Origin of the sequence: Enterococcus sp. M190262 (assembly GCF_005843965.1) — a bacterium.
GTDB classification, from domain to species: domain Bacteria; phylum Bacillota; class Bacilli; order Lactobacillales; family Enterococcaceae; genus Enterococcus_D; species Enterococcus_D gallinarum.
In genome coordinates this window covers 461,371-1,175,000 of record NZ_CP040461.1, presented here as the reverse complement: position 1 = coordinate 1,175,000, position 713,630 = coordinate 461,371, and the positions used below count along the sequence as shown (strand labels likewise).

At 40.8% G+C, this 713,630-nt stretch carries 660 protein-coding genes, 8 tRNA genes, 4 rRNA genes, 1 pseudogene, 2 riboswitches and 6 other annotated features (2 of these 681 only partly in view); of the genes and pseudogenes, 439 read left to right on the top strand and 234 right to left on the bottom strand.

Annotated elements, in window-relative coordinates; all coding sequences use genetic code 11:
* The 13 genes from FE005_RS05430 to pth all read right to left on the bottom strand — a co-directional run.
* Positions 1-938, bottom strand: a 16S ribosomal RNA gene (locus FE005_RS05430); it reaches 622 nt to the left of the window's first position.
* A 675-nt stretch (positions 939-1,613) separates the two neighbouring features.
* Complete coding sequence (lysS, locus tag FE005_RS05425) at positions 1,614-3,107, bottom strand: lysine--tRNA ligase (protein ID WP_081131809.1); 1,494 nt, start codon at positions 3,105-3,107, stop codon at positions 1,614-1,616.
* A gap of 95 nt (positions 3,108-3,202) precedes the next feature.
* Positions 3,203-4,213, bottom strand: coding sequence for a tRNA dihydrouridine synthase DusB (dusB, locus tag FE005_RS05420; protein WP_003129136.1), 1,011 nt, complete (start codon positions 4,211-4,213; stop codon positions 3,203-3,205).
* A gap of 3 nt (positions 4,214-4,216) precedes the next feature.
* Positions 4,217-5,098: an Hsp33 family molecular chaperone HslO gene (gene hslO / locus FE005_RS05415; RefSeq protein ID WP_060815449.1), complete on the bottom strand. Its 882-nt coding sequence runs from the start codon at positions 5,096-5,098 to the stop codon at positions 4,217-4,219.
* A 257-nt stretch (positions 5,099-5,355) separates the two neighbouring features.
* The gene (gene ftsH, locus FE005_RS05410; RefSeq protein ID WP_003129133.1) at positions 5,356-7,449 is read right to left on the bottom strand and encodes an ATP-dependent zinc metalloprotease FtsH; all 2,094 of its coding nucleotides are present in this window, start codon (positions 7,447-7,449) and stop codon (positions 5,356-5,358) included.
* 73 nt (positions 7,450-7,522) lie between these two features.
* Positions 7,523-8,068: a hypoxanthine phosphoribosyltransferase gene (gene hpt, locus FE005_RS05405; RefSeq protein WP_003129132.1), complete on the bottom strand. Its 546-nt coding sequence runs from the start codon at positions 8,066-8,068 to the stop codon at positions 7,523-7,525.
* A 19-nt stretch (positions 8,069-8,087) separates the two neighbouring features.
* Positions 8,088-9,473 carry a tRNA lysidine(34) synthetase TilS gene (gene tilS, locus FE005_RS05400; RefSeq protein ID WP_138371430.1) on the bottom strand — a complete coding sequence of 462 codons (1,386 nt, stop codon included), beginning with the start codon at positions 9,471-9,473 and terminating at the stop codon, positions 8,088-8,090.
* Between the two features lie 217 nt (positions 9,474-9,690).
* Positions 9,691-10,134 carry a S1 domain-containing RNA-binding protein gene (locus tag FE005_RS05395; protein ID WP_005472931.1) on the bottom strand — a complete coding sequence of 148 codons (444 nt, stop codon included), beginning with the start codon at positions 10,132-10,134 and terminating at the stop codon, positions 9,691-9,693.
* 72 nt (positions 10,135-10,206) lie between these two features.
* Positions 10,207-10,650, bottom strand: coding sequence for a septum formation initiator family protein (locus FE005_RS05390; RefSeq protein WP_003129129.1), 444 nt, complete (start codon positions 10,648-10,650; stop codon positions 10,207-10,209).
* Positions 10,651-10,734: 84 nt separating this feature from the next.
* Positions 10,735-11,001 carry an RNA-binding S4 domain-containing protein gene (locus FE005_RS05385; RefSeq protein ID WP_005472932.1) on the bottom strand — a complete coding sequence of 89 codons (267 nt, stop codon included), beginning with the start codon at positions 10,999-11,001 and terminating at the stop codon, positions 10,735-10,737.
* Positions 10,988-12,592 carry a polysaccharide biosynthesis protein gene (locus FE005_RS05380; RefSeq protein ID WP_081131812.1) on the bottom strand — a complete coding sequence of 535 codons (1,605 nt, stop codon included), beginning with the start codon at positions 12,590-12,592 and terminating at the stop codon, positions 10,988-10,990. Before FE005_RS05380 ends, FE005_RS05385 begins: the two co-directional genes overlap by 14 nt.
* A 19-nt stretch (positions 12,593-12,611) precedes the next feature.
* The gene (mfd, locus tag FE005_RS05375; protein ID WP_138371429.1) at positions 12,612-16,133 is read right to left on the bottom strand and encodes a transcription-repair coupling factor; all 3,522 of its coding nucleotides are present in this window, start codon (positions 16,131-16,133) and stop codon (positions 12,612-12,614) included.
* 11 nt (positions 16,134-16,144) lie between these two features.
* The gene (gene pth, locus FE005_RS05370) at positions 16,145-16,705 is read right to left on the bottom strand and encodes an aminoacyl-tRNA hydrolase (RefSeq protein WP_003129124.1); all 561 of its coding nucleotides are present in this window, start codon (positions 16,703-16,705) and stop codon (positions 16,145-16,147) included.
* Between the two features lie 322 nt (positions 16,706-17,027).
* On the opposite strand from pth, the gene FE005_RS05365 reads away from it, so the two are divergent.
* Both FE005_RS05365 and FE005_RS05360 read left to right on the top strand, forming a co-directional pair.
* Entirely contained in the window at positions 17,028-18,011 is a 984-nt protein-coding gene (locus tag FE005_RS05365) for an L-lactate dehydrogenase (RefSeq protein ID WP_060815444.1), read from the top strand.
* Positions 18,012-18,317: 306 nt separating this feature from the next.
* Positions 18,318-19,715 carry a L,D-transpeptidase family protein gene (locus FE005_RS05360; RefSeq protein WP_138371428.1) on the top strand — a complete coding sequence of 466 codons (1,398 nt, stop codon included), beginning with the start codon at positions 18,318-18,320 and terminating at the stop codon, positions 19,713-19,715.
* 45 nt (positions 19,716-19,760) lie between these two features.
* Here FE005_RS05360 and FE005_RS05355 read toward each other — a convergent pair whose 3' ends face one another.
* Together FE005_RS05355 and FE005_RS05350 are read right to left on the bottom strand one after the other, a co-directional pair.
* Positions 19,761-20,471 (bottom strand): YoaK family protein, encoded by a 711-nt coding sequence (locus FE005_RS05355; protein ID WP_003129120.1) that lies wholly within the window; start codon positions 20,469-20,471, stop codon positions 19,761-19,763.
* A gap of 80 nt (positions 20,472-20,551) precedes the next feature.
* Complete coding sequence (locus tag FE005_RS05350) at positions 20,552-21,061, bottom strand: VanZ family protein (RefSeq protein ID WP_003129119.1); 510 nt, start codon at positions 21,059-21,061, stop codon at positions 20,552-20,554.
* 113 nt (positions 21,062-21,174) lie between these two features.
* Here FE005_RS05350 and FE005_RS05345 point away from each other — a divergent pair, with 113 nt between their 5' ends.
* The gene (locus FE005_RS05345) at positions 21,175-22,980 is read left to right on the top strand and encodes a M3 family oligoendopeptidase (RefSeq protein WP_138371427.1); all 1,806 of its coding nucleotides are present in this window, start codon (positions 21,175-21,177) and stop codon (positions 22,978-22,980) included.
* A gap of 42 nt (positions 22,981-23,022) precedes the next feature.
* On the opposite strand, the gene FE005_RS05340 is transcribed toward FE005_RS05345, so the two are convergent.
* The 5 genes from FE005_RS05340 to FE005_RS05320 all read right to left on the bottom strand — a co-directional run bounded on the left by FE005_RS05340 (position 23,023) and on the right by FE005_RS05320 (position 28,422).
* Complete coding sequence (locus FE005_RS05340; RefSeq protein ID WP_060815440.1) at positions 23,023-23,490, bottom strand: TspO/MBR family protein; 468 nt, start codon at positions 23,488-23,490, stop codon at positions 23,023-23,025.
* Between the two features lie 165 nt (positions 23,491-23,655).
* Complete coding sequence (locus FE005_RS05335) at positions 23,656-24,492, bottom strand: glycosyltransferase family 8 protein (RefSeq protein WP_113848969.1); 837 nt, start codon at positions 24,490-24,492, stop codon at positions 23,656-23,658.
* Positions 24,493-24,637: 145 nt separating this feature from the next.
* Positions 24,638-25,378: a GntR family transcriptional regulator gene (locus FE005_RS05330; protein WP_003129115.1), complete on the bottom strand. Its 741-nt coding sequence runs from the start codon at positions 25,376-25,378 to the stop codon at positions 24,638-24,640.
* A 175-nt stretch (positions 25,379-25,553) separates the two neighbouring features.
* Positions 25,554-26,834 (bottom strand): PTS sugar transporter subunit IIC, encoded by a 1,281-nt coding sequence (locus FE005_RS05325; protein WP_060815438.1) that lies wholly within the window; start codon positions 26,832-26,834, stop codon positions 25,554-25,556.
* A gap of 199 nt (positions 26,835-27,033) precedes the next feature.
* Positions 27,034-28,422, bottom strand: a complete 1,389-nt coding sequence (locus FE005_RS05320; protein WP_138371426.1) for a glycoside hydrolase family 1 protein — start codon at positions 28,420-28,422, stop codon at positions 27,034-27,036.
* Between the two features lie 157 nt (positions 28,423-28,579).
* Here FE005_RS05320 and celB point away from each other — a divergent pair, with 157 nt between their 5' ends.
* Together celB and FE005_RS05310 are read left to right on the top strand one after the other, a co-directional pair.
* Complete coding sequence (celB, locus tag FE005_RS05315) at positions 28,580-29,851, top strand: PTS cellobiose transporter subunit IIC (protein WP_138371425.1); 1,272 nt, start codon at positions 28,580-28,582, stop codon at positions 29,849-29,851.
* Between the two features lie 113 nt (positions 29,852-29,964).
* Entirely contained in the window at positions 29,965-30,681 is a 717-nt protein-coding gene (locus tag FE005_RS05310) for a GntR family transcriptional regulator (RefSeq protein WP_060813648.1), read from the top strand.
* Between the two features lie 157 nt (positions 30,682-30,838).
* Here FE005_RS05310 and FE005_RS05305 read toward each other — a convergent pair whose 3' ends face one another.
* The 50 genes from FE005_RS05305 to flgB all read right to left on the bottom strand — a co-directional run bounded on the left by FE005_RS05305 (position 30,839) and on the right by flgB (position 77,118).
* Positions 30,839-31,039 (bottom strand): heavy-metal-associated domain-containing protein, encoded by a 201-nt coding sequence (locus tag FE005_RS05305; protein ID WP_138371424.1) that lies wholly within the window; start codon positions 31,037-31,039, stop codon positions 30,839-30,841.
* 27 nt (positions 31,040-31,066) lie between these two features.
* Complete coding sequence (locus FE005_RS05300) at positions 31,067-33,529, bottom strand: heavy metal translocating P-type ATPase (RefSeq protein ID WP_138371423.1); 2,463 nt, start codon at positions 33,527-33,529, stop codon at positions 31,067-31,069.
* A 185-nt stretch (positions 33,530-33,714) separates the two neighbouring features.
* A complete protein-coding gene (locus FE005_RS05295) occupies positions 33,715-35,151 on the bottom strand; it encodes a glycoside hydrolase family 1 protein (protein ID WP_138371422.1) in 1,437 nt (478 codons plus the stop codon).
* A gap of 288 nt (positions 35,152-35,439) precedes the next feature.
* On the bottom strand, positions 35,440-37,209 hold the full coding sequence (locus FE005_RS05290; protein ID WP_138371421.1) for an ABC transporter ATP-binding protein: 1,770 nt from the start codon (positions 37,207-37,209) through the stop codon (positions 35,440-35,442).
* On the bottom strand, positions 37,202-38,917 hold the full coding sequence (locus FE005_RS05285) for an ABC transporter ATP-binding protein (protein WP_138371420.1): 1,716 nt from the start codon (positions 38,915-38,917) through the stop codon (positions 37,202-37,204). Before FE005_RS05285 ends, FE005_RS05290 begins: the two co-directional genes overlap by 8 nt.
* Positions 38,914-39,354: a MarR family winged helix-turn-helix transcriptional regulator gene (locus tag FE005_RS05280; RefSeq protein ID WP_138371419.1), complete on the bottom strand. Its 441-nt coding sequence runs from the start codon at positions 39,352-39,354 to the stop codon at positions 38,914-38,916. The genes FE005_RS05285 and FE005_RS05280 overlap by 4 nt, the downstream gene beginning before the upstream one ends.
* A 220-nt stretch (positions 39,355-39,574) precedes the next feature.
* A complete protein-coding gene (locus FE005_RS05275; RefSeq protein ID WP_138371418.1) occupies positions 39,575-41,293 on the bottom strand; it encodes a hypothetical protein in 1,719 nt (572 codons plus the stop codon).
* 334 nt (positions 41,294-41,627) lie between these two features.
* Positions 41,628-42,002, bottom strand: coding sequence for a flagellar export chaperone FliS (fliS, locus tag FE005_RS05270; protein WP_113848979.1), 375 nt, complete (start codon positions 42,000-42,002; stop codon positions 41,628-41,630).
* Between the two features lie 13 nt (positions 42,003-42,015).
* On the bottom strand, positions 42,016-42,345 hold the full coding sequence (locus FE005_RS05265) for a hypothetical protein (RefSeq protein ID WP_103300681.1): 330 nt from the start codon (positions 42,343-42,345) through the stop codon (positions 42,016-42,018).
* A gap of 34 nt (positions 42,346-42,379) precedes the next feature.
* Positions 42,380-43,795, bottom strand: coding sequence for a flagellar filament capping protein FliD (fliD, locus tag FE005_RS05260; RefSeq protein WP_138371417.1), 1,416 nt, complete (start codon positions 43,793-43,795; stop codon positions 42,380-42,382).
* 338 nt (positions 43,796-44,133) lie between these two features.
* On the bottom strand, positions 44,134-45,219 hold the full coding sequence (locus tag FE005_RS05255) for a flagellin (protein ID WP_138371416.1): 1,086 nt from the start codon (positions 45,217-45,219) through the stop codon (positions 44,134-44,136).
* A 399-nt stretch (positions 45,220-45,618) separates the two neighbouring features.
* Positions 45,619-46,539, bottom strand: coding sequence for a flagellar hook-associated protein FlgL (gene flgL, locus FE005_RS05250; protein WP_103300683.1), 921 nt, complete (start codon positions 46,537-46,539; stop codon positions 45,619-45,621).
* A 4-nt stretch (positions 46,540-46,543) separates the two neighbouring features.
* Positions 46,544-48,058 (bottom strand): flagellar hook-associated protein FlgK, encoded by a 1,515-nt coding sequence (gene flgK / locus FE005_RS05245; protein ID WP_081131822.1) that lies wholly within the window; start codon positions 48,056-48,058, stop codon positions 46,544-46,546.
* Between the two features lie 11 nt (positions 48,059-48,069).
* Positions 48,070-48,426, bottom strand: a complete 357-nt coding sequence (locus FE005_RS05240; RefSeq protein ID WP_081131823.1) for a hypothetical protein — start codon at positions 48,424-48,426, stop codon at positions 48,070-48,072.
* On the bottom strand, positions 48,427-48,702 hold the full coding sequence (gene flgM, locus FE005_RS05235; protein ID WP_060813663.1) for a flagellar biosynthesis anti-sigma factor FlgM: 276 nt from the start codon (positions 48,700-48,702) through the stop codon (positions 48,427-48,429).
* A gap of 99 nt (positions 48,703-48,801) precedes the next feature.
* Positions 48,802-49,845 carry a flagellar motor switch phosphatase FliY gene (fliY, locus tag FE005_RS05230; protein WP_081131824.1) on the bottom strand — a complete coding sequence of 348 codons (1,044 nt, stop codon included), beginning with the start codon at positions 49,843-49,845 and terminating at the stop codon, positions 48,802-48,804.
* Positions 49,842-50,852, bottom strand: coding sequence for a flagellar motor switch protein FliM (fliM, locus tag FE005_RS05225; RefSeq protein WP_081131825.1), 1,011 nt, complete (start codon positions 50,850-50,852; stop codon positions 49,842-49,844). Before fliM ends, fliY begins: the two co-directional genes overlap by 4 nt.
* 18 nt (positions 50,853-50,870) lie before the next feature.
* Positions 50,871-51,263 carry a chemotaxis protein CheW gene (locus FE005_RS05220; RefSeq protein WP_081131826.1) on the bottom strand — a complete coding sequence of 131 codons (393 nt, stop codon included), beginning with the start codon at positions 51,261-51,263 and terminating at the stop codon, positions 50,871-50,873.
* A 20-nt stretch (positions 51,264-51,283) separates the two neighbouring features.
* Positions 51,284-51,646 (bottom strand): response regulator, encoded by a 363-nt coding sequence (locus tag FE005_RS05215; protein ID WP_060813667.1) that lies wholly within the window; start codon positions 51,644-51,646, stop codon positions 51,284-51,286.
* Positions 51,647-51,660: 14 nt separating this feature from the next.
* Entirely contained in the window at positions 51,661-52,242 is a 582-nt protein-coding gene (locus tag FE005_RS05210; RefSeq protein WP_138371415.1) for a chemotaxis protein CheC, read from the bottom strand.
* Positions 52,239-54,257: a chemotaxis protein CheA gene (locus FE005_RS05205; RefSeq protein ID WP_138371414.1), complete on the bottom strand. Its 2,019-nt coding sequence runs from the start codon at positions 54,255-54,257 to the stop codon at positions 52,239-52,241. Before FE005_RS05205 ends, FE005_RS05210 begins: the two co-directional genes overlap by 4 nt.
* A 21-nt stretch (positions 54,258-54,278) precedes the next feature.
* Positions 54,279-55,052, bottom strand: coding sequence for a protein-glutamate O-methyltransferase CheR (locus tag FE005_RS05200; RefSeq protein WP_138371413.1), 774 nt, complete (start codon positions 55,050-55,052; stop codon positions 54,279-54,281).
* Positions 55,053-55,056: 4 nt separating this feature from the next.
* On the bottom strand, positions 55,057-56,061 hold the full coding sequence (cheB, locus tag FE005_RS05195) for a chemotaxis-specific protein-glutamate methyltransferase CheB (protein ID WP_060813671.1): 1,005 nt from the start codon (positions 56,059-56,061) through the stop codon (positions 55,057-55,059).
* Positions 56,062-56,076: 15 nt separating this feature from the next.
* Positions 56,077-56,610: a chemotaxis protein CheD gene (locus FE005_RS05190; protein WP_081131831.1), complete on the bottom strand. Its 534-nt coding sequence runs from the start codon at positions 56,608-56,610 to the stop codon at positions 56,077-56,079.
* Positions 56,580-57,032 carry a chemotaxis protein CheW gene (locus tag FE005_RS05185; protein ID WP_138371412.1) on the bottom strand — a complete coding sequence of 151 codons (453 nt, stop codon included), beginning with the start codon at positions 57,030-57,032 and terminating at the stop codon, positions 56,580-56,582. Before FE005_RS05185 ends, FE005_RS05190 begins: the two co-directional genes overlap by 31 nt.
* Before the next feature lie 18 nt (positions 57,033-57,050).
* A complete protein-coding gene (locus FE005_RS05180) occupies positions 57,051-58,343 on the bottom strand; it encodes a methyl-accepting chemotaxis protein (protein ID WP_081131832.1) in 1,293 nt (430 codons plus the stop codon).
* Positions 58,344-58,496: 153 nt separating this feature from the next.
* Positions 58,497-59,207, bottom strand: coding sequence for a cell division ATP-binding protein FtsE (locus FE005_RS05175; RefSeq protein ID WP_081131833.1), 711 nt, complete (start codon positions 59,205-59,207; stop codon positions 58,497-58,499).
* A gap of 11 nt (positions 59,208-59,218) precedes the next feature.
* Positions 59,219-60,001 carry a flagellar hook-basal body protein gene (locus FE005_RS05170; RefSeq protein WP_138371411.1) on the bottom strand — a complete coding sequence of 261 codons (783 nt, stop codon included), beginning with the start codon at positions 59,999-60,001 and terminating at the stop codon, positions 59,219-59,221.
* A 10-nt stretch (positions 60,002-60,011) separates the two neighbouring features.
* Positions 60,012-60,713 (bottom strand): flagellar hook-basal body protein, encoded by a 702-nt coding sequence (locus tag FE005_RS05165; protein ID WP_113848983.1) that lies wholly within the window; start codon positions 60,711-60,713, stop codon positions 60,012-60,014.
* Positions 60,710-61,420, bottom strand: a complete 711-nt coding sequence (locus tag FE005_RS05160) for a sigma-70 family RNA polymerase sigma factor (protein WP_081131836.1) — start codon at positions 61,418-61,420, stop codon at positions 60,710-60,712. The genes FE005_RS05165 and FE005_RS05160 overlap by 4 nt, the downstream gene beginning before the upstream one ends.
* 32 nt (positions 61,421-61,452) lie before the next feature.
* Positions 61,453-63,528 carry a flagellar biosynthesis protein FlhA gene (gene flhA / locus FE005_RS05155; RefSeq protein ID WP_103300692.1) on the bottom strand — a complete coding sequence of 692 codons (2,076 nt, stop codon included), beginning with the start codon at positions 63,526-63,528 and terminating at the stop codon, positions 61,453-61,455.
* Positions 63,529-63,543: 15 nt separating this feature from the next.
* Positions 63,544-64,611, bottom strand: coding sequence for a flagellar biosynthesis protein FlhB (gene flhB, locus FE005_RS05150; RefSeq protein WP_060813680.1), 1,068 nt, complete (start codon positions 64,609-64,611; stop codon positions 63,544-63,546).
* A gap of 13 nt (positions 64,612-64,624) precedes the next feature.
* On the bottom strand, positions 64,625-65,377 hold the full coding sequence (gene fliR / locus FE005_RS05145; RefSeq protein ID WP_103300694.1) for a flagellar biosynthetic protein FliR: 753 nt from the start codon (positions 65,375-65,377) through the stop codon (positions 64,625-64,627).
* Positions 65,378-65,388: 11 nt separating this feature from the next.
* A complete protein-coding gene (fliQ, locus tag FE005_RS05140; RefSeq protein WP_060813682.1) occupies positions 65,389-65,652 on the bottom strand; it encodes a flagellar biosynthesis protein FliQ in 264 nt (87 codons plus the stop codon).
* A gap of 25 nt (positions 65,653-65,677) precedes the next feature.
* Positions 65,678-66,439 carry a flagellar type III secretion system pore protein FliP gene (gene fliP / locus FE005_RS05135; protein ID WP_225585898.1) on the bottom strand — a complete coding sequence of 254 codons (762 nt, stop codon included), beginning with the start codon at positions 66,437-66,439 and terminating at the stop codon, positions 65,678-65,680.
* Positions 66,436-66,801 (bottom strand): flagellar biosynthetic protein FliO, encoded by a 366-nt coding sequence (locus tag FE005_RS05130; RefSeq protein ID WP_060813684.1) that lies wholly within the window; start codon positions 66,799-66,801, stop codon positions 66,436-66,438. Before FE005_RS05130 ends, fliP begins: the two co-directional genes overlap by 4 nt.
* 14 nt (positions 66,802-66,815) lie before the next feature.
* Positions 66,816-67,328: a flagellar basal body-associated protein FliL gene (gene fliL / locus FE005_RS05125; RefSeq protein WP_060813685.1), complete on the bottom strand. Its 513-nt coding sequence runs from the start codon at positions 67,326-67,328 to the stop codon at positions 66,816-66,818.
* 12 nt (positions 67,329-67,340) lie between these two features.
* Positions 67,341-67,538: a flagellar FlbD family protein gene (locus FE005_RS05120; RefSeq protein ID WP_060813686.1), complete on the bottom strand. Its 198-nt coding sequence runs from the start codon at positions 67,536-67,538 to the stop codon at positions 67,341-67,343.
* Positions 67,539-67,570: 32 nt separating this feature from the next.
* The gene (locus FE005_RS05115) at positions 67,571-68,467 is read right to left on the bottom strand and encodes a flagellar hook-basal body complex protein (RefSeq protein ID WP_060813687.1); all 897 of its coding nucleotides are present in this window, start codon (positions 68,465-68,467) and stop codon (positions 67,571-67,573) included.
* Between the two features lie 75 nt (positions 68,468-68,542).
* Positions 68,543-68,911: a flagellar protein gene (locus tag FE005_RS05110; RefSeq protein WP_071870112.1), complete on the bottom strand. Its 369-nt coding sequence runs from the start codon at positions 68,909-68,911 to the stop codon at positions 68,543-68,545.
* Complete coding sequence (locus FE005_RS05105; RefSeq protein WP_060813688.1) at positions 68,908-69,387, bottom strand: flagellar hook capping FlgD N-terminal domain-containing protein; 480 nt, start codon at positions 69,385-69,387, stop codon at positions 68,908-68,910. Before FE005_RS05105 ends, FE005_RS05110 begins: the two co-directional genes overlap by 4 nt.
* An 18-nt stretch (positions 69,388-69,405) precedes the next feature.
* Positions 69,406-70,731 (bottom strand): flagellar hook-length control protein FliK, encoded by a 1,326-nt coding sequence (locus FE005_RS05100; protein ID WP_138371410.1) that lies wholly within the window; start codon positions 70,729-70,731, stop codon positions 69,406-69,408.
* A 43-nt stretch (positions 70,732-70,774) separates the two neighbouring features.
* Positions 70,775-71,197, bottom strand: a complete 423-nt coding sequence (gene fliJ / locus FE005_RS05095) for a flagellar export protein FliJ (protein WP_060813690.1) — start codon at positions 71,195-71,197, stop codon at positions 70,775-70,777.
* 18 nt (positions 71,198-71,215) lie between these two features.
* Positions 71,216-72,571: a flagellar protein export ATPase FliI gene (gene fliI / locus FE005_RS05090; protein WP_081131841.1), complete on the bottom strand. Its 1,356-nt coding sequence runs from the start codon at positions 72,569-72,571 to the stop codon at positions 71,216-71,218.
* Between the two features lie 2 nt (positions 72,572-72,573).
* Positions 72,574-73,365, bottom strand: a complete 792-nt coding sequence (locus tag FE005_RS05085; protein WP_138371409.1) for a FliH/SctL family protein — start codon at positions 73,363-73,365, stop codon at positions 72,574-72,576.
* Entirely contained in the window at positions 73,349-74,353 is a 1,005-nt protein-coding gene (gene fliG / locus FE005_RS05080) for a flagellar motor switch protein FliG (protein ID WP_060813693.1), read from the bottom strand. The genes FE005_RS05085 and fliG overlap by 17 nt, the downstream gene beginning before the upstream one ends.
* Before the next feature lie 14 nt (positions 74,354-74,367).
* Entirely contained in the window at positions 74,368-75,966 is a 1,599-nt protein-coding gene (gene fliF, locus FE005_RS05075; protein ID WP_175413568.1) for a flagellar basal-body MS-ring/collar protein FliF, read from the bottom strand.
* A gap of 27 nt (positions 75,967-75,993) precedes the next feature.
* Positions 75,994-76,317: a flagellar hook-basal body complex protein FliE gene (fliE, locus tag FE005_RS05070; RefSeq protein WP_060813694.1), complete on the bottom strand. Its 324-nt coding sequence runs from the start codon at positions 76,315-76,317 to the stop codon at positions 75,994-75,996.
* Positions 76,318-76,323: 6 nt separating this feature from the next.
* Positions 76,324-76,740, bottom strand: a complete 417-nt coding sequence (flgC, locus tag FE005_RS05065; protein WP_081131844.1) for a flagellar basal body rod protein FlgC — start codon at positions 76,738-76,740, stop codon at positions 76,324-76,326.
* An 18-nt stretch (positions 76,741-76,758) separates the two neighbouring features.
* On the bottom strand, positions 76,759-77,118 hold the full coding sequence (gene flgB, locus FE005_RS05060; RefSeq protein WP_060813696.1) for a flagellar basal body rod protein FlgB: 360 nt from the start codon (positions 77,116-77,118) through the stop codon (positions 76,759-76,761).
* Between the two features lie 607 nt (positions 77,119-77,725).
* Between flgB and motA the strand changes: the two genes are divergently transcribed.
* Positions 77,726-78,490, top strand: coding sequence for a flagellar motor stator protein MotA (gene motA / locus FE005_RS05055; protein WP_060813697.1), 765 nt, complete (start codon positions 77,726-77,728; stop codon positions 78,488-78,490).
* 13 nt (positions 78,491-78,503) lie between these two features.
* Positions 78,504-79,274 (top strand): flagellar motor protein MotB, encoded by a 771-nt coding sequence (locus FE005_RS05050; RefSeq protein ID WP_138371407.1) that lies wholly within the window; start codon positions 78,504-78,506, stop codon positions 79,272-79,274.
* A gap of 183 nt (positions 79,275-79,457) precedes the next feature.
* On the opposite strand, the gene FE005_RS05045 is transcribed toward FE005_RS05050, so the two are convergent.
* Both FE005_RS05045 and ppdK read right to left on the bottom strand, forming a co-directional pair.
* Positions 79,458-81,500, bottom strand: coding sequence for a methyl-accepting chemotaxis protein (locus tag FE005_RS05045; RefSeq protein WP_138371406.1), 2,043 nt, complete (start codon positions 81,498-81,500; stop codon positions 79,458-79,460).
* 354 nt (positions 81,501-81,854) lie between these two features.
* The gene (gene ppdK, locus FE005_RS05040; protein ID WP_138371405.1) at positions 81,855-84,467 is read right to left on the bottom strand and encodes a pyruvate, phosphate dikinase; all 2,613 of its coding nucleotides are present in this window, start codon (positions 84,465-84,467) and stop codon (positions 81,855-81,857) included.
* Between the two features lie 180 nt (positions 84,468-84,647).
* Here ppdK and FE005_RS05035 point away from each other — a divergent pair, with 180 nt between their 5' ends.
* From FE005_RS05035 to FE005_RS05025, 3 genes are read left to right on the top strand one after another with little or no spacing between them, the layout of a single operon-like run.
* Positions 84,648-85,283 (top strand): helix-turn-helix transcriptional regulator, encoded by a 636-nt coding sequence (locus FE005_RS05035; protein WP_003129027.1) that lies wholly within the window; start codon positions 84,648-84,650, stop codon positions 85,281-85,283.
* 12 nt (positions 85,284-85,295) lie between these two features.
* On the top strand, positions 85,296-86,114 hold the full coding sequence (locus FE005_RS05030) for a pyruvate, water dikinase regulatory protein (RefSeq protein ID WP_003129026.1): 819 nt from the start codon (positions 85,296-85,298) through the stop codon (positions 86,112-86,114).
* Positions 86,098-87,972, top strand: coding sequence for a fructose-1,6-bisphosphatase (locus FE005_RS05025; protein ID WP_138371404.1), 1,875 nt, complete (start codon positions 86,098-86,100; stop codon positions 87,970-87,972). Before FE005_RS05030 ends, FE005_RS05025 begins: the two co-directional genes overlap by 17 nt.
* Positions 87,973-88,030: 58 nt before the next feature.
* Here FE005_RS05025 and FE005_RS05020 read toward each other — a convergent pair whose 3' ends face one another.
* The 12 genes from FE005_RS05020 to FE005_RS04965 all read right to left on the bottom strand — a co-directional run bounded on the left by FE005_RS05020 (position 88,031) and on the right by FE005_RS04965 (position 100,781).
* Positions 88,031-88,444 (bottom strand): phosphate-starvation-inducible PsiE family protein, encoded by a 414-nt coding sequence (locus FE005_RS05020; protein ID WP_081131849.1) that lies wholly within the window; start codon positions 88,442-88,444, stop codon positions 88,031-88,033.
* A gap of 172 nt (positions 88,445-88,616) precedes the next feature.
* Positions 88,617-89,234 carry a hypothetical protein gene (locus FE005_RS05015; protein WP_005473007.1) on the bottom strand — a complete coding sequence of 206 codons (618 nt, stop codon included), beginning with the start codon at positions 89,232-89,234 and terminating at the stop codon, positions 88,617-88,619.
* Between the two features lie 227 nt (positions 89,235-89,461).
* Complete coding sequence (locus FE005_RS05010) at positions 89,462-89,962, bottom strand: general stress protein (protein WP_138371403.1); 501 nt, start codon at positions 89,960-89,962, stop codon at positions 89,462-89,464.
* A gap of 158 nt (positions 89,963-90,120) precedes the next feature.
* Positions 90,121-91,275, bottom strand: coding sequence for a glycoside hydrolase family 105 protein (locus FE005_RS05005; protein WP_005473009.1), 1,155 nt, complete (start codon positions 91,273-91,275; stop codon positions 90,121-90,123).
* Positions 91,263-91,676, bottom strand: a complete 414-nt coding sequence (locus FE005_RS05000) for an RDD family protein (RefSeq protein WP_021148958.1) — start codon at positions 91,674-91,676, stop codon at positions 91,263-91,265. The genes FE005_RS05005 and FE005_RS05000 overlap by 13 nt, the downstream gene beginning before the upstream one ends.
* A 4-nt stretch (positions 91,677-91,680) precedes the next feature.
* Positions 91,681-92,538 carry a carbohydrate ABC transporter permease gene (locus FE005_RS04995; RefSeq protein ID WP_172461408.1) on the bottom strand — a complete coding sequence of 286 codons (858 nt, stop codon included), beginning with the start codon at positions 92,536-92,538 and terminating at the stop codon, positions 91,681-91,683.
* A 12-nt stretch (positions 92,539-92,550) separates the two neighbouring features.
* Positions 92,551-93,441: a carbohydrate ABC transporter permease gene (locus FE005_RS04990; protein WP_175413534.1), complete on the bottom strand. Its 891-nt coding sequence runs from the start codon at positions 93,439-93,441 to the stop codon at positions 92,551-92,553.
* Between the two features lie 141 nt (positions 93,442-93,582).
* Positions 93,583-94,914 (bottom strand): ABC transporter substrate-binding protein, encoded by a 1,332-nt coding sequence (locus tag FE005_RS04985; RefSeq protein ID WP_138371402.1) that lies wholly within the window; start codon positions 94,912-94,914, stop codon positions 93,583-93,585.
* 210 nt (positions 94,915-95,124) lie between these two features.
* The gene (locus FE005_RS04980) at positions 95,125-96,006 is read right to left on the bottom strand and encodes an AraC family transcriptional regulator (RefSeq protein ID WP_138371401.1); all 882 of its coding nucleotides are present in this window, start codon (positions 96,004-96,006) and stop codon (positions 95,125-95,127) included.
* Between the two features lie 254 nt (positions 96,007-96,260).
* Complete coding sequence (locus tag FE005_RS04975; protein ID WP_138371400.1) at positions 96,261-98,348, bottom strand: SH3 domain-containing protein; 2,088 nt, start codon at positions 98,346-98,348, stop codon at positions 96,261-96,263.
* A 290-nt stretch (positions 98,349-98,638) separates the two neighbouring features.
* Complete coding sequence (locus FE005_RS04970) at positions 98,639-99,847, bottom strand: NAD(P)/FAD-dependent oxidoreductase (RefSeq protein ID WP_103300706.1); 1,209 nt, start codon at positions 99,845-99,847, stop codon at positions 98,639-98,641.
* Positions 99,848-99,878: 31 nt separating this feature from the next.
* The gene (locus FE005_RS04965; protein ID WP_003129007.1) at positions 99,879-100,781 is read right to left on the bottom strand and encodes a prenyltransferase; all 903 of its coding nucleotides are present in this window, start codon (positions 100,779-100,781) and stop codon (positions 99,879-99,881) included.
* 94 nt (positions 100,782-100,875) lie between these two features.
* Between FE005_RS04965 and FE005_RS04960 the strand changes: the two genes are divergently transcribed.
* Positions 100,876-101,856 carry a polyprenyl synthetase family protein gene (locus FE005_RS04960; protein WP_003129005.1) on the top strand — a complete coding sequence of 327 codons (981 nt, stop codon included), beginning with the start codon at positions 100,876-100,878 and terminating at the stop codon, positions 101,854-101,856.
* A 168-nt stretch (positions 101,857-102,024) separates the two neighbouring features.
* Here the strand turns inward: FE005_RS04960 and cydC are convergent, their stop codons facing one another.
* The 7 genes from cydC to FE005_RS04925 all read right to left on the bottom strand — a co-directional run bounded on the left by cydC (position 102,025) and on the right by FE005_RS04925 (position 113,288).
* On the bottom strand, positions 102,025-103,770 hold the full coding sequence (gene cydC / locus FE005_RS04955) for a thiol reductant ABC exporter subunit CydC (RefSeq protein WP_029487346.1): 1,746 nt from the start codon (positions 103,768-103,770) through the stop codon (positions 102,025-102,027).
* Positions 103,763-105,484, bottom strand: a complete 1,722-nt coding sequence (cydD, locus tag FE005_RS04950) for a thiol reductant ABC exporter subunit CydD (protein ID WP_003129002.1) — start codon at positions 105,482-105,484, stop codon at positions 103,763-103,765. The genes cydC and cydD overlap by 8 nt, the downstream gene beginning before the upstream one ends.
* On the bottom strand, positions 105,484-106,500 hold the full coding sequence (cydB, locus tag FE005_RS04945) for a cytochrome d ubiquinol oxidase subunit II (protein WP_003129001.1): 1,017 nt from the start codon (positions 106,498-106,500) through the stop codon (positions 105,484-105,486). Before cydB ends, cydD begins: the two co-directional genes overlap by 1 nt.
* Positions 106,497-107,915 (bottom strand): cytochrome ubiquinol oxidase subunit I, encoded by a 1,419-nt coding sequence (locus tag FE005_RS04940; RefSeq protein ID WP_003129000.1) that lies wholly within the window; start codon positions 107,913-107,915, stop codon positions 106,497-106,499. The genes cydB and FE005_RS04940 overlap by 4 nt, the downstream gene beginning before the upstream one ends.
* 712 nt (positions 107,916-108,627) lie before the next feature.
* The gene (locus FE005_RS04935) at positions 108,628-110,070 is read right to left on the bottom strand and encodes a glycoside hydrolase family 1 protein (protein ID WP_138371399.1); all 1,443 of its coding nucleotides are present in this window, start codon (positions 110,068-110,070) and stop codon (positions 108,628-108,630) included.
* A gap of 409 nt (positions 110,071-110,479) precedes the next feature.
* A complete protein-coding gene (gene pulA, locus FE005_RS04930) occupies positions 110,480-112,489 on the bottom strand; it encodes a type I pullulanase (protein WP_138371398.1) in 2,010 nt (669 codons plus the stop codon).
* 199 nt (positions 112,490-112,688) lie between these two features.
* The gene (locus FE005_RS04925) at positions 112,689-113,288 is read right to left on the bottom strand and encodes a TetR/AcrR family transcriptional regulator (RefSeq protein WP_003128997.1); all 600 of its coding nucleotides are present in this window, start codon (positions 113,286-113,288) and stop codon (positions 112,689-112,691) included.
* A gap of 354 nt (positions 113,289-113,642) precedes the next feature.
* Between FE005_RS04925 and FE005_RS04920 the strand changes: the two genes are divergently transcribed.
* The 3 genes from FE005_RS04920 to FE005_RS16825 are packed head-to-tail and all read left to right on the top strand — an operon-like array spanning position 113,643 to position 114,707.
* Complete coding sequence (locus FE005_RS04920; RefSeq protein WP_003128996.1) at positions 113,643-113,954, top strand: PadR family transcriptional regulator; 312 nt, start codon at positions 113,643-113,645, stop codon at positions 113,952-113,954.
* A 1-nt stretch (position 113,955) separates the two neighbouring features.
* A complete protein-coding gene (locus FE005_RS04915; RefSeq protein WP_005473031.1) occupies positions 113,956-114,546 on the top strand; it encodes a DUF1700 domain-containing protein in 591 nt (196 codons plus the stop codon).
* Positions 114,543-114,707, top strand: a complete 165-nt coding sequence (locus FE005_RS16825; RefSeq protein ID WP_005473033.1) for a hypothetical protein — start codon at positions 114,543-114,545, stop codon at positions 114,705-114,707. Before FE005_RS04915 ends, FE005_RS16825 begins: the two co-directional genes overlap by 4 nt.
* Positions 114,708-114,927: 220 nt before the next feature.
* Here the strand turns inward: FE005_RS16825 and FE005_RS04910 are convergent, their stop codons facing one another.
* Positions 114,928-115,401, bottom strand: a complete 474-nt coding sequence (locus FE005_RS04910) for a DUF2798 domain-containing protein (protein ID WP_103300712.1) — start codon at positions 115,399-115,401, stop codon at positions 114,928-114,930.
* Positions 115,402-115,661: 260 nt separating this feature from the next.
* On the opposite strand from FE005_RS04910, the gene FE005_RS04905 reads away from it, so the two are divergent.
* Positions 115,662-117,032, top strand: coding sequence for an MFS transporter (locus tag FE005_RS04905; protein ID WP_113848997.1), 1,371 nt, complete (start codon positions 115,662-115,664; stop codon positions 117,030-117,032).
* Positions 117,033-117,112: 80 nt separating this feature from the next.
* On the opposite strand, the gene treP is transcribed toward FE005_RS04905, so the two are convergent.
* Positions 117,113-119,092 (bottom strand): PTS system trehalose-specific EIIBC component, encoded by a 1,980-nt coding sequence (gene treP / locus FE005_RS04900; RefSeq protein WP_103300714.1) that lies wholly within the window; start codon positions 119,090-119,092, stop codon positions 117,113-117,115.
* Between the two features lie 331 nt (positions 119,093-119,423).
* On the opposite strand from treP, the gene FE005_RS04895 reads away from it, so the two are divergent.
* The 3 genes from FE005_RS04895 to treR are packed head-to-tail and all read left to right on the top strand — an operon-like array spanning position 119,424 to position 123,486.
* On the top strand, positions 119,424-122,051 hold the full coding sequence (locus FE005_RS04895) for a glycoside hydrolase family 65 protein (protein WP_138371397.1): 2,628 nt from the start codon (positions 119,424-119,426) through the stop codon (positions 122,049-122,051).
* Positions 122,052-122,065: 14 nt separating this feature from the next.
* On the top strand, positions 122,066-122,716 hold the full coding sequence (gene pgmB, locus FE005_RS04890) for a beta-phosphoglucomutase (protein ID WP_003128987.1): 651 nt from the start codon (positions 122,066-122,068) through the stop codon (positions 122,714-122,716).
* A 53-nt stretch (positions 122,717-122,769) separates the two neighbouring features.
* Positions 122,770-123,486 carry a trehalose operon repressor gene (treR, locus tag FE005_RS04885; protein ID WP_003128986.1) on the top strand — a complete coding sequence of 239 codons (717 nt, stop codon included), beginning with the start codon at positions 122,770-122,772 and terminating at the stop codon, positions 123,484-123,486.
* Positions 123,487-123,594: 108 nt separating this feature from the next.
* Here treR and rny read toward each other — a convergent pair whose 3' ends face one another.
* From rny to FE005_RS04850, 7 genes are all read right to left on the bottom strand, one after another.
* The gene (gene rny, locus FE005_RS04880) at positions 123,595-125,169 is read right to left on the bottom strand and encodes a ribonuclease Y (protein ID WP_029487351.1); all 1,575 of its coding nucleotides are present in this window, start codon (positions 125,167-125,169) and stop codon (positions 123,595-123,597) included.
* A gap of 251 nt (positions 125,170-125,420) precedes the next feature.
* On the bottom strand, positions 125,421-126,467 hold the full coding sequence (gene recA / locus FE005_RS04875; RefSeq protein WP_003128984.1) for a recombinase RecA: 1,047 nt from the start codon (positions 126,465-126,467) through the stop codon (positions 125,421-125,423).
* A 103-nt stretch (positions 126,468-126,570) separates the two neighbouring features.
* Positions 126,571-127,809, bottom strand: coding sequence for a competence/damage-inducible protein A (locus FE005_RS04870; protein ID WP_138371396.1), 1,239 nt, complete (start codon positions 127,807-127,809; stop codon positions 126,571-126,573).
* Positions 127,810-127,891: 82 nt separating this feature from the next.
* Positions 127,892-128,473 (bottom strand): CDP-diacylglycerol--glycerol-3-phosphate 3-phosphatidyltransferase, encoded by a 582-nt coding sequence (pgsA, locus tag FE005_RS04865; protein WP_005473048.1) that lies wholly within the window; start codon positions 128,471-128,473, stop codon positions 127,892-127,894.
* Between the two features lie 111 nt (positions 128,474-128,584).
* On the bottom strand, positions 128,585-129,490 hold the full coding sequence (locus tag FE005_RS04860; protein WP_003128979.1) for a RodZ domain-containing protein: 906 nt from the start codon (positions 129,488-129,490) through the stop codon (positions 128,585-128,587).
* Positions 129,491-129,822: 332 nt separating this feature from the next.
* Entirely contained in the window at positions 129,823-131,121 is a 1,299-nt protein-coding gene (locus FE005_RS04855; protein WP_081131856.1) for a pitrilysin family protein, read from the bottom strand.
* Positions 131,114-132,382, bottom strand: coding sequence for a pitrilysin family protein (locus FE005_RS04850; protein WP_003128975.1), 1,269 nt, complete (start codon positions 132,380-132,382; stop codon positions 131,114-131,116). Before FE005_RS04850 ends, FE005_RS04855 begins: the two co-directional genes overlap by 8 nt.
* A gap of 149 nt (positions 132,383-132,531) precedes the next feature.
* Between FE005_RS04850 and mscL the strand changes: the two genes are divergently transcribed.
* On the top strand, positions 132,532-132,975 hold the full coding sequence (mscL, locus tag FE005_RS04845) for a large conductance mechanosensitive channel protein MscL (protein ID WP_005473052.1): 444 nt from the start codon (positions 132,532-132,534) through the stop codon (positions 132,973-132,975).
* Positions 132,976-133,103: 128 nt separating this feature from the next.
* On the opposite strand, the gene FE005_RS04840 is transcribed toward mscL, so the two are convergent.
* The 12 genes from FE005_RS04840 to FE005_RS04780 all read right to left on the bottom strand — a co-directional run bounded on the left by FE005_RS04840 (position 133,104) and on the right by FE005_RS04780 (position 143,425).
* Positions 133,104-133,541: a GNAT family N-acetyltransferase gene (locus FE005_RS04840; protein WP_003128973.1), complete on the bottom strand. Its 438-nt coding sequence runs from the start codon at positions 133,539-133,541 to the stop codon at positions 133,104-133,106.
* Between the two features lie 72 nt (positions 133,542-133,613).
* Positions 133,614-133,859 (bottom strand): Veg family protein, encoded by a 246-nt coding sequence (locus FE005_RS04835; protein WP_003128972.1) that lies wholly within the window; start codon positions 133,857-133,859, stop codon positions 133,614-133,616.
* Between the two features lie 87 nt (positions 133,860-133,946).
* Positions 133,947-134,507: a sigma-70 family RNA polymerase sigma factor gene (locus FE005_RS04830; RefSeq protein WP_003128971.1), complete on the bottom strand. Its 561-nt coding sequence runs from the start codon at positions 134,505-134,507 to the stop codon at positions 133,947-133,949.
* A gap of 94 nt (positions 134,508-134,601) precedes the next feature.
* A complete protein-coding gene (locus FE005_RS04825) occupies positions 134,602-135,120 on the bottom strand; it encodes an NYN domain-containing protein (protein WP_005473058.1) in 519 nt (172 codons plus the stop codon).
* Positions 135,117-135,944, bottom strand: a complete 828-nt coding sequence (gene rlmB / locus FE005_RS04820) for a 23S rRNA (guanosine(2251)-2'-O)-methyltransferase RlmB (RefSeq protein ID WP_003129276.1) — start codon at positions 135,942-135,944, stop codon at positions 135,117-135,119. Before rlmB ends, FE005_RS04825 begins: the two co-directional genes overlap by 4 nt.
* Positions 135,892-136,332 (bottom strand): Mini-ribonuclease 3, encoded by a 441-nt coding sequence (locus tag FE005_RS04815; RefSeq protein ID WP_003129275.1) that lies wholly within the window; start codon positions 136,330-136,332, stop codon positions 135,892-135,894. Before FE005_RS04815 ends, rlmB begins: the two co-directional genes overlap by 53 nt.
* Entirely contained in the window at positions 136,329-137,738 is a 1,410-nt protein-coding gene (gene cysS / locus FE005_RS04810) for a cysteine--tRNA ligase (RefSeq protein WP_103300717.1), read from the bottom strand. Before cysS ends, FE005_RS04815 begins: the two co-directional genes overlap by 4 nt.
* Positions 137,722-138,267, bottom strand: a complete 546-nt coding sequence (gene epsC, locus FE005_RS04805) for a serine O-acetyltransferase EpsC (protein WP_003129273.1) — start codon at positions 138,265-138,267, stop codon at positions 137,722-137,724. The genes cysS and epsC overlap by 17 nt, the downstream gene beginning before the upstream one ends.
* Positions 138,268-138,334: 67 nt before the next feature.
* Positions 138,335-138,530 (bottom strand) — a binding site (T-box leader).
* Positions 138,527-139,984, bottom strand: a complete 1,458-nt coding sequence (gltX, locus tag FE005_RS04795) for a glutamate--tRNA ligase (protein ID WP_103300718.1) — start codon at positions 139,982-139,984, stop codon at positions 138,527-138,529. Its footprint overlaps the feature before it by 4 nt.
* 177 nt (positions 139,985-140,161) lie before the next feature.
* Complete coding sequence (locus FE005_RS04790) at positions 140,162-141,289, bottom strand: PIN/TRAM domain-containing protein (RefSeq protein ID WP_103300719.1); 1,128 nt, start codon at positions 141,287-141,289, stop codon at positions 140,162-140,164.
* 203 nt (positions 141,290-141,492) lie between these two features.
* On the bottom strand, positions 141,493-142,863 hold the full coding sequence (gene radA / locus FE005_RS04785) for a DNA repair protein RadA (protein ID WP_003129268.1): 1,371 nt from the start codon (positions 142,861-142,863) through the stop codon (positions 141,493-141,495).
* Positions 142,864-142,915: 52 nt separating this feature from the next.
* Positions 142,916-143,425 (bottom strand): dUTP diphosphatase, encoded by a 510-nt coding sequence (locus FE005_RS04780; protein WP_005473067.1) that lies wholly within the window; start codon positions 143,423-143,425, stop codon positions 142,916-142,918.
* Positions 143,426-143,636: 211 nt separating this feature from the next.
* Here FE005_RS04780 and proB point away from each other — a divergent pair, with 211 nt between their 5' ends.
* Positions 143,637-144,446 carry a glutamate 5-kinase gene (proB, locus tag FE005_RS04775; protein ID WP_005473069.1) on the top strand — a complete coding sequence of 270 codons (810 nt, stop codon included), beginning with the start codon at positions 143,637-143,639 and terminating at the stop codon, positions 144,444-144,446.
* Positions 144,443-145,687, top strand: coding sequence for a glutamate-5-semialdehyde dehydrogenase (locus FE005_RS04770; protein ID WP_081131861.1), 1,245 nt, complete (start codon positions 144,443-144,445; stop codon positions 145,685-145,687). Before proB ends, FE005_RS04770 begins: the two co-directional genes overlap by 4 nt.
* Before the next feature lie 88 nt (positions 145,688-145,775).
* Here the strand turns inward: FE005_RS04770 and FE005_RS04765 are convergent, their stop codons facing one another.
* Positions 145,776-146,171: a DUF4809 family protein gene (locus FE005_RS04765; RefSeq protein ID WP_138371395.1), complete on the bottom strand. Its 396-nt coding sequence runs from the start codon at positions 146,169-146,171 to the stop codon at positions 145,776-145,778.
* A 144-nt stretch (positions 146,172-146,315) separates the two neighbouring features.
* On the opposite strand from FE005_RS04765, the gene FE005_RS04760 reads away from it, so the two are divergent.
* Entirely contained in the window at positions 146,316-146,519 is a 204-nt protein-coding gene (locus tag FE005_RS04760) for a hypothetical protein (RefSeq protein WP_003129262.1), read from the top strand.
* A 41-nt stretch (positions 146,520-146,560) separates the two neighbouring features.
* Here FE005_RS04760 and FE005_RS04755 read toward each other — a convergent pair whose 3' ends face one another.
* Positions 146,561-147,379, bottom strand: a complete 819-nt coding sequence (locus tag FE005_RS04755) for a ZIP family metal transporter (RefSeq protein ID WP_003129261.1) — start codon at positions 147,377-147,379, stop codon at positions 146,561-146,563.
* Positions 147,380-147,576: 197 nt separating this feature from the next.
* On the opposite strand from FE005_RS04755, the gene FE005_RS04750 reads away from it, so the two are divergent.
* On the top strand, positions 147,577-149,199 hold the full coding sequence (locus FE005_RS04750; protein WP_003129260.1) for an ABC-F family ATP-binding cassette domain-containing protein: 1,623 nt from the start codon (positions 147,577-147,579) through the stop codon (positions 149,197-149,199).
* 62 nt (positions 149,200-149,261) lie between these two features.
* Here the strand turns inward: FE005_RS04750 and FE005_RS04745 are convergent, their stop codons facing one another.
* The 14 genes from FE005_RS04745 to dnaA all read right to left on the bottom strand — a co-directional run bounded on the left by FE005_RS04745 (position 149,262) and on the right by dnaA (position 165,444).
* Complete coding sequence (locus FE005_RS04745; RefSeq protein ID WP_060813749.1) at positions 149,262-150,137, bottom strand: DegV family protein; 876 nt, start codon at positions 150,135-150,137, stop codon at positions 149,262-149,264.
* Positions 150,138-150,289: 152 nt separating this feature from the next.
* Positions 150,290-151,582 (bottom strand): adenylosuccinate synthase, encoded by a 1,293-nt coding sequence (locus FE005_RS04740; RefSeq protein ID WP_021148909.1) that lies wholly within the window; start codon positions 151,580-151,582, stop codon positions 150,290-150,292.
* Positions 151,583-151,784: 202 nt separating this feature from the next.
* On the bottom strand, positions 151,785-153,155 hold the full coding sequence (gene dnaB, locus FE005_RS04735) for a replicative DNA helicase (protein WP_138371394.1): 1,371 nt from the start codon (positions 153,153-153,155) through the stop codon (positions 151,785-151,787).
* Between the two features lie 121 nt (positions 153,156-153,276).
* Positions 153,277-153,729: a 50S ribosomal protein L9 gene (gene rplI, locus FE005_RS04730; protein WP_003129255.1), complete on the bottom strand. Its 453-nt coding sequence runs from the start codon at positions 153,727-153,729 to the stop codon at positions 153,277-153,279.
* Positions 153,730-153,742: 13 nt separating this feature from the next.
* Positions 153,743-155,194, bottom strand: a complete 1,452-nt coding sequence (locus tag FE005_RS04725; RefSeq protein ID WP_003129254.1) for a DHH family phosphoesterase — start codon at positions 155,192-155,194, stop codon at positions 153,743-153,745.
* A gap of 259 nt (positions 155,195-155,453) precedes the next feature.
* Positions 155,454-155,690 carry a 30S ribosomal protein S18 gene (gene rpsR / locus FE005_RS04720; protein WP_003129253.1) on the bottom strand — a complete coding sequence of 79 codons (237 nt, stop codon included), beginning with the start codon at positions 155,688-155,690 and terminating at the stop codon, positions 155,454-155,456.
* 23 nt (positions 155,691-155,713) lie between these two features.
* On the bottom strand, positions 155,714-156,232 hold the full coding sequence (gene ssb / locus FE005_RS04715) for a single-stranded DNA-binding protein (protein ID WP_003129252.1): 519 nt from the start codon (positions 156,230-156,232) through the stop codon (positions 155,714-155,716).
* 42 nt (positions 156,233-156,274) lie between these two features.
* A complete protein-coding gene (rpsF, locus tag FE005_RS04710; RefSeq protein ID WP_003129251.1) occupies positions 156,275-156,574 on the bottom strand; it encodes a 30S ribosomal protein S6 in 300 nt (99 codons plus the stop codon).
* 223 nt (positions 156,575-156,797) lie between these two features.
* Complete coding sequence (gyrA, locus tag FE005_RS04705) at positions 156,798-159,227, bottom strand: DNA gyrase subunit A (protein WP_230321100.1); 2,430 nt, start codon at positions 159,225-159,227, stop codon at positions 156,798-156,800.
* Positions 159,228-159,298: 71 nt separating this feature from the next.
* Entirely contained in the window at positions 159,299-161,248 is a 1,950-nt protein-coding gene (gyrB, locus tag FE005_RS04700; RefSeq protein WP_138371393.1) for a DNA topoisomerase (ATP-hydrolyzing) subunit B, read from the bottom strand.
* Positions 161,249-161,253: 5 nt separating this feature from the next.
* Positions 161,254-162,366: a DNA replication/repair protein RecF gene (recF, locus tag FE005_RS04695; RefSeq protein WP_003129248.1), complete on the bottom strand. Its 1,113-nt coding sequence runs from the start codon at positions 162,364-162,366 to the stop codon at positions 161,254-161,256.
* Entirely contained in the window at positions 162,353-162,592 is a 240-nt protein-coding gene (yaaA, locus tag FE005_RS04690) for a S4 domain-containing protein YaaA (protein ID WP_003129246.1), read from the bottom strand. The genes recF and yaaA overlap by 14 nt, the downstream gene beginning before the upstream one ends.
* A 224-nt stretch (positions 162,593-162,816) precedes the next feature.
* A complete protein-coding gene (gene dnaN / locus FE005_RS04685) occupies positions 162,817-163,947 on the bottom strand; it encodes a DNA polymerase III subunit beta (protein ID WP_003129245.1) in 1,131 nt (376 codons plus the stop codon).
* Between the two features lie 159 nt (positions 163,948-164,106).
* Entirely contained in the window at positions 164,107-165,444 is a 1,338-nt protein-coding gene (gene dnaA, locus FE005_RS04680) for a chromosomal replication initiator protein DnaA (protein WP_003129244.1), read from the bottom strand.
* A gap of 509 nt (positions 165,445-165,953) precedes the next feature.
* On the opposite strand from dnaA, the gene rpmH reads away from it, so the two are divergent.
* From rpmH to jag, 4 genes are all read left to right on the top strand, one after another.
* Positions 165,954-166,088 (top strand): 50S ribosomal protein L34, encoded by a 135-nt coding sequence (gene rpmH / locus FE005_RS04670; RefSeq protein WP_002356012.1) that lies wholly within the window; start codon positions 165,954-165,956, stop codon positions 166,086-166,088.
* Positions 166,089-166,210: 122 nt separating this feature from the next.
* Positions 166,211-166,546 carry a ribonuclease P protein component gene (rnpA, locus tag FE005_RS04665; RefSeq protein WP_003129188.1) on the top strand — a complete coding sequence of 112 codons (336 nt, stop codon included), beginning with the start codon at positions 166,211-166,213 and terminating at the stop codon, positions 166,544-166,546.
* Between the two features lie 18 nt (positions 166,547-166,564).
* Positions 166,565-167,389: a membrane protein insertase YidC gene (locus FE005_RS04660; protein WP_003129186.1), complete on the top strand. Its 825-nt coding sequence runs from the start codon at positions 166,565-166,567 to the stop codon at positions 167,387-167,389.
* A 16-nt stretch (positions 167,390-167,405) separates the two neighbouring features.
* Complete coding sequence (gene jag, locus FE005_RS04655) at positions 167,406-168,170, top strand: RNA-binding cell elongation regulator Jag/EloR (protein WP_003129185.1); 765 nt, start codon at positions 167,406-167,408, stop codon at positions 168,168-168,170.
* Positions 168,171-168,398: 228 nt separating this feature from the next.
* Here jag and FE005_RS04650 read toward each other — a convergent pair whose 3' ends face one another.
* On the bottom strand, positions 168,399-168,728 hold the full coding sequence (locus FE005_RS04650) for a heavy metal-binding domain-containing protein (RefSeq protein WP_003129184.1): 330 nt from the start codon (positions 168,726-168,728) through the stop codon (positions 168,399-168,401).
* Between the two features lie 223 nt (positions 168,729-168,951).
* On the opposite strand from FE005_RS04650, the gene mnmE reads away from it, so the two are divergent.
* The gene (gene mnmE, locus FE005_RS04645; RefSeq protein WP_003129182.1) at positions 168,952-170,349 is read left to right on the top strand and encodes a tRNA uridine-5-carboxymethylaminomethyl(34) synthesis GTPase MnmE; all 1,398 of its coding nucleotides are present in this window, start codon (positions 168,952-168,954) and stop codon (positions 170,347-170,349) included.
* A 20-nt stretch (positions 170,350-170,369) separates the two neighbouring features.
* A complete protein-coding gene (gene mnmG, locus FE005_RS04640) occupies positions 170,370-172,271 on the top strand; it encodes a tRNA uridine-5-carboxymethylaminomethyl(34) synthesis enzyme MnmG (protein WP_138371392.1) in 1,902 nt (633 codons plus the stop codon).
* A 14-nt stretch (positions 172,272-172,285) separates the two neighbouring features.
* Here the strand turns inward: mnmG and FE005_RS04635 are convergent, their stop codons facing one another.
* Positions 172,286-172,738, bottom strand: coding sequence for a DUF2188 domain-containing protein (locus tag FE005_RS04635; protein WP_005473095.1), 453 nt, complete (start codon positions 172,736-172,738; stop codon positions 172,286-172,288).
* A 248-nt stretch (positions 172,739-172,986) separates the two neighbouring features.
* On the opposite strand from FE005_RS04635, the gene FE005_RS04630 reads away from it, so the two are divergent.
* The 11 genes from FE005_RS04630 (at position 172,987) to guaB (ending at position 182,002) form a co-directional block, all read left to right on the top strand.
* On the top strand, positions 172,987-173,880 hold the full coding sequence (locus FE005_RS04630) for an SDR family oxidoreductase (protein ID WP_138371391.1): 894 nt from the start codon (positions 172,987-172,989) through the stop codon (positions 173,878-173,880).
* 28 nt (positions 173,881-173,908) lie between these two features.
* Positions 173,909-174,478 carry an alkaline shock response membrane anchor protein AmaP gene (amaP, locus tag FE005_RS04625; RefSeq protein WP_003129175.1) on the top strand — a complete coding sequence of 190 codons (570 nt, stop codon included), beginning with the start codon at positions 173,909-173,911 and terminating at the stop codon, positions 174,476-174,478.
* Positions 174,479-174,489: 11 nt separating this feature from the next.
* Positions 174,490-174,675: a DUF2273 domain-containing protein gene (locus FE005_RS04620; protein WP_003129173.1), complete on the top strand. Its 186-nt coding sequence runs from the start codon at positions 174,490-174,492 to the stop codon at positions 174,673-174,675.
* Positions 174,676-174,694: 19 nt separating this feature from the next.
* The gene (locus FE005_RS04615; RefSeq protein WP_138371390.1) at positions 174,695-175,423 is read left to right on the top strand and encodes an Asp23/Gls24 family envelope stress response protein; all 729 of its coding nucleotides are present in this window, start codon (positions 174,695-174,697) and stop codon (positions 175,421-175,423) included.
* Between the two features lie 443 nt (positions 175,424-175,866).
* Complete coding sequence (gene rsmG, locus FE005_RS04610; protein ID WP_003129171.1) at positions 175,867-176,580, top strand: 16S rRNA (guanine(527)-N(7))-methyltransferase RsmG; 714 nt, start codon at positions 175,867-175,869, stop codon at positions 176,578-176,580.
* Between the two features lie 11 nt (positions 176,581-176,591).
* The gene (locus FE005_RS04605; RefSeq protein ID WP_003129169.1) at positions 176,592-177,356 is read left to right on the top strand and encodes a ParA family protein; all 765 of its coding nucleotides are present in this window, start codon (positions 176,592-176,594) and stop codon (positions 177,354-177,356) included.
* Positions 177,346-178,236: a ParB/RepB/Spo0J family partition protein gene (locus FE005_RS04600; RefSeq protein ID WP_003129168.1), complete on the top strand. Its 891-nt coding sequence runs from the start codon at positions 177,346-177,348 to the stop codon at positions 178,234-178,236. Before FE005_RS04605 ends, FE005_RS04600 begins: the two co-directional genes overlap by 11 nt.
* Before the next feature lie 10 nt (positions 178,237-178,246).
* Positions 178,247-178,435 (top strand): DUF951 domain-containing protein, encoded by a 189-nt coding sequence (locus tag FE005_RS04595; RefSeq protein ID WP_021148890.1) that lies wholly within the window; start codon positions 178,247-178,249, stop codon positions 178,433-178,435.
* An 8-nt stretch (positions 178,436-178,443) separates the two neighbouring features.
* Positions 178,444-179,544 (top strand): redox-regulated ATPase YchF, encoded by a 1,101-nt coding sequence (gene ychF, locus FE005_RS04590; RefSeq protein WP_003129166.1) that lies wholly within the window; start codon positions 178,444-178,446, stop codon positions 179,542-179,544.
* Positions 179,545-179,617: 73 nt separating this feature from the next.
* Entirely contained in the window at positions 179,618-180,310 is a 693-nt protein-coding gene (locus tag FE005_RS04585; protein WP_003129165.1) for a DUF1129 domain-containing protein, read from the top strand.
* Positions 180,311-180,517: 207 nt separating this feature from the next.
* Positions 180,518-182,002, top strand: coding sequence for an IMP dehydrogenase (guaB, locus tag FE005_RS04580; protein ID WP_003129164.1), 1,485 nt, complete (start codon positions 180,518-180,520; stop codon positions 182,000-182,002).
* Between the two features lie 85 nt (positions 182,003-182,087).
* Here the strand turns inward: guaB and FE005_RS04575 are convergent, their stop codons facing one another.
* Entirely contained in the window at positions 182,088-184,790 is a 2,703-nt protein-coding gene (locus tag FE005_RS04575; RefSeq protein ID WP_138371389.1) for an ABC transporter permease, read from the bottom strand.
* Positions 184,791-184,800: 10 nt separating this feature from the next.
* Positions 184,801-185,502: an ABC transporter ATP-binding protein gene (locus FE005_RS04570; protein ID WP_005473109.1), complete on the bottom strand. Its 702-nt coding sequence runs from the start codon at positions 185,500-185,502 to the stop codon at positions 184,801-184,803.
* A 146-nt stretch (positions 185,503-185,648) separates the two neighbouring features.
* Between FE005_RS04570 and FE005_RS04565 the strand changes: the two genes are divergently transcribed.
* The gene (locus FE005_RS04565; protein ID WP_003129161.1) at positions 185,649-186,197 is read left to right on the top strand and encodes a TetR/AcrR family transcriptional regulator; all 549 of its coding nucleotides are present in this window, start codon (positions 185,649-185,651) and stop codon (positions 186,195-186,197) included.
* Positions 186,198-186,231: 34 nt separating this feature from the next.
* On the opposite strand, the gene FE005_RS04560 is transcribed toward FE005_RS04565, so the two are convergent.
* The 4 genes from FE005_RS04560 to FE005_RS04545 all read right to left on the bottom strand — a co-directional run bounded on the left by FE005_RS04560 (position 186,232) and on the right by FE005_RS04545 (position 191,346).
* Positions 186,232-187,782: a polysaccharide deacetylase family protein gene (locus tag FE005_RS04560; protein ID WP_103300728.1), complete on the bottom strand. Its 1,551-nt coding sequence runs from the start codon at positions 187,780-187,782 to the stop codon at positions 186,232-186,234.
* A 134-nt stretch (positions 187,783-187,916) separates the two neighbouring features.
* A complete protein-coding gene (gene serS / locus FE005_RS04555; protein WP_005473111.1) occupies positions 187,917-189,194 on the bottom strand; it encodes a serine--tRNA ligase in 1,278 nt (425 codons plus the stop codon).
* Between the two features lie 49 nt (positions 189,195-189,243).
* Positions 189,244-189,441, bottom strand: a binding site (T-box leader).
* Between the two features lie 41 nt (positions 189,442-189,482).
* Positions 189,483-190,667 carry a cell wall metabolism sensor histidine kinase WalK gene (locus FE005_RS04550; RefSeq protein ID WP_081132412.1) on the bottom strand — a complete coding sequence of 395 codons (1,185 nt, stop codon included), beginning with the start codon at positions 190,665-190,667 and terminating at the stop codon, positions 189,483-189,485.
* Positions 190,657-191,346, bottom strand: coding sequence for a response regulator transcription factor (locus tag FE005_RS04545; protein ID WP_003129151.1), 690 nt, complete (start codon positions 191,344-191,346; stop codon positions 190,657-190,659). The genes FE005_RS04550 and FE005_RS04545 overlap by 11 nt, the downstream gene beginning before the upstream one ends.
* Positions 191,347-192,063: 717 nt before the next feature.
* Here FE005_RS04545 and FE005_RS04540 point away from each other — a divergent pair.
* The 24 genes from FE005_RS04540 to FE005_RS04425 all read left to right on the top strand — a co-directional run bounded on the left by FE005_RS04540 (position 192,064) and on the right by FE005_RS04425 (position 211,215).
* Positions 192,064-193,623 (top strand): 16S ribosomal RNA (locus tag FE005_RS04540).
* Between the two features lie 222 nt (positions 193,624-193,845).
* A 23S ribosomal RNA gene (locus tag FE005_RS04535) occupies positions 193,846-196,760 on the top strand.
* Positions 196,761-196,842: 82 nt separating this feature from the next.
* Positions 196,843-196,958: ribosomal RNA gene (rrf, locus tag FE005_RS04530) — 5S ribosomal RNA — on the top strand.
* Between the two features lie 16 nt (positions 196,959-196,974).
* A tRNA-Val gene (locus FE005_RS04525) sits at positions 196,975-197,047 on the top strand.
* Positions 197,048-197,050: 3 nt separating this feature from the next.
* A tRNA-Lys gene (locus FE005_RS04520) sits at positions 197,051-197,123 on the top strand.
* A 14-nt stretch (positions 197,124-197,137) separates the two neighbouring features.
* Positions 197,138-197,219: transfer RNA gene (locus tag FE005_RS04515), tRNA-Leu, on the top strand.
* Between the two features lie 7 nt (positions 197,220-197,226).
* A tRNA-Thr gene (locus tag FE005_RS04510) sits at positions 197,227-197,299 on the top strand.
* A 10-nt stretch (positions 197,300-197,309) separates the two neighbouring features.
* Positions 197,310-197,381, top strand: a tRNA-Gly gene (locus FE005_RS04505).
* 16 nt (positions 197,382-197,397) lie between these two features.
* Positions 197,398-197,483, top strand: a tRNA-Leu gene (locus tag FE005_RS04500).
* Between the two features lie 11 nt (positions 197,484-197,494).
* Positions 197,495-197,568, top strand: a tRNA-Arg gene (locus FE005_RS04495).
* Positions 197,569-197,597: 29 nt separating this feature from the next.
* A tRNA-Pro gene (locus FE005_RS04490) sits at positions 197,598-197,671 on the top strand.
* A 102-nt stretch (positions 197,672-197,773) separates the two neighbouring features.
* Positions 197,774-198,658, top strand: coding sequence for a ribosome small subunit-dependent GTPase A (gene rsgA / locus FE005_RS04485; RefSeq protein ID WP_003128803.1), 885 nt, complete (start codon positions 197,774-197,776; stop codon positions 198,656-198,658).
* Positions 198,659-198,669: 11 nt separating this feature from the next.
* Positions 198,670-199,323, top strand: a complete 654-nt coding sequence (rpe, locus tag FE005_RS04480; protein WP_081131189.1) for a ribulose-phosphate 3-epimerase — start codon at positions 198,670-198,672, stop codon at positions 199,321-199,323.
* On the top strand, positions 199,324-199,956 hold the full coding sequence (locus tag FE005_RS04475; protein ID WP_138371388.1) for a thiamine diphosphokinase: 633 nt from the start codon (positions 199,324-199,326) through the stop codon (positions 199,954-199,956).
* Between the two features lie 146 nt (positions 199,957-200,102).
* The gene (gene mreC, locus FE005_RS04470; protein WP_005469711.1) at positions 200,103-200,960 is read left to right on the top strand and encodes a rod shape-determining protein MreC; all 858 of its coding nucleotides are present in this window, start codon (positions 200,103-200,105) and stop codon (positions 200,958-200,960) included.
* Between the two features lie 2 nt (positions 200,961-200,962).
* A complete protein-coding gene (gene mreD / locus FE005_RS04465) occupies positions 200,963-201,472 on the top strand; it encodes a rod shape-determining protein MreD (protein ID WP_060815004.1) in 510 nt (169 codons plus the stop codon).
* Between the two features lie 187 nt (positions 201,473-201,659).
* The gene (locus FE005_RS04460; protein WP_138371387.1) at positions 201,660-202,973 is read left to right on the top strand and encodes an NlpC/P60 family protein; all 1,314 of its coding nucleotides are present in this window, start codon (positions 201,660-201,662) and stop codon (positions 202,971-202,973) included.
* Between the two features lie 144 nt (positions 202,974-203,117).
* Positions 203,118-204,788: a PTS transporter subunit EIIC gene (locus FE005_RS04455; protein WP_138371386.1), complete on the top strand. Its 1,671-nt coding sequence runs from the start codon at positions 203,118-203,120 to the stop codon at positions 204,786-204,788.
* Positions 204,775-206,805, top strand: a complete 2,031-nt coding sequence (locus FE005_RS04450) for a BglG family transcription antiterminator (protein WP_003128812.1) — start codon at positions 204,775-204,777, stop codon at positions 206,803-206,805. Before FE005_RS04455 ends, FE005_RS04450 begins: the two co-directional genes overlap by 14 nt.
* 13 nt (positions 206,806-206,818) lie before the next feature.
* The gene (locus tag FE005_RS04445) at positions 206,819-207,256 is read left to right on the top strand and encodes a PTS sugar transporter subunit IIA (RefSeq protein WP_175413567.1); all 438 of its coding nucleotides are present in this window, start codon (positions 206,819-206,821) and stop codon (positions 207,254-207,256) included.
* Positions 207,257-207,414: 158 nt separating this feature from the next.
* Complete coding sequence (locus FE005_RS04440; protein ID WP_138371385.1) at positions 207,415-209,178, top strand: PTS mannitol transporter subunit IICBA; 1,764 nt, start codon at positions 207,415-207,417, stop codon at positions 209,176-209,178.
* Positions 209,179-209,190: 12 nt separating this feature from the next.
* The gene (locus FE005_RS04435) at positions 209,191-209,628 is read left to right on the top strand and encodes a PTS sugar transporter subunit IIA (protein WP_003128815.1); all 438 of its coding nucleotides are present in this window, start codon (positions 209,191-209,193) and stop codon (positions 209,626-209,628) included.
* 12 nt (positions 209,629-209,640) lie between these two features.
* The gene (locus FE005_RS04430) at positions 209,641-210,789 is read left to right on the top strand and encodes a mannitol-1-phosphate 5-dehydrogenase (RefSeq protein ID WP_003128816.1); all 1,149 of its coding nucleotides are present in this window, start codon (positions 209,641-209,643) and stop codon (positions 210,787-210,789) included.
* Positions 210,790-210,921: 132 nt separating this feature from the next.
* Positions 210,922-211,215 carry a hypothetical protein gene (locus FE005_RS04425; protein ID WP_005469722.1) on the top strand — a complete coding sequence of 98 codons (294 nt, stop codon included), beginning with the start codon at positions 210,922-210,924 and terminating at the stop codon, positions 211,213-211,215.
* A 120-nt stretch (positions 211,216-211,335) separates the two neighbouring features.
* Here the strand turns inward: FE005_RS04425 and FE005_RS04420 are convergent, their stop codons facing one another.
* Positions 211,336-211,857 (bottom strand): type 1 glutamine amidotransferase domain-containing protein, encoded by a 522-nt coding sequence (locus FE005_RS04420; RefSeq protein WP_113849007.1) that lies wholly within the window; start codon positions 211,855-211,857, stop codon positions 211,336-211,338.
* A 126-nt stretch (positions 211,858-211,983) separates the two neighbouring features.
* On the opposite strand from FE005_RS04420, the gene FE005_RS04415 reads away from it, so the two are divergent.
* The 3 genes from FE005_RS04415 to FE005_RS04405 all read left to right on the top strand — a co-directional run bounded on the left by FE005_RS04415 (position 211,984) and on the right by FE005_RS04405 (position 213,891).
* Positions 211,984-212,535, top strand: coding sequence for a hypothetical protein (locus FE005_RS04415; protein WP_005469738.1), 552 nt, complete (start codon positions 211,984-211,986; stop codon positions 212,533-212,535).
* A gap of 169 nt (positions 212,536-212,704) precedes the next feature.
* Positions 212,705-213,130: a hypothetical protein gene (locus FE005_RS04410; protein ID WP_003128822.1), complete on the top strand. Its 426-nt coding sequence runs from the start codon at positions 212,705-212,707 to the stop codon at positions 213,128-213,130.
* 8 nt (positions 213,131-213,138) lie between these two features.
* Entirely contained in the window at positions 213,139-213,891 is a 753-nt protein-coding gene (locus FE005_RS04405; protein ID WP_003128824.1) for a DUF6681 family protein, read from the top strand.
* Positions 213,892-213,958: 67 nt separating this feature from the next.
* Here the strand turns inward: FE005_RS04405 and FE005_RS04400 are convergent, their stop codons facing one another.
* A complete protein-coding gene (locus tag FE005_RS04400) occupies positions 213,959-214,366 on the bottom strand; it encodes an Hsp20/alpha crystallin family protein (protein WP_005469744.1) in 408 nt (135 codons plus the stop codon).
* 169 nt (positions 214,367-214,535) lie between these two features.
* Between FE005_RS04400 and ispE the strand changes: the two genes are divergently transcribed.
* From ispE to thiT, 8 genes are all read left to right on the top strand, one after another.
* On the top strand, positions 214,536-215,387 hold the full coding sequence (gene ispE, locus FE005_RS04395) for a 4-(cytidine 5'-diphospho)-2-C-methyl-D-erythritol kinase (protein ID WP_003128827.1): 852 nt from the start codon (positions 214,536-214,538) through the stop codon (positions 215,385-215,387).
* Between the two features lie 235 nt (positions 215,388-215,622).
* Positions 215,623-216,564 (top strand): metal ABC transporter substrate-binding protein, encoded by a 942-nt coding sequence (locus tag FE005_RS04390; RefSeq protein ID WP_138371384.1) that lies wholly within the window; start codon positions 215,623-215,625, stop codon positions 216,562-216,564.
* Positions 216,565-216,576: 12 nt separating this feature from the next.
* Positions 216,577-217,257 carry a metal ABC transporter ATP-binding protein gene (locus tag FE005_RS04385; protein WP_003128829.1) on the top strand — a complete coding sequence of 227 codons (681 nt, stop codon included), beginning with the start codon at positions 216,577-216,579 and terminating at the stop codon, positions 217,255-217,257.
* On the top strand, positions 217,230-218,063 hold the full coding sequence (locus tag FE005_RS04380) for a metal ABC transporter permease (RefSeq protein WP_003128830.1): 834 nt from the start codon (positions 217,230-217,232) through the stop codon (positions 218,061-218,063). Before FE005_RS04385 ends, FE005_RS04380 begins: the two co-directional genes overlap by 28 nt.
* A 136-nt stretch (positions 218,064-218,199) precedes the next feature.
* Positions 218,200-219,024, top strand: coding sequence for a pur operon repressor (purR, locus tag FE005_RS04375; protein WP_003128831.1), 825 nt, complete (start codon positions 218,200-218,202; stop codon positions 219,022-219,024).
* 125 nt (positions 219,025-219,149) lie between these two features.
* Complete coding sequence (glmU, locus tag FE005_RS04370) at positions 219,150-220,538, top strand: bifunctional UDP-N-acetylglucosamine diphosphorylase/glucosamine-1-phosphate N-acetyltransferase GlmU (protein ID WP_003128832.1); 1,389 nt, start codon at positions 219,150-219,152, stop codon at positions 220,536-220,538.
* 101 nt (positions 220,539-220,639) lie between these two features.
* Positions 220,640-221,614 (top strand): ribose-phosphate diphosphokinase, encoded by a 975-nt coding sequence (locus tag FE005_RS04365; protein WP_003128833.1) that lies wholly within the window; start codon positions 220,640-220,642, stop codon positions 221,612-221,614.
* A 142-nt stretch (positions 221,615-221,756) separates the two neighbouring features.
* Positions 221,757-221,858, top strand: a riboswitch (TPP riboswitch).
* Between the two features lie 92 nt (positions 221,859-221,950).
* Positions 221,951-222,493, top strand: a complete 543-nt coding sequence (gene thiT, locus FE005_RS04360; protein WP_042620412.1) for an energy-coupled thiamine transporter ThiT — start codon at positions 221,951-221,953, stop codon at positions 222,491-222,493.
* 39 nt (positions 222,494-222,532) lie between these two features.
* On the opposite strand, the gene FE005_RS04355 is transcribed toward thiT, so the two are convergent.
* Positions 222,533-223,315 (bottom strand): hypothetical protein, encoded by a 783-nt coding sequence (locus tag FE005_RS04355; RefSeq protein WP_003128835.1) that lies wholly within the window; start codon positions 223,313-223,315, stop codon positions 222,533-222,535.
* Between the two features lie 229 nt (positions 223,316-223,544).
* Here FE005_RS04355 and FE005_RS04350 point away from each other — a divergent pair, with 229 nt between their 5' ends.
* The 18 genes from FE005_RS04350 to gor all read left to right on the top strand — a co-directional run bounded on the left by FE005_RS04350 (position 223,545) and on the right by gor (position 243,732).
* A complete protein-coding gene (locus FE005_RS04350; RefSeq protein ID WP_003128837.1) occupies positions 223,545-224,258 on the top strand; it encodes a class A sortase in 714 nt (237 codons plus the stop codon).
* A gap of 80 nt (positions 224,259-224,338) precedes the next feature.
* Positions 224,339-225,997 (top strand): patatin-like phospholipase family protein, encoded by a 1,659-nt coding sequence (locus tag FE005_RS04345; protein WP_138371383.1) that lies wholly within the window; start codon positions 224,339-224,341, stop codon positions 225,995-225,997.
* Positions 225,990-226,205 carry a YdbC family protein gene (locus FE005_RS04340; protein ID WP_138371382.1) on the top strand — a complete coding sequence of 72 codons (216 nt, stop codon included), beginning with the start codon at positions 225,990-225,992 and terminating at the stop codon, positions 226,203-226,205. Before FE005_RS04345 ends, FE005_RS04340 begins: the two co-directional genes overlap by 8 nt.
* Positions 226,206-226,218: 13 nt before the next feature.
* Positions 226,219-227,103 carry a YicC/YloC family endoribonuclease gene (locus FE005_RS04335; protein ID WP_113849012.1) on the top strand — a complete coding sequence of 295 codons (885 nt, stop codon included), beginning with the start codon at positions 226,219-226,221 and terminating at the stop codon, positions 227,101-227,103.
* Between the two features lie 12 nt (positions 227,104-227,115).
* Positions 227,116-227,397 (top strand): hypothetical protein, encoded by a 282-nt coding sequence (locus FE005_RS04330; RefSeq protein WP_003128841.1) that lies wholly within the window; start codon positions 227,116-227,118, stop codon positions 227,395-227,397.
* Positions 227,398-227,516: 119 nt separating this feature from the next.
* Positions 227,517-228,131, top strand: coding sequence for a guanylate kinase (gene gmk / locus FE005_RS04325; RefSeq protein WP_003128842.1), 615 nt, complete (start codon positions 227,517-227,519; stop codon positions 228,129-228,131).
* A gap of 5 nt (positions 228,132-228,136) precedes the next feature.
* Entirely contained in the window at positions 228,137-228,442 is a 306-nt protein-coding gene (gene rpoZ, locus FE005_RS04320; RefSeq protein ID WP_005469752.1) for a DNA-directed RNA polymerase subunit omega, read from the top strand.
* 131 nt (positions 228,443-228,573) lie between these two features.
* Positions 228,574-230,973 (top strand): primosomal protein N', encoded by a 2,400-nt coding sequence (priA, locus tag FE005_RS04315; protein ID WP_003128844.1) that lies wholly within the window; start codon positions 228,574-228,576, stop codon positions 230,971-230,973.
* Positions 230,974-230,983: 10 nt separating this feature from the next.
* A complete protein-coding gene (gene def / locus FE005_RS04310; protein WP_113849013.1) occupies positions 230,984-231,475 on the top strand; it encodes a peptide deformylase in 492 nt (163 codons plus the stop codon).
* Positions 231,468-232,421, top strand: coding sequence for a methionyl-tRNA formyltransferase (fmt, locus tag FE005_RS04305; protein ID WP_138371381.1), 954 nt, complete (start codon positions 231,468-231,470; stop codon positions 232,419-232,421). Before def (FE005_RS04310) ends, fmt begins: the two co-directional genes overlap by 8 nt.
* Entirely contained in the window at positions 232,411-233,769 is a 1,359-nt protein-coding gene (gene rsmB, locus FE005_RS04300) for a 16S rRNA (cytosine(967)-C(5))-methyltransferase RsmB (protein WP_081131177.1), read from the top strand. Before fmt ends, rsmB begins: the two co-directional genes overlap by 11 nt.
* Positions 233,770-233,784: 15 nt before the next feature.
* The gene (locus FE005_RS04295) at positions 233,785-234,528 is read left to right on the top strand and encodes a Stp1/IreP family PP2C-type Ser/Thr phosphatase (RefSeq protein ID WP_005469755.1); all 744 of its coding nucleotides are present in this window, start codon (positions 233,785-233,787) and stop codon (positions 234,526-234,528) included.
* Complete coding sequence (gene pknB / locus FE005_RS04290) at positions 234,521-236,512, top strand: Stk1 family PASTA domain-containing Ser/Thr kinase (protein ID WP_005469756.1); 1,992 nt, start codon at positions 234,521-234,523, stop codon at positions 236,510-236,512. Before FE005_RS04295 ends, pknB begins: the two co-directional genes overlap by 8 nt.
* A 239-nt stretch (positions 236,513-236,751) precedes the next feature.
* On the top strand, positions 236,752-237,219 hold the full coding sequence (locus tag FE005_RS04285) for a CtsR family transcriptional regulator (RefSeq protein ID WP_003128852.1): 468 nt from the start codon (positions 236,752-236,754) through the stop codon (positions 237,217-237,219).
* Between the two features lie 5 nt (positions 237,220-237,224).
* Complete coding sequence (locus tag FE005_RS04280; protein ID WP_081131176.1) at positions 237,225-239,699, top strand: ATP-dependent Clp protease ATP-binding subunit; 2,475 nt, start codon at positions 237,225-237,227, stop codon at positions 239,697-239,699.
* A 299-nt stretch (positions 239,700-239,998) separates the two neighbouring features.
* Positions 239,999-240,919, top strand: a complete 921-nt coding sequence (locus FE005_RS04275) for a peptidase U32 family protein (RefSeq protein ID WP_003128854.1) — start codon at positions 239,999-240,001, stop codon at positions 240,917-240,919.
* Between the two features lie 12 nt (positions 240,920-240,931).
* Positions 240,932-242,173, top strand: coding sequence for a U32 family peptidase (locus tag FE005_RS04270; RefSeq protein ID WP_005469760.1), 1,242 nt, complete (start codon positions 240,932-240,934; stop codon positions 242,171-242,173).
* Between the two features lie 212 nt (positions 242,174-242,385).
* Positions 242,386-243,732 (top strand): glutathione-disulfide reductase, encoded by a 1,347-nt coding sequence (gor, locus tag FE005_RS04265; RefSeq protein ID WP_041120319.1) that lies wholly within the window; start codon positions 242,386-242,388, stop codon positions 243,730-243,732.
* Positions 243,733-243,892: 160 nt separating this feature from the next.
* Here gor and FE005_RS04260 read toward each other — a convergent pair whose 3' ends face one another.
* The 4 genes from FE005_RS04260 to FE005_RS04245 all read right to left on the bottom strand — a co-directional run bounded on the left by FE005_RS04260 (position 243,893) and on the right by FE005_RS04245 (position 247,987).
* Positions 243,893-244,879, bottom strand: coding sequence for a polyprenyl synthetase family protein (locus FE005_RS04260; RefSeq protein WP_138371380.1), 987 nt, complete (start codon positions 244,877-244,879; stop codon positions 243,893-243,895).
* Positions 244,880-244,890: 11 nt separating this feature from the next.
* The gene (locus FE005_RS04255) at positions 244,891-245,451 is read right to left on the bottom strand and encodes a Gx transporter family protein (protein WP_003128859.1); all 561 of its coding nucleotides are present in this window, start codon (positions 245,449-245,451) and stop codon (positions 244,891-244,893) included.
* Positions 245,452-245,461: 10 nt separating this feature from the next.
* On the bottom strand, positions 245,462-245,878 hold the full coding sequence (locus FE005_RS04250) for a NusG domain II-containing protein (RefSeq protein ID WP_003128860.1): 417 nt from the start codon (positions 245,876-245,878) through the stop codon (positions 245,462-245,464).
* 165 nt (positions 245,879-246,043) lie between these two features.
* Positions 246,044-247,987: an NAD(P)/FAD-dependent oxidoreductase gene (locus tag FE005_RS04245; RefSeq protein ID WP_005469767.1), complete on the bottom strand. Its 1,944-nt coding sequence runs from the start codon at positions 247,985-247,987 to the stop codon at positions 246,044-246,046.
* Between the two features lie 268 nt (positions 247,988-248,255).
* On the opposite strand from FE005_RS04245, the gene pplA reads away from it, so the two are divergent.
* The 3 genes from pplA to menA all read left to right on the top strand — a co-directional run bounded on the left by pplA (position 248,256) and on the right by menA (position 251,496).
* Positions 248,256-249,197 carry an extracellular electron transfer flavoprotein PplA gene (gene pplA / locus FE005_RS04235; protein ID WP_003128866.1) on the top strand — a complete coding sequence of 314 codons (942 nt, stop codon included), beginning with the start codon at positions 248,256-248,258 and terminating at the stop codon, positions 249,195-249,197.
* Between the two features lie 249 nt (positions 249,198-249,446).
* The gene (locus FE005_RS04230) at positions 249,447-250,523 is read left to right on the top strand and encodes an FAD:protein FMN transferase (protein WP_005469775.1); all 1,077 of its coding nucleotides are present in this window, start codon (positions 249,447-249,449) and stop codon (positions 250,521-250,523) included.
* Between the two features lie 13 nt (positions 250,524-250,536).
* Complete coding sequence (gene menA / locus FE005_RS04225; RefSeq protein ID WP_138371379.1) at positions 250,537-251,496, top strand: 1,4-dihydroxy-2-naphthoate polyprenyltransferase; 960 nt, start codon at positions 250,537-250,539, stop codon at positions 251,494-251,496.
* Between the two features lie 100 nt (positions 251,497-251,596).
* Here menA and FE005_RS04220 read toward each other — a convergent pair whose 3' ends face one another.
* Positions 251,597-252,556 carry a biotin--[acetyl-CoA-carboxylase] ligase gene (locus tag FE005_RS04220; RefSeq protein WP_138371378.1) on the bottom strand — a complete coding sequence of 320 codons (960 nt, stop codon included), beginning with the start codon at positions 252,554-252,556 and terminating at the stop codon, positions 251,597-251,599.
* Between the two features lie 439 nt (positions 252,557-252,995).
* On the opposite strand from FE005_RS04220, the gene rpoB reads away from it, so the two are divergent.
* Positions 252,996-256,613 carry a DNA-directed RNA polymerase subunit beta gene (gene rpoB, locus FE005_RS04215; RefSeq protein WP_005469779.1) on the top strand — a complete coding sequence of 1,206 codons (3,618 nt, stop codon included), beginning with the start codon at positions 252,996-252,998 and terminating at the stop codon, positions 256,611-256,613.
* A 93-nt stretch (positions 256,614-256,706) separates the two neighbouring features.
* Positions 256,707-260,357 carry a DNA-directed RNA polymerase subunit beta' gene (gene rpoC, locus FE005_RS04210; RefSeq protein ID WP_003128876.1) on the top strand — a complete coding sequence of 1,217 codons (3,651 nt, stop codon included), beginning with the start codon at positions 256,707-256,709 and terminating at the stop codon, positions 260,355-260,357.
* Positions 260,358-260,400: 43 nt separating this feature from the next.
* On the opposite strand, the gene FE005_RS04205 is transcribed toward rpoC, so the two are convergent.
* On the bottom strand, positions 260,401-261,054 hold the full coding sequence (locus FE005_RS04205) for a hypothetical protein (RefSeq protein ID WP_230321034.1): 654 nt from the start codon (positions 261,052-261,054) through the stop codon (positions 260,401-260,403).
* 137 nt (positions 261,055-261,191) lie between these two features.
* Here FE005_RS04205 and FE005_RS04200 point away from each other — a divergent pair, with 137 nt between their 5' ends.
* The 11 genes from FE005_RS04200 (at position 261,192) to FE005_RS04150 (ending at position 269,385) form a co-directional block, all read left to right on the top strand.
* Positions 261,192-261,680: a DNA starvation/stationary phase protection protein gene (locus FE005_RS04200; protein WP_003128880.1), complete on the top strand. Its 489-nt coding sequence runs from the start codon at positions 261,192-261,194 to the stop codon at positions 261,678-261,680.
* A 374-nt stretch (positions 261,681-262,054) separates the two neighbouring features.
* Positions 262,055-262,684: a ketohydroxyglutarate aldolase gene (locus FE005_RS04195; protein WP_138371377.1), complete on the top strand. Its 630-nt coding sequence runs from the start codon at positions 262,055-262,057 to the stop codon at positions 262,682-262,684.
* Between the two features lie 89 nt (positions 262,685-262,773).
* Positions 262,774-263,259, top strand: coding sequence for a PTS sugar transporter subunit IIB (locus tag FE005_RS04190; RefSeq protein WP_003128882.1), 486 nt, complete (start codon positions 262,774-262,776; stop codon positions 263,257-263,259).
* 18 nt (positions 263,260-263,277) lie between these two features.
* Positions 263,278-264,027, top strand: a complete 750-nt coding sequence (locus FE005_RS04185; RefSeq protein WP_005469783.1) for a PTS sugar transporter subunit IIC — start codon at positions 263,278-263,280, stop codon at positions 264,025-264,027.
* On the top strand, positions 264,024-264,863 hold the full coding sequence (locus FE005_RS04180) for a PTS system mannose/fructose/sorbose family transporter subunit IID (RefSeq protein ID WP_003128884.1): 840 nt from the start codon (positions 264,024-264,026) through the stop codon (positions 264,861-264,863). The genes FE005_RS04185 and FE005_RS04180 overlap by 4 nt, the downstream gene beginning before the upstream one ends.
* A gap of 21 nt (positions 264,864-264,884) precedes the next feature.
* Positions 264,885-265,832 carry a phosphoglycerate dehydrogenase gene (locus FE005_RS04175; protein ID WP_003128885.1) on the top strand — a complete coding sequence of 316 codons (948 nt, stop codon included), beginning with the start codon at positions 264,885-264,887 and terminating at the stop codon, positions 265,830-265,832.
* Positions 265,829-266,245: a PTS sugar transporter subunit IIA gene (locus tag FE005_RS04170; protein ID WP_003128886.1), complete on the top strand. Its 417-nt coding sequence runs from the start codon at positions 265,829-265,831 to the stop codon at positions 266,243-266,245. Before FE005_RS04175 ends, FE005_RS04170 begins: the two co-directional genes overlap by 4 nt.
* A 3-nt stretch (positions 266,246-266,248) precedes the next feature.
* Complete coding sequence (gene dapA / locus FE005_RS04165; RefSeq protein ID WP_003128887.1) at positions 266,249-267,139, top strand: 4-hydroxy-tetrahydrodipicolinate synthase; 891 nt, start codon at positions 266,249-266,251, stop codon at positions 267,137-267,139.
* Between the two features lie 82 nt (positions 267,140-267,221).
* Entirely contained in the window at positions 267,222-268,307 is a 1,086-nt protein-coding gene (locus FE005_RS04160) for a CdaR family transcriptional regulator (RefSeq protein WP_003128888.1), read from the top strand.
* A complete protein-coding gene (locus tag FE005_RS04155) occupies positions 268,300-268,773 on the top strand; it encodes a PTS sugar transporter subunit IIB (RefSeq protein WP_005469787.1) in 474 nt (157 codons plus the stop codon). The genes FE005_RS04160 and FE005_RS04155 overlap by 8 nt, the downstream gene beginning before the upstream one ends.
* Before the next feature lie 15 nt (positions 268,774-268,788).
* A complete protein-coding gene (locus tag FE005_RS04150) occupies positions 268,789-269,385 on the top strand; it encodes an SIS domain-containing protein (protein ID WP_138371376.1) in 597 nt (198 codons plus the stop codon).
* A 317-nt stretch (positions 269,386-269,702) separates the two neighbouring features.
* Here FE005_RS04150 and argH read toward each other — a convergent pair whose 3' ends face one another.
* Positions 269,703-271,082, bottom strand: a complete 1,380-nt coding sequence (gene argH / locus FE005_RS04145) for an argininosuccinate lyase (RefSeq protein ID WP_138371375.1) — start codon at positions 271,080-271,082, stop codon at positions 269,703-269,705.
* Positions 271,083-271,141: 59 nt separating this feature from the next.
* The gene (locus tag FE005_RS04140) at positions 271,142-272,356 is read right to left on the bottom strand and encodes an argininosuccinate synthase (protein ID WP_138371374.1); all 1,215 of its coding nucleotides are present in this window, start codon (positions 272,354-272,356) and stop codon (positions 271,142-271,144) included.
* A 399-nt stretch (positions 272,357-272,755) separates the two neighbouring features.
* On the opposite strand from FE005_RS04140, the gene rplM reads away from it, so the two are divergent.
* Together rplM and rpsI are read left to right on the top strand one after the other, a co-directional pair.
* Entirely contained in the window at positions 272,756-273,202 is a 447-nt protein-coding gene (rplM, locus tag FE005_RS04135; protein WP_301337271.1) for a 50S ribosomal protein L13, read from the top strand.
* A gap of 15 nt (positions 273,203-273,217) precedes the next feature.
* Positions 273,218-273,610, top strand: a complete 393-nt coding sequence (gene rpsI / locus FE005_RS04130; RefSeq protein ID WP_003128901.1) for a 30S ribosomal protein S9 — start codon at positions 273,218-273,220, stop codon at positions 273,608-273,610.
* A 57-nt stretch (positions 273,611-273,667) separates the two neighbouring features.
* On the opposite strand, the pseudogene FE005_RS17190 reads toward rpsI, so the two are convergent.
* A pseudogene (locus FE005_RS17190) lies at positions 273,668-273,930 on the bottom strand (hypothetical protein); the annotation flags it as partial.
* 887 nt (positions 273,931-274,817) lie between these two features.
* Here FE005_RS17190 and FE005_RS04110 point away from each other — a divergent pair.
* The 8 genes from FE005_RS04110 to FE005_RS04070 all read left to right on the top strand — a co-directional run bounded on the left by FE005_RS04110 (position 274,818) and on the right by FE005_RS04070 (position 281,418).
* Positions 274,818-275,675 carry a PRD domain-containing protein gene (locus FE005_RS04110; RefSeq protein WP_081131167.1) on the top strand — a complete coding sequence of 286 codons (858 nt, stop codon included), beginning with the start codon at positions 274,818-274,820 and terminating at the stop codon, positions 275,673-275,675.
* A complete protein-coding gene (locus FE005_RS04105) occupies positions 275,672-276,133 on the top strand; it encodes a PTS sugar transporter subunit IIA (protein WP_138371373.1) in 462 nt (153 codons plus the stop codon). The genes FE005_RS04110 and FE005_RS04105 overlap by 4 nt, the downstream gene beginning before the upstream one ends.
* A gap of 22 nt (positions 276,134-276,155) precedes the next feature.
* Complete coding sequence (locus FE005_RS04100) at positions 276,156-276,437, top strand: PTS sugar transporter subunit IIB (RefSeq protein WP_081131165.1); 282 nt, start codon at positions 276,156-276,158, stop codon at positions 276,435-276,437.
* A gap of 6 nt (positions 276,438-276,443) precedes the next feature.
* On the top strand, positions 276,444-277,796 hold the full coding sequence (locus FE005_RS04095) for a PTS galactitol transporter subunit IIC (RefSeq protein ID WP_081131164.1): 1,353 nt from the start codon (positions 276,444-276,446) through the stop codon (positions 277,794-277,796).
* Positions 277,768-278,028 (top strand): hypothetical protein, encoded by a 261-nt coding sequence (locus FE005_RS04090; protein ID WP_081131163.1) that lies wholly within the window; start codon positions 277,768-277,770, stop codon positions 278,026-278,028. The genes FE005_RS04095 and FE005_RS04090 overlap by 29 nt, the downstream gene beginning before the upstream one ends.
* Positions 278,021-278,827 carry a rhamnulose-1-phosphate aldolase gene (rhaD, locus tag FE005_RS04085; protein ID WP_113849020.1) on the top strand — a complete coding sequence of 269 codons (807 nt, stop codon included), beginning with the start codon at positions 278,021-278,023 and terminating at the stop codon, positions 278,825-278,827. Before FE005_RS04090 ends, rhaD begins: the two co-directional genes overlap by 8 nt.
* Before the next feature lie 96 nt (positions 278,828-278,923).
* Positions 278,924-280,075: a lactaldehyde reductase gene (gene fucO, locus FE005_RS04080; RefSeq protein ID WP_081131161.1), complete on the top strand. Its 1,152-nt coding sequence runs from the start codon at positions 278,924-278,926 to the stop codon at positions 280,073-280,075.
* A 1,037-nt stretch (positions 280,076-281,112) separates the two neighbouring features.
* A complete protein-coding gene (locus FE005_RS04070) occupies positions 281,113-281,418 on the top strand; it encodes an ABC transporter permease subunit (protein WP_225585894.1) in 306 nt (101 codons plus the stop codon).
* A 222-nt stretch (positions 281,419-281,640) separates the two neighbouring features.
* On the opposite strand, the gene FE005_RS04065 is transcribed toward FE005_RS04070, so the two are convergent.
* Positions 281,641-282,084, bottom strand: a complete 444-nt coding sequence (locus tag FE005_RS04065) for a helix-turn-helix transcriptional regulator (RefSeq protein WP_103300511.1) — start codon at positions 282,082-282,084, stop codon at positions 281,641-281,643.
* 546 nt (positions 282,085-282,630) lie between these two features.
* On the opposite strand from FE005_RS04065, the gene FE005_RS04060 reads away from it, so the two are divergent.
* The 7 genes from FE005_RS04060 (at position 282,631) to FE005_RS04035 (ending at position 288,785) form a co-directional block, all read left to right on the top strand.
* Positions 282,631-283,590: an ABC transporter substrate-binding protein gene (locus tag FE005_RS04060; protein WP_254696999.1), complete on the top strand. Its 960-nt coding sequence runs from the start codon at positions 282,631-282,633 to the stop codon at positions 283,588-283,590.
* The gene (locus tag FE005_RS16970; protein WP_254696998.1) at positions 283,491-283,937 is read left to right on the top strand and encodes an extracellular solute-binding protein; all 447 of its coding nucleotides are present in this window, start codon (positions 283,491-283,493) and stop codon (positions 283,935-283,937) included. Before FE005_RS04060 ends, FE005_RS16970 begins: the two co-directional genes overlap by 100 nt.
* 28 nt (positions 283,938-283,965) lie before the next feature.
* Positions 283,966-284,835: a carbohydrate ABC transporter permease gene (locus FE005_RS04055; RefSeq protein WP_005469817.1), complete on the top strand. Its 870-nt coding sequence runs from the start codon at positions 283,966-283,968 to the stop codon at positions 284,833-284,835.
* Positions 284,825-285,658 (top strand): carbohydrate ABC transporter permease, encoded by an 834-nt coding sequence (locus FE005_RS04050; RefSeq protein ID WP_005469818.1) that lies wholly within the window; start codon positions 284,825-284,827, stop codon positions 285,656-285,658. The genes FE005_RS04055 and FE005_RS04050 overlap by 11 nt, the downstream gene beginning before the upstream one ends.
* Positions 285,659-285,675: 17 nt before the next feature.
* A complete protein-coding gene (locus tag FE005_RS04045; RefSeq protein ID WP_113849022.1) occupies positions 285,676-286,278 on the top strand; it encodes a YesL family protein in 603 nt (200 codons plus the stop codon).
* An 81-nt stretch (positions 286,279-286,359) separates the two neighbouring features.
* On the top strand, positions 286,360-287,670 hold the full coding sequence (locus tag FE005_RS04040; RefSeq protein WP_138371372.1) for an alpha-glucosidase/alpha-galactosidase: 1,311 nt from the start codon (positions 286,360-286,362) through the stop codon (positions 287,668-287,670).
* 248 nt (positions 287,671-287,918) lie between these two features.
* Positions 287,919-288,785 carry a glycosyltransferase gene (locus FE005_RS04035; protein ID WP_138371371.1) on the top strand — a complete coding sequence of 289 codons (867 nt, stop codon included), beginning with the start codon at positions 287,919-287,921 and terminating at the stop codon, positions 288,783-288,785.
* Positions 288,786-289,252: 467 nt separating this feature from the next.
* On the opposite strand, the gene FE005_RS04030 is transcribed toward FE005_RS04035, so the two are convergent.
* The gene (locus FE005_RS04030; RefSeq protein ID WP_003128936.1) at positions 289,253-290,629 is read right to left on the bottom strand and encodes an MATE family efflux transporter; all 1,377 of its coding nucleotides are present in this window, start codon (positions 290,627-290,629) and stop codon (positions 289,253-289,255) included.
* Positions 290,630-291,037: 408 nt separating this feature from the next.
* Between FE005_RS04030 and FE005_RS04025 the strand changes: the two genes are divergently transcribed.
* The 13 genes from FE005_RS04025 to FE005_RS03965 all read left to right on the top strand — a co-directional run bounded on the left by FE005_RS04025 (position 291,038) and on the right by FE005_RS03965 (position 301,511).
* On the top strand, positions 291,038-291,241 hold the full coding sequence (locus FE005_RS04025; protein ID WP_003128937.1) for a helix-turn-helix transcriptional regulator: 204 nt from the start codon (positions 291,038-291,040) through the stop codon (positions 291,239-291,241).
* Positions 291,231-291,764, top strand: coding sequence for a DUF3278 domain-containing protein (locus FE005_RS04020; RefSeq protein WP_138371370.1), 534 nt, complete (start codon positions 291,231-291,233; stop codon positions 291,762-291,764). The genes FE005_RS04025 and FE005_RS04020 overlap by 11 nt, the downstream gene beginning before the upstream one ends.
* Before the next feature lie 139 nt (positions 291,765-291,903).
* Entirely contained in the window at positions 291,904-292,281 is a 378-nt protein-coding gene (locus FE005_RS04015) for a hypothetical protein (protein WP_230321029.1), read from the top strand.
* A gap of 550 nt (positions 292,282-292,831) precedes the next feature.
* Positions 292,832-294,691, top strand: coding sequence for an HTH domain-containing protein (locus FE005_RS04010; RefSeq protein ID WP_138371368.1), 1,860 nt, complete (start codon positions 292,832-292,834; stop codon positions 294,689-294,691).
* The gene (locus FE005_RS04005) at positions 294,691-295,023 is read left to right on the top strand and encodes a PRD domain-containing protein (RefSeq protein ID WP_113849028.1); all 333 of its coding nucleotides are present in this window, start codon (positions 294,691-294,693) and stop codon (positions 295,021-295,023) included. The genes FE005_RS04010 and FE005_RS04005 overlap by 1 nt, the downstream gene beginning before the upstream one ends.
* Before the next feature lie 19 nt (positions 295,024-295,042).
* Positions 295,043-295,399: a glycine-rich SFCGS family protein gene (locus FE005_RS04000; protein WP_081131151.1), complete on the top strand. Its 357-nt coding sequence runs from the start codon at positions 295,043-295,045 to the stop codon at positions 295,397-295,399.
* A 16-nt stretch (positions 295,400-295,415) separates the two neighbouring features.
* Positions 295,416-295,766, top strand: a complete 351-nt coding sequence (locus FE005_RS03995) for a DUF4312 family protein (protein ID WP_138371367.1) — start codon at positions 295,416-295,418, stop codon at positions 295,764-295,766.
* A 27-nt stretch (positions 295,767-295,793) separates the two neighbouring features.
* Positions 295,794-296,573, top strand: coding sequence for a DUF4311 domain-containing protein (locus FE005_RS03990; protein WP_003128944.1), 780 nt, complete (start codon positions 295,794-295,796; stop codon positions 296,571-296,573).
* Between the two features lie 10 nt (positions 296,574-296,583).
* Positions 296,584-297,261: a DUF4310 family protein gene (locus FE005_RS03985; protein ID WP_003128946.1), complete on the top strand. Its 678-nt coding sequence runs from the start codon at positions 296,584-296,586 to the stop codon at positions 297,259-297,261.
* Positions 297,262-297,276: 15 nt separating this feature from the next.
* Complete coding sequence (locus FE005_RS03980) at positions 297,277-298,383, top strand: amidohydrolase/deacetylase family metallohydrolase (protein WP_138371366.1); 1,107 nt, start codon at positions 297,277-297,279, stop codon at positions 298,381-298,383.
* The gene (locus FE005_RS03975) at positions 298,373-299,464 is read left to right on the top strand and encodes a DgaE family pyridoxal phosphate-dependent ammonia lyase (protein ID WP_138371365.1); all 1,092 of its coding nucleotides are present in this window, start codon (positions 298,373-298,375) and stop codon (positions 299,462-299,464) included. The genes FE005_RS03980 and FE005_RS03975 overlap by 11 nt, the downstream gene beginning before the upstream one ends.
* A 12-nt stretch (positions 299,465-299,476) precedes the next feature.
* Positions 299,477-300,217 (top strand): KDGP aldolase family protein, encoded by a 741-nt coding sequence (locus FE005_RS03970; RefSeq protein WP_138371364.1) that lies wholly within the window; start codon positions 299,477-299,479, stop codon positions 300,215-300,217.
* Positions 300,218-300,470: 253 nt separating this feature from the next.
* Positions 300,471-301,511 (top strand): helix-turn-helix domain-containing protein, encoded by a 1,041-nt coding sequence (locus FE005_RS03965; protein WP_138371363.1) that lies wholly within the window; start codon positions 300,471-300,473, stop codon positions 301,509-301,511.
* 396 nt (positions 301,512-301,907) lie between these two features.
* Here FE005_RS03965 and FE005_RS03960 read toward each other — a convergent pair whose 3' ends face one another.
* Positions 301,908-302,747 (bottom strand): LysR family transcriptional regulator, encoded by an 840-nt coding sequence (locus FE005_RS03960; RefSeq protein WP_021150732.1) that lies wholly within the window; start codon positions 302,745-302,747, stop codon positions 301,908-301,910.
* A 151-nt stretch (positions 302,748-302,898) separates the two neighbouring features.
* Between FE005_RS03960 and FE005_RS03955 the strand changes: the two genes are divergently transcribed.
* Complete coding sequence (locus tag FE005_RS03955) at positions 302,899-303,867, top strand: TDT family transporter (protein WP_113849034.1); 969 nt, start codon at positions 302,899-302,901, stop codon at positions 303,865-303,867.
* Between the two features lie 107 nt (positions 303,868-303,974).
* A complete protein-coding gene (locus tag FE005_RS03950) occupies positions 303,975-304,931 on the top strand; it encodes an L-lactate dehydrogenase (RefSeq protein ID WP_003128957.1) in 957 nt (318 codons plus the stop codon).
* A gap of 262 nt (positions 304,932-305,193) precedes the next feature.
* Here FE005_RS03950 and FE005_RS03945 read toward each other — a convergent pair whose 3' ends face one another.
* From FE005_RS03945 to FE005_RS03925, 5 genes are all read right to left on the bottom strand, one after another.
* A complete protein-coding gene (locus FE005_RS03945) occupies positions 305,194-306,294 on the bottom strand; it encodes an iron-containing alcohol dehydrogenase family protein (RefSeq protein WP_113849035.1) in 1,101 nt (366 codons plus the stop codon).
* Entirely contained in the window at positions 306,230-307,231 is a 1,002-nt protein-coding gene (locus FE005_RS03940) for a bile acid:sodium symporter family protein (protein ID WP_081131143.1), read from the bottom strand. The genes FE005_RS03945 and FE005_RS03940 overlap by 65 nt, the downstream gene beginning before the upstream one ends.
* Positions 307,232-307,676: 445 nt before the next feature.
* Positions 307,677-308,147, bottom strand: coding sequence for a MepB family protein (locus tag FE005_RS03935; RefSeq protein WP_113850266.1), 471 nt, complete (start codon positions 308,145-308,147; stop codon positions 307,677-307,679).
* A gap of 22 nt (positions 308,148-308,169) precedes the next feature.
* On the bottom strand, positions 308,170-308,682 hold the full coding sequence (locus FE005_RS03930) for a ClbS/DfsB family four-helix bundle protein (RefSeq protein WP_003128966.1): 513 nt from the start codon (positions 308,680-308,682) through the stop codon (positions 308,170-308,172).
* 11 nt (positions 308,683-308,693) lie between these two features.
* Positions 308,694-309,149 (bottom strand): VOC family protein, encoded by a 456-nt coding sequence (locus tag FE005_RS03925; RefSeq protein ID WP_060815327.1) that lies wholly within the window; start codon positions 309,147-309,149, stop codon positions 308,694-308,696.
* A 78-nt stretch (positions 309,150-309,227) separates the two neighbouring features.
* On the opposite strand from FE005_RS03925, the gene FE005_RS03920 reads away from it, so the two are divergent.
* On the top strand, positions 309,228-310,163 hold the full coding sequence (locus tag FE005_RS03920) for a YafY family protein (protein WP_138371362.1): 936 nt from the start codon (positions 309,228-309,230) through the stop codon (positions 310,161-310,163).
* Between the two features lie 118 nt (positions 310,164-310,281).
* Here FE005_RS03920 and FE005_RS03915 read toward each other — a convergent pair whose 3' ends face one another.
* A complete protein-coding gene (locus tag FE005_RS03915; protein ID WP_138371361.1) occupies positions 310,282-312,057 on the bottom strand; it encodes a sigma-54-dependent transcriptional regulator in 1,776 nt (591 codons plus the stop codon).
* A gap of 181 nt (positions 312,058-312,238) precedes the next feature.
* On the opposite strand from FE005_RS03915, the gene FE005_RS03910 reads away from it, so the two are divergent.
* The 33 genes from FE005_RS03910 to FE005_RS03750 all read left to right on the top strand — a co-directional run bounded on the left by FE005_RS03910 (position 312,239) and on the right by FE005_RS03750 (position 351,573).
* Positions 312,239-313,462: a four-carbon acid sugar kinase family protein gene (locus FE005_RS03910; RefSeq protein ID WP_096711085.1), complete on the top strand. Its 1,224-nt coding sequence runs from the start codon at positions 312,239-312,241 to the stop codon at positions 313,460-313,462.
* A gap of 20 nt (positions 313,463-313,482) precedes the next feature.
* Entirely contained in the window at positions 313,483-314,640 is a 1,158-nt protein-coding gene (locus tag FE005_RS03905; protein ID WP_081131140.1) for an iron-containing alcohol dehydrogenase, read from the top strand.
* A gap of 28 nt (positions 314,641-314,668) precedes the next feature.
* A complete protein-coding gene (gene pdxA / locus FE005_RS03900) occupies positions 314,669-315,697 on the top strand; it encodes a 4-hydroxythreonine-4-phosphate dehydrogenase PdxA (protein ID WP_081131139.1) in 1,029 nt (342 codons plus the stop codon).
* Positions 315,698-315,789: 92 nt separating this feature from the next.
* Positions 315,790-316,914, top strand: coding sequence for an exo-alpha-sialidase (locus FE005_RS03895; RefSeq protein WP_081131194.1), 1,125 nt, complete (start codon positions 315,790-315,792; stop codon positions 316,912-316,914).
* Positions 316,915-317,056: 142 nt separating this feature from the next.
* The gene (gene dapA, locus FE005_RS03890) at positions 317,057-317,965 is read left to right on the top strand and encodes a 4-hydroxy-tetrahydrodipicolinate synthase (protein ID WP_081131138.1); all 909 of its coding nucleotides are present in this window, start codon (positions 317,057-317,059) and stop codon (positions 317,963-317,965) included.
* Between the two features lie 252 nt (positions 317,966-318,217).
* Positions 318,218-319,501, top strand: coding sequence for an SLC13 family permease (locus tag FE005_RS03885; protein ID WP_081131137.1), 1,284 nt, complete (start codon positions 318,218-318,220; stop codon positions 319,499-319,501).
* A gap of 45 nt (positions 319,502-319,546) precedes the next feature.
* On the top strand, positions 319,547-319,894 hold the full coding sequence (locus FE005_RS03880; RefSeq protein WP_029486217.1) for a 2-dehydro-3-deoxy-phosphogluconate aldolase: 348 nt from the start codon (positions 319,547-319,549) through the stop codon (positions 319,892-319,894).
* 141 nt (positions 319,895-320,035) lie between these two features.
* Entirely contained in the window at positions 320,036-322,657 is a 2,622-nt protein-coding gene (locus FE005_RS03875) for a calcium-translocating P-type ATPase, PMCA-type (RefSeq protein ID WP_254696997.1), read from the top strand.
* Between the two features lie 319 nt (positions 322,658-322,976).
* Entirely contained in the window at positions 322,977-324,812 is a 1,836-nt protein-coding gene (locus tag FE005_RS03870; protein ID WP_138371359.1) for a beta-glucoside-specific PTS transporter subunit IIABC, read from the top strand.
* A 43-nt stretch (positions 324,813-324,855) separates the two neighbouring features.
* Positions 324,856-326,322, top strand: a complete 1,467-nt coding sequence (locus FE005_RS03865; RefSeq protein ID WP_005469874.1) for a glycoside hydrolase family 1 protein — start codon at positions 324,856-324,858, stop codon at positions 326,320-326,322.
* 17 nt (positions 326,323-326,339) lie between these two features.
* A complete protein-coding gene (locus FE005_RS03860; RefSeq protein WP_005469876.1) occupies positions 326,340-327,188 on the top strand; it encodes a PRD domain-containing protein in 849 nt (282 codons plus the stop codon).
* Between the two features lie 147 nt (positions 327,189-327,335).
* Positions 327,336-327,803, top strand: a complete 468-nt coding sequence (locus tag FE005_RS03855) for an N-acetyltransferase (RefSeq protein ID WP_138371358.1) — start codon at positions 327,336-327,338, stop codon at positions 327,801-327,803.
* A gap of 349 nt (positions 327,804-328,152) precedes the next feature.
* The gene (locus tag FE005_RS03850; protein ID WP_138371357.1) at positions 328,153-330,840 is read left to right on the top strand and encodes an HAD-IC family P-type ATPase; all 2,688 of its coding nucleotides are present in this window, start codon (positions 328,153-328,155) and stop codon (positions 330,838-330,840) included.
* A gap of 322 nt (positions 330,841-331,162) precedes the next feature.
* The gene (locus FE005_RS03845; RefSeq protein WP_138371356.1) at positions 331,163-333,241 is read left to right on the top strand and encodes a PTS sugar transporter subunit IIA; all 2,079 of its coding nucleotides are present in this window, start codon (positions 331,163-331,165) and stop codon (positions 333,239-333,241) included.
* Positions 333,242-333,269: 28 nt separating this feature from the next.
* On the top strand, positions 333,270-333,572 hold the full coding sequence (locus FE005_RS03840; RefSeq protein WP_081131130.1) for a PTS sugar transporter subunit IIB: 303 nt from the start codon (positions 333,270-333,272) through the stop codon (positions 333,570-333,572).
* Positions 333,573-333,593: 21 nt separating this feature from the next.
* The gene (locus FE005_RS03835) at positions 333,594-334,883 is read left to right on the top strand and encodes a PTS sugar transporter subunit IIC (protein ID WP_138371355.1); all 1,290 of its coding nucleotides are present in this window, start codon (positions 333,594-333,596) and stop codon (positions 334,881-334,883) included.
* A gap of 20 nt (positions 334,884-334,903) precedes the next feature.
* A complete protein-coding gene (locus FE005_RS03830; protein ID WP_138371354.1) occupies positions 334,904-335,293 on the top strand; it encodes a tetratricopeptide repeat protein in 390 nt (129 codons plus the stop codon).
* A gap of 21 nt (positions 335,294-335,314) precedes the next feature.
* On the top strand, positions 335,315-336,187 hold the full coding sequence (locus tag FE005_RS03825) for a class II fructose-bisphosphate aldolase (protein WP_081131127.1): 873 nt from the start codon (positions 335,315-335,317) through the stop codon (positions 336,185-336,187).
* Entirely contained in the window at positions 336,184-336,804 is a 621-nt protein-coding gene (locus tag FE005_RS03820) for an AAA family ATPase (RefSeq protein ID WP_138371353.1), read from the top strand. Before FE005_RS03825 ends, FE005_RS03820 begins: the two co-directional genes overlap by 4 nt.
* A 339-nt stretch (positions 336,805-337,143) precedes the next feature.
* Positions 337,144-338,319 (top strand): multidrug effflux MFS transporter, encoded by a 1,176-nt coding sequence (locus FE005_RS03815; RefSeq protein WP_138371352.1) that lies wholly within the window; start codon positions 337,144-337,146, stop codon positions 338,317-338,319.
* Between the two features lie 111 nt (positions 338,320-338,430).
* Entirely contained in the window at positions 338,431-339,444 is a 1,014-nt protein-coding gene (locus FE005_RS03810) for a tRNA-dihydrouridine synthase (protein ID WP_005469887.1), read from the top strand.
* A 149-nt stretch (positions 339,445-339,593) separates the two neighbouring features.
* Positions 339,594-340,049, top strand: coding sequence for a MarR family winged helix-turn-helix transcriptional regulator (locus FE005_RS03805; RefSeq protein ID WP_029486225.1), 456 nt, complete (start codon positions 339,594-339,596; stop codon positions 340,047-340,049).
* A gap of 64 nt (positions 340,050-340,113) precedes the next feature.
* Complete coding sequence (locus tag FE005_RS03800; RefSeq protein WP_368074415.1) at positions 340,114-341,454, top strand: DHA2 family efflux MFS transporter permease subunit; 1,341 nt, start codon at positions 340,114-340,116, stop codon at positions 341,452-341,454.
* A 180-nt stretch (positions 341,455-341,634) separates the two neighbouring features.
* A complete protein-coding gene (locus tag FE005_RS03795) occupies positions 341,635-343,071 on the top strand; it encodes a glycoside hydrolase family 1 protein (RefSeq protein ID WP_003129286.1) in 1,437 nt (478 codons plus the stop codon).
* Positions 343,072-343,076: 5 nt separating this feature from the next.
* Entirely contained in the window at positions 343,077-343,385 is a 309-nt protein-coding gene (locus FE005_RS03790; protein ID WP_003129287.1) for a PTS sugar transporter subunit IIB, read from the top strand.
* Positions 343,386-343,401: 16 nt separating this feature from the next.
* Positions 343,402-344,664 carry a PTS sugar transporter subunit IIC gene (locus FE005_RS03785; RefSeq protein WP_003129288.1) on the top strand — a complete coding sequence of 421 codons (1,263 nt, stop codon included), beginning with the start codon at positions 343,402-343,404 and terminating at the stop codon, positions 344,662-344,664.
* Positions 344,661-344,933, top strand: coding sequence for a hypothetical protein (locus FE005_RS03780; RefSeq protein WP_003129289.1), 273 nt, complete (start codon positions 344,661-344,663; stop codon positions 344,931-344,933). The genes FE005_RS03785 and FE005_RS03780 overlap by 4 nt, the downstream gene beginning before the upstream one ends.
* A 38-nt stretch (positions 344,934-344,971) precedes the next feature.
* Positions 344,972-345,292, top strand: coding sequence for a PTS lactose/cellobiose transporter subunit IIA (locus tag FE005_RS03775; RefSeq protein ID WP_003129290.1), 321 nt, complete (start codon positions 344,972-344,974; stop codon positions 345,290-345,292).
* 268 nt (positions 345,293-345,560) lie between these two features.
* Positions 345,561-346,442 (top strand): N-acetylglucosamine kinase, encoded by an 882-nt coding sequence (locus FE005_RS03770; RefSeq protein ID WP_103300475.1) that lies wholly within the window; start codon positions 345,561-345,563, stop codon positions 346,440-346,442.
* Positions 346,443-346,503: 61 nt separating this feature from the next.
* Entirely contained in the window at positions 346,504-347,310 is an 807-nt protein-coding gene (locus tag FE005_RS03765; RefSeq protein ID WP_003129292.1) for a MurR/RpiR family transcriptional regulator, read from the top strand.
* Between the two features lie 242 nt (positions 347,311-347,552).
* Entirely contained in the window at positions 347,553-348,449 is an 897-nt protein-coding gene (gene rarD, locus FE005_RS03760; RefSeq protein WP_021150690.1) for an EamA family transporter RarD, read from the top strand.
* Positions 348,450-348,730: 281 nt separating this feature from the next.
* On the top strand, positions 348,731-349,570 hold the full coding sequence (licT, locus tag FE005_RS03755) for a BglG family transcription antiterminator LicT (RefSeq protein WP_003129295.1): 840 nt from the start codon (positions 348,731-348,733) through the stop codon (positions 349,568-349,570).
* A 137-nt stretch (positions 349,571-349,707) separates the two neighbouring features.
* Entirely contained in the window at positions 349,708-351,573 is a 1,866-nt protein-coding gene (locus tag FE005_RS03750; RefSeq protein ID WP_138371351.1) for a beta-glucoside-specific PTS transporter subunit IIABC, read from the top strand.
* Positions 351,574-351,670: 97 nt separating this feature from the next.
* On the opposite strand, the gene FE005_RS03745 is transcribed toward FE005_RS03750, so the two are convergent.
* Both FE005_RS03745 and FE005_RS03740 read right to left on the bottom strand, forming a co-directional pair.
* Entirely contained in the window at positions 351,671-352,378 is a 708-nt protein-coding gene (locus FE005_RS03745; protein WP_138371350.1) for an ABC transporter ATP-binding protein, read from the bottom strand.
* 1 nt (position 352,379) lies between these two features.
* Complete coding sequence (locus FE005_RS03740) at positions 352,380-353,471, bottom strand: ABC transporter permease (RefSeq protein ID WP_138371349.1); 1,092 nt, start codon at positions 353,469-353,471, stop codon at positions 352,380-352,382.
* A gap of 114 nt (positions 353,472-353,585) precedes the next feature.
* On the opposite strand from FE005_RS03740, the gene FE005_RS03735 reads away from it, so the two are divergent.
* A complete protein-coding gene (locus FE005_RS03735; protein WP_005469905.1) occupies positions 353,586-354,170 on the top strand; it encodes a TetR/AcrR family transcriptional regulator in 585 nt (194 codons plus the stop codon).
* Between the two features lie 203 nt (positions 354,171-354,373).
* Here the strand turns inward: FE005_RS03735 and FE005_RS03730 are convergent, their stop codons facing one another.
* Positions 354,374-355,045 carry a cyclic nucleotide-binding domain-containing protein gene (locus tag FE005_RS03730; RefSeq protein ID WP_138371348.1) on the bottom strand — a complete coding sequence of 224 codons (672 nt, stop codon included), beginning with the start codon at positions 355,043-355,045 and terminating at the stop codon, positions 354,374-354,376.
* Between the two features lie 193 nt (positions 355,046-355,238).
* On the opposite strand from FE005_RS03730, the gene FE005_RS03725 reads away from it, so the two are divergent.
* The 5 genes from FE005_RS03725 to FE005_RS03705 all read left to right on the top strand — a co-directional run bounded on the left by FE005_RS03725 (position 355,239) and on the right by FE005_RS03705 (position 359,467).
* Entirely contained in the window at positions 355,239-356,162 is a 924-nt protein-coding gene (locus FE005_RS03725) for a phosphate/phosphite/phosphonate ABC transporter substrate-binding protein (RefSeq protein WP_081131118.1), read from the top strand.
* A 173-nt stretch (positions 356,163-356,335) separates the two neighbouring features.
* On the top strand, positions 356,336-357,127 hold the full coding sequence (gene phnC / locus FE005_RS03720; protein ID WP_138371347.1) for a phosphonate ABC transporter ATP-binding protein: 792 nt from the start codon (positions 356,336-356,338) through the stop codon (positions 357,125-357,127).
* Positions 357,099-357,878: a phosphonate ABC transporter, permease protein PhnE gene (gene phnE, locus FE005_RS03715; protein ID WP_005469909.1), complete on the top strand. Its 780-nt coding sequence runs from the start codon at positions 357,099-357,101 to the stop codon at positions 357,876-357,878. The genes phnC and phnE (FE005_RS03715) overlap by 29 nt, the downstream gene beginning before the upstream one ends.
* Positions 357,875-358,657 carry a phosphonate ABC transporter, permease protein PhnE gene (gene phnE / locus FE005_RS03710; protein WP_138371346.1) on the top strand — a complete coding sequence of 261 codons (783 nt, stop codon included), beginning with the start codon at positions 357,875-357,877 and terminating at the stop codon, positions 358,655-358,657. Before phnE (FE005_RS03715) ends, phnE (FE005_RS03710) begins: the two co-directional genes overlap by 4 nt.
* Before the next feature lie 3 nt (positions 358,658-358,660).
* Complete coding sequence (locus tag FE005_RS03705; protein WP_138371345.1) at positions 358,661-359,467, top strand: metallophosphoesterase; 807 nt, start codon at positions 358,661-358,663, stop codon at positions 359,465-359,467.
* A gap of 221 nt (positions 359,468-359,688) precedes the next feature.
* Here FE005_RS03705 and FE005_RS03700 read toward each other — a convergent pair whose 3' ends face one another.
* Together FE005_RS03700 and FE005_RS03695 are read right to left on the bottom strand one after the other, a co-directional pair.
* Positions 359,689-360,153: an ImmA/IrrE family metallo-endopeptidase gene (locus FE005_RS03700; RefSeq protein WP_081131115.1), complete on the bottom strand. Its 465-nt coding sequence runs from the start codon at positions 360,151-360,153 to the stop codon at positions 359,689-359,691.
* A gap of 5 nt (positions 360,154-360,158) precedes the next feature.
* Positions 360,159-360,491, bottom strand: a complete 333-nt coding sequence (locus FE005_RS03695; RefSeq protein WP_081131114.1) for a helix-turn-helix domain-containing protein — start codon at positions 360,489-360,491, stop codon at positions 360,159-360,161.
* 172 nt (positions 360,492-360,663) lie between these two features.
* Here FE005_RS03695 and FE005_RS03690 point away from each other — a divergent pair, with 172 nt between their 5' ends.
* From FE005_RS03690 to FE005_RS03650, 9 genes are all read left to right on the top strand, one after another.
* Positions 360,664-360,996: a hypothetical protein gene (locus FE005_RS03690; RefSeq protein ID WP_138371344.1), complete on the top strand. Its 333-nt coding sequence runs from the start codon at positions 360,664-360,666 to the stop codon at positions 360,994-360,996.
* A gap of 1,032 nt (positions 360,997-362,028) precedes the next feature.
* Entirely contained in the window at positions 362,029-362,766 is a 738-nt protein-coding gene (locus FE005_RS03685; protein ID WP_081131112.1) for a GntR family transcriptional regulator, read from the top strand.
* A gap of 526 nt (positions 362,767-363,292) precedes the next feature.
* Positions 363,293-363,781 carry a PTS sugar transporter subunit IIB gene (locus FE005_RS03680; RefSeq protein WP_113849054.1) on the top strand — a complete coding sequence of 163 codons (489 nt, stop codon included), beginning with the start codon at positions 363,293-363,295 and terminating at the stop codon, positions 363,779-363,781.
* A gap of 18 nt (positions 363,782-363,799) precedes the next feature.
* Positions 363,800-364,612, top strand: a complete 813-nt coding sequence (locus FE005_RS03675; RefSeq protein WP_081131110.1) for a PTS sugar transporter subunit IIC — start codon at positions 363,800-363,802, stop codon at positions 364,610-364,612.
* On the top strand, positions 364,612-365,454 hold the full coding sequence (locus FE005_RS03670) for a PTS system mannose/fructose/sorbose family transporter subunit IID (RefSeq protein ID WP_081131109.1): 843 nt from the start codon (positions 364,612-364,614) through the stop codon (positions 365,452-365,454). Before FE005_RS03675 ends, FE005_RS03670 begins: the two co-directional genes overlap by 1 nt.
* Positions 365,455-365,473: 19 nt before the next feature.
* A complete protein-coding gene (locus FE005_RS03665; protein ID WP_228073972.1) occupies positions 365,474-365,899 on the top strand; it encodes a PTS sugar transporter subunit IIA in 426 nt (141 codons plus the stop codon).
* A 34-nt stretch (positions 365,900-365,933) separates the two neighbouring features.
* Positions 365,934-367,667, top strand: a complete 1,734-nt coding sequence (locus tag FE005_RS03660; RefSeq protein ID WP_103300470.1) for a class I mannose-6-phosphate isomerase — start codon at positions 365,934-365,936, stop codon at positions 367,665-367,667.
* Between the two features lie 16 nt (positions 367,668-367,683).
* A complete protein-coding gene (locus FE005_RS03655; RefSeq protein WP_138371343.1) occupies positions 367,684-368,463 on the top strand; it encodes a glucose-6-phosphate isomerase family protein in 780 nt (259 codons plus the stop codon).
* Between the two features lie 23 nt (positions 368,464-368,486).
* Positions 368,487-369,044 (top strand): glucose-6-phosphate isomerase family protein, encoded by a 558-nt coding sequence (locus FE005_RS03650; protein ID WP_138371342.1) that lies wholly within the window; start codon positions 368,487-368,489, stop codon positions 369,042-369,044.
* A 1,409-nt stretch (positions 369,045-370,453) separates the two neighbouring features.
* Here FE005_RS03650 and FE005_RS03645 read toward each other — a convergent pair.
* The 5 genes from FE005_RS03645 to FE005_RS03625 all read right to left on the bottom strand — a co-directional run bounded on the left by FE005_RS03645 (position 370,454) and on the right by FE005_RS03625 (position 374,600).
* Complete coding sequence (locus tag FE005_RS03645; protein WP_138371341.1) at positions 370,454-372,100, bottom strand: ABC transporter ATP-binding protein; 1,647 nt, start codon at positions 372,098-372,100, stop codon at positions 370,454-370,456.
* On the bottom strand, positions 372,097-372,426 hold the full coding sequence (locus tag FE005_RS03640; protein WP_138371340.1) for an SdpI family protein: 330 nt from the start codon (positions 372,424-372,426) through the stop codon (positions 372,097-372,099). Before FE005_RS03640 ends, FE005_RS03645 begins: the two co-directional genes overlap by 4 nt.
* Positions 372,423-373,253: a PqqD family peptide modification chaperone gene (locus tag FE005_RS03635; RefSeq protein WP_138371339.1), complete on the bottom strand. Its 831-nt coding sequence runs from the start codon at positions 373,251-373,253 to the stop codon at positions 372,423-372,425. The genes FE005_RS03640 and FE005_RS03635 overlap by 4 nt, the downstream gene beginning before the upstream one ends.
* A 93-nt stretch (positions 373,254-373,346) precedes the next feature.
* On the bottom strand, positions 373,347-373,559 hold the full coding sequence (locus tag FE005_RS03630; RefSeq protein ID WP_138371338.1) for a hypothetical protein: 213 nt from the start codon (positions 373,557-373,559) through the stop codon (positions 373,347-373,349).
* Positions 373,560-374,600 (bottom strand): radical SAM/SPASM domain-containing protein, encoded by a 1,041-nt coding sequence (locus tag FE005_RS03625; protein WP_138371337.1) that lies wholly within the window; start codon positions 374,598-374,600, stop codon positions 373,560-373,562.
* Between the two features lie 264 nt (positions 374,601-374,864).
* On the opposite strand from FE005_RS03625, the gene FE005_RS03620 reads away from it, so the two are divergent.
* Positions 374,865-375,098 carry a helix-turn-helix transcriptional regulator gene (locus FE005_RS03620; RefSeq protein ID WP_175413531.1) on the top strand — a complete coding sequence of 78 codons (234 nt, stop codon included), beginning with the start codon at positions 374,865-374,867 and terminating at the stop codon, positions 375,096-375,098.
* Between the two features lie 498 nt (positions 375,099-375,596).
* On the opposite strand, the gene FE005_RS03615 is transcribed toward FE005_RS03620, so the two are convergent.
* Entirely contained in the window at positions 375,597-376,277 is a 681-nt protein-coding gene (locus FE005_RS03615) for a helix-turn-helix transcriptional regulator (protein WP_230320968.1), read from the bottom strand.
* 72 nt (positions 376,278-376,349) lie between these two features.
* Here FE005_RS03615 and FE005_RS03610 point away from each other — a divergent pair, with 72 nt between their 5' ends.
* From FE005_RS03610 to FE005_RS03600, 4 genes are read left to right on the top strand one after another with little or no spacing between them, the layout of a single operon-like run.
* Positions 376,350-376,949, top strand: a complete 600-nt coding sequence (locus FE005_RS03610) for a flavin reductase (RefSeq protein WP_138371335.1) — start codon at positions 376,350-376,352, stop codon at positions 376,947-376,949.
* A 34-nt stretch (positions 376,950-376,983) separates the two neighbouring features.
* Positions 376,984-377,625, top strand: a complete 642-nt coding sequence (locus tag FE005_RS17185; RefSeq protein WP_349497170.1) for a DDE-type integrase/transposase/recombinase — start codon at positions 376,984-376,986, stop codon at positions 377,623-377,625.
* Between the two features lie 14 nt (positions 377,626-377,639).
* Complete coding sequence (locus tag FE005_RS17180; RefSeq protein WP_349497169.1) at positions 377,640-378,011, top strand: Mu transposase C-terminal domain-containing protein; 372 nt, start codon at positions 377,640-377,642, stop codon at positions 378,009-378,011.
* 51 nt (positions 378,012-378,062) lie between these two features.
* Positions 378,063-378,806 carry an AAA family ATPase gene (locus FE005_RS03600; protein WP_138371334.1) on the top strand — a complete coding sequence of 248 codons (744 nt, stop codon included), beginning with the start codon at positions 378,063-378,065 and terminating at the stop codon, positions 378,804-378,806.
* Between the two features lie 514 nt (positions 378,807-379,320).
* Here FE005_RS03600 and FE005_RS03595 read toward each other — a convergent pair.
* The 10 genes from FE005_RS03595 to FE005_RS03555 form a co-directional block, all read right to left on the bottom strand.
* On the bottom strand, positions 379,321-380,142 hold the full coding sequence (locus tag FE005_RS03595; protein WP_113849059.1) for a sensor histidine kinase KdpD: 822 nt from the start codon (positions 380,140-380,142) through the stop codon (positions 379,321-379,323).
* Positions 380,143-380,241: 99 nt separating this feature from the next.
* Positions 380,242-380,988: a hypothetical protein gene (locus FE005_RS03590; RefSeq protein WP_138371333.1), complete on the bottom strand. Its 747-nt coding sequence runs from the start codon at positions 380,986-380,988 to the stop codon at positions 380,242-380,244.
* Positions 380,988-381,704 carry a hypothetical protein gene (locus FE005_RS03585; RefSeq protein ID WP_103300462.1) on the bottom strand — a complete coding sequence of 239 codons (717 nt, stop codon included), beginning with the start codon at positions 381,702-381,704 and terminating at the stop codon, positions 380,988-380,990. Before FE005_RS03585 ends, FE005_RS03590 begins: the two co-directional genes overlap by 1 nt.
* Positions 381,701-382,618 (bottom strand): ABC transporter ATP-binding protein, encoded by a 918-nt coding sequence (locus FE005_RS03580; RefSeq protein WP_103300461.1) that lies wholly within the window; start codon positions 382,616-382,618, stop codon positions 381,701-381,703. Before FE005_RS03580 ends, FE005_RS03585 begins: the two co-directional genes overlap by 4 nt.
* A 99-nt stretch (positions 382,619-382,717) precedes the next feature.
* On the bottom strand, positions 382,718-382,900 hold the full coding sequence (locus FE005_RS17175; protein ID WP_368074414.1) for a winged helix-turn-helix domain-containing protein: 183 nt from the start codon (positions 382,898-382,900) through the stop codon (positions 382,718-382,720).
* An 80-nt stretch (positions 382,901-382,980) separates the two neighbouring features.
* Positions 382,981-383,388, bottom strand: coding sequence for a response regulator transcription factor (locus FE005_RS16950; protein ID WP_217496823.1), 408 nt, complete (start codon positions 383,386-383,388; stop codon positions 382,981-382,983).
* 1,354 nt (positions 383,389-384,742) lie between these two features.
* Positions 384,743-385,402 carry an SdpI family protein gene (locus FE005_RS03570; RefSeq protein WP_103300459.1) on the bottom strand — a complete coding sequence of 220 codons (660 nt, stop codon included), beginning with the start codon at positions 385,400-385,402 and terminating at the stop codon, positions 384,743-384,745.
* Positions 385,386-385,676: an autorepressor SdpR family transcription factor gene (locus FE005_RS03565; RefSeq protein WP_103300458.1), complete on the bottom strand. Its 291-nt coding sequence runs from the start codon at positions 385,674-385,676 to the stop codon at positions 385,386-385,388. The genes FE005_RS03570 and FE005_RS03565 overlap by 17 nt, the downstream gene beginning before the upstream one ends.
* A gap of 237 nt (positions 385,677-385,913) precedes the next feature.
* Positions 385,914-387,680, bottom strand: coding sequence for an ABC transporter ATP-binding protein (locus tag FE005_RS03560; protein ID WP_138371332.1), 1,767 nt, complete (start codon positions 387,678-387,680; stop codon positions 385,914-385,916).
* Between the two features lie 63 nt (positions 387,681-387,743).
* The gene (locus FE005_RS03555; RefSeq protein ID WP_138371331.1) at positions 387,744-388,505 is read right to left on the bottom strand and encodes a MarR family winged helix-turn-helix transcriptional regulator; all 762 of its coding nucleotides are present in this window, start codon (positions 388,503-388,505) and stop codon (positions 387,744-387,746) included.
* A 361-nt stretch (positions 388,506-388,866) separates the two neighbouring features.
* On the opposite strand from FE005_RS03555, the gene deoC (FE005_RS03550) reads away from it, so the two are divergent.
* From deoC (FE005_RS03550) to FE005_RS03525, 6 genes are all read left to right on the top strand, one after another.
* Positions 388,867-389,541 carry a deoxyribose-phosphate aldolase gene (gene deoC / locus FE005_RS03550; protein ID WP_138371330.1) on the top strand — a complete coding sequence of 225 codons (675 nt, stop codon included), beginning with the start codon at positions 388,867-388,869 and terminating at the stop codon, positions 389,539-389,541.
* Positions 389,542-389,545: 4 nt separating this feature from the next.
* Positions 389,546-389,992, top strand: coding sequence for a PTS sugar transporter subunit IIA (locus FE005_RS03545; RefSeq protein WP_138371329.1), 447 nt, complete (start codon positions 389,546-389,548; stop codon positions 389,990-389,992).
* Between the two features lie 15 nt (positions 389,993-390,007).
* Positions 390,008-391,384: a PTS fructose transporter subunit IIC gene (locus tag FE005_RS03540; protein WP_138371328.1), complete on the top strand. Its 1,377-nt coding sequence runs from the start codon at positions 390,008-390,010 to the stop codon at positions 391,382-391,384.
* A 7-nt stretch (positions 391,385-391,391) separates the two neighbouring features.
* Positions 391,392-392,414 (top strand): Gfo/Idh/MocA family oxidoreductase, encoded by a 1,023-nt coding sequence (locus FE005_RS03535; RefSeq protein WP_138371327.1) that lies wholly within the window; start codon positions 391,392-391,394, stop codon positions 392,412-392,414.
* On the top strand, positions 392,415-393,467 hold the full coding sequence (locus FE005_RS03530) for an alcohol dehydrogenase catalytic domain-containing protein (protein ID WP_081131088.1): 1,053 nt from the start codon (positions 392,415-392,417) through the stop codon (positions 393,465-393,467).
* Between the two features lie 62 nt (positions 393,468-393,529).
* Positions 393,530-394,306, top strand: a complete 777-nt coding sequence (locus FE005_RS03525) for a DeoR/GlpR family DNA-binding transcription regulator (RefSeq protein ID WP_081131087.1) — start codon at positions 393,530-393,532, stop codon at positions 394,304-394,306.
* A gap of 170 nt (positions 394,307-394,476) precedes the next feature.
* Here the strand turns inward: FE005_RS03525 and uvrC are convergent, their stop codons facing one another.
* Together uvrC and FE005_RS03515 are read right to left on the bottom strand one after the other, a co-directional pair.
* Complete coding sequence (gene uvrC / locus FE005_RS03520) at positions 394,477-396,267, bottom strand: excinuclease ABC subunit UvrC (protein WP_138371326.1); 1,791 nt, start codon at positions 396,265-396,267, stop codon at positions 394,477-394,479.
* A 178-nt stretch (positions 396,268-396,445) separates the two neighbouring features.
* Positions 396,446-397,273 (bottom strand): LysR family transcriptional regulator, encoded by an 828-nt coding sequence (locus tag FE005_RS03515; protein WP_103300451.1) that lies wholly within the window; start codon positions 397,271-397,273, stop codon positions 396,446-396,448.
* Between the two features lie 91 nt (positions 397,274-397,364).
* On the opposite strand from FE005_RS03515, the gene FE005_RS03510 reads away from it, so the two are divergent.
* Positions 397,365-398,381 (top strand): YeiH family protein, encoded by a 1,017-nt coding sequence (locus FE005_RS03510; RefSeq protein ID WP_005469953.1) that lies wholly within the window; start codon positions 397,365-397,367, stop codon positions 398,379-398,381.
* A 201-nt stretch (positions 398,382-398,582) separates the two neighbouring features.
* On the opposite strand, the gene FE005_RS03505 is transcribed toward FE005_RS03510, so the two are convergent.
* Positions 398,583-399,206: a helix-turn-helix domain-containing protein gene (locus tag FE005_RS03505; protein WP_138371325.1), complete on the bottom strand. Its 624-nt coding sequence runs from the start codon at positions 399,204-399,206 to the stop codon at positions 398,583-398,585.
* A gap of 201 nt (positions 399,207-399,407) precedes the next feature.
* Here FE005_RS03505 and FE005_RS03500 point away from each other — a divergent pair, with 201 nt between their 5' ends.
* Positions 399,408-399,863 (top strand): hypothetical protein, encoded by a 456-nt coding sequence (locus FE005_RS03500; RefSeq protein WP_021150666.1) that lies wholly within the window; start codon positions 399,408-399,410, stop codon positions 399,861-399,863.
* 81 nt (positions 399,864-399,944) lie between these two features.
* On the opposite strand, the gene FE005_RS03495 is transcribed toward FE005_RS03500, so the two are convergent.
* The 5 genes from FE005_RS03495 to arr form a co-directional block, all read right to left on the bottom strand.
* Positions 399,945-401,384: a 6-phospho-beta-glucosidase gene (locus FE005_RS03495; protein ID WP_138371324.1), complete on the bottom strand. Its 1,440-nt coding sequence runs from the start codon at positions 401,382-401,384 to the stop codon at positions 399,945-399,947.
* A 21-nt stretch (positions 401,385-401,405) separates the two neighbouring features.
* Complete coding sequence (locus FE005_RS03490; protein WP_003127899.1) at positions 401,406-402,716, bottom strand: PTS sugar transporter subunit IIC; 1,311 nt, start codon at positions 402,714-402,716, stop codon at positions 401,406-401,408.
* 251 nt (positions 402,717-402,967) lie between these two features.
* Entirely contained in the window at positions 402,968-403,726 is a 759-nt protein-coding gene (locus tag FE005_RS03485; protein WP_003127900.1) for a MurR/RpiR family transcriptional regulator, read from the bottom strand.
* Between the two features lie 48 nt (positions 403,727-403,774).
* Positions 403,775-404,701, bottom strand: coding sequence for an ROK family protein (locus FE005_RS03480; RefSeq protein ID WP_138371323.1), 927 nt, complete (start codon positions 404,699-404,701; stop codon positions 403,775-403,777).
* A 121-nt stretch (positions 404,702-404,822) separates the two neighbouring features.
* Positions 404,823-405,263 (bottom strand): NAD(+)--rifampin ADP-ribosyltransferase, encoded by a 441-nt coding sequence (gene arr / locus FE005_RS03475; RefSeq protein ID WP_071870181.1) that lies wholly within the window; start codon positions 405,261-405,263, stop codon positions 404,823-404,825.
* 175 nt (positions 405,264-405,438) lie between these two features.
* On the opposite strand from arr, the gene FE005_RS03470 reads away from it, so the two are divergent.
* The 8 genes from FE005_RS03470 (at position 405,439) to FE005_RS03435 (ending at position 412,172) form a co-directional block, all read left to right on the top strand.
* Positions 405,439-407,394, top strand: coding sequence for a transcription antiterminator (locus FE005_RS03470; RefSeq protein WP_138371322.1), 1,956 nt, complete (start codon positions 405,439-405,441; stop codon positions 407,392-407,394).
* Positions 407,384-407,839, top strand: a complete 456-nt coding sequence (locus tag FE005_RS03465) for a PTS sugar transporter subunit IIA (RefSeq protein ID WP_003127904.1) — start codon at positions 407,384-407,386, stop codon at positions 407,837-407,839. Before FE005_RS03470 ends, FE005_RS03465 begins: the two co-directional genes overlap by 11 nt.
* Positions 407,840-407,851: 12 nt before the next feature.
* Positions 407,852-409,189: a PTS galactitol transporter subunit IIC gene (locus FE005_RS03460; protein ID WP_081131080.1), complete on the top strand. Its 1,338-nt coding sequence runs from the start codon at positions 407,852-407,854 to the stop codon at positions 409,187-409,189.
* A gap of 11 nt (positions 409,190-409,200) precedes the next feature.
* Positions 409,201-409,485, top strand: coding sequence for a PTS sugar transporter subunit IIB (locus FE005_RS03455; RefSeq protein WP_003127907.1), 285 nt, complete (start codon positions 409,201-409,203; stop codon positions 409,483-409,485).
* Between the two features lie 14 nt (positions 409,486-409,499).
* On the top strand, positions 409,500-410,333 hold the full coding sequence (locus FE005_RS03450) for a class II fructose-bisphosphate aldolase (protein WP_003127908.1): 834 nt from the start codon (positions 409,500-409,502) through the stop codon (positions 410,331-410,333).
* 10 nt (positions 410,334-410,343) lie between these two features.
* Positions 410,344-411,045 carry a triose-phosphate isomerase gene (locus tag FE005_RS03445; RefSeq protein WP_003127909.1) on the top strand — a complete coding sequence of 234 codons (702 nt, stop codon included), beginning with the start codon at positions 410,344-410,346 and terminating at the stop codon, positions 411,043-411,045.
* Positions 411,042-411,557, top strand: a complete 516-nt coding sequence (locus FE005_RS03440) for a YjbQ family protein (protein ID WP_003127911.1) — start codon at positions 411,042-411,044, stop codon at positions 411,555-411,557. Before FE005_RS03445 ends, FE005_RS03440 begins: the two co-directional genes overlap by 4 nt.
* Positions 411,558-411,689: 132 nt before the next feature.
* Entirely contained in the window at positions 411,690-412,172 is a 483-nt protein-coding gene (locus tag FE005_RS03435; RefSeq protein ID WP_138372190.1) for a GNAT family N-acetyltransferase, read from the top strand.
* Positions 412,173-412,419: 247 nt separating this feature from the next.
* Here FE005_RS03435 and FE005_RS03430 read toward each other — a convergent pair whose 3' ends face one another.
* Complete coding sequence (locus tag FE005_RS03430; protein ID WP_081131077.1) at positions 412,420-413,565, bottom strand: hypothetical protein; 1,146 nt, start codon at positions 413,563-413,565, stop codon at positions 412,420-412,422.
* A gap of 275 nt (positions 413,566-413,840) precedes the next feature.
* On the opposite strand from FE005_RS03430, the gene alsS reads away from it, so the two are divergent.
* The 10 genes from alsS to FE005_RS03380 all read left to right on the top strand — a co-directional run bounded on the left by alsS (position 413,841) and on the right by FE005_RS03380 (position 423,262).
* A complete protein-coding gene (alsS, locus tag FE005_RS03425) occupies positions 413,841-415,493 on the top strand; it encodes an acetolactate synthase AlsS (protein WP_005469970.1) in 1,653 nt (550 codons plus the stop codon).
* 34 nt (positions 415,494-415,527) lie between these two features.
* Positions 415,528-416,244 carry an acetolactate decarboxylase gene (gene budA / locus FE005_RS03420; RefSeq protein ID WP_003127915.1) on the top strand — a complete coding sequence of 239 codons (717 nt, stop codon included), beginning with the start codon at positions 415,528-415,530 and terminating at the stop codon, positions 416,242-416,244.
* A 395-nt stretch (positions 416,245-416,639) separates the two neighbouring features.
* Complete coding sequence (locus FE005_RS03415; protein WP_138371321.1) at positions 416,640-417,365, top strand: glucosamine-6-phosphate deaminase; 726 nt, start codon at positions 416,640-416,642, stop codon at positions 417,363-417,365.
* Positions 417,366-417,620: 255 nt separating this feature from the next.
* On the top strand, positions 417,621-418,049 hold the full coding sequence (locus tag FE005_RS03410) for a MarR family winged helix-turn-helix transcriptional regulator (protein ID WP_138371320.1): 429 nt from the start codon (positions 417,621-417,623) through the stop codon (positions 418,047-418,049).
* A gap of 10 nt (positions 418,050-418,059) precedes the next feature.
* Entirely contained in the window at positions 418,060-419,028 is a 969-nt protein-coding gene (locus FE005_RS03405) for a ring-cleaving dioxygenase (RefSeq protein ID WP_138371319.1), read from the top strand.
* 13 nt (positions 419,029-419,041) lie between these two features.
* On the top strand, positions 419,042-419,932 hold the full coding sequence (locus tag FE005_RS03400; protein ID WP_138372189.1) for a VOC family protein: 891 nt from the start codon (positions 419,042-419,044) through the stop codon (positions 419,930-419,932).
* 52 nt (positions 419,933-419,984) lie between these two features.
* Positions 419,985-420,629, top strand: coding sequence for a flavin reductase family protein (locus FE005_RS03395; protein WP_103300440.1), 645 nt, complete (start codon positions 419,985-419,987; stop codon positions 420,627-420,629).
* Entirely contained in the window at positions 420,626-421,225 is a 600-nt protein-coding gene (locus FE005_RS03390) for an alpha/beta hydrolase (protein ID WP_041120036.1), read from the top strand. Before FE005_RS03395 ends, FE005_RS03390 begins: the two co-directional genes overlap by 4 nt.
* A gap of 333 nt (positions 421,226-421,558) precedes the next feature.
* Positions 421,559-422,086, top strand: a complete 528-nt coding sequence (locus tag FE005_RS03385; RefSeq protein ID WP_081131070.1) for a GNAT family N-acetyltransferase — start codon at positions 421,559-421,561, stop codon at positions 422,084-422,086.
* Between the two features lie 336 nt (positions 422,087-422,422).
* Entirely contained in the window at positions 422,423-423,262 is an 840-nt protein-coding gene (locus FE005_RS03380) for a Cof-type HAD-IIB family hydrolase (RefSeq protein ID WP_060815412.1), read from the top strand.
* A gap of 129 nt (positions 423,263-423,391) precedes the next feature.
* Here the strand turns inward: FE005_RS03380 and FE005_RS03375 are convergent, their stop codons facing one another.
* Positions 423,392-424,042, bottom strand: a complete 651-nt coding sequence (locus FE005_RS03375) for an SDR family oxidoreductase (protein ID WP_060815413.1) — start codon at positions 424,040-424,042, stop codon at positions 423,392-423,394.
* Between the two features lie 495 nt (positions 424,043-424,537).
* Here FE005_RS03375 and FE005_RS03370 point away from each other — a divergent pair, with 495 nt between their 5' ends.
* The 6 genes from FE005_RS03370 to FE005_RS03345 all read left to right on the top strand — a co-directional run bounded on the left by FE005_RS03370 (position 424,538) and on the right by FE005_RS03345 (position 432,529).
* Complete coding sequence (locus tag FE005_RS03370; protein WP_138371318.1) at positions 424,538-425,020, top strand: phage tail protein; 483 nt, start codon at positions 424,538-424,540, stop codon at positions 425,018-425,020.
* A 180-nt stretch (positions 425,021-425,200) separates the two neighbouring features.
* Entirely contained in the window at positions 425,201-426,403 is a 1,203-nt protein-coding gene (locus FE005_RS03365) for an acyltransferase (RefSeq protein ID WP_230320965.1), read from the top strand.
* Positions 426,404-426,851: 448 nt separating this feature from the next.
* On the top strand, positions 426,852-428,588 hold the full coding sequence (locus tag FE005_RS03360; RefSeq protein WP_138371317.1) for a DUF2264 domain-containing protein: 1,737 nt from the start codon (positions 426,852-426,854) through the stop codon (positions 428,586-428,588).
* Between the two features lie 6 nt (positions 428,589-428,594).
* Positions 428,595-429,422 (top strand): hypothetical protein, encoded by an 828-nt coding sequence (locus tag FE005_RS03355; RefSeq protein WP_138371316.1) that lies wholly within the window; start codon positions 428,595-428,597, stop codon positions 429,420-429,422.
* 154 nt (positions 429,423-429,576) lie between these two features.
* A complete protein-coding gene (locus FE005_RS03350; protein ID WP_138371315.1) occupies positions 429,577-430,740 on the top strand; it encodes a glycoside hydrolase family 88 protein in 1,164 nt (387 codons plus the stop codon).
* Positions 430,741-430,753: 13 nt separating this feature from the next.
* Positions 430,754-432,529 carry a beta-galactosidase family protein gene (locus FE005_RS03345; protein ID WP_138371314.1) on the top strand — a complete coding sequence of 592 codons (1,776 nt, stop codon included), beginning with the start codon at positions 430,754-430,756 and terminating at the stop codon, positions 432,527-432,529.
* Between the two features lie 23 nt (positions 432,530-432,552).
* Here the strand turns inward: FE005_RS03345 and FE005_RS03340 are convergent, their stop codons facing one another.
* Positions 432,553-433,260 carry a GntR family transcriptional regulator gene (locus FE005_RS03340; protein ID WP_081131065.1) on the bottom strand — a complete coding sequence of 236 codons (708 nt, stop codon included), beginning with the start codon at positions 433,258-433,260 and terminating at the stop codon, positions 432,553-432,555.
* Positions 433,261-433,493: 233 nt separating this feature from the next.
* On the opposite strand from FE005_RS03340, the gene FE005_RS03335 reads away from it, so the two are divergent.
* The 4 genes from FE005_RS03335 (at position 433,494) to FE005_RS03320 (ending at position 439,378) form a co-directional block, all read left to right on the top strand.
* Entirely contained in the window at positions 433,494-434,417 is a 924-nt protein-coding gene (locus tag FE005_RS03335; RefSeq protein ID WP_103301309.1) for a PTS mannose/fructose/sorbose transporter subunit IIAB, read from the top strand.
* Between the two features lie 139 nt (positions 434,418-434,556).
* Positions 434,557-435,345 (top strand): PTS sugar transporter subunit IIC, encoded by a 789-nt coding sequence (locus FE005_RS03330; RefSeq protein WP_138371313.1) that lies wholly within the window; start codon positions 434,557-434,559, stop codon positions 435,343-435,345.
* Positions 435,329-436,138 (top strand): PTS system mannose/fructose/sorbose family transporter subunit IID, encoded by an 810-nt coding sequence (locus tag FE005_RS03325; RefSeq protein WP_081131062.1) that lies wholly within the window; start codon positions 435,329-435,331, stop codon positions 436,136-436,138. The genes FE005_RS03330 and FE005_RS03325 overlap by 17 nt, the downstream gene beginning before the upstream one ends.
* A gap of 222 nt (positions 436,139-436,360) precedes the next feature.
* Positions 436,361-439,378, top strand: a complete 3,018-nt coding sequence (locus FE005_RS03320) for a polysaccharide lyase 8 family protein (RefSeq protein WP_138371312.1) — start codon at positions 436,361-436,363, stop codon at positions 439,376-439,378.
* 239 nt (positions 439,379-439,617) lie between these two features.
* Here FE005_RS03320 and FE005_RS03315 read toward each other — a convergent pair whose 3' ends face one another.
* The 4 genes from FE005_RS03315 to coaA all read right to left on the bottom strand — a co-directional run bounded on the left by FE005_RS03315 (position 439,618) and on the right by coaA (position 443,852).
* The gene (locus FE005_RS03315) at positions 439,618-440,040 is read right to left on the bottom strand and encodes an NUDIX domain-containing protein (protein ID WP_103301311.1); all 423 of its coding nucleotides are present in this window, start codon (positions 440,038-440,040) and stop codon (positions 439,618-439,620) included.
* Positions 440,041-440,264: 224 nt separating this feature from the next.
* Complete coding sequence (locus tag FE005_RS03310) at positions 440,265-441,026, bottom strand: hypothetical protein (protein ID WP_138371311.1); 762 nt, start codon at positions 441,024-441,026, stop codon at positions 440,265-440,267.
* Positions 441,027-441,281: 255 nt separating this feature from the next.
* Positions 441,282-442,847, bottom strand: coding sequence for a glutamine-hydrolyzing GMP synthase (gene guaA, locus FE005_RS03305; RefSeq protein WP_003127931.1), 1,566 nt, complete (start codon positions 442,845-442,847; stop codon positions 441,282-441,284).
* 81 nt (positions 442,848-442,928) lie between these two features.
* Positions 442,929-443,852: a type I pantothenate kinase gene (coaA, locus tag FE005_RS03300; protein ID WP_003127932.1), complete on the bottom strand. Its 924-nt coding sequence runs from the start codon at positions 443,850-443,852 to the stop codon at positions 442,929-442,931.
* 316 nt (positions 443,853-444,168) lie between these two features.
* Here coaA and FE005_RS03295 point away from each other — a divergent pair, with 316 nt between their 5' ends.
* The 13 genes from FE005_RS03295 to FE005_RS03235 all read left to right on the top strand — a co-directional run bounded on the left by FE005_RS03295 (position 444,169) and on the right by FE005_RS03235 (position 457,957).
* Entirely contained in the window at positions 444,169-444,771 is a 603-nt protein-coding gene (locus FE005_RS03295) for a class I SAM-dependent methyltransferase (protein WP_103301335.1), read from the top strand.
* 244 nt (positions 444,772-445,015) lie between these two features.
* Complete coding sequence (locus FE005_RS03290; protein WP_003127935.1) at positions 445,016-446,035, top strand: LacI family DNA-binding transcriptional regulator; 1,020 nt, start codon at positions 445,016-445,018, stop codon at positions 446,033-446,035.
* Between the two features lie 123 nt (positions 446,036-446,158).
* Positions 446,159-447,460: a pyrimidine-nucleoside phosphorylase gene (locus tag FE005_RS03285; protein ID WP_003127936.1), complete on the top strand. Its 1,302-nt coding sequence runs from the start codon at positions 446,159-446,161 to the stop codon at positions 447,458-447,460.
* Between the two features lie 12 nt (positions 447,461-447,472).
* Positions 447,473-448,135, top strand: a complete 663-nt coding sequence (gene deoC, locus FE005_RS03280) for a deoxyribose-phosphate aldolase (RefSeq protein ID WP_005470021.1) — start codon at positions 447,473-447,475, stop codon at positions 448,133-448,135.
* 21 nt (positions 448,136-448,156) lie between these two features.
* Positions 448,157-448,555 carry a cytidine deaminase gene (locus FE005_RS03275; protein ID WP_003127939.1) on the top strand — a complete coding sequence of 133 codons (399 nt, stop codon included), beginning with the start codon at positions 448,157-448,159 and terminating at the stop codon, positions 448,553-448,555.
* A gap of 67 nt (positions 448,556-448,622) precedes the next feature.
* Positions 448,623-449,744, top strand: coding sequence for a BMP family protein (locus tag FE005_RS03270; protein ID WP_003127940.1), 1,122 nt, complete (start codon positions 448,623-448,625; stop codon positions 449,742-449,744).
* Between the two features lie 242 nt (positions 449,745-449,986).
* Entirely contained in the window at positions 449,987-451,555 is a 1,569-nt protein-coding gene (locus FE005_RS03265; protein ID WP_003127941.1) for an ABC transporter ATP-binding protein, read from the top strand.
* Positions 451,548-452,699 carry an ABC transporter permease gene (locus FE005_RS03260; RefSeq protein WP_156247658.1) on the top strand — a complete coding sequence of 384 codons (1,152 nt, stop codon included), beginning with the start codon at positions 451,548-451,550 and terminating at the stop codon, positions 452,697-452,699. Before FE005_RS03265 ends, FE005_RS03260 begins: the two co-directional genes overlap by 8 nt.
* On the top strand, positions 452,699-453,652 hold the full coding sequence (locus FE005_RS03255) for an ABC transporter permease (RefSeq protein WP_103301336.1): 954 nt from the start codon (positions 452,699-452,701) through the stop codon (positions 453,650-453,652). Before FE005_RS03260 ends, FE005_RS03255 begins: the two co-directional genes overlap by 1 nt.
* Before the next feature lie 172 nt (positions 453,653-453,824).
* Positions 453,825-454,991 carry a phosphopentomutase gene (gene deoB / locus FE005_RS03250; RefSeq protein ID WP_005470022.1) on the top strand — a complete coding sequence of 389 codons (1,167 nt, stop codon included), beginning with the start codon at positions 453,825-453,827 and terminating at the stop codon, positions 454,989-454,991.
* A gap of 10 nt (positions 454,992-455,001) precedes the next feature.
* Positions 455,002-455,820 carry a purine-nucleoside phosphorylase gene (locus FE005_RS03245; protein ID WP_138371310.1) on the top strand — a complete coding sequence of 273 codons (819 nt, stop codon included), beginning with the start codon at positions 455,002-455,004 and terminating at the stop codon, positions 455,818-455,820.
* A gap of 55 nt (positions 455,821-455,875) precedes the next feature.
* Positions 455,876-456,580: a purine-nucleoside phosphorylase gene (deoD, locus tag FE005_RS03240; RefSeq protein WP_003127946.1), complete on the top strand. Its 705-nt coding sequence runs from the start codon at positions 455,876-455,878 to the stop codon at positions 456,578-456,580.
* 189 nt (positions 456,581-456,769) lie between these two features.
* Positions 456,770-457,957: an iron-containing alcohol dehydrogenase gene (locus FE005_RS03235; RefSeq protein ID WP_003127948.1), complete on the top strand. Its 1,188-nt coding sequence runs from the start codon at positions 456,770-456,772 to the stop codon at positions 457,955-457,957.
* Between the two features lie 87 nt (positions 457,958-458,044).
* Here FE005_RS03235 and FE005_RS03230 read toward each other — a convergent pair whose 3' ends face one another.
* From FE005_RS03230 to rpiA, 4 genes are all read right to left on the bottom strand, one after another.
* Complete coding sequence (locus FE005_RS03230) at positions 458,045-458,689, bottom strand: SGNH/GDSL hydrolase family protein (RefSeq protein WP_138372188.1); 645 nt, start codon at positions 458,687-458,689, stop codon at positions 458,045-458,047.
* A gap of 134 nt (positions 458,690-458,823) precedes the next feature.
* Complete coding sequence (gene gpmA, locus FE005_RS03225) at positions 458,824-459,510, bottom strand: 2,3-diphosphoglycerate-dependent phosphoglycerate mutase (RefSeq protein ID WP_003127950.1); 687 nt, start codon at positions 459,508-459,510, stop codon at positions 458,824-458,826.
* A gap of 231 nt (positions 459,511-459,741) precedes the next feature.
* Positions 459,742-460,326 carry a recombinase family protein gene (locus FE005_RS03220; protein ID WP_003127951.1) on the bottom strand — a complete coding sequence of 195 codons (585 nt, stop codon included), beginning with the start codon at positions 460,324-460,326 and terminating at the stop codon, positions 459,742-459,744.
* A 159-nt stretch (positions 460,327-460,485) separates the two neighbouring features.
* A complete protein-coding gene (rpiA, locus tag FE005_RS03215; RefSeq protein ID WP_003127952.1) occupies positions 460,486-461,160 on the bottom strand; it encodes a ribose-5-phosphate isomerase RpiA in 675 nt (224 codons plus the stop codon).
* Between the two features lie 328 nt (positions 461,161-461,488).
* Between rpiA and rpsL the strand changes: the two genes are divergently transcribed.
* The 4 genes from rpsL to tuf all read left to right on the top strand — a co-directional run bounded on the left by rpsL (position 461,489) and on the right by tuf (position 465,941).
* Entirely contained in the window at positions 461,489-461,902 is a 414-nt protein-coding gene (gene rpsL, locus FE005_RS03210; RefSeq protein ID WP_003127956.1) for a 30S ribosomal protein S12, read from the top strand.
* A gap of 65 nt (positions 461,903-461,967) precedes the next feature.
* Positions 461,968-462,438: a 30S ribosomal protein S7 gene (rpsG, locus tag FE005_RS03205; RefSeq protein WP_003127957.1), complete on the top strand. Its 471-nt coding sequence runs from the start codon at positions 461,968-461,970 to the stop codon at positions 462,436-462,438.
* 81 nt (positions 462,439-462,519) lie between these two features.
* Positions 462,520-464,604, top strand: a complete 2,085-nt coding sequence (gene fusA, locus FE005_RS03200; RefSeq protein ID WP_003127958.1) for an elongation factor G — start codon at positions 462,520-462,522, stop codon at positions 464,602-464,604.
* A gap of 149 nt (positions 464,605-464,753) precedes the next feature.
* A complete protein-coding gene (gene tuf / locus FE005_RS03195) occupies positions 464,754-465,941 on the top strand; it encodes an elongation factor Tu (protein WP_003127959.1) in 1,188 nt (395 codons plus the stop codon).
* A gap of 62 nt (positions 465,942-466,003) precedes the next feature.
* Here the strand turns inward: tuf and FE005_RS03190 are convergent, their stop codons facing one another.
* Together FE005_RS03190 and FE005_RS03185 are read right to left on the bottom strand one after the other, a co-directional pair.
* Entirely contained in the window at positions 466,004-466,729 is a 726-nt protein-coding gene (locus FE005_RS03190; protein WP_005470027.1) for a nitroreductase family protein, read from the bottom strand.
* Entirely contained in the window at positions 466,722-468,158 is a 1,437-nt protein-coding gene (locus FE005_RS03185) for a PLP-dependent aminotransferase family protein (RefSeq protein WP_096710879.1), read from the bottom strand. Before FE005_RS03185 ends, FE005_RS03190 begins: the two co-directional genes overlap by 8 nt.
* A gap of 100 nt (positions 468,159-468,258) precedes the next feature.
* Here FE005_RS03185 and thiD point away from each other — a divergent pair, with 100 nt between their 5' ends.
* The 35 genes from thiD (at position 468,259) to truA (ending at position 487,598) form a co-directional block, all read left to right on the top strand.
* The gene (gene thiD / locus FE005_RS03180) at positions 468,259-469,083 is read left to right on the top strand and encodes a bifunctional hydroxymethylpyrimidine kinase/phosphomethylpyrimidine kinase (RefSeq protein WP_003127963.1); all 825 of its coding nucleotides are present in this window, start codon (positions 468,259-468,261) and stop codon (positions 469,081-469,083) included.
* Positions 469,076-469,621 carry an ECF transporter S component gene (locus FE005_RS03175; protein ID WP_138371309.1) on the top strand — a complete coding sequence of 182 codons (546 nt, stop codon included), beginning with the start codon at positions 469,076-469,078 and terminating at the stop codon, positions 469,619-469,621. The genes thiD and FE005_RS03175 overlap by 8 nt, the downstream gene beginning before the upstream one ends.
* 402 nt (positions 469,622-470,023) lie before the next feature.
* Positions 470,024-470,332, top strand: coding sequence for a 30S ribosomal protein S10 (gene rpsJ, locus FE005_RS03170; protein ID WP_003127966.1), 309 nt, complete (start codon positions 470,024-470,026; stop codon positions 470,330-470,332).
* A gap of 22 nt (positions 470,333-470,354) precedes the next feature.
* On the top strand, positions 470,355-470,984 hold the full coding sequence (gene rplC, locus FE005_RS03165) for a 50S ribosomal protein L3 (RefSeq protein WP_003127967.1): 630 nt from the start codon (positions 470,355-470,357) through the stop codon (positions 470,982-470,984).
* Positions 470,985-471,013: 29 nt separating this feature from the next.
* Positions 471,014-471,637 (top strand): 50S ribosomal protein L4, encoded by a 624-nt coding sequence (gene rplD / locus FE005_RS03160; RefSeq protein WP_003127968.1) that lies wholly within the window; start codon positions 471,014-471,016, stop codon positions 471,635-471,637.
* Positions 471,637-471,930, top strand: coding sequence for a 50S ribosomal protein L23 (locus tag FE005_RS03155; protein ID WP_003127969.1), 294 nt, complete (start codon positions 471,637-471,639; stop codon positions 471,928-471,930). Before rplD ends, FE005_RS03155 begins: the two co-directional genes overlap by 1 nt.
* A 39-nt stretch (positions 471,931-471,969) precedes the next feature.
* On the top strand, positions 471,970-472,803 hold the full coding sequence (gene rplB, locus FE005_RS03150; protein WP_003127970.1) for a 50S ribosomal protein L2: 834 nt from the start codon (positions 471,970-471,972) through the stop codon (positions 472,801-472,803).
* A 42-nt stretch (positions 472,804-472,845) separates the two neighbouring features.
* Positions 472,846-473,124, top strand: coding sequence for a 30S ribosomal protein S19 (gene rpsS / locus FE005_RS03145; protein WP_003127971.1), 279 nt, complete (start codon positions 472,846-472,848; stop codon positions 473,122-473,124).
* A gap of 23 nt (positions 473,125-473,147) precedes the next feature.
* Positions 473,148-473,495, top strand: coding sequence for a 50S ribosomal protein L22 (rplV, locus tag FE005_RS03140; RefSeq protein WP_003127973.1), 348 nt, complete (start codon positions 473,148-473,150; stop codon positions 473,493-473,495).
* Positions 473,496-473,508: 13 nt separating this feature from the next.
* Positions 473,509-474,165 carry a 30S ribosomal protein S3 gene (gene rpsC, locus FE005_RS03135; protein WP_003127974.1) on the top strand — a complete coding sequence of 219 codons (657 nt, stop codon included), beginning with the start codon at positions 473,509-473,511 and terminating at the stop codon, positions 474,163-474,165.
* Positions 474,166-474,167: 2 nt separating this feature from the next.
* Positions 474,168-474,602, top strand: a complete 435-nt coding sequence (gene rplP / locus FE005_RS03130) for a 50S ribosomal protein L16 (protein ID WP_003127975.1) — start codon at positions 474,168-474,170, stop codon at positions 474,600-474,602.
* Positions 474,592-474,780 carry a 50S ribosomal protein L29 gene (gene rpmC / locus FE005_RS03125; RefSeq protein ID WP_002288664.1) on the top strand — a complete coding sequence of 63 codons (189 nt, stop codon included), beginning with the start codon at positions 474,592-474,594 and terminating at the stop codon, positions 474,778-474,780. The genes rplP and rpmC overlap by 11 nt, the downstream gene beginning before the upstream one ends.
* A gap of 24 nt (positions 474,781-474,804) precedes the next feature.
* Positions 474,805-475,071 carry a 30S ribosomal protein S17 gene (gene rpsQ / locus FE005_RS03120; protein WP_003128005.1) on the top strand — a complete coding sequence of 89 codons (267 nt, stop codon included), beginning with the start codon at positions 474,805-474,807 and terminating at the stop codon, positions 475,069-475,071.
* A 60-nt stretch (positions 475,072-475,131) separates the two neighbouring features.
* Positions 475,132-475,500, top strand: a complete 369-nt coding sequence (gene rplN, locus FE005_RS03115; RefSeq protein WP_003128006.1) for a 50S ribosomal protein L14 — start codon at positions 475,132-475,134, stop codon at positions 475,498-475,500.
* A 35-nt stretch (positions 475,501-475,535) separates the two neighbouring features.
* Positions 475,536-475,847, top strand: coding sequence for a 50S ribosomal protein L24 (gene rplX, locus FE005_RS03110; RefSeq protein ID WP_003128007.1), 312 nt, complete (start codon positions 475,536-475,538; stop codon positions 475,845-475,847).
* A gap of 27 nt (positions 475,848-475,874) precedes the next feature.
* Entirely contained in the window at positions 475,875-476,414 is a 540-nt protein-coding gene (gene rplE / locus FE005_RS03105; protein ID WP_003128008.1) for a 50S ribosomal protein L5, read from the top strand.
* 18 nt (positions 476,415-476,432) lie between these two features.
* Positions 476,433-476,618 (top strand): type Z 30S ribosomal protein S14, encoded by a 186-nt coding sequence (locus FE005_RS03100; RefSeq protein WP_003128010.1) that lies wholly within the window; start codon positions 476,433-476,435, stop codon positions 476,616-476,618.
* A 32-nt stretch (positions 476,619-476,650) separates the two neighbouring features.
* Positions 476,651-477,049, top strand: coding sequence for a 30S ribosomal protein S8 (rpsH, locus tag FE005_RS03095; RefSeq protein WP_003128011.1), 399 nt, complete (start codon positions 476,651-476,653; stop codon positions 477,047-477,049).
* 31 nt (positions 477,050-477,080) lie between these two features.
* Positions 477,081-477,617, top strand: coding sequence for a 50S ribosomal protein L6 (rplF, locus tag FE005_RS03090; protein ID WP_003128012.1), 537 nt, complete (start codon positions 477,081-477,083; stop codon positions 477,615-477,617).
* A gap of 55 nt (positions 477,618-477,672) precedes the next feature.
* Positions 477,673-478,029, top strand: a complete 357-nt coding sequence (gene rplR, locus FE005_RS03085; RefSeq protein ID WP_003128013.1) for a 50S ribosomal protein L18 — start codon at positions 477,673-477,675, stop codon at positions 478,027-478,029.
* 20 nt (positions 478,030-478,049) lie between these two features.
* The gene (gene rpsE / locus FE005_RS03080; RefSeq protein ID WP_003128014.1) at positions 478,050-478,550 is read left to right on the top strand and encodes a 30S ribosomal protein S5; all 501 of its coding nucleotides are present in this window, start codon (positions 478,050-478,052) and stop codon (positions 478,548-478,550) included.
* A 13-nt stretch (positions 478,551-478,563) separates the two neighbouring features.
* Entirely contained in the window at positions 478,564-478,743 is a 180-nt protein-coding gene (gene rpmD, locus FE005_RS03075) for a 50S ribosomal protein L30 (RefSeq protein WP_003128015.1), read from the top strand.
* A gap of 40 nt (positions 478,744-478,783) precedes the next feature.
* The gene (gene rplO / locus FE005_RS03070) at positions 478,784-479,224 is read left to right on the top strand and encodes a 50S ribosomal protein L15 (protein WP_003128016.1); all 441 of its coding nucleotides are present in this window, start codon (positions 478,784-478,786) and stop codon (positions 479,222-479,224) included.
* On the top strand, positions 479,224-480,519 hold the full coding sequence (secY, locus tag FE005_RS03065) for a preprotein translocase subunit SecY (RefSeq protein ID WP_003128017.1): 1,296 nt from the start codon (positions 479,224-479,226) through the stop codon (positions 480,517-480,519). Before rplO ends, secY begins: the two co-directional genes overlap by 1 nt.
* A gap of 60 nt (positions 480,520-480,579) precedes the next feature.
* Complete coding sequence (locus FE005_RS03060; protein WP_003128018.1) at positions 480,580-481,224, top strand: adenylate kinase; 645 nt, start codon at positions 480,580-480,582, stop codon at positions 481,222-481,224.
* A gap of 188 nt (positions 481,225-481,412) precedes the next feature.
* Positions 481,413-481,631, top strand: a complete 219-nt coding sequence (gene infA, locus FE005_RS03055) for a translation initiation factor IF-1 (protein WP_002288695.1) — start codon at positions 481,413-481,415, stop codon at positions 481,629-481,631.
* Between the two features lie 32 nt (positions 481,632-481,663).
* Entirely contained in the window at positions 481,664-481,780 is a 117-nt protein-coding gene (rpmJ, locus tag FE005_RS03050) for a 50S ribosomal protein L36 (RefSeq protein ID WP_002288710.1), read from the top strand.
* A gap of 17 nt (positions 481,781-481,797) precedes the next feature.
* Positions 481,798-482,163: a 30S ribosomal protein S13 gene (gene rpsM / locus FE005_RS03045; protein ID WP_003128035.1), complete on the top strand. Its 366-nt coding sequence runs from the start codon at positions 481,798-481,800 to the stop codon at positions 482,161-482,163.
* Between the two features lie 27 nt (positions 482,164-482,190).
* A complete protein-coding gene (gene rpsK, locus FE005_RS03040; protein ID WP_003128036.1) occupies positions 482,191-482,580 on the top strand; it encodes a 30S ribosomal protein S11 in 390 nt (129 codons plus the stop codon).
* A gap of 79 nt (positions 482,581-482,659) precedes the next feature.
* Positions 482,660-483,598 (top strand): DNA-directed RNA polymerase subunit alpha, encoded by a 939-nt coding sequence (locus FE005_RS03035; protein ID WP_003128037.1) that lies wholly within the window; start codon positions 482,660-482,662, stop codon positions 483,596-483,598.
* A gap of 71 nt (positions 483,599-483,669) precedes the next feature.
* Complete coding sequence (gene rplQ, locus FE005_RS03030) at positions 483,670-484,050, top strand: 50S ribosomal protein L17 (protein WP_003128038.1); 381 nt, start codon at positions 483,670-483,672, stop codon at positions 484,048-484,050.
* 271 nt (positions 484,051-484,321) lie between these two features.
* Entirely contained in the window at positions 484,322-485,158 is an 837-nt protein-coding gene (locus tag FE005_RS03025) for an energy-coupling factor ABC transporter ATP-binding protein (RefSeq protein ID WP_003128039.1), read from the top strand.
* A complete protein-coding gene (locus FE005_RS03020) occupies positions 485,134-486,000 on the top strand; it encodes an energy-coupling factor ABC transporter ATP-binding protein (RefSeq protein WP_005470033.1) in 867 nt (288 codons plus the stop codon). The genes FE005_RS03025 and FE005_RS03020 overlap by 25 nt, the downstream gene beginning before the upstream one ends.
* Positions 485,990-486,787, top strand: coding sequence for an energy-coupling factor transporter transmembrane protein EcfT (locus FE005_RS03015; RefSeq protein WP_138371308.1), 798 nt, complete (start codon positions 485,990-485,992; stop codon positions 486,785-486,787). The genes FE005_RS03020 and FE005_RS03015 overlap by 11 nt, the downstream gene beginning before the upstream one ends.
* Before the next feature lie 67 nt (positions 486,788-486,854).
* Positions 486,855-487,598 (top strand): tRNA pseudouridine(38-40) synthase TruA, encoded by a 744-nt coding sequence (truA, locus tag FE005_RS03010; RefSeq protein WP_138371307.1) that lies wholly within the window; start codon positions 486,855-486,857, stop codon positions 487,596-487,598.
* Between the two features lie 116 nt (positions 487,599-487,714).
* On the opposite strand, the gene FE005_RS03005 is transcribed toward truA, so the two are convergent.
* Both FE005_RS03005 and rpmB read right to left on the bottom strand, forming a co-directional pair.
* On the bottom strand, positions 487,715-490,345 hold the full coding sequence (locus FE005_RS03005) for a YfhO family protein (RefSeq protein WP_138371306.1): 2,631 nt from the start codon (positions 490,343-490,345) through the stop codon (positions 487,715-487,717).
* A gap of 179 nt (positions 490,346-490,524) precedes the next feature.
* Positions 490,525-490,713 (bottom strand): 50S ribosomal protein L28, encoded by a 189-nt coding sequence (gene rpmB, locus FE005_RS03000; RefSeq protein ID WP_003128045.1) that lies wholly within the window; start codon positions 490,711-490,713, stop codon positions 490,525-490,527.
* A 266-nt stretch (positions 490,714-490,979) separates the two neighbouring features.
* Between rpmB and FE005_RS02995 the strand changes: the two genes are divergently transcribed.
* The 14 genes from FE005_RS02995 to ftsY all read left to right on the top strand — a co-directional run bounded on the left by FE005_RS02995 (position 490,980) and on the right by ftsY (position 509,273).
* A complete protein-coding gene (locus FE005_RS02995; protein ID WP_003128046.1) occupies positions 490,980-491,342 on the top strand; it encodes an Asp23/Gls24 family envelope stress response protein in 363 nt (120 codons plus the stop codon).
* 44 nt (positions 491,343-491,386) lie between these two features.
* Complete coding sequence (locus tag FE005_RS02990; RefSeq protein ID WP_113849099.1) at positions 491,387-493,060, top strand: DAK2 domain-containing protein; 1,674 nt, start codon at positions 491,387-491,389, stop codon at positions 493,058-493,060.
* A gap of 180 nt (positions 493,061-493,240) precedes the next feature.
* Positions 493,241-495,271 (top strand): ATP-dependent DNA helicase RecG, encoded by a 2,031-nt coding sequence (gene recG / locus FE005_RS02985; protein ID WP_230320963.1) that lies wholly within the window; start codon positions 493,241-493,243, stop codon positions 495,269-495,271.
* 47 nt (positions 495,272-495,318) lie between these two features.
* On the top strand, positions 495,319-496,335 hold the full coding sequence (gene plsX, locus FE005_RS02980) for a phosphate acyltransferase PlsX (RefSeq protein WP_103300740.1): 1,017 nt from the start codon (positions 495,319-495,321) through the stop codon (positions 496,333-496,335).
* Between the two features lie 114 nt (positions 496,336-496,449).
* Positions 496,450-496,692, top strand: coding sequence for an acyl carrier protein (gene acpP / locus FE005_RS02975; RefSeq protein WP_003128051.1), 243 nt, complete (start codon positions 496,450-496,452; stop codon positions 496,690-496,692).
* A 307-nt stretch (positions 496,693-496,999) separates the two neighbouring features.
* Positions 497,000-498,007, top strand: coding sequence for an ABC transporter ATP-binding protein (locus FE005_RS02970; protein ID WP_003128052.1), 1,008 nt, complete (start codon positions 497,000-497,002; stop codon positions 498,005-498,007).
* Positions 498,008-498,952 carry an ABC transporter ATP-binding protein gene (locus FE005_RS02965; protein WP_021150619.1) on the top strand — a complete coding sequence of 315 codons (945 nt, stop codon included), beginning with the start codon at positions 498,008-498,010 and terminating at the stop codon, positions 498,950-498,952.
* A complete protein-coding gene (opp4B, locus tag FE005_RS02960; protein WP_005470040.1) occupies positions 498,952-499,908 on the top strand; it encodes an oligopeptide ABC transporter permease in 957 nt (318 codons plus the stop codon). Before FE005_RS02965 ends, opp4B begins: the two co-directional genes overlap by 1 nt.
* A gap of 12 nt (positions 499,909-499,920) precedes the next feature.
* The gene (locus FE005_RS02955; protein WP_081131049.1) at positions 499,921-500,838 is read left to right on the top strand and encodes an ABC transporter permease; all 918 of its coding nucleotides are present in this window, start codon (positions 499,921-499,923) and stop codon (positions 500,836-500,838) included.
* 17 nt (positions 500,839-500,855) lie between these two features.
* Positions 500,856-502,640, top strand: coding sequence for an oligopeptide ABC transporter substrate-binding protein (locus FE005_RS02950; protein WP_081131048.1), 1,785 nt, complete (start codon positions 500,856-500,858; stop codon positions 502,638-502,640).
* Positions 502,641-502,856: 216 nt separating this feature from the next.
* Positions 502,857-503,549, top strand: a complete 693-nt coding sequence (gene rnc, locus FE005_RS02940; RefSeq protein ID WP_003128057.1) for a ribonuclease III — start codon at positions 502,857-502,859, stop codon at positions 503,547-503,549.
* A 15-nt stretch (positions 503,550-503,564) separates the two neighbouring features.
* Positions 503,565-507,155 (top strand): chromosome segregation protein SMC, encoded by a 3,591-nt coding sequence (gene smc / locus FE005_RS02935; RefSeq protein ID WP_138371304.1) that lies wholly within the window; start codon positions 503,565-503,567, stop codon positions 507,153-507,155.
* Complete coding sequence (locus FE005_RS02930) at positions 507,152-507,970, top strand: Cof-type HAD-IIB family hydrolase (protein ID WP_003128060.1); 819 nt, start codon at positions 507,152-507,154, stop codon at positions 507,968-507,970. Before smc ends, FE005_RS02930 begins: the two co-directional genes overlap by 4 nt.
* Before the next feature lies 1 nt (position 507,971).
* On the top strand, positions 507,972-509,273 hold the full coding sequence (gene ftsY / locus FE005_RS02925) for a signal recognition particle-docking protein FtsY (protein WP_103300744.1): 1,302 nt from the start codon (positions 507,972-507,974) through the stop codon (positions 509,271-509,273).
* A 381-nt stretch (positions 509,274-509,654) separates the two neighbouring features.
* Here ftsY and FE005_RS02920 read toward each other — a convergent pair whose 3' ends face one another.
* Complete coding sequence (locus FE005_RS02920; protein WP_003128064.1) at positions 509,655-510,023, bottom strand: BlaI/MecI/CopY family transcriptional regulator; 369 nt, start codon at positions 510,021-510,023, stop codon at positions 509,655-509,657.
* Positions 510,024-510,244: 221 nt separating this feature from the next.
* Here FE005_RS02920 and gshAB point away from each other — a divergent pair, with 221 nt between their 5' ends.
* Positions 510,245-512,500, top strand: coding sequence for a bifunctional glutamate--cysteine ligase GshA/glutathione synthetase GshB (gene gshAB, locus FE005_RS02915; RefSeq protein ID WP_138371303.1), 2,256 nt, complete (start codon positions 510,245-510,247; stop codon positions 512,498-512,500).
* 195 nt (positions 512,501-512,695) lie between these two features.
* Here gshAB and FE005_RS02910 read toward each other — a convergent pair whose 3' ends face one another.
* On the bottom strand, positions 512,696-513,148 hold the full coding sequence (locus FE005_RS02910; protein WP_041119905.1) for a YueI family protein: 453 nt from the start codon (positions 513,146-513,148) through the stop codon (positions 512,696-512,698).
* A gap of 135 nt (positions 513,149-513,283) precedes the next feature.
* Between FE005_RS02910 and FE005_RS02905 the strand changes: the two genes are divergently transcribed.
* Genes FE005_RS02905 through FE005_RS02895 form a run of 3 tightly spaced genes read left to right on the top strand, consistent with a single transcriptional unit; the run spans position 513,284 to position 515,141 of the window.
* Positions 513,284-513,853, top strand: coding sequence for a GNAT family N-acetyltransferase (locus FE005_RS02905; protein ID WP_060813266.1), 570 nt, complete (start codon positions 513,284-513,286; stop codon positions 513,851-513,853).
* 12 nt (positions 513,854-513,865) lie between these two features.
* Positions 513,866-514,249: an iron-sulfur cluster biosynthesis family protein gene (locus FE005_RS02900; protein WP_138371302.1), complete on the top strand. Its 384-nt coding sequence runs from the start codon at positions 513,866-513,868 to the stop codon at positions 514,247-514,249.
* Between the two features lies 1 nt (position 514,250).
* Complete coding sequence (locus tag FE005_RS02895; RefSeq protein WP_003128069.1) at positions 514,251-515,141, top strand: metallophosphoesterase; 891 nt, start codon at positions 514,251-514,253, stop codon at positions 515,139-515,141.
* Positions 515,142-515,458: 317 nt separating this feature from the next.
* Here FE005_RS02895 and FE005_RS02890 read toward each other — a convergent pair whose 3' ends face one another.
* The 4 genes from FE005_RS02890 to acnA form a co-directional block, all read right to left on the bottom strand.
* Complete coding sequence (locus FE005_RS02890) at positions 515,459-515,983, bottom strand: biotin transporter BioY (RefSeq protein WP_138371301.1); 525 nt, start codon at positions 515,981-515,983, stop codon at positions 515,459-515,461.
* Between the two features lie 82 nt (positions 515,984-516,065).
* Positions 516,066-516,893 carry a helix-turn-helix transcriptional regulator gene (locus FE005_RS02885; RefSeq protein WP_138371300.1) on the bottom strand — a complete coding sequence of 276 codons (828 nt, stop codon included), beginning with the start codon at positions 516,891-516,893 and terminating at the stop codon, positions 516,066-516,068.
* A gap of 138 nt (positions 516,894-517,031) precedes the next feature.
* Positions 517,032-518,282 carry an NADP-dependent isocitrate dehydrogenase gene (gene icd / locus FE005_RS02880; RefSeq protein ID WP_103300747.1) on the bottom strand — a complete coding sequence of 417 codons (1,251 nt, stop codon included), beginning with the start codon at positions 518,280-518,282 and terminating at the stop codon, positions 517,032-517,034.
* On the bottom strand, positions 518,272-520,971 hold the full coding sequence (gene acnA, locus FE005_RS02875) for an aconitate hydratase AcnA (RefSeq protein WP_138371299.1): 2,700 nt from the start codon (positions 520,969-520,971) through the stop codon (positions 518,272-518,274). The genes icd and acnA overlap by 11 nt, the downstream gene beginning before the upstream one ends.
* Positions 520,972-521,157: 186 nt before the next feature.
* Between acnA and FE005_RS02870 the strand changes: the two genes are divergently transcribed.
* The 3 genes from FE005_RS02870 to spx all read left to right on the top strand — a co-directional run bounded on the left by FE005_RS02870 (position 521,158) and on the right by spx (position 523,689).
* Positions 521,158-522,519 carry a citrate/2-methylcitrate synthase gene (locus FE005_RS02870; protein WP_113850270.1) on the top strand — a complete coding sequence of 454 codons (1,362 nt, stop codon included), beginning with the start codon at positions 521,158-521,160 and terminating at the stop codon, positions 522,517-522,519.
* 295 nt (positions 522,520-522,814) lie between these two features.
* Entirely contained in the window at positions 522,815-523,204 is a 390-nt protein-coding gene (locus tag FE005_RS02865) for an Asp23/Gls24 family envelope stress response protein (protein WP_060813260.1), read from the top strand.
* Between the two features lie 35 nt (positions 523,205-523,239).
* Positions 523,240-523,689 (top strand): transcriptional regulator Spx, encoded by a 450-nt coding sequence (spx, locus tag FE005_RS02860; protein ID WP_060813259.1) that lies wholly within the window; start codon positions 523,240-523,242, stop codon positions 523,687-523,689.
* A 247-nt stretch (positions 523,690-523,936) separates the two neighbouring features.
* On the opposite strand, the gene rpsD is transcribed toward spx, so the two are convergent.
* Positions 523,937-524,548, bottom strand: a complete 612-nt coding sequence (gene rpsD / locus FE005_RS02855; RefSeq protein ID WP_003128081.1) for a 30S ribosomal protein S4 — start codon at positions 524,546-524,548, stop codon at positions 523,937-523,939.
* A 372-nt stretch (positions 524,549-524,920) separates the two neighbouring features.
* On the opposite strand from rpsD, the gene FE005_RS02850 reads away from it, so the two are divergent.
* The 36 genes from FE005_RS02850 (at position 524,921) to FE005_RS02675 (ending at position 565,982) form a co-directional block, all read left to right on the top strand.
* Complete coding sequence (locus FE005_RS02850; protein ID WP_103300750.1) at positions 524,921-525,718, top strand: formate/nitrite transporter family protein; 798 nt, start codon at positions 524,921-524,923, stop codon at positions 525,716-525,718.
* 88 nt (positions 525,719-525,806) lie between these two features.
* Positions 525,807-526,064, top strand: a binding site (T-box leader).
* Between the two features lie 47 nt (positions 526,065-526,111).
* Positions 526,112-527,242 carry a 5-methyltetrahydropteroyltriglutamate--homocysteine S-methyltransferase gene (locus FE005_RS02845; protein ID WP_003128083.1) on the top strand — a complete coding sequence of 377 codons (1,131 nt, stop codon included), beginning with the start codon at positions 526,112-526,114 and terminating at the stop codon, positions 527,240-527,242.
* A gap of 228 nt (positions 527,243-527,470) precedes the next feature.
* Positions 527,471-528,247 carry a Cof-type HAD-IIB family hydrolase gene (locus FE005_RS02840; protein ID WP_003128084.1) on the top strand — a complete coding sequence of 259 codons (777 nt, stop codon included), beginning with the start codon at positions 527,471-527,473 and terminating at the stop codon, positions 528,245-528,247.
* A 257-nt stretch (positions 528,248-528,504) separates the two neighbouring features.
* A complete protein-coding gene (gene mgsA, locus FE005_RS02835; RefSeq protein WP_138371298.1) occupies positions 528,505-528,927 on the top strand; it encodes a methylglyoxal synthase in 423 nt (140 codons plus the stop codon).
* Positions 528,928-528,956: 29 nt separating this feature from the next.
* Positions 528,957-530,162: a peptidase T gene (pepT, locus tag FE005_RS02830; RefSeq protein ID WP_103300796.1), complete on the top strand. Its 1,206-nt coding sequence runs from the start codon at positions 528,957-528,959 to the stop codon at positions 530,160-530,162.
* 194 nt (positions 530,163-530,356) lie between these two features.
* Complete coding sequence (locus FE005_RS02825; RefSeq protein WP_138371297.1) at positions 530,357-531,154, top strand: TIGR00282 family metallophosphoesterase; 798 nt, start codon at positions 530,357-530,359, stop codon at positions 531,152-531,154.
* 4 nt (positions 531,155-531,158) lie between these two features.
* Positions 531,159-531,548: a YlbF family regulator gene (locus tag FE005_RS02820; RefSeq protein ID WP_081131192.1), complete on the top strand. Its 390-nt coding sequence runs from the start codon at positions 531,159-531,161 to the stop codon at positions 531,546-531,548.
* Positions 531,532-534,078: a DNA mismatch repair protein MutS gene (gene mutS / locus FE005_RS02815; RefSeq protein ID WP_060813256.1), complete on the top strand. Its 2,547-nt coding sequence runs from the start codon at positions 531,532-531,534 to the stop codon at positions 534,076-534,078. Before FE005_RS02820 ends, mutS begins: the two co-directional genes overlap by 17 nt.
* A gap of 15 nt (positions 534,079-534,093) precedes the next feature.
* The gene (gene mutL / locus FE005_RS02810; protein WP_138371296.1) at positions 534,094-536,226 is read left to right on the top strand and encodes a DNA mismatch repair endonuclease MutL; all 2,133 of its coding nucleotides are present in this window, start codon (positions 534,094-534,096) and stop codon (positions 536,224-536,226) included.
* Complete coding sequence (locus tag FE005_RS02805; RefSeq protein ID WP_096710885.1) at positions 536,223-536,789, top strand: nucleoside triphosphate pyrophosphatase; 567 nt, start codon at positions 536,223-536,225, stop codon at positions 536,787-536,789. The genes mutL and FE005_RS02805 overlap by 4 nt, the downstream gene beginning before the upstream one ends.
* Positions 536,786-537,184 (top strand): GFA family protein, encoded by a 399-nt coding sequence (locus FE005_RS02800; RefSeq protein ID WP_113849110.1) that lies wholly within the window; start codon positions 536,786-536,788, stop codon positions 537,182-537,184. Before FE005_RS02805 ends, FE005_RS02800 begins: the two co-directional genes overlap by 4 nt.
* A 70-nt stretch (positions 537,185-537,254) precedes the next feature.
* A complete protein-coding gene (gene msrB, locus FE005_RS02795; RefSeq protein ID WP_060813252.1) occupies positions 537,255-537,689 on the top strand; it encodes a peptide-methionine (R)-S-oxide reductase MsrB in 435 nt (144 codons plus the stop codon).
* A 94-nt stretch (positions 537,690-537,783) separates the two neighbouring features.
* The gene (ruvA, locus tag FE005_RS02790; RefSeq protein ID WP_003128096.1) at positions 537,784-538,374 is read left to right on the top strand and encodes a Holliday junction branch migration protein RuvA; all 591 of its coding nucleotides are present in this window, start codon (positions 537,784-537,786) and stop codon (positions 538,372-538,374) included.
* 12 nt (positions 538,375-538,386) lie between these two features.
* The gene (ruvB, locus tag FE005_RS02785) at positions 538,387-539,397 is read left to right on the top strand and encodes a Holliday junction branch migration DNA helicase RuvB (protein ID WP_003128097.1); all 1,011 of its coding nucleotides are present in this window, start codon (positions 538,387-538,389) and stop codon (positions 539,395-539,397) included.
* 350 nt (positions 539,398-539,747) lie between these two features.
* Entirely contained in the window at positions 539,748-540,659 is a 912-nt protein-coding gene (locus FE005_RS02780) for a sugar ABC transporter permease (RefSeq protein WP_138371295.1), read from the top strand.
* A gap of 13 nt (positions 540,660-540,672) precedes the next feature.
* Entirely contained in the window at positions 540,673-541,554 is an 882-nt protein-coding gene (locus FE005_RS02775) for a carbohydrate ABC transporter permease (protein WP_021150594.1), read from the top strand.
* A 14-nt stretch (positions 541,555-541,568) separates the two neighbouring features.
* Positions 541,569-543,170, top strand: coding sequence for a sugar ABC transporter substrate-binding protein (locus FE005_RS02770; protein WP_138371294.1), 1,602 nt, complete (start codon positions 541,569-541,571; stop codon positions 543,168-543,170).
* Between the two features lie 15 nt (positions 543,171-543,185).
* Positions 543,186-543,425, top strand: a complete 240-nt coding sequence (locus FE005_RS02765; RefSeq protein ID WP_138371293.1) for a hypothetical protein — start codon at positions 543,186-543,188, stop codon at positions 543,423-543,425.
* 106 nt (positions 543,426-543,531) lie between these two features.
* Positions 543,532-544,140, top strand: coding sequence for a hypothetical protein (locus FE005_RS02760; RefSeq protein ID WP_060813249.1), 609 nt, complete (start codon positions 543,532-543,534; stop codon positions 544,138-544,140).
* Positions 544,127-545,050, top strand: a complete 924-nt coding sequence (locus tag FE005_RS02755; protein ID WP_005470078.1) for an acetylxylan esterase — start codon at positions 544,127-544,129, stop codon at positions 545,048-545,050. Before FE005_RS02760 ends, FE005_RS02755 begins: the two co-directional genes overlap by 14 nt.
* A gap of 4 nt (positions 545,051-545,054) precedes the next feature.
* Positions 545,055-545,822 carry an endonuclease/exonuclease/phosphatase family protein gene (locus tag FE005_RS02750; RefSeq protein WP_138371292.1) on the top strand — a complete coding sequence of 256 codons (768 nt, stop codon included), beginning with the start codon at positions 545,055-545,057 and terminating at the stop codon, positions 545,820-545,822.
* Positions 545,823-545,835: 13 nt separating this feature from the next.
* Complete coding sequence (locus tag FE005_RS02745; RefSeq protein WP_029486280.1) at positions 545,836-547,986, top strand: glycoside hydrolase family 3 N-terminal domain-containing protein; 2,151 nt, start codon at positions 545,836-545,838, stop codon at positions 547,984-547,986.
* Between the two features lie 16 nt (positions 547,987-548,002).
* Positions 548,003-551,284 (top strand): cellobiose phosphorylase, encoded by a 3,282-nt coding sequence (locus FE005_RS02740; RefSeq protein ID WP_138371291.1) that lies wholly within the window; start codon positions 548,003-548,005, stop codon positions 551,282-551,284.
* Positions 551,285-551,296: 12 nt separating this feature from the next.
* A complete protein-coding gene (locus FE005_RS02735; protein ID WP_003128108.1) occupies positions 551,297-552,262 on the top strand; it encodes a LacI family DNA-binding transcriptional regulator in 966 nt (321 codons plus the stop codon).
* Positions 552,263-552,885: 623 nt separating this feature from the next.
* Positions 552,886-557,814, top strand: a complete 4,929-nt coding sequence (locus FE005_RS02730; protein ID WP_138371290.1) for a hypothetical protein — start codon at positions 552,886-552,888, stop codon at positions 557,812-557,814.
* A 17-nt stretch (positions 557,815-557,831) separates the two neighbouring features.
* Positions 557,832-558,170 (top strand): LPXTG cell wall anchor domain-containing protein, encoded by a 339-nt coding sequence (locus FE005_RS02725; RefSeq protein ID WP_138371289.1) that lies wholly within the window; start codon positions 557,832-557,834, stop codon positions 558,168-558,170.
* Positions 558,130-558,843 (top strand): WxL domain-containing protein, encoded by a 714-nt coding sequence (locus tag FE005_RS02720; RefSeq protein ID WP_060813241.1) that lies wholly within the window; start codon positions 558,130-558,132, stop codon positions 558,841-558,843. Before FE005_RS02725 ends, FE005_RS02720 begins: the two co-directional genes overlap by 41 nt.
* A 14-nt stretch (positions 558,844-558,857) precedes the next feature.
* Positions 558,858-559,655: a WxL domain-containing protein gene (locus tag FE005_RS02715; RefSeq protein WP_138371288.1), complete on the top strand. Its 798-nt coding sequence runs from the start codon at positions 558,858-558,860 to the stop codon at positions 559,653-559,655.
* A gap of 13 nt (positions 559,656-559,668) precedes the next feature.
* Positions 559,669-560,412 carry a WxL domain-containing protein gene (locus tag FE005_RS02710; protein ID WP_138371287.1) on the top strand — a complete coding sequence of 248 codons (744 nt, stop codon included), beginning with the start codon at positions 559,669-559,671 and terminating at the stop codon, positions 560,410-560,412.
* Between the two features lie 71 nt (positions 560,413-560,483).
* A complete protein-coding gene (locus FE005_RS02705; protein WP_138371286.1) occupies positions 560,484-561,548 on the top strand; it encodes a DUF916 and DUF3324 domain-containing protein in 1,065 nt (354 codons plus the stop codon).
* Positions 561,535-562,335 (top strand): class A sortase, encoded by an 801-nt coding sequence (locus FE005_RS02700; RefSeq protein WP_103300763.1) that lies wholly within the window; start codon positions 561,535-561,537, stop codon positions 562,333-562,335. Before FE005_RS02705 ends, FE005_RS02700 begins: the two co-directional genes overlap by 14 nt.
* 41 nt (positions 562,336-562,376) lie before the next feature.
* Positions 562,377-562,868, top strand: a complete 492-nt coding sequence (locus tag FE005_RS02695; protein ID WP_138371285.1) for a hypothetical protein — start codon at positions 562,377-562,379, stop codon at positions 562,866-562,868.
* A complete protein-coding gene (locus FE005_RS02690; RefSeq protein WP_060813235.1) occupies positions 562,846-564,303 on the top strand; it encodes a helix-turn-helix domain-containing protein in 1,458 nt (485 codons plus the stop codon). The genes FE005_RS02695 and FE005_RS02690 overlap by 23 nt, the downstream gene beginning before the upstream one ends.
* Before the next feature lie 174 nt (positions 564,304-564,477).
* The gene (locus tag FE005_RS02685) at positions 564,478-565,047 is read left to right on the top strand and encodes a TetR/AcrR family transcriptional regulator (RefSeq protein WP_005470091.1); all 570 of its coding nucleotides are present in this window, start codon (positions 564,478-564,480) and stop codon (positions 565,045-565,047) included.
* 2 nt (positions 565,048-565,049) lie between these two features.
* Complete coding sequence (locus tag FE005_RS02680) at positions 565,050-565,508, top strand: low molecular weight protein-tyrosine-phosphatase (RefSeq protein WP_138371284.1); 459 nt, start codon at positions 565,050-565,052, stop codon at positions 565,506-565,508.
* A gap of 111 nt (positions 565,509-565,619) precedes the next feature.
* Positions 565,620-565,982: a hypothetical protein gene (locus tag FE005_RS02675; protein ID WP_138371283.1), complete on the top strand. Its 363-nt coding sequence runs from the start codon at positions 565,620-565,622 to the stop codon at positions 565,980-565,982.
* 133 nt (positions 565,983-566,115) lie between these two features.
* Here FE005_RS02675 and FE005_RS02670 read toward each other — a convergent pair whose 3' ends face one another.
* The 6 genes from FE005_RS02670 to FE005_RS02640 all read right to left on the bottom strand — a co-directional run bounded on the left by FE005_RS02670 (position 566,116) and on the right by FE005_RS02640 (position 573,092).
* The gene (locus FE005_RS02670; RefSeq protein WP_138371282.1) at positions 566,116-566,478 is read right to left on the bottom strand and encodes an iron chaperone; all 363 of its coding nucleotides are present in this window, start codon (positions 566,476-566,478) and stop codon (positions 566,116-566,118) included.
* Positions 566,479-566,843: 365 nt separating this feature from the next.
* Positions 566,844-568,349: a helix-turn-helix domain-containing protein gene (locus FE005_RS02665; RefSeq protein ID WP_060813232.1), complete on the bottom strand. Its 1,506-nt coding sequence runs from the start codon at positions 568,347-568,349 to the stop codon at positions 566,844-566,846.
* A gap of 108 nt (positions 568,350-568,457) precedes the next feature.
* Complete coding sequence (brnQ, locus tag FE005_RS02660; RefSeq protein WP_103300766.1) at positions 568,458-569,819, bottom strand: branched-chain amino acid transport system II carrier protein; 1,362 nt, start codon at positions 569,817-569,819, stop codon at positions 568,458-568,460.
* A 218-nt stretch (positions 569,820-570,037) separates the two neighbouring features.
* Positions 570,038-570,772 carry an amino acid ABC transporter ATP-binding protein gene (locus FE005_RS02655; protein WP_003128125.1) on the bottom strand — a complete coding sequence of 245 codons (735 nt, stop codon included), beginning with the start codon at positions 570,770-570,772 and terminating at the stop codon, positions 570,038-570,040.
* Positions 570,773-570,784: 12 nt separating this feature from the next.
* Positions 570,785-572,371, bottom strand: a complete 1,587-nt coding sequence (locus FE005_RS02650; RefSeq protein WP_003128126.1) for an ABC transporter permease subunit — start codon at positions 572,369-572,371, stop codon at positions 570,785-570,787.
* A 109-nt stretch (positions 572,372-572,480) separates the two neighbouring features.
* Positions 572,481-572,653: riboswitch (Lysine riboswitch) on the bottom strand.
* A gap of 136 nt (positions 572,654-572,789) precedes the next feature.
* A complete protein-coding gene (locus FE005_RS02640) occupies positions 572,790-573,092 on the bottom strand; it encodes a hypothetical protein (protein WP_003128127.1) in 303 nt (100 codons plus the stop codon).
* A gap of 222 nt (positions 573,093-573,314) precedes the next feature.
* Here FE005_RS02640 and FE005_RS02635 point away from each other — a divergent pair, with 222 nt between their 5' ends.
* The 8 genes from FE005_RS02635 (at position 573,315) to FE005_RS02600 (ending at position 580,708) form a co-directional block, all read left to right on the top strand.
* Positions 573,315-574,013, top strand: a complete 699-nt coding sequence (locus FE005_RS02635; RefSeq protein WP_003128130.1) for an NAD-dependent protein deacylase — start codon at positions 573,315-573,317, stop codon at positions 574,011-574,013.
* A gap of 27 nt (positions 574,014-574,040) precedes the next feature.
* A complete protein-coding gene (locus FE005_RS02630; protein WP_103300767.1) occupies positions 574,041-574,934 on the top strand; it encodes a chorismate mutase in 894 nt (297 codons plus the stop codon).
* Positions 574,934-575,452 (top strand): transcription repressor NadR, encoded by a 519-nt coding sequence (locus tag FE005_RS02625; RefSeq protein WP_060813229.1) that lies wholly within the window; start codon positions 574,934-574,936, stop codon positions 575,450-575,452. Before FE005_RS02630 ends, FE005_RS02625 begins: the two co-directional genes overlap by 1 nt.
* A gap of 11 nt (positions 575,453-575,463) precedes the next feature.
* Positions 575,464-575,985 carry an isochorismatase family protein gene (locus FE005_RS02620; protein ID WP_003128133.1) on the top strand — a complete coding sequence of 174 codons (522 nt, stop codon included), beginning with the start codon at positions 575,464-575,466 and terminating at the stop codon, positions 575,983-575,985.
* Positions 575,986-576,038: 53 nt separating this feature from the next.
* Positions 576,039-576,287 (top strand) — a binding site (T-box leader).
* Positions 576,288-576,362: 75 nt separating this feature from the next.
* Positions 576,363-576,601 (top strand) — a binding site (T-box leader).
* A 164-nt stretch (positions 576,602-576,765) separates the two neighbouring features.
* Positions 576,766-577,842, top strand: coding sequence for a methionine ABC transporter ATP-binding protein (locus FE005_RS02615; protein ID WP_060813227.1), 1,077 nt, complete (start codon positions 576,766-576,768; stop codon positions 577,840-577,842).
* Complete coding sequence (locus tag FE005_RS02610; RefSeq protein WP_003128135.1) at positions 577,843-578,523, top strand: methionine ABC transporter permease; 681 nt, start codon at positions 577,843-577,845, stop codon at positions 578,521-578,523. It begins immediately after the preceding gene.
* A gap of 51 nt (positions 578,524-578,574) precedes the next feature.
* Positions 578,575-579,408: a MetQ/NlpA family ABC transporter substrate-binding protein gene (locus FE005_RS02605; protein ID WP_103300770.1), complete on the top strand. Its 834-nt coding sequence runs from the start codon at positions 578,575-578,577 to the stop codon at positions 579,406-579,408.
* Positions 579,409-579,505: 97 nt separating this feature from the next.
* On the top strand, positions 579,506-580,708 hold the full coding sequence (locus FE005_RS02600; RefSeq protein WP_113849123.1) for a M20 family metallopeptidase: 1,203 nt from the start codon (positions 579,506-579,508) through the stop codon (positions 580,706-580,708).
* A 71-nt stretch (positions 580,709-580,779) separates the two neighbouring features.
* Here the strand turns inward: FE005_RS02600 and def (FE005_RS02595) are convergent, their stop codons facing one another.
* Positions 580,780-581,343, bottom strand: a complete 564-nt coding sequence (gene def, locus FE005_RS02595) for a peptide deformylase (RefSeq protein WP_113849124.1) — start codon at positions 581,341-581,343, stop codon at positions 580,780-580,782.
* A 241-nt stretch (positions 581,344-581,584) separates the two neighbouring features.
* Here def (FE005_RS02595) and FE005_RS02590 point away from each other — a divergent pair, with 241 nt between their 5' ends.
* From FE005_RS02590 to FE005_RS02495, 20 genes are all read left to right on the top strand, one after another.
* Positions 581,585-582,658: a DUF871 domain-containing protein gene (locus FE005_RS02590; RefSeq protein ID WP_060813224.1), complete on the top strand. Its 1,074-nt coding sequence runs from the start codon at positions 581,585-581,587 to the stop codon at positions 582,656-582,658.
* On the top strand, positions 582,645-583,547 hold the full coding sequence (gene murQ / locus FE005_RS02585) for an N-acetylmuramic acid 6-phosphate etherase (protein WP_005470111.1): 903 nt from the start codon (positions 582,645-582,647) through the stop codon (positions 583,545-583,547). Before FE005_RS02590 ends, murQ begins: the two co-directional genes overlap by 14 nt.
* A gap of 13 nt (positions 583,548-583,560) precedes the next feature.
* A complete protein-coding gene (locus FE005_RS02580; RefSeq protein ID WP_113849125.1) occupies positions 583,561-585,528 on the top strand; it encodes a glucose PTS transporter subunit IIA in 1,968 nt (655 codons plus the stop codon).
* A 290-nt stretch (positions 585,529-585,818) separates the two neighbouring features.
* Entirely contained in the window at positions 585,819-586,799 is a 981-nt protein-coding gene (locus FE005_RS02575) for an LPXTG cell wall anchor domain-containing protein (RefSeq protein ID WP_138371281.1), read from the top strand.
* Between the two features lie 279 nt (positions 586,800-587,078).
* Positions 587,079-587,768 (top strand): TetR/AcrR family transcriptional regulator, encoded by a 690-nt coding sequence (locus FE005_RS02570; protein ID WP_003128144.1) that lies wholly within the window; start codon positions 587,079-587,081, stop codon positions 587,766-587,768.
* Entirely contained in the window at positions 587,752-589,479 is a 1,728-nt protein-coding gene (locus tag FE005_RS02565) for an ABC transporter ATP-binding protein (protein ID WP_003128145.1), read from the top strand. Before FE005_RS02570 ends, FE005_RS02565 begins: the two co-directional genes overlap by 17 nt.
* The gene (locus tag FE005_RS02560) at positions 589,476-591,356 is read left to right on the top strand and encodes an ABC transporter ATP-binding protein (protein WP_003128146.1); all 1,881 of its coding nucleotides are present in this window, start codon (positions 589,476-589,478) and stop codon (positions 591,354-591,356) included. Before FE005_RS02565 ends, FE005_RS02560 begins: the two co-directional genes overlap by 4 nt.
* Before the next feature lie 197 nt (positions 591,357-591,553).
* Positions 591,554-592,708: an acetylornithine transaminase gene (locus tag FE005_RS02555; protein WP_138371280.1), complete on the top strand. Its 1,155-nt coding sequence runs from the start codon at positions 591,554-591,556 to the stop codon at positions 592,706-592,708.
* A 75-nt stretch (positions 592,709-592,783) separates the two neighbouring features.
* Positions 592,784-593,806: an N-acetyl-gamma-glutamyl-phosphate reductase gene (argC, locus tag FE005_RS02550; RefSeq protein WP_138371279.1), complete on the top strand. Its 1,023-nt coding sequence runs from the start codon at positions 592,784-592,786 to the stop codon at positions 593,804-593,806.
* Positions 593,807-593,850: 44 nt separating this feature from the next.
* Positions 593,851-595,041, top strand: coding sequence for a bifunctional glutamate N-acetyltransferase/amino-acid acetyltransferase ArgJ (argJ, locus tag FE005_RS02545; protein WP_060813218.1), 1,191 nt, complete (start codon positions 593,851-593,853; stop codon positions 595,039-595,041).
* Positions 595,042-595,135: 94 nt separating this feature from the next.
* Positions 595,136-595,894: an acetylglutamate kinase gene (gene argB, locus FE005_RS02540; protein WP_103300778.1), complete on the top strand. Its 759-nt coding sequence runs from the start codon at positions 595,136-595,138 to the stop codon at positions 595,892-595,894.
* Between the two features lie 189 nt (positions 595,895-596,083).
* Positions 596,084-596,902 carry a VOC family protein gene (locus FE005_RS02535; protein ID WP_138371278.1) on the top strand — a complete coding sequence of 273 codons (819 nt, stop codon included), beginning with the start codon at positions 596,084-596,086 and terminating at the stop codon, positions 596,900-596,902.
* Positions 596,903-597,024: 122 nt separating this feature from the next.
* Positions 597,025-598,029, top strand: coding sequence for a serine hydrolase (locus tag FE005_RS02530; RefSeq protein WP_138371277.1), 1,005 nt, complete (start codon positions 597,025-597,027; stop codon positions 598,027-598,029).
* Between the two features lie 48 nt (positions 598,030-598,077).
* Entirely contained in the window at positions 598,078-599,031 is a 954-nt protein-coding gene (gene manA / locus FE005_RS02525) for a mannose-6-phosphate isomerase, class I (RefSeq protein ID WP_003128154.1), read from the top strand.
* Positions 599,032-599,205: 174 nt separating this feature from the next.
* Positions 599,206-600,345, top strand: coding sequence for a cysteine desulfurase family protein (locus FE005_RS02520; RefSeq protein ID WP_138371276.1), 1,140 nt, complete (start codon positions 599,206-599,208; stop codon positions 600,343-600,345).
* 219 nt (positions 600,346-600,564) lie between these two features.
* The gene (locus FE005_RS02515; protein WP_003128156.1) at positions 600,565-600,906 is read left to right on the top strand and encodes a DUF1831 domain-containing protein; all 342 of its coding nucleotides are present in this window, start codon (positions 600,565-600,567) and stop codon (positions 600,904-600,906) included.
* Positions 600,907-601,265: 359 nt separating this feature from the next.
* The gene (locus FE005_RS02510; protein ID WP_021150561.1) at positions 601,266-601,871 is read left to right on the top strand and encodes a metallophosphoesterase; all 606 of its coding nucleotides are present in this window, start codon (positions 601,266-601,268) and stop codon (positions 601,869-601,871) included.
* A 204-nt stretch (positions 601,872-602,075) separates the two neighbouring features.
* Positions 602,076-602,639: an alkaline shock response membrane anchor protein AmaP gene (gene amaP / locus FE005_RS02505; RefSeq protein ID WP_003128159.1), complete on the top strand. Its 564-nt coding sequence runs from the start codon at positions 602,076-602,078 to the stop codon at positions 602,637-602,639.
* An 11-nt stretch (positions 602,640-602,650) separates the two neighbouring features.
* Positions 602,651-602,845, top strand: coding sequence for a DUF2273 domain-containing protein (locus tag FE005_RS02500; RefSeq protein ID WP_029486300.1), 195 nt, complete (start codon positions 602,651-602,653; stop codon positions 602,843-602,845).
* 54 nt (positions 602,846-602,899) lie between these two features.
* Positions 602,900-603,424, top strand: coding sequence for an Asp23/Gls24 family envelope stress response protein (locus tag FE005_RS02495; RefSeq protein ID WP_003128162.1), 525 nt, complete (start codon positions 602,900-602,902; stop codon positions 603,422-603,424).
* Between the two features lie 97 nt (positions 603,425-603,521).
* On the opposite strand, the gene FE005_RS02490 is transcribed toward FE005_RS02495, so the two are convergent.
* Positions 603,522-604,244, bottom strand: a complete 723-nt coding sequence (locus FE005_RS02490) for a C39 family peptidase (RefSeq protein WP_138371275.1) — start codon at positions 604,242-604,244, stop codon at positions 603,522-603,524.
* A 344-nt stretch (positions 604,245-604,588) separates the two neighbouring features.
* On the opposite strand from FE005_RS02490, the gene mnmA reads away from it, so the two are divergent.
* Positions 604,589-605,707, top strand: a complete 1,119-nt coding sequence (gene mnmA / locus FE005_RS02485) for a tRNA 2-thiouridine(34) synthase MnmA (RefSeq protein WP_003128164.1) — start codon at positions 604,589-604,591, stop codon at positions 605,705-605,707.
* A gap of 115 nt (positions 605,708-605,822) precedes the next feature.
* Here mnmA and FE005_RS02480 read toward each other — a convergent pair whose 3' ends face one another.
* A complete protein-coding gene (locus FE005_RS02480; RefSeq protein WP_138371274.1) occupies positions 605,823-606,698 on the bottom strand; it encodes an AAA family ATPase in 876 nt (291 codons plus the stop codon).
* Positions 606,699-607,010: 312 nt separating this feature from the next.
* Between FE005_RS02480 and FE005_RS02475 the strand changes: the two genes are divergently transcribed.
* Positions 607,011-607,388, top strand: coding sequence for a DUF1033 family protein (locus FE005_RS02475; RefSeq protein WP_138371273.1), 378 nt, complete (start codon positions 607,011-607,013; stop codon positions 607,386-607,388).
* The gene (locus FE005_RS02470; protein ID WP_138371272.1) at positions 607,321-609,393 is read left to right on the top strand and encodes a DNA topoisomerase III; all 2,073 of its coding nucleotides are present in this window, start codon (positions 607,321-607,323) and stop codon (positions 609,391-609,393) included. Before FE005_RS02475 ends, FE005_RS02470 begins: the two co-directional genes overlap by 68 nt.
* A gap of 131 nt (positions 609,394-609,524) precedes the next feature.
* Here FE005_RS02470 and FE005_RS02465 read toward each other — a convergent pair whose 3' ends face one another.
* The 3 genes from FE005_RS02465 to FE005_RS02455 are packed head-to-tail and all read right to left on the bottom strand — an operon-like array spanning position 609,525 to position 613,481.
* The gene (locus FE005_RS02465) at positions 609,525-611,078 is read right to left on the bottom strand and encodes a response regulator (RefSeq protein ID WP_138371271.1); all 1,554 of its coding nucleotides are present in this window, start codon (positions 611,076-611,078) and stop codon (positions 609,525-609,527) included.
* Positions 611,078-612,505 (bottom strand): histidine kinase, encoded by a 1,428-nt coding sequence (locus FE005_RS02460; RefSeq protein ID WP_138371270.1) that lies wholly within the window; start codon positions 612,503-612,505, stop codon positions 611,078-611,080. Before FE005_RS02460 ends, FE005_RS02465 begins: the two co-directional genes overlap by 1 nt.
* A gap of 10 nt (positions 612,506-612,515) precedes the next feature.
* On the bottom strand, positions 612,516-613,481 hold the full coding sequence (locus tag FE005_RS02455) for an ABC transporter substrate-binding protein (protein ID WP_138372187.1): 966 nt from the start codon (positions 613,479-613,481) through the stop codon (positions 612,516-612,518).
* A 252-nt stretch (positions 613,482-613,733) separates the two neighbouring features.
* Between FE005_RS02455 and chvE the strand changes: the two genes are divergently transcribed.
* The 5 genes from chvE (at position 613,734) to FE005_RS02430 (ending at position 619,785) form a co-directional block, all read left to right on the top strand.
* Entirely contained in the window at positions 613,734-614,831 is a 1,098-nt protein-coding gene (gene chvE / locus FE005_RS02450) for a multiple monosaccharide ABC transporter substrate-binding protein (RefSeq protein ID WP_081131025.1), read from the top strand.
* 196 nt (positions 614,832-615,027) lie between these two features.
* Positions 615,028-616,557, top strand: coding sequence for a multiple monosaccharide ABC transporter ATP-binding protein (gene mmsA / locus FE005_RS02445; protein ID WP_060813205.1), 1,530 nt, complete (start codon positions 615,028-615,030; stop codon positions 616,555-616,557).
* A gap of 1 nt (position 616,558) precedes the next feature.
* The gene (mmsB, locus tag FE005_RS02440) at positions 616,559-617,758 is read left to right on the top strand and encodes a multiple monosaccharide ABC transporter permease (RefSeq protein ID WP_081131024.1); all 1,200 of its coding nucleotides are present in this window, start codon (positions 616,559-616,561) and stop codon (positions 617,756-617,758) included.
* A 12-nt stretch (positions 617,759-617,770) separates the two neighbouring features.
* Positions 617,771-618,103: a PTS sugar transporter subunit IIB gene (locus FE005_RS02435; protein ID WP_003128178.1), complete on the top strand. Its 333-nt coding sequence runs from the start codon at positions 617,771-617,773 to the stop codon at positions 618,101-618,103.
* A gap of 236 nt (positions 618,104-618,339) precedes the next feature.
* On the top strand, positions 618,340-619,785 hold the full coding sequence (locus tag FE005_RS02430) for an alpha-L-fucosidase (protein ID WP_103300786.1): 1,446 nt from the start codon (positions 618,340-618,342) through the stop codon (positions 619,783-619,785).
* Positions 619,786-619,931: 146 nt separating this feature from the next.
* On the opposite strand, the gene FE005_RS02425 is transcribed toward FE005_RS02430, so the two are convergent.
* Positions 619,932-621,041, bottom strand: coding sequence for an ABC transporter ATP-binding protein (locus FE005_RS02425; protein WP_003128181.1), 1,110 nt, complete (start codon positions 621,039-621,041; stop codon positions 619,932-619,934).
* 108 nt (positions 621,042-621,149) lie between these two features.
* Positions 621,150-622,055, bottom strand: a complete 906-nt coding sequence (locus FE005_RS02420) for a helix-turn-helix domain-containing protein (protein ID WP_138371269.1) — start codon at positions 622,053-622,055, stop codon at positions 621,150-621,152.
* A 154-nt stretch (positions 622,056-622,209) separates the two neighbouring features.
* Here FE005_RS02420 and FE005_RS02415 point away from each other — a divergent pair, with 154 nt between their 5' ends.
* From FE005_RS02415 to FE005_RS02395, 5 genes are all read left to right on the top strand, one after another.
* Positions 622,210-623,304 (top strand): GntR family transcriptional regulator, encoded by a 1,095-nt coding sequence (locus FE005_RS02415; protein ID WP_138371268.1) that lies wholly within the window; start codon positions 622,210-622,212, stop codon positions 623,302-623,304.
* Between the two features lie 36 nt (positions 623,305-623,340).
* Positions 623,341-624,933: a xylulokinase gene (locus FE005_RS02410; protein ID WP_138371267.1), complete on the top strand. Its 1,593-nt coding sequence runs from the start codon at positions 623,341-623,343 to the stop codon at positions 624,931-624,933.
* Positions 624,934-624,955: 22 nt separating this feature from the next.
* A complete protein-coding gene (locus FE005_RS02405; RefSeq protein ID WP_138371266.1) occupies positions 624,956-625,651 on the top strand; it encodes an L-ribulose-5-phosphate 4-epimerase in 696 nt (231 codons plus the stop codon).
* 19 nt (positions 625,652-625,670) lie between these two features.
* A complete protein-coding gene (gene araA, locus FE005_RS02400) occupies positions 625,671-627,095 on the top strand; it encodes an L-arabinose isomerase (protein WP_005470136.1) in 1,425 nt (474 codons plus the stop codon).
* A gap of 215 nt (positions 627,096-627,310) precedes the next feature.
* Positions 627,311-629,674 carry a phosphoketolase gene (locus tag FE005_RS02395; RefSeq protein WP_138371265.1) on the top strand — a complete coding sequence of 788 codons (2,364 nt, stop codon included), beginning with the start codon at positions 627,311-627,313 and terminating at the stop codon, positions 629,672-629,674.
* Between the two features lie 63 nt (positions 629,675-629,737).
* Here the strand turns inward: FE005_RS02395 and FE005_RS16820 are convergent, their stop codons facing one another.
* Positions 629,738-629,911, bottom strand: a complete 174-nt coding sequence (locus tag FE005_RS16820; RefSeq protein WP_005470142.1) for a hypothetical protein — start codon at positions 629,909-629,911, stop codon at positions 629,738-629,740.
* Positions 629,912-630,069: 158 nt separating this feature from the next.
* On the opposite strand from FE005_RS16820, the gene FE005_RS02390 reads away from it, so the two are divergent.
* The 7 genes from FE005_RS02390 (at position 630,070) to FE005_RS02355 (ending at position 643,461) form a co-directional block, all read left to right on the top strand.
* Complete coding sequence (locus FE005_RS02390; protein ID WP_005470143.1) at positions 630,070-630,366, top strand: hypothetical protein; 297 nt, start codon at positions 630,070-630,072, stop codon at positions 630,364-630,366.
* Positions 630,367-630,515: 149 nt separating this feature from the next.
* Positions 630,516-633,773 carry a MucBP domain-containing protein gene (locus FE005_RS02385; protein ID WP_175413530.1) on the top strand — a complete coding sequence of 1,086 codons (3,258 nt, stop codon included), beginning with the start codon at positions 630,516-630,518 and terminating at the stop codon, positions 633,771-633,773.
* A gap of 973 nt (positions 633,774-634,746) precedes the next feature.
* Complete coding sequence (locus tag FE005_RS02375; RefSeq protein WP_138371264.1) at positions 634,747-635,379, top strand: CatB-related O-acetyltransferase; 633 nt, start codon at positions 634,747-634,749, stop codon at positions 635,377-635,379.
* Positions 635,380-635,798: 419 nt separating this feature from the next.
* A complete protein-coding gene (locus FE005_RS02370; RefSeq protein ID WP_113849168.1) occupies positions 635,799-637,319 on the top strand; it encodes a helix-turn-helix domain-containing protein in 1,521 nt (506 codons plus the stop codon).
* A gap of 640 nt (positions 637,320-637,959) precedes the next feature.
* The gene (locus tag FE005_RS02365; protein WP_138371263.1) at positions 637,960-642,423 is read left to right on the top strand and encodes a MucBP domain-containing protein; all 4,464 of its coding nucleotides are present in this window, start codon (positions 637,960-637,962) and stop codon (positions 642,421-642,423) included.
* Between the two features lie 203 nt (positions 642,424-642,626).
* A complete protein-coding gene (locus FE005_RS02360) occupies positions 642,627-643,004 on the top strand; it encodes a hypothetical protein (protein ID WP_138371262.1) in 378 nt (125 codons plus the stop codon).
* A gap of 88 nt (positions 643,005-643,092) precedes the next feature.
* Positions 643,093-643,461 (top strand): hypothetical protein, encoded by a 369-nt coding sequence (locus FE005_RS02355; RefSeq protein ID WP_138371261.1) that lies wholly within the window; start codon positions 643,093-643,095, stop codon positions 643,459-643,461.
* 355 nt (positions 643,462-643,816) lie between these two features.
* Here the strand turns inward: FE005_RS02355 and FE005_RS02350 are convergent, their stop codons facing one another.
* Positions 643,817-644,707, bottom strand: coding sequence for an AraC family transcriptional regulator (locus tag FE005_RS02350; RefSeq protein ID WP_138371260.1), 891 nt, complete (start codon positions 644,705-644,707; stop codon positions 643,817-643,819).
* A 77-nt stretch (positions 644,708-644,784) separates the two neighbouring features.
* Positions 644,785-645,282 carry a GyrI-like domain-containing protein gene (locus FE005_RS02345; RefSeq protein WP_138371259.1) on the bottom strand — a complete coding sequence of 166 codons (498 nt, stop codon included), beginning with the start codon at positions 645,280-645,282 and terminating at the stop codon, positions 644,785-644,787.
* Between the two features lie 349 nt (positions 645,283-645,631).
* Between FE005_RS02345 and FE005_RS02340 the strand changes: the two genes are divergently transcribed.
* The 14 genes from FE005_RS02340 (at position 645,632) to FE005_RS02270 (ending at position 664,104) form a co-directional block, all read left to right on the top strand.
* Positions 645,632-646,543 carry an AraC family transcriptional regulator gene (locus FE005_RS02340; RefSeq protein WP_138371258.1) on the top strand — a complete coding sequence of 304 codons (912 nt, stop codon included), beginning with the start codon at positions 645,632-645,634 and terminating at the stop codon, positions 646,541-646,543.
* 33 nt (positions 646,544-646,576) lie between these two features.
* On the top strand, positions 646,577-647,104 hold the full coding sequence (locus FE005_RS02335; RefSeq protein ID WP_138371257.1) for a GNAT family N-acetyltransferase: 528 nt from the start codon (positions 646,577-646,579) through the stop codon (positions 647,102-647,104).
* A 1,005-nt stretch (positions 647,105-648,109) separates the two neighbouring features.
* Positions 648,110-649,486, top strand: a complete 1,377-nt coding sequence (locus tag FE005_RS02330; RefSeq protein WP_113849183.1) for a PTS transporter subunit EIIC — start codon at positions 648,110-648,112, stop codon at positions 649,484-649,486.
* 26 nt (positions 649,487-649,512) lie between these two features.
* On the top strand, positions 649,513-650,580 hold the full coding sequence (locus FE005_RS02325) for an ADP-ribosylglycohydrolase family protein (protein WP_029486318.1): 1,068 nt from the start codon (positions 649,513-649,515) through the stop codon (positions 650,578-650,580).
* The gene (locus tag FE005_RS02320; RefSeq protein WP_003128214.1) at positions 650,543-651,256 is read left to right on the top strand and encodes a GntR family transcriptional regulator; all 714 of its coding nucleotides are present in this window, start codon (positions 650,543-650,545) and stop codon (positions 651,254-651,256) included. The genes FE005_RS02325 and FE005_RS02320 overlap by 38 nt, the downstream gene beginning before the upstream one ends.
* Before the next feature lie 169 nt (positions 651,257-651,425).
* Positions 651,426-651,785: a binding site (T-box leader), on the top strand.
* Between the two features lie 138 nt (positions 651,786-651,923).
* Positions 651,924-652,568 (top strand): amino acid ABC transporter permease, encoded by a 645-nt coding sequence (locus FE005_RS02310; RefSeq protein WP_003128216.1) that lies wholly within the window; start codon positions 651,924-651,926, stop codon positions 652,566-652,568.
* Between the two features lie 13 nt (positions 652,569-652,581).
* On the top strand, positions 652,582-653,214 hold the full coding sequence (locus FE005_RS02305) for an amino acid ABC transporter ATP-binding protein (protein WP_021150538.1): 633 nt from the start codon (positions 652,582-652,584) through the stop codon (positions 653,212-653,214).
* 12 nt (positions 653,215-653,226) lie between these two features.
* Positions 653,227-654,030, top strand: a complete 804-nt coding sequence (locus tag FE005_RS02300) for an amino acid ABC transporter substrate-binding protein (RefSeq protein WP_003128218.1) — start codon at positions 653,227-653,229, stop codon at positions 654,028-654,030.
* A 295-nt stretch (positions 654,031-654,325) separates the two neighbouring features.
* Positions 654,326-656,722, top strand: a complete 2,397-nt coding sequence (locus tag FE005_RS02295; protein ID WP_003128219.1) for a DNA translocase FtsK — start codon at positions 654,326-654,328, stop codon at positions 656,720-656,722.
* 54 nt (positions 656,723-656,776) lie between these two features.
* The gene (locus FE005_RS02290) at positions 656,777-657,478 is read left to right on the top strand and encodes a GntR family transcriptional regulator (RefSeq protein ID WP_003128220.1); all 702 of its coding nucleotides are present in this window, start codon (positions 656,777-656,779) and stop codon (positions 657,476-657,478) included.
* A 70-nt stretch (positions 657,479-657,548) separates the two neighbouring features.
* Positions 657,549-658,346 carry a pyrroline-5-carboxylate reductase gene (proC, locus tag FE005_RS02285; RefSeq protein WP_103301060.1) on the top strand — a complete coding sequence of 266 codons (798 nt, stop codon included), beginning with the start codon at positions 657,549-657,551 and terminating at the stop codon, positions 658,344-658,346.
* Positions 658,347-658,403: 57 nt separating this feature from the next.
* Entirely contained in the window at positions 658,404-659,081 is a 678-nt protein-coding gene (locus tag FE005_RS02280) for an HAD family phosphatase (RefSeq protein WP_138371256.1), read from the top strand.
* A 272-nt stretch (positions 659,082-659,353) separates the two neighbouring features.
* Positions 659,354-662,059 carry a YhgE/Pip domain-containing protein gene (locus FE005_RS02275; RefSeq protein ID WP_138371255.1) on the top strand — a complete coding sequence of 902 codons (2,706 nt, stop codon included), beginning with the start codon at positions 659,354-659,356 and terminating at the stop codon, positions 662,057-662,059.
* Positions 662,060-662,280: 221 nt separating this feature from the next.
* Complete coding sequence (locus FE005_RS02270) at positions 662,281-664,104, top strand: APC family permease (RefSeq protein ID WP_003128226.1); 1,824 nt, start codon at positions 662,281-662,283, stop codon at positions 664,102-664,104.
* 138 nt (positions 664,105-664,242) lie between these two features.
* On the opposite strand, the gene FE005_RS02265 is transcribed toward FE005_RS02270, so the two are convergent.
* Positions 664,243-665,133: a transcriptional regulator gene (locus FE005_RS02265; RefSeq protein ID WP_003128227.1), complete on the bottom strand. Its 891-nt coding sequence runs from the start codon at positions 665,131-665,133 to the stop codon at positions 664,243-664,245.
* 417 nt (positions 665,134-665,550) lie between these two features.
* On the opposite strand from FE005_RS02265, the gene FE005_RS02260 reads away from it, so the two are divergent.
* The 10 genes from FE005_RS02260 to FE005_RS16815 all read left to right on the top strand — a co-directional run bounded on the left by FE005_RS02260 (position 665,551) and on the right by FE005_RS16815 (position 675,099).
* Positions 665,551-666,891: a sugar ABC transporter substrate-binding protein gene (locus tag FE005_RS02260; protein ID WP_005470172.1), complete on the top strand. Its 1,341-nt coding sequence runs from the start codon at positions 665,551-665,553 to the stop codon at positions 666,889-666,891.
* 105 nt (positions 666,892-666,996) lie between these two features.
* Positions 666,997-667,914, top strand: a complete 918-nt coding sequence (locus FE005_RS02255; RefSeq protein WP_113849191.1) for a carbohydrate ABC transporter permease — start codon at positions 666,997-666,999, stop codon at positions 667,912-667,914.
* A gap of 11 nt (positions 667,915-667,925) precedes the next feature.
* Positions 667,926-668,759 carry a carbohydrate ABC transporter permease gene (locus tag FE005_RS02250; RefSeq protein ID WP_005470175.1) on the top strand — a complete coding sequence of 278 codons (834 nt, stop codon included), beginning with the start codon at positions 667,926-667,928 and terminating at the stop codon, positions 668,757-668,759.
* Between the two features lie 4 nt (positions 668,760-668,763).
* The gene (locus FE005_RS02245) at positions 668,764-669,375 is read left to right on the top strand and encodes a DUF624 domain-containing protein (protein ID WP_113849192.1); all 612 of its coding nucleotides are present in this window, start codon (positions 668,764-668,766) and stop codon (positions 669,373-669,375) included.
* Positions 669,372-670,790, top strand: coding sequence for a glycoside hydrolase family 43 protein (locus FE005_RS02240; protein WP_138371254.1), 1,419 nt, complete (start codon positions 669,372-669,374; stop codon positions 670,788-670,790). Before FE005_RS02245 ends, FE005_RS02240 begins: the two co-directional genes overlap by 4 nt.
* Positions 670,791-670,793: 3 nt before the next feature.
* The gene (locus FE005_RS02235) at positions 670,794-671,777 is read left to right on the top strand and encodes a family 43 glycosylhydrolase (protein WP_138371253.1); all 984 of its coding nucleotides are present in this window, start codon (positions 670,794-670,796) and stop codon (positions 671,775-671,777) included.
* Entirely contained in the window at positions 671,778-673,223 is a 1,446-nt protein-coding gene (locus tag FE005_RS02230) for an alpha-N-arabinofuranosidase (RefSeq protein WP_034705107.1), read from the top strand.
* A gap of 4 nt (positions 673,224-673,227) precedes the next feature.
* A complete protein-coding gene (locus FE005_RS02225) occupies positions 673,228-673,488 on the top strand; it encodes a DUF6171 family protein (RefSeq protein WP_003128237.1) in 261 nt (86 codons plus the stop codon).
* Positions 673,489-673,695: 207 nt separating this feature from the next.
* Complete coding sequence (locus FE005_RS02220) at positions 673,696-674,913, top strand: arabinan endo-1,5-alpha-L-arabinosidase (RefSeq protein WP_138371252.1); 1,218 nt, start codon at positions 673,696-673,698, stop codon at positions 674,911-674,913.
* A gap of 45 nt (positions 674,914-674,958) precedes the next feature.
* Complete coding sequence (locus FE005_RS16815; protein WP_167757169.1) at positions 674,959-675,099, top strand: hypothetical protein; 141 nt, start codon at positions 674,959-674,961, stop codon at positions 675,097-675,099.
* 141 nt (positions 675,100-675,240) lie between these two features.
* Here the strand turns inward: FE005_RS16815 and FE005_RS02215 are convergent, their stop codons facing one another.
* The 4 genes from FE005_RS02215 to FE005_RS02200 are packed head-to-tail and all read right to left on the bottom strand — an operon-like array spanning position 675,241 to position 678,633.
* Positions 675,241-675,903 carry an ABC transporter permease gene (locus FE005_RS02215; RefSeq protein ID WP_003128239.1) on the bottom strand — a complete coding sequence of 221 codons (663 nt, stop codon included), beginning with the start codon at positions 675,901-675,903 and terminating at the stop codon, positions 675,241-675,243.
* 4 nt (positions 675,904-675,907) lie between these two features.
* Positions 675,908-676,828 (bottom strand): osmoprotectant ABC transporter substrate-binding protein, encoded by a 921-nt coding sequence (locus FE005_RS02210; protein WP_003128240.1) that lies wholly within the window; start codon positions 676,826-676,828, stop codon positions 675,908-675,910.
* Entirely contained in the window at positions 676,829-677,464 is a 636-nt protein-coding gene (locus FE005_RS02205; protein ID WP_003128241.1) for an ABC transporter permease, read from the bottom strand.
* Positions 677,465-677,466: 2 nt separating this feature from the next.
* On the bottom strand, positions 677,467-678,633 hold the full coding sequence (locus FE005_RS02200) for a betaine/proline/choline family ABC transporter ATP-binding protein (protein ID WP_005470181.1): 1,167 nt from the start codon (positions 678,631-678,633) through the stop codon (positions 677,467-677,469).
* A 375-nt stretch (positions 678,634-679,008) separates the two neighbouring features.
* Between FE005_RS02200 and FE005_RS02195 the strand changes: the two genes are divergently transcribed.
* The 9 genes from FE005_RS02195 to queA all read left to right on the top strand — a co-directional run bounded on the left by FE005_RS02195 (position 679,009) and on the right by queA (position 687,375).
* Positions 679,009-679,911 (top strand): LCP family protein, encoded by a 903-nt coding sequence (locus tag FE005_RS02195; protein ID WP_103301069.1) that lies wholly within the window; start codon positions 679,009-679,011, stop codon positions 679,909-679,911.
* The gene (locus FE005_RS02190) at positions 679,908-680,756 is read left to right on the top strand and encodes a polysaccharide deacetylase family protein (RefSeq protein ID WP_231609101.1); all 849 of its coding nucleotides are present in this window, start codon (positions 679,908-679,910) and stop codon (positions 680,754-680,756) included. The genes FE005_RS02195 and FE005_RS02190 overlap by 4 nt, the downstream gene beginning before the upstream one ends.
* Positions 680,757-680,758: 2 nt before the next feature.
* Positions 680,759-682,363, top strand: a complete 1,605-nt coding sequence (locus FE005_RS02180; protein ID WP_138371251.1) for an acyltransferase family protein — start codon at positions 680,759-680,761, stop codon at positions 682,361-682,363.
* Positions 682,364-682,404: 41 nt separating this feature from the next.
* Positions 682,405-683,130: a DUF1361 domain-containing protein gene (locus tag FE005_RS02175; protein WP_117474742.1), complete on the top strand. Its 726-nt coding sequence runs from the start codon at positions 682,405-682,407 to the stop codon at positions 683,128-683,130.
* A complete protein-coding gene (locus FE005_RS02170; protein ID WP_138371250.1) occupies positions 683,090-683,743 on the top strand; it encodes a response regulator transcription factor in 654 nt (217 codons plus the stop codon). The genes FE005_RS02175 and FE005_RS02170 overlap by 41 nt, the downstream gene beginning before the upstream one ends.
* Position 683,744: 1 nt before the next feature.
* Complete coding sequence (locus FE005_RS02165; RefSeq protein WP_081131872.1) at positions 683,745-685,127, top strand: HAMP domain-containing sensor histidine kinase; 1,383 nt, start codon at positions 683,745-683,747, stop codon at positions 685,125-685,127.
* Positions 685,128-685,129: 2 nt separating this feature from the next.
* Positions 685,130-685,735 (top strand): hypothetical protein, encoded by a 606-nt coding sequence (locus FE005_RS02160; RefSeq protein ID WP_138371249.1) that lies wholly within the window; start codon positions 685,130-685,132, stop codon positions 685,733-685,735.
* 176 nt (positions 685,736-685,911) lie between these two features.
* Positions 685,912-686,202, top strand: a complete 291-nt coding sequence (locus FE005_RS02155; protein WP_003128255.1) for a hypothetical protein — start codon at positions 685,912-685,914, stop codon at positions 686,200-686,202.
* Between the two features lie 141 nt (positions 686,203-686,343).
* On the top strand, positions 686,344-687,375 hold the full coding sequence (gene queA / locus FE005_RS02150) for a tRNA preQ1(34) S-adenosylmethionine ribosyltransferase-isomerase QueA (RefSeq protein ID WP_060813163.1): 1,032 nt from the start codon (positions 686,344-686,346) through the stop codon (positions 687,373-687,375).
* A gap of 529 nt (positions 687,376-687,904) precedes the next feature.
* Here the strand turns inward: queA and FE005_RS02145 are convergent.
* Both FE005_RS02145 and FE005_RS02140 read right to left on the bottom strand, forming a co-directional pair.
* Positions 687,905-688,582 carry a response regulator gene (locus FE005_RS02145; protein WP_138371248.1) on the bottom strand — a complete coding sequence of 226 codons (678 nt, stop codon included), beginning with the start codon at positions 688,580-688,582 and terminating at the stop codon, positions 687,905-687,907.
* Positions 688,579-690,117: a sensor histidine kinase gene (locus tag FE005_RS02140; protein ID WP_138371247.1), complete on the bottom strand. Its 1,539-nt coding sequence runs from the start codon at positions 690,115-690,117 to the stop codon at positions 688,579-688,581. The genes FE005_RS02145 and FE005_RS02140 overlap by 4 nt, the downstream gene beginning before the upstream one ends.
* A gap of 256 nt (positions 690,118-690,373) precedes the next feature.
* Between FE005_RS02140 and FE005_RS02135 the strand changes: the two genes are divergently transcribed.
* The gene (locus tag FE005_RS02135; protein WP_254697008.1) at positions 690,374-691,642 is read left to right on the top strand and encodes a 2-hydroxycarboxylate transporter family protein; all 1,269 of its coding nucleotides are present in this window, start codon (positions 690,374-690,376) and stop codon (positions 691,640-691,642) included.
* Between the two features lie 38 nt (positions 691,643-691,680).
* The gene (locus FE005_RS02130; protein ID WP_138372184.1) at positions 691,681-692,856 is read left to right on the top strand and encodes an NADP-dependent malic enzyme; all 1,176 of its coding nucleotides are present in this window, start codon (positions 691,681-691,683) and stop codon (positions 692,854-692,856) included.
* A gap of 82 nt (positions 692,857-692,938) precedes the next feature.
* On the opposite strand, the gene FE005_RS02125 is transcribed toward FE005_RS02130, so the two are convergent.
* Positions 692,939-693,646, bottom strand: a complete 708-nt coding sequence (locus FE005_RS02125; RefSeq protein ID WP_003128265.1) for a DUF975 family protein — start codon at positions 693,644-693,646, stop codon at positions 692,939-692,941.
* Positions 693,647-693,840: 194 nt separating this feature from the next.
* On the opposite strand from FE005_RS02125, the gene tgt reads away from it, so the two are divergent.
* On the top strand, positions 693,841-694,986 hold the full coding sequence (gene tgt, locus FE005_RS02120; protein ID WP_138371246.1) for a tRNA guanosine(34) transglycosylase Tgt: 1,146 nt from the start codon (positions 693,841-693,843) through the stop codon (positions 694,984-694,986).
* Positions 694,987-695,068: 82 nt separating this feature from the next.
* Positions 695,069-695,407, top strand: a complete 339-nt coding sequence (gene yajC / locus FE005_RS02115) for a preprotein translocase subunit YajC (RefSeq protein WP_138371245.1) — start codon at positions 695,069-695,071, stop codon at positions 695,405-695,407.
* A gap of 365 nt (positions 695,408-695,772) precedes the next feature.
* Here yajC and FE005_RS02110 read toward each other — a convergent pair whose 3' ends face one another.
* Positions 695,773-696,204 carry an Hsp20/alpha crystallin family protein gene (locus FE005_RS02110; protein ID WP_003128269.1) on the bottom strand — a complete coding sequence of 144 codons (432 nt, stop codon included), beginning with the start codon at positions 696,202-696,204 and terminating at the stop codon, positions 695,773-695,775.
* A gap of 231 nt (positions 696,205-696,435) precedes the next feature.
* Between FE005_RS02110 and FE005_RS02105 the strand changes: the two genes are divergently transcribed.
* The 13 genes from FE005_RS02105 to FE005_RS02045 all read left to right on the top strand — a co-directional run.
* Entirely contained in the window at positions 696,436-697,278 is an 843-nt protein-coding gene (locus tag FE005_RS02105; protein ID WP_138371244.1) for a YitT family protein, read from the top strand.
* 20 nt (positions 697,279-697,298) lie between these two features.
* Positions 697,299-698,027: a GntR family transcriptional regulator, LSA1692 subfamily gene (locus FE005_RS02100; protein WP_003128274.1), complete on the top strand. Its 729-nt coding sequence runs from the start codon at positions 697,299-697,301 to the stop codon at positions 698,025-698,027.
* A 12-nt stretch (positions 698,028-698,039) separates the two neighbouring features.
* Positions 698,040-699,341: a Sapep family Mn(2+)-dependent dipeptidase gene (locus FE005_RS02095; RefSeq protein ID WP_138371243.1), complete on the top strand. Its 1,302-nt coding sequence runs from the start codon at positions 698,040-698,042 to the stop codon at positions 699,339-699,341.
* Between the two features lie 158 nt (positions 699,342-699,499).
* Positions 699,500-700,447 carry a N(4)-(beta-N-acetylglucosaminyl)-L-asparaginase gene (locus tag FE005_RS02090; protein WP_138371242.1) on the top strand — a complete coding sequence of 316 codons (948 nt, stop codon included), beginning with the start codon at positions 699,500-699,502 and terminating at the stop codon, positions 700,445-700,447.
* Between the two features lie 50 nt (positions 700,448-700,497).
* Positions 700,498-701,844, top strand: a complete 1,347-nt coding sequence (locus tag FE005_RS02085) for a PTS sugar transporter subunit IIC (RefSeq protein ID WP_060813153.1) — start codon at positions 700,498-700,500, stop codon at positions 701,842-701,844.
* A 13-nt stretch (positions 701,845-701,857) separates the two neighbouring features.
* The gene (locus tag FE005_RS02080; RefSeq protein WP_138371241.1) at positions 701,858-702,379 is read left to right on the top strand and encodes a GrdB-related putative oxidoreductase; all 522 of its coding nucleotides are present in this window, start codon (positions 701,858-701,860) and stop codon (positions 702,377-702,379) included.
* Between the two features lie 15 nt (positions 702,380-702,394).
* Entirely contained in the window at positions 702,395-703,459 is a 1,065-nt protein-coding gene (locus FE005_RS02075; RefSeq protein WP_005470220.1) for a M42 family metallopeptidase, read from the top strand.
* Positions 703,460-703,471: 12 nt separating this feature from the next.
* The gene (locus tag FE005_RS02070; protein WP_081131884.1) at positions 703,472-704,551 is read left to right on the top strand and encodes a M42 family metallopeptidase; all 1,080 of its coding nucleotides are present in this window, start codon (positions 703,472-703,474) and stop codon (positions 704,549-704,551) included.
* 330 nt (positions 704,552-704,881) lie between these two features.
* Positions 704,882-707,473, top strand: coding sequence for a bifunctional acetaldehyde-CoA/alcohol dehydrogenase (gene adhE, locus FE005_RS02065; RefSeq protein WP_005470221.1), 2,592 nt, complete (start codon positions 704,882-704,884; stop codon positions 707,471-707,473).
* A 263-nt stretch (positions 707,474-707,736) separates the two neighbouring features.
* Positions 707,737-708,225, top strand: coding sequence for a hypothetical protein (locus tag FE005_RS02060; protein ID WP_138371240.1), 489 nt, complete (start codon positions 707,737-707,739; stop codon positions 708,223-708,225).
* 45 nt (positions 708,226-708,270) lie between these two features.
* Positions 708,271-708,819 (top strand): GNAT family N-acetyltransferase, encoded by a 549-nt coding sequence (locus FE005_RS02055; RefSeq protein ID WP_138371239.1) that lies wholly within the window; start codon positions 708,271-708,273, stop codon positions 708,817-708,819.
* Between the two features lie 547 nt (positions 708,820-709,366).
* A complete protein-coding gene (locus FE005_RS02050) occupies positions 709,367-712,483 on the top strand; it encodes a MucBP domain-containing protein (RefSeq protein ID WP_254696996.1) in 3,117 nt (1,038 codons plus the stop codon).
* 365 nt (positions 712,484-712,848) lie between these two features.
* Positions 712,849-713,630, top strand: partial view of an AraC family transcriptional regulator gene (locus tag FE005_RS02045; protein WP_005470224.1) — the 5' portion only. The gene runs 85 nt beyond the window's last position; the window shows 782 of its 867 coding nt (coding positions 1-782); its start codon is at positions 712,849-712,851; its stop codon lies beyond the right edge, outside the window.

The following is a 713,630-nucleotide window of genomic DNA, read 5'->3' as shown; positions in this document are numbered from 1 at the left end:
ATTCCTTTGAGTTTCAACCTTGCGGTCGTACTCCCCAGGCGGAGTGCTTAATGCGTTTGCTGCAGCACTGAAGGGCGGAAACCCTCCAACACTTAGCACTCATCGTTTACGGCGTGGACTACCAGGGTATCTAATCCTGTTCGCTCCCCACGCTTTCGAGCCTCAGCGTCAGTTACAGACCAGAGAGCCGCCTTCGCCACTGGTGTTCCTCCATATATCTACGCATTTCACCGCTACACATGGAATTCCACTCTCCTCTTCTGCACTCAAGTCTCCCAGTTTCCAATGACCCTCCCCGGTTGAGCCGGGGGCTTTCACATCAGACTTAAGAAACCGCCTGCGCTCGCTTTACGCCCAATAAATCCGGACAACGCTTGCCACCTACGTATTACCGCGGCTGCTGGCACGTAGTTAGCCGTGGCTTTCTGGTTAGATACCGTCAAGGGATGAACGTTCTACTCTCATCCTTGTTCTTCTCTAACAACAGAGTTTTACGATCCGAAAACCTTCTTCACTCACGCGGCGTTGCTCGGTCAGACTTTCGTCCATTGCCGAAGATTCCCTACTGCTGCCTCCCGTAGGAGTCTGGGCCGTGTCTCAGTCCCAGTGTGGCCGATCACCCTCTCAGGTCGGCTATGCATCGTGGCCTTGGTGAGCCGTTACCTCACCAACTAGCTAATGCACCGCGGGTCCATCCATCAGTGACGCAAAAGCGCCTTTCAACTTTCTTCCATGCGGAAAATAGTGTTATACGGTATTAGCACCTGTTTCCAAGTGTTATCCCCTTCTGATGGGCAGGTTACCCACGTGTTACTCACCCGTTCGCCACTCTTTTTCTTTCGGTGGAGCAAGCTCCGGTGAAAGAAAAAGCGTTCGACTTGCATGTATTAGGCACGCCGCCAGCGTTCGTCCTGAGCCAGGATCAAACTCTCATAATGATTTGTTTGAACGATCCATAGGATCGTTAAGCTCAAATAAAATTAACTTTGCTAGCTATTGCTTGCATGTATTTTGCTTCATAAATGAAGCGCCCTACACATTGGTTCGTTTGTTTGCTTTGTTCAGTTTTCAAAGGTCTACTGCGCTGCGTTAGCAACTTTTAAATCATATCAGATCAACAAGCGAATGTCAACTCTTTTTTTAAAAGTTTTTTTCGAAAGTGTTTATTCAACAACTTCCTGTGCGTCATCAGCGACTCCATTAGAATAACAAATGGATTGTTATTTGTCAACAACTTTTTTCAATCTTTTTTGTTGCTGCATCAGCATCAAATTGATTTCTTAAATTTGTGACTTCGTTATAATATCATCTGTTGGTTCTGGCGTCAATAACTTTTTTCATTTTCTTTTAGAAATGATTTTTGTCATTTGGCACATGTAATAATATACCAACTAAATGCTGTCAGGTCAATAACTTTCTCTCTTATTTTCGTAATTTCTCAAAGGCGTTCATTCTTACAATCCAATGAATTCATCGTTCGTTTTTAATTCGTTTTCGTTCCATTTAGCAGTGAGTTTCTCCCTTGTTTTTTTCTTGTTAGTCATTTTGGAGGGAACTACTGGTAAAAAAAGAAACACACAAGTAAACACCCGTGTGTCTCTCTTTATGAATTATCAACGCATTGTTGGGAATAACAGCACATCGCGAATCGATTGTGCATCTGTCAACAGCATGACTAGACGATCGATCCCGATCCCTAAACCACCGGTTGGCGGCATGCCGTATTCTAGCGCTTCAAGGAAGTCTTCATCGACTCCATGAGCTTCATCGTTTCCTTCTTGTCGTTCTTTTTCTTGTGCTTCAAACCGTTGTCTTTGATCAATTGGATCATTTAATTCGGTAAAAGCATTAGCAAACTCCCGGCCTACGATAAATAGTTCAAAACGATCTGTAAATCGAGGGTCCTCTGGATTCTTCTTCGCTAGAGGTGAGACTTCTACCGGATGTCCATAAACAAAGGTCGGTTGCTGTAAGGTTTCTTCAACAAACGTTTCAAAGAATTCATTGATAACATGTCCTACTGTCATCGTTGGAGTGACTTCCACTTGGTGTTCTTTTGCTAAAGCATGTGCTTCTTCGATTGTCATCTCTTTCCAAAAATCGACACCCGTTTGTTGTTTGATAGCATCGACCATATGCACACGGGCAAAATCACTCGCCAAGTCGACTTCTTGTCCATCATAAGTAATCACAGCAGAATCTAAAACTTTCTCTGCTGCATTGCGGATAATTCCCTCAGTTAGATCCATAACATCTTTGAAATCTGTATAGGCTGTATAAGCTTCTAACATAGTAAATTCTGGATTATGGGTAGTATCAATCCCCTCATTACGGAAGACCCGGCCGATTTCGTAGACTTTCTCCATACCACCTACGATCAATCGTTTCAAGTGCAACTCAAGCGCGATTCGCAAGTATAGATCAATATCTAACGCATTGTGATGAGTGATAAATGGACGAGCTGCTGCCCCACCCGCTTGATTATGCAAAACAGGCGTTTCCACTTCAATGTAGCCATGACCATCCAAATAGCGACGAATCTCACTGATGATCTGGCTGCGTTTCATGAATCGGTCAAAGCTATCTTTATTACTGATCAAATCCAGATAACGTTGACGGTAACGTTGCTCGATGTTGGTCAGACCATGGTATTTATCCGGAAGTGGGCGTAACGCTTTAGACAAAATAACGATTTCTTTTGCTTTGATCGTTACTTCCCCCGTATCAGTTTTCATGATCTCCCCTGAGACACCAAAGAAATCACCTAAGTCAGCATGCTTAAATCCTTCATATGGTTCGTCACCTACTTGATCTTTGCGGACATAAATTTGAATCTGACCATCACGATCTTGCAAATGTGCAAAGCCAGCTTTCCCTTTACCACGTTTCGTCACCATTCGTCCAGCAACACTTGCAGAAAGATTCATCTCTGTTAACTCTTCTTTTGTTCGTTGATCAAATAACTCATGCAACTCGGCAGAATTATGCGTACGTTCAAAGCGCTTGCCAAAGGGATCAATGCCTTCTTCCCGTAATTTTTCCATCTTTTCACGGCGAACCAACATTTGATCATTTAATTCTTCTTGTTTTTGTCGTTCCTCTGTCACGAGTTTTCCTCCATTCTTAACTTGGGTTTCCTTCTTATAATGCCAATGATGCCACAAAAAATCAAGCCGAAGTTCAAGATCGACTTGATTTTACTTTACTCAGGAGTATTTCCGACAGGTTGTTTTTCTGTCTTTTCTACAAATGCATCTAACAGATCAATAATCGCTTGCTTATTCTCTGTCTGGTTGATTGCCGCTTTGACTTTAGCTGCCCGTGAAATGCCTTTTAAATAGTAGGCAGCATGCTGCCGAAACTCTCGAGAAGCAACAAATTCACCTTTTAAATCAGCAAGTCTTTCCAAGTGAAGTTTGGCTGTAGCGATCTTCTCCCGTGGAGTAGGTTCGGCGATCAGCTCTCCCGTTTCAAGATAATGTTTTGTACGATGGATCATCCACGGATTCCCCAATGCTGCTCGTCCGATCATGACAGCATCTGCGCCGACTTCTTCCAGCATTCGTTTGGCATCTTCTGGTGTCCGAACATCTCCATTCCCCATAAAAGGGATCGAAATTGCTTGCTTCACCTCTCTTAATACCGACCAATTAGCCGCTCCTTCATACATTTGGACCCTCGTGCGGCCATGCATCCCAATCGCCGCTGCACCTGCCGCTTCAGCAGCTTGCGCATTTTGGACAGCGAAAATATGTTCATCATCCCAACCGATCCGCATTTTGACTGTGACCGGTTTATCAATTGCCGTAGCTACTGCATGCACCATTTCGTAGACTTTGTCTGGATCCAATAGCCACTTTGCACCAGCCTCCGCTTTAATGATTTTATTTACCGGACACCCCATATTGATGTCAATGATATCTGCTGCTGTATTTTCTGAGACAAATTGAGCCGCTTCGACCAAAGACTCTTTATTCCCACCAAAAATTTGCAAGCTTAAAGGATGTTCTGTTTCATCTATATAAAGCATTTCTAATGTTTTTTTGTTTCGTAGTTGGATTCCCCGATCACTGATCATTTCACAGACGACTAAGCCTGCGCCAAATTCTTTGACCGTTACGCGAAACGCCGCATTGGTTATTCCTGCCATAGGCGCAACGACAACTCGATTAGGGATTTCGACATTACCGATTTTCCAGCTGTGTATCGCCATCTTCTATGCCTCAGCTTCTTTCTTTAATCCAGCAAGTTCTTGTTCATCGAAATGGTATTTATTACCGCAGAACGAACAAACAGCTTCTGCACCATGATCTTCATCCATCATTTCTTGTATTTCATCCGCGCCTAATGTAATGATCGCTGTCGCAAATTTTTCTTTGCTACAATCACATCGAAATTGAACAGGCATTTTTTCTAACACTTCGACTTTGGTGTCATTCAACAATACCGTCAAAATTTCTTCAGGCGATTTCCCTTCATCCAGCAATGATGACACTCGTGGTAATTCTTGCAGGCGGTTCTCGATTGAATCAATAACCGTTTCATCTGCTCCCGGCATGATCTGCAGCAAGAAACCACCGGCTGTTCGAATAGAATCATCGGTATCAACTAACACACTCAATCCAACGGCCGAAGGGATTTGTTCAGAAACTGCTAAGTAATAAGTGAAGTCTTCTCCCAATTCTCCAGAGACAATAGGTGTTTGTCCAGAAAACGGTTCTTTCAACCCTAAATCTTTGATTACAGTAAAGATTCCTTGATCTCCTACTGCTCCTCGCACATCCAACTTTCCTTGTCCGTTTAGCGGCAAGCTGATATGCGGATTTTTTATGTACCCTTTGACATCTCCACGACCATTGCTATCAATAATGATTGCTCCAGCGGGTCCGTTCCCTTGGATTTTGACCGTTAATTTGTCATCACCCTTTAACGTGCTGCCCAAAAGCAGGCTTCCAACCATAGCGCGGCCTAGCGCTGCTGATGCTGTATTCCAAGTATCATGACGTTGTTGTGCTTCACTAACAGTTTTTGTTGCAGACACTGCATAGGCACGAACAAAACCATCATAAGCTAATGCTTTTACTAAGTAATCTTCCATTGTTTATGCTCCTTTATTTCGTTCATTAGTGAATCATACTAGGAACTTGTTTTTTTTTCAACTGAATGTCACCATTTTAGAGAAAAGCCAATGTTTTCTGTCGGTTTATTTCTCGATTTGTTAACAAGAAAGGACTGCGGCACAAGCCGTAAAACAAGCAACTGGTCCGAACCTCATTCGAATCTGTTCTCTTGTTTTGACTTATGACACAGTCCCTAGACTTTACGATAGCTAATCACCTATTGATAATTGAACGACTACTCTTGACCGTCCTCTGTTTTATCTTGAGATGAAGCTTCGTGGTTTTCATTATTGTGACGAAGTTCGTCTACTTGCTGATCAAAATCTTTTTTCTCAGCAGCTTGCTTTTCAGCATCCTTCTCTTCTAAAGCGCGTTTTGCTTCTTCAAAAGTTTGAGCTTTTTCGCTTGGATATTCTGAATTCTCAGTTCCAGCAGGCATTTTGCCTTCTTCAAACAATGACTTGATTGCTTTTGCATCCAATGTTTCATATTCAAGCAGTTTTTCGGCAATCAATTTATGTTGCGCACGATGTTCTTCGATGATCTCATGTGCTTTTTGATGTGCCTCCATCAAGATACGGCGTACTTCCTGATCGATCTCGAAAGCAACTTGTTCTGAGTAAGCTTTGGTTTGACCATAATCACGACCGACGAAGACCTGATGATTGCCTTCATACTGAACTGGACCTAGTTTGTCGCTCATACCATATTCTGTGACCATACTTCTAGCTAAAGCTGTTGCTTGTTCAAAGTCATTGGATGCTCCGGTTGATTGAACGCCGAAAATGATTTCTTCTGCTGTCCGTCCACCAAGCAATCCGACGATTTGTTCAAACATATCTTCTTTCGTCATTAAGAATTGATCTTCTTTAGGTAATGCGATCATGTAACCGCCAGCACGTCCCCGAGGGATGATCGTTACTTTGTGAACGACCCGGGCACGGCTTAAGACTAAACCGACGATCGTATGACCCGCTTCATGGTAAGCAACCATTTCGCGTTCTTTTTTATTGATGACACGATCTTTCTTCGCAGGTCCTGCGATTACCCGATCTTCTGCTTCATCAATATCAGAGGCATCGATTTTCTTTTTATTACGACGGGCAGCGACTAGCGCAGCTTCATTTAAGACATTCTCTAAATCAGCACCGGCAAAACCAGGTGTTTGTTGTGCTACGACTTTCAAATCCACATCATCCGACAACGGTTTGTTCCGTGCGTGAACTCGTAAAATAGCTTCACGGCCTTTAACATCCGGACGGCCAACAAGAATTTGTCGGTCAAAACGACCTGGACGTAACAAGGCTGGGTCTAACACGTCGGAACGGTTGGTTGCTGCAATAACAATAACTCCTTCGTTGCCATCAAATCCATCCATTTCAACTAATAACTGATTCAACGTTTGCTCACGTTCATCATGTCCACCACCCATGCCGGCACCGCGTTGGCGCCCAACCGCATCGATTTCATCGATAAAGATGATGGCCGGTGCGTTTTTCTTGGCTGTTTCAAATAGATCCCGGACACGGCTCGCTCCGACCCCGACAAACATTTCCACAAAGTCTGAGCCTGAGATAGAGTAAAACGGAACGCCAGCTTCTCCGGCAACCGCTTTTGCTAGCAATGTTTTCCCTGTCCCTGGAGGTCCTTCTAGCAGCACACCAGCTGGGATTCTCGCACCTAATTCGACAAAGCGTCGTGGATCTTTCAAAAATTCGACCACTTCGACTAATTCTTGTTTCTCTTCTTCAGCACCCGCTACATCAGAGAAACGAACGCGATTGGCTTTTTTGTCGGCCTCTTTCGCTTTGGATTTTCCAAAGTTCATGACACGGCCGCCACCGCCGCCACCGCCGCCTTGCTGGCTCATCATCATATAGAAGAAGAAAATGATGATTACGATTGGCAAGAAACTAATCAGCAACGATAACCAAACACCACTGTTCGATTCTTCTTCGATCGTTGTTTTAACCCCTTGATCCTTTGCTAATGTCGTAACCTCGCTCAATGTCGAGTCATTCGGCAAAATGATCGTTGTAAAACGTGTCGTACTTGCTTGCGTGCTTCCTAGTACGGAAAGCCCATTGTCATTGCTGACGGTTTGTTCGGCATTGTATTCACCGACGATCCGGTAAACACCGTTAGCAGGCTGAACAGTAAACTGTTTGACCTTTCCGTCTTTCAGCTGCTCCGTAAATGTTGAGTACTCGATTGTTGGCGTTTGCTGATTGCCATTTCCAAAAATGAAATAGACGACCATGACCATTGCTAACAAGACAAGTACATAATATAAGGTATTTTTGATCATACCGTTATTTTTCTTATTCATGCGTACCTCCTTGGCTATTTTGTTTTATCAATCCTGACCATTTAATTGTATCACAACTGATTTAGATCAGTCACTAATTTGATTGATAAACGCTTGGTTTTAAGACACCCACATAAGGGAGGTTACGGTATTGTTCCGCGTAATCCAATCCATAGCCGACCACAAATTCGTTCGGTACATCAAAGCCAATATAGTCGGCATCGATTTTCACCACACGTCCTTCTGGTTTGTCTAGCAATGTCACGATTTTAACCGACTTTGCTTTGCGATATTTAAATAGGTCTACTAGATAGGCTAATGTGCGACCGCTATCAATAATATCTTCTACGATCAGCATATCTCGGCCTTCGACATTTGTATCCAAATCTTTCAAAATCTTCACTTCGCCAGAAGAAATTGTCGCGTTCCCATAACTAGAAACATCCATAAAGTCCAATTCCAAATGACAATCCATTTCTCGGACGATGTCTGCCATAAAAGGAACAGCCCCTTTTAATACGCCAACAACCAATGGATTCTTATCTTTGTAGATTTCCGTCAGTTCTTTACCTAGTTCAGAACAACGATTTTGGATCTCTTCACGAGTAATCAAAATTTTCTCAATATCTTTGTCTAACATAAAGTTCTCCTTCCAACTCTTACTTCCGATATTTATAAAGAAGTATGTAGTGTATTTTATCAGTTTCTTGCTCAATACTCAAATAGGAAAATAGATAAGGCAAAAGTGCCAATACATTCTCTTGAGCGTCTGTCAGGACCCAACTAGCAGCACGCTTTTCATTCGAAATCTTCTCATCGATAAAGAAACGCCTGATTTTTTTCGTAAGACCTGGTTTCAGCTGTAACCGATCCCCTGGTTTTCGCTTCCGCAAAAAAACTGTCGCAGGATATTGTATCGGTAAAATTTGTGAAATCTCTGACCAATCCATGACTTTTTCTGGAACTTGGGCGTCACTTGGAATGTAGCCGATCCATTCATGGTCCGACAAAAAGAAACTTTCACCTTTTTTTAGAACAAAATGCGTCTCATCTACCTGCGTTTGGAGGTGAGAGCCTTTTTTAACAGCAGTGACTTTCAACTGATCATAAACTCGAACAATCTGCCAGTCTTGATTCAAATCGATTATCCACTGACTGGGATTATGTTCTAGCAGATACAGCAACTGCTCTCGTTGTTTAGTATTGTACGAGATTCCTTTATCATGGGAAACTTTCTGTAGCAAACCTTCAAAAAAGTAATAGCGTTCTGCTGCGGTAAACGCAGCCAATTCATCCAAGTTTAAAAAATAGCCTTCAGCTTCCTCATGAAGTATCGTGGCGAGCCAATCTGCTTGCTGCTTTTTGATCAATTGGTCAGCATAGATCATCTCTTGAGAAAGCTGCTGAAAATGATCAAGAGCTCTCGGGTTCTCTGCTTTCAGCAGAGGGACCGCTTGATGACGCAGGCGATTTCTTTGAAACAGCGTTTGCTGATTCGTTTCATCTTCGAAATAAGCGATCCCTCTCCTTCTTGCATAGTCTCTAATCTCCTCTTTGGCGATCGTTAGGAAGGGACGGATCAAATAACCGTTACCAAAAGGTTGCTTGCGCTTGATTCCCGAAGCGTTTTGCAAGCGTCCCTCTCGGACCATCTTCATCAGCATCGTTTCCATCTGGTCATCTGCATGATGAGCGGTTAATAACCAATCATAACTCTGAAGAGTCATCGTTTCTGCAAAAAAACGATAGCGGAACTCTCTAGCGGTCGCTTCGATGCCATTTTGGGGCGGATCTTGCCAAACTCGTTCATAATATGGAATCCCGCGCGTTTGACAATAGTCCTTCAGGAACGCTGCTTCGTCGTCTGAAGCTTCCCGCAGATTATGATTGACATGAGCCACGCCAAATGTTCCTTGCTGAAACAACTCTTCGATCACATGGAGTAAAACCATTGAATCCACGCCTGTCGAAACAGCAAGCAAACAAGTAGCATCCTCTACCCATCCATCGGCTTTGATTGCATGATAGACTTTTTGCTTAAGCATTCTATCCCTCCGTGTCTCTTGCTTCTATACTTAACTTCAAACTAAAAATGACTGTCTATTGCTAAGAAAGAGAAATATCCGAACTATGTCGATTCCAAAACGCCGTGCTCCACGGCGAAAGCCTACTACATGGTAGGAGTAATCGGATATAGTTCGGATATTTTTTGAAATACTTATCGTTACGTCACAAATTCTTTTGACAACTTGCTCATCCTGTTTAGTTACGTCGACCGCCACGGCCGCCGCGTTTACCTTCCGTATTACGTCGTAATGAAGATAAACGATCATCACTATCTTTTAGAAAAGAACTCATCAATGAATCGAAGTCTTGTTTATTTACGTTCGTCGGTTGATTGCGTGAAAAAGATTTCTTCGGACTTGACCGATTGAATTCTTTTTTAGGAAAATCACGTTTTTCTTCCGGCTTTGCTTCTGCTTTACGGATCGATAGCCCGATTTTTCCATCATTGCCGATTGCCGTCACAACAACGGTTACTTCATCGCCAATAGACAACACGTCATGAATGTCTTTCACAAACCCATTTGATACTTCGCTGATATGTACCAAACCAGTTTTCCCCTCACCAAGATCAATGAACGCACCAAAATTTGTAATACCAGACACTTTGCCCTTTAGTTTCGCTCCAACTTCGATTGACATATAAAAAATGTTCCTCCTAATTTTTACCCATTTAATCATTTCAACTACTGCGATGAGTAGGTATGACCTTGTTTATTCCGAATCACTTGTCTTTGTATCACTAGCATTTGCCTCATCACCGCTTGTTTCTGTTTTTGAATCAGAAGCATCCGGCAAGACAGGGTAGATCTTTTCATTTTTCTTTGAATAAAAGAATCTACTGCGAGCTAATTTTGCAACGTATTCGTCATCTTGCAACAGTGCCACATCTCGCTTAAGTTGTGTCACTTTTTTGTCCGCTGCTTCTTGTTTTGCTACTGTTTCTGCTTTATACTCTTGTAATTTTTGCAGACGCATTTGATCATTGAACATTTGAATACCTACGATTGCAAAAATCACTAGCGCTGCAACAAAAACAGCTACAAGTCGACGTCGACGAAAGACCACTTGTCGTCGTTCTTTTTCGAACTTGGCAAATTGCTCTTTGGCATACTCGGTCTGCAATAGTTCTATTTGTTTGTTTGGCTCTTTATCCACGCTGACCTCGCTCCTGTCACTGTGATTGTTTTTTCCATTATACCAACATCCACAAAAGTTGTCTAACTGAAAATGGGACAAAAATCAAGCATTTTCTGAGATACGTTCTTCTTTGAGGATCTCGTACATTTTAGCTGCATCTTCTTTTTTAGTTGATTCGTGCAATTCTTGTACTTTTATTTCTAATACTTTATTTCCAAACTGAATACGCACCGTATCGCCAACTTTGATATCACTGCTGGATTTTGCCAATTTGCCATTGATTTGGATACGCCCTTTATCTGCTACTTCTTTTGCAACAGATCTACGTTTGATAATCCGGGATATTTTTAAAAATTTATCTAATCTCATTTTTTCCACCTCTTAATTTCAACAATTTTTTTCCAAACGGAACGAGCAGCCATTCTCGAATCGTTAATAATTTAACTTTGAGAGCCATTATAATGAAAACTGTCCCGCCAAAAAAGACCCCTCCAAGGCAAAAAATCAGCGCTTGCAGTCTTTTCGTCACTGGACCTCCACTCAACAGAGTGATCACACCATAATATAAAAACAGTGCGCAAGCCATGATCCCTAAACAAAGCAGGAGTTTTTTGCCATACCCTTGCTCTGTCCAAAAGCTGTTCAATGCTTTTTTCTCAGAAAACACAAAATAGATTAAAGTACCGATCAAACCTAAAAGGGTACTCAAACTCGCACCAGTTGTTCCTAAAAGATAGGTCAAGGGCCACGTCAGCAAACCTTTAAGCAAAAGGCCGCATCCTGCTGCATAAATCCCTACACGGAATTGGTTCCGGCTTTGTTGGATGCTTTGATACGCTTGGATTGCAGCCATCAAAGCGACCGCAAAAACAAATAAGACCAACGCACTGTTACCGGCACCATCTTTAAAAAGAGCGAAGTTGATATAAGGAAGCAGGATAGCCAAGCCAACTGCAGAAGCACTGGCAATCCCTAAAGTCAACCGCAAGTACATCTTAGCTGATTTTTCAAACAAGTGCTGATTTTTGACTGTCAGATATTTCGTCAATGTTGGCAAGAAAGTCGAACTTAGAGCCATCGCTACCACGAGACCTAACTGAACCAATGGCTGTCCTCGGTCATAGATCCCTTTTGCAATGCGGGCACTTTGTTCCGTCAAACCGCTGGCTTCAAGTGAGTTCGTCATCAAAAAGGAATCTGCCAACTGAAACAAAATCAAAAAACCGCTGTAAATAGTCAACAGTCCCCCTTCAATCAAAAAACGGCGACGCAAGGAAGGAGCATGTGCGGTAGGCATAGTTTTTGTGGGGATCGCTAACGACCGACCGGTGATTTTCCGACTATAATAGCTTAAAATCCCCCACGCTGCCAGTCCGCCAATCAATGCGCCGGACATTGCCAAAGTCCCTGTCTGATAAACATCCCATGAGAAGAGATGAAAAAAACTGGCCGCTACTAAAATCACTCCGACTCGAAGGAGCTGTTCTACTACTTGAGAAACTGCCGTCGGTACCATCTGTAAATTTCCTTGGAAACTCCCACGATAAAAAGTCAGGGGTGGTACAAAGAGGAATGTAAAGGATACCACGCGGATCAAAGATGCCAGTCCTGCGTCTCCCATGACCCGAGCGATAACATCGGCAAAGAAAAACGTCGTTGCCCATAGTCCAATCGCTGTCCAAAAAACATACGGATAGATGACTTGGATCTGGGCACGCTGCTTCTGAGGATCAGGTTGTTCGGCGATCACGCGCGAAATAAATTGCGGCAACCCAGATAAAGCCAATGTCATAGCTAATCCATAGATTGGATAGACTTGCTGATAGACGTAAAACCCTTCGTCACCAACTAAGTTTTGGAAAGGGACGCGGTAAACCGCACTTAACACCTTGGCAATGAAAGAAGCAATCGTTAAAATAAATGCTCCTTCCATCGTCCGTTTTAATTGTGACTTTGGCATCTTCTCCGCCCCTTTATAACTAATTTTCTTGTAACACGTATTTTTGTTCCCGTAGCGCTTTGACAAAATCTTGAATCTCTAACAGCCAAGTGCTTTCTTTCATCACAGCAGGAATCTGAAGTTTGATTGTCATCTGCTCGTGATCGACACCCATCGTCGCTTTAAGCTTGGTCGCTTTCAACGCTTCAAACAGCTGTTCGACAGAATAGTTTTTGGTGCCAACTTTACTTAACGTTAGGATCACTGTTTGCTGCTGTTTACGGATCGTATCTAACAATGCCCGATCCCCATTCATTTTGATTTCTCCGACAGTTAATAGGTGAGCCACTTCGACCGGATATTCTCCAAAGCGATCAAGCAGATCATCCTGCAGCTCATCCACCGCTTCTTGAGAATCCAATTCACGGATGCGTTTATAAATTTCAATTTTTTGCCGTTCATCTTCTATATAAGAAGTTGGCAGATACGCATCGATGCCAAGATCGATCTCAACCGTTGTTTTCTCCGCTTGTGTATTTTTCCCTTGTTTACGCGCCACGGATTCTGACAGCATTTGAGAGTACATATCAAACCCAACAGCATCAATAAATCCGTGCTGTTGCGCCCCCAAGAGATTTCCTGCACCTCGAATCGAAAGATCACGCATCGCGATTTTAAATCCGGAACCTAATTCTGTAAAGTCTTTGATTGCCTGGAGCCGCTTTTCACTGACTTCGTTCAAAATTTTTTGCTGTTCGTACATAAAATAAGCATACGCAACACGATTGCTTCGACCGACACGACCTCGCAATTGATAAAGAGTAGACAAGCCCATGTAATCCGCATTTTCTACAAATAATGTATTGGCGTTCGGAATGTCGACCCCAGTTTCGATGATCGTGGTTGTCACCAACACATCGTATTGTCCTTCGATAAAATCAAACAATGTGTTTTCTAGCTGGATTTCTGTCATCTGCCCATGGGCATACCCAATACGCGCATCTGGAACTAACGCTTGGAGCTCTTCGACTTTACGTTCAATCGTATCCACTCGATTATAGAGATAAAAAACTTGTCCTCCCCGTGCCATTTCCCGCAAAATAGCTTCTCGAACCGCACCTGGATTCATTTCCATCACATAAGTTTGAATAGGATAGCGATTTTCCGGTGGCGTTTCAATCACAGAAAGATCCCGCACCCCCAACATGGACATATGCAGTGTCCGGGGAATCGGAGTAGCCGTCAATGTAAGAACATCGACTTGCGAGCGTAATTGTTTCAAGCGCTCTTTGTGTTTGACGCCAAAACGCTGTTCCTCATCGATCACCAATAATCCCAGATCTGCAAACTCTACATCTTTAGACAGCAGGCGATGCGTGCCAACTAAAATATCAATTTGGCCCTTCTTCACTTGCTCGATCGTTTCCGTCTGTTGTTTCTTCGTGCGAAAACGGCTTAACAAACCGACATTGACTGGAAACCCTTCAAAGCGATCCAGCATTGTTTCATAATGCTGTTGTGCTAAAATCGTTGTCGGCACCAGAAAGGCTACTTGCTTACTCTCTTTGATGGCCTTGAAAGCCGCCCGCAATGCCACTTCTGTCTTCCCAAAGCCAACATCTCCGACTAATAAGCGATCCATTGGTTTTTCTTTTTCCATATCACGTTTGATCTCCGCAGTGCTGCGTAATTGATCATCCGTCTCAGAGTAAGGAAAGGCATCTTCAAATTCTTTTTGATAGCCATCATCAGGCTGAAACGCGTAACCTTTCTCCGATTCGCGTTTTGCGTATAAAAGAATGAGATCATCTGCAATGTCCTCGATTTTTGCTGAAACTTTTCGTTTCGTTTTCGCCCACTCACTGCCGCCTAATTTATTGATCTTTGGCGTTTTAGATTCAGAGGCAACATATTTTTGAATCAGATTCAACTGGGTAACTGGAATAAACAGCTTATCATCATTTTGGTAGAGGATGGTCATGTAGTCTTGGTGTACACCATCTACTTCCAGCGTTTCCATACCAATGTATTTACCAATCCCGTGATTCGCATGGACGACATAGTCGCCGGCTTTTAATTCATTGTAACTCTTCAATCGCTCCGCATTGGTCACATTTTGACGCCGCGTACGTTTCTTGTTGATTTTTTGGAAGATTTCCTTTTCTGTGACAATGACCAACTTATCTTGGGGCATTTCAAACCCGCTTTGCAGTGTTTCTACAACGATTTGCGTTCGACCTGTAAAGAGTCGATCTGCTGTGGTTTGTACTGCGTAAATGGAGTGATCACGAAAATCTTGTTCCAATTTTTTTGCTCGTTCTGAATCACTTACTAAAAAGACAACCGTTTGTTGTTGTTTCTCCCAGCGATCTACTTCAACTTTCAGCAAACCCATTTGGCTGAAAAATTGTTGCATTGGTCGATATTGAAAATTGTGGATCGCTTGAAAACGAAGATTTCCCATCCCCTTTTGAAAAAGCGAGAAGAAACTTGTAGAAAATTGTTCTTTTTGAATCAGCTGCTGGACATCTTGCCCGAAAGATTGCTCAGAAAAAACGCGAAGTTCTGCAATTTTTTGTGTATGCCACTCAGCTTCTTCTCGTTCAATCTCGCGGTTTGTCTCCATAATACGAGCATAATCATCGATCATCAGCAGTGCATCTTTTGAAAAATAATCCAAAATGCTCGTCGGTTGCTGATACAAAAGATCCGCATAATAACGAGCATTCTCGTCAGGTATGCCACTTTGCCAAGCCGATGCTAATTGACCAAAATAATCTTCTAAAAAGTTTTTATCTGTGGTCTCTTTCACTACAGCGAGCCGTTTCTTCAGCAACTCTTGCAGAACTTTTTGTCCATGAGCTAAATCAGCTGGCGAAAACACTAATTCTGTTGTGGGAACAATCGTTACTTCTGACAACGTTTCTACTGAACGCTGTGTTTCCACGTCAAAAGAGCGCATCGAGTCGATCTCCACATCGAAAAGCTCGATCCGCACCGGATATTCAGCTTTCAAAGGATAAATATCCAAAATGCTTCCACGAATACTAAATTCACCAGGTTTGCCAATCATTGATTGCCGCTCATACCCCATCAATACCAATTGCTGCGGCAACTGATCTAAATTGATCTCATCCCCCACATGCCAAGAAAATTGGTAGTTCAGCCAAGTATCTTTAGCAGGCAGATATTTCCGCAATGCAGCGATCGGCATGACGTAAATTCCTTTTTTTCCGGTAGCGACAGCATTCAATGCTGTCACTCGCTCCGCTCGAGCTTCTGGTGAAGCAAACGCCATTTCGGCCGACAACACTTCATCCACCGGAAAGACATACACGTCGTCAATAATATTCCGCAAATCTTCGGCAACTTGATTGGTATAATAAAGATTTGGTGTAACAACAATGACTTGCCGATCAAATTTCTGATAAGCTCCGGCAAAAGCTAATGTTTTTGCGGAACCTGCTAAGCCAGTCAATAGCTGCCGAGATGCGTGATCCGTTAATTGTTGGTGCCAGGCAACGACTTGCGGCACCTTATTTATTAGTTCAATCAGATCCATACAGGTCCTCCTTAATTAAATCGATTCATTGTGGCAAGAAAATCACCGGTGGTCAAGTAATCGATACTTGCTGCTGCTGCTTTATCCAAGCTTTGCAGAATCATCGGCTGGTCTTCTTTAGCAAAAGGACTTAGAACGTGATCGACCACTGTCCGGCCTGGCTGTGGTCGATCGATCCCTACTTTGATGCGATCAAATACAGATGTACCAAGATGGGAAATCAAGCTTTTCATCCCGTTATGCCCCCCCGCACTGCCTTTTTGCCGCAAACGAATTTTGCCTAACGCTAAATCAAGATCATCATAGATAACCACGATCTCTTCAGGATAAACTCCATAATAAGTCATTAAAGGCCCTACTGCCCGGCCCGATTCATTCATGAAAGTCTGAGGTTTGACCAACATGATTTTTTCACCGTTCATAAAAAATTCAGCAATTTCTGCTTCAAAAGCTGATGATTTAAAAGTAGCTTGGTATTTCTCCGCTAACGCATCGACTACCATAAACCCAACATTGTGTTTTGTTTTTTCGTATTTTTTGCCTGGATTTCCCAGACCTATAATCATTTTCATTTTTTGATCCGCTCCATTTTTTCAAAAAAATTACCACCACAAAATACTGGGCACGACAATTCTGCCCAGTAAAAACGTTCACTACGATTATAACACATAACGGACTGTTACCGTGTCTTTCCTTTGCTCAGAATTTCTCTTTCTTAAAAAAATCATTAGAAACCTTGATTTATCCTAATTCCTACAGGATAACAAAGAAAGCATTTACAAATGAAACAGCAAAAATATCTGTAACATTGTTGAGCAAATCACATGACAAAATCGCTTGAAAGTGTTAGGATATTACCTAGTAAAACAAATATGCGGAAGGAATGATACACAAATGACTGCTAAGACAAATAAAAAAGATCACCAAAAGATAATCCTTGTTGGAGACGGTGCGGTTGGTTCCAGTTATGCATTTGCGTTAGTCACTCAAAATATTGCTCAAGAAATAGGGATCATTGATATAAATACAGCAAAAACAGAAGGAGATGCTATCGACTTATCTCATGCGTTAGCATTTACCTCACCCAAAAAAATCTATGCTGCCACTTATGCAGATGCACATGACGCCGATGTCGTGGTGATCACAGCTGGTGCGCCACAAAAACCTGGCGAAACTCGCTTGGATCTAGTCCACAAAAACTTAAAAATCAATCGTGAAGTAGTTACACAAATCGTTGATTCAGGATTTAACGGTATCTTCCTTGTCGCTGCAAATCCAGTAGATATTCTTACCTACTCAACATGGAAATTCTCAGGTTTTCCAAAAGAGCGCGTAATCGGTTCAGGAACTTCACTAGATTCTGCTCGTTTCCGTCAAGCATTAGCTGAGTTGATCGATGTTGATGCACGTAATGTCCATGCTTATATTTTAGGGGAACATGGCGATTCAGAATTCCCAGTTTGGTCTCATGCAAATGTTGCCGGATTGCAAATTTATGAATGGGTCAAAAACAACCCCGATATTGATGAAGAAGCAATGGTTAACTTGTTCTTCAGTGTTCGTGATGCAGCTTACACAATCATTGAGAAAAAAGGTGCTACTTTCTATGGTATCGCTGTTGCCTTGGCTCGTATTACTCGTGCCATTTTGGATGATGAAAATGCAGTACTGCCGCTTTCTGTCTTTATGAATGGCGAATACGGCTTAAAAGATATTTATATCGGTGCCCCTGCTATCATTAATGCCCAAGGAATCCAAAAAGTAATCGAAATTCCATTGACGGATGGAGAACAAGATCGAATGACTGCTTCTGCAAAACAATTGAAAGACATTCTAGATGAAGCTTTTGCGAAACTAGATGCGGAAGACAATCAATAAAACGATTGCTATAAGCCACTTACAAGAGTCTGTAACATAAGACCGAACAAGAAAGAGATCCTTTGAATCAAGATGCTTCGTGTACTTTGATCCAAAGAATATTGCGTAAAGCTGCTGTGCTTTTATCACACAGCAGCTTTCGTTGAATCACTTCTTGGTTGCTGTCCTATGAGCAGACTCTTTTTATAATTTAAGAATTCTCTATTTTTTCATGGAACTTTCACTTAATCAATTCGCTTTTCTTGTAGAATATGGTATGATTTAGCCGATCTATCATTTTTAAATCATCATAAAAGGAGCCTTTAAATGACACGATCCAACAAACACACACATACTCAGAGTAAGACGAAAAAGATCGTTCTGATCGCTATCGCTGCCGTTCTAGTCGTGATTGCGGGCGGATACACTTATCGAAGTACATATTATCAAGACCGTTTCTTGCCAAATACCTCGATCGATGATATTGACATCAGCAATAAAACGGTCGCTGAAGCCAATGATTTGTTGCATGACCGTTACAGCAAACAGGCTTTTACAATCAAAGAAGGCAATACGGATTGGAAAACCATCAATTTGGCTCAATTTGGTTTGCAAACGGATTTTACAAAAGAATTGGAAGATTTGAAAGATGAACAAAACCAGTGGACATGGGGAATGGCCTATGTATCTGCTGCAGAAGATAAAAAACTAGGTACCGTTTCTGTTGATCAACAAAAGTTGACAAGTGAAACAGCCACAATCAAAGAGGCTTTGGAAACCTTAAATGAAGGTCGGACCCCTTCTAAAGATGCCACATTGAAAAAAGGAGATGATGGCTTCTCGATTGAACCAGAAGTTGTTGGTGATGCCATTGACGTCGAACAAACTGTCGCGGATTTACAAAAAGCAATTACTAGCGGCGAAAGTGAATTGGATTTGACTGCGTATCAAAAGAAACCTAGCGTTACTTCTGATGACAAAGAACTAGCAAAAGAAATGGAATCATTGAATAAAATTGCTCAAGTAAATGCTAATTATTCCATCAATGGCTCAACTTTCCAGATTCCGACCGCAACAATCATGGATTGGCTCTCTTATAAAGATGGAAAAACCACGATTGATGAAGAAAAAGTACGGAATTATGTAGCAGACCTAGGGAACCAATACAACACAAGCACCAATGCTTCTACGTTCAAAAGCACGAAACAAGGCGAGGTATCCGTACCAGCTGGGACACTAAGTTGGACGATCCAAACTGATTCTGAAACAAGTGCATTGATCGAAGCCTTAAAGACTGGAGAAGACTTTACTCGTTCCCCAGTGGTCTTGGGTAGTGCAGATCCAAGTGGTCCACTGTTTGGAAACACTTATATCGAAGTTGATTTAAAAAATCAACATATGTGGTATTACAAAGACGGTGCAGTCGCTCTTGAAACAGACATCATTTCTGGAAAACCTAAATCACCCACTCCTACAGGTGTATTTTACGTTTGGAACAAAGAACGGAATGCTACATTGACCGGCGAAGATTATTCTTCTCCTGTTGACTACTGGATGCCTATTGATTGGACCGGCGTTGGGATTCATGATTCAGATTGGCAACCAGAATATGGTGGCGATTTATGGAAGACCCGCGGGTCTCACGGATGTGTCAATACTCCACCAGGTGTGATGAAAGAATTATTTGGTATGGTAGAAGTAGGAACGCCTGTTATCGTTATTTAATCTATATAATCCAAAAAGGACGGAGAATTATTTCTCCGTCCTTTTTTATACCCGATTCTGGTTTCTGATCGTAATCGTCAGTACAAAAAGTAATATGCCCGATACGACCCAAATCGTTCGGTGAAAAAGAAACATACCTAATAAACTGCTGCTGACTGCCCCGAAGAAAAATCCTCCGATGATCATCGCGATATACTTGATCTTATAATCTACAGTAGCATCTTTTTTGAAGAAACGCTGATAAAGATAATCCGCCATTGAACGCAAATTTCCGGTCGTCATCGTCGTTGCATAGGGCATTCCAGCTAATCTGCGATAAGAAGCATATTGGATGGCTGCAAAAAAAGAAAGTCCAGAATCCACAAAGACATTTGGCAATGTCTGAGCAAAAAATCCTAAAAGAAAAATACCGAGTGCTTCAAAGAAGAGGGCTACATTTTGCCAAACAATTCTACCACCTGTTGGGAAACGATGCTGCAAGCCATTAGTCACTATGATCCCTATCAAAAACAGCAAAATTGGCGGTAAATATCTGGCAGCCTGTCCAAACTCTCCAGATGCCAAATTGATTCCTAACAAAATGACATTTCCTGATTGCATACTGGCAAACACTTCTCCATGAAAGAGATAAGTATATGCGTCTAAGAATCCCCCTGCCATTGCTAAGGCAACTCCTACTGGTAGACTTTCATGCACCACGATATCCGGTTGTCGTCTATTCGGATCATTTATTTTACTGCTGTGATCTGCTTGCATCTTTTCCGCCTCTATCTTTACTTTACTATTTCTAGCTGATTGATTGCATTTTAGTTATGGTTGCTGTTAAAAAACTAATCTTATTTTCTTTTCTTGCCTCGCTTTTGCCAACTAAGAATCCCCCAACTAAGCAAGACAGCTGTCAGTGCTCCAGCTGAATCGAGCATGACATCTTGGAACAAAGGTGTACGGCCACCGGTCAACATTTGATGGTACTCATCCATCCCTGCATACCCTGTTGCTGCCAACCAGCCAAAGAAAGCTGACAGCCAATAGGGAATTTTTCGATAGCTCAATGATAGAAATAAGCTACCTCCTAATACAAAGTAAGTAAAGAAATGAGCCCCTTTACGAATAAAAAATTCCACAAAAGAAAAATAACCTTTTTCGGCAATACTGATTTCAGATCCTGCATAAGAGAAAGCGAATTTGCTCAACCATTCTTTCAATGGCTCTTCTTTTAACAGGCGAGAAAGCAAACCGACTTGTGATTGTTGTTCATAAGTTTGTGACGAACTAATAAATAAAATCACCATCACAGCTACCGCAATCGTGAAATAAAAATTTGGTTCTTTCCACATTTTTTTCATCATCTCAGCCCCTCATTTTCTAATCTTACCATTTTCAGTATTCTCTGCAACTACTTTTCGAAGGGTGTGCTATACTTATTACCATCTGATAAACGAAAGGAGCAACACCCAAGATGACTTATTCTCTCAACTGGGACCTTGATTCGATTTTTTCAGGCGGCAGCACGTCTACCCAACTGCAAGAACGAATGTCCCAACTAGATGCACAAATCAAAACTTATCGCACAAAAGTAGATGCGTGGCAACCCGACAATGCCTCTCAACCAGAGGAATTAGCTGAATTATTATCATTGTCCGAAACAATCAGTAAAGGATTTTCTCAGTGCAGCAGCTTTATCAATGCATTGCTATCTGCCAACGTTAATGACAATCAGGCAAAATTACTTTCGGGCGATCTCTATGCCAAATTACCAACGCTACAAGCAGCCGAAATAGTCTTTTCGAAAAAATTGACAGAACTTTCTGATGAAGACTGGGAGACACTATTGAAAGAAGAACCCTTTGCGACTATCGCCTTTCGTTTGAGCGAAATTCGTCGCGACGGCAAGGAGCTTTTGTCGGAAGCAGAAGAAACGATTATTAACACACTTTCTTTAGACGGACTAAATGCTTGGAGTCAGCATTATGATACGATTGTTGCTTCGATTGCGATTCCATTTACCCGGTCGGATGGAACAACGATTACTCTTTCAGCTGGTCAAGCTTTCAACAAAATGATGGGTGACCCAGATCCTGAAGTTCGTGCTCAACTATTTACGGAGTGGGAAAAAGCTTGGGGAGAAAAAGAAGATTTATTTGCCGATACATTGAATCATCTGGATGGATTCCGTCTCTCCAATTACAAACTGCACGGTGTAGATGACTATCTGAAGGAGCCTCTCGAGTATAATCGCCTGCAAAAAGCGACATTAGACGCAATGTGGGGAACGATCCAGAAGAACAAACAACCGATCGTGGACTTTTTGACACGAAAAGCCCAATTATTCGGAAAAGAAAAAATGGAGTGGCAGGATCAAGATGCTCCGATCATTTTAGGTGAAATGAAGGAACGTACCTATACATTCGATGAAGCAGCTGCTTTCATTTTAGAAAACTTTAAAAAATTCAGTCCCAAAATGGCTGATTTTGCGCAAGAAGCCTTTGAAAAAAGTTGGATCGAAGCAGAAGATCGTCCTGGCAAACGTCCTGGCGGTTATTGTACAAGTCTGCCTGAAACAAGAGAATCACGTATTTTCATGACTTATAGTAATTCCGTCAATGAGGTAGCCACTTTGGCGCATGAATTAGGTCATGCTTTCCATAGTAGTGTTCTTTGGGACTTGCCGCAGCTTAATCAGGATTATGCGATGAATGTGGCTGAAACTGCAAGTACCTTTGCCGAACTAATCGTTGCTGATGCAACATTGAAAGAAGCAAAAACAAAAGAAGAAAAAATCAATTTGTTAGATGCCAAAATGCAAAATGCCATTGCCATGTTCATGAATATCCATGCCCGCTTTATTTTTGAAAACAGTTTTTACCAAGCACGGCAAAAAGGGCTGGTTTCTGCTGAACAAATCACAGAAATGATGGTGGCTGCACAAAAAGAAAGTTACGCCGATGGATTAGCTAGCTATCACCCACATTTCTGGGCGGCAAAACTACATTTCTTTATTGATGATGTTCCTTTCTATAACTTTCCTTACACATTTGGCTATCTTTTCAGCATGGGAATCTATGCTTATGCCAACCAAAAAGGGACGAGTTTTGAAGAAGAATATATTGCTTTGTTACAAGACACAGCTTCTATGCCGACGGAAGAATTGGCCCAAAAACATTTAGGCGTTGATCTGACAAAACCTGATTTCTGGCAAGCCGGAATCGATCGGGTCTTACAAGATATCGATACCTTCATGGAGTTGACAGAAGAATATTTATAACAAAAAACAAGCGCAGATTTCTGCGCTTGTTTTTTGTTACTATCAACTATTTAATAGTGTTAATCCGATAGTTAAATACCCCGCATAGAGACACCAAATCAGATAAGGTACAAAAAGATAGGTGGCTCTTTTATCGATTCGGGCAAATAAAAACATACAGACGATGACTGTCAAAACCAATAAGACGATAACCACTGTTCCTACCCAATAAAGATTCCAGCCAAAAAAGACAATACTCCACAAAAAGTTCAACACTTGCTGGATACCAAAGAAGATATAGGCTTGTTTCTTAAATGCTGGATTTACTTTCGCAATGATGAGTAAAAACAAAGCTGTCCCCATAAAGGCATATAAAATCGTCCAAACGATACCAATAATCCCTCCTGGAGGTGCCAAAAACGGTTTGTCCATTTGGGCATACGTCGCAGCAATATCACCCGCGAACAAGCTGGAAATGATCCCAGTAATCTCGATTCCTACCACACAAACAAGCCAAAGCAAAAATTTCATTTCTATCGCTCCCTTTCGTTCTCCACTTTTCTTCCGCTACTCGGTTAAATGAATCTAGCAACGGTTTGCTGCTTTTGCTTTAGTTTCTAATATTATGGTATCATTCCTACCTTCATTTCAAAAAAGTAATGCTCGTCTCAAAGAGATCGTTGGTCGATTTCAGCTCTAGTTGTCTAATAACGACCTGCTATACTTGCTTTGTTGTTGGGCAACATATTTATAAAGCGAACCATAACGGCTCTTGTACCCTTTCTTCCAAGGCTTGTCTTTACCACAAAAATGCAGCAATACAGTATGATTGATGACCCAGTCTAAGTCCCAGTGTCCTAGGCTGATCGTTTCATATGTACGGTTTTTTCTTACATCATAATTATATAGTTGGTCTGGAATTCCCAAGATCCGATCCCCATACAGCCCATTTAGAATATCTTGATCCGGTAAAAATAAATTCAATTGATTCTTCTGAATAAATGCCGCAATTTCTTTTTCTTTTACTTCTTGACGTAACTGAGTCAGATTCATCAGCAAAACGCCCGAATTGAAATATCCTTCAGACTCATAATTTTTGAGACGCACTTTATTGATGACTGTCGTAACCTCTGTTAATTTTGAATGGCTTGCTGCCGCATAAAGATGATCTTCAAGCGGTAATTCATATAGCGGCTGCAAATCGTTGATACACAATATGTCTGCGTCTAAATATAAGACCTTATCTAGATCTTTCGGCAAATAATTTTGGGCCAATAACCGGTAATAGATCGACTCTGGATAACGATCACTGACAGGGGCTTGTTTAAAAATAGATCCTGTACCGATAATGACTGGATGGTAGACAATTCCCAGTCCATGACAAAATTGATTCAATTCCTCTGTCTGAGCAAGTTCCTTCTCTTGTAAAACAAATGCATCCAATCGGCTTGCCGATGTGTGCAACCAAATTGAATAGAGGGTTGTTTTTAATTGTTCTACAAACGTATCGTCAATCGCAAACAGCAGGTTCATACTTTTCTTCACTCCTTAAGCAATCATTGAAAACTGCTTGTATCTATCTTCGTACTATTAGTATACCTGATTCTCAGAATCTATACGAAAACAAACCATTCGGCCATCAAAAACAAAAAAACCAAAGCAGCTAGCACTTTGGTCGTTATGGTTTTCGATGATTTAAAAGATCTGGTTTCATGTCTAACATGGAATACCCGCGAACATCATACCGATTTCGGCTTCTTGAATAATCGATCGGTCTTCCCGATTCTAAATAAATAATCTGCTCTAATTCCAAAACTGGATCATCCGATTGACACTTCAAATATTGACGATCATACTCATCACTTTTCGCTGCTTGAAATGTCCGATAAGCACCGGCAAACTTATAATTCAACTCTTCTAACAAATAATCATATACCGATCGATGCAAGATTTCTTTCGTTAATCCCGTCACTAAATCTACTGGCATAAACGAATGTTCCAAAATATAAGGTTGCCCATCTAATATTCGCAAACGAATCACATGATATACCGGCTCTTCCGCAGCAACCTTCAACATCTCTTGTACTCTGCTATCTGGGAAACAGACTTCGAAGGTAATTACCTGACTTTGCAAATCTCTTTTTTGCATTTTCATCTGGTAACTAAGTCCTTTGTATTCGTTTACAGAAGACGTGTCACGATCCCAAAAAGAATGGTTCAACACTTTCGTCCCAGATCCTCGTTTCGAAAGCAACAGTCCCTCCATGATCAAAATATTGATGGCATTCTTAATGGTCATGCGACTGACACCAAATTCTTTTACTAACTCCGTTTGATGCGGCAGAAAGCTCTCTTTGGGATAAGTTCCATCTTTGATTCTTTTTCGAAGGACATCTGCTATCTCAACATACTTTGGCACAACATTCACCTCACATCCTATTAATTAAAAAAGACTGCGGCATAAGCAACAAAGACGACTACCCATCCTGTTGCTCTAGCCACCAACTGGTAACTAAAGCAACAGGATTGTCATTTTCATTCGTTCGGGTAGTTTCGTCTTGTTCTGACTTATGTCCCAGCCTAATTTTGATCGGTTAGATTTCTTTCAGACGACGATTTTCTTGGATCTGTGCCATCTTCACGAATGGAAGATAGATCACGATCGAGATAATCAAATTAACTGCAGCTAAGATTCCGCCAGCAATGCTTTGTGTTGACAAGATCCCACCAATGATCGGTGGTGTTGTCCAAGGCGCAATAACGGTACATGCTGGTACCAGTCCTGTTGCTGTGGCAAAATATGCAGTTGAAACTAATACAAGTGGTGTCAAAACATAAGGGATGAACAAAATTGGATTCAACACGACTGGCAATCCAAACATCACTGGTTCATTGATCATAAATACCCCTGGAGCCAATGATAATTTCGCTACAGTCATATAGGCTTTATGATGACGAGCAACCAAGAAAATTGCGATCAATAAGCCTAATGTTGCACCGGTACCACCTATATTAACAAATGAATCAAAAAACGGCTTATTTACAATATACGGCAATTTGTCTCCTGCTTCAAGCGCTTTCGTATTCGCTTCGATAGCTGGAATGTTAATCGTTTGCATAAATGGATCGATGATATTTGCACCATGCAAACCAAAGAACCAAAGGAAAGCAGAAATGAACCCTAGTAGCAATGCAGCTGGATAAGAGTTTGCCAATCCCATGAATGGTTGTTGCACAAGCTCATAGAAAGATAGAACCAAACTTGATACACCAAATGCTTGGAAGATTGCTGTGAACAATGCAAAAATCGAAATAGTGATCATTGCTGGGAACAGCGCTGCAAAAGAACGAGAAACTGCAGGTGGTACACCATCAGGCATGTTGATCACTAGACGAGGATTGCCTGCCAAACGACGGAAGATCTCAGTAGAAATAATAGCAACGATCAATGCCAAAAATAATCCTTGTGAACCAAGACCCGCAGCTGTCAGCAAACCATCAGCATCTGTGGCCATTGCACCTAATGCAAAAAAGCTGGCAACTGAAATTGCTCCTGCTCCTAATGCATCTTGGTCATAGCTCTTGGCCAAGTTATAAGAAACTGTGAATGCAATCAATAAAGCTAAAATAGAAAATGTACCTGCAGATAAATTATTGCCAAATGCTTGCCAGGTGCCTTCACCAAAAATACCGTTCATAAAATCAATATAAGCTGGAATAGGCAAATTATTGATCAATACCCCAAAAGATCCCAAGATCATCAATGGCATCGTTACGATAAAACCGTCACGAATCGCAACTAGATGACGTTGTGAACCGATTTTGGAAGCAATAGGAATAAAATGCTTCTCCATAAACGCGATAAACTTATTCATTTTTTTCTCCTTTCAAAAACCATCCTATAATTTAGTGAAACCGATTTCCTCTATAGAATACCACGCTTACATTTATAAGTCTAGTCTTTTTAGTTATAAAACTGATCATGGATTATACAGTCCTATTCTTTTGCTATAGACAGCACCATTTTTTGACAATAAAAAAAACACAGTGAAGCAATCTTCACTGTGTTTTGAATCAAAAGCCGTTATTGTCAGAAACCTCTTTGTACCAGCGACCAGATTTTTTAATTGTGCGCTTGGCATCATGATTCAAGTCAACTGAGATGAAGCCATAACGATTTTTATATGCGTTCGTCCAAGACCAGTTATCCATACATGTCCACATATGGTAGCCAACACAGTTGGTACCCTCTTGGATCGCTTGATGAACATACTTCAAGTGTTCTTTAACGAATTCGATTCGATAATCGTCCTCAATGATCCCTTCATCGTTGACAAAACGTTCTTCCCCTTCAACGCCCATGCCATTTTCAGAAATGTAGCATTTGATATTGCCATAATTCTCACGGGTATTGGTCAAGATATCATAAATCCCTTTTTCATAGATCTCCCATCCACGATAAGGGTTCATTTTTTTGTCAGGTTTATCATAATTATCAAAATAATCATCTGGTAATGGACCATTCGTGTGGTCGATCGGTGTTTCTTTTGCCATAATACGACGTGGCTGATAGTAATTGATGCCTAATAAGTCAATCGTGTTTTCTTGGATGATCACTAAATCTTCTGCTTCATGTTCCGGTATCATGTCTAATTCTTTGATGATTGTGACTAATTCTTCAGGAAATGTCCCTTTAACTGCTGGATCCAAAAAGGAACGGTTGAAGAAGGCATCGGCGATTTGGGCTGCTTTAACATCCTCCGGGTTTGCTTCATCTCTCGGATAGCTAGGTGTCAGATTCAAGATAATCCCTATCTCTCCACCCAATTCTAGCGCATGATATTCCTTGATTGCTTTCGCGCTCGCTAAGGTTTCATGGAAGCCGGCTTGAACAGCATGCTTCATGTTGATTTCGTTTGGATAGTGGAACTGATAGAGATAGCCACCTTCTATCGGAACGATTGGTTCATTATGAGTGAACCATTTTTTGACTTTTGTACCAAACAATTCAAAACAAGTTTTGGCAAAAACGACGTAAGCCTCAACTGTCTCACGACTTAACCAACCGCCTTTTTCCTGCAAGGCCATCGGCATATCAAAATGATACAAGTTGACGAAAGGTTCAATCCCATTTGCAATCAATTCATCGAAATAATCATGATAAAAAGCCACAGCTTCTTGATTAACTTCGCCAGTTCCTGCTGGAATCAAGCGACTCCACTGGATCGATGTCCGAAATGTATTGTGTCCTGTTTCTTTCATTAGTTGAACATCTTCTTTATACCGCTTATAGACTTGGGATGTTTTTTCGGGGCCTACACGGTCAAAGAATTTTTCTGGTTCTTGCTCATACCAGTAATCCCAAATACTGGGTCCTTTTTTGTCTCCTGGAAAAGTTCCTTCTGTCTGAGGACCGCTGGCAGCAGAACCCCACCAGAATCCTTCTGGAAATTGATACGTCATCTTTTTTACACTCCCTATTCATGCTTGATACCGTAATCATAAAGGAAGCACTACCAAAAATCAATCTTTTTATTGGATAATGTATAGACATTTAAAATAAAACATGATACATTATGAATTGTAATCGATTGCAAAAAGTTGTTAGGAGTGATTTTTAATGAACGGTTTTATGGATAAAATATCTGAAAAAATCTTGCCGCTAGCCAATGCGTTAGGGCAAAACCGCTACCTCACTGTATTACGAGATGCGTTCATGCTTTCTTTTCCCATTACGATGTTTGGTTCAATCGTAGTGGTTATCAACAATCTGCCTTTTTTCAATGATGCAACGAAAGGCACTCTAAGTACCCTGTTCGGTAATGGACAAAATGCAACAATGAGCATCATGACAGTTTTTGTTACTTTTGGTATCGGCTATTATTTGTCTAAGTCTTATAATGTTGAAGGGATCTTTGGAGGCGCTGTATCTTTTGCAAGCTTTTTGATTCTAACACCATTTTTCATGACTACAGAATCAGGTGAAACTATTACTGGCGTGCTATCTCTTGATCGCTTAGGTGCCAAAGGTATGTTCATCGGAATGATCGCTGCCTTCTTAGCTGCTGAGATTTATTGTCGCGTCACAAAACGCGGTTGGCAAATCAAAATGCCTGATGGGGTGCCACCTGCAGTAACGAAGTCATTTGCTGCTTTGATTCCAGCGATCGTTACGCTAACCATCTTTTTGATGATCAATGCGATCATGACCGGCGTCTTCCATGCGAACCTTCATGATGTAATCTATGAATTGATTCAAAAACCGTTAACAGGTCTTGGCAGCAGCTTACCTGCTACACTATTGGCACTGTTCTTGGTTCAGTTCTTATGGTTCTTTGGTCTTCATGGGCAAATCATTGTCAACTCTGTCATGGATCCTATCTGGAACACATTGATGTTGGATAATTTAGAAGCCTATCAAAATGGCGAAGCTTTACCCCATATCGTGACGAAACCATTCATGGAAACTTTCACGGTAGGTTTAGGGGGTTCTGGAATGACGCTAGCTGTTGTGATTTTGATGGCTTTTGTCCTAAAGAAAAAACAATACCGCGATGTTGGTCGTTTGGCTCTTGCTCCTGGTATCTTCAATGTAAATGAACCTGCTATTTTCGGAATGCCGATCGTACTGAATGCAACGATTTTGATTCCTTGGGTAGTAGCACCCCTAGTGGTGACAACTTTCAATTACCTTGTGATGGCAGCTGGTCTAGTTCCAGCACCAACTGGTGTGTCCGTACCTTGGACCGTGCCAGTGATCGCTAGCGGTGTGTTAGCAACCAACTCTTGGTTAGGTGGCTTGCTACAAGTCATTGATGTAGTACTTGTTGGTGTGATCTGGTATCCATTCTTGCGTATTTTGGATCGTCAACAAGAAGCTTCAATCAGTTAAAACAAAAAGACTGGCAGGTCAATCAACCTGTCAGTCTTTTATTTTAAAAAAAGGCTGCCGATTCGGATTGTCGAAATCGCTTTTTTCAGCTATACTCTTTGCGAGGTGAGGAGATGCCAAAATATCAAGAAATTGCCAATATTTTAAGAACAAGAATCAGAAATAAAACTTATCCTCCAGATAGTTTATTACCTAATCAAATAGATCTCGTTGAAGAGTTCCAAGTGAGCCGCATGACCATCAAAAAAGCGATCGGGATTCTCTCTATGGAAGGACTTGTCTATTCTCAGCGAGGAGCTGGAACTAAGATTTTGAATCATCCTTTCGTGGATCGAGATACGACAACATTAACGGAATATGTCGGCTTATCCACTGAAATGCGCAAAGCAAATCGGCCATTGACTAGTGAAGTCATTGATTTTCAAGTGGCTTTTCCGAACAAGGAGATCCAAGAAAAACTGATGCTGACAGAAGAACAACCCGTCTATAAGATCATTCGTCTGCGAATTTTAGAAGGCAAACCATTTATTCTGGAGCATACGTACATGCCGGTCCATTTAGTTCCTAATCTAAAACGTTCTCACTTGGAAACTTCTATCTATCAGTATGTAAAAGAAGAACTAGGCATTCAATTTGTCGGTGCTTATCGGACGATTTCTGCGGATAAAAGCTCGTTATATGATCAGAAATATCTGGCTTGCGATCCAACCGATCCAGTATTAGAAATTCAACAAATCGTTTACCAAAAAAATGGCTCACCGATCGAATACTCCCGCAGTCGCAACCGTTATGATACGCGGGTATATTCCTATTTAGACGTTCAACGATAATAAACAGCCAAAGCGGCGCAGTAAAACTAGACAAAAGAACAACCAAAATATAGAGAAGAGATTTTTCGGTTTTTGGGTGTATTAGTCTTGTTCACTGCTCGCTTTGACTGTTTTTATTTTTGATCCATTGCTTTACTTGCTCTCCTCTCGATGTTTATCAGATAGTAAGTAAACGATAAGGCATATCTTTTAACGCAGCTGTCACCGTTTGATCTGAGGCATCGCCTGTGACGGTCGCAGTTTTCTTGTTAAAATCAACTGTAACTTCGGTAACACCGACTACTTGAGCAAGTGTTTCTCGTACCGTTTTTGCACAGCCTTCGCATTTCATGCCGTCGACTTGATATGTTTTTTTCATAATGATCCTTCTTTCTTCTCTATTTTGTTATTGGTTTCTTGCTGCTCGTTTACTGACTGGAGTGAACCGTTTTAAACGTAGCGCATTCAATAAGACGGAAACTGAACTAAAACTCATGGCTGCCCCTGCAATCATCGGATTCAAAAGCGGTCCGCCAAAAAGATGCAGTAATCCCATGGCAACAGGGATTCCCAAAACATTATAAGCAAATGCCCAGAAAAGATTTTCTTTGATATTCTTGATGGTTGCTCGACTCAATTCCACTGCAGTCGGCACATCCATCAAGTCACTACGCATCAACACGATATCTGCAGATTCAATGGCGACATCCGTTCCTGAGCCAATGGCGATACCGACGTCTGCTTTGGCTAAAGCTGGTGCATCATTGATTCCGTCACCTACCATGGCAACTTTTTGTCCAGTTTGCTGCAGTTCTGCCACTTTAGCCGCCTTATCTTCTGGCAACACATCACTAATGACTTCATCGATACCTACTTGATCAGCAATGGCTTGTGCTGTTCGCGAATTATCCCCTGTGATCATCGCCACTTTGATGCCCATTTGATGCAGACGTTCAATGGCTTGTGCGCTGCTTGTTTTCACCGTATCGGCCACAGCAATCAACCCAATCAATGCGCCGTCCATGGCAACATACATTGGTGTTTTCCCTTGGTTTGCTAAGCCTTCGGCAGATGCAATTACAGATGAGACATCTATTTGTTTTTGATCCATCAACTTTTTATTTCCTAACAGCACGTCTTTTCCATCCAATCTTCCCGTGATTCCATGACCAGGGACGGCTTGGAAATGACTAACTGAAGAAAATGTTAATTTCTGTTGTTTGGCAGCGGCTACGATAGCTTCTCCCAGTGGATGCTCCGATCCATCTTCTGCAGAAGCTGCTAGCTGCAAGACCGTTTCTTTCGTATGTTCGCCATAAGGTAAAAGATCTGTCACAACTGGTTTCCCTTCTGTGATCGTCCCGGTTTTGTCAAAAACGATCGTTGTGATGTTGCGAGTCGTTTCTAATGCATCACCGCTTTTGATTAATACACCATTCTCGGCGCCTTTCCCAGTTCCCACCATGATTGCCGTTGGTGTTGCTAATCCTAAGGCACAGGGGCAGGCAATGACTAATACCGAAATAGTGATCGTCAGTGCAAAGATCCACGACTCTTGTCCGAAGAAAAACCATGCCAGTCCTGCTAGTAACGCTAAGCCAATCACGATCGGAACAAAAACACCCGAAACTTTGTCAGCTAATCGTGCAATTGGGGCTTTCGAACCTTGGGCATCTTCCACTAGCTGGATGATCTGTGCCAGAGTGGTATCCTTGCCAACTTTTGTCGCCTGATAGCGAAACGTACCCGTTTTATTGATACTCGCTCCAACAACTGAATCACCAGGTTGTTTCTCCACCGGAAGGCTCTCTCCAGTGATCATTGACTCATCCACTGCTGAATGTCCTACTATCAGTTGTCCGTCCACAGGAATTTTTTCACCGGGACGAACAATCACAATATCGCCAGCCACGACTTGCTCGACTGGCACTTCCATTTCTGAATCATTTTTTAAGATCCGAGCAGTTTTTGGTGCTAAATCCAATAATTTCTTGATAGCTTCAGAGGTCTTGCCTTTTGATACGGATTCAAGGTATTTGCCTAGTGTGATTAATGTGAGGATCACCGCAGCTGATTCATAGTATAAATGCATCGCGAAATGCGTCTCTCCTAAATAAACCATGACCGTTCCATACAAACTATATAAAAAAGCCGCACTGGTTCCTAACGCCACCAGAGAGTCCATATTAGGATGCCCTTTGAACAACGCTTTGAAGCCATTGCTAAAAAAAGCACCGCCAAAAATCATGACAGGGAGCACAAGGATCAATTGTGTACTAACAAATGCTACAGGCTGTGTCATAGGGTTCAAAAAGGAAGGGAGCGGCAGACCGATCATTTCGCCCATTGCTAAATAAAATAATGGCACGGTAAAAATGGCAGACAACCAAAATCGTTGCCATAACTTTTGAATTGGGTCTTTCTTTGCCGATTGCGGCTCCGCAGTTTTTTCGCCAAAAGCTTGATATCCTGCTTTAGCTACTGCCTCTTCAATGGTAGCTGTATTAAGTTGCTGCTTGTCGTAACGAACTGTCAATTTTTCCGTGGCTAAATTGACAGTAGCCGCTTGAACACCTGCAAGTTTGTTCACGGCTTTTTCAACTGTCTGGGCACAAGAAGCACAGGTCATCCCTTCAATCTGGAATGTTGCTTGCTGCTGATTTCCTATAAGAGAGTAGCCGGCATCGGCTACTGTTTTTGCTAAGAGTTGTTCATCTACCTGAGTTTCATCGTAGCGAACGTGAAGTTTTTCCGTCGCCAAATTGACGGAGGCTTCTTCGATACCTGTGACTTTGCTGACGGCCTTCTCGACCGTCTGAGCACAAGAGGCACAGGTCATTCCTTCGATTGCATAGTTTCCTTCAGCCATTTTTATTCCTCCTTAATGAAATATCGTACTGGGTTCCTCAAATAAGCGAAAGAGGCTACCTTTTGATTACAACTGTAATCTCTACTCTTCTACTTTACCTCCACCGTTTACATTTGTCAACGATTTTCATTCTACAAAAAAAGTACGCTTCTTTTTTAGAAACGTACTTTTTATTTTGCTATGAATTAACTATTTTGTCCATTGGTCTTGATCACTTCTTGATACCAATAGAAGCTGTCTTTTTTATAACGGGTCAAACTACCGTCTTGATTTTCGTCTTGATCGATATAAACGAAACCATAACGTTTTTGGTAGCCATTCAACCAGCTTAATAAATCAGTAAATGACCATGTACAGTAACCTAGCACCTCTGCACCATCACTGATTGCTTCTTTGATTGCATGAACATGGCTTGACAGATAATCGATGCGGTATTGATCATGAATCTGATGATCGTCTGTCAACTTGTCATATTCGCCAAGTCCATTTTCAGTGATCATCACCGGGATCCGATAGCGGCTAGTGATACGTCGTAACGCCACTCGCAACCCTTGAGGATCAATTTCCCAATCCCAATTGGTACGATCAACAAATGGATTTTCGACTTTTTTGAACATACCAGGTGTTCCTGTTTCTTCTGAACTGCCTTTTTCTCCAGTTGTATTCATTTTACCAGCGCCTACCCCATCTAACGGATTTGCTGCGTTAGTGGCAGTTTGGTAATAATTAATCCCTAAGAAATCCGGTTTTGCCGAACGCAACAGTTCCATATCTCCTGGCTCAATCGTTGGCGCGATCCCCTGTTCTTTCAAGAAGTTCATTGCTGCGATCGGATATTCGCCCCATAGGTAGACATCCATCCAATAATGCGCCATCAAATCTTCCGCATTTTCTGCTGCCAAAATATTTTTGGGATCACTGTCGATCGGGTAGTTTGGCGTGTAAGCAAAACTAGGTCCGATTTTACCCGGAATCTCCATCTCATGAAATGTATTGATTACAGAAGCATTGGCTAAGTTGGCAATGTGATTCACTTCATACATCCGCTTTGGATCAGTGACACCTGGCGGATGAGCAGCCAATAAATAACCTAATGAGGTAAACACATTTTGTTCATTCAGACTGACCCAGTATTTGACTTTGCCGCGAAATGCTTCGAAAAGTGTCACAGCATAATTTGTAAAGTCTTCAATGATTTGGCGAGATTCCCAACCACCGTAAGCTTCTTGCAACGCTTTAGGCAAGTCCCAATGATAGAGCGTAACCATTGGTTCAATTCCTGCTGCAAGCAATTCATCGATCAAAGCCAAATAGAAATCTAGCCCTGCTTGATTGACTTCTCCTCGGCCTTCTGGAAAAATCCGTGTCCAAGCGACAGAAAAGCGGTAGGTTTTCAACCCTTGTTCTTTCATCAATGCCACATCTTCTTTGAATCGATGGTAATGATCGACTGCGACATCCCCATTCGTTCCTTTAAATGTTTTTCCAGGAATGCGCACAAAATCATCCCATACTGATGTGCCTTTCCCATCTTCTTGCCAAGCCCCTTCGACTTGGTACGCTGCAGACGCAGAGCCCCATAAGAAATCTTTGGGGAAATCTTTTAATTGTTTATGAAACACACAGGTTCCCTTCTTTCTTTCGATAATTCAGAATGTTTCCTTTCTAAGTATACCGATAAAAAAGCGGTTTGTCATGGAAACGCTGCATAATTTTGTAACTGCTTGCTTGAAAAAGAAGCAGCTGTGACGAGAGGCCTGCAACAAACTGCCTATCCTAGTCATTGTGTAATTCTGAGATTCAATAAATCTTCGTTGCAACTAGATGCAATACCGATTGTTCTGCTACTATGCTTAGATCTCTAGTCCAGTTATTAAGCTGCTACTTCATAGATCCTAGCTATTCGTCGTTTATTCATCAAACTGTGCTTGGTAAAGGGCTGCATACGCACCTGCTCTAGCTAATAATTCATCATGAGTCCCTTGTTCGACGATATTACCGTTTTGGACCACTAAAATCACATCTGCGTGACGGATAGTGGAGAGACGATGAGCGATCACAAAGGACGTTTTGCCTTTCATCAGCTCAGTCATTGCCGTTTGGATCAACCCCTCGGTCTGGGTATCGACATTTGATGTGGCTTCATCTAAAATCAAGAGATCCGCATCCAAAAGCATCGCACGAGCAATGGTCAAAAGCTGCTTTTGTCCTTGCGAAATCCCGCCACCATCTTCTGTGATCAGTGTGTCATACCCTTTTGGCAATTGTTGAATGAACTCATGGACATGGGCTGCTTTAGCCGCTGCCTCTACCTCAGCAAGAGTCGCGGATGCTTTACCGTAAGCCAGGTTTTCAAAGACAGTTCCAGTAAATAACCAAGTATCCTGCAGCACCATCGCATAGCTTTTGCGCAAGCTGCTGCGCGTCGCTTTTTTGATGTCCTGTCCATCTAAACGAATCACTCCTTGATCCGGATCATAAAAACGCATCAAGAGATTCACGATCGTGGTCTTACCTGCCCCGGTTGGACCAACGATAGCGACTAAACTGCCTGGGGCAACGTCCAGCGATAGGTCCTTAATGATCATGCGATCCTTTTGATACCCAAAGGAGACATGATCCAATTGGATACACCCGGTTACTTCTGTAAACTCATAGGCATCAGGAACATCGGAGACTTCCGGTTCTTCATCCAACAAGCGAAAGATCCGTTCTGCTGCTGCCAATGCGGATTGCAAATCGCTAAAGATATTGGCCAGCTCATTGATCGGTCCAGAAAATTTACGAGAGTACAACACGAAGGAGGAGACGCTTCCTAAAGAGAGACGACCGAATAAAAATAGCAGTGCGCCAAAGACACTGATCAGTGACAACGAAACATTGTTGATAAAGTTGATGGACGGGCCCGTCATGCTACCATAATATTCTGCATTGTAATAAGAGGAAACTGCGGCCTGATTTTTTTCATCAAATCGTTCAATGATCGGTTCTTCTTGGTTATAGATCTTAATCGTTTGCTGACCCGAAAGAATTTCTTCTACAAATCCGTTCAATTCCCCTAGCTTTCGCGAACGACGCCGAAATAATGGCTGAAATTTCTTCATTAAATAACGAGTCAATAGAACCGAGGCAGGCACTGTCACTACAAAAATCAAAACGAGCACTGGAGAGATCAGCAACATCATAATAAACGAACCAATAATGGTGACTAAACTACTCAGCACTTGGATGGCATCACTAGCTAATGATGTATTGATCGTATCGACATCATAACTGATTCGACTAATGATATCGCCTGTTTGGACACGATCAAAGTAGCCGATCGGCAATTCAGAAATTTTGTCGAAAATCGCTTTGCGCATGGACTGGACGACACGTTGACTCAGACGGATCATCAATAATGAGATCAGATAACTTAACACCGCTGAACAAAGATAAAAAACAATCATCCATCCGCAATAAAAGAAGACCCGGTGAAAAATGACTTTTCCTGGTCCTGGCTGAATCGCATCGATGGCATAACCGGAAAGCAGTGGACCTACTAAGGAAAACAGATTGCTAGCCATCATTAAAACTGCTGATAATAGAAGAAGCCATTTCGTTTCATACAAATAGTGCCAGAGACGCTTCACAGTTTTTTTCGTCTCTTTTGGTTTTTCGGCGACTGTCTTGCTAGGCATTGATTTTCCCTCCTGTCTGTCCATGATAGATTTCCTGATAGATGGTATTCGTCGCCAGTAATGTGGCATGATCGCCGAATCCACTCATGCGGCCATTTTCCAACACAAGAATCTTATCTGCATGCTGGATCGAACTGATTCGTTGTGCAATCAAAATCGTCGTTGTGTCCGCAAATTGTTGTTTAAGTACTTGGCGTAGTTTGGCGTCTGTCTGATAATCCAATGCACTGGCTGAATCATCCAGGACTAAAATTTGTGGTTCACCAGCTAATGCACGGGATAGGAGGACTCGTTGCTTTTGACCACCGCTTAGATTGCTTCCTTTCGCATGAAGTTCATAGGCCAGTTGTTGTGGCAACTGCTGGATAAATTCCTTTGCTTGTGCCCTAGCGGCAGCTTCTTCGATTTGTTCTTTTGAAAAGCGGCGCCCAAAATCAATATTTTCTTCGATCGTATCAGCAAAAAGGATGTCTTTTTGCAAAACAATGCCAAAATATTGGTGCAGCTCTTCGGGATCCAGTGAGCGGATATCACGGCCATTGATGCGGATCTGTCCATTGGTCGGATCGTATAAACGCAGCAGTAAGCGTACAATCGTTGATTTACCACTGCCGGTAGCTCCGATGATTCCTAACGTCTGTCCCTTGACTAGAGAAAAATCGATTTCCTTCAGAACGGACGTACCATCAGGATAAGTAAAGGAAACGTGGTCAAATACAATGTGTGCTTCTTCATCTCTTGCCGGAAGGGGAACGACCTTCATATCCTGCGGCAGGCGCAGTACAGCTTGAATACGGTCTGCGGAAGCCAAACCTTTTGAGACGATCACGAAAATTCGCGTGATGCTTAACATCGCATTGAGAATAATCGTAAAGTAGGTGAGAAAAGCAATAATCACCCCTGGCTGCGTCAACCCGGCATTCACCCGATAAGCACTCACTAAAATCACCAATGTCAATCCCGCATTCAGAAAAAAATCCATTAAAGGTGGTGTGGCAGCCATCGTCCGGTTCGCCCTTGTTTCTGCCGCAACGACTGACTGATTGACTCGCTGAAATCGTTGTTTTTCATAGTCTGCTTTCGATAATGCTTTGATCACACGAGCACCCGTCACATTTTCCCGGACGGTGCGAACTAGCGTGTCTACTCGCTTTTGCAATTGGGCAAACAAAGGAATCCCTCGCTTAGAAATAATAACGGCGGCAACTAATGTGAATGGTAAAACCCCAACTAATACGAGTGTCAGCACCGGATCTAAGGTTGCTGTGATCAACACTCCTCCTAATAAGAGGATCGGCGCCCGAATGCCAAGTCGTTGGATCATGCCTACCGTTTGATGAATATTGTAAGTATCCGTAGTCAACCGCGAAACCATCGAAGGGATACCGACTTGTTCGATCTGCGGAATCGATAAATAGGCCACTTTGGCAAAAAGATCATGACGTATGCTGCCAGTAGCATCTCTGGCAACACTGGAAGCCATCCGATTGGCAAGAATATTGGTTACAACAGCAATCACCGAACACAGCAGCATCACACCGCCCCACAAGAAAATGGCGGAAACATTTTTTGTAGGAATGATCGTATCAATGATATAGGCTAGGATCCATGGCAACAGCAGATCCATCAAAGACCCAAAAAACTTGATACTGACCCCGAGAGACATACGCCCAATATACGGGTGCAAATATTTTTTTAGTAACTTCACTGAACCTCATCTTCTTTCTTTAAAGCACGCTGTGAGTTTTCTTTTACTAGTTGTAGATCTGCCAGCAATTTTTGCTGTTCTGCTTCAGAAAACCCTTCTAAGACTTGCTCGTTCCACTGCTTCAACAATTGTTGGAGGATAGGTTGCATCGCCAACGCTTTATCGGTTGGATAAACGAGCAGTCGCCGCCCATCCAAACTGCTCGTTTGCCGACAAACATACCCTTTTTCTTCTAAGACTGCTAACTGGCGAGCAACATTGCTTTTATTGACAAAAATCAACTGACCTAAAGCTTCTTGACTGATCCCAGGGTTACGACAGACATTTAAAATGTACGTATGATGCATGGGACCTAACCCATATTTTTTTAGTTCCCTTTCCCGGTACAATGCGGCTAAACGGGCAATGTGGTTGATTGAACGAATGATTGACTCCATAATTTTTCTCCTTTACATGCAGTAAGGTAAATACAGTAGGTTCAGTATAAAGATAATTAGTTGCGCACGCAACTAATTTTTCAAAAATTTTTTACTTAAAAAATCTTAAGCGAAAAAGAAGCAGCTAAAGTGTTGCACACCACAGCTGCTTCTTTTTCGTTTAAGTCCGTTAATCATTCATTGCTGTCTACAAAAAAGCCGCCGACAACCGTTCTCTTGATCATTTTTGGCGTCTAACTGCAGCAAACAGCTGCCGTTTTTTCCAAAGAAAACCGAGAGCCAATAAGACCCATGCAGCCATTGTCAACCACAGTCCCCAGTCAAAATACCACGGCGCATCATAATCCACGATCAGCTCGTTGAGCCCTGTCTGTTGCTTAACAGTCACTGCCCCTATCGTACTCACTTTGATGTCAGAACGCTTCAATGGCTGTCCGTTAAGCTGTAAGGTCGTTCGTTGGTAATTGATGACCGGCAACGCCTTCCAGCTAGAATCTTCTCCTTGCCAGCGCAAAATCAACTGTCCATTAACAACCGCTTTTTGCACTGTCGTATTCTGCTTGATGATTTGTTCCCCGTAAGCATCGTATTTATTTTCCTTTGTGTCACGATAGATGGGAACATAATCGGGGGTTGACCGTTGGAACAGCACCAGTGCCTTCGCTTTGTCTGGACTGAAATAAGCCTCTTTCAGCGTCTGCTGATCAGAAACAAACAGATAGGAGTGGTTTCTGATTTTCACCGCGGAATCGCTGGATTGCCACTCACTCATCTTAGTACTGGTTTGAAACATAATCTGGCCCACACTGACAACTAAAAGCAAAATCAGCCAAATCGGCCGATTCAGACGGCTATCCGCTAAATAGGGCCGCAAAAGACACAATCCTGCAAGAATCAGCACTGTCGCAGGGACAAAAAAGCGAAACGGAAATTGAATCAGTTCAATCAATGGATTTTCGAGACTAGATAACCATTGCCATGGCAAATAGTTAGACGATAACAGGAAAAAAATGCCGGCAACGACAGTCAACAGCTTCAATCCATTGGGGATCTCTTGCCATTTTTTTAAAGCTCCGGCAAAAAATAGCCCACAGACCAATGGGAAAAGGTAGGGCGATGTCCACCAGTAACTGCTGGTACCCGTAATCGTATTTCGCTCCATGTGGTGATTGACGAATGGTGGCAGTAACTGATTGCTTTGATAAAGATCAAGCATTGCCAGCCAAATATTGGCAGTCAACAGCAGAAAAATTCCAATGGCGGCGAATAAATGAAGCAAGAGCCGCTTTTTACCTTGGCTTTTCAAAAAAGTGCGCAAAAAGAAAGGGATATAGATCAAAACCAATAAAATACTCGAAAAAACATGGATTTGAAACAGCGCAGCTACTGACACGCCCACAGCAAACGGACGGATCCGTTGAAAGCGCGTCATATCAATCAATGGAATGAAACAAAAAGGCAATATTGCTGCTCCCCAAGCCGAAAACCCTTGTCGTTCGACCCAATATTGGATCGAATACGTGGTCATAAAAAGGATGCCCATGCCTAGAGATAACCAGCCCGAAACTTTCAATTTTCGCAGTAACGTGTACATTGATGTTCCTGCCAAAAGGTACAGCAATCCATTTGATAAGAGTTGGTATTGGAACCAAGAACGACTGATCAAAACTAATAATCCTTGAAAATAGGCAAAAAATGGTCCATACAATGCATTGACGATCCGACCAGATTGCTGAAAACCATAAATGGAAAGAAAGTATTGATAGTTTCCTTCTTTGATTTGCTGGCTCGTCTCATAAAAACGATTAAAATGAAAGACGGCGTCCGAACCTAAAATCAAGCCACGACCGAACAATTGCGGCAACAATAGCAGCATACTTACACAGAAAATAACGAGCAATTGCAGAACTGTCGGCTTGAATAAAACTTTTTTTTTCACTAAATGACCTCCTTGCAAAACAGTTCTTATTTTTTAGAATAACAGAATTGTCGGATAAGGTAAAAAATAAGCCTTTTTGAAAAGGGTATCATTGTAAAAATTTAATGAAGCATCTCCTAATGGGAGTTAAATTCAACTACACACAGAAAAATGACAGGTTCAATAACCTTTTATGATAATTTTTTTAGAAAGAGTAGTGATGTAGTGCTTCAACGCAATAAAAAAGTCGCAAACCCAATGTTTGCGACTTTGCCCGGCTGAAAACAGCATGTCGTTGTTTTTTCTATATACATACTTGCTTTTGCTACCGTCAGCAAGCTAGTGGTAGACTTGATCAAGCAGATTGGGTAATGGCCTGCCAACTTTCTAATAACTCGCTCAGCAGTTCCGCAACAGCTTGGGCAGGAGCCACTTCTTTTTTGATATTGGCTTCAATCAGCTGCTGATACATGTATTCATACAACGTTGCAAGACCTTCAGCAATCTCACCGCCTTGTTTTTCGTCTAACGACGTACGCAGCTCCAACAAAATATTTTGTGTTTTTATAAAGTATTCATGGGCTTTTGCTAGTTCTTGTTTTTCAATCGCTAACTGGGCCAACTTGATATTCTTGATTGCTGCCTGCAAAAGCATTTCGATCAATTTGTTAGGAGACGCGCTCATCACTTGATTCTTTAAATAATTTGATTGCATTTGCTGATAATTCATTTTCTTTCCCTCACTAATAGTCGAATTCGACAAATCCAGCAACATCTTCCTGCTGCAGATAGGTTTTTACCAAATTATTTTGTCGATTCAAACGTCCCAGTTCTTGTTTGATCAGTGTTTGTTGTGCTTGCACTTGTGTAAGAAATGTTTGATACGCAGCCACGACCTTTTCAACTAGGGCTTGTGTCTGTTTTGTGCGATTCGGACTATCTGTCAGAGTTGCTAAAAGCTCAGCATTGGTTGCCAGCAGTACTTCTGCTTGCTCCACTTCACCGTTCCAATCCGTCAACCCTTGTAAAATCCGTGTTAATCGTTCGTCCAGTGTAGGCAGGCTATTTTCCATTCCACTCTTCCTCTCTTACTCTGATTGTCCAGAATTATTTAGATGAGAATTGACTAGCTAAGTATTCTAACTGGCTCTCAGCTTGCATCATTGCTTCATCAAGTTTGGTAAACATCGTGATATACCGATCTCTTTTCATCTCTAAAATCTTGTCAAAACGTGTGATTTGCTTGTTCAGATCTTTGATGGTGGAATCATAGGTGGCTGATTTTGTAGCGATGACCCCTTTATTGGTAGAAGTATTAACAACATAACTGTTGACTAACTCCTTGATCGCTAATGTATAGCCAGATTCTGTCGTTGATGTGGTCCCGTCGCTGTCTTTGCTTTTGGTCTTTTCATAAAAGAAATCTTTGATCGCTGAAGGATCTTCTTCTAAAGCTTTCTTAAATTTCTCACTATCAAAGCCTAAAGTGCCGTTATTGTCGATTGTCGAAATTCCCAGATCATTCGGTTTTAGATCTGAACCTTTGACAGAAGGGATCGTGATCAAATTACGTAATTGGGTTTGAAGCCGAGTCAGCGCAGTATCCCCAACCAACGCACCCGTCTTGTTGTTTTCACTGCTAGGATCACCAACAGATAGATTTTCACCAATAAAGCTCATTAAGCTGTTGTATTGATCAACTAATCCTTGTACCGCATCTACCAATTTGGAAGTGTCGTTGGTCAAAGATACTTTTACGGATTCGTCGCTGACCTTGGATAGCGTCAGTGTTGCACCATCGATTACGTCGCTGACCGTGTTGCTGTCACGAGTGATCTCCATACCGTCTAACTCAAAAATAGCTGATTGTCCTTGCGTCGTTTTCGCAGTGGAACCGATCCCTAGACTTTCTGCAACATCACCAGAGATAGTAAAATTTTTGTCCCCCATTTTAGTATTGGTCAATACTAACTGGTTATCGATAATATTGGCACTCACAGAGGAATTTTTGCTTTGTTTATTGATTTTATCTGCAATGTCTTTTAGTGAGTCTTCACTAGTGATCTCAATGTCTACCGTGATAGGATTGCCGTCTTTATCTACTTCGGAACTTGTCAAAGAAAGCGTGCCTTCGACATTCAATGCAGCTTTGCTATTATCAGTAACTTTCGTTCCTGTTACTTTAGTAGCAGTAGCTAACTGCTTTACCTTTAGATCGTAGGAACCTTCCAATGCTTCGGCTGTTCCTGAGATAGACGCTATCCCACTGTTTGACGACGCTGCTTTCTTCGTTTGAAATGCCTCGTCTTTTTGCAGGGCATCGATTTTGTTCAAAAAGTTGGTCAAACGAGTGCTGATGTCGCTCCAGGCAGTCTTTTGCGAGTTGATGGTTTTGATTTGATTCTGGGCGCGGGTTTTATTAATGGCATCTGCTGCCAATAAACTTTCGATATCTTCTGCAGTGATCCCCGAATAACTCCCTAATGTCGTACTGATTCCTGAAGCACTTGTAATACTTGCCATTTCCTCATCCCTTTCTAGTGCGCAACCTTTCAAAGACTTCAGAGATCTATTCTCTAAAGTCTTCAATTACGCTGATCATCTGTTGCACCATAGTGGCGGGCTTTCCAACAAGTTGTTCACTTTTCCTGATTTGGACGATATTCTTCAAAAGCTGTGGTGCAGACAACAGCGACCATCCAGTCAACTAGCGTTTCACACTGGACCAGCTCTGTGAATTTGCTTGTTTGGTGCCTCTTGATTATGTGAGCGGTCATCCAGCGACCGATGTTCTTAGTGGTGCTATGTAAAGCCAAGGACCTTGCTTCCCCGTCTGGTCCTTGGCTGTGATTTCCCCAAAATTATTGAAGTAAGCTCAATACGCTGTTTGGCATTGAATTTGCTTGTGCCAACATAGAAGTTGCTGCTTGAGAAAGGATGTTGCTCTTAGTAAAGCTCATCATTTCTTGCGCCATGTCAACGTCACGGATACGTGAGTTTGCTTCAGAAAGGTTTTCTTGCGTTGTACCCAAGTTGTTGATTGTGTGTTCTAGACGGTTTTGAGCCGCACCTAGGTCCGCACGTTGTGCAGAAACAGTTTTGATGGCTTCATCGATTTTGCTGACTGTGCTGTTTTTAGAAGCTTCTTCAACTTCTGTCTTAGCCGTTGCGATAGCTGTTTGGCCATTAGTAGAAGCTTTAAAAGTTTCTAAAGCTGCATCATATGTTTTTTGTGCTGCTGCTTTTGCAGTATCATCAGCCGCATTTTCAATTGCATCTTTAAGTTCTGCAGCTGTTTTACCAGCTGTTGTATCAACTTTACCGTCAGCATCATACTTATCTGAATTAGCTGCATCTAAAAAGGCCGTTTCAACTTTTTTAGCAATTTCAGATTCAGCATCTTTTGCTTCCTCAAGTTTTAAAGCGTCTACGCCTAATGCCTTGGCACCCATATCACCGATTTTTACGCTCATTGTTTGGTTCGCATTGGCACCGATTTGGAAGATGAAAGAAGCTTTTTCACCACTTTCTCCACCTTTTAATAAGCTCTTAGTATTGAATTCTGTTGTTGTGCTGATACGATCGATTTCGTCAGACAAAGCAGAAAACTCTTTTGAGATTGCTTCGCGGTCATCTGTACTCAAAGTTCCGTTTGAACTTTGAACTGCTAAGTCACGCATACGGCCTAAGATGCTGTGGGTTTCATTTAGCGCACCTTCAGCTGTTTGGATCAATGAGATACCATCTTGTGCATTGCTTTTCGCTTGAGACAATCCACCGATTTGGCCTTTCATTTTTTCAGAGATTGCTAGTCCAGCAGCATCGTCGCCGGCTTTGTTGATACGCATACCTGAAGATAGTTTTGATAAAGAGTTGCTTTTAGAAGCATTTGCTGCTGTTAAACGAGAGTAAGTGTTTAACGCAGACACGTTTGTATTGATTCTCATTTGATTATTCCTCCTAATTTTTCGCTAAGGTTTCCCTCTGTTTATATGTATCGGAAGAAAAAACCGTTAGTTAAGATAGGGAAATAAAAAAAATCAAAAAAAATTTATGCTCCGTATAAACAGCTGCTCTTGAACAAGAGAAACCCACGTTCATTCTTGGTAAACGATAGGATCTAAGAAATCATCTTCTATTGCTCCAGCTATCGTGGGAGTGATTCTTATCCAATCTGGCAATAAAACTGCTATAGTCAACCATCAAAAAAACATCTTAAACAAAAAACTCTACTTAGCTATTCGTAAATTGCAGCGGAGCATAGCCGCCTGCAACTTCCTTTTCTAAGTAGAGTCCATAGAGTTTGTTGTTCCTCTCTTGCATCTTACGGTGACATCTATAAACGACTATCTAACGTAATCAAGGATCGTCAACTGCATGATTTTTGTTCCCATCGCCAGTGTACTTTGGTAAGCAGTCATTTGATTAGAAAACTCCATATATTTTTCCACAAAATCAATATCTTGTTTGTTGGAAAGCGTCTCTGTCAAATTCAGTTTCTCTGTTTCATTACGATCTGAGGCAGCTTCTAGCCGATTGTACAAAGCGCCGATTTGGGAACGCACATTCACAAAATGATTGGCATACTCATCATGGGCTTCCAGCAGTTTGCCCCCCAAAGCTTCTTTGTCATCAGTACGCAATGCAGACAATAAATCATTGAAATACGTACTTAAATTTTCCGGATCTGACTCTGTTCCGGTTTCCTTCATTAGACGACTGCCGTCGGATAATAAATCGACAGAAACACCATTCGCGATTTCTCGCGGCAAATCTTTGCTAGTCCCATTGTATTTGATCCCAACGATTTCGCCATCTTCTTTTACGATTTCAAATGGCGGGGTCGTCGTACTGGTACCGCCAAAGATATATCGGCCATCGTAATTGGTATTTAGCGCTTCTACGATCCCTTCGATTTCTTCTTCAATCTCTGCTTTATTGGCCTTTAACTCATCATCACCATTCGTACCATTGGCAGAAGATTGGATCAACGAACGGATTCGCAACATCGATTTGCTGACATTGTCTAATGTTGAATCTTGAACTTTTGACCAAGAAATACTGTCTTTGATCGTACTGCCAAATGTTGCGTTCTGATTGATGGATCCAGTTAGATTCATGATTTTAGAGATCAGCAATGGGTTCTCTGATGATTTGCTGACTTCTTTCAGACTAGATAACTGGTTAAGTGTCTTGTGAACATTCGAGGCGTTAGTGCCTAAATTACGAATAAAATCACTATAAGTAATATTATTTGAAATACGCATTTATCTATACTCCTGTCCGATTGATCAAGGTATCCAGCATCTCCGAAACCACAGAAATGATTCGTGCATTTGCCTGGAATCCTTGTTGAAACCTTATCACGTCAGACATTTCCTCATTGATCGAAACCCCTGAAACGGATTGATTTCTATATTCTAATTGATTTAGCAGTGATAGCTGAGCGCTAGCAGTATTATCTGCTTGCTGTTTTGAGATCCCGTTCTTCGTGACGATACTATTGAAGTAACTGTCACACGTCATACCTGAACCATCTGTTTTGAAGGTAAGTGTGTCGGGATCAAAAGAAGCCATCGTTTCATCTGACAGCGGAAAATCCAATTTTGCATTGCGAAGCTTCGCAATCGCTGCTGCTCTTGAACCATCTCCAGATTCACCTGTTTTACCGGCTTGCAATAAGCTAGGATTATCAATGATACTTTGAGAGACTTTGATCGTACCGGCAGTATCTTCTCCGAATTCAAAGAGACCGGAAGTACTGGATTTTCCATCTGTAAAGATCATATTGACTGCTTTGGCAATGGTTGTGGCAAAATTGTTCAATTCGCTTAAGCGACTGTCAATCTCAGTGACCGAAACTTGCAGACCCCCGATCGATCCTTCTTTGATCGGCAACTCCTCGTAGTTTGTTTGACCGTCTTCTGTTGGCTTATTGATCAAAATCGTCCCTGGAGGGTAATCCCCACTGATTGTCTCCCGTGGATTCAAGCTGTTACCGTCTTTGGAAACGATGGTTCCTTGCTCGTTTTTACCCATCACTACACTGATCGTATTGCGTTCGTCTGCATTTAGGATCGTTTGGCCGCCAATCGCTACATAGCCTCGGCCATATTGATCAAATGTCGTTTCGATCGGTGCCAAGCTTGAAATATCTTTGAGTAGATTGTCCCGCAGATCCAGTAAGTCATTGGAGGTTTGTCCGTCAGTTGCTAAGGCATAGATCTGTTCATTCAATGATTCTAGCTGTTTGATTTTTTCATTGAAATCCAATGCAGATTTTTCGATGTCATCTACCGTGTCACCTTGCAATTTTTTCATTTGCGAAGACATTTGGTTGATAATGTCAGCCAGGGTACTGCTGTTTTCGAGGACTAGACTTTTGGCCGTTTCTAATTCGGGATTGTTGGCTAGCGCAGTCCAAGAGTCAAACATCGTAGACAGCTGTTTCGATAAACCATTATCTGAAGGCTCATTTAAGATACCTTCCAATTGACCAAGGATATCTGCTTTTTGTTCATAGTATGTATATTTGGAATTGGCATTTCGTACTTGCCCAATCACAAAATCATCAACAACGCGCTGCACACTGCTAACCTTGACCCCTGTACCGATCGTACCTGCTCCTGGTAGATAGTAAGGTTGCTGAGTCTGTAGATTGACACGTTGCCGTGAATACCCGTCTGTATTCGTATTGGCGATATTATGGCTGCTCGTTTGTAGTGCTACTTGGTTTGCGCTCATACCGCCAGTAGCGGTCCCAAGTGATCCGAATAATCCTGTCATAAAAGTTCTCCTTAAATTTTTTGGTCAATGATCGCTGTCTGAACAGTGGCCTTTTCCGTATATTTCGAATACGTATTTGCTGCCGGCTGGATGTTGTCTTTAACGGCATCCATCAATGTTTTTTGGTAGCTGAGGGCTTGTTCAGTCAATAAGAGATTTTCTTGCTGTTGTCTTTGGATTTGTTGGATCAATTCACGACATTTGTCTGTCAGATTGCCTTCATAAGATTCGATGACTGGGACAAATCCTTCTTTTTTCTCTACCAGCTCGATCAGTTTTTCACCTTGGCCCTTGATCAAATACTCTTTCTCTTTGACCAAAAGTCGAAAAAAACGTTGTAATTGTCGTTCAAATTCACGTTCTGTCATCTAATCCGCCTTCTTTACATCGCTAGCAAGCATTTTAGTGGCAATTGCTTCTGCTGATACTTGATAAGTGCCATCTTTGATGGATTGTTTTAATGCAGCGACACGATCAGCACGGCTCGCTTCGTTACCGCCACTGTTTTTGATCGTTTGCGCTGTTTTTGACAATTGGACGTCAACCTTTTTTTCGGCAGCGGTTTGCTCTGCTTTGGTTGGCTTGATTGTTTCTCGTTGGATGGCTTTGTCGCTATACTCTGCATAACCTCTTGCGATTTTCATGAGAGTTCCTCCATTCTCGGTGCTTCTTCTATTTTATACTATCGGATAAAAAGAAAAAAAGTTAAACCTTTTTGTTTAACTTTTTCTAAGAAGATTCACTTAACTCAAGTTATGAATCCGTTGCTTTTGGGACAAGATATTGGTGATCCGGACACCAAAGTTCTCATTGATGACGACAACTTCTCCTTTAGCGATCAATTTCCCGTTCAACAATATTTCTAACGGTTCATCTGTCAGTTTGTCCAATTCGATGACCGATCCAGCATTGAAAGATAAAATTTCTTTGACTGTTTTTTTGCTGCGTCCCAAAACAACACTTAGATCCAATGGCACGTCTAAAATCAAATCCAGATTATCGCCATCTGTGGTTGGTGTTGCATTTAATGGCTGGAATGCTGGTTGACTGACTTCCACTTGCGGTTGGTTAACCGCAGGTTCTGGTTTTGCTTCTACAGCGGGCTGCGGTTTTGCCGGTGTTTCCCGTTCCACAACTGTTGCTTGATCTGCTAACATCGCGGCTACGATATCATTGACGACTGGATCGCTAAAAACTTGCATGATCTCACTCTCGATCGCACCTTCCACACTTAGTGAGAATGAAATACAGTAAATTTCTTCTTCCTTAACTGCCTCGTATTCCAGAGCTTCTGATTCGCTCCATAGTTTGACGATCGGTGGTAAAATATCCACTTTGCGATTGATCATCGTTGCCATCGAGGTAGATGCGGTACCGATCATTTGGTTCATTGCTTCGGCAACAGCACTTAGCTCTAGTTCTGTGAATTGAGTACTTGTTGTTTCACCTGTGCCTCCCATCATCAAATCTGCAATGATGATTGCATCTTTGACTTCCAAGAGCATCAAATTGCTGCCGACAAGTCCTTCTTTAAACTCAACAATCGTGGCCACTTTCGGTGCCACTAGATCATCTAAAATCGTTTGAAGTTTGACTCTGACAACTCTAGGCGTTGTAATGCTGACACGTCGATTCAAGATCGACGATAAGGTCGTTGCCGCTTGGGACATCGAAATATTCCCGACTTCTCCGATAATATCAACTTTTACTTGTTCATCTACATTTTGCTGAGAGGTATCGTGATTCATCAATGCATCGATCTCTGATTGGCTAAAACTTTCGCTCATTCTTCTTGCTCCTCTTCTAACTTGTCTAATAATTCAATGGCTAGCTTATCTCCCTGCTTGCCAGGTTTCGCGCGATAAAACGGTTTTCCATCAACAAAGGTCTCTAATGGTTCCGTGATCTTTTTATCTAATTTGATGACATCCCCGACTTCTAAATGAATGAAGTCTGACAAACTCATCTGGGCATATCCTAACAAAGCTTCCAGATTTAACGCGACTCCATTCAAACTTTTTTGCAGCTCGCGGCTATCCTCAGAACTGGCTGGTTGATTGCTGTCGAACCAATTACGAAAACTTAGTTTATCAATGATTCCTTCAAAGAAGACATAAGGAACACATAAGTTGATAAAACTCTTGGTTTCGAAAATTTTCAATGTGAAGGTCACCAACACAACAGGTTCATTGGGTGACATATTTTGCAGCAACTGCGGATTAGTATCCAACCCATCCAAGACTGAATCTAACTTGACGATATCTTGCCAGACACTTTCATAGACCCGTACGAATAGTTTGACTACTTCTTCCAGAATGGCTGTTTCAATATCCGTGAAATTCGTCTTGTCTTCTAAATCAATCTCTGATTGTTTGCTTTGATACGCATCCAATCCTCCACATAATAGTTCCACCATCAACATGCACAGTTGAGGGTTCATCTCGATGAATTGAATCCCATTTAGCGGTTGAGAACGAAAGAGTCCTAACAACGTAAACTTAGGGATCGAATGGATAAATTCATCGTAACTTACTTGTTCGATAGCAGCCAACTGCAAAGTTACGTTGGTACGCAATTGGGTAGACAGCATACTGCTGCTCATTTTAGAAAAGTCTTCAAAGATCATGTGCAGGGTATTGACGTACTCTTTGGATAACTTTGTTGGTCTGCGAAAGTCGTAGGCTTTTACTTTTGTCTGCTTGTCTTCTTCATTCATTACCTCTTTATCGATCTCTCCTGTGCTCATCGCATTCAGTAAGAGATCTATTTCTTGCTGCGTCAATACCTGATCCACACTAATCCCCCATTTTTCTTAAAAAATCAACTGATCAATTTTGATCACACTTGCTACTTTATCTGACAATGATACGACACCAATGGCATGACTGCTGCCTTCTTGATCACTCAATTGCAGATCTGACTCTTGTAATTCCAGCACTTCGATGACTTCTTCGACTAAAACGCCCTTGCGATCATCGCCTTGCTTCATGATCAAAACATTCCGATCCTCTGCAGAACTTGATACTGCGATCAATTTCGAGAGCCGAATCACTGTCAAAACGGTCCCTCGCAAGTTGATCAAGCCTTCGACCCATTCAGGCGCTAATGGGACTTTAGTGATTTCTGGTGCATCGATAACTTCCTCAACCGATTCAGCAGAAATCAGATAATGTTGCTGCGCCATTTTAAAAAGAATCATTTGCATCTCAACACATCCTCTGAAGTCTAAGCAAAAGCTTTATCAATAGACGCGATCACTCGATCGGTATCAAATGGTTTCACGATGAAATCCATTGCTCCTGCTCGAATAGCATCCATAACCATACCTTGTTGACCCATGGCACTACACATGATCACTTTCGCTGATGGATCAGACGAACGAATCATTTTCAACGCTTCTAAGCCATCTACTTCTGGCATTGTAATATCCATTGTTACTAGATCGGGTGCAGTGGCTTGGTATTTTTCATAAGCTTCTTTCCCATTTTGTGCTTCTCCGACTACTTCATAGCCGTTTTTTTCAAGAATATCTTTTAATTTCATGCGCATAAACACCGCATCATCGACGATTAATACTTTTTTTGACATAATTGTTACTCCCTTCAAATACCTAATGTACCAAATATTTCTTCTAGAACACCCTCTTCTGGAATAAAGAACAGCGAGGCGTCTAGTGTTTCTTGTTCATAAGAAAACTCATTGCGAATGACCAAAACGTGATCATCAAACTGATTTAATGCTAGATAAAGGCTACTAATTGCAGCACCAAAGAAATCATAACGAGCCATCGGTAGCGACGCCGCTAATTCAGCAGACAATAGTTGGCTGATCGCATTTAGAAACGAATTAAAAATGATATTCGTCACCTCACTAATGATCGACTGCTTCATTTCTTCAGTGGCATCTTCCATGACCAGATGGACCAGTCGATCGGCAGCAACATCTGAAAGTACAAAGAGAAACACGCCGCTGAATGTACCGCTGATTGAACTGATCACTGCATGGACCTCTTTGTCTTCTTCCATGATCTGTGTATAGAGAGTTTGATAATCCAAGACCGCTACTTCCGGTACACTCATTGAGATAGGTTGCGCGATCAGCTTAGAAATACTTGTGGCAGCATTTCCGCCTCCAATATTGATCAGTTCTTTTAATCCGTCTAATTGCAAGTCGGTGTATTTCATTGCCGCTCATCCTTTTTTTCTCCACAAATCGCATTGACATCTAAAATCAGTGCAATCGAGCCGTTTCCTAAAATCGTCGCCCCCTGATAGCGATCCAGCTGCTGGAGGAGCGGATCGATCTTTTTAATCACGATTTCTTGCTGACCAACTAACTCGTCTGCCAACAAGCCATAATATTGCTGTTCGCTGTTGACAATGATGGCGAATTTTTTTCCGACTGTGTTTCCCTCGATTCCTAAAAGCTGATCGGTCCGAATAATCGGAATCAAATCTTCCTGGAAACGATAAACTTCTTGAGAAACGGTCTGAATCACTTCTTCTTTAATGATCACTACACGTTCAACTAAATCAAGCGGAATCGCAAAGGTTTCGGTTCCTACACGCACCATTAGTGCTTGAATGATCGATAAGGTCAATGGTAGTTTGATCGTAAAGCGCGTCCCCTTATTGGGCCGACTCCATAATTCAATCGTGCCGCCTAAATTAGCGATCTTCGATTGTACCGCATCCATCCCTACACCTCGACCCGAGATATTCGTAACTTTTTCTGCTGTCGAAAATCCCGGATGGAAAATCAGTTGCTGGATCTCTTCATCAGATAAGCCTTCTGTGGCTAAGCCTTTTCTTTCCGCACTTGCTTTGATCACTTGTGGGTCTAATCCCTTGCCATCATCTTCTAGCGTGATGATGACTCGATTGCCTTCCTGGTATGCAGCTAACCGAATCGTTCCTTTACGGGATTTTCCTAATGCTTCCCGTTCTTCTGGACTTTCGATCCCATGATCGACAGAATTACGCAGGAGATGGACCAATGGCTCACTCAGTTCAGAAACAACCGTCTTATCCAACTCTGTTTCTTCTCCAATGATTACCAGATCCATTTCTTTTCCTAGTTCAGTCGATAAATCCCGCACCATTCGGGGAAAGCGGCTGAAAACGACATTGACCTGCTGCATACGAATCCGCAATACCAAGTCCTGCAATTCAGATGTCAGATGGGAGACTTGTTCCAGCGGATCTTTGATTGCTTCGATGTTTTCGCGATGGCTGACATCTTCCAGCTGGTTGCGATAGACGACTAATTCCGAAACTAGATCCAAAAAAGAATCGAGTCGCGATAGATCCACCCGGATCGATTGATTAGAAACAGACGCATGATGTGTCATTGTTTCTTTGGTTTTGGGTATTGGTTCTTTCGTGGTGTCTGTTTTTAGAGTCTCATTTGTTGCTTGAGACGGATTTGCTTGAAAAGGCTCAACTCGAAACTCTTCGATCTCACTATTACTAGCAATATTCTTTTGGACTTCCGCCAACTCATTCTGAGTGAGATACACTAGCCTAAAATCAGAATCAAAATCACCTTCTTCCAATTGTTCCGCACTCGGTTCCGTATGCAGGATATCACCAGATTGTTCCAGTTTTTCCATGATCAAAAAGGCTCTAGGCCCCTTGAGCATGGAATCTTTTTCTAAGCGGACCGCAATGCTGAAGGCGTGGTAATCCCCGGCTACCGCTTGTTCGATCACAAAAAGATCCGAAGAATCTAATTGCTCAAATGCCAGCGATAACTGCGCAAGCGGTGTATCGGAGGTTGTTGTTTCCGAATGTTGTTGATCGGATTGATTTTGGCTTTGCTGTTCTACTTGATCTAATTCCAGCAGCAAATCTGTGATTTGATTCGGCTGCAGTTCTTTTTCTTCCCGCAAGTCTTCCACCAATTCGGATAACCGATCCAAGCATTTAAAAATCAGCGAGATGGAATCACTCGTCACTGACAACGTTGCTGTTTTGAATAGCTCAAAAATATTTTCCATCTTGTGGGTCAACTGTGTCATCACATCGTACCCCATCGTCGCTGCCATCCCTTTCAGTGTATGAGCTGAGCGGAAAATATCATTTAAAAGTGCTGTGTCTTGCGGATTGCTTTCTAATGCCAATACATGGTCGTTCAGCTGTTGCAGATGGTCATCTGTCTCTTCGAAGAAAAGCGTACGGTATACGCTATTATCATCCAAATGAATCCCTCCTTTGCGAAATTATATTTTTTGATAAATAAAGGAATCGATTTTTTTCAACCCGAATTTTTCCGAAAAATTAATCGTTTCTGTTGCTCCAGTAAATAAAATCCCACCTGGTACTAAGGCATCACTAAACTTCTGATACACTTCGTCTCTGGCATCACTTTTGAAATAAATCGTTACATTGCGGCAGACGATCACGTGACAATTCTTTTCATAGGGATCTTTCAATAGATCATGTTTCTTGAAATGAACTTTCCGCTTGAGTTCTGGTTTGATCTGATAAGTGTTTCTCTCTTTGACCTCAAAATAATTCGCTAGTTCTTCAATAGGAACATTTCTTAGCTCGTGCTCGCGATACACCCCTTGTTTTGCCTTTGTCAAAATCTGCTGATCGATATCCGTTGCTAAAACAGCGGGCGCTGCCAAGCGATTTTTCTCTAACAGCATGGCGATCGTATAAGGCTCCGCACCTATCGAGCAAGCCGCACTCCAAATTTTCGGCAATGCAAACTGTGGCACGATCTTAGTCAGCAGCGTTTTTTCAAAGGCATCAAATAACTCTTTGTTACGATAAAATTCGGTAACATTGATCGTGATATGGGCTAGAAAAGCTTCTCTGGCAACCATATCTTTCTCCAAAAGCCGCTGGTATTCCTGCAAATTTTTAGCACCTGAATGTTCCATGATGGTCAAAATCCGTCTTTGCATTTGACTTTCTTTGTAGGCCGCTAGCTGTACCCCCAGCCGATCACTGACCCATTGATTAAAAACAACAAAATCTGTCTCCATGTTCTCACCCGACTATCTGTCCGATTTTTGTTTCAATCTTGCTTAGTGCTAGAACTTCATCGACTGCCTTTTGTTCGATGGCGTATCGCGGCATCCCGAAGACCACACAACTGTCTTTGTCCTGAGCGATGGTATAACCACCTTCTTGTTGGATCGCTTGCATTCCTTTGGCACCATCTTTACCCATTCCAGTCAATAAAACACCGACTAGCCCCTTTTGATAAGCGCTGGCTGCTGAAGTGAATAAATAATCAACCGCCGGCCTAGTTCCGTGAAGCTTCTCCCGTTGATTCAGGTGAAAACGCCCTTGTCCCACTGTCATATGGTAATCTCCTGGGCAAAGATAGACTTGGTTTTCAATCGGCATGCCGTCGGTCACTTCTTTGACTGGTACTGTTGTTTCCGAGTTCAGACGTTGAGCGAAAGATGCAGTGAATCCAGCCGGCATGTGTTGAACGATCATGACTGGGCAATGCAGTCGTTTAGGCAAGCCGCGGATGATTCCCAACAAAGCTCTGGGGCCACCGGTGGAAGAGCCAATCACGACTGCTTCAACTGTCCGTGGCAAATGGTGTGACGTTAATTTTATTTGTTCAGCTATACTATGGTTTATTTCCTTAGAATGGTTTTGATCAAGCGAATCGATTTTTTTGTAGAAATCATCGATCCAGTCTTGTTGAATCTGAGATAGATTAACAGGCTTTTCAACGAAGTCTGCCGCCCCGAGCTCTAATGACTCAATCGTTGTTTCTTGATTTGTCATTGAACTGAGCATGATTACCGGAACGGTGTACTGTTCTTTGATCATCCGCAATGTCTCTAATCCATCCAATACAGGCATTTCTACATCCATCACTACAAGGTCGAAAGATTCTTTCGCAAGATGATCTAGTGCTTGCTTGCCATTACGAGCAGCAGCAGCTACTTTGATGTGGGGCATCTGTTCCAACAGATCCGTCACCACTTTCCGCATAAAAGCAGAATCATCTACGATCAATACTCTTTTCATTTTTTTCAAACTCCTTTATAGATAGATGATTTCTTGATTTACGATCCGAACCATTGTTGTAAAATCGTCTAAGTCAACGATCATTGTTCTTCCAGCCGTACCACCAACGTGTTTGGCTACAATGGGAATTCCCAACTTGGCCAAAGATTGTTCAACTGCCTCAACATTGCGTTGTCCGATATTGCTCGTATTCGTGATTGTTTGGAATTGAAACATATTGGCACCACCAACGATTTTGGCTTTGAATCGCGGAGCACGTACTTTACGCTGCAATTCTGCAACCATGTTTGGCAATGCCAGATCAGCAAATTTTCCCGGCTTGATCTCCCGCTTGTGGGAAAATGGTTGACTATCTGGCAGCATAATATGGCTCAGTCCGCCAATTTTGCTTTTTTCATCATAAATGATCGTGCCAACGCAGGATCCCAGTCCAACGGTCATTAATTTGTCCGGATACTGGGCAATTTTATACTCTGAGATGCCTACATGAATCTCCTGTTTTGTTTTCAATAGACGGGTCAACTCGTTTCTCCGAACGTGTCCTGCCATTCCTCCGGTTCATAGTCAAATAAAAAGGAGAGCGCCAATAATAGTACGACGGATTCCTCGCTTTTCAAAAATTGCTCGATATAACTTTGTTTAAGTCCCGAACGATCAAGCTGAGCTTCATAATCCGTCTCTTCCAGCGTAGAGATCCCCACGATCTCATCGACATACAGCCCAAGATCTTGATCATTCCAATGACATAAGATGACATTGTTCCGTTCAGAAACCGTTGTGGGCTCTTTGAATAGTTTACGGCGAACATCAATAATCGGGATCATTTTTTCTTGAAATTCATAGACACCTAAAACGAAATCAGCCACTTCCGGTAACTGAATAAAGGATTGGGCTTCAATCACTCGTGTCACTTGCTGGACTCGGATTGCAAAGAGCTGGTCATGACTTCTAAATATTACATATTGCTCCATTAGCATCTTTTCCTCTCTCTAGAATTTAAAGCTATCTACTTGGAACTTCAGAATGCTCGCGATCGTTTCGATTTCTTGCGCATTCGATTCAAATTCTTCGATGACCAAATAGAAATCTTCCAAGTTGGCCGTCACTTCTTGGGTGCCGGCAGAGGTTTCTGAAACAGCAGAGGAAATATTGCTGACAGAGACTTGCACCATATCTTTTTTCTCCACGATGCCGGTAATATGTGACTCGACTGTTTGGATACTCATTACTAATTTTTCAACAATATCAGAGATTTCATTAGCTAAATCAATCACCTTATTGATATTGTCTGTTTGTTTTTTCCCGCCCTCATAAGAATTCATCGCTGCTGAAACAACTTTCTCAGATTTTTTGCGGATTGCTTCAATGATCGTCCGAATACTTTTAGTCGATTGACTGCTCTGTTCTGCCAAACTGCGAACTTCTTCTGCCACAATGGCAAATCCGCGGCCTGCTTCCCCTGCACGAGCTGCTTCGATCGAAGCATTTAATGCCAAAAGATTGGTTTGATCAGAAATATCATTAATCAACTGAACGATTTTGCCGATACTTTGAATGTCTTCATTCATATCATTCATACCATCCACCAAATCAGCTTGATTTTGACGTTCGACTTCCCAACTTTCTGAGACATACATCATCACTTCAGAATTTCGATAATTGCTATCTTGAGATTTTTGCACGTAGCCATTCATGAGGTCGATCTCTTTGTGGATTTCCTCGATGCTTGTTGCTAATTCGTCCATGTCAACAGAGGTCTGTTCTGCTTCAGAGGCTTGAGAACTGGCTGCGTTGGCGATAGCGTTCATCGTTTGGCGAACATTTTCGATAGATGTTTTGGCATTTTTGGACGTATTGGTCAAATTTCCAACCATTTCCGTCATGCGGGTGCTTTCTTCATGCATTCCCACGATTACTGCTTTAAATGTATTCAAGACACCTTTAAAACTATTTTTGACCTTTTCAAAGAGGGGATCATTTCCGTCATTCCCCATAGCATCAATGTGCGAGAGGTCTCCTCCACTAACAATTTCCAATTCTGCTAGTAATGTATCCATTCCTGGATCCTTATGTTTCACCACAAAAGAGAGTACGACAACTCCAATAAATTCCAATAAGAGAACGATTATTGAAAAAATAAAGAACACATGACTCAACTGATCGTCTCCGTGAGGCCGTAAAACAAAGAAATAGCACCCCAATAAAACGACAAACGTAATAATTAAGGGAAGCAGCGTAGCGAGGCGGATTTTTTTGATAATAGCTTGTAACTTCTTCTTCATGACAGTATCCTTTCCTATGCGATATGATCGTCAATGATTTTTATCAAGATTCGCTCTTCACTTGATAATCGCAGTGTCACTCCTTCTTTATCCGATTATGAAAACAATCTTCTAGTTCCCTAATCGGATAATTAACTAGAAATTTAAGGCTTGTCACCAGACATATGTATCTTTCGGGTCTGCATAACGGGTATAGCCGCCGTTGCGATCGTCCCGTATCAATCGTCCTTCTTTAAGCTCAAAAACACGATTCCGAACAGTATTGACCATGGTGCTGTCATGGGTAGCAAGAAGCACGGTGGCACCTAACTGGTTGATCTTTATGAATAATTTCATGATTTCTACTGCGGATTTAATATCTAAATTTGCTGTAGGTTCATCTGCGATCAAGACTGCCGGTTCAGTTACGATGGCACGGGCGATCGCGATCTTTTTGCATTGTCCTACCGACAATTCATGGGGATAGCAAGATTGATAAGCCGTCATGCCCACCATTTGCAATGCTTTATCGGTTTTTTCTTTGCGTATTTTCCGTGGCACGCCCAATACCTGTAATGCATATTCAATGTTTTTATAAGCCGTCATATGTGCCAACAGCAGGTCTTCCTGCTGGATAATGCCTACTTGTCGCCGAATCATATATAAGTGACGATCTTTCAGCCCTTCTAGCAGCACATTGCCAATTTGGATCGACCCTGCTGAAAGCTCTTCTTCTTTCAGCAGTAACTTGAACAGTGTCGATTTGCCAGAGCCGCTCGGTCCTACGACATAAATAAATTCGCCTTGCGAGATCTCAGCGGTAATATTTGCTAATGCTAGCGTGCCATTTTGGAATTGCTTGCTGACTTTGGTTAATCGGATCATTGGTCTCTCCTCTAATTAGTAAAACGATTGACAACAGCTAACATATCATCCGTTGTTTGCATTGCTTTTGTATTAAGGGCGTATGCTCTTTGTGTCGTCAGCAGTTCTGTCATTGAACCGGCCAAGTCTACATTCGATCCCTCCAAATAATGTTGATTGATCGTTCCAAAAGCGGTTGGGTCTGCTTGAGAACTTGTTAGCTGGGCATTTTGTGTTTGAAATAGCTGACTTCCCACAGGAACCAGATCATTCATATTGGTTGGGTTATAAAGTGTCAATTGCCCTAGTAGAACTGCCTGTCCATTTTGTTGGGTCATTAATCGGCCTGCAGAATCAATTTGGATGTTCTGGGCATTTGGCCATTGATTAGCGGGTACCATAGTAGTCATAGCGACAGGGTAGCCATCGCTGGTGACTAGTCCTTTTTCAGCATCTAACTGGAAATTACCAGCTCTTGTCAAAAGCAACTCATTGTTTCCATTGCGGACGCCAAAGAATCCCGTACCTTGGATCGCCACATCTAGCGGCTGACTGCTAGATGTCAACACGCCTTGACCAAAGCTAGTTCCAGTTGTAGCTGAAGAACCAACGTTCCAGCCGTATTGTGCCGCATTACCACTGAAATAGACTTCCTCAGTTGATACTGCATTGTTGATCAGTTCTTTGAAATGAGTCGTTTGCGTTTGATAACCATTGGTATTGACATTGGCAATGTTGTTAGCAACATTGTCCAAATTCTTTTGTAAACTGTTCATTCCTGAACGACTGATCCCTAATAAACCGTTCATATTCATTCTGCTATCCTCAAATCTTTCCTAATTCGTTCACTGCTTTTTGGAGTGTTTCATTGGTGGAGTTCAATACTTTTTGGTTTGCTTCAAATTCTCTTGATGTCTGGATCATTGCCACCATCTCGTCTGCCACGACCACATTGGCTTGTTCCAGATACCCTTGCTGCACCGTCGGCCGTGCAGCGATCGTCCCTGCATTGTCGCTGGTATAGTAAGTTTCCCCATTGGCCATCAACTGGTCTGGTTCAAACAAACGGACTTGGAATTGCGGATTATCTGCTGCGGTCACTGGCTGATTGCCATTGCCTAAAACAACGTATCCTTCTTGGGTCACGTATTGATTCTGCTGATTAAGGGTAAAGTCCCCTTTTCGCGTGTATAATGTTTCTCCTGCAGGTGTTCGGACAGTAAAGTAGCCATCAGAAAGCAGTGCGAAATCTGTTGCTTGATCCGTTTGTTTTATCGCCCCAGCTGCCTGTTCCAAACTGGTGCCGGCTAATTGATTCCCGAATGCCAGTCCACCAATATCATGACGAGTGTTTGCCTGAGCACCGCCTTGATAATTATGTAATGCTACTTCATCTAATGTCGATTGAAATAGTTTTTTTGCTTGATACCCAGTGGTTTTGACATTGGCGATGTTCCCACTAGTCGTTTCTTGCCGTTTCTGTAAGACATTGATGTTGCGGGAAAGAATATCTAATCCTCGAATCATGCTAGTTCCTCCTTGATCAATAATCGTAATTTAGCTACCATTTTGCCGTGGATCTGTGAAACCCTTGGAATTGAGATTTCTAAAATTTCTGCGATCTCTTTGAGTGTCAATTCTTCGGTGTAATACAAACTCAAAATCAACTGCTCTCTTTCCCCGAGCTTTTTGATACAGGTAGTCAATGCTTGCAGACGTTCTGTTTCTAATAACGCTTCTTCCACATCTACTGCTTCTTTATCGCTGATAGAATCTTTGATCGTCATACCTTCATCTTGAGCAGAAAACAATGTATCCTCTAATGACACACTAGCTAAATAATGTAGGCTTTCATAAATATCTGCCAACTGTCCGCGACTAATTCCCATCTGTTTAGAGATTTCTGTATCAGTCGCTTCTCGCTTCAAGGTTTGCTCTAACTCTTGTCGTGCTTGATAAAATTGGTTAACTGCCGCCATTTTATAACGTGAGATTTTTGCATGCTTGCGTACTTCGTCAATGATCGCTCCTTTGATACGAAGGACCGCATAACTTTCAAAAGGCACTTTTTTCGTCGGATCAAATTTGTTTAACGCATCCATCAATCCGATGACCCCAATGTTGAATAGATCTCCTTGTTCGTAATCTGTCGTTTTGATTGACATTCGCTGAACCACGCGTTCGACTAGAGGAAGGTATTTAATGATTTCTGCTTCTCTATCCACTTCGTACATCGGTTATTCTCCTTTCACTTCGCACTCTTTGCTCATATCTCAATACTGCCTACCGTCTCAATAGCGATTTCGTTAGGTATCTCATTCAATGACAAGATTGCCAAATCCGGAAAATTGAATGTGATCATTTTCTTGAACGGAAGACGAATCTTTGGTGAAGCTAGAATTACGAAGGAAACATTCTGAGCGATCGCTGCATGTTGGATCGTATTGATTGAATCCAAAATTTTCGTCACTGTCTCTGGCTTTAAGACTGGGTAAGAGCCGGTTGCTGTCTTCTGAATACTTTGAGCAATCATTTCTTCTAATTTTGGATGAATGACAGCGACCTTCAGTTCATGCTGCTCCCCAATATATTTCGCCACGATCGTTCGTTTCAGTGCTTGACGAACATATTCTGTCAAGACTTCTACATCTTTTGTTACAACGCCGTAATCGGCTAATGTTTCTAATATTGTTGCCAGATCATTGATTGGGATCTGTTCATCTAGAAGATTTTGTAATACTTTTTGTACTTCACCCAACCTTAGAATCTCAGGAATCAATTCATCAATGACTACGTTGTACTGTTCTTTGATTCCTTCCAACAATTTCTTCACTTCTTGTCGGCCTAGTAATTCTGGCGCATGGCTGTAAATGATTTCTTTGAGATGCGTGGCAATCACCGTTAATGGTTCAATAATCGTAAAGCCTTGCAATTCAGCCAATTCCTTGTCTTTCTCATCGATCCACATCGCATCTAAATGAAAGGCTGGTTCTTTGGTTGCGATTCCTTCAAATGGGAAAGGTTCTTCATTAGGACTGATGACCATTACTTTATTCGGATAAATATCGCCCCGTCCCACTTCATTCCCTCGAATTTTGATCACATAATCATTTGACTCAAGGTAGAGATTGTCTCGGATACGTACCGGACTGACTAGGATCCCTAACTCTCGGGCGCTTTGTTTACGAATCGCGACGATACGATTCATCAGACTATTATCGATGGAACTGTCGACGATTGGGATTAGTCCATAGCCGATTTCAACTGCAATCGGTTCTACTTGGAAGGAAGCGACAGAATCGTCTTCTTCTTGGGCTTCTTTTTTACGTTCCAAAGCGAGTTTCTGTTCCAATTTCTTTTGTTCTGTCCGTTGCTTTTCTTCTTGCTGTGTAATCATGAAACTAGCGGCAAATAAACCGCCACCAATCAGGAGAAAAGGAATCGGTGGAAACCCTGGCACGATCGCCAAAACAAAAAGAATCATACCGACGATTCGGAAGAGTTGCGGATTTCTTGTGATATCGGCTGCAATGTCTAAACCAAAGGAACTGTCATTGTCTGAACGAGTGACCATCACACCAGATGCGATGGAGATCAGCAGGGAGGGGATCGAACTAACCAAACCGTCTCCGATAGCTAATTTACCAAACTGGGAGAAAGCTTCCATGACTGTCATTTGCCCTCCCATGGAAAAGATGATCGCGCCGCCGACCAAGTTGATGACCGTGATCATGATCCCGGCAATCGCATCTCCTTTAACGAACTTGCTGGCACCATCCATCGAGCCAAAAAAGTCCGCTTCCCGCTGCAAGTCTTTTCGACGTTTCCGGGCATCGGCTTCCGTGATTAATCCGGCATTCAGATCCGAATCAATGGCCATTTGCTTTCCTGGCATCGCATCTAGTGTGAAACGAGCAGTAACCTCTGAAACTCGTCCCGCACCATTAGTCACGACAGCTAGTTGTACCACCATGATGATGACAAACAAAATGATTCCGACAATGTAATTACTTCCAGCTACGACATTCGCGAAGGCATCAATGACATGGCCACCATTCCCTTGTGTCAGAATCAAGCGGGTAGAAGACAGGTTCAATCCTAGCCGGAACATCGTCGTAATCAAAAGAAGTGTTGGAAAGGTGGTAAATTCCAAAACTGTTTTGGTAAACAGGGTGATCAGCAGAATGTTGATAGCAATCGTTAGATTGACAATGATCAAAAAGTCCAAAATAGTTGCTGGTAAAGGAATAATGATCAATCCAATAATCCCGATCACTAAAAAAGAAACTAGGACATCCGCATAACCGATTTTTTTCTTAGATTTTGCTACTGCCTCATTCATGCTGTTGCCTCCGTTTTAAATCTTTCCGCGTTCGTTTTCTTCCAATTGATAAACCAGTGCAATGATCTCAGCGATCGCTTCGTACATCTCTACTGGTATCAAATCTCCCGGCTCTACTTGTCTATAAAGAGCTCGAGCAATTTCCCGATTTTCGATCATCGGAATGTTTTCTTTTGCTGCTTCTGCTTTCATTCGCTGTGCCAACTGATCAGCACCTTTTGCTAAAACCCTCGGCACTCCTTCATTCTCCGCATCGTAGCGAATCGCAATGGCAAAGTGCGTCGGGTTAGTGATAACGACAGTGGCTTCCTTGACGTGAGCGATGGCGTTGCGTGTCATCTCTCGGTATTTTGCTTTCCGCTGAGATTTGACTTGCGGATCACCTTCCATTTGCTTGTATTCATCTTTGATTTCTTGCTTGCTCATCTTCAAGTTCTTGCGATGACTGTAGCGTTGATACACATAGTCTCCTACCGCTAAAACAATCAAAAAAAGTGAGATTTGAAAAAATAGATCCTTTGCCCGTTCAATCAGAAAATAGACTGTTTTTTCTAAACCGACCTCACTGACACCCAGTAATGTTGGGACAGCCGCCAAAAATTTCTGGTAACAAAGATAAACAATAATGCCAAATTTTGCTAACGTTTTAGCGAGATTGGCAAGCGCTCGAGTGCTGAATTGTTGCTTTAATCCAGCCAGCGGATTCAGCTTCTTGAAATTTGGTTTGATTGCTTTAGCAGAAAATAAGATTCCCACTTGAGCATAGTTAGTAATTAAACCAACCGCATAAGCAATCACAAAGACAGGTGCGCAAAGCAAAAAAAATAGCAAAATACTTTGAAGTCCTAAACGAGGTAAATCCGCAACGCTGGCTTCAAACAAATACAGATGCTCCAACGCTCGAGTGAGATAAGGTAAAAAGCGCTGCGCAAAAAAGTGCCAAAGGGGCAACAACATAAAAGAAAAGACCATCAGAGAGACCGCAGCCGCTAACTCTTGCGTTTTAGGAACTTCTCCGCGTTTACGGGCATCCCGTAAACGCTTGGCCGTGGGTTGTTCTGTTTTGCCGTCTTTTTCTGACACGTTTTTCACCTCTCTATGATTTCAGTGATGTCATGAACTCTTGTAAATACTTGATTGTATCTGGAAGCTGCTTACTCAAAAAAGTAATGGCGTTTGGCAGTAGTAGCAAAAAGATCATAAAACTGATTGCTGTTTTTAAGGAAAGACTCATCATTAAGATATTGATTTGCGGAATCGACCGCGAAATCACCCCTAATACCAGATCTACCATCAGTAGTGCTATGAGCATCGGCGCAGCTAAATTGAGTGCCATTTCCATCATCTGTCCAAATAGTTTCACGACACCTTCGATGGTGGTACCACTAATTTGAACTGTTCCTAAGGGAACAATCGTAAAAGATAAAAGCAGCGCTGAAATCAAGCGATGATGCAAATTCAAGGTGAAAAAGGTTCCTACGGCTAACCAATAATACGTTTTTCCATATTGAGAGACGTTCATTTGGATCGTCGGGTCATAGGCCTGAGCCATCGAAAACCCCACTTGAAAGTCGATCATTTGACCAGCAATTTGCACGCCAGTAAAAACTAACTGACTCAAATAACCCATCGCCATTCCCAGTAAAATCTCTTTGAGAGCCAAAATCGCAAACATAAACGTTGTCGCCTCTGGCAATGGTTCGACCGCAGGTAAACAAAGGAAGGTGAAGGCAACGCCTAGAACCACTTTCGCAAGCGAAGGAAAATTTTGTTGTGAAAATATGGGACACAAGATAACAAATGCCATCATGCGGCAAAAAATCAGGATACTTGCTTGGATCAGTGCCATGCTTTGCCTCCTTACAATGCCGCGATCATCTTAAAGATGGTTTTAGTGAAATTAAGCAAAAGATTCAGCATAAAATTGCCGGCAAGAATCAATGTTAAGAAAATAGCGATCAGTTTGGGCACAAAACTTAACGTCTGCTCTTGAATCTGGGTAGTGGCTTGAAAAATACTGATCACTAACCCCACAAGCATCCCGATAAGTAACGCCGGTCCAGAAATCAACAAGATCCGAATGAATGCTTCTCGCAATATGTCGAGTACCGTTGCAACAGACATTGGTTTTCTGCTCCTTTCCTGTGAATTATTGGAAACTCTTGATCAGTGATTCCACCACTAAATACCAACCGTCGACTAAGACGAATAGTAGGATCTTAAATGGCAGTGAGATCATGATCGGGGACAACATCATCATCCCCATCGACATCAAAATACTCGAAACAACTAAATCAATGATCAAGAAAGGAATAAAGATCAAAAATCCAATACTGAAGGCCGTCCGCAATTCACTAATGATAAATGCCGGGACCATTACGGTTAGCGGCACTTCATCTGAAGTTTCATATTTTTCTTTTGCCCCAGAAGCTTCGGCGAAAAGCTGAATATCTTTTTCTCGTGTTTGGAGCATCATAAATTCTTTGATTCGACGTTCTGAGCGATCAAAAACTTCGGATTGCGTGATTTCTTGCCGGTCAAAAGGTTCAATGGCTTGCTGATAAATATCCGTATAGACGGGCTTCATGATAAAGAAAGTAAGAAACAAAGCAAGACCGATCAATACTTGGTTGGGCGGATTCTGCTGGGTTCCTAATGAACTTCGTACAAAAGAAAGTACCATAATGATGCGGGTGAACGAGGTCATCATGATCAGTAAAACAGGAATCAAAGATAGCAAAGTCACCAGCAAAAAAGTATTGATCGTATCGTTTGATCCACTGCCGTTAGAGAGCAAATCACTAATCGTGGTACTCATATCCCCAATGTCTAAGGCAAACGCAGTTTGAGGCATCCATAAGTTGCTTAAAAGGATCGCTGCTACTAGCGTCCATTTTCGTTTTGCGCTCATTTTTGCTTGCCTCGTTTCGTTTCTAATTGGCTCTTTGCTTTCTTTACCCATTCAGAGAAATCTGTCACTCGTAATGATTCTGACGTTTCCCCAGTTCTGGACATCAAGATAGCTGCTTCTTCGGCACTAAGTTCTTTTAAGATCTGGTTCTGCTGTTCCGAAAAACTCATCACATAATATTTGTCCAGAATCTGAATGATCCCAATGGAGGAGGATTTGCTGACGGCGACTTTTTGTAGAATCCGCAGCTGATTATTCTGTTGGTTCGTGTAGCGATTCAAATACTTCAAACTGACATTGATCAGATACAAAATGATTAACAAAAAAGCGATCATTTTAATCAATGAAAAAAATGTTTCCATCAACGTTCCTCTTTCTATTGGATCACTAAATCAGTGACATATACTTCATTGACGATTGCTGATCCATACTCATGATTAATTGCTTCCTTCAAATTTTTTTTCAAATTCGGAACACTTTCTGCCGAACTTAAAATGTCACTGGCTTTCTTTTGGCGCAACAAGTTAACGATGCTATCCCGAATAACAGCAACATTCTTCGTCACTTCTTCGCTTTTTTCTTCATTATCAACGAGAATCGAAAGGTTGACCTTCATGTATTGCTGTTCCTGCCCTTCTTCTTTCTCAAGATTTACAAGAAATTCCTCTAAAGCAACAATCGATTCATCAGAAGCAATGCCTTTTGCTTTCGTTTTCGGCGCAACAGTTTTGTCTTCTACTAGGAAGTGATTGGTTACCAATGTCCCTCCAATCGTCCCGCCAATCACGATAACCAACAGAATCGGGATCAGTAAAAACAAATTGATTCCTTTCTCTTTGCTTTTTTCTTTCCCTTGTTCTTTTTCTTCCTTTTCTTTCACTTTAGCCATCTTAACCCACCCTTAGTTATTTATTTGTTTCGAATTGATCAAGAGTTTATAGTCAATGACACGCTGTGCCGTTTCTGCCGCAGACTCAGTTACAACCAGTGTCTTGCCATCGATTAGTGTAATCAACGTATCGGGCATTTCTTCGACCCGATAGATCAGTTCCGGATTTAGATAAAACTCTCTGCCATTCAGTGCCGTCAATAAAATCATCCGGTACCTCCTATTTTTTATGAGGGATTCTGTTAACGTTTCAAGTTCAACAATTCTTGCAGCATTTCATCAGAAGTGGTGATACTTCTTGAGTTTGCTTGATACGCTCTGCTGGCAATGATCATTTCTGTAAATTCCGTCGATAGATCGACATTCGACATTTCTAATGCGCCTGCTTGTAGACGACCTGAGCCATTTTGACCTGCACCCGCAACAATTGGGGCACCCGAGTTGTTCGATTGCATGTAGTTATTTCCGCCGACTTTTTCCAATCCTTCAGGGTTATTGAAAGTTGCAATAGAGACTTTCCCCATGACGAATGATTTGTCGCCGTATTTTGCAACGACTAGTCCATTGGCATCGATGGCCATTGAATTATAAGTAAGTTCTTTGCCATCAACAGTGATTGTTGCAGGAATTTCTAACGGTCCAATCTCTGTTTCGCCGCTAAGTCCTGCACCCTCTTCATATTTGTCATCGTAAACGAGTGGCGGATTTGTGCTGCCAGTACGTCCTAATACTTGCATTCCATCACTGTTAGTCAGCGTGCCGTTACTGTCTCGTACGAAAGATCCATCACGTGTGTAATAAGTTTCGCCATTTTCGCCAGAACCTTTGACCATGAAATACCCTTGCCCACTGATGTAAAAGTCCATTGCTCGCCCAGTAGATTGAGGTGCTCCGACTGTATTGATCATGTCGATCGAACCAGCTTGCACGCCTAAACCGACTTGTGTACCGTTGACACCACCTGAACCATTTCCTGGTGCGGTTGCATTTGATGTGGTTTGGCTCATCATGTCTTGGAAAAGTACCCGACTTGATTTGAAACCAATCGTATTGACGTTGGCAATATTATTTGATACCACGTCCATTTTCGTTTGAAGATTTTTCATTCCACTAACACCTGAATATAATGATCGTAACATTTGTTTTCCTCCTTCAATTTGACGTATTTTCCTCTGTCATTCAGAAAATACTACAGCCCCTTTTCAGTCCAGCTGTTATTTAATAAATGTTGCACTATCGATATTGGTGACTGTGTTCAATTCGTTCATTCCCATTGCTGTAATGATCGTACGGCTGTGAACATCTGCAATCAGACCCATATCTTTGTATACTAATAATGATTCTTTACTACCTTTAGCTGCTAATTCACTCATTGCAGTTGAAAGCGAATCATAATCGGTTTCTTGAAGTGTTAATTCTCGATCCGTCAGCCGCTTTTGTGCATGATGGGAAACTTTGATACTTCTTTGCTTGTCTTGCAGCATCTCCGAAAAATCGGTATTTCTTGCTTGATAGGGTGCGGTTCTAGGCGTTTTTTCAGAGGTGGCAGCTTGTAATGGTAAATTGCGGCCTATTTGATTCATACTGACTCACCTTTCGATTCGCTCTCTGATTCACTTTCTGATCCATCCGAAGTTTTAGGATCGCCGCCGATCTCTTCAATTGCACTCATGTTGTACTCTTTCCCATTGACAACGATCGTGGCATACCCATTCGAAAAGCGAACTTTCTCAATGACTCCTGTAACTTTTTCTTTTCCATCTAATACTGTGACCTCTTTGTTGATCAGACCAAAAGCCTGTTGTTGCTGCTGAAGGATCACTGACGTCATTACCGTCTCACTTAATTCATTCAATTGTTCCAATGTAGTAAACTGGACCAATTGAGAAATGTAATCCGTTCCGCCGCCTGAAGAGTCACCGCTAAAAGAAGGATTACTCATAGTAGCTGCTAAAATCTTAAGGAAATCATCCATTGAAATATCGGAAGCTCGGTGGGTTTGAGCTAAAGAAGTTGCATTTGCGATCCCCGCAGCCGATTGTGTAATTTCATTAGGCATCTTTCTTCTCCTTTTGCATTAAGCCAAAATACTAATGGCATGATTTGTTTGCTCTGCTGTCTCTTCTTCTTTAGGTAAAGGAACTTGATTGTAGCTTTTTTTTCCCGATTGTCTTTGAGGCTGTGAGAAGCCTTGTTGTGCTGTTTGTCCATCAGTCGTCGAAGTAAAACTAGCAAGTGAATCAGTCAAAGCAGCACGTTCAACCGCTGTGGCAGGATTTTCTTTCAAGACGCCTTCTTTCCCAGAAATCAGTTGATTTTCTTGTTTTTGAAGAACTTGCTCCAGTTCTGTCTTGATCGATGACAATAAGTGCTTGGTCTGTTGCTGCTCTACCGTAAATTCCAGACGGCTCCCTTGCGCAGTAACTTCCAATGCAATTCGGACTTTGCCAAGTTTTTCCGGCACTAATTGGAGTGTGATTTTTTTCTCTGGAGTCTGTACTAACTGTTCAATTTTCTGCGTCAATGGTTCTACGACTGTTTTGACTGCAGCTGGTGTCGGACGTTGATCGTTCTGCATCAACAACTTGGACAAGTCTAGTGTCGTTGTTTGCTGCAAACCGTTAGATCCATCGATTGGCTTCATTGAGTCGTCGATTGTGGAACTCTCGGAAATAGCGACTCTTTCAAGTGCTTGCTGTGGAATGAAAGACTGTGCACTCCCCTTTGAAGGTTCATCAACCAGAAGTGTCTTTTCACTGGTTGTATTTCCTTTTGCATCTACTGGGGCATCTGTTTGTGAGATACTCTCTGTTCCAGAATCCAAGTGGATTTTTTCTCCGTCCGCAGTCAGTTCTCCTACTGGCAGAATCGCTGCTACAGGTGTGTCTGGCTTGCTCAGAATTGATTCTGAAGCAGTGTCTTCTAACGGATTTCCTCCTGTTGACTGAAATACTTGATCGGTCGCTACTGAAGTGACAGATTGCTCACTGACCGAATCCATCACTAATGGGTCTTCCTTTGGCAGTTGCAATGGGTAGCCTCCCAAAATGCTTCCCTTCGATTCAGTCATTTGCGATCCGAAAAAACCTAGCCACCCCAAAGCTCCTTCATTTACGATTTCTGCCTGTTTCGTCATTTCTGAATTTGCTTCTGGTATACGTATGTCGGTTGCATTTTCAGAATCGGCGACTGATTCATCTTCTTTGTCGTCCACTAGCTGATTTCCCTGTTCTACACAAGAAAGAACCCCTTGCGGCACTCCATCTTCATTCGCTGAGTTATCCTCAAGATTTTGGGAAAACTGTTGCAGGAATTGAATGAAATTGCCTGGATCTTTGACAGCAGCAGGTTGTTGTTTGTCAGCAACTTTCATAAGTGCTGGCGTGATAGCCACTTGTTTCATTTTTCACCTCCTTTCACTGATTTTGTGAGTCCGCAGCTGCTGCTCAGCGCATTGCTAGACTACGGCTACCCATTTCATCTAATTGTTTTTGTTCTTCTTGAAGCAATTCATAATTGTATTCTTCTAGTTTCTTTTCTCTTAGCTTTTCAACGACTTTTCGTTCTTGCTGTGCTTGAACGACAGCTGTCAAAGCAACTTCAACTTCCTGATTCAGCTGACGCACTTGCTGATACATCTCATGAATGCCAGACTCTAAAGCAGTAAGATAGCGATGCTGAACTTGCATACGACCAAGAGTCATTTCATTGACGTCCATCAATGCGGTTTTTTCATTGATCATTTGAGTAAGAACTTGTTCTTTTTGGATCACTGCTTTTTGTTTCTCTGCGTAGGCTCGTTTTGCTTCTTGTTCTACACTCACACGGTGATCCAATACCTTTTCCAATGAAAAATGAAAAGCTTTCATCTTCAGTTACCTTCTTTCTTATTGCAGGGCATTTCGCTGTCGTTCAAGAGCTGCATCCTCATTGAACAAAGCAGCCAATGCAGCCCGTGTTTCTTCAAATGAATTTCGTTCATCTACTCTTTGTTGTAAAAAACTATTGATTGGATGATGCAATGCGATAGCATGATCGGTGATGGCATTTGCACCTGATTTGTATGCACCAATATCGATTAAATCTTTCGCTTCAGCGTAAGCAGCCATATTTTCTTTTAATTCACCAGCGTCATTGTAGTGTTCAGGCGTAACTAATGTCTTCATTAAACGGCTCAAGCTGTTTTGAACATCGATCGCCGGATAATGATTTTGAGCGGCAATTTTTCTAGATAAGATAATGTGACCATCGAGAATCCCCCTGACGGCATCCGCGATAGGTTCATTCATGTCATCCCCTTCAACCAGAACCGTATAAAAAGCAGTGATGGATCCTTGATCGGACATCCCGCTGCGTTCCAACAGTTTTGGCAACGCCGTAAATACCGAAGGCGTATACCCTTTAGTCGTCGGCGGCTCACCCGTGGATAGACCAATTTCTCGTTGCGCCATCGCAAAGCGAGTCACGGAGTCCATCATCAACACAACTTTCTTTCCTTGATCTCGGTAATACTCGGCAATAGCGGTTGCCACATGAGCCCCTTTCAAACGTACTAAAGGCGGCATATCGGAAGTTGCACAAACAACGACTGATTTGCGGTAGCCTTCTGGACCCAGATCGTTTTCAATAAATTCTTTTACTTCTCGGCCACGTTCGCCTACAAGTCCAATCACGATAATATCGGCTTCGCAATAGCGAGCCAACATCCCAAGCAACGTACTTTTCCCTACACCACTTCCGGCAAAAATACCAATCCGCTGTCCTTGGCCAACGGTCAACAAACCATCGATCACTCGTACACCTGTACTCATGATTTCAGAGATTTTTTTCCGCTGAAATGGATCAGGAGATTCTTGACTGACAGGGTACTCGTCAGCATCACTTAAATCGATCGCCATATCCATTGGACGTCCTAATCCATCTAATGTATGCCCTAGGAGCGAGTCACTGATTTTGACCGTCAGTGTTGTGCCGGTAGGCTTCACTAAACAGCCAGGTCCAATACCTTCTAATTGATCTAACGGCATCAATAGAACAGTCTTTTTAACAAAACCGACAACCTCGGCTAACGCAACGTGAGAACTGTTGCGGATCTTCACTTCGCAGATTTCTCCTACAAAAACGGCTAATCCTTCCACTTTGATCAATAGACCAACCACTTCGCTGACCTTCCCATAAATGGAGTAAAATCTACGTTTTTTTGCTTTTTGGACAATTGGTCCAACAGGTAATTCAAGCACCATTGCTATTCACTACTTTCTAAAAGATGCTGCAGATAAAGTTGAATTTCTTTTTCCAGCTCGAAGACAACGATCGAATCATCTGATTCAATCACAAAATCGTGAGCTGAAAGCTGATCATCCGGTAACAGCAAATAGCGAAAATTACTGATCGCCTGCTTTCGGCTTTCCAAGATATCTTTAAGGACATGCAGATGCTGTTCATGAATGCGGATCGTCAAGAACTGGTCCGGTTGTTCAAACTGCAGTAAAATAGGCTCCAAAAAAGCAAGCAAAGCAGCATTGCTTTGCTCGAAACGCTGGTTGATCAGTGCTTCGGCGATCTGTACACCAAAGGAAATCATCTCAGCTTTTTTCTCTGACCGAAAAGCATTAATCTCTTCTGCTGCCTGCTGTACATTCTGCTCGGCTTGTGCAATAAGCTTGGCAGCTGTCTCTTTACTTACAGACATGCCTTCTTGATACCCTTGCTCATAGCCTTCCTTTTGTCCAGTTGCAAATCCGTTAGCATAGCCTTCTTCTTGCGCAGATTGTTTGATTTGTTGGACTTCTGCTTGAGCCGCTTCTAGTGTTTGTTGTTTCAACCTTTCAATTTCTTTACGCTGACGCTCCATCTCAAGTTTCCACGCACGTTCCCGTTGCGCTGCTTGCCGCTTTTGACGCCCCGCTTCTGTCGAATCAGTAGTAGAAAGCAACGGAGAAGGCGTTTTAATTACAGCTTCAGTTAAAATTGATTTTTCGGTATCAAGGTTTTTGACCGTTTCATGTTTCAACAAGCTACTATTTGACCACTGCATCCTGGTTGCCCCTTCCAAGATAGATCTCACCATTTTCGTCTAAACGGCGAATCACAGCGACCACATTTTGCTGTGCTTCCTCAATAGCAGACAATCGAGTTGGTCCCATAAATTGAATCTCTTCTTGTAAATTCTCCACTGCACGAGATGAAAGATTTGAGAAAACGAAAGCTTTGATATCTTCTGGAGCACCTTTGAGAGCAAGGACAAGCACTTCATTTGGTACATCCCGCAGCACTTTTTGAACATCCAATCGGTCAAGTGTAACGATATCGTCAAATGTGAACAGACTTGATTTGACTTCATTTGAAAGCTCAGGCTGCCGCTTTTCCAGATCGGTCAAAATATTCTTCTCGGTGCTTCGACTCACTGAATTCAAGATCTCTACCAATGTGTGCACGCCGCCCACGTTTTCACTGTCATTCTCTACATAGTTAGAGAACTTGTTCTCGATCACTTTTTCGATTCGCTCAATGATCAATGGCGAGGTGCTGGAGATCGTACCGATCCGTTCTGCAATTTCTACTTGGAGATGATCTGGAAACTGCGATAACACATTGGCTGCTTTATCGGGCTGCATGTAACACAGAATCAAAGCGACCGTCTGAGGGTGCTCACCAATCAAGAGATTCGTCAACTGTTGCACATCCGCTTTACGTGCAATATTAAATGGGCGTTCTCGCAATTGGATCTGCGTCAACACATCAATCACTTCTTTTGCTTTGTGGGAACCTAATGCTTGATTCAATAAATTCTTTGCATAATCGATCCCACCATCAAGAACATATTTTCTAGCAGTGAATGTCGTTGAAAATTCTTCTAATACTTGATCGCGTTCTTCCGGACTGACAAAATCGATATTGGCGATTTCATAACTCACTTTTTGAATATAATTTTCCGGTAGAAGTTTCATGATCTTCGCAGAGGTTTCCGATCCCAATGAGATCAAGAGTATTGCTGCTTTTTTGACACCATCGAGTGTTTCCATCGTTTCTTTCCCCTCTATTTTTCCTTCATCCAAGCTTTAATCAATTCAGCAGCCACTTCCGGATTTGAATCGGCATGTTGTTTTGCTGAATGATTTAAAGAATTTTCCTCGACCGGCTCTTGTTCAGGCTCATTTGATTCTTCAACTGAAGTATCAACATTGTGCCCTAGACCGCCAAAGACAACTTCTTCGGATTCTTCCATAACTGGTGCTGGTTCTGAATCAGCTGGCTGTGCAACCGGCAATTCTTGTGTCACATCTACTGAAATTTGATCTTCTCGACGCTTTCGAACCAATCCAATCACGAATAGCACTAACAAAATCACGACCAATGCGATACCACCGAAAATGATATATTTCAGATAGCCTTTTGCCGCTGCTAATTGTTCCGTACCTTCCGTTTCTTCCACCTCTGCTGTTGCTTGGGCAAAGTCAAAGCCTTGGATAGCAATATCATCGCCGCGATCAGCATCATATCCTACAGCACTGGCAATCAGCAACTGCAGTTCCGCCTGATCATTTTGCGAAAGGTCTGCATTAACGACCACTGAACTTGTCATTCGTTGAATCATACCCGGTGCTGTAATTCTTTTGGTCGTTTCTGTGTTCAATTCATTTTCGACTGAGCGGCTGTATGAACTGCCTGCATCCCCATCATTTCCGGTCACATTAGAAACATTGTCATCGACTGTACCCGTTTGGGCCTCTTGGATCGCTTCGCCAGATCCAGCTGCTTGAACTGTTTCTTTTCTTATTTCCGGATCATCGTAAGTCACCTTGGTACTTTCAATCGAATCAAAGTTCAGATCTAAATTGATGGAGACTTGAAATTTATCTTCACCGTAGATTGGTGCCAACAATTTCGAGACTTTTTCTTCCAGAATTTTTTCATACTCATTTTTGATTGCAATGTACTTACTGTTCAAACTACTGAGTTGACTATTTTCATCTTTTTCGATCGTCAATGTATTTCCTGAGCTATCGACGACTTTGACATTCTCTGGCTCAAGCTTCTCAACGGCACCCGAAGTCAGCGTCACAATTCCTTGTACCGCTTCCTCAGAAATCTGTTGATTTTTTAGTGTTAGAATGATCGAAGCAGTAGGTTTGCTTTCTTCACTCGAAAAAACACTGTCTTCTGGCATCACTAGGAGAACTTTCGCTGTTTTGACAGAATCTAATGTCTCGATTGCCCGTTGCAACTCTCCGGTAACGGCACGCTGATACATGATTTTCCGATCTTCATCGGTAGTCATCATGCTAGCATCATCAAAAAGCTCAAATCCCGTTGTTGTGTTCGGTAATTTATTTTCGACTGCTAATTCAATCCGGTATTCATCGATTTGTTCTTTGGCAATCAAAATGGTCGTTCCATTATCTGTCAACTTGTAGTCGATTTTCTGATCTGTCAAATCATTGGTGATCGCTCCTGCATCAGCTTCGCTTAAATCTGTAAACAAAACACCGTATTCGACTCTTGTATTTAAGTAATACATTGTTGCCGCGACACCAATAACGCTGATAACGGAAAGAATTGCTATCAATTTTTTCAGTGAACTTTGAGCCTGCCATCGTTCTTTGATCAGGTCCGGCCATTCTTTCAATTTTTCCATCATTTCGCTTTATTCCCTCGCCAACTGCTAAAACTGCATATTTTTAACATCGTTATATGCCTCTAAGCATTTATTGCGCACGGTCACGGCTGTTTGGAGCGCTAACTGTGCTTCTGTCATTCGAATCATTATATTTCCTAGATCACTCTCATCTCCTGTGATCATTTTGATCGTGTCTTGATCCATTGTTGCAGTTTTTTGATTAAGATTTTCAAGCGCATCAGACAAATAATTACCGAATGCAGCACCTGATGAAGAATCAACTTCAGTTGCAGAAGTTCCTGAAGCACCAAGTGCCCGTAAGGAATTCTGATATTCGGTTAATCCTTGTGTTGATAATAATTCATTCATTTTTTTCTACCCCTTTGATATTTCTAGTGCTTTTTTGAGAATTGTTTTATTCATTTCGGAGGCAGAAACATTCGCTTCATATGTACGCACTGCTTGGATCATTGCCACCATTTCATCTGCGATGTCCACATTTGATTGTTCAAGATAGCCGTCTTCATCCGCAGCAGGGTTAGTCGGATCATAAGTCAATTTCAATGTTTCGTCCGTTTGGATTCCCGTCACTTTAACACCATAATTCTTTGTCTTTCCATCTTGAACCGTCTTAAGATTTTCAGAAAAAAGAATGCTTTTCTTTTGGTATGCTTCGCTATTTTCTGTTTGGTTGGTATTGACATTCGCAATATTGGTCGATATCGTATCCAGTTTTAATCGTTCCAACGCTAAACCACTTGCATTAATCGTCAGTCCATCAAAAACACCCACTACATTTTCCTACTTTCTTTAATTACTCAATACATAATTCATCATTTGCAAACGCCCATTGATTTGTGCAGTCAATGCACTGTAATATAATCCGTTTGCTGCTTGATCCAGCATTTCTACTTCTAAATCTACATTGTTGCCATTGTCCTTAAGACTTGTGTTCGCATTTTGAGTTACTCGGGGCTGTACTTGTGAAAGAATGTCTTCTTGTGAAGATTGATTCCCAGCAGCCTGTAACGCTTGTTTCAATTCGCTTTCAAATTCTACTCGCTTCGCTTTATAACCATCCGTGTTCACATTGGCTATGTTTGAAGAAATCAGCTCTGCTCTTTTAGCAGAAACAGCAAGCGTCGTTTTTAACAACTCATAACTATCCAATCTTTTCAGTACTCCTTTCAGTCTGTATCAGATGATCATCCGATAAGAATTTCAATCTTTTGTCAAAATAATCATTTTTTTTTGATATAATTAAAAAAACATCGCGCGGTATAATTATAGAGTAATTAAAATTATTTTACAATTTGATTTTTTAAATTTTACTGTTATTATCTTTTGATTATGGAGATAGTGTGTTATTTGATAGTCATTTTATAATAGCTGTTATCCTTTCTTTTAAATCATTTATTCACAAAGGAAACTGGAAGAAGCAGCAAACAAAATGATTAATGATATTTCTGAAAACATGATTAAAAAATCATCAACAAAATAAACTATTCTTTAAAATAAAGGATATTAAATAATTTAAATAACCTAAATGCTGTTTAAATAAAGCGGTTTATTAAAATAGTCAAGCCACTTTTAAATTAACTTTATTTTTGCGCATTTTTACACAAATAATCACCTAAAAAAAGGAAAAAACGAAAATAAGTTTCATAAATACGTTATATTAAAAATATTTTTTCCACATCTTAATTTCTCATTTTTTTATCCGATAATAAAATAAGGTACATATTTAGGTAATAGAAGTTATAGGAGGAAGCAACAAATGGATTTTTTCTTGCTGATCGGTATAGTATTAGGCGTTATTTCCGTCGTTGTCGGAATGATCGTAAAAGGGGCAAACGTAGCGGTTTTGATCAACCCAGCAGCAGCTATTATTATTTTCGTTGGAGTGATCGCAGCTGTTGTCAATTCGTTTCCGAGTAGTGACATCAAACGAATACCTAAAATTTTCGGTATTCTACTTAAAAACGAAGAGTACGATGTAAAAAAAACGATCAATAGTATCGTAGATATGGCCAACCAAGCACGGCGTGATGGATTACTGTCTTTAGAAAATGCCATTCAAAACTTGGAAGAACCATTCTTAAAAAAAGGATTGGAAATGGTAGTAGATGGAATTCCTGAAGATCAGATCAAAGAAATCATGGAAAATGAGATCTACGGTATCGAAGAGCGGCATCACGTTGGCGCTAATATTTTTAAAACAGCCGGAACAAGTGCACCGACACTAGGAGTTCTAGGGGCTGTTATTGGTCTGATTGGTGCTCTCGGCAACTTAGAAGATGTCGAAGCATTGGGGCATATGATTTCAGCTGCCTTTGTGGCAACACTGTACGGAATCTTTTTTGGCTATGTCTTGTTTATTCCTTTCAGTTCTCGACTGAATTTGAAATCGGAACAAGAAGTACAAGTGATGTCGATTATTGTTGAAGGTGTATTGGCGATCCAAGCAGGACAATCTCCTAAGAGTATTGAAAAGAAACTCTATAGTTTGATTGAACCAAACAAACGAGAAGAAAGATCCTAGAGGTTAACTCAACATGAAAAGAAAAAAGAAAAAGGAAGAACACGTTGATGAAGCATGGCTTCTGCCCTACTCTGATATGCTGACACTGCTTTTGGCCCTTTTTATCGTTATGTTTGCCATGGCGAAGGTCGATGATGAGAAGTTTCAGGAGATTCGTAGTGAATTTGGATCAATTCTTTCCAGTCATCATAGCGGCTCCCCAGTCATTGGTTCTGTCATCGATATGGGCGCCTCTGGCAAAACAGGCAGCAGCGCTGCAACCAATGCTTCTGAAGCACAGGCACAAGAAGAAGCAACTCGCATGCAACTAGAAAACCAACAACTGGAAAAGATCAGTGAACAATTACAAAAAGACTTAGCCGAATCTGCTTTAGACGGACAAAGCGAGGTCAGTTTAGAAGCGGATGGTCTTCACATCACATTAGACAGCAGTATCCTATTTGCTTCTGGTAGTGCTGGGATCACTTCCCAAACCAGCCAGTCTCTGGATACCCTTGCTTCTGCTTTAAAAAAGTTGAAAGCACATAAAATTATTATTGCTGGTCATACTGACAACGTACCGGAGAAAGGCACAGGTCTTTATGAATCTAACTGGGACTTGAGTGCGGCTCGTGCAATCACAGTGATGAACTATTTAATCAACAAGAAGATTATCTCCGAACAAAATGCTGCTATCCAAGCCTATGCTGATACGCAACCTAAAGCAAGCAATGACACCGCAGCCGGACGTTCTGAAAATCGACGGGTAGAAATGATCATCCAGCGCTCGCAAATAGATGAATAAGCCATGTTCAAACCAAAATAAATTGATAAGTGATTTACTACAAAAAAACGAAGACTGACTATCCTGGATCAATGAAAAACAGGAAAACAGGCTTCGTTTTTTGTCTTTCTATAAAAGCGATCCCTCGCCAAAAACACCGCACAGTCCTTCTGCTGACGAAGACTGTCGCGGTGTTTTTTTCATTTATTTCAATTCAAATTGATCGGTCAATTTTTTCAATACTTTTGAGATATCTCTAAGATCAGAAACATGGTTGGTAAATTCATCCATTGTCGCTAGAACTTCTTCTGAATTAGCGGAAACTTCTTGTGTACCAGCCGCATTTTCCTCTGTTGATGCAGAGATGTTCTCAAGATCAACTAAAACATTTCCTTGGATCTGTTCGATCCGCTTACTTGCTTCTTCTACATCACGAATGCCATCAATCATGAACATACTGCGTTTATAGACTTCTTTTGAAGAAGCAATGACCCGTTGAATCAAATTCGTTTGCCGCTCGCCGCCTTTTAGCGAATCAGATGTTTGTTCTACCATTTGAGCAGATTGTGTACGAATTTCTTCAATGATTGATTCGATTTCTTTCGTGGAAGCTTTGCTTTGTTCAGCCAGCTTTCGAATCTCTGCTGCTACTACCGCAAAGCCTTTGCCAGATTCCCCCGCACTTGCGGCTTCGATTGAAGCATTTAGGGCCAGTAAATTGGTTTGATAAGAAATGTCATTGATCACACGAATAATGGTATTGATATTCTGAATATTGTCATTCATATTCGTCATATTCGTCATCAATTTTTCCATCTGTTCCAGCTCATTTTGCCAGCTTGAACCAACTTCATCCATCAGATTTAAACTCTCTTGATTGATGTCTGTCGCTTCTTGCGACTTGCTGCTCATCTCATTGATGGTATTGCTTAGCTCTTTGATTACATGGGAAAGATTTTGTAATTGGACCACACTATGTTCTGTTTCCTGTGCTTGTGAGCCAGTCACTTCTGCGATTCCAGTAATTGTTTCTGAAACTTCTTCTGCTGCCACGCCGATTTGTTTGGCCAACTCTAATAAGGAATCAGACATTGAAGCGACATTGCCACTTTCTTTTTGAACATTTTTGATTAGTTTCCCAGTTTCTATAACCATTTGATTATAATTAGCCGCCATCTGATGGATCTCTGTGCCATCCTTATCTGGATAAACGATTCGTTCAGCGAACTGACCAAATCGCCATTTTTGGTTTGGATCTTTTTGATGTCGTTTTAACAACTCCAATTGACCGGCACCCATTTTAGAAAATTTCTCATTGAAAACGTTCATAATCGTGCTCACGATCCTCGTTGTATAAATAGACACGGCAACGATCAAAAGAATCATAAATCCGGCAACGACCACAGAAATCCAAATAATAGAATGTAGCTCTTTGTCCAGATCATTTGCTTCTACTTCTGAAAATGCCCAAACCGTTGACCCAGCAGGTTTATCGTATATCACATCATTGATTCCATTGGAATCTGCCGGCTTTACTCTCCCGATTGGTTGTTCTGCAGCAGCAATTCGTTTGAATACTGTTTTCTCTTGAATATTTGTTCCTATCAGTGATTTTTCCTTGGATGTAATCACTACACCAGACTCTGAAACCAATGAAACATTCCCGGTACGACCAACGTCAATAGACGACAAGATTTTTTGGATCGATTCATAAGAAACGTCGACACACAAGACACCGATCTGTTTTTTTGAATTTGTGATCATCACAGAAGCTGTCGTCACAAATTCATTCGTTACTGTATCTAGATAAGGATCTGTCCAATAAACTTCTCCCCCTGCTTCGATTGCTCCTTTATACCATGGTCGAGTGGTTGGATCATAGTCATCGGGTAATGGATTGAATGAGACAAATTCTTTCTCCTCAGTTCCGAAAGCAACTGCTCGAAAACTATCTGTACCAGCAATCGCTGTTGAGAGACTATCACGGATTCTCCCCATACTGTATTCTGTTTTCATTGGAGGAAGTTCTGCCATTGACTTCAATTTATCTTCTGTTGATTTTCGCAGCATATCTTCTTCCGCTATAATCAATCGTACAGCACTTTCTTTGTTGATGTCATTTCGTTCAATCAATGATTTTTTTGTTGTTAAATACGAACTCACAACTAAAAATAAAATTGGAATAACTGCAACTAAGATCATAACCAAACCAACATAAAGCCCAATACTCTTTTTCTTTTTTCTCAAACTTGAGACACTCCTTCATTTTTCAAATTCTCTCTAACTTCTGCAACGAAGAAACTTCTTCAAACAGACTTACTCTTTCGTAATCGGTCATTGTATTCCTTTTATTAAGAGTTCCTTGTTCTTTTAATCATCAAAATTTTTTTCGTATCTAAAAAATACACAACAATTAAAAAGTCATTAGAGTAAACAAAAAAGCCTCAACAATCAGCGCGACCACTAGCAGCAACGTTGAACGTTGGGGAAGGATCTCGCTGATTATTTAGGCTTATTGATTACTTTTGGAAAGTGTGAAACAGCTAAAACTTAAGGAGTGCTCTTTTTAATATCCGGAAAAAGCCGCTTTTTGTTCCATAGTTAAGAAAGAGTATCCGGAGCAGACTGGGCAATTGCTAACCAAGCCGCTGGAATTCGATATGGAGAACAAGAAACGTAATCAATACCGATTTCCCGCAAAAATGCAATGGATTGAGGATCTCCACCTACTTCGCCGCAAACACCGATCGCTTTTTCCTTTGTTAGCTGGCGAATGGATGTTACCGCTTGTTCCATTAGTTGTCCTACACCCGCTTTATCAAGGTGTTGATACGGATCCTCAGACAAGATACCTTGATCTAAATAGCGCTGAATAAATCCAGCAGCATCGTCCCGTGAAAAACCAAAAGTCATTTGTGTCAGGTCATTGGTCCCAAAACTGAAGAAATCAGCTAGCGGAGCTAATTCTTTCGTTAATAAACATGCTCTTGGTGTTTCTAACATCATCCCAATTTTGAAAGGTACTTCTTTCTGATAGTGAGCAAAAATTTGTCGGATGTACATTTCAAGACGTTCTTTCAAAACGCGCATTTCTTCCGGCATACTGATCAAAGGCAGCATAATCTCAGGATACACAACACTGCCTGTATCAGAAACTTGCAGTGCTGCTTCGATAATTGCAGCTGTCTGCATCTCATAAATCTCAGGATAAGTAATTCCTAGACGGCTTCCTCGATGCCCCATCATCGGATTTACTTCTTGTAGATCATGGACTCGTTGCTTGATTTTTTCTAGAGAATAGCCACTGCGCTCGGCCATTTCTTCGTATTCTTGTGGTCGTGGTAAAAACTCGTGCAACGGCGGATCCAACAAGCGAATGACACATTTCTGTTCTTTTGTCTGCAGTAATAACTCCTTAAAATCATTTAACTGAAACGTTTTTAGCTGAGACAAAGCTACCTGTCTTTCTTCAGTCGTTTCAGCTAAAATCACTTGCCGCATCGGCCAGATCCGAGATTCACCAAAAAACATATGCTCCGTTCGCGCTAGTCCAATACCTGCTGCTCCAAAAGAAGCTGCTGTCTTGATTTCTTCGATGGTTTCCGCATTTGCTCGTACTACTAGGTCTGCCCTTTCTTTAGACCAGTCTAAAATCGTCTGCAGCAAACTAAAATCCTGCGAGGCAACCAGTGATAGCGCACCTTGATACAGATTGCCTGTCGTCCCATCCACTGATAGATAGTCTCCTTCTTGAATGATTGCTTCACCACATCGAGCCTGTTTCAAAAATGAATCGACTGCTAACTGATCACAACCTGCCACACAACAAACTCCTAGTCCTCGGGCAACGACTGCCGCATGAGAAGTCATGCCGCCTCTAGAAGTCACGATTGCTTCACTAACAACCATCCCATCAATGTCTTCCGGTGAGGTTTCTTGTCGCAACAAAATAACTTTTTCTCCTGCTTGGTGGGCATTGACCGCTGCTTCTGCAGAAAAATAAACTCGACCTACCGCTGCACCGGGACTGGCAGGTAACCCTTGACTAAGAGGAGATGCTTTAGCAAGTGACTCCGGGGAAAAGATGGGATGCAGCAACTGATCAAGCATGTCTGGTGTCAATCGATGCAGTGCCGCTTTCTTCGTGATCTTTCCTTCAGAAACTAGATCTATAGCAATCTGTACAGCAGCTTTGGCTGTCCGTTTGCCATTACGAGTCTGTAAAACAAATAATCGCCCTTCTTCAATGGTAAATTCGATATCTTGCATGTCTTTGTAATGATTCTCTAATAACTCGGCAATCGCCGAAAACTGCGCGTGGATTTCTGGTTGTGTTTTGGCTAAATCACTAATCGGTCTTGGCGTACGAACCCCCGCGACAACATCTTCTCCTTGTGCACAAGCGAGAAATTCACCAAATAATCCTCTGTGTCCTGTCGTCGGATCGCGAGTAAAAGCAACGCCAGTTCCACTTGCAGCACCACTATTGCCAAAAACCATTTCCTGAACAGTCACGGCTGTTCCTAGATCATGAGCAATTTTGTGGATTTTACGGTAAGTGATAGCCCGAGGATTATTCCACGAACGAAACACAGCTTGAACGGCTGATAATAATTGTTCCAGCGGATCTTGAGGGAATCGTTCTTGCGTATGTTCCATATAAATACTTTTGAAAACCTCGCAAATCTCTTGCCAGTCTGGAGCGACCATTGATTGATCAGAAGGATATCCCTTTTTATGTTTATAGGTCGTTAAATAGGATTCAAAATGACTCTTATCGATCCCTTTAACAACATCCCCATACATTTGGATAAGGCGACGGTAGCAATCATAGGCAAATGTAGGATTCTTTGTATTCGCTGCCAGCGTCTGTACCGTTTGATCAGTTAACCCCAAGTTGAGAATCGTATCCATCATCCCCGGCATGGAATACTTTGCCCCACTGCGAACAGAAACCAGTAATGGCTGCTGGTTTCCGCCAAAAGACTTGTGGGTTCGTTCTTCCAATGTAGCTACTGCTCGAATAATTTCTTCTACCAACGGCTGTGTAAGTTGCTGGTTTTCTAAAAATTGTCGGCAAACATCTGTTGTAACAATAAATCCCGCAGGAACAGGCAACCCGATACTGGTCATTTCAGCTAAATTTGCTCCTTTCCCCCCTAATAGCTCTTTTTGATCTTTCGTACCTTCTGAGAACCAAACGATATTCTTCATTTTTTTCCGCCTTCCTAATGTGATATACTATTAAACTTAAAACGAAGTATATAGCGTACATCATTGATTCGTCAAGAAGAAATTTTTAAGAAAAATTCGCGCCAAAATCCTTTATTGCATTTTCCACGCGGAAAATATATAATAAATAGCATATCACATTTAATTAAAGAAGGTGACACATTGGAATTGACAAAGCGACAACTTAAAATCATTGAAATCGTAAAAGACAATCAACCTATCAGTGGTGAAACCATCGCAAAAAAACTAGGATTCAGCCGTGCTACTTTGCGCAATGATCTCTCTATCCTGACAATGACTGGATTACTCGATGCCCGGCCCAAGGTCGGTTATTTTTATACCGGACAGACCGTAGAACCGCTGTTGTTTGATAAGCTATACCATGCAAAAGTAGCAGAGATTATGATCCCACCGTTAATGATTGAGCAATCCGTTTCGGTATATGATGCTGTGACAACCCTATTCATGTATGATGTCGGGTCTCTTTATGTGAAAAATGCAGAAGAGGAACTAATTGGTGTTCTATCTCGCAAAGACCTTCTGCGCTTCGCTATCAGCAATTCAGCAGCAGAAAAAACACCGGTGGCAATGATCATGACGCGAATGCCGAATATCGTCACGATTACTGCCGACCAAACTATTTTGACTGCAGGTACCTTATTAGCTAGGCATGAAATAGATACACTCCCTGTTGTTGATGCCGAGAATCCGAAAAAAGTCATTGGTAAAATAACCAAGTCTAAAATTATGAACTACTATATCCAAGCAGGCAATGCGATCGAAAACAATCAATTCTAAGGAGCGAAAAAAATGAAGAATGTTCGACTATATTTGATTTCAGATTCCGTTGGTGAAACAGCACAAAAATTGATTAGTGCAGTTTCCGCACAATTTCCTACGATCGATCTATCCGATATTCAACTGTATCCTTTTACAAATGATGAAGAGAGCTTATTGGAAATCTTACAAGATGCTTTACTGGATAAATCGATTGTTGTGACGACGCTTGTTAACAAAGATTTAGTGAAATTTGTCGAAGCCTTTGCTAAACGCACCGGTCTTCAACATGTCGATTTCATGACGCCATTGATCTCAGTAATCGAAGCAACCGTCGGGCTACAAGCAGTTCAGGAACCTGGCGCAATCCATCGTTTAAATCAAGAATACTTCAGTCGTGTTGCTGCAATGGAGTTTGCAGTGAAGTATGATGACGGCAAGGATCCTCGTGGTTTTCTCGATGCTGACATCGTATTGCTCGGTGTTTCCCGTACTTCCAAGACACCGTTAAGTCTATATATGGCTAATCGTGGTTACAAAGTGGCTAATCTGCCTTTAATACCTGAGGTCGCTTTACCCAAAGAGATCAATCAAATCGATCCCAAAAAAATGATCGGGCTCACTACAAATTCTGACTCACTCGTCGAAATACGCCGTTCTCGACTGGCTTCATTAGGGTTGAAAGAAACTACTAACTATACAGAACCAAGCCGGATCGATGATGAACTAGCCTATGCGAATCAATTATTCCAACAGCTAGGAATCAATGTAATCGATGTCAGCAAACGGTCGATCGAAGAAAGTTCGATGTTGATCGAAGAATTTTACAAAAATAATGCCTATGCACACTGAAGATCAATTAAATGATTTCATTGAGATTATCAATTTAGAGGCGATCCAGCAGTTACCTAAAGCAACCGAACACTTTGTCAGTGATCTGCACGGTGAATATGAAGCTTTTGATCATATCTTGCGCAATGGTTCAGGCAGCATTCGGGAAAAAGTCGAAACATTGTTTCAATACTCACTGACAGCTGCTGAGAAGACCGAGCTATGTTTTTTGATTTACTATCCAAAAGAAGTATTGCAAGAAAAAGACTATCCGCATGAGGATTGGATCCAATTAATGACTCAACTGGTCAAAGTGGCTCGTTTTACTTCCAGCAAATATACGCGGTCCAAAGTTCGAAAAGCTTTACCAAAACAATTTGCTTATATTTTAGAAGAATTGCTGTATCAATATGACTCGGACTTCAACAAAGAAGCCTATTATAAAGCGATTTTTGATAAGATCATCGACTTATCCTTAGCGCCTCTATTTTGTGAACAGCTAGCATTTTTGATTCAGCGTTTTGTCGTTGATCACCTACATGTTATTGGGGATATTTATGACCGGGGACCCGCACCTGATAAAATCATCGACCGGCTCATGGCGCTTCCTTCTTTGGATATCCAATTAGGGAACCATGATATTTTGTGGATCGGGAGTTACTGCGGTTCTTTCCCTTGTTTGGCAAGTACCATACGGATCGCTGCACGGTATGGAAATTTAGCATTGTTGAAAGAAGGCTATGGCATCGACCTCTCTAAAGCCATAGCATTTAGTCGTAAACATTATCAAGAAAATAAGGGGTTTTATCCTAAGAAAACTGTTGATGATCTTTCCGAAGAGGAAATTCACGACGCAATGCTCCTCCAGCAAGCCTTTACAATCATTCAATTCAAGGTAGAGGCCGCTGTGATCAAACGACGCCCCGAATTTCAATTAGCGGATCGTTTGCTATTGGGTAAAATCACAAAGGATTTGCAGATTCAGCTAGAGGATCACTTTGAGCCTCTGATCCATGCTTGCTTTCAATTGGTTGATCCCGAAGCACCCTATCTTTTGACTGATGAAGAGCAAAAAGTACTGGAGGATCTTCTCAAACAATTTCAATCCTCCGAAAGGTTAGCAACCCATGTACGTTTTCTAGTAGAAAAAGGCACGATCTATCAAATTTATAATGGCAATCTACTGTACCACGGTTGCATCCCCTGTCATCCTGATGGTCGCTTCCTTTCAGTGTCCTTTGGAAAAACCTCTTATCAGGGCAAAGCATTGATGGATTTCTTTCAAGAATGTGTAAAACAGAGTTTCGCAACACCAGAAAGGACCGACGATCTGGCGACCGATGTCCTTTGGTATCTCTGGTGCGGAGAAGGGTCTTCTCTTTTCGGTAAAAAATCCATGAAAACCTTCGAGCGCTATTTCATCAGTAATAAACACACACATATTGAAGAAAAAAACGCCTACTATACCCTAAGAGAAAAAGAAGCATTTTGCCGTCGCTTATTCGCTGCGTTTGGATTAGACTCGACGGGACACATCATTAACGGCCACACACCAGTAAAAGTGAAAAAAGGAGAGACGCCAATCAAAGCCAATGGGCACCTACTGGTAATTGACGGTGGCTTATCCCGCTCCTATCAGGAAGTTACCGGTATCGCCGGTTACACGCTGCTATCTAATTCTTTTGGGATGACACTTGCTGCTCACCAACCATTTACAGATCGTCAGACAGCAATCAAGGAGCGGAAGGATCTAATGACGCAAAAGAAAATCGTTCTTCGTCAAACAGAACGAATCACTGTGCGTCAAACGGATATTGGGAAACAACTTCAAGCAGAGAGTGCTAGTTTATTCGCAAAAAATAATCCTATCAATAACTGAGTCATTCAGTTTACTGATAGGATTATTTTTATTTCTAAGCAACTTTCTGATTTGTTTTTCAGATGTCTTTGGAGCTATGAAAAGATTTCAACTTCTCTAGTGCTTGTAAAACAAAAATCAGTACTAAAATTGCCAGCGCCAGAAACAACGTCTCTAGTCCTTTTCCTTGTGCCAACAACAACTCCCGCAAAATCGCTGTGATACTGATCAGAATCAGATAACGAACAGGAATATGATGTCCTTCTTTTACATAACGCAGTAACATCAAAATGATTTCAAGTAAAATAAATAGCGTAGCAATCTCTTCGATCAAAAAGGATAGATCACTGACTTTTGTCAAAGGAATGACATAAGTAATGATTTTATAAATTGCTTCTGCCATCACAACCAATACCAATACAACTAAAATTGCTAACATAATATCAACAATAGCACTGATCAGCTTTTCAAAGCTTCTGAAATATTTGCCCATAGCGCGCCCCCTTTTCAACTCATTATAAGCGAATTTAATGAAATCACTTTGTGATATGCTTGAAAAAGGTGCACTTTTATTGCACAAAATAATCAGTCGCTACTTCAGCAAATAGATGAATAGTCGTAAGGGATTCGCTGGTTTAAAACTCTGACGATCTTTGCCGAAGCGCTTATCTAAAAAAGGCATCAAATGGTTCTTCTAAAAGAAGTTTTAATGGTTCTGATCCATCCGCAGCATTGGCCGGATCATTACTATCAATCGGTGTATCACCAGCTTCTGTGCTCTCTTCACTTTCGTCAGAAGTAGTTGTGTCTGTACTGCTTGAACTGCTAGATGAAGAGGTTGAACTACTCGTACTTGAGCTGCTGCTAGAGGAGCTCGTCGTTTCGGATGTACTAGTCGTAGTATCAGAATTTGCTGATCCATTATTGGAAGTGCTAGATGCTGTATCTGTCTCCTTCACTACTGCTTCACTACTGTCAGCTATACTTTCTGATTCTGTAGACGGAATGGCCGATGAATCTTCATTTGATTTTGTTCCACTGGTCTGTGCAGTTGTTTCGGAGTAGGAACTGACCCGTGCTTCATAAAAAGTTTCACTGGTTGTTTCCGTTTCAGACGTACTTGTTTCGGCAACCTGCACTGGTGCTTCAGAAGATGGCTCCGAAGAATTGCGCTGGAACGGGGCCGCAACAAAAGCATTTACGTCTTGATCAATTGCCATACTCAACATAATCGTGACAAAACAACTAACGAGTGCTGACTGCAAATTAAATTTCAACTTCATTGCTATCCCTCACCTTCTCTTTATATGAAGTACCGTGCATTTTTTTGAAGAAATGGTTTTCTCCATCTATTATACAAAAAAAAGAAACGAGCAACAAATTAAGAATTCGTTGCAGCAATTGTCCCGTATTTTACAAGCTTAACATCTGAAATACAAAGAAATAACAGCCATTGCAGGGCTGCTATTTCTTTGATTATAAGCCGACCATTTACTGGATGGGATCTTTTTTATAAATTACGCAAGTGATTTGGGTCATTAATTGGTGTTTCGATATCACTATCTCCCATTCGAGGGGTCGGATGAACCGATTCATCAGGCATTGCTGTCTCACCTCTAACAGGCTGATCAATGATCGCTGTATCTGTTTCTTCGATTCGATCGGTTGCGTGATAATCGTAGACTCCTACCACTAAACGATCCTGCTCAAGGTCGTCACGATAGGCAAATAAAGGATCACTCTCATCATCAATCTTCCGATGGTCATAGTCGCCAAATGAGAAAGCATCTTTGATTTTTTCCCACATTGAACGATCATCATCTGATCCTCCAGTCGCTTCTACTTCTGCACTACTTAACGTATCTAAGCCAAACTGCTCGATGATCGTTGCATTCGCAAACAAAACAATGTCGTCTTTGTTGTACCCTTCGTTTCGCAATTGATCAATTGCTGTCAATGCTTCAGCCCGAGTGTCGTAACTGCCAATAATCGTCAGGTTTCTTTTATCCATTTGAAAGCCTCCTTATTTTGTGTACGCATGAAATCGGTCTATCTTTCAGCACTTGCCTTTTCATTGAAGGAAGTTGCCTACCATTTCATTGTATCTTACTCTGCGAAGGAGACCAAATGGTTTGTTTGCGCTTACGAAAATGATAAGAATCACTGTCTTTATTGGTTCTGCAGTTGCAACCATTCACTGTAAGCATAAACGAACGGACCGATGCCTTTAGCATCATCGTTGACAACTGGCTCTGAAATATAATACTCATAGGAGCCATCTCTGATTTTGTAGTTGCCTTTTCCAGGCATCCCCCCTAAGCCAGCAACTAAACAGATATCTTTCAATGTAAATTCTCCGTTTTTAATAACCAATTTGTGCTTTACAAGAGCGCGTAGGATCGTCTCGCCGATTATTTTATATTGTGAAGGAAGAATAGCTAATCGACTGGCTTTTAGCATCACATAACTCAAAGCAGCAGATCCACTCGTCTCTAAATAATTGTCTTCACCGTCTGGTCTATCTGTTACTTGAAAAAAGAGACTCGTTTTTGGATCTTGATAAGCCATTACTGCACCTACAAGTTCTGTTAAATAGCGCTGCAACTGCTGCTTTTCTTGGAGATAGCCTTCATGGGACAGTAAAACTTCAAGTGTGTCAACTAATGCCATAGCATACCATCCAAGAGAACGAGTCCAAAAGTTTGCGCTACAACCTGTCTTTGGATGCGCCCAAAATGCAGTTCTCGTACAGTCGTATCCGTGATACAGCAATCCTGTTCGCGGATCTTTCATTGACTCCATGACATTTTTGAATTGCCCAATCACATCACTAACATCTGCGGAGTTGCCAAACGTTAGTTGGTATTGGATCGCAAATGGTTGAACCATGTATAAACCATCTAGCCAAACTTGTTGCGGGTAGACCAGCTTATGCCACATGCTTCCTTCCTTAGTGCGCGGTTGCAACAAAACTTGCCGATACAGATTATCTAGAGCCTTGCGGTATTTGCTTTTCTTAGTGATTGCATATAACTGAAACAATAGTTTTCCTTCATTGATTGCGTCACAGTTATATTCTTTTTCATCGTACCCCAATGGATTCCCTGCCTCATCAATGTAGTGATCAATAAAGGTTTCAACAAACGCAAGATAATTCTCGTCTTGTGTTGCATTAAACATGTATTGGATCGCCAGAATCATGCAGCCATCGATATAACTCCAACGGATTGGATGATTGGCTAATCGAGCCTCTTGATTCCAAATAGGTGCTTCTGGCGAAGAATGTGCGATTACTTGATCCAAAAATTGTCTTATTTCTTCCAACTATTTTCTCCTTTACCAATTCTTAACTTTGTATGTGTAGATGCCTCATGCCCTCCTTCTTTGCCAAACAGTAGCGGCAGGCAAATGAAGAAACAGCTGGCTAGTTTGCATAAAATCTCTCGTTGAAAAATGACTGCCACTGGAACATTTTTGCGATATTTATCTGTTGAAACGATCTGCAGCTGAAAGAATGCTTTTCCGATCGTCTGCTGATTTTGCATGAATGGATATTGCAGTGCAAAATACATAACACACATCAAACAAATCGCAGTCAAAACAGCAACAAAGTCATTATTGATGACCCGACCGATTAGCGGAATTCCTCCTACAAAGATAAGAAATATGGTTAAAATCCCTAAAACAAAATCAACGATTTGTGCGAGAATTCTTCTGATCAACATATGACTACTCTTTACTTCCTGTAGAAGCAACGCCATCAACAAAGTACCGTGATCCCATAAAGAAAATTGCGATCATAGGTAACAGCCCCAAACAAGAAGCAGCGAATACTCTCCCATAGGAGACCATTGCTTCACCGTCTAATAATTGTTTCAATGCTACTGATAGAACCGTTTTATCTGAACTATTCAAATAAATCAATGGTCCTTGGAAATCATTCATGCCCCACATAAAGCTTAGCAAGGCAACGGTAATCAGAATTGGTTTGATTACGGGAATGATGATTTTGAACAAAATCTGAAATTCATTACACCCGTCCATCACTGCCGCTTCATCTAACTCTCTAGGAATTGTTCGCATAAATTGAATGATCATAAATACAAAAAACGAAGAACTAGCAAAAATATCCGCTACATAAAGGCTGGCAAAACTATCCAAAAGTCCCACCTCACGGTACAACAGATACAGTGGAATGCGAAAAGCCAGTTCTGGCATCAATAATGTAACGATCACGGCACCAAAGACAAATTTTTTCCCTTTAAACGATTTTCGTGCAATCACATAGGCGGTAATCACGCAAGATAAAACTGTAAAAATCGTTTTTGGAATCAAAAATTTCAGTGTATTCCCAAAGAAAAACCAGATAGAATGGTCTCGCGTCAACTGCCAAGCATCGGAAAAATTCGTTGTAACCACACGGTCACTTGGCGGGAAAATACTCAAGCTACCAAAAATGTCCCGGTTCTCTTTAAACGCAGAACCAATCATCCAAAACAACGGATAAATCAAGATAATCCCCACACCAATCAATAATCCATAACGAATGATTTCATTCATCCGTCTTCGAGATTTACTCATTTCCATTATTCAGCCCCCTTAATCATTATAAAATACCCACCGATCAGATGACTTGAAAATAATAACCGTAAATATACCGATGATCACCAACAAAATCCATGTTAGTGCACTCGCATAGCCATAATTCCCATTTTGAAAGGCTTGATCATAAATATAAAGATTCAAGAAATAAGTCGTCTTATTCGGTCCACCTTTAGTGATTAAATACGCGGAGTTAAACTCTTGAAACGCTTTGACTAATACATTTACGGCGTTGAACAAAATTACGGGGGTAATAATCGGTACAGTGATATTGAACAGTTGTCTTATTTTTGAAGCCCCATCCATTTCTGCCGCTTCATAAACTGTTTTAGAAACACCTTGCAATGCCGATAAGAAAATCAACATGGTCGAACCGAATTGCCAAGTTTTTAAAATAATCAGGGTAAAAATCGCGAACTTTGGATCTTTTGTCCAGTTAATGGCGACATCGTTTCCGAGTGTAAAAACACTCAACACCATATTCACAGGTCCGTTGACATCAAAAAGCATGGTCCATAAAATTGAAACAGCTACATTTCCTCCTAAAATAGAAGGAATATAATAAGCGGTACGAAAGAAATTGACTCCCTTAAGCTTAAAATTCAAGATGGCTGCTACTACAAAAGAGACAATGATAACTGCTGGGGTACCAATCAACACATATTTGATTGTTGCAAAGAAACTCGCAGTAAACGTATCGTCTTTTGTAAAAATCTCAAGATAATTTTGTAATCCGACAAACTCCGGATCACCTAAAATCGGGTATTCTAACAAACTGTAGTAAAAAGAAATAATGATTGGGTAAACTTTAAAGACTAGGAAGCCAATGATCCATGGCATGAGCATGCAGTAGACCACCCAATTTGTTCTTTTCATTTTTTTCAACATCGCATTTGACTCCTTTACCTTCTAAATGAACGCCCAGATACTAATGGGTTACTTCCAGACATTCTCACTCATGTCCAATTTTATTTCGGAAAAAGAAGGGTACGGGACGTAGCTAAGTCTCGCATTCCTTCTTGTTGCTTCCTATTCTTGGTAATACTTATCAAGTGCTGCTTGCTGTTTCTCAATGAATTGCTTCGCAGCTTCCTCTGACGTGAACTTTCCTGTCCGAAATGCCTCGTAAACCGTATATCTTTCTCCCCGCACATTTTCGTCTTCAAAGTATGGATCTAACACCGTTTGTTCATAGTCATCCAATTTGGCGTACCCTTCAGCCACAGCACCTTCGACTAGTTGATTCGCTACTTGCAGATCGTAACAAACTGTGTTGCTTGAAATACCCAAAGAATCTCCGGCAGCCTTCACCGCTTGCTCATTGGTAAACAAGAACTCAATAAAAGTGGCTGCTGCTTCAGGATGTTTCGAATTTTTTGAAATTGCGTAGCCAAAGTTTGGTTTCACATAGATACTTGGTTTAGAGTCAGCATCGATTTGCAAGAAATCTCCTACAACTAACTCATCTAACCCGTCGCCGCCTTTGTATGAGTTTGTCCATTTCGCCAGTGAGTTTGCCCACTCATAAACAGAGCCTGCATTGCCTTCTACCCATTGAGGGTTTGATTCCGTATCGATTGGGCTTGTTTGCTCAAAAGTCGGCAGTGCACCAGCATCTTCCAATTCTTTATATCTTTCAAGCACTTCTTTCACTTCAGCCACACTATAGTTGACTGTCCCATCGGTCTGCATGATCTTCCCTGTATAGTTGTAAAGCATCTGAGCAATAAATAGATCTAATGAGAACTCTCCCACATTGAGATATGCGTACTGATTGTCTTCACCAGTTGGCGTATTCCCTTTCGCAATGACTTCTCCCGCTGCCAAAAGATCATCATAGGTCGTTGGCAGTTCCAACCCATTGGCTTCATAAAGTGCTTGGTTCATCAAAGGAACCCGACCGGTCATTCCGTGGGGAACCGCGGCTTGTTCACCACCCACTTGCATCGCTTCTAAATAAGAACTTTCCCAATTGTCTAGCGTCAAATAGTCACTGACCTCATTCAAGTCCATAAAGATATTCTTGCCCTTCCCGAATGAAAAAAGCCAATTGTAATTCACTTGCATCACGTCTGCTTCAGTTTTACCGGATAGCTGAGTCAATGTCTTTTCTTGCCATCCATCCCACGCACCATACTCTGTGTTAACAGTGATATGCGGATATTCCTCTTCAAAAAGAGCCACTACATCTTGCATCGCATCATGACGATTATCCGCTCCCCACCAAGCAAACTTAATCGTCACTGCTTCTGCATCTTTTGTTGAACCACTGCTGCCAGAACCAGTAGTGTCAGGCTGAGATCCACACGCTGCTAGAACTAAAGTGCTAAAAAGACTGGCAACCAATATCTTCTTTTTCATCTGATTATTTCCTCCTCCATAAAATGCACACGTTTACAATTTTTCATTTATGTATCCGCTTACTGATTTTATCGGACAAAAAATGTCGCAGCAATAGACAAGCAAAACTTGCACAAAAAAGTGACGTAATATCCGCGAACTTGTACAATATTGACTTTTTTAACAGGAAAATAATCCCCCTTTCATGCCTGTGCAAAGATGAGTGACTATTTAGAAATTATTTTTTTCTCGCAGACTTTCTTTGTATGCACTTTGTTTCTTGCGGTATTGCAAAGGGGATGTCTCTGTATATTTTTTGAACACACGGTTGTAGTAGGTAATGTTGCTGTATCCACTTTTTCTCGCTATTTCAGCAATATCCCAATCTGTATCTTCCAGTAATCGCTGAGACTGACGGATTCGTTGAATGTTGGTATATTCAGTGATGGTGTAGCCTGTTGCACGCTTGAAGATACGGCATAAATAGGATTTGTCGAGATAAAAAGACGAAGCGATTTGTTCCAATGAATGGATCGATGCATAGTTCCGACGAATAAAGGCTGCAATTTGATTAACTAGCTCGCTTTGTTTTCCCAAACTTTCTGCCGGTTCATCAGAAAGCCCCCTGAAGTTCTTGATCCGCTGAATAAAAATAAAAAGTTCGATTAATTTTGTTTCGACCATTACCTGGTAATTGTATTCTTTGTGGATCACTTCATCTGCGATTTTCGCTAAGAGCGTTTGTACGTAAGAGCGATCCGCTGGCGGAATCTGAATGATACCATGATGTTTTAAAAAAAAGGTCTCCAGATCTATTCCCATGGATTGAGCGATTCTTGGAAATTTGCTGGCTTCATAGAGAACGAGTACACGATCATGATAAATATACTTTCCTGAGAATGTATTGTGGACACAGTCGGGGTGAATCATAACCAATGTACCAGGTTGGATTTTATAGGTTTTTTCTCCAATCAAAAAATAGCGGTTCCCTTCTATAAAATATTGGATTTCGCATTCAGAATGCCAATGCTTCACCATATTGTAGATACTATCTCGTCGTGAGCGATCAATCGTCAATCCGTTCATCATCCCACTATAAACAATCGTCTTCATACTCTCCACTCCTTTCTTTGTTTTCTATTTTACCTAAAAAATAGGAAACTCCATAGGGGGGACGGAACCAAAATCTGCTTGGATTCTTTGACAGAGGTAAACAGAATGATTCTAAAAGACCATTCAAAAATAAATCTATCTTCAGCGATTTTTATTACGAACAAACCAGCAAAAAAGCATTACCCGATATCACGAATGTGTATCGGGTAATGCTGATTGATTTTCTTTTGAGTTGCATGAAATCAGGTGTCTCACTATTTCACGATCAATTTTTGACCAACATAAATGATATTATTGGACAAGCGATTCCATGAAGTGATTTGGTCAATACTACTACCATACTTTTGCGCAAGAGACCACAGACTGTCCCCAGATTTAACGGTATGATATTTAGTCGAAGAACTATTATTGGCAGAACTATTACTTGAAGAAGCATTTGTCGCGGTCTTGGTAAGATAGGCACCACTGACCCAGCCTTTGCCAGAAACATAGTACCATTTGTTATTCCCATTAACACTAGTACCATTTTTGACGGCTGTTGCTGTCACGGTACTGCCTTGGCTCAATGAACCAACGATGCTGCCACTTGTCGATGCTGTAGAACGAATATTCAATGTCGCGGTCGTTTTCATCTTTTGATTGATCGAATCACCTGTATTCGATGTATTCGACGATGAGCTAGAGTCACTCGTTAAATACGCGCCACTGACCCAGCCTTTGCCAGAAACATAGTACCATTTCGTATTGCCATTGACACTAGTACCATTTTTGACGGCTGTTACTGTTACGGTGCTGCCTTGGCTCAATGAGCCAACGATGCTGCCACTTGTCGATGCTGTAGAACGAATATTCAATGTCGCAGTCGTCTTCATCTTTTGGTTGATTCCAGTATTGGCAGTATTATCATTTGTATTGCCTGATGTTGAACCAGAATTTACTTCTGTTAAATACGCGCCGCTGACCCAGCCTTTGCCAGAAACATAGTACCATTTCGTATTACCATTGACGCTCGTTCCTGTTTTGACTGCCGTTGCTGTCACAGTGCTGCCTTGACTCAATGAGCCAACGATGCTGCCACTCGTCGATGCTGTAGAACGAATATTCAATGTCGCAGTCGTCTTCATCTTTTGGTTGATTCCAGTATTGACAGTATTATCATTTGCATTGCCTGATGTTGAACCAGAATTTACTTCTGTTAAATACGCACCACTGACCCAGCCTTTGCCAGAAACTTTATACCAATTTGTATTGCCATTGACGCTCGTTCCTGTTTTGACCGCAACTGCCGTAAAGGTTGTATTCGCAGTAAGTGAGCCGGTAACTGCTGCTGTAGTAGACGCATCTGAACGGATATTCATAGATGCAGTCGTTTTCATTTGCTTTTGAATCGCGTTTTCTCCTACAGGGGTCTCAACATTATTCATGTCACCGTTCCCAGCGGAACTGCCGCTATCGTATTGAGTTAAGTTATACGTTGCAATAAGATTGTTCAATTTGCTGGCATAGGAAGTATCAGTCGCATAGCGTCCTTGCAGCCATGCCGTTGCTTCTGTATATGATCTCGTATTGCTCTTCCAAGCACCGCTGTAATAATAGCTACCGGCAGCAAAACTGGTATTTCGTAAGACATACGCATTATCTTGGAAAGATTCTCTTAAAGATGGATATTTGCGGAACTTCGCTATAATTTGATAATAATTGCCCGAACCATTATCTTCCAATGTTGCCATTTCGACATACTGCCCATTATAACTTCCTTTGATTCCAAACATATTGTTCGCTTGGGTCGTCAAAGTCGAAGTACCCCAGCCGGATTCTAGGATAGCTTGTGCAATCATCACTGATGCATAGAGATCATTAGCGGCAGCTACTTCTGTTGCATAACCACTTGCTTTCGCAATAAATCCACTCGTATCAGCACGTGCTGAGAAGATCGAGGTTCTTGCTAACGCAGGTGCAGCAACAATTGGCGTCTCAACGACCGCTGTATCTTCCGTGATAGTTTCCTGTGGCGTTGCCGCTTCCTCAGGTGTTGTAACAGGCTGCTCTTCAATAGGAACAGTTGGTTCTGTTGTTTCCTCTGTCGAAATCGTCTCGTCAGCACTGCTTTGAATGCTGTCTCCAGTTGAATCAGTGGAGCTATTTCCTCCAGATACTTGATTTTCTGTGATCTCTGCTTGGTTTTTTGCATCATCTGAAGTCGCTGTTTCTGCAGCTAAAACCAAATTTGGTGCAATCGTTGAACCGGCTACCACAGTTGTAGCCATCGTCAACCCTTTTTTTGCTAATAATGAACGCTTCAATCGTTTTTCTAAACGGCGTCTTTCTTTACGAATCGTCATTTCATGCCTCCCAACAAACATAGTCTCTTTATTTTAACATTTTTTTAATAAAGGTACAAAAGGGGGTTTTTTCTCACCCTGTTTTCTCTTCAAAACCTGATCATTTATCTAGAGATTCAATAAAGGCCTTACGCCCTATGGTGTTAAAAACTGAAATAGTAGTAAATAGACAGAAACACCCAACATGAATCGGGCATCTCTGTCTATTTTACTTATAATTAAACTATCTCCATCGGTACATGTTCTCTTCTTGCTTCTGTTAATGTTAAGTCGAAAAAATAGCGCACGAATCAATGATAAAAATCAAAGCGGCCTTTTGCTAACACTTCTTTGACCCCACCAGTTAGGAACAGGGAGCGGTCCATGATGGCTTTTTTGACAAATGATGCTGGATAACCTTTTACAGGCATTTTACCCACCAAACCAAAGGCATGCGTGTTCCCAATAGAGGCTACAGATCCTAAAGATTCAAAATGAAAGTCTTCCGTTTTTTCACCTTTAATCAAGTGTAGACAGTTTTTGGCAGCTTGATACCCCATTTTCAAAGCAATCTGTGCTGTCGTTGGATAAGGGCGATTTGTTGCAGGATCCATCACAGCTGAAACATCCCCTACTACAAAAACATTACTGTGCTCTGGATCACTTAAATCTTGGTTGACCATCACACGTCCACGGCGAGCCGCATAATTTGAATCTGCCATGACATGGCTTCCACTGACACCTGTTGTCCAAATGATCGTTTTAGCAGACAATTCTTCTGTAGCACCCGTTTCAGCATCCGTTTGATAAACAACTACTCCAGGCTTGATTTCTTTGATTGGTTTTCCTGTTAGAAATTCAACACCCCATTTTACCAAGTTATTGATTCCATAGGCAGACAGATTTTCATCAAACATCGGTAATAATCGCGTAACTGCTTCTACACAAAAGAGTTTGATTTCTTCTGATTGGACACCTGCGATCTCAGCAAATTCCTTCCGATTTTCCACTAAAGAACCTAAGAGTTCTACTCCAGTGAATCCCGCCCCACATACGACGATTTTCAATAAATCTGGATCTTGTGTTTTTTTGTATTCTTTCATTTGTTTCAATAAATGATGATAAATAGTTTCTGCTGAATCAACATCTACCATTTCCAATGCGTTTTCATTAACACCTGGGATCCCAAATGACTCAGATTCAAATCCTAATGCTACGATCAAATAATCATAGGAAAGAGATGTTTGATCCGTAAACATGATCCGTTGACTTTGACGGTCAATCGTTGCAACTTCATTTTGTAGGAAAGTTGTTTTTTGTGGTCGTACCACATCAGCGATATCGTAACTAATTCGCTCTCTTGGCTGCGTTCCAGCAGCCACTTCATGCAAATCTGTCGCTTCATAATGGTAGTCATTCTTATCTACTAATGTAATATGAAAATCACCTTTTGCTCCTTGTAATACATGCAATGCTCGCAACCCTGCGTAGCCTGCTCCTAAAATGACAACTTCCTTCATTTCCTATTACTTCCTTTCTTCCTTCAAAAAATTATAAAATCAAACCGATCGCAAAACTAATGACCTGCGCACATGCACCGACCGCAAGGATTTTTACAGCGCAGACAAAGGTTTCGCGTTTGATTTGTTTATGCATAAATAGTTTTGTCTGTTTCCAGACAAATGGTAAAACGAGAAACGTCAACAACATCGTCCATGGTGCTAAATGCAGAACCACTGCTGTCAAGATCGCTACAAATGCAATAATGTTCAAAAGGACAAATAGCCGTAATCCTTGACTCTTTCCTAAATAATGCACCAATGTATAACGATTGTTGTTTTCATCTTCCTCCAAATCACAAATGTTGTTGGCCAGCATCAAGTTAGCAATCCACAATGTATTGGGTAGTGCGATTAGAAATATTCCACCCAAGGTCGCGCTATTCCATTGAAAGGTTTCATAAGTATTCAAATATACACAAATCAACGAAATCATGAAGCCCATCGTAAATCCTGAAAAAAACTCACCTAGCGGTAAACTCGATAAAGGCCGCGGACCTGATGAGTAAAAGATACCAATCAAGTAACAATAAAGTCCCATCCAAAACAAGGGCCAACCGACGAAATAGGCCAATACGATACCCATCACCGCCGAAACGACGATCATACCGATCATTAAGCGAAAAACGAATGGAAGCGAGAGCTGCTCGCGTCCGATAATATTTGTTTTTTCTTTGTAATCATGAACTTCTGTTGCGTGATGGTAATCGTTATAATTATCTAAAATATCTACTGCCATGTTGAAGATCAGCATAGCAATAAAGTATAACACCACATAACCTAAATGAATTGAGCCGTAGTTATACCAGCTGTAACAAATTCCGATAAAAAATGGGAGGACACTGGCTGTTTTCGCTTTAAATTCCACAAGCTCCAGAAATACTGGGAGTGTCAAATACTCATCTCCTTTTGATAAATGCACTTAACTAGTCAATAGACTCCCTTTAAGTTAGAATAAGGGCTGAATGACTGGTAGAAAGGGTTTTAATATGTTGAATTTTTGGATCGATTATCCTTCGATCGAGCAAAGACTAAAAACTGTCTGTTCGATCATTGAAGAACGCGTAACTGTTCGTAACAAAGAAATACAAGATGTATTAGTTGATTTTACTTATTCTGGAGGAAAAATGCTGCGTCCAGCATTATTTTTCTTATTCGCTGATCTAGGCGAACCCATTGATGAAAGAAATGATCAATTAACCAAAATTGCTGCTTCATTAGAAATCTTACATATGGCAACCTTGATTCACGATGACATCATTGATGATTCGCCATTGCGTCGCGGACGCATCACTGTCCAAGCAAAATATGGCAAAGATATCGCTGTTTACACAGGTGACCTGCTCTTCACCCAATTCTTTGAGTTATTGATCGAGAGCATGAATGGCTCTCATTTTTTGGCTACAAATGCCCAAGCAATGAAACGCCTTTTGCTGGGAGAATTAGATCAAATGCACACACGCTACAATATAGATGAATCAATTGCTGATTACTTACAAAGCATCAATGGTAAAACTGCCGAATTATTCTGGCTGGCCTGCATCGAAGGTGCTCATTTTGGCGGTCTCGACTTAGAAAACCAAGAACGGGCTGGTGAGATCGGACGAAACATCGGCATCGCTTTTCAAGTTTTTGATGATATTTTGGACTATACAGCAGATTCTGGAACGTTGAAAAAACCCGTTCTTGAAGACTTGGCACAAGGTGTCTATACATTACCTCTGCTCTTTGCTAAAGAACAAAATCCTGCCGCATTTGAAAGTTATCTGTCCAAAAAAAGCGAGTTGACCACCGAGGAGGCCACAGAGGTTGCTGAATTAGTGCGCCGTTATCATGGCGTCGAAAAAGCCACCGATTTTGCTGTTTCTTATACCGAAAAAGCACTAGCCGACATCGAACTGCTGCCGAACACCCCTAGCAAAGAAAAAATTCGCGAGCTAACGCAACTGCTTTTGCAACGAAATTATTGATCATTCTTTATTCTATCCTCCGCAACTGAAAGCTATTCTGAAAATAAACGAACCAATCGGGTAAACAGTGAAGTGTTTTGAGGAGCGAATGCTCCTCAAAAACTAAGCCGACATTCATGTCGATCACTAGCCGATTTTTTTGTTGTCTTGGCAAAGGTCCCAGTTTGATTACAGTCGCCCTTGATCAATAGCCAATAACTGTTGAAAGTGTTGGTTTTCGACAGCTAACTCAGCAGGCGTACCGCTCATCGTTAATTCTCCATCCTCAATAAAAATGACCTGATCCATCAGTGAGATTCCTTGCAGGTGGTGGGTGATCCAAATAATCGTCTTGTCTTCCAACTCATTGAAAAAAGTTTCCAAAACAGCTTGCTCAGTGATTGGATCTAGCCCAACAGTTGGCTCGTCTAATAAAATAATCGGTGTTTTCTTCAAAAGAATTCGCGCTAATGCCAACCGATGGCGTTCACCGCCGGAAAAACGTAACCCTGCTTCATCAACCATGGTTCGCAAACCTTCTGGCAGAGCTGTCACCATCTCTGATAAGCCTACTCGTTTCAGTACGTCCCAAACTTCTTCTTCTGACGCTTCTTCATTACCAATCCGCAAATTATTTAAAATCGTTGTATGGAACAAATAAGGACTCTGGTTGATGACTCCAATCCATTCGCTAATATCTTCACCAAAACTTGCTACCGGCTCACCATTTAAGGTAATACTACCTTGGGTCGGCAATAAATCTCCCCTGAGCAAAGAAGCAAAGGTACTTTTCCCAGAACCGCTACGTCCCAATATTGCCAGTTTTTGATGCGCAGGAATCGTTAAGCTAAGATTCTTTAGTACCTCTTTTTCAGATGGATAATGGAAACTAACCTGATTCACTTCTAAATTGAACGGTGCACTTATAGCTGATGCTGTCCGTTTTTGTTCCTCTTTTTCTGGTAATGCATTAAAACGATCAATCGAATCTTTGTATATATTGGTTTCTTGTGCCGCTGAAGGCAATGGTGCGAAAGCATCTACCAAAGGAAAGACACAAAGGACAAATGCTGCGATCCAATTAGCTAAGCCACCGTGCTCGCCAGGAAATCGCTGACTTGTCCAGACAATCAACGCAACCGTAATCACCCCGAAGATCACTTGTAAAAGGAAATCTCTTTTTCGATCAAAACGATTGATTTTCTCATCAACGCTTCGTAGATTTGCCGCCAATTGCTTGTGTTCATCGACGTATTCCGCTCCTCGCTGTGAAAATACCCAGTCAGAAACTCCTAGCACATTATCAGTCAATGTTGTATATAATTGATTCTTCATTTGTTTTTGCTTTTCTTGACGAGCGCCATTGATCACAACGGACCAGAGCGGCAGCACAAACACATTTATTCCCAACAACAGCAACATTACCAATGCAAATCCTAACGAAAAGTACCCTAATCCGATAATCAGAAAAGTATACAATAACCAAGCAATCACCGTAGGGAAAATCGTTCGCAGATATAAGTTTTGGATATGGTTGATATCTTCTGCTAATAATCCTAAAATATCGCCAGTTCGATGGGTCTGCTTAAAGAAAACGGCATCTTTTTCGACAACATTGTATAGTTTTAGGCGTAGGTTCGATGTCATTCGCAACACCCAATTATGACTTGTCAGTCGTTCAACATAACGAAAAACTGGTCGGCCGATCCCGAATGCTCGGGTCAGAACGATTGGAATGTATACTAACAAAATATTCTCTGGAATTGAGGCAGAGCGGCTAATCAGATAGCCAGAATTAAACATTAACGCGCCTCCGCAAAAGAATGTCATAAATCCTAAAAACAGCGCTGCTGCAAGAACCTTTTTGTACTTTGAAAGAAAGGGTTTGACCCAGGTATCTGTTTTTAGCGAACGCCAGAGACCGATTTTATTCAAGTTGTTCCCTCCTCATCCCATTGACTAACGCAACGAAAGCGCCATTCTTTGCTTGCAGTTCTGCCAATGTCCCTCGCTCAACAATTCTGCCTTGATCCATTACTAGGATTTGATCCATCTCTTCCATCCAGTGCAAGCGATGTGTCGCAAAGAAGACTAGATGGTTCTCCATCAACGGAAGCATCCGTTCTTTCAATTCTACTTCTGTTTCAATATCTAAATGGGCAGTTGGCTCATCAAATAATAAAATTTTTCGATGCTGGTCTAAGAAAGCACGAGCCAACGCAATTCGTTGCGCCTGTCCACCGCTTAGATGGCGTTCCCCTTCACCTAGCATTGTATCGATTCCTTGCGGCAATTCTTGAACTAATTTCGTTAAACCTGCAACTTCGATTGCTTGCCACACTTGTTCTTCAGTAGCATTTGGCTGATAGAAAGCCACATTTTCTCGCAAAGTCATCCGATAGATATAGGGGTTTTGGGGAATATAAACTAGTTGCTGCTGCCAATCCGACTGTCTTAATGCAGTCATTTTTTGGCCATCAAAAGTAATTTCGCCTTCTTTCGGAATCAAAAAGCCGCTTAAGTTATTGATCAGCGTTGATTTTCCAGAGCCACTCATCCCAATGATCCCAATTTTTTGAAATCCTTGGACCTCCAATGCAATATCTTTCAAAACAGACTTTTCTCCATAATCAAAAGATAACGAATGAATCGATAGTTCCGAATCAGCTTGCCATTGAGGTAAACTTACTGGATCAATGGCTGCTTCTGGCTCAGATAAAATCGTAGATACAGCGGTCATTGCATTTTTCCCATCTAAAGTCGCATGGTAATCACTTGAAAAATCGCGAATTGGTAAAAAATACTCCGGAGATAAAATCAAAATCGTTAGTGCTGGAAATAACAAGATTTCTTCATTGATCAAACGCAGCCCCAGTAAAACCGCAACCACAGCGATGGACAATGTTGTGAAAAAATCCAATGCAAAAGTGGAAAGAATTCCGACTCTCAACGATCCCATCGTTGCTTTACGAAAACGTTCGCTAGAAGCGAAGATACTTTTTCCATATTTTTTGCTGATCCCAAAAAGTTTCAAGGTGTCGATTCCACGTAATGAATCAATAAAGTGGTTGGACAATAATTGAAATGTGCGGTATTGTTTTTCAGCTTTACTTTGGGCGGCATAGCCTAGGATGATCATAAAAATAATGATCAGTGGAAAAACCAGCAATAAAACCAGACCTGAGATCCAATCCAAGTAAAATACTAAAGCCAAAATCACCCAAGGAATGATCGACATGTTCATAATTTTTGCCAATATTAGTTGTAAATAGTTTTCTACCTGACTAATGCCTTCCAATACCATCGTTGTAATGTTTCCGGTACCTTGTTGCTGAACGATTTGTGGTCCTACACGAAAAATCTTTTCTAGCAGTTGATTACGTAATTCAGTAGCTTGCTGGTAACTATAGCTGTCTAATTTCTTTGTCCGAAAATAAACAATGGCCTGGCGACCTAAAAACGAACAAAAGAACAGTAGAATCCAGCCCCACTGCTCTTCTAACGATTGTCCTTCCCATAATCCAGTGATCCCACTAGCAAGACCATAGGCTTGTCCAATGATGAAGAGAGCTTGCAGGAAAGAAAGTCCTGCAAGCAATCCCATTAACCGTTTCATTCCGGGAAGCTCTATGATTTGTTTGTCGATCATTAATAACCCTCCGTCAGCTCAGTATGACTAATTCGTTTACGGAAAATATAGTAGGTCCATGCTGTATAAGCCAAAACAAACGGCAAGATTGTCAGTGATAAATAACTCATGATCTTCAATGTGTAGTGACTAGAGGAAGCTTCTGCAATCAACAAATCATAACTAGGGTCGATTGAGCTAATCAATACTCGTGGGAACAAACCAGAGAACAACAATCCGACTAGCGCCACCATGGTCAAACCACTAGCAATAAATGCCACCATTTCTTTCCCTTTAAATACAGAGATATTCGCTATCAGCGTCAAAGCCACAATCACAATCAGCAAAAGAAGCGTCGAAGCAAAATGTTTTTCAAAGAAATCTGTTTTGAAATAAAGTAGCGCGGCAAACGCCACCAAACCAAAATATAGCACACCATAAAAGGCACTCGCATAATTTCGGGCACGGTCACGAATCGGACCAGTAGTTTTTAGTGCAATATAATTCAATCCATGTAAGTAGCAAAGCAAAGTTAGGGCAATCCCGCCAACTACAGAGAAGAGATTGACGTAGTCACCGAAGTGCGCGGACATATTTCCCTCTGCATCAATTGGCATGCCTTGGACCATACTTGTAAACAAGAGTCCGAACATAAAAGGCACCAATGTACTGCCAATGGTTAATGTCCAATTCCACATATTTTTACGGTCTTCAGGCATTTTTGCCCGAAACTCAAAGGAAACACCGCGTATAATCAATCCGACTAGTATCAATAACAAAATCAAATAATAACCACTGAACAAAGAGGCATACCAGTAAGGGAAAGAAGCAAACATCGCGCCACCTGCGGTAATCAACCAAACTTCATTCCCGTCCCACACTGGTCCGATCGTATGCACGATCTGATCTTTTTCCTGTTCATTATGGGTCAATGTCTGGACAGACATCCCCACACCAAAGTCAAATCCTTCTAAAAAGAAGAAGCCGGCAAACAAAATGCCAATCAATACATACCACATTAGTTGCAATCCGGTCATCCTTCAAACGCCTCCTTATCAAATGGATCTTCTTCTGCTTCGTGCAGCGTTCCTTCCATCTGATTGTTTTCAGGACCATGTCCTAACTCTCGCCGAATCAAATAAACCATTGTTAATGCCAAACCAGAGAAAAGAACAAAGTAAACAATATTTGAGATAACAAGCGAAGTTGCCGATACATTTGGCGAAACACTATCTTCAATCGTAAATAGACCATAGACTGTCCATGGGTAGCGACCCAATTCCGTAATCAGCCACCCTGCTGTATTTGCAATGAATGGGGTAAATAATGTTATAGCCACTACCCAAAGCATCCAACGTTTCTCAAATAGCGAAGGCTTCTTCTTACGCGTAAAGAATAACCCCAATGAAGAAACCAACAACATCAATGCACCGAAACCTGCCATGATCCGGAAGCTCCAAAACAATGTGTTGACCGGAGGAAAATAGTTCCGATCTCCGTAACGTTCGATCAAATCTTGATTCACTGTGTTCATTCCATCAATCGAACCAGATGGTTCGTTAAATGCAAGGATACTCAACATATAAGGAATCTCAACACCAAAAACCCGTTTGTGTTCTCGTTCATTTGCCCATGCAACTACAGTCCATGCCGCAGGATCTCCGGTATCTTCATACGTACCTTCCATTGCTGCAAATTTCATTGGTTGTTCTTCAACCAAATACTTCATTTGTTCGTCACCTGCGATCAACACCGTAATTGAACCAAACAAAGCTACTGCAAAACCGATCCGCATTGATTTTTTGAAAAAATCACGGTCAACTTTCTTGTCTTTTTTCAACAATTGGAAAGCTGACATTCCTGCAATCAGAATTCCTCCCATGGCAATTGCTGCAGTAATAACATGAAGGAACTCATACCAGACTTGTGGGTTAGCTAACAGGGCTCCGAAGTCAGTCATCTCAGCACGACCATTGTTCAATGTGTATCCAACTGGATGTTGCATAAAACTATTGGCAGCTAAAATCCAGAAAGCAGAGAGCATCGAGCCAATAGTAACTAACCAAAAGAACGTCATATGCAGTTTAGGGCTGACTTTATCCCATGTGAAAATCCACAATCCTAAGAAAGTTGATTCCAAAAAGAAGGCTAGCAATGCTTCTAACGCCAAAGGAGCACCAAAAATATCCCCAACAAAACGAGAATAATCAGACCAGTTCATTCCAAATTGAAATTCTTGAATGATCCCAGTTACCACTCCTACCACAAAACTTAATAGAAAAATATTTCCCCAGAACTTTGTCATTCGGCGATATTTTTCATCTTTTTTGATCACATAAAGTGTCTCCATGATTGCAACAACGACACCAGTTCCGATCGAAAACGGTACAAAGAAAAAGTGAAAAATCGTCGTCATCGCGAACTGGATTCGTGCTAATGTTACAATATCCATTTTACATCCCCCTATTTCTAAAAAAATACATTAAAATCATTCTAAATAAAGAAAAATTCCAAATACGAATATACTCCTCTCTTAAATAAAAAAGAAGCAACTTGCCTACTATTTTTATTTTTTAATCGCTTACTCTCCATTCTTTAAAATTGAAACGTTTTCACAAACAAAAGGCTCTACATTTCTATGTTTTAATCTTATCACCATCATATGGTAAAGACCAATTATTCGAATAGATGAGGGGAAACAATTTTTCATACTCCGTTCTCTTACTTCTTTAATCGGCTCGAAATAATTTTTATTAATCCAAACGTTCTAAGAGAAACTCATCCGCTTCACAAAATAGAGTCGCTATTTTCGAAAATATTGCATTTGATGTAACTATCTTCTGTAAAAATGCTTCACGTGAAACATTTCAGAAGAAAACCACAACGCCCTTCTAAATTTGCAAAATTTTCCATATCATCAAAAATATGTTGGTCCCCTTTTAGTTGGAAAGAAAGAGTCAGCCATTCTTGAAAAATTTATTTGAAAATTTAGTTTTATTCCGCTTACCAAGTGCAATTATTAAAGTTTTTCTGATTAAAATTTTTATGATGTGTTATCTATTATTTTTAGATTTTTTACTCTATTCAGACAATCTATTTTTTCAGCAAAATAACCGCACAACGATAATCCGTGTTGTGCGGCTATAAAAAAACGAGTATTAATCTTACGCTAAATCTTCTCCATTTGAAGCAATCACTTGTTTATACCAATCGAAGGATTTTTTCTTTGATCGATCCATTGTGCCATTGCCTTCATCATCAAAGTCCACGTAGATAAAGCCATAGCGTTTGCTCATTTCTCCGGTTGACGCGCTAACGAGGTCAATACATCCCCATGGTGTATATCCCATCAGGTCAACACCATCTTCAATCGCTTCACCCATTGCTTCGATATGACGACGTAAGTAATCAATGCGGTAATCGTCTTCGATTTTGCCATCTTCACTAATAGTATCGATAGCTCCTAAACCATTTTCTACGATAAATAATGGTTTCTGGTACCGATCATACAATTCATTCAACGCAATGCGCAGTCCTTCTGGATCGATTTGCCAGCCCCATTCACTTGCTTCCAAGAATGGATTGCGGACACCACCCAACAAGTTGCCTTGTACTTCATCAGCTTCTTCTGTTGTGATATCCACTGCAGAAGACATGTAATAGCTAAATCCAATATAATCGACGGTATACTTAGCAATCAATGCTAAATCTTCTTCGGTAATATCAAGATCTTCCTTCTTGACCCCATGCTCTTTATACAAGCGATCAGTAAATGCTGGATATTTCCCACGTACTTGCACGTCGGCACAGTAGTAGTTGAAGGCTTGGTTATCGATCATTGTTGCTACTTGGTTGACTGGGTTTGCATCAATGCTATAGGTCGTTGCATAAATGATCATGCAACCAATTTGTAACTCAGGATTCAATTCATGCCCAATTTTTACTGCTTTACTGCTGGCAACAAATTGGTTGTGCCACGCTTGGATCACGTTTGTAAAGTCGCTAGCACCCGTACTGTTGACCATTCCTTGACTCAATGCGGAGAAATGGAAAGCTGAATTGATTTCATTGAAAGTCATCCAGTATTTGACTTTACTATGGAAACGTTCCAAAACGACTTTTGCAAAACGCTCATAGAAATCGATCAATGCTCGATTTTTCCAGCCACCGTATTCTTTGGCTAAATGCAAGGGCATTTCATAGTGGGAGATCGTAACCACTGGCTCGATCCCGTATTTCAAACATTCATCAATCAACGCATCGTAAAATGCTAACCCAGCTTCGTTCGGTGTCGTTTCATCACCTTTTGGAAAAATACGTGTCCAAGCGATTGAAAAACGATAGCTCTTGAAGCCCATTTCCGCAAACAACGCAATGTCTTCTTTGAAACGGTCATAATGGTCGATCCCGCGATGATTTGGGTAGGTGTATTTGTCCTCATCGATCGTCCAATCAAACGTATCACTGCCTAAAATCGCTAAACGCTGTTTGCCGCCAGGCATTGCATCCGCCACTGACAAGCCTTTGCCATCGCGATCGAACGCCCCTTCTAATTGATTCGCTGCGGTCGCGCCGCCCCATAAGAAATTTTCTGGAAATTTTGCCATTTGCTCGTTCTCCTTTGCCTAATTTATTTTAACAAAGTCATATGTTTGCAAGTGACTGAAACAATAACTTTGCTGCTTAACATTCTAAGAAATACCCGAAAAAAATAAAAAACCTAAATAAGAGCCGCTACAAAGAGCGTTTTCTCATTTAGGTTTTGCCTGATCGAGTCAGTAACAATCCAACTTGGGTTTTTCTGTTTTTACTATAGCATTAAGCAGTCAGATTGTCATCATAAAATCGGTTTCTTTTAAACTGTTCATGTTATGGTCCACCTGTACTTCTCTCATAACAGAAAATTATTCCTATCGCTTTATAAACATTCGTAATGGTTGTATTAAAATCCATTAAATGTGGATTTTAATACAATTTAACTTTCTTCTTAATTTAAAAATTTTAAAAATAAAATAACTATTTAGCTAAAAGTAAAAGACTTTTGGCAGCGATGTTGATTTCACCCACGATCTCTCCACGTGGCTCTATACCTGCTCCAAAATTATCTGCAACGATCCACCATTTCTCTTGCTTGAATTCTTCCCTATTTACCAAAATGTCTTTATTGCTGCTGTTCACCAAAACAGCTAATGATTGCCATGTATCATTGTAACCATTATTCGGAATAATATATGCAAGGAAATTTTCATTGTTAGTCTCAATAAACTGAATACTTTCAGCTGTCCGAATCGTGGCATCTCTTAATGGAGGATAGAATTTACGGATCTGCCACATACCTTGATAAAATGACCGCAACTCATTAAAAGTTTGTGCGCGTTTCCAGTCTAGCTGATTAATTTCTATCGGTGAACGGAAAGAATTTTCGTCTCCTTGTTTGGTACGGCCAAACTCTTCGCCTGCTTGGGTCAATACTGCTCCTTGGCTAGTAAACAAAATGGCTGCTGCTAGTTTGTTGCGGGCTAAAAGCTCAAGATCAAAATCATAATTTCTTTCCTTCGCTGAAGCCTGCATGGTTGCCACCAGTTTGTCCCATAAGGTCAAATTATCATGGACTGAAGCATAGGCGATCACTTGGCGGGGAGATTTTGCCCAGCGCTCGGCGCCTTCTTGTCCAGCAACTTTCGTATTTCCTTGAATCGCCGTTGCCAAATTTGCCGCATAAAAGGTTTGCTTGACTTGCGGTTGACCATTCATTCCTTGAATAAAAGCTCCGTCTGTTTCTTCAAAGACATCACCTTTGATACTGTCTCTTAAATCATTGCTAAAAACCGCAACGCCTTCTGACAGTGCCCAGACATTACTTTTATTCGCTGGGATGTTTGGCTGGATGATACGATTGCTGCCGGCATCCCATGGTTCTCCGTATAGAATAACATGAGAGAAACCTTCCGAATCCAGGCTTGCACGCAGTTGATTCATCGTCTCCACATCGATCAGTCCCATCAAATCAAAACGAAATCCATCAATTTTGTACTCCTTAGCCCAATAAAGGATTGAATCAATAATAAACTTGCGCATCATTTTACGTTCTGAGGCAATTTCATTGCCACAGGCAGAGCCATCAGCGAAATTTCCTTCTTCATCCTGACGGTAGTAATAGTTTGGCACAGTCTTATTAAACCAAGAAGATTCTGTGACTGCAGTATGATTAAAAACGACGTCCATTACTACACCAATAGATTCCTCATGGAGAGACTGAATCATTTGTTTGCATTCCCGAATGCGGGCTTTGGGATCCTTCGGGTCTGAAGAATACTTTCCTTCCGGAACGTTATAATTCTTAGGATCATATCCCCAGTTGTAGGCTGTAGACAGCTCGTCATTATCAAAATCAAAGATTGGCAACAGATGAACATAGTTAATCCCCTGCTCTTTCAAATAGGCGAGACCTGTTGGCTGCCTTTCATCTCCTTCAAGATGCGTATTCTTTTCAGTAAACGCTAGATATTTTCCACGATTTTTTTCTGAGATGCCGCTAGTTTTAGAACTACTGAAATCTTCCACATGTAATTCCCAAATGTAAGCGTCTGTAATCGTATCTTGGCCAACACATTCTGTCTGCGACCATCCCTCAGGATCCGTTTCTTTTAAATCAACGATAGCCCCACGATCCCCATTGAGACCGACAGCTTTCGCATAAAGATCAACCACTTCAACCTTCTCTTGTCCTCGCTGGATTTCAAACGTATAGAACATTTCTTTGACTTCATCCGTAACTGTGACCTTCCAACAATTATTTTCTTGCTTCATTGGAACTGTCATCACACGATCCTTGTCTTTAACCTCTCCGCTTTGATAAATAATGACTGAAACTGCATCAGCCTCTGGCGTCCAGCATTTAAAGGTTACCGCATGCTCTTGAAAGGTTACACCAAGGTCGTTTCCTTGGTAAGTATGCTCTTCCAAAAAACAGATTCGCTGATCGATTTGAGCTTTTTTATCTGAATAATTATCTGTTTGACCCATCAAGATTCCTCCATCACTTGTTTCTTTTTAGTCATAAAACACCTTACTTTTTGCTAATTCTACCTTCTCATATTTCTTGAAAATTGCCAACAATAAACCCATACTATTCGTTTACAAGAAAATGAATGAGCCAAGAATTTTTATAAAGCAAGAAGCCTATCAAGTAATGAAAAAAATTAAAAAACAGTTTATTGTTATTTTAAAAACCAGCTTCGATGACTGATTGTGGTAATATTTCTCGATAAATATACATAGGATCAATCAGTGTACGATAAAAATAGTCTTTAATATCTTGTAAAAATTCTTCTATTGCTTGCATATTCTCTCCCCGTACATAAGTAAGAACGAGACCAGAAAAGAAAATCAAACTTTCATTATGCAATTTTTCAATGTCTTCGCAATTTGCTTTTTGATATACTTCGGATTCAGCCATTGTCTCTATAAACAATGACAATGATTGATCTCTTAAATAGGAACCACACCCTATATCATTCAAAAATAACGCAAAAAATAAGTTCCTATTTTGGCTGGCAAACAAATAATAGTTAAGCCAAAACGTATACAATGGATCATCCTCTATCTCCTTTTTCAAAGAAAGCTCGTGAATCTCTGCCAAAACATCATCAATCATTGCCTGTTTATAATTTTGCATATTCGAAAATTGCAAATAGATCGGTTGTGTAGAAATCTTTGCATATTTCGCAATTTTTCTAACAGTGATGGGAGTATACAAATATTCTTCTAAATGACTGCGTAACCTATTGATTAAATATTTCTTTGTGATTGTTTGTTTTCTCATTATTAACTCCTTTCCTGATAAACACACACTCTCTTACTAACTTCTTTCGTAGCTGGACTGAGTATCGTGTGTTTTTTATCAAGCAACTTTTCCAACAGCAATTACCTAACACAACAACTATACGTTTGTCTAAAATCCTAACAACTTTTTATTAGTAATACTTTACCAAAAGAATCTAATATAAAATAATCAATATTTTCACCGTACGATGAATTTTAAGTAAGGAAAAATGACTGGAAGCAAAAAAAATAGGCACAACCTGGAAGTTACTACGTCTTGAGACTGATTTCCACAAATCGACTTGCAAAACTATACTATGTTTTATATAGTATTATGTATAAGGTGGTGTAGTCATTGGATAGTCAACTGAAAAAAGGGATTATCGAATTCTGTGTGTTAGCTTTTTTACAAAGAGGAGACTCTTATGGATATGAAATCGTTAAAAATATTTCTCCTCTATTGCCAATCTCTGAATCAACTTTATACCCTATCTTGAAACGCTTAGAGGCAAATAAAAAAGTTTCGACTTATTCAAAAGAACATAATGGCCGGCTGAGAAAATATTATCAAATCACTGCTCATGGTCAAAATAGTATCCATGAATTTTTGACTATTGATTGGCCTCATTTAGAAAAAATTCATCATTATATTAAAGGAGACAACTGACATGGATCGCATAACATTTATTAAAAGTTTAGCAGCTGAATTAGCCTATAAGACCAAACCAAGTGAGATTCATCATCTTATTGATTATTATGATGAAATGATCCAAGATTTGATGGAAGAGGGACTCTCTGAAGTTGAAGCTGTAGCCAGATTAGGGACTCCTCAAAGTATTGCTCAAAGTGCATTAGGTGCCGAAGAAATTGTCGTAAAAGTTCCTAGGCGTTTTCATCCATTCTTATTAGTGATAATTTTTCTAGGATTTCCTCTATGGGGAAGCTTACTGTTAACCGTTCTATTGTTGATGCTTAGTGGTTTGATAGTTATTTGGTGCCTTCCATTCAGTACAAGTGTTATTGGCATAACTTCACTGATTGGCGGCATTGCAAGTGTTGTTTTAAGCCCTTTACTACTATCTCAAGGTCTTCACTTTTCTATCACCCAGCTAGGTCTAGGCGTCACGATGTTCGGAATAGGGTTAGTATGTATGATCTTTACTTATATGCTTAGTAAACCCATCTTAGGTTGGACGCAACAGTTTATTCATTTGCCTAAAGCGTTATACAAAAACTTTCAAAAGCAGGTGGTAAGATGATCAAAATAAATAAACGTTTGCTACTAATGATAGGCGGGGCATTCATTTTTCTAGGGCTATTCATTTGTTTTTTAGGGTATGCATCATCAGGGTTTTCTCCTGAAGCATACATCGTATCTGACCGTCCTTGGTACCAACTTTTCAATTTTTTTACAGATTAAAATATGTTCAAAGCAATGATTTCACCGAGCAATGAAATTGTTGAACTATACTTTTCTTCCTATGCATACTATTATATAAGTACATCCTGTATCCTATTTTATAGGGTAAACAAGAAACGCCATACCATCCTATGGTGTTTTTTGTTTGTTATTTAACAAATATATTTAGATAAAAAGCCACTTCTGAGTTCAACCTCAGAAGTGGCCCTTTGTATAAATTCTATTGAGTTTCTTGTACCGTACCTATGGGAAATAATTTTCTAAATAATCGTCGTACAATTGGTCCGGCAATCAATAATTGTAACGGCAAAGCAACAACTACATTCTTACCAATATTAGATAACCATGTCATTAATAGTCCTTGATTTACATTCGGATGCATTACAGCACCAAAAAGTGACATAAAGAAAACCATGCCGGCAATCATCATTGATGAGATTAGACCAATCTTTTTCCAAGCTGGGGTATCTTTTTCAATAAAACGGAAAGCAAATGCTTTCGCAGGACCTGAGACAATAAACCAATCTAAAATAAACGCAATACATATAGCAAATGGCAGTTCATTCCAAGCCAATTGAAAAGCTATTGCAGTAATTCCCACCTCATACATTAAATTGTAGACACTCATGAAGTACACCATAAAAAAACACATAAATGTCGTATAGATCAAACTTTCTTTTTTGTTAATCGGCATTTAAAACTTCCTTTCTTTTTTACATACTTGATTATTCTAACAAAATAAAAATTTTGGTGTAAGAATTTTTTTGAAAAGTTTCAAATAAAATTCAGTTTTATTTTTCAAACATTTCTATTGACTCTTCAAAAAAAAGTCAGTACAATAGCTTTTAGATTAAATCGTACAGATAACAAGCAGTAATGCTTGTCGAGAGAGAGGCGGTTTCTATTTATTTAGAAACTGGCTCTTTTTTTATGAATTTTTTTAGAGGTGATAATATGGAGAAAAAAATAAAATTGTTAGGCGCTATTATAGCAACCGGTATTATGTCATTTGCTGGGGTATTGATCGAAACAGCTATGAATGTAACATTTCCGACTTTGATTAATCAATTCAATCTTTCTACTTCAAATGTGCAATGGGTTACAACAATCTATTTGCTGGTGATATCGATCATCGTACCAATTTCTACTTTTCTTTTGAAACAATTTCAAATTCGAACATTATTTTTGGCTGCCAACGGGTTGTTTTTAGCAGGATTACTGATTGATTTCCTCTCCCCTTCCTTTGCTATCCTATTACTTGGCCGTTTACTTCAAGGGGCAAGTACAGGAATTGCTTTACCGTTGATGTTTCATATCATCCTTACGTACTCTCCTTTGGAAAAAAGAGGAACTATGATTGGAATCGGAAATTTAACTACTTCAATTGCACCGGCGATTGGTCCTACTTACGGAGGTTTATTGACTTCTCTCTTGAACTGGAACTACATTTTCCTCTTCTTAATACCCGTCTTATTGGTCTCATTGGTTTTAGGTCTTTATTCAATACCTAAAATTGCAATTGAAAAAACTGGTCGTCTGGATTTGTGGAGTGTTTTGGGTATCACTTTTATGTTTAGTGGCTTTTTGCTTTTCTTAAACCAAATTGGTTCTCTTACGAGCATATTTCCATTAGCACTTGGTATTTTAGGTGCAGCTCTTTTCTATAAACGTTCCTTGCAATCTGAGCCTTTGATTCGCTTATCTGTATTCAAAAATCGTTCTTTCCGATTATTCTTATTCGGATTTCTTGTCTGTCAGTTTCTTTTACTTGGAATCTCATTTGTCTTGCCAAACTTTGTTCAAATAGTCCTTGGTCAGGACGCATTCACTGCTGGATTGGTTATGTTGCCTGGTGCGATTGTAGGTGCTGTTCTAGCTCCTCTTTCAGGCCGTATGTTGGATAGCATCGGACCTAAAAAACCGATTATGATTGGTCTTGTATTGATTACTTTTGGCTGGTTAGCGTTGGCCTTGCTATTGCACCTGACGTTTTTGTGGGCGTTTATTGCTGCCCATGTCTTTTATATGATCGGAATCGGTTGTTCGTATAGCAATATGATGACTATGGGGTTAAGTAAAATTGACCAACATTTGGCCGCCGATGGAAATGCCGTCTTCAACACACTGCAACAATTTTCTGGCGCTGTCGCAACAGCTTTAGTTGCGACAATGATCGACCTTGCTCAAAAAGTAAGTCCCGATTATATTTCCGGAACAATTTTAGGGTCACAAATCGCTTTATTCTTCCTATGGGTGCTAGTATTGCTAGTCGTATTTCTAACTTTGCGCTACTTTTATAAAGAACATGTACGCCAAACAAAATAACCCTTTAAGAAAAATAAAACAAAAAAATACGGCTCATGAATGGAATGATAGCTTCCTTTCATGAGCCTACTCTTTTTTATTTAGCGGACTTCAGCAGCACCTACTCGATCATGCGCGTGTACACTGCCGGTTTTGTTGATTGTCAGCTGATTGATCTTTTCAGCGTTCGTAAGAACCGTAACAACATCTGTTTTCTTTCCAGCTTTGGTAACAGCTTCTAGATCCATCTCAGCAATCAATGTATCTACTGTGACAGCATCACCTTCCGACACTTTGACAGTGAATGGTGCGCCTTTTAATTCAACGGTATCTAATCCCATATGAACTAAAACCTCTGCCCCACCAGGAGTCAAAATTCCAATTGCATGTTTTGTTTCAAAAATACTTGAAACCGTCCCTGCAACAGGAGCATAGATTTTTCCGTTACTTGGACGAACAGCATAGCCATCACCCATCATTTTTTGTGAAAAAACAGGGTCTTCCACTTCACCGATTGCAATGATTTGACCATCTGCCGGTGCATAAAGCATTTCCTCAGTTACAGTAGTTGCTGCATTCGCAGAAGAAGTCATTGGGTCTACTGTTGTCGCTGTATCAGTAACACCTGTGTCTGCAAGAGCCAGTTCTGGTTCCAACTTATTTAAGACACTAACTTTTCTAAATATAAAAGTAAAGATGAACGTTACTACAATAGTCACACCCATCGAAAGGAAAACCATTGGGTAATCTTTAATTTGGAAAGATAAGAATCCTGGAAGTCCCCCGACACCAATACCTAGTGCTCTTGTATTTGTAGCAGTGATCAACATTCCGCCAAATGCAGAGCCAACCATAGCTGCAAGAAATGGATAGACATATTTCAAATTAATCCCGAACATAGCAGGTTCTGTTACACCCATATATGCAGAGATTGTTGCAGGTACGGATACTTGTTCTTCTTTTTTATTCCCACGATGAAGGAACCAAATAGCTAATACTGCTGTACCTTGGGCAATATTTGATAGCATAATCATTGGCCAAAGATTCGTTGTGCCATAATCTGCTACTAATTGTGAATCAATTGCTAGCGTAGTATGATGTAAGCCTGTGATAACGAGCGGCGCATAAAGACCACCAAAAATAAAACCAAATAACCAGTTTAATGATGATGTTAAACCAGCATTTACTACCCAGGAGATTCCTGAACCAATTTGCCAGCCGATCGGACCTAAAATCATATGAGCTGCTAAAATAGTTGGTAACAATGAAAATAGAGGAACAAAAATCATAGAAACTGCTTCTGGAATCCATTTTCTAAAGAATCTTTCCAAATAAACCAATAGGAACCCGGCTAACATAGCTGGGATAACTTGAGCTTGATAGCCAATTTTGTCAATTGTGAAAAAACCAAAATCCCATGTATAATTTTGAGCGATCTCCGCAGCACTGGTTGAACTTACAGAATAAGCATTTAATAATTGCGGTGATACTAAAGTAATCCCCAAAACGATCCCCAAAATTTGTGTAGCTCCCATTTTACGAGCAATACTCCAAGTAATACCTACAGGTAAAAAGTGAAAGATTGCTTCACAGGGTAACCATAAAAATCCATTGACCCCATTCCAAAAAGTAGAGGATTGCGTAATTGTTTGTCCACCTAAAGCCTCAAGAGGTACACCTTCTAGAAAATTTCTTAAACCCAACATTAAACCACCGACAATAATTGCTGGTAATAATGGCGTAAAAATTTCTGCTAATGTGCCAATGGCGCGTTGAACAATATTTTGGTTATTTTTTGCAATCGCTTTACTTTGTTCTTTAGAAACTCCTTCAATCCCAGATACCGCTGTAAAATCATTGTAAAACGTTGGAACATCATTTCCGATAATCACTTGAAACTGCCCAGCATTTGTAAACATCCCTTTAACACTTGGAATATCTTCAATGGCTTTCTCGTTTGCTTTCGACTGATCATTCAGTACAAATCGCATCCGCGTCGCACAGTGAGTCACAGCTGCAATATTTTCTTTACCGCCTACATACTCCAGCAATTTTTCAGCATCATCCCGATACTTCCCCATAATAATAAACCCCTTCCATTTAAACTTGTATATATATGTTTTTATTTCATGCTAATCATAACTTTATATTTACAATATTGCAAGCGTTTCATTCTATATTTTTTTCACTAAAGACATTTGTGAAAAATAATCATTCAGAACACGCTTTATTTTTGTTGGTAAAAAAGGATTTTCATTCAAAAAGATAAACTTTTAGCAAATAAAAAAAACAAATCACTTTCATTTAACTTTACACAATAATTTAAAAAAACAGCCTTATTAAATTGAAAAAGCTTACAATATCGGTTATAATCATTTTGCATGTATAGACAAGTAGAAAGGAGAGAATACTGTGAACAAAATTGAGATCACTAATGATCAATGGCTATTGACCGACCACATGGGTGCTATATTCACGTTTACAGGAACCACCAATGAACGAATAGCAGCATTAAAGAAACAATTGGAAAAGAATCAAGAAGGAGGAATCCTTTCCGACTTATTCGTCTTTACTAACGAAGAAGGAACCTTTTCATTAGATCAATGGTTAACCGAAAAATTAAATCGAGCGTTTGTATGTGGAACTGAAGAAAGCTTTGAAGAGAAGCGCTTGGAGATTCCTTGGCAATTAGAATATTATGGCTATACTCCTGGCAAAGATGAGTACTCCGTTGAATCACTATTGACAGTAGGAAATGGCTTTATAGGGTTGCGTGGTACCACACCAGAAATGGAGATTTCCGATGCCAATTATCCTGGGCTTTATTTAGCAAGTCTCTATAATACGGCGGAGTCAGAGGTGTCTGATCGTACCATTACAAATGAGGACTTCGTCAATGCACCAAATCTGCAAAAAATTTATTTAGTCATTGACAACGAAAAAATCGATATCGCACAAAATACACTTTTATCTTTTAAGCGTCAATTAAATTTAAAAACTGGATTATTTACCTCCTTCGCTGAAATCGAAACACAAACTAAAAAGCAATTACGAATTGAAACACAAAAAATTGCTAATATGGAAAATAGTCATCACTACTCCATCCTTTACCGCTTTACTCCACTTAATTTTACCGGAGAAATCGACGTGATAAGTGAAGCAGATGGTTCGGTCTACAATTATAATGTTGCACGCTATCGAAGCTTGACAAACAAACACTTGACCATTCAAACAACGGAGTATTTTAAGAGCAAAGCTCTGCTCATTGCCCGTACAAATCAGTCTGACATTACGGTTTGCCAAGCATCACAATTATTTTCTGATGACTTTTCTCTTGAAACATTAAAATCAGAAAAAACGGCAGAAAAAGTAATTCAAAAATTAACAATTTCTGCGGAGAAAAATAGAACTTATACTTTAGAAAAATCAGTTACTGTTGCTAAATATCAAATGGGAGAACAAACAACTACTAGCAAGCTGGCACTTCTTTCACTACCACGGTTTAAAGAAATGTATGCTGAATCCAAAGAAGCTTGGCGCAAACTATGGGAGAATGCAGCCATTACCATTGATGGGGATCTCATGTCACAAAAAATGCTGAATCTTCACACATACCATCTATTAGTGTCAGCAGCACCCAACGCCTATGAGCAATCTCTTGATGCTAGTATCACAGCCCGTGGTCTCCATGGCGAGGCTTACCGTGGTCATATTTTTTGGGATGAATTATTCATCATACCTTTTTATATTCTTCATTTTCCTAAAACCGCCAGAGAGATCTTGCTTTACCGCTATCAGCGCTTAACGGCAGCCAAGAAAGCAGCCAAAGAAGCCGGATACCAAGGCGCAATGTTTCCATGGCAATCTGGTTTAGATGGAACAGAACAGTCACAAGAACTTCATTTGAATCCTATCAGTGGTGAGTGGAAAGAAGACCATAGCCGATTGCAACGTCACGTTTCTTTAGCGATTGCCTATAATGTATGGCAGTACTGGCATAACGTTCGTGACCGATCTTTTATGGAGCAATACGGTTTAGAATTAATTTTAGAAATTGCTCATTTTTGGCAGAGTGCTGCTACTTTGGATTCTGTCACAGGCCGTTACTCAATCGAAGGTGTCATGGGACCAGATGAATTTCATGAAAGCTATCCCAACAGTCAAAAAGGTGGGTTGAAAAATAATGCATATACCAATATGATGGTAGTGTGGTTGTTTGAAGAAGTGGAAAAATTACGCAACCAACTTTCACCAGAAATCTTTCAAAGTGTAGCAGCTAAAGTGCAGCTTTCAAAGGACAATTTCTCACAAATGTCCGATATTCGTAAAAATTTAAGTTTAGAAATTAATCCCGAAGGAATTATTGCACAATTTGAAGGCTATTTTGATTTAAAAGACTTAGACTGGGATCATTATAGAGAAAAATATGGGAACATTTATCGTATGGATCGTATTTTAAATGCTGAAGGAAAAAGCGCCGATGCATACAAAGTTGCCAAACAAGCTGACAGCCTAATGATTTTTTACAATTTTTCAACAGCGCAAGTGCATCAAATCTTAGATGATCTTACTTACCGCTTACCCGAAGATTATGTAGAAAAAAACTTGCATTATTATTTGACCAGAACTTCTCATGGCTCTACACTCTCTCGAGTTGTACATTCTCAATTGGCAGCAATGGTTGATCAGCAAGATCTCGCTTGGTCTTTATATCAAGAGGCTCTCTATTCAGATTATCGCGATATTCAAGGAGGAACCACTGCCGAAGGAATTCATGCGGGTGTAATGGCGGCAACTCTCTATATTCCGCTGACGACATTTGCGGGAATCGATTTTCGGGAAGATGTGATGCGTATTGATCCAAATCTGCCTAAGCAATGGCAAAATATTCAATTTAATATTCAAGTCAGAGGTATTAATTATCACTTTAATGTTACACATGAAACATTGACAGTTGTAGCTGACCAAAATACAACGATCATTCTTTCTGGCGCTACTCATGAATTAAAAGCCAATAAAGAACAATCTATCAACTATTAAAGGAGAGTAACATAATGAAAAAAGGGTTTGTTTTTGATTTAGATGGTGTGATTACAGACACAGCCAAATATCACTATATCGCATGGAAAGAACTAGCCGCTGAAATCGGTATTGAAATCGACTTAAAATTCAACGAACAACTAAAAGGGATTAGTCGTATGGATTCCTTAGAGCGTATTTTAACCTTAGGAAATAAAAATGATGCTTATAGTTCAGAAGAAAAAGATGCTTTAGCAAGCAAAAAAAACACTCACTATGTTCAATTACTTCAAAGTCTGACTCCGGATGACCTTCTTCCGGGTGTCAAAACTTTTCTAGAAGAAGCAAAACACAAGGGGATTCCTTGTGCTATCGCATCGGCATCTAAAAATGCGCCATTTATTTTAGATAAATTGGGTGTCATGCAGGATTTTGATGTAATCGTTGACCCAGCCACACTTTCTAAAGGTAAACCAGATCCAGAAATCTTTATCCAAGCTGCAAAAGGGCTGAACATTAAACCTAGTGATGCAGTTGGTTTTGAAGATGCCCAAGCAGGTATTGATGGCATTAAGGCAGCTGGCATGTATGCAGTTGGTGTCTATTCTGGTGAAGAACTGCATGGAGCTGACACAATCGTCGAAAAACTGACGGATCTTTCAATTGATGAATTATTGGCCAAATAGCCGATTGCTTTTCAAAAATGCCCTCGCTATAATAGGCAAGAGGAGGCAATCCCATGAATAAATTCAAAGAGATATTTTTGGATCTTGAACAAAAGATACTGTCAAACGAATACCCGCCACACTCTCTTTTACCTAGTGAGAACCAATTAATCAAAATGTACAGTGTTTCTCGTGAAACGGTTCGAAAAGCCTTGAATCTTTTAAAAAATGCTGGCTACATTCAAAAAAAACAAGGAAAAGGTTCAATCGTTTTAGATCTGAATCGTTTTGACTTTCCTATTTCTGGTCTAACTAGTTTTAAAGAATTACAAGATACTCAACGTATTCCTAGTGAAACAAAAGTAGTTGAAATTCGTAAGATCGCCGTTTCACCAAAATTACATGGTATTACTGATTGGCCAGTTGCTTCTGAAGCTTGGAAATTGGTACGTCAAAGAAAGATTGATGGTGAAGTTGTCATTCTAGATAAAGATTATTTAGATGCTTCGATTATTGAAGAATTGCCTGAACGTCGAGCACAAGACTCGATCTATGATTACTTTGAAAATGATCTTGGACTTGAAATTGCCTATGCACAAAAAGAAATTACCGTGGATCCAGTCAATAAAGAATTAAGAGATTTAATGGACCTTCATCCTGATGATCAACATGTTGTTACTGTACGTAGTTTGGTTTATCTTGAAGACACACGCTGTTTTGAATACACTGAATCGATACATCGCTTAGATAAGTTTCGATTTGTAGACTTTGCGCGCAGAAGAAAAATCTAACCTCTCTTAAGTACTAGGCGGCTTTGATTAATTTTAATCCTGCTAACGAGGGCTAAACTATTTGATAAAAAAGAACCTTGGCTTTAAAAGCCAAGGTTCTTTTTTAAGCTATTTAGCGTAATCAGTTGCTCGCGTTTCACGAATAACCGTTACTTTGATATGTCCTGGATAATCAAGATCATCTTCAATTTTTTTGCGGATATCACGTACTAGACGAACCGCATCTAAATCGGAGATCTCTTCTGGCTTAACCATAACTCGTACTTCTCGTCCTGCTTGTACAGCAAAACTTGAATCTACACCTTTGAAGCCATTCGCAATATTTTCTAAGTTTTGTAAACGACGGATATAGTTTTCCAACGATTCGCTACGTGCACCTGGTCTAGCAGCGGATAAAGCATCTGCTGCAGCTACCAGCACAGAGATAACTGAAGTAGCTTCTACGTCTCCATGGTGGGATGCAATTGCGTTAATGACTACAGGATTTTCTTTATATTTGGCAGCAAGTTCAGCACCAATCTCAACGTGTGAGCCTTCAATTTCATGATCAAGTGCTTTCCCAATATCATGCAGCAGTCCAGCACGTTTTGCTAACTGAATGTCTTCACCTAATTCAGCAGCTAGAACACCCGAAAGTTTTGCCACTTCAATTGAGTGATTCAATACGTTTTGTCCATAACTGGTTCTAAAGCGTAAACGTCCCAATATCTTGATCAAATCAGGATGTAGGGTATGTGCACCGACTTCAAAGGCTGCTTGTTCCCCATATTCACGGATGTGTTCATCCATTTCTTTGCGGGATTTCTCAACCATCTCTTCAATACGTGCAGGATGGATCCGTCCATCTTGGATCAGTTTCTCTAATGTCATTCGTGCAATCTCTCGACGGATTGGATCGAATCCTGATAGTACAACTGCTTCTGGTGTGTCATCGATAATCAGATCAATACCGGTCAATGTTTCCAATGTCCGAATATTGCGTCCTTCTCGTCCAATGATTCGACCTTTCATCTCGTCATTTGGTAATGATACGACAGATACTGTTGTTTCTGATACTTGATCTGCAGCACAACGTTGAATTGCTAGTGACAATAAGTTTTTCGCTTTACGATCTGCTTCTTCTTTTGCACGTTGCTCTGATTCTTTTACCATAATCGTTAATTCATGATTCAATTCTTCTTCCGTTGATTTCATGATCAACTCTTTGGCTTCCTCTCTAGACAAAGCCGCAATACGCTCTAATTCTTGCTGTTGCCCATCGATTAGTTTTTCTACTTCTTTTTCTCGCTCGTCAATTAATTGTTGTTTCTCACTAAGTCTGTTTTCTTTTTCTTCCAGTGAGTGCTCTCGTTTTTCCAAAGAATCATCTTTGCGATCAAGTACTTGTTCTCTTTGGAGCAAGCGATTTTCTTGTGATTTTAAATCAAGTTTGCTTTCTTTCAACTCACTTTCAATCTCTGACCGATAACGCTGATTTTCTTCCTTAGCTTCTAACAATGCTTCTTTTTTTAGAGTTTCTGCTTCTTTTTTAGCGCTTTCGATAATTCCAGTTGCAGAATTTTGCGCGCCATTGATCTCTTTTTCGTGACGAGATTTGGTCACAAAAACTCCTAATCCAAGACCGACAATTAAACCGATGATAGCGAGGAGAATGTAAAGTAGTTCCAATGAATCCACCTCCATACTATCTTTTACAATATTTTGTAGTTTTGATAAACAAATTAAAATAAATTATCAAGTTGCCTACTGCTATGTGGAAACCCACATAAGTTTATTCTAATGTTTGTACACAAGAGTGTCAACTTTAAATCCTATGTATATCACCTCCTGTAGGTTTCATTTTAACGTGCAGTTTTTATGAGCAGATCTGTTATTACTGTACAAAAAAAGCCAAACACTTGAATGTTTGGCTTCTTCTTTATCGTTAAACGATCTTATTCGTCTAATGGTAGTTCTTCTTGCGCATCTTCTGTTTCAATGACCGTTTCTCCAGTACCAATGCCGTACGCATCGCGAACACGAGCAGAAACTTCCATCATCATTTCTTGATGTTCACGCATATAGTTTTTCGCGTTTTCCCGCCCCTGACCAATGCGATCTCCTTTATAAGCATACCAAGCACCGCTCTTATCAACAATGTCTTGCTCTACTGCCATATCAAGCAACTCTCCCTCTTGAGAGATTCCTTGTCCATACATCATGTCTACTTCAGCAACTTTAAAAGGTGGCGCTACTTTATTTTTGACAACTTTGATTTTTGTCCGGTTTCCGATAATGTCTGTCCCGGATTTTAATTGTTCTGCACGTCGTACCTCTAATCGAATCGTCGAATAGAATTTAAGCGCACGTCCACCAGGAGTTGTTTCAGGATTACCGAACATGATCCCAACTTTTTCACGAATTTGATTGATAAAAATCGCAATTGTTTTGGTCTTATTGATTGATCCAGATAATTTACGCAATGCTTGAGACATCAACCGGGCTTGAAGACCAACGTGGGTATCACCCATCTCACCATCGATCTCAGCTCTTGGTACCAAAGCGGCAACCGAGTCGATAACAACAATATCGACAGCTCCACTTGATACTAAAGCATCAGCGATCTCAAGACCTTGCTCACCTGTATCGGGCTGAGATAGCAGCAAATCATCGATATTTACACCCAATTTTTGTGCATATTGAGGATCTAATGCATGTTCTGCATCAATAAAGGCTGCTGTTCCGCCACCTTTTTGAACTTCAGCGATTGCGTGTAAAGCAACTGTCGTTTTACCAGAACTTTCTGGTCCATATACTTCAACAATACGTCCACGTGGATAACCACCCACACCTAAAGCAACATCCAAAGCCAATGAACCACTTGGAATCGTCGAAATTTGTTGATCGACTTTCTCACCAAGTTTCATAATGGCACCTTTACCATAGTTCTTTTCAATCTTTTTCAGTGCAGCATCTAAAGCTGCTTTACGATCATCTGCCAAACGGATAATCCCCCTTATTTTCTTCACTTTCGTGTGTCAATTACTATGTTAATAATAGTCCTTCTTTTAAAAAAATGCAAGAAAAAACGAACAAACATTCGCATTATCTTAACAATTCCTTACGTAATAGATCTAATCCTGCCATTACTGCACTATGACGAACGTATGCACGATCTCTGGAAAAATGATAGCACTTGCTTTTCACACCTTCATTGGTTGCTAAAGCAATCCAGACCGTTCCTGGGCGTTGATTCTCAAGCTCATCTGGTCCAGCTACCCCGGTAAAAGAAAGGGCATAATCCGCTTTTTCTTTGGCTTGGGCAGCAAGCGCCATCGCTTCTGCACATTCCTTGCTGACAGTTCCATAAGCTGTTAGCAAGTCTTCATTGATTCCTAGCATCTTACTTTTTGTCTCTTTAGCATAAGTCACATAACCACCAGAAAATACACGGGACACGCCTGAGATGTCTCCCAGCGTCGCTTGAAAGAGTCCCGCTGTCAAACTCTCCGCAGCCGTCACAGTTTTTTTCTTTTCTTTCAGCATATCAACAACTACTTCAGCTAATGATGTATGCTCTCCATATCCATAAAAATATTCGCCCACTCTTGCTTGGATTTGTTGTTCTAATTCATCTAGTTTGGCTTGTCCTGCCGATTCATCCGTAGTTTTCACCGTCAAACGCAAGGTTACTTCATTGGGTTTAGCGTACGGTGCGACCGTTGGGTTCTTCTGAGAATCAATTAGATCGGCAAGTTCAGTTACTAGTGCGGATTCTCCAATTCCATAAAATCGCAATACTCGAGAAATCAACTGTTCTTCTGATGAAAACTCTGTCTGCAAAATTGGACGGGCTTGTTGGATAAACATAGGTTTCAGTTCACTTGGTGGTCCAGGCAACAGGAGATATACCGCTGTAGCTGTTCGGTAGAAGATACCGATTGCTAACCCAGTTGCATTAGGTAACGCTGTACCATCTTTGAATACCAACGTCTGCCTCAAATTATTTTCTGTCATAAAACGCTGACCATTTTTGAAAAAGGTCAGCATTTGCTCATACCCTGCTTCGTCACGAACGAGCTCTTGACCGACATGCTGTGCAACGATTTGTTTGGTTAAATCATCTTCTGTAGGTCCGAGACCACCGCAAAATACGATCAAGTCACTGCGATTCTCGGCAAGTGTTACTAGCTCTTCCAAACGCTTTGGATTGTCCCCTACAACACTATGATAGTAAACTTCGATTCCTAAACTAGCTAATTCTTCTGATAAGAAAGTTGCATTGGTATTCACCACCTGTCCCAAAAGCAATTCGGTCCCTACTGCAATAATCTCTGCCTTCATTTCATTACTCCTTCATTATCAACTACGTTGTAATTGATTTTTTTTACAAAAAAAGTTCAGAATTCCTCTGAACTTTTAGAAATTACATTGAACCTTTAAAAACACTGGCATTTTTAATGAAATAATCGATTCCAGAATAAATTGTAAAGATCAAACATACATACAACATGATTTGATCCAATGGAATGCCTATGAGTGAAAAAGGAAGATTGTTAATAAATAAGAAAATAATGGCAACCATTTGTGTTGCTGTTTTGATTTTACCAGGCCAAGCAGCAGCAAGAACTTCACCATGATGCTCTACTAACAAGAGCCTTAAACCGGTGACTGCTAACTCTCGACAAATGATGATAGAGACTACCCAAGCTGGAGCCTTATCCAATTCGACTAACATAATAAATGCAGTCATTACCAGCATTTTGTCCGCTAAGGGATCGGCAAATTTCCCAAAATTGGTAACCAATCCTCTGGAACGAGCAATCTTACCATCCAGCCAATCCGTAATGCTTGCAACAGCAAATAGAATGGCTGCTATCAGATGTGTTGTGAGTAAATCGACGCCTCCAACGTCCAATGTTCCTAAATCGATTGGCAACGCCAAAACTAAAATAAATATAGGAATCATTATGATGCGTAATACAGTTAATTGATTAGGTAAATTCAAAAAATTTGCTCCTCTCTGACAAATATTGTACGAAAAAAACGGAAATCATGCTACTACAGCACTTGCCATAGGAACAATGTTATCTTTCTAACTAATTAATCGTTCTTCTGATCAGTTTGTTTCTTGATACTCAATCGCTAAATGCACATTTTTTTGGAGCAATTTATACTGAGGATCATCGAAATCAATTTTTTGCCCGTTTGCCGCAATCTGGATATTTTGACTTGCACCAAGTACAATGGTTGCATTGGTTGCATTTTCTGGCAATGTCGTCGATTGGACTTCGCCCGCTTGTAAAGTATATTGGTAGACATACGCATTGTCTACAAGAATGCCTACCCAACACGAGGCATCTAATCCAGTTAACTCTAATTTAATTGGATTCGTCGCATCTTTAATTGAAATGCTGATATCTGATTGGGAAGATTCCCCTTTGGTCATAGTCATTTCTTTCTCACTAGATTCTGTGCTGCTAGAAGATTGAGTCTCTGACTCGCTCGTTTCTTTGCTTGCTGTCGATTCCACCGTGCTTGAGGTTGATGTATAGGCTGAATTCTCAACCACCGGTGCCGAACTACCTTGAATCATAGGGGTTGAATGTCTGTCTTGCCAAGCCATATACCCAACAATACAGATAATAGTGACTGCTACTAATCCTAATAAAATCATTGGTAAGTAGCGGGATAAAAACGTTCCGCCTTTTTCCTCTACATGCAAAGCTTTTCTCGATCCGCTTACGGTCTCAGGTTGAGGTCTTTTAGGCAGTGGTTCTGCCAATGTATCTTTTCCATCAAATACAGAAACTAACTTATCTCCGTCCTCACCTACAGCGGCGGCATATTGACGAATAAATGCACGAACATAAAAAGTTCCTGGTAATTGTTCAAAACGATCGGCTTCGATTGCCTCCAAATACCTTTTTTGAACTTTTGTCATTTGCTGTAATTCATCTAATGAAATATGTTTATCTAAACGGGCTTGCCGTAATTTTGCTCCAATCGTAGTTTCGTTGGCCACTCGATCATCTACTCCAGTCTTTACTATTCATTTTATGGAAGGCAAACACTTGGATCGGAAATCCACTTCGTTTCTCCTTGTCATCCTTGGATTGCTTAATTGATAGGTTGTTTATTAAATATAACATTTTTACTCTTGATTTTTCATCATAAATGAAAATTGTTCAATCAGTATCATTTAAAGAATACCATAAAAAAAATTGACTGAGGATAACATTCAAACAAGTCGCAAACAAAATTTAATACTTTTTGATCTCATTACTCATTCTTCTACAAAAACAAGAGCCATCTATCAGAAAATGCATAGACGGCATCTTACACAATGACGATTAATCAGTTAGTTTTAGTTGGTAGCAAGTAAAACCGACTGAATGCTTTTTGATCAATGAATACTTTAGCAGCAGATCGAACATCATTGAGCGTGATTGAACGTATAACATCTGGCAAATCAAAGAGTGTTGTTTCGCCAAATAAGCTTTGTGTAAATTGATTAGCAATAAATTCTAATGAATTGAGAGATTGAAAATATTTACCCAGCATTTTTTTCTTAAGTAACTCAAGATTCTTCTCGTTCATTTCAGGATCATTTTCATAATTCAATAAAATTTCTTCAACCGCTTGAAGCATCTCTTCAGGGTATTCTGCATCTCCAGAAAAATCAGCAAAGTAAAAACTTCGATCCAAACTTACTTCGAAACCAAACGTATCATCAATAATTCCTTGATCATACAACCTTAAGTAATTAGCTGAAGTATTACCTAAAAGTAATTGGAACAATAAATTCAAAGATTGTTTATATCGTAGCAACTCCCGACCTTCCGTCGGACGTTTCTCCATATTCCCTTTGATACCCAAAACACCTTTTGGTCGCGTAACGGGCATCCTCATAATACTTTCTGGAATAATTTCTTGAACGGTTTCTTCCGGAAATTGACGCTTAATTTCTTTTGCTGCAGAAAAAGTTTTTTCTGCCTGGTTTTCTCTGATCCAGTTCATTGTCTCTTCTGGATCGATGTTTCCAACTATGAACAAAGTCATATTGCTTGGGTGGTAGAATGTATGGTAGCACAGATAAAGATCTTCTGCTGTGATGGCTGCTATACTTTCAACAGTCCCAGCAATATCAATGTGAAGCGGATGCTTTGGATATAGATTCTTAATGACACCAAAAAATTGTTGCCAGTTAGGATCATCATCATACATCTGAATTTCTTGCCCAATGATCCCTTTCTCTTTCTCAACCGTTTCTTTCGTAAAATAAGGCATCTGTACAAAATCTAAAAGGGTTTCTAAATTTTTTTGAATTTGATTGGTAGCCGAAAAAAGATAACTCGTTTTTGTGAAGCTAGTAAATGCATTGGCTGATGCTCCATGTTGCCCAAATTTTTGAAAGACATCACCGTCTTCTTTTTCAAAAAGTTTATGCTCTAAGAAATGGGCAATACCATCTGGTACAGTATGCATCGTTTCATTCGCATAACCAAAATGATTATCGATAGAACCATAATCTGTACTAAAAAGACCGTATGTTTTATGAAACCCTTCTTTAGGTAATAAATAAACTGTTAATCCATTGGGTAATATCTCTTTATACAAGACTTCATTTATTTGATTATAATGTTTTTTATTCATGATCAAGCTCCTTATCTAAAAAGAATACGGCTTGAAGTTCGATCTTTTGAGCAATTTTTTGAACATCTGTGACCGATACCTCTTCCAAACGCTGTATAAATTGCTCTTCACTCATTTTAGTATTCGGTACCCACTGATTAAGATATTCTGTTTCAATCAAAGACTGTGGACTATCCAACGATAACAAAAACTGATTTTTAAGCATAGCTTTTGTCTGTGCCAATTCAGCCTCTGTAATTTCTCCTCTTTGTAAACTTTGAAGTTGTTGTTCAATCAAAGTAAAGACTTGATCCCGGTTACTGCCATCAATTCCTGTTTGAACAGATAAATAACCTCGAAATGTATCCACATTACTTGATGCATAGTAAGCTAAGCTCTCTTTTTCTCTAACATTCATAAATAGTTTTGAATGAGGAAATCCGCCAAATAATCCATTAAAAACCATGAGAGAGAAACGTTCCGGTTGATTATAATAAACACCCGTACGATAACCTAAGTTCAGTTTTGCCTGAGTCACAGGCTCTCTAACGATTTTCTCGCGGATAATATTTTCCAAATCTTGACGATAAAAAACAGAAAGATCTTTTTCAGGACGATTTTCAAAGGGGAGATCCTTCATAACTTCAATTACTTGATCTTCTTCGACATCCCCAATCACAAAAATATCTACAGCATCTTCTTTAATCATAGAACTATATGTTTCTGTTAGTTCTTTTGCCGTCACATCTTCCAAATCTTCAGGACGACCAAAACTTGGAAATTTTTGATTGTCACTTTTTGAAAAAAATAATTCTTGTAAGCTTAATGAAGCAAACGCCTGTTTATCCTCAGCAATACTTCTCATATAAGCAATCAAATTGCTTTTTTCGATCGTAAAATTTTTTGATTCAAATTCATCTTGAACAATATTTGGGAAAAAAAGCACTTCTTTCAAAAAAGAAACAGCTTGGGTAAATAGTTCTTCATCAGCAACATATTTTCCGTTGACGAACGACATCGCTGCATTGACTTGATGAAGATCCCCTTTTTTATTAACATTCATGCCAAAGCTTGCTCCATACAATTCTGCCAGTTGCGTACTAAAGGCTGTTTGAGTGGGATAACGCAAACTAGTTGTCTCTAATAAACTCGTCAATAATGTGCGTTTCGCAGCCGTTTCAGCCGCTAATTGCGAAGTAAATCGAATAAAAACACGGATTGTTTTATATTTTTTAGTCGGCAAAACCGTAAGTCGAACATTTTTTTTTAGTTCAATTGCCATAATGCACCTCTTATCCTCTCAAAAATCATCTCTTCAATTATAGCATAATGCAGAATTTTTCCAGAAAAATTACTCATTTTACGGGCGTATATTTTTATAAATCATCGTTTATTCGTTATACTAAGAATAAATTTAAAGGAGGTTTGTTTATGATCAAGGAATTTAAAGAATTTATTTTGCGCGGAAATGTGATTGACTTAGCTGTTGGGGTTGTCATCGGGAGTGCCTTCACAGCGATTGTCACCAGTTTGGTAGAAGGTCTTTTAACACCATTAGTTTCGCTGGTATTTTCATTTTTCGGCAGCGAAGATGCATTTTCAGGGCTTGTTTGGGAGCCTAAAAAAAATGTCGTCTTTAATTTCGGTCAAGTGATTACTGCAATTATTACATTCTTGATTACTGCTTTTGTTCTATTCTTAATCGTTAAAGCTGTGAATAAATTGCGCAATCTTCATCAAAAACCAGTTGAAGAAGAAGAACCAGAAGTTACTGCCGAAGACTATCTTCAAGAAATTCGTGACTTATTGAAAGTACAAACAGAATCCCGTACCAATATCACAACTAATGATATAAACCGTGATCCTTTTAACTAGATAGTTTTTTAGAATGATTCGAACAATAATGGATAGCTCTTGAAATCAGAAAAGCTCTGGCAAATACATGTCAGAGCAGAGAGTTATTCATGATTTGTTCATCTTTTTTTTATAAGTAATGACTGCTTTTATTTCTCTTTTCTCATAACCACATGTAAAATTCCATCTTCATCAAAAGGATCGGAAACAGTGACAAAATTATATTTCCCGTAAAATTTCTGCAAATGCGCTTGAGCTTCGATTTCAATCGGAGCATTTGGATAGAAACGATTTAGTTGTTTGATGATTTCTTGTAGCAATTGATCCCCATGCCCTTGTCCACGGAACAGAGGATTTACTAAAACTCGACCAAAATGAACCGTACCTTCGATAAAATATATCCTTGCATAAGAAACAAGTTGTTGCTGTTCATCAAAAATACAAAGATGTTTAGCAATCAAATCAATTGCATCTACTTCTTGATAGGGACAATTTTGTTCTACGACAAACACTTGAGTACGTAAAGCAGCGATTTGGTGAAATTCTAATCCGGTCATCTCATGCAACTCTTTTATCATAACAATCATTCTACTATCTCCTAACTAATCAATAATAAAAAATACAAAAAAAGAGCTAACATTTTGTCAGCCCTTTTCTGATCAAACAGCTTTTGTTAAAAATTCAATCTCAACCGTTCGAGTAAGAATATCCGAATAACTATAGGAAACACGTTCGAACGAATTTTCGTTTGGATCTAAATCCACGACAAACACAGAAGGGTATGTTTCTGTCAAAACACCACGGCGTTCCGTTTGACGTTTACGCCCAGTTTGAGCAACTAGCATGATTTCACTGCCTATACGACCTTCTAAATCTTTTTTGATTGTTGCTAAAGTTGTTGGCATCGCATTCACCTCAAGCATCAGTATACTATAATTTACAGAAAATTTCAAGTTTACCATAAAATAATTATTCTTTCAATAAGATTTTCTCTAAGGGTTCATAAGAAGCGCTCTCAATTTCTTTTTACCGCGGTTGTAAGCGCTTTTAATTTGTTGCAGTGGAAGTTCTGTTTGTTCTGCGATTTGCTCAAGTTCTAATCCTTTCAAGTAATTCATTATAACGATTTGCTCTAACTTCGAAAATGGCGAATCGTATTTATTCATAGTTTCTTGAAGCATTAAATACTTCTCCGCTTTTTCAGTTTGTTCATTTTGATCGGAGAGAAAATTTGGTCCTTCATGAGAAATTTTTTCTTCAAGAGAAGAAGAATTTAATTGTGCTTTTCTTTTTTGTGCTTGTTGCAACCGTAATAAACTGCAGACGCGATTTTCAAACGAGCGTTTGAACAAAACTCCTAGTGTTGTTCCACGGTTTTCATCATAAGCTTGCAGACATTTGTTAAAAACAATACGGCCTTCTTGCATCCAATCATCTAAATCATAATCTTTGAGATAATATTTTTTGTACATAATCTCGACGATAGGGCGATACTTGAAAAACATTGCTTCAAATTCTTCTGAACTCCTACTGATTGATTCGTTTGATTTCATTTTGTTACGCTCCTTTTATGCTTAATTTTTGGTACAAAAAGAGCGTAACATATTCTTGTTCATTAGTTTCTCATTTAACGAACCATCTTTGTCCCTAACTCAAATCATGCAGTTTTTTTTCTAATTCAGCTAATTGTTCAGGCGTCCAAGGAGAGTTTCTGCGAAAATTTTCAAATTTGATGTCTGTTTGATGCTGATGGATTGCTTCTTCTGTTTTTTCAATACTTTTATAAAGCTCTCGAGCAGAAGTTCGCAACGCACCTTGAGAAAACACAACCCATTGTTCTGCTAAGTCACTCGTTGCAACTGTTACTTGAGTCAAACGGTCATTCAATTCTCCAGCGATGCGTTCGATATAGCTGTCAGCAGTTTCACCTTCTTCAGTAAAGATGACTTGTAACTGATATTTACTATAGCTTTGAGTAACACCGGGAACCAATTGCGCATCAAATACAACAATAATCTTTAATCCTTCGTATTTTGAATAATTGGATAATCGATGCAATAACGCCTCTCTTGCATCTTCTAAACGATCTTGGTTTTTTAATAAGACTAATTCAGGCCAAGCACCAATCATATTATAGCCATCGACGATTAGCAGGGGCGTTTTCATTGCGGCGCCCCATTTCGACTAGTAAAAGCTTGATACATTAATAACCCAGCTGCCACACTAGCATTCAAACTTTGTACATGACCAGTCATCGGAATAGTCAACATCTCATCAACATCTTTTTTCAATCCTTCACTCATTCCTCGACCTTCATTGCCGATAATCAATCCCGCTGCCCCTTGAGCATTCCACAAACGGTAATCAGTTCCTTTCATATCCGTTCCAAAAATCCAAAAACCAGCTTGTTTTAGTTGTTGAATCGCTTGGCTTAAATTGGTGACACGAGCAATCGGAATATGTTCTACAGCACCAGTAGAAGTCTTCACGACTACAGGAGTGATTCCTACTGCACGGTGTTTCGGAATAATGATTCCGTCTACCCCACTAGCATCCGCTGTTCTCAGGATTGAACCAAAATTATGTGGATCCTCTAAATTGTCTAAAATCAAATAGAATGACTGCTCTTTTGTTTGTGCCAATAATTCATCCAGAGATAGGTATTCATAAGGGGTGATCGCTAAAATCACACTTTGATGGACGCCTTGATTGCTCATTTGATCGAGCTTTTGTTTTGGCACCCACTTGACTGGGACAGACTGTGCGCGAGCAGCTTCTTTTAACCCATCGATTTTTTCCCCTCTGGCATCCTCTGCCATAAATAATTTATTCCCGCGTCCTTCTTTCAACGCTTCAATTACCGCATGATAACCGAATACAAAATTCTCATCTATCAATTCAGTTGTTTCTTCACGAAAATTCTTTCTAGTGTGCTGTTTATTTTTTACCGTGTTTTGACGCGACGGTTTTCTTTGTTTCTTTTCCCTCATCTTCTTCCCCTACTTTCTTGATACACCAAGCTACGAGCGTGTCTAAACGATCCTGTTGCTTTGTTAAGTGTAGATACCCAATTAAGGATTCAAAGCCTGTAGCAATGCGATAGGTGGTTACATCAGCATTTTTTGCACTGGTATGGCTTTTACTATTTCGTCCACGACGGTAAAAATCATATTCTTCTTCAGTCATTATTTCTTCATCAAGCATCTTTTGGATCAATGCCGCCTGAGCTTTTGCTGATACATAGTGTGTCGCCATATGATGAAGCTGATTAGGTCTTGTTTGTCCTTGTTCAATCAAATAGTCCCGAATGTATACTTCATAGACCGCGTCCCCAATATAGGCTAACGCTAGTCCGTTCAACTGTTTGTAATCTCTCATGCGTCTCTTCTCCACCGGGTACCTTGCGCTGTGTCTTCCAAGATAATCCCTTTTTCTTTTAGCACATCCCGGATTTCATCGCTTCGGGCAAAATCTCTTGCTTGTCTTGCTTGGATACGTTCTTCGATTAGTTGTTCGATCTCTTCATCTAAAAGTTCCTCACCCACAAAGTAAATCCCAAAGATGGCTAGCCATTCCTTGAATTTTTCAACTGCAGCAGTCAATAATTCTATATCGATTGAAGCACTTTCGCTGTAAGTGTTCAACCATTTTGCAAGTTCATATACTACTGTGATACCATTTGCTGCATTAAAATCGTCATCCATTTCTTGTACAAAACGCTGTTCAAATTCTGCTAAGATGGCATGGTCGGTTCCTTCTGGGGATCCTTCTTTACTATTTTGCAAACGAAATTGTGCATTTTCTAAGGCTGTTCTCAATTTTTGCAGATTTGTTTCTGCCTCTTTCAATGTCGTTTCACTGTATTTGATTGGACGCCGATATTGGGTAGTAGCCAAAAAGAAGCGCAAAACTTGAGGATCAATTTTTTGAACCATTTCATGGACAGTAACGAAATTGCCCAAAGATTTACTCATTTTTTCTTCTTCTTCACCAATCGTGACATAACCATTGTGCATCCAATAATTAGCAAACGTCTTACCCGTTTTCGCTTCACTCTGTGCAATTTCATTTTCATGATGAGGGAAAGTCAGGTCCTGTCCACCTCCATGAATATCTATTGTTTCTCCTAAATGTTTGGTTGCCATAACGGAGCACTCGATGTGCCAACCGGGACGTCCTAGTCCCCATGGTGAATCCCAAGCGATTTCGTTTTCCTTAGCCGCTTTCCACAAAGCAAAATCTAACGGATCTTCTTTGATCTTTTGTTCTTCACCCGTTCGTTGACTGGCCCCAACTTCTAATTCATCAATTGATTGATCACTTAACTGACCATAGTGCTTGAATTTACGTGTACGGTAATACACATCATTATTTGCCATATAGGCGTATCCTTTATCTACTAATACTTGAATAAACGCAATAATGTCTTCGATGTGATCCATTACTCGCGGATTTAATGTAGCTGGTTGAACATTTAAAGCCGCAGTATCTTTATTGAATGCTTCGATAAAACGATCTGCTATTTCTGGAGCAGAAGTTTTCAATTCTTTGGCGGTCCGAATAATTTTGTCGTCAACATCGGTGAAGTTCATTACGTAATCGACTTCATACCCTCTATATTCTAAGTATCTGCGAATCGTGTCAAAAGATACTACACTACGTCCGTTGCCGACGTGGATATAATTGTAAACTGTTGGCCCGCAAACATACATTTTCACCCTACCTTGTTCGAGAGGTTGGAAAACTTCTTTTTTACGTGTTAACGTATTATAAATTTTGATCATCTTGGCTAACCTTCTTTCCTTTGATTCTTACGACTTTGGCTGGTATTCCTACAGCAGTCGCTTCATTTGGGATATCACTAAGAACCACTGCACTAGCACCGATTCTGGCGCTTTCCCCTATTGTGACAGGGCCAAGAATTTGTGCATGAGCTGAAATGAATGCCCCTTTTTTTATGGTCGGGTGGCGTTTCCCTTTTTCTTTACCTGTCCCGCCTAGTGTTACACCGTGAAATAATACGACGTCATCTTCAATAATAGCTGTTTCTCCAATTACAACACCCATCCCGTGATCGATAAATACCCCTTCGCCAATCTGAGCACCAGGATGAATCTCGATGCCTGTCAGAAAACGCCAAAACTGGGATGTGAGTCTAGCTAGAAGAAAGAGTTTTTTTTGAAATAAAAAATGCGACCAGCGATGCCAAAACAATGCGTGAAAGCCCGGATAAGACAATACGATTTCCAGCGTTGATCGAGCTGAAGGGTCATTTTTTTTCGCTGCTGCAATTGCTTTTTGGGTCCAAGTCATCTTCTCACCTGCTTCCCCTATTGATTACTTACATACAAAAAAGCATCTTTCAAATAAGTTTCCTTATTCAAAAGACGCTCAACCACGTGGTTCCACTTTTGTTCACAGAATTTTCTGCCTTGGTGCAGGTAACGTCTGCTGCCGTTTTTGACTTGCGCCAAAACCACTCCTAGGTGCATTTCCTTACTTTTTTTAATCACTCTCACCACCCGTGATCTCTCTTCAAAAAAAAGGTAAGTACTTCGTCTATTCTTCGTGTTTATAATACATTATTTAAATGATCAAGTGCTTTTTCTTTTCCTAGTAATTCTACTGTATCTGGTAATTCTGGTCCGTGCGTTTGTCCTGAGACAGCAACACGAATTGGCATAAACAAGTTTTTACCTTTGATCCCTGTTTCTTTTTGGATCTCTTTGATTGCAGCTTTTACTGTTGGTGCGTCAACGGTAGTCATTGCAGTCAATTTTTCTTTAAAGGCATTGAGTACAGTTGGAACAGTTTCACCCGCCAAGACTTCTTGCGCAGCAGCATCCAATTCAGGATGTTCATTAAAGAATAACTCAGAAACTTCCACAATTTGTGCAGCATAACTCATTTGTGGTTGATATAGTGAGACGATTTTTTTCAGCCATTCTCTTTTTTCTGCGGAAGGCTCTTCTTCAATTCGACCTGCTTTGATTAAATATGGCAAACACATTTCTGTCAACTGATCCAGGTCCATTTGACGCATATAGTGGTTGTTGACCCACTCCAATTTTTTGGCATCAAAAGCCGCTGGTGATTTGCTCAAGCGTTCTGGATCAAACATTTGGATCAATTCAGATTGAGAAAATAACTCATCTTCTCCTACTGGGGACCAACCCAACAATGCGATAAAATTGAACATTGCTTCTGGTAAGTATCCTAATTCACGATACTGCTCAATAAATTGTAAAATTGATTCATCGCGTTTACTTAGCTTTTTACCAGTTTCGCTGTTGATGATCAGTGTCATGTGTCCAAATTGTGGCGCTTGCCAACCAAATGCTTCATAGATCATCAATTGTTTTGGTGTATTAGCAATATGGTCATCGCCCCGCAATACATGTGTGATTTTCATATGATGATCATCAACTGCCACTGCAAAGTTATATGTTGGCATCCCATCGCGCTTTTGAATGACAAAATCGCCGCCTACATTATCTGACTCAAAAACGATCTCACCTTTTACCATATCATGAAACTTATACTCTGTATTTCTAGGAACTCGGAAACGAATAACTGGTTGGATGCCTTGTGCTTCTTTTTCCGCTTGCTCCTCTGGTGTTAGATTAGCGCATTTTCCGCCATAATGAGGCATTTCGCCACGTTCGCGTTGTTCTTCACGCTCTGCTTCTAGCTCTTCTTCTGTACAATAACACTTATAGGCACGATTGCTTGCTAGCAACTGATCAATCAATGGTTGGTACAGCTCACCGCGTTCTGATTGGCGGTACGGTCCGTACTCTCCAGGGTTTGCAGGGGATTCATCCCAATCAATACCCAACCAAGCGAGATTCTCTAGCTGGCTCTTCTCACCATCTTCAATGTTTCTTTTTTGATCCGTATCCTCAATACGGATAATAAATTCGCCATCGTTATGACGTGCAAATAAATAATTAAACAATGCTGTTCGGGCATTTCCGATGTGTAGATGTCCAGTTGGACTTGGAGCATAACGTACTCGCACTTTAGTCATCTTTTTCCTCTTCCTTCATCTGATTTGCAAACAATCCTTTGCTGTTCGGTTCTTACCTTCTAGCTCATAGGGAAAATCTCCGATAATAAAATAGTTCGCTCAGCTAGAATTGTACAATCATTAAGCAAAATAGTAAAGGCAACCGGCGTAAAATCCGCCAATTGCCATTGATTATTGCTAATTTTTTGTGTCTTCCTGATTATCGATTCCACGACTTGAATGAGCCGGTTTAGCAAATATCATTCGTCCCGCAGCTGTCTGCAGTGCGCTCGTAACAACTACTTGGATATGTTCATTCATGTAATGCTGTCCATCTTCAACAACAACCATCGTTCCGTCATCCAAATAAGCGACACCTTGTTGTCTTTCCGTTCCAGCTTTTACAACAAGTACATTCATTGTTTCTCCAGGAATCACTACTGGTTTAACTGCATTCGCAAGAGCGTTGATATTTAACACAGGAACATTTTGAAATTCTGAAACTTTGTTTAAATTATAGTCATTTGTAACCACAATACCATCAAGGATCTTTGCTAATTTGATCAATTTGCTGTCGACCTCAGAAATATCATCGAAGTCACCCTCATACATTTCAACAGCGATACCTTCTTCTTTTTGCAAAGCATTCAAAATATCTAATCCACGTCGACCTCGTACACGTTTCAAGCTGTCTCCTGAATCTGCAATATATTGTAATTCATATAAAACAAAATTGGGAATTAATAGGACCCCTTCAAGAAAACCTGTCTTAGCAATGTCGTAGATACGTCCATCGATGATAACACTCGTATCGAGAATTTTATACTTATGAAAATGATCAGCTATTTTACGATCAAGCATCTGTTGTTCTTCAACAGGTTCTGTTTTCTTGCTTTTAGAAGAAAAGATTTTTTTCCATTCTTCGATTCGAGTCGTGCCAATTTGAAAGCCAAGATATCCCAACAACGCCATTACTAAAATAGGCGCGATTCCGTTAATAAAAGGAATATCCCAATTATAAAAAGGAATCGATACAATGACCCCGATCATTAAACCAATAATTGATCCGATTGCTCCAAATAATAAATAAGTTAGACTCAATTCACTCAATTTTTCTTCAATTTTACGAATTCCAGCTGCAATATATTTCGCTAATAGCAAAGATAATAAAAAGAAAATAAGGGCTCCAAGCAAGCTATTAGTGATATTATTGTTCAGCCATTCATTTTTTGATTGACCAATGGTTTGCCATGCAACAGGCATTAATGAGATACCTAAACTTGCTCCAGCAAGAACCATTAGCGCAGTAATGACTCGTTTCTGCATACACGTTCCTCCAAACTAATTTAGTACGAAGCTGAGACTCATAAACGAAAAAATCTTTTTTAGAAAGAGCTGGACAAAGATAGCACCTTCTGATGCAAATAGTTCTCAATAAACAGTCTTCATTCATTCTTGTTCTGATAATTTCGTTATTTTCGTCTCATCTTCGAATTTATTCTTTTTTTTTAACTAACACCTTATCAGAATTAACGAAAAACTTTTCGTAGGGTTTCCGATAAAGTTGACACACCTTCTACTTCGATACCTTTGGGCGGTTGCCACCCAGTAAGATTATTTTTAGGTAAATATACTTTAGTAAATCCTAATTTTTGCACTTCTTTTACCCGTTGTTCGATCGCATTGACACGTCGAATCTCACCAGTCAACCCAATTTCACCGATAAAACATTCCGTAGGACTCGTACCTTTTTCCTTATAACTTGAGGCTATGCTGACTGCAATTGCTAAATCGATTGCAGGTTCATTTAATTTTACACCACCAGCTGCTTTTAAATAAGCATCTTGATTCTGTAGAAGCAACCCAGCCCGTTTTTCAAGGACCGCCATGATTAATGAAACACGATTAAAATCCAATCCGGTAGTCGTTCGTTTAGCGTTACCAAACATAGTTGGTGTCACCAAAGCTTGGATCTCTACTAAAATCGGTCGACTGCCTTCCATTGCAACAACGATGGCAGAACCCGTAGCGCCTTCTAATCGCTCCTCAAGAAAGACTTGAGAGGGGTTGGCTACTTCTTTCAATCCGCCTGCTTCCATTTCAAAAATCCCAATCTCATTTGTCGAACCAAATCGATTTTTGACGGCACGCAAAATACGGAAGCTGTGATGCTTTTCACCTTCAAAATATAAAACGGTGTCCACCATGTGCTCTAGCATTCGTGGACCAGCAATTGAACCTTCTTTGGTTACATGTCCCACAATAAAAATAGCAATCCCGTTGGTTTTAGCCAGTTTTAGAAGTTCGGCAGTCGTTTCTCGAACCTGACTCACGCTTCCTGCCACACTAGTGATATCTGGTTGTGTCATCGTTTGTATCGAATCTATGATGACATAATCCGGTGTTAGATTTTCGATTGCCTTGCTTATCTCAGACATATCCGTTTCTGGATATAAATAAAATTCCGTATCAATGGCTCCTAAACGCTGGGCACGCATTTTTATCTGCTCTGCACTTTCCTCACCCGAAACATACAATACTTTGCCGCCAATAGCTGCAAGCTGCTGTGAGACTTGCAGTAAAAGAGTCGACTTGCCGATCCCTGGATCACCACCAATCAAAATCAATGATCCCGGAACAACACCACCACCCAAAACTCGGTTTAGCTCTGCTAGTTTGGTCTGTACTCGTGGTTCTTTCTTTGGTATGACATCAGCAATTTTTGTTGGTTGCATCCGTTGTCCCGTAAGAGTGGTCCGTACTCGCCGATCCGTTGTTTCTTGAATCACTTCTTCTACCATCGAATTCCAACTACCACAATTAGGGCACTTCCCTAAATACTTTGGTGAAGAATATCCGCAATTTTGGCAGACAAACTGACTCTTTGCTTTCTTAGCCATTGCAAACCTCCAATTCGTTATCTAGGACTGACTGCATGCGTATATCGAACAATCACAGATCTGAGGAACCAAATCCTCCAGAGCGTGATTGACTGGTTACATCTTGATCCGCTTTTAAAAACGGCAAGAAGATCCCTTGACCAATTCGTTCACCTTTTTTGATGGTTAAATCACTGGGACCAAAATTCGTAAATTGAAACATGATATGCCCTTCATTATCAGAATTATTGTAATAATCACTGTCAATTACTCCGACACCATTTGTTAGTAACAAAAAACGTTTGAGAGGATTGCTCGAACGATTCGTTAATTGTAAATACTCTTCTTTTCCCATATATGATTTGATTCCAGTCGGAACCAGTGTCGGTTTGATTGCTTTTTGAACATCTTTAGCTGTCAACGCTTGGATGCCATTCATCAACCCCGCTTTCCATATACTAGGTATTACGACTTCTTCTGCCGCTTCAAAATCATACCCTGCCGCATGGTGTGTTGCGCGTTGCGGAAGAGCTATATCCTTATCTGCATATGTTGAAACAATTTCAAATCCACGTGTCTTCATCTTTTCCTCCAATTAATAAACATATAGTCATTTTAGCATAGTAACCCTTGTTTTCTTTAATGAAAACAAAATTATCAGAAACTCTTTATATTTTCTTCGCTTCCGCAGTCAAAAAAACGAAGAAAATAGAAAAAGGACATGACGAAAGGCTATTTTGCTAGTACAATAGAAAAAATATTATTTACTGAATTCAGAAGAGGTGGTTACATCCATGCGAGAGAAACTAAAAAAAGCGAATCGAGTCGTTATCAAAATTGGGACCAGTTCCCTCGTCTATCCCAATGGAAATATCAACTTCTCGAGTATTGATGAACTGGCTTTTGTTCTGTCCGATCTAAAGAATCAAAACAAAGAGATTATTCTCGTTTCTTCTGGTGCTATTGGTGTAGGGATGAATAAACTAAACATTCCACAACGTCCTGTAGAAATCCCCCAGCAACAAGCTGTTGCAGCCGTGGGGCAAGCCGAATTAATGAATATTTACAATCACCGTTTTCAAGTTTACAATCAAAAAACTGCTCAATTATTGTTGACTCGAGATATTATTGAGTTTCCTCAAAGTCGAGAAAATGTATGTAATACATTGGAGCAGCTCTTAGCGATGGGAATTATCCCAATAATCAACGAGAATGATACAGTTGCCATAGATGAGTTGGACCATCTTACTAAATTTGGTGATAATGATCAATTATCTGCAATTGTAGCGCAGTTAGTCCATGCGGATCTGCTGATTATGCTATCCGACATCGATGGGTTTTATACTGCTAATCCGCTACATCATAAAACTGCTAAACTTTATGATGAAATTACTGAGATTACACCTGATTTAATGAAACAAGCAACCGGAAAAGGAAGTCCGTATGGAACTGGTGGCATGTCAAGCAAATTAAAAGCTGCGGATCGTATTCTCAAAACAGATGCCACAATGATCTTGGCGAATGGGAAACAGCCTAAAATCATTTTTGATATCTTAGCTGGCAAAAAGGTTGGCACTTACTTTTACAAGGAGGAAACATTATGATCGATTTAATGCAATTGGGAAAGCAAGCAAAAAAGAGTGCGGCCTCACTTAGCTTACTAACCGCTACTGAGAAAAATCACTTACTATCAGCTATGGCCGATACACTTGAAAGAAATCGTTCACGAATTTTAACAGAAAATAAAAAAGACCTTGCTGCTGCAAAAAAAAATGCATTAAATTCAACTTTAATTGATCGCCTAGAATTAACTGATGAACGAATCAAGGAGATGGCAACTGGTATTCGAAAAATCGTTCAGCTCCCTGATCCACTTGGAATCGTGGACAAAATGTGGCGCAATAGTGATAATCTCTTAATTGGTAAACAACGTGTACCATTAGGTGTTGTGGGAATTATTTATGAAGCAAGACCCAATGTTACAACAGATGCTGCCGGTCTATGTTTCAAATCTGGGAATGCTGTCATTTTGCGAGGAGGTAAAGAAGCCTTCTACTCAAATCAAATCCTTGTAAATCTTTTGCAAGAAACATTAAGCGCCAATGGATATTCACCCTATTCTATTCAATTTGTTGATGACACCAGTCATGCAGTGGCTGATCAAATGATGCGCTTGAACAAGTACTTGGATGTACTGATTCCACGAGGCGGTGCTAACCTCATTCGTCGTGTCAAAGAAACAGCAACAGTTCCTGTCATTGAAACAGGAACAGGTAACAACCATATCTTTATTGACAAAGATGCACAGCTTCCGATGGCTGTCGACATTGTTGTCAATGCCAAAACTCAGCGACCTTCTGTTTGCAATGCAATCGAAACGATCCTCGTTCATAAAAGTTGTGCAGCAGAATTTCTACCTTTACTAGAAAAAGAACTAAAAAATAAAGTAGAGTTGCGTGCTGATACTAACGCGCGAAACTATTTAATAAATGCGCAACCTGCTACTGAAGAAGATTGGCAAACCGAATTTCTAGATTATATTGTAGCCATCAAAGTTGTAGATTCCATCGATGAAGCAATTGCCCACATCAATCATTACAACACTAAGCATTCTGAAGCTATCGTCACGGATAACTACTTTGCCTCTCAGAAATTCTTACAAGAAGTAGATGCTGCTGCAGTATATGTCAATGCATCTACACGATTCACGGATGGGTTTGTTTTTGGTTTTGGAGCAGAAATCGGCATTTCAACTCAGAAATTGCATGCTAGAGGCCCAATGGGACTTGAAGCTCTGACTTCCACCAAATATATTATCTATGGAGAAGGTCAAATACGTAAATAAAAAAGCTGCTTGATTCCGGAGACTTCAATCTTTAAGTGATTTTCACTTTTGATTGAAAGTTTCTTTTTCAAGCTGCTTTTCTGATTGATTATGCTTGTTCAATTACAAATTCAACTGGTTCCATAGCGAAGAGTTGCTGTAAAACTGTATTTGCTTCTGTAAACAATTCCTGATCACAGGCTTTTTTCTGACAAACAATTCTTTGTTCTTTTGAAACAAATACTTGTGTAGCATCATTATCCACAAATTTCACTTCTTGATTCTCTTTTCGAAAAATGTAGCCCTCTTCTTCGTCTAATAATAGCGCTGTCTGCCAATGCTCATTTTGGATAAGTGGCATTACTAAAGATGCTACGTCCAGATTTTCTACAGAAACTTCTTTACCATTCTCTAAGTGCATCGTAAACGTTTCTAACTCAAAGGCCTGGCAAGCATTGCACCCTCCTTCCGTAATAAAATGTTTACTTTTGATAATTGCTTTCATGTTCTCACCTGCTTTTTTTTACCAGTTTACCTCACTAACATCTCTTTGACTACCGACGGAGAAAAAATTCCGCCTTAAGATGGATGTTCCACCTCTTCTTTCTTGATAAAATAAATTTAAGAAAAAGGCATAGGAGGATTTATTATGAATACACAAAGTTTGTTAGGTAAAATCGTAACTGTTGTAGCAGTTTTAGTTCTGGCTTCATTGCTCTTATCTCTCGTCTTAGGATTAATTGGCGGATTGATTGGTTTAATTTTTCGTTTTGGTATTCCTTTATTGTTAGCTGTTCTAATTGTTCGGTGGCTGACAAACGTTCGACAACGACCAAAAAAATACTATAACTAACAAAAAGACTTGGAGCATTATCTGTTCCAAGTCTTTTTTGATTATCCTAAAGCAACATCCAAAACCATCATCAGAATGAAGCCTGTCATAACACCAAAAACGGCAAAATGCCGTCGACTACTAGCTGTTTGTTGTGCTTCAGGTATTAGTTCCTCTACCACTACATAAATCATCGCTCCCGCTGCAAATGCTAAAGCATATGGCAAAACGGCTGTCATACTTGTTACCAGCAAAGCGCCTATAACACCGGCAATCGGTTCAACGATCCCAGAAGCTTGTCCATAGACAAAGGCCTTATTACGACTCAATCCTTCCTGTCTTAAAGGAATGGATACAGCAGCTCCTTCGGGAAAATTTTGGATCCCAATACCTATAGCTACTGAAATAGCTGCCAAAACTGCTGCCCGAGGATCTTCCGAGCTGGCGGCTGCTCCAAAAGCCACACCAACTGCCAAGCCTTCAGGAATATTGTGTAATGTGATGGAGAAGACCAACAGAATCGTTCGTTTTAAATGGCTTGGAAAGCCTTCTGTTTCATGGTTAGGACCAAAGTGCATATGCGGTAATGTTTTGTCTGCAGCATATAAAAATAGTCCACCCAATCCAAAACCAATACTAACCACAAGCCATGGGATATCCCCATTTTCTTCCGCACGAGCGATAGCAGGGTCTAGTAATGACCAAAAACTCGCAGCAATCATTACACCGGAAGCGAATCCCAACATCGTATTCAGAACATTTTTATTGATATCCTTAAAAAAATAAACAAGTGCCGCACCTAGAGCAGTCATGGCGTATGTAAATAAAGTACCAGCCAAAGCCTGCTGCCACGGGGACAGTTGCATTAACCATTCAACCAAAACATTTCTCTCCTCCTATCTTCTCCCTTTACTCTAGCATAGGAAAACGCTTGATTCTAGCCTTTTGTTTTACTCAAAATAATTCTAAGCTCCTTGTTTGATTGTAGGGAAATCCTTGAGTTTACTTGAAACTTTCAACATTCATCGCTATAATGCTAGGAGACTCAATGTCAATATATATAAAGTGAGGAAAAGAATTGATTACAGTAAGTGATGTAAGTTTGCATTTTTCAGATCGCAAACTGTTCGACGATGTTAATATTAAGTTTACGCCTGGCAATTGCTATGGTTTGATTGGTGCAAATGGTGCTGGTAAATCAACTTTCTTAAAAATATTATCTGGAGAAATCCAACCATCTACAGGAAATGTTTCATTAGGACCCGATGAACGAATGGCTGTTTTGAAACAAAATCATTTTGACTTCGAAGAATACCCAGTTATTGAAACTGTTATCATGGGTCACAAACGATTATACGACGTAATGAAAGAAAAAGATGCGATCTACATGAAAGAAGACTTTAGTGACGAAGATGGTATCCGTGCTGCTGAACTAGAAGGAGAGTTTGCTGAACTGGATGGTTGGGAAGCTGAACCTGAAGCCGCAGTTCTCTTACAAGGGTTGAATATCCCTGATGAATTACACCATGTCCAAATGAAAGAATTAACAGCTGGTCAACGTGTGAAAGTGTTGTTAGCACAAGCTCTTTTCGGAAAACCAGACGTCTTGCTCTTGGATGAGCCGACTAATGGATTGGATATCCAATCTATTAACTGGTTAGAAGAATTTTTAATCAACTTTGATAATACCGTTATCGTAGTTTCCCATGACCGTCACTTCTTAAATAAAGTATGTACCCATATGGCAGATCTAGATTTTGGGAAGATCAAACTGTACGTCGGAAACTATGATTTTTGGTTAGAATCAAGTCAATTAGCAGCAAAATTGCAATCACAATCAAATGCGAAAAAAGAAGAACAAATCAAAGAACTGCAAGAATTTATTGCCCGCTTTAGTGCAAACGCGTCAAAATCAAAGCAAGCCACTTCTCGAAAGAAAATGTTGGATAAAATCACACTTGATGATATTCAACCTTCTTCACGCCGCTATCCTTTTGTAGGATTTAAACCAGAACGGGAAATTGGGAATGACTTGTTGCAAGTAGATAATGTCAGTGTGACTATTGACGGTAAAAAGATTTTAGATAATATCTCATTCACTTTGAATAAAGATGACAAAGTTGCTTTTATTGCCAACAACGACATCACAACGACTACACTATTCAAAGTTATTATGGGCGAGATCGTGCCAGATACTGGTAGTGTACGCTGGGGTGTTACAACACAACACGCTTACTTGCCAAAAGATACTACTGGTGAATTTGATACGGATACACCAATTGTTGATTGGTTGCGTCAGTATGCTAGTAAAGAAGAGGATGATAATACATTCTTGCGTAGTTTCTTAGGTCGGATGCTGTTTTCAGGTGATGAAGTCTTAAAACCAGTCAATGTTCTATCGGGTGGCGAAAAAGTTCGTTGTATGTTATCAAAACTAATGCTATCAAAAGCTAATGTTCTTGTCTTAGACGATCCAACAAATCACTTAGATTTAGAATCGATCACTGCATTGAATGATGGCCTTATGGCTTTTACTGGCTCTTTACTTTTTGCCTCTCATGATCATCAATTTATTCAAACGCTCGCAAATCGAATTATCGCCGTTTCAAATAAAGGTGTTGTTGATCGTGCAGAGACTACCTATGATGAGTTCTTAGACAACAAAGATGTACAACAAAGAATTCAAGAATTATATAATTGATCTCCAAATGAAAAAGCCAAATGCAAGAACTCTTGCATTTGGCTTTTATATTTAAGAGAAAATCAATCACTGATCAAACGTGTTTTTCCGAATGAAAAAAGTGCCAAACAACCATATCCTGTATGGCTGGCAATTGTTGGTCCTAAAGGATAATGATAAATAATTAATGCTGGAAATTGCTCTTTCAAGAGTCTTAACACTTTTTCTGCTGCTTCGTCATCACCTGCATTTGCAAGATAAACCGTCTCTATTTGAGATTCACGCAGATTCGCTACTGTTTTATCAACAATTTTTTGAATTGATTTATTTCGACCTCTCACTTTATCGACATTTTTCAACTTTCCTTCTGTATCTACAGTAATAATTGGTTTAACATTTAATAGTCCGCCAATGGCCGCTGCTGTTTTAGATATTCTACCGCCTCTTTCAAGATGTCGAAGATCATCAACTGTCACCCAAGAATCTAGAGATAATTTATGTTCTTCTACCCACTGGCTGACCTCATGAAGAGACCAACCTTCACTTTGTCTTTTTGCTGCTTCCGCTACTAAAAAACCCTCTCCCAAACTAGCAGATTTTGTATCAATGAGTGTGATTTCAGCATGAGGGTATTCTTCTTTAAGAATAGCAACAGCTTGAACAGCGCTTTGAAAAGAACCGCTCATTCCAGACGAAAAACCTAGATAAAGTATCGGTGTGTGCGATTCTACATATGGACGAAAAAATTCAACATAACGTCCGACGTTGATTTGAGAAGTTGTCGGTTGTGCATTTTCTTTTAATTTTTCTAAAAACCACTTGGCATCAAATTGTTCACCCATATCATCGATATATTCTTTTCCTTCAAGTTCAATTGTCATAGATATATATTGAACACCCAATTCAGCTAATCTTTTTGCTGGTAGATCACAACATGAATCTGTAATGATTTGATACATAGGTACACCCCCTTTGATAACCTTATTATAGCAAAAAAAGAACAAGGCAGAAGAAATCATACTTGAAGACGGGAAAATCATCGATTTTCTTCTAAAATACTCTGCCTTGTTCTTTCTACTATTCAATTCTACTAATTAATTCTACCCACTGATTAGATTTGTGCCCAAACACTCTCTAATATATTCGTTTGATTACGATCTGGCCCTACTGAAAATGTTGAGATACGAACCCCAACTAATTCAGAGATACGATGTACATAGTTACGTGCATTTTCAGGAAGATCAGCTAATGTTTTGCATCCAGTAATATCTTCTGACCAGCCTGGTAACTCTTCATAGACTGGTTTACAACGATTCAATTCTTTTAGACTTGCAGGATAATGATAAATCAATTCTCCATCTAATTCATAAGCAGTACAAATTTTTACAGTTTCCAAGCCGCTCAAAACATCAATTGAATTTAGAGACAGATTCGTGATACCAGAAACACGTTTTGAATGACGCATGACAACAGAGTCAAACCAACCAACACGACGTGGACGACCAGTTGTCGTACCATATTCACGGCCAACTTCACGAATTTGATTGCCTGTTTCATCAAAAAGTTCTGTTGGGAATGGGCCATCACCAACTCTTGAAGTATATGCTTTACAAACACCAACTACTTTATTGATTTTAGAAGGACCCACTCCACTGCCAATGGTTACTCCACCAGCTACTGGATTTGAGGATGTTACGAACGGATATGTTCCTTGATCAATATCTAGCATAACTCCTTGAGCACCTTCAAACAGTACGCGTTTTCCCTGATCTAGCGCATCGTTTAGAATAACTGAAGTATCCGTTACATATTTCTTGATTTGTTGACCATATTCATAATACTCTTCAAAAATATCTTCAAAAGCAATCGGCTCATCATCAAACATTTTAACAAATTGACGATTTTTTTCTTCAAGATTGATACGTAATCTTTCTTCAAAAATTTCTTTATCAAGAAGATCAGCAATTCGAATACCTACACGAGCGGCTTTATCCATATAAGCTGGACCAATCCCTTTGATCGTTGTTCCGATTTTATTGTCACCTTTAGCATCTTCTTGTAACTGATCTAATTTGATATGATACGGTAAAATAACATGGGCACGGTCAGAAATTTTCAAATTATCTGTTATTATATTATTCTCTTTTAGATAGGCAAGTTCCTTAACAAGAGATTTTGGATTCACAACTACGCCATTTCCGATCACGCTAATTTTATCTTTATAAAAAATACCGGATGGAATCAAGTGTAATTTATATGTCACTCCATCAAACTTAATAGTATGTCCTGCATTGTCTCCACCTTGATAACGTGCAATCACTTCCGCATTTTCACTCAAAAAGTCGGTAATCTTCCCTTTTCCTTCATCGCCCCATTGGGTACCTACTACTACTACAGATGACATTTAATGACCTCTTTCTTTATATATTGCACTCCATAAGTATTGTACCAGTATTCGATCATGGATTCAATCTAAAATCGAATGATTGAATCGATTAAAATGAAAAAAAGCAGAAAAAAACGAACTATATTTTATTTATTTTTTTTATACAAAGCTAAATACGAATAAAAAAAGCGACCGGCAATAGTACCAGTCGCAACCTATCCTATGCAAACTCAACTCTTGGAGATAGAGAGGAAAACTTATTGTATTCCTTGATAAACAATAATTCAACTGTTCCCCGTGCTCCACTTCTGTTCTTTTCAATAATCACTTCAATGACATTATTGTTTTGCGGCTCTTCACCGCCATCCTCTTCGTCACCTTCACGTTGATAGTAATCGTCTCGATAGAGAAATGCAACAATGTCTGCATCTTGCTCAATAGATCCAGATTCACGAATATCACTTAAAACTGGACGTTTATCTTGGCGTTGTTCCACCCCTCGTGATAATTGAGAAAGCGCAATAACTGGAACTTTTAATTCTTTGGCTAATTTCTTCAATTGCCGAGAAATCTCAGAGACCTCTTGTTGACGGTTTTCTCTTCCTGTACCTTCAATCAATTGCAAATAATCAATCAATATCAAACCCAAATTCCCTTTTTCCTGTGCTAATTTACGACAACGTGCTCGAATCTCGGAAATTTTGATTCCAGGTGTATCATCAATATAAATACTAGCATTCGACAAACTTCCCATGGCCACGATCAAATTGCGCCACTCTTCTTCTGACAGTTGACCGGTCCGTAAATGGCTGGCTTCAATAGATCCTTCCGCACATAGCATTCGATTGACTAATGATTCTGCACCCATCTCTAAGCTGAAGATGGCGACAGAACGATCTGTTTTTGTTCCTACATTTTGTGCTATATTTAGTGCAAAAGCTGTTTTACCAACAGCAGGACGTGCTGCTAAAATAATTAGCTCTTCTTTTTGAAGTCCAGCTGTCATTTTATCTAAAGCTGCATAGCCAGTAGGCAATCCGGTAATTTCTTCGTTATTTTGCGCTAACTGATCAATATTTTCAATTGTTCGATTTAACACATCAGCAATAGACTGAAATCCGTTGCTATTTCTTTTTTCTGAAACCTCTAAAATGCTTTTCTCTGCTTGATCGACAATCGATTGAACATCTTCATCTTGTTCAAACCCCTTTGTCACGATACGACTAGCGGTTTGAATCAAGTTGCGTAAAGTCGCTTTGTCGTCCACGATTTTTGCATAATAAGCAATACTAGCGGCCGAAGGAGAAGCTTGGCTAAGTTCTGTTAAATAAGTAAGCCCGCCGATATCTTCCAGACTATTACTTTTTTCTATTTCTGCTTTCAATGTGATTAGGTCGATGGATTCATTACGATCATTGAGTTGAATCATCGCTTGAAAGATAATCTGATGGCTGCGCCGATAAAAATCTTGTGGTTCAATAATTTCCATCGCATCAATAATTGAATCCGCTTCTAAAAAGATTGCTCCTAAAACCGCTTGCTCAGCTTCAATGTCTTGAGGCGGAATTTGATTTTGCCATACTTCATTCATGACTTTCGCTCCTAATCTAGTGTTCATTTATTCTACAGGATATCAAATCAAAGCACAAGAGAACCTCGATTACAAAAATATCCGCTTAAAAAATCCCAACATTTTACTGTTGGGAAACTTTTTATTCTTGTACCGTTTGGACGGTAATTGTAGCAGTTACTTTAGAATGTAATTTGACGGGCACCTTTGTATAACCTAATGCCCGAATGGGTTGTTCTAACTCAATTTTCCGCTTGTCCAATTTTATACTATATTGTTTGTTCAAAGCATCAGCAATTTGTTTTGATGGAATAGAACCAAACAACCGACCATCTTCTCCTGCTTTCGCTTTAATTCTAACAACTGTTTCTTCCTTTTCAAGGACTGTTTTTAGTTCTTCAGCCTCCGCCAGTAATTCCGCTTCATGTTTTTCTTGTGCTTTTTGTTTTCCTTTTAATTCGGCCATGCTTTCATTATTAGCTGGTTTAGCTAAGTTGTTTTTAATTAAGAAGTTTTGTGCATACCCATTTGGTACATCCTTAATATCTCCTTTTTTTCCTTTTCCTTTAACATCTTGCAAGAAAATAACTTTCATCTGTGGTCACTCCTCATTCTCTTTCTAACTTGTTAAGTTCTTGAATTAACATTTTTTTGACTTCATCCAAGCTTTTATCCTTGATTTGAGTAGCTGCATTTGTGAAGTGGCCTCCTCCACCAAGTGCTTCCATTAAAACTTGCACGTTGATTTTGCCAGTGCTTCGAGCACTAATACCGATCAACTTACTAGGCTGCCTTGTGATCACAAAAGCAGCATGAATCCCATTGATTGATAAAAGCGTATCCGCTGCCTTAGCGACTGTCACACTGTCATATACTCGTTTATCATCAGCTACTGCGATAACGATATCTTCTTTGTAATGTTTGCTTTTAGAAACTAGTTCACTAATCATTAAATAGGAATCTAAATCCGTACTAAGCATATATTGAACAAGTGAAGTATCCGCACCTTGATTTTTGAGGTATCCAGCTATATCAAAAGTTCTACCAGTTGTTCGAACAGAGAAATTCTTTGTATCGACATAAATTCCCGCCAATAAAGAAGTAGTGATAAATTTGGGAATTTGTGTTTTGCGAGTAGAACGATATTGTATCAACTCAGCGACTAACTCTGATGCCGAAGATGCTGTTGATTCAATATAAGTCAACAACGGCTTATCTGGAAACTCATCTCCGCGACGGTGATGATCAATTACAGCAATTTTATCAAATACATCATAAACTTTTTGTGAGATTGACATAGACGGTTTATGATAATCAACCATTACTAAGACACTTTCCTCATTGGATAAAGTTACAGCTTCCTCACCTGAAATAACAATTCGTTCTAAATCAGGATATTTCTTCAATTCTTCTAATACCCGTTCAATATCCGCAGTAATTTCTTTAGGATTTAAAATGATGTAACATTCACGTTCACTCATCATTGCCATATAAGCAACTCCAAAGGCTGCACCTAAAGCATCCATATCAGGGTACCTGTGTCCCATGATAAATACCTTTTTATTATCAGCAAATATTTTTTTTAATGTAGTACTCATAGCCCGAGAGCGAACACGAGTTCTCTTGGGCGTACCATCTGTATTCCCCCCAAAAAACTGTGGTTTTGCTTCCTCATCAGCTTTCTTCAGTACCACTTGATCCCCACCACGTACCAAGGCGATATCTAAATTATTTTGAGCTACTTCGCCTATTGTCTCTAGCGATTCTTCTCCGTAAGAGATTCCCATACTAATGGTTAAGGCTAAGTCATTCTTTTCAGCAATATTACGAACACGTGTCAAAAATTCAAAATTCCCTTTTTTCATCTTCTCAATATCTTCAATCTTGGCAACAAAAAGAAAGCGTTCAGAATTAATCCGCTTATAAAAGATATGATTTTCACTGGCCCAATCTGAAATCAGCGTCGTGATCAAAGAGTTCAAGTAGGATATTTGTTTGTCATCTTTTTTGTCAATTAGATCATCATAGTTATCAATTGAAATAAGTCCGATTGCTGACATAATTTAACTCCTCAATAAACTGCTATAGAAATATTAAACACTTTTATATTTTACCACATCTTATACGAATAAGCGATTTCCTAAATAAAGTTTCACGTGAAACTTTATTTAGGAAACCACAAATCAAATACCGGCAAAGATTTTTTCGTTATTTAAAGACAGAATTAAATAACAAATACACTAAATGTTTTTAGTAATAGTATATACAAAAAAAGTTGACAACTGTCAAAAACAGTTGTCAACTTTTGAATAGTAAAAATTATTCTTCGCCTACAAATGGAAGTAATCCCATGATACGTGCGCGTTTAATTGCAACAGTTAGTTTACGTTGGTTTTTAGCCCCTGTACCTGTTACACGACGTGGCAAAATTTTTCCACGTTCAGAAATGAAACGTTTTAACAATTCTGTATCTTTATAATCGATGTGTTCGATATGATTTGCAGCAATATAGTCTACTTTGCGACGTTTACGTCCGCCTCTTCTTTGTTGTGCCATTCTATTTCCCTCCTATCAATTTATTAGAATGGTAAATCATCGTCTGAAATGTCAATTGACGAGTTTCCGAATGGATCAGAATTATCTCGATCAAAGTTAGGCATTCCTGATGGTTGAGAGGATTGATTTTGATTTGTGCTATTGTTTCCGAATCCAGAAGAACCACTAGTATTATACGAAGTATTTCCACCGCTTTCGGTAGTGCGTCGTTGTTCAGAAGCATTACGAGATTCTAACAATTGAAAATTGTCTGCTACAACTTCAGTTACATATACACGTTGTCCTTGTTGATTGTCATAAGAACGTGTTTGGATTCTTCCAGTCACACCAAGTAATGTACCCTTACGAGCATAATTAGCCAGTGTTTCTGCAGGTTTTCTCCAAATCACACAATTGATGAAATCAGCTTCACGTTCTCCACTTTGGTTCGTAAAATTACGATTTACAGCCAATGTAAAAGACGCGACGCCAGTGCCGTTAGCAGTGTATCGTAAATCAGGATCTTTGGTTAATCTTCCTACTAATACAACATTATTAATCAAAGTTCATCATCTCCTCATCGCTTTGTTTCATGTGAAACAATTTTATTCTTCTTCTTTGACAATCATGTGACGGATAATATCGTCATTGATTTTAGCAAGACGGTCAAATTCATTGATTGCACTTGCATTTGATGGAGAAGAAACTTTAACGATGTGATAGATACCCTCACGGAATCCATCCATTTCATACGCTAGACGGCGTTTTTGCCAATCTTTAGACTCGATAACTTCAGCTCCGTTATCTGTCAAGATCGTGTCAAAACGTGCGATCAATGCAGATTTTGCTTCTTCATCAATGTTTGGACGAATGATGTATAAGATCTCATATTTCGTATTTTCCATTGATTATTCACCTCCCTGTGGTCTTAGGCCCCTAGTATATTCTAGGAGCAGAGAGAGTCGCCTGATTAGACTACTCACAAATACCAATTATACATTTTTTTCATCCATAATACAAGATTAATTTTTTGACTTTTGACAGTAAAATTGCTTGCATCAATAAGTACGCACAAAATATTTTCATTTATTAAAAAAACTCCAACAACATCGTGTTGGAGTTACATTACTATTCATCATTCTGACTTTCAGAAGATATTTCTTCTTCTGTTTCAGAAACTTCCGGATCTACAGTGGCCATCGTGACTACTTTCGCTCCGTTTTCCATCTTCATTAAGCGAACGCCTAAAGTTGCACGTCCAGTTTGAGATACTGTTTCAACGTTAAATCGGATAATGACACCTTTGTCTGTAATTAGCATGATATCTTCTTTACCTGAAACTGTAGTCAATCCAGCTAACGGTCCATTTTTCGCAGTAATATTCGCAGTTTTTATTCCTTTACCACCACGCCCTTTTATTGGGTATTCTGAACCTTTTGTACGTTTTCCGTAGCCATTCTCTGTGATAACTAATACCTCACTATCTTCTTTGATCACAGAAGCGCCGACAACATAGTCATCTTCTCTTAAACGGATGCCTCGAACGCCTGCAGCAGTTCGTCCCATATCTCGAACCAGCTCTTCTTTAAATGTAACTGAATAGCCATTGTGTGTACCAATAATCATCACATCTTGCCCATTGGTTTCTACTACATTAACTAATTCATCATTTTCGCGTAACCCAATAGCAATCAATCCATTGGCCCGAATATTGGAGAAAGCAGTAACTGATGTACGTTTTACTATACCTAGTCGTGTCGTGAAGAACAGATAACGTCCTTCTTGAGGTCCTCCAGAAGCAGAGATAATCGCTTCGATGCGTTCGTTTGAATCAATACCTAAAAGATTGATCACAGGAATACCTTTAGCAGCTCGTCCGTATTCAGGAATTTCGTATCCTTTAGCTTTATAAACTTTCCCCATGTTAGTAAAGAAAAGTAAAGTATCATGAGTTGAACAAGAAATCAACGTTTTAACAAAGTCTTCATCGTGAATCCCCATGCCTTGAACACCACGACCTCCACGACGTTGAGCCCGAAATTCAGAATTTGCTACTCGTTTGATATACCCATTATTTGTCAGCGTAATGACAATTTCTTCTTCTTCAATTAAATCTTCATCTTCAAGACTCAATACTTCTCCAACAAGTAATTCTGTTCGGCGCTCATCACCAAAGCGTTGACCTAATTCTTGCAATTCTGTTTGGATAATTTCTAAAACTCGCTGAGGATTAGCTAAAATATCTTTTAAGTCAGCAATCAATTCCAACAAACTTTGATATTCATTTTCAATCTTGTCTCTTTCTAATCCTGTTAAACGACGCAAACGCATATCTAGAATCGCTTGCGCTTGTCGATCTGATAGACTGAAACGTTCCATCATTGTGTTTTTTGCTTCATCATCTGAATTAGATGCTCTAATCAATGCAATGATTTCATCAATATGATCAAGAGCAATCCGTAATCCTTCCAAGATGTGAGCACGTGCTTCTGCTTTGTTTTTGTCAAATTGAGTACGACGCGTTACTACCTCTTGTTGATGCTCGATATAATTTTCTAAAATTCGTTTCAAACTTAAAATTTTTGGTACGCCTTTTTCAATCGCCAGCATATTAAAGCCAAAAGATGATTGAAGAGCCGTCATTTTATAAAGGTTGTTCAAAATAACTGAAGCACTAACGTCACGACGAACATCGATCACAATACGCATACCTTCTCGAGAAGATTCATCGCGCAAGTCCGTAATACCTTCGATTCGTTTGTCTCGATGAAGTTCTGAAATCCGCTCAATTAATTTTGCTTTATTGACCATGTACGGCAATTCGGTGACTAGAATTCTTTCTTTACCATTAGGCATCTCAGTAACTTCAACTTTTCCTCGTACCGTAATGGACCCTTTACCTGTCTCATAGGCCCGTCGAATACCTGATTTACCCATAACTAGGCCGCCCGTTGGAAAATCAGGTCCGGGCAAAACTTCCATCAATTCATTCGTTGTTACTTCAGGATTTTCCATTAGCAGCTCAATAGCCGCAATTACTTCATTCAAATTATGTGGTGGAATGTTCGTTGCCATACCTACCGCAATACCTGTTGTACCATTGACTAAGAGATTAGGAAAACGAGCAGGCAATACTGCAGGTTCTCTTTCAGTATCGTCGTAATTACTTTGAAAATCGACGGTATCTTTATTAATGTCTCTTAGCATTTCCATTGCTAATTTGCTCATGCGGGCTTCAGTATACCGCATCGCGGCAGCACCATCACCATCGACTGAACCAAAGTTACCATGACCATCCACTAACATATAACGATAACTAAACGGTTGCGCCATCCGCACCATTGATTCGTAAATCGCACTATCACCATGAGGGTGATATTTACCCATTACATCACCGACGATACGGGCTGATTTTTTATGAGGTTTGTCTGGTGTAACCCCTAATTCATTCATTCCATATAAAATTCTACGATGAACTGGTTTTAGTCCATCTCGAACATCTGGCAAGGCCCTTGCAACAATAACACTCATCGCATAATCGATAAAGGACTCACGCATTTCACTTGTCAGATTGACATCATGAATATTTTGTTTTGCTTCACTCAAGCTATTTCCTCCTTTACGATTGGCTAGATATCAAGATTTTTAACATAATGTGCATTCTCTTCAATAAAGGCACGCCTTGGTTCTACACGATCGCCCATTAGCATTTCAAAAATTTGATCTGCTTCAATTGCATCGTCTACACTTACACGGAGCATCATCCGGTTTTCCGGATCCATTGTTGTTTCCCAAAGCTGATGGTCATCCATCTCACCTAAACCTTTGTATCGTTGAACACTTGGTTTAGGCGTTGCAGGCAATGACTCGATTGTATTCTTCAAATCTTGTTCTGCGTTTTTGCCTGGTTGGATATAATGGATATTTTTTCCTTGTTTTACCCCATAAAGTGGTGGTTGAGCAATATAAACATACCCAGCTTCAACAATTGGTCGCATATAGCGATAGAATAAAGTTAATAGCAATGTTCGGATATGTGCGCCATCGACGTCGGCATCAGTCATAATTACTAATTTATGATAACGTGCCTTAGAAACATCAAAGTCTGCTCCAAATCCTGTGCCCATCGCTGTAAATAGTGAACGGATTTCTTCATTTGCCAAAATTTTATCCATGCTTGCTTTTTCGACATTTAAAATTTTCCCTCGAATAGGCAGAATCGCTTGGAATTCACGACTTCGTCCTTGTTTAGCTGATCCTCCAGCTGAGTCTCCTTCGACAATAAATAATTCGCATTTCTCAGGATCATTACTTGAACAATCTGCTAGCTTACCTGGCAGATTACTAATTTCAAGAGCACCTTTACGTCGAGTCATCTCACGCGCACGCTTAGCTGCTTGACGTGCTTTAGAGGCTAGCAGTCCTTTTTCAACTACTTGGCGCCCAACTGCTGGATTCTCCATCAAAAATTTTGTGAAATGCTCTGAAAATAAACGATCAGTTACAGTCCGCACTTCTGAGTTCCCTAATTTTGTTTTTGTTTGTCCTTCAAACTGAGGATCTGGATGTTTGATGGAAATAACCGCTGTAAGACCTTCTCGAACATCTTCACCTGTTAGATTCTCATCATTTTCTTTCATTAGCTTAGACTTACGTGCATAGTCATTGATAACCCGAGTCAAAGCTGTCTTGAATCCAGACTCATGGGTACCACCTTCATACGTATGAATATTATTAGCAAAACTTAGCAAATTGTTATGATAGCTATCTGTGTATTGTAGAGAAACTTCAACCGTGATGCCCTGTTGTTCCCCTTCAAGATAGATTGGTTCAGGAAAAATAACTGTCTTACTTGCATTTAAGTGTTCAACGTAGCTTTTAATTCCGCCGTCATAATGATATTCCTTCAGAACAGGATGTTCTTCTCGTTTATCTTCAATTGAAATTTTTAAGCCGCGATTCAGAAAAGCTAATTCTCGAACACGTGTAGCCAACTTATCAAAGTTAAAAACAGTAGTTTCTGTAAATATTTCAGGATCCGGTACAAAGTGAACAGTAGTCCCATGACGATCTGTTTCACCAATCACTTTTAGATCTTCGACAACAGCTCCCCGATGGTATTCTTGATAATAAACTTTGCCTTCTTTGTATACTTTAACATCTAATGTGGTAGATAATGCGTTTACCACTGAAGAACCTACACCATGCAAGCCCCCTGAAACTTTATATCCGCCACCGCCAAATTTTCCACCTGCATGAAGAATAGTAAATACAGTTTCAACAGCAGGTCTGCCAGTTTTTGCTTGAATATCTACAGGAATTCCCCGACCATCATCGACAACAGTAATACTATTGTCTTCTTCGATAATTACTTGAATCGCTGTAGCAAAACCAGCAAGTGCTTCATCAATCGAATTATCTACGATTTCCCACACAAGGTGATGGAGCCCTTCTGAACTGGTCGATCCGATATACATTCCTGGACGCTTGCGTACCGCTTCTAAACCTTCTAAGACTTGAATCTGACTGGCGTCATATTCTTTGGCACGTTCAACTAAACTTTTTTCTTCTTCTGTCATTCAGTCTATTCTCCTTTTATGTGTCCTTTGTCTACGTAAAAAATCTCTGCTTCAACAGACATTTTATCTTTTACATGTTCAAGTGTGGTTGTAGTAATAAATGTTTGTACTTTTCCTTCAATTGTTTCTAGTAAGTGTAACTGACGAGAATCGTCTAATTCACTCATGACATCATCTAACAAAAGAACCGGATATTCTCCCGTTTCTTCTTTCATCAAATCAATCTCTGCCAATTTTACACTTAATGCAGTGGTTCGCTGTTGACCTTGGGATCCGAATGTTTGAACATTCCTATCATTGATTAAAAAGTTGAGATCATCTCGGTGTGGACCCACTAGAGAAATCTGTCTCATTTTTTCACGTGTTTTCACTTGATCCAGTGCATCTTTGAATTGTTGTTGAACTTGTTCTAGAGATGCACTTACAGTACCAACACTAGACAAGTATTCTATTTGTAAAACTTCTTTTTCATCACTTATTTTTTGATGGAGTTGATTGGCCCAAAATGCTAATCGTTTTACAAAACGTTGTCGTGCAAAAATGATCTTGCTGCCAAATTCAATCAATTGTTCAGTCAACACAGTGAGATAGAGCTCATCATTTTGCTTTTTTTCAAATAATTGCTTCAAATACTGATTTCGCTGTTTCAAAACACTTTGATATTGCACAAGATCATACAAATAAATCGGATCAATCTGTCCAATTTCCATATCGATAAATTTTCTTCTTACTTGAGGACTTCCTTTAACAAGTGAAAGATCTTCGGGGGCAAAAAGAATTACATTCAATTGCCCTATGTAACTACTAAGTTTTTTTTGCTCAATATGATTGACTTTCGTTTTACGACCTTTTTTAGTTAAAAATAATTCTAATGGTATGGTAGAATGCCCTCGAGACACAGCTCCGCTAACTTGAGCCCCAGCTGTATCCCAACGAATCAACTCTTGTTCACTTGTAGTTCGATGACTTTTTGTCATCGCTAAAACATAAATACTTTCTAAAACGTTGGTTTTTCCTTGAGCATTCTCGCCTAAAAAAATGACAAGATTTTTATCGAAAGATAACTCCAAAGATTCATAGTTGCGATAATTATTTAGCTGAAGATTATTCAGACGCATCTGAGGCTTCCTTCTTTACCATAAAAAAAGTACCCTCATCAGGTATCTCAATCCTCATTCCCGCATATAATTTGCGGCCTCGTCTATTCTCTGGCTCTCCGTCTACAAGTACCGTATGTTCAGCTAGGAACCATTTTGCTTGTCCTCCACTGCTGATTACGCTGACTTCTTTCAACATTTGTCCTAACGTCATATATTCAGTTTCTAAAGGTATTTGCATTTTCATATTATCCCTCGATTCTATAGAAGAACGTATACCATTATTATACTCTTTTTTAAGGAATAAAACAAATTTATCCGTATAATTTTCATTCTGAGAAGTTTTGATTGTTTTAGATAAAAAATAAGCAAAAACAAAAAGAAGGGCTTAAAATCGATTTTAAGCCCTTCTAAACTATTTTTGTATTTTCAGACGTTTGTTTCATGCATTTACAATAAACATGAAAAATTCTAATTTGTGCGGACTGGTGTAATCAATTGAATAAAGCTTCCTTGACTTTCAGTTGGTTCCAAAGTGAATGGTCTGATAGCAGAAATAAAGCGAATCGTGATGCTTGTATCTCCAAAAGCTCTTAGAGCCGCCTTCATGTAATCAGGATTGAAAGAGATTTCCAATGGTTCTCCTGAAACTTGCTCGTAGGATAGATCTTCTTCTACTTTACCAATCTCAGGAGAATTCCCATATAAAATAACAGAATCTTCATTTATTGACAAACGAACGATGTTATTTCTTCCTTCATGTGAAAGTAAAGATGCGCGTTCGATGGCTGACAACAATTCTGGAACTGAAAATTCAATTTCTGTGTTAAAGCTTGATGGTATCAATCGATTTGTATCTGGGTAAGTCCCTTCTAATAGGCGTGAATAGAACTTCATTGTATTGGTTTGGAACAATACTTGATTATCCATGATACTGATTTGAATAGCTTCTTCTTCATCTGTTAAAGAACGGGACAATTCAGTCAAACTTTTCCCAGGAATAACGATGTTGAAATTCGCTTCCCCACTTTCTAATGGAATTACTCGTTGACTTAATCGATGGGAATCTGTAGCTACAGCTAATAATTTCTTATTTTCAAGAACAAAATGAACACCGGTTAGAATTGGACGACTTTCGTGCTGTGAAACAGCAAAAACTGTTTCGTTAACAATTTTATTTAGAATGTGAGCAGGAACTTCGATGCGATCTTGACTTTCGACAACTGGTAAATGTGGATAACTATCAGCATCTAATCCATTTACAGTAAAGTTAGCTTTCCCTGAAGTTATTGCTACTTGGTTATTTTCTATCACTTCCAGCGTAACAGTATTATCCGGTAAGCGACGAATGATTTCACTAAAAAATCGTGCTTGTAAAACAATTGCTCCTGTTTGTTCAATTTTCATTTGAACTTTTTCTTTCTCTACGCTTAAAAAAGTCTCAATTGAAATATCAGCATTACTTCCTGTCAGAGTTAAACCTTTATCAGTTAGAACTAATTTAACACCTGTAAGGATCGGTATGGTTGTTTTTGATGAAATGGCACGTTGAACGGTTTGTAATTCTTGCATGAACTCTGTTCGATTTAAAGTTACTTTCATTAGGAGCACTCCTTTTATTTATAGTTATTAAATAAAGTAATAGTAGTAATAGGCTTGTTAGTATTGTGGATAACTAGAAAATATCATTGAGACGTCAACGAAAACGCCTGTGTATAACCTGTGCATAACTTTTTGGCATGTTTTTGCTTTATCCACAACTCAACTAAAGAGAATGTTTTTGATTTCTGAAATTTCATTCTTAATGGTAGGATCCGTTTCTGAGAGATGTTGGATTTTTTCATGAGCATGAATGACTGTAGTATGATCTTTACCTCCGAATTCAGCTCCAATTTTAGGTAAAGAGTTATCCGTTAGTTCACGAGAAAGAAACATGGCGATTTGCCGAGGTACGACAATTCCTTTGACACGTTTTTTTCCTTTGAGATCATTTATATGGATATGGTAGTATTTTGCAACTTCCTCTTGGATTTGCAATATAGAAACTTGAGTGCTTCCATGACTTGACTTTAATGCTTTGATTGCTTCTGCAGCTAAGCTTGTTGTAATATCCGAATTTTGCATAGTTGCAAATGCTTGTACACGCACTAATGCGCCTTCTAATTCCCGAATATTCGAATCAATTTGTCCTGCGATATAACTCAGTGTATCGTCAGGGATTTCGAGGCGTTCAGCTTCTGCTTTTTTTCTTAAAATCGCTGTTCTAGTTTCTAGATCTGGAGGTGTAATATCTACAGATAACCCCCATGCGAAACGTGAAACCAATCGTTCAGGTAACGTGGGTATTTCATTTGGTAAGCGATCACTTGTCAAAACGATCTGCTTGTTATTTCGATAAAGCTCTTCAAATGTATTAAAGAATTCTTCTTGTGTCCCTTCTTTATTGACCAAAAACTGAATATCATCAACAAGTAAGAGATCAACATTTCGGTATTCATTCCGAAAATCTTCCATTTTATTCTTTTGGATCGAAGTAATAAAATCATTAGTGAAGTTCTCACTGCTCACATATTTGATTTTTGCATTTGGTCTTTTTAACAGCATTTGATGTCCGATAGCATGCATCAAGTGAGTTTTTCCTAGACCCACACCACCATAGAAGAATAACGGATTATAGATAGAACCGGGATCTTCAGCTACAACTAAAGCTGCAGCATGAGCCATCTGATTTCCTTTACCTATAACAAATGTATCAAAAGTATATTTTTCGTTTAGAATAGTTTTTCCTTTTTTTTCTGCTTTTTCAGTAACTGTTTGTTCAACAGAAGGCGATTTTTGCAGAGCTTCTGCTTCTTCAGCAGTGACAAAACTAGGAATTAGTTCTTCACCGGTCTTCATGAAGCCCATCTCAACAATTTTTGCAGCTAGATTTTTTTCCCAATAAGATTTATGAAGATCACTGGGTACTTCAATCAATAACTGATTTTTTTCAAAAGATAATATGTTGGCTGTTTCGATCCAAGCACTGTAACTTGCTGGATTAAGTTCTTCTTTAAAAGATTTCTGAAGATCTCGCCAAATGGAATCAGCAGATGACATAAATTGTCCTCCTATAGCTAAGAATAGATAATACTAATTTAGCACGGATGGAAGAAGTTTTCCACAGATTATAATAAAAAAGGTTAGAAAAAAATACTTTTCCACATTTATGAAAAAAAGAACAGGAGAAATTAACTTATCAAATTTACGGTTATCCACAGAGGAGGAGTGTTTGTGGATTGTTACAATAATCTCTTGTTTATCCACAAGTAACTGTTAATCAAATACGTTGATGTAAAAGCATTTTCCTGATTTATGCACAGCCAGAAAAGTGTATGTGGATAACTTTTTAGAAGGGTGTTTATTTGTGGAAAAAGCAGGAAAAACTTGTGGAAATAAGTTATCCACAAAAATGCAAAATCCACAAGTAACACACAGTTCATTTCGTTTATGTGGAAAACAAGACAGTAAAGTGGGTGAATTTTATATTGACAAAACACTGTCTGACTCGTTATACTATCAAAGTATGTCTATGCGCATAATCATTATTTTGATGGAGGTGTCACTAAATGAAAAGAACTTATCAACCAAATAAACGTAAACGTCAAAAAGTTCACGGATTCCGTAAACGTATGAGTACAAAAAATGGACGTCGTGTTTTAGCAAGTCGTCGTCGTAAAGGCAGAAAGGTTATTTCTGCATAAGCCACTGAATGCCAGTGGTTTTTTTTTATGCCGTTTTTTAAGGAATATAGTGAATCCCTTTTACTAAATATGGTATTATTGACAGGTGAGTAACCAAAGTAGAAAGAAATGAAGGAACCAAGATGAGAAAGGCATATCGCGTAAAAACAGAACAAGACTTTCAAAAGGTTTTTCAGAAAGGAAAGTCTTTTGCAAACCGTAAATTTGTTGTCTATGTTCTGCAGAAAGATCAGCCACATTTTCGTGTCGGATTATCTGTAGGAAAAAAAGTAGGAAATGCTGTTAAACGAAATGAGATCAAACGAAAAATCAGAGCAAGTCTCACGGATATGCAACCTAGAATCAAACCTACACTCGATTTCATCGTAATTGCTCGTCCAAGTGTTTCGAATTGCTCTTCTCAAGAAGTATACTCGAATTTAGAGCATGTGTTAAAGCTTGCTAAAATCATTAACTAACGGAAAGGAATTATTTAAGTGAAAAAAGGAAAACGTATCTTACTATTTTTGGGGATCGTCTCATTGGTAGTTGTCTTGTCTGCCTGTAGCGCAACTGGGGAAGTGAATGCGCAAAGTTCAGGATTATGGGATCGTTATATCGTTTATTACTTTGCTGAAGCGATCAAGATGCTATCTTTTGGCAATGCTGGGATTGGGATCATTCTATTTACTTTGATCATTCGGATTATTCTCATGCCTTTAATGCATTTTCAAACAAAGAGTATGCGAAAAACTCAAGAATTGCAGCCAAAATTAAAAGCTCTGCAACAACAATATGCATCGAAAGATAGTGAAACACAAAATAAATTACGTGCAGAAACGCAACGGCTTTATGCAGAAAATAATGTGAATCCTTATGCCGGATGTTTGCCGCTACTTGTCCAAATGCCAATTTTGATGGCATTATGGCAATCGATTTCGCGGGTTCCAGCTTTACAAGAAGGAAAATTTTTGTGGTTACAATTAGGGGACCGAGATCCTTACTTTATTTTACCTATATTAGCTGCACTATTTACATTTGCAAGTACTTATTTGTCTAGTATGAGTCAAATAGAATCAAATGCTAGTTTAAAGATAATGAATTTTGCAATGCCATTGATGATTTTATTGATGGGGATCAATATCGCTAGTGGTTTATCTTTATACTGGGTTGTATCCAATGCATTCCAAGTAGTACAAACGTTGATTTTGAATAATCCATTCAAGATTCGTCAAGAAAGAGAAGAAGCTGCTCGAAAAGAAAGAGAACGAGAAAGAGCGCTGAAGAAAGCAATGAGTCCTAAGAAAAAACGTAAGAAATAAAAGGAGGTTGCAGATAATGCCGATTTATGAAGGTCTTACAGTAGATGAAGCTATCCAAGAAGGATTGCATGCTTTAGGTTTAAACAAGGATCAAGCAGTGATCGATGTTTTGGATGAGGGGAAAAAAGGTTTTTTAGGTATTGGTAAAAAGAATGCCCGCGTATCAATTGAAAGAAGTGCTGCGGATGAATCAAAAATCATCACAGAATCAGTAACTGAAATAATTGAAGAAATCTTAGAACCTGAACTTGAGGAATCAGTGCTTACTGCAAAATCGCAAGCAGATACGGAAGAAAAACCTAACGCAAAGGATCTTTCTGATGATGAAGCACTTACTCATCTTGCTTTATATTTGACTAACATTTCTAAAGCATTGAATGCACCAGCCCTTGTAAAAACAGCACGAGAAGATGGCTTGATCGTTTTTCATCTAGATACACAAAAGCAAGGACTCCTGATTGGAAAACATGGAAAAACACTAAATGCTTTACAATATCTGGCACAAGTATATATTCATCGAATCGCAGCAAATAAGCTATCTGTGGTTGTTAATGTAGGTGATTATCGTGAAAAGCGTCAGGCAATTTTAGAGCGTCTGGCCAATAGAACAGCAGAAAAAGTTAAACGCACAGGTAGACCAGTCTTTTTAGAACCTATGCCAGCTTTTGAAAGAAAGCAAATCCATTCTGCATTAAGTAAGGATGCCCAAATACAAACACACTCTGAAGGTGACGAGCCTTATCGGTACTTGGTGGTTGAACCAGCGAAAAAAAACTTTTAAGTCTAAAGGAATGACCTGATTTCAGGTCATTCCTTTTATCGTGGAGAAAAAGGAATTGACAAGATATTTGAAACCAAGTATTCTTGACTAGAAATCATTCTTATCAAAGTAAACATACGATGAGTAGTTCTTACTTTGGTGAAAAAAAGAGTCCGTTTGCCACGGACTCTTTTTTTATATTAATTGTATTGGTAGTATCGAGGTTTAGCAGTTTATTGTTGAGGGAAATTAGCCGCCGATTGTAGATTGTGTAAACTGTACAACTGTTCCATAAGCAAAAATTTCTAAAAAAGTTTTCCCGTTTTCTACGATTCGATCATGTTCAAAATGGCAGTTGATTACAGCATTAGCACCATAACTGTGCGCTTTTTCTTTCAGACGAAAAGCAACATCAGAGAGAAGCGCATTCAAATCGATTTCAGGATCAAATAAATCTACTTCAATTTTATCTGCGGCAAAGACAATATCGCGAACAATGTATGGCCGATTGACATTTCCGGTAGAAAGAATGATTTCCTTGATGCGAGAAGAAGTATCTATTTTTTTGGACGTATCCATAAAAATCCCTCATTTCTTATTGTTTCCTTTATTTTAAATGTTTTTAGTGTTTGATGCAAAAGATTAAAAGTTTACCAAGTAGACTTGCGACAAAATAAAAAGTATGCTAATCTATTCCCAGAATTTTATATGACAAGCAGTCAAAGTGCTAAGTCTATCCGTTATGAGTTTGACGGGTGGAGTGGGCGCTTTTTTTATGCGAAAAATTAGGAGGAGCTTTAGTATGGTGAGTATTACGCAGGAATTTGATACGATTGCAGCAATATCTACGCCCCCTGGTGAAGGAGCAATCAGTATTGTTCGATTAAGTGGTGAACAAGCAATTTCCATAGCAGATGCTGTCTTTCAATCAGGAAAGAAAAAACTAATAGATGTGAGTAGCCACACGATACATTATGGCCATATTTTTGACCCTGAGAAGTATCAAATGATGGATGAAGTTATGGTATCGATCATGAGAAAACCAAAAACTTTTACTAGAGAAGATATAGTAGAAATCAATTGTCACGGCGGGATTGTTGTCGTTAATCAAATTTTGCAATTAGTTTTGCGTCAAGGAGCACGGTTGGCTGAACCGGGAGAGTTTACAAAGCGTGCTTTTCTTAATGGGCGTGTTGATTTATCTCAAGCTGAAGCAGTGATGGATTTGATTCGTGCAAAAACTGATAAAGCAATGAATCTCGCTATCAACCAATTAGATGGTAACCTCTCAAGATTGATCCGACAACTACGGCAAGAGATCTTAGAGACATTGGCACAGGTAGAAGTAAATATCGATTATCCAGAATATGATGATGTCGAAGAATTGACAACACGTTTATTATTAGAAAAGGCAAATCAAGTCCAGAAACAGATACAAGCTCTTTTACAGACAGCACAGCAAGGAAAAATTTTACGAGAAGGTCTCAGTACAGCAATTATTGGTCGGCCAAACGTTGGCAAGTCAAGTCTGCTAAATCACTTATTACGGGAAGAGAAAGCAATTGTAACAGATATTGCAGGTACTACTAGAGATGTTATTGAAGAGTATGTAAACGTACGTGGTGTGCCTTTAAAGTTAGTTGATACCGCAGGAATTCGTGAAACAGAAGATATCGTTGAGAAAATTGGTGTTGAACGTAGTCGCAAAGCACTCAGTGAAGCGGATTTGATTTTATTAGTACTAAATCAAAGTGAGTCACTCACGACAGAAGATAAACAATTATTGGATATTACATCTGGAAATAAACGAATCATTTTGCTAAATAAAACAGATTTACCTTCAAGAATCAATCAAGAAGATTTAGTGCCCTATTTAGAGAATGAGCCTGCTCTTCCTATTTCGGTATTAACGAGTGAAGGATTGGATCAACTTGAACAAGCAATAGCTGACTTGTTTTTTGGTGGAAATACAGGAGACAAAGATGCTTCTTATCTCTCAAACACTCGTCATATTGCATTATTGGAAAAAGCAGAACATTCATTAGCAGAAGTGATTCAAGGAATTGAAAGTGGGATGCCTGTTGATCTTGTGCAAATCGACATGACTCGTTGCTGGGATTATTTAGGCGAAATTGTTGGAGATAGTGTTCAAGATGAATTAATTACGCAGTTATTTAGTCAATTTTGTTTAGGAAAATAAAATTACCAAAGGAGAACACGATGCAAGAATATCAAGCAGAAGAATATGAAGTCATAGTAGTTGGTGCAGGTCATGCTGGATCAGAGGCTGCTCTTGCAGCTAGCCGTATGGGGTGTAAAACATTATTGTTAACCATCAATTTAGATATGGTTGCATTTATGCCTTGTAATCCATCAGTAGGAGGTCCTGCTAAAGGTGTAGTTGTTAGAGAGATTGATGCTCTCGGGGGCGAAATGGGGAAGAACATCGACAAAACATACATTCAAATGAGAATGTTGAATACAGGTAAAGGACCGGCTGTGCGTGCATTGCGTGCACAAGCAGATAAACATGCCTATGCTTCTGAAATGAAAAAAACCATTGAAATGGAGCAAAATTTGACATTACGCCAGGGTATTGTAGAGAAATTGATTGTTGAGGATGGTATTTGTAAAGGCGTTGTTACTGCAACTGGAGCTCGTTACCAAGCAAAATCGGTGATCATTACTGCTGGAACTGCGCTACGTGGGGAAATTATTATTGGTGAACTAAAATATTCTTCGGGACCTAATAATTCTCAACCATCCATTGGACTTGCTGATCATTTAAAAGAGTTAGGTTTAGAAATTGCGCGCTTCAAAACTGGTACGCCGCCACGTGTGAAGTCAAGTACCATCAACTATGATGTAACTGAGATCCAACCCGGTGACGAAGCCCCTAATCACTTTAGTTACAGTACACCAGATAGCCAATACAAAACCAATCAAGAACCTTGCTGGTTAACCTATACCAATGAACATACACATCAAATCATTAATGATAATCTTCATCGTGCACCAATGTTTACTGGAATCGTTGAAGGGGTTGGAGCAAGGTACTGCCCTTCGATCGAGGACAAAATCGTACGTTTTGCCGATAAATCACGCCACCAATTATTTTTAGAGCCAGAAGGTTTAGATACCGAAGAAGTGTATGTCCAAGGACTTTCAACTTCTCTTCCAGAAGACGTCCAAGTCAATATGCTCCATTCGATTGCCGGGCTTGAAAAAGTTGAGATGATGCGTACGGGTTATGCTATTGAATATGATGTTGTAGTACCACATCAGTTACGACCAACGTTAGAAACAAAAGTCATCGCTAACCTTTTTACAGCAGGACAAACAAATGGAACGAGCGGATATGAAGAAGCAGCGGGTCAAGGATTGATTGCTGGCATAAATGCTGCTCTTAAGATTCAAGGAAAAGAGCCTTTTATTATGAAACGTAGTGATGGATACATCGGAGTAATGATCGATGATCTAGTAACAAAAGGGACTAATGAGCCATACCGTCTATTGACATCGAGAGCAGAATATCGGTTGTTGCTGCGTCACGATAATGCGGATCTTCGTCTAACAGAAGTCGGACACCGAATTGGCTTAGTGGAAGAGCCACAATACCAAGCCTATCTAACGAAAAAAACAGCTGTAGAAGAGGAAATCCAACGTCTAAAAAAAGTACGTATCAAACCAACACCATCTGTTCAAACTTTCCTCAAAGAGAAAGGAACCGCTCCATTAAAAGATGGTGTTCTAGCAAATGAATTTCTACGCCGTCCAGAAGTAAATTATCAAGAACTCTTGCAGTTTATCGAAGCAAACCCTGCATTAAAGCCGAAGGAAATTGAGCAAGTAGAGATTCAGATCAAATATGAAGGATATATCAAAAAAGCCCTTGAAAAAGTGGAAAAACTAAAACGCATGGAAGCAAAACGGATTCCTGAAAACATTGATTATGAAGTAATCAATGGTCTTGCAACTGAAGCAAAACAAAAACTACAAAAAATACAACCAGAAACCATCGCTCAGGCCAGCCGAATTAGTGGCGTAAATCCAGCCGACATAAGTATATTGATGGTCTATATCGAACAAGGAAAGATTGCGAAAATAACAGAACCAGCCTAAAGAGGCTGGTTTTTTTATTCGGAAAAGTCGTAATCTTTTTGGTGACTACCGTCTTTTTTAAATACTTCTACACCAGTTTTTTTATTTTCAGCGATTTCTTTTGCCCGAGCAATGGCATCTTCTTTAATATTAAAATGATCACTAGCTCGTTTAGCGCCTTCAGATAAAACAATCCATTTATCTTCTTCAAATTTTACTTGAACATTGGCTGTCAGAAGTTTTTTTGCATTTTTATTTTTGGTATGCGGATCATCTTTTTGAGGATTTTTTTCCTTACGAAATTCTTTCTTTTCTTCTTCACTGGCATTTTCTAGCCATTTTTCCGCTTGGCTAGTAGCAATAGGAATTGCCCGATCGTCTGTATAGCCATCATTCAACAAAGCATTTGCAATATCAATTGCTTTTTTTCGAACCAACGGATCCAAGTTTTTCATTGAAGCAGGATAATCTTTCATATTCCAAGGCATTTTGTACTCCCCCTTTTTTCTTTTAGTTTACCTACTTTTGCCAAAATATGGAAAAAATTGAATTTCAGTACGGAAAGAGAAATAAATTATTTTACCTTCTATATCCTTATTAAAACCCTCTTTGTGTACGCTTTCTTTGCTCATTTTTTATTGAAATTATTTTTGATTTTAAAATTAAATAAGCGTTATATTTCCAAAAAAAAATTTAATGGTTTAGAATTTTGTTATAGACAAAAGGAGGATGTAAGATGAGTGAACCTATTTTGAATGATCCGCGCGAACTTTATCAAACAGGTAAATTTAAAAAACAGGATCAAGATACTCCTGCTTTGCAAGAAGAAATGATGCCTGAGCCGGATTGTGGAGAAGAAACATATGAAGGAACAAATCAATTAGAAAATCGACGGGTACTGATTACGGGTGGAGATTCAGGAATTGGTCGAGCGGCAGCCATTGCTTTTGCACGAGAAGGGGCCGATATCGCCTTACATTTTTTTCCAGGAGAAGAAAAAGATGCCGAGGAAGTTGCTCACTATATCGAACAAGCTGGACGTAAAGCTGTCCTATTACCATATGATCTGAGAGATGAAGCAGCTCCTCAAGAAATCGTTGAAAAAGCAGTAAAAGGGCTAGGCGGTTTGGATACGCTTGTTTTGAACGCTGCGCAACAAATCACACGTCCCTCTATTTCAGAATTACCCTTTGAGCAAGTAAAAGATACGTTCATGGTGAATATATTATCCATGTTTGCTTTAGTTAAAGCTGCAGAACCACATCTCCCAGCAGGTGGGGCCATTGTGACAACGACTTCTGTTCAAGCTTTTAGTCCAAGTGCTCATTTAATGGATTATGCTGCAACTAAGGCTGCTATTGCTAGTTTCACAGTTAGTTTGGCAAAACAGTTTGCTGAAAAGGGAATTAGAGTAAACGGTGTAGCACCAGGCCCAATTTGGACACCTCTACAGTTGGATCATGGACAACCTCAGGATCAGTTACCTGAATTTGGCCAAAATTCGTTGTTACAACGTGCAGGACAACCAGCCGAGTTAGCACCTGTGTATGTTTTTCTGGCGTCGAACAAAGCAAGCTATGTAACAGCTCAAATTTATGGAGTAACTGGTGGAGAAGCAATCAATCTATAAGAAGTGATCAAATATTAGGAGGTGTCTTATGAATAAAGGATGGAAAACTTTAGCGATTGTAGTTTCATTGATTTTTATTACTGTGTTATTGCCAATATTATTATTGGGCAATCCTTATTTTAGTTTACCGTTTGGCTTAGATCGAAAAGAAAGATTTATTTCCTTCTTTTTCACGAATTATTTCCTACAACAATATCTTTTTTGGGCAGCAGCAGTTCTAATTATCTTTTTCCTTTGTGTCATTCTAGTTATTATCTTCTATCCTAGAACAAAAGCTACTTTTGTTTTGAAAGAGGATAAAGGAACATTGTCGATTGATAAAAAAGCAATTGAAGGTTTAGTACGAACAAAGGTTAGTGAAAAAGAATTTGTTGATGGACCTAAAGTGAATGTTAAAGCAACTAAAAATCGAATCAGCGTAAAAATCAAAGGAAAATTAAAACGTACTTCTGCATTGGTAGGTAAAACAGAGAATTTGATGACTGAGATCCAGCAAGATTTGCAGAGAACGTTAGGATCAAGTGAAAAAGTCAAAGTCGATGTTTCTTATACGAACTACGAAGAACAGAACACTACAGAAAATCCACGTGTAGAATAGGAGGTCTATCAATGAAAGAGCTTGAACAATATAAGATCCCTATTATCTTTGGAGCGATTGGATTAGTGTTAGCTTTACTATTTGTCAGCATTGGCTTTTTCAAAACACTACTGATCATTGTGCTCACAGGATTAGGCTTTGCCCTAGGGATGTACGTACAGAGAACGGGAATGTTAGATCAATTTCTAAAACAATAAGAACTCAGGAGGAATTTAAATGAATAACGAAAAAAACGAATTAAAAAATGAAAAACCAGTAAGTGCACATCCAGATCCAGTCGTACCAAACACGGATCATACGACAAAAGAAAACGATATTCCGATGACAGAAGCACCAGACCCAGTTGTACCTCATGCGCAAGAAGCGGTTGAACAGCACCAAGCAACAGTTGGAAACCAACATCATAATCAGACAGAAAAACCTAGTGGATTTCAAGGTCCTACTGGAGAAACATCCGTAAATGGTTCTTTGACCTATGATGATAAAGTTATTCAAAAAATTATTGGTATCGCTCTGGAAGATGTTGATGGTCTGTTAACAGTTGATGGAGGGTTTTTCTCAAATATTGCAGAGAAATTAGTAAATACAGATAATGTAACCTCTGGGATCAATACTGAAGTTGGCAAAAAACAAGTCGCTGTTGATATGGATATTGTGGTAGAGTACGGACGAAATATTCCAGAAGTTGCTGAGAGAGTTAAAGAAGTGATTCATAGAGAAGTAGCCAATATGACTCAACTAGATGTAATTGAAGTCAATATCAATGTGGTCGACATTAAGTCAGAAGCTGAGTATCAAGAAGATAGCGAGGCAGTTCAAGATAAAGTCTCCAACGCGGCATCAAAAACAGGAGATTTTGCTTCTCGACAAACAGAAAAAGCTAAAGGTGCAGTAGAACGAACATCTGATCGTATGCAAGAAAATAATGAACCTCGCGTTCATTAATTAATAATAGAAAAAATAAGAGCTATCCTTCATGTTGAAGGGTAGCTCTTATTTTATCGATCAATTTTTTTGAAAAATAGATTCTTTCTATATTATTTAACTAAAAAATTGATAGAACTGATAATACACTTTTACAGCTGCTTACTGACTATTCATACAAGTAACAATTTCATCAGAATACAGATACAATTTTGTAATTGTATTTTTTAAGTCTAGTGAGTTAGTATTTACCGGTCATGGAAAATGATGCATTTTTTTGTCTGAGTACAAGTTCAAATTTTTGCCATAAACTAACCACAAACAATTAAATAAAAACCGTCGTGGAAAAATTAAAATCTCTTTGAAAGCAATGTATTCCTATTGCATCTCAAAACTTTTTGCGTTAAAGTAGGAATTAGTCTGTGAAACATTTTTCTGTTTCACAAAAATAGAAAGGATTCATTATGCTGCCAGAAGAATTTCAAAAACAATTATCTATTCAAGGAATTGAGTTGTCATCTGAACAGCTCAAGCAATTTGCTACTTACTATGATCGGTTGATTGAATGGAATCAAAAAATGAACCTCACTGCAATTACCGATCAAAAAGAAGTATATTTGAAACACTTTTATGATTCGATTTCTTTAGCTTTTGTGACAGCATTCAAAGAAGATGCACATTTATGTGATGTCGGTTCTGGAGCAGGTTTTCCTAGTATTCCATTGAAAATCATCTTCCCACAACTAAAGATAACAATCGTTGATTCACTGAATAAACGGATTACTTTTCTACAAACTTTAGTGGCAGATTTAGGTTTAAAAGATGTTTACTTGTTTCACGATCGAGCAGAAACATTTGGTCAAAAAGAGTTCCGAGAATCCTTTGATTATGTCACTGCTCGAGCAGTAGCTCGTTTAAATATTTTAACGGAACTATGCTTGCCTCTCGTTAAAAAGAACGGGTATTTCTTTGCCTTAAAAGCAGCAAAAAGCGAAGAAGAATTAATAGAAGCAAAATCAGCAATCGCATTACTTGGTGGTAAGTTTATTGAAGAAAAAAAATTGACATTGCCTGTTAGTAATGATGAACGGCATCTTTTGATCATCAAAAAAACGAAAGAAACGCCAAAAAAATACCCGCGCAAACCTGGTTTGCCGGCGAAACAACCAATCAAGTAGGAGGAAGCAGAATGGCACGTATTATTTCGGTGGCAAATCAAAAAGGCGGCGTAGGCAAAACAACAACTACAGTCAACCTGGGTGCTTGTTTGGCCTATGTAGGAAAAAAAGTCTTACTAGTAGATATTGATGCTCAAGGAAACGCCACAAGTGGAGTAGGGATTCGTAAACCAGATGTTGATAAAGATATCTACGATGTATTGGTGAATGAAACACCAATCGTAGAGGCAATATTGCCAAGTAGTCGTGAGAATTTAGATATTGTTCCTGCGACGATTCAATTAGCTGGTGCTGAAATTGAATTAACTTCAATGATGGCTCGGGAATCTCGTTTGAAATCGGCATTGAATGAAATTAAAGATCAATATGACTATATATTTATTGATTGCCCCCCCTCTCTTGGACATTTGACGATCAACGCATTTACAGCCAGCGACTCTATTTTAATACCCGTTCAATGTGAATATTACGCATTGGAAGGACTAAGTCAGTTATTGAATACCGTGCGTCTAGTTCAAAAGCACTTTAATCCTGAATTAGAAATTGAAGGTGTTTTGTTGACAATGTACGATGCACGGACAAATCTAGGTGCTGAAGTAGTAGAAGAAGTTCGTCGTTATTTCCAAGAAAAAGTTTATGAGACAATTATTCCACGTAATGTACGCTTATCAGAAGCCCCAAGTCATGGTCTATCTATTATTGATTATGATCCACGTTCAAAGGGTGCTGAAGTATATCAGACATTAGCAAAGGAAGTGTTAACTCGTGAAAAATAAAGGGAAAGGTTTAGGACGGGGGATCGATGCACTATTTCAAGATCTTCAAGGCTTAGAAGAAGTAGATATCAAAACAGAGGAAGTGGTTGAGCTCCCTTTAAATGAATTAAGACCAAACCCTTACCAGCCACGTAAAACCTTCGATGAAGTTTCACTTCAAGAACTAGCTAATTCAATTCAACACGCAGGTGTTTTTCAGCCGATTATTGTTAGAAAATCTACTGTAAAGGGCTATGAAATCATTGCTGGTGAACGACGTTTTCGTGCATCCAAGTTAGCAAAAAAAGAAACGATACCTGCAATTATCCGTGATTTTGATGAAGAAGCAATGATGCAAGTAGCTGTTCTAGAGAATCTGCAAAGAGAAGATTTAAATCCTTTAGAAGAAGCTGAAGCGTATGAAATGCTGATGAAAAATCTTAAATTAACACAAGCAGAAGTGGCAACACGATTAGGCAAAAGTCGTCCTTATATTGCAAATTATCTTCGTCTATTATCATTGCCAAAGTTGGTAAAAGAGATGGTACAAGATGAACGCTTATCAATGGGACAGGCGCGCACACTGCTAGGGTTAAAAAACAAAGATCTGATTTTAAAATTAGCCAATCGATGTGTGAAAGAAAATCTTACTGTTCGCCAATTAGAACAATTAGTGTCTGAAATGAATGATGCTAAAAATGAGAAGAAGAAAATTCCTCGTTTGATTCGTGAAAAACCCTATTATTTGCGGGAAAGTGAAGAACGACTAATGGACAAGTTTGGGACAAATGTTGAAATCCATGAAAAGGAAGGTAAGGGGAAAATAGAGATTGAGTACCTTTCACAGAAAGATTTAACACGAATCCTTGATTTATTGAATATTCAATTTGATGAAGCTTGAGGTGATAAATATGTATGATCTTGGTGACATTGTTGAAATGAAGAAACCCCATGCATGTAAAGCAAACCGTTGGGAAATTATCCGTATGGGTGCAGACATCAAAATAAAATGTACGAACTGTGGCCATATTGTTATGCTTACTCGCCGTGAGTTCGACAAAAAAATGAAAAAAATCCTAGAAAAAAAAGAGAAAGAGTGAAATAATAAATGGCTTTAACTGCTGGAATCGTTGGACTACCTAATGTAGGTAAATCTACTTTATTTAATGCTATAACGAAAGCTGGAGCGGAAGCAGCAAACTATCCTTTTGCTACGATCGATCCAAATGTAGGGATGGTGGAAGTCCCTGATTGGCGTTTACAACGTTTGACGGAATTAGTACATCCAAAAAAAACTGTACCGACAACATTTGAATTTACGGATATCGCAGGAATCGTTCGCGGAGCTAGTAAAGGAGAAGGACTAGGAAATCAATTTCTAAGTCATATCCGTCAGGTAGATGCTATTTGTCATGTAGTCCGTTGTTTTGATGATGACAATATTACACACGTTGAAGGACGGGTAGATCCACTAGCGGATATCGATACTATTAATTTAGAATTAGTCTTGGCTGATTTAGAATCTATCAATAAACGTTATGCACGTGTTGCTAAAGTTGCGAAAACAAAAGATAAAGATGCTGTAGCTGAATTAGCAGTTTTAGATAAAATTAAACCTGTTTTAGAAGAAGGTCTATCCGCACGTTCTATTGAATTTACTGAAGAAGAACAAAAAATCGTTAGAGGATTGTTTTTGCTGACAACAAAACCTGTTCTATATGTAGCAAACGTTGCAGAAGATGATGTGGCAAATGCAGAAGAGAATCCCTATGTTAAAAGTGTGAAAGAATTTGCCGAGAGTGAACATGCGGAAGTGATCGTCATTAGTGCTCGAGCAGAAGAAGAAATCGCTGAATTGGATGATGAAGATAAAGCAGAATTTTTGGAAGCTTTAGGCATTGAAGAATCTGGTTTAGATCAACTGATTCGTGCGGCCTATGATTTATTAGGATTAGCCACTTACTTTACAGCTGGGGAACAAGAGGTTCGTGCATGGACTTTCCGAAAAGGAATCAAAGCGCCTCAAGCTGCAGGAATTATTCATACAGATTTCGAGCGAGGGTTTATCCGTGCAGAAACTGTTTCCTTTGAAGATTTGGATAAGTATGGCAATATGCATGCAGCAAAAGAAGCTGGGCGTGTTCGTTTAGAAGGAAAAGAATACGTCGTTCAAGACGGCGATGTTATGTTATTCCGTTTTAATGTATAAAAGGCTTTCTTCCAAAAAAAAATATGGTAAAATGTCCTTTGTGAAGAAATCACGCAGAAGGGAGAAATGATTTATGGAACCAGAAACTCTGCGCTCGTATGTTTCCGAAAATCGTGAATTAGAAAAACAACTAACAAAACGTAACCAACAATATATTTTTGATTTAAAAAAATCTTTGGAGGCAGCTAATCTTTCTGAAGAAGAAAAAACTGTCGCATTACATGAGATGTTACCAATTCTTGTTCAAGAACAAAAAGGTGGTAAAACCGCTAGACAACTTTTTGGGACAGTCTCTGAACGTACGGAAGCAATCATCACGAAGCCAGTTGAACAAAAAGAATCAGGTCCATTCTTGATGTGGTTAGACAATACGTTGCTTATTTTAGGTATTTTTGGATTAATGCTCGGCGTGATGGGGGTATTTACAAAAGGTCAAGCACAGCCTTACGGATTGTTGACCCTCTTCTTAATGGCCATGTTAGCTGGTTGGGTCTTCTACTTAATGTATAAGTACATGTATCAATATGAACGTCCAGGCGCAGATAAAAGTAAACGTCCGAAAATGTGGAAAATTATTTTGATTTTAGTTGGAGCTTTCTTAGTATGGATCGTGACTATCTCACTTTCTGCTATGCTTCAACCACCACTTAATCCACAGGTCGACCCATTAATCGAAATTGTGATTGGGGCTGTGGCACTAGCAGCTAAATATTACTTGAAGAAGAAATACAATATTATTAGTAGCTTATCTGTTCCTAGAGGATAATAATAAGTTCCCACATGTCATTCATGCGTGTGGGTCTTTTTTATTATGTGTCATACAAGAGGGAGAAAATAGAAATCTATTGTGATTCTGGCTGTTTTCTCAGATTACACAGGAATAAATAAGAAAGCTTTCCGAATAGTTGACTTATGAAAAAATATTTGCTATTTTTTTAAAAATACATATTAACTTTAAGGAGTGGTTACAAAAATGTCCAACTGGGAAACCAAATTTGTAAAAAAAGGGTTAACGTTTGATGATGTATTATTGATACCTGCAGAAAGTCATGTGTTGCCAAATGATGTGGATATGCATGTGCAGCTTGCAAAAAATATTACGTTAAATATACCGATCATGAGTGCCAGTATGGATACAGTAACTGATAGTAAAATGGCAATATCAATGGCTCGTCAAGGTGGATTAGGGGTCATTCATAAAAATATGAGTATTGCTGCCCAAGCAGATGAAGTGCGGAAAGTAAAACGTTCTGAAAGTGGCGTAATCATTGATCCGTTCTTCTTAACACCTAGTCATCTAGTAGCAGATGCAGAACACCTTATGAGTAAATACCGAATCAGCGGTGTCCCTATTGTTGAAACAATGGAGAATCGTAAACTAGTTGGAATCATCACGAATCGAGATATGCGTTTTGTTACGGATTATTCAATCGCAATTTCTGATGTAATGACCAAAGAAAAATTAGTTACGGCACCGGTTGGTACTTCTTTGAAAGATGCAGAGAAAATCTTGCAAAAACATAAGATCGAAAAATTACCGATCGTTGATGATGAAGGTATTTTAAGTGGATTGATTACGATCAAAGATATTGAAAAAGTCATTGAATTCCCCAACGCGGCTAAAGACACTCATGGCCGTTTATTAGTAGCGGCAGCTGTAGGTGTGACCAGTGATACCTTTGAAAGAGCACAAGCATTATTAGATGCTGGAGCAGATGCGATCGTAATCGATACTGCTCATGGACATAGTGCAGGCGTACTGCGTAAAATTTCTGAAATCAGAGCACATTTTCCTGAAGCAACATTAATTGCAGGGAATGTCGCAACTGCTGAGGGAACAAAAGCTCTATACGACGCTGGTGTAGATGTCGTTAAAGTTGGTATTGGTCCTGGTTCCATCTGTACGACACGTGTTGTCGCTGGTGTAGGTGTCCCTCAGTTAACGGCTATTTATGATGCTGCCTCAGTGGCTCGACAATATGGAAAAGCCATTATTGCAGATGGTGGTATCAAATATTCTGGTGATATTGTCAAAGCTTTGGCTGCTGGCGGGCATGCAGTTATGCTAGGAAGTATGTTGGCAGGAACGGATGAATCTCCAGGGGAATTTGAAATTTATCAAGGTCGACGTTTCAAAACTTATCGGGGAATGGGGTCACTAGGAGCTATGGAAAAAGGTTCAAGTGATCGTTATTTCCAAGGTGGAGTTAATGAAGCAAATAAACTTGTTCCAGAAGGAATTGAAGGCCGAGTGGCTTATAAAGGCAGTGTTGCAGATATTTTATTCCAAATGATCGGCGGTCTAAAATCAGGGATGGGATATGTTGGAGCAGCGAACTTAAAACAACTAAGAGATGAAGCACAGTTTATCCAAATGAGCGGAAATGGTTTGAAAGAATCTCACCCTCACGATGTGCAAATTACTAAAGAAGCACCAAACTATTCTGTGAAGTCTTAGAAATTGTTTCACGTGAAAACATTAAATAAAAATGGCGGCCAGTAGTCTTAATAAGACACTGACCGCCATTTTTTTTATGGGAAAATTATTCATTTGATTTCAATGCGTCGATCATATCAACATGCTTCAATTTATAATGAGTAACCAACATAACAATGATTGTAAATAAAATGGTCATGCCGCCGGCTAACGCATAAGCAGCCCAACTAATCACTAATGGAAAAACCATGTTTTCCATCGATGCCTGTCGGAGAATAAAATCAGTCAGTAAGTATCCGACTCCATAACCAGCTAGGATCCCTAGCAAAGTAAAGACAACATTCTCACGAACAATATACATTGTAACTTCTTTGTCGTAAAAACCTAAAACTTTAATTGTAGAGAGTTCCCGAATCCTTTCCGATACATTAATGTTTGTTAAATTGTATAGAACAACAAATGCCAAGGCGCCAGATAAAATGACCAAGATAAGAACAATGGAATTCAGATTCCCCATGGACTCATTTTGCGCTTTGATTTGACTAGACAGGAAGGTAGTATTCTGAACTTGGTCTGTTTTCAATAGTTCTTTAGCTAATGCGTCTTCTTGCTTTTGTTGCATCTTTTTACTCTTGATAAGAAGCGATGTAGGCTGATAGTTCGTATTTGTTGTTTTTTCATAGTCGTTTCTAGAAAGATAAAGTGAGTTACCTAAATAATTTTCAGCGATACCAGCTATCTTCACTGTTACAGCTGTTTGATCCTTATCATAAAAGGTTAGCTCATCTCCAATGTGAATATCAAAAAGCTCCGCATATTTCATCGTTAGGATGGCCCCATCATCTAGTGACATTTTTTTTCCATCGGTAGAGTGTAGATGCATATAGTTCGAGAATGAGTCAGTATCAGAAGGTACCACTAAAGATAGACTTTGCTTTCCTTGTTCTTTGGACCGTAACTCAATTGTTTCATTCAATACAAGCAGGGATTGTTGAATTGTTGGATCTTCTTCTAATATTTCAAAAACTTCGGTATTGTTTGCTTTACTGTCTTTTAATGTGACGATTGCTTGATAATCAGTGATAGGACCAAATTGTTTTTGCGAAACAGCACTTAATGAATCTTTTAGACCCACTCCAGCGACCATAAGTCCTGCACATCCTGCGATCCCAATTATTGCCATAATCATTCGTGATTTATAGCGAAAAATGTTTCGGTAACTGATTTTTTGATTAAAGCTCAAGCGTGACCAAAGTGGTTGAATGTATTCTAGAAAAATTCTTTTCCCTGGCTTTGGTGCACGTGCCTGCAATAGTTGCGCTGGTTTTTCTCGCAAATCACGATAGAGGACAACAAGGGCTGCACCTAAAGTAGCAAGAATAAAGGCGACTGTAGCTTGAATGATTGGCCCCCAAACATAGTAAACCCGGACACCACCTAAAAGATACCGTTCACTAGAAAGAAAATAGATTAATCGAGGTAGAAATTCGATACCTAGTACAGCTCCTAAGAGAATTCCTATACTGGATGATAAAAGAGCATAGATGATATATTTTCGAGCTATCTCTCTTTTTGCATATCCCAAAGCCTTTAATGTGCCAATTTCTTTTCGATTTTCTTCTACCATTCTAGTCATGGTGGTAAAAGTTATTAAAGCTGCTATAAAAAAGAAGAATACTGGAAAGACATTTGCAATTGCCGCTATACGATCAGATAAACCGCCGTATTCTTGAAACCCAGGATTATCTTTTCTTAGATTAAATAAATAAGTAGGCTCTTCCATTTCATTTATTTCATTTTCTTTTTTTTGTAATGTAGACTCTGCATCAGCTAACTTCTCTTTTTCTTCATTGATTTGATTTTGTTGTTTAGTCAATGTCGATTCAGCAGTTTTCAGTTGTTCAATAGCACCAGCTTGTTGTTGAGACGGTAACAGAAGGGTTGCACTTTTTTGTTGTTCAATCTGAGCTTTAGCAGCATCTAATTCTGTTTGTGCATCTAATAGCTGTGCTTTTCCAGTTTCAATTTTTTCCTTAGCAGGTTTCAATTCTTCCATTGCGTCATGTTTGATTTCTGCTACACGTTCTTGTGGACGATCAGCAAAAAGCGTTTCTACTTTTTCTTGATTCTTTTCCATTTTTTCTTGATAGGAATCAGAATAAGTTTCTAAATCTTTCACATTATCAAAAGACAGATAGAGTACCGATTGTACATCACTCAGAAATTGATTTTCGGGAAGGTAAGCAAAATATGTTACTGTACCACTGCCAACATTCGCATAGCCTCGTTCAGCTTTACTGATAAATAGGGGCGAGTTGGCAAAACCAACGATTTTGAAGTTTTTATCCTTTATAGTATCCTGCGAGTCGATAGTATAAGTATCGTTTAACTGATAGCCATATTCTTTCGCTTGTGTATCTAAGACAATTTCATTGCTATTCTTTGGTAAATGGCCTTCTTCAAGGATTAATGCGTTTTGTTTTTGGTTTTTGTTGTAAGAATTGATTTGGACAACTTCATCTGCTTCTGCTACATAATAAAATTGGTAGCCTGATTCCACTTGAATCCCTGACTCTTTAGCTACTTTAAGATCTTGATCGGTGATACCTAGTGTTGATGTAACCTGCATATCAGCTAAGTTATGTTCATCAACATAAGTACTTGCAGAATGATTCAAAATAGGCCCAGTTGCTTTGACACCTACATACAAAAAAGTACCTAGAAAGATGATTAAAACAATAGCGATAAATCTTCCTTTAGACTGTTTGATTTCTCGTAAGCTTGCTTTTAAATACGTCTTATTTTTCATTTGTTTCCTCCTACCAAACGATCTCATCGATTGAAATAGGGGATTCATTAATTTCTACAGAGCGCACTGTAGCATCATTAATACGAATCACGCGATCAGCAATGGGAGCAATGGCACTGTTGTGCGTAATGATTAAAACAGTATTTCCAGCTTGACGACTTGCGCTTTGCAACAGCTTCAATACTTGTTTACCGGTTTCAAAATCTAATGCTCCTGTTGGTTCGTCACAAAGAAGTAATTTCGGATTTTTTGCTAGCGCTCGGGCAATGGACACTCGTTGCTGTTCGCCACCTGATAATTGAGAAGGAAAGTTATTGGACCTATTTTCTAATCCTACTTGCTTAAGCACAGCATCTGGGTCAAGTGCGTTCGGTGATATCTCTGTTGCTAACTCGATATTTTCTTTTGCTGTTAGATTTGGGACTAAATTATAAAATTGAAAAACGAAGCCTACATCTTTGCGCCGATATTCTGTAAGTTGTTTATCCGAAAATTGTGCAATATCAATATTATCGATAATGATTTGACCTTCATCAGGTGAATCCATCCCACCTAATATATTTAGAATAGTCGATTTTCCAGCTCCGCTTGGACCTAAAATAACGACTAGTTCTCCTTCTTCAATTGAAAAGGATAGGTCTTCATTAGCGGTAATCGTGGTTTCGCCCATTTTATATCTTTTATACGTATTTTTTACTTCTACATAACTCATATAACGCCTCCATATTTTGAACACCTGTTGATTTAATCACATAGCGTTAGTATACTAAGAAAGAAAAAAAGGGGCAATCCTCAAATCTTATTCATCTGTTATTAAATAAACATTTAAGTTATTTTTGTATAGAAAGGATTGAAGTTATGGTAGGAATAGTTGGAAATCGCCGAACACAATACACAAAAAAAGTGATTCGAAAAGCATTTCAAGAGATTTTGATGGAAAAAGAATTTGAAAAAATCACAATTACAGAGATTGCCCAGCGTGCTGATATCAATCGAGGAACTTTTTATAAGTATTACAAAGATACTGCAGACCTTTTAGAGGAGATTGAGAAAGAAATCGTTGAACAAATTGCAGATAATTTGCAACAAGAAAATCTCCCATTAGATCTATGGCTAGAAAAATTATTACTTATACTGCAAGAAAATCCTAGTGTAAGTCATTTGATTCTGCTTAATAACAGTCATTTATTAGATTTGTTATTGGAAAAAATCAGACCGGAAACGTTTAAACGCTTTACTATTTATTTCGAAGATGCAACAAGAGAAGAATTAGAGTTATGTTTGAGTTATTTTGTCTGTGGCTCGATCGGGTTGATTGAACGCTGGCTAAAAGATTTTTCTGAGATGCAACCTAAAGCAGTTTCTCATTTACTTATTCAAATATTTACTACAAATGTTTATGAATAAAAGAAAAGCGAACGCCAATACGTTCGCTTTTCTTTTATTCTACTAGTCGTTCATCATTCATACCAAAATATTGATGCAATGGTTTTTGTTTTCCTGACAATAGTTGATCGATCGTCACAAATTCGTATCCTTCATGTTTTAACATAGAGATCAATCCTGGTACAGCTTTGACTGATTCAGGATGGATATCGTGGATTAAGATGATTGCGCCATTAAAGACATTCTGTTTAACAACATTATTGATTGTTCCAGGATTTTTTGATTTCCAATCCTGTGAGTCAATATCCCATTGAATAATTGGCATGCCAATTGTTTCAGCACTTTTTTTATCAATAGCGCCATAAGGGGGACGGATATTGCGAGGCAAGACGCCTGTAGCCTTGAAAATAGCTTTGTTGGTTTTATTTATTTCACTTTGTAATTCATCTGTCGAAAGTGTATTCAATTGTGGATGAGAATACGAGTGACTTGCTACCTCATGACCCTCGTCGTGGACTTGTTTTGCAACATCTGGATTTTGATCCACCATCTGTCCTAACATGAAAAAAGTAGCTTTCACGTTATCTGTTTTTAGTATATTCAACAAATCAAGTGTTGAGCTATTATTTGGACCATCATCAAAAGTAAGAGCGACGTACTTTTTATTTTCATCTAATGCAGGTAATGTATCTTTTATACTTTCTTGCGAAACCAGATCTGTATCAATGAATGGCGCAATATCTTTGTATTTTAGAGTGACTTTAGAAGTTCCAGTTGAATTTTTTGGTAAGACGATAGTCAATTCATCAGGTGTATAAGTCATTTTACTATCATAAGAAATTCTATCCATTGTTAATACAGCATCAATGATTTTTTCAGGTTCTTTGGCTTGATCAAGTATGGATTGCTGAATCACCTGTTGAATACCTAAGAGACTTCCTTCATCTGGAATCAAATCCTTATTTGTGATTTCTTTGCCAGTTTTTTCGGAAACATAAATGGCTTTTTCAGAAATACTGTCTGGCTTTTTAAAATTTTCCTTACTGCGATCCCAGATAAAACTATCTGCTTCAATTCTATACTGACCAATTTTAGAAGATATTGCTGTTGCTTTTATTCTGGCAACTGTAAGCACTTCTTTTTCACGATGCTTTTTTTGTTGCTTTTGAGCAAGCTCGTCTAAGAGCTGGTTTGCATTTTTGAAAGGAACAGTATTTTCATCAACTGGACGGTAAACAAGGCACTTATTTTCTCCGTCATTTATAGTATCTATTTTCGTTGAAATTCCACTTTGGTCTTGCTCTTCTTGGATTGAAGCCATGAGATTTTTTGCAGCAGTTTCATATTTGGCTTGAGCTTCTGCTTCTTGCTGTTTTAATGTATAAACAATATAGCCGCCAGTAGCGACAATTACTAGAATAAGTGCGGTAAACAATGCGAATATATACTTGCTATAATTAGATTTTTTCTTCGGTATTTTTGGTTGTTTGTTTTCGTTTCCGGTTTTGGGCTTTACAGCTTCATTCAATTGATTTGTATTTTCACAGGTATCAGGTTCTTGTTTGTGACGTTGGCTACGACGTGCATAGGTATTTTTGTCAGACATATGACTTTATCCCTCCATTTATCATCATAAAGTAAAATAAACGTAACATAACTGTAATATAGTTTCAACAATAGGGGGGTATTTCTTAGAATATTTAAAGAAAAAAGGTAGGAATTCTCATCCTACCTTGTTCTTCAATTTTTTTCAATTCGGGTAACTCCACCCATATAAGGAACTAGTACTTCTGGTATAGTCACACTACCATCTTCATTTTGATAGTTTTCTAATACGGCAGCAACAGTTCTACCGACTGCTAGTCCTGAACCATTTAATGTATGCATGTAATGAATCTTGCCATCGTTATCTCTATAACGGATCATTGCTCGACGTGCTTGAAAATCTTCACAATTAGAACACGAACTGATTTCTCGATATGTTTCTTGTGCTGGAATCCATACTTCTAAATCATACGTTTTAGCAGCAGAGAAGCCCATGTCACCTGTAGACAATGCCATTACTCGATAAGGAAGTTGTAATTTTTGTAAAATGTCTTCTGCATTTGCAGTCATTTTTTCTAATTCTTCATAAGAGTGTGCTGCTTCACTTAGTTTGACCATTTCAACTTTGTTGAATTGATGTAATCGAATTAATCCGCGAGTATCACGACCAGCACTTCCAGCTTCTGAGCGGAAAGAAGGACTTAATGCTGTGAAGTAAACCGGTAGTTGGTCAAGATCCAATATTTCTCCATTATAATAATTCGTTAAAGGAACCTCAGCAGTAGGAATCAAGGTAAGATCTGTTTCCGCTAATTGGAAAACATCTTCTTTGAATTTAGGAAACTGTCCAGTTCCAAACATTGCATCGCTATTAACAATATATGGAGTAATCATCTCAGTGTACCCATGCTCATAAACATGTTGGTCTAGCATAAAGTTATATAAAGCTCGTTCAAGACGGGCACCTAATCCTTTATAGTAGACAAACCGGCTACCGGCTACCTTTGCACCTCGTTCAAAATCTAATATTCCTAGGTTTTCGGCAATATCCCAATGAGGCTTTGCTTCGAAATCAAATTCTTTTGGTGTAGCCCAGCGTCTTACTTCAACATTGTCATCTTCGTCTTTTCCAACTGGGACAGAGTCATGAGGCAGATTAGGTAATGTCGTTGCGATCAATTTGATTTCTGAATCAATTTTTGCAATCTCGTCATCAAGAGACTTGATTTTAGTACCGACTTCTTTCATCTCAGTAATTTTATCATCTGCTGCTTTTTTTGCTCGTTTTAGTTGAGCTATTTCTGCAGAAACTTCATTTCGAACTTTTTTTAATTCTTCTGTCTCTACTAGGAGTTGTCGTCTCCTTTCATCTAACTTTAAGAATTCTTCTAATACTTCTTTTTTTACTCCGCGAGTCTGTAATTTTGTTTGGACTTTGTCAAAATTTTGCCGAATCATTTTAATATCTAACATAATTCTTCCCCCTTGTTTTTCATATAAAAAAAGACCTTTTCATCCCTATTCTTGGGACGAAAAGATCTTTCGCGGTACCACCCGAGTTCAGCATAACGCTGCCCTTGTTGCCCGTAACGTGGGCACACGATCTTTCTTTCAAAAGATACACTTTTAATGAACTGGATTCCATTCTTTCCATTACTGATTCTCACCAACCATCAGTTCTCTGAAAAAGTAAAAAATGTACTAGGTTCTATGCTTTATTAGTAAGTATTTTCTCTAGAATAGCGAAAAAGCGTTAGTTCGTCAACCATAGTTTTGGGTATTTGATAAATCATTTCTCTTTAATGGGAGATGGATAATAAAAGAGGTCCAATCCGGAGTAGATTTTGCAAAAATGTAGCCACCATGCAAGGCAACGATGCTTTGAGCAATGGCAAGACCAAGTCCAGTTCCCCCAGTTTCCTGCGAACGTGATTCCTCCACTCGATAGAAGCGGTCAAATAAGGAGTCTAATGAATGTTTGGGAATCATTTGTCCATTGTTCTTAACTGTTAGAATGGCTTCTGTTCCTACTTTTTCCACTTCCATTACGATTTTGTCAGCGCCTTTTCCATACTTTAAAGCATTAGACAATAAATTATTAAAAACTCGTACAAGCTTCTCAGTATCACCGTCCATAATAATGTGCTCTGGGCGAGTGTGAGTCTCAATCTTTATTCCTTTACGAGATGCTTCTAATTCAAAATCTGCAGCTAGTTGTTCGACTAATTGCGCCATATCAAAAGAAATGACATTTATTGGGACGCTAGGCTGTCTTACTTTTGTGTATTCGAAAAGATCGTCTACTAAAGATTTCATTTGCTTTGCTTTGACATAAGCGGTATGAGTATATTTCAATAACTCTTCTTCAGAATGATATTGACGATCTTCAATCAGGCCTAGATAACCAATAATAGAAGTTAAAGGGGTTCGGATATCGTGACTAACATTTGTAATTAATTCATCCTTCGACTGTTCGATCCTTCGTTCATCTTCAATGGCGGCGACGGTACTATCTACCAAGCCGTTAATATTTGAAACAATCCGATTGAGGTCACCACGCAGTTCAAATGGAATACGATGATCATAATTTCCCTCTGCAATATAATGAAGCTCACTAATAATATGCCGTAGTTGCATTTGACGGTATCGACGAATCAAACGCCAATACAAAACAATCACATCTAATAAAAAGAACAAAGGGATAATGAAATTGCGGCCACTTTGAAAAATATCCGTGTTAAAAGCAGAAGTAAAAGCGTTTTTTGACTCATAGATCGCCTCCACTAACAACGGTGAATTCTCTCTTATAGAAGTCAAAATGACTAAAATCGCGACATTTAATAGAAGTAAAAGGATTACAGTAACGATTCCTTCTGCAAATAATTCACTGATTTCTTTAGAAGTGAGGGTGATACGTTTCTTTTTTTCTATTGGATTACTTCGCATCTATTTTATAGCCAACTCCCCACACTGTTTGAATGACTTTCTCGCCATCAGTTGCTTCTTCTATCTTATCACGCAGATGACTCACATGAACCATTACGGTTTTGGCTGACACGACACTCTCTTGCTTCCACACACGCTCAAAAATTTCATCAGCACTAAATACACGATTCGGATGGGATGCTAATAGGTAGAGAATACCAAATTCAAGAGCGGTCAATTGGATCTCATTTCCGGTGATTGTTTTTACTTCATGAGAATCACGATTAATGATCAATGAGCTAACTTCTAAGATATCTGGCTGATTAGAGGGAGCTTGCATTTTTGTTCGACGGAGCAGAGACTTGACGCGAGCCATCACTTCCAAAGGATTGAATGGTTTTGTTACATAGTCGTCTGCACCAGCAACTAGACCTCGTATTTTATCCATATCAGTAGTCTTAGCAGTTAGCATGATGATTGGAATTTGAGATTCTTTTCGCAACTCTTTTACAACCTGCATGCCATCCATTTCAGGCATCATGATATCCAAGATCAGTAATTCAATATCTGGAGTAGTTCTAATTTTTGTTAAAGCTTCTTTACCATCATAAGCTTTGACGGCTTCATAACCTTCATTATGAAGATAGATACTTAATAGTTCAACAATCTCTTTATCATCATCAGCAACAAGTATTTTCATATAAATCCTCCTAGGAACAATATTCTTTTCTCCTATTTTAGCAAATATTCTAGGAAATTGATAAAATCATACTTAAATTTATAAGAATGATAGGAAATAATACTTACAACAAGAATAAAAACCGAACATTGAGAATTCAAATAATCATCATAGTTTCCAAATGGAGAGATTATTCCATAGAATTAACTAAAATATATGATGGAACCGCAGTATTTAGAAACGTTGAAATATCAATGATTTTACTGTTGACGAATGGCAAGATAGTTGCTATATTATTACATGTGCCAAATGACAAAAAATCATTTCTAAAAGAAAATGAAAAAAGTTGTTGACGCCAGAACCAACAGATGATATTATAACGAAGTCGCAAATTTAAGAAATCAATTTGATGCTGATGCAGCAACAAAAAAGATTGAAAAAAGTTGTTGACAAATAACAATTCATTTGTTATTCTAATGGAGTCGCTGATGACGCACAGGAAGTTGTTGAATAAACACTTTCGAAAAAAACTTTTAAAAAAGAGTTGACATTCACTTGTCGGTCTGATATGATTTAAAAGTTGCTAACGCAGCGCAGTAGACCTTTGAAAACTGAACAAAGCAAGCAAACGAACCAATGTGTAGGGCGCTTCATTTATGAAGCAAAATACATGCAAGCAATAGCTAGCAAAGTTAATTTTATTTGAGCTTAACGATCCTATGGATCGTTCAAACAAATCATTATGAGAGTTTGATCCTGGCTCAGGACGAACGCTGGCGGCGTGCCTAATACATGCAAGTCGAACGCTTTTTCTTTCACCGGAGCTTGCTCCACCGAAAGAAAAAGAGTGGCGAACGGGTGAGTAACACGTGGGTAACCTGCCCATCAGAAGGGGATAACACTTGGAAACAGGTGCTAATACCGTATAACACTATTTTCCGCATGGAAGAAAGTTGAAAGGCGCTTTTGCGTCACTGATGGATGGACCCGCGGTGCATTAGCTAGTTGGTGAGGTAACGGCTCACCAAGGCCACGATGCATAGCCGACCTGAGAGGGTGATCGGCCACACTGGGACTGAGACACGGCCCAGACTCCTACGGGAGGCAGCAGTAGGGAATCTTCGGCAATGGACGAAAGTCTGACCGAGCAACGCCGCGTGAGTGAAGAAGGTTTTCGGATCGTAAAACTCTGTTGTTAGAGAAGAACAAGGATGAGAGTAGAACGTTCATCCCTTGACGGTATCTAACCAGAAAGCCACGGCTAACTACGTGCCAGCAGCCGCGGTAATACGTAGGTGGCAAGCGTTGTCCGGATTTATTGGGCGTAAAGCGAGCGCAGGCGGTTTCTTAAGTCTGATGTGAAAGCCCCCGGCTCAACCGGGGAGGGTCATTGGAAACTGGGAGACTTGAGTGCAGAAGAGGAGAGTGGAATTCCATGTGTAGCGGTGAAATGCGTAGATATATGGAGGAACACCAGTGGCGAAGGCGGCTCTCTGGTCTGTAACTGACGCTGAGGCTCGAAAGCGTGGGGAGCGAACAGGATTAGATACCCTGGTAGTCCACGCCGTAAACGATGAGTGCTAAGTGTTGGAGGGTTTCCGCCCTTCAGTGCTGCAGCAAACGCATTAAGCACTCCGCCTGGGGAGTACGACCGCAAGGTTGAAACTCAAAGGAATTGACGGGGGCCCGCACAAGCGGTGGAGCATGTGGTTTAATTCGAAGCAACGCGAAGAACCTTACCAGGTCTTGACATCCTTTGACCACTCTAGAGATAGAGCTTCCCCTTCGGGGGCAAAGTGACAGGTGGTGCATGGTTGTCGTCAGCTCGTGTCGTGAGATGTTGGGTTAAGTCCCGCAACGAGCGCAACCCTTATTGTTAGTTGCCATCATTTAGTTGGGCACTCTAGCGAGACTGCCGGTGACAAACCGGAGGAAGGTGGGGATGACGTCAAATCATCATGCCCCTTATGACCTGGGCTACACACGTGCTACAATGGGAAGTACAACGAGTTGCGAAGTCGCGAGGCTAAGCTAATCTCTTAAAGCTTCTCTCAGTTCGGATTGTAGGCTGCAACTCGCCTACATGAAGCCGGAATCGCTAGTAATCGCGGATCAGCACGCCGCGGTGAATACGTTCCCGGGCCTTGTACACACCGCCCGTCACACCACGAGAGTTTGTAACACCCGAAGTCGGTGAGGTAACCTTTTTGGAGCCAGCCGCCTAAGGTGGGATAGATGATTGGGGTGAAGTCGTAACAAGGTAGCCGTATCGGAAGGTGCGGCTGGATCACCTCCTTTCTAAGGAATAGTACGGAAGACTACACATCGTTTGCCTTTGTTCAGTTTTGAGAGGTTTACTCTCAAAATAGTTTGTTCATTGAAAACTGGATATCGAAGAAAATCAAAACAAGTAACACACACCGAGTTGACAAGTTAAAGAGTTTTTTAATAAGTTCAACGCTTATTTTCTTGAGCAACCTTCTATCGCTAGAAGAAGTACTCAGCGACCGTAAGGTCAAAGGTTAAGTGAATAAGGGCGCACGGTGGATGCCTTGGCACTAGGAGCCGATGAAGGACGGGACTAACACCGATATGCTTTGGGGAGCTGTAAGTAAGCTATGATCCAGAGATTTCCGAATGGGGGAACCCAGCATCTTTTATAGGATGTTACACAGTTGTGAATACATAGCAGCTGTGAGGTAGACGCAGAGAACTGAAACATCTAAGTACCTGCAGGAAGAGAAAGAAAATTCGATTCCCTGAGTAGCGGCGAGCGAAACGGGAAAAGCCCAAACCAACAAGCTTGCTTGTTGGGGTTGTAGGACTCCGATATGGTAGTTGAAACAGATAGTCGAAATACTTGGAAAAGTATGTCAAAGAGGGTAAAAACCCCGTAGATGAAATCTGGCTCACACCTAGGAGGATCCTGAGTACGGCGGAACACGAGGAATTCCGTCGGAATCCGGGAGGACCATCTCCCAAGGCTAAATACTCCCTAGTGACCGATAGTGAACCAGTACCGTGAGGGAAAGGTGAAAAGCACCCCGGAAGGGGAGTGAAATAGATCCTGAAACCGTGTGCCTACAACAAGTTAGAGCCCGTTAATGGGTGATAGCGTGCCTTTTGTAGAATGAACCGGCGAGTTACGATAGCATGCGAGGTTAAGTTGAAGAGACGGAGCCGCAGCGAAAGCGAGTCTGAATAGGGCGAATGAGTATGTTGTCGTAGACCCGAAACCATGTGATCTACCCATGTCCAGGTTGAAGGTGCGGTAAAACGCACTGGAGGACCGAACCCACGTACGTTGAAAAGTGCGGGGATGAGGTGTGGGTAGCGGAGAAATTCCAAACGAACTTGGAGATAGCTGGTTCTCTCCGAAATAGCTTTAGGGCTAGCCTCGGAATTGAGAATGATGGAGGTAGAGCACTGTTTGGACTAGGGGCCCATCTCGGGTTACCGAATTCAGATAAACTCCGAATGCCATTCATTCATATCCGGGAGTCAGACTGTGAGTGATAAGATCCATAGTCGAAAGGGAAACAGCCCAGACCACCAGCTAAGGTCCCCAAATAACTATTAAGTGGAAAAGGATGTGGGGTTGCACAGACAACTAGGATGTTGGCTTAGAAGCAGCCACCATTTAAAGAGTGCGTAATAGCTCACTAGTCGAGTGACCCTGCGCCGAAAATGTACCGGGGCTAAATAGTTTACCGAAGCTGTGGAGTGCACCATAAGGTGCATTGGTAGGAGAGCGTTCTAAGGGCGTTGAAGGTAGATCGTGAGGACTACTGGAGCGCTTAGAAGTGAGAATGCCGGTATGAGTAGCGAAAGACAGGTGAGAATCCTGTCCACCGTATGACTAAGGTTTCCTGGGGAAGGCTCGTCCGCCCAGGGTTAGTCGGGACCTAAGCCGAGGCCGACAGGCGTAGGCGATGGACAACAGGTTGATATTCCTGTACCCGTTGTTTTTGTTTGAGCAATGGAGGGACGCAGGAGGCTAAGAAGTGCAGACTGATGGATATGTCTGTTCAAGCAGTGAGTCTTAGTGGGAGTCAAATGCTTCTACTTTCAAGGACAAGCTGTGATGAGGAGGGAAATAATAGTACCGAAGCTTCTGATGTCACACTGCCAAGAAAAGCTTCTAGTGAGAAAACAATGGCCCGTACCGCAAACCGACACAGGTAGTCGAGGAGAGCATCCTAAGGTGAGCGAGAGAACTCTCGTTAAGGAACTCGGCAAAATGACCCCGTAACTTCGGGAGAAGGGGTGCTGCTCTAACGAGCAGCCGCAGTGAATAGGCCCAAGCGACTGTTTATCAAAAACACAGGTCTCTGCAAAATCGAAAGATGACGTATAGGGGCTGACGCCTGCCCGGTGCTGGAAGGTTAAGAGGAGTGCTTAGCGTAAGCGAAGGTACGAATTGAAGCCCCAGTAAACGGCGGCCGTAACTATAACGGTCCTAAGGTAGCGAAATTCCTTGTCGGGTAAGTTCCGACCCGCACGAAAGGCGTAACGATTTGGGCACTGTCTCAACGAGAGACTCGGTGAAATTTTAGTACCTGTGAAGATGCAGGTTACCCGCGACAGGACGGAAAGACCCCATGGAGCTTTACTGTAGTTTGATATTGAGTGTCTGTACCGCATGTACAGGATAGGTAGGAGCCGTAGAGATCGGGACGCCAGTTTCGATGGAGGCAATGGTGGGATACTACCCTTGCGTTATGGCCACTCTAACCCGCAGCCCTTATCGGGCTGGGAGACAGTGTCAGATGGGCAGTTTGACTGGGGCGGTCGCCTCCTAAAAGGTAACGGAGGCGCCCAAAGGTTCCCTCAGAATGGTTGGAAATCATTCGAAGAGTGTAAAGGCAGAAGGGAGCTTGACTGCGAGAGCTACAACTCGAGCAGGGACGAAAGTCGGGCTTAGTGATCCGGTGGTTCCGCATGGAAGGGCCATCGCTCAACGGATAAAAGCTACCCTGGGGATAACAGGCTTATCTCCCCCAAGAGTCCACATCGACGGGGAGGTTTGGCACCTCGATGTCGGCTCGTCGCATCCTGGGGCTGTAGTCGGTCCCAAGGGTTGGGCTGTTCGCCCATTAAAGCGGCACGCGAGCTGGGTTCAGAACGTCGTGAGACAGTTCGGTCCCTATCCGTCGCGGGCGTTGGAAATTTGAGAGGAGCTGTCCTTAGTACGAGAGGACCGGGATGGACTTACCGCTGGTGTACCAGTTGTCTCGCCAGAGGCATCGCTGGGTAGCTATGTAGGGAAGGGATAAACGCTGAAAGCATCTAAGTGTGAAGCCCACCTCAAGATGAGATTTCCCATTTCTTTAAGAAAGTAAGATCCCTGAGAGATGATCAGGTAGATAGGTCAGAAGTGGAAGGCCAGTGATGGTTGGAGCGGACTGATACTAATCGATCGAGGACTTAACCACGATTGAAAAAAGCAAGGAAACTCGGAAGAGTTTTGATTCTTCGATCCAGTTTTGAGTGAGCAATACTTACTCAATTAAATAGTGTGGTGGCGATAGCGAGAAGGATACACCTGTAACCATGCCGAACACAGAAGTTAAGCTTCTTAGCGCCGATTGTAGTGAAGGGTTTCCCTTTGTGAGAGTAGGACGTCGCCACGCGTTTTTTTTAAATTATGGGGGTTTAGCTCAGCTGGGAGAGCATCTGCCTTACAAGCAGAGGGTCAGCGGTTCGAACCCGTTAACCCCCATATGAGCCGTTAGCTCAGTTGGTAGAGCATCTGACTTTTAATCAGAGGGTCACAGGTTCGAGCCCTGTACGGCTCATAGTAATAACCTATGCGGGTGTGGCGGAATTGGCAGACGCACTAGATTTAGGATCTAGCGCCTTCGGGCGTGGGGGTTCAAGTCCCTTCACCCGCACTTCATTGCCGGCTTAGCTCAGTTGGTAGAGCATCTGATTTGTAATCAGAGGGTCGAGGGTTCAAGTCCTTTAGCCGGCATCAGGAATACGCGGAAATAGCTCAGTGGTAGAGCACCACCTTGCCAAGGTGGGGGTCGCGGGTTCGAACCCCGTTTTCCGCTTTTGCCATCGCAATCAGCCGGGGTGGCGGAACTGGCAGACGCACAGGACTTAAAATCCTGCGGTGAGTGATCACCGTACCGGTTCGATTCCGGTCCTCGGCATTTCTTAATATGCGCCCATAGCTCAATTGGATAGAGTGTTTGACTACGGATCAAAAGGTTAGGGGTTCGACTCCTCTTGGGCGCGTAGTCTTTTTATTTTTTAATATCTATTATCGGGAAGTAGCTCAGCTTGGTAGAGCACTTGGTTTGGGACCAAGGGGTCGCAGGTTCGAATCCTGTCTTCCCGATTTTTTTGTCTGAAGAGTCTTCTTCAGGCTTTTTTTATTGGTGAGAAATTTATTCACGAGTTATAAATATGTTACAATAAAAAGAAATGAGGAGGAGAATTTTTGAAAGGACAAATAATCAAAGCTCTTAGTGGATTCTATTATGTAGAGTCTGAAGATACTATCTTTCAAACTCGAGCAAGAGGAAACTTCAGAAACAGAAAAATCACGCCGCTTGTTGGGGATGAAGTTATTTTTGAAAGTAGTAATCCAACTGATGGATACTTGTTAGAGATACTGCCGAGAAAAAATGAATTGATACGTCCACCAGTGGCCAATGTGGATCAAGGTGTAGTGGTGACAAGTTTGATCCAGCCTAATTTCTCATTTAATCTATTAGATCGGTTTTTAGTTACACTGGAGTATAAAGAGATTGAACCAATTATCTTTTTGAGTAAAACAGACTTAGTGAGTGATCAAAGTGAGGTTCAAAAAATTGCCGCTTTGTACCAACAAATTGGTTACCAAGTCATTGTTTCAAAAGCAGATAATAGCGATCTTCTGGAGTTACAAAGAATTTTCCCGGAACGACTGACAGTTTTTATGGGACAATCTGGCGCAGGAAAATCCACATTGCTTAACCGAATAGTCCCAGAGCTAGATTTGGAAACGGCCGAAATTTCTGAGTCATTAGGTCGAGGGAAACATACAACGCGACATGTAGAATTATTGACATTATATGATGGGTTAGTGGCTGATACCCCTGGATTCAGCTCAATCGACTTTTTGGAAATCGATAGTGGACAATTGCCCAAACAGTTTCCAGAATTTTTAGCATTGGCACACCAATGTCGTTTTCGTGAGTGTATGCATTTAAATGAGCCAAATTGTGCTGTAAAAGAAGCAGTTGAACAGCAAACAGTTGCACTTACCCGGTATAAAAACTATGTTCAATTTTTAGAGGAGATTGAAAATCGTCGTCCAATTTATAAAAAGAAAAATAAGTGAGGGAAACGAATATGATTAAACTAGCACCATCAATTTTAAGTGCGGATTTTGCGAATCTGCAACGGGACATTGAACTTGTAGAAAAAAACGGCGCGGATTACATCCATATAGATGTAATGGATGGCCAATTTGTTCCTAATATTACTTTAGGACCAAATGTTGTCAAAGCTATTCGTCCGATAACTAAGTTGCCACTGGATGTTCATTTGATGATTACTCAGCCAGAAAATTATATTCATGCGTTTGCCGAAGCTGGTGCCGATATAATTGGAGTTCATGCCGAAGCTACTCCCCACATTCATCGCGCAATTCAAATGATTTTAAATGAAAATGTAAAGGCGGAAATTGTTATCAATCCTGGTACGCCAGTAGCTGCTATCCAACATGTACTATCCATGTGTGATCAAGTATTGGTAATGACTGTGAACCCTGGATTCGGTGGACAATCTTTTATCGAAGAAACAGTTGCTAAAATCAAGGAATTAGCACAATTGAAAGAGAAAAACGGGTATCACTATGATATCGAAGTAGATGGTGGAATCGTTCCAAAAACAGCTCGGATCTGTTTAGAAGCTGGTGCCAATGTGTTTGTTGCTGGTAGCTACATCTACGACGCGGACAGTCCTGCTGATCAAATCAAAGCATTGAAAGAAGTGTTGCAATAAATGAATATTCTTCTAGTTGCAGGTGGCAAAAAGCAAACTTGGCCGTCTCTAAAGAAGTATGATAAATACATTGGTATTGATCGGGGATCATTTTATCTGCTTGAGGAGGGTTTGCCTTTAGATTTTGCGATTGGTGATTTTGACTCTCTTTCTTCTGAAGAAAGAGAACGAGTGCGACAGAATGCAAAAAATTTTTTTCAAGCTCCGGCAGAAAAAGACGATACGGATACGCAACTCGCATTATTGATGGCTATTGAGCATTTTCCCAATGCAAAGATTGATATTATCGGCGCAACTGGTGGAAGAATCGATCATTTTTTAGCAAATTTATGGATTGTACTGGAGAAAAGGTTTCAGCCTTTCGCTCATAATATTAGTCTATTAGATAAGCAAAATGTTATTCGGTTCTTTTTACCAGGGAAGTATTCCATACGTAAAGAAAAGGGCATGAAATATCTGGCATATTGTTGTCTGACTCCCATTGACAATCTTTCATTATTGGAAAGCAAATACCTATTGGAAAATGTGAAGGTTGAACATCCTACATCATTTGCTAGTAACGAATTCATAACGGATGAAGCATCTTTTATATTTGAAACGGGAATTATTGCTGTTATTCAAAGCAAAGATTAAGAGACATTCAAGTCTCTTTTTTTATTTTCGAAAATTTCAGAAAGCTAATTACAAAAAAAGCATTAAGACGTACAACTTAACTTTTGTTTACATCGTTTTAGTGGTAAAATTAAGGCTATCAGTTTGGAACTCATTGAGGTGTCTTTGTGAAAAAGTTTAATCCTAATAAAAATATCATAATCACATTAATTATTGTGATTTTAGTTGTTTCTGTGTTGAGTGTGACGATTGCTAGAAGAGCAGTTGGGAATTCATCCAGTTTTGTGCAATCGGCAGTCAACGACACGATTGGTATCGTGGACAAGGTGATTACAGCTCCAGTACGGTGGATCGAAACCGGTGCAAACTCTGTAAAGAAACTTTTTGTCACGTATGAAGAAAACGAACGTTTAAAAGAGAAAATCGATAGTTATGATGAGATTGCTCGATCAAATGAAAATTACAAGCGAGAAATCGAATCATTGAAAGAAGAGCTTGAGTTAAACGAAACATTGACTAACTATGAAAAAATTACTGCCAATGTTATTAATCGTTCACCAGATACATGGCAAGACATGCTTGTTGTGGATCGTGGCACGAAAGATGGTGTCGAAGTAAATATGGCGGTTATGTCCCAAAAAGGTTTGATTGGGCGTGTGATTGAAGTGAATGCAGCATCTTCAAAAATCGAATTGTTGACTTCTGAAAATCAAAATTCAAATCATTTTCCTGTTCGAATCAGCGGGAAAGACGGCGAAACTTTTGGAATTCTAAGTAGTTATGATCAAAAAGAGAAGTCCTTGGTTATCAGTCAATTGACTGGAAGTACACAATTGAAAGAAGGCGATGTTGTACAAACCTCGGGATTAGGAGGGAATTCTCCAGCCGACCTTGCTGTTGGGACAGTTGTTAGTACCACCAAAGATGAATTTGGATTAGATACAAAAGTATATGTAAAACCTTATGCACAAATGTATGATATTCAAGCAGTTACTATTATCAAACGTTTGGCGGGTGACAAATAGGCATGAAAAAAAATACGTATTTAAAGTACTTTGCCGGAGCATTTTTTTTCTTGATGATGTTGTTAGATGGACAATTAACCCGTTTACTTGAGCGCTGGACGCAAGATAATTATATAGCGAGTGCACATTTACTATTGATTGCCTTCCTATGTGGTGCCAGATATTTGCCTAAAAACTACTTGATTATAACTGCATTGATCATTGGATGCTTGTATGACCTTTACTATATTGGCATAATTGGTATTTATGCTGTCGCATTCCCGATGATTGTGTGGATCATGTATATTTTAAATAAAACGCTATACCAAAACATATTCACCATGTTTTTTGGAATGATTATTTTCGTTACGGGTCTTGAAATGGTAACTTTGGGGATACAGTTGTTATTTAAAATAGCAACAGTCAATACTTCATTTTTTGTCTCTCGTTTCTTAGCACCGACACTGCTATTAAATATTATTTTATTTGTTATTTTAGTTATTCCATTCATGAAGCTATTCAAAGAAGAATAGCTTCATTTTTTTGTTATGTTTTATATCGAATCTGGTAGATTATTTGAAATCTGTTTGTAACATTCTTTTTATCTGCTTGACATGTATCTATGTTACAATCGCTTTATCGTAAAAAGACTTTAGATATTCTTATATATTTTAAAATTAACTTAAACTTTCAATGAAAAGTCAGGCGGAGGAATGAAGGGTGAAAAAACGTATTCTATCAGTAATATTAGTGAGTTCCATTGCGCTTACTTCAGTTGTAGCACCAACACTTGTCGCAGCAGCCGACTTTGATAGCAAAATTGAACAAAAAGATCAAGAAATCAGTAACTTAAAAAATCAACAAGCTGATGCTCAAGCACAAATCAAAGCATTGGAAAATGATGTTGCAGCTATCAATGAAAAAGCTGAAGCATTATTGACGCAACAATCTACTTTACATGCTGATTCAGAAAAATTACAAAAAGAAATCGACGACTTGAATGTTCGTATTGAAAAACGGGAAAAAGCGATTCAAGAACAAGCAAGAGATGTCCAAGTGAATGGACAAAGCACCAATTTTATCGATGCCGTTCTTGAAGCAGATTCTTTAACGGATGCTATCGGTCGCGTTCAAGCTATGACGACGATTGTTAGTGCTAATAACGAATTGGTTCAACAACAAAAAGCGGATCAAGAAGCGGTTAAAACGAAAAAAAATGAAAATGATAAAAAACTAAAAGAAATTGAAGCAAATCAACTTGAGCTTGAGAAACAAGTAGGAGCACTTCAATCGAAGCAAGCAGACTTGAATGTTTTGCAAGCAGATCTTGCTTTGCAACAATCATCTAAAGAAGATGAAAAAGCCGACCTAGAAAAACAAAAAGAAAGCTATCAGGCTGAACAGGCACGAATTGCTGCCGCAAAAGAAGCGGCAAAAGCAGCTCGAGAACGTGAAGAAGCTGCGCAAGCCGAATCAAGCATAAGTAGTACAACAAAAACAGGCGAATCAACTTCGTCGAATGAGTCAAGCTCAAATGAATCAAGCTCAACAAATGAATCTTCCAGTACTAACAGTACCGGAACAAGTGACTCAGTAGAAAATGATACACCAAAACAAGAAACAATTGTAAATAAGCCTGAAAATAAACCAGAAAACAATACAAACGTTCCTTCACAATCTGTAAACGGGTCAGCAATTGTTTCAGAAGCAATGAAATATCTTGGTACACCATATGTCTGGGGCGGAACGACACCGAACGGATTCGATTGTTCTGGTTTTACTCAATATGTGTTTGCAAAAGTAGGAATTTCATTACCTCGTGTGACCTATGATCAAGAGTATTCTGGCACGGTTATCTCAATCAATGAAGCAAAAGCTGGTGACCTATTATTTTGGGGATCGCGCGGAAGTACGCACCACGTGGCTATTGCACTTGGTGGGGGACAATACATTCATGCACCTACCACTGGACAAAGCGTTTCAGTTAGCAGCTACTCTTATTACGCACCAAGTTTTGCTGTGCGTGTTAATTAAATAAAAAATGGTAAAAATAAGGCAATAACTTAAGCTGACGTTTTTCGTCAGCTTTTTTGGTACATTCAAAAGGAGGAAGCATAATCTATGGTTATTCCTTTTTGGAGAAAACCAAATTATACTAGTGTTAGGTAGGTGAGGAGGATGAAGGGAATAAAAGACAGAGGACAAACAATTCAATTTTTAAAACTCTATACTCATTATTTTTCTGATATGATGATGCCAAATGTAAGTATTTTTATTGCATGGGCAGTCATTGCGTTTGCCGTACCCGTACTAGATGCGGATCAGGGGATTTTGATCAAGTCAGAAGAAGCTATTTTACATTTTCTCTTACCAATATTGCTTGCTTACACTGGCGGAAAAATGGTTGAACCAACAAGAGGTGGAGTTTCAGGAGCAATTGCGATTTTAGGGATGATTTTAACCTCTCGATTTCCACAAGTTTTTGGAGCAATGATTATCGGTCCGTTAACGGGTGGCATGCTTCGATTTTTTGATCATATCTTTTCTCGAAAAGTAAAGACTGGCTATGAGATGCTCTTTCGTAATTTTTCTGCAGGCTTAATTGGAGGTCTTCTATTTTTATGTAACTTTTTTGTATTTGGCCCTTTGCTCGATCAGCTTAGTCAACAAAGTTATCATTTAGTTGATTTTTTTCTCAAGCAGAATTTATTTCCTGCTATTCATCTTTTTCTGGAGCCACTAAAGGTTCTTTTTTTTAATAATATTATCAATCATGGTCTATTTACGCCGTTGGGTGTTGAAGGCGCCAGTATTCATGGAACGTCGATTTTATTTCTGCTTGAAGCCAATCCTGGTCCTGGTTTAGGCGTCTTGTTTGCATGTATGAGGTATGGTTCTAAAAAAGCAAGAAATGGGGCGACTGCTGCTGCATTTGTGCAAGCAATAGGAGGTATTCATGAAGTTTATTTCCCATTTATTTTAATGAACCCATTATTGATTATCGCACCGATTTTAGGTGGAGCTACTGGTACATTTATTTTTCAAATGAGTAAAGTTGGCTTACGATCACCGGCTTCACCAGGTTCTATTTTGGCTATCTTAACAAATACGCCAAATCACATGTGGTCAGGCGTATTAGCTGGAGTATTGGTAAGCACGCTTGTTTCTTTTTTTGTTGCCTATTTTGTTTTGACCTATCACTCAGTGAATGAAAAAAGTACGGAAGGAACAATATGTATGGATAAAGTAAAGAGAATTATCGTTGCATGCGACGCAGGGATGGGATCTAGCGCAATTGGGGCAAGTTTATTAACTAAACATTTAGAAGAAGCAGCCATTTCCATACCTGTCGATTATAATTCAATTTATCAGTTGAAGGATGGAGAAGATCTTTTAGTTATTACCCAATCAGGGCTTGGTGCTTTAGCTCAAACAAAGACACCTCAAGCACAACATTACTTCTTGAGTAACTTTTTAGCGGAATCAGAGTATGAAACACTAGTTAAACTTTTAAAGCAAGAGCAAGAAACGGTAGCAAATGTTTCTTTTAAAGTTGGGGAAAAAATCCCAACATTGATTTTTTTGTATGAAGGCAAGAAAAGAGGCGCTCAAACGATGGCTGTTGCAATCGTTCGTAAAATTGCCAATGAATTAGCCATACCTATTGAGGTAAAGAAAGAAGATATTGAGACAACCCAGTTTAATCCAGAGGCATTATATATCGTTCAAAAATATTTTCAGCAAATGGCTGCATTAACAAATGTCACCCACTTAGTTGTCGATGATTTAGTGACAACTTCCAAATATCGTCAATTGATGACAGAAGGAGTCGCCTATGTTCTTGACTAAGCGTGAAACTATTTTGTTGACTGAGCTAATGAACAGTAACGGTCCTGTTTCTATGGACCGAATGATGCAGCTTTTGAAAGTAAGTAAGCGGACTGTCTACCGCGAACTAGCCAATTTAGAGAATTCGTTGCGTACTGTAGGGGCATCCTTAGAAAAAGAAGGTCGTGGACATTTTCGAGTCATTGTCGGGAATAGTATCACTCAGCTGCAAGAAGCAATTATGTCTGATCCATCCCAAGAGTTTGCGTCAATAGAGCGACAACATAGGATTTTGCTGCAATTAGCAACTACTGCTAAGCCGATTAGTAGCCATCGTTTTTTAGAGCTCTATCAAATCAGTAATACTACTTTTTTTTCTGATATTAAACAATTAGAAGAAAGTTTGGCGCGCCTTCCGTTGACAATTGTCCGTAATCAAGGATATGAGCTCAAAGGACCAGAAAAACATCGACGTTTAGTAGCAGCAAATACGTTGATGATGGAAATAAATGAATACCAGTTTTTTCATTTTCCTGAAGCAGAACAAACGGCGCATTTTTTATTTGAGTTTATTGAAAAACAGTACTTGATTTTAGCGCAAGATCTTATAAGAGAAGTGGTTGAACCTAAATATCCTGAGTTAAGTGATCGCAAGTTGGCTTTTATTGGTATTATGCTTGCTTTAGCCATGGAGCGAGTAGCAACAGGATTTTCAGTAGAGGAAGAAAGTTATCCAAGTCAAATCAACAAAGATTTGCTGAAGGTAGCTAAACAGATTTTTGCTCAAGTTGCTGAACAAACGAAGCGGTTGTATTCGGTTAATGAAATAGTTTTTTTTGCGATTTTATTAGGGGATTTTTCTAATTCTTTTGACCGCGATTTTTTTGAAGAGAATTTTGATACAACTTTGGCATATCAGGTAAAACGGTTGATCGAACTGATTAGCCAGCACACTGAGGTTGATTTTTTTGAAGATGAAATTTTATATAAAATGTTGCTAACACATATTTCTGGGGTAATGACCCGAGCGATTTTGGAAGAGAACCATCTAAACAATCCAATTTTAGAAAAAATAATGAAACAATATGAGGAAATTGCAGAAGCAATCCGTTTAAGCTTACCGCTTGTTTTCCCACAACAGCAGTTTTCAACAGAAGAAATTGCCTATATGGTATTGCACTTCGCAAACTCATTAGAAAAGAATCCTAAAGTGATGGAAGTCAATATTGCAGGTGTATCACCAAGCGGACTGGCTTCAATTAGTTTGTTAGAGATGCAGCTAAGAAAGCAATTTCCATTTATCAATAAAATTACTTTTTTCCGTGTGGGGGATATCGAACAGGATAAAATTGAGGGCAACTACGACTTGGTGATTTCCACATCTTTGTTGCCAGGTTATCGAGGAAAATATAAGCTAGTATCTCCTATTTTATTGGAAGAAGACATTCAGGAACTAAAAGAAGAATTTCGTCTGCTTAGTCAGAAAAAGAGACTTTCTCATGCAATACCTACGCCAGTTTCTACTAGGGAAGATACCTATGAAGATGTTCTAGCATTTATTGAGGAGATTAACCGCTTATTAGAATTGTTTACTCTTCAAACGATTGACAATGGCCCCAACTTAGAAGAAACATTATCTGAAGTGATGAAACATTTTTCCAAAGCGTTAGTGCAAGACAGAAAAAAAGTAGCCAATAAATTAGTGAAGCGCTATTTACAAGCCCCTGTTGGAATACCGAAGACTCACTTTGCCCTTTTTCATGCGTCAAGTACAGAAATTTTGCAACCAGTTTTCAAAATCTTTGATTTATCACAAGGACTATCACTTTATGCGATGGATAAACAAGAGATTAACGTAACTCGCTTGTTAGTTATGCTCGCTCCTTATCCAATCGATGAGCAAAGCAGTAAAATCTTAGGGAGGATTAGCGGTTCCATCATTATGAATGATCTCAATACAGAAATATTTAATTCAGGAAATTTTTCCATCATTTATCAATTGCTTGCTACGCTTTTGATTGAAGAAATCAAACAATAATGGGGAGGAGAAAATAGTGGATATTCCAGCAACACATATTTTGTTAGATCAGCGATTCCAAAGTGCAGAAGAAGCATTGCATGAGATAGGTACATTCTTAGTAGACCAAAAAATGGTTCAACCTCAGTATATAAACAGTTTAATTCAGCGACACAAAAAATATGGTGTTTATATAGGAAACTTTGTAGCCTTGCCTCACGGAGAAGAAGAGGCAGACAAATGGATTAATGAAGAAGGGATTTGTCTTGTTCAAGTACCAGACGGTGTCGATTTTGGTGATGCAAAAGAATCAAAGGTTACTACGATTCTGTTTGTGGTTGTTCTCAAAGAAAAGCAGTTGTCATGCTTGCAAGAAATTGCTTTTTTTTGTTCAGATATCCAAAATGTAAAACTATTAAGCGACGCCGCTACAATAGAGGAAGTCCAAAAAATACTATCGCTAGAAGAGTAGAAAAGGGCATTTATTGATTAGTCATGCATTATGCATGGCTTTTTTTTGTAGATAAGAGACAAATTTTGGCACAGTTTCCTGTGACAAAGTACGACTTTCGAAGCTTTGGGAAAGCGCCTACAATCAAGGTGTAAAAACAAGTTGGGAGGAGAATGAAGATGGAACAAGTACAAGCAGACAGGAAGGCGTCTTTAAAGTCGAGGGTCCAAAAACTAGGTAGTACATTGTCGAGTATGGTAATGCCCAATATTGGCGCATTGATTGCATGGGGCGTGTTAACGGCTCTCTTTATTCCAGATGGCTATCTGCCAAATGAATCCTTTGCTTCAATGGTCGGTCCGATGCTGACTTATCTAATACCGATACTGATTGGATACACGGGCGGGAAAGTAATTGCTGGAGATCGGGGCGCAGTTGTTGGGGCAATCGCTACAATGGGGGTCATTGTGGGAACAGACATCCCAATGCTTTTAGGTGCAATGATTATGGGGCCATTAGGCGGATATACGATTAAGAAGTTCGATGAATTTTTTCAAGATAAAGTGCGGGCAGGCTTTGAGATGCTAGTCAATAATTTTTCTGCGGGTCTTCTAGGTTTTGCTTTGGCTCTGTTAGGCTTTGTTGTCATTGGACCTGTTGTAAACACATTGACAGAAGTAATGGCAGCAGGCGTTGCAGTGATTGTCAATGCACATCTGATTCCATTAGCAAATATTTTTATTGAACCTGCCAAAATCCTATTTTTGAATAATGCCATCAATCACGGAATTCTGACTCCATTAGGTACGGAACAAGTAAGCGAGTTTGGTAAATCAATTCTATATTTATTAGAGGCAAACCCAGGGCCTGGATTAGGTGTTTTATTAGCATTCACTTTCTTTGGCAAAGGCGCGGCAAAATCATCTGCTCCAGGAGCAATCATTATCCACTTTATAGGTGGTATTCATGAAATCTATTTCCCATATGTGATGATGAAGCCATTAATGTTTTTAGCTGTTATTGCAGGAGGTGTTTCTGGGAGTTTCACTTTTCAATTATTAGGTGCAGGTTTAAGGGCACCAGCTTCTCCAGGTTCGATTATTGCTATTTTAGCGATGACACCGTTGAATTCAGTGATGAGTGTCGTCTCTGTTTTAGCAGGGATTGCTGTTGGAGCAACCGTATCGTTTCTTGTGGCGGCAGCAATTCTAAAAGCCGATGCCAAAGACACTGTAGATAATTTTGATGAGAAGGTACAAGAAATACACCAAGCAAAACAGCGTTCAAAAGGAGTGGCTCTAGAATCGTTAACAGGCATTCAGAAGATTATTTTTGCCTGCGATGCTGGTATGGGTTCAAGTGCAATGGGGGCTTCCATTTTGCGTAAGAAAGTTAAAGATGCTGGTTTGGCTCAACAAGTCACCAATCAAGCAATCAATAATCTGACAGATGATGCGCATACATTGATTGTGACACAAAAAGAGTTACAAGAGCGGGCAAAATTAAAAGCACCAAATGCAACATTTGTTGCTGTAGAAAATTTTTTGAATTCTCCTAAATATAATGAGATCGTGGCCACATTGTCAGGCTCAGGAGTTGAGGAAGAGAAAAAAACGAAAGCAGTAAATTATAAGCCACTGCCTCTAGAGGAATTAAAGGGCATTCATGAAGTTATTCTTGCCCATGACGATCGTGAAGGCTCAGCGACCATGGCGAGAAAGGTTTTTCAAGACTTATTAGCGAAAGAATCTCTCTCATTATCACTTAAAAAGGTTCATATCGATAATCTAAAAGCGGATGCTTCATCATTGGTAATTACCAAAGAAGAGCTGACAAAGCAAGCGCGGTCGCTAGCACCAGATGCAGTCCATCTATCTGTCAGCAATTTGATGCGAACGTCAAACTACCAGCGTGTAATCACAACACTTAAAGAAGCTCTTTAAGGAGGAAGAAAAATGAAACTATTAGAAAAAGAAATGATTGAGCTGAATCAACAGTTTGCGAACAAAGAAGAAGCAATTCGTTATTGTGGGAAAAAACTTGTTGAGGCCGGATATGTTGATCCGGAATACGTCAACGCTATGATCGAACGAGATGCAATGTTATCTGTCTACATGGGGAATTTCATAGCTATACCACACGGGACAGATGAAGCAAAAAAATATGTCAAAAAATCTGGTATCTGCATTGTTCAAGTGCCTGAAGGCGTAAATTTCGGGACAGATGAGGATGAAAAAATCGTTACGGTATTATTTGGCATTGCTGGAATAGGTGAAGATCATTTGCAGTTGGTACAACAAATCGCTCTCTTCTGTAGCGATATCGATAATGTGGTCGAATTAGCGGATGCTTTGAGCAAAGAAGAAGTCGCCGCTAATCTAACAGTGGCATAGGAGGGGAAAAAGATGAGAGCAGTTCATTTTGGTGCAGGGAATATTGGTCGAGGGTTTATCGGAGAGATTTTGGCAGCAAACGGTTTTGAAATAACCTTTGTTGATGTAAATGAAACGATTATTGCTGCGCTTCAGCAACGTAAATCCTATACAATTGAATTAGCAGATGAGAACCGCGAACAGATTTTTATTGAACACGTGACAGGAATCAATAACGCAAAAGAACCGGATGCGGTTGTTCAAGCAATTGTCGAAGCCGATATTTTAACCACTGCCATTGGTCCTGCAGTATTGCCTCGCATTGCACCGCTCATTGCAAAAGGGCTGGATCAGCGAGCAATCAAGAAAAAGGAGCAAGCAATTGATGTCATCGCTTGCGAAAATATGATCGGTGGATCCACTTTTCTAAAAGAGGAAGTAGAAAAGTATAGCCAACAACTCGCTTACCTGGAGAATAGTGTTGGTTTTCCAGATGCAGCAGTGGATCGCATTGTTCCGATGCAACAACATGATGATCCTTTGTTGGTTCAAGTAGAACCATTTTGTGAGTGGGTAGTTCAAGAAACAGCAATGAAATCAGTACTTCGTCTACAAGGCGTACAATACGTACCAGATCTGAAACCTTATATCGAGCGTAAATTGTTTAGTGTGAACACAGGTCATGCTACAGTAGCTTATACAGGAGCTCTACAAGGCTATGAGACCATCGATGAAGCCATGCGTGACCATCTAGTTGTGATTCAGCTGAAATCCGTTCTAGAAGAAACTGGTCAACTTTTAGTCGCCAAATGGGATTTTGATCCTGATGAACATGAACAGTATATTGAAAAAATTATTCAACGATTCAAAAATAACTACATTTCGGATGCTATTGCTCGAGTAGCCCGCACCCCTTTGCGAAAATTAAGCGCACAAGAACGATTTATCCGCCCCGTCCTTGAATTGCAAATGAGAAATGTGCAACCGTTCCATCTCTATGAAACGATTGGTATGATTTTCAACTATCATGATCCTGAGGACGAGCAAAGTCAACAATTGAGAGAGTTACTGGAAGCAGCTAATCTTTCTCAAGTAATCACAGAAGTCACAGGTGTAGAGGATCAGAGAATCATTGAGAAGATCAAACAAAACATTGAAAAATATGCTTATGTAGCTGCATGATCATTGGCTGCCGATTGCTATTCCAAATCATGGATAAGCCATCGGTAGCCAGTGTTTTTTAGTCTATTTTGGCAGGAAGTTTGACCTTCTGAATCATTCACGTGATAATAAAGGGAGAAATGAGGGATCGGGATGGAGAGATGGTTTGAAGAAGCCCAACTACATGTGATTGAATTACCTATCAGTTGGCAAGATGGTCGTCCTTGTTATAGTGCGTTTATTCGAGAATTGCCAATGCTGCAGGCAGAAGGTGGTTCACGGAAAGATGTCTATCGACAATTGGCGGAAGCCTATCAGATCTATTGGGAAAAACACCAACAAACGGAAGAAGAGGAGATGACTTCTTCTTTGCTATCACTCGATGAATTACTTAAATATTATGATGGTGAGACATTTGATGGTTTTGACATTTCTATGGATGAATAGAAATATTAATAAAAAGAACTTGCGAACAAAAACAGCAGGTAAAATCGCTAAAGGATAGAAAAATAGGGAGTACGATATTCGTACACCCTATTTGTGAGTTCTTCGTTTAAAATTTAGGCTTTATTTGTTGCCTTCAAGTGCTGTTGTAATGGCTTGATTAAATGCATCCAAATCATCAGGATTACGACTAGTGATCAAATGATACGTGTCGTCAATCACCACAGGCTCATCTTTGACAGTAGCACCTGCATATGTTAAATCTGGACGAATGGAATCATAGCCAGTCAATGTTAATTCTTTTGTCAATCCGGTTTGAATAAAGAGTTGAGGTCCATGACAGATAGCAAAAACTGGTTTTTCAGATGTCAGAAACTCTTTGGTCAAAGTGACATAGCGTTCATCTGTACGTAATTGGTCTGGAGAAAAGCCACCAGGAATCAACAAAGCATCAAAATCGGAAAAATTGATTGTATCAATAGACGCGTCAACTGCAAAAGTGGTTCCTTTTTTTCCTGTGACAGTGTCCACGCCTTCATTACTGATAATGACAACTTCATGTCCAGCATTTTCCAGTGCTTCTTTTGGTGAGGTTACTTCAATATCTTCAACTAGATCGGTAATGATAGTGGCAATTTTACTCATCAAATCTCCTCCTTAAAAATTAACTTTTATTCATCTTCAATTTCTATGCTAACGAAGATTCATACCGCTGACAAATAATCTGTTTAGAGCAAAAATAAATTAGATAAAAAAGAAAGAGAGAAAAAAATGGCAACAATTCAATTATTTATTACAGATGAGCCGCTCGTTTTTGAAAAAGCTGTCTTGCAATTTATGGGTGAAGAGCAAATAGTCGAAAAGAATCTGAGGTTCAAAGATGCTACTATAGAATTATCAAAGGAAGTAGAATCTACATGTGTCTCATTGGTCAAGCAAGGCATTCTATGGCTGGAAGAAACAGGTGAAGAAGAAGACTACATTGACTTGCTTTATTTGGATTTTCAAAATACAACCCACTCAAAGACAACGGCATCTATTTTGTCACGACCTTTTTATCAAGTAGAAGAGACTCTCCAACCTGTTCTTGAGGAAGTTGGAGATGTGCTCGCGGAGAAATTCTTCGAAGAGTGGAGCAATCAACTAGCCGAATTGTCTGATGATGAACTGTCCTATGCTTATTTCATCGACGGTGCTCGGATCACTTTAGAATTGACTGAGCCATTTGAGCTACAAGAATCGATCTTATTAAAAGAGCTGATAGTGGATTATCACTCTGCGTTAACTCGTTCTGTACAAAAGTTTTACGAATTTCTTATTTAGAGCCTAGCAGAAGCTAGTTTTTGTTTGTAACCGAAAACATTTTTACTTTTTTTTAAATCTGTTCCGTTAATCCTTCGTAGTCTTGACCATTTCCAAGGAAAGAACTATAAAGAAAGTAAGTACTCAATGAGTGCAAAAAAGATAAGAATCAAGACAAGGATGGAAAATTATGCGAAAAGTACCTCCTATTTTGAAACCAATTGCTCTCTTGACCATTTCAACCATCATCGCTACTGCAACTGGTGTTGTGAATTCCAGTAGCTATCGGCAGTCAAATGGAACTAGTCACTCGACTGAGATTACTGAAACGACCGAAACCAGCGATGTTAGTCACTCGCAATCGGTAGACAGTCAACCTGTGTCTGAAAGCACAGAACCTTCAACATCAGCTGAAGATCATGGAGGCACTACATCTTCCACAACAAATAATCAGCGAACTGTTCCTTCATCTTCGATAGAGGATAGCTCTACACCACCAGCTACAGATGTCCCTTCTTCAGAGAACGGGCAAAGCGAGGAAACGACGCCGTCAAGTCAGGATCAGAATGCGGCTGACCAAGAAGCAGTCATCAATGAGGATCAAGAAAATGAGTAGGTGAATAAATGACTTTTTTATTAGATATGATCAATGGGATTCATAAGTTCTTAGGTTATCTGGATATTAGTCCTAAATACTTGAATCGGGCCTATACATTACTTAGTTTGATTCCAACGGCTTATATTCTGCGTATTGTTTATGGTCTCTATCTCAATCAAAATTATTTACAGATGGCTTTATACGGGATAGGATTCTGCGTGTTGCTCTATTTCTGGGTTCTAAATATTTTTTATTACTTTTTTGATAAAAATCTTAAGGTAGATATTACTCAGCTTTTTGTGAAGTATTTACCTGATGAAGTATTCAATATTGAAGGAGAAAAAATTAGCACCACACAAATCGATCGTTTATCAACAGAGAAAGCAGTTATTGATTTTGAAGAAGACTATCAACTGGTATTGGCTGACTATTTACAGAAACTCATTTCAAAAGATGAATTAGCAACGAATGCTATCGCACAAGGATTTGTGATTCCTAAAAATACCCTTTATCCCTACTACTTTGTCAAACAACGGTCAGATTCTGAATACTCGTTGCAAATTGGTACGAGCTATAGTGACTTAACAACAATTGGCCGTATTCATTGGAACGGGGAAAAAGCTTTGGAACCAGTTGGGTTGTTCATTACTGGCGGAGATTTTGTCAAAAATGATGTAAAATATCATGAACCTTATAGTTTGAAGCTTTATGTCAAAAAAGAAGAAATACCCACAGCAACAACTCGACAAGCTTATCGTCAAACTGGTAAGGCAAGGTAGAAATACAAAAAAAAGACTTCAGAAACTGATATTTCTGAAGTCTTTTTTACTTTTTGCGATAATTCAATTATTCGATTGGAATATGCTTACCTGGCGCGTCTTTGTAACTTGCCTTTGGTAAATTCAAGGAAAGGACCCCATCTTCGAACCGTGCTTTGATCGCTTCTTCATCAATGTCAGGTATAGTGAATGCACGTTGATAAGCACTGCTAGATCGTTCTTTACGCAAGTAGTGACCAAGATCATCTTTCTCTTCGCTTTCTTCAATTTGGGAAGCAGAAATTGTTAGAGTATCATTCACGAAACTAACACGGATATTTTCTTTTTTTATACCAGGAAGATCAGCTTTGACTACATAATGATCTTCATATTCTTTAATATCTGTATTCATTTGTCGTTCTTGCCAGAAACTGTTCATCAATTTGCCTAATAGTTCTTCTCCACCAGGTAGATCTCTAGGAATTAGATTTGCCATAATTTCCCCTGCCTTCTTGATCAAATTTGTTACTCTTATTTTACGAGGAACGATTTCAAAGAGCAACCCAAAAGCTGATAAAGATCAAAAACAGGAGAAATATCTCAACTATCTCTAAAGAATCTGCTATGATAGAACTAGTTAACTATCAGATGATTGGGTGAATAAGATGGAAATTATTGAAAAAGCGCCTGCTAAGATAAATCTAGGACTTGATGTTTTGGGTAAGCGAGCAGACGGTTACCATGAATTGGAAATGGTGATGTCCAGTGTTGATCTAGCCGACCGTCTGATAATGGAAGAGCTAGAAGAAGATAAAATCATTATCGAAACCAATAAGGCCTTCTTGCCGATCGATAAACGCAATAATGTATATCAAGCAGCCAGTATTGTCAAAAAACGCTATGGTATCAATAAAGGTATCTTGATTCGGATCACGAAAAATATCCCTGTAGCAGCAGGCCTTGGCGGTGGCAGTACAGATTGTGCAGCAGCGCTAAGGGGGATGGACCGCTTATGGCAATTAGGTCTGACGATGCCGGAATTGATCGATATAGGAATGGAAGTAGGTACTGATGTCCCTTATTGCATTTATGGAACGACTGCGTTCATCTCTGGTAAAGGAGAGAAAGTCACGCCGTTGCGCCCGATGCCGCAGTGCTGGGTGGTCTTAGTCAAGCCCCGACTAAGTGTTTCAACAGGTAAAATTTTTCAAGAAGTTGATCTAGATCAGTTGCATCATCCAGATATTCAAGAACTTTCTGATGCAATTCTTGCTGAAGATTATCAACGAATGATTGCTGCAATGGGAAATAGTTTGGAATCGATCACGATTCCTAAGCATCCAGTCGTACAACAAATCAAGGAACGAATGATGAAATATGGTGCGGATGTGGCACTGATGACTGGAAGTGGACCGACTGTTTTTGCCTTGTGCCAGAAATACTCACGGGCTCAGCGAGTGTATAATGCTTTAAAAGGTTTTTGTGAAGAGGTTTATCTAGTTCGCACATTAAAATAGTAGGAAACAAAAGGACAAATTAAAAAGCAGATGCACACATTCAAAAAATGTGACATCTGTTTTTTGCTTAGCGGATATATGAATCAATTTTCCCATGTTTTCCGATTTACTGGCAGAGGAACGCTCTAAATCGGAAAACATACGATTTGTCTTGACGAATGAGGTTTCCTTTGGTAGAGTAATTTTTGCTGATAAATCGGATTAGTTCCGTTTTAATAAGAAAAGAGGAATCATCATGAAAAAATTACTAGCTCTATTTTTGCTTACCAGTACTGTTTTATTAGGGGCTTGCGGAAAAGGATCAGAACAAGTCGCAGAAGAAAGTCAGGATTTGCAGGTTATTACGACTTTTTATCCAATGTATGAGTTTACCAAAGAGGTTGTTGGAGATACAGGTAAAGTATCTTTGCTTATACCGGCGGGCACAGAACCCCATGATTATGAACCTAGTGCGAAAGATATGGCAAAAATTATGGATGCAGATGCTTTTGTGTACAATAGTCCGGAATTGGAAACATGGGTGCCAACAATGACAGATTCGATCGATACTGACAAAACAGTTGTGATCGAAGCGGCCAAAGAGATTGATTTAGCTGAAAATGAAGACCATGGAGAAACGGAAGCAGAAGCAGAACATGGGACAGACGCCCATCATGAATTAGATCCGCATGTGTGGACAGATCCAGTAATGGCAATCAAAGAAGTTGAAACGATTCGAGATCAGTTAAGCGAGAAATTTCCAACGAAAGCAGCTACATTTAAAAAGAATGCCGCTGCTTATATTGAGCAATTAAACGCATTGGATCAAGAGTACACTGCTGCTTTGAAAGATGCGGTCAATCGAACATTTGTCACACAACATGCCGCTTTTGGATATTTGGCAAAACAATATGATCTAGTCCAAGAATCGATTGCTGGATTATCTCCAGATCAAGAACCAACTCCTAGTCGGTTAGCAGAGCTAAAAGAATATGTTGAGGATCATCAAGTCAAAGTTATCTATTTTGAAGAAAATGCTTCTTCTAAAGTCGCGGAAACTTTAGCGAATGAGACTGGGGTTGAATTGGCTGTATTGAATCCGTTAGAAAGTTTGACGGAAAAACAGATTAGTGATGGAGAAACATATCTCACAGTAATGAAGGAAAATCTGCAAGCTTTACAAAAAAGTATCAAGTAAGGAGGCACATCTGTGCGTTATATCGATGTAAAAGGACTAACGTTTTATTATGATGATGAGCCTGTATTAGAGGATATCTCTTATTTTGTTGAAGATGGGGAATTCGTCATTCTAACAGGAGAAAATGGGGCTGCAAAATCTACCTTGATTAAAGCAACATTAGGGTTGTTGAAACCATCAAAGGGAGAAGTAATACTGGCTACCAAAAACAGAGAAGGACAAAAGCTAAGTGTAGGCTATATTCCACAACAGATTGCCTCGTTCAATGTAGGCTTTCCAAGTACAGTCTTAGAATTGGTCCAATCTGGCCGTTATCCGAAAGACCGATGGTTTAAGAAGCTGACAAAGCGGGATCATGAACATGTTCGGCGAGCATTGGATGCAGTAGGTATGTGGGAAATGCGCAAAAAACGGATTGGCGAACTGTCCGGAGGGCAAAAACAGAGAATCAGTTTAGCACGTATCTTTGCGACTGATCCAGATTTATTTATTTTGGATGAACCAACGACAGGGATGGATGAGCAATCACGAAATTTATTTTATGAATTACTGCGTCACAATGCACACGATCATGGGAAATCGATTTTGATGATCACCCACGATCACGAAGATATTAAGGAGTATGCGGATCGACAAATTCGGTTGGTTCGAAAGGAGGATTCACCATGGCGTTGCTTTCATATGAATTCATGAGGCGTGCTTTTTTGGCTGCAATTTTTATTGCCGGAATCGCACCGATGCTAGGTGTGTTTCTTGTGATCCGAAGACAGTCTTTGATGGCCGATACACTCTCACATGTTTCATTAGCTGGTGTAGCATTAGGCTTTTTTCTTAATTTGAATCCAGATCTCACGACCTTATTAATCGTAATCATCGCCGCGGTCATTTTGGAATATTTACGAACACTTTATCGGAGTTATTCAGAGATCTCAATTGCGATTTTGATGTCAGGCGGTTTGGCATTAGCATTGGTCCTTATGAATCTGAGTGGAGGAAACTCAGCGACCAGTATCCAATCCTATCTCTTTGGTTCCATCGTGACCATTACTCAGGATCAAGTTTGGTTTCTAGGCTTTTTATTTTTAGCTGTATTCGTTCTCTTCTTTCTATTCAAACGTCCGATGTATGTCCTGACTTTTGACGAGGATACGGCTCATGTAGACCGTTTGCCAGTGCGGATAATGTCGATGCTTTTTAATGTTTTGACAGGGATTGCTATCGCTATGATGATTCCCATCGCTGGTGCGTTACTGATTTCTGCGATTATGGTATTGCCAGCTGCAATCAGTATGCGTTTAGGCAAGAGTTTTAATGCGGTGATTTTGATCAGTGTCTTGATTGGTCTATTCGGTATGCTGTCGGGATTGACTAGCTCTTTTTATCTCGATACACCTCCAGGCGCTACGATCACATTAGTATTTATCGGTTTGTTTTTAGTCATCAATGTGGTCAAGCGTATTGTCATTCTTTTCCAACGAAAACAACGGTTAAAACGATAAGAAACGAAAATTTTTCGTTTCTTTTTTTCTTTGATTGAATGAAAAGCGAACAATTCTTTAGATTTTCAAGATAATGCTCGCATTTATACGCAAAAAGCCTTATAATAAGACGAATAAATTAAAGGAGTGGGCATGTGTGAAAATTCGTCGAAGTGAACGATTGATAGATATGACACATTATTTATTGAATCATCCGCATGAATTGATTTCATTGTCATTTTTTTCAAAACGCTATGCTTCTGCTAAATCATCGATCAGTGAAGATCTAGCGATTATCAAAAAGACCTTCAAAGAACGTGGTACGGGAACTCTCGATACAATTCCAGGTGCAGCTGGCGGTGTTTTTTTTGTGCCTGAGATTTCAAAAGAAGAAGCCTATGCCTATGTTGAAGGGTTAGCGGAACGCCTTTCTGAGCAAGATCGACTGCTGCCTGGTGGTTACGTTTATCTCTCGGATTTGCTTGGAGAACCTGAGCTACTGCGGCAAGTAGGCCGTATCATTGCTTCGAAGTATCTGGATAAACAAATTGATGCAGTCATGACTGTTGCTACTAAAGGAGTGCCAATCGCACAAGCGGTATCTTATTATTTAAATGTTCCCTTTGTGATCGTTCGGCGAGATTCTAAAATTACGGAAGGGTCAACAGTCAGCGTGAATTATGTTTCTGGGTCATCTGAACGAATCGAGAAAATGGAATTATCAAAGCGTAGCTTAAAACGCGGTTCCAAAGTCTTAGTCGTAGATGACTTTATGAAAGGCGGCGGCACTGTGAACGGTATGAAGAGCTTGATCGAAGAATTTGAAGCTGAACTTGTTGGCATCACGGTTTTTGCGGAAGCTAAATTTAAAGGAAAACGTGCTATTTCTGATTATAGTTCGCTGCTGTTTGTTGAAGACGTTGATACTCAGACGAAAACGATCTCGGTCGTACCGGGGAATTATTTTGAAACAAAAGACTGATTTTGAATCAGTCTTTTTTAATTGGTCTAGTTGTGTTTTTCCTTATATATTGAAAACCATCCTTAGTTGGGCTAAACTGGACATATACAGAAATCAATCAGTCGGAATCGATAGGAGTGGAACACGTGGAATCACGTTTTGCAATTATACTTGCCGCAGGCAAAGGTACTAGAATGAAATCCAAGTTATACAAGGTTTTGCATCCCGTTTGCGGAAAACCTATGGTAGAACATATCATGAATCGCGTAGTGGAGACAGAACCTGATGCAATCGTAACAATCGTCGGACATGGAGCAGAAATGGTCAAGCAACAATTAGGGGACCGCAGTGAGTATGCTTTACAAGCAGAACAGTTAGGAACTGGCCATGCAGTTGTTCAAGCAGAGCCTTTCTTAAGAGAAAAACGGGGAACAACGTTAGTAATCAGTGGAGACACCCCTTTGTTAACGACTGAGACATTGAATAATCTTTTTGAGTTCCATCAGGAACAAAAAGCCTCAGCAACGATTTTAACTGCGCAAGCTGAAGATCCGACCGGATATGGTCGGATTGTACGCAATCAAATGGGTGTCGTAGAAAAAATCGTGGAACAAAAAGATGCCTCTGTGGAAGAGGCGATGATCCAAGAAATCAATACGGGAACGTATTGTTTTGACAATGAATTATTATTTGATGCATTGGCAAAATTAGATACCGATAATGCACAAGGGGAATATTATCTAACAGATATTATTGAGATCTTGAAAGCAGAAGGGAAGATTGTAGCTGCTTATCAAACGGATGATTTCAATGAGTCGTTAGGAGTCAATGATCGATTAGCGCTGGCAGAAGCGAATCGTTTGATGCGCAAGCGTATCAATCAGCAGCATATGCGCAATGGTGTGACATTGATTGACCCTGATACTACTTATATTGATGATGGCGTGGAAATTGGAGCAGACACACTGATTGAAGCTGGTGTCGTCATCAAAGGTGCAACGAAAATTGGTGAAGACTGTGTCATCACTGCATCTTCTCAAATCATAGACAGTCAAATCGGTGATGATGTAACGATCAAGGCATCTGTGGTGGAAGAAAGTCGAATCTACAACGGGGCAGATGTCGGACCAAATGCACATCTACGTCCAAAAGCAGACATTAAAGAAAGAGCCCATATTGGTAATTTCGTAGAAATAAAAAATGCAACGATCGGTGAGGGAACAAAAGTAGGGCATCTCTCTTATGTCGGAGATGCAACGCTAGGGAAAAATATCAATGTTGGTTGCGGCGTCGTCTTTGTAAATTATGATGGCAAAAATAAATTCAAGACAGTTGTCGGAGACAATTGTTTTATCGGCTCTGGTTCGAATTTAGTGGCGCCATTGCAGATTGAGGAAGAAACCATGATCGCTGCTGGCTCTACAATCACAAAAGATATTCCTAAACATAGCATGGCGATTGCCCGAGCAAGGCAGGAAAACAAAGAAGGCTATGCAAAAAAATTGCCTTATTTGAATGAAGAAACTGCGAAATGACTTGATTTATTTAGCAAAAATGACTACTATTTACTAGGAAGAAGATTCTGGTGAACTAGTAGTCTTTTTGCCAGATGAACGCAAAGAAAGTGGAGGTTCTCATGTCAAATCATTATTTTGATCCAAGATTGAAGATTTTTTCGCTGAATTCTAATCGTCCGTTAGCTGAAAAAATCGCAGCTGCAGTAGGTGTGGAATTAGGTAAGTGTTCAGTGAACCAATTTAGCGATGGCGAGATTCAAGTCAACATTGAAGAAAGTATCCGTGGTTCACATGTCTATGTTATTCAATCCACAAGCAGTCCAGTAAACGATAACCTAATGGAGCTACTGATCATGATTGATGCCTTGAAACGTGCAAGTGCGAAAACAATCAATGTAGTGATGCCTTACTATGGTTATGCGAGACAAGACCGTAAAGCTCGTTCCCGCGAACCAATCACTGCTAAATTGGTGGCGAACATGATCGAAAAAGCTGGCGCAAATCGTATGGTTACCTTAGATCTACATGCTTCACAAATCCAAGGTTTTTTTGATATTCCTGTAGATCACTTGATGGGTGCACCATTGATTGCTAATTATTTCTTGGAAAGAGATATTCAAGGAGATGACGTTGTAGTCGTTTCACCAGACCACGGCGGAGTGACTCGTGCGCGTAAATTAGCAGAATTCTTGAAATCACCAATTGCGATCATTGATAAACGACGTCCAAAAGCAAATGTTGCTGAAGTAATGAATATCATTGGTCACGTAGAAGGCAAAACGTGTGTCTTGATCGACGACATGATCGATACGGCCGGAACAATTACTCTAGCAGCGAACGCATTAAAACAAGCTGGTGCAAAAAGTGTTTATGCTTCATGTACTCATCCTGTTTTATCAGGACCTGCTTTGCAACGGATCGAAGATTCAGCTATCGAGCACTTAGTAGTTACTGATTCAATTTTCTTGCCAGAAGATCGTAAATCTGAAAAAATTGACGAAATCAGTGTTAGTGCATTGATGGGAGAAGCAATCAAACGAATCCATGAGAATAAACCTGTTAGTCCACTGTTTGAATCAAAATTATCGATTTAAAAATGATAACCCAAAAGAAGCATCTCGTCTAGACGCGGTTGAGATGTTTCTTTTTTTATCAGAGCGAGTTTTCTTTTCTTTTTTTTATTTTGTGGTATTCTTGAAGATGACTTGCAGCAGTGCAAGCAAAATAAAATAGAATCTAATCACAAAGGGGAGTCTGAAAAGGCTGAGAATGAGAGTACTCTAAACCCTTCGTACCTGTTTCGATCATGCGAACGTAGGAATTGTGACGAGTTGAAGTGTCTAACACTTCTCCTTTGTGAATTGTGATGATTCTAAAGGAGGAGTTTTTTTGTGGGAAATGGTACAAAAATTTGGATAGAGGGAACGATTATGGCGGCACTGGCGATGGTACTATCGCTGATTCCTTTAGACTTTGGAAGTAGTTTTTCAATTTCTTTAGGACAGATTCCATTAACAATATTTGCTATCCGTAGAGGCTGGAAGCCAGGATTAATGGCCGGATTGGTTTGGGGATTGCTGCATTTCCCATTAGGTAAAGTCTGGTTTTTGAGTGTTCTTCAAGTATTGATTGAGTACCCATTTGCTTTTACATTTGTTGGTTTTGCCGGACTTTATGCAAATAAAATTCATTTGGCGATTAGAAATGGTTCGAAGGGTAGCGTGCAACGACTACTTGTACAAGCAACATTCACAGGCGCATTTGCTCGTTATTTTTGGCATTTCCTTGCCGGTTGGGTTTACTGGGGCGCATATGCTCTCTGGGGGATGAAACCTTGGCTTTTCTCTCTGGTAATGAATACCGCCAGCGGACTTGCTACGGCAATCGTCACGGCAATTATCTTACTAATTGCTTATCGAACATCCCCAGAGGTATTTGTACCTAAGGACGATTATTTAAATCGGACTGCGTAAAAAAAGACTTGTTCTCCAAAATCAAAATAGGAGAGCAAGTCATTTTTTATCGATAAAACCAAAAGCTAGATCATCTTGATCCAATTCCAACTGCCATTCTTTTTTATTTGCAAAGTAGCGAAGCGTTGCCACTTGATAGTCTTCTTTCAGAGAGAGGTGACTATTTTTGAGCCCAGATTCCTCGACTAAGTAAATCGGGATTGTGTAGGTTTTATCGACCAATTGTTCTTGATGGAAACATAAGATGATTCCTTCCTGCATGACCCCCCGCAAGTCTTTGAGAAGATTTAAATCAAGTTTAGAGACCGGAGTAGGCTTTTTGAAGAAAGAAAGTCGATCATTTATTTTTTCTAGAACGATGTGCGTGATTTTGTCAGCCAAAATTCGGTAATATTCTTCCAGGTAGCGGTAGTAAACACGGGAACGCTGATCTTTGAGGTCGAAATAAACAAAGTTGTTTTGCAGTTTGTAGAAAAACGGAGAATGAAGATGCGTTTTCATATGCCCAAAATATAACAATTCTGAAATTTCTAGCGGTGTTAGCTCCTTTACCATTTCTAAATCATTAAAGTCGATCCATTTGATTTCTTCTGTGATCCGTCCGCGGTTGAGTTGTTGAAAGAAAAGGTGGACATCTTCAATGCCTCGGATAATCTTTAGCCCTGTATGCGACTCAAATTCACCAAATTCACTAGAGGGATCAAGCAACAACAGATTTTTTGGCTGGTGAACGATGCTCTTGTTGAAATCTTGAGCATCCACTCCGCGAGTCGAAACGGCATTGCTGGTTGTATCAATATGTACATAAATCGTGTTCGACATGCCAATTAATCCCTCCCTGATAATAAGTTCATTCTACAATAAAGTGTATCAAATTGCTTGTATCTTTTCGTTTAAAGTTATATTACAAAATAACGGAAAAAACAATTTTTAAGATTGCGTTTTTTTATGAAGCAAAAATCTTTGCTTTTTTATTAAAAAAAATCCAAAATTGGCGCTTCTGCAATGATTTTGTTATGATAGGAGTAATAAAAATTGGAGACGAAAAACGATGAAAAAGAAACGAACTTTGTTCCATTGGCTCTCGAATCTATTTTTGGTCCTTTTGTTATTGATTGGTCTTGCTTTGATTTTTAATAATCAAATCAAAAATTTTCTGATCAAACACAACGGAGATGCTTACGCAGTTTCCGAGATCTCTAGAGCCGATGTCAAAAAGAATATGGAGGCAGACACTACTTTTGATTTTGATGCCGTTGAACCGGCCAGCTCAGAAGCAGTTCTTAAAGCGCAACTAAGTAACAGCACATTACCAGTGATCGGTGGTGTTGCGATACCTAGCGTAGCGATTAATTTGCCGATTTTTAAGGGGTTATCGAATGAAGCTTTGCTATATGGAGCAGGAACTCTTAGCCCAACACAAAAAATGGGCGAAGGAAATTATGCACTAGCTAGCCATCGTGCGCAGTCGCCAGACCTTTTGTTCACACCTTTAGATGATGTGGCTATTGGCGCAACAATTTATATTACGGATTTAGAAAATATTTATACATATACAGCAACTTCAACCGTGCGGGTTCAACCAACAGATGTTTATTTATTGGATGAAGTAGCAGGGAGAAAAATGATCACATTAATTACATGTGGTGAAATGGGTGGAGTAACCAGACGTGTGGTTCAGGGTGATCTTGAATCGGTTACACCAGTTGCTGATGCGACAGACGAGATGCGGGCCGCATTCAATATGGAACAGCGGACTTTTTAAATGATAAGAATACCACGAATGATGTCAGAAATTTTCATTGATCATCCGTGGTTTCTTTTTTGCATTTGAGGAGGAGTCGGATGAAGACAACAAAAATTTATTTTTCTGATTTATATGTATCCCAAGATGTGTTTCAACAAAGCCGACTAGTTTTCCCTTTTTTTTCTAGTCATTCGGAGGCGCGAGCCGCTTTTCAATCAGTGGTCAACGAACAGGGGTGGCGATTGACGAATCAACACGGCACAGTCTATCTGTCTTGTGTCCATGAAGGGCCGCTTCTGACCATTCAGAATTTGTTGCAGGTGCCAAGTGATGCATTTACTTGGGAGACACTTGTTTCGATGACTGAGAGTTTTGCTAGAAGCCGTTTCGTAGACCAGATACTTTGGGAAATGACAAGAAACCCCATCATGGATCAGTGGTTTGTGGGACGTGGATATGGTAGGGTGACACAGGGGTACCACAAGCAACTGGACTACCATACAGCTTTCGTCCTAGGTGGAGGAGGCGCCCATGGCGCCTATCAAATTGGCGTATGGCAAGCGCTGAAAAAACATGGAATCATATTTGAGTGGGTAGCGGGGACGTCAGTTGGTGCATTGAATGGTGCATTGGTTTTAATGGACGATATTGAAGCTGCTGAGCAATTATGGACGAATATTTCTAGTGAACAGGTCCTCCAATACCCAAAAGCTGCTGCTAAAAAAGAAACCTTATTAGATATGATGGAGCAATTACGCTCACTCGTAAAGACAGCACTTAAAGACAATGGTGCGAGTACAAAACCATTAGCACAGCTGTTAGCAGCGACTTTTGATGCAGAAAAATTTAATGCCAGCAAAAGCCAGCTCTTACTTTGTACGACTCGTCTGCCGGATTTCAAAGAGGTTGTTTATCAGTTTGATTCCAGCAAAATTGATTATAGTTTGCAATGGTTGCTAGCATCAGCGTCTTTTTATCCAGCAATGCAGGCACAATTGATTGATGGGATCTATTATATTGATGGAGGGTACCGCAACAATCTGCCAATTGATGTAGCCATTGAGCGAGGCGCTACAGAAGTCATTGCCGTCGATGTCCAAGGGCCTGGAATCAATAAGAAGGTTCAGGTCTCAGAATCAATTGCGCAGATTCAAATTGCTTCACCTTGGACTCTAGGTAGTTTTTTGATTTTTGATGCCAAACGTTCTCTAGAAAACATGACTCTTGGGTATTTAGAAACGATGAAATACTTTGGCAAGTTCAGTGGCTATTGGTATACTTTTGATGAAGAGGTCTTCAACGATTCGTGGAAGCCATTCGTTCATTTGCTTCGACAAGATGCACCGCGATTGTACGCATTTATGAAAAAAAAGGAATTTTGGAAGAAAGTGCGTAAGTTATATCAGCAAGAGGTCCCCTTGGAAATTTGTGGGCGCGTCTTTTTTGAATGTATAGGCAGATTACTACATCTTACACCGACCGTCATTTATACAAAGGAATCTTTCCTGCAAGCGATACGTGAGAAAATCATGACAGAACCAACGAAAGAAACAGAAGTATGGTCAGTGTCAGAATGGTTGTATTACTATCGCGAACAGTTCTTTTTGGTATCTGAACAAAAACGGTTCTTGTTTTTCTATCGAACCCAACAAATTGAAACACCGGCATTTCAGCAGATTCGTGCGCGGTATCCAGAATTGGCTGTGCTGTCAGCCTATCTGGCTTATTTTTTAAAAGGAGAGGAACACAATGGATAATTTTTCTTATGAGATCGTAGAGGAGATCGCCGTTCTTTCGGAAAATCCTAAAGGTTGGCGTAAAGAGCTTAATTTAGTCAGCTGGAATGGTCGCTCGCCTAAGTTTGACTTGCGTGACTGGAGTCCAGGACATGAAAAAATGGGTAAAGGCTTAACATTATCAAATGAAGAATTCACCGAATTAAAAAAAGCACTGCTTTCTATGTGAAAGGAAGAAATGAATGAAAAGCATGACAGGTTTTGGCAAAGGGAATGGAGAAACAGCTGATTATCAAATAGAGATTGAGATTAAAAGTGTCAATCAGCGATTTATGGATTTGCAGTTGCGCATGCCCAAACAATTGAATGATTTGGAAGCACTAATTCGACAAGAAGTCAAAAAAGTATTACAGCGTGGTCGGGTGGAGCTTTATCTGACATTGAACGAAAAGAATGCGGCTCATAAAGAAGTTATAGTCCAATGGGATTTATTGGTGCCTTTTTTGAAGCAGGTCGAAGAAGAAGCTGCTCAAAGGTTGGATATAAAAGAGCTGTCGAAAAAAAATCTTTTGGAAAAATTAATCGTCCATGAAGCATTTCTTGATGTCCGAGAAAAACAACAAGAAGATACCCAGTTAGAGCAAGGTGTGTTAGATGCTTTGTCTCAGGCTCTAACAGCTATCGATCAAAGCCGTGAAATTGAAGGACAAGGGATTTATCAAGTGTTAAAAGAAAATCAGCAGCAATTACTTGGTAAAATCATGGAATTACAGACGTTTATTGCCGTTTATGAAGCCGATCATCGCCAACGTTTTGAGAAAAAGCTGACGGAATATTTAGGCGAGCAAGTAGATCAAGAACGTTTGTTGACCGAGATGGCCATCCTGTTGGAGCGGGGAGATATTCATGAAGAGTTGGATCGAATGATGATTCATTTAGATTCTATGACTACTTTGTTAGAGGCAAAATCGCCGATCGGCCGGGAGCTGGATTTTTTGATTCAAGAAATGAACCGAGAAGTAAATACCATAGGTTCCAAGTCAAGCCCAATTGAAATCAAGAATAGTGTAGTACAGATGAAGACGATTATTGAAAAAATAAGAGAACAAGTCCAAAATATCGAATAGGAGTGATCAACAATGAAATACTATGATATTACTTTTCATGAATTAAGCGGAAAAAACGTCATTAAGCGGAGCGTCCCATCAGATAAAGCAAACTTTGATGCTTGGCAAGATGCTTGTGTCGCGATTGATCAAGAGTTCTTGCAAATTTTGGTCAATGGAAATGCGGTATCGTTGAATCGTCGGTATATCGTTCGGATTGATTGCCAGGAAGTAGAAGATCCTACGGAGAAAGCTATCACGACAAAAGATGAGTTGGCAGGTGTGATCAATACGCTAAGCAACATGGGGTTCTAAAAGTAGGAGAGATGAGTAGTAATTTCATGAATTTCCCATTATAATAAAGTAGTTCTTGAAAGTTGCTGAAAAAAAGTGCAAAATAGACGTTAAGCAAAAGTCAGTGAAAGGACGTCATTATGTCAGAGCGAGGATTACTAATAGTTTTATCAGGACCTTCCGGTGTAGGCAAGGGCACTGTGCGAAAAGCAATTTTTGAAAGTGATGACAACGATTTTCAATATTCTGTTTCGATGACAACACGCAACAAGCGTGAAGGTGAGATCGAAGGCGTTGATTATTATTTCCGCACCCGTGAGGAATTTGAAGCCTTGATCGAAGCAGGCGAAATGTTGGAATATGCAGAATACGTTGGCAATTACTACGGCACCCCGTTGTCTTATGTTCAAAAAACATTGGACCAAGGGAAAGATGTTTTCTTGGAAATCGAAGTTCAAGGAGCTAAACAAGTCAAAGAAAAAGTGCCTGATGGGGTCTTTATTTTTCTTACCCCACCTGATTTAGCAGAGCTACGCTCACGTATCACTGGCAGGGGGACAGATTCTGCCGAAGTGATCGATGAACGAATGCGTGTTGCCAGAGAAGAAATCGAAATGATGGCTTTATATGACTACGCAGTCGTAAATGATGAAGTATCTAAAGCAGTACAACGGATTCGAGAAATTATATCAAGTGAACATTTTCGCGTTGATCGAGTAATCGGCAAGTATATCAAAATGTTAGAGGAGCTGTAAAACGAATGATGTTAAAACCTTCAATCGATTCATTATTGGATCGTGTGAACTCAAAGTATTCCCTTGTGATTTTAGCCAGCAAACGCGCGCATGAACTAGATGCAGGCGCCCAAGCAACATTGGAACAATTTGATTCGGTGAAAAGCGTAGGACAAGCATTGGAAGAAATCGAAGCAGAGCTTGTTGTTAATGATCCGCATCCAGAAATCAAACGTGCTCGCTTGAAAATGGAACAAGAAGAGCGCAAAGCGCAAAAAGACCAAGAGCAAAAAGAACTGGAAGCCCGGATTCGTGACGAACAGAATCTGTAGACAATTAAAAAAGCTAGAGCACAATGCGTGTTCTGGCTTTTTCTTTTGAGTCGATAGCCGTTAAATTTTCGTAAGGTTTACAGACAAATGTCTGTCATTTTAGTAAAATAAAGCCTGGAGGAGGAGAGAAGATGACCTATGCAGCAGAAGTGATCGTGGATGTACCAACGATGCAGACAGATCAACCTTTTACATATGAAATACCTGAATATTTGCGCGCTGTAGCAGAGACTGGCATGCGAGTCGAAGTGCCATTTGGTAATGGGGATCGGCATATCCAAGGCTTTATCGTAGGATTGACGGATACACCGCCAGGTCAACCATTGAAACCTATTCTTCGCTTGCTGGATCTTTCTCCTGTGGTGAATGAAGAATTATTACAGTTAGCTGATTACATGAAAAAAACGACATTTGCTTTTAAGATTACCTGCTTGCAGACCATGTTGCCTAGTGTGATGAAAGCAGAATACCAGAAGAATATTCTTTTATTGGATGATACGCACCCAATAAAAGCGCATTTTCCTGAGACGAATAGCCTGAGCTGGCAAGCTGCTGAGGAAGCGGGATTATTGTCGCAATTGAAAGTATTGCGTGAAGAAGCAGTCGTTGAATTGCAATATGTGGTAAAAAATAAAAATAAAGCCAAGAAAATCCGTATGGTGAAACGCCTGATCTCTCCAGAAGCAATTCCAGAGGCAATGAAGCAAATCAGGAAAGGGGCTAAACGGCAACAACAACTATTGACAGTCTTACAAGAATCTGATCAGCTTCCTGTTTCATTTTTTGCAGAAGCAGGCATTTCGACAGCTGTCTTGAATCAAGGGCAAGCATTAGGCTGGCTTGAATTTCATGAGGTTGAGACATATCGGGACCCCTTCAAAGATCGATCATTTCCCCAAACTGCAGCATTAGCATTGAACGAAGAACAAACCGATGCGGTTTCAAAAATTCTGTCAGCAGCAAAAAGACAAGAGGCACAAACCTTTCTTTTAGAAGGCATCACTGGCAGTGGGAAGACAGAAGTCTATCTTCAAACGATCGCTGAGCTGTTGGAACAAAAAAAGACTGCCATTATGCTGGTGCCAGAGATTGCTTTAACCCCACAAATGGTGGAACGATTCAAGAGCCGCTTAGGTAACGCTGTGGCTGTGCTTCACAGTGGACTGTCACAAGGGGAAAAATATGATGAATGGCGAAAAATTGAACGGGGAGAAGCCCAAGTAGTAGTCGGCGCACGTTCAGCTATTTTTGCTCCTTTAAAAAACATTGGCGTCATTATTGTCGATGAGGAACATGAAGCAAGCTATAAGCAGGAGGAGGCACCAAGATATCATGCGCGTGATTTAGCGATATGGCGCGGAGGATATCATCATTGTCCTGTTGTTTTGGGGAGTGCCACTCCCTCTCTCGAGTCACGGGCTCGGGCGCAAAAAGGCGTTTATCAATTGTTGCGTTTGAATCAACGAGCAAAACTCAGTGCTCGTTTGCCGCAGATCAATGTAGTAGATATGCGGGAAGAATTTGCCAACAAAAACTACCAGACCTTTTCTCGCCAATTACAGGAAAAAATCCAAGATCGCTTAGATAAACAAGAACAAATCGTTTTGCTGCTGAATAGACGCGGGTATTCTTCTTTTGTTATGTGTCGTGATTGCGGGTATGTTCTGCCTTGTCCGAACTGTGATATTTCTTTGACGCTTCATATGGATACCAAGACGATGCGCTGTCATTATTGCGGGCATGAAGAAAAGATCCCTCACCGCTGTCCTAGTTGTCATGCAGATAAGATCCGTTACTATGGAACAGGTACGCAGAAAGTTGAAGAAGAACTAATTGCTAGATTTCCAGAAGCACGGGTATTGCGGATGGATGTGGATACTACCCGCAAAAAAGGAGCACATGAAAAAATACTTACTTTATTTGGCGAAAAGAAAGCAGACATTTTATTAGGAACACAAATGATTGCCAAAGGGTTAGACTTTCCGGATATTACATTGGTAGGGGTCTTAAATGCTGACACAGCATTGAATCTGCCAGATTTTCGTTCTAGTGAACGAACATTTCAATTGCTGACGCAAGTAAGCGGCCGAGCTGGCCGGGCGGAGAAAGCCGGCGAAGTAATCATTCAGACATTTAATCCGGAACACTATGCGATTCAGCTAGCACAAACCCAAAACTATGAAGCTTTTTACCAACAAGAAATGTGGGTTCGGCATCAAAGCGGATATCCCCCTTATTACTACACGGTAAAAATTACCTGCAGTCATCTCGAAGAGCAGGCAGCTGCCCAAAAGATGTTTGCCATTTACCAAGAAGTACAAAAAGAATTATCGGGTCAAAGTATTTTGCTTGGACCGGCACCTAGCGCGATCATGCGTGTCAAAAATCGCTATTACTACCAACTGATTATTAAATACAAAAATGAACCACATTTGCCTGAACTGTTGACCCGGTTATTGGAACAAAGTCAGATCGATCAGCGAAAAGGACTCTATGTTTCCATTGACCAAGAACCGTTGAATTTTATTTAAAGGAGATATTATGCGCTATCCAATTATTATTCATCCCGACGATCAGCTTCGTCGAAAACCAAAACCGGTATCTATGATTACAGATGAGCTGGTACAACTACTAGAAGACATGTATGAAACAATGGTGGCGCATGACGGCGTAGGTATTGCGGCCCCTCAGATTGGTAAAAACCTGCAAGTGGCAATCATTGAAGTAGATGAAGAGGATCGTTTCGAACTGATTAATCCAGAAATCATCGAGTCATCAGGAGAATCTGTTGATGTAGAAGGGTGCTTGAGTATTCCTCATACCTATGGTACGGTCAAGCGAGCAGATGAGATTACGGTTCGCTACTTTGACCGTGAAGGAGAAGAAATGGAGGTTCAAGCTTTTGGCTACTTGGCTCGGGCTATCCAGCATGAGATTGATCATCTGAATGGTGTCTTATTTATTGATAAAATGATCGATAAGATCCCAGAATCTGAACTAGAACAATATATGGAGGAACACGAAAATGACTAAAGTTGTCTTTATGGGAACCCCCGCGTTTTCTGTACCAATCTTAGAAGGATTGCTGGCAGAAGGCTATGAAATTGCAGCGGTAGTGACCCAACCGGATCGGCCCGTAGGTCGAAAACGAGTAATCACGCCAACGCCTGTCAAAGAAGCAGCATTGAAGCACCAATTGTTGGTTTTGCAACCAGAAAAAATCAGCGGTTCACCTGAAATGGAAACGATCAAAGAATTAGCACCAGACATTTTAGTCACTGCGGCCTTTGGCCAATTTTTACCGGAAAAGCTGTTGCAAGTACCAAAATTTGGAGCGATCAATGTCCATGCCTCCTTATTACCAAAGTATCGGGGTGGTGCCCCAGTGCACTATGCCATCATGGAAGGCGAACCGGAAACAGGTGTCACCATCATGGAAATGATTAAAAAAATGGATGCTGGGGGTATTTTTTCTCAAGCTAAACTGCCGATCACTAATCAAGACGATGTGGGGACTATGTTTGAGAAATTAAGTTTATTGGGTAAAGAATTACTGCTGAAAACATTACCCAAAATCCTATCAGGAGAACTGAAACCAATGCCTCAAGCAGAAGAGCAGGCAACATTCTCCCCCAATATTACGCAAGAACAAGAAGCAATTGATTGGACAAAGACAGCACAGGAGATCGACAATCAGGTCCGAGGGATGCGACCGTGGCCAATTGCTTTCACGACTTACCAAGGGAGCCGTTGGAAGATTTGGTCAGTAGCAGTAGTCGATGAAACAACAGATGCCGCGCCAGGAACCATCATGCAACGAACGAAAAAGGCGCTATGGATCGCTTGTGGTCAACAGACAGTTTTAGCTTTAGAAGAGCTACAACCAGCTGGAAAAGGTCGTCAATCCATTGCGGCTTTTCTAAATGGCACTGGGCAACACATTCAACTAGGTGATAAGGTTGGTACTCATGAAGCGTAAAATAGGAAAAATCCAATATACTGTTCGCTTTGTTGCATTAGAGGCCTTAGTTCGTATCGAAAGAGGCGGTGCCTATTCGAACTTATTATTGAGAGAACTGATGAATCAAGGCCGTTTAAATGATAAAGATGGACGTTTATTGACAGAAATGGTCTATGGAACCATTAGTCGGCAGCTGCTATTGGATTATTATTTAGCGAACTTTATCAAGAATGCAAAAAAAGTCGATCCATGGGTCAGATCATTATTGCGTCTTTCTCTTTACCAAATGCTGTACTTGGACAAAGTACCTAATCATGCTATTTTAAATGAGGCCGTGGAAATCGCGAAAGCAAAAGGAAATCCAGGGATCGGAAAATTTGTTAACGGCGTGTTGCGTACGATTCAAAGAGAGGGTGTGCCGGCACTTGATCAAATCAAAGATCCCTTGGAGCGGTTAGCTATAGAAATCAGTATGCCATTATGGCTAACTGAAAGATTCGTAGCGCAGATCGGCAGCGATAAAACCCGGGAGTTAGGGCTGTCTTTACTAGTACCTAGCCATGCTAGTGGACGCCTTGATCTACAAAGAATTACTCGCAACGAAGCCATCCTTCAACTACAGGAAGAAGGGATCGAAGCTCGAGAAAGCCAACTATCTCCGTATGGGATTGTGGCTGATAAAGGATTTTTAGCCGGCTCTTCTTTATATCATAACGGATTATTGACAATACAAGATGAAAGTTCGATGTTAGTAGCACCAGCACTGCACATTGCACCAGAGCACCAAGTATTGGATGCTTGTGCAGCGCCTGGAGGTAAAACAACCCATATCGCGTCCTTTCTATCTGCAGAAGCAGGTGGGAAAGTCACTGCGTTGGATATTCATCCTCATAAAGTTAAATTGATCACTGAAAATGCTGAAAGACTTGCAGTTTCAGAGGTGGTTCAAGCGGAAGTGATGGATGCAAGGGAAGTCGCTCAACATTTTGAGGAACAACAGTTTGATCGAATCTTAGTGGATGCTCCTTGCTCCGGTCTAGGATTGATGCGTCGTAAACCAGACATCAAATACAACAAGCAGGCAGCTGATCTAGAGCGTTTACCCGAAATTCAGTTAGCGATTTTAGAAAGTGCCGCCCCAACGCTAAAAAATTCGGGTATAATGATCTACAGTACATGCACTATAATGCTAGAAGAAAATCAGGCAGTAGTGGAGGCATTCTTAGCGGATCATCCAGAATTCGAACGAATCGATGTATCGGTAAATGCTGATATTGCTGCGAATATCAATGATCAGATGCTAACGATTTATCCGCAAGATTTTATGACAGATGGCTTTTTCATAAGCTGCCTTCGCAAAAAGTAATGAGGTGAAAAGAAGTTGGAAATCCATTTTCAAACAGATGTTGGTAAACGTCGGAATACGAACCAAGACTTTGCTGCTGTGTATGTCAACAAAAAAAGTATCACATTGGCGATCTTAGCTGATGGGATGGGAGGACATCGGGCAGGTGATGTAGCGAGTCGTCAGGCTGTGAGTGGCTTGGGAACCGCTTGGGAAAAAACAGAATTGACAGATAGTGAAAAGGCTGCTCAATGGCTGATCCAAAAAATCCAGGCAGAAAGTGTCTCGATCTATGAAAAAGGCATCGAGGATGAGGCGCTGAATGGCATGGGAACAACGATCATTGCTGTAGCACTCTTTGAGGATCAATTTACGATTGCGAATGTTGGCGACAGCCGCGCCTATATTTTGCGGGATCATGAGTTGATACAAATTACTGAAGACCATTCTCTTGTCAATGAATTGGTGAAATCTGGCCAAATTACTGCTGAAATGGCACTGAACCATCCACGCAAAAATGTTTTGACTCGTTCTGTTGGAATGCCTAATACAGTAGAAGTAGATGTAGCGATTCATTATTTTGCTGAAAGTGATTACTTGCTTCTTTGCTCAGACGGACTGACAAACATGTTGGCAGATGAAAAGATCGCAGCCATCATTGAAGGCGCGTCGTCCCTTAAAGAAGCGGTTCAGCAGTTGATCGATGCAGCCAATCAACAAGGCGGAGTCGATAATATCACAGTGTTACTGATCAAAGTTGGAGGAACTGCCCATGATTGAAATAGGGAAAAAGTTAAATGGCCGCTATAAAATCATTGGCAATATCGGCAGTGGCGGCATGGCAAATGTATTTCTGGCTCATGATTTGATTCTTGATCGAGAAGTTGCCGTCAAAGTATTGCGATTTGACTTCCAAAATGATAAAAATGCGATTCGCCGCTTTCAGCGGGAAGCATTGGCTGCCACAGAGTTGGTTCATCCCAATATCGTAACAGTGTATGATGTAGGCGAAGAAGATGGGATGCAGTTTTTGGTGATGGAATATGTCAAAGGCATGGACTTGAAGCGATATATTCAAACCCATTACCCAGTTCCTTATCTACAGATTGTCGATATCGTGCAACAAATTTTGTCAGCAGTGGCATTGGCTCACCAACATCGAATCATTCATCGGGACTTGAAACCACAAAACATTCTGATCAATGAAGAAGGCGTCGTTAAGATCACGGATTTCGGGATCGCGATTGCTTTATCGGAAACATCGATCACCCAAACCAACTCGATGTTAGGCTCTGTGCACTACTTATCGCCAGAGCAAGCACGGGGAAGTATGGCTACTAACCAATCTGATATCTATGCGATTGGAATCATCCTATATGAAATGCTGACGGGGAAAGTTCCTTTTGATGGTGAGTCCGCTGTCACAATTGCCTTAAAACATTTTCAAGATGAGATCCCTTCTATTCGTATCTATGATAAAAATGTTCCTCAATCATTAGAGAATGTCGTATTAAAGGCAACAGCGAAAGAGCAAGCCGATCGTTATAAGACAGCTGATGAAATGCGAGAAGATCTTTCAACAGCGCTGTCACCTGAGCGCTTGAATGAACCAAGGTGGGAGCCACATGCGCTAAACGATGAAACTCGAGCGCTGACCCCTATTACCGATGAAATGATAGCTGAACAACCTGCAGAACCGGCAGTGACGGAGCCAGAAGTAGAAGAGACCGCAGACCAGAAACAAGAAAAACCAAAGAAGAAGCGGAAGAAATGGTGGCTGATCCTGCCAATACTAGTTATTGCAGCGCTGCTGGTCATTGGCGGCTATTTTGTTTTTGGCGGAGGGCGCGGCGATGTTGAGATCCCTAAAGTCAGCGGAGACACAGAGACCGTTGCTCGAGAAAAGCTGGAAGCAGCAGGATTAAAAGTTGCTGATGAAACCGAAGAAATTGCTGACGATGAGATTGAAGAAGGCAATGTCGTTAAAACGGATCCACAAGAAGGAACCGAAGTCAAAAAAAATAGCGAGATCACTTTGTATATCAGCTCAGGGACTGAAAAAATCACCTTAAAAAACTATGAAGAGAAAAATTTTGAAGATGTAAAAGCCGAGTTGATCAAGTTAGGTTTTTCAGAAGACCAAATCAAAGAAGAGACCAAATCCAGTGATGCTATCGGAGAAGGTCTGATCATTAGCCAATCACCAGATGTCGGCGAGAAAGTTTCTCCGAAAGAGGATGACATTACTTTTGTAGTCAGCACGGGACCTGAATCGTTTGCAATGGAAGACTATTATGGTCAGCGAATCGAAGATGTACGGGCGGCATTGACCTCAAAAGGAGTTCCAACCGAAAATATTTATGAACAATCAGCGCCAAGCGATGAACCAGTGGGGACTGTCATTAATCAAGCGCCAGGAGCAGGAGAATCAGTCATTACCTCTCAAACTGTTATCACGCTGACAGTCAGCAGCGGTCAAGAGATGGTTAATGTGCCACGAATCATTGGACAGAGTCGAAATGATGCTGTAGCAGCACTAAATGAGGCTGGGTTAAAATATTCGATCAAAGAAGAATCGGGCTACAATGATTCTGTTCCGGCTGGAGAAGTCACAGATGTTTCGCCAGGTGAAGGGACTTCGGTGGCTGTTGGTTCTTCAGTAAATGTTACTATTTCTAAAGGACCAAAACCAGAGTCCTCTACGAGTGAATCCTCCGCTAGCAGTGAATCAACAAGTACGAGTTCAACGAGCTCTGAAGATTAATCAATAGCTGAAAAAACTATCCGAATGATTTTTAAGTTTACTCTATAGGTCGCAGTGAGATGGCAACCAAAGACTGTAGAAGTAACCACTTGAAGATGCGGATAGTTTTTTTGTGATGCGAAAAAAGAGCTAGCTGTTTAAGTTTCTTTTAGTAATTCCGCATCTCTAGGCGTACATCTTTTCAAGTTTTCAAAAATTGGGTATAATGAAGGTCAGAATTAGTCAAGGGAGGGAATGAATTGAATCATCATAACACTTCCGATTTGATTGAGGCATATTTGAAGAAAATTCTTGAAGACAGCGAAACAATCGAGATTCGCCGAGCTGAAATGGCGAATTTATTCAATTGTGTGCCTTCACAAATAAATTATGTGATCAATACCCGTTTCACTATTCAAAGAGGGTATACTGTTGAAAGCAAACGTGGAGGCGGAGGATATATCCGTATCGAAAAAGTAAAGATCACGGATAACCACCACTACCTTGAAGAAATGAATCAATTATTTGATGAAACCATCTCGGAAAAAGATGCTTATGCAATAATCCAAAAACTTTATGAGGAAGGAATCCTGTCGAAGCGTGAGGGCAATTTATTGTTGACCGTCATTGCGAAGTCAGTATTAGGACGTTCTCCTTATGAAAATCGAACACGAGCAGACTTGCTCCATGCAATTTTAGAACGTTTAAGTTATGAAGACAGGAAGTGAATGAGATGGATGAACTATTTACACAACGAGCGAAAGCTGTGCTGACGATCGCACAGGAAGAAGCAAAGTACTTTAAACATCAGTCCGTAGGTTCAGAACACATCTTGCTTGCCTTAGTCATTGAACAAAATGGCATTGCCGGCAAAACGTTACGGGAAATGAATATCACTGAAAATGATATTCGCGAAGAAATCGAGCATTTAACAGGTTACGGAACTGTTCGCCAATACCCAGAGAATGCCTATCTAGCCTATTCCCCACGAGCGAAGCAAACATTTGCTTACGCTGGAGATGAAGCTAAGCGTTTAGGCGCTCTTCAAATCGGCACAGAGCATCTTTTGTTAGGATTGCTTCGGGATGAAGATATTTTAGCCTCAAGAATCATGTTGAACTTAGGGTTGAGTTTGGCTAAAATGCGGCAGTTATTAAAGAAAAAAATGGGTATCAATGACACAAAAAATGCCGGTGGTGCGGGTCGTCGTCGTCCTCAAGGAAAAGCACAAGGAACGCCGACGCTGGACTCACTAGCTCGAGATTTAACAAAATTGGCAAGAGATAAACGCTTAGATCCAGTAGTGGGTCGAGCAAAAGAAGTGAAACGATTGATTCAAATCCTAAGCCGCCGGACCAAAAACAACCCTGTTTTAGTAGGGGAACCGGGGGTTGGTAAAACAGCTATTGCTGAAGGATTGGCACAAAAAATCATTCACGGTGAAGTACCAGAAGATATGCAGAACAAACGCTTAATGATGTTAGATATGGGTGCTTTAGTAGCTGGCACGAAATATCGCGGTGAATTTGAAGATCGAATGAAGAAAATCATCGACGAAATTTACCAAGATGGTCAGATCATTTTATTTATTGATGAGCTGCATACACTGATTGGTGCTGGTGGTGCGGAAGGTGCTATCGATGCATCGAATATATTAAAACCTGCATTAGCCCGCGGTGAATTACAAACAATCGGTGCTACGACCTTAGATGAATATCAAAAGTATATCGAAAAAGATTCTGCATTGGAAAGACGGTTTGCCCGTGTTCAAGTGGATGAGCCAACGCCAGAAGAAGCAGAAGAAATTTTACGAGGATTACGTCCCCGTTATGAAGAGCATCACGGCGTAGAGATTTCAGATGATGCCCTGCATGCCGCTGTCCAATTGTCGGTACGCTATATCAATTCACGGCAGTTGCCGGACAAAGCCATTGACTTGATGGACGAATCGGCAGCAAAAGTGCGCTTGGATAAAACAGACGAAAGTTCTGAGTTGGCCGATTTGCAAAATGAAATCGCCAATCTGATTGAAGAAAAAGAAGCAGCGATTCGCCAACAAGACTTTGAAGCTGCAGCTCGTTTGCGCATCAAAGAGAAGAAATTGACCCAGCAGTTGACTGAAGTTGCATTCATGGAAGTGAAAGAAGCTTCCGGCTACGCAGACAGTGTCACTGGCGAAGATGTTGCGGCAGTCGTGTCGCAATGGACGGGCGTTCCTTTACAGCAAATGGAGAAAAAAGAAAGTGAACGGCTTCTCGATCTAGAAAAAATCCTGCATCAGCGAGTTGTTGGTCAAGAAGAAGCTGTGAAAGCAGTCGCACGTTCGATTCGTCGAGCACGTAGTGGTCTAAAAGATCCGAATCGTCCAATTGGTTCATTCATGTTCCTAGGTCCTACGGGTGTCGGAAAAACAGAGCTGGCAAAAGCCTTGGCAGAAGCAATGTTTGGCAGTGAGGATTCACTCGTTCGTGTGGATATGTCTGAGTTTATGGAGAAATACAGTACAAGTCGTTTGATTGGATCCCCTCCTGGTTATGTTGGTTACGATGAGGGTGGACAATTAACTGAAAAGATTCGTTCAAAACCTTATTCAGTGATTTTACTAGATGAAGTGGAAAAAGCTCATCCAGATGTCTTCAATATTCTCTTACAAGTCCTTGATGATGGTCATTTGACAGATGCCAAAGGGCGGAAAGTCGATTTCCGTAATACAATCCTGATTATGACCTCAAATATCGGCGCACAACAGATTCGTGAAGAAAAGAATGTAGGTTTCAATGTGGTGGATCTTAGCAAAGACCATCAAGCGATGCAAAAACGGATTCTGGAAGAGCTCAAGAAAGCATTCCGTCCTGAGTTCTTGAATCGGGTGGATGAAACAGTTGTCTTCCGTTCATTAGGTGAAGATGAAATTCATGAAATCGTTAAAATCATGAGTAAAGCGATCATCAAACGTCTCAGTGATCAAGACATTCAACTGAAGATCACATCTGCAGCGATTGATGTCATCGGTAAAGCTGGTTTTGATCCAGAATATGGGGCTCGCCCAATTCGTCGAGCATTGCAAAAAGAGGTCGAAGACCGCTTAAGCGAAGCACTATTGTCGGGACAGATCCATTTAGGTGACCGGGTGACGATTGGGGCATCGAAAGGCTCAATTACATTGAATGTAAAAGAAGGCCAATCTCGTATTCTTCAACAAGTATAAGCTCATAAAGAAAAATAAAACTATCTAACTAGCAAACGACTGATGGTCAGCAGAATGCAGGCTGAACCATCGTTTGCTGCTTGGATAGTTTTTTTGTGGGCAAATAGTATTTGTTGGATTTCGAACAATTGAAATGGAGATAAAAACTCATAAAGTTCACAAATTTAAAAGAGTGTTAAAGTTGTATTACCAGTTCTCATCGCTGAGTATTCCTTTTTTTAGTGAAAAAAGTTCAAAAGGAAGTCTTGGAAAGCCGTGTTGCCTGTGATACTATTAGTGAGTTATAGAGGAGGAATATCATGGTTGAGATTATCGCAACGGTGGAGTCGATCGAACAAGCAAAACAGCTCTTACCTTATGTAGATACTATTTTTTTCGGAGAAGAAACTTTCGGTTTGCGTTTGCCGACATCTTTCTCACGAGAGGAACAAAGCGAATTGATCCGCTTAGCGCAAGCAGAAGGGAAACAAGCGATGGCGGCAGTCAATGGCATCATGCACCCGCAAAAAATGACGCTAGTTCCAGAATACTTGGCTTTTTTGAAGGCCAACCATGTTGATAAAATTTCTATCGGCGATCCAGGAATCATTTATCGTATGAAAAAGAATCCGGAATTGGCATTGCCGTTTGTATACGATGGAGAGACGCTGGTCACCAGTGCTAGACAAATCAATTTTTGGGGGCAAAAAGGGGCGATTGGAGCAGTTTTAGCAAGAGAAGTCCCCTTTGGAGAAATGACAGTTTTAGCACCACAGCTAACGATTCCTGCGGAAGTGCTTGTCTATGGGGCAACGTGCATCCATCAGTCGAAACGTCCATTGCTTCAAAATTATTATAATTATACGCAACAGGAAGATGAAAAATCTCGTGAGCGAGGTTTATTTTTATCAGAACCCAAGAAGGAGGATACCCACTACTCGATTTATGAAGACAGTCATGGCACGCATATTTTCGCCAATAATGACATCAATTTGATGAATGAATTGCAGTCTCTTTTTGAAACGGGGTACCAGACTTGGAAGTTAGACGGTTTATTTACTCCAGGGACAGCGTTTGTCTCGATCGTAGCTTGTTTTGCACAGGCGAAGCAATTGCTTACTGAAGGCACATGGACTGCTGAACAAGCAGCTAGCTTGAGTGAACAAGTACGTCAGCTACATCCAGCTCAACGGGGGTTAGATACCGGTTTTTATGCGATCAATCCAGAGGATATCAAGTAAGGAGCAATGGAAATGACAGTCAAACAAAAATTGAAACGGCCAGAAGTATTGGCACCAGCCGGTACATTAGAAAAATTAAAAACAGCCATTCATTACGGGGCGGATGCTGTTTATATAGGCGGCAACGCCTATGGCTTACGCAGCCGTGCCGGAAACTTTACCTATGAAGAGATGGCTGAAGGGGTTGCATTTGCTAAAGCTCATAATGCTAAAGTATATGTAGCAGCAAATATGGTCACCCATGAAGGCAATCAAGAAGGAGCTGGGGAATTTTTCCGTCAATTGCGGGACGTGGGAATTTCGGCGGTGATCGTGTCTGATCCTGCTTTGATCGAGATCTGTGCGACAGAAGCACCAGGATTGCCGATCCATCTTTCAACGCAAGCTTCCGCGACAAATTATGAAACGCTAGAATTTTGGCGAGAAGAAGGGCTTGAGCGAGTTGTCTTGGCTCGAGAAGTATCCATGGAAGAAGTCGCCGAAATCCGCAAAAATACGAGTGTGGAGATTGAAGCTTTTATTCATGGGGCGATGTGTATCTCTTATTCTGGACGTTGTACATTGTCCAATCACATGTCGATGCGAGATGCCAATCGTGGTGGTTGCTCACAATCTTGTCGTTGGAAATATGATCTTTTTGATATGCCTTTTGCACAAGAAAGAAAGAGTTTGACAAAGAATGGAACGATCGAAGAAGAATTCTCAATGAGTGCAGTCGACATGTCCATGATCGAACATATTCCTGACTTGATTGAAAACGGCGTCGATAGTTTTAAGATCGAAGGACGGATGAAATCGATCCACTATGTTTCAACTGTTGCGAATGTGTACAAAGCGGCAGTTGACAGTTATATGGAAGATCCAGAGAACTATGTCTGCAAACAAGAGTGGATTGATGAATTATGGAAGGTAGCGCAAAGAGAACTAGCTACCGGATTTTATTACCATACACCGAGTGAAAATGAGCAATTATTTGGTCCTCGGCGTAAAATCCCGCAATACAAGTTTATCGGAGAAGTCATGGCCTATGATGACGCAACAAAGATGGCCACGATCCGGCAGCGGAATTTGTTTTCGGTGGGGGACGAGATCGAGTTTTATGGACCTGGATTCCATCATTTCCATCAAAAGGTGGAAGTCATGTATAATGAAGACGGTGAATCGATCGATCGCGCGCCAAATCCGATGATGCTTCTAACGATGCCCGTCGCTGAACCTGTTCAGGTTGGCGACATGATCCGGAAGAAAAAATAAAAACTGTGACAGAAGTATCCAAGGCTGATAAAGGAAAAATAATGAGATTCGAGGGGTAGCGCACTGTGCTAAAAGCGAGTTTGAATTTCGTACATGTTATGTTCCTCTCCCTTTATCATTGACTCGGTGCTTTCTGTCGCATTTTTTTGTAAGATTTGAAAAATCCTTCGATATACACCAAAATGAAGTTGTTCCTAAGGAGGAGACCAATAATGCAAGAGTATGATTACATAGTGATTGGCGGTGGCAGTGGCGGGATTGCTTCTGCTAACCGTGCAGGAATGCATGGAGCTAAAGTTTTATTGATTGAAGGCAATGAGCTGGGGGGTACTTGTGTCAATGTGGGCTGTGTACCCAAAAAAGTGATGTGGCAAGCAAGTGAAATGTTAGAAATGATTAAGCGTGATGCCACGAGCTATGGTATTTATCCACATGTGGATAAATTTGATTTCAAGCAACTTGTGGATAACCGTGAAAAATATATTGATTTTTTACACACAGCATATCAAAAAGGCTTAGATAGCAACAGAGTAGAAGTTATCCACGGTTATGCACAGTTTGTGGATAACCATACTGTGACGGTCGATGGACAAGAATACAGAGCGCCAAAGATCTTAATTGCTACAGGAGGAAAACCTAGTGTCATGTCGATTCCTGGTGGTGAACATGCGATTGATTCCAATGGCTTTTTTGCCTTAAAAGAAGTGCCTAAAGAAATGATCGTCTTAGGAGCAGGATACATTGCGGCAGAACTTAGCGGAATGAGTCAGCAATTTGGCAGTCACGTTTCTTGGGCTTATCGTAAAGAACGTCCATTACGGGCGTTTGATCATATGTTAACTGACAATTTAGTAGAAATTTATCGAGAAGCAGGAATGGACCTTTATTCCGGCTATGTAGCTGAAAGGATCGAAGAACGTGATGGACAATATACGGTTTTCTTTGAAAATGGTCAAACACTGACGGGGGACTGTGTATTGTTTGCTGGGGGACGAGTGCCCAATACCCAACACCTTGGTTTGGAAAATACAGATGTCTCTCTAGATGAAAAAGGCTTTGTCATTGTTGATAAGTACCAAAATACGACTGCTGAATCGATCTTTGCAGTTGGAGATGTGATCGGCAAATTAGAGTTGACGCCAGTAGCGATTGCAGCGGGTCGTCGCTTGTCTGAACGATTGTTCAATGGTCAAACTGAGGCACATTTAGATTATGATCTGGTGCCGACAGTCATTTTTACGCACCCACCAATTGCAACGATCGGTCTTTCAGAAGAAGCTGCAATCGCAAAATATGGCGAAGAAGAAATCAAAGTATATCGTTCACGCTTTACACCAATGTACTTTGCATTGAATGACTATCGTCAAAAATGTGAAATGAAACTTGTTTGTTTAGGAAAAGAAGAGAAGATCATTGGCCTACACGGTATTGGAATTGGTGTTGACGAAATGCTGCAAGGATTCGCCGTCGCCATCAAAATGGGAGCAACTAAGGCAGATTTCGACAATACCGTTGCAATCCATCCGACTGGAGCAGAAGAGTTCGTTACAATGCGATAAACAGTCAAGAGAAAGTGAAGTAAAGAAAAAGAACGATCTCCGATTATAGAAGACGTGTCGTCTAATCAATCGGAGATCGTTCTTTTTTGTCTGAAAGACAGCTAGTTGAAAGCAGCTACCTCTAAATCACTTATCAAACTATTATTTATAGAAAAACCACTCAATTTGTGCGAGCTAGGATTTGGTTTGTGATCTGATACAAATAGTCTTTGGTATTTTTTCCAGGATCAGGTAATTTCTTGATTCCTTGCAGGGCTTTTTTTGTATAACGAGCAGCTAATTGATGTGCTTCTTCAACGCTATAGCTGTCGTGAACGATTTGGTAGACTTGCTGCGCTTCCTGATCGGTCATCTCGGCTTTTTTCTCCAGTAATGGTGTTAGCACTGCCCGCTCTTTTTTCAGTGCCAACAACAACGGCAGTGAGTAGACCCCCTGCTTGACATCCTCAAGGACAGGCTTACCCAAGGCACTTTCGCTTTGGCTGTAATCAAGGATATCGTCCATGATTTGAAATGCTAACCCGATGGATTGACCAATCGTTTTTGCCTGATTGGCTAAACGTAGAGAAGCCCCACTTTCATAAGCCCCGATAAAGCAGCTTAGAGCAAACAGTTCAGCTGTTTTACCGGAAATGTTTTCCAGATAGTCCTCAATCGTCACATTCAGGTCGTAGCGTTTGCTCATTTGTCCTAATTCTCCAGCTAAAATTGTTTCCATGCTGCGAGAATTGATTTGCAGACTTTTGAGAGAACCAGCGTAATCCGCCATTAGTTTAAAACAGCATACAAAGAGATAATCACCCGCGTAAACGGCGACATCATTACCGAATTGTGCACGGATAGTAGGCAAGCTTCGCCGAGTATCGGCTTGATCAACGATATCATCATGAATCAGTGAAGCAGTATGGAGCATTTCGATCGCTGCGGATAGTGCTACTGCTTTTTGAGAATCTTTCTCTTCTCCGAATTCAGAGAACAACAACTGATAGGCCGGGCGGAGCATCTTGCCGCCAGAATGGATCATCGCTAATATCGCTTGTTCTACTGCTTTATTTTTTAGTTTCAAGGATTGTTCCATTAATTGCAGCGATTCAGATAAATCGTTTTGCAACGCAGGATATGCTTGCCACATTGGATGAAGTTTCATAAATGACTCCTTTATTTTGAATCAGAACGCCACTTGACATTGGTTTGCCGTTCATAATCAAGCTGAAATCGCCGTAATGTGTCTACTCTCTGCAAAAGATAGTTGGCGGCGATGCCGATGGCGATCCCTGATAGAATACCGAAAAATGCGAGAACGGGTAGGTAAAGCATGACACTCCAGGATTGAGCAATCCAAGAAGCTGTGACCAATTGGCCAACATTGTGTAAAAAACCACCAGCTGCACTGATCCCGATAATGCTGACGCGCTTAGGTCCTAGTTGTTTTACTAGCAACATACCGAAATAGCTCAAAAGTGAACCACTCATACTATATAAGAATGTTGAAACAGTTCCGCCTAAGAGTGTAGTTAAGATCAAACGTAGCCATATCAGCAAAAAACTGTCTCGTTTAGGCATAGTGAACAAAGCAATGATCGTGATCAGATTGGCTAAACCTAATTTAGCTCCGGGAGCAAAGGCAAAAGGATACGGAATCATATTTTCAATCAAACCGATAACGACTCCTTGAGCAACTAATAATGAGATGAAAATGATTTTCTGTAAACGACTCATAGTATCACGATCAGTAGATTAGATCGTCTGTCTCACTCCCATCTGTTGCACGAACTTCGATCACTAATTTATGTGGCAAACATACGATTGTTTCGCCATTTTTTGAGGCCCAGCCGCGGCGGACGCAAATTTGATCGCCACAGTCAGCTTCTTTGATGCGGATGCGGTCACCAGCGATTTCAATGAGATTGTAATCACCATCTGGATCTTCGTATCGATACGTGTAGCTATCTTGTCCTTCGATCAAATCAAACTCTTTGATCTCCTTGCCATCAACTCGCAAAACAGCTTGTTTGGCGGCAGTAGGGGTACTTTGTGATTGCCCAAAAATCAAAATTGGTAAAAACGAGCTAAGTATCAGTACCAGAATGATGACCCCGTCCCAAGGCTTCAGGTGGGCACGACGGATAAATTCTTTTACTTTCATCAGAAAGACTCCTTTGAAGTTCTGTGTCTCATTCTAGCATAATCCGCTGGTTTTCTACTACTTTTAAGAGAAGGTTTTTCTAGTAGATAAAAAAGTGCTTAACTTGGAAAGAGACTGAGACATTGATCAAAGGATCAGGCTGCCTCAGTCTCGTTTAAAAAGCGATTATTTTTTACCGTATAAGGAACGCGGTGTACCGTACCACCATTTACCAAGTGTACGTTGTAACCATGGGATCACCCAACGATCCAAACCAACGGCACGGCCAGAACCGTTCATTAATGCAAAGGCTACTGGGATGAACCAAATGTTAACCCAATAGAACATACCTGACATACAGAATGTCAAGACTAAAACGATTGTCGTTGCATTCACTAACCAAGTAAACAAACCAGCCATCAATGCTAAAGCTAAAGCAATTTCAAAGAAGACCATGAATTTTTGGAAGAACATTGCTACATCGTTGTTAGGCATAATAAATTGCATCACTTTTGTAAACCAATCTGGTGATTTTTCGATCACGACCATTGGTTGTTCGCCGTAGGCATAACTTAAACCAAAGTGAGCTGCTTGAGTTGCTGCTGCGCCGGCAGCATCGCCTGCACCGCTTGCCGCACTGGCAGCGTCAGCTGCTTCACTCGCGCCGCTTGCTGCATCAGCAACAGTTTGATATTCCCAAGTCCAAGGGAATACGCTGTTTCCTTGGAACCAAGAACCTTCGCCAAACCATGTTCCTGGCTTAAAGACTTCACCATTTGTACCTAGAATTTTCTTGAAGGCTTCAACGAACCATACCAGACCGTAGAAGATTCGCAGTGGAACACTCCAAAGAACGTTTCCGTAACGTGAAGTATGACCACGCGCCACTGTCCGATCATCTTTGATATGGAAGATTTCATGCATCAAGTATTGGAACATGTAGTAGCCAGAACGAATGTCAAAGAAGTATTTCAAGTTGACGATATGTTTCATAATGATTGCTAAGAAACCGCTAAGGTGAATCTTATTGAATAAGTTGGCTACGCCCCATTTAGCGCCAATCGATACCATGAATCCTTGGTAATTTCCTTTAAATTTGTGTTTTTCGCCACCTTTGATCGCTGCGACGATATTTGATGCAGCTGTATGACCAGTTTGTTCAGCGGCTTGAACGATTTGTGGTGTTGGTGTATTTGGAAATTCTTCATAGAAGACCAAGTCACCAATGATATAGATATTTTTGTCTTCATAACCTTTTGCTTCCATATATTCGTTAGCAACAAGGCGGAAACCGCGAGCAGTTTCTAGACCAAAGTCTGCAGCGTCGCTCGTTCCTTTCACGCCAGCTGTCCAAATCAGTGTATAAGTTGGGATCGTTGAACCATCTTTTAATTTGATGTGATCTTCAGCCACTTCAACGATTGGTGCGTTCAGAACTAATTCGACATTTTTTTGTTTCAAGTATCGTTCTGCTTTGGCAGCATCGTTACGATCCAACATGTTAAGGATCGTAGGCATTGCTTCGACCACTTTCAAAGTGATTTCGCTTGGATCCAATTTGTAGTCTTCAGCCAAACGCTCTTTCCAGTCGATCAGTTCACCGATCATTTCAATACCGGTAAAGCCAGAACCGCAGACAACGAAAGTCAACATTGCTTTACGAAGTGCTGCATCAGGCTCGATTGCTGCTTTAGCAACAGTTTTTTCGATGTGTTCACGAATGCGAACAGAATCTTCAAATGACCATAGAGTAAATCCGTGTTCTTTTACTCCTGGAGTGCCGAAGTCATTTGGTTCGCCACCCATACCTAAGATCAAGTAATCAAAGGAATAGCTGCCTTGTTTTGTTTGTACGACTTTCTTTTCTTTATCGATAGCAGTTACCGTGTCGGTTACTAAGCGAACATTTTTCTTACGTGAAAACAAACGTTGCAAGTCATATTGGATTGCGGTCGGCTCGACACGTCCCCCGGCAACCTCGTGCAGTTCGGTCATCATGGTGTGATAAGAGTGACGATCGATCAATGTTATTTCTACATCATTGTCTTTTTTCAATTTTTTTGCCATGTACTTGGTTGCTGAAACACCGGCATACCCTGCACCGACAACGACAATGCTTTTCTTTGCCATTGCAAATCTCTCCTTAAAAAAAATAATCTATGATAATAAATACACAATCGTTCCTATTATATATAGAAATCCATCGTTTGTCTAACTTTTCTGATAGGAAAATACGATATTTCATGAAATTCGTGAAAATTTGCGAAAATCAAAAAAAGTTCAAAAATATTCACAAAAGCTATAGGGAAGCGGTTGACATATTTCTAATTTACTTTAAAATGTTAGATGAATCACAAACTTTTTTTGTGGGAAAATAATTAGTAAAAGGTGGAGCATTATGAAAGCAAAGAAATTAATGGTAGGTATGGCGGTATTTTCATTCTCAGCGTTAGTATTAGCAGGTTGTGGATCTGACAACAACACGTCAGCTTCTTCGTCAACAAAAGAAAGTACTTCACAAGTCGCTAGCAGCGAATCAGCAACAGCAACTTCTGAATCAGAAGCGAAAGTAGTCGCAGGAGCACCATTGCAAGATGGCACATATAAATTAGAAGAAAAAAATTATTCAAATGATTACCGCGTAGTTTTTGAAATCACTGTTAAAGATGGCAAAATCACTGAATCTAAATATGACAACATCAATGCAGACGGCGAATCAAAAACAAAAAATGCGGAATACAACGAAAACATGAAAGCCAAAGCAGGAATCAGTCCAGAAGAATTTATTCCTAAATTCAATGAAGAATTGGTTGCGGCACAAAGCCCTTCAGCAATTGAAGTTGTTTCTGGTGCGACACACTCATTCGATTCATTCCAAAACTATGCACAACAATTGATCCAAGCTGCTCAAGCAGGCAACACAGATACAATCGAGATCGACAACGGTGCAGACTTGAAAGATGGTACGTATAGCTTAGAAGAAAAGAACTATTCAAATGGCTACCGTGTAGCATTCTCAATCACTGTCAAAGACGGCAAAGTGTCTGAATCTAACTATGACTATGTTAACGAAGATGGCAAATCTAAAAAAGATGATGCGGAATACAACGAAAACATGAAAGCAAAATCTGGTACAAACCCAGAAGAATTTATTCCAAACTTCAACGAAGCATTTGTGACAGCAGTAAATGCTGAAGATGGTTCAGTTGCTGATATGGATGTTGTTTCTGGTGCGACACACAGCTTCCACAGCTTCGTGATCTATGCACAACAATTGTTGAACGCAGCAGAAAAAGGGGACGAAACACCTATCCAAGTGGATAACATCGTCACTGAATAATTCATAAATGAACAAGCGGTATTCTGATGTAGAGTACCGCTTTTTTTATGTTCAAAAGCGCTAAATAACCTACCAATAATAAAAAAATTCTAGTAGAAAACCTTCCTACGTGGACTCCCTCTGTCTGATAAAGAAATAGAAGAGATTAAAGAATCGCAAAAGAAACTAAGATTCTGGCGCCAACCCTTTTCATTTTAGAAAAAAAAAGCTATTATAATAAAATTGAATACAACAGAAAAGAGGAAGACCATGAAAAAGAAATTACCGTTTTTTGCATTGATTGTTTTTTTTATCACAATATTATCCGCTTGCGGCAGTGAAAAAGAAACTGTTCAATTAAGAGACGAACCATATTTTCAAGAAGAATTTTTATTAGGCACGTATACACGCATCAGAATTTACGATGAAGGCAAAGAATCTGCGATGAAACCAGCGTTTGCCCGCATCAAAGAATTGGGAGACAAGATTACGATCAACCAAGCAGGATCAGAAGTTGACGAGATCAATGCCCAAGCTGGAATCAAACCAGTCAAAGTTTCTGATGATATTTATTTTCTATTGAAGGATGCCTATGACTATAGCAAAAAATCTAATGGCGGGTTCAATATGGCTATCGGTGCGATCACCCAATTGTGGCGGATTGGATTTGATGATGCTCGCAAACCGGAACAATCGGAAATTGATGAAGCACTAAAACATATCGATTATCGGAAAGTTGAGTTCAATGATGATGAGAAGACCGTCTATTTAAAAGACAAAGATATGATCATTGACTTAGGAGCGATCGCTAAAGGATATATCACGGATGAAGTAGTCAAAGTATTGAAGGAACAAGGGGTTACCTCGGCAATCGTTGACTTAGGCGGCAATGTCTATGTGTTAGGACATAGCAATCGTGGTGAAGACGAACCTTGGAATGTGGGGATCCAAGATCCCAACGAAGCCCGCGGTTCCATTATTGGCAGTATCAAAGAAACCAACAAAACGGTGGTCACTTCAGGAATCTATGAACGCTATTTGAAAGTCGACGGCAAAACCTATCACCATATCTTTGATTCAGAAACAGGGTATCCGTATGACAATGACATTGCCAGTGTATCTGTGATCACAGATAAATCGATCGATGGCGATGGTTTGACGACGGTGGTTTTTGATAAAGGGATCAAAGCTGGTTTAGAATATATCGAGCAGCACACCGACAAAGGAACAGATGCGATCTTCATCACGAAAGAAGGGATCGTCTATGTTACGGATGGAATCAAAGATACCTTTAAGCTGTCTGAAGAATCAGGTTACACGATGGGCGATCGTGCCGATTTAAAATAAGAGGAGGGATCTTGTGTCTCTTGCAGTATTTTTAGAAGTTGTTGAGATTCGGACTAAGGTTGCCAGTATTTTTCCGTTTATTATGGGAATCATGTTTTCTCTCGTATACTTCCATGAATTCCATCCATTGAACACCATTATATTTTTTGTAGGGATGATCTTGTTTGATTTAACGACAACATCGATCAATAACTACATGGATTTCAAAAAAGCAAAGTCTAAGGTTTATAAGTATGAACAAAATGTGATCGGTCGGGAAAAGATTCCCGAAACCCTTGTACGGAACATGATTTTTGGCATGTTGGCGCTGACGTTGTTGATCGGTCTTTATCTGACTTGGATGACAGGCTGGCTTTTATTGCTGATGGGATTAGTCGTATGCTTTATCGGGGTGTTTTATACCTTTGGGCCGGTTCCCTTATCTCGGATGCCATTGGGGGAAGTCTTTAGTGGAGTGACGATGGGATTAGGTATTTTTGCCATCACCATCTATCTGAACACTGTCACACAAAAAGTTTTTTATTTAGACATTGATTTTGCGACCGGAACCTTCGGATTAGTGGGTCATCTGTGGGCGGTATGTGCCATTGTATTAGCATCCTTGCCCCTTGTATTTACGATTGCCAATATTATGTTGGCAAATAACTTGCGTGATTTAGAAACAGATATTGAGAACCACCGGTACACATTGGTTTATTACATTGGTCGGACCAACGGCATTCATCTTTTCCAAGGATTGATGCTGGCATCCTACGGTGCGATTTTGATCGGATTTTTGTTTGGTCTTTATCAGTGGCCGATCTTGCTCGTCTTTCTAACCTTACCGAAGATTCGGCAAAACTTGAAAGAGCATCAAGCAAGTTTGCCGCACCCAAGAAGCTTTGGTTATTCAATCAAAAACATGATTTTATTTAACAGTAGCTATGCTCTAGGCCTAATTTTATGCCTGATCTGGCAAATGCTCGTTCACTAAATAGCAAGACAAAGACCCGTCAGACAAAGAATGGCTGCATCGTAAGAGCAGTCTTTCTTGATCTGACGGGTCTTTGTTTGGTTTTTTGAAAAAAATGCTGCTAAGAATATTTCTCCAGACTGATTTCACCAGAAGAAAGAACTTTGACATCATCTGTTGTCCGAACCACTAATTCACCAGTAGCAGTGATGGACTCTGCGACTCCTTCATAGCGGATGCCTTGTTGTGTGAAGCAAACGGTTTTACCAAGAACAAATGATTTCTGACGATAAATAGTTAGATAATCATCAGCCGGTAATTGATCCAACAAGTCAAAGAAGCGTGTCCATACTGCTGCGATCAAGCGCGCACGATTGACAGGAGCTTCCCCAGTTGGAAAGAGAGAGGTTGCCCTTTGCTGGATATCTTCTGGGAAAGCTGTCTGAGGGATCGCAAAGTTGATGCCTATGCCGATGACGATCGAAGCGATGCGGCCACTTTCAAAGTCACTAGTGGCTTCAGATAAAATACCGCAGACTTTTTTTCCTTCTATGTAAATATCGTTGACCCACTTGATTTGTGTTTCTTTGCCGGTCAACTCATCGATTGCTTGTGCCACAGCTACCGCTGCCAATAATGTGTATTGAGGCAACTCGCTGAAGGTATGATTTGGCTTCAGCAATAAGCTCATATAGATTCCTTTTCCTTTGGGTGAAAAGAAAGGACGATTGAATCGACCATGCCCGCCTACCTGTGTTTCTGCTAAAAATAGAGCCGGAGTCGAAAGTTCAGATAAAGCAGCTAGCTTTGCTTCTTTCATCGTGGTCTCAACTTGGTCAGCGATTTGGATCGTTGCTACCATCGGCAGTGCTTCCTGTAACGCGCGTTGTTCGTAACGATCTGCTGATAAATAGCGATAGCCGCTGGCTGAATGTTCAAAGTGATAGCCTTTTTTCTCTAATTCTTTAATCGCTTTCCAGACGGCAGTTCGTGATATGTCCAATTTTTGGGCAATTTTTTCTCCGGATAAAACGGAGGTTTCTTGTTGCAACAATGCCAAAATCTTTTCTCTAGTTGTCATAGTTGCTCCTTTCAAAATGTTTCACGTGTAACGCTCATGCTTTTTTTGCTAGCATAGCAAGAAAACAAGAAAATGCAAAGAAATTTCTCGTCATTTTTTCTAATTTTAGAGAATCCTTTCTTAAAGAAAACTTAGAATTTGCATGCATCGGAAAAGTGTTGCAACTTTCAATGAAAGCTTGACATCAATGTGCTTCATCTGTATAATAAGGAGTTGCAAAAACTATCTGAAAGAAAAAAGCAGAAACGAAATATTGTCCGTTTCGGCTTGGGAATAAGGAAACAAAAGTAGAAAATGCTCATTGCATCCGTTCTATTTTTGGTTTTTTTTTGCCTAAAAGCCGCAAAAAATGCTTTCTGTAATCTATATTTAATATTTGTTACAGTTTTGTAAACAATCGGATAGCCTTTTTGAAAGACTTTATGAAGAGGTGAAGAGCTTGGCTGGACACGTAGTAAAATACGGAAAGCACCGCGAACGTAGAAGTTTCGCACGGATCAGTGAAGTATTAGAATTACCGAATTTGATTGAAATTCAAACCGACTCTTACCAATGGTTCTTAGATGAGGGCCTAAGAGAAATGTTTGAAGATATCTTGCCAATCGAAGGATTTAACGGCAATTTGTCCCTAGAATTTGTAGACTATGAATTGAAAGAACCTAAGTATACAGTGGAAGAAGCTCGTGCACATGATGCCAACTATTCGGCACCTTTGCATGTCACATTGCGTTTAACAAACCGTGAAACTGGCGAAATCAAGTCACAAGAAGTCTTCTTTGGCGATTTTCCATTAATGACGGAACAAGGTACGTTTATCATCAATGGGGCAGAGCGGGTCATCGTTTCTCAGTTAGTCCGTTCACCAGGTGTTTATTTCCATGGCAAAGTCGATAAGAACGGAAAAGAAGGATTCGGCTCAACTGTGATCCCTAACCGCGGTGCGTGGTTAGAAATGGAGACAGATGCGAAAGACATCTCTTATGTACGTATTGACCGTACTCGGAAGATTCCTTTGACTGTGTTAGTGCGTGCCTTAGGGTTTGGTTCAGATGACACGATCTTTGAAATTTTTGGAGACAGTGATTCATTACGCAACACAATCGAAAAAGACTTGCACAAAAATGCAAGCGACTCTCGGACGGAAGAAGGACTGAAAGATGTTTACGAACGTCTGCGTCCAGGCGAACCCAAAACGGCTGACAGCTCACGCAGCTTGCTGAATGCTCGCTTCTTCGATCCAAAACGCTATGACTTAGCAAATGTTGGTCGTTACAAGGTAAACAAAAAATTAGACTTGAAAACACGTCTATTGAATTTGACGTTAGCAGAAACATTGGTTGATCCTGAAACTGGCGAAATCATCGTCGAAAAAGGAACTGTGTTGACTCACCAAGTGATGGAAACATTAGGTGCCTTTATCGATAATGGTTTAAATAGTGTTACTTACTACCCATCAGAAGACGGTGTTGTTACAGAACCAATGACTGTTCAAGTCATCAAAGTCTTTTCACCAAAAGATCCAGAACAAGAAGTGAATGTTATCGGTAATGGCTATCCAGATACGACCGTTCGTACAGTACGTCCAGCGGATATCATTGCTTCTATGAGCTACTTCTTCAATTTAATGGAAGGTATCGGCAATGTTGATGATATCGACCACTTAGGAAACCGCCGCATTCGTTCAGTTGGGGAATTATTGCAAAATCAATTCCGGATCGGACTTGCTCGGATGGAACGTGTCGTTCGTGAACGGATGTCAATCCAAGACACAGAAACATTGACACCGCAACAATTGATCAATATTCGTCCTGTTGTAGCAAGTATCAAAGAATTCTTTGGTTCTTCTCAGTTGTCACAGTTCATGGACCAAACCAACCCATTGGGTGAGTTGACCCATAAACGTCGTTTATCAGCCTTAGGACCTGGTGGTTTGACGCGTGACCGTGCTGGATATGAAGTACGGGACGTTCACTATTCCCACTATGGCCGGATGTGTCCGATCGAAACGCCTGAAGGACCGAACATCGGGTTGATCAATAGCTTGGCGTCTTATGCCAAAGTCAATAAATATGGCTTTATCGAAACCCCTTATCGTCGTGTTGATCGGGAGACTGGCCGTGTGACAGATCAAATCGACTATCTGACTGCAGATATCGAAGACCATTACGTCGTTGCCCAAGCAAACAGCTTGCTGAATGAAGACGGTACATTCGTGAATGATGTTGTTATGGCTCGTGCGACTTCTGAAAACTTAGAAGTGTCGATCGACAAAGTGGACTACATGGACGTTTCACCTAAACAAGTAGTCGCAGTCGCAACAGCTTGTATCCCATTCTTGGAAAACGATGACTCCAACCGTGCCTTGATGGGTGCCAACATGCAGCGGCAAGCAGTGCCATTGATCAACCCTAAATCACCATGGGTTGGTACTGGTATGGAATACAAATCAGCCCATGACTCAGGTGCTGCATTATTGTGTAAACAAGATGGAATCGTCGAATATGTGGATGCTGCTGAAATTCGCGTTCGTCGCGACAATGGCGCATTAGATGTTTATTCGGTAACGAAATTCCGTCGTTCTAACTCAGGAACAAGTTACAACCAACGCCCACTTGTAGCCCTTGGCGAAAAAGTAGAAAAAGGCGACATCCTTGCAGATGGCCCATCCATGGAAAATGGTGAAATGGCATTAGGACAAAACGTTCTAGTCGCATTCATGACTTGGGAAGGGTACAACTATGAAGATGCCATCATCATGAGCCGCCGTTTGGTGAAAGATGATGTCTACACTTCTGTGCATATTGAAGAATATGAATCAGAAGCTCGTGATACAAAATTAGGACCTGAAGAAATCACTCGTGAAATCCCGAATGTCGGGGAAGACGCATTGAAAGATCTAGACGAAATGGGTATCATCCGCATTGGTGCGGAAGTCAAAGATGGCGATCTGTTGGTTGGTAAAGTAACGCCTAAAGGGGTAACGGAACTATCTGCAGAAGAACGCTTGCTTCATGCAATCTTTGGTGAAAAAGCCCGCGAAGTCCGCGATACTTCTCTGCGCGTACCTCACGGTGGTGGTGGAATCGTCCATGATGTGAAAATCTTTACCCGCGAAGCTGGCGATGAATTGTCACCAGGTGTCAATATGCTCGTTCGCGTGTATATCGTTCAAAAGCGGAAAATCCATGAAGGGGATAAAATGGCCGGCCGTCACGGAAACAAAGGGGTCGTTTCTCGCATTATGCCAGAAGAAGACATGCCTTTCTTACCAGACGGTACACCAGTTGATATCATGTTGAACCCATTAGGGGTGCCTTCACGGATGAACATTGGACAAGTATTGGAATTACACTTAGGAATGGCTGCCCGCCAATTAGGAATCCACGTGGCTACACCAGTCTTTGATGGTGCCAGCGATGAAGATGTCTGGGCAACAGTTGCAGAAGCCGGCATGGCTAGCGACGCCAAAACCGTTTTGTATGATGGCCGTACTGGAGAACCATTTGATGGTCGAATCTCCGTAGGTGTCATGTATATGATCAAATTGGCCCACATGGTCGATGATAAATTACATGCCCGCTCAATTGGACCATACTCATTGGTTACGCAACAACCATTGGGTGGTAAAGCACAATTTGGTGGACAACGTTTCGGGGAAATGGAAGTTTGGGCACTGGAAGCATACGGTGCTGCTTATACCTTGCAAGAGATCTTGACGTACAAATCAGATGACGTTGTTGGTCGTGTGAAGACATACGAAGCGATCGTTAAAGGGGAACCAATTCCAAAACCAGGCGTACCAGAATCATTCCGCGTATTAGTCAAAGAATTGCAATCACTTGGTTTAGACATGCGTGTCTTAGACATTGATGATGCAGAGATTGAATTGCGTGATATGGATGATGACGATGATGACTTGATCACCGTGGACGCCTTAACAAAATTTGCCGAACAACAAAATGCTCGTGAAATTGAGCAACAAGCACAAACAGAAGCTAAAAATGCCGCCGATGATTTGAACCAACAAATCGAGACAGCAGAAGATCGCTTGCAATAATAGAAACGAGGGGACACCCGTCAAAATCAGACGGAGGTCCCAACCTCGTGTTCTATCGGATATGTCCATGAAATGAAATGGAGGGAACCTTTTTTGATCGATGTAAATAAATTCGAAAGTATGCAAATCGGTTTGGCTTCTCCTGAAAAAATCAGAAGCTGGTCTTACGGTGAAGTAAAAAAACCTGAAACCATTAACTATCGTACGTTGAAACCTGAACGCGAAGGGTTGTTTGACGAGCGTATTTTCGGCCCAACCAAAGACTGGGAATGTGCCTGCGGAAAATACAAACGAATTCGTTATAAAGGAATCGTTTGTGACCGTTGCGGTGTTGAAGTCACTCGCTCAAAAGTTCGTCGTGAACGGATGGGTCACATTGAATTAGCGGCACCTGTATCACATATTTGGTACTTCAAAGGCATTCCTTCACGGATGGGTCTAGTGTTAGACATGAGCCCACGTGCCTTGGAAGAAATCATTTATTTTGCTTCTTATGTCGTGATCGAGCCAGGAAACACTAGTCTTGAGAAGAAACAATTATTGACTGAACGGGAATACCGTGAAAAACGTGACCAATACGGTCAAGAATTTTCAGCAGCGATGGGTGCTGAAGCCATCAAACAATTGTTGGATGGTGTGGATCTAGACGGCGAAGTGGCTGAACTAAAAGAAGAATTGAAAAACGCGACCGGACAAAAACGGACACGTGCGATCCGTCGTTTAGATATCTTAGAAGCTTTCCGTGCTTCAGGAAACAAACCAAGCTGGATGGTCATGGATGTTATTCCAGTTATCCCGCCTGATTTGCGCCCAATGGTCCAATTAGAAGGTGGCCGTTTCGCAACAAGTGACTTGAACGATCTTTATCGCCGTGTAATCAACCGGAACAACCGCTTGAAACGTCTATTAGACTTAAATGCACCGAATATTATTGTTCAAAATGAAAAACGGATGCTCCAAGAAGCAGTGGATGCCTTGATCGATAATGGTCGTCGCGGTCGTCCAGTTGCTGGACCAGGTAACCGTCCATTGAAATCTCTTTCTCATATGTTGAAAGGGAAACAAGGTCGTTTCCGTCAAAACTTGCTAGGTAAACGTGTTGACTATTCTGGTCGTTCCGTTATCGTCGTTGGTCCATTCCTAAAAATGTATCAATGTGGATTGCCAAAAGAAATGGCGATCGAATTGTTCAAACCATTTGTGATGCGTGAATTGGTTTCTCGTGAAATCGCGTCAAATATCAAAAATGCGAAACGTAAAATCGAGCGCCAAGAAGATGAAGTTTGGGATGTCCTAGAAGACGTCATCAAAGAACACCCTGTTCTTTTGAACCGGGCACCTACGTTGCACAGACTTGGAATTCAAGCATTTGAACCTGTATTGGTTGAAGGCCGTGCGATTCGTTTGCACCCACTAGTCTGTGAAGCCTACAATGCCGATTTCGATGGAGACCAAATGGCTGTCCACGTGCCATTGAATGAAGAAGCGCAAGCCGAAGCACGGATGTTGATGTTAGCAGCACAAAACATCTTGAATCCGAAAGACGGTAAGCCAGTTGTAACGCCATCTCAAGATATGGTCCTAGGGAACTACTACTTGACGATGGAAGAAGAAGGCCGCGAAGGGGAAGGCATGATCTTCCGCGACATGGACGAAGCAGTAACTGCTTGGCGCAATGGTTACGTGCATTTACACACCCGTATTGCGATCAATCCAAACACATTAGGAGACAAACCATTTACTGCAGAACAAAAAGAACGCTTGATGGTAACGACTGTTGGGAAAGTGATCTTCAACTCGATCATGCCAACAGAATTCCCTTACTTGAATGAACCAACAGATTTCAACTTGACAGTCCAAACACCAGATAAGTACTTTGTCGAAGCTGGAACAGATATTCCTGCTTTCATCAAAGAACAAGAACTAGTCGGACCATTCAAGAAGAAAAACTTAGGAAATATTATTTCTGAAGTCTTCAAACGTTTCCGCATCACTGAAACATCACGGATGCTTGACCGCATGAAAGACTTAGGGTATAGCCATTCTACAATGGCCGGTATCACTGTAGGTATTGCAGATATCATGAACTTGCATGAAAAACATGACATCATCGAAAATGCCCACAAACAAGTTGAAACGATCACGAAACAATTCCGTCGTGGTTTGATCACTGATGATGAACGTTATGAACGCGTAATCGGTGTCTGGAATGCCGCGAAAGATGAGATCCAATTGAAACTGATGGAATCATTGGAAGCGAAAAACCCAATCTTCATGATGTCTGATTCTGGAGCCCGTGGTAACATCTCCAACTTTACTCAGCTTGCTGGGATGCGTGGATTGATGGCTGCGCCGAATGGACAAATCATGGAATTGCCGATCATCTCAAACTTCCGTGAAGGACTTTCTGTCTTAGAAATGTTTATCTCTACTCACGGGGCTCGTAAAGGAATGACCGATACCGCCTTGAAGACAGCCGATTCTGGTTACTTGACTCGTCGTTTGGTTGACGTGGCGCAAGATGTCATCATTCGTGAAGAAGATTGCGGAACCGACCGTGGCTTAGATATTCAAGCCATTCGTGAAGGTAACGAAATCATTGAATCATTGGAAGAACGCTTGATTGGACGTTACACACGTAAATCAGCGATCCATCCAGAGACTGGTGCAGTCATTGTCGGACCAGATCAATTGATCACTGAAGACCTTGCCAAAGAGATCGTTGACGCAGGAATCGAAACTGTTTCGATCCGTTCCGTCTTTACATGTAATACAAAACATGGTGTATGTAAACATTGTTATGGCCGTAACTTAGCAACTGGTTCAGAAGTTGAAGTTGGTGAAGCAGTTGGTACGATCGCTGCCCAATCAATCGGTGAACCAGGTACTCAGTTGACCATGCGTACATTCCATACCGGTGGGGTAGCCGGTGATGATATCACTCAAGGTCTGCCTCGTGTCCAAGAAATCTTTGAAGCCCGTAATCCGAAAGGTCAAGCGGTCATCACTGAAGTTACCGGTGAAGTAATCGATATCTCTGAAGATGCGTCTACTCGTACGAAAGAAGTGACGATCAAAGGGGAAACTGATACTCGGACCTATACTGTACCATTTACCGCACGTATGAAAGTGGTTGAAGGAGACTTTATCCATCGTGGTGCACCATTGACAGAAGGATCAATCGATCCAAAACAATTGCTGCAAGTACGTGATGTCTTGTCTGTTGAAAACTATCTATTGCGTGAAGTACAACGCGTTTACCGTATGCAAGGGGTAGAAATCGGCGACAAACATATCGAAGTAATGGTTCGTCAAATGTTGCGTAAAGTTCGTGTCATGGATCCAGGTGATTCAGACATCTTGCCAGGAACATTGATGGATATCGCTGACTTTAAAGACCGCAACTACAACACATTAGTTGCCGGCGGGGTTCCTGCTACCAGCCGCCCAGTCTTACTCGGTATCACAAAAGCATCCTTGGAAACAAACAGCTTCTTATCTGCTGCATCCTTCCAAGAAACAACACGTGTGTTGACAGATGCTGCGATCCGCGGGAAGAAAGATCCATTACTAGGATTGAAGGAAAATGTTATCATTGGTAAGATTATTCCTGCAGGTACTGGTATGGCTCGCTACCGTGAAATGGAACCAAAAGAAGTCACTGTTGCGAGTGAAAATGTCTATAGTATTTCCGACATTGAAGCGCAAATGGCTGCAGAAGATGCATTGAACAACCAAAACTAAACAAAAGCCCGCTGTTTCGCTAATGAAACAGCGGGCTTTTTTGTTAAAGGAAACGCACGATGACTAATGCTAAACTCAAACAAGGAACAAAGGGTAGCATCCGTAATTGATTTCTGACAAACAGCTTATGCAATGAAAAAAACAAGAGCCCATAACAGCTAGCGACGATCAACAGCCAAAGGAGTTGGTAAGTAGACAGCCAAGGTGCCCAACCACAAATCAAGAATAAGTCGCCATCTCCCAGCTGTTCTTGCCAAACGAAAAAGAATAATGGCAGAAGCAGGAGAAAGTTCTGCCAATGAAAAGGCTGTGCATTCATGAGATTGGTAAAAGCCAATAAAAACAAAGAAGGATAGAGAATCTCTCCCTTGACACTATAATCGTAGAGATCTGTCAAAGTGAGGAGGTAAGCACTGTTCAACCAGACCAACGCCAGCCAACACTCCCCTACGGATGGTTGTAGGAAAGCAAGCCAGATCAGCCAAGCATAAACGCTTTTTGCCAATAAACTAGCAGCAGTGCAATCCAATAAAACTTGAGCATGCTTGATAAAAGGAAAAAATGGCTGTTGGGCCACGGAATAGAAAATAGGAGGTTTTCTATGAAAATCATCAAAATATTCGCTTGGAGCATCCTGCCAGTAAATGGTTTGAATAAACGCATATACCGCTGCACCTAAAATATACCCCCACATCATATACACTGTCTCCTCCTCCTTTGCCTCATAAAGAAATACGTGAAAAGCTGAGAAATTTTCTCAAGTAGTAGGTTTTGGTGTACTTTTTTTTAGATTCATACTATGCTTGAAATAGAGAATTTAAAGGAGGAATCGTAATGAAATTTGAACAAACAAAAGAAGTGTTGAATCAACTCGTTGCTGACTTAAGTCAAATGGCAATGGTCGTTCACCAAACACACTGGTACATGCGAGGACCTGGCTTTTTAACTTTACATCCAATGATGGATGATTTTATGGATGATTTGAACGACCAATTAGATGTGATCTCTGAACGCTTGATCACATTAGATGGCTCACCATATTCAACATTACGGGAAATGGCAGACAATACACAAATCCCTGATGAAATCGGCAACTGGGACCGTACGATCCCAGAACGTTTAGCTACACTTGTTGAAGGTTATCGTTATCTAGCTGACTTATACCAAAAAGGGATTGAAGTCAGTGGTGAAGAAGGCGATGATCCAACACAAGATATCTTTATCGGCTTCAAAACAGATACCGAAAAACGTATCTGGATGATCCAAGCGCACCTAGGTGAAGCGCCTCAAATCGATCCAGCAAAATCACGTGTGCGTCATTGATTCAGTGAGTGGAAAAAAGATTTCTGATCAAACTGTATAAATAAAGTGGAAACCGGAACAGAAGTGTGACTTCTGTTCCGGTTTTTTCTTTTGCTAAAGAACCTGTCCTTCAGATAGTTCGGTTAAATGAACGATTTTACGCTAAATCTGTCCTTTATTAATGATCAGTGCTTCTTTCGATTTCCAATTTTTTATTCCAAAGTCCACTACTACAGGGTTGTTTTGCTAAAAAATACCTTTTTAAAAGCGATAGAAAACGCTTTCGTATCAAGTGGATTGTGTCTGTCATCCAAAAAAGGAGATTTTTTTCGTTTGTTCAAACATATGAATATTTTCCCATTCGATTTAAATTATAGGTGAGGTGAGGAGAAATGATGAAAAAAATGAGTGTTACACAGAGAATCTATCAAACCGGTGCATTAGCAATTGTCCGCACGGAATCCTTTGAACGAGCGTGTGAAATTGCTGATGGGTGTATCGCCGGTGGTGTACCAGTGATGGAAATGAGTTATACATTGAATAGTGCTGGCGACATCATAAAAAAATTGACAGAAAAATATGGGGATCAATTATGTGTGGGTGCAGGGACAGTTTTTGATAGCGAAACAGCCAGACATGCAATACTGCATGGTGCTCAGTTTATTATTGCACCGAATTATTCAAAAGAGGTTGCAGAGATATGTAACCGATACCAAATACCTTATGCACCGGGCTGTACTTCCTTTACAGAGGCTGTCGATTCATTGAGTGCGGGAGCTGCTTTCATCAAAGCCTTTCCAATCTCGGATTTTTATGGTTCTAAACTAGTAACTGTCTTTAAAACACCGATTCCGGATATGCCGATTTTGGCTAGCGGTGGGATCAATCTCGAGAACATAGAAACATGGCTCCAAAGCGGTGTAGATGTTTGCGGAATAGGCAGTCTATTGACTAAAGGAAGTGTTGAGGAAATTGCGGCGAATGCGAAAGCGATCAGCACAATCATCAAAAAATACCGCAAGTAGCTTTTGGAGAAAGTATTAGGAAACGCAATTTTAAAAAATAGCAACTAGAAAACGCTTACCAAATAATGAAAAAGAAAAGAGGAAAACGCATGAGTATTGCACTGACAAGAGTAGATTTTAGACTAATTCATGGACAGGTGATCACTCGCTGGCTAAAGCAATGTGATATCAACGAAATCGTGACAGTAGATACAGCACTAAGCAAAGATGAGTTTATGCAAGATGTTTTTAAAATGGCTGCACCTAAAGGGGTTCGGATTCGGATTCTTTCTGTCGAAGAAGCTGTCGCAGCGCAAGAAAATGGCGAATTTGAGAGAAATCGTATTTTGGTTTTACTAAAAAGTGTTCAAGAATTGACCAATGCGATCAACGCCGGTTTGGCATTACCCGAAATTCAAATTGGCGGCTTAGGTGGGGGCCCTGGTAGAAAGGCAGTCAACAATGCCATTACGCTTGATCGCAAAGATGCCGATCAATTATTAGCGATTGAGTCTAAAGGAATCAATGTCTATTTTCAAACGACACCAGATTACCCTTCAGAAACACTTCAAAATGCAGTAAAAAAATTAGCATAAAGAGTAAGGAGTGAAAACATGGTTATTCAATCAGCTTTAGTCGGTTTAATTTATTGGTTAGCAATGGGTCGTGCGAGTTACTTCGTTTCTTTTGCCTTTAGAAAACCGGTAGTTTTAGGTGTTTTTATTGGTCTCGTATATGGGGATGTTCAAGCTGGACTATTATATGGAGCAACGATTCAGTTGATGTACATGGGTGGGATCGAGGCTGGTGGGAATATTCCAAGCGATCAAGCTTTAGCAGCATGTATCGCTATTCCAGCAGCCTTAGCTAGTGGTCTAGAGGCTAGCGCAGCAGTTGCTTTAGCAGTACCATTCGGTGTACTTGGTGTATTGATCAACAATGTTCGTCGTACGATCAACTCATTTTATAATACGCGTGCTGATGCGTTAGTTGAAGCGAATAAATATGATCAATTGTCTTTATTCTCTTTCGTGATTCCTTGGTTAACGAACGGTGTTCTATACTTTACACCGGTATTTATCGCAACCTTATTTGGCACAAATGTCATTCAGGCATTCTTAAATGTTATTCCGGAATGGTTAATGAATGGATTAGCCAATGCAGGAGGAATGTTGCCGGCATTAGGATTTGCATTGACTCTGGTCGTGATGGGTAAAAAACAATATTTACCATTTTTCGTTTTAGGGTTCTTTATGTATGCAGTTCTAGGATTCTCAATGTTGACAGGGGCTGTCTTTGCTGTATGTATTGCAATGATTAGTTCATTATTCAAACAAAATTCTGATGAGGGGGAATTTGCATGAGTGCAGAAATGACAGTTGCTACTGAAAAAAAGGTTACGAAATTGGATTTGTTAAAAGCATGGTGGAAATGGACATTAGCTGTCGAGGTTCCGGTTAGCTTTGACCGAATGCAGGCTTTAGCTTTCAGCTATTCATTAAATAAGACACTTCAAAAAATTTATAAAGATGACCCAGAAGAATTACAAGCAGCGATGAAACGACATGTACAAATGTTTAATACGAATTGTGATTGGGGAAGTATTATTCATGGAATCGTCATTTCTTTAGAAGAACAGCGGGCTAATGGAAATGAAGAGATTACACCTGAAGTCATCGAGTCGTTAAAAATTGGTTTAATGGGACCTTTAGCAGGGATTGGTGATAGCGTCGACCAAGGTATCGTAGCTACAATACCACTCGCGATTTTTGTACCTATGGCTTTGAACGGATCAATTCTAGCAGCATTTATCCCAGGAGTTATCTACATCGCATGGAGTTTTGGCTGGTCATGGTTTTTGATCAATAAAGGATACACTCTAGGAAAGAGTTCTGTATTAAATATTTTGAATTCTGGATCAATCAAAAAAGTCATCGACATTGCGAGTATTGTTGGTCTCTTTATGATTGGGTGTCTGTCTGCGGCGTATGTCAATTTTTCGACGATCCTTGAATTTAGCAATGAAACAGGGACAACCTCGGTTCAAGAAATTATTGACGGTATGCTACCGAGCTTTCTGCCTTTCTGTTTAGTTATGGCAATGTATTTTTATATCATGAAAAAAGGACCCAAATACCTGCAGATCATTATTGCGACGATGCTCTTTGCAATCGCGCTAACCTTTTTTGGTATTTTGTAAGGAAGATTGGAGAAAACGCAAATGAAGATAGTCATTACACCTCGCGGTTTTGCAAATTATGGGGAAAAGGAATTGGACAAACTGCGTTCTCACGGATTTCAAGTGAGTTATAACAACACTGGTCAAGCTTATTCACCTGAAAAATTTCTTGAATTATCAAAGGATGCGGATGGGATTATTGTTGGTGTCGATCTTATTGATCAGGCATTTATCGATCAGTGCCCACAGTTAAAAGTGATTTGCAAATTCGGTGTCGGAACCGACAACATCGATGTTGCTTACGCGGAATCGAAAGGAATTTATGTTGGACGAACCATTGGCTCTAATTCTATCGCTGTCGCAGAACATGTTATGGCGCTAATTTACAGTGAATCAAAAAATATTTATGAAACGGTTCGTGAAGTCAAAGAAGGAGAATGGCAGAAACCTACCGGCAGAGAATTATATGGAAAAACAATTGGTATCATTGGATTTGGTGCGATTGGGAAACAGTTAGCACGACAAGCACAGGGTGTTGGGATGCATGTTCGGATTTATGACGTTTATGATGTGCCGGTTGAAGAGCTGAAACAGTATGATGCAGAGCAACTAGCATTGGAAACATTGCTGCAGGAATCGGATTACGTCTCCCTACATTTACCTTTAACGGAAAAAACTAAAAATCTAATCTCAACTGCTGAATTAAACAGAATGAAAGATAATGCTTGTTTAATCAATACTGCACGAGGAGGCATTGTTGACGAGGAGGCGTTATCTAAAGCTTTAGCTGGGAAAGTCATTCGAAGTGCTTGTTTCGATGTATTTAGTTCAGAGCCGCCGAAATCTGAGGACCCATTGCTTGCGAGGGAAAACTTCTATCTAACACCCCATACAGGTGCCAGAACGATTGAATCCGAAGCCAGAACTTGCGAAATTTCAACGGATATTGTTTTGAGTAAATTGCTAAACTATGAAGGAGAGAGAAAATGACTAAATTGAATCTAGTCGTGGCAACTCACGGATCATTTGGCGCAGAATTGACTCGTTCGGCTGAAATGATCGTAGGAAAGACGGTGAATGTCTATAGCCTATCACTGCTTCCCGATAAATCTTTTGAAAACTTTTTGGCAGAAGCCAATGAATTATTTGAAACCATTAGTGGGCCAACGATTGCTTTAGTTGATCTATTTGGAGGAACACCCTCCAATGTACTGACGGCGTTGACCAAAAAATACCAGCATAAAGTGGTGACTGGTGTAAACTTGCCAATGTTTATTGATTTATATATGAAAGGAACAACTGCCGAGACGATTGATCTGGATGCGTTTGTTGAGAGTTGTTTTACGGTTGCAAAAGAAAGTGTTGTTTTAACAAATGAACAGTTGTTGAGTGAAGGAGACTAAAAGATGTTTGAAGGAATCATTACCCCAATTGTCACCCCTTTTCATAGAGATACAGCTGAAACCATCAATTATGAGGCAATGGAAAACTTGGTGGATCATCTGATTGAAAAAGGTGTGTCTGGAATATTCCCCTTAGGAAGTAACGGGGAGTTTCATGTGTTAAATTCAGAAGAAAAAATGGCTTTTTCAAAAGCGGTCATTGATCATGTGGCAAAACGAGTACCTGTTTATATTGGAACTGGCGCATGTTCTACAAAAGAAACGATCGAACTATCACAAAAAGCGGAGTCACTGGGAGCCGATGCTTTATCTGTCATAACGCCTTATTTTATAACCCCATCTGATGAAGAAATTTTGCAGCATTATCAAAAGGTAGCGAACAGTGTACAGATCCCAATCATTCTATACAATATTCCTAAAAATACTGGATGTAATATTTCGAAAGAAGTTTTGAGAGAGTTGACAAAATTACCCAATGTTTTAGGAATCAAGGATAGCAGCGGAGACTTGAACAACTTAAAGGACTACCTAGAAGTAACTGAGGGGACAAAGGTTAACGTGTTGGTTGGATCTGACTCGAAAATTTTAGCCGGCTATAAACTAGGCGCATCTGGGGCAATTGCTGGTACAAGCAATTTAATCACGGAAACGATCGTGAGCTTGGATCAGGCAATCAGAGGGAATAACTGGGAATCAGCGGAGAAATTACAAAATGACATTGAAGAATTACGTGGTGCACTAAAATTAGGAACAGTACCTTCAATATTAAAAAGAGCAATTGAATTGGCTGCGATTGCCGAAGTAGGTCCCGCTCGACGACCAGTGAAAGAAACAACAGCATCCGATGACAGGAAAATTTTGTCTATGCTAAAGTATTACAATTTAATTGATTAAGTGTGAGGATTCTTTAAAAATTTGTTGATAAGAAATGTTATGTTTATGCTGGATCCGTATTTTTTAGCTTGAGGTGAATATAATGAATTTGGAGCAAATTTTTAAAGAATTTATTTTTGTTGTACAAGAAAACCCCAAATATACGATTGGCCTTATAGATAATTATGGAAAAGTTATTTCCAGTAGCGATAAAAGAAAAAATGGTACTTTGATCGACCTAAGTCAACAAGGTAAAGACGACCACTTCTATAAAATTGCTGTTGAAGAGAAAGACTATGGTTATTTATGGGTAAATGGACAGGATGATAGTTTAAGTATTGTGGCAAATTTGCTGTCAGAGTCGCTTAAAACAAGAATTATTTATGAAATGAATCAAGAAGCTGCTAGACAAAGTTTAAGTTTGGAAGAACAATTGATCAAAGCACTGATTGCCAAGAGGAATTTTAGCATTGACGAAGTTCTGCGTCTTGTTCAAGAACTGCACATTGATGGAACAAAGCCAAGAGTAGCAATCCGTATAGTCAAAGGAACAGCTTTTGATGTGCAAGAAGTGACAAACTTAAAGTACAAAATCAATGAAGATGAGACTATTTACTCATTGATGGCAGATAATGAGATAATTATGTTTAAAGTCATCCCAAAAAATTTGATGGAGCTGACGGTCAAAGACTATCTCAACAGTTTTATTCGCGATCTGCAAGAATGGGGATTAAGTGACTGCTATTTTTATGTAGGCAGTGTGCAAAATAAGTTGCGGCTATTCCAGTCAAGCTATCAACATACATATTGGCTGAAGAGAAATTTTGCAATGGAAGGACAAAAGATTTACCATTTTTGGGACTACGTCCTTAATTACCTAGCAAATCGAGTTCCTCACCAAGAAGTAACGAATCTGTTTGATTATTTTAATGGAGGAATCAACAAAATTGATACTGCTGAACTGATCAGTATTGCAAGACATTTATACACTAATGATTATAATCTGACACAGACAGCAGAAAGTTTGTTTTTACACAAAAATACTCTAGTGTATAAAATCAAACGATTTGAGGAACTATTTCATATCGATATTCGTGGGAGTTTTCAAGGTAAGATCCAGTTTTATTTACTAGCTAACTATTTAAGTGATAATGACAAGCGTGAGCAGGCAGGTGAGATCTATGAGTAAGAAAGTGAAATTAGTCAGAGTGGACAAACGGTTGTTGCATGCAACAGTGGCATTGAATTGGAACAACTTCATTAATGCTAGTTATATCGCGATTGTAGATCCTACTCATAAAGATGATCCTTTCCTGGAGAAAGTTTTGCAGCTTAGCTTTTCTAATAAAAGTAAAGTTAGTATCTTCTCAGTCGATCAATTATTGGAATTTTTAGCACAGGACACGGAAGAAAAATGCAATGTAATGATTATTTTCAAAAATATTTGTGCGCTAAGAGAGGCTGTGAATAAGGGGTTTTCTTCAAAAGAAGTGCAACTTCCTTATCCAGCAAGTCGAATTCTCTTGAAGAAAATCGATGAATATTTCACTCAGGAAGAAATGACAGCTATACGAGAAATCCAAGAAAAAGGCGTCAAGTTTTTCTTCCAAACGACACCTATGGATACAAAAGATTATTCGGTTTTCAATAAATAGAAATCAGGTGAAAGAATGGGATTGAGTTATGATCAGTGTGTACTAGATGAATTGGCTTTAGCGATGGACAAAATCGATGAAGGATCTTTAGAAGCTGCGAAAGAGATGATTCTCCAAACAGAAGCTGACGGAGGGCGCGTCCATGTAACGGGGATCGGAAAACCCTCTTATGTTGCGGGATATATTGCTTCATTGCTTTCATCCACCGGTACGCCAAGCTATTTTTTAGATGGAACGGAAGCGGTTCATGGATCAAGTGGTCAAGTAAAAGCTGGTGATGTAGTGATCGCTATTTCTAACAGTGGGGAAACCAAAGAACTACTCTATACAATTGAGACACTTAAGAATAATGGTGCAAAAATTATCGGCGTCTCCAAAAGAAGTGACTCTACGCTCAGTCATTTATCGGATGTTTCCCTATGCGCGGCAGTTCATAAAGAAGGGGATCTATTGAACAAGCCGCCTCGCTTATCGGTTTTGGTACAAATCATTGTTTTACAAAAGCTATCGCTCCTCTTGCAAGAAGCTCGAAAGTTAACCCCAGAAATGTATGTGCAATGGCATCCAGGAGGAGCGATTGGCGAGTCGCTAATACAGCAGGAAAATTGCTAAAGGATACGAATTTTGATTAGATGATTTTTGATTAAGATAGGTAACAATCAAAAGGTTAGGTGTTCTTAATCCAACAGGTACTTGTATAGGAAAACGATAACAAGTTTTTCACTATCAGAATTTATAAACCACAGGCTTTCGTATTTCTGATAGACATAAAAAAGGCTTTGACAGAAGCCCTTCAGCAAACAGAATAATCAAACGATGAGATTGTCTCTGCAGTTAGCAGAACCGATTCGCAAATAGGTAATGGATCACACCATTCATTTATCATCGTTGAGATTATTTTGGTTAGCTAGTTCTTCTGCAGCCTTTTTTTATGCCAATGCCAAGGATTGCTTGGCGGATTCGATCTGTTGTTTGACTTGGTCAAATCCGGTACCGCCGTAAGAATGCCGGTTCTTGACTGCCGTATAGGAGTCAAGTTTATCGTAAATGTCAGCTTCGATCACTGGCTGGACTGCTTGATACTCTTCTAGTGGGATATCCTGCAAATAAATGCCTTTACTGAGGCACTCACTCACCAATTTACCAACGATTTCATGGGCTTGTCGGAAAGGAATTCCTTTACCTGCTAAATAATCCGCCAGTTCAGTGGCATTGGAAAAGTCTTTTTCTGTCGAACGTTTCATTCGCTCATGGTTGACTTGCATCGTTTGGATCATTCCGGTCATGATCTGCAAGCTTTTCACAATGGTTTCGGTGGTATCGAACATGCCTTCTTTGTCTTCTTGGAAATCTTTGTTATAAGCCAAAGGCAGACCTTTCATGACCGTCAATAAACTAAAAAGGTTGCCATAGATACGTCCTGTTTTGCCGCGGATCAATTCCGCCATGTCAGGATTCTTTTTTTGCGGCATGATTGAACTACCTGTAGAGAAAGTATCCGTCAATTCCACGAATTGAAACTCATGACTGCACCAAAGAATCAACTCTTCACAAAAACGAGAAAGATGCATCATCAAAATCGCGGCATTACTCAAAAATTCCAGAATAAAATCACGGTCACTAACGGCATCTAGACTATTGCTGTAAATCGAGCCAAAACCTAATTCTTCCGCACTATAGGCACGGTCGATAGGGAATGTGGTGCCAGCCAATGCAGCACTGCCTAAAGGCATGATATCGATCCGAGTGAGACTTTCTGTAAACCGTTCTTGATCGCGGGTCAACATGCTGTAATAGGCTAACAAGTGATGGGCAAAAGAAATCGGCTGTGCATGTTGCAGGTGAGTATAGCCAGGCATGATCGTGTAGATATTGCTTTCAGCTTGCTCCACTAGTACGTGACGGAACGCCGCAATCAAGTCGATGACTTCCTTTACCACATCCTTCAAGTACAAGTGCATATCCGTCGCAACTTGATCATTCCGACTCCGGGCCGTATGCAATTTGCCAGCGACGGGTCCAATTTCTTCATGTAAAAAGGTCTCAATATTCAAATGAATATCTTCGTTCTCAATCGAAAAGGTCAGTTCTCCAGCTGCTAATTTCTCTTGGATCGCTAACAAGCCTTGAATGATTTTGTTGCCATCTGCTTCATCAATGATCCCCGTGTGGATCAGCATTTTGACGTGAGCCAAACTGCCTTGGATGTCCTGTTTTGCCAATAATTGATCGAAAGGAATCGACGCTCCAAAGGCATCGATCCATGCTTCATTTTTGCCGTCGAAACGACCGCCCCATAATTTTGCCATTTTGCTCACCTCGAAAGAAACTTGACTTCACCCTCAAAAGGCAAAAGTCACCTCATTGACTAAATCAGTGTTTCTGTTAATTGCTGTTGTGCCTGAATCTCTGCGTGGACCTTGCTAGGCAGTCCCCATAATTTAATGAATCCGATCGCTGCATGTTGATCGAAGGTATCGGCAGACGTATAAGTCGCCAAGTTTTCATCGTAAAGACTGTTCTCCGACTTACGTCCTTCACAGATGACATTGCCTTTGAACAATTTCAAACGCACGATCCCATTGACATAGACCTGTGTACTTTTTAGAAAAGCGATCAAGGCATCGGTTAAGGGATTGAACCAGAGACCGTCATAAATCACTTGTGCCAGTTGCTGCTCAATGATGGGTTTGAAATGGGCCAACTCGCGAACAAAAACCAAATCCTCTAATTCTTTATGAGCTGTCATTAGAGCCATCGCTCCCGGACATTCGTAGACTTCACGAGATTTGATCCCCACTAAACGGTTTTCGATGTGGTCGATCCGACCAATACCATGTTCGCCGGCTAGACGATTCATTTTCATAATCAATTCGGCCAGATTCAGTGTTTCGCCATCCAATGCGGTAGGAATCCCTTGATCAAAAGTAATCTCAACGATCGTCGGTACATCAGGAGTATCTTCCAATTCTTGCGTAATGGCATAAGCGCCTCTAGGGGGAGTCGCCCATGGATCTTCTAAGACCCCGCATTCGCAAGCCCGGCCCCAAAGATTTTGATCGATCGAATAAGGGTTATCCAAATCGGCAGGAATCGGCACCCCTTTTTCAGCGGCATAGGCAATCTCTTCTTCCCGGGACCATTTCCATTCCCGAACCGGAGCAATGACTTTCAAGTGAGGGGCTAATGCGGCAATCGCGACCTCGAACCGGACTTGGTCATTTCCTTTACCAGTACAGCCATGAGCAACGGTAGTCGCCCCTGTAGCGATGGCTAATTCTACTAGTTTCTTGGCAATCAGCGGACGAGAAAGGGCAGAGACCAGCGGATAGGAGTTCTCATAGAAGGTATTCCCTTGTAAGGCAATCAATGCAAAGTCCTGAGCAAACTCTTCTCGGGCATCAATCGCATAGGATTCGATGGCACCCACAGCGAGTGCTTTGTCTTTGATCGATTGTGTATCACGGCCTTCGCCAATATCCAAACAGCACGCTACCACATCATATCCTTGATCTGTCAGCCATTTAATCGAAACAGAAGTATCAAGTCCACCAGAATACGCTAAAATTACTTTTTCTTTCATAATGATTAACTCCCATCCTTAAGTTCAAGTAAGATGAAGCTATCGTAACAGAATAAAAATAAGAAATCAAGATAAAAAGTAAATATTTATACAGTGTATTTCTCTTTCGTTTAGTGAAATCATCGATATAAATTGATATAATAATAAAAACCAGAGATGCTTATGGCAGGAAGCATACAAATTATGCAAAGAATGTGTATAAAAGTGCATCCTGTTTGGTAGGGATAACAACTGAAAGTTTTCGGAAAAGAATTGAAGGGAAATTTCAAAAAAACAGCGAAACACGTTGACATGTGGCGCTTAAGCAGGTATTATGTTATATGGTATTGTTTGCCCCACGAGAGCCCCGGAAACTCAAGTGTATGTCAAACATTCGTGAAATTGAATTGGAGGAAAAAAATCGTGCGTACAACATATATGGCCAAACCAGGCGAAGTAGAACGTAAATGGTACGTAGTAGATGCAACGGATGTTCCTATGGGACGTCTTTCAGCAGTTGTGGCATCTATCTTACGTGGTAAAAATAAACCAACATTCACACCTCATGTGGATACAGGTGATTTCGTAATCGTCATTAATGCAGAAAAAATCAAATTAACAGGTAACAAAGCAAGCGATAAAATTTATTACCGTCACTCAAACTTCCCAGGCGGATTGAAATCAGTCTCTGCGGGAGAACTACGTGCTAAAAATTCTCGTCGTTTGATCGAAACTTCTGTTAAAGGCATGCTTCCTAAAAACACTTTAGGACGTAAACAAGGAATGAAACTTCATGTTTATGCTGGCGCTGAACACCCACATGCTGCACAACAACCAGAAGTATTGGACATCACAAACTTAATCTAATAGGAGGGAATTTCATTGGCACAAGCTCAATATATCGGCACAGGCCGTCGTAAAAATGCAGTAGCCCGCGTACGTTTAGTACCAGGTACTGGTAAAATTACTGTTAACAAAAAAGATGTTGAAGAATACATCCCACACGCTGACTTGCGTGAAGTAATCAACCAACCATTCGGCGTTACAGAAACTAAAGGATCATACGATGTTTTTGTAAACGTAAATGGTGGTGGATATGCTGGACAATCAGGTGCAATCCGTCACGGTATCGCACGTGCATTGCTACAAGTAGATCCTGATTTCCGTCTAGCTCTTAAACGCGCTGGCTTACTTACTCGTGACGCACGTATGGTCGAACGTAAGAAACCAGGTCTTAAGAAAGCTCGTAAAGCTTCACAGTTTTCAAAACGTTAATTGCTGGAGCCGTTGCGAATTTATTCGCTTACGAATACAGTATGGGACGGAGATTTCTCAGGAAATCGAGTACCATTCATTTAAAACAATCAAGACGTTTCGCAACTTAGTTTGTGAAGCGTCTTTTTTCATTGTTGACACCACTATTGACACCATTCAAGACAGTACCATTTTGAGCTAATTTGCGATAAGCAATCTCACCAACGGGCATTTTTTATGACGTTTGGTGTGTTTACATAAGTTTTTGTAATTGTGGTATCGCTATGTGTGAGCGCTTCTGAAATCTGCTCGAAAGAAATGCCAGACTGTCTAGCTAAAGTTGGGAAAATATTGATTTGTTGTAGTTTATTAAATTGCACCTTTTTCCATGTTGTCAGTAGATCAATGATGGAATCAACTACTAGAATGGTTCGAAAGCGATAGGAGTTTTTCATTTCTTTTACATGCTCGCATTTCTCAGTATCTTTATTTTTTACCAATTTATACATGAGGGAAATCAACTTTTATTGAAATTCACATCTGACCAAACTAGTGGATAGATTTCTCCTTTGGCTGCTCCTAATTGATAAATCAAAAAAACGTGTAGTCTTGCACCCCATTAAACATTGCACCAATTACTATCAGTGATGATGTCTTGATTGCGCCAAATGTCGGCGCTTGGACTACGCCTTAGATACTTATTTGCGGCGTGAGCTAAAAGCTGAAGGTGGCACGCCTAGTTATGGGTGATAATTACTGAATTGGGGCTAATAGCTCGATTTACCAAAGGTAACTATTGGCTCTGATGTGGTGATCGGTGCCGGCAGTGTTGTGACTCGCGATAGTCTTGATGGTGTCTTGATTTATGATAATCCTTGTCGGGTGATTCGAAAATTTTATCAGTAGAATCGGGAATACTATTTTAAATACAAGAAATATCCTGTTGAGTATTTAGTGGTAAACCCTTGATAAAACAGTCTTTTTATCAAGATGCTAAAATTATGTAAAAAATAATTTCGCTAAAATGTTGACGTTTTCAAAAAAGATGATATTATAGTTCTTGTAAATGATAACAAACTAAATACTAGATGAGTGTAACTGTTCAATCAGGCATCATCAATAAGGATTTTGGCGTTATATCTAACGCTAGGAGTGTTTATTGATGATGCCTGATTTTTTTTGACGGGAGGTGCGTACAGGAGGTTCATACAGGAGGTGCATAAAGAAAATGAAAGTGCTTCAATCATTGAACCAAAATGCTTTACTGGTTCGCTATGAAGGATCCGAGTGTATCGTCGTCGGAAAAGGAATTGGCTTTGGTAAGAAAAAGGGAGATCCAGTAAATGAAGCTCTAGTAAGCAAAGTTTACCAAATGGCGCCGGAGCGCACTGATCTCTTAAACCTTTTAGGTGATATCGATGAAGAAAGCATCCAAATGGCAGAAGAGGTGACAGAACACGCCCAAATGGAACTGGGAAAAGCGTTTACCGGCAACTTTATCTTGTCATTAGCTAGCCATATCCAGTTTTTAGAGGAAAAGTACGCGGGTCAAATAGAGATTTTCCAACCTTTTCACTATGAGTTGAAGTATCTCTATCCGAAAGAGCATCAGGTAGCTGAGTGGTCGGTGAACTACTTGAATAAATCGTATCAATTGAATTTGCCAGAAGCGGAGGTTTCGTTTTTTACGCTACATTTTGTGAATGCTTTGATTGATCAAGGTGAAATGAGCAATGTAGTTGAGCTGAGTGATATTTTAAATGAAATTGCGGAACTGGTGGAACAAGAACTAGGACATCCTTTGAAGCGAGAATCCATCGACTTTTCTCGTTTCATTATCCACCTACGTTACTTTGTCATTCGTAACTTGAACAGCAGCCAGCGAAAGAATGAAATCAACGACAAAGAATTCCAGCAATTATACACGCTGGCGTTAAGTTTGTATCCTTTTGAAAACCAGATATTATACAAGATTAAAACGATGCTACAAGAAGACCATCAAATGAATTTTGGTAACTCAGAAGATTTTTATCTTTTATTACATTTAGTCAGAATTGTTAGTGAGGAAGGAGGGAAAGAAAAGTGAGTTTTAAAGAACTGTTTAAACCAGAGTTAATGGCCTTGAACATGCAAGCAGCAGACCAAATAGATTTCTTTAGTCAAGTATCAGATCGGTTATTGGAACAGAATGTTGTCAAAGAAACCTTCAAAGCAGCAATTTCTGAACGAGAAAATAATTATCCCACAGGATTGCAATTGGAAAATTTCACCGTAGCCATTCCTCATACTGATGTGGTTCATGTAAAAGAAGCTTTCGTAGCTGTGAACCGCTTAAGTAACCCCATTGATTTTTATCAAATGGGTACAGATGACGTTGTGGTACCTGTCAAAGATATTTTGGTATTAGGGATTAAAGACCCTAAAAAACAAGTGGGTTTGTTAGCTGAATTGATGGGCGCATTTGCTGATCCATCATTCGTAGAGAAATATGAAAAAGCAACAACTATTGAAGAAATTACAGCACTTATTAATCAATATCTATAAAAAAATTGGAGGAAAAATTATCATGAAAAAAATTATCGTAGCGTGTGGTTCAGGTGTCGCAACATCACAAACAGTAGCTTCAAAGATTACTAAATTATTAAAAGAAAGAAAGGTTCCAGCTGAAGTTGAAGCTGTGGATATCAAATCATTGAAACACCATATTAAAGGTGCCGATGCCTATGTATCGATTGTTAAAACTAAAGAAGAATTCGATATTCCAGTCTTTAACGGAATTGCTTTCTTGACAGGTATGGGTCAAGACCAAGAAATCGAAAAAATCATCAAACTTATTCAGGAGGGCTAATCAAACATGGAAACATTACAAACAGTTATTAATTTCATCTTAAATGACTTAGGCGCAGCCGTTTTCGTGCCAGCTTTGATGTTAATCATCGGCTTGTGTATGAAGATGAAGTTCTCTGAAGCCTTTAGTTCTGCCTTGACCTTAGGGATTGCTTTTACTGGGATGTCTATCTTGATTAACTACATGATGACTTCCATGGGGGATGCCGCTCAGAAATTAGCAGAAAATACTGGCATTAGCTTGCCAGCTGTTGATGGTGGTTGGCCAGGGATGGCTTCCATCTCTTGGGCTTGGCCCTATGCCTTCTTGATGTTTCCGTTAACCATTGGGATTAACATCATCTTGCTGGCTTTGAACCAAACAAAAACATTGAACGTTGATATGTGGAATGTTTGGAATAAAATCTTTACAGCAGTAATGGTTTCTTACATTTCCGGTAGCGCAATTTGGGGCTTTGTAGCTGCTTCTATCCAAATCATTCTTGAATTGAAAGCTGGCGATATCTGGGGACCAGAAGTTGAAAAATTGACAGGGATTCCAGGGGTAACTGTTCCTCACTTTGTTACTTTGATTACGACCATCTTGTTCCCAATCGATGAATTATTGAAAAAAATCCCATTCTTTAACAAACCAATGGATGCTGATTCATTGAAAGAAAAAATTGGGATCTTTGGTGAAAACTCAGTGATGGGTGCCATCATTGGTTTCTTGCTAGGTTTAGCATCAGGATATGGAGTAGCAGGTGCCTTACAACTAGCGGTTCAAGCAGCTACTGCTTTGACCTTGTTCCCAATGGTTTCTAAATTATTCTCACAAGCATTGTCACCAATTTCAGAAGCAATTTCTGATTTCATGAAGAAAAAATTCGAAGGCAAAGAAGTCTTCATCGGTTTAGACTGGCCAATCTTGGCAGGTCGTAATGAATTATGGGTAGCGGTAATAATTACAATCCCAGTGTTGCTAGTAATGGCAATCGTCTTACCAGGTAACCAAGTTTTACCATTTGCCGGTATTATCAACTTATCTTTTGTAATTGGCGCGTTGTTGTTAACTGATGCTAACTTAGGACGGATGATCTTCCACGGTGTCATTTCAGCACCACTATTCTTGTACGGCGCGACTTATTTTGCACCATACATCACTCGTTTAGCTAATGAAACAGGGGCAGCTACTGTTGATAAAGGCAAAATGTTATCATGGAGTACTTTTGAAGGTCCAGACATTCGTTACTTGTTCTCAACGGCCTTTTCTGGCAATATCATCAGCATTGTTTTATTAGTAGGTTGGTTAGCATTGTTCTACATCATGTATCAAAATAAGAAAAAATACAATGCAACCATTGGTATGGAAAATGAATAAAACCATTGTCCAACAAAAATTGTTTTGGATTACAGTAATTTTATTCGACATGGGACTATTGATTTATGGATTTTTAGCAAATGACTGGTTTCTAAGTTTATTAGCCTTAGTGCTTGTATTGGTTATCAAGCGATACGGCTATGACCTTTTGTTCAAAAAGTATGATGAAGAATGGGATCAGAAACATCAGGAATATGTAGAAAAAAAGAGGAGATATCAGAAAAATGGCTGACTATAAAGATCACAAAGTAGTGAGAGAACTAGCAGATTTAACTTACACCATGTGGAACATGGGCTGGGATGAAAAAAATGGCGGGAACATCAGCTATATCCTGTTTGACGATGAAGTAAAGGAAATAGATATTGATGAAAACGGACGTTTTTACGAAATGGTCAGTATTCCAGAAAACATGGTGGGCAAGTATATCGTTATCACTGCATCAGGTAGTAACTTCCGTCTAGTTCGTGATGATGTCGAAAGTACAGTCGGTGTCATTCGAGTAGAAGAAAATGGTTACACGATCGTGGCTGGTTTTGCTAATGATAACAAACCAACTAGTGAAATTTACATGCATTTATTGTCACATGGTACACGCTTGAAAGCAGATCCGGAACATCGCGTTATCGTCCATAATCATGCCACTGAAATTTCCGAAATGACCTTCGTTCATGAATTGGACGACACCTCATTTACTCGGACATTGTGGTCGATGATTACTGAATGTATCGTAGTCTTCCCCGATGGCGTTGGCGTTTTACCTTGGATGGTCTGCGGGAATGAAGAAATCGGCTTAGCCACTGCTAAGAAAATGGAAACTTGCCGCATTGTTGTTTGGGCGCACCACGGTATTTTAGCTTCCGGTAGTAGTTTGAACGACGCTTTTGGCTTGATTGAAACAGTCAATAAGGCAGCAAAAATCTACATGGAAACCGTTGACAAACGTATTACCACAGGCATCACTGATGAACAATTGGTAGAATTGTGTGCATTCTTTAACATTACACCAAAAGAAGGCATTATTAAAGCATAGCATGATTAAGGTATTGTATAGTAGGAAGTTTTAAGCTTCCTACTATACTACTTTTATTGAACGTATTGTGAGAAATATAACAAGGAGTGTATGAAAATGGCAAACAGAATGATCTTAAACGAAGTATCTTATCATGGTAAAGGAGCCATCGGTGAAGTATCTAATGAATTTAATGCACGTGGTTTCAAGAAAGCTTGCGTCATCACAGACAAAGACTTGATCAAATTTGAAGTAGCAACAAAAGTTATTGAATTATTGGATCAAGCGGGTGTTGATTATGAAGTCTACGATGCCATCGTGCCAAATCCAACTATTCAAAACGTTAAAGACGGCGTGGAATTTGTCAAAAATTCTGGTGCGGACTGCATCATCGCTATTGGTGGCGGTTCACCAATCGATACAGCCAAAGCCATCGGTATCATTGTGACCAACCCAGAATTTACCGATGTACTTAGCTTAGAAGGTGTTGCCGATACGAAAAATCCATGTCTGCCAATTTTGGCGGTACCAACAACTTCCGGAACAGCTGCTGAAGTGACAATTAACTATGTAATTACTGATGAAAATAATCACCGTAAATTTGTCTGTGTTGACCCTCACGATATCCCAATCGTGGCGTTCATTGATAGCGACATGATGATGGGGATGCCTAAAGGACTTTGTGCTGCAACTGGTATGGATGCTATGACCCACGCCATCGAAGGCTACATCACTAAAGGTGCTTGGGAAATGACGGATATGTTGCATATCAAAGCGATTGAAATTGTGGGCCGTTCTTTACGTGATTCTGTCAACGGCGATCAAAAAGGGCGAGAGGATATGGCCTTGGCCCAATATGTGGCTGGTATGGGCTTTTCTAACGTTGGATTAGGTCTAGTTCATGGGATGGCGCATCCGTTGTCTGCTTGGTATAATATTCCTCACGGCGTGGCTTGTGCTTCATTATTGCCAACGATTATGAAATATAACAAAGACTTCACTGGTGAAAAATATCGCGACATTGCCCGCGTTTTAGGCGTTGAGAATGCTGATACTTTGTCAATCGAAGAAGTCCGTGACGCTGCTTGTGCCGCGGTGGATCAATTGAGTAAAGATGTTGGCATTCCGGCAACGATTTCTGAGTTGGGTGTCAAAGCCGAAGATTTAGCGCAAATCGCTGAAGATGCTTTCAAGGATGTTTGTACGCCGGGTAATCCGCGTGATACCAACGTTGATGAGATTGTTGAATTGTATCAGAGTTTGATGTAAGGAAAATAGTATTATAAAACTACAAATCGTCTGTGGATGGTTTGTAGTTTTTTACTTTCATTGAAAAATAAATTAATATGGCGAGTTTTATAATGAACTTAACCAGTTGCTAAAATAAAAAGATGTCATCGCAAAATGTCATGGATTATTGAAATTCTTACATAATCAGTAAGGATGAAATCGCGATGCCGCAAACCGAAAATACCACAGGACCACTCAAAGGAAAACACCTGACTTATAAGGAACTTGTACAATCGAAACACTTCGCTCGTTTGACAAGCCAATGTCTGGGAACAAAATTGCGGATAAACTCGGTTGCGCCGCAAAACAATTTACACAGAAATTAAGGATGGCACCATTCGCCAGATTCGTAAACAAAAGTAAAATGGCAAAGTCTATGAATTTGAATACTACGTCTACTCTGCTGATGCTAGAAAGGCGGCATATGACAAGACTCTATTAAACTCTATTAAGCAACCCAAATGGGTTTATGTCCAAAAATTCATGGCCTATGTAAATCATCAGATGAAACTGGAGAAACAATCACAGATGTAGTAAACATTCGGGAAGAGTTTGGTCACTGGGAAATCGACATTGCAGCTGGCTTGAAATCGGATAAGGACCACGATTGACTCTGACTGAATGCAAGACAAGATACGAAGTGGATTATTAAAATTATAGTTACGATTTCATTCGCATCGTATCGAACGATATGTTAACGCTTCAAAAAATCTTTATAATTACTCAGCCAAAAGTTATAAAGGAAAATTTAAAAATGGCGATATGGTTATTACTGAAAAAAATCTGGCTGGTAACGAACGAGTTCACTTCTCACCGGTATCGGCGTATTTGACGCCGGATTTAATTAAAGAGTTGTGTTACCAATAAAATTAAGCCATTCAGGAGGCGGAGGTAGACCTTTACTTATTTCTTTCCTTGTTTTAGATTTCCCCTCAATTCGTCCATTTATTGACGGAAATGGGCGAAAGTCGCGCTTGTTGTTTATGGCAGAATAAAAGTACATCCAAGGGGTGCAAATGGATGGCCTGTCGGAACTAGTCTTGTTTTTCCGAATATACATGCCAACTATGAAAACAACTTATGCAGCGGCTGCCACCATTACCTTCATCAATAGTTGGAACAGCTACCTGTGGCCGTTGATCACCCTTCAATCACCAGAAAAGCAAACCTTTCCTCTGATGATTTCTGTCATCGGCGCCACCAATAATCCAGATTACGGCTTAATGATGCTGGCGATCGTGATTGCAATCCTGCCAACAATGGTGGTCTTTTTCTCGCTGCAAAAGTATTTTGTGGCTGGGATGTTGGGATCGGTGAAGTAGGTGAATTGATTTCAATGGATGATCATGGTAGAAAGTAAAGTCTAACCTTTAATAGGTATAAAAAATATCACGCATCAAAAATATAAAATAAAACGTGTATACAAAACAAGAAGCATTCAAGAAAAAAATTCTTTTCTCGAGTGCTTCTTACTTCTGTATGTAAGGAAAACCTATTTTTGCCGAGCTTTTCCTAAAGGCACAATCTACAGTCAACTGGGTAGTCTATTTTCGTGCAAGGGTTTCGTTTATCAAACGACTCGTCACTTCAAATGCCATAGTGATATTCTTTCGTTCTTCACTAGTAAGCTCTTTTCCTGCGAAGGTCAAGTTAGGTTCTTTTTTCAGATATTCAATAAACTTAGCCGTTTGTTTAGAAATATCTTTTTGACTTTTATTTCGATAGTCTAAGAAATTCTCTTGTACATTGGGTACAATTTCGATTTGATTATCAAGAATTAAATCTGTAGATACATTAAATATTTCTGCTAGTTTTAAAATCTCTGTATCTCTTAAAGGACGCTCACCTCGTTCGATTCTGCCAAGAACATTTTTATTAAGGTTCATTAGCTTTGCTAGATGAGCTTGGGAATAATTCTTGCTTTCTCTCAGATTAATCACATTTTCCCCAATTTTTGAGTAGTCGTATAAGTTCTCTTGTTGAGACATCAGTAATGCACCTCACGTACCTGTTTTATAAAATCGTATCACAGAATACAAAATAGGTATGTTTTGTATATAAAATAGATATATTTATACAAATATCTATTTTGTTGTGATAAGATATTTTGTATACGAAATAGATACGATATGAATGATACTCATTATGGACTAGGTGAAAAGAGAAACTTATACTTCTAGAAACATACTCGGCTCATCTATTTCTATAAAAACTAGTTGTCATTACCTTTTTTTAGGTAAATGTTGTCAAAACACTTCGGTAAAAAGAAGTTAATTGCAGCCGCTAATCTATCAACGAATGATGGTGTTTCATCATTCATATGAAATACAACAGAGTATGTTCACATTGAACCGGCTGAAACTTTAACAACACACCTTAGACTTTCCTAAAAGCACCGGTAATAAAACTTCAATCGTAGTAAGCGAAAGGGGAGAGATTAGTAAGCATTAACCGCTTTATTTTCAAACCATGTATGTCGGGAAGTCTTAGGGTTTAGTTTATATTCAACCAAACAATTATAAGGAGGAATTTACGTGAGAAAGAAAATGAGTTTGCTAGGGTTAATCTGTTTTGTCAGTATCTTGTTTTTATCTGCTTGTTCCAATGAACCAAAACAGGGAGAGTCTGGCAATAACGAGGGGAAAGTTTCGTTAACGATGACCGCCTGGGGAAATCCTGCTGAGCAAGAAGTCTATCAACGAGCGATTGATGCCTATATGAAACAAAATGAAAACGTAACCATTAAATTGATTCCTGCACCTAGTGATACGTACTTGCAGCAATTGCTCACGCAATTGCAAGGAAGTCAAGCCCCGGATTTATTTTATGTCGGGGAGGTGCAAATGGCGCAATTGATCGCAACGGGAAGAATTATTGAGTTAACAGACTTCCTGAAATCTGAAGATAGTTATGTCAGTATTGATGATTTTGCTCCAGGGATATGGGGACCTGCTCGAAGAGAGAACCAGATTTATGGTGTCTCTGTCGATTCCAATCCGATGCTGCTTTATTACAACAAAAAAGTCCTAGAAGAAGCTGGGCTTGATCCTAACGAACCGCAAAAATTATATGAATCTGGAAACTGGACGTGGGAAAATTTCCAAAAGATAAATGAGACAGTTACTGCTAGCGGGAAGTATGGTCATGTCTTAGAAAATGGTGCGCATCATTACTTCAGCTGGCTGTGGTCAAATGGTGGAGAAATGTATGGCGAAGATGGTTCGTTTGTTTTACCTGAGAACGAACGAGGAATAGAAACTTTTGCGTATTTGACGCAAAACGTAGTTGATGGGAATTTTATCTATGCAGGTGCTTTACCAGAAGGACAAGGTGGCGATGCATGTTTATGTCCAATCAAACGGCCTTTGTGTCGGCGGGACGTTGGTTTACACCAATGTTCAGTGAAAATGATGCCTTGGCGTTTGATTATATTCCCTATCCTACCAATACAGGTGAACAAATCGAGCCTAGTTTTATCGCAACCGCGTATTTAGCGGTAGGGGATCATTCCAAAAATAAAGAAGAAGCATTGCGTTTTCTATCTTATTATACTTCTGAGCAAGGGCAGCGAGATCGATTAGAAAATGAAGGAAACGCTGTCCCTTCTGTGACGACAGCGGATGACATCATCGAAAGTGCCGCGATACCGGAACATGCTAAGTATTTAATCGATGCCAGAGATATCGGCAAAGTAGAAGATAAGCAAGCATTGGTGCCAGGACTAAGTGATCAATTAGAAAGCATTCTTGATTTGCTCTTCTTAGGGCAGTTGGAACTTGATGAAGCTGTCGTTCGCTTGGAAAAAACAGCCAATGAACTGATCGAAGCCAATCAACCGTAAAAATACTTATATATAAGGAGGTGGTCGGATGTACAAACGCACGACAAAATGGGCCTGGTTATTTCTAACGCCACAATTAGTGGGTCTGATTATTTTTTCTTTGATTCCAGTAGCGATCGCGATTGGATTGAGTTTCATGTCATGGGATGGATTTGGTGCTCGGACGTTTGTAGGGATTCAGAATTATATCAATCAATTCGCTAATCCTGATTTTTGGACAGCCACATACAATACGTTGCTTTATACCTTACTCACTGTTCCCATAGGTCTGAGTTTGGCACTGGTGTTAGCAGTAGCTTTGAATAAACGCACGGGAAAAAATGTGTATCGCTTGTTCTTCTTTATGCCGGTTGTGACAAGTTCAGTCTCTGTGTCTGTTATGTGGATGTGGATTTTGAATGGTGATATTGGAATATTGAATCAAGTGTTGGGGATGATCGGTATCCAAGGACCTAATTGGCTAACAGATACGAGGATCGTGATGTTATCGATCGCTGTGTTAAGTATCTGGTGGCAGCTAGGCTACAACATGGTGATTTTTTTAGCAGGTATTCAAAATATCTCCAAGTCGTATTATGAAGCCGCGCAAATGGATGGTGCCAGCAAAGTGCAGCAATTTTTTAAGATCACATTGCCAATGCTTTCTCCAACGACGTTTTTCCTGTCTATTATGGCGATTATCAGTTCCTTCCAAGTGTTTGACCAAGCGTTTGTCCTGACTCGGGGAGGTCCCGGGAAAGCCAGTTATACACTTGTTTATCATATTTATCAGCAGGCCTTTATCGATTTTCGCTTTGGATCGAGTGCAGCAGGTGCGGTCATCTTGTTTGTCGCGATTTTGCTCCTTACATTGATTCAATTCTATGCGCAAAAAAGGTGGGTTCATTATGAAGAATAAGAGAAATAGCGTAGGCAAATGGTGTCTACATGGATTGCTAGCAATCGGTTCTTTTTTGATGGTTTTTCCTTTTTTGTGGACGATCGGCAGTTCCTTAAAAAATATGACACAGATTTTTGCACTGCCGCCTGTCTGGTTCCCGAATCCAATTGTTTGGCAAAATTACCTTCATTCATTGCAGGCGATGCCTTTTGGTCGTGCCTATTGGAATAGCTTCTACATTACGATCATTGTTGTTGTTTGCCAGCTTTTCACTGGTTCGATGGCTGCTTATGCCTTTGCAAAACTGAGATTCAAAGGCTCCGAGGCACTGTTTCTGCTGTTTTTAGCGACAATGATGATTCCCAAGCAAGTCACTATGATTCCATTGTATTTGATCATGGATAAGTTGGACTGGTTAAATACCCACCTGCCGTTGATCATTCCCGGGGCATTGTTTAATGCCTTTGCGGTTTTCTTATTAAGGCAATTTATTCGGGGAATCCCCAAAGAATTAGAAGAAGCGGCGGTGATGGATGGTGCGAGTATCCCCCGTATTTACTGGAGTGTCATATTGCCATTGATCAAGCCAGCGCTTGCGGCTATGACGATCTTTATTTTTATGGGCACGTACAATAACTTTATGGATGCGCTGATCTATCTTTCGACGCCAGAAAAATTCACGGTTCCTTTATTGCTGAATAACTTTAAAGGGCTCTATGTGACCAATTGGTCCTACATGATGGCAGGTGCTACGATTTCAGTGATTCCGATTATTTTGGTTTACTTGTTCGCCCAACGTTATATTATCGAAGGCATTACACTGACAGGGATCAAGGGATAAAGAAAAAGGATGAGTGAATGAAAATCAATCAACTGGCACAGTATCTAGAATGGATAATGAAATTGGCGTATCTGAACATTCTCTGGTTAGGGTTTACTCTTTTAGGGATCGGCATCTTCGGTTTTTTTCCAGCAACGATCACGAGTTTTATTATGCTGAAGGGGTTTGTCATAGAAGGAGAAACTGAATGGACCGTGAAGCAGTTTTTTGTCTGCTTTAAAAAAATGTTTTTTCGCAGCAATAGACTAGGTTTCTTCTGTTGGTTGATTCTCGGTAGTTTAGGGTTCAACCTGCACCTAGTTTTAACATCTGAAGAGCCGCTTTTTATCGGTCTGCGCATCCCCATACTGTTGACGATCATTGGTACGTTATTCATGCTTGTCTATGTATTTCCTATCAGTGTTTATGGGAAAAGATCGCTGTATCAGACTTTTTTCTCGGCATGCTGCTTTGCGTTGGCATTTCCAGTTCAAACAGCCAAAGTCTTGATTTTCCTTCTTCTCATAGCCGGTATAGGGTTTCTCTTTCCGATGTTCCTGTTGTTCTTTTCCGGGAGTGTATCAATGTATCTAGTGCTGAAAAATTATGTCTTGTTACAGGCAAAAATAGAACAACAATAGATGGAGTAAAAGTTATCAATTGGGAAATAGCCGGTTTATGTTTTTTGAAAAGATATGAAACAGATTGAGAGGAGCAAAGATATGGTTAAAATAACATTTATTGGTGCAGGAAGCACGATATTTGCTAAAAACGTATTAGGAGATGCGATGCTGACACCAAGTTTATCCCATGCCGATATTGCATTATACGATATCGATCAACAACGACTTAGAGAATCAGAGCTAATGTTGAGAACGATCAATAAAAATGCCAACCATAGTCGGGCAAAAATCCGAACCTATCAAGATCGCAAAGAAGCTTTAACAGGTGCCGATTTTGTCATCAATGCCATCCAAGTAGGTGGGTACCAGCCATCTACAGTGATCGATTTTGAGATTCCCAAAAAATACGGTCTAAGACAAACCATTGGTGACACCATGGGGATCGGTGGGATTTTCCGAACCTTGCGGACATTGCCAGTGATGCTAGAATTTGCAAGAGAAATGGAGGAGGTCTGCCCGCAAGCTTGGTTACTAAATTACACCAATCCAATGGCGATGCTGACCATGGGTATCTTGAAAGCAACGAAGATTAAAACTGTTGGACTTTGTCATAGTGTTCAAGTTTGTGTGTCCGATTTGTTTAAACAGCTTGGGATTTCAGAACAATATCAGGCGGAGGAATTTCAGTGGAAGATCGCGGGGATCAACCATATGGCTTTCTTATTGGAATTAACGAAAGACGGGAAAGATTTTTATCCAAAAATCAGAGAACTAGCAGCAGCAAAACCACATCCTCATCAAGATTCGGTGCGTTTCGAATTGATGAATCGTTTTGGCTATTACATCACAGAATCCAGTGAGCACAATGCAGAGTATCATCCTTACTTTATAAAAAAATTGTACCCAGAATTGATCGATGACTTTGATATTCCACTGGATGAATATTTGCGCCGCTGTGAAAATCAAATAAATGACTGGAATCAGATGCGAGAAAGTATTGTAATGAATGGCGAATTGACCCATACCCGCAGTAATGAATATGCGTCATACATTATGGATTCAATTGTCACTGGTACACCTTCTGTTATCGCAGGGAATGTTTTGAACAAAGGACTTATAACCAATCTTCCCGAAGACTGCTGTGTGGAAGTTCCCTGTCTTGTGGACAAGAATGGCATTCAACCGACATATATAGGCCAACTGCCTACCCAATTGGCTGCTCTGAATCGGACAAACATCAACGTACAAGAATTAACCGTCGAAGCCGCATTGACATTCGATCGGTCGAAGATCTATCAAGCCGCTTACCTAGACCCACATCTCTCTTCGGAACTCTCTTTAGAAGCAATTACTTGCTTAGTGGATGAATTGATTGAAGCCCATGGGGATTATTTGCCAGAGTACAAATAGAAAGTGCGACCAAAGTATATTGTCATGTTGCTGGAAGTTGGGATGAGTGAAATCGTCGATAAAAGGCAACAAAATTGTATTAAGAAAGAGGTACTGACGCTTCGCAAATTTGTTTGCGGAGCGTCTTTTTAGTGCGGTTTTACTGAGTATCAGATAAAGTGTCCCATTTACGGGACACTTTAGGATATTTAGGCAAAAGCATGTGACAATGAGTAAATATAGAGTGAGGTTTAATGATGGAGGGACATATGAGTAAACATGCAGTAGTGTATTGTGTTACAGGCAAGCATATTCAATTGACAGCAGTGTCAGTGACATCAGTGATTAACAACTATAAAGGAGCACTTCTAGATATATTGATTATCGTGCAAGACGTTACGGAAAAAGATATGGTCACAATAAAACAAATTCCTATTGCTTTACAAAAAGAGAATGTAATTATCCATTTTTGGAATCCCCCTGAAGAAATAAAAGAAATCAAAAATTATCAAAATAACAGATTTCCAGAAGTGACTCTTTGGCGGCTTTTCGTGCCAGCGTATTTTTCTTCATATAATAAAATTTTGTACTTAGATAACGATACGATTGTTTATGAAGATGTTGAAAAGTTATTTCCCTTAGTTACACAAGAAAAAGCCATCGCAGCGATTAGAGATTTCTACTTTTCCGCAATTAGCGATGATCAAGATTATGGAAAACAGTTCGGCGTAGCGACAATGAAAAATTACGTTAATTCAGGTGTTATCCTTTTTAATGTCGAAACATATAACAATCTGATCACCACGAATAAATTTTTAGAAATGATCAATGAGAATAAATACCAATATTTGGACCAAACGATTCTAAATATCTTGTGTGAAGAGAGTATGACATTCTTGCCTTACGAATACAATTATCAAAAAGATGATCATTGGTTATTTGACTGGGCCCAGCACAAGAATGAACGGGTCGCGAATCTGATAATAGCGGCTAGAGAAAACGTGAAAATCAGGCATTTTGTTGAATTCGAAAAACATTCAATGCCTTGGGAACATGTAACGGTTCAAGATCAATGGGAAAAAGACTTTTGGAAGTATTTATATGTGATAAAAGAGATAAGTATGATTCTGCAATGAAAATCAGTTGACTAACGATAATCCCCCTTGATCCGCAGTATCCAGAAGATTCCCCTAAACTCGTTTTGAATAGTATGACAAGGTATAAATGGTACTATGCTATAATAATTTTGCTGTCTTCCTTTTTTGGCTGAAAACCTCAGCAAGAAGGGAGGTTATAGCGAATGAATTATCTATTTGACGTCTTACTTGGAGTTATGATTGCTGTGGTTGCCCATCACATCAATAAATGGCTAGATTCCAAGGACAAAAAAGACAGCTAGCCTCACGTTTGTCTAGTCTATAGATGAACGAAAGAAAAGAGCCAATTCGGTTGCCCCCGATTGGCTCTTTTTGGTTATAGCTTTGAACTATCTATTTGTAGTAACAGTATAGCACGGTATACCGTGTTTTTCAAATTGAGGGACCTCTTAGAGCTTGACTAAAGGCATATTGGGTTTTTTCATCCCCTATGTTGAAACTTTTCCTCAATGCACAATATTCTTCACCCAAAGATCGGATCGAATCAAACGATACCCAATCCCGCTCTTCAATAGTTCTGCTAGTTGGCAGAACAAGTAGACTAAGACAATCGAAAGACTGGTGTGGGTACTTAATACAAAGGCTAGAGGCAAGACGATCACCCAGGTAAAGACACTGTCAAATAAGAAGGTGATCAAGGTTTGCCCACCTGAACGTAAAATAAAATAGCTGGCATGATTAAAGGCGTACATAGGCATACACAGTGCGGCGACTTTGATGAATTGACTCGCCAGATGTTTGACTTCGAGTTCGGTTTGATAAATTTCTGGAAAGAATGGTGCGACTAGGATCATCAAAAGACCAAGTACAAGACAACTCATGACGGAAAAGAAAAGCAGTTTCCGGGCGCTGTCTTTGGCTTCTTCAAATTTAGCGGCTCCAAGAAGTTGCCCTACCATGACCGCAACGGCACCGCCGAGTGCCATATAGACAATATTGAACAAATTGGAGACGGTGGATGAGATGTTCAAGGAAGCAATCACTGATAGTCCTCGAACAGAATAAGCTTGAATAATCATTGTCTGCCCGATCGCCCAAAGGATTTCATTTGCCATCAATGGTGATCCTTTACGCAGAATCTGTTTCACCAAATGCAATGGGACATGGAATTGATGGTAGACCCGAATGGCAAACGGATTCTCTTCCTCATGGCGATGTACCCAATACATCGTGATGGCACATTCGACGATGCGGGCAATCAATGTGGAGATCGCGGCACCTCGCACCCCTAAAGTGGGGAAGAAAAACAAACCAAAAATCAATAAGAAATTCAATGCTGTGTTCGTGACGACAGCGATACTGCTGGCAAACATCGGTACCATGGTTTTGCCCATTTCGCGTAAAGAACTGGCATAAGCTTGAGAAATAGCAAAAAACGGCAGACTAAACAAAAGAATGACTAGAAATTCTTTGGCAGACGTCAAAGCAAGTGTCAGTTCTGCACTGTCACCGGTACCGTGTAAATATAAGCGAATCAAAAAATCTTGGCAAAAGAACAGCAGCCCCATCGCCAACAAACAAATCAAAAGATTGCCCGCTAGCTTGAAACGAAAGGCATCTCGCATCCCTTGATAATCCTTTTTCCCATAAAATTGGGTACCAAAAATACTACCGGCAGAAACAATGCCAAAGATACTTAAGTTAAAAACGAAAATCAGTTGGTTAACGATCGCCACGCCAGACATTTGGGCCGTTCCTATTTGTCCTACCATTAAATTGTCTAATAAACCGACAAAATTAGTGATGGCATTTTGGATCATGATCGGAATGGCGATCGTTAAAACAGTCCTGTAAAAAGCTTTGTTTCCAATAAATTTTTGCATGGTTCCTCCATAAACAATAAAAATTTCGATATGTTCAATTAGTATAGCAAAAAGTGATTCGAGAAAAAAGAAGAGTTCTATGATGAGAGGATTAAGAAAGAAGTTTTTAGCGTATCGTCTCATAAACGAAAGATGCTGGTTACAGAATGTGGAACATGCAAAGCTTATTCCATTCTACTAGAATAGTTATCTTATGTAATGATGGTCTGTTCCATTGGAAGGGTCTTTTTTACGTACTTCTAGCCTAGATTTGCTGATATGGATTATAAATTTTATACTCTCTACAAAGCTTGTGAGATCGATTGCTGGGAGTTTACACTAGCTTGGTAATATGTCATATATATTTGACAGAAAAAGAGATAAGTAGTACGCTTGTGTCACATATATATGACTAAATAGGAGAAAAGAATGAATAGAGTCCGAGAATTTCGACAGAAGATGAATTTATCTCAGAATGCTTTAGCTAAAGAGATTGGGGTGGCAAGACAAACGATCAATTTGATTGAAAATAATAAGTATAATCCTTCTCTTGATTTATGTATTAAGCTTGCTAAAGTACTGCAAACGGATTTAAATTCTTTGTTTTGGGAGGTAGAAAGTGATGAAGGCTAAAGAAGGATTGGCAGTAAAAATAATCAAGCGGTTTTATGGTATTTCTGGTGTCTTAGATGAATACAAAAAAAGCCAAGTAGAACATATTGGCAATAATGCGTTTATGCTGATGTTTGGCTATATGATGATTGCCAATTTACTGGTGACGCTTTTTGCATCTAAGGAACCAGAGCTGGCGTTATGGATTTTTATTGGCTGTAATATATTCTTTACAGTCTTTATCGTTTGCGGTTATGTTCTGTTTGCCACAGCACGCTTAAAATTGACAGAAAACGAAGTAGAAGCCAAAGATATGGCAAAAGAAAAGAAGAAGACGTTTCTTAAAGGGATCGGACTGGGTATCTACTTTGCAGTTGCGATTCACTTATTGAATGGATTGCTAAGTATGATGCTGGATGAAGAAAATTTCATTGATTACATCGTTTCACCAGACAGAATTGCTGCTTCCATTCTCGGAGGTTGCTTTTTTGGAGGTATGATGTATCTTGTGTTGCGGTTAAGGTTGAAAAAAATAGAAGAATAGTGAAAAATATTTAACGAATAGTCCATCAGAACCATAGTAAAATATAGCTGGGAGCGGCTGAAATCAAGCGAGTTGCTTTCTGTATTTTTTATTGTTTGTCTTGAAGGGAAGTAGGAAGGAGGCCATCAACGTGAAAAAGATGGTAGCTAATGAAAAGATCGATTGGTTGTATTCGATTATTTTCTTCTTGTTAGGCTTGTTTCTGTTATTTGTATGTAATGTATTTGACTTTTATTATGAATGGACCTCTTTTTTAGGGTTTATGGTGGTCATTTCTTCGATCAATGTACCAACGGCTCTCAGAAGAAAAAAACAAATCCAAAAAATCGATGAACTAAGTAAAGAATTGAACTTATCGATTGAAGAAGTAAGAGCGATGGCGGACATTGGAAAGTATGATTTGGTGAATTGGGACTGGAAGAATGCATTTATCTCCCCTAGGAAGTTGTATTTGTTAGAGGACACTTTGGAAAAAATGTATCTAATAAAATTCGGCAAAGAGTTTGAAATGAAGTAGGCGAGTACAAATGGAAGTAGTTTTAATGACAAATGGCATAGCATTAGTGGGTTTTCATTGGTTCTCAAGTGTATTGATCTTGAACTGTTTCTTCTCCTGATTCAATAAATAGCTGTTCAAAGTTAATCAAGATGGATATGTCTAACGGTTTCATTGATACACAATTACCAGATTAAATAACAATCAATCAAGAAAACGAACACGTTCATATCCTATTTCCTGACACTTTCCAAAAGTTGGAAAGTGTTTTTTGCTGTTTAATGATGTCATGCGGGGAATCGTTTTCTGATACATCGAGGTGAAGGATATCTGTCAGTTGGATTAATGTCATAAAATAAAAAAAGCAGAAAAAATGGCATCGAAATTTTGTAAAGGGTCTACTTAGTGCAATAATTAAAGGGTCAAAGTTGCGGTTTTGAGGGGGGATAAGCTTGTGAATAAGTTGATGAGTTGTTAAATTACGATCATTTGCACTAATCTAAGTGCAAACATTTCATATTGTGACTAGTTAAGAAAACGCTTATATTTAGCGGTGTAAGGAGCGAGAACGATGCAGCAGCTTACCAAAAGAGAAAGCCAGCTTTTGATTTACTTGTTAGAAATGACTGAACCGGTAACGATCAAACAGTTAGCTGAAAAAGAAAATGTCAGTGTGCGAACGATCAAATATGATCTGGATGATATCCGTGATTGGCTGATTGAGCGGAATCAAGAACTGTACAGCAAACGGAGTCAGGGAATTTGGCTCAGTGTGAGTGATTCTGATCGAATCAAATTAAAAAGCGAGTTGATGGATGTCAATCGTCTGGAGCTATTTGCCGATCAAAGCTTACGGATCAATCGCCTGTTGATCATGCTTCTTGTTACCAAGGAAGCGATCACGGCTCTAAAGCTAGCCAATGCGCTAGAAGTAAGTAAAGATACGATCATGAATGATTTAGATGAGTTGGAACATCACTTTCTCAAAGAAGGTTTAGTTCTGAATCGCCAGACACGCAAGGGATTTTGGATCACTGGCAACGAACGTTTGGTTCGGTTAACGATCGAGGAGATTCTGCAAAAAGAGTTTACGGACTATGACATCTATAAATTAATGGCGTTGTTGCTAAATGGCAGAGAAACGGAATGTTTCGAAATGTATTCTGCGAAGGAAACGCCGTTGCAGGAGGTCTTTAATCAAGTCATCATTCGGATGCGGCGCTTACTGGAATCCGAAAATCTGGAAAAACTAAATTATGCAGAACTACTAAATATTCTGATTCGCGTAACGATCGCCACTGTTCGCTTGCGCAAAGAGGCCACGATTGGACGGTACCAATTGATTCCTGAACACGAAATAGAAAAAAACGATCTTTCGTATCGGGTGATGCAGCAGGTGTTTGATTACTATCAATTGCCATTATTTGAAGATGAATATGACTATATTTATAGTGATACCTTCGATACGATCCATCAGCAAGATGTCATGAAATTGGTAGAGAATATGATTTATAAGGTAAGCAAGAAAATCAATTTTCCGTTTTATCAAGACCCCCAATTATTGACGAATCTCTACGCCCATTTGTCTATGCGTCTCTCAAGAAGGAAAAATTTTGTCAATGAGTACAATCCGTTTAAAGAGGACATCAAACAGAAATATCCTGAATTGTTTGCTGCTATCAATCAAGCAGCCCTCCAAGAAATAAGCGAGAAACTCTTGATCAATGATTCTTTTGTTGCCTACATTGCGTTGCACTTTCTGGTTTCCTACGAAAGAGAAGAAGACTTGCGAAGTGTTCGAGCGGTTTACGTTTGTTCAACGGGGTTAGGCGTGACAAGTTTAATTAAGCAAAAGATCAACGAAGAATTGAACAATATTACTATTGTAGCTTTTGCTTCAGTCTTAAATGCACAAAAGGTGATTGCCGCGAAGGATCCGGATCTGGTCATTAGTATTTTTCCGATCAATGGCATTGATCGGCCTTTCATCAAAGTCCATCCGCTGCCGACTGAGCAGGATCTGCAAAACATCCAGCAAATGATCAAAAAAATCCTCGCTTCAACAAGTCAGGATAGGCGGCACCAATTAGTTCTCAATGAAGCACCTATCAATAAGGAAACTCTGGGAGACTTCAGCAAGGAACTGATTTTAAAGGCATATACGATCTATGAACAGTTACTTGTCACATTAGAGTCTGAATTGATCCAAGAGTACCGAGAAGCCTTTTTGCTCCATGTTTTCTTAATGGTCCATCGCATCACATTTGATCAGCAATATTTAGCAGAAGGCAGCCAAGTCGACCAAATCATTTTGAACCGAGAAGCGTTGGTAGGAGAAATTGAAGCAATTTTTGCTGAAAATAATTTAGGCATCAACAAATCAGAAATCAGCGCATTATTTTCATATATAAAAGAAGGAGCGTCAAGCTAGTGAAACTGTCAGCAGAAGCGATAACTATGATCGAGGAAAGTCAAAACCAGGAAAAATTAAAACAAGTGATTGCTTTGGTCGAAGAGCGACTTGCAGAATATGCCATTGAACCTACTGAACTTCAGTGGACGATTTTGATCAATCACTTGAACGAGATGCTGAAACGCTCTCAAAAAGGAGAAAAGATTCCCGCTGTTGATCGGGAATTGTTCCGAGAAGTATCCAAAGAAGCCATTGCGATTTCCGATGAGGTCGTTCGAACGATTGGTGATTTAGGTGAAGATGAGATGTATGTTTTATCGATTCATTTTGAAACAGCAAAAAATAATTAATATTTAGGAGGAAACAGTCATGATTACAGTAGTTATTGCAGATCGTATGGGAAAAGGACAAAACGTAGCTAAAGGTGTAGAAGCAGCTGGCGGCAAGGCAGTTGTTGTTCCGGGAATGGGCGCAGATATGCGTTTAGGTGATGTCATGCAACAAGAGAATGCCGATATGGGAATTTCTTTTTGCGGGAGCGGTGGGGCTGGAGCCTTAACAGCCGCAAATAAATATGGGTATCCAGAACGTCATGGGATGCGTTCGATTGAAGAAGGAGTCACAGCCATCAAAGATGGTAAAACCGTGCTAGGATTTGGTTTCATGGATCAAGAAGAGCTAGGAAGACGCTTGACGGAAGAATTTATCAAAAAGCATGGAAAATAGAAAGAGGGCACACAAGATGAGCGTTCAAAAGACAACTCAGCAAAAAGTCATCGTCTCCGGTAAAGGAGAAACTAAGCAACATGCCTTTGCATCAGCACTCGCAGAGATCCAAAACAAACTAATGGCATCGGCGAAAGTATTATTGCGCATCGAACCAGTCAATGTGGAGGTGTTGAAGGCGGTCGAAAACAAATACACAGAACGCTTTCTATTCTTCTTTTTTCCCCGGCAACGAGTGAATTATGAAGTCGAACTTTCTGTCACAGTAACTGTGACAGAAATACGTTTGGCAGATGTACCTTTCACTCAACACCTCACAGAAGACCCCAATGGGATTGTTTTACCGTTTGTAACGAAAAAACTTTGATTTGAATCATAAGGAGGAGGGAATAACGTGGATTTTGTCATTATTTTAACTAAATCGATCATCATCGGGGGCTTACTCGGTTTCTCTGCATCTGTCGGAGCAGCTCGTATGTTTCATGCGCCCAGTACGCAAGGATTAGGAGCTTTTAGAACATTAGGGGAGATGAATGCCTGCATGGGGGATGCTGCCTCCCATTTTTCCTTTGGATTAGGTTTTTTCTTTAATGCTTGGGCTTCTTCAGTTGGCGCTGGAGCTTTCACGCAAGATGTGACCCATCGCATCGTGCCTAACTGGGCAGCTGCGGCTCTTTTAGCCAAAAACAAAGATGTCAGCCAGACAATGCATGATCCGAAAAAAATGGGGATCATTGGAGCTGTTATTGGCGCGTTAGTAGTCGCTTTCTTGAATACGACAGCTGCAGCGATTCCAGAGGCGTTACAAGTAACCGCTGTTTCCGTGTTGGTACCGGCAGCGACGATTCTGATCAATACCGTGATGCCAGTGATCTTCTGGTTGGCGGCTTTAGATGCAGGGAAACGAACAGGTTTCTGGGGGACGCTTTTTGGCGGGATTGCGCAACTGATCATGGGCAATGCGGTTCCTGGCGTTGTTCTAGGAATCTTAATCGGTAAAGGCGTCGATGAGAGTGGTTGGAATCGGGTCACGAAGAGTATGATGATTGCGATTGTTTTACTTTTTGTTTTCAGCGGATTTTTCCGTGGATTTGATATGGAAATGATCAAGAGTTTCCAACTTCAAGTACCTCATTGGCTTGATAACTTGCACAACATCTTTAGTGTGAAATAGGAGGGAAATCATGGAGACAGAAGAACAGGTAAAAGCAGTAGAAGCAAAACGGCAAAAGAGTTTTTGGTTTGCAGACTGGTCTTTCCCATTGATCGTAGGAATCATGTCAGCGGCTGTATTCTCAGGAACCCATATGTATGTCGTGTATGGCGTCGGTGCATTCAATGAAGTTTCGATCGTTGCGATGCTAAAAGCCGGCTTGGATGGCGGTTCCTATGGGGCTGCGGCAGCTTTTGGGGCGAGTTTCTTATTTGCTAGGATTTTGGAAGGCTCTTTGGTAGGGATCTTGGACTTAGGCGGTTCGATTTTAACTGGGATCGGAATTGGCGTTCCAGCCATTCTCTTAAGTATGAAAATAACAGCGCCTATCGATAATTTTGCCCTCTCGTTATTGACCGGATTGGTCTTGGGTCTGATCGTTGGCGGCATTATCGTGTTGATTCGCAAATTCACCATCAATCAGTCAAATTCAACTTTTGGCGCAGATGTTATGATGGGCGCCGGAAATTCCTCCGGCCGGTTTTTAGGCCCATTGATCATTTTAAGTGCTTGTGCAGCCTCTATTCCCATTGGCATCGGGGCGACATTAGGCGCGTTGGCTTTTTATGCTTGGAAAAAACCAATTGCCGGTGGCGCTATTTTAGGCGCAATGATCTTAGGTGCGATCTTCCCAGCGGTAATTCAATAGAAAGAAGGCAATGAAATGTTTGATACTTTAATCAAAAATGGCAAATTAATCGATGGCAGCAAAGTGGAAGTTGCGTTGGAAAAAGGCATAATCAAAGCAGTTGCTTCAGAGATCAATGAGCCGGCACGAGAAGTGATTGATTTATCCGGCAATTCCTATCTCTCTGCCGGTTGGATCGATGATCATGTCCACTGTTATGAAAAGATGAACCTGTATTATGATTATCCCGATCAAATAGGGGTCCAAAAGGGAGTAACAACGGTTATTGATGCAGGGACTACTGGTGCAGAAAATATTCGCGATTTTTATCAACTGACGAAATCAGTCAAAACAAATGTGTATGCGCTAATGAACATCTCTAAATGGGGGATCGTCGAACAAGATGAACTTGCCGATCTAACAAAAATCCAAGAAGATCTAGTCAGATCTGCATTAGCAGAGCTTCCGGAATTTATTGTAGGGATCAAGGCAAGAATGAGCAAAACAGTTGTCGGAGAGAATGGCATCACACCCTTAGAGTTAGCCAAAAAAATCCAATCAGAAAACAATGACTTGCCATTGATGGTTCATATTGGTTCCGCGCCTCCTGAATTAGAAGAAGTATTGACAAGAATGGAAAAAGGCGACGTATTGACCCATTGTTTTAATGGAAAACCGAACGGCATTTTAGACCAAGCCACGGATCAAATCAAAGACTTTGTTTGGGATGCGTATAAAAAAGGCGTTGTCTTTGATATCGGTCATGGAACAGACAGCTTTAATTTCCACGTTGCCGAAACAGCTTTAAAAGCAGGTCTCAAAGCAAACTCGATCAGTACAGATATTTATATCCGCAATCGTACGAATGGGCCAGTCTTTGATCTGGCTACTACGCTGGAAAAGTTGAGAGTAGTAGGCTACTCGTGGGAAGAGATCATTGAGAAAGTTACCGCAGTTCCTGCTAAAAATTTCCACTTGGCGAAGAAAGGTCAATTGACTGTTGGTTTTGATGCCGATTTGACGATCTTTGAGATTGTCGAAAATGAAAAAGAACTGAAAGATTCCAATGGGTTTACACGGATAGCGAAAGAACAAATTGTTCCAGTCAAAACAATTATTGGAGGCGTCATTCATGACAATTAGCTATGAAAAGTTTGCTTTAAAGGAAGTCATCAATGCCTCGGGAAAAATGACGATACTCGGTGTCTCGAAAGTATCTGAAAATGTGCTAGCCGCACAACGATTTGGCGGCGAACATTTTTTTGAAATGAGTGATCTGGCTGTGAAAACTGGCGCCTACCTTTCTCAGTTATTGAAGGTGGAAGATGCGCAGATCGTTTCTTCTGCTTCAGCAGGGATTGCCCAATCTGTCGCGGCTTTGATTGGTCAAGGCGACCTGTACCATGTTTATCATCCCTACACGGGAAAAATCACGAGACGGGAGATCGTCGTACCTAAGGGTCACAATGTAGACTACGGCACACCGGTTGAAGTAATGGTTGCTCAAGGGGGTGGACAAGTCGTCGAAGCGGGATATGCAAATATGTGTACACCGGCGCATGTCGCTAGGATGATCACGGAAGAAACAGCCGCACTTCTATATATTAAAAGCCATCATACCGTGCAGAAAAGTATGCTGACGGTGTCGGAGATGGTAGAAGTTGCCAAAGCCCATCACTTGCCATTGATCGTTGACGCAGCCGCGGAAGAAGACTTGTTCAAATACAGTGAAATGGGTGCCGACCTTGTTATCTATTCTGGCGCCAAAGCAATCGAAGGTCCGAGTGCCGGTCTGGTCATAGGGAAAAAGGAATACATTCAATGGATTCGTCTACAGTCTAAAGGGATCGGTCGGGCAATGAAAATCGGCAAAGACAATATTTTAGGCTTTACACAAGCAGTAGAAGATTACCTGCAAAATGGCAGTGAATCCGGTGAGTCCATGAAACAACGATTGGCACCTTTCGTGGCGGCGATCAATCAACTTCATGATTTATCAGCGAAAATCGTTCAAGATGGCGCCGGGAGAGATATTTATCGCGCAAGTGTCACGGTTGCTGGCAAGAAATCTGCGAAAGAAGTCATTGAAGAACTAAAGGCACAAAACCCAGCAGTCTACACACGTGAATATCAAGCAAATAATGGAATTATTGAGTTTGATATTCGCTCGGTCAACCAAAACGAAATGGAAAAAATCATTAAACGCTTAAAAGAAATCATGTAGGAGGCTTTTAAATTGTCAGTTATTCCAAATTATTATAAAGATCGCGTATGTTTAAATGTATTGGCTCATTCAGTTGAAAATGCGAAGGCTTGTTATGAAGCAGCAGTAGGACATGTCGTACTAGGTGTGTTATCAAAAAACTATACTAGCGATGAAGCAGCGATCGAAGACATGAAAAAATATCAAGCGGCAACGGATAATGCATTGTCCGTTGGGTTGGGCGCCGGAGATCCCAACCAAAGTCAGATGGTTTCCCGTCTATCTGGTACTTTACAACCGCAACATGTCAACCAAGTATTCACTGGTGTAGGAACTTCCCGTGCTTTATTGGGACAAAACGATACAGTCATCAATGGATTGGTTTCACCAACAGGCAAGGTAGGGTACGTCAATATTGCCACTGGACCTTTAAGTTCACAAGCACCGGCGGCAGAGGTTCCCATCGAGACCGCCATTAAAATGCTGCAAGACATGGGTGGAAGTTCCATTAAATACTTCCCAATGAAAGGGTTAGCGCACAGAGAAGAATTCAAAGCAGTTGCGGAAGCTTGCGCCAAATATGATTTTTATTTAGAACCAACCGGAGGAATTGATCTGGAAAACTTCGAAGAAATTCTGCAAATCGCCATTGATGCAGGCGTTAAAAAAGTGATTCCGCATATTTACAGTTCGATTATTGACAAAGAAACTGGCGATACGCGACCAGAAGATGTGAAAACATTATTCGACATGGTCAAGAAAATCGTCAAATAAGTGAAGCATAAAGACTGTTTACTAGATGGGGAATCAGTCATTGGTAAGACACTCAGAGATGGGTGTCTTTTTTGCGTCAAGATTGCTACAAAAACAACTAAGGGACAAGTTTTCTGAGTCCGCTTTAATTGCTCTTATAACCACTGGTTAATTTTTTTTTAGAAAATTGAATCATTTAGTCAATTGTTGCGTGTTCGGATTCTTGTTATGATCAAAGTAGTTATCAATATTCACCGAAAAGGAGACCACAGCGATGGAAATGGGGGAAGTGATTCGCCAGTACCGGAAGAAAAAAGGATTAACACAGGAAGAGTTAGCCAAGCGCCTTGGTGTGACAGCGCCAGCAGTAAATAAGTGGGAAAAGGGGCATTCACATCCAGATATCTTGTTGCTAGCGCCAATTGCACGCTTACTAGATATTAGTCTTGATACGTTATTCTCATTTGAAAAAGAACTCACGGTAACCGAAATCAATCAGATTATTCGTGAACTGGATCGTAAGCTTAAAAATCAACCTTTTGAAGATGTATTTCGCTGGGCCAAAGAAATTTTGGATACCTACCCAAATTGTGAACAATTGATTGGCCAAGTAGCACTGCTTTTAGATGTACAGCTATTGGAACAAGCTGTTCCCGCTAAAGAAACATACCAGAAGCACATTCATCGTTGGTACGAACGGGCGTTAGAAAGTCGGGATGAAGATACCAGAAATCGAGCAGCCGATTCTTTGTTTGGATTTTACGTACGAAAAGAAGCGTACGAGAAAGCAGAAAGCTACCTCCATTATTTTTCCAATCAGAACCCAGAGAGAAAAATCAAACAAGCCTATCTTTACAGTAAGACCGGACGAGTAGCGGAAGCCTATCAAGCTTATGAGGAGCTGCTGTTTTCTGGTTATCAAAGGATGAGTATGGTATTCCAACAATTATATCTTTTGGCTATGAAGGATGTGAATAATGCAAAGGCACATCTGCTAATAAAGAAACAGTCAGAATTAGCAAAATTATTTGAAATGGGGGAATATCACGAGGTATCCAGTGATCTTGACTTAGCCATCGCAGAAAAAGACGCGGAGAGAACGGTTGAAACAATGGAGAAAATCATCGCCAGTGTTGCTAAAACCAATGATTTCACCCACTCAACGTTGTATGAACACATGACATTTAAGGAAATCGACAGCAACTTCGTTAACGGGCTTTACGAGAATTTATTCCGCATGTTTAGTGATGAAGAAACCTTTTCTTGGTTGAAGACGAATGAACGATGGCAAGTGTTGGTAGGGGATAGAAGATAGAGGAAGAGTGTTTTTTCCAGTAATAAAAATCCATACAAGAACTGCTCCAATTAGTCATAATAGACATGCAAGTTCTTCCAATAAGTAAAGTAAAAACAAGATAAAATGAGCAAGTAAGTGTTAGTTAATTTGTCGGCAATGTAGTTGATTAATCATTCAGGAAATCTTTTTGCTATTTTTACGGATCATTGAAACGCTTCATTATCTCTTGCTGTTTGGTAGGGTGTACCGGGGATTATCCAATGCTTAAGAGACAAAAAAATGTTAAGTTTTGTAGCTGAAATCTATAATTGACAACCTTGCTAATCACCCTAATAAAAACATTTTTTCAGATAATTTTGAGATAGGAATAAAAAGCAGCTCATAAGTAGGTGAGCTGCTTTTTGTGTTGCTTTCTTATGCATCTGCCTCTTCCGACAGCTGAATCAGTAAGTCTTTGATCACATCATAAACTGCGGCTGTTTCTGGGTAGGGGCTTTGGACGTTCTGGATAATAAACAGGTCTCGGTAACGGTATTCTGGGGCTAGTTCTTGCCAATTCAATGTGTCTGTGAGGGCAAGTTTGGAAATGATCGACTTGCCGATGTTATTCTCCAGTAGTGCTAGAATCATTTCGCTATTGTTGGCTTTAATGATCTGCGGGTTCAAATGATTCGAGTAAAGATACGTTTCATTGATATAGTACATTCCGGAATCATTCTCTCTGAGGATCCAGAAATCGGAATCAATATCTCCTGCTAGAACAAGTTCGTCTTTATAGACGAACTCTTTTTGGATCAAAGGAGAGACGATGGCTTTTTCGATCAGTCCGATATGGGCTTTGTTGGCTTCCACGGCATCAATGACTTCCTGAGAATTCATGATTTTGATTTCGAAAGCAATGAATGGAAAGTGTTCGATCAGCTGGCCCATGATCGTTGGGAGTAGGTGAACACCAGTTGTATTGGAGCAAGCCAATACGCAGTCCGTCTTGAAATTTTTGGCATTTTTAGCTTGTGCAAAGACACTAGCTAACGAATTTAACGAATCCACCACTTTAGGGTACAAGAATTCTGCTTGTTTCGTGGGTAGAATCAATTGTTTTCCTTTGCGTTCAAAGAGTTTGAATCCTAACTCGGTCTCCAATTTTTGAATTTGGACGGAGATGGTTGGCTGGGTCTTAAACATTTGTTTGGCGGCAACACTAAAATTCCTAGTTTCATAAACGACAACGAATGTTTTTAATAGTTCAAACAAAAGAATCCCACCTTTTTCTATTAATATAATTTATAACGGATATATAAAATCGTTATTTTACAAATAGTTAATTCGTGGTTATATTATAGATGACTACAAAAGATAACACAAGTACGATAGAAATTTTTAATCGTTCAGAAAGGATGGATCAATGAATCAAGCACTAAAAAATTTTTTGAATGCAATTCCGATACCTATTTGTGGGTTGATTTTAGGAACGGTTTCGTTAGGAAATTTATTGTTTGCCGAAGGGTTCGAAGCAATCGGCAATATCTTTTGTTTGATTGGTATTTTGATTATGGGATTGTTCCTTCTTAAGCTGTTTTTCACATTTAAAAACACATTAGCGGATTTGAAAAATCCAATCATCGCTTCTGTTGCACCTACTTTTACCATGTCTTTGATGGTGATCTCGGTAGTGTTGGAGCGAGTATTTCCTAATTTACTGATGAATGACTTGCTATGGCTGACATCAATCGGGTTGCATTTGGGTCTCATGACTTATTTTGTTGTCGTTCATATTTTACCTGTCGACATTACGTTGGAATATGTGTATCCAAGCTGGTTTATTACTTTTGTCGGCATTGGAGTGATTCCAAATACATCAGCAGTCTTTATCAAAGAGCTTGGGGAAATCGTTGTATGGATTGCACTGGTTCTATATTTTGCTCTACTACCAGTGATTCTAAAACGAATTATGTTCCAAAAGATGACAGAAGCTTCAGCAGTACCTTTGATCACGATTTTGACCGCCCCTGGCTCCCTTTGTTTAGCTGGCTATCTGTCAGTCTTTAAAGAAGGATCGGCTTTATTTGTAGCTTTGATGCTGGTATTGTCCCAAGCAATTTATTTCTGCGTGGTATTTTACATGAAAAAAATGCTGGAAGTTGGCTTTTATCCAAGTTATGCAGCCTTCACATTCCCATTAGTCATTTCAGCAACAGCAATGTTCAAGTCTTCTCAATTCTTTATGGATCGCCCAATTTTATTTGGAGTGACTGAGTTATTGAGTATAGTTGAAACAGTATTAGCTATCGCAATGGTTTGCTATGTATTGCTGAAATACTTCGTTCATTTGTATAGTCAAACAAAGAGTTTGATCGCAGATCATGAATGTTAAGGTATTAATGGACGTGTCTTTGTAAGTTAGAGTAAGAAAATTGTTGTTATTGCGGGATAAATGAAAGTCATATTGTTTCTAAATAATAGAAAAGGATGTGGGTTCATATGAGAAATACAAGTAGAAAAGTAGTTGTCGTTGGAACTGGATTTGTAGGAACAAGTATTGCTTACTCAATGATCAACCAAGGGCTGATCAATGAATTGGTTTTGATCGATGTGGATCGTGAAAAGGCGGAAGGAGAAGCCCTTGATTTATTGGATGGGATGTCATGGGCCCAGGAAAACATCAAAGTTTGGGCTGGCGACTATACTGATTGCCAGGATGCAGATATCGTGGTGATCACGGCAGGTGTCAACCAAAAACCAGGACAAACACGGTTGGAACTAATCGATGTCAACGCGGGGATCATGACTAGTGTTGTAAGAGAAGTGATGGGGTCAGGTTTTGATGGAATTTTAGTCATTGCTTCTAACCCTGTGGATGTATTGACACACGTTGCTTGGCAAGCATCGGGTCTGCCAAGCAACCGCGTCGTTGGAACTGGGACAACGCTAGATACCACCAGATTCCGTAAAGAATTGGCGCAAAAATTAGAGATTGACCCAAGAAGTATCCATGGCTACATTATTGGCGAGCATGGGGACTCTGAAGTAGCAGTCTGGTCACATACGACAGTAGGGGGAAAACCGTTGCTAGAGTTTATCGTCAAAAACCATCGATTGACTGTCGAAGATCTGACAACCATTTCTGATCGGGTGAAAAATAGCGCTTATGAGATCATCAATCGTAAAAAAGCCACCTTCTATGGTATCGGTATGAGTGTTGCCAGAATCGTTCGAGCAATCTTGAACAATGAGCAAGCAGTATTGCCCGTCTCTGCCTATCTCGATGGGGAATACGGCGAAAAGGATCTATTTACAGGTGTCCCTTCGGTGGTTGACCAAGGAGGGGTGCGGGAAATCATTGAGCTGAATATCGACCCAGCCGAGAAGCAAAAATTTGCCCAATCCTGCAGCCAACTTAGAGAAGTGATCCAATCACTGGACAAAACGACTCATTGAGAAAGGAGAGATTCTATCACTATCGGCGATCATCCGCCAAAGTAATTGGTCAGTCGTTTCTCTCTCATAACAAATGACTATTTCCAAAAGGTAGTAGAATGGCGCAACGATTGTTCAGCCGATAAGACCACGATTAGTTGAAAATGAACGAATTCCTTAGCTAATTGATAAGCGTAATAGAAAAAGAGCAGCTCGAGTTAATTCGAGCTGCTCTTTTTTGCTTACTTTGTTGGTAGAAAGATTCTTGGTTTATTCGTGGTATTTATCCAATAGTAGTGTACTGCTGCTTTTCTTGTCTGGCGTGATAGGCTTCTACAGCAAGAATGGCTTGCTGGAACATCTCGCGAGTGATGGGATAAGGTACATGAACAATGTCGTTGGTGGTCATGGCTTTATCTAAGATGGCTTCCAAGTCTGATTGGGCATTGAGGTGCATGTCAGCCAAACAGACGGGCAGTTTGTTTTCTTTCATAAAAGCATAGACTCGTTGAAAGAGTTCGGTTTGCTGATCCATCATCAATAATGCTAGAACGCCATAGCTGACAGAAGCCCCGTGCAGATAATTCTCCATTTTTTCCAGGACAGTCGTACCATAATAGAACGAATGAGCCATGGCAGAGTTGTAGTCGTTGATGACTAAGACAGAAACGAGTCCGGTGGTCACGATGATATCTGAGACGACTTGTTGGATGGCATCCGAGGGGCGATTGGCGGCACTGTCTTTCAACGCTTGCGTGCCGTAGGTCAATAAGCGCTCCGTGCACATTTTGCTGATCTGAATGCCTAATGCATCGGTATGATCCAATTGATCCCCTCTAGAAGAAAAAGTGGCTTCGATTTCTTTCGATAAGGCGTCACCGATGCCGGCCCACAGGTAACTATCCGGCGCTGCGGCGATAATAGCTGTATCAATAAAGGCATGGACCGGCGGTTTTGAAGGAAAGAACAAGCCATGCATTTCGCCTGCTTCGGTGTAGATCACGCACACGGCTGTAACGGGAGAACAATTTGAGCCAATCGTCGGAAATGTGAAGACGGGCTTGGCTAATTTCTCACCTACGACTTTGACGGTATCACACACACGGCCGCCTCCAACGGCAAATAGGACCTCTGCTGCTTGGACACTTTCTTCCTGCAGTAAGCGTGCTACATTTTCATAGGTAGAATTTCCACCATACCATAGGCTGTCAATGACGAATACGTCTTGTGTCAAGGCAGACTTGATTTTGTGCTCTGCTTTCGCTAGTGCTGTTTTTCCACCAATCAGAACAGCTTTTGTCCCATAACTTTTAACGATATCATTTACTTTTTCGTAAGCGTCTGTTCCGATCGTATAATTTGGCAAAAAGATACTTTGACTCATATTGTTTTCCTTCTTTCTTTGCGACGATATTCGCTAATATTGGTCCTGTGATCTGATGAATGATCATGCCGACAGCAGCTGGAGTAACGGCAGCTGCGATCGTGGCGAAATGAGCATTCGCTAAGGAGATGGCTAATCCGGTATTTTTCATTCCTAATTGAAACATGATCGACTTGGCCTGTTGGTCACTGACACCTAGTAGGCGGCTAATCCCGTAGCCTGCACCGTAACCGATAAGATTATGCAACAAGACAAGAAAGATGACGATTATTCCAGACTGAACGATCACTGCCCCGTTTTTCGCCACGGTTCCTGCAACGATCAAAAGGATGCTGACGGAAGAGACTAAGACAAAAGCCTGCATCCACGCATCGATATAGTTGGCAATAAGCTTGTGGACGATGATCCCTAAAAGAATCGGCAGTAGTACCATCTGCAAAACCGACAAAAGCATGGCGAAAAATGAGATTTCTGTATACTGTCCAGCTAAAAAATAGACAAGAAAAGGGGTCACCACCGTTGCCATTAGCGTGGAGACAGTGGTCAAAGAGACCGTCAATGCGACATCTCCCTTGCCGATGAAGGTCATCACGTTGCTGGCGGTTCCTCCTGAAACAGAACCCAGCAAGACAAAACCGATGATCAGTCCGGAGGATAATCCGAAAAGCTGTGCCAAGCCATAAGCAACAAGCGGGCTGATGGTAAATTGGATCAATAAACCTAAAATAAAAGCTTTTGGCTGAATCACCACCATTTTAAAAGCAGTGACATTTAACGTCATTCCCATACAAAACATGATGATGCTTAGTAACGTTGTTGTGCGCGTAGGTATCCACAAAAATGGTTGGGGAAACAGGTAGGAGATCAGCATCAAAAGGACCATGAGATAAATCAGGTATTTATTCACAAATTTGGCAATCGAATTTATTGTATTCATTAAGACTTTCCTTCCATCTTGACGTAAAGGGACTAGCAATCCTATCACCGTTTCCAACACCTGAGATGCTGCGGATCAGAGGAATCAATAGAAAACCAGCACAGCTACCAGCAAAAGTTTTCAACAAGCAAAGCTTTAAAAAGGGTATAAAAAAACATTCCACCCAAGAAGATTCTCTGTTCTTCTGGTGCAATGTGAATAGGGACTCTTTGAATAAAATACTCAAACAGTCCCGACTATAATAATAAAATAATTGCCTCTCTTCTACTAACAGTCATTCAATCACTTCCTTTGTCTAAATTTTCAGAATATTTAAATTGTTTTATCTAGTATACAAAATAGTTTGGAATCTGTCAAAGGGAAAATGAGATTTTTGCTAATAAAGGAAATTAGAGACGGGATGAGAGAAAAAGCTCAGAAGCGCAGACATCTTCTAAGCCTTTTTTCAGTGAAAGTAAAACTTTTCTAGGGTTTCAGTCTGCTTGAGAGGTTCAGATAAATCGAGGAAATAAGGCGTTTGCCAGTTTTGTGTTAGGGATGCGGAAGGATTTAAGTCCTGCACCCATGGTGGATACACGCGAAAAGCCATTTTCCCTGCGGTTGTTTCTGTTTTGATGATGCCGTTGGCGACAAGAACAGAAGATGGGAAGACAAATTGACCTTTTTGCTTGCCATCAAGGACAGTAATCATTAGTTTGTCTGGATAGCCGCTTAATGAATAAGCTTGATTCTTTTCATGAGGGTGCTCCCACAATGCAGTGAAATAGCCTTTTTTCTTTGGTGTTTTCTTCGCCAGACAGCTACGAAAAGTCGTGTTTCCAACAACGAAAGTCATACCTTCATACACGCTGTTTTGTCTCTCCGTTTGAATCTTAGTGGGGCCAGCTATATGGTGCATCTTCAATAATGCAGTCATCAATTTCTCTGATTGCCGCATTTTAGGCCATCACCAATCGTTTCCATTTTCTGATTTTTGTTCGGAAATTAGTGAATGGCGCCACTGAATTAATGTGGATCCATTTATACAGGGGCCATTGTGCTTTGGTTGTAGCCCACTTTCTCTGTCCGGGCTCAAACAGTTCGGTATCTGATAGTGTGCTGATCCATTGGCATAGTTCCTCCACCAGTTGGGTCAACTGCTGTTGTTGTTCTTTTAGGGAAAGCTGCCCATAGCGCTGATAAAATTGATCATAAAGTGCACCTAACTGATTCCACTTATAGCCTGCTGCTGGTGTTTGCACAGCAACGCCGTTTTTTTCTTGGGCTTCCCAGTCTAATAGAAGATGGAGCCACCCTAGTTGATAAGACAAATTTTCAGAGGGACTTTTATCTACCTCATCATGGTGCTGGTGTCTCCATTCTTCTGGAATCTCCTCAAATTCGGTGATGTATTTTTGAAACGTATCCTGAATGGTTTGGATCAATTCTGCTTTTGTTTGATACTGACGCATTGATTTTCCTCCTACTCATCAGAAAGTGTTTTTTCTTTGGTGATTTGAATGACCAAACCAAACGGATCTTGCAAGATGGCATAGAAGTCCGCAAATTCATTTTGAATAGGAGACTGATAGATCTTGCTCAATTGGTGTTGGCTCAATTTCTCGTAAATGGTTTGTGCTTTTTCGATCGTATCCGTAATGACACTCAATGACAAGGTATTTCCTTGCTGGCAAGGAATCCTAGGATCAATGGGTTGATCTGTCAACTGCATTTGCGTCTGGCCTATTTGCAGTACTGCGTGGGAAAGCCAATGCTCGGTGCCAGTTTCAATCACAGTATCGGGAGCCAATTGGGTTTTAAATTCTTGGAACGTCATTTTAAATAATAGTTTTCCATCAAAAATATCCTGATAGAAAGCCAGTGCTTCTGTTCCTTTTCCTTCTAAGGTCAAAAAAAGTGCTACATCGATGGATGCCATAATCAATTCTCCTTTTCTCTATGATAAACTAACTGTAACAGTTAATGGTTTCATTTCATGACACCTTTGGAGGAGAATATGAAAAAAACAGAAAGAATCCAACAAGAAATGTTTTATATCAATGAAAAGAAAGTCTTTCATTTAAAGGAATTGATGGAGACTTTTGCTATTTCAAAGAGCACAGCACTTCGTGATATTCAAGAACTTGAAGCACTAGGGGTGCCACTATATGTCGAGAATGGACGCTATGGTGGTTATCAGGTCTTGCAAAATACGTTGTTGCCGCCCATTTACTTTAGCGAAAAAGAGGTCTTCGCCATTTTTTATTCCTTACAACTATTGAAATTATTGACCGATTCACCATTTGGCGCTACTTATGGCCAGCTACAAGAAAAATTGTTGCATACCTTCCCAAAGGAGAAACAGCAGCAAATCGCGACTATGCTGGATTGTGTGCAGTATGAAGGAATCAGTCAAATCGCCACGACTGAAAATTTGGAACAGTTGTTTGAATGTATTTTGACAAATGCGATCATCACAGTGGAGTATACACGCTACGGTTCGCAACAAAAACGGCTGTTGCCGACTCGACTGATTCTAATGGATGGCTACTGGTATTGTACGGCATTTGATTTAACAAAAGAAGCATGGCGGACCTACCGTTGCGATTTTATGGCATCGATCGTGGTGGAAACATCCTATCAAACCTTGTATGCAAAAGAGGAGTTGCTGGATTCGTACCAGAAGCAAATGCAAACCTATCGAAACATTCCCTTCAAGGCTAAGGTCAGTGAAACAGGGAAAGAATATTTTTTGAAGCATCCATTTTCCAATATGTCTCTTTGCCAAAGAGAAACGGGAACGTGGATCGAAGGGAAATTCGATCAGACAGAATTGCGGTTTATGACCAATTATTTTCTCGGCTTCGGTGAACACGTAGAAATTATTTCCCCAGAGATATTGCGGAAGGATTATTTAGACTGTATCAAAAAGATCATGGCTAGTTATGAGTGAAAAGCGTTTTTAGAGAATCAGAAGTAATGAACAGGGCAAAATCCCTGCTTACACTTTCGACTATTCTTTCAGAAGTGCTAGCAAGGGATTTTTCGTTTTGGTGGTCACTCACTACAACTTACTGCTCTTCTTTCAGGTAGCGCCAGAGGGTGGTTCTGCTGATTCCTAACTGATTCGCTGTCTTGGTCTGGTTGCCTTCATTTTGTTCTAACACGCTCAAAATGATTTCTTTGGTGTAGTCAAACAACGTGGGGTGATGTAAAGGATTTTTGGCAGTAAAATGATCCTTGAGATGGGTAAAATTTTGAACCAGTCGTTCTTTGTTCAGCAATTCTGTGACTTGGTGTTCGGTAATATAATGGGTGCGGGCATTGACCACCAATTCTTTGATACAGTATTGCAGCTGATCGAAATTGCCAGGCCAGTCAAAAGCTATGAATGATTCGAGGGCTTTCGGCTCGAAGCCCATGATTTCTTTGTTGCAGGCAATGTTCATTTTATTCAAAAGCAATGTCGTGATGATACTTAATTCATTTTTTCGTTCCCGAATCGCTGGTGCATAGATTTTCGCACAGTTTAATTGGCTTGCCAGTCGGTTGAAAGTCGTTTGATCCGCTGCTTTATTGTTGTCATAGGTAAAGATCAGCTGATTATGGTTCCGCACATTGGTGGTTTTGATCAATGAGACAATGCGTTCGATTGCTGCTGCGTTCAATTGCTCAACATTCTCAAAGAAAATGGTGTTATGGCTGTCGACAAAGGGACCATTGGTGGCATTGACTAGAAATTTCCAAAGTTTATCTGTGACGAGTTTGCAATTGATCGAGATCAGGTAGTTGGTATTTTTGGTCTGATTTAGATAAATTTGGTAAGCAATATTTTTTTTGGCAGTGCCACTCTCCCCGAAGACAAGATAAGAAGAATAGTAATCTTCGTATTTTTTCACTTCATGCTTGACGTGTTCAGGTATAAATTGCGAAAACAATAACTTTTTTGAAAAACTATCAGCGACTTCTGTTTTTTTCTGATAAGTGATATCTAGTTTGTTGGTTACGGGTGGTGCGCTATTCTCTTGAACAGCGCAGCTGTGATAATGCTGCTGATCGACAGTATACGGTTTGATTAATAAGGAAACATACTTATTTTGTGTTTGCGAGTAGTGCTGGATTTCTTTCTTTTCTGGTTTGGCCTGAAGAACTTTGAGGATCTCTTCTGCAAAATCTGGTTCTAATGTAGAAAATTCAATGGTATACGTATCATCATAAAGCAGCAAGTCTTGCTGTTGACTCAAGATCCCTTTTTCGAGGATCTCTTTTTTGTGTTTGACTTGTTGGACGTGATCAATGATCGACAAAGCGTCTTCATAAGCACTTTTGATGCTTTCCAATCCTGAAGTGATCAAAATCGTGTTCAGAGATTTCAAAAGAGCGATGCGGTTGGTGATGGCATCACATAAGATCAATTCATAATTTTTTTCTGTTAATGTATCAAGGATCTCATTGGCATCAATGGTCTCATCGATGGTGTGGATCTCGATTTTGTATCCTAAAAGATCACAGAGCAAATGGGCTTTTTCGGTGATGCTAGGATAGCCGACGATCGCAAAATTTTGAGTATAATTTTCTGCTAGCCGAATCGAACTTAGAACATCATAAATGGATAATGAGACATCAATGACCGGTAAAGATACAACTTTGCGAATCAGTTTAGCGGTTCCTCCCCGAGAAATGATCGCGTCATAGCCATCAGTATACAGTTTAGCAGCAAGATTTTGTCCTTCGACCAGATCAGCGGTGAAGATGGTCGTTTCCACTTCCGGATATTGTTCGCCGATCATATGCATGGAATGATTTAATTCTTCATAAGGTGCAATACCTAAAATCTTTCGTTTCATCCCTTTTCCCTCCATCAATCAATAGTTGTTTCATATATGAACAATAATAGCATGTAAAATGTAAAAAATATCCCTTGTTTAAGAAATCGTTTCTAAATTAAACGATTTTTCGTTTTTTTAGAATGTAAACGCTTGATTTTTGTCCCTATAATCAAATCATGAAGTACGAGGTGGTGAGTAGATGTTAAAGTTGTTAGTTATTGCAGACGACTTTACAGGAGCACTGGATACTGGGGTCCAGTTTTCGAGACAAGGCATTCAAACGTTAGTCTCAACGGAAACAGTCGTCCAATATAACACACTTCCGCAGGAGATCGAAGTGTTGGTTCTCAATACCGAGAGTCGGCACCTAACTTTTGATCAAGCATATGAGAAGACAAAAACGATTTTGGAAGATGCAAAAGTTGCTCAGGTTCCATTTATTTATAAAAAAGTAGATTCAGCATTAAGAGGAAACATCAGCGCGGAGATCAAAGCGATTCTCGATATGAGCGAACAAGCGGCCCTTCCTTTTTTACCCGCATATCCAGAAATGAATCGGGTAGTGATCGATGGTCATTTATATATAGAAGATGTCTTGGTATCAGAAAGTGTTTTTGCAAATGATCCGTATGAACCTGTGACCGAAAGCAATGTGATGCAGCGGCTGCAGTCGGAAGCAGGGATCAAGGCAATGCTAGTCAAAGACCAGTCGTTGCCGGAAACAGGTGTAATGGTTTTTGATGCACAGACAGATGATATGTTACAGGTCCACGCAAAACGCCTAGCAGAGAACGATCTTTTGGGTATGACGGTCGGGTGTGCAGGGTTCGCAAAGGTTCTCGCACAACAGTTGTTCCCCAACGGCAAAGAAGTAGCTTACAAATTACAAAAGCCAGTAGTGGTTGTCTGTGGAAGCGTCAACCCGATCACAAAGAAACAAATTGAGTATGTTGAGCAAGACTATCCGCGGATTTCATTAACAGCGCAACAACTGTTGCATCCTACCTATTGGCAAACAACCGCAGGACAAACAGAGATTGTTAGTTATCTTCAGTTGATGGAAAAACAGCCATTAGTCATTTTTGAAACCTATAGCGAACAAACAACAGCTGAAATTGTGGCTTATAGCGAAGAAATGGGCTTATCTGCTGAAGCTTGTCGGTTTAGAATAGGGGAGGCATTAGGCATGTTGACCAAAGCCCTTTGGTCACAACATCAAGAGAATACCTTTCTCTTTACCGGCGGGGATACCTTGTTCCAATCAATGAAAGTCTTGGGTGTGACCGGAATCAAGCCGTTGACTGAGATCAAACCGGGCGTTGTTTTATCTGCCATCGAATGGAATAACCAAAAGATGCAAGTGCTTACGAAATCAGGTGGTTTTGGGACAGAAGAATTACTTGAAGAAATTAGATGGTATTAAATGATTAAGGAGGATTTATTATGCTAACAGACTACAGTTTAAAAATGCCAAAAAATATTCAGGCAGGCGAACATGCGCTTGAGCAGTTAAAAGAAATCATTAGCAGTGGTGTTCATAAAATCGTTATTTTCACAGATAAGGGACTTCTAGATTTAGGTTTGGTCGATCTGCCTATTCAAATCATTGAAAAAGCAGGAATCGATTACACGGTTCTTGCTGATATTCCAGCGGAACCAAACTATCACGAAGCGCAAGCAGTAATCGATGCCTTTAAGAAAGAAGCTGCTGACTTAGTGATTGCCGTCGGTGGTGGATCGGTCATGGACGTGGCGAAATTGGCTTCGATCTTAGCAACGGATGACTACACGGTCAAAGATTTATTAGATAATCCATTATTGGCAAAAAAACAAGTACCTAGTTTGATGATTCCTTCCACTGCTGGAACTGGAGCTGAAGCAACTCCTAATGCTATCGTGGGTGTTCCAGAAAAGGACTTGAAGATCGGGATCGTCAATCCTGAAATGATCGCCGACTTCGTTTTATTAGATGGACGGATGATCAAAAACTTGCCAAAACCAATCGCAGCAGCCACAGGTGTAGATGCATTGTGTCATGCGATTGAATGTTTCACATCTGCCAAAGCTAATCCAATCAGTGATACTTTTGCGCTGGAAGCATTGGATTTGATCATGAACAACATTATCGAAGCCTGCACAAATCCAGAAGCATTAACAGCAAAACGGAACATGTTGCTTGGTTCATTTTATGCAGGGGTAGCAATCACAGCATCAGGCACGACAGCCGTTCATGCCCTTTCCTATCCACTAGGCGGCAAATACCATATTGCTCATGGTGTCTCCAATGCGATTTTGTTGACACCAGTGATGAAATTTAATGAACCAGCAATCAAAGACTTACTCGCTGTTGCTTATGATCGTGTCATCAAAGAGGGACATCAAGACTGGTCGGTTGACGAAAAATCAGCGTATATGATCAGCCAGTTAGACGAAATCGTCAAAGTTTTGGAAATTCCAACGAGTTTGAAAACATTCAATGTACCAGAAGAAGACTTGGATGGTTTAGTAGCAGCGGGCATGGAAGTAACACGTCTACTGGTCAACAACAAACGAGAAGTCACACCAGAAGATGCTCGGGCCATCTATCTGCAAATTTTATAATTTGAACTCAGAAAGGATGAAGCGTGTCATGAAAAAAATTGTCGGCATCACAATGGGAGATCCTGCAGGGATCGGACCTGAAATCTCCCTTAAAGCTTTTGCCAAACCGGCACTCTATGACAAGTGCCGCCCATTATTAGTCGGAGACAAAAGTGTTGTTGATTACTATTTAGCAAAACATCCTGAATTAGCTTTGGAAGTGAATGTGATCAGCCAGCCCAAGGATGGGCGTTATGCATTGGGAACGATCGACCTGATCGACTTAAAGATCGTAGACATGGCAACTTTTCACATTGGTGAAGTTTCTCATGTCGGTGGTGACGCAGCGTTTCAATATGTGAAGAAAGTCATCGAGTTAGCTTTAGCCAAAGAAATCGATGCAACGGTAACGAATCCATTGAACAAAGAAGCCATGAATGCTGCCGGTCATCATTATGCGGGACATACAGAAATCTATGCCGACCTAACCGGTACCGATAAATATACCATGATGTTAGCAGATGGCAACTTGCGAGTCGTACATGTCTCGACCCATGTGTCATTACGGGAAGCGTGTGACCGAGCCACGAAAGAACGTGTCCTCGATGTGATTCGTATCGCAGATCAGGCTTGCAAAGATCTAGGGATCGAAAATCCTCGCGTTGCAGTTGCTGGCTTGAATCCACACTGTGGCGAAAATGGATTGTTCGGCCGTGAAGAAATCGATGAAATCAATCCTGCTGTAGAAGCAGCCAAAGCGGAAGGAATCAATGTGTTTGGTTCATTGCCTGCAGATACTCTTTTTTCAAAAGCCAATGGGGGCATGTATGACATCGTCGTCGCCATGTACCACGATCAAGGCCACATTCCTTTGAAACTTTTAGGCTTTGTCTACGATCAAGAAGCACAAAACTGGAAAGCAGTGCAAGGCGTCAACATTACGTTGAACCTTCCGATCATTCGGACTTCTGTCGACCATGGAACGGCCTTTGATCAAGCAGGTAACTGGACGGCTAGTGAAGCCAGTTTAGAAAATGCCATCGATTACGCTATTCGGTTGGCAGAACATTCAAAATAAGCACAAATGCAGCACAACATAAAAATTTGGTTAGGGGGAGAAACACGTTGACTCATTTAGAACAAGTGCGACAATCAGAGCCGAACGGTGTCATGTACCGAGATACATTCTTGAATGTTGATTTTGGTTTGATTCCTACCGGTGGCAACAACACAGCTCACGCACCCGCTTTGATCGAAACAGCAGATGGCGGGATGTTGTGTGGGTGGTTTGCAGGAAGCTTTGAGGGAAGCGGCGACATCTCGATCGTCGTCTCAAAATTAGACCCAGAAACACAGAAGTGGTCGGTTCCCGATACTGTTTCAGAAGGCATAGACCGTAGTGAACAGAATCCGTCCTTTTTCCGGGCGCCAGATGGCAAGATTTGGCTGATCTACACATCCCAAGTCAGCCGCCAAGAAGGAAAAGACAACATGCAGTTCACTTCAATCATCATGGTTCAAAAATCAGCTGATGAAGGAAAAACATGGGGAAAACCAGAAGTTCTCTTTGATAAAGAAGGCACTTTTGGCCGTCAAGGAATCCAAATCTTAAGTAATGGCCGCTGGCTGTATAGCACGTGGCTGTGTGAAGATTCAGCTGATGGGTTGACGAATGACCCTACAGAGTTCCAAGTATCGGATGATCAAGGACAGACTTGGCGTGCTGTTCGGATGCCAGATAGCAACGGTCGGGTCCATGCCAATGTCGTGGAAGTCGAGCCTGGTCATTTAGTTGCCTTCATGAGAAGCCGCTTCGCAGATTTCGTCTACAGCAGTGAATCCTTTGATTTTGGCGATCGTTGGTCTGTGCCGACAGCAACTGTTTTACCTAATAACAATGCTAGTATCAGTGCGATCAAACTGAACTCCGGTGAAATCGCATTGGCATACAATGTCAATGCCGCACCAAATGCTGCTTTTGGACAAGTCGCTTGGCCGGGATTGCGGAATCCAGTCGCTGTCTCTGTAAGTGAAGATTTTGGCAAGACATGGCCGATCGGACGAATTTTTGAAGCTGCAGAAGGCTATATCGGTGCGGAAAACAAAACCAACAATTCACAACATGAATACCCAACCCTTTACCAGGATAGCCGGGGGAATTTACATCTGGTCTATGCCTACCGCAATCGTCTTTGTGTGAAGTATGTTCGTTTCACCGTTGCTGATCTGTTTGGCGAAAAACGGGAATCCGTAGGTGTGTATAATCCAACCTCCGGTGAAGGTGTCGAGAAATAAACAAACGTCGGTAACATTGACGGAAAGACAGCCCAATATCGCGCTTGGTCCCCTGAAAAAAGCGGCAGCGCGGGCATCCGTCAATTTAATGAAAATGAAACCGTATTCCATACGTGTTCTATAAAAGAGGAGAGACATTACTATGAAACCAATCGAATTAAAAGGCATCATCAGCCCTATTTTGACCCCAATGTATGAAGACGAAAGTATCAACTTTGATGAACTGCGCAACCAAGTAGATCGCATGATCGACAATGGGGTTCACGGGATTTTTCCTTTTGGTACAAATGGGGAAGGCTATATCTTGTCTGCAGAAGAGAAAAAGCTTGTCTTAGAAGTCGTTGTTGATCAAACTGCAGGCCGGGTACCGATCTATGCTGGTTCAGGAGCCATCTCTACAAAAGAAACAATCGCCCAAAGTAAAATGGCACAGGCAGCTGGCGCAGATGTCTTATCGATCATTGCACCGAGTTTTGCAGCAGCGAGCCAAGAAGAAATCTATACGCACTACAAAACGATTGCCGAAGCAGTTGATATGCCGATCGTGCTTTACAATATTCCTGCTCGAACAGGGAATGCTATTGCACCAGCGACTGTCGCTCGTCTGGCACAAATCGAAAATATCATTGGTGCAAAAGATTCTAGCGGCAACTTTGCCAATATTTTAGGCTATATTGAAGCAGGAAAGGCAAAAACGAACGGGAAATTCTACACATTATCAGGCAATGACCAATTGATTATCTGGACGCTATTAGCAGGAGGTACTGGAGGTATTGCGGGTTGTGCCAATGTTTATCCGAAAACAATGGCATCTATCTATGACCTTTTCGTAGAAGGCAAGATCGAAGAAGCGAAGACAGCCAATGAACGGATTCAAAACTTCCGCAACTGTTTCAAATATGGCAATCCCAATACCATTGTTAAAACAGCCGCAGCGTTACTTGGCAACAACGTAGGAAAATGCCGGGCACCATTCAACCAAATTCCAGCTGAAGGAATCGAAGCATTGAAAAAAGTATTAGAGGAAGACAAAGCGAAAGGCATGCGTTAAGAAGTCCACAAGCATTTGTTTTGTGTAGGCAAAAGCAGTCTGAGAGGTGTGGCGTAAGGGAGGAATAGCTCAATTTCGCTAGCGTGTTGGCTTTAAAATGAGTTAGCGAATCAGCTAGATAAAGTGCTCACAGGAAGAGTGGTCTTGTCCCTCTCCTTGTGACAGCAGCGAAGGAGCGGATCTGCGTTCATTCACCGCCTAATTTACGTCACCTCTCCTGCACATGCGTATGACTAGAAGTAGGAGGACACTATGACTATTCAAATGATGATTGCATTAGCAATTACCGTAGTAATGATTGTTTTAGTAATGATTGAAAAAATTCCCTTTGGAGCGGCGCCATTATTTGCCTGTTTGTTGCTAGTCATTTTTGGTATTACGGATATTAAAGGGGCTTTTGCCGGTTTCTCGAATTCGACCATCGTCATGTTAGCTGAGTTCATGGCCATTATCGCTGCCCTTGAGAAGACAAGTTTTATCGTCGTTTTCAAAAAAGCCATGTTCTCGATGGCAAACAAAGGTGGCTTCAAGTCTTATATTCTGATCATTCTGGTAGTGATGTTAGGATGTAGTTTGTTCGGAACGGGTTCAACTGCGTATTATGTACTGACACTTGGGTTATTATCTACACTGCCTTATTCAAAAAAATTACCCCCATCAAAAGTGATTATGACTGCGGGATTTGCGACCAATCATCCGTTGATTCCTTTCAATACCGCATTGCAGTATGGGATCGTAATCGCTGTTTTGAATTCTGCTGGGATCATGGCAGAGGTTTCTGTTTTTAAATTTGCAATTGTTAACTTATTTTTATCCATTGGCTTTTTAGTCAATTGTATCATTCAATACAAATTTCTTCCGGATCATCCTACTTCTGAAGACTGCAAAGATGTGGATGTCACTAACGGAAATGTTACCGCTTCCCGTCTGCCGAGATGGAAAGAATTGACGACTTATGGTGTATTTATCTTTGCGGTCATCGGTATGTTGCTACAAAGTAAAATCGGCGATGCCGGCTATGCGATGGCTGGTTTATCTGTTGCGGTGATCTTATTGATTGGTGTCTTAGACTTTAAAGAAATCCGTGATGCCATCAGTGCACCGATCATCTTGATGTCAGCCGGGGTCATTGGTGTGGCAGACGCATTAGGAAGTACAGGATTGACCAATTTAGTTGGGACTTCGGTTGCGGGAATGTTGGGAACCAACGTGAATCCTTTTGTGATGATCTTTGCATTCTGTATTTTGACCAGTCTGTTGGCTACATTAACAGGATCGACCATTGGTACAGTCTATGTATTTACGCCGCTAGCGATCGCTACTTGCAGAAGTTTAGGCTTAGATCCTACAGCCGCAGCTTGCGCCATCGTGATCTCAGGTTGGTGTGGTCACTTCCTGCCAATTGATGGGATGCCAGCAATGATTTTAGGAACTGGGAAATACACAGCCGCACAATTTTGGAAATTTACGATTCCGCAATACTTTATCCGTCTCGTATTTCTAACCGTGGGATCGATTTTGATGTTCCCGATGTAATAACTGAAATCAACTGTTCAACAAGTATGAAAGAGGTGTAAGACAATGGAAAATCACTTTGAATTAGAACATATTGGTATCAACATGGAAAATGAAACCGAAGCACAAGAACTTGCCACCCAACTGAGCATGATCTTTAATCTGACGCCACGACATGGACAGAAATCAGAATTTGCCGGTGACTACTTCGAATGTATGAAAGCACCTTTCTTAGGAAAAAATGGACATATCGCTATGCGGACTTCCAACTTGGAAAGTGCAGTAGAGGAGCTAAAAGCCAAAGGACTCTCCTTTAATATGGATACAGCTGCCTATGATGAAGAAAACAAATTGAAAAATATTTATCTTGCCGGCGAGTTTGGCGGATTTGCCATTCATATCTTAAGAAAATAAAAGCATCCTTTGCGATCTGCTCCTTATTGAATATCAGTCATAGTAGAACGGAATTTCTTTCTGCTATGACATTTTTTGATAAAGGAAGCCAGATTGGTAAAACCGAATGAACGATGAAACTAACATTAGGAGATGAACACAGTGGATTTATGGTTTACCAAATCGAAAGAAGAAGTCTTACGCTCGTTGGATACCAATGCAGCTGCAGGGCTATCCAGTCAAGAAGTTGAAAAAAGGCTGCAGTCTTTCGGAAGAAATGAATTAGAAGTGAAAAAGAAAGAAAGTTTATTGAAAAAAGTGATCGGGCAATTAGAAGATCCAATGATTATCGTACTATTGATCGCTGCTTTTCTTTCTTATGTTTCCAGCGGTTTTGAAGACTGGATCGATTCCGTCATTATTTTGTTGATCGTCGTGATCAATGCCATCATTTCGATCTCACAAGAAAACAATGCCAATAAATCCTTGGAAGCATTACAAAAAATGTCAGCCCCGTTGGCTAAAGTGATTCGCAATGGGAAACTGGAACATGTTGAAACAGCTACTCTTGTTCCGGGAGATATCATTGAATTAGAAGCCGGTGATTTAGTACCAGCGGATGTGCGGATCTTGTCAGCAGCCAATCTAAAAGCAGATGAATCTGCCATGACAGGTGAATCAGTTCCTGTGAACAAAAAAGCACTAGAAGCATTGCCTGAAGATACTGTTTTAGCTGATCGCAAGAACATGCTGATTTCCTCCACAGTGATCACTAATGGGCGTGCAACTTGTGTCGTTACTAGTACCGGGATGAAAACGGAAGTTGGCCGTATTGCGAACATGTTGATCTCTGAAGATGACAATACGACACCGCTACAACGAAAAATGGCAGAAATCTCAAAATTGTTATCAATTATCTGTTTAGGGATCTGTGTCCTGATGTTTATCGTAGGTCTTTTATATAGTCGGCCAATTCTTGAAATCTTCATGATGGCTGTTTCCCTTGGGGTAGCGGCTATTCCCGAAGGACTGGCGGCCATTGTTACGATTGTTCTGGCATTAGGTGTCCAACGATTGGTGAAACGTCATGCCATCGTGAAGAAGCTACCTGCAGTCGAAACTTTGGGGGCTGCTTCAGTGATCTGCAGTGACAAAACGGGTACATTGACGCAAAACAAAATGACCGTAGTTGAAACCTTCGTTCATGGGTCGGCAACCCCGCAGCAACTATTGGCCATCGGAGCATTATGTAATGATTCTAAGTTAACGGTCAATGACAGTGAGTTCCAAGTGACCGGCGACCCGACAGAAACCGCATTTGTCAGCAAAGCGTACGAAGAAAAATTAGACAAAAATGAGTTAGAAGCAAACATGCCTCGTGTGGCTGAGATTCCTTTTGATTCGGAACGCAAATTGATGAGCACGATCCATAAAACCGAACAAGGCTATCGCGTCATGGTCAAAGGAGCACCTGATGTTTTGCTGAATCGCTGTAGGATTGATGAAGCAGAAGCTCAAAAAATTGCTGCTAAAAATGCTGACATGGCATCAAATGCCTTGCGCGTTCTAGGTGTTGCATATAAAGACATTACTGAAGTGCCCGAAGAGCTGACTTCAGAAGACATCGAGAACCATTTGACATTTGTCGGGTTAGTCGGAATGATCGATCCTCCCCGTCAAGAAGTCAAAGAAGCGGTGGCTCAATGTTACGATGCAGGGATTCGCCCCGTCATGATCACTGGTGACCACAAATTGACTGCGGTTGCAATCGCCAAAGAATTGAATATTTTCCGCTCTGGAGATCTAGCCATGACAGGTTCAGAACTGGACATGATGCCGCAAGAGATATTGGAAGAAGAAGTAGAAAAGTATTCTGTCTATGCGCGAGTTTCGCCTGAACATAAAATGCGGATCGTTAAGGCTTGGCAGGCAAAAGGCATGGTCGTCGCCATGACAGGTGATGGTGTCAATGATGCGCCTGCCTTGAAAGTAGCCGATATTGGTTGTGCGATGGGAATCACCGGGACGGATGTGGCTAAAGGGGCAGCGGATATGATCTTGACAGATGATAACTTTGCCACGATCGTCCATGCGGTCGAACAAGGAAGAGGGATCTTCTCCAATATCAAGAAATCGATTCAGTATTTATTGAGTTGTAATATCGGTGAAATCATCACGATTTTCGTTGCAACTGCATTGAATTTCCATCAGATGCCATTAGTTGCGATCCAACTCCTCTGGTTGAACCTAGTCACTGATTCACTACCTGCATTGGCTTTAGGAATGGAACCAGTTGAGCCAGGCGTGATGAAACAAAAACCTCGCGATTCCCGGAAAAGCATTTTTGCTGATGGCTTTGCTGCAAGTATGATCTTTTACGGCGTTTTGGTAGGAGCAATCACGTTGGCAGCTTATTGGTTAGGGGAATACGTCTTGTCAGATCCAACCGTTGCTGACGGCACAGCAAATACGATGGCATTTGCTACACTTGTCTTTGGGGAATTGACTCGTGCGTTTGCTGTCCGCAGCGAAACACGTTCTATTTTCAGCATTGGTGTCTTCTCCAACAGTGCGATGAATAAAGCCTTTCTAGTCAGCTTAGCTTTGCAGTTGGCGGTCTTGTTCATTCCATTCTTGCAAGAAATTTTCAAAGTTCAAAGTTTGACAGGAATTGAATGGGTGATCGTGATTCTGCTCTCATTAGTCCCACTGATTGTTAGTGAATTGACCAAAGCTTTTCGCAGCAAAGACGCGAAAGTTTTAGAAGGCAAACTTTCAATGTAACAAACGTCACTGATTTATCGGCATTTTCCTTTTGGGAAATGCCTTTTTTGAATGTTAAAAATTTGTACTTACCTGATTCCTAGAGTTTTACATTTGGCTGTGGTGGCAAACTTATGGATCAAAAATAGTGGTTGCGTTTCCAATTTCTTCGTGGTATTATGCAATTAATAAACAGGCATGTGACTGGTTAAGCAGGCAGGACCTATATAAAGCAATGAGTGAATCGTTCTGATTCATTTGGTTGTTTTAATAGGTGCTGTCTGCTTTTTTTCTTTGTTTGGCCAACGAAGAGAAAAATAATCTAAAGGAGAAAAAAACAATGAATGTAAAGGAAACGGCAACTGCCATCATCCAATTGATTGGCGGAAAAGAAAACATCTCTCATTTGGAACATTGTTCAACGAGGTTACGGTTTACCCTGAAAGATCATGCTCTAGTTCAAAAAGAAGCACTAGAAAAAGTGGAGGGTGTCATCGGAGTCCGGCAGAATGTCCAGTGTCAAGTTATCATTGGCAATGATGTTGTGGAAGTTTATGACGAAGTGATGTCACTGTTGGGGCATCAGTTAGACAATGCGGACAGCGGAAGTGCAACAAAGCAGTCTTGGGGAGCTGTCCTGTTGGATTTTGTTATTTCCATTTTTCAGCCACTTATACCGGCGGTTGCCGGAGGTGGTGTTTTAAAATCACTACTGTTACTCGCTTCTGTTACAGGAGTGCTTGATAATCAAAGCCAAACGTATCAAATTTTAAATCTTATAGGTGGAGCCCCCCTTTACTTTTTACCGATTTTAGTCGCTATGACCACGGCAAATAAATTAAAAGTAAATCAATTAGTGGCTGTTTCAGCAGTCGGGGCGCTGATTTTGCCTGAAATAACAGCGTTGCTGACAGATGGAGCAACCTTTTTGGGGATCGGATTACAGAATATTGCCTATGCATCACAAGTTTTTCCTGCAATTTTAACGGTTTTGTTTTATTCGCAAGTCGAAAAACTATTTACTCGTTTTTCTCCAAAACCGATTCGCATCTTCTTTGTTCCGATGATGAGTCTAGTAATCACAGTTCCAGTGGCGCTATTGATTTTAGGACCTTTAGGATTTGAGGTAGGTACAGTTTTCTCTGCAGCGATTATTTGGCTTTATACTCATCTAGGCTGGGTTGCAACAGGTATCTTAGCAGCTGTGTTACCATTGATGGTTGTGACCGGTATGCACAAAGCAATGATCCCTTATGCGGTCTCTTCCATGAGCGAGATGGGGGCAGAATTGCTTTATTTACCGGCTTCACTTGCCCATAATATTGCTGAAGCTGGGGCATGTTTTGCTGTCAGTCTGCGGACAAAAGATCAAAAGCTTCGCTCAACAGCTATTTCTGCTGGAATTTCTGCACTGTTTGGCATTACAGAGCCCGCATTGTATGGGGTAACGATTTTAAACAAACGGGTATTATATGGGGTGATGGCTTCTAGTTTGGTTGGTGGAGCAGTTGCTGGCATCTTTACAATCAAAGCGTTTGCATTGGTGGGTCCGGGTCTTGCTAGTATCACCATGTTCGTTGATGAATCAAATAGTATGAATTTAGTTTGGGCATTAGTCACTTTAGCAGTCTCTTTTCTTGCGGCTTTTGTTTTAGTCCTGTTTCTTTTTAAAGATAAAGTCATGGAGGCCGTTGAAGGAAAAGAAGACCCTCAATCAGAAGTTCTCAGTCAGCCTGTTGCGGGACAAGTTGTTACGCTAGCCGAAATAAAAGACGATGTCTTTTCCAGCGGAATGATTGGTGAGGGATTCGGTATTATCCCCACATCTGGCGAACTAACAGCACCAGAGGATGGAGAAGTGACTATGTTGTTTGAAACCAACCATGCGATTGGATTAAAGACCCAGAATGGTGCTGAAATCTTATTCCATATAGGGATCGACACGGTGCAATTAGAAGGAAAATATTTCACACCGCTTGTCAGTGCGGGGGATTATGTCAAAAAAGGACAACCATTGCTTCAGTTCGATTTAGAAGCCATCAAACAAGCAGGGTATGACCCGACTGTTATCTGCGTTGTGACTAACAAAGAAAATTTCATTATTAAACCAATTGAACAAACAGAAAATATGTCTAAAAGCGAGGGTGTTTTATCCATCTCTCCATTTGTTTCGTAAAATTCAAGCAGCATAATCAAAAAACGTGAAGGAGAATACAACTATGAGTCAATCAACATTTCCAGAGAATTTTTTATGGGGCGGAGCGATTGCTGCCAATCAAGTGGAAGGTGGGTGGAATTTAGACGGGAAAGGGTTGTCTGTAGCAGATATCGCCACGTATAAACCAGATGTCGACACCAAAAATTTTGCAGCCCATATGCATGTGACGGTAAACGCCGTGAAAGAAGCAATCGCTGATCCAACAGACACGATTTATCCTAAACGTCGGGGAATCGATTTTTATCATCGTTACAAAGAAGATTTGGCGTTATTTGCTGAGATGGGTTTCAAAGTACTACGCTTATCTATTGCTTGGACGAGATTATTTCCCACAGGAGAAGAACTGGAGCCAAATGAGTCGGGCATTGCTTTTTATCGAAATGTCTTTCAAGAAATGCAGCGTTTAGGAATCAAACCGATCGTGACACTTTCTCATTATGAAATGCCAGTCGCGTTGAGTTTGAAATATAATGGTTGGGTTGAACGCAAAGTTATCGCTGACTTTGTCCGATTTGCCACAGTCTGTTTTGAGGAATTTGGGGAATACGTAGAATACTGGCTGACCTTTAATGAGATCGACAGCATTCATCGTCATCCCTTTACAACAGCTGGAATTATTCCTGAACAATGTACTCCAGGGAAAGAGCATCAAGAGATCTATCAAGCCTTGCATCATCAATTTGTCGCTAGTTCACTAGTTACAAAAGTTGCACACGAAAAAAATCCTCAAAACAAAATAGGCTGTATGATAACAAAATTAATGACTTATCCGTTAACCTGTGATCCACTAGACGTGGAATTGACATTGAAGAAGAACCTAGAGAATAATTTTTATGCAGATGTTCAAGTAAAAGGAGAATACCCTCGCTTAATTTTGCGAGACTTGGAAAAACGTGGCATCAAGATTGAAATGGCACCGGAAGATCCTCAAATACTAAAAGATTATACAGTGGATTTTCTTTCTTTCAGCTATTATATGTCTATGGCGGAATCTGGGGATCCGCAAGCAGAACGAACACCAGGAAATACTGTACTAGGGGTGAAAAATCCTAAATTACCATCCACTGAATGGGGCTGGCAGATTGATCCTAAAGGACTAAAGATTTCGCTGATCGAGTTATATGATCGCTACCAAATTCCATTGATGATCGTCGAAAATGGAATGGGAGCAAAAGATATTCTTGAAGAGGGGAACGTTCATGATCCGTATCGTAGGGACTATTTCGAAGCGCATTTTAAACAAATGAAAGAAGCGATTGATGAGGGCGTAGATCTGATTGGTTATACAAGCTGGGCACCAATCGATTTAGTTAGTGCTGGTACCTCCCAACTGTCAAAACGATATGGCTTTATTTATGTGGATGCAGATGATGAAGGACATGGCACTTATGATCGATCCAAAAAAGACTCTTTTGACTGGTACAAAAAAGTGATTGAGACTAATGGCGCAATCCTAGCAGGAGAATGACGAAGGAGCGATAGTGCATGATTTATATCAAGAAAGTCTTAAATTCAAGTGTTGTACTTGTTGACAATGAAGGCCAAGAAATGATTGCACTTGGAAAAGGCATTGGATTTGGGAAAAAAGCCGGAGAGCAGATAACGGATTCTCAAATTGATCAAGTATTTCTCCCAATTGATGAAACGAGATCTCTGCAGTTTGCTGAATTAATTGATGAGATACCCATTAGGTTTTTTGAGATGACGAAAGAAATCGTTCAATTGGCCCAACAGTTAATGCCCAATCCGCTAAACTCTACGATCTATTTAACGTTGTCGGATCACTTGCATTTTGCTGTTGAACGCCAAGAGAAGGGGTTAAGTATCACCAATCGTTTGTATTGGGAAATCAAAAACTATTATGCAAAAGAATACGCAGTTGCAGAACAAGCGTTGCTTTTGTTACGTGAAAAGTATCAAATCTTTCTTCCAGAAGAAGAAGCATCAAATATTGCTTTTCATTTGATCAATGCCCAATCTGCGTCTGCGGATAATCAGGATGGGTTGAAGAAAGCGAAATTGATTGGGATTATCGTAAACCTTGTCCGCTATTCGATCCAGCAAGATGTGAATACAAATTCGATTCATTATAGCCGCTTTATCACACATGTCCGTTTTTTTGTAGATCGTTTCTTTACAGAAGGATTATTGCAAGAAAAAGACGAAGGACTGTATCGGCAAATGTGGGCCCTTTACCCAAATGCTATGGAGATTGCAACAAAGGTAAAGGCGTATGTAGATAATGAATATCAAACGAAAATCCCTGAAAATGAGATCGTTTTTCTAGGTGTCCATATCAATCGTTTAATGAATCATTCGGCGATTGAACAATAAGAAGCCTGATTTTGGACCTGTCTGTAAGTCATATACCTGTGTAACGATCAGGTATATGACTTTATTCGTAATTTCAAGCAATACTTGATAAAATGACCTACAAATGAATGGGCTATTGTTTTAGACCAGAAGAGGTGTGTATAAAAGATGGAACTAATGAAATATCGAGATGAATACAAAGAAGATGTTGTCAATTATTTTCTGACTGACGAAATGACCTATTTCACAGGGACGCCACAAGAAAATATTGCAATCTCCCAAAAGAATCGACAGCATCATTCGATCTTGGCTTTTTCCCAACAGAAATTGGTTACTTTTTTTGTTTTGGATGCAGGACCCCAAAAAGCAGACTATACGGATGAAAATGACGCTCTTTTGTTGCGGAGTTTCTCTACTGATGCGAGATTTCTAAGGAGAGGATATGCAAAAGAAGCATTGCGATTATTGCCTAATTTTGTAAAAACTCATTTTCCAGCAACTAAACAAATTGTTCTTGCAGTCAATAAAAAAAATAGTGCAGCAAAAAAACTGTATTATTCAATGGGTTTTGTAGATAGTGGTGAAGAGAAAATGGGACCCAAAGGACCGCAGCATCTTTTGGTTTATCCACTTTGACTTGTTTCTTACTGAATGGGTAACAAAAGGGCAGGGGCACTCGTCCTTTTCGATTCGAACCATGCAGTTTCACTTCTGTGCTCCTCATAGTTGTTCTGCTTTAATTGGCAAACTGAGTTGGAGTTGCAGACTTGACTAAAAAAAATGAATACGCTATTATTGATTCTAATTTAAAGGGGGTGGTAAAGGAATGTCTAGTGACTCGAGTGACGGTGAGCAGAAAATCTATTTTGATTTGCCTTACTTTTTGATTGAATAGGACAAGAAGCAGCGCTTTGTTTAGTGTGTCTCACTGAATGGAGGGCTTATTTGTGTTGGAAAAAATTCAATTAAAAAAGGAAGGCAAAAAATGCAGACAAAGAACTATCAACTTACTATTGAAGAAACAATGGAAAAATATGGACTTAAGGATAGGACAGGATTAACTAAAAAGGAAGCAGCGCAACGTTTGTCAGAAGTTGGTTTGAATCAGCTAGCAACAAAAAAGACCCCTAAATGGAAATTGTTGTTGCGGCAATTCAACAATATGATCATTTATATTTTGATCTTCTCTGCACTATTGACATTACTCATGGGACACCTTTCGGATGCAATCATTATCGGAACGGTTGTCTTGGTCAATGCATTGATTGGCTATTATCAAGAAGCCAATGCCTCGGACGCACTGGAACACATCAAGCAAATGCTGTCTACACAAGCGACGGTCTATCGGGAAGGCACTCGCCAAGATATTGCAGCAGCAGAAGTGGTTCCCGGTGACGTGGTTTTCTTGGAAGCTGGTGACAATGTACCAGCGGATCTACGGATCATTGAAGCAGACAATCTACGAATACAGGAATCTCCGCTGACAGGCGAACCTGATTCGGTTGAGAAAACGAGCATGCCATTGCTAGAAGATGCTATCGCTTTAGCAGAACAAAGCAACATTGCTTTTGCGTCGACATCGGTTACCTCTGGTAGTGGGAAAGGAATCGTTATTGCTACAGGTCAAACAACAGAGATCGGCAAAATCTCTTTTGAAGTGAACCGCACAGAAGAACGCAAGACTCCTTTGATGAAAGAAATAGATGGGTTAGGTAAGGGTATCACCTATGTGATCATGGGGGTCGCGATTGCCCTGTTTGTGGTCAGTCTGTTTTTAGAAACCTATGCTCTTTCTGTACTTTCTTTAGCCGTTGTGACAATGATCGTAGGTTCGATCCCGGAAGGCTTACCAGCAACGACTTCCGTTGTTTTAGCAATGGGGGTCAGCGAAATGGCCAAAAACAAGCAGACCATCATCAAAACATTGCCGGCTGTTGAAACATTAGGTTCTGTCGATGTGATCGCTACGGATAAGACAGGAACTTTGACCAAAAACGAGATGACCGTTAAGGACATCGTTTTAGCACATCAGCAATACCAGATCACTGGCGACGGCTATCAGCCGAAAGGGGATATTCTCCCGCTTTCTCCTGTTACCGAAGCAGATGAACAGGAGCTAACCTTATTCCTAGAAGCAGGATTTGAAGCGAATGACACTGTGCTAGTGGAAGAAGAGAACCATTGGGGGATCAATGGCGAACCAACCGATGGCTCTTTCTTGACCCTTTATTACAAAAAATTTGCCTATCCCGAAACCCCAGGCTATCAAGAAATCGCTATGCTGCCTTTTGATTCCGACTACCGCTACATGGCAAAGCTGGTACAAAATCAGGCAGGGGAACGCCTATTATTTGTTAAAGGTTCACCAGACAAGCTGTTTGCCATGGCGAAGGTCTACGACCAGAACTTTAATGAAAAAAGTTGGTCTGCTAAGGTCCAAGGGTTGTCTTCAGAAGGAAAACGGGTGGTTGCAGTGGGGTATCGTTCGCTAACAGACCAGCAGACGGTCGATTCACTGGATGAAACGGTCTTTGCTGAAGGTGTGCAGCTTTTGGGCATCGCCGGTATCATCGATCCGCCTCGAGAAGAAGTCATCGCTTCTTTGCAGGAGATGAAGCAAGCTGGGGTCCAAGTCAAAATGATCACCGGGGATCATCCTTTAACAGCAAAAGCAATCGGTGAAAAGTTAGGATTGGCCAAAGAAATCAATGTAGTGACTGGCTCTGAACTGGACCAAATGGCAGAGCGTGACTTTCAAGACGCAGTCATCAGGAATCAAGTGTTTGCTCGAACAACACCTAAAAATAAGCTGGAAATTATCAAAGCCTTGCAAGCCAAAGGGAAAGTGACAGCTATGACCGGGGATGGGGTCAACGATGCACCTGCCTTAAAGCGGGCCGATATTGGGGTAGCAATGGGAATCAGCGGAACAGACGTCGCCAAAGATTCTGCAGATATGATTTTGACCGATGACAACTTTGGCACCATGGCTTCGGCGATCCAAGAGGGACGAAGAATCTATGATAATATCAAAAAGAGCATTTTATTTCTGCTGCCTACCTCATTTGCGGAAGGCTTGATCATTGCTTTTACGATCTTGATGCAAAATGACATGCCTTTGCAAGCCACTCAGCTGTTGTGGATCAATATGGTTTCGGCAATCACGATCCAGTTTGCCTTTATTTTTGAACCGGCAGAAAAAGGAATCATGCAGCGGAAACCTCGAAAAACTGGGAACAGATTATTGAATACTCATGATATTTGGCAAATGGCTTATGTCTCAGTGTTGATGGCAGTCATCAGCATTTTAGCCTATGAATGGTTGTTGACACAAGACGTCGACCAAGCGGTTGCGAGTACCATGATGGTCAACATTGTTGTGTTAAGTAAGATCTTTTACTTGTTCAATATTCGTACGAGCGAGTCTGCTTTCTCGAAGGCATCCTTTACCAATCCGAAAGCCTTTTTGATCATCGGTGTGATGGTGGCTTTACAAGTTGTCTTGACCTATGTGCCATTTATGCAAAAAGCTTTCCATACGGCGAATCTATCACTGACCGGTTGGGGGATCGCACTGCTTTCCGGAGCCGTTATTTTGCTAGTCACGGAACTGGACAAATGGTTCCGGAATAGGAAAGAATACAATGTAAGCTATAAAGCGATTCGTGAATAACGAGATAACCATTGACTGAATCAGAACAACTCTTTTCTTTAGGAAAGTCAATTTTACAAGAGTAAGTTTTTTGAATAGTGCTATAAAGGGAGGCCTCTCGATGTATGAGAGCCTCCTTTTTTTGTTTTTTTATTCGCTGTTGTTTCTTTTATCAAGCAGACTCTTCACAAAAAGCAGTTGCTGTGGTAGTAACAAGAGAAATGATTTAATCATTCAATCCCACCAGATGAGGTGCAGGTATCTGCCAGTTCAAGTGGAAGGAATGTCTACTTTTTTATTTGTAAGCGGAAACATATACTGAATTCAGAAAGGAATAACCATCATGAAAACTAGAACAGTTGAACTGATCCAAAAATTCATTTCTTCTCACTACCCGCTCAAAGCGGAACAATTGGCTGCAGAATACAATGTGAGTCAACGGACCATCCGTCAAGAAGTCTTGGAGGTCAATACGTGGTTGAGGCAGCAGCAGCTACCTGAGGTTGCAACTATTCGTAATCAAGGCTTCCTCTTAGATCTGACAGTCAGCCAACAACAAAAGGTGAGAACGCAGTTGGACCATTTACAAGCAGACTTGCTGAATCGTCAAGAGCGGACCTTCGATTTAGTCTTATCGATCGCTTATGAGAAAACAGCGGTTTTTCTGAATCGCAAAGAAGCACGTTTTCAAATTTCTAAAAGTACGATGGATGAGGACATGCGTCGCTTAAGAGCAGATTTATTAAGGTATGGGATTGAGATCGTCAGTTATGGCAAACAAGGACTGCTGTATAAAGGACCAGAAAGAGCCATTCGGACAATGATCTATGATTTCGTTAATCAAAATTTGAGTAGAGTCGATTTTTCTGAAAATAGAGAAGAAAAAACTACGCCAGCACGGGCGATCTTCCATCATTATTTCCCCCGAGAAGAAAGTCTGCGACTGGAGAAAATCTATTCAGAGAAAATCGTCAAGCAAGAAGATGATCTCTATAAAAACCAGATTTTGTTGTTTACTTGGATTTGGATTCAGCGAATAAAAAGGCACGAGCTGATTTCGGCAGTAAATTGGAAAACCATCGATTACCAAGAGGACGGTTTTTCCGACTTTGTTGAACAGGTCATCAAAGAATTTCAATTGACAGCAGTCCCTCAAGTAGAGCGCAACTATATTCGTTTCACGATTGAGACTTTCAACGCAAGAGATATATCCAATTCTCTTGAATGGGTGCAAGCACAACTATTGACCATTCAACTGATTCAATTCGTGGAGCAAGAAACGCATATTCCTTTTCATTTAAAAGAAGAAACATTATGTGAAAATCTTTATAAGCACATGGCTGCATTGATCGTAAGGATAAAGAATAAGATCCAAGTCATGAATCCTCTGAAAGAAAATATCCGTTTGAACTATGGACCCATTTATCGAGCAGTCACTTTGTTTATGCCAACGATCGCCGAAGTGATTGGAGCAACAGTCATTGAGGATGAGATCGCTTTTCTGGTGATTCACTTTTCAACGATTGCCAGTGTGATCAAGCGTGATCTAGCGTCGATCTACAAGTCGGTAGTGGTCTGTAATCATGGGATGGCGACCGGAAATCTATTGGCGGAGAACTTGAAAGAAAAGTTTCCCCAGATCGAAGTCGTGGCTGTATTAAGTTCAAAGGAAGTTGCTCTCGTTGACAAATTGGATGTTGATCTGATTTTCAGCACATTTCATTTGCCCTATAGCAATAAACCGCTGCTGGTGGTCGATCCGATCTTAACGGATGCCAATCGGTCAATCGTTTCAGAATTCTTGGATCGGCATCAAACCTATCAGCGGCTAGAACCTAGCGACAATGAACCGACAGTTCTGTTTACCAAGGTTTTGGACCTGATAGCAGAAAGCGGCGGCCGAGTCGATCGCAGGATCTATTCCAAATTAGAAACATTATTTGACAACAATCATTTAGAAATCAACAAAAGGGAGATCCAGCCAATGTTAAAAGATATTCTGACAGATAATCACATTCTGATACAGGCCCAGGCCGCGTCTTGGCAAGAAGCCATTGAAGTTGCCGCCAAGCCATTGATCAAAGAGGACATCATTGAGAAACACTATGTTCAGGCAATGATCCATGCAGTAGAAGAATACGGGCCTTATATCGTCATCGGGAAGCACTTGGCTTTGGCCCATGCGCGACCCGAAGATGGTGTCAATACATTAGGTGTTAGTGTAGTGACCATGAATCAGCCGATCCATTTTGGCAATCCGGAAATGGACCCAGTGAAAATAATTTTTTGCTTAGCCGCGGTGGATTCCTATTCACATCTAGCGATCATGAAAGAGCTGATTGAACTGATCAATGATGAAGCAAAACTCAATCAGCTGATTGCATGTACAACCATTGATCAATTTAAACAATTACTTTTTTAAGTGAGGATAAAAAAAGGGGAGAAGACAGATGAACAAACTGAATATTTTATTTGTATGTGGGGCAGGATTAGGCAGCAGTTTTGCAGCGCAGATGTCAGCAGAAGATGTTTTGACCAAGCTAGGAGTGACAGCCAAACTGGATCATTGTGATATTTCATCCGCGGTTTCCATGAAACCGGATGTTATCATCACGGCAGAAAATTTCCGAACCCAATTCGAGAAATTCTCCATTGATCCACAGACTGCCATGGTGTATTTGAAGAATATTGTTTCTAAAGCAGAGATCGAAGAGAAGCTAACACCGGTGTTACAAGCAAAGGGCGTTATTTAAGAAAGGAAAGAGGGGGAAAAGATGGGCGTTATCAATTTTATTATCGAGAATATTTTGACACAAGCCTCAATCACGATTGCATTGATTGCGATGTTAGGGCTGATTCTGCAAAAGAAGTCAGCCGGACAAATCATTTCGGGGACATTGAAAACTCTTCTAGGCTTCCAAGTATTAAGTGCGGGTTCCAGCATTATTGTCGGTAGTTTGACTTATTTTGGTCAAATATTTACCGAAGGGTTTCAAATGCAAGGCATTATCCCTTCCATTGAAGCAATCAATGGGCAAGCAATGAATGAACTTGGTCTAGGCAGAGATATTGCATTAACTTTCTTAGCTATTTTTGTCTTTAATATTTTGCTGGCACGATTTACAAAATGGAAATACATTTTCTTGACGGGACAAGCCATTCTGTGGATGGCTACGATGACCACGGTATTTGGCTATTTCGCTGGCTTACGCGGGATTGTCCTGATTTTAGTTGGTGGCTTTGTCGGCGCAGTCTTCGCCGTGGCTATGCCAGCGATCGCACAACCGATCATCCGCAAAGTAACCGGATCTGATGATATCGCATTAGGACACTTCTGCACCATCGGCTATTTATTTGAAGCAGGCGTCGCTAAGCTTTTTGGGGAAAGAGGCGAAAACAAGAAATCGATTGAAGACATCAAACTACCTTCCCATTTTGAATTTCTCCAAGATACGTACTTATCTGTGATGGTCGTAATGGTTCCCCTTTATATTGTGACTGTTTTATTCGCAGGGGAATCCTTTGCTTCTGAACTATCTGGTGGGCAAAACTATATCATGTTTGCTTTCCTTCAAGCGATTCAATTTGTCGTAGGGGTCTATGTATTGTTGGCGGGCGTCCGTTTATTGTTAGGGGAGATTGTTCCGGCATTCCGAGGGATCGCGATGAAGCTGGTTCCTGATGCGATTCCAGCACTGGATTGTCCAGTGTTCTTCCCTTATAGTCCAAATGCTGTCATCTTAGGATTTATCACAACGACTATTGGAACGGTAATTGCGATGTTTACATTGCCAATGTTTGGACTAGCAATGATTTTGCCGGGGATGTTGACAAATTTCTTTGCCGGCGGGACAGCTGGTATTTTTGGAAATGCGGTTGGCGGTAGACGCGGTGCCATCATCGGCGGTATCGCTCACGGATTCTTCATCACCTTATTGCCAGCATTACTCGTAACGATCTTCAATTCAATGGGCTTTGTCAATGCAACTGCGACGGATGTCGACACTGTGGTTGCTGCACTCTTGTATGCCTGGATTTTAAGCCCAATCCTAAAAGCCTTTTAATCGGAAAGTAGGGAAACGTGATGTTTGGTTTTTTTAACAAGAAGAAGGAAGCAAAAGAAATAACTGAATTAGCACCTGAGACAGTGGAGCAGCTTCAAAGAGAGATCGAGCAATTGAATCAAGAAATAGCCGTGAGCCAAGACTCACGAAAATTAGCAGCACTTTTAGAACAAGCTGGTCTTAACTATGCAGCTTTGAATGAATGCGATCAAGCGATCCAACTTTTAGAGCAGAGTTTAGCGAATCAAAAAAGTATTGGCGATGGGTATAAGAAATTGATGCATTTGTACAATAAGAAACGAGCCGAAGCAGCCCGAGCCGGTGATGATCAAGGGATCGATTATTATATGGGGAAAATGGATGAGATGCGGCAAATCGCGAAACAAGTCACGATTACCGGTAATAAATAATAAGATAAGGTGGATTTGATTATGTACACAACGTTAAAAGAAGTCACGAAAACAGCGGAAGAATTGAATTTTACGGTGGGGGCTTTTAATACCCACAATTTAGAGATGCTTCCTGCGATGCTGCGCGCGGCCAAAGAAATGGGAGCACCAATCATTATTCAGACGAGTGTCGATACTGCTAAATACATTGGGATGAATGTCTTGGTCCATGTGATGAAAGCTATCGCGGAGGAGGAAATGGTCGATGCGGTCTTGCATTTGGATCATGCACGGGATTTTGATGATATCAAAGAAGCGATCGACAGCGGCTATACCTCTGTGATGTATGACGGTTCTCATTTACCCTTCAAAGAAAACATTTTGAAGACAAAAGCGGTGGTGGAATATGCCCATGCGCATGGCGTCTCGGTAGAAGGCGAGTTGGGAACGATTGGTGGGACAGAAGAAGGGATCCATGTGGCTGAAGATGACAAAGTTTATACAAAACCAGAAGATGCGTTGGTCTTTGTCAAAGAGACCGGAGTGGATGCATTAGCAATTGCTATTGGGACGAACCATGGACAATTCAAATCAAAAACGGAAGTCAATATTCCCTTGCTAAAAGAAATTGATGCACGAGTAGATGTTCCACTAGTGATCCATGGGGGAACCGGAGTCAAAGAAGAAGATTATCCGGCATTGATCAACAATGGCATCCGCAAATTCAATGTTGGGACCGAGCTGTTGGTACAGTGGACGAAAGCTGCTAAAACGACCTTTGGTGAAACAGAAATCAACAAGTCTTTAAGACACAATGTCATTCCGGCAAACGAAGCCATCAAAGAAACAGTGAAACATAAAATCGGCTTGTTCATGAATGTGGAAAGCCCAACGTCATTGAGAAAAGTAAAATGAAAAAGTATCTTATTCTTTTAGCTGGCAGCCCAGGAACTGGCAAGACATATCTCCTGCAGCTGCTGAAGCAACGGTTGCCCGACATGTATACGATCACCATTGACGAAATCAAAGAATATTATGCGGATTCTGTGGGATTTGATGATTTAGCCCAACGGGCCGAGCAAGAAAGAACGAAAGTCTATCCGTTCTTTTATCGCGCATTAGAGTTATATATGGAAGCGGGGAAAAAAGTCATTGTTTCGGAGTATCCATTTAGCGATAAGCAAAAAGGACGCTTGCGAGACCTTGCTGATACTTATGCTTATGAAGTAATCACGATTCGCTTAACGGCTGATTTCGAAGTGTTGTGGGAACGGCGTTACCAGCGAGATCGGGAGCCGGAACGGCATTTGAGCTATATCATGGATCACTATCATTATGGCGATAGTTTAGAAGACCGTTCATTAGGAACCAATCATATTACAAAGGAAGAATTCCGACGAATCATCAATGAACGAAAGTACGCTGAATTTGCTTTGGGAACACTCTATGAATTTGATGTGACGGATTATCAGCGAGTAGATTATGGTCCATTGCTCGATCAGTTAGTGTACCAGATTCAACACGATGAGTAAGTAAAAATGATCGCTGAAATACTGCCACTGGCTTTTTATCGCTCAAATCATTCAATAATTATCTTCATGTGAAACGCTTATTGTTTTCTTACTACTAGTTTTTTGGTAGGGAGAAGGCAATAAGCTTTTTTCGAGATCTGTTAGGAATTGAAGGGGGAAACGCCCTGTTGTCTTTAAAGCTTCTTAGAACCAAAAACTAAATAAAAAAAGCCATATCCAAACGAATTGTTTTAGTTGTTTAAAAATATCTGAAATTAAGAAAAATTCTCATTGAAAATCACCACGGAATCAGCTAGTATTCTAGAGGTAGGTTTTTTAGATAGGAAAGGAGAAGGAAAAATGGAGTTATCAAAAGGTAGGATCATTTGGCTGTCCTTATTGCTTGGCACATTGAGCGCCTATGGCCCTTTACTAATGGATGCTTATTTACCGGCTTTTCCAGTCATTCAAGAAGAATTAGGAATCAGTGCTTCTCTCACACAAATGAGTTTGACCATGTGTCTGATTGGTTTAGCATTAGGTCCATTAGCAATCGGAACACTTAGTGACCGGATTGGGCGCAAGAAACCTCTTGCTATAGGGATAACCGTAGCGATTCTTTGCTGTTTACTTGTTCCCTTCGTGCGAAATATCTGGTTATTCCTAGCTTTGCGTCTCTTGCAAGGAATCGCCAGTTCCGCAGGGATCGTTTTGACCCGTGCGATTGCGAAAGATTTATTTACCGGCGAACGGCTGACGAAGTTTTTTGCGATGCTGATTGCAGTGAACGGTATTTTCCCGATCATTTCCCCACTGCTAGGCAGTGCGATTTTGGCAGTGGCTTCTTGGCAAACGATTTTTCTTTTTTTGGGTGGTTTAGGCATCCTGCTATTGCTTGGTATTCTCTTTGGCTATCAGGAAACATTACAGCCGCAAGAACACATCCATCAGATGGAATCTGGATGGCGGGCAGTATTGTCTGATCGCATCTTTGTGTTACTGGTGCTTATCCAAGGATTTATTTATGGTGCATTGTTTAGTTATATTTCAGGATCCTCTTTCATGTTCCAAAATGTCTATGGGCTCAGTGATCAAATGTATAGCCTCTTGTACGGTATCAACGGGATCGGTATCATTGTGACTGCGGAGCTTTCGGGGGTTTTATCGCGGCGATTGTCCCTAGTCCAGCAATTAGGCAGCGGATTGGTGATCGGTTTTATTGGCAGTGTACTGGTGATGCTGAGTGGCATCAGAAATTCTATTGCATTAGCGATCATTGGGCTATTTCTGGTCGTGGCGACATTAGGGATCGTCAATTCGGTGGTAACTACATTAGCGATGGATCGGCAAGGTGAACACGCTGGGGTCGCTTCCTCGATCTTAGGGATCGGCATGTACAGCATCGGGATCATCTGTACGCCGCTAGTGGGTATCATGGGCAGTCATACCTATCTTCCACTAGCGTTACTGATCTTTTTGTGCGAAATCGGTGCATTAGGCGTCTATCGAGTAATGAAACAAGAAGCGAGACCATGAGTGCGGATGGTCTCGCTTTTTGCTTCTTTTGCTTATTCCTAGTATAATGACTATGTTTTTGTAAGTTGGATCAAAGAAGTGATCCGGTCACTAAGAAATGGAGCGGAAAGCATGACAACAAATTTTTGGGCGGAGTTACCGAAGCCTTTTTTTATTTTAGCACCAATGGAAGATGTGACAGATGTAGTGTTCCGCCATGTTGTGCAGACAGCAGGGGCGCCAGATGTCTTCTTTACGGAATTTACCAATTCAGATAGTTACTGCCATCCAGATGGGATCGAGAGTGTTCGTGGTCGACTGACATTCACAGAAGACGAGCAACCGATCGTCGCCCATATTTGGGGAGACAAGCCGGAATTTTTCCGGCAAATGAGTATTGGAATGGCGGAAATGGGATTTAAAGGGATCGATATCAATATGGGCTGTCCTGTCCCAAATGTTGCCGGTCGCGGCAAAGGCAGCGGCTTGATCTTGCGTCCCGATGTGGCGGCTGAGTTGATTGAAGCGGCAAAAGCAGGTGGGTTGCCAGTCAGCGTCAAAACACGGATCGGCTACACAGAAATGGCTGAGATGGAAGCTTGGATCACTCACTTGTTGCAGCAAGACATTGCCAATCTTTCTGTTCATTTGCGGACCCGCAAAGAGATGAGTAAAGTCCCTGCCCATTGGGATCTGATCCCAGAAGTTCTAGCGATTCGTGATCGAGTGGCACCTCAAACATTGATCACTATCAATGGCGATATTCCAGATCGTCAAGCAGGACTAGCGTTAGCCCAACAGTATGGCGTAGACGGAATCATGATTGGACGGGGCATTTTCAAAAATCCCTATGCCTTTGAGAAAGAACCAAAAGAACACTCATCGGAGGAATTATTAGGGTTGCTGCAATTGCAGCTAGACCTGCAAGACCATTATGCTACGATGGTTCCCCGATCCATTGCCGGATTGCATCGCTTCTTTAAGATTTATGTCAAAGGATTTCCTGGGGCGAGCGATTTGCGCGCACAATTGATGACGACTAAGTCGACGGATGAAGTTCGCAGACTTCTAGCAGAGTTTCATGCTAATAAAGCTGCGGGAACATTGTCTGAAGAAGTATCTGATGCTGCTGAAGAGCACAAATAACTGAGCATTTCTCTCCTTGGAGAGAAATGCTTTTTTTTGTATGTAGAAGTAACCTTGACAATAGATAGGTACCTATGTAAAATAGAGAGCAGTCTGTTAAGTAGGTACCTATTTAATTGGTTTTAATGAACAAAAAAGGAGCAATACATATGTCTTACTCAGAGCAAAAGATCGTTGAACGGTTTTTTGAAGTGTATAAATTGAATCGTCGTTATTCTGAAAGAAAATATGGTCCCTTCATGCCTGGGCGGGGTCAGTTCAACTGTTTGTTAGTTTTGGACGAGCGCGGCACACTGAATCAGAAAGACTTAGCCGCCTATTTGGCGATCCGCTCAACATCAGCAGGGGAGCTCTTAAAAAAAATGGAGAAAAAAGGCTGGATCAAAAAAGAAACATCTCCGCAAGATAAACGAATCCAGTTGATCTCATTAACGAAAGAAGGAAAAGCTGAAGCTGCTGCGATGAAACAAAAACGCAGCAAAGCACACCAAGATATGCTGACCGATCTAACAGAAGAAGAAAAACAAGCCTTTGGTCGCGGGTTAGAAAAAATTGAAGCTTATTACCAACGCATGGAGGCGGAATCTATTGAACCAACCGAGTAATCTGACAAACCGTAAAAGAACATTTATTTTTATTAATCTGATTCTTACTTGTATCGCACTAACGATGTTATCCACCGCATTGACCACCGCATTACCGGCCATCGTGGCTGACTTGCAAATTTCTGTGACCACTGGACAGTGGCTGACCAGCGGCTATTCCCTCGCCATGGCTATCGTCATGCCGTTGACCGCTTTTTTGATGAATCGGGTACCTACCAAAAAATTATATCTTTCCGCATTGGTAATCGCTCTTATTGGGATGGTTCTATGTGCGTTAGCACCGAATTTCCCCATTATGATGATGTCTCGTATCCTCCAAGCCATTGGTAATGGTATTTTGATCTCAATGGCTCAAGTGATTCTATTGACGATCTATCCAATGGATCGAATTGGTGCAATCATGGGTTGGTATGGGTTATCGATCACTGCCGCACCAGTGATCGCCCCTACATTAGCTGGAATGATCGTTGATAAATTGAACTGGCATGCCATTTTTTATATTGTCGGTGCCATTGTTTTTGTTTCGTTGATTTGGGCGTTGAATGTCTTTGAAGATGTCTTGGATGTAACGAAGAAAAAATTTGATCTGCTCTCCTTTTTACTCAGCGCTGTGACTTTTGGCGGCTTCACATTAGGATTCGGGAATCTAGGAACCTATGGCTTTGCCAGTCTCCCTGTCTTGGGTGCATTGCTCGTAGGTTTGATTGGCGGCATCTTATTTGCCCGCCGCCAAATGAAAGCGGCAGTGCCCTTCTTGGATCTGCGGGTCCTCAAAACGAAAGAGTATGCGCTAAGTGTGTTTGGGAGTATTTTACTCTATCTTGTTTTAATGGGCTCTTCAATGCTGATGCCCTTGTATGTACAATCCATTCTTGGAAAATCTGCAACAATCTCAGGGTTGGTGGTATTGCCAGGTTCGTTAGTTTCTGCCTTTTTGAGTCCTATCGCTGGCCGTATCTATGACAAAGTCGGTATCCGCATCTTAACGATCATTGGCGGCAGTTCGTTAGTTTTAAGTAATATCGGTATGTTTTTTATTCATATACACACAGGAATTTGGATGGCGGTCTGCCTGAATATTTTGCGCTGTGCCGCCACGGGCTGTTTATTGATGCCATTTGTTACCTGGGGCAATAAAAATATCCCGCCAGAATTGACTGCTCATGGTACCGCATTACTGACATCGCTGCGGACGGTCGCCGGCGCCATCGGCACAGCTGTTTTTGTTGGGATCATGAATACGGTCGCCCGCAACAGTCATACATTGACTGGCTCCGCCGCTTTGCTCCACGGCATGAATGTTTCGTTTTTAGTCATGACCGTCGCTTCGGGACTGCTATTGTTCACGGGATTATTTTTGATCAAAGATAGTCGCACAGAAGTTCTGATAGAAGTAGAAAATTAATCAACTAGTCAAACCGCTTCGCTTTTTGCGAAGCGGTTTTTTTTTTTTTATTTTGAATGTTTCTTTCATATGAAAAATTTCTTTTTGAAAAAAATAATCAAAATATTTAATAAAATATTGAAAAAAATAATCAGAAGATCTATAATGAAGCTGTCACAAAGAGAAAGGCAGTGAATACTATTGAGAACGTTTTACTGGGGCGGTGCAACCGCAGCTAGTCAATATGAAGGTGGATATAAGGATGGGAAAGGGATAGATACACAAGATTGCCGTCCCTATCTTCCTCGAAGTAATAATGCAACAATCCAAACGAGATTGTTGACTCAAGAGGTGATCAATGAAGCAAAAGAATCAGAAACTACCCAATTTTATCCGTTTAGAAAAGGGACGAAAGGATACGAAAACTGGGAGGAAGATCTACAGCTGCTAAGCGAGTTAGGGATTGATTTATATCGTTTCTCGATTAGCTGGTCACGATTATTCCCACTGGGGAATGAAGAGCAACCAAATGAACAAGGTGTGGCATATTATGATTCGATTTTTCGGGAATTAAAGAAGAAAGGAATCAAAATTTTTTTGACAATGAATCATTATGCGGTGCCTCTTTATTTGGTGGAAAGTATCGGTGGGTGGAAGAATCGTGAAATGATTGACCATTACCTCTCTTTTGCAGAGTTTGTTTTGTCTCGATGGGGAAATCAAGTGGATTTTTGGTTGCCATTTAATGAAATAAATGCCGGCTTTTTTAGTCCCTATAACGGTACAGGATTAATCAAACCAAGCAATGGTGACTATATCTATCAAGATGTATTTCAAGCACTACATTATCAATTTGTTGCAAATGCAAAAACGATTCAGCTGGCACGAAAAATGGATATTCCTGGAATCTTTGGTTCCATGGTGTCGTGTTTCTGCTATTATCCGTTGACACCAAAACCAGAAGATAATTTGAAATTAGTGAAAGAGGAACAGATTAATCAGTGGTTTTGCAGTGATGTGCTTATGCAAGGGGAATACCCCTATTATATGCATTCTTTTTTTGAGAAAAATTCTGTTGATCTAGATATAACCGCAGAAGATCGCCAGATTCTGAAGGAATATACTTGCGACTTTGTTTCTTTTTCTTATTATTCTTCCAGTGTGGTAACGACCGAGGAAGCAGAAAAAACTGCAGGGAATTTAGTAGTTACAACGAAAAATCCTTACTTAAAAGCAAGTGATTGGGGATGGCAAATTGATCCTATCGGTATGCGAACAACATTAAATAAAGTTTATGACCGCTATAGAAAACCAGTTATAATCGCTGAAAATGGCTTCGGTGCGAAAGATCAACTCGAGGCAGATGGCACAATTCATGATTCCTACAGAATTGATTATTTCAAAGAGCACTTTGCTGAAATAGTTAAAGCTAGAGATATCGATCAGGTCAACGTTATTGCGTATATTGCTTGGGGGATCATTGATATTGTATCCGCAGGCAGCTGTGAGATGGATAAACGCTATGGTGTCATTTATGTTGATGCTGATAATGAGGGGAATGGAGATTATCGTAGATACAAGAAAGATAGCTTTTATTGGTATCGTTCTTTTATTGAAAAAAATAAGAAGGGAGAGTAAATCAAATGAAAAAAGTTCTATTTATCTGTTCTGGTGGGATGTCTAGTGCAATTGTAGAAAAAGCGCTAGACAAAGAAGCCGAAAAAAAAGGAATTGCTCTAACAAGTTCTGCAGTAGGAAGTGGTGAGGCGGATTCAGTTATCCAAGAAAAAGATTGGGACATTATTTTTGTAGCCCCACAAGTAAAGCATCGCTTTAGCTTGTTTAAACAGTCCGCAGATGAAGCACATATTCCTATTGAATTGATCAAACCCACAGATTACAGTCCGTTAGGTGGCAAGAATCTCTTGAAAATTATTGAAAGTTTGAGTTGAGAAAAGGAGGATAAAAATGAATCATTTCTTTGAAATGCTAGAGGACAAGGTTGCGTTACCAATGTCGAAGATCTCTGAGCAACGACATCTTCGAGCGCTTCGTGATGGGGTTGTTTCGGCGATTCCGTTTATTATTGTTGGTAGTTTCTTTCTGATCATTGCTTTTCCACCTGTTCCAGAAAACTGGGCAATTCACCAATGGGCAACAGATCACATTACGGAAATTCTAATTCCCTATCGGATGACATTTTGGATTATGTCTCTGTATATTTGTTTTGGAATCGGATACAATTTAGCGAAAAGTTATCAGTTAGATCCTTTGACCGGAGCACAATTATCGGTGGCAGCTTTTCTATTAAGTATTATGCCGGTACAGTTCGATCAAGGATTGATGTTGCCAATGGAATCACTCGGATCAGTGGGGATTTTCCCGTGTATGGTTTTAGCCATTTTTGCGGTTGAAGTTTTACGATTTTGTAAAACCAAAAAGATTATGTTTAAAATGCCGGAACAAGTTCCTAGCTCTGTCGCACGCTCCTTTGAGGCCGTAATTCCAGCAGCAATTATTATCATAGTGATTGGAACGATTAATGTTGTCTTTAAAGTGAATATTGAACAAGTGATCCAAACTCTTTTTTCACCTTTAGTAAAAGCAGGAGATACTTTCTTAGGGGTCCTAGTTCCAGTTTTCTTGGTTACTTTTTTCTGGCTTTTTGGGATTCATGGTGACTCGATCGTTGGCTCAGTGGCACGTCCGATTTGGCTTCAATTTTTTACTGAGAATGCCGAAAAAGTTGCAAACCATCAAACCCCTACCCATATTGCTCCAGAAACATTCTTTCAATGGTTCATTTGGATTGGAGGATCTGGCGCGACAATTGGCTTGATTATTTGCGCGATTCTTTTTGGAAAAGCCAAGTATACCAAGTCCATTAGTCGAGCTTGTCTGATTCCAAGCATCTTCAATATCAATGAACCAGTGATTTTTGGATTTCCAATCATGCTAAATCCGATATTCTTTGTTCCTTTTGTGTTAGCACCGATTTTGATGACAACGGTTACTTGGCTGGTATTTAAAGCTGGTTGGGTGCACTTGATGTTTGTGCAGCCACCATGGACTTTACCGGCACCAATCGGCGCGTATTTGGCTACCGGAGGCGATTGGCGAGCTATTCTATTGGTCATTGTTAACATATTGATCGCTACGGTCGTTTATTATCCCTTCTTCAAGATTTATGACAATAAACAATTAATGCAAGAAATGGAAGGCGAAGCATGAGAAAAACAAGAATGCAGTTCAAAGGTGCATTATTTTATTTAGGAACTGTTTTTAGCGTGAACATCTTGTTGATTGCAATCAATTCATACGTTCAGTCTGAGACGTTTTTATTTATAGGGAATTTGGTTTCTATCAGTCTTATCTTTCCAGCGATTGCGTTATATGTTGACCGAAAAGAAAAATTTACCATGAAACGATATGCTTATTTTTCGATTGTAACCTTTGCAGCAATGTTCCTTATTTGCGAGTTGTTTATTTATCAGTTCTAACCATGAAAAAAATGATTTTAAATGAAGTAGGTGATATCATGGAAAATATCGAAGCAGTGATTTTTGAATTAATCGTTCATAGTGGCAATGCGCGAGGAATGCTTTTTGAAGCGTTGGATGCAGCAGAAGCAGACAATCATGAGCAATCGGTAATGTGTATGCAACAGGCAGAAGCAGAGATGACCATTGCTCATAATTTGCAGACGAAATTGATTCAAGATGATCTAAAAGGTCAAGGGCAGATCAGTCTTTTGTTGATTCATGCGCAAGACCAGTTAATGACAACAATGAGCGAGCAAGCATTGATTGAACGACTGATTAAAATGCAACAGCAATTGAATCAATTCAATCAGAACTAACATCCATTAAGCTGTGATAGAAACGATCCTCGACAAATGATACAGTGACTCGTAAACTGCTGAATAAAGCCGTTCATAAAGCAATGATTTGATAAGGATTTAAACCTATTGGGGAAATCCTCTCTTCTTAGCAAGCAGTACTAAAGGAGATATAATGATCCATTGTCTTCGAATATTGTTCGAATGCTGATAGTTGTTTTTTATCACTGATCAGATACTCACTAGGTTGTCGGAACGTTTCTATTGCAGTTTTTTAGGAGGAAAAGAAATGAATTATGTACTAGGAATTGATGCTGGGGGGACAAAGACCCAATTTACTACCTATGACAAAAAGGGAAGGGCACTCTTTGATTTGCACCTGTCAGCTGGAAATATTGTGGTAGATACAAATCGTACATTAGCAGTTTTGAGACAAGGGATCCAGTCTGTTTTAGAACATCAATCAGGCAATTGCCTCGGCGTTTTAGCTGGAATTGCAGGTATAGAGACGAGTGGGTTACATCATCTTGTTCAACATGAGCTGCAGCAGTTTCAAAAAACCAAAGTGATTTCTGATGCTCACTTAGGGTTAATCAATAAACTTGAAGGATCGGATGGCGCTTTGATTATTTCTGGGACCGGATCAGTCGCCTATGGATCTGTTGACAGAAACTTCTATCGAGTAGGGGGCTGGGGACATTTAGTAGGGGATGAAGGAAGTGCCTATGCTCTAGCATTGAAATGCTATCGCCATATTGCACAAGAAATGGACCATGGTTCGCCTTTGTCTAGATTCTCCCAAGACTTTCTATCTTTTTTAGATATGAACGATCCAGCTAAAGCAATTAGTGAACTTTATCAGATGAACAAGGCTGAGGTTGCACAAAAATCATTGTTTTTTTCGAAGGCGCATTTAAACGACCCCATCACTCATCAACTATTACAAGAAACTGCTGACGAATTGATCGAAATGATTCGTTTGTTACTAAACAGAATGAACCAAACCCAAGTGAAGTTAGCTTTAGCAGGTTCAGTGCTAGAAAAAAATCACTTTATTCGAGAATCGGTTGTTGCTCGTCTTCAAGATCAAATTACGGAAGTGGTTTTAAGTGATTCACCAAATACAAAAGGTGCCTTTTATTTTTATCGTAAACTTCTCAGTTCGACATGAATTTAATGTAAAATAGAAGTAACTAATTGCTGAAGCAACTATGCAGTAGAGGGGGACAGAAATGAGTGTAGTAACAACTATTGAAAGTATCAAAAATGAACTTTCGACTACGGATTTGAAGTTAGCAGATTATATTGTCGAGAATCTTGATGAAATACCTACTATGACATCTAATGTGTTAGCTGTTCATTCGAATACAAGTCCAGCAGCGGTCATTCGATTTTCTAAAAAATTGGGATTCAGTAAATTTTCTGACTTTAAGTTAGCCTTAACCAAAGATATTGAAAATCGAATCTATAATGAATATAGCGATATACAAAATGATGATTCGTTTCAAACGGCTAAAAATAAGATTCTTAGAAACAATAAGATGATTATTGACGCAACGGATCCTATATTAGATGAACAAACCGTGCAACAAGTAGTAGACAAAATGTTTCATGCTAAACGAATCTATGTTTATGGTGTAGGAACTTCCGTTCTAGCAGCAGAGGATATTCGTCAAAAATGGACTCGGATTGGAAAAACAGTGATTTTTGATAAAGATCGGTATCTTCTGACACAACAAATGAAAAATGATGGCGCAGACAGTTTGTTTTGGGGAATCTCCCATTCAGGGAAAAACCGCGATGTTTTATCATTAGTAGAAATAGCGAAAAGCCTTGGTATGCCGACCTTAGGAATGTCTCAATTAGGGCAGAACCAGCTGACTAAAAAAGTAGATACACCTATTCATACAGCACGGACAGAAGATATCAAGAATGGTCATTACGGAAGTGGGGCCACTCATTCGATTATTTTGCAAATTGTTACGATTGATTTGCTTTTCTATTTTTATATGCGCCGCTTATCGGTAAAAGAAAAATAAGGTCGTCTGCTATGAAGTTAGTAACCAATAGAGTATAAGCAACAAATGATTAAACGTTGTTTCTCAAAAATCCCACCGATTTTTCAAATTTTGAAAGCTATCGGTTGGGACTTTTTTTGTTTTTTTCATGAAATACTAGGAAAAAACTTTATTTTCGTTATAATAAGATAACTTATATTTGAGGAGGGAAGTTTTTTTCTTGGACTATTGGTACGTTGACAAGGTAAAAAGCGACTAGGAAAATGAAAAATAAAGGAACCGTGTTGGGAATCACAGCGTATGTGCTGTGGGGGCTGATCACCCTCTATTGGAAACTGATCACTGGTGTCTCGCCATTGGCGATCATGTGCTACCGTATTATTTGGTCATTTGTCTTTATGCTTGGCTTTATCGGACTTAGCGGCAGATGGCAACAGTTTGTTTCTGAATTGAAGCGGATCTGGCAAAATAAAAAGTTTGCAGGAATGATTATTTTGGCGGCGATCTTGATTTCAATCAATTGGTTTACTTTTATATTTACTGTCAGTGCCGGCCATGTTATGGAAGCTAGCCTAGGTTATTACATCAATCCATTGGTCAATGTTTTGTTGGCAACTGTTTTTTTGAAAGAACGGTTGAGTCGGTCGGGGATGATTGCTTGTGGTTTGGCAGCTGTTGGAGTGATCATGCTTTCGGTGCAAACTGGTGCGATCCCTTATGCTTCACTGATCATGGCTTTTTCATTCAGCACGTATGGTCTCATCAAAAAACACATACCAATCAGTTCTGCAACGGGATTAACAGTTGAAACCTTTGTTATTTTGCCGGCGGCATTGATTTATATTTTAGGTTTTTCTTCTGTTGGATTGATGGCTTATCCATTATCTACCAATCTTTTACTTATTGGTGCCGGCGTCGTGACTGCCATCCCATTGTTGCTGTTTGCGGAAGCAACGAAAAGCGTTTCTTACATCACATTAGGCTTTATCCAGTATGTAAATCCGACGATCATGCTATTACTAGCTGTTTTCTTGTTTCACGAATCTTATTCTTTGGCGCAGTTCACCGCGTTTGGATTTATTTGGTTAGGTATCGCAGTATTCACGTATGGCACTTTAGGTGCAGTATGGAAACGCCGGCGAGATCTAAGCAACAACTGACAACAACTCCGTTAAGACGATTTTTGGAAATGAATTGTCTTAACGGAGTTGTTGCGAGCGAACAAGATTCTGAAAAATAAAACAACTATCTAGCTTGTCCATTAGAACCGCTAATTTTTTTGGAGAAAGAATCTTGCGTGAAAAGGGTTGCAATCTCAAAAAGGATGTGCTATTATTTTTTCAGTTACATCGGATTGTTACTGTTCGGCAGGCAAAACCAGAATTGACCGCAGATTTATGGGGAAATTCTAGGTTTTTTTATTTTGGAATGAGGGAAAACGATGGTTATTGGAAAAATATTGAATAATAATGTCGTGGTCTCCACCAATGATGCCGGCGAAGAAGTCATCTATATGGGACGCGGCATCGCATTTAAGAAAAAAATCGGCGATGTGATCGACGACGCATTTGTGGAGAAAGAATTTGTTTTGAAGGACTCTTTCACCGCAAATCAATTTCAACAATTATTTGCGGATATTCCTGCAGAAGAGGTCGAAGCAGTCAAGCAAGTGGTCGACGAAGCAGAGCAAGTGTTGGGAGTCGAACTTTCACCCAATATTTACTTAACGCTGACGGATCATATTCACTATGCTTTGATGCGGGCTCGAGAAGGAATCGAAATACCGAATCCACTATTGTTTGAGACTCGAAAATTTTATCCTAAGGAGTACGCTATCGCTGCTAAAGCGGTCGAACGCTTTGAAAAGAACTTTGGTGTTTCGCTTCCCGAAGCGGAGAAAGGATTTATCGCCTTTCACATTGTCAATAGTGAGCAAGCCAATGGAACAATGGAGACGACGATGCAAGCCGTTGAGATCGTTCGTGATGTGTTAGCGATCATCAGTCGTTTCTATGGCAAAGTCTTTAATCCTGATTCCTTGAATTATCAACGGATCACGACTCATCTTCACTATTTCGCTCAACGGTATTTAAGTGATGACCTTTCAGGCGAGAAGGACGAATTCCTGTTTGAACTGATTCAGGCAAAATACCCGAAAGCCTTTCAGACAGTCCAGCGGATCAACGAATATCTGATCAAAACGTATGGCAAGCCAATCGGCGAGTCAGAAATGATCTACTTGACGATCCATATTGAACGCGTTGTCAACGAACCAAATTAACATTCAATCATTAACGGATTGTTACTGTACAGCAGGCAAGACCCAGATTGAAAAGACAGCAGTTAGCAAGTTTGCGCTTGTTAACCGTGTTTTTTCAATCTGGGTTTTTTATTTTATTAAAAAAGGAGTGTTTGGAAATGAGTACAAACAAAGAAATAGCAGTCCGCGTCCTGGATGCGGTCGGCGGCAAAGAAAATGTCAACAGTGTGGTCCATTGTGCGACGCGCTTGCGTTTCAAACTAAAAGACGAAGGGAAAGCGGATACAAATCGGTTGAATCAAGACGATGACGTGATCCAAGTCGTACAAAGTGGTGGACAATATCAAGTCGTCATCGGCAGCCATGTCAGTGATGTCTATCGCGAACTAACAGGGGTCGCCAATTTTGATGGCGAATCAGAAAAATCTGCTGAAAAAGGAAATCCGCTGAATCAATTGATCGATATCATCTCATCAATCTTTACCCCATTTTTAGGCGCAATGGCTGGGGCCGGGGTTCTCAAAGGATTTCTGACATTAGCAGTGACGATGAATTGGCTGGCGGCCGATTCTGGCGTCTACACGGTTTGGTATGCCATTGCTGATGGGCTCTTTACTTACTTACCTGTGATGTTGGCGTTTACAGCAGCGAAAAAATTTAAAACCAATGAATTTCTAGCTGTTTCTTTGGCCATGGCACTTGTTCACCCAAGTATCACAGAATTAGCAGGACAAACATTGAGTTTTGTAGGTATTCCAGTAATCATTGGGGCCAGCGCCTATACCTCCTCGGTCATTCCGATCATTTTGGCCGTCTTTTTACAAAGCTATGTGGAACGTTTCTTTAAAAAGGTGATTCCTAGTTTCCTACAGATCATCTGTGTGCCGTTAGCTGTCTTCTTGATCATGGCACCAGTGACATTTATCGTTGTGGGTCCATTGGGAACGATCGTTGGGAACTTGTTAGGCAGCGGCTATGATGCAATCTATAATCTCAGCCCAATTCTTGCTGGAGCAATCATGGGGGGATTATGGCAAGTATTTGTGATGTTTGGGATGCATTGGGGCTTTGTGCCGATTGCGATGGTGAACTTGACACAATTTGGTTTTGATACAATGGTGCCGATGCTATTGCCAGCTGTATTGGCACAAGGTGGAGCAGCACTAGCCGTCTTCTTTATTACCAAAAACGTCAAGCTGAAAGGATTGGCTCTTTCATCAACGATCACGTCATTGTTTGGTATCACGGAACCAACTGTATATGGAGTAACGTTGCCATTGAAAAAACCGTTTATTGCTGCATGTATTAGTGGTGCGATCGGTGGTGCAATCGTCGGTTTCAGTCAAGTTAAGAACTATACTTTTGGTTTAGTCAGTCTCTTGAGCTTACCATCCTTTATCCCTCAAGACACACAAGATATGAGTGGTTTGATTGCCGCTGCGATTGGAACGGCCGTTGCTTTTGGCGCAGCTTTTGTCTTAACTTTTGTTTTGCGCTTTGAAGATCAACCGAATCCCGCAGATACAGATACAGAAAAATCAAAAGTACCTGCACCATCCACTACCAATGAGCGGGTCGTATTAAGCAGTCCATTGGCTGGCAGAGTTATTCCACTGAATGAAGTGAAAGACCAAGTCTTTTCATCTGGAGCAATGGGCAAAGGGATTGCCATCGATCCAGCAAACGGTACATTAGTCGCGCCTGCTGACGGGACGATTACTACGCTATTTCCAACAGGACATGCGATTGGTTTGACAACGACAGATGGGGTAGAGATCTTGATGCATATTGGAATGGATACTGTTGAGCTTGAGGGCAAAGGATTTGAGATTTTTGTCAAACAAGAGGATCAAGTGAAAAAAGGTGATCTATTAGTCAAATTTGATCTTTCCCTAATCAAAGAAGCCGGGTATTCAACCGTTACGCCAATTGTTGTTACGAATACGCCGAACTATTTAGATGTGTTGGATATGAATCAAGAAGACGTCTTGCAAGGGGAAGATTTCTTAGCAATCATCAAATAAACCTGGTGCGTCTTAATCAGTGAATTGTAATAGAAATAGCTATCCAACGGAAGGAACATCGCAGTCGCGAGTCCCTATGTTTGGATAGCTTTTTTAGTTATTCTTCTGAAGTTTTTGATGAAGTGTGCGGGTTGATGGATTCTTCGACTAAAAGTCCATCTTGCATGCGATAGACCCGATCGCTCCATTGGGTCATTCTTGGATCATGGGTTACCATGATGATCGCCTTTTGTTTTTCATGCGCTTCTTTAGCCAATAATTTGACAACATCAAAAGCATGTTCCGAATCTAAGCTGGCCGTCGGTTCGTCTGCCAAAATCAGTGAAGGATCATTGAACAATGCGCGTGCGATTGCTACTCGTTGACGTTCGCCTCCTGAGAGTTCTTTAGGGAATTTATTTCTGAGCTCCCAAATATCGAGGGAACGTAAAAGAGACGCTGCTTCTTTTTGGTTGTCTTTGTTCAGCTTGTTTACAAACTCAAACTGTTCACTGACTTTCAAAAAAGGAACGAGGTTTGAACTTTGCAGAATAAAGCCGATTTCTTTGAAACGGGCAGCAGATCGTTTTTTGTCAGGTAAATCAGTAAAGTCTTGCTGACCAATGATGATTTTACCTTCTGAGGGGCGTTGTAGTCCGCCGGCAATCGTTAAGAACGTACTTTTGCCAGATCCAGAAGGTCCAATGATGCTGACGAATTCACCGGCTATCACTGAAAAATCGATTCCTTTTAGAGCAGTAACTGCGGTATGGCCAGAACCAAATGTTTTTGTAATGTGTTCCATAGATAAGACTGTTTGTGCCATCTTATTCGCCTCCAATCGCTGTAATCGGGTCGACTTTTGTGACTGTTCGAATGGAGAATAAACCACCGATGATCGAGACAAAAATCAGAACCATGCCATAAAGACACCACTGCAGTAAATTGACTGTAAACGGCATCGCAGCTGGCAATACTAGACTAGTCAAATAGCTGAGAACAAAAGCAATCAAAACGCCAGCAATACTTACGATCAATGACTGTCCCACGATGGAACGAACGAGATAGCCGGTAGAAACTCCCTGTGCTTTCAATACACCAAAGAGGGCTGTTTTTTGCAATGTCATCACATAGAGGAAAATCCCGACAATTGCTGCTACTACTACAAATAGAAAGTAAACCATTGCATTCAACGTCAATTTTTCGGCAGAATAACCAGGCAAGTTCTCAACAAAATCATCAAAAGTCAATGCCGTTAGTTTTGTTTGATCCTTTGATTGGATGAGTTTGACGTCAGATTTCGGCTCTTTAGTAGCGATCAATGAAATAGGGCCGTTGCTTTGATCAAACTCTTGATTACCATATTTAAGCTGAGCATAGGCATCTAGGTTGAGATAAAGCACGGGGACCACGCTGTAAGTCGTTGCTTCCGTGACGCCCACAATCGTAAAGACTTGATCGTCGCCGCCTAATTGAATGTGATCCCCTAAGGCAAACCCCTCTGGCAGAAGGTTTTCTGAAACGATCACTTCATTTGCAGAGCGATAGTTTCGGCCGTCGATCACTTTTGGGACAACGAATTGATCGGCCTCAGCACCAAAGACGGAGATATTGGTCTTTTCGGTTTTTCCTTTATGGGAGATTGCAGAAGAAGCCAGACCAACTGCGGCTTTTTCTTTTGCTTCCACGCGGGATAAATCCCCGCGAGTCAGAATGGAAGCACTAGCGACCTTATTACTATCTTCGGATAGTACGATCGTCTGAGCGCCCCAGTCGGCGACTGCTTTCTTGTGACCATCTGACAGACCATTGGCCAATCCAGAAAGCATAAATACGACATATGCAACTAATACCATGATGCCAATGATCAAGCTATACCGTAATTTGGCATAGCGGATTTCTTTCCAAGCTAAATACATAATGATTTCCCCTTTCGAAATCCATCATACCTTAACGGTGACATTTTGTCACCGAATTAATTTCGGCATCTATGCTATAATAAAGCAACGAATTCAAAGAAAGGACTGCGGCTTATGCCTAAGGCGACTTTTAATAATCTTCCTCCTGAGAAAAAAATAGTTGTGCGAAACGTTTTGCTGAAGATTTTTTCTGACAAACCGATTAGCCAGGTGAAAGTCAGTGAGATCGTTGAAGCACTGCAGATGTCTCGGGGAATTTTTTATAAGTATTTTGAAGATTTGAATGATGCTTATGATTACTTGATCCATGACTCAGCAAACAAAGTTCATGGCCGTATCCTAAGAAAAATTGGGAAACATCAGCAGGATTTTTTCAAAGGATTGGAGCTTTTTTTAGTTGAAGCGTTAGAATATGGCAAAGATAGTGAGGAATACAAAGAATTGCAGCTATTGATCCAGAATAGTTATTTGTTTTCATATCGCAGTGAGGATCCTCATGGCGCGGCAGCTTGGAAAAAAGTATTAACAGCAAATAAATTTCGGATCGAAAGTCAAAAAGAGGCCGATAGTTTTCTCTATTTCTCGATGAAACTGGTCATTGACAGCTTAACAGATGCTTACGCCAATCAATGGACAAGCAATGAACTGTTGACGGATTTTGCATTTAAAGTCAAATGGTTAAAGCAAGGCATTCAATAAAACAGCCCTTCAGAATGATGGTTTTCTGAAGGGCTGTTTTATTGAAATGATTAACATGCTATCTGTCAAGGCAACTTTAGAGGAGATAGCTTAGGTCAGTATCTGTAGTTAGAAAGAAGACATTGAATCACAACTTAAAGAAATAGACTTTGGCAATCGCGGTTCCACTCAGAAGGTTCTCCATACGTAGATCCTTAGAATCTTTAGGAATGACTGAGATTTTCAGCAAGAACTTCTAAAGCAGAGCGGTCACGGATCACATACTTGCTTTTTTGCTTTTCTAAAATGCGGTTCTCACGGAAATTTGTGATCGTTCGTAAGAGATGACGATAGCTAACATTCAAGACAGCAGCACAAGTCGTCAACTGATGCGTAAACACCCCTTTTTCTTCATGAAGCAAAATGAATTTTGCTAAACGAGTTTCTACTGGCTCAGTGAGGGAATTGGCTAAGTTGATCCCTGAATTGAGCCGTGAGCTGAGGAGTTGGCAAATGTTCTGCAAAAACCGAACATCCTGTTGTAAAACAGAACGATAGCGATTCAAAGAAATGCACACGCAGATACAAGGCGTCACGGCCTTTACACTGCTTTTTGGCAATAATTCCCATAAAGAGGACGCTTCGCCTAAAAGAGTGGCGGGTTTGGCATAATCGATAAAGATATTTTGGGTATCAGAAGGGTACGAGTAGACCATCACGGTTCCTTCCACAAGGAAGTAGAGATAATCGGATACGGTCCCTGTCTGGATCAAGTGCTCATCTTTGTCGAAAGAGTGTAATACCGCCATGTCAGATAACGCCGCATCTAAATAATTTTGCAAAGAAAAGGTTTCGATATAAGCAGACAACTGTTGCGCATCATGGATCTTTTTCATGGAGAAGGACCACTCCTTGGAGGTTTTTCTTTATTATAGCCTAGAATCAATAACGCCTCAACACGAACGATAATTAATATTATATGTAAAATGTATGTAAAAATAAGGTAAAATAGGACATGTGTCACTTCTTAATCTGAAGTTATTTGGTATGATTTACACGTAGTAGAAAACATTCACAGGAGGAATAAAAATGCGTTTCAAACAGGTTGCTAAAGGGATCATGGGAGTTATGTTGGCTGTTGCTTTAACTGGCTGTGCCAGTGGCAATTCAAAACAAGAAGATGCAGCAAAAGAAAAATTAGTGGTGCAGTTTGTACCGACCAACAACGATGGGACGATGGAAGCAAAAGCAAAACCTTTCGCTGAATATTTATCAAAGAAGCTAGATCGTCAGGTGGATGTGACCTTGGCTACGGATTACTCAACGATCGTTGAAGCAATGGCTTCTGGTCAAGTAGATATCGGGATCATGCCGCCAGCTGCCTATGTCCAAGCAAAAGATATGGACGCTGCTGAAGCCATTTTGACTTCGCAATTAGGGGATTATGATCAAGAAACGGGGTTGCCGTTAGAAGGTCAATTGACAAACACTTTCAAAGGGGAGATCTTAGTTCGTGCAGACAGCGGATTGAATGAATTGACTGATTTGAAAGGCAAGAAGATCGCTACTTTAAGTCCTAACTCAGCTAGTGGGTACATCTATCCAGTTGCTGAAATGAAAGATGCCGGAGTAGATCCTACCACCGAAGCGACTTTGACAACAGTCAATGATATTCCAAGTGAGATCACAGCAGTCTTGAATGGTCAAATGGATGCTGCGTTTGTTTTCGAAGGTGCGCGAAATGTCTTTGCTTCTAGCTTTGCAGACAATGATTTGTTTAAAGATCTCAAAGTACTTTATCTGACCGAAGGGGATATTCCTAACGATGCTATTGCGGTCCAACCAAAAATGGACGATGCCTTGAAAAAAGAAATCAAAGATGTTTTCTTGAACATGAAAGATGACGAAGAAGGCGCAGAAGCGATGTCATTGTGGGGACATCAAGGATATGAAGAAGCAGCTGATTCTGCTTATGATACGATCCGTGAATATACCGAAAAAGCAGCCGAGTAAAACAATGGGCTGCGACAAGGAATAACAGAAAAATGATTGGACGAAGGGTGCAGATCTTTTTGCGAGGGCGGCTGATATAGTGAAAACGAGAGCGATCCCACCAAAGTATTCCTTCGTCTCTCATTCTTTTGGTATGATCCGTGTCACAATGCTTATAAAGATGGGGAAGAAGTATGATAATTTTCGAAAATGTGTCCAAAGTATACCCAAACGGGGTCAAAGGACTACAAAACATTAATTTGACGATCGAAGAGGGAGAATTTGTCTCAATCATCGGTCTGAGTGGGGCAGGGAAAAGCACCTTATTGCGCTCGATCAATCGTTTAGTGCCGATCACTGAAGGGGATATCCGCATTAATGAGACCTCGATCACTAAGGCAAGCAAGAAAGAATTACGATTGATCCGTCGTCAAATCGGATTGATCTCTCAAAGTTTCAATTTAGTCAAACGCAGTACCGTTCAAAAGAACGTCCTATCTGGACGTTTAGGGTATTATTCAACTTGGAAAAGTATTTTAGGATTATTTACAAAAGAAGACTATCAACGAACAAAAGAAGCACTAGCCACGGTTGGTCTGTTGGATAAGCTGCAGACCCGCAGCGATCAGTTGAGTGGCGGTCAGCAGCAAAGGGTCTCAATAGCAAGAGCGCTTGTGCAACAAGCACCGATCATTCTGGCAGATGAGCCCGTGGCTTCACTGGACCCGATCACGACAGAGAAAGTCATGCAGGATTTGAAAAAAATCAATCAAGAAATGAAAAAAACAGTGATCGTCAACCTCCACTCTGTTCCGCTAGCACGATCTTACTCCAGTCGGGTCATTGCTTTGAAAGCGGGAACAGTCGTCTTTGACGGTATCCCAGAAGCATTAACAGATGAACGGCTGGAACAGATTTATGGCAAGGCGATTTTTGAAGAAAAGGCAGGAGAAACCCATGAAATTGAAAGAGACCGTTCACTTTAAGTGGTACAAGAACCTGCTGATCTTGCTCTTCTTAATTCTTTGCTTTCAAAGCAGTGCATGGATCACAGGGGCTGACTTTGCGCAAGTCTGGTCAAATTCCAACCAAGTAACGGCATTCTTTGCACGTTTCTTGCATCCGGATTTTAGCTATTTACCGAAATTAGTCTCGCCAATGCTTAAAACATTGGAAATGTCTTTAGTTGGAACGGTCATCGGTGTCTGTCTAGCGATCCCGGTCAGTTTCTTGGCTACGACAGTCATTACTGAAAATCGCTGGCTTTCGACGATCTTTCGCTTTTTATTGGGCTTGATTCGGACGATTCCTAACTTATTATTGGCTGCATTGTTTGTTGCTATCTTTGGGATTGGAGAAGCAACAGGGGTCCTGACGATTGCTGTCTTTACATTTGGGATGGTCTCTCAGTTGATGTTCCAAGCAATTGAAACAATCGATTTTGGTCCGATCGAAGCTGCTGCGGCGGTCGGGGCCAGCAAATTGCAGATTGCAGTCTGGTCAGTAGCTCCTCAAGTCATCAGTCAGTTTGCCAGCTATACCTTTTATGCATTTGAGGTCAATGTTCGTGCTTCGACAGTCCTAGGTTATGTAGGGGCTGGGGGGATCGGTGTCATTTTGAATTCGTCTTTGGCATTGCTGAAATATGAACGAGTTTCCATCATTATTTTGACGATTTTAGTCACTGTGGCCATCGTTGACCAATTAAGTGAACGAGTAAGGAGGTCCTTTCTATGATGATTCGCGAAGTGAGTAAAAAAACGTGGCTCCTATGGGGACTATTCGTAGTCCTGTTCCTGTTGTCTGCACTGGACTTAGACTATTCGGGATTAAGCACTTTTTCACTGGCAATGGGCAGAGATGTGTTGAAAGGACTGAGTCAGCCAGACTGGTCATTTTTCTATGACGGCAGCGGGGAAGATTTATTTAGTCTGCTGTTATTAACGATCGGCATCGCTTGCTTGGGAACCATGATCGCCACGGTTTTAGCCATTCCCATCACATTGCTGAGTGCGGCCAATCTCTGGTCAGCAACTCCTTGGGTCGCTAAAATCGGTAAATTTATTTGCAACGTCTTGCGGGCGTTTCCAGAACTGGTCTATGCGATCATTTTTGTTAAAGTCGTTGGTCCAGGACCTTTTGCCGGTGTGATGGCAATCGGTGTCCATCAAATCGGAATGCTAGGCAAGTTGTTTACGGAAGAGATGGAAGCGATGGATGAACGGCTGACCGAAGAGATGCAGGCGGTGGGTGCAAATTTCTGGCAAACAATGTTTTTTGTACGTGTCCCTTATTTGATGCCGATCTATAGTTCCTTTGCGTTGAATCATTTTGAGATCGCTGTGCGTAGTGCGGCAACACTAGGCTTAGTTGGTGCAGGCGGAATCGGTGCACCATTGATTTTTGCGATCCAAACACGTACGTGGAGTAAAGTTAGTATTATTTTGATCGGTGTAGTGATCACCGTCTTTGCTTTAGACCAAATAACAGGAATCATAAGAAAGAAATTGAGATAAAAGATGAATTTATTGCATATATCAGATATACATTTTCGCAGACAATACCCAGACTGCCAAGAGGGCTATCAAGGCATGTTGGCGGCCATGCAGAATCCATTGATTCCATTAACAGAATGTCTTCGCCATGCCCAGCAACGAGCAACGATTGACCTCGTCGTTATCAGTGGGGATTTGACGGAGGATGGAGACGTGGAAGACTATCGTTACTTGAAAGAACAACTGCGTAGGCTGCTAGGCGATGTCGAAATGATCGTTACTTTAGGCAATCATGACATCAAAAGCAATTTTCACATAGGCTGGTGCGGTACAGCGGCCTCCGAGTCGCCATATAATCAAGTAAAATGTTATTCAGATATGGCGATTGTTGCCTTTGATAATTCCCGCTATGGAGCTTCTGATGGCGTTGTCGATGAACAACAATTCCACTGGCTGCAACAGACGTTAGCGGAATTAAAAAATCTGCCGATCGTCTTAGTGACCCATCATCATTTACTGGCACATCAAAGTACGACACCGGTGTGGCCCGGTACGGATCGTTTGTTGGACTTGCTGTCCTCCTATAACATTCGCTGTATCCTCAATGGTCACACGCATCATTCCTTTACAGGTGAGATCCAAGGGATTCCTTACTATACTGTCGCCAGTATGTCTTTTGTGGGAGAAGATGAAGGTCAAGGCATCGTGCGCTTCGAAGAACGATATGGCTATAATTTGTATCGTTTTGAATCCGGTAAATTGATTCATCAAACTTCTGAGAATTATTTGCCAAATCGACTGCTGAAAGTTGTAGATATGACCCAAGAATAGAAAACGGCCTTGTGCATCAATCGAAATAAACAGAAATCAACGGTACATCCGCGCACCACTGATGAGTAGCGAATGTACCGTAAAGCTTTTAATGAGCGCTCTGTTTATGAACGTGACGGCACAGTGCCGTTTTTTGTTATTTAAGAAATAGTAAAGCTGTAGAATCGTATCAAGAAGTGTCTTCACTGATCCAAATATAGCCCAACGCTCACAGCTAGTAACTAAAAGGTTTTGATGACCTCAATGGTTCCATCTAAGTGAAACAACAACGTATACTGATTGTCTGTTTTGATGCCGTCAAAGCGTCGGGCATAGTAACAGACCGCATCTTTGAGCGTTCGCGTCGTTACCCCTAAAAAAGAGGCGCATTCTAGTAACGTTTTGCAGCCCTCTTCAAAGCAGGCGATGATATCGTAAGGTGTGACAACGATCGCTGCGCCAATGTCACGTGCCTTACGTTCCTGTTTACGCTTTTCATTGGTATCTTGTGCAGTGATGTCTCCTGCACTTGTTAAATAGTGTCCGATTTCTTCACCCAGGGTCCCTAACAAGTCTGCTTTCGATTGTTTTGGATTCAGATAAATATGATCATCGATATATAAGCCTTGTTGACCTTCTGGCATATTTTTATCAAATATAAAATGCAGATCTGGGTATGCAGCCATTAGTTCTTCAACTTTATCCATATACATCAGTCCTTTTGGGCATGCCGCTGTTTTATAAAGTCGATATAATTCAGAATGTCTTCCATTTGTTCATCTGTTACATTTTCATCAATATGGGCAGCTACTGTTTGCACCCGCTTAGAAGGTTGGGTGAAGTTGCCTATGGCATGTCGTCCTAACAAATAGTCTGTGGAGACATGGAATAATTCAGCTAATTTCACGATCGTTTCACCATCAGGCTCGTTTCGATCGTTTTCAAAATGCGAATAGGCAGCCCGGGTGATTCCTAGATGGTCAGCAATCTGTTGCTGCGTTTGATTCATTCCTAGCCGCAGTGCTTTTAATCGTTCACCAAGCATGGTGATCCCCCCTTTTTCGATCAGTATACCACAATTAGATACGAAGTGTATCTAATTTGATTGAATAAAGATATGCAATGTATCTTTTTAGTTGACGATATGAATCGTATCGAATATACTTCAATTAGTCGATACATTTTGTATCAAAAAGGGAATGAGAGAGGGGTTATCTATGGATTCAACAGTTGCCGCAGTCGTTTTACCTTCCTTGATTACCGGTGTTCTAACCTACTTTGCTACTCGGGTGTCGAGCAAAGCAAACTTAGAGCAGACCAATATAGAAAATGCCAAGATCTTATATGAAAAGTATGAAAAGCTCAATCTCGAACTAGAAACAAAAGTGGATGAGTTGGAAGCTAGCGTAAGTGCCGCTCGGAGAGCCCACCAAGAAGAGATCATTATCTATCAGGCAGAACTAGCAAAAGCCCGTAGTGAGCAGGAGCGTTTAGCCGCAGAGAACCGCCAACTGAAAGAGACAGCTGTTCAGAATCAGCAAAAGGGATGAATGATATAGAGGAGAGAGGCTTGGATACGTTCCTAAGAAAGACAGGGAATAAAGTGAAGGATCGGAAAGCATTTTACTAAGAATATGCAGAACAAGTCCACTTCACTAATAAAGAGAAGTAAACTAGTAACTGGTTAAAGATATTCTGAAACAGTAGTAAAGTAAATGATTATGAGGAAAAGCTATCCATAAACGAGGAGCACGTTGCAGTCTTTACTATGGGATGGATGAGTTCAGGGGTGTTTTTTCTTGATTGACCAAATTATTGCATTGATTATGGCGTCAATCTTTATAGGACTGGTACTAGAACTTATTTCTAGGAGAACAATCATCAAAAGTAAGCTGCTTCTAGGACAGTCGCTAGCCGTTGCTTCCAGCACAAAATAAGGGCCGACCTATTCGCGGTAGGTCGGCCCTTTTTGTTGTAACTTGTACCGATTATCGTATTTCGCAAATAAATTATAACATTAAGGCAATAAAATGGTACTAAATGCTTTTGAACAACTGCCTTTAGGGTTGTAAGATGATTCCAATGAAGAAACTTATAGAGAAAAGAAATACTTTTTTCGATTATTTAAGCTCGATGTAAATACGCTTGTAGCCTTTAAAAGAAAGAATAATCGGAATTACAAGATTACAAGGAAGGCTGCCCGAGAGCAACCAGTACGCCAATAAAGTGGCATGTTTATGAATTAATTAATCCCGATAAATCATATAAAGAAGTTGAAGCAATAATCGGATTCAGTGATAGCACGCTTTCAGAATAAGTAAAAACCGAAAGTAAAAAGAATCAAAATAAGAAAGAATTGATTCTTTAAAAAAAAATAGGCTAATTTATCAATTGTGTACAAATTATTACATAGAAAAAGAACCTCATTTAACAATATGTTTATCTACAGTCTAGTAGTTTCATATTCTTTACATTATTAAACTTGTAGTATCAATATTTTTCAACACAATGTTTTGCAAAGGTTGATATTTTTGTCAAAATATATTATTGTTATAACAATAAAACTTTTATGAGGTGAGATTTTGAACGATAAATTAACTAAAGAAAAAGGTGCAAGTCCTTTATATAGCCAAATAGCCGATGATTTAAGATTTAAAATTGTCTCTGGTGAATGGGGTGAGGGTGAGAAAATCCCACCAGAATTAGATTTATGCAAAATATATGAAGTTAGTCGCATCACCATCAGAAAGGCAATTGATGAACTCGTTCGCGAAGGACGTTTATACCGTGAACGTGCGAAAGGCACGTTTGTTTTGGCTACGGATCATTCTGTTGAAAAAGATCATTATACAATGGTTCGTAGCTTCACGCGAGAAATGGAAGAGCTAGGGAAAAAAGTTCGAACTCTACATGCAGAGGTTAATCTAATTGAGGCTTCAGAAAAACTTTCTCAGCAGCTAGGAGTTGAAAAGAAGTCTAAAGTTCTTCAGTTGAGAAGAACTCGCGGTCTCGACGGTGGAAAAGCCTTTGCATACTTTGTAACTCATATTCCTTACACCGAAAAATTTTCATTAGATAGTAAAGATTATTACGGTTCATTGTATGATTATTTAAGATCCTTCGGTATTGTTATGAATGAAAGTAAGGAGTATGTCGAAGCACTAAATGCAACACCAGAAATTCAAGCCATTCTAGAGGTTCCAGAAAATACAGCAATTTTAAAAAGGGTACGGATGGTTTCTCGAGCTGATGGACAATACAAAGAAATCAGTGATTGCTATTATATTGGGAGTCAATATCGATACTATGTTGAATTTTGATCTTCAGTAAAGACCACACCATGTTTTACCAAAAAAACTAATAAATAGACAATCTATCGATAAGATATAATAGCCATCGTTCATCAATAAAGGTCAATGATATAAGATAGAAATGGTGTGCAACTAATGAATAGAAGATAAACTTATTCTTTGGTATTAAAAGTCAGGAGATTGAGTTAAAAGCACGCTTCCTTATAAAGGAAACGTGCTTTTTATGAACCCTTTTAAGCTAACAGTCTATAAAAATTATTATCCTGATGCAATAAAGAAACGGCTTTTTTTTAGGTAGTCAATGGAACTTTTCACCTAGACATTTTCATATTTAAAGAAGATATATGAAACTCTCGATAAATATACATTTGTCTCCAGAAAACAACCGCATAGGCTAGAGTTTTGATAAGTAGATAACATACTAAAATATTTTTCGAAATTAAAAAAGAAACCGTTGTCTTTTTAATAGAAATATCATATAATACATTTGTAATATTGATATAACAAAAAGACATAGAGGATAGGAGTGTTAAAAATGGCAATTTCTTTTATACGAATAGATGATCGAATTATTCATGGACAAGTCGTGACACGCTGGATGAGTGAAAGAGCCTGTGACGGTGTAGTGGCAGTAGACGATCCTTCCGCGAACAATCCAACTTTATCAAAGGTACTTAAAGGAGCGGTACCGAAGCCATTGAAAGGCTTCGTTATGACGGTGGATCGTACAGCTTTGAAGTGGGAAGAAATCGTAGGTAGTAAGAAAAACTATTTTCTAATAGCAAAGTCACCTGAGACGCTTGTACGTTTGTATGAAGCTGGAGCCGATTTTATTTCATGCTACCCGATTTTAAATGTTGGTCCGATGAGCGCTCGAGAAGGTGCAGAAAAAATTGGTCCCAATGTTGCAATTACTGAAAATGAACGAGCAGCCTTCGAGCGATTGGATTCACTGGGAATGGACATTCAGTTTAAATTGGTACCGGATTCAAAAGGTTTTACTTGGAAAGATATAAAAAATTAAAGAATGGAGGAACTTATTATGCTTTTTCTTCAAGCTGTATTGATCTCACTACTTTGCTACCTAGGAGCTCTAGGTACTCCTTGGCTAATGGGATTGACAGGTGGATGGTACACGATCAGTCGTCCACTAGTATCAGGATTTTTGATCGGACTTATTTTAGGCGATGTCACTCAAGGCATCATTATTGGGGTAGCTATCCAAGCCGTTTATATCGCTATGGTTACTCCAGGTGGACAGATGCCGGCTGACTTGAATTTTGTGGCCTACCCGGCAATTGCTTTAGCCATTCTATCGAATTCTTCCACGGAAGTGGCAGTAACTTTAGCCACAACGATCGGCGTTATTGGTACGATTGTATTCAACTTTTTTCAAGTGGCTAATTCTTTTTGGAACCATCGGGCGCAACATGCGATTGAAGAAGGTGACGAAAAAGGCTTCCATTTCAATTCAATTGTTGGTCCACAATTATTGAGTTTTGCTTTACGCTTTATCCCGTCCTTTTTAGTGATCTATTTTGGATCAAGTTTTGCCAAAGAATTGTTAGCAAGCATGCCACAATACTTGATTGATGTGATGGGAATCTTGGGAGGGGCTCTACCAGCTATTGGGATTGTGATGCTTTTGACAGCGGTTGTCAAAGAGGACATTATGCTGATATTCTTTCTTTTTGGGTTTATCTGTGTCATATTTTTGAAATTAAACATGATTGCTCTGGCTATAGTAGCAGGTGTCGTTGCCTATATTTATTTTCAAGCAAAATCTAAGCCTGCTGCAAGAGTGGCGGCAGAGGATGGAACTTACCATGACTTCGAGGATGAGGAGGAATTTTAATGGAACGGAAAAGATCATATCAACTTCTTGACAAAAAGTCGCTGAATAAATCCTACATTCGTTGGATGATGTATAACCTAGTAGCGACTAGTTTTGAGTTTTTGGAAGCATTCGGATTTGCATTATCGATGGAACCAATCGCAAAACGTCTTTATAAAGATGACTTGGAAGCACAAAAAGCCATGCTGAAAAGGCATTCAGTTTTTTATAATACAGAGCCTCAAATTGGTTCATTGATTAATGGAGTGGTTATTGGTTTAGAAGAACAGCGGGCTTTAGGACAAGAAGAGATAGATGATGAATTTGTAAATGGGTTGAAGGTAGGGTTGATGGGACCTTTGGCAGGGATTGGGGATTCCATGATACCTGGTATGTTAATTCCAATATTACTTTCGATCGGGATGGGATTATCAGAAAATGGAAGTATTTTAGGTCCGCTTTTCTACATTGTCTCTTATAACACGATCATTATGCTGGGAACTCGATTCTTATTCTTCAAAGGTTATGAACTTGGAGCGGAGTCAGTCGACACCTTTGTTGGGGAAAAAGCACAGCAAATTACGCAAGCCTTCTCTGTTTTGGGGATGATTGTAATCGGGGGAGTTGCTGCGAGTTACGTCAATCTTAACCTGCCGATTGTGTTAAATTTCAGTAGCGCTAAAATTGATATTCAACAAATTTTAGACGGGATTTTTCCGAATTTATTACCATTGTTGTTAGTTCTGATTTCATGGTATTTAATGGCTAAGAAAGGCATTTCTGCATTGAAATTAATAGGTATTTACTTTGTGACAGCGTTTGGCGGAGTGGGCATCGCTTATTTAATTCAAATGATTGTCTAAATGCAATGAATGAGGGGAAATGGATATGATTGGAGTTTTATTGGTTAGCCATTCAAAATTGGCTGACGGCATGAAAGATGCTGTAGAATTTGTCGCAGGCGAACAGAATTATCTCTTTTCTTTAGGTTTGGAAGAAGATGGAGTTGCTTCCTATCGAACTGAATTGGAAAAATTGGCGGAGAATTTGCCTAAGAAAGTAAAAAAAATGATAATTGTTTGTGATATTCCATCAGGGTCTCCAGGTGCTAACGCAGCAGATGTTTTTTTACAAAGCGGTCTTGAAGTTGAAATACTGTCGGGTATGAATCTAGCGATGTTACTAGAAATGATATTGACACGAGAAGGAAAAGAATTTCAACAATTACTTACAGATGGAATAAAAGCTGGGAAGCAAAGTATTGATCGGATGGATTTCTCTCCCGAAAGAGACGATGAGAAATTCTAATGTCATATCATTATGATTATAAAGAGGGGTAAAAATGGTATATAATTTACGACCAAAAATTAAGGTGAAACATGATTCACGAACATGGAAGAATTATACTCAAATTGCTGACGAGATAAGTCAGCAATTTGTCAATGGGAAAAGAACCCTTGCTTTGGAGTGTTATCCAGGAGTAAATTTACATGAAATTGAAGAACTGCTATTAAGCAAGTTAAAAGGTGTAAGACTAATAAAAGCAGATGATTATGCTTATGATGCAGAAACAATAACAAATAAAATTGCTGCGAATTTAACCGATGATCGTGTTTTTGGACTTATGTCTCATGCAACTTTGGATGAATTTTTTCCTAACTATGAGATACGGCAAATCAAGAAAGAAATAGCTGAAGAGAGCCGCAATATCGTTGTCTATGGAACGGGAGCTACGATATTATTACCCAATCCTGACATTTTGTGTTATGCCGATCTAACAAGATGGGAGATTCAAAAACGGTATCGTGCTGGTATGCCAAATTGGAAGGCAGCGAATGAATCCGAAGATAATTTAAAAAAAGTGAAGCGAGGATTTTTCTTTGAATGGCGTGTCGCTGATCGTCTTAAACAGAAAGTGACTGACCGTCTCGATTATTTGTTGGATACTAATGTATCATGTCAAGCAAAAATGGTCGATGGGGTAAGTTACCGAAATGCACTAGATCAAATCGTCAAACAACCCTTTCGGCTGGTCCCTTATTTTGATGCTAGCGTCTGGGGAGGGCAATGGATGAAGAAAGAGTTTAATTTGAATCCCGAAATGGAAAACTATGGTTGGGCTTTTGATGGTGTACCCGAAGAAAATAGTTTGTGTCTGGATTTTTCAGGAGTAGCAATAGAAATTCCAGCGATTAATGTCGTGCATCAGCGTCCAATTCCTTTATTAGGAAAGAAAGTTCAAGCACGCTTTGGCAATGAGTTTCCTATTCGTTTTGATTATCTAGATACTGTCGGAGGTGGAAATTTAAGCCTGCAAGTTCATCCGAGAGTGGATTACATCCAAGACAAATTTGGCATGTTCTATACACAAAATGAGAGTTACTACATTTTGCAAGCGTCTGAAAAATCAACGATCTATCTAGGTGTGAAAGAAGGAACAGAAAAAGCAGAATTATTCAAGGAGTTGCGTAAAGCGGAAAAAGGAGATTATCGCTTTCCAGATGAGAAATTTATCAATTGTTTTCCAGTAAATAAACATGATCACTACTCGATTCCTGCAGGCACGATTCACTGTGGTGGTCCAGAAACCGTCGTGTTAGAAATCAGTCAAACTCCTTATATTTTTACTTTTAAATTATGGGATTGGGAACGATTAGGGCTAGATGGACTACCAAGACCAGTTCATTTAAACCATGGCGAAGAAAATGTAAATACGGCTTATGATACTAAATGGGTTCAAGAAAATTTGATCAACCCTTTTGAAACACTTCATGAAGATAATGAAAGTCGTGTTGAGAAAACAGGATTACATGAGCTCGAATTTATTGAGACACATCGTCACTGGTTTAAAAAAGAGGTAACGGTTAAAGTACATCAAAGCGTCAACATGCTGAATTTGGTGGAGGGTGAAACCATAACAGTAGAGAGTTTAGACAACAGTTTTGACCCGTTTGAAGTCCATTATGGTGAGACTTTTATTGTTCCTGAGGCAGTCAAAGAATATAAATTGGTAAATCAAGGTAACCAAGAAAAAGAGGTTGCAGTGATCCAAGCTTTTGTTCGCAACTTTTCGTAGTTTAAGGAGGCAGAGTATGATTGAAACTGGACTAGGGATAACTTTTGATGAAAATAGCAATGAATTTTTGTACCCTGCAGGTACTTTTGGCCCATCTCGTGCCGAACAACGTTATTTGAAGGATATTCTTCACAGCATGGCGAATCATGATTCCAAAGGGCCAGATATTGTCTACTCCATTGCGATGGATGTCGGGTTAGTAAAAGATCAAGCTGATTTAGTAAATCGTGAGTTGCTTTTTGGAATAGTTGCTTATGCGGCTGGTTCAATCGGTGACGAACCAATTAAAAGTCAAGGACACATCCATGCTTCTTCAAAAACTTGTCAAATGTCGACACCCGAGGTTTATGAAATCTGGTCTGGCGAAGGAATCATTTATATGCAGGAGAATGGCTCCAAAGATCCTGGGCGTTGCTATGCGGTTCAAGCAAAAGCTGGAGAAGTTGTCATCGTTCCACCAGGTTGGGCACATTGTACAATCAATGCATCAAGAACCGAACGTTTAGTGTTTGGTGCATGGTGCGTGAGGGATTATGGTTTTGAGTATAAAGCGATTAGAGCTCACAATGGATTAGCTTTCTATCCAAAATTCACAGTTCAAGGTAAGTTGATTTGGATACCGAACACAAGCTATCAGACTAAGCAATTAATAGAAAAAAACGCACGTCAGTATTCAGAATTTGCAATTGAAGAAAACGTTCCTATTTATCAACAATATGAACAAGAAAATACAAAATTTGATTTTGTTGTTCGACCAGATTTATGGAAAGAAGAATGGCTAGATTTTGTGCCATAATCAGCGGTAGAAAGGAGATCGTAATGATAGAAAAGAGTTCTGTCAGATATGATAGTAGCCGGATTAAATTAGAAGGCTACGGTCTTCAAGAAAAGGAAACGAAAGCAAAAGATTTAGCTAACTACTTTTTTGATGCTACTGCTTATCAAGCATTAGATCCAGAAACAGTCATCTATCGGGTGGAATACCAAGACAATGGGTTGGCAGAAGGAACACCAGGTGGACTCTATTTTGGAATCACACATTTAAATCCAGGAGTAATTGGGACAGAATACTTTCTGACAAAAGGACATTTCCACGCAACAAGAGATACCGGCGAATACTATTTCGGCTTGCAAGGACGAGGAATATTAATGCTCGTAGAAAATGAAATAACTCGTATGGAAAAAGTAATGCCTGGTTCTGTTCATTATATTCCTGGAAATACAGCTCATCGTTTAATTAATACAGGAGAAGAGATATTGTCAGTTTCTGCTTGCTGGCAATCTGTATCCGGACATGATTATAGATCACCAGACAAAATGTTTCCTTTGAGAATCTTTCGAGATCCTTTAGGACAACCAGTTGTTAAATCTGGTTAGTGTTAGACATGATTCACTGTTTGCAAAAAAATGATTTAACAGATAACAGTGATAGTTTCTAAATGGTTTGTTCGCTAGTCTAATTAGGGAAACTTTGGGCAGATTCCTATGAGACAGGATTAAAAAAGACAGCCAAGAGACGAGTTGCACTTCCGGCAATGCATTCTTAATACTACTTTTTTTACGCACGAAAGAATTACACTCGAAGTGGTCAGGCGACCGAATTCGAAACTGGGCTATGGAGTTTAATCAATTAATGATCAATGAGGCCTGCTCCTCTAGAATTTAAAAATATGTGATTTATTTTCCATAACAACGCTAGGTTTGTTCAACTATGTGTCCAATCAAAATCCATCTGATTTCAAAAATTGCTAAGAAAACTTTGGTTGTTAAAGATTCTGGCTTTTTTTAGTCATAATTGAAGGGTATTATTTTCTCTTTGTGTCCATACGTTCGCAAACGAATCATTGCTCATAAAACCCAACTTTGTGAGGTACTCGGATGTTTTGATGGCAGGGGTCAGAAACTTAAAAGTTTTTGATCCTTTTTTTATTGCTCATTTCATAGCTTCTCCAGTAGCTCAATTAATTAGATCAGAAAGATTTTTTAGAGGTCAACAGCGTATACTATTTTGTCCAGATTCTTAGGCTTGAATTAGTTTTACTTTAAGTAGGACATTGAAGTTATGCAAATAAAAAAGACTGTATGAACAGCTATTAGCTATTGATCATGCTGTCTTTTTTTGATTAGCGAAAGTCAGGAAGCAGAGCTTGAAAAACTTAAAATGGACATGTATGTGAATAGTGGCTAAGGTGATGAATCCGTAGACTCAGCGGCTTTCAAACGAATGTCGCAAATAGAACAAAGTCTATCGAAAAGGCATGATGAGCAATCATAAGGCGTTCCTATATGTAAACCTTTATCCGGAGATGAATAATGAAATTACGGTGAGTGAAGCCTGAGAAGCAGAATCCGAGCGAAGGAAAGTTGTAGGAATCGACTAGTATTAATTGAAGCTTTCTTTCTCAGTGAGAATATAAAAAGCTCACTTACAAAAATAATTGTAGATGAGCTTTCTTTTTTATTCCTCGTTTGGAATTTTATCGATAGATAGAAGCTACAACTTAGAAAACGATTGACCGATATCAAGTAAAGCGATGTTCTTATAATATATATGCTTTGTCTACAGCTCTATATATCGATTGTTTGTAGAATGTTACATTGAAAAAAACAAATTTCATTTTTTGCTCAATAATTTATGGGACTGATAGATCAGCTTGGTAGTGAATCTAGCTGGAATTAAACAGCTTATTAATGAACAATTACTGGACAAATCAGAGGATAATTTGTCAGTTATTCTACTACCACGCTCAAAGAATAAAGACTAATAATAAAGATATCCAGCTTTGTCAACCATTCAAATCGTCTAAATTGACATTAAGAGTAATTGAAGTGAAGAGATTATCTATATATTCATGTGTGATAATAAGATAATTTCTTTCGTGACAATCTCTTAGAATGTAATCAATCAAGCTGTCAATCGTTGACCTATCTAAATTTCTGAATGGTTCATCAAGGATAACAAGAGAAGAGTTTTTTAATAAAGCACGAAGTAAATTAATTTTTTGCTTTTCTCCTCCAGATAAAAGAATTGATTCTTCATGTAAGTCAGTATCCATATTAATTTCAAGCTTTTCCATCATTTCCTTCAGTCGGAAAACCGAAGAAATCTTTTTAAATCTTGGGGACTCTGATTCTAATTTCGTTACTAATAAATTATCTAACAAGCTACCTTTAACTATATATGGTGTCTGCGTTGCGATTGAGCAACATTCTCTAATCGAACTTGAAGCTATATCTTTTATATTGATTGAATTAATAAAAATATTACCCTCGTAATTATCAATTTCTTTCAGTATTAACTTAATAAGAGTAGTCTTTCCAGAGCCATTTTTTCCTTTTAAAATTACAATGTCTTGTAAAGCAATATCAAACGAATAAGCTTTCAAGCCTTCTTTTCCTGTGAAATTTTTCTTTACACGTTCAAAATTAATCGTCTCAATGGCTCTGATAGAAAGTTTTTCACCGCGGCTCTCTTGAAAATCGTAATACTCCTGATATCTCTTAAAAGATACTAGAAAATCCTGATACTTCCAGACAATAGTAATCAAAAGCTGCCATAATTGAGGAACAATACTAGAATAGGCAAAAACTAGAGCAAATTGAGCTAAAGAAATAGTTTGATTTGCTAATAAAATAACGGCTAATAAGAAGATACCACTGATCCAAATTTGAAATATAATATTAGAAAATGCTCCACCGATAGTGGTAATTAAAAGCTGCCGCTTTAACGTCGTGAATAGTTTTTTTAGCTTTGAATTAAAGCGAAAAATAGACGTACTTTCTAAATTATAAAGTTTAATTAATTCTAACTGAGAAAAATGTTCGTTAACTTGCCCAATGATTGTTTGGTTAGTGCTTTTAAATTCAGTCATAGCAATTCTTAAATGGGGGTTGAAACACCTTATTTGAAATAATAGTAATACCATCATGACCAGAGACAGGATAGTGAAGTAGATACTGATCATACTGATGATTGTGATAGTAAAGAACAATAACAAAGATAAGATTGGAAGTTCAACCACAAAAATAAAAAAAATATTAGTGATAGTTGTAATGTCAGAAAACATTCTATGCTGTATCTCGCCCGTTAATTTATTCTCAGAGAAATCAACTGTTTGCTTCTGAATGAGTTCCATGAAGTCAAGTTTCATTTCAAAATCGATTTTATAAGCGTATAAGGTTTTATAATATGAGTAAACCTCCGATAACCCCATCAAAATTATTTGTGAAAATAGAATTAATAACACGCGAAATGCATTAGCAGACAGCTCATCCTCCATATATAATTCAATTACATCACTAAAGAGATATGGGAAAACAAGGGATAGCAAAGAAGAAACTAAAAACACAATGAGAAACAATAAAACTTTCCTTTTTTCCCAGTAATGGTTAAATAGTTTCATCATTTGGTTCCATTCATCACTTTTTATCACAAGAGGCTCCTTTTAACATGTAGATACATTTTTGCAAACATAAAAACTGAAATGATCCCTTCCATAATCATTAATAATGAAAACAAATTCTCTGATTGATAGATAAATAAAAAATATATTTCTGCTAATAAAAAAGCACAGCCCATTACCACAGAAGGAAAGACTAATTTTTTCGAAAATCTTATCATTTCCCGTTGTGCTAAATCCCAATTCCTTTGATTTTTCATAGACTCTTTTGTTCTAAACCCCACATATTTATTTATCTTTTTCTCAGGGGTCATTTTGGAGATCCAAAGAAAAGCTAATGAATTAAAAAATGAAATCATACCATATATACCATCCTATAGAGAGAATTCCCATTCACCTCATTTTTTAAATAGGCTTCTTTCACGAAACTAGCCTCACTTAAAACATCAAGCAAATGTGTTTCCGTTTCCTCTTCTAAGTTTAACACAATTTTAGTAATCTCATGTATTGTGAATGTATTAAGATTCGCAATTACGGTTCCTAAGAAATCTGATGCCACGGACTTATCTAAACAAGTCAAATAGTTAATAAAACTGGCGGAACTATTTTTTAACGGTCTTGTTATTATTGACAATAATCCTCTTATCTCACTATTTTTCTTGAGAAAAAAAAATTCACTAGAAAAAGAAAATAGGTGAAACCTAATGGATAATTCTAGCTCGTCATCGTTACAGGGACGATGAAAAACATCGTCGTGAAAAATTTCTGCCTGTTCCTTTGAAGAAAGAATAAAGTCAACAATTTCTTGATAATTTTCTTCGTTGATAGTTTCCACTGTATAACCATTTCCGATTTTATATATGCTATTCATGATTAAACTCTCGCCTCCAAGGTCAATGATTTCTACTTGTTTAAAAAATCTTAGCGTTGAATAGACATCCCCTGCAATTTTCTCTCTCTCCACATCTGGATACATGTTCGACATCTCACTAATAATATCGTCAATAGATTTTTTTCCGTCACAACTTGCTAAAATATACTTCACAGTAGGATTAAAGATTTCATCTTTTAAGCCTTTTTCTGCTGAAGGAACAAGGGTCAAATATCCATCATTCTCTTCTCTAAAGTATTCAATGTTCTGCTCTAAAAGTTTAGGAATGATTTTTTTTCTATTAAATTTAACCATAATAACCTCCCTTAATAAAAATTGAGCACCTCGACTATATTTACATCTAGATGCTCTTTTACTCAAGTTTATAACTATTAATGGCTCATCGTTTTATTTAACAATACCAACTGTTTTTAAAGCAACAGCGGCTAATCCAGCTGCAGTTGCTAAAACTGCATAAGTATAAACTAGTACAGCTTGAATTCCACCAACAACAGAAGCAATTGCTGCGGCAACCATAATCGTTCTGGTATCAACTCCAGGACCTATTCCCGCAGATGCTGGTGAAATATATGTTGCGGACATTTCTGGCTTTTCAAACATTTAACACACCTCTTCTTTCTCCATAAATAAATGATCATCCTCAATGATATCAACACAGATATCTTCATCTAACCACTTTATATGCCCATTTTTAAGCTCTTTGGCCATATCTTTAACCGATGAAACTTCTTTGCTTATTTCTTGAACAATCTTTAAACTGAAACTCTTGTATGCTCCATTTTTCCAATATTCACTTAACGGATACTTTCTGATGTTTCCAATTTCAACAGGTAAGTACGGTGAAGCCACAATTCCACCGTCAGCTTTTATAGTTATAAAATTTGAGTATTCCTTTAAGATGGTTCGATGTCTAATAATGTGATCAATAGGATCTCCCCAATCTATTCTATTTTTGTTTTTGGGATCTCTTTTAATCAGATTAATATCCTTCACAACTTGACGATACATTTCTTCTGTAGGAATTATATCCAAATTGCTTAATCCTCTTCCGCTTAACATAAAAGGTTGAATTCTTAATTGGGAAACTTCTAAATCCTTTATTATTTTAAACACATCTGGAACTTGATTATAATTAAAGTTCGTTGGACAAAAAGCAACATCAATATCCGATGTTAGTCGACGAAAAAGCTTAATCGCATTAATCGCTTTTTTGAAGCTTCCTTTGTACACTCTCAACCTTTCATGGGTTGCAGAGTCTTTTCCATCGAGACTAACTTGAAATCTATTAACCCCAGATTCATAAAGTTCCCTTGCAACATTCGCAGTGACATAAGAACCATTGGTAACAATTGCAACATAGGGAACTCCCGCTTCTCTCAATAATTTAGCAGATTTACATATTAAATTTTTTCTTATTAAGGGTTCCCCTCCACAAAAACATACATTATAAGGCTTCATTTGGGCAATATCTTCCATAAAGGATAATACTTCTTCATCAGAAAGTTCATCATTGATAAAACAATTTTCTGCGCCACTCGCATTGTAGCAATGCTTACACCGAAAATTGCACCTGTAAGTGACATCAAAAGAAATCTGACTTGGCCCTACTGCAATTTTTCCTAAATCAGTTTTATTTTCCATGCAATCACCTCAATTCAAAGTTATTAAATTATATTTCGATGGTTTCAATATAAGCTTACCTGGTTAGAACCCTTACAAAAAGGAACTATATGTTACTTTCTAGCCAGCATCTTAGGAATTGCTTGAAAAAAAGCAAAAAAACGGAACAAATAGTTACTTTTTGCATATTTTATAAGCATTTTGTTTGTTTTATAATAAAAATACAGTTAGTTTCATTTTCAATTCAAAAATATTTTGACAGTCTAATTGAGGAGTGTGTTGCCGTTGTATCTTGCAAAATGGATTAAAACTAAACGTGTTGAAGTTCGCTGCTCACAAAACAATTTAGCAGATTACTTACACATTACTAGAGAGGCCATATCTCGTTGGGAAAGAAATGAAACTTATCCCGATATCGTCACATTAGGAAGATTATTTATATATTTTGAGTGCGATGCTGAAGAGATTTATCAGGTCATGGTAAAAATAGCAACTGATCCTCTTAGCGATTGGGATTAGAATCACATAAACTTCTAAAGTCTCATACTAAAAAAATACCAAAACTCATCATCTAATATTGTTTGTGTGATAAAGCTTAAGTATTGATTTCCAAAGTCTAACTTAAACTCAGACAATTATCCTAACTTGACTGCTGTGCTTATTTTTGAATATAGTGAACTAAAATGTAAATTATATAATTGTTTTACGAAAATGCTCTAAAATATTGGAAAAGAGATCACCTTGCATAAAATTAGCAAGATGATCTCTTTTATTTTGTGAGTTATTACCAAGAAAATTTTAGGAGGTACTACACTAGAAAATCAGCTTGCTATTATTGCATGCTGATTTTGTAATCCGAATAATACTTCCTAAATTGCTCCTAAAAGAACTAACTCATGTATGTCAAAGAAGATGATAAATTTTAAAACTATTCTTTGATAGGGGGCAGATACTTGATTAGTTTTTGACACACATGATTAAATTCGCTGTCACTTTTATTTTTTGATGGCAAAAATTTTAAGATTTAAATGGCAAAAAAAACTTCTCTCCAGAGCTAGTTAAAGAGACACTTCTATTTTCGCTGTTTGAAACAATGAAATTTTCCCTCACACATAAATTGAAGAATGCTTTACCTAAATTTCCTCCCAAATGAAATGTTTTTTCTGTCCAATCTAAACAAGGTTTAATAAAAATTCCTGGTTGTGTTTTTATTTTGTTAATTTCAATACCAATAGATTCAAAGTAGTTATTCCCTTTACTAGTCAACATCAGATTATCGCCATCGAATCTTATACACTCATTATGAAGTAAATAGTTGAAGAAAGATACGCCTAACTTACCGGCTAAATGTTTATAGCAAGAGCGTCCGAGTTTCAGTTTTTGATACGCACTATTTTCATTAAATGATTGGACTTTTTTAATAGGACTTATATTCATAAGATGTTCTAATATATTTGCAACTTCTTCCGAACATAAACGGTAGTACACGTTTTTCCCCTGCTTATAAGAGGACACCCAATTTAAATCGCACATAATTTTTAAATGATAAGTAGCCGTATGACTTTTTATCTTTGCCTTTTTTGCTAGCGCACTTACCGTATGAAATTTCCCATCCATTAAAGTCGTTAGAATTTCTAATCGGGATGGATCTGCTAAAGCTTTAGTTATTACTTGTAAGTCTGGATACCCATTCATCATTTTCTTCATTCCTTAATATATCGATAATTATCGAGGTATATTTAAATTATACTATAGTTAGAGGTGAGGAAAATGTTTAAAAGAATAGAAAAAGAAAGTTTTTACTATGGATTTCCTGTAGTACTTATGACAACAAAAGATACCAAAAGTGACAAAGATAATATTACTGTTATAAGTTCTACATGGACTTTAGGAAGAACAATTGTCGTGGGCTTAGGATTAAAAAATAAGGGATTCTTAAATTTAAAAGTTGGAAACGAAGCAACATTTAATATAGCCGATGCAAGTGTTTGGGAAAAAATTGAACAGATTGCAAAGACAACTGGAAATGAAAATATTCCTGAATACAAGAAAAAAGCCGGATATACCTATAGTCCGGATAAATTCAAATTGGGTGGATTTACAAAAGCTCGTGGAATAGATGTATCCTGTGTAAGAATAAAAGAATGCCCCATTCAAATCGAAACTATCATTACAGAAATAACTGTTAGAGCAGATTTTGCAATTGTAGAATGTGAAATAAAAGGAATTTTTGTGGACGAGAAAATATTACATGATGATTCTCATATAGACGTAAATAAGTGGTTTCCTTTGATTTATAAATTTAGAGAGTATTCATCAACAAATGAGTCATTAGGAGTAAACTTTCGATTTCAAGAATACAAAAAATAATTTAAATTTGAGTGTCCAGAAAATCTTAATTAAATTGGCATATGATGGCGATAAAGCTTATAAAGAAAGCTATGATCTAATTACAATAAGAGAAGCAAGTGGACAAAATGAAATCTGGCAAGCTGATCATACCTTGCTAGATATTCATTTACTTGATGAAAAAGGAACTATTAATCGTCCTTGGTTAACCATCATATTAGATGAATACAGTCGTGCTGTTGCTGGATATTATTTAAGTTTTACTCCTCCTTGCGCAATAAATACTGCTTTGACCTTACACCAAGCCGTTTGGTCAAAAAAAGATCCCTTGTGGCCGATTTGTGGAATCCCAGAAAAGTTTTATACGGATCACGGAAGTGATTTTACTTCCAAATTTATGGAGCAAGTTGCGATCGATTTAAGGATCAACCTTATTTTTTCAACCGTTGGAGTTCCTAGAGGAAGAGGGAAAGTTGAACGCTTTTTTCAAACAATTAACCAAATGTTTTTAGAAAACTTACCTGGCTATATAGGAAATACAGATGGTGAAGAGTTATTAACAATTCATGACTTTAAAGAGAAACTACATTGTTTTCTGATTAAGGAGTACAACCAAACGCCCCACTCCTCTATTAAAAAGCACCCGCAAAAAAGTGGAATGATCACCTATTTTTACCTAATATGCCTCAGAGTTTAGAAGAACTCGATTTATTGTTATTAGCGATTCCAAAATCTAGAAAAGTCCATTCAGATGGCATTCATTTTCAAGGATTTCGCTACACAAATCCTAACTTGGCTGCTTTTGTAGGAGAATCCGTTTTAATTCGTTATACCCCAAATGATTTAGCTGAAATCAGAGTTTTTTACAAAAACCAATTTCTTTGCACGGCGATTTCTCCAGATCTATCAACTTATGAAATTAGTATGCCAGATCTTATTACCGCTAGAAATAAACGAAAGAGACTATTAAAACAAAAATTGAATGCTCCGAGTACCATAGATTTCTTAATTGAAGGTAAAAGGACGGAAGAAAGTATTAAGCCTCCTAAAAAATCAACTTTAAAGAGGTATTATAATGAATAAACAATTTATCGAAACAAAAGAATATAAACGATTCGCAGAATTTTGTGACGCATGCATCAAATACAAATATATTGGGATTTGTTATGGACCCCTAGTGTATGGAAAACGCTCTCTTCCAGATATTATTGTAATTGTGACAATATAGAACAACAAATTGCTTATTGTCGTTCAGGTGATATTGGAAAAGATGCGACAGATGAAATACTAACGGCTAACAAACTATTTTATACAGCTCCAGCAGAAAAGATGACTCGTGTCAGCTCAGATATCCATACACTAGCAACCAGAATCAATCTAGTTAGAACAATGCATTTAGTTCATAAGTACAATCAAAAAGAAATCTATGTTTCAAACTCTTATGAAGGAATTAATCTCATTATTGTCGATGAAATTGATCGCTTAATATTACAACACTTAGAGCAATTGAGAGATATTTATGATAAGAATGAGTTAGCATTGGTTCTTATTGGTATGCCTAGCATTGAAAAAAGATTGTCTCGTTATCCGCAATTATACTCTCGCATAGGATTTGCCCATGAATTTGATAACCTTAGTAAAGACGAAACACACAATATTTTGGAATATAATTGGGCAGATTTAGTGATAGATATAAAATTAGAGGATTTTACTGACTATGAAGCAATCACAACAATCATTAAGATTACGAAAGGAAACTTTCGTCTTATTCATCGTTTATTTGCGCAAATTGATCGTATTTTGAGAATCAATCAACTAGATCAAATTACTGTAGAAGTAGTTGAAGCAGCGAGAGATAGTTTAGTAATCGGAATATAAAAAAACTCTCCTAATGTGGAGAGTATCTGCCATATATCGATTAAAGTTTTTGCCATTTAAAAATAAAAATGACAACTTTTAAACATCTCAAGAATTTCTTCATGCTCACGATTAGTAACTAATAAAAGTTCCTAATTCTTTTCTGATCAATTCGGGAATAAGCTTTTCCGATAAACATTTTCTTTTTAATTTCGATTTCCTTTTTTAGTAAAATATTGTCGCATTTAGCTATATATAAGTCATGGAATTGATATTGCAATTCATTGTATTTTGTATGCAATAGCAACTCCTTCGGAAATAAGTCGTAATACTCAAAAATTTGAAAAGCAATTTCCTTTTATTCCTCCTTATTCTCGGAGTTTAACACTTCAGTCCCAGCCTCGAAAGAACAGAAACTGTTTGGGGCTATCTTTATTTAAGCAACACCATTTTCTTTGCTTAGTTTATTACAAAAAACAGTCACGACGACTAAGTGTCTGCAACTGTTTTTTGTCTAATGCATAGAACTTGTCATTTATTGGGATTTCTGAAAATAAATAGCGAGGGAGAATATTCCGTTTTCGAACGTTGCTTGAGTAGCGCCCCCTTGCTTTTCAGCAATTGCTTTAACTATATAGAGGCCTAGACCTGTTTGTCCGTCTCGACGACTTTGGTCAATTGTGTAAGAACGGTCAAAAATTTTAGAGAGTTCTGCGGAACTAATAGATTGTCCATCGTTTTTAGCTTCCAGAACTAACGAACGTTCATTTTCCTGAATACTGATCTCAAAAAAATTATGGGAATAGCGTAATGCGTTCTGAATAATATTCAAAATTATTCTTTCTGTGGCTTTCTTATCTGCAAGTATCGTTTTTTCGAAATTATCTTCTTTAATTTTGACATTAATCTCTTTTTTCTCGAAATCAGCTTGAAAAGTAAGAATAGTTTCTACAACTAATTCTCCTAAAGAAAAGGTTTCGAAGCACAAGACTGTATCTCCAGATTCCAATTGTGAGATTTCATAAAAGGTATTGACAGTCCTCAATAGAGTATCTGTCTTTTTTTGTATAATTTTTAAATATTCGTTTCTTTCTGATGAACTTAGTTGTGGATCTAGTAAAAGCTCAGAAAATCCCTTTATAGAAGTAAGTGGTGTACGAATGTCATGAGAGACATTCGTAATTTCTTGCCTAAATTCGATATTTTGGCGGATGGTATGTTGCTCCTCTTTCTTAAACAAAGAAATCAAGTGATTCACATTGGCTACAAATGAATTGAGCTCTTTACCGGGCAGGTTATTTCTTAGCTGCTCATTTGTTCCAAATTGATTGATGATTTTCTGTAGTTGCCGATTCATTTTTCGCAAATTCCATTGCCGCAAAATAAGGATGATAGCGAGTGATAGGCATATCAGAAGCAAGATAAGAATAGTAAGCTGCAAATGAGCTCCCCCAGACTAAAGATTTTTTTTGTTGTAGATGGTGATGCCGATGCTGAGACTGATTAAGATAACAATAGTTCCAATTAACCAATTTTCTGTAGTGATGCTTGCACTTTTTGCAAGAAACTGTTCTGTATTTTGTTTAATAAGAGCTCCAGGTAAAAAAGAACTTAGCATAGAGTGGTCGAAAATTCTTTTTTCTAAGAAACTCACTACTTCTGAAAATGCACCATTAAATAGAAGTAAAGTTAGTAATGCACTGACTACCTCATTTTCTGTTAAACACATTAATGTAAAGCCAAGAACGAATCCCCCGATAGTTAATGGAATGAGATTGAAAACAGAAATCAGAAACTGGGTTTTCCAGATAGCATCTGTAGTTAAAAGTAGCTCTCCACCTAAAAGAGTAATCAGTATACCACTTGAACAAAGCAATAAAAACTCGGTCAATGTCAGTACCAGTTTGGTGAAAAAGATTCGGTTTCTTGAAATCCCAAATGCGACGCTTTGCTTTACCATATTAATATCTGATCCTAATAACTGTCGGCTAACTAAGAAACCAATTAACAAAATCAGTGGGAACACAGACAATACATTTAAGTATAAAAAACGATTCGTCCCATAGGGAAAATGACCATCTGCTTGAAGGGACAAGTAGAGAGCTAGAATAGCTGCTATAACAAGGCCAAGACTTATGCTAATTGTTAAATACAATTCTTTTTTTCTAATCAATCGAAACTGTTCACTTTTTAGATAGTTCATTATGCCACATCCTTTTTACTGAAACTTCGGTACCCTAGAATTAGAAATAATAGTAGAAAGAAAACACCGATCAAGAAAACTTGTAGTTCAAACTTGGAAGAGTCAAGAGCTTTTTCAAGTAAATTAGCAGGAAAGTAATTGGCTAAAATTTGTTTTTTGAAAAAAAGATTATCAAGTAGTCGAACAATATCACTGGACATGATATATACACCGAATACGCCAAGGACAGTCATGATGCCGTTGACGCGAATGACATTCAACCAGTGACTTAGTGCGAGGCTGCTTATTATTAATGGCAGCATATTAATAATTTTGATGTAACTTGTTTCAAAAGCAGGCGTATCATCTGAAAAAAAATAGTAAGAAAATAGACTACTAGTGGCTACTAAAAGCAAGAGAGTCAATAATAAAAAGCCTAGGGAAAAGAAAAATTTCGTTGCATAAATTTTTTTTTTCGAGATACCAAAAGAAATCGATTGCTTTAAAATGTCCAAGTTTCTTCCGTTCAAAATACTACTTGTAAGGATGGCTAATATGAAACTAGTGAAGGTGAAGATAGAAAGCATGAACATCGTATAATCAGCACTAGAATATTTTTGTATTGAGTTTACAAAATTAAGACTAATCAAAATACAGGATATAATCAATAGGATAAATAGTATATATAAGGCTTTAATACGGATCGTACGATAGAATTCGCTGCGGAAGTAATTCATTTCAACTCCTCCTGTCCAATCAATTCTAAGAAATAGTTTTCCAAGCTGACTTCTGCAATTTGAAATTCGTAAATACTTAGCTGATGATTGTTCAAGAGTGAATTAATAGCAGCACTATCTTCTATGTGATTATATAAGAATAACCAATCACCAGGTAATACTTGGTAATCGATATCAGAAAAAGCTACTTCTAGAAGTTGCGCAGCCTTGCTGACTTGGTCCAAGTGGATTCGTAACTGCTGTTTACTCTTTTGGTGCAAAGCATCCGCATTTAGATCTTCGACGATTTCGCCATGATTTACAAAAACGAATCTTGTTGCTACTAGCTTTAGCTCACTAAGAATATGACTTGAGATCAAAATAGTGATATGCCGTTCTTGATTCAATGTTATCAACAATTGCCGAATTTCATTGATTCCTTGTGCATCTAAGCCATTTGTTGGTTCATCTAAGACTAAACAATCAGGACTAGAGAGCAGACAAAGTGCTAAACCTAGTCGTTGCTTCATCCCCATTGAATATTCTTTGAATTTTTTCTTAGGTTGATCAGCTAACCCGACAATTTCTAAAACTTCATTGATCCTTTCTTTGCTAGGGACACCGCGTTGAATTCGAAAATACTCCAGATTCTGTTTAGCAGTAAAGTCCATGAAAAACTGAGGTTCCTCGATCATAAAGCCAAATTTTTTTCGTGCATCTAATAAATCTTTATCAGTCATGCCAAATAATTGTAATTCTCCAGTTGTCGGTTGAATTTGTCCTGAAAGCATTTTGAAAAAAGTAGATTTTCCTGCCCCATTTTTGCCGATAAATGCACATATCTCTCCAGATTGAAGTACAAAGTCTAAATGTTTCACTGCTATTTCATTTTTGTATTCTTTCTTTAAACCATGTGTTCGAATAATTTCACTCATTTCTTCAGCTCCTTAAAGTTTATGATGATAGGGTTGATTCATTTGATACTCTTACTTTATCGCAGCTTTCATTAATAAGCTTTAAGGGAAATATAAAGACTAAATCAACATAAAACCGATTCCCCAAACAGTTTTTATATATTCTTCTTCGGTGACGACACTTATTTTTTTTCGAATATTCGATATATGGACACTGATGGTATTATCATCCCCATAGTATGTACCATGCCATACTTTTTCATAGATAGTTTTTTTAGAAAGAGCGCGAGATGGATTATCTATAAGTAAAGATAAAATATCAAATTCTGCGTTTGTTAAATTTAAAGTGGTTGTTTCTAGTTTGGCAATGCGCTGATTATCATCTAGCGATAAGTTACGCCATTTTTTTCATGAGGTTTAATAGAAGTAGGTACTTTTCTAAGCTGCACATCTATCCGGGCAATGACTTCCTCTTGGTTAAAGGGCTTGGTGATGTAATCGTCAGCTCCTGACCGCAATAAATCGATCTTTGTATCTACCCCGTTCATAGCTGAGATTATAATAACTGGAAGCGTAAAATTGTCACGTATAAATTGTAAAACCTCTTTACCATTTATTCCGGGAAGCATCAAGTCTAGTAATACTAAATCGAAGGTTTGCTGTTGAAGTAAAAGGATTCCTTCTGATCCCGAATAAGCAGAAAGGTGGATCAATCCATGTTTTGTAAGCAAAGCTTGGAATAATTTATTGATCTCTTGATCGTCTTCAATAATTAATATTTTTTTTGTCATAATATCCTCCTAGCCGACTTTATTATATATCTTAATTATCTCATCTGTTTATGATGGTATGACTATGAATTAGCAAAAAAAGAAAGATGATATAGATAGTTAACGATACTCCTCTGCTGAATCATGTCTGCGATACAATTATTTTTGAAAGAAACTATTGTTGCCGTGAACGTATTCTATGAGTGAGTAATAACTGATAATTTTAGAAGCAGTTTCTGTTTAAAAAATTTTTCATTAACGAAATGGATGATTCGATACTTGAGTATCTTGATCGAATGAATGTAACTTTGAAAAAAGCGGTATACCTTAGTTGACTTTTAAATCATTGATCATTGGTAACTGATTGGTATAAAGGCTTTAGTGAGACTCTGATGACTCCTCTCGTACTAAGCAGTTTTTGACATTTCTACAGAATCTAAAAGTCAACTTAAAAGCAATGGGTAAGGGAGAAATCAGAGAAAAGGCTTTCTCTTTTTATTGAAAATAATATCATAGTTTAAAAAAATGAGTCAGGAAAAATAGTAGGATGAAACAAATGAATAAGTAAACCACTACAAATAATAGGGTCGAAAATAGGTTCGTAACAAATAAAGCCAACCAAAATGAAGGATTTGATGCGTCCTGCAAAGTTAGATTTTTTGCTCTCTCTTATGGGGCATTTCAAGCTTTGGGAGCTCTTATACACATCATTTAATTCAACAGTCATAAGTTCCTTGTACCTGATATTGTTCTAAATCAGTACGCTTTTGTTCAGTGATTGTGCACATGATGTGGATAAGTACGTCCTTAATAAATTATCCAAGAAATGACTTCCAATGGATCTTGTAAAAGAATTCTTGTTTTTGAACAAGCGCTAAAGCTTTCTGGAAAATCAGTTGAAGAGTCATAATTGTTCCAAATGGTTTCTTGAAGAAGGTTTTATCAGCACAAACCTTTTACATTTCTTCAAGTTTATTGAGTCATGTTTTGGTATCATTACCGATGAACGGCTGAAATATATCCAGGTGTTACAAATAAAGAAACCAAGGAGCTTCATATGAAGTTCCTTGGTTTCTGTGGAAAGTGAATGAGAGGATCAAACGTGATATGCTTTCTGTCTCTTCCATTAGAAACTATAAGTTTACTCTTAAACAAGTTTTCTCTTACAGAGAGCAAAGATGTTAGTTTTTCGATTATTTAGAGGTACATCCAAACTGATTACAAAAATGATTTCTTGAAGTGCTGAGTGTGGCTGACTTTTCACCACCTTTTGAACAAGATAATCTAGCGTCGCTTCCGATTGATTCGTTCGAAAGCGACGCCCGCGTTTGTCGTCTAGGTTTTATTTTCCGTTAATCCCTTCAGTTGCCTCCCGTTAGTTTTGCAGATTACTGCCATGCTTTTTTTGTAAGACATAAGAGTAAATAATAGGGGGAACGATCATTAGAACAACGATTAGCAATACCACCATAAGAATTTCAATGGTGCTAGTTACAATAAAAGCACTTAGAATGAGAATCACACCGCTGATGATCCAAAGCCAGCCGGCTAAGCGATTGACCTTATTCCAGTTATCGGCATTTTTCAAAGTCCATGGCGTACGGATGCCTATGGTGAAATTTTGATGGGTCTTAGGAATATAGTTACCGATTAATAGTAAGATGAAGCCAATTGTAACAAGCGGCACGATGTTGCCTATATGTGTTCCTGTATTTTGTAATATGGAATACACAGTAATAAGGATGGAGGCTGCCGGTATGGTCCATTCCTTAATAATCTGCATGGCGACAGAAATATTTTTTCGATTTGGATCAGTTCTCATCTTTACTAGAGCAAACAAGTGGATAAGGGCAAGTACGGCAGGAACGACAAATACAGCTACAGCTTTAGGGGCATACCAATTTGCCGCACCCTCGGCGTTGTACTGCATACCCATTTGCTCAGGAAGTTGATGATATACGAGCAGATAGAGCACGATTGGCAGTAAAGTGATCGCAGTGGACAAAAAGATGGATCCTTTATTTTTCATGGTCATTGAAGGTTATGTCTCCTTTCTGAAATTGTGTCAGCCAAAGCAGCGCTTCTTCGAATACTGATGCGTTCAGTTCGTAGTAAATGAAATTTTTGTGTCTGGTTTCAAAAATAAGCCCTGCCTTTTTTAGTTGTGACAAGTGATAAGAGATGGTAGCTCCTGTCATATCAAAATGCTTGCCGATTTCTCCCGCTGACATACGCCCGCTTTTTAGTATCACAAGGATCTCACGTCTAACGGGATCGGATAAAGCTTTAAAAGTCTCAGCGAAACTCAAAGGGCATCACCGCCTCCTTAGAAAAAGTAATTTAGAAATATTTCTAAATAGATCATACTACTCTGTTTAAGGATTGACAAGAACTATTTAGAAAATATTCGAAATAGATATTATTTGATCCTTTCTCTTGTTATATCGTCGCTCAGATATTACTTGCTATATACGGTGTATAAATTTTTCTTTAGGAAATCCTATTGGTCTATAGGGGGGTGACAAAAAAACAGATGAACCAGCTTTTTAGCTGACCATCTGTTCTTTGACGTATTCTGCATACAATGGATGAGTGGCAATCAAATCTGTATGTCGGCCGTTTCCGGTAACGGCGCCTTTTTCGATGAAATAGATTTGATCTGCATCAACGATGGTAGATAAGCGATGGGCGATCACGAGGGTAGTACGGCCTTCCATCAAATGGTCGAGGGCCCGTTGGACTTTTTCTTCCGATTGGGAATCAAGACTGGCAGTTGCTTCATCTAACATCAATATTTTCGGATTACGTAGAAAGGCACGAGCGATGGCAATCCGTTGTTTTTGTCCGCCAGATAGTTTTACCCCGCGCTCACCAATCTCTGTTTCTAATTGGTCTGGAAAATCTCGGACGAATTGATCGGCGTAAGCAAGGGAAAGACCCTGCCATAGCTCATCTTCCGATAACGTGCGATCTAGTCCATATTGGAGGTTGTCACGAATACTACCTGCAAAGACGGCACTATCTTGTGAAACGTAACCAATCTGTGAGCGCCAAGCTTGAAGGTCTAATGACTGGATCGGTTTTCCACCAATTGTGATCATGCCGCTGTCTGGTTGATAAAAGCGCTCCAATAAGGCGAAGATCGTTGACTTGCCGCCGCCGCTTGGACCGGCAAAGGCGATTACTGTATTCGGTTTGGCTTCAAAAGAAACATCCTTGAGAATCGTCCGTTCTTCGTTGTAACTGAAGGTGATATGTTCTGCTTTTAATACCTGGCCTTCTACATTGACTGTTTCTGTTGCGGTGAAAGATTCGCTTGGGGTATCAAGTATTTCTTGAATACGCTCGGTTGCCCCCATGGCTTTTTGCACTTGTGAAAAGAACATAGCAAAAGTCGTGACGGGAGCAATGATGTTGAAAAGATACAACAAAAAGGCAACCAAAGCACCGCTGGTTAATGTGCCAGCTTGGACTCTAACGGCTCCGTAGCCTAGGATCCCGACAAATAGTCCGAGCATCGCGGTCATCATGATCGGCTGTAGAACGGCTTCCACTTTGGCATCTTTGACGCCTAACGAGAAAATATTAGTAATCAAGCGTCGCCCGCTTTCTTGCTCGCTTTTTTCCCCGTTGCTGGCTTTGATCAGCCGAATCTCGGCTAGTTTTTCACTAGCATCTGCATTGAAATTTGCGGTTGCCGCTTGCAATTGCCGTCCTAGTTTAGACATGATTTTTCCAATCGGCAACATGATCAATGCGATTAGGGGAACCGCACTAAACATCAGCGCTGCCATCTTCCAATCCATCCAGAACAGGATCACCATTGATCCGACCAATTGTATGGCACCTGTGACAAAATTTGGAAATTGGGAGGTCACAAGATCTTTGATGACGGAAGTATCATTGACAAGTCTCGAACTGCTTTCTCCTGATTTGTGTGAATCGAAATAACCGACAGGTAAATGCAATAGGTGAGTCCAAAGTCTTTCTCGCAATGTTTTGACGGCACTTTCTCCTACGTATCGTAAAAGAAAGCCGCCGATCGTTCCTAATCCAAGTTGTAATGCAAATGCGACGATCAAAACGATGACCATATTGGAACTAAAAGTTGGGGTGCCACTAGTATCGACCAATTTTTTTGTTAATTGCGGAACAATCAAACTGGCACCACTTGTTAACAAGCTGAGAAACAAACCCAATGCAAAAAGCGATTTTTTGGGATTGACATTCGTGATTAATTGGATGAAATTTTTTAATTTAAAACTTGTTGCAGGGGTTGGTTGATTTTGGTGAATTTGACTTTCTTCTTGCATGGTTGTCCTCCTCTTCTAACGAGTACCTTCATAAACGTTAGAAGTTCATTTCCTTGTTTTTTACTAGAAATCTTTCCATTCATCGTTAGGGTGTTCCGAGTCAGAACCTTTTGGTTTTTGCTTGCGGGGATCAAAGGAATCATTATTGAAAAAATCACCTTGCCATGGATGGTGAAAATCGTTTCTTCCACCTCGACCAAATGGTGGGAAGCCAGGCATACCGTGATGACCTCTAAAAGGCATTTGCCGCATCGCATCTTTCATCTCTTTTTTCATTTGGCGCCGTTCTTCATTGCTCATGGATTGCCAATCCCCACCCCAGTGATCCATCATGCTTTCCCGGAGATGTTGCATGGCTTGCAAGCGATCCATTGGGTCAACGAAGCGCTCGGTTTGTTGCTGGAAATCAGCTTCCCAACCGGCAGCGATTTTTTGCAAATAGTCGCTGAAGAGTTGTTGCTCTTCTTCTGTTAAACCAGCAAAAAAGATTTCACTGCTCGCTTCTTCTTTATTGGTACTTAGCTTTTCAGCTTTGCTGCGTCCGGCGTCAGTTAAATAAATCCGTTTGATCCGTTTGTCTGCTTCGTCTTCTTTTCTTTCAATATCACCTGAATTTTCCATCTTCTTCAATAATTCTGCTAACGAACTAGGTCTTAAATCAAGCACTTCTGCCAAATAGTTTTGCACTAATCCATCTTCTAGCTTTAGGATCGCCAACACCCGTTGTTGACCGGAAAGACGTTGTTTCCGTTGGCTTAAAAAAGCATTTCCTGCCTCACTGATGAATCGTAATTGCTTCATCAGCTGATCTGTTAAGTGACTCATAACGCATTCCTCATTTCTTTTTTTATAAAGTTCGGTACCTAACTTTATTTCGGATTTATTATAGTTCGGTACCGAACGTTTGTCAACCCATAGATCTGATTTAAGAAAAAATAACCAGCCGCATCTCGTTCAAAGGAGGATCTAACACAAGATGAATCGCCATTTTTAAAGGGAAAATTTCCTCAAAAAGAGCGCCAAGAAAATGAGAAAGATGCACTTATGTGGGAAATTTCAGGAAATATCACTTGGTGGTGAAGAAGGGTTAGCTGTCGTCGTTCATTTGTTTTTATTTTTATATATTGACAAAACGAAAGTAAATGATAATATAAGAGTGCAAATAAAAATGTAAAGGAGCAAGTAAATGATTGAATTAAAAGAATTAGCCAATATGGTAGATCATACGTTATTGAGAGCGGATGCTACCAAAGAAGAGTTTCAAAGACTTTGCCAAGAAGCAGATGATTATGGTTTTAAGATGGTAGCAATCAATTCTTATCCAGTATCAATCTGTCGGGAGTTTTTGAAAAACAGTAAGGTTCATGTGGGAGCGGCTATCGGTTTTCCATTAGGACAAACGACCATCGAAACGAAAGTATTTGAAGTAGAAGACGCCATCAAAAACGGGGCCGATGAAATCGACTATGTCATTAATATTGGTCAATTGAAAGATGGCAATTTGGCATATATTCGTGAAGAAATGAAAGCAATCGTAAATGCATCTCGTGAAGGCGGAATTATCAGCAAAGTTATTTTAGAAAATTGTTATTTGACAGATGATGAAAAAATGGCGGTTTGCCAGATAGCAAAGGAAGTTAAACCTGATTTTGTTAAAACGTCAACCGGATTTGGTACAGGAGGCGCAACGATTGCAGATGTTCAATTAATGAAAAAAGTGGTCGGCAACGATGTAAAAGTGAAAGCTGCTGGAGGTATTCGCGATTTGAACACTGCATTAAAAATGATTGAAGCAGGAGCGGAACGTTTAGGAACTAGTTCAGGTATCAAAATTATCGAGGAATATCAGCGAGAGGGGTAGAGAAATGACAAAAATGCGTGATCTATTGGAACCAGAATTTATTCATTTTGATTTACAAGCGACCACGAAAAATGCTGCAATTCGTGAACTTACGAACGCCTTTGTAACGAAAGGTGTGGTCAAAAATGATAGCGTTTACTTAGCGGCGGTCATGAAACGAGATGAAGAAAGTACGACAGGGATCGGTTTTGGCGTAGCGATCCCCCACGGAAAAAGTGCCGCAGTGACGAAGCCTGCGTTGGGGTTTGGTCGAAGCCAGATAGGTATTGAATACGACTCCATGGACAATAAACCAGTTCATCTCATATTTTTGATTGCTGTACCGGAAACGTCAAATGATGAACACCTGAGAATTCTTAGTCAGCTGTCTCGAAAGCTCATGCATGAGGATGTCCGCCAAAAGTTAATGACCGTCACAACTGTCGAAGAGATTTATCAGATGTTTGAATAAGGGAGGCTAAAAAAAATGAAAGTTGTGGGAATTACTTCGTGCTCAACTGGAATTGCGCACACGTATATGGCGGCAGAGAGTCTAGCCATTGCGGCCAAGAAACGTAATATTGAGATCAAAGTTGAAACACAAGGTTCGATTGGGGCAGAGAACGTTCTAACAGAACAAGAAATCGCCGCTGCAGATGTGGTTATCATTGCTGCCAGCACCTCGGTCAATAAGGAACGCTTCAATGGCAAACGCTTGTTGGAAGTAGATGTTACAGAAGCGATTGATCATCCGGATGATTTGTTGGATCGCGGAGCAAATGCCCCTGTTTACTCAACGGTAACAGAGGATAAATCAGAAGCCAAAGCGGCAAAAAGCGGTATCTATAGTCACTTGATGACAGGGGTCTCGTATATGATTCCATTTGTTGTCGCTGGTGGAATTTGTATTGCATTAGCTTTCGCATTCGGGGGAATCAACGCGGAAGGAGAACTCGCTTCAGCGATCAATGAGTTGGGCGGAATTGCGATGGGGCTGATGTGGCCAATCTTGGGTGGATATGTGGCATTCTCCATTGCGGATCGTCCAGGTCTTGTTCCCGGAATGGCTGCAGGAATGATTGCCTCATCGATGAATGCCGGATTCTTAGGGGCACTATTGGGGGGCTTTTTAGCTGGTTACACTGTTTATTGGCTGAAAAAAGTACTGAAGCTGCCAGCTGCATTCTCTGGTTTACTACCTGTTTTGATCCTTCCAGTGGTCTCAATCTTATTCGTTGGTCTAATCATGAAATTTATTGTCGGTATTCCGATTACAGCACTAAATGAAGGAATCACAAACTGGCTTAATAGCTTGTCAGGAATAAATTCTGTTTTACTTGGTCTGCTTTTAGGCGGGATGATGGCGATCGATCTGGCAGGTCCGATTGGGAAAGCCGCTTACTTCTTCGGCGTCGCTTCGTTAACCAATCTAGGAGTTGGCGAAACCAGTACAGTCATGGCAGCGGTCATGATTTCAGGAATGGTACCGCCACTAGCAATGGCACTATCATCAACGATTTTAGGGAAAAATTTATACAGTAAAGAAGAACGTGAGGCAGGTAAATCCGCCTGGGTCTTAGGCTTGTCTTTTATCTCTGAAGGAGCGATTCCTTTCGCGGCTGCTGATCCACTGCGGGTGTTGGCATCAGTGACGGTTGGTTCAGCGATTACCGGTGCGTTGTCCATGATCTTCCAATGTGGTATCGCAGTGCCTCATGGCGGATTCTTTGTGTTCCTGATTCCGGGAGCAGTAGAAAATGTTCTGTTATATATTTTAGCATTAGCAATCGGGACCATCATCAGCGGCTTTTTGGTAACCGCCGTAAAAGTATTCTCTCAAAAGAAACAAGCAGCAAAGGAGTAAGGATGACATGACAGAACGAATTAGGATTTGTTTAATAGGAACAGGCAGAGCAGGCATGATTCATGGAAGAAATTTCGCTGGCCGTATTAAAAATGCAGAATTGATTGCTTTGTGTGATCCCTCGAAGGAAAGTTTGGAGACCGCACAAAAGGAAGTGGCTTGTCCTTACCTGTATCAAGACTATCATGAGGCGTTGCAAAATCCTGCGATTGATGCCGTGGTGATCGTCACTCCGACGGTCTATCACAAAGAAATTGCGTTGGCAGCAGCTGCTGCTAAAAAACATATTTTTTGTGAAAAGCCATTAGCAATGGATGAATCAGAGTGTTTAGCGATGATCCAAGCAGCCGAAGAAAATCATGTGAAATTGCAGGTTGGGTTTATGCGCCGCTTTGACGCCAGCTTCCAGGAAGCAAAAAAAGTAGTCGATGCTGGCGTAATTGGTGATGTGGTTATGGTGAAATCCCTGACCCATGGTCCGAGTGAACCAAAACCGTGGATGTTTGATATTCATAAAAGTAATGGACCAATCGGCGAAGTAAACAGTCACGATTTTGATACCCTACGGTGGCTGACAGGCAGCGAGGTGACCAGCATCTATGCGAGTGGTGGGAATTATCGCTCACCAGAGGTAAGAAATGAGTTTCCAGATTATTACGATACAGTCGCCATGAATTTGCGTTTTGAAGATGGCAAACTAGGCTTGATTGATGGTGCTCAATATGTTCAATACGGGTATGATGCTCGGACTGAGATTTTGGGAACCAAAGGGAGTATTTTAGTGGGGGACCAAGGGAAGCACAATATTGTCGTCGCAACCAGCAACCAGCAACTGATTCGACCAACTATGCACAGCTGGATGTATTTGTTTCGAGAAGCTTATATTGCAGAGGATCAAGCGTTTGTTGATTGCATTCTGAAAGATACCGCGCCTCAATGCACGGGACATGATGGCTTGATGGCCGTTCGATTAGTTAACGCGGGGTTGACTTCGCTCTTAGAAAATAGAATTGTTGAGGTGGAAAGATAAATGAAAGCAATCCAATTATTGGGCAAAGAAAAGATTCAATTAACTGATATAACAAAACCGGAAATCACTGAAAAAGAAGTGTTGATAAAGGTGAAAGCCGCGTCCATTTGCGGAACCGATGTTCGAATGTATAAAAACGGGTATCCAACCGCAAGCGAGGCAACACCTTTGACATTAGGTCATGAAATCGCTGGCTGTATCGCTGAAGTTGGCTCTGCCGTTGATTTTTATCAGGAAGGAATGCGGGTAGCCATCGCACCAAACATGGGCTGTGGAATCTGTGATCAGTGTATCAGCGGCAACACTCATTTATGCGAAACCTATCAGGCTTTTGGGATCAATCTGCCAGGTGGTTTTGCAGAATACTTAGTCGTTCCAGAAAAAGCTGTCCGTCAAGGAAATATTACGTTGTTACCGGATGAATTGTCTTATGAAGAAGCGGCTTTGATTGAACCGTTTAGTTGTGTGTTTAATGGTCAAGAAATAGCGGGAAACAAACCGGGGGATACAGTTTTGATCATTGGTTCGGGACCGATTGGCATCATGCATGCGATGCTGGCACTTGCAAGAGGGGCTAGTAAAGTCATGATGAATGATTTATCAGAAGCTCGTTTGGCGGATGCTAAGGAAATAATTCCCGACTTGGTTCCATTGACCTCTGATGGATTGCAGGAAAAAGTTTTTGCTGAAACCAATGGTCAAGGGGTAGACCTGTGTATTATTGCCGCGCCGGCACCACAGGCACAAGAAGCAAGTTTCAGTTATATGGCGACAAACGGTCGCTGTCTCTTCTTTGGCGGCTTGCCAAAGGAGAAAGAGGAAGTCAAATTGAACACGAACATTCTTCATTACAAACAATTACGCGTTTTTGGTTGTACTCGTGCCAGCTTGGCAGGCTATCGAACATCCGCACAGCTAGTTGCTAGTGGCAGAATTCCGTTGAAAAAATTGATTACAAAATGTTACACAATCAATGAGTTTCCTCAGGCGCTTGAAAATGCTGTCAATGCAGTAGGTTTGAAAAATGTCATTGTCTTTGACGAATCATTTTAGTTTGATTGCTTCCATTTTCATTTTCTTTTATAATGAAACAAAACACAAAAAGGTGATAGAAGATGGATGATCAATTGTACGCAGAGGAAAGAAAACAATCAATCGTTAAAATAGTCAATGAAAAACATCGGATGCAAGTTGCTGAGCTGGCGGAACTTTTCAATGTGACGGGTTCAACGATCCGCAATGATTTGCGAGAACTTGAGAATGAGGGGTTAGTCACTCGAACCCACGGTGGCGTGATTAAACGTGAATTTCAACGAAGTGTTGAGACGATCCCCAAAAATCGGGCCTTTACCAATGAAAAATACCGCATCGCTGAACGTGCGGTCCGATTGATCGAAGAAAATGATATTTTGGCGATTGATACAGGAACATCTTGCCGTGCGTTTGCAGAAAAATTGATCAACAGCCCACTGAAGCATTTGACGATTTTGACCTATGATTTGGAGATTGCCTTATTGATAAGTGAGAAAACCAATTATCAAGTGCAAGTCATTGGCGGTACCATTCGAAATGGCTATCCCTATGTTTCAGGCAGTTCTGTGGCATTGGGATTAGCGGGTTTTTCCGTGGATAAAGTGATTCTAGGCACCACTTCTTTTGACAAGAATTATGGGCATTCAACTCCTAATTACGAAACGGCTGAAATGAAGAAAAGCTTGATCAATATTAGTCGGATCAAAATTGTTCTATGTGAATCCAACAAGATCAATCAGCGGAGTTTCAAGCAATTTGCTGCCCCAGATGAATGTGATTATTTGATTACAGATTCTCATATCACACAAGAGCAGAAAGCTGAACTGGATGGCTTGCGTGTCAACTTGTTGATTGCTTAGGAAAACATATCTAGATATCTGGGTAACGAATTTTGTGAAAGAGCCATCTAAGAGACAGGCCTGAAAGGGAACGAAACATTCCGCTATTCCCTTGAGAGCACGTTTATGTCTTAGTGGCCTTTCCAAACAATTCGATGATTCATTCCAGCAAAAACCACGTCCGAGTGTTTCTAGGACGTGGTTTTCTTTTGATCGGATAATTTTTCTAAAATTGTTTCGGCAACGGCTTGCGGAATGCCCGCTTGCTGGATCTCTGCCACGGAAGCTGCTTGAATGTTTTTCAACGATTTGAAGGTTTTCATCAGCTGTTGCTTACGTTTTGGTCCTAAACCAGGAATTTCATCCAATCTTGAAGAGAAACTGTTCTTGCTGCGCAATTGTCTGTGGAAAGTAATGGCAAACCGATGAACTTCATCTTGGATTCTTTGCAGCAAAAAGAATTCGACTGAATTTCGTTCGAGCTGAATCGGCTGCAGATCATCGCCAAACAGTAACTCACTGGTTTTATGTTTATTGTTTTTGACAAGACCAGCTACTGGAATATCTAATCCTAACTGGTTATGCAAGACATCTTGTGCGGCGCCTACTTGACCTTTCCCACCATCGATGACGATCAAGTCAGGAAATGGCAATTTCTCTTTTAAAACTCGCGAGTAGCGCCGGTAGATCACTTCCTGCATAGAACCATAATCATCACCGCCTTGTGCGGTTTTGATTTTGTATTTTCGGTAATCATCTTTTGAAGGCTTGCCGTCCACAAAGACGACCATTGCAGAAACTGGATCGGTTCCCATAATGTGAGAGTTGTCAAACGCCTCGATGCGATAAGGGGCCGAAATGCCCATGGCTTCACCTAATTTTTCCACCGCCCCGATGGTCCGTTCTTCTGTCCGCTCGATGAGAGCAAACTTCTGATCCAATGCGATTTGCGCGTTTTTATTGGCTAAGTCGACCAATTTTTTCTTGTCACCTCGTTGTGGCTGCAAGACTTTCGTTTTTAGCAGCACTTCTAGAGGTTCCCGTTCAATCGTTTGGGGGACAAAAATTTCTTTTGGGATGAAGTGCTCGTTCTTTTGGTAGAATTGACCGATGAATGTCAAAAAGTCTTCTTCCGCTTCGTTGTAAAAAGGAAACAAGGAGACTTCCCGCTCAATCAATTTTCCTTGGCGGATAAAGAACACTTGGACACACATCCAGCCTTTGTCCACACTGTAACCGAAGACGTCGCGATCAAGCAGATCGGTCAAAGTCATCTTTTGACGCGTCATAACGGTATCGATGGCTTGGATTTGATCGCGCAGTTCCGCAGCACGTTCAAATTCAAGGGATTCAATCGCTTCGCCCATTTTTTCTTTTAATTCTTTTTGGATCTCAACATGGCCATCGTGGAAAAAGTGTTTGACTTGATCAACGATTTTTCGGTATTCCTTGGGATCCATGTGATGAACGTAAGGACAGACGCACTGTCCCAAATGATAGTAGAGACAAGGGCGTTTTTGCGATGCACCACATTTGCGTAATGGAAACAAGCGGTCCAAGATCCGTTTTGTTTCATTCGCTGCTCGGGCATCCGGATAAGGACCGAAGTAAAGCGCACCATCTTTCAACACTTTGCGGGTGATGATCAATTTAGGATAGCGTTCATTCGTAACTTTGATAAATGGATAGGACTTATCGTCCTTCAACATAATATTGTATTTTGGTTTGTTTTTTTGAATGAGATTGATTTCTAACAAAAGCGCTTCAGTATTGGATTCAGTGACGACATATTCAAAGTCGGCGATCTCCTGAACTAAGCGTTCCGTTTTCGTGTCATGACTTCCTGTAAAATAGGAACGTACACGATTTTTTAAAATCTTCGCCTTACCTACATAGATGATCGTACCATTTTTGTCTTTCATCAAGTAACAACCAGGTTGATCGGGTAAGAGAGCTAATTTGTTTTTGATCTGTTCCTTCATTTCAGGGTCCTTTCTAGGTGGTCGTTCACATCTGTTTTACTTTATAGGGGAACGTCAGAGCCCCTATTATTCTATCACAAAATAATTAAGAAACAATGAATGAGTTTTTTTACCAAAAAAATCAGTTCAATCGTAAGAAAAGATTAAGAAGTTGCCTGATGGCATCAAGAGACACCGATTATTCCTCCTGCCATTGTCGGATAAAAGAAGCACAAGCAGCAAATTCTTTATAGGAATCGCGGGTCCGTTTGATCAAATAAAATTGGCGGCGATAACGCTCGCCTAAATCTTCATGGGGGACATCTCCAGCAGCTCGTGCAGAAATGATTGAACAGCCGAAGCCTTTCTTCAACAATGCAACGATCATCTCATTATTGGCGATTTGTAAAATAGGCGTCTGGATATTTTGCTCTTCTAGATAGCGTTTCATATAATAATAAACCCCAGAACTTTGTTCTCGCACGAGCCACGGTCCGACTGCCGGATCGCCAGCCAATACTAGCTGGTCACTCATCAATGGGTATCGCTCCACGGTAGCAGCGGATAAGGGCTTTTCAATGATCCCTAGGTCAAGCTCGTGTTGCTCTACCGCATGCAGGACAGCGGCAGAGTTCATCATCTCTACTTGAAATTGGATGTGGGGAAAGCGAGTGTATAAGCGCATCAGCAAATCCGGCAGCAAATAGATCGCAAAAGTATGGGAAACACCGATCCGGCATGGAACCAACTGTTGCGTACCTTGTTGGATCTCTTGATAGAGATGCTGCCAATCGTCCAATAAATTCAGCCCTCTTTGATAAAGCAGGTGAGCTTGTGGGGTTGCTGAAATGTTCATGCGGCCATTTCGAATGAAAAGTTGGGTGTTCAATTCTTCTTCTAATTGTTTGATATGGGCGGAGACGGTAGGTTGAGACACGAACAGCAACTCAGCGGCTTTCGAGAAATTCTGTGTTTCGTAAACGATTTTGAACGTTTCTAGTTTTTCCAGCAGTGTAATCACTTCCATTATAAAATCCTATTAAAACTATTATATCAATAAATGTTATAGATGAAAAATGCTGTGTATAATATAAGGCAGTATGAAAGGATGGACAAGAATGAATGTTGAAAAAATCAAACCCGTCAATCTGCAGCCATTTTTACCTGGCTTGTTGTTATCATTTATTGTAGCGGCTGTAGCGAAAGTCTTGGCTCTTTGGCTGCCGCAATTAGGAGGAGCGACTTTGGCGATTTTATTAGGGATCGTTCTAGGCAATACGTTCTTCAATCAAAAACAGTATGCGCAAGGAACGAAATTTGCAGAAAGTCGGCTTTTAGAATATTCGGTTGTATTGCTAGGATTTACTGTTACCTTTCAAACGATCAGTGAGATGGGGATTCGTGGTTTTGTTTTCATCGTATTGATGATGACGATCGTTATTACTGCGGCTTACTTGATTGGCAAGAAGTTGGGATTCAATCAAAAAATGAGTTTGATGATGGCAGGAGGCAATGCGGTCTGCGGTTCTTCTGCGATTGGCGCGATTGCACCAGCCATCCAAGCCGATGATGAAGAAAAAGGGCAGATCATCACACTCGTCAATTTGTTAGGAACAGTGATGATGTTGACTTTGCCGTTTCTTGGTCTGGCGTTGTTTGGTTCGGATGTTTTACAAAAAAGCGCACTGCTGGGAGGAACGCTACAATCCGTAGGGCAAGTCGTAGCGGGTGCCAGCTTACTTGATGCAGAGATTGTCAAATATGCCATGCTGTTTAAGATCGCTCGGATCATTTTATTGGTCGTGGTGGTTTTGATTTTCGAACGAATGGTGTCGCAACAAAATCAATCCGCATCCGTCGTAAAACAAAAACGATCGTTGCGTATTCCTTGGTATGTTTTAGGTTTTTTGCTGATTTGTATCTTGAACAGCTTTGTTGCATTGCCAAGTTGGTTGAATGATGCTGCACATTTCATCAGTACCTGGTTTGAGACCATCGCCCTTGCAGCGATCGGCTTGCGCTTAGACTTCCGTAAATTCATGAAAGAAGGACCTAAGTTCCTTTTCTATGGACTTTCAGTCGGTTTGGTTCAAACAATTGCAGCGCTCAGCTTGATCTGGTTGCTGAAAATCTAATACAGGATAAGAAAGAGGCTGGGACAGAAGTGTTAAACTCCGAGAAATAAGGAGGAATACACGGAAATTACTTTTCAAATTTGGGGGTATTTCGACTTATTTCCGAAAGAGTTGCTTCGGTTCTCACCGTTTAGACGTGTTTAGAGCGTGGAACAAAAGTGTTTTTTACTTTTGTTCCACGCTCTATTTTTGTTGAACGCTCTAAAGCATGGCTTGCAAACTTTTTTCAGCGATTTGTTCAATCGGTAGTAGACCGTACTCTTGGCTACTAAGCAAAAGAATCGGGGTGTGTGGTACGGCTTCTTGTAGTTCTTTTAATGCAAATTGAGCTTCAGGAGTCAGGAGGATCAAATCAGCAGCTGGCGCTTTTTCTGCGACTTTTGACAAGCTGTACATCTCTACCGCAATCGACTGCCTTTGAACAGTAAAATATTTCTGTAATTTTAACTGCAGACGTTGTGTTTGCAGTTCTCCCTCGGTTATCCAGCTACTGACACTAAAAATCATGATCTGTTTCTCAGATGAGGACAGCTTGTCTGTTTGGATAGTGGACGGAGTTGCTGGTACTTTTTCCATCGTTTTCCCTCTTTTCTTTTTTGAGAATAAGGAAGCAAAAAAAGTTGGTTTTGTATTGCCTAAAAGAGCATCGGTTGAAATATGGAACAACTGACTTAGCCTGACTAACATATCCAAATCCGGATAACTGATATTTCGCCCCCATTTAGAAATCGTTTGCGGCGTGACATTCAATTGATTAGCCACCTCTTTTTGGGTCATCCTTTTTGCTTTGCGCAACTTTTTGATATTTTCTCCAATCTCTACCATCAGAGTAGCCTCCTTTGATTGCTAGGTGCAAGAAATGAATCGTTGAATCAGGAAATAAAGAACGCAACGATTCGTTGAATTGCTGATATATTCGCATTTTTCGTCATTTGTAAGGGGAACTAGCTGATTAAAATGACATGAAAAATTTGTAGTCTAAACCGCTTTCTTCTGCTATGATAATCGAAAAAAGGAGAAAAGGAAATGGTGAGTTCTTGGGTTGAAGGCAAAGAAGGAGTAGCGGAGCATCTAGTCTATCTAAACAAAGAAGGCAAAGAGCTGCAGAAATTGTTGGCGGGAGAAAAGAACGCCATCATCCGTGGGGCAGCAGGGCGCAAATCTCCGTTAGGTGGACGCGCAAAAGTTGGCGACCGTGTCTACTTCGTGGAAACAGGTGGCGATCTTTTAGTTACTCATCGTGGCATGATTGAGAACGTGATTGAAACGGAGAAAATGACACCTGAAGAATCACAACAATTTGTTGAACAGCACCAATCAGAATTAAATTTATCCAAAAAACAAATGGAGCGTTGGGCAGGAAAGAAATTTTTGGCCATTTATCGAATTGCTGAACTGGAAGCGATTGAACCTTTTACGTATCAACGAGGGAAGAACATGGATGACTGGGTAATCACTTCTAGTATAGAAGAAATCAAGTAAGAGCCCATAATAAAGCGACCACCTAAAAGAACAGTCTTTTAGGTAGTCGCTTTTACTTTTGGGATAGTAGCAAGACTTCTGTTAAAGTTCTTCACCGTTCGTAGCGATGACCCGTTGATACCAAGCAAAGGAATCTTTTTTCAAGCGTTGCAGACTTCCGTTGCCAGCATTGTCTTTATCAACATAGATCATGCCGTAACGTTTTTCCATTTCTCCGCTGCCGAAACTGACGATGTCGATGATTCCCCAAGGAGTATAACCTAAGACGGGTACACCATCTTCTATTACTGCTTTCTCCAGTTGTTCGATGTGCTGACGTAAATAAGAGATACGGTAGGGATCATGGATCGTGTTTTCTTCTGTTAATTGATCATAGGCACCAAAGCCATTCTCTACGATAAAGAGCGGCAAGTCATAACGTTGATAGATCGTGTTTAAGACATAGCGAAGTCCTACGGGATCAATTGGCCATCCCCAATCCGTCGCGGTGATATAGGGATTACGGACGATTTTTGCGTGAGGGATATCGTCGGTCGGTTGGCCTTCGACAGTTTCCAATGTCGTGATCGTTCCTGACATATAATAGCTGAAACCAATATAATCAACAGTCCCTGCCTTTAGTAAAGCCTTCTCTTCCTCACTGATTTGGATTTTGATCCCTTTTTGCTGCCAGTAAGTTTGTGTATAGGTCGGAATCTTTCCTCTGACGTGGATGTCACTATAGAAGTAACGACGTTCATTGGCTTTGACCGAAGCCATCAAATCTTCTGGTGCACAGGAATAAGGATAGATTGGGACATAAGCCATCATACAGCCGATTTGAAAGTCTGGATTGATTTTTTTCCCTTCAATGACTGCCGCCGCACTAGCGATCAGTTCGTTGACACCCGCTTGAAAGACCAGTTCTTCTTTCTTGCTTTCTTCTTCGATGATCATGGCGGAGTTTGTCCAGACATGTAATGGTTCCTGTCCGTCTGCTTGATTATTGATTTCATTGAATGTCATCCAGTAGGTGACTTTATCTTTGTAGCGTTCAAAAACGCAGGTTGCGAATTTAACGAAGAGGGGAATCACGGCTTTATTGACAAAGCCACCGTAGGTTTCATAAATCGCATAAGGCATTTCAAAATGAGACAGTGTAATGATTGGTTCGATCCCATTGTTTAATAGTTCGTCAAAAAGGTCATCATAATATTGCAGGCCTGCTTCATTGGGCTCGTCCTCTTGGCCGGTTGGAAAAATACGGCTCCAGGAGATCGATGTACGCAGACACTTTAAGCCTAACGCTTTGAATAATTGAATATCTTCTTTGTAGCGGTGATAAAAGTCGATCGCTTCGTGATTAGGATAATACACATCTTCTTTGATGCCTCTCGTGATTTCACGAGGAATCCCGTTTCCTCCAGCAGTCATCACATCAGCAATACTCATGCCGCGTCCTGCGACATTCCAAGCCCCTTCTGCTTGATGGGCAGCAATTGCGCCACCCCATAGAAAATCTTTTGGCATTTTGCTGCTCATAATTCTTTCCTCCTAAAAAAGTTACGCTTCGATTTTTTGTGACCGGTTTGAAGCAATCACGAATGGCAAGTAGATCAATACGGAAATCGCCAGACAGACCACACCAACGATTGCAGCTACTGCATTTCCGCCAGTCCCTAGGAACAAGTTGATGATTCCCGGTGTGGTCCAAGGCACACCGATTGCTGGTGTCGGCATGATCGGCCAAATGACTGTTACAAAATAACCAACTAGAATATTGACCATTGGGGTCAATATAAAGGGAATGATCATAATCGGATTCAAGACGATCGGTAATCCGAAGATAATCGGTTCGTTGATCTGAAAGATTCCTGGAACAAGTGACATCTTAGCGATCTCCCGTTGTTCTGGTCGCTTCGAGGCGATGAAAATGGCAATGATCAGCCCTAACGTCATTCCCGTTCCGCCCATGTTAGCAAACATGTCGTTCAAAACGCCCCACGTTTCTTTGTAAGGTACATCCCACAAGGAACCGCCTTGATTGATGAAATCCAAGTTGGCTAAATCCTGTTCTGTAAAAATTGCTGAACGAACGGCATTCAATGTATTTGGTCCGTGAATCCCGATGGAGAAGAGCAGTGTTTGTAAGAAAGCTAAAATCAAGACACCAACGACATTTCCTCCTAAATCACGCAACGGACTTTGGATCCCTTTGTAGATCAATTCATTGATGCCCTCTGGCGCAATCATCAGTACTAGGAAGTTGATCAATGCGGTAACTGCTACGATGATCACGATAGGAATCATTCCAGAAAACGAACGGGAAACTGCCGGCGGTACCATATCGGGCATTTTGATCTGTAATCGTTTGACTTTGAATAGTTTCGGCAAGAATTCTCCTACCAGACAAGCAACGATCATGGCAACGAATAAGCCTTGTGCGCCTAAATATTGGGTGGAGATGGCATTGACACCGTCAACTGAGAAAGAAGTCGGATATAAAATCATAAACGCAGCTACACTTGTCAAACCAACTAGTGTCGCATCTGCATCAAAGTGTTTTGCTAGCAGTTGGGCAACCAGATAAGCAATGAATACGCTCATGATATTGATGGTTCCGTTAGCAACAGATGCCAGTACTTGCTGGGCACTTTCTAAATTGGGAAAGATTTTTGAGAGTTGAAATAATTGCACGATAAAACTATCGTTGGAAAATAAGATATTGTTGACCAAAATAACTAATGAAGAAGAAATCGTCAACGGGAAAATCAACATAAATGCATCACGAATCGCTGCGACGTGTCGCTGGTTATTCAATCTGGTGGCAATTGGTACCAAGGACCGGTCTAGTAGATCATTAAATTTTTGCATAACAGTAACACCTTTCTCTATTTGATGGACTTATTATAGCGAAAGGTTGCCCGAAAAAGTAAGCGCATTCGTTTTTAGAATCAAATTCTGTGAGGAAGAAATTTATTCCACAGTCGGAACAAGTGGTTACAAAAAACAGAAAGCAGCAAGACAAACGCTTGATTGCAGCCACTAGTCAGAAAACTGCTGCTGTAAAGCGAGTGTTCTGGCTAGGGCGTTCTTCGTTGTCTGGTACTTTCTGTGCTCGTTCATCATTGAGGGGTAGGTTCATCTTGTAAATAACCAATCAGTGTTTCCACGATGGCGATGGCTGGAAGCTGGCTAGTCAGATCGAGGAAGATGTCTTTGCGCTCTTCTTTGACTGCGTATTCGATCGAGTAGTCACATAAATGGGCAAGAGAACTCTCTTTATTTCTCGTAATACAATATTTTTGGGCAATCGCTTTATTAGCTAATCCAGTAATGACTTCGATCAATTCTTTTGTTTCACCAGAAACACTCAAGAAAACCAGAACGTTTTTTTGATCGGCTCGTAAGAAGCTGCGGATCGGGTAAGTCAATTCATCGATGCTGATGCAGAAGTAGCCGATATTTGCGAGCTTGCGGGCGACATACTGCGCAATTGCGCCAGACGCCCCCATCCCCATAAATAAAATACAGTCCGCATCTCGCAGTGTTTGCGCCATCTTCTTGATTTGGTATTCGACATCGGGATGGAAAATCGTCATGTTCAATCCACGGATGCGTTCTTCAAGGGATAACTGTTTTTGATGTTCTTCATAATGGACTTTTTCTAAATGGGTCTTGATATAAAAGCGAAATTCAGGAAAGGAATCGAATCCCACTTTTTGAACAAAACGAAAGACAGAAGTGGAAGAAACGTGGGCATCATCTGCAATATCCCGTACTCGCATATAAGGGACTTTTTCTAAATTATTGACAATAAAGCGATAGATCTCTTGTTCGACTGAAGACAATTTGTTTAAGTTCAAATGCTGAAAAACGGCCATAAATGTTCCTCGCTATCCCATAAGAGTATATGACGAGTATACCATGATTTAGCGAGTGAGTTGCTGATGAATCTGATAAACTGCGCCAATTAATCCGGCGTCATTTTGCAATTTGGCAGGCAGCACAGGAGCAATCGTTTTTCCCCGCAAATAGTTGATGGCAGCGTGCTGTGTTTCGACAGTTGTTAATGTCTGTTGCAGTCGTTCAAAGAAATATGGGTTGGCACTGATACCACCGCCAATCAAAATGGCTTCTGGATCGAAACAGCTGATCAAATTGATCAACCCGACGGACAAATCTGTCAGGAACTGTTGGGTCACTGTTTCTGCTAATGTTTCTCCCATCTGTGCGCGCTGAAAAATTTCTCGAGCATCTGTCGTCGCTTGAAATCCTGCCAGCTGACCGCCTTTTTGATTGTAGATCCGAACGAGCCCATCAACGACAGCAGCTTTACGATTGATCGAAACTTCCTCACTATTACCTGTAGAAGGCAAGGCGTCGATCACCATCCAGCCAAATTCTCCTGCCATGCCGTGGGCACCGCGATACACTTGATCATTGATTACGATCCCTCCGCCTACACCAGTTCCTAAGACGAGGCAAAGGTAGTTGGAGAAGGATTGGGCATTGCCGATCCATTTCTCTGCGATGGCGGCTGCATTGGCATCATTCTCGACAGAAACTGGCAAACCACAGCATTCTTCTAATGTGGTTTTGAAATTCTCGCCGTACAATGGTTTGATGGCGCCAGCTGTCAGCATCAAACCGTCTTTTTGCACGATGCCCGGCGCACTGATCCCAATCCCGGTGATCGGATAGCGACTTTTAGCTTCATTAATAATTGTGATTAAATCTTGATAGAAAGTCTGGGGATCGTAGTTTGTCGGAAGCATATTTTTTTCCAGAATTGCTCCTGTTTCATCAAGAACCCCGTATTTGATCGTTGTGCCGCCAATATCAAATCCTACATACATCGTTATTCCTACTTTCTTCTTTTAATCAGTGTCTTTTCTGCATTGTAGCATGGTACTTGCTGGAATATTTTTCTTTTCGACGGCCAGAAACAAGGGTGGCGTTTGCGTGCTAAGAAAACTGTCAATCAATGATTTCGGCTTTTCCATCTTCTGTTAGTTGCTGCAGGTGGGATAACATCTGTTGAATCACTTCTTCCGAATGCCGTTCCCATGCCCCTAATTCTGCGACGACTTTCAGCGGAGAGGCAGAACGGTAGGAACGGGTCGGATTACCAGGGAATCGCTTATCGGTCAAGTTCGGGTCATTTTCAAAAGGCCCAGTCGGTTCAACCAGATAAATTCTTTCTTGCCCAGTTCCTTTGGCTAATTCGGCTCCCCATTTGGCTGCATCCAATGTTGCGGTGAAGTAAATGTAGTTTGAGATCCGACCGGCTTCAAAGTTGGATTCTTTTTTTGGTTCCAGTAATTCGCCTAATTGTAATGATGCTTTGGTTCCGTGGAAAAAAGGTCCTCGGTCTAATGAATCGTTTGTGTGCTCCATTTGGTTCATCCTTTCTATCATTCATTGTTTTACTTAGCATACAAGAATCCCTCCAGATTGAAAAGCTGTTTGTCTAGTGGTGGAATGGTCACTATGTGATACAATTACCAGATTAATGTGGTAATCAGATATTATTTACTATTATGCGCTGATTCCCTAATATATAGTTAAGGAAGCGCTTCCTGGAGGTGGTCAAATGGATTTGAGTAAAAGAGAGAAAGTGTTGTTGCAATTGCTGCTGACACAAAAAGAGTTCAGACCAGCCGCTTTTTTTCAAGAACAGCTCTATGTTTCTTTAAAAACAGTCTATACAGATTTGGCGAGTCTGGAAGAAAAAATCAAGCCTTACGGGTTGACCATTGCTCGTTTGCCTAGAAGAGGGGTCAAGCTTGAAGGGAATCCCACTGCAAGGGAAAAAGGCTACAAACTCATCGTTACTGAGGGTAAAACCGTTGACGAATATTCTCCTGAATATCGTAAATTGTTTATCTTTGCAAATTATTTCTTCTCGAAAAAGCCAATGCATTACCAAGAATTTGCAGAATATTTCTACGTTAGTTATCAGTCGATCAAAAAAGATGTGGATGAATTATTCGCTTTTTGTCAGAAGAAAAAAGTTCGTGCGTCAATGTCTGCAAAAGGGTTGAAGCTAGAGGAGGAAGAATCTGTTCAACAAGCAACTTTCAAATCTTTTCTTGAAAAACATACAGATTCTGCAAGATTGGATCACTCTGCCATTCAGACATTGTTTGATCCGAAGATCGTTACCTTGACTACAGCACTGATTTCAGAAATATCCTTAACACTTGGTCGCCAACTCAATAGTTATTTTGTGGAATCCTTGACGGTATCGTTGGAAATTTTTCTTTCACGGATTTGTCTAGGAAGACATTTGGAACAGCAAGAGAATTTGGGATTTGAAAAATTAAAACAGATGAAACTGTATATGGTTGCTGTTTCCTTTGCAGAACGGATTGAAAGTGAACTAGCTGTTTCCCTAGCAGAGACAGATATCCAATACATTTGTTCATTGCTTTTAGCTCATGGAATTGAGCCGTATATGCAGATTACGGAAAAAAGAGAAGCCAACGTGATCGAAACAACGGAAGAAATGATCGAGAAGATGTCCCGTTTGCTAGATACTGATTTGACACAAGATAACTTATTGTTGCAAGCACTGCTTTCGCATATTGTCCCTATGATCCATCGTCTGAAAAATGGCATGTTAGTCAAAAATCCTTTGTTGCGATTGATCAAGAAGCAATACTCGACCATGTTTACATTAACGAAATATGCGATTGGCGGATTAGAAAAAAACTTTGCACTCTTCTTGACAGAAGATGAAGTGTCATTTCTAACGATTCATTTTCAACTCGCTTTTGAAAAAATCAAAGTCACAAAGCATGTGCTGATCGTTTGCAGCTCTGGATTAGCCACTTCTGAGCTGATCTTTAACCGGATCAAACAAACGATTTCTGCTACGACAGTTTTAGAGATCATCAGTGCAGAGAAATTAGCCAGTACATCACTAGAATTAGTGGATTTGATCATTTCAACTGTTCCGTTGGATGAAGTGTCACCCCCTGTTCTCTATGTTTCACCATTACCGACAACTGAAGAAATTGCCATGATTTCGGCAAATCTTTCAAACCTGAATGAAAATGAAAAGAAACTGCATTCATCCAAATACCAATCATCAGAGCTATTGCAGAAATATCTAGATCCGGCATTTTTGTACATTAACCAACCGTTTAACACCAAAAAAGACGTCTTAGATTTTCTTGCAGAGAGTTATTTGAGCCATCATTTAGTCACCAACGATTTTAAGCAGTCACTTTATGCACGAGAAGAATTAGGCAGTACCGGATTAAAGACAGGCGTAGCGATTCCGCATGCCGATCCGCAGACTGTCAAAACAACAAAACTAGCATTTGTTACACTACCTAAAGCCATAAAATGGGGAGATACGGAAGTTCAATTAGTCGTTCTCTTGGCAATCGCTGAAAAAAATATGTCAGAAGCAAAAGAATTGATTGCATCTATTTACGATTTATTCAACTCTCCTGAAGAAATACGATGGGTGGTTAGCAGTAAAAATCGAGAAGAACTTTATCGTAAACTTGTAAAAGGAGGGACCCCGAATGTTTTTTGACCAGCAAATTGCTTTATTAAACAAAGAAGTAGAATCTAAAGAAGCAGCATTTCGGCTACTTACAGAGGAATTTTTAAAGAATGAATGTGTGACAGAGGCGTATCTTGACAACGTGATTAAAAGAGAGGCGGTTTTTCCAACCGGTCTGATGATCAATGGGATTGGTGTGGCGATTCCTCATACAGATAGTCAGTATGTCAAGAGATCGCAAGTTGGCTTTCTTTCATTGACAGATCCATTGCCATTCATTGAAATGGGAACAAGGGACAAAGAAATTTCAGTTTCATTAATCTTTATGTTGGCATTAAAGGAGCCGCACGAACAATTACAAATGCTGCAAAACTTGATCGAAATGTTTCAAAAAAATGGTGTGTTGGAAAAGTTAAGAGACATCCATGATGTTGAGGAATATCGGATGATTTTGCAACAGTATGGATTGGAATAAGGAGGGAATATCATGTTAAATGCGTTACAGTGGTTTGTTGATTTAGGGTCAATCGTTGTACTCCCGATTTTGATATTTATTTTTGGTCTTATTCTGGGAACGAAACCAGGCAAGGCTTTCACATCTGCTTTAACAGTTGGTGTCGGTTTTGTGGGCTTGAATCTAGTGATCGACCTGTTAAGCAATAGCTTAGGACCAGCAGCGCAACAGATGGTTGAGCGATTTGGCTTGAATCTGACGACGATTGATGTTGGCTGGCCGGCAGCAGCTGCGATTTCCTATGGGACGATTCTAGGAAGTTTGGCAATTCCGATCGGTGTTGTGTTAAATGTTGTTTTGATTATTTTTGGTCTGACGAAAACATTGAATGTCGATATTTGGAATATTTGGCATGCGGCGTTCATTTCTTCGTTGGTCTATGCTTTGACTGGCAACTTTGCCATGGGGATCGCTGCAACCGTCATCTATCTAATGATGATTCTTTTGATGGGAGATATTTTAGGACCGATCATTAATAAATTCTATGGTTTCCCGAATATCACTTTCCCACATGGTACCGCTGCTCCAGGATTTGTTTTCGCTTTACCGATGAACTGGTTATTCGATCGTATTCCGGGATTGCGAGACTGGAAAGCTGACCCGGAATCGATTCAAAAACGTTTTGGTGTTTTTGGGGACTCGACAGTTATGGGCTTTCTGATTGGCTTGATCATCGGAATTCTCGCTGGCTATGATGTGGCAGGCACTGGCCAATTAGCAGTTAAAACCGGCGCAGTGATGGTCATTATGCCAAAAATGGTTGCTCTATTAATGGAAGGGCTTACACCTATATCTGAGTCTGCCAATGACTTTGTGAAGAAACGTTTCCCTGGAAGAGAGCTTTACATTGGGATGGATGCGGCGCTTTCTGTCGGACATCCAGCAGTATTGTCTTCGTCATTATTACTCGTACCAATTACGATACTTTTAGCGGTTGTTTTGCCAGGAAATACGACATTGCCTTTTGGAGATTTAGCAACGATTCCGTTTCTTGTCTGTTTGATGGCAGCAGTATTTGGCGGAAATATTATCCGGACGGTTATCGCAGGGACAATTTATATGACCAGTATTTTGTATATCACTTCTTGGGTTGCCCCATTAGTAACAACAGCTGCTAAGTCTGCCAATTTTGACTTACAAGGAAATTCAACGATCACAGCTCTAGCTGAAGGCGGACTATGGACCACCTGGCTTTATGTCGGTTTGACAAAAGTATTGAGCTGGGGCGGATTAGCGATCATCGGTGCGATTGTTGTCATCGGTTTGATCTATGTTAACAAGGTGTTACCTAAAAAACAAAGCGTCAAGTAGGAGGAAGAACAATGAAAAAATTATTGATCATGTGTGGAACCGGAGTAGCGACATCAACGATCGTAACCAATAAAGTCAAAGAATGGCTCAAAGAAAAAGAACTGACGAATGAAGTCAAATTGTATCAATCCAAAGTCGCGGATGAAATGAACAAGATCGACGATTACGACATTGTTGTGAGTACCACGGTAGTCCCTGATTCCATCAAAGACAAAGTCATCATGGGATTGCCTTTATTGACAGGGATCGGTACCGAAGAAATGTATGCAGAAATCGAAAAGAAAATCAGAGAATAAAGGAGTCTTGCAAAATGCTTGTTACCACAAAAGAAATGTTTGACCATGCAGAGGAATTCAACTATGCCATTCCCGCAGCCAACTTTTTTGATCTAGACAGTGCCCGCACCTATGTTGAAACGGCTGCTAGGCTAGGGTGTCCATTGATCTTGGCTTTTGCCCAATCACATATGGATATGCTGAGTTTGGAAGAAGCAGCCCTGATTGGGAAGTATTTGGCTGAAAAAAGCGCCTTCCCCGTAGCGTTGCATTTGGATCATGGTCAAGATGAGGAAGTCATCAAAGAAGCGATTCGTTTAGGCTTCACTTCTGTCATGATCGATGCGTCAGAAGACCCGCTTGAAGAAAATATCCGCCGCTCCAAAGCGATCGCCGATTATGCCCATCAATATGGGGTGGTCGTAGAGGCAGAAATTGGGCATGTCGGCTCTGGCGGCAGTTTGGAAGCAACGGGGCTTTCTGATTCGATTTATACCGACTTCCATGAAGCAGTAAGATTTGCTGAACAAACGAATGTTGATTCGTTAGCCGTTTCGATCGGCACAGCCCATGGGCATTACCGAGGAACGCCTAAAATCAACTTTGATGTACTAAGTGAGATCCATCAAGCCATTACTATTCCGTTAGTCTTACATGGCGGTTCTTCTTCTGGTGATGAAAATCTTGAAAAATGTGCACAAGGCGGGATCCGAAAAATCAACATCTTTACAGATTTCGTTACAGCCGCAATGACCAAGATTCAAGAACAGCAGCCTGCTGACTACTTTGAACTAAAGAAAGCAGCGAATCAAGGAATGGCAGATACGCTAGCACATTACTATCATGTTTTTCATACAAAAACTTGTTAGGAGGATAAGCATGAGGAAAAAGCAGTTACGAGCACCCTTTTTTGTAGTCAATCCCAAAGCCTATTTATACGGAAAAGAATCCTTGGCACTGGCAAAAGCCGCCGATCAATTAGCGGAAAAATATGACGTTGATATCTTGTTCACGGTGCAGCACGCAGATGCCGCAACGATCAAACAAGCTACGAATCATTTGTTCATTACGGTTCAACACATCGATGGCATGACTGTTGGACGGGGAATGGGCTACGTCTTACCTGAATCAGTAGCAAATGTCGGCGTAGCAGCGACATTTCTCAATCATGCAGAACACCCAATGACATTAGATGAACTCGCAAAAGCGATTAATCGGGCAGATGAGTTGGGGCTCATCACGATTGCTTGCGCGAATTCACTGCAAGAAGCTAAAGCAGTGGCAGCTCTGCAGCCTGACATTATGGTTTGTGAACCAACTGAATTGATTGGTACCGGTCAAACGAGCGACGTTTCTTATATGGAAGAAACCAATCAAGCCATCCGTGCCATCAACAAAGAAATCAAGATTTTACAAGCGGCTGGTATTTCGACCGCAGACGATGTGGCAAAAGCACTGCAATCAGGAGCCGACGGAACGGGTGGCACCAGTGGTATCGTCTGCGCGCCAGATCCGCAGAACGTTTTGACAGAAATGATCAAAAAAGTTGCTGAGCTAAGAGATGAGGGGATTAAAAGATGAAATTCGCGAAAGAACAGCTAACATTGACATCAAATGGCAATCGGGTATCTTATCATAATATTACGCAAGAAGTGAAGGACTTTGTAGAGAGAAGCCAAATCAAAAACGGCATCTGTTTAGTCCAATCCCCACACACAACTTGTTCCGTCATTTTCGAGGAATTCATGCATGATACGGATTTTAATGGGGATGAATTTTTACAAGTTGATCTGAATCGCATTTTGGATAAACTAGTGCCTAGAGAACTCTCGGAAAATACAAATTATCGTTACCCTGGACCGAAACATTTGGAATTTCTGATGAGCCTAGATGATCCTAACTATCCGACAGATCCAGCAACGATTTTAAATGGCGATGCCCATATCCGTTCTTCGTTTTTCGGGGCGAGTGAAAGTTTTATTTTACATGAAGGAAAGCTTGAAATTGGTTCTGTAGGGTATATTTATTTCGTGGATTTTGACCAAAACCGAGTTAGGAATCGAACCTGCCATCTTATGTTGATGGGTGAATAAAGCAACTGCTAGTGGCAACTGGGGCAGCAGTATTCTGCAAGGACATGGGGAAAGTCGAACGCTTGAGCCGAAATGCGTTATAATCAATGAGACAATGAAATTTATGGAGGGATCAATTTGATTATTCGCCCAATGACAGCTAGTGATTGTCGATCAATCGATCAAGCATTTCTTGCACAACAATGGCCTAGTCGTCAAGCTACATTAGAGAGATATCTTCAAGAACAGAGCCGCGGACTGCGACAGGTCTTTGTTGCGGAAGACTCGGGACAGATTGCAGGCTATGCGACATTGATTCCCCACGCAAAAGCCGGTCCTTTTAAAAGGAATGGCTATCCGGAGATCACCGATCTAAATGTCTTTCAAAACTTTCAGCGGCAAGGAATCGGCGCTAAGCTGCTCCAAGCTGCAGAAGAACAAGCCAAAACATTTTCGTCTGTGATCACCATTGGTGTGGGGCTTCATTCTGGTTATGGCCCTGCACAGCGACTGTATTTAAAAAATGGCTACTTACCTGACGGATCAGGGGTCTGGTTTGAGAATCAAGTCTTGGCAATGGGTGCTGCTTGTTACAATAATGACGATCTTGTGCTTTATCTTTCTAAGTCCTTTTGACAAGCAACCAGCGTGTTATTTCTATCTAACAGGTATAATCTACAGAAAATACGATGAACGTCAATGCTAGGAGCATACTAGCCTTGACGTTTTTTTCTACGACCAAACAAGCTTCGACGTATCTCGGTCCTGCTAGAAATTTTAGGAAGAATGGTATGACCCGCATATTTGTTCGCCAAAAACAGCGTTCTTTCCTTTGATTAGAAAGGAAGAACGCTGTCTAGATTCTGTTCCATATTCAAAAAAATCAGTAACACTTCTCGCAGGGGGTCAATCCTTTGCTTAAAGCTTCGGACAACGTAGCTGGGAAATAAGTACCATTGCCGCATTTATGGGTGTGATACTTCTTCCCTGTACGGGTGATCATGACATATTCTTCTGCTTGATTGCTTGTGGTTTGATTTGACTGGCTGGTTTGGTTTGCCTGCTGTTCCGCAGCGGCGGCTGCTTGCCGTTCCTGTTCGGCTTTAGCAAGCTGCCGTTCTTGTTCTTCACGAATCGATTGGCGAACAGCTTCAGCTCGCTGCGTCAATCCATCATCTGCTGAGGGAAGCTTGGCAATCGCAGAAGTTGCACTAGCTAAGTTTGCTTCAGTCGGCTCTGCTTCGGCTTTTTCAACAGCTTTGGTCGCTTGTGCTTGCAATTTCGCTTGTGTTTCTTTCTCTTCAACTTTTGTTTGTAAAGAAGCCAGTCGATCTTCAAATTCAGTTTTCGTCGAACTTGTTGCTGCAACAAGCTTGGCAGCTGCCTCAAGGTCTGTTCTGCTTAGACTTTGTTCCGCTTTTTCTAACGCGCTGGCGATCTGCAGATGATCTTGGAGGACGGCCAAACGTTGATCATAATCGTCATATGTTTTGCTGAGAGAATGAACCAATGTTGCTGCTTCATCATAATTTTTTTGTGTTGGTTTAGATTCTGCCAACGCTAGTGCAGTTTCGACCTTTTTAATCAGTTCTTTCTCCGCTTTTTCTGCTTCTAAATAAGCCACAAATTCTTTGGAAGGTTTGATCAAGACTTCCTGTTCTTTTTTCTGATTATTTAAGGCAGCTTTTACCACAACTTGTTGCTCAGTGGCATCATTCAGGTGAACTGTGTAGCTAAAAGAACCTTTACTGTTTTTGACCGTTTCCCCATTGATCGTTAGGACAGCATCGGCCGTGGCTTCCCCTTCGATAGTCGCTTTTCCTGTTTCATCCGTTTGTATTTCAGGTGAAATAACAGATAGTGTCAAATTGCTCGGAGATAAAATTGCACCAGCAAAAAATAGAATAACGCTTCCGCATAAAATAAATCCCAATCTTTTTTTAGGTCGCTTCTTGATGGCAGCGATAATCAACAAAATACCGCTTACAATTACTGCTAAGAAACTGACCAAACTAATCCACATACCCATAACTTTTCTAGTTCCTTTCACTTTTTGATGTCTTTATTATAACATGATTTATATTAAAAACATGAAAAAAATAAGAAAATAAAACTAGATAATAACAATTTGTTTTTACGAATCGTTCTTATTTATAGAATCCTTTTTAGGGAGCGCTAGAAAACGGTTCCTTTTAATTGCTATTTTTTAATACAGATTAAAATAGTGTATTATTCTTGATAAATAAAAGAAAAGTGCTATTATTAGTCGTTAGATTAATACAGATTTTGAAAAGAGGTAGTACAGTGAGTAAAAAAGGTTCAGAAATTATTGTTGAAAGTTTAGAAAATCATCACGTCCCCTATATTTTTGGGATTCCAGGAGCAAAAATCGATGGTGTCTTCGATACATTAGAAGACCATGGACCACAATTGATCTTAGCCCGGCATGAACAGAATGCTGCATTTATGGCACAAGCCATTGGCCGTTTGACTGGAGAGCCAGGAGTAGTCATTGCTACCAGTGGTCCAGGTGCCAGTAATTTAGCAACGGGATTAGTGACAGCGACAGCTGAAGGAGATCCAGTTCTGGCATTGGCTGGGCAAGTGAAACGTTCTGATTTATCGAAACTGACCCATCAAAGTATGAACAACGCTGCTCTCTTTAGTCCAATAACCAAATACAGCACGGAGATCCAAGATCCCGAAACATTATCTGAAAATATCGCAAATGCATTTCGAATCGCTAAAACCGCAAAAAAAGGTGCCAGTTTTCTGTCGATACCACAAGATGTAACGGATGGCCAAGTCGAAGGAAGTGCCATCAAGCCATTATCAGCGCCAAAATTAGGACAAGCGAATCCAGAGGATATCGAGGATCTCGTTGAACGCATCAAGGAAGCAAAACTACCGGTTTTATTACTAGGCATGCGGGCTTCTGCTGAAAGCGAGACGGAAGCCATTCGTCATTTGATAGCGAAAACGGGATTACCAGTCGTGGAAACTTTTCAAGGAGCAGGAATCATTTCTCGTGCTTTGGAAGACCATTTCTTTGGCCGTGTGGGCTTGTTCCGTAATCAGCCAGGAGACATGCTGCTAAAACGAAGTGATTTAGTGATCGCTGTGGGGTATGATCCGATTGAATATGAAGCGCGCAATTGGAATGCAGAGAAAGACGCACGGATTATTGTGATTGATGAAGTACCGATGGAAATCGATCCATACATGCAGCCTGAAGTAGAGCTGTTAGGCAGCATTGCCAAAATCATTGAGCAAGTGACACAAGCCATCGATCAATATACGTTATCAGCAGATGCACAGAACTATTTAGCTACGTTGCAAGAAAAATTAACCGAAAAGCAAATAGAGGCCCGTGGAACAGAACAAACATTGCATCCATTGGAGATCATTGATACATTGCAGCAAAAAGTGACGGATGAGATGACCGTGACTGTTGATGTCGGCAGTCACTACATTTGGATGGCGCGTCATTTCCGCAGTTATGAACCTCGCCATCTATTGTTTAGTAATGGGATGCAGACATTAGGTGTGGCATTGCCATGGGGAATTGCGGCAGCATTAGTGCGGCCGAATACGCAAATTATTTCCGTATCTGGTGATGGTGGTTTCTTATTCTCTTCACAAGAATTAGAAACGGCTGTTCGCTTAAAACAGAACATCATTCATCTTATCTGGAATGATGGCACCTACAATATGGTGAAATTTCAGGAAGAAATGAAATATGATCGTGCTTCAGGTGTTCAATTTGGTCCTGTAGACTTTGTCAAATACGCGGAAGCCTTTGGGGCAAAGGGATTACGTGCCACAACAAAACAAGAATTGACAGCCGCGATCGAAGAAGGGTTTGCAACTGATGGACCAGTCGTCATTGATATCCCGGTCGATTATTCCGATAATGCCGAATTAGGCAAGACGATTTTGCCGGATCAATTTTACTAAGAGTATTTATTTTACTAATAGAAGGAGCTTCATGATGAACGTGAAAAGCAAAAGTTATTTATATCAACACGGAACTTTAGGCGGGTTGATGGAAGATTTGATGGATGGTACCGAACAAATCGGCAAGATGTTAGCCTATGGTGATACAGGAATCGGTACATTAGCTGGTTCAAATGGTGAGATTATTTTCTTGGAGGGCGTGATTTATCATGTTGACGAAACAGGACAGGTGAAGCAGCTGACAGGGACCGAGACGACGCCGTATGCAGCTGTCGTTGATTTTGCAGCCACGGATGAACTTGCTTTTGACACAGAAGCTACGGATGAAGAAGTCAAAGGAAGATTATTAGCGACCATCAGTCCCAATTTGTTTGCGGCCATCAAGCTTCATGGAATGTTTGATACGATGCACGTGCGGGTAGCGCCTAAACAAGAAAAGCCCTATCCAAAATTCGTTGAAATCATTCAAAATCAACCTGAATTTACGGCGACAGAAATAGCAGGAACTATCGTAGGCTTCTTTACCCCGAAACTTTTCCATGGTGCTGCAGCAGCAGGCTTCCATCTGCACTTTATTAGTGACGATCATCAGTTTGCTGGTCATGTACTGGATTTTAGCTTAATCAGTGGTGAAGCAGAAGTAATGGAAGTAGCCGAGTTTCGTCAACATTTTCCCATAGAGAATGCTGAGTTCTTGCAGCGGGAAATCGACGTGGAAAAAATTGCCCGGGATATCGAAGAAGCAGAATGATTTTTTGCTATAGTTAGGTAGATTTTGCGTTGCATTTGATTCTTCGCTGATGGATTATTTTCTGAAAAAAAGTATCTGAAATACAGATTAGAAGGTTAGGAAGTAAATAGGAGAAAAGTGCAGATTTCATTGCTGATTTCCGACTTCACTCTGTATCAGATGCTTTTTTAGTATTGAATAGATTTCCTGCAGCTGTACATTCGCCCAAGGGGAAGAATTGTAGTTCTCGGATGGATCAAAAAGATGTGCGCCATAGAATGCAAAAATAAATTTCAGATAAGTCGAACAATTTGGCCTGTTTTTCCTATACAATAGAAAGTGAAAGGGCTTTTTTTGAGAAGGTAATTCCATTAAGGGCCGCTGTCCACGAAACGAATGAGAAAGAGGGAAGACACATGAAAGTTATCATCACGGAAGATTATCAAGAGATGAGCCAAGTAGCCGTACAGCACCTTTTAGGCGTAATGCACAGCCAGCATCGAAAGAATATTTCAATCACCGCTGGATCAACACCAAAAGGGGTGTATGAAATGCTGGTACCACTAGTAAAAAATAAAAAATATTTTGAGCACGTTCACTTTTATAACTTTGATGAGATTCCATTCAAAGGGGAAGAAGACCGCTATGGTGTCACGATGACGAACTTGCACAACCTGTTTTTTGGACCAGCGGAAATCGATCGTGAAAGAATCCATGTCTTGGACTGGACGAATTATGAAACACAAGATGAACGAATCAAAGCCGATGGTGGATTGGATATGGTGTTGCTGGGGGTTGGATCAGATGGCCATTTCTGTGGGAATTTACCGAACACGACAAAATTTGGAGATTTAACGAGTCGCGTGAATGCGAATGCGACACCCGAGATGGCTGACGTTTTGTTAAGTGAGGTTGGTGGAGACAAAGAAAAACAACCTGATTTCTATGTAACAATGGGACCAAAAAGCATCATGCAGGTGAAGAAATTGGTAATGATCGCCAATGGCAAGAAAAAAGCAGGCATCGTCAAACAATTAGTAGATGGAACAGTAATGGAGGACGTTCCGGCAACGCTATTGACGACCCATCCAGATATGACATTGATCGTTGATAGAGAGGCTGCCTCGCTGCTTTCATACTAACCAGCGGAATTTGATTTTTCTCTATATCTTAATGAAGTAGTTCCTAGTAGATTGGACAATACACACCTGCTACAAATAGAAGTCAATCCCCCTCTTACCATTAGATCCTTTTTGCTTAAAAGGATTCTAATGGTAAGGGGGTTTTTGTTGTACGTTGACAAAGCTTGTTTCAGAAGGAAAGCAGATTGTTTTACAACTTACAAAAAGTAAGTTATTATTATCTCGAATTCGAAATAAATCGAGCGAGGTGAGGAAATGGAGCATCAAGAGGAAGCATTGAAGGCCTATATTGGTTTATTACGCAGCAGCAGTCACTTAGAGCAGGTGGCTAAACAAGATGTCCGCTGTTATGGCTTGAATCTGACAGAGTTTTCCGTTCTGGAACTGCTTTATCATAAAGGTACACACACCACCCAAGCTATCAAAGAAAAAATCTTGATTGCCAGCAGCAGCACGACGTACGTCATCGATCAACTCGTAAAAAAAGGCTGCGTTCGTCGAGAAACAAGTCAAACGGATCAGCGAATCACCTATGTCAGTCTGACAGATAAAGGGGCAGAATTGATGGATCAGATCTTTCCAACTCATGCCACAAAAATTGCGGCAAGTTTTGCCTTGTTTAGTATTGACGAGTTGCAAACATTAAAAACATTATTACGAAAAATAACTTATAACGAGAAATGAGGAAGAAAAAATGAGAAAACAAGACCAATTACTAGGGGTACACCATGTAACAGCCATGACCAGTGATGTCGAAAGAAACTATCACTTCTTTACAGAGATTTTGGGGATGCGTTTAGTGAAGAAAACTGTCAATCAAGATGATATTTATACCTACCACACATATTTTGCGGATGATCTAGGTTCCCCAGGAACCACGATGACATTCTTTGATTTTCCCAATACCGATCGTGGCAGTAAAGGAACAAATTCAATTACCCGTACAGGCTTTCGCGTACCATCCGATGCTGCATTAGACTATTATAAAAAGCGTTTTGAGACATTTGATGTGAAACATGAAGCGATCACAACAGAATTTGGCAAAAAAGTGTTGCGCTTCTGGGATTTTGATCAGCAATCTTACCAATTGATTTCTGATGAACACAATCAAGGCGTCAAAGCAGGTATTCCATGGAAACAAGGGCCAGTTCCAGAAGAATTCGCTATTTATGGTTTAGGCCCAGTCGAAATCTCCGTTTCTTATTTTGCCGATTTCAAGGGATTACTGGAAAATGTCTTTGGATTCAAAGCCATCGATCAAGAAGAAAATCGCACGCTATTAGAAGTTGGCGAGGGGGGCAATGGGGCAGAAATCGTCTTAGTCGAAGATACCAAAAGCCCACAAGCACAACAAGGAGACGGGGAAGTGCATCACGTCGCCTTTCGTTTAGCCGATCGCCAATCTTTAGCCGTATGGCAAGAAGTTTTTGAAAATTTGGGTCTCGCGAATTCCGGCTATGTGGACCGCTACTATTTTGAATCGCTGTATGTACGTGTAGGACATATTCTTTTTGAATTAGCGACAGATGAACCTGGCTTCATGGGTGACGAGCCTTACGAAACATTGGGCGAAAAATTATCACTGGCTCCGTTTTTGGAAGATCAACGTGCAATGATCGAAAAAGCGATCAAGCCGTTTGATACCACTCGCAGCCATAACTAAGGAGGTAAAAATGATGCAACCCATTCAACAAATCCACCATATATCCGCAATCGTCGGTGATCCGCAAGTAAATGTAGACTTCTACCGCGAAGTATTAGGCTTGCGTTTAGTCAAACAAACCGTCAACTTTGATGATCCTTATACGTATCATCTCTACTACAGCAATCTGTCCATTGAAAATGGCACGATCATTACCTTTTTCCCATGGTCCAACGCGCATCCTGGTCGTGTCGGTAGCGGACAGGTGGGCACGATTGCCTTTCGCATTCCTAAAGGCAGCAGCGACTATTGGAAACAACAATTGGCCCATCATCAAGTCACTGTTCATGAGAGCCATCTTTTTGGGCAACCAACATTGGAACTTCAAGATCCTCATGAACTGTCTTTGGCGCTAGTGGAAGGGGAAGCAGCGGAAACAAACGCGATTCTTGGGTTCCATGGAGCGGTCTTACTTTCCGCTAAGCCAGAGGAAACATTCAAGACGTTGACCCATGATCTAGGGCTGCAAGTTGTAGCGGAGACAGAATCAAACCGACGATTGGTGACTGCCGGACCAGTGAAACACGAGATTCTCCTACCAACAGAGCCACTGAGACCTGGTCGTTGGGGTGTCGGTACCGTCCATCATATTGCCTGGTCGGTCCCGAATGAGGAAAGCCAAATCAACTGGCAAGATGACCTTTATACAAAAAGGTATGGTGTTACAGAAATCAAAGATCGTAACTACTTCAAAGCCGTCTATTTTAAAGAACCTGGTACGATCCTTTTTGAGATTGCAACGGAATCTCCGGGATTTCTCATCGATGAACCATTGGAAACCCTGGGGACAGCACTCAAATTGCCCGCTCAATTTGAAGAGCGCCGCGGAGAAATCACAGCTCATTTACCCAAATTGACTGTTTAATTTACAAGTAGGAAGTCACCAATCATACACAAAAAAGAGAAAGCGGTGTCGCATGATCTATTTGGATCCCCAAAATCTGACGCAAAGAGAAAACTATAAGTTATTGATCGGCTCGATCATTCCGCGCCCCGTTGCCATCGTAACGACACGATCGGCAGAAGGGACCATAAACATTGCCCCTTTCAGTTTCTTTTCGATCGTCAGTTCAGAACCCGCCATCGTTTCGATCGCTGTTCAGCGAAAAAAGGGCACGATGAAAGATACGGCTCATAACTTACTCACGACCAAGGAAGCCGTGATCCATATCTTGGATCGCAGCAATGTGGAAGCAGCCAATCAGGCAGCGGCACTGTTACCTGCAGAACAAAGTGAATTGACCGTCGCAAATTTTACGCCAGTCCCTTCTCAAACGATAGGCGTACCCGGATTGCAAGAGGCAAAAATTCGCTTTGAAACCACCCTTTACCAACATGTACCGATTAACGAGGAAGAAACCAAGGAAAAAAACAAAGAAGAGATAAAAGTGGATCTGCTCTTACTTAAAATCACTGGGTATCAAATAAATGAACAGGTCTATGAAGAAGGAAAAATCAATCCCAAAAAATTGGCGGCAGTTAGCCGACTTGCGGGAAATTCGTATGCTGAGATCGGCGAGATCTTCGATTTGGCACGACCAAACGAGAAGGAGGACAAATGAACTTTATCTTTCACCAAGGAAAACCAGCTGCTCCCGTACTTGTCTTGTTACATGGAACCGGCGGCGATGAACGCTCTTTGCTTGATCTAGGTCACGACCTAGATCCCCAAGCATCATTGCTAGGTATTCGAGGCAATGTTTTAGAGAATGGCATGCCCCGCTATTTCAAACGATTAGCAGAAGGCATCTATGATGAAGAAGATTTAATGTTCCGGGGGCAAGAACTGGCAGCATTCATTCAAGAAGTCGCTAAAGAAAAAGGTTTCTCAATCGAACAAGTTGTCTTGGTTGGTTACTCTAATGGAGCCAATATTGCGCTCAATCTATTGCTGGAATTCAGTGCTCTTTTTCAAAAAGCGATTTTGTACCATCCAATGTATCCAGTATCGAAATTACCCAATCACCTACTGGCACAAACAAACGTATTTATGAGTTTTGGTCTGAAGGACCCTATCGTTTCTGTGGAAGACAGCAAGTATGTGCAAGCGATTTTTGAGTCTCGAGGTGCACAAATAGAATATGTTTGGACCCCAAGTCATCAACTGACCTATCAAGAAGTTGAGAAATCACGAAAGTGGTTAGAAAAGGCAGATTAAGTGGTTGTGAAACAGTGTTTAACACTATATATACTGTAAAAAAACACAACTGAAGACAACAATTTAAAAAAACAGCAACCAGAGGGGCAGACAAGATCCAGTGGCTGCTGTTTTTTTATAGAAAAAGTTTAGAAATTCAGGTAGCGTTTACTGCTGCTTATTTTTATGCCATACTATTGATTAATAGGCAAACCAATTTATTAAATAGACTTTCTATTGAGGTCATAGAAGAAGTGAGAATGCTCTGCAAAAGTATCTGAAATAATCGAACGAGGTTCTTCTTGGATGTGCCCTCGTGAGAGAGACAACTGATAAAAATAAAGGAGAAAAGAATTGGCAATTTCATTAAGAAAAGCAACAATAGATGATAGCCCACTGATCCAGAAATGGTGGCAAGACGGAAAGGTGATGGCAGCGGTCGGTTTCCCTCAAGGGTTAGCAGTGAGCATTGAGGAAGTACAGCAATCGCTTCATTACTACGAGGAGGTTTCTGGTGAGTTTTTATTGATTATAGACGAAAAAGGCCACCCCATTGGAGAATTTGCCTACAAGCCTATCGAAGCTAAAGGAGCAACGTTTGATATAAAGATTGGTGAACTGTCAAGGCAAAGGCAAGGCTATGGGAAAGCGGCTTTAGAAAAAGGCATGCAAAGGATTGCTGCCCAAAATCGCTTTAATCGAATCGAAATCACTGTCAATTCTACAAATGAGCCGGCACTGAAATTATACGAAAAAGTAGGGTTCAAACAAAGCGGTTTTTTGAAAGATCATTGGGTGAATCAAGTCGGTGAGCGTTGTTCGACAGTCGTGATGGTATATGAATTAGCAGATGCTGACAATGGCCTGAATAAAAGTAATTAAGGCACTAAATCATATTGCTTATTAAAGAGGTCTATCTGGATAAAAATCGCAGATAGCGCAAAAATAGATTTCCAGCAGGATACTGATTAAAGTCATCGGTTACAAGAGTCTTTCATAATCAATATCTTGATGATATCCATCGTTTTAGTTCATTCTCCTCTTTTTTTGAACTGGCTAGTTAGAGCAATGCTCTAACTATTAGGACATTTGTTTGAGCGAAGTCAAGGCATATGAATAAATTCGCTGTTGTAGAGATAACAACCTATGTGCGAAAGGTATTGGTCAACTCCTAAGTTAAAACGTATAATAAAGAAAAACAACATAGGAGCGTATATCATGAATTTAATAGGAATTGATTTGGATGGAACACTACTAAACTCGGAGCAAAAGATCAGTCATAAAAATGCCGCTTCTTTAAAGTCGCTTTCCAGTGATTGTTTCCCCTTTATTTGTTCGGGTCGAGAAGTAGGAGATATTCAGGCGATCCTCAAAGAAGCTGATTTAGCGATCCCGGCGGTCGGATTGAATGGTGCCATTGGGTACGATCAAGACAAGCTGATTTTTGATTTTCCATTTGATCCCCAAGCTGTAAAAGAAGTGAGCCAGATCGTTTCAGCGTTTCCAACAAAAATATATACCAATCAAGGCAGCTATGAATCGCAAAACTATCAAGAAGAGATGAAAAACATTTTCTATGCGATTGGTCAAGAATTTCCTGTAGAAGAACTGAATTATGAACTTGATTATGAAAATACGATTCAGTCGACAGCTTACGATGCGATTGAAGAAATCATCAATCAAAAAAATATTAATGTTTATAAACTGTTTGTTTTCGTCCCTAATCGTGAGATAAAAAAAGAGCTATTTCCGCAGATAGAAAATATACCAAATGTCTCTGTTACTGAATCAGCGGCCGTCAATCTTGAAATCGTTCCTCGCTCCGTATCCAAGGGCTTTGTTTTTGATCATCTTAGCCGCATTTATGAATTAGACCAGCCAACAAAATTCGCTATTGGAGATAGTTTAAATGACTTAGAAATGTTTAAGAACGCGGATATAAGTTTTGCCATGGCAAACGGTCATCCAGCAATCAAAGAATTAGCAGATCATGTGACCGTTTCAAATGACGAAGATGGTGTTTCGCAAGCGTTAGCAATGATTAAAGGTACAAGATAAGCAAGCTGTTTGGAGAAGGCACAGCCTGCATTTCGCCCTAAAAGTCCCTGCCACTATGTTGTCGCTTGAGAGACAACATAGTGGCAGGGTCTGCTTGTTAACGAAAGGGGACTATTTCATCAGATGGTTTTATAATTCGTGAATGGCCTCAGCAATTGGTGTTTCTCCGCTGATGACTTCAAATTCTTTGCCAATACTGTTTTCATTTTCCAAAACAGCGATTAATGTGGCAGCAACATCTGCCCGCGGAATCGAGCCGAACTCGTTGCGTTTGCCTGCTTTGACGTTGCCTGTTCCCGGATCGTCTGTCAAACCGCCGGGATGGACGATGGTCCAGTCCAAGTCGGTGCGGCTTCTCAACCATTCATCCGCATAATATTTGGCGATCGTGTAAGGCTGCAAACTATTTTGTTTCAACAGTTCTTCCCGATCATTTCTGAAAGTGCTGACCATGACGAAACGTTTGACGCCCGCTTTCTTTGCCGCTTCCATGGCTTTGACGGCACCATCTAGATCGACTGCTATCGTTTTTTCTAGTCCTTTGCCGCCGGCACCAGCACTGAAAACAATAGCGTCAACTTCGTTTGCTGCTTCTGCGATCGTTTCAATCGAGCTGGAAGCCAAATCCAGTAGTACCGTCTCGATCCCTTTCTCTTCAAAGAAAGGAACTTGTTCAGGATTTCGGATCAAGGCTTTTTCCTTGATCTGTGGATGATTCTTCAGTTGCTCGGCGAAATGCTGACCGACTTTGCCATATGCACCAATAAATAAGACTTTCATAGAGATTCTCCTTTTCAGAAAAGGGATGACTGTAAGTATTTTAATAAACGGAAGATCTGAATACTAAGAGACAGGCTTCTGTGATCTCATAGATTCTGATCACAGCTTTATGAAAAGTATTCGACCGCTCCTCCAACTCAGATCATTTCGTTGGATGTTTTCTTAGGTCATAGCCCTTTGTTATTGGTTTTCTCTTCAGAGATTGAAGGGAATTTTTTTAGCTAAACTTATATCGATAGATGATTGATCAAAAATCTTTCTAGATTAAGCATAGCATCCCTCCTACTATTCGACAAACAATGACAACTAGTTCTTTGTCCTCCAAAACAATAATGACTGACTATCCAGTTGCCTGTATCAACTAGTACTGGCTAAACCATTTCCTTAAGCTAGCTAGTGACCTGTCATTCCTCTTTAGTGTTATAATCAAGCCATCAAATGATCATTATTTAGCTAGTATTGGTGATTGATCAAATAAACGTAAGGAGAAAAGAAATGGCTTACGAAGTGGATTTTAAAAATGTAGTGACGGATGGATTAGAGAGCTCTCCTGTTGCAGAAAAATTAGCCGGTCTGCGGGCAAATGAAGCGCGTTACTTTTGGAACAAATACAAATATGTGTATACCACCTATCCAGCTGCTGAAAAGCCTAATTTGGTGGCACTGATCAAGCAGATCTTAAAAGAAGAACGGGATCTAGTTTTTGAATCACCCATTCTTGAAGTAGCACTTTACGAAGATGACGATCTTTTTTGGCCTGAATTCTATTATGAGAGTGGCATGGTCCTTAATTTACTCTATGAAAAACATGGAACCAGTGAAGGAAAGCCTCCGAAACGTGCAGTTGGTATCAAACTGTCGGAAGGGATGCCGGTTCCTGCTGAGCTAGAAGGGAATTTTAAATTCGCTCGTCAGCGTTCGAAACTTGCTGGCGAGATTCGCGGCTCATTTTTTGTTGTAAAGCAAGAATGGCTGTAAACTGTTGAAAGGCGTTAAAACCTGCTGCATTCTTTTTTTGAAGGATGTAATGTGTTTTAACGTCTTTTCTTTGCTTATCTTCCAGTGTAGAAGTTCAGACTTATGGTGGACAATATTTTTTCTCTGCTGTGATATATTTAGGCTGAAAAAATAAGTGGCTACCAGTTTATGGAGGATAGGATGGGAAAAAGAGTGAGTTATCCAGCATTGGATAGAATGAAATATGCAGGGGCTATCATGGTTATTATGATTCATTGTGATACCCTTATTCCTCAAGCGGAGACCAATTTTTTTATCAAAAATATTATTTGTCGTATTGCGGTGCCTTTCTTTTTTGTTAGCAGTTCATTTTTCATCCGTAAGGGGATGCAGATGAGACCGGAATATTTAAAAGAATATTTCCTGCATTTAATCAAATCTTACGTCGTATGGAGCATTCTTTTCCTTCCGATGGGGCTAGACTGGATTCATCAAAATCAAGAAGTGCCAATAGAACTACTTCCTGCGGCTTTGTTTGTTGGATTTGTCCATATCGGCACCTATTATCATTTATGGTACATCCCTGCATTTATCCTTTCGGTCATTTTTATAGTAAATTTGTTGAAACGTTTTTCATATCAAAAAGTGTTTGTCATTTCACTAGTTCTTTATTTATTTGGAAGTTTGGAGACCTACTATGGTCTTCTACCATCTGGTTGGTTTAAAGATTTTTTTGATCTGGTTATTAGGCTAACATTTACGACTAGAAATGGTCTGTTCTTTGGCATGATTTTCACGCTTATTGGCTTTTTCATCTATGATCATCAGGAAAAGTTATCCCGAATGGGAAAACATAGTTCTAGTTTTCTTTTGTTATTTGGAAGTTTGTTCGTGTTGGAAGGTCTGTTCCTTTCTCACATTCACAGATTGGACATGAATTTTATCTTGATGCTTGTGCCGTTGAGTTTTTTCTTATTTCTTTGGCTGCTCTCAAAAAATCCAACGCAGAACTCCTGCTTAAAAAAATTACGAGAACTGTCACAATATTATTATTTTATCCATCCTATTTGCATTGTTCTGGTGGAAGAGACTGGTAAAGCATTGAAGCTAAGCATGCTCTCTTCCGGAATATTGAGCTTCCTAACCATTCTATTCCTAACCCATGTATTTGCTAAGGTCATTATCCACATTCGCAGCAAACCGTTAAGACCTGCTTTGTTGTTAAAAACTCTGTTTGCCAGTATCGGACTAACCCTTATTTTAGCTGGATCCTTGTATCAGTTCAAAGTGAGCAGCGCTGTGATTAAGTTTGAATTCGTTCCCTGTATATGGGTCATTTCTAGTTTATTTTCACTCTTCTTTTTTATGAATTGGCGAATGGTTCTTCCTGCAGTCAAGAACTAAGGGTGTTGTCTTGTCTGCTCCTCGGATCATTCCTTATTGAGAGAAAGAGCCGACAGGAGAAACTTTATGAGCTATTTAGCAGATACAGCTTGATGGGGTATTACTTAGTCTCACGCCCGAGAGTAAGTTGTCTGCAGCTTTTTGAAAGCCAACTTTTTATTCAAGCGCCAAAACATGTGTCGGTCTTTTTTTTAGAAAAAAATTATGAAAAAAAATTCGAGAAATCTGGGAATCTATCATAGACTTTTCATATTTGACAGGTTAACTTTTTCGGACTGCGACTCCTCTTTTGAGATAGAATCACGGGTCATTCTTTTGTTAATAGGTTAAGTGAGAAATACGAGAGAAAAATCTCTCATTTTTATCACTGCCTCATAGAATGAGAACGGTTGAAAAAGCCCGGTTTGCTTGCTATTCTATTTTGTAAATCGATAGAGGAGGGCTGACAATGACGTCGTTACAAGAGAATCCTTTTTTGACTCGTCAGGATTACCAAGCGGCACTTGAACAAATCATGCAACCGTTGCGGGCAGCTATTTTGTCCACTGATCGTCCAGGATTGAATTTAGGTAGCAGCGGTGCTGTATATGATCAGAAGCGTGCAGAGATGGAAGCGCTTGTGCGTCCGCTATGGGGGATCGCGCCTTATTGGACAGCATGCCAAGATGATCCGTTGCGAGATGCCTATGTTGCTAAATTAATAACAGGAACCGACCCTGGCAGCGAAAATTATTGGGGAGAGATCACGGACTATGACCAATATATTGTTGAAGCAGCGGCATTGGCATTAACACTTTTACTACATAAAGAATATGTTTGGGAGCAATTGCCTGAAAGGAATCAACAAGCGCTGAAAAAGTGGTTGTCACACGCATTAACCTGTAAGATTCCCAAAAACAATTGGACATTCTTTAAAGTGTTGATCCGGGTGGCATTGTATCAGTGTGGGGATCCATTCGCAAAAAACGAACTTACACAAGAATTAGCGTTGATCGATTCGATGTATATTGGTGATGGATGGTACGTAGATGGAAAAGTAACGCAACGCGATTATTATGTTGCTTTTGCCTTTCATTATTACGGTTTGATCTATGCTACTTTTATGAAAGAAGAAGATCCAGAATGGTCAGAGCGATTTATTGAGCGGGCTACTTTATTTGCGCAAGATTTTATTTACTACTTTGATGAAGATGGTGAAGCTTTGCCTTATGGGCGGAGTCAGATTTATCGTTTTGCTCAAGGCGCTTTTTTTTCGGCGTTGGTTTTTGCTGAGGTTGAAGCGATCCCGTGGGGAAAATTGCGGACCCTCTTATCAGCCCACATGCATAACTGGATGACCCATGATATTTTTACTTTCGATGGCCGCTTATCTATTGGTTATCATTATGAAAATTTAGTGATGGCAGAAGGCTATAATGCACCAGGCTCCCCTTATTGGTCGCTGAAAACATTTTTGGTGTTAGCAGTGAGTGAGGATCATCCGTTTTGGTCAGCAGAACGGATGCCAATTAAGCGAGAAAATCAGAAAGTAATCGAAAAAGGTAATCTGCTGATGGTTCATGATGAAGCAAGCCACCATCTCCTAGGGTATCCAGCAGGGATGATGATCGAAAACCAAGCCCATGCTCAAGCTAAATACAGCAAGTTTGTTTATTCAAGTAAATTCGGTTTCAGTGTACCAAAAGCGGGAGTGACGTATGAAGAAGGAGCCTTTGATAATACGCTAGCTGTCTCTCGCGATGGTTCTTATTTTCGTACAAAGGGCAATGTGATTAGCTATGGCTTGACCTGTAAAGGGGTCTGGTATCAATGGGCACCCTTTGAAGAAGTAATGATCACAACAGAGATTTATCCATTTGGTCAGTGGCATCTGCGGGTCCATGAGATCATAACGAGTATGCCGATAGAACTTCGCGAAGGTGGCTTCAGCGTGCCGCTGATCGGTCGGCAGCCCCAATCCGAAAAAGGAACGACTTGGAGTCGAGTCGTGGAGGAAGAACGGTCATCGCATATTGTGAGTATTGAAGGCTATGGACAAGCAGGGATCGTTCAACCGGAAGTCAATACATCTTTGTTTTTTCCGAGAACCAGTTTTCCGTACTTGTCCCAAAAAATCATGCCAGGTAAGCAGCGAATGATCTGCTTAGTCGGCGGTATTATAACAAGAGAAAGCAGGAAAGGATAGATAAAAATGATTTCTATTTCATTGAAAAACAAGGATGATCAAGTCATCGTAGGTTCGATCGATCATGATAAAGAAGCACAACCTTTTCAAATTACTGGTAGTGACATGGCTGTTTTAGCAATCAAAAATTATACGTATGAACGGGGTGATAAAATCGTTGTAGAAGTGCAGGGGGACCAGCGTTATTATGTAGTTCAGTTGGATGAAACATTGGCACCGGCACTGATCTATTTGCCGCAATCAACATGGGAGTACACGATTCCTTTAAGCGAATCCGCTAGAAAAGCAGGAGTGGAAACAGCTTTTTCTTCCAAGCGGCATCATATCATGGTAAGACAAGCCCATTCTTTTGAGATCACGAATTACCAAAAACTTTCATTCAATTCTCATGATCAAAAAGCAGATACCGGGGCATATCCTCATGCTTCTGCAAATGTAGAGACCCGAGATGATTCAGTCTTCTTTGCAAAAAATGCTATTGACGGAAAATACGGCAATCAATCCCATGGTTCTTATCCATTTGCTTCTTGGGGCATCAATCAGCAAGCCGATGCTGCCTTGACCGTTGATTTTGGCCGGAATGTGGTCATTGACTGCGTCCGTTTGTTGTTCCGAGGCGACTATCCGCATGATAGTTATTGGACCAAAGGCACATTGGTCTTTTCAGACGGAGAAGAACTTGTCTTACAGACGACGAATGCGATGGCTTTTCAGGAATTTCGCTTTCCCAAAAAGGAGACCAGTAGGATAACCTATGGGCAGTTGCAAAAAGCAGGAGATGATTCTCCCTTTCCAGCACTTACACAAATCGAAGTTTTTGGTTGGAATCGCTAAATTTATTTTTTGAAGAAAGAGTGTGGCATCTCAACGTTTGTGTGAGATTGTCCCACTCTTTTTGCGAGAGTTGAAGAAGGAAGGTCGCTTTTTCTTTCAGAGTACGTTATAATGATTTTAGTTAATATGTTAACAAGTTAAGGAGAGATGATTAATGCGTCTTCAAGAAAATAAGCAGCGCTTGCTGTCTTTAGGTGAAAAAGTGACGGATGCTTGGTTAATTGAAAAAATCACTGCCTGTATTCAACAGATTGAAAAAAATAGTCAGCGCTTCGGTACACAGTTTCCTTCCGCCTGTGGGACAAACGGCAAGTATCGGATCAAAGCGAATGATGACTGGACGAATGGCTTTTGGACAGGCATGCTCTGGCTAGCCTATGAATGGACAAAGCAAGAAGAATTTTTGACGCGTGCTATGGAAAATATTGCCAGTTTTCAAGAGCGCCTCGATAGGCATTTTGTGCTGGATCATCATGATATCGGTTTCTTATATAGTTTATCTGCGGTCGCGGGCTACAAAATCACGGGGGATGAACAATGCAAGCAAGAAGCTATCCAAGCAGCAGATGTTTTGCTGGCTCGTTTTCAAGAGAAGGGGGCATTCATTCAAGCATGGGGAAACTATGGTGATCCGAAAGAATATCGCTTGATTATTGACTCCCTGCTTAATTTACCGCTTTTATTTGAAGCAACAAAGCTTTCAGAAGATCCCCGCTATTTTGACGCAGCTCAAAAACATTATCACACACTGTTGAATACTGTGATCAAAGCGGATGCCACAACGTTCCATACGTATTACTTCGATCCCGAAACTGGTCAACCAAGTCATGGCGCGACCCATCAAGGGAATAGCGATCATTCCGTTTGGGCACGGGGGCAAAGCTGGGCCATATTGGGTATTCCATTGAATGAGAGCTACTTGCACACACAACCATTTCCCCAAAATTATGGTCAAATCGTTGATGTTTTTTTGGCACAGTTGCCAGCAGATCTCGTCCCTTATTGGGATTTTGATTTTAATGACCAAACACCTTCAGATAAAGATAGTTCGGCATTAGCGATTGCTGCTTGCGGACTATTGGAAGCAGCAAAAATGCAGGCTTTTCCCGATGCACAGTTACTGGCCAAAGGGATGATTTATCAGTTGGGAGAACACTATGCAGCAAGTCAAGTACCTGACAATGAAGGATTACTGCTCCATGGTGTTTATGCTCATGCCGAAGGAAAAGGCATCGATGAACCTAATCTATGGGGAGATTATTTTTATTTAGAAGCGCTGATTCGATTGGCGATGCCTGATTGGCAAAGATATTGGTAAAGGGGAAGTCGACATGCAAACGTTTGAGATAAAAGAAGAATTTTTGGTAGATGGAAAACCAACTAAATTGATTAGTGGCGCGATCCATTATTTTCGCATGACGCCGGCGCAATGGGAAGATAGTTTATACAATTTGAAAGCACTGGGTGCGAATACCGTAGAGACTTATATTCCTTGGAATCTGCATGAGCCAGTGGAAGGCGTCTATGACTTTGAGGGGATGAAAGACATCGTCGCTTTTGTGTCATTGGCGCAAGAACTTGGGTTGATGGTCATTTTGCGGCCATCTGTCTATATTTGTGCGGAATGGGAATTCGGCGGGCTACCTGCTTGGTTGCTGAAAGAGCACGTGCGATTGCGTTCAACTGATCCACGATTTATGGCAAAAGTCCGTTCTTATTTCAGTGTGCTTTTACCAAAATTAGTTCCTTTGCAAGTGACACATGGCGGACCAGTCATCATGATGCAAGTCGAAAATGAATATGGTTCTTATGGTATGGAGAAAGAGTACTTGCGGCAAACGAAACAGTTGATGGAAGAATTCGGTATTGATGTTCCGTTATTTACGTCAGATGGTGCTTGGGAAGAAGTGCTGGATGCGGGCACACTGATTGAAGAGGATGTTTTCGTAACAGGAAATTTCGGGAGTCATTCCAAAGAGAACGCTGCAGTGATGAAGGCATTTATGGCAAAACACGACAAAAAGTGGCCGATTATGTGCATGGAATACTGGGACGGTTGGTTCAATCGTTGGGGAGAACCGATTATCAAGCGTGATGGCCAAGATTTAGCTAATGAAGTCAAGGATATGCTAGACTTGGGTTCATTGAATCTCTATATGTTCCATGGCGGAACCAATTTTGGTTTTTATAATGGTTGTTCTGCTCGTGGTGTGTTGGATTTGCCACAAGTGACTAGCTATGACTACGATGCGTTATTGACGGAAGCTGGCGAGCCGACTGAGAAATACTTCCATGTACAAAGAGCCATTAAAGAAGTATGTCCTGAAGTGTGGCAAGCCGAGCCCCGTAGGAAAACATTTGGTTCTTTAGGAACATTCCCTGTGCAAAACAGCGTCTCACTGTTGGCGGTAAAAGACCAGATGATGACGGCCCAAGAAACGATGTATCCAATAACGATGGAAGAAGCAGGGCCTGGTTATGGGTATATGCTTTATTCAGTAAACTTAAAAAATTATCATCACGAAAATAAGCTCAAAGTTGTGGAGGCCAGTGACCGATTGCATCTTTTTGCAGACGGTAGCCTGCAGACAATTCAATATCAAGAAAACCTTGGGGAAGAAGTGATGATCAAGGGTACGCCAGAGAAAGAATGGATTGAACTAGATGTTTTAGTAGAGAACTTAGGCCGAGTGAACTATGGCTTTAAATTGAATGGGCCGACACAAGTGAAAGGCATTCGTGGGGGAATCATGCAAGACATCCATTTTCATCAAGGCTATCGGCAATATGCATTGACATTGTCAGCAGATCAACTCAAAAAAATCGATTATACTGCCGGTAAAAATCCGGCCCAGCCTTCTTTTTATCAAGCTGAATTCACATTGACTGACCTCGCGGATACATTTATCGATTGCCGCAGCTATGGCAAAGGGGTGGTCATCGTCAACGGTATCAACTTAGGTCGTTACTGGCAAAGAGGACCGATTCATTCCTTGTATTGTCCGAAAGAGTTTTTGAAGAAAGGCACAAATGAGATCGTGATTTTTGAAACGGAAGGGATAGAAATTAATGAGCTCATCTTTTGTGAGCAACCACTAGTTGACTAAAAATAGAAGTAGAGTCCCGCAGATTACTCGGGCTCTACTTCTATTTTTGTTTTGAAATATTTCCAGTGCTTGTAGCTAACAATATACTCTGCGATACTGCCGTCCGCTAAATACGAGTGTTTGACTTGTTTGACTGCTGGTTCACGGAAACTTAACTGCAACAAGTTCAATAACTCAGAATCATCAGGAAAGACAATTTCATTCGTTTCAACCGAAGCAAGGGAGAAAAGATCAATCGCAAAGTCTTTGCGTACACGTTCATAGACACTGGCATATACTGTGAGGTCTTTAGCCACCGGTTCTTTCATTAGTTTTTTAGGTAAATGTGTGATGTGCACCAAAAAGGGAATGTCACCAAAAAAACGAACCCGTTTGATTCGATAATAGGATGCACTTGCAGCTAGACCTAGTTCCTTAAGGATCTCAGGCTGATTGTCTTCCTCTACAGACAATACTTTCACTTTCTCCTGATCGATGGAATGCAGTTCAATATCGGAGAATTTCACATTTTGGGATACCTTTGCTTTAGAGACAAAGGTTCCTTTTCCTTGGATCCGATAAAGATAGCCAGCGGTGGTCAATTCATTTAACGCTTTGACCGCAGTGATCGAACTTACAGAGTACATACGCTTGATGTCAGCCTCAGAATAAAATTTATCACCGGGAATAAATGTATGATTTTTGATTTCTTGTAATAGGTCTTGTTTGATTTGCTCATATTTTGGGAGCACAGCGGTTTCCCTCCATTCCAATTTTACTAGTAGATTAAGCATAACATGTTAAATCTTTTCTTGCCACTCAATTATAAGCGGAATTACTCTCTAATCACCATTGAAAGCGGTTTAAAAATAAAATTCAATATATTAAGATATTAGGTTTACGAATAACTTGGCATGTGATATAGTATGCTTACAGGGAGCATAACATGTTAAGTAGGGCGACCTGCTGAGTAGGAGGGAAAGTATTGGAAAACATTGTATTGATCAGTCATGGCGGCATGGCAGAAGGGGTCAAAGGCAGTCTAGAAATGATCGTCGGTCAACAAGAGAATGTTCATACCGTTTCTTTACGACCAGACGGGGATAATCTCCAGTTTGAAAATGACCTTAATGAAAAAATGAAAGCCCTTAACGGATCCACGTTGATTATCGCTGATTTGTTAGGCGGAACACCATGTAATGTAGCAGTAAAGAATTTTTTGCATGTCGAAGAAGTAGAGATCTTAGCAGGAATGACATTGTCTGTAGTCATCGAAGCAGTCGTCAATCCGAAAGCAACTATCAAAGAATTGCTTTGTCTGGCAAAGGAAAACATCGTTGATGTCAAAGCCGGTATGAATCAAGCAGAACAAGAAATAGAAGAGGAGAAACAAGAAGAACTGAGTGATTTCAGTGCCTATGCAGGAAAAGAAAACATTGTGAACACCCGGATCGATGAACGGTTGATCCATGGACAAGTCGCTGGTATTTGGTCTACCAGTTTAGGGACGCAACGAATCATTGTTGCCAATGATGAAGCAGCATCAGATCCATTGCAAAAATCTTCATTAAGAATGGCAGCTCCATCCACCATGCGATTATCGGTTCTTCCTGTTGAAACGGCAGCCAAAAATATTCGTTCTGGCAGATATGGCAGACAGCGACTATTTTTACTTTTCAAGAATCCTCGAGATGTTTTGCGTTTTGTAGAAGCGGGTGGACCAATCAAATCGATCAATGTCGGCAACATGAGTTACAAAGAAGGAGCTCGTGAAGTGACGAAAAGCATTCAAGTCTTGCCAGAAGAAGAACCAATCTTTGAAGCGATTGCTGCCAAAGGAGTAACTGTGACAGCACAACTGGTTCCCAACGATCCATCCATCGACTTTATAGAAAAATTACGAGGATGATCACGAGCAGTTCGTGGGTTCTGTTTATAAATAAAAAAATAGACAATCAGTCGCATAAAGAGAAGTGTCTACGATTTATTTTGTACATTTTGCCCCGCTTATTCGCTCGGATTGATTCTTACAATTAGGAGGAAAATTCATGCATTTAGCAATGTATCAAATTATTCTTATTACTGTTTATGCTTTTATTGCAATCAATGATTCACTTATTTCCAATACATTGACTCAGCCAGCGATCGCCGGTATGATCTCTGGGATGATCATGGGTGATTTGAAAACTGGTTTGATGGTCGGCGGAACGTTACAGTTGATGCGTTTAGGGATCGCTGCTTTTGGCGGCGCCTCGGTTCCAGACTACTTTACCGGTGCGGTATTAGGGACTGCCTTTGCGGTTATCTCAGGAAATGGTGCCGAGTACGGGATCGGATTAGCGGTTCCAGTGTCCTTGCTGATGCTCCAACTAGATGTTGTTGCTCGTTTCTGTAACGTCTTTCTTTTGCATCGAATCGACAAAGCAATCGATCACATGCAAATCAAAAGAATTCCTCGTTTAGTACTTTCAGGATCCTTTTTATGGGGATTATCCCGGGCTATCCCCATCTTGTTGATGCTGTTAGCTGGAGATGCTGTGGTAACTACGATTACTGAAAATACACCAGAATGGTTGATGACAGGCTTGAAAACAGCTGGTGGTATCTTACCTGTTGTCGGGGTAGCCATCTTATTACGCTACTTACCAACAAAACACTACATTCCCTATCTATTGTTAGGTTTCTTTTTAGCAGCTTATCTACAAGTTCCAATGCTTGGGGTATCGATTATCGGAATGATCGCAGCGATGTTAGTCTTTAAACGTGACAGCGAAAAAGGAACTGTTGCAGCAGCGGCTGCCGGAGATTTTGAAGGAGGATATGATGGCGATGAGTGATCAAAAACTGACGAAAAAAGAGTTGAACACGATCAGCTGGCGCTATATTTTAGCCAGCCAATTAAACTGGAATTATGAACGTATGATGAGTTCCGGTTACCTTTATGGGATCTTACCTGTGTTAAAAAAATTCTATGGTCATGATGAGACGCAATTGCAAGACATGATGCGGACGCATAATCAATTCTTTAACACGAATGCGATTTTTGGAAATTTGATCATGGGCATCGATGTTGCAATCGAAGAACAAGATGGTCATAAAGCCAAAGAGACGATCATTGCGCTGAAAACCGCATTAATGGGTTCATTGGCAGGTGTTGGCGATTCCTTATTCCACGTTATCTGGGGGACGATTTTTGGTTCAGTTGCCGGAACGCTTGCTCAAAATGGTTCGGTTGTTGGTTGTGTCATCTGGATTATTGCCAATATTGCGCTTTTGTTTGGCCGGGCAGCTCTTTTACCGCTAGGATACAAGCAAGGAGTCAAATTAGTAACGACCTTGAAAGATAAGTTATCCGCCTTTACTAATGCAGCGACTGTCTTAGGGGTCACAGTCATCGGTGCGTTGATTCCATCAGTGGTCAAAGCGACAGTCCCATTTGTTTACAAAAAAGACGGTGTGGAATTAGTGATCCAAGATACGTTGGATGCCATCTTGCCATCCCTCGTGCCGATTATTTTGGTGTTGCTAACTTACTGGATGCTAGGACAAAAGAAACTCAACTCAACTCGAGTCATCTGGATTATTTTGATTTTATCCATCGTACTAAGTGCATTTGGGATTTTAGGTTAATAGACAGTAACAAGAGAGTAGTAAGTAGCTCAGACCATAGTTAGTGGTCTATGTGAAAGGTCTCAAGTAGTAATCAAGCTTTTTTCGCTTAGGACACCAGTGAAAGAAGTTTGACAAAAGTTGTTCAAGAGAATCAGGGTGCGGAAAATCGTTTTCTTCACTCTTTTCTCTTTTTGTTAATTGGTAGCGCTTTTATAGATGAAACATAATAAGGAGGAGCGAATGAAAAACGGGAGCAGAGTCGTATTGTTGATAGGCTGTCTCATTTTGTTAGGGGGAACTATTGAAGGAATACAGGTGGGGGCTGTCGCTGAAGAAGAAACGAGTGAAAAACAGTTCGAACAGCCGCTGTATCAGTCCGATTTTCCCAATCAATTAGGCACGTGGCAAGATGTAGTCGGTAAAGCCGATAAAACCAGTAACAGCAATGGCTTAACGATTACGAATACAAAACAAGGAACCAGTTTAGAATCTGTTTCACTCAATAAAGACGCCGGAGAGCAATCCTCAGGTGATCTTGAGCTGACCTTTTTGTATGAAGGACAAGCCAATATTGGGCTTGTTTTTCGAGCTGACGATCAGCAAACAAGTCAATGGCAGTCATTCGCGTATAATCGGGATGGCCAATGGCAACTTGGTCAGCCAGGAGGAAAATGGCTCACGGCTATTTCGGGGCCGACACTAATTTCCGGTCAGACATACAAGCTACTGGTTCGCTATGAAGGCAAAAGCTTTCAAGCATATTTAAATGACCAGCTCTTCTATGAAAATGAAGAGGTGCGTTATCCAGATGGTTCCTCGATCGATAGCGAGTGGACAGGTTATGTGGGGATTCGCTTATTTGGCAATCTATCGAAGCTATCTGTGGCATCCATGCGCAGCGGCAGCGTTGGCAGCATTCCTATCGTCGATCCCACGGAGGAATACACGCAATTACAAGCAAAATGGCAAAAACAACTGGTTTCAGATCAATATGATCCGAACGATCCAACAATAGTCGATTATATCCAAACGATCACCGCCGATGCAATGGCACTCTATCAAACAATGGCTCAATCTGAGGATCGAACGACCCTCTGGCCCCTTGAGCAAGGGAATACTCCGTCTGCCGATTTGACGACCCAATTTACCAAATTACAAAAAATAGCATTGGCCTACGGCACAAAAGGCAGTTCCTTATATCAAGATCCCACAGTGGCAGCAACGATTATCGATGGATTAGATTTTATGGTCACAAAAAAAGGCTACGATGGAAAAAAATACCATGGAAACTGGTGGGATTGGCAAATCGGGATCCCGCAAAAGTTGATTAGTACATTGATGATTCTCGGTGATCAGATCCCAGCAGATAAATTGCAACGTTATACGGCCGCCATCAGCGGGTATGTACCAGACCCATTCAAGCAACTGTATACCAAGACGCAAGGATCATTTACTGATCTTGCGTTTATTCCCGACTTTGTTACTTCCGGCGCCAATCGAACGGATCTTGCTCTGACTGTACTTGGCCTAGGGATCTTGCAAAAAAATGCCGGGAAAATCACCCAAGCTGCTACTAGCATAGAGGAAGTCTTTCGTTTGGTCACAAAAGGGGATGGTTTTTATAAAGATGGCTCTTTTATCCAACACAATACGATTCCTTATACGGGTTCATACGGAAATGTTTTGATCAAAGGTGTGGGGCAAATCTTAGCCATCACGCAAGGATCTAGCTTTGAAATGAATTCAGCTGTCATTCAAGCATTTGTTGAGAACGTGGATCAGGCCTTTCTGCCATTGATTTATCAAGGGGAAATGCTGCCATTAGTTAATGGGCGCTCCATCTCACGTGCACCAGCTAGAACAAAAGTCGGCTATGGCTCGTCAACAATCTACAATTTACTGATCGTTTCGCAGTTCGCGCCTTCAGACTATCAAAAGAAATTCCAAGAAGCTGCGAAATACTGGATCAAAGAGAATCCAGACTATTACTTAACAAATCCTCGTGATTTCAACGACTTACAAATGACGAAACAGCTATTAGCTGATGATGCCATCACAGGAAATACTCTGCCGTTTATTGGTACGAAAATGTATGCTTCAATGGATCGATTCGTTCAGCGAACACCGAATTATATGTTGGGACTAAGTTTATATTCTAGTCGAACCTCATCATTTGAAGCAGGGAATAAAGAAAACAAGCGCGGCTGGCATACAGCAGACGGAATGGTATATCTCTACAATGAGGATGACGTTCAATTCAATGCTGCTTATTGGCCGACTGTCGATCCTTATCGTTTACCCGGTACGACAGTCGATACCGTACAACTTGCAGATGAAACTTCTGCCTTCACAGCTGTTACATCTAAAGAAAAATGGGTGGGTGGGGTAGCACATGATGGTGCAGCTGCAGTGGGAATGGCATTAAACAAAGCTGGAACGAAAAACAACGGCACGGTTCTACCAATGAACGTGCAAGCAAAGAAATCGTGGTTTATCGTTGATGGACAAATCGTTGCTTTAGGGGCAGGTATTTCAGGAAGTACGACAGCTTCCATTGAAACCGTCGTAGATAACCGCTTGCTGAATGCTGATTACACCTATCAAGTCCGTTCGGATCAGGGAATCATTGACCAGCCTAAAGAAGTCAGTGACAAGCAATGGCTATTACTAGCTTCTGACCATTCACAGGCAAACATTGGTTACTATTTTCCTGAAAAAACACCCGTGACGGTGGTTCATGAGACGCGTTCCGGCAGTTATACTGAAATCAATGAAGCTTTTCCTAGTAATGAAAGGTATACAGGAGAATACCGCAAATTTCTGATCGATCACGGTAAAAACCCGGTTGCTGAACAATATGCCTATGTCACGTTACCAGGCATTGATGAGGCTGGATTGACTGCTTATGCCAAAGAAAAGCCATTAGAAATTTTAGCAAACACATCAGAAATCCAAGCAGTAAAACTCGACCAAAATGAGTATGTAGGAATCAATTTTTGGAAGAACACTGGCGGCACGATGGCAGACATCACCGCCAATAAACCATTGTCGCTGATCATGACAAACACAGAAGGAAAGACTACCTATACTTTTTCTGATCCTACGCAAACAACAACGACCATGACCTTAAAACTTCCGAAAAACTACCAGCAAATCATATCCCAAAGTGAAGGCATCACTTACGATGCCGCAACCGACTTATTTACGATCACTTTCGAAGAAAAAAATGGCAGCAGTAAGCAAATCGTAGTGGAGTAGAAGGCTAGAAGGTGGAAAGTTTTAGTTGGCAAAAACAATACGCGAAACCACGTGATTTTATGGCTGTTCGCAGGAAGAGATGCGAAATAAACAAAAATCCAGATAGGTACTAGTACCTATCTGGATTTTTGTTTTCGGATCGATACTGGTTAAGCCTCTTTCAATTATCAGCTCAACAAACTGTTATATTCAGATTTAATTAGCAAGTCTAATAAAAGAACAGGTTATCAAATAAATTTTCAGGCGTTATTAAGAAGGTAGTGAGAAAAAATTTTTTGCTGAATAGTCGGATAGGTACTATTCTTAGGGAATTCATTTAATTCATATAGCTCACTGATTTCGAATTTCAAGTCAGCACTTTTTTGCGTTACGTTAGAAACGAATACCATTCCATAGTCAGTTTTTAAGGGAGTAGACACTTCGTAATAAAAAACTTTTTTCAAAGAAAATATAGTTGCTCCTGTTTCCTCAGCTAGTTCTCTATGGGCTGCTTCGTATGCAGTTTCGCCATGTTCAATCTTTCCTCCGGGTATTTCAAGAGTAATTCTGTTTTTATGTCTTACAAATAGAAATTTGCCCATATATTTACTAATAATGACAACGTATGAGAAATTAACTTTTTTCTCAAACTCGGAACTAGTATCAATGATAGTGACTTGCATATAATCTCTCCTTGGTAGTTTTCTCTGAAAGTAAGTTGTGTGGAATAGGTAGGTGTACAACATTCAAATTTGTAGTGCTCTGTTTCCTTAGTTTCTTATTACTAAAAATTAGGAATTTAAAAGTTTGAATTTCTCTTTCGAACTAGTAGCATAAAGTGACAAACAAACTAATTGTTCATTAAATCACAAAAAGAGAAAAAACAAATGAGTTTCAAGATTCTAGTTTATCTTGCTGATATGAAGAGGTGGCGGATAAAGCTATGATAATTAAAATCCTTCGTATCTGCCGTACCGATGATCCACAAATCTGTGATTAATTTATCTTGATGGTATTTAGTGTCATCCCATTTCTCTTTTCCGTTCAAGGCTTCTACATATAATGGTATGTAATTTTCTTTTTTTTCTGTACTTATAGACTCGCAAGGGAACCATCCCAAGATTTTCATAGTCTCATGGGTAGTATGATCTAAATAAACTGTTCCCTCATAGTGAGTTTCGTTATTATTTTTATCATAAATATAAAATTCGAAATCAGTGGTTAAGCTTGAAACAAGGGAATCTGTAGACTTGAGAAAATACCAAACCATGTCAACCAATTCTTTGCATCTTTGGTGATTAGGTGGTGGAGTGTCATTATGTTCTATATGATTTCTAATCTCCATAACTGTTTTCATTAAATAAGGACGTACAATAGAATAGCTTTCTAATAACTCCAAATAACCTTTGGGTTTTTCTGGAAAATCTATTTTTTTAAAATGATATATTTCTTCGATAAGTTTCAGACGATGATTTATACTTCTTTTTAGATTTGTTATTCCATCAGTGAGATCAAATGGACTATCATTTTTTTTAACCAAATCATTAGCTCTATTCCATATATCATATGCTCTCTGTTGAGTATCAAGTGAATGCAAGTTAGAGCCCGAACTATACCATACTGTATTTTTGAACAGAACATCCACAGATAACCATATCTTTTTGTTCAAAAGAACCCTCCTTTCTTCTGAAAATTGCTAAAAAACATATTAGCTCTTTTGATTTTCTTTCATTTTATTAAGAATAGTATACAAAATTAATTTTTATTTAAAAAGCAGAAGTTGAACATATAAAGTAATACGACTAATCTCAGACGATGATATGATAACTGTTTCTCTATAGTATCTTTTCTTCAGTAAAAGAACTTCAAAAGCAAAAAAGAACCGTGAATCCCTTTAGTATCAAAGGATTCACGGTTTCTTTTATTATTCCCACTCCACAGTTGCAGGTGGCTTACTCGTAATATCATACACGATTCGATTGACGTGTGCGACTTCGTTCACGATACGGACGCTGATTTTTTGTAAGACTTCCCATGGGATGCGGGCAAAGTCAGCGGTCATTCCATCGATGGAAGTGACTGCACGGATGCCAACAGTGTAATCGTACGTACGGCCATCACCCATTACACCTACAGAGCGGATACCTGGTAGGACAGTGAAGTATTGCCAAATGTCGCGATCCAATCCAGCATTGGCGATTTCTTCTCGCAAGATGGCATCTGAATCACGGACGATCTCTAATTTTTCTTCAGTCAATTCGCCAAGAACACGGATACCTAGACCTGGGCCTGGGAATGGTTGACGCCATACGATGCTGTCGGGCATGCCTAATTGGGTTCCTAATTCACGAACTTCGTCTTTGAACAATGTGTTCAATGGTTCGATCAATTTGAATTGCATATCTTCAGGCAGACCGCCTACGTTGTGGTGAGATTTGATCGTTTGTGCTGTTTCTGTTCCTGATTCGATCACATCGGTATAAAGGGTCCCTTGTGCAAGGAAAGACACGCCTTCTTCACCGGCCAGCTTGGTTGCTTCGTCATCAAAGACATAAACGAATTCATTCCCAATAATCTTGCGTTTTTCTTCTGGATCAGAAACACCAGCCAATTTGGATAGGAAACGCTCTTTGGCATCAACTTTGATAATATTCAAGCCGAATTTTCCGCCAAGACTTTCCATGACTTGTTCGGCTTCTCCTTTACGCAATAGACCATGATCAACAAAGATACACGTTAATTGGTCACCAATCGCTTTTTGTAAGAGAACACCAACGACAGAAGAATCAACACCGCCGGATAGACCTAATAAGACTTTCTTGTCACCCACTTGTTCGCGGATCTTAGCGATCTCCATATCAATGAAGTTGTCCATTGTCCAGTCGCCTGTACATTGGCAAACATCGATTGCAAAGTGACGCAACAAATCATTGCCATATTCGGAATGACGGACTTCGGCATGGAATTGGATACCATACATTTTGCGCTCTGCATGTTGGATAGAAGCAATTGGACAGTCTTTGCTGGTGGCAACGACGTCAAAACCTGCTGGCGCTTGGGTAACTAAATCGCCATGACTCATCCAAACTGTTTGTTTCACAGGTGTATTTTGGAAAAGAGCAGCATCGGCAGAAGTGACTTCCAATTCTGCTTTACCGTATTCGCGGTTTTTGGCTGGTTCAACTTTTCCGCCTAATTTATAAGTAATCAACTGCATACCGTAACAGATTCCTAACACGGGGATCCCCAAATCAAAAATCTTTTCATCAATACCAAATGCCTTCTCATCATACACACTGTTTGGACCGCCAGAAAGGATGATCCCTTTAGGATTCATCGCCTTTACTTCTTCAGCAGTAATGCGGTGACTCAATAACTCTGAGAAAACACCGAACTCACGAATACGTCGGGTGATCAGTTGATTGTACTGACTACCGTAATCGAGTACGATAATTTTTTCAACGTTTGGCATGTTGTCAACGTTTGTCACAATAAATTACCTCTATTCTTTTAGTTTTATTGAAAAAAGGAAGATTCCTTTTCAACAGCATAAGGGTGAATAATGAAGCAGTCAATATTTTCGCAAGAATACTTCATCGATTGAATGGTGCTTTGTTTTATGGAGAATTATATCGGCTCTGCTGCGTGTAGGCAAGATATACTCGTGTAAATTCTTTAAATTCACATTTTTCCATACTTCTTTTGCCATTTTGATTGCTTCACCGCGGTCGCCAATCGCATACTGATAGTAATAATTGTTTGGTTTTTGAAAAGCCGTATCCAAAAGAGATTCAAAACGCTCTAAATACCACTTTTCGATCAGATCGGGCTGCGCATCCACGAAAATCGAAAAGTCGAAGAAATCACTGACATAAATCTGCTGGTTCGCGGGCAGCTGTAATGTATTGATTCCTTCAACGATCAAAATATCTGGCTGATTGATGATTTCAAACGTATCCGGAATAATATTATAAACTTCATGAGAGTAAACGGGGATCTTGATTTCAGATTCTCCAGACTTCACCGCGTTCAAAAAATTGATCAATGCTTCCATGTCATAACTTTCAGGGAATCCTTTTCGATCCAAGATCCCTCGTGCTTCTAGAACCTCGTTTGGGTACAAAAAGCCATCAGTAGTAATCAGTTGCACGGTGCGCCGAGGGAAAAGCCGGCTCAACAGGTTTTGAACCAAACGCGCCGTTGTGCTTTTACCAACAGCGACACTGCCGGCAATGCCAATAATGAATGGCGGCATTTTGACATAACGATGCAAGAAAAGTCCTTTACTTAACGTGAGAGATTCAAATTCTTTCATATAAAGGTGGATCAGATGGCACAGTGGCACGTAAACATCTTCGACATCTTGGACCGAGATGCGGTCATTCAAACTTTTGATATTGTCTAATTCTTCTTGAGTGAAAGGCATCATGCCATTGGTGTAAAAGCCTTGCCATTGCTCCCGAGGAATTTGATAAAAATTCATGGTTTCTTGCATGTTCGACTCCTTCATATAGAACCTGTCTATCTTTGCAGACCGGTACTTGGCCTTCAGAAAAGGCTGATTTTCTGTATCTGGTTGCTGCTCGGAAATATTTTACCATAGAAATGGCAGGAACTTATAAAAAAAACAGGAAAAATCGTATGCAAAGAAACGAAAATTATCTAAGATTCATCGAGGAAACGATTATCGGGAGTTTACTTCTGCAGGAATTTCGGTATCATGGAAAAGAGTCAGCAAATGAAATGCTTTTGATTGTCAAACAGATAAAGCGAGAACTATCGCTAGTTAAAAGAAAAAAGGGTGAACAAAGATGGGAAATCACTATTATACAGAAAATCCGGATACCGCACATGATTTTGAGCAGTGGTCTTTTGAGTTGAAAGGGAAGAAATTTCAGTTTGTGACAGACAGTGGTGTCTTTTCGCGGGAGACAGTCGATTATGGCTCTCGTGTATTGATTGATGCGTTTGAATGGTCGGATTTGCCGGAAGGCGTGATTTTGGATGTTGGTTGTGGCTATGGACCGATTGGCTTGTCATTGGCTCATGCCTCGGGACGTCAAGTGGAAATGATCGATATCAATCAGCGCGCTGTCGATCTTGCCAAAGGGAATGCGCAACGCAATGGCATCGAAAATGTCGATATTCATGCTTCGAATATCTACGAAAGCTTAAACCAATCCACCTATGCAGCAATTCTCAGCAATCCGCCGATCCGAGCGGGCAAAGATGTCGTACATGAAATCTTGACTGGCGCTTTTCCGTTATTGAAGTCTGGTGGCACATTAACGATCGTGATTCAAAAGAAACAAGGTGCCCCCAGTGCCCAAAAGAAAATGCAACAAACCTTTGGTAATGCCGAAATCATCAAAAAAGACAAAGGGTATTATATTATTCAAAGCTACAAAGAATAAGCGCGCAAAGCAGACGTTTTTCACGTTCACAATAGGTTTACCTGTTTTTTAAAGACCACGATCATTTGCTAGGAGCTTCCTAGAATCGCTGGTCTTTTATTTTTTGTTTTCTTTTGTCGATTTTTTTAAGGAATGGAGCTGTTTTTTAACCCTTGTAAAAAGAAAATTTTGGAAGAAAGCAAGGGGTGCTATTTTTTTTAGAAAAAATTTGCTACACTTTAGGCAAGAAAGAGGTGAGAAGTAAATGAAACTGACAATCAAGCAGATTGCTGAAATGGCAGGGGTATCTGTAACTACTGTTTCGCAAATTCTGAACAATAAAGGTAGCCGTTTCAGTGAAGAAACCCGCAAACGGGTACTGGATATCGTTAATAAGCACCATTATAAGCCAGATTTTTTTGCTTCGAATCTAATCAATCGCCACTCAAAAACGATCGGTATGATTGTTCCTGACGTTACGGATTTTTTCTTTTCTAAAATCATTGAAGGAGCAGAAAGTTATTTCAATCCATTGGGGTATATGCTGGTATTGTGTAACTCCCGACATAGCCAAGAAAAAGAAATACAATATTTGAGAGAGCTGTCTCATCGATCAGTGGATGGTATTCTTTTGGCAACACCGCATCAGCTGCCTGACGAGTATTCATTGAAAAGCGGTTTTTTTGATGACCGACCAATTATTCTCGTCGATCGGGGAATCAATCAAAGAGACAATGGCCGTTTGATTGTGAAAGAATACGAAGGCGCTTATCAAGCAGTCAGCTATCTGATCAATAATGGCCATCAAAACATCGGTATGCTAAAAGAAAGTACTGGTTATTATCAATTGGAAGAACGTTTCAATGGTTATCGTCATGCGTTGAAAGATCATCAGATCCCGTTTAAAGGGCGTTACGTGGAGTCGGCTGAGTTAACAGTGACCGGCGGATACGATGCCTGCAAGAAATTATTGAAATACCGCGAGCTTACGGCTATTTTTTGTGGGAATGATGCTATGGCGATCGGCTGTTATCAAGCAATCTATGAAGCAGGGAAAAAAGTACCCGAGGATATTTCTGTGATTGGTTTTGACGCGTTGAAGCTAACGGAATACATCACACCACCATTGACCACGGTGATGCAGCCAACCTTTGAGATTGGCTTTACGGCAGCGAAATTTTTGGTAGACGCCATCGAGTTTCCTTCTCGAAGAATTCCAAATAAGATTTTTGATACAAAATTAATTCTTCGTGAGAGCGTGAAGGCATTGACAATTGCGAAATAGTGCGGTATATTTCCAATTGTAAGTGTTTTCATAGTTTTGTTTTATATAGTAAACCGTTTTACTAAAGTGGTTTACCTACAAGAAAAATATTGTATAATGTCAGAGGAAGCGAGGGTCATTTTGATGCGAATGGTGGATTTAATTGAAAAGAAGCGTGACGGTAAGTCATTGACAAAGGAAGAGATCGACTACATTGTAACTGCGTATACTGAAGGAAGTATTCCAGATTATCAGATGAGTGCTTTGTTGATGGCTATTTTTTATGTGGATATGTCCGATGAAGAAATCACAAACCTAACTTTAGCTATGGCAAATTCTGGTGAAGTCATTGATCTTTCTTCAATCGAAGGCATCAAAGTAGATAAACATTCAACAGGGGGTGTCGGTGATACTACCACGTTGATTCTAGCACCACTAGTAGCAAGTGTTGGTGTGCCAGTTGCCAAGATGTCTGGTCGTGGACTTGGTTACACAGGCGGTACGCTGGATAAATTAGAATCAATTCCCGGGTTTCAGATTGAGATTGCAGAAGAAGAGTTTATTCGCCTCGTAAACGAAAGCAAAGTAGCGGTTATCGGTCAGTCGGGGGATTTGGCCCCTGCAGACAAAAAATTATATGCGTTGCGGGATGTCACAGCAACCGTAAGCTCGATTCCATTGATCGCTAGCTCGATCATGAGTAAGAAAATCGCAGCAGGTGCGGATGCCATCGTGTTAGATGTGACGACTGGTGACGGTGCTTTCATGAAGAAAATTGAGGATGCCAAACGCTTAGCACAAACGATGGTTCGGATTGGCAAATTAGCGAACCGTCAGACAATGGCAGTAATCTCAGATATGTCACAGCCGTTAGGCGAAGCCATTGGAAATAGTTTGGAAGTAGTGGAAGCTATTGAAACATTGCAAGGAAACGGTCCAGCTGATTTAGAAGAAATGTGCTATGCATTAGGCAGCCAAATGGTTGTTTTAGCCCAAAAAGCAGAATCGTTGGAAGAAGCACGCGCATTATTGGAAGAGGCACTGCACTCTGGTAAAGCGTTGGCTAAATTTCGTGAAATGATCCGTAATCAAGGTGGCGATGATTCAGTGATCGATGATCCAAGCCAAATCTTGACTGCCAATTATCAAAGAGCATTACCAGCAAAAACTTCTGGCGTCGTAACTAAGATCGTTGCCAATGAACTAGGCATCGCAGCTATGATGTTAGGTGCCGGCCGCAAAACCAAAGAAGAAGACATCGATCACGCAGTAGGAATCAAACTGCATAAAAAAGTGGGAGAGTCTGTTGAGCAAGGTGAAGCACTGTTAACGATCTACAGCAACACAGAAGCCATCGATGATGTCATCGAATTGATCTATCAAAATATTGAAATCGGAGAAAGCGGCGGTGAGCCACCGTTGATCCATGAAATCATTACAGAATAAGGAGCGAGTGAAATGGAATTAAATCGCATGATCGACCACACTATTTTAAAGGCAGATGCAACAAAAGAAGATGTCTTGCGCATCATTGAAGAGGCAAAAACCTATCACTTTTATTCTGTCTGTATCAATCCTACTTGGGTAGCTTTGGCAGCAGAAGAATTAAAAGGTGAACCGACGGCTGTTTGTACCGTGATCGGCTTTCCTTTAGGTGCCAATACATCAGAAGTCAAAGCTTATGAAACGGCAGATGCCATCAAGAATGGTGCCGATGAAGTGGATATGGTCATTAATATTGGTGCCTTGAAATCAAAACAGTTCAAAAAAGTTCAAGCGGATATCGAAGCGGTTGTTGCAGCAGCTAAAGACAAAGCATTAGTGAAAGTCATTATTGAAACAGCACTTTTAGACAATGAAGAAATCGTAAAGGCCTGTGAATTAGCGAAAGCAGCAGGAGCTGATTTTGTCAAAACATCGACAGGATTCTCTACTGGCGGAGCGGTTGTTGCTGATGTCAAACTGATGCGTGAAACAGTGGGCCCTGAAATGGGTGTGAAAGCATCTGGCGGCATCCATAACGAAGCAGAAGCAGCAGCAATGGTCGAAGCAGGAGCAAATCGTTTAGGAACCAGTGCAAGTGTAGCAATCGTTACAGGGTCAACGGGGGCTGGCTACTAATTCAATAAAGTGAGGTTCATCATGACAAAAGCGAAAAAAGAGTGGATCGAAACGGCAGTTGCCGCATTAGACAAAGCTTACGTTCCTTATTCTAAATTTCCAGTTGGGGCCTGCTTGGTCACCAAAAAAGGAACCATCTATCAAGGCATCAATATCGAAAATGCTTCGTTTGGCTTAACGAATTGCGCGGAACGCACCGCATTTTTCAAAGCAATTTCAGAAGGCGAAAAAGACTTTCAACACTTAGTTGTTGCTGGTCATACGCCAGAGCCTATCTCACCTTGTGGCGCCTGCCGCCAAGTAATGGTTGAGTTCTGTCAGCCGGATATGCCAGTCACTCTTGTGGGAGACGATGGTATAATCAAAGAGACAACTGTCGAAGGGTTGCTGCCATATTATTTTACGAACAAAGATCTATAAACCATGTTCATTCAGTCGAAGCGGCTGTTGAAAAATAAAAACTATTTTTATAGGGGGCTTTACAGCAATGAAAAAAGCAAAATTATTTAGTTTAGGAATTGTTGCAGTGGCTGGGTTGACACTACTTGGTGCATGTGGCAATGGAGGAAAGTCAGGTTCGACTGATTCAACAGGCGGCGGTTCTGCAGACGGCAAAACAGATGCAGCACACAGTGTAGCAATCGTTACCGATATCGGTGGTGTAGATGACCGTTCATTCAACCAATCTGCTTGGGAAGGTTTGGAAGCTTGGGGGAAAGAACATAACATCGCTCGCGGTGTTGGTGGATATGACTACGTTCAATCAAATGAAGCTTCAGAATATACAACAAACGTAAATGGTGCTGTCCAAAACGGATTCAAAACGATTTTTGGTGTCGGTTACTTATTGAAAGATTCAATTGAAGCAGCTGCAGCACAAAACCCTGATACTCAATTTGGGATTATCGATGATGTCATCGAAGGCAAAGACAATGTTGTTTCTGCAACCTTCAAGGACAACGAAGCAGCTTACTTAGCTGGTTTTGCAGCAGCTTATACAACAAAAACAAACAAAGTTGGCTTTATCGGCGGTGAAGAAGGTGTCGTAATCGACCGTTTTGAAGCTGGTTTTATCAAAGGTGTCGAAGATGCTTCTAAAGCATTAGGCAAAGAGATCAAAATTGATTCTCAATATGCAGCATCATTTGGTGACCCTGCAAAAGGGAAAGCCCTAGCAGCTTCAATGTACCAAGGCGGCGTTGACGTAATCTTCCATGCTTCAGGTGGTACTGGTGCTGGTGTCTTCCAAGAAGCAAAAGCAATCAATGAACAATTGAACGAAGCTGACCTTGCAGACAAAAAAGTTTGGGTTATCGGTGTAGATAGCGACCAACAAGACGAAGGTGCATACAAAACAAAAGACGGCAAAGAAGACAACTTCACATTGGCTTCAACACTTAAAGGTGTAGGCGCAGCCGTACAAGATATTTCAACACGTGCATTAGAAGATAACTTCCCTGGCGGCGAACACATCGTTTATGGTTTGAAAGACGGCGGTGTAGATATCACTGAAGGTTTCTTATCAGATGATGCAAAAGCAGCGATCGAAACAGCAAAACAAGATGTGATTGATGGCAAAGTTGAAGTGCCAGAAAAACCAGAAAAATAAGCAAGTTTTTTAAAACAATGAATTAAAAAAAGACAAGAAATTCTGAACGATAGTAGAGTTGAGCGATTCGCTATCGTTCAGATGCTCGTCTTGCTAATACATCTTTAGTGGTTAATGTCTTGATGAAAGCTGTTGAGTTTTCATGAGGATAATAACCATCCTAAGCAATAGCATTTATTTGTATTAAAAATTGTTGTGTCACTGAGTGTGAGAGCGAATTAGAAAGTAAGGATGTGAGAAACTTGGCTGAAGAAAAATATGTTGTAGAAATGCGCCATATCACCAAAGAGTTTGGAACCTTCAAAGCCAATGACGATGTTAACTTACAAGTAAGGCCGGGAGAAATCCACGCATTGCTTGGGGAAAACGGAGCTGGCAAGTCGACCTTGATGAATATGCTGTCAGGTTTGTTAGAACCGACATCAGGCGATATCTTGATGAATGGGGAGAAAGTGAATATTACTAGCCCTACAGCAGCTAATAAACTTGGCATTGGTATGGTCCATCAGCATTTTATGCTGGTTGACGCGTTTACTGTCACGGAAAATATCATTTTAGGAAGCGAACCAAATAAATTGGGTGTGTTGGACCGTAAAAAAGCCCGCAAAGAAATCAAACGGGTTTCTGAGCAATATGGCTTATCGGTTGACCCAGATGCTTATGTGCGAGACATCTCAGTTGGGATGGAACAGCGTGTGGAGATTCTAAAAACATTATACCGGGGTGCAGATGTACTGATTTTTGATGAACCAACTGCAGTACTGACACCACAAGAAATCGAAGAATTGATTGTCATTATGAGAGGACTTGTTCGGGAAGGAAAATCCATCATTTTGATTACTCATAAGTTGGATGAAATCAAAGCAGTAGCGGACCGTTGTACAGTGATTCGCCGAGGCAAAGGAATAGGTACAGTCAATGTCAAAGACGTAACGTCACAGCAATTGGCAGATATGATGGTTGGTCGTTCTGTTTCCTTCAAAACACCGAAAAAACCTGCAGAACCAAAAGAAGTCGTCCTGTCTATCGAAAACTTAGTTGTAAAAGAAAATCGCGGCCTAGAGGCTGTTAAAGGCTTAAGTTTGGAAGTGCGGGCTGGGGAAGTTCTGGGGATTGCCGGAATAGATGGCAACGGACAGTCGGAATTGCTACAGGCAATCACAGGATTAAGAAAATCCGAAAGCGGCAAAGTCTTATTGAATGGTGACGACATTACAAATTTCAAACCTCGTAAAGTAACGGAGGCAGGTGTCGGGCATGTGCCGGAAGACCGTCATAAATATGGATTGGTTCTAGACATGATGCTTTCAGAGAACATTGCTTTACAAACGTATTATCAAAAACCGCTGAGCAATTATGGCGTGCTGGACTACGGGGAAATGAATGAATTTGCCCGTGGATTGATCCAAGAGTTTGATGTCCGTACAGTCAATGAGATTGTTCCTGCTCGTGCCCTCTCTGGCGGGAATCAGCAAAAGGCGATTATTGCACGGGAAATTAGCCGTGATCCGGATCTTTTGATCGTAGCGAACCCAACCCGGGGCTTAGACGTAGGCGCAATTGAGTTTATCCATAAACGTTTGATCGAACAGCGGGACAAATTCAAAGCTGTCTTGTTAGTCAGCTTCGAATTAGATGAGATTTTGAACGTGTCAGACCGAATCGCCGTTATCCATGCTGGTGAGATTGTTGGCGTCGTTGATCCGAAAGAGACATCAGAAAAAGAACTCGGATTACTAATGGCGGGTTATTCATTAGAAGAAGCCCGTCGCGAGCTACAAATGGAGGAAGTAGGTGGTTCTGTTGAATAACCGCAAAGAAAAAATTCGGAACCTGCTTGTGCCGATCATTGCTGTTCTGCTTGGTTTTATCCTTGGTGGAATCATCATGGCGGCATTTGGCTACAGCCCAATCGATGGGTATCTTCAAATGTTCCGTACCGTATTTATCAATGGTCAAAGCGGCGGATTGAATGCTAGAAATATTGGTGAGATTTTCGTTACAGCTGGTCCACTGATTTTTACAGCTTTGGGATTCGCAGTAGCGAATTCTGCAGGATTCTTTAATATCGGTCTTTCTGGACAAGCATTAGCAGGATGGGTAGCAAGTATCTGGGTCGCATTGTCTATGCCAGATGCTCCTCGAATCATCGTGTTGCCTACCGCTATTCTTGTAGGGGCAGCCTGTGGTGCAATTGCTGCAGCTATTCCAGGTATCTTACGTGCCTTCTTTGGTACGAGTGAAGTTATCGTAACTATTATGATGAATTATATTTTATTGTATACAGGAAATCATATCGTCAATAACGTCATGAATGAATCCATGATCACAACAAAAGGTGTGACCAAAATGGTAGGCGACAATGCCTCTTTACAAACACCTTTCTTAGCAAATTTGACCAACAATTCCCGGTTAAACATTGGTATTTTCATGGCACTGATCTTCCTCGTGTTGATTTGGTTCATGATGAAGAAAACAACGTTAGGTTATGAGATTCGAGCAGTTGGTTTGAATCCAACCGCATCTGAGTATGCTGGGATGAGCAGCAAACGGACAATCATTATTTCAATGATCATCTCTGGAACATTAGCTGGATTAGGTGGCGTCGTTCAAGGTTTGGGAACTTTTGAAAACTTCTTCGTTCAAGGTTCGTCATTGAGTATTGGTTTTGATGGGATGGCAGTCTCATTATTAGGCAGCGGGTCTTCGATTGGGATTTTACTTTCTGCATTGCTGTTCAGTGTTCTTAAACTGGGCGGACAAGGAATGCAGTTTGCAGGGATTCCTTCAGAACTTGTTGATGTCGACATTGCGATCATCATCTTCTTCGTTGCAATCAGCTACGTGATTCGTTTTGTATTAGCTAAAATCTTTGATGGCAAAAAGGAAGTCGCTGTTGTCCAAGAAATTGAAGCAAAGCCAAATAATCAAGATCAGGAAGGAGGAACCATCTAATGAATATCAGTTTAATTTCTTCGATCGTCACACAAACGTTGATTTATGCTGCACCATTGATTCTGACTGCACTGGGCGGCGTTTTCTCAGAGCGAAGCGGGATCGTTAACGTAGGTCTTGAAGGAATCATGGTGATGGGTGCCTTCAGTTCGATCGTTTTCAATATTGAATTTGCGTCACAATTTGGTGCATGGACACCTTGGTTAGGAATGTTAGTCGGCGGGTTAGTAGGAATGGCCTTCTCACTGCTGCATGCTGTAGCCACCATCAACTTTAGAGCAGATCACATTATCAGTGGTACCGTAATGAATTTGATGGCGCCAGCGCTGGCTGTCTTCTTAGTTAAAGCCATCTATAACAAAGGGCAAACAGACAATATTCAACAAACATTAGGGTATTTCAATTTTCCTGTGTTGCGTGATATTCCTGTGATTGGTCCAATCTTCTTTAACCAAACGTTTTTACCTGCTTACTTTGCGATCTTGATTTCTGTGATTGCTTGGTTTGTCATCTTTAAAACACGATTTGGCTTACGGCTACGTTCCGTGGGTGAACACCCTCAGGCAGCAGATACCTTAGGAATCAATGTCTATGTGATGCGCTATTCTGGCGTGTTGATCTCCGGTTTCCTAGGCGGAATGGGTGGCGCGTTATTTGCCCAATCAATCGCTGGTCGTTTTGCTGTAACAACGATTGCCGGTCAAGGGTTTATCTCAATGGCAGCAATGATCTTTGGTAAATGGAATCCGTTAGGTGCGATGGGCGCTGCAATTTTCTTCGGCTTTGCGCAAAACATCAGTATCGTTGGCGGACAATTGCCAATCATTTCCTCCATTCCAGCGGTTTATCTACAAGCAGCACCATATGCGTTAACAATTATTGTTCTAGTGCTGTTCCTAGGGAAAGCGGCAGGACCTAAAGCTAACGGTAAGAACTACATCAAATCTAAATAATTTTTTCTGTATGAAAGGGTGGGGCTATGGGACATGTTTGTGTTGCTGTGCCCTGCCCTTCTTTTTTGTGTAGCAGCAAGAAACCCAATATCTCAAACATCCTTAAAGGCAAATCTTTCTTATTTCTAGTATGATAAGAAAAGAATAACAATAAAAGAAAGTAGGGAAAAGAATGTTTAAACGTGTACATTTGATCGTAATGGATTCTGTAGGTATCGGTGAAGCGCCCGATGCAGAAAAATTTGGTGACGTTGGTTCTGATACATTAGGACATATCGCCAAAGAAGCTGGATTGACGATTCCTCATTTGGAACAGTTAGGTCTTGGTACGATCCGACCGCTGGATGGTGTCAAAAATGTAGCAGACCATGACGGCTATGCAACGAAACTAGAAGAAATCTCTGTCGGAAAAGATACCATGACTGGACACTGGGAAATCATGGGTTTGAATATTCAAAAACCGTTTCGTGTGTTTCCTGACGGATTTCCTCAAGAATTGCTGCAACAAATCGAAGAATTTTCTGGACGTAAAATCGTCTGCAACAAACCTTATTCCGGTACAGCAGTCATTGATGATTACGGTGAACACCAAATGAAAACAGGCGATTTGATCGTTTATACGTCTGCCGATCCAGTCTTGCAAATTGCAGCTCATGAAGAAATCATTCCGTTGGAAGAATTGTACCGCATTTGCCAATATGTGCGTGATATTACCAAAGATGAACCATATATGATCGGCCGCATCATTGCTCGCCCTTATGTTGGTGAACCAGGAAACTTCACCCGGACAAGCAACCGGCATGACTATGCACTGGATCCTTTTGGACACACAGTGTTGGATTCGTTGAAAGATGCTGGCAAAGACGTCATCGCTGTCGGAAAGATCAATGACATCTTCAATGGTCAAGGAATCACTGATTCAGTAAGAACAAAGAGCAATATGGATGGTGTGGATCAGCTATTGAATGTGATGAAGCAAGACTTTACCGGCCTAAGTTTTACTAATTTAGTTGATTTCGATGCGCTTTACGGCCATCGCCGGGATGTTGTCGGTTATGCTCATGCCATTGAAGATTTCGATTTAAGAATCCCAGAGATTCTGGATGCCATGGCTGACGATGATTTATTAATGATCACAGCCGATCACGGAAATGATCCAACCTTTACTGGGACTGATCATACAAGAGAATATGTACCATTATTGGTTTACAGCAAACAATTTAAAGGACAAGGCCAACTACCCCAAGGCCATTATGCCGATATTTCAGCAACAATTGCAGAAAACTTTGCGGTACCGGCAACAGAAAATGGGGAAAGCTTCCTAAATCATTTAAATTAGAGGTGGAGAAATGACAACATTACATGAGAAATTGCAGGAAACAACGACATTCATCAAGGAAAAAGGGGTAGGATCTATTGATTTTGGTTTGATCTTAGGTTCAGGATTAGGTGAATTAGCAGATGAGATTGAAAATCCAATTGTGCTGCCTTATAACGATATCCCTCATTTTCCAGTTTCAACAGTCGTCGGGCATGCCGGACAACTAGTTTATGGTACATTATCTGGAAAAAAAGTATTGGCGATGCAAGGTCGTTTCCATTACTATGAAGGACATTCCATGCAGACAGTTACTTACCCTGTTCGAGTAATGGCGGCCCTTGAAGCACATTCACTTGTTGTGACGAACGCATGCGGCGGAGTGAATGAAAGTTTCCAACCTGGTGATTTGATGTTGATCACGGATCAAATCAATTTCATGGGGGACAATCCATTGATTGGGGCTAACGAAGAAGAAATGGGACCACGATTCCCTGATATGAGCCAGGCTTATCATCCAAGCTACCGGGAAACAGCAAAACAAATTGCAGAAACAAAAGGTCTCCACTTAAAAGAAGGAGTTTACATGGGCTTTTCTGGGCCGACTTATGAAACACCTGCTGAAATTCGATTTGCTCGTACGATCGGTGCAGATGCTGTGGGTATGTCGACGGTTCCTGAGGTAATCGTAGCTGTTCATAGTGGCTTGAAAGTGTTGGGCGTTTCATGTATCACCAATCTAGCTGCTGGTATGCAAGCAAGCCTGAACCATGAAGAAGTCGTAGAGACAACAGAACAGGTCAAAGCCGAATTTAAAGCGCTGATCAAAGAAACTTTAGCGAATCTGTAAAACAAGCAAACCCTAAAAAAAGAGCATAAAAGAGAAGTAGAAAAGGAGCGAAAAGATGAGCGTTCATATTGAAGCAAAAGCTGGCGAGATTGCTGATAAGATTTTATTACCTGGCGATCCTCTACGCGCAAAATACATTGCAGAAACATTTTTAGAAGACCCGATCTGTTATAACAATGTCCGAGGGATGCTCGGTTATACCGGTGTCTACAAAGGTGAGCGAGTATCAGTACAAGGAACTGGTATGGGGATGCCTTCTGCGACCATTTATGCCCATGAATTGATCAATTCTTATGGCGTGAAAAAATTGATTCGTGTCGGCACTTGTGGCGCGATTTCTAAAGATGTTCATGTTCGGGACTTAGTGATCGCCCAAGCTGCAGCGACAAGTTCTTCCATGGTAGCAAAGAATTTTCAAAGTTTTCATTTTCCGCCAATCGCAGATTTCGACTTGTTGCGTAAAGCGTATGATACAGCGATTGCATCCGGCTTTACCACCCACGTTGGGAACATTTTATCGGAAGATACTTTCTATAAAGATGATATGGCAGAAACAGTGGAATTGGCTGATCTTGGTGTATTAGGTGTTGAGATGGAGGCCGCTGCGCTTTACTATTTAGGAGCAAAATTCCACGTACAGACCTTAGCGATCTGCACAGTCAGTGATCATATCATCACTGGAGAAGAAACAACAGCGGAAGAGAGACAAACAACATTCAATGATATGATCAAAGTTGGCTTAGAAACAGCTATCTCCTAATCCTTTTTCTTATCCTACAGCCTACAAAAAATTTTCTATTCCTGTATCGCTTTCTGATTGACTCCTTAGACAATGGGAGCCAGTCAGAAAGTGATTTTTTGTTAAATGATTGATTGAATCTTTCTAGCTAGTTGGAATAGTTGCACTTTTGGACGAAAATGGTTTAATTAAAGAAAAGGAGGTTGGAGCATGAATAATTTTACTTTTCAGGTGACAACGGATATACGTTTTGGGAAAGATCGGTTAAATGAGTTGCCGGAAGTATTGAATACTTTCGGAAAAAATGTCCTATTGGTCTATGGCGGCGGCAGTATCAAAAAAAGCGGACTTTATGATCAAGTCATGGCGCAATTGCAAAACAATGACAATCAAGTAACAGAATTAGCAGGAGTTGAACCAAACCCTCGGATTGAAACAGTAGCAAAAGGGGCAGAACTCTGCCGCACTGAAAAAATTGATGTGATTCTTGCAGTCGGAGGCGGCTCCGTGATTGATTGCAGCAAAGTGATCGCAGGTGCTGCTTGCAGTGAGGAAGATCCTTGGACTTTAGTGACTAAACGCAGCTACCAAGGGCCAGCATTGCCATTAGTTACGGTTTTGACATTAGCTGCAACTGGTAGTGAAATGAATCGGGGAGCAGTTATCACGAACCTTACAGCGAAACAAAAATTAGGGGTCCACGGTCCTAATTTCTTGCCGAAGGTTTCTTTCTTAGACCCCACATGGACCTTTAGCGTCAATCGCTATCAAACAGCGGCTGGTTCTGCAGATATTATGAGTCATCTGATCGAAAACTACTTTAGTACAACAGAGAATACGGATGTACAAGATGGCATCGCAGAAGGGCTGTTGAAAGCGGTAATCACAAATTTGCCGATTGCTTTGGATACCCCAGATGACTATGATGCTCGGGCAAACTTGATGTGGGCAAGTACATTGGCGTTAAATGGGTTGACAGGTAGTGGGAAAGCCGGTGCGTGGTCGTGCCATCCAATGGAACATGAGTTGAGTGCTTTTTATGATATTACTCATGGGATCGGCTTAGCCATCTTGACGCCCCGCTGGATGCTTCATGTGTTGAATGAAACAACAGCACCTAAGTTGGCTCGCTTTGCCCGTGAAGTATTCCAAGTAGAAGAAGCGGTCCCAGAAATGGCAGCCCGGATGGGGATTCAAAAGTTATACGATTTCTTCCTTGCTTGCGGGATCCCAATGACTTTACCAGAAGTGGGAATCGAAGATGATCGTCATTTTGAAGAAATGGCCAAGCAAGCAGTAGCATTTAGTTCAATTGCGACAAATGCCTACGTACCGTTGACAGAATCTGATGTCATTGCCATTTATCAAGAGGCTTTGACCCCTTCAGAGTATCTCTAAATAAAGAAACCCTGACAGAATAGACAAATAATCGGTAGGGTAATTGGTATCCTACCGATTATTTGTCTGTCTACTTCTATCAAAGAATTATCTTGAATAATGGATACGGCGCAAGATCTCTTGTGCGATCACACCATGTCCGGCGATTGTTGGATGGACACCATCTTCCCCAGTATAATAAGATGAATGTTTTTTGACAGTACGTTCAGCGAATAAGCCGTCTAAAGGAAGGTAGTCACAACCAAATTCAGCAGCTAGTTTACGAATGGAATGGATCTTGGGATCCAAATCCTTCCGCCATTGTTTGCGATCTGCTGGATAAGGAAGAACAAATGGCTCTAAAAGCAGGATTTTCTTGATCCCACTTTCGGTCACTTGCTGCAAAAATTGCCGATAATCACTAGCAAATGTAGCGGTTGCTTCGGGTGTGCCGAAAGAGGAGGTGCCAATATTGTGCCAGGTATCATTGATACCGATCAAGAAAATCAGTAGATCTGGCTTTAAATCAATGCAGTCTTCCTCGATGCGATTTAAGATATCGCGAATTTTATTCCCACTAATGCCGCGGTTAACAAATGACAAGTTTGCATCTGGGTATTCTGCAGCTAGATGGGCTGCCACAAAGGCGGGAAATCCTTTTCCCAGATCCGTAGCATCGAGTCGATCACGGCCGCAGTCGGTGATGCTATCTCCAAGAAATAGTAGCGTATCATTTTTACAGAGTGTGGTCATCATTCCAAGCTCCTTTCGTATGCGGTTTCAATTATAACGAATATTTCTCAGGAAACCAATCAAAAAAAGACTGTGCCGTCAGTCAGGAAGAATACTCTTGCTCTGACTTGCAGCACAGCCTTGGCTGTTAATGATTATAAGTAATATTTTTTCGCAACTGTTAGATCATCGTTCAATTCATAAACAAGCGGTTGACCTGTTGGAATTTCAAGATCCATGATGTCTTCATCAGAGATACCTTCGATGTGTTTTGCTAACGCACGTAGAGAGTTTCCGTGAGCGGCAACTAAAACAGTTTTGTTGTCTTTCAATGCAGGTGCGATTTCATCTTGCCAGAAAGGTAATGCACGTTCTAGCGTTACTTTCAAGTTTTCGCCGCCAGGTACGTCGCGAGGATCAAGCATTGCATAACGACGATCGTTTGCTGCAGAACCTTCATCAGATGCATCCATCAATGGAGGCAATACATCGTAGGAACGACGCCAGATGTGAACTTGTTCGTCTCCGTATTTTTCAGCAGTTTCTTTTTTGTTCAATCCTTGTAGTTTACCGTAGTGACGTTCGTTCAAACGCCAAGATTTGATTGTTGGCACCCATAGTTGATCAGAATATTCTAAAATGTAGTTACAAGTTTTGATGGCACGAGTTAATACAGATGTGTAGGCAACATCGAATTCGATGCCGGCTTCTTTGATTTTACGTCCGCCCTCGATTGCTTCTTCGACACCTTCTGGCGCTAAATCTACATCGGCCCAACCAGTAAATTGGTTCAATTTATTCCATTCGCTTAGTCCGTGACGAGAAAATACTAATTTTGGCATGTAAAACTCTCCTTTTAGATATTAGATATTTTTCTGAAATTTTCAATTCCCTGTTTATTGTACACTTTTTCGCAAAGAATTTCTACGTATTTAGCGTAAAACCTTGTTTCTTAAAAAAAGAAACAGAAAAAAACGTCTTTCTTCAAGACGTTCTTTTTTATTTCTGAATCATTTTGTCTGACAGGATCGGCGCACAGAAAAAAAGATGAAGCACCGGATTCAGACAAGTGATTAATGACTGTATACTTTATCCAATTCTTCTTCTGAAAGTTTTATGTATTTATAGCAGGTTCCGACAGAAACACCGCATTTTGTGGAGATGAATTGAATCGTCTCTTTTTTATCGTAATAAAGCTGGCGAATTTTTTTGATGGTTTTTGGATCGATTTTTGGTCGTCCGCCAATTTTGCCGTTCTTTCGGGCATTGTTCAATCCGACTAATGTCCGTTCTTTGATTAAGGCTTGTTCCATCGCTGCCAAACCTTCCATTAAATTGAAATAAATCGCCCCCATGGGTTCTCTCGTATCGATGTTTTCTGCTAGAGAAACTAGGTGAAGGTTTCTTTTTCTTAGAAGATCTGTCAATTCAGTTAATTGCCGGGTTGTTTTACCTAAACGATGAAGTTCAGAAACAACCAGCGTTTCCCCAGACTGCATACGAGCAATCACAGATTCTAATGAGTGGTTATCACAGTTTTCTTCGTAGGCATAGGTTTCGTGGAACAATTCCGTACAACCAAATTCTTTTAGTTTGTTTAATTGTTCACTTGATTCTTTATCAATAATTGTTGTGCGAGCATAACCGATGACTTTCATAGCCGCTCCTTCCTATTCTTTTTTATTTGAATGTAGCATAAATGAGGCATAAATGATAGAGAAAACTTGCACAAAAATGAATTTAACTCTAGAAAAATGAAGAAAAATACGTAGAACCTCGAACAAAAGGAGCACTTGCTCCTTTTGTTGCTAGAGGCATCAGCGAACGCTGCGGGTCTCAGGTCCATCTTCTTGTCCAATGATGATCGTATGGACCATATCCAAGAAGAGCCCGTGCTCTACAACACCGACGGTTTGATCTAGTTCATGAGCCAATGCAACTGGTTCATTGATGGTTTGTAGGTGAAGATCAATGATGTAATGACCGCAATCAGTTTTTAGCGGGGTGCCATCTTCGGCTAGGCGAAGGACAGGGTGATAGTTTTTTTCTGTAAACAATCGCATCAATTGCTGACTGCCATAGGGAATCACTTCTACAGGTAATGGGAATGCACCTAATTTTTCAACGATCTTTGATTTATCAACAATCCAAAGAACTTTTTTAGAGTAGGTTGCGACGATTTTTTCAAAAAGCAGTGCGGCACCGCCACCTTTGATTCCATGATAGTCTCCGCTGATCTCATCTGCACCATCGATCGTTAAATCGACACTTGCCACTTCATCGATCGTTTTGACCGGGATCCCTAACGATTCTGCTTGTTTTTTTGATGCCCAGGATGTTGGTACACCAACGATCGACAAGTTTTCTTCTTTCACTCTGCGCCCCAATTCTTCGATCATGTAATACGCAGTTGAACCAGTTCCTAAACCGACGACCATACCGTCAGTGACATAGCTGGCCGCTTCAATACCGACCATCTCTTTTAGATTCATTATTGACCCACCTCTAATAAAATACTATTTTCATCTTTATTATATAGTAAGAAGAAGTAAAAAGGAGGCGCAAGGGAGAGTTTTTTTATAAAATTTTGGCAGTTGCTCCTTTCATAAAAAATCATTGGAGAGATGGTTGACAGAGTCTTTTTATCATGGTATTCTATCAAAGGTGCTTTATCTACAGGTCTCTCGTTGGAGACGTGCTGACTGTTTATCAAAGCATATTTGATAAGAATGCAGAGAATGCATTATTTTTTATCGCAAAAAAAGAACCACCTGGATGTGTGGAACTATAAAGCGAATCAAGGAAGGAGGAAAACTAGGGATGCCTACAATTAATCAATTAGTACGTAAACCTCGTAAATCCAAGGTTGAAAAATCAAATTCACCAGCATTGAACAAAGGATACAACAGTTTCAAAAAAGCTCAAACGAATGTTAACTCACCTCAAAAGCGTGGGGTAGCTACTCGTGTGGGAACTATGACACCGAAAAAACCGAACTCAGCTCTACGTAAATATGCGCGTGTTCGTTTGTCAAACTTGATTGAAGTGACAGCTTATATTCCAGGTATCGGTCACAACTTGCAAGAACACAGTGTGGTATTGCTACGCGGTGGACGTGTAAAAGACTTACCAGGGGTACGTTACCATATCGTTCGTGGTGCATTGGATACTGCCGGTGTTAACGATCGTAAACAATCTCGTTCTAAATATGGAACAAAACGTCCTAAAGCTTAATTTTGATTCAAACTACAAATGAAACTATTTAATCAGAACTGATATTTCGGAAGGAGGAGTTACGGATGCCTCGTAAAGGTCCTGTTGCAAAACGTGATGTTTTACCAGATCCTATTTATAACTCAAAATTAGTAACTCGTTTGATCAACCGTGTAATGGTTGATGGTAAACGCGGTGTTGCTGCAAATATTATCTACAATGCTTTTGGCATTATCAAAGAATCTACAGGAAATGATCCATTGGAAGTTTTCGAACAAGCAATGAAGAACATTATGCCTGTATTGGAAGTTAAAGCTCGCCGTGTCGGTGGTTCTAACTACCAAGTCCCAGTTGAAGTTCGTCCAGAACGTCGTACAACTCTAGGTCTTCGTTGGGTGGTAAACTACGCTCGTTTGCGTGGCGAACACACAATGGAAGAACGTCTTGCGAAAGAAATCATGGATGCAGCAAACAACACTGGTGCTTCTGTGAAGAAACGCGAAGACACACACAAAATGGCGGAAGCCAACCGCGCATTTGCTCACTATCGTTGGTAAGATCCTCACTGCTTTTTATTGGAAGGTACTGAGACAACCTTAGCTTAGGTTTAAGTAAGAATGAGAGGGGAACAACCTAGAATGGCAAGAGAATTTTCGCTAGAAAAAACTCGTAATATCGGGATCATGGCCCACGTTGACGCTGGTAAAACAACGACAACTGAACGTATCCTTTATTACACAGGTAAAATCCATAAAATTGGTGAAACACATGAAGGTGCTTCTCAAATGGACTGGATGGAACAAGAACAAGAACGTGGGATCACGATCACTTCTGCTGCGACAACTGCGCAATGGAAAGAAAACCGCGTAAATATCATCGACACTCCTGGACACGTGGACTTCACAATTGAAGTACAACGTTCACTACGGGTTCTTGACGGTGCTGTAACAGTATTGGACTCACAATCTGGTGTAGAACCACAAACTGAAACAGTTTGGCGTCAAGCGACAGATTACCGCGTACCACGTATCGTATTCTGTAACAAAATGGATAAAATCGGTGCAGACTTCTTATACTCTGTATCTACTTTACATGATCGCTTGCAAGCAAATGCTCACCCAATCCAATTACCAATTGGTGCGGAAGATGACTTTACTGGTATCATCGATCTAGTAAAAATGAAAGCTGAGATCTATACAAACGATTTAGGAACAGAGATTCAAGAAACTGAAATTCCTGAAGAGTACAAAGAATTAGCTGAAGAATGGCGCGAAAAATTAGTTGAAGCTGTTGCAGATACTGACGAAGAGCTAATGATGAAATTCTTGGAAGGTGAAGAAATCACTGAAGAAGAATTGAAAGCTGGTATCCGTCAAGCGACATTGACTGTTGAATTTTTCCCAGTTCTTTGTGGTTCAGCCTTCAAAAACAAAGGGGTTCAATTGATGTTGGATGCAGTCATCGACTACCTTCCTTCACCACTTGATGTTCCTGCAATCAAAGGGATCAATCCTAAAACTGACGAAGAAACTGATCGTCCTGCTGACGATGAAGCGCCTTTTGCTTCACTAGCATTTAAAGTAATGACTGACCCATTCGTAGGTCGTTTGACATTCTTCCGTGTGTATTCAGGTGTCTTGAACTCTGGATCATATGTCTTGAATGCTTCAAAAGACAAACGCGAACGTATCGGTCGTATCCTGCAAATGCACGCGAACACTCGTGCAGAAATCCAAACAGTTTATTCAGGCGATATCGCTGCAGCTGTTGGTTTGAAAGATACAACAACAGGGGATACATTGTGTGACGAAAAATCACCAGTTATCCTTGAATCAATCGAATTCCCAGAACCAGTTATCGAAGTAGCTGTTGAACCTAAATCAAAAGCTGACCAAGATAAAATGGGTGTGGCTTTACAAAAACTTGCTGAAGAAGATCCTTCATTCCGTGTAGAAACAAACGCTGAAACTGGCGAAACTGTTATCGCAGGGATGGGTGAACTTCACTTGGACGTCCTTGTTGACCGTATGCGTCGCGAATTTAAAGTTGAAGCAAACGTTGGTGCGCCTCAAGTTTCTTACCGCGAAACATTCCGTGCTTCTACGCAAGCCGAAGGTAAATTTGTACGTCAGTCTGGTGGTAAAGGTCAATACGGTCACGTATGGATCGAATTTACACCAAACGAAGAAGGTAAAGGCTTCGAATTCGAAAACGCAATTGTCGGTGGTGTGGTTCCACGTGAATACATCCCAGCAGTTGAAAAAGGACTTGAAGACTCAATGGCTAACGGTGTTCTAGCTGGTTATCCATTGGTTGACATCAAAGCCAAGCTTTACGATGGTTCATACCATGATGTCGATTCAAGTGAAACAGCCTTCCGTGTGGCAGCTTCAATGGCTTTACGTGCTGCAGCGAAGAAAGCTAATCCAGTGATTCTTGAACCAATGATGAAAGTTGTTATCACTGTTCCTGAAGATTACTTAGGTGATGTTATGGGACACGTAACTGCTCGTCGTGGACGTGTTGAAGGTATGGAAGCGCATGGTAACTCACAAATCGTTAACGCGATTGTTCCATTGGCTGAAATGTTCGGATATGCAACAACACTTCGTTCATCTACTCAAGGACGCGGTACTTTCATGATGACATTTGATCACTATGAAGATGTACCTAAGTCTGTTCAAGAAGAAATCATCAAGAAAAACGGCGGCAAAGCTGAATAATTGATGCACAAATGCGAAATTCAGTAAAAAGCTATATTTTTTATGAAGTTTCGTGTACAATATTATCGATGATAAGGGATGGGGGGCTTCGCGCCCTCTACCTATCAAATATAAAAAATAAACTGTATTTTTAGGAGGAACATTTTAAAATGGCAAAAGAAAAATTTGACCGTTCTAAACCCCACGTAAACATTGGTACGATCGGACACGTTGACCATGGTAAAACTACACTTACAGCTGCTATCACAACTGTATTATCTAAAAAAGGTTTGGCACAAGCTTCTGCTTACGACCAAATCGATGGTGCTCCAGAAGAACGCGAACGCGGAATCACTATCTCAACTGCTCACGTTGAGTATGAAACTGAAGCTCGCCACTACGCTCACGTAGACTGCCCAGGACACGCGGACTATGTTAAAAACATGATCACTGGTGCTGCGCAAATGGACGGTGCGATCTTAGTAGTATCTGCTGCTGACGGTCCTATGCCTCAAACTCGTGAACACATCTTGTTATCACGTAACGTTGGCGTACCATACATCGTTGTTTTCTTGAACAAAATGGATATGGTTGATGACGAAGAATTGCTAGAATTAGTTGAAATGGAAGTTCGTGACCTATTGTCTGAATATGACTTCCCAGGCGACGATGTTCCTGTAATCGCTGGTTCTGCTTTGAAAGCTCTTGAAGGAGATCCTTCATACGAAGAAAAAATCATGGAATTGATGGCTGCAGTTGACGAATACGTTCCAACTCCAGAACGTGATACTGACAAACCATTCATGATGCCAGTCGAAGACGTATTCTCAATCACTGGACGTGGTACTGTTGCTACAGGCCGTGTTGAACGTGGACAAGTTCGCGTTGGTGATGAAGTAGAAATCGTTGGTATTGCTGACGAAACTGCTAAAACAACTGTAACAGGTGTTGAAATGTTCCGTAAATTGTTAGACTATGCTGAAGCAGGGGATAACATTGGTGCATTGCTACGTGGGGTTGCTCGTGAAGACATCCAACGTGGACAAGTATTGGCTAAAGCTGGTACAATCACACCTCATACAAAATTCAAAGCTGAAGTTTATGTTTTGACAAAAGAAGAAGGTGGACGTCACACTCCATTCTTCACTAACTACCGTCCTCAGTTCTACTTCCGTACAACTGACGTAACTGGTGTTGTTGAATTGCCAGAAGGAACTGAAATGGTTATGCCTGGCGATAACGTAACAATCGACGTTGAATTAATCCACCCAATCGCTATCGAAGACGGAACTCGTTTCTCAATTCGTGAAGGCGGACGTACTGTTGGTTCAGGCGTTGTAACTGAAATCAAAGCTTAATTGACTTGATGAATGCAAAAAGCAGAAGCGCTAGCGCTTCTGCTTTTTTTGCTTGAAAATTTTTATTTGATCAATTTTTGATCTTTTAGAAACTGATCAAAGCCTTGGTCAGGGACACGGCCGTAGAAATTGGCGAATTTTTCGGACCAAGGCATTGTTTCTCTCGCTTCACCGAAGGCGGTCATGATTTGGTCATAGTCTTCGATCGCTTGATAGGAATAATCCTGGTATTTGTTGTAATGGATTACCGCCTCTTGAGGCAAGCGAGGTTTGAGAGCCATATCTACAATTGGTTTGCCAATACTTAATCCAGCCACAGGGTAAACGTATTCTGGCAGTTCGAGCAATTCGGCGATCGCTTTGCTGTCTTTGCGGACACTGCCGGAAATAACTGTTCCTAGACCAAGAGATTCCGCAGCAATGGCAGCTGACTGTAAAGCGATACTAGCATCGGTTGTTGCGATCAACAATGGTTGTAAACCTTCATCAACCAGATAAGGTGTTTGTTTTTTCTCAGCAACTTTCTTGGTGCGGTTTAAATCAGCCAAGAAAAGTAAGAAGATAGAACTTTCAGCGATATGAGGATTACCTGGATTCCAAGTAACCAGCTGTTGTCGAAGTGAACGATCATCGATCACGAGAATGGAATAAGCTTGCCCGTTCATCCAGCTAGGTGCTTGTCGTGCAGCAGATAAAATTGCTTCTAACTGCTCCTTTGATAATTGATAGTTGCTATCGAATTGGCGATAAGTGCGGTGGTTGGTTAATAGATCAATTGTTTCATTCATACAGATGCTCCTTTAATTGTGTTGTGATTTTTCTGAATTGCTGACAAAACAAGTCTAGTTGATTTTCCGAAAGTCGTGTATAGTTCAGACGAAATCCGTTTGTATCATTGCTGAAGAGAAAGGCTGGGGCAACTAGACAATCATTTTTTAAGAAAAGTGTCCAGTCTCTCCGTTTCAGTGGGGCGTGTTGCCATTGCAGCCAGAGGTATAGTCCCCCAGTGGTCTGTTGGAATGCCCAATCCTCAGAAAAAGCGTCCAGTCGCTGAATCAAGGCATGTTGCTTTTGAGCCATCTTTTTTAGCAAGTCCTGTTGTTGTTGAGGGTACTCCATGGAACGGAGAGCAAGATTAGCTAACAGTTGAGGAAAAATCGTTGTCTCGATAGACATCCTTTTTTTAGCTTGAGCAAATTGATCCGCCAATGCTTCAGGAGCTAATAACCAGCCGATTTTGATAGAAGACCCAAAGAGTTTTGATAAAGATCCGAGATAAATGACCGAATCTGGTGCTAGTGCCTTAAATTTTTCGGGTTGCGGCGTAAAGGCTAACTCACTAAAGATATCATCTTCTATGATCGGTACTTGATACCTCTGGCAAATAGCGATAATTTCTTTGCGGCGGCCAAGGCTCATGGTACGACCGGTGGGATTTTGGAATGTCGGATTTAAATAAACAAATTTGATTTTCTGCTCTTTCAATGCTTGTTCTAAGTCTTTCGGTCGCATCCCTTCTTCGTCCTGTTTGATTCCGAGAACGCGGACATTCATTGTTGTAAATAAGGGCAATGAAAACAAAAAGGAAGGATCTTCCGTAAGAATACTATCACCTGAAGTCAACAAAACTTGCATAAGCAGTGTGATACCTTGCGTGGAGCCAGAAGTGATCACGAGTTTTTGTCCAGATAAGGGGATTCCGAAATCTTCCGTCAAGTGCCGCATCAAGACTTCTTGCAATGGTGGGTAGCCGGCTGGGGTGCTTTGCAGGCTTTCGTTGCGGATCATCTCCCAAGTAAAGGCAGGAAATTGGAAATCAGGAAGCAGTTCTTGTGGCAGATCACCTGTATAAAGGTCGAGAATTTGGTCTTTTGTGCGCAATCGCTGAATCTCTTCAACAAAGGGGTCTTGCTGTAAGTAGGGACTAGATAGAGACGAGCGGAGATAAGATAGAGGGGTCTGACGGTTGCCCCATCGACCTTCAGAGACTTGTGTGCCGCTGCCTCGTTTGCGCGTGATCCATCCTAAACTCCGAAGCTCATCCAGTGCCTTGACGATCGTTGAACGGTTGACCCCGAATTGAGTGGCTAGTTTTCGTTCGGCGGGCAACTGTTCACCAGGTGTGTAATCGCCATTTTGGATGGCCTCGATAAAGTAAGTGACGATTTGCTGATAGAGTGGTTGCTTCTTCTGTTTATCGATTTGCCTATCGGTCATTAGAGCCCTCCTTTTTTTATTGGATGGTATAAAAATAAGCCAATTGGCTGTTTTCGTCAAGGGGACCATTGGTTATACTGAATAAAAGGAGTCGATAATAATGAAGAAAGTATTAACGATCGCCGGATCCGATTCAACAGGCGGCGCAGGAATTGAAGCTGATTTAAAGACCTTTCAAGAGTATGGTGTTTTTGGTTTTGCTTCGATTGCCTCGATCGTTACCATGGATCCGTCAATGGGATGGACCCACGAAGTGACAGCTATGGACACTTCTTTGGTCGAAAAACAATTGATTTCGGCTTTCACGGGGGAACCAATGGATGCCGTTAAGACAGGGATGTTGGGGAATGAAGCCAATATTGCGCAGGCTGCCAAGATGATCCAGCAACAACAAGTGAAACAGGTGGTGATCGATCCTGTTATTGCTTGTAAAGGGACCGCACATATTTTGCAGCCAAAGAGTGTGGATGCATTGATCGAATACTTGCTGCCTTTGGCGGATGTGGTGACACCTAACTTGATTGAAGCTGGAATTTTATCGGGGATGGGGGACTTAAAAGACCTTGTTGCTATGAAAGAAGCTGCGAAAAGGATTTATCATTTAGGCGCGAAGTGTGTCGTCGTCAAAGGAGGTCATCGGTTGCCAGGAGCGCAGGCAATTGACTTAGTTTATGATGGACACTCTTTTACTACTCTAGAAAGCCGGAGGATCGATACTGATTTCAACCATGGTGCAGGCTGTACGTTTTCTGCAGCCATTACTGCTGGATTAGCAAAAGGGCTGCCGTTACTAGAAAGCATTCGCTTGGCCAAAGACTTCGTCGTTGCGGCGATTCGACAAGGGGTTCTGATCAATCCTTATGTCGGTCACGTCTGGCACGGTGCTTATAATCATGCGGAAGAAAGGATGATACCACATGAATGATCACAGAATTCGAAGTATTGTCTTTGTGGCATTGTTTACAGCGTTGACAGTCATTGGTACGATGATCAAGATCCCATTGCCCACCGGCGCCTTTGTGCACTTGGGGAATGCCGTTCTTTTATTAGCAGTTTTATTATTAGGTTATGTGAAAGGCTCCCTTGCTGGGGGACTGGGCTTTGCGATTTTTGATTTGCTGAATGGGTATGCGACAGAGGCCCCTTATTTTATTTTGGAAAGTTTTATTGTGGGGGCTTTTGCATATGGTGCGTTTTTCTTATTTAAAAAACGTCCGCAAGCAATATGGCAGTTAGTGGTTATTGGGTCTGTTACTGGCTTGGCGAAACTTGCTATGACGCAAATCAAAAATACTGTTATGCTTTGGTATCTTGGCAGCAGCTGGTCAGGAGCTTGGTCGGCAGCGGTCATCAAATTGCCGGCAACAGTCATCAATGTAGTGGTCACGATTTTGATTGTCGCTATTGCTTATTTTCCGTTAAGAGCAGCAATCCAACGTGTGACTAAAGGATTAATCAACTAGTAGTAAATCGAGATGATTAGTGGTTTGAAGCGCTTTTTCTGGAGAATTATTCCGGAAGGAGCGCTTTTGCGTTAGTAGCTATGGTTGTTGGAAAAGCTTTTGCTTAGAGCAAGTCATTAGGCAAGGTTTTTGTTGTTTTCAAGAGAAAAGAAAGTTTTCTGAAAAAAACGCAAAAGAATCGTTTCTTTTCATTAAAAAAAGCTTGCAATCAGCGTTTATCCATAATATAATCATAAAGGTGCTGTTTACGTATATGCGTAAGTCACACTGGCAGCAAAGAAAAAACTGCCGGCTACGAAACGAGAGGTTGCGACACGCCCGGACGCTTTGCCATGGACGAGCGTGACGGAAATTTTCGTGGAGCTATGTCTACTTTTCAAAATAGGCGAAGGAGGGAAAACAATGGCAAAACAAAAAATTCGTATCCGTTTAAAAGCGTATGAACATCGTATTTTAGATCAATCAGCGGATAAAATCGTAGAAACTGCAAAAAGAACTGGAGCTGGCGTATCTGGTCCAATTCCATTGCCAACTGAACGCAGCTTGTACACGATCATCCGTGCGACACACAAATACAAAGATTCACGCGAACAATTCGAAATGCGTACACACAAACGTCTAATCGACATTGTGAATCCAACACCAAAAACAGTTGATGCTTTAATGAAGCTAGACTTGCCAAGCGGTGTAAATATTGAAATCAAACTATAATAATTAAGATGGAGGTGTAATCATGACCAAAGGAATCTTAGGGAAAAAAGTGGGAATGACTCAAATCTTCACTGAATCTGGCGAATTGATTCCAGTAACTGTAGTAGAAGCTACTCCAAACGTAGTGCTACAAGTGAAAACAATCGAAAATGACGGCTACGAAGCAATTCAAGTCGGCTACCAAGATATGCGTGAAGTTTTGTCTAACAAACCTGCGAAAGGTCATGTTGCAAAAGCAAACACGGCTCCTAAGCGCTTCATTCGCGAATTCAAGAATGTAGAGCTAGAGGGCTTAGAAGTAGGTTCAGAAATTAAAGTTGATATTTTTGAAGCAGGAGACATCATTGATGTAACCGGCACTTCGAAAGGTAAAGGATTCCAAGGCGTTATCAAACGTCACGGACAAAGCCGCGGACCAATGGCTCACGGTTCTCGTTATCACCGTCGTCCTGGATCAATGGGTCCAGTTGCACCTAACCGTGTATTCAAAAACAAACGTCTTGCTGGACGTATGGGCGGTAACCGCATCACGATCCAAAACTTGGAAATCGTGCGCGTAGACGCAGAACGTAACGTTATCTTGATTAAAGGTAATGTACCTGGCGCGAAAAAATCATTGATTACAATCAAATCAGCTGTGAAAGCTAAATAAGTAGATAGGAAGAAAGGAGGAACTAAGGAATGCCGAATGTAGCATTATTCAAACAAGATGGAAGCCAAAATGGCGAAATTACATTGAACGAAGAAATCTTCGGAATTGAACCAAATGAAACAGTTGTCTACGATGCAATCATCATGCAACGTGCTTCATTAAGACAAGGAACACACGCTGTGAAAAATCGCAGTGCCGTTCGTGGCGGTGGCCGTAAACCATGGCGCCAAAAAGGAACTGGTCGTGCTCGTCAAGGTTCAATCCGTTCACCACAATGGCGTGGAGGTGGCGTAGTCTTCGGACCAACACCACGTTCATACAGCTACAAACTTCCTAAAAAAGTTCGTCGCTTAGCAATGAAATCTGTATTGTCAGAAAAAGTTGCTTCAAATAACTTGGTAGCAGTAGAAGGGTTAAGCTTTGATGCACCAAAAACAAAAGAATTTAAACAAGTTTTAGCTAACTTGACTATTGACTCAAAAGTATTGGTAGTTTTAGAAACAGAAAACGACTTTGCTGCATTATCTGCACGCAACTTGCCATCTGTTTCAGTAGTAACTGCTGATAACGTGAGCGTATTGGATGTTGTTTCAGCAGATAAAATGTTGGTAACACAAACTGCTCTTACTCAGATCGAGGAGGTGCTTGCATAATGAACTTACTAGACGTCATAAAACGCCCAGTGATCACTGAGAAATCTATGCTTGCCATGGATGACAAGAAATATACTTTCGAAGTAGACACAAAAGCGAACAAAACTTTAGTAAAACAAGCTGTAGAAGCTGCCTTTGACGGAGTGAAAGTGGCTAACGTGAATATCATCAACGTACGCCCTAAATTCAAACGCATGGGTAAATATGCAGGATACACAAAAAAACGTCGCAAAGCTGTTGTGACTTTAACTGAAGATTCAAAAGAAATCCAAATTTTTGACGCTGCTGAATAAGCAGACCATATTTAAATACTAAATGGGAGGGAAAAAGACGTGGCGATTAAAAAGTACAAACCTACCACAAACGGCCGTCGTAATATGACAAGTTCTGATTTCGCTGAAATCACAACTTCAACACCAGAAAAAACATTGTTAGCGCCATTGAAAAACAATGCTGGTCGTAACAACAACGGACGTATCACGGTTCGTCATCAAGGTGGCGGTCACAAACGTCAATACCGTTTGATCGATTTCAAACGTAACAAAGACAATGTCGTTGCTACTGTTAAAACGATTGAATATGATCCAAACCGTTCTGCTAACATTGCGTTAGTACATTACGAGGATGGAGTAAAAGCATATATCTTAGCACCTAAAGGATTAGAAGTTGGCATGACTGTCGTTTCTGGACCAGATGCAGATATTAAAGTAGGGAACGCATTACCACTAGAAAATATTCCAGTTGGTACTGTTATCCACAACATCGAAATGAAACCAGGAAAAGGCGGACAATTGATCCGTTCAGCTGGTACAAGTGCACAAGTACTTGGTAAAGAAGGAAAATATGTATTGATCCGCTTGAACTCAGGCGAAGTACGTATGATCTTGGCAACATGCCGTGCAACAATTGGTTCTGTTGGTAACGAACAACATGAATTGATCAACATCGGTAAAGCCGGACGTTCTCGTTGGATGCGCAAACGCCCAACTGTACGTGGTAGCGTAATGAACCCTAATGATCACCCACACGGTGGTGGTGAAGGTAAAGCTCCAATCGGACGTAAAGCTCCAGTTTCACCTTGGGGACAACCAGCACTTGGTTACAAAACACGTAACAAGAAAGCTAAATCAGACAAACTTATCGTTCGTCGTCGCAAGACTAAATAATTTACTTGACCATGTGTCGCACATTTTGAGAGGAGGTACACCATGGGTCGTAGTTTGAAAAAAGGACCTTTTGTCGATGACCATTTGATGAAGAAGGTCGAAGCACAACAAGGCGCTGAAAAGAAAAAAGTGATCAAAACTTGGTCACGTCGTTCCACAATCTTCCCAAGTTTTATCGGATTTACAATTGCTGTGTATGATGGACGGAAACATGTACCAGTTTACATCCAAGAAGACATGGTAGGACACAAACTAGGTGAATTTGCACCAACAAGAACTTATCGCGGACACGCTGCCGACGATAAGAAAACAAGACGCTAATTTTGAGGGGAGGATATCCAAAAATGGCAGAACAAATCACATCAGCGAAAGCAACTGCTAAAACAGTCCGCGTTTCTCCTCGTAAATCACGTCTAGTTATTGATTTGATCAGAGGGAAAAGCGTTGCTGAAGCAATCGCGATCTTGAAGTTCACACCAAACAAAGCGGCTGGAATCATCGAGAAAGTCTTGATGTCAGCTATCGCTAATGCAGAAAACAATTTTGACTTAGATGTTGAAAACTTGATTGTTTCTGAAGCATTCGTCAACGAAGGACCAACAATGAAACGTTTCCGTCCACGTGCGAAAGGTTCAGCTTCTCCAATCAACAAACGTACAAGTCATATTACTGTAGTCGTATCAGAAAAATAAGGAGGGACAATCGGTGGGTCAAAAAGTACATCCAATTGGAATGCGTGTAGGCATCATCCGTGACTGGGATGCAAAATGGTATGCTGAAAAAGAGTATGCTGAATTTCTACATGAAGATTTGAAAATCCGTAAATTTATCGCATCTAAACTTGCTGATGCCGCTGTGTCAACAATTGAAATCGAGCGTGCAGCAAACCGCGTAAATATTTCAATCCACACAGCTAAACCAGGTATGGTTATCGGTAAAGGCGGATCTGAAGTCGAAAACCTAAGAAAAGAATTAAACAAATTAACTGGCAAACGAGTTCACATCAACATCGTTGAAATCAAAAAACCAGATTTAGATGCTAAATTAGTAGGCGAAGGAATCGCACGTCAATTAGAAAACCGTGTTGCTTTCCGTCGTGCGCAAAAACAAGCGATCCAACGCACAATGCGTTCTGGCGCTAAAGGAATCAAAACACAAGTATCTGGTCGTCTAAACGGAGCAGATATCGCTCGTTCAGAAGGCTATTCAGAAGGAACAGTTCCACTTCATACATTACGTGCGGATATTGATTACGCATGGGAAGAAGCAGATACAACATACGGAAAACTAGGAGTTAAAGTGTGGATTTATCGTGGAGAAATTCTTCCAACTAAAAAGAACACTGAGAAAGGAGGGAAATAAACATGTTAGTACCTAAACGTGTAAAACACCGTCGTGAATTCCGCGGGAAAATGCGCGGTGAAGCGAAAGGCGGAAAAGAAGTAGTTTTCGGTGAATACGGCTTGCAAGCTGTTGAATCACACTGGATCACAAACCGCCAAATCGAAGCTGCCCGTATTGCAATGACTCGTTATATGAAACGTGGCGGGAAAGTATGGATCAAAATTTTCCCTCACAAATCTTATACGGCCAAAGCAATTGGGGTACGTATGGGTTCTGGTAAAGGGGCTCCTGAAGGATGGGTATCACCAGTAAAACGTGGTAAAATCATGTTTGAAATTGCCGGCGTTCCCGAAGAAGTTGCGCGTGAAGCGTTACGTCTTGCTTCTCACAAATTGCCAGTGAAAACAAAGATCGTAAAACGTGAGGAAATGGGTGGTGAATCGAATGAAGGTTAAAGAAATCAGAGAATTAACCACTGCCGAAATGCTAGATCAAGAAAAACAATTGAAAGAAGAATTGTTTAATCTTAGATTCCAATTAGCTACAGGACAATTAGAAAACACTGCACGTATCAAAGAAGTACGTAAATCGATTGCACGCATCAAAACAGTATTGCGTGAACAAGCAAAGTAATAGTGGAAGGAGGCCATTTAGCGTATGACTGAAGAAAGAAATCAACGCAAAGTTTACCAAGGTCGCGTGGTATCCGACAAGATGGATAAAACAATCACTGTTGTCGTTGAAACTAAGAAAAACCACCCTATCTACGGCAAACGTCTGAACTATTCTAAGAAATACAAAGCACACGATGAAAACAACGAAGCAAAAGTTGGCGATATCGTGAAAATTATGGAAACTCGTCCATTATCAGCTACGAAACGTTTCCGTCTAGTAGAGATTGTTGAAAAGGCAGTGATTATCTAATCACACGAGATTTTCCTATATAGATTGTGAATTGCAAAATCTGAAAGGAGGATACACATCGTGATCCAAGCAGAAAGCCGATTAAGAGTGGCGGACAACTCAGGTGCCCGTGAAATTCTAACGATCAAAGTCCTTGGCGGATCTGGTCGTAAAACTGCGAATATTGGTGACGTGATCGTTGCTACGGTCAAACAAGCAACGCCAGGTGGGGTTGTCAAAAAAGGTGACGTCGTTAAAGCCGTTATCGTTCGTACAAAATCAGGAGCACGTCGTACAGACGGTTCTTACATTAAATTTGATGAAAATGCTGCGGTTATTATCCGTGACGATAAGAGCCCACGTGGAACTCGTATCTTTGGACCAGTTGCTCGCGAATTGCGTGAAGGCAACTTTATGAAGATCGTTTCCCTAGCACCAGAAGTATTGTAATAGTGATTCTTATCTAAAGGAGGTGCGAAACAAACATGTTTGTTAAAAAAGGCGATAAAGTTAAAGTTATCACTGGTAAAGACAAAAACAAAGAAGGCGTTGTACTTGCAGCGTTTCCTAAGAAAGACAAAGTCGTTGTTGAAGGTGTGAACGTCGTTAAAAAACACCAAAAACCTTCTCAAACAGCTCCTCAGGGCGGAATCGTCGAGATGGAAGCACCAATTCATGTTTCTAACGTGATGGTGGTTGATCCTTCGAACGGTGAAGCAACACGTGTAGGCTATAAAGAAGTTGACGGCAAAAAAGTCCGCGTTTCTAAAAAAACCGGAGAAGTTCTTGATAAATAATCAAATAAAGGAAGGAGGGGCTAACAGATGAACCGCCTTAAAGAAAAATATTCAAAAGAAGTTGTCCCATCATTAATGGACAAATTTAACTACAGCTCAGTTATGCAAGCACCAAAAGTTGATAAAATCGTTATCAACATGGGTGTTGGTGATGCTGTATCGAATGCAAAAAACTTAGATAAAGCTGTTGAAGAATTACAATTGATCTCAGGTCAAAAACCATTGATCACAAAAGCGAAAAAATCTATTGCTGGATTCCGTTTACGTGAAGGAATGCCAATCGGTGCGAAAGTTACTCTACGCGGCGAAAGAATGTATGAATTCTTAGACAAGTTAGTAACAGTTTCATTGCCACGTGTCCGTGACTTCCACGGTGTCAGCAAAAAAGCGTTCGACGGACGCGGAAACTACACATTAGGAATCAAAGAACAATTGATCTTCCCTGAAGTAGATTATGATTTGATCGATAAAGTACGTGGTATGGATATCGTTATTGTAACAACAGCCAACACAGATGAAGAATCTCGTGAATTGTTGTCACAATTAGGCATGCCATTCCAAAAATAAAAAAAGGAGGCGAACTACGTGGCTAAAAAATCAATGATTGCTAAAAACAAACGCCCTGCTAAATTCTCAACACAAGAGTATACTCGTTGCGAACGTTGCGGACGTCCACATTCAGTTTATCGTAAATTTCATCTTTGCCGTATTTGCTTCCGCGAACTTGCCTATAAAGGACAAATTCCCGGCGTGAAGAAAGCTAGCTGGTAAACTATACTCGCATAAAGGAGGTAAATTATCCCATGGTCATGACAGATCCAATCGCAGATTTTCTAACGCGTGTACGTAATGCCAATATGGTAAAACACGAAAGCTTAGAAGTACCTGCTTCAAAAATCAAACGTGATATCGCTGAAATCTTGAAACGTGAAGGTTTCGTTCGCGATGTTGAATATATCGAAGATGACAAACAAGGCGTGATCCGCGTATTCTTGAAATACGGCAAAAACGGTGAACGTGTTATCACAAACTTGAAACGTATCTCTAAACCAGGTTTGCGTGCTTATGTCAAAGCTGACGAAGTGCCAAAAGTATTGAACGGTTTAGGAATCGCGATCATCTCAACTTCTGAAGGTGTTATCACTGACAAAGAAGCAAGAGCAAAAAATGTTGGCGGCGAAGTAGTCGCTTATGTATGGTAATTTAAAATAATCCACAAGGAGGTGCCTCTAAATGAGTCGTATCGGTAATAAGATCGTCGTTCTTCCTGCAGGTGTTGAAATCAAACAAGATGGAAACGACATTACAGTTAAAGGACCTAAAGGTGAATTGAAACGTACTTTTTCTTCTGATATCAAAATGAATATCGAAGGAAACGAAGTAACATTCACTCGTCCAAACGATAGTAAAGAAATGAAAACTATCCACGGAACTACCCGTGCAAACTTCAACAACATGGTTGTTGGTGTTTCTGAAGGTTTCCAAAAAGCGTTAGAATTGATCGGGGTTGGGTACCGTGCTCAATTACAAGGTAAAAAACTTGTATTGAACGTTGGTTACTCTCATCCGGTTGAAATCGAAGCGCCAGCTGGAATCGAAATTGAAGTTCCTTCAAACACTTCTGTGATCATCAAAGGATCAGATAAAGAAGTTGTTGGCGAATTAGCTGCTAATATTCGTGGCGTTCGTCCTCCAGAACCTTATAAAGGCAAAGGAATTCGTTATGTTGGCGAATTTGTACGTCGTAAAGAAGGTAAAACTGGTAAATAGTCGTAAGCATTTACGACTAGCGGCTTAGGCTAGCAAATAAAAAGAGGTGACAATTGTGATTACAAAACCAGATAAAAATAAAACACGTCAGAAAAGACATCGTCGTGTACGTAACAAAATCTCTGGTACTGCTGAGTGCCCACGCTTAAACGTGTTCCGTTCGAACAAAAACATCTACGCTCAAATCATTGATGACGTAGCGGGTGTGACGCTAGCAAGTGCCTCTGCCTTAGATAAAGAAATTTCAGGTGGAAACAAAACTGAACAAGCACAAGCTGTCGGCAAATTAGTTGCAGAACGTGCAGCAGCAAAAGGTATTAAAGTAGTAGTCTTTGACCGTGGTGGATACCTTTACCATGGCCGTGTAGCAGCTTTAGCTGAAGCAGCTCGCGAAAATGGACTGGAATTTTAAGAGAAGGAGGAACACCATTCATGGTTTATATTGATCCAAAACATTTGGAATTAGAAGACCGCGTTGTTGCGATCAACCGTGTAACTAAAGTTGTTAAAGGTGGACGTCGTCTACGTTTTGCTGCATTAGTTGTTGTCGGTGATAAAAACGGACACGTAGGTTTCGGTACTGGTAAAGCACAAGAAGTACCAGAAGCAATCCGTAAAGCAATCGAAGACGCGAAGAAAAACTTGGTAGAAGTACCAATGGTTGGTTCTACAATCCCTCACGAAGTTATCGGTGTATTCGGCGGCGGACGCATCCTTATGAAACCTGCTGTAGAAGGTTCTGGGGTAGCTGCTGGTGGACCCGTTCGTGCCGTATTGGAATTAGCTGGGGTAGCGGATATCACATCTAAATCTTTAGGTTCTAACACACCAATCAACGTTGTTCGCGCAACAGTTGAAGGGTTGAAACAATTGAAACGCGCTGAAGAAGTGGCAGCACTTCGCGGCAAATCAGTAGAAGAATTAATCGGTTAAGGAGGACACTATAATGGCTGAATTGAAAATCACTTTAAAACGCAGTATTATTGGACGTCCCCAAAACCAACGCGATACTGTAAAAGCGTTAGGTCTTACAAAGTTGAATTCAACAGTAGTAAAACCAGCTAATGATGCAATCAAAGGCATGGTCAACACTGTTTCTCACTTAGTGGACGTTGAAGAAGTCTAAGGATCAGCAGATCTAGTTTGATTAAGGAGGTGCCAAACCTATGAAACTTCATGAATTAAAACCATCAGAAGGATCACGCCAAGTACGTAACCGTGTTGGTCGCGGAACTTCATCTGGTAACGGTAAAACAGCTGGACGCGGACAAAAAGGTCAAAAAGCTCGTTCAGGTGGCGGAGTACGTTTAGGCTTTGAAGGGGGACAAACACCATTGTTCCGTCGTTTGCCAAAACGCGGCTTTACAAATGTCAACCGCAAAGAATATGCAGTTATCAATCTTGATGTATTGAACCGCTTTGAAGACGGTGCAGAAGTAACACCTGTTGCTTTGCATGAAGCTGGAATCGTCAAAGATGAAAAAGCTGGAATCAAAGTATTAGCAAATGGAGAACTAACGAAGAAATTGACTGTGAAAGCAGCAAAATTCTCAAAAGCAGCTGAAGAAGCAATCGTTGCTGCTGGTGGATCAATCGAGGTGATCTAATGTTCAAACTACTAAAGGACGCCTTTAAAGTAAAAGATATTAGATCGAGAATTTTCTTCACCGTACTTATCTTGTTTGTCTTTCGTCTGGGTACACATATTACTGTGCCAGGCGTAGACGCAAGCCGTTTGAGGGAAATTGCTGATCTACCGTTTCTGAACATGTTGAACTTGGTCAGCGGTGGCGCGATGCAGCAATTCTCGATTTTCTCAATGGGTGTGTCACCATATATTACTGCGTCAATCGTTATTCAGTTGTTGCAGATGGATATCGTGCCAAGATTTGTTGAGTGGTCGAAGCAAGGGGAAGTTGGTCGTAAGAAATTGAATCAAGCAACTCGTTACCTAACATTGGTTTTGGCCTTTGTTCAGTCGATGACGTTAACTGCAGGGTTCAACTATTATACACAACTTGGCTTTGTCAACAATCCAAATATCTCGACGTTTGTGGTGATTGGTTTGATCTTAACAGCAGGTACGATGCTCGTTACTTGGTTAGGAGAACAAATCACAGAACGCGGAATTGGAAATGGTGTGTCAATGATTATCTTTGCAGGGATCATTTCACGCTTACCTGCTAGTATCAAGGAATTGGTAGAAGATTATTTCATCAATGTGGATCCATCAGATATTTGGATGAATGCATTGTTTATGGTCTTGCTTGTCGTTGCTGTTTTGGTCATCATCACATTTGTGACGTATGTCCAACAAGCAGAACGAAAGATTCCAATCCAATATACGAAGCGAGTAGCTGGTGCGCCAACAAGTAGTTATCTTCCATTGAAGGTCAATGCTGCCGGTGTAATCCCAGTTATCTTTGCTAGTTCGTTTATTACAACACCAAATGCGATCATTCAAGCATTAGGCAGTTCGTATAAAGGCGAAACTTGGTATGAAGTAGTACAAACGATTTTTAGTTATAACACCGTACCTGGTGCGATCATCTATACTGTTTTGATCGTGGCGTTTACGTTCTTCTATGCATTTGTACAAGTTAACCCTGAGAAATTAGCGGAAAACCTACAAAAACAAGGAAGTTACATTCCAAGTGTGCGCCCTGGTAAAGGAACAGAAGAATACGTCTCACGTCTGCTTATGCGATTAAGTACAGTAGGATCGGTCTTCTTAGGACTAGTTGCGCTGTTGCCGATCATCGCTCAGATGGTTTGGAACTTGCCGCAATCAATCGGTTTAGGTGGAACAAGTTTATTGATCGTTATCGGGGTAGCTCTGGATACTGCGAAGCAGCTAGAAGGACTTATGCTGAAACGGAAATATACTGGTTTTATCAATTAAAGTTATTGAAGTGTTGAGGTCTTCCTCAACACTATTCAAAAACTTACAGGAGGAATTAGAATGAACCTCATTTTAATGGGACTACCTGGTGCCGGTAAAGGTACTCAGGCAGAACGTATCGTTGCTGAATACGGTCTTCCTCATATTTCAACAGGCGATATGTTTCGGGCTGCAATGGCGAACGAAACAGAATTAGGCCTGAAAGCAAAATCTTACATGGATCAAGGCGCTTTGGTTCCAGATGAGGTCACCAACGGTATCGTCAAAGAGCGTTTAGCTGAACCAGACACAGAGAAAGGCTTCTTATTGGATGGCTTTCCGCGGACTTTGGAACAAGCTGAAGCATTGGACGAAATGTTGAAAGACCTAAACAAAAAACTAGATGCTGTCATTGATATTCATGTTCCTGAAGAAGTTCTCGTAGAACGTTTAGCCGGCCGCTTCATGTGCCGCAATTGTGGGGCAACTTATCATAAATTGTTCAATCCGCCAAAAGTGGAAGGAACATGTGATCGTTGTGGAAGTCATGACTTCTACCAACGTGAAGATGATAAGCCTGAGACGGTCAAAAATCGTCTAGCTGTCAATATCAAAAGCAGTGAACCAATCTTAGCTTATTACAAAGAAAAAGGTTTATTGCAGTCGATTGATGGTGATCGCGACATCGATGCTGTATTTAAAGATGTTAAAAACATCATTGACTAATCATAGATTGCCCGTCACCGACTTGCAGCTACAAAACTTTCTCTTGAAACCTTTGACAGAGTATGATAAAATGTGTCAGTCCGACTTCTACTGTTATTAAGTAGAAGCATAGTTTGAGAATATCAGGTGGGAACCCCGTTTCCGCCATTTTATCGTGTGAAAATCACAAGTACAAGGAGGTACTGTGCGTGGCAAAAGAAGATATGATTGAAGTCGAAGGTACAGTCGTCGAAACTTTGCCGAATGCAATGTTTAAAGTCGAATTGGAAAACGGACACCAAGTTCTAGCGACCGTTTCTGGTAAGATCCGGATGCACTACATTCGTATATTACCTGGAGACAAAGTGACGGTTGAATTATCACCGTATGACCTGAACCGTGGCCGCATTACTTATCGCTTTAAATAATTGTACTCCGTAAAACCACAGGAGGTATTATCATGAAAGTAAGACCATCAGTAAAACCAATGTGCGAACATTGTAAAGTAATTCGTCGTAAAGGACGCGTTATGGTGATTTGCCCAGCAAATCCAAAACATAAACAACGTCAAGGATAATCGGAGGTGTAACAAATATGGCTCGTATTGCAGGAGTAGATATTCCTCGTGATAAACGTGTGGTCGTTTCACTTACTTATATCTATGGTATTGGTAACACGACTGCAAAACAAATTTTAGCAAACGCTGGCGTTTCTGAAGAAGTTCGTGTTCGTGATCTAACGAATGAACAAACAGATGCTATCCGTGCTGAAGTTGATAAATTAAAAGTTGAAGGTGACCTTCGTCGTGAAGTGAACTTGAACATCAAACGTTTGATGGAAATCGGTTCATACCGTGGTATCCGTCATCGCCGTGGATTGCCAGTTCGTGGACAAAACACGAAAAACAATGCACGTACTCGTAAAGGCCCGTCTAAAACAGTCGCAGGCAAGAAAAAATAATTCCTAAGTGAAGGAGGTTAAAACTTCATGGCAGCAAAAAAAGTGAGTCGTAAACGCCGTGTGAAAAAGAATATTGAAGCGGGTATTGCACATATTCACTCAACATTCAATAATACAATCATTATGATCACTGATACTCATGGGAATGCATTAGCATGGTCATCAGCTGGTTCATTAGGTTTCAAAGGAAGCAAAAAATCTACTCCTTTTGCCGCTCAAATGGCAGCAGAAACAGCTACCAAAGCAGCAATGGAACACGGATTAAGAACTGTAGAAGTAACAGTTAAAGGACCTGGTTCTGGACGTGAAGCAGCAATTCGTTCATTACAAGCAGCAGGTTTGGAAGTGACTGCAATCCGTGACGTGACTCCAGTCCCTCATAATGGATGCCGCCCTCCAAAACGCCGTCGTGTTTAATGAGTGCTGCTCATTTTGAGTGTAACAATTACGTCATTGAACAAGACACTTTTCGTTTTGAAAGGGGTAAAAGATAAGAATGATTGAATTCGAAAAACCAAGAATCGCAAAGATTGATGAAGAAAAAGATTATGGCAAGTTCATCGTTGAGCCTCTTGAAAGAGGATACGGAACTACTTTAGGAAATTCCTTACGTCGTATTTTATTATCTTCTTTACCTGGTGCAGCAATCACCAATATTCAAATCGATGGAGTTTTACACGAATTCTCAACTGTTAAGGGCGTTCGGGAAGACGTTGCTCAAATCATCTTGAATATCAAAGGTCTTGCATTAAAAATGTACGGGGATGAAGAAAAAACCCTGGAAATCGATATTACAGGACCTGCTACAGTAACTGCTGGCGATATCATCGTAGACAGTGATGTAGAAATCCTTAACAAAGATATGTATATCTGCAACGTTTCTGAAGGAGCTTCATTCCATGCTCGCTTAACTGTGAAACCTGGACGCGGCTACGTTCAAGCAGATGAAAATAAAAAAGAAGACATGCCAATCGGTGTTCTTCCAGTCGATTCAATCTATACACCAGTACGTCGTGTGAACTACCAAGTAGAAAATACTCGTGTTGGTCGTCGTGATGATTTTGACAAATTAACGATGGAAATATGGACTGATGGCTCAATTGAACCATTGGAAGCAATGAGTTTAGCTGCAAAAATCATGACCGAACATTTAGACATCTTTGTAAACCTAACGGACGAAGCGAAAAACGCTGAGATCATGGTGGAAAAAGAAGAAACACAAAAAGAAAAAATGTTGGAAATGACGATTGAAGAATTAGACTTGTCTGTTCGTTCATACAACTGTCTAAAACGTGCAGGAATCAATACTGTACAAGAATTGACTAATAAATCTGAACCAGAAATGATTAAAGTACGGAACTTAGGCCGTAAATCTCTTGAAGAGGTCAAAGTGAAATTACACGATCTTGGTTTAGGACTACGTAAAGACGATTAATACGTCTTCGATTACGTTAGTTTCGGCTCGTCTGATCGAGACGACATACGAAAGTGAAGGAGGGAAACCACGTGAGTTATCGTAAACTAGGACGCACATCTAGCCAACGTAAAGCGATGTTGCGTGATTTAACAACTGATTTATTCATTAACGAACGCATCGTTACGACTGAAGCTCGTGCGAAAGAAGTTCGTTCAACTGCAGAAAAAATGATCACTTTAGGTAAACGTGGTGATTTGCATGCACGTCGCCAAGCTGCCGCATTTGTTCGTAATGAAGTTGCTAGCGTTCGTGAAGAAAACGAAGAAGTAGTTATTGAATCAGCTTTGCAAAAACTATTCAATGACATCGCTCCTCGTTACACAGATCGCCAAGGTGGCTACACTCGCATCTTGAAAACAGAACCAAGACGCGGAGATGCTGCACCAATGGTTATCCTAGAACTTGTTTAAAATCACACTTATCATCACTTTATAGATGTTTATTAAGAGTGTTATGATGTTGGAAGAAACTTTCCGAGTCTAGCTCAGCGCCTACACCTCGATGTATTTCGAGGTGTACGCACTCATCATAAAGTGCTTTTTTTTTACTTTCGATGATCTGTCTTGACAGGTCATGGCAAGTGAAAACAAAGTTCTGTTTGGAAATCTCATCGGAATGATTGAAAATAACTTACTTTTTTGGTAGTGTAAGTAAGAATTAACTGGAATGAAGGAGTATATCATGAAGCCGATCATTGAATTGAATGCTATCACCGTTCGTTATACCGAAGAAGATCGTCCGGCGTTGAAGAATGTCTCTTTGTCCATTGAGCAAGGAGAATGGGTTGCGCTTATCGGTCATAACGGTTCAGGAAAATCGACCTTGGCCAAAACGATCAACGGTTTGATTTTACCGCAAGAAGGAAGCGTTGCAGTGGGAGACATGCTGCTTAATGAAGAAAATATTTGGAATATCCGTAAAATGGTCGGAATGGTTTTTCAAAATCCCGACAATCAATTTGTCGGTTCAACTGTAGAAGATGATGTGGCATTTGGTCTAGAGAACCAAGGGATTCCTCGTGACGAAATGGTGATCAGAGTCAAAAATGCTCTAGAACAAGTCCGGATGGAAGAATTTGCAACACGAGAACCAGCCAGACTTTCTGGGGGACAAAAACAGCGAGTAGCCATCGCTGGTGTTGTGGCATTACGTCCCGATATCATCATTTTAGATGAGGCAACTAGTATGCTTGATCCTGAAGGAAGAGAAGAAGTTATTTCCACGATCAAGAAAATCAAGGAAGAAAATAATTTAACTGTTCTGTCAATCACCCATGATATTGATGAGGCAGCCAATGCCAATCGGGTCATGGTCATGCGCCAAGGAGAACTGGTTCGTGAAGGGACGCCGGCAGAAATCTTTTCGGCTGGCCCAGAATTGATCGAATTGGGTCTAGATTTGCCTTTTCCAGAAAAATTGAAGGCAGCTTTGAAACAGCGCGGCATCTCTGTGCCTGCAGCATACTTGACAGAGGAAGGAATGGTGGATTGGCTATGGACATCCGTTTTGAAAAAGTAGCATTTACTTATCAACCGCATTCCCCATTTGAGCAACGCGTGTTATTCGATATTGATCTCGAAATCAAAGAAGGCTCGTATACAGCATTGGTGGGTCACACTGGTAGTGGCAAATCAACATTACTACAACACTTGAATGCATTATTAAAGCCAACAGCAGGCAAAGTGACGATTGGTGATCGCGTGATCACTCCTGAAACTGATAATAAGAATTTAAAACCATTGCGTAAAAAAGTAGGAATCGTCTTTCAATTTCCTGAATCGCAATTGTTTGAAGAAACTGTGGCTCGAGATATCGCTTTTGGTCCCCAAAATTTTGGTGTGAGTGAAGAAGCGGCAGCTGAATTAGCGAAAGAGTACATTAAACTCGTTGGTTTAGATGAAAGCTTTCTTGAACGTTCCCCATTTGATCTCTCAGGAGGACAGATGCGCCGAGTAGCCATTGCCGGGGTCTTAGCAATGGAACCGGAAGTATTGGTATTAGATGAGCCGACAGCGGGTTTAGATCCACAAGGACGCAAAGAAATGATGGAGATGTTCCAGCGACTCCATCAAGAGAAAAATATGACCATCATCTTAGTGACCCATTTGATGGATGATGTGGCTAATTTTGCAGATTATGTCTATGTATTAGAAAAAGGACGAATCGTTAAAGAGGGTGCACCGAAGAATGTTTTTCAAGATATCGAATGGCTACAAGAAAAACAATTAGGCGTACCAACAGCAACTGCTTTTGCAGCGTTGTTGCAAGCGAAAGGGTTGCATTTCGAACACTTGCCATTGACAGCAGAAGAACTTGCGGATCAACTCGTAGCAAAGGAGGCGACCGCAAATGATGAATAAACTAATCTTTGGCCGCTTTATTCCAGGAGATTCCTTTATCCATAAACTCGATCCACGGGTGAAATTACTTGCCAGTTTTTATTTTATTGGAATCATTTTTTTGGCAAACAATTGGCAGAGCTATCTTTTTGCGGCTGTTTTTACGCTATTTAGCATTTTTCTTTCCAAAATTGATTTGGGTTTTTTCGTTCGTGGTGTTCGCCCGTTGATCTGGCTGATTTTATTCACTGTAGCATTGCAGATTCTCTTTACGACGGGTGGAGAAGTCTATTGGTCCTGGTGGATCTTCAATATTACCGAATTTGGTTTGCAGAATGGTGCGTTCATTTTTTGCCGTTTTGTTTTGATTATTTTTATGTCGACATTGCTGACGTTGACGACACCACCTTTGGAGTTGTCAGATGCGATCGAATATATATTACGCCCATTAAAAGCCATCCGATTTCCCGTGCATGAAATTTCTTTGATGCTGTCGATCGCACTTCGCTTTGTGCCGACATTAATGGATGAGACTGAGAAAATTATGAATGCCCAGCGTGCCCGCGGAGTCGATTTCGGAGAAGGCGGGTTGTTGCAAAAGATGAAAGCCATCGTCCCATTGCTGATCCCTTTGTTTGTCAGCAGTTTTAACCGGGCAGAGGACCTAGCCACAGCCATGGAGGCTAGAGGCTATCAAGGCGGTGAAGGGCGGACCAAGTATCGGATTCTTCACTGGCACAACCGCGACACACTCGTAGTGTTGGTCTTTGTGCTCTTTACAGTAGGTTTAGTATTATTAAGAGGATAAAAGTAAATGTCTGGGGAGTGCAATCGGCTCCTCAGATTTTTTTGAGAAAATGAAAGCAGGTGAGAAGATGGTACGTTATAAAGCAACGATTGCTTACGATGGCACCAATTTCCAAGGATTTCAGCGCCAACCCAATGGACGCACAGTACAAGAAGAAATCGAAAAAACATTGACTCGCATGAACAATGGACAAGCAGTCCAAATCCACGGTTCAGGACGGACCGATGCGGGTGTCCATGCTTTAGGTCAAGTGATTCATTTTGACTTTGACGAACGTCCATTAGAAAAAATGCGCTTTGGACTTGATACACAAACACCGGAAGATATTGCTGTGAAACAGGTGGAAATCGTCGATGAACACTTTCACGCCCGCTATCTTGTGCGGGAGAAGACCTATCAATTTCGCGTAGATATCGGCAAACCACGAAGCCCTTTTCGTAGATATTACGCAAGCTATTACCCGTATCCGCTGGATCTAAGGAAAATTCAGCAAGCTTTACCCGATTTATTAGGCACGCATGATTTTACCAGTTTTTGTGCCACTGGCAGCTCCGTAGAAGATAAAGTCCGGACGATTCACCAAGCTAGTATGGAAGTGAATGAGGCTGGAGACGAACTACTCTTTACCTTTCGAGGCGATGGCTTCTTATATAAAATGATCCGCATCATGGTCGGAACCCTGTTGAAGATCGGTAATGGACGCTTACCAGCAGATAGCATTCCCGCCATTATTGCCCAAAAAGACCGCAATGCCGCTGGACCTACGGCTCATCCGGAAGGGTTGTATTTGGTTCGCGTAGCCTATGAATAAAAGAGAACTAAAAGAAAGAAGCGCCTCCTAAGGTTCGATTCGTATCGATCCGTTGGGGGGCGCTTCTTTTCGCAGCTGACTGCTATTGTGGCAGATAAAGAAGGTATCGATTGATCTCATCTGCCTGGCTTGTCTGTGGGTGTGTGTTCTATCTCAGCTGCTACTTTTCTTTGATAGAAATAGCGGAACAAAATAAAGAGCAGTAGGCAGCTAAAGAATAAAATGACTCCGATCACAAAACCTTGCGGTAAATAAGTCAGTTCAAGATGATGGGTACCGCTTGGGATCTTCACACTGATAAACGCATCTTGGAAAGCGTCAATAGCGATAGGTTTGCCATCCAGTTTGGCAGACCAGCCCTTGTCATAAGGAATCGTAGTGATAAGCTGCTGTTCTTTCTCAGTAGTGATATCGGCTTCGGCATTTCGTTTGCCGACAGTCATCGCAACACCTCTCTCTTGAATGGCATCGATTGCCCGTTGAAAGGCGGTAGTGTCTAATGTCACCACCTGTGGGTTTTGGAAAGAAATTGACTGAGTGCCATAGAAACTTGCCGTAAACTGCACGGTCGTTGCCGTATCATAGTAGCCTAGATCATAATATTGACCATTGATTCCAATTTGACTTTCCCGCTGTTCCCCGTTCACAGTGATCGTAGCTGTAGAACTCTCTAATTCACCGAAGTTTGCCGGATACAGACTAAGATAGGCTTGGGAATGGGCAGGTACTTCTACTTGCCAAGTAATCTCTTTCGCCACATTGCTTTCTTGCTCTTGGAATGTCGTGTACATGCCATTTTCAGTGATATCGGTGTTTTTGCTGTGAATGACAGTGATCGGTTGAAAATCAAAATAGTTTTGTTCAATGTTTGCCAAACCGTTGATCAAATTCTTCTGGCTGGTTAGATTGTCGTTGGCAGGCTGTTGGATCTTATTGATCGAAGGCTCTGCTAACATGGCAAGGGGAAGAGCGTTGCTATTTTGATAAAGCTTGTAGTCTCCAGCTTCTCCTACGCGTTCAAAACCGTATTTTGTTAAGTTTTGTTTGCTAATATTGTATTTGATGCCGGTGAAAGCATCCATTAGCAATGTATTATTCGGATAACGGATATTAAGATTCGTTCCTCTTGAACGAAAACCTAATTTATCTAAGTAACTAGAGGAGTTGCGGTTGCGGATTGAAGAAAACATGCTGACACCGCTGTAACCATAGTTGATACTGTCATTGGAAGAAACGGGATCCAGATTTTCCAAACGGAAAAAGGTCTCATTGTCTTTATCGGCTTGATCCACCAATTGCTTGATTGAAGGATAAGGATCAGTGAACAGACTTCGAGAGGCGTAATTCCAATCATTTAAGATTTCGCGAACCATCCCACTCGTGTTGATCGCCATTTCACCGCAAACGAAAACCAACAAGAGAAATGCCACTTTCTTTTTAGTTAGCATACCAAGTTGACCGAAACCGATACACAGCAAGTAAAGGGCAAAGAAAACAATCGTTAACGCAAAAGAGGCTGTGGTGACGAATTCATACGAGTTTCCTCCCAGTCCATAAGAAAGTGCAAAGAGAGCAATCGTAGATAGTCCGACAATCACAAACAGACCTCGGTCTTTTTGCTGCAGCTGTTCCCAACCATAACCAGCCAAAAGAATCACTAGAAAGGAGAATAAATAGGCATAGCGGAACAAGAACATGTTTGGGGCATGCATCCCATGCCAGAAGAGATTCAAGGGAACGATATAGAAACTGGCGATCAAAATGCTAAACAATCCAGCATATAGCAGTTTATCTTTTAAAGGAATTCTCTTAGAAACAAAGTATAAAATACAAAGTAGTAATGGCAGTAGGCCAATATAAATAAACGGGATCGAACCGTATTTAGTTGTATCATATACGCCAATCATATTTTTCATTATAAGATCGAAAACACCAGTAGCTTCTGTCTTGAACTTCGTGATAGTGGACAATTCTTCCCCATTTGAACGTAAATCAAGTACAGCAGGCAAAATGATGATCATGGAAGCCCCACCGGCTAATAAAGAAGTGATGCCATAAGGGATGATTACTTTCTTGTTTTGCTTCCAATTGCGACCTAATTGCACGAATAGATACAAGACGGAGAACACTCCGATCATGAATCCCATATAAAAACTTGAGATAAATAACAGTAGGTAACTGACAAACAGAAGAGTCGGTTTTTTTTGTTGCAAGAGCCGATCAATCCCTAGAATCACTAATGGCAGGTAAATAAGTGCATCTAGCCACATGATCAATTCGGAGTGAGCAGTGATAAAGGACATCAACGCATAGCAGACAGCAAGGGTAACATGATGCCACCGTTGGATTTTAAATGTTTGACTCGCGTAAAACCAAAATGCGAGTCCGGCGCTGCCGATTTTCAAAAGTGTCAGCACATAGAGCGCATCTGGCATCAATTGATTGGGAAACAATAAAACCAGCGGCGTAAAAAGACCACCTAAATAGTAAGAGATCAGTGCAAGATAGTTCAACCCTAAAGAGGCATTCCAAGTATAGAAGATACTCTGCTTGCCTAATAAGACATTACGAAAACTGGCATGGAAATTCGAAAATTGCGAAAAGGCATCGCTCGCTAAGACACTGCGGCTGCTGCCGGGATAGATTCCGATCGTTAAATAAATGACTGCCATAATCAGTAACGGCAGCAGAAAACTGGCGGTCATATAAGGCCAATGTTGTTTGATGAATGATTTGATAGTAGCCAAGAATAGTCACCTAATCCTTATGAATTTTTTATTAGTGTACCATAATTCAAAGGATTAAAAAAACAATGTCATTAGCTGTTTAAAGAAAAAACAAAGGACATAAGAAAGGAAAGGAGGAATGAAACGGAAGACAACAAAAAAGACCGCTCGCAAGAACGGCCGAAAATGTGTGGTTAAGATTATACGCGCTCAACTTTTCCAGATTTCAAAGCACGAGTTGACACCCAAACTTTTTTAGGTTTTCCGTCAATCATAACGCGAACTTTTTGCAAGTTAGGTTTCACAGTACGTTTTGTCGCATTCATTGCGTGTGAACGGTTGTTTCCACTTGTAGTTTTACGTCCAGTAAAGTAACAAACTTTAGCCATGTGGTTATTTCCTCCTTTGCCTTGATGTTGGAGCGCTATTTCAGCTCATACCATCTGAATTTATCATAGAAAGTTAGAAAATGCAAGGGTAATTTTCAAGAAAGATTGACTTTTAGCAGTAAACATTGTAAATTAAACAAGGTCAGAATACAAGAATATCTGATGCCAAGCCCCTTTTCATAAGTCACATCCTTTTATTTGACTAGCAGCTATGATAAAATGTGAGAGAAGAAAGATGGGAATATCCCGTTTAAGGAGGCTATATTATGGCTGTAAAAATCAAAACCTCATCAGGTATTATTGAAATCAGCAACGAGGTCATCGCCACAGTTGTCGGTGGCGCAGCAACAGATGTGTTTGGTATTGTGGGCATGGCCAGCAAGAAACAGATCAAGGACAACATCAATGAAATTTTACGCAAAGAAAACTATTCTCGCGGTGTCGTTGTTCGTCAAGAAGAAAACGGTATTGCAGTGGATGTCTACACGATCGTTAGCTATGGTACAAAAATTTCTGAAGTTTCCCGCAATGTGCAAGAAAAAGTGAAATATAATCTTGAAACAATGCTAGGCGTTTCAGCAAATTCAGTGAATGTTTTTGTCCAAGGTGTACGTGTACTGCCAGATTAGGCAAGTGATCCGCTTGCGGCGGATGATTTTAAGGAGGATTATCAGTGAAGGTAACGAATATCAGCGCAGGTCAGTTTCAAGAGATGGTGCAGGCAGGCGCGGCTCGTCTACAAGTAAATGCAGAGTTTGTCAATTCATTGAATGTATTTCCAGTACCTGATGGAGATACAGGAACGAATATGAATTTATCAATGACAAGCGGTGCAAAAGCAGTAGCAGATGCCACTTCAGAAAAAGTGGGCGATCTTGCCACAACTCTTTCAAAAGGACTACTAATGGGCGCACGAGGAAACTCAGGCGTCATTTTGTCTCAATTGTTCCGTGGATTTGCTAAAGCGATCCCCACGGTCGAAACATTAACTGCGCCAGAATTGGCACAAGCCTTTACACATGGGGTCGAAACCGCCTATAAAGCAGTCATGAAACCCGTAGAAGGAACGATTCTGACAGTAGCACGTATCGCTGCAGAATACGGTGAGAAAAAAGCACAAACTAGTGATGACTGTGTAGAAGTCATGAAAGCAGTCGTTCACGGAGCAAAACGTGCGCTAGCCAAAACACCAGATCTATTGCCAGTCTTGAAAGAAGTTGGTGTAGTCGATAGTGGTGGCCAAGGATTATTGTTCATTTATGAAGGGTTCTTAAATGCACTGACTGGAGAATATCAAGCCAATGAGGTCTATGAACCAACACCAGCAGCAATGGATGAAATGGTCAATGCCGAACATCATCGCAGCGTTCAAGGACAAATGGCTACAGAAGACATCAAATTCGGTTATTGTACAGAGATCATGGTCAAAATTGGTGAAGGACCAACAGTAGACAGTACGTTTGATTATGAAACATTCCGAAATTATCTAAACGAACTTGGAGATTCTCTTTTAGTCGTCAATGACGATGAGATTATCAAAGTCCATGTGCACACAGAACATCCAGGTGAAGTCATGAACTATGGCCAAAAATTTGGTTCTTTGATCAAGATCAAAGTGGATAATATGCGTGTACAGCATGAAACAATTCTGGAGCACGATCAACCCTCTGCTGCAGTGAAACGTCCGCGTACACCTTATGCAATCATTGCTATCGCAGCCGGTGATGGATTAAATAAACTATTTACCAGCTTAGGTGCAAGCTATGTGATCAGCGGTGGTCAAACGATGAATCCAAGCACGGAAGACATCGTGACTGCTATCAATGAAGTGAACGCAGATCAGGTTATCGTCTTACCAAACAATAAGAATATCTTTATGGCTGCACAACAAGCAGCAGAAGTATCGGACATCCCAGTCGCTGTTGTTGAGACCCGTACGATTTCACAAGGGATGACAGCAATGTTGGCCTTCAATGAACAAGCAACGTTAGCGGAAAATCAACAAGCGATGACTGAAATCTTGTCAAGTGTTGTCAGTGGTTCGGTGACACACGCGATTCGCAATACAGCAATCGATGGAATTGAAATCACAGAAGGTGATTTCTTGGGAATGGTTGATGGGAAAATCGTGGTTTCTGTACCCGATCGTTTCTCTGCTTCCATGGATACATTGCAGAAGATGATTTCAGATGAAACAGAAATCGTTACGATTATTATCGGCGAAGAAGGAAAAGCAAAAGAAGCAGCAAAAATCGAAGCAGCATTGACAGAAATCTATCCGGAGATCGAAGTGGAGATCCATCAAGGAGATCAACCTGTTTATCCGTATCTTTTCTCGGCTGAATAAAACTTGAAAGCAGACGGGGCAAAAGTCGCAGGGCGATTTTTGTTTCCGTCTCTTTTTTGATTGATAGAGAAACAGCCTGTTTTTGTTCATCTTTTTTCATTCAAATTCTTCGTAATTTAAACAGAGAAGAGTAAAATAAAGAAAGCAATCTGCAAACAACTAGTTTTGAGGAGGGAAGAAATGCTTGATCAGCCAATCACTGTTTTGTCTGGTGTCGGAGAAAAGCGAGCAAAAGATCTCGCAGCGCTTGGAATCCAGACAATCGAAGATTTATTGCGATATTACCCCTTTCGCTACGAAGATATTCAAGAGCGTCAATTGAACGAGATACAAGATCAAGAAAAAGTCACGATCAAAGGAATCGTTGTTTCCCCGGCTGTTGTAAATCGTTTTGGTTACAAAAAGAGTCGGCTGCAGTTTCGAATGATGCAAGATCATGATGTATTCAATGTTTCCTTTTTTAATCAGCCCTATTTAAAAGATAAAGTTGTTTTGTCTGAAGAAATCGCGGTTTACGGGAAATGGGATGCGAAACGGAAATCACTAGCTGGGATGAAGATTCTTGGCAGCAAGAAGCCAGGTGATTTCGCTCCTATCTATCATGTAAACAAATCGGTACGGCAAAGTGTGCTGGTTGACTTGATCAGGCAGGCATTTGAATCATACGGAGACCAGATCGAGGAAATCTTACCTCTAACTTTAACGGAGAAATATCGGTTATTGGATCGCCAGACTGCTATGCGAGCTATGCACTTTCCAAAAGATCCGCAAGAAAGTCATCAAGCAAAGCGGCGAATCATCTTTGAAGAGTTCTTCCTATTTCAAATGCAGATCCAAGGATTGAAAATTTCCGAAAAGGCTGAAAAGAACGGCTTAGCCATTGACTATGATGTTCAGCGGTTAAAAGCTTTCACCCAGACACTGCCTTTCGAATTGACAGCTGCTCAAAAGCGAGTCACCAACGAGATCTGTCATGACCTCAAAAGTCCGCAACATATGCAGCGACTGCTGCAAGGAGATGTCGGTAGCGGAAAAACAGTAGTGGCTGCTATCGCACTGTACGCCACTATGACAGCTGGCTTTCAAGGGGCGTTAATGGTACCAACTGAGATTCTGGCACAACAACATTTGGAAAGCCTTAACCAGTTATTTGATCTGCTAGAAGTGACAACGGCACTGCTGACAGGGTCCACCAAGACAAAGGAACGGCGAGTGATCTTGGAGCAATTGGCTGCAGGTGAGATCGATATTGTCGTAGGGACGCATGCGTTGATCCAAGAAGGGGTCAACTTTGCCCGTCTAGGTTTAGTCATCACAGATGAGCAGCATCGCTTTGGTGTCAATCAGCGAAAAATATTGCGAGAAAAAGGATATTTGCCGGATGTTTTGTTCATGACGGCGACGCCGATACCACGAACCTTGGCCATCACGGCCTATGGTGAGATGGATGTTTCCATCATCGATGAGATGCCAGCTGGCCGGATTCCGGTCGAAACGCGTTGGGTACGACCACCTCAATTGGAATCTGTGCTGGACTGGGCTCGTCAGGAATTAGCGAAAGGACATCAAATGTATGTGATCTGTCCGCTGATTGAAGAATCAGAAATGTTAGATGTCAAGAATGCTACGGAGATTTACGAGCAGCTGCAGGCTTATTTTGCCCCTAACTACCAAGTGGGCATTCTCCACGGCAAAATGAAAAATATAGAAAAAGATGCGATCATGGAAGAGTTCAAGGACAACCAGTTACAGATCTTGGTATCAACGACAGTTATTGAAGTAGGGGTAAATGTACCCAATGCGACAGTCATGTTGATTATTGATGCAGATCGTTTTGGGTTAGCTCAGTTGCACCAGTTGCGGGGGCGTGTCGGCCGTGGTGCAGATGCTTCTTACTGTATTTTGGTGGCAAATCCCAAAAATGAAACCGGAATAGAGCGGATGAAAATCATGACTGAAACCACCAATGGCTTTGTCGTCAGTGAAAAAGATCTGCAATTGCGAGGTCCCGGGGAAGTCTTTGGTAATCGTCAATCAGGTTTACCTGAATTCGCCGCAGCCGATTTAGTAGCCGATGCCCATATTCTTGAAGTTGCACAAGTAGAAGCAACTCAAATCTGGCAGAAGCACCAATGGCAGATTTTACCGGAGTATCAAGCGCTAGCCGATTATTTAGCAGCAGAAAAACGAGACAATCAATTTTTTGATTAAAGAATATGGTATACTAACTTGGAAAAATGAAGGGAGTGGCGTATGTCATGAAAATTGCCGTAGATGCCATGGGTGGCGATAACGCACCAAAAGCGATCGTTGAAGGCGTCATGTTAGCAAAAAAAGAATATCCAGAAATCGAATTTCTATTATACGGAAAAGAAGATGAAATCAGAAAATATGTGACAGACGAAAGTCAGCTTACAATCATTCATACCGATGAAAAAATCAACAGTGATGATGAACCTGTTAAAGCGATCCGCCGCAAAAAGAACGCATCGATGGTCTTAGCAGCCCAAGCGGTCAAAGAAGGTCAAGCGGATGCCATTTTCTCTGCTGGAAATACCGGGGCTTTGTTAGCTGCAGGTTTGTTTATCGTAGGTCGTATCAAAGGAATCGAACGTCCTGGCTTAATGTCGACGATGCCTGTACTTGGGAAAGAAACTGGCTTTGATATGCTGGATCTAGGAGCGAATGCTGACAATAAAGCAGAACATCTCGTTCAATATGCTGTGTTAGGTTCTTTTTACGCTCAAAAAGTCCGAGGCATTCAACAACCGCGGGTAGGGTTGCTAAACAATGGGACGGAAGAGACCAAAGGCAGCGAGTTAACCAAAAAAGCGTTTGAATTGTTGACCAAAGAATCATCGATTCACTTTATCGGAAATGTTGAAGCTAGGGAACTTCTGAACGGTGCAGCGGATGTTGTGGTCACAGATGGATTCACTGGGAACGCCGTCTTGAAATCCATTGAAGGAACCGCATTGAATATGATGTCGTTATTGAAACAATCCATCATGAATTCCGGAACCAAAGGGAAATTAGGGGCTTTATTATTGAAAGATGCCTTGCGCAATTTAAAAAATGAGATGGATTATGCCAAACACGGAGGGGCTGTTTTGTTTGGTCTGAAAGCGCCAGTGATCAAAACACATGGAGCGACTGGACCAGATGCCGTGGCAGCAACCATCAAACAAATCTATACCATGTTGCAGGCAGATGTGGTTCCTCAATTGGTGGCTCATTTTGAAGAAACACCTAAGCATGAAGAGTCAACGCAATGAGACTGCAATCATTGTAATGAAAATGCAAAAAAGGACTAGACAAATTTGCATGTAAGCAGTACAATGTTTGTTAGCCATTCTATGTTTTGTGCGAACGCGTGGAGGTGAAGGCAATTGACGCGAGAAGAAGTATTCAAGAAAGTTGCAGTAGTGATCGCAAACCATTTTGAGATCGATGCAGATAAAGTAACGGATACAATGAGTATTAAAGACGACTTAAATGCTGATTCAATCAGTGTGATGGAATTCGTCTTAGAATTAGAAGATGAATTTGGTACGGAGATTTCTGATGAAGATGCCGAACAGATTGAAACAGTCGGCGGAGCAGTTGATTATATTTCAAGCCATCTTGCTTAAGACAGATACAGGAGCTGAGTCATAGATGACCCAGCTCTTTCTTTATCAGAATTTGTTTAATAACCATTCGTTTCTCGAAAAAAAGGGCCTTTTCTTTGCACCATCCTGAAAAAATGTAAATGCAATGTAAGTATTCTGAAAATTCAGTATCTTAAAAATTTATAGACTTGCAATCTAGTGAGTGATTCTATATAATTATTAAGAAAATATTACACGATGTTAAGAAAGCATTTGGAATTTGACTTATAATTCCTACTTTTTTACATTAGAGGGCACTTCATCTTATAAAAAAGAGAGGGGTATTCGATTGTCAACTGATAATCAATTACTAGATGTTCAAAACCTACATACAGGTTTTCGTATTAAAGATGATTACTATGACGCTGTAGACGGTGTTTCTTTTACGTTGGAACGCAATGAGATTTTAGCGATCGTAGGCGAATCCGGATGTGGAAAAAGTACCTTAGCTACAACGATTATGGGATTGCATGATCCAAACAATACCAAAATCACCGGTGAAATCTTATACAAAGACTTGAATTTGTCAAACTTAAATGAAACGCTTTACAACAAAATTCGCGGGAACGACATTGGGATGATTTTCCAAGATCCATTGTCCGCTTTGAACCCACTCATGCGTATTGAAGACCAAATCAAAGAAGGTTTATCTTATCATACAAATATGAATGCGGAACAGAGACAAGCCCGGGCCCTTGAATTACTAGATCAAGTAGGGATTCCAAATCCAGCACGGGTGGGTCGCCAGTATCCCCACGAATTATCTGGTGGGATGCGGCAACGGGTAATCATTGCCATTGCCATCGCATGCAAACCGCCAATTGTTATTGCTGATGAGCCAACCACTGCATTGGATGTAACCATCCAAGCACAGATCCTAGATTTATTGAAAGATTTGCAGGCTGAAACACAAACGGGAATCATTTTGATCACCCATGACTTAGGTGTAGTGGCAGAAATGGCTGATCGTGTAGCCGTTATGTATGGCGGTCAGTTTGTTGAAGTTGCCACAGCGGAAGAGTTGTTTGCAAATCCAAAACACCCTTATACACGCTCTTTGCTGAACTCAATTCCACAAGAAGATTCTCAAGACAGTGAACTGCACGTGATTGAAGGCGTCGTTCCTTCATTGAAAAACATGCCAAGAACTGGTTGCCGTTTTGCTGCTCGTATCCCTTGGATCCCAGCTAGTGACCACGAAGAAAATCCTGTCCTGCATGAAGTTGCACCAGATCATTTAGTTCGCTGTACTTGCTATAAGCATTTTCATTTTAGAGACGAAGAAGGAGAAGTGTAGATGTCAGAATTAATCACAATCAAAGATCTGAAAGTCCACTATCCGATTCGCAGCGGTTTTTTCAACCGCGTAACGGACTATGTCTATGCTGTTGACGGTGTGGATTTCATCATCGAAAAGGGAAAAACTTACGGTCTGGTAGGAGAATCAGGCTCTGGAAAATCAACAACAGGGAAAGCAATCGTTGGCTTGGAAAAGATTACCAGCGGTGAAGTCATTTACGAAGGACAAGATGTCACAAAGCGCTCTGTCCGCAAAAAAATGAATTACAACAAGGATGTTCAAATGATTTTTCAAGATTCTATGTCAAGTCTGAATCCTAAAAAGCGGGTAGTGGATATTATTGCTGAACCGCTACGGAATTTTGAACGTTTGAGTGACCAAGAAGAAAAACAACGGGTGAAACGGCTTTTGGATATCGTTGGGATGCCAGAAGATGCTTTATACAAATACCCTCATGAATTCTCTGGTGGACAGAGACAACGTTTGGGGGTTGCCCGCGCAGTGGCATCGAACCCTAAATTGATCGTTGCTGATGAACCTGTTTCTGCATTGGACCTGTCTGTACAGGCACAGGTGCTCAACTTTATGAAACGAATCCAACAAGAGTTTGGCTTAAGTTTCTTATTCATCTCTCATGACTTGGGTGTTGTGAAACACATGTGCGACAATATCGCCATCATGTATAAAGGTCGTTTTGTTGAAATCGGTACACGCCAAGATATTTATCAAGATCCGCGTCATATTTATACGAAGCGGTTATTGTCAGCTATTCCTCAAATTGATGTGAAAAATCGTGAGGCGCATAAAGAAAACCGCCGTCGGGTAGAGTTGGAATATGTCACTCACCAAAAAGATTACTATGATGAAACAGGTCGTGTTTATGACCTTAGAACCATCACAGGAACACATCAAGTCGCTTTGAAAAATGGGGGTGCTGAATAATGTGGAAAACAATTCTACGTCGTTTGATATTAATGATCCCGCAAGTCATTATTTTGAGTGTCTTAATTTTCTTGATTGCACAAGCAATGCCCGGGGATCCATTTACAGGATTGATTAATCCGAACCAAGATCCAGCAGTTATTGAACGGATGCGGGAAGCAGCCGGATTGAATGATCCTTGGTATACACAATATTTCCGTTGGATCGGAAATGCACTTAAAGGAGATTTTGGTCAAAGTTTTATCTATAAACTACCAGTAGCAACATTACTTTCAGGACGGATCAGCAACACATTGTGGCTATCTTTGTTAACAGTTATCTTAACGTATGTGATCGCGATTCCTTTAGGAATGTTGGCTGGACGTTACCAAAATTCGATTTTAGATAAAGTCGTTGTCGTGTATAACTTCTTTAGTTTTGCGGTACCATTGTTTATCTTTGCATTGATTGCACTGTTTATCTTTGGTTATCGTTTAGGTTGGTTCCCAACTGGGGGGTCTGTAGCACCAGGCGTAACGGGAATGGCTGAGTTTTGGAGCCGTCTGTATCATCTGATCTTACCGGCTATCACTTCTGCGCTATTAGGTACCGCTGTGACGATCCAGTATCTGCGGAGTGAAGTGATTGATTCCAAATCATTGGATTTCGTGCGAACTGCTCGTTCGAAAGGGGTGCCAACTAGTAAAGTCTTCTCACGTCACGTGTTCCGAAATGCATCCTTGCCGATCGCATCTCAAATGGGGTATGAGATCACTTCATTGATCGCTGGTTCAGTGGTCATTGAAAAAATCTTTGCTTACCCAGGTGTCGGAAAATTATTTATCGATAGTATTGTACAGCGGGATTATGCCGTGATCACTTCGTTGACTTTGATATTAGGTCTGGCGACATTGATCGGTACATTGCTATCAGACATCATTATGAGTATTGTCGATCCAAGAATCAGAATCCAGTAGGAGGGGATAAACGTGTCTGAAAAGAAAGAAAAAGTGTTGAAACAAGAAAGTATCCCACCTATGGGATTACAAATGATTTTTCGTGAATTTTTAAAAGACAAGATCGCTATTTTTTCATTGGTCTTGTTGGTAGCAGTACTGCTTTTCGTATTCATCGGCTCGGCAGTCATTGATCAAAGCCAAGTCATGCATGTAAGTATTCTAGATAAATATGCTGCACCAGGAGCAGTCTCACCAAATGGCGGCACCTACCTATTAGGGGCGGATGAAGGTGGCCGTGATGTTTGGGGACAATTGATCATTGGAGCGCGTAATTCGATTTTGATTGGGTTTTCCATCACGATCATTACATCGATCGTCGGAGTTGGCTTGGGGATCATTTCAGGTTACTATGGCGGGTTGATTGATAATATCTTGATGCGTATCGTCGATTTTGTCATGATCTTACCGATCATGTTGATCATTATCGTTATTGTTTCGATCGTACCTCGCTACAATGTTTGGACGTTTATCTGGGTCATGAGTGCCTTTTATTGGGTCGGAAAAGCGAGACTCTTCCGCAGTAAGACCCTTTCTGAAGGGCGCCGAGATTATGTGAGTGCGTCAAAAACATTAGGGACCAATGATTTTGTGATCATGTTTCGCGAAATCATGCCGAACTTAAGCTCATTGATCATCACCAACTTGACGATGAACTTTGCAGCAAATATCGGTATCGAAACAACTCTAACGTTCTTGGGCTTTGGTCTGCCAACGAATGTTCCAAGTTTGGGAACATTGATTGGGTACGCCAGCAGCGGTGATGTGCTGGTCAACAGACAATGGATATGGTTACCCGCGTCAATATTGATTTTAGTATTGATGTTGAGTATAAACTACGTTGGTCAGGCATTTAAGCGTTCAGCCGATGCACGTCAACGACTAGGTTAAAACAAGGAGGATACAGGATGAAGAAAAATATTTTTGGTATGGTCACACTTTTGTCAGTCTTAGCATTGGCAGCTTGTGGCGGCAATAGTGGCGGAACAGATTCATCAGGCGGCAGCAACTCAGCAACTGAAACAGAAGATATTAGCTCTATGCCGGTTGAAGTCAAAAATGACGCAGAAGCAATCAAAGGCGGTACATTGGACGTCGCAGTAGTTATGGATACACAATTCCAAGGTTTGTTCCAAACTGAATTTTATCAAGACAATTATGATTATCAGTTCATGCAACCAAGTAATGAAAGTTTATTCTTAACAGATGCTGATTTTCGAATTGTTGATGGTGGGGCTGCAAATCTTAAATTAGATGAAGATAATAACACAGCAACGATTACATTACGCGACAATTTGAAATGGTCAGACGGCGAAGATGTAACAGCAGATGACGTGATTTTCTCCTATGAAGTGATCGGTAACAAAGATTACACAGGAATCCGTTATGACAACAACTTTACAAATATTGTTGGGATGGAAGATTACCACGATGGCAAATCTGACACAATCTCAGGAATCACAAAAGAAAGCGACAAAGTCGTTAAAATTCAATACAAAGAAGTTCACCCTGGTATGATGCAAGCAGGCGGCGGTATCTGGTCTTCTGCTTTACCAAAACATGCGTTTGAAGGTATTGCAGTCAAAGATATGGAATCAAGTGATCCTGTTCGTAAAACACCAATCGTTTTCGGACCTTACGTAATGTCAAACATCGTAGCCGGTGAATCTGTAGAATACGTACCAAATGAGTATTACTACGGTGGCAAACCTAAAATGGATAAATTGTCATTTAAAGCAGTTCCAGCAGCTTCAATCGTAGAAGGTTTAAAAGCGAAACAATATGATTTAGCATTGTCAATGCCAACAGATACTTACCCAACTTACAAAGATGCAGATGGCTACCAAATCTTGGGCCGTCCTGAGCAAGCTTATACGTATATTGGATTTAAGTTAGGTACTTGGGATGATAAAGAAGGAAAAGTTAACTACAATCCTGAATCAAAAATGGCGGACAAATCATTGCGTCAAGCAATGGGTTACGCACTAGATAATGATGCTGTCGGTAGCCGTTTCTATAATGGCCTACGTTCAAATGCGACAACATTGATCCCACCGGTATTTGGAACATTGCACGATACAGAAGTTAAAGGTTACACACAAGATATCGACAAAGCAAACAAATTGTTAGACGATGCTGGTTACAAAGATGTTGACGGCGACGGCATGCGTGAAGACAAAAACGGTGAAAAATTAACCATCAATTTTGCTTCAATGTCAGGTGGCGAAACAGCTCAACCATTGGCTGATTACTACATCCAACAATGGAATGAAATCGGCTTAGATGTGAAATACACAACTGGTCGTTTGATTGATTTCCAAGCATTCTATGATAAATTGAAAAATGATGATCCTGAAATCGATGTGTATCAAGGTGCATGGGGAACAGGTTCAGATCCTTCACCAACCGGACTTTATGGACCAAACTCAGCATTTAACTACACTCGTTTTGAATCTGATGAAAATACGAAGCTATTAGAAGCAATCGACTCTAAAGATTCATTTGATGAAGCAAAACGTAAAGAAGCATTTGATGCATGGCAAGAATACGCTGCGGATGAAGCATTTGTTATTCCTTCGCTTTACCGTAACGAAGTATTACCAGTATCTAATCGCGTCAAAGATTTCACATGGGCATATGATGCAGATCACAATACATGGGCAACAGTTTCTGTAACAGCAGAATCTCGCTAATTTAGGAAAAGACGTTCTTTCGGGAACGTCTTTTTTTATTTTGTTCGCGGCAAAATCAATAAAAAACAATGAATCAGTCATGGAAACAAAGAGCAGGAGAATAAACGGTTAAAATTTTTTTATGGAGGCTTCAAGTTTTTGGACGAAACATTTCATAATTAGCCAAAAACCAGTATAATAGGGAAGTGTCGATAAACTAATGAAGGAATGTGGCAAATGAATACACAGCTAATGAACGAATTAAAAGAGGATTACGGCATTGTCTTCCATGATGTAGATTTACTCGAACAAGCGTTTACGCATTCATCTTATGTGAATGAGCATCGCAATTTGCACCTATCCGATAATGAGCGCCTAGAATTTCTAGGAGATGCTGTTTTAGAATTGATCGTCTCACGGTATTTGTACCGTGAACTGCCGGACCTTCCTGAAGGGAAGTTGACAAAGCTGCGGGCAGCAATCGTTCGCGAAGATAGCTTATCAATGTTTGCCAAAGATTGCCGTTTTGATCAATATATTCGGTTAGGCAAAGGAGAGGAAAACTCTGGCGGACGTAAGCGTCCCTCATTGTTATGCGATCTTTTTGAAGCTTTTTTAGGTGCGTTGTACTTGGATCAAGGTTTGGAGAGCGTCGACGGTTTCTTGACGGCTGTCGTTTTTCCAAAAGTAAAAGCAGGTGCTTTTTCCCATGAGATGGATCACAAGACCCGATTGCAGGAAGTCTTGCAGCGATCTGGCGATGTGTCCATCAACTATCGTTTAACGAAAGAAGAAGGTCCTGCCCACGAACGAATCTTTTGGACAGAAGTCTATTGTGACGATGTGCTGATTGGCGAGGGGCAAGGAAAATCAAAGAAATTATCAGAGCAAGCAGCGGCAGAAAATGCCTTAGCAAGTCTTGATCAATAAGAAAGGAATGGCGGAGTGTATTTAAAACGAATAGAGATTGCCGGTTTCAAATCCTTTGCAGACCGCACGATCATTGATTTTGAAAATAGTGTGACTGCGGTCGTAGGACCAAATGGCAGCGGCAAGAGCAATATTACTGAAGCGATTCGTTGGGTTTTAGGAGAACAGTCTGCCAAAAGCCTGCGTGGTGGCAAGATGCCTGATATCATTTTTGCAGGATCTGACACTCGCAAGCCATTAAATGTAGCGGAAGTAACGATTATTTTAGATAATACCGATCACTATTTACCAATGGATTACAGTGAGATCAGTGTGACTCGCCGGTTAAGGAGAACCGGTGAAAGCGACTTTTATTTGAACAAACAAAGTTGCCGCCTGCGAGATGTCCAGGAACTCTTTATGGATTCCGGGCTAGGAAAAGAATCATTTTCGATTATTTCTCAAGGGAAAGTCGAAGCGATTTTCAGCAGCAAACCAGAAGATCGTCGCGGTATTTTTGAAGAAGCTGCCGGTGTTTTGAAATACAAACAGCGTAAGAAAAAAGCAGAACAGAAATTGTTTGAAACAGAAGACAACCTTAACCGTCTACAAGATATTATTTATGAGTTAGAGGATCAATTGATTCCGTTAGCTGCTCAAAGTGAAGCGGCCAAACAATTTTTGTCATTGAAGGAAAAATTAACGGAAGTAGACGTGGCTTTTTCTGTCATGGAGATCCAGACAGCCAAACGTGCGTGGGAAACAGCTACAGAACAGCTGGAACTATTAAATCATCAGTTGGCTGAAATCACGCAGCAAATCAATACCGGTGAACGCAGTGTGCAGCAATTGCGGCAGCGTCGAGCAGCCTTCGATGAATCATTGGAGCAGCTCAATCAGCAGCTGTTGCAAGTAACGGAAGGGCTGAAGCAAGCCGAAGGCCAAAAAGAAGTACTGTTGGAGCGCTCCAAGCATACGCAAAAAAGCACAGCAGAATATCAAGAGACCTTGGATGCCGTCAGTGAACGCCTCCAACAGTTGAATGACGAAAAAGCTGAATTGATTCATGAACTGTCGCAAAAGAATCGCAGTGTCCAAGAGGCAGAAGTAGCGATTGCTGATTGTCGAGCGGAACAAGAAAAGTATCAGAAATCGGCCAAAGAGATCATCGAAGAACTACGCAGTCAGTATGTTGAAGCAATGCAGGAGCAAGCAACGGTCGGCAATGAGCTCAAATATCTTGAGCGCCAATACCAGCAAGAATCGGCAAAAAATCAGACAGCCGTTACGAAGCAGACAGAACTGTCGACAGCGATCAAAGAAAAAGCGACAGCCGCAGAAATCGTTAATGAACGCTTGCAAGCCGTGCAGCAACAGTTGGACGAACAGCGGAAGCAATATATCCATTTACAAGAGAAAGCCAAAGATAACAAAGAAAAATTTGATGATGCACAGAAAAAAATGTATCAGTTAATGAACCAAGTCCAACAAGTGCGGGCAAAACAACGGAGTTTACAGGATATCCAAGAAAACTATGCTGGCTTTTATCAAGGCGTCAGACTAGTTCTAAAAAATAAGCAGCAGCTAACCGGTGTCGTGGGTGCTGTTGCAGAATTGATCGAAGTACCAGAAGAATATACAGTTGCTATCGAAACAGCACTGGGCGCTTCTGCCCAGCACGTAGTAGTAGAAACCGAACGTGATGCCAGAGCAGCGATTACCTATTTGAAACAAAATCGTGGTGGTCGGGCCACATTCTTGCCATTGACGACGATCAAGTCTCGCCAATTGCCTAGTTATGCTGTTTCTCAAGCACAACAAGTACCAGGATTTATCGGCGTTGCTAGTGAGCTGGTGCGTTTCAATGAAGATGTAAAAAACATTGCCGAAAATCTATTGGGAAGTATCGTCATCGCAGAAGATCTGACAAGTGCTAATGCATTAGCTAAAGCACTGAACTATAGCTATCGTGTCGTTTCACTGGAAGGCGACGTGATGAATGCCGGGGGTTCGATGACCGGTGGAGCGACGAAGAAAAATGCCGGCAGCCTATTTAGTCAAAGCAATGAGTTGCAGCAATTAACGGCTCAAGCCGCTCAATTGGATGAACGCCTGCAAAAAACAGAGAAACAAGTGCAGCACTTCGAAACGGTGACAAAAGATGCTCAAGCAGCCTTGGAAGAGCTGCGAACCACCGGTGAAACGGCTCGAATGACGGAACACGAACTAAAAAATCAACTGCAAAACCTCACCAACGAGTTGGAACGGTTGAGAAAAGAGCAGCAAGTCTTTGACTTTGAAAATCGCGAGATTCAGGCCTTTTTTGAAGAGTATAACGAGAAGAAGACTCGGTTGGAATCAGAACAGCAAACCATTGCGCAGCAGCTGAAAAAAATCGATCACGACATTCAAAGCATGAATGCAGAAGAAGATTTGATCGAAGCAAAAAGAAGCCAGTTAGCAGCGACAGCCGCCCAATTACAAGCTGATTTTGCTGTTCAAAAAGAACAAGTGGAACATTTAAGACAAAAAATTGCTGCGAATGCGGAAGCGATAGCGGAGAATGAAGCACGCCAACAGTCGCTAGAACGGCAGTTAGCAGCAATCAATTCGAATGTGAGTGACCATGAAATTTCGGAAGAAAGCCTAGATCAGCAAATCAGTGATTTCACTCAAGGAAAAATAACACTGACACAAGAATTGGCGGACATTCGGCAACAAAGACAAATCGTCCAACAGGAAATTGGACAGTTGGATGAAGCGCTCAGTTTGGCAAACTTGCAGCAAAAAGAAAAACTATCCGAAAAGACCAATGTAGAAATTGAGAAAAACCGCGCGGATTTGGTGATGGATAATCGGTTGGCTTACTTACAGGAAGAATATGCATTGAGCTTTGAAAAAGCGGCCAATGACTATCCAGCGATCGATGACCCGGAAGCTGCAAAACGAGAAATCCAAGATCTAAAAGGAAAAATCGATGCGATTGGACCAGTCAATTTGAATGCTATCGAGCAATATGATCAAGTGGAACAGCGTCACAGCTTCTTGACCAGTCAAAGAGATGATCTGCTTTCTGCAAAAGCACAATTATTCGATACAATGTCCGAGATGGATGAAGAAGTCAAAACACGTTTCGGTGAGATTTTTGATGCGATTCGTCTGCAGTTCAAGCAAGTTTTCCCCAATATGTTCGGCGGGGGACATGCGGAATTGATTTTGACAGATCCAAAGGACTTACTAAATACTGGTATTGAGATCGAAGCCCAACCACCAGGTAAAAAGCTGCAAAACTTGAGTCTACTTTCTGGAGGCGAACGAGCGCTGACAGCCATCGCACTGCTGTTTTCGATCATCCAAGTCCGTCCCGTCCCGTTTTGTGTGCTGGATGAAGTTGAAGCTGCTTTAGACGAAGCCAATGTATCACGCTTTGGCCATTATTTAAGCGACTTCCAAAATGATACACAGTTCATCGTTGTCACACATCGCAAAGGGACCATGGAAGCGGCAGATGTGTTGTATGGCGTGACGATGCAGGAATCCGGTGTTTCTAAGACCGTTTCTGTGCGTTTGGAAGATGTCAAAGAAGGCGGAAATTTTGTCGCAGATCAAGAAGGAGTAGCAAAATGATCAAATTAGTCGCAATTGATTTAGACGGTACCTTGTTGGATGGAAAGAAACAAGTATCGCAAAAAAATAAAGAAGTTCTTGCCCAAGCAAAAGCACAAGGAGTAAAAATCGTCCTTTGCACAGGTCGTCCTTTACGGGCAATTCGTCCTTATTTAGAAGAGTTGTCATTGAATGAATCAGGGGACTATAGCATTACTTTTAATGGTGGTCTGGTGCAAAAAAACGATACGGGAGAAATCATGGAAAAAGCCGCTTTGCAATTGGCTGATATTCATGAATTGGTTGCTGTCGCAGCAGAACTGGATTTGCCGCTGGATGTCGTATCCGAAGAAATCGTTTTGTGCTTGCCGACTTCAGCAACGAATCAGTCGATCTATGGTTCGCTGAATCCATTGCTGGATTGCCGCCCGTATGCGATAGAAGCTCTGGATGAGTCGAAACTCTATAATAAAGCTGTGATTGCTTATCATCAAGAAGTACTGGATCCGAAGATTTTGGCGATTCCTTCAGCAATCAGAGAGAAATATGAAGTAATCAAAACTCGGAACAATTTGCTGGAATTTATGCCTAAAGGAATTACGAAAGCCTATGGGATTGAATTGCTGGCTCGGGATTTAGGTATCACTATCGATGAAGTCATGGCGATCGGAGATGAAGAAAATGATCTGCCGATGATTCGCTATGCAGGACTCGGTGTAGCGATGGCTAATGCCGTGCCTTTAATCAAGGAAGCCGCAGATGTGGTAACAGATTCGAATGAAGCAGACGGTGTAGCAACTGTCATCGAAAAATATGTTTTGAAAGGAGGCGTTTGAAATGGGATTTTTTGACAAAATTAAAAAAGCTTTGATTGGTGAATCAAAAGAGCAAGACAAAGTGCAAGGCGAAGTAGAGGAACCAGTTGAATCTCCAGAGTCATCTGTCGATGAGTCATCCGTCGCAGATGACCATTCCGCACAAGAACAAACAGTAGAATCGACGGAACCAACACTGGATTCTCGTCCAGAAACTACTACCGATTCCGCGTTGCAGCCAACAGAAACAGAGGAGTCCGCGGCTGATACTTCATCATCAGAAGGAGCACAAGATCTGAAATCAGCTGAACCATTCGACGTCGTGACACCTAGTGAAACGGTAAAAAGACCTGAAGTACAACCTCAGCCAACAGCGGTTCACAAAGAGGATGTACAAGATAAGTACACGAAGGGACTATCGAAATCTCGCAAAACTTTCGGACAACGACTCAATGAGCTGTTCGCGAATTTTCGCTCTGTAGACGAAGATTTTTTTGAAGAAGTCGAAGAGACATTGATTGGAGCCGATGTAGGCTTTGATGCAGCGATCAAGATCACGGATGCACTGCGTCAAGAGGTCAAGTTGCGAAATGTCAAGAAGCCGGCAGAGGTTCAAAATGTTATTATTGAAAAATTAGTCGATCTTTACGGTGAAGCGGGTGTCGACGAAGTCAACGAACTAAATATGCAACCTGGATTGACCGTCATTTTATTTGTCGGTGTGAATGGCGTCGGTAAAACCACCAGCATTGGAAAACTGGCGCATCAATTCAAATCAGAAGGCAAGAAAGTGTTGTTGGCAGCTGCGGATACCTTTCGAGCTGGAGCAATCGATCAGCTCGTCGTTTGGGGGGATCGAGCAGGTGTGGAAGTCGTTCGGGGGAAAGCTGGCGGTGATCCGGCAGCCGTCGTATTTGATGCGATGGAACGAGCGAAAGCAGAGCAAGCAGATGTTCTATTAGTTGATACAGCTGGTCGTTTGCAAAATAAAGTCAATTTGATGAATGAGTTAGAGAAAATCAAACGGATCATTCAACGAGTAGAACCGAATGCGCCTCATGAAGTGTTGCTCGTGTTAGATGCGACGACTGGTCAGAATGCGATGAACCAAGCCAAACAATTCAAAGAAACCACGGATGTTACAGGATTGGTTTTAACGAAATTAGATGGAACTGCCAAAGGTGGGATCGTTTTAGCGATTCGCAATGAATTGCGTTTACCGGTTAAATTGGTCGGATTAGGGGAAGGAATCAACGACCTTGAGCCGTTTGATCCAAATGAGTTTGTTGTTGGGCTATTTAAAGGTCTCATCAACGAAGGTTGATGCTGTTCATCGCTTGAAATAAGACAAAAATATCCGAACTATGTTTGATTATTCCTCTTCATCATCTCGCGATGGCGTTAACGGTAGGAGTAATCAGTAGTAGTTCGGATATTTTTTGTTAAGGAACTTGCATAAAGCTCCTCGGTTATGGAAATAAACTTTATAGGCATACGTTTGACAGCTGCGATGTACATGAAGTACCACAGCAGAATACGTAACAGATGACGTGTGACTTCTGGTTCACAAAACCTCCCCATCAGCAGCTAAAAGGATGTAGCTGCTGTTCCTGAAATTGAAATCATTCCAAGAAAGATTCCTTGTCGTGTCAGAAATGTTCAGCGTGGACATTTCTCTGTGAACAAGAACAACTTGTTTCAGAAATCAGTTTTTTAGCTGTGCTTGCCGCTCTTTGATGATTTTTTCCAAATCATTCAATGTCTCGGCATCCTCACTGTTTTCAATGAAATTCGAGACTAGATTCAGTAACGATTGTTCAGAGAGTTCGGCAGCTAGAAAATCTTCTTGAGAAACATTTGGAGAATACAAGCGGGTCAAGACAGTACCGCTGTAGCCGATGTCAGCTACTTTCAATAAATCATGGTTCTTTAATTTTCTGACAACGGCTTGGATCGTGTTTTTACTTAAGTCCTGTTGTTGAACCGCAATGTCATTTGCAGACAAAGGTTTTTCAGCATTCCAGAAGATATTCATGATCTGACGTTCGCGTTTGGTAAGATTGAGTGGTTTCATTCACTATTCTTCCTTTCAAAAAAGTTGTAATATTGACATAATAATTTACTATTATATAGTAAGTATACTTTATTTAGAGGTCAAATATCAAATTTATTCAAGTAATTTGTAAAAACTTGGTAATTTTTAAAAAACTAGCAAAGAGAATCGCACAATTTCATTTTTTTCTGCTGGATTATTGACTATAATAAGGAAGAATCTAAGACAAAGAGGGCAATGATATGACACTAAAATCACTTTTTATACAAGAAGAACTGCGTCCCTACTTATTTGATGGGCGTTATGGGATCGAACGTGAGGCGCAGCGTGCACGTTTAGACGGAAGTTTTGCTGGGACAGATCATCCTGAAGCATTAGGCAATCGTAGTTTTCATCCGTACATACAAACCGATTTTGCTGAAAATCAGTTGGAATTGATCACGCCAGTCGCGGAAAGCTCAGAGGAACTGTTTCGTTATCTGGCTGCGATCCATGATGTTGCTTATCGTTCGATGGCACCTGAGGAGATGCTTTGGCCATTAAGTATGCCGCCTGCGTTGCCGGAAAAAGAAGAGGATATCGTGATCGCAAAGCTGGATCGTTTTGAAGATGTTCTTTATCGTCGGTTTTTGGCAAGGACGTATGGGCGTCGTAAGCAAATGGTCAGCGGCATCCACTTCAATTTTGAATTTGGGGATGATTTTTTAAGAAAGTTATTTACCAAGTCGTCAGAAACAGATTATCGTAGGTTTAAAACAGAACTTTACTTGAAAGTTACCCGAAATTACTTGCATTACCGCTGGTTTTTGACTTATTTCTTTGGAGCAACACCGCAAACGGAAGCCAATTATTTTATGGCGGGTTCTGGACCGCAAGAACCTGTCCGCAGCATTCGTAACAGCCGCTATGGCTACACGAATCATACCGATGTCAACGTGTCTTATGCCTCTCTTGAGACCTATCTGGCGGATATCGCTGAGCTGGTAGAAACTGGCAAACTATCTGAGGAAAAAGAGTTTTATGCACCAGTTCGCCTGCGAGGGGGGCAAAAGGTTGCCGACTTAGCAACAGCGGGAATTCGTTACATTGAATTACGCAATATTGATATCAATCCCTTTGAAATGTACGGTATTTCGCAAGATCAAGTGAAATTTCTGCACCTTTTCTTGTTATACTTAGCAACGAAAGAGGAGGGCGCTGCTGCCGATGCTTGGGTCGAAGAAGGAAATCGCAAAAACAATCAAGTGGCATTGGAACACCCATTGAATCAAACGATCTATCTTGAAGAAGCTAAAGCAGTTGCGGAAGAATTGATCGCTTTTGCAAAGGAAATCAGTCTGCCGACAATGCCTTTACTGGATCAACTGCTGCCAATGTTGGAAGATCCCGGCAAAACTTTTGCCGGTCGTTTATATCAAGCCAGCCAAAGGTCAAGTCAGGCTCAAGTGGCAACTGAACTAGGAGTATCCTATCATCAAGTTGCCTGGGAAAAACCTTATCAGTTAGCAGGCTTTACCAACATGGAACTGTCAACACAAATTTTGATGTTCGATGCGATTCAAAAGGGAATCAAGGTGGAAGTGTTGGATGAATCTGATCAGTTCTTGAAATTATCGATCGATGAACATGTTGAATATGTCAAAAACGCTAATATGACAAGTAAGGATCGTTATATCGTTCCTTTGATCATGGCCAATAAAACGGTCACAAAAAAGATTTTAGCTGAGAATGGTTTTCGGGTTCCTGCAGGAGCAGAATTCGCCACTGTAGAAAAGGCGCTTGCTGCTTACCCGCAATTTGCTGACAGAGGTTTTGTCGTCAAACCCAAAACAACCAACTATGGCGTGGGAATCTCGATCTTTAAGGATGGCGCTTCGTTGGAGGACTATCAAGCTGCTGTCCGTTTAGCTTTTGCTGAAGACCAGTCGATTTTAGTTGAAGCATTCCTTGCTGGAACAGAGTATCGTTTCTTTGTGATCGATGGTCAAGTTGAAGCAATTTTGCTACGAATACCGGCAAATGTAATAGGAGATGGTCGGCGCACGATCAAGGAATTAGTTGCAGAGAAAAATACCAATCCATTACGGGGGACCCACCATCGGACACCGTTGGAGAAGATCCAATTAGGTGAATTGGAACAGTTGATGTTGAAAGAGCAAGGCTATCACATAGATTCTGTCCCAGAAAAAGGACAAATCGTTTACTTGCGGGAAAATTCCAATATCAGCACGGGCGGCGATTCGATCGATGTCACCGATCAATTTAATGATGACTACAAAAAAATCGCTGCAGATGCCGTGACCGCATTACAGGCACGAATCAGTGGGATTGATTTGATTATTCCTGACAAGGAAAAGCCCGCGGAGGATCCGGGAGCATACGGCATTATTGAAGCGAACTTCAATCCCGCTATGCATATGCATATTTACCCGTACCAAGGACAAAGCCGCCGCTTAACCATGTCTGTCCTCAAGCTGCTTTTTCCGGAACGATTTTAACAGCCGCTTAACAGTCAGAAGTTGAAAAAGGAACAGTGACAAGGCTTTTGTCACTGTTCCTTTTTTTAGATTAAATGGTTAGAAGTAGCTTCTTCGGAAATAAGCCGAAATATCTTAAAGCTGACCATTTCTAATACAACTTCTTTTGCTGTTCGTACTAGTGAAGGATCACTAGTAATTGATCCGTTGGTTTGTTTAGCGGAAGAATCGTTCCCAGAATGGTTTTTTTTCTTTGATGGGATCTTCTTCGGAAGATGATTTTGTCTTTTGAGGATACTTTTCTTCGATATCGATTACCTCTTCATTCACTGCCTCATTGGCAACGATCAGTAAACCGATACTGTCAGGATCAGCAGTCTGGGCGTCAGTCACCACTCGAAAATCGAGCTGTTGTTTCGTAATCAATGAAATAAAGGTCGTCTGAAGCGTTTCGGGCAATTTTCCGTTGATCAAGATCAGTGCCCCTTGATAGTTAGGGAGAACCGACTGTAACGTTTCTTGGTTGTCCTTTTTCTTCATTTCTGCTACCGTCATACTTAGATAACAACGTTCACGAAACGTTCCCAAGTATTTTCTTTGTTCATCTGGATTAACACGAGGTGTCCCGTACATTCCTGTATCTAGGCGTTTCTCCAATTCATCGGACATTGAAAATCCTCCTAAGCGTTTTCTTGCTTTATATTATAGCACAAAAAAGGGAGCGTCGATTATTAGAAACATTTAGCTATTTCGGTGAGGCCATAAGAAAGACTAAAAAAGATCAGAAAGAAAGCTGGTGAAAACATGGAAATCCAAAAGAACCACTTATTGATTTTAGCAGAAAATCAACGAATCGAGACACCACGATTATGGTTGCGTCCTGTGACGATGGCAGATGCCAATGATTTATTCGAATACGCAAGTGATGAAGAAACGACGGAGTTTGTTTTTCCGAGGCATCAATCACTTGTGGATACAAAAATCGCCATTGCAACGTATTTTTTAGCGGCGCCATTAGGTAAATTTGCTATTGAAGAGAAAATGAGTGGCAAAATGATCGGAACGATTGACTTGCGGGTGGACCCGCTAAAGGAAGTGGCAGAACTAGGCTATACCTTGAATAAAGCTTTCTGGGGGCAAGGGATCGTACCGGAAGCTGCTCGGATGCTTTTGTCTTTGGGTTTTGAAAAATTAGCGCTTGTTCGTATTTATGCACTGCACGATCAGCGAAATCATCGATCTGGTCGCGTGATGGAAAAAATTGGCATGAAAGTGGAAGCACAGATTCCGGCTGCGCGAAGATTTCGTGGGCAAGTAGTGGACGAAGTGATGCGGGGAATTACCCGAGACGAGTGGCAAAAACGAATCATGTAAAGGAGAATCGATATGGAAATAACGATTGATATGGATGCAGCAGCAGTAGCAAAAATCTCAGAAGTCAAACAGGAGGGAGATCGAATTTATCTAGATTTTGAAGATGGTGTGGGACCTTTTCCGGCTACGGCGATCTCTTGCCGGTTAGATATTAGTTTTCGCTTGATCCTCGTACCAGCAGATTATCCAGAAGACGGATTGTCTATCTATGATACGAAGCTGGATACAGCAATTGGAACAGTTTGGTTAAAACAAGGCGCAGCAATGTATTTAGAAGAGCGGACACGCTTGGTGGTCGATCCTGACTATCAGCGCTTGCAGTTGACTAGTGACAGCGGTCTGCTGGCATCTAACGTTCAACTGTTGCGCATGGACAAAAAGGTGGCAGGAAACTGATATGGGGAAATTAGCCGTTATCAGCGATTTGCATGTCGATATCAATCATTTCAGTGCAACAGACTTGCAGCTGATAGCCGAATTGCTAGACGCCAATCAAGCGACGCACTTGCATCTAGCTGGAGATATTGCAAACAAAGAGACAGCAGCGATGACCGTCATTGATTTCTTTCAAAGACAGCTGCCTACTACCTTTCATTGGGGCAATCATGAAATGGCTGATTTATCAGAATCATTGATCGAAACCTATCCTGATCCAGCTTTCTTGAACTTTCAAACAGTCGCTTTATCGGAAAAAACACTCTTGTTAGGTGTCAATGGCTGGTATGACTACGGCTATTCTGACTTGCAAAGCACAGAAGAGATCCTTCGTCTCAAGCACCTCTTTTGGTATGATCGTATGATTCAGCGGACAGGAACCGATCCGGAAATCAGTCATCAGATCAATGAAAGACTGCGTCAAACATTGCGAGGGCTCCCTCAAGATAAAGAAGTTATCGTAACGACTCATTTTGTTCCGAAAGCAACCTTTATCGTCAAACAAACGGGGAAGTATGTTCGTTGGAATCATTTGAACGCGTTTCTAGGTTCACCAGAATTTGGGGCAGTTATTGATGAGGCGGACAATGTGCGTCAAGTAGTTTTTGGCCATACCCATCGTCGGTTTGAAGATCAAGTGATTGGACAGACGATTTATAGCTGTCGTCCTTTGGGCTATTACTATGAATGGCAATTGACCCGACGATTTGTTCTGGAAAATCAGTTGACAGAAAATTTTCAGCCAACAAAGCTACGGGGACTTTTGCGAACTAATCAAGCAGCGTTCAATCAATACAAAGCAGCCCATTTAAGAGCAGAGCTCCAGCAAGCAATCACATGGATCAACTATTGATTCGCTACGAGATAAAAGCGTGAGGGACTGTGTCATAAGTCTCCTACAAGTAACACTATCCGAACATTAATGATTATTGCTCCTGCGGTGCAGGGACTCCTCGTCGCAAAAGTCAGAGGAATCTATCCTAGCAACAGACTATTATTCGGTTTAACTTGTTGGATGATGACTTATGGCACAGTCCCTCTTTTTTTCAAATAAACGGCTAACAGTAGCTTCTTCGGAAATAAGCAGAAATTTCAAAAAAATAAAGCAGCGATTTTCGGAAATTCCTTTTTATTGCTTGAAGCAGCCCATGTTTGCTACTTTCTCTTTTTTTACCGCTGCAATCTTTTCCGCAAGAAAATCCCTAAATAAGCCGCAGCAATGGCTTTGATCACACCGGGCAGAAGGAAGAGAACAAAACCGCCATTGATGGCAGCAGTCCAAGACATAGCGGTGCTCCATTTTAACCATAAGGTACCAAAAAACAATGTTGCTAATGCACCAGCGATATTCGCTAACATCCCTCTCACATATCCGGCGCGGCCTGTTTCCAAAAGTTTCCCCGTCAAGAGTCCATTAAAGATAAAACCAATCAGATAGCCGCCTGTAGGTCCGAATAAGACGCCGATGCCACTTGCTCCGCCGGCAAAAACCGGTAATCCGATCAACCCCAGCAATAAGTAAATAAGGATCGACATGGTTCCTGTGCGCATTCCTAGAAAGGTTACCGCCAAGCCGACAGCAAAGGTTTGGCCTGTCAGAGGAATCAATCCTAATGGGATGGTTAGTTGAGACATCCCAGCAATAATGATGGCAAAAAAAGCAGCATAGATTTGTTCTCGCAATGGTAGTTTCATAGTATCCTTCTTTCGTTAACACATAATCCAATAGTTGGTTAACGAAATTATAAATCTTGGTTAACGAAAAGTAAAGAGTAAATCAACGTTTTTTTCGCAACGCTTGCAACAAAGTTTCTGTAGTCAAAAAAGGGGTAAACAGTTCAAAAACCTCAGAGGATACAGGAAAGTATCCGACAAGCGTTACTAACGTAGATTCATCGAGAAAAGGTAGCAGGTCTTCAAGCTCTGACAACCGTTGCTCCGGATTCTCTGACGCTGCCAGGATCTTTTGAAGAATGCGTCCTAGATCTTGCTTTTCGAGAAAAGGGGCAATATCTTCCAACTCGTATAAAGACAGCGAGTTTGAGACAGCCTGCTCAACTTTTTGGGCTAAGAAAGTGGCAGATAAGTAGGGCGCTGCTTCTTCCAGAAAAGCGAAAGTATAGTCCTCTTTCATCAATTGTTCCAAATGATCTGTCTCTAAAAAAGGTAAAAATTCTTCTAGTGCTTCTTCGGTCAGCGGTTCTGTTATAGGTTTCAATAAAGCAAATAATTCTTCACTGCTCAAAAAAGGTGCCAATTGCTCCACTAACTCAATTTCAAAAGGCTGGGCTTGAGTCGCAGCTGCCAATTCTTTAGGTTTAATGATCGGCGCCAACGTGGTGATTTCCTGAGAATCGGCCACTCCCTCGTGGTAATGCATTACTGCAACTCCGCTATTTCCTAATAGTTCGTCAATGGATAACTGCAAAATTGTTGCTAGCTGGGGCAATTTTTCAATGTCAGGCAATGTATTGCCTCGCTCCCAATTGCTGATAGCTTGATAACTGACCAATAATTGATCTGCTAAGTTGCTTTGAGTCATATTTAGTTCTCGACGTTTGCTGGCAATCCGTTGGCCGATTTGCCGTATGTTGAATTCATTCATGTGAATTCCTCCTTTCGTGTCTCCAGTATAGGGGAACTAGCAACTGAAATACAATCAAGCCTTCGTTGAGTTGTCTCAAAAAAATTCAAGCCCTCGTTGAGTTGTTTAAAATGGCAAGTCAACGAGGGCGGTGAATGATTATGGAGTGATCAATGTGACCAGATAGTCACCGAACGCTTTGGTAGACAAACAATGCGCGTCAGTCATAGCTGCCGCAAAGTCAGCTGTGACTTTCTTTTCCTTGATTGCTGTCTCGATGGCTGTGGTAATAAGAACTGCTGCTTCATCCCACTGGATATATTCCAAGAGCATACAAGCAGAGAGCAACAACGAGCAGGGATTGGCTTTTCCTGTGTCAACGATATCGGGGGCAGTACCGTGGGTTGCTTCAAAGATTGCGGCACCACTTACATAATTGATATTTGCACCTGGAGCGATCCCAATTCCGCCGACTTGAGCGGCTAATGCGTCGGAAAGATAGTCGCCATTGAGGTTGCAAGTTGCGATCACTGAAAATTTTTCTGGGTACAAAAGAATCTGTTGCAGGAAATTATCTGCGATCACATCATTGATAATGACTTTTCCGGCTTGTTGTGCAGCAGCAAGTGCTGCTTGAGCCGCTTCAATATTCTGCTCAGATTTAATTGTTGCCCATTGGTTCATCGTGAAGCACTGATCGGCATAATTCGTTTCCGCTAATTGATAGCCCCAATTTTTGAAGCCGCCTTCGGTGAATTTCATGATGTTCCCTTTATGAACAAGGGTGACAGACGGCAAGTGGTGTGCGATAGCATACTCGATCGCTCCGCTGATCAACCGCTGACTGCCCTCTTTTGAGATCGGTTTGATCCCGATGGCGCTGCTTTCTGGAAAGCGAATGTTTTTGACACTGAACTGTGTTTGCAGCACCTCAATTAATTGTTTCGTGAGGGGATCATTTTTTGCAAATTCGATTCCTGCGTAAACATCTTCTGTATTTTCACGGAAAATCACCATATTCGTCTTTTCCGGATGCTTCAAAGGAGAAGGTACCCCGGCAAAGTATCGAACGGGCCGAACACAAGCATAGAGGTCTAATGTTTGGCGCAATGTGACATTGAGGGATCGGAATCCTTTGCCAACTGGTGTGGTCAATGGTCCCTTCAATGCGATTTTAGCCTCTTGGATAGTGGTAAGAGTCGACTGCGGCAACCATTCGCCGGTTTGTCTAAATGCTTTTTCACCAGCTAAAACTTCTTGCCAGTGGATCCTTCTTTTGGGACCATACGCTTGTTTTACGGCCGCATCAATCACAGGTTGCGCTGCTTGCCAAATTTCTGGACCAATGCCGTCACCACTGATATAAGGAATTGTGAGAACAGTGTTAGATAAGGACGCTTCAGAATGCATTGCTAGTTCCTCCTGCTTCTATTTTTTTGCGAATGACCATTGGTAAGATTCCTTGATGTTTCCAGTAACGGATATCTGCTGGTGCATCGAAACGCAGCCGAGTCGGAAAGGTGATCATTGTTTCATCTGTACGTTTGGCTGTCACATCAATCTGCTGATTGACCTGCGGTTCTTCGGGCAGTTGGATAAAGAAGGATTCAGAGCCATCCAATCCCAAGGAAGCGGCAGTTTGCCCAGCAAGATATTCTAGAGGAATCACACCCATCATGACCAAATTGCTGCGATGAATCCGTTCGAAACTTTCTGCCAAGACTACTTTGACGCCTAAAAGTTGGGTCCCTTTAGCTGCCCAATCTCGGGAAGAACCCATCCCATAATCTTTACCAGCTAAAATAATGCAAGACTGTTCGTTTTTCTGATAATTCATGGCAGCGTCATAGATTGACATCGTTTCCCCTGTAGGAAAATAATGGGTGATCCCGCCAGTACTTCCAGGAACCAGCTGATTCTGTAAACGAATGTTGCCGAAAGTTCCCCGCATCATGATGTGATGATTGCCTCGCCGTGAACCAAAAGAGTTGAACTCACGGTAAGGAACAGCTTTGGTTTGCAAAAACCTGCCGGCGGGAGAATCTAATCCAATGCTACCAGCGGGAGAAATATGGTCTGTCGTAACAGAATCCCCCAATTTGGCTAACACTTTCAAATCAGACAAACTCGTTTGGATAGGGAATTCTTTGGTCAAGGAATCAAAATAGGGTGGGTGGGCAATATATGTTGATGTGTCCTCCCAAGCATAACAATCACTGGCAGTTGTATCGATGCGGTTCCAACGCTCATTGGCGTCGAATAGATGCGTATAAGCTGCACGAAACGCTTCTGGTCCAACAAAAGCTTGAATATATTCATTGACTTCTTCGTTACTTGGCCAGATATCCGCCAGATAAATTTCTTGTCCTGCTACGACGCCTAGAGGCTCCTTCGTCAAATCTTTCCGGATGGTTCCAGCAATGGCATAGGCGACGACTAACGGAGGAGAAGCTAAATAATTGGCTTTGATCTGTGGATGGATCCGACCTTCAAAGTTGCGGTTTCCAGATAAAACAGAAGCGACCAGTAAATTTTCGTTTTCGATTGCTTCTGCTACGGGTGCTTCTAATGGGCCGGAGTTGCCGATACAAGTCGTACAGCCGTATCCAACTAAATAAAAGCCTAATTGTTCAAGATAAGGCAATAATCCACTGGCAGTCAAATAGGTGGTTACGATCTGGGAACCAGGGGTCAAGGAAGTCTTGACCGATTTTGGCACGGTCAATCCTTTTTCTACCGCCTTTTTTGCTAACAATCCCGCAGAGAGCATGACGAAGGGATTGCTCGTATTCGTACAGCTGGTGATAGCTGCAAGTACGATATCTCCTGTCTGCAATGTTTCGGAAGGCTCGTTTGGCCAGTTAACTTGGCTGCTTTTTTGCCATTCCTTCTCCGAAAGACCGAAGCCTTTTGGTCCGATGTCAGCCGTGAGGGAACGATCGAAATCAGTGCCAACTTCCGGTAATAAGATACGGTCCTGTGGTCGTTTTGGTCCTGCCAATGCGGGCTGGATCTTGGCTAGATCGATGGTGACCGTTTTGGTGTAGTCTGGTATCTCCGTCGCATCATAAAAGAGATGATTGGCTTTTGTGTAGGCAGCAACCTTATGGATCAATTCGGGTGTTCGTCCCGTAGTAGCTAAATAGTTGAGGGTCTCTTCATCAATTGGACAAAAACCGCAAGTGGCGCCATATTCTGGTGCCATATTGGCAAGGGTCGCACGGTCAGCTAAACTTAACCGTTGGTAACCGGTTCCGAAATATTCAACAAATTTTCCTACCACTTGCTCCTTTCGCAAGACTTCAGTAACAGTCAACGCCAAATCAGTTGCGGTCGTACCGGCAGGCATTTCGTTCACAAAACAGACACCGATAACTTCTGGAGTCGGGAAAAATGACGGCTCGCCCAAAATCGCTGCTTCTGCCTCGATACCGCCAACGCCCCAGCCCAATACACCGAGACCATTGATCATCGTTGTATGGGAATCTGTTCCTTGCAATGTATCCGGAAAAAGAAACGACTCGCCAGCGATTTTTTTTCCCAAAATCACATCAGAAAGTGATTCAATATTTACTTGATGGATGATACCGGTCTCTGGAGGGACGACTTCAAAATTGTCAAATGAACCCTGAGCCCACTTCAAGAATTGGTAGCGCTCTTGGTTTCGTTCAAATTCACGCGCCGTATTGAAAGCCACTGCTTCCGGAGTCCCTGCACAATCGACTTGGACGGAATGATCGACAACCAAAGTCACGGGAATCTCAGGATTGATCGTATCTGCATTCCCACCTAAGGCAACGATGGCGTCTCGCATCGCAGCAAGGTCTACGACCGCTGGAACACCAGTGAAGTCTTGCAAAACGACACGTTCGGGTTTGAAAGGTACGACGCCTGTGGGCTGTTCAGCGTTCCAATTGACCAAATAATCCAAGTAAACAGCAGTAATCTCTTCATCTTGGTGACGGGCGACACTTTCTAGTAACACGCGAATCGAGTAAGGCAATCTTTTTAATTCAGCGTTAAAGTCAGCCGCGACCTTTGCTAAATCAATAAACGTATAGCGCTGATCATTCACGATCAGGTTTGTGTGCCAATTCATAAGCATCCTCCTTAAATATCAATCTATTAGGAATAATTATACGTTTATAAAAAGAAAAATCAATTAAAATTATGAAAAATATTTCATTTTATAAACATCGTGCTATAATGTTTAAAAGTTTTTATTTTTTGAATCAAATGAAGTTAGTAGCATGGTTACGTAAGGATGTTAGGAGGTAACATGGCTGTGGAAAAATTAGAAAAAGAAAAGAATATCGCATATCTTTCATCATTGTGTCAGAAACACAATCAAATCGATATGAATCTTTATTCAGAGTATGACGTAAAACGTGGACTGAGAGATTTAGATGGAAAAGGCGTCTTAGCCGGCTTAACAACCATTTCTACCATTTATCCAGAAAAAATCGTGGCGGGGAAGCCCCTCGAGGCTTGTGGGGAATTACGTTATCGCGGAATCGATATCAATGAACTGGTTGCAGGATTCGTTGAAGAAAATCGGTTTGGTTTTGAAGAGATTGCATATTTATTACTTTTTGGCGAGCTGCCAAAGTTATCTGAATTGCAGGGATTTCGTCAGTTATTGGCGGATAAACGTACGCTTCCAACCAATTTTGTTCGTGACGTGATCATGAAAGCACCTTCTGCGGATATCATGAATAGTTTATCTCGCAGTATTTTGACATTAGCCAGTTATGATCCGCAAGCCGATGATGTCAGTATTGAGAATGTATTAGAGCAAAGTTTGATGCTGATCAGTGTCTTTCCACTGCTGGCGATCTACGCTTACCACGCCTATAATCACTACAATCAAGAGGGAAGTATGTATATTCATCGCCCTTCGGAGGAATTAAGCACGGCAGAAACGATTTTGACCATGCTGCGTCCTAATAAAGCCTATAGTTTTCAAGAAGCTCAAACCTTGGATATGGCGCTGGTGCTTCATATGGAACATGGGGGCGGAAACAACTCGACCTTTACTACTCGGGTAGTTACTTCTAGCGGTACCGATACTTATTCGACGATCGCAGCCGCATTAGGGTCGCTAAAAGGGCCTAAACACGGTGGAGCCAATATCAAAGTGACGGAGATGATGAGTGATCTGAAACGCCAGATTGCTGATACAACAGATGAAGCTGCAGTTCGTCGTTATTTAGAAGCAGTTTTGGATAAAGAAGCTTTTGATCGCAAGGGCTTGATCTATGGTATGGGACATGCTGTCTACAGTGACAATGATCCTCGAGCGGCAATTTTTAAAAATTATGTAGCCAAACTCGCACAAGAGAAAGGCATCGGCGCTTGGCAAGAATATCAACTTTACACAACTGTTGAACGAATCGCTCCAGAAGTGATTGCTCAAAAACGAAAAATGTATAAAGGCGTCAGTGCGAACATTGATTTTTTCAGCGGCTTTGTTTATAAAATGTTAGACTTGCCAGAAGAACTTTACACACCGATGTTTGCGATTGCGCGAATCGTCGGCTGGTCTGCTCATCGAATCGAAGAATTAGTCAATGCCCAAAAAATCATGCGACCAGCTTATAAGGAAGTGTCTTCTGACCGGAGCTATACAAGGTTGAATGAGCGGTAGGATTGAGGAAGAATCTTTTTAGATAAATCAGATAAAATATAAGAAGCGATCGAGGAAAATATTTTCTGGAATCGCTTTTTTATATTAAAAAAACGTACCTTATTTCGGTAATTTGCAAAAAAAGTATCCGGTAACAAGTGTTTTTCTTTGTAAAAAAAACAAAAAACTTCTATGCTAATAGAGGAGGGTATTTTTACCCATGGTGGCAGATAACCGCAAAAGGTTGTTGGTTTTGGTGGATCTGTTACTAAAAAAAACGTTCTTTTTTCAGAAATGCAAACAAGGAGTGTGAAAAATGGAAAATGAACAAGCGGCAAGTGTAGAGACTGCTTCGCTTACCTTTGAGGAGAAAGTCTTGCAGACGATCGTAGGTGTAGCCTTGGCGTCAATTGATGGCTTAATCAGTGCAGATGGAAAATTTTTTTCAAGTATGACGGAAGATTTGGCCGACCAGAGCAATGTGACATCGGGGATCGAAGTGGAAGTTGGCAAAGAACAAGTAGCAATTGATTTGGAAGTTATTGTTGCCTACGGGAAGGATATTCCCCGGTTGTTTGCTCAGATCCAAGAAATTGTTTTGCAAGAAGTTAGTCGGTTGACTGCTTTAGAAGTCAAAGAAATCAACATTCGCATCGTGGATGTCGTCAAACAAGAAACGATCGAAAAAATCACAGATAATCAATAAGAATCCGCAGAAAAATCAGAAAGGAAGAATGATCAATGATTTCACTATACACAACGCCTAGCTGTACATCATGTCGCAAAGCGCGGGCTTGGTTGACCGAAAATGAACTACCCTTCAAAGAAAGAAACATTTTTAGCGATCCATTAAATAGTGATGAACTACTGGAAATTCTTTCTTTGACAAAAAACGGGACAGAAGATATTATCTCAACACGTTCAAAAGTGTATCAAAAATTAGCCATTGATTTGGATGACTTGAAATTAGAAGAATTATTAGCGTTGATTGAGCAATACCCGAATTTATTGAAACGTCCCATCATTGTTGATGGCGACAAACTGCAAGTAGGATATAATGAAGATGATATCCGCAAATTTGTGCCACGCAATATTCGGAAAGTAATCTTTAAAAAGCGTCAGAAAGATTTGCTGTTGTTCAACTATCATCAAAAAAAATCATCCGGAGAGTCCGTCGTCAATATTATTTGAAGTCGACCTGCCGATTAATCGCGAACTGTGTGGTATTTCCTTCGGGAAACCAGCACAGTTTTTTTGATTTCTCAAAAAAGAGGTCATGTCAGAAGTAGTCTGCTTCAAGAGAGATGAAAAGGAGAGTTCGAAAATTGCTTGTCGGATTTCTGTGAAATTTTGACTTCTTTCCGAAGAAGTTATTTCTAACAATTTATAAAAAAAGAAGCTGTGACAAGATTTCTGTCGCAGCTTCTGGTGAAAATTCTTATAGTTTTTGGTTGTAGAATTCAACGACTAGTGCTTCGTCAACTTCTGCAGTCAATTCATCGCGTTCTGGTAAACGAGTCAATGAACCTTCTAATTTTTCATCATCAAAGCTTACAAATGCTGTACGACCAGTAGTTGCTTCGATTGCTTCTTTGATTGTTGAGATGTTTTGTGATTTTTCACGAACGCTGATCACTTGACCAACTTCAACATGGTAAGAAGGGATATCTACACGTTTGCCATCTACTAAAATGTGGCCATGGTTTACTAATTGACGTGCTTGACGACGAGTAGTTGCAAGACCTAAACGGTAAACGACGTTATCCAAACGTTGTTCTAACAAGATCATGAAGTTAACACCGTGTTTACCTTCTTTGATTTTGCTTGCTTTGATAAACAATGTACGGAATTGACGTTCGTTCATGCCATACATATGACGAAGTTTTTGTTTTTCAGTCAATTGCATACCGTATTCTGATTTTTTGCCACGGCTGTTTGGTCCGTGTTGTCCTGGAGCGTAAGGGCGACGTGCCAATTCTTTACCAGTTTCTGAAAGAGAAATTCCTAAACGACGAGAAATTTTCCATGATGGTCCTGTATAACGAGACATAATTTAGTTCCTCCAATAAATATAGTTTGGAGTAAAATAATCCGTTGAAAAATTCACATCCGTGCAGTTCGTTCTTCAATCTTCACCTTTGCAGCCGCGGTTACGCAATTGAACCTTTTAGGCAACGAACTGGTGACGAGCTGTTATTTCCCTGCTGCATTATTTTACACAAGGAACAGTATACGATAAAATAAGAGGAAAAGTCAAGGTATGATTGAATTCAATTGCAATGAAAATTTGATGAAAATTTCATATAAAAAGTAACGTTTTTCAGAAAACACTTTACAAATAGGCGTTTGGTTATTAAAATGTGAAGGTATTGTGTACTTTATAACGAACTCAATTATCATACCCAAAAAAAGGAGCAGAAAAATGAATCCAGTATCCCCATTATTTGAAAAAATTGATTCTTCCATTGAAAAGAAGGTCGATTTGATCAAAAGCAGTTATTTACGCTATGCTGTACGGGCCATGATGGCATGTCTTTTCTTGACGCTAGGAACAGCGATTGCCTTTGCGATTGCTATGAAAGGTGAGGACATTGCACATGGACTAGGAAAAATGTTGTATGCATTTATGTTTAGTTGGTCCCTTGTCATGATCTTATATATGAACGCAGAATTAGGCACATCAAATATGTTGTATATGACCGTCGGTGTTTATCGCAAACGATTGAGTGTTCCTTTGGCATTGAAGATTTTGTTCACTTGTGTGTTCTTCAATTTAGTCGGTGGTTTGATTTTTGGATCAATTATTTCTTTGACTGGACCTTTTCAAGGGTTGCCTGCGGATAATTTCTTATTGACTTCCATTACCGCAAAACTTGATAAGCCGACACTCCAAATCGTCGTCGAAGCAATGTTCGCAAACATTGTCGTTAATACAGCTGTTTTAGTAAGTATGCGGATGAAAGATGATGCAGGGAAAGTAGCTGCGATTATTTTCATTATCTTTATCTTTGCCTTCTTAGGCTATGAACACGTCATCGCTAACTTCCCAGCGTTTACGTTAGCTTTCTGGGCATCTGGCGGCCACTTAGCTGGTATGACTGTCGGCAGCGTGATTCACAATCTTGTCTTTGCCTTTATCGGGAACTATATCGGTGGCGGCTTGATCATGGGTCTGGGCTATGCATGGCTCAATCAATCAAAATCAACTTATGTGGATTAAACGAAGAAAGAAGCAGCAATGCTTCTTTTTTTTAAAATCAATATTGACACACTAAAATCATTCTGCTATCCTTGTTAAAAATCAATAAGTAAACACGTAGAAAAAGAAAGTAAGATTCTGTGGAATTTCTAACAGAGAGCCCCGACAGCTGAAAAAGGGTGAAAGAAAACGAATCTGAAAATGGCTTTTGAGTGGGTGTTTCGAGAACGCAAGTTTTAGAAGCGCACGGATGTCCCCGTTACTGAGACCCCAATATCACGCAACAGCGTCGCATTGGAGTAGAGGCATTCTTCGTAAGTCGGATGCAAACTAAGGTGGTACCATGTAAATTTATTACATCCTTAAGAGATAACTCTTAAGGATTTTTTTTTACCCAAAAAAGGAGGAGAAACTATGTGCCAAGTGATCAATCATTATGAAATTGTAGGAAGTTTTTTGCGTCCGGAGAAGTTGAAGCAAGCAAGGGAAGCGTTCGCTGAAGGAAAAATCACTCGATCCGAGTTAAAAGAAGTTGAGGATCAGGCGATCAGTGAGTTAGTCGCAAAACAAAAAGAAGTTGGCTTGAAATATGTCAGCGATGGCGAATTTCGCCGTAGTTATTGGCACTTGGATTTTTTCTGGGGATTTCAAGGAATAGAGCATATTTTAATGGATCAAGGCTACTTGTTCCATGGGGAAGAAACCCGTGCTGATTCTGCACGATTAGCTGGGAAAGTCGCATTCAATCCAGAACATCCCGTGTTTGAGGAATATCGCTTTGTCGCGGCTCAGGCAGATGGGGTGCCTGTTCGCCAGAGTATCCCAGCGCCTGCTCAATTGTTTGTCGAACTTGTTCGAGGCAGCAACGAAGAAAAAGTGAACGCTATCTATCCGGATCGGGAAGTATTGCTTGCTGATATTGCGCAAGCCTATCGTGAAACCATTTTAGCCTTGTATGATCTTGGCTGTCGTCATCTAAAATTGGATGACTGTACGTGGGGGATGCTGGTGGACAAAAATTACTGGCAGTCAAGGACCAACGATGAGTATGATACACAAAAATTACAAGAATTGTATCTGCGGTTGAATAACAGTGCATTGGTGGATCTGCCTAACGACCTGCACGTGACTACCCATGTTTGCCGTGGCAATTACCATTCGACATGGGCGGCATCGGGAGGCTATGAGCCAGTTGCGGATTCGCTGTTGGGACATGAAGCGGTCGAAGCCTTTTTCTTGGAGTTTGATGATGATCGCTCTGGGGACTTCCAGCCATTGCGGTTTGTCCCGGAAACAAAGAAAGTCGTTCTCGGTCTAGTCACAAGTAAAAATGGGGCTCTGGAAGAGAAAGAAAGCTTGATTGCCCGGATCAAAGAAGCCAGCCAATACGTGCCCTTAGAGCGTTTGAGCTTGAGTCCGCAGTGTGGCTTTGCTTCAACAGAGGAGGGCAACATTCTGTCAGAAGAAGATCAATGGAAGAAATTGCAGCTGATCATTGAAGTGGCAGATGAAGTCTGGGGCACTCAACCAGTCACTGCCAAATAGACAAAGACGATTGAGGCAAACACTTCATGTGGTTGAAAATATTTCAGTTTCCCAAAAAAATGAGCCCACCTTCATTGGTGAGCAAGAGTCATTCACCAAGATCCGCCACTTATTGAAATAGACAGCTTTTTATGTTAAGAATAGGGTATGCTTTTTGGAGAGAACATGATCCAAAAGTAAAAATTCTTGTTATTTCTTACAGAAAGAGAGTCTTAGTTTTTTATGGATATGAATCGGAAATTCTTTGCTTTTGATATTGATGGCACGTTACTGGATTCGAACAAGCAACCGTTGGAAAGTACGATTGAAGCATTGGAGTTGCTGCGAAATGCAGGGCATTTCGTGACAGTTGCTACAGGCCGCAGTCGTTTCCATGCGAAAGACATCATCCGCTCCCTTGCTTTTGATAATTATATTTTATGCAATGGCGCTGCTGCATTTTTGGCACACCAACAAGTGTACAAAAATTTATTAGATGAAGAACAGCTAAAAGCATTTGTTGCTGAAGCAAACGAGTTAGGGATCGATACCGCATTTGTGGGAATGGATACGGCTAAACGAGCTTCTTCTTTAAATATTGGCATCATGGATGAAGCAATGCGCTCTTTTGGCGCACAATTGCCTGAATTAGACATGCACTTTCCGGAAGAAAAAGAAGTCTATCAAGCGTTGGCTTTTTATGGGAAAGAGTATGAAGACTATTTTGACGATCGCTACAGTAAATTACGTTTTGTTCGCTGGCATGAAAACAGTGTCGATGTCGTGCCAAAAGATGGTTCAAAAGCAGCCACGATTCTTTCGGTGGCACACCAACTAGGAATCTCACAAAAAGATGTGATTTGTTTTGGCGATGGCCAAAATGATCGCGAAATGCTGCAAGCTGCCGGCGTCGGCGTGGCCATGGGTAACGCGGCTCCCGAGATTCAAGCGATCGCTGATAAAGTCACCGCCAGCAATGATGAGGATGGCATCTGGCAAGCATTGAAAGAACTAGACTTGATTTAAACAAACTGTGTCCTAAGAAACAGACAAACCTGAAATTTTTTGCAACAGCCAAATCAGAGAAATCAGCCCCGCAAATTGCCAGAAGGATTTCCTTCGGTGCCCCTTCTTAAGGTGGCAGCCTACCTATTTTACTAAGGGATCCGGTTGATTCTATGATGGAAGCTCTGTGAAAGATTAGGCAATGTCTGATTCTTGGGAGCACAGTTTCTTTTTTTCAGTAAGTATTGGTACAATGGAAAAAAAGAGGAGGAGTGAAGATGAAAATAGCATTGATAGCCCATGACCGCAAAAAAGAATTGATGGTGAAGATGGTCATCGCTTATCGCGAAATCTTGGCACAGCATCAATTATATGCCACAGGAACAACAGGGAAACGAATCCAAGAAGCTACGGGACTATCCGTTCATCGCTATAAGTCTGGTCCTTTAGGAGGCGATCAACAAATTGGGGCGATGATTTCGGAGGATGCGTTGGATATGGTGATTTTTTTGCGCGATCCTTTGGCAGCGCAACCACATGAGCCGGATGTGACCGCATTGATCCGTCTGTCAGATGTTTATGAAATCCCGTTGGCTACGAATATCGGTACAGCAGAAATGCTGCTCCGAGGATTAGATGCAGGATTTGCAGATTTCCGACAGATCATCCATGAAACGGACCATCGACCATTATCTTTTTGAAGGAAGTGACGAAAGTGAAGGACAAACCAATGATCGCCGATTTTTTGCGTTATGCCAAAATCAATACCCGTTCCGATGCAAGCAGCCAAACAATTCCTACTACCCCTGGACAAGTTGAGCTGGCACTTTTACTACGGGATCAATTGCAGTCTATGGGGCTTAACGATGTGTTGTACCATGAAAAGAATAGCTTTGTGATCGGACGTCTTGCAGGAAATCCGGACAAAACGGCTGTCGGATTTATCGCACATGTAGACACCGCTGATTTTGCAGCCGAAAACATCCAACCCCAGATCCATGAAAATTATGATGGCAAAGACGTTTGCCTCAATGAGCCGTTGGGGATCATGATGACAGTCGCTGAGTTTCCTAACCTCAAAGACTACATAGGTGAGACGTTGATCACTACAGATGGAACGACGCTCCTAGGTGCAGACGATAAAGCCGGGATTGCTGAGATCATCGATGCATTGCGGATTTTACAAACGATTGATCCACAAGAACGGGGAGATGTCTGGATCGCTTTTGGTCCGGATGAAGAAATTGGGAAAGGGGCGGATCTATTTGACCCAGCCGATTTCCCAGTGGCTTTTGCTTATACAATGGACAGTGGTCGTGTGGGACATATGGAGTATGAAACCTTTAATGCTGCGCGGATCGATATCCAAATCAACGGAACAAGCGTCCATCCTGGGACGGCTTATGGTCGTCTCGTCAATGCATTAAAGATCGCCAACCAGATCGATGCGGCACTGCCGCAAGCAGAAGTCCCGGAAAAAACAAAAGACTATCAAGGCTTTTACTTGCTTCACAATCTTGCTGGACATATCGGGCAAGCAGAACTCTCCTACATCATTCGTGATCACGATCAAACGCTTTTCCAAAAGCGCAAGGAGAAGATGGTGCAGATCATTGAAAAGTTGAATGAGTACTATGGTGAGCGGATCACCTATCAGCTGTATGATCAATACTACAATATGGGCGACCGAATCAAAGAAAATCCTCAAAGTGTTATCATTGCTCGTCAAGCAATGAAAGACTTAGGGATCACACCGATCGAAGCCCCTTTTCGCGGCGGCACAGATGGGTCCAAAATCACTTACAAAGGGATCCCAACCCCTAATCTATTTACCGGCGGCGAGAATTTCCACGGTCAATATGAATTTATCACTGTTGAAGCGATGGCAAAGGCGCGGGACTTAATCGTTGCGATCGTGAAACGTGTTGCTGAATAATGATGACTCTCCAAACGACCAACGTTGTTTGGAGAGTGTTTTATTTTCTAAAGGGTCCTAGAAGAGCAACAAGAGCAGTCGGTAGGAAGGAATTCCTGTAGTTTAAGGTTGTTTGCTGTTATGGAATAGCTCTTTTTTTTCTCAAGGAAAACACTTATAATAAAGAAAGATGTTAAAAGAGAAGAGGAAAAAGTGTGCGGGTATTATTTATTGGAGATGTGGTTGGATCGTTAGGGAGAAATACCTTGACAGAGTATTTACCAAAATTGAAGAAAGCCTATCGGCCGCAAGTGACGATCGCAAATGGCGAGAATGCAGCTGCGGGTCGGGGGATCACGGGGAAAATTTATAAGAAATTTCTTCAAGATGGCGTCGATGTGATCACACTAGGAAATCATACATGGGATAATCGAGATATTTTTGAATTTATTGGTGATGCAAAAAAAATGATTCGTCCGGCAAATTTTCCAGAAGGGACTCCTGGTACAGGAATGGTCTTTGTGAAAGTCAATGCGATCGAATTAGCAGTCATCAATATGCAAGCACGCTCTTTCATGGTCGACATTGATGACCCTTTTCGTAAAATGGATGAGTTGGTGACTATCGCCCGCAAGCGTACACCATTTATCTTTGTTGATTTTCATGGTGAGACAACGAGTGAGAAACAAGCCATGGGCTGGTATCTAGACGGACGAGTTTCTGCAGTCGTCGGCACACACACCCACGTACAAACCAATGATGCCCGAATTTTGCCACAAGGAACGGCTTATTTGTCAGATGTAGGAATGACTGGTCCTTATGATGGGATTTTAGGGATGAAACGAGAACCTATCATCGAAAAATTCTTGACGGCATTGCCGCAACGCTTTGAAGTGATCGAGAACGGACGCAGTATTTTGTCCGCTTGTCTGATCGAGATCGATGAACAAACTGGAAAAACCAAATCGATTCGTCCAATCCAAATCAGCGAAGACCGGCCTTTTACAGAATAGGAGAATCATGGACCCACTAGAAAAAGAAACAGCAGTAGCACAAGAATTGGCTGCATTGCGGCAATTATTAGCACAACACCCGGTAGTACAAGAGTTTCAAAGGATTCAACAACGGGCGCAAAAGAATCAAAAGCTGCTGGAGTTAGAAGAAGCAATCAAGCAAACCCAAAAAGAAATCGTTCAGTATGAACATTATGATAAACCGGAAGCAAAAAAGGATGCTTTGCGACGAGTGGCTGAGTTGACCCAACAATATGATCAGCATCCACTCGTGATCGCCTATCGTGCGGCACTTCAGGAAGCAGATGAATTGCTGCACTACGTCACAACAGAAATCCAAAAGCAAGTGAATAAAGCCATCGAGGAGGAAGATGCTCATGCCTCAAAAAACTAAAAACACTCCTATGATGGAACAATATTTAAGCATCAAGGCACAATACCAAGATGCTTTTTTGTTCTATCGTCTGGGAGATTTCTATGAACTGTTCAATGAAGATGCGATCAAAGCTGCACAAATCTTGGAGCTGACATTGACAAGCCGCAACAAAAATGCGGAAGAACCGATCCCAATGTGCGGAGTCCCTTATCATGCCGCCAGTAATTACATTGATACGTTGATCGAACAAGGCTATAAAGTCGCCATCTGTGAACAAGTCGAAGATCCCAAAACCACCAAAGGAATGGTCAAACGGGAAGTCGTTCAATTGATCACTCCAGGGACAGTGATGGATAGCAAAGGGCTGTCCGCCAAAGATAATAACTTCTTGACGGCTGTGATGAAAACGACGCAAGGTTACAGTTTTGCTTATGCAGACTTGAGTACCGGTGAGTTAAAGACCGCGCTTTTAGAAGACGAGGATGCGGTATTGAATGAGGCCGCTGCTTTGCAAACCAAGGAAGTCGTTTTGTGCAGCGAAGTTCCTGACTCCCTTAAAGAACTGTTGACCACTCGCTTGAGTGTTGTTTTTTCAAAACAAGAGACATATGAAGAAAATGCTGAATTCCGTTTTTTGACTAGCGGATTGCCTGAAGATGAAAAGACGGTCACTGGAAAATTATTGAGTTATCTCGCAATCACCCAAAAACGCAGCTTGGCTCACATCCAGCAAGCAGTAGAATATCAACCAGATCATTCTTTGAAAATGGACTATTACTCAAAGTTCAATCTCGAATTGAGTCGATCCATTCGAACTGGCAAAAAGCATGGAACACTCTTATGGTTATTAGATGAAACCAAAACAGCAATGGGTGCCCGTTTATTGAAGCAGTGGTTGGATCGTCCTTTGATCCAACCAAAGAAGATCTTTGCACGTCAAGAAATGGTTCAATCATTGTTGGACAGCTTTTTTGAACGAGCAGACTTACAAGACGCACTGACAAAAGTATATGACATGGAGCGCTTAGTTGGGCGAGTTGCCTTTGGCAATGTCAATGGACGGGATCTTCTGCAGCTGAAATCTTCTTTGCAGCAAGTTCCTCTGATCGCCCAGTTGATCAAAGGCATCAATCGTGGAGAGTGGAATGACCTGTTGATCGAATTGGAGCCACTGGATGAGTTAGTGGCATTGATCGATAGCGCCATCGATGAAGACGCACCGCTGCAGATCACTGAAGGAAATGTCATCAAAGATGGCTTTCACGAACAACTAGACAAGTATCGGGAAGCGATGCGCAACGGCAAGCAGTGGCTAGCTGAGTTAGAAGCCAAAGAACGCCAAGAAACAGGTATCAAGAATTTAAAAGTGGGCTTCAACCGTGTTTTTGGTTATTACATCGAAATCACCAAAGCCAATCTGGCTGGTCTCGAAGAAGGTCGTTATGAACGAAAACAGACCCTCGCTAATGCGGAGCGTTTTATTTCACCTGAATTAAAGAAGCTGGAAACAGTGATTTTAGAAGCGGAAGAAAAATCGGTGGATCTGGAATACCAATTGTTCTTGGAAGTACGAGAAGAAGTGAAAAAAAGTATCCTTCGCTTGCAGAAATTAGCCAAAGCCATTAGTGCAGTCGATGTGTTACAAAGTTTTGCGACAATTGCTGAACGCTATCAATATGTACGGCCAGTTTTGAAAAAAGAGCGCTCCTTGAATATCATCGATGGGCGTCATCCCGTTGTGGAAAAAGTGCTGGGGCACCAAGAATATATTCCTAATAGCATCGTGATGCATGAAGACACCGATATTTTACTGATCACCGGACCGAATATGTCTGGTAAGAGTACGTATATGCGGCAATTGGCACTGTTAGTGATTATGGCTCAAATCGGTTGTTTTGTTCCTGCGCAATCAGCAGAAATGCCGATTTTTGACCGCATCTTTACCCGAATCGGTGCCAGCGATGACTTGATTGCTGGACAAAGTACATTCATGGTCGAGATGATGGAAGCCAATCAGGCGTTGCGTCATGCCACACCAAACAGTTTGATCCTATTCGATGAATTAGGGCGTGGAACAGCCACCTATGATGGGATGGCACTTGCTCAAGCCATCATTGAATATATCCATAAAGAAGTCAAAGCGAAGACCCTTTTTTCGACCCATTATCACGAACTGACCATATTGGACGAAGAATTACTGCGTCTGCGGAACATTCATGTAGGAGCGGTAGAAAAAGACGGTGAAGTTGTCTTCCTGCATAAAATGATGGAAGGTCCGGCAGACAAGAGCTACGGAATCCATGTGGCGAAAATTGCAGGACTGCCTAGCGGATTACTACAACGGGCGGCAACGATCTTGAAAGCTCTGGAAGAACATGAACCAACGATCGAAAAGCCTGTGATAGAAGAAACACAACAGCTTTCATTGTTTAGCGAGGTGTCCACAGAAGAAGTTGGCGTCATCGATCAGTTGAAAAAACTGAATCTCTTAGAAATGACCCCAATGGATGCGTTAAATAAGCTTTATGAATTGCAAAAACGAATCTAGAAAGAAGGAAAACAGATGGGCAAGATCCAAGAATTATCTGAACGTCTAGCGAATCAAATCGCTGCCGGTGAAGTCGTGGAACGGCCAGCCTCTGTTGTCAAAGAACTTGTGGAAAATGCAGTGGATGCCGGCAGCACACAGATCGATATCTTCATTGAAGAAGCCGGTCTACGCAAAATCCAGGTGATCGATAATGGCGAGGGGATTGCCGAAGAAGATGTCGTTACGGCCTTCAAGCGCCATGCCACCAGTAAGATCCATAACCGCGATGACTTGTTTCGGATACGGACACTTGGCTTTCGCGGTGAGGCATTGCCAAGTATTGCCTCAGTCTCGATTTTAACAATCGAAACAGCTGTCAAAGATGCTTCCCAAGGCTCATTCCTTCGGTTGAAGGGAGGCACCGTGGAAGAACATATACCAGCGAACTTGCGGCAAGGAACGAAGATCACTGTAGAAAACCTTTTTTATAATACGCCAGCGCGCTTGAAATATGTCAAAACATTGCAGACAGAATTGGCCAATATCGGCGATATCGTGAACCGTATTGCATTGAGTCACCCGGAAGTTGCTTTTCGCTTGGTCCATGAAGGCAATAAAATGCTGACTACTACTGGTAGCGGGGATTTGAAACAAACCATCGCCGGGATCTATGGTGTTGAGACTGCTAAAAAAATGTTAGCTATCAACAGTGAAGATCTTGATTTTAAGCTGACTGGTTATGTCTCGTTGCCTGAAGTGACCCGGGCTAGCCGTAATTATCTATCCACGATCATCAATGGACGATACATTCGGAATTTTGCCTTGAATAAAGCAATCGTTGCTGGATATGGCTCAAAATTGATGGTGGGACGATTCCCGATTGCGGTCCTGGAGATCACGATGGATCCATTATTAGTCGATGTCAATGTTCACCCCACTAAACAAGAAGTACGTTTATCAAAAGAAGAAGAACTGACCAAATTGATCAGTAAATCGATCAATGACAGTTTGCGAGAAGAGAATTTGATTCCGAATGCCGCCGATAATCTTCGTTTTAAGAAAAAAGTGACCACTGAACCTGTGGAACAAACGAAACTGGATCTGGGAACGAGTCCTACGACTTCTTCGGGATTAACTTTCAACCGCGAGACAGGAAAGTTTCAAGTGGCGTCATCAGGTTATCAACAGACTGTGGATAACTTTGTGGAAAACCCTGTGGAGGAAGGTGGAAAACTTCCAGAAAGCGCGGAGCAAAGGGAAAAGGCTCCGGAGTCTTCGGCATATTCTGTGGAAAATCAAGCAGTTTTCGATAGTCTGGAAGAAACACTGCCCAATAAAACGTTGCGAGATCCCTTTGCTGCGACAGTACCTGTGACAGAGATTGTCCAAGAAGTTGATCAACCAGCAGCGTCTGTTCTCGAGGATGCTAGTCAGCAGGACTTGTCGTTAATCGAAGAGCAGGCGCAAGAACGGCTGCATCCTGAACTGCATGCCGGACAGAAAAACTATACGAAATATGTGGATCGTTTGTTAGAAGAAACGCCTGCCAAGCAACGTTTCCCTCATTTAGAATATTTCGGACAGATGCATGGGACGTACCTGTTTGCTCAAAGCGACGAAGGACTTTATATCGTGGACCAGCATGCGGCCCAAGAACGGATCAAATATGAATATTTTCGGGAAAAAATCGGAGAAGTGAGCGACGATTTGCAAGAATTATTGGTACCGATCGTCTTAGATTATCCCAATAATGATGCGATTAAGTTGAAGGAACAAACTGAAAAATTACAAGAAGTTGGGATCCATTTGGAGGAGTTTGGGGCGAACAGCTTTATTGTAAGGGCGCATCCCACTTGGTACCCAGCAGGAGAAGAAGAAAGCATCATTCGAGAAATGATCGACATGCTTTTAGAGACAGGTTCAGTCAGCGTCAAGAAATTCAGGGAAGCAACAGCGATCATGATGAGCTGCAAACGTTCGATCAAAGCCAATCATTATCTAAATGAGGCGCAAGCACGAATCCTGTTGGCGGATCTTGCAAAGTGTGAGAATCCCTTCAATTGTCCTCATGGACGTCCGGTATTGATTCATTTTACCAATAGTGATATGGAGCGAATGTTTAAACGGATCCAAGATCCGCATCGTGCAAGGAGTGGAATGGAATGATTGTCTTAGCTTCTCAATCGCCACGGCGAAAAGAATTATTAGCGGAATTGGTCCCATCTTTTCAGATACAGCCGGCAGATATCGATGAGTCTGTGGTATTTGGAGAGGCACCAGAGGAGTATGTGCAGCGAATGGCGCGGGAAAAGGCAGCAGCTGTCACAGCCTGCTTTCCCACAGATCTTGTGATCGCCAGTGACACTACCGTAGTGGTTGGCCAGGAGATTTTCGGCAAACCTGTTGATGAAGCAGATGCCAGACGGATGTTGCAGAAGATGAGTGGAAAGACTCATTGGGTCCATACTGCGGTCGTTTTACAAAAACAAGAAAAACGACGAGAAAAATTGGTTTCTGCACAAGTCTCCTTTAGTCTGTTGACGGAGCAAATGATTACCGAGTATCTGAAAACTGGGGAATATCAAGATAAAGCCGGGGGCTATGGGATCCAAGGAGCAGCAAAAGTGTTTGTTGAAGCGATCCAAGGGGATTTTTATACGATCGTTGGCTTCCCTGTTAATACGGTTGCCAAGTTATTAAAAGAATTTCCGGAGGAGCTGGAAAAATGAATCTATCCGGCAGGTGTCTTTGTGGTCAAGTTACGATTGAGCTAACGGAGGTTCATCCCCAAGTGACTGCTTGTCATTGCTCAATGTGTCAGAAATTTCATGGTGGTCCTTTTTTAGCGTTGGCCGCTTGTTCCCGTGATCAAATCACATTTACTGGCGAATCCTTGATTCAACGGTATAACTCTTCTAATTGGGCGCAAAGGGGATTTTGCCGCCAGTGTGGCTCTAGCTTATTTTATTATGCACAGGAGACGGCAGAATTCTTCTTTGCCACTGGTTTGTTTCAAGAATTGACAGAAGCAGTTTTCACAGAAGAAATCTATACGAAAGACCAGCCGCTGTTTTATCATTTTGCTGAAAGAACCAGAAGGTGGCCAGAACTGCCCTCTTCTTAAGCAAAGAAGCAAGTTCGTTTACAAACGATTGGAAAAAAGGCAAGATAAGAGAAGAAAGCAGGTGAGAAAAATGTCAGAATCAAAAGAAGATTTGAAAGCGAAATTGTCACCGATCGAATATGCGGTCACACAAGAAAATGCGACCGAACGTCCTTTTACAGGGACTTATGATGATTTTTATGAAAAAGGGATCTATGTGGATATCGTCAGCGGCGAACCGCTATTCGCTTCGACAGATAAGTATGATGCTGGTTGTGGCTGGCCTTCTTTTTCGAAGCCCATCGACCGCAAAGAAATCAAAGAGAAAGCAGATTTCTCTCATGGCATGCACCGTGTCGAAGTCCGCAGTAAAGAAGCAGATTCCCATCTAGGACATGTTTTTTCAGACGGCCCGCAAGACAAAGGCGGGTTGCGCTACTGCATCAATTCCGCAGCCTTGCGATTCGTCCCATTGGAAGAAATGGTTGAGCAAGGATATGGAGAATATACTTCTCTTGTTGAGTAAAGGAGCAAGCTTCGCTTGCTTCTTTTTTTGTCTTTCAGTCTATGCTACAATAAAGGGAACATATGTACAGCTAGATGTATAGAAAGGAACGGTTATGTACGAATATATTATTGGAAAAGTCACGGATATCTTTCCGGCGTATATCGTTGTTGAAACGCACGGTATCGGTTATCAAGTGGCATTCGGCAATCCGTATGCGTTCAGCGGCAAGCTGAATCAAGAAGTGAAGATTTATCTGCATCAAGTAATTAGAGAAGATGCCCATAGTTTATACGGGTTTTCTACATTAGAAGGAAAGCAATTATTTTTAAAACTGATCAGCGTCTCTGGGATCGGTCCTAAAAGTGCATTGGCAATTATGGCGAATGAAGACCATGCGGGATTGATCACAGCTGTCGAAAACGGAGATGTCACTTATTTAACCAAATTCCCAGGTGTTGGCAAAAAAACAGCACAGCAAATGATATTGGACTTAAAAGGAAAAGTCGCAGAATTAGTCGGTGAAGAGCCAACGGCACCAGTCACTGTGGCGAATACCGCGTTGGACGAAGCGATGGCAGCTTTGAAAGCATTAGGCTATAGTGAAAAAGAAATCAAGAAAGCCGAGAAATATTTAGCGCCTAATACGACTAAATCAACAGATGAATACTTACGAGAAGCATTAAAATTGATGATGAAAAAATAAGGAGCGAGTTAGGTGACGGATGAACGGATTGTTTCACCGGAAACGAATGAAACAGAAGAATTGATCGAAAAATCATTGCGTCCGCAGTTTCTCGCGCAATATATCGGTCAAAATAAAGTAAAAGAAGAGTTGTCGATCTACATTCAAGCAGCCAAAAATCGGGAAGAAGCATTGGATCATGTGCTGCTTTACGGACCACCTGGATTAGGAAAGACGACAATGGCGATGGTCATCGCCAATGAAATGGCGGTCAACATCAAGACGACTAGTGGACCTGCTATCGAAAAGCCGGGAGACTTGATTGCGATTTTGAATGAATTGCAGCCGGGGGATGTCTTGTTTATTGATGAGATCCATCGTTTGCCGCGAGTTGCCGAAGAAATGCTCTATTCTGCAATGGAAGATTTCTTCGTGGACATCATGGTTGGCCAAGGAACAACTGCGCATCCGGTCCATTTCCCGTTGCCGCCATTCACCCTAGTAGGAGCTACGACTAGGGCAGGGATGCTTTCTGCACCATTACGGGATCGATTTGGGATCATTTCTCATATGGAATATTATGAAGACCAAGACTTAAAAGAAATCGTCTTACGTTCAGCGGATATTTTTCAGACGGAGATCGTGGAAGAAGGGGCATTTGAGATTGCTCGACGATCTCGAGGAACGCCACGGATCGCTAACCGCTTGCTGAAACGTGTTCGAGACTTCGCGCAAGTGCAAGCGAATGGAATCATTGACCGCCAAATCGCAGATAAAGCTTTGCTGCTTTTGCAAGTCGATCATGCTGGTTTAGATTATGTGGATCAGAAGCTGATTCGAACGATGATCGAGTTGTATGGTGGAGGGCCTGTGGGCCTCAGCACATTATCTGTAAACATCGGCGAAGAAACAGAGACCGTGGAAGATATGTATGAGCCTTACTTGATTCAGAGAGGGTTTTTGAAACGAACACCACGTGGACGGATCGCTACCACACTTGCTTATACCCATTTTGGCTATGAAAATCATTTTGAAGAGCTGTAAAGCTCTTTTTTTTATAGTTTAGTGAAACGTTTTTCTGTCGTTCGTGTTCTAAAATTAGTTGCTTCGAGAAAAGAAACAACGCAAGAAACGGTTGCAAGAGCTGTAGAAAAACAAAAATAAGTGATTTAGTGTAGCGGATAACCTTGTTATTAAAGGGTTTTGTTTGTGAAAAATATCTTTAAAGGACATGTAAGTCATTAAAAATGAGATAATGAAAAATGATAAAACTTTAATGATGTAAAGGCTTGCATTTCTTTCTAGCGCGATTTATAATCAACTCGTAGAAACGTTTCACTAAAAAGAAAAAGATAGGATGAGCGTTGAGACGATAACAGAAAGGGTTTTTGCGTATGAGTAAGCTGAAAGAGATATACCGGCAGCGGCAACTGCATTGGATGGTACTACCAGGCGTGGCATTCATGATCGTATTTAATTATATTCCAATTTATGGAATCATTATTGCTTTTAAGAATTATACGGTCATTGATACGATTTCCTCCGCACCATGGGTAGGGTTAGAGAATTTCCGAATTATTTTACACGACAGTTTTTTCTGGGAAGCAGTTGGGAATACGTTAGCAATCAGTATGATGAAGTTAGGCTTAGGCTTTGCGATTCCAATTATTCTCGCCATTATGATTTTTGAGATGCGGGACGGAAAATTGAAGAAATTTATTCAAACCGTTTCGTATATCCCTCACTTTTTTTCTTGGATTGTCCTAGGCGGTATGATGATTTCATGGCTGTCGACCAATGGGTTTATCAACCAGGTCCCGATGTCTTTAGGAATGATGGATAAAGGTGTCAATCATTTGTTGGATCCTGATAGATATTGGTGGATCGCTGTTTTATCTGACCTTTGGAAAGAAGTAGGATGGGGAACGATTTTATATCTTGCAGGAATGTCTCGTATCGATCCAACTTTTTATGAAGCGGCCAGAATCGATGGCGCCACCAAGTTGACGCAGATTCGGACAATCACATTACCACTTTTGACGCCGATCATTTCATTGAATCTGATCCTAAATGTGAGCGGTATCTTAGGATCTAATTTAGACCAGACATTGGTTTTGATGAATTCACAAAACCAAAACAAATCGGAAGTCATCAACTCATTCGTTTATAAAATGGGTCTGACACAAGGCGATTTCTCATATGCAACAGCGGTTGGCTTGGGAATAGCAATCATTTCTGTCATTCTTCTAGTCATCACCGATCGTGTGACACGCAAATTGAACAATGGCAATTCAGTTATCTTATAGGAGGGGTGACCAAGTGATAAAAAGAAGAACACAAGAGAACAAATGGTTTTATTTCTTTAACACAGTGATCCTCGTTCTGTTTTCGCTGCTGATCATTATTCCAATCTGGAATATCTTAGTCTCATCGGTATCTTCTAGTTCAGGGTTGGCTGAAAACGGTCTCGTTTTATGGCCGCGGGGATTTACTTGGGAGAATTACCGGAAAGTATTTTCCGATGACAGTATCCCACGGGCATTTTTGATCTCTGTACTGAAAACATTGATCGGGGCAGTGACACATACACTGTTTTGTGCCGTTGTGGCATACGGACTCAGTAAATCACGGCTGATCGGCCGGAATATCTACACCACGCTAGGAGTCATTACGATGTACTTCGGCGGGGGGATGATCCCAACCTATTTGCTGATCAAATCGTTAGGGTTACTAGATTCATTTTGGGTCTATATCATTCCAGCGTTATTCAGCTATTATGACGTCGTTATCTTGATGAACTTTTTCCGTGAGATTCCTCCTTCTTTGGAAGAATCGGCGAAAATCGATGGGGCCAGCGAATTTCAAATTTTTTACAAGATTTTCCTACCATTAACGAAACCAGCATTAGCTACCATCATATTGTTCAATGGTGTCGGACAATGGAACGACTTTATGACCACAAAATTGTACATCACCAAAGAATATCTCTATCCGCTGCAAATGAAGATCTATGAAATCATTGTGCAGTCCAACTTAAGCACGATGACCGAAAGCGGTAGTACCGACTTTGTCGTGCAGGCAACGACCCGCGGGGTGCAATTGGCTACTATCGTTATCACGACTGTACCAATTTTGATTATCTATCCATTACTTCAAAAACACTTCATCGGCGGTATGATGGCCGGTGCGGTAAAAGAATAGAAAGAGGGATCAGTATGAAAAAAGTATTAGGCAGTTTATTGGCAGCAACAGCATTACTTAGCTTAGCAGCATGTGGCGGCAGCTCGGATGACGCTAGCAGCTCAGATTTTTCGATCAAAGATCGTTATGAGCTTGATGAGAAAACACCAGCATGGAAACTTGATACCAAAAAAGAACCAACTAAAATCACTTGGTACATCAACTCAGACTGGACGGCATTACCTTTTGGGGAAGATGTTACCACCGCACAGATCAAGAAAGATTTAAATATCGATATCGAATTTATTTCCGGAGACGACTCGAAGTTGAATGCACTTATTTCAAGTGGCGATATGCCAGACATCGTGACATTGATGGACAAAACCAGTCAAGCAGCCACTAAAGCAGATAGCTGGGCTTACTCATTGAATGATCTAGCGAAAAAATATGATCCTTACCTATTGGATGTCGTAACAGAAGATACCTTCAATTGGTTTGCATTAGACGATGGCAAAACATATGGCTATCCAAACTATTCGAATACAGCAGCCGATTATGAAAGCGGCAATATTCCGGTAAATGATAACTTCGTCATTCGTGAAGATGTCTATGAAGCACTTGGCAAACCAGACATTTCTAAACCAGAAAATTTTGTCAAAGTAATGGATCAAATCAAAGAGAAATATCCTGATCTAACACCAATGGGCTTCACGACTGTCGGTGACACAGCAGGTCCTTTCTTAGATAAATTACAAGACTTCTTAGGTGTTCCATTAGAAGATGAATCTGGTAATTACTATGACCGCAACTTAGATGAAGAATATATCAATTGGTTGAAAACATTCAACAAAGTATACCGTGAAGGCAACATCAGTGATGACAGCTTTACAGATGACGGTCCGACCTATGATGAAAAAGTGAAACAAGGGAAATATGCAACGATGCTTGTTGCAGGAACCAGTGGTCAAGGCGGCAACTTTACTGAATTTATGAAGAATTCTGATACTCGCTATATTGCTATTGATGGACCAGCCAGCACATCAGGCCGGAAACCAACATTGAATCAAACCGGTATCTCAGGCTGGTTGATCAACTACATCACAAAAGATGCAGTTGATCCAGCAAAAGTCACTCAACTATTCACTTACTTGATCGATGAACCAGGACAAATCTTGACGAAATTCGGTGTTGAAGGCGTCACTTATGAATACAATGACGAAGGCAAAATCGATTACTTACCTGAAGTAAAAGAAATGGAGAAAACAGATAACGAAGGGTACAACAAGAAATATGGTATCAGTCGCTTCAACTACTTCAACAATGACCGCGTCAATGCATTGAAAGTAGAAACAGAGAGCGCATTAACCCAAATGCAAGAATGGGGCGAAGGAAAACTTTATCCGCACTTTGTTATTGAGAACACAGATCCAGATGCTGGGACTGCAGAAGCTCGTTCCAATAATTCGATCAAAACAAAACTAAATAGCACAGTCATCTCCTTGATTCGTTCAAAAGATGAAAAAACGTTTGATTCAACACTGTCTGATTTTGAAAGTTTCTTAGATTCCAACAATTGGGATGCAATCAAAGAAGTCAAATCTGAAAAAATGGCAGAAAACCGCGAAAAACTTAAATAATCAGTTATAGAAAGGATGAAAAGAGGAAAGCGAGACCCAACGACCTTTCCTCTTTTTGCTTTGAAACACTGCGATTGGCTTGCAAAGCAAGGCAGAGCAGATGTAGAAAAGTACCTACTCGGTGCTTTGAAACACTGCGATTGGCTTGCGGAGCAAGACATGCAAGTTCTTCTTGGCGCCAGCCTAGAAGCAACTGTAGGCGAAGCGCAGCGTAGACGAGCAGATGTAGAAAAGTACCAACAAAAGTATATGTAAAAGGATCTTTTTACTACTTTAGCAAAAGGATAATAAACAAGAGATGAGTAAGAAAACAACAAGAAATCAGTAGGATTGAAACTAGAAAGGGAGCAGGTGAGTGGAGATGAAACAAATTTTCTCTTATGAAGGATGGTACTATCGTGTCTTTTCCTTTGCCGCGGATATGATCCTATTAAGTTTTTTGTTCCTTGTTCCTGCGGTCACGATTGTACTGACAGGACCAGCCTTGATCGCCTTGTATCAAACCATCGATCAACTTTACCAAGAAAAAGATGTTCCAGTTTGGCAACGGTATAGTCGAGCTTTTCTAGCAAATATCAAACGTGGAATCGTACTTGAAGGGATCATCGTGGGGTATGTTGCTGTCACCGCGGCGATCATTTATGGATTGATGGGAATCACCACTTATCTTGGGGTGTTGGCAGTGATACTCAGCAGTTTAGCTGGTTTATTCTTGACGGTGTTTGTCCTACTGTTTTGTTTGTTTTCTTCCACAGTCAAACAAACCGCACACGAAACTGCCTATGCGGTGTTGAGCAGTACCGCAAATGCGATTATCTTGCTAGTGATTCCAGTATTCGTATTTCTATTGCTGAATAAGATCAATTTTTTCTTATTCGTATGTTTAGGTATTTCAGGATTCGCTTATCTGCAAGTACTGTTCTTTCATAAGGTGTGGGCAAAAGAGGGTGACGTCAATGAAATCAATTAGAAATGAACCATCTCAGGAGGAAATCGACCGTTTTTGGCGACAAGTCAAACAAGAAATCAAACAGATTCCATTAGCGTTTGAACGAAAGCAACAACCAGCATTGCTGACAGGAATCGATGTCTATCAGGTCAATTTCCAAAGTTTATACAATGAAACGATTTACGGCTATCTTTTAGTTCCGAAAAATAAGAGCCAACTTCCAATCGTCATCGATTATTTAGGTTATATGAATCACCTACAGGAACCCTTTCAGTTTGCCCACTGGGCATTGATTGATTGTGCCTGCTTGGTGATCGATAATCGCGGGCAAGGCGGCCGTACGAAAGATACACATCCTTATGAAACGACGCAACATGAGGCACCGTTTGGTCGAGGAATTTTAAAAAAAGAAGATTTTTATATGAAACGCATGATTGCAGATAGTCTTCGCCTGCTAGAGGTCGCAGCAGAGCTGCCGGAGATTGATTCTGAACGAGTGATTTTAAGAGGCGGGTCACAAGGCGGCGGGATTGCATTAATTGTCAATGCGCTGGCTGAAACGCCAATCTTTGCGACTTTTGCAGATGTTCCTAGTCACTCGAATATTTCTCACCGCATCGAAAGCAGAACTGGGAGCTATCATGTGATGCAAGAATATATCGATACCTTTCCAGATAGCAAGGAGACCATCTATTACCAAATGGCCTACTATGATTTGAAAAATCTGGCAGCAAAAATCACTGGCCCTGTCTTTGCTTCAGTAGGGAGCCAGGATCCTATCTGCCCAATGACCGATTTTTTTGTCAGTTATCATCGAATCTCAACCCCAAAACAATTAACTGTGTATTTAAACAAAGGGCATGGCGGCGGTGAAGCCAAACAGATTCGAAAAGAAATGCAACAGATCCAAAAATTGTTAAAAAGGATATGAAGAAATGAAAGTGGCAACTTACAATTTACGTGTGGATACGGATTACGATAAAGAGTGGCAATGGTCTTATCGTGCGGACAAAGTATTGGCATTGATCGATTATCATGATTGGGATATTTTGTGCGTACAAGAAGTCCGGCCGACGCAAGTCGCTGATTTAGCAAGATTGACTGATTACGAGTCGGTAACTGCTGAACGAGACGGCGATGGAACAGGAGAAGGTATCGGGATCTATTATAAGCAGACGATGTTTTCTAAAGTAGATTCAGGCTCATTTTGGTTATCTCTGACACCTGATGTGCCAAGTATTCATCCAGAAGCGGAATACTTGCGTCTGTGTTTGTGGACGGTACTAAGAGATAGAAAAGGACATGACTTTCTAGTCATCGATACGCATCTGGACAATATTTCAGAAATCGCCCGTTTTGAAGGGATGAAAGTCATCTTGGAACGGTTAGCGGATAAAATCGCCACTTTACCCGTTTTACTAATGGGGGATCTCAATGCAGAAGCAGTTGAACGCGTCCATGAATCCCTGCAAACGATTTTTGTTAACGCAAAAGAACAAAATGAAAAAAGACATTACGGTCCCAGAGGTTCCTATCAAAATTTTGACTATCAACTCCCATGGAACCAGTTAGAAGAAATTGATTATATTTATACTAAAGGATTTCGAATCATTAAAACCGGGTGTTTGACGGATTCTTGTGACGGACGGTTTCCTTCCGATCATTTCCCGTTGGAAGCAGATCTCCGATTCGATGAACGATAAAGGTGGAACAAAAATGGAAAAGACAAAATTGACGCACTTACTTGAACAAATGACTATCGATGAAAAAATCGATCAATTATTGCAACTGGCTGCTGCGTTTTATTCAGACAAAGCGGAAGAAAAAACCGGACCGATGAGTGATCTGGGACTGACCCAAGAAACCATCAACAACGCTGGAACAACGCTAGGCGTTTCCGGTGCCAAAGAAGCGATCCGAGTACAACAAGAATACATCAAAAACAATCGCCTGCAGATCCCGACGATTCTAATGGCAGATATTATCCATGGGTTTCGAACAATCTTCCCGATTCCATTGGCTCTAGGTAGTTCGTGGGATCTGAATGCTGCGGAACAAATGGCCGAAATTTCAGCTAGAGAAGCCGCTGTGTCTGGGCTCCATGTGACGTTCTCGCCAATGGTGGACTTAGTCCGAGACCCTCGTTGGGGACGAGTGATGGAATCTACCGGAGAAGATCCCTACTTGAACAGTCGACTTGCGGAGGCTTTTGTGAAAGGCTACCAAGGAGAAGATTTGACCAATGATTTTGAACGGGTTGCCGCTTGTGTGAAGCATTTCGCGGCGTATGGCGCAGCAATTGGCGGTCGTGATTACAACACAGTCAATATGTCTGAGCGTCAATTGCGGGAAAGTTACTTACCAGGCTACCAAGCCGCACTAGCAGCTGGGGCAAAATTGGTGATGACTTCCTTTAATACGGTAGATGGGATTCCGGCTACAGCGAATCGCTGGTTGTTCCGTGATGTGTTGCGAAAAGAATTTGGTTTTGATGGCGTAGTGATCTCTGACTGGGGTGCGGTCAAAGAAATCATTGCCCATGGCGCAGCAGAGGATGAGAAACAGGCGGCAGAATTAGCGATCAAAGCAGGCGTCGATATTGAAATGATGACGACTTGCTACAACGATTATTTGAAAGAATTGATCGAAGAAGGCGCTGTTGCGGAAGAGTTATTGGATGAAGCGGTATTGCGGATCTTGACCCTTAAAAATGATCTTGGTCTTTTTGAAAATCCTCATCGTGGGGCAGATGAAGCTGCTGAAGCTAGGGTCGTACTTTCGCAAGAACATCGTACAGCCGCGAGAGAAATCGCTCAAAAATCAATGGTTTTATTGAAGAATGAGAACATCTTACCATTTAAATCAACGGAGACGGTCGCGATCATTGGACCAGCGGCTCACTCTAAAGATATTTTAGGTGCATGGTCATGGCAAGGGAAACAAGAAGAAGCCGTTTCATTGATCGAAGGGAGCAAAGCAGTTTCAGAGAACATTCTTTATGGAAAAGAACCATTCGATTATTTTGCGCCAACAGAAGCAGCGATCAATGAAGCTGTTACATTAGCTAAACAAGCAGATAAAGTGGTTCTCGCACTAGGTGAACAAGACTGGATGAGCGGAGAAGCAGCGAGCCGCAGCGATATTCGCTTGCCTGAAGCGCAGTTAGCATTATTCAAACAATTGCAGGCAGTCAATGAGCAACTCGTTGTGACCTTGTATAATGGTCGTCCATTAGATCTTCAAGGCATTGATGAAGCAAAAGCCATCGTTGAAGCATGGTTCCCTGGAACAGAAGGTGGTCACGCATTAGCAAATCTTTTATGGGGACAATACAATCCAAGCGGCCGTTTGAGTATGTCTTTCCCAGAAACAGTCGGTCAAGTACCTGTTTATTACAATACTGAAACTACCGGTCGTCCTTATGAAAGTGCACCTGATGAAAAATATGTCTCGAAATATTTGGATGTCTCCAACTATGCAAAATATCCTTTTGGTTTCGGTTTGAGCTATCACGAGGCTCAGTATAGTGAGTTAAGTTTAGATAAATCACAACTGTCTGCTGAAGAGACACTGACAGTATCCCTTCAGATCAAGAATAATAGCGACTTTGCTGGTGAAGAAACCGTCCAGTTATATCTGCGAGACCTCGTTGGTGAAGTTGTCCGACCAATCAAAGAATTAAAAGGATTCCAAAAAGTATGGTTAGAACCAGGGGAAACCAAAGAAGTAACTTTTTCAATTACGGAAGATATGTTGCGTTACGTCCACAGCAATCAGGAAACATCCAGTGATGCTGGCACATTCCAAGCCATGGTCGGCAGCAACAGTCGCGATCTGCAGATGGCTACATTCAAATTCGTAAGATAAGGATAGGAAGGTTTATATGACACAATATATTACTCTTGAAAAGAATCAGACACGCCTGAGGTTTTTGAAAACCGGGGATCTGTATGAAATAGATAGCAATGGCATGATGATCAATCAACTAAATGGCAATCCGTTAGACGGCAGTTTGAATCAATTGTATCTGCGAGTCTATACATCAGAAGGGATTCGTTGGACACCGATGGTCGGTTCTAATTCAGCCAGTAAGTTTGGGTATTCCCGACAGCAGTTGTCTTGGTCAGGAGAGTTTTTGGACGTTCATTATCAAGTGGACTTGCAACTGGCAGAAGATTGCTGGTTTTGGCGAATCCAGTTAACGGGTTCTGGAAAAGCAGATATCATTTATGGTCAAGATATAGGCAATGCACTAAAAGGAGCAGTTCAGTCCAATGAAGCGTATGTTTCTCAATATCTGGATCACCACGTGACTCAGGATAACGGAACGATCGTCGTCTCTTCTCGTCAAAATCAACCGCAATCCGGCAAATTTCCATTAGTCGAACAAGGAAGTTTCCAACCCTTGCGGAGTTATTCAACAGATGGGTATCAATTTTTTGGCAGAACATACAAGGTGACTAATTTGCCGCAAGCCTTAGCGCACGAAACATTAGCGAATGAAGTGTATCAATATGAATTTGCCTACATTGCTTTGCAGTCCGAGTCTTATCAGCTATCTGACGAAACAACAGAAGTCATTTTTTATAGTGCTGTCAAGGCAGATCAGCCACAAGCAGTATCCGGTCCGCAATTCGACCGCCCTTCTCTGAAGGAACAGTTTCAAAAATTGACTTTTGAGTCATTGACGACACAGCTACTTCCGGCAAAACAACTCGGAGCAGCATTGACTGGAGAGACCTTGTCAGAAGCAGATATTTCCGCGCTATTTCCAAAACAGGAAGCAATGGAACGAATCGATGGCCAAATGTATTCATTTTTTACCGAAAACTACCGTCACGTTGTGTTGAAGGAAAAAGAAAGTGCCATGGAACGGGCTCATGGGCATATATTGCTGAGTGGCAGTGATCTAGTGGTAGATCAGCCGTTGCTTAGTACGACGGTTTATATGTACGGTATCTTCAATTCGCAGATCGTTCTAGGGAATACGTCAATGAATAAATTATTGAGTAACAGCCGTAATGCGTTGAATGTCATGAAACGATCAGGACAGCGGATCTACTTGAAAGAACAGGATATGTGGCGCTTATTGACGATGCCATCTGCGTTCGAGATGGGGCTGAACTCTGCAACGTGGTATTACAAAACAGCAGATGATTTGATCACGGTCACGACGTATACACTGCTTGACAGCCGTGAGATCCGAACGACGATCCATAGCAAAAAGGCTTATTCATGGGCCATCAGCAACCAGTTTTTGATGGGACCAGATGAAGAAGCACCGACAGCGGTTGTGAAAAAAGAGCAGCAAGTAGTGATCACAAGCGGGACTACGTCACCAGTAAAAGAAGCGTATCCAGAATTAACTTATTATCTGCAGGCGGATCAGCCTTTTGATGTGACAGATGATTCCTTGTTCTTACAAGAAAACAGTGATGGCGCACTAACTGTTCTGACATTTGCGGATCAGTCAGAAGTTACCCTTAAGATTCAAGGAACGTTGACCGGAGATCCTTACCGAGAACAAGAGTCTTCTAAGCAGCAAGAAGAAGCAAAATATGTGACGTTCATTGATTCACTGCTGAATCAATTTGAATTGACCCATGAGCAAGCAGAAGTCCAAACTCTTAATTTGCTCTCTCGGTGGTACACGCACAACATGCTGGTCCATTATTTGTCTCCTCATGGTTTGGAACAGTATGGCGGTGCTGCTTGGGGGACCAGAGATGTCTCACAAGGACCAACAGAATTTTTCTTAGCAGTCAATCGTCCAGAGATCGTTGCGTCGATCATCAAACACCTCTTTGCCAATCAATTTGCCGACGATGGCAATTGGCCACAATGGTTTATGTTTGACCGCTACGAAAAACAAAAAGCCGACGAAAGTCATGGAGATGTGATTGTGTGGCCAATGAAAGTCGTCAGCGATTACTTGGAAAAAACGAAGGACTTCGCGATTTTAGAAACGCAAATACCTTATACAGATCGCGAAACGTTCTTAAAGACAAGTCAAACTGCTTCTCTTTATGATCATTTACAGAAAGAGATTGCATATATCGAAGCGAATTTCTTGGAAGGTACGTATCTTTCATGTTATGGGGATGGGGACTGGGATGATACCCTGCAGCCAAACAATAGCAAATTGAAAAAGCAGATGGCCAGCAGTTGGACAGTTGCATTAACTTATGAAGTGATGAAGAAACTAGCGGCACAGCTGAAAGACTATGATCCAAATTATGCTGATCATTTACAAACCATCGTCAGCGGCATTCGTACAGATTTTGATAAATACATTTTGTCCTCAGGAACCATCCCAGGATTTGTTTATATGGAAGACCCTGAACATGTGGAATTGATGATCCATCCAGAAGACAAAAAGACAGGGATTCAGTACCGATTGTTGCCGATGCAGCAAAGCATGATCGGTGAATTACTTTCTCCGGACGAAGCCGAGCACCATTTAGGCATCATCAAAGAACACTTGCAACATCCAGATGGCGTTCGCTTGATGAATCGTCCAGCGGCTTATCATGGTGGGGTCAGTACGAATTTCAAACGTGCAGAGCAAGCAGCGAACTTTGGTCGGGAAATCGGGTTGCAATATGTTCATGCCCACATCCGTTTTACTGAAGCAATGGCCAAATTGGGACAAAAAGAAGAAACTTGGCATGCTTTAGGGGTCATCAATCCTATTCAGTTGCAAGAACGCGTGCCAAATGCAGAACTGCGACAAGCCAATGTCTATTTCAGCAGCTCTGACGGCGATTTCAAAACAAGGCTTGAAGCCCAAGAGAATTTTGGTAAACTTAGAGATGGAAGCGTCGGTGTAAAAGGCGGTTGGCGCGTGTACTCAAGCGGACCAGGTATCTATTTGAATCAATTGATCAGCAATGTCTTGGGCATTCGCGAAATGGCAGATGATTTGTTCCTTGATCCTGTCTTGCCAACTGAGTTATCTGACTTAACGATGACCTACCGGGTCTTTGATCAACCGGTTAAGATCCATTTTCACGAAGCGTCAAAAGAACAGGTATTGATAAATGGCCAACCGGTAGACTATACACTAGCAAAAAACAGCTATCGAAAAGGGGCCTTTTGTTTAGACAAATCAGCAGTACTGCCGCTGTTCAATAAGGAAATAAATCATATCGATATTTATCGATAGAAAGGAGGAGCCATGGTAGGGATCAAAGATATTGCTAAAAAAGCCGGTGTGTCTATTTCCACTGTATCCTATGCTTTGAACGGCAGCCCTAAAGTGACGGAGGAGACGCGCGCCCGTATCCAAGCGATTGCTCGTGACTTGAATTATGTTCCGAACATGGCTGCTCGTACACTGAAGCGCAGACAAACGAACATCATTGGCGTATACCTCGCAGACTACGCGGGGAGTTTCTATGGAGAGTTGCTAGACGGGATTAAAAAAAGTCTCGAGACTTTTGGTTACGAAATGATTGTTTGCAGCGGCAAAAAATCCCATTTGTTTATACCAGAGCGTATGATCGATGGAGCCATCATTTTAGATTGGACTTTTCCTTCAGAGGAAATTGAGCGGTATGCTCAGCGGGGACATCAAATCGTTGTACTAGATCGGATCCTCGATCATGAAAATATCCATCAAGTCCTTTTGGATAATAAAGGCGGTGCGGCACTGGCTATTGATAAATTGATTTCAGGTGGCAGCCAACATGTATTTTTACTTGCTGGTCCTGAAAAAAGTTATGATAGTCAAGAACGGTTAGAAGCCAGTATCAAAGAGCTTACCCGATTTGGCATTTCCTATGATGTAATAGCTGGTGATTTTACTGAACCCTCAGGGTATCGGGGAGCAGAAGAAATTTTAGCAAAAAATCCGCTAAGACCAATCGATATCTTTGCCTTAAACGATGAAATGGCCATCGGGGTTTATAAGTATGTACGTAAAACAGACTTAAAAATCGGAGAAGATATCCGCATCATTGGTTTTGACAATACAGAATTAGGGGCGTTTATACAGCCGCGGTTGTCGACAATTTCTTACTCGAAGCATCGTTGGGGAATGATTGCTTCAGAGAAAATCGTCAAATCGATTCAAGGAGAGCAAGTAGAGGACGAGCATATCTATACAACATTTATTGATGGACGTTCTTTTCCAAATAATTGAAAATGAAGCACCAAACAGAGGACTGTTTGGTGCTTTTTTTGCGCACGGAAATAAAAATACATACTGTTAAATTAGATTAATAGTTATTTTATTTTTTATGATTGTATTATTTTTCTAATGTTGTTTAGAAAAAATTATAAAATTTTTTTCGGTTATTATACTTTGAGTTATTTTATTTTAGAAAATACAGTGAATTATTATTCGTTATAACATTATTAATTCTATGAAATATAAATAATGTTAGCGATTTCTAAATAGGGGCATCAAGTACAAATAATTCGGATAATAGATTAATTTTTCAGTGGTAAAGATTGCTTTATTATGTGATTTTTATAATCTTATTCTAATTATATCTCTTGAACTCTTACGATTTTTTAGTATGCTAGGTGAAATTAACTCTAAATTTATCCTTTCCAAGCATTTCAAGTAAATGTCAAACAAACTGCCTGACAAGGCCAAAAATGAGAAGAAACAAGCGGTTAGGATGTCAATTTATAATCATAATTTTGGAATGGATGAAAAAAAAATTATAATCCTTTTTTTATTTGGATATAGACTATGGATAGCATAATGCGTGTATTGCGCAATATTTTACTCATTTTCACTCAGTCAGGAGGGATAAAGTGAATCGTTTTTTAACCAATTTTCTTGTTTTTCTATTAGTATCTTCTCCTTGTTTTTCATACACAGAGGTAGTTGCACATGCAGAAAGTATCGCGCAAAAAAGTGAAACAACGGATGCTTTAAACGAGTTAGAAAAGCTTAGCGATATAGATAATAAGGAAAGTAACACGAGTAACAAAGAAAGTAGCAGTGAAAGCAGTGAAGGTACCGCAAGTCAGGATAACGAAACAAACGAAACATCTGAAGCGACTGAAACAGCAGAATCGGATGAATCGCCACCACATTCAGCATCTGAATCTCATTCCCAAGAATCTGTTACTAGTTCTTCACAAGAGTCAGAAAAACTGACGATAACCTTCAAAAGTGCTGAAGGGCGTTTGTTGGAAACAGGAGAAACAAGCCTTCAAATCAGCAAGAAAAAAGGGGAACGTCTTACAGCAACGGACATTCCTTCCTTTAAAAATCCGGCATCCTTTGAAGGCTGGCAGCTAGAAGGAAAAATTTATAGTAATGAAGCATTGCAAAACGTGGACCTAGATCATGATCAGATCCTGCAAGCAGTTTTTAAACAGGGCGTGAGTGTCCGGTCTAGCGGTTCCTTAGTAGACCTGTCCATCAAAGATATTATTGCAAGTGCAGATCCTTCACGACTTGTTGCCGTTCCAAGTCCTGCAGGCGATGGGGAAACTTACGCTGAGTATGCAAATAGTGTCGATGGCTTTCGGCAAGCCTTGTTTGATATGTATCAAAATGGCAATGGCGGTGAGTTTGCTTTGTATGTCGGATCAGGGGGTACCTTGACTTTACCGGCTGATCTGACAGCCAAAACAATACCAAGCACAGTAGACAGTAGCAATATCACGTTTTATGCATTACAAGGGAAAGTTAGTCGCTTGATATTAACTGGTCATGCTAACGATCCCATCACAGATGCGACAACATTGGCTTCAGGCAGTCGACGGGTTGATTTCTCAACGAATAATTATTTTGGCTCGGATATCGTGTTTCGCAATATCGACTATAGGGGATCGACGATTTACATGAACGGGCACAGTCTTTTCCTCAATGGGGGTGCCGTTGGAAATGGCTTTACGATATATGGTGGCACAAACAGTGGGGATCTGGAAGGCAATCCGACGATCCATGTGAATAACACGGGTTCAGGTACTTGGAATATTTATGGGGGCAACCAAAGCGGCGGAACGTTGAAGGGGAATGTAACGATCAACGTAAACAATACCGTCTCTGGGATAAGTACCATTGCAGGGGGAGCCAATGTTGGAACGATCGATGGCAATACAAAAGTAGCGATCAAGCAATTGAATGGCACATTGACAAACTATTATGGCGGTGGTGTTGGATCAAGTGCTACAAATGCAGCCAATGTGACTGGGAATGTTGAAACGACGATTGCTACAGAAAATGCCAATTTTCGGTTGGGAACGTTTGTCGGAGGGGTTCAGTATGGAACGATCGACGGTAGAATCAACAGCACTGTTTCCGGTAGTGGAGGCTGGACTGGGACAGCCAATCGTTTTATCGGCGGTTCCTATTATGGAAATATTGGCTCGGAACCTGCTAAAGATGCCATCGTAACGAATCTTGATTCGAGTCTCTATTCTACAGGCCGGGCAACTTTTGAAGGTGGTAATCGATACTCTGGCACAATCAATGGAAACATCGTAAATACGGTCAAAGCGGGTCCTAGCGCCAGTGTCGGTGGGATCGGTGATTTCAATGGCGGCGGCGGGAACAATGTCAGCACGCTCTCACAAAGTTCGATGGGAGCTTCGAATACAACGACTTACGACAATTATACTCCCGCACAACGGGCTCAATTAGCAGAAGCGGGAGCAAGTTTCAAAGTATACGGCAATATTACCTCCCATCTGGTCAGCGGTTCTTTTTCAAATGGTGCAACATATACTACAGCTGCAGGTCGCGGCGGTTATATTGATGGGAATACCACGATTGAAGTGGGGTCGATTACAGCAGATGGCAGTCCAGGTGGAGACGGTATTGCTTATAAAGGATCAAAACCGACCAACCTTGCTTATTCCACAACAACCAAAAATCGAGGGGAACTATCTGGCTGGGATATTGTCGGGGGTGGCGGCTATCCAGGAACTGCCTGGGACATCTATATCAAAGGGAATACTAAAACAATTCTAAATAATACGGTTGCTCGCTGGACCTATGGCGGCTCTTTCTCTGGAGTTATTGAAGGAAATGCATCGAATACATTGAACTCAGGGATCGTAGACACCCTTGAAGGTACTGGCTATACCGGTAGAAGAGTCTATGGTAATGGTGAAACGACGGTCAATAACGGACAAGTGGATTGGTTCTTGTCTGGCGGCGGTTGGGACGATCTTCTGATCGGTGGCGATGTAGCAGTAACGGTTTACGATGGAGTGATCAACGCCTCAATGGGAGCATCCTATGGTGTTGCCAGTTCTCATACGATCAACGGAAATTCGAATAATCGGATTTTCGGCGGGAACTTTTCTGGTACCCCACGAACTGGCTCTAATGGTTTTTCTGGTGGTGTGACTAACAATGGCAGACTGTTGGGAAATGCAAGTTTAACATTGGATTTAAGAAATTATGACGGTGAGTTTAAGCTGCCTAGCGGGACCAATATTTCAGGTGGAAATCCATTCAACAGTACAAATATTGTCGGAACAGATACATCCAATACGATTACGCTGAACATCTATACAAAACCAGGATCGGATGTCTTGAACGGTGCCACGATTTATGGGGATGGCGGCCGAACTGCTAGCAATACGAGAAGCGGCAAGATCATGATGAACATTCAAGCGGAAGATTCCAGTATTGGTAATTTATATACCACCTATTACTCGAATATTTCCTCTAATCAGATTTTGCGCGATGTAGAGATGCGTATTCAAGGGGCGAAAAGTATCAATGGGATCTCTGGCGGAAATGCAACGGACAATTTCACCAATGCAATCGTTGCTAACAGCACCAATCAAGTCAAAATGAATTTTGGCGAGAATGTAGATGGAACCAATGCTTACCAAGATGAGCCCATATCTATGACAGGATTAGGTCTCGTGAATTTTACCGAATTAACTGTGACTAACGGATTGACATTGATGGCTACCGGTGGGGATATCAAAAATGGGCGCTCAGCTACAGCGGCCAACCATAGTACGACTTATCACCAGTTTGGGACGATCCAGCTGTCGAAAAATGCCGGTATTGGAATTTCTTCAGCAAACAACATGATTTCAGGCAGTAAGTTAACCATCGAAGATGAGGCAACCATTGAATCTCCTCCGGGTACTGGTCGGATCAACCTTTCCGATTTTGAAGTGCCAGATTCAAAAAAAGATCATTTGACTTGGATCAAAAATACGGAGAATGATGCTGCAGCACGAGTAAAAAGTCAGGGCACTTGGTTTGGAGAAGTCACAAGCTACCAAGTATTGACTATCAATCCAGTTGCAAACAATGCGACGCCGATCACGCCAATCACTTTTAGCGGCATCGAAAAAGCGACTGGTAAAACATTCATTGGGGACAATGATGTGACGGGGGTCAATGGCTACGGAATTGCGATTCCTGGTTCAGTGATCGACTATGAAGTCGAAATGCCCGGTATCGCTGATGGGCAAGGTTCAATTACTCATGACGTGACAGACGTTAAAGAAAATAATGCGCCACTTGTGATTCAAGCATGGGGAACAGATATTGCTGGCATCCAGGTTCAAAAAGGGCGGCTGCTTATTCCATATACTGGGTCAAATTTACCGACACTGACCTTTACACCAGAAACCCAGAATACAGGTTCTTGGTTTTATGCTGGACAGATCCAGTCAAGCAAAGTTACTAGTGCGACAGAAACAATCCCAGAACAATCGTCTTCAGATCCAGTCGATTGGCAGATTCCCGATGGTGAATACAGCTATCAAGTGAAGGTTTCTTACTCGAATCAAGCTGAACTTCGTGCTCAGAACGCAATCATTACAGAACAAGAAGCTGAGAACCTCACTAAAGAAGATGCACTGGACTATTTGCAGGCACAAGGACGCCCATTCTTTACAGATAGTCTGACGGAAGAAGCAATAGCAGAGATTCAAAAACCATTGGGGTCAGCAACTTCTCGCAAGCATCTTGTTTCATTCAAAGCAGGAGCAGCAAATCAATCATCTGTAGAACAAGCAGTCAATCTGGTAGTCGTGAAAAATGAGAGTGCCTTGGCAAGCAATCGGCAATTCGCTGTCTTTGCCAAAGATAGCCGCTTGACTTTAGGGGAAGCAACGGCTATCACGAATCAAGCTGATTTAGCAGCATATACGGAAGCCGCAATGATTTTTGCTGATGGTCGAGACGAGCAGTTGCCGCAAGTTGCACCAGAAGCACTCGAATCGATCCAGCAAACAAGCGAAGAAGAGCTGTTAAAAAATGTCACAACTACGTATCATTTCACCGAAAATGGGCAAACAGCTGAAAAAACAGTGAATGTGGCGATCGCTGGTGAGTTGACCTTGAGCAGTGTACCGACAACTATCGATTTTGGGGCACAAAAAATCACTACCACCACTCAAACGTATTGGCCTGACATTCAAGGAGATTTGATTGTCAAAGATACACGAGGATCTGAACGAAGTCCTTGGCGGCTCACTGTGAAAGAACAGCAGAGCTTGAGTAATGGGACAGATCATTTAGAAAATACGTTGTTCTTTGTAAAAAATGGGGAAGAGCAATTACTAACAAATGGGGAAATTATCGTTGAAGAGACGGAATTGACAGAAAACGGCGACTATCATGTGAATCAAGATTGGGGAGAAACAGCGAATAAAGGTCTTAAATTAGTTGTTCCGGTAGAAAAGCAAAAAATAGGCGAATATAGCGGAACATTATCTTGGCAACTAGTATCTGCCCCTGGAAATCCATAAATGGCAGGAGAGGAAAGATGAAAAAAATCATTATTGGAAGTATGCTCGGCTGGTTATTCTTGTTTTCTGCAACTACCTTAGCTGCTGAGATAGGCGCATATGACAGCAATGGAGTAACGTCATTTTATGGCGTTTATGAGTATCCGGCAGAAAATCCAGAACCACCGGTAAAAGTACCGGGAAATCAACAATTCGACCATCGAGGGAATCAAATCTTGCCAGCAACAGGTTCTGATTATTACAGTACCATGCAACTCACAGGGGGAGCTTGTTTGTTGGCAGCACTAGTTATTTTATCAAAAAGGAGCATACGAAATGAAAAAGATTTTATTAACAGCGGGTATCGTCCTCATTAGTTCAGCATTCTTGCAGACTACTGCAGTTGCAGCAGAGTATACATCAAATGGAGCAATCACTTTTGAAGCGGATAATGATCCTACTAAACCAGTGGATCCTACCGATCCTGAAAAACCGGTTGACCCGGTCGATCCAACAGACCCAGATGGGCCAAATCTAGGGACAGCCGGTCCATTGTCAATTGATTTTGCCTCCAGTTTCCAATTTGGTAATCAAAAGATCACATCAGAAACAATGGATTACTACGCAAAGCTACAAGAATTCACTTCAGGTTCAGCAGGACCGAATTATGTGCAAGTCACAGATAAACGGGGGACTCAAGAAGGCTGGTCTCTTAGCGTCATACAGAACGGTCAATTTAAGACAGCACAGAATGAAGTGCTAGAAGGTGCTTCATTGTCAATTTCTTACGGAACAGCGATTTCCGTGACAGATATGCACTACGCACCAACTGTGGTGGAGAACCATACATTTGTCCCTGATAGTGAAATGAACTTGGTGAATGCTCCAGTAGGCAAGGGGATGGGGACTTGGATCTATCGGTTTGGTGCTGATGCATCAGAAGGAGCGAAAGCTGTAAAATTAAACGTTCCTGGTCGTTCCGTGAAGTTAGCCAAAGAATATCGAACAACGTTGACTTGGAACCTCAAAAATGTACCAGGGACTGAATAAGAAGGAGTAGAAAAATGAAAAAAAGAGCATTCGTAGGAGTGGGAATTGCTTTAGGCATTACTGTGGGGGCAGTGAATGTGTCCGCAGCAGAAACAGCGGCTTATCGGTCAAATGGGGCGGTTGATTTTATCCCCAATACCGATCCTACAAATCCCGTCAATCCGGAAAATCCTGATCCAGAAAAGCCAGTGAATCCTGTCGACCCAACGGATCCAGATGGGCCGAATCCAGGAACAAACGGGCCATTATCGATCGATTATGCGTCAAGTTTGGATTTTGGGGTCAATAAAATCTCGAATAAAAATGAAACTTATTACGCTCGAGCACAAACATACTTGAACGATGATGGGACGGCAGCAATGTTGAAAACAGCAAATTATGTACAAGTCACAGATAATCGGGGAAATAATGCTGGCTGGCGTCTGACTGTAAAACAAAATGGTCAATTCAAAAATGAGAACACATTAAATCAAGAATTAACAGGTTCAGTCATTAAATTAACGGAACCTGCTGTAAAATCCAATGCGCTAGGGGTGACTGCACCGGTTCCAACGGAGACGATCACATTAGATGCGAGCGGTTCTGAAGCAATCGTGATGACAGCCGCTGCTCAATCTGGTGCGGGAACTTGGGTCAACGCTTGGGGAGCTGTCGAAACAGTGAGAGAAAATGACAGCAATGGTCAAGAAGTTGAATCAGCGATCACTAAAGCGATCTCATTAACCGTACCTGGCAACACGCCAAAAGATGCGGTCAGCTATGAAACAACGCTGACTTGGACATTATCAGATACACCAGGAAATGAAGTATAAGAAGGAGAAAAAAATGAAAAAATTAGTAACCGCAGTAGCATTCGTAGGATTGGGATTGACAATACCGATCACTGCTCAGGCAGCAGAAGTGGCAGCTTATCATTCAAATGGACAAATCGTCTTTGAACCAAATACAGAGCCAACGGATCCAATTAGTCCAACAGACCCAGATCCAGAAAATCCAATCAAACCAGTCGATCCAACAACACCAGATGGCAAACCTGAACCAGGAACCAATGGGCCGTTATCGATCGATTTTGCCTCCAGTTTGTATTTTGGCACGCAAAAAATCACTTCAAAAACGGAGATCTACCATGCTGCATTGCAAAAATATGTGGATGCAGCAGGTGCGGAGCAAGAAGGACCGAATTTTGTGCAAGTCACAGACAACCGGGGAACGGAAAGTGGCTGGACATTGCATGTCAAACAAAATGGTCAGTTTAAAACGGCAGAAGACCAAGAATTAAAAGCAGCTCAAATTCGCTTGAATAACGGTACGATCGTTACCCCATCGGAATCACCAAAACCTTCTAATTTTAAAAGCGTGATTACATTGAATCCCAATGGTGCTGAATCATTAGTTATGAGTGCCCAAGAAGGGGAAGGGGCCGGTACTTATCTCATGAGCTGGGGCGACAGTTTATCTGCAGCCGTAGATAGTATTGAATTAGAAGTACCAGGCTCAACAACGAAATATGCCGCGAAATACAGTACCACATTTACCTGGTTGCTAACAGATACACCAACAAATCCATAGCAGTCAGCGCCCTTAGGTGTATGATTTTGACATTTAAGGGCGATACATAGATAGAGAGGAAAAAATTCATCATGAAAAAAAGTAAACAGCTCGTTACGCTAATTTTGGCAAGTCTTTTCTTGTTTATTTCGGTAAAGGGCATGGCCTCTGAATTCAATTTTGCAGTAAATCCAGTCATACCAGAGAACCAAATAGACAAATCTAAAACTTATTTTGATTTGAAAATGTCGCCAGGATCTGTTCAAACGGTGGAGGTTCAATTAAGAAATGATACGGATAAAGACGTGGTAATCGAACCGAAGATCGCTTCCGCAACGACCAATCTAAACGGTGTTGTTGAATACGGTCAGAATGATATCGAACCTGATGAAACCTTAAAGCACAATTTGAAAGATTTGGTAGATGTTGCAGAGACCATCACCATTCCTAAACAGTCTCAAGTGACAGTGCCTTTAAAAATAAGCATGCCTTCAGAATCTTTTACAGGCATGATTTCCGGGGGCTTGACATTAAAAGAAAAGCAGGAAGAATCCTCTGATCAGTCCGAGGAGCAAGGATTAGCTATCAAAAATGAATATGCTTATGTCGTCGCGATTTTGCTGCGTCAAACAACGGATGAAGTCGTTCCAGATTTGAATTTGTTAGCCGTCGAACCAAGTCAAGTGAATGCCCGCAATGTAATCAATGTGACTTTACAAAATCCGACAGCTACCTATTTGAATTCATTTCGCTTGATCAACGAAGTCACTAAAAAAGGTCAAAGCGACAGCCGCTATTCTTCTGATACTTCTGGTATGCAGATGGCACCGAATTCCCATTTCTCCTACCCCATCTCATTGGAAGGCCAAAAGCTTGAAGCAGGTACGTACGTATTGAAATCTGTTGCCTACAGCGGAAAAAATGATGAAGGACAGTATAAAGTCAAGAATGGCGATGAAGAAGAAACATATTTATACAAATGGGAATTTGAAAAAGAGTTTACAGTAGCTGGTGATGTTGCGCGGGATCTCAATCGAAAAGATGTCACCATTGAAGAAGATAACACATGGCTGTATCTTTTGATTGGTTTGCTCTTATTGATCATTGCATTTCTGATTATTTGGTATCGCCGAAAGAAAAAGAATGAAGCAGAGTAACTGGTTTTGGAAAGTGATGATCGATGGACTGATTCTTTGCGGGTTCATTTTTCTCTCTCTCCCTTTTCTCAAAGAAAATCTTATCGGGATCCAGTTAGGACAAAAGCAATTGATCGTATCAGATCAATTACCTGATGAATTTATGGAAGAAGAGCAGATTCAGATTCCAACGATGGAAGATGTCCTTACGCCTCAACCAGCGGAATTGACTGCCTATGGATTCGTATCGATTGAAGCGCTCCAATTTCAGCAACCTCTTTTGGTAGAACTGACGAATCAACAGCTGCTGCAAGGCGGTGTTGTGATGTTTCCAAAGCGAACGCTGACCCAAGATAACTTTGTGATCTTAGGCCATCATTTAGGCAGACAAAGTTTATTGTTCGGTTTGTTGAAGCAAGCTGAAACCGGCATGGAAGTGAGTGTCACTTATTTAGACCAAACGCAAACCTATACGATTGACGAAGTCAAGCAAGTCAATGAAACAGATTTAACAGTGATTGAAAATCAGCAGCCCCTTTTAACATTGATCACTTGTCCTACACCTTCTAGGACAGATGAGCGATTGGTAATTTCGGCAAAGCCGACCTTCACGCTTTCAAAAAATGCGGAGCAATCAGAGAAAACCGTTGAAAAGAGTCAGCAGTGGAAGAGCAGGCAATATCAAAAACAGATTTGGCAGCGGCAAGTAAGAAAAAGCTGGTTCTTTCTTCTCCTGTTTCTCCTAATTATGTGCGGGTGTCTCTGGTATGCCCATCGATTGATGGCGCGTGGGGACAGATCCAAGTGATTGATTCCAGATACAACTATTTTAAGGCGGTGAAATGATCAATGAAACGCAAATTTGGCTTTGTTTTAGGAGCCTGTATTATTATCGGAATGATCGATCTGGTCACAGAACAGGTCGTATTCGCTACCATTTACAATCCGTTAAATACTTCAGAAGAAATCGTTCCGAAAGATCCTCCGGAAATAAACGAGTCGCCTGTCGATAAGAAGGCACCAAAAAAAGAAGAGCCAGCATCGCCTAAGGAAGAACCCGAATCAAAAGAGAACAATCAAAAGGTACAGCCATTGTCGAATATAGCAAAACCGTTTTTGGCTGATGGCAAGCAGCTGGCAAAACGCGTGACGGTCGAAGATATCTTCCTTGCAAATAGTCTGTCGGTCGACCTAGCGATGCCAGATGATGATTCAGATGGTGATGGCAACGACAAGCCGTCTTATCTCACGAGCTTGTGCTATTTATTTACCGGAAGTGTCCTTTATGGGCAAAAGAATGATGGAGGCCTGAAAACGCATGTTTTTGACATTTTTGAATAAAGCGGATAAGCGAAAATTGGTGCTGCTTCAATATTTGGAAAATGCGGTTTCTTTATCCGAGACAAAAGAGACATTGATGGATAATCTGACAATGTCCGAATTTCTGATCAACAAAACCGTTCAAGAATTAAATACAGACTTCTATGAATTTGGCTTGGATGACGAATTTGGCATTGTGACTGATGGGACAGTGATCAAATTAAATGCTTCGGGTCTGGCAACCTCTGATACAGTTTTGACCTACTATTTAGACCAGTCCTTGAAATTTTCCATGCTGAAAGAGTGTTTTTTTGAACAGCTTTCTTCACTTTATGAATTCGCTACGAACCATTTTTTGAGCCATACGCCTGTCTATAAGGAATTTAAACAATTCAAGCAGATCCTTAACGACTATGACATTGAGGTGACAAAGGAATTTCGATTGACCGGTGAAGAAAATGAAATAAGAGAATTCATCTTATTGTTTTTTATGAAAGAATACTATTTGAATCAATCGGTTTTTCCTAAAGAAATCGAGACGAAAAGAAAGACATTCGATATGCTTAATAGTCAAGGCTGGTTGAATCCACAGCAATCTGCTCGAATGAAGATCCGCAAAGAACAATACTTAGGAATCATTATTACCCGAATGTGCAATGGTCATTTCCTGCAAAATACCGTCGAAGACGGATTGATTAATGCAGAACACTTACGGATCATTGAAGAGCTGAAGACGTGGTTGTCTAAGATCGTTCCTATGGCGAGTCTTGCTACGTTAGAGCGGGAAGCGCGGGAAATATTGCGTTTCTTGATCGTTGAAGGCTGGTTAATAGAAAATGACCGTTACATTGATCAAAATCATTACATCACGCAATTAAATGAACATTTCTATACAGAACTTAGTGGACGTTTCACTCTTTCACAAGAACTTCTGGCATTACTTACAACTGAATTGACGAGCATTCATTACCAACTGCTTTCTTTTTCTTTCAGTTCTCGATGTGAGTATCAGCATTTGGACGTCACCTACTTTTTGGAAACATACCCTGAATATGTGGCTTTTTGTCGGAACTACCTTGAAGCCAACCGGAATCGACCAATTTTGTGGAACAATAAGGAATTCTTATTCTTTCGCTATCTGATTTTATTGATCTCAACGATCCCATTAAAAGAAATATCTGTTCCTCTCTATGTATGTGTCGATTTCTCCTATGGTCGTTCGTATAATCAAATGATTCGCAACAATATTGAAAAGATTCTCGATTTGAATATTCAGTTTCAAAGTTTTCCGGATGAAAAGACTCATCTGACTCTTTCAAACATGCCTTTTTATGGGGCAATGGGGATCAATCATATTTTGTGGCTGGCGCCGCCGCGTCCAGTGGATTGGGTCAACTTTACCGAGAAAGTCGTGGGCATCCGCAGAGAATTTTTGAAAAAAAAATTTGAGAAATAAGTTCACCCAACCGATTGGGACGTGAAGGATTGCATTATTAAAAAAAGAGCTGAAATTGTTTTCAGCTCTTTTTTTGATCCCAGCTAGTGAAATAGCTGGGATTTTTTCTGCAAGAATACTTTTTTAGTTGGAAATTTGGTATGATAAGGAGAGAATTTGAAAAAGAGGTGTACCATGGCAGAAGGGAATCAAACCAAAGCAGTCATTGGTCAAACATTCGTTGAACTTTGTGAGACAAAAGAATTAAACAAAATCAGCATTCAAGAGCTGGCTGAGAAGGCGCAGATCAATCGACAAACCTTTTATTATCATTTCCCGGATAAAAAAGCTTTGATTCGTTGGATCTACAAAACAGATGCGCTGATTTATCTAACATCTGAAAACATTTCGCTAGATAATTGGGAAGAAGCAGCTTTGAAAATGTTGAAGGCGATGCGGCAAAACGGAACCTTCTATCGGAAATCTGTTACTTATGACCGGGATATTCTGATGAGTGAGTTTTATCAAATTACGGAGCCGTTATTTCAGCGCTTGTTTGATGAAGTTGATGAAGAGCAACAATTGTCGCAACAAGACATTGCTTTTTACAGCCGTTTCTTTTCTTATGGCTGTAGTGGAATCTTAGAAACTTGGATTCGTGATGATTTTCCGGAAATGCCATTAGAAATCGCGACCCAACTCTTTCGCTTGGCAAAAGATGTGGAATTTTTTTCTTATCAAATTTATCAAAAAGAGGAGCAATAATCATGACGAAAGTTTTATTTGTCTGTTTAGGAAATATTTGTCGTTCACCGATGGCAGAAGGGCTTTTCAAGCAAGCAATAGCAGAACGTCAATTGCCTTGGCAGATCGATTCAGCAGCCACTAGTTCATGGGAAGCGGGTAATCCGCCTCATCAAGGAACTCGTCAACTATTAGCAGATGCGGGGATTTCTTGGCAGAACATGGTTTCCCGCAAGATCACTTCTGAGGATTTTGAAACCTATGACTGGATCATTGGCATGGATCGTAACAATTATGAGGACCTGTCAGCAATGGCTCCAGCAGGTACGCAGCATAAGCTTTACACGTACTTAAGTGTCGTTCCTGGAGAGGGAGAAGATATTCCAGATCCTTATTACACAGGAGATTTCAACCAAACATACCGCTTGATTCAAGCAGGACTGCCCCTTTGGATAGAAAAAATGAAAAATGCTGCCCAATAAAGGGAATGTTCGCTTGTTTTTTCCTCAAAATTTGTTAAAATAAAAGCAATAAACGAGAACGTATGTGCGGTTTTAGAGAAACCCGCTGCTGTTAGCAGAAAGGAAAGACCAATGGAAAAGAAATCATCTCCCATCAGACAGCTGGGCAAGTTGATTGTCATGACTTCGACAACCTTGTTGGATACTTTCTTCAGTGACAATGCCGATAAAAAAAATCAAACTGAAAAGATCAATGAGATTCGGCAAATTTTGCAAAAAGCGGCCAGTGACAAACATCTGGTCGTCTTACAAGTGAAAACCGAGAAGGTTGGCAGTTTTGAAACCGCTACCGGTTGGATCGTTGGAAAAACGGTTGCGAAAGAACAAGTTGTTTTGAAACTGCAAAGTGATCGGCAACAAATTCGTATGATCCCTTTAGCCAGCGTTTTAAAGGTCAGCACATTAAAGGTCAAAGCAACGCGGCCCGAAAAGTAAAAAAAGTCTGTGACGTAAGTAAAACAAGAGACCAAGACAGCAGATAGCAGCCATGTAGGCGGAAGAAGCAATCAAGCTGATCTTAGGACGTTGTTTTATTACACTCACAGACTTTTTTGTTACACTTTTTTAGTTAATCGGTAGTTGTTTTCGCTAAAACTTCTTGCAAACGCCAAGCGGTTATTCGAGCAATCAAATCATAAGGAATAGGTTCTGTAAACGAAAAACGGACTGTTCCTTTACTGGTCTTATAAGGCTGCCATTCTTTTTCAAAAGCAAGAATGGCAGAGGGTGTTGGATAAAATCCTATGTGCTCTTTTGCACAGGCAAAGTGGACGATATTCTCTGTTTGGAAATAGGTTGGCATCTGATAACGAATCCGCTCTTCGGCATCCGGCAGGACTGTTTTGATCAAATTTCGGACCTCCTGCAATACAGTGGAATGATCCGGAAAGCCAGCAATATACTGATCAACCGTTTCAATGGTGTTTGTCATAAAGCCCCCCTTTTTGTATTGATTGTACTACAGAAAGGAATTTTACAAAAAAAGGAGCCTGTCAGTGGGTGGCTGACAGGCTAGGAGTTAAAAATGAAAAGTGTTAGTTAGGGTTGTTTGTTGGTATGCTTATACTATAGTCCGCAAATGTGAATTTTTTGTGGAGAAAAGCTTGGAAAGTTTTAAAGATTGCTTTCTAGAGAAAAAGAGGCAAAAAATTACCCGCCGGTGGGTGGCCGGCGGGAAGGAGTTAAAAATGAAAAAGTGTTAGGGTTGTTTGTTGGTATGCTTATACTATACTAACTAAATATGAATATTCTGTGACAAAAGTTTTCGGAAGTTCTTAAGAAAAGATAACGATTCGGTTACACGTGCTGATTTTTTTCATTGAAGTATTTTTTCAACGTACGATAAAGATCGATGTATTGAGCATCAGCAGCTGCATAATCCCATAGATAAGTTGCCATCGTTGGGTTCATTTTTTTCATCAATTGATTGGAACTAATCACTAAATCATAGGTTTCCTTCAATTGCGGATCATAAGGATCCGCTTGCACAAAGGTCAGGTCTTGCAGAAATTGATTCAAGGATTGGACAAGTAAAAAGTTGTCTTCCAAAACGACACCGACATGCAGCCGATTGGCGTAGCGGATCTTATCATAGAATGGTAACAAGACGTGAGTAAACATCGCTGCTAACTGTTCTTGATTGGTGTCATTGATATAGTCTACATTATTGGAAGAGCGATAGTCGGTAAAGAATTGATCGATATGCTGATGCAATTGTTCCTGTGGCAGACCATGTCCCATGGAAAGGGTGAGCAGCCGGTAAATATTAGGAAACGGTTGTCGAAAGACGTAGTTGCCAAAGGTCGCATTGATTAGATTACCAATCAAGATAGGATCATCTAAAAGTTCCTGCTGTCCAGCAAAATAGGTCTGTTTCATTTGGGCAAGGAAATCAGAAACTAACGGATAGATCGGATTCTGTTTAGTCGTATAGAATGTCAATGTTTGTTGCAAGGAAGGATCTTCCTCAGACAAGTAGAAGGGTAGCATTTGGGAGAGCAAATAGATAAAACTTGATTCTCCTTTAAGCTGTTTTTCTGTTAATTCAGTATCGGCAGTCAACGTGGTACGCAAGCGATTGAAATCATAATAGCGATTGTTTTTCATCAAAAAATTATAACGGCGGTCGTATTTGGCAAAATTCGCTTTTCTAATGCGTAAAAGGACCAACGCAGCAAAATATTTTAACTCTAGCTTCCCTAGATAAGAACGAGAGATAGGAAAATAGCTAGCAAACTCATCGACGAAAGCTTCTGCATCAGACTCAGAAACGGCAAAAGGCCATTTGATCCCCCGGACGCCTAACCAAATGATATTGAATAAGGAAAGACGCACTAAGCGCTCGTCGCCAACGAGATTCGATTCTGTATAAGTAAAACGCAATTGAAACTGCTTCAAATGGTTTTTTAGATGTTCGAATTTTCGGGATACTGTTGAACGGCTGACATCATATTTCTTGCAAAAATCCGTAATGGTAGGATTTTCTTCATTCAGCATATAAAGAACATATAAGAATGGTACGCTCTTGTTCAAAAGATAAAACCGGTACTCATCAATCGTTGCCGCAATATTTTGGGGCTGCAGCTTGCCACCACGTCCAAGTATTGACAAGTGATCCGGGGTCAACTCGTGTAAATCTTGATCGATCTCAGTCAACTCAATGAATGTTTGCTGATAGCTCAAGTCCATTTCTTTGGCTAATTGCGCGATTGGATGATTTGGATTTTGTAAAGTAAGCATGCGCCGGAATAATTTAAATTTGATCAACGTTTGCGGATCCATCATAAGTTCTTCGTAAAACATAAATATCCTCCTTTAATGGGTCTATTGTACCTGTTTTTGTTTCAACTGTCAGTCTTTTATCAAAAAAAATGGCCTACCTTTCAAAAATGGTAGGTCATTTTTAATGAATTAATGATTTTTGACGGATTTCGGTTCTTTTTTGCACCAAGCCCAAACGAGACCTATGATGAAACCGATGATTGCAGGTGCCAGCCAACCCATGCCGATTTTGAAGAACGGCAAGTATTGCTCTGCAAATTTCAATAACTGCTGAACGACAGCAGTGTCTCTAATCAATGCCGGGCAAGCATTTAATCCGTCAATAACGGCTGCCACCAGGGTGAAATAAGTGGTCATACGGTACACACTGGCACGATGCTGGAACAATGGACTAATGATCGCCAACAAAATCAATGTAATGGCCAGCGGATAGACAAACATCAGAACAGGAGTTGAAAACTCAATGATTTTCGTCAGACCAACATTTGCAAAGATCGCCGGTAGAATGCTGGCAACAGCACTGAAAAACAAGTAGCTTCTTGCAGGAAACAATTCTGCAAAGGTTTCGGCAAATGCGGTGATCAATCCGATCGCAGTTTTCAAACAAGCTAAAATGACGATCAATGCTAAGAGCAGACTTCCAGAGCGGCCTAAGTAATGGTTGGCTACTTGTGCTAAAGCGATCCCACCATTGGCACTGATCGCAAATTTTCCTAGGCTCATCGCTCCCATGTAGGAAAGCAATGTGTAGATGATCCCCATCAGAAAGATACTGATAGAGCCAGAAAGAATCGTATCTTTCGCGATTTCGGAAGGTTTCGTGATACCCATGTTACGGATCGCAGTCACAATAATGATGCCAAAGGCTAATGAGGCTAGTGCATCCAACGTATTGTACCCATTTGTGAAGCCGGTGAAGAAGGCGTGTTCTTGGTAAAGCGGAGAAACAGGTGCCTCTTGGATTGTACCCATTGGCTGCGTAAAAGCAAAGACTAAAAGTAAGCCAAGCAATACCAAAAAGAGGGGATTCAAGAATTTTCCTACATAATCCAATATCTTACTAGGCTTGCGTGAGAACCACCATGCAGCCCCAAAGAATAATAGTGAAAATACGGCCAACAAGGGTGCTTGAAGATCTTGGGAAACAAAGGGTACAAGTCCAATCTCAAAGGAAGTTGTGGCTAACCGAGGGAGTGCAAAAAAAGGACCAATCACTAAATAAAGCAACACAGTGAAAATAATGGCATAACGGCGGTTGATCCGTGAAGCTAATTCGAAGACACCCGTACTTTGGGAAAGACCAAATGCGATAACGCCTAAGAATGGTAACCCAATTCCGGTCACTAAGAAACCTAAATTGGCAAGGGCTACATTACTACCAGCTTCTTGTCCCATATGCACTGGGAAAATCAAATTTCCCGCACCAAAAAATAGACCAAACAACATAGAACCAACATACAAATAGTCTTGAATACGTAACTTTTTCTTCATATCAACTTACTCCTATAGTTCTCTAGTTTTAAAAAAAATAACAAAAAAATGATCAAATAGCAACTCTTAGTTGATCCAGGTCAAAAAAAGAAACCAGGGAACAAGCGACAAGAAGATGATTCGGTAAGGACGAGCAATGCCCTCTTGTAAGACAGGAAGGCACTGACTGTTCGTCTAAATCATTTTGTCTGCAACTTGTACCCTAGTTCAGCACAGGATCAATTAAGTACCCGCGATAGAAATTCTTTCGTCCGCTGTTCTTTTGGATGGATAAAGATTTCTTCTGGTGTGCCTTCTTCAGCGATCACACCTTTGTCCATGAAGATCACTCGGTCAGAGACTTCTTTAGCAAAGCCCATCTCATGGGTCACGATGACCATAGTCAGCCCAGTATGAGCTAACGCATTCATCGTTTTCAAAACTTCTCCGACCATCTCTGGATCAAGAGCTGAAGTTGGTTCATCGAATAACATCACATCAGGATCCATTGACAATGCCCGGGCAATGGCTACCCGTTGCTTTTGTCCACCAGATAATTGAGCCGGTTTTGCTTTGACGTAGCGGCTCATGCCGACTTTTTCCAAATTCTCCCGAGCAATTTTTTCTGCTTCGGCGCGATTTCTTTTTAGAACAGTGACTTGGCCCGTGACACAATTTTCCAGAACATCCATGTTATTAAAAAGGTTGAAGGACTGGAACACCATCCCTAAATGAGTCCGATAGTTTGGTAAGCTGTATCCTTTTTCTAGGACATTTTCGCCCATATAAATGATTTTTCCACTGGTTGGCTTTTCTAAAAGATTGATACACCGAAGCAGTGTGGATTTCCCTGAACCGGAGGAGCCGATAATCGTTACGACTTCACCTTTATTGACCGAAAGACTAATGTCTTTCAAAACGACATTGTCGCCAAAACTTTTCTTTAAATGATCGATTTCGATAATTGCTGACATCTGTCTTCCTCCTTATTCTGGGTTGATATCTTCTAGTTTGACATAAGAACTAGGACCATCCATTTTGCGTTCAACAAAACGTAAAATTTGAGTCGCAGAGATTGTCAAAACGAGATAGATTGCACCGATGATCGCAAATGTTTGGAAGTATTGATAATTTGTTCCGGCAGCCGATGTTCCTTGGAAGAAAAGATCGGCGACACTGATTACGCTCAATACGGCAGTATCTTTGATATTGATGATGATTTCGTTACCTGTTGCTGGTAAGATATTTCGCATAACTTGTGGCAAGACAACTTTGAACATCGTTTGCCAGTGAGTCATTCCAATTGCTTGTGCTGCTTCAAATTGGCCATCATCCACTGCAAAGATCCCGCCACGGACGATTTCAGACATATAGGCTCCTGTATTGATAGAAACGATCAATAATGCCGCAATCGTACGATTCATGGAAACACCAAATGCTAGAGCAGTCCCATAAAAAATGACCATAGCTTGTACCATCATTGGTGTGCCACGGAAAACTTCAATATAGATCGTCAATAATGCATTGATCAATTTTTGGAAAAAGCGACTTACAGGATTTTCAGCAGCTGGCAGCGTCCGAAAGACACCGACTAATAGACCAATCAATAATCCGACGACAGTAGAAACGATCGCAATGAAAAGCGTCAATCCTGCCCCTCGTAAAAATAGAGAACCATAGTCATCGATGATTTTTTTGAAATCGGCCAGCAGACCTTGATTCGCTGAATCTCCGCTGGTGTCCGCAGGTTGCTCTTCAATAGCCGCATCCATGAGTTTCGTGCGTTCACTTTGAGGGATCGTCGCTAGAATCTCGTTGACCTTTTGGACATCGGGGTCACCTTTGCGCATACCAACGGCAACTTGGACATCCTCTGGGTTGGTTTCAAAACCTTGACCTTCGGCAAATTCGATCATCTTCAGATCAGGATTTGCCCCTGTAGCAGTGACGCCTTCAGGACGTTCGCTGACGTACCCGTCAATGATGCCTGAAGCCAACGCGACGCGCATGGAAGAAAAATCTTTCATGGCTTGTTCTTTTTGTACTTCTGGAATTTGATCGATCACTGTGTAATGGAATGTATTTAATTGGGCGGTGATTTTTGCACCTGTCAAATCAGCTAAACTTTTCGCATTTGCGAATTTACCATCTTTTTGAACGACAACGACTAAGTTCGATTCGTAGTAAGGATCGGTAAAATCGATTTGTTCCCGTCGTTCGGCTGTAGGGGACATCCCAGCGATTACCGCATCAATGGTCCCTGATTGTAATGCAGGTGCCAGGCCATCCCATTGTGTTTTGACGATCACTAATTCTTTGCCAAGACCATCAGCGATTTTCTTCGCGATTTGAACGTCATAACCGCCAGCATAGGCAGACCCTTTCTCGCCAGAAATAGGTACCGCTCCATGGGCATCGGTGGTTTGGGTCCAGTTGAAAGGGGCATAACCCGCTTCCATCCCCACTCGAAACTGATCAGCTGGAGTTTGATCATCTGCATGAGCAGTCATCGATACATTGACAAGTGTGAAACAGAGGGCGAAAAATGCCCAAAACCAATTCATTTTCTTCATTTTCTCTTTCCTTTCACGAGTGGCACTACAGACAGGCAAAGGTAACAAAAAAACAGCCGTACTCCATGATTGGAAAACGGCTGTTGACAATTTCGTCGACAAACCTTTCACAAAACATAGCGCAACTTAGCCAAGCTAAGACAGTACGCAAGTTGTTCACTTGCGTCCCAACAAAATAATTCAAGCAAGAATCATTTTGTTTCGGCGATGTTCCCTAGCTCTGCTTTTGACGTGTTGCTTCACTCAGCAGGATTAATGAACCTCGCGACCTCTACCTAAATGTTAAAGGATACTCGTATTTGATTATGATACTTAATCGAGTGTAGAAGAAAAAGGTGGATTTGTCAATTCTTTTCAACAAAAAAAGCAGTCTCTTTTCTTTGGAAAAGGGAACTGCTTTTCTTTACTTTCGGCTACTTTAAGCAACTTTGGCTTTTGGTTCGCGGCCTAAGACAGCTTGAATAACTGTCAGACCTAGTAATAAGCCTAGAGCTAAATAAATGAGACTTGAGTATTGTGTAACGCCCCAGTCTTGACCTAATGTACGATAAACCAATAGAACGAGTGCTTGAATGATTGCTGTGATGACATTTAAGAAAGCAAACGCCCATAGATTTCCATTTTCTTTACGAGATAAATAGAAAATAGAGAAGTATAAGCTAACTGCCAACCAGCCGAAACTGATGATGATCATTGCCCAATAAATAATAGATGCTACCAATGTATTTCACCTCACTTTGATTCGTGAATAGTTTACCACGTTTTTTGTAGAATGTCATGAAAGAATCAATGAAATGAGCTGAAAATTCCAAGTGAAGATTTCCTTCCTGTTGAGGCTTTCTCAAGGGAAGGTTTGTGAAAAATCGCGGATGATGGTTATAAAAAATGGGGAAATTAGGTATACTATTAAAAAGTAGAACAATCACGGAAGGAGTTCAGCAAAATGTTAGTATCGATTGAAACAGCTGTCGAAAAGATTCAAGCTGCCGAGTCTATCACTTTTTTGACAGGAGCGGGCGTTTCAACCCCTTCCGGTATTCCGGATTACCGCTCTTTGAAAGGGATTTATCATGGCATTGAAGCGCCAGAATATCTGTTGAGTCATACTTGTATGGTCAGAGAGCCGGATAAATTTTATCAATTTGTCAAACATCTCTACCATCCTGAAGCAAAGCCCAATGTGATCCATCAGACGATGGCAGAGTTCGCTCAAGAACGGAACGTTTGGGTAGTCTCGCAAAACATTGATGGCCTCCATCAACAGGCGGGGAGTCAGCAGCGTATTGATTTCCACGGGACCCTTTACCGCTGTTACTGCCGTCAATGCGGTGCAGAAGTTCCTTGGCAAACCTATTTGACAGACTGGCATCATGCCGATTGCGGTGGACAGATTCGTCCAGCGATCGTCTTGTATGAAGAAGGTTTCAGCGAAGAAACAATTACTGCAGCTATCAACGCTGTTGCCAATGCACAGCTAGTGGTCGTGGTAGGCACCTCATTACAAGTCTATCCTTTTGCTGGTTTGTTGCAGTATCAAAATAGCCAGAATTGCTTGATCATCAACCAAACAATGCTTGAACAAAATACGACTCCTCAAGTTTTAGCAAGTGGGGAAACAGTTTTTGCAAAACTCTCACACTAAAATTGAAAAGGAGTATGGAGGCACATTATGACAGAACGTACAGAAAAAGAAAAAATGATTGCTGGTGAATTGTATTTTTCACCAGATCCAGAATTAGTTGCCGATCGCAAATTTGCCAGAGAACAAATGCACTTGATCAATCGGGAATCCGAACCGATGATCAAAGAACAACTGCTAAAAGAGACATTTGGTCAAGTGGCTGGCCGTATCTATATCGAACCGAATGTCCGCTTTGATTACGGCTATAATATTTCAGTTGGAAAAAATTTCTATGCCAATTATGATTGTATCTTTTTAGATGTTTGTCCCATTACCTTTGGTGATAACTGTATGCTAGCACCAAATGTTCGTCTCTTTACAGCTTCTCATCCATTGCATCCAGTCAAGCGTAATAGTGGCCTTGAGTATGGCGCACCAATTACAGTTGGCGACAATGCTTGGATCGGTGGCGGTGCAGTTATCCTTCCAGGTGTTCGTTTAGGTGATAACGTGGTCGTGGGTGCGGGAAGTGTCGTGACTAAATCGTTCCCTGATGACGTGGTGATCGCTGGAAATCCAGCTCGGATCATCAAAACCATTGAATCTGGTGAGACCATCGAAGAGATTGCAAAAGATGTCGCTCCCGCAACTAAAAGCACGACAGAAGTCGTTGCTGCTATCGATCATCAACGGGAGACGATCGATGCGATTGATCGAGAACTGACAGAATTATTAGAAAAACGCATGACAGCAGTCAGTGAAATCGTCCAATGGAAAAAACAGGAACAGACAGCAGTTCTGGATGAATCTCGGGAAGAAGCTGTTTTGAACAATGTTCGCCAGTCCGTTTCCAATAAAGCCTTCGAAGAAACGATTGTCGCAACCTTTGAGTCGATCATGGAACATTCTCGCACTTATCAAAAGAATCAATTGGAGGGATAATGATGGATGGAGCAACACGACGGGAAGCAATCATCAAGCAGCTGCAGGCCGCCGAGAAACCGATCAGTGCTAGTAAATTAGCGGGAGAGTTAGGTGTCAGCCGCCAAATCATCGTTGGTGACATTGCCTTGTTGCGAGCAGCAGGAGAGGCTATCGTGGCTACCGCTCGCGGTTACCGCTTAGAAGCTGCAAGTGAGACAGGTCATGTCAGCAAACTTGCTGTGCAACACCGTCCGGAACAAACAGAAGAAGAATTGTTGACATTTGTCTCTTGCGGAATCGAAGTGATTGATGTGATCGTTGAACATGAGATTTATGGGGAATTAACAGGGAATCTGCGGATCAAAACGGAACAAGATGTCGCAGACTTTATGCGAAAATACCAGCATTCACAAGCCCGCCTGCTTTCTGATTTGACCAATGGGATCCATCTCCATACGTTACGCTACCAAGAAGCAGCAGAGTTAGAGCAAGCAAAGCAATTGTTGGCTGATAAAGGAATCTTATACCAAAACTAAAGGAGAAGTGGATGCAAGATATTCTGATCATCGTTGATTTACAAAAAGGCGTGTGTTCAAACAATGGCACCAAACTGGATCATCTCGATTCGCTGCTGTTGTTTGCCAACCAGCGGATCCAAACTTACCGTCATGCACAACGCCCCGTTTTATTTGTGCAGCATGAGGAAGAAGAACTCGGCTACCAAACAGATGAATGGCTCTTACATCCAGATTTGGCTGTGCAAGCAACCGACTTGTTTTTGCGCAAGACTCATGCGAATAGCTTTTTCAATACCTCCTTACAGTCCTTGTTGACAAAGCACCATGTTCGCAGCATCGAATGGATCGGTGCGCAGACTGAATTTTGTATGGATGGCACGATCAAATTTGCCCATGGATTAGGGTATCAGAATGTGTTGTATCAGCAAGCAACGACTACTTATGCATCCGAAGGCTGGTCAGCTGCTGAAATCATTCATTGGTATGAGCGGATCTGGCAAGATCGCTATGCCCAGATTCTAGCATTGCCAAAAAATTCTGAAAAAAAATAGTTTTCTGATTGACAAGGTATCCTTTTTCCGGTAAAGTACATTTCAACAAGAATAACTATCCGTTGATAAGGAAAGTAATCGTAGATACTTTAAAGAGAGACTCTGGTTGGTGGAAAGAGTTAAGTCTGAAACGTTGAAAAATGGCCTTGGAGGATTGATTGACGATAAGTAGGCAATCACGGAATCTGCTCTACCGTTAAAAGGAGCACCAATCTCTTGATGGAATTTTCTTGATAGACGTTGGGTTGAGGGAAGGGAAACCTTCTGAACAAAAGGTGGTAACACGAGTGATCGTCCTTTTATCAGCAGATGCTGGTAAAAGGACTTTTTTTGTTTTCATCGATCTTTGAAAATAAAAAGCGGCATAAAAAAATAGAGTCAACACGATGAATTGGTAAGTACAAAAGGAATGTTCCTAAACAGAGAGCTTCGGTAGCTGAAAAGAAGCAGGAAACGAATTTTGGAAAATGGCCAAGGAGTGATTCGTCCCGAGCAATGATGCAAGGCGGCGACGGCAGCATCCGTTATCTTGCTAGAGTATGATCGTACTCGAAGAGGAGCTATATGTGAATATAGCTTAAACTGAGGTGGTAACACGCAAAAAGGCGTCCTCAAGCAAGCCAGTTATGGCTTGCTTGAGGACGCCTTTTTGCTGTGAATCACTGCGATTGGTCAAAGACCAGAGCAGATGATGAACAGTACTAGGCGACCGGAGGGAGTGTAGTTGATCACCCCAAAAATCAACTAGTTAATCAATCGGCGATAATAAGGAGGAAAAAAATGATTTCATTAAAGGATGTATCGGTGACATTCACACAACCAAACAAGGAAACGGTCCAAGCGGTCAAAAATGTGTCACTAGAAGTAGATAAAGGCGATGTTTATGGGATCGTCGGCTACTCCGGCGCGGGTAAAAGTACCCTGGTACGCGTAATCAATTTATTGCAGCGTCCAACGTCAGGGAGTGTCGTAGTCAATCAGACTGAATTGACCGCATTACCGGCTAAAGCATTAAGAGAAAAAAGGAAAACGATCGGAATGATCTTTCAGCATTTCAATTTGATGGATAGCCGGAATGTCTTTGACAACGTGGATTTTTCCTTGAAATATGCAGGAATCTCCAAACAGGAACGTCGTCAAAAAGTGACAGAATTGCTGTCCTTGGTTGGACTGGAAGAAAAGGCAAGGTCGTTTCCTAGTCAACTTTCAGGGGGACAAAAGCAGCGAGTCGCCATCGCACGAGCATTAGCCAACGACCCAGAGATCTTGCTCTGCGATGAGGCGACTAGCGCACTTGATCCTAAGACAACATTACAGATACTTGCATTATTGAAAAAACTCAATCGTAAATTAGGGTTGACGATCGTCATTATCACTCATGAGATGCAAGTGGTGAAAGAAATCTGTAATAAAGTCGCTGTAATGGAAAATGGCGAGATCATTGAACAAGGAAAGAGTGTTCAAATTTTTAGCCAGCCGGCAAAACCGCTGACAAAAGACTTTATTCGGACTGCTACTCATATTGATCAAGCGCTGGAAACGATTCTCGGCAGTGCGAAATTCTCCTCATTGGCTGCCAACGAATGGCTGGTGGAACTGTCTTATGTTGGGGATCAGACCAATGAACCATTGATCGCACAATTGTTTAGTCGTTATCAAGTAACGACGAATATCCTCTACGGAAACGTAGAGATTCTGCAAGATGTTCCCATCGGTAGTTTGATCGTTAGTTTATCAGGGGAATATGGGCAGCGTAAACGAGCATTAGATTTTCTCGCGGATCAAGGTGTTTACACGAATATCATTAAGCAAAATCACGCGGAACCATTGAATAACGTGATTGAAGGAGGATTTTAGATGAGCACTTTTTTTGAACGGTATTTTCCCAATGTCGTTGCTATCTCTGATGAATTTGTAGAAGCAACGATCCAAACATTATACATGACCTTTTGGACAGCACTGATTGCAGGGATTTTAGGAATCATTTTGGGCATTGTTCTTGTCGTGACCCGACCAGGAGGTATTTTGGAAAGCCGCGGATTATTTGAACTTTTGGATAAAATCATCAACATCGTACGTTCCATTCCTTTTATTATCCTATTGGCTTTGTTAGGAACGACGACTCGTTTGATCGTAGGAACAACGATTGGGGAAACAGCTGCTTTGGTTCCATTGATTGCAGGGATCATTCCTTTCTTTGCTCGTCAAATCGAAATTGCCCTATTAGAAGTTGATCCTGGGGTTATTGAAGCGGCAGAAGCAATGGGAACCAGTCCATTGGGAATTATTGTGCGGGTCTATTTACCCGAAGGGTTGGCTGGGATCATTCGCGTCTCTGCTTTAACGATCATCAATGTGATTGGACTGACCGCAATGGCTGGTGCAGTTGGTGCTGGCGGTTTAGGGAACTTGGCGATCACCCGCGGCTATAATCGTTTCCAAAACGACGTCACCATCATGGCGACACTGATCATTTTAATTTTGGTCTTTTTTAGTCAATTTGTCAGCAATCTGTTGGTTAAAAAAGTCAGCCACTAAAAAGGGCAAAAAAAACAAATAAAATTAAGTAGAAACTATTGGAGGAAGAAAATGAAAAAATTACTTAAAGCAATCGTGGTAGGTGCGGCATTATTATTTATTACTGGGTGCAGCAATAGCAATGCTGGAACAAAAGAGAAAGAAGTAACCGTCAAACTTGGAGTGATCGGTGCCGACACGGATGTTTGGGATGATGTCAAAGATCGTTTGAAAGATGAAGGTATCAACTTAGAATATGTTCAATTTTCTGATTATAATCAACCGAATGCGGCGTTGGCAGATGGTTCTATCGATATAAATTCCTTTCAACACCAGTTCTTTTTAGACAATTACAATAAAGAGTTTGGAACGGATCTTGTTTCTATCGGCAATACAGTCAATGCGCCGCTAGGAATTTATTCAGACAAGGTGAAAGATATCAAGGAATTGAAAGAAGGCGCGACAGTAGCAATTCCAAATGACGTCACCAATGGCGGCCGTGCGTTGTTGTTACTACAAAGCGCTGGCTTGATCAAAGTTGATGAAGCAGCAGGCCAGACGCCGACCGTTTCGGATATCACTGAAAACAAACAAAAGTTGAAAATCTCTGAGTTAGATGCTGCCCAAACTGCCCGCGCATTGTCAGATGTTGATATTTCAGTAATCAATAGCGGAATGGCTGTGGATGCTGGCTTTGTTCCGACAGAAGATGCGATCTTCTTAGAGCCTGTAGATGAAACGGCTCGCCCATACGTGAACATCATTGCTGCGCGTAAAGAAGATCAAGACAACGAAGTGTATCAAAAAGTTGTTGCTGCTTATCAAACGGACGAAACAAAGAAAGTTATCGAAGAAACATCGAAAGGTTCTAGCGTTCCAGCCTGGGAGACATTTGGCGCGAAGTAAAGAAGAGTATAGCAAGAATGCCTACCTTTCTGAGGCAGGAGCTGTGAGACCACTGACTATTCATACTTATTATCCATATTAAAGGGAGAGAAATCATATGACAACAACTGTAAAAACTTCTATTAAAGAATTTATCGCACAACGCTTACCGGAATACCAAGAACTAGCTTTGGATATTCATGATCATCCAGAAGTCAGCAACTATGAATTTTATTCTGCAGATGCGCTGATTGCCCAATTAGAAAAAGAAGGATTCATCGTGGAAAAAGAAGTGGCTGGTCATCGTACAGGGTTCGATGCCCGTTATCAAAGCGGCAAACCTGGACCAACATTAGCTTTTTTGGCAGAATATGATGCGCTGCCCGGCATCGGTCATGCCTGTGGGCACAATCTCTTTGGAACTTATTCTGTATTGGCTGCTAGTGCGTTGCAACCTTATGTAGATGAACTAGGAGGAGAAATCCGCGTTTATGGTACTCCTGGTGAAGAGGGGGGCGAAAATGGCTCAGCAAAGGGCAGTTTTGTGCGTGCAGGATTTTTTGAGGATGTCGATGCTGCATTGTGCGTGCATCCAGCTTATCGCTATGGCAAAACCACCGCATCTTTGGCTAATGATCCTGTCGATATCAAATTTTATGGTCGGGCATCCCATGCGGCAGCGGCACCAGAGAAAGGCATTAATGCGTTAGAGGCATTGATCCAAGTTTTTAATGGGATCAATGGGTTGCGTCTTCATTTGCCGAAAGATGTCAACATTCATGGCGTGATCACTGATGGTGGTGTGGCAGCGAACGTTGTTCCAGAATATGCAGCTGGACGTTTTTATTTACGAGCAGCCAATCGGGCGACACTAGATGAAGTCTATGAGAAAGTGGAGAATATCGTTAAAGGAGCAGCTTTAGCAACAGGAACGACTTATGAATTTGGACTCTTCCAGAATTCAGTCGACGATGTGATCGTAACACCAAGTTTTGATGAACTATTCTTTGCCCATACTCAGGAAGTTGGCGTTCCCCAAGCAGAGATCGATGTGGAAACAAAAGCAAGTTTAGGCTCTTCAGATGTAGGAAACGTCAGCCAAGTGATCCCCACGATCCAGCCAACTGTCTCAATTTCGGATGAATACATTGCTGGTCACTCCGAGGAATTTAAAGCGGCTGCTCGTAGTACCAAAGGACTGAACTCGATTGCGATCGCAGCGGAATTACTCGCATTGACTGCATTAGATCTTTATCAAAAGCCAGAATTGTTGTCTCAAATCAAAGCGGACCATCAAGCCAGCTTGGCAAAGGGAAATTAATCCTAATGAATGACAACTAAAGTAAACAAGAGCGCATTCCCACTTGGGAATGCGCTCTTGTTTGCTAATCGTTAATCGATCACTAAAATTCCTTCATTTAATGAGAAAGGATTTTTTTCATTGATGTGATCATAGAACATGACACCATTCAAATGGTCGATTTCATGTTGCACGACGATAGCTGCATAGTTCTTCAAACGAACTTTTTGCTTCTTGCCTTGCATGTCATAATAGCTGATCGTGATTCGGGCGTGACGTACGACATAGCCTGGTACTTCCCGGTCTACAGACAGACAGCCTTCGCCTTCACCTAAACATGCCTCTTGTACGGAGTGGCTTAAGATTTTAGGATTGTACAACACATCTTTAAATTCAGGTTCTGGATTTTCAGGATCGCTACTAGGAACTAAAACAGCAGTGATTCTTTTAGAAATATCTAGTTGAGGTGCTGCTAAACCGACTCCGCCTCGTAAATTCAATTCTTCGGCTTTCACTGGGTCTTGGCTATTTTCTAGAAACTCCATCATGTCTTTCCCTAATAGAATGTCCGCTTCACTTAATGGAAAGGGGACTTCTTTTGCTACTTCCCGCAAAGTTGGGTTGCCTTCGCGAATAATATCATCCATTGTAATCATTGATGATGTGATTCCTCCTACTATGTAAAAATTACGCGCTCGTTGACTCCTTATAAAGTGTACCACAACTAATGGCCGAACCGCATTAGAAAGTTTAAGGGACAACTTTTTCTTAAAAAATACACCGTTATGAAATTATATTTCTTTTTATAATTATATATTATGAAATATAGTTGCAAAAACAAACAGGCCGTTGTATAATCATTTTGTAGAAAACGGTACCAGCAAGGAGGAATCAACAATGTTTGGGTTTTCAGTATTTATGAATGCCGATTTGACTACCACAGACATCGATGCCATCGAAGAAATGGCGCTTCAAGGTTTTTCTGGGATTTTTACATCCATGCATATACCAGAAGATGATGCCGCCAGTTATCGCCAACGATTGACAACACTTGGTGAAATAGCAAAAAAGAATCGGTTGTCATTAATGGTAGATATTTCAGGAGAGGCATTGGCTAAAGCAGGATTTTCCTATAAAGAGTTAAATGAACTGACGGATCGGGGAGTCACTGGGCTGCGAATGGATTACGCGATCGACAATCAGACCATTGCTCAATTATCTCGTAAAATAACTATTAGTTTAAATGCGAGTACATTGACTGAAAAAGATATTAACGAGTTGAACACCTATCAGGCAGATTTTTCTAATCTAGAGGCGTGGCACAATTACTATCCGCGTCCGGAGACGGGATTAGACAAAGAATGGTTTCAGGCCAAAAATCAGTGGTTGAAACAACAAGGTTTTCTTGTACAGGCCTTTGTTGCTGGGGATGCGAATAAAAGAGGTCCTCTTTACCAAGGATTGCCGACACTGGAAGCGCATCGCAGCATGAGCCCCTTCGCAGCAGCACTGGAGTTGTTGAGGGATTGTGCCGTTGATGCTGTCTACATTGGTGATGGTATCGTGACCCCTGCTTCTTTGAAGCAATTCAGTTCTTATCTAGCCGATCAGACCGTCCTTCTTCGCACAAAGGATATTGGTTCTGCCTATTATCAACATATTTTAGGAGAGCATGAGAACCGGCAAGATGAGGCAAGAGATGTGATTCGCAGTGCAAATGCCCGATTTGCTGAAGTCCCATTGATTTCCCCAGAAACTGCTCAAAAACGGGTTGTCGGAGCTGTGACTATCGATAATCAAGATTACTTGCGCTATATGGGGGAAATCCAAATTTGTAAGCGAATCCTGCCCGCAGATGACAAAGTCAATGTCGCTGCGCAAGTGATTGAAGAAGATCTACCCTTGCTCCAACAAATCAAAGCAGGAATGCGATTCAAAATAGAAAGAGATGAGAGAAATGACAATGATTAATTTAGAAAACTTAACGACTGAAAGACGAAATCAAGCAACATTTGGTTTGGATGAAATGACTGTGGCAGAGGCTTGTCAGAAAATGAATGCCGAAGATCAGAAAGTTGCTCAATCCGTTGAAAAGGAATTGCCAAGCATTGAAAAAGTAATTCAGCAAACGATTCAATCTTTCAAAAAAGGGGGACGATTGATCTATCTCGGTGCTGGTACCAGCGGACGACTAGGAGTTTTAGATGCCGCTGAATGTGTCCCTACTTTTGGGGTCTCACCGGATATGGTGATCGGTTTGATTGCTGGCGGTGAAGAAGCAATGACTGTAGCGGTTGAGGGGGCAGAAGATTCTGTTGAATTAGGGCGTCAAGACTTGATTGACCTGAAGCTGACGGAAAATGATATGGTCATTGGGATCGCAGCTAGCGGCCGCACACCTTATGTCATTGGAGCACTAGACTATGCAAATGAAATCGGGGCTACCACAGGAACGATCGCCTGCAACAAACAAGCAGAAATTTCAAAACATGCCAGCTTCCCGATCGAAGTGGATTGCGGACCAGAATTTCTGACAGGTTCTACCCGATTGAAATCAGGGACTGCTCAAAAATTGATTTTGAACATGATTTCCACGATTTCGATGGTAGGCATCGGAAAAGTGTACAATAATTTAATGGTCGATGTTAAACCAACGAACGACAAACTTGTTGAACGGGCCAAGAGAATCATCATGCAAGCTACCGAAGCAGATTATGAAACGGCGGCGGACTACTTTGAAAAAGCCGATCAAAATGTGAAGTTAGCGATCGTTATGCTGCTTACCAATAGTGAAAAAGAAGAAGCTGCTGCAAAGCTGGTACAATCAGAAGGGTTCGTTAAAGGAACGTTAGAAGGATAGGAGGAAAAAATCAATGGCAAAAGAAGAACTGACAGTTACACAACTAGCAGAAAAAATATTTCAAGAATCAGGCGGTATCGAGAATGTTGCCTCTGTCACTCATTGTATGACTCGAGTACGGATGACGATCCGTGATCACAACAAGGTCAGCAAGCAAGGGTTACAAAACATTCCCGGAGTCTTAGGAGTAGTGGACGATGAACAACTGCAAGTGATCATCGGTCCTGGAAAAGTCAATAAAGTAGCAAATGCCATGGCAGCACAAGCGGGTGTTGATCTAGGGCAAGAAATTCCTGCGGCAGCCACCAGTGGAAAAGAGGCTGTGAATGCGAAAGCAGCAGAAATGAAAGCTGCTCAAAAAGCGAAACAAAAACAATCACCAATCAAGTCATTATTGAAAGATATTTCGAATATTTTTGTCCCAATGATCCCAGCGTTTGTCGGTGCTGGTCTCGTTGCTGGTATTGCTTCTGTTATGACGAACTTGATCACTGCAGGAAAAATCGATGGCGACACGTGGAATTATTATGTCATGATTTTAAATATCTTAAAAAACGGGATGTTTTCTTATTTAGTGATCTTCACAGGTGTCAATGCAGCTCAAGTATTTAAAGCGAACCCAACGCTAGGTGGTGTCATTGGGTCGGTCGTCTTATTGACTGGAATGAATCCAGAAGCCCCAATCACCAACCTCTTTACAGGAGATCCTCTGGCAGCTGGACAAGGAGGGATCATCGGTGTAATCTTTGCAGTCTGGTTGCTGGCTAAACTGGAAACTGTTTTGCACCGAGTGATTCCTGAAGCCATTGATATCATCGTTACCCCAACTTTGTGTTTGTTAGCGATCGGTTTGGCAGAGATCTTTTTGATCATGCCATTAGCTGGGTTTATTTCAGACAGTTTGGTTGGCTCAATTAATTGGGTATTAAATGTCGGCGGCGCATTCTCTGGTTTTGTTCTCGGAGCAACCTTCTTGCCAATGGTCATGTTTGGTCTACATCAAATCTTGACACCGATCCACATTCAAATGATCGAAGCAACTGGCAGCACACAGTTATTGCCAATCTTAGCAATGGCTGGCGCTGGTCAAGTAGGGGCGGCATTAGCCCTATGGATTCGTCTGCGAAAAGATAAAGAACTTTCTGAAATGATCAAAGGCGCTTTGCCAGTAGGGATTTTAGGTATTGGAGAACCATTGATCTACGGTGTAACACTGCCATTAGGCCGACCATTTATTACGGCATGTATCGGAGGCGGAATCGGTGGGGCGGTTATCGGCGCATTGTCGAATATCGGCGCTACCGCCATTGGACCTTCTGGAGTAGCTTTGATTCCGTTGATTGCAAACGGTCATTGGTTAGGCTATGTCTTTGGTTTATTAGCAGGATATGCAGGTGGCTTTGTGGCTACTTACTTCTTTGGGATTCCTAAAGACCGTTTAGCTGCTGTCAATGCTGTTGATGAAGAAGTACCGGCGGCTACTTCAACGACGGCTACAACACCAGCAACGTCTGCAGCACCTGAAACCATTGAACTATATGCAGTTGCTGAAGGAACCGTTCATGCGATTACAGAGTCAAAGGATCCTGTTTTTTCTCAAAAAATGATGGGTGACGGATATTATGTAGCTCCTGCAAATGGAAAAATCTATGCACCAGCTGCAGGAACTGTAACAACGATCTTCCCAACCAAACATGCCATTGGAATCACGACACCAAATGGACTTGAGATTCTGCTGCATATGGGTGTCGATACCGTTGAGCTACAAGGCAAGCCTTTCAATATCCTCGTCCAAGAAGGGCAACAAGTGACTGCCGCTACACAAGTTGCTGAAGTTGATCTGGCAGAATTGGCAGCTAGCAATAAAGCAACTGATATGCTTGTGGTACTCACCAACATGGAACAAGTTATCTCAGAAACCATGACTGCTAAAGGAACAGTCACAAGTGCTAGTCCTGTGATGACTGTACAAGTCAAATAAGTAAAAAACAGCTAGATCCGAATGGTACAATTTTTTCTACCCATGTGTCATTCGGTGATTAAGAACGCTTCGTCCCGTACTGCTGAATGATGATCTCGTTAATGCTTCTGTTAATGTGAATCATCTGAAGTGGTTCGGGATTTTTTGTTAGGGAAGAAGCGGAGTGCATCGGAAGACATTGAATATCTTTTAAATTTCTTAAGGAAGTGCCTTTTTACATTGCGGATAATTTACTATTGTGTTACATTCGTGTTACAAAGAAAGCCTGAGAATCCTGAGGAGGTAGAGGAATGAAAAAGAGTATCTGGTTCATGAGCTGTCTATTATTTTTACCAATTACTGCCATTGCAGAGGAAACAACGGACTCATCAGAAACGATTCAATCTACGCAATCAACTGAAGAAATCATTTCGACAGAAGCGACGGTTTCGAATACTGAAATGGAATCAACCGCTGACACTGCACAAAGTAGTGAATCCGTGACGACACAGCCCGAGGATGTGGTAGAAGCCATTGTCGCTCAAACAGGCGTTCAAGCAAGTCCTGAGTCAGAAACCATTACAGAACAAAGTGATTTGCGCTCTGCTTTTACTAGAGGCATCACTGATGGAAGTGTGACAGCTTTCACGCAAGATGAGTTGGATCAATTGACCGATCAGCAATTAAAAGATGCAGAGACATTAGCATTACGATATAGCCAAGATGTGATGGGAATGGATATCGGCTATTTTGCTCGGATCGTTCGTGCTCTTTTTATCGATCATCTCTTATCTTGGGAGAAGATTGAACCGCAGCTAGCCTTTGATCCAAGCAGCTATTCTTCTTTTGCAGCGTTGATTCCAGAACTGGATCGCTTAAAAACATATCTGCAAGTTGTTTACCCAACAAATGGTGTTTATATTTCTCCGGAACAGCCAATTTCAGATGAATGGTTGACATCGATTTTGTCACACTTAGACGAAGAAGTAGCTGCCAGTGGTTCAGAAACATTGTTTCCAGGTCGGATTGGGTGGATCATTTACGCTGTGAACCAAGGTCATTATCTCCCAGCAGCTTCTGAAGTAACGGGGAATACCGAATCTTCTGATACGTCTGCTGCCAACACTTCGTCGGAACAAACAACAACTAGCAAAACAGAAGCAGCTAGTGCTACTTCGGACAGTCGAGCATTGCCAAAAACGGGAGAGACCGTCAATTGGTTTTTGCCAGTCGTTGGAGTCGTTTTGTTAGTCGGAGTAGGCTGTGTCCTGTGGGTTAGAAAGAAAAAATAGACGTTATTTAAAATCGAAAAACGGCTGTTGTGCAGTGGCTTCCTTTCTTAAGGAATAGCCGCTGCTTTTTTTGTTTTCAGAAAAAGACAATGGATCTATTTTCAATGAAATGAAATCACTAAGCGAATTTCCTTTTTATAAAGAAAATGACTTTCATAAAATATTCAAACTTTTTTACTTGCATTCTCTCATGAGGGGTGTATAATGACACAGTGTCATATGACAACCTGTCATAATAATTGTTGTCATTTATCATTTGAACTGAAAGGAGAGATGACGATGCCAACGGATACGTTTTTCCATTTGCCATTAGATAAGCAAAAACGCATTTTAAGCGCTGCTAAGAAAGAATTTTCTCGGGTCCCATTGAAGGATGCTTCGATTGCCAATATCATCAAAGACGCAGAAATCCCTCGGGGAAGTTTTTATCAGTATTTTGAAAATAAGGAAGACTTATACTACTACTATTTTCATACGTTGAAAAAAAACAGTCAGCGGGATTTGATTCGTTCCATTCAACACGAAAAGGGCGATCTGTTTGCTGGCTTTGAATGGTATTTTTCTCGGATGATCGAAGAAGTGTTAGAAGGAAAAAATGCAAAATTTTATCGCAATCTCTTCATGAGTATGGATTATCGTTCTTTGCGAAAAGTGATGCCGGATATCCACAAAAAACCACTCTACGGCTCTCACAAAGAGCATCAGGAAGCGAGACAGAAGTGGGAGGAAGAATTTTTTGCTGAGATCGATAAAGACTTATTGCGGGTCAAGGATGATCATGAATTGAAAATGCTCGTCCAACTGTTGATGCACACCGTTTTTTCTACGATTGCTGAAGCATACCGAGAGTTAGCAGAAAATCATGCCTATGATCCTTCGCTAGCAACGACTGATTTCAATAATAAAATCAGCTGGTTAAGAGATGGCGCACAAAAAGAAAGAGGGGAAAAGAATGACAAAGTTGATTAAACGAGTTTCACTCGTTTCGGCACTGATGGCCGTTGCCTTTATGGTTGTACAAGTAATAGCAGATCTCTATTTACCGACATTAACGTCGAATATCATTAATAATGGCGTTGCAACTGGAGACATTGATTATATCTGGCGTACCGGCTTTTTAATGATCGGGTTTTCACTGATCAGTATTCTGGCTGCATTAGGCAATACATTCTTTGCTACTAGAGAATCACAAAAATTGGGGCAAAAATTACGGACAGATATTTATGAAAAAGTAGAAAATTTCTCAGCACGTTCTTTTGATAAATTCGGAACTGCCTCTTTGATCACTCGTACGACTAATGACGTCAACCAAATTCAAATGGTGGCACAAATGTTCTTGCGGATGATGATCAATGCGCCGATCACTTTGATCGGAGCAAGCTTCTTGGCCTATCAAAAAGACGCTCAGTTAACCAAAATCTTTTTAGTCGTTATTCCAATTATGATCGTTTTGGTTGGTGGAATCATGTATTTTGCTGTGCCGCTTTTCAAAAGCATGCAGAAAAAAACTGACCGTCTGAATTTGGTCTTCCGTGAAGGATTGACTGGAGTGCGGGTCATTCGAGCTTTCGATAAGACCGGGTATGAAGCCAATCGCTTTGATGAAGCCAATAAAGACTATACCCACACGGCCATCAAAGTAAATACTATCGTGGCACTTATGATGCCTTTGATGACATTGATTATGAGTGGGACCAATATTGCTATCACTTGGTTTGGTGGACATTATATTGCTGAAATGACATTAGAAGTTGGGAATCTGATTGCATTCATGACGTATGCCATGCAAATCTTGATCAGTTTTATGATGCTGTCAATGATCTTTGTGATGGTCCCAAGAGCACAAGCCTCTGCAGATCGGATCAATGAAGTATTAGACGAAGAAGAAGAGATCGTTGATGATAAAGCACCTAAGATGATTCAACTAAAAGGTGATCAAGCCACACTTGCTTTTGATCACGTCAACTATCGTTACCATGGTGCAGAAAAATTAGCACTGCAAGACATTGATTTTCAAGCAAAATCGGGTGATTTTGTGGCAATCATTGGTGGTACGGGTTCTGGGAAGACGACATTGGTCAATTTGCTGCCTCGGCTCTATGATATCGAATCAGGAGCGATCCGCATCAATGGAGTGAATATCGCTGAAGTAACACAGCATAATTTGCGGGACTCAGTTGGTTTCGTCCCACAAAAAGCGGTTTTATTTACTGGTACGATTCGAGAAAACATGAAATACGGTAGACCAGATGCGACAGATGAAGAAATCTGGAAAGCACTGGAAATCGCACAAGCCAAAGAGTTTGTTTCAGAATTGAGCGAAGGCTTAGACAGTCATGTAGAACAAGGCGGCGGAAATTTCTCCGGCGGCCAACGTCAACGGTTAGCGATCGCTCGGGCATTAGTGAAACAAGCCGATGTGTATGTGTTTGATGATTCTTTCTCAGCGCTTGACTTTAAGACAGATGCACAGCTGCGAGCGGCATTGAAAAAAGACATGAAGAACAGCATTATGGTTGTAGTCGCACAACGGGTAAGTACAGTAATGGATGCAGACACGATCCTTGTCCTTGACGAAGGTCAATTGGTGGGTAAAGGAACCCATGAAGAATTGATGGCCTCAAACCAAACGTATCAAGAAATCGTATCATCTCAATTGAGAGAGGAGGATGTGGCATGAGTGAACGGAAAAACCAAGCACCTCGCGGCGGTGGACCGATGGGTGGCGGTCCAGGGCGCAACATTGGAGCGAAAGGACCAAAAGCAAAAAATTTCTGGGGAACGGTAAAACGACTTTTCGGTTATATGTCGAAACGTTCTATCGCAATCATTTCGGTATTTGTTTTAGCGATTGCCGCCGTAATCTTCCAGATTCAAACACCAAAGATCTTAGGGGAAGCAACAACCGAAATCTTTAAAGGTGTTATGATTGGTGCAGAGCAAATGAAAGCTGGAAAAACTGTCACCGAATTTCCGATCGATTTTGATAAAGTAGGACAAATCATTATGATCGCTATCGGTATGTATGTTATTTCTGCTATTTTCAATTTCTTGCAACAATTCATCATGACCCGTGTATCACAACGGACCGTCTATGAACTGCGTCGTGATTTAGAAGAAAAAATGAATCGCTTGCCGATTTCTTACTATGATACCCATTCAAACGGAGATATCATGTCACGGGCAATCAATGATATGGATAATATCGCCAGCACACTCCAACAAAACTTGACCCAATTTATTACCAGTATTGTTACTTTAGTCGGAGTGTTATGGATGATGCTAACGATTAGCTGGCAGTTGACATTGGTTGCATTAGCAACGGTGCCGCTAAGCTTGATCGTCGTAATGATCGTCGCACCAAAATCACAAAAATTCTTTGCTGCGCAACAAAAGAGCTTGGGATTACTGAATAATCAGGTTGAAGAAACCTATGGCGGCCATACCGTTGTCAAAACCTTTAACCATGAAGCGGCTGATCAAAAAGTATTTGAAGAAGAAAACGATCGTCTGTATAGTGCTGGTTGGAAAGCACAATTCATTTCCGCAATCATTATGCCATTGATGAACTTCATCAAGAACTTGGGCTATGTCTTTGTCGCAGTTCTGGGTGGGATCAAAGTAGCGAATGGGAACATGACTTTGGGGGATGTGCAAGCATTCTTGCAATACACGAACCAATTCTCACAACCGATCACTCAAATTGCTAGTTTATTGAATACGATCCAATCAACTGTTGCATCAGCAGAACGGGTCTTTGAGGTCTTGGATGAAGAAGAAATGTCAGATGAACCTTCTGGATTACCCGTGGAAGAAAGCGACTATAAAGTTCGTTTTGACCATGTTCAATTCGGTTATACACCAGACAACTTATTGATGACCGATTTTAATCTAGACGTCAAAGCTGGGGAAATGGTAGCTATCGTTGGACCTACCGGTGCCGGTAAAACGACATTGATTAATCTGTTGGAACGATTCTATGATGTTTCCGGCGGTAGTATTCGCTACGACGGTCGGGACACAAGAGATCTGACCCGTGATGAGCTTCGTAGCAACATATCAATGGTTCTACAAGATACATGGCTATTTACAGGATCAATCTATGACAATATCCATTACGGCAATGACAAAGCGACGAAAGAACAAGTAATCGAAGCCGCTAAAGCTGCTCACGTGGATGACTTTGTTCGCAAGCTGCCGGACGGATATGATACGGTCCTCAATGAAGAAGCTAGCAATATCTCTCAAGGACAACGACAATTGATTACGATCGCGCGCGCCTTCTTAGCTGATCCAGATGTGTTGATCTTGGATGAAGCAACATCTAGTGTGGATACTCGGACCGAGATTCTCATCCAAAAAGCCATGAACAAATTGTTGGAAAATCGGACAAGTTTTGTCGTTGCTCACCGCTTATCTACCATTCGGGATGCCGACAATATTATTGTGATGAATCATGGTTCGATTGTCGAAACCGGAAACCATGACACATTGATGGCTAAGAATGGTTTTTATGCGGACTTGTATAACAGCCAATTTTCAGAAGATGCGGCCTGATACAAGAAGACAACGAAAAGGATTCAACGATTTTATTCAATCGATTTTTGTGAATATAAACAAGAATGAAGGGAAGCATTAAGCTTCTCTTTTTTTGTGTTGGAATGAATATTTTTGTTATAAAATAAATAAATATTGCAATTTATTTGCTGAAAATGTATATTAATACATAAATATTCATAGGAGGTCGTTGATGGATGAGTCAGTTGTTTCCCAATTATACACGTTTGCCATTAGAGATTGCTGCAGGAAAGGGCAGCTATGTAACAGATACTCAAGGTCGGAGATATTTAGATTTTACAAGCGGTATTGGGGTCGTCAACCTTGGCTATGGGCAGCCTGAAATCCAGCAGGCAATGCTGCAGCAAGCGGACAAATTATGGCATGCGCCCAACCTCTACACCAATTCGTTACAAGAGACAGTCGCGCAAAAACTAGCAAAAGGTCCATATCTTGCCTATTTTTGCAATAGTGGGGCTGAAGCAAATGAAGCAGCCTTAAAACTAGCTCGAAAAGCAACTGGTCGGACAAAGATTTTAACTTTCGAGGGCTCGTTTCACGGACGAACATTTGGTGCCATGACAGCAACGGCTCAAGAAAGCATCCATCAGGATTTTGGTCCGCTCGTACCAGATTTTGAGTATTTGCCCTTCAATGAATTTTCCCCGCTGCAAGCAGCGTTGGATGAGGAAACAGCTGCGGTGATGATGGAACTGGTCCAAGGAGAAGGCGGCGTGATCCCAGCTGAAAAAGAATGGGTCCAAAAGGTGGCCGCGTTATGTCAAGAAGCAGGTGCACTGCTGATCATAGACGAAATTCAAACAGGAATGGGACGCACGGGGAGTTTTTATGCTTTTGAGCAATATGGGATCGAACCTGATATTTTTACATTAGCAAAAGGGTTGGGCAATGGGCTGCCGGTTGGTGCCATGCTAGGAAAAACTGACTTACAGCAGAGGTTTGGCCCTGGAAGTCACGGTTCAACTTTTGGTGGTAATTTGTTAGCGATGGCTGCAGCAAATGCCGTATGTACGGTCCTAACCGATTCCCCTGTGTTAGTAAATGTTACTGCCAGACACCAGCAGCTTATGGCAGGCTTAACGGATCTGGCACAGATCGTGGCTACTCGAGGGCAAGGCCTAATGATTGGCTTAGAGCTGAAGGATAGCGCTGCTCTCCAACAGGCGATGTCAGAATTGCGTCAAGCAGGGTTACTGGTGTTGAAAGCTGGAACGAATGTCCTGCGTCTGCTGCCAGCATTGACCATAACGGAAGCAGAAATGGCTGAAGGACTCGCTGTTCTACGTCATGTTTTAGGAACGAAAGAAGAAATCGCTGAAAGGCGAGAATGAAGAAAGAAGAGCTGCTTTGGTTGTTGAAAGGTTGTTGAAAAAGGATTTGAGAACAAGTGAAAAGGGGTGTAGTAAGTGAAAGCAGCAATCGTCGGGTTTACCGGCTATACAGGATTGGAATTGGTTCGTTTGATCCAATTGCATCCTGTCTTGGAGATAGGAACGTTACATAGTCATTCAGTCCAAGAAAATTCAGTCAATGTTTATCCCCATCTGCAGCAACTGGTCAACCAAAGGATTTACCCGTTTGATCCGCTGCAGATTATGCAAGAAAATGAATTGGTCTTTTTTGCGACACCGGCTGGTATTAGCAAAGATTTGGTCTTGCCATTTGTCGAACAAGACTTTCCTGTGATGGATTTATCCGGAGATCTGCGTTTGAAAGAAGCAGGTGTTTATCAGCAATGGTACCAGCAGACGCCAGCTGCGGATCGTTTATTGCATGCTGCAACATATGCATTGCCAGAGTTTCAGACGTCCCACGGAAATTTAATGGCCAATCCAGGCTGCTATGCCACTGCCGCAATTTTAGCCGCTGCGCCTTTAGTCAGAAGAAAATGGTTGGCAGGCATTCCCATTTTTGACGGCAAATCTGGGCTTTCTGGTGCGGGGAAAAAACTGTCAGATACCAGTCATTTTGTGACGATTTCAGAAAATATGCGGACATATAAATTGAATCAGCATCAGCATATCCCAGAAATTGTCCAGCAGTTTCAACAATGGGATCCAGAATTGACGGCCATCCAATTTTCCACTAGTTTGATTCCGGTTAACAGAGGGATCATGATGACCCTTTATGTGCCTGTAGCGCCAGAAAGAACAGCGGAAGATATTTATCAGAGGTATCAAGAAGACTATCAAGAACAACCATTTATTCGCTTGCAGCCGTTAGGAAAGCTGCCAGAACTGCGGCAGGTGACAGGAACCAACTTTTGTGACATTGGGTTGGTCTTAAATCCGATGACCCACATCGTGACAGTCATTGCGGTGATCGATAATTTAGTAAAAGGGGCTGCCGGACAAGCAATCCAGAACGTCAATAAATGGGCTGGGCTGGAGGAAACAGCTGGATTACGACAGATCCCTTGGTATCCTTAACGATACTTGGGAATTCGATTAGTTCAGAATAAGGAGCGTGTAACATGAAAGAAATTATAGGGACAATTGCTTCACCAAAAGGTTTTTATGCAGATGGCATCCATTGTGGGGTGAAAAAAAGAAAAGCCGATCTTGGCTGGTTGTTCTCTGAAGTTCCGGCAAGTGCCGCCGCAGTTTTCACAACCAATCAAGTACAAGCGGCCCCCGTCCTAGTAACAAGAGAACAGTTGAAAACAGGAAAGCTTCGGGGAGTGATCGTGAATTCCGGGAATGCGAATGCTTGTACTGGAGAACAAGGAATAGCAGATGCCAGAGAAATGATCGCTTTGGCTGCAGCACAAGCCGGAGTGGCCTCAGAAGAGGTGGCGGTGGCATCTACGGGAATCATTGGTCGACCACTACCGATGGCAACGATTGCTGCTGGGATTCGTCAATTAAGTCATTCTGGCAGTCCTACCGGATTTCAGAAGGCCATTTTAACGACAGACCTTGTTGAAAAAAATCAAGTGATTCAGACGGAGATTGCGGGCCACACTGTCACCATGGCAGGTTGCGCCAAAGGCTCAGGGATGATTCATCCAAACATGGCGACAATGTTGGCATTCGTCACTACCGATGTCGCTATTGCACCGTCCCTTCTGCAGTCATTGCTGCGAAAACTCACGGAAGTCACTTTTAATCAAATCACAGTAGATGGCGATACCTCCACCAATGACATGGTATTGGTGCTGGCAAATGGGCAAGCGGGCAATCCGCCGATTGAAGAAAATACATTTGCTTATAAGCAATTTCAAAAAATGCTACAGACAGTCTTAACGACATTGGCCAAAGCCATCGCTAAAGACGGTGAAGGAGCGACAAAACTGATTGAAGCTGAAACAAAAGGGGCCCCCACCGACTTAGCTGCCCGCATGATCAGTAAAACGATCGTAGGTTCACCACTCGTGAAAACAGCAATCTATGGAAAAGACCCCAATTGGGGCCGGATCCTTTGTGCAATTGGGTATAGTGGACAAAGAATCGATCCTGCCAATGTGGCGATCGAATTAGCGGCGATCCCGGTTTTTGCAGGAGGATCTCCCCTTGACTACGATGAAACATTGATGGAAGAACGCTTGACAGCCTCAGAAGTAAAAATCAATGTCATTTTACAAGAAGGGGCCGGTCGCGGGAAAGCTTGGGGCTGTGATCTTACGTATGATTATGTCAAAATCAATGCACTCTATCATACGTAATGCCTATCTCATGGAGGTATCAAACGAATAGAATCGGAATCATTGGCTGTAAGAATCAAAAAATCGCCACAAGATCCAACAGGAGGAAGAACATATGGAAATCATTGTCATCAAGATGGGTGGTGTTGCTTCAGATAATCTGACCCCCGTTTTTTTTGAACAAGTCGCACAATGGCAAGCTCTAGGAAAGAAAATCGTGATTGTTCATGGTGGCGGACATTATATCTCGGAAATGCTGCAGAAATTGTCACTGCCGATTCAGATCAAAGAAGGCTTGAGGGTAACGGATGCGCAAACTCTTGAGATCACTCGCATGGTTTTGCTGGGACAAGTCCAGCCAATGATCACGACTTGTTTTCAGCAAGCTGGATTTCAGGCAATCGGCTTAAATGCTGGCTGTGATCAGTTGATCCAAGGGGAAATGATCAATCACGCCACACTTGGCTATGTTGGGAAGGCTAAGACTATTAATCAGCAGTTGCTTCAGCTGCTGATCAAAGGCAATCATATACCGATCCTTGCCCCACTTGGGATCACAGCCGAAGGCCAGTGGCTGAATATCAATGCGGACGAAGTCGCTTGTAAAGTTGCCAGCAGTCTGAGAGCAGAACGATTGATTCTGCTGACAGATGTACCGGGAATCAAGAAAGACTCCCAGTGGCTGCAGCAAGTCTCATTGACTGACATAAAAACATTGATCAATGAGAAGGTGATCACTGGCGGGATGTTGCCAAAGTTAGTCAGTGCTAAAAAAGCGCTTATGAGCGGAGTAGCAACTGTCAGTATCACCGACCGATTAGAAAAAAACGGTACTCAGATCAGAAGAATGAAAGAAACAGCCTTCCTTCAATGAATAAAGGTAGATTTAACCACAAAAAAAAGAAGTTCAGTGACCTTTTTTGTCGTTAAATCTATTTTTTTGTCAAAAAAAATGCTTGATAATGGTAGAATGATAAAGGATTTCATTTGCTAGTATAACGGTTTATCAGTACAATAAGGACAAATGCATAGATAAACGCATACATATATAGGGGGAGAAATAATGACAGATTTTGTATTGGGGAAGAGCACAAAGTTGCGGACAATCGCGATTCGAGTAAAAGATCGGGATAAAGCGATTGCTTTTTATCGTGATGTTCTAGGTTTTGATTTGAAACGGGAAGAAAACGAATTAGCCATTTTTGGTTTCAAAGGTGCAGAAGGTGAAGTCATCTGGCTAGAAGAAAGTCCACGGGCCAATGATCATTTTGGGGAAATCAAAAAAATGCAACGGATCCGCTTGACCGTCGCTTCCTTAGAAGAACTGGCAGCAATTTGTAAAAAAGCGAAAGAACAGTCTGCGACTTTTGAAGAATCTATTTTTGAAGGAAGTCAAATCGCAGTTGTTTTGGCTGATCCTGAAGAAAACCGAATCGAAGTTTTTTACGAAGGCACTCAAGAAACAGATTTGCCAAAAACGCTTGAAGCATTGATCGAAGCTGCACCAAGTGAGGTAGTCCTGTTATCAAGCAAAGCTCGCTTCAACCAAATTCATCTGAATGTCAGTGATGTAGCGAAAGAACGCGACTTTTTGGAAGAGCTGTTAGGTTTGACGACCAAAGAAGCAGATGGTTTCTTACATTTGAATGAAGATGATTTTCAAGTTGGTTTGATCGAAGGCCAAGGCGGAACCATCGATTTACCGACACATGAGGTATTGGGATTGGACTTTTTGAAGATCGCTATTGATAAAGAAGACTTATTGACTTTGGAAGCTCATTTGACTGACAGCAAGCAAGAATTCTTTATTGATAAAAAGAAAAACTTACTGACTTCCTACGATACCATCGGGATCGAATGGTGGTTCGTTGCAAATAAATAATGCGATTCACCACTAAGATGCAGAAGAATTTCTCTGGAAATCTCTTCTGTATTTTTTTGTGCAATTAGGGCCTGACTGGTATAATCAAAACAGTTTAGAGGCGCACGAAAGGAGGAACTGGTATGTATCCAGAAACGATTCGGCTAATCGCTGAAAAGCAACAGGAGGGCGTCTTTCCGGGAGTTGTTTATCGATTCATCCATGGAGAGCAAATGGAGACTCATTGTTTAGGCTACGCGGCTCGGCAGCCCCAAATAGAATCACTTACGACGGAACACCTATTTGATGTGGCTTCTTTGACGAAAGTGGTTTGTACGACGACGGTGATTCTCAAACTATGGGAACAGGGAGTCCTAGCAATCGATGACCCTCTGGTCCGCTATTTGCCTGCTTTTACTGATCAGAAAGTAACGTTACGACATCTTTTAACCCACACCTCCGATATCCAGACTTGGATTCCTCGCCGCGATCAATTGTCTGCTGAAGAGCTGCGTCACGCGTATCTTCGAGTCCAAAGCGGACCACAGCTTGGCAAGCAAGTCCAGTACACGGACACGGGCACGATTCTTCTAGGCTTCATGTTGGAGGAACTTTTTGGCTGTTCTGTCACCGAGATCTTCCAGCAGGAGGTTCTGCAACCGCTAGAAATGACCAACAGTGGGTTTCCTCCTTTGCCGGCAGCAAGCAAGGTAGCAGCCACTCAGCGCCAAGAAGATGGGACTGTTCTGAAAGGAAACACCCATGATCCCAAAGCACGAGTTTTGGGCAAACATGCCGGAAACGCAGGGCTGTTTTCAACCATTGATGATTTGACTCAATTTGTACAAATGATGTTGAAGAAAGGTCAGACAGCAACGCAATCTTTTCTTTCAGCAGATATACTGGAAAGACTATATCTAGACCATACGCCCTCTGAAACAGGACATCGCTCAATCGGCTGGGACTTGAAAGGTACGCCTGTACACCTCTATCATACAGGGTATACAGGGACCTTCCTTTTGATTGGTTCTGATGGCAAAGCATTTATTTTTCTTTCGAATCGCGTACATCCAGAGGATCACAGAGACAGCTATCTGAAACATCGGGATCAAATTGTACAAAGTTATTTAAAAGAATCCGTTCGGTGAAGTTTTTCGTGCTATAATATTAGCGAATCAATAGAGAGGGGATCAACTATGGAACCATTATTTATGAAACCTGTTTTTCAAGAAAAAATTTGGGGCGGTAGCCGTTTACATTCTGTTTTCGGTTTTGATCTGCCAAATGATAAGATCGGTGAAGACTGGGCGATCAGTGCACATCCTCATGGTGTCAGCGTGATTGAAAACGGCCCATTTAAAGGGAAGACATTAGCAGACTTATGGCGGGATCACCAAGAATTGTTTGGTCATTCGGAGGCGCCGGTATTTCCTTTGCTGATCAAAATCTTGGATGCAGAAGACGATCTATCTGTGCAAGTGCATCCAGACGATGCGTACGGCATGGAACATGAAGGTGAACTAGGCAAGACAGAATGCTGGTACATCATTGATGCAGAACCTGGGGCAGAGATCATTTATGGCCACCACGCACAAACCAAAGAAGAATTAAAAGCAATGATCGAAGACGGCCGTTGGGATGATCTATTAACGAAAGTTCCTGTTAAAAAAGGCGACTTTTTCTATGTGCCAAGCGGAACGATCCATGCAATCGGTAAAGGCATCATGATTTTGGAAACACAACAAAGTTCAGATACCACTTATCGGGTTTATGACTATGATCGGACAGACGATCAAGGCAAGACCAGAGAACTGCATATCCAACAATCTGTTGATGTGACGACTGTGCCCGCTAAAGCACCAGAACTGTCGATTCGTGAAATCAAGCAAGGATCTTCGGCAATTGTGACGTATCTGGAAACCGAATTTTTCAATGTTTATGAATGGGAAGTTCGTGGCAAATTGAATCTGGAACAACAAGCAGACTATACTCTGATGACCGTGATTGACGGATATGGTCAACTTGTGATCGATGGTCATTCCTATGAATTGAAGATGGGAACAAGCTGTATTCTGCCTAATCCAATCAAAAAATGGACATTACAGGGAGAACTGACGGTGATCGCCTCTGAACCTGGCGAGAACGCATAAGTGATTGCTTCTTCTAAAAAAATACATTGAAGAACCAAATCATTCGCAGCAAGCAGAAGAAAACCTGCTTGCTGTTTTTTGCTATTCTTTTAAACTACCGGAAAATCAATCGTTAGGGATAGACGGTTGGTTTAGATTTGTTATAATGGCTTTAATAAAGGATAGGTGAAACGAATGGTTTATTTAGATCATGCAGCAACGACGCCGATGCACCCGGCTGTCATTCGAGCCATGAATGACACAATGACGACATTTTTTGGCAATCCTTCCAGTATCCATAGGTACGGTCGGGATGCCCATACCAAGCTAGAAGAAGCGCGACAAGTAATCGCCGATCAGTTAGGTGTCAAAGCCCACGAGATCATTTTTAATAGTGGCGGAACGGAAAGCGACAACACAGCGATCCTCGGCACCGCGTATGCAAAACAAGCAGTAGGAAAACACATCATTACTACGACGATCGAACATCCAGCAGTCATCGAAAGTATGAAGTTTTTGGAGAAGCAAGGGTTCGAGATCACTTACTTACCTGTCGATAAAAAAGGACAGCTCTTAGCAGAACAAGTAGCAGCGGCACTACGTCCAGATACGATCCTCGTTTCAATTATGTTCGCCAATAATGAAACGGGCAATATTTTGCCGATCCAAGAAATTGGCGAACTGCTAAAAGAACACGCCGCTGTTTTTCATACGGACGCCGTACAAGCTTACGGCAAGCTGCCCATTGATCCCGCTGCGTATGGCATCGATTTGTTGAGTATTTCAGCACATAAGATCAATGGACCTAAAGGCGTTGGTTTCTTGTACAAACGAGATGGCTTGTCACTACCCACTCTCTTACACGGTGGTGAGCAAGAAGAAAAGCGCCGTGCCGGTACAGAAAATTTGGCAGGGATCGTAGGTATGGCAAAAGCTGTTTCCTTGCTGACTCCAGAAGTACAGCGTGCGCACAGTGAGACGTATCAGCAATTTGCTAAGCAAGTTTTTTCTGTTTTGGAAGAGCAAAGCGTTGACTACCGTTTAAATGGAGATCCTGATAGCAAGCTGCCTCACATCATCAATCTGCAATTTCCTGGTGTTACTAGTGATCTACTGTTGATGAAATTGGATCTAAAAGGCATTGCGATCTCGACGGGTTCAGCTTGTACCGCAGGGAACGTGGAACCTTCTCATGTTTTAGAAGCAATGTATGGCAAAGAGCATCCCGCTGTGGGAGAATCTGTGCGGATCAGTTTTGGTCTTGGTAACACAGAAGAAGAGGTCCATAGTTTTGCAGAGTTACTTGCTCGAACCGTTTTAGGAACGAAGAAGTAGTACCCATAGTTTCGTGTTTTTAGAGGAATCGAAGGGGCTGCTCCTAGATAAGCGAAAAGAGTGCAGAAAGCAAAAAAAACTGGCACTCATGCAACCATTCATGATAATCTGAAGAAAGAAATACCGGATAGCAAAGAGACTTTCTCTAGAAAAAAGCACTTGTATTTTTTCTAGAGAAGCTTTTTCGGAAATCAAAACGTCGAACGAGGTGGAAAGCAAATGGCATTTGAAACAACAACAACTGTCTTAGGTGCAGAGACCCGCTACCAATTAGCACCAGAAGCAAAAAAGTATACACTGCGGGACAATGGATTTACTGAAACAAACAGTGGCAATTTCCAACTGATCCGCGGGTTGGAAGCAACTCCGCAAAGTAAAGAAGGCTTTAAATTAAAAATCACCGTCGCAAAGGACATCAAAACGTTTAAGATGTCGATTACGACAGCCAATGGATTGAAAGCAGTCAACATCTTTAAAGACCCGCAACACAAAATGCTGCAAGAAAAATTTTATTTCTTGATGGATGGGTTTATTAGTCGCGGATTATTCATCAAAGCGTAAACCATCGCGAACAAAATGATCCGTTATTTAGGAAAAGCAACCAAAAGATTTTCGTTTCAAAAGTGTATCTGGAAGACAATCATGAACAAATTATTCCGTGGACAATGTTGGATCGTCCACAGTAGCGAGTGTGGAGGCTAGCGCTAATCCACTACGTTAGCGGTTCCACACTATCAATGTGGATGTTGTTGTGACTTGTCCCTTGCTCTTTGGCAGAAATGAAATCGTTCGGTTGTTTTTTTGTTACAGTTGAAGGAAAGATCGTGACTTCAATCATGGCTTTTGTTTGCTGTTTTCTTTTTAGGCTAAGCGTATACTGACAGATATGTAAAACATTTACCCTGAGAAAGGAAGAGAAGATGCGCTATTTTACATCAGATACTCATTATTTTCATGAAAAATTATTAGGTTCGAATGATTTTGCCCCACGTCCGTTTGCGTCTGTCTCAGAGATGCATGAAGTCATGGTCGCTAATTGGAATCAGGTGGTTCAAGCACAAGATACGGTCTACCATCTAGGAGATATTGCACTCCATCCCGAACATGAAGCGGGGTTTGCAGAGCTTTTAGCGCTATTAGTACGGCTGCAAGGAAAGATCGCTTTTATCAAAGGCAACCATGATACGCGCGCACTCTTTCGTTATCTAGCAAAGCACGATCCCGGAATTTCCGGAGAGCCGAAGTTTTCTTTTGCGGATGTCGGTCTGTTGTTAAAATTTGATCATCACCAGTATTATTTGAGTCATTATCCGATGCTATTGGGAATGACAAAGAATAGCCGTAACCTTCATGGGCATATCCATCATCATAGTTTGCCTATCGCTGAGAATATCAATGTCGGTGTCGATGCGCCGGAATTAGCATTCCTTCCTCAACCTTGGCCGTTTGGACGACCAATTTCCGAAAACCAATTAGAAAGGATCTTTCAAGCCAAACAAGCAGAAATACACCAAACGTTTCATTGAGAAATAACAAGGAAAACAGTCGGTTAAAGAATTATAGTCATATATCTTTTTAACAATAGTTATAATAGCAAGACAAAATTTCTGCTTCTAGTAAGCTGAACATTGGTCATAGAATGAAAAAATAATCGGTTTCAAGGTTTATCATTTGAAGGATATTTAAGAAATGTGTATGCTTTAAATAGAAAGTAGTAAAGGAGGTTGCCTATGCGTAAGATTTCTAAAGTGATCATGATCATTGGGTTACTGTTATTGTTGCTCGTCTTTTTCTTTGGCATGATCGAGAATCAGCAAGCGGTAGATTTACCATTCTACTTGATTCCACTGCGTGAGTATCCGTGGGTCGGAGCTTCCATGAGCATGTTTTTGTTTTGGACATGTGTCGGCTTTGCACTGCTGACGATCATTGGTATTTTCGTTGTCTTGTTCTTTCCAAAGCGTTCGGATCGTTTGGTTATCCAGCAAAAATCCGGGGAATTGGTGATTCAAAAGAAAGCCTTGGAACATTTTGTTTTAAAGAATGTCCAACAAGCTGATTTTATCCATTCGCCATCAGTGAAGGTCAAGATTATCAAGAATAAAGTCCGAGTCATGATCGATGGAGAAATGAAACAGACCGCAGCCATCCCGCAACAACAAGAAGCATTGGTTGGTGAGATCAGCAGTAAGCTTCAAACGCTATTCGGTGTCACTCATGATATACAAACAGAAGTTGTCTTGAAAGACGCTGAAGAAACAAGAGAACATCACACACAACCCCGTGTCGTTTAGGAGGAGAAATGATGAACAAATGGTTCGAACAAAATAAGATCCCGGTTATCTTTGCTGCATTAGGACTGATACTAGCAATTCTCTTTCTGACAGTCGGCTTTTTGAAAACATTGCTACTACTGATTTTTACAGCACTAGGAGGTTACCTTGGCTTCTACCTCAAAGAGATCGGTTTCTTTGATCAATTTCAAAAGCCGCGGCGTTAGTGATCAGTAACATTTATTATTATAATTTTTATGAAGATATAGGAGGAATGTACAATGGAAAATCAAGTAAAACCAACAACTACTGCAGGTGTTAAAGGAGAATTGACTTACGAAGATAAAGTAATTCAAAAGATTGTCGGGATTGCGCTAGAATCCGTAGATGGACTATTAACGGTTGATGGTGGGTTCTTCTCAAATATCGCAGGAAAATTAGTGAATACGGATGATGTTACTTCCGGTATCAACGTTGAAGTTGGTAAAAAACAAGTAGCCGTAGATTTAGATATCGTAGCAGAATACGGTAGCGACATGACTGCCATTTACGACCAAATCAAAGAAGTCGTTTCAACACAAGTCAACAAAATGACAAACTTGGAAGTTATCGAAGTGAACGTTAATGTAGCAGATGTTAAAACTCGTGAACAATTCGAAAAAGATTCAGAAACTGTTCAAGACAAAGTTAGCAGTGCTGCAGAAACAACTGGAGAATTTGCTTCAAAACAAACACGTAAAGCCAAAGGCGCATTCAACAAAACTGCCAGCCGTATCCAAGAAAACAACGAACCACGAGTTCAATAATTACGGCAAATATAAAAACAGGCTAGCTAATCGGCTAGTCTGTTTTTTTTGGATGGTTCTCAGTCAACAGTGCAAGTCTGTAAGTTGCTTTTGAAAATCAAAGCCAAAAGCACCAATAATTCAATCCTTCAGCAGCAAGCAGTTCATTAGAGAAAGTTTTTTTGTAGTGGTTTTTATCTGGTGAATCATTTGGATCAAGCACTTGAATCCCCCCTTCTTTATTCAAAGCCAATACCATCAAATGGCCTGTGGTAGTAAATGTTCCCGGCTGTACGGAGACAATGACGGGAAAGCCTTGCTGGATCATCTTGTAAGCTTCCTCGAAAGAATTTCCCAGATCTAAGAATTGATAGCCAAAATGTTCGGCAAACTGAGGAAAGATTTGCCAGCTAGTTCCTTGATCAGCAAGATAAAATTGGTTGCCTGCCCAGTTGAGAATATTGTCTGGTTCTGGTGCCTGATTTCGCCAAAAAGAATCAATCATTGCTAAAGATGCGATGGCACAACCATTATCGGCAAAGGTATTTTGCTGTTCCCCAGAGCCGTAACGTTTCATCCCCCAACGTTCGTCTCTTTGCAAAATCAAAGGGACTTGTTGGGACTTCGGCAGCACTTCTTGCAGCACTTGATTGGCTTGCTCTGAAAATTTCTTTGGCAATAATACGATATCTTGTGAGTCGGAATGCTTTACTCTTTCAAAGACTAATTGTCGTAAAAGGAAAGAACCGGCGACAATGATCAGTAAGACAAGAATACTTTTTTTGACGGAATTTTTTGGCTTTTTTCTATTTCTGCGGTCAGTCGTTGCGTGGTTGTTCATGTTCTGTTACCCCTTTTGTCATTATCTAAGAGGAGTATAGCTGATCCTTGCAACAGACATTTCTGTATTTTATGAAGAAATTCATACGATTTTATGATAGTTTCTTTTTGCTTGAAAGCAGGCTAGCATTAGGCTTAAGCAGCAGCTGTCGGAGGAACTATTTATGTGGGAAAGGTTTTTTTGAATTTAAAGAAGTATCTAAGTTTTTTACAGGAAAAGCTAAACCGATGAAACTCTCCGTGAATTTTTTGCCAATCTGTTGTATAATGCAAATTACTGAAAAGTTGCGACCTTCAAATCGTAGATGATTTCAGAATCTATAATTGAAATGATGGTGAAAAATCATGTCTAACGAAAACACCCGTGTGGTGGTTGGAATGAGTGGCGGGGTGGACTCGTCGGTAACAGCACTTTTGCTGAAAGAACAAGGGTATGATGTTGTCGGGATCTTTATGAAAAATTGGGACGATACCGATGAAAATGGTGTATGTACTGCAACGGAAGATTACAAAGATGTGGCTAAAGTAGCAGCTCAAATCGGCATTCCCTATTATTCAGTCAATTTCGAAAAAGAATATTGGGACCGCGTTTTCGAATATTTCTTAGCTGAATATCGAGCTGGACGTACACCAAACCCAGATGTTATGTGTAACAAAGAAATCAAATTCAAGGCCTTTTTAGATTATGCCATGGATCTTGGTGCTGATTATGTGGCAACTGGACACTATGCTCAAGTCGAAACGGATGAAAATGGGGTTACCCATATGCTGCGCGGAGTGGATAGCAACAAAGACCAAACGTATTTCCTGAGCCAACTGTCGCAAGCACAATTGAGTAAAACCATGTTCCCTTTAGGCGGCATGGAAAAATCTGAAGTACGGGCCATTGCTGAACGAGCTGGTTTAGCAACAGCTAAGAAAAAAGATTCTACAGGTGTTTGCTTTATCGGTGAAAAGAATTTCAAACAATTTCTAAGCAATTACTTGCCAGCAAAAAAAGGCAACATGGTCACATTAGATGGTGAAGTCAAAGGACAACATGATGGTCTGATGTACTATACCATCGGCCAACGTCAAGGATTAGGAATCGGTGGCGGCGGCACTTCACAAGAACCGTGGTTTGTTGTCGGCAAAGATTTAGCAACAAACACATTGTATGTGGGACAAGGATTCCACCATCCAGCATTGTATGCAGATCGCTTGGAAGCAAGTCAAATCCACTTTACGACAGACACGGATCGTCCAAGTGAATTCAAGTGCACAGCCAAATTCCGTTATCGTCAACAAGATGTCGGCGTCTCTGTCCGCTTGCTAGATAATGACCGTGCCGAAGTGATCTTCGATGAACCCGTTCGGGCAATCACCCCAGGCCAAGCAGTGGTCTTTTATGATGGCATGGAATGTCTTGGCGGTGGCTTGATCGATGCCGCTTACCAAGAAGCAAAAGAATTGCAATATGTCTAAACGATTCGAACGATTGCAGCAGTGATAATTGAAACGATCCGAATGATCAGTGATGCCTGTATGGATTTGCAGGCATGATCTTTCGGATCGTTTTCTGTGTGATTCTAGGAGATTCTTATTGATCGGTACGTCTTTTTTCATCTTCAAAAGCTTCTTGATGCATTTGGAAAAAGCGGTAGTAGGTCTGAACATTTTCCAACTGTGTCCAGCGACGCACATCCACCGGCTTTTGATCCAAATCGTAGATCTTTGCTTCTTTGATGGAGAGGACAAAAGGGCTGTGGGTAGCGATGACAAATTGACAATCTTCGTAGCGGGTCATGTCTTCGATAAATGCGACTAACTCAATTTGTCGTTGGGCCGACAGTGAATTTTCTGGTTCGTCTAAAAGATACAGTCCATTAGGCACGATTTTTTCTTGGAAAAAGCTTGCCGCGTTTTCTCCGTTTGAGAATTCACGGACATTATCCATCAGATTTTTACGTGTGAATTTCGATTGTGTATTGGAACGTGCGAGGTTGATTTTTTTTAATCTCTCATAGTCTTCAAAGCCTTTAAAACGAAAATTTGCATATTTGGCTTCAAAATATTCGTCGAAGACTTCTTCTCGGCGGCGATCAATGCCTTGATTCAAATTGCGAATGTCGAGCATATAGTCGAATACGTCATCGCTGGTCAAAATTTGCTTGATTTTAGGTTCGTTGGTAACTATGCAATGGCATTGATCAAGGTAATCTTCAAAGAAGTTGGAACGATTATAAGCGGCGGACCGTTGCGCGCCGATCTTCTCAGCAAGGACGTTCAGTGCGGTGGTTTTTCCTGAACCGTTGCCTCCGTAAAGGATAGTGATTGGTTCAAAATCGATTTGAGAAAAGGCGTTCTTTGACAAGACTTGATAGGGGTAATAGGAATCATAGACAGTTCGCATAATCCCCGCAAAAAATGACCCTTCGGATTCACGATCAGGAAAAGTAATTTGATTAAGGTACATCAACGCGCCAACTCCTAACAGATTTTTTGTTTAGTGTAACATAATTGTTCTTGCCATAAAAAAAATTTTCCAAGTAAAATAATTTCACCTATGTAGAGTTGTTATCTTTTCTTGTTATATTCACATTCCCTGTGTTCTATGCTAGACTAAGGGTAACATCATTTTGATGTCATCTTAAGAGACAGTATAAAAACATAAAAAAACGATGATTTTTTGAATTTTTTAAAGGGTGCTTAATTGTTGAGACTTATTCCTTGCAACTTTTGGTAAAAGTGACTAATATGGGAAAGGAATCTTGAGAGGAGCGATGGGATGTATCAAGTAATAGTCATGTATGGTGATAACGAGCCATGGTGGTTTTTTGAAGGATGGCAGGCAGATATTCAAGAGGCGTTCACATTTGCAACTTTTGCGGAAGCACAGTCATTTTACGAAGAAAAATGGCACGAGATTCGGAAAGAGTATTCGTACATAAATGCAAAAACCAACTTTATGACGGCTTTTTGGAATGAAGACGAAGAACGCTGGTGTGAAGAATGCGACGATTATCTCCAACAATATATTGGGTTGGCACTACTTAAAGAATACCAACAAGTCGTCGATGAAAGCAGGAAAGACTTTTATGAAACAACTAATTCTAGCGGAAAAGCCAAGCGTTGCCAAAGACCTCAGCAAAGTATTGGGTTGTAATCAAAAAAATAAAAATTATTACGAAGGACCCAAGGTAATCGTTACTTGGGCCCTTGGTCATTTATTAGGTCTAAAAATGCCCGAAGATTTAAACAAAGAATGGGCCTCGTGGCAGATGGAAACATTACCGATGGTTCCCAAAACGATCGGGATCAAACCATTGCCTAAGACGGGGCATCAGTTGAAAGCAATCAAACAACTGGCACATCGCAAAGATGTGTCGGAAGTCGTGATCGCTACCGATGCAGGACGAGAAGGCGAGTTGGTGGCCCGATGGATCTTAGAGTGGGTCCGCTGTGACAAACCTGTCAAGCGGCTATGGATTTCCTCTCAGACCCCTAAGGCTATCAAAGAAGGGTTCTCAAAGTTGCAGCCGGCGAAGCAGTATGATAACTTGTATCATTCTGCCATTGCTCGGGCAAAAGCAGACTGGCTAGTCGGCTTGAATGTGACCCGTGCCTTAACAGTGAAATATCAGGATAATTTAAGCGCTGGCCGAGTTCAAACACCAACGCTTGCTTTGGTTCGCGCACAAGAGAAACAGATTGAAGGCTTCCGCCCCCAAACCTATTATGTCATCAACTTAGAAGTGGGCGACAGTAAAGCAAAGCGGCAACAAAGCAATCCTTATCAATTGAAAAACCGTAGCGAAGCCGAAGCACTGGTTCAAAAGATGAGTCAGCAAAATGGCCGCGTTGCGTCTATTGAAGAGAAGATCAAAACCGAAGCGGCTCCTTTACCCTATGATTTGACGGAGATTCAGCGAGAAGCCAATCAACGCTATGACTTTTCTGCCAAAAAAACGTTGTCATTGGTCCAAAGTTTGTATGAAACCCATAAAATCGTCACATATCCGCGGACTGATTCAAAATACTTAACCAGTGACATGAAAGCAACGATGAAAGAACGGTTGCAAGCAGTGGCCGATTTTGCTCCTGAAGTCAAAAGCTATTTGAAAAATGGCGGTCAAGTTCAGCAGCAAGCTGTGTTTAATGATAAGAAAGTTACGGATCACCATGCCTTGTTGCCTACAGAGCAACGGGCACGTTATGAAAAATTGAGTAATGACGAACAGCGAATCTATCAAATGATCGTTGAACGTTTTTTGATGCTTTTTGCCAAACCGCATAAGAAGCAGCAGCAAAAAGTTACAGTCAAATTTGGTAATGAAGTGTTTGTCTTTACCCATAACACTGTGATCGAGGCAGGCTGGAAAAAGACAAAAGAAGAAGCAACCACTGTTTCTTGGCAGGAACAAATGAGTGTCAAACCAACATTCAGTATTCAAAAGGAACTAACGACGCCGCCGAAACCATTGAATGAAGGTACGCTCTTAGGCAAAATGGAAAAACATAGCTTAGGAACGCCTGCAACGAGAGCTGAGATCATTGAGAAATTGATCAAGTCAGAGTTGATGGAGCGAACACCTAGCGGTTTACAAGTTTCGCCAAAAGGCAAGCAGCTGTTGGTGCTAGTCAACCCATCTTTAGTCACTCCGGAATTGACGGAGAAATGGGAAAAGGAATTAGAACTGATCGCTAAAGGAAAATACTCGGAACAAAAATTCCTGGCTCAGATAGAAAAAGATACCAAGCAATTAGTCAAAGAAATCAAGCAAAGCGAAAGCAAATATCAAGACTTTTCCTTAACGCAAAAACGATGTCCTGAATGCGGGGAACCATTAAGGGAAAAGAGTACCCGAGATGGCAAGATCTATGTTTGTTCAAGTCAAACCTGTAAGTATCGTCGCCGTAAAGATCCTAAAGTGTCTAACCATCGCTGTCCACAATGTCATCGAAAGATGGAGATCATTGAAGGAAAGAATGGTGCTTTCTTCCGTTGCAAGTTCGATGGGATCACCGAGAAAATGGCAGATAAGAAAGAGCGTAACAAAAAATTGACCAAACATGAAGAACGCCGGTTGATGCAAAAGATCAATCAGGAAGAACCGCAAGAAAGTCCATTGGCTGCAGCATTAAAAGCGGCGATGGAGAAAAAAGAATGACGAACGGCTGAAGGCAAGACGCCAGTATTGATTTTGTTCGTTCAACGATTTTGCTTCTTGCATTATTTGCTAGTCTAAAAAACCAGTCCAGCCTTATGTATAAGGTTGGGCTGGTTTTTTTTGAACTTCTGTCAATGGTGGATCTGACGATACTCTTTGGGTGAAATCTGTTCTTTTTTCTTGAATAGGAAAGAGAAGTAATTTGGATCATTGTAACCAATATCAAAGGCGATCTCGGAAAGGCGCAAATTTGTTGTGATCAGTAGTTTTTTTGCCAATGAAAGCCGCTGTTCTGTGAGGTATTCAATGAATGTGGCATCGGTTGCTTGCGAGAAAATCGTACTGAAATGGGCGGGGCTCAAGTTGACTTTTTCTGCAACGACATTCAACGAAATATTTGGATCAGAAAAATTTTTGTCAATAAACTGTTTTGCCTGACTGATCACACTTTGATACTTTGCCATTGCCGGATTGATTTGCTGTTTGACTAAGTATGTAAGCAGTGCAGCCACTTTGTCTTGGTAGTTGTGTGGCTCACTTGTCAGTTGGGATAAATAGTCTAAATCCGCAGTTTGAGCTAGCAAGTCCTTTTGTTCTTTGCCTTCACGCTTTTTTACCAGCGCAATCAATTCTACCAGAACAAAAAAACGATACATTTGGGTTCTTTCTGCAGTTCCTTGAGCGGACATGATTTCATTGACTAAGTCATTGATCGCCTCTGGCTCAGTCTGGGAGATCCGTTCGGCAAGGTCGATTTTGAAAGGATTCGTAGGAGATAATTCTCCTTCTTTCATATCATCCTCATAGCTAATGATCTTTTCCTTGCGGATGCCGCCATAAGTTTTCAACATCCCGTTGGCTTTGTGATAGGAAGTTGGAATGTCCGAAAACCGCTCAACTACCGGTCCAATGGCAACTGCCACTTCCTCACTTGAGTCATGGGTGAGCGCTTGTGCCATTTGGTAGGCTTTCTCGAGTACAGCATCTTTGTTGAAATCAAAAAGCAGGAATTTGATGAAGCGACTGGAAATGCTGGAGAATAAGACTGTTTCATCGGAACCATAAGTAGAAGTCAACTGCTTACTGAAGCGGGTATAATCCGAAAAATTCTGATTGTATGGTGTCTTGGCCAACAAGACACAAAATTGTTTGCCAGAAAAGGAACGCTTTAGCTCGGTCGCTTGCTGAAAAGCTTCTGAAATTGTGATTTTACTTGCGAAAAGAGTATTCAAAAAGAGATTCTTTCTGACCTCCATTCGCAGGAGTTCATCATCTTGTGAGAGATAGTGTTGTTCTTGGGACTGTTGGTCCAATGCAACAATGACTTTAATCAATGTCTGTTCAAGGTCCTCATTTTTGATCGGTTTCAACAAATAGTCATCAGCTTGCAATTGTAGCGCTGTTTTTGCGTAATCAAAATCATCGAAGCCGCTAATAAAAATAATTCGAACAAGTGGCAATAATTTTTTGGCCTCTTTGGCAAAGGTCAGTCCATCCATAAAAGGCATTTTGATGTCCGTCAAAATGATATCTGGACGAATGTCAAGAATCGATGCAAGTGCCAACTCGCCATCTGCCGCTTCATTACTATAAATAATGGGGTATTTTTCAGCTAGAGAAATAATCTGATGCCGCAAGTTATCACGGATCAGGTGTTCATCTTCAACAATGAAGACTTTGTACATTAGTGGGCTCCTCCTTTTTTAGGAACGATGATCGAAATCGTTGTTCCTTGTGATTCAATACTCGCGATATCAAATTGTACGTCACTACCGTAATTTAGTAATAGACGACGATAAACATTATAAAGACCATACCCATTTTCTGGATCGGGATCTGTATTTTCTTTCAGATTATGCTGGATGGCCATTAATCGTTCGTGGGAAATGCCAATACCGTTATCACGGACAGACATCTGGATTGTCTGTTCATATTCCTGAATCGTGATGGTGATTTTTCCTACTCGGCGTACAAACTTGGTGCCATGATAGACGCCATTTTCAACTAAAGGCTGTAGGATCATCTTTAAAACTAGTAGGTCTTGGGAAGTGGTCTGCTGGTTGATTTCATAGGTCAGCATCTCCCCATAACGGATCTTTAGGATCGTTAAATAGTCAGCAACATGGCGCAACTCTTTTGAAAGAGGGATCCAGTCGTGCCCTTTGCTTAGTGAAATCCGAAAAAAATCGGAGAGGGCGTACGTCATTTCAGTTGCTTGTTCATATCGTTCTACTTCGATCAAAGAGACGATCGCATCCAAACTATTGTAAATAAAGTGAGGCGTGATCTGTGCTTGCAACACACGAACTTCACTTTGAGCCAAATGGTATTGTTTCAAAGCATTCTCTTCTAATAAACGGGTTAAATCATCCGCCATTTTATTCAAACTGCTCGTCAATGTGCGCAATTCCGGTGTATCAGGCAGGACTGCTCGAAAGCCGAGATGCCCTTGGGCAAGTTCATCAGATAATTCGACTAGACGATCCAATGGATTTTGGAGATTTTCGCGAACAAAGCGGCGATTTTTAGAAATAAAGTAAATAATCAAAAGAATCAAAAGCAATTGAAAAGCGATCAATAACAAGACAGATTGAATCAAATCTTGATTGGTTTGACTTGCCAAACTAATCTCTACACGAACAAATTCCTGCAGGATTTCAGATAATAATTCAATCACAGAATCCACCTGGACCATCACATATTGATTTTTTTCTAGTGGTTCATCGTTAGCAATATTTTCGATGAGCTTGTTTTGGTAGGTTTCTAATGAATCCAGTGTACGTAAGGCAACAGCCAACGTGTTCTTTTCTTTGGCTGTATTCGTATTTGTTTGGATATGGTCAAGATCCGCGCGCAATTCTTCAATGACGTTGTTGACTTGAACATCCGCCACGCTCTTTTGGCCAAAGACAAGATCCCACATTTCTTCTAAAACAATTGCATCCACTTTACCCGAGAGCTGATTGGCTTCTTCAATATTGTTGATCGTATTTTGATAAATAAAAATTTGGCGGGAATAAAAGATACTACTGATCAATAAAGGAAGAAAAGCGACTAAGATCATCAATTTATTGGTTTGTTGGAAGATGCCCTTTATACTTGTCTTTTTCATGAATGACTCCTTAATAATTTCGGGGTGGAATCTGGTCAAAATCCATATCACTTGAAAAAACTGTCTCGTGGACATAGATTTCTTTTGGAACTGCACTTCTGCCCCGATTTAAATAACGGGAAATAGCATTTTTAACGAAGATACCAGCATCGGGATTACATTCAACAACGCAATTAACGATGCCGTTTTTCAAATTGTCGATCATTTCTTTTTGAGCATCAATCGTAACGATAACAATGTCTTTTCCAGGGACGATATCTGTTTGTTTCAAGGCTTCTAACGCGCCGATAGTCATTTCATCGTTATGACTGAATAAAACATCGATGTTGGCCATTTTTCCTTCCGCAATATATTGTTCAATCACTTCTTTGCCTTTTCTACGAATGAAGTCGCCATTCAAGGCATCAGTTACTTGAATAGTGACATTGTTTTTCGCATAATCTCGTTTGATGGTTTCTCGAAAGCCATCTGAACGTAGTTGCGTAGGGGATGTATCACTGAGTCCGGTCAACTCCAGCACGTTGATCGTTTCATTTTCATGATGCTTGAAATAATTGCTGACATAAAGGCCAGCTCGATTGCCTTCCGCTTTGAAACTAGGACCGATATGTGTCAAAAATAAGGAAGGATCTGCCAGATCCACATGACGATCAACGATAAAAACAGGGATGCCTGCATTGGCCGCCTCTTCGAGTATTGGTTCCCAACCATCTTCTTGTAATGGGGTAAAGACGATTGCATCTACTTGGTAAACGATAAAACTGCGGATATCTTGGATCTGTCTTTCTTGATTCATATAGCCATTTCGATAAAGTACTTCATACCCTTCTTTCTCTAACTCTGTCCGAATCGATTCAGTATGACGTTTGCGCCAACTGCTTTCTGTACCAGATTGCGAAAAGCCAATGACAATGCTCTCTTTAGCAGATTCATTGGTCCCCTCAGCTGGTCGTTGGCAGGCGCTAAGACTGGTCATAAGCAGGATCGAAAGGAAGATGTGTAACCTTTTTTTATCCATAATTTCACCCCCGACCTCTATTTTACCAAAAAAAGGTAAGCGCTTTTCTTAATTTCAAGATTCCGAAAAAAAACAAGGTAATCGAAAGAAAATCAAGGTTTGAATTCCAATGTCCCAAGAAATCAAAGAAACTACCAAAAATAGTTAATGTAAGCGATTGCTGTTTTTTCTATACTTAGCCTGTAAGTAAAAGTATGGAGGGATCAATAAATGAAAAGCACAATGAAAAAAATCGTAGGTATCGCTTCAACCGTTCTCTTGGGAGGGATGTTGGCAGCTTGCGGAAACGGCTCAGATAGTGGTGGAGCCAGCAGCGGGGACAAAGGGTTTGTGGGAATCGCTATGCCTACAAAATCAGCAGAACGTTGGATTGCCGATGGAAACAATATGGTAGATGAACTGGAAAAGTTAGGCTACAAAACAGACTTGCAATATGGCGAAGATAAGGTTGAGAATCAGGTCGCTCAAATTGAAAACATGATCACTAAAGGCGTCGATACATTAGTGATTGCTTCTATTGATGGTTCCGCGCTTACCGATGTTCTCGAAAAGGCTCATAACGAGGACATCAAAGTGATTGCTTATGATCGGTTATTGATGAATTCGGAGTACGTCGATTACTATGCAACCTTTGACAATTTCGGTGTGGGTGTTTTACAAGCTTCTTATATTGAAGACAAGCTAGGCCTGAAAGATGGAAAAGGACCCTTCAATATCGAATTGTTTGGTGGTTCACCGGATGATAACAATGCGTTGATCAATTACAATGGCGTGATGTCTGTTTTTCAACAGTATATTGATAGTGGTCAATTAGTGGTTCCTTCGGGTCAGACGAATTTCAACCAAATCGCAACACTGCGCTGGGATGGTTCTACTGCACAGGCACGGATGGACAACTTATTGAGTGCCAATTATACCGATAAAACATTAGATGCCGTTCTTTCTCCTTATGATCCAATCAGTTTAGGAATCATCTCATCCCTAAAAGGTGTGGGGTATGGTTCTTCTGAAAAACCATTACCTGTAATTACAGGACAAGATGCAACCATTGCTGGAGTTAAATCGATCATTGCTGGAGAACAAACGCAAACGATTTTCAAAGATACCCGAGTTCTAGCCAAAAACACGATCGAAATGATCGAAGCAATCGCCAATGGCGAAGAAGTCCCAGTCAATGATACCGAAACTTATGACAATGGGGTCAAAGTGGTACCGACCTATCTATCTAATCCAGTATCTGTAGATAGCAGCAATTATAAAGAAGAGCTTGTGGACAGTGACTATTACACGGAAAAAGATATGGGCTAGTTGTTGACAGCGGGGCTGTCAAAAGCACAAAAAAGGTAAAAGAGCAGCTGAAGGGATAATGATCGGGGCAGATCAGCGGATACTCCAATGTTTTGCCCTGTTCTTTCTTGTTTGTCAAAGAGCCGTTCTTTTGAATGGATCATTTTATTTCTTCTGCAGAATCTCTGACTACATAAAAAGAAAAGGGTGAAAGGACATGGCAGATTATATTCTCGAAATGAAGAATATCGTCAAAGAATTTTCAGGTGTACGAGCATTAAGCAATGTAAATCTTTCGATCGAACGTGGTGAGATCCATGCGCTATGTGGTGAAAACGGCGCAGGAAAATCTACATTGATGAATGTGCTAAGCGGTTTGTATCCACATGGCACGTATGAAGGTGAAATATATTACGAAGGAGAGCTCTGTAAATTTAAAGATTTACGAGATAGCGAAGAAAAAGGGATCGTAATCATTCATCAAGAGCTGGCATTAAGTCCTTATTTATCCATCAAAGAGAATATTTTTTTAGGAAATGAACAAGCCAAAAATGGCATCATCGATTGGGATATCACAGAAAAGAAGACCGATAATTTATTAAAAACAGTTGGCTTGCGTCTTGATCCTAATACATTGGTTTCACAAATCGGCGTAGGGCAGCAGCAGCTAGTAGAGATCGCCAAAGCATTTTCTAAATCAGTCCGATTATTGATTTTAGATGAACCAACAGCCGCTCTGAATGAAGAAGAAAGTGCCAATTTACTAGAATTGATCAAAGAATTTCGTAATCAAGGGATTACTTCCATCATTATTTCTCATAAGTTGAATGAAATAGTCAATGTCGCCGATCGCATCACGATTTTGCGCGATGGACAAACCATTGAAACGATGGCTGGCAATCAGATTTCTGAAGAGCGAATCATTCGCGGGATGGTTGGTCGTGACTTGACGAATCGCTATCCGGAACGGCATCCCCAGATTGGTGATCCTTTTTTTGAAGTGAAGAATTGGACCGTTCATCATCCTATCGATACAAATCGAATCGTGAACGAAGACCTCAATTTGATGATCCGCAAAGGAGAAATCATCGGCATTGCTGGGCTTATGGGCGCGGGACGAACAGAATTTGCGATGAGTGTCTTTGGGCATTCCTATGGCAGCAATATCACGGGCGAAGTCTATAAAGAAGGGCAACAAATCTCCGTAAAAGATGTTCCAGCTGCCGTTAGAAATGGGCTTGCGTATGTCTCAGAGGACCGTAAAGCATTAGGACTTAATTTATTGATGGACATTCGGGAGAACACAACGATTGCTAGTCTGAATAAAATCAGTCGCAACGGTGTTTTGGACAAAGAGAAAGAAGTAATTTTGGCAGAAGAATACCGCAAAAAAATGCGGACGAAAACCAATTCAATCTATCAAAATGTTGGCAGCCTTAGCGGCGGAAACCAGCAAAAAGTTGTTTTGGCTAAGTGGTTGATGACGGAACCGGATATTTTATTTTTAGATGAGCCAACACGAGGAATCGATGTTGGAGCAAAATATGAAATTTATACGATCATTGAAGAAATGGCATCTGCGGGTAAAGCAATCTGTATCATTTCCTCCGAGCTGCCGGAACTTTTGGGTATGTGTGACCGGATCTATACGATGAATGAAGGGCGTTTTACAGGAGAAGTATTGCGGCAAGATGCGGATCAAGAACTGCTGATGAACTTGATGACATTAGAAGAGAGTGGGGTTTAGGATGGAAACAACGAATAAATTAAAAAAAGTGCAAAAACATTCTATCAAAGACAAAGCGTTAGAGATTTTTAGCAAATACAGCATGATTATTATCCTGGTTGTCTTATTGATTGCCTTTCAAGCAATGACAGATGGTATTTTCTGGCGACCATTGAACATCACCAATCTTGTTTTGCAAAATAGTCATATATTGGTTTTAGCTGCGGGGATGTTACTAGTTGTCTTGTTAGGACATGTCGATTTGTCTGTCGGATCTGTCATGGCGTTTGTTGGCGCAATCGCCGGCGTTTTGATGGTCAATAATGGCATGAGTCCCTGGGTGGCTGTGCCATTATGTGTACTGATTGGTGCGTTGATTGGCGCTTGGCAAGGTTTCTGGGTAGCTTATGTGGGGATTCCTGCTTTTATTGTTACGTTGTCTGGACTGTTGATGTTCCGTGGATTGACTCAAGTCGTTCTGGGAGGACAATCTTTAGCACCATTTCCTACCTCGTTTCAAAAAATTTCAACAGGCTATTTACCTGATATTGTCAGCGGCGATCATATTCATCTCCTTTCAATGATTATCGGTGTCGGTATCACGGCACTATTGATTTTTGGCCAATGGCGAACCCGGGAACGCCGCAAGAAAAATTTGTTTGAAGTAGAGTCCACCAGTACCTTTTTGTTCAAAGCTCTTTTTATCGGCGTCGTTTTCATTGGCGCAACTTATGTGTTCGCTTCTTATCAGGGTTACCCGATCATCTTGATTTTATTAGGAGTCATCGTCGCAGCATATGGATTCTTAACAAATAAAACAGTTGCCGGTCGTCAAATCTATGCAACTGGTGGAAATAGGAAAGCCGCTGAACTGTCAGGAATCAAAACGAAAAAAATCACTTTCTGGGTCTTTGTCAATATGGGCGCGATGGCGGCATTGGCAGGTTTGGTTTTGGCTGCCCGATTGAACGCTGCGACACCACAAGCAGGAACCTCTATGGAACTGGATGCCATGGCTGCCGTTTATTTTGGCGGTGCCTCAACTTCTGGCGGAATCGGAACGATCATGGGTGCGATCGTCGGCGGATTAGTGATGGGAGTACTGAATAATGGGATGTCGATTCTAGGTGTAGGGGTCGACTGGCAACAGGCAATCAAAGGATTGATCTTGCTGTTAGCAGTTGTCTTAGATATCTATAATAAGAAAAAGAAAATATCTTAGGAGGCTGTAAATATGGGGACAGAAGCACAAAAGACGATCTTATTGATCTGTACAGCAGGCATCACAACAGGTCTATTAGTGAAAAACATGCAGCGAGCAGCGGATGAACAAGGAATAACTGTCCATATTTATTCAGCACCAGCAATCATTGCTGAACAAATCATTCAAAATCAGACTGTTGATGCATTACTGATTGGACCACAATCGAAATATGAAATCAATCGCTTAAAAGATTTTTTGAACTATAAAGCAGTTCCGTATAAACTAATCACACCAGAAGATTACGAGCTTCTTGATGGTGAAGCGGTCTTAGCAGATAGTTTAACATTATTGCAGTTGAATTAGTTCTCGGCTATTCTGGTGTTGCAATCCTGAACGCAACCTTTGGGAACAAACTATGTGAAACAAACTAAACTATGTAATTTAGAGTAGTGGCTTGTCAATTCATTTGGCATCTACTACTCTATTTGCTGTAAAGACCAAAAACAAAACAACTGCGGTTAGTGAGCCATCGCCAGTAAGAACACTTATCTGAATGGGTTCCAGTTTGCTGACAATCAGTTGGAGAAAGGGGAAGTGCGATGAAAGTTGAAGAATTGACGGCGATCCGTCCGAGTCATCGTCAACTACTATGGCAAGCACGGGAATTTTATGGCTTTATTCATTTTGGCTTGAATACCATGACGAATCGGGAATGGGGAAATGGGAGAGAATCCTTAGCACTATTTGACCCGCAAGCAGTGGACTGTAAAGAGTGGGTCACGCTTTGCAAATGCAGCGGGATGAAAGGGATGATCTTAACCTGTAAGCACCATGATGGCTTCTGTTTATGGCCCAGCAACTATTCGCAGCAGACAGTCGCTTATACACCTTGGAAAAATGGCAAAGGAGATTTAGTCAAAGAATTGTCGGAGGCTTGTCAAGAAGCAGGGATGGCGTTTGGCATCTACCTTTCTCCGTGGGATCAGCACGCCGCAAGCTACGGCACCGGACAGGCCTATAACGAGGTGTATGTGGGTCAATTGACAGAATTATTGACGCAGTATGGTGAAATAGCAGAAGTGTGGCTTGATGGAGCCAATGGAGAAGGACCTAACGGAAAGCGGCAGTTTTATGACTGGCAAAGATATTATCAACAGATTCGGCAATTACAGCCGGATGCTGTGATTGCCGTTTGCGGTCCAGATGTTCGCTGGATCGGAAATGAAGCCGGGCACACAAGGCAGAATGAGTGGAGTGTCGTTCCCCGGGAGCTATTGGATGCCGAAAAGACGGCCGAAAAATCACAACAAACAGACACAGCAGAATTCCGGACGACAATCTCAAGTATGGCAGAAGATTTAGGTAGCCGATCTGTATTGAGAAACTACGATTCCAGCAGAGATTTAGTCTGGTATCCCGCAGAGGTCAATCTATCAATCAGACCCGGCTGGTTTTATCATCCGGAAGAGGATACAGCAGTGAAAAGTGCCGAAACATTATTTTCTTTGTATCGGAAAGCGGTAGGAGGAAACGCGGTATTTTTATTAAATGTTCCGCCAATGCCCAATGGGGCGATCCACCCGAAAGATCAGCAGTCACTGATGCAATTAGGGCAATATCTACGGCCATTACAAACGGATCAGCCGTTGTACCAAGGACAGATCACAGCTTCTTCCCAAAAATCACCTTGGGATCAAGAAAGCCTGCAAAAGGTTACCCCATCAAAGAAGACGTATTGGCAACCTGCGGATAACGATCATGAGCCGTGGGTAACAGTGACTTTTGCACAACCAACACAAATCAATACAGTGATTTTACAAGAAGAAATCCGCGAGAGTCAGAGAATTGAAAAAGCAGTACTTTATTATGAAAAAGATGGCAAGGATTGCTTTTTAGCAGAATGCGGAACTGTCGGGTATAAGAAAATCATTGATGTCGACCCAGTTACTACTAAAAGAATCAAAGTTGTTTTCTTGGCGTATCGTCAATACCCAACGATCAAAAAATTTTATGTACGCTTTCTTGAGAAGAGAGCTTCAAAATAGTCCCTTCACCTAAAGAGAATCCACCCAAAAACAGACAGCCGCAGGGCTGTCTGTTTTCAGGGGATACAAATAAGGAATAAAAGTGGATATTAGTTAATTGCAACTGTCTAGGGGGCAAACCAAGGACAGTGCAAGAAAACTACAAATTAAGGTAACGTGATCACATTCTCAGATGTCTTATCAAAGAAGTGGGCTTTGTTGATGTTGAAAGCAAGATCAATCACTTCACCTGGACGATGGAAGTCACGAGCATCTACTTTAGAGATAAACTCAGTGGAACCAATCTTTGTATAAAGCATTGTTTCAGCACCAAGCAGTTCAGAAACGACTACTTCTGCACGGACAGTTGCTTCTGGTGAAGCTTCCAATGCGATTTGTTCGCTGTGGATATCTTCTGGACGGATACCAAAGACTAATTCCTTGCCTTCGTACCCTTTTTCGATAAGGACTTTGTTTTTGCCTTCAGGAATACGTAAGTTTAATCCATGGCCGTCTGAGATCATGCCGTTTTTCAAAGTAACTGTAAAGAAGTTCATAGCAGGTGAACCGATAAAGCCGGCAACAAACATATTTTTAGGTGAGTTGTACACTTCTTTCGGTGAACCGATTTGTTGAATAAATCCGTCTTTCATAATAACGATTCGGTCTGCCATTGTCATCGCTTCTGTTTGGTCATGGGTTACATAAATCGTAGTTGTTTCAAGACGTTGATGCAGTTTCGCAATCTCCGCACGCATTGCTACCCGCAATTTCGCATCTAAGTTTGACAAAGGTTCATCCATCAAGAAGACTTTGGCATCACGTACGATGGCACGACCCAAAGCTACCCGTTGACGTTGTCCACCAGATAGTGCGGCTGGTTTACGGTCTAGATATTCTGTCAATCCTAAGATCTCGGCAGCATTTTCTACCCGTTTTTTGATTTCTTCTTTATCGTATTTACGTAATTTCAATCCGAAAGCCATGTTGTTGAAAACTGTCATATGTGGATACAACGCATAGTTCTGGAATACCATGGCAATATCACGATCTTTTGGTGCGACATCGTTCATTACTTTGCCGCCGATGGATAATTCTCCTTCAGAAATATCTTCTAATCCAGCGATCATCCGCAGCGTTGTTGACTTTCCACAACCGGAAGGTCCAACAAAAACAATAAACTCGCGATCAGAAATATCTAAATTAAAATCTGTTACAGAATAATTATCATTGTTGTCGTATTTTTTATGCACGTGTTTCAGAGCCATTTCTACCATTAGGATTACCTCTTTCCATTTAGTTTACACCTGTATCATAAATGAAAACGCTTTGATTCGGCAACGGAAATATGCACAAGAAAAAAAACGTTTTCTTGTGCAAGTTGTTCAATCGGCTGGATGAGCGAAATTTTTGATAAGAAAATAGCACAGCAGCAGATCATCCATTTCTTTTAAGTTCAGATTAGTCATACTTTGGAATTTATCGATCTTATAAAGTAGTGTATTGCGATGCATGAAGAGTGACTTGGCTGTAGAACTGGCATTTCCTTGATTTTTCCACAGCGACTCGATCAAATGGATAAGATCGCTTTCCTGAAACCAATCCTGATAAAGTGTTCGAAATAATAGTTGATAGTCGGAACCGGCAGTGCTTAGCAAATGGATCAGAGATGTAGCCAGATCCAAACTTTTTAAATTGGTTTGTCGAGTCAATTGTTGAAAAAGAGTCATTTCTTCAGTCAGCAGAAGTGTGAAATCATGGCTCGAATGGTGAAACGGCCCTACAAATAAATGCGAGTAGCAGTCAAAATCCATATCTAAAGCAACAAATAAACCATCCAGTTCATCTAAGCGCAAGTTCTCACCAGCCCGCTGTTCAACAATCAACGCACTGTCTTCGGTAACAAAAAAGAGGTCGACGATATGGGGGAGCATTTGCTGGATCTCTTGCAGCCACTCAGTCTGCAATAAATCGATCCCACTCGTAAATTTCACTTGCAACAAGCGATAATCACCGGTCTCATTTATTGGCTGATGTTCAAATAAAATCGGGTACCATGGTCGAAAACGGTTGTCGATTACCGGAAACAGTGCACCGCTGCCTAATTGCAGCATGATTCTTTCTTTTGCCGATAGATCGGCAGTAGGCAGCCAGATGAATTTCTGGCCAAATGGAATCGATTCGATTTCTGGATCTGTTGATTTTGCTGGATGCAAAGCAGCGTTTGGGTAATTTTCTTTAATATCTTTAAAAGAGAAAATAGGAAGAACCTCCTTTGCTGTCGTTGTCATTTATTGTATAGCAATTCATCTTTTCTGAACAGTTGCAATTGATCGAATCGTGCATTTAGCAGAGGCTGCCACTGACTATTATATTTCTGCTTCAGGTAAAAAATTGATTTTTACAAAATTACATTGACAAGAAAGCGCATTCTAAATATACTATATGTACGGACAACTTTCGAAAGATGGGATTAATATGACAACTAAGTACGAACAACTTGCGAATGAATTACGGGAAAACATCCGTTTAGGAACCTATAAAGAAGGAATGACGATTCCTTCAGAGGCTGTATTACAAGAAGAATATCATTTGAGCCGACATACCGTGCGACAAGCGATTGCTTTGCTAGTAAACGAAGGCTATTTACGTAAGGAAAGAGGATCTGGTACGTACGTTTCAAAACCTGAGAATCTTCCGCAACGCAGCCATAAAACGATTGGCATCATCATGACGTATCTGTCGGATTATATCTTTCCTTCAATTATGCGCGGAGTCGAGCAGACATTGCGGGAACAAGGCTATTCTTTGCTGTTGGGATCAACAAATAATGACCATGAACAAGAACGAGCTTGCCTTCAACAAATGATGGACCAAGGAGTAGATGGCTTAATCGTTGAACCGACGAAGAGCAGTCAATACAATCCCAATTTGGCCTACTACATGGCATTGAAAGAAGCAGGGATTCCGCTAGTGATGATCAATGCCTACTATGAAGAACTGGATCTGCCTCATATTTGTGTCAATGACACTCGTTCAGGCTATCTAGCCACGAATTATTTATTGGAACAGCAGCATCAACACTTGATGCTGATCACTAAAATTGATGATTTACAAGGGAAATATCGGATGAAAGGTTTTGTCAAAGCTTTGGAACAAGCAAAGAAAACATTTGCTGCTGAAGATGTCGTGACTTATACCACAGAAACCAAAGAGGCTGTCATTGCACAAGCGATTGACCGGTTGAACCAATCGAATGAGATCACTGGAATCGTCTGTTATAACGATGAAATTGCACATGGGTTGATCCAGCAATTAGAAGCCAATGGAAAGCATGTACCAGAAGATTATTCAATTGTAGGAAATGATGATTCACCTTTAAGTACATTGACTTCACCAGGAATAACCACACTGGCTCACCCAAAGGAAGAGATGGGGATTTTAGCGGCACAATGGGTCACCTCAGGAACTACGTTGGAAGAAACGTTTTATTATGAGCCAGAATTGATTGTTCGCGGCTCCGTCATGAGCCATTCGTGATTCATGTATATCAAAATTCAAAAGGAGAGAAGAGAAATGGAGCAGCAAATAAGTGCAGCGATTCAAGAAGGGCGCACGGCACTTGGAATCGAGTTAGGATCCACAAGAATTAAAGCTGTCTTGATCGATGAGCAATTTCAAACCATCGCAACCGGTAGTTATGAGTGGGAGAATCAGTTATTAGATGGTGTCTGGACCTATTCTTTGGCATCTGTCTGGCAAGGAATCCAAGAAAGCTATCAAGCATTAGCAGCTTCTGTTCAATCCCGATACGGGGAACCTTTGACGAGAATTGGTTCAATTGGTTTTTCCGCTATGATGCATGGGTATCTCGCTTTTGATGAGAATGATCAGTTATTGGTGCCTTTCCGCACTTGGCGCAATGCCAGCACAGAAGCAGCCGAAAAGGCTCTAACTGAATTGTTCCAATACAATATTCCACAACGCTGGAGTATCGCTCATCTGTACCAAGCCATTTTGAATCAAGAAGCGCATATACCGGAAGTCAACTTTTTGACGACATTAGCGGGCTATGTTCATTGGCAGCTGACAGGTGAAAAAGTAATCGGTATTGGGGATGCCTCGGGAATGTTCCCAATCGACAGCCTACAAAAAGACTATGATCGACAGATGATGGCCCAGTTTGATGATCTGATCCTTCCAGAAAATTTACCTTGGCAGTTAGCAGATATTTTGCCCAAAGTCTTAGTGGCTGGTGAAGCAGCAGGCACTTTGTCGGCAGCAGGTGCTTTGCGGTTAGATCCAACAGGAACATTGTTGCCGGGTATTCCATTCTGCCCACCCGAAGGAGATGCGGGAACCGGAATGGTTGCGACGAATAGTGTTGCGCAAAGGAGTGGGAATGTCTCTGCCGGAACATCAGCTTTTGCTATGATCGTTCTTGAAAGCGGTCTCTCTAAAGTCTATCCAGAAATTGATCTGGTAACAACGCCAGCAGGAGATTTAGTTGGCATGGTTCATACGAATAATTGTACTTCGGAGATCAATGCATGGGTCAAAGTTTTTCGGGAATTTGTAGAAGCAGCAGGGGTCGAAATGAGCACAGAAGCTCTGTTTACGACATTGTTCAACCAAGCACTGAAAGGAGATCCTGACTGTGGTGGGTTGTTGTCTTATGGGTATTACTCAGGAGAGAATATTACAAAAATAGCAGCTGGTAGACCATTGTTTGTTCGCTCCCCAGAAAGCCGCTTTACTTTAGCAAACTTTATGCGGCTCCATTTGTTTAGTGCGTTTGGTGCGATGAAGATCGGGATGGATATCCTAACTAAAGAACAAGTCAAGATCGACCGAATCGTGGGACACGGCGGGATTTTCAAGACTCCGACTGTTGCGCAGCGGGTGTTGGCTGCTGCGATGGAAGCACCAGTGACGGTGATGGAAACAGCAGGAGAAGGTGGTGCTTGGGGCATCGCTTTACTGGCAGCATTTATGAAAAAAAAATCGGTAGAAGAAACACTTACAGTCTTTTTATCCAGAGTTTTCCAAGGAAAAGAAGGGACAACTTTAGCGCCATTACCTGAGGATATAGTTGGTTTTACTGAGTTTGTTAAGCGCTACCAACACGGACTGCCGATCGAGCAAGCAGCGATCGATGGATTGATTTAAAACAAAAATAGAGGTGAGTCATTTGTTAGAACAATTGAAAGAAGCCGTCTTCCAAGCCAATTTAGCTCTGCCAAAACAGGGCTTGATCAAATACACTTGGGGCAATGTGTCTGCCGTTGACCGCAGCCAGCAGCTATTTGTGATCAAACCTAGTGGAGTTGATTATGAAACGATGGAAGCTAGTGATATGGTAGTCTGCGATTTTGAGGGGAACGTTGTTGAAGGAAAGATGAATCCTTCTTCTGATACCCCTACTCACGCTGTATTGTATCGAGCGTTTCCAGAAATTGGCGGCATCGTCCATACCCACTCCACTTGGGCAACAAGTTGGGCACAGGCAGGAGTTGATTTGCCGGCAATGGGCACGACCCACGCTGACACCTTTTATGGCAGTGTCCCTTGTGCGCGCTTTTTGACACAGGAAGAAATTGACCGTGGTTATGAAGCAGAGACTGGAAACGTGATTGTTGAAACTTTCCAGGAACGCGGTATCCAACCTTTAGAGATTCCCGGCGTCTTGCTGCAGGGACATGGTCCATTCATTTGGGGCAAAGATGCTCAAAGTGCAGTCATGAACGCAGTCGTTTTAGAAGAAGTAGCAAAGATGAACGTTGTGACGCGTCAGATCAATAGTTATGCACCGGAACTGCCGCAGCGCATCCTTGACAAGCATTATCTACGAAAACATGGCAAAGATGCCTACTATGGGCAAAAATAATCAAGAAGGAGCAGACAATATGTTAGCAATCAGTAAAAAAGAATTTTGGTTCGTTGTAGGATCTCAGCACTTATATGGGGAAGAAGCCTTGCAAGAAGTCCGCGATCATGCAGCTGAAATGGTCAAACGCTTGAATGACAGTGGAAATCTGCCTTATCCAGTCGTTTTACAAGAATTGGCAGTCACTGCGGACACGATTACAAAGATCATGAAGGAAGTCAATTATCGGGATGAAGTAGCTGGTGTCATTACTTGGATGCATACCTTCTCACCAGCAAAAATGTGGATCCGGGGAACGAAACTGCTGCAAAAACCATTGCTTCATTTGGCGACCCAATACAATGAACGCATTCCTTGGGAGACCATCGATATGGACTTTATGAATTTGAATCAGGCAGCCCATGGGGATCGCGAATATGGTTTTATCAATGCGCGTTTGCAGAAACAAAACAAAATCGTTGTCGGTTATTGGAAAAAAGAGACGGTCCAAAAAGAAATCGCAGCTTGGATGGATGTGGCGGTTGCTTACAATGAAAGTTTTGCTATCAAAGTCGCTCGTTTCGGCGACAACATGCGCAATGTTGGGGTGACAGAAGGGGACAAAGTCGAAGCACAAATCCAATTTGGTTGGACCGTGGATTACTTTGGCATTGGTGATCTTGTTCAAGTAATCGATGCTGTGACCGATGAAGAGATCAATGACTTGTTTGAAGAATACCGTAATTTGTATGAGTTTGATCAGGGAGATTACGAAGCCGCAATCTGGGAAGCCCATGTGAAAGTACAGGCCAAACAAGAAATCGGCATCCGCCGTTTCTTAGAAGCAGGAGGCTATAGTGCGTTTACGACCAACTTTGAAGATCTTTATGGCATGCAACAGCTACCAGGATTAGCTGTACAGCGACTCATGGCGGAAGGATACGGATTTGCTGGTGAAGGTGACTGGAAAACAGCAGCCATCGATCGTCTTATGAAGATCATGGCACATAATAAAGCAACCGGTTTTATGGAAGACTACACCTATGAGTTGACCGAAGGCAAAGAAGCCATCTTGCAGTCGCATATGATGGAAGTGGATCCAGTATTGGCTGTCAATAAACCAAAAATCGTCGTTTCGCCGCTATCAATGGGGGATCGAGAAGACCCAGCACGATTAGTCTTTGACGGACAAGGTGGCGCAGGAGTAGTTGTATCTATGGCCGACTTTGGGACTCACTATAAATTATTGATCAATGAAGTCGATGCTTTTGAGCCAACAGAAGCCGCACCTAAATTGCCGGTGGCTCGCGTGATGTGGACGCCTCGTCCCGACTTTCATCAAGGAGTCAAACAATGGATCGAAACGGGTGGCGGGCATCATACGGTTGTTTCATTAGCTTTGACGTCAGATCAAATCGAGACGTGGGCAAAACTCGTTGGTTTGGACTATGTGACGATCAAGTAGCTATTAAAAAAGTAGACAAGACAACAGAAAAGAGCCAACACTGACAAGACCAAAACCTCTCATACTGAAACATGTTGGGAGGAACTCTGGTCTTGTTTTTTCTTGTGCTGAAGCAGACAAATCATAAGAGAGATGCAAGGTGTACAATCAGCAAAATTGACTTTTAAAATCGAGACGCATAGACTTTTAATTAAGAGAAAGCAAGGAGGAGTAGTATGGAGACAACATTTGATACCCAAGAGTATTTTGACAAAATGAATGCTTGGTGGCGGGCAGCCAACTATCTTTCTGTCGGACAAATCTATTTGAAAGACAATCCACTGTTACGGCGGCCCATTGAAGAAAAAGATCTGAAAGTCAATCCGATTGGTCACTGGGGCACCATTGCTGGTCAGAATTTTATCTACACCCACTTGAATCGTGTCATCAATAAATATGATTTGAATATGTTCTACATTGAAGGACCTGGTCATGGAGGTCAGGTGATGGTTTCGAATGCCTATCTAGATGGAAGTTATACGGAAATCTATCCAGAAGTAACCCAAGATGAGGCCGGGATGCAGCATCTTTTCAAAATTTTTTCCTTCCCAGGAGGAATTGCTTCCCATGCGGCACCAGAAACACCAGGATCGATCCATGAAGGGGGCGAACTAGGTTATTCCATCGCGCATGGAACAGGGGCTGTCCTTGATAATCCTGATGTGATCGCTGCTGTTGTGGTTGGAGATGGCGAAGCTGAAACCGGTCCGTTAGCGGGCAGCTGGTTTTCTAATACATTTATCAATCCGGTAAAAGATGGGGCTGTTCTGCCGATCTTACATCTGAACGGTGCTAAAATCTCTAATCCAACGATTCTGGCTCGCAAATCGGATGAAGACCTAACCAAGTATTTTGAAGGAATGGGTTGGACACCTTATTTTGTTGAGGGAGATGATCCTGCTACTGTTCATCCGCAAATGGCGAGAGCATTGGACCGCGCCGTTGAGCAGATCAAAGCGATTCAAACCAAAGCCCGTCAAGGAAAAGCTGATGAAGCAGTCATGCCACACTGGCCTGTTCTGATCGTGCGCACACCTAAAGGCTGGACAGGACCAAAAGTTTGGGAGGGAGAGCCGATTGAAGGCGGTTTTCGCGCCCATCAAGTACCTATCCCAGTCAATGCGCATCAGATGGAGCACGTGGATGCACTAACTGATTGGCTGAAATCGTATAAGCCAGAAGAACTCTTTGATGAATCTGGCCGCATCAAGGCGGAGATTCAAGAGCTTGCGCCGAAAGGACAGCAACGGATGGCAATGAATCCCATCACTAACGGGGGAATCGATCCTCAACCGTTGAAAATCACCGATTGGCGACAGCATGCGATCGATATTGGTGTTCCTGGCTCAACCACTGCTCAAGACATGATGGAGTTCGGAAAGTTTGCTCGGGATTTGATTGTTGAAAACCCGACTAATTTTAGAATCTTTGGTCCGGATGAAGCCAAATCCAATCGTTTGAACCATGTTTTTGAAGTGACAAATCGCCAATGGTTAGAACCAAAACAGCCAAACTATGATGAATGGCTAAGTGCTACCGGACGGGTGATTGATTCCCAATTATCGGAGCATCAAGCAGAAGGCTTCCTAGAAGGCTACGTCTTAACTGGGCGTCATGGCTTTTTTGCTAGCTATGAATCTTTCTTGCGAGTGGTTGATTCCATGATCACTCAGCACTTTAAGTGGACGCGTAAATCGAAAGAATTGCCTTGGCGCCATGCCTATCCGTCATTGAATTTGATTGCTTCCTCAACCGTATTCCAGCAAGACCATAATGGGTATACCCATCAAGACCCAGGGATCATGACACATATCGCTGAGAAAAAAGCGGAATTCGTACGGGTCTATCTACCAGCAGATGCCAATAGCTTGATGGCTGTAATGGCAGAAACATTCCAAACTGAAGAACAGATCAATCTGATTGTTTCTTCGAAACATCCTCGGCCGCAGTTTTATACGGCAGAAGAAGCGGAGATATTGGTAAAAGACGGCTTAAAGATCATTGATTGGGCTTCAACAGACCAAGGAGAACCTGATTTGGTGATCGCTGCAGCAGGGACAGAGCCAAATTTAGAAGCTCTCGCTGCTGTAAGCCTGCTGAATGAGGCGTTTCCAGAGTTGAAAATCCGCTTTATCAATGTTGTTGATTTATTGAAACTACGTCATCCGGATGTCGATCCTCGTGGATTGACAGATGAAGAATTTGAGGCTTACTTTACTAAGGACAAGCCAATCATTTTTGCTTTCCATGGCTATGAAGGACTGATTCGGGACATTTTCTTCGGCCGCAAGAATCAGCGTCTGCATATTCATGGCTATCGTGAAAATGGCGATATCACCACACCATTTGACATGCGGATCTTATCTGAACTTGATCGCTTCCATTTAGCGAAAGACGGCGCTGAGTGGGTCTATGGCGAACAAGCTGCCGACTTTGCGCAACGAATGACAGAGACGGTTGCCTATCACCATGACTTTATCCGTGAGAATGGCTATGACATTGCTGAAGTCCAAGATTGGCAATGGAAACCATTGAAATAGAAGACGAATCAAACAAAAAACTGTCCAGCAACGATCAAGAGATCTGTTGTTGGACAGTTTTTTTTAAACAGAAGTCAAAATGCGATAAATTCCAATGAAGAAAGCTTTGATGCCTCGAAAGAAGCGGTTCTTATCGGTCAATTCATGATAGACTTCGGCGATCGTGCGACGGGTCAATAAATAGAAGAGAAATCCAATCAAAAATGTGAAAAGGAAAAAGAAAAACAACAGTCGCATAAATCATCACCTAAATTCTTACTCATTATTTCTTTATCTTAACAAAAAAAGCAAGGATAGGCGAAGCGATTTGATTTGGAACTGTAGATAAGGTTGGAGTAAAAAGCAAATCAACTATTTCACTGTCTGGAGAAATAGTTGATTAAGAGAAAGCTGCGATGAATAGTAATATATTCAGAGAATGTAAAATAATCTATCTGTCTCAAAAACCTTCGTTTTTGGGACAACACGAAAATAGACATCCGAAAACTTCGAATGTCTTACAAAACTTGAATTATAGATTTTTGTCGAAAAAATGTCTAAATGAGAAACTATTATCTAAAAAACGAAGATTTTTGGCACTAGAAGAAGGTACATGCATACAGAAAGCCTCAGAAAATCCATTTGTCGAAGTTGAGGGTTGGGAACAACTTTTTAAAGAAAATTCTTTAGATCGAACCTTATTAAAAGCTTGAAAGCGAACCAGCAGGTAAAGCACATGGTTTGATTAACAAAACACCTTTAGCACAGAGACAATACAAAACATGTAGGTAATAACATCCATTGATGATAATCGGAATATGGATACTAAAGAGAAAGACTAAAAGAGAAAGGATGACTTGGTATGGGAAAGTGTAGCAGGATACTATTGTTGGGAGGCTTGTTGTTAAATCAAGCGCCATGGACAATGGTTGTTAGCGCTGATTCAGTGACTGAAGATACTGTTGCTATACAGGATACAGTAGAGAGCACGATCGCTGTGGAACAAGAAGAAACTTTAATGTCTCGTGATAGTAAGGATGAACGTATTCATTCAACGAAAGATAATGATGGAAGGAAAACAGAGCCTAGTGAACTTAGTCAATCAGATAGTTCAGAACCTGTCGAACTGAATGAATTGACTTCTTCTTCAAGTGAGAATGAAGTTAGAAGTCAAAATGAAATGGATGCAATAGAGAATCAAACTACTGAAGATCCTACTGAAAATATGGCCTCGGGAACTTATGGTACCTCAGATTGGTATATCACTTATGACGGAGTTCTCCATATCGGATCTGGAACATTCCGATCTACTTCTGAGATTAACCCTTGGTCCCGGTATAGGGTTAAAAAAATTGTGTTCGAGGGGAATGTTATTGCTGGTGAGGATTCTTCTTATTTATTTGGTAACTCCGGCAGTACGTGGGCTGACCTTACTGAAATAGAAGGCTTGGACAAGCTGGATACTAGCCGAGTAACGAATATGTCTGGCATGTTTAATAATACTCGAGGGTTAACAAAGCTCGATGTATCCAACTTTGATACAAGTAACGTTACTAATATGTATGCGATGTTCAATGGACTGTTCGATTTGACTAGTTTGGACGTCTCCAATTTTGATACAAGAAATGTAACGAATATGTCTTTGATGTTCGCGAATGTGATTAATATCGATAAATTTGATTTAAGCAATTTTGATACGAGAAATGTTACGGACATGTCTTTGATGTTCGCAAACCTAAGAAGAAGTGATCTCGATACATTCAGTATGGATCTAAGCAATTTTAATACTAGCCAAGTAACGAATATGGATCGAATGTTTCAGGGCTTAAATAGAGTCTCTAGTCTGGATATATCAAGTTTCGATACCAGTAAGGTAACGAATATGTCTTCTATGTTTAGCGGTATGCAATCGTTGAAGACCATCAGATTAGGACAGTCATTTTCATTTCATACAAATGCAATGTTGCCTAGTCCAATTTCATCAGAAATTTATACAGGAAAATGGGTCAATGTTGGAACAGGATCAATAGATTTCCCGAATGGGCTAAATATTTGGTCGGCTTCCGAGTTAATGGCAAACTACAATGGAGAAACTGACTCCGATACGTATGTTTGGCAGCCCAATTTAATAGATGCAGCTCCTGTAACAGTCAAGTATCAGAATTCTGAAGGCGAACAGCTGAGTGAACCAACGGTTTTAAGTGGAAAAGTCGGTATGGCTTATGAAAGCAATCCGAAAGAGATCACGGGCTGGAACGTGGTCAAAATACCAGATAATGCAGTCGGTGTATTTACTGAAGAAGCACAAGAAGTGGTCTATGTTTATGAGCGTTCAGATGCGGCACCAGTCACAGTCAGATATAAAGATACAGACGGCAATGAGTTAAGCGACCCAACGATTTTGAATGGCAAAGTCGGATTGCCATATACCAGTGAAGCCAAAGAAATCTCAGGTTGGTATGTAGTAGAGACGCCAGCCAATGCCTCTGGAATTTTCAGCGAGGAAGCGCAGGAAGTGGTGTATATCTATGAACGTTCAGATGCCGCTCCAGTGACTGTGAAATACCAAGATAGTGAAGGAAATCAATTAGCAGAGCCAACTGTCTTAAGTGGGAAAGTCGGATTGCCATATGCCAGTGAAGCCAAAGAAATCCCTGGTTGGTATGTAGTAGAGACACCAGATAATGCTTCCGGACTCTTTGGTGAAGAAGCGCAGGAAGTGGTCTACGTGTATGATCGCTCAGATGCGGCACCAGTTACGGTCCGATATGAAGATACAGACGGCAACGAATTAAGCGACCCAACGATTTTGAATGGCAAAGTCGGATTACCATATGCCAGTGAAGCCAAAGAAATCCCAGGCTGGTATGTAGTAGAGACACCAGATAATGCCTATGGAATTTTCAGTGAGGAAGCGCAAGAAGTGGTGTATGTATACGAACGCAGTGATGCGGCACCAGTGACTGTGAGATACCAAGATAGTGAAGGAAATCAATTAACAGAGCCAACTGTCTTAAGTGGAAAAGTCGGACTACCATATGCCAGTGAAGCCAAAGAGATTCCTGGTTGGTATGTAGTAGAGACGCCAGATAATGCTTCTGGAATTTTCAGTGAAGAAGCGCAGGAAGTGGTGTATGTATACGAACGCAGTGATGCGGCACCAGTGACTGTGAAATACCAAGATAGTGAAGGAAATCAATTATCAGAGCCAACGATTCTAAGTGGGAAAGTCGGATTGCCATATGCCAGTGAATCCAAAGAAATCCCAGGTTGGTATGTAGTAGAGACGCCAGCCAATGCCTATGGAATTTTCAGCGAGGAAGCGCAAGAAGTGGTGTATATCTATGAACGTTCAGATGCCGCTCCAGTGACTGTGAAATACCAAGATAGTGAAGGAAATCAATTATCAGAGCCAACTGTCTTAAGTGGCAAAGTCGGATTGCCATATACCAGTGAATCCAAAGAAATCCCAGGTTGGTATGTAGTGGAGACGCCAGATAATGCTTCTGGAATTTTCAGTGAAGAAGCGCAGGAAGTGGTGTATGTATACGAACGCAGTGAAGCTGCTCCAGTGACTGTGAGATACCAAGATAGTGAAAGAAATCAATTAGCAGAGCCAACTGTCTTAAGTGGAAAAGTCGGATTACCATATGCCAGTGAAGCCAAAGAGATTTCTGGTTGGTATGTAGTAGAGACACCAGATAATGCCTCTGGAATTTTCAGTGAGGCAGCGCAAGAAGTGGTGTATATCTATGAACGTTCAGATGCCGCTCCAGTGACTGTGAAATACCAAGATAGTGAAGGAAACCAATTAGCAGAGCCAACTGTCTTAAGTGGCAAAGTCGGATTGCCATATACCAGTGAAGCGAAAGAAATCCCAGGTTGGTATGTAGTGGAGACGCCAGATAATGCTTCTGGAATTTTCAGTGAAGAAGCGCAGGAAGTGGTGTATGTCTATAGTGTTCTTCATAAAAATAATGAAAAAGAGAATGATTCTAGGGGGACTTTGCCAGCTACGGGAGAAGAAACGTTGGGACAATCAATGTTGGTGATTTTAGGAACCCTACTAATTCTCTTATCGTATAGAATCAGTAAACGAAAAAAGAACCTATCAAATTAAGTGTATTATTTATAGTAAGAACATGAATAAAGTGTCCGGAGAGCATCTTTTTCTGGACACTTTATTTTTTTAGTATATATTTATTTATAATCATGTTTTTTGAGATACAAATTGAGGAAATTATACTAAGAATCGATGAGAAAATCTTTCATTAAGTCAAAATATGAAAGCAAAAGGTAGTGATTAAATTTAAGAAGGAGTGAGGGTGCATGAGTTATAGTTGGATCTATTATGGACGAAAGGTGCGAAGAGTCGCTTTGTTTTCGATTAAGCTGATTGACTTTTTTCTACTGTATCTTGCTATTGGTAAACAAATTTATCTATCTTTTGGGCTGTTTATTCTGTTCACTTTGTGTTGGGCGGTCGGTTCAGGAGTGGCATTGATTAGAAGAAAAGTTAGACAAGATGATATTAAAGATAGACCAAAATCAGAAGCCTATCTTCATCCAAACCATGATCGTCGAGAAAATCTTATGTTATTCGCATGCATAGTACTATTAGTAGTCGAGCTATATATTGTCTCCTTACCTGTTCCGTTATAGTCATGAAAAGACTGATTTTTTGACCAATTTGCTCAATAGTTTTTAGTGGTTAGTTCTTTGTAACGTTCAAAAAAAGAATCGTATATAGTTTCTGGAGAACACAAATGAATAAAAAGGATCCTGTCTTTTTTATTTAAATATCCTTGTTTTATTTTAACTGTTGGTGTAAGTTTTTTTATGAGTATACAATGGCTATAATTTATTTGATTTAATTGTGGTAAGCACATCGATTTTGAGGTGTCTCGTATTCGTAGCAGTTGAATGAAATACCATGTTAGTAGCGGTTTTTTCTTCAGCTGCTTACTATTTCAAGTACTATTATTTAGATATATTCATTACGTACATAAATTGAGAAGAGGTAAAAAAATGAAAAAGTGCATTGTAGTATGTGAAATAGTCAAACGTTAACACACGAAAAGGAGAAGAATATTATGACTATTTCACGAAATAAAATTTACCCAAGAACCAATGATACACAAACGATCTATCTAAAGAATGCCATCACTAGCCCAAATATTAGCGTTGGAGAATACACGATTTATAATGATTTTGTAAATGATCCACGCGAGTTTGAAAGGAATAATGTGCTGTATCAATACCCAATCAATCATGACAAATTGATTATTGGCAAATTTTGCTCCATTGCTTGTGGATCAAAGTTTCTGTTTAATGCTGCAAACCACTCATTATCAAGCGTTCCAACGTATACATTTCCGCTATTTTTTGAAGAGTGGGATCTTGATAAAGCCGATGTGGCTGCTGCATGGGACAATAAAGGCGATATTGTGATTGGCAATGATGTCTGGATCGGGTATGAGTCACTGATCCTGGCAGGCGTAACGATTGGAGACGGTGCCATTATAGGTACTAGAGCTGTAGTCACGAAAGATGTACCGCCATATACCATTGTAGGAGGCGTTCCTGCGAAACCAATCAGAAAAAGATTTAATGATGAAACGATTCAGTATTTACAAAAGGTCCGTTGGTGGGACTGGCCGGAAGAAAAAATAAAGGCGAACCTTGGGCATCTCATGTCTGGGTCCGTTAGTCAATTATCAACATGAGTAATAGGACGCTAACCAATGGACTTAGAGAATTTCCTGCTGATGATAGGGGCTCTCGATAATCTTTTGACAAGCTATCCTAAAAATGTTTTATGAACATCAAAGTGTATTTACCAACTTTGATGTTTTTTTTAATAGGTCTGATTCTATAAATAAAATGCCTAGATAAGAAACAACTGTCTGGACACTTGATTGTTACGCAACATTTTCCGCATCTGAGGGAAAATGATTATGGAGATCAACAGGAGAAGAAAGATAATAGATACTTATAATACAAGACGAAATAGGCGATCTATTTAGGTAGAGGTTTAAACGTTTCTCAAATAAAACCAAAACATTATGGATTAATGCACAATCAATGATATTAGAAGGTAGAAGAGGTATAATTTATTTAAAGTAAGAGGTTAAGAGGTGATGGTATGTATAAGTTTCTTTTAACTAAATTAGATCAAGATGTCTATGAAGTATTTGCTTATTTTTTTGAAAATGCTGAGGAATATGAAAGTATAAGCGACTTGGCAAATAAATTAAGTGTTTCGAAAAGAAGAATTGTTTTAGTTATTGACCGTGCACTGGATTTGAGAGAACGGTATCCCTTTTATGATATCGAAATAATTGACGGAAGAACCATTTCACTTCGATTTGCCTCAAATTTTTTACTTTCTAAGTTATATTCTGTCATGTTAGAAGAAAGCATGCCTTTTCAAATATTGGACCGATTATTCAGAGAGAAATATGTATCCTTGGAGAATACAGCGCAACAGCATTTTGTGAGTAATCGCACGGTTCAAAGAAAACTCAAGGAGATCATGGATATCCTTGAAAATTATAATATTTCGTTGAATTTAAAGAGGAAGCCGTTATTTGTAGGAGAAGAATATCGTATTAGGCATTTTTTTCATATCATGTATTGGCAAATTTTTGATGGCTCAAATGTACGTTATTTTGGCCTGACTCAAAAAAGTATTACTGGTTTCAAAGAAAGACTCGCGATGTATCCAAGTTGTTACCGAGGAATCGATCAAGAAAAGTTTATCCAATTACTGGCTTTAAGTCTCTATCGTTTAAAGAGAGGATTTGCTTTGAAAGAAATTCCACCGGGAATGACAGAAACATGCCATCTCACTATTCCTTTTGAGCAATTCAAAAACGAGCTTATAATGCCCCTCTTAAGAGATAATTATTTGTTAAATGAAACTTCAGAAAATGAGTATATCTTCTTGTATTATATGTTTTCAGTAATGACCACCTATTTACCTGAGGAGATCCCTACAGAGTTGACGATGACAAATCATTTTTCAGAAGAGAGCTTACAAGCCGCTAAACTTTTTTCGGAAACAGCGAAACAAGCTTTTCTTGTTCCTGATAGTGCTACAATGTATCTTTTTGTCAATGCATTGAACATCCATTCAACCTCTCTCATGTTTGCTTCTAAAAATAAGATTGATGCTTTTGGAAAAACAACAACAGACAAAGATTATCGAAGAGTATTCCCTAAACTATTTCCACTGGTTCAAGAGATGTACCAATCGTTATCAGAACAATCATCGATTTTTAGTACGCTGTATGTCTCAAATAACCGCCTGCTTTTTCAGTACAGTATGCTTCTTTCGATTGTAGCTAGAATTGATCGGTCAACTGTGCGGGTTTTTCATGAATCAAAATTTGGAAAAATTCAGGAAATTAGGCAAAAAGAGCGATTAAAACGATGGTTTGGATATACTCTTTCTTTTGTATCAGAAAAGCCGGATTTTGTCGTGACGGATTATCCTGTCGATCGTCAATACTTTATTAATCAAAATCGCGAAGTACGTTTCTTTAAATGGAATAGTTTCCCCACCGGAGATCGCTGGCTTGAATTAGTCGAGGCGATCGAAAAGTTCCAAAATGAGTCTATTAATGAGTCTATTCAAGAAACAGGGACAAATACCTCACTATAGAATCATTACAGATAACGTTAGATATCCGTATCTGCTAGTGACGATCTTTTTCGAATTGGCAGTATCAACAGCTAAGGTGTGAACTTGACTAAATCAAATGTTCAAGATCAACAAGCGAATACTTAGCAGACCCAAAACACGTGGCTGCAAGTATGACTGCTTATCCATTTTTATGACTGCAATATAAGTGACAGTGAAAACAACTCTAAACGATATTTTTGACGCAATGCTGCGCAAGTGGGCAAGTCCTTTTATCGTTGAGACAGTTGATTTGCTCAAACGCTTGTATTGCGGTTTTTTTGTCTTTTCTCTAAGTGAATGATTAGGAATAAAAAGAGATCTTCCATGTTCAAAATCTTTTCGCATAATCCGTTGAAATACTGATATGAATATGATTATTTTCTTTTTTGTCATAATTTCCAAAGGATTTTAATTATTTTTTTTAAACAGGACGAATCTTGTCTTTTTTAGAGCAGATGTTGTCGTGTTCGCTACTCAGAGCCATGTGATAATACAGACTTAAGGGATGAGGACAACAGGAGTATTAAAATATGTCTGAAGTAGTTGTCAGTTGACAGCTTTTTTGCATTGGATAGAACGAGACTGTGTTCATTCACTTAGATAGAAAGAAGGAAAAATAATGAGAAGATCGAAGAAGCAAGAAATCGTATCACGTATTCTTGTCAGTTCCTCTGTATTTATATTAGGCAGCCCGATTTTTACACAAGCACTTTTTAGTATTCCTGCATCAGCTGCATCAATTAGCACTACAGCAGCAGAAGAAACAATGCTTACTGCGGGGGAGTTGTTGCCTGAACAGCAAGAAGTAGAAAAAGTAGTCGAGGAAACTGTAGGAACAGAGTCAGAAGCAATAGAATCTGAAGAGCAAGCGACAGCAGAAGAATTTGCAGCAACTAAAACGGAATCTGAAGAAGATGCAGAGAAAAATAGTTCAGAAGCGTCGACAGACAGTACAGCAGCAACTGAAGAAAAGAAGGCTGCTCTTGCAGACAATATCCTTTGGAGTGGAATGTGGGGGACTGCTCCAGCAACCCTTGATATTGAGGGAGTTCTAACTGTAGGAGAAGGCACGCTTACTACAACGGTAGATCAAGTGATTCCAATAGCAGAAGTTTCATCAAACATGACTATTAGAAAAGTAGTTCTCACTGCCCCTGTTGTTCTTCCAGCAGATGTTCCTGGACTATTTGAAAGCACTGGCCATTATGGAAAAGTGCCTTCAGAGTTGGATGAAATCGTGAATCTACATTTGCTTGATACAAGTCAAGCCACAACAATGAACAGCATGTTTTATGGCTTTAGAGGGACTAGTTTAGATTTATCAAATTTTGATAGTACCAATGTAATCAAAGCCTTAGGGGCTGGAATGAATCAATTTCTAGCAAATGCACGATATCTAAAAGAAATACGACTAGGGGAAAAATTCAGCTTTGTCGGCTGGAACAATTGGCCAGGTAATGAGTACCCAGTTAATTTGACAAATCCAAGTGGAATGATTGGATTTAGTTCAAGCTATTATACCGGTTATTGGCAAAATGTTGGATCAGGCACGATAGACGCTCCTTATGGTGATCAGGTATTCCTGTCTAAGGATCTGGTATTGAATTATGATGGAGCGACTATGGCTGATACTTATGTATGGCAGCCAAGGTATATTGAAGGGGCACCAATCACAGTGAATTATATCGATGAAGAGGGGAAAGAATTACTTCCTCCAAGTATAATGACTGGTGGCAATATAGGCGATTCATATACGATTACTCCGAAAGATATCCCTGGATATATCTTGAAAGAAGTGCAAGGTGATGAGACAGGAATCGTTAGCAAAAATCCCCAAACAGTCACGTATGTTTACAGCCCTAAAATAGAAACGAGAGAGGAAAGTAAAATAATCGCACGGATAATCCATTATTTGTATGAAGACGGATCGGAAGCCGCGCCGGATCATGTGGATACAATAGAATTTATACGAACAGTCACCATTAATGAAGCTACTGGAGTTGAGACCTATGGTGAGTGGAAGCCCCGAAACGATGATTCTATGTTTGAAGGAGTAAAAAGTCCGGAAATCGAAAATTATTCAGCGGATACAGACTATGTTGAAGAAGTCATTGATGTGTCACCAGAAGAGGAATACCACGATATCGTAGTTATGTATACACCAAGATTGGAAGCTATCACAGAAACAAAAGAAGTGACTCAAACCATCCATTATGTGTATGAAGACGGCACAGAAGCAGCCCCAGACAAACGGGACACAGTCACCTTCACCCGTAATGGCATGAAAAATTTAGCTACGGGAGAAGTAACGTACGATGACTGGCAAGCCAAAGATGACGACACAACCTTTGATGAAGTAGTTAGTCCAGAAATTGATAACTATCTCGCAGATAACGAAAGAATTGAAAAAGTCACCGGTTTAACGGCAGATGATAAGGATTCAGAGATCACGGTCACTTACAGAGCCAAAACAACTACCACCACAGAAACAAAAGAAGTGACTCAAACGATTCACTATGTGTATGAAGACGGCACAGAAGCTGCACCTGACAACGTGGACAAGGTAACCTTCGAACGAACAGTCACTATCAATGAAGCAACCGGTGAAACCTCCTATGGTAATTGGGAAGCCAAAGACAATGACACCACTTTTGATGCGGTGGTCAGTCCAGAAATAGCCAACTACACGCCAGATAAAAAAGGTGTGGCAGAAATGGTTGACTTGACAGCAGAATCGAAAGACAGCGAAGTAACGGTTACTTACAAGGCAAACATGGTGGAATCAACCGAGACCAAAGAAGTGAAACAAACGATCCATTATCTGTATGAAGACGGTACAGAAGCCGCCCCAGACAAAGTGGATACAGTCACTTTCACCCGAACAGTCACCACCAATGAAGCCACAGAGGAAACAATGTATGGTGAGTGGCAAGCCAAAGACGATGACACAACCTTTGATGCGGTGACTAGTCCAGAAATTGAGCACTACACTGCAGACAAGCCAACTGTTGAAGAAGTCACTGGTTTAACGCCAGAGTCAAAAGACAGCGAAGTAACGGTTACTTACAAGGCAAATATGGTGGAATCAACCGAGACCAAAGAAGTGCAACAAACGATCCATTATCTGTATGAAGACGGTACAGAAGCCGCCCCTGACAAAGTGGATACAGTCACTTTCACCCGAACAGTCACCACCAATGAAGCCACAGAGGAAACAACCTATGGTGAGTGGCAAGCCAAAGACAATGATACTACCTTTGATGCGGTAGTCAGTCCAGAAATAGCCAACTACACACCAGATAAAATAGGTGTGCCAGAAATGGTCGGCTTGACACCAGAGTCAAAAGACAGCGAAGTAACAGTTACCTACAAGGCAAACATGGTGGAATCAACCGAGACTAAAGAAGTGAAACAAACGATCCATTATCTGTATGAAGATAGCACAGAAGCTGCACCGGACAAAGTGGACACAGTGACCTTCACCCGAACAGTGACCACCAATGAAGCCACAGGAGAGAAAACCTATGGCGAATGGCAAGCCAAAGACGACGACACCACCTTTGATGAAGTAACTAGTCCAGAGATTACGAACTATACGGCAGATAAAGAGATTGTCGACGAAATCACTGGTTTAACGGCAGAGTCAAAAGACAGTGAAGTCACTGTTACTTACAAACCAAAAATGGAAACTACCACTGAATCAAGAGAAGTGAATTTAACTGTGCACTATGTGTTTAGCGATGGGTCAAAAGCAGCCGATGATTATGTTGACACGGTCACTTTCACTCGCAATGCCACCAAAAATCTAGCCACCGGTGTGGTTACCTATGATGATTGGGCAGCGACAAACAACGACACCACTTTTGATGAAGTGAACAGTCCAGCGATTACAATGTACACGCCGGATAAGACAAGCGTGGAAGAAGTCACGAGTATCACTGCTGACTCGAAAAATATCGAAGTGACCGTTACTTATAAACAAAACCCGATGGCTTCGGTAGAGATGAAAGAAGTCAAACGTGTGATCCATTATGTCTATGAAGATGGCACAGCAGCCGCAGTAGACAAGGTAGACAAGGTAACTTTCACTCGAACAGTCGTCCAAGACTTCGAAAACGATAAAGTGACCTACGGTGACTGGCTGCCAAAAGACAATGATACCACCTTTGATGAAGTAACTAGTCCAGAAATTGAGCACTACACTGCAGATAAGGCAACTGTCGAAGAAGTCACTGGATTGAAAGCAGAAGATGAAGATTCAGAAGTGACCGTTACCTACAAGGCAAACATGGTGGAATCAACGGAAACCAAAGAAGTGAAACAAACCATTCATTATGTCTATCAAGATGGCAAAGAAGCCGCAGCCGACAAAGGAGATACAGTCACCTTCACCCGAACAGTGACCACCAATGAAGCAACGAATGAGAAGACATATGGGGAATGGGAAGCTCAAGATAACGACACAACGTTTGATGCAGTGGACAGTCCAGAAATTGACAAATACAATGCTGACAAAGAGACTGTCGAAGAAGTGACTGGCTTGACAGAAGAGTCAAAAGATAGTGAAATCACTGTCACTTACACACCAAATATGATTAAGTCTGAGGAAACTGAAGAAGTGAAACAAACCATCCACTATGTCTATGAAGATGGAAAAGAAGCCGCACCAGACAAAGTAGATACGGTGACCTTTACCCGTACAGTGACTACCAATGAAGTCACAGGGGAGAAGACCTATGGTGAGTGGCAAGCCAAAGACAATGATACAACGTTTGATGCAGTCAAGAGTGCAGAAATCGATGGGTACACAGCAGATCTTGAAACAGTCAAAGAACGAACAGGAATGACTGCAACAGATAAAGATTCTGAAGTAACAGTTACGTACACGAAGACAGAGACACCAAACGATCCAAGTGGTAAACAGGCAGAACCTGGTGATCATTCTGAGGCACCGGCAACAAACGAGAAAAACCTTCCAAAAACTGGGGAAGCAACAAGTTCATTCGCTTTATATGGCGGTGTAGCAGTGGTTGCCGCATTGCTTGGTATGTTCTTTAAACGCTTAAGACGGAATACTAAGTAACCTGATAGATACTCGAATAACAGAAGATCAGAATGGCGGAGAGTTCTTTCGTAGAAAGTGACTCAGGTCTATTATGATTTGAATAGACTGCAGATAACTTTCGAATGCCGACGGTTATTTGCAGTCTTTTATTTATTCCGAATGTAAAACGTAAAAAGAGGCATCAACTATTTGTTATAAGCTTAAATAAGGAGGAATGAACGATGGAAGACTTAGATATCGAAACGATGCATGATTACTTAGATTATTTTATAGAACACACTGATCAGCCTTTTTTTAATACCGACTATCCCAAGTTGAAAGAAAAAGTTCATCAAAACTGTGTGGCACTCCAGACAACGATTCAAGAAATTAATCACGAAAATTTTTTTGATCACATTGCATTGATTAATCACTTGGAAGCTGAAATTTCGATTATTTTTGAATTTAGTGAGCCAAAGGAAACGAATATTTTACGGTATTTTTCAGAAGAAGATATCTTAAAAGCAGCTACCCATGATTGGAAGACGTATCTTAAAGAAAGATGCGGAATGACACTTGCAAATCCGACACCGCATTCACTACATTTTCTTGTTAAATAGACCGTAAAATACTTAAAAAATGTCGCCGGATCAATTCTAAAAATGAATGTACTGTACCAAGTATAAAACAGATTGAGAGGTTATTCTTATGGACATTGGGGAGATCCTATATAGTCTTTCAAAATATGTTCTAGTGACGATTTCCGCTGTAGCATCAATCTACGGTGGCTATTGGACATATTATGCTTACTTCAAAGCAGAGGATGAAGAGAAAAAGAAAAGGATTACGAACGCAATTGCAAAAGCTTTTGGTACGAGTGTGCTTCTTTTTCTTCTATATTACGTTATTCAAGTTTCAGTAAAGGCTGCAAATGTCGAACAATTATCTCGTCTCTGGAAATTGCTTCACTTTGGAAATAATGGGGATTTTTCCGCGTTGACAGCAATTTCGGTGATGATGGTAGTCTTAGGGGTGTTTCTTTTTATTGATCAGCGTGACGTTCATTTGAGAAGATGACCTCTTTTTATTACTTTTCTTTTAGGTTAGTGTAAACAGGAAGCTGCCTATCGAGGCAGGGATATTTTAAGAGGAAGATTCTGATAAATACCGTCAGAATCTTTTTTGTTTCATCTACTAACAGCAAGTTTTGATGATGGATTAGTTCCAAAAAAATTCTTAGAAATAAGGATCGAAAACTTAAAGGTTTTTGGACTCTTTTTCTTCAAATTATTTTTATTGGTTTTTTAGCAGTCCCGTTTCTGATGTCTAAATGGATATGTGATCAAAATGGGCATATTCAGCTAATTCTTTGACCCACAAAATAACTGAAAAAAACAAGGATATGTGATACATACCCTTGCACACGTTCTATTTACTTTTCGATTGGTATCCAGATTTCTAAGTAAGCTTGATCTTCCAAAGACACATAGGTTTCTAATTCCGGCCCCTCGATTTTTTGATAGCGGGTTTGAGGCAGCCAGGTATTGAATATTTGCTGCTGTAATTGGTAATAAGTATTTGAGACATTTTCTAACTTACGGTAATCGTAGGGTTCGCTTACAAAAACAGCATACATCTGATTAGGAATTTCAAGCGTCGAATATTCAGTTTTAACAGCCTGGCTTAAAACAAAACCGGTAAAATAATTCAAATACCCCGACCTAGCTGGAGCGGGATTGGCGATGGCGAAATAAGGCTCTCGCTTCAAGCCAAAAAAATTTTTATGGATCGCATCACTCTCGGCAAACGCTCGTAATGCTGGATCTTTGAAACAAAAATCCCATTGCTTTTCAGTGTTTTTGAACAGCTCATCGTCTAAAAGAAGTTCCTTCATTTTTCCAGCGATGGTAAAACTCGGCAAATGTTCAATACGATAATTGAGTGTTTTCCCCCCGTTAATCTGAACATCCAAACGAATCGGTGGAAAGTAATTAACCGCTGCATGAATCGATTTTGCCTGGCTTGGTGGAAGCCCGTGAAATTTAGAAAAGGCACGATTAAAAGCAGAACGATTGGCATAGCCGCATAATTCAGACACTTCATCAATGGGAATTTCCTGGCGCAACAAGTCAACAGCTTCGGAAAAACGACGATTACGCAAATAGTTTGAAAAAGAAAAACCTGTTAAATAAGTAAAAAAACGATGGAACGTATATTCTGAAAGCAACGCCTTTTTCGCTAAGTCTTTAAGTGCTATATCTTCAAACAGATGATTTTCAATATACACTAAGATAGCCGAAAAACGTTCAAGGTCTTTTGACATGAAACTCCTCCTGTAATTCTCTTTAATAAGAATAGCATATCGAGGAAAAGTCACGAACCTTTATTTGTTTGCTTCGACTATTTTCTTCGTACAGGCACCCAGATTTCAACCGCATCGTCTTGACCGTAAACTTCCAAATCTGGTCCGCCGGAAACCATCTCGCCTGTTGCATAACCTGTATTCAATAATTCGTAGGTACTTGTCTGCGCCGCCCATTGAGTCACGATGGCAAACTGTGTTTTTCCAGAAGTTTTTCTGGTACATGGAAAAACAGCCCAAGTAGTTGCCGATACTTCTATTTCTGTTAATTCTTTAGGGGTCTCACTGGTTGTTGCGACAGCAATATAATAGTCGAACTTTTTAGCATCTCTGTTATCAACGTTATAAAAACTTGCACCAATCAATCCATAAGGTTCATGGTTGATTAAAGGCAATAGCAGCTCATGTTTTCCAGAAGACACCGTTTCATTCCAAAAGGCAGGACAATCTTTCATTCCCTGCTGCTTTTCATTGGTTGACGCTTTTTTAAATCCTGCTAACTTAAAACTATCTAATTCAACGATACGATATTCCATAACTAATCCCTCTCTTTCTTTTCACCACTATAGCAAACCATTCATGGTTTCCTTTTCTCATTTTTGAAGCAAAAAAAGAGAAAGGCACTGTTGCTTTTACTGTAACAATACTTAGACATGAACACACAAAATTTGACAGAAAACATTCAATGAAGTTATGAAGAAGCTGCAAGGTGAGTCAAAAATCAGCGAGTTTCTAGAAGCTTAATCTATCGGAACTGCCTCGTTGTCCTGGAAAACAGTGCTCAATCAAAATAGATAGTCTTCAAATGTCTCAGAATGAGCACTTGGTGACCAGCGAAACTATTAGTATACTTGTAAAATATATGATTAAGCAGGGAGGGATTACATGCATGCATGGGAAGCAATCGATCAATCACTAAGATATATTGAAGAGCATATTTCAGAGGAAATCAATGCCCAGCGATTAGCTGATCAGGTGTATCTTTCAAAATTTTATTTTCAAAGGTTATTTAAACGCTTGGTTCATAGGCCGGTACAGGAATATATTAAGTTGCGGCGACTAGCAATTGCATTAGAGTTGCTCAAAACGACAGACTTGAAAATCATTGACATCGCTAACCAGCTAGGATTTACGGATCCTTCAAACTTTACACGAATATTCAAAGAGGCATACAATCTAACGCCTGAAGTCTATCGAAAAACAAGACCACGAATGAATGTGATTAGGAAACCCAATCTATTCTTAAATTATCATTCTATTGATGAGGGCGTGCCATTGATAGTAAACGAAATCGTGATTGAGATTGAAAAGAAAGAACTAGATGAAGAATTGTATTTAGGGTATAACGAGACAATTTTTTTAGGCAAACAACTTCCTGTAGGGCAGCAGACAGGTGTTGATCAACCTGGGGAATTATGGCGAACGTTTCATCAGAAGAAACACACTCTAAAAGGAATAGTCGATACAGATGTGGAAGTAGGTATATCCGATTTAGCGAGTCATTCCCAAAATCATTTTCACTATTTTGTCGGGGCAAGAACATTAGATGCGGCAATCCCTGTTTCTGCAGACATGGTCACGAAAATTGTTCCTGGAGGTTTGTATATTGTCTGCAAAATAGAGGCAGAAACAAAAGAAAAGCTTGTTACTGAAGCTTTAAACGAGGCATATAGGTATTTATTTGATGTATGGCTTCCAAAACACGAAATAAGGGTAAGTTCTTTTTCGCTCGAAAAGTATTATAAAAAAGAGCAAATTCCTTCAATAGAATTGTGCTTGAAAGTAGAAGCCGAGTAGGTCTCAGCATAACGAAGTGATTGGAGAGAAAATATGAATATACTTACTAGCGAGCGTCTGATTTATAGACCAAATGAAATGAAGGACTTGGAGACACTAGTCAAGCTATGCAATGAAAAAACGTATCGCAGATGGTTTTATTTCCTCCCAAAACTTAATGAAAAAAGAGGAAAAGCACAAATCGAAAAAAATGGTAAGCTGTGGCGCGGTGTGATCGATATTACAAAAGACCAATATGCATTTGCGATTGAAGAGAAATGTTCTGGAAATTTAGTAGGTTCTGTAGAAGTATCCAAGTATCATGGTAAAAAACGCTTAAAACATTTTGAAGTCGGTTATTATATTGGCGAAGATTATCAAAATAAAGGATATGCAACAGAAGCAGTAAACCAAGTCATAGACTGGGTAAAACCATATTTGGAAGAAGCACAAGAGGAGCTGCGCATTTTTGGAAAGGTGGAACATAAAAACTATGCTTCTTGCAGAGTGTTAGAAAAAGCAGGTTTTAAGCAGGTGAGAAAAACGTTACTATGTCAAATCTATGAAAGACGGTTAAATTGATTCCCTTTTATGATTAGTTGATTGGAAATAGTTGTATCATGGGGGGCAATCGATATATTTTAGAATAAAACAACTCAAGTATTAATCAAATTCAATGAAAAATATCACATAAGTTATTGCATCAAATGAAAATTTTTAAAGTTTCAGACTCGAATCAAAGGAGATGAAACGAAGAGTAAGAAAAACGAACTCGTTCTATATTGAAATTTTACTTATCTTTATTGCTAGTTCATCAATGTTCAGAAAATCCTTCTCATTCGTGAAGTCATACCTCGGTACTTAGATTAAACATTACTGACTTTATTTTGGATCGGACGCAAGATAAATAATACATAAAGACACCTCTTCTCATATTCATAAGTATGAGAAGAGGTGTCTTTAGTGGTGCAAGTAGAAAAGCTATTCATATTTCTTCTAAATTTAGTGTGTTTAGAATTTGTTTTTTGATAGCTGTAGTATTTCCGAAAATCATTGTTAAAACTCATTTTTAAGAAGTGTATTATCGCATAAAAACCAAATCAATTAATTTTCAAATTCATCCTTTTATTTTTAGATTTGACGAGAGAGTCTTCTTGGGTGTCTGATACAAACTCATTAATTTATAATAAAATTAGAAATGAGATAGTTGAATAATAGATATACTTGATAAATTTTTCTAAATGAAACTACTTTGGTGGACTTTATGCATCTTCTTACAGTTCAAAGTTTTATAGTGAATGTTTACTTTGATTAAAACAGATTATAATATGATTAGAATAAGACGTCTTAGAACAGAGATCACAGGGAGTTTCTTTCTATCCTCTTTTTAGCTAAAGTGTTAAAAAATAGTTTCAATAGAACGTGTTCAAAAAAGCTAAATCTTGAAAGCAGATTTATGAGTGATAAATAAATCTTTGGATATATTTCTTTTGTAATCGTTTACACTCGAGGGCGTTAGGGGTATATTTTAGATGTTGATATGACGTCATAACGACTAGCTAATTCATTATAGAAAGGGGAATTATCATGAAAAATGAAATGTTAGCCCAGCAGATTCTAGAGTATCTAGGCGGAACAGAAAATATTGAGTCAATTACTCACTGTGCAACAAGATTACGCCCAAGTCTGAAGAAACGTGAGTTAGTTCAAAGTGAAAAAATAGAATTATTGGATGGTGTGACAGGAGTAGTCAATAAAGATTCCGGGTATCAAATAATTATTGGAACGAATGTAGGGGAAGTTTATGAAGACTTCTTAAAAGTATTGAATAGAGAAAATAATGAAACGACCAATGAAAAAAATTCTAAAGTCCAGACAAAAAAGAGCTTAATAAATGAGTTTGTTCAACTCGTAGTGAGTATTTTCTCGCCATTATTACCTTTATTAGCCGGATCGGGTCTTCTTCGAGGGTTTACAATTCTTGCAAATGAGGTCGGAATTTTATCTACGGATAGCTCGACAAATTTGATGTTGACACTTGCTGCAACATCTGTCTTCTACTTCTTACCGTTACTAGTTTCGGTAACTGCAGCAAACCGATTTAAAACGAGTCCTTATATTGCCATCGCAGTCGCTGGTGCATTGATTATGCCAGACTTTATTAATTTGATCCAAGGGGACGGGGGCAATACGATTTCTTTCTTTGGTTTACCAGTTCCAGTCTTTAACTACACTTCGCAGATTCTGCCCGCAATTTTTACAACATGGGTACAATCGAAAATGGAACATTTCATGAAAAAAACAATTCCGAATAGTTTGCATATGATTTTGATACCAACCGTTCTTTTGTTTGTGTTAGTGCCTGTAACTGCCAGTATTTTTGGTCCCTTAGGTAACTATATTAGTATTGGTATTGCTGGATTTGTAAATTATTTAGCAGGAATCAATCAGATTATTACAGGGGCAATTACAGGTGGCATTTGGAATATTTTGATCATGTTTGGTGTTCATTGGGCACCAAATACCATGGTTATTATTCCGGAAATCGCTAGCACAGGTCACTCACCATTCATTGCGTATGGCGCAACTGCAAACTTTGGGATGGCAGGAGCAGCATTTGCAGTTTTCTTACGATCAAAAAATACCAAATTAAGGAACTTTTCTTTGACTGCAATTACTTCTGTCTTTTTATCTGGAATTGTAGAACCTGCTATTTACGGTCTAGGAGTAAAATTTAAAACACCGTTGATTGCTGGCTGTCTTGGTGCTGCAATGGGTGGAGCTTTTATGGGTGCATTTAATGTTATTGGTAACGCCTTTGTATTTGGAGGATTAACCACCATTCCAGCTTTTGCGGGTCCTACACTTTGGGCGTACATTGTGGGTTTGGTGATTGCATTTTTTGGTGGAATGATCCTAACAATCATTTTAGGTATAAAAGACCCAGAAGCTGAAATGAAATAAAGAATAAGAGAATGGAGATAGTTTATATGAGTTTACAAATAAAAATTCAAGGTACATTGGGGGCAGCAGCTATTGCAGATGCTATGGGAGCTGCAACAGAAAATCTTACTTTTGATCAAATTAGAACAAAGTTCAATGGCAAAGTTTCTACCTTTTTAAAACCAGAGGAAGGTGCTTTTGCATTAGGGAATGAAGCTGGACAAGTCACAGATGATTTTTCGCAAATTTATACGTTGTGTCACAGTATTATAGAAAATAGAGGAGTAATTGATTCTGAAACAGTGAAGACAGCCATCTTGAAATGGTCAGAAAATACATGGTACTTCGATCGATTTGCAGGTCCAACTACGCGAAGTGCGATTGCAATGTATAAAAATCCTGATCAAAAAATGGCGCCTTTACCGGGAGCTATGGCTGTAGACTATGCTTCAAAAGCTACGAACGGAGCTGCAATGAAAATCGCACCTGCAGGGATATTAAACCCAGGAGATATTGAAAAAGCTATTCAAGAAGCGTTGATTATAACGCAAGTAACTCATGATAATGCACTGGCTATTTCTGGAGCAGCTGCAGTTGCGGCAGCAGTGTCAGCCTCTTTGTGTGACCATGCAACTGTGGACCAATTAGTAGCAATAGGGATTTATGGCGCTTGTCGGGGAGAAGAATTAGGCAAAGTTTATTCCCGAGAAGTTGGCGGTCCCAGCGTTGTTGAACGCATGAAACTAGCGTATACTATAGTTAATGAATCTGGTACCCATGAAGAAAAACTACAGCGACTAGCTCAAATCATCGGTAGTGGGCTCCATATCTCAGAAGCAGTTCCGTGTGCGTTTGGAATTATCGCCCTAAACAAACAAGATCCTTTTAATGCGATCATAGATGCAGTGAATGTAGGATACGACACTGATACGATTGCGACAATTGTAGGATCCATGGTTGGGGCATTGATTGATCCAGATGATGAACGTTTTACGCCACTGTTTCGTGATGTTCAATCAGCGAATAGCTACGATTTAACTAGTTTGGCTGAATCTTTAGCAAATGTGGTGAATGAAAATGATAAGTCCAAAGGTAAAATATCTCTCGATTTATGAAGAGCTGAAAAAAGAAATCAATGAAGGAAAATATCCAGTTGGGCAACCTTTTTTGACTGAACCGGAACTTCAAGAAAAATACGGAGTAAGCCGTATTACAGTTCGTCATGCCTTGCAACTTTTAGTAGATGAAGGTTTTATCAAAAGAATTCATGGTGTAGGTACAATTGTACTCAGTACGAAAGAATTACTGCAATTACAAACCCTTCTAAGTTTTTCGGAAGAAAATAAACTGCAGTCCAATCATTCAGAGTTAATTTCTTTAAATACATCTTTGGAAGCAAATGAGGTGTTGTGTAGTAAGTTAGATTTGCCAAAAGGAGCGGAGGTCAGCAAACACGAACGCCTTCGCTACGTGGATGATCAATGTATTGGATTTCAACGAGTATATTGTCCATCATACATTGAGCTAAAAGAAAAAGATCTTGCTGACAAACATGCATCACTGTATCAAATTATGCGTAGTCAAGGTTTTATAGTAACAACAGCACAAGAAACCATTGAGTCAGTTGTGTCTGATGAAGAACTCTCCAACTTATTAAAAATTGAAATGAATACACCACTTTTATATGTCGAACGTCTGACTAAAGACCACAAAAATCGCTTAGTTGAATATGCTGAAATTTATTATCGTGGGGACCGCTATCGCTATCATGTTCAACTGAAAGTACCATAGAGGGAATACAAAGTTGTACTGATCATTACGAAGTCTAAAATGCATTTAGGGCGGATAGAATGTTTCTATTCGTCTCTTATTTTGTGAAAATGAATTTTCCGATCAACAAACTGAAAAAAAGTATTTGACTTTTTTTCAGTTTGCGTATAAAGTAATAAACAACTTAATGAAACAGACATCGAAAAGAAGAGTAGCAAGGTTTCTTCGTTTTAAGAGAGTCTCTGGCTGGTGAGAAGAGACAACAAGGACTTGTGAACCACATCTTGGAGTCGTTTTTCTGAATCGAGTAGGAAAGACCGGGAGTGCCCGTTATAGCAGCAGTCATTGTTTGATGACTTTCTGAGATCAGTTGCTGTGAAGCACTGATAAACAAAGGTGGAACCGCGTTGATAACGTCCTTTAGCTGTAATGGCTAAAGGACTTTTTTCATTTAATGGCGGTATCAGCAAATCCATCAACTGACTGCATGAGGTTTTTTCTGTGAAGGAAAAACAAATTGAGGTGGAACCACGTATTAAACGTCCTCTGGCATTAGGCCGGAGGGCGTTTTTTGTTGGGCGCCTTTCATTTTAATGATTTTAATCAAGTGGAAACACGGCAAGATGGTGCTTGGTCATTGTAAATCAAGCAAGCAGTCATTGCCGCAAAATCAAGGAGGCAAAAAGAAATGATCGATTATTTAGTAAGTGTGATGCCGCAACTGCTTTCTGGGGCAGGGATCACAATCAAATTGTTTGGATTAACGTTAATAGGATCGATTCCATTAGGGATCATCTTGGCTTTTATTCTTGCTAGTCGACTACGGATCTTGAAAGCAATCGTGCAAGTGTATGTCTGGCTGATGCGAGGAACGCCTTTACTGTTACAACTGATCTTTGTGTTTTATGGTCTGCCGATCCTGAACATTGTCTTTGATCGGTTTGAAGCAGCACTGATTGCCTTTATTATCAATTATGCCGCTTATTATGCCGAGATTTTTCGGGGAGGGATCCAATCAATCCCTGCAGGGCAATACGAAGCAGCAAAAGTTCTGCGCCTAGCACCTCTACAGACGATTCGCAAGATTATCATTCCGCAAGTAGTCAAGATCACGCTTCCTTCAGTAGGGAACGAAGTGATCAATTTAGTAAAAGATACTTCGCTTGTCTATATTTTAGGTTTGTCGGATGTTATGCGTATCGGTAAAATCGCAATGGAACGAGACAGCACGTTGGTACCATTACTGGGCGTTGCGCTGATTTACTTAATGATGACTGGTATTTTTACACTGATTTTGAAACAGTTAGAAACAAAACTCGATTATTACCGTTAGGAGGCGTAGGAACATGTTAGAACTGAAACAAGTATCAAAAGCATTTGGCGACAAGCAGGTTATCGATCGCTTAGACCTGACAATTGAAGAAGGCAGCATCCTAGCGGTAGTCGGACCTTCTGGCGGTGGAAAAACAACCCTGCTGCGTACCCTGGCTGGATTGGAGACCATCGATTCAGGAACTTTTTTACTAGATGGACAACCTTTTGATCCCACGGATACGAAAAAACAAGAACAAGTAGTCGGTGTCGTTTTTCAAGACTTTCAGCTATTTCCGCATTTGTCGGTATTCGATAACATCACACTGGCACCAAAAATGGTATTGAAACAAGACAAAGCTAGCTATACCGAAAAAGCTGTTGCTTTGGCTAAACAGCTGGGATTATCTGAACTTTTAACGCAATATCCTTACCAACTTTCAGGAGGGCAACGCCAACGAGTAGCGATTGCGCGGGCGATGGCGATGGATCCGAAAGTATTGGCGTATGATGAACCTACGAGTGCATTAGATCCAGGTCTGCGCCAGCAAGTCGAAAAACTGATCTTAGATTTGAAAAAAGAGGGCGTTACTCAGATCGTGGTTACCCATGATCTGGTTTTTGCAAAAAATATTGCCGATCAATTATTAGAAGTTGAAGGGAACTAAGGAGGAAGAAAAATGAAAAAAATTGGATTAACGTTGTTAGCCGGAGCCAGCTTATTACTTTTTGCTGCATGTGGCAACAGTAGCGAGAAAGCAGAAAGTGCTGCAGACAAAGAGGAAGTCATCGTTGGGTTGGACGATACCTTTGTACCGATGGGCTTTCAAGATGACCAAGGGGACATCGTTGGTTTCGATGTTGACCTAGCAAAAGCCGTTTTTGATTTAACAGGAACCAAAGTCAAATTCCAAGCAATCGACTGGTCGATGAAAGAAACAGAATTAGATAATGGTACCATCGATATGATTTGGAATGGCTACACAAAAACAGAAGCCCGGGAAAAGAAAGTATTATTCAGCGATACTTATATGGAAAACAAGCAGGTTCTAGTAACTGCCAAAGACAGCAACATCACTTCATTTGATGCAATGAAAGACAAAGTTCTAGGGGCACAAGAAGGATCCTCTGGCTATGATACCTTCAACAATCAACCAGAAGTATTGAAAGACATTGTCGCCGATAATGAAGCAACTTTATATGCTAGTTTCAACGAAGCGTTTATCGATTTGGAAAATGGTCGGATCGATGGTCTTTTGATCGATCGGGTCTACGCGGAGTACTATTTGACTCAGACGAAAAAAGCGGACGATTACAATGTTATTGAAAGTCCCTTCAAAGCCGAAAACTTTGCAGTAGGAGTACGAAAAGACGATCAAGCATTGGCGGATAAAATCAATGAGGGATTAAAGAAACTGCAAGAAAATGGCACATTTGCTGAGATTTCCGAAAAATGGTTTGGAGAAGATGTTTCTCCTGAATAAATGAAAAACGATTGACGGCGACATAAGCCACAACAAAAACGATCACAGTAGCTACCTGGCATGAAGCGATTGATAAACAGGTGCAAGGTAGCTTAACTGTAGTCTTACTAAAGAGATTTTTAAGAAGCATTTCTTGTCTTTTCTCCTTTAGATCGTCTTTGTTTGATGGATTTATGGAACGGTCTTTTTTTCATTAGTGGGATCTTTTATTTCTAGTAGTAAACTTTCTGACAGGAAAACTTTTGTTCGCCTTCTTTTTTCGTTATAATAGGTAGAGACGAAAAGAGGGATAAGAATGGCGCAAAAAAAACGCGCGAAGAAACGCAAAACAAAAAAACAACAAAAACAACAAGAGAAACTGATTCTAGTCGGCATCGGCTTGCTTTTCATCTTGTTTTCGATCTTTGGTTTTTTTCACTTAGGCTTTTTAGGAACGCTGATCGCTAACGGCTTTCGTATCATTGGAGGCAATACGTATCAAGTGCTTTGTCTCGCATTGGCCGTTTACGGGGGATGGTTGGCAATCAAGACCACAGAAGCTCGTTTTACGAGTTTACGTCGAGTGGTTGGCTGTGTGCTGATCTATTTGGGGATCTTAGTGATCCTGCATGCGCATTTATTCAATAATGTCATGAATGAATCGCCGAATGTCTTGCAGACGACTTGGTCGACATTGCTGGATGATATTCGCCGCAGTCAAGTTTCACAAAATGTGGGAGGAGGCATGGTCGGCGCATTCTTCTATCGCGGAACCTATTTCCTTGTATCCCAGATCGGCAGTTACATTCTAGCTGTCTTGATGATCATGATCGGTGGCTTTTTGTTCAGTAAGATGAGCAGTCACGAGTTGTTGGAGCATCTGCAGCACGCTGGTGAAAAGGTTCAGCAATGGTTGGAAGGATCACCTGAAAAACAAGCAGCCCGCGAAGAACGAAAAGCGCAAAAAGCTGCTGAAAAAGCAGCGAAAAAAGAAGCAGAGCGTTCTGCTGTTTTGGCTGAGATCAAAGAAAAGAATCAAGTCCGTCCCTTCACGGAAGAAGAGCGAGCAGCCCAATCAGAACCAGATTTGTCGGAAATCGAACCAGAGCAGTTAAGTTTTGTGCCAATCGATCATTTTCAAGAATTGCCCAAAACACCGCCAGCTGCATCATCCTCTCCAGCTTCGGCACAGGAGAAAAAAGAAAGTGTTGAAGAAATGGAAGATGATGGCGAAGTATTGGAATTTGAAATTTCCGAAGAAGCAGAAAATCGCGACTATGAGTTGCCGTCCGCTGAATTGTTGGACTCGATCCCTGCAACCGATCAAAGCAGCGAGTACAAAAAAATCGAACAAAACATTGGTGTTTTAGAAAAGACTTTCCAAAGCTTTGGCGTCGATGCCAAGGTGGTAAAAGCTAGTTTAGGACCAGCAGTAACTAAATTTGAAGTACAGCCAGCAGTCGGAGTCAAAGTCAGCAAAATCGTTGGCTTAACAGATGACATCGCACTGGCACTAGCTGCTAAAGATGTACGGATGGAAGCACCGATTCCTGGGAAATCACTGATTGGGATCGAGGTGCCTAACAGTGCTGTCAGCATGGTTTCCTTCCGAGAGGTGATTGAAGCACAGCCGGATCATCCCGATAAGTTGTTAGAAGTCCCTTTGGGCAGAGATATTTCTGGCCGTGTCCAAACGGCCGATCTAACGAAAATGCCTCACTTACTGATTGCAGGATCTACTGGTAGTGGGAAATCCGTTGCAATCAACGGTATCATCACAAGTATTTTGATGCGGGCAAAACCCCACGAAGTCAAATTGATGATGATCGATCCGAAAATGGTTGAATTGAATGTCTATAATGGCATTCCTCATCTATTGACTCCGGTAGTGACGAACCCTCGGAAAGCAGCGCAAGCGTTGCAAAAAGTGGTTAAAGAGATGGAAGAACGGTATGAGAAGTTCGCTGCGACAGGAGTTAGAAATATCACAGGATACAATGAACTAGTGATCAATAAAAATTTAGAAGATGGTGAAAACCGACCAATCTTGCCATTCATCGTTGTCATTGTTGATGAATTGGCTGACTTGATGATGGTCGCAAGTAATGAAGTAGAAGATGCGATCATTCGTCTAGCTCAAATGGCGCGAGCTGCAGGGATCCATATGATCCTGGCGACACAACGTCCTAGTGTGGATGTCATCACAGGAATCATCAAAGCCAACGTACCTTCAAGAATGGCGTTCGCCGTTTCCAGCGGGGTCGATTCCCGGACAATCATTGACAGCAACGGCGCGGAAAAACTTCTTGGACGAGGCGATATGTTGTACTTGCCTATGGGTGAGAATAAACCAATCCGGGTGCAAGGAGCCTTTATCTCAGACCACGAAGTAGAACGGGTCGTGTCGTTTGTTACCGAGCAGCAGGGAGCGAATTACGAAGAGAAAATGATGGTTACCGAAGAAGATACGGCAAGTACCAGCAGTGGTCAACCACAGGATGAACTATTTGATGATGCCAAAGCATTGGTGATCGAAATGCAGACGGCAAGTGTCTCTTTATTACAACGCCGCTTTCGGATTGGCTACAATCGGGCAGCCCGTCTTGTTGACGAATTGGAAGACCAAGGGGTCGTTGGTCCTTCAGAAGGCAGTAAGCCTCGGAAGGTGCTGATCGAAGCAGCAGCCGAAGAAGTGCCGGGTTTTGATGAGTAACGTGCAAGTCCTCTTTTTGAGAGAGAATCAATGACTGGAAAGGCGAGGAAAGAAATGAAGCGTAAACATATTTTATATCGTGATGTGGCAGATAAAATCAAAGAAGACATCATGTCCGGACACTATCCTGTTGGTTCTTTTCTACCGACAGAAACCGAATTAGAAGCAGCCTTCAATGTGAGTAAAATCACGGTACGCAAAGCAATTGAGCTATTAGCAGCAGATGAATATGTCGAAAAGCGCAGTGGACGCGGGACCACGGTTTTAAGTAATCGACCTTATAACAAGTTGTCTAAAGGGACAACTTTCAGCCAGTTATTAGAAAAAACCGGCAAAGAATATACCAAGAAAAATCTTGATTTTAACCTAGTCGAGCTCGCAGAAGATCATCCAGCTTCTGCTTTGATGGGCAGAGAAGTCATGCGTTTGCGGCGCATGTACTATTTTGACCATCAACCATTTATTTATTATGAATATCATTTGCCCAAATTGTTAAAAGGCCTTGCCATGGAAGAATTGGAAGAAAAATCACTGTACCGTATTTTAGATGAACATCGGATGGTAATCGATACCTTTGAAGATTCATTTGCAGGACTGACGTTGAATGAGGAACAACAAAAATTTCTGATCACACCAGAGATTTCCGCTTTAAAGCGCGTCCGTCGCTCTTATGATCTGCATGGAGAAGTGGTAGAATATACAGAGGGCATCTATAATACAGCATTGCATCCTTATGTGATCGAGTTTGAAGCCTAATCTCTTGATTAGGCTTTTTTTACAAGAAACAGCGAACATAGGATCATAAATGTTAGAAGGAGTGAGTGTTATGAAAACCATCGCCTTTATCGGGGCCGGAAATATGGCAAAAGCAATTATCAAAGGATTGATCCAATCGGAACTATATCAACCAAAGGAAATTTTAGTCTACAATCATCGGTACGAACCGACACTTAAACAGTTGGAACAAGACTTAGGGATCACCCCTACATTAGAACTTTCTGAAGCCGCAGCTGCTTCCATTTTGATTTTAGCTGTCAAACCGTTTGTGTTTCCTAAATTATTGGAGGATCTAAAAGCGCAATTAAATGAACAACAGTTAGTTGTATCGATCGCAGCAGGCGTTACGATTGCGCAGATGGAAGAAGTTTTGGGTCAGCGCAAGATCGTTCGGGTGATGCCGAATACTCCGGCACTAGTCGGAGAAGGGATGACGTCTATCAGTAACAATCCGCATGTGACCGTAGAGGAAGCTGCAGAAATCCAAAAATTATTTGAAAGCATGGGAAAAGCAGCTCAAGTGCCTGAATCCATGATCGATGCTGTGATTGGGGTCAGCGGTTCTTCCCCAGCATATACCTATCTGTTCATTGAAGCATTGGCCGATGGCGCAGTCGCCGAAGGAATGCCCCGCCAAATGGCCTATGAATTTGCTGCTCAGGCAGTTTTAGGCGCTGCGAAGATGGTGCTGGAGACCAAAGAACATCCTGGTGTATTGAAAGACAATGTCAGTTCTCCTGGTGGTACGACCATTCAGGCCGTAAAAACACTGGAGGAAAATGGCTTTCGTGCTGCGGTGATGAAGGCTGTTCATGCAGCTGCCGAAAAGAATCGTCAAATGTCTTGATTAAAATACTTATATTGAAACTGCTTGAGTATGAAGGAGAGAAGGAGTAAAGAGTCTATGAAAGAATTATTGATTTTTGATTTGGACGGATTGCTGTTGGATACGGAAAGAGTCTATCATGAAGGCTGGTTGGCACTTTTTGAAAAGTACCATCTACCGATCACATCAGCAGATATCGTTGCTTGGCGTGGGCAAAGTTGGCAACAGACAGCAACCTTACTAGCGAAAAAAGTTGGTGGTCTTCAACGTGTGGAGGAACTTCGGCAAGAACGAGAAGGGTACATTGAAGACCAATTGCTCAATGGAAACTTGCAGCCAAAACCATTTGCTCGTGAGACATTGGCTCTGGCACGAGAAAAAGGGTTAAAGACAGCATTAGCCACTTCTTCGATGGCTTTTCGAGGTGAAAAACTACTGGATCATTTTGAATTGCAGAATGCATTTGATTTCAAGACATTTGGTGACGATGTCCCAGCACACAAACCAGATCCGGCTCCCTATTTGCTGACATTGAAAAAAGCAGCACGAACCTCTGAATCAGCTTTAGTTATGGAAGACTCATTGCCAGGAGCTACCGCGGCAACTCGGGCAGGAATTCAAGTGGTGTTGATACCGGATCAAAGTTTCACTCATCATTTTTCAGCTGATGAAAAAGCAGGTTTGAACCTTTATGCCGAAACGACTTCTCTTGAGTACGTTTATCAACTATTGGCCAATGAGCAGTTGACAAACTAGAACAGGCACCATTGATCGTATCAAGGGAAACGGTCAATGGTGCTTTTTTTATGATTGCTTTTAGCAAACAAATTGTTCGTCTGCCAAAAGCAGTCGTGTTAAAGTTAAAGAAAAGATTAACAATAAGGGAAATTACGCGAAAAGTAAAGGGGTTTCATTTTGACAAATGGTACATTTTGTCAAAAGGCTGATATCAAGGGAATCATTCCCATTGGCGGCGTACAAAAAACGTGGTAAATTATCCTTCGACGAAGAAAAGTGGGGGAAAGAAAATGAACAAAATCAAAAACGTGTTTTATTTATACAAATTAGACTGGAAACGAATTTTTAGTAATCCGATTTCCGCTTTTTTGATCATTGCTTTGATGATTTTGCCCTCGCTTTATGCGTGGTTCAATATCAAAGCATTATGGGATCCATATGGAAACACTAGTGAACTGCCCATTGCGGTTTACAGCGCGGATAAAGGCGCAGAATTCCAAGGGAAAGAGCTATCGATTGGGAATGAAGTGATCGACTCTTTACATGAAAATAAACAGTTAGGTTGGCATTTTCTAGATTCTAAAAAAGAATTAGTGGAAGGGGTCAAATCAGGTAAATATTACGCGGGAATTTACTTGCCTGCTGATTTTTCAAAAGATCTGGTCAGTTTTACCAGCGGTACGATCGTTAAACCGAAAATTGAATACTACAGTAACCAAAAAATCAATGCTATCGCACCTAAGATTACTGACAAGGGAGCAAGCAGTCTCCAAGAACAGATCTCAAAGAACTTTATTGAAACTGCTAGTTCTACATTAGTCAAAGTGTTCAACGAAATCGGGTATGATATTGATTCAAATCTAGTTAGTATCAATAAAGTCAAAAATATGATTTTAGAGACCGATGGCAATCTTGACACCATTGATAGTTACACGAAGCAAATTGTTGATTTGCATGACAAGTTCCCGGAAATCAAAGACAAAATCGCCAAAGCCGAAGAATTTACGGATTATATTCCTCAGGTCGATGAAATGGGGGATAAACTGATCGCATTGAATGATAAGCTGCCAGAATTAAAAAAACAAGCTAGTGTCATTCTGACATTGCAGAAAAAGATCCCTGAGATCCAAAATGCCGGCAAGCAATTAAAAATGATCGATGATGATTTTGATTCTATTGCTAGTACAATGACAGATGGTATTGATACAGCTAAACAAGGACTGCAAATCATTGATCAAGTACAAACCGCATTGCCAGAAATCCAACAATTAGGGGACCAAGCAACAGACTTTGCCTCAGCGACGAAAGAAGGTGCCCAACAGTTACAAGATGCGCTACCAAGTATTTCTAATAGTGTTCAAGTAACGATTGATTCCATCAGTCAAGTCGCTACCACGACAGTTAGCTTAACGAATACAATCAAACAAGCAATTGCTGACAATCAATTGACCGACCAAGAACGGGAAAACATCCAAAAGGTCATCAGTGATTTCCAACAAAATATTCAACGGCAACAAGCAGCGTTGGACGGCCTGATCACTTTCTTAACGAATCTTCAAAACTCAGGCAACACATCCGATTTATCAGGGATCATTAATCAATTGACGAATGCAAAAAGTCTCTTGGGGGATCTTTCTTCGCGGCTAGATCATTTAAGCGAATTGGTTAAAAATGGGAATACAGATGCCATTACCGACTATTTAACTGAAGTCAACACTGCTGCACAAAATGTTACGGATCTCTTAAAAGGCATTAATGTGACGAATATTACCGATACCATCGACAATGTGTTGTCTAAATTGATCACCACCATCACCACAGCTCAAGATGTATTGAAAAAAGCGCAAGCCATTGACTTCAAGTCTTTATTGGCATCAACCAAAAATGTGGTCAGCAATGCTATCAGTATCTTAGAAAAGTATCAAAAAGAATTACCTGCTATTAAGCAAGAGTTGCATGATGCCAATACGATGCTCAATGGTCACATGGATGAGATCGTCGCAGCCATCAACAAAGGGGCCGATCTTTACAACAATGAACTGCCAATTGTTGAAGATAAGTTAGGGATTGCGGCTGGTTTCTTACAAAATGACTGGCCCACCATCAAAGCTGAAATCACTTCGACCATGAACATGGTTGATGAGAAACTGCCAGATGTAGAAAAAGCATTGAATGCGGCAGTTGATTTGATCAATAATGATTGGCCAAATATCAAAACAGGCATTCATAAGGCAGCCAATGCGATTCGCAAAGGTGAAAGTGAAGTTGATCTAGGCGAGATCATCAAGTTGTTGAAGCTTGATGCAACTAAAGAAGCGGATTTCTTCAAACAACCAGTTGAATTGCAAACAAATGACATCTATCCGATTGCCAACAATGGTTCTGCCAGCACTCCATTCTATACAGCGTTATGTTTATGGGTCGGGGCGTTATTGTTGTCAAGCGTGGCTACAACAGAGTATCATTTAGAGAAGAAAGATAAAGAACGCTTTACGCAACGAGAAACATTCGTTGCTCGAATGCTGACTTTCCTAACTATGGCCATTGCGCAAAGCTTGATCGTTACACTAGGAAATATGTTCTTATTAGGAGTAGATGTTCATAATCCGGTATACAGCGTCTTGTTCGCATTACTCGTTGGACTGGCATTTATGATGATCGTCTACGTCTTAGCCGGACTGTTTGGCAATGTCGGGAAAGGGATCGCGATCATTATCCTTGTTCTATCGATTTCTGGTGGGGGCGGAAATTATCCGATCCAAGTCTCCGGTAAATTTTTCCAATTTATTAATCCGCTGTTACCATTCACCCATGCAGTCAATCTGTTAAGGGAATCAGCCGGAGGGATCTATTGGCCAAACGCCATTCCTCAGTTGATTATTTTGTCACTGTTGTTTATTGTATTTGGCATCATAGGAACATGGGCTTATCCTTATCTAACAGATGTAACTAAGAAACTAAATAATGTCTCGAAAAAGAGTCATTTTTTCCATTAAAAAATCAAGAGCAGATAGGGCACGATGTTCTATCTGCTTTTCTTGAATCTTCTTGCGAATTCTGATAAAAAGAAGAGGGAGTTTGTTCAAATTTTTCATGCCATTTTCATTGACTTTTGTCGGTTTCAGGAGTAGCATACAGTCTTGTTAATTCAGTAATTATCAAAGAAATTTTGTATGTGCAATTATGATCTTTTTCATGAAAAAAGGAGTGTAAAAAAGTGGAATATTTGAAACGTTTGTTGGTCGGACGTCCATTGAAATCCGCGGAGAATGATGAACAAAAATTGACAAGGAAAGCCGCGTTGGCTTTGTTATCTTCGGATGCATTGTCATCGATTGCTTATGGGACCGAACAAATCGTTGTTGTCTTAGTTGCTTTGTCAGCTGCTGCTATCTGGTATTCACTACCGATCGCCGCATTCGTTATTATCTTGTTGATTTCATTGACCTTATCCTATCGTCAAATCATTCATGCGTACCCTCATGGTGGTGGGGCGTATGTCGTTAGTAGTGAGAATTTAGGCAAGAATGCAGGTTTGATTGCTGGCGGCTCTTTATTGATCGACTACATGCTGACTGTTGCCGTTTCGGTATCGGCTGGGGCAGAAGCGATTACTTCTGCCGTACCCGCTCTATATGGGCATCAAGTGGGTATCTCGATCACTATTGTTTTACTGATCATGATGATGAACTTACGGGGGCTACGAGAATCTGCGAGTTTCTTGATGGTTCCTGTATACACCTTTATCGCTGTGATCACGATCTTGATTCTTGTAGGATTATTTAATATTATCACTGGGGTACAGCCATTAAATGCCACAGCCTTACCAGGTGCTGTTGTGCCAGGGGTTTCTGTCGCATTGATCTTACGCGCTTTTTCTTCTGGTTCTTCTTCATTGACAGGGGTAGAAGCAATCAGTAATGCCGTGCCGTTTTTCAAAAAGCCGCGAGCAAAAAATGCAGCTGCAACATTGACGATCATGGCTGCGATCCTAGGTTTCTTCTTTGTGGGGATCACATTCATCAACTATTGGTATGGAATCGTTCCAGAAGCAGAAGTAACGGTCCTTTCGCAAATCGGAGCTGCGATCTTCGGTCACGGATTCATGTATTACGTTCTGCAGTTCGCAACGGCTTTGATTTTAGCAGTTGCAGCGAATACTGGATTCTCCGCATTCCCAGTGTTAGCCTATAACTTAGCGAAAGATAAGTATATGCCTCATATGTATCAAGATCGGGGAGACCGCTTGGGTTATTCTAATGGGATCATTACGCTGGCAGCAGGTTCGATCGTTCTATTGTTCATTTTCCAAGGATCGACGGAACGGTTGATTCCACTTTATTCGATTGGCGTGTTCATTCCCTTTGCGCTCTCACAAACAGGAATGGTAGTTCGATGGAAGAAAGCTGGTAAAGGATGGTTCTTGAAATCATTGGCCAACATCGTCGGAGCGTTGATTTCTTTTGCGATCATTGCGATCTTGTTTGTTTTTCGTCTAGGTGACATCTGGCCATTCTTTATCATCATGCCAATCCTACTGTTTGTCTTTTATAAGATCCATGATCATTATAAGAAAGTCGCTGAGCAGCTACGTTTGGAAAAAGAAGTGGCACTCCACAAATATGATGGCAATACCGTTATTGTATTAGTAGGAAATGTGACCCGCGTAAATATCGGGGCTTTGAATTATGCACAATCCATCGGAGATTATGTAGTTGCAATGCACGTATCTTTAGATGAAGATGTCAAGAAGGAAAAAGAAATCGAACAAGAGTTCAAACAAAATTTCCCAGATGTCCGTTTTTCTGTAGTGCATTCTTCTTATCGTTCAATTGAAAATCCAATCATTCGTTATGTAGATCTAGTCAGCAAAAACGCAACGAAGCACAATTATACGACGACAGTTATCATTCCACAGTTCGTGCCACGTCGTCGCTGGCAAAATATTTTACACAACCAAACAAGTCTGCGTCTAAGATTCCGTTTATCATGGCGTGAAAACATTGTCGTAGGAACTTACAGTTATCATTTGAAGAAATAGATTAAGTTTTATAATCAAAAAAGACTACCTAACTCTAATATCGAGCGAGATGGTCTTTTTTGTCTTATTTTCAGCGAAGGAATCTTTTACCACACATCAAAAATGATGAGAGAGTGTGCCTGTGATTCCTAAAAACGTTTAGCTGTAAAACATTTTGATTTTGATGTCTTGATCGTAATTTCCAAAGCCTTTGCCAAACAATGTACAACCGCCCATATTTTCAGCCTCTTCTTTTACCTCGACTCTTAAATGCCAAGTATCTTCATAAGCAGGAATATCCTTGATCGTGACGTCTGATAAAGGTTCTCCTTCCATATAAGTCCCATGATCCATGATTCGAATCGTCTTCAATAACCCATATTGATTTAAGTTATCAGGATACCAATCTGGCGTATACTTGCCGCGAATATCGGCGAAGTCACCGGGACTTGTCCAAGTTCCAAGCTCGATGCCATTTAAGCTAAAGGTAATGTCAGACGGCCAATTATTATTAGAAAAAGGGAATTCAGAAGAAATCTCCATGGAAATCTCCATCATCTCTAGTTTCTCATCTAGAGAAAGAAAATTAGGTGACTGGTACTCAACAAACCCTTTCGTAAACCAGAGGATGCGAGCATCCATTCGATTGGGGTCCATAAAAAATTTAGGTTCATCTACTGGACCGATAAAACCAGCAAGCGTGGCTAATCCACAAGTGGGTTCAACCGAATAATTTGTATAATGACCAATTGGAATTGACGTTTCTCTCGTATCGAATGCATTAAAGATTTTTTCTGGGAAATTGATATCGATATGATCGACTCTCAGACTAGATATCTTTCGCTGACCGACACGTTCTGTCTTGATAATTTTTGCTTCTTCTAGCTTTTTGATATGCATCGTGACGATAGCACTGCTTAATCCTAATTCTTGTGCGATTTCTTTCACATTCATTTTGTTTCTTGCAAGTAGTTGAATGATTTTGATCCGTACATTACTAGCTAACGCCTCATAGACGGGCAATGCTTCTTGATTGATTTCTAATTGCATCATTTCACCCCCACTATAGTTATAAGTGATTTACTTGAATGTTAACATATTTGTTAATTTGTGTAAATAGGATTATTTATAGTGGTTATTATTAATATAAATATTAATTAATAGGTATATTATTTAGCTTTATTTAATTAAAATATTGTTGACAGCGATTACAAATAAAGTTATTATTTAGTTGTAAATTGAAAGTGTTTGCAAACGCTGCTTTTATCATTTGTTTTAAATGAATTGTTGTAAATGAGGAGGAAGAACAGTAAAAACAGTTTGTAGCAAAATCGCATAGGTATTATTTCCTCAAAAGTCTTTGTAGAAAGTGACACTTATCATACTTATCTATAGAGGAAAGTTTTTGACGCACTTCATAAATCGATTACAAATAATTTAGAGGTTAAATCTGAAAGGATGAAAAAAATGAAAATCAAAAAGTTGCTTTTTTCTGGCGCATTATTGGGTTTGAGCGGTTTGATCTTAGGAGCATGTGGAAATAGTGGTGGTAATGCGAACAATGACAACGGAAAAAAGGAAATCACTTTTATGTTCCGTGGCGGTGAAGATGAAAAGAAAGCCTATGAAACAGCTATTAAACAATTTGAAGAAGCAAATGACGTTAGCGTTAAAATAATTGCAACAGATGCCGATCAGTATGCTACAAAACTGCAAGCCGCAATTTCAGGTGGTAATATGCCTGATGTTTTTTATGTAGAACAAGGGAATTTAATGGCTTATGTAGATAACGGTGTTTTACTTGATATAACCGATCAAATCGAAAATTCCGACTTTGATTTGTCAAATATTTGGGAATATGGAGTGAATAGTTACCGCTACGATGGTGAGAAGGTAGGTGAAGGTGCACTTTACGGACTACCTAAAGATGTCGGTCCATTTGCTTTGGGATACAACAAGGATATGTTCAAAGAGGCTGGAATTGACTTACCCGACACAGACACTCCGTATACATGGGATGATTTTGTCAATGTTTCGAAACAGCTGACAAAAGATAAAGATGGCGATGGAAAAATGGATCAATGGGCAACTGGCTTTAATGTCAATTGGAGTCTTCAAGCATTTGTATGGAGCAATGGTGGAGATTGGATCAATGAAGACAAAGATACAGTGACTGTGGATACACCAGAATTTGCGGAAGCATTGCAATGGTTTGCCGACTTACAAAACGTTCATGAACTAACACCGTCGATCTCTGATGCACAAACCTTGGATACGTATCAACGCTGGATGAATGGCGAAATTGCATTCTTCCCTGTCGGTCCATGGGATATGAGCACCTATGCAGGATTAGATTTCGAATATGATTTGATCCCATGGCCAGCGGGATCAACTGGTAAATCAGCAACATACGTCGGTTCTTTGGGGATTGGTGTAGCGAGTAAGACAGATTATCCAGATGAAGCAGTGAAGCTTGTAGAATACTTGAGTGCTTCAGAAGACGGTCAACAACAATTGGTAGATGCACAGATTCAAATTCCTAACTTGATCGATATGGCAGAAGAATGGGCATCAGATACCGAAAGTGTCCCTACAAATAAGCAAGAATTCTTGGATATTGTTCAAGACTATGGTCGAGCTATGCCAGCAGCAACTACTTATAATGCTGAGTGGTACGATGAGTTTTTCATCAATATTCAACCGGTACTAGATGGCGACCAAACTGCTGCAGATTACGTGAAAGAAGTACAACCGAAGATGCAAGCTAAATTGGATGCCGCACTTCAGCAACAAGAAACGGCAAAATAAGTCACCAGGGCTATGACAGATGTCAAAAGACAGAGAGGTCGAGTACTTGTCAGTTTAAGACACCCCTGTTATGGCCCTAAATATTAGTTGAGAAGGGGCTTTTCGATGGAACAAGTTGAAATAAAGAAAAGAAAATCAAACAAAAGTAGTTTATATGCTAAAGAACATCGGGTTGCTTTTTTATTTGTCCTACTTCCTATCATTGGGTTTATCTTATTTTCGCTTATTCCGTTAGTTTATTCAGCTTATGCCGCATTTACTGACTGGAATGGGTTGGGACAAATGAACTTTGTTGGATTAGAAAATTTCCGGAAACTATTTAATGACGAATATTTTTATAAAACGATGTACAATACTGTATTTTTGATGTTAGGAATTCCGATTGGCTTGATTCTTTCTTTCATGTTGGCATCTGCATTAAGTCGAGGTATCAAAGGAACGACCATCTTCCGAACAATTTATTATATTCCAGTTATTTCTTCTCTGGCCGCAATTTCTATTTTATGGCAATGGGCTTATAACGGGGATTTTGGATTGGTCAATCAAGTGTTAGCTATTTTTGGGATAAGCGGTCCTAATTGGTTACAAAATCCCGCTACTGTTAAGCCAGCTATCATTATCATGTCTGTTTGGAAAGGATTAGGCTATTCTATGCTTCTGTATTTAGCAGCAATCCAAAGTGTTCCTAAGACATTTTATGAAGCGGCTGAGTTAGATGGTGCTTCATCGTTTCAAAAGTTCCGAAATATTACTTGGCCCATGGTTCGACCTGTTACTTTCTTTTTGGTAGTAACAAATATCATTGGTGGATCACAAATTTTTACAGAAATCAATATCATGACACCTACAGGTGGACCACAATATAGTAGTGCCACTGTAGTCTGGTATATCTGGCAAAAAGCCTTCAAAAATTGGCAGATGGGCTATGCCAGCAGTATGGCACTGATTTTAGCTATATTAGTATTTGGCATTACAGCATTTCAATTTTATATGAATAATCGTTCAAGCTACAAGTTGGACTAGGAGGAGAAATGATGAAAAAAATTAAACTAAGTAATATGCTCATCGTTTTGATTTTATCCCTTGGAGCTATCATCATGGTGGGACCACTTTTGTGGATGATCTCTACGTCATTAAAAGATAAAGCTGGAGTTTTTCAGTTGCCTCCACAATGGATTCCAAATCCAGTTCGATTTGATGCCTACAAGCGCTTGTCTGAACTAGATACATTATTCTCAGGTATCAAAAACACGGTGATTGTTTCTCTTTCGGTCACCATCATTGGAACATTGACTTCCAGCCTTGCTGCCTTTTCATTTGCAAAATTACGTATGCCTTTCAAGGATGTTTTATTTTTACTTTTGTTAGCAGCGCTTATGATTCCATATCCAGCTGTCATGATTCCACAATTTATGATGTTTTCGAAAATTGGTTGGGTCGATACATTGTTGCCATTGATCATACCAGGCATGTTTGGGAATATTACCATGATCTTTTTCTTGAGGCAGTATCTTTCCAATATTCCTGATTCTATCGTGGAAGCAGCAAAAATCGATGGCGCAGGATACTTACAAACATTTTTTCAGTTAATCTTTCCGTTGATCCGTCCAGCAATTGCTGCACAATTCATTCTCTGGTTTATGGGAGCTTGGAATGACTATTTAGCGCCATTGATTTATCTAAATAGTCCAGAAAAACAGACGTTACAAGTAGTCATTGCTAATTTAAATGCAGCTTATGCGATTCAAACAGATTATCCATTGATCATGGCAGCTTCCGTTGTTTCATTGTTGCCAGTATTAGTCGTATTTATTATTTTCCAGAAGCAAATTATTGAATCCGTAGCGCTTTCTGGTATGAAAGGGTGAAAAAATGTTTATTAAGGCAATGCATTGGATCAATGTGGTCATCCTTTTTATTGAATTGAATATATTATGGCTCCTTGGCATTATTGCCGGATTTTTCTTTGCTGGCTTAGTCCCAAGTACAAGAGCGGTACTTAAGCTTTTAAATAAGCAGGACCTGTTCACTGGTTATTACTCTTACAGTGAAATTTTTCAAAAATATTGGCAAGAATATATCCGCTCCATCAAAATTTTCCAATGGCGAGTGATTGTTTTTCCAATCCTTTTTTCACTTTTTTATGTTGAATTAGTATTCATTCAGCAAAGTAGTATCATGAGAGCTTATTTCCAATGGCCAATCTTGATCATGATGAGTTATCTCTTATTGGTTCTTTTGAATTTGATTTTAGCGACAGAGATGAGTGGAGACAGTTGGTTGAAAAAAATAGCTTTCTCGCTAGTAAGTCCAATAGTTTTGCCCGGTCGTTCACTAATGTGCGTAGTTATGATCCTCTCTTTTGCAGTTTTGAGCTTGGCTTATCACTGGTTCTTTTTTGTGGCTAGTCCATTGTTCTTTTATGTAGCTAGCAAATGTCTGGTCTCAGGTTATCAAAAGAAAGGGTTGTTAAGATCTATATGAAAAGATTTTTCCTTGCTGGAGTGATGCTACTGCTTGCTGGTTGTCAGGTGAAAGAAGCGGAGCAAGTGATTGAACGACCAGAATATGCAGATGTTAGTGTGCATGACCCATCGATCATTAGAGATAAAGACACATATTATATTATTGGTTCTCATATGCAATTCGCAAAATCAGATGATTTGATTCAATGGAAACAACTCTCAAATTCGGTAGCTGATAGTTCGCTTTTCAATAATATTCGTGAAGAACTTGCTGATGAGTTTGACTATGCTCAAACAGATACATTGTGGGCAAGTGACATTCAGCAATTTAAAAATGGTAAATATTACTTGTATTATTGCTTTTGTCAAGGATCTTCCCCGCTTTCAGTTTTAGGCGTTGCTATATCTGATTCTATCGAAGGACCCTATCAAAAAGTAAAGTCATTTTTGTATTCAGGAACTTCACCTCAATTTGGGAAAGAATACAATGCCGCAGTTCACCCCAATGTGATTGATCCTCACGTCTTTTATGACAATGAAGAGAAACTATGGATGGTTTACGGTTCTTATTCTGGCGGTATTTTCATTTCAGAAATGGATGACGAGACAGGGTTGCCTAAAGAACAAAATACTTATGGAAAACACCTTTTGGGAGGAAATCATAGCCGCATTGAGGCACCCTATATTCAATATAATTCTGAAACTGGCTATTACTATCTTTTCACCTCTTTTGGTGGACTTGATGCAAATGGGGGCTACAACATTCGAGTTGCTCGTTCAAAGCAGCCAGATGGACCCTATGAAGATATTCAAGGAAATGCGATGAGTGAGGTGAAAGGAAAATATGGCACACAATTTGATGACACAAGCATTCAGAGTTTTGGAACCAAGCTCATCGGAAATTTTTTATATGAAGAAGATGACGGATTAACAAATGCCGGTTATATCTCACCTGGGCATAATTCATCCTATTATGATGAAAAAACAGGAGAATATTTTTTGATTTTTCATACGCGTTTTCCAAATAGTGGAGAAAATCATTCGGTAAGAGTACACCAAATGTATTTTACTGAAGATGGATGGCCTGTTGTCTCTCCTTTAAGGTACAGTAACGAAAAAATAGCTGATTACTCGGATGATCAAATTAGCGGAGAATACAGATTGATCCATTTTGATAAGTTGATTACTGATGATGCCAAAGCACCACTAAAAATCAATTTAAGTAAGGATAAAAAAGTTTCCGGGGCTGTTTCTGGATTATGGAAGTTAGCAGAGGATAATATTTCAAAGGATTCACTACTCATCCTTGACGATATTGAATACAAAGGGAAATTTATTTTTTCTTGGGATGAAAACCAAGGAAAACAAGTGATGACATTTACAGGAATTTCTGAAGAAGGTGTTCCGCTATTTATTGTAGAGAATGAGGGATAAGATATGCTGAAAAAAACAACGAATGATTTGATAAATCCAATTGTGTATGAACGAGCCGACCCTTGGGTCTACCATCATAGTGATGGGTATTATTATTTTACTGGTTCAGTACCAGGTTATCAGTCGATTGAAATTAGGCGAGCAAAATCATTGAATGACTTAGAGAAAGGTGAAACAAAAAATGTTTGGCGGGCACATAAAGATGGTCCCATGAGCCAACTCATCTGGGCACCAGAAATTCATTTCATTCAGGGGAAATGGTATATCTACTTTGCTGCTAGTGATCATGGTACGATTCGCAATGAAGTCCATCACCATCGAATGTTTGTTATTGAAAATGAACATGATGATCCATTTGAAGGAAGCTGGACTGAAAAAGGGCAGATTAAGACCCAGTTTGAAAGTTTTAGTTTGGATGGCACGGTATTTTCGCATCGCGAAAGACTTTATTATGTTTGGGCACAACAAGATCCGCGAATCCCAGGGAACTCAAATCTTTATTTGTCAGAAATGAAAACACCTTGGACTCTAACTGGGAAACAGTTATTACTCTCTGTTCCAGAATTTGAATGGGAAAAGATTGGTTTTATGGTTAATGAAGGTCCAGCAGTGATTACTAGAAATGGGAAGATATTCATTACTTATTCAGGAAGTGCTACCGATGAAAACTATGCGATGGGTTTGCTTTGGGCAGATGAAGATAGTGATTTATTAAATGGTTTTTCTTGGCATAAAAAAGCAGAGCCTGTTTTCAAATCATCTGAGAAAAATAGTCAATATGGTCCTGGGCACAATTCTTTTACTACAGGCTTAGAGGGTGAAGATATTTTAGTCTATCATGCACGACCAGAAAAAAATCAGTCTGGAGATCCTTTGGCAAATCCTAATCGACATGCGATGGCACAGAGCTTCACTTGGGATAAAGATGGCTTTCCTATATTTGGAGAGCCAGTAGCGATAACAAAATCTGAAGAGATGGTGAGTTAGATGACAATCAAAATTCTAAATACAAAATCAGGAACAACGATTAGCAAATATATTTACGGACACTTTTCAGAACATCTCGGCCGTTGTATCTATGAAGGATTATACGTAGGAGAAGATTCTCCTATTCCAAACAAGAATGGGATGCGTACGGATGTTGTGGAAGCTTTGAAGAATATCAAGATTCCAGTTTTACGCTGGCCAGGTGGCTGTTTTGCCGATGAATACCATTGGAAAGACGGTATTGGACCAAAAGAAAATCGAAAAACGATCGTCAATACTCACTGGGGGGGTGTGACTGAAAATAATCATTTTGGGACACATGAATTCTTTGAATTGGTCAAACAACTGGAATGTGAAGCATATGTCAATGGAAATGTCGGCAGTGGGACAGTCCAAGAAATGTCTGAATGGGTCGAGTACATTACCATGAACGGAATTTCTCCAATGGCAGATTGGCGTCGAGAAAATGGTCATGAAGAAGCTTGGAGCATGAAATTTTTCGGTGTAGGAAATGAAAATTGGGGCTGCGGTGGAAATATGCGTCCAGAATATTATGCTGATCTTTATCGTCGGTATCAGACTTACGTTCGTCAATACGGTGATCAAAAAATATACAAAGTGGCTGGCGGAGCAAATGTTGATGACTACCACTGGACAGAAACGTTGATGAAGAATGCCCATTGGCTGATGGATGGATTGAGCTTACATTATTATGTCCATCCCCAAGGGTGGGAGAAAAAAGGTAGTGCGTTAGCATTCGATGAAGCAGAATGGATCATCACCTGTCAAAAAGCTGCGCATATGGATGAATTGATTACGCGTCACAGTGCGATCATGGATCAATATGATCCTGAAAAACGGGTGGGCATCATTGTTGATGAGTGGGGAACTTGGTTTTCTGCTGAACCCGGAACGAATCCAGGATTCTTATATCAGCAAAACACGATTCGTGATGCAATGGTAGCTGCTATCACCTTAAACATTTTTCATAAGCATGCAGAACGAGTGCACATGGCAAACATTGCCCAGACAGTGAATGTTTTGCAGGCAATGATTTTGACTGATGGCGAAAAGATGGTCAAAACACCAAGCTATCATGTGTTTGATTTGTACAAAGTCCATCAAGATGCCGAACGCATCGAGAGTCATGGAGCAGCAAGTGAAACGATCACCTACACGGTCTCGAAACAAGCAGATACCCTCCACCTGTCGATCTGCAATTTCGCAGTATCTGGCTCGGAAGCAATTAGTTTTGACTTTGAAACTGCCATTCAAGGAATCAAAGAAGCTCGCTATATTGTGGGGGATAAAATGAATGCACACAATGATTTTGATCATCCGGAAGACGTAGTGATCCAATCATTTGAAGACTACACAACAAATAATAGCCAATTAACGATCAATATACCCGCTATGAGTGTATTGACAATATCTTTGGCGGTGTAATTCAATGACGTGTAAAGGTTGCGATGTCAAGGAAACAGCAGCAACGGTAGATGTAGAAGCGTTGATTGAAGAACAGCTAGCCATTGAGAACGACCTTGCTGCACTTGAAGTCGTTCAGTCCCGTATAAAAATTTGTGAAGCCTGCCCATTTCGGTCCAATCACACCTGTACTAAGTGTGGCTGCTTTTATAAATTTCGGGCAAACCTATCAAAAAAATACTGTCCTGCAGGAATGTGGGCACAAACAGGGCAGAGCATTCAATGACTGTCCTGTTTGTTACGCCATAAGCAGTTATAGAAACTGTAGCCTGGGGTAATCTTGGAGGTAGCAAAGATCAAGAGCAGATAGATTGTTTTTAATGAAAGTGGCGTAATAAGTAAGAAAGATCTAAATAAATATAGAAAAGAATCGATTCTGCTTTCGTTCACTGAAGTCAAACTAAAGTGAATCGATTACTGAGAGGAAGAATCTATGAACTGGAAAAATGGTGTTCATGATCCAACGATAATTGAACGAGACAGCGTTTATTACTTATTTTCAACAGATACGCAACAACCTAAAACGGCAGGAATACCGATCCGGACATCATTGGATCTCATACACTGGCAGTTTGAAAAGCAGGCCTTTCCTCAATTGCCACAATCTGCAAGAGAATGGAGTCAAGCAGAAGGGTTGTGGGCACCTGAAGTGATAGAGTACCAAGGGGAATATCGAATGTACTATTCCGCTTCTACATTTGGCAGTACCACTTCATTTATTGGTCTTGGAACAGCACCGCATCCTTTGGGACCTTGGGTAGATCAAGGAGAAGTTGTGAAAACGCATCGAGACATCGCCGATCATAATGCCATTGATGCAAATCTTGCTCTAGATCGTATGGGACACCATTGGCTGATCTACGGATCATTTTTTGGCGGGATTTATATTGCACCTATAGATCAAAGCACTGGAAAGTTAGCCGAGAAGGGATACGGAAAAAAAATAGCGCAACGACCTGCTTCTGTTGATACTGCGATTGAGGGTCCTTTTGTTTATTATCATCCAGAAACGGATATGTATTACTTATTTGTCTCTTTTGATTCTTTGAATGAAACCTATAATATCCGGGTTGCAAGAGCGAAAGAGATTACCGGTCCCTATACGGATTGGAACGGCCTGTCTCTGTCGGAACAAGAGGCAGTACCGGAGAAAATTGGTGTTAAATTACTAGGGAGTTATCAATTCGAAGAACAGTCTGCAGTCTATGCACCTGGCCACAATTCTATATTCAAACGTTCAGATAATGAATTATTTATTATTCATCACGCACGGAGACAACCTTTTAGTGATGATTTCTTTTTAGATGTCAGAAAAATTTACTGGTTAGATAGTGGTTGGCCGGTCATATCAGCAATTAGTTATGCGAAATCAATTCCTGAAATCCCTATGAAAGAGGACCTCATAGGAACGTGGGAGATTATTCAGTTTACAGTAGAGTCCAGTCTCATTTCTTCAGAATTTGTCATGCTTACAGACATTCAGCAAATGGAGAAGAGCTATTTTTGGCAGGGGCATGAGTTTACAGCTTATTATGAGACAGATTCTGAAGAACGGGTCTTGTGTTTATCAGGAATGGACCCGAACGGCATGGGGTTCATCGGAAAAAAAGTCCCAAAAGAAAGCAGGGGGAAGACGAAGCGTACAACTTAAAAGCGACCAAACTTAAGAATGATCTTTGGAGTAGCGATCAGAGCAGTGTTCGAGAAAAAACAACCCCATATCAGTATCAAGTATGGAATGATGGCATACCAGTCGCCCCTCAAGCAAAACGATGGGCGCCAATCCATTTATATGGATCGAGCCTTGAAACAACCATCTCTAGGATATGATGCGTGATTCCCGATCATCTCCGGGAAAATCGAGAAGCACATTCACCTGCTTTGAGTGAATTAGTTAAAAAATATAGAAAACAAGCATCCTTACATACAAGAAGGATGCTTGTTTTTCTATATTTATAAAAGCGCTAAGAAATGGCCTTTATTTCGACGAACGGCTTGCTGGATCTAACCGACGTTCAATAAAGCCTAAGCCTAAGTCGGTGATGATTGCCATCAATGCAGTGGGTAAAGCTCCGGCAAGAATGATTGAAGCGCCATTGGTTGCATTTGTCCCACGGATGATGATATCACCTAGGCCACCAGCACCTACGAAGGCGCCAATGGCAGTGATTCCAATTGCAACGACTAATGCATTACGAATACCTGCCATGATCACGGAGACGGATAAAGGCAATTCGATCATATACAGTCGTTGCCAACTTGTCATGCCCATTCCTTTACCAACATCTAGTGTATTACGGTCTACCTGGCGCATGCCGGTATAGGTGTTTTTGATGATCGGTAAGAGCGAGTAGAGAAAAATCGTCAGAATAACGACATTGACACCTAATCCCATCCCAATCATCAAAATCGAGATCATTGCTAGCGAAGGGATCGTTTGGATGATATTGGCGATGCGGATCACCCAATCGGCCATACGCATCTTTTTAGAAATCCAGATTCCTAGTGGAATACCAACGATTGCAGCGAATAAAACGCCATAGATAGAGATCAGGAAGTGACGAACAAACTGTGCAAAGACATAACCGCCATTTTCCTGAAAATAGGCAATAAATTGTTGAAATAGATTCATGTCATTCATTTCGTCACTCTCCTTCAAAATAATTATTTTCTTGTAAGAAACGTTCTGCGACCACTGTCGGTTCCAACAGGTCATTATCAACTTGATAATTTAGTTGCTGCATTTTTTCAGTGGAGATTGTATCAGCAAGTTTGTTCAAGGCGTCCGCTACTTCTGGTGTGTCTTTGATTAATTTGTCATCGACTACTGGAGCTGCATCATAAGGTGGGAAGAAATTCAAATCATCTTCCAACATTACGAGGTCATAACTAGCGATCCGTCCATCCGTTGAATACCCGAGTACGATATCCATTTTTCCGTTGTCAACAGCATCGTAAACGAGACCGATCTGCATAGGCAAAATGTTTTTGAAAGAAAAGCCATATGCTTCTTGGAAGCCATCATACCCGTCACCTTCACGGGTGATCCAAGCTGTATCGACACCAGCAACCAACTGATCGGCAACGCCTTTTAAATCACTGACTTTTTTCAGATTATATTTTTCTGCAGTGTCTTTTCTGACTAGAAAAACATATGTGTTATCAAAGCCGTAGGAAGGAAACCAGGTCTGATGGTAACGTTTCTCAAATTCTTTTTTTACGGTATTGAAGGCAGCAGTTGGATCAGATTCTGGCTCTAAGCCAAGTGTTGTTGTCAAATCTGTTCCGGTATAACGAGCGGCAGAGATAGACGCATCGCCATTCATCATTGCTTGATGATTGATTGTCGTTGTTGCTAAGTTATTAATGACAGTGGTATTTTTGTCCGTATAATGTTCTACCATTCCTGCTACAATAGCGCCAAGAATCTGAGCTTCAGAAGTGATTCCTCCTGTGATAGCTACGGTGTCTTCATTAGATGTAGAAGCAAGTCCTGGAAAGGAGCAGCCTGAGAGTAAAATAATGATCATGGATAACAAAAGACCAAATTTCGCTTTGATTTTCATTTAGGCATCCCCCTTTAATGCAGCTGGTGTTAGTTTATTCTCAAGTAATCCGAGTAACCAGTCTGCTAAAAGTGCAAAAATCGTCACTGGGATTGTGCCGGCAAAAATCAATGCCGGTTGATAGTTATTCAATCCACTAAAGATCAAGTCTCCAAGCCCCCCTGCACCAATGTACGAAGCCAAGGTTGCCCAGGCTAAGACATAGACTGCTGACAAGCGGATACCCGCCATGATCGTTGGGATCGCTAACGGCAGTTCCACACTAATGATCGATTGGAAGTTAGTCATTCCCATTCCTTTAGCGACATCTCGATAATTCCAATCGACTTTCTTCATGCCAATATAGGTGTTTCGCAAAATAGGCAGCAAAGAATAGATAAAGAGTGCAACAATAGCTGGGACTTTACCGACCCCTAAAATCGGGATCATCAATGCCAATAGTGCCAATGAGGGAACAGTTTGCAAGGCACTAGTCACACCGATCACGATAGAAGCGGCTTTGGGAAAGCGTGTCAATAGAACGCCCAAAGGGACTGCAACGACAATGCCTAGAAATAATGCGGCAAAGGAGATGTATAAATGCTCAATGCTTTTCGTGACCAATTGGCCGCCATATTCATTAAAGAAGCTTTGCATGGCTAGACCTCCTCTGGTTTTGCGGATTCGATCGCTTCAAGAAGGGAGGATTCCTCGCCCCAAATAACGTCATAAACAATGTCGACTAATGAAGCACGCGTCAAAATTCCTACCAAATGATTCTCAGCATCCACGACTGGCACATATTTCAAACCGCGTTTAAGGATTCGTTGCAACGTATCTCGCAGTAAGGCGGTTTCTTTTACATAGAAAACATCTTTATTAAGAATATCCCCGACACTGGTTACTTTGCCTCGATTGCGGTCGATCGATTCTACATCGATATACCCTTTTAAGACATTGCTATTATCCGTCACTAATAATGTATCTACCCGTTTTTCTCTCATCAGGCGAATCGCTTCTTGTAAAGATTTTTCAGGAGTGATGGCGATTGGTGTTTTGAGCATGACTTCTTTAACTGGTGTGGTGTCTGGTTTTGCTTGCAGAAGGCGGTCTTCACCGATCAATTCTTCAACAAAGGTAGTAGCAGGATTTCGCAGAATATTTTGCGGTGTATCGAATTGGATGACGCGTCCTTCGCTCATGATCACGATGCGGCTAGCTAACTTTAATGCTTCATCCATATCATGGGTAACGAAGACGACGGTTTTACCTAAACGTTCCTGTAAATCTTTGATCAAATCTTGCAGTGAATCGCGAGTGATGGGGTCCAAAGCACCGAAAGGTTCATCCATCAAAATGATATCTTGGTCGGCTGCCAGAGCCCGAACAACACCGATCCGCTGTTGCTGTCCACCAGATAATTCGTGAGGGTAACGATCCAGCATTTCACGAGGAAGTTCCACCAGATCGATCATTTTCTCTGCTGTCTTATTTCGTTCTTCTTGACTGACCTTCAAAAGTTTTTGTACTAATGTAATATTTTCTCGAATCGTCATATGAGGCATCAAGCCGATGCTTTGGATCACGTAACCGATTTGGCGTCGTAATTCTACTGGATTGATATCGGTCACACTTTTGCCATCAATCAGAATTTTTCCTTTGGAGGGGTCTGTCATACGGTTGATCATTCGCATACAAGTAGTTTTACCACTACCACTGGTACCAATGAAACAAATAAATTCTCCCTTTTCAAAGGATAGATTGACATCTTCGACAGCCACTTTGCCGCCTTTATAGATTTTGGATACATGCTGAAATTCAATCATGATTTCACCTCTAGTTTTATTTAGGCGCAGCTTATTTACGCCTAGGGTCTGTAATTAGTATGCCCAAAAGTTTGCTGTTATTCAAATATTCTGCCTTTTTTATTCATATTTGCATATTATAAGCGAAATGTTTGAAACAAATCCAATCGAAATGAAAATCCAATAGGGAATATATGCATTATTCTTCATTTTGATTGTTATTTTTAAATGGGGATGAGTAGACTTTCTTCTTCACTAAAAGTGATATACAACATTTTAATATTAAATGAAAAGCGAACATTGCTGCTACAAGCGAGCATGTATCGAGTCACCAAATACTAAATCGATACATTTCAGATACATTTTTCCTTTAATTTAGTAGCAGGAGGTGTTCCGATGCGGAAAATAATTCTTATTTTGCTTTTTGTTTCAGTAGTCCTTGTTGGTGGTATTACTGGCTGGGCAGTCTATTCTGCAAATAAAATAAATACAAAAGTGTACGAAAAATTGAATCCTTCAGATGAGCAGTATGACTTAGATTACGACCAATTGAAACAAGAACCTTTTAATGTTTTGCTACTTGGCGTTGATACTGGAGAATTTGGGCGAACGGATTCTGGTCGAAGTGACAGTATGATAGTCGCTCATATCAATTTAAAAAAGAAAGAATACACATTAATGGGAGTTGAACGCGATCTTTTAGTTGATATCGCAGACCAAGGAATGCAGGATAAATTAAATGCGGCGTATGCTTATGGAGGTGCAAGCTGTTCCGTTAAAACAGTAGAAAAAATGTTGGATATTCAAATTCCTTATTTTGTTTCTATTGATATGGGAGGTTTTCAAAAGATTCTCAAAGAAGTAGGAGCTGTTCAAGTAGAAAATGAATTTGAGTTTAGTTCTGATGGATTCGATTTTCCTAAAGGTAAACTAACGTTATCTCCAGAAGAAGCACTTTCTTGGGCGAGAATGAGGTATGAGGATCCACGAGGGGACTATGGCAGACAAATGCGGCAACAGTTGTTACTGAAAGGTGTTTTGGAAAATATGGCGCAATTGAACCAAGTCACAAAATGGAATGCATTTATCGATATCTTGACAGATAACATCAAAACCAATCTACCCATTACCAATCTTGTTCTTCATGCGAAGGAACTGATGAAAGAGCCAACAATTATTCATGACCAAGTGATCGGAGAGGAATTGATTCAGAATGGAATCTCTTATCAAACAGCTTCGACAGAAGAGATAGCAAGAGTTCATGATGTATTGACAACAAATAAGGAGGAAAAGCAATGAAAATGATCCGTTTACTCATAACTGGCTTTATCTTTTTGTTAGTACTTTGCGGCTGTGCACGAATCAGTGAGGAATTTGCTAGAGGAAAAACAGAGAACAATCTGTCCCAGTCCTCCGAGTTAACAAGCAACAGTAGTTCTTCAAGAACAGTGACAAGTAACAATAAGGCTACTACAGAGACTAGTTTGGAAAATATACTAGAAAGCACTACAGAGACAGAAGAGATTCCTTCAAATAAAAAAAAGGTCGCTTTGACATTTGACGATGGGCCAGATCCCAGCAATACACCTAAATTATTGGAACTATTGAAAAAAGAAAAAGTGCCAGCTACTTTCTTTTTAGTAGGACAGAACGTAGAGATGTATCCCGAGGTGGTGAAAGCCATCGCAAAGGATGGCCAAACTATCGGTAGCCATACCTATGATCATCAAGACCTCAGCACATTGGACGAATCTGGAATGACTAATGAGATCACGAAGACCGATCAATCTATCAAGAAACTCACAGGCAAAAAACCAGCCTATTTTCGCCCGCCATATGGTTCTGTCAATGCAAAAGCTGCAGAATTGATCAATCGTCCCATCATCCAATGGTCTGTTGATTCAGAAGATTGGAAATCTAAAGATGCCCAAATGATCATTGATAAAGTAACGAGTTCTGTCTATGATGGTTCGATTATTTTGTTGCATGACATTCATCCGGAAACCATTGCTGCAGTCCCTGAGATTATTCGTGATTTAAAAAAAGAAGATTATCAATTTGTGTCTTTAGATACTCTTTTGAATAATCCTTCCAGCAATGAGACTTATTACGGAGAAAATGATCATCGGCCAGCCGGAGGTTAAACATGGATAAACACTATTCAGCAGGCATCGATTTTCTTAGGGCATTTGCGGTTATTGGTGTTATTCTCTATCATTTGCCTCAATATTCTTTTCAAGGAGGAAATCAAGGCGTAACGATTTTCTTTGTTATTTCGGGTTACTTGATGGCAAAGAATGCTTCCTATGCGTATCAAAAAAATCAGTTCTCCTGGATTGGCTTTTATAAGAAACGGATCAAACGGATTTATCCGTTTCTTTTATTCTCCTTACTTATCTTTATTCTGATAGCTGGGAGTATTCAAATCCGAATGCTAGGAAACATCAAAAGTGAACTTCCAAGTTTACTCTTTGGATATAACAACTGGTGGCAGATCCACGAAAAAGTCTCTTATTTTGATCGCTTCGCAAATTCGTCCCTATTTAAACATTACTGGTCTTTGGCGGTGGAATTACAATTTTATCTAGTTTTTCCACTCTTCTTTCTAACAGTCATGCGTTTGTCTAGAAAAAGAGGCTATCAGCTTATGTATCTTCTTACCATTATTTCGATTCTCACCAGTCTGTTATCGCCGTTTTCTATCGCTTATTACAATACCTTTGCTCGACTTTATCCGTTTATAGTTGGCATGTTTGGTTTTTTCAATAGAAAGAACATTAATGATGTCATTTCTTCAAAAAAAGTAACGAAGTTTTGGCTCATCATGAGTTGTTTGACTCTGGCTGTCTTTATTCCGCTGCCTTCGTTTACAGGTAGCTCATTGCTTGTCAGTGTATTAACAATGCTATTACTCGTTTTGATAAATGACAAAGAAGTGGAAAAAAGAACCAAAATCGCCAAATTCCGTCTTCAATATATAGGCAAAATTAGTTATGAATTATATTTGGTTCACTATTCGGTGTTTATTCTCCTAGTGAATATAGCACCTAAGATGAATCCTCTAATTGAATTGGTAGTGGTTCTGATCATGACGGTTCTGATGATTGCTGGCTTTCATTCTTTCATGCATTTAAAAAGAAAAGCAGGACGTTACCTTGGAGCAGGTCTTGTTGCTGTTGCAATCGGAATGATCATTTTTGCACCGACTAACCGTCTGACTGCGGATCAAAACGAATTGAAACAAGAGTTAAGCAGTAATCTGAAAAAGATAGAGAATCAACCCAATCAAAAAGGAAATATCTTATTTCTAGGGGATTCTGTGATGCTTGGAGCATATCAAGAATTGGAAGATACGTTTAGTGGGCAAGCAACCGTTGATGCGAAAGAATCACGGCAAATATCTAGTTTGGCAACGATTCTTCAAGGGTATCCCAATTTAGCTGATTATTCGACGGTAGTAATCGGACTGGGTACAAATGGTATTATTTCGGATGAGTCAATCGATGAAATCCTTACTCAATTAAAGGATAAACAGATTTACTGGATAACTATCAAATGTCCGGAAGGCTGGCAAGAATCTGTGAATCAAAAATTAGCAGAGCTTCCTAGTCGCTATAAGAATGTCAATATCATCGACTGGTTTAGCCACAGCAAAGACCACCCAGAATACTTTTATGATGATGAAACTCATTTGAATGGGGAAGGACGCAGTGTTTATGCCCAATTAATGAAGTCTGTTCTTTCTAAATAGTGGGACAATGGCTAGGAGCGCGCGTTAAGACAGGAGGAACCATGTATTTACTAAATAAAACAATGAATGGGATTCGGTTATATTATTTGATTTTACTGGGAATCTTATATCTTTCATTTTATCAATCAAGTGTCTATTTTCTTTTCTTTACTAATACTATTTTGGCATATATTCCAATAGAATTAACCTTTCTTGCAATGTATTGTAAAAAAAAGTACATTATAGTGGTAGTTGTGTGTCTCTGGCTTGTTTTTTTACCAAATAATTTTTATCTCATGACAGATCTCTTTCATCTTTCTTTATTGACACCTTATGATGAAGTAACATTGTTGATAAGTAAGGATTTAATGAATTGGATCAAACTTTTTCTGATTTTGTTGGCAGTGATGCCTTCAACAATTTTGGGCTGCTGGAGCATTGACAAGATTGCAAGAATATTAGTAGAGAAATTAACCATTGGGGTCTACCCAGCGCTTTTGATTGCGTGTCTTTTATTTATGGATTCTATTGGGATTTATATTGGGCGATTTACCCGTCTTAATAGTACAGATATTTTTGTGCGTCACAATCAAGCGCTTCAAAAAATTTTCGCTGATTTTGAAGATATTGACAATCGATCGATCGTACTTTTACTTTTGCTCTATCTTTTTTTGTGCGGTATCATGATCGGCTATCAGCTTATAAAACAGCTTCTTTACAAAAATTGGGAAGAAAGTGTGAAATCAAATGGATGTACTCATAGTAGAAGACAATCAAGCCATAAATAACCTGCTAGTAAAAAGCCTCGCAAAAAAAGGCTATCGAACGATCCCGATTTTTGATGGCAAAAGTGCCGCAGATTACATTGAAAATCATGAGGTGGATCTGATTCTTTTAGATATCATGTTACCAGAAATAAGTGGGGATGAATTAATAGACTATTTTGTCGAATATGATATCCCAGTTATCTTTTTAACTGCCAAGAATACCTTGCATGATAAAGTGCGAGGATTAAAGTTAGGTGCAGAAGATTACATTACGAAACCTTTTGAACTAGAAGAATTATTTGCTCGAGTTGAAACAGTACTTCGCAGAAGGAAAAAGAGTTCTGCTTCTGAGATAAATTGGCACAACATCCGTATTGAAGACGAGAAGAGAAGTGTATTTTTTAACAATGAGTTGATTGCATTGACGCCTAAAGAATATCAATTGTTCATTTATCTCGTTCAAAATCGCGGGATTATTTTAGAGCGAGAAACGATTTATCAACGAATTTGGGAATCGCCAAGTGAGCCAGATAGCAGAACTCTTGATTTACACATTCAGCGGATCAGAAAGAAACTGCATTTGGAAAACGAGCTGCGAACGATTTATGGTGTAGGGTACTTATTGGAGGAATAAGATGAAATATGCGACAAAAGCATTCTATTGGCTGCTATTCTTTTTTTTACTTTTGTATTTAGGGATCAGCACCATCAGTTTGCGGATCATCGCTCAACATGCAATCAATCAGGAATATGATCAAGCACTAGCTACCCAAAAAAGTGCTGCGATACTATTTGCAGCCAAAATTGAAGATCAAGAACCTACGAAAGAGCAGTTACGGAATCTAAGTGATATAGTCAAGAGCACGGTAAAGAATGATTTTGAAATTTTGGATAAAGAAGGAAAGAGTGTGTATGCCAGTACAACTGACTTTCCAAGCATAACAGAGGTTGTTGATTACGATTCAATTAAGAAGAACACAATCAACATTAGCCCAATCATCACAATCAAACAAGAGAAGTTTTTATTTACAAGCTCGACAATTGGAACGACAGACTATTATTTGGTGTCTAAGCAGAATCTAATCACTTATCAAAGTATTCTGAAGAAAGCAAGTCATTATTTTCGAATGATTTTATTTCTTCTGCAGATCGTTTTGATTCCAATGTCGTGGTTTTTATCAACCCTCATCACTAAACCGATTCAAAAATTGATTGATCGCGCAACAGAGATTGCAAAAGGGCAAACAACAAAGCCTTTCGTTGTTGAAAAACGTGGAGATGAAGTTGAAAAGCTTGCCAACAGCCTAAACGACATGGCCAATAAATTAAATCAAGACATAGAACAAATCAGTCAGGAAAAAGAAAAGCAAGAATTATTTGTCTCAAGTTTATCCCATGAAATTTCTACCCCGCTAACGTCGATCATCGGCTATGCGCAAATGTTGCAGTGGGAGGATCTAAAGGAACCTTCTTCGGAATTTGTCGATTATATTTTAGAAGAAAGTTTCCGCTTGAAAAGCCTATCAGAAGATGTTTTGCGTTTATTGTACTCGAAGAAAAATGAAATGAATCTCGAAGCAATATCGACAGACCAGATTGACTCTTATATTACTCAATTTGTCTCTGGATTAGATGAGCGGATCCTTTTGCAGATGACTCTTCAAAAGGCCACCATACGAATGGACTTTAACCTATTTAAATTAGTCATTGCAAATATATTTTCTAACGCATTAGATGCGATGAAGGATAGGAAAGAGATGTGCATCACTGGCTACAGTAATGAAGGACGATATTATTTTATACTAAAAGATACTGGTCAGGGAATTCCCGAAGAGATTATTGATCAAGTCACTGATGAATTTTTTACGGGGGATGTCACTAGAAATTCTGGACATTTAGGCTTAGGGCTTTCATTAGTGAAGAATATTATCTCACTTCATGAAGGGCAAGTGACGATCACTAGTGAGAAAGGTGAAGGAACGTCTATTACGATCGACTTTCCTTTAGATGAGGACTGAAGATGAGGAAAAGAATAAAGATAAGTCTGATCCTCCTATGGGTCGGTTTCAACGTATTTCTACTATTTTTACCAAATATGCTGTTTACAGATTCATTGTCAAAGCCAGTGGTATTTGAAGAATCCTTGGAGCTGCCTTCAAATAAAAGTACATTAGAAGAAGTGCTCACGAACGCCGGGAAAGTAACGCAATATAGTAATACGGGAGAAGGAAGCCAGTATGTCAATACATATGCGGTGGAAATAGAGAAGCTGCTAAAAGAAATGGGAATCTCTTCAGAATACTTGGTTACGTTATCCCAGAATCTAAAGATTGATTCGGAAACTGTTTATTGGCAAATCAATTATTCTTCGATCGAAGGTTATGGGGAAGCCCTGATTGAGGAATCGACTAATAAAATCGTCCAATTTAAATATTACCCAGAGCAATCATTTCAAGATATAGATCCTGAGAAAATTTTAGCGGCATATTTTAAGTATCTAAACATTGAAATTTCCTCAGTAAAAAAAGATAGTCCACTATTTGAAGTATCTTTTGCTGACGGCCAAAACATCAAAGCGGTTATTGATAATTATCGTATTATTCTTAATTATCCCAGTGTTGAATAGGACAAGTAATGGAACAAGTAGCATTTTTTGAATATAGTTCTCCTTGGAGCGATTAAGAAAGGAATGAAAGGATGGCTTTATGAATTTTCGATAGAAGTGAATCGATAGAGACGAAGTGATTCGTAAAGCATAGGTTAGCAGTTCAACCTAAATGTCTTTCGTGGTTAGTTTGAATAATGGAAAAAGAATACTGGAAACGAATTTGCTTGCTTACTGCAATTCCCGATTGGAACAAAGATTCAGAGATTGTTACAGAAGTTGAACGATTAAGAAAGAAATATGAAGACTATCGCAAAGAAATTGACTCGAAAAAAGTCATGGTTTTTTATAAAAACAACAGCAGTTATGTTTATGACACATTGAAAAAATGTGCTCAGCAAGAAAAAATCCCACGTGAAAAAATTTTGTTTTATTCACAAAACGATAAAGCAGATAAAAAAGGCAGAAGATTCCGTGTTATCGGTTAAAATTCTCTAATAGATTAGGAGCACCGTGAAAAGGTTCTAGTCTCCCTCTCTAGCTTAAAGCTATGCCCTAGTTTCCTAATTGGCGAGTAATCTCTAAACATGATAGAATAGACGGGCATATGAAAGAAAGAGAGTGACGACATGCTTACAACAGAAGATTTTGACTTTGAGTTACCGGAAGAATTGATCGCTCAAACGCCGCTTAGCGATCGCTCCAGTTCCCGCCTATTGGTCGTGGACCGAGAAAGCGGTGCAATGGAAGACAAACATTTTTATGACATTATTGATGAATTAGCTCCTGGCGATGCCCTTGTGATGAATGATACTCGCGTTTTGCCCGCTCGTATCTATGGCGAGAAAATCGAGACCGGCGCTCATCTAGAGATTTTATTGTTAAACAATATCGAAGGGGATAGTTGGGAAACATTAATCAAACCTGCCAAGCGAGCAAAAGTCGGTACGAAGATCACCTTTGGCGACGGTCGCTTAGAAGCGGTCGTTGAAAAAGAACTCGAACATGGTGGCCGAATTATTCGATTCAGCTATGATGGGATTTTCTTAGAGATTTTAGAATCTTTGGGTGAAATGCCATTGCCGCCATACATCAAGGAACGATTGGAAGATCCAGATCGTTACCAAACCGTTTATGCTAAAGAGAATGGATCTGCAGCGGCACCAACGGCCGGTTTGCACTTTACGCCAGAATTATTGGAGAAAATCGCTGATAAAGGGGTCAAATTAGTTTATTTGACCTTGCACGTGGGTCTAGGAACTTTCCGCCCAGTTAGCGTCGATAATATTGCGGATCACGAAATGCACAGTGAATTTTATCGATTGACGGAAGAAGCGGCGGCTCAATTAAACGATGTGCGGGCAAATGGTGGGAAAATCGTTGCGGTCGGAACGACTTCGATCCGTACATTAGAGACGATTGGTACCAAATTTGATGGCGAGATCAAAGCCGACAGCGGCTGGACGAGTATTTTCATTACCCCCGGCTATCAGTTCAAAGTTGTCCAAGCCTTCTCAACGAATTTCCATTTACCGAAATCGACATTGGTAATGTTGGTCAGTGCCTTTGCCGGACGCGATCTAACATTAGAAGCTTATCAGCATGCCATCGATGAACGTTATCGCTTCTTTAGTTTTGGCGATGCCATGTTCTTAAAATAAAAAACTGAACGACAAGAGCGGCTCGTTAAGTTGGGATACTTCTCAACTTTTTGAACTGCTTTTTTGTCGTCCAGCTTATAACTAAGGGAAGGTATAAGTGGTGGTCGCTGATGGTTGGTTCATGCAAAGCAATTGTTTCTCAAAATTTGTTTTCTTTTACAAACTTACACATGTTTCGTGTGTTCTGATACAACGTAATAGACGTATCCTTTTTTCGAAAAGATTCTCGATTTTGTGTTACGCTTTTCTGTTACTTTACACGCTTGATACTAGGTGAAACTTGTACGTTCAACAACTTTTAGTAGATTGAGTTTGCGATATTTACAAGACCACCAACAGAGTTGCTACCTTCCTTACACCTATACTATAGCATATTTAGGAAGCGTTTGCAAATAGGTAAGGTATACAAAGTACAACGATCAATTCACAATTTAAAATCTAAAAAGCTGACTTACCAAAAAATCGTTTATTCAATAATCAGCAAATCAGCAATCACTCGTTGACGTTCCTAGAAAGAGTTCACTAATTGTTAGGATCGTTGGTAAACTTTATAAGGGCGTCCGATTTTGGTATAGATAATCTGACTGGTAACATAGTTATTTTTTTCTAAGTAAAGCATGTATTTACGGACTGAGACATGAGAAAATCCGCTGATCTCTACCAAATCTGGGATCGTAAAAGTGTCTGGAAATGTTTGGATAGCCGCTTTGATGCGATCCATGGTATCAGGAGAGAGTCCTTTATCCAGTTCTGTAAGGGATGGCTCGGGACTCTTCTTTGTAACCATTATTTGATCAATGGTTTCTTGGGCAAGACTGTCTTGTTCCAAAGCTTCTTGCCGTTTTAGAAATAGTTCGATGCTTTGCCGGAAACGTTCATAGGTAAATGGCTTGACGAGATAGTCCAGAACACCTAAATGTAGTCCATGCTGAATAGTTTGTGTCTCATTGGCTGCTGTGATCAAGATCACTTCGATGGCTTGCTGAGAGTTCCGGATCTCTTTGAGCAAGTCTAAGCCGTTGCCATTTTTCAAATGGACATCTAGCAGCACTAAATCAACTTGTTTGTTTTGTAGTAAGTATTCAGCATCTGTCACAGCATCTGCCGAATAGATTTCTTGAAATCTGCCGATTTTTTCTAAATAATTCCGATGGATAAATTCCACCATTGGGTCATCTTCGACAATTAATCCATGTAATGGTTTCATTTTATCACCCCATGATAATGCGTTTGTAATTGGAGAACGACAAAGTTAGGTTGTTCTTCTATCAAAAACTCTGCCTGGTAATCTTTTAACATTTGTTGGAAATAGTTGCTGTGAAAACTATCCTGCAATTGCTGCTGATCCGTTGTGGTCAGCTGAATGGTATAGGTCGTTGTCAGCAGGCCTGTTTCATGATGGATCTCGATCCGCAAATCTTCTATGGTGATTAGTTGCAACAAAACATGATGAATATACCGGTAAAGATCGATCAACGATTTTGTTTCAACTTCTTGCGAATTGGCGGGAATTTCTGGTGAAATCTCGATCATCAAGTGGATTTTACGCTCAAAGAACTTTTGACGTTCGCCAATCAAAAATCCAGCAACTTGCGGATTCTGAACTAAAAAAGACAAGCGATGAGAGAACTCTTTTTCTGGAGTCAAAATATCATCCAGATAAATTTTCAATTCATCATAGGCTTTTAAATCAGCGAGCCCATAGATCACATGCAGTTTATTCATAAATTCATGGGACTGAGACTGCAGCGCACTGGCGTAAGCAGTAGTATTGGCTAACTGATCCATGACGAATAACGATTCTGTCGCATTGCGCAAAAACACGATCCAACCGATCCGTTTCTGATCCACATTGATCGGTGCAGAGGAAAAAAGAAAATCCTGTCCATTTTGCCGATAGAGCTGTTCAACATTTCGCTCCAAGTCTACAGCATCGGACTGCAAGATCAAATCCTGCAAATGTTTGCCGACCAAGGAGTCATTGTGTCCACTGTTCTTTTGGTAAAGCTCGTTGGCGGCGATATTTGCCAAATTGATTTGTTGGTTCAAATCCAATACAATGACCGCATCTTTAGTTTCTTCCAACATGGCATTGCGTTCTTCAAAGAGACGTGAGATTTCTTTTGGTTCTAAATTATGAAGTTGCCGTTTCAAATAATAGGCAAGTCCAGTTGCTGCAAAGGCGGCGATTGTGATACTTAATGCTAAGGCAAGTAGATACCCTTCCCGAGAACTCTTTACTAAAGCACTCAAGGACTGCATACGGATCCCTAAAGCTACTACACCGATTTGTTTTTGCGATTCAGTGAGGGAATAGACGGGAACGAATCCCCGCAACGAGCGACCCAATGTTCCTTCACTGACAGAAACATGTTCTTTTCCTTCCAATGCAGTGACTTCATCACCGCCTTCGAAGTGTTTGCCGATTTGGGTCTCATCTGGATGAGTCAAACGAATGGCTTGCATATCCATAACTACCACGAAATCCAACCCGTGTATGTGTGTCACTTCATTTGTGTAAGCTTCCAATTGATCGTTGGAACGTCCTTCTTCCAAAGCGGTAGTCACTTGTGGATCGATCGCCAGCTGTTTACCGACGGACAAGAGCAGGTGTTCTTCGTTGGAGCGAATAAATGTGGAATTTTGAATAAGGACTAAACCATAAAGAATGGAAGTGACAATGAGTAAGACGATTGTAAAGACTAAAGTCAATACCCCCCATAACCGTAACCCTTTTTTCACTACATTTCCCCCTTTATTCGTAAATTATAACATAGCGGCGGAATCCCTAAAGACGCTTTAATTAATTTAAATACTTAAAATAATTAAATAAACTACGAAAAAGAAAACGCTTGCTTTAATCTGTGTGTAACGAGGTACTCGTAGAACTAGTAGATCAATTTAGGAGGAAAGCAAAATGGAAAAGCATATCGAACCCCATGTGGCGAGAGAACAGGTTGAATCTAAAGCAAAAGAAGAGAAGCTAATTGATCGGTGGATGAAAATCAAAATTGGATCAGTTCCGCTGCCAGTATACATTGTTTTATCAACAGTCATCGTAGTCACGGGTCTGTTACAACAATTACCCGTAAATATGCTAGGTGGTTTTGCGGTCATTTTGACTTTAGGGTGGTTATTAGGAACGATTGGTGCCACTATTCCTTTTATCAAGAATTTCGGTGGTCCGGCAATTTTATCTTTATTGGTTCCATCTATTTTGGTTTTCTTCAACTTAGTCAATCCGAATATTCTTGAGTCTGCCGATATTTTGATGAAGCAAGCCAACTTCTTATATTTTTATATTGCTTGTTTAGTTTGCGGCAGCATTTTAGGGATGAATCGCAAAATCTTAGTCCAAGGTTTGATGCGGATGATTATTCCCATGATGATCGGGATGATCTGCGCCATGGGTGTTGGTACGCTAGTTGGTGTATTATTAGGTTTAGAATGGCAACATACGTTGTTTTTCATCGTTACTCCAGTGTTAGCTGGCGGGATCGGTGAAGGAATTTTGCCTTTATCACTAGGCTACAGTGCCATTACTGGTATGGGGAGTGAACAACTGGTCGCACAACTGATTCCAGCAACGATCATTGGTAATTTCTTCGCGATCATGTGTACCGCATTGCTCTCTCGCTGGGGAGAAAAACGACCAGATCTTTCTGGGGGTGGACAATTGGTCAAAATGAAAAATGATGATGACATGGCAGATGCGTTAAAAGATGATTCCGGCGCTTTTGATATCAAGAAAATGGGCGCTGGTGTGCTGACCGCTTGTACACTGTTCATTGCTGGTAGTTTACTGCAGCATTTGACTGGGTTTCCTGGTCCTGTATTGATGATTGTCTTAGCCGCTTTTTTGAAATACTTGAATGTGGTGCCGGCAGAAACACAACATGGCTCCAAACAATTGTATAAATTTATTTCCGGCAACTTTACTTTCCCATTGCTGGCTGGTTTAGGATTGTTGTATATTCCATTGAAAGACGTTGTGGGAACACTGAGTGTCTCTTATTTCTTAGTCGTCATCAGTGTAGTGTTCACGGTAATTGCCACCGGGTTCGTCGTATCACGTTTCATGAACATGTATCCCATCGAAGCCGCGATTATTTCTGCTTGTCAAAGCGGTATGGGAGGCACAGGAGACGTAGCGATCTTAAGTACCGCTGACCGTATGAACTTGATGCCTTTTGCCCAAGTAGCTACCCGTTTAGGCGGCGCCATCACAGTGATTGCCATGACCGCAATCTTGCGAATGATTTTTTAATAAAAAATAGAAAAAACGATCAACTATTGGAGGAACGAATCATGTCAAAAGATGTAAAAGAAATCGCTTTGCAACAAGCCAAAGAACATGGCGGTAAATTGGAAGTAGTATCAAAAGTGGCGATTGAAAATCGAAGAGACTTAAGCATTGCCTACACTCCGGGTGTCGCTGCCGTATCTTCCGCGATCGCAGAAGATAAACAGCTGGCCTATTCATTGACAACAAAGAAAAACACAGTCGCTGTTGTAAGCGATGGTTCTGCTGTGTTAGGTCTTGGTAATATTGGAGCAGAAGCAGCAATGCCGGTCATGGAAGGGAAAGCCGCTTTGTTCAAGCGATTTGCAGATGTAGATGCTATTCCTATCGTTTTAGATACTCAAGAGACAGAAGAGATCATTGCGATCGTCAAAGCAATTGCACCGACCTTTGGTGGAATCAACTTAGAAGATATCAGTGCGCCGCGTTGCTTCGAAATCGAACAGCGGCTGATCGAAGAGTGTGCGATCCCGATTTTCCATGATGACCAGCATGGGACGGCGATAGTTGTCTTAGCGGCTGCTTTCAACAGCCTGAAATTGATTGGCAAATCACTAGCAGAAGCCAAAATCGTTGTCAATGGCGGTGGTTCTGCTGGACTTTCTATTACTCGTAAGTTTTTGGCAGCTGGTGCAAAAAATGTCATTGTCGTAGACAAGGTGGGGATTTTGAATGAAGAAAATGATCAGTTACCACCTCATCACGCAGAGATTGCTAAAGTGACAAACCGTGACCATCTTTCTGGTGATTTGCAGACAGCATTGAAAGGTGCTGATATCTTCATTGGTGTTTCTGCTCCAGGAGCACTGAAGAAGGAATGGATCGCTGAGATGGGAGATAAGCCTGTGATTTTTGCTATGGCTAATCCAGTACCGGAAATCTTCCCAGACGAAGCCTTAGCAGGAGGTGCCTATATCGTTGGTACTGGACGCAGTGATTTTCCTAATCAAATCAACAATGTGTTGGCTTTTCCTGGTATTTTCCGAGGAGCTTTAGATGCTCAAGCCCGCAAAATCACGGTTGAGATGCAGATTGCCGCAGCAAAAGGAATTGCTAGCTTGATTCCAGACGAGGAGCTGTCACCAACAAACATTATTCCGGATGCTTTCCAAGAAGGAGTAGCCAAAATCGTTGCGAATTCAGTCAAAGATGCTGTGGAAGCAAAACGTGTCAATTAACGGAAGAAACATTGCGTTGAGAACAATTTTTCATTCAATCAAAAAGGACCTTACTTTGATATGTCAAAGTAAGGTCCTTTTTTTAAGCTAATGTCTGTTTTGGCAAGTTTTCATAAAAGGCTGCTTTGGTAGCACTGATATAAGGTGTCAACCAAAGATACCCGATACCAGCTGTGATAATGGCTAGAATGTGCCAGCCAATAAAACTCAAATCAAGTAAGAACAGTTTTCCTTTATACCCTTTCATCAATCGGCGGCTAGCCGTGATGCAAGCAAGAAAATCTGGCCGTGTACCTGTTTGCTCATAGGTATCATAGTAGATGAAGTATGCTTGTGAGTAGGAATAGGATTTGATGATTCCTGGAATCACAAATAATAATGCCCATAAACTAACGAAAATCGTTGATAAAATATAGATGACAATGATACCAAGTGCGAATACACCGCTAAATCCACGAAAGACATCAGAAAATGGACGAATCTCTTGTTTATTGCCGCGTAACAAATCAAGGAATGTCCAAGAAATCCCGGCACCAAACAATGCTGAGAATAATCCGCTGATCAAGCCACCGCCACTACCGCCAGTTGAGTTCGACGCTTCATTGATGGATTGACTATCAAAGGCACCATTTTGACTTAATGCCATCAAAGGCAACACAACAATCACTACGATCACAACAGCAAAAGCAATAGAGATCAACGTAGGGACCAAGCACATCAATACGCTATCTTTCCAGCGTCCATTCAGAACGGATTTGGCTTCACTTTTTAGTTGTCCTCTAGTTTTCATAAAAAAACCTCCTTTCTATCTGTTTAACATGATAGCAAATGAGCATGGATTGTACAAAAAATAAAGCAAAGAAAGGAAAGTTTTTTTGAAAAAGAGGAAGAGAAGCTGAAACCTTCTTGCAAATTCCTAACGCAACCCTTATCATTAATAGCGTTGCACAGTTAATCGAGTCTATAAAGAAAGTAGGGAAATGAATGTCGCAACCTGCCATTCGTTATCGTCTGATCAAGAAAGAGAAACATACAGGTGCCCGTTTAGGTGAATTGATCACACCGCATGGCACTTTTCCAACGCCAATGTTTATGCCTGTAGGAACTTTAGCTACTGTTAAGACCCTTGCACCGGAAGAACTGAAAGCCATGGGCGCTGGTGTCATTTTAAGTAATACATATCACTTATGGCTGCGACCAGGAGAAGATCTAGTGGCCGAAGCAGGTGGGCTGCATAAGTTTATGAATTGGGATCAGCCGATTCTAACCGATTCTGGTGGCTTCCAAGTCTTCTCACTAGCAGATATGCGAAATATTGTTGAAGAAGGTGTCCATTTCAAGAACCATCTAAACGGTTCAAAAATGTTCCTTTCACCAGAAAAAGCTATCAATATCCAAAACAAACTAGGTTCGGATATCATGATGAGTTTTGATGAATGTCCGCCATTCGATGAAAGCTATGATTATGTCAAAAAATCAGTAGAGCGGACTTCTCGCTGGGCAGAACGCGGATTGAAAGCTCATGCCAATCCAGATTCTCAAGGCCTGTTCGGGATCATTCAAGGGGCCGGTTTTGAAGATTTACGGAAACAAAGTGCGCAAGATTTGATCAGCATGGACTTTCCTGGTTATTCGATTGGCGGTTTGTCAGTAGGCGAGCCAAAAGCTGAAATGAATCGCGTCTTGGAATTTACCACACCATGGATCCCTGACCACAAACCTCGCTATCTGATGGGGGTAGGAGCCGCAGATTCTCTGATCGACGGCGTTATTCGCGGGGTCGATATGTTTGACTGCGTATTGCCGACTCGAATCGCCCGTAACGGAACATGTATGACGTCTAAAGGTCGTTTAGTCGTGAAGAATGCCCAATTTGCCCGAGATTTCCGACCAATTGATGAAAACTGTGATTGTTATACTTGTAAGAATTATTCACGGGCGTATATTCGTCATTTGATCAAATGTGATGAAACATTCGGGATCCGATTAACTTCTTATCACAATGTTTATTTCTTGTTGAATGTGATGAAACAAGTCCGTCAAGCGATCATGGATGACAACTTGCTGGAATTCCGGCAACATTTCTTCGAAGAATATGGCTTCAATAAAGAAAATGCCAAAAATTTCTAATTTATTCTGGTAAAACGGTAGGAATACACGTCAGATTCTGATAAAGTATCTATAGAAAAGTAAAAAAATCGAGGTGAAAAAAATGGCACAATCTTTACCAATGCTCTTTATGCTTGTTGCTTTGGTGGCAATGTGGTTCTTCATGAGCCGTTCACAAAAGAAACAACAGCAAGAACGAAAAAACTTATTGGAAAATATGAAGGCTGGAGATCGCGTAGTAACAATTGGCGGACTTCATGGCGTTCTTTCTGAAGTAAATACGGACAAGAGTACAGTTGTCATCGACTGTGAAGGTATTTTCTTAGAGTTCGATCGGGCAGCGATTCGTACCGTGATACCTGGTACTGGTGCATCTGTTGCAACTGAAATCGAACCAGCTGATGTTGTTGATGAAACAAAAGCAGACGATACAAAAGAATAATTTTTTTCGATCCGTCTGACAAAGACAGCTAGGACTAGAGCGTGGGACAAAAGTTTTTTTACTTTTGTCCCACGCTCTAAACACGTCTAGATGGTGGGAGCAGAAGCAACTCCTTCGGAAACAAGTCGAAATACCCCAAAATTTGAGAAGCAATTTCCGCGTATTCCTTCTTATTTCTAGGAGTTTAGCACCTCTGTCCCAGCCTCTTTTTTATAGAGTGGCGTTTGTCCAGATTTCGCTTGTTCTTTAGCGAGAGCAAAAAAATCAGCAAGCAAGGCTTGGAGAACAGGTCCTTTTCTACATTAATAGCCCCCTTAACAAGCATTTCTGTTAAGGGGGCTGTTTGTTTGGTAAAAGTGATGCTGCTACTCGATCGGAATGGTTTTCTTAGGTTCTTTGCCGTGATCATCTTTTGGCAAAGTCAATTTAAGAATACCTTCAGAATAAGAAGCTTTGATGTCGTCTTCTTTGACATTTTCTAGCAAATATTGGCGACGAACACTTGTTAAACTACGCTCGCTGCGTACTAGTTTTCCTTTTTTATCTTCAGTCGTAGTATCCGATTGATGTTGACCAGCAATCGTCAAAATACCATTCTCATAAGTGACTTGAATATTTTCTTTAGGAATACCAGGCAGCTCTGCTTCAACGAGATATTCCGAATCATTTTCGTGAATATCTGTTTTGATCATGTTCGCTTTAAAACCATCAAAAAAACTGCGACCAAAATCTTCGAAGAAATTAAAAGGTGTCATACTATAGGCATCTGAGCGACGAGGTTCAATCTCATGTGACATAATAATCAATCCTTTCTTTAATTTTCTTTCCAATTATTATTTTAGTCAAAATTAGTCAGTTTTCAAGTATTTTACTCTCTTTTTCCAGCCCGCATGTCAGGATAAATTTTACCCCTCGATCCTGAGAAAGACTATGGATCAGCAAAGGCGGTTTCTTTAAAGAAAATAAGTTTTTTGATGACAGTATATACTTAATGATATATACTATAATCGAAGCGGAAGGAGATGCTTATGCCAAAAAGAATAAAACGATTAGCTGTTGCACTCATTTATGCACTGTTATCATCCATCGCATTGAATATGTTCTGGCTGCCAGGAAATATATTTGCCAGTGGAATTACTGGACTTTCACAATTATTGTCGCAGCTCTTGGAAGTATACTTTGGTATCGAGTGTTCAATCCCTGTGTTGGTCTTATTTTTTAACGCGCCATTGTTAGCGATTGCATGGTGCAAAATCGATCGTGATTTCGCGCTTATGACGGTTTGTACTGTCTTCCTCTCATCTGTTATGATGAAGGTGGTCCCAGTTGTCACATTGACTACAGATCCAGTCATCTGCGCTGTTTTTGGCGGGGTGCTCCATGGGTTTTCCGTTGGTCTGACTTTAAACGATGATTTTTCCACAGGAGGATTAGATATTTTAGGGATCTTAGTGAAGAGAATGACCGGCAAAAGTATTGGCAGTTTCTTTATCTTTTTCAATGTCAGTCTCCAACTCGTTGCTGGAATGATTTTTGGCTGGCCGTACGCTTTTTATAGTGCAATCTCTTTCTTTATCAGTGGTCGAATGGTAGACTACGTGAATCTCAAGCAAAGGCGTGTGCAATTACTAGTAGTAACCGAAAAAGCAGAAGGTGTCATTGCAACATTACAATGTGCACTTCAGCGAGGGATCACAGTGATCAATGATGTTGAGGGGGGCTTTGATCATCAACAGAAGAAATTGTTGCTTTTAGTCATCTCCCAAAAAGAATTAAAGACAGTTGAAGGGATGATTCAATCCGTCGACAACCAGGCCTTTGTTAGTGTGGCTTCTGGTGTGAGTGCGAATCGTCCATTTTATGAATGGTAGAGTAGAAAGTAGGGAATCAAGTGAAAAAACAAGCCGTTTTTCAGGAAGTAGCAGATAAAATCGCCCAACGTGTCAATGATGGCACTTATGTAACGAGTCAGAAGCTGCCTTCTGATTATGATTTAGCGGAAGAATTTCAATGCAGTCGGCTAACTGTCCGCAAAGCCATCGATCTTCTGATCACCCAAAATATCCTAGTCAAAGAAAAAGGCAAAGGAACGTATGTGATGAAGCAGCCAAAGATCCAGAGTGGATCTGGCGGATTGCAAAGCTTCACCGAAACGGCCAAAGCCCAAGGGAAAAAGACCCGAACCGAAGTCTTACAAGTAGAGACAGTGAAAGAATTACCGACTAAGATCCGACAGATGTTCGGTAACTATGGGAAAGAACCAATGGTGTATCTGACTCGCTTGCGTTATTTTGATGATGAACCGATGACGGTGGAGAACCTCTATGTATTGAAGCGTTATTTAGAAAAAGAGTCCGGCGAAATCACCAAAGATCAGTTAGAGTCTTCTTTATATGAAGTGATCGAAGCCAACATTGAGATTGGTTATTCCCATCAAGAAGTGGAAGCGGTCAAAAGTCCGCCAGACATTGCCAAGCTATTGCATGTATCCGAAGAGGAACCAATGCTTCTCGTCCATTCGATGACTTATTCCCCTTCTGCGAAACCGATCTTGTTCGATACATCTTTTTATCGTGCAGATAAATATACCTTTAAAAATACATTGGTACGTCAAAAATAAGGGGTGGCAAAAATGGATCAAATCAGCACAGCCATTGAGGAAAACTGGCTGGATTTTCTAAACTTACTCAAACAAGTCATGCAAGTTCCTAGTGTCAAATCTGAACCTATGCCACAGGCGCCCTATGGTACGGAAACTCGGCGAGTTTTGTCTTTGGTAATGGAAAAAAGTGCCGCTTTTGGATTTGAAACAAAGGTGATCGATGATGCGATCGGCTATGCACAGTGGGGACCAGAAGGGTCAGACTACATCGGTATCCTGGGACATCTCGATGTGGTGCCTGCGGGTTCAGACTGGGATTTTTCGCCGTTTGATTTAAGCGAAAAAGACGGCCGCCTTTATGGTCGGGGAATTCTAGACAACAAAGGACCAATCATTAGTTGCCTTTATGGGATGAAATTATTGAAAGAATTAGGGCACCGACCGAAAAAAAATCTGCGGATCATTTTCGGTACGGATGAAGAAAGTGGTATGTCGGATGTTCCTCATTATTTGGCCGCAGAACAACCACCTGTGTTCGGATTTACGCCAGATTGTAAGTATCCGGTAGTCTATGGCGAACGAGGGGTCGTCAATGTAGCGCTCCATTTTCCGCTGCCAGACGATGAACTACAGCAACTCACTTCGTTTCAGGGGGATCAATTCCGAGACCATGTTCCTGACGACTTGAGTGTAAGCATTGCCGGTCAGAAGTTTGAAGTCACAGGGAAACGTTCTCCAAGCAATGCTCCTGAATTGGGAGAAAATGCAATTACGATCCTGGCAGCCCAACTGGCTGAGAAACAAACTATTCCTCCAACCATACAATCTTATTTTCGTTGGATCTGTCAAAGCTTTCATCAGCAGCATTTTGGAGAAGGGATTGACTTGGCGCTGGCTGATGAAGATTCTGGTAAATTGATTTTGACGCCTGTCGTGATACAAAAGTCTCTCACAGGATTAGTGATGGAAGTTGCCTTTCGCTACCCAGTGACTGTTACAGAAACAGACGTGTTGTCCCGTTTGAAAAGGCAACTGCCTATCGGTGTCGAATTAGAAGTCATTCGCAGTATTCCCGGGTTTTGCCGAGACAAAGAATCAACCGAAATAGCTAAACTGTCGACGATTTATCACACAGTCACAGGCAATGACCCTAAACCAGTAACCACAACAGGGGCAACCTATGCACGCAAAATGCCGAATATCTTGGCATTTGGTCCGTCTTTTCCTGGTCAAAAAGGGATTGCACACAATAAGAATGAGTACATGGACAGTGCTGACTTACGAATGAATTTAGAGATCTACATGCGCAGCATCAAAGCATTAACAGAATAAGAATGCCCTGGATGAATCCCCAACAATAAAAAATTAATCCGAAACGAGTTTCTTATAAATCAATGAGAGTTGAAAGAAACTCGTTTTTTAGTATAGACATACTAGTATATACCATATAGAATATACTTGTAAGCGCTACAAATGATGGAGGGAAAGATATGTGGGGAATGATTGCAACTTGGCGAATGGCACACGATGGTGTACTGGCAGCCAAAGAACTTTTAGAAGGACAAGCGTCATGCAAAGATGCAGTAGAAACTGCCATCAAAGCAGTGGAAGATTATCCATTTTATAAATCAGTTGGTTATGGCGGATTGCCAAATGAACGCGGAATCGTCGAAATGGATGCCGCTTTTATGGATGGTAAAACATTTAAGATTGGTGCCGTTGCAGGGATTACCGATGTTGCCAATCCCATCTCAGTTGCACGCCAATTGAGTGATGAGAAATTCAATAGCTTTCGAGTAGGGCAAGGAGCCACCGAATACGCGATGTTGGCTGGATTTGAACGTAAGAATATGTTGACCGATCGGGCAAAAAAAATCTGGGAAAAACGATTAGCAGAAATCGCTGCTTCCAACCTCGATCCTTACGATGGCCATGACACGGTTGGCGTTGTTGCTCTCGATACGCAACAGCAAATGGCAGTCGGAACCTCTAGCTCTGGTTTGTTCATGAAAAAACAGGGTCGAGTGGGAGATTCGCCATTATCCGGCTCAGGATTTTATGTAGACAGTACGATTGGCGGAGCTGCCGCTACAGGTTTGGGTGAAGATTTGATGAAAGGCTGTCTTTCTTATGAAATCGTCCGCTTGATGGGAGAAGGCCTTTCACCACAAGCCGCTTGTGACCGGGCTGTTTATGGGTTTGAAGAACGATTACGCAAACGTTATGGCAAAGCAGGTGCCTTCTCGTTGATAGCATTGGATAAAAATGGGGCATGGGGGGTGGCAACAAATGTAGAATTTACATTTAGCGTTGCGACAGCTGACCAAGAAGCGGCTATTTATATGGCCAATCCTGGTCCAGATCAAACCACGGTGATCACACCGATCACGCAAGAGTGGCTTGATGCATATGAAGCACGCATCAAAGCACCGGTATGATTTCAAAAAAAGAGGATTGCAAAGAGCAAGATCTCGAAAGGAAGAGTGGAATGTTCGATAAATTAGAAAATGTGTTGATGCCGCTTGCGGTAAAGTTAGGGCAGAACAAAATTTTGATCGCAGTGCGTGATGGCTTTTTGATCACGACACCATTAGTGATTGTAGGATCGATTTTCTTACTGTTCGCAAATTTTCCAATACCAGGGTGGTCAGAGTTTTGGGCAGGAATGTTTGGTACAGGTTGGGAGTCGTGGGTCACTCGGGTTTCTGGTTCTGTCTTTAATACAGTTGGCTTCTTTTCATGTCTAGGAACGGCGTATGCTTATGGACGGGAAAAGAAAACCGATCCCATCCAAGCGGCAGCGGTAGCCGTGATTGCGTTTTTGATTTTAACTCCAAATAAGCTGATCGTTGAAGGAGTGGCAGATCCAGTTAGCGGGCTTTCTTTTGATCACTTAGGAACAAATGGGATTTTTGTCGGTTTGCTCGTCGCACTTATTTCTGTAGAAATTTATGCTTATACAACAAAACGAGGCTGGACCATCAAGATGCCTGATGGGGTTCCACCTGCTGTAACGAAATCCTTTGCTGCGCTGATTCCAAGTGCACTAGTCATGCTCTTATTTTTTGTCATCAATATATTATTTGGTATGACCCCTTTTGGTACCGTCCATGATTTTATCTTTAATGTCTTGCAAATGCCATTAAAAGGAGCCGGTAATACATTAACCGCACAGATTGTCTATAGTTTAGCCTGTACGATTTTTTGGTTCTTTGGGATTAATGGTCCGGCGGTAGCCAATTCTGTATTTGCGCCGATCTTAAGAATTCTAACCATGGAAAACCTAGATGCCTTTCAAGCTGGTAAAGATTTGCCAAACATCTTCACGGATCCATTTTCGAACTTCTTTACCAACTTTGGCGGCGGTGGTTCTACACTTTCCCTTGTAATCATCATGGTCCTCTTCTGTAAATCAAAACGGATCAAAGAACTAGGGAAACTTTCGCTCGTTCCTGGAATTTTCGGGATCAATGAGCCAATCATCTTTGGTTTGCCAGTCGTATTGAATCCAATCATTATTATTCCTTTTATCGCTGTTCCAATGGTTAATCTGCTTTTATCAACATTGGTAACCAACCTAGGAATCATTCCTTATACAACCGGCGTTTCATTGCCATGGACGACCCCGATCGGCTTCTCAGGGTATTTGAGTACAGGAAGTCTGGTTGCCTCTGTCTGGCAATTGATTCTATTAGCCATTGGTTGTTTGATCTACTATCCATTCATTATGGCATTAGACAAGCAATACCTGAAGGATGAACGGGAAGCAGAACAAGCCAAAAGTGAAGAACTGGAATTGTCGTTTGATGATATTTCCATCGATCACTTGTTATAGAAGGGGGATCACAATGAAAATAATCTTTTTGCTGGATCAAATTCAAGCCGGACTTGGTGGGAAAGAACATGGGGATCAGCCATTAGGGGGGCAAAAGACAGCGATTGGTTCTGTCAAAATGTTCGAAAAGTTATTAAAGGAAAAGAATATGGAGGTTCTTGCCACGATTTATTGTGGTGATGACTATTACCGAAAGCATGCGAAGGAATCTTCTTTAAAGATTGCCGCAATGGTACAGAAATTAGGCGCAGATGTGTTGCTTTGCGGTCCATGTTTTAATTATGAAACATACGGGGAAATGGCTGCTGAAGTTGCGAAAGTTGTCGAAGAGAAGGTTCAGATCCCTGCTGTTTCGGCGATGTCCATTGAATGCCAAGAGGCAATCACAAGATTTAAAGATCAAGTAGATATTGTAAAAATGCCAAAAAAGGGTGGTACTGGATTAACAGAAGCAATGAACGAAATGTTGACTCTTTGTCAGTTGAAAGCAGAGAAAAAAGATACGACGGATTACGTGAAGGAACATTGTTACTAAGGAGTGGTAAAGCAGATGGGACAAATGGATCAGCTCGAAAAAGTGGTCAAAACTCCCGGAATTTCCGGAAGAGAAAAAACAATCTCTAAATTATTGAAAGAGTATTATGCACCTTACTGCGATGAAATCATCTATGACAACCTAGGTTCGATCTATGGGGTCATCAAATCTGAAAAAGAGAATCCAACCACTGTTTTAGTGACTGCCCATATGGATGAACTTGGGTTTATTGTCAAAAAAATCGAAGAAACCGGCTTGATTCGCGGACTGATAATGGGGAAAATCGAGCCGAATAGCTTATTGGGACAGGAAGTCCACCTGTACAATCGACAAGGGAAAGCCTTCCCAGGCGTCATTTTAGGACGAAACAAAGCAAACCAGGTTCAGGGAAAAGAGGACGTTTTACTAGATTTTGGTTTTTCTTCAAAAGAGGAAGCATTGTCAGAAGAAGTTTCTTTGGGAGATATGGTGACATTTGCGCCCAAATTTACTGTCAGCAAAAATGGAAAAGAATGGATCGCTCCAAATTGGAATGGACGGATTTCTGTCAATCAAACGATTGATTTGTTACGTCAAATTTATGAAAATCAACTCAGCTTCCCTTTTGATCTATATGTTGGATGTACGGTTCAGGAGCAAGTCGGTGCCAGAGGTGCTCAAACAGCAGCGAATCTGGTTGCACCAGACCTAACGATCATCCTAGATACAAATCGAGCCTGGGACTATCAGGAAGATGCTGGCGATGTACAAGGAGAACTCTCAAAAGGAGTTCTATTGACATATTATGATCCTTCCGTTTTGCCAAATCGGTTGCCGATGGAAGAATTGAGAAAAATCTGTGAAGAGGCAGCATTGCCATATCAATATTATTTCTCATTAGAAGACTCAGACGGTGCTTGGTTCAACAAATTACGGACGGGATGTCCAGTCTTATTTATGAACATGCCTGTAAGAAATATGAACACAGCAGCTCAAGTTGTTTCGCAAGAAGATTATGAAACAGTCGGTCAAGCCATCTATCTTTTTCTGAAAGACTTAGACGAAGCAGCGATTGTTTCATTCAAAGAAGAAAACCGCTAGGAGACGATCCCTATGAGAGCTGTAGACTTAGAAATCCTAAAAGAATTAAGTGAAGCCGATGGTATCGGCGGCCGGGAAAAAGAAATATCAAGAATCGTGAAGAAATATGCAGAAGGAGCAGTTGATTCCTGTTTTTATGACAACCTTGGTTCATTGATCTTAGTAAAAAAGAGTTCTAAAGCGAATGCGCCCAAAGTGATGTTGTCAGCCCACATGGACGAAGTCGGTTTCGTAGTTCGAAAAATCACCAAGGAAGGTTATTTGAAACTCTTACCGGTAGGCGGCTGGTGGGGACACGTCATGCCCGCACAGGAAATGCGTGTCACAACGATGGAAGGCAAGAAATACACAGGGGTCATTGGAAGTCGCGCGCCCCACGGGATGCCGCCAGAAGAAAAGAATAAAGTGATCCCAGCTAATGAATTTTATTTAGATATGGGGGTTCCGTCAGCTGAATATATTCGCCAGTTAGGAATAATGGTAGGCGACATGGTTACACCTAAGACGGTCTTTCGTGAAATGAATGATCCGAATTACTTGCTAGGGAAAGCGTGGGATGATCGAGTTTGTGTGGGTGTCTGTATTGAGGTCATGAAAGCTTTAGCCAAAGAAGAGCTAGCTGTTGATGTCTACTTTGCGGCAACGACTCAAGAAGAAGTCGGTATACGAGGTGCCCGTACAGCTGCCCACAGCATTAAGCCCGATTTGGCGATTGCGTTAGATGTCACTACCGCTGTAGACACTCCCTTTGATCAAGGGGGATTGCAACTGGGAAAAGGTCCTGTACTCTCTGTTTTGGATTCGCTAACGATCGGTAATAGTGAACTGCTTGCAAAAATGGAAGAGATTGCAGTAAGACAAAAACTACCTTATCGGCATGACTTCATGACTGTTGGAGGGACAGATGCTTGCAACATCCATAAAGCAATGACAGGAGTTGTTGCAATGACAGTATCGATTCCGACAAGGTATATGCATTCCTCAAGATTAATCATCCACAAAGAAGATTATTTGCAAACAATCATTCTATTGAGTGAATTTTTGAAAAAAATCACCTCTGAAGAAATACGCTCCTTCAAAATTGGACAATAGAGTGTTATTGTTCATCTATGTAAATGCAAAACCAAAATCAGTATCCATCATACTAAGAACCGATATATTTGAGAATCAATCAAATATATCGGTTCTTTTTCTTGGAAAAAGCTTGATAAAAACAACGATTGTTCAATAAAGCACATGGATACTCGAGTCACTTAAACATCAGATTAAAATAACTCGATATGTTGAAAACGCTTGATTTAACTTATTTTTAAAAAACTGTGAAAAAAATCACAGAAATTGTTTACAAACGAAAAGAGTTATTGTATGATGTGTATGTGAAGTAATTAACAAATAAATTGTTAACGAACTAGGAGGATTACAATGGCTAAGACATTGGAAAAAGAAGTGACGATCGATGTACAAGCAATGATCGATGATCTTGCAAAAAAAGCAAACGTGGCCTTAAAAGAAATGGAAAACTTTGATCAAGAGAAAGTAGACCATATCGTACACGAAATGGCTATGGCAGCCTTAGACAAACATATGCCGCTTGCAAAAATGGCAGTTGAAGAAACGGGTCGCGGAATCTATGAAGATAAAGCAATCAAAAATATGTATGCTTCAGAATATATTTGGAATAGCATCAAACATGACAAAACAGTTGGCGTGATCAATGAAGACAAACAAAAAGGGTTGATCGAAATTGCTGAACCAGTCGGGGTTGTCTGTGGGGTAACTCCAACAACGAACCCAACGTCAACAACGATCTTTAAAGCAATGATCGCATTGAAGACTCGGAACCCAATCGTGTTTGCTTTCCATCCATCTGCTCAAAAATGTTCAGCAGAAGCAGCGCGGATCGTTCGTGATGCAGCAATCGCAGCCGGTGCACCAGAAAACTGTGTGCAATGGATCGAACATCCATCAATCGAAGCAACAGGCTTATTGATGAATCACCCAGGAATCGCCATCGTATTGGCAACTGGTGGTGCAGGCATGGTCAAAGCTGCATACTCAACAGGAAAACCAGCCTTAGGTGTAGGTCCAGGTAACGTCCCTTCTTACATCGAAAAAACAGCAAAAATCAAACGCGCGGTCAACGATTTGATCGTTTCTAAAACATTTGATAACGGAATGATCTGTGCTTCTGAACAAGCAGTGATCGTTGATAAAGAAGTCTATGCAGCTGTTAAAGCAGAGTTTGAAGCTCATCAAGTATACGTGGTAAAACCAAAAGAATTGCAAAAACTTGAAGATGCAGTGATGAATGAAGGCAAATATGCTGTAAATCCAGCAATTGTTGGACATTCAGCAATGGAGATCGCAAAATTAGCAGGCATCAAGGTGCCTGAAGGTACGAAACTATTGATTGCAGAACTAGATGGCGTGGGTGCAGATTACCCATTATCTCGCGAAAAACTTTCTCCAGTTCTAGCAATGATCAAAGCAAACAACACAGAAGATGCTTTCCAAAAATGTGAAGCTATGCTTGATTTAGGTGGATTAGGACATACAGCGGTTATCCACACAGAAAATGAAGATTTGCAATTGGCATTTGGCTTACGCATGAAAGCTTGCCGTATCTTGGTGAATACTCCATCTGCTGAAGGTGGTATCGGTAATATCTACAATGAAATGATCCCTTCATTGACACTTGGTTGTGGTTCATACGGAAAGAACTCTGTTTCTCGTAATGTTTCTGCTGTGAACTTGATCAACGTTAAAACTGTAGCGAAACGGAGAAATAATATGCAATGGTTTAAATTACCGCCAAAAATCTTCTTTGAAAAGAACTCTCTATTATACTTAGAGAAAATGGAAAATGTTGAACGTGTCATGATCGTTTGTGACCCAGGAATGGTTCAATTCGGCTACTGCGATACCGTTCGCGAAGTTCTTGCTCGCCGCAAAAACGATGTGAAGATCGAAGTCTTCTCAGATGTAGAACCAAACCCATCAACAAATACCGTTTATGCTGGAACGAAGATGATGGTTGATTTCAAACCAGATACAGTAATCGCTCTTGGTGGTGGATCAGCAATGGATGCTGCGAAAGGCATGTGGATGTTCTATGAACACCCAGATACATCTTTCTTTGGCGCAAAACAAAAATTCTTGGATATCCGTAAACGGACATACAAGATCGACAAACCAGAAAAAACTCAATTTGTATGTATCCCAACAACTTCCGGTACAGGTTCTGAAGTAACCCCATTTGCGGTTATCACAGATAGCGATACGCATGTGAAATACCCATTAGCAGACTACGCATTAACACCAGATGTAGCGATCGTTGACCCTCAATTCGTCATGTCAGTTCCTGCTTCTGTAACAGCAGATACAGGTATGGATGTATTGACCCATGCGATTGAATCTTATGTGTCGGTAATGGCATCTGATTACACTCGTGGGTTGAGCTTACAAGCAATCAAGTTAGTCTTTGACTACTTAGAAAAATCAGTGAAAACACCGGATATGGAATCTCGCGAAAAAATGCATAACGCATCAACAATGGCAGGTATGGCCTTCGCCAATGCATTCCTAGGTATTTGTCACTCAGTTGCTCACAAAATTGGGGGAGAATATGGTATTCCTCACGGACGTACCAATGCGATTCTTTTACCGCATATTATCCGTTACAATGCCAAAGATCCTCAAAAACATGCGATGTTCCCTAAATATGATTTCTTCCGTGCTGACACAGATTACGCAGACATTGCGAAATTCTTAGGTCTTAAAGGAGAAACAACTGCGGAACTAGTTGAAGCATTAGCAACTGCGGTTTACGAATTAGGTAAATCCGTTGGTATCGATATGAACTTGAAAGCACAAGGCGTGACTCAAGAAGTATTGGATGCAACTGTAGATCGTATGGCTGAATTGGCTTACGAAGACCAATGTACAACTGCGAACCCTAAAGAACCATTGATTTCTGAATTGAAACAAATCATTGTGGATGCTTATAACGGCTAAGCAATGAATGCACCAATCCCCTCGGTATCTTAGCTGCCGAGGGGATATTTTTTGTAGTTGAGAGATACAATGAATTGAGTTAACTGTAGGGTGGTGCAGAAACTAGTAAATTTGACTATAAAAGAAGTGGTATGTGATATGTAATGTAATATACAGTAGAGAAAACAATTACTATTCAGCCCGTCTGTTTTTCAACATTATTCTCGAAGCTTTTCTTGACGAAGCAAAAGAAAAACGCAACAATAGAGTAGGAGGTGGTACCGATGGACACAGAGGCCTTAGTGTTAGATTTACTCGTTCAGCAAAAACAAATGGAAGCGTTACAAAACTATTTAATGAAAACATCAATGGTTGAAGATGAAGCAAGCCAAACGTTTCTTTTTGACTTAAAGGATTATGTCGATAGTTTATCTTTAGTGACTATTTACGAAACGGCACCAACGATAGAAGAACGTCAAGCGGAAGAGATGTCGGCTATTCTGGGAGATCAGGCTCAAACACTTCGAGAGTTAATCCAGCAACTAGAAGAACTTGAAGATGCTGGGAAGAAGGATTTCTATGGTCAACAAGACGGTGAGTTGCGCCGAACGATTGCTGGGTTAAAAGGTATCCTCGAGTTAAATGGATTACTTTTACAAGATAATCTTACGTTTCAGAGAAAGTGGAAGGACACCGATGGTACAGTGGTAGTCAAAGAAACAGCGTCCGAAAAAAATGGCTTTTTTCAACGTTTGTTTGGTAAAAACAAGTAGCTTCAGTTTTATTTTTCAGCAGTTTGATGTTTGAAAAGGAGAAAGATGAAAAATCATATACAATTGAAATCAATCACCGAAGAAAACCTTTCTGCTCTTTGGTCGATCAGTTATGGTCCTAAAGCTGACTTAGAGTGGAAAAAGTGGGATGGACCTTATTTTCAGGACCCTATCCTAACCTGGGAAGAATTCAAAAATGGATTTGGCAAAAATTGTTTAAATAATCCATTACGGAAGGCTATTTATTATCAAGGAAGGCTTGTAGGAATCGCCACTGCATATTGGGAATATGGCAATCTGCATCAATGGCTTGAATTTGGTGTAGCAATCTATGATGCCACTTTATGGAATCATGGGGTCGGTAGTCATGCGATGCGTTTGTGGATCACATTCTTATTTGAACAAGAACCACTCATCCAACGGATCGGATATACGACTTGGTCAGGCAATCACCGGATGATGAAGGTTGGGGAAAAACTGGGCATGACGAAAGAAGCACAAATCCGTAGAGTTCGTTATTGGGAAGGACACTATTATGACTCAGTAAAATACGGTGTGCTACGAGAAGAATGGAACCAAAGAATGGGCAGGTAAGAAAAAAACTGCACTGTACCAATAAACGGGATTTTTTGTTCCGTCTGTTGGCATCGATAACAGATCTAACTGCTAAAACGTAAAAAATATCAATTTGTGGATCCAGCTGGGGATATTCCTTGCTGGTCTTTTTTTGTCGCCAACTGTTATTGATTGTCTTGCTCCACAATATTGAAAGACGAGGAAGCTAAGAAGCAGCTTTATTTCAGCTGATCAATTTACAATTTTAGATGCAATGCTTTTTTGAAAGTCATGGGAGAGTAAGCGTAGATACACTGATTTTTGTTTGAAGCAAAGTCAAAGCAGGTGCAGCTATTTTTTTTTGCTACCATTATTCCTAGAAATACTTTGGTCTACAGATACAGTAGTTATTAATTTTTAGCAAATGAAATGGCGTGATTGGGGTGTGAAAAGTGCGTAACGTTCGTGCTATATTTCACTAGTTAAGTTATAACTTTACTATTTTCCATTTTAGGATTATTATTATTAAAATGAGAATATGGTTAAAAAAAGAAAAGGTAATGATTAGCAAAAAAGGAGATCAAAAATGAAACGAAAAATATTTAGCTATGTATCTTTATTTGTCTTATTAAATTCACCACTGGCTACCCCCGTAGTGACAGTACTAGCAGCGGAGGGAAACGACTCTGTACAGTCTGACACCACCCAAGAAACTAGCAACGATTCAGTTGAGACTGTTACTGAATCTTCTACCTCTGAAAGTGTTACTTCTGATTCAAAGGAATCAAGTTCTGAGAGTGAAGCATCAACAACATCAACAGCATCAACAGTAGGTACAGAAGAATCATCGATTCCAGATACAAGTTCTGCCAAATCAAAGGAAAAATCAGCTAGAAGTTTGTTGCCATCAAATGCTCAACAGTTCGCAAATTCGTTGCCTGATAATCAAGCCAATACTGAGGATGTTTCTAGTTGGTTACCAGATCCTACATTACAGTCAATAGTGGCGAAGGCATTAGGAATCGAAGTATCAGAAATCACTAAAGAAAAAATCAGTAAAATGCAGACAATCTATATTTATTCGACTGATTCAGCTCTTGCTGATTTGTCCGGTTTGGAGTATGCCACAAGCCTGTCTTCCTTTTACATGAATGGAACCAATCAGATTTCTGATTTTTCGGTATTAACTAAGATAGATAGTTTAGTCTATGCTTATTTAATGGGAGCGAATGTTACAGATGACAATGTTCCTGATTTTGGGGACAATCTTACTCGATTGAACCTTTCTTCTGCTAATGTCACAGATGCTGTCTATCCGAAGATACTTGAAATGAAGAATTTAGAATCACTTACTTTTGAGTCGAATATGAATATTACTACGATTGCGCCATTGGCTGCATTGCCGAATTTAAAGGAATTACGGATTCAATTTTGTGCGGTCAGCGATTTCACCGTTATCAACAATTTTCCTGTCTTAGAAAATCTGGCGGCTTATGGGCAGAATACAGGAAGAAGTGATGGAGTGACTACGATATCTGCTAAGGAGCTAAATTATGATGCTGCAACGCAGTCATTTTTTGTCCCGTTTTCGATCATGCCCAATCGACTAACAAATTTTGATGGCTATGTTCCACCTTTTTCAACATCCAATAGTCAAAGCCAAACGTATTTTGACTTAAACGGGGTTCAACTCCCTTCTTCTCAGCTATCTATTACAGATCAAGGCGTCACTGTGTCTGATATAACCCCAGAAGAATTTGAAGGTATTCATACGATGAAATACAATTCACGTCTGAATAATCCAGCTGGGACATATGCACAACCAGATGGGTTTAGCTTCTACGCGATTTCTTCAGGTACCTATTTGCATCAATTTGCGATCAATCATCAAGAAGCAGCCGCAGATGTAACAGTAGAATATGTGGACACAGATGGAAATGAGATCCATGCACCACAAGTCATTTCAGGAAATGTTGGAGATGACTACGACGCTACGACGGATGTATACAAACTAACGATCAGTGGTTATACATTAGACACGAAACAATTACCAACTAATAGCACTGGAACAATGAGTGACCAAGCGCAAACCGTGACCTATGTATATGCGAAAGACCCTGTAAAAGCCGCAGATGTGACGGTAGAATATGTGGATACAGATGGAAATGAGATCCACGCACCACAAGTCATTACAGGAAATGTTGGGGATGACTACGACGCTACGACGGATGTATACAAACTAACGATCAATGGTTATACATTAGACACGAAACAGTTGCCAAATAATGGCACTGGAGTAATGAGTGATCAAGCGCAAACCGTGACCTATGTATACGCGAAAGACCCTGTGAAAGCGGCGGATGTGACAGTGAAATACGTGGACACAGATGGAAATGAGATCCATGCAGCACAAGTCATTTCAGGAAATGTTGGAGATGACTACGACGCTACGACAGATGTATACAAACTAACGATCAATGGTTATACATTAGACACGAAACAATTGCCAAATAATGGCATTGGAGTGATGAGTGATCAAGCGCAAACCGTGACTTATGTATACGCGAAAGACCCTGTGAAAGCGGCGGATGTGACAGTGAAATACGAGGATACAGATGGAAATGAGATCCACGCACCACAAGTCATTACAGGAAATGTTGGGGACGACTACGACGCTACGACGGATGTATACAAACTAATGATCAGTGGTTATACATTAGACACGAAACAGTTGCCAGATAATGGTACTGGAGTAATGAGTGATCAAGCCCAAACCGTGACCTATGTGTATACCAAAGATCCTGTGAAAGCGGCGGACGTGACGGTGAAATACGTGGACACAGATGGAACTGAGATCCACGCACCACAAATCATTACAGGAAATGTTGGAGATGACTACGACGCTACGACAGATGTATACAAACTAACGATCAGTGGTTATACATTAGACACGAAACAATTACCAACTAATAGCACTGGAACAATGAGTGACCAAGCGCAAACCGTGACCTATGTATATGCGAAAGACCCTGTAAAAGCCGCAGATGTGACGGTGAAATACGTGGACACAGATGGAAATGAGATCCACGCACCACAAATCATTACAGGAAATGTTGGAGATGACTACGACGCTACGACAGATGTATACAAACTAACGATCAGTGGTTATACATTAGACACGAAACAGTTGCCAAAGAATAGCACTGGAGTAATGAGTGATCAAGCGCAAACAGTGACATATGTGTATACGAAGAATTCGGATAAAGGCAAAGATTCAGAAAGAGCGGCAGCTGTGACAGTTGTCTATGTTGACAAAGACGGCAAAGAAATTCATGCAGCGAAAACCATTCAAGGAAATATCGGTGATCACTATGATGCTACTACGAAAGAATATCAGTTGTCGATCAATGGTTATCATCTAGATGAGAGCCAATTACCAGAAAATCGGATCGGAAAGCTAGGGAAAGAGCCGCAAACCATCACATATGTATATACAAAAGATGCTTCTCCAGCAAAAGCATCCACTTCAGAGCAAAAAAACAAGACATCAACATCTAAGAAAGAAAATACAAATTATCAAAAAGATTCAGAATCAAAAGCAAAATTACCACAAACCAATGACGTATCAAAAAGTTATTTAAACCTTATAGGAATTGGATTAGTCAGCTTTATTGGATTCTATTTAATAAAAAGACGAAAATAAAAGGTAGCAGTTCTTTTTGATTACGAGATGTCGATTCTTAAGTGGAGACAAGGATTGTTCATTAAGAAAGATCGATGAGTAAACGGCTAAATACCAAAACAAGGAGCCTATCTTCTTGTTTTGGTATTTTTGTGTGCGGTAGTCTTTAGGAATCAGTACATCGACAGCTCAAAAAAATAGATCTATTTACAAATACACTTTTTAAAACATAGAGAACGTTCATGCATTTAAAGGAATTTCTTGTTCTATGCTATACTTGGGGCATCAAAAAATACTTTTGACTAAAACCGATAAAACATGCAACGATAATACCGGGTGATGTTCTTTGAACTTTGTTATTGTGTAGGAGATGGGAGAGAAGACGAATGAATCCTTTAGAGAATATGAATCAGGCAATGGCCTATCTAGAAGAAAACTTGTTAGAAGAAATTGATTTTACACACATGGCTAAATTAGCTGGTTGTTCGGAATATCATTTTCGGCGGGTATTTTCCTATTTGGCGGGTATGTCTTTAAGCGAATATTTGCGATGCAGGAAATTGGTTTTGGCAGGAGACTTGTTGAAACAAGGAGCGAAAGTAATCGACACTGCAACGTTACTTGGTTATGATTCGTCGGATGCTTTTAGCAAAGCCTTTCGTGGGATGCATGGCATTTCTCCCTCACAAGCAAAACAGCTGGATGTTATTCTAAAAGCATTTCCACCAATGACTTTCCAGCTGACAATCAAAGGAGGTAACAAAATGGACTATCGGATCGTACACAATGAACCTTTTCAAATCGTCGGTTTCAAAAAAAGGATCACGCTGCAGTATCAGGGAGAGAATCCGCAAATGACATCACTGTATGAAAAGCTGACGCCAGAGCGCATTATGGAACTCAAAAATCTGGCAAATATCCAGCCGCGAGGAATTATCAGTGTGTCGGCAAATTTTGTCGAACGAGAAGTGGAAGGAACAGCGCTTGATCAGTATGTCGGTGTAGCAACTACCCAAAAAGCATCAGAACCTTATGATGTGTTACAAGTGGAAGAATCTGATTGGGCAGTCTTTACAGTAGTAGGACCATTTCCAGAAGCAGTTCAAGAAACTTGGGCGCGTATTTACAGCGAATGGCTGGCAATGTCTGATTATCAATTAACTGGAGG

Bases quoted from the DNA above. Each gene is read 5' to 3' on its own strand.
- dusB (WP_003129136.1), bottom strand. From the start codon at position 4,213: ATGGCGATACACAGCTGGAAAATCGGTAATGTCGAAATCCCTAATCGA.
- hslO (WP_060815449.1), bottom strand. From the start codon at position 5,098: ATGGAAGATTACTTAGTAAAAGCATTAGCTTATGATGGTTTTGTTCGT.
- ftsH (WP_003129133.1), bottom strand. From the start codon at position 7,449: ATGAATAAGAAAAATAACGGTATGATCAAAAATACCTTATATTATGTA.
- hpt (WP_003129132.1), bottom strand. From the start codon at position 8,068: ATGTTAGACAAAGATATTGAGAAAATTTTGATTACTCGTGAAGAGATC.
- tilS (WP_138371430.1), bottom strand. From the start codon at position 9,473: ATGCTTAAGCAAAAAGTCTATCATGCAATCAAAGCCGATGGATGGGTA.
- FE005_RS05395 (WP_005472931.1), bottom strand. From the start codon at position 10,134: ATGTCAATCGAAGTTGGAGCGAAACTAAAGGGCAAAGTGTCTGGTATT.
- FE005_RS05385 (WP_005472932.1), bottom strand. From the start codon at position 11,001: ATGAGATTAGATAAATTTTTAAAAATATCCCGGATTATCAAACGTAGA.
- FE005_RS05380 (WP_081131812.1), bottom strand. From the start codon at position 12,592: ATGCCAAAGTCACAATTAAAACGGACGATGGAAGGAGCATTTATTTTA.
- mfd (WP_138371429.1), bottom strand. From the start codon at position 16,133: ATGGATCTGATTGAACTAATAAATAAGGTGCCGCAAGTCGTTGCCTGG.
- pth (WP_003129124.1), bottom strand. From the start codon at position 16,705: ATGAAAATGATTATAGGTCTGGGAAATCCAGGCAAAAAATACGAAAAA.
- FE005_RS05365 (WP_060815444.1), top strand. From the start codon at position 17,028: ATGACTGCTAAGACAAATAAAAAAGATCACCAAAAGATAATCCTTGTT.
- FE005_RS05360 (WP_138371428.1), top strand. From the start codon at position 18,318: ATGACACGATCCAACAAACACACACATACTCAGAGTAAGACGAAAAAG.
- FE005_RS05355 (WP_003129120.1), bottom strand. From the start codon at position 20,471: ATGCAAGCAGATCACAGCAGTAAAATAAATGATCCGAATAGACGACAA.
- FE005_RS05350 (WP_003129119.1), bottom strand. From the start codon at position 21,061: ATGAAAAAAATGTGGAAAGAACCAAATTTTTATTTCACGATTGCGGTA.
- FE005_RS05345 (WP_138371427.1), top strand. From the start codon at position 21,175: ATGACTTATTCTCTCAACTGGGACCTTGATTCGATTTTTTCAGGCGGC.
- FE005_RS05340 (WP_060815440.1), bottom strand. From the start codon at position 23,490: ATGAAATTTTTGCTTTGGCTTGTTTGTGTGGTAGGAATCGAGATTACT.
- FE005_RS05335 (WP_113848969.1), bottom strand. From the start codon at position 24,492: ATGAACCTGCTGTTTGCGATTGACGATACGTTTGTAGAACAATTAAAA.
- FE005_RS05325 (WP_060815438.1), bottom strand. From the start codon at position 26,834: ATGAATAAGTTTATCGCGTTTATGGAGAAGCATTTTATTCCTATTGCT.
- FE005_RS05320 (WP_138371426.1), bottom strand. From the start codon at position 28,422: ATGACGTATCAATTTCCAGAAGGATTCTGGTGGGGTTCTGCTGCCAGC.
- celB (WP_138371425.1), top strand. From the start codon at position 28,580: ATGAACGGTTTTATGGATAAAATATCTGAAAAAATCTTGCCGCTAGCC.
- FE005_RS05310 (WP_060813648.1), top strand. From the start codon at position 29,965: ATGCCAAAATATCAAGAAATTGCCAATATTTTAAGAACAAGAATCAGA.
- FE005_RS05305 (WP_138371424.1), bottom strand. From the start codon at position 31,039: ATGAAAAAAACATATCAAGTCGACGGCATGAAATGCGAAGGCTGTGCA.
- FE005_RS05300 (WP_138371423.1), bottom strand. From the start codon at position 33,529: ATGGCTGAAGGAAACTATGCAATCGAAGGAATGACCTGTGCCTCTTGT.
- FE005_RS05290 (WP_138371421.1), bottom strand. From the start codon at position 37,209: ATGCCTAGCAAGACAGTCGCCGAAAAACCAAAAGAGACGAAAAAAACT.
- FE005_RS05280 (WP_138371419.1), bottom strand. From the start codon at position 39,354: ATGGAGTCAATCATTCGTTCAATCAACCACATTGCCCGTTTAGCCGCA.
- fliS (WP_113848979.1), bottom strand. From the start codon at position 42,002: ATGAATTATCAGCAAATGCAATCAAATTATTTAAAGAATCAAGTGATG.
- FE005_RS05265 (WP_103300681.1), bottom strand. From the start codon at position 42,345: ATGGAAAATAGCCTGCCTACACTGGACGAACGATTAACACGGATTTTA.
- fliD (WP_138371417.1), bottom strand. From the start codon at position 43,795: ATGGCAAGTATTACAAGTGCTTCAGGAATCAGTACGACATTAGGGAGT.
- FE005_RS05255 (WP_138371416.1), bottom strand. From the start codon at position 45,219: ATGAGAATCAATACAAACGTGTCTGCGTTAAACACTTACTCTCGTTTA.
- flgL (WP_103300683.1), bottom strand. From the start codon at position 46,539: ATGCGTATTTCAAATAATATTACTTATAGTGATTTTATTCGTAATTTA.
- flgK (WP_081131822.1), bottom strand. From the start codon at position 48,058: ATGACAGGATTATTCGGATCACTTGGGACCGCTACTGGCGGTATGAGC.
- FE005_RS05240 (WP_081131823.1), bottom strand. From the start codon at position 48,426: ATGACAGAACGTGAATTTGAACGACAATTACAACGTTTTTTTCGACTT.
- flgM (WP_060813663.1), bottom strand. From the start codon at position 48,702: ATGAAAATCGCAAGAGGTTATGCAGAGTATAGCGACAAAGCCATCCAA.
- fliY (WP_081131824.1), bottom strand. From the start codon at position 49,845: ATGAGCGAAAGTTTTAGCCAATCAGAGATCGATGCATTGATGAATCAC.
- FE005_RS05220 (WP_081131826.1), bottom strand. From the start codon at position 51,263: ATGCAAATGATTCTTTTTAAAATGGCGCAGCAACATTATCTGATTTCT.
- FE005_RS05215 (WP_060813667.1), bottom strand. From the start codon at position 51,646: ATGTCAAAAAAAGTATTAATCGTCGATGATGCGGTGTTTATGCGCATG.
- FE005_RS05210 (WP_138371415.1), bottom strand. From the start codon at position 52,242: ATGAAATACACCGACTTGCAATTAGACGGATTAAAAGAACTGATCAAT.
- FE005_RS05200 (WP_138371413.1), bottom strand. From the start codon at position 55,052: ATGGAGACAGATTTTGTTGTTTTTAATCAATGGGTCAGTGATCGGCTG.
- cheB (WP_060813671.1), bottom strand. From the start codon at position 56,061: ATGAAAAGAGTATTGATCGTAGATGATTCTGCTTTTATGCGGAAAGTG.
- FE005_RS05190 (WP_081131831.1), bottom strand. From the start codon at position 56,610: ATGGCAGGACACGTTCGGAGAAACGAGTTGACCCGTCTATTGAAAACA.
- FE005_RS05185 (WP_138371412.1), bottom strand. From the start codon at position 57,032: ATGGAGCAATATGTAATATTTAGAAGTCATGACCAGCTCTTTGCAATC.
- FE005_RS05180 (WP_081131832.1), bottom strand. From the start codon at position 58,343: ATGAAGAAGAAGTTACAAGCTATTATCAAAAAAATCCGCCTCGCTACG.
- FE005_RS05175 (WP_081131833.1), bottom strand. From the start codon at position 59,207: ATGATCCGATTAACCAAAGTCAGCAAGCAATTCCAAAATGGCACGCTA.
- FE005_RS05170 (WP_138371411.1), bottom strand. From the start codon at position 60,001: ATGAATATGAACGGTTTATTAGGGATCAGTCGTTCAGGAATGAACAGT.
- FE005_RS05165 (WP_113848983.1), bottom strand. From the start codon at position 60,713: ATGATTCGAGGATTAGATATTCTTTCCCGCAACATCAATGTCTTACAG.
- FE005_RS05160 (WP_081131836.1), bottom strand. From the start codon at position 61,420: ATGTACGAAGTGGATAGAGAAGCAGAAATCATTAAATACCTTCCTCTA.
- flhA (WP_103300692.1), bottom strand. From the start codon at position 63,528: ATGAATGAGGCAGTAGCAAAATCTAAGAAAAAAATCGGTTATGCGGAT.
- fliR (WP_103300694.1), bottom strand. From the start codon at position 65,377: ATGGCACTGATCCAAGCAAGTATCCTGATTTTTTGCCGCATGATGGCA.
- fliQ (WP_060813682.1), bottom strand. From the start codon at position 65,652: ATGTCTGTTGCAACGGTACTCGACATATTGCGAGAAGCATTCATTCGG.
- fliP (WP_225585898.1), bottom strand. From the start codon at position 66,439: ATGAGCGCAAAACGAAAATGGACGCTAGTAGCAGCGATCCTTTTAAGC.
- FE005_RS05130 (WP_060813684.1), bottom strand. From the start codon at position 66,801: ATGGAAACATTTTTTTCATTGATTAAAATGATCGCTTTTTTGTTAATC.
- fliL (WP_060813685.1), bottom strand. From the start codon at position 67,328: ATGGCTAAAGTGAAAGAAAAGGAAGAAAAAGAACAAGGGAAAGAAAAA.
- FE005_RS05120 (WP_060813686.1), bottom strand. From the start codon at position 67,538: ATGATTTTATTGACGGCACTGAATGGCAGAGAGTTTTATCTAAATCCG.
- FE005_RS05115 (WP_060813687.1), bottom strand. From the start codon at position 68,467: ATGTTACGATCATTATATTCAGGTGTTAGTGGAATGAAAAATCTTCAA.
- FE005_RS05110 (WP_071870112.1), bottom strand. From the start codon at position 68,911: ATGAATCAAATAGGCCGCAATTTACCATTACAAGCTGCCACCTCTGAA.
- FE005_RS05105 (WP_060813688.1), bottom strand. From the start codon at position 69,387: ATGCCTAATGAAATTACACAATCGGCTGCGGGGATCGCAAATGCAACT.
- FE005_RS05100 (WP_138371410.1), bottom strand. From the start codon at position 70,731: ATGAAACAAGTGGCTATCACGCCAGCACTTATGAAAGTTGCTGACAAA.
- fliJ (WP_060813690.1), bottom strand. From the start codon at position 71,197: ATGAAAGCTTTTCATTTTTCATTGGAAAAGGTATTGGATCACCGTGTG.
- fliI (WP_081131841.1), bottom strand. From the start codon at position 72,571: ATGGTGCTTGAATTACCTGTTGGACCAATTGTCCAAAAAGCAAAAAAA.
- FE005_RS05085 (WP_138371409.1), bottom strand. From the start codon at position 73,365: ATGCAGTGGTCAAATAGTAGCTTGTTGAAACATGAAACGGTCAAAAAC.
- fliG (WP_060813693.1), bottom strand. From the start codon at position 74,353: ATGGAAACACTCGATGGTGTCAAAAAAGCAGCAATACTCTTGATCTCA.
- fliF (WP_175413568.1), bottom strand. From the start codon at position 75,966: ATGGAAAAATTGAAAGAATGGCCGGACCTGATCAAAGAACGATGGCAG.
- fliE (WP_060813694.1), bottom strand. From the start codon at position 76,317: ATGAATGAATTATTATCAACACAAGGATTAACCGAATATCAGAATTCC.
- motA (WP_060813697.1), top strand. From the start codon at position 77,726: ATGGATTTTTTCTTGCTGATCGGTATAGTATTAGGCGTTATTTCCGTC.
- FE005_RS05050 (WP_138371407.1), top strand. From the start codon at position 78,504: ATGAAAAGAAAAAAGAAAAAGGAAGAACACGTTGATGAAGCATGGCTT.
- ppdK (WP_138371405.1), bottom strand. From the start codon at position 84,467: ATGAAGAATATCGTTTGGTTCTCAGAAGGTACGAAAGATCAAAAAGAG.
- FE005_RS05030 (WP_003129026.1), top strand. From the start codon at position 85,296: ATGAAGAATGTTCGACTATATTTGATTTCAGATTCCGTTGGTGAAACA.
- FE005_RS05025 (WP_138371404.1), top strand. From the start codon at position 86,098: ATGCCTATGCACACTGAAGATCAATTAAATGATTTCATTGAGATTATC.
- FE005_RS05020 (WP_081131849.1), bottom strand. From the start codon at position 88,444: ATGGGCAAATATTTCAGAAGCTTTGAAAAGCTGATCAGTGCTATTGTT.
- FE005_RS05015 (WP_005473007.1), bottom strand. From the start codon at position 89,234: ATGAAGTTGAAATTTAATTTGCAGTCAGCACTCGTTAGTTGTTTTGTC.
- FE005_RS05010 (WP_138371403.1), bottom strand. From the start codon at position 89,962: ATGGATAAAAGAAACCTGACGATTATTGGCAGTTACGACACTCGGGCT.
- FE005_RS05000 (WP_021148958.1), bottom strand. From the start codon at position 91,676: ATGTTGATCAGAAGAATTCTCGCACAAATCGTTGATTTTGTTTTAGGG.
- FE005_RS04995 (WP_172461408.1), bottom strand. From the start codon at position 92,538: ATGGAAATGAGTAAATCTCGAAGACGGATGAATGAAATCATTCGTTAT.
- FE005_RS04990 (WP_175413534.1), bottom strand. From the start codon at position 93,441: ATGTTGAAAAAAATGAAAAGAACAAATTGGGTGGTCTACTGCATGCTC.
- FE005_RS04985 (WP_138371402.1), bottom strand. From the start codon at position 94,914: ATGAAAAAGAAGATATTGGTTGCCAGTCTTTTTAGCACTTTAGTTCTA.
- FE005_RS04980 (WP_138371401.1), bottom strand. From the start codon at position 96,006: ATGAAGACGATTGTTTATAGTGGGATGATGAACGGATTGACGATTGAT.
- FE005_RS04975 (WP_138371400.1), bottom strand. From the start codon at position 98,348: ATGACGATTCGTAAAGAAAGACGCCGTTTAGAAAAACGATTGAAGCGT.
- FE005_RS04970 (WP_103300706.1), bottom strand. From the start codon at position 99,847: ATGAAGGAAGTTGTCATTTTAGGAGCAGGCTACGCAGGGTTGCGAGCA.
- FE005_RS04960 (WP_003129005.1), top strand. From the start codon at position 100,876: ATGTTGAATTTTTGGATCGATTATCCTTCGATCGAGCAAAGACTAAAA.
- cydD (WP_003129002.1), bottom strand. From the start codon at position 105,484: ATGATCGACAAACAAATCATAGAGCTTCCCGGAATGAAACGGTTAATG.
- cydB (WP_003129001.1), bottom strand. From the start codon at position 106,500: ATGACCGGATTGCAACTAATGTGGTATGTATTGATTGGCATTTTGTTT.
- FE005_RS04940 (WP_003129000.1), bottom strand. From the start codon at position 107,915: ATGGATATTGTAACATTAGCACGAATCCAGTTCGCGATGACGACGATT.
- FE005_RS04935 (WP_138371399.1), bottom strand. From the start codon at position 110,070: ATGGCAAAATTTCCAGAAAATTTCTTATGGGGCGGCGCGACCGCAGCG.
- pulA (WP_138371398.1), bottom strand. From the start codon at position 112,489: ATGGGTCAAACAGATAATTATTCAGATAAAAAAGCTCAAATCGATCAG.
- FE005_RS04925 (WP_003128997.1), bottom strand. From the start codon at position 113,288: ATGAGAAAACAAACAATCACAAAGAAATATTTAATCAATAGGTTACGC.
- FE005_RS04915 (WP_005473031.1), top strand. From the start codon at position 113,956: ATGGATCGCATAACATTTATTAAAAGTTTAGCAGCTGAATTAGCCTAT.
- FE005_RS16825 (WP_005473033.1), top strand. From the start codon at position 114,543: ATGATCAAAATAAATAAACGTTTGCTACTAATGATAGGCGGGGCATTC.
- FE005_RS04910 (WP_103300712.1), bottom strand. From the start codon at position 115,401: ATGCCGATTAACAAAAAAGAAAGTTTGATCTATACGACATTTATGTGT.
- FE005_RS04905 (WP_113848997.1), top strand. From the start codon at position 115,662: ATGGAGAAAAAAATAAAATTGTTAGGCGCTATTATAGCAACCGGTATT.
- treP (WP_103300714.1), bottom strand. From the start codon at position 119,092: ATGGGGAAGTATCGGGATGATGCTGAAAAATTGCTGGAGTATGTAGGC.
- pgmB (WP_003128987.1), top strand. From the start codon at position 122,066: ATGAAAAAAGGGTTTGTTTTTGATTTAGATGGTGTGATTACAGACACA.
- treR (WP_003128986.1), top strand. From the start codon at position 122,770: ATGAATAAATTCAAAGAGATATTTTTGGATCTTGAACAAAAGATACTG.
- rny (WP_029487351.1), bottom strand. From the start codon at position 125,169: ATGGAGGTGGATTCATTGGAACTACTTTACATTCTCCTCGCTATCATC.
- FE005_RS04870 (WP_138371396.1), bottom strand. From the start codon at position 127,809: ATGAAGGCAGAGATTATTGCAGTAGGGACCGAATTGCTTTTGGGACAG.
- FE005_RS04855 (WP_081131856.1), bottom strand. From the start codon at position 131,121: ATGAATAAAAAACATTATAATCAAATAAATGAAGTCTTGTATAAAGAG.
- FE005_RS04850 (WP_003128975.1), bottom strand. From the start codon at position 132,382: ATGGCAATTGAACTAAAAAAAAATGTTCGACTTACGGTTTTGCCGACT.
- mscL (WP_005473052.1), top strand. From the start codon at position 132,532: ATGATCAAGGAATTTAAAGAATTTATTTTGCGCGGAAATGTGATTGAC.
- FE005_RS04840 (WP_003128973.1), bottom strand. From the start codon at position 133,541: ATGATTGTTATGATAAAAGAGTTGCATGAGATGACCGGATTAGAATTT.
- FE005_RS04835 (WP_003128972.1), bottom strand. From the start codon at position 133,859: ATGCCAACAACTTTAGCAACAATCAAAAAAGATTTAGAAGGTCGTATA.
- FE005_RS04830 (WP_003128971.1), bottom strand. From the start codon at position 134,507: ATGAAATCAAACGAATCAATCAGTAGGAGTTCAGAAGAATTTGAAGCA.
- FE005_RS04825 (WP_005473058.1), bottom strand. From the start codon at position 135,120: ATGAAAACGCCCCTGCTAATCGTCGATGGCTATAATATGATTGGTGCT.
- rlmB (WP_003129276.1), bottom strand. From the start codon at position 135,944: ATGAGGGAAAAGAAACAAAGAAAACCGTCGCGTCAAAACACGGTAAAA.
- FE005_RS04815 (WP_003129275.1), bottom strand. From the start codon at position 136,332: ATGAGAGATTACAAACAGTTGAACGGACTAGCGTTAGCCTATATTGGG.
- cysS (WP_103300717.1), bottom strand. From the start codon at position 137,738: ATGATCAAAATTTATAATACGTTAACACGTAAAAAAGAAGTTTTCCAA.
- epsC (WP_003129273.1), bottom strand. From the start codon at position 138,267: ATGACTTGGACCCAAAAAGCAATTGCAGCAGCGAAAAAAAATGACCCT.
- gltX (WP_103300718.1), bottom strand. From the start codon at position 139,984: ATGACTAAAGTGCGAGTACGTTATGCTCCAAGTCCAACTGGACATCTA.
- FE005_RS04790 (WP_103300719.1), bottom strand. From the start codon at position 141,289: ATGCAGAAACGAGTCATTACTGCGCTAATGGTTCTTGCTGGAGCAAGT.
- radA (WP_003129268.1), bottom strand. From the start codon at position 142,863: ATGGCTAAGAAAGCAAAGAGTCAGTTTGTCTGCCAAAATTGCGGATAT.
- FE005_RS04780 (WP_005473067.1), bottom strand. From the start codon at position 143,425: ATGAAGACACGTGGATTTGAAATTGTTTCAACATATGCAGATAAGGAT.
- proB (WP_005473069.1), top strand. From the start codon at position 143,637: ATGCGAGAGAAACTAAAAAAAGCGAATCGAGTCGTTATCAAAATTGGG.
- FE005_RS04770 (WP_081131861.1), top strand. From the start codon at position 144,443: ATGATCGATTTAATGCAATTGGGAAAGCAAGCAAAAAAGAGTGCGGCC.
- FE005_RS04765 (WP_138371395.1), bottom strand. From the start codon at position 146,171: ATGAAAGCAATTATCAAAAGTAAACATTTTATTACGGAAGGAGGGTGC.
- FE005_RS04760 (WP_003129262.1), top strand. From the start codon at position 146,316: ATGAATACACAAAGTTTGTTAGGTAAAATCGTAACTGTTGTAGCAGTT.
- FE005_RS04745 (WP_060813749.1), bottom strand. From the start codon at position 150,137: ATGTATCAAATCATTACAGATTCATGTTGTGATCTACCAGCAAAAAGA.
- FE005_RS04740 (WP_021148909.1), bottom strand. From the start codon at position 151,582: ATGTCATCTGTAGTAGTAGTAGGTACCCAATGGGGCGATGAAGGAAAA.
- dnaB (WP_138371394.1), bottom strand. From the start codon at position 153,155: ATGAATGAAGTATGGCAAAATCAAATTCCGCCTCAAGACATTGAAGCT.
- rplI (WP_003129255.1), bottom strand. From the start codon at position 153,729: ATGAAAGTTATTTTCTTGCAAGATGTTAAAGGAAAAGGAAAAAAAGGA.
- FE005_RS04725 (WP_003129254.1), bottom strand. From the start codon at position 155,194: ATGTCAGCAATCGGACTTATTTCAATTGATAACTATGATGATCTAATT.
- rpsR (WP_003129253.1), bottom strand. From the start codon at position 155,690: ATGGCACAACAAAGAAGAGGCGGACGTAAACGTCGCAAAGTAGACTAT.
- rpsF (WP_003129251.1), bottom strand. From the start codon at position 156,574: ATGGAAAATACGAAATATGAGATCTTATACATCATTCGTCCAAACATT.
- gyrA (WP_230321100.1), bottom strand. From the start codon at position 159,227: ATGCGTGAGTCCTTTATCGATTATGCGATGAGTGTTATTGTTGCAAGG.
- gyrB (WP_138371393.1), bottom strand. From the start codon at position 161,248: ATGACAGAAGAAGAAAAAAGTTTAGTTGAACGTGCCAAAGAATATGAC.
- recF (WP_003129248.1), bottom strand. From the start codon at position 162,366: ATGCGTCTGAATAATCTTCAGCTAAATAATTATCGCAACTATGAATCT.
- yaaA (WP_003129246.1), bottom strand. From the start codon at position 162,592: ATGAAAATGCAAATACCTTTAGAAACTGAATATATGACGTTAGGACAA.
- dnaN (WP_003129245.1), bottom strand. From the start codon at position 163,947: ATGAAAGTAACTTTAAATCGAACAGAGTTCATGCAAGAATTACAAACC.
- dnaA (WP_003129244.1), bottom strand. From the start codon at position 165,444: ATGTCATCTGCTGATTCCATTTGGCGAGATCTTCAGAAATCTTTTAAA.
- rpmH (WP_002356012.1), top strand. From the start codon at position 165,954: ATGAAAAGAACTTATCAACCAAATAAACGTAAACGTCAAAAAGTTCAC.
- rnpA (WP_003129188.1), top strand. From the start codon at position 166,211: ATGAGAAAGGCATATCGCGTAAAAACAGAACAAGACTTTCAAAAGGTT.
- jag (WP_003129185.1), top strand. From the start codon at position 167,406: ATGCCGATTTATGAAGGTCTTACAGTAGATGAAGCTATCCAAGAAGGA.
- FE005_RS04650 (WP_003129184.1), bottom strand. From the start codon at position 168,728: ATGGATACGTCCAAAAAAATAGATACTTCTTCTCGCATCAAGGAAATC.
- mnmE (WP_003129182.1), top strand. From the start codon at position 168,952: ATGGTGAGTATTACGCAGGAATTTGATACGATTGCAGCAATATCTACG.
- mnmG (WP_138371392.1), top strand. From the start codon at position 170,370: ATGCAAGAATATCAAGCAGAAGAATATGAAGTCATAGTAGTTGGTGCA.
- FE005_RS04635 (WP_005473095.1), bottom strand. From the start codon at position 172,738: ATGCCTTGGAATATGAAAGATTATCCTGCTTCAATGAAAAACTTGGAT.
- FE005_RS04630 (WP_138371391.1), top strand. From the start codon at position 172,987: ATGAGTGAACCTATTTTGAATGATCCGCGCGAACTTTATCAAACAGGT.
- amaP (WP_003129175.1), top strand. From the start codon at position 173,909: ATGAATAAAGGATGGAAAACTTTAGCGATTGTAGTTTCATTGATTTTT.
- FE005_RS04620 (WP_003129173.1), top strand. From the start codon at position 174,490: ATGAAAGAGCTTGAACAATATAAGATCCCTATTATCTTTGGAGCGATT.
- FE005_RS04615 (WP_138371390.1), top strand. From the start codon at position 174,695: ATGAATAACGAAAAAAACGAATTAAAAAATGAAAAACCAGTAAGTGCA.
- rsmG (WP_003129171.1), top strand. From the start codon at position 175,867: ATGCTGCCAGAAGAATTTCAAAAACAATTATCTATTCAAGGAATTGAG.
- FE005_RS04605 (WP_003129169.1), top strand. From the start codon at position 176,592: ATGGCACGTATTATTTCGGTGGCAAATCAAAAAGGCGGCGTAGGCAAA.
- FE005_RS04595 (WP_021148890.1), top strand. From the start codon at position 178,247: ATGTATGATCTTGGTGACATTGTTGAAATGAAGAAACCCCATGCATGT.
- ychF (WP_003129166.1), top strand. From the start codon at position 178,444: ATGGCTTTAACTGCTGGAATCGTTGGACTACCTAATGTAGGTAAATCT.
- FE005_RS04585 (WP_003129165.1), top strand. From the start codon at position 179,618: ATGGAACCAGAAACTCTGCGCTCGTATGTTTCCGAAAATCGTGAATTA.
- guaB (WP_003129164.1), top strand. From the start codon at position 180,518: ATGTCCAACTGGGAAACCAAATTTGTAAAAAAAGGGTTAACGTTTGAT.
- FE005_RS04575 (WP_138371389.1), bottom strand. From the start codon at position 184,790: ATGAAAAATAAGACGTATTTAAAAGCAAGCTTACGAGAAATCAAACAG.
- FE005_RS04570 (WP_005473109.1), bottom strand. From the start codon at position 185,502: ATGAGTTATGTAGAAGTAAAAAATACGTATAAAAGATATAAAATGGGC.
- FE005_RS04565 (WP_003129161.1), top strand. From the start codon at position 185,649: ATGGTAGGAATAGTTGGAAATCGCCGAACACAATACACAAAAAAAGTG.
- FE005_RS04560 (WP_103300728.1), bottom strand. From the start codon at position 187,782: ATGTCTGACAAAAATACCTATGCACGTCGTAGCCAACGTCACAAACAA.
- serS (WP_005473111.1), bottom strand. From the start codon at position 189,194: ATGTTAGATATTAAAATGATTCGGCAAAATTTTGACAAAGTCCAAACA.
- FE005_RS04550 (WP_081132412.1), bottom strand. From the start codon at position 190,667: ATGCGAAGTAATCCAATAGAAAAAAAGAAACGTATCACCCTCACTTCT.
- FE005_RS04545 (WP_003129151.1), bottom strand. From the start codon at position 191,346: ATGAAAATACTTGTTGCTGATGATGATAAAGAGATTGTTGAACTATTA.
- rpe (WP_081131189.1), top strand. From the start codon at position 198,670: ATGATTAAACTAGCACCATCAATTTTAAGTGCGGATTTTGCGAATCTG.
- FE005_RS04475 (WP_138371388.1), top strand. From the start codon at position 199,324: ATGAATATTCTTCTAGTTGCAGGTGGCAAAAAGCAAACTTGGCCGTCT.
- mreD (WP_060815004.1), top strand. From the start codon at position 200,963: ATGAAAAAAAATACGTATTTAAAGTACTTTGCCGGAGCATTTTTTTTC.
- FE005_RS04455 (WP_138371386.1), top strand. From the start codon at position 203,118: ATGAAGGGAATAAAAGACAGAGGACAAACAATTCAATTTTTAAAACTC.
- FE005_RS04450 (WP_003128812.1), top strand. From the start codon at position 204,775: ATGTTCTTGACTAAGCGTGAAACTATTTTGTTGACTGAGCTAATGAAC.
- FE005_RS04440 (WP_138371385.1), top strand. From the start codon at position 207,415: ATGGAACAAGTACAAGCAGACAGGAAGGCGTCTTTAAAGTCGAGGGTC.
- FE005_RS04435 (WP_003128815.1), top strand. From the start codon at position 209,191: ATGAAACTATTAGAAAAAGAAATGATTGAGCTGAATCAACAGTTTGCG.
- FE005_RS04430 (WP_003128816.1), top strand. From the start codon at position 209,641: ATGAGAGCAGTTCATTTTGGTGCAGGGAATATTGGTCGAGGGTTTATC.
- FE005_RS04425 (WP_005469722.1), top strand. From the start codon at position 210,922: ATGGAGAGATGGTTTGAAGAAGCCCAACTACATGTGATTGAATTACCT.
- FE005_RS04420 (WP_113849007.1), bottom strand. From the start codon at position 211,857: ATGAGTAAAATTGCCACTATCATTACCGATCTAGTTGAAGATATTGAA.
- FE005_RS04415 (WP_005469738.1), top strand. From the start codon at position 211,984: ATGGCAACAATTCAATTATTTATTACAGATGAGCCGCTCGTTTTTGAA.
- FE005_RS04410 (WP_003128822.1), top strand. From the start codon at position 212,705: ATGCGAAAAGTACCTCCTATTTTGAAACCAATTGCTCTCTTGACCATT.
- FE005_RS04405 (WP_003128824.1), top strand. From the start codon at position 213,139: ATGACTTTTTTATTAGATATGATCAATGGGATTCATAAGTTCTTAGGT.
- FE005_RS04400 (WP_005469744.1), bottom strand. From the start codon at position 214,366: ATGGCAAATCTAATTCCTAGAGATCTACCTGGTGGAGAAGAACTATTA.
- ispE (WP_003128827.1), top strand. From the start codon at position 214,536: ATGGAAATTATTGAAAAAGCGCCTGCTAAGATAAATCTAGGACTTGAT.
- FE005_RS04390 (WP_138371384.1), top strand. From the start codon at position 215,623: ATGAAAAAATTACTAGCTCTATTTTTGCTTACCAGTACTGTTTTATTA.
- FE005_RS04380 (WP_003128830.1), top strand. From the start codon at position 217,230: ATGGCGTTGCTTTCATATGAATTCATGAGGCGTGCTTTTTTGGCTGCA.
- FE005_RS04365 (WP_003128833.1), top strand. From the start codon at position 220,640: ATGTCAAATCATTATTTTGATCCAAGATTGAAGATTTTTTCGCTGAAT.
- thiT (WP_042620412.1), top strand. From the start codon at position 221,951: ATGGCGGCACTGGCGATGGTACTATCGCTGATTCCTTTAGACTTTGGA.
- FE005_RS04355 (WP_003128835.1), bottom strand. From the start codon at position 223,315: ATGTCGAACACGATTTATGTACATATTGATACAACCAGCAATGCCGTT.
- FE005_RS04350 (WP_003128837.1), top strand. From the start codon at position 223,545: ATGAAAAAGAAACGAACTTTGTTCCATTGGCTCTCGAATCTATTTTTG.
- FE005_RS04345 (WP_138371383.1), top strand. From the start codon at position 224,339: ATGAAGACAACAAAAATTTATTTTTCTGATTTATATGTATCCCAAGAT.
- FE005_RS04340 (WP_138371382.1), top strand. From the start codon at position 225,990: ATGGATAATTTTTCTTATGAGATCGTAGAGGAGATCGCCGTTCTTTCG.
- FE005_RS04335 (WP_113849012.1), top strand. From the start codon at position 226,219: ATGAAAAGCATGACAGGTTTTGGCAAAGGGAATGGAGAAACAGCTGAT.
- FE005_RS04330 (WP_003128841.1), top strand. From the start codon at position 227,116: ATGAAATACTATGATATTACTTTTCATGAATTAAGCGGAAAAAACGTC.
- gmk (WP_003128842.1), top strand. From the start codon at position 227,517: ATGTCAGAGCGAGGATTACTAATAGTTTTATCAGGACCTTCCGGTGTA.
- rpoZ (WP_005469752.1), top strand. From the start codon at position 228,137: ATGATGTTAAAACCTTCAATCGATTCATTATTGGATCGTGTGAACTCA.
- priA (WP_003128844.1), top strand. From the start codon at position 228,574: ATGACCTATGCAGCAGAAGTGATCGTGGATGTACCAACGATGCAGACA.
- def (WP_113849013.1), top strand. From the start codon at position 230,984: ATGCGCTATCCAATTATTATTCATCCCGACGATCAGCTTCGTCGAAAA.
- fmt (WP_138371381.1), top strand. From the start codon at position 231,468: ATGACTAAAGTTGTCTTTATGGGAACCCCCGCGTTTTCTGTACCAATC.
- rsmB (WP_081131177.1), top strand. From the start codon at position 232,411: ATGAAGCGTAAAATAGGAAAAATCCAATATACTGTTCGCTTTGTTGCA.
- pknB (WP_005469756.1), top strand. From the start codon at position 234,521: ATGATTGAAATAGGGAAAAAGTTAAATGGCCGCTATAAAATCATTGGC.
- FE005_RS04280 (WP_081131176.1), top strand. From the start codon at position 237,225: ATGGATGAACTATTTACACAACGAGCGAAAGCTGTGCTGACGATCGCA.
- FE005_RS04275 (WP_003128854.1), top strand. From the start codon at position 239,999: ATGGTTGAGATTATCGCAACGGTGGAGTCGATCGAACAAGCAAAACAG.
- FE005_RS04270 (WP_005469760.1), top strand. From the start codon at position 240,932: ATGACAGTCAAACAAAAATTGAAACGGCCAGAAGTATTGGCACCAGCC.
- gor (WP_041120319.1), top strand. From the start codon at position 242,386: ATGCAAGAGTATGATTACATAGTGATTGGCGGTGGCAGTGGCGGGATT.
- FE005_RS04260 (WP_138371380.1), bottom strand. From the start codon at position 244,879: ATGAAACTTCATCCAATGTGGCAAGCATATCCTGCGTTGCAAAACGAT.
- FE005_RS04255 (WP_003128859.1), bottom strand. From the start codon at position 245,451: ATGAGTCGTTTACAGAAAATCATTTTCATCTCATTATTAGTTGCTCAA.
- FE005_RS04250 (WP_003128860.1), bottom strand. From the start codon at position 245,878: ATGAAAGTAAAAGAATTTATCCGTCGTGCCCACCTGAAGCCTTGGGAC.
- FE005_RS04245 (WP_005469767.1), bottom strand. From the start codon at position 247,987: ATGGCAAAGAAAAGCATTGTCGTTGTCGGTGCAGGGTATGCCGGTGTT.
- pplA (WP_003128866.1), top strand. From the start codon at position 248,256: ATGAAAGCAAAGAAATTAATGGTAGGTATGGCGGTATTTTCATTCTCA.
- FE005_RS04230 (WP_005469775.1), top strand. From the start codon at position 249,447: ATGAAAAAGAAATTACCGTTTTTTGCATTGATTGTTTTTTTTATCACA.
- FE005_RS04220 (WP_138371378.1), bottom strand. From the start codon at position 252,556: ATGACAACTAGAGAAAAGATTTTGGCATTGTTGCAACAAGAAACCTCC.
- FE005_RS04205 (WP_230321034.1), bottom strand. From the start codon at position 261,054: ATGATGTGGGGGTATATTTTAGGTGCAGCGGTATATGCGTTTATTCAA.
- FE005_RS04200 (WP_003128880.1), top strand. From the start codon at position 261,192: ATGAAATTTGAACAAACAAAAGAAGTGTTGAATCAACTCGTTGCTGAC.
- FE005_RS04195 (WP_138371377.1), top strand. From the start codon at position 262,055: ATGAAAAAAATGAGTGTTACACAGAGAATCTATCAAACCGGTGCATTA.
- FE005_RS04190 (WP_003128882.1), top strand. From the start codon at position 262,774: ATGAGTATTGCACTGACAAGAGTAGATTTTAGACTAATTCATGGACAG.
- FE005_RS04185 (WP_005469783.1), top strand. From the start codon at position 263,278: ATGGTTATTCAATCAGCTTTAGTCGGTTTAATTTATTGGTTAGCAATG.
- FE005_RS04180 (WP_003128884.1), top strand. From the start codon at position 264,024: ATGAGTGCAGAAATGACAGTTGCTACTGAAAAAAAGGTTACGAAATTG.
- FE005_RS04175 (WP_003128885.1), top strand. From the start codon at position 264,885: ATGAAGATAGTCATTACACCTCGCGGTTTTGCAAATTATGGGGAAAAG.
- FE005_RS04170 (WP_003128886.1), top strand. From the start codon at position 265,829: ATGACTAAATTGAATCTAGTCGTGGCAACTCACGGATCATTTGGCGCA.
- dapA (WP_003128887.1), top strand. From the start codon at position 266,249: ATGTTTGAAGGAATCATTACCCCAATTGTCACCCCTTTTCATAGAGAT.
- FE005_RS04160 (WP_003128888.1), top strand. From the start codon at position 267,222: ATGAATTTGGAGCAAATTTTTAAAGAATTTATTTTTGTTGTACAAGAA.
- FE005_RS04155 (WP_005469787.1), top strand. From the start codon at position 268,300: ATGAGTAAGAAAGTGAAATTAGTCAGAGTGGACAAACGGTTGTTGCAT.
- FE005_RS04150 (WP_138371376.1), top strand. From the start codon at position 268,789: ATGGGATTGAGTTATGATCAGTGTGTACTAGATGAATTGGCTTTAGCG.
- argH (WP_138371375.1), bottom strand. From the start codon at position 271,082: ATGGCAAAATTATGGGGCGGTCGTTTCGACGGCAAAAATGAAGCATGG.
- FE005_RS04140 (WP_138371374.1), bottom strand. From the start codon at position 272,356: ATGAAAGAAAAAGTAATTTTAGCGTATTCTGGTGGACTTGATACTTCT.
- FE005_RS04110 (WP_081131167.1), top strand. From the start codon at position 274,818: ATGAAAGTGCTTCAATCATTGAACCAAAATGCTTTACTGGTTCGCTAT.
- FE005_RS04100 (WP_081131165.1), top strand. From the start codon at position 276,156: ATGAAAAAAATTATCGTAGCGTGTGGTTCAGGTGTCGCAACATCACAA.
- FE005_RS04095 (WP_081131164.1), top strand. From the start codon at position 276,444: ATGGAAACATTACAAACAGTTATTAATTTCATCTTAAATGACTTAGGC.
- FE005_RS04090 (WP_081131163.1), top strand. From the start codon at position 277,768: ATGCAACCATTGGTATGGAAAATGAATAAAACCATTGTCCAACAAAAA.
- rhaD (WP_113849020.1), top strand. From the start codon at position 278,021: ATGGCTGACTATAAAGATCACAAAGTAGTGAGAGAACTAGCAGATTTA.
- fucO (WP_081131161.1), top strand. From the start codon at position 278,924: ATGGCAAACAGAATGATCTTAAACGAAGTATCTTATCATGGTAAAGGA.
- FE005_RS04070 (WP_225585894.1), top strand. From the start codon at position 281,113: ATGGATGGCCTGTCGGAACTAGTCTTGTTTTTCCGAATATACATGCCA.
- FE005_RS04065 (WP_103300511.1), bottom strand. From the start codon at position 282,084: ATGTCTCAACAAGAGAACTTATACGACTACTCAAAAATTGGGGAAAAT.
- FE005_RS16970 (WP_254696998.1), top strand. From the start codon at position 283,491: ATGTTCAGTGAAAATGATGCCTTGGCGTTTGATTATATTCCCTATCCT.
- FE005_RS04055 (WP_005469817.1), top strand. From the start codon at position 283,966: ATGTACAAACGCACGACAAAATGGGCCTGGTTATTTCTAACGCCACAA.
- FE005_RS04050 (WP_005469818.1), top strand. From the start codon at position 284,825: ATGAAGAATAAGAGAAATAGCGTAGGCAAATGGTGTCTACATGGATTG.
- FE005_RS04045 (WP_113849022.1), top strand. From the start codon at position 285,676: ATGAAAATCAATCAACTGGCACAGTATCTAGAATGGATAATGAAATTG.
- FE005_RS04040 (WP_138371372.1), top strand. From the start codon at position 286,360: ATGGTTAAAATAACATTTATTGGTGCAGGAAGCACGATATTTGCTAAA.
- FE005_RS04035 (WP_138371371.1), top strand. From the start codon at position 287,919: ATGAGTAAACATGCAGTAGTGTATTGTGTTACAGGCAAGCATATTCAA.
- FE005_RS04030 (WP_003128936.1), bottom strand. From the start codon at position 290,629: ATGCAAAAATTTATTGGAAACAAAGCTTTTTACAGGACTGTTTTAACG.
- FE005_RS04025 (WP_003128937.1), top strand. From the start codon at position 291,038: ATGAATAGAGTCCGAGAATTTCGACAGAAGATGAATTTATCTCAGAAT.
- FE005_RS04020 (WP_138371370.1), top strand. From the start codon at position 291,231: ATGAAGGCTAAAGAAGGATTGGCAGTAAAAATAATCAAGCGGTTTTAT.
- FE005_RS04015 (WP_230321029.1), top strand. From the start codon at position 291,904: ATGGTAGCTAATGAAAAGATCGATTGGTTGTATTCGATTATTTTCTTC.
- FE005_RS04010 (WP_138371368.1), top strand. From the start codon at position 292,832: ATGCAGCAGCTTACCAAAAGAGAAAGCCAGCTTTTGATTTACTTGTTA.
- FE005_RS04000 (WP_081131151.1), top strand. From the start codon at position 295,043: ATGATTACAGTAGTTATTGCAGATCGTATGGGAAAAGGACAAAACGTA.
- FE005_RS03995 (WP_138371367.1), top strand. From the start codon at position 295,416: ATGAGCGTTCAAAAGACAACTCAGCAAAAAGTCATCGTCTCCGGTAAA.
- FE005_RS03985 (WP_003128946.1), top strand. From the start codon at position 296,584: ATGGAGACAGAAGAACAGGTAAAAGCAGTAGAAGCAAAACGGCAAAAG.
- FE005_RS03980 (WP_138371366.1), top strand. From the start codon at position 297,277: ATGTTTGATACTTTAATCAAAAATGGCAAATTAATCGATGGCAGCAAA.
- FE005_RS03975 (WP_138371365.1), top strand. From the start codon at position 298,373: ATGACAATTAGCTATGAAAAGTTTGCTTTAAAGGAAGTCATCAATGCC.
- FE005_RS03965 (WP_138371363.1), top strand. From the start codon at position 300,471: ATGGAAATGGGGGAAGTGATTCGCCAGTACCGGAAGAAAAAAGGATTA.
- FE005_RS03955 (WP_113849034.1), top strand. From the start codon at position 302,899: ATGAATCAAGCACTAAAAAATTTTTTGAATGCAATTCCGATACCTATT.
- FE005_RS03950 (WP_003128957.1), top strand. From the start codon at position 303,975: ATGAGAAATACAAGTAGAAAAGTAGTTGTCGTTGGAACTGGATTTGTA.
- FE005_RS03945 (WP_113849035.1), bottom strand. From the start codon at position 306,294: ATGAGTCAAAGTATCTTTTTGCCAAATTATACGATCGGAACAGACGCT.
- FE005_RS03940 (WP_081131143.1), bottom strand. From the start codon at position 307,231: ATGAATACAATAAATTCGATTGCCAAATTTGTGAATAAATACCTGATT.
- FE005_RS03935 (WP_113850266.1), bottom strand. From the start codon at position 308,147: ATGACTGCATTATTGAAGATGCACCATATAGCTGGCCCCACTAAGATT.
- FE005_RS03930 (WP_003128966.1), bottom strand. From the start codon at position 308,682: ATGCGTCAGTATCAAACAAAAGCAGAATTGATCCAAACCATTCAGGAT.
- FE005_RS03925 (WP_060815327.1), bottom strand. From the start codon at position 309,149: ATGGCATCCATCGATGTAGCACTTTTTTTGACCTTAGAAGGAAAAGGA.
- FE005_RS03920 (WP_138371362.1), top strand. From the start codon at position 309,228: ATGAAAAAAACAGAAAGAATCCAACAAGAAATGTTTTATATCAATGAA.
- FE005_RS03915 (WP_138371361.1), bottom strand. From the start codon at position 312,057: ATGAAACGAAAGATTTTAGGTATTGCACCTTATGAAGAATTAAATCAT.
- FE005_RS03910 (WP_096711085.1), top strand. From the start codon at position 312,239: ATGTTAAAGTTGTTAGTTATTGCAGACGACTTTACAGGAGCACTGGAT.
- FE005_RS03905 (WP_081131140.1), top strand. From the start codon at position 313,483: ATGCTAACAGACTACAGTTTAAAAATGCCAAAAAATATTCAGGCAGGC.
- pdxA (WP_081131139.1), top strand. From the start codon at position 314,669: ATGAAAAAAATTGTCGGCATCACAATGGGAGATCCTGCAGGGATCGGA.
- FE005_RS03895 (WP_081131194.1), top strand. From the start codon at position 315,790: ATGTACCGAGATACATTCTTGAATGTTGATTTTGGTTTGATTCCTACC.
- dapA (WP_081131138.1), top strand. From the start codon at position 317,057: ATGAAACCAATCGAATTAAAAGGCATCATCAGCCCTATTTTGACCCCA.
- FE005_RS03885 (WP_081131137.1), top strand. From the start codon at position 318,218: ATGACTATTCAAATGATGATTGCATTAGCAATTACCGTAGTAATGATT.
- FE005_RS03880 (WP_029486217.1), top strand. From the start codon at position 319,547: ATGGAAAATCACTTTGAATTAGAACATATTGGTATCAACATGGAAAAT.
- FE005_RS03870 (WP_138371359.1), top strand. From the start codon at position 322,977: ATGAATGTAAAGGAAACGGCAACTGCCATCATCCAATTGATTGGCGGA.
- FE005_RS03865 (WP_005469874.1), top strand. From the start codon at position 324,856: ATGAGTCAATCAACATTTCCAGAGAATTTTTTATGGGGCGGAGCGATT.
- FE005_RS03860 (WP_005469876.1), top strand. From the start codon at position 326,340: ATGATTTATATCAAGAAAGTCTTAAATTCAAGTGTTGTACTTGTTGAC.
- FE005_RS03855 (WP_138371358.1), top strand. From the start codon at position 327,336: ATGGAACTAATGAAATATCGAGATGAATACAAAGAAGATGTTGTCAAT.
- FE005_RS03850 (WP_138371357.1), top strand. From the start codon at position 328,153: ATGCAGACAAAGAACTATCAACTTACTATTGAAGAAACAATGGAAAAA.
- FE005_RS03845 (WP_138371356.1), top strand. From the start codon at position 331,163: ATGAAAACTAGAACAGTTGAACTGATCCAAAAATTCATTTCTTCTCAC.
- FE005_RS03840 (WP_081131130.1), top strand. From the start codon at position 333,270: ATGAACAAACTGAATATTTTATTTGTATGTGGGGCAGGATTAGGCAGC.
- FE005_RS03835 (WP_138371355.1), top strand. From the start codon at position 333,594: ATGGGCGTTATCAATTTTATTATCGAGAATATTTTGACACAAGCCTCA.
- FE005_RS03830 (WP_138371354.1), top strand. From the start codon at position 334,904: ATGTTTGGTTTTTTTAACAAGAAGAAGGAAGCAAAAGAAATAACTGAA.
- FE005_RS03825 (WP_081131127.1), top strand. From the start codon at position 335,315: ATGTACACAACGTTAAAAGAAGTCACGAAAACAGCGGAAGAATTGAAT.
- FE005_RS03820 (WP_138371353.1), top strand. From the start codon at position 336,184: ATGAAAAAGTATCTTATTCTTTTAGCTGGCAGCCCAGGAACTGGCAAG.
- FE005_RS03815 (WP_138371352.1), top strand. From the start codon at position 337,144: ATGGAGTTATCAAAAGGTAGGATCATTTGGCTGTCCTTATTGCTTGGC.
- FE005_RS03810 (WP_005469887.1), top strand. From the start codon at position 338,431: ATGACAACAAATTTTTGGGCGGAGTTACCGAAGCCTTTTTTTATTTTA.
- FE005_RS03805 (WP_029486225.1), top strand. From the start codon at position 339,594: ATGTCTTACTCAGAGCAAAAGATCGTTGAACGGTTTTTTGAAGTGTAT.
- FE005_RS03800 (WP_368074415.1), top strand. From the start codon at position 340,114: ATGTTATCCACCGCATTGACCACCGCATTACCGGCCATCGTGGCTGAC.
- FE005_RS03790 (WP_003129287.1), top strand. From the start codon at position 343,077: ATGAAAAAAGTTCTATTTATCTGTTCTGGTGGGATGTCTAGTGCAATT.
- FE005_RS03785 (WP_003129288.1), top strand. From the start codon at position 343,402: ATGAATCATTTCTTTGAAATGCTAGAGGACAAGGTTGCGTTACCAATG.
- FE005_RS03780 (WP_003129289.1), top strand. From the start codon at position 344,661: ATGAGAAAAACAAGAATGCAGTTCAAAGGTGCATTATTTTATTTAGGA.
- FE005_RS03775 (WP_003129290.1), top strand. From the start codon at position 344,972: ATGGAAAATATCGAAGCAGTGATTTTTGAATTAATCGTTCATAGTGGC.
- FE005_RS03770 (WP_103300475.1), top strand. From the start codon at position 345,561: ATGAATTATGTACTAGGAATTGATGCTGGGGGGACAAAGACCCAATTT.
- FE005_RS03765 (WP_003129292.1), top strand. From the start codon at position 346,504: ATGAGTGTAGTAACAACTATTGAAAGTATCAAAAATGAACTTTCGACT.
- rarD (WP_021150690.1), top strand. From the start codon at position 347,553: ATGAAAAATAAAGGAACCGTGTTGGGAATCACAGCGTATGTGCTGTGG.
- licT (WP_003129295.1), top strand. From the start codon at position 348,731: ATGGTTATTGGAAAAATATTGAATAATAATGTCGTGGTCTCCACCAAT.
- FE005_RS03750 (WP_138371351.1), top strand. From the start codon at position 349,708: ATGAGTACAAACAAAGAAATAGCAGTCCGCGTCCTGGATGCGGTCGGC.
- FE005_RS03745 (WP_138371350.1), bottom strand. From the start codon at position 352,378: ATGGCACAAACAGTCTTATCTATGGAACACATTACAAAAACATTTGGT.
- FE005_RS03740 (WP_138371349.1), bottom strand. From the start codon at position 353,471: ATGTATTTAGCTTGGAAAGAAATCCGCTATGCCAAATTACGGTATAGC.
- FE005_RS03735 (WP_005469905.1), top strand. From the start codon at position 353,586: ATGCCTAAGGCGACTTTTAATAATCTTCCTCCTGAGAAAAAAATAGTT.
- FE005_RS03730 (WP_138371348.1), bottom strand. From the start codon at position 355,045: ATGAAAAAGATCCATGATGCGCAACAGTTGTCTGCTTATATCGAAACC.
- FE005_RS03725 (WP_081131118.1), top strand. From the start codon at position 355,239: ATGCGTTTCAAACAGGTTGCTAAAGGGATCATGGGAGTTATGTTGGCT.
- phnC (WP_138371347.1), top strand. From the start codon at position 356,336: ATGATAATTTTCGAAAATGTGTCCAAAGTATACCCAAACGGGGTCAAA.
- phnE (WP_005469909.1), top strand. From the start codon at position 357,099: ATGAAATTGAAAGAGACCGTTCACTTTAAGTGGTACAAGAACCTGCTG.
- phnE (WP_138371346.1), top strand. From the start codon at position 357,875: ATGATGATTCGCGAAGTGAGTAAAAAAACGTGGCTCCTATGGGGACTA.
- FE005_RS03705 (WP_138371345.1), top strand. From the start codon at position 358,661: ATGAATTTATTGCATATATCAGATATACATTTTCGCAGACAATACCCA.
- FE005_RS03700 (WP_081131115.1), bottom strand. From the start codon at position 360,153: ATGGATAAAGTTGAAGAACTAATGGCTGCATACCCAGATCTGCATTTT.
- FE005_RS03695 (WP_081131114.1), bottom strand. From the start codon at position 360,491: ATGCTTGGTGAACGATTAAAAGCACTGCGGCTAGGAATGAATCAAACG.
- FE005_RS03690 (WP_138371344.1), top strand. From the start codon at position 360,664: ATGGATTCAACAGTTGCCGCAGTCGTTTTACCTTCCTTGATTACCGGT.
- FE005_RS03680 (WP_113849054.1), top strand. From the start codon at position 363,293: ATGGCAATTTCTTTTATACGAATAGATGATCGAATTATTCATGGACAA.
- FE005_RS03675 (WP_081131110.1), top strand. From the start codon at position 363,800: ATGCTTTTTCTTCAAGCTGTATTGATCTCACTACTTTGCTACCTAGGA.
- FE005_RS03670 (WP_081131109.1), top strand. From the start codon at position 364,612: ATGGAACGGAAAAGATCATATCAACTTCTTGACAAAAAGTCGCTGAAT.
- FE005_RS03665 (WP_228073972.1), top strand. From the start codon at position 365,474: ATGGATATGATTGGAGTTTTATTGGTTAGCCATTCAAAATTGGCTGAC.
- FE005_RS03660 (WP_103300470.1), top strand. From the start codon at position 365,934: ATGGTATATAATTTACGACCAAAAATTAAGGTGAAACATGATTCACGA.
- FE005_RS03655 (WP_138371343.1), top strand. From the start codon at position 367,684: ATGATTGAAACTGGACTAGGGATAACTTTTGATGAAAATAGCAATGAA.
- FE005_RS03650 (WP_138371342.1), top strand. From the start codon at position 368,487: ATGATAGAAAAGAGTTCTGTCAGATATGATAGTAGCCGGATTAAATTA.
- FE005_RS03640 (WP_138371340.1), bottom strand. From the start codon at position 372,426: ATGATTTCATTTTTTAATTCATTAGCTTTTCTTTGGATCTCCAAAATG.
- FE005_RS03635 (WP_138371339.1), bottom strand. From the start codon at position 373,253: ATGGTTAAATTTAATAGAAAAAAAATCATTCCTAAACTTTTAGAGCAG.
- FE005_RS03630 (WP_138371338.1), bottom strand. From the start codon at position 373,559: ATGTTTGAAAAGCCAGAAATGTCCGCAACATATATTTCACCAGCATCT.
- FE005_RS03625 (WP_138371337.1), bottom strand. From the start codon at position 374,600: ATGGAAAATAAAACTGATTTAGGAAAAATTGCAGTAGGGCCAAGTCAG.
- FE005_RS03615 (WP_230320968.1), bottom strand. From the start codon at position 376,277: ATGATGAATGGGTATCCAGACTTACAAGTAATAACTAAAGCTTTAGCA.
- FE005_RS03610 (WP_138371335.1), top strand. From the start codon at position 376,350: ATGTTTAAAAGAATAGAAAAAGAAAGTTTTTACTATGGATTTCCTGTA.
- FE005_RS03600 (WP_138371334.1), top strand. From the start codon at position 378,063: ATGCATCAAATACAAATATATTGGGATTTGTTATGGACCCCTAGTGTA.
- FE005_RS03595 (WP_113849059.1), bottom strand. From the start codon at position 380,142: ATGAATCGGCAACTACAGAAAATCATCAATCAATTTGGAACAAATGAG.
- FE005_RS03590 (WP_138371333.1), bottom strand. From the start codon at position 380,988: ATGAACTATCTAAAAAGTGAACAGTTTCGATTGATTAGAAAAAAAGAA.
- FE005_RS03585 (WP_103300462.1), bottom strand. From the start codon at position 381,704: ATGAATTACTTCCGCAGCGAATTCTATCGTACGATCCGTATTAAAGCC.
- FE005_RS03580 (WP_103300461.1), bottom strand. From the start codon at position 382,618: ATGAGTGAAATTATTCGAACACATGGTTTAAAGAAAGAATACAAAAAT.
- FE005_RS16950 (WP_217496823.1), bottom strand. From the start codon at position 383,388: ATGACAAAAAAAATATTAATTATTGAAGACGATCAAGAGATCAATAAA.
- FE005_RS03570 (WP_103300459.1), bottom strand. From the start codon at position 385,402: ATGACCATGAAAAATAAAGGATCCATCTTTTTGTCCACTGCGATCACT.
- FE005_RS03560 (WP_138371332.1), bottom strand. From the start codon at position 387,680: ATGCAAGAAGAAAGTCAAATTCACCAAAATCAACCAACCCCTGCAACA.
- FE005_RS03555 (WP_138371331.1), bottom strand. From the start codon at position 388,505: ATGAGTCACTTAACAGATCAGCTGATGAAGCAATTACGATTCATCAGT.
- deoC (WP_138371330.1), top strand. From the start codon at position 388,867: ATGATTGAATTAAAAGAATTAGCCAATATGGTAGATCATACGTTATTG.
- FE005_RS03545 (WP_138371329.1), top strand. From the start codon at position 389,546: ATGACAAAAATGCGTGATCTATTGGAACCAGAATTTATTCATTTTGAT.
- FE005_RS03540 (WP_138371328.1), top strand. From the start codon at position 390,008: ATGAAAGTTGTGGGAATTACTTCGTGCTCAACTGGAATTGCGCACACG.
- FE005_RS03535 (WP_138371327.1), top strand. From the start codon at position 391,392: ATGACAGAACGAATTAGGATTTGTTTAATAGGAACAGGCAGAGCAGGC.
- FE005_RS03530 (WP_081131088.1), top strand. From the start codon at position 392,415: ATGAAAGCAATCCAATTATTGGGCAAAGAAAAGATTCAATTAACTGAT.
- FE005_RS03525 (WP_081131087.1), top strand. From the start codon at position 393,530: ATGGATGATCAATTGTACGCAGAGGAAAGAAAACAATCAATCGTTAAA.
- uvrC (WP_138371326.1), bottom strand. From the start codon at position 396,267: ATGAAGGAACAGATCAAAAACAAATTAGCTCTCTTACCCGATCAACCT.
- FE005_RS03515 (WP_103300451.1), bottom strand. From the start codon at position 397,273: ATGGAAGTGATTACACTGCTGGAAAAACTAGAAACGTTCAAAATCGTT.
- FE005_RS03510 (WP_005469953.1), top strand. From the start codon at position 397,365: ATGAATGTTGAAAAAATCAAACCCGTCAATCTGCAGCCATTTTTACCT.
- FE005_RS03505 (WP_138371325.1), bottom strand. From the start codon at position 399,206: ATGGTAGAGATTGGAGAAAATATCAAAAAGTTGCGCAAAGCAAAAAGG.
- FE005_RS03500 (WP_021150666.1), top strand. From the start codon at position 399,408: ATGGTGAGTTCTTGGGTTGAAGGCAAAGAAGGAGTAGCGGAGCATCTA.
- FE005_RS03495 (WP_138371324.1), bottom strand. From the start codon at position 401,384: ATGAGCAGCAAAATGCCAAAAGATTTTCTATGGGGTGGCGCAATTGCT.
- FE005_RS03490 (WP_003127899.1), bottom strand. From the start codon at position 402,716: ATGCAAAAATTTAATGATCTACTAGACCGGTCCTTGGTACCAATTGCC.
- FE005_RS03485 (WP_003127900.1), bottom strand. From the start codon at position 403,726: ATGGCCGTTTTTCAGCATTTGAACTTAAACAAATTGTCTTCAGTCGAA.
- FE005_RS03480 (WP_138371323.1), bottom strand. From the start codon at position 404,701: ATGTATGTAGGATTTGATATTGGCGGCACAACGATCAAATACGGGGTT.
- arr (WP_071870181.1), bottom strand. From the start codon at position 405,263: ATGATAGAAAGGATGAACCAAATGGAGCACACAAACGATTCATTAGAC.
- FE005_RS03470 (WP_138371322.1), top strand. From the start codon at position 405,439: ATGGATTTGAGTAAAAGAGAGAAAGTGTTGTTGCAATTGCTGCTGACA.
- FE005_RS03465 (WP_003127904.1), top strand. From the start codon at position 407,384: ATGTTTTTTGACCAGCAAATTGCTTTATTAAACAAAGAAGTAGAATCT.
- FE005_RS03460 (WP_081131080.1), top strand. From the start codon at position 407,852: ATGTTAAATGCGTTACAGTGGTTTGTTGATTTAGGGTCAATCGTTGTA.
- FE005_RS03455 (WP_003127907.1), top strand. From the start codon at position 409,201: ATGAAAAAATTATTGATCATGTGTGGAACCGGAGTAGCGACATCAACG.
- FE005_RS03450 (WP_003127908.1), top strand. From the start codon at position 409,500: ATGCTTGTTACCACAAAAGAAATGTTTGACCATGCAGAGGAATTCAAC.
- FE005_RS03445 (WP_003127909.1), top strand. From the start codon at position 410,344: ATGAGGAAAAAGCAGTTACGAGCACCCTTTTTTGTAGTCAATCCCAAA.
- FE005_RS03440 (WP_003127911.1), top strand. From the start codon at position 411,042: ATGAAATTCGCGAAAGAACAGCTAACATTGACATCAAATGGCAATCGG.
- FE005_RS03435 (WP_138372190.1), top strand. From the start codon at position 411,690: ATGACAGCTAGTGATTGTCGATCAATCGATCAAGCATTTCTTGCACAA.
- FE005_RS03430 (WP_081131077.1), bottom strand. From the start codon at position 413,565: ATGGGTATGTGGATTAGTTTGGTCAGTTTCTTAGCAGTAATTGTAAGC.
- budA (WP_003127915.1), top strand. From the start codon at position 415,528: ATGAACGTGAAAAGCAAAAGTTATTTATATCAACACGGAACTTTAGGC.
- FE005_RS03415 (WP_138371321.1), top strand. From the start codon at position 416,640: ATGAAAGTTATCATCACGGAAGATTATCAAGAGATGAGCCAAGTAGCC.
- FE005_RS03410 (WP_138371320.1), top strand. From the start codon at position 417,621: ATGGAGCATCAAGAGGAAGCATTGAAGGCCTATATTGGTTTATTACGC.
- FE005_RS03405 (WP_138371319.1), top strand. From the start codon at position 418,060: ATGAGAAAACAAGACCAATTACTAGGGGTACACCATGTAACAGCCATG.
- FE005_RS03400 (WP_138372189.1), top strand. From the start codon at position 419,042: ATGCAACCCATTCAACAAATCCACCATATATCCGCAATCGTCGGTGAT.
- FE005_RS03395 (WP_103300440.1), top strand. From the start codon at position 419,985: ATGATCTATTTGGATCCCCAAAATCTGACGCAAAGAGAAAACTATAAG.
- FE005_RS03390 (WP_041120036.1), top strand. From the start codon at position 420,626: ATGAACTTTATCTTTCACCAAGGAAAACCAGCTGCTCCCGTACTTGTC.
- FE005_RS03380 (WP_060815412.1), top strand. From the start codon at position 422,423: ATGAATTTAATAGGAATTGATTTGGATGGAACACTACTAAACTCGGAG.
- FE005_RS03375 (WP_060815413.1), bottom strand. From the start codon at position 424,042: ATGAAAGTCTTATTTATTGGTGCATATGGCAAAGTCGGTCAGCATTTC.
- FE005_RS03370 (WP_138371318.1), top strand. From the start codon at position 424,538: ATGGCTTACGAAGTGGATTTTAAAAATGTAGTGACGGATGGATTAGAG.
- FE005_RS03365 (WP_230320965.1), top strand. From the start codon at position 425,201: ATGGGAAAAAGAGTGAGTTATCCAGCATTGGATAGAATGAAATATGCA.
- FE005_RS03360 (WP_138371317.1), top strand. From the start codon at position 426,852: ATGACGTCGTTACAAGAGAATCCTTTTTTGACTCGTCAGGATTACCAA.
- FE005_RS03355 (WP_138371316.1), top strand. From the start codon at position 428,595: ATGATTTCTATTTCATTGAAAAACAAGGATGATCAAGTCATCGTAGGT.
- FE005_RS03350 (WP_138371315.1), top strand. From the start codon at position 429,577: ATGCGTCTTCAAGAAAATAAGCAGCGCTTGCTGTCTTTAGGTGAAAAA.
- FE005_RS03345 (WP_138371314.1), top strand. From the start codon at position 430,754: ATGCAAACGTTTGAGATAAAAGAAGAATTTTTGGTAGATGGAAAACCA.
- FE005_RS03330 (WP_138371313.1), top strand. From the start codon at position 434,557: ATGCATTTAGCAATGTATCAAATTATTCTTATTACTGTTTATGCTTTT.
- FE005_RS03325 (WP_081131062.1), top strand. From the start codon at position 435,329: ATGATGGCGATGAGTGATCAAAAACTGACGAAAAAAGAGTTGAACACG.
- FE005_RS03320 (WP_138371312.1), top strand. From the start codon at position 436,361: ATGAAAAACGGGAGCAGAGTCGTATTGTTGATAGGCTGTCTCATTTTG.
- FE005_RS03315 (WP_103301311.1), bottom strand. From the start codon at position 440,040: ATGCAAGTCACTATCATTGATACTAGTTCCGAGTTTGAGAAAAAAGTT.
- coaA (WP_003127932.1), bottom strand. From the start codon at position 443,852: ATGCAAGAAACCATGAATTTTTATCAAATTCCTCGGGAGCAATGGCAA.
- FE005_RS03295 (WP_103301335.1), top strand. From the start codon at position 444,169: ATGGGAAATCACTATTATACAGAAAATCCGGATACCGCACATGATTTT.
- FE005_RS03290 (WP_003127935.1), top strand. From the start codon at position 445,016: ATGAAACTGACAATCAAGCAGATTGCTGAAATGGCAGGGGTATCTGTA.
- FE005_RS03285 (WP_003127936.1), top strand. From the start codon at position 446,159: ATGCGAATGGTGGATTTAATTGAAAAGAAGCGTGACGGTAAGTCATTG.
- deoC (WP_005470021.1), top strand. From the start codon at position 447,473: ATGGAATTAAATCGCATGATCGACCACACTATTTTAAAGGCAGATGCA.
- FE005_RS03275 (WP_003127939.1), top strand. From the start codon at position 448,157: ATGACAAAAGCGAAAAAAGAGTGGATCGAAACGGCAGTTGCCGCATTA.
- FE005_RS03270 (WP_003127940.1), top strand. From the start codon at position 448,623: ATGAAAAAAGCAAAATTATTTAGTTTAGGAATTGTTGCAGTGGCTGGG.
- FE005_RS03255 (WP_103301336.1), top strand. From the start codon at position 452,699: ATGAATATCAGTTTAATTTCTTCGATCGTCACACAAACGTTGATTTAT.
- deoB (WP_005470022.1), top strand. From the start codon at position 453,825: ATGTTTAAACGTGTACATTTGATCGTAATGGATTCTGTAGGTATCGGT.
- FE005_RS03245 (WP_138371310.1), top strand. From the start codon at position 455,002: ATGACAACATTACATGAGAAATTGCAGGAAACAACGACATTCATCAAG.
- deoD (WP_003127946.1), top strand. From the start codon at position 455,876: ATGAGCGTTCATATTGAAGCAAAAGCTGGCGAGATTGCTGATAAGATT.
- FE005_RS03235 (WP_003127948.1), top strand. From the start codon at position 456,770: ATGAATAATTTTACTTTTCAGGTGACAACGGATATACGTTTTGGGAAA.
- FE005_RS03230 (WP_138372188.1), bottom strand. From the start codon at position 458,689: ATGACCACACTCTGTAAAAATGATACGCTACTATTTCTTGGAGATAGC.
- gpmA (WP_003127950.1), bottom strand. From the start codon at position 459,510: ATGCCAAAATTAGTATTTTCTCGTCACGGACTAAGCGAATGGAATAAA.
- FE005_RS03220 (WP_003127951.1), bottom strand. From the start codon at position 460,326: ATGAAAGTCATCGGTTATGCTCGCACAACAATTATTGATAAAGAATCA.
- rpiA (WP_003127952.1), bottom strand. From the start codon at position 461,160: ATGAATCTAAAAGAGATGGTCGGTATTGAAGCGGCCAGCTATGTCACT.
- rpsL (WP_003127956.1), top strand. From the start codon at position 461,489: ATGCCTACAATTAATCAATTAGTACGTAAACCTCGTAAATCCAAGGTT.
- rpsG (WP_003127957.1), top strand. From the start codon at position 461,968: ATGCCTCGTAAAGGTCCTGTTGCAAAACGTGATGTTTTACCAGATCCT.
- fusA (WP_003127958.1), top strand. From the start codon at position 462,520: ATGGCAAGAGAATTTTCGCTAGAAAAAACTCGTAATATCGGGATCATG.
- tuf (WP_003127959.1), top strand. From the start codon at position 464,754: ATGGCAAAAGAAAAATTTGACCGTTCTAAACCCCACGTAAACATTGGT.
- FE005_RS03190 (WP_005470027.1), bottom strand. From the start codon at position 466,729: ATGAATGAAACAATTGATCTATTAACCAACCACCGCACTTATCGCCAA.
- FE005_RS03185 (WP_096710879.1), bottom strand. From the start codon at position 468,158: ATGACCGATAGGCAAATCGATAAACAGAAGAAGCAACCACTCTATCAG.
- thiD (WP_003127963.1), top strand. From the start codon at position 468,259: ATGAAGAAAGTATTAACGATCGCCGGATCCGATTCAACAGGCGGCGCA.
- FE005_RS03175 (WP_138371309.1), top strand. From the start codon at position 469,076: ATGAATGATCACAGAATTCGAAGTATTGTCTTTGTGGCATTGTTTACA.
- rpsJ (WP_003127966.1), top strand. From the start codon at position 470,024: ATGGCAAAACAAAAAATTCGTATCCGTTTAAAAGCGTATGAACATCGT.
- rplC (WP_003127967.1), top strand. From the start codon at position 470,355: ATGACCAAAGGAATCTTAGGGAAAAAAGTGGGAATGACTCAAATCTTC.
- rplD (WP_003127968.1), top strand. From the start codon at position 471,014: ATGCCGAATGTAGCATTATTCAAACAAGATGGAAGCCAAAATGGCGAA.
- FE005_RS03155 (WP_003127969.1), top strand. From the start codon at position 471,637: ATGAACTTACTAGACGTCATAAAACGCCCAGTGATCACTGAGAAATCT.
- rpsS (WP_003127971.1), top strand. From the start codon at position 472,846: ATGGGTCGTAGTTTGAAAAAAGGACCTTTTGTCGATGACCATTTGATG.
- rplV (WP_003127973.1), top strand. From the start codon at position 473,148: ATGGCAGAACAAATCACATCAGCGAAAGCAACTGCTAAAACAGTCCGC.
- rplP (WP_003127975.1), top strand. From the start codon at position 474,168: ATGTTAGTACCTAAACGTGTAAAACACCGTCGTGAATTCCGCGGGAAA.
- rpmC (WP_002288664.1), top strand. From the start codon at position 474,592: ATGAAGGTTAAAGAAATCAGAGAATTAACCACTGCCGAAATGCTAGAT.
- rpsQ (WP_003128005.1), top strand. From the start codon at position 474,805: ATGACTGAAGAAAGAAATCAACGCAAAGTTTACCAAGGTCGCGTGGTA.
- rplX (WP_003128007.1), top strand. From the start codon at position 475,536: ATGTTTGTTAAAAAAGGCGATAAAGTTAAAGTTATCACTGGTAAAGAC.
- rplE (WP_003128008.1), top strand. From the start codon at position 475,875: ATGAACCGCCTTAAAGAAAAATATTCAAAAGAAGTTGTCCCATCATTA.
- rpsH (WP_003128011.1), top strand. From the start codon at position 476,651: ATGGTCATGACAGATCCAATCGCAGATTTTCTAACGCGTGTACGTAAT.
- rplF (WP_003128012.1), top strand. From the start codon at position 477,081: ATGAGTCGTATCGGTAATAAGATCGTCGTTCTTCCTGCAGGTGTTGAA.
- rpsE (WP_003128014.1), top strand. From the start codon at position 478,050: ATGGTTTATATTGATCCAAAACATTTGGAATTAGAAGACCGCGTTGTT.
- rpmD (WP_003128015.1), top strand. From the start codon at position 478,564: ATGGCTGAATTGAAAATCACTTTAAAACGCAGTATTATTGGACGTCCC.
- rplO (WP_003128016.1), top strand. From the start codon at position 478,784: ATGAAACTTCATGAATTAAAACCATCAGAAGGATCACGCCAAGTACGT.
- secY (WP_003128017.1), top strand. From the start codon at position 479,224: ATGTTCAAACTACTAAAGGACGCCTTTAAAGTAAAAGATATTAGATCG.
- FE005_RS03060 (WP_003128018.1), top strand. From the start codon at position 480,580: ATGAACCTCATTTTAATGGGACTACCTGGTGCCGGTAAAGGTACTCAG.
- rpmJ (WP_002288710.1), top strand. From the start codon at position 481,664: ATGAAAGTAAGACCATCAGTAAAACCAATGTGCGAACATTGTAAAGTA.
- rpsM (WP_003128035.1), top strand. From the start codon at position 481,798: ATGGCTCGTATTGCAGGAGTAGATATTCCTCGTGATAAACGTGTGGTC.
- rpsK (WP_003128036.1), top strand. From the start codon at position 482,191: ATGGCAGCAAAAAAAGTGAGTCGTAAACGCCGTGTGAAAAAGAATATT.
- FE005_RS03035 (WP_003128037.1), top strand. From the start codon at position 482,660: ATGATTGAATTCGAAAAACCAAGAATCGCAAAGATTGATGAAGAAAAA.
- FE005_RS03025 (WP_003128039.1), top strand. From the start codon at position 484,322: ATGAAGCCGATCATTGAATTGAATGCTATCACCGTTCGTTATACCGAA.
- FE005_RS03020 (WP_005470033.1), top strand. From the start codon at position 485,134: ATGGACATCCGTTTTGAAAAAGTAGCATTTACTTATCAACCGCATTCC.
- FE005_RS03015 (WP_138371308.1), top strand. From the start codon at position 485,990: ATGATGAATAAACTAATCTTTGGCCGCTTTATTCCAGGAGATTCCTTT.
- truA (WP_138371307.1), top strand. From the start codon at position 486,855: ATGGTACGTTATAAAGCAACGATTGCTTACGATGGCACCAATTTCCAA.
- rpmB (WP_003128045.1), bottom strand. From the start codon at position 490,713: ATGGCTAAAGTTTGTTACTTTACTGGACGTAAAACTACAAGTGGAAAC.
- FE005_RS02995 (WP_003128046.1), top strand. From the start codon at position 490,980: ATGGCTGTAAAAATCAAAACCTCATCAGGTATTATTGAAATCAGCAAC.
- recG (WP_230320963.1), top strand. From the start codon at position 493,241: ATGCTTGATCAGCCAATCACTGTTTTGTCTGGTGTCGGAGAAAAGCGA.
- plsX (WP_103300740.1), top strand. From the start codon at position 495,319: ATGAAAATTGCCGTAGATGCCATGGGTGGCGATAACGCACCAAAAGCG.
- FE005_RS02965 (WP_021150619.1), top strand. From the start codon at position 498,008: ATGTCAGAATTAATCACAATCAAAGATCTGAAAGTCCACTATCCGATT.
- opp4B (WP_005470040.1), top strand. From the start codon at position 498,952: ATGTGGAAAACAATTCTACGTCGTTTGATATTAATGATCCCGCAAGTC.
- FE005_RS02950 (WP_081131048.1), top strand. From the start codon at position 500,856: ATGAAGAAAAATATTTTTGGTATGGTCACACTTTTGTCAGTCTTAGCA.
- rnc (WP_003128057.1), top strand. From the start codon at position 502,857: ATGAATACACAGCTAATGAACGAATTAAAAGAGGATTACGGCATTGTC.
- FE005_RS02930 (WP_003128060.1), top strand. From the start codon at position 507,152: ATGATCAAATTAGTCGCAATTGATTTAGACGGTACCTTGTTGGATGGA.
- ftsY (WP_103300744.1), top strand. From the start codon at position 507,972: ATGGGATTTTTTGACAAAATTAAAAAAGCTTTGATTGGTGAATCAAAA.
- FE005_RS02920 (WP_003128064.1), bottom strand. From the start codon at position 510,023: ATGAAACCACTCAATCTTACCAAACGCGAACGTCAGATCATGAATATC.
- gshAB (WP_138371303.1), top strand. From the start codon at position 510,245: ATGACACTAAAATCACTTTTTATACAAGAAGAACTGCGTCCCTACTTA.
- FE005_RS02910 (WP_041119905.1), bottom strand. From the start codon at position 513,148: ATGTCCGATGAATTGGAGAAACGCCTAGATACAGGAATGTACGGGACA.
- FE005_RS02905 (WP_060813266.1), top strand. From the start codon at position 513,284: ATGGAAATCCAAAAGAACCACTTATTGATTTTAGCAGAAAATCAACGA.
- FE005_RS02900 (WP_138371302.1), top strand. From the start codon at position 513,866: ATGGAAATAACGATTGATATGGATGCAGCAGCAGTAGCAAAAATCTCA.
- FE005_RS02895 (WP_003128069.1), top strand. From the start codon at position 514,251: ATGGGGAAATTAGCCGTTATCAGCGATTTGCATGTCGATATCAATCAT.
- FE005_RS02890 (WP_138371301.1), bottom strand. From the start codon at position 515,983: ATGAAACTACCATTGCGAGAACAAATCTATGCTGCTTTTTTTGCCATC.
- FE005_RS02885 (WP_138371300.1), bottom strand. From the start codon at position 516,893: ATGAATGAATTCAACATACGGCAAATCGGCCAACGGATTGCCAGCAAA.
- icd (WP_103300747.1), bottom strand. From the start codon at position 518,282: ATGCATTCTGAAGCGTCCTTATCTAACACTGTTCTCACAATTCCTTAT.
- acnA (WP_138371299.1), bottom strand. From the start codon at position 520,971: ATGAATTGGCACACAAACCTGATCGTGAATGATCAGCGCTATACGTTT.
- FE005_RS02865 (WP_060813260.1), top strand. From the start codon at position 522,815: ATGGAAAATGAACAAGCGGCAAGTGTAGAGACTGCTTCGCTTACCTTT.
- spx (WP_060813259.1), top strand. From the start codon at position 523,240: ATGATTTCACTATACACAACGCCTAGCTGTACATCATGTCGCAAAGCG.
- rpsD (WP_003128081.1), bottom strand. From the start codon at position 524,548: ATGTCTCGTTATACAGGACCATCATGGAAAATTTCTCGTCGTTTAGGA.
- FE005_RS02850 (WP_103300750.1), top strand. From the start codon at position 524,921: ATGAATCCAGTATCCCCATTATTTGAAAAAATTGATTCTTCCATTGAA.
- FE005_RS02845 (WP_003128083.1), top strand. From the start codon at position 526,112: ATGTGCCAAGTGATCAATCATTATGAAATTGTAGGAAGTTTTTTGCGT.
- FE005_RS02840 (WP_003128084.1), top strand. From the start codon at position 527,471: ATGAATCGGAAATTCTTTGCTTTTGATATTGATGGCACGTTACTGGAT.
- mgsA (WP_138371298.1), top strand. From the start codon at position 528,505: ATGAAAATAGCATTGATAGCCCATGACCGCAAAAAAGAATTGATGGTG.
- pepT (WP_103300796.1), top strand. From the start codon at position 528,957: ATGATCGCCGATTTTTTGCGTTATGCCAAAATCAATACCCGTTCCGAT.
- mutS (WP_060813256.1), top strand. From the start codon at position 531,532: ATGCCTCAAAAAACTAAAAACACTCCTATGATGGAACAATATTTAAGC.
- mutL (WP_138371296.1), top strand. From the start codon at position 534,094: ATGGGCAAGATCCAAGAATTATCTGAACGTCTAGCGAATCAAATCGCT.
- FE005_RS02805 (WP_096710885.1), top strand. From the start codon at position 536,223: ATGATTGTCTTAGCTTCTCAATCGCCACGGCGAAAAGAATTATTAGCG.
- FE005_RS02800 (WP_113849110.1), top strand. From the start codon at position 536,786: ATGAATCTATCCGGCAGGTGTCTTTGTGGTCAAGTTACGATTGAGCTA.
- msrB (WP_060813252.1), top strand. From the start codon at position 537,255: ATGTCAGAATCAAAAGAAGATTTGAAAGCGAAATTGTCACCGATCGAA.
- ruvA (WP_003128096.1), top strand. From the start codon at position 537,784: ATGTACGAATATATTATTGGAAAAGTCACGGATATCTTTCCGGCGTAT.
- FE005_RS02780 (WP_138371295.1), top strand. From the start codon at position 539,748: ATGAGTAAGCTGAAAGAGATATACCGGCAGCGGCAACTGCATTGGATG.
- FE005_RS02770 (WP_138371294.1), top strand. From the start codon at position 541,569: ATGAAAAAAGTATTAGGCAGTTTATTGGCAGCAACAGCATTACTTAGC.
- FE005_RS02765 (WP_138371293.1), top strand. From the start codon at position 543,186: ATGAAAAGAGGAAAGCGAGACCCAACGACCTTTCCTCTTTTTGCTTTG.
- FE005_RS02760 (WP_060813249.1), top strand. From the start codon at position 543,532: ATGAAACAAATTTTCTCTTATGAAGGATGGTACTATCGTGTCTTTTCC.
- FE005_RS02755 (WP_005470078.1), top strand. From the start codon at position 544,127: ATGAAATCAATTAGAAATGAACCATCTCAGGAGGAAATCGACCGTTTT.
- FE005_RS02750 (WP_138371292.1), top strand. From the start codon at position 545,055: ATGAAAGTGGCAACTTACAATTTACGTGTGGATACGGATTACGATAAA.
- FE005_RS02745 (WP_029486280.1), top strand. From the start codon at position 545,836: ATGGAAAAGACAAAATTGACGCACTTACTTGAACAAATGACTATCGAT.
- FE005_RS02740 (WP_138371291.1), top strand. From the start codon at position 548,003: ATGACACAATATATTACTCTTGAAAAGAATCAGACACGCCTGAGGTTT.
- FE005_RS02735 (WP_003128108.1), top strand. From the start codon at position 551,297: ATGGTAGGGATCAAAGATATTGCTAAAAAAGCCGGTGTGTCTATTTCC.
- FE005_RS02725 (WP_138371289.1), top strand. From the start codon at position 557,832: ATGAAAAAAATCATTATTGGAAGTATGCTCGGCTGGTTATTCTTGTTT.
- FE005_RS02720 (WP_060813241.1), top strand. From the start codon at position 558,130: ATGAAAAAGATTTTATTAACAGCGGGTATCGTCCTCATTAGTTCAGCA.
- FE005_RS02715 (WP_138371288.1), top strand. From the start codon at position 558,858: ATGAAAAAAAGAGCATTCGTAGGAGTGGGAATTGCTTTAGGCATTACT.
- FE005_RS02710 (WP_138371287.1), top strand. From the start codon at position 559,669: ATGAAAAAATTAGTAACCGCAGTAGCATTCGTAGGATTGGGATTGACA.
- FE005_RS02705 (WP_138371286.1), top strand. From the start codon at position 560,484: ATGAAAAAAAGTAAACAGCTCGTTACGCTAATTTTGGCAAGTCTTTTC.
- FE005_RS02700 (WP_103300763.1), top strand. From the start codon at position 561,535: ATGAAGCAGAGTAACTGGTTTTGGAAAGTGATGATCGATGGACTGATT.
- FE005_RS02695 (WP_138371285.1), top strand. From the start codon at position 562,377: ATGAAACGCAAATTTGGCTTTGTTTTAGGAGCCTGTATTATTATCGGA.
- FE005_RS02690 (WP_060813235.1), top strand. From the start codon at position 562,846: ATGTTTTTGACATTTTTGAATAAAGCGGATAAGCGAAAATTGGTGCTG.
- FE005_RS02685 (WP_005470091.1), top strand. From the start codon at position 564,478: ATGGCAGAAGGGAATCAAACCAAAGCAGTCATTGGTCAAACATTCGTT.
- FE005_RS02680 (WP_138371284.1), top strand. From the start codon at position 565,050: ATGACGAAAGTTTTATTTGTCTGTTTAGGAAATATTTGTCGTTCACCG.
- FE005_RS02675 (WP_138371283.1), top strand. From the start codon at position 565,620: ATGGAAAAGAAATCATCTCCCATCAGACAGCTGGGCAAGTTGATTGTC.
- FE005_RS02670 (WP_138371282.1), bottom strand. From the start codon at position 566,478: ATGACAAACACCATTGAAACGGTTGATCAGTATATTGCTGGCTTTCCG.
- FE005_RS02665 (WP_060813232.1), bottom strand. From the start codon at position 568,349: ATGTTTTACGAAGAACTTATGATGGATCCGCAAACGTTGATCAAATTT.
- brnQ (WP_103300766.1), bottom strand. From the start codon at position 569,819: ATGAAGAAAAAGTTACGTATTCAAGACTATTTGTATGTTGGTTCTATG.
- FE005_RS02655 (WP_003128125.1), bottom strand. From the start codon at position 570,772: ATGTCAGCAATTATCGAAATCGATCATTTAAAGAAAAGTTTTGGCGAC.
- FE005_RS02650 (WP_003128126.1), bottom strand. From the start codon at position 572,371: ATGAAGAAAATGAATTGGTTTTGGGCATTTTTCGCCCTCTGTTTCACA.
- FE005_RS02635 (WP_003128130.1), top strand. From the start codon at position 573,315: ATGTTAGTATCGATTGAAACAGCTGTCGAAAAGATTCAAGCTGCCGAG.
- FE005_RS02630 (WP_103300767.1), top strand. From the start codon at position 574,041: ATGACAGAACGTACAGAAAAAGAAAAAATGATTGCTGGTGAATTGTAT.
- FE005_RS02625 (WP_060813229.1), top strand. From the start codon at position 574,934: ATGATGGATGGAGCAACACGACGGGAAGCAATCATCAAGCAGCTGCAG.
- FE005_RS02620 (WP_003128133.1), top strand. From the start codon at position 575,464: ATGCAAGATATTCTGATCATCGTTGATTTACAAAAAGGCGTGTGTTCA.
- FE005_RS02615 (WP_060813227.1), top strand. From the start codon at position 576,766: ATGATTTCATTAAAGGATGTATCGGTGACATTCACACAACCAAACAAG.
- FE005_RS02610 (WP_003128135.1), top strand. From the start codon at position 577,843: ATGAGCACTTTTTTTGAACGGTATTTTCCCAATGTCGTTGCTATCTCT.
- FE005_RS02605 (WP_103300770.1), top strand. From the start codon at position 578,575: ATGAAAAAATTACTTAAAGCAATCGTGGTAGGTGCGGCATTATTATTT.
- FE005_RS02600 (WP_113849123.1), top strand. From the start codon at position 579,506: ATGACAACAACTGTAAAAACTTCTATTAAAGAATTTATCGCACAACGC.
- def (WP_113849124.1), bottom strand. From the start codon at position 581,343: ATGATTACAATGGATGATATTATTCGCGAAGGCAACCCAACTTTGCGG.
- FE005_RS02590 (WP_060813224.1), top strand. From the start codon at position 581,585: ATGTTTGGGTTTTCAGTATTTATGAATGCCGATTTGACTACCACAGAC.
- murQ (WP_005470111.1), top strand. From the start codon at position 582,645: ATGACAATGATTAATTTAGAAAACTTAACGACTGAAAGACGAAATCAA.
- FE005_RS02580 (WP_113849125.1), top strand. From the start codon at position 583,561: ATGGCAAAAGAAGAACTGACAGTTACACAACTAGCAGAAAAAATATTT.
- FE005_RS02575 (WP_138371281.1), top strand. From the start codon at position 585,819: ATGAAAAAGAGTATCTGGTTCATGAGCTGTCTATTATTTTTACCAATT.
- FE005_RS02570 (WP_003128144.1), top strand. From the start codon at position 587,079: ATGCCAACGGATACGTTTTTCCATTTGCCATTAGATAAGCAAAAACGC.
- FE005_RS02565 (WP_003128145.1), top strand. From the start codon at position 587,752: ATGACAAAGTTGATTAAACGAGTTTCACTCGTTTCGGCACTGATGGCC.
- FE005_RS02560 (WP_003128146.1), top strand. From the start codon at position 589,476: ATGAGTGAACGGAAAAACCAAGCACCTCGCGGCGGTGGACCGATGGGT.
- FE005_RS02555 (WP_138371280.1), top strand. From the start codon at position 591,554: ATGAGTCAGTTGTTTCCCAATTATACACGTTTGCCATTAGAGATTGCT.
- argJ (WP_060813218.1), top strand. From the start codon at position 593,851: ATGAAAGAAATTATAGGGACAATTGCTTCACCAAAAGGTTTTTATGCA.
- argB (WP_103300778.1), top strand. From the start codon at position 595,136: ATGGAAATCATTGTCATCAAGATGGGTGGTGTTGCTTCAGATAATCTG.
- FE005_RS02535 (WP_138371278.1), top strand. From the start codon at position 596,084: ATGACAGATTTTGTATTGGGGAAGAGCACAAAGTTGCGGACAATCGCG.
- FE005_RS02530 (WP_138371277.1), top strand. From the start codon at position 597,025: ATGTATCCAGAAACGATTCGGCTAATCGCTGAAAAGCAACAGGAGGGC.
- manA (WP_003128154.1), top strand. From the start codon at position 598,078: ATGGAACCATTATTTATGAAACCTGTTTTTCAAGAAAAAATTTGGGGC.
- FE005_RS02520 (WP_138371276.1), top strand. From the start codon at position 599,206: ATGGTTTATTTAGATCATGCAGCAACGACGCCGATGCACCCGGCTGTC.
- FE005_RS02515 (WP_003128156.1), top strand. From the start codon at position 600,565: ATGGCATTTGAAACAACAACAACTGTCTTAGGTGCAGAGACCCGCTAC.
- FE005_RS02510 (WP_021150561.1), top strand. From the start codon at position 601,266: ATGCGCTATTTTACATCAGATACTCATTATTTTCATGAAAAATTATTA.
- amaP (WP_003128159.1), top strand. From the start codon at position 602,076: ATGCGTAAGATTTCTAAAGTGATCATGATCATTGGGTTACTGTTATTG.
- FE005_RS02500 (WP_029486300.1), top strand. From the start codon at position 602,651: ATGAACAAATGGTTCGAACAAAATAAGATCCCGGTTATCTTTGCTGCA.
- FE005_RS02495 (WP_003128162.1), top strand. From the start codon at position 602,900: ATGGAAAATCAAGTAAAACCAACAACTACTGCAGGTGTTAAAGGAGAA.
- FE005_RS02490 (WP_138371275.1), bottom strand. From the start codon at position 604,244: ATGAACAACCACGCAACGACTGACCGCAGAAATAGAAAAAAGCCAAAA.
- mnmA (WP_003128164.1), top strand. From the start codon at position 604,589: ATGTCTAACGAAAACACCCGTGTGGTGGTTGGAATGAGTGGCGGGGTG.
- FE005_RS02480 (WP_138371274.1), bottom strand. From the start codon at position 606,698: ATGTACCTTAATCAAATTACTTTTCCTGATCGTGAATCCGAAGGGTCA.
- FE005_RS02475 (WP_138371273.1), top strand. From the start codon at position 607,011: ATGTATCAAGTAATAGTCATGTATGGTGATAACGAGCCATGGTGGTTT.
- FE005_RS02470 (WP_138371272.1), top strand. From the start codon at position 607,321: ATGAAACAACTAATTCTAGCGGAAAAGCCAAGCGTTGCCAAAGACCTC.
- FE005_RS02465 (WP_138371271.1), bottom strand. From the start codon at position 611,078: ATGTACAAAGTCTTCATTGTTGAAGATGAACACCTGATCCGTGATAAC.
- FE005_RS02460 (WP_138371270.1), bottom strand. From the start codon at position 612,505: ATGAAAAAGACAAGTATAAAGGGCATCTTCCAACAAACCAATAAATTG.
- FE005_RS02455 (WP_138372187.1), bottom strand. From the start codon at position 613,481: ATGACCAGTCTTAGCGCCTGCCAACGACCAGCTGAGGGGACCAATGAA.
- chvE (WP_081131025.1), top strand. From the start codon at position 613,734: ATGAAAAGCACAATGAAAAAAATCGTAGGTATCGCTTCAACCGTTCTC.
- mmsA (WP_060813205.1), top strand. From the start codon at position 615,028: ATGGCAGATTATATTCTCGAAATGAAGAATATCGTCAAAGAATTTTCA.
- mmsB (WP_081131024.1), top strand. From the start codon at position 616,559: ATGGAAACAACGAATAAATTAAAAAAAGTGCAAAAACATTCTATCAAA.
- FE005_RS02435 (WP_003128178.1), top strand. From the start codon at position 617,771: ATGGGGACAGAAGCACAAAAGACGATCTTATTGATCTGTACAGCAGGC.
- FE005_RS02430 (WP_103300786.1), top strand. From the start codon at position 618,340: ATGAAAGTTGAAGAATTGACGGCGATCCGTCCGAGTCATCGTCAACTA.
- FE005_RS02425 (WP_003128181.1), bottom strand. From the start codon at position 621,041: ATGGTAGAAATGGCTCTGAAACACGTGCATAAAAAATACGACAACAAT.
- FE005_RS02420 (WP_138371269.1), bottom strand. From the start codon at position 622,055: ATGACAACGACAGCAAAGGAGGTTCTTCCTATTTTCTCTTTTAAAGAT.
- FE005_RS02415 (WP_138371268.1), top strand. From the start codon at position 622,210: ATGTACGGACAACTTTCGAAAGATGGGATTAATATGACAACTAAGTAC.
- FE005_RS02410 (WP_138371267.1), top strand. From the start codon at position 623,341: ATGGAGCAGCAAATAAGTGCAGCGATTCAAGAAGGGCGCACGGCACTT.
- araA (WP_005470136.1), top strand. From the start codon at position 625,671: ATGTTAGCAATCAGTAAAAAAGAATTTTGGTTCGTTGTAGGATCTCAG.
- FE005_RS02395 (WP_138371265.1), top strand. From the start codon at position 627,311: ATGGAGACAACATTTGATACCCAAGAGTATTTTGACAAAATGAATGCT.
- FE005_RS16820 (WP_005470142.1), bottom strand. From the start codon at position 629,911: ATGCGACTGTTGTTTTTCTTTTTCCTTTTCACATTTTTGATTGGATTT.
- FE005_RS02390 (WP_005470143.1), top strand. From the start codon at position 630,070: ATGAATAGTAATATATTCAGAGAATGTAAAATAATCTATCTGTCTCAA.
- FE005_RS02385 (WP_175413530.1), top strand. From the start codon at position 630,516: ATGGGAAAGTGTAGCAGGATACTATTGTTGGGAGGCTTGTTGTTAAAT.
- FE005_RS02375 (WP_138371264.1), top strand. From the start codon at position 634,747: ATGACTATTTCACGAAATAAAATTTACCCAAGAACCAATGATACACAA.
- FE005_RS02370 (WP_113849168.1), top strand. From the start codon at position 635,799: ATGTATAAGTTTCTTTTAACTAAATTAGATCAAGATGTCTATGAAGTA.
- FE005_RS02365 (WP_138371263.1), top strand. From the start codon at position 637,960: ATGAGAAGATCGAAGAAGCAAGAAATCGTATCACGTATTCTTGTCAGT.
- FE005_RS02360 (WP_138371262.1), top strand. From the start codon at position 642,627: ATGGAAGACTTAGATATCGAAACGATGCATGATTACTTAGATTATTTT.
- FE005_RS02355 (WP_138371261.1), top strand. From the start codon at position 643,093: ATGGACATTGGGGAGATCCTATATAGTCTTTCAAAATATGTTCTAGTG.
- FE005_RS02350 (WP_138371260.1), bottom strand. From the start codon at position 644,707: ATGTCAAAAGACCTTGAACGTTTTTCGGCTATCTTAGTGTATATTGAA.
- FE005_RS02345 (WP_138371259.1), bottom strand. From the start codon at position 645,282: ATGGAATATCGTATCGTTGAATTAGATAGTTTTAAGTTAGCAGGATTT.
- FE005_RS02340 (WP_138371258.1), top strand. From the start codon at position 645,632: ATGCATGCATGGGAAGCAATCGATCAATCACTAAGATATATTGAAGAG.
- FE005_RS02335 (WP_138371257.1), top strand. From the start codon at position 646,577: ATGAATATACTTACTAGCGAGCGTCTGATTTATAGACCAAATGAAATG.
- FE005_RS02330 (WP_113849183.1), top strand. From the start codon at position 648,110: ATGAAAAATGAAATGTTAGCCCAGCAGATTCTAGAGTATCTAGGCGGA.
- FE005_RS02325 (WP_029486318.1), top strand. From the start codon at position 649,513: ATGAGTTTACAAATAAAAATTCAAGGTACATTGGGGGCAGCAGCTATT.
- FE005_RS02320 (WP_003128214.1), top strand. From the start codon at position 650,543: ATGATAAGTCCAAAGGTAAAATATCTCTCGATTTATGAAGAGCTGAAA.
- FE005_RS02310 (WP_003128216.1), top strand. From the start codon at position 651,924: ATGATCGATTATTTAGTAAGTGTGATGCCGCAACTGCTTTCTGGGGCA.
- FE005_RS02305 (WP_021150538.1), top strand. From the start codon at position 652,582: ATGTTAGAACTGAAACAAGTATCAAAAGCATTTGGCGACAAGCAGGTT.
- FE005_RS02300 (WP_003128218.1), top strand. From the start codon at position 653,227: ATGAAAAAAATTGGATTAACGTTGTTAGCCGGAGCCAGCTTATTACTT.
- FE005_RS02295 (WP_003128219.1), top strand. From the start codon at position 654,326: ATGGCGCAAAAAAAACGCGCGAAGAAACGCAAAACAAAAAAACAACAA.
- FE005_RS02290 (WP_003128220.1), top strand. From the start codon at position 656,777: ATGAAGCGTAAACATATTTTATATCGTGATGTGGCAGATAAAATCAAA.
- proC (WP_103301060.1), top strand. From the start codon at position 657,549: ATGAAAACCATCGCCTTTATCGGGGCCGGAAATATGGCAAAAGCAATT.
- FE005_RS02280 (WP_138371256.1), top strand. From the start codon at position 658,404: ATGAAAGAATTATTGATTTTTGATTTGGACGGATTGCTGTTGGATACG.
- FE005_RS02275 (WP_138371255.1), top strand. From the start codon at position 659,354: ATGAACAAAATCAAAAACGTGTTTTATTTATACAAATTAGACTGGAAA.
- FE005_RS02265 (WP_003128227.1), bottom strand. From the start codon at position 665,133: ATGCAATTAGAAATCAATCAAGAAGCATTGCCCGTCTATGAGGCGTTA.
- FE005_RS02260 (WP_005470172.1), top strand. From the start codon at position 665,551: ATGAAAATCAAAAAGTTGCTTTTTTCTGGCGCATTATTGGGTTTGAGC.
- FE005_RS02255 (WP_113849191.1), top strand. From the start codon at position 666,997: ATGGAACAAGTTGAAATAAAGAAAAGAAAATCAAACAAAAGTAGTTTA.
- FE005_RS02250 (WP_005470175.1), top strand. From the start codon at position 667,926: ATGAAAAAAATTAAACTAAGTAATATGCTCATCGTTTTGATTTTATCC.
- FE005_RS02245 (WP_113849192.1), top strand. From the start codon at position 668,764: ATGTTTATTAAGGCAATGCATTGGATCAATGTGGTCATCCTTTTTATT.
- FE005_RS02240 (WP_138371254.1), top strand. From the start codon at position 669,372: ATGAAAAGATTTTTCCTTGCTGGAGTGATGCTACTGCTTGCTGGTTGT.
- FE005_RS02235 (WP_138371253.1), top strand. From the start codon at position 670,794: ATGCTGAAAAAAACAACGAATGATTTGATAAATCCAATTGTGTATGAA.
- FE005_RS02230 (WP_034705107.1), top strand. From the start codon at position 671,778: ATGACAATCAAAATTCTAAATACAAAATCAGGAACAACGATTAGCAAA.
- FE005_RS02225 (WP_003128237.1), top strand. From the start codon at position 673,228: ATGACGTGTAAAGGTTGCGATGTCAAGGAAACAGCAGCAACGGTAGAT.
- FE005_RS02220 (WP_138371252.1), top strand. From the start codon at position 673,696: ATGAACTGGAAAAATGGTGTTCATGATCCAACGATAATTGAACGAGAC.
- FE005_RS02215 (WP_003128239.1), bottom strand. From the start codon at position 675,903: ATGAATGACATGAATCTATTTCAACAATTTATTGCCTATTTTCAGGAA.
- FE005_RS02210 (WP_003128240.1), bottom strand. From the start codon at position 676,828: ATGAAAATCAAAGCGAAATTTGGTCTTTTGTTATCCATGATCATTATT.
- FE005_RS02205 (WP_003128241.1), bottom strand. From the start codon at position 677,464: ATGCAAAGCTTCTTTAATGAATATGGCGGCCAATTGGTCACGAAAAGC.
- FE005_RS02200 (WP_005470181.1), bottom strand. From the start codon at position 678,633: ATGATTGAATTTCAGCATGTATCCAAAATCTATAAAGGCGGCAAAGTG.
- FE005_RS02195 (WP_103301069.1), top strand. From the start codon at position 679,009: ATGCGGAAAATAATTCTTATTTTGCTTTTTGTTTCAGTAGTCCTTGTT.
- FE005_RS02190 (WP_231609101.1), top strand. From the start codon at position 679,908: ATGAAAATGATCCGTTTACTCATAACTGGCTTTATCTTTTTGTTAGTA.
- FE005_RS02180 (WP_138371251.1), top strand. From the start codon at position 680,759: ATGGATAAACACTATTCAGCAGGCATCGATTTTCTTAGGGCATTTGCG.
- FE005_RS02175 (WP_117474742.1), top strand. From the start codon at position 682,405: ATGTATTTACTAAATAAAACAATGAATGGGATTCGGTTATATTATTTG.
- FE005_RS02170 (WP_138371250.1), top strand. From the start codon at position 683,090: ATGGATGTACTCATAGTAGAAGACAATCAAGCCATAAATAACCTGCTA.
- FE005_RS02165 (WP_081131872.1), top strand. From the start codon at position 683,745: ATGAAATATGCGACAAAAGCATTCTATTGGCTGCTATTCTTTTTTTTA.
- FE005_RS02160 (WP_138371249.1), top strand. From the start codon at position 685,130: ATGAGGAAAAGAATAAAGATAAGTCTGATCCTCCTATGGGTCGGTTTC.
- FE005_RS02155 (WP_003128255.1), top strand. From the start codon at position 685,912: ATGGAAAAAGAATACTGGAAACGAATTTGCTTGCTTACTGCAATTCCC.
- queA (WP_060813163.1), top strand. From the start codon at position 686,344: ATGCTTACAACAGAAGATTTTGACTTTGAGTTACCGGAAGAATTGATC.
- FE005_RS02145 (WP_138371248.1), bottom strand. From the start codon at position 688,582: ATGAAACCATTACATGGATTAATTGTCGAAGATGACCCAATGGTGGAA.
- FE005_RS02135 (WP_254697008.1), top strand. From the start codon at position 690,374: ATGAAAATCAAAATTGGATCAGTTCCGCTGCCAGTATACATTGTTTTA.
- FE005_RS02125 (WP_003128265.1), bottom strand. From the start codon at position 693,646: ATGAAAACTAGAGGACAACTAAAAAGTGAAGCCAAATCCGTTCTGAAT.
- tgt (WP_138371246.1), top strand. From the start codon at position 693,841: ATGTCGCAACCTGCCATTCGTTATCGTCTGATCAAGAAAGAGAAACAT.
- yajC (WP_138371245.1), top strand. From the start codon at position 695,069: ATGGCACAATCTTTACCAATGCTCTTTATGCTTGTTGCTTTGGTGGCA.
- FE005_RS02110 (WP_003128269.1), bottom strand. From the start codon at position 696,204: ATGTCACATGAGATTGAACCTCGTCGCTCAGATGCCTATAGTATGACA.
- FE005_RS02105 (WP_138371244.1), top strand. From the start codon at position 696,436: ATGCCAAAAAGAATAAAACGATTAGCTGTTGCACTCATTTATGCACTG.
- FE005_RS02095 (WP_138371243.1), top strand. From the start codon at position 698,040: ATGGATCAAATCAGCACAGCCATTGAGGAAAACTGGCTGGATTTTCTA.
- FE005_RS02090 (WP_138371242.1), top strand. From the start codon at position 699,500: ATGTGGGGAATGATTGCAACTTGGCGAATGGCACACGATGGTGTACTG.
- FE005_RS02085 (WP_060813153.1), top strand. From the start codon at position 700,498: ATGTTCGATAAATTAGAAAATGTGTTGATGCCGCTTGCGGTAAAGTTA.
- FE005_RS02080 (WP_138371241.1), top strand. From the start codon at position 701,858: ATGAAAATAATCTTTTTGCTGGATCAAATTCAAGCCGGACTTGGTGGG.
- FE005_RS02075 (WP_005470220.1), top strand. From the start codon at position 702,395: ATGGGACAAATGGATCAGCTCGAAAAAGTGGTCAAAACTCCCGGAATT.
- FE005_RS02070 (WP_081131884.1), top strand. From the start codon at position 703,472: ATGAGAGCTGTAGACTTAGAAATCCTAAAAGAATTAAGTGAAGCCGAT.
- adhE (WP_005470221.1), top strand. From the start codon at position 704,882: ATGGCTAAGACATTGGAAAAAGAAGTGACGATCGATGTACAAGCAATG.
- FE005_RS02060 (WP_138371240.1), top strand. From the start codon at position 707,737: ATGGACACAGAGGCCTTAGTGTTAGATTTACTCGTTCAGCAAAAACAA.
- FE005_RS02055 (WP_138371239.1), top strand. From the start codon at position 708,271: ATGAAAAATCATATACAATTGAAATCAATCACCGAAGAAAACCTTTCT.
- FE005_RS02050 (WP_254696996.1), top strand. From the start codon at position 709,367: ATGAAACGAAAAATATTTAGCTATGTATCTTTATTTGTCTTATTAAAT.